701 protein-coding genes, 5 tRNA genes, 10 pseudogenes and 2 riboswitches are annotated in these 769225 nt (G+C 59.6%); of the genes and pseudogenes, 420 read left to right on the top strand and 296 right to left on the bottom strand.

Features of this window, described 5'->3' with window-relative positions:
- Positions 1–312: 312 nt before the first annotated feature.
- Positions 313–690 carry a DUF6124 family protein gene (locus tag SB725_RS07235; RefSeq protein ID WP_410921474.1) on the bottom strand — a complete coding sequence of 126 codons (378 nt, stop codon included), beginning with the start codon at positions 688–690 and terminating at the stop codon, positions 313–315.
- Between the two features lie 614 nt (positions 691–1304).
- On the opposite strand from SB725_RS07235, the gene SB725_RS07230 reads away from it, so the two are divergent.
- Together SB725_RS07230 and SB725_RS07225 are read left to right on the top strand one after the other, a co-directional pair.
- Complete coding sequence (locus SB725_RS07230; protein WP_410921473.1) at positions 1305–3155, top strand: PAAR domain-containing protein; 1851 nt, start codon at positions 1305–1307, stop codon at positions 3153–3155.
- Positions 3156–3166: 11 nt separating this feature from the next.
- A complete protein-coding gene (locus tag SB725_RS07225) occupies positions 3167–3823 on the top strand; it encodes a DUF2931 family protein (protein WP_410921472.1) in 657 nt (218 codons plus the stop codon).
- A gap of 221 nt (positions 3824–4044) precedes the next feature.
- On the opposite strand, the gene SB725_RS07220 is transcribed toward SB725_RS07225, so the two are convergent.
- Both SB725_RS07220 and SB725_RS07215 read right to left on the bottom strand, forming a co-directional pair.
- Entirely contained in the window at positions 4045–4422 is a 378-nt protein-coding gene (locus SB725_RS07220) for a DUF6124 family protein (protein WP_410921471.1), read from the bottom strand.
- Between the two features lie 332 nt (positions 4423–4754).
- Positions 4755–5723: a LysR family transcriptional regulator gene (locus SB725_RS07215; RefSeq protein WP_410921470.1), complete on the bottom strand. Its 969-nt coding sequence runs from the start codon at positions 5721–5723 to the stop codon at positions 4755–4757.
- Between the two features lie 272 nt (positions 5724–5995).
- Here SB725_RS07215 and SB725_RS07210 point away from each other — a divergent pair, with 272 nt between their 5' ends.
- From SB725_RS07210 to SB725_RS07195, 4 genes are all read left to right on the top strand, one after another.
- Entirely contained in the window at positions 5996–7507 is a 1512-nt protein-coding gene (locus SB725_RS07210) for an efflux transporter outer membrane subunit (protein ID WP_027924599.1), read from the top strand.
- A gap of 139 nt (positions 7508–7646) precedes the next feature.
- On the top strand, positions 7647–9839 hold the full coding sequence (locus tag SB725_RS07205; RefSeq protein ID WP_059181589.1) for an FUSC family protein: 2193 nt from the start codon (positions 7647–7649) through the stop codon (positions 9837–9839).
- Positions 9829–10029: a DUF1656 domain-containing protein gene (locus SB725_RS07200; protein WP_007896379.1), complete on the top strand. Its 201-nt coding sequence runs from the start codon at positions 9829–9831 to the stop codon at positions 10027–10029. The genes SB725_RS07205 and SB725_RS07200 overlap by 11 nt, the downstream gene beginning before the upstream one ends.
- A 24-nt stretch (positions 10030–10053) precedes the next feature.
- The gene (locus SB725_RS07195; protein ID WP_027924601.1) at positions 10054–10917 is read left to right on the top strand and encodes an HlyD family secretion protein; all 864 of its coding nucleotides are present in this window, start codon (positions 10054–10056) and stop codon (positions 10915–10917) included.
- A 46-nt stretch (positions 10918–10963) separates the two neighbouring features.
- Here the strand turns inward: SB725_RS07195 and SB725_RS07190 are convergent, their stop codons facing one another.
- From SB725_RS07190 to SB725_RS07180, 3 genes are all read right to left on the bottom strand, one after another.
- Entirely contained in the window at positions 10964–11362 is a 399-nt protein-coding gene (locus SB725_RS07190; protein ID WP_027924602.1) for a DUF4440 domain-containing protein, read from the bottom strand.
- A 148-nt stretch (positions 11363–11510) separates the two neighbouring features.
- Positions 11511–12335, bottom strand: a complete 825-nt coding sequence (locus SB725_RS07185) for an SDR family oxidoreductase (protein ID WP_027924603.1) — start codon at positions 12333–12335, stop codon at positions 11511–11513.
- 31 nt (positions 12336–12366) lie between these two features.
- Entirely contained in the window at positions 12367–12831 is a 465-nt protein-coding gene (locus SB725_RS07180; protein WP_027924604.1) for a hypothetical protein, read from the bottom strand.
- A gap of 166 nt (positions 12832–12997) precedes the next feature.
- Between SB725_RS07180 and SB725_RS07175 the strand changes: the two genes are divergently transcribed.
- Positions 12998–15097 (top strand): RHS repeat-associated core domain-containing protein, encoded by a 2100-nt coding sequence (locus SB725_RS07175; RefSeq protein ID WP_410921469.1) that lies wholly within the window; start codon positions 12998–13000, stop codon positions 15095–15097.
- Positions 15098–15134: 37 nt separating this feature from the next.
- Positions 15135–15806, top strand: coding sequence for a hypothetical protein (locus tag SB725_RS07170; RefSeq protein ID WP_050590219.1), 672 nt, complete (start codon positions 15135–15137; stop codon positions 15804–15806).
- Between the two features lie 94 nt (positions 15807–15900).
- On the opposite strand, the gene SB725_RS07165 is transcribed toward SB725_RS07170, so the two are convergent.
- The 13 genes from SB725_RS07165 to yaaA all read right to left on the bottom strand — a co-directional run bounded on the left by SB725_RS07165 (position 15901) and on the right by yaaA (position 34170).
- Positions 15901–17352, bottom strand: a complete 1452-nt coding sequence (locus SB725_RS07165) for a mannose-1-phosphate guanylyltransferase/mannose-6-phosphate isomerase (RefSeq protein ID WP_027924835.1) — start codon at positions 17350–17352, stop codon at positions 15901–15903.
- Positions 17353–17561: 209 nt separating this feature from the next.
- Positions 17562–18218 carry an alginate O-acetyltransferase AlgF gene (locus SB725_RS07160; RefSeq protein ID WP_027924836.1) on the bottom strand — a complete coding sequence of 219 codons (657 nt, stop codon included), beginning with the start codon at positions 18216–18218 and terminating at the stop codon, positions 17562–17564.
- A 14-nt stretch (positions 18219–18232) separates the two neighbouring features.
- Positions 18233–19408 (bottom strand): alginate O-acetyltransferase, encoded by a 1176-nt coding sequence (locus tag SB725_RS07155; protein ID WP_027924837.1) that lies wholly within the window; start codon positions 19406–19408, stop codon positions 18233–18235.
- Positions 19409–19419: 11 nt separating this feature from the next.
- A complete protein-coding gene (locus SB725_RS07150; RefSeq protein WP_027924838.1) occupies positions 19420–20985 on the bottom strand; it encodes an MBOAT family O-acyltransferase in 1566 nt (521 codons plus the stop codon).
- A 211-nt stretch (positions 20986–21196) separates the two neighbouring features.
- The gene (locus SB725_RS07145; RefSeq protein ID WP_027924839.1) at positions 21197–22321 is read right to left on the bottom strand and encodes a mannuronate-specific alginate lyase; all 1125 of its coding nucleotides are present in this window, start codon (positions 22319–22321) and stop codon (positions 21197–21199) included.
- Positions 22322–22329: 8 nt separating this feature from the next.
- Positions 22330–23778, bottom strand: coding sequence for an alginate O-acetyltransferase (locus SB725_RS07140; RefSeq protein WP_027924840.1), 1449 nt, complete (start codon positions 23776–23778; stop codon positions 22330–22332).
- 10 nt (positions 23779–23788) lie between these two features.
- A complete protein-coding gene (gene algG, locus SB725_RS07135) occupies positions 23789–25378 on the bottom strand; it encodes a mannuronan 5-epimerase AlgG (protein WP_059181587.1) in 1590 nt (529 codons plus the stop codon).
- Between the two features lie 26 nt (positions 25379–25404).
- Positions 25405–26892 (bottom strand): alginate export family protein, encoded by a 1488-nt coding sequence (locus SB725_RS07130; RefSeq protein WP_027924842.1) that lies wholly within the window; start codon positions 26890–26892, stop codon positions 25405–25407.
- Positions 26889–28400 (bottom strand): alginate biosynthesis TPR repeat lipoprotein AlgK, encoded by a 1512-nt coding sequence (algK, locus tag SB725_RS07125; protein WP_081743983.1) that lies wholly within the window; start codon positions 28398–28400, stop codon positions 26889–26891. Before algK ends, SB725_RS07130 begins: the two co-directional genes overlap by 4 nt.
- 9 nt (positions 28401–28409) lie before the next feature.
- Complete coding sequence (locus SB725_RS07120; RefSeq protein WP_027924844.1) at positions 28410–29579, bottom strand: alginate biosynthesis protein Alg44; 1170 nt, start codon at positions 29577–29579, stop codon at positions 28410–28412.
- A 35-nt stretch (positions 29580–29614) separates the two neighbouring features.
- Positions 29615–31096 (bottom strand): mannuronan synthase, encoded by a 1482-nt coding sequence (gene alg8, locus SB725_RS07115; protein ID WP_032833612.1) that lies wholly within the window; start codon positions 31094–31096, stop codon positions 29615–29617.
- Between the two features lie 152 nt (positions 31097–31248).
- Complete coding sequence (locus tag SB725_RS07110; protein WP_027924846.1) at positions 31249–32565, bottom strand: nucleotide sugar dehydrogenase; 1317 nt, start codon at positions 32563–32565, stop codon at positions 31249–31251.
- Between the two features lie 825 nt (positions 32566–33390).
- Positions 33391–34170, bottom strand: a complete 780-nt coding sequence (gene yaaA, locus SB725_RS07105) for a peroxide stress protein YaaA (protein ID WP_027924847.1) — start codon at positions 34168–34170, stop codon at positions 33391–33393.
- Between the two features lie 238 nt (positions 34171–34408).
- Here yaaA and SB725_RS07100 point away from each other — a divergent pair, with 238 nt between their 5' ends.
- The 6 genes from SB725_RS07100 to SB725_RS07075 all read left to right on the top strand — a co-directional run bounded on the left by SB725_RS07100 (position 34409) and on the right by SB725_RS07075 (position 39760).
- Positions 34409–35533: a polysaccharide deacetylase family protein gene (locus tag SB725_RS07100; protein ID WP_194939955.1), complete on the top strand. Its 1125-nt coding sequence runs from the start codon at positions 34409–34411 to the stop codon at positions 35531–35533.
- A gap of 345 nt (positions 35534–35878) precedes the next feature.
- Positions 35879–37273, top strand: coding sequence for a PhoH family protein (locus SB725_RS07095; RefSeq protein WP_027924849.1), 1395 nt, complete (start codon positions 35879–35881; stop codon positions 37271–37273).
- 234 nt (positions 37274–37507) lie between these two features.
- Positions 37508–37981: a cyclic pyranopterin monophosphate synthase MoaC gene (gene moaC, locus SB725_RS07090; protein ID WP_410921468.1), complete on the top strand. Its 474-nt coding sequence runs from the start codon at positions 37508–37510 to the stop codon at positions 37979–37981.
- Positions 37978–38220: a molybdopterin converting factor subunit 1 gene (gene moaD, locus SB725_RS07085; RefSeq protein ID WP_027924851.1), complete on the top strand. Its 243-nt coding sequence runs from the start codon at positions 37978–37980 to the stop codon at positions 38218–38220. The genes moaC and moaD overlap by 4 nt, the downstream gene beginning before the upstream one ends.
- 3 nt (positions 38221–38223) lie before the next feature.
- Positions 38224–38676: a molybdopterin synthase catalytic subunit MoaE gene (gene moaE / locus SB725_RS07080; protein WP_027924852.1), complete on the top strand. Its 453-nt coding sequence runs from the start codon at positions 38224–38226 to the stop codon at positions 38674–38676.
- Positions 38677–38983: 307 nt separating this feature from the next.
- A complete protein-coding gene (locus SB725_RS07075; RefSeq protein WP_027924853.1) occupies positions 38984–39760 on the top strand; it encodes an ABC transporter substrate-binding protein in 777 nt (258 codons plus the stop codon).
- Positions 39761–39887: 127 nt separating this feature from the next.
- Here the strand turns inward: SB725_RS07075 and SB725_RS07070 are convergent, their stop codons facing one another.
- The 5 genes from SB725_RS07070 to SB725_RS07050 form a co-directional block, all read right to left on the bottom strand.
- Positions 39888–40514 (bottom strand): transcriptional regulator, encoded by a 627-nt coding sequence (locus SB725_RS07070; RefSeq protein ID WP_027924854.1) that lies wholly within the window; start codon positions 40512–40514, stop codon positions 39888–39890.
- Positions 40515–40604: 90 nt separating this feature from the next.
- Positions 40605–41732, bottom strand: coding sequence for an NAD(P)/FAD-dependent oxidoreductase (locus tag SB725_RS07065; protein WP_027924855.1), 1128 nt, complete (start codon positions 41730–41732; stop codon positions 40605–40607).
- Between the two features lie 147 nt (positions 41733–41879).
- On the bottom strand, positions 41880–42827 hold the full coding sequence (locus tag SB725_RS07060; protein WP_027924856.1) for an ornithine cyclodeaminase family protein: 948 nt from the start codon (positions 42825–42827) through the stop codon (positions 41880–41882).
- Between the two features lie 138 nt (positions 42828–42965).
- On the bottom strand, positions 42966–44453 hold the full coding sequence (gene rhlB, locus SB725_RS07055) for an ATP-dependent RNA helicase RhlB (protein WP_027924857.1): 1488 nt from the start codon (positions 44451–44453) through the stop codon (positions 42966–42968).
- A gap of 84 nt (positions 44454–44537) precedes the next feature.
- Positions 44538–45194, bottom strand: a complete 657-nt coding sequence (locus tag SB725_RS07050) for an alpha/beta hydrolase (protein WP_059181583.1) — start codon at positions 45192–45194, stop codon at positions 44538–44540.
- A 467-nt stretch (positions 45195–45661) separates the two neighbouring features.
- On the opposite strand from SB725_RS07050, the gene SB725_RS07045 reads away from it, so the two are divergent.
- From SB725_RS07045 to SB725_RS07030, 4 genes are all read left to right on the top strand, one after another.
- On the top strand, positions 45662–46693 hold the full coding sequence (locus SB725_RS07045) for an amino acid ABC transporter substrate-binding protein (protein WP_027924859.1): 1032 nt from the start codon (positions 45662–45664) through the stop codon (positions 46691–46693).
- A gap of 65 nt (positions 46694–46758) precedes the next feature.
- Positions 46759–47940, top strand: a complete 1182-nt coding sequence (locus SB725_RS07040) for an amino acid ABC transporter permease (RefSeq protein WP_059181582.1) — start codon at positions 46759–46761, stop codon at positions 47938–47940.
- A 10-nt stretch (positions 47941–47950) separates the two neighbouring features.
- Positions 47951–49048 (top strand): amino acid ABC transporter permease, encoded by a 1098-nt coding sequence (locus tag SB725_RS07035; RefSeq protein WP_027924861.1) that lies wholly within the window; start codon positions 47951–47953, stop codon positions 49046–49048.
- A 10-nt stretch (positions 49049–49058) separates the two neighbouring features.
- Positions 49059–49823 carry an amino acid ABC transporter ATP-binding protein gene (locus SB725_RS07030; RefSeq protein WP_010463090.1) on the top strand — a complete coding sequence of 255 codons (765 nt, stop codon included), beginning with the start codon at positions 49059–49061 and terminating at the stop codon, positions 49821–49823.
- Positions 49824–49880: 57 nt separating this feature from the next.
- On the opposite strand, the gene SB725_RS07025 is transcribed toward SB725_RS07030, so the two are convergent.
- Positions 49881–50291 carry a type II toxin-antitoxin system MqsA family antitoxin gene (locus SB725_RS07025; RefSeq protein ID WP_081743984.1) on the bottom strand — a complete coding sequence of 137 codons (411 nt, stop codon included), beginning with the start codon at positions 50289–50291 and terminating at the stop codon, positions 49881–49883.
- Positions 50292–50615: 324 nt separating this feature from the next.
- On the opposite strand from SB725_RS07025, the gene SB725_RS07020 reads away from it, so the two are divergent.
- Positions 50616–51275 carry a FadR/GntR family transcriptional regulator gene (locus tag SB725_RS07020; protein ID WP_059181581.1) on the top strand — a complete coding sequence of 220 codons (660 nt, stop codon included), beginning with the start codon at positions 50616–50618 and terminating at the stop codon, positions 51273–51275.
- A complete protein-coding gene (locus tag SB725_RS07015; protein ID WP_059181580.1) occupies positions 51265–52575 on the top strand; it encodes a CynX/NimT family MFS transporter in 1311 nt (436 codons plus the stop codon). Before SB725_RS07020 ends, SB725_RS07015 begins: the two co-directional genes overlap by 11 nt.
- A gap of 1 nt (position 52576) precedes the next feature.
- On the opposite strand, the gene SB725_RS07010 is transcribed toward SB725_RS07015, so the two are convergent.
- From SB725_RS07010 to SB725_RS06980, 7 genes are all read right to left on the bottom strand, one after another.
- Complete coding sequence (locus SB725_RS07010) at positions 52577–53227, bottom strand: DUF1120 domain-containing protein (RefSeq protein WP_059181579.1); 651 nt, start codon at positions 53225–53227, stop codon at positions 52577–52579.
- A gap of 74 nt (positions 53228–53301) precedes the next feature.
- Positions 53302–53922, bottom strand: coding sequence for a DUF1120 domain-containing protein (locus SB725_RS07005; RefSeq protein ID WP_410921467.1), 621 nt, complete (start codon positions 53920–53922; stop codon positions 53302–53304).
- 82 nt (positions 53923–54004) lie between these two features.
- Positions 54005–55141, bottom strand: a complete 1137-nt coding sequence (locus SB725_RS07000) for a DUF1120 domain-containing protein (RefSeq protein ID WP_059181577.1) — start codon at positions 55139–55141, stop codon at positions 54005–54007.
- Between the two features lie 10 nt (positions 55142–55151).
- Positions 55152–57617: a fimbria/pilus outer membrane usher protein gene (locus SB725_RS06995; RefSeq protein ID WP_410921466.1), complete on the bottom strand. Its 2466-nt coding sequence runs from the start codon at positions 57615–57617 to the stop codon at positions 55152–55154.
- A 120-nt stretch (positions 57618–57737) separates the two neighbouring features.
- Positions 57738–58454 carry a fimbria/pilus chaperone family protein gene (locus SB725_RS06990; RefSeq protein WP_194939952.1) on the bottom strand — a complete coding sequence of 239 codons (717 nt, stop codon included), beginning with the start codon at positions 58452–58454 and terminating at the stop codon, positions 57738–57740.
- 51 nt (positions 58455–58505) lie between these two features.
- On the bottom strand, positions 58506–59126 hold the full coding sequence (locus SB725_RS06985) for a DUF1120 domain-containing protein (RefSeq protein WP_410921465.1): 621 nt from the start codon (positions 59124–59126) through the stop codon (positions 58506–58508).
- Between the two features lie 66 nt (positions 59127–59192).
- Positions 59193–59822, bottom strand: a complete 630-nt coding sequence (locus tag SB725_RS06980) for a DUF1120 domain-containing protein (protein ID WP_017340646.1) — start codon at positions 59820–59822, stop codon at positions 59193–59195.
- A gap of 352 nt (positions 59823–60174) precedes the next feature.
- Here SB725_RS06980 and SB725_RS06975 point away from each other — a divergent pair, with 352 nt between their 5' ends.
- The 4 genes from SB725_RS06975 (at position 60175) to SB725_RS06960 (ending at position 62772) form a co-directional block, all read left to right on the top strand.
- On the top strand, positions 60175–60807 hold the full coding sequence (locus SB725_RS06975) for a response regulator transcription factor (RefSeq protein WP_027924870.1): 633 nt from the start codon (positions 60175–60177) through the stop codon (positions 60805–60807).
- Between the two features lie 110 nt (positions 60808–60917).
- A complete protein-coding gene (locus SB725_RS06970; protein ID WP_027924871.1) occupies positions 60918–61388 on the top strand; it encodes a nuclear transport factor 2 family protein in 471 nt (156 codons plus the stop codon).
- Between the two features lie 39 nt (positions 61389–61427).
- Positions 61428–61748 (top strand): GIY-YIG nuclease family protein, encoded by a 321-nt coding sequence (locus SB725_RS06965; RefSeq protein ID WP_194939951.1) that lies wholly within the window; start codon positions 61428–61430, stop codon positions 61746–61748.
- An 88-nt stretch (positions 61749–61836) separates the two neighbouring features.
- Positions 61837–62772: a glutathione S-transferase family protein gene (locus SB725_RS06960; RefSeq protein ID WP_059181574.1), complete on the top strand. Its 936-nt coding sequence runs from the start codon at positions 61837–61839 to the stop codon at positions 62770–62772.
- Positions 62773–62871: 99 nt separating this feature from the next.
- Here SB725_RS06960 and SB725_RS06955 read toward each other — a convergent pair whose 3' ends face one another.
- Together SB725_RS06955 and yejK are read right to left on the bottom strand one after the other, a co-directional pair.
- Positions 62872–63222, bottom strand: coding sequence for a glutaredoxin family protein (locus SB725_RS06955; protein WP_027924874.1), 351 nt, complete (start codon positions 63220–63222; stop codon positions 62872–62874).
- Complete coding sequence (gene yejK / locus SB725_RS06950; protein ID WP_027924875.1) at positions 63222–64226, bottom strand: nucleoid-associated protein YejK; 1005 nt, start codon at positions 64224–64226, stop codon at positions 63222–63224. The genes SB725_RS06955 and yejK overlap by 1 nt, the downstream gene beginning before the upstream one ends.
- A gap of 394 nt (positions 64227–64620) precedes the next feature.
- On the opposite strand from yejK, the gene SB725_RS06945 reads away from it, so the two are divergent.
- On the top strand, positions 64621–64902 hold the full coding sequence (locus SB725_RS06945; RefSeq protein ID WP_007905514.1) for an HU family DNA-binding protein: 282 nt from the start codon (positions 64621–64623) through the stop codon (positions 64900–64902).
- 110 nt (positions 64903–65012) lie between these two features.
- Here the strand turns inward: SB725_RS06945 and rlmF are convergent, their stop codons facing one another.
- The 5 genes from rlmF to SB725_RS06920 all read right to left on the bottom strand — a co-directional run bounded on the left by rlmF (position 65013) and on the right by SB725_RS06920 (position 71659).
- Complete coding sequence (gene rlmF, locus SB725_RS06940; protein WP_027924876.1) at positions 65013–66035, bottom strand: 23S rRNA (adenine(1618)-N(6))-methyltransferase RlmF; 1023 nt, start codon at positions 66033–66035, stop codon at positions 65013–65015.
- A 176-nt stretch (positions 66036–66211) separates the two neighbouring features.
- A complete protein-coding gene (locus tag SB725_RS06935) occupies positions 66212–69058 on the bottom strand; it encodes a valine--tRNA ligase (protein ID WP_027924877.1) in 2847 nt (948 codons plus the stop codon).
- A 223-nt stretch (positions 69059–69281) separates the two neighbouring features.
- The gene (locus tag SB725_RS06930) at positions 69282–69671 is read right to left on the bottom strand and encodes a hypothetical protein (protein ID WP_027924878.1); all 390 of its coding nucleotides are present in this window, start codon (positions 69669–69671) and stop codon (positions 69282–69284) included.
- Positions 69672–69679: 8 nt separating this feature from the next.
- A complete protein-coding gene (locus SB725_RS06925; protein WP_059181573.1) occupies positions 69680–70108 on the bottom strand; it encodes a DNA polymerase III subunit chi in 429 nt (142 codons plus the stop codon).
- A 60-nt stretch (positions 70109–70168) separates the two neighbouring features.
- Positions 70169–71659: a leucyl aminopeptidase gene (locus SB725_RS06920; RefSeq protein ID WP_027924880.1), complete on the bottom strand. Its 1491-nt coding sequence runs from the start codon at positions 71657–71659 to the stop codon at positions 70169–70171.
- A 308-nt stretch (positions 71660–71967) separates the two neighbouring features.
- Between SB725_RS06920 and lptF the strand changes: the two genes are divergently transcribed.
- From lptF to pdxJ, 8 genes are all read left to right on the top strand, one after another.
- The gene (gene lptF / locus SB725_RS06915) at positions 71968–73086 is read left to right on the top strand and encodes an LPS export ABC transporter permease LptF (protein WP_027924881.1); all 1119 of its coding nucleotides are present in this window, start codon (positions 71968–71970) and stop codon (positions 73084–73086) included.
- Positions 73079–74140 carry an LPS export ABC transporter permease LptG gene (lptG, locus tag SB725_RS06910; protein ID WP_027924882.1) on the top strand — a complete coding sequence of 354 codons (1062 nt, stop codon included), beginning with the start codon at positions 73079–73081 and terminating at the stop codon, positions 74138–74140. The genes lptF and lptG overlap by 8 nt, the downstream gene beginning before the upstream one ends.
- Positions 74141–74310: 170 nt before the next feature.
- Positions 74311–76110 carry a translation elongation factor 4 gene (gene lepA / locus SB725_RS06905; protein WP_027924883.1) on the top strand — a complete coding sequence of 600 codons (1800 nt, stop codon included), beginning with the start codon at positions 74311–74313 and terminating at the stop codon, positions 76108–76110.
- A gap of 5 nt (positions 76111–76115) precedes the next feature.
- Positions 76116–76970 carry a signal peptidase I gene (gene lepB, locus SB725_RS06900; protein ID WP_027924884.1) on the top strand — a complete coding sequence of 285 codons (855 nt, stop codon included), beginning with the start codon at positions 76116–76118 and terminating at the stop codon, positions 76968–76970.
- Between the two features lie 184 nt (positions 76971–77154).
- Positions 77155–77844, top strand: a complete 690-nt coding sequence (gene rnc / locus SB725_RS06895) for a ribonuclease III (RefSeq protein ID WP_027924885.1) — start codon at positions 77155–77157, stop codon at positions 77842–77844.
- Positions 77837–78739 (top strand): GTPase Era, encoded by a 903-nt coding sequence (gene era, locus SB725_RS06890; protein ID WP_027924886.1) that lies wholly within the window; start codon positions 77837–77839, stop codon positions 78737–78739. The genes rnc and era overlap by 8 nt, the downstream gene beginning before the upstream one ends.
- A 171-nt stretch (positions 78740–78910) precedes the next feature.
- On the top strand, positions 78911–79600 hold the full coding sequence (recO, locus tag SB725_RS06885; RefSeq protein WP_410921464.1) for a DNA repair protein RecO: 690 nt from the start codon (positions 78911–78913) through the stop codon (positions 79598–79600).
- A gap of 47 nt (positions 79601–79647) precedes the next feature.
- Positions 79648–80391 (top strand): pyridoxine 5'-phosphate synthase, encoded by a 744-nt coding sequence (pdxJ, locus tag SB725_RS06880; RefSeq protein ID WP_027924888.1) that lies wholly within the window; start codon positions 79648–79650, stop codon positions 80389–80391.
- Positions 80392–80452: 61 nt separating this feature from the next.
- Here the strand turns inward: pdxJ and mltF are convergent, their stop codons facing one another.
- Positions 80453–81913, bottom strand: a complete 1461-nt coding sequence (gene mltF / locus SB725_RS06875) for a membrane-bound lytic murein transglycosylase MltF (RefSeq protein ID WP_027924889.1) — start codon at positions 81911–81913, stop codon at positions 80453–80455.
- Between the two features lie 273 nt (positions 81914–82186).
- On the opposite strand from mltF, the gene purL reads away from it, so the two are divergent.
- Complete coding sequence (gene purL / locus SB725_RS06870) at positions 82187–86083, top strand: phosphoribosylformylglycinamidine synthase (protein ID WP_027924890.1); 3897 nt, start codon at positions 82187–82189, stop codon at positions 86081–86083.
- 5 nt (positions 86084–86088) lie between these two features.
- Positions 86089–86400: a YqfO family protein gene (locus SB725_RS06865; protein ID WP_059181570.1), complete on the top strand. Its 312-nt coding sequence runs from the start codon at positions 86089–86091 to the stop codon at positions 86398–86400.
- A 304-nt stretch (positions 86401–86704) separates the two neighbouring features.
- Here SB725_RS06865 and nagE read toward each other — a convergent pair whose 3' ends face one another.
- From nagE to SB725_RS06830, 7 genes are all read right to left on the bottom strand, one after another.
- Positions 86705–88420, bottom strand: a complete 1716-nt coding sequence (nagE, locus tag SB725_RS06860; RefSeq protein ID WP_410921463.1) for an N-acetylglucosamine-specific PTS transporter subunit IIBC — start codon at positions 88418–88420, stop codon at positions 86705–86707.
- A gap of 46 nt (positions 88421–88466) precedes the next feature.
- Positions 88467–90983 (bottom strand): phosphoenolpyruvate--protein phosphotransferase, encoded by a 2517-nt coding sequence (gene ptsP, locus SB725_RS06855; protein WP_410921462.1) that lies wholly within the window; start codon positions 90981–90983, stop codon positions 88467–88469.
- 152 nt (positions 90984–91135) lie between these two features.
- Positions 91136–92158, bottom strand: coding sequence for an SIS domain-containing protein (locus SB725_RS06850; RefSeq protein WP_410921461.1), 1023 nt, complete (start codon positions 92156–92158; stop codon positions 91136–91138).
- The gene (gene nagA / locus SB725_RS06845; protein WP_194939946.1) at positions 92139–93245 is read right to left on the bottom strand and encodes an N-acetylglucosamine-6-phosphate deacetylase; all 1107 of its coding nucleotides are present in this window, start codon (positions 93243–93245) and stop codon (positions 92139–92141) included. The genes SB725_RS06850 and nagA overlap by 20 nt, the downstream gene beginning before the upstream one ends.
- 30 nt (positions 93246–93275) lie before the next feature.
- On the bottom strand, positions 93276–94007 hold the full coding sequence (locus SB725_RS06840; protein ID WP_410921460.1) for a GntR family transcriptional regulator: 732 nt from the start codon (positions 94005–94007) through the stop codon (positions 93276–93278).
- A gap of 313 nt (positions 94008–94320) precedes the next feature.
- Positions 94321–94824: a murein L,D-transpeptidase family protein gene (locus SB725_RS06835; protein WP_027924897.1), complete on the bottom strand. Its 504-nt coding sequence runs from the start codon at positions 94822–94824 to the stop codon at positions 94321–94323.
- 46 nt (positions 94825–94870) lie between these two features.
- The gene (locus SB725_RS06830) at positions 94871–95422 is read right to left on the bottom strand and encodes an NUDIX hydrolase (protein ID WP_027924898.1); all 552 of its coding nucleotides are present in this window, start codon (positions 95420–95422) and stop codon (positions 94871–94873) included.
- A gap of 146 nt (positions 95423–95568) precedes the next feature.
- On the opposite strand from SB725_RS06830, the gene SB725_RS06825 reads away from it, so the two are divergent.
- From SB725_RS06825 to purT, 5 genes are all read left to right on the top strand, one after another.
- Positions 95569–96168: a CoA pyrophosphatase gene (locus SB725_RS06825; protein ID WP_027924899.1), complete on the top strand. Its 600-nt coding sequence runs from the start codon at positions 95569–95571 to the stop codon at positions 96166–96168.
- 53 nt (positions 96169–96221) lie between these two features.
- The gene (locus SB725_RS06820; protein ID WP_027924900.1) at positions 96222–96746 is read left to right on the top strand and encodes a gamma carbonic anhydrase family protein; all 525 of its coding nucleotides are present in this window, start codon (positions 96222–96224) and stop codon (positions 96744–96746) included.
- Positions 96743–96958, top strand: coding sequence for a DUF1289 domain-containing protein (locus SB725_RS06815; RefSeq protein ID WP_027924901.1), 216 nt, complete (start codon positions 96743–96745; stop codon positions 96956–96958). Before SB725_RS06820 ends, SB725_RS06815 begins: the two co-directional genes overlap by 4 nt.
- A 97-nt stretch (positions 96959–97055) precedes the next feature.
- Complete coding sequence (locus SB725_RS06810; RefSeq protein ID WP_410921459.1) at positions 97056–97523, top strand: preQ0 transporter; 468 nt, start codon at positions 97056–97058, stop codon at positions 97521–97523.
- A gap of 99 nt (positions 97524–97622) precedes the next feature.
- Positions 97623–98804 carry a formate-dependent phosphoribosylglycinamide formyltransferase gene (gene purT, locus SB725_RS06805; RefSeq protein WP_027924903.1) on the top strand — a complete coding sequence of 394 codons (1182 nt, stop codon included), beginning with the start codon at positions 97623–97625 and terminating at the stop codon, positions 98802–98804.
- Positions 98805–98890: 86 nt separating this feature from the next.
- Here purT and SB725_RS06800 read toward each other — a convergent pair whose 3' ends face one another.
- The 3 genes from SB725_RS06800 to SB725_RS06790 form a co-directional block, all read right to left on the bottom strand.
- Positions 98891–100204, bottom strand: a complete 1314-nt coding sequence (locus SB725_RS06800; protein WP_027924904.1) for an MFS transporter — start codon at positions 100202–100204, stop codon at positions 98891–98893.
- A 210-nt stretch (positions 100205–100414) separates the two neighbouring features.
- Positions 100415–101650 carry a transporter associated domain-containing protein gene (locus SB725_RS06795; protein WP_027924905.1) on the bottom strand — a complete coding sequence of 412 codons (1236 nt, stop codon included), beginning with the start codon at positions 101648–101650 and terminating at the stop codon, positions 100415–100417.
- A 12-nt stretch (positions 101651–101662) separates the two neighbouring features.
- Complete coding sequence (locus SB725_RS06790) at positions 101663–102475, bottom strand: inner membrane protein YpjD (RefSeq protein ID WP_027924906.1); 813 nt, start codon at positions 102473–102475, stop codon at positions 101663–101665.
- A 195-nt stretch (positions 102476–102670) separates the two neighbouring features.
- On the opposite strand from SB725_RS06790, the gene ffh reads away from it, so the two are divergent.
- The 5 genes from ffh (at position 102671) to rplS (ending at position 106243) form a co-directional block, all read left to right on the top strand.
- On the top strand, positions 102671–104047 hold the full coding sequence (gene ffh, locus SB725_RS06785; protein ID WP_027924907.1) for a signal recognition particle protein: 1377 nt from the start codon (positions 102671–102673) through the stop codon (positions 104045–104047).
- Between the two features lie 251 nt (positions 104048–104298).
- Complete coding sequence (gene rpsP, locus SB725_RS06780) at positions 104299–104550, top strand: 30S ribosomal protein S16 (protein ID WP_007944872.1); 252 nt, start codon at positions 104299–104301, stop codon at positions 104548–104550.
- Between the two features lie 5 nt (positions 104551–104555).
- Positions 104556–105092, top strand: a complete 537-nt coding sequence (gene rimM, locus SB725_RS06775) for a ribosome maturation factor RimM (protein ID WP_008014731.1) — start codon at positions 104556–104558, stop codon at positions 105090–105092.
- Complete coding sequence (trmD, locus tag SB725_RS06770) at positions 105074–105847, top strand: tRNA (guanosine(37)-N1)-methyltransferase TrmD (RefSeq protein ID WP_154503229.1); 774 nt, start codon at positions 105074–105076, stop codon at positions 105845–105847. The genes rimM and trmD overlap by 19 nt, the downstream gene beginning before the upstream one ends.
- A 45-nt stretch (positions 105848–105892) precedes the next feature.
- Entirely contained in the window at positions 105893–106243 is a 351-nt protein-coding gene (gene rplS, locus SB725_RS06765) for a 50S ribosomal protein L19 (RefSeq protein WP_003175895.1), read from the top strand.
- Positions 106244–106301: 58 nt separating this feature from the next.
- On the opposite strand, the gene SB725_RS06760 is transcribed toward rplS, so the two are convergent.
- The gene (locus tag SB725_RS06760; protein WP_059181565.1) at positions 106302–108113 is read right to left on the bottom strand and encodes a cation:proton antiporter; all 1812 of its coding nucleotides are present in this window, start codon (positions 108111–108113) and stop codon (positions 106302–106304) included.
- Between the two features lie 106 nt (positions 108114–108219).
- Here SB725_RS06760 and xerD point away from each other — a divergent pair, with 106 nt between their 5' ends.
- From xerD to SB725_RS06730, 6 genes are all read left to right on the top strand, one after another.
- Complete coding sequence (gene xerD, locus SB725_RS06755; RefSeq protein ID WP_027924909.1) at positions 108220–109116, top strand: site-specific tyrosine recombinase XerD; 897 nt, start codon at positions 108220–108222, stop codon at positions 109114–109116.
- A 207-nt stretch (positions 109117–109323) separates the two neighbouring features.
- The gene (gene dsbC / locus SB725_RS06750; RefSeq protein ID WP_010462985.1) at positions 109324–110055 is read left to right on the top strand and encodes a bifunctional protein-disulfide isomerase/oxidoreductase DsbC; all 732 of its coding nucleotides are present in this window, start codon (positions 109324–109326) and stop codon (positions 110053–110055) included.
- Positions 110056–110188: 133 nt separating this feature from the next.
- Positions 110189–111493: a homoserine dehydrogenase gene (locus SB725_RS06745; protein ID WP_410921458.1), complete on the top strand. Its 1305-nt coding sequence runs from the start codon at positions 110189–110191 to the stop codon at positions 111491–111493.
- Between the two features lie 109 nt (positions 111494–111602).
- Entirely contained in the window at positions 111603–113012 is a 1410-nt protein-coding gene (gene thrC, locus SB725_RS06740; protein ID WP_059181564.1) for a threonine synthase, read from the top strand.
- 121 nt (positions 113013–113133) lie between these two features.
- Positions 113134–114486, top strand: a complete 1353-nt coding sequence (locus tag SB725_RS06735; protein WP_059181563.1) for a transporter substrate-binding domain-containing protein — start codon at positions 113134–113136, stop codon at positions 114484–114486.
- Between the two features lie 163 nt (positions 114487–114649).
- Positions 114650–114937, top strand: a complete 288-nt coding sequence (locus tag SB725_RS06730) for a DUF3509 domain-containing protein (RefSeq protein WP_027924913.1) — start codon at positions 114650–114652, stop codon at positions 114935–114937.
- Positions 114938–115107: 170 nt separating this feature from the next.
- Here SB725_RS06730 and SB725_RS06725 read toward each other — a convergent pair whose 3' ends face one another.
- Positions 115108–116034 carry a TIGR02285 family protein gene (locus SB725_RS06725; protein WP_059181562.1) on the bottom strand — a complete coding sequence of 309 codons (927 nt, stop codon included), beginning with the start codon at positions 116032–116034 and terminating at the stop codon, positions 115108–115110.
- Positions 116015–117214 (bottom strand): CaiB/BaiF CoA transferase family protein, encoded by a 1200-nt coding sequence (locus tag SB725_RS06720; RefSeq protein WP_410921457.1) that lies wholly within the window; start codon positions 117212–117214, stop codon positions 116015–116017. The genes SB725_RS06725 and SB725_RS06720 overlap by 20 nt, the downstream gene beginning before the upstream one ends.
- Positions 117215–117361: 147 nt before the next feature.
- Between SB725_RS06720 and SB725_RS06715 the strand changes: the two genes are divergently transcribed.
- The 3 genes from SB725_RS06715 to SB725_RS06705 all read left to right on the top strand — a co-directional run bounded on the left by SB725_RS06715 (position 117362) and on the right by SB725_RS06705 (position 121027).
- On the top strand, positions 117362–117904 hold the full coding sequence (locus SB725_RS06715) for a YaeQ family protein (protein WP_027924916.1): 543 nt from the start codon (positions 117362–117364) through the stop codon (positions 117902–117904).
- A 55-nt stretch (positions 117905–117959) separates the two neighbouring features.
- A complete protein-coding gene (recJ, locus tag SB725_RS06710) occupies positions 117960–119669 on the top strand; it encodes a single-stranded-DNA-specific exonuclease RecJ (RefSeq protein ID WP_410921456.1) in 1710 nt (569 codons plus the stop codon).
- Positions 119670–119920: 251 nt separating this feature from the next.
- On the top strand, positions 119921–121027 hold the full coding sequence (locus tag SB725_RS06705; protein WP_410921455.1) for an NADH:flavin oxidoreductase/NADH oxidase: 1107 nt from the start codon (positions 119921–119923) through the stop codon (positions 121025–121027).
- 207 nt (positions 121028–121234) lie between these two features.
- Here the strand turns inward: SB725_RS06705 and SB725_RS06700 are convergent, their stop codons facing one another.
- The gene (locus SB725_RS06700) at positions 121235–122860 is read right to left on the bottom strand and encodes a glucan biosynthesis protein D (protein ID WP_194939942.1); all 1626 of its coding nucleotides are present in this window, start codon (positions 122858–122860) and stop codon (positions 121235–121237) included.
- Positions 122861–123252: 392 nt separating this feature from the next.
- Here SB725_RS06700 and SB725_RS06695 point away from each other — a divergent pair, with 392 nt between their 5' ends.
- Positions 123253–123438, top strand: a complete 186-nt coding sequence (locus tag SB725_RS06695; RefSeq protein ID WP_027924920.1) for a hypothetical protein — start codon at positions 123253–123255, stop codon at positions 123436–123438.
- A 101-nt stretch (positions 123439–123539) separates the two neighbouring features.
- Here SB725_RS06695 and SB725_RS06690 read toward each other — a convergent pair whose 3' ends face one another.
- From SB725_RS06690 to SB725_RS06655, 8 genes are all read right to left on the bottom strand, one after another.
- Positions 123540–125024: an APC family permease gene (locus SB725_RS06690; protein WP_027924921.1), complete on the bottom strand. Its 1485-nt coding sequence runs from the start codon at positions 125022–125024 to the stop codon at positions 123540–123542.
- 242 nt (positions 125025–125266) lie between these two features.
- Positions 125267–126691 (bottom strand): gamma-aminobutyraldehyde dehydrogenase, encoded by a 1425-nt coding sequence (locus SB725_RS06685; RefSeq protein ID WP_059181560.1) that lies wholly within the window; start codon positions 126689–126691, stop codon positions 125267–125269.
- Positions 126692–126856: 165 nt separating this feature from the next.
- Positions 126857–127666, bottom strand: a complete 810-nt coding sequence (locus SB725_RS06680; protein ID WP_027924923.1) for an ABC transporter permease — start codon at positions 127664–127666, stop codon at positions 126857–126859.
- Positions 127656–128603, bottom strand: a complete 948-nt coding sequence (locus tag SB725_RS06675; protein ID WP_410921454.1) for an ABC transporter permease — start codon at positions 128601–128603, stop codon at positions 127656–127658. The genes SB725_RS06680 and SB725_RS06675 overlap by 11 nt, the downstream gene beginning before the upstream one ends.
- Before the next feature lies 1 nt (position 128604).
- The gene (locus SB725_RS06670) at positions 128605–129642 is read right to left on the bottom strand and encodes an ABC transporter ATP-binding protein (protein WP_410921453.1); all 1038 of its coding nucleotides are present in this window, start codon (positions 129640–129642) and stop codon (positions 128605–128607) included.
- Positions 129643–129878: 236 nt separating this feature from the next.
- Positions 129879–131030 (bottom strand): putative ABC transporter substrate-binding protein YdcS, encoded by a 1152-nt coding sequence (gene ydcS, locus SB725_RS06665; RefSeq protein ID WP_027924926.1) that lies wholly within the window; start codon positions 131028–131030, stop codon positions 129879–129881.
- 82 nt (positions 131031–131112) lie between these two features.
- Complete coding sequence (locus tag SB725_RS06660; RefSeq protein WP_081743987.1) at positions 131113–132600, bottom strand: gamma-aminobutyraldehyde dehydrogenase; 1488 nt, start codon at positions 132598–132600, stop codon at positions 131113–131115.
- A 102-nt stretch (positions 132601–132702) separates the two neighbouring features.
- On the bottom strand, positions 132703–133617 hold the full coding sequence (locus tag SB725_RS06655; protein ID WP_027924928.1) for a LysR family transcriptional regulator: 915 nt from the start codon (positions 133615–133617) through the stop codon (positions 132703–132705).
- A 176-nt stretch (positions 133618–133793) separates the two neighbouring features.
- On the opposite strand from SB725_RS06655, the gene SB725_RS06650 reads away from it, so the two are divergent.
- The 16 genes from SB725_RS06650 (at position 133794) to SB725_RS06575 (ending at position 153359) form a co-directional block, all read left to right on the top strand.
- On the top strand, positions 133794–134477 hold the full coding sequence (locus SB725_RS06650) for a tellurite resistance TerB family protein (RefSeq protein WP_027924929.1): 684 nt from the start codon (positions 133794–133796) through the stop codon (positions 134475–134477).
- Positions 134478–134708: 231 nt separating this feature from the next.
- On the top strand, positions 134709–137378 hold the full coding sequence (locus tag SB725_RS06645) for a YncE family protein (RefSeq protein ID WP_410921452.1): 2670 nt from the start codon (positions 134709–134711) through the stop codon (positions 137376–137378).
- A 367-nt stretch (positions 137379–137745) separates the two neighbouring features.
- Positions 137746–139368 carry a methyl-accepting chemotaxis protein gene (locus tag SB725_RS06640; protein WP_410921451.1) on the top strand — a complete coding sequence of 541 codons (1623 nt, stop codon included), beginning with the start codon at positions 137746–137748 and terminating at the stop codon, positions 139366–139368.
- Positions 139368–139904: a chemotaxis protein CheW gene (locus SB725_RS06635; protein WP_027924932.1), complete on the top strand. Its 537-nt coding sequence runs from the start codon at positions 139368–139370 to the stop codon at positions 139902–139904. Before SB725_RS06640 ends, SB725_RS06635 begins: the two co-directional genes overlap by 1 nt.
- A complete protein-coding gene (locus tag SB725_RS06630) occupies positions 139901–141163 on the top strand; it encodes a CheR family methyltransferase (protein WP_027924933.1) in 1263 nt (420 codons plus the stop codon). The genes SB725_RS06635 and SB725_RS06630 overlap by 4 nt, the downstream gene beginning before the upstream one ends.
- Complete coding sequence (locus SB725_RS06625) at positions 141160–141843, top strand: chemotaxis protein CheW (protein ID WP_027924934.1); 684 nt, start codon at positions 141160–141162, stop codon at positions 141841–141843. The genes SB725_RS06630 and SB725_RS06625 overlap by 4 nt, the downstream gene beginning before the upstream one ends.
- Positions 141840–144110 (top strand): hybrid sensor histidine kinase/response regulator, encoded by a 2271-nt coding sequence (locus SB725_RS06620; RefSeq protein WP_410921450.1) that lies wholly within the window; start codon positions 141840–141842, stop codon positions 144108–144110. The genes SB725_RS06625 and SB725_RS06620 overlap by 4 nt, the downstream gene beginning before the upstream one ends.
- A complete protein-coding gene (locus SB725_RS06615) occupies positions 144107–145117 on the top strand; it encodes a chemotaxis response regulator protein-glutamate methylesterase (protein WP_410921449.1) in 1011 nt (336 codons plus the stop codon). Before SB725_RS06620 ends, SB725_RS06615 begins: the two co-directional genes overlap by 4 nt.
- 48 nt (positions 145118–145165) lie before the next feature.
- Entirely contained in the window at positions 145166–146167 is a 1002-nt protein-coding gene (locus tag SB725_RS06610) for a PleD family two-component system response regulator (RefSeq protein WP_027924937.1), read from the top strand.
- A 270-nt stretch (positions 146168–146437) separates the two neighbouring features.
- Positions 146438–147533 (top strand): peptide chain release factor 2 gene (gene prfB, locus SB725_RS06605; protein WP_155953740.1). Its coding sequence is split into 2 segments (ribosomal slippage): positions 146438–146509 and positions 146511–147533, totalling 1095 coding nucleotides; the frame shifts between segments, so codons are not numbered across the junction.
- Between the two features lie 71 nt (positions 147534–147604).
- Positions 147605–149107, top strand: coding sequence for a lysine--tRNA ligase (gene lysS / locus SB725_RS06600; protein WP_410921448.1), 1503 nt, complete (start codon positions 147605–147607; stop codon positions 149105–149107).
- A gap of 99 nt (positions 149108–149206) precedes the next feature.
- A complete protein-coding gene (locus SB725_RS06595) occupies positions 149207–149923 on the top strand; it encodes a TetR/AcrR family transcriptional regulator (protein WP_027924940.1) in 717 nt (238 codons plus the stop codon).
- Positions 149924–150098: 175 nt separating this feature from the next.
- On the top strand, positions 150099–150653 hold the full coding sequence (locus SB725_RS06590; protein ID WP_027924941.1) for a hypothetical protein: 555 nt from the start codon (positions 150099–150101) through the stop codon (positions 150651–150653).
- A 36-nt stretch (positions 150654–150689) separates the two neighbouring features.
- Positions 150690–151967, top strand: coding sequence for a flavohemoglobin expression-modulating QEGLA motif protein (locus SB725_RS06585; RefSeq protein WP_027924942.1), 1278 nt, complete (start codon positions 150690–150692; stop codon positions 151965–151967).
- Positions 151968–152118: 151 nt separating this feature from the next.
- A complete protein-coding gene (locus SB725_RS06580; protein ID WP_027924943.1) occupies positions 152119–153033 on the top strand; it encodes an alpha/beta hydrolase in 915 nt (304 codons plus the stop codon).
- The gene (locus SB725_RS06575) at positions 153030–153359 is read left to right on the top strand and encodes a hypothetical protein (protein ID WP_027924944.1); all 330 of its coding nucleotides are present in this window, start codon (positions 153030–153032) and stop codon (positions 153357–153359) included. Before SB725_RS06580 ends, SB725_RS06575 begins: the two co-directional genes overlap by 4 nt.
- A 192-nt stretch (positions 153360–153551) precedes the next feature.
- Here SB725_RS06575 and SB725_RS06570 read toward each other — a convergent pair whose 3' ends face one another.
- The 3 genes from SB725_RS06570 to SB725_RS06560 all read right to left on the bottom strand — a co-directional run bounded on the left by SB725_RS06570 (position 153552) and on the right by SB725_RS06560 (position 155450).
- Positions 153552–154340, bottom strand: a complete 789-nt coding sequence (locus SB725_RS06570; RefSeq protein WP_059181555.1) for an OmpA family protein — start codon at positions 154338–154340, stop codon at positions 153552–153554.
- Between the two features lie 56 nt (positions 154341–154396).
- Complete coding sequence (locus SB725_RS06565; RefSeq protein WP_027924946.1) at positions 154397–154798, bottom strand: DUF4398 domain-containing protein; 402 nt, start codon at positions 154796–154798, stop codon at positions 154397–154399.
- Between the two features lie 307 nt (positions 154799–155105).
- On the bottom strand, positions 155106–155450 hold the full coding sequence (locus SB725_RS06560; RefSeq protein WP_027924947.1) for a hypothetical protein: 345 nt from the start codon (positions 155448–155450) through the stop codon (positions 155106–155108).
- A gap of 214 nt (positions 155451–155664) precedes the next feature.
- On the opposite strand from SB725_RS06560, the gene ppc reads away from it, so the two are divergent.
- From ppc to SB725_RS06525, 7 genes are all read left to right on the top strand, one after another.
- On the top strand, positions 155665–158295 hold the full coding sequence (gene ppc, locus SB725_RS06555; RefSeq protein ID WP_410921447.1) for a phosphoenolpyruvate carboxylase: 2631 nt from the start codon (positions 155665–155667) through the stop codon (positions 158293–158295).
- Positions 158296–158583: 288 nt separating this feature from the next.
- Positions 158584–159231, top strand: coding sequence for an adenylate kinase (gene adk / locus SB725_RS06550; RefSeq protein ID WP_027924949.1), 648 nt, complete (start codon positions 158584–158586; stop codon positions 159229–159231).
- Positions 159232–159318: 87 nt separating this feature from the next.
- Complete coding sequence (tsaB, locus tag SB725_RS06545) at positions 159319–159993, top strand: tRNA (adenosine(37)-N6)-threonylcarbamoyltransferase complex dimerization subunit type 1 TsaB (RefSeq protein ID WP_194939938.1); 675 nt, start codon at positions 159319–159321, stop codon at positions 159991–159993.
- A gap of 259 nt (positions 159994–160252) precedes the next feature.
- The gene (locus tag SB725_RS06540; RefSeq protein WP_410921446.1) at positions 160253–160558 is read left to right on the top strand and encodes a hypothetical protein; all 306 of its coding nucleotides are present in this window, start codon (positions 160253–160255) and stop codon (positions 160556–160558) included.
- Positions 160558–161418, top strand: coding sequence for a DUF72 domain-containing protein (locus SB725_RS06535; protein ID WP_410921445.1), 861 nt, complete (start codon positions 160558–160560; stop codon positions 161416–161418). The genes SB725_RS06540 and SB725_RS06535 overlap by 1 nt, the downstream gene beginning before the upstream one ends.
- A gap of 34 nt (positions 161419–161452) precedes the next feature.
- Positions 161453–162274, top strand: coding sequence for an isocitrate lyase/phosphoenolpyruvate mutase family protein (locus tag SB725_RS06530; protein WP_410921444.1), 822 nt, complete (start codon positions 161453–161455; stop codon positions 162272–162274).
- 2 nt (positions 162275–162276) lie between these two features.
- On the top strand, positions 162277–162972 hold the full coding sequence (locus SB725_RS06525) for an extensin family protein (RefSeq protein WP_194939937.1): 696 nt from the start codon (positions 162277–162279) through the stop codon (positions 162970–162972).
- Between the two features lie 18 nt (positions 162973–162990).
- Here the strand turns inward: SB725_RS06525 and SB725_RS06520 are convergent, their stop codons facing one another.
- The gene (locus SB725_RS06520; RefSeq protein WP_027924955.1) at positions 162991–163611 is read right to left on the bottom strand and encodes a hypothetical protein; all 621 of its coding nucleotides are present in this window, start codon (positions 163609–163611) and stop codon (positions 162991–162993) included.
- 93 nt (positions 163612–163704) lie between these two features.
- Between SB725_RS06520 and SB725_RS06515 the strand changes: the two genes are divergently transcribed.
- Positions 163705–164487, top strand: a complete 783-nt coding sequence (locus SB725_RS06515; RefSeq protein WP_027924956.1) for a class I SAM-dependent methyltransferase — start codon at positions 163705–163707, stop codon at positions 164485–164487.
- Positions 164488–164605: 118 nt separating this feature from the next.
- Here the strand turns inward: SB725_RS06515 and SB725_RS06510 are convergent, their stop codons facing one another.
- Entirely contained in the window at positions 164606–165250 is a 645-nt protein-coding gene (locus SB725_RS06510) for a TetR/AcrR family transcriptional regulator (protein WP_027924957.1), read from the bottom strand.
- Between the two features lie 93 nt (positions 165251–165343).
- Here SB725_RS06510 and SB725_RS06505 point away from each other — a divergent pair, with 93 nt between their 5' ends.
- The 3 genes and pseudogenes from SB725_RS06505 to SB725_RS06495 all read left to right on the top strand — a co-directional run.
- A complete protein-coding gene (locus SB725_RS06505) occupies positions 165344–166444 on the top strand; it encodes an efflux RND transporter periplasmic adaptor subunit (protein ID WP_410921443.1) in 1101 nt (366 codons plus the stop codon).
- A gap of 6 nt (positions 166445–166450) precedes the next feature.
- A complete protein-coding gene (locus SB725_RS06500; RefSeq protein ID WP_027924959.1) occupies positions 166451–169516 on the top strand; it encodes an efflux RND transporter permease subunit in 3066 nt (1021 codons plus the stop codon).
- A gap of 95 nt (positions 169517–169611) precedes the next feature.
- Positions 169612–170946: pseudogene (locus tag SB725_RS06495) on the top strand (Fic family protein); the annotation flags it as partial.
- 98 nt (positions 170947–171044) lie between these two features.
- Here the strand turns inward: SB725_RS06495 and SB725_RS06490 are convergent.
- From SB725_RS06490 to plsB, 3 genes are all read right to left on the bottom strand, one after another.
- Positions 171045–171734 (bottom strand): DUF4197 domain-containing protein, encoded by a 690-nt coding sequence (locus SB725_RS06490; RefSeq protein ID WP_027924961.1) that lies wholly within the window; start codon positions 171732–171734, stop codon positions 171045–171047.
- Positions 171735–171774: 40 nt separating this feature from the next.
- Positions 171775–172377, bottom strand: coding sequence for a hypothetical protein (locus SB725_RS06485; protein WP_050590220.1), 603 nt, complete (start codon positions 172375–172377; stop codon positions 171775–171777).
- Between the two features lie 114 nt (positions 172378–172491).
- Positions 172492–174975 carry a glycerol-3-phosphate 1-O-acyltransferase PlsB gene (gene plsB / locus SB725_RS06480; RefSeq protein ID WP_027924962.1) on the bottom strand — a complete coding sequence of 828 codons (2484 nt, stop codon included), beginning with the start codon at positions 174973–174975 and terminating at the stop codon, positions 172492–172494.
- Positions 174976–175140: 165 nt separating this feature from the next.
- Here plsB and SB725_RS06475 point away from each other — a divergent pair, with 165 nt between their 5' ends.
- Positions 175141–175350, top strand: a complete 210-nt coding sequence (locus SB725_RS06475) for a cold-shock protein (RefSeq protein ID WP_010462862.1) — start codon at positions 175141–175143, stop codon at positions 175348–175350.
- Positions 175351–175485: 135 nt separating this feature from the next.
- Here SB725_RS06475 and SB725_RS06470 read toward each other — a convergent pair whose 3' ends face one another.
- The 4 genes from SB725_RS06470 to SB725_RS06455 form a co-directional block, all read right to left on the bottom strand.
- Complete coding sequence (locus SB725_RS06470; protein ID WP_007947690.1) at positions 175486–175863, bottom strand: hypothetical protein; 378 nt, start codon at positions 175861–175863, stop codon at positions 175486–175488.
- Between the two features lie 84 nt (positions 175864–175947).
- Positions 175948–176757 (bottom strand): putative RNA methyltransferase, encoded by an 810-nt coding sequence (locus SB725_RS06465; protein WP_027924963.1) that lies wholly within the window; start codon positions 176755–176757, stop codon positions 175948–175950.
- Positions 176757–177908: a succinyl-diaminopimelate desuccinylase gene (dapE, locus tag SB725_RS06460; protein WP_027924964.1), complete on the bottom strand. Its 1152-nt coding sequence runs from the start codon at positions 177906–177908 to the stop codon at positions 176757–176759. Before dapE ends, SB725_RS06465 begins: the two co-directional genes overlap by 1 nt.
- Before the next feature lie 197 nt (positions 177909–178105).
- Positions 178106–180697, bottom strand: coding sequence for a glycosyltransferase (locus SB725_RS06455; protein ID WP_059181551.1), 2592 nt, complete (start codon positions 180695–180697; stop codon positions 178106–178108).
- Positions 180698–180915: 218 nt separating this feature from the next.
- On the opposite strand from SB725_RS06455, the gene tcdA reads away from it, so the two are divergent.
- On the top strand, positions 180916–181731 hold the full coding sequence (gene tcdA / locus SB725_RS06450; protein ID WP_032833614.1) for a tRNA cyclic N6-threonylcarbamoyladenosine(37) synthase TcdA: 816 nt from the start codon (positions 180916–180918) through the stop codon (positions 181729–181731).
- Between the two features lie 31 nt (positions 181732–181762).
- Here the strand turns inward: tcdA and SB725_RS06445 are convergent, their stop codons facing one another.
- The 4 genes from SB725_RS06445 to SB725_RS06430 form a co-directional block, all read right to left on the bottom strand.
- On the bottom strand, positions 181763–182167 hold the full coding sequence (locus SB725_RS06445; protein WP_194939932.1) for a SufE family protein: 405 nt from the start codon (positions 182165–182167) through the stop codon (positions 181763–181765).
- Positions 182164–183369, bottom strand: a complete 1206-nt coding sequence (locus tag SB725_RS06440; protein WP_194939931.1) for an aminotransferase class V-fold PLP-dependent enzyme — start codon at positions 183367–183369, stop codon at positions 182164–182166. Before SB725_RS06440 ends, SB725_RS06445 begins: the two co-directional genes overlap by 4 nt.
- Positions 183370–183503: 134 nt before the next feature.
- A complete protein-coding gene (dapD, locus tag SB725_RS06435; protein WP_310263371.1) occupies positions 183504–184538 on the bottom strand; it encodes a 2,3,4,5-tetrahydropyridine-2,6-dicarboxylate N-succinyltransferase in 1035 nt (344 codons plus the stop codon).
- Positions 184539–184570: 32 nt separating this feature from the next.
- Positions 184571–184933 carry an ArsC family reductase gene (locus tag SB725_RS06430; protein ID WP_007949322.1) on the bottom strand — a complete coding sequence of 121 codons (363 nt, stop codon included), beginning with the start codon at positions 184931–184933 and terminating at the stop codon, positions 184571–184573.
- A gap of 181 nt (positions 184934–185114) precedes the next feature.
- Here SB725_RS06430 and SB725_RS06425 point away from each other — a divergent pair, with 181 nt between their 5' ends.
- A complete protein-coding gene (locus tag SB725_RS06425) occupies positions 185115–186746 on the top strand; it encodes a Na+/H+ antiporter (protein ID WP_059181547.1) in 1632 nt (543 codons plus the stop codon).
- A gap of 39 nt (positions 186747–186785) precedes the next feature.
- Here SB725_RS06425 and SB725_RS06420 read toward each other — a convergent pair whose 3' ends face one another.
- From SB725_RS06420 to map, 4 genes are all read right to left on the bottom strand, one after another.
- Positions 186786–187517 carry a M12 family metallopeptidase gene (locus tag SB725_RS06420; protein ID WP_027924970.1) on the bottom strand — a complete coding sequence of 244 codons (732 nt, stop codon included), beginning with the start codon at positions 187515–187517 and terminating at the stop codon, positions 186786–186788.
- 165 nt (positions 187518–187682) lie between these two features.
- Positions 187683–188882 (bottom strand): succinyldiaminopimelate transaminase, encoded by a 1200-nt coding sequence (dapC, locus tag SB725_RS06415; RefSeq protein ID WP_027924971.1) that lies wholly within the window; start codon positions 188880–188882, stop codon positions 187683–187685.
- Positions 188883–189035: 153 nt separating this feature from the next.
- Positions 189036–191738: a [protein-PII] uridylyltransferase gene (locus SB725_RS06410; protein ID WP_027924972.1), complete on the bottom strand. Its 2703-nt coding sequence runs from the start codon at positions 191736–191738 to the stop codon at positions 189036–189038.
- A 49-nt stretch (positions 191739–191787) separates the two neighbouring features.
- Positions 191788–192570 carry a type I methionyl aminopeptidase gene (gene map, locus SB725_RS06405; RefSeq protein WP_027924973.1) on the bottom strand — a complete coding sequence of 261 codons (783 nt, stop codon included), beginning with the start codon at positions 192568–192570 and terminating at the stop codon, positions 191788–191790.
- Between the two features lie 372 nt (positions 192571–192942).
- Between map and rpsB the strand changes: the two genes are divergently transcribed.
- The 23 genes from rpsB (at position 192943) to ispD (ending at position 219250) form a co-directional block, all read left to right on the top strand.
- Positions 192943–193680 (top strand): 30S ribosomal protein S2, encoded by a 738-nt coding sequence (gene rpsB / locus SB725_RS06400; protein ID WP_003219330.1) that lies wholly within the window; start codon positions 192943–192945, stop codon positions 193678–193680.
- Between the two features lie 191 nt (positions 193681–193871).
- Positions 193872–194735: a translation elongation factor Ts gene (gene tsf / locus SB725_RS06395; RefSeq protein ID WP_007949329.1), complete on the top strand. Its 864-nt coding sequence runs from the start codon at positions 193872–193874 to the stop codon at positions 194733–194735.
- Positions 194736–194946: 211 nt separating this feature from the next.
- Complete coding sequence (gene pyrH, locus SB725_RS06390; RefSeq protein ID WP_003172271.1) at positions 194947–195690, top strand: UMP kinase; 744 nt, start codon at positions 194947–194949, stop codon at positions 195688–195690.
- Complete coding sequence (gene frr, locus SB725_RS06385; RefSeq protein ID WP_007949335.1) at positions 195687–196244, top strand: ribosome recycling factor; 558 nt, start codon at positions 195687–195689, stop codon at positions 196242–196244. Before pyrH ends, frr begins: the two co-directional genes overlap by 4 nt.
- A gap of 13 nt (positions 196245–196257) precedes the next feature.
- Positions 196258–197013, top strand: coding sequence for a polyprenyl diphosphate synthase (gene uppS / locus SB725_RS06380; protein WP_027924974.1), 756 nt, complete (start codon positions 196258–196260; stop codon positions 197011–197013).
- Positions 197013–197819, top strand: coding sequence for a phosphatidate cytidylyltransferase (locus tag SB725_RS06375; RefSeq protein WP_027924975.1), 807 nt, complete (start codon positions 197013–197015; stop codon positions 197817–197819). The genes uppS and SB725_RS06375 overlap by 1 nt, the downstream gene beginning before the upstream one ends.
- Entirely contained in the window at positions 197816–199006 is a 1191-nt protein-coding gene (ispC, locus tag SB725_RS06370) for a 1-deoxy-D-xylulose-5-phosphate reductoisomerase (protein WP_410921442.1), read from the top strand. The genes SB725_RS06375 and ispC overlap by 4 nt, the downstream gene beginning before the upstream one ends.
- A 53-nt stretch (positions 199007–199059) precedes the next feature.
- A complete protein-coding gene (gene rseP, locus SB725_RS06365; RefSeq protein WP_059181545.1) occupies positions 199060–200412 on the top strand; it encodes a sigma E protease regulator RseP in 1353 nt (450 codons plus the stop codon).
- Positions 200413–200486: 74 nt separating this feature from the next.
- A complete protein-coding gene (gene bamA / locus SB725_RS06360) occupies positions 200487–202877 on the top strand; it encodes an outer membrane protein assembly factor BamA (protein WP_027924978.1) in 2391 nt (796 codons plus the stop codon).
- A gap of 45 nt (positions 202878–202922) precedes the next feature.
- A complete protein-coding gene (locus SB725_RS06355; RefSeq protein ID WP_010462812.1) occupies positions 202923–203426 on the top strand; it encodes an OmpH family outer membrane protein in 504 nt (167 codons plus the stop codon).
- Positions 203427–203428: 2 nt separating this feature from the next.
- Positions 203429–204484 carry a UDP-3-O-(3-hydroxymyristoyl)glucosamine N-acyltransferase gene (gene lpxD, locus SB725_RS06350; protein ID WP_027924979.1) on the top strand — a complete coding sequence of 352 codons (1056 nt, stop codon included), beginning with the start codon at positions 203429–203431 and terminating at the stop codon, positions 204482–204484.
- Positions 204485–204592: 108 nt separating this feature from the next.
- Positions 204593–205033 carry a 3-hydroxyacyl-ACP dehydratase FabZ gene (gene fabZ, locus SB725_RS06345; protein ID WP_008154051.1) on the top strand — a complete coding sequence of 147 codons (441 nt, stop codon included), beginning with the start codon at positions 204593–204595 and terminating at the stop codon, positions 205031–205033.
- Positions 205030–205806, top strand: coding sequence for an acyl-ACP--UDP-N-acetylglucosamine O-acyltransferase (gene lpxA, locus SB725_RS06340; protein WP_027924980.1), 777 nt, complete (start codon positions 205030–205032; stop codon positions 205804–205806). Before fabZ ends, lpxA begins: the two co-directional genes overlap by 4 nt.
- A gap of 2 nt (positions 205807–205808) precedes the next feature.
- On the top strand, positions 205809–206939 hold the full coding sequence (lpxB, locus tag SB725_RS06335) for a lipid-A-disaccharide synthase (RefSeq protein ID WP_027924981.1): 1131 nt from the start codon (positions 205809–205811) through the stop codon (positions 206937–206939).
- 11 nt (positions 206940–206950) lie between these two features.
- Positions 206951–207577, top strand: coding sequence for a ribonuclease HII (gene rnhB / locus SB725_RS06330; RefSeq protein WP_059181543.1), 627 nt, complete (start codon positions 206951–206953; stop codon positions 207575–207577).
- Between the two features lie 76 nt (positions 207578–207653).
- Positions 207654–211175, top strand: coding sequence for a DNA polymerase III subunit alpha (gene dnaE, locus SB725_RS06325; RefSeq protein WP_027924983.1), 3522 nt, complete (start codon positions 207654–207656; stop codon positions 211173–211175).
- Between the two features lie 151 nt (positions 211176–211326).
- Positions 211327–212274: an acetyl-CoA carboxylase carboxyltransferase subunit alpha gene (locus SB725_RS06320; protein ID WP_027924984.1), complete on the top strand. Its 948-nt coding sequence runs from the start codon at positions 211327–211329 to the stop codon at positions 212272–212274.
- 133 nt (positions 212275–212407) lie between these two features.
- Positions 212408–213736 carry a tRNA lysidine(34) synthetase TilS gene (tilS, locus tag SB725_RS06315; RefSeq protein ID WP_410921441.1) on the top strand — a complete coding sequence of 443 codons (1329 nt, stop codon included), beginning with the start codon at positions 212408–212410 and terminating at the stop codon, positions 213734–213736.
- 274 nt (positions 213737–214010) lie between these two features.
- Positions 214011–215642, top strand: coding sequence for a CTP synthase (locus tag SB725_RS06310; protein ID WP_027924986.1), 1632 nt, complete (start codon positions 214011–214013; stop codon positions 215640–215642).
- Between the two features lie 5 nt (positions 215643–215647).
- Positions 215648–216493: a 3-deoxy-8-phosphooctulonate synthase gene (gene kdsA, locus SB725_RS06305; RefSeq protein ID WP_007949350.1), complete on the top strand. Its 846-nt coding sequence runs from the start codon at positions 215648–215650 to the stop codon at positions 216491–216493.
- Between the two features lie 156 nt (positions 216494–216649).
- The gene (gene eno, locus SB725_RS06300; protein WP_410921440.1) at positions 216650–217939 is read left to right on the top strand and encodes a phosphopyruvate hydratase; all 1290 of its coding nucleotides are present in this window, start codon (positions 216650–216652) and stop codon (positions 217937–217939) included.
- Between the two features lie 328 nt (positions 217940–218267).
- Positions 218268–218546: a cell division protein FtsB gene (gene ftsB / locus SB725_RS06295; RefSeq protein WP_027924988.1), complete on the top strand. Its 279-nt coding sequence runs from the start codon at positions 218268–218270 to the stop codon at positions 218544–218546.
- A complete protein-coding gene (gene ispD, locus SB725_RS06290) occupies positions 218543–219250 on the top strand; it encodes a 2-C-methyl-D-erythritol 4-phosphate cytidylyltransferase (protein ID WP_027924989.1) in 708 nt (235 codons plus the stop codon). Before ftsB ends, ispD begins: the two co-directional genes overlap by 4 nt.
- Before the next feature lie 70 nt (positions 219251–219320).
- Here ispD and SB725_RS06285 read toward each other — a convergent pair whose 3' ends face one another.
- Positions 219321–220217, bottom strand: coding sequence for a LysR substrate-binding domain-containing protein (locus tag SB725_RS06285; protein ID WP_027924990.1), 897 nt, complete (start codon positions 220215–220217; stop codon positions 219321–219323).
- A 107-nt stretch (positions 220218–220324) separates the two neighbouring features.
- On the opposite strand from SB725_RS06285, the gene SB725_RS06280 reads away from it, so the two are divergent.
- From SB725_RS06280 to rpoS, 8 genes are all read left to right on the top strand, one after another.
- Positions 220325–221437: an S-(hydroxymethyl)glutathione dehydrogenase/class III alcohol dehydrogenase gene (locus SB725_RS06280; RefSeq protein ID WP_027924991.1), complete on the top strand. Its 1113-nt coding sequence runs from the start codon at positions 220325–220327 to the stop codon at positions 221435–221437.
- 8 nt (positions 221438–221445) lie between these two features.
- Positions 221446–222291, top strand: coding sequence for an S-formylglutathione hydrolase (fghA, locus tag SB725_RS06275; RefSeq protein ID WP_059181540.1), 846 nt, complete (start codon positions 221446–221448; stop codon positions 222289–222291).
- A 53-nt stretch (positions 222292–222344) separates the two neighbouring features.
- Positions 222345–222818 (top strand): 2-C-methyl-D-erythritol 2,4-cyclodiphosphate synthase, encoded by a 474-nt coding sequence (ispF, locus tag SB725_RS06270; RefSeq protein ID WP_027924993.1) that lies wholly within the window; start codon positions 222345–222347, stop codon positions 222816–222818.
- Positions 222815–223873 carry a tRNA pseudouridine(13) synthase TruD gene (truD, locus tag SB725_RS06265; RefSeq protein WP_194939924.1) on the top strand — a complete coding sequence of 353 codons (1059 nt, stop codon included), beginning with the start codon at positions 222815–222817 and terminating at the stop codon, positions 223871–223873. Before ispF ends, truD begins: the two co-directional genes overlap by 4 nt.
- Positions 223861–224610, top strand: a complete 750-nt coding sequence (surE, locus tag SB725_RS06260) for a 5'/3'-nucleotidase SurE (protein WP_027924995.1) — start codon at positions 223861–223863, stop codon at positions 224608–224610. Before truD ends, surE begins: the two co-directional genes overlap by 13 nt.
- Positions 224611–224651: 41 nt before the next feature.
- Positions 224652–225287 carry a protein-L-isoaspartate(D-aspartate) O-methyltransferase gene (locus SB725_RS06255; RefSeq protein ID WP_172825954.1) on the top strand — a complete coding sequence of 212 codons (636 nt, stop codon included), beginning with the start codon at positions 224652–224654 and terminating at the stop codon, positions 225285–225287.
- A gap of 211 nt (positions 225288–225498) precedes the next feature.
- The gene (locus SB725_RS06250; RefSeq protein ID WP_194939923.1) at positions 225499–226356 is read left to right on the top strand and encodes a peptidoglycan DD-metalloendopeptidase family protein; all 858 of its coding nucleotides are present in this window, start codon (positions 225499–225501) and stop codon (positions 226354–226356) included.
- 106 nt (positions 226357–226462) lie between these two features.
- The gene (gene rpoS / locus SB725_RS06245) at positions 226463–227470 is read left to right on the top strand and encodes an RNA polymerase sigma factor RpoS (protein WP_027924998.1); all 1008 of its coding nucleotides are present in this window, start codon (positions 226463–226465) and stop codon (positions 227468–227470) included.
- Positions 227471–227940: 470 nt separating this feature from the next.
- Here the strand turns inward: rpoS and fdxA are convergent, their stop codons facing one another.
- Together fdxA and mutS are read right to left on the bottom strand one after the other, a co-directional pair.
- Positions 227941–228264 (bottom strand): ferredoxin FdxA, encoded by a 324-nt coding sequence (gene fdxA, locus SB725_RS06240; RefSeq protein WP_027924999.1) that lies wholly within the window; start codon positions 228262–228264, stop codon positions 227941–227943.
- Between the two features lie 142 nt (positions 228265–228406).
- On the bottom strand, positions 228407–230974 hold the full coding sequence (mutS, locus tag SB725_RS06235) for a DNA mismatch repair protein MutS (protein WP_172825953.1): 2568 nt from the start codon (positions 230972–230974) through the stop codon (positions 228407–228409).
- Positions 230975–231187: 213 nt separating this feature from the next.
- Here mutS and SB725_RS06230 point away from each other — a divergent pair, with 213 nt between their 5' ends.
- The 7 genes and pseudogenes from SB725_RS06230 to recX all read left to right on the top strand — a co-directional run bounded on the left by SB725_RS06230 (position 231188) and on the right by recX (position 235790).
- Positions 231188–231922, top strand: coding sequence for a helix-turn-helix transcriptional regulator (locus SB725_RS06230; protein WP_027925001.1), 735 nt, complete (start codon positions 231188–231190; stop codon positions 231920–231922).
- A 498-nt stretch (positions 231923–232420) separates the two neighbouring features.
- Positions 232421–232768, top strand: coding sequence for a phage holin family protein (locus tag SB725_RS06225; protein WP_027925002.1), 348 nt, complete (start codon positions 232421–232423; stop codon positions 232766–232768).
- Positions 232769–232896: 128 nt separating this feature from the next.
- Positions 232897–233460, top strand: a complete 564-nt coding sequence (locus SB725_RS06220) for a glycoside hydrolase family 19 protein (protein WP_027925003.1) — start codon at positions 232897–232899, stop codon at positions 233458–233460.
- Positions 233461–233478: 18 nt separating this feature from the next.
- Positions 233479–233603 (top strand): annotated as a pseudogene (locus tag SB725_RS06215) (lysis protein); the annotation flags it as partial.
- Positions 233604–233677: 74 nt separating this feature from the next.
- Entirely contained in the window at positions 233678–234178 is a 501-nt protein-coding gene (locus SB725_RS06210) for a CinA family protein (protein ID WP_027925004.1), read from the top strand.
- Between the two features lie 83 nt (positions 234179–234261).
- Positions 234262–235314 carry a recombinase RecA gene (recA, locus tag SB725_RS06205; protein WP_007907270.1) on the top strand — a complete coding sequence of 351 codons (1053 nt, stop codon included), beginning with the start codon at positions 234262–234264 and terminating at the stop codon, positions 235312–235314.
- 8 nt (positions 235315–235322) lie between these two features.
- Positions 235323–235790: a recombination regulator RecX gene (gene recX, locus SB725_RS06200; protein WP_027925005.1), complete on the top strand. Its 468-nt coding sequence runs from the start codon at positions 235323–235325 to the stop codon at positions 235788–235790.
- A 44-nt stretch (positions 235791–235834) separates the two neighbouring features.
- On the opposite strand, the gene SB725_RS06195 is transcribed toward recX, so the two are convergent.
- Entirely contained in the window at positions 235835–236953 is a 1119-nt protein-coding gene (locus SB725_RS06195; RefSeq protein WP_059181535.1) for a TIGR00730 family Rossman fold protein, read from the bottom strand.
- Between the two features lie 371 nt (positions 236954–237324).
- Between SB725_RS06195 and SB725_RS06190 the strand changes: the two genes are divergently transcribed.
- Positions 237325–237519: a hypothetical protein gene (locus tag SB725_RS06190; protein ID WP_027925007.1), complete on the top strand. Its 195-nt coding sequence runs from the start codon at positions 237325–237327 to the stop codon at positions 237517–237519.
- Here the strand turns inward: SB725_RS06190 and SB725_RS06185 are convergent, their stop codons facing one another.
- Positions 237520–237945, bottom strand: a complete 426-nt coding sequence (locus SB725_RS06185; RefSeq protein WP_027925008.1) for a PA3611 family quorum-sensing-regulated virulence factor — start codon at positions 237943–237945, stop codon at positions 237520–237522.
- Between the two features lie 189 nt (positions 237946–238134).
- Here SB725_RS06185 and SB725_RS06180 point away from each other — a divergent pair, with 189 nt between their 5' ends.
- The 3 genes from SB725_RS06180 to SB725_RS06170 all read left to right on the top strand — a co-directional run bounded on the left by SB725_RS06180 (position 238135) and on the right by SB725_RS06170 (position 240178).
- Positions 238135–238893, top strand: coding sequence for a tRNA-uridine aminocarboxypropyltransferase (locus SB725_RS06180; RefSeq protein ID WP_027925009.1), 759 nt, complete (start codon positions 238135–238137; stop codon positions 238891–238893).
- A gap of 196 nt (positions 238894–239089) precedes the next feature.
- A complete protein-coding gene (gene erdR / locus SB725_RS06175) occupies positions 239090–239740 on the top strand; it encodes a response regulator transcription factor ErdR (RefSeq protein ID WP_027925010.1) in 651 nt (216 codons plus the stop codon).
- A 75-nt stretch (positions 239741–239815) separates the two neighbouring features.
- Positions 239816–240178 carry a diacylglycerol kinase gene (locus tag SB725_RS06170; RefSeq protein ID WP_008010143.1) on the top strand — a complete coding sequence of 121 codons (363 nt, stop codon included), beginning with the start codon at positions 239816–239818 and terminating at the stop codon, positions 240176–240178.
- Here the strand turns inward: SB725_RS06170 and SB725_RS06165 are convergent.
- Positions 240175–241101 carry a LysR family transcriptional regulator gene (locus tag SB725_RS06165; protein WP_410921439.1) on the bottom strand — a complete coding sequence of 309 codons (927 nt, stop codon included), beginning with the start codon at positions 241099–241101 and terminating at the stop codon, positions 240175–240177. The two genes, SB725_RS06170 and SB725_RS06165, sit on opposite strands and share 4 nt — an antisense overlap.
- A 122-nt stretch (positions 241102–241223) precedes the next feature.
- On the opposite strand from SB725_RS06165, the gene fpr reads away from it, so the two are divergent.
- On the top strand, positions 241224–242003 hold the full coding sequence (gene fpr, locus SB725_RS06160) for a ferredoxin-NADP reductase (protein WP_003443014.1): 780 nt from the start codon (positions 241224–241226) through the stop codon (positions 242001–242003).
- 123 nt (positions 242004–242126) lie between these two features.
- Here fpr and tsaA read toward each other — a convergent pair whose 3' ends face one another.
- The 6 genes from tsaA to rimO all read right to left on the bottom strand — a co-directional run bounded on the left by tsaA (position 242127) and on the right by rimO (position 247216).
- Positions 242127–242825, bottom strand: coding sequence for a tRNA (N6-threonylcarbamoyladenosine(37)-N6)-methyltransferase TrmO (tsaA, locus tag SB725_RS06155; protein ID WP_410921438.1), 699 nt, complete (start codon positions 242823–242825; stop codon positions 242127–242129).
- 161 nt (positions 242826–242986) lie between these two features.
- On the bottom strand, positions 242987–243757 hold the full coding sequence (locus tag SB725_RS06150) for an SDR family oxidoreductase (RefSeq protein ID WP_027925013.1): 771 nt from the start codon (positions 243755–243757) through the stop codon (positions 242987–242989).
- 193 nt (positions 243758–243950) lie between these two features.
- A complete protein-coding gene (locus SB725_RS06145) occupies positions 243951–244421 on the bottom strand; it encodes a DUF1456 family protein (protein ID WP_008010137.1) in 471 nt (156 codons plus the stop codon).
- A gap of 76 nt (positions 244422–244497) precedes the next feature.
- Entirely contained in the window at positions 244498–245208 is a 711-nt protein-coding gene (locus SB725_RS06140) for an rRNA pseudouridine synthase (protein WP_027925014.1), read from the bottom strand.
- A gap of 83 nt (positions 245209–245291) precedes the next feature.
- On the bottom strand, positions 245292–245765 hold the full coding sequence (locus SB725_RS06135) for a GNAT family N-acetyltransferase (protein ID WP_059181534.1): 474 nt from the start codon (positions 245763–245765) through the stop codon (positions 245292–245294).
- A gap of 113 nt (positions 245766–245878) precedes the next feature.
- Positions 245879–247216, bottom strand: coding sequence for a 30S ribosomal protein S12 methylthiotransferase RimO (gene rimO / locus SB725_RS06130; protein ID WP_059181533.1), 1338 nt, complete (start codon positions 247214–247216; stop codon positions 245879–245881).
- Positions 247217–247504: 288 nt separating this feature from the next.
- Between rimO and SB725_RS06125 the strand changes: the two genes are divergently transcribed.
- Positions 247505–249406: a potassium transporter Kup gene (locus SB725_RS06125; RefSeq protein ID WP_027925018.1), complete on the top strand. Its 1902-nt coding sequence runs from the start codon at positions 247505–247507 to the stop codon at positions 249404–249406.
- A 190-nt stretch (positions 249407–249596) separates the two neighbouring features.
- Here SB725_RS06125 and SB725_RS06120 read toward each other — a convergent pair whose 3' ends face one another.
- On the bottom strand, positions 249597–249920 hold the full coding sequence (locus SB725_RS06120; protein WP_410921437.1) for a DUF3077 domain-containing protein: 324 nt from the start codon (positions 249918–249920) through the stop codon (positions 249597–249599).
- Between the two features lie 488 nt (positions 249921–250408).
- On the opposite strand from SB725_RS06120, the gene SB725_RS06115 reads away from it, so the two are divergent.
- Genes SB725_RS06115 through SB725_RS06105 form a run of 3 tightly spaced genes read left to right on the top strand, consistent with a single transcriptional unit; the run spans position 250409 to position 252544 of the window.
- Positions 250409–251176 (top strand): MarR family transcriptional regulator, encoded by a 768-nt coding sequence (locus SB725_RS06115; RefSeq protein ID WP_410921436.1) that lies wholly within the window; start codon positions 250409–250411, stop codon positions 251174–251176.
- Position 251177: 1 nt separating this feature from the next.
- Positions 251178–251876, top strand: a complete 699-nt coding sequence (locus SB725_RS06110; protein WP_410921435.1) for a hypothetical protein — start codon at positions 251178–251180, stop codon at positions 251874–251876.
- Positions 251873–252544, top strand: coding sequence for a PP2C family protein-serine/threonine phosphatase (locus tag SB725_RS06105; protein WP_410921434.1), 672 nt, complete (start codon positions 251873–251875; stop codon positions 252542–252544). The genes SB725_RS06110 and SB725_RS06105 overlap by 4 nt, the downstream gene beginning before the upstream one ends.
- A gap of 83 nt (positions 252545–252627) precedes the next feature.
- Here the strand turns inward: SB725_RS06105 and SB725_RS06100 are convergent, their stop codons facing one another.
- The 4 genes from SB725_RS06100 to SB725_RS06085 all read right to left on the bottom strand — a co-directional run bounded on the left by SB725_RS06100 (position 252628) and on the right by SB725_RS06085 (position 257233).
- The gene (locus SB725_RS06100; protein WP_059181529.1) at positions 252628–253926 is read right to left on the bottom strand and encodes a virulence factor family protein; all 1299 of its coding nucleotides are present in this window, start codon (positions 253924–253926) and stop codon (positions 252628–252630) included.
- Positions 253926–256568, bottom strand: a complete 2643-nt coding sequence (gene mprF / locus SB725_RS06095; RefSeq protein ID WP_059181528.1) for a bifunctional lysylphosphatidylglycerol flippase/synthetase MprF — start codon at positions 256566–256568, stop codon at positions 253926–253928. The genes SB725_RS06100 and mprF overlap by 1 nt, the downstream gene beginning before the upstream one ends.
- 278 nt (positions 256569–256846) lie before the next feature.
- Positions 256847–256923 (bottom strand) — tRNA-Met (locus tag SB725_RS06090).
- Between the two features lie 233 nt (positions 256924–257156).
- Positions 257157–257233, bottom strand: a tRNA-Met gene (locus tag SB725_RS06085).
- 300 nt (positions 257234–257533) lie between these two features.
- Between SB725_RS06085 and dinB the strand changes: the two genes are divergently transcribed.
- On the top strand, positions 257534–258595 hold the full coding sequence (gene dinB, locus SB725_RS06080) for a DNA polymerase IV (protein ID WP_410921433.1): 1062 nt from the start codon (positions 257534–257536) through the stop codon (positions 258593–258595).
- 102 nt (positions 258596–258697) lie between these two features.
- On the opposite strand, the gene SB725_RS06075 is transcribed toward dinB, so the two are convergent.
- The 4 genes from SB725_RS06075 to SB725_RS06060 form a co-directional block, all read right to left on the bottom strand.
- Complete coding sequence (locus SB725_RS06075; protein ID WP_027925672.1) at positions 258698–259651, bottom strand: hypothetical protein; 954 nt, start codon at positions 259649–259651, stop codon at positions 258698–258700.
- Between the two features lie 17 nt (positions 259652–259668).
- Positions 259669–261384, bottom strand: a complete 1716-nt coding sequence (locus SB725_RS06070) for a proline--tRNA ligase (RefSeq protein WP_027925671.1) — start codon at positions 261382–261384, stop codon at positions 259669–259671.
- A 130-nt stretch (positions 261385–261514) separates the two neighbouring features.
- Positions 261515–263074: an AmpG family muropeptide MFS transporter gene (locus tag SB725_RS06065; protein WP_059181527.1), complete on the bottom strand. Its 1560-nt coding sequence runs from the start codon at positions 263072–263074 to the stop codon at positions 261515–261517.
- Positions 263075–263118: 44 nt separating this feature from the next.
- The gene (locus tag SB725_RS06060; protein WP_027925669.1) at positions 263119–263472 is read right to left on the bottom strand and encodes an MGMT family protein; all 354 of its coding nucleotides are present in this window, start codon (positions 263470–263472) and stop codon (positions 263119–263121) included.
- A 164-nt stretch (positions 263473–263636) separates the two neighbouring features.
- Between SB725_RS06060 and SB725_RS06055 the strand changes: the two are divergent.
- A pseudogene (locus tag SB725_RS06055) lies at positions 263637–264643 on the top strand (DUF481 domain-containing protein).
- Positions 264644–264758: 115 nt separating this feature from the next.
- On the opposite strand, the gene SB725_RS06050 reads toward SB725_RS06055, so the two are convergent.
- A complete protein-coding gene (locus SB725_RS06050) occupies positions 264759–264968 on the bottom strand; it encodes a cold-shock protein (RefSeq protein WP_002554837.1) in 210 nt (69 codons plus the stop codon).
- A gap of 355 nt (positions 264969–265323) precedes the next feature.
- Between SB725_RS06050 and dcd the strand changes: the two genes are divergently transcribed.
- Both dcd and SB725_RS06040 read left to right on the top strand, forming a co-directional pair.
- Entirely contained in the window at positions 265324–265890 is a 567-nt protein-coding gene (gene dcd, locus SB725_RS06045; RefSeq protein WP_007904652.1) for a dCTP deaminase, read from the top strand.
- 107 nt (positions 265891–265997) lie between these two features.
- Complete coding sequence (locus SB725_RS06040) at positions 265998–266207, top strand: hypothetical protein (protein WP_007947208.1); 210 nt, start codon at positions 265998–266000, stop codon at positions 266205–266207.
- Positions 266208–266254: 47 nt separating this feature from the next.
- On the opposite strand, the gene pdeM is transcribed toward SB725_RS06040, so the two are convergent.
- The 11 genes and pseudogenes from pdeM to SB725_RS05985 form a co-directional block, all read right to left on the bottom strand.
- Positions 266255–266911 carry a ligase-associated DNA damage response endonuclease PdeM gene (gene pdeM, locus SB725_RS06035; RefSeq protein WP_410921432.1) on the bottom strand — a complete coding sequence of 219 codons (657 nt, stop codon included), beginning with the start codon at positions 266909–266911 and terminating at the stop codon, positions 266255–266257.
- On the bottom strand, positions 266911–269397 hold the full coding sequence (locus SB725_RS06030) for a ligase-associated DNA damage response DEXH box helicase (protein WP_410921431.1): 2487 nt from the start codon (positions 269395–269397) through the stop codon (positions 266911–266913). Before SB725_RS06030 ends, pdeM begins: the two co-directional genes overlap by 1 nt.
- 158 nt (positions 269398–269555) lie before the next feature.
- A complete protein-coding gene (locus tag SB725_RS06025; protein ID WP_027925665.1) occupies positions 269556–270320 on the bottom strand; it encodes an ABC transporter ATP-binding protein in 765 nt (254 codons plus the stop codon).
- Between the two features lie 13 nt (positions 270321–270333).
- On the bottom strand, positions 270334–271452 hold the full coding sequence (locus SB725_RS06020) for a succinylglutamate desuccinylase/aspartoacylase family protein (RefSeq protein ID WP_410921430.1): 1119 nt from the start codon (positions 271450–271452) through the stop codon (positions 270334–270336).
- A gap of 24 nt (positions 271453–271476) precedes the next feature.
- Positions 271477–272187, bottom strand: coding sequence for an ABC transporter permease (locus SB725_RS06015; protein WP_027925663.1), 711 nt, complete (start codon positions 272185–272187; stop codon positions 271477–271479).
- Positions 272184–272912 carry an ABC transporter permease gene (locus SB725_RS06010; protein ID WP_027925662.1) on the bottom strand — a complete coding sequence of 243 codons (729 nt, stop codon included), beginning with the start codon at positions 272910–272912 and terminating at the stop codon, positions 272184–272186. Before SB725_RS06010 ends, SB725_RS06015 begins: the two co-directional genes overlap by 4 nt.
- A gap of 57 nt (positions 272913–272969) precedes the next feature.
- Positions 272970–273752, bottom strand: a complete 783-nt coding sequence (locus SB725_RS06005) for a transporter substrate-binding domain-containing protein (protein ID WP_027925661.1) — start codon at positions 273750–273752, stop codon at positions 272970–272972.
- Between the two features lie 310 nt (positions 273753–274062).
- Complete coding sequence (locus tag SB725_RS06000; protein ID WP_410921429.1) at positions 274063–275751, bottom strand: ATP-dependent DNA ligase; 1689 nt, start codon at positions 275749–275751, stop codon at positions 274063–274065.
- Positions 275748–276782 carry a ligase-associated DNA damage response exonuclease gene (locus SB725_RS05995; protein ID WP_027925659.1) on the bottom strand — a complete coding sequence of 345 codons (1035 nt, stop codon included), beginning with the start codon at positions 276780–276782 and terminating at the stop codon, positions 275748–275750. Before SB725_RS05995 ends, SB725_RS06000 begins: the two co-directional genes overlap by 4 nt.
- Positions 276783–276971: 189 nt before the next feature.
- Positions 276972–279422, bottom strand: a complete 2451-nt coding sequence (locus tag SB725_RS05990) for a penicillin acylase family protein (RefSeq protein WP_410921428.1) — start codon at positions 279420–279422, stop codon at positions 276972–276974.
- A gap of 231 nt (positions 279423–279653) precedes the next feature.
- A pseudogene (locus tag SB725_RS05985) lies at positions 279654–279728 on the bottom strand (thiol:disulfide oxidoreductase); the annotation flags it as partial.
- A gap of 122 nt (positions 279729–279850) precedes the next feature.
- Between SB725_RS05985 and SB725_RS05980 the strand changes: the two are divergent.
- Positions 279851–280408, top strand: a complete 558-nt coding sequence (locus SB725_RS05980; protein WP_410921476.1) for a cysteine hydrolase family protein — start codon at positions 279851–279853, stop codon at positions 280406–280408.
- 179 nt (positions 280409–280587) lie between these two features.
- On the opposite strand, the gene SB725_RS05975 is transcribed toward SB725_RS05980, so the two are convergent.
- From SB725_RS05975 to SB725_RS05960, 4 genes are all read right to left on the bottom strand, one after another.
- Positions 280588–280806 carry an SEC-C metal-binding domain-containing protein gene (locus SB725_RS05975; protein WP_194939912.1) on the bottom strand — a complete coding sequence of 73 codons (219 nt, stop codon included), beginning with the start codon at positions 280804–280806 and terminating at the stop codon, positions 280588–280590.
- A complete protein-coding gene (locus SB725_RS05970; RefSeq protein ID WP_027925656.1) occupies positions 280803–281297 on the bottom strand; it encodes an LEA type 2 family protein in 495 nt (164 codons plus the stop codon). The genes SB725_RS05975 and SB725_RS05970 overlap by 4 nt, the downstream gene beginning before the upstream one ends.
- 165 nt (positions 281298–281462) lie before the next feature.
- Positions 281463–281939, bottom strand: coding sequence for a YchJ family protein (locus SB725_RS05965; RefSeq protein WP_027925655.1), 477 nt, complete (start codon positions 281937–281939; stop codon positions 281463–281465).
- Positions 281940–281943: 4 nt separating this feature from the next.
- A complete protein-coding gene (locus SB725_RS05960; RefSeq protein ID WP_027925654.1) occupies positions 281944–282441 on the bottom strand; it encodes a DUF6231 family protein in 498 nt (165 codons plus the stop codon).
- A 189-nt stretch (positions 282442–282630) separates the two neighbouring features.
- Here SB725_RS05960 and SB725_RS05955 point away from each other — a divergent pair, with 189 nt between their 5' ends.
- From SB725_RS05955 to SB725_RS05940, 4 genes are all read left to right on the top strand, one after another.
- A complete protein-coding gene (locus SB725_RS05955; protein ID WP_027925653.1) occupies positions 282631–283320 on the top strand; it encodes an OmpA family protein in 690 nt (229 codons plus the stop codon).
- Positions 283321–283411: 91 nt separating this feature from the next.
- The gene (locus SB725_RS05950) at positions 283412–284131 is read left to right on the top strand and encodes an OmpA family protein (RefSeq protein WP_410921427.1); all 720 of its coding nucleotides are present in this window, start codon (positions 283412–283414) and stop codon (positions 284129–284131) included.
- A 147-nt stretch (positions 284132–284278) separates the two neighbouring features.
- Entirely contained in the window at positions 284279–284557 is a 279-nt protein-coding gene (locus SB725_RS05945) for a DUF1145 domain-containing protein (RefSeq protein WP_027925651.1), read from the top strand.
- Positions 284550–285308, top strand: a complete 759-nt coding sequence (locus SB725_RS05940) for a hypothetical protein (protein WP_059181517.1) — start codon at positions 284550–284552, stop codon at positions 285306–285308. The genes SB725_RS05945 and SB725_RS05940 overlap by 8 nt, the downstream gene beginning before the upstream one ends.
- A gap of 36 nt (positions 285309–285344) precedes the next feature.
- Here SB725_RS05940 and SB725_RS05935 read toward each other — a convergent pair whose 3' ends face one another.
- Positions 285345–285809 carry a CopD family protein gene (locus SB725_RS05935; RefSeq protein WP_410921426.1) on the bottom strand — a complete coding sequence of 155 codons (465 nt, stop codon included), beginning with the start codon at positions 285807–285809 and terminating at the stop codon, positions 285345–285347.
- A gap of 99 nt (positions 285810–285908) precedes the next feature.
- Here SB725_RS05935 and dinG point away from each other — a divergent pair, with 99 nt between their 5' ends.
- From dinG to pdxH, 5 genes are all read left to right on the top strand, one after another.
- Complete coding sequence (gene dinG, locus SB725_RS05930; protein ID WP_027925648.1) at positions 285909–288053, top strand: ATP-dependent DNA helicase DinG; 2145 nt, start codon at positions 285909–285911, stop codon at positions 288051–288053.
- A gap of 95 nt (positions 288054–288148) precedes the next feature.
- Positions 288149–290659, top strand: coding sequence for a beta-galactosidase (locus SB725_RS05925; RefSeq protein WP_410921425.1), 2511 nt, complete (start codon positions 288149–288151; stop codon positions 290657–290659).
- Between the two features lie 225 nt (positions 290660–290884).
- A complete protein-coding gene (locus SB725_RS05920) occupies positions 290885–292030 on the top strand; it encodes an EstA family serine hydrolase (protein WP_027925646.1) in 1146 nt (381 codons plus the stop codon).
- Positions 292031–292145: 115 nt separating this feature from the next.
- On the top strand, positions 292146–293255 hold the full coding sequence (locus SB725_RS05915) for an OmpA family protein (RefSeq protein WP_059181515.1): 1110 nt from the start codon (positions 292146–292148) through the stop codon (positions 293253–293255).
- A 24-nt stretch (positions 293256–293279) separates the two neighbouring features.
- Positions 293280–293927 (top strand): pyridoxamine 5'-phosphate oxidase, encoded by a 648-nt coding sequence (gene pdxH / locus SB725_RS05910; protein WP_027925644.1) that lies wholly within the window; start codon positions 293280–293282, stop codon positions 293925–293927.
- Positions 293928–293932: 5 nt separating this feature from the next.
- Here the strand turns inward: pdxH and SB725_RS05905 are convergent, their stop codons facing one another.
- Positions 293933–294169, bottom strand: a complete 237-nt coding sequence (locus tag SB725_RS05905; RefSeq protein ID WP_027925643.1) for a hypothetical protein — start codon at positions 294167–294169, stop codon at positions 293933–293935.
- Positions 294170–294301: 132 nt separating this feature from the next.
- On the opposite strand from SB725_RS05905, the gene SB725_RS05900 reads away from it, so the two are divergent.
- On the top strand, positions 294302–294766 hold the full coding sequence (locus SB725_RS05900) for a glycine zipper 2TM domain-containing protein (protein ID WP_027925642.1): 465 nt from the start codon (positions 294302–294304) through the stop codon (positions 294764–294766).
- Positions 294767–294924: 158 nt separating this feature from the next.
- Here SB725_RS05900 and SB725_RS05895 read toward each other — a convergent pair whose 3' ends face one another.
- The 3 genes and pseudogenes from SB725_RS05895 to nhaA form a co-directional block, all read right to left on the bottom strand.
- Positions 294925–294996 carry a hypothetical protein gene (locus tag SB725_RS05895; protein ID WP_410921475.1) on the bottom strand — a complete coding sequence of 24 codons (72 nt, stop codon included), beginning with the start codon at positions 294994–294996 and terminating at the stop codon, positions 294925–294927.
- 35 nt (positions 294997–295031) lie between these two features.
- A pseudogene (locus tag SB725_RS05890) lies at positions 295032–295955 on the bottom strand (S-type pyocin domain-containing protein); the annotation flags it as partial.
- A gap of 121 nt (positions 295956–296076) precedes the next feature.
- A complete protein-coding gene (nhaA, locus tag SB725_RS05885) occupies positions 296077–297264 on the bottom strand; it encodes a Na+/H+ antiporter NhaA (RefSeq protein WP_027925641.1) in 1188 nt (395 codons plus the stop codon).
- Positions 297265–297500: 236 nt separating this feature from the next.
- Between nhaA and SB725_RS05880 the strand changes: the two genes are divergently transcribed.
- Entirely contained in the window at positions 297501–298598 is a 1098-nt protein-coding gene (locus tag SB725_RS05880) for a PLP-dependent cysteine synthase family protein (RefSeq protein ID WP_172825951.1), read from the top strand.
- A 117-nt stretch (positions 298599–298715) separates the two neighbouring features.
- Here SB725_RS05880 and SB725_RS05875 read toward each other — a convergent pair whose 3' ends face one another.
- Together SB725_RS05875 and SB725_RS05870 are read right to left on the bottom strand one after the other, a co-directional pair.
- Positions 298716–300329 carry an NAD(P)/FAD-dependent oxidoreductase gene (locus SB725_RS05875; protein ID WP_027925639.1) on the bottom strand — a complete coding sequence of 538 codons (1614 nt, stop codon included), beginning with the start codon at positions 300327–300329 and terminating at the stop codon, positions 298716–298718.
- 94 nt (positions 300330–300423) lie between these two features.
- Positions 300424–301077 carry a COG3650 family protein gene (locus tag SB725_RS05870; protein ID WP_027925638.1) on the bottom strand — a complete coding sequence of 218 codons (654 nt, stop codon included), beginning with the start codon at positions 301075–301077 and terminating at the stop codon, positions 300424–300426.
- Between the two features lie 134 nt (positions 301078–301211).
- Between SB725_RS05870 and SB725_RS05865 the strand changes: the two genes are divergently transcribed.
- Positions 301212–302312, top strand: a complete 1101-nt coding sequence (locus SB725_RS05865) for an acyltransferase family protein (protein ID WP_410921424.1) — start codon at positions 301212–301214, stop codon at positions 302310–302312.
- A 19-nt stretch (positions 302313–302331) separates the two neighbouring features.
- Here SB725_RS05865 and SB725_RS05860 read toward each other — a convergent pair whose 3' ends face one another.
- Positions 302332–302931, bottom strand: a complete 600-nt coding sequence (locus SB725_RS05860; protein ID WP_027925637.1) for a short chain dehydrogenase — start codon at positions 302929–302931, stop codon at positions 302332–302334.
- A 104-nt stretch (positions 302932–303035) separates the two neighbouring features.
- Between SB725_RS05860 and SB725_RS05855 the strand changes: the two genes are divergently transcribed.
- Positions 303036–303962: a LysR family transcriptional regulator gene (locus SB725_RS05855; RefSeq protein WP_027925636.1), complete on the top strand. Its 927-nt coding sequence runs from the start codon at positions 303036–303038 to the stop codon at positions 303960–303962.
- A gap of 146 nt (positions 303963–304108) precedes the next feature.
- On the opposite strand, the gene SB725_RS05850 is transcribed toward SB725_RS05855, so the two are convergent.
- From SB725_RS05850 to SB725_RS05810, 9 genes are all read right to left on the bottom strand, one after another.
- Complete coding sequence (locus SB725_RS05850) at positions 304109–304591, bottom strand: DoxX family protein (protein WP_410921423.1); 483 nt, start codon at positions 304589–304591, stop codon at positions 304109–304111.
- On the bottom strand, positions 304588–305349 hold the full coding sequence (locus SB725_RS05845) for a putative DNA-binding domain-containing protein (RefSeq protein WP_410921422.1): 762 nt from the start codon (positions 305347–305349) through the stop codon (positions 304588–304590). Before SB725_RS05845 ends, SB725_RS05850 begins: the two co-directional genes overlap by 4 nt.
- Positions 305346–306200 carry a DUF692 domain-containing protein gene (locus SB725_RS05840; protein WP_410921421.1) on the bottom strand — a complete coding sequence of 285 codons (855 nt, stop codon included), beginning with the start codon at positions 306198–306200 and terminating at the stop codon, positions 305346–305348. The genes SB725_RS05845 and SB725_RS05840 overlap by 4 nt, the downstream gene beginning before the upstream one ends.
- 25 nt (positions 306201–306225) lie before the next feature.
- Positions 306226–306528, bottom strand: coding sequence for a DUF2282 domain-containing protein (locus tag SB725_RS05835; RefSeq protein ID WP_027925632.1), 303 nt, complete (start codon positions 306526–306528; stop codon positions 306226–306228).
- A gap of 302 nt (positions 306529–306830) precedes the next feature.
- Positions 306831–307532 (bottom strand): ABC transporter ATP-binding protein, encoded by a 702-nt coding sequence (locus SB725_RS05830; protein WP_027925631.1) that lies wholly within the window; start codon positions 307530–307532, stop codon positions 306831–306833.
- Positions 307533–308300, bottom strand: coding sequence for a high-affinity branched-chain amino acid ABC transporter ATP-binding protein LivG (gene livG, locus SB725_RS05825; RefSeq protein ID WP_027925630.1), 768 nt, complete (start codon positions 308298–308300; stop codon positions 307533–307535).
- A complete protein-coding gene (locus SB725_RS05820; RefSeq protein ID WP_027925629.1) occupies positions 308297–309553 on the bottom strand; it encodes a high-affinity branched-chain amino acid ABC transporter permease LivM in 1257 nt (418 codons plus the stop codon). Before SB725_RS05820 ends, livG begins: the two co-directional genes overlap by 4 nt.
- Complete coding sequence (livH, locus tag SB725_RS05815; protein ID WP_027925628.1) at positions 309550–310473, bottom strand: high-affinity branched-chain amino acid ABC transporter permease LivH; 924 nt, start codon at positions 310471–310473, stop codon at positions 309550–309552. The genes SB725_RS05820 and livH overlap by 4 nt, the downstream gene beginning before the upstream one ends.
- 232 nt (positions 310474–310705) lie before the next feature.
- Positions 310706–311833, bottom strand: coding sequence for a branched-chain amino acid ABC transporter substrate-binding protein (locus SB725_RS05810; protein ID WP_027925627.1), 1128 nt, complete (start codon positions 311831–311833; stop codon positions 310706–310708).
- Positions 311834–312183: 350 nt separating this feature from the next.
- Here SB725_RS05810 and SB725_RS05805 point away from each other — a divergent pair, with 350 nt between their 5' ends.
- Entirely contained in the window at positions 312184–312489 is a 306-nt protein-coding gene (locus SB725_RS05805; RefSeq protein ID WP_027925626.1) for a DUF2288 domain-containing protein, read from the top strand.
- Positions 312490–312784: 295 nt separating this feature from the next.
- On the opposite strand, the gene SB725_RS05800 is transcribed toward SB725_RS05805, so the two are convergent.
- The gene (locus tag SB725_RS05800; protein WP_027925625.1) at positions 312785–314986 is read right to left on the bottom strand and encodes a hypothetical protein; all 2202 of its coding nucleotides are present in this window, start codon (positions 314984–314986) and stop codon (positions 312785–312787) included.
- A 196-nt stretch (positions 314987–315182) separates the two neighbouring features.
- On the opposite strand from SB725_RS05800, the gene SB725_RS05795 reads away from it, so the two are divergent.
- Positions 315183–316079 carry an NAD(P)-dependent oxidoreductase gene (locus SB725_RS05795; protein ID WP_081744011.1) on the top strand — a complete coding sequence of 299 codons (897 nt, stop codon included), beginning with the start codon at positions 315183–315185 and terminating at the stop codon, positions 316077–316079.
- On the opposite strand, the gene SB725_RS05790 is transcribed toward SB725_RS05795, so the two are convergent.
- Together SB725_RS05790 and SB725_RS05785 are read right to left on the bottom strand one after the other, a co-directional pair.
- Positions 315970–318252, bottom strand: coding sequence for a putative bifunctional diguanylate cyclase/phosphodiesterase (locus tag SB725_RS05790; protein WP_410921420.1), 2283 nt, complete (start codon positions 318250–318252; stop codon positions 315970–315972). The two genes, SB725_RS05795 and SB725_RS05790, sit on opposite strands and share 110 nt — an antisense overlap.
- 148 nt (positions 318253–318400) lie before the next feature.
- Positions 318401–318766 carry a YkgJ family cysteine cluster protein gene (locus SB725_RS05785; protein ID WP_027925623.1) on the bottom strand — a complete coding sequence of 122 codons (366 nt, stop codon included), beginning with the start codon at positions 318764–318766 and terminating at the stop codon, positions 318401–318403.
- Between the two features lie 289 nt (positions 318767–319055).
- On the opposite strand from SB725_RS05785, the gene SB725_RS05780 reads away from it, so the two are divergent.
- Positions 319056–320405 carry a spinster family MFS transporter gene (locus SB725_RS05780; protein WP_059181507.1) on the top strand — a complete coding sequence of 450 codons (1350 nt, stop codon included), beginning with the start codon at positions 319056–319058 and terminating at the stop codon, positions 320403–320405.
- Between the two features lie 92 nt (positions 320406–320497).
- Here SB725_RS05780 and rapA read toward each other — a convergent pair whose 3' ends face one another.
- The gene (gene rapA, locus SB725_RS05775) at positions 320498–323344 is read right to left on the bottom strand and encodes an RNA polymerase-associated protein RapA (protein WP_027925621.1); all 2847 of its coding nucleotides are present in this window, start codon (positions 323342–323344) and stop codon (positions 320498–320500) included.
- Between the two features lie 218 nt (positions 323345–323562).
- On the opposite strand from rapA, the gene SB725_RS05770 reads away from it, so the two are divergent.
- The 3 genes from SB725_RS05770 to ccoM all read left to right on the top strand — a co-directional run bounded on the left by SB725_RS05770 (position 323563) and on the right by ccoM (position 324383).
- Positions 323563–323904 carry a hypothetical protein gene (locus SB725_RS05770; protein WP_027925620.1) on the top strand — a complete coding sequence of 114 codons (342 nt, stop codon included), beginning with the start codon at positions 323563–323565 and terminating at the stop codon, positions 323902–323904.
- A gap of 59 nt (positions 323905–323963) precedes the next feature.
- A complete protein-coding gene (locus tag SB725_RS05765; RefSeq protein ID WP_007935839.1) occupies positions 323964–324125 on the top strand; it encodes a hypothetical protein in 162 nt (53 codons plus the stop codon).
- 144 nt (positions 324126–324269) lie between these two features.
- Positions 324270–324383, top strand: coding sequence for a cytochrome c oxidase subunit CcoM (ccoM, locus tag SB725_RS05760; protein ID WP_027925619.1), 114 nt, complete (start codon positions 324270–324272; stop codon positions 324381–324383).
- Positions 324384–324564: 181 nt separating this feature from the next.
- Here the strand turns inward: ccoM and SB725_RS05755 are convergent, their stop codons facing one another.
- Both SB725_RS05755 and SB725_RS05750 read right to left on the bottom strand, forming a co-directional pair.
- The gene (locus tag SB725_RS05755) at positions 324565–326040 is read right to left on the bottom strand and encodes an inorganic phosphate transporter (RefSeq protein ID WP_027925618.1); all 1476 of its coding nucleotides are present in this window, start codon (positions 326038–326040) and stop codon (positions 324565–324567) included.
- 377 nt (positions 326041–326417) lie between these two features.
- Positions 326418–326618 carry a hypothetical protein gene (locus SB725_RS05750; RefSeq protein ID WP_007935837.1) on the bottom strand — a complete coding sequence of 67 codons (201 nt, stop codon included), beginning with the start codon at positions 326616–326618 and terminating at the stop codon, positions 326418–326420.
- Positions 326619–327292: 674 nt separating this feature from the next.
- On the opposite strand from SB725_RS05750, the gene pcaR reads away from it, so the two are divergent.
- The 11 genes from pcaR to pcaC all read left to right on the top strand — a co-directional run bounded on the left by pcaR (position 327293) and on the right by pcaC (position 338158).
- Positions 327293–328135, top strand: a complete 843-nt coding sequence (gene pcaR / locus SB725_RS05745; protein WP_027925617.1) for a pca regulon transcriptional regulator PcaR — start codon at positions 327293–327295, stop codon at positions 328133–328135.
- Positions 328136–328277: 142 nt separating this feature from the next.
- Positions 328278–329624 (top strand): MFS transporter, encoded by a 1347-nt coding sequence (locus SB725_RS05740; protein WP_027925616.1) that lies wholly within the window; start codon positions 328278–328280, stop codon positions 329622–329624.
- Between the two features lie 270 nt (positions 329625–329894).
- Positions 329895–330752, top strand: a complete 858-nt coding sequence (locus SB725_RS05735) for a CoA transferase subunit A (RefSeq protein WP_059181506.1) — start codon at positions 329895–329897, stop codon at positions 330750–330752.
- Positions 330752–331531, top strand: coding sequence for a CoA-transferase subunit beta (locus SB725_RS05730; protein WP_027925614.1), 780 nt, complete (start codon positions 330752–330754; stop codon positions 331529–331531). The genes SB725_RS05735 and SB725_RS05730 overlap by 1 nt, the downstream gene beginning before the upstream one ends.
- On the top strand, positions 331528–332733 hold the full coding sequence (pcaF, locus tag SB725_RS05725) for a 3-oxoadipyl-CoA thiolase (protein ID WP_172825950.1): 1206 nt from the start codon (positions 331528–331530) through the stop codon (positions 332731–332733). The genes SB725_RS05730 and pcaF overlap by 4 nt, the downstream gene beginning before the upstream one ends.
- A gap of 37 nt (positions 332734–332770) precedes the next feature.
- On the top strand, positions 332771–333475 hold the full coding sequence (gene pcaH, locus SB725_RS05720; RefSeq protein ID WP_027925612.1) for a protocatechuate 3,4-dioxygenase subunit beta: 705 nt from the start codon (positions 332771–332773) through the stop codon (positions 333473–333475).
- A 1-nt stretch (position 333476) separates the two neighbouring features.
- Entirely contained in the window at positions 333477–334043 is a 567-nt protein-coding gene (gene pcaG / locus SB725_RS05715) for a protocatechuate 3,4-dioxygenase subunit alpha (protein WP_027925611.1), read from the top strand.
- Between the two features lie 194 nt (positions 334044–334237).
- Positions 334238–335542 carry an MFS family transporter gene (locus tag SB725_RS05710; protein ID WP_027925610.1) on the top strand — a complete coding sequence of 435 codons (1305 nt, stop codon included), beginning with the start codon at positions 334238–334240 and terminating at the stop codon, positions 335540–335542.
- 45 nt (positions 335543–335587) lie between these two features.
- Positions 335588–336952: a 3-carboxy-cis,cis-muconate cycloisomerase gene (locus SB725_RS05705; RefSeq protein ID WP_410921419.1), complete on the top strand. Its 1365-nt coding sequence runs from the start codon at positions 335588–335590 to the stop codon at positions 336950–336952.
- 11 nt (positions 336953–336963) lie between these two features.
- The gene (pcaD, locus tag SB725_RS05700) at positions 336964–337752 is read left to right on the top strand and encodes a 3-oxoadipate enol-lactonase (RefSeq protein ID WP_194939898.1); all 789 of its coding nucleotides are present in this window, start codon (positions 336964–336966) and stop codon (positions 337750–337752) included.
- 13 nt (positions 337753–337765) lie between these two features.
- Entirely contained in the window at positions 337766–338158 is a 393-nt protein-coding gene (gene pcaC / locus SB725_RS05695) for a 4-carboxymuconolactone decarboxylase (protein WP_027925607.1), read from the top strand.
- 129 nt (positions 338159–338287) lie between these two features.
- On the opposite strand, the gene SB725_RS05690 is transcribed toward pcaC, so the two are convergent.
- From SB725_RS05690 to emhA, 7 genes are all read right to left on the bottom strand, one after another.
- Positions 338288–339106 (bottom strand): methyltransferase domain-containing protein, encoded by an 819-nt coding sequence (locus SB725_RS05690; RefSeq protein WP_059181502.1) that lies wholly within the window; start codon positions 339104–339106, stop codon positions 338288–338290.
- Entirely contained in the window at positions 339103–339495 is a 393-nt protein-coding gene (locus tag SB725_RS05685; protein ID WP_027925605.1) for a DUF1641 domain-containing protein, read from the bottom strand. The genes SB725_RS05690 and SB725_RS05685 overlap by 4 nt, the downstream gene beginning before the upstream one ends.
- 26 nt (positions 339496–339521) lie before the next feature.
- Positions 339522–340712 carry an FAD/NAD(P)-binding oxidoreductase gene (locus SB725_RS05680; RefSeq protein WP_059181501.1) on the bottom strand — a complete coding sequence of 397 codons (1191 nt, stop codon included), beginning with the start codon at positions 340710–340712 and terminating at the stop codon, positions 339522–339524.
- Between the two features lie 192 nt (positions 340713–340904).
- Positions 340905–342164: an OprD family porin gene (locus SB725_RS05675; RefSeq protein WP_059181500.1), complete on the bottom strand. Its 1260-nt coding sequence runs from the start codon at positions 342162–342164 to the stop codon at positions 340905–340907.
- A gap of 437 nt (positions 342165–342601) precedes the next feature.
- Entirely contained in the window at positions 342602–344062 is a 1461-nt protein-coding gene (gene emhC / locus SB725_RS05670; RefSeq protein ID WP_059181499.1) for an efflux RND transporter outer membrane subunit EmhC, read from the bottom strand.
- Positions 344059–347223 carry an efflux RND transporter permease subunit EmhB gene (gene emhB, locus SB725_RS05665; protein WP_059181498.1) on the bottom strand — a complete coding sequence of 1055 codons (3165 nt, stop codon included), beginning with the start codon at positions 347221–347223 and terminating at the stop codon, positions 344059–344061. The genes emhC and emhB overlap by 4 nt, the downstream gene beginning before the upstream one ends.
- Positions 347224–347226: 3 nt before the next feature.
- The gene (emhA, locus tag SB725_RS05660; RefSeq protein ID WP_027925600.1) at positions 347227–348384 is read right to left on the bottom strand and encodes an efflux RND transporter periplasmic adaptor subunit EmhA; all 1158 of its coding nucleotides are present in this window, start codon (positions 348382–348384) and stop codon (positions 347227–347229) included.
- 265 nt (positions 348385–348649) lie between these two features.
- Here emhA and emhR point away from each other — a divergent pair, with 265 nt between their 5' ends.
- Positions 348650–349282: an efflux system transcriptional repressor EmhR gene (gene emhR, locus SB725_RS05655; protein ID WP_027925599.1), complete on the top strand. Its 633-nt coding sequence runs from the start codon at positions 348650–348652 to the stop codon at positions 349280–349282.
- A gap of 223 nt (positions 349283–349505) precedes the next feature.
- Here emhR and SB725_RS05650 read toward each other — a convergent pair whose 3' ends face one another.
- Genes SB725_RS05650 through SB725_RS05640 form a run of 3 tightly spaced genes read right to left on the bottom strand, consistent with a single transcriptional unit; the run spans position 349506 to position 352087 of the window.
- Positions 349506–350555 (bottom strand): alkene reductase, encoded by a 1050-nt coding sequence (locus SB725_RS05650; protein ID WP_027925598.1) that lies wholly within the window; start codon positions 350553–350555, stop codon positions 349506–349508.
- Positions 350556–350583: 28 nt separating this feature from the next.
- Positions 350584–351750, bottom strand: a complete 1167-nt coding sequence (locus SB725_RS05645) for an MFS transporter (protein WP_027925597.1) — start codon at positions 351748–351750, stop codon at positions 350584–350586.
- Between the two features lie 34 nt (positions 351751–351784).
- Positions 351785–352087, bottom strand: coding sequence for an ArsR/SmtB family transcription factor (locus SB725_RS05640; RefSeq protein ID WP_007983055.1), 303 nt, complete (start codon positions 352085–352087; stop codon positions 351785–351787).
- 171 nt (positions 352088–352258) lie between these two features.
- Between SB725_RS05640 and SB725_RS05635 the strand changes: the two genes are divergently transcribed.
- A complete protein-coding gene (locus SB725_RS05635; RefSeq protein WP_027925596.1) occupies positions 352259–352837 on the top strand; it encodes an ACP phosphodiesterase in 579 nt (192 codons plus the stop codon).
- Between the two features lie 107 nt (positions 352838–352944).
- Here SB725_RS05635 and SB725_RS05630 read toward each other — a convergent pair whose 3' ends face one another.
- Entirely contained in the window at positions 352945–353736 is a 792-nt protein-coding gene (locus SB725_RS05630; RefSeq protein ID WP_027925595.1) for a lysophospholipid acyltransferase family protein, read from the bottom strand.
- Positions 353736–354491 carry an L-ornithine N(alpha)-acyltransferase gene (gene olsB, locus SB725_RS05625; RefSeq protein ID WP_027925594.1) on the bottom strand — a complete coding sequence of 252 codons (756 nt, stop codon included), beginning with the start codon at positions 354489–354491 and terminating at the stop codon, positions 353736–353738. The genes SB725_RS05630 and olsB overlap by 1 nt, the downstream gene beginning before the upstream one ends.
- 154 nt (positions 354492–354645) lie before the next feature.
- Between olsB and SB725_RS05620 the strand changes: the two genes are divergently transcribed.
- The 5 genes from SB725_RS05620 (at position 354646) to SB725_RS05600 (ending at position 359052) form a co-directional block, all read left to right on the top strand.
- Positions 354646–355524, top strand: coding sequence for a hypothetical protein (locus SB725_RS05620; RefSeq protein WP_059181495.1), 879 nt, complete (start codon positions 354646–354648; stop codon positions 355522–355524).
- Between the two features lie 157 nt (positions 355525–355681).
- On the top strand, positions 355682–356776 hold the full coding sequence (locus SB725_RS05615; RefSeq protein ID WP_410921418.1) for a serine hydrolase domain-containing protein: 1095 nt from the start codon (positions 355682–355684) through the stop codon (positions 356774–356776).
- Positions 356773–357093 carry a hypothetical protein gene (locus tag SB725_RS05610; protein WP_059181493.1) on the top strand — a complete coding sequence of 107 codons (321 nt, stop codon included), beginning with the start codon at positions 356773–356775 and terminating at the stop codon, positions 357091–357093. The genes SB725_RS05615 and SB725_RS05610 overlap by 4 nt, the downstream gene beginning before the upstream one ends.
- A gap of 209 nt (positions 357094–357302) precedes the next feature.
- Positions 357303–357893, top strand: a complete 591-nt coding sequence (locus tag SB725_RS05605; RefSeq protein ID WP_027925590.1) for a YceI family protein — start codon at positions 357303–357305, stop codon at positions 357891–357893.
- A 1-nt stretch (position 357894) separates the two neighbouring features.
- The gene (locus tag SB725_RS05600; RefSeq protein ID WP_027925589.1) at positions 357895–359052 is read left to right on the top strand and encodes a phospholipase D-like domain-containing protein; all 1158 of its coding nucleotides are present in this window, start codon (positions 357895–357897) and stop codon (positions 359050–359052) included.
- A 149-nt stretch (positions 359053–359201) separates the two neighbouring features.
- Here SB725_RS05600 and bglX read toward each other — a convergent pair whose 3' ends face one another.
- On the bottom strand, positions 359202–361493 hold the full coding sequence (bglX, locus tag SB725_RS05595) for a beta-glucosidase BglX (RefSeq protein WP_059181491.1): 2292 nt from the start codon (positions 361491–361493) through the stop codon (positions 359202–359204).
- 235 nt (positions 361494–361728) lie between these two features.
- Between bglX and SB725_RS05590 the strand changes: the two genes are divergently transcribed.
- From SB725_RS05590 to SB725_RS05575, 4 genes are all read left to right on the top strand, one after another.
- A complete protein-coding gene (locus SB725_RS05590) occupies positions 361729–362337 on the top strand; it encodes a LemA family protein (protein ID WP_027925587.1) in 609 nt (202 codons plus the stop codon).
- A 34-nt stretch (positions 362338–362371) separates the two neighbouring features.
- Complete coding sequence (locus SB725_RS05585) at positions 362372–363127, top strand: TPM domain-containing protein (RefSeq protein WP_027925586.1); 756 nt, start codon at positions 362372–362374, stop codon at positions 363125–363127.
- Positions 363128–363155: 28 nt separating this feature from the next.
- Positions 363156–363773, top strand: coding sequence for a TPM domain-containing protein (locus tag SB725_RS05580; RefSeq protein WP_027925585.1), 618 nt, complete (start codon positions 363156–363158; stop codon positions 363771–363773).
- Positions 363774–363896: 123 nt separating this feature from the next.
- Positions 363897–365111 carry a class I SAM-dependent methyltransferase gene (locus SB725_RS05575; protein ID WP_410921417.1) on the top strand — a complete coding sequence of 405 codons (1215 nt, stop codon included), beginning with the start codon at positions 363897–363899 and terminating at the stop codon, positions 365109–365111.
- Between the two features lie 74 nt (positions 365112–365185).
- On the opposite strand, the gene SB725_RS05570 is transcribed toward SB725_RS05575, so the two are convergent.
- On the bottom strand, positions 365186–366076 hold the full coding sequence (locus SB725_RS05570) for a DMT family transporter (RefSeq protein ID WP_027925583.1): 891 nt from the start codon (positions 366074–366076) through the stop codon (positions 365186–365188).
- Between the two features lie 301 nt (positions 366077–366377).
- On the opposite strand from SB725_RS05570, the gene SB725_RS05565 reads away from it, so the two are divergent.
- The 3 genes from SB725_RS05565 (at position 366378) to SB725_RS05555 (ending at position 367789) form a co-directional block, all read left to right on the top strand.
- The gene (locus tag SB725_RS05565; protein WP_027925582.1) at positions 366378–366959 is read left to right on the top strand and encodes a DJ-1/PfpI family protein; all 582 of its coding nucleotides are present in this window, start codon (positions 366378–366380) and stop codon (positions 366957–366959) included.
- A gap of 14 nt (positions 366960–366973) precedes the next feature.
- Positions 366974–367279, top strand: a complete 306-nt coding sequence (locus SB725_RS05560; RefSeq protein ID WP_027925581.1) for a ribbon-helix-helix domain-containing protein — start codon at positions 366974–366976, stop codon at positions 367277–367279.
- A gap of 165 nt (positions 367280–367444) precedes the next feature.
- Positions 367445–367789, top strand: a complete 345-nt coding sequence (locus tag SB725_RS05555) for a YegP family protein (RefSeq protein WP_027925580.1) — start codon at positions 367445–367447, stop codon at positions 367787–367789.
- 118 nt (positions 367790–367907) lie between these two features.
- Here SB725_RS05555 and SB725_RS05550 read toward each other — a convergent pair whose 3' ends face one another.
- Positions 367908–368927 carry a DUF4917 family protein gene (locus SB725_RS05550; protein WP_027925579.1) on the bottom strand — a complete coding sequence of 340 codons (1020 nt, stop codon included), beginning with the start codon at positions 368925–368927 and terminating at the stop codon, positions 367908–367910.
- Between the two features lie 156 nt (positions 368928–369083).
- Here SB725_RS05550 and yiaY point away from each other — a divergent pair, with 156 nt between their 5' ends.
- Positions 369084–370232, top strand: a complete 1149-nt coding sequence (yiaY, locus tag SB725_RS05545; protein WP_027925578.1) for an L-threonine dehydrogenase — start codon at positions 369084–369086, stop codon at positions 370230–370232.
- On the opposite strand, the gene SB725_RS05540 is transcribed toward yiaY, so the two are convergent.
- Together SB725_RS05540 and SB725_RS05535 are read right to left on the bottom strand one after the other, a co-directional pair.
- Entirely contained in the window at positions 370229–371395 is a 1167-nt protein-coding gene (locus SB725_RS05540) for a multidrug effflux MFS transporter (protein WP_194939888.1), read from the bottom strand. The genes yiaY and SB725_RS05540 overlap by 4 nt on opposite strands.
- A gap of 18 nt (positions 371396–371413) precedes the next feature.
- Positions 371414–372646 carry an aminotransferase class I/II-fold pyridoxal phosphate-dependent enzyme gene (locus SB725_RS05535; RefSeq protein WP_410921416.1) on the bottom strand — a complete coding sequence of 411 codons (1233 nt, stop codon included), beginning with the start codon at positions 372644–372646 and terminating at the stop codon, positions 371414–371416.
- Between the two features lie 198 nt (positions 372647–372844).
- On the opposite strand from SB725_RS05535, the gene SB725_RS05530 reads away from it, so the two are divergent.
- The 5 genes from SB725_RS05530 to SB725_RS05510 all read left to right on the top strand — a co-directional run bounded on the left by SB725_RS05530 (position 372845) and on the right by SB725_RS05510 (position 375953).
- Positions 372845–373027: a hypothetical protein gene (locus SB725_RS05530; RefSeq protein WP_059181487.1), complete on the top strand. Its 183-nt coding sequence runs from the start codon at positions 372845–372847 to the stop codon at positions 373025–373027.
- A gap of 65 nt (positions 373028–373092) precedes the next feature.
- Positions 373093–373731, top strand: a complete 639-nt coding sequence (locus tag SB725_RS05525) for a LysE family translocator (RefSeq protein ID WP_027925574.1) — start codon at positions 373093–373095, stop codon at positions 373729–373731.
- 18 nt (positions 373732–373749) lie between these two features.
- Positions 373750–375099, top strand: coding sequence for a diguanylate cyclase domain-containing protein (locus tag SB725_RS05520; RefSeq protein WP_410921415.1), 1350 nt, complete (start codon positions 373750–373752; stop codon positions 375097–375099).
- Positions 375100–375215: 116 nt separating this feature from the next.
- Positions 375216–375374 carry a KGG domain-containing protein gene (locus tag SB725_RS05515; RefSeq protein WP_081744010.1) on the top strand — a complete coding sequence of 53 codons (159 nt, stop codon included), beginning with the start codon at positions 375216–375218 and terminating at the stop codon, positions 375372–375374.
- A 75-nt stretch (positions 375375–375449) separates the two neighbouring features.
- Positions 375450–375953, top strand: coding sequence for a DUF4142 domain-containing protein (locus tag SB725_RS05510; RefSeq protein WP_027925572.1), 504 nt, complete (start codon positions 375450–375452; stop codon positions 375951–375953).
- A 66-nt stretch (positions 375954–376019) separates the two neighbouring features.
- Here the strand turns inward: SB725_RS05510 and SB725_RS05505 are convergent, their stop codons facing one another.
- Positions 376020–376430, bottom strand: coding sequence for a low affinity iron permease family protein (locus SB725_RS05505; protein WP_027925571.1), 411 nt, complete (start codon positions 376428–376430; stop codon positions 376020–376022).
- 291 nt (positions 376431–376721) lie between these two features.
- On the opposite strand from SB725_RS05505, the gene tam reads away from it, so the two are divergent.
- A complete protein-coding gene (tam, locus tag SB725_RS05500) occupies positions 376722–377492 on the top strand; it encodes a trans-aconitate 2-methyltransferase (protein WP_410921414.1) in 771 nt (256 codons plus the stop codon).
- Positions 377493–377753: 261 nt separating this feature from the next.
- On the opposite strand, the gene SB725_RS05495 is transcribed toward tam, so the two are convergent.
- Positions 377754–378482: a class I SAM-dependent methyltransferase gene (locus tag SB725_RS05495; RefSeq protein WP_027925569.1), complete on the bottom strand. Its 729-nt coding sequence runs from the start codon at positions 378480–378482 to the stop codon at positions 377754–377756.
- Positions 378483–379094: 612 nt separating this feature from the next.
- Here SB725_RS05495 and SB725_RS05490 point away from each other — a divergent pair.
- Positions 379095–379280, top strand: a complete 186-nt coding sequence (locus tag SB725_RS05490) for a hypothetical protein (protein WP_140666063.1) — start codon at positions 379095–379097, stop codon at positions 379278–379280.
- Between the two features lie 506 nt (positions 379281–379786).
- On the opposite strand, the gene SB725_RS05485 is transcribed toward SB725_RS05490, so the two are convergent.
- The 16 genes from SB725_RS05485 to SB725_RS05410 all read right to left on the bottom strand — a co-directional run bounded on the left by SB725_RS05485 (position 379787) and on the right by SB725_RS05410 (position 396671).
- Positions 379787–380056 carry a hypothetical protein gene (locus SB725_RS05485; protein WP_027925567.1) on the bottom strand — a complete coding sequence of 90 codons (270 nt, stop codon included), beginning with the start codon at positions 380054–380056 and terminating at the stop codon, positions 379787–379789.
- A 709-nt stretch (positions 380057–380765) separates the two neighbouring features.
- Positions 380766–381131, bottom strand: a complete 366-nt coding sequence (locus SB725_RS05480; protein ID WP_410921413.1) for a hypothetical protein — start codon at positions 381129–381131, stop codon at positions 380766–380768.
- Positions 381116–381898, bottom strand: coding sequence for a hypothetical protein (locus SB725_RS05475; RefSeq protein WP_410921412.1), 783 nt, complete (start codon positions 381896–381898; stop codon positions 381116–381118). The genes SB725_RS05480 and SB725_RS05475 overlap by 16 nt, the downstream gene beginning before the upstream one ends.
- A 10-nt stretch (positions 381899–381908) precedes the next feature.
- Positions 381909–382454 carry a PAAR domain-containing protein gene (locus SB725_RS05470; RefSeq protein ID WP_410921411.1) on the bottom strand — a complete coding sequence of 182 codons (546 nt, stop codon included), beginning with the start codon at positions 382452–382454 and terminating at the stop codon, positions 381909–381911.
- Between the two features lie 328 nt (positions 382455–382782).
- Positions 382783–382856, bottom strand: a tRNA-Gly gene (locus tag SB725_RS05465).
- A 181-nt stretch (positions 382857–383037) separates the two neighbouring features.
- A complete protein-coding gene (locus SB725_RS05460; RefSeq protein ID WP_410921410.1) occupies positions 383038–383922 on the bottom strand; it encodes an alpha/beta fold hydrolase in 885 nt (294 codons plus the stop codon).
- A gap of 311 nt (positions 383923–384233) precedes the next feature.
- On the bottom strand, positions 384234–384926 hold the full coding sequence (locus tag SB725_RS05455; RefSeq protein ID WP_027925564.1) for a pseudouridine synthase: 693 nt from the start codon (positions 384924–384926) through the stop codon (positions 384234–384236).
- Between the two features lie 57 nt (positions 384927–384983).
- On the bottom strand, positions 384984–385178 hold the full coding sequence (locus SB725_RS05450; protein WP_027925563.1) for a cysteine-rich CWC family protein: 195 nt from the start codon (positions 385176–385178) through the stop codon (positions 384984–384986).
- A gap of 3 nt (positions 385179–385181) precedes the next feature.
- Entirely contained in the window at positions 385182–386669 is a 1488-nt protein-coding gene (locus SB725_RS05445; RefSeq protein WP_410921409.1) for a diguanylate cyclase, read from the bottom strand.
- Positions 386670–386858: 189 nt separating this feature from the next.
- Positions 386859–388637 carry an allophanate hydrolase gene (gene atzF / locus SB725_RS05440; RefSeq protein ID WP_410921408.1) on the bottom strand — a complete coding sequence of 593 codons (1779 nt, stop codon included), beginning with the start codon at positions 388635–388637 and terminating at the stop codon, positions 386859–386861.
- 25 nt (positions 388638–388662) lie between these two features.
- Positions 388663–392292: an urea carboxylase gene (gene uca / locus SB725_RS05435; RefSeq protein ID WP_410921407.1), complete on the bottom strand. Its 3630-nt coding sequence runs from the start codon at positions 392290–392292 to the stop codon at positions 388663–388665.
- 303 nt (positions 392293–392595) lie between these two features.
- Positions 392596–393237, bottom strand: a complete 642-nt coding sequence (locus SB725_RS05430; RefSeq protein ID WP_410921406.1) for an urea amidolyase associated protein UAAP2 — start codon at positions 393235–393237, stop codon at positions 392596–392598.
- 11 nt (positions 393238–393248) lie between these two features.
- Positions 393249–393974, bottom strand: a complete 726-nt coding sequence (locus tag SB725_RS05425; protein WP_410921405.1) for an urea amidolyase associated protein UAAP1 — start codon at positions 393972–393974, stop codon at positions 393249–393251.
- A gap of 12 nt (positions 393975–393986) precedes the next feature.
- Positions 393987–394775: an ABC transporter ATP-binding protein gene (locus tag SB725_RS05420; RefSeq protein ID WP_027925557.1), complete on the bottom strand. Its 789-nt coding sequence runs from the start codon at positions 394773–394775 to the stop codon at positions 393987–393989.
- The gene (locus tag SB725_RS05415; RefSeq protein WP_027925556.1) at positions 394772–395587 is read right to left on the bottom strand and encodes an ABC transporter permease; all 816 of its coding nucleotides are present in this window, start codon (positions 395585–395587) and stop codon (positions 394772–394774) included. The genes SB725_RS05420 and SB725_RS05415 overlap by 4 nt, the downstream gene beginning before the upstream one ends.
- A gap of 16 nt (positions 395588–395603) precedes the next feature.
- Entirely contained in the window at positions 395604–396671 is a 1068-nt protein-coding gene (locus SB725_RS05410; protein WP_027925555.1) for a putative urea ABC transporter substrate-binding protein, read from the bottom strand.
- Positions 396672–396732: 61 nt separating this feature from the next.
- A riboswitch (guanidine-I (ykkC/yxkD leader) is annotated at positions 396733–396833 on the bottom strand.
- A 283-nt stretch (positions 396834–397116) separates the two neighbouring features.
- On the opposite strand from SB725_RS05410, the gene SB725_RS05405 reads away from it, so the two are divergent.
- The 5 genes from SB725_RS05405 (at position 397117) to SB725_RS05385 (ending at position 405908) form a co-directional block, all read left to right on the top strand.
- Positions 397117–397350, top strand: coding sequence for a hypothetical protein (locus tag SB725_RS05405; RefSeq protein ID WP_059181471.1), 234 nt, complete (start codon positions 397117–397119; stop codon positions 397348–397350).
- 167 nt (positions 397351–397517) lie between these two features.
- The gene (locus SB725_RS05400; protein WP_081744009.1) at positions 397518–397970 is read left to right on the top strand and encodes a hypothetical protein; all 453 of its coding nucleotides are present in this window, start codon (positions 397518–397520) and stop codon (positions 397968–397970) included.
- Positions 397971–398223: 253 nt separating this feature from the next.
- Positions 398224–399429: a glycosyltransferase family 4 protein gene (locus tag SB725_RS05395; RefSeq protein WP_194939875.1), complete on the top strand. Its 1206-nt coding sequence runs from the start codon at positions 398224–398226 to the stop codon at positions 399427–399429.
- Between the two features lie 30 nt (positions 399430–399459).
- On the top strand, positions 399460–400317 hold the full coding sequence (locus tag SB725_RS05390; RefSeq protein ID WP_027925551.1) for a hypothetical protein: 858 nt from the start codon (positions 399460–399462) through the stop codon (positions 400315–400317).
- Positions 400318–400319: 2 nt separating this feature from the next.
- The gene (locus tag SB725_RS05385; RefSeq protein WP_410921404.1) at positions 400320–405908 is read left to right on the top strand and encodes a calcium-binding protein; all 5589 of its coding nucleotides are present in this window, start codon (positions 400320–400322) and stop codon (positions 405906–405908) included.
- A 123-nt stretch (positions 405909–406031) separates the two neighbouring features.
- Here SB725_RS05385 and SB725_RS05380 read toward each other — a convergent pair whose 3' ends face one another.
- Complete coding sequence (locus tag SB725_RS05380) at positions 406032–407144, bottom strand: enoyl-CoA hydratase/isomerase family protein (protein WP_027925549.1); 1113 nt, start codon at positions 407142–407144, stop codon at positions 406032–406034.
- 132 nt (positions 407145–407276) lie between these two features.
- Here SB725_RS05380 and ung point away from each other — a divergent pair, with 132 nt between their 5' ends.
- Complete coding sequence (gene ung, locus SB725_RS05375) at positions 407277–407969, top strand: uracil-DNA glycosylase (RefSeq protein ID WP_027925548.1); 693 nt, start codon at positions 407277–407279, stop codon at positions 407967–407969.
- Positions 407970–408063: 94 nt separating this feature from the next.
- On the opposite strand, the gene SB725_RS05370 is transcribed toward ung, so the two are convergent.
- From SB725_RS05370 to SB725_RS05355, 4 genes are read right to left on the bottom strand one after another with little or no spacing between them, the layout of a single operon-like run.
- Positions 408064–409104, bottom strand: coding sequence for an AbrB family transcriptional regulator (locus SB725_RS05370; protein ID WP_027925547.1), 1041 nt, complete (start codon positions 409102–409104; stop codon positions 408064–408066).
- Positions 409097–410611, bottom strand: coding sequence for a tripartite tricarboxylate transporter permease (locus SB725_RS05365; RefSeq protein ID WP_027925546.1), 1515 nt, complete (start codon positions 410609–410611; stop codon positions 409097–409099). Before SB725_RS05365 ends, SB725_RS05370 begins: the two co-directional genes overlap by 8 nt.
- Before the next feature lies 1 nt (position 410612).
- On the bottom strand, positions 410613–411071 hold the full coding sequence (locus SB725_RS05360) for a tripartite tricarboxylate transporter TctB family protein (protein WP_027925545.1): 459 nt from the start codon (positions 411069–411071) through the stop codon (positions 410613–410615).
- Between the two features lie 58 nt (positions 411072–411129).
- On the bottom strand, positions 411130–412107 hold the full coding sequence (locus tag SB725_RS05355) for a Bug family tripartite tricarboxylate transporter substrate binding protein (protein ID WP_027925544.1): 978 nt from the start codon (positions 412105–412107) through the stop codon (positions 411130–411132).
- Between the two features lie 394 nt (positions 412108–412501).
- On the opposite strand from SB725_RS05355, the gene SB725_RS05350 reads away from it, so the two are divergent.
- Positions 412502–413173 carry a response regulator gene (locus SB725_RS05350; protein ID WP_007944085.1) on the top strand — a complete coding sequence of 224 codons (672 nt, stop codon included), beginning with the start codon at positions 412502–412504 and terminating at the stop codon, positions 413171–413173.
- Positions 413166–414554, top strand: coding sequence for a sensor histidine kinase (locus SB725_RS05345; protein ID WP_027925543.1), 1389 nt, complete (start codon positions 413166–413168; stop codon positions 414552–414554). Before SB725_RS05350 ends, SB725_RS05345 begins: the two co-directional genes overlap by 8 nt.
- Before the next feature lie 115 nt (positions 414555–414669).
- Here the strand turns inward: SB725_RS05345 and SB725_RS05340 are convergent, their stop codons facing one another.
- On the bottom strand, positions 414670–415491 hold the full coding sequence (locus tag SB725_RS05340) for an HDOD domain-containing protein (protein ID WP_027925542.1): 822 nt from the start codon (positions 415489–415491) through the stop codon (positions 414670–414672).
- A gap of 34 nt (positions 415492–415525) precedes the next feature.
- On the bottom strand, positions 415526–416467 hold the full coding sequence (locus SB725_RS05335; protein ID WP_027925541.1) for a YgfZ/GcvT domain-containing protein: 942 nt from the start codon (positions 416465–416467) through the stop codon (positions 415526–415528).
- Between the two features lie 149 nt (positions 416468–416616).
- Between SB725_RS05335 and SB725_RS05330 the strand changes: the two genes are divergently transcribed.
- Positions 416617–416871 carry a succinate dehydrogenase assembly factor 2 gene (locus SB725_RS05330; RefSeq protein WP_007944081.1) on the top strand — a complete coding sequence of 85 codons (255 nt, stop codon included), beginning with the start codon at positions 416617–416619 and terminating at the stop codon, positions 416869–416871.
- Positions 416855–417307 carry a protein YgfX gene (locus SB725_RS05325; RefSeq protein WP_410921403.1) on the top strand — a complete coding sequence of 151 codons (453 nt, stop codon included), beginning with the start codon at positions 416855–416857 and terminating at the stop codon, positions 417305–417307. The genes SB725_RS05330 and SB725_RS05325 overlap by 17 nt, the downstream gene beginning before the upstream one ends.
- Here SB725_RS05325 and nadB read toward each other — a convergent pair.
- Positions 417276–418892 (bottom strand): L-aspartate oxidase, encoded by a 1617-nt coding sequence (gene nadB / locus SB725_RS05320; protein WP_059181469.1) that lies wholly within the window; start codon positions 418890–418892, stop codon positions 417276–417278. The two genes, SB725_RS05325 and nadB, sit on opposite strands and share 32 nt — an antisense overlap.
- A gap of 556 nt (positions 418893–419448) precedes the next feature.
- Here nadB and rpoE point away from each other — a divergent pair.
- The 4 genes from rpoE to SB725_RS05300 all read left to right on the top strand — a co-directional run bounded on the left by rpoE (position 419449) and on the right by SB725_RS05300 (position 423220).
- On the top strand, positions 419449–420030 hold the full coding sequence (rpoE, locus tag SB725_RS05315; protein WP_007944079.1) for an RNA polymerase sigma factor RpoE: 582 nt from the start codon (positions 419449–419451) through the stop codon (positions 420028–420030).
- Positions 420031–420060: 30 nt separating this feature from the next.
- Complete coding sequence (locus SB725_RS05310) at positions 420061–420648, top strand: sigma-E factor negative regulatory protein (RefSeq protein WP_027925537.1); 588 nt, start codon at positions 420061–420063, stop codon at positions 420646–420648.
- Positions 420649–420656: 8 nt separating this feature from the next.
- Positions 420657–421613 (top strand): MucB/RseB C-terminal domain-containing protein, encoded by a 957-nt coding sequence (locus tag SB725_RS05305; RefSeq protein WP_027925536.1) that lies wholly within the window; start codon positions 420657–420659, stop codon positions 421611–421613.
- Between the two features lie 182 nt (positions 421614–421795).
- A complete protein-coding gene (locus SB725_RS05300; protein ID WP_410921402.1) occupies positions 421796–423220 on the top strand; it encodes a DegQ family serine endoprotease in 1425 nt (474 codons plus the stop codon).
- 73 nt (positions 423221–423293) lie between these two features.
- Here the strand turns inward: SB725_RS05300 and SB725_RS05295 are convergent, their stop codons facing one another.
- Positions 423294–424727: a M48 family metalloprotease gene (locus tag SB725_RS05295; RefSeq protein WP_027925534.1), complete on the bottom strand. Its 1434-nt coding sequence runs from the start codon at positions 424725–424727 to the stop codon at positions 423294–423296.
- Between the two features lie 98 nt (positions 424728–424825).
- On the opposite strand from SB725_RS05295, the gene SB725_RS05290 reads away from it, so the two are divergent.
- Entirely contained in the window at positions 424826–425065 is a 240-nt protein-coding gene (locus SB725_RS05290; RefSeq protein WP_027925533.1) for a sulfurtransferase TusA family protein, read from the top strand.
- Positions 425066–425096: 31 nt separating this feature from the next.
- Positions 425097–426167, top strand: a complete 1071-nt coding sequence (locus SB725_RS05285) for an AI-2E family transporter (RefSeq protein ID WP_027925532.1) — start codon at positions 425097–425099, stop codon at positions 426165–426167.
- 114 nt (positions 426168–426281) lie between these two features.
- Here SB725_RS05285 and SB725_RS05280 read toward each other — a convergent pair whose 3' ends face one another.
- The gene (locus SB725_RS05280) at positions 426282–426755 is read right to left on the bottom strand and encodes a peroxiredoxin (protein ID WP_027925531.1); all 474 of its coding nucleotides are present in this window, start codon (positions 426753–426755) and stop codon (positions 426282–426284) included.
- Positions 426756–426765: 10 nt separating this feature from the next.
- Positions 426766–427326: a glycine cleavage system protein R gene (locus SB725_RS05275; RefSeq protein WP_027925530.1), complete on the bottom strand. Its 561-nt coding sequence runs from the start codon at positions 427324–427326 to the stop codon at positions 426766–426768.
- A 325-nt stretch (positions 427327–427651) separates the two neighbouring features.
- Between SB725_RS05275 and dapA the strand changes: the two genes are divergently transcribed.
- From dapA to SB725_RS05250, 5 genes are all read left to right on the top strand, one after another.
- Positions 427652–428530, top strand: coding sequence for a 4-hydroxy-tetrahydrodipicolinate synthase (dapA, locus tag SB725_RS05270; protein WP_027925529.1), 879 nt, complete (start codon positions 427652–427654; stop codon positions 428528–428530).
- Positions 428531–428547: 17 nt separating this feature from the next.
- On the top strand, positions 428548–429663 hold the full coding sequence (bamC, locus tag SB725_RS05265) for an outer membrane protein assembly factor BamC (protein ID WP_027925528.1): 1116 nt from the start codon (positions 428548–428550) through the stop codon (positions 429661–429663).
- Between the two features lie 4 nt (positions 429664–429667).
- Positions 429668–430426: an MBL fold metallo-hydrolase gene (locus SB725_RS05260; protein ID WP_123433871.1), complete on the top strand. Its 759-nt coding sequence runs from the start codon at positions 429668–429670 to the stop codon at positions 430424–430426.
- Positions 430427–430454: 28 nt separating this feature from the next.
- Positions 430455–431168 carry a phosphoribosylaminoimidazolesuccinocarboxamide synthase gene (purC, locus tag SB725_RS05255; protein WP_007944067.1) on the top strand — a complete coding sequence of 238 codons (714 nt, stop codon included), beginning with the start codon at positions 430455–430457 and terminating at the stop codon, positions 431166–431168.
- Positions 431169–431252: 84 nt separating this feature from the next.
- A tRNA-Ser gene (locus SB725_RS05250) sits at positions 431253–431342 on the top strand.
- Positions 431343–431482: 140 nt separating this feature from the next.
- Here SB725_RS05250 and SB725_RS05245 read toward each other — a convergent pair.
- The gene (locus SB725_RS05245) at positions 431483–431773 is read right to left on the bottom strand and encodes a DUF3077 domain-containing protein (protein ID WP_059181455.1); all 291 of its coding nucleotides are present in this window, start codon (positions 431771–431773) and stop codon (positions 431483–431485) included.
- Between the two features lie 605 nt (positions 431774–432378).
- On the opposite strand from SB725_RS05245, the pseudogene SB725_RS05240 reads away from it, so the two are divergent.
- Positions 432379–432561 (top strand): annotated as a pseudogene (locus tag SB725_RS05240) (toxin-antitoxin system HicB family antitoxin); the annotation flags it as partial.
- A 171-nt stretch (positions 432562–432732) separates the two neighbouring features.
- Complete coding sequence (locus SB725_RS05235; protein WP_027925904.1) at positions 432733–433065, top strand: hypothetical protein; 333 nt, start codon at positions 432733–432735, stop codon at positions 433063–433065.
- A 29-nt stretch (positions 433066–433094) separates the two neighbouring features.
- Here the strand turns inward: SB725_RS05235 and SB725_RS05230 are convergent, their stop codons facing one another.
- Positions 433095–433700 (bottom strand): cupin domain-containing protein, encoded by a 606-nt coding sequence (locus SB725_RS05230; RefSeq protein WP_050590239.1) that lies wholly within the window; start codon positions 433698–433700, stop codon positions 433095–433097.
- Between the two features lie 65 nt (positions 433701–433765).
- Positions 433766–435727, bottom strand: coding sequence for an FAD-dependent oxidoreductase (locus SB725_RS05225; RefSeq protein ID WP_059181454.1), 1962 nt, complete (start codon positions 435725–435727; stop codon positions 433766–433768).
- Positions 435728–435944: 217 nt separating this feature from the next.
- On the opposite strand from SB725_RS05225, the gene SB725_RS05220 reads away from it, so the two are divergent.
- The 14 genes from SB725_RS05220 (at position 435945) to SB725_RS05155 (ending at position 453664) form a co-directional block, all read left to right on the top strand.
- Positions 435945–436994, top strand: a complete 1050-nt coding sequence (locus SB725_RS05220; protein WP_194939869.1) for an ABC transporter substrate-binding protein — start codon at positions 435945–435947, stop codon at positions 436992–436994.
- Positions 436995–437070: 76 nt separating this feature from the next.
- Positions 437071–437853, top strand: a complete 783-nt coding sequence (locus SB725_RS05215; protein ID WP_027925900.1) for a class II aldolase/adducin family protein — start codon at positions 437071–437073, stop codon at positions 437851–437853.
- Positions 437854–438104: 251 nt separating this feature from the next.
- Positions 438105–438752 (top strand): TetR family transcriptional regulator C-terminal domain-containing protein, encoded by a 648-nt coding sequence (locus tag SB725_RS05210; protein WP_027925899.1) that lies wholly within the window; start codon positions 438105–438107, stop codon positions 438750–438752.
- A gap of 92 nt (positions 438753–438844) precedes the next feature.
- A complete protein-coding gene (locus tag SB725_RS05205) occupies positions 438845–439561 on the top strand; it encodes a response regulator (RefSeq protein WP_027925898.1) in 717 nt (238 codons plus the stop codon).
- Positions 439562–439566: 5 nt separating this feature from the next.
- Positions 439567–440340 (top strand): substrate-binding periplasmic protein, encoded by a 774-nt coding sequence (locus tag SB725_RS05200; protein WP_027925897.1) that lies wholly within the window; start codon positions 439567–439569, stop codon positions 440338–440340.
- Positions 440337–442598 carry an ATP-binding protein gene (locus SB725_RS05195; protein WP_410921401.1) on the top strand — a complete coding sequence of 754 codons (2262 nt, stop codon included), beginning with the start codon at positions 440337–440339 and terminating at the stop codon, positions 442596–442598. Before SB725_RS05200 ends, SB725_RS05195 begins: the two co-directional genes overlap by 4 nt.
- Positions 442599–442791: 193 nt before the next feature.
- Positions 442792–444204: an amino acid permease gene (locus SB725_RS05190; RefSeq protein WP_027925895.1), complete on the top strand. Its 1413-nt coding sequence runs from the start codon at positions 442792–442794 to the stop codon at positions 444202–444204.
- Between the two features lie 332 nt (positions 444205–444536).
- Positions 444537–445328: an enoyl-CoA hydratase/isomerase family protein gene (locus SB725_RS05185; protein WP_410921400.1), complete on the top strand. Its 792-nt coding sequence runs from the start codon at positions 444537–444539 to the stop codon at positions 445326–445328.
- A gap of 41 nt (positions 445329–445369) precedes the next feature.
- Positions 445370–446530: an acyl-CoA dehydrogenase family protein gene (locus SB725_RS05180; protein ID WP_059181450.1), complete on the top strand. Its 1161-nt coding sequence runs from the start codon at positions 445370–445372 to the stop codon at positions 446528–446530.
- An 18-nt stretch (positions 446531–446548) separates the two neighbouring features.
- The gene (locus SB725_RS05175; protein WP_410921399.1) at positions 446549–448648 is read left to right on the top strand and encodes an acetate--CoA ligase family protein; all 2100 of its coding nucleotides are present in this window, start codon (positions 446549–446551) and stop codon (positions 448646–448648) included.
- A 10-nt stretch (positions 448649–448658) separates the two neighbouring features.
- Positions 448659–450266 carry a 5-guanidino-2-oxopentanoate decarboxylase gene (locus tag SB725_RS05170; RefSeq protein ID WP_410921398.1) on the top strand — a complete coding sequence of 536 codons (1608 nt, stop codon included), beginning with the start codon at positions 448659–448661 and terminating at the stop codon, positions 450264–450266.
- 27 nt (positions 450267–450293) lie between these two features.
- Positions 450294–451484, top strand: a complete 1191-nt coding sequence (locus SB725_RS05165) for a pyridoxal phosphate-dependent aminotransferase (RefSeq protein ID WP_027925890.1) — start codon at positions 450294–450296, stop codon at positions 451482–451484.
- On the top strand, positions 451477–452892 hold the full coding sequence (locus tag SB725_RS05160) for an aldehyde dehydrogenase family protein (RefSeq protein ID WP_027925889.1): 1416 nt from the start codon (positions 451477–451479) through the stop codon (positions 452890–452892). The genes SB725_RS05165 and SB725_RS05160 overlap by 8 nt, the downstream gene beginning before the upstream one ends.
- 67 nt (positions 452893–452959) lie before the next feature.
- Complete coding sequence (locus SB725_RS05155; protein WP_027925888.1) at positions 452960–453664, top strand: NAD(P)H-dependent oxidoreductase; 705 nt, start codon at positions 452960–452962, stop codon at positions 453662–453664.
- A 190-nt stretch (positions 453665–453854) separates the two neighbouring features.
- Here the strand turns inward: SB725_RS05155 and SB725_RS05150 are convergent, their stop codons facing one another.
- On the bottom strand, positions 453855–454046 hold the full coding sequence (locus SB725_RS05150) for a YegP family protein (RefSeq protein WP_010462174.1): 192 nt from the start codon (positions 454044–454046) through the stop codon (positions 453855–453857).
- 277 nt (positions 454047–454323) lie between these two features.
- On the opposite strand from SB725_RS05150, the gene SB725_RS05145 reads away from it, so the two are divergent.
- The 6 genes from SB725_RS05145 to SB725_RS05120 all read left to right on the top strand — a co-directional run bounded on the left by SB725_RS05145 (position 454324) and on the right by SB725_RS05120 (position 459931).
- The gene (locus SB725_RS05145; protein WP_027925887.1) at positions 454324–455292 is read left to right on the top strand and encodes a glycosyltransferase family 2 protein; all 969 of its coding nucleotides are present in this window, start codon (positions 454324–454326) and stop codon (positions 455290–455292) included.
- Positions 455293–455295: 3 nt separating this feature from the next.
- Positions 455296–456006: a class I SAM-dependent methyltransferase gene (locus SB725_RS05140; protein WP_027925886.1), complete on the top strand. Its 711-nt coding sequence runs from the start codon at positions 455296–455298 to the stop codon at positions 456004–456006.
- Positions 456003–456389, top strand: a complete 387-nt coding sequence (locus SB725_RS05135; protein ID WP_027925885.1) for a GtrA family protein — start codon at positions 456003–456005, stop codon at positions 456387–456389. Before SB725_RS05140 ends, SB725_RS05135 begins: the two co-directional genes overlap by 4 nt.
- A complete protein-coding gene (locus SB725_RS05130) occupies positions 456386–458509 on the top strand; it encodes a DUF6311 domain-containing protein (protein ID WP_410921397.1) in 2124 nt (707 codons plus the stop codon). The genes SB725_RS05135 and SB725_RS05130 overlap by 4 nt, the downstream gene beginning before the upstream one ends.
- A gap of 72 nt (positions 458510–458581) precedes the next feature.
- Entirely contained in the window at positions 458582–459508 is a 927-nt protein-coding gene (locus SB725_RS05125) for a LysR substrate-binding domain-containing protein (protein ID WP_410921396.1), read from the top strand.
- 57 nt (positions 459509–459565) lie between these two features.
- A complete protein-coding gene (locus SB725_RS05120) occupies positions 459566–459931 on the top strand; it encodes a 5-carboxymethyl-2-hydroxymuconate Delta-isomerase (RefSeq protein ID WP_059181442.1) in 366 nt (121 codons plus the stop codon).
- A 2-nt stretch (positions 459932–459933) separates the two neighbouring features.
- Here SB725_RS05120 and SB725_RS05115 read toward each other — a convergent pair whose 3' ends face one another.
- Together SB725_RS05115 and SB725_RS05110 are read right to left on the bottom strand one after the other, a co-directional pair.
- Positions 459934–460866: a LysR substrate-binding domain-containing protein gene (locus tag SB725_RS05115; RefSeq protein WP_410921395.1), complete on the bottom strand. Its 933-nt coding sequence runs from the start codon at positions 460864–460866 to the stop codon at positions 459934–459936.
- 109 nt (positions 460867–460975) lie between these two features.
- A complete protein-coding gene (locus SB725_RS05110; protein WP_410921394.1) occupies positions 460976–462160 on the bottom strand; it encodes a cyanate transporter in 1185 nt (394 codons plus the stop codon).
- 402 nt (positions 462161–462562) lie between these two features.
- On the opposite strand from SB725_RS05110, the gene SB725_RS05105 reads away from it, so the two are divergent.
- The 6 genes from SB725_RS05105 to SB725_RS05080 all read left to right on the top strand — a co-directional run bounded on the left by SB725_RS05105 (position 462563) and on the right by SB725_RS05080 (position 469097).
- Entirely contained in the window at positions 462563–463945 is a 1383-nt protein-coding gene (locus SB725_RS05105; protein ID WP_027925879.1) for a glutamine synthetase family protein, read from the top strand.
- A gap of 168 nt (positions 463946–464113) precedes the next feature.
- Positions 464114–465763: a phosphoethanolamine transferase gene (locus SB725_RS05100; protein ID WP_059181439.1), complete on the top strand. Its 1650-nt coding sequence runs from the start codon at positions 464114–464116 to the stop codon at positions 465761–465763.
- Between the two features lie 71 nt (positions 465764–465834).
- On the top strand, positions 465835–466497 hold the full coding sequence (locus SB725_RS05095) for a class I SAM-dependent methyltransferase (protein ID WP_410921393.1): 663 nt from the start codon (positions 465835–465837) through the stop codon (positions 466495–466497).
- Between the two features lie 122 nt (positions 466498–466619).
- Positions 466620–467753 carry a ribonuclease D gene (gene rnd / locus SB725_RS05090; RefSeq protein WP_027925876.1) on the top strand — a complete coding sequence of 378 codons (1134 nt, stop codon included), beginning with the start codon at positions 466620–466622 and terminating at the stop codon, positions 467751–467753.
- Positions 467750–468043: a YcgL domain-containing protein gene (locus SB725_RS05085; protein WP_007898694.1), complete on the top strand. Its 294-nt coding sequence runs from the start codon at positions 467750–467752 to the stop codon at positions 468041–468043. Before rnd ends, SB725_RS05085 begins: the two co-directional genes overlap by 4 nt.
- Before the next feature lie 121 nt (positions 468044–468164).
- A complete protein-coding gene (locus SB725_RS05080; protein WP_027925875.1) occupies positions 468165–469097 on the top strand; it encodes a D-2-hydroxyacid dehydrogenase in 933 nt (310 codons plus the stop codon).
- Between the two features lie 62 nt (positions 469098–469159).
- Here SB725_RS05080 and SB725_RS05075 read toward each other — a convergent pair whose 3' ends face one another.
- Entirely contained in the window at positions 469160–469753 is a 594-nt protein-coding gene (locus tag SB725_RS05075; RefSeq protein ID WP_027925874.1) for a nitroreductase family protein, read from the bottom strand.
- A 165-nt stretch (positions 469754–469918) separates the two neighbouring features.
- Here SB725_RS05075 and SB725_RS05070 point away from each other — a divergent pair, with 165 nt between their 5' ends.
- The gene (locus tag SB725_RS05070; protein WP_410921392.1) at positions 469919–470368 is read left to right on the top strand and encodes a YcgN family cysteine cluster protein; all 450 of its coding nucleotides are present in this window, start codon (positions 469919–469921) and stop codon (positions 470366–470368) included.
- 34 nt (positions 470369–470402) lie between these two features.
- Positions 470403–471632: a hypothetical protein gene (locus tag SB725_RS05065; RefSeq protein WP_027925872.1), complete on the top strand. Its 1230-nt coding sequence runs from the start codon at positions 470403–470405 to the stop codon at positions 471630–471632.
- A 111-nt stretch (positions 471633–471743) separates the two neighbouring features.
- Here SB725_RS05065 and SB725_RS05060 read toward each other — a convergent pair whose 3' ends face one another.
- The 4 genes from SB725_RS05060 to SB725_RS05045 all read right to left on the bottom strand — a co-directional run bounded on the left by SB725_RS05060 (position 471744) and on the right by SB725_RS05045 (position 473985).
- Positions 471744–472121, bottom strand: coding sequence for a DUF2892 domain-containing protein (locus tag SB725_RS05060; RefSeq protein ID WP_027925871.1), 378 nt, complete (start codon positions 472119–472121; stop codon positions 471744–471746).
- A gap of 91 nt (positions 472122–472212) precedes the next feature.
- Positions 472213–472683, bottom strand: a complete 471-nt coding sequence (locus tag SB725_RS05055; protein WP_008153126.1) for an RNA methyltransferase — start codon at positions 472681–472683, stop codon at positions 472213–472215.
- A 193-nt stretch (positions 472684–472876) separates the two neighbouring features.
- On the bottom strand, positions 472877–473248 hold the full coding sequence (locus SB725_RS05050) for a YajD family HNH nuclease (RefSeq protein WP_007944009.1): 372 nt from the start codon (positions 473246–473248) through the stop codon (positions 472877–472879).
- 50 nt (positions 473249–473298) lie between these two features.
- The gene (locus SB725_RS05045; protein ID WP_027925870.1) at positions 473299–473985 is read right to left on the bottom strand and encodes a spermidine synthase; all 687 of its coding nucleotides are present in this window, start codon (positions 473983–473985) and stop codon (positions 473299–473301) included.
- Between the two features lie 95 nt (positions 473986–474080).
- On the opposite strand from SB725_RS05045, the gene SB725_RS05040 reads away from it, so the two are divergent.
- Positions 474081–474371 (top strand): hypothetical protein, encoded by a 291-nt coding sequence (locus SB725_RS05040; protein WP_027925869.1) that lies wholly within the window; start codon positions 474081–474083, stop codon positions 474369–474371.
- Here the strand turns inward: SB725_RS05040 and SB725_RS05035 are convergent.
- Together SB725_RS05035 and SB725_RS05030 are read right to left on the bottom strand one after the other, a co-directional pair.
- Positions 474368–474841, bottom strand: a complete 474-nt coding sequence (locus tag SB725_RS05035) for a cyclic nucleotide-binding domain-containing protein (protein WP_027925868.1) — start codon at positions 474839–474841, stop codon at positions 474368–474370. The genes SB725_RS05040 and SB725_RS05035 overlap by 4 nt on opposite strands.
- A gap of 232 nt (positions 474842–475073) precedes the next feature.
- Positions 475074–477128: a S9 family peptidase gene (locus SB725_RS05030; protein ID WP_027925867.1), complete on the bottom strand. Its 2055-nt coding sequence runs from the start codon at positions 477126–477128 to the stop codon at positions 475074–475076.
- A gap of 247 nt (positions 477129–477375) precedes the next feature.
- On the opposite strand from SB725_RS05030, the gene SB725_RS05025 reads away from it, so the two are divergent.
- From SB725_RS05025 to SB725_RS05015, 3 genes are read left to right on the top strand one after another with little or no spacing between them, the layout of a single operon-like run.
- Positions 477376–477873 carry a hypothetical protein gene (locus SB725_RS05025; RefSeq protein WP_027925866.1) on the top strand — a complete coding sequence of 166 codons (498 nt, stop codon included), beginning with the start codon at positions 477376–477378 and terminating at the stop codon, positions 477871–477873.
- Positions 477874–477906: 33 nt separating this feature from the next.
- A complete protein-coding gene (locus SB725_RS05020) occupies positions 477907–478683 on the top strand; it encodes a class II glutamine amidotransferase (RefSeq protein ID WP_027925865.1) in 777 nt (258 codons plus the stop codon).
- A 12-nt stretch (positions 478684–478695) separates the two neighbouring features.
- On the top strand, positions 478696–479238 hold the full coding sequence (locus SB725_RS05015; RefSeq protein WP_027925864.1) for a DUF2937 family protein: 543 nt from the start codon (positions 478696–478698) through the stop codon (positions 479236–479238).
- A 59-nt stretch (positions 479239–479297) separates the two neighbouring features.
- On the opposite strand, the gene SB725_RS05010 is transcribed toward SB725_RS05015, so the two are convergent.
- Positions 479298–480212: a LysR family transcriptional regulator gene (locus tag SB725_RS05010; protein WP_059181435.1), complete on the bottom strand. Its 915-nt coding sequence runs from the start codon at positions 480210–480212 to the stop codon at positions 479298–479300.
- A 148-nt stretch (positions 480213–480360) separates the two neighbouring features.
- Between SB725_RS05010 and SB725_RS05005 the strand changes: the two genes are divergently transcribed.
- The 4 genes from SB725_RS05005 to SB725_RS04990 are packed head-to-tail and all read left to right on the top strand — an operon-like array spanning position 480361 to position 484068.
- Positions 480361–481647 (top strand): MFS transporter, encoded by a 1287-nt coding sequence (locus SB725_RS05005; protein WP_027925862.1) that lies wholly within the window; start codon positions 480361–480363, stop codon positions 481645–481647.
- A gap of 44 nt (positions 481648–481691) precedes the next feature.
- Complete coding sequence (locus tag SB725_RS05000; RefSeq protein ID WP_027925861.1) at positions 481692–482444, top strand: 5-oxoprolinase subunit PxpA; 753 nt, start codon at positions 481692–481694, stop codon at positions 482442–482444.
- Positions 482441–483145, top strand: a complete 705-nt coding sequence (locus SB725_RS04995) for a 5-oxoprolinase subunit B family protein (RefSeq protein ID WP_027925860.1) — start codon at positions 482441–482443, stop codon at positions 483143–483145. Before SB725_RS05000 ends, SB725_RS04995 begins: the two co-directional genes overlap by 4 nt.
- Positions 483142–484068 (top strand): biotin-dependent carboxyltransferase family protein, encoded by a 927-nt coding sequence (locus SB725_RS04990; protein ID WP_059181433.1) that lies wholly within the window; start codon positions 483142–483144, stop codon positions 484066–484068. Before SB725_RS04995 ends, SB725_RS04990 begins: the two co-directional genes overlap by 4 nt.
- 119 nt (positions 484069–484187) lie before the next feature.
- Here the strand turns inward: SB725_RS04990 and SB725_RS04985 are convergent, their stop codons facing one another.
- The 3 genes from SB725_RS04985 to SB725_RS04975 all read right to left on the bottom strand — a co-directional run bounded on the left by SB725_RS04985 (position 484188) and on the right by SB725_RS04975 (position 487466).
- On the bottom strand, positions 484188–485366 hold the full coding sequence (locus tag SB725_RS04985; RefSeq protein ID WP_027925858.1) for a vWA domain-containing protein: 1179 nt from the start codon (positions 485364–485366) through the stop codon (positions 484188–484190).
- A gap of 12 nt (positions 485367–485378) precedes the next feature.
- Positions 485379–486224, bottom strand: coding sequence for an AAA family ATPase (locus SB725_RS04980; RefSeq protein WP_008035065.1), 846 nt, complete (start codon positions 486222–486224; stop codon positions 485379–485381).
- A gap of 165 nt (positions 486225–486389) precedes the next feature.
- Entirely contained in the window at positions 486390–487466 is a 1077-nt protein-coding gene (locus SB725_RS04975) for a DUF748 domain-containing protein (RefSeq protein WP_027925857.1), read from the bottom strand.
- Between the two features lie 127 nt (positions 487467–487593).
- Between SB725_RS04975 and cysK the strand changes: the two genes are divergently transcribed.
- The 4 genes from cysK (at position 487594) to SB725_RS04955 (ending at position 491064) form a co-directional block, all read left to right on the top strand.
- A complete protein-coding gene (gene cysK / locus SB725_RS04970) occupies positions 487594–488568 on the top strand; it encodes a cysteine synthase A (protein WP_059181432.1) in 975 nt (324 codons plus the stop codon).
- Between the two features lie 219 nt (positions 488569–488787).
- Complete coding sequence (locus SB725_RS04965) at positions 488788–489726, top strand: aspartyl/asparaginyl beta-hydroxylase domain-containing protein (RefSeq protein WP_027925855.1); 939 nt, start codon at positions 488788–488790, stop codon at positions 489724–489726.
- A gap of 213 nt (positions 489727–489939) precedes the next feature.
- Positions 489940–490104, top strand: a complete 165-nt coding sequence (locus tag SB725_RS04960) for a hypothetical protein (protein WP_194939856.1) — start codon at positions 489940–489942, stop codon at positions 490102–490104.
- A 96-nt stretch (positions 490105–490200) separates the two neighbouring features.
- Positions 490201–491064: a DMT family transporter gene (locus tag SB725_RS04955; RefSeq protein WP_059181431.1), complete on the top strand. Its 864-nt coding sequence runs from the start codon at positions 490201–490203 to the stop codon at positions 491062–491064.
- Between the two features lie 39 nt (positions 491065–491103).
- Here the strand turns inward: SB725_RS04955 and SB725_RS04950 are convergent, their stop codons facing one another.
- From SB725_RS04950 to SB725_RS04915, 8 genes are all read right to left on the bottom strand, one after another.
- Positions 491104–493533 carry a fimbria/pilus outer membrane usher protein gene (locus SB725_RS04950; RefSeq protein WP_059181430.1) on the bottom strand — a complete coding sequence of 810 codons (2430 nt, stop codon included), beginning with the start codon at positions 493531–493533 and terminating at the stop codon, positions 491104–491106.
- Between the two features lie 242 nt (positions 493534–493775).
- Positions 493776–494525, bottom strand: a complete 750-nt coding sequence (locus SB725_RS04945) for a molecular chaperone (RefSeq protein ID WP_410921391.1) — start codon at positions 494523–494525, stop codon at positions 493776–493778.
- A 74-nt stretch (positions 494526–494599) separates the two neighbouring features.
- Positions 494600–495187, bottom strand: coding sequence for a fimbrial protein (locus SB725_RS04940; RefSeq protein WP_059181428.1), 588 nt, complete (start codon positions 495185–495187; stop codon positions 494600–494602).
- Between the two features lie 210 nt (positions 495188–495397).
- The gene (locus SB725_RS04935; protein WP_059181427.1) at positions 495398–496045 is read right to left on the bottom strand and encodes a response regulator; all 648 of its coding nucleotides are present in this window, start codon (positions 496043–496045) and stop codon (positions 495398–495400) included.
- 42 nt (positions 496046–496087) lie between these two features.
- A complete protein-coding gene (locus SB725_RS04930) occupies positions 496088–499306 on the bottom strand; it encodes a response regulator (protein WP_410921390.1) in 3219 nt (1072 codons plus the stop codon).
- A gap of 86 nt (positions 499307–499392) precedes the next feature.
- Positions 499393–500580 (bottom strand): EAL domain-containing protein, encoded by a 1188-nt coding sequence (locus SB725_RS04925; RefSeq protein WP_059181425.1) that lies wholly within the window; start codon positions 500578–500580, stop codon positions 499393–499395.
- On the bottom strand, positions 500567–503386 hold the full coding sequence (locus tag SB725_RS04920) for a response regulator (protein ID WP_410921389.1): 2820 nt from the start codon (positions 503384–503386) through the stop codon (positions 500567–500569). The genes SB725_RS04925 and SB725_RS04920 overlap by 14 nt, the downstream gene beginning before the upstream one ends.
- Positions 503387–503440: 54 nt before the next feature.
- Positions 503441–504421, bottom strand: coding sequence for a fimbrial protein (locus SB725_RS04915; RefSeq protein ID WP_410921388.1), 981 nt, complete (start codon positions 504419–504421; stop codon positions 503441–503443).
- 254 nt (positions 504422–504675) lie between these two features.
- Here SB725_RS04915 and SB725_RS04910 point away from each other — a divergent pair, with 254 nt between their 5' ends.
- Entirely contained in the window at positions 504676–505056 is a 381-nt protein-coding gene (locus tag SB725_RS04910) for a type 1 fimbrial protein (RefSeq protein ID WP_059181422.1), read from the top strand.
- 59 nt (positions 505057–505115) lie between these two features.
- On the opposite strand, the gene SB725_RS04905 is transcribed toward SB725_RS04910, so the two are convergent.
- The gene (locus SB725_RS04905) at positions 505116–506024 is read right to left on the bottom strand and encodes a DMT family transporter (RefSeq protein WP_410921387.1); all 909 of its coding nucleotides are present in this window, start codon (positions 506022–506024) and stop codon (positions 505116–505118) included.
- A 129-nt stretch (positions 506025–506153) separates the two neighbouring features.
- On the opposite strand from SB725_RS04905, the gene aceK reads away from it, so the two are divergent.
- The 5 genes from aceK to SB725_RS04880 all read left to right on the top strand — a co-directional run bounded on the left by aceK (position 506154) and on the right by SB725_RS04880 (position 514457).
- On the top strand, positions 506154–507872 hold the full coding sequence (aceK, locus tag SB725_RS04900) for a bifunctional isocitrate dehydrogenase kinase/phosphatase (protein ID WP_410921386.1): 1719 nt from the start codon (positions 506154–506156) through the stop codon (positions 507870–507872).
- A 233-nt stretch (positions 507873–508105) separates the two neighbouring features.
- The gene (gene hrpA, locus SB725_RS04895) at positions 508106–512017 is read left to right on the top strand and encodes an ATP-dependent RNA helicase HrpA (RefSeq protein WP_410921385.1); all 3912 of its coding nucleotides are present in this window, start codon (positions 508106–508108) and stop codon (positions 512015–512017) included.
- A gap of 331 nt (positions 512018–512348) precedes the next feature.
- Entirely contained in the window at positions 512349–513470 is a 1122-nt protein-coding gene (locus SB725_RS04890) for a beta-ketoacyl-ACP synthase III (RefSeq protein ID WP_410921384.1), read from the top strand.
- 142 nt (positions 513471–513612) lie between these two features.
- Entirely contained in the window at positions 513613–514227 is a 615-nt protein-coding gene (locus SB725_RS04885) for an RNA polymerase sigma factor (RefSeq protein WP_027925839.1), read from the top strand.
- Positions 514221–514457, top strand: a complete 237-nt coding sequence (locus SB725_RS04880; RefSeq protein ID WP_027925838.1) for an anti-sigma factor family protein — start codon at positions 514221–514223, stop codon at positions 514455–514457. Before SB725_RS04885 ends, SB725_RS04880 begins: the two co-directional genes overlap by 7 nt.
- Positions 514458–514591: 134 nt before the next feature.
- On the opposite strand, the gene SB725_RS04875 is transcribed toward SB725_RS04880, so the two are convergent.
- Positions 514592–515923, bottom strand: a complete 1332-nt coding sequence (locus SB725_RS04875) for a putative porin (RefSeq protein WP_027925837.1) — start codon at positions 515921–515923, stop codon at positions 514592–514594.
- 282 nt (positions 515924–516205) lie between these two features.
- Between SB725_RS04875 and SB725_RS04870 the strand changes: the two genes are divergently transcribed.
- On the top strand, positions 516206–517330 hold the full coding sequence (locus SB725_RS04870) for a GNAT family N-acetyltransferase (protein WP_410921383.1): 1125 nt from the start codon (positions 516206–516208) through the stop codon (positions 517328–517330).
- A 15-nt stretch (positions 517331–517345) separates the two neighbouring features.
- Here the strand turns inward: SB725_RS04870 and aqpZ are convergent, their stop codons facing one another.
- The 5 genes and pseudogenes from aqpZ to SB725_RS04845 form a co-directional block, all read right to left on the bottom strand.
- Positions 517346–518044, bottom strand: coding sequence for an aquaporin Z (gene aqpZ / locus SB725_RS04865; RefSeq protein WP_027925835.1), 699 nt, complete (start codon positions 518042–518044; stop codon positions 517346–517348).
- A gap of 288 nt (positions 518045–518332) precedes the next feature.
- A complete protein-coding gene (locus SB725_RS04860; protein ID WP_059181416.1) occupies positions 518333–520165 on the bottom strand; it encodes an ABC transporter ATP-binding protein in 1833 nt (610 codons plus the stop codon).
- A gap of 85 nt (positions 520166–520250) precedes the next feature.
- Complete coding sequence (locus tag SB725_RS04855) at positions 520251–520808, bottom strand: peptidylprolyl isomerase (RefSeq protein WP_059181415.1); 558 nt, start codon at positions 520806–520808, stop codon at positions 520251–520253.
- Positions 520809–520811: 3 nt separating this feature from the next.
- Positions 520812–521617: pseudogene (locus SB725_RS04850) on the bottom strand (alpha/beta fold hydrolase).
- Between the two features lie 14 nt (positions 521618–521631).
- The gene (locus tag SB725_RS04845) at positions 521632–522555 is read right to left on the bottom strand and encodes a LysR family transcriptional regulator (protein ID WP_027925831.1); all 924 of its coding nucleotides are present in this window, start codon (positions 522553–522555) and stop codon (positions 521632–521634) included.
- A gap of 49 nt (positions 522556–522604) precedes the next feature.
- Here SB725_RS04845 and SB725_RS04840 point away from each other — a divergent pair, with 49 nt between their 5' ends.
- The 3 genes from SB725_RS04840 to SB725_RS04830 all read left to right on the top strand — a co-directional run bounded on the left by SB725_RS04840 (position 522605) and on the right by SB725_RS04830 (position 524801).
- A complete protein-coding gene (locus SB725_RS04840; protein WP_027925830.1) occupies positions 522605–522919 on the top strand; it encodes a hypothetical protein in 315 nt (104 codons plus the stop codon).
- Positions 522920–523086: 167 nt separating this feature from the next.
- Positions 523087–523686, top strand: a complete 600-nt coding sequence (locus SB725_RS04835; RefSeq protein WP_027925829.1) for an FMN-dependent NADH-azoreductase — start codon at positions 523087–523089, stop codon at positions 523684–523686.
- 248 nt (positions 523687–523934) lie between these two features.
- A complete protein-coding gene (locus tag SB725_RS04830) occupies positions 523935–524801 on the top strand; it encodes a carboxylate/amino acid/amine transporter (protein ID WP_410921382.1) in 867 nt (288 codons plus the stop codon).
- A 21-nt stretch (positions 524802–524822) separates the two neighbouring features.
- Here SB725_RS04830 and SB725_RS04825 read toward each other — a convergent pair whose 3' ends face one another.
- Positions 524823–525710: a LysR substrate-binding domain-containing protein gene (locus tag SB725_RS04825; RefSeq protein WP_410921381.1), complete on the bottom strand. Its 888-nt coding sequence runs from the start codon at positions 525708–525710 to the stop codon at positions 524823–524825.
- A 158-nt stretch (positions 525711–525868) separates the two neighbouring features.
- Between SB725_RS04825 and SB725_RS04820 the strand changes: the two genes are divergently transcribed.
- Entirely contained in the window at positions 525869–526513 is a 645-nt protein-coding gene (locus tag SB725_RS04820) for a hydrolase (protein WP_027925826.1), read from the top strand.
- A gap of 73 nt (positions 526514–526586) precedes the next feature.
- Here SB725_RS04820 and SB725_RS04815 read toward each other — a convergent pair whose 3' ends face one another.
- Positions 526587–527885 (bottom strand): mechanosensitive ion channel family protein, encoded by a 1299-nt coding sequence (locus SB725_RS04815; protein WP_027925825.1) that lies wholly within the window; start codon positions 527883–527885, stop codon positions 526587–526589.
- Positions 527886–528077: 192 nt separating this feature from the next.
- On the opposite strand from SB725_RS04815, the gene SB725_RS04810 reads away from it, so the two are divergent.
- Positions 528078–529424 (top strand): DEAD/DEAH box helicase, encoded by a 1347-nt coding sequence (locus SB725_RS04810; RefSeq protein ID WP_027925824.1) that lies wholly within the window; start codon positions 528078–528080, stop codon positions 529422–529424.
- 68 nt (positions 529425–529492) lie between these two features.
- Here SB725_RS04810 and SB725_RS04805 read toward each other — a convergent pair whose 3' ends face one another.
- From SB725_RS04805 to SB725_RS04795, 3 genes are all read right to left on the bottom strand, one after another.
- Entirely contained in the window at positions 529493–529768 is a 276-nt protein-coding gene (locus SB725_RS04805) for a hypothetical protein (RefSeq protein ID WP_027925823.1), read from the bottom strand.
- A 91-nt stretch (positions 529769–529859) separates the two neighbouring features.
- Positions 529860–530330 (bottom strand): GyrI-like domain-containing protein, encoded by a 471-nt coding sequence (locus tag SB725_RS04800; RefSeq protein ID WP_410921380.1) that lies wholly within the window; start codon positions 530328–530330, stop codon positions 529860–529862.
- Between the two features lie 185 nt (positions 530331–530515).
- Positions 530516–531250 carry a DUF899 domain-containing protein gene (locus tag SB725_RS04795; RefSeq protein ID WP_410921379.1) on the bottom strand — a complete coding sequence of 245 codons (735 nt, stop codon included), beginning with the start codon at positions 531248–531250 and terminating at the stop codon, positions 530516–530518.
- Positions 531251–531429: 179 nt separating this feature from the next.
- Between SB725_RS04795 and SB725_RS04790 the strand changes: the two genes are divergently transcribed.
- Complete coding sequence (locus SB725_RS04790) at positions 531430–531819, top strand: transcriptional regulator (protein WP_410921378.1); 390 nt, start codon at positions 531430–531432, stop codon at positions 531817–531819.
- A 114-nt stretch (positions 531820–531933) separates the two neighbouring features.
- Here the strand turns inward: SB725_RS04790 and SB725_RS04785 are convergent, their stop codons facing one another.
- The 3 genes from SB725_RS04785 to SB725_RS04775 form a co-directional block, all read right to left on the bottom strand.
- Entirely contained in the window at positions 531934–532803 is an 870-nt protein-coding gene (locus SB725_RS04785; protein WP_410921377.1) for a DUF6279 family lipoprotein, read from the bottom strand.
- Between the two features lie 65 nt (positions 532804–532868).
- Entirely contained in the window at positions 532869–533585 is a 717-nt protein-coding gene (locus SB725_RS04780) for a TorF family putative porin (RefSeq protein WP_410921376.1), read from the bottom strand.
- 208 nt (positions 533586–533793) lie between these two features.
- Positions 533794–533982, bottom strand: coding sequence for a hypothetical protein (locus tag SB725_RS04775; protein ID WP_017337097.1), 189 nt, complete (start codon positions 533980–533982; stop codon positions 533794–533796).
- A gap of 353 nt (positions 533983–534335) precedes the next feature.
- Here SB725_RS04775 and SB725_RS04770 point away from each other — a divergent pair, with 353 nt between their 5' ends.
- Both SB725_RS04770 and SB725_RS04765 read left to right on the top strand, forming a co-directional pair.
- On the top strand, positions 534336–535172 hold the full coding sequence (locus tag SB725_RS04770; protein ID WP_027925817.1) for a S1 RNA-binding domain-containing protein: 837 nt from the start codon (positions 534336–534338) through the stop codon (positions 535170–535172).
- 97 nt (positions 535173–535269) lie between these two features.
- Positions 535270–536202, top strand: coding sequence for a DMT family transporter (locus SB725_RS04765; RefSeq protein WP_027925816.1), 933 nt, complete (start codon positions 535270–535272; stop codon positions 536200–536202).
- Here the strand turns inward: SB725_RS04765 and SB725_RS04760 are convergent.
- The gene (locus SB725_RS04760) at positions 536147–537328 is read right to left on the bottom strand and encodes an MFS transporter (protein WP_410921375.1); all 1182 of its coding nucleotides are present in this window, start codon (positions 537326–537328) and stop codon (positions 536147–536149) included. The two genes, SB725_RS04765 and SB725_RS04760, sit on opposite strands and share 56 nt — an antisense overlap.
- Before the next feature lie 103 nt (positions 537329–537431).
- Between SB725_RS04760 and ptrR the strand changes: the two genes are divergently transcribed.
- Together ptrR and SB725_RS04750 are read left to right on the top strand one after the other, a co-directional pair.
- Entirely contained in the window at positions 537432–538325 is an 894-nt protein-coding gene (gene ptrR / locus SB725_RS04755) for a putrescine utilization regulator PtrR (protein ID WP_027925814.1), read from the top strand.
- Positions 538326–538464: 139 nt separating this feature from the next.
- Positions 538465–538593, top strand: a complete 129-nt coding sequence (locus tag SB725_RS04750; protein ID WP_003184145.1) for a PA1414 family protein — start codon at positions 538465–538467, stop codon at positions 538591–538593.
- A 206-nt stretch (positions 538594–538799) separates the two neighbouring features.
- Here the strand turns inward: SB725_RS04750 and SB725_RS04745 are convergent, their stop codons facing one another.
- From SB725_RS04745 to speB, 6 genes are all read right to left on the bottom strand, one after another.
- Entirely contained in the window at positions 538800–539051 is a 252-nt protein-coding gene (locus SB725_RS04745) for a phosphopantetheine-containing protein (protein ID WP_027925813.1), read from the bottom strand.
- A 55-nt stretch (positions 539052–539106) separates the two neighbouring features.
- A complete protein-coding gene (locus SB725_RS04740; RefSeq protein ID WP_410921374.1) occupies positions 539107–539832 on the bottom strand; it encodes an MBL fold metallo-hydrolase in 726 nt (241 codons plus the stop codon).
- Between the two features lie 85 nt (positions 539833–539917).
- Complete coding sequence (locus tag SB725_RS04735) at positions 539918–541297, bottom strand: sodium:solute symporter (protein WP_027925811.1); 1380 nt, start codon at positions 541295–541297, stop codon at positions 539918–539920.
- 163 nt (positions 541298–541460) lie between these two features.
- A complete protein-coding gene (locus SB725_RS04730) occupies positions 541461–542972 on the bottom strand; it encodes a purine-cytosine permease family protein (protein ID WP_027925810.1) in 1512 nt (503 codons plus the stop codon).
- Between the two features lie 54 nt (positions 542973–543026).
- On the bottom strand, positions 543027–543449 hold the full coding sequence (locus tag SB725_RS04725) for a YybH family protein (RefSeq protein WP_027925809.1): 423 nt from the start codon (positions 543447–543449) through the stop codon (positions 543027–543029).
- Between the two features lie 9 nt (positions 543450–543458).
- On the bottom strand, positions 543459–544409 hold the full coding sequence (gene speB / locus SB725_RS04720) for an agmatinase (RefSeq protein ID WP_027925808.1): 951 nt from the start codon (positions 544407–544409) through the stop codon (positions 543459–543461).
- Between the two features lie 359 nt (positions 544410–544768).
- Between speB and SB725_RS04715 the strand changes: the two genes are divergently transcribed.
- Positions 544769–545662 carry a LysR family transcriptional regulator gene (locus SB725_RS04715; RefSeq protein ID WP_007945995.1) on the top strand — a complete coding sequence of 298 codons (894 nt, stop codon included), beginning with the start codon at positions 544769–544771 and terminating at the stop codon, positions 545660–545662.
- A gap of 3 nt (positions 545663–545665) precedes the next feature.
- On the top strand, positions 545666–546262 hold the full coding sequence (locus SB725_RS04710; RefSeq protein WP_027925807.1) for a tRNA-uridine aminocarboxypropyltransferase: 597 nt from the start codon (positions 545666–545668) through the stop codon (positions 546260–546262).
- 76 nt (positions 546263–546338) lie between these two features.
- Here the strand turns inward: SB725_RS04710 and SB725_RS04705 are convergent, their stop codons facing one another.
- From SB725_RS04705 to SB725_RS04695, 3 genes are read right to left on the bottom strand one after another with little or no spacing between them, the layout of a single operon-like run.
- Positions 546339–547706: an HlyD family type I secretion periplasmic adaptor subunit gene (locus SB725_RS04705; protein ID WP_027925806.1), complete on the bottom strand. Its 1368-nt coding sequence runs from the start codon at positions 547704–547706 to the stop codon at positions 546339–546341.
- A 9-nt stretch (positions 547707–547715) separates the two neighbouring features.
- Positions 547716–549875, bottom strand: coding sequence for a type I secretion system permease/ATPase (locus SB725_RS04700; protein ID WP_027925805.1), 2160 nt, complete (start codon positions 549873–549875; stop codon positions 547716–547718).
- 18 nt (positions 549876–549893) lie between these two features.
- Positions 549894–551252 (bottom strand): TolC family outer membrane protein, encoded by a 1359-nt coding sequence (locus SB725_RS04695; protein ID WP_027925804.1) that lies wholly within the window; start codon positions 551250–551252, stop codon positions 549894–549896.
- Between the two features lie 594 nt (positions 551253–551846).
- Here SB725_RS04695 and SB725_RS04690 point away from each other — a divergent pair.
- Positions 551847–560513 carry a retention module-containing protein gene (locus SB725_RS04690; RefSeq protein ID WP_410921373.1) on the top strand — a complete coding sequence of 2889 codons (8667 nt, stop codon included), beginning with the start codon at positions 551847–551849 and terminating at the stop codon, positions 560511–560513.
- A gap of 138 nt (positions 560514–560651) precedes the next feature.
- Here SB725_RS04690 and SB725_RS04685 read toward each other — a convergent pair whose 3' ends face one another.
- The 5 genes from SB725_RS04685 to SB725_RS04665 form a co-directional block, all read right to left on the bottom strand.
- The gene (locus SB725_RS04685) at positions 560652–561017 is read right to left on the bottom strand and encodes a DUF6124 family protein (protein ID WP_027922281.1); all 366 of its coding nucleotides are present in this window, start codon (positions 561015–561017) and stop codon (positions 560652–560654) included.
- A 392-nt stretch (positions 561018–561409) separates the two neighbouring features.
- Entirely contained in the window at positions 561410–563350 is a 1941-nt protein-coding gene (lapD, locus tag SB725_RS04680; protein ID WP_410921372.1) for a cyclic di-GMP receptor LapD, read from the bottom strand.
- 22 nt (positions 563351–563372) lie between these two features.
- Positions 563373–564080, bottom strand: coding sequence for a cysteine protease LapG (gene lapG / locus SB725_RS04675; protein ID WP_410921371.1), 708 nt, complete (start codon positions 564078–564080; stop codon positions 563373–563375).
- A 96-nt stretch (positions 564081–564176) separates the two neighbouring features.
- Positions 564177–564581: a YbaN family protein gene (locus tag SB725_RS04670; RefSeq protein ID WP_027922284.1), complete on the bottom strand. Its 405-nt coding sequence runs from the start codon at positions 564579–564581 to the stop codon at positions 564177–564179.
- A gap of 10 nt (positions 564582–564591) precedes the next feature.
- Entirely contained in the window at positions 564592–565179 is a 588-nt protein-coding gene (locus tag SB725_RS04665) for a YecA family protein (protein ID WP_027922285.1), read from the bottom strand.
- Positions 565180–565589: 410 nt separating this feature from the next.
- On the opposite strand from SB725_RS04665, the gene recQ reads away from it, so the two are divergent.
- The 4 genes from recQ (at position 565590) to SB725_RS04645 (ending at position 570472) form a co-directional block, all read left to right on the top strand.
- Positions 565590–567716, top strand: coding sequence for a DNA helicase RecQ (gene recQ, locus SB725_RS04660; RefSeq protein ID WP_027922286.1), 2127 nt, complete (start codon positions 565590–565592; stop codon positions 567714–567716).
- Between the two features lie 119 nt (positions 567717–567835).
- Positions 567836–568270, top strand: a complete 435-nt coding sequence (locus SB725_RS04655; RefSeq protein WP_027922287.1) for a MarR family transcriptional regulator — start codon at positions 567836–567838, stop codon at positions 568268–568270.
- 127 nt (positions 568271–568397) lie between these two features.
- Positions 568398–570140 carry a FimV/HubP family polar landmark protein gene (locus tag SB725_RS04650; protein ID WP_410921370.1) on the top strand — a complete coding sequence of 581 codons (1743 nt, stop codon included), beginning with the start codon at positions 568398–568400 and terminating at the stop codon, positions 570138–570140.
- 44 nt (positions 570141–570184) lie between these two features.
- On the top strand, positions 570185–570472 hold the full coding sequence (locus SB725_RS04645) for a SelT/SelW/SelH family protein (RefSeq protein ID WP_027922289.1): 288 nt from the start codon (positions 570185–570187) through the stop codon (positions 570470–570472).
- On the opposite strand, the gene SB725_RS04640 is transcribed toward SB725_RS04645, so the two are convergent.
- Entirely contained in the window at positions 570466–571359 is an 894-nt protein-coding gene (locus SB725_RS04640) for a DMT family transporter (protein ID WP_027922290.1), read from the bottom strand. The genes SB725_RS04645 and SB725_RS04640 overlap by 7 nt on opposite strands.
- A gap of 223 nt (positions 571360–571582) precedes the next feature.
- A complete protein-coding gene (locus tag SB725_RS04635; protein ID WP_027922291.1) occupies positions 571583–572341 on the bottom strand; it encodes a helix-turn-helix transcriptional regulator in 759 nt (252 codons plus the stop codon).
- Between the two features lie 129 nt (positions 572342–572470).
- Between SB725_RS04635 and SB725_RS04630 the strand changes: the two genes are divergently transcribed.
- On the top strand, positions 572471–573286 hold the full coding sequence (locus SB725_RS04630) for a UDP-2,3-diacylglucosamine diphosphatase (RefSeq protein WP_027922292.1): 816 nt from the start codon (positions 572471–572473) through the stop codon (positions 573284–573286).
- A gap of 134 nt (positions 573287–573420) precedes the next feature.
- Here the strand turns inward: SB725_RS04630 and SB725_RS04625 are convergent, their stop codons facing one another.
- Both SB725_RS04625 and SB725_RS04620 read right to left on the bottom strand, forming a co-directional pair.
- The gene (locus SB725_RS04625) at positions 573421–574011 is read right to left on the bottom strand and encodes an HD domain-containing protein (RefSeq protein ID WP_059181402.1); all 591 of its coding nucleotides are present in this window, start codon (positions 574009–574011) and stop codon (positions 573421–573423) included.
- A gap of 29 nt (positions 574012–574040) precedes the next feature.
- Positions 574041–574352 (bottom strand): DUF962 domain-containing protein, encoded by a 312-nt coding sequence (locus SB725_RS04620; protein ID WP_027922294.1) that lies wholly within the window; start codon positions 574350–574352, stop codon positions 574041–574043.
- Positions 574353–574515: 163 nt separating this feature from the next.
- Between SB725_RS04620 and SB725_RS04615 the strand changes: the two genes are divergently transcribed.
- The gene (locus SB725_RS04615; protein WP_410921369.1) at positions 574516–575577 is read left to right on the top strand and encodes an AraC family transcriptional regulator; all 1062 of its coding nucleotides are present in this window, start codon (positions 574516–574518) and stop codon (positions 575575–575577) included.
- Here the strand turns inward: SB725_RS04615 and SB725_RS04610 are convergent.
- A complete protein-coding gene (locus SB725_RS04610; protein WP_410921368.1) occupies positions 575534–576988 on the bottom strand; it encodes a TrkH family potassium uptake protein in 1455 nt (484 codons plus the stop codon). The genes SB725_RS04615 and SB725_RS04610 overlap by 44 nt on opposite strands.
- Positions 576989–577109: 121 nt before the next feature.
- On the opposite strand from SB725_RS04610, the gene SB725_RS04605 reads away from it, so the two are divergent.
- Positions 577110–577676, top strand: a complete 567-nt coding sequence (locus tag SB725_RS04605) for a nitroreductase family protein (RefSeq protein WP_027922297.1) — start codon at positions 577110–577112, stop codon at positions 577674–577676.
- A 97-nt stretch (positions 577677–577773) separates the two neighbouring features.
- On the opposite strand, the gene SB725_RS04600 is transcribed toward SB725_RS04605, so the two are convergent.
- The 6 genes from SB725_RS04600 to SB725_RS04575 form a co-directional block, all read right to left on the bottom strand.
- Entirely contained in the window at positions 577774–579114 is a 1341-nt protein-coding gene (locus SB725_RS04600) for a sensor histidine kinase (RefSeq protein WP_410921367.1), read from the bottom strand.
- A 169-nt stretch (positions 579115–579283) separates the two neighbouring features.
- Positions 579284–579733, bottom strand: coding sequence for a Spy/CpxP family protein refolding chaperone (locus tag SB725_RS04595; RefSeq protein WP_194939840.1), 450 nt, complete (start codon positions 579731–579733; stop codon positions 579284–579286).
- Between the two features lie 318 nt (positions 579734–580051).
- On the bottom strand, positions 580052–580729 hold the full coding sequence (locus SB725_RS04590) for a response regulator transcription factor (protein ID WP_027922300.1): 678 nt from the start codon (positions 580727–580729) through the stop codon (positions 580052–580054).
- Between the two features lie 7 nt (positions 580730–580736).
- Positions 580737–581150, bottom strand: coding sequence for a translation initiation factor 2 (locus SB725_RS04585; RefSeq protein ID WP_027922301.1), 414 nt, complete (start codon positions 581148–581150; stop codon positions 580737–580739).
- Between the two features lie 122 nt (positions 581151–581272).
- On the bottom strand, positions 581273–581572 hold the full coding sequence (locus SB725_RS04580) for a YciI family protein (RefSeq protein ID WP_027922302.1): 300 nt from the start codon (positions 581570–581572) through the stop codon (positions 581273–581275).
- A gap of 1 nt (position 581573) precedes the next feature.
- Positions 581574–582170: a septation protein A gene (locus SB725_RS04575; RefSeq protein WP_027922303.1), complete on the bottom strand. Its 597-nt coding sequence runs from the start codon at positions 582168–582170 to the stop codon at positions 581574–581576.
- Between the two features lie 87 nt (positions 582171–582257).
- Between SB725_RS04575 and SB725_RS04570 the strand changes: the two genes are divergently transcribed.
- From SB725_RS04570 to rluB, 6 genes are all read left to right on the top strand, one after another.
- Entirely contained in the window at positions 582258–583121 is an 864-nt protein-coding gene (locus SB725_RS04570) for a PHP domain-containing protein (protein WP_059181398.1), read from the top strand.
- A gap of 13 nt (positions 583122–583134) precedes the next feature.
- Positions 583135–583764 carry an L-threonylcarbamoyladenylate synthase gene (locus SB725_RS04565; protein ID WP_032833461.1) on the top strand — a complete coding sequence of 210 codons (630 nt, stop codon included), beginning with the start codon at positions 583135–583137 and terminating at the stop codon, positions 583762–583764.
- Complete coding sequence (locus SB725_RS04560) at positions 583765–584586, top strand: segregation and condensation protein A (RefSeq protein ID WP_027922306.1); 822 nt, start codon at positions 583765–583767, stop codon at positions 584584–584586. It abuts the gene before it with no gap.
- Positions 584587–584597: 11 nt separating this feature from the next.
- Positions 584598–585563, top strand: coding sequence for an SMC-Scp complex subunit ScpB (gene scpB, locus SB725_RS04555; RefSeq protein WP_059181397.1), 966 nt, complete (start codon positions 584598–584600; stop codon positions 585561–585563).
- Between the two features lie 147 nt (positions 585564–585710).
- Positions 585711–585902, top strand: a complete 192-nt coding sequence (locus SB725_RS04550) for a DUF1289 domain-containing protein (protein WP_410921364.1) — start codon at positions 585711–585713, stop codon at positions 585900–585902.
- A gap of 157 nt (positions 585903–586059) precedes the next feature.
- Positions 586060–587346, top strand: coding sequence for a 23S rRNA pseudouridine(2605) synthase RluB (gene rluB, locus SB725_RS04545; protein WP_027922309.1), 1287 nt, complete (start codon positions 586060–586062; stop codon positions 587344–587346).
- A gap of 152 nt (positions 587347–587498) precedes the next feature.
- Here the strand turns inward: rluB and SB725_RS04540 are convergent, their stop codons facing one another.
- On the bottom strand, positions 587499–588464 hold the full coding sequence (locus tag SB725_RS04540; RefSeq protein WP_027922310.1) for a hypothetical protein: 966 nt from the start codon (positions 588462–588464) through the stop codon (positions 587499–587501).
- Between the two features lie 69 nt (positions 588465–588533).
- On the bottom strand, positions 588534–588671 hold the full coding sequence (locus SB725_RS04535) for a hypothetical protein (RefSeq protein WP_027922311.1): 138 nt from the start codon (positions 588669–588671) through the stop codon (positions 588534–588536).
- A gap of 810 nt (positions 588672–589481) precedes the next feature.
- Between SB725_RS04535 and SB725_RS04530 the strand changes: the two genes are divergently transcribed.
- The gene (locus SB725_RS04530) at positions 589482–590894 is read left to right on the top strand and encodes an amino acid permease (RefSeq protein WP_027922312.1); all 1413 of its coding nucleotides are present in this window, start codon (positions 589482–589484) and stop codon (positions 590892–590894) included.
- A 127-nt stretch (positions 590895–591021) separates the two neighbouring features.
- Positions 591022–591435 carry an alternative ribosome rescue aminoacyl-tRNA hydrolase ArfB gene (gene arfB / locus SB725_RS04525; protein WP_017337147.1) on the top strand — a complete coding sequence of 138 codons (414 nt, stop codon included), beginning with the start codon at positions 591022–591024 and terminating at the stop codon, positions 591433–591435.
- Here arfB and SB725_RS04520 read toward each other — a convergent pair.
- From SB725_RS04520 to phhA, 6 genes are all read right to left on the bottom strand, one after another.
- Positions 591432–592628: an MFS transporter gene (locus SB725_RS04520; RefSeq protein WP_059181394.1), complete on the bottom strand. Its 1197-nt coding sequence runs from the start codon at positions 592626–592628 to the stop codon at positions 591432–591434. The two genes, arfB and SB725_RS04520, sit on opposite strands and share 4 nt — an antisense overlap.
- A gap of 103 nt (positions 592629–592731) precedes the next feature.
- On the bottom strand, positions 592732–592914 hold the full coding sequence (locus tag SB725_RS04515; protein WP_027922314.1) for a hypothetical protein: 183 nt from the start codon (positions 592912–592914) through the stop codon (positions 592732–592734).
- Between the two features lie 77 nt (positions 592915–592991).
- The gene (locus SB725_RS04510) at positions 592992–593123 is read right to left on the bottom strand and encodes a hypothetical protein (protein ID WP_010461912.1); all 132 of its coding nucleotides are present in this window, start codon (positions 593121–593123) and stop codon (positions 592992–592994) included.
- Positions 593124–593402: 279 nt separating this feature from the next.
- Positions 593403–594596 (bottom strand): amino acid aminotransferase, encoded by a 1194-nt coding sequence (locus tag SB725_RS04505; protein ID WP_027922315.1) that lies wholly within the window; start codon positions 594594–594596, stop codon positions 593403–593405.
- A complete protein-coding gene (locus SB725_RS04500; RefSeq protein ID WP_027922316.1) occupies positions 594596–594952 on the bottom strand; it encodes a 4a-hydroxytetrahydrobiopterin dehydratase in 357 nt (118 codons plus the stop codon). The genes SB725_RS04505 and SB725_RS04500 overlap by 1 nt, the downstream gene beginning before the upstream one ends.
- A 104-nt stretch (positions 594953–595056) precedes the next feature.
- Positions 595057–595842, bottom strand: a complete 786-nt coding sequence (gene phhA, locus SB725_RS04495; protein WP_027922317.1) for a phenylalanine 4-monooxygenase — start codon at positions 595840–595842, stop codon at positions 595057–595059.
- Between the two features lie 278 nt (positions 595843–596120).
- On the opposite strand from phhA, the gene SB725_RS04490 reads away from it, so the two are divergent.
- The 70 genes from SB725_RS04490 (at position 596121) to SB725_RS04145 (ending at position 671201) form a co-directional block, all read left to right on the top strand.
- The gene (locus SB725_RS04490; protein WP_027922318.1) at positions 596121–597674 is read left to right on the top strand and encodes a sigma-54-dependent phenylalanine hydroxylase transcriptional regulator PhhR; all 1554 of its coding nucleotides are present in this window, start codon (positions 596121–596123) and stop codon (positions 597672–597674) included.
- 175 nt (positions 597675–597849) lie between these two features.
- Positions 597850–598017, top strand: a complete 168-nt coding sequence (locus tag SB725_RS04485) for a periplasmic nitrate reductase, NapE protein (protein ID WP_027922319.1) — start codon at positions 597850–597852, stop codon at positions 598015–598017.
- Positions 598018–598056: 39 nt separating this feature from the next.
- Positions 598057–598323, top strand: coding sequence for a chaperone NapD (locus SB725_RS04480; RefSeq protein ID WP_027922320.1), 267 nt, complete (start codon positions 598057–598059; stop codon positions 598321–598323).
- On the top strand, positions 598314–600818 hold the full coding sequence (gene napA, locus SB725_RS04475) for a nitrate reductase catalytic subunit NapA (RefSeq protein WP_194939837.1): 2505 nt from the start codon (positions 598314–598316) through the stop codon (positions 600816–600818). Before SB725_RS04480 ends, napA begins: the two co-directional genes overlap by 10 nt.
- Before the next feature lie 11 nt (positions 600819–600829).
- On the top strand, positions 600830–601321 hold the full coding sequence (locus tag SB725_RS04470; RefSeq protein WP_027922322.1) for a nitrate reductase cytochrome c-type subunit: 492 nt from the start codon (positions 600830–600832) through the stop codon (positions 601319–601321).
- A 9-nt stretch (positions 601322–601330) separates the two neighbouring features.
- On the top strand, positions 601331–601927 hold the full coding sequence (locus SB725_RS04465) for a cytochrome c3 family protein (RefSeq protein WP_027922323.1): 597 nt from the start codon (positions 601331–601333) through the stop codon (positions 601925–601927).
- A 212-nt stretch (positions 601928–602139) separates the two neighbouring features.
- Positions 602140–602880: a flagellar basal body rod protein FlgF gene (locus tag SB725_RS04460; protein ID WP_059181392.1), complete on the top strand. Its 741-nt coding sequence runs from the start codon at positions 602140–602142 to the stop codon at positions 602878–602880.
- A 45-nt stretch (positions 602881–602925) separates the two neighbouring features.
- Complete coding sequence (gene flgG, locus SB725_RS04455) at positions 602926–603711, top strand: flagellar basal-body rod protein FlgG (protein WP_027922324.1); 786 nt, start codon at positions 602926–602928, stop codon at positions 603709–603711.
- Between the two features lie 52 nt (positions 603712–603763).
- The gene (gene flgH, locus SB725_RS04450; protein WP_027922325.1) at positions 603764–604459 is read left to right on the top strand and encodes a flagellar basal body L-ring protein FlgH; all 696 of its coding nucleotides are present in this window, start codon (positions 603764–603766) and stop codon (positions 604457–604459) included.
- Between the two features lie 27 nt (positions 604460–604486).
- Positions 604487–605575: a flagellar basal body P-ring protein FlgI gene (locus SB725_RS04445; protein WP_032833447.1), complete on the top strand. Its 1089-nt coding sequence runs from the start codon at positions 604487–604489 to the stop codon at positions 605573–605575.
- Between the two features lie 11 nt (positions 605576–605586).
- Positions 605587–606882, top strand: coding sequence for a flagellar assembly peptidoglycan hydrolase FlgJ (gene flgJ / locus SB725_RS04440; RefSeq protein WP_027922327.1), 1296 nt, complete (start codon positions 605587–605589; stop codon positions 606880–606882).
- A gap of 23 nt (positions 606883–606905) precedes the next feature.
- Positions 606906–608972: a flagellar hook-associated protein FlgK gene (gene flgK, locus SB725_RS04435; RefSeq protein WP_027922328.1), complete on the top strand. Its 2067-nt coding sequence runs from the start codon at positions 606906–606908 to the stop codon at positions 608970–608972.
- Positions 608973–608985: 13 nt separating this feature from the next.
- Complete coding sequence (locus SB725_RS04430) at positions 608986–610551, top strand: flagellar hook-associated protein 3 (protein ID WP_027922329.1); 1566 nt, start codon at positions 608986–608988, stop codon at positions 610549–610551.
- A 93-nt stretch (positions 610552–610644) separates the two neighbouring features.
- The gene (locus tag SB725_RS04425) at positions 610645–614217 is read left to right on the top strand and encodes a glycosyltransferase (RefSeq protein WP_410921359.1); all 3573 of its coding nucleotides are present in this window, start codon (positions 610645–610647) and stop codon (positions 614215–614217) included.
- A 1063-nt stretch (positions 614218–615280) separates the two neighbouring features.
- Entirely contained in the window at positions 615281–616054 is a 774-nt protein-coding gene (gene rfbF, locus SB725_RS04420; protein WP_027922331.1) for a glucose-1-phosphate cytidylyltransferase, read from the top strand.
- Positions 616036–617118: a CDP-glucose 4,6-dehydratase gene (rfbG, locus tag SB725_RS04415; protein ID WP_027922332.1), complete on the top strand. Its 1083-nt coding sequence runs from the start codon at positions 616036–616038 to the stop codon at positions 617116–617118. The genes rfbF and rfbG overlap by 19 nt, the downstream gene beginning before the upstream one ends.
- Positions 617115–617675: a dTDP-4-dehydrorhamnose 3,5-epimerase family protein gene (locus SB725_RS04410; RefSeq protein ID WP_410921357.1), complete on the top strand. Its 561-nt coding sequence runs from the start codon at positions 617115–617117 to the stop codon at positions 617673–617675. Before rfbG ends, SB725_RS04410 begins: the two co-directional genes overlap by 4 nt.
- Positions 617672–618898, top strand: a complete 1227-nt coding sequence (locus SB725_RS04405) for a methyltransferase domain-containing protein (RefSeq protein WP_410921355.1) — start codon at positions 617672–617674, stop codon at positions 618896–618898. Before SB725_RS04410 ends, SB725_RS04405 begins: the two co-directional genes overlap by 4 nt.
- Positions 618895–619752 carry an NAD-dependent epimerase/dehydratase family protein gene (locus tag SB725_RS04400; RefSeq protein WP_059181386.1) on the top strand — a complete coding sequence of 286 codons (858 nt, stop codon included), beginning with the start codon at positions 618895–618897 and terminating at the stop codon, positions 619750–619752. The genes SB725_RS04405 and SB725_RS04400 overlap by 4 nt, the downstream gene beginning before the upstream one ends.
- Positions 619742–620812 (top strand): class I SAM-dependent methyltransferase, encoded by a 1071-nt coding sequence (locus SB725_RS04395; RefSeq protein ID WP_410921353.1) that lies wholly within the window; start codon positions 619742–619744, stop codon positions 620810–620812. Before SB725_RS04400 ends, SB725_RS04395 begins: the two co-directional genes overlap by 11 nt.
- Before the next feature lie 17 nt (positions 620813–620829).
- Positions 620830–621567 (top strand): cephalosporin hydroxylase family protein, encoded by a 738-nt coding sequence (locus SB725_RS04390; protein ID WP_027922337.1) that lies wholly within the window; start codon positions 620830–620832, stop codon positions 621565–621567.
- A 56-nt stretch (positions 621568–621623) separates the two neighbouring features.
- A complete protein-coding gene (locus tag SB725_RS04385) occupies positions 621624–624557 on the top strand; it encodes a TIGR00180 family glycosyltransferase (protein WP_410921351.1) in 2934 nt (977 codons plus the stop codon).
- 30 nt (positions 624558–624587) lie between these two features.
- Positions 624588–625589, top strand: a complete 1002-nt coding sequence (gene pseB / locus SB725_RS04380) for a UDP-N-acetylglucosamine 4,6-dehydratase (inverting) (protein ID WP_027922339.1) — start codon at positions 624588–624590, stop codon at positions 625587–625589.
- Entirely contained in the window at positions 625586–626749 is a 1164-nt protein-coding gene (gene pseC / locus SB725_RS04375; RefSeq protein ID WP_027922340.1) for a UDP-4-amino-4,6-dideoxy-N-acetyl-beta-L-altrosamine transaminase, read from the top strand. Before pseB ends, pseC begins: the two co-directional genes overlap by 4 nt.
- Positions 626750–626753: 4 nt before the next feature.
- Positions 626754–627449, top strand: a complete 696-nt coding sequence (gene pseF / locus SB725_RS04370) for a pseudaminic acid cytidylyltransferase (RefSeq protein WP_027922341.1) — start codon at positions 626754–626756, stop codon at positions 627447–627449.
- Entirely contained in the window at positions 627446–628951 is a 1506-nt protein-coding gene (gene pseG / locus SB725_RS04365; protein WP_410921348.1) for a UDP-2,4-diacetamido-2,4,6-trideoxy-beta-L-altropyranose hydrolase, read from the top strand. Before pseF ends, pseG begins: the two co-directional genes overlap by 4 nt.
- Positions 628944–629996, top strand: coding sequence for a pseudaminic acid synthase (gene pseI, locus SB725_RS04360; protein ID WP_027922343.1), 1053 nt, complete (start codon positions 628944–628946; stop codon positions 629994–629996). The genes pseG and pseI overlap by 8 nt, the downstream gene beginning before the upstream one ends.
- 227 nt (positions 629997–630223) lie before the next feature.
- Positions 630224–631150: a ketoacyl-ACP synthase III gene (locus tag SB725_RS04355; RefSeq protein ID WP_410921346.1), complete on the top strand. Its 927-nt coding sequence runs from the start codon at positions 630224–630226 to the stop codon at positions 631148–631150.
- Between the two features lie 96 nt (positions 631151–631246).
- Complete coding sequence (locus SB725_RS04350; protein ID WP_027922345.1) at positions 631247–632539, top strand: motility associated factor glycosyltransferase family protein; 1293 nt, start codon at positions 631247–631249, stop codon at positions 632537–632539.
- Positions 632536–632805 carry a hypothetical protein gene (locus SB725_RS04345; protein ID WP_027922346.1) on the top strand — a complete coding sequence of 90 codons (270 nt, stop codon included), beginning with the start codon at positions 632536–632538 and terminating at the stop codon, positions 632803–632805. The genes SB725_RS04350 and SB725_RS04345 overlap by 4 nt, the downstream gene beginning before the upstream one ends.
- Positions 632806–633059: 254 nt before the next feature.
- Positions 633060–633911, top strand: coding sequence for a flagellin domain-containing protein (locus SB725_RS04340; RefSeq protein WP_027922347.1), 852 nt, complete (start codon positions 633060–633062; stop codon positions 633909–633911).
- A 74-nt stretch (positions 633912–633985) separates the two neighbouring features.
- Positions 633986–634351 (top strand): flagellar protein FlaG, encoded by a 366-nt coding sequence (locus SB725_RS04335; RefSeq protein WP_027922348.1) that lies wholly within the window; start codon positions 633986–633988, stop codon positions 634349–634351.
- 82 nt (positions 634352–634433) lie between these two features.
- Complete coding sequence (fliD, locus tag SB725_RS04330; RefSeq protein ID WP_027922349.1) at positions 634434–635840, top strand: flagellar filament capping protein FliD; 1407 nt, start codon at positions 634434–634436, stop codon at positions 635838–635840.
- A gap of 128 nt (positions 635841–635968) precedes the next feature.
- Positions 635969–636364, top strand: a complete 396-nt coding sequence (gene fliS / locus SB725_RS04325) for a flagellar export chaperone FliS (RefSeq protein ID WP_027922350.1) — start codon at positions 635969–635971, stop codon at positions 636362–636364.
- A gap of 10 nt (positions 636365–636374) precedes the next feature.
- A complete protein-coding gene (locus tag SB725_RS04320; protein WP_008044601.1) occupies positions 636375–636671 on the top strand; it encodes a hypothetical protein in 297 nt (98 codons plus the stop codon).
- Positions 636672–636845: 174 nt separating this feature from the next.
- A complete protein-coding gene (locus tag SB725_RS04315) occupies positions 636846–638321 on the top strand; it encodes a sigma-54 dependent transcriptional regulator (RefSeq protein WP_027922351.1) in 1476 nt (491 codons plus the stop codon).
- Positions 638322–638448: 127 nt separating this feature from the next.
- Entirely contained in the window at positions 638449–639654 is a 1206-nt protein-coding gene (locus tag SB725_RS04310) for a sensor histidine kinase (protein WP_172825915.1), read from the top strand.
- A 5-nt stretch (positions 639655–639659) separates the two neighbouring features.
- Positions 639660–641045: a sigma-54-dependent transcriptional regulator gene (locus SB725_RS04305; protein ID WP_027922353.1), complete on the top strand. Its 1386-nt coding sequence runs from the start codon at positions 639660–639662 to the stop codon at positions 641043–641045.
- Positions 641046–641216: 171 nt separating this feature from the next.
- Positions 641217–641546 carry a flagellar hook-basal body complex protein FliE gene (fliE, locus tag SB725_RS04300; RefSeq protein WP_008072611.1) on the top strand — a complete coding sequence of 110 codons (330 nt, stop codon included), beginning with the start codon at positions 641217–641219 and terminating at the stop codon, positions 641544–641546.
- 14 nt (positions 641547–641560) lie between these two features.
- A complete protein-coding gene (gene fliF / locus SB725_RS04295; RefSeq protein ID WP_059181381.1) occupies positions 641561–643348 on the top strand; it encodes a flagellar basal-body MS-ring/collar protein FliF in 1788 nt (595 codons plus the stop codon).
- Positions 643341–644360 (top strand): flagellar motor switch protein FliG, encoded by a 1020-nt coding sequence (fliG, locus tag SB725_RS04290; protein WP_007894195.1) that lies wholly within the window; start codon positions 643341–643343, stop codon positions 644358–644360. The genes fliF and fliG overlap by 8 nt, the downstream gene beginning before the upstream one ends.
- A gap of 7 nt (positions 644361–644367) precedes the next feature.
- Positions 644368–645177: a flagellar assembly protein FliH gene (gene fliH / locus SB725_RS04285; protein ID WP_027922355.1), complete on the top strand. Its 810-nt coding sequence runs from the start codon at positions 644368–644370 to the stop codon at positions 645175–645177.
- Positions 645167–646525: a flagellar protein export ATPase FliI gene (fliI, locus tag SB725_RS04280; protein ID WP_027922356.1), complete on the top strand. Its 1359-nt coding sequence runs from the start codon at positions 645167–645169 to the stop codon at positions 646523–646525. The genes fliH and fliI overlap by 11 nt, the downstream gene beginning before the upstream one ends.
- Before the next feature lie 6 nt (positions 646526–646531).
- On the top strand, positions 646532–646981 hold the full coding sequence (gene fliJ / locus SB725_RS04275) for a flagellar export protein FliJ (RefSeq protein WP_027922357.1): 450 nt from the start codon (positions 646532–646534) through the stop codon (positions 646979–646981).
- Positions 646982–647195: 214 nt separating this feature from the next.
- Complete coding sequence (locus tag SB725_RS04270) at positions 647196–647507, top strand: STAS domain-containing protein (RefSeq protein ID WP_027922358.1); 312 nt, start codon at positions 647196–647198, stop codon at positions 647505–647507.
- A 5-nt stretch (positions 647508–647512) separates the two neighbouring features.
- Entirely contained in the window at positions 647513–649216 is a 1704-nt protein-coding gene (locus tag SB725_RS04265; RefSeq protein WP_027922359.1) for a fused response regulator/phosphatase, read from the top strand.
- A gap of 30 nt (positions 649217–649246) precedes the next feature.
- On the top strand, positions 649247–649594 hold the full coding sequence (locus SB725_RS04260) for an Hpt domain-containing protein (RefSeq protein WP_410921340.1): 348 nt from the start codon (positions 649247–649249) through the stop codon (positions 649592–649594).
- A gap of 103 nt (positions 649595–649697) precedes the next feature.
- Positions 649698–651086, top strand: a complete 1389-nt coding sequence (locus SB725_RS04255; protein WP_410921338.1) for a flagellar hook-length control protein FliK — start codon at positions 649698–649700, stop codon at positions 651084–651086.
- A 222-nt stretch (positions 651087–651308) separates the two neighbouring features.
- Positions 651309–651806, top strand: a complete 498-nt coding sequence (fliL, locus tag SB725_RS04250; RefSeq protein WP_027922362.1) for a flagellar basal body-associated protein FliL — start codon at positions 651309–651311, stop codon at positions 651804–651806.
- A 9-nt stretch (positions 651807–651815) separates the two neighbouring features.
- Positions 651816–652784 carry a flagellar motor switch protein FliM gene (fliM, locus tag SB725_RS04245; RefSeq protein WP_027922363.1) on the top strand — a complete coding sequence of 323 codons (969 nt, stop codon included), beginning with the start codon at positions 651816–651818 and terminating at the stop codon, positions 652782–652784.
- 68 nt (positions 652785–652852) lie between these two features.
- A complete protein-coding gene (gene fliN / locus SB725_RS04240) occupies positions 652853–653311 on the top strand; it encodes a flagellar motor switch protein FliN (RefSeq protein WP_027922364.1) in 459 nt (152 codons plus the stop codon).
- A complete protein-coding gene (gene fliO / locus SB725_RS04235; protein WP_410921335.1) occupies positions 653312–653746 on the top strand; it encodes a flagellar biosynthetic protein FliO in 435 nt (144 codons plus the stop codon). It abuts the gene before it with no gap.
- Positions 653746–654504 (top strand): flagellar type III secretion system pore protein FliP, encoded by a 759-nt coding sequence (gene fliP / locus SB725_RS04230; protein WP_027922366.1) that lies wholly within the window; start codon positions 653746–653748, stop codon positions 654502–654504. Before fliO ends, fliP begins: the two co-directional genes overlap by 1 nt.
- A complete protein-coding gene (fliQ, locus tag SB725_RS04225; RefSeq protein ID WP_007948918.1) occupies positions 654501–654770 on the top strand; it encodes a flagellar biosynthesis protein FliQ in 270 nt (89 codons plus the stop codon). Before fliP ends, fliQ begins: the two co-directional genes overlap by 4 nt.
- A 3-nt stretch (positions 654771–654773) precedes the next feature.
- Complete coding sequence (gene fliR / locus SB725_RS04220) at positions 654774–655559, top strand: flagellar biosynthetic protein FliR (protein ID WP_027922367.1); 786 nt, start codon at positions 654774–654776, stop codon at positions 655557–655559.
- A gap of 3 nt (positions 655560–655562) precedes the next feature.
- Positions 655563–656702: a flagellar biosynthesis protein FlhB gene (gene flhB, locus SB725_RS04215; RefSeq protein WP_059181377.1), complete on the top strand. Its 1140-nt coding sequence runs from the start codon at positions 655563–655565 to the stop codon at positions 656700–656702.
- A 169-nt stretch (positions 656703–656871) separates the two neighbouring features.
- On the top strand, positions 656872–659001 hold the full coding sequence (gene flhA / locus SB725_RS04210) for a flagellar biosynthesis protein FlhA (RefSeq protein ID WP_027922369.1): 2130 nt from the start codon (positions 656872–656874) through the stop codon (positions 658999–659001).
- 11 nt (positions 659002–659012) lie between these two features.
- Positions 659013–660347, top strand: coding sequence for a flagellar biosynthesis protein FlhF (gene flhF, locus SB725_RS04205; RefSeq protein ID WP_059181376.1), 1335 nt, complete (start codon positions 659013–659015; stop codon positions 660345–660347).
- Positions 660348–660463: 116 nt separating this feature from the next.
- The gene (fleN, locus tag SB725_RS04200) at positions 660464–661294 is read left to right on the top strand and encodes a flagellar synthesis regulator FleN (RefSeq protein WP_003222917.1); all 831 of its coding nucleotides are present in this window, start codon (positions 660464–660466) and stop codon (positions 661292–661294) included.
- Complete coding sequence (gene fliA, locus SB725_RS04195) at positions 661291–662031, top strand: RNA polymerase sigma factor FliA (protein ID WP_007894214.1); 741 nt, start codon at positions 661291–661293, stop codon at positions 662029–662031. Before fleN ends, fliA begins: the two co-directional genes overlap by 4 nt.
- 167 nt (positions 662032–662198) lie before the next feature.
- Positions 662199–662570 (top strand): chemotaxis response regulator CheY, encoded by a 372-nt coding sequence (locus SB725_RS04190; protein ID WP_003183998.1) that lies wholly within the window; start codon positions 662199–662201, stop codon positions 662568–662570.
- Between the two features lie 22 nt (positions 662571–662592).
- Positions 662593–663381, top strand: coding sequence for a protein phosphatase CheZ (locus SB725_RS04185; RefSeq protein ID WP_027922371.1), 789 nt, complete (start codon positions 662593–662595; stop codon positions 663379–663381).
- Between the two features lie 54 nt (positions 663382–663435).
- Positions 663436–665682, top strand: a complete 2247-nt coding sequence (locus tag SB725_RS04180; RefSeq protein WP_410921330.1) for a chemotaxis protein CheA — start codon at positions 663436–663438, stop codon at positions 665680–665682.
- Between the two features lie 49 nt (positions 665683–665731).
- On the top strand, positions 665732–666871 hold the full coding sequence (locus SB725_RS04175) for a chemotaxis response regulator protein-glutamate methylesterase (protein ID WP_027922373.1): 1140 nt from the start codon (positions 665732–665734) through the stop codon (positions 666869–666871).
- Positions 666871–667611, top strand: a complete 741-nt coding sequence (locus SB725_RS04170; RefSeq protein WP_027922374.1) for a flagellar motor protein — start codon at positions 666871–666873, stop codon at positions 667609–667611. The genes SB725_RS04175 and SB725_RS04170 overlap by 1 nt, the downstream gene beginning before the upstream one ends.
- Before the next feature lie 15 nt (positions 667612–667626).
- Positions 667627–668517 (top strand): flagellar motor protein MotD, encoded by an 891-nt coding sequence (gene motD / locus SB725_RS04165; RefSeq protein ID WP_027922375.1) that lies wholly within the window; start codon positions 667627–667629, stop codon positions 668515–668517.
- Positions 668518–668560: 43 nt separating this feature from the next.
- Positions 668561–669349 (top strand): ParA family protein, encoded by a 789-nt coding sequence (locus SB725_RS04160; protein ID WP_027922376.1) that lies wholly within the window; start codon positions 668561–668563, stop codon positions 669347–669349.
- Between the two features lie 27 nt (positions 669350–669376).
- A complete protein-coding gene (locus SB725_RS04155; protein ID WP_410921327.1) occupies positions 669377–670249 on the top strand; it encodes a CheW domain-containing protein in 873 nt (290 codons plus the stop codon).
- 73 nt (positions 670250–670322) lie between these two features.
- A complete protein-coding gene (locus SB725_RS04150) occupies positions 670323–670808 on the top strand; it encodes a chemotaxis protein CheW (protein ID WP_027922378.1) in 486 nt (161 codons plus the stop codon).
- A complete protein-coding gene (locus tag SB725_RS04145) occupies positions 670809–671201 on the top strand; it encodes a DUF2802 domain-containing protein (RefSeq protein WP_027922379.1) in 393 nt (130 codons plus the stop codon).
- A 194-nt stretch (positions 671202–671395) separates the two neighbouring features.
- On the opposite strand, the gene SB725_RS04140 is transcribed toward SB725_RS04145, so the two are convergent.
- Together SB725_RS04140 and SB725_RS04135 are read right to left on the bottom strand one after the other, a co-directional pair.
- Entirely contained in the window at positions 671396–671725 is a 330-nt protein-coding gene (locus tag SB725_RS04140) for an EscU/YscU/HrcU family type III secretion system export apparatus switch protein (RefSeq protein ID WP_410921325.1), read from the bottom strand.
- Positions 671722–673308, bottom strand: coding sequence for a flagellar hook-length control protein FliK (locus SB725_RS04135; protein ID WP_410921323.1), 1587 nt, complete (start codon positions 673306–673308; stop codon positions 671722–671724). The genes SB725_RS04140 and SB725_RS04135 overlap by 4 nt, the downstream gene beginning before the upstream one ends.
- Before the next feature lie 197 nt (positions 673309–673505).
- Between SB725_RS04135 and ccmA the strand changes: the two genes are divergently transcribed.
- The 10 genes from ccmA (at position 673506) to SB725_RS04085 (ending at position 680869) form a co-directional block, all read left to right on the top strand.
- Entirely contained in the window at positions 673506–674141 is a 636-nt protein-coding gene (ccmA, locus tag SB725_RS04130) for a cytochrome c biogenesis heme-transporting ATPase CcmA (RefSeq protein WP_027922382.1), read from the top strand.
- Positions 674138–674806 carry a heme exporter protein CcmB gene (ccmB, locus tag SB725_RS04125; RefSeq protein WP_007946758.1) on the top strand — a complete coding sequence of 223 codons (669 nt, stop codon included), beginning with the start codon at positions 674138–674140 and terminating at the stop codon, positions 674804–674806. The genes ccmA and ccmB overlap by 4 nt, the downstream gene beginning before the upstream one ends.
- Positions 674807–674878: 72 nt before the next feature.
- Positions 674879–675634, top strand: a complete 756-nt coding sequence (locus tag SB725_RS04120) for a heme ABC transporter permease (protein WP_007946756.1) — start codon at positions 674879–674881, stop codon at positions 675632–675634.
- Positions 675631–675807 (top strand): heme exporter protein CcmD, encoded by a 177-nt coding sequence (gene ccmD, locus SB725_RS04115; protein WP_027922383.1) that lies wholly within the window; start codon positions 675631–675633, stop codon positions 675805–675807. The genes SB725_RS04120 and ccmD overlap by 4 nt, the downstream gene beginning before the upstream one ends.
- Positions 675804–676259 (top strand): cytochrome c maturation protein CcmE, encoded by a 456-nt coding sequence (gene ccmE / locus SB725_RS04110; protein ID WP_027922384.1) that lies wholly within the window; start codon positions 675804–675806, stop codon positions 676257–676259. The genes ccmD and ccmE overlap by 4 nt, the downstream gene beginning before the upstream one ends.
- Positions 676260–676262: 3 nt before the next feature.
- Positions 676263–678251 carry a heme lyase CcmF/NrfE family subunit gene (locus SB725_RS04105; RefSeq protein ID WP_027922385.1) on the top strand — a complete coding sequence of 663 codons (1989 nt, stop codon included), beginning with the start codon at positions 676263–676265 and terminating at the stop codon, positions 678249–678251.
- A complete protein-coding gene (locus tag SB725_RS04100) occupies positions 678248–678784 on the top strand; it encodes a DsbE family thiol:disulfide interchange protein (protein ID WP_059181373.1) in 537 nt (178 codons plus the stop codon). Before SB725_RS04105 ends, SB725_RS04100 begins: the two co-directional genes overlap by 4 nt.
- Positions 678781–679251 carry a cytochrome c-type biogenesis protein gene (locus SB725_RS04095; RefSeq protein ID WP_027922387.1) on the top strand — a complete coding sequence of 157 codons (471 nt, stop codon included), beginning with the start codon at positions 678781–678783 and terminating at the stop codon, positions 679249–679251. Before SB725_RS04100 ends, SB725_RS04095 begins: the two co-directional genes overlap by 4 nt.
- Positions 679248–680450 carry a c-type cytochrome biogenesis protein CcmI gene (ccmI, locus tag SB725_RS04090; protein WP_027922388.1) on the top strand — a complete coding sequence of 401 codons (1203 nt, stop codon included), beginning with the start codon at positions 679248–679250 and terminating at the stop codon, positions 680448–680450. Before SB725_RS04095 ends, ccmI begins: the two co-directional genes overlap by 4 nt.
- 14 nt (positions 680451–680464) lie before the next feature.
- Complete coding sequence (locus tag SB725_RS04085; RefSeq protein ID WP_027922389.1) at positions 680465–680869, top strand: hypothetical protein; 405 nt, start codon at positions 680465–680467, stop codon at positions 680867–680869.
- A gap of 47 nt (positions 680870–680916) precedes the next feature.
- On the opposite strand, the gene SB725_RS04080 is transcribed toward SB725_RS04085, so the two are convergent.
- Together SB725_RS04080 and SB725_RS04075 are read right to left on the bottom strand one after the other, a co-directional pair.
- Positions 680917–681804: a LysR family transcriptional regulator gene (locus SB725_RS04080; protein ID WP_410921320.1), complete on the bottom strand. Its 888-nt coding sequence runs from the start codon at positions 681802–681804 to the stop codon at positions 680917–680919.
- Between the two features lie 148 nt (positions 681805–681952).
- Positions 681953–682672, bottom strand: coding sequence for an SDR family oxidoreductase (locus SB725_RS04075; RefSeq protein WP_123434066.1), 720 nt, complete (start codon positions 682670–682672; stop codon positions 681953–681955).
- Positions 682673–682956: 284 nt separating this feature from the next.
- Between SB725_RS04075 and SB725_RS04070 the strand changes: the two are divergent.
- Positions 682957–683205, top strand: a pseudogene (locus SB725_RS04070) (type II toxin-antitoxin system HicB family antitoxin); the annotation flags it as partial.
- A gap of 98 nt (positions 683206–683303) precedes the next feature.
- Here SB725_RS04070 and SB725_RS04065 read toward each other — a convergent pair.
- A complete protein-coding gene (locus SB725_RS04065) occupies positions 683304–684509 on the bottom strand; it encodes an MFS transporter (RefSeq protein WP_410921318.1) in 1206 nt (401 codons plus the stop codon).
- A 237-nt stretch (positions 684510–684746) separates the two neighbouring features.
- Between SB725_RS04065 and SB725_RS04060 the strand changes: the two genes are divergently transcribed.
- The gene (locus SB725_RS04060) at positions 684747–685376 is read left to right on the top strand and encodes a DUF5666 domain-containing protein (RefSeq protein ID WP_410921316.1); all 630 of its coding nucleotides are present in this window, start codon (positions 684747–684749) and stop codon (positions 685374–685376) included.
- An 89-nt stretch (positions 685377–685465) separates the two neighbouring features.
- On the opposite strand, the gene SB725_RS04055 is transcribed toward SB725_RS04060, so the two are convergent.
- From SB725_RS04055 to gcl, 8 genes are all read right to left on the bottom strand, one after another.
- Positions 685466–686464: a sulfate ABC transporter substrate-binding protein gene (locus SB725_RS04055; protein ID WP_059181368.1), complete on the bottom strand. Its 999-nt coding sequence runs from the start codon at positions 686462–686464 to the stop codon at positions 685466–685468.
- 93 nt (positions 686465–686557) lie between these two features.
- Positions 686558–687382, bottom strand: coding sequence for an ion transporter (locus SB725_RS04050; RefSeq protein WP_410921314.1), 825 nt, complete (start codon positions 687380–687382; stop codon positions 686558–686560).
- Between the two features lie 21 nt (positions 687383–687403).
- A complete protein-coding gene (locus tag SB725_RS04045) occupies positions 687404–688318 on the bottom strand; it encodes an urea transporter (protein WP_027922396.1) in 915 nt (304 codons plus the stop codon).
- 138 nt (positions 688319–688456) lie between these two features.
- Positions 688457–689872, bottom strand: a complete 1416-nt coding sequence (gene pyk / locus SB725_RS04040; RefSeq protein WP_410921312.1) for a pyruvate kinase — start codon at positions 689870–689872, stop codon at positions 688457–688459.
- Positions 689862–691142: a glycerate kinase gene (locus tag SB725_RS04035; protein ID WP_027922398.1), complete on the bottom strand. Its 1281-nt coding sequence runs from the start codon at positions 691140–691142 to the stop codon at positions 689862–689864. Before SB725_RS04035 ends, pyk begins: the two co-directional genes overlap by 11 nt.
- 119 nt (positions 691143–691261) lie before the next feature.
- Positions 691262–692152, bottom strand: coding sequence for a 2-hydroxy-3-oxopropionate reductase (locus tag SB725_RS04030; RefSeq protein ID WP_027922399.1), 891 nt, complete (start codon positions 692150–692152; stop codon positions 691262–691264).
- A 183-nt stretch (positions 692153–692335) separates the two neighbouring features.
- Positions 692336–693118, bottom strand: coding sequence for a hydroxypyruvate isomerase (hyi, locus tag SB725_RS04025; RefSeq protein WP_027922400.1), 783 nt, complete (start codon positions 693116–693118; stop codon positions 692336–692338).
- Between the two features lie 174 nt (positions 693119–693292).
- On the bottom strand, positions 693293–695068 hold the full coding sequence (gcl, locus tag SB725_RS04020; protein WP_027922401.1) for a glyoxylate carboligase: 1776 nt from the start codon (positions 695066–695068) through the stop codon (positions 693293–693295).
- Positions 695069–695335: 267 nt separating this feature from the next.
- On the opposite strand from gcl, the gene SB725_RS04015 reads away from it, so the two are divergent.
- Together SB725_RS04015 and SB725_RS04010 are read left to right on the top strand one after the other, a co-directional pair.
- Complete coding sequence (locus SB725_RS04015) at positions 695336–695776, top strand: GlcG/HbpS family heme-binding protein (RefSeq protein ID WP_027922402.1); 441 nt, start codon at positions 695336–695338, stop codon at positions 695774–695776.
- A 209-nt stretch (positions 695777–695985) separates the two neighbouring features.
- Positions 695986–696404, top strand: a pseudogene (locus SB725_RS04010) (REP-associated tyrosine transposase).
- Positions 696405–696570: 166 nt separating this feature from the next.
- Here SB725_RS04010 and SB725_RS04005 read toward each other — a convergent pair.
- The gene (locus tag SB725_RS04005) at positions 696571–697176 is read right to left on the bottom strand and encodes a TetR/AcrR family transcriptional regulator (protein ID WP_027922404.1); all 606 of its coding nucleotides are present in this window, start codon (positions 697174–697176) and stop codon (positions 696571–696573) included.
- 134 nt (positions 697177–697310) lie between these two features.
- On the opposite strand from SB725_RS04005, the gene SB725_RS04000 reads away from it, so the two are divergent.
- Entirely contained in the window at positions 697311–698225 is a 915-nt protein-coding gene (locus SB725_RS04000; RefSeq protein WP_410921310.1) for a DUF808 domain-containing protein, read from the top strand.
- Positions 698226–698409: 184 nt separating this feature from the next.
- Here SB725_RS04000 and SB725_RS03995 read toward each other — a convergent pair whose 3' ends face one another.
- Both SB725_RS03995 and SB725_RS03990 read right to left on the bottom strand, forming a co-directional pair.
- The gene (locus SB725_RS03995; protein WP_027922406.1) at positions 698410–699198 is read right to left on the bottom strand and encodes a VacJ family lipoprotein; all 789 of its coding nucleotides are present in this window, start codon (positions 699196–699198) and stop codon (positions 698410–698412) included.
- Positions 699191–700489: a serine/threonine protein kinase gene (locus tag SB725_RS03990; RefSeq protein WP_027922407.1), complete on the bottom strand. Its 1299-nt coding sequence runs from the start codon at positions 700487–700489 to the stop codon at positions 699191–699193. Before SB725_RS03990 ends, SB725_RS03995 begins: the two co-directional genes overlap by 8 nt.
- A gap of 223 nt (positions 700490–700712) precedes the next feature.
- Here SB725_RS03990 and SB725_RS03985 point away from each other — a divergent pair, with 223 nt between their 5' ends.
- Complete coding sequence (locus SB725_RS03985; protein WP_027922408.1) at positions 700713–701081, top strand: hypothetical protein; 369 nt, start codon at positions 700713–700715, stop codon at positions 701079–701081.
- A gap of 124 nt (positions 701082–701205) precedes the next feature.
- On the opposite strand, the gene SB725_RS03980 is transcribed toward SB725_RS03985, so the two are convergent.
- The gene (locus SB725_RS03980; RefSeq protein ID WP_027922409.1) at positions 701206–702801 is read right to left on the bottom strand and encodes a beta-1,6-glucan synthase; all 1596 of its coding nucleotides are present in this window, start codon (positions 702799–702801) and stop codon (positions 701206–701208) included.
- 300 nt (positions 702802–703101) lie between these two features.
- Between SB725_RS03980 and SB725_RS03975 the strand changes: the two genes are divergently transcribed.
- From SB725_RS03975 to SB725_RS03965, 3 genes are all read left to right on the top strand, one after another.
- Positions 703102–703953 (top strand): glycine betaine ABC transporter substrate-binding protein, encoded by an 852-nt coding sequence (locus tag SB725_RS03975; RefSeq protein WP_027922410.1) that lies wholly within the window; start codon positions 703102–703104, stop codon positions 703951–703953.
- A gap of 205 nt (positions 703954–704158) precedes the next feature.
- Positions 704159–704470: a DUF485 domain-containing protein gene (locus tag SB725_RS03970; RefSeq protein WP_027922411.1), complete on the top strand. Its 312-nt coding sequence runs from the start codon at positions 704159–704161 to the stop codon at positions 704468–704470.
- On the top strand, positions 704467–706125 hold the full coding sequence (locus SB725_RS03965) for a cation acetate symporter (RefSeq protein ID WP_027922412.1): 1659 nt from the start codon (positions 704467–704469) through the stop codon (positions 706123–706125). The genes SB725_RS03970 and SB725_RS03965 overlap by 4 nt, the downstream gene beginning before the upstream one ends.
- 273 nt (positions 706126–706398) lie before the next feature.
- Here SB725_RS03965 and gltA read toward each other — a convergent pair whose 3' ends face one another.
- Positions 706399–707688, bottom strand: coding sequence for a citrate synthase (gene gltA / locus SB725_RS03960; RefSeq protein WP_007945132.1), 1290 nt, complete (start codon positions 707686–707688; stop codon positions 706399–706401).
- A gap of 363 nt (positions 707689–708051) precedes the next feature.
- Between gltA and sdhC the strand changes: the two genes are divergently transcribed.
- From sdhC to SB725_RS03900, 12 genes are all read left to right on the top strand, one after another.
- Positions 708052–708426, top strand: a complete 375-nt coding sequence (gene sdhC, locus SB725_RS03955) for a succinate dehydrogenase, cytochrome b556 subunit (RefSeq protein ID WP_027922413.1) — start codon at positions 708052–708054, stop codon at positions 708424–708426.
- Positions 708420–708788: a succinate dehydrogenase, hydrophobic membrane anchor protein gene (gene sdhD / locus SB725_RS03950; RefSeq protein WP_027922414.1), complete on the top strand. Its 369-nt coding sequence runs from the start codon at positions 708420–708422 to the stop codon at positions 708786–708788. The genes sdhC and sdhD overlap by 7 nt, the downstream gene beginning before the upstream one ends.
- Before the next feature lie 3 nt (positions 708789–708791).
- Entirely contained in the window at positions 708792–710567 is a 1776-nt protein-coding gene (gene sdhA / locus SB725_RS03945; protein ID WP_027922415.1) for a succinate dehydrogenase flavoprotein subunit, read from the top strand.
- A gap of 11 nt (positions 710568–710578) precedes the next feature.
- Positions 710579–711283, top strand: coding sequence for a succinate dehydrogenase iron-sulfur subunit (locus SB725_RS03940; protein WP_010456852.1), 705 nt, complete (start codon positions 710579–710581; stop codon positions 711281–711283).
- Positions 711284–711544: 261 nt separating this feature from the next.
- A complete protein-coding gene (locus SB725_RS03935) occupies positions 711545–714376 on the top strand; it encodes a 2-oxoglutarate dehydrogenase E1 component (RefSeq protein ID WP_027922416.1) in 2832 nt (943 codons plus the stop codon).
- A gap of 42 nt (positions 714377–714418) precedes the next feature.
- Positions 714419–715639 (top strand): 2-oxoglutarate dehydrogenase complex dihydrolipoyllysine-residue succinyltransferase, encoded by a 1221-nt coding sequence (odhB, locus tag SB725_RS03930; RefSeq protein WP_010456848.1) that lies wholly within the window; start codon positions 714419–714421, stop codon positions 715637–715639.
- A gap of 97 nt (positions 715640–715736) precedes the next feature.
- On the top strand, positions 715737–717173 hold the full coding sequence (lpdA, locus tag SB725_RS03925) for a dihydrolipoyl dehydrogenase (protein ID WP_027922417.1): 1437 nt from the start codon (positions 715737–715739) through the stop codon (positions 717171–717173).
- A gap of 198 nt (positions 717174–717371) precedes the next feature.
- On the top strand, positions 717372–718538 hold the full coding sequence (gene sucC, locus SB725_RS03920; RefSeq protein WP_007898980.1) for an ADP-forming succinate--CoA ligase subunit beta: 1167 nt from the start codon (positions 717372–717374) through the stop codon (positions 718536–718538).
- Positions 718538–719419 carry a succinate--CoA ligase subunit alpha gene (gene sucD, locus SB725_RS03915; RefSeq protein WP_027922418.1) on the top strand — a complete coding sequence of 294 codons (882 nt, stop codon included), beginning with the start codon at positions 718538–718540 and terminating at the stop codon, positions 719417–719419. Before sucC ends, sucD begins: the two co-directional genes overlap by 1 nt.
- A gap of 338 nt (positions 719420–719757) precedes the next feature.
- Positions 719758–721071, top strand: coding sequence for a branched-chain amino acid transport system II carrier protein (brnQ, locus tag SB725_RS03910; RefSeq protein WP_027922419.1), 1314 nt, complete (start codon positions 719758–719760; stop codon positions 721069–721071).
- Between the two features lie 267 nt (positions 721072–721338).
- Positions 721339–722076: a DUF599 domain-containing protein gene (locus tag SB725_RS03905; RefSeq protein WP_027922420.1), complete on the top strand. Its 738-nt coding sequence runs from the start codon at positions 721339–721341 to the stop codon at positions 722074–722076.
- Positions 722076–722477, top strand: a complete 402-nt coding sequence (locus SB725_RS03900; protein ID WP_027922421.1) for an MAPEG family protein — start codon at positions 722076–722078, stop codon at positions 722475–722477. Before SB725_RS03905 ends, SB725_RS03900 begins: the two co-directional genes overlap by 1 nt.
- A 67-nt stretch (positions 722478–722544) precedes the next feature.
- Here the strand turns inward: SB725_RS03900 and SB725_RS03895 are convergent, their stop codons facing one another.
- Positions 722545–722778: a hypothetical protein gene (locus SB725_RS03895; protein ID WP_027922422.1), complete on the bottom strand. Its 234-nt coding sequence runs from the start codon at positions 722776–722778 to the stop codon at positions 722545–722547.
- Positions 722779–722934: 156 nt separating this feature from the next.
- Here SB725_RS03895 and SB725_RS03890 point away from each other — a divergent pair, with 156 nt between their 5' ends.
- From SB725_RS03890 to SB725_RS03875, 4 genes and pseudogenes are all read left to right on the top strand, one after another.
- The gene (locus tag SB725_RS03890; protein WP_410921305.1) at positions 722935–723411 is read left to right on the top strand and encodes a PaaI family thioesterase; all 477 of its coding nucleotides are present in this window, start codon (positions 722935–722937) and stop codon (positions 723409–723411) included.
- Entirely contained in the window at positions 723408–723860 is a 453-nt protein-coding gene (locus SB725_RS03885) for a PaaI family thioesterase (protein ID WP_410921303.1), read from the top strand. Before SB725_RS03890 ends, SB725_RS03885 begins: the two co-directional genes overlap by 4 nt.
- Before the next feature lie 80 nt (positions 723861–723940).
- Positions 723941–725845 carry a molecular chaperone HtpG gene (gene htpG / locus SB725_RS03880; protein WP_027922425.1) on the top strand — a complete coding sequence of 635 codons (1905 nt, stop codon included), beginning with the start codon at positions 723941–723943 and terminating at the stop codon, positions 725843–725845.
- Between the two features lie 75 nt (positions 725846–725920).
- Positions 725921–726052: pseudogene (locus SB725_RS03875) on the top strand (dienelactone hydrolase family protein); the annotation flags it as partial.
- Positions 726053–726083: 31 nt separating this feature from the next.
- Here SB725_RS03875 and SB725_RS03870 read toward each other — a convergent pair.
- Positions 726084–726944 (bottom strand): pirin family protein, encoded by an 861-nt coding sequence (locus SB725_RS03870; RefSeq protein ID WP_059181363.1) that lies wholly within the window; start codon positions 726942–726944, stop codon positions 726084–726086.
- A 61-nt stretch (positions 726945–727005) separates the two neighbouring features.
- Positions 727006–727422 (bottom strand): OsmC family protein, encoded by a 417-nt coding sequence (locus SB725_RS03865; protein ID WP_059181362.1) that lies wholly within the window; start codon positions 727420–727422, stop codon positions 727006–727008.
- 261 nt (positions 727423–727683) lie between these two features.
- On the opposite strand from SB725_RS03865, the gene SB725_RS03860 reads away from it, so the two are divergent.
- Positions 727684–729060: a pyridoxal-phosphate dependent enzyme gene (locus tag SB725_RS03860; RefSeq protein ID WP_027922428.1), complete on the top strand. Its 1377-nt coding sequence runs from the start codon at positions 727684–727686 to the stop codon at positions 729058–729060.
- Complete coding sequence (locus SB725_RS03855) at positions 729057–730232, top strand: trans-sulfuration enzyme family protein (protein ID WP_059181361.1); 1176 nt, start codon at positions 729057–729059, stop codon at positions 730230–730232. Before SB725_RS03860 ends, SB725_RS03855 begins: the two co-directional genes overlap by 4 nt.
- 65 nt (positions 730233–730297) lie before the next feature.
- Here SB725_RS03855 and SB725_RS03850 read toward each other — a convergent pair whose 3' ends face one another.
- Genes SB725_RS03850 through purM form a run of 3 tightly spaced genes read right to left on the bottom strand, consistent with a single transcriptional unit; the run spans position 730298 to position 732728 of the window.
- Positions 730298–731011, bottom strand: a complete 714-nt coding sequence (locus SB725_RS03850) for a DUF3108 domain-containing protein (protein ID WP_027922430.1) — start codon at positions 731009–731011, stop codon at positions 730298–730300.
- Positions 731012–731019: 8 nt separating this feature from the next.
- On the bottom strand, positions 731020–731670 hold the full coding sequence (gene purN, locus SB725_RS03845) for a phosphoribosylglycinamide formyltransferase (protein WP_027922431.1): 651 nt from the start codon (positions 731668–731670) through the stop codon (positions 731020–731022).
- Complete coding sequence (purM, locus tag SB725_RS03840; protein ID WP_027922432.1) at positions 731670–732728, bottom strand: phosphoribosylformylglycinamidine cyclo-ligase; 1059 nt, start codon at positions 732726–732728, stop codon at positions 731670–731672. The genes purN and purM overlap by 1 nt, the downstream gene beginning before the upstream one ends.
- Before the next feature lie 382 nt (positions 732729–733110).
- Here purM and SB725_RS03835 point away from each other — a divergent pair, with 382 nt between their 5' ends.
- From SB725_RS03835 to SB725_RS03815, 5 genes are all read left to right on the top strand, one after another.
- Entirely contained in the window at positions 733111–734172 is a 1062-nt protein-coding gene (locus tag SB725_RS03835; RefSeq protein ID WP_027922433.1) for a DUF2066 domain-containing protein, read from the top strand.
- A gap of 38 nt (positions 734173–734210) precedes the next feature.
- Positions 734211–735284: an AI-2E family transporter gene (locus tag SB725_RS03830; RefSeq protein ID WP_027922434.1), complete on the top strand. Its 1074-nt coding sequence runs from the start codon at positions 734211–734213 to the stop codon at positions 735282–735284.
- A 230-nt stretch (positions 735285–735514) separates the two neighbouring features.
- Entirely contained in the window at positions 735515–736219 is a 705-nt protein-coding gene (gene hda, locus SB725_RS03825) for a DnaA regulatory inactivator Hda (RefSeq protein ID WP_010456804.1), read from the top strand.
- A 214-nt stretch (positions 736220–736433) separates the two neighbouring features.
- Complete coding sequence (locus SB725_RS03820) at positions 736434–737060, top strand: C40 family peptidase (protein WP_027922435.1); 627 nt, start codon at positions 736434–736436, stop codon at positions 737058–737060.
- A gap of 165 nt (positions 737061–737225) precedes the next feature.
- Positions 737226–737762 carry a C40 family peptidase gene (locus tag SB725_RS03815; protein WP_027922436.1) on the top strand — a complete coding sequence of 179 codons (537 nt, stop codon included), beginning with the start codon at positions 737226–737228 and terminating at the stop codon, positions 737760–737762.
- Between the two features lie 107 nt (positions 737763–737869).
- Here SB725_RS03815 and SB725_RS03810 read toward each other — a convergent pair whose 3' ends face one another.
- The gene (locus SB725_RS03810) at positions 737870–739183 is read right to left on the bottom strand and encodes a PQQ-dependent sugar dehydrogenase (RefSeq protein WP_027922437.1); all 1314 of its coding nucleotides are present in this window, start codon (positions 739181–739183) and stop codon (positions 737870–737872) included.
- Positions 739184–739251: 68 nt separating this feature from the next.
- Positions 739252–739836 carry a hypothetical protein gene (locus tag SB725_RS03805; protein ID WP_027922438.1) on the bottom strand — a complete coding sequence of 195 codons (585 nt, stop codon included), beginning with the start codon at positions 739834–739836 and terminating at the stop codon, positions 739252–739254.
- Between the two features lie 155 nt (positions 739837–739991).
- Positions 739992–740226: riboswitch (cobalamin riboswitch) on the top strand.
- Positions 740227–740306: 80 nt separating this feature from the next.
- Here SB725_RS03805 and cobO point away from each other — a divergent pair.
- From cobO to SB725_RS03735, 14 genes are all read left to right on the top strand, one after another.
- On the top strand, positions 740307–740918 hold the full coding sequence (gene cobO, locus SB725_RS03800; protein WP_194939820.1) for a cob(I)yrinic acid a,c-diamide adenosyltransferase: 612 nt from the start codon (positions 740307–740309) through the stop codon (positions 740916–740918).
- Entirely contained in the window at positions 740915–742297 is a 1383-nt protein-coding gene (locus tag SB725_RS03795; protein ID WP_410921300.1) for a cobyrinate a,c-diamide synthase, read from the top strand. Before cobO ends, SB725_RS03795 begins: the two co-directional genes overlap by 4 nt.
- Complete coding sequence (gene bluB / locus SB725_RS03790) at positions 742294–742944, top strand: 5,6-dimethylbenzimidazole synthase (protein ID WP_410921298.1); 651 nt, start codon at positions 742294–742296, stop codon at positions 742942–742944. Before SB725_RS03795 ends, bluB begins: the two co-directional genes overlap by 4 nt.
- On the top strand, positions 742941–743849 hold the full coding sequence (gene cbiB / locus SB725_RS03785) for an adenosylcobinamide-phosphate synthase CbiB (RefSeq protein ID WP_027922442.1): 909 nt from the start codon (positions 742941–742943) through the stop codon (positions 743847–743849). The genes bluB and cbiB overlap by 4 nt, the downstream gene beginning before the upstream one ends.
- Positions 743842–744834: a threonine-phosphate decarboxylase CobD gene (gene cobD, locus SB725_RS03780; RefSeq protein WP_410921296.1), complete on the top strand. Its 993-nt coding sequence runs from the start codon at positions 743842–743844 to the stop codon at positions 744832–744834. Before cbiB ends, cobD begins: the two co-directional genes overlap by 8 nt.
- Positions 744831–746282, top strand: coding sequence for a cobyric acid synthase (locus SB725_RS03775; protein WP_410921294.1), 1452 nt, complete (start codon positions 744831–744833; stop codon positions 746280–746282). The genes cobD and SB725_RS03775 overlap by 4 nt, the downstream gene beginning before the upstream one ends.
- A 147-nt stretch (positions 746283–746429) precedes the next feature.
- The gene (gene cobU / locus SB725_RS03770) at positions 746430–746951 is read left to right on the top strand and encodes a bifunctional adenosylcobinamide kinase/adenosylcobinamide-phosphate guanylyltransferase (RefSeq protein WP_059181355.1); all 522 of its coding nucleotides are present in this window, start codon (positions 746430–746432) and stop codon (positions 746949–746951) included.
- Positions 746948–748003 carry a nicotinate-nucleotide--dimethylbenzimidazole phosphoribosyltransferase gene (gene cobT, locus SB725_RS03765; RefSeq protein ID WP_027922446.1) on the top strand — a complete coding sequence of 352 codons (1056 nt, stop codon included), beginning with the start codon at positions 746948–746950 and terminating at the stop codon, positions 748001–748003. Before cobU ends, cobT begins: the two co-directional genes overlap by 4 nt.
- The gene (gene cobC / locus SB725_RS03760) at positions 748000–748575 is read left to right on the top strand and encodes an alpha-ribazole phosphatase family protein (protein ID WP_027922447.1); all 576 of its coding nucleotides are present in this window, start codon (positions 748000–748002) and stop codon (positions 748573–748575) included. Before cobT ends, cobC begins: the two co-directional genes overlap by 4 nt.
- 2 nt (positions 748576–748577) lie before the next feature.
- Positions 748578–749309, top strand: a complete 732-nt coding sequence (locus SB725_RS03755) for an adenosylcobinamide-GDP ribazoletransferase (RefSeq protein ID WP_059181354.1) — start codon at positions 748578–748580, stop codon at positions 749307–749309.
- A 169-nt stretch (positions 749310–749478) separates the two neighbouring features.
- Positions 749479–749883: a MarR family winged helix-turn-helix transcriptional regulator gene (locus SB725_RS03750; protein WP_027922449.1), complete on the top strand. Its 405-nt coding sequence runs from the start codon at positions 749479–749481 to the stop codon at positions 749881–749883.
- A gap of 53 nt (positions 749884–749936) precedes the next feature.
- Positions 749937–751145 (top strand): MFS transporter, encoded by a 1209-nt coding sequence (locus SB725_RS03745; RefSeq protein ID WP_310260959.1) that lies wholly within the window; start codon positions 749937–749939, stop codon positions 751143–751145.
- Positions 751142–751264 carry a hypothetical protein gene (locus SB725_RS03740; RefSeq protein ID WP_007977581.1) on the top strand — a complete coding sequence of 41 codons (123 nt, stop codon included), beginning with the start codon at positions 751142–751144 and terminating at the stop codon, positions 751262–751264. The genes SB725_RS03745 and SB725_RS03740 overlap by 4 nt, the downstream gene beginning before the upstream one ends.
- Before the next feature lie 55 nt (positions 751265–751319).
- Complete coding sequence (locus SB725_RS03735) at positions 751320–751868, top strand: glutathione peroxidase (protein WP_027922451.1); 549 nt, start codon at positions 751320–751322, stop codon at positions 751866–751868.
- A 90-nt stretch (positions 751869–751958) separates the two neighbouring features.
- Here SB725_RS03735 and SB725_RS03730 read toward each other — a convergent pair whose 3' ends face one another.
- The 3 genes from SB725_RS03730 to SB725_RS03720 all read right to left on the bottom strand — a co-directional run bounded on the left by SB725_RS03730 (position 751959) and on the right by SB725_RS03720 (position 754359).
- Positions 751959–753230: an OmpP1/FadL family transporter gene (locus SB725_RS03730; RefSeq protein ID WP_027922452.1), complete on the bottom strand. Its 1272-nt coding sequence runs from the start codon at positions 753228–753230 to the stop codon at positions 751959–751961.
- Between the two features lie 146 nt (positions 753231–753376).
- Positions 753377–753859 carry a hypothetical protein gene (locus SB725_RS03725; protein WP_027922453.1) on the bottom strand — a complete coding sequence of 161 codons (483 nt, stop codon included), beginning with the start codon at positions 753857–753859 and terminating at the stop codon, positions 753377–753379.
- Positions 753860–754134: 275 nt separating this feature from the next.
- Positions 754135–754359: a hypothetical protein gene (locus SB725_RS03720; protein WP_019407963.1), complete on the bottom strand. Its 225-nt coding sequence runs from the start codon at positions 754357–754359 to the stop codon at positions 754135–754137.
- A 951-nt stretch (positions 754360–755310) separates the two neighbouring features.
- On the opposite strand from SB725_RS03720, the gene SB725_RS03715 reads away from it, so the two are divergent.
- Both SB725_RS03715 and rmuC read left to right on the top strand, forming a co-directional pair.
- A complete protein-coding gene (locus SB725_RS03715; protein WP_081743915.1) occupies positions 755311–755634 on the top strand; it encodes a sel1 repeat family protein in 324 nt (107 codons plus the stop codon).
- A 175-nt stretch (positions 755635–755809) separates the two neighbouring features.
- Positions 755810–757174 carry a DNA recombination protein RmuC gene (gene rmuC / locus SB725_RS03710; protein ID WP_170219178.1) on the top strand — a complete coding sequence of 455 codons (1365 nt, stop codon included), beginning with the start codon at positions 755810–755812 and terminating at the stop codon, positions 757172–757174.
- A gap of 114 nt (positions 757175–757288) precedes the next feature.
- Here the strand turns inward: rmuC and SB725_RS03705 are convergent, their stop codons facing one another.
- Together SB725_RS03705 and SB725_RS03700 are read right to left on the bottom strand one after the other, a co-directional pair.
- A complete protein-coding gene (locus SB725_RS03705) occupies positions 757289–760759 on the bottom strand; it encodes a PAS domain-containing hybrid sensor histidine kinase/response regulator (RefSeq protein WP_027922456.1) in 3471 nt (1156 codons plus the stop codon).
- A gap of 145 nt (positions 760760–760904) precedes the next feature.
- The gene (locus tag SB725_RS03700; protein WP_027922457.1) at positions 760905–761441 is read right to left on the bottom strand and encodes a TetR/AcrR family transcriptional regulator; all 537 of its coding nucleotides are present in this window, start codon (positions 761439–761441) and stop codon (positions 760905–760907) included.
- Positions 761442–761594: 153 nt separating this feature from the next.
- Here SB725_RS03700 and SB725_RS03695 point away from each other — a divergent pair, with 153 nt between their 5' ends.
- From SB725_RS03695 to SB725_RS03680, 4 genes are all read left to right on the top strand, one after another.
- Positions 761595–762788 (top strand): MFS transporter, encoded by a 1194-nt coding sequence (locus tag SB725_RS03695; protein WP_059181352.1) that lies wholly within the window; start codon positions 761595–761597, stop codon positions 762786–762788.
- Between the two features lie 42 nt (positions 762789–762830).
- Positions 762831–763142, top strand: a complete 312-nt coding sequence (locus tag SB725_RS03690; protein ID WP_027922459.1) for a cupin — start codon at positions 762831–762833, stop codon at positions 763140–763142.
- 105 nt (positions 763143–763247) lie between these two features.
- Complete coding sequence (locus SB725_RS03685) at positions 763248–764399, top strand: TDT family transporter (RefSeq protein ID WP_059181351.1); 1152 nt, start codon at positions 763248–763250, stop codon at positions 764397–764399.
- 98 nt (positions 764400–764497) lie between these two features.
- The gene (locus SB725_RS03680; protein WP_027922461.1) at positions 764498–766372 is read left to right on the top strand and encodes an MFS transporter; all 1875 of its coding nucleotides are present in this window, start codon (positions 764498–764500) and stop codon (positions 766370–766372) included.
- Between the two features lie 107 nt (positions 766373–766479).
- On the opposite strand, the gene sugE is transcribed toward SB725_RS03680, so the two are convergent.
- From sugE to rdgC, 3 genes are all read right to left on the bottom strand, one after another.
- Positions 766480–766794, bottom strand: a complete 315-nt coding sequence (gene sugE / locus SB725_RS03675; RefSeq protein ID WP_027922462.1) for a quaternary ammonium compound efflux SMR transporter SugE — start codon at positions 766792–766794, stop codon at positions 766480–766482.
- Positions 766795–766913: 119 nt separating this feature from the next.
- Entirely contained in the window at positions 766914–767879 is a 966-nt protein-coding gene (locus SB725_RS03670; protein WP_027922463.1) for a bile acid:sodium symporter family protein, read from the bottom strand.
- Positions 767880–768068: 189 nt separating this feature from the next.
- Positions 768069–768989: a recombination-associated protein RdgC gene (gene rdgC, locus SB725_RS03665; protein ID WP_007945202.1), complete on the bottom strand. Its 921-nt coding sequence runs from the start codon at positions 768987–768989 to the stop codon at positions 768069–768071.
- A gap of 161 nt (positions 768990–769150) precedes the next feature.
- Here rdgC and SB725_RS03660 point away from each other — a divergent pair.
- Positions 769151–769223 (top strand) — tRNA-Val (locus SB725_RS03660).
- Positions 769224–769225 lie beyond the last annotated feature (2 nt).

Genomic DNA, 769225 nt, shown 5'->3' with positions numbered 1-769225 from the left:
CTCCACTCAGCCTCCCGAGGGGGCGGGTGAATCAAAAGCCAGATCAAAAGCTTTCAGGCGAGCTAACGCTCGGCCTGATGAGTGGTGAGAAGCGGCGGGTGTACACCGATGTATGTAGGAGCCTGGCTTGCCAGCGATGGCGGCCTGACAGCCTACCAATCCCTATCAGATACACCCGTTCCAACTGTGGGAGCGAGCCGGCTCCGGGCGGCGTTCCGACGAATGCTATTTAACATTCAACACCAATGTTGTCTGATATACCGCTTTCGCGAGCAGGCTCACTCCTACAGGGGATTGGCGTTTACTGGTGGATCAGCGGTGTTGCGTGGGCTTTGGCAGTTCGAGGTTGTCCATCATCCGGTTCGCGGCCAGTTCGGCGAGCATGACGATTTGCTGGATCGCCATGGCGGTGTTGCGGTGCGGGCCTTCCAGGTAGGCGGCAAAATCGCCGGCCATGACGCTGGCCTGGGCCAGGGTTTCACAGGTGTGGGCCAGCAGATCTTCGTCTTTGAGGTCCGGTGCAAGCATGAACATGGTGCTGGGTTTGCGAGTGGGCGGTGACTTCAGTACTGCAGGGTTGAGGTAGTGATTCAACGCGCGTTCGGCGGCGTCGTGGAATTTTTTGGAATCGACGGATTCGTAGGGGGAAACGTCGTCGGTTTCAGGAGGATTCGGAGTTTCTTTGAACATGGCATTTACCTTTTTTGAGTTAAGGGGCTGCCAGCTCTCGTTTTCCAGACGAAAGGGTGGCAGCTGCACGTGGACTGGAAAAACCGAGATAAAAGGATCAAAAACCCGGCAGACCCGAAGGTCTCCCACGTACAGCCGCCATAACTCAAAACTGCGAGCAAAAAAAGCGCCGCAGTATGCCATGGGGCATCACTTTTAATCTTCGGGTTTTCCAGACCCGGTCGCTGAAGTGCCAGCGACACCCAAAGCCTACCCATTTCCCGTCTGACCCAACAACCGACAGAACGCGTCGGAATCCTTCCCCAAAATCAGCGCGTCTGTAGGACAGTGAAATCAGTTCGCCAGCCGAACGTCTCCTGGCTTTCCGAGCCGTTGACGACCCACGAAGCTAAATGGCGATGCCCAGACCCGCTGGGACACAAAGCCCGTCGGCGGGAGGGGACAAGTGCTTTTCCGATAATTTTTTGTGGGTTGGTTTTTTGGCAGACTCCTGTGTTTCAACATCCTGACCACGACCTATTTATGTGGTCGAGTACTTTGGGAAATGTCTGATTGTTTTCTGTAAAGAGCGTCAGGCATGGTGCTGCCTCTGAGCACTGAAATGGAAGTCAAAAATGTCCGGCAAGCCTGCTGCGCGCAAGACCGATTCCGTGAGTTGTCCCCGCTGCGGTGGAACAGCCATCGAATCCGGGTCACCCGATGTATTTTTTGATGGTCTGCCCGCTGCCCGGGTAACCGACTGCACCACCTGCGGCAGTGTCTTGACCATGGGTGCCATGTCCTCGGTACAGATCAATGGCCAGGCAGCCTTAGTAACCGGTTCGCAAGGAAGTCATGGCGACACCATTACCGGTGGATCGTCGACCATCATCATCGGCAACAGCTTCACAGCTACGCCGGTTTCCCCGGTTAGTCCTATGCCTGCGCATTTGGTTGCGCCTGCTAATCACCAAGTTCCGATTACAGTACCCACATCCTCGCCAATGCCAGCCACCGTTGTTGACGACTCGGTTTTAGAGGAAGAGGAAGAAGAAGAGGAGCTAGAAGGTCAATCCGTAGGTATCTCTTTACGCATCGGCGTGTTCTTCGATGGGACGCTGAACAATGCGAATAACAGCGTGGTGGGGCAGCTGTGTGGCGCAACCCACGCCATCAAGCCTGAGGATCTGGACGCCAGTTGCAAACCGTATATGGCTGATACGGAAAGCAGCTATGCAAATGATGAGTCGAATATCAAAAAACTAAGCGATTTGTATTTTTCCTCTCGCGACGTTTTGGATGAGGGGAAATTGCATCTGAAATTTGAAACGGTGTATGTGGATGGGATAGGCACATCGTCCGGTCAACCCGATAGTTTGCTTGGAGCCGCAATGGGGCGCGGCGAAATGGGCGTCACTGGGAAAGTAGATGAGGCATTTAAAAAAATCGGGCGAGCTATCTATGACTTTTCCCAAACCTACCCCGATTCAAAGATCGTTCACTTAACGTTCGATACATTTGGCTTCAGCCGAGGTGCAGCGGCTGCGCGACATTTCTCCAATGAAGTCGCTCTGGGGCAGAATGGTCCGCTGGGCAACATCTCCAAGATATTTCGTGGGGCTTTCCACCAAGCCTATAACGTCGAATACCAGCACGATGTCCAAATGGGTTTTATCGGCTTGTTTGATACCGTGCCGTCAGTAGGCGGCTTGGCCAACCTGGGCTATGTACGTAGCCAGACACAACCAGGCCTCAAGCTGTACCTGCCACGCAGATTGTTTCCGAATGTCGTCCAATTGGCTGCACGGGATGAAATTCGTGCCAACTTCGCCTTGAGCCGAGTAAAGCCCGATCACTTGGAAATAACATTGCCTGGTGTGCACTCTGACATTGGTGGTGGCTACTTTCCTGAATCCGAAGAGAACCTGCTGATCAGTCCGATGCAGGTGCTGGTTGTCCCCGGTACGACGGACGTGAAATACACCTCGATCTATCGGGACGCGCAACAGGTGAAGGCTCGGTGGGAAGCTAAAGGCTGGCCGTCCGAAATGCTGGAGGTCGTTACACCGTATGGTCGGGGCTTGCCTACAGTTCAGCAAAATAGTGCTAACCCTGATAAGCAAGTCTATGCCGCATTACGGCTCAAACGACCTGTAAGAGGTGAATTGTCGCGGGTTTACCTGCGGGTCATGTACACGCTGGCCAAGGAACGGGGAGTGAGGTTTAGGCAGCTTGATGAGGAGTACCCGTCCTACAGCATCCCTGCGGAGCTACAGGCTCTAAGTGAGCGCTTTGTCGCGGGCGACTACAGTACAACGCCTGCCGAAGAGCATCTGCTCAAGTTGAAGTACATTCACACTTCGGCCAGCTGGAACCCACCGAAAATCCTGCAAGGTTCGACACCTCGAACCAGCGCAGGTTTACTCTACTTTAATGCCCCCACACCAGACGGGATCCGCGTACAACATCCCCACGTACCTGACTAGGAGTCACCAATATGCGAACACTATGGATCTTGTTGGGGGTTCTACTGGTGAGCGGCTGCCAAGCATCAGGCCAGTCCCGGGGACGCTCAGATCCCGATGCCGGGCCGTGGGCGTTGGGTTTTGTCACACCATATGCCATGGACGCCTGGGTTGAGGAGGCTGCCACAATTGACACCCTTGGGACTCTTTACCGCCGAATCGGCAGTGGCGTAGCATCCGGCGGGCGGAAAAACGGCCTGCCAGGGGCCAACGGTTGGCTGGTAACCGGTGGTGGCACCGAGAGGGACGTAAGGGACGCCAAGCTTCCGGTTCGCATCTATGTCCGCTGGCAATCACTGGCCGAGCCGCAAACGTATCAGGGTTGGTTTGAAATTCCGGAAGATGCGAGGCAGGTCATGCGTAATGCGTTGACCAAGGAGTGCACAAGCGTTCCTGAAGCGGCTTTTTTAGATCCGCTCGCGTCTGTACAGATAGGAATTGCCCCAGGTGGTGTGGTACAGGTGTGGGCATTGGATGAATGCCGACGAGCAATCAAGGTTGCACATTACCAAGCCGAGATTGAACCCAAGGGGCCTGGTTTAGGACTGTCCCATGGAAGTTATTTCCCTTTGGAAGAAGATTCCAAGCGTTATATCGAAAAGTACGGCATCCCTTACGGAAGCTGGTAAATGACCATAAATTCAGCCCGCCAACTGGCGGGCTTTTTTCTATCTGGCGCAGGGCTTCAAGCTTTAGATCAAATAACTCAATGCTCAATGCGGGAGCCAATGCCCATCTGGTAAACCTTCTAAAAGTGTAGGAGTGAGCCTGCTCGCGATGGCGGCGTGTCAGCCGACATCTATTTTGAATATCCGACCGTTATCGCGAGCAGGCTCACTCCTACAAGGGATCAGCGGTGTGGCGTGGGCTTGGGCAGTTCGAGGTTGTCCATCATCCGGTTCGCGGCCAGTTCGGCGAGCATGACGATCTGCTGGATGGCCATGGCGGTGTTGCGGTGCGGGCCTTCCAGGTAGGCGGCAAAATCGCCGGCCATGACGCTGGCCTGGGCCAGGGTTTCACAGGTGTGGGCCAGCAGATCTTCGTCTTTGAGGTCCGGTGCGAGTAGGAACATGGTGCTGGGTTTGCGGGTGGGCGGTGATTTCAGGGCTGCGGGGTTGAGGTAGTGATTCAACGCGCGTTCGGCGGCGTCGTGGAATTTTTTGGAATCGACGGAATCGTAGGGGGAAACGTCGTCGGTTTCCGGGGGATTCGGAGTTTCTTTAATCATATGGAAGTTACTCAATGGCGATGAAATGGAGCTGCCATCTTTCGATTTCCAGGCGAAAGGGTGGCAACTGTGCGCGGACTGGAAAAACCGGACCACCATCACACCCGGCAGACCTGAAGGTCTCCCGCGCACAGCCGCCATAACAAAGAACTGCGTGCAAAAAAAGCGCCGCAGTATGCCATGAGGTGTGATGGAGGGTTGTCAGGTTTTCCAGACCTGATCGCTGATTTGGCAGCGACACCCAAAGCCTACCCATTTCCCGTCTGACCCAACAACCGACAGAACGCGTCGGAATCCTTCCTCAAAATCAGCGCGTCTGTAGGACCGTGAGATCAGTTCGCCAGCCGAGCCACGCCCAGACTCCCGCTCAATTCATACGCCGCCAGCTCCGCCTGATGCGCCGCCAGAATCTCCGGCAACGAGCCGCGCAAGTACTCGACCCAGGTCTTGATCTTCGCGTCGAGATATTGCCGTGAAGGGTAGATCGCATACAGGTTCAGTTCCTGCGAGCGGTAGTTCGGCATCACCCGCACCAGCGTGCCGTTGCGCAGCCCTTCAATCGCGGCGTACACCGGCAGCACGCCAACGCCCATGCCGCTGGTGATCGCGGTCTTCATCGCGTCTGCCGAGTTGACCAGGAACGGTGAGCTGTTGATGGTCACGGTCTCCTGGCCATCGGGGCCGTCGAAGGCCCATTTTTCCAGCGGGATCACCGGGCTCACCAGGCGCAGGCACATGTGGTTCAGCAGATCGCTGGGCTTTTGCGCGCAACCGTTGGCTTTCACGTACGCCGGCGAGGCGCAGACGATGCTGTAGGTGATACCCAGCCGCTGGGACACGAAGCCGGAATCCGGCAGTTCGCTGGCGAGGACGATGGACACGTCGTAGCCCTCGTCGAGCAAGTCCGGCACGCGGTTGGCCATGGTCAGGTCGAAGGTCACGTCCGGGTGCGTCTTGCGATAACGGGCGATGGCGTCGATCACGAAGTGCTGACCGATGCCGGTCATGGTGTGCACCTTGAGTTGCCCGGCCGGCCGCGCATGGGCGTCGCTGGCCTCGGCTTCGGCTTCTTCGACGTAGGCGAGGATCTGCTCGCAGCGCAACAGGTAGCGCTTGCCGGCCTCGGTCAACGCGATGCGGCGGGTGGTGCGGTTGAGCAGGCGGGTTTGCAGGTGGGCTTCCAGGTTGGAGACCGCGCGCGAGACGTTGGCGGTGGTGGTGTCCAGTTGCACGGCGGCAGCGGTGAAGCTGCCGGCCTCGGCCACGTAACTGAAGGCGCGCATGTTTTGCAAAGTGTCCATGGGGTGCTCTCAAGGGAGATGGCAAATTGTGACACAAGGTTTCAAGGTCTGAGACCCCGACCAAGGGATTATCGCGTGAACGGTAACAAAGATTCACAAGAATCCCAGCTTATCGCCAACCAGACCCACCCCTAGAATTGCGCCACTGCAGGAGCCGGGCTTGCCCGCGATGGCAGCACCGCGGTCATCCAGACCCACCGCGGTGCTGCCATCGCGGGCAAGCCCGGCTCCCACAGGATTTCGTACCTCCCCTATTTCAGGAAATCGCAGCAGTGCCGCGTCGCATCAGCAGAGCGCTTCAGACGCTCAGTGTTTTGGCTTTAACCCTGGCAATCAGCGGCTGCATCGGTACCGGAGGTATTGCCCCGCAGGGCAAGGCACTGGAGGCTGATTCACTGGCCACCGACGAAGCTATTCAACACGCTGCGCAGGACGCGCACTGGCCCACCGCTCAGTGGTGGCGGGCCTATGGTGACCCACAACTGAACCGCTGGATCGACCTCGCCGTGCAAGGCAGCCCGAGCATGGCCATGGCGGCGGCGCGGGTGCGCCAGGCCAAATCCATGGCCGGCATCGCCGAGTCCGCCGAGTCGTTGCAGATCAACGGCGAATCCACCCTCAAACGCCACAACTGGCCCACCGATCAGTTTTACGGGCCGGGCGAGCTGGCCAACACGACCACCTGGGACAACAACGCCGCGCTGGGCTTCAGCTATGCGCTCGACCTCTGGGGCCGCGAAAGCAATGCCACCGAGCGCGCCGTGGACATGGCGCACATGAGCGCCGCCGAAGCGCGTCTGGCGCAGCTCGAATTGCAGAACAACATCGTGCGCGCCTACATCGAGCTGTCGTTGCATTACGCCCAGCGCGACATCATCGAGGCGACGCTGCAGCAGCAACAGCAGATTCTCGACCTCGCACAGAAGCGTCTGAACGGAGGCATCGGCACGCACTTTGAAGTCAGTCAGGCACAAACGCCGTTGCCGGAAACCCATCGCCAGATTGATGCGCTGGACGAAGAAATCGCCCTCAGCCGCAACCAGCTTGCGGCCCTGGCAGGCAAGGGGCCGGGCGAAGGCGCGCAATTGCAGCGGCCAACGCTGTCGTTGGGCGCCGCGCTGAAATTGCCGTCGTCGTTGCCCGCGCAATTGCTCGGCCAACGCCCGGACGTGGTTGCCAGTCGCTGGCAAGTGGCGGCGCAGGCTCGCGGTATCGATGTCGCCCACGCCGGTTTTTACCCCAACGTCGATCTGGTTGGCAGCCTCGGCTACATGGCCACGGGCGGTGGGGCGCTGGAGTTTTTGACCGGCAAGAAACTCAACTACAGCGTCGGCCCGGCGATCTCGTTGCCGATTTTCGACGGCGGGCGTTTGCGCTCCGAGTTGGGCGAAGCGTCGGCGGGGTATGACATCGCGGTGGCCAAGTACAACCAGACGCTGGTCAACGCGCTGAAAAGCATCTCCGATCAGTTGATCCGCCGCGAGTCGATGGACAAGCAACAGACTTTCGCCGCCGAGTCCGTGGCCACCGCGCAGAAGACCTATGACATCGCGATGATCGCCTATCAACGCGGGTTGACCGACTACCTCAATGTGCTTAACGCGCAGACGTTGTTGTTCAAGCAGCAGCAAGTTCAGCAGCAGGTGCAGGCGGCGCGGTTGAGTGCTCATGCGGAACTGGTGACGGCGTTGGGTGGCGGGCTGGGTGCGGGTAATGATGTGCCGAAAGATAGCCAGACCGCAGCGCCGAAAACCCCAGCCCTGCTTAAGAGCCTCTCGAATTGAACACGAACCCTGTGGGAGCGAGCTTGCTCGCGATGAGGCCGTGTCAGTCAATGCATGTGTCGCCTGACACTGCGCCATCGCGAGCAAGCTCGCTCACACAGGTTCTGCGACTTAATCGAATCTCAATGAGCAGGATTTCATGACTCCCTTGCCCGCACCCTTGCGCTGGCTGTATTCCCTTGAATGGCGCCGGGGCTTTTTCGACTGGGCACGCAGCGATGGCGTGACCTGGGTCTACATCTTCAAGGTGTTGTTCGCCGCCTTCCTGACCTTGTGGCTGGCCATGCGCCTGGAATTGCCGCAACCGCGCACGGCGATGATCACCGTGTTTATCGTCATGCAGCCGCAAAGCGGTCAGGTGTTCGCCAAGAGTTTTTACCGCTTTCTGGGCACCTTGACCGGCTCGGCGGTGATGGTGGCGCTGATTGCCTTGTTCGCGCAAAACACCGAACTGTTCCTCGGCTCGCTGGCGATCTGGGTCGGCATCTGTTCGGCCGGTGCGGCGCGGTATCGTAACTTTCGCGCCTACGGTTTTGTGTTGGCCGGCTACACCGCCGCGATGGTCGGTTTACCCGCGTTGGCGCACCCGGACGGCGCGTTCATGGCCGCCGTTTGGCGGGTGCTGGAAATCTCCCTTGGCATTCTCTGCTCGACGCTGGTCAGCGCCGCGATCCTGCCGCAAACCGCCAGCGCGGCGATGCGCAACGCCTTGTACCAGCGTTTCGGCGTGTTTGCCCGGTTCGCCACCGATGGCTTGCGCGGTCGCAGCAAACGGGAGGCTTTCGAAGCCAGCAACGTGCGTTTCATCGCTGAAGCGGTTGGGCTGGAAGGCTTGCGCAGCGTGACCGTGTTTGAAGACCCGCACATGCGTCGGCGCAACGGTCGGCTCAATCGTTTGAACAGCGAGTTCATGGGCATCACCACCCGCTTCAACGCCTTGCATCAGTTGCTCGAACGCTTGCGTAGCAGCGGTGCCGAGCCTGCGGTTGCGGCAATCAAACCGGGTCTGCAGGACCTCGCGGAAGTGCTCGACGGTTTCAGCGGTCGTGCCCTGACCGATGCGGACGCGGCACGCCTGGTTGTCGAGTTGAGCGCTTATAAAGAAGGTTTGCCGGCGCGGGTTCGCCGCTTGCGGGCGACTTTCCAGGAGAGCAACCCGAGCGACGCCGAGCTGCTGGATTTCCACACCGCTTACGAGTTGCTCTATCGCTTCGTCGACGACCTGCACAGTTATGCACAGACCCACGCCTCACTCGCCGATCACAGCCACGCGCGCGAGCAATGGGACGAGCCGTTCACCCCGCAAACCAACTGGATGGCCTCGGCGGCGTCGGGGATTCGGGCAGCGTTCATTCTGGTGGTGCTCGGCAGCTATTGGGTGGCGACCGCATGGCCCAGCGGCGCGACGATGACCTTGATTGCGGCAGCAACTGTCGGCCTTTCAGCCGCCACGCCGAACCCGAAACGCATGGCGTTTCAGATGGCCTGCGGGACGTTCCTTGGCGCACTGATCGGTTTCGTCGAGATGTTTTTCATCTTCCCGTGGATCGACGGATTCCCGTTGCTGTGCGTGATGCTCGCGCCGGTGATCGTGCTCGGTTCGTTCCTCACGTCGCGACCGCAATACGCCGGTGTCGGTCTTGGCTTGCTAATCTTCTTCAGCACCGGTTCGGTGCCGGACAACCTGACGGTCTACAACCCTTACGCCTTCATCAACGACTACATCGCCATGGTGCTCGGCATGCTGGTGTGCGCGGCGGCCGGGGCGATTATTTTGCCACCGAACAGTCGCTGGTTGTGGCGGCGGTTGGAGCAGGATTTGCGAGAGCAAGTGGTGTACGCGATCAGCGGCAAGCTCAAGGGATTGGCGTCGAGTTTTGAGAGCCGCACGCGGGACTTGCTGCATCAGGCGTATGGCCTCGCAGCGGGGCAACCGCAGGTACAAAGCAACTTGCTGCGCTGGATGTTCGTGGTGCTGGAAGTCGGCCACGCGATCATCGAGTTGCGCAAGGAGCAGGCGGTTCTGCCGGTGCACCCGGCCTACGCCGAATCGCAGCCGTGGCGCCAGGCAATCCGGGTGATGGGGCGTTCGCTGGTGCGGCTGTTTCTGCAACCGAGCCAGAACAATCTGGAGCGCAGTCTGGTCGCGGTCGACCATGCGATCAGCCGTGTGCAAGCCACTGACGAACCTTTCGCACCGCACTTCGACACCTCCGCCTTGCGTCGGGTGAAGAGCTACCTGCACTTCATTCGCACCTCGTTGCTGGACCCGCAATCACCGCTCTCGGCCTACACGAAAACCGCGCCGCAAGGACTTGAACATGCCTCGTGAAATCGCCTTCCACGGCGTGTACATGCCCACCATGACGCTGATGTTTTTCATCGCCGCCGCACTGGCTTGGGCGCTGGACCGGTTCTTGTCCGGGTTCGACCTGTACCGCTTCTTCTGGCACCCGGCGCTGCTGCGCCTGAGCCTGTTTACCTGCCTGTTCGGCGCCCTGGCGCTGACCGTTTACCGTTGACTCTCTTTCACTGAGAACGCCCTGATGAAAAAGCTTTTCAGCCTGCTCGCCACCCTGTTGGTGCTGGCCCTCGCGCTATGGATCGGCCGGACCTTGTGGGTGCATTACATGGACACCCCGTGGACCCGCGATGGCCGGGTGCGCGCCGACATCATCAACGTCGCCGCCGACGTCACCGGGGAAGTGGTGGACGTACCGGTGCGTGACAACCAACAAGTGAAGAAGGGCGATCTGCTGATGCAGATCGACCCCGAGCACTACCGCATCGCGGTCAAGCAGGCGCAGTCGCTGGTCGCATCACGCAAGGCAACGTGGGAGATGCGCAAGGTCAACGCCCGCCGCCGTGCGGACATGGACAACCTGGTGATCTCCCGGGAAAACCGTGACGACGCCAGCAACATCGCCGACTCGGCACTGGCCGATTATCAACACGCGCAGGCGCAACTCGAAGCCGCCGAGCTGAACCTCAAACGCACCGAAGTGCGGGCGGCGGTGGACGGGTACGTGACCAACCTCAACGTGCATCGCGGCGACTATGCGCGCATTGGCGAAGCGAAAATGGCCGTGGTCGATATGAACTCGTTCTGGGTGTATGGCTTCTTCGAAGAAACCAAATTGCCGCACGTGCGCGTGGGCGATAAGGCCGACATGCAGTTGATGAGTGGCGAGGTGCTGAAAGGGCATGTGGAGAGTATTTCTCGCGGCATCTACGACCGGGATAACCCTGAGAGCCGCGAACTGATTGCCGATGTGAACCCGACGTTCAACTGGGTGCGATTGGCGCAGCGAGTGCCGGTGCGGATTCACATTGATGAAGTGCCAGAGGGGGTGCTGTTGGCGGCGGGGATTACGTGTACGGTGGTGGTTAACCCAGCAGTTGGCGAGTAACCCTGTGGCGAGGGGGCAAGCCCCTTCGCCACAAAAAGCGACCGAGTCAGCCTTTGCAAAACGTCTCATGCAAGTGCCGCCAGATCAGCGTGCCGTCGGCGTCTTTCTCAAACACCACGGTCGAACGACGATCCGAATGCAGCCCGGTGGCATCGGTCTGTTGCTCGCGATAACTCACCACCGCGCCGCCGTCATACAGCGCCACACCGCGCAATTCACTGAGTTCGATCCTGAACCCGAGCTTCTTGCCGCCCGCCAGTTGAAACAGCTCGCTCAATGCCTCGAAATCCAGCACCCGGCCCAATGGCGAGATCATGGAAAACTGCGGTGAAAACCGGCTCAGCAGTTGTTCAAGTTCCGAGTCGTCTTGTTCTTCGGCCAACCATTGCTCGATGGCGACGTGGGCCTGGATGACTTCGTCGAAGTAGTGGGTGTAGTCGGTCATTGAAGTGTGTTCCTGAAATGTTCTGTGTTTGTTCGGACGCCATCGCGAGCAGGCTCACTCCTGCAAGGTTCTGTTGGGTGGCAGAGATAGCATTCACACCCAAGATCCCTGTAGGAGTGAGCCTGCTCGCGAAGAGGTCGGCCCGGTATCAGAGCTGCCCGCGCAACCCGAACCGCTTCATCAACCCCGATTCCAGCAACCCTTTTGGCAGCAAACCCGCTAACAACGGCAACGCCCGGCTGCCATTGCCCAATCGAATCAAACGCGGTGGCTTGCCCTGCTGCACCGCCTTGAGCAACCCCTGCGCAAACTCCCGGGCCGGCGTCGGTTTGTCCTGAGATGCCTTGGCCCGCGCACGAATGCCTTCGCGCAGGGGAAACCATGGCGATTGCTCGGTGATCAATTGTTCCGCTTCATGCCCGGCATTTTTAGCGAAGCTGGATTCGATGGCGCCCGGCTGGACTTCCATCACGCGAATACCGAACGGCGCCAGTTCCATGCGCAGCGCATCGCTCAACGCATGAACGGCTGCTTTCGAGGCGCAATAGGCGCCAGCAAACGGCGTGACCAGAATCCCTGAAACACTGCCGATGTTCACCACCAATCCCTTGGCGCGACGCAGCACCGGGAACAGCGCGCGTGTGACCCCGACGATGGCAAATACATTGGTCTCGAACTGCCGCTGCATCGCCGGTACACCGCCATCGAGCAGCGGCCCCATCGCGCCATAACCGGCGTTGTTGATCAGGATGTCGAGGCCGCCATGTTGCTGATTGATCTGCTCGCTCAGCTGTTCGAGCGCGGCGCCATCATTGACGTCCAGTTGCACGGCGGTGAAACCGGCGGCGGTTAGCGCGGCCACGTCTTCAGCCTTGCGGGCACTGGCCCAGACTTCGTAGCCGGCATTTTTGAACACGTCGGCAAGGGCACGGCCAATGCCGCTGGAGCAACCGGTAATCAACGCAACGGGCATGGCGCGGTCCTTGTGCAAATAAGAAGTGGGATTAATCGGAGAAACTACCCTGCAAACGCTCGGCGCGAAACTCCAGGGTTTGCGGGCGATAGCCGGGACGCAAGGGTGGCAAGGGCAAACAGTCTTCCCAGTTGGCGCCGGCCTGGAGCTCGCCGGGGCCACGATATCGCGGGGCTTCGTATTGGTTGTCGGCCAGATTGACCGTGTCACCCGGTGCATACGCCGCGATACGCCAGCGCAATTCGGTCAGCGGCACGTCGTTGCCATTGTTCATTTTCAGCTGTAACGGACGATCCGCCGGGCACTGCTCGGGCGCGTAGGTGATGCGCAGCTCCAGGCGCGCGAGTTGCTTGACCTCGCGGTTGTCGAGCCAGATCACCCATGTGGCCACCAGACCCAAACCGACGGCGGCCGCCACCGACACGGGAAACGCCTTGGACGGGTAGCGCAGCAACAGGATCAGCCAGGTGATGACCAGCAGGACGCCGATGAACATGTATGTACGCTCCTTGAACTCATGACCTCCATCCTACCGAAGGGCTGCGCGAATGGACATTCGTGGATCAAGCGCTGTTGCCGCTGGTCGCAACTGTAATTTCTGACAGTAGCCAGCCCACGTCACAAGCGATTAGCTGACCACTGGCTTACAGGGACGCGCCGGCATGCACTCTAAAACCTCCACCGTTTCGGTCGTCGACTCGCGAGCGCTGACGATCCGTTCCATTGATTATTGGCGCGAGGTTGAAGGCGAGCCGACTCAGGCACGCATCAACCGCACGCTCCACAATGCCGCCGGGCTCCCAATCATGCAGTGGGACCCCCGGCTTTGGGGGGTACGGGAACAAGATCCGCTGGCACCCGCCAATCTCGTCACGGTGTATTCGCTGTCCGATGTTGCCGTATCGACGCTGAGCGTTGATGCCGGCTCGCAGATCAATTTCTTCGGCCTGGCCAATGAAGTGCTGCAAGGCTGGGACAGTCGCGGCACACGACGCGAGGTTGAATACGACGAACGGCTGCGTCCGGTGACGGTATTTGAACACGTCGCCACAGCCCCACGACGTTGTGCCGAACGCATGGAGTATGGTCGTCCCGGTCAGGGTACCCAGGACCACAACCTATTGGGGCAATTGATTCGACAGGATGGCCCCGGCGGGACCGTGTTGTTTAAGGCGTTTACGATCACCGGTCAATGCTCTAGACACGTTCAACACTTCGCTCTGGACCCCGTCGCCCCTGATTGGCCAGCGTCGATTGCTGATCGCAATGATTTGTTGGAACCCGGCGATGGAGCTGTTTCGACCTGGCGATTCGGTCCTCTCGGGAACGTGCTGGAGTCGGTTGATGCCAGGCAGAACTGTCAGACGTTTGGTTTCACCCTTGATGGCCGACTGCGCCACAGTGTCTTGAAACTGGCAGGCAAGCCCTCTGGGCAAACACTGGTCAGCGAGATTGAGTACAACGCCCAAGGACAGATCACTCGCGAAGTGGCGGGTAACAACGTACAGACGACCCTCAAATATTCTCCGCAAGACGGACTCCTGATCGAGCGCCGGGCGCACAGCGAGCACCGCGGCTTGCTGCAACACCTGTTCTACACCTACGACCGAATGGGCAATGTGCTGAGTATCGAGGACAAGGCCTTGTCGACGCGCTACTTCGCTAATCAGCGTATTGAGCCGATCAGTCGTTTTTTCTACAACAGCCTTTATCAATTGATCAAGGCGACGGGTTGGGAGGCGCGCGCCCCCAGCCAAGGGCCGGCATCCGTTGGGCGCAACGATCCCGCGGCGCTCAGCAACTACGAGCAAACCTACCGTTATGACGAAAGCGGGAATTTGCTGAAGCTGGCACATGTCGGCTCGCAAAGTCCGGGACGTGATCTGAAAGCTGCGCAGTACAGCAATCGCTGTTTGCCCTGGCGTAACGGCGTGCCCCCCACGGAAGAACAAATCACGACGGCATTCGACGCCAAGGGCAATTTGCTGGAGCTGGATCAGGGGCGTTTTTTGACGTGGGACCTGCGCAATCAGTTGCAGTCGGTCAGCCCGGTGGAGCGCGATTCCGGACGCAATGACGTTGAGTCCTACCTCTACGATGGCGGTGGCCAACGGGTACGAAAAATTCGCTCGTTGCAGACCCATGCCAGAACCGTGATAGCCGAAGTGCGTTACTTGCCAGGGCTGGAACTGCGTACCGACAGTGGCACCGGTGAGAGGCTGGAAGTCATCACCGCACAGGCTGGCCTTAATTCCGTTCGGGTGTTGCACTGGGAAAGCGATCCACCGCCGGGCATCAACGATCAGTATCGGTACACCCTGGTCGATCACCTGAATTCCTGCACGGTGGAACTGGCTGACGATGCACAAGTCATCAGCCGGGAAGTTTTTTATCCCTTCGGTGAGACCGCGTGGTGTGCCGACACAGATGCCGTTGCAGTCGACTACAAAACCATTCGGTATTCAGGCAAGGAGCGGGATGCGACGAGGCTTTATTATTATGGGTTTCGGTACTACATACCGTGGCTACAGCGTTGGATAAATCCCGATCCGGCAGGTGCGGTGGATGGTTTGAACCTGTATCGAATGGTTAGAAATAACCCTGTCACGTTGATCGATATCGATGGACGGGAGCCTGATAAACCGAATACCCCCCCCCGCACCTCCAAGGCTACCTTCACTAGCCCTGCCACCTCCACCACCGCCTGGTTTCGGCCCAGTGCCGCCAGGGCCATCAGGGTCTGGGCAAGCCGCGCAGGCTAATAGGCTTTTTGAGCCAATTGTATTGGCGCGTCCGCAAATGCCAGCGAATCAGGCCTCAACGACATGGAAAACAGGTGACTATGTCGACACGGCCCAGCTGGCCAACACGATCAGTCAACTATTTGGTGTATCGGTTCGCCCTATAAAAGTAGTGGATGTAACACACGAAGAACTTTTTGAAAAAATCAGGTCTGTTCCTGGCAATGAAACGATGCAGTTCAACCAGGAAGAACTGCGTGCCAATCCTGCCGCCTGGACGTCGCCAGACGGAATAATTTATATGGGAGTAACCGCACCGGATTATTCTGAAAATGGTCAGCTTGATAGAGATAAAATTCGCTCGACGATTGTTCACGAAGCCTTGCATGCTTCTTCGCACGGACATATAGGTTTTCAGCAAGAGACGGATACGTCTGTCAGTAACAGTAATTATGACGAACACATTACCGACTACTTTGCCCATCAGGTCTTCAATGATATGTACCCCGGAGCGTTGTACAAAACGGGTTATTTCACAACGAGCGTAGGTGGCGAGGCTCAACATTGGGGCGGGAACATGGCTAAATTCATGATCGATTCCGGCCATGTGACAAGGAGCGAATTACAAAGCGGCTATTTTCAGACAGGCAGATTGAATCCGTTACCTAGCCAGTTGTTAGACAAATGGAAAACCTTTGCAAAGCAAAATAGAAATCCATTGAAAATGTGATTTGGCATTACATCGGCAGAAAAAAGCCCCCGCCCAACCCGCTGCGGATAGGAGACGCAGCGGGCTGGACGGGGGCTTTTATTTTGCTGAACGCTTACTGCGCGATGGTTTTCACCGACACGCCGCGCTCGATCGGGGTGGAGCGACCGTAGATATCTTCGAACCGCTCGATATCGTCTTCACCCAGGTAGCTGCCCGACTGCACTTCGATGATCTCGAGTGGAATCTTGCCCGGGTTACGCAAACGGTGGACCGACGCGATCGGAATGTAGGTCGACTGGTTTTCGCAGAGCAGGAACACGTTGTCGTCGCAGGTCACTTCAGCGGTGCCGCTGACCACGATCCAGTGTTCGGCGCGGTGGTGGTGCATTTGCAGCGACAGGCACGCGCCCGGTTTGACCGAGATGTGCTTGACCTGGAAGCGGCCGCCCATGTCCACCGAGTCGTAGGAACCCCACGGACGATAGACTTCGCAGTGGTTCTGGGTTTCGCTGCGACCCTGTTCGTTGAGGGTGTTGACCATCTGTTTCACGCCTTGGACCGAGTCCTTGTGCGCAATCATCATGGCGTCCTTGGTTTCGACCACCACGATGTTTTCCAGGCCGATCACCGACACCAGTTTGCCGTTGCCGTGGATCATGCAGTTTTTGCTGTCCTGGATGACCACGTCGCCTTTGGTGACGTTGCCGTTGGCGTCTTTTTCATTGACTTCCCACAGCGACGCCCAGCAACCGACATCGCTCCAGCCAGCGGTCAGCGGCACGACGCAGGCACGCTGGGTTTTTTCCATCACCGCGTAGTCGATGGAGTTGTCTGGGCAGCAGGCGAAGGTGGCTTCGTCGAAGGTGATGGTGTCGGCATCTTGCTCGCTGCGTTCGAGGGTCAGCAGGCAGGTGTCGTAGATGTCCGGGTCGTGCTTTTTCAGTTCTTCGAGGAAGCGGCTGGCGCGGAACAGGAACATGCCGCTGTTCCAGAAATAACCACCGGATTCGACATATTCGGTGGCGCGTTTGACGTCAGGTTTTTCGACGAAGTGCGAAACGCGGCTGACGCCTTCCGGCAGCAGCGAATCATTGGTCGACTTGATGTAGCCATAACCGGTTTCCGGTTTGGTGGCCGGCACGCCGAACAGCACCATTTCGCCGTTTTCCGCCGCGACGGTGGCCAGGGCCAGGGCGCGTTGCAGGGCTTTCTGGTCTTCCAGCACGTGGTCGGCCGGCAGCACCAGCATCAGCTCGTCACGACCTTCATTGACCAGCATCATCGCGGTCAGGGCCACGGCCGGCGCGGTGTTGCGACCGAACGGTTCCATCAGAATGCGCTGGGCTTCGAGTTTGCGGTTACTCAACTGCTCGTTGACGATGAAGCGGTGGTCCTTGTTGCACACCACGATAGGGGTGTCCATGCCTTCGAACACCAGGCGTTCCAGGGTTTGCTGGAACAGTGTGTGTTCGCCGGTCAGGGCAAGGAATTGCTTGGGAAACTGTTTACGCGAAAGCGGCCAAAGACGTGAGCCGCTACCACCTGACAAGATCACCGGAATCATGTTGTTACTCCTTTAAAATCGATTGGTTAGAGCTACGAACGTTCTGTCGTTTCACTCTTGTTGTTGTCTCGTTCTGAACGCTCACCTCGGCCCCTGTGGGAGCCTGGCTTGCCAGCGATGCAGACGACTCGGTTTTTCAGATTCACCGAGGTGATGCCATCGCTGGCAAGCCAGCGCCCACAGAGAGCCGGGTCAGTTCAGAGAATTGATTAGCGCGTCGACACCGGGCGTTTTACCCAGACTGGCGACAGGCTGCTGCCGTTGCCGGTGACGTACAGCACGGCCGCTTCACCGCGTTCCAGGGCAACCGGTTTTACATCGCCGACTTTTTTGTCGCCTTCAAACAGCGCCAGGCTGACTTTCACCGGGTTGATCTCACGCTCGCCACGGCCCTTGGCGGCCACGCTTGGCACCACGTCGGTCTTGCCGTCAGCGGTTTTCAGGGTCAGCGGCTTGTCGCTCAGGTTCTGCAGACGCACCAGGGACTTCTGCTTGTTCTTGAACGGCGGTTCTTCAATCAGTTGCGGCGCGCCGGAAGCGTTGTTGACCAGGGTGTAATAGTGGTCACCGGCGAGTTTCACCGGCAGGGTCTGGCTGCCGACCTTGGCGCTGTAGTCGCCGCCCGGCATGAAGCTGAAGTCGGTGCTGGACAGCGGTGCGACGTCGCTCAGGTTAGTGGTGCCGACGGTGGCGCTGACTTCAGCATTACCGGCGTTGTAGACCCGTACGAAGCTCGAGCCTTTGGGTGCGGTCGGGCCGTAGAGTGCGGCGTCGCCACCGGCGAAGGCGTGCATCGACAGAACGCTCATGCCAGCGACAAGAGCGAAAGTCTTAGCGAGACGGCGAGGAGTAGTAGTGAAAGTCATGGTGTACCTCTCTTTCAGTTTTGCGCCCGGTCGGGCGTCTCGGATTTAGTGTTTGCGGCTACGTTTTGTTGGCGGGCGCCGGCTTCTTTGAGCTCTGCGACCCACTGCGGGTCGGCGTCGCCGATTTCGTTGTTCACAGGCAGATAGCGTTCAGGAAACTCCCAGATCAGCACCTGTGGCGGGCTGTTCTTGAAAGCATCGCTTTTCAGGTAACTGAGCATCGGCAGGATCGGGCCGTGGCCGTCTTCGGCGTAATTGACCACGTCGCTGCGCAGCGCTTGTTTCAGTGCGCCGACGAAGTTCCAGTTCGGGTTGGCGCTGTAGCTGGTGCCGATCAGGGCCACCGGCACTTCAGTGTTGGCGAACAGGGCGTCGTCACCGGCCGGCTGATCGCCAGCCGCCACGGTGTTGCGCTTCTGCAGCGGTTCTTGCGCCGGCATCAGGTTTTCGAACAGCGGGTCCAGCGGCAGGAACAAGCGCAGGTCGCCTTTGTGCGTGACTTTCTCCGCAGGTGTAGTGACGAAGTTTTGCGGTTCGCCGCTCAGCGGGAGTTTGTCGGCGATGGTTTTGGCCAGGGTCTCGGCGGCGACTTGTGCGCCTTCCGGCGTCCAGTGAGTGTCGGTGCGCAGGAACACTTGCTGACCATTCTGCTTGGCCTTTTGCAGCGGGCCGAGCAGGTCGGGGGCGAGGATCTTGTCGGCCGCGACACGGTCGTGGAAGTCCTTGTAGAGGTTGGCGTGAATGCTCGAAGGCTTCACCTCACCCAGGTGTTCCGGGTACAGGCGGGTCTTGGCCGGCACGATCGCCATCACCAGTTGCACGCCTTGCTCTTTCAGGGTCTGGCGCACGCCTTCGACCAGCGCGTAGTTGCCTTGCAGGTTCAGCTCTTCGTTGACGATCGGGTTGAACTCTTCATCGCTATAGAGCCACTGATCGCGGCCGAGCACGACGCCCGGACGACCTTCGTTGAACAGTTTGAAATCCAGCGCGGCCCAGAGGTTGGTGCCCAGGCGCTTGATCGGAAACTCGTCGTCGTAGTGCGTCTCCACGGCTTTGGTCCAGCGGCCGTTGAGCACCGTGGTGTCGGCACTGGTGCTGAAACCAAAGAAGCTGCGCGTGGACCACAGGCCCAAGACCAACAGGGTCAACAGGAACAGGGCGATGTAGAAGATGCGTAATGAGCGGGTCATGGTCAGATCCCTCAGAACTGGAAGTAAAGGAACGGCGAGAAGCTTTGCGCCGAGAGTTTGAAAATCGAAGCGATGAACAGCAGCAGCACCAGGGCGCGCATCACGTAACGCGACCAGTCAGCGGTCCAGTAGGCCGGTTGCACGGTGGCTTCGACGCCAACGGTGTAACCCGGTTGGTGGATGCTGGCCGGGTTGTCGCCCGGTACGGCTTTGATCGTTCCAGGGGTCGCAGCGGCAGGACCATCGGTCTCGACGTTGACGGCAGGCTTGGTCTTCTCTGGCGGACGGTTAGTGTAGAAATCACGGATGCCGAAGAACGCCAGGGTCACGTAAGCCACCACCAGGGTTGCCACTTGCAGGCCGGTGAGGCTGGCCTGGTTGAGTTCCGACAGCGACCATTCGCCGAAGCTGAACATCGCGCCGTACATACGGCCGGCAACGTGCAGGTTTTCCGAGCGGAAGATCACCCAGCCCATCACCACCAGCAGGAACGTCAGCGCCCAGCGGATCGGGTTGATGCTGCGCGGCGAGGTGTTCAGGCCCAGCGCTTTTTCAATCGCCAGCCACATGCCGTGCCACGCACCCCAGACGATGTAGGTGATGTTCGCGCCGTGCCACAGACCACCGAGCAGCATGGTCAGGAACAGGTTGCGATAGGTCATCAGTGTGCCTTTGCGGTTACCGCCCAGCGTGATGTACAGGTAGTCACGCAGCCAGGTGGAGAGGCTGATGTGCCAGCGACGCCAGAACTCGGTGATCGACTGGCTGATGTACGGCTGCTTGAAGTTTTCCATGAAGCGGAAACCCATCATCAAGCCCAGGCCGATGGCCATGTCGCTGTAGCCGGAGAAGTCGAAATACAGTTGCGCGGTGTAGGCCAGTGCGCCGAGCCAGGCATCGCCCGTGGTCGGGTTTTGCAAGGCGAAGCAGTGGTCGGCGACGACGGCGAGGGTGTCGGCGATGAAGACCTTTTTGATGAAACCCTGCATGAACCGCGTGCAGCCCTCGGAGAACTTGTCGAGGGTGTGGGTGCGGTTGTTGAACTGGTCGGCAAGGTCGCGGAAACGCAGGACCGGGCCGGCAATCAAGTGCGGGAAGATCGCCACGAACGCTGCAAAGTCGATCAGGTTGCGGGTCGCTGGGGTGTCACCACGGTAGACGTCGATGATGTAGCTGATGGACTCGAAGATGTAGAACGAGATCCCGATCGGCAACAGCACGTGGGTCAGGATGAACGGCGACAGACCGACTGAGGTCATCATCGCGTTGATGCTGTCGACACCGAAATTGGCGTACTTGAAGTAGCCCAGGATGCACAGGTCGACGGCGACGCCGAGCAGCAGCCAGCGCTGGGCCGGTTTGGTCCGCACGCCCGCGGCACCGACTTTGAGGCCGATCCAGTAGTTCCACAGCGTGACGGCGGCGAACAGCGCGAGAAAGTCCACGCGCCACCAGGCATAGAACACGTAGCTGGCGATCAGCAGCAGCAGGTTGCGATAGCGTATTCCGCTCAAGTAGTACAAGCCGAGAAAGATCGGCAAGAACAGAAACAGGAACACATTGGATGAAAATACCATCCCGATCTCTCCATGTTTAACCAACAGTCAAGGGCCGCAGCCCCCCCAAACCCCCCACCGAAATCCGGAGGGCGTAACACACAAAACTCAAACTTGACGCTAAACCTGTGGGAGCGGGCTTGCCCGCGATAGCGGTGGGTCAGTCGACATCAATGTTGAATGTCAGACCGCCATCGCGGGCAAGCCCGCTCCCACAGGTTTTGTATTTTTCCTAGGAACCCTTGTTGCCTTTTTCATTGGCCGGGTCGTAGACCTTGGTCAGATCCCCACCGAGGCGGAAGGTCTTGAACGGCTGCATCTTGTGTTTCTGTTGCAGCACATCCGGCGCGCAGGTGTAGAGCGTGCAGAACGGTTCGAGCCAGGCGAATTTCGAGTCGATCTTGAGATCGGTCATGTCCTGTTCCTTGCCGTTCTTCTTCTCGAAGATGTCCGGGTCTTTAATCCCGGCCAGTACCTGATCACCCAGGCGTTTCAGCGCGCCGTTGTTTTCCTGGCGCAAGTCCACACCGTTGACCTGAGCGAAACTGGCGATCATCGCCAGAGGCGGCAACGCGTAGTTGTGGTAGGCGAGGGCGCGTTGCTGGCGCTTGAGTTCGTTCGGCAGGAAACCCTGCGCGTCGACCTGATTGGCGCCGACCTTGTATTCCTTCACGGCCCAGTCAAACAGGTCGCGGCGGTTGGTTGCGACCGACGTGGCCATCACCGACCAGGCCGCCCAGTACGAGTGATTGTTGGTTTTCTCAAGCGGCAGGTTGTCCCAGTCGCTGACCACCTGATCGGCCATTTTGCTGAACCAGGCTTCGATCATCTGCGACTCTTGCTGATGGTTGGCCAGCGGATGCGAGTCGGAGAACTTCAGGCGGATGTACGACGACGCCATGCTGCCCAGTGCCCATTTGCGCATGGACTTGCCGGTGTGGTTGAAGTCCTTGGACATCAACGCATCGGCCTTGGCCCAGGCGGTCAGCCAGGTCAAGGTGCATTCGAGTTGTTCCGGGCGACCGTCACGCATGAATTGCATCACGCGCTTGCTGGTGCCGCGTTCGATCTTGGTGATGTCGGCGGTGCTGTCGCGGAAGGCTTTTTCCGATTGCACGTTCAGGGTCGAACGGGCCTTGTCGGAGCCTTCGTATTTGCTGCGAAATTGCAGCGAGCCGGTGTACGGCGTCGGCATCGCATCACAGCCTTCACTGCTGTCGCCGGTTTTGACTTTTTCAATCGGCGCGAAGTAACCCTGTGGCGGGCGCAGGGGCGCGGCAGCCTGGGTGGCGCCGGCGAACATCGCCAGGGTCAGTAACGATGGCGCGAGCAGATTTTTCAACGTTCGGTTTCGCATGGCAGACCTCATTGCCCGGCCTGAGCAGTTCGCTGCTCAGCACTCGGGAATACGTTGCGTTTGCAGATTTTCGCTTCGACTTTTTGCGGCGCGGCACCGGCTTCAGGGCCCTGGACTTCGACGGCCAGCAGATTCTGCGAGGCCCAGTCTTCGTCTGTGCGCAACTCAAAGGCGAAACGCCCGTCGGTGTCGGAGGTTTCCGGTTTTTCGATTTTGATGTCCTCGTGGCGACCGTTCATGTACCAGAGGGTGGCTTGCAGGGTTTTCACCGACGGATCGGCGAAGCGGATGTCGACCTGGTGGCTGCTGTTTTGCAGGTTCAGGTTTTTGCTGTTGACCATCAATTCGTTCTTGCCCGGCTTCAGCGTGGTGCTGCCGGACAGTTGTGCATCCTTGCCTTCGCAACCGTTGTCCAGCAGCGCCATCATCTGGCGGTAGATGGTTTCCTGGTCGAGGCGATAGAGCGGCGAGAACTCCCAGATCAAAATCTTTGGCGGCTTGGTCTGGAATTCTTCGCTGCCCAGGTACTGCAGCATCGAACCTTCCAGGCCACCGCCGGGGAACGCCACGTTGAGGATGTCGGCGCCGATGGCCTCTTCGAGGAAACCGGCGAAGTTGTAGTTCTTGCCACTGTGGCTCGTGCCTACCAGGGTGATCTCCGGATTGCCGGCGTCGCTGAACAGATCGCCGTCGGCGGCTTCGCCTTTGGGCTCGGTGGTGAATTGATCCATGTACTGGATCGCGTAGCTGGTGCCACAGAGTTGACCGGCCATGTTGTGCAATGTTCCGGTCTTGCCCATGCGACCCGACCTGTGGGTCTCGAATTCGCGTTTCGGAATGCCGGCAAACGCTGGAATCTGCTTGACCTTTTCCGCGACGATTTTCGCGGTGCGCTGGGCGCCATACGGCGTCCAGTGTTGGTCGCCGCGGAAGTAGAAGTCGTGGGCGGGCAGGGTGTCGGGCAGCGATTCGTTGGTCAGTGGCGACAGGTCCGGCACGACGTAACCCATGGCGGCGAAACGCCCGAGCATGGTCTTGTAGTTCTTCAATGCTTTGTCGAAATCGTACTTGGCTTTTTCTTCCGGGTTGAGCTTGTTGCGGTTCACCAGGCCACGAGTGGGTTGATAAACAACAACGAGCTCCACGCCTTTGCTCTTGAACGCATCGTGCAGTTCTTTCATGCGTTTGTAGCCGGCGGGGGAGGTGTCGAATTCGGTGCGCAAGTCTTCTTGCGTACGGAACAGCCAGTCGCCCTGAGCCTGCACCAACGTGGTGAAGTTCTGTTGATAACGCGTGGTGTAATTCTTCGCGTCATGGGCTTCGGGGCACAGGTTGCAGCACGGTTCGGCAGCAAACTTCGGCGCTTGAGCGTCGTCCGCACGAACACCAGCGCTGGCCGCGAGAATGCCGGCGGTCAGGGCCGACAGGCTGAGTAATTTGATCAAGTGTGGGTGCATAAAATTATCCTCAGTCCCGCATTTCGGTCTGGCGTTCGACAGGGTCGATCAGCACGGCTTTCTGCTGGCGCACCAGCAAGTCGAGAATTTCATCCTGACGCTCGCCCAGAATCCCGCTGAAGCTGATGCCGCTGGATTTGGTCGGGGCGAGCATGGACACGCGATACAACTCGACGCTCAGCGGCGAGTCGATGGACAGCGGGCCACTGCCGTTGCCGGCCAGTTCACCGCCGACCACGATCAGCGAGACTTCGGCGTCGAACGGGTCGAGCTTGATGTCGCGGTCGGTGTCGCTCAGGTCCTTGATGTGGCCGTAGACGCCGGTCAGGCCGTTGGCCAGGGACAGGTTTTCATAGAGGCGGATGTTCACGCTGTTACGAATACGGATGCCGTGGCGTTTGTTGCTGATCACCTTGTTGCCGTAGATCAGGTTGTCGGCACTCTCGTAGAGGGTGATGCCGTCGGTGTGGTTCTTGTAGATCTCGTTGTAGGCGATCAGGTTGTTCACGCTGTTACGGTCGATCACCAGGCCCGACAACTTGTTGTCGTAGCTGCGGTTGTTGAAGATGAAGCTGTCGTTGACCTCACGGGAAATAATGATCCCGTGCTTCTTCTTGGTCCCGTAGACGGTGTTGTCGGCAATGATCAAACGGTGCGAACGGTCATGCGGGTCGATGCCGTAGACGATGTTGTCTTTGTAGGTGTTGCCCTTGACCACGAAGTCGCGGGTTTCGTAGCAGTAGAAGCCGTACCACATGTCCGAGAACTCGGAACCGACGATCCAGCCGGTCGGCTCAGGTCGCTTCAAGACCTTGGCCATGTTCGGCGTGTACTGGGAAATACTCACGCCGTAGGACTTACTGTTGGCGTAGCCGAAACTGGCGATCTTGCTGTTGGCAATGTAGGTCTCGGTGCCACCCCAGGACAGCAGGAACGGACGGAATTCCTTGGGCGAGGTGAACGTCGCCGGGCCGTTGTCCTTCTCGCGCCAGCCGGTGATCTTGGTGTCACGCACAAACAGCTGGCCGTCGTTGACCAGGAACGAACCGGCCTCTTGGGACAGACGCAGTTCCTGGGTCTGCTTGTCGATTTCGAGGATGCCGTGACGGCCAACCACAATCGGCAACTTCGCCAGGAACACCCCCGGCGAGGTTTCGCTGAAGTACTGCTTGGGCAGCTTCTTCGCCAGGTCCTTGAGGTTCATGTAGCCGTCGTCGACAAAGATTGCCTGCGGGATACCGTGCTGACGCACCACCCACTCGGCCATCTTGTTGTCGCCACCGATGAAGTCCTTCAGGGCGTCTTCCTGCATCATCCGGCGCACGCTGATCTTGCCGGCCTTGGTGCGCACGATTTTTGCGGCGATGGCTTCGGCGGTATAGCCGGACAGGTCCGGTAGCGTTGGCTTGGCCAGCTCCAGCGGTGCGGTCGGTGCGCTGCTGACGGTGTAGGTCTTGGCCTGTTGCAAACCTTTGGCAATGGTCTCCGGTTGCCCTTTCTGCACGGGCACGACCGGTTCCACATTGGCGAAGGCAGCCGCGCTGGCCAGCAGCATCGCGCCGGCCAGCAAGGAGATCGAACCTCGCTTCGAATTGTTCATGTCGGGCACTCCCTTCGCGGTTCGCATCAGAAGCGCCAGATCACGTCGATGAATGCGCGGTGCATGTACGAATCGACTTCCTTGCCGTACGCATCACCCGGCTTGAACACACCACCACGGAAACGCACGAGGGCCGAAGGCTCGTCGATCGACTGGCTCAACGCCGCCGGCAACAGGCCCTGCTTGAAGTACTTGGTGACGACCAGGTCCATTTCCTGACCGAGGTCTTTTTCGCCATCGTTCAGCGGCAGGGACGTGGTGGAGAGAATCGCGCCGGTCGGGTCGTCGGTGTTGTTCTCGACCGCGTTGATGCCGTTGCTGCCGATCGGCTTGTTGCCGTCGACGCGCCAGAACTTGTGGTAGATCACGCTGGCGTCGTATTCGTCGTTGAGCATCCACGAACCGAACAGGGTAGCGGTCTGCATGTTCTGCATTTCGCCACGGAAGGCTTCGCCGAAACGGTGAACCCGCGAGCGGGTACCGGTGTAGTTCGAGCGGTTGCTTTCCAGGCCGTTCTGTTCGTACTCGGCACTGGCGCGGGCATAGGCGGCACCAACTTGCCATTGCGGATCGAGGCGCAGACGCACGCCGACATCCGTGGCCCAGCCATTGAGGTCTTGGCCGCGTTTGGCTTCGGTCGGAGGCGTGCCATTGGCGTTCAGCGGGTTGACCGTGTCGGTGTCGCCGCTCATGCCGGTGATGCTGCCCCAGTAATTGACGGTGTTGGTGTTGCGCCAGTTATAAGCGTCGCTGTCGGCGGTCAGGCCCAGCCAGGTGAGGTCACCGTTCTGTTTCTTGTCCAGCGAATCGGTGGGTACGCCCGGCTGCGGGTAGTCGAGCTTGCCGTCATCGTGGGTGTGATGAGCACGAATGCCCGCCCACTGCCCCGGCGTCCACTGATACTCCGCATCGGCGTAGACGTGCAGGCGATCCTTGTCTTTTGGAGCGAGCTCCGTGAGGTCGGTGCGGTACTCGCTGAAGCGTTCGGCGACGCCCATGTTGGCGCGCAACAGGGTGGTGTCGAAGGTCCAGTTCAGGGCTTCGATGTTGGTGTCGCGCCATTGGCCGTCGGCGTTGTGCAGGCGTTGGCGACCGAGCTTCAACTGTTCGCCGGGATACGGCGTGAGGCCGCTGTAGCCGACCCAGAATTCGCGCATTGCCAAGTAGTTTTTCTTGGTCTTGCGATCATCGTTGGTGGTCGGCGTGGTGCCATCGCTGGCGGTCCCTTGCAAGGTGTCCGTCTCGATGATGTCAGTGGCGGTCACGGCCTGGCCCATGGCATAGGCGCTCCACGCGCCGCTCTCGCCATAGATCCATGGACGCAGGTCGAGACCGACGCCATTGACGTCGCCGCCGCTCTGGGTGCCGAGGTCGCTGTCGTCCTCGGACTGGCCGGTGACTTTCACTTCGAGGCCGAAGTTTTTGGTTTCAGTGATCGCGGCCAGTGTCGGGCAAGACCAGATCAGCGCGAACGTGAGGCCGATGCCGGCCTTCATGAATGGATTCAACTTCATAGGGATTCCTCGCCGTCTTCTTCTTGCAGGGCATGCAGTTCCAGCGTGTTCTGGCTCAAGGACCCACGAATGGCCTGTTCTTGTTTCAACAGGCGTTGGGCCTCGGCGAGCTGGGCAGGCGGCAGTTGTGCTTCGAGTGTTTGCGCAAGCTCGGTGGCTTGCGGGGTGTCTTGAGCCTTGGCCAACTGACTGAAGACGTAAGCGTTAAGCGGGTTGGGCTTGGTGCCCTTGCCTTGGGAAAACAGCTGGGCGATGGCGAAGTCGGCGCTGTTCTGGCCGTTGCGCGCAGCGGTCAGCAAGTGATCCAGGGCCTTCTGCGAATAGACTTTGCCCAGGTAACCGCGGCGGTAGATCTGGCCGAGGTAGTAATCGGCGGCGACTTCGCGACCGACGGCTTTCTGGAAATGTTCTTCGGCGACCTTGGCGTCGGCCGGGACCATTTTGCCTTCGTAATAGAGCTTGCCCAGCAACAGTTCGGCGCGCGGCTGGTCGGCGGCGCGACCGTTGTCCAGGTACTTCATCATCTGGTCGACGTCACCCAGTTCAGGGAAGTCGTAGATCAATTGCGCGAGGGTGACCCACGACGCCGGGTAGCCTGGAGCGATAGGTTCGAGCAGCGACTGCGCGGTTTTCTCGTCGGTCTTGCCCAGGGTCGGGTCCGCGAGTACACGGGCGACGCTGTCGACTCGTTGCGCAGAGACGGTGCCGCGAGCGTGTGCGGCTTGCATCTGCTTGATCAGCTCGGCTTGTTGCTCGGGCTTGGCCTGTTTCTGATAAACCGTGGCCAGTTCGACGTAGCAGATGTCGGTGGTGTTCAGTGCGGCTTTGCAGATGCTGGCGATTTCGTCCAGGTGCTGGTCGTAAGTACCTTGGGTGCGATAGAGCAGCACTTGCGCCAGACCCGCTTCCGGTTTGCCTTCGGCGCGCCATTGGCTGATCTGCTTCTGCGCATCGATGTTGGGAAAACTGTGCGGGTATTGCAGGTACAGCATCGCCAGTGGAATCAGGGTGTTGCCTTCGCCATTGGCCGAGGCCTTTTTCAACAGGCCTTCGGCTTCGTGCTGTTCGGCTTCAGTAGATCCCGGCTTGGCCACCAACAGGCGACCGAGGCGAGCCTGCGCCCTTGGCGAGACATCGGCCGCCGCGCGGTAAGTCGCCTCGGCCTGTTTGATCTGCGCCGGGTCGCGGCTGTCGACCTGAATATCGGCCAGGCCCACTTGAGCCTCGCTGTAGCCGAGGTCGGCCAGTTGCTTGTAATTCTGCTGCGCGAGCGCAGTGTCACCACGCTTGAGGGCTTCGTTGGCCAGACGCTGGTCGGGCAGGCCGGCGCAACCGGCCAGGCTCACTGCCAACGCGATTGCACACACCGCATATCCAGTATGGGAGCGGGCTTGCCCGCGATGCAGGCGCTGCGGTGCATCAGATAAACCGAGTTGATCCCATCGCGGGCAAGCCCGCTCCCACAGGGTTTGTGGTGTTTTCAGGAAACTGATAATCGTCACGGGCATGTCCTCGACTTAAAGACCGGCGGCCATGGCTTTGTCGATCAGCCAGTTCAGGTTCGGGCCACGGTCGCTGTTCACTTCCACCGGGCGACCGGCGAGGCTGCTGTCCAGGGCTTCGTCAGGCTGGATCAGCACACGGATGTCGGACGACAGGTCGGCGCTTTTCAGGCTGGTGCTGCTGACGATCTTGCCGGTGCGGGTTTTGTCTTCGCCGGCGATCTGGAAGCTGACCGGAGTACCCGGACGCACGTCACGGAACTGGCGATAAGAGAAGCGCGCTTCGATGTTGGCTTCGGTGTTGCGCGGCACCAGTTGGAAGATCACGTCGCCCTTGCTGGCGTATTGACCGTTGGCAACCATTTGTTGGGCCACGGTGCAATCGCACGGCGAGGTCAGGGTGCCGGTCATTTGCTTGCCGAACAGTTCTTCAACCTTGGCCGGTTGCAGTTGGTCTTCGTCCAGATGCCCTTTGAGCACGTCGAGCATGCTGGTGCTGAACGTGGCGAGCGGGGCGCCTTTGGCGGCCACGCCGTCAGCCTTGATCAGGCTCTGCACGGTGCCGTCGCGCGGCATGGTGATGTTCATGCCCGGCACGCTGACCAGACCGGCCTGTGCGTGGCTGACGAAGTACATGCCGTACACCGATTTGAAAATGAAACCGAATGCCGCGACGCCGACGATGAAAATCCCCAGGCTGAAGGTCACTGCACGCAGACGACCGAACGCGGTCATGCCGTGGCCGCCGTCCTTGACCTTGCGCGCCTTGGTGAAGTTGTCGCGCTGCAGGGTCGCCAGCACTTCACCCATGCTGACGATGTCGCCGGCCAGGTGAGAGGTGATCAGGTGACGCAGGGTCGAAATGTCTTGCGGTTCGAGGTTCTGGAATTGGCAACCGGCACGGCCGGTCTGGCGGTCAAAGGAGCGAACCTGCAATTCCACGTCCATGGCCAGGCCGAGGTTGTCGATGACGAATTGCAGGCGAGCCTTGTACACGTCACCGATCTTCAGCGGCAGTTGACCGGCGTTGAACGCCAGGCCGCCAGCGGAAAGGTCGATCACACGGGCTTCAACCGGCGTCCGGTCCGGACCGAAGAAGCGCAGCTTGGCCGGGATTTTCACTCGGGCGTGTTGGCGCTGGGCTTCAGATTCATGCACTACGTTGGCGTTGACGGCGGTATTCATAGGGGCGATTTCCTTGTTAATTCAATAGGGGCGGGTCAGACCATCATCAGCAGCACGGCGACAAAAATGCTGCCGGCGGAGAAGGTCATGGTCCGAGACGACCAGGTGTTGAACCAACGTTGAAAGCTGGCGAGATCACGGGTCAGAGAAGTGGGCTGGCGAGTCCAGGACTGTTGATCGAGGCGGAAGAACACGTAGATCTTCACCAGCGCGCCGACGATCTGGTTGTAATAGAGAATCGCCGGGTAGGCCGGGCCGATCCGGTGACCGGAAAGGGACAGCAGCACGGTCAGGATCAGGCGGGTAATGCCGATCCACAGCAGGTACACCAGGATGAACGCGGTGCCATATTTGAAGCTGGCAATCAGCGCGACTGTCAGGCCCAGCAACGACGTCCACATCGACACGCGCTGATCGAACAGCACCACCGAGGTGAACAGGCCGAGGCGTTTCATCCCCAGGCCCAGGGCGCGGGAGTTCTGGCGCAGGTTGTTGCCGTACCAGCGGAACATCAGCTTGCGGCTGGCCTTGATGAAGCTCTTTTCCGGCGGATGCTCGACGGTGTTGATCGCGGCGTCCGGCACGTAGAAGGTGTCGTAACCCAGGCGCATCAGGCTGAACCAGCTCGACTTGTCATCACCGGTAAGGAACTTGAAACGACCCAGGCGCCAATGTTGCAGCGAGTCGCTTTCCACGTCGGCGATGAATTCCGGGTTGGTGACCACCGTGGCACGGAACACCGACATCCGGCCGGTCATGGTCAGTACGCGCTTGGACAAGGCCATCGAGCACATGTTGATGTGGCGCTGGGCGAAACGCAGCTTGTGCCATTCGCTCATGATGTAGCCGCCGCGCACTTCACAGAACTCGTTGGTGGTCAGGCCGCCGACGTTGCCGAACAGCTGGAACCATGGCACGGTCTTGCGCACGGTGCCTTCGCCGAGCACGGTGTCGCCATCGATCACGGCGACCACGGCGCGGTCGTCCGGCAAGTGGCGGGAGATGGCGCGGAAACCGTAGGCCAGGCCGTCGCGCTTGCCGGTGCCGGGAATGCGCACGAAGTCGAGCTTGACCCGGTCCGGCGGATTCATCCGCGACCAGAGGCTCTTCACCAGCTTCTCATCGGACATTTCCACGATGGAGCAGACCATGGTGGTCGGCAGGCCGCAGTCGATCGCTTCTCGAATCACCGAGGCGTAGACCTGCGCGGTGGTCAGCGCGTCGATACGGAAACTGGTGACCATCAAAAATACATGGGACGGGTCCGCCGCTTTGCCCAGTTTGCGCACTTTGCGCCGCAGGTGCGGGTAGACCACGTACAGGAACAGCATGCCGCGCAGAAAGTGCGTGGCACCCATTGAGTAACGCCAGATCCCGATGAAGCCGATCAGGAAAATGAAGTCCTTCGACTCGGAGTCGAACGTGGACGCAGGCAACGCCATGGCGATGCCCATCAATAAACTTAGGTAAAACAGCCAACCTGCGGCCTGAAGTAGGCCGTGCTTTAGCCTGTGCATAATCGGAATCCTAAAGTCAGTTGCAAGCCCCGCGCCCCTGTAGGAGCCCGGCTTGCCGGCGATGGCGATCTCAAGTCCGTCATCGTCGGCAAGGCGGGCTCCTACAGGTGTTTCATCCGCAATAAGCGCGGTGTCGGAGACGGGATTCCGTATTACCAGCAGATGCCTTCGGTGCGGCCGCTGACGCTGGTGGCTTTAGTCATGAAGCCCACCAGGTCGACCACTTGCTTGCCGTGCGGGGCGTTCTGCGCCAGGGCGCGGAATTTCTCGTCACGGTTGCCGAGGATGATCACGTCGGAGTTGTTGATCACGTCGTCGAAGTCGGAGTTGAGCAAGGACGAGACGTGAGGGATTTTCGACTCGATGTAATCCTTGTTCGCGCCGTGGACACGGGCGTATTCGACGTTGCTGTCGTAGATGCTCAGGTCGTAACCCTTGCCGATCAGCATTTCGGCCAGATCCACCAGCGGGCTTTCGCGCAGGTCGTCGGTGCCGGCCTTGAAGCTCAGGCCCAGCAGGGCGACTTTGCGTTTGTCGTGGCTGGACACGATGTCGAAGGCGTTCTGCACCTGGGATTCGTTGCTGCGCATCAGCGAGTTCAGCAGCGGTGCTTCCACGTCCAGGGAACCGGCGCGGTAGGTCAGGGCACGCACGTCTTTCGGCAGGCAAGAGCCGCCGAACGCGAAGCCTGGGCGCATGTAGTACTGGGACAGGTTCAGGGTTTTATCCTGGCAGACCACTTCCATCACTTCACGACCATCGACGCCGACTGCCTTGGCGATGTTGCCGATTTCGTTGGCGAAGGTGACCTTGGTGGCGTGCCACACGTTGCAGGTGTACTTGATCATCTCGGCAACGGCGATGTCCTTGCGGATGATCGGCGCGTCGAGTTCTTCGTACAGCGACTGCAGAACGTCGCCCGATGCTTTGTCGAACTCGCCAATGACGGTCATCGGAGGCAGGTCGTAGTCGGCGATCGCGGTGCTTTCACGCAGGAACTCTGGGTTCACTGCAACGCCGAAGTCGATGCCGGCTTTCTTGCCGGAGCAATCTTCGAGGATCGGGATCACAACGTTGGCCACAGTGCCTGGCAATACGGTGCTGCGAACCACGATGGTGTGGCGGGTGGTCTTGTCACGCAGGACAAAACCGATTTCGCGGCACACGGCTTCGATGTAGTTCAGTTCCAGGTCGCCGTTTTTCTTGCTGGGCGTACCGACGCAGATCATCGACAGGTCGGTGTCACGAATCGCCTCGGCGAAGTTAGTCGTGCCACGCAGTTTGCCGGTATCGATACCTTTGCGCAGAAGTTCGCCCAGGCCCGGTTCAACGATCGGCGATTTGCCGGCATTGATCATATCGATTTTGTCTTTGGCAACATCGACGCCAACGACGTCATGGCCCCGTGCAGACAGGCAACCGGCACAGACAGCGCCGACATAACCCAAACCAAATATGCTGATGCGCATCGCAATTACCTCACTGTTATCAAGACTGTATTCACAAGCCATTAGATGGCTGGAGTTAAAGGTGTTTAGCGGTCATAGTGCACTCGAAAGTGCGGCTTACAGGCGCCACAATGCCGTGTGCAGGCATACTAAGTTCCGAGTGTCTAAATAAGTGCACTCAAGATGTGCGCAACTAGGCCTTATTATTATGACGTGCCCTGTTATGCAGCCGGTCCTCTGGCCTGAGGACGCTTGTGCAAGGATTTTGCGCGCTCAATGCCAGGCAATAAGCCCGTAAATCAAGCGGTTGGGTGCTCGGTAGAGCACGTTTATAGGGGCGCTGCCTTGGCCTTGTAGGGGATATTAATGGTGCGTATCTCCTGTCCTTCGTGTGTTGCCCAAATAAGCGACTCATGTTCGGAAGTTAATGTGACAACTTCGCTATGTGAATGGCTTGTCTGCGTAAGTTATCTCGTACAAGCACGTTGATAATCGTTACCGGTGGTATGAGCTACGCATTTGGACATAGTTCCAGTCCGCTCATCGCGAATTCTGAAATTTCTTGAAATATTAAGAAAGATGGCACTACTTTCATATTGATGGCACTTGCTGTTTCACCCTTGATACATAGGGGGCTAACCGAGTTCGATAGTTTTATGCCACTACCGATAAAAATTTTCAGTGCCACTACTGAAAAAAAACACCGAAGTCGAGTGAAACAAAAGTTAGAAAATTATGTGGTGTTTTATTGGCGTCAATAAGTCGACGAAAGAAGGAGGGATTGTTCGACGAACGGGCGTCGGCGCACGACGAGGATTATGAGAGTCGTGCGCCGGGTTGGTGCTTTTATTCGGGGGCGTGATCGCGCAGGAAAACCAGGTTGTCCGGTTTGGACTGTTCAGCGCTGTAGCGGTAACCCTGAACGTCAAATTGCTTGAGGTCGGCAGGGTTGTTGATGCGCTCTTCGATGACGAAGCGGCTCATCATGCCGCGGGCTTTTTTCGCGTAGAAACTGATGATCTTGTACTGGCCGTTCTTCAGGTCCTTGAAGTCGGTATTGATGATGCGCGCGTTCAAGGCGTTGCGTTTGACCGCCGAGAAGTATTCGTTGGACGCCAGGTTCAGCAGCACGTCATCGCCTTGGTCGGCCAGCGCCTCGTTCAGCCATTCGCTGATGCGCGTGCCCCAGAAGGCATACAGGTCCTTGCCACGGGCATTCGCCAGTTTGGTGCCCATCTCCAGTCGATACGGTTGCATCAGGTCCAGCGGGCGCAGCAGGCCATACAGGCCGGACAGCATGCGCAGGTGCTGCTGGGCGTAATCGAAATCGGCTTCGCTGAAGGTTTGTGCGTTGAGGCCGGTGTACACATCGCCTTTAAAGGCCAGCAGCGCCTGCTTGGCGTTTTCCGGAGTGAACGCCGGTGTCCAGCTGCCGAAACGCGCGGCGTTGAGCCCGCCGATCTTGTCCGAGACGTGCATCAATTCGCTGATTTGCGCCGGCGTCAGGTCGCGCAGCTGCATGATCAGCTCTTGGGAATGATCGAGGTACTGCGGCTGGGTAAAGCGCTGGGTCGCCGGCGGTGTTTCGTAATCGAGGGTCTTGGCGGGGGAAATCACCATCAGCATGAAGTCGTCTCCTTTAATCGTGGGCGCGATTCTAGGGGGTAGAGGCGGATGACTCCAGCTATGGGTGTCATAGGTGATGGGTGGTGTCAGTGGGACAGATCGCAGCCTCGCGTTGCTCGACAACTGCTATGGGACCGATTGGGATCGGAATGTAGCAGCTGTCGAGCAACGCGAGGCTGCGTTCTTTTGATCGTCTCGATATATAGTGCGCCGCGGGTTTTGTTATGGAGACATCCCATTGCGTATCGTTTTTCTTTTCTCGGCCTGGCTATTGAGCTTTGGCGCCCTGGCGGCGCCCGGTGATCTGGCGACGCTGGACCGCAGCACCTGGCCTGAGAAACTCAGCAGCCCGACCCTGTTCGACGTGGCATCGCGGGCCGAAATCCTCATGTTTGCGCGAGTATTGCTGGCCAGCGAATCGCTGGATGAACCCGCACTGGCCCAACGCCTGGGGTTGCGCAAAATCAATCTGGAAGCGGTCAACCAACTGCGCCAGCGCCTGTGGCAGCGCTTGTTGACCAACTACAACTTCGCCCAGCAAAGCTGCGATCAGGATGCGTCTTTCTGTTTCCTGGTCGAAGACATGGAGACCTTGCGCGGGCAAGCAGCCAAGTTCCTGGTCAGCGACGACAGCTACTACATCAAGTGGGCCGAACCGAGCCGGTTGTTCCACGCGCAGTACCTGGACGAGCAACTGCGCAAGGCCGCCCTGTTTCCGCAGACCAGCAGCGAAGTCGATCGTTTTGGCGACTATGAGCACAATGGCGATGCCATGCATGACCGGCTGTTTTTGTTGACCTTCGACAGCGCCGCCAACATCGCGCCGGACAACACCGGGTGGGCTGCCGAGTACCTGCGCAAGATGAACATGAGCGGCACGTTCTTCGTTCTCGGCAAGGACATTCAGGCGCGCCTGGCTGCCGACTCGGTGGCCAGCCTGCAAGCGATGTATTCACAGCAATGCATCGGCGTGCAGGGCTGGGAGTTCCGCTCTCACAGCCATTGGCAGGACTGGCAGGACTCGGTGCGACGCAGCGTCGAACTGGTCAAGAGCAAGTTGCCGGAGAACTACGTGCCACTGTTTCGTCCACCTGATGGCCAACGTCGCTCCGATGCCGAAGGCTTCTTCAATGCCCAGGGCTTGCAGGTGGCGTTGTGGGATATCGATGCTCAGGACGGGGCGGGCAAGCTCAAGGGCAACCCGAGCGCGCAACGGGTGTTGACGCTGATGCTGCTGTGGCGCCACGGCGTAATCAATTTCAATGTGAAACAGGACGCGGTGAAAACGGCGATACCCTGGCTCATCACGCAAACGGCGCAAAGCGGGATCGGTTGGGAAGACTGTCAGGACGGTTTTCGCTGAAACGCAGCGAATTGGCACAAGCGCCGTAAACATTGGGTTTGGGGCGTTTTTGGGAGGGATTTCGATGCAGGCGGACTTCCGACTTTAACGGGGTGATGGCAGTCCGCCAAGTGCTATTGGTCATTCTGAAAAATAAACTTCAAAAAAGCGTCAAAGTACTTTTTTCTGTCACACGTTTTGGAGTATTACGAAGACAGACCGCCGAAACCTGCAACACAGGTGGCGTCTTCCAAGACCCGTTTGTTTGCAGTCACTTGACTCTCCGCAGGTGAGATTCGGCAGTCACTTCGAGGCGCAGCACCGCCAAGGTATTGCGTCTACTGGCTCCCACAAAGGTGACCGAGTATGGATGATCACGGACGTAGCTCTTCTTCCAACCAGCCAATCCTTTATGTACTCGATACCAACGTATTGATTCACGATCCAAACGCGCTGCTCAACTTCGAAGAACACCACGTTGCCATCCCGATGACCGTCCTTGAAGAGCTCGACAAGCTCAAGAGCGGGCATCACAGCGTGGCTGCGGAATGCCGTCAGGCCATTCGCCTGATCGACAAGACGCTGGGCGATGCCAGTCCTGAAGACGTCGAGCTGGGTGTACCGATCCAGCGTGGCAAAAGTGGGCCCAAGGGTTTGCTGTCAATTCTGATGAGCAAACGCGCCGAACCGAACATCATTCTTCCCGAACACCTGAACGACAACATCATCATCAACCAGTTGATCGACCTGCACGCGCGCGCGCCCACGTTGCCCGTCGTACTGGTCACCAAAGACATCAACATGCGCCTCAAGGCCCGGGCGTGCGGGATTGCGGCCGAGGACTACAGCACCGACCAACTGGTTGATGACGTATCGCTGCTGCCCAACGGTTACCACAACATGACCGGCTCCTTCTGGGACCTCGTCAAGAATGTCGAAACCCGCCAGGATCACGGCCGCACCTGGCACCAGGTGAGAATGATCGACAACCTGCCGGCTGTGCACATCAACGAGTTCATCATCGACGAACAGGGCTTTGTCGGCTGGATCAAGGAAATTGACGAAGACAAGCTGCTGATTCTCGACCTGCACCAGGAACCGCTGCTGCATCAGGAGGCCTGGGGCCTGAAACCGCGTGACATCTATCAGAGCCTGGCGCTGTACGCCTTGCTGGACCCGGATATCCACCTGGTCAACCTGTCCGGTGCTGCCGGTTCGGGTAAAACCATCCTGGCCCTGGCTGCGGCGATCGAGCAGACCATGGTCAGCAAACGCTATCGCCGGATCATCGCGACCCGTAGCGTGCAGGGCCTGGACCAGGAGATCGGCTTCCTGCCCGGTACCGAAGCAGAAAAAATGGAGCCGTGGCTGGGCGCCATCACCGACAACCTCGAAGCCTTGCACATGGATGATGAAAACACCCATGGCAGCGTCGACTACATCCTCAGCAAAGTGCCGTTGCAGTTCAAATCCCTCAACTACATTCGAGGCCGCAGCTTCCAGCAGAGCCTGATTTTGATCGATGAATGCCAGAACCTGACACCGCACCAGATGAAAACCATCATCACCCGTGCCGGTGCCGGTTCCAAAGTGGTGTGCCTGGGCAACCTGGCGCAGATCGACACCCCTTACCTGTCCGCGACCAGCTCCGGGCTGACGTACCTGACCGAACGCTTCAAAGACTTCCCCAACGGTGTGCACATCACCCTGCAAGGGGTGCCTCGTTCGATTCTGGCCGAGTACGCTGAATCGCATTTGTAACTGCTCCACCCAAACCGGGCGGCCCCAAAGGTCGCCCGGTTTTTTATGGATGAATGCAAGCCTGTAGGCGCGTGGCTTGCCCGCGATGCAGACACCGCGGTGCATCAGACATAACGCGTTGATCCCATCGCGGGCAAGCCGCGCTCCCACAAGGTTCAATGTGATCTTGCAATCAAACGTGCGGAAAATTGACCCACAGGTTTACAATCGACGCTCCTGATCAGGAGTAACCCTGTGCTGACTCATCTCGATTCCCAAGGGCGCGCCAACATGGTCGACGTCACTGAAAAAGCCGTGACGTTCCGTGAAGCGACGGCCCAAGCGCTGGTGCGCATGTTGCCCCAAACGTTGCAGATGATCGTCAGCGGCGGTCACCCCAAGGGTGATGTGTTCGCCGTGGCGCGTATCGCCGGCATTCAGGCGGCGAAGAAAACCAGCGATCTGATTCCACTGTGCCATCCGCTGATGCTGACCGGCGTCAAAGTCGAGCTCAGTGCCGAAGGTGACGATACCGTGCGCATCGTCGCGCGTTGCAAGTTGTCCGGGCAGACGGGCGTCGAGATGGAAGCGCTGACTGCTGCCAGCGTGGCGGCACTGACCATCTACGACATGTGCAAGGCCGTGGATCGCGGCATGACCATCGAAAGCGTGCGCCTGCTGGAGAAGGTCGGCGGCAAGAGCGGTCATTTCCAGGCGGATCAGCCATGAACGTTACCGTGAAGTTTTTCGCGCGCTACCGTGAAACGCTCGGCGTGGATTCGGTCAAGGTTGAGGGGGATTTCGCCACGGTCGACGACGTGCGTGCGCTGCTGGCCCAGCGCGACGGTGCCGACGTATTGAACGAGCAGAACCTGATGTGCGCCCGCAATGAAGACCTTTGCCAGCTCGACGAGCCGGTGAGCGATGGCGATGAAGTGGCTTTCTTTCCAACCGTGACCGGGGGCTGATCCATGGCGATTCGCGTGCAGTCCACGGCGTTCGATCCGGGCGCTGAAGTCAACGCCATGCACGCTGCCAATGTCGGCGTGGGCGCGGTGGTGAGTTTTGTCGGCTACGTGCGCGACTTCAATGACGGACTCGATGTGGCCGGGATGTTTCTTGAGCACTACCCGGGCATGACCGAAAAAGCCCTCGGCAAGATTGCCCTCGAGGCCGAGCAGCGCTGGCCGCTGTTGAAGCTGGAAGTGCTGCACCGCATCGGCGCCCTGGAACCGGGCGAACCGATCGTCTTCGTCGGCGCCGCCAGCGCCCACCGCCAGGCCGCGTTCGATGCCTGCGCCTTTGTCATGGACTACCTGAAAACCCGTGCGCCGTTCTGGAAGAAGGAAAATACCCGCGATGGCCCGCGCTGGGTTGAGGGGCGTGACAGCGATCATGCGGCGGCGGATCGCTGGAAGAAGTAGTTCCTGCAGCGTACTCAAGCCCGTCTTCGCGAGCAGGCTCGCTCCCACAGTTGATCTTCATGAACACACTGTTTGTGTACGATCCAGATCCCCTGCAGGAGTGAGCCTGCTCGCGAAGGGGCTATCAGCTCCACCGCAAAACGCCCTGATTCACTGCCCGACCACCGGCCGCAGCGAACTGCGCACACCCGATTGACGCTTTGTACATTAAAGTCCAGTATGGAATTATAAGTACAAAAAAGGCGTCCCCTGTTTCTGCTCTTTCTTCTGTCTTGCCAAACCAACAACAACCCGCGAGAGAACGAACATGAAGAAATTCCCCCTCATCACCGGTCTGGCCCTGAGCCTGTTGGCGTGCACCAGCGTGTTTGCCACCGAGAAAGCCCTGCGCATCGGTATCGAAGCCGCTTACCCGCCGTTCGCCTCGAAAACCGACGAGGGCAAAATTGTCGGTTTCGACTACGACATCGGCAACGCGTTGTGCGCACAAATGAAGGTCCAGTGTGTGTGGGTCGAAGGCGAATTCGACGGTCTGATTCCTTCCCTGAAAGTGAAGAAAATCGACATGGCGCTGTCGTCCATGACCATCAATGAAGACCGCAAGAAGTCGGTGGACTTCACCCACAAGTATTACTTCACTTCGTCGCGCCTGGTGATGAAGGACGGCGCGGTGGTCGATGACCAATACGCCAGCCTCAAAGGCAAAACCGTTGGCGTGCAGCGCGCGACCACCACCGACCGTTATGCCACCGAGGTGTTCGAACCGAAGGGCATCAACGTCAAGCGCTACGGCAACAACGAAGAAATCTACATGGACCTGGCAGCCGGTCGCCTCGATGCGATTTTTGCCGACACCATCCCGCTGAATGACTTCCTGTCGATGCCGCGTGGCAAGGGTTACGCGTTTGTCGGGCCGGAGTTGAAGGACCCGAAATACGTGGGCGAGGGCGCGGGGATTGCGGTGCGCAAGGGCAACACTGAATTGGTCAGTGAATTGAACGCGGCGATTGATGGCATTCGGGCGAGTGGCGAGTATCAGAAGATTTCGGACAAGTACTTCAAGTCCGATATCTACGGCGACTGATAGTCCGTCATCGCGGGCAAGTCGAATCGTCGCACCGCCGGCTCCCACATGGGGTCTGTGTCAAACACAAATCCTCTGTGGGAGCCGGCGGTGCGACGATTCGAGGGCCCGACCAGCCAACACAATCTCAGCCCTTCAGTTCCTTCAAATGCTTGTAAACCGTCGCCCGGCCCATGTTCAGTACATTGGCCACATAGTTCGACGCGCTCTTGCCCTTGAAAGCGCCTTCGGCGTGCAGCGCCAGCACCAGTTCGCGTTTATGGTCGCGTGTCAGCAGGTTCAGGCTCAGCTGGCGCTCACGCAGCCAGGCATGCAGGAAAGTATTGATCCGCTCCTGCCAGTCATCACGAAACAGTGAATCCGGTTGCGGGATCAGCTTGCTCGGTGACAGGAACAGGTCGAGCGCCGCCTTGGCATTCTCGAACAGCGAGATGTTCAGGTTGACGCACAACACGGCCAGCGGATGACCTTCGCTATCGCGCAATACAGTGCTCAAGCTGCGAATCTTCTGGCCGTCCCAATTGAGCTTTTCGTACGGCCCAATGTTGGTTTCGCTGACATCGTCGCTGAGCATGTCCTCCAGCGCCGCGTCATCGCCGATTTCCCGTTTCGACAGGTTGTTGGCGATGTAGTCGATCTTCTGCGTGCGCAGGTCGTGCAGCACCACCTCGGCATGAGGAAAGAACAGCGTGGCGATGGCATCGGCGATCGCTCGGTAATTGTCCAGCGCCGGGTCTTTTTCAGGTGCGTTCATACAGTGGAGCTCCAGGCAGCGTCAGCGCCCGGTAAAAACGGGCGCTGGAAGTTTGCCGTAATCGTGGCGACACGTCACCTGAACAGGCGATCAGCCGAGGCGAGCCAGGGAAAGCATGTCGGCGTCCAGACCGAAACGCGTGAGCTGCTCGGGCAAGCGTTCACCGCGTACCAGCGCTGCGCTGGCCTGGCCCATGGCCGGCGAAGTCTGGATGCCATAGCCGCCCTGTGCCGCCACCCAGAATAAGCCCGGGACCTGCGGGTCGAAGCCGGACAGTAAATCGCCGTCGCTGACAAAACTGCGCAACCCGGCCCAGGTGCGGGTCGGGCGGCGAATGGTCAGGGTGGTGGCTTCTTCGATCTGGTAAATGCCCATGGCGATGTCCAGTTCCTCCGGCTGTACGTCATGCGGTTCCACCGGGTCGGCGTTGGCCGGCGAGCCGAGGAACATACCGGCGTCGGGCTTCATGTAGAAAGACTCGTCGAGGCTGACCAGCATCGGCCAATGGTGGATGTCCACGCCCTCGGGCCCGGCGAAGATGAAGGCGGCACGCCGTTTCGGTTGCAGGCCCAGCGGTTTGGCACCCGCCAGCTGACCGATTTTGTCAGCCCAGGCACCGGCGGCATTGATGATGACGGGGGCGCTGAAGGTCTGGCCATTGGTGGTGACTTGCCACACACCGTCAGCATCGCGGGTCAGGCTTAGCACTTCGGTGTCGGTAATGACTTCGCCTTTGTTGCGTCGGATGCCGCGCAAGTAACCCTGGTGCAGGGCATCGGTGTCGATGTCGCTGGCGGTCGGGTCGTAGATCGCGCCGTGGACTTTTTCCCGCCGCAGGATCGGCAGGCGCGCGCAAGCGTCATCGGCGCTGAGCAGTTGCATCTCGGGCACGGTGGCTTTGGCGCTGAGGTATTGATTATTGAGCTCGGCCGGGTCGCCGGTGAAGTCCACGGTCATCTCGCCGCGCGGTGTCAGCAGTGGGTGTTCGCAGAAGCCGGCAGGCGGCGCGTCGAAGAAGTCGCGGCTGGCCTGGGTCAGCGCGCGAACCTGGGGTGTGCCGTAGGCGGCGGTGTAGAGCGCGGCGGAGCGTCCGGTGGAGTGATAGGCCGGATGGGATTCGCGTTCTAGCACAATCACCCTGGCCTGCTGCGACAGCCAAAAACCGGTGGAAGCCCCGGCAATCCCGCCGCCGATGATGATGAAGTCTGCCTGGCTCATGAACGTCTCCTGTGGGGCGCAAATGCCATTGATAGATAGGAACCCTGTGGGAGCCGGGCTTGCCCGCGATTGCATCGCCGCGGTGTGCCTGACAGAGCGTGGCGCCTGCATCGCGGGCAAACCCGGCTCCCACAAGGGGGCGTGGTGTTAATGCTGTAGGTGATAGATGGCATTCGCCAGTGCGATGTCTTCCAGTCCCAGGCCGATGGAGCGGAAGAACACCGTCCGGTGGTAGTCGGGGCGTTGTACCTTGCCGCTCAGCAGGTCGGGCAGGTCGCCGACTATCGAGTGCTTGTCCCAGCCATGCCGCTCGCCAGCAATCAGCATCTCGCCCGCCGAACCCGGCGTGGTCAGACGATAGTCGCAGAACACCTGCATGTCATTGAGACTCTGCGGCGGTACTTCGTGGGCGCGCGGGGCGTTGGTGCTGATGGAGGTGATCAGCGCCGGTTTGCTCAAGATAGCCGGGTCGATCACCGGGCCGGCGGAAGAGGTGCACAGCATGATCACGTCGGCGTTCTGAATGGCCGCTTCGCGGCTGTCGACAATGGTCAGACGAGGGTCGAGACGCTGGAGCTGCGCCAATACTTCGGGGTTTTGCTCGCTCAGGCTCGGCGAGTAGAGGCTGATGCTTTGCCAGTCGCGCAGGCCTTTGACGTAGTGCAAGTGCGCCTGGGCGACTTTGCCGCTGCCGATGATCGCCAGGCGCTGCGCCGTCAAAGGCGCCAGTGCATCAACAGCGACAGCGGTGGTTGCCGCCGTGCGTGCGGTGGTCAATTCACCGGCATCGCACAGTAGCAGCGGCTGGCCGGTCTGCATCGACATCAGCAGCGTCCAGGCAGTCACCAGCGGGCCTTGTTCGCGCACGATGTACGGTGAGGTTTTAACCCCGTAGACGCCATCTTGCGCCAGTACGCCGAGGTAGTTGATGAAGTCGCCCGCACCCTGAGGGAATTCCACCAGTTGCTGCGCCGGTTGCACCGCTTGCCCGGCCGCCAGATCGCGAAACAGCTTACGCAGGATTTGCGGCACGTCGACCTTCGCCAGCAGTTCGCGGGCCTGAGGCTGGGTGATCACATAAGGCGTACTGGACATGGTCGGCTCCGGAAGCTGCAAGTAAACTAATTTGTCTATTATGGACTTTTAGTTGCGTTGGGCAAGCGCTTGTAAAAAAGCGGGGCGAAAAAAAAGCGCAGTCCGTTTCCGGCTGCGCCTCTTTCTGACAATTCCCGGTTACGGGCGTTTGCGCTCAACCGCCCGCAGTAGATGCGTCGGCGGTGTTTCACAGCTGATCTTGCGGCCCAGCAGCGCCTCGATGGACGGTAGCTGGTAGGAGTCGTCTTCACCGGCAAAACTGATGGACACGCCATCGGCACCGGCGCGACCGGTACGACCGATACGGTGTACGTAGTCGTCCGGAACTTCCGGCAGGGTGAAGTTGATCACGTGGCTGATGCCGTCGATGTGAATGCCGCGACCGGCGACATCGGTGGCGACCAGCACGCGAATCTTGCCCTCGCGGAATCCTTCCAGCGTCTTGATGCGCTTGTGTTGCGGTACATCGCCGGACAGTTGCGCGGCGTTGACGCCATCGCGCACCAGGCGTTCTTCGATGCGGCGCACTTCATCCTTGCGGTTGGCGAACACCATTACCCGTTCCCAACCGTTGTCGTTGACCAGGTTGTAGAGCAGTTTGTATTTGTCGGCACCGGCAACGGCGTAGATGTGCTGCTCGACGTTTTCGCTGGCCACGTTCTGCGACTCGATCTCGACGATCGACGGGTCGGTGGTCCATTGCTTGGCGAGGTTCATCACGTCTTCGGTGAAGGTCGCGGAGAACAGTAGCGTCTGACGCTCGTTCTTCGGCGGTGTCTGGCGAATGATCTGACGCACTTGTGGGATGAAACCCATGTCGAGCATCCGGTCGGCTTCGTCCAGCACCATCACTTCGACCATGTCCAGGTGCACGTCGCCGCGCTGGTTGAAGTCGAGCAGGCGGCCCGGGGTGGCCACGAGGATGTCGCAGTGACGGGCTTCGAGGTGCTTGAGCTGCTTGTCGAAGTCCATGCCGCCGACAAAGGTCATGACGTTGAGGCCGGTGTACTTGGTCAGGTCGGCCGCGTCTTTGGCGATCTGCACCACCAGTTCGCGGGTTGGCGCGATGATCAGCGCCCGTGGTTCACCCATGTAGCGCTCTTTCGGCGGCGGGGTTTCCAGCAGTTGGGTGATGATCGAAATCAGGAACGCGGCCGTTTTGCCGGTGCCGGTCTGGGCGCGACCGATGGCGTCTTTGCCCGCCAGGGTAAAGCCAAGCACTTGCGCCTGGATCGGCGTGCAGTACGGGAAGCCCAGGTCCTGGATGGCGTGCATCAGTTCTGGGGCGAGTTTGAAATCGTGGAAGCGGGTTTTGCCTTCCTGGGGTTCGACGACGAAGTCTTCGAGTTTCCAAGGGATAACTGGCGCTTTTGGCTTCGGTTCACGACGTGGTTTTGCAGGTTTCGGGGCTTCGCTGAGCGGTTGTTCCGCTGCGATGACCTCGACAGGAGGGGCGGCCGGTGTGGTCACTGGCTCGTGTTTCGGTGCCGCTACGGCAGCGGTCCGGCCAGGCTGATGACCGTCGGTGCGGTGGCTGGGGATGTGAGACGGAGCGCTGGCGACTGGGGCGAGCTGCTCAACCTCGCTTTTACCGAACATCTTTTTGAGTGCTTTGAGCACGGTCATCTCATCAATTGGTTAAGGAGTGTACGCCGGCCAGTGTAATGCAAGAAACGGGCGCGGCGTAGCGGGATGATCAAAGGAAGGCTTTTAACGCAAGCGCTCGGCGAGCCAGGTGCCAATATCGCTAATTTCTTCGGGTAACACTTCGTGGCCCATTGGGTATTCCTGCCATGTCACGGTGACACCACGCTGCTTTAAATGCTCATACGCAGAACGGCCCATGGCGTTTTGCACCACGTCATCGTACCGACCGTGCAAGCACAGCACCGGGATACGCTGTTGGCTGGCGGAAAGCTCGAGTGCATCGCTGAACGTCGGCGCGTAGGTGGAGAGGGCAAGTACGCCACCCAGCGCCCCCTGCCATTTCAGGAAGGCCGTGTGTAATACCACGGCACCGCCCTGCGAAAAGCCTGCGAGAAAAATCCGCGAGGCGTCTATTCCAACGGCTCGCTGCACTTCGATCAATTTAACGACCCGTTGCGCTGACTCCTCCAGTTGCTCGCGGTTGATCGCGCGCGCCGGGCTCATGGCCAATATGTCGTACCAGCTCGGCATCTCGTAGCCACCATTAATGGTGACGGCGCAGGTCGGCGCCTGAGGCAGGACGAAGCGTGTGGTCAACAGGCTTTCCTGCAGGGCTTCGGCTACCGGCAGGAAGTCGTAGCGGTCGGCGCCCAGGCCGTGCAGCCAGATAACGCAAGCGTCTACGGGCTTTACGGGTTCAAGAATAAGGGGCTCGGTCATGGCTGCTCCATTGTTGTGCGTGCGCTCTTATTGGGTGCGAGATCCCAGTGCGCCTCAGGTTGATCAGTTAAGAAGATGTCGCAAGGCTACAAGTTTTGCTATTGACCTGTCGCGCAATCGGTTCAGCCAGCGGTCTGGTACGGGCTTTGCTATGGGAAAGCGGTGCAACCCATCTCGCCTCTTGCGGTAACACTATCAGTGTACTGCTGACGGCGAGATAGCAAAGAATCCGGTGATGGATGTTCGCCAGTGGCCGTTACGGGCTTCGCGAACGTGAAAGGGCTACAGCCCGTTCGGCCGATTGGTGAGAAGTGAGTTATCCATGATGTGGATTTTCTCCTACTAGACTCATAGCGCAGGTCCTACGTCGGTTGACCCCAAAAAAAGCCAACTCGGGTCGATTACGCCTCAAAAGGGTGCGGCAGGACTCAAGCTCCGACACAACAAGAGCAAAACTGGAGGTTTGAATGAAGATGTTGAAATCCACCCTGGCTATCGTGACTGCAACCGCAGTACTCGGTATCAGTGGGTTCGCTCAGGCGGGTGCAACCCTGGATGCAGTGCAGAAGAAAGGTTTCGTACAGTGCGGTGTCAGTGATGGTCTGCCGGGCTTCTCGGTTCCAGACTCCACCGGCAAGATCGTTGGTATCGATGCTGACTACTGCCGCGCCGTGGCGGCTGCAGTGTTCGGCGATGCAAACAAAGTCAAATTCAGCCAGTTGAATGCCAAGGAGCGTTTCACCGCTCTGCAATCCGGCGAAATCGACATGCTGTCGCGCAACTCCACCATGACCAGTTCCCGTGACGCGGGCATGGGCCTGAAGTTTCCTGGCTTCATCACTTACTACGACGGCGTGGGCTTCCTGGCCAACAGCAAGCTGGGCGTGAAAAGTGCCAAGGAACTGGACGGTGCAACCATCTGCATTCAAGCCGGTACCACCACCGAGCTGAACGTATCCGACTACTTCCGTGCCAACAACCTGAAGTACACCCCGATCACTTTCGACACCTCCGATGAAAGCGCCAAGTCGCTGGAATCCGGTCGTTGCGACGTGTTGACCTCCGACAAATCCCAGCTCTACGCACAGCGCAGCAAGCTGGCTTCGCCGAAAGACTACGTGGTTCTGCCGGAAACCATTTCCAAAGAACCTCTGGGTCCAGTCGTGCGTAACGGCGACGACGAGTGGCTGGCCATCGTTCGTTGGGTTGGCTACGCCATGCTCAACGCCGAAGAGGCAGGCGTGACTTCCAAAAACGTGGTTGAACAAGCCAAGTCGACTAAAAACCCAGACGTTGCTCGTCTGCTCGGCGCTGATGGCGAGTACGGCAAGGACCTGAAACTGCCGAAGGACTGGGTCGTCAAGATCGTCAGCCAGGTCGGCAACTACGGTGAAGTCTTCGAGAAAAACCTCGGCAAGAGCACTCCGCTGGAAATCGACCGTGGCATGAACGCCCTGTGGACCAACGGCGGCATTCAATACGCACCACCAGTGCGCTGATGGTTCTATCACCCGGTGGGCCAACCACCGGGTGATGTTCTGTTCCATTACATCCGGGGCACTTCATGCAAAATTCAATCGGCGCACCAAAGCAGAGGCTCAGCCTCAGCGATCCCAAAGTGCGTGCGTGGCTGTTTCAGATCATCACCATTGTGGCGGTGGTCTCGATGGGCTGGTATCTGTTCGATAACACGCAGACCAACCTTCAACACCGGGGTATTACTTCCGGTTTCAGTTTTCTGGAGCGCAGTGCCGGTTTCGGCATCGCTCAACACCTGATCGACTACACCGAATCGGACAGCTATGCCCGGGTGTTTGTCATCGGCCTGCTCAACACGCTGCTGGTGACGTTCATCGGCGTGATCCTGGCGACGATCCTCGGGTTCATCGTCGGCGTGTCACGACTGTCGAAGAACTGGATCATCAGCAAACTGGCGACTGTTTATGTGGAAGTCTTCCGCAACATTCCGCCGCTGCTGCAAATCCTGTTCTGGTACTTCGCGGTCTTCCTGACCATGCCGGGGCCACGCAACAGCCATAACTTCGGCGACACCTTCTTCGTCAGCAGCCGTGGCCTGAACATGCCGGCCGCGTTGGCGGCGGACGGGTTCTGGCCGTTTGTGGCGAGCATTGTCGTGGCCATTGTCGCCATCGTGCTGATGAGCCGCTGGGCGACTAAACGCTTCGAAGAGACCGGCGTTCCGTTCCACAAATTCTGGGTTGGCCTGGCGCTGTTCCTGGTGATCCCGGCGCTGTGCGCGTTGATCTTCGGCGCGCCGCTGCACTGGGAAATGCCGGAGCTCAAGGGCTTCAACTTCGTGGGTGGCTGGGTACTGATCCCGGAATTGTTGGCATTGACCCTGGCCCTGACGGTGTACACCGCGGCGTTCATCGCCGAGATCGTGCGTTCGGGCATCAAGTCGGTCAGCCACGGCCAGACCGAAGCGGCGCACTCGCTCGGGCTGCGTAACGGTCCGACTCTGCGCAAGGTGATCATCCCGCAAGCCCTGCGCGTGATCATTCCACCGCTCACCAGCCAATACCTGAACCTGGCGAAGAACTCCTCGCTGGCGGCCGGTATTGGTTACCCGGAAATGGTGTCGTTGTTTGCCGGTACGGTGCTGAACCAGACCGGGCAGGCGATCGAGGTGATTGCGATCACCATGAGTGTGTACCTGGCGATCAGTATCAGCATTTCCCTGCTGATGAACTGGTACAACAAGCGCATTGCGCTGATCGAGCGGTAAGGAATAGCGCATGAGTACTCATACTTTCAAACCAGACATGCCTCCACCGAGCAGCAGCATCGGTGTGATTGCATGGATGCGCGCGAACATGTTCTCCAGCTGGCTCAATACCTTGCTGACCCTGTTCGCGTTTTATCTGATTTACCTGGTGGTGCCACCGATCCTGCATTGGGCGATCCTGGACGCCAACTGGGTCGGCACCACGCGCGCCGACTGCACGAAGGAGGGCGCCTGCTGGGTGTTCATCCAACAGCGGTTCGGCCAGTTCATGTACGGCTACTACCCGCCGGAACTGCGCTGGCGCGTCGACCTGACCGTGTGGCTGGCGGTCATCGGTATCGCACCGTTGTTCATGTCGCGCTTTCACCGCAAAGCGGTGTATGGCCTGAGCTTTCTGGTGCTGTACCCGATCATTGCCTACTTCCTGCTGCATGGCGGCATCTTTGGCCTGACTCAGGTGGCGACCAGTCAATGGGGCGGCTTGATGCTGACCCTGGTGATCGCCACCGTCGGTATCGCCGGCGCGTTGCCGCTGGGTATCGTCCTGGCGCTGGGGCGTCGTTCGAACATGCCGGCGATTCGTGTGGTCTGCGTGACCTTCATCGAGTTCTGGCGCGGCGTGCCGTTGATTACGGTGCTGTTCATGTCGTCGGTGATGCTGCCGTTGTTCCTGCCCGAAGGCATGAGCTTCGACAAGCTGCTGCGGGCACTGATCGGCGTGATCCTGTTCCAGTCGGCCTACGTCGCCGAAGTGGTGCGCGGTGGTCTGCAAGCGATTCCAAAAGGTCAGTACGAAGCGGCTGCCGCGATGGGCCTCGGCTACTGGCGCAGCATGGGCCTGGTGATCCTGCCGCAAGCCCTGAAGCTGGTCATCCCAGGCATCGTCAACACCTTCATTGCGCTGTTCAAGGACACCAGCCTGGTGATCATCATCGGCCTGTTCGACCTGCTCAACAGCGTCAAACAAGCCGCCGCCGACCCGAAATGGCTGGGCATGGCCACTGAAGGTTATGTGTTCGCGGCCCTGGTGTTCTGGATTTTCTGTTTTGGTATGTCGCGCTATTCCATGCATCTGGAACGCAAGCTCGACACTGGCCACAAGCGTTAGGAGTTTTGTAATGAGCGAAGCAATCAAAAAGCCTGTGAGCCCTGAAGGCATTATTCAGATGCAGGGCGTGAACAAGTGGTACGGCCAGTTTCACGTATTGAAAGACATCAACCTGAACGTGAAACAGGGCGAGCGTATCGTGTTGTGCGGCCCGTCGGGTTCCGGCAAGTCCACCACTATCCGTTGCCTCAACCGACTGGAAGAACATCAGCAGGGCCGCATCGTCGTCGATGGCGTGGAGCTGACCAACGACCTCAAGCAGATCGAAACGGTGCGCCGTGAAGTCGGCATGGTGTTCCAGCACTTCAATCTGTTTCCGCACTTGACCATCCTGCAGAACTGCACCCTGGCGCCAATGTGGGTGCGCAAAATGCCCAAGCGTCAGGCCGAGGAAATCGCCATGCATTACCTGGAACGCGTACGCATTCCGGAGCAGGCGCATAAATTCCCGGGGCAACTGTCCGGTGGCCAGCAACAGCGTGTAGCGATTGCCCGCGCGCTGTGCATGAAACCGAAAATCATGCTGTTCGACGAACCGACTTCGGCACTCGACCCCGAGATGGTGAAAGAGGTGCTGGACACCATGATCGGCTTGGCTGAAGACGGCATGACCATGCTTTGCGTCACCCACGAAATGGGCTTCGCCCGCACCGTGGCCAACCGTGTGATCTTCATGGACAAGGGCGAAATCGTCGAACAGGCTGCGCCGAACGACTTCTTCGATAACCCGCAGAATGATCGGACCAAGATGTTCCTGAGCCAGATTCTGCATTGATGTCGGCTGACAGGTAAAACAAACCCGGCCCTGTGCCGGGTTTTTTGTGTGTGCTGTTCAGGTCACAGTGAGCGTTTCATGTTCTTTGTGAACGATGTCCTTGAATCCCCTCAAGTCTGCGCCTTCGCCAAAACTTCGCGCATCGGTGAGCAAATGGGGATAGCGATCAAGCAAGCGCATCAGCACCATCAATGCTTTAGGTGGAAGCAGTTCGCCGCGCTCGTAACGAGAAAACGCGTTATGTCCGCCTCCGGACAAAAGCAGAACGGCTTCTTTTTGCGACAGGTGCAGTTTGCGGCGGATGCGCTTCATCTCGCTGCCGATCATTTGTCTGCCGGCGAGGACTAACTCGTCGCCGGCATCCGAATAGCGCTCCGAGCAGCCGGGGTCGAGTATGACTTCCCCGCATGCCTGGCACTCCCATCCAGACAAATCATCAATCCGGCGCTCCATTCCTTTCACGCTCATGGTTTCACCGCGACCTTCGAAGTGGCTGCATTTCCTCGAGGGTTAAACCCAGGTCCCGGCCGTTTTTCCGCGCGGTTGCGGTAAATGCATTTTTCCCAAGCCGCCTGACATCGTCCTTGATCACCGTTAGGTTGTAGTGGGGTGTGTTCTTTTCCATAAGAAGCTGTGAACCCTATCCCTGAAATTACCCTTAAAGGGTAATTTTGACTCATCGATAATCCCGCTCCATTTCCTTCTCTCTGACCGTAGGCGGTTGCCGTCCTACAGGTAGCTGACTAACATGTCAGAAAATTCATCCTATGATTGGATGAAAGGGCGAATTCCATGTCAGACATTTCTCCATTGACCAAGCGATCTTTGGTCGACCAAGCGCTGGACCAGCTGCGCCTTCGTATCACGCAAGGTGTCTGGGTCGTCGGCCAACGTCTCCCCACCGAGCCGGAACTGGCTACCGAGCTGGGCATCAGCCGCAATACCGTGCGTGAAGCCATGCGCGTGTTGGCGTTTTCCGGCTTGATCGAAATCCGTCAGGGCGACGGCAGCTACCTGCGGGCCGTCATCGATCCGCTGGACACCATGAAAGCCTTGTCCCGCTGCTCCCATGAGCAGGCCCGTGAGACGCGGCACATCCTTGAAGTCGAAGCCATTGGCCTCGCGGCACTGCGCCGGACAGACGAAGACCTGGTGGCGTTGCGCGAAGCGCTCGGCGTCAGCGGCAGCCACTACCACGGCGATCTCGACAGCTACATCGCCTGCGATCTGGTGTTCCACCGCCGTCTGGTCGATGCCGCGCACAACCCGACACTGAGTGAGTTGTATCGCTATTTCTCGAGCGTCATCGGCGCGCAATTGCGCCAGACCTTGAACATCACCCCGCGACGCCAGGAAGTGTTCGACCTGCACATCGAACTGCTGGATGCCGTCGAGCAACGTGACCCGGAACGGGCCAAAGCCCTGTCGAGGCAGTTGATCAATGAACCTTGAAACCGAGAACTCCATGTCCAGCAGCGATAGTAATTTCACGCAACCCAAGCGCACGGCGGAGCTCGAAGAGTTGCTGATCGACGCTGAAGCGGATGATGAGCAAGTCCAGCAACGTCACCCGATCCTGCGCCGGCCATGGCTGTTGTTACTGGGCTTGATCCTGGTGGCGTTGAACCTGCGTCCGGCGCTGTCGAGCATGGCGCCGATGCTTGGCGAGGTCTCGAAGACCCTCGGATTGTCGGCGGCCCAGGCCGGTTTGTTGACGACATTGCCGGTGCTCTGCCTCGGCCTGTTCGCCCCTCTGGCACCGGTGCTGGCGCGCCGTTTTGGCGCCGAGCGTGTGGTGTTGGGGATTCTGCTGACGCTGGCGGGCGGGATCATTTTGCGCAGTTCATTTGGCGAGATTGGCTTGTTTGCCGGTAGCGTGCTGGCCGGTGCGAGCATCGGTGTGATCGGTGTGTTGTTGCCAGGCATCGTCAAACGCGACTTCCCGAAACAGGCCGGCACCATGACCGGTGTCTACACTATGGCGTTGTGCCTGGGCGCCGCAATGGCCGCCGGCGCCACGGTGCCGTTGAGTGAGCATTTCGACCAGAGCTGGGCCATGGGCCTGGGCTTCTGGGTGCTGCCGGCGCTGGTCGCGGCGATTTTCTGGCTGCCGCAAGTGGGTGGGCACAAACAGGGCGCACACAACGTCGCCTACCGTGTTCGCGGACTGCTGCGCGATCCGCTGGCCTGGCAAGTGACGTTGTACATGGGCCTGCAATCGTCCCTGGCGTACATCGTATTCGGCTGGTTGCCGTCGATCCTGATCGGTCGCGGGCTGACACCGGTCCAGGCCGGTCTGGTGCTGTCAGGATCAGTGATCGTCCAGTTGGCCAGTTCTCTCGCGGCGCCTTGGCTGGCGACACGCGGCAAGGATCAGCGACTGGCCATTGTGGTGGTGATGCTGATGACCCTCGGAGGTCTGTTCGGCTGTCTCTACGCACCGATCGAAGGTCTGTGGGGCTGGGCGATTCTGCTCGGTCTGGGGCAGGGCGCTACCTTCAGCCTGGCGTTAACCCTGATCGTACTGCGCTCGCGGGACTCGCATGTCGCGGCCAACCTGTCGAGCATGGCCCAAGGGTTCGGCTACACCCTGGCCTCGATGGGGCCGTTCGCGGTCGGCATCGTGCATGACTGGACCGGCGGCTGGACGGCGCTGGGCTGGATTTTCGGTGTCATTGGCCTCGGTGCAATCGTTGCCGGCCTCGGCGCCGGACGTTCGCTGTACGTTCAGGTCGTCAGCGAAAAGGTCTGAACTACAGGTAAACAATGTCCAGGGTCGCCGAGCCGTCGAGTTGCACTTCGGCACTCAGGTCCAGTTCGGAGGTGGGCGCGATGACCGTTTCGACCGTCACCCGGCTGGTCAGGTTGCGGATGGCTATCGGGCCGGCGCTGCTGCCTGCGCTGTCGGTAAAGCCGAGATAGCTTCGGGAACCCATCGGGATGGGCTGGCTGTTCGACGGGCTCCAGGCTTTGCCCCCCGTGGTCGAGTCGGTTCGATAGACCTGCGTCAGGTCGTCCACCACCGTGCTGGCAGGATCGAAGTTCAGCGAATACAAGCCGATTTTATTGTGGCTGTGGTCGTGGTTCAGGCCGTAGTAAATCTCGCTGTTGACGATGGCCGAGCCGTCGCGGTTGTCGCGCATCAGCAGAGCAAAACGCGTGAGCGCATTGCACTGAATGTTGAGGTCGAGTGTCTGGTCGCGCAGTCGAGTGCGCTTGTCGACGTTCAGGTCTTGCCGGGAGATTTTTCCGTAATCGACGAGGCCGCTGTTGGACAGCATCGGGGTGCAGGCAAGTGGGGTGATGAGGCCTGTGACCCTCAGGTCTGTCGATGAGGTGGCCAAGGTGAGCGGCGACATCAGGACGAAGATCGCCATCGTCAGCGCGTGTGGAGTCTTTTTCATGGGACAGGTTTCGCTGTGTGTGGTGAGCGGAATCAGTCCTTGCCCGAAGCAGGACCTCGGGCAAGATGCACGGCTTACAGGTACTTCATTTCAAATGTTGCTGAACCGTCGATAGTGACATCGTCGGTTAAGGTGAGGCTATCGGCGCGGGCAATGAAGGTGTAGATCGTCAGTTCCATAGTGAGCTCTTTCGCGGAGATTGGAGTGAGAGTGCCGACAGCGCTTATCGATGTGAGGTTATCCTTCAGGATCTGATAGATGCGCGTCCAACTCGCACCGTTATCAGTTGATCGGATCGAGTGCACAGGTTGTCCGTCCGCAAGCGCGCTTTGGATCGCTGGCGTGAAATAACCGATTTTTTCGTTATTGCTGGTCAGGCCCAATCCGAAATACGGGTTGGACGATGATGTTCCGGCTCTGTTATCAATACCGTTAAGTGCAAATGGAGTTGACGCGTCACACGCGACCGTCAGCTGCATCGGATGACTGCCTACTATCGTGTCACTTGTCAGGTTGAGGTCTTTTGCCTGCACCTGGCCGACGTCGACCGTTCCTCCATCGGACAACGAAGGAGTGCAAGCTCTCGGCGTGATGAGACCTGTGACAGTCAGGTCAATGCTCGAAGCCGCCACTGTATAAGGCGCAACGCCAATCAGTGCGGTGGCGGAGAGTGCTGCCAAGTACTTTTTGATCATTATTTGCTCACTTCTAGGGTTGTGTCCTGACTGCCCCGAGCCGCTCGAGTGCGTCCCGGATCCAGCAGGATCGGGTTGGGTGTTACAGGTAAATAATCTCGATCGTCCCCGCGCCATCGAGCTCGATGGCGCTGCTCAGGTCGAGGCTGTTGGTGGGGGCGATGACGGCATCGACAGTCACCGTGCTGCTGAGGTTCTGGATCAGCACCGGGCCAGCGCCGCTGCCGGTGTTGTCGGTGAACGCCAGGTAACGGCTTTTACCGATGGCGATCGGGTTTGCGCTGCCGGTGCTCCAGGCCGTACCGGCGATGCTGGAGTCGGTTCGATAGAGGCGGGCGAAGCCGTCGGCATGGGCGTCGGCCGGGTCTACGCGCAGTGAAAAACGGCCAATCCTGTTACCGCGGCTGTCTTTGCCCAGGCCGTAGTCGATCTCGCTGTCGAGCGTTGCCGAGCCTGAGCGGTTGTCATGCATGATCAAGGCGAAGGTCGTCGGCGCGTCGCAGCCGACCCTCAGCGTCAACGACTTGGGCGACAGGTGTGTGTCCTTGTCGGCGTGCAGGTCTTTTTTCGACAGGGTGCCAAAGTCGACCACACCGCCGTTGGACAGCACCGGTTCGCAGGCCGCCGGAGCGAATCGGGCGCGCAAGGTCGCCTCACGGGTGAGTCCGGCGGCGTCGAATACCCCAAAGGCTTCCCAGGTCACCGCGTCACGCACCTGCATGCCTTGCTCCTGAACCCAGGCCGTCAGCTCAAGCTGCGCCGAGAAACTGCGCCCCTGCACCGGCACGCCGGCTTGCACCGGGACGACCCCGTGCTCCGGTCGCCAGATCAGGCTCGACGCCGTTTCTGCCGGCGGCTGTCCGCCCCCGGCAATCAACCCGATATCGACCGATTGGCCATCGAGCACGGCATCGTGAATACGCATCTGATAGCTGCCGCGTTCAGCAAAGTGAAAGCGTCCGGCGGTCGCGGCCATCGCCCGGTAGAACAGGCTCATGTCGATGGGCTGCGCACAGCTCAAGGTCAGGCTGAGCTGGCGTTCACCAAGGTTGCGTTCGGATGCCGCATCAGGCCGTATCGACCGGTTCATCAGCCCGTAATCGAGCTCCGGCTGGCTCAGGTTGAACTGGCAGTCGTCCGTGGACGCCGAGGCCAGTGGCGTGAATCCGCTCAGTGCCAGGGGGGCGAGGGTCAATAGCAGGTAGCGAGACAGGGTCATGAAGTCATCCTCAGAGTGCTTGGCACTTGGCAGGGGCGGTTTCGTAGTACGCGTTGGCGTCGGCGTCGGTGGGCAGTTCGAAGCGCAGTTCGCAGCGCTCCAGCCCCGGCGCGTTGATCCACAGCGCACGGCGGTCGAGAGCGTTGGGCAAAAACACCAGGCCGCCGTCCTGCACCAAGGTCACGAATTCGCCATCCGCGGTGTTCACGGAGGCACCGCGCGGCAGGGGCGCGCCATTGGCGGTAGTGGCCTTGAGCAAGGCCCGACGGGTCATCGTGATGCCGAATTCAACGTTGTCGACGGCGCCGCGACCGGCCGAAATCACCGCCAGGCCGTTGTTAATGTCGGCGTTGCGGGGCAGGGTTTTGGTGTCGACTTCCACCGGGCTTTTGCCGTAAGCCCTTACTTGCGGGATCACCGCCTGACCTTGCCAGTCGGTCCACACCGGACCGCTGGGCGTCGACACTTTGATGGAACCCATGTCACCGACCGACAGCAATGCAAAGGTGTCGCTCACCGGGTACGGCGACAGCGTCACGCCACCACCGTGCAGCACGGCGCCACCGCGAGCGCTGGCCTGGTAGCTGGAGCGCTCGGCATCTGCGCGGGTGTAATTGAGATCGAGCTGGGTGTAGCGCGGCAGCAGCGAAACGCCGGCCGTGGATTGCACCTGTTTATCGCGCGTGTCGTGTTCGACGCCAACCCGGTAACCCAGTTGATCGTTGACCCGTTCACTCAAGCCCACGCCGCTGCGGTATTCGCCGGCGGAACTGCGCACCCAGCTGCGTGCCCGGCGGTTTTCGCCCAGCGGAATGCTGAGGTTCAGGTAGACGCTGTCATCGTTGCCGTTCGAACCGCTGAGCTGCCATTCGGCGGTCGCCGAGACGGATACACCCGCGATGCTGGTGCCCCAGGACGCGAGCGCGCGGCTGCTGCTTTGACCGTCGAACGAACTGGACCGGCTGAAGCCGCTGCTGAAGGCGCCGAGCCATGGATGCGACCATGACAGGGCCGCGCTTTGCTGATCGCGGTAACGGGATTGGCTGTTGTCGGACGTGTTGGCGAACACCGCCTCTTCCAGTTCCCGGTAACCCAGGGTTCGGTAAGAACTGCCGGCATTGAGCGCCCATTGCTCGTTTAGCCGATGCGAGACGCTCAGGTCAGCTTGAAGCCCTTGACTGGCTTGTCTGCCGCTGGCCTGCGCACCAGCGAGCGTGGCTTGCACCTGGGTGACACGTGAGGGCGACAGGCCGACGCTGGCACCCGCCGCGCGATAGTCGGCGGCACCGGTCAGGCCGGCGCTGAGCGACACTTGCGGGGTGAACGCGCCGCTCCAGCCGCCGCTGATGACCCAGGGATCGCCACCCTGCGCGTCACCGACATTGCGCACCTGACCGGCGCCCAGCGAATAACCGGGTGCAGGCAAGCCGACCCCCAACATCGCGGCCGGCACGGTAAAACTGCGCTCGCTGCCATCGGTCTCCTTGATCGTGACTTCCACGTCGGAGCGCGTGTTGAGCCGCCGCACATTGGTGAGCGCGAACGGGCCGGCGGGTACCACCGTGGAATGGATCAGTGAACCGTTTTGTCGGACCTCGACCTGGGCCTGACTGTTGGCGATCCCTTCAATGACCGCGCTTTGCCCTTCGACCTGCAGTGCTTGTTCATTCAGCACTTGCACGCCGGTGATCTGCGCGCCGGCGAGCACTGGGTTGTAGAGGTTGATCTGACCCGCCTGCAGCACTGCTTCCTGGCTGGCGAAAGTACGCTGGGCGTAGGCCGCAATATGAGTCGTTGTGGACACATCGTCCTGCCAGGTCTGCACCTGACGGCTGCGCACGATCCAGTCACCGGCATTGAAGCCGAGTTCAGTGTTGGCCGAGGCGTAGCGGCTGGTGCTGTTGGCAGAACGGCCGTGCAAACCGGTGACGTCGTAGTTGATCAAACCGGCGACACCACCGGTTTGATAGCCTGAAAAATCCCGGGCACTGGGGCGTATCGCATCGGTGGGCACGATCAACGACAGGGCCAGGGCCGCGGGGTCGGGTTCGATGACGGTCTGCGAAGCGCTGCCCAGAAAATCGTGGCATGGGCCATCGTCCAGCAAACGATCGGGCACCTTCAGGTTCGCTGCATCGAGCAGTGCGCGATCGAAGCACAACGCACCTTCGCGATCGAACGTGATATCGACCCGGCCATGACGCTGGCCGTTGACGATGAGCGTGACCGGGTGGCGGCCGGCCGTGAACTGCGGCGCCTGCATCAGCAGCGTCGCCAGCGCCGGATCGATGCCGCGCTGCAATAACGTGTCTTTGTCGAACGACGCGGGCATCGACACTTCACCGTAGGCGGCGAGCATCATCAGTGCGTTGCTCAGCAGCAAGGCCAATGTGGTTCGCTGCCATGGATGAGGGCGAGCGCCGTCCCGAATAACGGGCACGGCTTCGCCATCACGGTAATTCGATACTGTGTTCATCAGGATCACTTGGGTTATCGCGGCGTGCGTGCGGTTACAGACGCGCCTGTGGCAACGGCCAAGTGGCCGTCGCCCTGAAACATTGGCGCTCAACGTTCCTTGATGACGCCGTCAGGGGGTTCAGGACTGGATGGGCGCCTCGTAATGCGGTACTGCAAAGCCGTAGACCGTCGCCGGTTGAAAACGCACCTGTGTGGCGGCGCCCTCGGCGACCTTGATGCTGATGTGTTCACCGGGCAGCACGTAGGTTTTTGGCAGCATCGCGTTGCCCGCCGCCGGCAACAACTGCACTTCCTGGCCCAGACGCACCACATAAGGCGTGTCGTTGCGAACGGTCAGTTGACCGTCCTTCAGCGACCATTGAAGGTCGGTCCATGGCGTGCGATTGGGGGCCAGTCCTTTGGGGTGCAGGATCACCGGCAAGTTCTGGCGCACTGTCACGCCCACCCGTGCCTGCCCCGCCTCGGCGGCGGCTTTGCCTTGTGGGATACCTTCGAAGATCACGCGCTTCAAACGCTGAGTGAGCAGGGGTTTATCCGATTGCAGAATGAACCGCACCAATTGCGTTTTACCCGCTTCGATACGCGCCAGTGGTGGTGTCACGAACACCAGCGACTCACTGTCTTCGGCAATGTCTTCGAGGGTGACGTGCATCAACGCCAGGTTGGCATCGGTGTTGGTCACGGACACGGACGCTTCGCCGTCGGCCTCGTTGATGATGACCACCGAAGTGTTCGGCACCATGCCGTCGGCCTGGGCGTTTGCAGTCAGCAGCAGGGCGAATGCGCCGATGCCCGAATGGAACAGATGACGGGTGACATTGGAAAACATCGTCATGACGTGTCTCGTTGATTGTTCGAAAAAAATGGAGCCGGGAATACCGGTCGATCAGTAATTCAGTTGCAGGGTGACGTACCCGTCGATGGGGATTTCATCGGTCAGCGTCAGGTCATTTGCGCGCACGATGGTGGTGAATGCCGTGAGCCGTGCGCGCAAATTCTTGATGGCGATCGGTGTGCCGAGGTCGTTCAATGCCGCGAACGCGGTCCGGCCGGCGTGCCCCAGGTAGGAGGACACTCGCCAAGTGGCACCGTCGTTGAGGGAAATGATGGTTTTCACCGCAACCCCATCGGCCACCGTATCGAACAGGCCCAGTGCAACGCTGCCCAGGTTCTGGTCGTCGTTGATGACGCCCAGCCCGTGACTATTGGGGTGAATGGCGGACGTGCCTTCGCGGTTGTCGATCGTCGTCAGGGTAAACGGCGTGGCGGCATCGCAATTCACCTCCAGATACAGCGTGCCGTTTTCCAGGGCCGTGGGCTGGTCCGGTCTCAGGTCTTTCACCGTGACTTTGCCATGGTCGACGATGCCGCCGCCGGACAGGCTGGGTGTGCAGGCGCTGGGGGTGATCAGGCCGGTGACGCTCATTTCTGTGCTGCTGGAGGCGAGGGCCATGGGGGCACAGGCGAGCAACAGTGGAGCCAATAGAGCGAAGGAGCATCTTTCCATGATGGGTCGTCCTTTGAGTGAGCGGGCAACGCTGTGTGCCAGGCGTTGCTCGTTGATGACGGAGGGTTACAGGTACTTGATCTGGAGGGTTGCGGAGCCGTCGAGTGTGACTTCGTCGGTCAGGGTCAGGCTGTTGGCGGGGGCGATGCCGGTACGCACATGGAGATCAAGGTTCAACTCCTTCATCGCGATGGGAGCAATGACGGCACCCGGAGCACCGACACTCCAGATGTTGTTGGCCCCCCAGAATGCCGCAGACCCTTCCTTAAGCCAGGTCTCGCCACCATCAGTGGAGAGAATGGCTTGAGCGTGGGTGCCGTCCGCCATCACATTGCGCGGAACAACGCGAAAGTGGCCCAGCTTTTCGTGGGTATTGATCAGCCCCAGGCCAAAGTAATTGCCCGCAGTGCTTGTGCCTGCACGGTTATCAATCGGGTTTATGGCAAACGGCGTAGCCGCATCGCAGTTCACTGTCATTTGCATGATTATTTCAGGCAAGTAAGTGTGTTTGTCGGGATTGAGGTCTTGTACGGAAAACTTGCCGTGATCGGCGATGCCGCCCCCGGCCAGTACTGGCGTGCATGCATTCGGAGTGATCAGACCTTTCACGGTCAGGTCCGTGCTGGAGGCAGCAAAGGCGGATGAGGAAACGGTCAGCAGCAAGGCAGCGGTCAGAAGGGATAAACGCGTGTTCATGTATGGCTCTTCCTTGATGAGCGATGATTGGGAGTTGCCCGATACGGACAGGGCGCAATCTATCGGTCGAGGTCGCCATGCGGAATGCAACTAATACGAAAACGGAGGGATCGGTGTACGAAAGGGTGTTGCGGACTAAAAATCGCCCTGCTGCGTAGCGTTGTCTGTAGTCCTTCTGTGTAGCCGATGTAGCTTATAAATGTAGGGCGGTTCTTTTTGTTTCGTGGGAGAAAAACCAGGCTCCCGATTACATTGGGTGAGGTGGTTTTACGCTCGGGAAAGGGCGTTGTGGTAGGACCCGGACGGCGCTATTTTTCGCGCATTCCAGTCACCTAACAGGATAAATCCGACAATGCGCGTAATCATTGCTGACGACCATCCGGTCGTTCGTATCGGCATGCGAATGCTCGTCGATCTGAACCGGACATGTGTGGTGGTAGGGGAGGCGGATGGTCCCGACAGTCTGTTGAGTCTGCTGTGCACGACGCCTTGTGATCTGTTGATCACCGACTTTTGCATGCCGGGCAACTTGCAGGCCGATGGGCTGAAAATGCTGAGCCGGGTGCGACGTGGCTACCCGACGATGCCTATCATTCTGGTCACGATGTTTGCCAGCGTCACCACGCTGAGGGCGGCATTCGCACTGGGCGTGGGGGCGATCATCGACAAAGGCGCGTCGGCAAAGGAACTGCCCCTGGCGATCAAATCGGTGGGTGAAGGGCTCCGTTATATCAGCCAGTCGTTGCGCACCGCGCTACTTCAGGCAGACGCCCAGGGGCAGTCGAGTTCCGCTGTGCTTTCCGCAAAAGAGCACGAAGTGGTCAGAATGCTCGCCAGTGGCATGACCGTCAGTGAGATCGCTGGTCACTTCAAACGCAGCGTTTCGACCATCAGCAAACAGAAAAGCATGGCGATGCAGCGGCTGGGCATTTCCACGGATGTGGACCTTTTTGCCTATGCCCGTGAGAGTGGAATGGTGCATTAGGTTCGCAATGCACTCGGGCAGTCCCGATATTCCCGCCACGAATGCCCATGGTCTTCCCCGTCTTTGCAGACTATCGTGCAGGCAATCCTTCAAACTTACGGAGTTTGCCCATGAGTGATGCCCACAACGCATTGATCACCCGGTTCTACCAGGCTTTTCAGCGTCTGGATGCCGAGGCCATGAGCGCCTGTTACACCGACGATGTGGTGTTCAGTGATCCGGCGTTCGGCGAACTGCGCGGTCGCGACGCCGGCGACATGTGGCGCATGCTCACCACTCGGGCCAAGGACTTCTCCCTGACCTTCGACAACGTGCGGGCCGACGATCGCACGGGCGGTGCGCACTGGGTCGCGACGTACCTGTTCAGCCAGACCGGCAACGTTGTGGTCAACGATATTCAGGCGCGCTTCGTGTTTCGCGACGGCAAGATCTGCGAGCACCACGACAACTTCGACCTGTGGGCCTGGTCGCGGCAGGCGCTGGGTTTCAAAGGGCTGATACTGGGGTGGACGCCTCTGGTCAGAAACGCCGTTCGTGCTCAAGCCCTCAAGGGGCTGAAGGCATTCCAGGCCAGTCGCTGATAAGATCGCGGCTTGTTTCCTACAAGCCATGATCGTCACGTGAGCACCCTCAGCGAATCTTCCGACACTGCCACCGAACCGGTGCTGCCCGTCAGCAAACCCTGGTTCGTCTATCTCGTTCGCGCAGCCAATGGTTCGCTTTACTGCGGCATCAGCGACGACCCCGTGCGGCGCTTCGCCACACACCAGAGCGGCAAAGGTGCGCGGTTCTTCCTCTCCAGCCCGGCCGTGGCACTCGTTTACACAGAAGTCTGTCGCGATAAAAGCGAAGCGCTACGGCAGGAACGGCTGATCAAAAAACTCAGGAAAAGCGCCAAGGAATGTCTGGTCGCGAGCGCCGCTGCGGGCTTATCAACCTGACTGATAAGTTCCTATCAGGCAGATCTGTAGGCCGCTTGTCGATTGCGCGCTAAGCTGCGGATTCCTTATCCGTGCGGCGGAGCCGAGCATGTCCGAGTTGATTCTTCATCATTACCCGACGTCCCCTTTTGCCGAAAAAGCCCGCCTGCTGTTGGGCTTCAAGGGGTTGTCCTGGCGCTCGGTGAACATTTCGCCGGTGATGCCAAAACCCGATCTGACTGCGCTGACCGGTGGCTATCGCAGGACGCCGGTTTTGCAGATCGGCGCGGATATCTATTGCGACACGTCGTTGATTGCCCGTCGTCTGGAGCAGGAAAAAGCCTTGCCGGCGTTTTTCCCGGAAGGCCAGGAAATGATTGCCGCGACCTTTGCGGCCTGGGCGGACTCGGTGGTGTTCCAGCATGCGGTCAGCCTGGTCTTCCAGCCGGAATCGGTGGCGGTGCGTTTCGGCAAATTGTCGCCGGAGGCGATCAAGGCATTCCTCGCCGACCGCGCCGGGTTGTTCAGCGGTGGCAGCGCTTCCAGGTTGTCCGCCGAGCAGGCGAAACATCAATGGCCGACGATCATGGCGCGGCTGGAACAACAGTTGCAACGCGAGCAGGGTGACTTCCTGCTTGGCGAGCCGTCGATTGCCGACTTTGCTCTGGTCCATTCACTGTGGTTCCTCAAGGCGACGCCGGTCACTTCACCGCTGGTTGATGCCTATCCGGCTGTGTCGGCCTGGTTTGGGCGGGTGATGGGCTTCGGGCATGGTGCGTCCAGCGAGATGACGTCCGCGGAGGCGCTGGAGGTGGCGCGCAATGCCACGCCAGCGGCTTTGCCGGATGAGCAGTTCGAAGAACCGAACGGGTTTGAACCTGGCGAGCAGGTGAAGATCGCGGCTATCGATTACGGCGTTGATCCGGTGGTGGGTGAATTACTGTTTGCGGGCAGTGAGGAATTGATTCTGCGCCGTGAAGACGAACGTGGCGGCGTGGTGCATGTGCATTTTCCGCGCTTTGGGTTCCGCATCGAGAAGCATTGACGTACAAACTGTGGGAGTGGGCTTGCTCGCGATGGCTGCGTGTCAGTTAACGATGATGTCGACTGATGCACCGCTACCGCGAGCAAGCTCCCACAGTTGTTATTTCAGGGCCGCGAGGATTGCGTCCGGGTCATACCCGCGAATCAGCGTCCCGTTCACATCGATGATCGGAATCCCGCCACCCCCCAACGCCTCATACGCCGTACGCGCCTGGGCATCCTTCTCGATATCGAATTCCTTGTACGGAATGCCTTTCTGATCGAGAAAACGCCGGGTCAGTTTGCAGTAACCGCACCAGTCGGTGGCATAGAGCACGACGTTGGCCTTGGCCTGTGCCTGCTCCGACACCACTTGCGAAGGGTTGAACACCCGCTCGATCTTGCCCCAGTTCTGGTAAACCACAACGACCAGCAGAATCAGCAGGAATTTCTTCAGGATGCCGTTCAGCATCAGTTGCGTCGCTTGAGCTGGTCGGTCAACTGAGTTGGCAAGCCCTTGATGATCAGTGTGCCGGCTTCTTCGTCGTACTCGATCTTCGAGCCCAACAGGTGCGCTTCAAAGCTGATGGACAGGCCTTCCGCGCGGCCAGTGAAGCGGCGGAATTGATTCAGGGTGCGTTTGTCTGCCGGAATCTCTGGCGACAGGCCGTAATCCTTGTTGCGGATGTGATCGTAGAACGCTTTCGGACGTTCTTCGTCGATCAGCTCGGAGAGTTCTTCCAGGCCCATCGGTTCGCCGAGCTTGGCCTGGCTGCTGGCGTAATCGACCAGGGTCTTGGTTTTCTCGCGGGCGGATTCTTCCGGCAAATCTTCGCTTTCCACGAAATCACTGAACGCCTTGAGCAGGGTGCGGGTTTCCCCCGGGCCGTCGACGCCTTCCTGGCAGCCGATGAAGTCGCGGAAATACTCCGAAACCTTTTTCCCGTTCTTGCCTTTGATGAACGAAATGTACTGCTTGGACTGTTTGTTGTTCTGCCATTCGGACACGTTGATCCGCGCGGCCAGGTGCAATTGGCCCAGGTCCAGGTGGCGGGATGGGGTCACGTCCAGCTGATCCGTCACAGCAACGCCTTCGCTGTGGTGTAGCAGCGCGATCGCCAGGTAATCGGTCATGCCCTGCTGGTAATGGGCGAACAGCACGTGGCCGCCTACTGAGAGGTTTGACTCTTCCATCAGCTTTTGCAGATGTTCCACTGCCACCCGGCTGAACGACGTGAAGTCCTTGCCGCCCTCGAAGTATTCCTTCAGCCAGCCGCTGAACGGGTGCGCGCCGGATTCGGCATGGAAGAAACCCCAGGCCTTGCCTTGTTTGGCGTTATAGCTCTCGTTAAGGTCGGCAAGCATGTTCTCGATGGCGCTCGACTCGGCAAGTTCAGAGTCGCGGGCGTGAAGAACTGCAGGTGTGCCGTCGGGTTTTTTGTCGATCAGGTGGACGATGCAATGACGGATCGGCATGGGCTTCTCGGCTGATTGAAGAGAGGAGGGCGTGCTCCCCGAAAAAGTGCCAAGTGTACCGCAACCACTGGTTTTGGCGCGGCATGAAGGGTAAATCCGGGGCGACCGGCGGCGCTTATGCGTTTTTTTCCCGTTTTAGAGCAATAAAGCTGACCAAATGGGTAGCTAGAGGCGGATATTTCCCCGTCTCTGTGCTAGTTTTGCCCCGTCTTGCGCGAAGTCACTGCGTTAAGCGTGCATTCAGCATTTGTCAGGTCGAACCAAACCCTGATTTCGGTATCTATAACCCCGATCCAGTGGTTATTGGCCGAGGGTGCCAGATCCAGAAGATCGGGCTCGATGGCTGACACTGCACTCTGCAATCCATATGAATTTGATAGGGAAGGAACACTACATGGCTCTTACTAAAGACCAACTGATCGCCGACATCGCTGAAGCTATCGACGCGCCAAAAACCACCGCGCGTAACGCTTTGGACCAACTGGGCCAAATCGTTGCTGATCAGCTGGAAAACGGCGGCGAAATCACTCTGCCAGGTATCGGCAAACTGAAAGTGACTGAGCGTCCTGCCCGTACTGGCCGTAACCCTTCGACTGGCGCTGCCATCGAAATCGCTGCCAAGAAAGTTATCAAGCTGGTTGTGGCCAAAGGCCTGACCGACGCTGTTAACAAGTAAGACTTGTTAAAAAAAACCGTGCTCCGGAGCAATCCGGACACGGTTTTTTTATGTCTGCGATTCAGCGATTGTCCTGCACCACCGCTGAACCAACGCAGGAGTGAGCCTGCTTAGCTCTTGCGAACCCAGCGTTCGCGCCAGACCTGCTGCTCGGATTTGGTCTGGAAGGTCCAGGCCACGAAGCGGCTCTGCTTCTGGCCCTGGGACATTTCCACCACCTGGCTTTCCAGCACACCGGCTTTTTTCAGTGCCGTCTGGATTGCAGGCAGGTTCGAGGCCTTCGAGACCAGCGTGCTGAACCACAGCACTTTATGCTGGAAACTCGCACTTTCGGCGATCAGTTGCGTCACAAACCGCGCTTCGCCGCCTTCACACCACAACTCAGCCGATTGACCACCGAAGTTCAGCACCGGCAATTTACGTTTCGGGTCGGCACGGCCCAGGGCACGCCATTTACGCTCGCTGCCCTTGGTCGCTTCGTCCATCGAGGCGTGGAACGGCGGGTTGCACATGGTCAGGTCAAAGCGTTCACCCGGCTCCAGCAAGCCCAGCAGGATGTGCTTGGGATTATTTTGCTGACGCAACTGGATGGCTTTGTTCAGACCGTTGGACTGCACGATGGCTTTGGCGGCAGCGACGGCCGTCGGGTCGATTTCCGAACCGAGGAAGTGCCAGCGGTAGTCGCTGTAGCCGATCAACGGATAGACACAGTTGGCGCCCATGCCGATGTCGAGCACTTTGACCGGCGCGCCGCGAGGGATTTCACCGTCATTGACGCTGGCCAGCAAGTCGGCGAGGAAGTGCACGTAGTCGGCACGCCCCGGAACCGGTGGGCAGAGGTAATCCGCCGGGATGTCCCAATGCGCGATGCCGTAAAACGACTTGAGCAACGCCCGGTTGAACACACGCACCGCGTCGGGGCTGGCGAAGTCGATGCTTTCCTTGCCGTACGGGTTGATGATCACGAACTTCGCCAGTTCCGGCGTGGTTTTGATCAGTGCCGGGAAGTCGTAGCGACCCTGATGGCGGTTGCGCGGGTGCAGGTTGGCTTTTTCACGCGGTTCCACGGCTTTGGCCGGGGTGGCGGTGTCAGGCTTTTTGCGCGCAGGTCTTGGTGTGCGGGGGGCGTTCATGGGCGTTGTCGATTCGGGTATGGCTAAAAGTGACGGGTATTGTCCCACATCCAGCCGTTGTGAACCCAATTGTGACAAACACCACATTCCCCCTGTAGGAGTGAGCCTGCTCGCGAAGGGGCAGGCACAAAAAAGGGAGGCCGTTACGGGCCTCCCTCTTTCATTGCGATGTGCCGTTACAGACTGGCAATCCGCGCATGCTGCTCGGCCAGCTTGCCCAAAGCCTGTTCGGCTTCGGCCAGTTTGGCGCGCTCTTTCTCGATGACTTCAGCCGGAGCCTTGTCGACGAAACCAGCGTTGGACAGCTTGCCACCGACGCGTTGGACTTCGCCCTGCAGACGCAGGATTTCCTTGTCCAGGCGCGCCAGTTCGGCGTCCTTGTCGATCAGGCCAGCCATCGGCACCAGCACTTCCATCTCGCCCACCAGTGCGGTGGCGGACAGCGGTGCTTCTTCGCCGGCAGCCAACACCGTGATCGATTCAAGACGAGCCAGCTTCTTCAACAGTGCTTCGTTCTCGGTGAGACGGCGCTGGTCTTCAGCGCTGACGTTCTTCAGGTAGATCGGCAGCGGTTTGCCAGGACCAATGTTCATTTCGCCACGGATGTTACGCGTGCCGAGCATCAGTTCCTTGAGCCATTCGATGTCGTCTTCGGCGGCCGGATCGATGCGCTCTTCATTGGCCACTGGCCAAGGTTGCAGCATGATCGTCTTGCCCTGAATACCGGCCAGCGGCGCGATGCGCTGCCAGATTTCTTCGGTGATGAACGGCATGAACGGGTGCGCCAGACGCAACGCCACTTCCAGGACGCGAACCAGTGTACGGCGGGTGCCGCGCTGACGCTCGACCGGCGCGTTTTCGTCCCACAGCACAGGCTTGGACAGTTCCAGGTACCAGTCGCAATACTGGTTCCAGATGAACTCGTACAGGGCTTGCGCCGCCAGGTCGAAACGGAACTGGTCGAGTTGACGGGTCACTTCGGCTTCGGTGCGTTGCAGCTGCGAGATGATCCAGCGATCCGCCAGGGACAGTTCGTAGGCTTCGCCGTTCTGGCCGCAGTCTTCGCCCTTGTCCAGAACATAACGCGCGGCGTTCCAGATCTTGTTGCAGAAGTTGCGATAGCCTTCAACGCGGCCCATGTCGAACTTGATGTCACGACCGGTGGACGCCAGCGAGCAGAAGGTGAAGCGCAGGGCGTCGGTGCCGTAGCTGGCGATACCGTCGGCGAACTCGTCGCGGGTCTGCTTCTCGATCTTCTTCGCCAGTTTCGGCTGCATCAGGCCGGAGGTGCGTTTCTGTACCAGCTCTTCCAGTTCGATACCGTCGATGATGTCCAGCGGGTCCAGGACGTTGCCCTTGGACTTGGACATCTTCTGGCCTTGGCCATCACGCACCAGGCCGTGCACATAAACGGTCTTGAACGGAACCTGCGGCGTGCCGTCTTCGTTCTTCACCAAATGCATGGTGAGCATGATCATCCGGGCAACCCAGAAGAAAATGATGTCGAAACCGGTCACCAGCACATCGGTGGAGTGGAATTTTTTCAGGAATTCGGTCTGCTCAGGCCAGCCGAGCGTGGAAAAGGTCCACAGGCCCGAACTGAACCAGGTGTCGAGAACGTCGTTGTCCTGTTGCAGCGCAATGTCCGGACCGAGATTGTTCTTGGCGCGCACTTCGGCTTCGTCGCGACCGACGTAGACTTTGCCCGACTCGTCGTACCAGGCCGGAATCCGGTGGCCCCACCACAACTGACGGCTGATGCACCAATCCTGGATGTCGCGCATCCACGAGAAGTACATGTTTTCGTATTGCTTGGGCACGAACTGGATGCGGCCATCTTCAACGGCTGCAATCGCTGGCTCGGCCAACGGCTTGGTCGACACGTACCACTGGTCGGTCAGCCATGGCTCGATGATCGTGCCGGAGCGGTCGCCTTTCGGCACTTTCAGGGCGTGATCATTGACGCTGACCAGCAGACCGGCGGCGTCGAATGCAGCAACGATTTGCTTGCGGGCTTCAAAGCGGTCGAGGCCGGCGTATTCGGCCGGGATCTTGCCGTCGATGCTTTCGTTCAGCGTGCCGTCGAGGTTGAACACCTGGCAGGCCGGCAGTACGGCAGCGTTTTTGTCGAAGATGTTCAGCAGTGGCAGGTTGTGGCGTTTGCCGACTTCGTAGTCGTTGAAATCGTGGGCCGGGGTGATTTTCACGCAGCCGGTGCCGAATTCAGGGTCGCAGTAATCGTCGGCGATGATCGGGATGCGGCGGCCGACCAGCGGCAGCTCGACAAATTTTCCGATCAGAGCTTTGTAGCGTTCATCGTTCGGGTTAACCGCGACGGCGGCGTCGCCGAGCATGGTTTCCGGGCGAGTGGTCGCGACGATCAGGTAATCATTGCCTTCCGCGGTTTTGACGCCGTCGGCCAGCGGGTACTTGAGGTTCCACAGGAAACCTTTCTCGTCGTGGTTTTCCACTTCGAGGTCGGAAATCGCCGTGTGCAACTTGGTGTCCCAGTTGACCAGACGCTTGCCGCGGTAGATCAGGCCGTCTTCATGCAGGCGCACGAAGGCTTCTTTCACCGATTCCGAGAGGCCATCATCCATGGTGAAGCGCTCGCGGCTCCAGTCGACGGACGAGCCGAGGCGACGGATCTGACGGCTGATGTTGCCGCCGGATTCATCCTTCCATTCCCAGATTTTCTCGAGAAATTTCTCGCGACCCAGGTCGTGGCGGCTCTGGCCTTTGGCTTCGAGTTGACGCTCCACCAGCATCTGCGTGGCGATACCGGCGTGGTCGGTGCCCGGCTGCCACAGGGTGTTGCGACCCTGCATGCGGCGGAAACGGATCAGGGCGTCCATGATCGCGTTGTTGAAGCCGTGACCCATGTGCAGGCTGCCGGTGACGTTCGGCGGCGGGATCATGATGGTGTAGGACTCGCCCGCGCCTTGCGGGGCGAAGTAATTCTCAGACTCCCAAGTGTTGTACCAGGAAGTTTCAATGGCGTGCGGCTGGTAGGTCTTATCCATGCGCGGCGGGACCCTATTGGCATTTATTCAGGAAAAGCCGGCAAGTATAGCGGGGCATGGGGCGCAGGGCGAGCAGGTGCGGACAGGGCGCAGTCAAATCCAGCGCTGATCTACTGTGGGAGCGAGCTTGCTCGCGATGGCGGTCGGTCGGTCAACATGGATGTTGAAGGTTATGGCCTCATCGCGAGCAAGCTCGCTCCCACAGGGATTGGGGGGATTCTGGTTATTCGTATTGGCTGAGAAGCCGTTCCATCCGCGCTTCAAGGCGACGTTTGATTTCGGTTTCAATATGCGGGGCGAAGTCGTCGATCACGTCTTGCATGATCAACATCGCAGCAGCGCGCAGTTCGCCGTCCAGGTGCAGCAGGGCGTCGGGGCCTTTGCTGGTGTTCGGCGCGGGTTGCGCGGCAGGGGCGGGCGGTGGTGTCGGTTCGACCGGCTGCGGCACATTGCCGACAGACTCGAACAACATGGGAATCTGTTCCTGATCACCGTCGATGACCGTGTCGGTCAGCAGCGGAGGTTGCAGGTTGTCATCGCCGAGCAATTGGCGGATCGACTCGAGGTCGTCCAGCAGGTGCGCGGACTTTTGCTGCGGTTTCGGAGTGTCCATCGGAATGCTCAGAGTCGCTGTAAACGGTGGTCTTGCAGAGGATAGCCCTGTTCGCGGTAGAAACGGAAACTCTCCCGCGCAGCCGCACGAATCGTCGGATCTTCCACCACTATTTCCGCCACGCGGGCAAATTTGTTGGCGAATACCGGCACTTTCAGGTCGAGATTGACCAGCAGGTCCTGGTGCTGACCGCAGTCTTCACCCAGTCCCAGCACAATCAAACCGTCCGGTTCACTGTCGGCGGGCCCATGAGGGACGAAGCTTTCGCCCTTGAACGCCCAAAGGCGCGCATCAAGGTCGTCGCGCTGGCTAGCATCGCTGCAATGCAGGTAAATGCGGTGGCCCATGCGCCAGGCTTTTTCGGTGAGCTTGCAGGCGAAATCCAGGCGTGCCGAAGGATCGGCGCTGGGCAGGATATAGAAGTCGACTTTGGTCATTGCGGTTCCTGAGCCAGGCGCGGCGTCACCCAAAGGCAACGCCACCCCGGTTCATCGGTTTCAGGCTTTGGCGCGGTCCAGCAGGTATTGGGTCAGCAATGGAACCGGACGGCCAGTGGCGCCCTTGTCCTTGCCGCCGCTGGTCCATGCGGTGCCGGCGATGTCCAGGTGCGCCCAGTTCAGGTTCTTGGTGAAGCGCGACAGGAAGCAGGCTGCGGTGATAGTCCCGGCTTTCGGCCCGCCAATGTTGGCGATGTCGGCGAACGGGCTGTCCAACTGCTCCTGGTACTCATCGAAGAGCGGCAATTGCCAGGCGCGGTCGTCAGCGGTCTGGCCGGCGCTCAGCAGTTGGCCGATCAGTTCGTCGTTGTTACCCAGCAGGCCCGAGGTGTGGGCGCCCAGGGCCACGACGCAGGCGCCGGTCAGGGTCGCGATGTCGATCACGGCTTGCGGCTTGAAGCGTTCGGAGTAGGTCAGGGCATCGCACAGCACCAGACGGCCTTCGGCGTCGGTGTTGAGGATTTCCACGGTCTGGCCGCTCATGGTGGTGACGATGTCGCCAGGGCGCGAAGCGTTGCCGCTCGGCATGTTCTCGGCGCACGCCAGGATGCACACCAGGTTGATCGGCAGTTTCAGCTCAAGCACAGCACGCAGGGTGCCGAACACGCTGGCAGCGCCGCCCATGTCGTACTTCATTTCATCCATGCCGGCGCCCGGCTTCAGGCTGATGCCGCCGGTGTCAAAGGTGATGCCTTTGCCGACCAGGGCATACGGCTTCTCGGATTTCTTGCCGCCGTTGTATTGCATGACGATCAGGCGCGGAGGCTGGGCGCTGCCCTGGCCCACGGCGTAGAACGAACCCATGCCCAGTTCCTTGATTTTCTTTTCATCAAGAACTTCTACTTTCAGGGTTTTGAATTCTTTGCCGAGGTTCTTGGCCTGCTCGCCGAGGAACGTCGGGTGGCAGATGTTCGGCGGCAGGTTACCCAGATTACGGGTGAAGGCCATGCCGTTGGCGATAGCGGTGGCGTGAGTCACGGCGCGCTCGACTTCAGCCTGCGCAGCCTTGATGGTCAGCAGGGTGACTTTCTTCAGGGCGCGAGGTTCCGCTTTCTGGCTCTTGAACTGGTCGAAGGTGTATTCGCCGTCCACCAGGGTTTCAGCCAGCAGGCGGGTCTTGCCGTAGCTGTCGCGGCCCTTGACCACGATTTCGTCCAGCGCCAGCACGGCGTCGGTGCCGCCCAGGCCTTTCAGGGTGTTGAGTACGCCGGCAATGATTTTGCGGAACGGGCGGTCGCCCAGCTCTTCGTCCTTGCCCACGCCAACCAGCAGAACGCGGTCAGCCTTGAGGTTCGGCAGGCTGTGCAGCAACAGGCTCTGGCCGACTTTGCCGGCGAGGTCGCCGCGCTTGAGCACAGCGCTGATCGCACCACCACTCAGTTCGTCCAGCTGTTTGGCCACGGCGCCGAGCTTGCGGCCTTCGCCGACGGCGACGACCAGCGTGGCGGTCTTCAACGTTTCTGGGCTAACGCTTTTTACAACCAGTTCCATGTCCGGGTCCCTGAATAATGGTCAACGTGCGTGGGCAAAACGGCGACGCACAGACGCTTGCTTATATAGATGGTAAGACGCAGGTCACGGCCCGCGACAAAGGCCGCAGTTTGAACCTCGCTCCCTGCGCCTGACAACCCTCGGTTGTACGATCTTCAACGCATTGAACGCCAGCTTGAGCATGCGCAGTGACAGGGGCACTCATTCACAGGATAATGCGCCATCTTTTTCGGCGGCTCTGCCCTGCAGGCTGTCTGATACGTTTGCTTGTTTGGCCGCCTTAGCCTGACAACCCTGGAGTGTCTGGTTTGATTGTCTTCCGTTATCTGTCCCGCGAAGTCCTGTTGACCTTGAGCGCAGTCAGCGCCGTGCTGCTGGTCATCATCATGAGCGGTCGCTTCATCAAATACCTCGCCCAGGCGGCCTCGGGCCTGCTGGATCCGGGCTCGCTGTTCCTGATCATGGGCTTCCGCCTGCCGGGTTTCCTGCAGCTGATTCTGCCGCTGGGCCTGTTTCTCGGGATCCTGCTGGCGTACGGTCGCCTGTACCTCGAAAGCGAAATGACCGTGCTGTCGGCCACCGGCATGAGCCAGCAGCGACTGTTTGTCATTACCCTGTTTCCGGCCACGCTGGTGGCGTTGATCGTGGCCTGGCTGAGCCTGAGCCTGGCGCCACAAGGTGCCAATCAGTTCCAGCTGCTGCTGAATAAACAGGATGCGCTGACCGAGTTCGATACCCTCGAGCCGGGTCGCTTCCAGGCGTTGCGTGACGGGACCCGGGTGACCTACACCGAACAGTTGACCGATGATCGCGTCAATCTGGCAGGTGTGTTCATTTCGCAGAAGAACACCAACTCTGACCAGAAGGATCGCGGGATTTCCGTGCTGGTGGCCGAGAAGGGCCGCCAGGAAATCCGCCCGGACGGCAACCGCTACCTGATTCTCGACAACGGTTATCGCTATGACGGTAATCCGGGGCAGGCCGACTATCGCGCGATCAAGTACGACGAGTACGGGGTATTGCTGCCAAAGCCGGACGTCAGTGACGAAGTGACCGACCGTGATGCGATGAGCACTCGTTCCTTGATGGGGACCGAGGACACGCGCTTGCGCGCCGAGTTGCAATGGCGTCTGTCCTTGCCGTTGTTGGTGTTCATCGTGACGCTAATGGCGGTGCCGTTGTCGCGGGTCAACCCGCGCCAGGGCCGTTTCCTCAAGCTGCTGCCGGCGATTCTTCTTTATATGGCTTACTTGACCATCCTGATTGCCGCCCGTGGCGCCCTCGATAAGGGCAAGATCCCGCCGGCCCTTGGGTTGTGGTGGGTTCACGGGGTGTTTCTGATCATTGGACTCGGGTTGCTTTACTGGGAGCCGTTGCGCCTGAAGATGGCGAGTCGCCGCAGCGCGCTGGAGGTGGCTCGTGGTTAAGCTCGATCGCTACATCGGTAGCAGCGTATTCATGGCCATCCTGGCGGTACTGGGGATCATTCTCGGCCTGGCGACACTGTTTGCCTTCATCGACGAGATGAGCGAAGTCAGCGATACCTATACGCTGATGGATGCTTCCAGTTACGTCTTGCTGACGGCGCCGCGCCGTCTTTACGACATGTTGCCAATGGCGGCACTGATCGGGTGCCTGATTGGCCTGGGCAGTCTGGCCAGCAACAGTGAGCTGACCATCATGCGCGCCGCGGGTGTGTCGATCGGTCGTATCGTCTGGGCGGTCATGAAGCCGATGCTGATCCTGATGGTCGTGGGCGTGCTGATCGGCGAATACGTGGCGCCGGCCACCGAAGTCACGGCACAAGCCAACCGCTCGCTGGCCCAGGGCAGTGGCGATGCGCAAAGCGCCAAGCATGGCTTGTGGCACCGCCAGGGTGATGAGTTCATCCACGTCAACTCGGTGCAGCCCAACGGCATTCTTTACGGTGTGACCCGCTATCGCTTCGATAAGGAGCGGCACATGCTGTCGTCAAGCTTCGCCAAGCGTGCCGAGTTCGACAAGGATCACTGGCAGCTCAGCGACGTCACGACCACGGTGTTCCATGACAAGAGCACCGAAGTGGTCACCACCCCCGTCGAGCGCTGGGATATTGCCCTGAGCCCGCAGTTGCTGGACACCGTGGTGATGGCGCCCGAGTCGCTGTCGATCAGCGGATTGTGGGGTTACATCCACTATCTGGCGGATCAGGGCCTGAGCAATGGCCGCTACTGGCTGGCGTTTTGGGTCAAGGTGTTGCAGCCACTGGTGACGGCGGCGCTGGTACTGATGGCGATTTCCTTCATCTTTGGTCCTTTGCGTTCTGTGACCCTCGGCCAGCGGGTGTTTACCGGCGTTCTGGTGGGCTTCACCTTCCGTATCGTCCAGGATTTGCTGGGGCCTTCGAGCCTGGTGTTCGGTTTCTCGCCGCTGTTTGCGGTGCTGATTCCGGCCGGTGTCTGTGCCCTGGCGGGCGTCTGGCTGTTGCGCCGGGCCGGTTGATCGGGGGTTTTTCCTGACCCCGTCGCCATCTGAATCGCCCCTGTCGCAAGACCGGGGCGTTTTTGTACGTGCCGTCTGACCTGCGAACGTGACGCTTGCGCCGTGGATCAGGTACAATTCCCGGCTATTTTTCGGCGGGCTATGCCTGCAGCCTTTTTGAGTGTTGATCCGTGAGTGATTTGAGTCATATCCGCAATTTCTCCATCATCGCCCACATTGACCATGGCAAGTCGACGCTGGCTGATCGATTCATCCAGATGTGCGGCGGCCTTGCCGAGCGCGAAATGGAAGCCCAGGTACTGGACTCCATGGACCTGGAGCGTGAACGCGGGATCACCATCAAGGCCCACAGCGTCACCCTTTATTACACCGCTCGCGATGGCATCAAGTACCAGCTGAACTTCATTGACACCCCCGGCCACGTTGACTTCACCTATGAAGTCAGCCGGTCGCTGGCGGCCTGTGAAGGTGCGTTGCTGGTGGTCGATGCCGGTCAGGGCGTTGAAGCGCAGTCGGTTGCCAACTGCTACACGGCGATCGAGCAGGGCCTGGAAGTCATGCCGGTCCTGAACAAGATCGACCTGCCACAGGCCGATCCGGACCGCGTCAAAGAAGAAATCGAAAAAATCATCGGCATCGATGCTACCGATGCGGTCGAGTGCTCGGCCAAGACCGGTCTGGGCGTCGACGAAGTGCTCGAGCGCCTGGTCGCGACCATTCCTGCGCCGACCGGCAACTACGAAGATCCGCTGCAAGCGTTGATCATCGACTCCTGGTTCGACAACTACCTGGGCGTTGTTTCCCTGGTGCGTGTGCGTCACGGTCGTGTGAAGAAGGGCGACAAGATCCTGGTCAAATCCACCGGCAAGATCCACCTGGTGGACAGCGTCGGTGTCTTCAACCCGAAACACACCCCGACGGTTGACCTGAAGGCCGGTGAAGTAGGCTTCATCATCGCCAGCATCAAGGACATTCACGGTGCGCCAGTGGGTGACACCCTGACCTTGAGCTCGACGCCAGACGTTGACGTGCTGCCAGGTTTCAAACGCATTCAGCCGCAGGTTTACGCCGGTTTGTTCCCGGTCAGCTCCGACGACTTCGAAGATTTCCGTGAAGCCCTGCAAAAGCTCACGCTCAACGACTCGTCCCTGCAGTACACCCCGGAAAGCTCTGACGCCCTGGGCTTCGGCTTCCGTTGCGGGTTCCTCGGCATGCTGCACATGGAAATCATCCAGGAGCGCCTGGAGCGCGAGTACAACCTGGACCTGATCACCACGGCGCCGACGGTAATTTTCGAGCTGTTGCTGAAAACCGGTGAAACGATTTACGTCGATAACCCGTCGAAGCTTCCGGACCTGTCCTCGATCGAAGACATGCGTGAGCCGATCGTGCGGGCCAATATTCTTGTGCCGCAAGAGCACCTGGGCAACGTCATTACCCTGTGCATCGAAAAACGTGGCGTGCAACACGACATGTTGTTCCTCGGTTCCCAGGTCCAGGTGACCTACGATTTGCCGATGAACGAGGTGGTCCTGGACTTCTTCGACCGTCTGAAATCGACCAGCCGTGGTTATGCGTCGCTCGATTACCATTTCGATCGTTATCAATCGGCTAGTCTGGTGAAACTGGATGTGCTGATCAACGGTGACAAGGTCGACGCTCTGGCGCTGATCGTGCACAAGGATAACGCGCACTACAAAGGTCGCCAGCTGACCGAGAAGATGAAAGAACTGATTCCGCGCCAGATGTTCGACGTCGCGATCCAGGCCGCCATTGGCGGGCAGATCATTGCGCGAACCTCCGTCAAGGCTCTCAGAAAGAACGTATTGGCCAAATGCTACGGCGGTGACGTTAGCCGTAAGAAGAAACTGCTTGAAAAGCAAAAGGCCGGTAAAAAACGCATGAAGCAAGTCGGCAACGTGGAAATTCCACAAGAAGCCTTCCTTGCAGTGCTCAGGTTGGATAGTTAGGTCCTATGTCACTAAATTTCCCGCTGTTGCTGGTCATCGCCGTGTTCGTCTGCGGCCTGTTGGCGTTGCTCGATCTGGTTTTCCTGGCGCCGCGTCGGCGTGCTGCCATTGCCTCCTATCAGGGCAGCGTCAGCCAGCCTGACGGGGTGGTGATCGAGAAACTGAACAAAGAGCCGCTGCTGGTCGAATACGGCAAGTCGTTCTTCCCGGTGTTGTTCATCGTGCTGGTCCTGCGTTCGTTCCTGGTGGAACCGTTCCAGATTCCGTCCGGCTCGATGAAACCGACCCTGGACGTGGGCGACTTCATTCTGGTGAACAAGTTTTCTTACGGGATCCGCCTGCCGGTGATCGACAAGAAAGTCATCGAAGTCGGTGATCCGCAGCGCGGCGATGTGATGGTGTTCCGTTACCCGAGCGATCCGAACGTCAACTACATCAAGCGTGTAGTGGGCCTGCCGGGCGACACGATTCGCTACACCGCCGACAAGCGTCTGTTCGTCAACGGCGAGTCGATAGCCGAGCAACTGGTCGGCTCCGAGCCGGGAACGCTGGGCAGCGCTGAGCTCTACAAGGAAAAACTCGGCGTTGCCGAGCACTTGATCCGCAAGGAAATGAGCCGCTATCGCGCCACGCCGGACCATTCGTGGACCGTGCCCGCCGGGCACTATTTCATGATGGGCGACAACCGCGACAACTCCAACGACAGTCGCTACTGGGATGATCCAAGCATTCCCAAGGATCTGCTGGGCATGGTTCCCGACAAGAATATCGTCGGCAAGGCCTTCGCAGTCTGGATGAGCTGGCCGGAACCCAAACTCAGTCACCTGCCGAATTTCTCGCGGGTTGGCCTGATCAAGTAATCACACACGGCGCTGTTGAACACAGCGCCGAATGCTTTTCTGGAGTCGGCACAATCGGCGCCAGCAGCATGAAGCCAATGATATTCAGGACGTTATTTTTGAACACAGCGTTAATTGTCCCAGGCCTGCGCCGTATCACGGCGATGGCGGTGGAATCCAACCACGAACTCAGCGTGGGTAAACCGTGAGCGTCTCCTTAAGTCGACTCGAGCGTCAGCTCGGCTACACCTTCAAGGACCAGGAACTGATGGTTCTGGCCCTGACTCACCGCAGCTTTGCCGGGCGTAACAACGAACGCCTGGAGTTCCTCGGTGATGCCATTCTTAACTTCGTCGCTGGCGAGGCGCTGTTCGATCGCTTCCCGCTGGCCCGCGAAGGCCAGTTGTCGCGTTTGCGCGCACGCTTGGTGAAAGGTGAGACGCTGGCCGTACTGGCTCGCGGTTTCGATCTGGGCGACTACCTGCGCCTGGGCTCTGGCGAACTGAAAAGCGGCGGCTTCCGTCGCGAGTCGATTCTGGCCGATGCCCTGGAAGCGCTGATTGGTGCGATCTACCTCGACGCCGGCATGGACATGGCGCGCGAGCGTGTGTTGGCCTGGCTGGCCGGTGAGTTCGAAGGCCTGACGCTGGTCGACACCAACAAAGATCCAAAAACCCGCCTGCAGGAATTCCTGCAATCGCGTGGTTGTGAGCTGCCACGTTACGAAGTGGTGGATATCCAGGGTGAGCCGCATTGCCGGACGTTCTTCGTCGAATGTGAAATCACCTTACTGAATGAAAAAAGCCGAGGTCAGGGTGTGAGTCGTCGTATTGCCGAACAGGTAGCGGCCGCCGCAGCACTGATTGCCCTGGGTGTGGAGAATGGCAATGACTGATACAAACGCAACTCGCTGTGGCTATGTTGCCATCGTCGGCCGTCCCAACGTGGGCAAGTCCACGCTGCTGAACCACATCCTGGGTCAGAAACTGGCGATCACCTCGCGCAAGCCGCAAACCACCCGCCACAACATGCTGGGCATCAAGACCGAAGGCGCCGTGCAGGCGATCTACGTCGACACCCCAGGCATGCACAAGGGCGGCGAAAAGGCGTTGAACCGCTACATGAACAAGACCGCTTCGGCGGCGTTGAAAGACGTCGACGTGGTGATCTTCGTGGTTGACCGCACCAAGTGGACCGACGAAGACCAGATGGTTCTCGAGCGCGTCCAGTACGTGACCGGTCCGCTGATCGTGGCACTGAACAAGACTGATCGCATCGAAGACAAAGCCGAGCTGATGCCGCACCTGAGCTGGTTGCAGGAACAGCTGCCGAACGCGCAGATCATGCCGATCTCGGCCCAGCACGGGCACAACCTCGAAGCGCTGGAGCGTGTGATCGCCGGTTACCTGCCAGAAAACGATCACTTCTTCCCGGAAGACCAGATCACTGACCGCAGCAGCCGCTTCCTCGCCGCCGAACTGGTACGCGAGAAAATCATGCGCCAGATGGGCGCCGAGCTGCCGTACCAGATCACCGTGGAAATCGAAGAGTTCAAGCAGCAGGGCAAAACCCTGCACATTCATGCCTTGATCCTCGTTGAACGCGACGGCCAGAAGAAGATCATCATTGGCGACAAGGGCGAGCGCATCAAGCGCATCGGCACCGAGGCGCGCAAGGACATGGAGCTGCTGTTCGACTCCAAGATCATGCTCAACCTCTGGGTGAAAGTGAAAGGCGGCTGGTCTGATGACGAGCGCGCGTTGCGTTCGCTGGGTTACGGCGACCTGTAAACCCGTTCCAGATACACCGAAGCACCCTGTGGGAGCGAGCTTGCTCGCGATAGCGGTCTGCCAGTCAACATCAATGTTGAATGCCAGGCCCTCATCGCGAGCAAGCTCGCTCCCACATTGGTTTTGGGTAGTTTATAAATCTGTGCTCACTCATTGAGAACGCTGACTTCCATGTCCCAAACCCCACCCATCGGCCAACCCGCCTACGTCCTCCATTCCCGCGCCTACCGCGAAAACAATGCGCTGGTGGATTTCCTCACGCCGCAAGGTCGGCTGCGGGCGGTGTTGCGCAGTGCGCGGGGCAAGGCGGGGACGTTGGCGCGGCCGTTCGTGCCGCTGGAAGTCGAGTTTCGCGGACGTGGCGAGCTGAAGAACGTCGGGCGCATGGAAAGTGCCGGCGTCTCCACCTGGCTCAGCGGTGAGGCGTTGTTCAGCGGGCTCTACCTCAACGAACTGTTGATCCGTCTATTGCCTTCCGAAGACCCCCATCCCGGGGTATTCGATCATTACGCCGCGACTCTGCTCGCGCTGGCCGAAGGTCGACCCTTGGAGCCGTTGTTGCGCTCGTTCGAATGGCGCCTGCTGGACGACCTCGGCTACGGCTTTGCGCTGACCATGGACATCCACGGCGAACCCATCGCGCCGGACGGTCTCTACCGTTTGCAGGTGGATGCGGGGCTGGAGCAGGTCTTTCTGCTGCAACCCGGTTTGTTCAATGGCACCGAACTGTTGGCCATGGCCGATGCTGACTGGTCCGCGCCCGGTGCACTGTCCGCTGCCAAGCGGCTGATGCGCCAGGCATTGGCCGTGCATTTGGGCGGTCGTCCTTTAGTCAGCCGCGAGCTGTTTCGCAAGCCGTAGTCTCCCCGTATGCTGTGCGCCGAATCTTTAAATTCAGGAGCGCTTCCGTGACCACCAGCAATCGCATACTTCTTGGCGTGAACATTGACCACGTTGCCACCCTGCGTCAGGCCCGGGGCACTCGCTATCCGGATCCGGTCAAGGCGGCACTGGACGCGGAAGAGGCGGGCGCTGACGGCATCACCGTGCATTTGCGCGAAGACCGCCGGCACATTCAGGAACGCGACGTTCTGCTGCTCAAGGACGTGCTGCAAACCCGCATGAACTTCGAAATGGGCGTCACCGAAGAAATGATGCTGTTCGCCGAGCACATTCGCCCGGCGCACATTTGCCTGGTCCCGGAAACCCGTCAGGAACTGACCACTGAAGGTGGTCTGGATGTAGCGGGGCAGGAAGCACGGATCAAAGCCGCCGTGGATCGCTTGTCGAAGATCGGTTGCGAAGTGTCGCTGTTTATCGACGCGGATGAGCGCCAGATTGAGGCCTCCCGTCGTGTGGGTGCGCCGGCGATCGAACTGCACACCGGGCGTTACGCCGATGCCGAAACACCGACTGACGTGGCCGAAGAGCTCAAGCGCGTAGCCGATGGTGTAGCGTTTGGCCTGGCTCAGGGATTGATCGTCAACGCCGGGCACGGTTTGCACTACCACAACGTAGAAGCCGTGGCGGCGATCAAAGGCATCAACGAGCTGAACATTGGCCACGCGCTGGTGGCGCATGCGTTGTTTGTTGGCTTCAAGTCGGCGGTGTCGGAAATGAAAGCGCTGATCCTGGCCGCCGCAAAAGCCTAAAGCCCAGACACAAAACCCTGTGGGAGCGAGCTTGCTCGCTCCCACATTGGTTTGGGGGCTGTTAGAGCGGCGCAGGTTCCTGAGCCGGTTTCGACTTGTCGATCCCCGGCACATGCAGATTGCCTTCGGCCACCTGGTCACCTTCAAGCTGTGGCTGCGTGACCCACGTCAGGATGTCGTAGTAACGACGGATGTTCGCCACGAAATGCACCGGCTCGCCGCCTCGGGCGTAGCCATAGCGTGTCTTGCTGTACCACTTTTTCTCGGAAAGGCGCGGCAGGATTTTCTTCACGTCCAGCCATTTGTCCGGGTTCAGCCCTTCCTTCGCCGCCAGTTTGCGCGCGTCATCCAGGTGGCCGCTGCCAACGTTGTAAGCCGCCAGGGCAAACCAGGTGCGGTCCGGCTCCTGAATCGACTCGTCCAGTTGATCCTTCATATAGGCCAGGTACTTGGCGCCGCCCATGATGCTCTGCTTGGGGTCGAGGCGGTTGGACACGCCCATCGCCTGTGCGGTGTTCTGGGTCAGCATCATCAGGCCGCGCACGCCGGTCTTGGACGTCACCGCCGGTTGCCACAACGACTCCTGATAACCGATCGCGGCCAGCAGGCGCCAGTCGACTTGTTCCTTCTTGGCATACGCCTTGAAGTGCTGTTCGTATTTGGGCAGCCGCTGCTGCAAATGTTGGGCGAACGTGGTGGCGCCCATGTAGCCGAGGACGTCGACATGCCCGTAATAGCGATCCTTGAGGCGCTGCAGGGTGCCATTTTTCTGCACCTTGTCGAGGTAGGCGTTGATTTCGTTGAGCAGGCTGTTGTCTTCGCCGGCGGCCACGGCCCAGCTCTGGTTGCTGGCGTCGCCGAGGTCAAAGGCGACCCGTATGTTGGTGAAGTACACCTGGTTCATCGCGACTTCGTTGGAATCGACCAGCGTCAGGTCGATCTGGCCTTCATCGACCATGCGCAGCAGGTCGACGACTTCAACCGCGTCGGATTCTTCGTATTCAATGCCGGGGTATTTCTTTTTCAGCTCTGCCAGCTGTTCGGCGTGGGTGCTGCCCTTGAGCACCATGATCTTCTTGCCGACCAGGTCGCCCGCATCGGTCGGCCGTGACTGGCCGTTGCGGTAGATGATCTGTGGGGTGACTTCCAGGTAGGAGTGGGAAAACCGCACCTGCTTTTTGCGTTCCTCACTGCTGACCAGGCCGGCAGCAGCCAGCACCGGGCCGTTAGGCTTGCCCACCTGATTGAACAGGTCGTCGAGGTTGTCGGCGGTCTCGATCTTGAGTTCCACCCCCAGATCGTCGGCGAAGCGCTTCACCAGCTCGTATTCGAAGCCGGTTTCACCGTTACGATCCTGAAAGTAGGTAGCGGGGCTGTTTCGGGTAACCACCCGCAGCACGCCATCCTCCTTTACGCGCTCCAGCGTGTTGGGTTTATCAACACAGCCACTGAGCATCAGGAAGAGTCCGGTTGCGATCAGCCATTTGGCGTACCGCGGACGCAAAGCCGTTGGGGAAAACATCTGCGCAGTATACGCAAAGGACCACGGCCGCCATATCTCGACAGAGGTGGGCTTGTCTGCTAGGCGATTGAAAACCGCTCCGGAGCCCGCAGGAATGGGCCCGAACCGCATTTTGTGACAGAAAAAATAACCCTTTTTGAGCGCCATTCTCAGGCCTGGATCCCCGGTCCGACACTTGGGTGCAGCCGCCTGTACCGTTTCGGGTGATGTCGCGGGCGGTTTAGGCTAGAATGCACGGCCTCAAAGCACACCCCTCCCGAGGCTGTCCCGAAGATGTTGATCCTGCGCGGCGCTCCTGCCCTTTCTGCCTTTCGCCACAGCAAACTCCTTGAGCAACTGAGCCAGAAGGTCCCGGCTGTCAGCGGCCTGTATGCTGAATTCGCTCACTTCGCCGAAGTGACCGGCGTCCTGACCGGCGACGAACAGCAGGTGCTTGCGCGCCTTCTGAAGTACGGCCCAAGTGTTCCGGTACAAGAGCCGACCGGCCGTCTGTTCCTGGTGTTGCCGCGTTTCGGCACCATCTCGCCGTGGTCCAGTAAAGCCAGCGACATCGCTCGCAACTGCGGCCTGAGCAAGATCCAGCGCCTGGAACGCGGCATCGCGTTCTATGTAGCCGGTCAGTTCAGCGACGCCGACGCGCAACTGATTGCGGACGGTCTGCACGACCGCATGACGCAAATCGTTCTGGCCAACCTCGAACAGGCCGCCGGCCTGTTCAGCCACGCCGAACCGAAGCCGCTGACTGCGATCGACGTGCTGGGTGGCGGTCGCGCCGCGCTGGAAAAAGCCAACACCGAGCTGGGCCTGGCCTTGGCCGAAGACGAAATCGACTACCTGGTCAATGCCTTCGTCGGCTTGAAGCGCAACCCGCATGACATCGAACTGATGATGTTCGCCCAGGCGAACTCTGAGCACTGCCGTCACAAGATCTTCAACGCCAGTTGGGACATCGACGGTCAGAGCCAGGAAAAAAGCCTGTTCGGCATGATCAAGAACACCTACGTGATGCACAGCGAAGGCGTTCTGTCGGCTTATAAGGACAACGCCTCGGTGATCGTCGGCAACGTCGCCGGCCGTTTCTTCCCGGACCCTGAAACCCGCCAGTACGGCGCGGTGCAGGAACCGGTGCACATCCTGATGAAAGTCGAAACCCACAACCACCCGACTGCGATTGCCCCGTTCCCGGGCGCATCCACCGGCAGTGGCGGTGAGATTCGTGACGAAGGCGCGACCGGTCGTGGCGCCAAGCCGAAGGCTGGCCTGACCGGCTTCACCGTGTCCAACCTGCAAATCCCGGGCTTCGAACAGCCGTGGGAAGTGCCATACGGCAAGCCTGAGCGCATCGTCACCGCGCTGGACATCATGATCGAAGGCCCACTGGGTGGCGCCGCGTTCAACAACGAATTCGGTCGTCCGGCCCTGACCGGTTATTTCCGTACCTTCGAACAGTCGATCACCACCCCGCGTGGCGACGAAGTTCGTGGTTACCACAAGCCGATCATGCTGGCCGGCGGCATGGGTAACATCCGTGCCGAACACGTACAGAAAGGCGAGATCACTGTTGGCTCCAAGCTGATCGTGCTCGGCGGCCCGGCGATGTTGATCGGTCTGGGCGGCGGCGCGGCTTCCTCCATGGCCACCGGCACCAGCTCGGCTGACCTGGACTTCGCTTCCGTACAGCGCGAAAACCCTGAGATGGAACGTCGCTGCCAGGAAGTCATCGACCGTTGCTGGCAGTTGGGTGACAAAAACCCGATCAGCTTCATCCACGACGTGGGTGCGGGCGGTCTGTCCAACGCCTTCCCGGAACTGGTCAACGACGGCAACCGTGGTGGCCGTTTCGAACTGCGCAACATTCCAAACGACGAGCCGGGCATGGCCCCGCACGAAATCTGGAGTAACGAATCCCAGGAACGCTACGTGTTGGCGGTCGGCCCGGCCGACTTCGAACGCTTCCAGGCGATCTGTGAACGTGAGCGTTGCCCGTTCGCCGTGGTTGGCGAAGCCACTGCCGAGCCGCAACTGACCGTCACCGACAGCCACTTCGGCAACAGTCCGGTGGACATGCCACTCGAAGTGCTGCTGGGCAAAGCCCCGCGCATGCACCGTTCGGCCGTTCGTGAAAACGAACTGGGCGACGACTTCGATCCGTCGACGCTCGAGATTGCAGACTGCGTAGAGCGCGTTCTGCATCACCCGGCCGTGGCGAGCAAAAGCTTCCTGATTACCATCGGCGACCGCACCATCACCGGCCTCGTGGCCCGTGACCAAATGGTCGGCCCGTGGCAGGTTCCGGTGGCCGACGTTGCCGTTACCGCCACCAGCTTCGACGTCTACACCGGTGAAGCCATGGCCATGGGCGAGCGTACTCCGCTGGCACTGCTGGACGCTCCGGCGTCGGGCCGCATGGCCATCGGCGAAACCCTGACCAACATTGCCGCTTCGCGCATCAACAAGATCTCCGACATCAAACTGTCGGCGAACTGGATGTCCGCTGCCGGTCACCCGGGTGAAGACGCGCGTCTGTACGACACCGTGAAAGCGGTCGGTATGGAACTGTGCCCTGAGCTGGGTATCACCATCCCGGTGGGCAAGGACTCCATGTCCATGGCCACGCGCTGGAGCGACGAAGGCGTCGACAAGACGGTCACTTCGCCAATGTCTCTGATCGTGACCGGTTTCGCGCCAGTGGCTGACATCCGTCAGACCCTGACCCCGGAACTGCGCATGAACAAGGGCACCACCGACCTGATCCTGATCGATCTGGGCCGTGGCCAGAACCGCATGGGCGCCTCGATACTGGCCCAGGTGCACGGCAAGCTCGGCTCGCAAGCGCCGGACGTCGATGATTCCGAAGACCTCAAGGCCTTCTTCGCGGTGATCCAGGGCCTGAATGCCGACGGTCACCTGCTGGCGTACCACGACCGTTCCGACGGTGGTCTGCTGACCAGTGTGGTGGAAATGGCCTTCGCCGGTCACTGCGGTCTGAGCCTGAACCTCGATGGCCTGGCAGAAACTTCCGCCGACATCGCCGCGATCCTGTTCAACGAAGAACTGGGTGCTGTGATCCAGGTTCGTCAGGACGCGACCCCGGACATCCTTGCGCAGTTCAGCGCGGCCGGCCTGGGCGACTGCGTGTCGGTGATCGGTCAGCCGATGAACAACGGCCAGATCAACATCACCTTCAACGGCGAAACCGTGTTCGAAGGTCAGCGTCGTCTGCTGCAACGTCAGTGGGCTGAAACCAGCTACCAGATCCAGCGTCTGCGTGACAACGCCGACTGCGCCGAGCAAGAGTTCGACGTGCTGCTGGAAGAAGACAACCCGGGCCTGAGCGTCAAGCTCAGCTACGACGTCAACCAGGACGTCGCCGCGCCTTACATCAAGAAAGGCATTCGCCCACAGGTTGCCGTACTGCGTGAGCAGGGCGTCAACGGTCAGGTGGAAATGGCGGCCGCGTTCGACCGCGCCGGTTTCAACGCGATCGACGTGCACATGAGCGACATTCTGGCCGGCCGTGTCGACCTGAACGACTTCAAAGGTATGGTCGCTTGCGGCGGTTTCTCCTACGGTGACGTCCTCGGTGCCGGCGAAGGCTGGGCCAAGTCCGCACTGTTCAACAGCCGTGCTCGCGATGCGTTCCAGGGTTTCTTCGAACGTACCGACAGCTTCACCCTCGGCGTGTGCAACGGTTGCCAGATGATGTCCAACCTGCACGAGCTGATCCCGGGCAGCGAATTCTGGCCGCACTTCGTACGTAACCGCTCCGAGCAGTTCGAAGCGCGCGTGGCGATGGTTCAGGTCCAGGAGTCGAACTCGATCTTCCTGCAGGGTATGGCCGGTTCGCGCATGCCAATCGCTATCGCTCACGGTGAAGGCCATGCCGAGTTCGCCAGCGAAGAAGCGTTGCTGGAAGCGGATCTGTCGGGTTGCGTGGCGATGCGTTTCGTCGACAACCACGGCAAGGTCACCGAAAAATATCCGGCCAACCCGAACGGCTCGCCGCGCGGGATCACCGGTTTGACCAGCCGCGACGGTCGCGTAACGATCATGATGCCGCACCCGGAACGCGTGTTCCGCGCTGTGCAGAACTCGTGGCGTTCAGAAGACTGGAACGAGGACGCACCTTGGATGCGTATGTTCCGTAACGCTCGCGTGTGGGTGAACTAAGCGTCGTGTACAAGCTGAGCTTTTTTGTTCCGGCCAGTCATGTGGAGCAGGTCAAGAGTGCCGTATTCGCCGCCGGTGGCGGACGGATCGGCGCTTATGATCATTGCGCGTGGCAGGTGCTCGGCCTAGGCCAGTTTCGCCCGTTGGATGGCAGTCAGCCGTTCATTGGCGAAGCGGGGCAGGTCGAGCAGGTTGAGGAATGGAAGGTTGAGCTTGTGGTCAGCGATGAGTTGATTCGCGCGGTGGTGGTGGCTTTGAAAGAGAGCCATCCCTATGAGACGCCGGCTTATGAGGTGTGGCGGTTGGAGGATTTCTGATCTTCCTGGCTGCTGAAATGAGAAACCCGCTGAATTTGCGTTCAGCGGGTTTTTTGTTGGCTGCGATGGCGGCCTGATAGCCGACCGATCCCTACCAGATGCACCCAATCCAACTGTGGAGCTGGCTTGCCAGCGATGGCGGCCTGTCAGCCGACCAATCTCCACCAGATACACCCAATCCAATTGTGGGAGCTGGCTTGCCAGCGATGGCGGCCTGATAGCCGACCTATCTCTACCAGATGTGCCCAATCAAAAATGTGGGAGCGAGCCTGCTCGCGAAGACTGACTATCAAGCACCAACGATCTAAACCTTGGCACTCACCTCACTACGATTCACCAACACCTCCAGCGCATCACTCAAACTCGATGCCTTGTCGCCGATCAGCAGATGCCAAACGCCGCCCTCAAGTTGGCTAACCCCCTGACACCCCAGCGCCTTCAAATCACATTCCGACAACGCCTTGCCATCGGCCAGTTGCAACCGAATCCGGGTCATGGCAATGCAGTCCATCTGCAGCACATTCTCGCCTCCGCCCAAGGCATTCAGCCATTGCTGCGCCTCTGAAGTCGCCACAGCAGCAGGCTTCGGAGCATCGATTACCGCAGCCGGTGAAGACACAATCGCTCGCCCCAACGCCGGCATCGCCAAGCGAATTTCATCCGCAATGCTGTCCGCCATTGGCCCAACCACCACCTGCAAACTTCCGCCTTTCCCCGGACGCACCACCGCCATCGCCCCCAGCGCTTTCAACTCGGCATCGTTGGCTTTGTTGCGATCCACCATGTCCAGTCGCAACCGTGTCGTGCAGGCGCCCACCGTGATCAAATTCTGCGCGCCGCCCAGCGCCTTGATGTAAGCCCCGGCCCGTTCGTTCTCGGCGACCACCACCTTGTCGCCCGTCGGCACTTCTTCACGCCCCGGCGTTTTGAGATTGAAACGGCGAATACAAAAATCAAACACCACGTAGTAGATCACCGCATAAGCCAGCCCTACAGGAACCACCAACCAACCATTGGTGGATTTCCCCCAGCCGAGAATCATGTCGATGAACCCACCGGAGAAGGTGAACCCGAGGTGAATGTTCAGCGCGTTGGTGATTGCCATCGACAACCCCGTCAACAGCGCATGCAGTAAATACAGAAATGGCGCGAGGAACATGAAGGCAAATTCGATCGGCTCGGTCACGCCGGTCAGAAACGAGGTGAGGGCCATCGACAGGAAAATCCCGCCCATGACCTTGCGCCGCTCCGGCAGGGCGTTGCGGTACATCGCCAGGCAGGCGGCGGGCAGGCCGAAGATCATCATCGGGAACATGCCGGTCATGAACTGGCCGCCCTTCGGGTCGCCGGCGAAGTAGCGTGACAGGTCGCCGGTGACCATGGCGCCCGTGGTCGGGTCGGTGAAGTTGCCGAAGACGAACCATGCCATGTTGTTGAGGATGTGGTGCAGGCCGGTGACGATCAGCAGGCGGTTGAACACGCCGAAGACGAAAGCACCGAAGCTGCCGCTCTCCATCATCAAGGCGCCGAAGCTGTTGATGCCTTGCTGGATCGGTGGCCAGATCAACCCGAAGATCACGCCCAGGCCGACGGCGGCAAACCCGGTGACGATGGGCACAAAGCGCCGGCCGCCGAAGAACGCCAGATACTCCGGCAGCTTGATGTCCTTGAAGCGGTTGTACAGAGCACCGGCCATCAAGCCGCTGACGATCCCGGCGAGCATGCCCATGTTGATGTTCGCATCCAGCACCTTGAGGGTGGAGATCATCACCAGGTAACCAATCACCCCGGCCAGGCCTGCGGTGCCGTTGTTGTCCTTGGCGAAACCGACCGCGATGCCGATGGCGAAGATCATCGCCAGGTTGGCGAAGATCACTTGGCCGGCGTCGTGGATGATCGCGATGTTCAGCAAATCGGTATCGCCCAAGCGAAGTAATAACCCGGCAATCGGCAGGATCGCGATCGGCAGCATCAATGCGCGCCCGAGGCGCTGCAGGCCTTCGATGAAGTATTGGTACATGGCGGTTGTCCCTGTGCTCTTTTTATTTGAGAGTTGTAGTTGTTGTTCAGCTCAGAGGCCATTGCTGGTGGCAGGCGTGACGCACGGCCGCAGCGCTGCTCAGTTTGAGCAGGTCGTGGCTGATGCGTCGGCATTCGGCGGCGTCGAGGTGGCGCACGCGGTCTTTGATTTCGCCGATTTGCACCGGGCTCACCGACAACTCGCTGACCCCCAAGCCAATCAACACCGGCGTCGCCAGCGGGTCGGACGCGAGTGCACCGCAGACGCCAACCCAACGGTTATGCACCGCCGCGCCCGCGCAGGTCTGTGCGATCAAGCGCAGCAGCGCCGGGTGCATGGCGTCGACGCGTGAAGCGAGGCCTGCGTGGTCGCGGTCCATGGCCAGGGTGTATTGCGATAAGTCGTTGGTGCCGATGGACAGGAAATCTGCATGTTCGGCCAAGTGCTCGGCCATTAATGCGGCGGCCGGGACTTCGATCATCACCCCAAGCTCCGGGCCTTCACTCACGCCGAGCTCAGAACACAACGCCTCAAGGCGCTTGCGAATGTGCAGCAGCTCGTCGACCTCGGTGACCATCGGCAGCAGGATCCGGCAGCGCGATATCGGGCGAACATGCAGCAGTGCGCGCAGCTGCTGATCGAGCAATTCCGGGCGCACTTGAGCCAGGCGAATGCCGCGCAGGCCAAGCACCGGATTGGCCTCGACCGGCAGGGGCAGGTAATCGAGTTGCTTGTCGCCGCCGACGTCGATGGTGCGGATGATCACCGATTTGTCGCCCATCGCATCGAGCACGGCCTGATAGGCGAGGCGCTGTTCCTGTTCATCCGGCGCGGTGTTGCGATCCACGAACAGAAACTCGGTGCGCAGCAGGCCGACGCCATCGGCGCCATTGGCCAGCGCGTCGGCCGCTTCTGTGCTGGACGCGACGTTGGCGGCCACCTCAATGTGCAGTCCATCGAGCGTCAGTGCACGGGTGTACGCCTGAGACTGTTGAAGAGCGCGGCGCTGCTGATGATCGAGTTGCGCCTGACGCACGTCGGCCAGGCGTTCGGCTGTCGGTGCCAGTTCGAGACGAGCACCGTCAGCGTCCAGCACCACCGATTGACCTTGCTCAAGACTCAGCAGCGTCGAGCCCAGTGCAACCATGCAAGGCAAGCCTTTGCCACGCGCAAGAATCGCCACGTGGGAGGTCGCGCCGCCCTCGGCCATGCACAACCCGGCGACGCCTTGCTGGCTGAGTTGCAACAAGTCGGATGGGGTCAGTTCGTGCGCCGCGACAATGGCGCCCGCCGGCACGTCGTACTGCCAGGCTTCGCCGAGCAAGGCGCGCAACACGCGTTGTTTGAGGTCGCGCAAATCATTGGCTCGCTCGGCCAGCAACGGGCTGCCGAGTTGTTGCAGGACTTCGCACTGGGCGTCGATTGACTGGCTCCAGGCGTGGGTCGCGGCGGCGCCTTGGACGATGGAGGCATTCGCCGCGTCCAGCAGTGCCGGATCTTCAAGCAGCGCCAGGTGTGCCGCAAAAATCGCTTCTTCGTCGGTGTTCTTGTGCTTTTTGGCCTGGGCCAGGGTGTGCTCGATTTCGCTGCGCACGAGGATCAGCGCGGTATCGAGCGCATCTTGTTGCTGCTCGGAATCATGACCGCCGGCGTCAACCGGCAGGCTGATGGCGTGCAATCGAAACAGTGGCCCACCCACCAGACCTGGCGCGGCACAAACACCGTGCAGCACACCGGCTTCGGCCGGACGATTGCGTTGGGCAATCGGCGTTGGCGCGGCAGCGTGGCTGTCTTCGGCCAAGGCGGTGGACAGCGCGGTCAACAAAGATTGCAGCGCCGCTTCGGCGTCCACGCCCCGGCAACTGACTTGCACTTCATCCTGCTCGCCGACCGCCAGCGCCATCAGCCCGATCAGGCTGTCACAGGTCGCCGATTTACCACCGAAATGCAGCTGCGATTTGCTCTTGAAACCTTGCGCGGTCTGGCGAATCAGCGCCGCAGGACGCGCATGTAATCCTCCGCGAAAGGCGACCTGAACATGCCCGTTAACTTCGATGCCTGAGGCGTCGGTTTCGACCTGCGCTCCGCAAGCCTGCCGGCGAATGATGTGCAGCAAAGGCTCGCCGACCTTGACCGATTTCAGAGTGATCGGCCGTGCTTGAAAATCCCCGCTGTTGGTCAGGATCATCAGGCTGACCAGGCTTTTGCACTGCTGCGCAACCTTGTCCAGGTCATAGCGTAACAGCGGCTGGCCATTGCTGACCCGCGCGCCTTCCTTGACCAGCATCGAGAAGCCTTCGCCCTGCAACTCGACGGTGTCGAGGCCCAGGTGCAGCAGCAGTTCGGCGCCGTTGTCGGCGCGCAAGGTGATCGCATGACCGGTTCGGGCCACGTGCACAACGAGGCCAGCGCAAGGGGCATGAAGGGTGTCGTTCAGTGGATCGATGGCGATCCCGTCGCCCATGGCGCCGCTGGCGAACACCGGGTCCGGGACCTTGGCGAGCGTGAGCACCGGGCCGCTGAGCGGGGCGCTGAGGGTCAGCTCTTTATTGTTGTTCTGCATGGCTCGGTCTCATTAAAAAACAACAGTTCGGATCATCTCGCCCTGTAGCCGCTGTCGAGTGCAACGAGGCTGCGATCAGTTCAAAGCAGGATCAAAAGACCGCAGCCTCGTTGCGCTCGACAGCGGCTACGGGGTTATTCGTTGCCGTTCGATCAATGGGTACGCGTGACTTTGCTCAAATGACGCGGTTGGTCCGGGTCCATGCCACGAGCGACGGCCAAACCGGCAGCCATCACGTAGAAACTCTGGATCGCCAGGATCGGATCAAGGGCCGGGTGTTCGGCGCGGGTCAGGGTGAGGTCGCGTTCGGCGATGTCATCAGGCGCGGCCAGCAATACACAGGCGCCGCGTTGGCGCATGTCGGCGGCGAGGCTCAGCAAACCGGCCTGTTCGGCACCGCGTGGGGCGAAGATCAGCAATGGATAGTGTTCATCGATCAAGGCCATCGGGCCGTGGCGGACTTCGGCGCTGCTGAACGCCTCCGCCTGAATCGCCGAGGTCTCCTTGAATTTCAGCGCCGCCTCCTGGGCGATGGCGAACCCGGCGCCGCGACCGATCACCATCAAGCGTTGGCAATTGCGCAGGGCGTCGATGGCCATGCTCCAATCCTGTTGCGCGGCGTCACGCAGACCTTCCGGCAGGGCGTTGCCGGCTTCGAGCATTTCTACATCTTCTTTCCAGTGCGCGATCAGACGAGCGCTGGCGCTGAGCGTGGCGATAAAACTCTTGGTCGCGGCGACGCTGCTTTCGGTGCCGGCCAACAGCGGCAGGCTGAATTCACAGGCTGCTTCCAGTGGCGAACCTTCGGCATTGACCATGGAAATGCTCAGGGCACCACGCTTGCGCAGCAGGCGCAGGCTGTTCACCAGATCAGGACTCTGCCCGGACTGCGAGAAGGCAAACGCCACCTGGCCGCTGACCTTCAGCGGCGCTTGCTGCATGGTCACCACTGACATCGGCAACGACGCCACCGGAATGCCCAGCAGTTGCATGGTCAGGTAGGCGAAGTAACTGGCGGCATGGTCGGAGCTGCCACGGGCGACGGTCATTGCCACTTGCGGCGGCTGACGGCGCAGGCGTCCGGCGATCTCGATCATCTGCGGGTCGAGCTGTTGCAATTGGGCCTGCACGGCCTCGAACGAGGACAGCGCCTCTTCAAGCATTTTTGAAGTCAATGTCTTCTCCTTCGACCATGACGGCGGTCAGTGTGAGTGAGCGATCCAGCCGCACGCAGTCGGCCCAGCTGCCCGGTGTGAGGCGGCCGCGTTCTTCAAGGCCGAGGTAATCGGCGGGGAATTGCGAAAGGCGTTGCGAGGCCTCGGCAATCGGCAGACCGATCTTCACCAGATTGCGCAACGCTTGATCCATGGTCAGGGTGCTGCCGGCGAGGGTGCCGTCGGGCAAGCGTACGCCGCCCAGGCATTTGGTCACGGTGTGGCTGCCGAGTTTGTATTCACCGTCGGGCATGCCGGCGGCGGCGGTGGAGTCGGTCACGCAATACAGGCACGGGATCGAGCGCAGGGCCACGCGGATCGCGCCGGGGTGCACATGCAGCAGGTCCGGAATCAGCTCGGCGTATTTGGCGTGGGCCAGTGCTGCGCCGACGATGCCCGGCTCTCGGTGATGCAACGGGCTCATGGCGTTGTAGAGGTGAGTGAAACTGCTCGCACCCGCCGCCAGCGCTGCGACGCCTTCCTCGTAGCTGCCGAGGGTATGGCCGATTTGCATGCGCACGCCGCGAGCGCTGAGGGCGCGGATCAAGGCGTCATGGCCGGCGATTTCCGGGGCGATGGTGATCACGCGGATCGGCGCCAGCGCCAGATATTCTTCGACTTCGGCCATCAGCGCGGTGTGGGCGAAATTCGGTTGGGCGCCGAGTTTGCCAGGGTTGATGTACGGGCCTTCGAGGTGCACGCCGAGTACCCGGGCGCTGCCTTTCGGGCGCGTCTCGCAGAACTCGCCGACCGCTTTGAGCACGCTGGAAATCTCTGCGCTGGGCGCAGTCATGGTGGTCGCCAGTAGCGACGTGGTGCCGAAACGCACGTGGGTTTTGGTGATGGTTTCGAAGGCCGTGGCGCCTTCCATGATGTCTTTGCCGCCGCCACCGTGCACATGCAGGTCGATGAAACCCGGCAGCAGATAAGGCAGGTCGTTATCTGCCGGATCGCACGGTTGGCCTTCGATCGACACGACCTTGCCGTGTTGGTGAATCAGCCGGCCGCGAACCCAGCCGTGGGCGGTGAGGATGTTGTCTTCGGACATTTCGGTTCTCGGTCTTGGTGACGCAGTTCTTTATCGACGAAGCTCTGCGACAAAGTCGTAGTAATCGTTGCGGCAATAGGTGTCGGTGACTTCGATGGGGGTGTTGTCTTCCAGGTAACCGACCCGCGTCATCAACAACATGGCGGTGCCAGGGGCGATGCCGACCAGGGCGGCGAATTCGTCCGAGGCGTTGATCGCCTGGATGTGTTGCAGCGCGCGCACGACCGGTTTACCAATGCCGTCGAGGTATTCGTAGAGGGAGTCGCCCACGGCCTGCGGTTTGGGAATGATCGAGGCGGGCAGGGTGCTCATCTCGATCGCCATCACGGTGTCGTCGGCTTTGCGCAGGCGTTTGAGACGCGCGACCTTGTCGTTGGGCGACAGACCGAGGCGGATCAGTTCTTCGTGGGTCGGCGGGGTGATTTCACGTTCCAGCCATTGCGACCCCGGAACGAAGCCCTTGAGCCGGAGCATTTCGCTGAAACCCGAAAGACGCGACAGCGGTTGTTCCTGGCGTGGGGTAATGAACGTGCCGGAACCCTGGTGGCGGCGGATCAGGCCTTGCTCGAACAACACTTCCAGCGCCTTGCGTGCGGTGACGCGGGAGATGCCGAGCCTTTCGCTGAGGCTTCGCTCCGACGGCATGGCCTGTTCGGCTTTCCACTGGCCGGCATGGATGGCCGCTTCCAGATTGCGCGCCAGTTGCAGGTACAACGGCGTGGGTTGGGTGTCGTCGGGGCGCAGGGCCTGGAGATCGTTCATGGCAGGAGTCCGGGGCGGATATTGGAATGTTGTCGCCCGTGAATGGGCTGAAAATTAATACCACTTAAATACCATGTCAATGCCAGTACTTGGCTGTGGGCGTGGAAAAACCTGCCCTGATAGGCGGACTTATAGGCGGGTGGATTGAAGTGGTATTAACGAGGGGGCTTTTGAACGCAAAGATCGCAGTCTGTGGTGACGCTTGCGCGGGGAATTGGTATCACCCCGGCAGGCGTTGTCTCAGGCTGCGATCTTTTGAGATTATTTTTTGCTGGCGACCGAAGGTAGCCGTTTGTGGCGAGGGGGGCGGAGTTTACGGGCGGATTTCGATCATCGTGCCGTCCGGTACCAGGTTCCAGACTTCGCGCATGTCCATGTTGCGCATGGCGATGCAGCCGTCGGTCCAGTCCAGGGTGTGGAACAGGTCTTCAGGGGTATCTTCCGTGTCCGGGGTGCCGTGGATCATGATCATGCCACCGGGATCGACACCTTCACGCCGCGAACGGGCGGAGTCGCTGATGTTCGGGTAGGAGATGTGCATCGCCAGATTGAAGCGGTCGCTGACTTTGCGCCAGTCCACCCAATAGAGGCCTTCTGGCGTGCGTTTATCGCCCTCCATCAGCTTCGGCCCCTTGGGATGTTTGCCCAGGGAAATGCGATAGGTCTTGAGCGGCTTGCCGCCATTGATCAATTGCAATTGGTGGGCGGACTTGAGAATCAGGACTTTTTCGATGGCTTTGCCGTCCAGGGTTTCCGCTACGGAAGCCTGCGACATTGCGACGAACGACAAACAGAACACGGCAAGCAACCAGCGCATTGAAACGATATCCCTAGAGGTGTCGGCTATTTTAGTTATAGATGTTTTAAGTGATGGCAGGCTGAGCAAGTGGCGGGATCGACTCGGACCGCACAGGGTAGTCCTCGGTCCGCCGGTCAGCGAAGAAGCATTCTAAGGTACGACCCACGGTGCGGAAAGCCAGGTCGGACCAAGGGATGTCGGCTTCTTCGAAAAGCTGCACTTCCAGGCTCTCGGGGCCGGCTGAAAAGTCCAGGTCCGCAAGCTCGGCACGAAAGAACACATGCACCTGACTGATGTGCGGCACGTCGATCAGCGTATAGATGCTCAGGTTGCGTACCCGGGCGCAGGCTTCTTCGGCCGTCTCACGAATGGCCGCCTGCTCGATGGTTTCGCCGTTTTCCATGAAACCGGCCGGCAGGGTCCAGTAACCGCGCCGTGGCTCGATGGCGCGTCGACACAGCAACACCTTCGAACCCCAGGTCGCGACACAGCCGGCGACGATATTGGGGTTCTGGTAATGAATCGTATCGCAGCTGTCACAGACAAACCGCAGGCGTGAATCGCCTTCGGGAATGCGCTGGGTCACCGGGTTGCCGCACTGACTGCAAAATTTCATGCTTGGGTTCCTGAATGCTGCGCCTATCTTGGCGTGCGGCGGTGTCTGTCGGCAAGTTGTCGTTTAGCGACATGCCGTGTTTATGGGGTTGGGCGGTCGGTTCGATTGGTGCATGATGCAGGGTAAGGCACAGATCGAGAGCACTCATGCTGGACGAGCTACTTCATCGGGTAAGCAACCACACGCCGACAACGCTGGAAACCGATAAACGTTTCCCCGAAGCCGCGGTTCTGGTGCCCATCACTCGCAGTGATGAACCGGAACTGTTGTTGACCCTGCGCGCCAGCGGGCTCTCGACCCATGGCGGCGAAGTCGCCTTCCCCGGCGGACGCCGAGACCCCGAAGACCCGGACCTGATTTTCACCGCGCTCCGTGAAGCCGAAGAAGAAATCGGCCTGCCGCCGGGCCTGGTCGAAGTCATCGGCCCGCTCAGCCCGCTGATCTCCCTGCACGGCATCAAGGTCACGCCCTATGTCGGCGTGATTCCGGACTTCGTCGAGTACCGGGCCAACGATGCCGAGATCGCCGCGGTGTTCAGCGTGCCGCTCGAATTCTTCCGTAAAGATCCACGCGAACACACCCACCGCATCGATTACCAGGGCCGTAGCTGGTACGTGCCGAGTTATCGTTATGGCGAATACAAGATCTGGGGCCTGACGGCGATTATGATCGTCGAGTTGATCAACCTGCTCTATGACGCCAAAATCAGCCTGCATCAACCGCCCAAGAGTTTTATCAACACCTGAAGCCATCGTTCGTATGGCGTGAACCGAGCCTGCCAGGCCTTGAGGACAACAAGATGAAATATCGCCTGGGCGACGCCCGCGTCGAAACCCATCCGCAGAGCTGGGTCGCACCCAATGCCGTGCTGGTGGGCAAGGTCAAACTGGAGGAGGGCGCCAACGTCTGGTTCAACGCCGTGCTGCGCGGCGACAACGAACTGATCCTGATCGGCAAGAACAGTAACGTCCAGGACGGCACCGTGATGCACACTGACATGGGCTACCCGCTGACCATCGGCACCGGCGTGACCATCGGCCACAACGCCATGCTGCATGGCTGCACCGTGGGCGATTACAGCTTGATCGGTATTAATGCGGTCATTTTGAACGGCGCGAAGATTGGCAAGAACTGCATCATCGGCGCCAATTCGCTGATCGGCGAAGGCAAGGAAATCCCGGACGGTTCGCTGGTCATGGGGTCGCCGGGCAAAGTGGTGCGGGAATTGACCGAGCCGCAGAAAAAGATGCTCGAGGCCAGCGCCGCCCACTATGTGCATAACTCGCAGCGCTACGCCCGCGATCTGGCCGAGCAGGAAGAATGAGCGCCACAGAACGGCCGGTTCTATCGCCCTGCGTGAATATTTGCGCGTTGGACGACGATGACATTTGCACCGGGTGTCAGCGCACGGTGGAAGAGATCACCCGCTGGAGCCGAATGACCAACGACGAGCGCCGCGCGGTGTTGGGGTTGTGTCATGAGCGGGCCAAATCCAGCGGCCTGCTCTGGATGATCGGCAAAACCCCAGACCTGTAGCAGCCTTCGGCCGCTGCTACAGGGTTTGAGTCGGGTTTGGTAGTTGGGCAGGGCTGAAGTAATCTGTGCGCCAAATTGACAGGTATCCCCACGCCCCATGCTCTTCCTGATCGCCTACATCTGCAGCGTCGTGCTGATCAACTACGCCTTTTCCACTGCCCCGCACCTCGACATTATCTGGTCGGCCTGGGGTGGGCTGGTGTTCGTGCTGCGCGACATGGTGCAAACCCGCTTCGGCCACGGCGCCATCGCCGCGATGCTGGCCGCGCTGGTGCTGTCCTACGTCACTTCCGATCCGTCCATCGCATTGGCCAGCGCCACGGCATTCGCGGTGTCCGAGTGCATCGACTGGCTGGTGTTCAGCATCACCAAGCGCCCGCTGCACGATCGCCTGTGGATAAGTTCGGCGCTGAGCATTCCTCTCGATACCTTCATCTTCTTCGGCATGATCGACGCCTTCACCCCGGGCGTGATCCTCACCGCCATGGGCTCGAAGTTCGCCGGCGCGACCGCCGTGTGGCTGATCATGGCCTGGCGCTTGCGCAAACAGGCCGTCGTCAGCTGAAGCCAAAGCCTTCGGTTCATGTAAAATGCCGCGCTTTCTCCCCATGGGAAGCGCGCCAGGCGCCGCATCCCTCGATGATCCGCTTCTTGAGGACCTGAGATGACCCGTATCGGAACTCCATTGTCGCCAACCGCGACCCGCGTATTGCTGTGTGGCTGTGGTGAGTTGGGCAAGGAAGTGGTGATCGAGCTGCAACGCCTGGGCGTTGAAGTGATTGCCGTGGATCGCTACGCCAACGCGCCGGCCATGCAAGTCGCCCATCGCAGCCACGTGATCAACATGCTCGACGGTGCTGCCCTGCGTGCCGTGATCGAAGCCGAGAAGCCGCACTTCATCGTGCCGGAAATCGAAGCCATCGCCACCGCCACCCTGGTTGAACTGGAAGCCGAAGGCTTCAACGTGATCCCGACCGCGCGCGCCGCGCAACTGACCATGAACCGCGAAGGCATCCGCCGCCTGGCCGCCGAAGAGCTGGACCTGCCGACCTCGCCGTACCACTTTGCAGACACCTTCGAGGACTACAGCAAAGCCGTTGAAGACCTCGGCTTCCCGTGCGTAGTCAAGCCAGTGATGAGCTCGTCGGGCAAGGGTCAGAGCCTGTTGCGCAGCGCCGATGACGTCAAAACCGCGTGGGACTACGCGCAAGAAGGCGGTCGTGCCGGCAAAGGTCGCGTGATCGTCGAAGGCTTCATCGACTTCGACTACGAAATTACCCTGCTGACCGTACGCCATGTCGGCGGCACCACGTTCTGCGCGCCGGTCGGTCACCGTCAGGAGAAGGGCGACTATCAGGAATCCTGGCAGCCGCAAGCCATGAGCCCGGTTGCCTTGGCTGAGTCCGAGCGCGTTGCCAAAGCCGTGACCGAAGCCTTGGGTGGTCGTGGGCTGTTTGGCGTTGAATTGTTCATCAAAGGGGATCAGGTGTGGTTCAGCGAAGTCTCGCCGCGTCCGCATGACACCGGCCTGGTGACCCTGATTTCCCAGGACCTGTCGCAATTCGCGCTGCACGCGCGGGCAATTCTGGGCCTGCCGATCCCGTTGATCCGTCAGTTCGGGCCTTCGGCTTCGGCGGTGATTCTGGTGGAGGGGCAATCGACCCAGACCGCTTTCGCTAACCTGGGTGCGGCATTGAGCGAGCCGGACACGGCGTTGCGTTTGTTCGGCAAGCCTGAAGTGAATGGTCAGCGCCGGATGGGTGTGGCGTTGGCGCGGGATGAGTCGATTGAATTGGCTCGGGCTAAAGCGACCCGTGCTGCTCAGGCTGTTGTTGTAGAGCTGTAACCGAGGCGCGACTATCGCGAGCAAGCTCGGCGCCTACAGGGAACGCGGTTCCTGTAGGCGCCGGGCTTGCCCGCGATGGCGATCTATCAGGCCACCCGATTCAAATCGTTGTGACGCGTCTCCTTCAGGCACAGCACCGCAATCAAGCTCAGCACCGCCGCCCCCGACACATACCCTCCGACATAACTCAAACCCCCCATCGCTACCAGTTTCTGCGCAAAGAATGGCGCCGCCGAGGCCCCGACGATCCCGCCCAGGTTGTAGGCAGCCGACGCACCGGTATAGCGAACGTGAGTTGGAAACAGCTCCGGCAGCAACGCACCCATCGGCGCAAACGTCACGCCCATCAGAAACAGTTCGATGCACAGGAACAGCGCTACACCCCAGGTCGAGCCGTGAGTCAGCAGCGGTTCCATCAAGAACCCGGACAGAATCGCCAACACGCCACCGATGATCAGTACCGGTTTGCGTCCATAACGGTCGCTGGCCCATGCCGACAGCGGCGTTGCGGCGGCCATGAACAGCACGGCGAAGCACAGCAGGGCGAGGAAGGTTTCACGGGTATAGCCGAGGGTCGACACACCATAACTCAGCGAAAATACCGTCGAGATGTAGAACAGCGCGTAGCACACCACCATCGACCCGGCGCCCAGCAGCATCGGTGCCCAGTATTGGCTGAACAGCTCGACCAGCGGGATTTTCACCCGTTCCTGACGGGCCATGGCATTGGCGAATACCGGGGTTTCGTGGAGCTTGAGGCGCACGTACAACCCGACCATCACCAGGACGGCACTGAGCAGGAACGGAATCCGCCAGCCCCACGAGCGGAATTGTTCGTCATTGAGGGTCATGGCCAGGGTCAGGAACAGCCCGTTTGCCGCCAGAAAACCAATCGAAGGGCCAAGCTGCGGAAACATACCAAACCAGGCGCGTTTGCCCTTGGGCGCATTCTCGGTCGCCAGCAACGCCGCACCGCCCCATTCACCGCCCAGTCCCAGGCCTTGGCCAAAGCGCAGCACGCACAGCAGGATCGGTGCCCAGGCGCCAATGCTGTCGTAACCCGGCAACACGCCGATCAACGTGGTGCAGACGCCCATCAGCAGCAGCGAGGCCACGAGGGTGGATTTTCGCCCGATACGGTCACCGAAATGGCCGAATAACGCTGAACCCAGCGGTCGCGCAAGAAAGGCGATGCCGAAGGTGAGGAACGCCGACAGCATTTGCGCGGTGCCGGAGGTCTGCGGGAAAAACACCGGCCCGATCACCAGTGCGGCCGCAGTGGCATAGACGTAGAAGTCGTAAAACTCGATGGCGGTGCCGATGAAGCTCGCGGTGGCCACCCGAGTGGCGGAGTTCGTCGGCGCAGGCGTGGTTTCGGTATAAGTCGTGCTGGTCGTCATGCGGTTATCCCTGACAGTCATGTGCCCCAGTGGAGCGAATTATTATGGTCGAACACCCAGGGATGTGGGTTTTGATGCGGAGTGCGGGTAGCACAGGGGTGGGGCGGGGCTTGGGTAAGCGCTCCGATTATAGGAAGGCGCCTAACGATCAAACAAGCGCAAATCCTTGTAGCAGCCTTCGGCAGCTGCTACAGGGGGAGGGCGGGGTGATTAGAGGATGGCTGGCACCGAGCTGGTATGCCAGATCAGCACCCGCGTGACGCGATTATCTTCGGTTTCCAGAATCTCCAGCCGGTAGCGCCCGATCTTCAGGCAGACCGCGCTGTCCGGAATGGTTTCCAGCGCTTCGGTCACCAACCCGTTAAGGGTTTTCGGACCGTCACTAGGCAGATGCCAACCGAGGCTCTTGTTCAGATCGCGAATTGACGCCGCACCATCGATCACCAGGCGCCCGTCGGCCTGCGGATGGATGTGCGGATTGTCCAGGCTGTGCTGGCTTTCGAATTCGCCGACGATTTCTTCCAGAATGTCTTCCAGGGTGACGATGCCAAGCACTTCGCCGTACTCGTCGACCACCATGCCCAAGCGGCGCTGCTGCTTGTGGAAATTCAGCAATTGCAGCTGCAGCGGGGTGCTTTCCGGGACGAAATAAGGGTCATGGCTGGCCGCCATCAGCGCCTCCATGGTCAGGCTGGCATCCGGTAGCAAATGACGAATGTGCCGGGTATTGAGCACCGCTTCAACCTGGTTGATGTCGCTGTGGAAGACCGGCAGGCGCGTGCGCTTGTTGTGGCGCAATTGCTCGATGATTTCCTCGATCGGGTCGTCGAGGTTGATGCCGTCGACGTCACTGCGCGGCACCAGAATGTCGTTAACCGTGATGTTGTCCAGCGCGTGGATGCCGGACAGCGGGTGCGGGCGGCAGACACTGTGGTCGTGATCGTCGTGGCGATCCCCGGGTATTTCATCTTCGCTCTGCTGCACCACTTTGACTTTGCGGGCGAACGGTCGCATCAGCAATTGGCTGATGGCGTTGAGCAGCCAGGCGGCCGGGTAGATGATTTTCAGAGGAACACCGAGCAAGGTGTTGCCCAGGTTCAGCACGGCGTCAGGGTAGCGAGTCGCGAAGGTGCGCGGCAGGTAGTCGGCGAATATCAGCAGTGCGGCGCCAGCACCGATGCAGGCAGCCCACGGACCATTGGCCGACCAAGTGAAAATCGCCAGCAAGGTGCTGATGACCATGACCAGCGCGCGACACAGGGTATTGCAGAAAATCAGGCTGTTGAGCGGAAAGCTCAGCTTCGCCACCGGTTTGTCGCTTGAGCGCGAGGCGGTGCGCTGGGCCAGCAAATGCTGTTGTGCCACTTCGATGGCGGTAAACAGCCCCGACCATAAAATCAGCAGGGCCAATACAGCGAGCATCGGCCCTATGGGCAAGTCGTCCATTAATGCCGCTCGTCAGATATGCAGGATGTATTCACGAACCAGCTTGCTGCCGAAATACGCCAGCATCAGCAGGCAGAAACCGGCGAGAGTCCAGCGAATCGCCTTGTGTCCACGCCAGCCGAGTCGGTTACGGCCCCACAGCAGCACGCTGAAGACAATCCAGGCCAGGCACGCCAGCAAGGTTTTATGCACCAGATGCTGGGCGAACAGGTTGTCGACAAACAGCCAGCCGGAGATCAATGACAACGATAGCAGGGTCCAGCCGGCCCACAGGAAACCGAACAACAGGCTTTCCATGGTTTGCAGCGGCGGGAAGTTCTTGATCAGCCCTGAGGGATGCTTGTGCTTGAGCTGGTGGTCTTGAACCAGCAGCAGCAGCGCCTGGAACACCGCGATGGTGAACATGCCATAAGCGAGGATCGACAAGAGGATATGGGCGAGGATGCCCGGCTCTTCGTCAATGACCTGTACGGTGCCGGCCGGCGCAAACTGCGCCAGCAGCACGGTCGCGGCCCCCAACGGGAACAGCAATATGAGCAGGTTTTCCACCGGGATTCGCGAGCAGGCCAGCAGGGTCAATGCGATGACCGCTGCGGCAATCAGGCTGGCGGCGCTGAAAAAGTCCAGGCCCAGGCCGATCGGCGTCAGCAGGTGGGTGAACAGGCTGGCGCTGTGGGCCAGTACGGCCAGCACGCCGAGCGTGACCAGCAGGCGCTTGTTCGCCTTGGCGCCGGTGGCCAGACGAGAGCCCTGATATAGAGTCGCAGCGGCATATAAGCAGGCGGCGGCGAGAGTGGTAAGCAAACTGGGTGACAAGGGGAGCATAAATCCTGTTAGGCAAGCCCGAAAGGCGCTGAGTTTGGCATAGAACCCCCGCTGCACGAAAGTGTGAGGTGTCCGCCAGACGCAGTCTTCGCTATAATCCGCGACCTGCCCACGCCGCAGGCTCGCCGAGCACATGTTTATTCCGGTCTGGGCCGCCATTATCCCGGTCTACACAGGGCCTGAAAGGATCGCGCAATGTTTGAAAACTTAACCGACCGTCTCTCGCAGACGCTGCGCCATGTCACCGGCAAGGCCAAGCTGACCGAGGACAACATCAAAGACACCCTGCGCGAAGTGCGCATGGCGTTGCTCGAAGCCGACGTCGCCTTGCCAGTGGTCAAAGACTTCGTCAATTCGGTCAAGGAGCGCGCTGTCGGCACCGAGGTGTCGCGCAGCCTGACGCCGGGCCAGGCCTTTGTGAAGATCGTCCAGGCCGAGCTCGAAAGCCTGATGGGCGCAGCCAACGAAGACCTGAACCTGAGCGCCGTTCCACCTGCCGTGATCCTGATGGCCGGTTTGCAGGGCGCCGGTAAAACCACCACCGCCGGCAAGCTGGCGCGCTTCCTTAAAGAGCGCAAGAAGAAGTCGGTCATGGTCGTGTCCGCGGACGTTTACCGTCCAGCGGCGATCAAACAGCTGGAAATGCTTGCCGGTGAAGTCGGTGTGACCTTCTTCCCGTCCGACCTGAGCCAGAAGCCGGTCGACATCGCGCAAGCGGCTATTAAAGAAGCAAAACTGAAATTCATCGACGTGGTCATCGTCGACACCGCCGGTCGTCTGCACATCGACGAAGAGATGATGGGCGAGATCAAGGCGCTGCACGCCGCGATCAACCCGGTCGAAACGCTGTTCGTGGTTGACGCCATGACCGGCCAGGATGCTGCCAACACCGCCAAGGCGTTTGGTGATGCACTGCCGCTGACCGGCGTGATCCTGACCAAGGTCGACGGTGATGCCCGTGGCGGTGCCGCACTGTCGGTTCGCGCCATCACCGGCAAGCCGATCAAGTTCATCGGTATGGGCGAGAAGAGCGACGCGCTCGATCCGTTCCACCCTGAGCGTATTGCTTCGCGCATCCTCGGCATGGGCGACGTGCTCAGCCTGATCGAACAGGCCGAAGCCACCCTCGACAAGGACAAGGCCGACAAACTGGCCAAGAAACTGAAGAAAGGCAAAGGCTTCGACCTCGAAGACTTCCGCGATCAGTTGCAGCAAATGAAAAACATGGGCGGCCTCGGCGGCCTCATGGACAAACTGCCGAACATCGGCGGCGTCAACCTGGCGCAAATGGGCAATGCCCAGGGTGCGGCAGAAAAGCAATTCAAGCAGATGGAAGCCATCATCAACTCCATGACCCCGGCCGAGCGCCGCGACCCTGAGATGATCAGCGGTTCGCGCAAGCGCCGGATTGCCATGGGTTCCGGCACTCAGGTGCAGGACATTGGTCGCTTGATCAAGCAACACAAGCAGATGCAGAAGATGATGAAGAAATTCTCCGCGAAAGGCGGAATGGCCAAGATGATGCGCGGCATGGGCGGTATGTTGCCCGGCGGCGGCATGCCAAAGATGTAAAGAATTCGCGTCGGCAGTCATGTCGGCGCAACCCCCACACGGAAGTGGGATCTCCAGCAAACCCGCACTTGGCGGGAGCTGACTGGCCGTTTTCAACGACGGCTCTATAGCAAATCTGGATGGCGTCCGATAGGCCGCCGGAAAAAGTCATTTGCAAAAGTCCGGATATTCCTTAGAATATGCGGCCTTTCGGGCACCTATGCCCGCTGTGCCTTTAGATTTGCAGCACCGACTACAGGAACGATGTTCACATGCTAACAATCCGTCTTGCCCTTGGCGGCTCCAAAAAGCGCCCGTTTTACCACTTGACCGTAACCGACAGCCGCAACCCGCGCGACGGTTCGCACAAGGAACAGGTTGGTTTCTTCAACCCTGTTGCTCGTGGTCAAGAAGTCCGTCTGTCCGTGAACCAAGAGCGCGTAGCCTACTGGCTGAGCGTTGGTGCACAACCTTCTGAGCGTGTTGCTCAGTTGTTGAAGGACGCGGCTAAGGCTGCGGCCTGAGCAATATGAACGCGACGCCAGCTGTTGCTGATGATTTGATCGTTATCGGCAAAATTTATTCGGTTCATGGCGTTCGCGGCGAAGTGAAGGTGTATTCCTTTACTGATCCGACAGAAAACCTGTTGCAGTACAAAACCTGGACGCTCAAGCGCGAAGGCAATGTGAAACAGGTCGAGCTGGTCAGCGGACGTGGGAACGACAAGTTCCTGGTCGCGAAGCTCAAGGGTCTTGATGATCGTGAAGAAGCGCGTCTTCTGGCCGGTTACGAGATCTGTGTGCCGCGCAACCTGTTCCCTGAATTGACCGACGGCGAGTACTACTGGTACCAGCTGGAAGGTCTGAAGGTTATTGATCAACTCGGGCAATTGCTCGGGAAAATCGATCATCTTCTGGAAACCGGCGCCAATGATGTAATGGTGGTCAAGCCTTGCGCTGGCAGCCTGGATGATCGCGAACGCCTGTTGCCCTATACGGAGCAATGCGTGTTGGCCGTCGACCTTGCCGCAGGCGAGATGAAGGTGGAATGGGATGCGGACTTCTAAGCGTGGCTAACTTGCGCGTAGAAGTGATCAGTTTGTTTCCCGAGATGTTCTCCGCCATCAGCGAGTACGGCATCACCAGTCGGGCGGTGAAACAGGGGCTCTTGCAGCTCACCTGTTGGAACCCGCGAGACTACACGACGGATCGACATCACACTGTGGATGATCGCCCATTTGGCGGTGGTCCGGGCATGGTGATGAAGATCAAGCCCCTGGAAGATGCTCTGGTTCAGGCCAAAGCAGCAGCCGGGGAGGCGGCGAAGGTAATTTACCTGTCCCCCCAAGGCCGTCAACTGACTCAGTCGGCGGTGCGCGAGTTGGCGAATCTGGATGCATTGATCCTGATTGCCGGCCGCTATGAAGGCATTGACGAGCGATTTATTGAAGCTCATGTCGATGAAGAGTGGTCGATTGGCGACTATGTACTGTCTGGCGGCGAGCTGCCGGCGATGGTCCTGATCGATGCGGTTACACGACTGCTGCCTGGAGCTTTAGGGCATGCGGACTCCGCCGAGGAAGATTCCTTTACGGATGGTTTGCTGGATTGCCCGCACTACACCCGACCGGAGGTGTATGCGGATCAGCGTGTTCCCGACGTGTTGCTAAGTGGCAATCACGCGCATATCCGGCGTTGGCGTTTACAGCAGTCCCTTGGTAGGACCTTTGAACGACGCGCCGATCTTCTGGAAAGCCGCTCGCTTTCTGGAGAAGAGAAGAAGCTGCTCGAGGAATACATCCGCGAGCGGGACGATAGTTAACAACGTATCGATGGTAGATCCGACGATTTACCTTAGGAGCACAGCATGACTAACAAAATCATCCTTGCACTCGAAGCAGAGCAGATGACCAAAGAGATCCCTACCTTTGCCCCGGGCGACACCATTGTCGTTCAGGTGAAAGTGAAGGAAGGCGACCGTTCGCGTCTGCAAGCGTTCGAAGGTGTTGTTATCGCCAAGCGTAACCGCGGCGTAAACAGTGCATTCACCGTTCGTAAAATCTCCAACGGTGTTGGCGTAGAGCGTACTTTCCAGACCTACAGCCCGCAAATCGACAGCATGGCCGTTAAACGTCGCGGTGACGTACGTAAAGCCAAGCTGTACTACCTGCGTGACCTGTCCGGTAAAGCAGCTCGCATCAAGGAAAAACTGGCTTAAGTCCAGCTTCCGATGCAGAAAAAAGCAGCCTTCGGGCTGCTTTTTTGTTGCCTGCGATTTACGCTGCCGCGCTATCTTCAGGCTGAATCAATGCCAACACCGTCCACCCTGCCGAAGGTTTAAGCGCACTGTCCGGCGTCACCACATGCACCCAGCCGCTGTCATCGCGAGCAAACAGCAACGTCGCCCGCTCACCATGCAACGCCTGATACTCCTCCCAGCCAAAGCCCTCGGTCAGATGCGTGCTGTACAGCTCCGCCCCCTGATGCAGCTGATTGGCCAGTTTTACGTAAGTTAACTCCTCATTGCCCAGCAAACGCCCGCGATGCTCATGGCTGGCGCGATGCTTGTCGGTGCGTCGGCTCTCCTGACCGCTGGCCAGCCCGAACAAGCGTTGATGACCAAAGTCATGACGAAAGCGCATCGACGCCAGTGTGTTCAGTTCGCCGGACGGCGATAGCGTCAGCAAATGTCCCAGCCCGACCAGGTCCAGGTGCGCGTCCGCATGCTGCGACGCCGGATTGCCGAAGTACGTCGGCAAGCCCTCCATGCGCGCCGCTCGAATATTTTCCCAGCTCGAGTCCGTCAGGAGCACTCGACTGCCCAGTTGTTGCAAGGCTTTGCCCAAGGTTCGCGCCGGAGCGTTGGCCCCGACGATCAGAAAGCCGCTGGGCGCCGGTTCAGCCACTTTCAGCAAGCGCGCCAACGGTCGCGCTGTGGCACTTTGCAGCACCACCGTGCCAATGATCACGGCAAACGTCAGCGGCACCAGCAGCAAGGCACCTTGGTGACCGGCCTCATGCAGGCGAATCGCGAAAATCGCTGACACGGCCGCCGCGACAATCCCGCGCGGGGCTATCCACGACAGCAGCGCCCGTTCGCGCCAGCTCAGATTCGAGCCGAGGGTGGAGAGCATCACGTTCAAGGGGCGTGCGATGAACTGAATGATCAGCAGCAGAATCAGCACCAGCGGCCCGAGGCCGATCATGGCGTTCAGATCGAGGCGCGCCGCCAGCAAGATGAACAGCCCCGAAATGAGGAGCACGCTGAGGTTTTCCTTGAAGTGCAGGATATGCCGCACATCCACCCCTTTCATGTTGGCCAGCCACATGCCCATCAAGGTCACGGCCAGCAGTCCGGACTCGTGCATCACTTCGTTGGCGGTAATGAAAATGCCCAGCACCGCGGCCAGTGCGGCCAGATTGTGCAGGTACTCCGGCAGCCACTGGCGCCGAATGATCATGCCGAGCACCCAGCCACCGGCCACCCCGAACACGCCGCCGCACAGAATCACGCCGCCAAAGGTCAGCAAGCTATGGCTCAAGCCTTCACCCGCGGCGCTGGCGATGATGAAGCTGTAGACCACCACGGCGAGCAAGGCACCAATCGGGTCGATGACGATGCCTTCCCAGCGCAGGATGTTGGCGATCGACGCTTTGGGCCGCACCACGCGCAACATCGGCACGATCACCGTGGGGCCGGTGACCAGCGTCAGGCTGCCGAACAAGATGGCGAGCAACCAGTCGAAACCCAGCAGGTAATGGGTCGCGACGGCGATGACCACCCAGGTCGAGAGCGCGCCGATGGTGACCAGTCGATGCACCACGCTACCTATCTCGCGCCATTCCGACAGGTGCAGCGTCAGGCTGCCTTCAAACAGGATCAGCGCCACCGCCAGCGACACCAGCGGCATCAATAGCGGCCCGAACATGGCCTGCGGGTCGAGCCAGCCCAGAATCGGCCCCACCAGAATGCCGGTGAGCAGCAGGAAAAGAATCGCCGGCAATTTCAGGCGCCACGCCAGCCACTGACAACCCAACGCCGCTGCGCCGATACCGCCAATCGCCAACAGAATCTGCTGTTCGTTCATTGAAGCTCCTGTTCCTTGAAGTAGCGGGCTATGAAAGACTAGCGGCCATTTATTCCGTTCACCCTTTTTTCGCACGCTGTCTCAAGACTGCGTGTCTAGAGCGATCATGCCTGCTATCGATCATCCCCTGATAGACCAATTCCTCGACGCCCTGTGGCTGGAGAAAGGTCTTTCCGACAACACCCGCGATGCCTACCGCAGTGACCTGGCCCTGTTCAACGGCTGGCTGCAGGAGAAGGGCCTGGAGTTGGTCAATGCCGGTCGCGAGTTGATCCTCGATCACCTGGCCTGGCGTCTCGAGCAGAACTACAAACCCCGTTCCACCGCGCGATTTCTCTCAGGTGTGCGTGGCTTTTATCGCTATCTGCTGCGGGAAAAACTGATCGCCGTCGACCCGACCTTGCGCGTCGACATGCCTCAGTTGGGGAGGCCGTTGCCTAAATCCCTGTCGGAAGCCGACGTAGAAGCCTTGCTCAAGGCGCCGGATCTAAGCGAGGCCATCGGCCAGCGTGACCGCGCCATGCTCGAAGTGCTTTACGCCTGTGGTTTGCGAGTGACCGAGCTGATCAGCCTGACGCTGGAGCAAGTCAACCTGCGCCAGGGTGTGCTCAGGGTGATGGGCAAGGGCAGCAAGGAGCGACTGGTGCCGATGGGGGAGGAGGCGATTGTCTGGGTCGAACGCTACATGCGCGACGCCCGTGGCGAGCTGCTCGGTGGTCGTCCCAGTGATGTGTTGTTTCCCAGTCAGCGCGGCGAGCAAATGACCCGCCAGACCTTCTGGCACCGCATCAAGCACCAGGCCAAGGTCGCCGGGATCGGCAAGTCGCTGTCGCCCCACACCTTGCGCCATGCCTTCGCCACGCATCTGCTCAACCACGGCGCCGACCTGCGTGTGGTGCAAATGCTGCTCGGCCACAGCGATTTGTCGACGACCCAGATCTACACCCACGTCGCCCGGGCGCGCTTGCAAGACCTGCATGCCAAACATCACCCGCGCGGTTAACACAGGACTCTGTAGCAGCCGGACGCAGGCTGCGCCAGCCGCTACATAAAGCGTCGTGCACCGTGAGCGAAATGTCGTGCATCAGGCGCATTCGGCCACACGGACCTTATGTGGTAGGCTTTGCCGGTTTGTACGATGGGCGGTTATGACCCGGTGTTTCGGCACGGGCGTTCTGATCGTCCCATTTGTCCGCCTTCAGGAGTTCTCATGCGTCTGACCCAGATTTTCGCCGCCGCCGCCATTGCGTTGGTCAGCACCTTTGCCGTCGCCGATGACGCGGCCGACAAAGCCATTCGTAAAAGCCTGGAAAACCTCCAGCTCGAAGTACCGGTAGAAAGCATCTCCGCCAGTCCGCTGCCGGGCCTGTACGAAGTCAAACTGCAAGGCAGCCGCGTGCTCTACGCCAGCGCCGATGGCCAATATGTGGTTCAGGGCTACCTGTTCCAGCTCAAGGACGGCAAACCGGTCAACCTGACTGAGAAGACCGAACGCCTGGGCGTGTCCAAACTGGTCAACGCAATCCCTGTCGCGGAAACTGTGGTCTACCCGGCCATCGGTGAAACCAAGTCGCACATTACCGTGTTCACCGACACCACCTGCCCGTACTGCCACAAACTGCACGCCGAAGTGCCTGAGCTGAACAAGCGCGGCATCGAAGTGCGCTACGTCGCGTTCCCGCGTCAGGGCCTGGGCTCGCCGGGTGACGAGCAACTGCAAGCGGTCTGGTGCTCGAAAGACAAGAAAGCGGCCATGGACAAAATGGTCGACGGCAAGGAAATCAAGGCCGCCAAGTGCGATAACCCGGTTTCCAAACAGTTCGCCCTCGGTCAGTCGATCGGCGTGAACGGCACACCGGCCATCGTTTTGGCCGACGGTCAGGTCATTCCGGGCTACCAGCCTGCGCCACAAGTCGCCAAACTGGCATTGGGCGCGAAGTAAATTCGCATCGTCACGGTCAGCCATTGACGATCGTGGTCCGGCAGCGTCATCGCCAGGCCATTAATAGAGAGCCGCGAGCACGCGGCTGTTTTCACGGCCGACCTTGAGTCGGCCGTTTTATGGGGAGTTCACAGTGAAACCGGTCAAAGTAGGCATCTGTGGGTTAGGAACCGTCGGTGGCGGTACCTTCAACGTACTTCAGCGCAACGCCGAGGAAATTGCTCGTCGTGCCGGGCGTGGAATCGAAGTGGCACAAATTGCCATGCGCACGCCAAAGCCTCAGTTCCAGACGACCGGTATTGCGATTACCAACGATGTCTTCGAAGTGGCCACGAACCCTGAGATCGACATTGTTATAGAGCTGATGGGCGGCTACACCGTTGCCCGCGAGCTGGTACTCAAGGCCATCGAGAATGGCAAGCATGTGGTCACCGCGAACAAGGCATTGATTGCCGTTCACGGTAATGAAATTTTCGCCAAGGCTCGCGAGAAAGGCGTGATCGTGGCGTTCGAAGCGGCTGTGGCCGGTGGCATTCCGGTGATCAAGGCGATCCGTGAAGGCCTGTCCGCCAACCGCATCAACTGGGTCGCCGGCATCATCAACGGCACCGGCAACTTCATCCTCACTGAAATGCGTGAGAAAGGTCGCACCTTCGAAGACGTGCTGGCCGAGGCGCAAGCCCTGGGCTACGCCGAAGCCGATCCGACCTTCGACGTTGAAGGTATCGATGCCGCTCACAAGCTGACGATCCTGGCGTCCATCGCGTTCGGTATCCCGCTGCAGTTCGACAAGGCTTACACCGAAGGCATCACCAAGCTGACCACCGCTGACGTGAATTACGCCGAAGCGCTGGGCTACCGCATCAAGCACCTCGGCGTGGCTCGCAGCACTGCGGCCGGTATCGAGTTGCGTGTGCATCCGACGCTGATTCCGGCCGATCGTTTGATCGCCAATGTCAACGGCGTGATGAACGCCGTCATGGTCAATGGCGATGCTGCCGGTTCGACCCTGTTCTACGGCGCAGGTGCCGGCATGGAGCCAACCGCTTCGTCGGTGATCGCCGACCTGGTGGACGTGGTTCGCGCCATGACCTCCGACCCGGAAAACCGCGTACCGCACCTGGCCTTCCAGCCGGATTCGTTGTCGGCGCATCCGATCCTGCCGATCGAAGCCTGCGAAAGCGCCTACTACCTGCGCATTCAGGCCAAGGACCATCCGGGCGTGTTGGCCCAGGTGGCGAGCATCCTCTCGGAGCGCGGCATCAACATCGAATCGATCATGCAGAAAGAAGTGGAAGAGCATGACGGTCTGGTGCCGATGATCCTGCTGACGCACCGTGTGCTGGAACAGCGCATGAACGACGCGATTGCCGCCCTTGAAGCGTTGACGGGTGTGGTCGGTCCGGTTGTACGGATCCGCGTCGAGCACCTGAACTAAACAAAAGCAGCGGCAAGCTGCGAGCTCCAAGCGGCAAGTCAAAGGCAGTCCGGCTTTTACTTGCAGCTTGTAGCTTGAAACTTGAAGCTCAAACCAAAGGTTTGCCCCTATGCGCTATATCAGTACCCGCGGCCAGGCACCGGCCCTGAATTTCGAAGACGTCCTGCTGGCCGGTCTCGCCACCGACGGCGGTCTGTACGTCCCGGAAAACCTGCCACGATTCACCCAGGAAGAAATCGCTTCGTGGGCCGGCCTGCCGTATCACGAGCTGGCTTTCCGGGTGATGCGCCCGTTCGTTACCGGCAGCATCCCGGACGCCGATTTCAAAAAAATCCTCGAAGAAACCTACGGTGTGTTCTCGCACAGCGCCGTTGCGCCGCTGCGTCAGCTGAACGGCAACGAATGGGTTTTGGAGCTGTTCCACGGCCCGACCCTGGCGTTTAAAGACTTTGCCCTGCAACTGCTCGGTCGTTTGCTCGACTACGTGCTGGAAAAGCGCGGGGAACGCGTGGTAATCGTTGGCGCCACCTCCGGTGATACCGGTTCGGCCGCCATCGAAGGCTGCAAGCACTGCGAAAACGTCGACATCTTCATCCTGCACCCGCACAACCGTGTGTCCGAAGTGCAGCGTCGCCAGATGACTACCATCTTCGGCGAGAACATCCACAACATCGCCATCGAAGGCAACTTCGATGACTGCCAGGAAATGGTCAAGGCGAGCTTCGCCGACCAGAGCTTCCTCAAAGGCACACGCCTGGTCGCGGTGAACTCGATCAACTGGGCGCGGATCATGGCCCAGATCGTTTACTACTTCTATGCATCGCTGCAACTGGGTGGCCCGGCGCGTTCGGTATCGTTCTCGGTGCCGACCGGTAACTTCGGCGACATCTTCGCCGGTTACCTGGCGCGCAACATGGGCCTGCCGATCAATCAGTTGATCGTCGCCACCAACCGCAACGACATCCTGCACCGCTTCATGAGCGGCAATCAGTACGTCAAGGAAACCCTGCACGCCACGCTGTCGCCGTCGATGGACATCATGGTCTCGTCGAACTTCGAGCGCCTGCTGTTCGACCTCCACGGTCGCAACGGCGCAGCGATTGCCGGGCTGATGGACAGCTTCAAGCAGGGTGGCGGTTTCAGCGTCGAACAGGAACGCTGGACCGAAGCCCGCAAGCTGTTCGATTCCCTGGCCGTGGATGACGCACAGACCTGCGAAACCATCGCCGAAGTGTACGAACAAACTGGCGAGCTGCTGGACCCGCACACCGCCATCGGCGTGAAGGCTGCGCGCGAGTGCCGTCGCAGTCTGGACATTCCAATGGTGATCCTTGGGACGGCCCATCCGGTCAAATTCCCGGATGCCGTGCAGAAAGCGGGTGTAGGAAAAGCGCTTGAACTCCCTACACATCTTTCTGATTTGTTTGAGAGAGATGAGCGTTGCACCGTGTTGCCAAACGACCTGAAAGCCGTGCAGGCCTTTGTCAGTCAGCATGGCAACCGTGGCAAGCCGTTGTAACCGCTAAAAGCTGTCACATTTTGAAGCCCGTCTCCTGACGGGCTTTCTCATTTCTGCGTGCCACACTTGTTGCGTTTTCGCCCCATGAAGGACGGGCGAGTTGATCGCGAAGGAAGTGGTAATGCAGTTTTTCAAAAGGCTCGGACCAGCCGTGTGCTGGATGTTTTTAGTCAGTGTCATGGGCTTTACCCACGCGGCGCTGGCAGCGCAATGGGTGAATTCCGAGGCGAAGGAGGCGGTTGTCGATGCGACGATCAAACTCGACGCAGAGGAATTGCGATGGATTGCCGAGCACCCGCAAGTCACCGTCGCATCGGTGCAGTACCCGTTGTATCTGTTCAAGGATGAGCACGGCCGATGGAGTGGCTTGAACAACGATCTGCTCAATCGCATCAGTGCCATGACAGGCTTGAAGTTTGTTCACGAAGAATCGTTTTCCACTGATCAGATGCTCGGGCGTCTGGAAAGCGGCGCCGCGGACATGAGCACGACACTGGCAGTGAATGACGAACGCAAAGGCTTTCTGGATTTCAGTCATGCCTTTGGTGGTGCTGGCTGGGTGTTCGTGGGGCGGGCAGAAGAACCTCTGGTGCAGTCCCTCGAGCAGTTGTCGAAAAAAGTCCTGGTGCTGCCGACCCGGCATGCACTCGAAGGTACGATTCGCCACGACTATCCGGCGATCGAACTGCGCTCGGTCAAAACCTATGCCGAAGCCAGGGCATTGGTTGAAAGCGGTGAAGCCTTTGCCACCATCGAAAATGAAATCGGGGCGCAGCTGTATCCGCTGGGGCAACTCAAGGTCGGGCGTGCGGTGGAGGGCAAATGGGAGGCCGATCATCTGGCCGTACGCAAAGGTCAGTCGCCGTTGCTGAGCATCCTCAACAAGGCGCTTGAGGCCTTTCCACCTGCCGAGTTGCGGGCCATTCGCTTGACGTGGCTCAGCGGAATCGGATCAATGAAGACGCCCACCCTCTGGCAGCGGCTTAGCGATTGGGGGTGTTGGGGCTTGGTTGTCGTCGGTCTTTTTGGTCTGCTTTCATTGCTCTGGAACCGACGCCTGGCCGGCTTGAACCAGCAACACCTGAACGACGAGATGAACCTCAACGATCAACTCGCCTTCCAGCATGCCTTGATGGATGCCATGCCCGATCCGGTGTTTGTACGTGATCTGCAAGGGCGTTTGATCATGTGCAACAAAAGTTATGAAGAGAGTCTGGCAACCCGTTTCGATCAGATTCAGGGGCGACAGTTGATCGAACTCGATCTCCTGCCCAAAGTGACGGCAGAGCGCTTGCATGCAGAGTTCATTACCCTGTTGAGTACACGCAAGCCCCGGTTCGTTGAGCGTCAATTGGAGTTCAAGAACGGTGTCAGGGATATCTATCAGTGGACGGTGCCGTTCTACAGCGGCGATGGCCAATTGCGCGGTCTACTCGGAGGCTGGACGGATAAAGACAGGCGGCGGGGTAAGTGATGCGGCTGTTTTTTCCCTGTCATCTTTGCCGTGCATGCTCTATCGACCAGAGGCGCCGACGCGCCTGCACCTGGAAATCCAGAACTTTCTTCTCGGGCCAGTGGTCATTAACTGTGAGCACGCCCCAGGCACTTTGTTTTCGGACTATTGAGTGGTGATCGAGATGGAAAGTATCAGTCTATTGCTCGGTGAGGCACTGAGCCCGTATCAGGTCACGCTGACCCCGTCGGGTGCCCATGGCGAATGCCTGGTGACGTTGAAGAATGCGACCGGCGCGATAGTGGTGGAACGCGCCTTCAATCAGGCTCAGTTGACCGACAAGCGTCTGCTGACCGATGTCGTCGACGGATTGCACCGCGACGTGCTCATTGCCGAAGGACGGCTGGAGCCCTGTGTTATCGCGGCGTTGCGTAATGCAGCCCAGGAGAAAATGCTGGCTCGCAGAAATTGACGTGATTGTTGTGGGAACCTTCCTGCGCTTAGGTCAGTCAGACCATGTAACAGCAGGATCAAGCATTGTGCTCCGGTGCTTGTAGCTTGCTGCTACTGGTCTTTATGTAGGCCACGTTTAACCCCGAGTCGTCTCCCCACTTCTCGGGGTTTCTTTTTGCCCGCGATTTGTCAGTGCTCGGCCTGATGCTCGAAAAACGCCTTGGTTTCTGCCAGATAATCCTTACGCCTTTCGGGATCGAGCCAGTCGGCATACAACGGGTCCAGTCGCTCATGAGGCAGTGTGCGCAATAGCTGGTTTATTCTGCTGATCGCCTGGCGTCCCTGGTCTGTATTGGTGCAACCGATGTGCCCGGACATGTATTTGCCCGTGCCCTTGATCGGATAAAACGCCAGTTCATCATCGGAAATGTGCTCTTGACGAGCCAGGTAGCGAATTTCTGGCCAGTAACCCAGCACCACCTGCAATCGTCCCAGACGTTGCATCTGCAACAGGCTGCCGAGCGCATCGTTGCCGTAGTGAGGCGTCAGAGCACCGGCCGGTGCCTGCTTTAGCAATGCATCGAGGACTTGTCCGTAACTGCGCTCGGCCACCACGCCGACTTTCTTGCCACTGCCGGCCAACAGCGCTGCCAAATCGACTTCACCATCGCTCAGAAACGGTTCCAGCACGGGTCGATTTTCCTTGCGAACCACAAGTCCATTGCTCACGGCGCGGAAGGCTGGAATCGAAAAGGCGATCCACTGTTCCCGCTCCTTGGTCCAGACCAGCGAGGGATCGCAGGTAAACGACGGTTCGTGAAGCATCTGCATACCGCGGGCGCGGTTGACCCGCATCAGGATGTGTTCGTATTGCGGCATGCCGGCAATCAACAGCGGCAGCATCTGATCGATGATCCCCTGACCTTTTTTCGGGCCCTCGAAGATCATCGTCGGTGGCAAATCACGCAGCAACCAGATCAGCGTCTCTTTAGGTTGCGCCGAGACGGGGAGTGCCAGCCCGGCCAACAGCCAGAAAGCCGCCATTGCGCACCCGTTGCGGGGGGCGTGGAGGGCTGATGAAAGCAGGCGCTTCAGCTTAGATGGCCCCGTCTTCACGCAGCTTTTCGATCTGTACCTTGTCGTAACCAAGATCGTGCAGTACCTGCGCATTATGTTCGCCCAACTGCGGCCCGACCCATTCCGAAGTGCCAGGTGTCTCTGAGAGTTTCGGCACAATGCCCGGCATCTTGAAATCTTTACCGTCCGGAAGCTTGGCCTGCAGGAACATTTCCCTGGCCAGGTATTGCGGGTCGCTGAACATGTCTTCGGCACTGAAGATCCGGCTGGCCGGCACGTCAGCCTGATTCAGCCGTTCGATCACGGTATCCAGCGGCAGTGAATTGACCCAGCGATCGATCACGCCGTAAATCTCGTCACGACGGCTGTCACGTCCGTCGTTGCTGGCCAGTACCGGGTCATTGGCCAGGTCTTCGCGGCCGATGATCAGCATGAACCGTTTGAAAATCGCATCACCGTTGGCGCCGATCTGCACATGTTTGCCGTCGGCGCTGGTGTGGATCGAAGAGGGTGTGATGCCCGGCATGATGTTGCCGGTGCGTTCGCGAATGAAACCAAACACATCGAACTCCGGCACCATGCTTTCCATCATGGCGAAGATGGCTTCGTACAACGCCACGTCGACCACTTGGCCGAGGCCGCCGTTCACTTCGCGATGACGCAGGGCCATCAGCGCGCCGATTACGCCCCAGAGTGCTGCAATCGAGTCACCGATGGAAATCCCGGTGCGCACCGGTGGTCGGTCTTCGAAACCGGTGATGTAGCGCAAGCCGCCCATGGACTCACCGACCGCGCCGAAACCTGGCTGGTCCTTCATCGGCCCGGTCTGACCAAAACCGGAGAGACGTACCATCACCAGTTTCGGGTTCAACGCGTGCAGGACGTCCCAACCCAGGCCGAGCTTTTCCAGCACACCGGGGCGAAAATTCTCGATCAGGATGTCCGCTTCAGCGAGCAGTTTTTTCAGAATCGCCAGGCCATCCGGGTGTTTCAGGTTCAGGGTCAGGGACTTTTTATTGCGCGCCTGGACGAACCACCACAGCGAGGTGCCTTCGTACAGTTTTCGCCATTTGCGCAATGGATCGCCACCGTCGGGGGATTCGATCTTGATCACTTCGGCGCCAAACTCGCCGCAAATGCGCGAGGCAAACGGCCCGGCGATCAACGTACCCAATTCGATGACTTTCAGACCTGAGAGCGGTTTTCCGGTGAGCGGCATGCGGGATCCTGTAGGACAAAGGCTGAGCAGAGATAGCGTTTTAACATAGCCGAACGTCAGACGAGCAAGCAGAATCGCCTTCAGTTCGATGATTGCCTACAGCATCGGTTAGACTTGCCGCCTTTCCTCGTATCAAGAAGCCCGTTCATGGCCCAGCCGTCCACGACCTACAAGTTTGAACTGAACCTCACCGACCTCGACCGCAGCATCTACGAGACCGTGAAGCAGACCATCGCCCGTCACCCTTCGGAAACCGAAGAGCGCATGACCGTGCGGCTGTTGGCCTACGCCTTCTGGTACAACGAGCAGCTGTCATTCGGTCGTGGTCTGTCTGACGTGGATGAACCTGCCCTGTGGGAAAAGAGCCTGGACGACCGCGTCCTGCACTGGATCGAAGTCGGCCAGCCAGACGCCGATCGCCTGACCTGGTGCTCGCGTCGCACCGAACGCACGAGCCTGTTGGCTTATGGCAGCCTGCGCGTCTGGGAAACCAAAGTGATCCCTGCGATCAAAAACCTGAAGAACGTGCACATTGCTGCCGTGCCTCAGGAAATCCTGGAAACCCTGGCCAAAGACATGCCACGGGTGATCAAGTGGGACGTGATGATCAGCGAAGGGACGATTTTCGTCACCGACGACCGTGGTCAGCACGAAGTCCAGTTGCAATGGCTGCAAGGCGAGCGCGGCTAATACTGCGCTGGCAACAGACTCATCCCACGTAATCAAGAGAAGCTTCCGTCACCCCATGCGTATCGAACCTCGCCTGTTGCCCGACACCCTGCCATTTCTCGGTGATTTGCCGCCGCTGCTGACCCGCCTGTACGCGGCGCGGGGCGTGCTGACCGAGGCTGAACTGGACAAGAGCCTGGCGCGGCTGATTCCGTTCCAGCAGCTCAAAGGCATCGATGCCGCCGTGGATTTGCTGGTGACGGCGCTGGAACAGCGCCAGCGCATTCTGATCGTCGGCGACTTTGACGCCGATGGTGCCACGGCCAGTACCGTGGGCGTGTTGGGCTTGCGCCTGCTGGGTGCGGCTCACGTCGACTATCTGGTGCCAAACCGGTTTGAGTACGGCTATGGCCTGACGCCGGAGATTGTCGAAGTCGCGTTGACCCGTACGCCGCAATTGCTGATCACCGTGGACAACGGTATTTCCAGTGTCGAAGGCGTGGCGGCGGCGAAAAAGGCCGGTCTAAAAGTGCTGGTCACCGACCACCACTTGCCCGGCGATGAAATGCCGCTGGCCGATGCCATCGTCAATCCGAACCAGCGAGGGTGCGATTTCCCGAGCAAGGCATTGGCCGGTGTCGGGGTGATTTTCTATGTACTGATGGCGCTGCGTGCGCGTTTGCGCAGCCTTGGCTGGTACGAGAGCAAGCCGCAGCCGAACATTGGCGAGTTGCTGGACCTGGTGGCGCTGGGCAGCGTCGCCGACGTGGTGCCGCTGGATGCCAACAACCGGATTCTGGTCCATCAAGGTCTGGAACGGATTCGCGCCGGGCGTGCGCGGCCGGGGATCAAGGCGATTCTCGAAGTCGCCAAGCGTGAGCCGGCGCGCATCACCTCTACTGATCTGGGCTTCATTGTCGGCCCGCGCCTTAACGCGGCAGGGCGGCTGGACGACATGAGCCTGGGCATCGAATGCCTGCTCACCGACGACGCGGGGCTGGCGCGGGAAATGGCCGTGCAACTCGACGGCATGAACCAGGACCGCAAATCCATCGAACAGGGCATGCAGCGCGAAGCGCTGGCGCAACTGAAGGATTTGCCGGTCGAGTCGATGCCGTTCGGTTTGTGCCTGTTCGATCCCGAGTGGCACCAGGGTGTCATCGGCATCCTTGCTTCACGGATGAAAGAGCGCTATTTCCGCCCGACCATCGCCTTTGCCGATGCCGGTGACGGCTTGCTCAAGGGCTCGGGGCGTTCGGTTCAGGGGTTCCACATTCGCGACGCGCTGAGCGTGGTGGCCGCGCAACATCCCAACCTGATCAGCAAGTACGGCGGCCACGCGATGGCGGCCGGGCTGACGCTACCGGAAGCGAATTTTCCGCTGTTTGCCGAGGCCTTTGATGCGGAAGTGCGTCGGCAATTGCGTGAAGAAGACCTGACCGGCCGGCTGCTGTCGGACGGCACGCTGGCGGTCGAAGAGTTCCACCTCGAACTGGCGCGGGCCCTGCGTCATGCCGGTCCTTGGGGGCAGCACTTTCCGGAGCCGCTGTTCCATGGCGTGTTCCAACTGGTTGAGCAGCGCGTTGTCGGTGAACGCCACCTGAAAGTGGTACTGAAAAGCGAATGCGGTTCGGTGAAACTCGACGGCATCGCCTTCGGCATCGACCGTGATATCTGGCCGAACCCGACCATCAAGTGGGTGGAACTGGCCTACAAACTCGACCTCAACGAGTTTCGCGGTAACGAAACCGTGCAGTTGATGATTGCCCACATCGAACCGCGGTGACCCCATCGCGGGCAAGCCTTGCTCCTACAGGCGCATGGCGTGCCCGCGATAGCGATCTTCCTGACGCCAAATATCCCAGGAACCCTCCCTCATCCCCCGATGTCGACTAGGCTCTAAGCACTGCTTGATTATCCTTGTGACGTCTTGTCGAATTTTTTGCCCGCGGGGGCGGGTGCTGCGCCTTTTTCCTGTCACTCGTCGACTTTTCAAACAGAACCCTGGAGCCTGCCCACTGATTCGAGAGGTGCCCCATGAGTCTGCTGCTTGAACCCTTTACCCTGCGTCAATTGACCCTGCTCAACCGTATCGCGGTCTCCCCGATGTGCCAGTACTCCAGCGTCGATGGGCTGGCCAATGACTGGCACCTTGTCCACCTCGGCAGTCGTGCAGTCGGTGGCGCCGGCCTGGTGTTTACCGAAGCAACCGCCGTCACCGCCGACGGGCGCATCACCGCTCAAGACCTTGGCCTGTGGACTGACGAGCAGATCGAACCCCTGCAACGCATTACCCGCTTCATCGCCGCTCAGGGCGCTGTGGCCGGCATCCAGTTGGCACACGCCGGGCGCAAGGCCAGCACTCATCGGCCGTGGCTTGGCAAACATGGCAGCGTTAAACCCGAAGACGGCGGCTGGGTGCCGGTAGGCCCGTCGACTATTGCTTTCGACCCGCAGCACACGCACCCAAGGCAACTCGAAGAAAGCGAGATCGCTGAGGTCATTCAGGCTTTTGTCGCTGCTGCCCAGCGTGCATTGACCGCCGGATTCAAAGTGGTCGAAATCCACGCCGCCCACGGTTACCTGTTGCATCAATTTCTGTCGCCCCTGAGCAATCAGCGGCGCGATCAATACGGTGGTTCATTCGAGAATCGCATCCGACTGGTGCTGCAAGTCACCGAAGCGGTGCGTGCGGTATGGCCTGAAGAACTGCCGCTGTTCGTGCGGGTATCGGCCACCGATTGGGTGGAAGATGGCTGGAACCCGGATGAAACCGTGGAACTGGCGCGCCGCCTCAAAGGGCTGGGCGTGGACCTGATCGACGTGTCCTCGGGCGGTACGGCGGCCAATGCCGAAATTCCGACAGGACCCGGTTATCAAACCCGCTTCGCCGAGCGCGTGCGCAAGGAGTCGGGCATTGCCACCGGCACGGTCGGCATGATCACCGAGCCGGCCCAGGCCGAACATATCTTGCGCACATGCCAGGCGGACATCATCTTCCTGGCGCGAGAACTGCTGCGCGATCCGTATTGGCCGCTGCATGCCGATGATGATTTAGGCGGGCGCAAGGCTATCTGGCCTGCGCAATACCAGCGGGCGACGCACCGGGATCAGCCGATACATGAGTCGGATTTGCGTGACTGAATGCGGCTGTAAAACCAAAAAGCCCCGATCGATGTGATCGGGGCTTTTGCGTTTCTGGGCGGGAACATTTGTCGCCTGTCAGGCCGTCTTCGCGGGCAAGCCCGCTCCCACAGGGTTTCAGTAGAGTTCACTCCTTTTGTGCAACACAGCCGATCCTTGTGGGAGCGGGCTTGCCCGCGAAGAGGCCCGCCCAGACAACCCTTAACTTCAGGTGTACTTACGCTTATCCGGCGCCGGCGGAAAGTACTGATACAACCAGGTCTCACTCAACGTCCGGTCATTGGTCCGGATGAACAACCGCAGCTCTACCGGCTCCACGCTGTCATTGGTCGGGAACCAGTCAAAGGTAATGCGATAACCCTTGATGTCGTCCAGCACCAACACATTGAAATCCTTCACCTGCCCGTTCGAGCACGTCACCACGGGCTCGATCCCTGCGCCTTCCGGCAAGCGATCCAGACCGCCACCGGTGAAGTCCACCGCAAAGCGCCGCGCCCAGACTTCCGGGTAATGCTCGCCCGGCGCCCAGCCTTCGGTGAAGCCGCCCATGCCCGAACGGGTCGCATTGACCCGCGCCAGCGGCGTGCCGACCGGAGGCAGCGCGCTCCAGTAGAGCTTGTAGCCGTAATTCAGGGAATCACCGGCCGCGACCGGTTTTTTCGGGGTCCAGAACGCGACGATGTTATCCAGCGTCTCGCCGGTGGTAGGAATTTCCAGCAGATCGATAGAGCCTTCGCCCCACGCCGTTGTCGGTTCTACCCACAGGCTCGGACGCTTGCTGTACCAATCGACGGTGTCCTGGTAGCTGGCGAACTCATGGTCGGTCTGTACCAGGCCGAAACCTTTCGGATCGGTGTCGGCAAAGGCATTGAATTGCAGTGTCGCGGGGTTGTTCAGCGGGCGGCAGATCCACTCACCGTTGCCGCGCCACATCGCCAGACGATCCGAGTCGTGGATCTGCGGGTGAATGGTGTCGCACATGCGCCGCTCATGGGTGCCGCAGCTGAACATGCTGGTCATCGGCGCGATGCCCAGTTGCTCGATGGCGGTACGCGCGTTGATGTGGGCATCGACAGCCATGACCACCTGACTGGCCTGGCAATCGATGTCGAAACGGTAAGCACCGGTCGCGCTCGGCGAATCCAGCAGGGCGTAGACCACGAAACGGGTGCTGTCCTTGTCCGGCGTCTCGAACCAGAACTTGGTGAAGTCCGGAAACTCCTCGCGCTTCTTGGCGTACGTATCAATCGCCAACCCGCGCGCCGACAGACCGTACTGGCCGGTGGCGTCTACCGCACGGAAGTAACTCGCGCCGAGGAAAGACAACACATCGTGCCGGTCCAGCTCCGGAGCCTTGAACAGCTTGAACCCGGAAAACCCCAGGTCGCCCGTCAGCTGCTTGGTGTCGACCGTGGTTTTTTCATAGTTGAACAGCGAAGGGCGGAAATGCACCTCCCGCGCCTGACGCGTCTTGGGATCGACGCTGTACATGCGCACCGGCTGCTTGAACCCCATGCCGACGTGGAAAAACTGCACGTCCAGCTGACCGTTCAAATCCTTCCACAGCGAGTGATTCGCGTCGTAGCGGATCGCGTTGAAGTTCTGCGGCGTCATGGTCGCCAGCGTCGGCGGCAGCACCTGCTTGGTGTCCTGATAGCGGTTGCCGGCGAGCTGCTTGGCCTGAATCTTCAGCGCTTCAAAATCGAACGCCTGAGCCTCGCCATCCGCCGTACCGTTGCCCGCCCAGGCACGGCTGGCCAACAGGCCGGTGGCGGACAAACCGGTGTAGGCCGCGATGGCCATGGACGCTTTGAGCAAATTCCTGCGATGCATAAGTACAACCTGTCGTGAGCAATCCCGCGCCGTTCCTGGCACGTGCTGGATCAAAAATAACGGTTCGGACATGCCTTCGACCAAACGCAACGGACTGTAAAGAGATGCCAAATAGCTTAAACCGTTCGATCACAGACCAAAATTGATGGATAGCACTTTGATGGTTCGGCAATGAAACAAGACATTTCGGTTCATTTTTCTGACAGCGCCTTCTGATTTATAGGGCATTTCTGCTTTTTTTGACTAATTACTCTAAAAACCGCTTTTCAGTGCCGGGAATGTTCCTATTCTGTGCTCATGACCGGCTTCAGCCCTTAAGGCCGGCGACAAACAAAAAGGAGAGGGCGATGCGGTTTTTGAAGTTTTCTCGGTCTTATAGAAGGACATCGTCGATGACAAAAGTACAAGGCATCACCGAAATGTTAGGCATTCTTCCTTGCCTGGCCAGCGGCCGGCGAAGGCGCCGACTCAGCCCGGACGAAATGAAGTTGTTGGAACGGTATCGAGAGCTGTCGGAGAGCGACCGGATTGCGATGCGGTATCTGGTGGATGCGATGCGGACTGTTTCGCGGTTTTGAGGGTTGGAGATTAAGTCTTGTTGGAAAGCCAAGGGGCGGACTGTGAAGTCTGCCCCTTTTTCATCTTTTACCCCGCATCGCTGCGGGCTGAGCAAGTATGTTTACCGACTAGCCTTCCAAGCGTCCCCCGAAGGCGCAGTCCCGTGGTCATACGGCTTGGCCATCCACATGTACAACAAGCCCAAACCAATCACGATCGCCGTGCTCAGCACCATGGCGTAGTTGATGTACCACGCTGCATCCGGTGTGCGTGGCCAGGCCATGTTGACGATCGCGCCGACGCCGTAGGCCAGCGCGCCGATGTTTACCAGCCAGCCCCAGGCACCGAGGGTGAATTTGCCGCTCGGTTTCCAGCCTTTCATGCGGGCATAGAGGGCCCCGAGCACGATCATCTGGAAGGCCAGGTAGATGCCGATCGCCGCGAAGCTGACGATGGTTGCCACTGCATCCTGCAGGAAGAAGCCGAGGATGATGATCAGCGCCGGCAGGACACCGGAGACGAACAGCGCCGCTACCGGCACCTGAGTGGCTGTAGAGATCTTTTTCAGCAGTGAGCTGCCGATGATCATTTCATCGCGTGCGTAGGAGTACAGCAGACGGCTCGCCGCCGCTTGCAGGCTGATGACGCAGGAGATAAAGGAAATCATCACCACGCCCATCACCACTTTCGAACCGACCGGGCCGAAGGCGTTGTTGAGGATGGTGGTGACCGGGTCTTTGTCGGTGCCGTTGATCACGGCTTGCATGTCCGGCACGGCGAGGATCAGCGCCAGGCAGGCGAACATCGCTGCGATGCCGCCGATGTAGATGGTCATGCGCATGGCCACCGGGATTTTCTTGCTCGGGTTCGGGGTTTCTTCGGCCACATCGCCGCAGGCCTCGAAGCCGTAGTACAGGAACATCCCCGCCAGCGAAGCGGTGAGGAAGGCGGGCAAGTACGAGCCGTCGACGCTGATGTCGAAGGTGTTGAACAACACGCTGAGCGGCTGATGACGCTCGAACACCAGCAGGTAAACGCCGACGATCACCGCGCCGACCAGCTCGCACAGAAAACCGAACATGGCGATACGCGCCAGTACCTTGGTGCCGCTGAGGTTGACCAGGGTGGCGAACAGCGTGAGGAACAGGGCGATGATGATGTTGGTGTTGTTGCTCGGCTCAAAACCCATCATGGCGGCCAGGTACGGACCGGCACCGACGGCAACGGCGGCGATGGTGACGCACAGGGCGATGGAGTAGATCCAGCCGACCATCCACGCCCAGCGTTTGCCCACCAAGCGGCGGGCCCACGGGTAGACGCCACCGGAAATCGGGAATTGCGAAACCACTTCACCGAAGATCAGGCACACCAGCAACTGGCCGCAACCGACCAGCAAATAGGCCCAGAACATCGGTGGCCCGCCTGCGGCCAGACACAGGCCGAAGAGGGTATAAACCCCTACGACCGGCGAGAGGTAAGTGAAGCCCAGGGCGAAGTTTTCCCACAGGCTCATGCTGCGATTGAAGTTCGACGTGTAACCCAGTTTGCGTAACTGCTCGGCGTCGCTGTCGGCGACGGCTACAGCGAGTTCGGGTGTTGTACTCATAGTGTGTCAGCTCCGGAAAATCGGCAGATTTCGGATGTCCGAAACCGTGGCGGGGCCGTGAGGCGCTGCCCGGATCGGTGGTTATTGTTTTGGCTTCTTTGGGGTGGAACCTGGGTGATGCTAAGTGCCGGTTTCTTCCTTGAGTTTGCGGTGATGCCATCGCGGCGGTGCGGCGATCCGACAAGCCCGGCTCCCACAGGTCTTGCGCAATCCCTGTGGGAGCTGGCTTGCCTGCGATGCTTTTAGTGCTTGAACATCACATGCCGGACGACGGTGTAGTCCTCCAGGCCATACATCGACATGTCCTTCCCGTAACCGGACAGTTTCTGACCGCCATGCGGCATTTCACTGACCAGCATGAAATGCGTATTCACCCACGTGCACCCGTACTGCAAGCGAGCAGACATCCGATGGGCGCGGCCGACATCCGCGGTCCAGACTGACGACGCCAGGCCGTAGTCCGAATCGTTGGCCCAGCCCAGCACCTGCGCTTCATCGGTGAATTGGGTCACCGACACCACTGGCCCGAACACTTCGCGGCGAACGATTTCGTCATCCTGATGCGCATCGGCCAACACGGTCGGCTCGAAGAAGAACCCGTTGCCTTCCACAGTCTTGCCGCCGGTGATCAGGCGAATGTGCGGTTGCGCGATAGCGCGCTCGACAAACCCGGCCACACGGTCGCGGTGTTGCGCGGTGATCAGCGGCCCCAGTTCGGTCGACGGATCATCCTGCAAACCGTACTTGATGCTGCTGACCGCCTCGCCGAGTTTCTCGACGAATTTTTCGTAGATGCCAGCCTGCGCATAGATGCGGCACGCGGCGGTGCAGTCCTGGCCGGCGTTGTAGAAACCGAAGGTGCGGATGCCTTCCACGGCGGCGTCGATGTCGGCGTCATCGAAGATGATCACCGGGGCCTTGCCGCCCAATTCCATGTGCATGCGTTTGACGCTGTCGGCGGTGCTGGAAATGATGTTCGAGCCCGTGGCAATCGAGCCGGTCAGCGACACCATGCGCACTTTCGGGTGGGTGACCAATGGGCTGCCAACCGATGGACCACGACCAAACACCAGGTTGAGTACGCCGGCCGGGAAAATGTCCGACGCCAGTTCGGCCAGACGCAGGGCGGTCAGCGGGGTTTGCTCCGACGGCTTGAGCACCACGGTATTACCGGCGGCCAGGGCGGGGGCGATTTTCCAGGCGACCATCATCAGCGGGTAGTTCCACGGCGCGATGGAGGCGATCACGCCGACCGGGTCGCGGCGGATCATCGAGGTGTGGCCCGGCAGGTATTCCCCGCCCGCCGAACCGCTCATGCAACGGCTGGCGCCGGCGAAGAAACGGAACACGTCGGCAATGGCCGGGATCTCGTCGTTCAGCGCGGCGCTGTAGGGTTTGCCGCAGTTGTCCGATTCCAGCTTGGCCAGCTCTTCGCCATGGGCTTCGATGGCGTCCGCGAGTTTGAGCAGCAGCAGAGAACGTTCTTTCGGCGGGGTTTGCGACCAGCTGTCGAAGGCAGCATCGGCGGCACGCACGGCCGCATCGACCTGGGCTTCGCTGGCTTCATTGATTTCCACCAACACGCGACCGAGGGCCGGGTTGAATACGGGTTGGGCGGGGCCTTCGCCGTCGATCAGTTGGCCGTTGATCAAGAGTTTGGTTTGCATGGTTCTGTCCTCTTCAAAACTATTGTTGTTCTTCTGTGGAAATCAGGCCCTGTGGGAGCGGGCTTGCCCGCGATAGCGGTTTTACAGTCGACACATGTGTTGAATGTCAGTCAGTCATCGCGGGCAAGCCCGCTCCCACAGAGATAATTGTTGTCTGTGAGTTGTTTACTTACCGCCGCTCCCGGCAACACTCTCGCCACCCCGGGTCAGGTAATAGGCGCCAAGGATCGGCAGCATGGTCACCATCATCACCAGCATCGCGACGACGTTGGTCACCGGCACGTCCCGTGGGCGGCTGAGCTGATTGAGCAGCCACAGCGGCAGGGTGCGTTCATGGCCGGCGGTGAAGGTGGTGACGATGATTTCGTCGAACGACAGGGCAAACGCGAGCATGCCGCCAGCCAGCAACGCCGAGCCGAGGTTCGGCAGGACGATGTAGCGGAAGGTCTGCCAGCCATCGGCACCGAGGTCCATCGAGGCTTCGATCAAACTGTGCGAAGTGCGGCGCAAACGGGCGATGACGTTGTTGTAGACGATCACTACGCAGAAGGTCGCGTGGCCGACGATGATGGTGAACATCCCGGGCTCGATCCCCAGCGTCTTGAAGGTCGCCAGTAATGCGATCCCGGTGATGATCCCCGGCAACGCAATCGGCAGGATCAGCATCAGCGAGATGCCTTGTTTGCCGAAGAAGTCCCGGCGGTACAACGCCGCTGAAGCGAGGGTGCCAAGGACCATGGCGATCAAGGTCGCGATGGAGGCGATCTCCAGCGAGAGCTTGATTGCTTCCAGCACGTCCGGCCGCGAGAACGCCACGCCGATCCACTTCAGGGTGAAACCCTTGGGAGGAAAGCTGAACGCGGCGTCTTCGGTATTGAAGGCGTAGAGGAAGATGATCAGGATCGGGAAGTGCAGAAACACCAACCCGCCCCAGGCTGCGATTTTCAGGCCTAAAGAGGCTTTCTCAGAGTGCATCGAAGGCCCCCAGTCGTTTGACGATAGTCAGGTAGATGGCGATCAACACAATCGGCACCAGGGTGAAGGCCGCCGCCATTGGCATGTTGCCGATCGCGCCTTGCTGGGCGTACACCATGCTGCCGACGAAGTAGCCCGGTGGGCCGACCAGTTGCGGCACGATGAAGTCGCCCAGGGTCAGGGAAAAGGTGAAGATCGAACCGGCGGCAATGCCCGGAATCGACAGCGGCAGAATCACTTGCATGAAGGTCTGGCGCGGCTTGGCGCCGAGGTCTGCCGAGGCTTGCAACAGCGATGGCGGCAGACGTTCCAGCGACGCCTGGATCGGCAGGATCATGAACGGCAGCCAGATGTAGACAAACACCATGAAGCGACCCAGATGCGAGGTCGACAAGGTGCTGCCGCCCACGCCCGGAATGCCCAGCATAAACTGCAACACCGGCTCCAGCCCCAAGTGCTGAACGAACCACTGTGCGACACCGCCCTTGGCCAGCAGCAAGGTCCAGGCATACGCCTTGACGATGTAACTGGCCCACATCGGCATCATCACCGCGATATAGAAAAACGCCTTGGTCTTGCCGGTGGTGTAGCGCGCCATGTAGTAGGCGATCGGGAACGCGACGATGGCGCTGGCGATGGAGACGACGACGGCCATGCTCAAGGTGCGCAGGATAATGTCGAAGTTCGACGGCTGGAACAGCGCCGCGAAGTTCGCCAGGGTCAGGTCGGGTGTGACCGCCATGGTGAAGTCATCGAAGGTGTAGAAACCTTGCCACAACAGCACCAGCAACGAGCCGAGGTAAATAGCGCCGAACCATAGCAGCGGCGGCACCAGCAGCATCGACAGGTACAGGTTCGGCCGGCGATACAACAGGTTGGAAAACCTGCGCAACGGCGAACCGTTGGCCGGGGTTTGAGGGATAGCCACGGTGTTCATCTCACACCCCGCCGACAACGGTGTCGTGCAGCGGGATCATCGCTTCCCGTGCCCAGCGAGCGCTGATGCGTTGCCCGGTCTGGTGCTGGGCGCTGACGTCCAGCCATTGGTTGTTGGCCTGGCTGATGTTCAGGGTCTGGCCGTTTTCCAGTTTCATCTCGTAGCGCGTGGCGCTGCCTTGGTACTGAATGTCGTGGAGCAAACCGCTGACTTCGATCTCGTGGCTGGCCAACGGGCCTTCGGCAAATCGCACGTGTTCCGGGCGAATCGAAAACGGCTGTGGGTTGCCACTCAACTGCTTCGCCAGATCGCCGCGAATCACATTCGAGGTGCCGACGAATTCGGCGACAAAGGTCGTGGCCGGTTTCATGTAGAGATTGCGCGGGGTGTCGACCTGTTCGATGCGGCCCTTGTTGAACACGGCTACGCGGTCAGACATCGACAGCGCTTCGGTCTGGTCGTGGGTGACGAAGATGAAGGTGATGCCGAGTTGGCGTTGCAGTTTCTTCAGCTCGCTTTGCATCTGCTCGCGCAGCTTCAAGTCGAGGGCGCCCAACGGCTCGTCGAGCAGCAGCACACGCGGGCGATTGACCAGCGCGCGGGCCAGAGCCACACGCTGGCGCTGACCACCGGACAGTTGCACCGGTTTGCGCTCGCCGTAGCCGCCGAGGGCGACCATGTCGAGGGCTTCTTCGGCGCGTTTCTGCCGTTCGGCTTTACCAACGCCTTTGACTTTCAAACCGTAGGCGACGTTGTCGAGGACGTTCATGTGCGGGAACAGCGCGTAATCCTGAAATACCGTGTTGACGTCACGCTCATACGGCGGCAGCCCGGCGGCTTCTTCGCCATGAATGCGGATCGAGCCTGCACTCGGTTGTTCGAAACCGGCAATCAGGCGCAAACAGGTGGTTTTGCCCGAGCCGGAAGGGCCCAGCATGGAGAAAAACTCGCCGTCCTGGATGTCGATGGAAACCCGGTCTACGGCTTTCACTTCGCCGTACAGACGGGAAACGTTGGTGAACTGGACTGCAAGCGTCATGGTGCGGTGCTCCAAAAAAGGCGAGGGCCGTCACAGCGGCCCTGCCTGGACTTCTGAAAAATCTGAATCAACTTTCTGGTTGGAAAACTTATTGTGGCGAGGGAGCTTGCTCCCGCTGGAGTGCGCAGCACTCCCAAAAGGACTGATGCGGTCTCTCTGATTGACCGCATTAACGGGTTTTGGGGCAGCTTCGCCACCCAGCGGGAGCAAGCTCCCTCGCCACAGGGGCCGGTGGGTTAGCGGCCGCCCATGATTGCGATGTAGTCCTGGGTCCAGCGGCTGTATGGCACGAACTTGCCGCCTTCAGCCTGCGGGGTTTTCCAGAAGGCGATCTTCTCGAACTGGTCGAAACCATTGGTCTTGCAACCTTCAGCGCCGAGCAATTCGCTGCCGGTGCACGCCGCTGGCACCGCTGGCAACGAACCAAACCACGCCGCCACATCACCCTGGACTTTCGGTTGCAGCGACCAGTCCATCCACTTGTAAGCGCAGTTCGGGTGCTTGGCCTCGGTGTGCATCATGGTGGTGTCGGCCCAACCGGTGGCGCCTTCTGTCGGGATGGTCGACGCAATCGGCTGCTTCTCGTTCATCAGGCCGTTGACTTGATAGGGCCAGGCGCCGGACGCGACCACGCCTTCGTTTTTGAAGTCGCTCATCTGCACGGTGGTGTCGTGCCAGTAGCGGTGGATCAGCGGCTGCTGGGCGCGCAGCAGATCGAGCACGGCTTTGTACTGGGCTTCGGTCAGTTCATACGGGTTCTGGATACCCAATTCCGGCTTGGCGGTTTTCAGGTACAGCGCGGCGTCGGCGATGTAGATCGGGCCGTCATAGGCCTGCACGCGTCCCTTGTTCGGCTTGCCGTCCGGCAGGTTTTGCGCATTGAACACCACGCCCCAACTGGTCGGCGCAGTCTTGAACACGTTGGTGTTGTACATCAACACGTTCGGGCCCCACTGATATGGGGTGCCGTAGGTCTGCTTGTTGACCACGTACCACGGCGCATCTTTCAGACGCGGGTCGATGTTCTTCCAGTTTGGGATCAACGCGGTGTTGATCGGCTGCACACGCTTGCCGACGATCAACCGCAACGAAGCATCGCCAGAGGCGGTGACCAGGTCGTAACCGCCCTTGGCCATCAAACTGACCATTTCATCGGAAGTGGCGGCGGTTTTCACATTGACCTTGCAGCCGGTCTCCTTCTCGAAACCGGTCACCCAGTCGTAGGCCTTGTCGCTTTCGCCACGTTCGATGTAGCCCGGCCAAGCCACAATATCCAGCTGACCTTCGCCGGCCCCCACCGCTTTCAGCGGTTCGGCGGCCTGGAGGCTGGCACTCGCCAGCAGCGCGGTGGTGATTGCACTGAGCAGTGCGGTCTTGTGCACGAACATGGGAATTCCCTCTTCTTTAATTATGGTCGGGGCAGTTGTGAACGTGGTGAAGCATGCCGTTAGCGGCTTGTTATTAGCGTAGTCAGAGATGCTGTCCGTGGCGCGCCATGATGTGGCGCACCACGCTGTAGTCCTGGAGCGAATCGCTGGATAAGTCTTTGCCGTAGCCCGAACGCTTCAAGCCGCCATGGGGCATTTCGCTGACCAGCATGAAATGGCTGTTGATCCAGGTGCAGCCGTACTGCAAACGCGCAGCGACCTGCATCGCCTTGTCGAGGTTCTGGGTCCAGACCGAGGAGGCGAGGCCGTATTCCGAGTCGTTGGCCCAGTCCACCGCTTGTTCGAGCCCATCGAAACGGGTCACAGTGACCACCGGCCCGAACACTTCGCGCTGGACGATCTCATCGCTCTGCTTGCAGCCGGCCAGCAGTGTCGGTTGGTAGTAGAAGCCAGCGCCGGAGTGCACTGCCGCGCCGGTCACCCGTTCGATATGCGGCTGGCCGAGGGCGCGTTCGACGAAACTGGCCACGCGGTCGCGCTGGCGGGTGCTGATCAGCGGGCCGATTTCATTGTCGGCGTCGCGTTTACCGGCAAAGCGCAGGCTGCTGACCGCCGCGCCGAGCTCGGCCACCAACCGGTCATGAATCCCGGCTTGTGCATAAATCCGGCACGCGGCGGTGCAATCCTGACCGGCGTTGTAGTAACCGTAAGTGCGCACGCCTTCGACCACCGCTTGAATGTCCGCATCGTTGCAGACGATCACCGGCGCTTTGCCACCGAGTTCAAGGTGCGTGCGTTTCAACGTCTTGGCAGCGGCCTGGAGGATTTTTTGCCCGGTGACGATATCGCCGGTCAGCGACACCATGCGGATTTTCGGGTGGCTGACCAAATGGCTGCCGACGCCTTCACCGCCGCCGCAGACGATGTTGATCACGCCGCGCGGCAGGATTTCTGCCAGTGCCGGGGCCAGGGCCAGGATCGACAGCGGCGTGTGTTCGGACGGTTTGAACACCAGCGTGTTGCCGGCGGCGAGGGCCGGGGCGATTTTCCACGCGGCCATCATGATCGGGTAGTTCCAGGGCGCGATGGACGCGACGACCCCGATAGGATCGCGACGGACCATGCTGGTGTAGCCCGGCAAGTATTCGCCGCTGAGCTGGCCGGTCTGGCAGCGCACGGCACCGGCAAAGAAGCGGAACACATCCACCGTCGCGCTCAAATCGTCCTGGCGGGCCAGGTGCAACGGCTTGCCGCAGTTCAGGGATTCGAGACGGGCGAGGAGGTCGGCTTGTTTTTCGATGGCGTTGGCGATGTCCAGCAACAGGTTCGAGCGTTGCTGCGGGGTGGTCCTCGACCAACTGGCAAAGGCGTTATGCGCGGCGAGAATCGCGGCTTCGACTTGCTCGGTGCTGGCTTCGGCGATGTGGGTCAGCACTTCCCCGGTGGCGGGGTTGAGGATCGGTTCGACAAAACCCTGACCTGCGACCAATTCGCCATCGATCAACAACGCGGTGAACAACGGGGTCTGCGCGCCAGCCATTTTTCGGGTTCTCTTTTCTTGTGTGGCCATGCTGCTCCCTGTGACTGGGGCCCGGCCGTCTTATATAGATGCAGCAAGACTAGTGCGCGGACCCGAGGTCGACAAATACTAAATACTGAAGGTGGCGTTCGATTAAATAGATGGCTTGCGTCCGCCGTGGGGTTGCTCGCGGGCGACGGTCAGGAAAGGATCGACCAGCGCCGGACGCGCAGTGCCGCGGCGCCAGGCCAGGCCGACGTCAAGGGTCTGACTCAAGTCGGCAATCGGCCGCGCTTCAATGATGTCGCCCTCCAGCGACCACGGTCGATAGGTCATGTCAGGCTGGATCGACACGCCCAAACCGGCGGCCACCAGGCTTCGCACGGCTTCCGTTGACGCGGTTCTCAGGGTGATGCGCGGTTGCAGGGAAGCGGCGGACCACATGCGCTGGGCGTTGCGGTCCATTTCATCGACGTTCAGTTGAATCAGCGGTTCGCGCGCCACGTCGGCGAGGTTGATGCTGTCGTGTTCGAGCAATGGATGCTGCGCCGGCAGCCATAAACGGTGGGGCGAATGCGTCAGGACTTCGGTTTGCAGGGCGTGACGGTCTTCGAGGTTGGAGAGGATCAGCACACCAACGTCGATCTCGCCGCTGACCAGCAAATGCTCGATGTAGGGGCGTTCATCCTCCATCACCCGGATCTCGACGTTGGGGTAGGCGCGCTGAAAGCGGGTGAGCAAATCCGCCAGGTAGTAACCGGCCACGAGGCTGGTTACGCCAATGATCAACTGGCCGGCCACCTGGTCGGTGCTCTGTTGCAGGCTGCGTTTGGCGTTATCGACGGTGGCGAGAATCAGGTGCGCCTGGCGCAGAAACTGATGGCCCTGGTGAGTCAGGCTCATGCCCTTGGCGTGTCGGTTGAACAGGCCGACGCCAATCTCTTCTTCCAGTTGCTGAATCGCCAGGGTCAAGGTCGATTGGGAAATGAACGCGGTTTGCGCGGCGGCAGAGATCGAACCGGTCTCGGCCACGGCGATAAAATGACGAATCTGACGCAGGGTCATCATGGGGAAAGTACCCGGTGGACGGTTTTTATAGATTTGCTTGAGTGTATATCGTTTTAATCGATGGGCCTGTGGGCGTTACAGGATATGAGCAACATCTGGAAGCACTCTCGCCGGCAGGGGGCGGCCACTTTCGATCTAGGCTGGTGGCCGGTTACCCCTTTCGTGGAGACGGCAAAATGAATACCCGTGGTTTGCTCGATCAACTGCTCAAGTCCGGTCAGGATCTGGTGAAGAACAAGGCTGGAGGCAATCAGAACAAGGCGTCCAGCGGTGGGCTCGGTGGTTTGCTCTCGGGCGCCAGCGGCGGTGCGATAGCGGCGGGTGCCATGGGGCTGTTGCTCGGCAGCAAAACGGGCCGCCGTGTTGGCGGCAAGGTGCTGACCTATGGTGGCCTCGCCGCACTGGGTGTGATTGCCTACAAGGCGTTCGGCAACTGGCAGGCCCAACAAGGCACTGCCTCGCAGAGCGAACCGCAAACCCTGGACCGCTTGCCTGCGGCGCAGGTCGAGTTACACAGCCAGGCGATTCTCAAAGCCTTGGTGGCCGCCGCCAAAGCCGACGGCCACATCGATGAGCGCGAACGTGCGTTGATTGAAGGCGAATTCACCAAACTCGACAACGATCAAGAATTGCAGCACTGGCTGCACGCCGAACTGAACAAGCCGCTCGACCCGTCCGACGTCGCCCGTGCTGCGTGCACCCCGGAAATGGCCGCCGAAATGTATATCGCCAGCGTGATGCTGGTGGATGAGCAGAACTTCATGGAGAAATCCTACCTCGATGAGTTGGCGCGGCAATTGAAGCTGGAACCGGGGTTGAAGGCGGAGTTGGAGAGGCAGGTGAGACAGGCATCGATGTAGCCGACGAAGGTTCTCGAAACGGCCTCTACTACCTATTCATAATCCGCCGCTCTTGCAAAAGTGGGGCGGGTTTTATCGCTTGTGGGGGGGATGAGACGAATAACTCAGTCAGTGCCGCTCGTCTTAAAACACCACGTACCTGTTAATTCTGACAGTAGCTGGAAAATCATTTAAGGCATTTGATACCGCTACCTACGCCGCTCTCTCGCGGCGCGACAAGGAGCGTGTGTGATGACCGATCTTTCAAATGATTCCAAGACCCTGGCGCTGTCACCCCCTTACATTGTCGATGCAACGCCGGACGTCAAAAGCGAAGACCCCACTGCAGGAGTGCCGCTGTTAGGGGTTCCTTTGAGGCTTACAGGGGGCGGGCATCTGAAAGTGGTTGTGGATCCGCCCTCTCCGGGGGCGGATTCTGTGGTACTCCATCTCAACGGCAGTGTCACGCCCATCGACGCCCCTGTGACGGTCGATCCGGTCACAAAACGCACCACGTTCGAAGTGTCCAGGGCTCTGCTTCGCAATGGCCTGCAATATTTCAATTATGTAGCCAAGCGTATCGGTGGCAGCGATGAGCCGTCGCCCAATCTGTGGGTGCTGTACAGCAGGGATCGCCCAGGTGGTCTGGACCCGATAGTCGACGACCAAGACATCCACGAAGGGCTGGTTATTGATCTGCCTGAGGACGTCAAACAAAGCGGTGTCGACCTGGTAGCGGCCGAGCGAGGCGTCCCGCTTACCGTCTCTTACGCGTTTGCCAAATTGCACGACGTGGTGACCGTAAACTGCAACGGATTTCCGTTCAATCACATTGTGACGGCGGGCGATATCGGTGGCGGGTTCGACATCTTGCTGCCTAAAGCCGCTTTCATTGGCGGCGGCAACAGCCTGACCTTCAAGATTTTTTATACGGTCAAGGACCAACTGGGAAACAGTACCCAAAACTCACTGCCATCGCCGGCCCTCTCGATCAAGGTCGACCTGACGCCCAAAGTTGAACTCCCACCTGCGCCTTTTGTGCCAGCGCTGGCAGGCAATGTGATCTTTCCCGGCAAGCACACCGCGGGTTTCGTGGTCCGGGTGGATTGGACCAAAGGCTTCAAACCCGGCGATAGAGCCAAACTGGTGGTGAAGGGCGGAGCTGCGGGAGCAGGAACACCGGTATTCAACTTTGTGGCGTTCAATGCCAACTTCCGCGCCAATTTCCAGCTGACCCCGGCGTTCATTCTGGCGAACGCAGGCCGGGAGGTGGTGTTCACGTGGACTCTGTTGAGTGGTGGCGTGGAGACCGGGTCCGAGCCGCTGACCCTTATAATCGAAAGCGTCAATGTGACGGATACGAATTTTCCCAAGCCGGAAATTGTTGAGGCTTATGGGACGAACGCTGTGGATCTGCGGGCGTTTACAGGCGATGCAAAGATCGTCTGCGCACCTTGGCCATTTATTGGAGTGGGGCAAAAATACTGGCTGCATGTCTTGGGCACTGGCATGGATGACAACCCCAAGACTGTCCCCATTGCTGTGGGAAAAACCTTGACGCCGGAAGAGGTCCACAACGGGCTAGACGGTGTGGTGCCACGTAAAGAGCTGGAGCTGTTCAAGCCGGGTCATCAGTTGAGGGCGCGGCTGCGCGTGGACTTCTACCCCAATGAAAACGTAGACACGATCAGGACGTTCACGCTGACCTACTACACGCTAGTCACCGCCGGGATGAAAGCCATCCTGGAGTTCATTAATGCACCTTATCGCGTTGCGCCCTTGGGTCGCCTGACCGACATATCGTTGAAACTGGTTGACGAAACGGGCAATTTCATCAGAGAGGCGTCGGTACATTTGACTATTCCGGGCATTTTCAGATACTCGGACGGCACGACAGGGCGGCGTGAGTTTAAGACGAGTTTACTTGGTGAGTTGGTCATCCGGGGGGTGACTGGGCCGGATGCGCCAGCCACCAATTACACAATCACGGCTGAATATAATGGTAAAACTGTGATTGCGAAGTTAAATGTGACGGCCAGAGGGGCGATTGGAGAAGTAGATCTTGGCTTTGTTCCACACACTTATATTGGTCATGGGTACCATACGCTTATGGTAAGCCCGGATGGGACCAAGATATGCGTGATGAAACCCGCTAATGATAATGGCAGTTTGGCAATTATCGATGCCGAGACCTTGCAGATGTCCGACAAGTCTGTGGCGCGTTTGAACGCCTTTAACTTTGCGATCGGACTTGATAGCAATCAGGTCTTTATAAGCAGCACTCACAGCTATAGTCGTACAGTTTATGATTTGTCGACTGGAACGCAGGTGCTGATTCCAACGAATACTTATAACTCGGGGGGATGTGTCTTTGATCGGGAGGGTGCTCATGCCTATGTGACAAGTCAACAAGGGTTGAGAAAGACCGATATCGTGTTTAAGCGTGAAAAGGATATTCCAGGCCCGAGCAGCAGTGGTCCAATTATTCTGAGTTCCGACGGTCGACGTATATTTACTTTCGCTGGTGGGTCTCTATATAGCATTGATACAAGTAATGACACGTTAGTCAAAGTCGTCTCGCAAGGCTGGAACGCAAATACAATTGCAATAAGTCCGGACGGTAAACGTCTTTACGCCGATGATAGGTCTTCCCCAAGGATCAGAGTTATTAACTCCGAAACATTGCTCACTATCCAGTCGGTCGACGTTTTGAAACCGGGCCTGATTACCTTGAGTCCGGATGGGCGGCTACTCTTTTTTGCCAGTGAAGGAACCGTAACGGTTCTCGATTCCTTAAGCCTTAAGGAGGTCAAGACGTTCCCGGTCCAGGGTGATCCCTGTGCCCTAGGGTGTAGTCCTGATGGTTCCCGCCTCTATATTGCCTATAAATCCAAAACATCTATCACGGCTATTCAGGTCTAGTAACCCTGTAGGCAAGTACGCGCACATTAATAAGATGGCTGATTGTCTATTCTTGGGAACTGATCAGTCGCTTAAACCCCGCCATCGCTCTTTGCGAGCAGGCGCGCTTTTGCATTGGACCGCGTCCATTCGGACAACTTGGTTCAATGTGGGAGCCGTGCTTGCCCGTGAAGACGCCTTCAGCCTCACCCCATCACCCTCAGGCGCATCCACGACCCATTTCTTCCGATCCTCCACCGACACCCTCTCCCGATCCCACAGTCATCCCACGGTCTCCACCCAGGGCGAGAATTGGCGTCCCTAGTCTTATAAATGAAACACCCTCGGCTATACTCCGCAGCACTTGAACGACCCCCGAGGACTGACTGTGAAGAACTGGACGTTGCGCCAACGCATCTTGGCGAGTTTTGCGGTGATCATCGCCATCATGCTGTTGATGGTGGTCGTCTCGTATTCGCGGCTGTTGAAGATCGAAGCCAGTGAACAAAGCGTTCGCGATGACGCGTTGCCGGGGGTGTATTTCAGCTCGATGATTCGCAGCGCCTGGGTCGACAGTTTCCTTCGGACCCAGGAAATGCTCGGCCTCAAGGAAGGTCAGGGCATCAGTGCCGAGGACGCCGCCGATTTCCAGGCGTTCGAGGCGCGACTGGTGGAGCAGATCAATAACTACCGTGCCACGGTCACAACGGAAGAGGACAAGGTCGAAATCGCGGCCTTCGAAAAACTGCATGAGGATTTTCAGAAGATCCTGATGAAGGTGCTCGACCTGCATAAGAACAATCAGGAAGCCGACGCCATCAAGCTGTTCAACGAACAGCTGACCCCAGCGTGGACCGCCGGCCGGATGAAACTCAATGACATCATCCGCGAAAACAAAACCGTGGCCGATAACGACATGGCCGCCATCGACGATGCCGTGCTTGAGGCAAAAATCAGCATGGGTATTTCCCTGCTGGTGGCGGTATTGGCTGCCGGTTTCTGCGGTTTGTTGCTGATGCGCGCGATCATGGCGCCGATGAACCGGATCGTGGAAATCCTCGAAATCATGCGCACCGGTGACCTCAGCGGTCGTTTGAACCTGGAGCGCAAGGACGAATTCGGCGCGGTGGAAACCGGCTTCAACGACATGATGACCGAGCTGACGTCGCTGGTGTCTCAGGCCCAGCGCTCATCGGTACAAGTCACCACCTCGGTCACCGAGATCGCCGCCACGTCCAAGCAGCAACAAGCCACCGCCACCGAAACCGCCGCCACCACCACGGAAATCGGCGCGACCTCCCGTGAAATCGCAGCGACCTCCCGTGATCTGGTGCGCACCATGACCGAAGTGTCCACCGCGGCCGACCAGGCCTCGGTGCTTGCCGGTTCCGGGCAGCAAGGCCTGGCGCGCATGGAGGACACCATGCACTCGGTGATGGGCGCGGCCGATCTGGTCAACGCCAAACTGGCGATCCTCAACGAGAAGGCCGGCAACATTAATCAGGTGGTGGTGACCATCGTCAAAGTCGCCGACCAGACCAACCTGTTGTCGCTGAACGCCGCCATCGAGGCCGAGAAGGCCGGTGAATACGGGCGCGGTTTTGCCGTGGTAGCCACTGAAGTGCGGCGTCTGGCGGACCAGACTGCCGTGGCCACTTACGACATCGAGCAAATGGTGCGCGAGATCCAGTCGGCGGTATCGGCCGGGGTCATGGGCATGGATAAATTCTCCGAAGAAGTGCGCCGTGGCATGTCCGAAGTGCAGCAGGTCGGCGAGCAGCTGTCGCAGATCATCCACCAGGTTCAGGCGCTGGCGCCGCGGGTGTTGATGGTCAACGAAGGCATGCAGGCCCAGGCCACCGGCGCCGAACAGATCAACCACGCGCTGGTGCAGTTGGGTGATGCCAGCAGCCAGACTGTCGAGTCGTTGCGCCAGGCCAGTTTTGCCATCGACGAACTGAGCCAGGTGGCCGTCGGCCTGCGCAGCGGCGTTTCGCGATTCAAAGTCTGATGAGCGAACTCGCGGCTAAACGCGGCGCCGGAGTGCCGGTCAAGCAATCGTTGTACCTGGTGTTTCGCATCGGCAGCGAGCGCTTTGCCTTGCAGGCCATCGAAGTGGCGGAAGTGCTGCCGCGGCTGCCGTTGAAACCGATTGCCCAGGCACCGCATTGGGTCGCCGGGGTGTTTGCCTATCGTGGCGCGGTGGTGCCGGTGATCGACCTCAGTGCGCTGACCTTCGGGCAACCGGCGCAGGCCCGCACCAGCACGCGGCTGGTGCTGGTCAATTACCGCCCACATGAATCAACCCCGACGCAATGGCTGGGGCTGATTCTGGAGCAGGCGACTGACACGCTGCGTTGCAACCCGGCGGACTTCAAGCCCTATGGCCTGGACAATCGCCAGGCGCCTTACCTCGGGCCGGTACGCGAAGATGCGCAAGGTTTGCTGCAATGGGTGCGGGTTGCCGATTTACTCGATGATCAAGTTCGCGCGCTGTTGTTCCCGTCGCCGCCTCTCGATCCGGCGCTGCTTGAGGAGCGGCCATGAGCAGCGATCAACGATTTTTCGATTTCCTCAAGGAGCGTATCGGCCTCGACGTGACGTCGGTCGGCCCGGCGATCATTGAGCGCGCAGTGCGTCAGCGCAGCATTGCCTCCCGTGCGCTGACGGCTGACGAGTATTGGCACACGCTGCAAGGGTCGCAGGATGAACAGCAGGCGCTGATCGAAGCGGTGATCGTGCCCGAGACCTGGTTTTTTCGTTACCCGGAATCGTTCGCGACGCTGGCGAAACTGGCCAGCAAACGCCTGGCCGAGATCAACAACATGCGCGCGCTGCGGATTCTCAGCCTGCCGTGCTCAACCGGCGAAGAACCCTATTCCATCGCCATGGCCTTGCTCGATGCCGGACTCAAGCCCCATCAGTTCAAGGTGGAAGGTATGGACGTCAGCCCGCTGTCGGTGGAAAAAGCCCGGCGTGCGTTGTACGGCAAAAACTCGTTTCGCGGTCAGGACATTGCCTTTCGTGACCGGCATTTCAGCGCCGAACGCGACGTCTATCGCCTCAGTGATCGCGTGCTTGAGCAGGTGCGCTTGCAGGTCGGCAACCTGCTCGATCCGGCGTTGCTGGCCAGCGAGCCGCCGTATGACTTTGTGTTCTGCCGCAACTTGCTGATCTATTTCGACCAGCCGACTCAGCAGCAGGTATTCGAGGTGCTCAAGCGCCTGACCCATGTCGACGGCGTGCTGTTTATCGGCCCGGCCGAGGGCGGTTTGCTCGGGCGTTTTGGCATGCGTTCGATTGGCATTGCGCAGTCGTTTGCGTTCAGCCGTCAGCGTGTGCCGGAGCCAGAACCGTTTCCCCTGTTCGTGCCGGCCCCGTTGCCGGTGCGACAATCGGCGCGCAGCGTGCCTCCGCCACCGGTGCGCAATCGACCGTTCGCCACCCTCACTCCGCCCCCGGTCACGGCGAAAGCCTCGGACGCCACCGCGTTGCTCGCGAACATCGCCGTGCTGGCCAACGAAGGCAAAAGTGTTGAAGCGCGCATCGCGTGCGAACAGTATTTACGCAGTCACGAACCGGTCGCCCAGGTGTTTTACTGGCTGGGACTGCTCAGCGATGTCAGTGGCAACGCCCTCGAAGCCCAAGGTTTTTATCGCAAGGCGTTGTACCTTGAACCGCAACATCCCGACGCGTTGATGCACCTGGCAGCCTTGCTGCAATCCCAGGGCGATGCGGCGGGTGCCAGACGATTGCAGGACCGCGCCGCCCGCAGCGGGCGCGCCGACAGTGAGCGTAAACGATGAGCGCCTCCGACACCTTGAACGTCACCCATGAAGATGCCCAAGCCATTGACGATTGCTGGAACCGCATCGGTATTCACGGTGACAAGTCCTGCCCGCTGTTGGCCGAACACATTCACTGCCGCAACTGCGCGGTGTACTCCGCCGCCGCCACGCGTTTGCTTGATCGCTATGCGTTGCAGCAGGACGACCGCGTGCAACACTCGGCGACGGTCGAATCGGACATAAAAACCCGATCGCTGCTGATGTTTCGACTCGGCGAAGAATGGCTGGCGCTGGCCACTCGCAGCCTTATGGAAGTGGCGCCGTTGCAAGCCATTCATTCCTTGCCGCATCAGCGTTCCCGGGCCTTGCTCGGCGTGGCGAATGTGCGCGGCGCATTGGTCGCGTGCCTGTCGCTGGTGGAACTGCTCGGGCTCGACGCCACCCACAACGTGGCTTCCAGCGCGAGGGTCATGCCGCGCATGTTGATCATCGCCGCCCATGGCGGGCCGGTGGTAGTGCCGGTGGACGAGGTCGACGGGATTCATGCCATCGACGAGCGCATTCTCGAGACTGTCTCACAATCCGGCACTCAGGCGAGCGGCAAGTACACCCGCGGCGTGTTGCCCTTCAAAGGTCGTAGCTTGCGTTGGCTGGATGAAGAACAATTGCTGTCTGCTGTGACCCGGAGCCTCGCATGACCCCCGAGCAAATGCGCGACGCCTCGTTGCTGGAGCTGTTCAGCCTGGAAGCCGAAGCCCAGACCCAGGTCCTGAGCGCAGGCCTGCTGGCATTGGAGCGCAATCCGACCCAGGCCGATCAACTCGAATCCTGCATGCGCGCGGCGCATTCGCTCAAGGGTGCGGCGCGGATCGTTGGTGTCGACGCCGGGGTCAACGTTGCCCATGTGATGGAAGACTGTCTGGTCAGTGCTCAGGAAGGGCGCCTGTACCTGAGTCCCGAGCACATTGACGCGTTGTTGCAAGGCACCGACCTGCTGCTGCGCATCGCCACACCCAACAACAGCGTGACGCCAGCGAATATCGAAACGTATGTGGGGTTGATGACGCAGTTACTCGATCCTCTGGCGCACGCCGCGCCGCTGATCGCCGGGCGTCAATCCGAACAACCACGCGTCGAGCTGCCGGTGCCGGTGGTTGAGCCGCCGCCTGCCGCGCCAGTTGATGCTCCCCAAAAGACCAAGCGCACCACCGAAAACGGTGAGCGCGTGCTGCGCGTGACGGCCGAACGCTTGAACAGCCTGCTCGACCTGTCGAGCAAATCCCTGGTGGAAACCCAGCGCCTCAAGCCGCACCTGGCGACTATGCAGCGCCTCAAGCGCATGCAGAATAACGGTCTGCGGGCCCTGGAAAACCTCAACGTCCATCTCAAGGATCACGCCTTGAGTCTGGAAGCCCAGGAAGCACTCGCAGATGCACGGCGGTTGCTGGCGGAATCCCAGCAACTGCTGAACGAGAAAAACGCCGAGCTGGATGAATTTGCCTGGCAGGCCAGTCAACGCGCACAGGTGTTGTACGACACGGCGCTGGCCTGTCGCATGCGCCCATTTGCCGATGTGTTGACCGGGCAGGTACGCATGGTTCGCGATTTGGGCCGGGACCTGGGCAAACAGGTTCGTCTGGAGATCGAGGGCGAGAAAACCCAGGTCGACCGCGACGTCCTGGAAAAACTCGAAGCGCCACTGACGCACTTGCTGCGCAATGCTGTGGATCACGGCATCGAGTCCCCGGAACAGCGGCTGCTGGCCGGTAAATCGGCGGAAGGTGTGATTCGTCTGCGCGCCTCCCATCAAGCCGGACTGCTGGTGTTGGAATTGAGTGATGACGGCCATGGTGTTGATCTGGAAAAGGTCCGTCGCACGGTCATCGAGCGGCAGTTATCCCCAGCGCAAACCGCCGCTCAACTCAGTGAAGAAGAGCTGCTGACGTTTTTATTCTTGCCCGGTTTCAGTCTGCGCGACACGGTGACCGAAGTGTCCGGGCGCGGCGTGGGATTGGATGCGGTGCAGCACATGGTCCGCCAGTTGCGCGGTGCGGTGGTGCTGGAGCAGACGGCGGGCGAGGGCAGTCGTTTCCACCTCGAAGTGCCGCTGACGTTGTCGGTGGTCCGCAGCCTGGTGGTGGAGGTTGGAGGCGAGGCTTATGCGTTTCCGCTGGCCCACATCGAACGCATGTGCGACCTCGAGCCGGAAGACATCGTGCAGGTCGAAGGCCGGCAGCACTTCTGGCACGAGGGGCGGCATGTCGGGTTGGTGGCGGCCAGTCAACTGTTGCAGCGCCCGATCAACCCGAACAGTCAGCAAACCCTCAAGGTCGTGGTCATCCGCGAGCGCGAAGCGATTTACGGCGTAGCGGTCGAGCGTTTTATCGGCGAGAGGACGTTAGTGGTATTGCCGCTGGACGAGCGACTGGGCAAGGTGCAGGACATCTCCGCCGGGGCGTTGCTCGACGACGGTTCGGTGGTGCTGATCGTCGACGTCGAAGACATGCTGCGCTCGGTGGATAAGTTGCTCGATACCGGGCGCCTGGAACGCATTGCCCGCCACAGCAATCAAGCGGTCGAGGCGGCGCGCAAGCGGATTCTGGTGGTCGACGACTCACTGACGGTTCGCGAGTTGCAACGCAAGCTGCTGCTCAATCGCGGCTACGAGGTGGCGGTGGCCGTTGATGGTATGGATGGCTGGAACGCCCTGCGTTCGGAGGATTTCGATCTGCTGATCACCGACATTGATATGCCGCGCATGGATGGCATCGAATTGGTGTCATTGTTGCGCCGCGACAACCGCCTGCAATCGCTGCCGGTGATGGTGGTGTCGTACAAGGATCGTGAAGAGGATCGCCGTCGTGGACTGGACGCCGGGGCCGACTATTATCTAGCCAAAGCCAGTTTTCATGACGATGCCCTGCTTGATGCGGTGGCTGAGCTCATCGGTGGAGCACGGGCATGAAAATCGCAATCGTCAATGACATGCCCATGGCGGTGGAGGCCTTGCGCCGCGCCCTGGCGTTTGAGCCGGCGCACCAGGTCATCTGGGTCGCCAGTGATGGCAAGGAAGCGGTGCAAAAGTGTGCCGAGCAGACACCGGACCTGATCCTGATGGATTTGATCATGCCGGTGATGGACGGGGTCGAGGCCACCCGGCGGATCATGGCCGAAACGCCGTGTGCCATTGTGATCGTTACCGTCGATCGCCAGCAGAACGTACACCGGGTGTTCGAGGCCATGGGCCATGGCGCCCTGGACGTGGTCGATACCCCGGCGCTCGGCGCCGGTAATGCCCAGGAAGCGGCGGCGCCGTTGTTGCGCAAGATCATGAACATTGGCTGGTTGATCGGCGAGCGGGGTAACCGCGAGCGAACTGTGCCGAGCCCGTTGCGCAGTGCTGGGTCGCGCCAGCGCCTGATTGCCATCGGCTCATCCGCCGGCGGACCGGCCGCGCTGGAAATTCTGCTCAAGGGCTTGCCGCGAGATTTTTCGGCGGCCATCGTGCTGGTACAGCATGTCGATCAGGTGTTCGCCGCCGGCATGGCTGAATGGCTCGGTAGCGCCAGTGGCTTGAATGTGCGCCTGGCGGTCGAGGGCGAAGCGCCTCAGGCCGGAACCGTGTTGCTGGCCGGCACCAACCACCATATTCGATTGTTGAAAAACGGCACGCTGGCCTACACCGCCGAACCGGTCAACGAAATCTACCGGCCCTCGATCGATGTGTTTTTCGAGAGTGTGGCCAATTACTGGAACGGAGACGCCGTAGGGATTTTGTTGACGGGTATGGGACGTGATGGCGCGCAGGGGCTTAAACTCATGCGCCAACAAGGTTACCTGACCATCGCTCAGGACCAGAAAAGCAGTGCGGTATACGGAATGCCCAAAGCGGCCGCGGCCATCGACGCCGCCATGGAGATTCGCCCACTGGACAAGATAGCGCCACGATTGCTGGAGATATTCGCCAAATGACCGCCATTAGCAGCAATCCTGGCCCAAGAAGTACTCAGGTGACCGCACATGAATGACTTACAGCTCGACGGCTTCAAAACCGACGAAAACGCCGCCATGGTGTTGTTGGTGGACGATCAGGCAATGATCGGCGAAGCGGTGCGTCGCGGGTTGTCGAACGAAGACAATATTGACTTCCACTTCTGCGCAGACCCGCATCAGGCCATCGCGCAGGCGATCCGCATCAAGCCGACGGTGATTCTTCAGGATCTGGTGATGCCGGGTCTGGACGGCTTGAGCCTGGTGCGCGAGTACCGTAATCATCCGGCGACCAAGGACATTCCGATCATTGTCCTGTCGACCAAGGAAGACCCGCTGGTCAAGAGCGCGGCGTTTGCCGCCGGGGCCAATGATTATCTGGTCAAGCTGCCGGACAACATCGAGCTGGTGGCACGAATCCGCTATCACTCGCGCTCCTACATGACGCTGTTGCAGCGTGACGCGGCGTACCGTGCGTTGCGGGTCAGCCAGCAGCAACTGCTCGACACCAATCTGGTGCTGCAGCGGCTGATGAATTCCGATGGCCTGACCGGGCTGTCGAATCGCCGGCATTTCGATGAATACCTGGAGCTGGAGTGGCGCCGTTCGCTGCGTGACCAGAGCCAACTGTCGCTGCTGATGATCGATGTGGATTACTTCAAGTCCTACAACGACAGCTTCGGTCATCTGGAAGGCGACGAAGCCTTGCGCAAGGTCGCGGCGGCGATCCGCGACGCCAGCGCTCGTCCGTCTGACCTGCCGGCCCGTTACGGTGGCGAGGAGTTTGCGTTGGTACTGCCCAACACCACGCCAGGCGGTGCACGCCTGGTGGCGGAAAAACTCCGCCAAACCGTGGCTGCACTGAAGATTCCGCACCTTTCGCCGACCGAAGGCTCCAGCCTGACCATCAGCATTGGCCTGTCCACCATGGTCCCGCAACCGGGCAGCGATTGTCGGCAATTGATCTCGGCGGCGGACAAGGGGCTGTACCTGGCGAAGAACAATGGGCGCAATCAGGTCGGGATCGAGTGAGGTAATGCACGACCTGTAGCCGCTGTCGAGCCTGCTAGGCTGCGTCCGGCGGCGAAGCCGCCGTAAAACCGTACAGCGCGGTCCTCCAGACAAACCGTGTGCGCAGGATTGGCGAGGACTTCGTCCTCGGACGCGGCCTCGCGGGGCTCGACCGCTGCTACAGGAATGTTTGAGTCATTCGCGCCTAAAGCCGCCAGGCGGGCTGCCGTGGAGGCCTGTTTACGTTATACTCGCCGGCTTTCAAAAGTTCGCCAACGAGTGCTGCCCGCCATGGAAATCAACCCGATCCTTAACAGTATCAAGGACCTGTCCGAGCGCTCCGAAACTATTCGGGGGTATCTTTGACTACGATCAAAAGCATGAGCGTCTGACTGAAGTCAATCGCGAGCTTGAAGATCCGTCTGTCTGGAACAACCCGACGTACGCTCAGGAACTGGGCCGCGAGCGGTCCCTGCTGGCGCAGATCGTCGAAACCCTCGACGAAATGCACTCCGGCCTGGCCGACGCCAAAGACCTGCTGCTGATGTCCGCCGAAGAAGAAGACCAGGCCGCCGTCGATGACGTCGCCGCCGAAGTCGAGCGCCTGCGCGAGTCGCTGGAAAAACTCGAATTCCGTCGCATGTTCAGCGGTGAAATGGATGCCAACAACGCCTACCTGGACATCCAGGCCGGCTCCGGTGGCACCGAGGCCCAGGACTGGGCCAACATCCTGCTGCGCATGTACCTGCGCTGGGCTGACAAACGCGGTTTCGACGCGACCATCATGGAACTGTCCGCCGGTGAAGTCGCCGGGATCAAGGGCGCGACCGTGCACATCAAGGGCGAATACGCCTTTGGCTGGTTGCGGACCGAGATCGGCGTGCACCGTCTGGTGCGCAAGAGCCCGTTCGACTCCGGCAACCGCCGCCACACCTCGTTCTCGGCCGTGTTCGTGTCGCCGGAAATCGATGACAACATCGAAATCGACATCAACCCGTCGGACCTGCGCATCGACACCTACCGCTCCTCCGGTGCCGGTGGTCAGCACGTAAACACCACCGACTCGGCCGTACGTATTACTCACGTACCGACCAACACCGTGGTCAGCTGCCAGAACGAACGCTCCCAGCACGCCAACAAAGACACCGCGATGAAAATGTTGCGGGCGCGCTTGTACGAGCAGGAAGTGCAGAAACGCAACGCCGCGTCCCAGGCCCTGGAAGACACCAAGTCCGACATCGGCTGGGGTCACCAGATCCGCTCGTATGTACTCGATGCGTCGCGAATCAAGGATTTGCGCACTAACATCGAACGCAGCGACTGCGACAAGGTGCTCGACGGCGACATCGACGAATACCTGGTGGCCAGCCTGAAACAAGGCCTGTAAACCACCAGTCAAGACCTCAAGTCCCCTGCCACCGGTGGGGGCAACGAACCTGTGATGGAATTTTTAAAGACATGAGCGACCTAGAACTCGACCCGCAAGCCCTGCAACAGGAAGAAAACTCCCTGATCGCCCTGCGCAAGGAAAAGCTTGCTGCCGAGCGCGCCAAGGGCAATGCCTTCCCGAACGACTTCCGCCGCGACAACTACTGCAATGACTTGCAGAAACAGTACGCGGACAAGACCAAGGAAGAGCTGGCAGAGGCTGCAATCCCGGTCAAGGTTGCCGGTCGCATCATGCTCAACCGTGGCTCGTTCATGGTGATCCAGGACATGACCGGTCGCATCCAGGTCTACGTCAACCGTAAAACCCTGTCCGAAGACACCCTGGCCGCGGTGAAAACCTGGGACATGGGCGACATCATTGCTGCCGAAGGCACCCTGGCCCGTTCGGGCAAGGGCGACCTGTACGTCGAAATGACCAGCGTGCGCCTGCTGACCAAGTCGCTGCGCCCGCTGCCGGACAAGCACCACGGCCTGACCGACACCGAACAGCGCTACCGTCAGCGTTACGTTGACCTGATCGTCAACGAAGAAGTGCGCCAGACCTTCCGCGTTCGTTCGCAAGTGATCGCGCACATCCGCAGCTTCCTGATGCAGCGTGACTTCCTCGAAGTCGAAACGCCGATGCTGCAAACCATCCCGGGTGGCGCAGCAGCCAAGCCGTTCGAGACTCACCACAACGCGCTGGACATGGAAATGTTCCTGCGTATCGCGCCTGAGTTGTACCTCAAGCGCCTCGTTGTCGGCGGTTTCGAGAAAGTGTTCGAGATCAACCGCAACTTCCGTAACGAGGGCGTTTCGACTCGTCACAACCCTGAATTCACCATGTTGGAGTTCTACCAGGCGTACGCCGACTACGAAGACAACATGGACCTGACCGAAGAACTGTTCCGCGAACTGGCGCAGCTGGTTCTGGGCAGCACCGACGTGCCTTACGGCGACAAGGTGTTCCACTTCGGCGAACCGTTCGTACGTCTGTCGGTGTTCGATTCGATCCTCAAGTACAACCCTGAGCTGATCGCTGACGATCTGAATGACATCGACAAGGCGCGTGCCATCGCCAAGAAGGCCGGCGCCAAGGTGCTGGGCTTCGAAGGTCTGGGCAAGCTGCAAGTGATGATTTTCGAAGAGCTGGTCGAGCACAAGCTGGAACAGCCGCATTTCATTACCCAGTACCCGTTCGAAGTGTCGCCACTGGCCCGTCGCAACGATGACAACCCGAACGTCACCGACCGTTTCGAACTGTTCATCGGCGGCCGTGAAATCGCCAACGCCTACTCCGAGTTGAACGACGCGGAAGACCAGGCCGAGCGCTTCATGGCGCAGGTCGCCGACAAGGACGCGGGCGACGACGAAGCCATGCACTACGACGCCGACTTCGTTCGCGCGCTGGAGTACGGCATGCCGCCAACGGCGGGTGAAGGTATCGGTATCGACCGTCTGGTGATGCTGCTGACCAACTCCCCGTCGATCCGCGACGTGATCCTGTTCCCGCACATGCGGCCGCAAGCGTAAGTGTTTCAATTAAAAAGCCGCCTTTTCAGGCGGCTTTTTATTGCCTGTCTGGTACAAACGTATCAATTTATTGCTTTCATCTGAGAGGAAAGACCTGTCGTGAATCGTGCAATGGCTCAAGAAGGTGCAGCGGGTATCGCCACTGCGGTCGCTGAAAGTGTTCAGTACCAGGGCCGCAAGGCCAGCCGACAGGGCAGCGAGCAGCGTCGACAGGACATTCTCGATGCGGCGATGCGCATTGTCGTGCGCGATGGCGTGCGGGCCGTGCGCCACCGCGCGGTGGCGGCCGAGGCCGGCGTGCCGTTGTCGGCCACCACCTACTATTTCAAGGACATCGATGACTTGCTCACCGATACCTTTGCCCAATACGTGGAGCGCAGCGCGGCGTTCATGGCCAAGTTGTGGGTGAACAATGAGGGCTTGCTGCGCGAGATGGTGATCAGCGGCGACGGCAGCCCCGAGGCGCGCTCCCAGCTGGCGGACGACATTGCACGGTTGATGACGGACTATGTTCACCGGCAATTGATCAACCGTCGCGAACACTTGATGGCTGAACAGGCGTTCCGTCAGGAGGCCTTGTTGAACCCGCGCCTGGCGGAATTGGTGCGCTCGCATCAGCAGATTCTCCTCCAGGGCACCTGCCAGCTTTTCGAGGTGTTGGGTTCGCGTGAGCCACGAGAGGATGCCAAAGTGTTGACGGCGATTATCGGACGGATGGAATATCAGGGCCTGCTCAACGACGCCGAGCCTGTGGGTGAAGAAGAAATGCTCGGTATCCTCAATCGCTACATGCACTTGGTACTCGCGTCGGTGTGAGTTGAGCACGGTCCCCGTAGCCGCTGGCGAAGGCTGCGTTCGGCGACGAAGTCGTCGTAAAACCTGCCACCGTGTTCCTTCAGGTTGATTCGGGATTCAGAGTTTACGACTGCTTCGCAGCCGAACGCAGCCTTCGGCAGCTGCTACAGGACTGCGTGTTCATAGGGAGTGTTGAATGAAAGCCTGGCGCGTCATCGTGATCGCCTTGTCGTTCCTGCTGCTCAGTGGCTGTCTGGTGACCTTCAAGGAACCGCTGCCCGCGAGCGACCCCGCGCCCAAAGGTTTGCTCGGCAAATGGACCAGCACTAACGCCTGGGGCGAGCCGATGAACTTGGAACTGACGCGCATCGGTGACCATCGTTATCAGGCGGTCAGCTACTTCAAGGCCAAACCCGGCGAACGCGAAGCCTATCCCTTCACCGTCTCGCGCCATGGCAGCCGCTGGTACCTGTCGGCGAAAGTGCCAGCCAAATACGGCGGCCATTTCACCATTGCCGGTTTCGAACTCACGGACAAACATGAATTGGTGGTCTACAACCTCGACCTCGAGCAAATCAACCAGGCACTCGGACAAAAAGTCTTGAGCGGCGAAGGTTTTCAGACCGACGACGGCGACGGCGTATTGGTCGACAACGCACTGGATCAGGTCTTCAGTTACCTCGACGATCCGGCCAATTCCGATGTCTTCGTCGAAGCGGTGCGCTATCAACGCCTGGCCAACAGCAAATAGACTCAGCACATAACGGTTTTTCTACAGGAGTTTCGGGTGGACGATTACCAGCAGACGATACGCATTTTGTCCGATCGCATTGTGCTGGCGCAGACGCCGATTCGCGTCCTCGATGCGGTCAAGTGGGACGACAGCATCCGCAAGGGATTCCTCAAGGCCAAGGGCAAGGAAATGCCGGCGGTGGACCGCGATTACTACCTCAATCGGCCACTGACGTTCGACTCCAGCAAAGTGAAACTGGAGTTCCAGAACATCGAGCGCGACATTACCCGCCAGCTCGGCCAGTTCAACCCGGTCGGCCAGATCATGCGCCGCATGTGCAAGGAATACCGGATGGTGGTGCGCATGCTGGAAGCGCGCGGCACCGAGGATTTTGGCCTGATTTCCCAGGAACTGTACGGTGCTGCGTCCGACGCGTTCCACGCCGGTGACCCGACTCTGGCCGATCTGGGGCTGATGCTTTCCGATTACCTGAACAACATCGACGGCCGTGGCGATCTCAAGGATGAGCCAAAAATCCTTACGGCCAAGGAAGCCGTGCACCTGCTGCAAACCCGCTTGAACAAGGTCTTTGGCGAAGCCGAGGAAACCATTCGGGTGTTCGAGTCCGACGGGATCGTCGCCGATGCGGCGGCCGGTGCGGACTACATCAAGATCCGCGCCGATGCGATGTTCAACGACCGTGACGTGCGCGCCCTGGAAGTCCACGAAGGGCTGGTGCATGTCGGCACCACGCTCAACGGGTTGAACCAGCCGATCTGCACCTTCCTGTCCAAGGGCCCGCCGTCGTCGACGGTGACCCAGGAAGGTTTGGCGATCCTGATGGAAATCATCACCTTCGCGTCCTACCCGAGTCGCCTGCGCAAACTCACCAACCGTACCCGCGCCATTCACATGGTGGAGGAGGGCGCGGACTTCCTGCAGATCTACGAGTTCTTCCGCGAGCAAGGCTTCGAAATGGCGGAAAGCTACGGCAACGCCAGCCGGGTATTCCGTGGTTCGGTGCCCGACGGTCTGCCATTTACCAAAGACTTGTCCTACCTCAAGGGCTTCATCATGGTTTACAACTACATTCAGTTGGCCGTGCGTAAAGGCAAGCTTGAGCAGATCCCGCTGCTGTTTTGCGGCAAGACCACGCTGGAAGACATGCGCACGCTGCGCCAGTTGGTTGATGAAGGGTTGGTGGTGCCGCCGAAGTATTTGCCGGATCAGTTCCGCGACCTGAACGCGCTGTCGGCGTGGATGTGCTTCTCCAACTTCCTTAACCATTTGAGCCTGGACCGGATTGAAGCGGATTACTCCAACATCCTCTAACGATCACGAATACCCCTGTAGGCGTGAGCCTGCTCGCGATTGCGGTTCAACATTCAACATTGATGTTGGCTGACACACCGCTATCGCGAGCAGGCTCACTCCTACAAGGGGATGTGTATTTTCAATTCTGAATTTTGCGAGGTTTCAACGGATGAGATTCCTCGGCATGGTTTGCCTGCTTCTGACCTTGAGCGGTTGCAGCTCCCTGCTGTTCTACCCCGAGCCCGGCCAGTTGTTCACCCCGGAAAAAGCTCATCTCGAATACCGCGAAGTCACCCTCGTCACTGCCGACGGTCTCAAGCTCAACGCCTGGTGGTTGCCGGCCAAAAAGGGTGTCGACGTCAAAGGCACGGTGCTGCACCTGCATGGCAATGGCGGCAACTTGCCGATGCATCTGGGTGGGAGCTGGTGGCTACCCAAGGCAGGTTATCAAGTGCTGCTGATCGACTATCGCGGCTACGGTTTATCCGAAGGGAAACCGAGCCTGCCGGCGATCTATCAGGACATCGACGCCGCGTTCAAATGGCTCGACCAGGCCCCCGAAGTCAAAGGCAAACCGCTGATCCTGCTTGGCCAAAGCCTCGGCGGCTCGATGGCTGTGCACTACCTGGTTCAACACCCCGAACGTGAGAAACAGCTCACGGCCCTGGTCCTCGACGGAGCACCGGCCAGCTATCGCAGCGTCGGCCAATTTGCCTTGAGCACTTCATGGCTGACCTGGCCGTTCCAGGTGCCGTTGTCCTGGCTGGTGCCGGACGATGAAAGCGCGATCTACTCGATGCCGCAGCTCAAAAGCGTGCCGAAACTGCTCTATCACAGCATCGACGATCCAATCGTGCCCCTTTCCAACGGCATCCGTCTGTATCAAGCTGCGCCGCCGCCGCGTGTGCTGCAACTGACCCGAGGCGGTCATGTGCAGACGTTCGCCGACCCGGTCTGGCGAAAAGTCATGCTGCGTTATCTCGACGACCCGCAGCATTTCAACGGCCTGCGCCGCCTGGGTGAAATCCCCAATTACCCGGCACCCCCGAATTCAGAAGATGAACCACCAGAGAGCCCGCAATGAGTGAAGAACGTAACGCCATCCCGCTGATCATCACCGGTATCTGCAGCATCCTCGGCACCGTGGGTGCCTTGTGGTACTACGGTTACCTGCATTTCGCCAAGCCTGAGGACGCGTTGCTGCTCAACGAATTCACCATGCTCAAGACCATGCCGGGCGAGGACTACAAAGTCTCCCTGGAGCCTGCCGCGCAAGTGGCGCAGTGCATTGATGGCGTGCTGGTGCTGTTTGATACCGAGCAAAAAGGCCTGACCGGTGTGCTGGTCGACAGCAAGAAAAAGGCGGTGCGTTGCATGGGGCAGGAAACCCCGCAGAAGCTGGAGCAGTAACCCCATTTTGCGAGCACCAAATTTCCTCTGTGGGAGCGAGCCTGCTCGCGAAGGCGGCGAGTCTGCAAAAACATATTTTGAATGTTGAATAGCTTTCGCGAGCAGGCTCACTCCTACAGGATTTGTTTTTTGCTCCATGAAAAAGCCCCGACTGAGCCATCAGCCGGGGCTTTTTGTTTAAGCAGATGTTACTTAGTTCGAGCTAACCGCCGAACGCGGAATCACCGGCTGGTTATCATTGGAAATGGTCACCTCCACCCGACGGTTCATCGCCCGGCCCGACACGCTATTGTTTTCAGCAACCGGGTATTCCTTGCCATACCCCTGAGCCACGATGCGCGCCGGATCAACGCCCATTTTCACCAGTGCCGTGCGCACCGAATCGGCCCGACGCTCCGACAGCGACTGGTTGTGGCCCTCGGTGCCGGTGCTGTCGGTGTAACCCTCGACGATCACTTTGCGATCCGGGTTTTCCGAGAGGAACTGCGACAGTTTGTTGATGTTCGCCAGACCGCTGGGCTTCAGGTCTGCGTGGTCGGTGGCAAACAACACATCACCAAACGTCACCAAGGTGCCGCGGTCGGTTTGCTTGGCGTTAAGGCTGGCCTGCAACTGCTTGATCTGCGTGTCACGCGCATCCAGACGCGCCTGGGCACGTTGGGCCGAAGCGTTTTTCAAGTTGGCTTCAGCGGTGCGCAGGGCGATGGTCTGCTTGGCCACTTCAACGCGCTGATTGGTCAGGTAAGCCAGTTGATCGACCTTGGCCGCGTCTTGCTTGTCGCGGTACGCCTGATCGGCTTTGTCCAGGTAATCACTGGCGTCTTTGGTTTCCAGTGCCGCAACTTTGCTCGCTTGCGGGTTGGCTTGCAGGCCGCTGTAGTTGGTGCGCGCCTGTTCCAGGTTCGCGTTAGGCGGGGTGGAGCAGGCAGCCAGGGCAACACTGGCGGCGAGGAGAGCGGGGATCATCAATTGTGTACGCATAATCATTCGTCCTTTTTAATCGGTAAGAGCTTCAGGTCCGGGGTCTGGATGCGCGCTTACTGCACGGTGCGCTGACTTTCCTGACGCAGTTCCTGAACACCTTGCTGAGAGTCCTTCAGTGTCTGTTGAGCTTTCATCGCCTGAGCCTTGCGTTCGGCCACACGAGCGTCCCACTCGGCTTGCTCGGCGAGCATCCGCGCCTCGTCATACTTTTTGTCGTGCATGGCGATTTCGGCTTGTTTGAATTTGTCTTGAGCGGACTTCATCTCCACAGCCGCAAACTCGGTGCCGCCGGCACTGACCGCGTCATTGACGGCGGATTGGGTGACCGCGTATTGCTCGGTCGGCGGGTTACCGGCGCAACCGGCCAGAATGAAACTGCTGCCAATTGCCAGGGCAGCCAGTTTCAGGCCACGCAAGTGGGTGGATGAGGTGGTTTTCATAGTCTTCAACTCCATTGGAATTACTCCTGTAAAACTTGAATATCCATCCTGGTATGGAGCCGTAACCGACTGACGTGATGTGCAAAATGAGACGACCGTACCAGGCGTGGTTACTGGTTACGACCAAAGGCATTTTTTAAAAGTTCAGAGAAATTCACCGTGCCTGCGAAAAAGCACGAAAGGCTCTATATCGGGAACTTTGGCGGCGAGAGGCGGTATTCCGGGGCTTTTTATCGCTCAGGAATTCACGTTTTTTGATGGGTATTACTTCCCTGTAGGAGCCCCCTTGCCACAGGGCTCCCACAGTTTTACATCAGCAGGATCAGTGTTTCTGCTTGTCACTACCGACCGACAAATCATGCAAATGCCGCCGCGACAATGCGAGAAAACGCGGTGTAGGACCGACGTCTTCGTACAGCGGATCACCTTCTTCATCAGTCGCCACAACGGTCGAGCCCTTCACATACGGAAAGCTTTTTTCCAGCTCTTCCAGGGCGGCGCCAATCAGCTCGCCGAGCAGTTCTTCAGGTTGGCGTTTGGGGTACATCTCGGTAATGGCCGCCAGCCGTGCGGCGGCTTCCACGTCCAGGTGAATCGTGTAGCCCGTCTCGGTCAGGCGACCCTTGGCGTTTTCTTCCCAATGCTGGGCAAGCTCGCGAATTTTCATAGTGACCTCAATGCGTTCCTGCTCGTGGCAGGCCGTTTCAGTGTCCGGCAGTGGCCGGCGAAAGCCGTTGTGCGGCTTCCTCTTCAGACTAGCTTCTGCGCGCCGGGTTTAAAGTCCCTTCGTCGTTTGCTTGTAAGAACGGCTTTACGGCGGCACTCTTGGGGTCAAAGCATGATGTTCATGGCCGCCCGGATTTTTTGCTGGAGAACTGCTGATGACCGATATTGATGCACGCTTGCGCGAAGACGTTCACCTGTTGGGTGAGTTGTTGGGCAACACCATTCGTGAACAGTACGGGGACGGTTTTCTCGACAAGATCGAGCAGATCCGCAAGGGTGCCAAGGCCGACCGCCGCGGTTCCATGAATGCCGAACTGAGCGCCAGCCTCAACCAATTGAGCGAAGACGAGTTGCTGCCGGTGGCGCGGGCGTTCAACCAGTTTCTCAACCTGGCCAACATCGCCGAGCAATATCAGCTGATTCACCGCCGCGAAGCGTCGCAGCCCGCGCCTTTTGAGGCCCGCGTGTTGCCGGAACTGCTCGCTCGCCTGCGCGCCGAGGGCCACAGCGCTGACGCTTTGGCCCGGCAATTGGGGCGACTGGAAATCGAACTGGTACTGACCGCGCACCCGACCGAAGTGGCGCGCCGCACGCTGATCCAGAAGTACGACGCGATTGCCGCGCAACTGGCCGCGCAAGACCACCGCGACCTGACCCCGGCCGAGCGCGAGCAGATCCAGGCGAAATTGCAGCGCCTGATCGCTGAAGCCTGGCACACCGAAGAAATCCGCCGCACCCGCCCGACACCTGTTGATGAAGCCAAATGGGGCTTCGCGGTGATCGAACATTCGCTGTGGCAGGCGATCCCCAATTACCTGCGCAAGGCCGATAAAGCCCTGTTTGACGCCACCGGCCTGCACTTGCCGCTGGAGGCCGCGCCGATTCGTTTCGCCTCGTGGATGGGCGGCGACCGCGACGGCAACCCCAACGTGACCGCTGCCGTGACCCGTGAAGTGTTGCTGCTGGCGCGCTGGATGGCCGCCGATTTGTACGTGCGCGACGTCGATCACCTGGCGGCGGAACTGTCGATGCAGCAGGCCAGCGAAGCCTTGAAAGCCAAGGCCGGAGACAGTGCCGAACCGTATCGCGCGGTGCTCAAACAGTTGCGTGAACGTCTGCGTGCCACGCGCAATTGGGCGCACGCCTCTTTGACGACGACCACCCCGGCACCGGCCGATGTGCTGCAAAACAACCGTGACCTGCTCGATCCGCTGGAGCTCTGCTATCAGTCGCTGCATGAGTGCGGCATGGGCGTGATCGCCGACGGTCCGCTGCTCGATTGCCTGCGTCGGGCAGTGACGTTCGGCCTGTTCCTGATGCGCCTCGATGTGCGTCAGGACGCCTCGCGGCATACCGCCGCCATGACCGAAATCACCGATTATCTGGGCCTCGGACGTTACGAAGACTGGAGCGAGGAGGAGCGCATCGCCTTCCTGATGCGCGAGCAGAACAACCGTCGACCGTTGCTGCCGGCGTATTTCAAACCCTCTGCCGATACCGCCGAAGTACTGGCGACCTGCCGGGAAATCGCCGCCGCCCCCGGCGCTTCACTGGGTTCTTATGTGATCTCCATGGCCGGTGCCGCCTCCGACGTGCTCGCGGTGCAACTGCTGCTCAAAGAGGCGGGCGTGCTGCGGCCAATGCGCGTGGTGCCGCTGTTCGAAACCCTCGCGGACCTCGACAACGCCGGCCCTGTGATTGAAAAGCTGTTGCTGCTACCGGGTTATCGTTCGCGCTTGCAAGGCCCGCAGGAAGTGATGATCGGCTACTCCGACTCGGCCAAGGATGCGGGGACGACAGCGGCGGCCTGGGCGCAATATCGGGCACAGGAACGCTTGGTCGACATCTGCCGCGAGCAGCAAGTGGAACTGCTGTTGTTCCACGGTCGCGGCGGCACCGTGGGGCGTGGCGGTGGTCCGGCGCACGCGGCGATTCTGTCGCAGCCGCCGGGTTCGGTCGCCGGGCGTTTCCGTACCACCGAGCAAGGGGAAATGATTCGTTTCAAATTCGGCCTGCCGGACATCGCTGAGCAAAACCTTAATCTGTACCTGGCCGCAGTGCTGGAAGCGACCCTGCTGCCACCGCCGCCACCAGAGCCTGCGTGGCGCCATTTGATGGACGAATTGGCCGCCGATGGGGTCAAGGCGTACCGCGCCGTGGTGCGTGAGAACCCGCAATTCGTCGAGTATTTCCGCCAGTCGACGCCGGAACAGGAATTGGGCCGCTTGCCGCTGGGCAGTCGCCCGGCCAAACGCCGCGCCGGCGGAATCGAAAGTCTGCGCGCGATTCCGTGGATCTTCGGCTGGACTCAAACGCGCCTGATGTTGCCGGCCTGGCTCGGCTGGGAAGCCGCGTTGAGCAAGGCGCTTGAGCGCGGTGAAGGCGAGTTGTTGGGGCAGATGCGCGAGCAATGGCCGTTCTTCCGCACCCGCATCGACATGCTGGAAATGGTCCTGGCCAAAGCGGATGCAGATATCGCCCAATCCTACGATGAGCGTCTGGTCGAGCCGGATTTGCTTCCTTTAGGTGTGCACTTACGCGACCTATTGTCGCAGGCGTGTGCCGTGGTGCTTGGGTTGACTGGTCAGTCGCAGCTACTGGCACATAGCCCAGACACCCTCGAATTCATCCGGTTGCGCAACACCTACCTCGACCCGCTTCATCTATTGCAGGCGGAGTTGCTGGCCCGTTCGCGACAACAGGATGTGGCCCAAGGCAGCCCGGTAGAACAGGCGTTGCTGGTGTCTGTGGCGGGGATTGCCGCCGGTTTGCGAAATACCGGCTAAGGTTTTTGCCGTGGGGCGAGGCACTCGGCGCAGGCGTCGGGTGCCTGTGGGCGAGGGCCGGAAAAGGTCGGTCAGGCGACAGTTAATGATGGGGTTGCGACTTGGGGCACTCCATCAAAAGGTCACGTCAGGCAGCGGTTTCTCCGACTTTCGGCGGCTTGTGTGGTCCGGGCCTGCTGTGTATCTTGATCAGCCTTTGGCCGTTTGGGCGGCCACGACCCTATTTTTGAGATTGGCCCCACGAGGCGAATCTGACGTTATCCATATAAAAAATTGAGGAGCACATCGATGCGCGTCATTCTGCTGGGAGCTCCCGGGGCCGGTAAAGGTACTCAGGCTAAGTTCATCACCGAGAAATTCGGCATTCCGCAAATCTCCACTGGCGACATGTTGCGTGCAGCCGTCAAGGCCGGCACCGAGCTGGGCCTGATCGCCAAGAGCGTCATGGACAGCGGCGGTCTGGTCTCCGATGACCTGATCATCAACCTGGTCAAGGAACGCATCAGCCAGGCCGATTGCGCCAACGGTTTCCTGTTCGACGGTTTCCCGCGCACCATTCCTCAGGCTGAAGCCCTGGTGAAGGCCGGTGTCGAACTGGACCACGTGCTGGAAATCGACGTCAAAGACGAAGACATCGTTCAGCGTATCGCCGGCCGTCGTGTTCACGAGGCCAGCGGCCGCGTGTACCACATCGTCTACAATCCGCCGAAAATTGCCGGTAAAGACGACATCACCGGCGACGAGCTGGTACAGCGCAAAGACGACACCGAAGAAACCGTGCGTCATCGCCTGTCGGTCTATCACGCCCAGACCGAACCTCTGGTGAAGTTTTACCAGGAGCTGTCCGCCGCTCAAGGCAAACCGAAGTACAGCCACGTTGAAGGTGTTGGCTCGGTTGAAGCGATCACCGGTAAAGTGCTTGAAGCACTGAGCTAAAAAAACGCTTCATCTTCTACGGCCCGCTTGCGGGCCGTAGTTGTTTATACTGGCGCACTTTTTCTGACCTCTCTTACGGAAACATCGATGAGCACCTTGCTGGCCCTGGACACCGCGACTGAAGCTTGCTCCGTTGCCTTGCTGCATGACGGCAAAGTCACGAGCCATTACGAGGTGATCCCGCGCCTCCATGCGCAGAAGCTGTTGCCGATGATCCAGCAATTGCTTGCCGATGCCGGGACCACGCTGCAAGCAGTCGATGCCATCGCGTTTGGCCGTGGGCCGGGCGCGTTTACCGGTGTGCGGATTGCCATTGGCGTGGTCCAGGGCTTGGCATTTGCGCTGGATCGCCCGGTGTTGCCGGTGTCGAACCTGGCCGTGCTGGCGCAACGCGCGTACCGTGAACACGGTGTGAGCCAGGTGGCGTCCGCCATCGATGCGCGGATGGATGAAGTGTATTGGGGCTGCTACCGCGAAACGGCGGGGGAGATGCGCCTGGTGGGCAATGAAGCCGTGTTGCCGCCGGAAGTGGCGGCGTTGCCGACGGATGCCAGTGGCGAATGGTTTGGCGCGGGCACGGGTTGGGGGTATGCCGAGCGCATTGCCGTGAACCTGACCGGGCAGGACGCGGGCATGTTGCCGCATGCCGAAGACCTGCTGACCCTGGCGCGTTTTGCCTGGGAGCGGGGTGAGGCGATTGTGGCGGATGAGGCTCAGCCGGTTTATCTGCGCGATAAAGTGGCGACGCCTAAGGCGCGTTGATTTCTCGGTATCGAGTAGGTCCAATCGCGGGCAAGCCACGCTCCCAGAGTTTTGAGCCAGCTGCAGACGTTGTGAACCACCCAAATCCTGTGGGAGCGTGGCTTGCCCGCGATGGCGATCTACCCAGCGCAGCCAATCGTCGATTTATACCCCCAGCTTTTAAACCTTTTCCCGATTCTGTGTTCTAGTTATCACCAAGCGGTTTGCGAAGCGTTCAATGCGCCACTAAACTGCCATCATTGATACCGGACATGTACTCATGCGTATAGACGGCGTTTCCTCTCAGTCCTACCCCATCAAGCGCAAGCCTCGCAAAGGCCCTGTGGCGGAAGACGATTACGTCGATATCGACGGTGAGCTGGAAATTCCGTCCGAAGAGCAAATGGCTGCCCGTGCCGCCAAAGCCTCGGCGCAACGCCTGAGCAATCTGCCGGCGCGCCAGCAAGACATGATCTACCACCGCGCCATGAGCAAAAGCGCCGCCACGGCACTCGCCAGCTACCTGAGCACGGCCACTTTTGTCGATTGGGATACGGATGTGCTGGGTCTTGACCTGTACATCTGATGCGACTGCCTTACTACCTCGGCTGCCCGTCCTGGAGTGAAAACGCCTGGCGCGATTATCTCTATCCGCCAGACGCGAAATCCTCCGAATTTCTAAATCTCTATACCCAAGTATTCAACGCCGTAGAAGGCAACACGACTTTCTACGCGAGCCCGGCTGCGTCCACTGTCGAGCGCTGGGCCGAGGCCATGCCCGAACACTTTCGTTTCACCGCCAAGTTTCCTGGCGATATCAGCCATGGCGGTGACCTGCGCGAGCAACTGACCGCCGCCGAAACCTTTGTGCAATTGCTCCACCCCTTGGGTGAGCGGGTTTCGCCGTTGTGGCTGCAATTGTCGAAAAGTTTCACGCCGCAGCGATTGCCCGAACTGGCCGCGTTCATTGATGCGCTAGATCACCCGCTGGCCATCGAAGTGCGCCACGATGCGTTTTTTGCCAAGGGTGATGCCGAGCGCATGCTCAATCGCCTGCTGCTGGATCGCGGTGTCGAACGGATCTGCCTTGATCCGCGTGCGCTGTTCAGCTGCACGTCGACCGATCCCTCGGTGCTCCACGCCCAATCGAAAAAGCCCAAAGTGCCGCCACGCCCGGCGGCGTTCACCCAGTTCCCGCAGGTGCGTTTCATCGGCCATCCTCAGCTGGAAGCCAACGATCCGTTCCTGCAGCCGTGGGTCGAAAAAATCGCCACGTGGATCGAAGAGGGGCGCACGCCTTACATCTTCCTGCACACCGCCGACAACCTGCTGGCCGCCAGGCTGGCGCAACGTTTTCACGCACAACTGATGCTGCGTTTGCCTGGCCTGCCGCCGCTGCCTGAGCTATACAGAGAACCCGCAGCAGAACAACTTGGCTTGCTCTGAGGCGGATTCGTCCCCCTTTTCAGGAGTCTGCCCAATGGATGCGCAAACCCTTCGAGCCCAGGCGTTCAAAGCGCTGCACGAACGCGACGGGGCTTTTGTCATTCCCAACCCGTGGGACGCCGGCTCGGCGAAGATGCTAGCCAGCCTCGGGTTCGAGGCGCTGGCAACCACCAGTGCCGGCTACGCTTTTTCCAATGCGCGCCCGGATGGCGCATTGACTCTCGACGATACGCTGGCGAATGTCCGGGCGATTGTCGCGGCCACTGATCTGCCGGTGGCGGTGGACCTGGAAAACGGTTTTGCCGACGACCCCGTCCAGTGCGCCCAGAGTATTTTGCGCGCAGCTGAGGCCGGTGCGGTTGGCGGCTCTATCGAAGATGCGACGGGCCGTGAAGCGGCGCCGATCTACTGCTTCGAACATGCCGTGGCGCGGGTTGAAGCGGCGGTGGCGGCAGCGCGCAGTTTACCGTTCCCCTTCATGCTGACCGCGCGCGCCGAGAATTTTCTGCACGGCAATCCTGATCTTGCCGACACCCTTCGCCGCTTGCAGGCGTTCGCCGAGGCCGGTGCCGACGTGCTCTATGCGCCGGGGCTGCGCAGTGCCGAAGAGGTATTGGCGGTGGTCCGTGCCGTGGCGCCCAAACCGGTCAATGTGTTGATGTCCGGCGGGCTCAAGTTGACGGTCGAGCAGTTGAGCGAAATGGGCGTCAAGCGCATCAGCGTCGGATCGGCCCTCGCGTTGGCGGCGTATGGCGAATTTTTCCGGGCGGCTGAAGAGATCAAGACTTCCGGCTCGTTCGGGTTTACCTCGCGCTCCATGCCGTACGCGAAGGCTAATCTACTGTTCAAAGGCTGACGATGCGGTTGAGGGGATGGCTGTTGTTGATGCTGGTGCTCATTGGCGCGTCAGGCTTGAGTGTCTGGCGCGGTTGGGTCTCCCTGCCGCCACCGTGGAACCCTTGGGCGCCACTGGACGTAAACGCCGAACCGAATCTGCTGACCCGCTACAAGTTGATGCGCTTGAGCGATGACCCACAGTTGTGCGATCAGGCCCTGAGCAATTCCGGATTGCGCGTGACTCGCCAAGCCGACAGTCCCGACGCCACATGCCCGCTGATCAACACGTTGCGTGTGCAGGGTGGCGAAGTGGCCCTGAGCAGCAGCTTCCTTGCCAGTTGCCGCCTCGCGGTGTCGTTCGCGCTGTTCGACCGGCATGTCCTGCAACCCGCGGCGCAGGCGGTTTACGGGCTGGCGGTGACGCGAGTCGAGCATCTGGGCAGTTTTGCCTGTCGCAATGTGTATAACCGCGACAAGGGCAGGCTCAGTCAGCACGCGTCGGCCAATGCCCTGGACATTGCCGGTTTCCGCCTCGCGGATGGGCGAACTGTCAGCGTGCTCAAGGATTGGCCAAAAGATAATCAGGACGCGCGTTTTCTGCGTCAGGTCCGCGACGGTGCGTGCGACCTGTTCAGTGTGGTGTTGAGCCCGGATTACAACGCCGCCCATCACAATCATTTTCATGTGGATGCCGGGCCGTGGTGGGTGTGTCGCTGATGGCCTGTTATTGAAGGATCAGGCGGCGATGCGCAGGTTTTGCAGAACGATCGGGCGAGCCCAGCCATTATCGAAGTCGAGTTGTTTCTGTTGTTCCACCAGCTCTTCGGGGGAGAATGGTGGGAACGGTTTGTCCAGCAGGTCCATCTCGAATTCGGCGATCGGCAGGTGCAGCGGACGTGGTTGTGGCGCCGGGCCGGCTTCCGGCACGGGTTGACCGGCGGTGAGCACGATAGGGCGAACCCAGCCGCTTTCGAAGTCCTGTTGTTTTTGCTGAGCGACGATTTCTTCCGGTGGGAACGGTGGCGCCGGTTTGTCGGCCAGGTCCATTTCGAACTCGGCAATCGGCAAAAACAGTGGCTCCGGTGGGCGGACCACGGTATCCGTCACATTGCATTCGCGCTGGGAGACGATGTGTGCCAGCAGATCGCTGCCGACGGTGGGCTCGACCGGGCTGTCGAGATCGACCGGTGGAAACTTGAGCGACTCGGGAACCCCATCACCTGGCTGATCGGCCAGCGCCCGGGCAAAAAAATCTTGCCACAGGTGACTGACACCGCCCAACGCCTGGGTGTTTCGCAGGTTGTAATCGCCGTAGGGCGAGATAAAACCTGTGATTGTGGGTTGAAAGTCTGACATTTCTCTCGGTCGACGCTCAGCTCTGGCAAAATGCCCGTTAGTTTTGTTATCGGCCGTTTTTGCCGATCATTAATTTTTTGAGCGTGTTTTCCGATGATTGATCAACCGGCAGTTTGCCGCATCCATGTCGAGGCCCTGGGCACGACCTTTCAGCCCCAGGCCGAGCAATGGGCCGAGCGCCTGGGCTTGCCGTTGCAGGTGGATGATGGCGAGTTCGCCTTGCAGGTTGGCGAGCAAGGCTTGCAGCTGCAACAACTCGGGGCGGATGCGCCGGGGCCGGTGCGGGTGGACTTCGTCGAAGGCGGGGCGGCGCATCGCCGGTTGTTCGGTGGCGGCACGGGACAGATGATCGCCAAGGCTGTTGGCATCGCGCAGGGCGTGCGTCCGCGTGTTCTGGATGCCACGGCGGGCCTCGGCAAGGATGCGTTCGTGCTGGCGAGCCTGGGCTGCGAGATGAGCCTGATCGAGCGTCAGCCGCTGATCGGCGCCCTGCTGGAGGATGGCCTGGCGCGCGGCGCGGAAGATTTCGACGTGGCTCCCATCGTGGCGCGCATGCGTTTGCTCAAGGGCAATTCGATTGAAGTGATGCGTAACTGGGAGGGTGAGCCGCCGCAGGTGATCTACCTCGACCCGATGTTTCCCCATCGCGAGAAAACCGCGTTGGTGAAGAAGGAAATGCGCTTGTTCCGGCCGTTGGTGGGCGATGACCCGGATGCGCCGGCATTGTTGGAGGCCGCATTGGCGTTGGCCAGCCACCGGGTAGTGGTCAAGCGGCCGCGCAAGGCGCCGTGCATTGCAGGGCCGAAGCCGAGTCATGCGCTGGACGGGAAATCCAGCCGGTATGACATTTATCCGAAGAAAGCGCTCAAGCCCTGAGACCGAGTCGCTCCCATCGCGAGCAAGATCGCTCCCACATTGGATCTGTGCAACACCAGAGATCCCCTGTGGGAGCGAGCTTGCTCGCGATGGGGCCAGACCAGTCACCCCATTTCTATCAGGCTGTCTGCGGCCGATAAGCCCGCATAAACAACCCCACCACTTCCTGCACATGGTCTTCGGCCGCCTCCCCGGTCACCGGCCCGCCGCAGCCATACAGCAACCGAAAATTGCCCCCGCCCTTGAGCAAGCAGAAGAAATGCTCAGCCGCATTACGCGGTTTATCAATGCTCAGCACACCGCTTTGATCAACCTTGGTCAGCAACCGCTCCATGCCATCCAGCATGCGTTGCGGCCCGGCCTCGAAAAAGATCAGCGAGAGTTTCGGGTCCTGGCTGCCGAGGGTGATCATCAGGCGGTGCAGGTTCACGGATTCGTCGCTGTTGATCAGCTGATGAAAGCCGTGCGCGATATTCAGCAGCACCGTTTCAACCGCAACCCCATCCGCCAGTTCGAAAAACAGCGGCGGCAGTTGCTCTTCGCACTTGGCGACCACGGCGGCGGAGAACAGCGTTTCCTTGTCGTTGAAGTGGCTGTAGACCGTCAGCTTGGACACGCCCGCCTCAGCCGCCACGGCATCCATGCTGGTGTTCGCGTAACCCTTGCTCACAAACAGAATTTTAGCCGCATCGAGGATGGCCTGGCGCTTGGCCAGATCCTTGGGGCGGCCCGGACCGCTGGGTGCTGAAAGATTGTTCGACATATTCCGCTTTAATACTGGACTGGTGAGTTTGCTATTAATACCATACTGCTCAGTATAATTATTCCAAGCACCATTAGCGAAAGGTCGTTCACCATGTTCCGCTATGCCTTGTCCCTCGCGTTGCCAGTCAGTCTGGCGTTTTTTTTGACGGCGTGTGGTCACGAAGAGGCGCCGCAAGTCACCCTTCGTCCGGCCATGGTGGTCCAGCCAGAGCCTTCGGCGCAGGCGATGGAAAGCTATCCCGGTGAAGTGCGGGCTCGCTATGAACCGGATCTGGCGTTTCGCATTGGCGGCAAAGTCAGCCGACGACTGGTCGAGGAAGGGCAGCGCGTCAAGGCTGACCAGCCTCTGGCCGAGCTCGACCCTCAAGACGTACGCCTGCAACTGGAAGCCACCCGCGCGCAGGTCGCCGCCGCCGAGGCCAATCTGAGCCTGGTGCGCACCGAGCGGGATCGCTACAAGACCCTGATGGACCGTCAGATGGTCAGCCATTCACAGTACGACAATGCCGAAAACCTTTACCGGTCCGGTGAAGCCCGCCTCAAGCAAATCAAAGCCGAATTCAATGTCTCGACCAATCAGGCGAGCTACGCGGTACTGCGCGCGCCCCAGGATGGCGTCGTGGCCAAGCGGGCCGTGGAAGTCGGGCAAGTGGTGGCCGCCGGGCAAACCGTGTTCACCCTCGCCACCGATGGCGAACGTGAAGTGCTGATCAGCCTGCCGGAACAGAGTTTCGGCCGCTTCAAGGTCGGTCAGCCCGTGTCGGTAGAACTCTGGACCCAACCGGATCAGCGCTTCGCCGGCCGCATCCGCGAACTGTCGCCCGCCGCCGATCCAAAATCGCGCACCTTCGCCGCCCGCATCGCGTTTACCGCCGGCAAAGTCCCGGCGGAGCTTGGCCAAAGCGCCCGGGTGTTTATCCAGACGGCAGAAACCATCGCGCTGTCGGTGCCGTTATCGGCGGTCACCGCGGAAAACGGCGCGACCTATGTGTGGGTGCTCGGGGCCAACAACACCCTGAAAAAAGCCCCGGTGCGGGTCGGTCCGTTTGGCGAGAAAACCGTGACTGTGCTCGAAGGCCTGAACGCCAGCGACTGGGTAGTGGCCGCCGGTGTCCATGTGCTTCACGACGGGCAGCAAGTGTGTCCGGTGGATCGCTCCAACCGCGTGGTCAATCTGGCGGACAAGGAGTAATTCCCGATGCGCTTCAACCTTTCCGAATGGGCGTTGCGTAATCGCCAGATCGTACTGTTCCTGATGCTCTTGCTGGCCGTCGTCGGTGCGCTTTCCTACACCAAGCTCGGTCAAAGCGAAGACCCGCCGTTTACTTTCAAGGCCATGGTGATTCGTACCAACTGGCCGGGGGCTACGGCTCAAGAAGTGTCGCGTCAGGTCACTGAACGCATCGAAAAGAAACTGATGGAAACCGGCGAGTACGAGCGCATCGTCTCGTTCTCCCGTCCGGGTGAGTCCCAGGTCACCTTTGTCGCGCGCGATGCCATGCATTCCAAGGACATTCCCGAACTCTGGTATCAGGTCCGCAAGAAGATCAGCGACATCCGCTACACCTTGCCGCCGGGCATTCAGGGGCCGTTTTTCAACGATGAGTTCGGCACCACCTTCGGCAACATCTACGCCCTGACCGGCGACGGTTTTGATTACGCGGTGTTGAAGGACTACGCCGACCGCATTCAGATCCAGCTGCAACGGGTCAAGGATGTGGGCAAGGTCGACTTGCTCGGGCTGCAGGACGAGAAGATCTGGATCGAGCTGTCCAACGTCAAACTCGCCACCCTTGGCTTGCCATTGGCCGCCGTGCAGCAAGCGCTTGAAGAACAGAATGCGGTGTCGACGGCCGGGTTCTTCGAAACCACCAGTGAGCGATTGCAGCTACGGGTCTCGGGGAATTTTCAGACGGTCGATGAGATCAAGAACTTCCCGATTCGCGTCGGTGATCGCACGTTCCGCATTTCCGATGTGGCCGACGTTCGCCGCGGTTTTAACGATCCTCCCGCACCGCGTATGCGCTTCATGGCCGAAAATGCTATCGGTCTGGCCGTGGCGATGAAGGATGGCGGCGACATTCTGGTGCTGGGTGAGGCACTGGAAAAAGAGTTCGACCGCATCCAGAACAACCTCCCGGCCGGGATGCAATTGCGCAAAGTGTCGGACCAGCCCGCCGCGGTGAAAACCGGGGTCGGCGAATTCATTCAGGTGCTGGTCGAAGCCTTGGCGATTGTGTTGCTGGTGAGCTTCTTCTCACTTGGCATGCGCACTGGCATGGTGGTCGCACTGGCGATTCCGCTGGTGCTGGCAATGACCTTTGCCTGCATGTATTACCTCGGCATCGGCCTGCACAAGATTTCCCTCGGCGCGCTGGTGCTGGCGCTGGGCCTGCTAGTGGACGACGCGATCATCGCCGTGGAAATGATGGCGATCAAAATGGAGCAGGGCTTCGACCGTATCAAGGCAGCCAGTTATGCCTGGACCAGTACGGCGTTCCCGATGCTCACCGGTACGCTGATCACCGCCGCCGGCTTCCTGCCGATTGCTACCGCGCAATCGAGCACCGGCGAATACACCCGCTCGATCTTCCAGGTGGTGACCATCGCGCTGCTGGCCTCGTGGGTCGCTGCGGTAGTGTTTGTGCCGTACCTGGGGGAAAAACTCCTGCCGGATCTGGCGAAAATTCATGCGGCGAAACACGGCACGGATCAGCCCGACCCTTATGGCACGCCGTTCTATGAGCGGGTCAGACGTTTGGTGGAATGGTGCGTACGGCGACGCAAAACGGTGATCGTGCTGACGATCATGATGTTTGTTGCCTCGGTCATGCTGTTCCGTTTCGTGCCGCAACAGTTTTTCCCGGCGTCGGGGCGGCTGGAGCTGATGGTCGATCTGAAACTGGCCGAAGGCGCCTCCCTGAGCAACACCGCCGACGAAGTCAAACGCCTGGAAGCCTTGCTGAAGGACCGCGCCGGTATCGACAACTATGTGGCCTACGTCGGCACCGGTTCACCGCGTTTCTACCTGCCACTGGATCAGCAACTGCCGGCGGCGAGCTTCGCGCAAGTGGTGGTCCTGGCCAAGACCATCGAGGATCGCGAAAGCCTGCGCACCTGGCTGATCGAAACCCTCAACGAACAATTCCCGGCCCTGCGTGGGCGGGTCACGCGTCTTGAAAACGGGCCTCCAGTAGGCTATCCGGTGCAGTTCCGGGTGACCGGCGAGCACATCGACGAAGTCCGCGCCCTGGCCCGTAAAGTGGCGGCCAAGGTTCGCGAGAATCCGCACGTTGCCAACGTCCACCTGGACTGGGAAGAACCGAGCAAAGTGGTGTACCTGAACGTCGATCAGGACCGCGCCCGAGCGCTGGGCGTGAGCACGGCGAACCTGTCGAAGTTCCTGCAAAGTTCCCTGACCGGTTCCAGCGTCAGCCAGTACCGCGAAGACAACGAGTTGATCGAAATCCTGCTGCGCGGCACCTTGCACGAACGCACCGAACTGTCGTTGCTGCCTAGCCTGGCCGTGCCGACCGACAATGGCCGCAGCGTTGCACTGTCGCAGATCGCGACGCTGGAATACGGCTTCGAAGAAGGCATCATCTGGCACCGTAATCGCCTGCCCAACGTCACCATTCGCGCCGACATCTACGGCAAGGAACAACCTGCCACGCTGGTGCAGCAGATCATGCCGACGCTCGATCCGATTCGCGCCGAATTGCCGGACGGCTACTTGCTGGACGTCGGCGGCACGGTCGAAGATTCCGCCCGTGGACAGAACTCGGTGAAGGCCGGTGTGCCGCTGTTCATCGTGGTGGTGTTGACGTTGCTGATGCTGCAACTGCGCAGCTTCTCGCGCACGGTGATGGTGTTCCTCACCGCGCCGCTGGGGCTGATCGGCGTGACCTTGTTCCTGTTGGTTTTTCGCCAGCCGTTCGGTTTTGTCGCGATGCTGGGGACCATTGCGCTGTCCGGGATGATCATGCGTAACTCGGTGATTCTGGTGGACCAGATCGAGCAGGACATCGCGGCAGGTCTCAAGCCCTGGCAGGCGATTATCGAGGCGACCGTGCGCCGCTTCCGCCCGATTGTGTTGACTGCATTGGCGGCGGTACTGGCGATGATTCCGTTGTCACGCAGTGTGTTCTTCGGGCCGATGGCGGTGGCGATCATGGGCGGTCTGATCGTGGCGACGGCGTTGACGTTGCTGTTCTTGCCGGCGTTGTATGCGGCGTGGTTCAGGGTGAAGAAAGAGCCGGTCTGACTTCCTACATGTATTTCAGAATCCTCTGATGTTGAGTCAGAGGACTCTGAATGCTGTACTCACGACTCAGTTTTACGAGTATTGAGACAGTCGTCATGAAGAGGCCACCGGTTGTAACGGGCAGGACCGATCCGGTGTTCGACCTGTTGATGAAATTCCCCCACAAGGAACGCCTCCCTGACTACCTGGCCCTGCTGAAGCCGCTGGATGATCAGGGGCGCTACCTTCCATTTGATGAATTGCGTTACCGCTGGGCGCCGGGGCTGGATTCCAGAGTGTGCTGGGCCTTGGTCAAAAAGGCCCGGACAGCACAATATTCCTGCCTTCTGCCCTTGGGCGAACCGGTCCAGTGGTGCAACTTCGTGCTGACGCCATTGGCGCAGAAAGCCATTTCGGCAGTCGATCGGCAAACCACCACCGCTGCGCTGGAATACATGACCAACCAGATCGGTGAGCGCGCGCATTTCAGCTATCTGCTCAATGACCTGATCGAAGACGAAGCCATCAGCAGCAGCCAACTCGAAGGCGCTGCCACCACCACGCGGGTGGCAAAGGACATGCTTAAGCGCCATCGCCTGCCGCGTACACCCGATGAGCGAATGGTCATTGGCAACTATCAGATGATGAACTTTGCCTGGGAAAAGCGTTATGAACCACTGAGTGTGGAACTCATCACTGCAATGCACCGTGTTGGCGTCGAGGGTATTGATGACGCGCAGTATTCGCCGGGTGAATTCAGAGGCAACGATGATGTGGTGGTGCAGGACGGTGAGGGCAACACCGTGCATACACCGCCGCCCGCCGCAGGGCTGGTGTCACGCTTGCAGGTGCTGACGAAGTGGATCAATCAGTCCCACAACGATATCAATCGTGAGGACTACCTCCATCCGCTGATGAAAGGCATCGCGCTGCATTTTGCCTTGGGTTACGAGCATCCTTTCCGCGATGGCAATGGTCGTGTTGCGCGGGCGCTGTTTTACTGGTTCATGTTCAAGAATGATTTCTCGGCATTTCGCTACATCGCGATCAGCGTGTTGTTGCGCAACGCACCCGTGAAATACGGGCGGTCGTATTTGAATACCGAGGCCGATGAGCTGGACCTGACTTACTTCATCGATTTCCAGTGTTCGGTGCTCCTGCGGGCCGTCAGCGGTTTTACCGAGGTCTATCGCAAGCGTCTGGCCTACGCCGAGCGCTTTGATCGCTGGTTGATGGCGTCCGGCTTTTTCGACCAGCTCACCGAGAAGCAACGCGCCGTTTATCAAGTGGCCAAGAGCGGGATGGCCAAGGAGTTCACCGCCGTCAATGTGAAGGAAAATCTCGACTGTTCTTACAACACGGCTTCGGCGACCTTGAACGGGCTGGTTGATCTGAAGGTGTTCGAGAAACGGAAGATGGGCCGCGAGTGGGTATTCTTTTTACGGGCGGCCCCCGTTACCCCATCCATCATCCGAGGCCGTTTAAATGAAAAGCCCGCTGAAGTCGTAAAGGTCAGCGGGCTTTTTCTACAGGGTTCAGGCGCTCGGAATTACAACGTTCCAAACACCTTTTTCGCCAGACTGGTCGCCGCTGCCGCGGGGTTCTGGCGAATGGTTTCTTCCTGTTTGCCGATCATCTCGAACAAACCGTTCAGGGCTTGCTCGGTCACGTAGTTTTCGACGTTGGCGTTCTTGGCATCCAGCACACCCATGGTCGCCGCCTGACCGGCGAACGTGTTGTATTGCTTGGCCAGGCCGACCTGATCAGTGGCTTGCTTCACAATCGGCAGGAACTTCGTGCGGATCTGTTCGCGACTGGTTTTGTTCAGGTATTGAGTGGCCGAGTCATTGCCGCCGCTGAGGATGCCCTTGGCATCTTCCACACTCATTTTCTTCACCGCGTCCACGAGGATCGGCTGGGCCTGGGTCACGGCAGTTTCAGCCGCTTTGTTCATGCTGGCTTCCAGTTCGTCGACCTGATCGCCCATGCCGAACTGCTTCATCTTGCCGGCGACCTTGCCGAGTTTGCCCGGCAAACCGATTTTCACCTCAGGGTTGTTGCTGAAGCCACCCGGTGTGCCGAGTTGTTTGACCGCCAGTTGTGCACCTTGGGTCAGGGCATCCTTGAGGCCGCCAGTGGCATCTTTTTGCGACAGGTCGTTGAGCGACAGCGCCAGTGCGCTGGCAGAGATCATCAGGCCTGCGCAGAGGCCGGCGAAGCGAAGGGTAGGGCGGAACATGACAGCTTCCTTGTTCGGTTTATTGTGAGCGTGAAGGTTATCAGGCTTTGCTGAAGGGTTTTAATACAACAGAACCGGGATAGACTTCGATTGAGTTGCGGTATCCATTTTCAATCGCCGTCAGGGTATAGCGTTTACCTGGCACAACAGTGTTCGGATCGTATTCCAGATAAAACGCCTCTGCCATTTGTTCACTGATATGCACTTGAGTCAGTTGCAACGTCGCATTGTCGTGCTCATGGGCAACAATGGTCACTGCGTGTTCAGGCGCCACCGCTTGAGGTTCTTGCGCCTGGATGTAGAGGCGACCGATCGGGCTCAGGTGCAGTGTTTGGCGGTGTGGTGCGCGGTGAACAACAATGAAGTGGTCCAGATCAATCAACAGCGGCACACCGTTGTGGGTCATGCTGACATTCACGCGGTATTTGACGCTGACATCGGAATAACTGTGCGCAAACGTAAAGTTCCAGCGGCCGCTGTACAGCAACGGTTTACGGGATTGCGCCACTTTAATGAGAGCCTGAGTGTTTGCCGTATAAACGCTTATATAAGTCTCGGCCTCGCCACCGTCAGGGGGTATAAAGTCTTCAGGCAAACTCAATGTCAGGGTGATGTAGTGGGTGGGGTTATCTAATGAGTTCATCGTGATATCCATATCGTGGTGGGGTACTTGAAGGGATCTATTAATCCATAATCGGACAACTATAAGAACGTCCCTGTTCTTATAGTTGTTGTCAGGGCGTTACTGACGATCCCACTAAGCCTGATCCGCCGCATCTTCACTGCGATGCAACGCTACCTGACGGATCGACAAGCGAATCTCCGCCGGCAACACCCGTTTGGCCGCGCCTTCGGCCAGTTCGCCGAGCAATTCGTGATAGCTCAACTTGCCGGCTTCGTCGCGCTTGAGCACCTCGAGGTCCAGCATCGTCTGGATGAAGTGACGGAACAGGCTCTTGTCGAAGAATTCCGGGGCGTTCAGGCCATGGAGGATCGACAGGCGCTGGGCCATGACCGTGCACAAGTCTTCCAGCTCCTCGGCGCTGATGCTGTTCTGGCCGCTGTTGAGCAGCAGGGACACGGTCATGTAGAAGCGCTGCAAGGTCTGGGCGATGCTCTTGGACAGCAAGGTCAGCAGCACGAAATGCCGTGAGCTGGGTGCCGGGCGCAGGTAGACATCGTTTTCGAAGCGCAGCAGGCCTTGTTCGACAAACGCTTGCAGCCATTGGTCGATCACGGCGTCCAGTTCATCCATGGACCAGCGAATGAACAGTTCCGATTGCAGGTACGGATACAGTGCGCGGGTGTAACGCAGGATCTGGTCGCGGTTCATGCGCGAAGCGCTCTGGAAAAAACTCGCGAGCAGTGCCGGCAACGCAAAAATATGCAGTACGTTGTTGCGGTAGTAGGTCATCAGGACGGCGTTCTGCTCGTCCAGGTACAAAATTTTGCCCAAGGCATCGCTCTGCTCGGACAGCAGGTCCATGTCCTTCACATGCTCGATCAGCGCACGACCGTCACCTTCCGGTAGCGTGGTGTGCGGCGAATACGGAACCTTGCGCAGCAGTGCCAGATATAGATCGAGCACCCGCGCCATGGCGCGATCATCCAGTGCCAGACGGCTGGTGGACAGCAACGCCAGCGCCACCAGATTCACCGGGTTGATCGCTGCCGCTTCGTTGAGATGCTGTGCGACTTTATCGCCGAGGCGGTTAGTCGTTTCGTTGAGCCAGGCCGGTTTGAATTGCGGGCCGAGTTCCTGTTGGCGCCAGTCCGGCTGTTCGCTGTCGAGGAACTCCGCCAGTTTGATCGGCTCGCCGAAGTTCACCGCCACCTGGCCGAAGCGCTGCTTGAGCGCGCCGATGACCTTGAAAATATCGAAGATCGACTCTTTCTTCTTGGTCGCACCACGCAGTTCACCGAGGTAGGTCCGGCCTTCCAATACGCGCTCGTAACCGATGTACACCGGCACAAACACGATGGGCATGCGCGACGAACGCAGGAAGCTGCGCAGGGTAATCGCGAGCATCCCGGTTTTCGGTTGCAACATGCGCCCGGTGCGCGAGCGGCCACCCTCGACGAAGTATTCGACCGGGAAACCTTTGGTAAACAAGGTGTGCAGGTACTCGTTGAACACGGAGGTGTACAGCGGGTTGCCCTTGAAGGTGCGGCGCATGAAGAACGCACCACCGCGACGCAGCAGGCCGCCGATCCCCGGCATGTTGAGGTTGATCCCGGCGGCGATGTGCGGCGGGGTCAGGCCATTGCGGAACAGCAGATAGGACAGCAACAGGTAGTCGATGTGGCTGCGGTGGCAGGGCACGTAGATCACTTCGTAACCCGGGGCGACCTTTTGCACGCCTTCGATGTTGTTGACCTTGATGCCGTCGTAAATCTTGTTCCAGAACCAGCTCAACACCACTTCCATGAAGCGGATTGCGGTGTAGGTGTAGTCGGAGGCTATCTCGTTGCCGTAGCGCAGGGCCTGGGCCTTGGCTTTCTCCGGGGAGATGTTCTCGCGCTCGGCTTCGTCGAGGATCGCTTGCTTGACCAGTGGCTGGTTGAGCAAGCCCTTGACCAGATTGCGCCGGTGGGAAATGTCCGGGCCGATGACGGCGGCTTTGAGGTTGCGGAAGTGCACCCGCAGGATCCGCTGGGCCATGCGCACGGTGCGCTCGTGGCCCTTGTTGTGATCGATCAGCTCGCGCAGGTGAATCGGCGCGGAAAACTGCACGCGGGTCTTGCGTCCGAGCACGATGATACTCAGCAAGCGACGCAGGCGACCGGTGACCGCCCAGCTGTCGGCGAAGAGCAATTTCCATGGGCTCGATTCGCTGTCCGGCGACTGGCCCCAGAACACGCTGACCGGAATGATCTGCGCGTCTTCGGCGGCATTCTGGCTCAGGGCACTGACCAGGCGAGTCAGGGTGGGCGGCGCGCCGCGTTTATCCTGACGGCCGAGCCAGTCGGGCTCTGGCGTGAGGTAAAAGAACGCGGCGGGTTCCACCAGGTTACCCACTGAAACCGGCAACACCGGGCGAGGCAGGCCGGCCTTGCTGCATTCGGTGTCGACCACGGCGAGGTCGGTCAGCGAAGGGTTTTGCAGGACGTAGAACACCGGACGACTGCGGTCGAGGTTGAGGGTAAACGACGACTGGTTGATCGTCTCCGAGCGAACCCAGAGATACAACAGTCGGCGCAGGGTGCCAAACACAAGACGGCGGAACGGGGAACGGGTCATACGGCTTCTGCGTGAGTGAATAAAACCGAGCGTTTGCTCGGGCGGGCGATAGTGTGCCGTATTCACCGAAAATCGGCAAAAAAGCGGCTAAGTAAAGTGAGTTGAGAGTTTTGACGGCTGTCATATACTCGGCCGTTCAAAATAAAAACAAGGGGGTACTGATTCATGGCTACGCGCGAAACCGGCAACGTGAAGTGGTTCAACGACGCCAAGGGCTACGGCTTTATTCAACGCGAGGACGGGGTGGACGTGTTCGTGCATTACCGCGCGATTCGCGGCGAAGGGCACCGTTCGCTGGCTGAAGGCCAGCAGGTTGAATACGCCGTGGTGACCGGCGAGAAAGGGCTGCAGGCTGAGGACGTTGTAGGTTTGTAAACCCGATCTTCAGATCACCCAGAACCACTGTGGGAGCGAGCTTGCTCGCGATGACTGACTGACATTCAACATTGATGTTGGCTGACAGGGCCCCATCGCGAGCAAGCTCGCTCCCACAGGTTTTGTGTACTGGTTTTAAGCAGTTTTCCAGGTGATTTCTTCTTCACCGTCAGCGCTGATACGCATCCAGCGATCCGCTGTCTCTTCACCTTCTTCCTCGACCCACGTACCCGGCGCGCAACGCACTTCGACGTTCAGCGCGGCAAAGGCTGCGCGGGCGCAGGCAATGTCGTCTTCCCATGGGGTCTGGTCGCTGTCCAGAAACAGGCTGTTCCATTTGCCCACGGCTTTTGGCAACCAGGTCACCGGCACGTTGCCGGCCTTGCACTTGTATGTCTGGCCTTTCTGAACCCAGTCGGTGCACGGGCCCAACGCAGTGCCGAGCCAGGCCGCGATGGCCTTGTAGTCGACGTCGGCGTCTTTCAGGTAAATCTCGATATCGGGTTGGCGCATGGATGTCCTCACTGCGGGTCTGAAAAATCCATTCGCGGATTTAGCCGGCCTCAAGCCGTTGCTCAAGACCAAAAAATTAAGGGTTTATTGAAGAACGAAGTAATCGTAGCGCATCGACACAGTGACCTCGAACGGCTCGGCCTGTTCGATGACCGCTGCGCGGCGTTCGGCACTGGCGCGCCAGCCGTGGGGCGTCATGGCCAGCAGGTTCGCGCGGTCCTGACCCTCTGCAAGCGTCAGTTTGAATTCCAGGGTTTCACTGTGCGCCAACGCCATGCCGTCCGGCACCAGGGCCAGATGCTTGTCGTCGGTGTATTCGCGGACTTCGTCGTACAGCCGCTCGCGTAACTCCATCAGATGGCCGCTGGTCGGCCCGACTTTCATCAAGCCGCCACCGGGGCTGAGCAGGCGTTTGGCTTCTTCCCAATCCAATGGGCTGAAGACGCTGGCGAGAAACTGGCAACTGCCGGAAGCCAACGGCACCCGCGCCATGCTGGCAATCAACCAGGTCAGCTGCGGGTTGCGTTTGCAGGCGCGTTTGACCGCTTCGCGGGAGATGTCCAGCGCGTAACCGTCGGCATTGGGCAAGGCCTCGGCGATTTGCGCGGTGTAGTAACCCTCGCCACAGCCGATGTCCAGCCAGCGCTGTGGCGCATAGTGCGCCGCCAGTTCCGCCAGACGCTTGGCCACCGGCGCGTAGTGGCCGGCGTTCAGGAAATCGCGGCGGGCTTCGACCATGGCCAGGTTATCCCCAGGGTCGCGGCTGTTTTTGTGCTGCACCGGCAACAGGTTCAGGTAACCCTGGCGCGCGCGGTCGAACCGATGCCCGGCGGGGCAGGCCACGCCGTTGTCCACCGCGTTCAGCGGTTCACTGCAGATCGGGCAAGCGAGCATCAGGCGAGCAACTTGATCAGGGTCTGGTAGTAGATTTCGGTCAGCACGTCGAGGTCGGCGGCCAGTACACGCTCGTTGACCTGGTGGATCGTGGCGTTGACCGGGCCCAGTTCAACCACTTGCGTGCCCATGGTCGCGATGAAGCGACCGTCGGAGGTGCCACCGCTGGTGGACGCCTTGGTGTCGCGGCCGGTGATGTCCTTGATGCTCGACGCCACGGCATCCAGCAACGCCCCCGGCTCGGTCAGGAACGGCAGACCGGACAGCGCCCAGTCGATGTGCCAGTCCAGGCCATGCTTGTCGAGGATGTCGGCGACGCGTTTTTGCAGGCCTTCAACGGTGGATTCGGTGGAGAAGCGGAAGTTGAACACCGCCACCAGGTCGCCCGGGATCACGTTGGTCGCGCCGGTGCCGGAATTGACGTTGGAGATCTGGAAACTGGTCGGCGGGAAGAAATCGTTGCCGTGGTCCCAATGCTCGGCGGCCAATTCGGCCAGGGCCGGGGCAGCGAGGTGGATCGGGTTCTTGGCGAGGTGCGGATAGGCCACGTGGCCCTGAACACCACGAACGGTCAGCTTGGCACCGAGGGAGCCGCGACGGCCGTTCTTGACCACGTCGCCTACCAGCGTGGTGCTCGACGGTTCGCCGACGATGCACCAGTCCAGACGTTCCTTACGCGCGGCGAGGCGTTCAACCACCGCCTTGGTGCCGTGGTGCGCCGGGCCTTCTTCGTCGCTGGTGATCAGGAAAGCGACCTTGCCCTTGTGGTCCGGGTAATCGGCAACGAAGCGCTCGGCGGCCACGGTCATCGATGCCAGGCTGCCCTTCATGTCCGCCGCGCCACGGCCGCAGAGCATGCCGTGTTCGTCGATCAGCGCATTGAACGGGTCGATCTGCCAGGCCGTCACCGGACCGGTCGGCACCACGTCGGTGTGACCGGCGAAGCACAGCACCGGGCCGTCATGTTTGCCGTGGGTCGCCCAGAAGTTATCCACATCTTCGATGCGCATCGGTTCCAGCATGAAACCGGCATCGCCCAGGCGCTGCATCATCTGCTTCTGGCAATCGGCGTCGACCGGCGTCACGGACGGACGGCGGATCAGGTCGATGGCGAGTTGAAGGGTCGGCGAAAGGTCGGCGTGGGCCGTCATGGAAAACTCCGGAAGCTAATTGTGTAGGAGCAGAATTTGCTCGCGATGAACGATGATGAGGTCTTTCTGTTACACCGAGTCGCATCAATCGCGAGCAAGCTTTGCTCCTACAGGAATTGGTGCTGGGCGCGCAAAATGGCGGTTATCTTAAAGCAAAACGGCGACCATTGGCCGCCGTTTAGTGCATCCATACAGATTTAGACGGCGGGTGCCGGCTCCGGCTCGGCGGCCGGTTTCGGCAGCGAAGACAGGAACGCCATGATCAGCGCCGCCAGGTATGGCAGCGATTGCACCAGCAACATGGTCACCCAGAAGCGCATGTCGTTGCTCGGCAAGCCGTTGACCAGAAAGATCCCCAGCGCCGCGCCCCACAACAGCAGCATGATGAACACCTCTTCACGGGCCTCCGAAATTGCCACCCAGAAGCCGTGGTTATCGGCGTTTTTCGGGGTGCGGAAGAACGGAATGCTGCTGGTGAAGAAGCCGTACAGCACCGCTTTGGCGATGGTGTGCGACAACGCCAGCCCGGCCAGAGCCGCGCAGAACGCATCTTTGAGGTTCACGCCGACGGCGCGGCGATACAGGAAGATGATCTTGCCGACCTTGAACACGAACAGCGCCAACGGCGGGATTGCGAAAATCAGCAACGGCGGATCGACCCGCTGCGGCACGATGATCATCGCCGCCGACCACAACAATGCGCCGACCGTGAAGAAGATGTTCATGCCATCTGCGACCCACGGCAGCCAGCCCGCAAGGAAGTGGTAACGCTGGCCACGGGTCAGCTCGGTGTCCTTGCCGCGCAGCAGGCTGGCGGTGTGGCGCTTGATGATCTGAATCGCTCCGTAGGCCCAGCGGAAACGCTGTTTCTTGAAGTCGATAAAGGTATCGGGCATCAAGCCTTTGCCATAGCTGGTGTGGTAATACGCCGCCGACAGGCCTTTTTCGAACACGCGCAGACCCAACTCGGCGTCTTCACAGATGCACCAGTCAGCCCAGCCGAGCTCTTCAAGCACCGAGCGCCGGGTCATGGTCATGGTGCCGTGCTGGATGATCGCGTCACGGTCGTTGCGGGTGACCATGCCGATGTGGAAGAAGCCTTTGTATTCCGCGTAGCAGAGCTTTTTGAAGGTGCTTTCGTTCTGATCGCGATAGTCCTGCGGCGACTGCACCACCGCAATTTTCGGATCGGCGAAGTGCGGCACCATGTGCTTGAGCCAGTTCGGATCGACGCAGTAATCCGAGTCGATTACCGCGATGACTTCGGCATCCTTGGCGGTGTGCGGGATCAGGTAGTTCAGCGCGCCGCCCTTGAAACCGGCCAGCGGTGCAACGTGGAAGAACTTGAAGCGCGGGCCGAGGGTTTCGCAGTAATCGCGCACCGGTTCCCAGACCGCAGGGTCCTTGGTGTTGTTGTCGATGATCAGGACTTCGAAGTCCGGGTAATCGAGGTTGGCCAGCGCGTTGAGGGTCTGTTTGACCATCTCCGGCGGCTCGTTGTAGCAGGGCACGTGGATTGAGACTTTCGGTCTGTAGTCCGAGTCGCCCACCACCGGCAGGAATTCACGACGACGCTTGTGAGTCCAGACCGCTTCGGCCAGTTCATGCGCCTCGGTCAGCAGAACGATAAAGACCCCGAGCGCGCCGAGGGCCAGGAGGAATCCAACTGTCAGGCTGAACCAGGTGCTGTATTGCTGGCTGTAGTCGTAACCGATCCACACCAACACCGAACCGCACAGGAACGCGATAAAGGTCAGGAAGGTACGGCCACGCTGGCGCAGGGCCGAGCCGTCGATCATCAGCAGGGTCAGGGACAGCAATGCCAATACGGCCGAGCCGATCGCCAGCACGCGCCATTGCGGGATCGCGACCACCGGGCCCTCGAAGTTGAATTTCTGCTGGCGCGCGGCATTGAACACACCCCAATACGCGCCCACCGAACCTTCGTCGCTGGCCTTCCACGGCTGGTCAAATGCTTCGATCACGAAGTAGTTGAAGCCCTGGCGGTTGAGTTTGTTGACCAAGGTGCGCAGGTAGATCGCCTGATCCGCCGGGCTCGCATCGGTGCCGCCACGCATACGGCCGTTGCTCGGCCAGCCAACCTCCGAGAGCAACAGCGGTTTTTTCGGGAACATCTTTTTCAGGTCGCGGGCGCGGTCAAGGACGAACTGGCCGGCTTTGTCCACCGGGATGAATTCCCAGTAAGGCAAAACGTGGGCGGCGATCAGGTCGACGTGCTTGGCCAGTTCCGGGTGTTCTTCCCAGACGTGCCACTGCTCGGACGTGGTCACCGGCACCTTCACGGCGGCGCGCACGCGATCAAGGATCACGCTCAGTTCGGCAGCGGTAATTTCCTTACGGAAGATCGCCTCGTTACCGACCACCACGCGAACCACACTGCGGGAGGTGTTGGCAATTTCGATGGCACGGGTGATTTCGCGCTCATTGCGCTCCTGGTCCGGGCTGATCCAGATCCCCAGGGTCACGCGCAGGCCGAATTCCTCGGCGAGCTTGGGAATGTCTTCCAGGGTGCCGTCGACCGAGTAAGTACGGATGTTGTCCGTCAGCTTACTCATGATCTCCAGGTCGCGACGCATTTGATCGTCGGTCGGGTACTGCTCTTTCTGCGGGTACTGGCCTTGCTGGAACGGCGAGTACGAGAAGCCGGAGATCTGTTCAGGCCAGTTGGGGGCGGTGACCGGGCGGTTGATCAGCGCCCAGAAGCCGGTAAACAAGGCTGCGATGGCGAGCACCACGACCAGGTTGAGTCCAAATTTGCGGGATGACATAGCTATTTCAGGTTCCAAAGACTGTGGAACGAAGGAACGGTTGGCGGTCGCCAAGGGGCGCGCATCCTACACCGGGCATTCTCTTTTCGTACAGCGGACAGGGAATTGCCGGACATTGGGCAATTTGCTTTCACATAAGTTCTTACACTTGTAGCCAGAAGGTTAAAAGTTCTCGCGCAGTGGCCCTATAATGCGCGCCGGTTTTTGGGGTATTGGTCATGAGTACAGAAGATCCGCGGTTTGCAGGCATCGCCCGTTTGTATGGCATCGAGGGGCTGGAGCGCCTGCGCGCTGCGCATGTGGCAATCGTTGGCGTCGGCGGCGTGGGTTCGTGGGCTGCGGAAGCCATCGCCCGGTGTGGCGTGGGCGAGATTTCGCTGTTTGACCTCGACGACGTCTGCGTCAGCAACGCCAACCGTCAGTTGCACGCGCTGGACAGCACCGTCGGCAAACCCAAAGTTGAAGTGATGGCCGAGCGCCTGCGCGGGATCAACCCGGACTGCTCGGTGCACGCGGTGGCGGATTTCGTCACCCGCGAGACCATGGCCGAGTACATCACGCCGAACATTGACTGCGTGATCGATTGCATTGACAGCGTCAACGCCAAGGCCGCGCTGATTGCCTGGTGCAAGCGGCGCAAGATCCAGATCATCACCACCGGCGGTGCGGGTGGGCAGATTGATCCGACGCTGATTCAGGTGTGCGACTTGAACCGTACGTTCAATGATCCGTTGGCGTCGAAAGTGCGCTCGACCTTGCGTCGCGACTACGGCTTCTCTCGCACCGTGACTCGCCATTACAGCGTGCCTTGTGTGTTTTCTACTGAGCAACTGCGCTACCCGAAACCGGATGGCAGCATCTGTTTGCAGAAGAGTTTTGTCGGCGATGGCGTGAAGCTGGACTGTGCGGGCGGGTTTGGTGCGGTGATGATGGTAACGGCGACGTTCGGGATGGTGGCGGCGACCAAGGCTGTGGACAAGATTGTGGCGGGTGTTCGGCGCCCTTCGGATCGGGTAAAGCCTGAGGTTGGATGATTGTTCCCACGCAGAGCGCGGGAACAATCAGTTACTGAGCCAACTCATTCATTCGCTGGAGCACGGCATTCAGGCCATTGCTGCGCGACGGCGACAGCTGCCGCGAAAGCCCGAGTTGATTGAACCACTCCGGCAAATCCACCTGCCGCAATTCAGCCGCCGACAACCCGTTGACCCGCGCCAGCAGCAACGCCACCAACCCGCGAATCAACCGCGCGTCGCTGCTTGCCGCAAACTGCCAATAACCGTCCAGCAGCGCGCCCACCAACCAGACCTGGCTTTCACAGCCATGCACCCGGTTGGCATCTACCTTATCCACATCGCTCAACGCAGGCAGGCGGTCGCCCCATTGCATCAGCAATCGCGCGCGCTGTTCCCAGCCGGCAGCGTTCTGGAACGTCTCCAGCGCCGCCACCGCATCGGCAGGCAGATTCATCTCAACAGCTCCAGCGCCTGATCCAGCGCTTCAAAGAATCGCTCCAGGTCTTCGGAATCGTTGTACAGCGCCAACGACACCCGGATCGCCCCGGCCAGTTCGAAGCTTTTGAGGAGCGGCATCGCGCAGTGATGCCCGGCACGAACGGCAATTCCCTGTTCGGTCAGCAAATGCGCCAGGTCTGAGTTATGCACACCCTCGACGACAAAACTCGCCAGGGCCAGTTGCGGTTTGCCCAGCAATCGAATGCCGTTACGGGCCTCAAGACCCTTCAGCAAGTAATCATGCAGCGCGGCTTCATGGGCGTTAACGGCGTCCTGATCGAGCCCGGTGAGGTAATCCAGGGTCGCGCCCAGACCAATCACAGCGGCAATAGGTGGCGTTCCGGCCTCGAAACCCAACGGGGCAGGGCGGAAGCGTGCGTGGTGGTAATCCGCATCCAGCACCATTTCGCCGCCGAATTGCCAGTGACGCAGTTGCTTCAGTGCCTCGTTGCGGCCGAACAACACACCGAGGCCATCGGGGCCATAGAGCTTGTGGCTGGAAAACACATAGAAGTCGCAACCCAGTGCCTGCACGTCATGCCGGCCATGCACCACGCCTTGAGCGCCGTCGACCACGGTCAACGCATCGTGCGCCTTGGCCATCGCCATTAAGGACGGCAGTGGCTGCCAGACGCCGAGCACGTTGGACAGCTGACTGACCGCCAGCAAGCGGGTTTGCGGCCCAATCAACTGCGCGGCGGCCTCAAGATCGATCAAGCCGTCGGCATCCAGCGGCAGGATCACCAGATTCAGCTCGCGCCGCTGGGCCAGTTGCTGCCATGGCAGCAGGTTGGCGTGATGCTCCAGGGCGCTGATGACAATCTCATCGCCCGGATTGAAAAGATGCTCCAGGCCATAGGCCAGGAGGTTCAGCGCGGAGGTCGCGCCATGGGTAAAGATGATCTGCCCGCCATCGCCAGCATTCAGCCATTGCGCGACTTTGCTGCGACTGGCCTCGAACGCTTGGGTGGCGTGGGCGCCGGGCAAGTGTTGCGCCCGATGCACATTGGCTGCGCCGTTGGCGTAGTAATGCGTCAGGGCATCCAGCAGGGCTTGAGGCTTTTGCGTGGTGGCGGCGTTGTCCAGATAGGTCTGGTCTTGCCGTTGCAGAGCGGCGATGGCCGGAAAATCGGCGCGCCAGGGAGAGGGGATCATCATGTTATTTCGGCCCTGGTAAACATGGGCGGGTGTACGCCAAACCCGTAGGAGCAAAGCTTGCTCGCGAAGCTTTTAGTGGCCTCAGGGGCCCCATCGCGAGCAAGCTCTGCTCCTACAGGTGATCGTGACGTCGCTTAGTTGTGAGCGTGCAGCGCTTCGTTCAGTTCGATGGCCGATTTGTGGGTTTTGCATTCCACGGCACCGGTCTCCGAATTGCGACGGAACAACAGGTCAGGTTGGCCGGCCAGTTCACGCGCCTTGACGACTTTGACCAGCTTGTTGTTTTCGTCCAGCAGCGCCACTTTGGTGCCAGCGGTCACGTACAGGCCCGACTCAACGGTGTTGCGGTCGCCCAACGGAATACCGATACCGGCGTTCGCGCCGATCAGGCAGCCTTCACCGACCTTGATCACGATGTTGCCACCGCCCGACAGGGTACCCATGGTCGAGCAACCGCCGCCCAGGTCCGAACCCTTGCCGACGAATACGCCAGCGGAAACGCGGCCTTCGATCATGCCCGGGCCTTCGGTGCCGGCGTTGAAGTTGACGAAGCCTTCGTGCATCACGGTGGTGCCTTCGCCGACGTAAGCGCCCAGACGGATACGTGCCGCGTCAGCGATACGCACGCCGGCCGGTACCACGTAGTCGGTCATTTTCGGGAACTTGTCCACCGAGAACACTTCCAGCAACTCGCCACGCAGGCGGGCTTCCAGTTGATGCTCAGCCAGTTCGGACAGGTCGATCGCGCCCTGGCTGGTCCATGCCACGTTCGGCAGCAGCGGGAACACGCCGGCCAGGTTCAGGCCATGGGGCTTGACCAGGCGGTGCGACAGCAGGTGCAGCTTGAGGTAAGCCTCAGGCGTGGAAGTCAGTTGCACGTCTTCGGCCAGAATGGTCGCGACCAGCGGCTTGTGGCTCTCGGCCAGACGGGTCAGCAGGGCAGCCTGGGCAGCGTCGACGCCTTTCAGCGCTTCAGCCAGTTGCGACGCCTGAGCGGTGCTGAAAGCGATGGCCTGATTGCCTTCGGTGTAACCCAGGACCGGCGCGATGGCGGCGATGACTTCAGCCGACGGATGCAGGACAGGGGCGGCGTAGAACACTTCCAGCCATGCGCCTTGACGGTTTTGAGTGCCGACACCGAAGGCCAGGCTGAACAGGGAATTGGACATGTGAATACCTCTACAAAATTGAACGGGCTGGCTTACTTGAGCGCTGCCGCGTAGATATCTGGCTTGAAGCCAATCAGGGTTCGGTCACCGAGATCGAGCACCGGGCGCTTGATCATCGAGGGTTGTGCGAGCATCAGTTCGATGGCTTTCGGCTGGTCGAGATCGGCTTTGCGTTCGTCGTCGAGCTTGCGAAAGGTCGTGCCTGCACGGTTCAACACCACTTGCCAGCCGTGCTCGTCGCACCATTGGGTCAGGTGTTCACGGTCGATTCCGGCCGTTTTGTAATCATGAAAGTCATAGCTGACAGCGTGTTCATCGAGCCAGGTGCGCGCCTTTTTCATGGTGTCGCAGGCTTTGATGCCGAAAAGGTGCAACGTTTTGCTTGAAACGGTCAAGGAATTGCCCCCTTTGCAGGTGCTGAAAAAAAAAGGTGACGGATTATGCCATGGCCTTCCGGTTAAAACGCAAAACCTGTGGGAGCTCAGATCCGCCTGCGACATTGGTGTAACGTCCGTCGTGCAGTCTATGCGGCTAATATGGCACTTCGATGCTGTCGATTGCTGGGAACCGCGCTTTATGCAAACCGCCTATACCGTTCTTATCCTGTTGATGCTGGTCGGCGTTTCGCGTCTGATCGGACGGGTGATCCCGCTGCCGCTGCCCTTGGTGCAAATTGCTGCCGGGGCGTTGCTGGCGTGGCCGACCCTGGGTTTGCACGTGGCACTCGACCCGGAACTGTTCCTCTTTCTGTTCCTTCCGCCGCTGCTGTTCTCCGACGGCTGGCGCATGCCCAAGCGTGAGTTCTGGCGACTGCGCGGGCCGATCCTGACGTTGGCGGTGGGATTGGTCCTGTTCACTGTAGTCGGCGCGGGTTACTTCATTCATTGGTTGATCCCGAGCATTCCACTGCCGGTGGCCTTCGCCCTTGCCGCCGTATTGTCGCCGACGGATGCCGTGGCGGTATCGGCCATTTCCCGCAATCGCTTGCCCATGCCCTTGATGCACATGCTCCAGGGCGAGGCGCTGATGAACGATGCCTCGGGTCTGGTGACCTTCAAATTCGCTTTGGTCGCTGCGGTGACGGGCGTGTTCTCGCTGGCCAGTGCCAGTCTGGCGTTTGTATTGGTGGCGGTTGGAGGCCTGGCCGTCGGCGTGGCACTGAGCTGGCTGGTCGGGCGCTCGCGGTCGTGGATGATTGCTCGCGGTTGGGATGACCCGGCGACTCACGTGGTGTTCATGTTGCTGCTGCCGTTCGCCGCTTATGTGTTGGCTGAACGGCTCGGTGCCTCGGGCATTTTGTCGGCGGTGGCGGCGGGGATGATGCAGAGCTGGCTCGACTTGCTGCCGCGCCAGACCAGCACCCGACTGCTCAACCGCAGCGTTTGGTCATTGCTGGAATTTGCCTTCAATGGCCTGATTTTCCTGTTGTTGGGCTTGCAGCTGCCGGACATCATCAAGGCGGTGGCCAGCCATGAAACCTCGCTGTGGCCGACGCTGCTCTACCGCTGTCTGGATGTGCTGGCGATTTTCCTGGTCCTGCTGGTGTTGCGGTTTGTCTGGGTGCAGAGCATCTGGCGTTTGTCGGTGTTGATGCGGCGCTTGCGCGGCAAAGGCGAGATGACGCATGTGCCGACGATGCGTTCCTGTTGGCTGCTGACGGTCGGCGGAGTACGCGGTGCGGTGACGTTGGCGGGCGTGCTGTCGGTGCCACTGATGATGGGGGGCGAGGCATTCCCTGAGCGCGACCTGCTGATCTTCATCGCGGCCGGGGTCATCCTGTTGTCGCTGATTTCAGCGTGTATCGGCTTGCCGCTGTTACTGCGCGGCATTGAAATAAGTCCTGACGACAAGCGCCGCAATGAAGTGCGAGACGCGTGGCGCAAGACCGCTGAAGCGGCGATTCATGCGCTGGAAATCGAAGAGGCCAAGCCTGTAGACGCGAGTGAGGCAGCGTTGGCTGTCGAACTCAAGGCACGGATCATGTCCGAGTATCGGCATCAGCTGGATGTGTTCAATGATTCGGCGGAAGCCCAGGCGCTGGCCTTTCAGATGGATCTGCTGGAGCGCCGATTACGACTCAAGGCGCTGCGGGCGCAACGCCTGGAGTTGTATAACCTCAGTCGTCATCACCAGATTGGTGATGACGTGCTGCGAGAGGTGTTGGGTGAGCTGGACTTGAGTGAGGCCAATCTTGGGCTGGTTAAATAGTCTAAGCGGGCTCACTCGAATCTATGGATAACTTGATTGCTAACGTTTTGGATAAAGCAACGACATCAGTCTCTTATCTTTTTTACTTATTTTACGGTTGATAGGGATTTCCCAATTTTTTAGAGTCAGCGTGTTAGCGACCGGGTGGTGCATGATGGATTTTCTGTCGTACGAGGTATAAATCGCTTCGATTGTATTGAAGGGCTCAAAGAGATTGCTATCGACCTGTTCTTTGGTCAACGGGTTCATCTCTCTATTCTGGTAAAACTCATACACCTTCGGTTTGTCCCAGGGAATATTGGCTTCGGGGTGTTGATGTTCGTGCATTGCTCCCAAGGCGTGACCAAACTCGTGAGTCACAATCACTGCGAAATCTTCATGGTCAGGTTTGACTCCCAGGTTCATGGTCGGCCAGTCGGGATGAATCAACAGCGCGTCGGTGCCCAGCATTGAGCTGTTTTCATTGTTCCTGGTAGCGATCCGAATCTCGCCCTGCATATCATCGACGAACTCAAACTTGAGATTGATATACGGCAGCCATTGGCTAGCGGCGTCGATGATTTTCTGTTTGTGCTCATCGTCGGGGCCATCGATAAAAGCGATTTTGAGCGTGCGTCCGTTTGCCCAGAGTTTCGAGTAATTGATCAGCGAGCGTTTGCGCCGGGTGCCGGTTGCGGAACCTGCGTTATCAGGGTTCTCGTTAACAGCAGCGTCGTAGGATTGTTGATCATCGGGCCACTGGATGAGGTTGCAGTCTTCAATACTGTTCATTGGCTACTTCTTCCATGAAGTTAGAGTAAAAGTCGTGTGAGTGCGCACAGCAATGCGCTACATGAGAGTAAGGGGCGGCTGCAGTTCAGTGAACTTTAATTTTGGCAGAAGTGTAACTTGCTGTATGAGAGGCCCGCGCTGCGTTGCACAGTGCGGGCCGGATACTTACTTATTACGAGTAATGAAGTCGCGAATTCGCTTCGCCGCTTCTACGCATTCGTCCAACGGTGCGACGAGTGCCATGCGCACGCGACCAGCTCCCGGATTAGCGCCGTCAACTTCACGGGACAAATAGGAACCCGGCACTACCGTCACGTGTTCTTCAATAAACAGGTCACGGCAGAACGCTTCATCGTCGCCTGCAACATTGGGCCACAAGTAAAAACCGCCATCCGGACGCTGCACGTCCATCACCGGGCTGAGGATTTCCAGCACCGCGTCGTACTTCTCGCGGTACAGCGCACGGTTGGCGCGCACATGCACTTCGTCATTCCATGCGACCACGCTGGCCAGTTGGGTCTGAACCGGCATCGCGCAGCCGTGGTAGGTGCGATACAGCAGGAAGCCCTTGAGAATGTCTGCGTCACCGGCCACAAAGCCCGAGCGCAGGCCCGGCAGGTTGGAACGCTTGGACAAGCTGTGGAAGACCACGCAACGTTTGAAGTCTTTGCGACCCAGCGCCACGCAGGCGCTGAGCAGGCCGGCTGGCGGGGTTTGTTCGTCGAAGTACAGTTCGCTGTAGCACTCGTCGGCGGCGATCACGAAGTCGTATTCATCCGCCAGGGCGATCAGCTTTTTCAGAGTGTCGACCGGGATCAGTGCACCGGTCGGATTGCCTGGCGAGCACAGGAACAGGATCTGGCAGCGTTTCCAGATGTCTGGCGAAACGGCATCGAAGTCCGGATTGAAGCCGTTTTCGTCCAGGCACGGCAGGTAGTGCGGCTTGGCCCCGGCGAGAAACGCCGCGCCTTCGTAGATTTGATAGAACGGGTTCGGGCTGACTACCAACGCATCGTCGCCACGGTTGACCACGGTCTGCGTGAAGGCGAACAGCGCTTCGCGGGTACCGTTGACCGGCAGCACGTTACGCGCCGGGTCGAGCCAGCCGTTCGGAACGCTGAAGCGGCGTTCGCACCAGGCGGCGATGGCTTCACGCAGGGCCGGGATGCCGAGGGTGGTCGGGTACACGGCCATCTGATCCAGATTGCTGGCCAGGGCTTCGGCCACGAAACTTGGCGAGCGGTGTTTCGGCTCGCCGATGGACAGCGCGACAGGGCGTTTGTCCGGGTTTGGCGTCACGCTGCCGAGCAGGGCGCGGAGCTTCTCGAAGGGGTAGGGCTGCAACTGGTTCAGAGCGTTGTTCATCGGTAGATCTCGTTCGGTGTGGGGGCTGGCTTTTGTAGGCGCCAGGCTTGCCCGCGATGCAGGCGCCTCGGTTTGTCAGTGCACCGAGGTGATGCTATCGCGGGCAAGCCCGGCTCCTGCATAAGCGCTTTCCCACAGGGAAAGTTGGTTTTTTCAGATGCTGATGCGGGAAAGCTTGATATCGGGTTCGTGGCTGACGCTCAGCTGTTCAACGATTGCATCCTGCAAGCGGCTGCACAGCAACGGGTCCGACAATTGCTGGTTGTTCGCGTCGGTAATGAAAAACACGTCCTCCACCCGCTCGCCCAGCGTGGCAATCTTGGCATTTTGCAGCGACAGGTCGAACTCCAGGAAGATCGTGCCGATTCGCGCCAGCAGGCCTGGACGGTCGGGCGCCGTGAGTTCCAGGACCGTGACCGGACGCTGGGCGTCGTTGTGGATCGTCACCTGTGGCGCAAAGGCGAAATGCTTGAGCTGGCGCGGCACCCGGCGCTGGATGATGGTCGGGTAATCGTCCGGATTGCGCAGGGCTTCGGTCAGGCCGTCACGGATCTGCTTGACCCGCGCCGGGTTGTCGCCAATCGAGTCGCCGTCGGTGTCGAGCACGATGTAGGTGTCGAGAGTGAACTGGCTGCTGGAGGTGATGACGCGGGCGTCATGAATGTTCAGGTTGAGCTGGTCCATCGCGGCCACGGTCACGGCGAAGAAGTCATGCTGGTCCGGCGCATAAATAAAGATCTGCGTGCCGCCCTCGAACTCGCGCTGAGTGGTTTCCTTGATCAGCACCAGGGGGCCGCCGTCGGCCGGCTGCTGGAGAATCGCGTCGCTGTGCCAGGCCACGTCGCCGGCGGTGTGACGCAGGAAGTAGTCATCGCCGAGCTGCGCCCACAGTTGCTCGACGTCGTCCGGGTCGGTACCGCCGCGCACGAGGATGTCCAGTGCCGCGCTCTGGGTCTGGCGGATCTGCTCTTCGCGATCGACCGGATTCTCCAGGCCGCGGCGCAAGGCGCGCTTGGTCTCGGTGTAGAGCTGGCGCAACAGGCTGGCACGCCAGGAATTCCACAGGGTCGGGTTGGTGGCGTTGATGTCGGCGACCGTCAGCACGTACAGATAATCGAGGCGGGTTTCATCGCCGACAATCTGTGCGAAATCGTGGATCACCTGCGGGTCGGACAAGTCCTTGCGCTGTGCCGTGGTCGACATCACCAGGTGGTTTTGCACCAGCCAGACGATCAGGCGGCTGTCCCACACCGGCAACTGATGGCGCTGGCAAAAGGCTTCGGCATCCACCGCGCCGATTTCCGAGTGGTCGCCATGCCGGCCCTTGCCGATGTCGTGGTAAAGCCCGGCCATATAGATCAGCTCGGGCTTGGGCAGCTTGCCCATGAGCTTGGCGGCCAGCGGGAATTTTTCCGACACTTGTGAGTACTGCAGCTTACGCAGGTGTTTGATCAGGTTCAGGGTGTGTGCATCGACCGTATAGATGTGGAACAGGTCGTGTTGCATCTGGCCGACGATGAAGCCGAACTCCGGCAAATAGCGCCCGAGGATGCCGTAACGGTTCATCCGGCGCAGGTTGCGGTGAATACCGATCTTGCACTTGAACAGCTCGATAAACAGGCTGGTGTTACGAATATCGTTACGGAAGTCGTCGTCGATCAGGTGCCGATGTTCGCGCAGGAGACGGATGGTATCGGCGCGAACACCTTTGATTTCCGGCTGCTGGGCCATCAGCACGAAGATTTCGAGCATGGCAAACGGCGTGCGCCGGAACACGTTGTCGTTGCGCGCCTCGATGTAGCCGTCGTGCAACTGGAACCGCGAGTTGATCGGCTGCGGTGGCGCTTCGTCTTCCGGGGCGAGGATGACTTCTTCGAAGTGCTGGATGATCAGGTCGCTGAGCTGGGCAATGCTCATGACCACCCGGTAATACTGTTGCATGAAGTTTTCGATGGCTTGCTTGGCGTCATCACCGACGAAGCCCAGCAGCCCGGCAATCGAGCGCTGGTGATCGAACAGCAAGCGATCTTCGGAGCGACCGGCGAGCATGTGCAGCGCGTAACGGACTTTCCAGAGAAATTCCTGGGACGAGGCCAGCAGGGCGTTTTCGCTCTCTACCAGAAAACCTTCGCCGGCCAGTGCACGCAGGTTCAGGGTGCCGTATTCACGACGGGCCACCCACAGAATCGTCTGGATATCCCGCAGGCCGCCGGGCGAACCTTTGACGTTGGGTTCCAGGTTATATTCGGTGTCGTTGTATTTGTGATGACGGGCTTTCTGTTCGGCACGCTTGGCCAGAAAGAAGTCCTTGCTTGGCCACATGTGCGCGGTGCTGGTGACATCCAGCATGCGCTGGCGCAGGCGCTCGGGGCCGCAAATAGTGCGACTTTCCATCAGGTTGGTGACCACCGTCAGGTCCGCGCGGGCTTCAACGGCGCATTCATCCACCGAACGAACACTCTGACCGACTTCCAGGCCGATGTCCCACAACAGCGTCAGAAAACGCTCAATGGAGTCGCGGAAAACCTCGTGGTCGGCGCTGTCCAGAAGGATCAGCAGATCGATGTCGGAATACGGGTGCAGTTCACCGCGACCATAGCCGCCGACCGCGACCAGCGCGATGTCGGCGTCTTCACTCCAGTTGAACTGCTCCCAGGCCTTTTGCAGGATGTTATCGACGAACCAGGCGCGATCCTCGATCAGCCGGCGAATGTCGCGGCCGCTGCGAAAGCGCCCGTCGAGAACCTCGCGGGCCTGGCGGATCGCCTTCTTGAAGGCGGCAATCGGGCTTGCCTTCAGGGCCAGTTCAGCCTGGAACTGGCCGCGGTCGAAGAGTTCGGGATCCACCTGCGGCATCGATTGGCTTTCCTGTCTATCTATAAGGCTGAGAGCGTTGCGGTCCGGATCAGGCCGAAACGCGCGCGATGGTGTCGTCGGCGCGCAGGGTGAAGATCTCGTAACCGGTTTCGGTGACCAGCAGGGTGTGCTCCCACTGGGCCGACAGCTTGCGGTCCTTGGTGATCGCGGTCCAGCCATCGCCCAACACCTTGGTGTCGGCCTTGCCCTGGTTGATCATAGGCTCGATGGTGAAGGTCATGCCCGCTTTCAGTTCCATGCCGGTGCCGGCACGGCCGTAATGCAGGATTTGCGGCTCTTCGTGGAACACTTTACCGATTCCGTGACCACAGAATTCGCGAACCACCGAAAAACCGTTCTTTTCGGCGTGCTTCTGGATGATTTCGCCGATGTCGCCGAGGCGGCAGCCGGGTTTGACGATTTCAATCGCCTTGTACATGCATTCCTGGGTCACTTGCGACAGGCGCTCGGCCCAGACCGGCACGGTGCCGACGTGGAACATGCGGCTGGTGTCGCCGTGGTAACCGTCCTTGATGACGGTGACGTCGATGTTCAGGGTGTCGCCATCCTTCAACGGCTTCTCGTTCGGAATACCGTGGCAGACCACGTGGTTGATCGAGGTGCAGATCGACTTCGGGTAGCCTTTATAGTTGAGCGGCGCGGGAATGGCTTTCTGCTCGTTGACGATGTAGTCGTGGCAGATGCGGTCCAGCTCATCGGTGGTGATGCCCGGTTTGACATGTTCGGCAATCATTTCCAGCACATCGGCGGCCAGTTTGCCGGCGATGCGCATTTTTGCGATGTCCTCTGGGGTTTTGAGGGTGACGGTCATACAGGCTCTCTCTGCGCTCGATGGCGCTTGTCAAAACGAAATGGGCGGTGTGCGATCGATCTTCGCGGCCCTGAAAAACCTGATTCTATCAGACGATCAGTGCAAATCTGAGCCTTCGTGCGTCGCATCTCTCTATAGATAGGCGCATTCTTGAACGATTCCACGGGTCTATTAAGGGTGCGCATCAGGATTTGAGAATCCGGGTTCCGTTTTTTTCAGCCTTGTGGTATAAAATGCGCCGCTTTCCGGGGATACCCCGAAAGGCTTAAATCCACACACGTGTCGACACGATGACCTGGGTGCCTTCAGCTGATGCTGCTGGTTGGTCATTGGGATACGTGGAGGCCAAACCCGACTTATTAAGGAACTATCATGTCCCAAGTCAACATGCGCGATATGCTGAAGGCCGGTGTGCACTTCGGTCACCAAACCCGTTACTGGAACCCGAAAATGGGTAAGTACATTTTCGGCGCGCGTAACAAGATTCACATCATCAACCTTGAAAAAACCCTGCCAATGTTCAACGAAGCTCTGACTTTCGTAGAGCGTCTGGCCCAGGGCAAAAACAAGATTCTGTTCGTCGGCACCAAGCGTTCCGCTGGCAAGATCGTTGCTGAAGAAGCAGCACGTTGCGGTTCGCCGTACGTCGATCACCGCTGGTTGGGCGGCATGCTGACCAACTTCAAAACCATCCGTGCTTCCATCAAGCGTCTGCGTGACCTTGAAGTGCAAGCCGAAGACGGTACTTTCGCCAAGCTGACCAAGAAAGAGGCGCTGATGCGCACTCGCGACCTGGAAAAGCTCGATCGTTCCCTGGGTGGTATCAAGGACATGGGCGGTCTGCCAGACGCTCTGTTCGTTATCGACGTTGATCACGAGCGCATCGCGATCACCGAAGCCAACAAGCTGGGCATCCCGGTTATCGGCGTAGTCGATACCAACAGCAGCCCGGAAGGCGTTGACTACATCATCCCAGGCAACGATGACGCAATCCGCGCTATCCAGCTGTACATGGGTTCGATGGCTGACGCTGTGATCCGCGGTCGCAACCACGTTGCTGGCGGCACCGAGCAGTTCGTTGAAGAAGCTCCGGTAGCAGCAGCTGAGTAATTGACGCCTTGGCGTTGACTCAGTAAGCAAAAAGGGGGCTTGGCCCCCTTTTTGCCACCTCGAAAACCGTTTGTCGGCCCCGCACTTGCAGAGCTGTAACGTGCAGCGGCTTACAACGGTGGTTCGGGAAGAATTGATCGCCCGTTCGATCGGGTGGAATGGTTGAAAACCTATCCAAGAGGATTTTGAAAATGGCAGCAATTACTGCAGCGTTGGTTAAAGAACTGCGTGAGCGTACCGGCGAAGGCATGATGGATTGCAAGAAAGCCCTGGAAAAGGCTGACGGCGACATCGAAAAAGCCATTGATGACATGCGTGCTTCCGGCGCAATCAAGGCTGCCAAGAAAGCAGGCAACGTGGCTGCAGAAGGCGCTATCGCTCTGAAAGAAGACGGCAAATCTGCTGTTCTGCTGGAAGTGAACTCGCAGACTGACTTCCTGGCCCTGCAGGACGACTTCAAGGCATTTGTTGCTGCTAGCGTTGAAAAAGCGTTCGCTGACAAACTGACCGACGTCGCTCCGCTGATCGCCGCTCAAGAGGCTGATCGCCTGGTACTGGTTGGCAAGGTTGGCGAAAACGTCAACATCCGTCGCCTGGTACGCGTTGAAGGTGATGTTGTTGGTGGTTACCTGCACGGCAACAAGATCGGTGTTGCAGTTGTCCTGAAAGGCGGCAACGTTGAACTGGCCAAAGACATCGCTATGCACGTAGCGGCCAGCAACCCAGAGTTCCTGCTGCCTTCGGAAGTTTCTGCCGAAGCAATCGAGCGTGAAAAAGCTGTGTTCCTGCAGCTGAACGAAGAAAAAATCAAAGGCAAGCCAGAAAACATTGTTGAAAATATGGTCAAAGGCCGTATCAGCAAGTTCCTGGCTGAAGCAAGCCTGGTTGAGCAGGCGTTCGTCAAGAACCCTGAAATCAAGGTTGGCGAACTGGCCAAGAAAGCCGGTGCTGAAATCGTTTCTTTCACCTACTTCAAAGTAGGCGAAGGCATCGAGAAGCCAGTCGACAACTTCGCTGAAGAAGTTGCTGCCCAGCTGGCTGCTGCCAAGTCGTAAGACGGTTTTTTAAACTGTCGCCCTGAAGAGGCTGCCCGCTTACGCGCGCAGCCTCTTTTCAGATGGGCCGCCAATTTTTAATTGGTTTCCCGTTGGAACTGGCTTACAAAGCCATGTTCCGATGGCGCTGAAGCAGCGCCAAGCTAGAGTGAACGCAGCTGTAAACAGCTCGCAAAGAATTTTTTAAAATACGCCGCAGGAGAGATTCGCAATGGCTCAGCAGGGCAGTGGTTATCAGGCTCGCTATAAACGCATTCTACTCAAGCTTAGCGGCGAGGCCCTGATGGGCTCGGAAGAGTTCGGGATCGATCCGAAAGTTCTGGATCGCATGGCGCTGGAAGTCGGCCAGCTGGTCGGTATCGGCGTTCAGGTCGGTCTGGTGATCGGTGGTGGCAACCTGTTCCGCGGTGCAGCGCTGAGCGCGGCCGGCATGGATCGGGTGACGGGCGACCACATGGGCATGCTGGCCACTGTGATGAACGCCCTGGCCATGCGCGATGCGCTGGAACGTGCCAATATCTCGGCCATCGTGATGTCGGCTATTTCCATGGTGGGCGTGACCGATCACTATGATCGCCGCAAAGCCATGCGCCACCTGAACGCCAAGGAAGTCGTGATTTTCGCGGCGGGTACCGGTAATCCATTCTTCACCACGGACTCGGCGGCCTGCTTGCGTGCAATCGAAATCGATGCCGATGTCGTGCTCAAGGCGACCAAGGTCGATGGCGTCTACACCGCTGACCCATTCAAAGACCCGCATGCCGAGAAGTTCGATCATCTGACTTACGATGAAGTGCTGGATCGCAAGCTGGGCGTGATGGATCTGACGGCCATTTGCCTGTGCCGCGACCACAAGATGCCATTGCGCGTCTTTAACATGAACAAGCCCGGCGCCCTGCTGAATATCGTGCATGGTGGCGCTGAAGGGACCCTGATCGAGGAAGGCCAACAATGATCAATGAAATCAAGAAAGACGCTCAAGAGCGCATGCAGAAATCCCTGGACTCTCTGAACCATGCATTTGGTCAGATTCGTACCGGCAAGGCTCACCCAAGCATCCTGGGTAGCGTGATGGTGCCGTACTACGGCACAGACACGTCCATTACCCAAGTGGCCAACATCACGGTAAAAGACTCCCGCACCCTGCAGGTCGTCGCGTTTGAGCGCAACATGCTCGCGGCCGTCGACAAGGCGATCCAGAGTGCTGGCCTGAACCTCAACCCGACCAACCTGGGCGAGTTGCTGCTGATCTCCATGCCTGCCCTGACTGAAGAAACCCGCAAGGGCTTCACCAAACAGGCGCGCAGTGCCGCTGAAGATGCTCGTGTTGCCGTGCGCAACATTCGTCGCGATGCCTTGGGTGACCTTAAGAAGCTGGTCAAGGACAAGGAAATCAGCGAAGACGAAGAACGTCGTGCCGCTGCCGATATCCAGAAGCTGACCGACAAGGCTGAGGCTGACATCGATGCGGCCACCAAGCAGAAAGAAGCCGACCTGATGGCCGTATAAGGGTCGCGTTTTCATGGATAAGACCAAGCAGACTGCGCCGTCCGCGGTGCCGCGCCATGTCGCGATCATCATGGATGGTAATAATCGCTGGGCGAAGAAGCGCTTTATGCCGGGTGTCGCCGGGCATAAAGCGGGCGTGGATGCGGTTCGTGCGGTAATCGAGGTGTGCGCCGAGGCCAAGGTCGAGGTGCTGACCCTGTTCGCTTTCTCCAGTGAAAACTGGCAGCGCCCTGCAGATGAAGTCAGTGCCTTGATGGATCTGTTCTTCAAGGCATTGCGTCGCGAGGCCAAGCGCCTCAATGACAACAACATCAGTCTGCGCATCATCGGTGATCGCTCGCGCTTTCACCCCGAGCTTCAAGCTGCCATGCGTGAAGCCGAAGCGATGACCGTCGGTGCCAACCGTTTTGTCCTGCAGATCGCCGCCAACTACGGCGGTCAGTGGGACATTGCGCAAGCCGCTCAGCGTTTGGCGCGGGAAGTTCAGGCCGGGCATTTGCGCCCGGAAGACATCACTCCGGAATTGCTGCAAACCTGTCTGGCCACGGGCGATCTGCCGTTGCCAGATTTGTGCATCCGTACAGGTGGCGAACACCGCATCAGCAACTTCCTGCTGTGGCAGCTGGCTTATGCCGAGTTGTACTTCTCCGACCTGTTCTGGCCGGACTTCAAACACGATGCCATGCGAAGTGCGCTGGCCGATTTCGCTTCTCGCCAGCGCCGCTTCGGTAAAACGAGCGAGCAGGTCGAGGCTGGAGCCCGGGTTTAATGCTTAAACAACGAATCATCACCGCACTGATCCTGCTACCGATCGCTTTGTGCGGGTTTTTCCTGCTCGAAGGGTCCGGTTTTGCGCTGTTCATCGGGCTGGTCGTGACGCTTGGTGCCTGGGAATGGGCGCGGCTGGCCGGTTTTACCGCCCAGCCGATTCGCATTGCCTATGCTGCAGTGGTCGCGTTGATGCTGTTTGTCATGCACATCCTGCCGGGGCTTGCGCCCTGGGTACTGGGCGCTTCGGTGCTCTGGTGGGCGGTGGCGACGTATCTGGTGCTGACCTATCCGCGTTCCAGCGAACATTGGGCCAGTGCCGCCTGCAAGCTGATGATTGGTTTGCTGATTCTGTTGCCGGCCTGGCAAGGTCTGGTCCAGATCAAACAGGAGCCCTTGGGGAATTGGTTGATCATGGCGGTGATGGTGCTGGTCTGGGGTGCCGATATCGGCGCGTACTTTTCCGGTCGTGCCTTCGGCAAGCGTAAACTGGCGCCACAGGTCAGCCCCGGCAAGAGCTGGGAAGGCGTTTACGGAGGCCTGGTGCTGAGCCTGGTCATCACCGCAATCGTCGGCCTGGTGCGCGACTGGAGTTTCGCCCAGATGCTGATGGGGTTGATCGGCGCGGCAGTGATTGTCTTCATTTCGGTGGTGGGTGACCTCACCGAAAGCATGTTCAAGCGTCAATCAGGCATCAAGGACAGCAGTAACCTGCTGCCGGGGCATGGTGGTGTGCTTGATCGAATCGACAGCCTGACGGCTGCGATCCCGGTATTTGCCGTGCTGTTGTGGATGGCTGCACCGTGAGCCGCCCTCAACAGATTACTGTGCTGGGGGCGACCGGTTCGATTGGTCTGAGCACCCTCGACGTGATTGCTCGTCATCCTGCGCGTTATCAGGTGTTCGCCTTGAGCGGGTTCACTCGCTTGAGTGAGCTGTTGGCCCTGTGTGTGCGTCATACGCCGCGGTTTGCGGTCGTGCCGCAAGCCGATGCTGCCCGAACCCTGCAGGACGATTTGCGCGCGGCCGGCCTGTCGACCCGTGTGCTGGTAGGGGAGGAGGGGCTGTGTCAGGTTGCTTCCGATCCTGAAGTCGATGCCGTCATGGCGGCCATCGTTGGCGCGGCGGGCTTGCGTCCGACCCTGGCGGCGGTCGAGGCGGGCAAAAAGATTCTGCTGGCGAACAAGGAGGCGCTGGTCATGTCCGGCGCCCTTTTCATGCAGGCCGTGCGCAAAAGCGGCTCGGTGCTGCTGCCGATCGACAGTGAACACAACGCGATTTTCCAGTGCATGCCGCAGGATTTCGCCCGTGGGCTGGGTGTGGTTGGCGTGCGTCGGATTCTTCTGACGGCCTCTGGCGGTCCGTTCCGACAGACACCTTTGTCTGAACTGACGCATGTTACCCCCGACCAGGCGTGCGCTCATCCAAACTGGTCCATGGGGCGCAAGATTTCGGTCGATTCGGCCAGCATGATGAACAAAGGGCTCGAGCTGATCGAGGCCTGCTGGCTGTTCGATGCCAAACCGTCCCAGGTCGAAGTGGTGATTCACCCTCAGAGCGTGATTCATTCTCTGGTCGACTACGTCGATGGTTCGGTGCTCGCGCAGTTGGGTAATCCGGACATGCGAACACCGATCGCCAATGCCCTGGCCTGGCCGGAGCGTATCGACTCGGGTGTGGCGCCGCTGGACCTGTTTACCATTGCGCGCCTGGACTTCCATGCGCCCGATGAAGAACGTTTCCCTTGCCTGCGCCTGGCGCGTCAGGCTGCCGAGGCTGGTAATAGCGCACCGGCGATGCTGAATGCGGCGAATGAAGTGGCTGTGGCGGCGTTTCTCGACGGGCGGGTTCGCTACCCGGAAATCGCGAGTATCATCGAGGAAGTGTTGAACCTCGAGCCTGTAGTGGCGGTGGATGATCTCGAGGCCGTGTTCACGGCTGACGCGAAAGCGCGAGTACTGGCCGGGCAATGGTTGAGTCGTCACGGGCGGTAAGTGCTGCAATACGTTGGTCCATGCAGCACCGGATAGGATTGCGGAGAAAATAGATGAGCGCGCTCTATATGATTGTCGGCACCCTGGTGGCTTTGGGTGTGCTGGTTACCTTCCACGAATTCGGCCATTTCTGGGTCGCACGTCGCTGTGGGGTCAAAGTGCTGCGTTTCTCCGTAGGCTTCGGCATGCCGTTGCTGCGCTGGCACGACAAGAAAGGCACTGAGTTCGTAGTGGCTGCCATCCCGTTGGGCGGCTACGTGAAAATGCTCGATGAGCGTGAAGGCGAAGTGCCGGCCGATCAGCTCGAACATTCTTTCAATCGCAAATCTGTCGGCCAGCGTATCGCAATCGTGGCTGCCGGCCCGATTGCCAACTTTCTGCTGGCCATGGTTTTTTTCTGGGTCTTGGCAATGCTCGGCAGCGAGCAGGTACGGCCGGTTATCGGTGCGGTCGAATCCGGCAGTATTGCCGCCAAGGCCGGTTTGACTGCGGGTCAGGAAATAGTTGCCATCGATGGCGAGCCAACGACCGGCTGGGCTTCGGTGAATCTGCAACTGGTTCGCCGTCTTGGCGAGAGCGGTTCACTTCAATTGTTGGTGCGTGAGCAGGGTTCCACTGCGGACTCTCCTCGCGAGCTGATGCTGGATAAGTGGCTCAAGGGTGCTGACGAACCGGATCCGATCCGTTCACTGGGTATCCGTCCTTGGCGTCCGGCGTTGCCGCCCGTGTTGGCCGAACTTGACCCTAAAGGGCCGGCGCAGGCTGCTGGCCTGAAGACCGGCGATCGCTTGCTGGCTCTGGATGGCAAGGCGCTGGACGACTGGCAACAAGTGGTCGACACCGTCCGTATGCATCCGGATACCAAAATCATGCTGCGCGTCGAGCGCGATGGTGCTCAAATCGATGTCCCTGTGACGCTGGCCGCTCGCGGCGAGAGCAAGGCGCCTACCGGTTACATGGGGGCCGGGGTGAAAGCGGTCGATTGGCCACCAGAGATGATTCGCGAAGTCAGTTACGGTCCTGTGGCCGCGATTGGAGAGGGTGCTCGACGCACCTGGACCATGAGTGTACTGACCCTCGATTCGCTCAAGAAAATGTTGTTCGGTGAGCTCTCGGTAAAAAACTTGAGTGGACCGATAACCATTGCTAAAGTGGCGGGCGCTTCTGCCCAGTCGGGCGTTGCTGATTTCCTGAATTTCCTTGCTTATCTGAGTATTAGCCTGGGAGTTCTGAATTTGTTGCCTATTCCTGTACTGGATGGGGGGCATTTGTTGTTTTATCTGATCGAGTGGGCGCGTGGTCGTCCCTTGTCGGATCGGGTGCAGGGTTGGGGGATGCAGATCGGTATCAGTTTGGTGGTCGGGGTGATGTTGCTTGCTCTGGTCAATGATTTGGGCCGTCTGTAACACTTCGCTGAATTGCGAATCTGCCGCATTTTGCGGCAGTTTGTTTATTGCCAGTTGGAATAAGAAAGGACTTCATGAAACGTCTGCTGCTAACTGCGGTTCTCACCGTATTGATGATCGCCGAAGTTCACGCCGAGTCCTTCACTATCTCTGATATTCGCGTCAATGGCCTCCAGCGGGTCTCCGCGGGTAGCGTCTTTGGTGCTTTGCCGTTAAACGTCGGCGAACAGGCGGACGATCGTCGCCTGGTGGAATCCACTCGTGCTTTGTTCAAAACCGGGTTCTTTCAAGATATCCAGCTGGGCCGCGATGGCAACGTCCTGGTCATCACGGTAGTCGAGCGCCCATCGGTCGCGAGTATCGAGATCGAGGGTAACAAGGCGATCTCCACTGAAGACCTGATGAAGGGCCTCAAACAATCCGGTCTGGCCGAAGGCGAGATCTTCCAGCGTGCCACGCTCGAAGGTGTGCGTAACGAACTGCAGCGTCAATACGTCGCTCAGGGTCGCTACTCGGCCACCGTCGACACCGAAGTGGTACCGCAGCCACGTAACCGCGTCGGCTTGAAGGTCAACATCAACGAAGGCACCGTCGCGGCTATCCAGCACATCAACGTGGTGGGTAACACGGTCTTCCCTGACGAAGACCTGATCGACCTGTTCGAACTGAAGACCACCAACTGGTTGTCCTTCTTCAAGAACGACGACAAGTACGCCCGTGAAAAACTCTCCGGTGACCTGGAGCGTCTGCGCTCCTACTACCTGGACCGTGGCTATATCAATATGGATATCGCTTCGACCCAGGTATCGATTACCCCGGACAAGAAACACGTCTATATCACTGTCAACGTCAACGAAGGCGAGAAGTACACCGTTCGTGACGTCAAGCTGAGCGGTGACCTGAAAGTCCCTGAAGATCAGGTCAAGTCCCTGCTACTGGTTCAGAAAGGCCAGGTGTTCTCGCGCAAGCTGATGACCACCACCTCGGAACTGATCACTCGCCGCCTCGGTAACGAGGGTTACACCTTCGCCAACGTCAGCGGCGTGCCTCAGCCTCACGATGAAGACCACACTGTCGACATCACCTTCGCTGTCGATCCGGGCAAGCGTGCCTACGTTAACCGCATCAACTTCCGTGGCAACACCAAGTCCGAAGACGAAGTGCTGCGCCGTGAAATGCGTCAGATGGAAGGTGGCTGGGCTTCGACCTACCTGATCGATCAATCCAAGACCCGTCTTGAGCGTCTGGGCTTCTTTAAAGAAGTGAACGTCGAAACCCCGGCTGTACCGGGCGTCGATGACCAGGTTGACGTGAACTACAGCGTTGAAGAACAAGCTTCCGGTTCGATCACTGCGAGTATCGGTTTCGCGCAAAGTGCCGGCCTGATCCTCGGTGGCTCGATCACCCAGAACAACTTCCTGGGTACCGGTAACAAGGTCAGCATCGGCTTGACCAAAAGCGAATACCAGAGCCGCTATAACTTCGGTTATGTCGACCCGTACTGGACTGCAGACGGTGTGAGCCTGGGCTACAACGCTTTCTATCGCACCACCGACTACAAAGACCTCGACGTCGACGTAGCCAGCTATGCCGTAGACAGCCTGGGTGCTGGCGTGAGCGTCGGTTACCCGATCAGCGAGACGTCGCGTCTGACCTTCGGCCTGACGGCACAGCAAGACAAGATCAAGACCGGTCAATACACCGTCGACGAAATCTTCGACTTTGTTAACCGTGAAGGCGATCAGTACCTGAACTTCAAGGCGTCGGCCGGCTGGTCCGAGTCCACCCTGAACAAAGGCGTATTGGCGACCCGTGGTCATTCTCAAAGCCTGACGGCGGAAGTCACTACACCAGGTAGCGACCTGTCGTTCTTCAAGCTCGATTACCGTGGCCAGTTGTTCCAGCCATTGTCTGAGAACTACACCATGCGCCTGCACACTGAATTGGGTTATGGCGATGGTTACGGTTCGACCGATGGCTTGCCATTCTATGAAAACTACTATGCTGGTGGTTTCAACTCGGTTCGTGGCTTCAAGGACAGTACATTGGGTCCGCGCAGTACGCCGAGCCGTGGTCAAGGATCTACCGGTAACCCGGGCACGCTGGCTGACCCGGATCAGGATCCACTGCCATTCGGTGGTAACGTCCTGATTCAAGGTGGTGCGGAGATTCTGTTCCCGCTGCCGTTCGTCAAGGATCAACGTTCCCTGCGTACCTCGGTATTCTGGGATGTGGGTAACGTGTTCGACTCCAAGTGCGAGCAGACGACCAACACTAATCCTGCGTCGAAGTCCAATACGCAGTGCAACGACATCAGCCTCAGCAACATGGCCAGTTCCGTCGGTGTAGGTGTGACATGGGTCACTGCGCTGGGTCCGCTGAGTTTCGCGCTGGCAATGCCAGTAAAAGAACCGGATAACGCTGAAACTCAAGTGTTCCAATTCTCTCTTGGTCAGACGTTCTAAGCGTCTGCCCCAAAATAATGACAATGGATTTTGTAGGGGTGCATCGTGCGTAAGTTGACTCAATTGGTTCTCCTCGCCACCGTACTGGTAGCAGGCCCGGCTTTTGCCGACATGAAAATCGCCGTTCTGAACTATCAGATGGCACTGCTGGAATCCGACGCGGCCAAGAAATACGCCGTGGATGCCGAGAAGAAATTTGGTCCGCAACTGAGCAAGCTCAAGACGCTGGAAAGCAGCGCCAAAGGCATTCAGGACCGTCTGATGGCTGGTGGCGACAAGATGCAGCAAGGCGAGCGTGAACGCCTTGAGCTCGAGTTCAAGCAAAAGGCCCGTGACTTCCAGTTCCAGTCCAAGGAGCTGAATGAAGCCAAAGCCGTTGCCGACCGTGAAATGCTGAAGCAGCTGAAGCCGAAACTGGACAGTGCTGTGGAAGAAGTCATCAAGAAAGGTGCTTTTGACCTGGTCTTCGAGCGTGGCGCAGTGATTGATGTCAAACCTCAGTACGACATCACTCGCCAGGTTATCGAGCGCATGAATCAGCTGAAGTAACTATGACTGCGACTATAAAGCTTGGCCAATTGGCCGAGTTCCTCGGCGCCACGCTACGTGGCGACCCGGAGAAAGCAATTACTGGGCTAGCCACTTTGCAAGAGGCTGGCCCAGCTCAGTTGAGCTTTCTCGCAAACCCTCAATACCGTAAATACCTGGCAGACAGCCGGGCCGCAGCGCTGTTGCTGAAGGCCGCTGATGCCGAAGGTTTTGCCGGTAATGCGCTGGTGGTGCCTGACCCGTATCTGGCCTACGCGCGTATTTCCCACCTCTTCGATCCAAAACCGAAAGCGGCTGCCGGAATTCATCCGACAGCCGTTGTGGCCGAGGACGCGGTGGTTGACCCGGCCGCGAGTATTGGTGCCTTTGCGGTGATCGAAAGCGCGGCACGTATTGCTGCCGGCGTGACTATCGGCGCGCATTGCTTCATCGGTGCCCGTTGCGAAATTGGCGAAGGTGGCTGGCTCGCCCCGCGGGTCACGCTGTACCACGATGTGCGCATCGGTAAGCGTGTGGTGATTCAGTCAGGTGCCGTACTCGGCGGCGAAGGCTTCGGCTTTGCCAACGAGAAAGGTGTCTGGCAGAAAATCGCCCAGATCGGTGGCGTGTTGGTCGGCGATGATGTGGAGATTGGCGTGAATACCGCTATCGACCGCGGCGCATTGGCCGATACCGTTCTCGGTAATGGCGTGAAGCTCGACAACCAGATCCAGATCGCCCACAACGTTCAGGTCGGTGATCACACCGCCATGGCCGCCTGTGTCGGGATCTCCGGCAGCACCAAAATCGGCAAGCATTGCATGCTCGCTGGCGGTGTCGGGCTGGTAGGTCATATCGAAATTTGCGACAACGTTTTCATCACTGGGATGACCATGGTGACCCACTCGATTACCGAAAAGGGCGCCTATTCTTCCGGTACGGCCATGCAGCCAGCAGCCGAATGGCGCAAAAGCGCGGCTCGCATCCGTCAGCTCGATGACATCGCGCGGCGTCTGCGACAGCTGGAAAAGCGTGTAGGGGAAGTGACCCCTGACGGTAATGCTTCATCAGATGGCTGATACCATTTCCATATCAAGTGTGCACAGCCGTTAGACTGCCTGCTTGATTTGCTAGAGGGGCGCGCGTCAGTCGCACGCTCCCAATCTTTACATAGGCTTCCCCCCGAAATGATGGACATCAACGAGATTCGCGAATACCTGCCTCACCGTTACCCGTTCCTGCTGGTGGACCGGGTCGTGGATCTGGATGTGGAAGGCAAGCGCATTCGCGCCTACAAGAATGTCAGCATCAACGAACCGTTTTTCAATGGTCACTTCCCTGCGCATCCAATCATGCCGGGCGTACTGATCATCGAAGCGATGGCTCAGGCTGCCGGCATTCTTGGCTTCAAAATGCTCGACGTGAAGCCTGCCGACGGCACGCTCTACTACTTCGTCGGCTCCGACAAGCTGCGTTTTCGCCAGCCTGTCACCCCAGGCGATCAGTTGATCCTCGAGGCCCGCTTCATCAGCTGCAAGCGTCAGATCTGGAAGTTCGAATGCCAGGCTTCGGTCGACGGCAAGCCAGTCTGCTCCGCTGAAATCATCTGTGCGGAACGCAAACTATGAGTTTGATTGACCCTCGCGCAATCATCGATCCGACGGCCATTCTGGCCGACGACGTCGAGGTCGGCCCGTGGTCGATCGTCGGCGCAGGTGTGGAAATCGGCGAGGGAACAGTGATCGGGCCGCACGTGATTCTCAAAGGCCCGACCCGAATCGGTAAGCACAACCGCATCTACCAGTTTTCGTCGGTAGGTGAGGACACGCCCGATCTGAAATACAAAGGCGAAGAAACCCGTCTGGTCATCGGTGACCACAACGTCATCCGGGAAGGCGTGACGATTCACCGCGGGACCGTTCAGGACCGTTCGGAAACGACCCTGGGCGATCACAACCTGATCATGGCCTATGCCCACATCGGTCACGACAGCGTCATCGGCAACCACTGCATCCTGGTCAACAACACGGCGTTGGCCGGCCATGTGCACGTTGAAGACTGGGCGATCCTCTCCGGTTTTACCCTGGTTCATCAGTATTGCCACATTGGCGCCCACAGCTTTTCCGGCATGGGCACGGCCATTGGCAAGGACGTTCCAGCGTACGTCACCGTGTTTGGCAACCCTGCCGAAGCGCGCAGCATGAACTTCGAGGGCATGCGTCGTCGTGGTTTCAGCGAAGACGCAATCCACGCGCTGCGTCGTGCCTACAAGGTTGTTTACCGCCAGGGCCTGACCGTCGAGCAAGCACTCACCGAACTGGCCGAGCCCTCGGATCAGTTCCCGGAAGTCGCGGTGTTCCGTGATTCCATCCAGTCTTCGACTCGCGGCATCACCCGTTAATCATGGCTAATCTGCGTATCGCGCTGGTAGCGGGTGAGGCTTCCGGTGACATTCTGGGCGCGGGTCTCATGCGCGCACTCAAGGCTCAGCATTCTGCGGTGGAGTTCATCGGTGTCGGTGGTCCGTTGATGCAAGCCGAGGGCCTGACCTCGTATTTCCCGATGGAACGTCTTTCGGTCATGGGCCTGGTGGAAGTGCTGGGCCGATTGCGCGAACTGATGGCGCGGCGCAAGAAGCTGATCGCCGACCTGATCGCCGAGAAACCGGACGTGTTCATCGGTATCGATGCCCCGGACTTCAACCTCAATATCGAACTCAAGCTGCGTCAGGCCGGGATCAAGACCGTGCATTACGTCAGCCCGTCGGTATGGGCGTGGCGGCAGAAGCGTGTGCTGAAGATTCGCGAAGGCTGCGACCTGATGCTGACGCTGTTCCCGTTCGAAGCAAAATTCTATGAAGAGAAGGGCGTGCCGGTGCGGTTCGTCGGGCACTCCCTGGCCGATGCGATCCCGCTTGAGGCTGATCGGGCCGCGGCGCGTGCCGAACTTGATTTACCGGACGGTCCGCTGGTTGCGCTGATGCCCGGCAGTCGCGGCGGCGAAGTGGGGCGCCTTGGTGCGTTGTTCCTTGACACCGCTCAGCGTTTGCGAGCCCTGCGCCCTGGCGTGCGTTTCGTCATGCCGTGCGCCAACCCGGAGCGCCGTGCGCAGCTTGAAGAATTGTTGGCCGGCCGCGATCTGCCGCTGACCTTGCTCGATGGCAAATCCCATCTGGCGCTGGCCGCCTGTGATGCGGTTCTGATCGCTTCCGGTACGGCGACCCTTGAAGCATTGCTGTACAAGCGGCCGATGGTGGTGGCGTATCGACTGGCGCCCCTGACGTTCTGGATTCTCAAGCGCATGGTGAAAAGCCCTTACGTGTCCTTGCCGAACCTGCTGGCACAGCGTCTGTTAGTGCCCGAGTTGCTGCAGGACGATGCAACGGTCGAAGCCTTGGCTCAGACGCTATCGCCACTGATCGAGGGTGGTGAAGAACAGACTCGCGGCTTCGACGAAATTCACCGGACCTTGCGTCTGGACGCCTCCAACCAGGCTGCGGATGCAGTGCTGAAGCTGATCGGCCAAGTACAATGAGTAAAACAAGCATGCAAATGGGGCTGGATTTCACCTTGGTCGCTGAAGTCGAGGAATTGGTTGCCGGTGTTGACGAAGTCGGTCGCGGTCCACTCTGCGGTGCCGTGGTGACGGCTGCGGTGATCCTTGATCCGAGTCGGCCGATCCTCGGCCTCAACGATTCGAAGAAGCTCACCGAAGCCCGCCGCGAAAAGCTCTACGACGAAATCTGCGAAAAGGCCCTGAGCTGGTGCATCGCTCGGGCCGAAGTGGAAGAGATCGACGAACTGAACATCCTGCACGCCACCATGCTGGCGATGCAGCGCGCGGTCGAAGGGCTGCACATCCAGCCGAAACTGGCGATGATCGACGGCAATCGTTGCCCGAAACTGCCCATGCGCGCGGAAGCGGTGGTGCAGGGCGACGGCAAGGTTCCGGCCATTGCCGCGGCATCGATTCTGGCCAAGGTCAGCCGCGACCGCGAGATGGCGGCATTCGAACTGATTTACCCCGGTTACGGCATCGGCGGGCACAAAGGCTACCCGACGCCCGTTCATCTGGAAGCGCTGGCCCGCCTTGGCCCGACGCCGATTCACCGCCGCTCGTTCGCCCCGGTGCGCCTGGCGTACGAGGCGCGGGAAAGTCTGATCGAGAGTTAGTCGCAAGGCTGATGTTTTACTCAAGGCCCGGTACAATCCGGGCCTTGTTGTCTTCACGTTTCTAGACAGGATCACTATGCCGGCTTCATTCGTTCATCTACGCCTGCACACTGAATATTCCCTGGTCGACGGTCTGGTGCGGATCAAACCGCTGGTCAAGACCCTGGTCGGCATGAACATGCCTGCCGTAGCGGTCACCGACCAGAACAACATGTGTTCCCTGGTCAAATTCTACAAAGCCGCCATGGGCGCCGGGATCAAGCCGATCTGCGGTGCCGACTTGTGGTTGTCGAACAAGGACCCGGACAACGCCCTGAGCCGGATCAGCCTGCTGGCCATGAACGCGGTCGGCTATCGCAACCTGACCGAACTGATTTCCCGTGGCTTCATCGACGGCCAGCGCAACGGCTCGGTGATCATCGAGCGCGAATGGGTCGCCGAAGCCAGCGAAGGCCTGATCATGCTGTCGGCGGCGAAAGAGGGCGAAATCGGTCTGGCCATGCTCAGTGGCAACCCGGCTGAAGCGGAAAACCTCGCGCGCGAATGGATGGCGGTGTTCCCGGATCGTTTCTACCTGGAAATCCAGCGCACCAACCGCCCCAACGACGAAGAGCAGTTGCACGGTGCCGTGGCCCTGGCCGAGAAAATCGGCGCGCCACTGGTCGCAACCAACGATGTGCGCTTCATCAAGCAGGAAGACTTCGCCGCCCACGAAACCCGCGTTTGCATCGGTGAGGGCCGCGCCCTCGACGATCCGCGGCGTTCGAAGAACTACAGCGACCAGCAATACCTCAAAAGCGCCGAGGAAATGGCCGAGCTGTTCAGTGACCTGCCCGAGGCGTTGGAAAACACCGTCGAAATTGCCAAGCGCTGCAACATCGAAGTGAAATTGGGCAAGCACTTCCTGCCCAACTTCCCGATTCCCGATGGCATGACCATCGACGAGTATTTCCGCAAAGTGTCGTTCGATGGCCTGGAAGAGCGCCTGACCGTTCTGCTGCCCAAAGACACCACGGAAGACTACGAGGCCAAGCGTCAGGTCTACGTCGACCGGTTGAATTTCGAGCTGGATATCATCATCCAGATGGGGTTCCCCGGTTACTTTCTGATCGTGATGGACTTTATTCAGTGGGCCAAGAGCAACGGCGTGCCGGTAGGTCCGGGCCGGGGGTCGGGCGCCGGGTCGCTGGTGGCTTATGTACAGAAGATCACCGACCTCGACCCGCTGGAATACGACCTGCTGTTCGAACGTTTCCTCAACCCGGAACGGGTATCGATGCCCGACTTCGACGTCGACTTCTGCATGGACGGTCGCGATCGGGTAATTGAATACGTGGCCGAGAAATACGGTCGCAACGCGGTGAGCCAGATCATCACCTTCGGTTCCATGGCGGCCAAGGCTGTGGTCCGGGACGTGGCGCGGGTGCAGGGCAAGTCCTATGGTTTGGCGGATCGTCTGTCGAAGATGATTCCGTTCGAAGTCGGTATGACCCTGGAAAAGGCCTATGAGCAGGAAGAGATCCTGCGTGACTTCATCAAGGTCGATGAAGAAGCCGCCGAAATCTGGGAGATGGCCCGCAAGCTTGAAGGCGTTGTGCGTAACGTCGGTAAACACGCCGGTGGTGTAGTGATTGCGCCGACCAAACTGACCGACTTCTCGCCGATCTATTGCGATGAAGCCGGTGACGGCCTGGTAACCCAGTTCGACAAGGATGACGTTGAAGCCGCCGGTCTGGTGAAGTTCGACTTCCTCGGTCTGCGGACCCTGACGGTTATCGACTGGGCGCTGAAAACCATCAACCGCGACCGCGCCAAGGTCGATCAGCCGCCGCTGGACATTGCGTTCATTCCGCTGGACGACAAGCCGACCTACACGCTGCTGCAAAAAGCCGAAACCACGGCGGTGTTCCAGCTCGAATCCCGCGGCATGAAGGAGCTGATCAAGAAGCTCAAGCCCGACTGCCTGGAAGACTTGATCGCACTGGTGGCCTTGTTCCGTCCGGGCCCGTTGCAATCGGGCATGGTGGACGACTTCATCAACCGTAAGCACGGTCGCGCCGAACTCGCGTACCCGCACTCGGATTACCAGTACGAAGGCCTCAAACCGGTACTGGCACCGACTTACGGCATCATCCTGTATCAAGAACAGGTGATGCAGATTGCCCAGGTCATGGCCGGTTACACCCTCGGTGGTGCGGACATGCTGCGTCGGGCCATGGGTAAGAAAAAGCCCGAAGAAATGGCCAAGCAGCGCGGCGGTTTCATTGAGGGCTGCGCGACCAACAACATCGATGCGGACCTTGCCGGTAACATTTTCGACCTGGTAGAGAAGTTCGCCGGTTACGGCTTCAACAAATCCCACTCCGCGGCGTATGGCCTGGTGTCGTACCAGACCGCGTGGCTGAAAACCCATTACCCGGCACCGTTCATGGCGGCGGTGCTGTCGGCGGACATGCACAACACCGACAAGGTCGTGACCTTGATCGAGGAAATTCGCAGCATGAAGCTGCGCCTCGACGCGCCGGATGTGAATGCCTCCGAGTTCAAGTTCACAGTGAATGACGAAGGCCGGATCATTTACGGCCTCGGTGCGATCAAGGGTGTGGGCGAAGGTCCGGTAGAGGCGATCACCGAGGCGCGCCAGGACGGTCCGTTCAAGGACCTGTTCGATTTCTGCGCCCGTGTCGATCTCAAGCGGATCAACAAACGTACCCTCGACGGTTTGATCCGCAGCGGTGCGCTGGATCGTCTGGGGCCTTATTTCCATGACGAGCCGAAAGCTTATCAAGCGAGCATCGACCAGAATCGCGCGGTGCTGCTGGCGGCGATGGAAGGGGCGATCAAGGCTGCCGAGCAAACTGCTCGCACTCAGGACAGCGGCCATGCCGACCTGTTCGGCGGGCTGTTTGTCGAAGAAGACGCCGACGTCTACGCCAGCCACCGCAAGGCCAAGGAACTGACGCTCAAGGAACGGCTGAAAGGGGAGAAAGACACCCTGGGCCTGTACCTGACCGGTCACCCGATTGACGAATACGAAGGTGAAATCCGTCGCTTTGCCCGTCAACGCATCATCGATTTGAAACCGGCCCGCGATACCCAGACCGTCGCCGGCATGATCATCGCCCTGCGGGTGATGAAGAACAAAAAGGGCGACAAGATGGGCTTCATCACCCTCGATGACCGCTCCGGACGGATCGAGGCGTCGCTGTTTGCCGAGGCGTTCCATACCGCGCAGTCGCTGTTGCAGACGGATGCAATGGTGGTGGTCGAAGGTGAGGTCAGCAATGACGACTTCTCCGGCGGCCTGAAGCTGCGGGTCAAGCGCGTAATGAGCATGGAAGATGCGCGCACCAACCTTGCCGAGAGCCTGCGCCTGAAGTTGCAGACCAAGGATTTGAAGGGTGATCAGCTACGCTGGCTGGGTGAGTTGTTCAAGCGGCATCGCGGCGCATGCCCGATCACCATGGAGTACACGAGCCCCGATGCAAAGGCCTTGCTGCAGTTTGGCGAGACCTGGCGAATCGATCCGGCGGATGCGTTGATTCAAGCCTTGCGTGACCAGTTCGGGCGAGACAACGTCTTCCTCCAATACCGTTGACGGTCAGGTGACATCCTTGTGATTCAGAGCTGCCCCTGATCTCGACCCAATTTTTAATCTCGACCTGAACGCGCCTGTCCCTTAAGGTAGGGCGCGAATAGACAACCGGCCGGCCCAAGCTCTCTTGGACGTCGACCCAAGACGGACGCCTATGAACCCGAATTTTCTAGATTTCGAACAGCCGATCGCCGACCTGCAAGCCAAGATCGAAGAGTTGCGCTTGGTCGGTAACGACAATTCGCTGAATATCGGCGATGAGATCTCCCGCCTGCAGGACAAAAGCAGCACGCTGACCGAAGACATCTTCGGCAAGCTGACCAGCTGGCAGATCGCACGTCTGGCGCGTCACCCGAAACGCCCTTATACCCTGGACTACATCGAACACATCTTCACCGAGTTCGACGAGCTGCACGGTGACCGTCACTTCTCCGATGACGCTGCCATCGTGGGTGGTATCGCCCGTCTGGACGACCAGCCGGTGATGATCATCGGTCACCAGAAAGGCCGTGAAGTGCGCGAGAAGGTTCGCCGCAACTTCGGCATGCCGCGTCCGGAAGGCTACCGCAAGGCGTGCCGCCTGATGGAAATGGCCGAACGCTTCAAGATGCCGATCCTGACCTTCATCGACACCCCGGGTGCTTACCCTGGTATCGACGCTGAAGAGCGTAACCAGAGTGAAGCGATCGCCTGGAACCTGCGTGTCATGTCGCGCCTGAAAACCCCAATCATCGCCACCGTAATTGGTGAAGGCGGTTCCGGTGGTGCGTTGGCGATCGGCGTTTGCGATCAGTTGAACATGCTGCAGTACTCGACCTACGCGGTGATTTCGCCGGAAGGTTGCGCCTCGATTCTGTGGAAAACCGCCGAGAAGGCCCCGGACGCCGCTGAAGCCATGGGCATCACCGCCGAGCGCCTGAAAGGCCTGGGTATCGTGGACAAGGTCATCAGCGAGCCATTGGGCGGTGCACACCGTGACCCTGCCGCTGCGGCCGCCTCGATCCGTGCCGAACTGAGCTCACAACTGGCGATGCTGAAGAAGTTCGACAACGACGCGCTGCTGGCCCGTCGTTACGCGCGACTGATGAGCTACGGTCTCTGATCTGACCTCGCTTTTCCCATGTGGGAGCGAGCCTGCTCGCGATGGCGGCTTAACATTCAACTAATCTGTTGGCTGTTAGATTGCTATCGCGAGCAGGCTCGCTCCCACATTTGTTTTGTGCAAAGGGAACGCCATGAGTCGGCCAATGATTGATCTGCCTGCCAGGCTTTTGCAGAATTTGAAACCGTGGCGCAATGCTACGGCCTGGCGCATCGCCTTTAGTGGTGGGCTCGATTCCACCGTCCTCCTGCACTTGCTCGCCCACCTGGCAAAAACCGAATCCCTGCCTGCGCTCAGCGCTATCCATGTCCATCACGGCCTTCAGGTCGCGGCTGATGCGTGGCCGGCACATTGCCAATCCGTCTGTAATGCCTTGAGTGTGCCGCTACACGTCGTTCATGTTCAGGTTCAATCCGGCGCCAGCCTCGAGCGTGCCGCCCGGGATGCGCGCTATGGCGCATTCGTTGAAGCCACTCAGGCCAATGAACTGCTGCTGACTGCTCAGCACCGTGACGATCAGGCGGAAACCCTGTTGTTTCGACTGTTGCGCGGGGCGGGGGTGAGAGGTCTGTCGGCGATGCCGAGCGCGCGTCCGTTGGGGCGGGGTTATCTGCTGCGACCCTTGCTGGATGTCAGTCGCGCCGAACTCGAAGCGTATGCAACGGAGCATCAACTGCACTGGATCGAAGACCCTTCGAACCAGGATCGGCAGTTTTCGCGCAACTATCTGCGGCATCAGGTGTTCCCGGTATTGACCGAGCGCTGGCCGCAAGCGATGGCGACCATGGCTCGCAGCGCCGCGCACTTGAGCGAAGCACAGGCATTGCTGGATGAGCTGGCGCAAATCGATCTGGCCGAAGCGACGACGGTCAATGATTTTGACTGGCTGGGCGTGCCCTCATTGGCGCTCGCTCCTCTTTTACGACTCTCCGCCGCTCGTCAACGCAATGCGCTAAGCCATTGGCTCGCAGCGCTGACTCGATTGCCGGACAGCGACCATTGGTCGGGTTGGGAAGATGTGCGCGACGCTACGGGTGATGCGCGTCCGGTCTGGCGGCTGGCGGATGGCGAGCTGCATCGGTCGGCCGGGCGTATCTGGTGGCTGTCGGGCTGTTGGCTGCGCAATCCGCCGCCTGCCGTGCATTGGACCGATCCTTCGAAGTCGCTGGCGTTGCCGGAAAATGGTCTGCTCACGCTCACCGGGCAAATCCCCGATGGCCCGCTGCAAATCCGCTATCGTGAGGGAGGTGAGGTCATGCATTTAGCTGATCGCGGCCACCGCGACCTCAAGCGTTTGCTCAATGAGCGTGGGGTTCCGGCCTTCGCCCGTGGCAGATTGCCGCTGCTCTGTCGCGACGAGCAATTGCTGGCAGTGGGCAGCGTACAGGGCTTGAATGGCAGTGGGCAGGACGGCTGGCTTTTGCATTGGCAGCCACCTGGCGAAGATCAAGGTTTGAGCTGAAAGGGGCTTTCCGGTAGACTACGCTCCCTTCTTGATACAACTTCTGTGGATTCGCCTGAATTGCAGGAGTTGCCGATTACCAAGCAGTCTTTGCTGGGCGATTCCAAAAAATGTGTAGCGAGCAACGCACCGGTGTTTTATCTGCCGGTCTGTCCCAACGCGGCGGTTTTTTTGAAAGGTGCACTGTGATTAATGCAGGTGATCGGGGGCTTCGGCCTTCCTTCGCTTTCCCCGGCGGCTCGGACCGCTTTAACGCAGACTTCTAGGGTTTTTCATGACGCGCTACATATTCGTCACGGGCGGTGTTGTTTCTTCATTGGGGAAAGGCATCGCATCGGCTTCATTGGCGGCCATCCTGGAGGCGCGGGGACTTAAGGTCACCATGCTGAAGCTGGACCCGTACATCAACGTTGACCCGGGCACCATGAGCCCGTTCCAGCACGGTGAAGTGTTCGTCACCCATGACGGCGCCGAGACCGACCTGGACCTGGGCCACTACGAGCGGTTCATCCGCACGACCATGACCCAGAACAACAACTTCACCACCGGCCGTGTCTACGAGCACGTGCTGCGCAAAGAGCGCCGTGGTGATTACCTGGGCGCAACCATCCAGGTGATCCCGCACATCACTGACGAAATCAAGCGCCGGATCATCAAGGGCGCTGGCGATGCCGACGTGGCGATGGTCGAGATCGGTGGCACCGTGGGTGACATCGAGTCGCAACCGTTCCTGGAAGCGATCCGCCAATTGCGTTTCGAAGTCGGCGCCAAGCGCGCAATGCTGATGCACCTGACACTGGTGCCGTACATCGCCACGGCCGGCGAAACCAAAACCAAGCCGACCCAGCATTCGGTCAAGGAACTGCGTTCCATTGGCCTGCAGCCGGATGTGCTGGTTTGCCGTTCCGATCACCCGATCGACATCTCTTCGCGCCGCAAGATCGCGCAGTTCACCAACGTTGAAGAGCGTGCAGTGATCGCGCTGGAAGACGCCGACACCATCTACAAGATCCCGGGCATCCTGCATTCCCAGGGCCTGGATGATTTCGTCGTCGAGCGTTTCGGCCTGCAATGCGGCAGCGCTGACCTCTCCGAGTGGGAAGCGGTGGTTGATGCCAAGCTGAACCCGGAACACGAAGTGACCATCGCGATGGTCGGCAAGTACATGGAACTGCTGGACGCCTACAAGTCGCTGATCGAAGCGATGAGTCACGCCGGCATCAGCAACCGCACCAAGGTCAACCTGCGCTACATCGATTCCGAAGACATCGAAAACCAGGGCACCGCGCTGCTGGAAGGTGTTGACGCGATCCTCGTACCTGGCGGCTTCGGTCTGCGTGGCGTGGAAGGCAAGATCACCGCCGTTCAATACGCTCGCGAAAACAAGGTTCCGTACCTCGGCATCTGCCTGGGCATGCAAGTGGCCGTGATCGAGTTCGCTCGTAACGTGCTGGGCTGGAAAGATGCCAACTCCACCGAGTTCGATCGTGCCAGCGGCCATCCGGTCGTGGGTCTGATCACCGAGTGGGAAGATGCTACCGGCGCGGTCGAAACCCGTACCGAATCGTCTGACCTGGGCGGCACCATGCGCCTCGGTGCTCAGGAGTGCCTGCTGGAGCCGGGTTCGCTGGTGCACGACTGCTACGCCAAAGACGTCATCGTCGAGCGTCACCGTCACCGCTACGAAGTGAACAACAACCTGCTGCCGCAGATTATGGAAGCCGGTCTGAAAATCACCGGTCGTTCCGGTGACGGCGCGCTGGTTGAAGTGGTTGAAGCTCCGGATCATCCATGGTTCGTTGCTTGCCAGTTCCACCCTGAGTTCACCTCGACGCCACGCGACGGTCACCCGTTGTTCAGCGGTTTCGTTAAAGCAGCATTGATTCAACACCAGAAGAAGGCATAAATCTGATGGCGCAGAAGATCATCCGCGTAGGCGATATCGAGATTGCCAACGACAAGCCAATGGTGCTTTTCGGTGGCATGAACGTGCTGGAAAGCCGCGACATGGCGATGCAGGTCTGCGAAGAGTATGTGAAGGTTACCGAGAAACTCGGCATCCCTTATGTGTTCAAGGCCAGCTTCGACAAGGCCAACCGTTCCTCCGTGACCTCTTACCGTGGCCCCGGCCTGGAAGAAGGCATGCGGATTTTCCAGGACATCAAGCAAGCCTTCGGCGTGCCGATCATCACCGACGTCCACGAGCCTGACCAGGCCGCGGTCGTCGCTGAAGTCTGCGACATCATTCAATTGCCGGCCTTCCTGTCGCGCCAGACCGACCTCGTGGTCGCGATGGCCAAGACAGGCGCGGTGATCAACATCAAGAAAGCCCAGTTCCTGGCACCGCACGAGATGAAACACATCCTGAGCAAGTGCGTGGAAGCGGGCAACGATCAGTTGATCCTCTGCGAACGCGGTTCGAGCTTCGGCTACAACAACCTGGTCGTCGACATGCTCGGCTTCGGCATCATGAAGCAGTTCGAATACCCGGTGTTCTTCGACGTGACCCACGCGCTGCAAATGCCCGGTGGTCGCTCCGATTCCGCCGGCGGTCGTCGCGCCCAGGTCACTGACCTGGCCAAGGCAGGAATGAGCCAGTCGCTGGCCGGTCTGTTCCTCGAAGCCCACCCGGACCCGGACAACGCCAAGTGCGACGGCCCTTGCGCCTTGCGTCTGGACAAACTGGAGCCATTCCTGGCCCAGCTCAAAGCCCTGGACGAACTGGTGAAGAGTTTTCCGACGGTAGAGACCGCGTAAACCTCATTTCTCCGGTAAAGTACCGCACGATTTGTTGCTCAGGCCCTCGGGCCTGAGCCTTATCGTCCGCAAGTCTGCCCGCTGCACACCACTTGCCGACGGTAAAAGATTTCCTCTAGCTGCGTCGTTTTCGTCAACTTTGGAGTGTTTACAACAATGGCAAAAATCGTCGACATCAAAGGTCGTGAAGTTCTCGACTCCCGTGGCAATCCCACCGTGGAAGCGGACGTGCTTCTCGATAACGGCATCATCGGTAGCGCGTGCGCGCCGTCCGGTGCTTCCACTGGCTCGCGTGAAGCGCTCGAGCTGCGTGATGGCGACAAGAGCCGTTACCTGGGCAAAGGCGTGCTCAAAGCCGTCGCCAACATCAACGGTCCGATCCGCGACCTGTTGAAAGGTACAGACCCAAGCGACCAGAAAGCGCTGGATCACGCGATGATCAAGCTCGACGGTACTGAAAACAAAGGTTCCCTGGGCGCCAACGCGATCCTCGCCGTTTCCCTGGCCGCGGCCAAGGCAGCAGCACAGGACCAGGACCTGCCGCTGTACGCGCACATCGCCAACCTGAACGGCACCCCGGGTGTTTACTCGATGCCGGTTCCGATGATGAACATCATCAACGGTGGCGAGCACGCCGATAACAACGTCGACATCCAGGAATTCATGGTTCAGCCGGTTGGCGCCAAGTCTTTCTCGGAAGGTCTGCGCATGGGCACCGAGATTTTCCATCACCTCAAAGCTGTTCTGAAGGCCCGTGGCCTGAGCACTGCGGTGGGTGACGAAGGGGGTTTCGCACCGAACCTGGCTTCCAACGAAGACGCGTTGAAAGTGATCTCCGAAGCCGTGGCCAACGCCGGTTACAAGCTGGGCACCGACGTGACCCTGGCACTGGACTGCGCGGCCAGCGAATTCTACGAAGACGGCAAATACAACCTGTCCGGCGAAGGCCAGGTGTTCACCGCTGAAGGTTTCGCTGACTACCTGAAAGGCCTGACCGAGCGTTACCCGATCATCTCGATCGAAGACGGCCTGGACGAGTCCGACTGGGCTGGCTGGAAAATCCTCACCGACAAGATCGGCGAGAAAGTCCAATTGGTAGGCGACGACCTGTTCGTGACCAACACCAAGATCCTGAAAGAAGGCATCGATAAAAAGATCGCCAACTCGATCCTGATCAAGTTCAACCAGATCGGCACCCTGACCGAAACCCTGGAAGCCATCCAGATGGCCAAGGCCGCTGGTTACACCGCCGTGATCTCGCACCGCTCCGGCGAAACCGAAGATTCGACCATTGCCGACCTGGCGGTGGGCACCTCGGCTGGCCAGATCAAGACCGGTTCCCTGTGCCGTTCCGACCGCGTATCCAAGTACAACCAACTGCTGCGTATCGAAGAGCAGTTGAATGGCAAAGCCAAGTACAACGGTCGTGCCGAGTTCCGCGGTTGATAGAGTGCCGTGCCTCGCCAATACTGCGCCTTTTTGACGGTGCCTTTTGTCGTCATACTGCGTTGCCGCTCCTCGCCATAGCCAGCTATGACTCGTCGCGGCGCCTTGTCTGACAACAACAGTCACTCGTCAAAAAGGCGCGTATTGGTGAGGCACGGCACTGCATGGTAAAAAGACACCGGATTGTGTCGGAAAAATCGCTACAGCGACGTTTTTGCCACTAATCTGATGCCTTATAAGCACAAGCCTGGATTTTCCAGGCTTCGTGCTATCAGAAGCTTCAATGTTTTTGCATGGCTGTCTTTTTTCACTGGAAACCTGATATTCGATGCGCAGTCCCAATTGGTTGTTCCTTGTCTTGCTCTTGTTGCTGGCTGGCCTGCAATACCGCCTGTGGGTGGGTAATGGCAGTCTGGCGCAAGTGGCAGAGCTGACTCAGCAGATCAAGGATCAACAGGCTGAGAACGAAGGATTGCTGGAGCGCAATCGGGTCATGGACGCCGAAGTCGGTGAGTTGAAAAAAGGCATGGAGACCGTCGAAGAACGGGCTCGCCATGAGTTGGGCATGGTCAAGGACGGTGAAACCCTTTACCAGCTGGCTCGATGAATTCCCCATTACCGGCCTTCTGGGCCGTGATTCCTGCCGCGGGCGTCGGTGCCCGTATGGCCGCAGACCGTCCCAAGCAATACTTGCAACTGGGCGGGCGCACTATTCTCGAACACAGCCTCGGCTGTTTCCTTGATCACCCGTCCCTGAAGGGGTTGGTGGTCAGTCTTGCTGTTGATGATCCTTATTGGCCAAACCTGGCCTGTGCTGGCGACTCGCGAATTCAGCGGGTTGACGGCGGTGCCGAGCGTTCCGGGTCGGTGCTGAATGCGTTGCTGCATTTGCATGCGTTGGGTGCTGATGATGAAGACTGGGTGTTGGTGCACGATGCTGCGCGGCCGAATCTGAGTCGTGACGATCTGGACAAGTTGCTGGGTGAGCTGGCAAATGATCCGGTCGGCGGGTTGCTGGCGGTTCCGGCGCGCGACACCCTCAAGCGGGTCGACAAACATGGGCGTGTGGTTGAAACCGTGGATCGCAGCGTGATTTGGCAGGCTTATACGCCGCAGATGTTTCGCCTGGGTGCCTTGCATCGGGCGCTGGCTGACAGTCTGGTGGCGGATGCGGTAATCACTGATGAAGCGTCGGCGATGGAGTGGGCTGGTTTGGCGCCGCGTCTGATTGAAGGCCGGTCCGATAACCTCAAAGTTACGCGTCCTGAAGATCTCGAATGGCTTCGTCAGCGTTGGGCTAATCGCCGCTGAATTCTTCGCTGGCTGTTCAACCGCCATCGCGAGCAAGCTCGCGATAGGTCAGACACAGGCAACAAATAACTTAGCTCCGATACTCCGGCCGCTCAGCCAACCCTTCCTTCAAATAATCCACCAACTTGCGCACCTTCGGCGACAGATGCCGCTGCTGCGGATAAAGCGCCCATACCGCCGTGTTAGGCGGTTGATGCGCATCCAGCAGTGAAATCAATTCGCCGCTTTTCAAATGTTCCAGCACGTAATAGTCCGGCAACTGACACAACCCCACGCCCTGTAGCGCCGCATCCAGCACCGCTTGCCCACTGTTGCAGCGCCAGTTTCCCTGGACCCGCTGCGAAAATTCCCGCCCGTTCTGTTCCAGTTGCCACATGTCCGAGCTGCCAATGAGGCAGTTGTGGCGGCTCAGTTCCGACAAGCTGTGCGGGCGGCCATAGCGTTCCAGATAGGAGGGCGATGCGCACAGGTACATGCGTCGTGGTGCCAGACGTGTAGCGACCAATCGCGAATCCTGTAGGCGTCCAAGACGAATCGCCAAATCCAGACCTTCGTGCACCAGATCGAGCGGGCGGTTGCTCAGTTCGATATCGACACGCAGCTGTGGGTAAAGCCCCATGAAGCGCGTCACCAGCGGCACGATGAAGCGCTCTCCGTACGCCACGGCACAGGTCATGCGCAGCATGCCTTTGGGTTCGCTGGTCAAGTCGCCCACTGCGCGCAGGGCTTCTTCGCGACCGTCTTGCAGGCGCTGGCAATGTTGCAGGAAGGTTTGCCCGGCTTCGGTCAGCGTGACCCGGCGCGTGCTGCGGTACAGCAAACGAGTTTGCAAGCGCTCTTCCAGGCGTACGATTTGTCGACTGATATGGGAGGAAGAAACCCCAAGACGTTCCGCTGCGGCCGTAAATTGGCTGCATTCAGCCACGGCGACGAACTCGTCGATCCCTTCCCAGCGGCTTTCGGCCATCGTTGATTATCCCTATATGGCAATAATGTTTTGCTTTTGCCCTGATTATTCACCGTAAGGCCGTGTATTACACTTCCTGTCTCGTTTTTATTCGCTGGAGAATCCACATGATCAAGTCGCGCGCTGCCGTTGCCTTCGAGGCCAAGAAACCCCTCGAGATCGTCGAAGTCGATGTCGCCATGCCCAAGGCCGGCGAAGTTCTGTTGCGTGTGGTTGCCTCCGGCGTCTGCCATACCGATGCCTACACGCTGTCCGGCGCGGATCCGGAAGGTATCTTCCCGTCGATCCTCGGTCACGAAGGTGGCGCGGTGGTTGAAGCGATCGGCGAGGGCGTGACCTCGGTTGCGGTGGGCGATCATGTGATCCCGCTGTACACCCCGGAATGCCGCCAGTGCAAATTCTGTCTGTCGGGCAAAACCAACCTTTGTCAGGCGATTCGCGCGACCCAGGGCAAAGGCCTGATGCCGGATGGCACTTCGCGCTTTTCCTACAAGGGTCAGCCGATTTTCCACTACATGGGCACGTCGACGTTTTCTGAATACACCGTGTTGCCGGAAATCTCGGTCGCCAAGATTGCTAAAGAAGCGCCACTGGAAAAAGTCTGCCTGCTGGGTTGCGGTGTCACCACCGGCATCGGCGCGGTACTGAATACGGCCAAGGTGAAACCGGGTGATACCGTGGCCATTTTCGGCCTCGGCGGCATTGGTCTGTCGGCGGTGATTGGCGCGGTAAAAGCCAAGGCTGCACGCATCATCGCCATCGACATCAACCCGGCCAAATTCGAGATCGCCAAGCAGTTGGGTGCAACCGACTGCGTGAACCCGAAAGACTTCGACCGTCCGATCCAGGAAGTCATCGTCGACATGACTGATGGCGGCGTCGACTTCTCCTTCGAGTGCATCGGCAATGTGCAATTGATGCGCGCCGCCCTTGAGTGCTGCCATAAAGGCTGGGGCGAGTCGGTGATCATCGGTGTCGCCGGTGCCGGTCAGGAAATCTCCACCCGTCCATTTCAGCTGGTCACCGGTCGCGTCTGGCGCGGTTCTGCGTTCGGCGGCGTGCGCGGCCGTACCGAGTTGCCAAGCTACGTCGAAATGGCCGAGACCGGCGAAATCCCGCTGGACACGTTCATCACCCACACCATGGGCCTGGAAGATATCAACAAGGCGTTCGACCTGATGCATGAAGGCAAGAGCATCCGTTCCGTCATCCACTTCTGAGGTCGGTCATGAGCCTGGAAAATATTTCCTGCCAGAAAAGCTTCGGCGGCTGGCACAAACGTTACCGGCACCGGTCAGACGTGCTCGGCTGCGAGATGGTGTTTGCCGTATACCTGCCGCCTCAAGCGGAGCAGGGCGGCAAGCTTCCGGTGCTGTACTGGTTGTCCGGCCTGACCTGCACCGACGAAAACTTCATGCACAAGGCCGGCGCCCTGCGCATGGCTGCCGAGCTGGGGTTGATCATCGTCGCGCCGGACACCAGTCCGCGCGGTCCTGATGTGCCGGGTGATCCGGACGGCGCCTGGGACTTCGGCCTCGGTGCCGGTTTTTATCTGAATGCAACCCAAGAGCCGTGGTCGCGACACTATCGGATGCATGACTATGTCGTGCAGGAATTGCCGGCATTGGTCGAAGCTCATTTCCCGGCGTCGGACAAACGTGGCATCAGCGGTCACTCCATGGGCGGCCACGGTGCGCTGGTTTGTGCGTTGCGTAATACGGGGCGTTATCAGTCGGTGTCGGCGTTCTCGCCGATCAACAATCCGATGGACTGTCCGTGGGGTCAGAAGGCCTTCTCCCGTTATCTCGGCGAAGACCGTTCGAAGTGGCGCGAATGGGATGCGTGCGCCCTGATCGCCGAGGCTGACGAGAAGCTGCCGCTGTTGGTCGATCAAGGTGATCGCGACGATTTCCTCGCCACCCAGCTCAAGCCTGAAGCCTTGCAACAGGCCGCCAAACTGGCCGGTCATCCGCTGACGTTGCGCCTGCAACCCGGCTATGACCATAGCTATTTCTTCATCGCCAGTTTCATCGACGACCACTTGCAACATCATGCGCGCGCTCTAGGCGCCTAATGTTCGACAAAGCAGGTAGAATCACGCCCTGACAAAAATCGGGGCGTTTTTTTATGCGTATTGGCCACGGCTATGATGTGCACCGTTTCGCTGAAGGCGATTTCATTACTCTGGGCGGCGTGCGCATTGCACACGGCTTCGGGCTGCTCGCTCACTCCGACGGTGACGTCCTGCTGCACGCCTTGAGCGATGCCTTGCTCGGCGCCGCTGCGCTGGGTGATATCGGCAAACATTTCCCGGACACTGACCCGACCTACAAGGGCGCCGACAGCCGTGTGCTGTTGCGTCACGTCGTCTCGCTGATCCACGCCAAGGGCTGGAAAGTCGGCAACGTCGATAACACCATCGTTGCCCAGGCGCCGAAAATGGCCCCGCATATCGAATCGATGCGCGCGCTGATTGCCGCGGATCTTCAAGTTGAGTTGGATCAAGTGAACGTGAAAGCTACCACCACCGAAAAGCTTGGCTTTGTCGGTCGCGAAGAAGGCATTGCCGTGCACGCCGTTGCCTTGTTGCTGCTCGCATGAACGAATCGCAATTGCTTGGCCCACGGGCCTATGGTGACGCTCTCGGCACCGCTGTTCTGAAAGCCACGGCAGAAGATTTCCAGGTCGATGAAGTGCTCAACATCCCCCTCAGTGGTGATGGCGAGCATTTGTGGATCTGGGTGGAAAAGCGCGGGCTGAATACCGAAGAAGCGGCACGGCGAATCGCCAAGGCAGCGGGCGTGCCATTGCGCACCGTCAGTTATGCCGGGCTCAAGGACCGTCAGGCGCTGACGCGCCAATGGTTCAGCGTACAGCTGCCCGGCAAGGCTGATCCGGATTTGTCGGCAGCAGAAAACGACACGCTGAAAATCCTCAAGACCGGTCGGCACAAACGCAAGCTGCAACGTGGCGCTCACTCGGCCAATGGCTTCACGTTGCGCCTGACGCAATTCGCTGGCGACAAAGCCGCGATTGAAGAACGACTGCAGCTGATTGCCAAGCAAGGTATTCCCAATTATTTCGGCGCCCAGCGTTTCGGCTTTGACGGCGGCAACGTGGTCGATGCCCGTGCCTGGGCCGCGCGCAAGGCGTTGCCGGAGCAGCGCAACGTGCGTTCGCGCCTGCTCTCGACGGCGCGCAGTTTCCTGTTCAATCAGGTGTTGGCGGCGCGTGTTGCCGACGGTACCTGGCAGCAAGCCTTGGTCGGCGATCTGCTGGCCTTCACCGACAGCCGCAGCTTCTTTCCGGCCGGTGAAGAGGAGTGCAGCGACCCGCGACTGGCGATTCTCGACTTGCACCCGACCGGCCCGCAGTGGGGCGAAGGTGACTCGCCGGCGTCAGGCGTTGTCCATGAACTGGAGCAGGCAATCGCCGCGCGCGAAGCGGAGCTGCGCGATTGGTTGATTAACGCCGGAATGAGCCACGAACGTCGCATCCTGCGGCTGCCCATTGGCGGGTTGACGTGGCATTATCCCGAGCCTGACATTCTGCAACTGGAATTCGTCCTTCCGGCCGGATGCTTTGCCACCGTATTGGTGCGCGAGCTTGTTGATCTGGTGCCGGTGGGGCAGACGGACAGCCCATGCGTATTCTGATTTCTAACGACGATGGGGTAGCCGCACCCGGTCTCGCCGCGCTTTATGCTGCGCTGGCGGATTACACCGAATGCGTGGTTATCGCCCCGGACCAGGACAAAAGCGGCGCCAGCAGTTCGCTGACGCTCGACCGTCCGTTGCACCCGCAAACCCTGGCCAACGGCTTCATCAGCGTGAACGGCACCCCCACCGATTGCGTGCACCTGGGCCTTAACGGCCTGTTGGAGCAGCAACCGGACATGGTCGTTTCGGGGATCAACCTCGGCGCCAATCTGGGCGATGACGTGTTGTATTCCGGTACGGTGGCGGCGGCCCTTGAAGGGCGTTTTCTTGAGCGTCCTTCGTTTGCCTTTTCATTTGTCTCGCGACAAATAGAGAACCTTGCTACCGCCGCTTACTTTGCGCGCAAGTTGGTTGAAGCCCATGGCGATCTCGACCTGCCACCGCGCACGGTACTGAATGTGAACATTCCCAACCTGCCGCTGGACCATATCCGCGGTATTCAGCTGACCCGCCTCGGGCATCGCGCACGTGCTGCGGCGCCGATGAAAGTGGTCGATCCGCGGGGCAAGTCCGGTTACTGGATCGCCGCCGCCGGGGATGCTGAAGATGGCGGCCCAGGCACCGATTTCCATGCGGTGATGCAGGGCTATGTTTCGATCACCCCGCTGCAACTGGATCGCACCTTCAACGATGCCTTCAGAAGTCTCGATGGCTGGCTGGAGGGACTGCGCTAATGTCTCGTGAACAAGACGATATGCTGCGCCGCGGCATCGGCATGACTTCTCAGCGGACCCGCGAACGCCTTATCCAGCGCCTGTACGAAGAGGGCGTTTCCAACGCCAAAGTGTTGGAAGTCATTCGCCGTACACCCCGTCACCTGTTCGTCGACGAAGCGCTGGCCCATCGGGCTTACGAAGACACGGCGCTGCCGATCGGGCATAACCAGACCATCTCCCAGCCTTACATGGTGGCTCGCATGAGCGAGTTGCTGCTGGAGGCAGGTCCTTTGGACAAGGTGATGGAGATCGGTACCGGGTCGGGCTACCAAACGGCTGTCCTGTCGCAGCTGGTCGAGCGGGTGTTCTCCGTGGAGCGCATCAAGGTGTTGCAGGACCGGGCCAAGGAACGCCTGGTGGAGCTGAACCTGCGAAACGTGGTGTTTCGGTGGGGCGATGGTTGGGAGGGCTGGCCGGCACTGGCGCCTTACAACGGCATTATCGTCACGGCAGTGGCCACTGATGTGCCGCAGGCCTTGCTCGATCAGTTGGCACCGGGTGGGCGCCTGGTCATCCCTGTCGGCTCCGGCGAGGTGCAGCAATTGATGCTGATCATCCGCGAAGAAAACGGCTTTTCCCGACGTGTTCTGGGGGCAGTGCGATTCGTGCCATTGCTCAACGGGCCACTGGCCTGAGCATTTGTTTTGGCGCGCTGAATTCTCTTCGATTGGCCGTGTCTTACAGCGGCATCGATTGGTTAAACGGTATTTATCGTCAGTCAGCAAACGTGTGCGCGAAGCGAATTCGCTTCATTAAAGGTAAAGCCTGTCCGGCCCGTTATACTTGCGACATCTCGAGCCGGAACACGGCAATCCACAATTTCAGCCACCACAAAGGGAGCGGCGGGTGAGTCTCACAGTCATTGCGCAGCGTATGAGTACAACGAGCTTTCAGCGCCTGGTGACTGGCCTTGTCTTGAGCACCTTGCTGGTCGGTTGCTCCAGCACCAAATCGAGTAACGTCGGCGTCGTCGATCGCAACAACGCGGCCCCCCAACGTCCGGCAACGACGACGGGCCAGTATGTCGTTCGACCAAAAGACACCCTATTCTCGATCGCTTTTCGCTACGGCTGGGACTACAAAGCCCTCGCAGCGCGGAACAATATTCCTACGCCCTATACGATCCATCCGGGTCAGATAATTCGCTTCGATGGCCGCACCGGATCAACGCCGACAGCGGTTGCCAGTACGAGCGATTCCACGCCTTCGTCGTCGCTGAAAACCACGGTAATCCGGCGCCAGCCGAATGGCGCAACCACCAGTACTACGGTGGTTGCACCGTCCGTCGCCAACAAACCTGCACCCGCTCCATTGCCGCCAGCCGGCCCGGCCCCGACCGGCTGGGGATGGCCATCTAATGGCATTCTGATTGGTAAATTCTCCTCAAACGGTAGTTTGAATAAAGGAATTGATATCGCCGGAGATTTGGGACAGCCTGTTTTAGCTGCGTCTGATGGGACGGTGGTATACGCCGGGAGTGGCTTAAGGGGCTACGGCGAATTAGTCATCATCAAACACAGTGAAACCTACGTCAGTGCCTACGGACATAACCGCAGGCTGTTGGTACGGGAGGGGCAGCAGGTCAAAGTCGGACAGACAATTGCCGAAATGGGGTCAACGGGTACAGACCGGGTGAAACTGCATTTTGAGATTCGCCGCCAAGGTAAACCTGTAGATCCGCTGCAATTCCTGCCACGTCGTTGATTTGTTAGCCAGCCTGTTCCGTCACGTAGAGGGAACAGGCTCCAGCGTTGCCAAGGATAAAGGCGCCGCTTGAGCTTGAGGTCGAACTCACCAAAGGACTATAACAATGGCTCTCAGTAAAGAAGTGCCGGAGTTTGACATCGACGATGAGGTTCTCCTGATGGAGACCGGCATCGCCACGGATTCGATGTCGAATGATGAAGGGGCAGCTCCACCTTCCGTTCGTGCTAAATCCAAACACTCCGCTTCGTTAAAACAGCACAAGTACATTGATTACACGCGGGCACTTGATGCCACGCAGCTGTATCTCAATGAAATCGGCTTTTCCCCATTGCTCTCCCCGGAAGAAGAAGTTCATTTTGCGCGCTTGTCGCAAAGTGGCGATCCGGCCGGGCGCAAGCGCATGATTGAAAGCAACCTGCGGCTGGTGGTTAAAATCGCCCGGCGTTACGTCAATCGTGGGCTGTCGCTACTGGACCTGATCGAAGAGGGCAACCTCGGCCTGATCCGGGCAGTGGAGAAGTTCGACCCCGAACGCGGCTTCCGTTTTTCGACCTACGCAACCTGGTGGATTCGTCAGACCATCGAGCGCGCGATCATGAATCAGACCCGGACTATCCGGTTGCCGATCCATGTGGTCAAAGAGCTGAACGTGTACCTGCGGGCCGCACGGGAGCTGACGCAAAAACTCGATCACGAACCCTCACCCGAAGAAATCGCCAACCTGCTGGAAAAACCAGTGGGCGAGGTCAAGCGCATGCTCGGCTTGAACGAGCGGGTTTCTTCGGTCGACGTCTCGCTGGGTCCGGATTCGGATAAAACCCTGCTGGACACCCTGACTGATGACCGTCCAACCGACCCTTGTGAGCTGCTGCAGGACGATGATCTGTCCCAAAGCATCGATCAATGGCTGTCGGAGCTGACCGACAAGCAACGCGAAGTGGTGGTACGTCGCTTCGGCTTGCGCGGTCACGAGAGCAGCACGCTTGAAGACGTAGGCCTGGAGATTGGCCTGACTCGGGAACGGGTCAGACAGATTCAGGTCGAGGGCCTGAAGCGCCTTCGGGAGATTCTCGAGAAAAACGGCCTGTCGAGCGAGTCGCTGTTCCAATAAGCGATCGGCTCAACCGGCAGTAAAAGACCCCGACTGACTCGGGGTTTTTTATTGCCTGCAAGATGGGCGGGGATTGTCGCAGGTTTGTAGTCTTGCGCTGTAAGTCTTTGCTTACTCTTTCGTAAGTGTTCGTTATTTTTAAAAGGCAGTACTCGTCCATATTCCTAAGCGCGCATTCCTATCTTTTTGATTTATATGGATATTTGTTTTTGTTAAGAGCATATGACAAACGTTTTTGACGATCCCGCTCAATTGCACCAGGCAGAGAACCCTCTAGTATCTGAACTGTGTCGACGGACAGACACGCCCTTCAAGGAAGAGGGGAACGGACATCGCAGGAAGCGGTTCATCAGGACGATGAAAAGGAATACAGGGAATAGGGAAAAATGTGGGCGGGTCAAACCGCCCCTTTTTTTGCCTGTAGAAAAGCAAAAAGGCCCGCTAGGGGCCTTTTCGGGAACGCGCGGGAATCAGCGTTCGAGGTCTTTGATCTTGCCTTTGACGCCATCCCACTCTTCAGCGTCGGGCATCGATTCTTTCTTCTCGGTGATGTTCGGCCAGATTTCGGCCAGCTCAACGTTCAACTGAATGAATTCCTGCATTTCTACTGGCACTTCATCTTCGGAGAAGATGGCCACGGCAGGGCATTCTGGTTCGCACAGTGCGCAGTCGATGCACTCATCCGGGTGAATCACCAGGAAGTTCGGGCCTTCGTAAAAGCAGTCCACCGGACACACTTCTACGCAGTCGGTGTACTTGCACTTGATGCAGTTGTCGGTGACGACGAAGGTCATTTCTAATTTTCTCCTCAGGCGGCGGCAGCGGAGCCCCTTCACGTTGGGGTCGCCAGGTTCGGGAGCGATAGTCTGCTGGCCAGGCTATTAGCCAGCAGCATCCCAAACCGCGCGAGATTCTAACAGCTTGCAGGCAAGTGCGTTAGATCCGGTTCTTTAGTGTATAGAGCATTTCGAGCGCACGGCGCGGCGTCATGTCATCCAGATTGAGCTTGGTCAATTCATCCAGCACCGGGTGCGGCAGGCTGGCGAACATGTCGCTTTGCTGCGGCGCGGCCGGTTTGCCCTTGGCAGGTGCAGGAATTTCATGGGGCAGGGCGGTGGCTTCCAGGCGACCCAAGTGCTCGCGAGCACGCACAATCACTTCGCTCGGCACGCCGGCCAGTTGCGCCACGGCCAGGCCGTAACTCTGGCTGGCAGGCCCGGGCAACACGTGGTGGAGGAACACGATGCGTTCGTTGTGCTCGGTGGCATTGAGGTGAACGTTGGCCACCAGCGGTTGCGCCTCCGGTAGCACCGTCAACTCAAAATAGTGGGTGGCAAACAGGGTGTAAGCGCGCAGATGGGCCAGCCGCTCGGCAGCCGCCCAAGCCAGGGACAAGCCGTCGAAGGTGCTGGTGCCGCGACCGACTTCGTCCATCAGCACCAGGCTACGTTCGGTGGCGTTGTGCAAAATGTTCGCGGTTTCGCTCATTTCAACCATAAAGGTCGAGCGGCCGCCCGCGAGGTCATCGCTGGAACCAATCCGGGTGAAAATCCGGTCCACCAAGGACAGTTCGCAACTGGCCGCTGGCACGAAGCTGCCGATGTGCGCGAGCAACACGATCAACGCGGTCTGACGCATGTAGGTGGATTTACCGCCCATGTTCGGACCGGTGATTACCAGCATGCGCGTGTTGTCGTCGAGGCTCAGATCGTTGGCCACGAACGGTGTGCTCAGCACTTGCTCGACCACCGGGTGACGACCCTGGGTGATGCGCATGCAGGGCTCGTCGACGAAACGCGGGCAATTCAGGTCGAGGTTCAGCGCGCGTTCGGCGAGGTTGCTCAGCACGTCCAGCTCGGCCAGCGCAGCGGCGGTGTCCTGCAGCGGTGGCAATTGGGCGATCAGGTCTTCGAGCAGCGCTTCGTAAAGCATTTTCTCGCGGGCCAGGGCACGGCTCTTGGCCGACAGGGCCTTGTCCTCGAACGCCTTGAGTTCCGGGGTAATGAAACGCTCGGCACCTTTCAACGTCTGGCGGCGGATGTAGTCGGCCGGCGCGGACTCGGCCTGTTTGCTCGGCAACTCAATGAAGTAGCCGTGAATGCGGTTGTAACCGACTTTCAGGTGCGACAGACCGGTGCGGGCTTTCTCGCGTGCTTCCAGATCGATCAGGAACTGCCCGGCGTTTTCGCTGAGCGATTGCAGATCGTCGAGTTCGCTGTCGTAACCGGTCTTCAACACGCCACCGTCACGGATCACCGCTGGCGGGTTGTCGATAATGGCTTTTTCCAGCAGCGCCGCCAGTTCTGGATAGGTGCTGGTGGTCTTGGCCAGTTGAATGATGTGCGGCGCTTCCAGCTCGGTCATCGCCACTTGCAACTGGGGCAGCGCGCCCAGTGCATCGCGCAGACGAGCGAGGTCGCGAGGGCGGGCATTACGCAGGCCGATCCGTGCCAGAATCCGCTCGATGTCGCCGATTTCCTTGAGCTGTGGTTGCAGTTTCTCGAAGCGGTAGCCGTCGAGCAGGCACGTGATCGACGTCTGACGCGCCAGCAACACGGTCAGGTCCCGCAACGGACGGTTCAACCAACGGGTCAGCAAGCGGCTGCCCATGGCGGTCTGGCAGCGATCGACCACCGATTGCAGGGTGTTGTCGCGACCACCGGCCAGGTTGGTGTCCAGTTCCAGGTTGCGACGGCTCGCGCCGTCCAGCACCACGGTGTCATCCAGGCGTTCATGGCGCAGGCTGCGTAAATGCGGCAGAGCGGTGCGCTGGGTTTCCTTGGCGTAGCTGAGCAGGCAACCGGCAGCGCCGATGGCCAGGGTCAGGTTCTCGCAACCAAAACCTTTAAGGTCCTGAGTAGAGAATTGCTGGCACAGACTTTTCAGCGCCGAGTCGCGCTCGAAATCCCACGGCGCACGGCGACGAACCCCACGACGTTTTTCCGCCGGCAGGTCTTTTGGCCAATCGTCCGGGATCATCAGCTCGACCGGATTGACCCGCTCCAGCTCCGCCAGCAGGTTTTCCCAACCCTTGATTTCCAGCACCGTGAAATTGCCGCTGGTGATGTCCAGCACGGCCAGGCCGAACAGGCGCTCGTCACCCAGCACCGCCGCGATCAGGTTGTCCCGACGCTCATCCAGCAGCGCTTCATCACTGACCGTACCCGGCGTGATGATCCGCACCACCTGACGATCCACTGGCCCTTTGCTGGTCGCCGGATCACCGACCTGCTCGCAAATCACCACCGATTCGCCGAGCTTGACCAGTTTCGCCAGGTAACCTTCCGCGGCGTGGTAAGGAATCCCACACATTGGAATCGCTTGCCCCGCCGACTGCCCACGAGCAGTCAGGGTGATGTCCAGCAACTTGGCGGCCTTCTTCGCGTCTTCGTAGAAGATCTCGTAGAAGTCGCCCATGCGGTAGAACATCAACTGGTCAGGGTGCTGGTTCTTCAGGCGCCAGTACTGCTGCATCATTGGCGTGTGGGAAGACAGATCGGAGATGGCTTTATTCATCGGAAATTCAGGAAAACTCGTTGAAAGGTGTAGGGCAAAAGGAGGGGCATTGGCCCGGCTTTTCCGCGATGGGCGCAAGATTACCATGGGCGGTCCGCCCGACGCAGGCATGAAAGCCCCACGGCACATTTACACTGAATATGCACGATTTATGCAAAACAGCATTTGTCTTCGGCGAAAAGAACAAGCACTATGCGCGTTATGCAAAAACGCAACGTTTCTACTGTCTTAAGAGCACTGCTCGATCAGCACGGGATCTCCCCCACGGAGCTGCACCGTCGCACCGGCGTGCCTCAATCCACACTCTCGCGGATTCTCAGCGGGAAGATCGTCGACCCTTCGGATAAACACATCTCGAAGATCGCCGAGTACTTCGCCGTGAGCACCGATCAGTTGCGTGGCCGCGCCGATGTCGCGCCCGCCGCCCATGCCGCGCGCAATGAAGTGCATTCCGAACTCAAGGACATAAGTCTGTGGGACGACGATACGCCCGTCGATGACGACGAGGTGTCGGTTCCCTTTCTTCGCGAGGTTGAATTGGCTGCTGGATCAGGAAGATTCGTCATCGAAGAGAGCGAGCGCTCTAGCCTGCGCTTCGGCAAGCGCAGCTTGCGTCACAACGGGGTGCAGTTCGACCAGGCAAAATGCGTGACGGTGCGCGGCAACAGCATGTTGCCGGTGCTGCGCGATGGCGCCACCGTTGGCGTGAACGCCGGCAAGTGCGGGATTGGCGACATCGTTGATGGCGACCTTTATGCGATCAACCATAACGGCCAGTTGCGGGTAAAACAGCTGTATCGCCTGCCGACCGGCATTCGCCTGCGCAGCTTCAATCGTGATGAGCACCCGGACGAGGACTACACCTTCCAGGAAATCCAGGAAGAGCAGATTGTCATCCTCGGTCACGTCTTCTGGTGGGGCATGTACGCCCGTTAACCTCGTCACCTTCAGATAAAACCCGCCATCGAGCGGGTTTTTTTTCGCCTGTCGAAACCGGCTGAGCCTTTGTCCGTGGGGCTTCAATGCGGTGGTGCATTTTAAATACGCAAATAAATGCATTAGCGCATTGACTGTATATGCATCCATGCATATTCTTTGTCTCAAGCCGCTCAACAAAGCAGCTCGAAACGAAGTTCTTTAGTTCCACCACAAAGGCAGCGATGAACCGGCCTCAACGGTTCAGAGGGTTGGCAACTGACCCGGGTGTGCAGCGTAAAGCACCAGAAGCAGTTATCCGGCGGGCAGCGACCGCGGTCGGCGACACAATATGAATGGACTCGTACCGCGCCAGTAGCGCCGAAAGGTCAATGCAGGACCGCATTACTGAAAAGCCCGGAACGATGCCGGGCTTTTTGGAATGCCTACCTTCCATCAGGCACCTCAAGAAAACACTGTTTTAAAGAACCACTCATCAATCACTCCCGGAGGCGTGACATGACAAACGAGCAACTAGCGTTGCTGGACATGCCGATATGGCTCGTCATCGTCCTTGCCCTGGTGGGCGGGGTGTCCGGCGAAATGTGGCGCGCCGACAAGGACGGCGCTCGCGGCTGGTCACTGCTGCGACGCCTGGCCTTGCGGTCCGGGGCCTGCATGGTCTGTGGGGTCTCGGCCATCATGCTGCTGTACGCCGCCGGTGTGTCGATCTGGGCGGCCTGCGCCTTTGGCTGCCTGACAGCAATGGCTGGGGCCGACGTGTCCATCGGGCTTTATGAGCGTTGGGCTGCGAAGCGCATGGACGTGTGCGATGTGCCCCCGCGTGACACCCATCAGGATCGTTGAAACTCAAGACCAATGGATTGGCGAGCAGTGGTGCCGACCGGCATCCGGCCTGCAAGGACGCAGGTCTCCCACGGCCAGTGCCGTTCATTCAAACCCACCATAAACGGTTTATTGACCGAGGACCTTTTATGCCGCTAACCGATGGGCAACTGCTAAAAATCATGCCCAACGCCCGCGTCCAAGCGGGCGTTTTCATTTCTGCGCTCAATGCCGCCATGGCTCGTTTCAACATCAATACCCCGAAACGTATCGCCGTCTTTCTCGCTCAAGTCGGCCATGAGTCCGGGCAGTTGCAATACGTACGTGAACTCGGCAGTGAACAATATCTGAGCCAATACGACACCGGTGCCTTGGCTACTCGCTTGGGTAACACTCCTGCACAGGATGGTGATGGTCAAAAGTACTGCGGCCGAGGCTTGATCCAGATCACTGGCCGCGATAACTATCGCCAATGCAGTCTTGGATTGTTCGGTGATGATCGCTTGCTGTTTATTCCGCAACTGTTGGAAAAACCTCAATGGGCCGCTGAATCCGCGGCCTGGTACTGGGCGCAGAACGGCCTTAACGAACTCGCCGATCACGACCAGTTCAACAGCATTACTCGTCGCATCAATGGTGGGCTGAACGGCCTGGAGGATCGTCTGCAACTCTGGGCGCGGGCGAGGGCGGTGCTATGCCAGTCTTCGGTCTGATCTCTTGGCGGGTTATTGGCGGGACTTGACCCGGCGCATGCTCAACGATGGTCGCCATCACCGACACCGGGGACCGTGGACTGATTGCCTTGCAAGCTTGTCAGGCCTATATCAGAGCCCTTGCGCCCTCACATTTTGATTGATCCTGCGCCTTGCAAGCGCGATACGCTCGTGTACGGTAGTTCTCATTCCGCTTCCGTTCGCTCAGGAGATGACCGTGAAAGAAATCACCCAACTGGCCGCTGAGCTGGGCAGGCGCTTGCAGGTGCTCAATGCCCATGTCACGGCCGCCGAATCTTGCACGGGCGGGGGGATCAGCGAGGCGATCACCCGTATTCCGGGAAGTTCGGCGTGGTTCGAGGCTGGCTATGTCACTTACTCCAATCGACAGAAAACCCAGCAATTGAACGTGCCGGTCGAGTTGTTTTCGACGGTGGGGGCGGTCAGTCGCGAGGTGGTCGAGGCAATGGTTCGCGGTGCCCAGGAAAAGAGCCGGGCGCATTTTGCCGTGGCAGTCAGCGGTGTGGCGGGGCCGGATGGCGGCTCTGCGAGCAAGCCGGTGGGCACGGTCTGGCTGGCCTGGGGCGTCGGTGAGCAGGTGTTCAGCGAGGTGCAGCACTTCCCTGGTAACCGCGACGAAGTCCGCCGACAAACGGTGAAGGCCGCGCTAGAGGGGCTGCTGCGCCATGCCGCCACAGAAATCTCAAATCAGGGGTAGGCGATCCTGAATCGCTGTGGAATAATACTGGCTACTTATACAGGTGTTGGCCGTCAGGCCTTATTGATTACGTGAGGACTTTAATGGACGACAACAAGAAGAAAGCCTTGGCTGCGGCCCTGGGTCAGATCGAACGTCAATTCGGCAAGGGTGCCGTAATGCGTATGGGCGATCAGGACCGTCAGGCGATCCCGGCTATCTCCACTGGCTCTCTGGGTCTGGACATCGCGCTCGGCATTGGCGGCTTGCCAAAAGGCCGTATCGTTGAAATCTACGGTCCTGAATCCTCCGGTAAAACCACACTGACACTGTCCGTGATCGCCCAGGCTCAAAAAGCCGGCGCGACCTGCGCATTCGTCGATGCCGAACACGCCCTTGATCCTGAGTACGCCGGCAAACTGGGCGTCAACGTTGACGACCTGCTGGTTTCGCAGCCGGACACCGGCGAGCAGGCCCTGGAAATCACCGACATGCTGGTGCGTTCCAACGCCGTTGACGTGATCATCGTCGACTCCGTGGCCGCTCTGGTGCCAAAGGCAGAAATCGAAGGCGAAATGGGCGACATGCACGTCGGCTTGCAAGCCCGACTGATGTCCCAGGCGCTGCGTAAAATCACCGGTAACATCAAGAACGCCAACTGCCTGGTGATCTTCATCAACCAGATCCGTATGAAAATCGGCGTGATGTTCGGCAGCCCGGAAACCACCACCGGTGGTAACGCGCTGAAGTTCTACGCGTCGGTTCGTCTGGACATCCGTCGTACTGGCGCGGTGAAAGAAGGTGATGAAGTCGTCGGTAGCGAAACCCGCGTCAAGGTCGTGAAGAACAAAGTGGCTTCGCCGTTCCGTCAGGCCGAGTTCCAGATTCTTTACGGCAAAGGCATCTACCTCAATGGCGAGATGATCGACCTGGGTGTTCTGCACGGTTTCGTTGAGAAGTCCGGCGCCTGGTATGCCTATGAAGGCACCAAGATCGGTCAGGGCAAGGCCAACTCGGCCAAGTTCCTGGCAGACAATCCGGAAATCGCCGCCAAGCTCGAGAAGCAACTGCGTGACAAGTTGCTGACCCCGGCGCCGGACGTCAAAGCATCGCCAGTCAAAGAGACGGCTGATGACCTGGCTGACGCTGATATCTGATTGATCCGATGACCGCCGTACTCGATACACTCGTCGCGGTGCGGCGAACCGCAATGGACCTGCTCGCTCGACGCGAGCACGGTCGAGTCGAGCTGACGCGTAAACTGCGTCAGCGAGGCGCCCTCCCTGAAATGATCGACACAGCACTCGACCGCTTGACGGAAGAGGGCCTGCTGTCCGAATCCCGTTACCTCGAAAGCTTTGTTTCTTACCGCGCCCGCTCCGGTTATGGCCCTTTGCGTATTCGCGAGGAGCTTGGCCAGCGCGGTCTGCAACGGGCCGATATCGAACTCGCGTTGCGCGAGAGCGGTATCAACTGGCAGGAGCAGTTGGAGGATACCTGGCGGCGTAAATTTTCCGGGCATCTGCCGATAGATGCTCGGGAGCGTGCCAAGCAAGGGCGCTTCCTGAGTTATCGGGGATACTCCATGGAGATGATCAGCCGCTTGTTCAGTGGCCGGGGAATGGATGATTGATAAAAAATGGCCCGCTATTTCGATAGCGGGCCATTTTTTTTGCCTCACATAACCTTGGAGGGCTCGCGCGTGCGCTGCTGCGTTTGGGGGGTAGATTGCGCCCAGTTTTGCGGCAGGTTGATGTAGTCCACCAGTTCACGCAGGCGACCATGATCACGCGCGTTAAAGTTGAAGGCTAGTCGCGCCAAGTGGCTGAACTGCGCTTCATCGTGCTCTTCGCCGCTGTAGGCGTGCTGATGGAAGCGATCGCTCAGGCACAGGTCGGCAAATGCTTCCTGCATGTGGTCAAGCGCTTGCTCACTGAGGGTGTGGTTCATGCGAATCACAAACTGATGCTTGAGCCAGCGGCTGGAGTGGAAGTTGCTGTAGAACTGGTTGATCTGTTCCACCGCTTCTTCAGCGCTGTAGACAAGGCTCACAAGCTTCATGTCGGTCGGCAGGATGTAGCGGTTTTCCTCCAGTTGATGGTGAATGAAGTCCAGCGCGCCTTGCCAGAACTTGCCGCCCGGTGCGTCCAGTAATACCACCGGCACCAATGGGCTTTTGCCGGTCTGAATCAGTGTCAGTACTTCCAGCGCCTCATCCAGGGTGCCGAAACCGCCTGGGCACAGGACCAGCGCGTCCGCTTCCTTGACGAAGAACAGCTTGCGGGTGAAAAAGAAGTGGAAGGGCAGCAGGTTGGCGGTGCCTTGCACCGTGGGGTTGGCATGTTGTTCGAACGGCAGGGTGATGTTAAAGCCCAGGCTGTGCTCCCTGCCGGCCCCTTCGTGCGCCGCCGCCATGATGCCGCCGCCAGCGCCAGTGATGACCATCAGGTCCGAGCGCGCCAGCGCGGCGCCCAGTTCTCGGGCCAGACCATACAGTGGGTGTTCGATCGGTGTTCGGGCCGAGCCAAACACGGTGACTTTACGTCGGCTGCGGAACTGCTCGAGTACACGGAAGGCGTGCTCCAGTTCGCGCAGGGTTTGAAGGGTTATCTTGGCATTCCAGCGGTTGTGATCTTCCTGGGCCATGCGCAGCACTGTCAGGATCATGTCGCGGTAGATGGGGATGTTGGGGCTGTTGGGTGACACCAGGTTGAGTTGTTCTTCGACCTTGTTGGTGAGGTCGTGGCCGCTTTCTTCAAAATGACGGCTTAGCAGGTCATTCGGTTGGTAAGGCATCAATTTCTCCTTCCATACAGGCTGTGTTTTCCCTTGAAGCAGGAAACATTCGCACACTTGGCACAACAAGACGCGTCGCGGGCGGCCCCTTTCCAGCCCGGAAAAGTGAATGGGATCACTATGAATCTAGACCCTCGCAGAGATTTATGCTGGCTTGATCATTGCGCCGCAAAGTGTTTCCTGGCAACCGCTTATTGACGATTTGCAAGGTGATTTCACCGCTCGTCTGAACGCACGCCGAGTGTCGGGCGCTCTGATTTACTAAGCTACAGATGCGACACGACAACTTTGCGTCAAAGGCAGGGCGCGCGGTTCTAGAAGTTGAAGGAATTTTCGCTCAAGCAGGGCGAGGAGCAGGGAGGCGGGATGTTATGGCCAGAGTGATTCTGGAGATCGATACGCGACTGTATCGATTGCTCAAGTCATCAGCCGAGACCCATCACGTGAGTCTCGAGGAGGAGTGTTGCCGACGTCTGGAGGGAACTGAGCGACGGTCACATTACTTGCAGGCGTTGCTGGCAGAATTGCGCGCCGAGGATGAACAACGGCGCGCCAAATCCGGGTGATTACTTTTTCTTCTTGGCCGCCGGTTGCAGGCAATCCGACTCCTTGAAGCGCTCGCTGGCCACCGGACGGTTGGTTTTGACCTCGGTGAACTCGTAGCGCATGGTCGCGCCCTTGGCCATCAGCTTGCGAAAGCCCGGGTTGTTGCACACGGTAGAACCCAGCTGGAAGTAAACAGCCTTGGGGTCGGCGCGCATCTTGTCAGCGTGGCTGCTCTGGACGCTGAGGTGGTTGATCAGCTCGGTGCCTTCAACGGTATAACCCTGATCGAGAATATCTTCGTTGATCGCCCGTGGCGTGCCGACGCTGCTTTGGGCGGCTACGTTTTGCAGCATTTTGTTCAGTTCCGTGTCTTTCAAGGACGCAGCCTGAGCGCTGAAGGACGACGCCAGCAGAATGGCAGCGGTGGGAACGATAAGGCGCAGCATGAAACTCTCCTGGTTCAGTGACTGGTGCTTCGACCCGTCACATGACTGTGCGTTCAGTGGCGGCGAATTATAGGGGACGCGCTCCGGACGGTACAGGCTTGCGCTGGCTGCTCTGATAAACTGGTGGCACTTTTTGCCCAGCCGAGTGCTTTTCGTGTCGATTTCCTCCTTCTGCCGGCGCTGCCTGCGATGAACCCTGCCATTCCGCCCTTTGCTGCCAACGCCGTGGCCCGCTTGCGCGATTCCCGAGAAGAAGAGGGGATCAAGCCGATTCAGGCCCGAGGCTGGAGGGCGCCGCGTTGCCGTTCCTGCCGGGTGATCGAGAGTCATTGTCTGTGCGCCTGGCGCCCGCAGGTCGAGGCGCGCTCCGGTGTGTGCCTGATCATGACCAACAAGGAAGTGTTCAAACCGAGCAACACCGGTTGGCTGATTGCCGATGTGGTACGCGACAACCATGCGTTTATCTGGTCTCGCACCGAGGTTGATGAACAATTGCTGGCGTTGCTGGCCGACCCGCAGTGGCAGCCCTATCTGGTGTTTCCGGGGGAATACGTTGAGCCCGAGCGTGTCACCAACACGGTGGACATGGACAGTTCGAAGCGTCCGCTGTTTATTCTGCTGGACGCCACTTGGACAGAAGCCCGGAAGATTTTCCGCAAAAGCCCTTACTTTGATCGCTTGCCGATCCTCAGCCTGTTGCCCGAGAAGCTGTCTCGATACCGATTGCGCAGGTCGACCCGCAGCGAGCATTTGTGCACCGCCGAAGTGGCTGCACTGTGCCTCGATCTGGCCGGGGATACCGCAGCGGCCTCGGCGCTGGACGCCTATTTCGACGTGTTCAGCCAGCATTACCTGGACGCGAAACGGCAACTGGACATGAACGTCGCCACGCCCGCTCATGCCGAGCTGATGCCCTTCGTGCAAAGCTCGGCCCCAGCCATCTGCTGATTGTCGCCCATACTGCAAAGAACTGTACCGCCCATGCACCTTGACCACCCAGTCTTCGCTGGGCATGCTTGGCGCCGATTGGGGCGCGGCCAGGTTTGATACGCCGTTTTCAGCTGTTATTGGCGTTGAACGTGCCCCATTGGTGCAGCTCCGTGGCTGTGCCTTGAGTCGTTTGAAAAACAGGATCATTTGAAAAATGGCCACATACGAAATCCTGATTGCCGATGATCACCCGCTGTTTCGAAGCGCGCTGCATCAGGCCGTGACTCTGGGCCTGGGCCCGGATGTTCGTCTGGTGGAAGTGGCGAGCATTGCCGAGCTGGAAGCCCGCCTGGATGAAAAGTCCGATTGGGATCTGGTGCTGCTGGACTTGAACATGCCCGGTGCCTACGGTTTTTCCGGGCTCGTGCTGTTGCGCGGTCAGTACCCGCAAATTCCGGTGGTGATGGTGTCCGCGCAGGAAGAAGCGTCGATCATGGTCAAGTCCCGTGAGTTCGGCGCCAGTGGGTTCATTCCAAAATCCAGCGACCTGAGCGTGATCCAGAAAGCCGTGCGTGCCGTACTGGACGGCGACGTATTCTGGCCGCCGCAGGCGTTTGAAGCGGTCAACGTTTCCGAGGAAGCCAAGGCCGCCAGCGAAGGCCTTGCCAGCCTGACACCCCAACAGTTCCGGGTGTTGACCATGGTCTGTGAAGGTTTGCTGAACAAACAGATTGCTTACGAGCTGAGTGTCTCGGAAGCAACGATCAAAGCCCATGTCACGGCGATCTTCCGCAAGCTGAATGTGCGGACCCGGACCCAGGCTGCACTACTCTTGCAACAACTTGAGTCAATTCCAAGCCACTAAACAGCTCCATGTTCACGCTATTTTGACTTTGCTTGATCTAGCGTTCCCATTCCTATCTGGTCAGTTGCCCACTCTATGTCACCTTTCAAAGGCCAAACCGGCCTCAAGCGTATCCTCAATGCCTCCGGCTATTCGCTGGATGGCCTGCGCGCAGCCTTCACCGGCGAAGCGGCCTTTCGCCAACTGGTGTTGCTCAACGTCATCCTGATTCCGCTGTCGTTCTTTTTGAACGTCAGCCGTGTCGAGCAGGCGCTGCTGATTGCCGTCTGCCTGTTGGCGCTGATCGTCGAGTTGCTGAACTCAGCGGTGGAAGCGGCCATCGATCGCATTTCCCTGGAATTGCACCCGCTGTCCAAGAACGCCAAGGACATGGGCAGCGCAGCTCAATTCGTGGCGCTGAGCATGATCGCGCTGGTCTGGGCGGTGATTCTGCTTTAAGCGATATTCGGCAGAACGATCTCGTCGCTGCGCTGAACCCCTGCGGTGAAAGCGCGGCACAGGTCGAGGAACTCGCGCATCGCCGATGTCTGATATTTCTGTTTGTGCCAGATGAAGTAGAACTGTCGCGCCAGGTCCAGGTCCGGTGTTTCCACGGGAACCAGGCTGCCACGACGGAACGCATCGCGCAGTGCCAGCCGTGAGATACACCCAATCCCCAATCCCGATTCCACTGCGCGCTTGATCGCTTCGGTGTGTTCCAGTTCGAGCCGGATATTCAGCGAGCTGCGATGGTGACGCATGGCCTGGTCGAAGGTCAGTCGTGTGCCAGAGCCTTGCTCACGCAATATCCATGCCTCGTGACTCAGCTCCTCTATGGTCGCGATACCGCGTTTGGCCAATGGATGCTGCGGTGCGCAGAACACCACCAGCTCATCCTCGACCCAGCTTTGCACTTCGATGTCCGGATGGCTGCAGTCGCCTTCAATTAGACCCAGATCAATTTCATAGTGGGCGACTTGTTGCACGATATTGGCAGTGTTCTGCACGTGCAGCTTCACCTGGCTTTCCGGATGACGCTGCATGAAGCTGCCGATCAGCAAGGTGGCCAGATAGTTGCCGATGGTCAGGGTCGCGCCGACCGCCAATGAGCCGAAACCGGACTTGCCGTTGAGCAGGTCTTCGATTTCCTTGGACTGATCGAGCAGGGCCACGGCTTGGGGCAGCAGCTGTTTGCCGAGGGCATTGAGGCTCAGCCGTTTGCCGGCGCGGTCGAACAGCTGGCAGCTGGACTGGCGCTCCAGTTCGGTGATCGAGGTGCTCGCCGCCGATTGCGAGAGGTTGAGCAAGCCCGCAGCACGGGATACGCTTTCCTGCTGGGCGACGGCGACGAATACTTGAAGTTGACGGAGAGTAAATCGCATATCGATATAACCGATAACCCTTATCTTAATAATCCATTTAACAGATATTGTCTCTGCCTTTAGAATGCGATGCAATTGCGCACATCATCGGCGCAGGCAAAATCTCCAGGAGTCCCACGTACATGAGCAACATGAACCACGAGCGTGTCCTCAGTGTTCATCACTGGAACGACACTCTGTTCAGCTTCAAGTGCACCCGTGATCCGGGTCTGCGCTTCGAGAACGGTCAGTTCGTGATGATCGGCCTGCAACAGCCCAACGGCCGCCCGCTTATGCGCGCTTACTCGATTGCCAGCCCGAACTGGGAAGAGCATCTCGAGTTCTTCAGCATCAAAGTGCCTGATGGCCCGCTGACTTCCCAGTTGCAGCATCTGAAGGAAGGCGACGAGATCATCATCAGCAAGAAGCCTACCGGCACCCTGGTGCTGGATGACTTGAAGCCTGGCAAACATTTGTACCTGCTCAGCACCGGTACCGGTCTGGCGCCGTTCATGAGCGTCATCCAGGACCCGGAAACCTACGAGCGTTTCGAAAAAGTGATCCTGTGCCACGGCGTACGTTACGTCAACGAAGTCGCTTACCGCGAATTCATCACCGAGCACCTGCCGCAGAACGAATTTTTCGGCGAGGCCCTGCGTGACAAGTTGATCTACTACCCGACCGTGACCCGCGAGCCGTTCGAGAACGAAGGTCGCCTGACCGACCTGATGCGCAGCGGTAAGCTGTTCAGCGACATCGGCCTGCCACCGATCAACCCGCAGGACGACCGCGCCATGCTGTGCGGCAGCCCGAGCATGCTCGACGAGACCAGCGAAGTGCTGAACAGCTTCGGCCTGAAAGTGTCGCCGCGGATGCGCGAGCCGGGTGATTACCTGATCGAGCGAGCGTTCGTCGAGAAGTAAGCAACAGCGTTGTTTTACCTGTGGGAGCGAGCTTGCTCGCGATAGGGGAGTGTCAGTCGACATCAATATTGACTGACACACCGCCATCGCGAGCAAGCTCGCTCCCACAGTTGTTTCTGGTGTTTAGATTTTCGCGGGGATGACTTCCAGGACGCGGATAACCCCGGCCTCGGGATAATGCCAACGCACGTCCAGGTCCCAGAACTGCGCGCCATATTCCCGCTCGGGTGTAGGAATCTGGTACGCCGGACGTGGGTCTTGTGCCAGGCATTGCTCGATCAACGCCACCAAGGGCTCTTCAAGGCGCTGAGCATGGCCATGAGCCTGTTGCAGCGCGGCATCCGTCCACTGCACGGGAATCAGCTGCGGCGCGGCGCTGGCGATGTTGTTGGCGGCGCTGTCGATGATGTCGGCGTAAGGCACGTAAGGTTTGATGTCGAGAATCGGCGTGCCGTCCAGCAAGTCGATCCCGGATATCCACAGGCGATTGGCTTCGACCTTGTCCAGCTTGACCACGGATTGACCGATGCCGTTGGGCCGATGCGTAGCGCGGGTGGCGAATACGCCCATGGATTTGTTGCCGCCTAGACGAGGCGGGCGGACTTTCAAGCGCGGTTTTTCTTCCAGGGCCTGGTGGAACAGGAACAGCAACCAGACGTGACTGACCTGTTCCAGGCCTTGCACCGCATCGCCCTGATCGAACGGCGCGACCAACTCCAGTACACCGCGAGCGGCCGGGGCCAGTTGCGGTTGGCGCGGGATGGCGAACTTCTCCTTGAAGCAGGAGCGCACGAAGCCGATGGGGGAAACGCTGTAGGTCATGATCTGGGGTCGAGGCGGGGTCAGGACGGGCATGATAACCCGAGCGGCCACAGGATCGGTGGTGCCAGTCAGTCCGTCATCGCGGGCAAGCCTCGCTCCCACAGGGGAATGCATTCCAACGGTGGGCGCGTGGCTTGCCCGCGATGGCCGCACCGCCAATCTCAGAGACTGAACCCACCATCCAAAGGAATAATATTCCCGGTCATATACGCCCCCGCCGTACTCGCCAGACTGATCGCCAGCGCCGCCATCTCTTCCTCTCGGCCCCAGCGCTTCATCGGAATCAGCGCCGTATCCTCCGCCAACGCCTGTTCATCATTGCCAATGTGCTGGGTCATCTTGCTCGGGAAACGCCCCGGCGCAATCACGTTGACGTTGATGTGCTGGCTCACCAGTTCCCGCGCCAGAATCCGCGACAATTGATGTAGGGCGGCTTTACTTGGCCCGTAGGCATACGCCTGCTCACCAAAGGACGAAATCCCGGCCACCGAGCCGATGTTGATGATCCGCGCCGGATTGGCTTCGGAGCCGGCTTTGCGCAGCAGCGGCAAAAACTGCTGAATGCAGTTGAACACCGACGTCACGTTGAGCTGCATGACCTTTTCCCAACCCTTGACCGGGTAGCTCTCCAGCGGAGCGCCCCACGTTGTGCCGGCGTTGTTCACCAGAATATCCAGATGAGTGATCTGCTCGCCCAGGCGCGTCGCCAGTTGAAGCACACCTTCTTCGGTGGCCAGGTTGGCCGCTACGCCATGGCAGCGCCCGAATGCGTTCAACTCGTCAGCCGTTTGCCGGCAAGCTTCAGCATCCCGGGCGCAGACGTACACGGTTGCGCCGGCTTCGACATAAGCCTTGGCGATCATTTTGCCGATACCACGGGTGCCACCGGTCACCAGTGCAGTGCGGCCTTGCAGGGAAAAGTACGGGTGCATGGCGAATCCTGAGCGTTGAGGGTCAGTACACCCTAGTCGTCAGCCGCCGTCAGCGGAGCCACTATTTTTGCGAGGAATGAGGGGCCATTCGGCCCAGTCTGAGTCCGCTTCTGTAGGAACACAGCTTGCTGGCGATGGCGTTTTGAAGATCGCTATCGCACAGCAAGCTGTGCTCCTACAGGGGACGAGGCGCTTACTGCGGCCGAACGCGCAGGGTCAGGCCTTTGAGGAAGTTGCGCAGCAATTGGTCGCCACAGGTGCGGTAGTTGGTGTGGCCGAACTTGCGGAACAGCGCGCTTAGCTCAGGCTTGGACACCGGAAACTCGGCAGCCTTGAGGATCGCGTGCATGTCGTCTTCTTTCAGTTCGAAGGCTACGCGCAGCTTTTTCAGGATGATGTTGTTGGTCACCGGGACTTCGATCGGCTGCGGTGGACGGCTTTCGTCCTTGCCGCGCTTGAAGATCACCAGGCCATCGAGGAAGTGCGCCATGACTTCATCCGGGCAGCGGACGAAGCCTTCTTCGTCTTCTTCTTTCTTGTCGAGGTAAGTCAGCAGGTCTTCCATGGACACGTCCATGCCGCCGAGCTTGATGATCTCGATGACCTTCTTGTCGCTGATGTCCAGCATGTAGCGAACGCTGCGCAATACGTCGTTATGAATCATGGTGTGCAATCCTGATATTCAGCAGTGGGCGCCGCAGCAAACAGCGGCGCCGGAATGTGTGGCGGCGGGAGAAGCCTTAGAACTTCTCTTTGCCGGACAGGTAGCGCCATTGGCCCAGCGGCACTTTGCCGATGGACACACCGCCGATGCGGATGCGGCGGATGGCGACGACCTTCAGGCCGACGGCCTGGCAAAACAGGGCGATCACGCCCGGTTGCGGGTTCTTCATCGCAAAGCGCAGGCGGTTTTCGTTCTGCCAGCTGGCCTTGACCGGCGGCAGTTCCTTGCCCTTGTACGTCAGGCCGTGGTTCAGGCGGTTAAGGCCGTGAGCCACCATGTCGCCTTCAACCTCGACCACATACTCTTGCTCGATCTTGCTGGCATCGGCAGTGAGTTTGCGCAGAATCTTCCAGTCCTGGGTGAACACCAGCAAACCGCTGGCGTTGGCCTGCAGGTCGGTGCTGGCGGTCAGGCGCAGGAAATGGCCCTTGAGCGGACGTTTGCTGAAGCGGTGTTCTTCGCTCAGCGTCTCGGCGCTCAGGGTGGCCATGGCGGTGTCCGCGTCCATGCCCACGGGCACGTTCAACAGGATAGTCACCGGTTCTGGTGCAGTGGCCTTGGCCTCGGGGTCGAGTTCGACTTTTTGCGTGCCGACCTTGAATTGCGGCTCGTCGATGACTTCACCGTCCACGGTCACCCAGCCACCCTCGATGAACAGCTCAGCCTCCCGACGGGAACAGCCGACGAGTTCGATGAGGCGTTTGGAGAGACGAATCGGGTCAGTCATGACAGGGCCGTAACAAAAAAGGGGTGGGCATTGTACCTGCGTGGCGCCGGTTAATCGCGGGTCCATTTTGCAAGGTGAGACTTTTAGCCGCGTTGAGCGTGCTGATCTGCCTGCTTCATGCGCATATGCAACAGCGGATAAGGCTGGCCCATGCCGTCAAACTCGGAACGGCCGATCACTTCGAAGCCTTGTTTGAAGTAGAACCCCAAGGCTTGCGGGTTCTGTTCGTTGACGTCCAGTTCGTCGGCATTCAGGTGTTCCATGGCATAGCGTAGCAACTGTTTGCCCAGGCCCTGGCCGCGGTGGGCGGGATCGATGAAGAGCATTTCGATCTTGCCGGCCGCCACCCCGGCGAACCCGGTGATGCGCTGGCGCGGGTCCCGGGTGCAAATCAGCATCACGGCATCGAGGTAGCGGGTCAGCACCAGATCTTTCAACAACAGGATGTAACTGTCTGGCAGAAAGTCATGGGTGGCGCGCACCGAGGCCTCCCAGACCCGGGTGAGTTCTTCGTAGTCACTGTGTTTCGGGGTGTGGATGACCGAATGATGGCGCATGGCCGGATGTCCTGTGTGCAGTGGGGTGTGCGAGTCCTTTCTCCCACAAAACGATAGACGTAAAAAAGCCCCGCATCTCGTCAAGAGAGCAGGGCTTTTCGTATTTTTTGCGTTTAGATCTGTTCAGCCCACAGGTCGTATTCGTCGGCGTCGGTCACTTTGCACCAGACTTTGTCGCCCGGCTTCAAGTTGCTGCCGTTGTCGATGAACACGTTGCCGTCGATTTCCGGGGCGTCGAAGAAGCAACGCCCAACCGCGCCTTGCTCGTCGACTTCGTCCACCAACACTTCGATTTCACGGCCGATGCGCAGTTGCAGGCGCGCCGAGCTGATCGCTTGCTGGTGCGCCATGAAGCGGTCCCAGCGGTCTTGCTTGACGTCGTCCGGCACGATGGCCGCGTCCAGCAGGTTGGCCGGGGCGCCTTCGACGGGCGAGTACTGGAAGCAGCCGACGCGGTCGAGCTGGGCTTCGGTCAGCCAGTCCAGCAGGTACTGGAAATCTTCTTCGGTTTCGCCAGGGAAGCCGACGATGAAGGTCGAACGGATGATCAGGTCCGGGCAGATCTCGCGCCAGTTCTTGATGCGCGCCAGGGTCTTGTCTTCGAAGGCCGGGCGTTTCATGGCTTTCAGGACTTTCGGGCTGGCGTGCTGGAACGGGATGTCCAGGTACGGCAGGATCTTGCCGGCGGCCATCAACGGGATCAGCTCGTCGACGTGCGGGTACGGGTAAACGTAGTGCAGGCGAACCCAGACGCCGAGGGTGCTCAGGGCTTCGCAGAGTTCGGTCATGCGGGTTTTCACCGGCGCGCCGTTCCAGAAACCGGTGCGGTATTTCACATCAACGCCGTAAGCGCTGGTGTCTTGGGAAATTACCAGCAGCTCTTTGACGCCGGCCTTGACCAGGCGCTGAGCCTCGTCGAGCACGTCACCGACCGGACGGCTGACCAGTTTGCCGCGCATCGACGGGATGATGCAGAAGCTGCAGCTGTGGTTGCAGCCTTCGGAAATCTTCAGGTAGGCGTAGTGGCGCGGGGTCAGCTTGATGCCTTGCGGCGGCACCAGGTCGATCAGCGGGTTGTGATCCTGACGCGGCGGCACGGCGTCGTGCACGGCGTTGACCACTTGCTCGTACTGCTGCGGACCGGTCACGGCCAGCACGCTTGGGTGCACCTTGCGAATGTTGCCTTCTTCGACGCCCATGCAGCCGGTCACGATAACCTTGCCGTTTTCCTTGATGGCTTCGCCGATCACTTCCAGCGATTCAGCCTTGGCCGAGTCGATGAAGCCGCAGGTGTTGACCACCACGACATCGGCGTCCTCGTAAGTGGACACGACGTCATAGCCTTCCATGCGCAGCTGGGTAAGGATGCGCTCGGAGTCGACCAGTGCTTTTGGGCAACCCAGGGATACGAAGCCAACCTTTGGATTGGCCGGCGCAGGAGTGGTGGACATGTCTAACCTCGGTATTTGTGACGCCTCCAGCCGAGTCGGCAAGGCGACAAACGGGCGCTTTTCTGCGCCTCTGATCAAAAAGTGCGCAATTCTAGCGATCAGTCGTTCACTTGACCAGCTTTATGCAGGGAAATACGACGAGTGCTGCGCTATGCTTCGCGCCGTTAGGCTTTACCAAATATTTACAGTCAACATATCGTCTGTAACCTGAAGTAAAACAGCGCATGCTGCGTGGCAATGCATAGTGCTTCTTCCAAAGAAGTCCGTTCTGGGTAGTAGGAGTGGTGGATGGGTCAGGCAAGTAGTCAGGCAGCGAGCGCCGGGCATTCGGCGGCGAAGCCGATCGGCATGCTGGTCGCGGCGGTCGGGGTGGTTTACGGCGATATCGGCACAAGCCCGCTGTACACCCTCAAAGAAGTGTTTTCCGGTGGCTACGGCGTGCCGGTCAACCATGACGGCGTGCTGGGAATACTGGCGCTGATCTTCTGGTCGCTGATCTGGGTCGTCTCGATCAAGTACATGATGTTCGTGCTGCGCGCCGACAACCAGGGCGAGGGCGGGATCATGGCCCTGACGGCGCTGGCCAGACGGGCGGCGTCGGGGTATCCCAGGTTGCGAGGGTTGCTGGTGGTCTGCGGGCTGATCGGTGCGGCGCTGTTCTACGGGGACAGCATGATCACCCCGGCAATTTCCGTCCTCTCGGCGATTGAAGGTCTTGGCTTGGCGTTCGATGGCATCGACCATTGGGTGGTCCCGCTGTCGTTGGTCGTGCTGGTGGCGCTGTTCCTGATCCAGAGCCACGGCACCGCGCGAATCGGCATTCTGTTCGGGCCGATCATGGTCACCTGGTTTGTGGTGCTGGGGGCGCTGGGCGTCTACGGGATCATGCAGCACCCGGAGGTGTTGCAAGCGCTGAACCCGGTCTGGGGCGTGCGTTTCTTCACCCAGCACCCGGGCATGGGCGTGGCGATCCTCGGCGCGGTCGTGCTGGCGTTGACCGGCGCCGAAGCGCTGTACGCCGACATGGGCCACTTCGGTCGCAAGCCGATTGCCCGCGCCTGGTTCATCCTCGTGTTGCCGGCGCTGGTGCTGAACTACTTCGGCCAAGGCGCGCTGTTGCTGGGGGATCCGGAAGCCGCTCGTAACCCGTTCTATCTGTTGGCGCCAAGCTGGGCGTTGATCCCGCTGGTGGGCCTGTCGACCCTGGCCACGGTGATCGCCTCGCAAGCGGTGATTTCCGGTGCGTTCTCCCTGACCCGTCAGGCGATCCAGCTCGGCTACATTCCGCGCATGCACATCCGCCACACCTCCAGCGCCGAACAAGGCCAGATTTACATCGGTGCGGTGAACTGGGCGCTGATGGTCGGCGTGATCCTGCTGGTGCTGGGCTTCGAATCCTCCGGCGCCCTGGCCTCGGCGTACGGCGTGGCGGTGACCGGCACCATGCTGATGACCACCATCCTGGTGTCGGCGGTGATGTTGCTGCTGTGGAAATGGCCTCCGGTCCTCGCGGTGCCGGTGTTGATCGGCTTCCTGCTGGTGGACGGCCTGTACTTCGCCGCCAACGTGCCGAAAATCGTCCAGGGCGGCGCCTTCCCGGTGATCGCCGGTATCGCGTTGTTCGTGCTGATGACCACCTGGAAACGCGGCAAGCAATTGCTGGTCGAACGCATGGACGAAGGTGGGCTGCCCCTGCCGATTTTCATCAGCAGTATCCGTGTGCAACCGCCGCATCGCGTGCAGGGCACCGCCGTGTTCCTGACCGCACGCCCGGATGCGGTGCCTCATGCGCTGTTGCACAACCTGCTGCATAACCAAGTGCTGCACGAGCAAGTGGTGCTGCTGACGGTGGTCTACGAAGACATCCCACGGGTACCGCCGAGCCGACGCTTCGAAGTTGATTCCTACGGCGAAGGGTTCTTTCGGGTGATCCTGCACTTCGGTTTCGTCGACGAACCGGACGTGCCACAGGCGCTGAAACTGTGTCACCTCGATGACCTGGACTTCAGTCCGATGCGCACCACCTACTTCCTCAGCCGCGAGACGGTGATTGCCTCCAAGCTGGAAGGCATGGCCCGTTGGCGAGAGGGGTTGTTTGCGTTCATGTTGAAAAACGCCAATGGCAATTTGCGCTTCTTTAATCTGCCGTTGAACCGGGTGATTGAGCTGGGGACTCAGGTAGAAATGTAAGCCTCAACAAAAAGCCCCCGTTGCCGTGAAGGTGGCGGGGGCTTTTTTGTGTCTGGCATTTGATCCCGACCCAATGAAAATCCCTGTGGGAGCGGGCTTGCCCGCGATAGCGGTATGTCTGTCAAATCAATGCTGGATCTGCCGCCGTCATCGCGGGCAAGCCCGCTCCCACAAGGGAATTGCGGTGTTACTAGCTTACGGGACGCTCTTCTTCGGATTCGGTCTTTGTCCGGGCAGGTCGTGGGGTTAGCACCTTCAAGACATCATCAATAACAGCCTTACCCATTGCCGTCAGGTAGTGCGCGGCCCAGGCATGGCGGTCGGTGTCTTTTGCGTAGGCGGCATCCTCGGCGAATGATTTGCCGAGGAAGAGGAGGTCGGAGGCTTGGGCTAAAGCTTCGACGATGGGGACGCCGGCGCGGACGTTGAATAGCGCTTGATCCGAGCTGTAGATGAGGGGGGTGAAGCCGATGGTTTTTAAATCTGAAATCGCGGAAGCATCTGTTTTGGTCATAGTCAATTTCCTAGTTGAGGGGCTACCCCACTCGTTTCCAAGCGAATGGGTGGCAGCTGTACGCAGGTTGGAAACCGGGAACTAGGAAACCGGCACGCCCGAGGGCGTCCCACGCACAGCTGCCATAACTCATGATCACAAAAAACGCATGCGATCATGAGGGGGCACTGTTGCGGCTAGTATCCGACGGGTTTCCAAGCCCGATCGCTGAATGTTCAGCGACGTCCGGAGACTACCCCGTCGAAGAAAAGCGCAACAAGGCATCAAAGTGCCCAAACGTACGATTCGGAGTTTGCCTACAAGGTCTGCGGGCGTCATCCGATATTGCGACACCTCAAAGTAAACGAAACTAAACGCGGTGAGGAATTTGACAGGTCGCGGGAGATTTCGCGTTGATGCAAATATCGAAAGGTCTTGACGGTTCAATATTTCCAATGAGACAAGTGTCCACGTTTTATGGAATGTGGACACTTGGAGTTTCTGGCTTCATGAAGAGTCAAGACATTTTGCTTTTGTTCAAAATGGCCAGCCTGCACGCCCAAGAGGAAAACCTCGTTGGGAAGATGGAATCTGAGTCGAATTCGAACACGGTTGAGGAGTTGTTGAAGCCCCAGCAGATAAATCGAATGACGGCAGGGGGGCGAGGGGAGCAGTCGCTTGTCACCTACCCCGCTGAGGGTGAAGAAATTGTATTCAACCGCCAGGCGTTCGACTCATCCTTGGCTGATGAGGATGGCTGGGAAGGGTGGTCGGAGCCTGTCCCGTCTGCGTCGTTGGCGAACTGGAGTGAAGGCTACTCGTTGCGTGCGTTGTCTGCGTCTCTTGGGCTAAGCAAAAGCGAGGTTTCAAACGCCATAGCCAGATGCCGTGAGTCCGGATTGCTCTCCAATGACTACGACACCGGGCTCCCGAAAGTTAATCGGCGAGAGCTGCTGAAAATTACGGAGCACGCTCTGAAATATTTTTTCCCCGTGAAGCCGGGCGCGATGGTTCGCGGGATTCCAACAGGCTTCGCTGCCCCCGCGCTGTCCAAAAGCATCAAGAGCGCTGGCGGGTTGATTCCGGTGTGGCCTGATGCACTCGGAACCGAGCGTGGTCAGGCGATAGAGCCGCTCTACAAGACGGTGCCGGAAGCGGTGAAGCGGGACAGGATCCTTTATCACTATCTTGCGCTGGCTGATGCGATCCGTCTTGGTGGTCCGCGAGAGTGTGGTGTCGCGATTAACATTTTAAAAGCAGGGATGGGCCTGAAATAACATGTCATCAAACGCTGATCACAACTACGAGCTCATAGAATTTGTTGCAGACGGCTTGGGGGCGGCGTTTCTCACTGAGGTTGCTTTTGTCGGCGGCTGCACCACAGCCATGCTGGTCACTGATACTGCTGTGCTGGACGATATTCGTTTCACCGATGATGTTGACTTGGTGATCGAACTGGCAGGCATTAGCGCCTGGCAACACCTCATAGAACGGCTGGCAGACAAGAACTTCAAGATCACCGGTGAGGATGAAGTCAACTGTCGTTTCCGCTTCAACGACGTCGTTGTTGACGTGATGCCTTCTGACCCCGCTGTTCTCGGATATGCCAACCGTTGGTTCGTAGAGGGGCTGGCGAGGGCCGATAAATTTACGTTACCCAGCGGTACCGTCATCCAGATATTTAAACCGACCTACTTTCTTGCGACGAAACTAGAGGCTTTTAGTGGTCGCGGTGGGGGCAATCCTTACCACAAAGACGTCGAAGATATCCTCATCTTGATTGATGGTCGTACAGAGCTTTTGGAGGAGGTTCGCCAGGCTGAGCCTGAGCTCAAGGGATTCATCACGTCTGGAATTCGAGAGCTCATAGGGCTCAGCGGTATTGACTACGTGATTGAAAGTTCGGGCTCGGTGCAGGCCAATCCGGATAGAGGTCGAATCATTTACATGCGCATGAAAGACCTGAGCAACGCATGAGATACATCACCAGATCGGTGACAGGACGGACCAGGAAAGCCAATCATGACGCCGCTGGCGCTCTCTGCGACGGTGGCAGAGGGCTGTTCGTCATTACGGACGGTACGTCGAAGCCCGGCAGTGGCCAACTGGCTGAATGCTTCGTAAAAGGTGTTTTAGCGGCCTACCCCAAACACATGGATCGAGGGGGCGAAATCACCGAGCACGAAGCTGTTGAACAGTTGCTTTGTTCAGTGCTGGCGGTGCTTCACCCCATTTTGTTTGCGGATCAGACAGGGACCACGTGTTACCTGATCGGTTTCGCTGCTCATGGGAAGCTCACGCTTGCGTATGAGGGTGACTGTTCGTGCGGAGTAGTGACATCGGCAGGCACAATCGAGTGGATTACGCCGCCCCACTGCAAGGCCAATTGGAGGCGCGACCGTTCGCACCGTGAGCTGGCGCAAGATCCTGCTCGAAACCGGGTAACCCGATGCCTGAAGGCTAATCGTGCTCCGGACCCTGACTTTGTTTTTCACCCATTGGCCGGCGGTGAGCGGCTGGTGTTTGTAACTGATGGCTTCTGGGCGGAGTTAACGGAGTCGCAGCAAAGCAGCTTGTTGGCAGCACCGGATAGCGACTTTATCGCTGTTGAAGATGACGTAACGTGGATAGATGTTCAGCTTTAATCTGGAAGCGCTTCATGTCTGCACATGCAAAAAAGCCCCCGCAACCAAACAGCTGCGGGGGCTTTTTCGTGGCGACGCTCAGATCACTCTTGCGCCGTCGCGTCTTCCTTGGCCTGTCGCTTGACGATGATGTCCACAAGGCGCTGGGCCAGTGCCGGGTAGTTCTCGTCGAAGTGGTGGCCGCCAGGCAGTTTGATCGCTTCGCCCACGGCGGTCTTGTCGGTGCAGCCGCTTTCGTCGACTTCTTCTTCGCCGTAGATGCACACCACTTTTTCCGGTGGCAGCTTGGCCATTTCCGGGCCGGTGGCGGCTTCTTTGCCGGCGTTGCCGAGCCAGCCTTCGACTTCGATTTCGAAGCTGCCGGTGCGGGCGAAGGCCAGCAGGATGATCGCGTCGACGCGCTGTTGTTCCGATTCGGCCAGGCGGTTGTAGATCGCTGGCAGTACGTCAGCGCCGAACGAGTAACCGGTCAGGATGAAGCGCTTGGTGCCCCATTTCTGCCGGTAGTGCTGCATCAGTTCGGCGAGGTCCAGGGCGCTTTGCTCCGGGCTCTTGTGCTGCCAGTAGTAGCGCAGGGTGTCGATGCCGACCACCGGGTAACCGATCTTGGCCATTTCGCCCGCTACGTCACGGTCAAGGTCACGCCAGCCGCCGTCACCGGACAGGAACAGGGTCACAGTGTCCTTGGCCTGGCCGGCCGGTACTTCAACAACCGGGATCTGCAGGCCGCCGGCGGCTTTGTCGCCACCGACGAGGATCTTGCGCAGTTCGTTGTTCAGCACTTGCGGCAGGTTGATGTCGTAGTCGCTGATGCTGGTTTCGGCGTTGGGTTGATCGCGCACGAAACCGGCGCTGGTGTCGTCCGGGTTGTCGTTCCATGCCACCAGCCAGTGGCCGTGGGCGGCGCTTTTCGGCAGCAGGTGGGTGCAACCCGGTTTTTCCAGGGCCAGGTCAACGGAAACGGCCTGAGCCTTGTCGTTCTTTTGTTCGGACAACCAGCGCCACGCCAGCACGGCGCCAGGGCCGATGCCGCTGACCAGGGTCGCCGGGCCTTTGAGTTCTCTCAGGCCCGATTGCAGGGCCCGGCTTTGCAGCAGGCAGTCTTTGGGCAGGATCACCTGGACAATCTGCGCCGAGCTGGAGCGGCTCAGGGTCATCAACTGCTGATCGCTGAGCTTCTGGTCTTCATTGACCGCCACCAGTACCTGGGCTTTCGGTGTGGTCCCGGGAATCACACGGGTCATCGCCGCGCCATCAGCCGGTGTCAGCAGTTCGAGCGTCGGAGCCGGTGCCGGACGTTTCAGGTACCAGTAACCGCCACCGAGAATCAGGGCCAGCACTACCAGTGTGGCCAGTACGTACCGCAAGGAGCGTTGAATCATCAGCGTTTCACCAATCCGGTCAAGCCGCCCGCAATCAGGGCAGCAGTGTCGGCCAGGGCTACCAGCGGATCGAGTCCGGCGGGCACGGCCATATAACGGGGTTCCCAGTCAGGCTGGAACTTGTCTTTGAAGCGGCGCAAGCCTTGGAAGTTGTAGAGCTGCTCACCACGGCGGAAAACCATCGAGCCCAGGCGCTGGGTCAGTGGTGCACCACGACGGGGTTGCAACCCCGACAACGGCACCATGCCCAGGCTGAAGCGCGCGTATCCATGATTTTTATAATGTTGAATCAGGCCGACCATCATGAACTCCATGGTCAGTTTTGGCGCGTCCGGGTGCGCACGCATCAGGTCGAGGCTGGCCAGGTCATGGCCATAAGTCTCGAGCAAATTGGCGAACGCTACCGGGCGACCTTCGAAGCGGATCACCGCAATGCGGAAATGCTTGAGGTAATCATCGCTGAAACGGCCCAGCGAGAAGCCTTTCTCGCGCACGTTCTTGCCGGTCAGCCAGGCATCGGAAATCACCTTGAGCTCATCCATTGGCGCATGACCCGGCTCAAAGATCTCCAGCGATAACCCGTCGCGGGTACCGCGGTTCCAGGTGTAGCGCAGGTCTTTCATCTCTTTGCCCTTGGCTTCGAGATCAAATCGATGCAGATCGACTCGGGCTTCTTCGCCCAATTTGATCGCGGTCAGGCCGATGTCCATGTAGTACGGCAGGTTCTCGGCGCGCACCTGATAGAACACAGGACGGGCGTGGTGGACGTCGCAAAGGTCGCGGAACTGCCAGATCATTTCCGCCCGTTGCTGGGTCGGGCCGATCGGGTCGTACAACGCCACCAGGCTGCGCCCGCGGCGGGCGTACATCAGAAACGCCTCGTCGTCAGGGTGGAACAGCAGCGCCTTGTCACCGGTCAGGGCGAGGCCGCCATCCGGTTGGGCTGAAGCCATGAGGATCTTGGACGCGCGCTCCAGTTCATCCGGCGTCGGCAAATGGATGACCGGGCGGGCGGTGCGCAGCAGCCAGGTCAGGGACACCACGACCAGCAGCACGGCGGCGCCCAGCAGCGAGCGCAAGCCACGCGGCGCATCGGCATCGAGGGTGAACTGCCACCAGAGTTGGTGGCTGTATGGAACGTCCTGATACGCAAACAGCAGCAACCAGATCGAGGCACCCAGCACGCACAGGCTCGACACCAGATACAACGGCGAGAACGGCAGTTCGGTGAGGCGGCTCGGGCGATAGAACGAGCGACGGAAAACCCCCAGCAAGCTGGCGATGAGGGTCATCAGGCAGGCTTCTTCCCAGTCAAAACCCTTGAGCAGGGAGAGCAGGGCGCCGACCAGCAGCAAAATAGTGGTCAGCATCCAGGCGGCCGACAAACGTCGGCGCAGGCCTTGAGCCAGCAACAGGCACAGCACGCCGATCAGGCTGGCGCCGAAGTGCGAGGCGTCGACCAGACGATGCGGGATCAGGAAACCGATGTGTTCCAGGCGGGTATCGATTTCCGGGGTCACGCCGGAAAACAGCAGCACCACGCCGGACAGGAACACCAGCACCGCCAGAATCGGAGCAGCGAGACCGGACGCCGCGCGCAGGGACTGACGCGACTGAAACAGGCGCTGGCCTTCATTAATCAGCAGGAAGATGCAGGCCACCAGCAAAGGCAACACCACATAAATCAGTCGATACAGCAGCAGGGCGGCGGCCAGTGGTGCTGCGCCGAGTGAATCGGCGAAGGCGGCCAGCAGGATCGCTTCGAATACGCCGACACCGCCCGGCACGTGGCTGAGCACACCCGCGGCCAATGCCAGCAAGTACACCAACAAAAAGGCGCCGAAGGGGGGCGCTTCTGGCAGCAACAGATAGAGCACGGTCGCGGCGGCGGCCACGTCCAGGGCAGTGATGATCAGTTGCAGGAAGGTCAGGCGGCGGCCGGGCAGGCGCAAGGTGCGGCGACCGACTTTGACCAGCAGGTTATCCGGTGAAGGCTGTTCCGGCAGGCGGCGGCGGTAGATGCCGATGGCCAGCACACTAAAGAGCAGCAGGACAGCTGCGGCAATCACGCCGAGCAAGGTCTCGGACAGACCCAGGGCGGTAGAGGCGGCCGGCAGGTCACTAAGGGTTGCCAGCGCGGCCAGCGGTGGCAGGGCGCAACCGAGCGACAGGCTGGCAAACAACGTCATGTGAGCGACGTCTCCAGCCCCCAGGCCATGACGCGCATATAAACGGTAGCGAACCGAGCCCCCCGAGAGCATGGAAAGGCCAATGGCGTTGCCGATGGCAAAGGCCGTGAAGCCACCAAGTGCAAGGATTCGCGGCGGCAGCGTTACACCCGCATAGCGGCTGGCCGACCATTCGTAACCCAACAGAATGATGAAGCCGACGATGGTCGCACCCAGTGCGCCGAGCAGGGCCGGTTTCGGGACTTCCAGGATCGAGTCATGCAAAGCGTACAGGTCGAGTTCGCTCAACAGATGACGACAGGCAATCAGCGCGATCGCGAACAACAGCAGCGTGACCGCCAGGCCAATGGGCTGACGGTATTTGCTGATCAGATCGAGCAGGTGCAAACGCCCGGCCTTGATCGGTTGTGTCGCTGTGACGGTGTCTTGTGGATCAGACGAGTTGGCGCGCATCAATCACCTCTTGGATTGTGCGCGACAGGATGGAGGTATCGAGCCAAGTTACCAATCCCTGTAGAAAAAAATAATCACGAATATTAACGCCTCTCACCGGTTTGCGGCGATGGCCTGTCATGAGTCGTAGAGGGGGCTGCCTGAGTTGCAGCATAGTCTGAACTCGGCTGCCTGATGATCCCTGACGCTTCACGACACTGTGACAGATCATTGTTGCGAAAGGACTTTTTCTGCAGATACAAAAAAGGCCACTCTTTCGAGTAGCCTTTTTTGATGTTTGGTTGCGGGAGCCGGATTTGAACCGACGACCTTCGGGTTATGAGCCCGACGAGCTACCAGACTGCTCCATCCCGCGTCTGTGTGGCGGCATTCTACAGGCGAACGGCGGGGTGTCAACCGTTAATCCAGATATAGGTCAAATAAGCGCAAATGAGCGGGCGAACGGTTGCAGGGGAGACCTAAGTTTCGGAATCAGAACGATTTCTCATTTCTGGCCACGATCATCTAAAGGCGCCATTTCTTCGCTCACACCTACAAAACAGGCGCGCACAAAAAAGGCCACTCTTTCGAGTAGCCTTTTTTGATGTTTGGTTGCGGGAGCCGGATTTGAACCGACGACCTTCGGGTTATGAGCCCGACGAGCTACCAGACTGCTCCATCCCGCGTCTGTGTGTCGGCATTCTACAGAGGATCGCCGGGGTGTCAACCTCAAATTATGGAAAAACCTGTTCCTGTTCAACCGCTTAGCTTGCATTCAAGACCTGGGTAACGGCTGAAAGGCACGCCCGGCAAGGCTTGCAGCTCTATTGGCTGCTCTCAGTCGATTGATAAAATAAATGCACTGGGTCCTTTCCTACGTGTGAAAAAGAACATTCAGACTACTGGTGCTATATACAGGTGCGAGTGAGATACTGCTTATCCGACACGCCAACACGCCCTTTCTCCGTCATGAACTGCGCTTTTATATGACCCAGCGAAAAATCATCCACGTCGATTGTGACTGCTTTTACGCAGCCATCGAGATGCGTGACGACCCGCGCCTGGCCGGCAAACCGTTGGCAGTGGGTGGTTCGGCGGATCGGCGGGGAGTGATTGCGACCTGTAACTATGAGGCGCGCGCCTATGGCGTGCGTTCAGCCATGTCTTCCGGGCATGCGTTGAAGCTGTGCCCGGACCTGACCATCGTCAAGCCGCGCATGGACGCCTATAGAGAAGCGTCGAAGGAAATTCACACGATCTTTCGCGACTACACCGACATGATCGAACCGCTGTCCCTCGATGAGGCCTACCTCGACGTGTCGGACAGTGCGTATTTCGGTGGCAGCGCGACACGTATCGCCCAGGACATCCGTCGGCGGGTGTCCAATCAATTGCATATCACCGTGTCGGCCGGTGTGGCACCGAACAAGTTTCTGGCCAAAATCGCCAGTGACTGGAAAAAACCCAACGGGCTGTTCGTCATCACGCCGGATCAAGTGGAAGACTTTGTCAGCGGCTTGCCAGTCAGCAAACTCCACGGCGTGGGTAAAGTCACGGCCGATAAGCTGGGCAGGCTCGGCATCGTCGATTGCTCGCATTTACGCGAGTGGGACAAATTGGCGTTGGTGCGCGAATTCGGCAGCTTTGGTGAGCGACTCTGGAGTCTGGCCCGTGGGATAGATGACCGTTTGGTCCACAACGACAGTCGGCGGCAGTCGATCAGTGTTGAAAACACCTACGACGTAGACTTGCCGGACCTGGTGAGCTGCCTGGATAAATTGCCCGAACTGCTGGAAACCCTGGCGGGGCGCATGGCGCGAATCGATAGCAGCTATCGGCCGGGCAAGCCGTTCGTCAAAGTGAAATTCCACGACTTTACCCAGACCACGCTGGAGCAGGCCGGGGCAGGGCGGGATTTGGGGAGTTATCAGCTTTTACTGACCCAGGCGTTCAATCGCGGCGGGAAACCGGTGCGGTTGTTGGGGGTTGGGGTCAGGCTTGAGGATTTGCGGGGCGGGTTTGAGCAGATGGAGTTGTTTGAGCGATAGTTTGGTGGTGAATTGAGGGCCTCATCGCGAGCAAGTTCGCTCCCGCAAGGATCTACGGTGTTGCATAGATCCAGTGTGGGAGCGAGTTTGCTCGTGATGCTTTTAGTTCGGTCCCGGATCCGCTACCAAACGCCCTGCATCCTTGGTCAACGACTTGAGAAATTCAGTCTGCAACTCAGGATCATTGCGCGTCAGTTCGATCAGGCTTTGTTCCAGTTCGCTGGCTTCTTCTTCAAGACCCAGGTCTGAAAGGCGCTTGACCCGGTGTACCCACTGGCTCACTTCGTCGTCTTCAAGGTCGTCATAAATCAGCCCGTGGGCTTCGAGCAACTTGCCGCGCAAAGAGCTGCTGACCGCCAGGGATGAGTCGGTATGCACATCGTCCTGCCCATCTTCGACGCTGATCAGCAGGCGGGTCAGATGATTGATGTCATGTTCGGCGAACGGGCTGTCCAGCAGATTCAGGCGCAGAACGCCGTTTTTGTCGGTGCTCAGCTCGAAGGTTTCCTTGCCGGCCTTGACCTCCACCGGACGCTCACTCCAGGGCAGGCTCGAGTATTCGGTGCGTTTGTCGCGCTGAACCTCGTCGATACCGGCCAGGTTTTGCTGCGCACGACCGTGGGATTGCACGTTCATGAACGGGTTGAGCCCGGCGAAACCGTAGCTCAGCCAATCCTTGGTCACGCTGTCGGGCAGATTGCCGAGGGCAAAAACGTTAACCACGTTCGCACCGACACCGGCCACGACGGCCACTGCGCCCAGCGGGACCTCGTAGACCTCCCGCCAGGGTTGGTAAGGCGTGTAGCGATCGTAGTGGCGCGTGACTTCAAATTCGGTGACTTCGAAGGTCTTCTGCTCGTGGATTTTCACCCGACGTTGCGGCAGATCAAGCACCTTGGGCTCGCCGACATCGATCTGCAGGCTGTGATCGAGCAGTTTGCGCTCGACACGTTCCTCGTGCTCGCTGCGTTGCGACATGTGATTGGCGCAGCCGCTGACCAGCAGGGTGCCGCACAGGGCGGCACCACCGAGGCCTAAGGTGTTTCGCTTGAACATGACTTCTCTATCTGGTGTCAGCGGCGGATACGGGCCTGGAGGAAAGACAGCACGTCAGCGACCGGCAGCGCTTGCGCTTCAGGTTCGGTGCGGCTTTTGTATTCCAGATTGCCTTCGGCGAGGCCGCGGTCACTGACCACGATCCGGTGAGGAATGCCGATCAGCTCCATGTCCGCAAACTTGATGCCCGGGCTGGTTTTCTTGTCGCGGTCGTCCAGCAGGACTTCGAAGCCGGCAGCCGTCAGTTCTGCGTACAGCTTGTCAGTGGCTTCGCGAACCTGTTCGGTTTCGTAGCGCAATGGCACCAAGGCAACCTGGAACGGCGCAAGCGTGTCGCTCCAGATGATGCCGTTGGCGTCGTTATTCTGCTCAATGGCCGCCGCGACCACGCGGGAAACGCCGATGCCGTAGCAACCCATTTCCAGGGTAACCGGCTTGCCGTTCTCGCCCAGCACTTCGCACTTCATCGCTTTGCTGTACTTGTTGCCCAGCTGGAAGATGTGCCCGACTTCGATGCCGCGCTTGATTTCCAGGGTGCCCTTGCCATCCGGGCTTGGGTCGCCGGCGACTACGTTGCGCAGGTCGGCAACGGTCGGAACCGGCAGATCACGCTCCCAGTTCACGCCGAAGTAGTGCTTGTCGTCGATGTTGGCACCGATGCCGAAGTCGCTCATCAGCTCGACGGAGCGGTCGATGATGATTGGCAGTGGCAGGTTCAGCGGGCCGAGAGAACCGGCGCCGGCGCCAATGGCGTCGCGCAGTTCGCTTTCGGACGCCATCACCAGTGGGCTGGCAACGCCTGGCTGGTTGGCGGCCTTGATTTCGTTCAGCTCATGGTCGCCACGGATGATCAGGGCAATCAGCTTGCCTTTCTCTTCTGCGTGAACGACCAGGGTCTTGATGGTCTTTTCGATCGGCAGATTGAATTTTTCCACCAGCGCGGCAATGGTCTTGGTGTCAGGTGTATCGACCAGGCGCAGTTCTTCGGCCGGTGCTGGACGAGAAGTTTCACGCGGCACGGCTTCGGCTTTCTCGATGTTCGCCGCGTAGTCGGAACCGTTGCTGAAGACGATGTCGTCTTCGCCGGATTCAGCCAGAACGTGGAACTCGTGGGAGCCGGCACCGCCGATGGAGCCGTTGTCGGCTTCTACAGGGCGGAACTTCAGGCCCAGACGGGTGAACACGTTGCAGTACGCCTGGTGCATGCGGTCGTAAGTGACCTGCAGCGAAGGCTGGTCCGCGTGGAACGAGTAGGCGTCCTTCATGATGAATTCACGGCCGCGCATCAAACCGAAGCGTGGACGGATCTCATCACGGAATTTGGTCTGGATCTGGTACAGGTTGATCGGCAGCTGTTTGTAGCTGCTCAACTCGTTGCGCATCAGGTCGGTGATGACTTCTTCGTGGGTCGGGCCGGCGCAGAAATCGCGACCGTGGCGATCCTTGAAGCGCAGCAATTCAGGGCCGTATTCTTCCCAGCGACCGGATTCCTGCCACAGCTCAGCCGGTTGTGTGCTCGGCATCAACACTTCGAGAGAGCCCGCGGCGTTCATTTCTTCACGAACGACGGCTTCGACCTTGCGCATCACTCGCAAGCCCATCGGTAGCCAGGTGTAGAGGCCCGAGGCGAGTTTGCGGATCATGCCGGCGCGCAGCATCAGCTGGTGGCTGATCACGACCGCGTCGGAAGGCGTTTCTTTCTGTGTGGCGAGCAAAAATTGACTGGTGCGCATGGTTGGCCGTTGTCGGTTGCTGATGACGAGAAATGACGGAGCATTGTACGGGCGAGATCCGCTGGCGTACAGGCGTGCGGTCGGTGGTGTGGCACGAGGGCGGGATTCATGCCGCCCTTTGTGATGCTTCCTACGATTCTTCCACGATCTGGGTCGGCACCGGTTCCGGTGTCGGTGTCGGACCTGCGCGACGGCTTTCCTGGTACCAGTGCAGGGCGATCAGCAGCAGTGTCGGAACACCGAGCAGGGCAGTGATCAGGAAGAAATTGTGGTAGCCGAACTTCTCGACCATGACCCCTGAGTACCCGCCGATCAGGCGTGGCAACAGCAGCATGATTGAACTGAGCAGGGCGTACTGGGTGGCGGAGAACTTGAGGTTGGTCAGGCTCGACAGGTAGGCGACGAACGCCGAGGTCGCCAGGCCGGAACTGAAGTTGTCCAGGGAAATGGTGACGATCAGCATGTTCAGGTTGGCGCCCATGTCGGCGAGCATCAGGAACAACAAGTTGGTGCCGGCCGATGTAATGCCGCCGATCAGCAGAATCGGCAGAATGCCAAAGCGCACGATCAACAGGCCGCCCATGCCAGCGCCGACCAGCGTCATGATCAAACCGAAGATCTTGCTGACACCGGCAATCTGATCTTTGGTGAAGCCCTGATCGATATAGAACACGTTAGCCATGACGCCCATGACCGTGTCGGACATCCGGTAGGTGGCGATCAAGCCGAGCAGCAGGAACGCTTGCCAGCGGTAGCGCGTAATGAAGTCGTTGACCGGCGTCAGCACGGGCGCCAGACCGCGGCGACCTATGGTCGACAGGCACAGGGCGGTCAGCGTGGTGTAGAGAATCGCCCGTAGCAGCGCCCGGTCTTCGAGGACCAGATCGAGCAGGCTGACGCCGCCGAACAGCACGCTGGCGAAGTCGGTGTTATAGAGCTGGGTGAACATGGCGGGCACGGACACCAACAGCACGATCAGCACGAACACCGACGCCAGTTGATGCACAAAGCTGTAGCGGCCGGCCTGAAGCTGGGTGCGCAGTGGCACGGGCGGTTCGCGCATGAATATCGAGGTGAGCAACGCCGGGATCATCAGGGCGCCGAACAGCACGTAGGTGCCGGCCCAGGCCGAATGCTGATAGTTGAAGCCGGTGGAGCCGAAACCCTCGGCGAAGAACAGGGCGCCGGCGGTCGCCAGCAACGCGGCGATTCGATAGCCGGACATATAGCTGGCGGCGAGGGCGGCCTGGCGACTGTCTTCGGCGATTTCCAGGCGATAGGCGTCTACAGCGATGTCTTGCGTCGCCGAAGCGAAGGCAACGACCACGGCAATAGCGATCAACCAGGACAAATGTTTTTGTGGGTCGCAAAACCCCATGCCGATCAGACCGAGGATCACCAGCGACTGCGATAGCACCAGCCACGAGCGTCGACGCCCCAGCTTGCCGAGAAATGGCAGGCGCCATTGGTCCAGCAACGGGGACCACACCCATTTAAAGGCGTAGGCCAAGCCGATCAGGCTTGCATAACCAATGGTTTCGCGGGCTACACCGGCCTCGCGAAGCCAGACGGAAAGCGTTGAAAACACCAGCATGTAGGGCAGGCCGGCGGCGAAACCAAGCAACAACAACACGAGCGTCGAGGGGCTGGCATAGGCGGCGAGCGCGGCGCGCCAGGTTTTACGGGGCATGGGCTGGAGTCTGCCTCAAGAAATACGGAAACAAAGGGCGCACTCTAACCGCTGTGCTCTACCGGACGCCAGCCATGGCGCTGAATATCAACACGATTATTCAGGACACTGATGCCTTCAGCACGTAATCGCGCGCGCTGCTCATCCCCTGAAGGGCTGCCCACCGGCAGGCTGATCCGACCACCGGCCCCCAGCACCCGGTGCCAAGGCAGTTTCGTGTCACCCGGCAATTGGCTCAGTGTGCGTCCGACCCAGCGAGCGGCGCGACCGAGTCCGGCCAGCTCTGCCAATTGACCATAGCTCACCACTTTGCCCTCGGGCACTTGTGCCAGGGTCAGGTACAGCGCCGTGCGTCGGATTTGCGCCGGGCTTTCGGTATCAGCGGTTGGGTCGGTCACGTCCGGTGGTTCCTGAAAAAGTTCGCTTTGCCGTCTGTAGAGTAAGTCGTGGATCACTGATTGAGAAATGAACTCAATAGAAATAGTCGGGTCAGTCCTTGCTAGGGCCTTATTCCTGAGGATAATGCCGACTTTTTTTCGCAATCTTGAGCCTGTCCTTGCTTATGTTGTCCAGAACCTTGCTGTGCCTCGCTGTTGCCAGTGCCTCCTCACCTTTGCTCGCTGATACCGTCTGGTTGAAGAACGGTGACAAGCTGAGCGGCAAGATCACGCTGTTCGATGGCGGCAAATTGCTGATTCAAACCGAGTACGCCGGTGCGGTCCCGATCGACTGGAAGCAGGTCAAAACCCTGGAGAGTGATCAGGAGTTGCTGGTCAAGCAGGATGCCTACACCGGCGAGAAGACCAAGTCGCTGCATGCGGCCGATGACGGCAAGGTGACGCTGCAAAACGGCGAGGCACCGAAGACGGTCGAGTTGGCCAGTATCCAGCAGATCCTCAAACCCAAGCCGGTCGTGGAAGATCTGGTGTGGAAGGGCAATATCGACGCCGCGCTGGATTACCAGCGGGCGGAAAATGACACCGACGACTACGACATCGACTTCAAGACCACGGCGCGCCACGGTAAATGGCGGCATATCGCAGAAGGCGAGTACAACCGCGAATTCCAGGATGGCGTGGTGACCACAGACAACTGGCGGGCTGAATACTCCCTCGACCGCTTCCTCACCGAAAAATGGTTTTGGCAGGGTCGGGCTGTTTATAAGCGCGACAAAGTCGAAGACCTGTCCCGTCAGCGCACCGTCGGTACCGGTCCGGGCTACCAGTTCTGGGACAACGAATTGGGCGCATTCTCCCTGGGCTCGCTGGTCAACCGTACGGACTACGAGTTCACCGACGGCAGCAAGGAAAACTTCTATTCCCTGGCGATGAAGTGGGATTACAACCGCTACCTGATTGGCAAGAAGGTGGAGTTCTTCACCAATGGGGAGATTGGCAAGCCGTTGTCGGGCGTGGCCGATTACGCGCTGGATTCAGAAATTGGCTTGCGCTACAAGGTAACCGAATGGGCTTCGCTTAACCTGAAGGCGGAGCGGGATATCATCAGCGGTACGATGAATCTGATCTGGACAAGACGCGCTACACCGCAGGGTTTGGCGTGGCCTGGTAAGGCGTCAAAGAAAAATCGCAGCCTGGGGGCTGCGATTTTTTTTGCCTGCAAAAACACACAGGCACAAAAAAGCCCCGCTTTTAAGGGCGGGGCTTTTTACTAAAGCAAGTACAAGTTAGATAACTTGAACTTCTTCAGCTTGCATGCCTTTCTGACCGCGGGTAGCGATGAAAGAAACCTGTTGGCCTTCTTTCAGGCTTTTGAAGCCGTCGGATTGGATAGCTTTGAAGTGAACGAACAGGTCGTCACCGGATTGTGGAGTGATGAAGCCGAAGCCTTTTTCATCGTTGAACCACTTAACGGTACCGGTTTGGCGATTAGACATGGTGTAACTCCTTGAACAAAGATAACTGCGACTCAGGAAGAACCCTGGCCGAGACTGAGTGCAAAGAGCAGGAAAAATTCTTGTAGATGGTTGGATCGAAATTCAACATATCGTGTAGAGATTCTCAGTGACACAAGCAGCACAGTGGCGCCACCTTAACCCTTTTTCCGGGACGTGCCAATGCTTCTTGCGAAGGTTTCTCTGTTTTCAGGACTGACGGTCCATTGGTTTGACGCAAAGGCCCTGAATTCATGGGGCATCGTCGAGAATTGTGCCCCACACTTTGAACCCGGAGCGCGCGCCCGGTAAGATGCCGGACAGAATTTTTTCCACCTCGCTATTCAGGACACCCGCCATGAGCATCAAATCGGACAAGTGGATTCGCCGCATGGCGCAAGAGCACGGGATGATCGAACCTTTCGTTGAGCGCCAGGTGCGCGGCAGCGACGATAGCCGTGTGATCTCCTACGGCGTGTCCAGCTACGGCTACGATGTGCGTTGCACCAATCACTTCAAGGTGTTTACCAACATCAATTCGGCGATCGTCGACCCGAAAAACTTCGATGCGGGCAGCTTCGTCGATATCCACAGTGACGTCTGCATCATTCCGCCTAACTCCTTCGCCCTGGCCAGCACCGTCGAATACTTCCGCATTCCGCGCAATGTATTGACCATTTGCCTGGGTAAAAGCACCTACGCGCGCTGCGGCATCATCGTCAACGTCACCCCGCTCGAGCCCGAGTGGGAAGGTCACGTGACCCTGGAGTTTTCCAACACCACCAATCTGCCGGCAAAAATCTACGCGAACGAAGGTGTGGCGCAGATGCTGTTCCTTGAGTCTGACGAAGAGTGCGAAGTCTCCTATAAGGACCGTGGCGGCAAGTATCAGGGGCAACGTGGAGTGACTCTGCCGCGCACCTGATCCGTTCATCTGGCCAATCAGCGGGAATTCTTGAGCGGGTAGACACTCTATTGGGTGTACTGCCCGGTTCGCGCACAGCGGACGGGGCCTTCGCTCAGGAGTGCTTTATGAAGATCGATCCTCGAATAAGTGCCGAACTGGCAAGGCTTGAGCCCAATCAGATTGGCGTTTTGGCCTGGTCCTTGTTGGCACATCCACCCGTCAGCATGGCGGGGGGCATCCCCGGTCAACCCGACCCCGATACTCCAAACGAGCAGCCTACGGAACCCGGTGAACCGACCTTGCCGGATGAACCACCTCCCGCGCCTGTCGCATGATCTGCTGTTGAAAATGAATGGCCAGTCAGCTGATGTCCTTGAAGACTTCAGCTGACTGGCCATATTTCGTTGTCGCCGAGCACAAAGATCCTGCAATGGTCATCCCGCTCGACCTGATACCCACCGGTAAATGCCCCAAAGGCCGGTAGCAGGCTGACGGCTTCTCCCAGCCTGAAACACGCCAGCCGCAAACTTTGCCGACCTTTGCCTCTTAATCGATAAACGGGATGGACGTGCCCGGCAAGCACGTGGCGATCAGGATGAGGGGCGGGTTCATGCTGCAAGGCGAACGGCCCCAGTAGCAACGGCTCAGGCACTATCCGGATGTTCAGCGAGGCAGGTGGATCGCCCGCTCGTTTGTCGTGGTTGCCGCGAATCAGCGTCATCGGCAAATCAGCATGCCGAGCCCGCCATTCGGCCAGCGCGCTCAACGTGGCCGCTGCATGAGAGCCGGGCCCGTGAAGAAAGTCCCCGAGAAACATCAGTTGGCGGCAGGGCAAGGCAGCCAGCAAGCTGTCAAGCACCGCGATATTACTGGCGGTCGTGCCATGAGGCACCGGTTGGCCAAGGCTGCGATACGCCGCTGCTTTACCAAAATGCACATCGGCAATGAGCAGGGCGTGTTGCGCTGGCCAGTAAATGGCTTTTTCCGGCAGCAGCCACAGGTCTTCACCGGCCAGTCGAACGGGGTAGGGCGTGCTCATCAGGTTTTCCCGGTTTCGGCGGTTTTCTCAAGATCGGTGACCATGCGTCGGATACGGTCTGCGAGTTTTTCCGAGCTCATGCTTTCGCGCATGCGCTCAACCAACAGCGGAAACCCCAGCGGTGTAGGGCGTTTGAGCTGATGCAGGTCCAGTTGCAGACGGTTGATACGCTCCAGCGTCTGTTCCAGGCGCTGGATATCCAGTTCTTCCCGCAGGACTTCTTCCCCGGCCTGCGCCAGTAACAGATTCCCGGCGTCGTACTGTTTAAACACTTCAAAGAACAACCCGCTCGACGCCTGAACCTGACGTGTACTTTTCGGTGCGCCCGGATAGCCGGCAAACACCAGCCCGGCGATCCGCGCGATTTCCCGAAAACGGCGAAGCGCCAGTTCTCCAGCGTTCAGACTGGCGAGCACGTCTTCCAGCAGGTGCTCGGGGCTCAACAGTCCGGGACTCAACACTTGCGGCCAGTCCACAGGCGTGGCACTGAGCAACTCCAGCCCATAATCATTCACCGCGATGGAAAACGTTACCGCCTGCTGCTGACTCACGCGCCACGCCAAAAAACTCGCCAGCCCCAGATGCACCTGGCGCCCGGCAAAGGGATACAGGAACAGATGCCAGCCTTCGCGAGACTTGAGGGCTTCGGCCAGCAATGTTGTCGACGTCGGCAAACCAGACCAGCGTTGCTGTACCTCTAAGAGAGGTCGCAATGCGCGCATTTCCGGGCCGACACATTCGCCCTGCGCCGCCGCACTGAAACGCTCGACCACCGCTTGCGCCAGCTCATTGGAAAGCGGCATCCGTCCGCCATTCCAGCGCGGCACCGCGGCTTTTTTCGCGGTGCTGCGTTTGACATAAGCGGTCATGTTTTCCACCCGGACCAATTCGAGCAGGCGCCCGGCAAACAGAAAACCGTCGCCCGGTTTCAATCGCGCGATGAACCCTTCCTCGACACTGCCCAATTGTTTGCCGCCGCCGCCCTTGCTCCAGAACCTCAGTTGGATACTCGCATCGCTGACGATGGTGCCGATGCTCATGCGATGTCGCCGCGCCAGTCGCGCATCGGGCACGCGCCACACGCCGTGCTCATCCGGTTCCACCCGGCGGTAGTCCGGATAGGCTGTCAGAGAAAGCCCACCGTGGCGTACGAACGCCAGCGCCCAGGTCCAATTCGCGACAGTGAGGTCGCGATACGCCCAGGCCCCGCGTACTTCTTCATACAGCTCATCGGGCAGAAACCCACCGCCCAGCGCCATGCTGACCAAGTGCTGAACCAGCACATCCAGCGGTTTATGCGGTGATTCGCGGGGCTCGATGTGTCGTTGTGCCACGGCGTCTTGTGCCGCAGCCGCTTCGATCAGTTCCAGGCTGTGCGTCGGCACCAGCGTCACCCGTGAAGTCCGTCCCGGCGCATGCCCGGAACGGCCGGCCCGCTGCATCAGCCGCGCCACGCCTTTGGCCGAGCCGATCTGCAGCACCCGCTCCACCGGTAAGAAATCCACACCCAAGTCCAGACTCGAGGTGCAAACCACCGCTTTAAGTTGACCTTCCTTCAATGCTCGCTCGATCCAGTCACGGGTATCGCGCGACAGTGAACTGTGATGCAAGGCGATCAGCCCGGCCCAGTCGGGGCGTGCTTCCAGCAAGGCCTGATACCAGATCTCGGATTGGGCGCGGGTGTTGGTGAACACAAGGCTGCTGGGGCTGGATTCCAGCTCTGCGACAACCTGCGGCAACATCTTCAAACCGATATGCCCGGCCCACGGAAATCGCTCGATGGCGGGCGGCAACAAGGTATCGACGAGCAGCGCCTTGGACGTCTGGCCCTGAACACTGATGCCGCCCCCTTGTGGGATAAGTACCTCTTCAGCGTGAGCCTGATTACCCAACGTCGCGGAAACACCCCACACGATCAGTGCCGGATTCCATCGGCGCAGTCGGGCCAGGGCCAGTTGCAATTGCACGCCGCGCTTGTTGCCCAGCAACTCGTGCCATTCGTCGACCACCACCATGCGCAGGGTTGCCAGCGCCGTTTGCGCATCGGCGCGGGCGAGCATCAGGGTCAGGCTTTCAGGCGTGGTGATCAGGGTGGTGGGCAGGCGCCGGCTCTGTCGTGCCCGTTCGCTGCTGTTGGTATCGCCGGTGCGCAGGCCGACGCTCCATGAAATCTGTAAGTCGACCAGTGGCGTTTCCAGGGCGCGAGCGGTGTCGGCCGCCAATGCGCGCATGGGGGTTATCCACAGGACTGTCAGAGGTTGGGCGATCGGTTTTCGTTTACGAGAGGTTTCAACGGCTGTGACAGACGCGGCAAAGCGATTGAGCGCCGCAAACCAGACTGCATAGGTTTTGCCGGCACCGGTGCTGGCATGCAGCAATCCGGACTCGCCGCGTTTAACCGCGGCCCACACCTGTTTCTGAAAGACGAACGGCTTCCATCCGCGGGCGGTGAACCAGTGTTTTGCGTAGTCGGGGGAGGTTCCCATACCGGCGGTGTGCGCTCTGAAAGTCTTCTTTCAGTGACCGTGCGGGGGGGGGAAAGGTTTAATGAAACAACGCGATCCTGCAGGAGCACGGCTTGCCGGCGATGGCGGTCTCAAGGATGCCATCGCGAGCAAGCTTTGCTCCTGCAGGAAGGTATGGATTACTTGAGGTTGCCGCTGAGAAACTGCTTTAGCCGTTCGCTCTTCGGATTGCCCAGCACGTCGTCCGGCGCGCCTTCTTCTTCCACCAGCCCCTGGTGCAGGAACAGCACCTGGCTCGAGACTTTGCGGGCGAAGCTCATTTCGTGCGTCACCATTATCATGGTCCGGCCTTCTTCGGCCAGGCCCTGGATCACGCGCAGTACTTCACCCACCAGTTCCGGGTCGAGCGCCGAGGTCGGTTCGTCAAATAGCATGACTTCCGGTTCCATGGCCAATGCGCGAGCAATCGCGACTCGTTGCTGCTGACCACCGGACAGGAACGCCGGGTACTGGTCAGCGACGCGCGCGGCCAGGCCAACCTTGTCCAGATAACGCCGCGCGCGGTCTTCGGCCTCTTCCTTGCTGCAACCCAACACCCGGCGCGGGGCCATGGTGATGTTTTCCAGTACGGTCATGTGGCTCCACAGGTTGAAGTGCTGGAACACCATGGCCAGGCGAGTGCGGATTCGTTGCAGTTCATTGGCATCGGCCACGTGCATGCCGTGGCGATCCTTGATCATGCGGATATTCTGGCCGTCCAGGCTCATCGCGCCGTCGTTGGGCTGTTCGAGAAAGTTGATGCAACGCAGAAAGGTACTTTTACCCGAGCCGCTGGCGCCGATCAGGCTGATCACGTCGCCGGTGTTGGCCTTGAGCGAAACGCCTTTGAGGACTTGATGATCGCCGTAGCTTTTATGCAGGCCTTCGATGGTCAGTTTGTACATGGGGCAGACATCCTCAAGGCGAAAGTAGGTAGCCGCTGCGATAGGCTTCGGCGCCCGCGACATGCGCGATCACCATGCCAGCAGTGGCCATGCGCCGTAGCGAGCGGGCGTACATCAACCCGGCGGCGGTGCAATGAACGGGGGTGACGCGATCGTTGATCGGGTCAATGATTTCGGCGATCAATTGCCCGGCTTCGAGGTATTCCCCCGGCAGTGCGGTGAACACCAGCAAACCACCGACCGGCGTTTCCACAGGTTCGACGCCGGCCAGCGGCGTGGCCGGGTAGGGCAGTTCGGGCAGTGGCGCCGGTTCGCCGGCGATGGCACCGAAGTGAATCAGGTAATCGATCAGGGCCTGGCAATCGAGGCTGGCCAGCGGATGATTGACGTCACCCTGGCCGCGCAATTCGACGGTTACCGAAAAACTGCCCAGCGGAATGTCGAAGCGTTCGCCGAAGCGCTCCTTCAACTGCCACCAGAGCAGGGTGAAACACTCATCGAACGATTGGCCGCCGGAATCCGTGGCCAGCAAACTCGCCTCGGCACCGATGTAGCGCGCCAGCGGCTCGACCTGCGGCCAGGCTTCGGGCGTGGTGTAAAGGTGCGCGACGGCTTCGAAATCGCAATGCAGGTCCAGCACCATGTCCGCGTCGCAGGCCAGCCGTTGCAGGGTCAGGCGCTGGGATTGCAGTTGGGTGCTGGCGGTTTGCCGGGCGAGGGCGTTGCGCAAACTGTCGCGAATCAGCCCGAGGTTGCGCTGCGGATCGTCACCGAGTTGGGCTTCGATCTCGTTGCCGACCGCTTCGCTGACATCGACGAACCAGCGGTTGAAGTTCTGCCCGCTTTCGAGCTCGTAACGGCCCAGCGGCACATCCATCAACACTTGCTCCAGGCCCACCGGGTTGGCCACGGGAACCAGCACGATTTCGCTGCGCAGGCGGCCACTGGCTTCAAGCTCCGCCAGGCGTTGCTTGAGGTGCCAGGCCACGAGCATGCCGGGCATTTCGTCGGCGTGCAGGGACGACTGGATGTAGATCTTGCCTTGGGCCAACGTGGGGCCGTAATGAAAACTGTGAATCTGTCGTGCAGTCCCCGGCAGCGGGGCCAGCAGGTCATGAATCTGGTGGCGCATGTCTCTTTATCCCTAAAGCGGGTCCTAGTGGGTCGGCCCGAGGAAGGCCAGCCAGCGGCGTTCGGCGAGACGGAACAGGCCGACCAGCGCGAAGGTCACGGTCAGGTAGATCAGCGCGGCAATGCCGAACGACTGAAAGGTCAGGAAGGTCGCCGAGTTGGCGTCCCGAGCGACTTTCAAAATGTCCGGGATGGTCGCGGTGAACGCCACGGTCGTTGAGTGCAGCATCAGGATCACTTCGTTGCTGTAATACGGCAACGAGCGACGCAGGGCCGACGGCATGATCACGTAGGCGTACAGCTTCCAGCCGGTCAGCCCGTAGGCTTTGGCGGCTTCGACTTCACCGTGGTTCATGCTGCGAATCGCCCCGGCGAAAATCTCCGTGGTGTAGGCGCAGGTGTTCAGGGCGAAGGCGAGGATGGTGCAGTTCATCGCGTCGCGAAAGAACGCATCCAGCACCGGCTGAGCCCGAATGGCCGCCAGGCTGTAGATCCCCGTGTAACAGATCAATAGCTGGATATAGAGCGGCGTCCCGCGAAACAGATAGGTATAGAACTGCACCGGCCAACGGATGTAGAAGCGCGGCGACACACGGGCGATGGACAGCGGGATCGAAACGATAAAACCGAAGAAGATCGAAGCGCTGAGCAGCCACATCGTCATGGCCAGGCCGGTGATGTTGTTGCCGTCGCTATAGAGGAAGGGTTTCCAGTATTCCTGCAGAAGTTCGATCATCGTACGGCCTCCCGGGTACCGGCGGAGTAACGACGTTCAAGCCAGCGCAGAATGAAGTTGGACGCGCTGGTGATCACCAGGTAGATCAGCGCGGCAAGGACCAGGAAATAAAACAGCTGATAGGTGCTTTTACCGGCGTCTTGAGCAGCCTTGACCAGATCGGCAAGGCCGATGATCGACACCAGGGCCGTGGCCTTGAGCATCACCATCCAGTTGTTACCGATACCCGGAAGGGCATAACGCATCATTTGCGGGAACACGACGATCCAGAAACGCTGGCCGCGCTTGAGGCCATAAGCGGTGGCTGCTTCGACCTGACCCCGTGGGACGGCGAGAATCGCGCCACGGAAGGTTTCGGTGAAATACGCGCCATAGATGAAGCCAAGGGTGATGACCCCGGCGCTGAACGGGTTGATCTCGATGTATTCCCATTCCATGTAATCGGTCAGCGACGTCAGCCAGGTTTGCAGGCTGTAGAAAATCAGCAGCATCAGGACCAGGTCCGGAACGCCGCGAATAAGGGTGGTGTAAAGCTGGGCAGGCACGCGCATCAGTTTGACTTTTGACAGCTTGGCACTGGCGCCGAGTAGCCCGAGCAACACGGCCACCAATAACGACAACGCCGACAACTTGATCGTCATCCAGGTGCCTTGCATCAGCAACGGACCGAAGCCCTTGAGGCTGAAGGCAGAGAGCCCCAGATTTTGTAATAGGTTTTCGAACATAAAATCAGCAACCTGATCGGATGAAAAAAGCGCCCATCGCGAGATGGGCGCCGGGCATTATTTGCCGCTGTACAGATTCAGATCGCCAAAGTGTTTCTTCTGAATGGTGGCGTAAGTGCCATCATCGTGTAACGCTTTGATACCTTTATCCAAAAGTGCCTTCAGCTCGGTGTTACCTTTCTTAATGCCGATGGCGGTTTTGGCTGGCAGCAAATGGTCGTCGACCGGCTTGCTGACATCATAGTCGGCGCCTTGTGGCGACTTCAGGAAGCCCAGTTCGGCTTGCAGCATGTCCTGAATCCCTGCGTCGAGACGACCGGAGGTCAAGTCGGCGTAGACCTGATCCTGGTTGGCGTAGGCCTGGGTTTTCACGCCAGCCTTGTCCAGAACGGCTTTTGCATAGGCTTCCTGGATGGTGCCTTGCTCGTAGCCGACGGTTTTGCCCTTGAGCGAAGCGACATCTGCGGTGACGCCAGAACCTTTCTTCGACACGTAAGCGGTTGGGCCGGAGAACAGCTCGCTGGAGAAGTCGATGACTTTTTCGCGGGCTTCGGTGACGGTCATCGACGAGATCACACCGTCGAATTTATTGGCCTTGAGGCCCGGAATCATGCCGTCGAAATCGCTTTCGACCCATTTGCACTTGACCTTCAGCTCGGCGCAGATCGCGTTCCCCAGATCGATATCGAAGCCTACCAGGCTACCGTCGGCCGCTTTCGACTCGAACGGTGCGTAGGAAGGGTCAACGCCAAAACGCAGTTCCTTGTATTCCTTTGCCATGGCAGAACCAGCAGCCATGCACAACGCCAGTGCAGAAAGGGTCAGCAATGCTTTTTTCATTATTCAATCCCTAAGAACCAATATGAGCGCTTGTGGCGCAGAATTATTGTTACTGGTAAGCGTAAGACCTATTGAAAGTAGCAATTTCCGAACCAGAGTCCCGAACAAGCGTTTTAAAAGGTCATACAAGAAGTGACTGCGCGGGAATTGTGCACGAAAACGGGCGTCGTGGAAGTGCTGCACCAAGATGGTTCATGTCGGCACAAATTAATGTAGGAGTGAGCCTGCTCTCGATAGCGGTGTGTCAGTTAACAAAGGGTGCCTGACACACCGCTATCGCAAGCAAGCTCGGCTCCTACAGGGTATCGGGTTAGCTGAGCAGATTTTGCAGGGTGCCCAGATTGTCAGCGTCTTCGACTGATTTGTCCTGACGCCAGCGCAGCATCCTGGGGAAACGCACAGCGATCCCGCTTTTGTGGCGTTTTGACAGGGCAATGCCTTCGAACCCCAGCTCAAACACCAGGCTGGGTTTCACGCTGCTCACCGGGCCGAATTTCTCCACCGTGGTTTTGCGCACGATGCTGTCGACCTGGCGCATTTCTTCGTCAGTGAGTCCTGAATAAGCCTTGGCAAACGGCACCAGTGTACGTTCGCTGGCGTCGGGTGGGCCGTCCCAGACCGCGAAGGTGTAATCGCTGTAGAGACTGGCCCGCCGTCCGTGGCCTCGTTGGGCATAGATCAGCACCGCATCGACGCTGAACGGGTCGACTTTCCATTTCCACCACACGCCCATGTCCTTGGTCCGACCCACGCCGTACAGCGCATCCCGCGCCTTGAGCATCATGCCTTCGACGCCGAGACGGCGGGAGGCTTCCCTTTGGCGGGCGAGGTCGAACCAGTCATCGCCGGTCAACATCGGGGAGAGCAGTAACACCGGGTCATGGCAGGTGGCGATCAACTGCTCCAATTGCGTGCGACGCCGGGCCTGCGGCTGCGTGCGCCAGTCCTCACCGGCCCACTCCAGCAGGTCGTAAGCGAGCAGGACCACCGGCACCTCATCGAGGATTTTCTTGCCGAGGATCTTGCGTCCGATGCGCTGCTGCAACAGGGCAAACGGTTGCACGGAGGGGGCGGCGGGAGAGGCTGGAGCGAAGGCATCTTCGGTGTCGGGGCGGACGCTTTTCCAAGCAACGATTTCGCCGTCGATCACGGTGCCGTCGGGTAAGCCGTGCACCAGGTGATCGAACTCGGGAAAGCGCTCTGTCACCAACTCTTCACCCCGGGACCAGATCCACAAACGCCCGTCGCGCTTGACCACTTGGGCGCGGATGCCATCCCATTTCCATTCCACCAGCCATTGGCTGGCGGGGCCAAGCAACCCATCGAATTGCTCGACCGGTTGCGACAGCGCATGGGCCAGAAAAAAAGGATACGGCTGACCGCCCCGTTCAGCGTGGTCACCTGCGGATTCGGCGGCGATCAGTTTCAGATAACTCGCCGCATTCGGGCGATTTGTCAGGTCGGTGTACGCGACCATGCGCTGGGCCACGCGTTTGCTGTCGAGCCCGGCCATGGCCGCCAATGCACGGGTCACCAGCAGCTTGGAGACGCCCACGCGGAAGCTGCCGGTGATCAGTTTGATGCACAACATCAGGCTGGCGCGATCCAGTTGCGCCCAGAGTTCGGGCAGGCGCTCGGCAAGCACTTCGGGCGACTCGCCGCGCAAGGGCAGCAGCTTGTCTTCAATCCAGACCGCCAATCCGTCGGTGGAGCGGTGCGGCGATTCGGGCAACACCAGCGAGATGGTTTCCGCCAGATCACCCACCGCTTGATAACTTTCTTCGAACAGCCAGGGTTCAAGCCCGGAAACGGCTTGCGCCAATTCACGCAGCACGCGCACGGGGACCAATTGCCGGGGCCGCCCACCGGACAAAAAATACACTGCCCATGCGGCATCTTGCGGTGAGGCCTGGGCAAAGTAGTGTTGCATCGCGGCCAGTTTGGCATTGCTCGACGTGGTGGCGTCGAGTCCGGCGTACAGCTCGGCGAATGCCTTCATGCCAGCACCTTGTCTTTCTCGGGTTCGATCCCGGCGTTTTCTTCCTCGTCGTCGCCGTACTCGGTGTCGAAGCTTTGTGCATCCAGACCTTGTTCGCGCAGATGGCGTACCAGCACGCCGACCGAACCGTGGGTCACCATGACTCGCTCGGCGCCGGTCTGTTCAATCGCCCACAACAGGCCCGGCCAATCGGCATGGTCGGACAGAACAAATCCGCGGTCGACTCCGCGCCGGCGGCGGGTGCCACGCAAACGCATCCAGCCGCTGGCGAAGCCGTCGCTGTACTCGCCGAAACGCCGCATCCAGGTGCTGGCGCCCGCCGACGGCGGGGCGATGATCAGGGCTTTGCGCATCATCGGGTCGCTCTTTTTGACTTCGCCGGCATAGATCGTGGGCGGCAGATAAACGCCGCTCTGGCGATACACCTGGTTGAGCGGCTCCACGGCGCCGTGCACCAGAATGGGGCCGAGGCTGGCGTCGATGCCGTGGAGAATGCGCTGGGCTTTGCCAAACGAGTAGCAGAACAGCACGCTGGCAATGTCGGCGGCGGCATTGGCCTGCCACCACTGATTGATCTCGGCAAACACCTGTGCCTGAGGTTGCCAGCGATAGATCGGCAGGCCGAAGGTCGATTCGGTGATGAACGTGTGGCACCGCACCGGTTCGAAGGGCGCGCACGTGCCGTCGGCTTCCGTCTTGTAATCCCCCGAGGCAACCCAGACCTCGCCCCCGTACTCCAGACGCACCTGGGCCGATCCGAGGACATGGCCGGCGGGGTGAAAACTGAGGGTGACGCCATGATGGTTGAGGGGCTGACCGTAAGGCAGGGTTTGCAAATTGATGTCGGCACCGAGGCGAGCGCGCAGGATGCCTTCGCCGGCTGACGCGGCCAGGTAATGACGATTGCCGCTACGAGCATGGTCGCTGTGAGCATGGGTGATGATCGCGCGTTCGACCGGCCGCCACGGGTCGATGTAGAAATCCCCGGCCGGGCAGTACAAACCTTCAGGACGCGCGATAACAAGTTCCATGTCGTTACCAAAATGGAGGGACTTGTTAGCTATGAGGTTGGCGTGAAGCCAGAAGTTCTATCGAGATTTCAATGACGAGAAACATTCCCCCTGTAGGCGTGAGCCTGCTCGCGATAGCGGTGTGTCAGTCACTCAAAATGATGGCTGACACACCGCTGTCGCGAGCAGGCTCACGCTACAGGATCGGGGTTATTTGCCGGGTGTCAGGGTCAACTGAGTCTTGCCGTACACCTTGTCTAAGTTCTGCGGCTGCATCGGCAGGCTCATGTATTGCCCTTTGAGCCAAGGATCGATGCTGTTCAGATAATTAGGGCTGGCAGGGTTGCCCGACTGACCGGTGCCGTTCTGGCCCATCAGCGGTTCGGCCTGGCCGAAGTCGACGATGAAGCGCATGGCCGGTGCCAGGGTGGTGTTGAAATCCTGACCCCAGGCGAACGCCGCGGTGTTCAGCGTGGTGTGGTCCCCGCCTGCCGCAACCGGGCCGCGAACAGTCTGGCCATTGGCGTTTTTCCATTCGTAGCGGTGCAGTTTGCCCCACTGCCAGGCCTTGTGATCGCCACCCAACTGGCTGTCGCCAGCGCTGATCGCTGCCGCCAGACTGCGGGCGAGGATCGCCGGTTTGTCTTCTTTCTGCGGTGTGCGGGCGTCATCCCAGAACGGACTGTCTTCGCGCCCCAGCAGATGATCGGCCTGCGCCGCGTAGGACAACTTGCCATTGGCCACGAAGGCTTTCCACGTCGGGCTGCTTTCCGGACCCAGCTCGTCGAGGAAGATTTGCTTCATGCTTTCCTGGAGGAACAATTCGTAAATCGCTGCATCGGCGGAGGTCGTGCTGAGCTTGCCGTCGAACGCCATCAGGCGGGTATAGGCCTCGTGAGCCTTGCCGCGATCGGCAGCCGGCAGCGCTTCAATCGCCTGCTTGAGCGGTTGGGACATGCCCGGTGCTTCAAACATTTTCTTCAGCTTGGCGGCGAAGGTGGTGGTCTGGTCGTATTGCATTGCGATCACGCTGCGCGTGTCGTGTTTGCCAGCGCCCGCCAGTTCGGCCAGACGTTCACCACGTTCCGGCGCTGCCCAGGAATTGGACAGTTGCATGCCGTAGCCATGGGGAATGACGCGCTGGTTGGCGGTGCCGAGCCAGCCTTGGGCCGGGTCCTGGTCGTAGGGGTGCAGCATCGGGTCGGCGTAACCGTCCCAGTCGTAGCGACCTTCCCAGCCCGGCGATGGCAGCAAGCCTTCGCCTTCGCGACGGTTCGGGTAGCGGCCGGTAACTTGCCAGCCAATGTTGCTCGCATCGGCAAACACCAGGTTAAGGGCGATGGCGCGGATTTCGCGGCTGGCGTCCGAGGCTTTCTCGACGGTTTGGGCCCGGGACAGGTCGAAAAACGCGTCCAGGGATTTGTCATCGGTGAAGCTCGGCATTTGCAAGGCCAGGCCGAAACCGTTGGCCAGCGTGGTGCCCTGGGCGCTGTTGAGCAGTGGACCGTGACGGGTTTCGTACACCGCTTCACGAATCGGCCGCTGGCCTTTGACGAAGTAGGTTTCGTTGCGCACGATGGCGGGCTGCCATTTGCCGCCGACTTCGTAGGTGAGGCCGTTGCCCTGGCGTTTGATTTTTTCCAGGAACAGGTCCTGGTTGTCGCCCATGACCGTGGTCATGCTCCAGGCCACTTTGCCGTTGAAACCACCGAGCACCATCGGCAAACCGGCGATGGTCACGCCCGCCGCCTGATATTTCGGCGCGCGGATCTGCACGTAGCTGAACAGCGACGGCACGCCCAATGGGCCATGGCTGTCACTGGCCAAAATGCTTTTGCCCGTGCGGCTGCGTTGCGGGCCGATCGCCCAGTTGTTCGACGAGGTGGCGCCCAACAGATTCAGGTCGGACAGTTGCCCCGTGGCTTTACTGATTTCGGCCAGTCCGGGAATCGCGCCGTTGAGCTTAATGCCCTGCAGTTTGTCGGCTTCGCCCAGCGGCAGTTTTTCATCGGGCGCGGACGGCGTCAGCCACGCGAGTTTGTCGGTGGTGACGGTCTGGGCCAGCATCAACGAGGAAATTTCTTCCGGCAGGTTGGCCGACTGGCTGAAGTTCAGCAGGCAGAAAATCAGCGCCGAATCTTCCGGTTTCCAGTATTCAGGCTTGTAGCCGGTGGCCGCGAGGTCGGCTGGCAGCTTGTCGCGGTAGCGGAACAGGTAGGCGTTGACGCCGCGCGCATAGACTTCGAAGAAGCGTTTGAGGCGCGGCGAAGAGGCTTTATACAGCTCGCCGGCGCTTTTCTTCAGATTGACCGCGCGCATGTAGCGGTCAGCGTCCAGCAGGTCGGCGCCGGACATTTCTGCCAGACGACCTTCGGCCAACAGGCGCAGGGTGACCATTTGCGTGATGCGGTCGCTGGCGTGGACGTAACCCAGGGCGAACAACGCGTCGTGGAAACTGTTGCTTTCGATCAGCGGCATGCCCATGGCATTGCGACGTACCGAAACGTTCTGCGCCAAGCCCTTGAGCGGCTGCACACCGGAAGTCGGCGGGAGGGTGTCCTGTGCGTTCCAGGTCTGACAACCGGACAGGCTCAAGACACCGGCTACTGCTGCGGCAACGCCGAACCGGGGAAGAAAATGTGTAAGGGCTGGCGAGGCCATGGCAAAGCTCCTGCGGGGGTAAAGGCGCAATAAAGGCGCTACGTTAGTGAGCAGGAGGAGGGCGCGCAAGCGGCGGGCGGGGTTATTTCAAGATTTGTCTGATGAAGATCGTTCCCACGCTCTGCGTGGGAATGCCTCAACGGGCGCTCCGCATTCGGCTTTGGATGGACGCGGAGCGTCCCGGGCTGCATTCCCACGCAGAGCGTGGGAATGCTCTTGGGGAAAGGGTCGGGATTTTGGTGGGTTGATTTTGGCCGCCAGGGCATAGGCTTTGACGGTCGCCGGACGGTTCTGGATGTGGTTGAACCCAGGTGGGGACAGCAACCGCGGGCATCAGGTCGTCCTGTTTGCGTTCGATGGCTTGCCTGTGAGAGGAGGTGATGCTGAAGTGCGTGAAATTCAATGACCCCGCAGGAGAAAAAACCGGCATGGAGCTCAATACCCGCGCAGCACTCGTCATCATCGATCAACAAAAAGGCATTCTGCATCCCCGGCTCGGTCGCCGGAATAATCCTCAAGCCGAGGAGCGAATTCTTGATCTGTTGGCGTTTTGGCGCCGAACCGGGCGGCCGGTGATTCACGTGCAGCACCTGTCTCGCTCACCGGATTCAGTGTTCTGGCCACAGCAGTCGGGGGTGGAATTTCAGGAGCGGTTCCAGCCAAAGACCGGCGAACAACTGATCCAGAAACAGGTGCCGGATGCCTTTTGTGCGACGGGGCTGGAGGCGAGTTTGCGCGAGGCGGGGATTGAGCAATTGGTGATTGTGGGGGTGGCAACGAATAACTCGGTGGAGTCCACGGCGCGAACGGCCGGGAATCTGGGATTTGAGGCGTGGGTGGCGGAGGACGCGTGTTTTACCTTCGATAAGGCGGACTATTTTGGCAAGGCGCGTTCAGCCGAGGACGTGCATGCGATGTCGCTGGGGAATTTGCATGGGGAGTATGCGACGGTTTTAAGCACTGAGCAGATTCTGCAGGTTGACTGAAAACCCTGTGGGAGCGAGCTCCCGATAGCGGTCTGGCTGATAAATTGATAGTGAATGTGATGTAGTCATCGCGAGCAAGCTCGCTCCCACAGGGGTTTATGTTGGACACAAATCCAATGTGGGGGTGGGCTTGCTCGCGAAGGCGATTCAACCGGCGAAGAAATTCTTCGCCCGACGCATCAAGCGCCGTGGCACTTCTTGAATTTCTTGCCATTGCCGCACGGGCAAGGGTCGTTGCGGCCGACGTCTTTCAGGGCGTTGCGCACCGGTTCCTGGTGAGCGTGGCCGCAGTTCGGACCGTGAACATGGTCATGGTCGTGATCATGGTGATCATGGTGGTCGTGATGGTCATGATCGTGGTTACAGTCAGGGCCATGGACGTGGGGTTGCTGGGTCATCGGGTGTGCTCCGGAATTAAATCGGCGGGGATTATCACGCCATTGCGCGCAAGGTGCACGTCATGCGCGATGAATAAACCGGTTTGCAGTACACCTTCCAGACGATAGGGAATGGGTTGGTCGGGTTTTTTCAGCATTTTCACCAGATCGCGCACCTTGGGCCACAGGTTGGTCCGGATCGGAACCTTGAAGTAAGCGCTGTGTTTGGGGCCGACCGTAAACCAGTGATCGTACTCACCTTCGGTCAGCAAGATGTCACCCAAGTGAATTCGGTACTCGAGGCTGCGCACGGTCAAGTCACTGTCGTTGGGGTTGTCGATGCGAAAGTGCAGCAAAAATTTCTGCTCCAGCAGTTTTGCCCGCACGACTTCGACCTTGACCAGATGCACTTCGGGGTCCGGCTCGTCATCCTCGAACCACGACGCACAGCCAGCGAGCCCCAGAAACAGGAGCAGGCTGAGCAGATAAAGTGCGTGTCGCCGGGTGATCATGGTCGTGTATCTCCCTTGAACCTGTAGCAGCTGCCGAAGGCTGCGTCCGACTGCGAAGCAGTCGTATTCCTGTCACCTCTATCCCACTGAAACAACGCGCTGCCTGATTTCACGACCGCTCCGCAGCCGAACGCAGCCTCCGGCAGCTGCTACAGGTCGCTCACCTCAACTGTTGAAATACCCCGCGCAACATTTCTTGAATTTCTGCCCGCTGGCGCATGGACAGGCGTCATTGCGTCCGGCCTTGAGTTGCACGGTCGGATCGATGAAGTACCAGTGGCCGGCGTTCTGCACGAAGGACGAGCGCTCGCGGTGGCTGTGTTCGCCGCTGCCATCGTGCCAGCGCGCGGTGAAGGTCACGAAGGCGTGTTCCGGCTGGCCGCCGAAGACTTCGGAGCTTTCCACCTCCAGGCCCAGCCAGGTGCTTTGAGCGCTCCAGTCGCTGATGGACTGACGATTCAGGCCGGCCTGTTGCGCGGGCAGGGTAGTCGCCACCAGATAGTCGATCAGCCCCAGCACGTAGGCGCTGTAGCGCGAGCGCATCAAGGCTTCGGCACACGGCGCCGGATGCCCGGCGTGGTAATGACCGCAGCAGGCATCGAGCAAGGTGCCGCTGCCGCAAGGGCAAATGGATGTACTCATTGCATTACCACCAATATTTCCCGAAGTTCTCCGGATTGGCCCAAAAGCGTGAGTTGAGCCAGTCGGGTACTTGTTTGTAGTCAAGCAGATCATAGGTGAACAGGGTCAACACTTGTTCATCGCGCTGGAAGCGCTCGCTGGCTTGCAGGGCCAGGGAGAAAAAATCCGTCTCCTGCCAGCCGCTGGCCGACAAGTCCGCCAGCACCGCAATGCGGCTGGCGTTGAGGTTGCGGATCCCGCCGAGCAGGTTCAAGCCGTCGCGCTTTGGCAAGTGTTCGAGGCAATCGACCGCCAGCGCCAGATCAAACCGGCGTGCCGCCAGTTCCGCCGGCAACGGTCCCGGTGCCGTGTGGGCGACACACGTATCCGGGTGCGCAAGCTTGAAGGCTTCCAGGGCGGGAAACTCACTGGCCCCGATCAGCAACAGCTGCGCGGGAGCGTAAAGGTCCAGCAAAGCGGCCAACGCCTGTTGCGGTGTGCGCGAAGAAATAGCTGCAATCATCAAAGATCCTCAATCAGAGCACCAAGACTAGCCTGCCCAAACGTCCGGGCCTAGAGCGGGTTTAGCGCAAATGCGCCAATCCGTCGTGTACACGGGATAAAACAGCAATGGCCTATTGCTGGCGGAGTTTAATAGTCGGGTCTTTACTACCTGAATCGGTTCTAAGCCGATCCCTCAGGAGAAAACTAGATGAGCATAGTTCGGACAGCATTACCCTTGGTTCTGCTCACCAGTGTGTTGACTGGTTGCGCAGGTTTGCAGAAAACCGACTGGCCGACCTGTGCGGCTGTCGGTGGTGTCGTGGGTGCGGGTCTCGGCGCGACCGAGAGCTCCGCGTGGGCAGGCTATGGCGCGCTGCTCGTCGGCGGCACGGCAGCGGCCTATTGCTGGGTTCACGGTGATGGCGACGAAGACGGTGATGGTGTACCGGATAGCCGCGACAAGTGCCCGGGCACACCGCACGGCGTGACAGTCGATGCCAACGGTTGCCCTCCACCTGCACCGGTGGTTGAAGAGGCTGTTGTGGTCAAGGAAGAAACCATCGTCATCCGCGATGTTCACTTCCAGTTTGACAAAGCCACCCTCACACCATCCGACAAGCAGGTCCTCGACAAGATCGCCACTCGCTTGAAGGCGGAAGCGCCTACCGCTCAACTGACCGTTACCGGCCATACCGACAGCGTGGGCAGCGATGCCTACAACCAGAAACTGTCGGATAAACGCGCTCACTCGGTGGTTGAGTACCTCATCGAGCAAGGCGTGCCACGCAGCAGCTTCGTGTCTGTAGTAGGTGCCGGTGAAAGCCAGCCGGTCGCCGATAACAAAACGGCTGACGGCCGCGCGATGAACCGTCGCACGGAAATCAAAATCAACCGTTAAAGTCCCTTCCGCTCCGTGGCTTGTATAGTCGCGGATGCGGGTCTTTACTCCTGTGTAACCGGTATGGGCCGGTAACACAGGAGCTTTCAATATGAGCGTTCTCACAAGGACCGTCCTACCGGTTCTGCTGCTTGGCAGCCTGTTGACCGGTTGCGCAACTCACAGTGATGGCACTGCCCCCCTCAATCAACGCACCTGGCCAATCTGCAGCGTCATAGGCGGGCTGGTGGGTGGCGGTTTGGGCGCCATCGAAAGTGGCGGCTGGGCGGCCGGAGGAGCAGCGCTCGGAATCCTGACTGGCGGCTTGATCTGTTACGCCCAGGATGGCGACGAAGATGGCGACGGCGTTTTTGATCGACGTGATCGTTGCCCCGATACTCCCGCCAATACGCCGGTCGAACATCATGGTTGCCCGCTGCCGCAATACCCGGCCAGCGTGAAACCTGTCGAACCTGTACCCGAAGAAGTCATCATCCTCAGCGATGCGGGCGATGTGCTGTTTGCGTTCAATCAATCTGACCTGACCCCGTCTGCGCAGAATCAGCTGACTGCGCTGATGCCGAAATTGCAAAGCGCCGATGTGGTGAGTATCAAGGTGGTCGGCCATACCGACAGTGTCGGTTCCGATGCCTACAACCAAATGTTGTCGGAACGTCGCGCCACCAGCGTGGCAGCCTATCTGATGAACCAGGGGCTGGACCCGAACAAACTCACCAGTGAAGGCAAGGGCGAAAGTGAGCCCATCGCCGATAACGCGACTGACGAAGGCCGCGCGAAAAACCGTCGCGTGGAATTGCATATCAATCGCTAAGCCGCGATATAGAGCCATCGGCCCGCCAATAAGGGGGGGCGATGGCCATTCGGCGGTCTTCATGAAGAATTTTCCGTTGCCCTCTGGCGCATCCCGCGTGGAAGCCGTTACTGTGCGCCCAAAGAATAATGATCAGCGGGGGAGCGTATGAAGGTGTTTTGGGGGCTGGGGAAGTTATTGACCCTGCTGTTCTGGCTGGTGGTGCTGGTCAATCTGCTCACGTCGTTTGTTTATCCGTTGCACCCATTGGTCAATCTGGCCGGGGGCCTGCTGGCACTGTTCCATCTGCTGGAGCTGGTGTTCTGCAACCGCAGCCTCAAAGGCCGCGCCCACCCTTGGCGTGATCGCTTGCAGATTGCCATTTTCGGCGTCTTCCATCTTCAAACCATCCCGGCTCCCTCCGCACCGAAGGCTTCCCATGCGTAATCTCTGTCTGCTCGCCGCATTTATCAGTCCATTGGCCTGCGCTCAGGTTGTCAGTGTCGAAGCCAACTCGTTGATGCGCCTGCCCAACACGGCCAGCACCTTGCAACTGGAGCGGCTGGAAGTCGCGGATTACGGCACTTTGCTGATTCCTTCGAACGTCACCGAAGTGACGGTGGGCGAATTGCACCTGGGGCGTGAAGCGCGAATTGCCATCGTGCCGGGTGAACAACCGCTGGAATTTAAAGTGCACCGTGCCGAGTTGTCGGAAGGCAGTCAGATCACCGCGCGGGGCGCGCCGGGGAGTTTCCAGAAGGCGGCACGCTCGGGGCGCAATCTGAACTTGCAGATCAAGGCGTTGAACGCTCCGCAATTGTTGGTCGATGCTCGCGGCGGCGCGGGCGCACCGGGGTTTTTCGGTCTTGACGGCGCCAATGGCCAGGATCCGGGTTGTACCTATGGTCAGGCCGGTCGCGGTGCCGATGGCAGCGATGGCAGTGATGGTCAGCCGGGGGCTGCGGGCGCACTGGTGAAGCTGGAAGTGCCGCGCGATTTCCCGGCGGATAAAATCAAGGTGCAGGTCGCTGGCGGTGCCGGCGGTCTTGCAGGTCCTGGTGGTAAACCGGGGGCGGGTGGCCAGGCCAAAGGCTGCCTGGTGTACAAGGCCGATGGCGGCAAAAGTGGCCGTCCGGGAGCGGATGGCCAGCCTGGTCCTGCCGGGGCGGCGGGTTCGGTAACGGTTCAACGGTTGTAATCCTGATCGTTCCCACGCAGAGCGTGGGAACGATCATCAGAACATCGGCCGGGCCGCAGCAATCGCCACCAGCAACAGACTCACCATCAAATTAATCCCCACCAACCGCCGAATCTTCCCGAGCACGGCTGCACCCGTCGGCCAATCCTGCGCGTTCACTGCAATGCGCAACTCCGGCAGCATCAGCGCCTGGATCCGGATAAACAGCGCCGTCATCACCACGTACAACCCCATCATCACCTGCACATAACGCGGCGCGGCCTCAAACCCGGCGTATTGCAGATGAATCATGCCGACCCCGCTGATCGGCAGCAGCACTACCGCGACCCAGACCCAGCGGAAAAAACCTTGAAACACTTCCACCCACAGCTTCAGCCGGGCGGGGCCTTCCAGCGCCTTCATGGCCGCTGGGCGCAAAACCATCCAGGCGAAAAACATGCCGCCCACCCACACCAGGGCGGACAGGACATGCAGGGTATAAACGATGCCAAAAGGTGTCATTGGGGTACTCCGTTCTGCGCGGGATTAATTAGCGGGGTATGATAGCCGCCGAACCGAACCACTGAAAATTTATCCAGCGTTTTTAGCGCCCGACAATCCATGATCAGCACCGAACTCAAAACCACGATCCAGGGCGCCTATTCGCGTTTTCTCGAAGCCAAGAGCCTCAAGCCGCGCTACGGCCAACGCCTGATGATCGCCGAAATTGCCAAGGTCCTCGGGGATATCGACACCGACGACGAAGGCCGGCGCAGTGGCGACCCCGCGATTGTTGCGGTGGAAGCCGGCACCGGTACCGGCAAAACCGTGGCCTACAGCCTGGCGGCGATCCCGACCGCCAAGGCTGCCGGCAAACGCCTGGTCATCGCCACGGCCACCGTCGCCCTGCAAGAGCAGATCGTCTACAAGGATTTGCCCGATTTGATGCGCAACAGCGGGCTGAATTTCAGCTTCGCGTTGGCCAAGGGCCGTGGGCGCTACATGTGCCTGTCCAAGCTCGACATGTTGCTGCAGGAAGGCCACGCACAAACGGCCACGGCGCAGTTGTTCGAAGAAGAAGGCTTCAAGATCGAGGTCGACGAGGCCAGTCAGAAGCTGTTCACCAGCATGATCGAAAAACTCGCCGGCAATAAATGGGACGGCGACCGCGACAGTTGGTCGACGGCGCTGGAAGATGCCGACTGGGCGCGTCTGACCACCGATCACAGCCAGTGCACCAACCGCCATTGCCCGAACTTCGGCCAGTGCGCCTTTTATAAGGCCCGCGAAGGCATGGGCAAGGTTGACGTTATCGTCACCAACCACGACATGGTGCTGGCCGACCTGGCCTTGGGCGGCGGTGCCGTGCTGCCAGACCCGCGCGACACCATCTACGTGTTCGACGAAGGTCACCACCTGCCAGACAAGGCCATCGGCCACTTCGCCCATTACACGCGCCTGCGTTCCACTGCCGACTGGCTGGAAACCACCGCGAAAAACCTCACCAAACTGCTGGCCCAGCACCCGCTGCCCGGCGATTTGGGCAAGTTGATCGAGCAAGTGCCGGAACTGGCCCGCGAGATCAAGACCCAGCAACAATTCATGTTCACCGCCTGCGAGCAGGTCGCCGATTTCAAACCCGGCGAAGACGTCGAAGGCCGCGAGCGGCCGCGTCATCGCTTCGTCGGCGGGGTGATTCCCGAGCACATGCGCGAGATGGGTGTCGAGCTGAAGAAGGGCTTTGCCCGGCTCACCGACCTGTTCACCCGACTCACCGAGTTGCTCAAGGAAGGCATGGACGGCGAGGTCAACATCGGCATCGCCAGCAATCAGGCCGAAGAGTGGTACCCACTGTTCGGCAGCCTGTTGTCCCGTTCCTCGGGCAATTGGGAGTTGTGGGTGGCGTTCACCGCTGAAGACCCGGAAGACAACCCGCCCATGGCCCGTTGGCTGACGTTGGCCGAAAGCGGTTCGCTGTTCGACATCGAGGTCAACGCCAGCCCGATCCTTGCCGCAGAAATGCTTCGGCGCAACCTGTGGAACGTCGCTTACGGCGCATTAGTGACCTCGGCAACCCTGACGGCCCTCGGCACGTTCGACCGTTTTCGCATGCGCGCCGGCCTGCCGAAAAAAGCCGTGACCGCCGTGGTCCCAAGCCCGTTTCACCACGCCGATGCCGGCGTACTGCGCGTGCCGGACCTGAAAGCCGATCCGCGGGATGCACCGGCCCACACCGCGGCGATCATTCGTGACTTACCGCAACTGGTTGAAGGCTCCCGGGGCACGCTGGTGCTGTTTTCTTCCCGCAAACAGATGCAGGACGTGTTCGACGGCCTCGACCGCGACTGGCGCAAGCAAGTGTTCATTCAAGGCAACCTGTCGAAGCAGGAAACCTTGAACAAGCACAAGGCACGTGTCGATGGCGGGGATTCCAGTGTGCTGTTCGGCCTCGCAAGTTTTGCCGAAGGGGTCGACTTGCCGGGCGCGTACTGCGAGCACGTGGTGATCGCGAAGATCCCGTTCTCGGTGCCGGATGATCCCGTCGAAGCCGCGCTGGCGGAATGGATCGAGGCCCGTGGCGGCAATCCGTTCATGGAAATCTCCGTGCCGGATGCCTCGCTGAAACTGGTCCAGGCCTGCGGTCGCTTGCTGCGTACCGAAGAGGATCGCGGCACCATCACCTTGCTCGATCGACGTCTGGTCACCCAGCGTTACGGCAAAGCCATCCTCAATGCGCTTCCGCCATTTCGCCGCGAAATTTCCTGATACACCGGTGGGCACATTTGCCCGCCGCGTTGTCTATCTCTCTACCATCGCTTTTCCACTGACCCTTGAAGGTCGTTAGGGAGATCCACGTTCCTATGATTCGCCGTTCGTTGCCCGCTGTATTTGCCCTGATGTTCGCAGCCCCTTTGCTGGCAGCCCCCGCCGGCCAACAGACGCTGTTCAACTTTGTACGCCCCGCTGACGTGGTCCAGGTGGCGACTCAGGACGCCAGCCTGCCCCAATCCAATGCGGAACAAACAGCCGAAGGCGAAGTGTTGCGCCGGGTGACGTTCAACCCGGTGGCCCAGCCGAGTTTGCGTTTGACCCCGCAAACCGGCGCCTGGGACTGGTCGCAATCGGGCGCCATGAGCCTGCGAATCCAGAGTGCAATGGATTGGGCCGTGACCCTGTACGTGAAAATCCAGAGCAATGACGGCAAGACGCTGGTCAGTCGCGTCGATTTGCCGGCCGGTCCTGCGCAGACCTTGCTGGTGCCGTTGGTGGCAAGCTCATCGTTGAGCCAGGGCATGAAAGCCGGGCCGCCCATGCCGATGACCGTCGACGGCCAGCGCATGTTGCTGGCCAGCAGCGCCGGTGAGCTGGATCGCAGCCAGGTGGTGTCGGTGACCTTGTCGATGGATCAACCGAAAGTGGCCCAGAACATCTTGCTCGAACGTTTTGGTGTGCAGGACGGTGATGCCGTGACCCGGGCCGTTTATGGCGGGTTAGTGGATGCATACGGTCAGTCGACCCGGGCCAAATGGCCAGAAAAGATCAGCAGCGATGAGCAATTGAAAAGCGCAGCCGCCAAGGAACAGCAACAACTGAAAACCTGGCTGGCCGAGCGCGAAAAGTCCTCTCTGGACACCTATGGTGGCTGGACCAAAGGCCCGATATTCAAGGCCAGCGGCTTTTTCCGCACTGAAAAGCGCGACGGTCGCTGGTACCTGGTCACCCCGCAAGGGCATCCGTTCTATTCGCTTGGGGTCAACACCGTGGCCCCGGACGTCAACCAGACTTACGTTGCCGGCCGGGAGTGGATGTTCGAGTCCCTGCCAAAACCCGACGAGCCGCTGGCCAACCACTTTGGCGACGGTGACAACCGTGGCGGTAACGGTGCCGATCAGGGCCGCGGCTATAACGCCGGTCGCTGGTACGATTTTTACGGTGCCAATTTGCAGCGCCTGTATGGCGCACCGTGTGCGCTGGGCAGTGACACCAAGGCCGGTGTTGCCGAAGCGGCCAAGGCCGATGCGGTCGAAGCGACGGTCGAGAAGGCTGCCGAGCAACCCGTTACGCCTTCTATTGCCGAAGCCGGAGTCGCCGAAGCGGCCAAGACCGGCGCCGCCGAAGCGATCGAGGCGAAAGCAGTTGAGCAGAAACCCGCCGAACCCTGCAAAGCGGTGGTGGATGAACAACGCTGGACCAACCACACCCTGGATCGCCTGCAAGCCTGGGGCTTCAACACCATCGGCAACTGGAGCGCCCCGGCGCTCGGCGACGCTGATCGCGTGCCGTACACCTTGCCGCTGTCGATCGTCGGCGATTACGCCAGCATCAGCACCGGCACCGACTGGTGGGGCGGCATGCCCGACCCGTTCGATCCACGTTTCGCCATGGCCACCGAACGCGCCGTGGCCATCGCCGCTCGCGATCATCGCGACGACCCGTGGCTGATCGGCTACTACGCCGACAACGAATTGGCCTGGGCCGGTCCCGGTAACGACCCGAAAGCCCGTTATGCGCTGGCTTATGGCACCTTGAAAATGACCACCGACGTGCCGGCCAAACGTGCGTTCCTCAAGCAGCTGCGCGACAAATATCGCAATCAGGCGGGGCTGTCCAAAGCGTGGGGCATCGATTTGCCGGCCTGGGAATTGATGGAAGACCCGGGCTTCGTGCCGCCGCTGCCAAGCGCTGACCACCCGGAAATCGAGGCTGACTTCAAATACTTCCAGAAGGTCTTCGCTGATACCTACTTCAAGACCCTCTCCGACTCGCTGAAGTGGCACGCGCCGAACCAGCTGTTGCTGGGCGGTCGTTTCGCCATCAGCACCCCGGAAGCCGTGGACTCCTGCGCGCAGTATTGCGACGTGTTGAGCTTCAACATGTACACCTTGCAACCGCAGGACGGTTACGACTTCGCTAGGTTGCGCAGCCTCGACAAACCGGTGCTGATCACCGAATTCAACTTCGGCTCGGCGGATCGCGGTCCGTTCTGGGGCGGCGTGACGCAATTGGCCAAGGAAGAAGACCGTGGGCCGGCCTACGCGAACTTCCTCAAGCAGGCGCTGAGCGAGCCTTCGATTGTCGGTGTGCATTGGTTCCAATACCTGGACCAACCCGTGACCGGGCGTTTGCTGGACGGTGAGAATGGTCACTTTGGTCTGGTAGGGATTACTGATCTGCCGTTCCAAGGGTTTGTGGAGGCCGTGCGCAAGAGCAACCTGGCGGCTGTCGATCAGTTGAGCAAAGAGGCCGTGAAAGCAGCGGCCGAGGCCGACAAGGCCAGCCACGATGCGGAGGGCGGCAGAAAGGCCGAGGCCGGAAAAGGGCCGGGGAAGGGCACTGGAAATGCGGGTGGGCATTCCGGTAATGGTCATTAAGTTCTAAAAGCATCGCGAGCAGGCTCACTCCTACAGGGGATCTTTGGTGTGGCGAAGATCCCCTGCAGGAGTGAGCCTGCTCGCGATGGCGTCCGAAAAGACACCACAAATTTTCTCATCCAATCCATGGGCAACCGACCGCCCAGCCCAACCCTGTTCCCAAAACGGCTAATGGCTGGAACAATGCGGGCCACTTTGTATAGCGAATATCCGGGAGCAATGCGGGTGCAGATTCAGGGTCATTACGAGCTTAAGTTCGAAGCCGTGCGCGAAGCTTTCGCGGCGCTGTTCGACGATCCTCAGGAACGTGGCGCAGCCTTGTGCATCCAGGTCGGCGGTGAAACCGTCCTTGACCTCTGGGCCGGCACCGCCGACAAGGATGGCAGCGAAGCCTGGCACAGCGACACCATCGCCAACCTGTTCTCCTGCACCAAGACGTTCACCGCGGTCACGGCCCTGCAATTGGTGGCTGAGGGCAAGCTGCAACTGGATGCACCGGTAGCGCGCTATTGGCCCGAATTTGCCGCCGCCGGCAAAGAGTCCGTGACCCTGCGTCAATTGCTCTGCCATCAGGCAGGCTTGCCGGCATTGCGCGAATTGCTGGCCCCGGAGGCACTTTACGACTGGCAAACCATGGTCGACGCCCTCGCGGCCGAAACGCCGTGGTGGACGCCGGGCCAAGGCCACGGCTACGCCGCGATCACTTACGGCTGGCTGGTGGGCGAGTTACTGCGCCGTGCCGACGGTCGTGGGCCGGGCGAATCCATCGTCGCTCGCGTTGCCAGGCCATTGGGCCTGGATTTCCACGTCGGCCTGGCTGATGAAGAATTCCATCGCGTGGCGCACATCGCGCGTGGCAAGGGTAATGTCGGCGATGCCGCCGCCCAGCGCCTGTTGCAAGTGACCCTGCGTGAACCGACGGCCATGACCACCCGGGCCTTCACCAATCCGCCGTCGATCATGACCAGCACCAACAAACCCGAATGGCGGCGTATGCAGCAACCTGCCGCCAACGGTCATGGCAATGCGCGCAGTCTGGCCGGGTTCTACGCCGGCCTGCTCGATGGCAGTTTGCTGGAAGGCGAAATGCTCGATGAGCTGACCCGAGAACACAGCCTCGGCGACGACAAGACTTTATTGACCCGGACCCGCTTTGGTCTGGGTTGCATGCTTGATCAACCGGACGTTCCCAACGCGACCTACGGCCTCGGCCCACGGGCGTTCGGCCATCCGGGCGCTGGCGGCTCCATCGGTTTTGCCGACCCTGAACACGATGTAGCCTTCGGTTTTGTGACAAATACCCTGGGGCCGTACGTCTTGATGGATCCACGCGCGCAGAAGCTTGCGCGAGTACTGGCCACTTGTCTGTAAAACCCGCTCAAGGGTTCCAGTACCGGAACCCGGCAGCCTTTTCGGTTTCAAAGCGTCAGTTTGTGCGGGCCGCTTCGGTCTGACTTTTCATTACTTCATATTTCGTGGATATCCGATGTCATCCAAACCAACTCTCGCCCTGGCCCTGTGCTTTGCTATCACCGGTTGTGCACAGACCCCAAAAAGTGATTCCGATGGTGGCAGCTGGTGGCCGTTCGGTTCGTCCGACAAAGTCGCCGCTAAAGAGCCGAGCCCAGTTCCTGCCCCGGCCCCGGCCCCACTGAAACCTGCTGCCACCGCACCTGTTGCCAAAAGTGAGAGCGCCAGCCCTTGGTACTGGCCGTTCGGTGCCGATGATGCCGCTGCCAAGACCGCTGCCAAGCCGGAAATAAAACCTGAAGCCAAACCGGTCCCGGTCGCCAAGGCTGATACCAACGCGGGTAACTCGTGGTGGTGGCCGTTCGGCGGCAAGGATCAGAGCGCTACCAAGGTTGCGCCAATAGACCCGAAAGTCACCCAGGCCTGGCTCGACGACTACGAACCGCGTCTGCGTGAAGCGATCAAGGACAGCAACCTGCAACTTGAACGCCGCGAAAACGTATTGGTGGTGACCGCGCCGGTAGAAGGCTCGTTCAACCCGGATCGTCCAGCTATGCTGCTGCCTGTCACCCTCGGCCCGTTCACCCGTGTCGCGAAAATCCTTGAAGTCGATCCGAAAACGGCCGTGCTGGTACTCGGTCACAGCGATACGTCGGGTGCGGCACCGGCCAACGTGAAACTGAGCCAGGAACGTGCACAAGCCGTCGCCGCCATCTTCCGTCTCAGCGGTTTGCAGCGTGACCGCCTGATGCTCCGCGGCATGGGCGGTGACGCTCCGCGTGCGGCCAACGACAGTGTTGAAGGCCGTGCCTTGAACCGTCGCGTGGAATTGCTGGTGACCCCGCAGAACACCATGGTGGCGTTGCTGGCCAAGTACAACATGCCGGCTCCGGCGCCAGTGACTATGATCGCGGCGAAGGACATCAAGCCAGTGGCCACACCGGTCACCCCTGCGCCAGCGGCGAAGAAAGCGGCTGTGCCGGCGACGAAAAAGGCCCCGGCGAAGAAAGCCACTGCCAAGAAAGCGCCGGCTAAAACCGCAACGCCAGCGAAGAAGACGGTGCCGGCCAAAGCAGTTGCCGACGCCAAGAAAGTTGACGTCGCGGCTGACGCCACCAAAAAGTGATTCGTTAACCAAAAGGAATGCGCCATGACCCAAGGCCTGGCTGATATGCGTCGTGACTACACCCGTGATGGCCTGACCGAGGCGCAAGCCCCGGCAGAGCCGTTCGGGCTGTTCCACCAGTGGTTCGCCGACGCGGTGAAAACCGAGCAAGCGCCGGTGGAGGCGAACGCCATGACCTTGGCGACGGTCGATCAGGACGGACGGCCTCATTGCCGCATTCTGTTGCTCAAAGGTCTGGACGAGCAGGGCTTCACGTTCTTCACCAACTACGAAAGCGCCAAGGGGCAGCACTTGGCGGCGAATCCGTTCGCGGCCATGACCTTTTTCTGGCCGGCCCTGGAGCGCCAGGTGCGCATCGAAGGTCGGGTGGTGAAGGTTTCGCCCGAAGAATCCGACGCCTACTTCCAGGTTCGTCCGCTGGGCAGTCGACTCGGTGCCTGGGCGTCACCGCAGAGCCGGGTGATTGCCGATCGTGCCGAACTGGAAGCGCTGCTCAAGAACACCGAGCAACGTTTCAGCGATACAGCGCCGCACTGCCCGGATCACTGGGGCGGTTATCGCTTGCTGCCGGAACGCATCGAGTTCTGGCAGGGCCGTGCGAGCCGCCTGCATGATCGCCTGAACTACCGCCTACAGGGCGCTGACTGGATTCTTGAACGTCTGGCACCCTAAGCAGTCTACCGTTCGGGATACCTTGCTGCAGCGGCCTCAAGCCACTGGGGCAGATCCCGACGCTTGATCTTCTGTGCGTGAGCGTTCGCCAGTTGCTGGAGCATGAAAGCTTTTTTCTGTTCGTCCTTCCCAGCCAAAGCCAATGCCAGGTCGCGGTCCATCCAGCGTTTTATCCGAACGTACAGCCACCAATGGAAGTACAGACCGGCGACGGTAGTGATGAAAACGATGAAGTAATCCATGACAATCCTTGGGGCGTGAATGTGCAGTGGCGCCTGTACCGGGCCTGAATCAAAACATTTTTATCCCGACCATGCCGTGACAGGCGTCAAGCTGCGGGGTTTAATGATCACCTGTCCTTTGGAGTTGATGCTATGCGTAAGTCTGTTTTGTTGGTTGCTTCCTTTTCCACGATGGCGATGTTGCTCACCGGCTGCCAATCCAGCCTGACCGGTGACTCCTACTCCCGTGATGAAGCGCGTCGTGTGCAAACGATTCGCATGGGCACCATCGAAGCGCTGCGCCCAGTGAAAATCGAAGGCACCAAAACCCCAATCGGCGGCGCTGCAGGTGCAGTGGTCGGCGGCGTTGGCGGTAGCGCCATCGGCGGCGGCAAAGGCAGCATCGTTGCCGCAGTCATCGGCGCAGTCGCCGGCGGCCTGGTAGGTTCGGCGGCCGAAGAAGGCCTGACCCGCACCCAAGGCGTCGAAATCACTGTGCGCGAAGACGACGGCAGCATGCGCGCCTATGTTCAGCAAGTTCAGGAGAATGAAGTGTTCCGCGTTGGCGAACGTGTGCGGATTTCTACTGTAGATGGCACGAGCCGCGTGTCGCACTAAGCGGGATGGGTAAAGAAAAACCCCGATCAGGTGACTGGTCGGGGTTTTTTGTGTCTGTGGTTTTCACCTGTTGCACATCAGTTGCAGTCTCTCTAGAGACAAGTCGTAGCCGTCAAACTCGCTATCATATTGCTCCCGGTTCCGGTTCCGGTTCCGGTTCACGGTGCCGCACGGGTGCCGATGAAATACTCCAAGCCTTCAGGGACATCGACGTTTAGTAGCCGCGCTATCTGAAGGATTTGACTGTCGGTTAGCTCAAGTTCAACAAAGACAGAACAATGTAAACCGGCTTCACCCCTGACCCCGCCGGAAACACAAGAATGAAATCCTTGTACTCAGGCGGATACACCGGGTTCACAATAATGCTGGCCGCCGCCGGCGTCGGCGGATACACCCAGATATGCGGCGCCTGCGGTGCAGCCTCCAGTGCTGGAATGCCGAGGGTGTCCGAGCCATCCACGGCCGGTGTCCAGATCAGTTCAGCACCTCCCTCGAGATCCGCCACCTGCTGGCTGCCGCGCAGTGTGAACTGCACGACATCGACCATTTCCCAATCGCGGTTTTTGCCGGTGTAGAACCCGTAGCCCTTGAGGCTGCCGTCAGCCTGCTGCTCGACCTGCAATCGAACGCGGGTTCTGGCCTGTTTCAGGGCACGCAGTTGTTCGTCGGTGTAGAGCGCGCTATCACCCGGGCTCGGCGTCCAGAACAACGCGACGACACCGGCCAATGTGGCGGCAGTGGCGGCTTCAAGTGCCAATAAAGGTGCAGCGAGCGCCGGGGCTCTAAGTGCCAGTCGACCTACGCCGAGGGAGACTGTACTGCCGCTGATGGTTTCGAGATTCAGCAGCCCGGCATCGTCTGTATCACGAGCACCGAGCCAGGCAATTTCTCCGTAATCCTTGAGGCTGTCGGTCGGAACCACACCCGAAGGATTCGAGTAATCGATAATGGCGTCTGGCAGGTTGCAGGACTTGGCAAAGACGCATCCCGCGCGAGGGATGTCGGGTTTTTTCGTCGAGGCCTGAAGCCTATCTTCAAAAGCCTGCTGCCGGGCGAGCATGGCGTCGTAAGCGCTTTGTCGCGCATCGCGCTCGGCCAGTTCGGTGGCTGTCATGAAGCGGTGGGTAACGTGATGACCGTCACCGGAGGGTGGGCTTTTAGCCCTGGGGACTTCCTTGTTGCCAGCCACTGATCTTCCTTGCGTTCGTCCGTCGACAGCCCCCAATAAAGGAGCTGTGCGACGTTAACGAACGAGGCGGATCGTGGCTGTAGGATGAATCCTTGATGCTGCTAGGAGCGTTCGCTTTCGCTCAGGACTGCAAAACGGCGCTCTTGCGACTCGCCATCGCCGTCACCGCATAACCAATCAATGCCGCGAGAATCGACCCGGTCAGAATCCCCATCCGGTCCATCCCGGCGTAGTCGCTGACGCCTGGCTCAAACGCCAGCGAGCCGACGAACAGACTCATGGTGAAACCGATCCCGCAAAGGATCGATACCCCCAGCACATGGCCCCAATTGGCGCCTTGGGGCAGGGCGGCGATGCCGATTTTCACCGCCAGCCAGGTCAGGCCGAACACACCCACGGTTTTACCCAGCAGCAGGCCGGTGGCGATACCCATCGGTACGTGGTGGGTGAAGCTTTCAACGGTGACACCGCTCAGAGACAGGCCGGCGTTGGCGAAGGCGAACAGCGGCAGGATGCCGTAAGCCACCCACGGGTGCAGGGCGTGTTCAAGGGTCAGCAGTGGCGAAGACTCGGCGTTTTTGGTGCGCAGCGGGATGCAGAACGCCAGGGTCACACCGGCCAACGTGGCGTGGACACCGCTCTTGAGCACGCAGACCCAGAGGATCAAGCCGATGATCATGTACGGTCCAAGCTTCACCACGCCGAGCCGGTTCATGGCGATCAGCGCGATGATGCAGGCAGCCGCCAATGCCAGCGACAGCGTCGACAGGGTGCCGGAATAGAAGATCGCGATGACGATGATTGCGCCCAGGTCGTCAATGATCGCCAGGGTCATCAGGAACAGCTTCAGCGACACCGGCACGCGTTTGCCTAGCAAGGCGAGTACGCCGAGGGCAAAGGCAATGTCGGTGGCCATCGGGATGGCCCAGCCACCCAAGGCTGCCGGATCGTCACGGTTCAAGAACCAGTAGAGCAGCGCCGGCACGACCATACCGCCAATCGCCGCGGCGCCGGGCAGGACGATTTGCGAAGGGTTCGACAACTGGCCGTCGAGGACTTCGCGCTTCACTTCCAGGCCGATCAGCAGGAAGAACATCGCCATCAGGCCGTCGTTGATCCACAGCAGTAACGGCTTGGCGATTTTCAGCGCGCCGATCTGAGCGACGACAGGGGTGTCCAGCAGCCCGCTGTAGAGCCACGACAACGACGAGTTGTTGATGATTAAAGCCAGGGCTGCCGCGGCGATCAGTAACAGACCGCTGGCAGCTTCCAACTGAAAGAAACGCGTGAAAGTGCTACGCAGAGGCAAGGTCGCTCTCCATCGATGAATTCAAAAGGTGGCACACCCTAACCCGTACCGTTAGTTGTTAAAACAAAAGTTATATTCTTTTTTGTTATATGCAGTAACAACGTGAAGGTTGGGACCGGGCTTGAGCCTAGCAGTTGCCGGCCGTATTGAACGTCAGCTGTACCTGTGCGGGATGTAGGTTTTTTCCTAAGCTTGAAGGCTGAGCCTTACAAGAAGGCCGACTCAACGAGAAAACCATCATGAGCGACAACCGACAGTGGGCCCGCGAAGCCATCCGGATCATCGAAGCAGACTTCCAGCGCAGCGCCGATACCCACCTGATCCCCTTGCCGCTGCCGGGTTTTCCGGGCATTGAATTGTATTTCAAGGATGAATCCAGCCATCCCACCGGCAGCCTCAAGCACCGCCTGGCGCGTTCGTTGTTCCTGTATGCGCTGTGTAACGGTTGGCTCAAGCCCGGTGCGCCAGTCATCGAGGCGTCCAGCGGTTCGACAGCGATTTCCGAGGCGTACTTCGCCAACTTGCTGGGTTTGCCCTTTATTGCGGTGATGCCGGCGACCACCTCGAAAGAGAAAATCGCGCAAATTGCTTTCTATGGCGGCAAGAGTCATCTGGTCGACGACCCGACCCAGATCTACGCCGAATCCGAACGGTTGGCGCGCGAGCATGACGGTCATTTCATCGACCAGTTCACCTACGCCGAACGCGCCACCGACTGGCGGGCGAACAACAACATCGCCGAATCGATCTTCCATCAGATGCGTTTCGAAAAGCACCCTGAGCCGAGCTGGCTGATCTCCAGCCCCGGCACCGGCGGCACCACCGCGACGCTGGGGCGTTACGTGCGTTATCGCCAGCATTGCACCCGCGTGCTGTGCGCCGATGCCGAGCGTTCGGTGTTTTTCGATTACTACCAGACCGGCGATGCCAGCCTGCGCCTGGAGTGCGGTTCGCGGATCGAAGGGATCGGCCGGCCGCGGGTGGAAGCGTCGTTCCTGCCCAAGGTGATTGATGCCATGGTCAAAGTGCCGGACGCGTTGTCCCTGGCGGCGATGCACTATCTGGCGCAGCGGTTGGGGCGGCGAGTGGGCGGTTCGAGCGGGACCAACCTGATCGGCGCCTTGATGGCGGCTCAGCAGATGGCAGCGGCGGGGGAGTCGGGGTCGATCGTGGCGATTCTGTGTGATGGCGGCGAACGTTATGCCACCACGTACTACGACCAGGATTGGCTCAAGGGCCAGGGCTATGAATTGAGTGGTTTGATGGAGAGGGTGGCGGCGAGTGTCGAGCGCGGTGAGGCGCTACCATCGACGGTACTGCGCGCCAACATCTGACACACTGAAGATCCCTTGTAGGAGTGAGCCGGCTCGCGATAGCAAAAGATCAGTCAACATCTCTGTTGACTGTTAATCCGCATCGCGAGCCGGCTCACTCCTACAGGGGGATGTGCATCAGGCTTCCAGGCCGAGGATATCGCGAGCCACGGCTTCCGCAATGCGAATACCATCCACACCCGCCGACAGAATCCCGCCCGCATAACCCGCGCCTTCACCCGCCGGGAACAAGCCCTTCACATTCAAGCTCTGCATCGATTCATTACGGGTAATGCGCAGCGGTGACGAGGTGCGTGTCTCGATCCCGGTCAACACCGCGTCATGCAGCGAGTAACCGCGAATCTGCTTCTCGAACGCTGGCAGCGCTTCACGAATCGCCTCGATGGCAAACGCGGGCAAGGCCAACGCCAAATCACCCAATGCAACGCCAGGCTTGTAGGACGGCTCAACACTGCCCAACTCAGTCGACGGCTTGCCGGCAATGAAGTCACCGACCAGTTGCGCCGGCGCTTCATAGTTGCTGCCACCGAGCACAAACGCATGGGATTCCAGGCGTTCCTGCAATTCGATGCCGGCCAGCGGGCCGCCCGGGTAATCGACTTCCGGGGTGATGCCAACGACGATTCCGGAGTTGGCGTTGCGTTCGTTACGCGAGTATTGGCTCATGCCGTTGGTGACGACGCGGTTCGGCTCAGACGTCGCCGCGACCACGGTGCCGCCTGGGCACATGCAGAAGCTGTAGACCGAACGGCCGTTCTTGGCGTGGTGCACCAGTTTGTAGTCGGCCGCCCCGAGTTTCGGGTGGCCGGCGTACTTGCCCAACCGTGCGCGGTCGATCAGTGACTGCGGGTGTTCAATGCGGAAACCCACCGAAAACGGCTTGGCTTCCATGAACACGCCACGGCCGTGGAGCATGCGGAACGTGTCCCGGGCACTGTGGCCAAGGGCAAGAATCACGTGTTTCGAATGGATCTGCTCGCCGCCGTTGAGTTCGACGCCGACCAGTTGGCCGTCCTCGATCAACACATCGGTGACGCGTTGCTGGAAGCGGACTTCGCCGCCCAGCGCGCGAATTTGCTCACGCATGTTTTCCACGACACCGGTCAGACGGAACGTACCGATGTGCGGTTTGCTGACGTAGAGGATTTCGTCCGGCGCACCGGCCTTGACGAACTCGTGCAGGACTTTGCGACCGATGAATTTCGGGTCCTTGATCTGGCTGTACAGCTTGCCGTCGGAGAACGTCCCCGCGCCGCCTTCACCGAACTGAACGTTGGATTCGGGGTTCAGCACGCTTTTACGCCACAGGCCCCAGGTGTCCTTGGTGCGCTGACGCACTTCGGTACCGCGCTCGAGGATGATCGGCTTGAAGCCCATTTGTGCGAGCAGCAGACCGGCGAAAATCCCGCACGGCCCGAAGCCTACGACTACAGGGCGTTGCTGCAGATCGGCCGGTGCGTGGCCGACCACTTTGTAACTGACATCCGGCGCCACGTTGACGTTACGGTCATCGGCGAACTTGTGCAGTATCGCGGCCTCATCCTTGGCGGTGAGGTCGATGGTGTAGATGAAGCACAGTTCGGAGGACTTTTTGCGCGCATCGTAGCTGCGCTTGAACAAGGTGAAATCGAGCAGATCATCGCTGGCGATGCCCAGGCGCTGCACGATGGCAGGGCGCAGGTCTTCTTCGGGATGGTCGATCGGCAACTTCAGTTCAGTGATTCGTAACATGGCAAGACCCGGTTCGCGGGGCGCACAACTGCGCCAAGGCGTTGGAAACCGGTGATTATAAGCCCCAAAGGCGGATTCCGTGAGGCTTAAACGATCAGTCGTTGCGCGCACCGCCGAAATACGCGCAACCACGCTGTACCTGGCCATTGATGCGCAGTTCGGCGCTCATGTGCTGGACGCTGCCGGTGCTGCTGTCGGTGCAGCGTTGCGGCGCGACCCACAGTTCGATGTGCTGGTTATTGGCTTCGGTACTGAGGTTGAAACGGCCGTCGCCCAGCTGTTCTTCCACATAAGGGACGGCCAGGGGCGGTTGACCGGCGCGATCGATCACCATGCCTTTGCCACTGACCTTGACGTTCCACTCAGGCGAGTGACCGGCCGCGCGCAGGATCTGCAGTTTGAAATTGGGATCGTCGCACGCCGTGCCCGAGCGCTCGACGCGGTACAGCTGCTCCAGATCAAGGCGGCTGTCGACGATGCGCCCGCGCACATCGGCAAACAACTTGCCCTTGGTATCGGCCAGAGACGCCGCCTGTTGCAGCACACTGGTGCCGCCGGTGTCGTTGACCACATAGCTGCTGGTTTCATTGCAGGGCTGGAACAGCAACTTGCCGTCCGCCGCCGTCAACTGGCCTTGCATACGGGTCTGGCCCGCGTGGGAGGCACTTTCACGCGGGCCATCAAACAACTGACAGGCAGCAAACAGCGGCAGCAGGGCAACGACGACTAAGGAACGGGCAACACGCATCTTTGGCTCTCCAGACAAGTGCCGCCACGTTACTCAGGCACGCTCGTGATCACAAGGCTTGTGTGCCAGGGATTGAGTTGCCGGGTGCGTCCCAGCATAGTGGCGCCCTTGTCCAGGATCGGGCTCTTTTCGGCATGAACCAACGTCTCTCTATTTTCCCCAAACGGTTGTACGCACTGGATGCACTGCGAGGTATCGCGGCGTTGGCGGTGGTGTTCTGGCATTGGCAGCACTTCTTTTTTCAAGGGGCAGTGCCGGGCCCGCTGCAAACCGAACTGCAACCTTTCTATAGCGTGTTCGCCTTGTTTTATCGACACGGTGGCGATGCGGTCGCGTTGTTCTTCAGCTTGTCCGGGTTCATCTTTTTCTGGTTGTTCGGTCATGCCGTGGCGCGTAGGGAGCTGACCGGAAAACAGTTCTTCATCGAGCGTTTCAGCCGCATCTATCCGCTGCATCTGGCGACCTTCGCCGCTGTTGCGCTATTACAGATGATCTATACACGGCATACGGGCAACGCTTTTGTTTATCCGTTCAACGATCTCTATCACGGCGTGTTGAATGTATTTCTCGCCCCTGCCTGGGGATTGGAACAAGGCTGGTCATTCAACGCCCCGGCCTGGTCGATTTCGGTTGAAGTGCTGCTCTACGCGGCATTCTTCCTGCTGTGGCGTTATTCGCCCCTGCCCATGCTGATCAGCATTTTCTTGATCGCCGTGGCCGCTTATGTGTTTCCTGCGCAGTACAAAATCACCTTGGGCGTGTTCAGCTTTTTCTGCGGTGGTGTTGGCTATGTGTGGGTGACGTGGCTGCTGCAACGAATGCCACCGCGCTGGGTGGGCATGGGGTTGACGATCGGGTGTGCGGCGGGGTGGTGGTTGTTCGGCGCTGATCAGCCGCTGATCAAATGTGTGCTGTTGTTCCCGCTGACGATCATGGCCATTGCAGCCTGTCATCAGGTACTGGAACCGGTTGCCCGGCGCTTGGCGTGGCTGGGGGATATCAGCTACGCCTCCTATTTGCTGCATTTCCCGCTGCAAATTATCGCCGCGCTGTTGGCGGATAAATTCTTTGCGGGGCGAAGCGTCTTTTATCAGCCGTGGACGTTGCTGCTGTTCTTTGCGGTCCTGATCGGTGCCAGCCTGATTTGCCACCGCTGGTTCGAACGGCCAATGCAACAGTGGCTGCGCCAGTTCGGGCGCGAGCGCCTGGCGAGCGAAGTGATCGCTCGCCAGTAATGCCTGTCAGAAAGGACGGTCAGCCGACGTGAAACGTCTGACCTGTCTGCAAGCCTTCCACGCTTTTGGCGTAGGCCAATGCCACATCGGCTGCGGGAACCGGTTTGAACCCGCGGAAGTAAGGCGCGTATTTGCCCATGGCTTCCAGCAGCACGTTCGGGCTGATCGAGTTCACGCGCAGGCCGCGAGGCAGTTCGATGGCGGCGGCGCGGACGAAGCTGTCCAGCGCTCCGTTGACCAACGCGGCCGAGGCACCGCTGCGAATCGGGTCATGGCTGAGCACACCGGTGGTGAAGGTGAACGAGGCGCCGTCATTGGCGAACTCGCGACCGATCAGCAACAAATTGACCTGGCCCATCAGTTTGTCTTTGAGGCCCAGGGCGAAGCTGTCTCCGGTCATTTCATCCAGCGGCGCGAAGGTCACGTTACCCGCCGCGCAGATCAGGGCATCGAACTTGCCGGTCTGTTCGAACAGCTTGCGGATCGAGGCGCTGTCGCTGATATCCACTTGAAAGTCGCCACTGTTGCGGCCGATGCGGATGATTTCGTGGCGCTGGGACAGTTCCTTGTCGACGGCCGAGCCGATGGTGCCGCTTGCGCCTATCAATAGAATTTTCATCGTGCTGATTCTCGATTGGTTGAAAGTGATCTCAGTCTAGAGTGGTTTTTTCTGTTGATAAGCGCACTAATAGGCAACCTTTGGTTTTCAAATGGAAACAATCCATGAGCGAAATGGATGACCTGGCGGCGTTCGCGGTATTGATCGAAGCCGGCAGTTTTACCTTGGCAGCGCAGCAACTGGGTTGCAGCAAAGGCCAATTGTCCAAGCGCATCAGCTTGCTGGAAACACGGTTTTCGGTGGTGCTGCTGCAACGCACGACGCGTCGTTTAAGCCTGACGGCGGCAGGCGCGGCGCTGTTGCCGCAAGCTCAGGCGCTTGTCGTCCAGGTCGAAAGGGCGCGTCAGGCATTGGCGCGGTTGAAGGACGACATGGCCGGGCCGGTGCGTATGACCGTTCCGGTATCGCTGGGGGAAACCTTCTTCGATGGTTTGTTGCTGGAGTTTTCCGGCAAGTACCCAGAGGTGCAGATCGAGCTCGATCTGAACAACAACTTTCACGACCTGTCTCGGGATGGTTTCGATCTGGCGATTCGTTCCGAGGTGGGCAAGGACGAGCGATTGGTGGCTCGGCCACTGCTGGCCTGGCACGAGATGACCTGCGCCAGTCCGGCGTATCTTGAACAGTATGGCGAACCGCAAACACCGCAGGCCCTGGCCGAACACCGTTGCCTGCTCAACAGTCATTACAGCGGTCGCGAAGAATGGCTCTATCACCAGCAACATGAGTTGCTGCGCGTACGGGTGTCGGGGCCGTTTGCCAGCAATCACTACAGCTTGCTGAAAAAAGCCGCATTGGCGGGGGCCGGCATTGCGCGCCTGCCGTCCTATTTACTGCAAACGGAATTGGCTGACGGGCGATTGCGCTGGCTCCTGCGTGATTATCAGACGCGGCGCATGCCGATGTACCTGGTTCACCCGTATCAGGGCGGTTTGCCGAAACGCACGCAGGTGCTGGCGGATTACCTGATCGGCTGGTTCAAGCGCAGCGGTGAGGCGCTGGATCGCCTTAGCCTCGCACGGTCCGTGTAGCCGCTGTCGAGCTCGCGAGGCTGCGTCCGGCTGCGCAGCAGTCGTAAAATCAGTCACTGTGGTCTGACAGGTAAACCGCGTTTGCAGGTTTTGCGACCGCTTCGCGTTCGAACGCAGCCTTCGGCAGCTGCTACAGGGGGGCTGGGTTAGCGGGCGAAGCGTCGGGCGATCAGGTGATCAATCGACAATTTCCCCGGCCCCGTCGCCATCAAATACAGCAACACCGCCGCCCAGGTACCGTGAGTCGGGTACGCATCCGGGTACACGAACAGTTGAATCGTCAGGGTCATGCCGAGCAAGGCCAACGCCGAAAAACGCGTGGCAAAGCCAATCAAAATCAGTACCGGGAAAAAGTGCTCGGCAAACGCCGCCAAGTGCGCTGCGATCTCTGGCGACAGCAACGGCACGTGGTACTCGCTCTTGAACAATGCAATGGTCGAATCGGCGAGGCGAGGCCAGCCGAGCTGGAAGGTGCCGTCGATCAAATCAATGGCGAGGCCTTCGACCTTGGTTTGTCCGGACTTCCAGAACACCGCCGCGATGGAGAACCGCGCAATGAAGGCGATCAGGCTCTGTGGAATCATCTCCAGCAGCGCGATAGCGCGGCTGATCGGGTTCTGAGTGTTCATGGCGATACCTTGTTTTGGTGGAGGTGAGTAAGGGCGTTGTGGCTGATCAGCAAGGCCAGGGTTTGGCTGAGGTCGAACGCGGGGGCGGACGCTGCTGCCCGGAGCAGCGGCTGACCGTTTTGCAGGTTCTGAATGAAGGCGCTGGCGCCGGGTTCGATGACGAAGACTTCAACGTCCAGGCCATTGCGCAGGATCAACGCGTGTTGCCCGTGGTCCAGATCAATCCCGGCCAGCGTTGCGTCTTGCTGATGGGCAGCCCAGATCGAGACCACGGCGAAGGCTGACGTCAGCAGGTTGAGCGAGGGGTGAAGTTCGACGCTCAGCTCGCTCAGGGTGTGCGGGTCAGCGAGCGCTGCGCCGATCTGTTCAGGGTTCAACGGCTGGGCGTCGGCCGCGTGATAGGCGAGGGTGCGCAGGCGTTCCAGTCGCGCGACATCGGCCAGGTACGGCACGCTGACCGCCGGTTCGAAGCCTTCGATAAAGTCCGCCAAGTCGTGGCCGTAATCCTTGATCAACGGGCTCTGAGGCGCATTGCCGAGCAAATAGATCGCGGCCATGGCACGGAAAAATTCATTGCCGACCAATTGCGCAACCACGGGGTAGCTGTGCGCCAAGGCGTTGATCAGCGAACTCTGTACGTTATTGCGATACACCGCGAACCGGCTGGCGGGATCGGCGCCGTTGGCACTGAACACACCTTCGGGGCAGTTCAGTCGGGGATCAAGCAGGGCAGCAGCAAACGCGGCGTGCGTGTTCATGACCGGCCTCCCGCGCACCGCAACCGTTCATCGGCCTGAGACGCCTCGGCGTGCAAGACGCTGAAGGCCGGCAACTGATTGTCGCGTTCGATCAGGGTCGCTATCGGGCCTGTTCGCTCCAGTACGTGCTGGTACAAGGTCCAGACGGCGTTATCGATGGGGGCGCCGTGATCATCGATCAGCAGACGGTCACCGAGGCTGTCGGTGTCTTCGGCGAAGCCGGCCAGATGAATCTCGCCGACGGCATGGAGGGGCAGGGCGTCGATGTAAGCCAACGGATCGCGCTGATGATTGATGCTCGATACATAGACGTTGTTCACGTCCAGCAACAACCCGCAGCCCGTGCGACGGATGACTTCGTTGATGAAGTCAGCTTCATCGTACGTCGAGGGTTCAAACGCCAGATACGTTGCCGGGTTCTCCAGCAGCATCGGGCGTTTGAGGGTGCTTTGGACGTGATCAATGTGTTCACAGACGCGGCTCAGCGTCGGCGTGTCATAGGCCAGGGGCAGCAGGTCATTCAGAAACACCGGGCCATGGCTGGACCAGGCCAGGTGTTCGGAAAAGGACTGGGGTTGATAGCGCTCGATCAGTACGCCGAGACGCTTGAGGTGCTGAATGTCCAGTGGACCTTCAGCACCAATCGACAAGCCCACGCCATGCAGCGACAGCGGGTACTGCTCGCGAATCAAACCCAGGTAGTGATGAAACGGGCCGCCGGCCACCATGTAGTTTTCGGCGTGGACTTCGAAAAAGCCGATGTCCGGTTGTGAACCGAGCACTTCACGAAAGTGCTCGGTCTTGAGCCCCAGCCCGGCGCGGGGCGGGAGCCCGAACGGTAGATTGTTCATGGTCGACACTCGGGCTGGGTTGGGATCAGGCTTTGGCTTTGAACGCTTCCATTTGCCCGAAACCGGTCGGCGAGGTCTTGCTTTCGGTGGTGGCGCAGGTGCCTTTAGGGACGAGTTTCCAGGCGTTAGGCTGGAAATCGGTTTTCGAAGTGCCAGCGCAGGTGGTGCCGGCGCCTGCTGCACAATCGTTATGACCTTTCATGGCCACGCCGAAGCATTTTTCCATGTCGTCGGCCGCGTGGGCGGTGGACACGGCGGCCATGCTCAAGGCAGAACCAAGGGCCAGAACCAGGGCTGTGGCGGACAGGGTGCGGGTGGAAGCAGTCATGATGTTTCTCCGGTTTTTGAGGTGTCGGTCAGCAACGTTTGTGCTGGCTTACCCCTCTAGAGAAACGTCGTGGCGATGCGTTACAGCGGTCTCCAAAACTTTTTTAAAAAACTTCAATACACACCACATCCCTGTAGGAGTGAGCCTGCTCGCGATCTCGGTGGAGGAGTCAACACAGGTGTTGAATGTGAAATAGCTATCGCGAGCAGGCTCACTCCTACAGGAGATTTCCTTTGTCCGGAAGGTGTGTGGCAGGCACAAAAAAAACGGCCCGAAGGCCGTTTTCTGTTTACCGCAAAGACTCAACCACCCAGATACGCTTCACGCACTTTCGGGTCAGTCAGCAGGGCTTCACCGGTGCCTTGCATCACCACACGGCCGTTCTCCAGAACGTACGCGCGGTCGGCAATCTTCAGCGCCTGGTTGGCGTTCTGCTCGACCAGGAACACGGTCACGCCATCCTTGCGCAGTTGTTCGATGATGTCGAAGATCTGCTGGATGATGATCGGTGCCAGGCCCAACGAAGGTTCGTCGAGCAGCAGCAGCTTGGGCTTGCTCATCAGCGCACGGCCGATGGCGAGCATTTGCTGTTCGCCGCCGGACATGGTGCCGCCGCGCTGGGCGAAACGCTCTTTCAGGCGTGGAAAAAGTCCGAGAACCTTGTCCATCTGTTCCTGATAGTCGCCCTTGTCGGTGAAGAAGCCACCCATGGCGAGGTTTTCTTCCACGGTCAGGCGGGAGAACACCCGACGACCTTCCGGCACCACGGCAATGCTCTTGCGCATGATCTGCGCCGAGGTCTGCCCCACGAGCTCTTCGCCCATGTACTTGATGCTGCCACTGTGGGCCTGCGGCGAACCGCAAAGCGTCATCAGCAGGGTGGATTTGCCCGCGCCGTTGGCGCCGATCAGGGTGACGATTTCGCCCTGGCGGATTTCCACGTTGACGCTGTGCAGGGCCTGGATCTTGCCGTAGAAGGTGGAAACGTTTTCGAATTGCAGCATTTACGCTTCCCCCAGGTAGGCTTTGATCACTTCGGGATTGTCGCGGATCTGTTCCGGCGTGCCGTTGGCCAGGGGCGTGCCCTGGTTGATCACGACGATGTGGTCGGAAATGCTCATGACCAGTTTCATGTCGTGTTCGATCAGCAGCACGGTCACGTTGTGCTCTTCACGCAGCACACTGATCAGCGCCTTGAGGTCTTCGGTTTCCTTCGGGTTCAGACCGGCCGCCGGCTCGTCGAGCATGAGGATCCGCGGGCGGGTCATCATGCAGCGAGCGATTTCCAGGCGACGTTGCTGACCGTAAGCCAGGGTGCCGGCAGGCCGGTTGGCGAAGGCCTTGAGGTTGACCTTCTCCAGCCAGTACTCGGCGAACTCCATGGCCTCGCGTTCGCTTTTGCGAAAGCCCGGGGTCTTGAACAGGCCGGCCAGGAAGTTGGTGTTCAAGTGACGGTGCTGGGCGATCAAGAGGTTCTCGACCGCGGTCATGTCCTTGAACAACCGCACGTTCTGGAAGGTGCGCACCACGCCTTTGAGGGCGATCTTGTGGCCTGGCAGGCCTTCGATCGGCTCGCCGTCCAGCAGGATGCTGCCGCCGCTCGGCTTGTAGAAACCGGTCAGGCAGTTGAACACGGTGGTCTTGCCGGCGCCGTTGGGGCCGATCAATGCCACGACCTGTTTTTCCTTCACGGTCAGGGCGACGCCGTTGACCGCCAGCAAGCCGCCGAAGCGCATGCTCAAATTGTCTACTTTCAGGATCTCGCGGCTCATTTGCGCAGCTCCATGTGAGGACGTTGCATGGGCAGCAGGCCTTGAGGGCGCCAGATCATCATCAGCACCATCAAGGCGCCGAACATCAACATGCGGTATTCACTGAACTCACGCATCATTTCCGGCAACAGAATCATCACCGTGGCCGCCAGTACGACGCCCAGTTGCGAGCCCATGCCGCCCAGCACCACGATGGCGAGGATGGTTGCCGACTCGATGAAGGTGAAGGACTCCGGTGTCACCAGGCCCTGACGCGCGGCAAAGAAGCTGCCGGCGAAACCGGCGAAGCACGCGCCCAGGGTGAACGCTGACAGCTTGATTGCGGTCGGGTTCAGCCCCAGCGCCCGGCAGGCGATTTCGTCTTCACGCAGTGCTTCCCAGGCACGGCCCAGAGGCATGCGCAGCAAGCGGTTGATGACGAACAGGGCGAACAGCGACAACAACACCGCGATCAGGTAAAGGAAGATCACCTTGTTCACCGGGTTGTAGACCAGGCCGAAGTACTCGTGGAAGGTCTGCATTCCCTCCGCGGCCGTTTTATCGAACGTCAGTCCGAACAGCGTTGGCTTGGGAATGTTGCTGATGCCGTTCGGGCCACCGGTGATATCGGTCAGGTTACGCAGGAACAGACGGATGATTTCACCGAAGCCCAGGGTCACGATCGCCAGGTAGTCACCCCGCAAACGCAGCACCGGGAAGCCCAGCAGGAAGCCGAACGTGGCCGCCATCAGGCCGGCAATCGGCAGGCAGATCCAGAAGCTCAGGCCGTAGTAATGCGACAGCAGCGCATAACTGTAGGCGCCGACGGCATAGAAACCGACGTAGCCGAGGTCGAGCAGGCCCGCCAGGCCGACCACGATGTTCAGGCCCAGGCCCAGCATCACGTAGATCAGCACCAGAGTGGCGATGTCCACCGCGCCGCGGGAGCCGAAGAACGGCCACACCAGTGCACCGATGATCAGCGCAATGATGATCCAGCGCTGGGTGGTCGGCAGGGTCAGGAAGTTACTGGCCTTGGCCGGCATGCCCGGCATGCTCGGCGAAGATTTCCAGGCCGCGCTGATCGACTTGTCGAACAACACTCGCAGGAACATCAGCACCGAGCAAACGGCGATGATGAGCAGCGTGGTGTTGCTGGTGCCATGGACTTCGAGGTTGATGCCGACGATGGTCAGTTTCAAACCCAGTACCGGGTAGGCGACGGCCCACACCAGCAAGGCGCTGAACAGCGCCTGTCTAAGATTCCTAGTCATACTTTTTCAACCTCCGGACGGCCCAACAGGCCGGTAGGCCGGAACAACAACACCAGAACCAATAGACCGAAAGCCACGACGTCCTTGTACTGGTCGCCGAAGATGTCGGCACCAAAGGCTTCCGCTACCCCCAACACGATCCCGCCGAGCATGGCGCCGGGAATGCTGCCGATACCGCCCAATACCGCTGCGGTGAAGGCCTTGAGGCCGACGAGGAAACCGGCGTTCGGGTTGATCACGCCATACTGCATGCTCAGGAGCACGGCCGCGATGGCCGCCAGTGCAGCACCGATGACGAAGGTCAGGGCGATGATGTTGTTGGTGTTGATACCCAGCAGGTTGGCCATCTTGATGTCTTCGGCACAGGCACGGCAGGCGCGACCCAGGCGAGAGCGGGAGATGAACAGCGTCAAGCCGAGCATGGCGACGAACGTCACCACGAACACCACGATTTGCATGTAGGAAATCAGCACTTCATGTGCGCCACCTGGCCCGATGGTGAAGTTACCAGGGATCAGGTTGGGGATGGATTTGTCCTTGGAGTCTTGCGCCAGCAGAACCGTGTTCTGCAGGAAGATCGACATGCCGATGGCGGAAATCAGCGGAATCAGACGGTTGCTGCCGCGCAAGGGGCGGTAGGCGATCCGTTCGATGCTGTAGCCGTAGGCACTGGTCACGACGATGGTCGCGAGGAAAGCGGCAGTCATCAACAGCGGAACGCTGTCGAGTCCCATCATGGACAGGCCCGCGATGGCGATGAACGCCACGTAGGAACCAATCATGTACACCTCGCCGTGGGCGAAGTTGATCATTCCAATGATGCCGTAAACCATCGTATAGCCGATGGCGATCAGGGCATACGTGCTGCCAATGGTCAGGCCATTAACCAGCTGTTGGAAAAAGTGATAGATGTCAGGCATTACAGCGCTCCTAAAAACCTGATACGCATTTCACTGGTGGAGTCATTTTCCCGCTCGAGCCCCGTGGATCTGCACCCACTTCGAACGCGAGGTTTGCCAGCGAACCGCTGATGACGGTTTTGAGATTTTCAGGTGGGGAGACTGGCGGATCACGCCAGCGCGGCCCAAAACGTTCGTAAAACAAAGCCCACGGCACGCCGTGGGCTTTGTTGGCAGTCAGTCAGGCAAGGCCTTACTGAGGCGAAGCTTCAGTTTTTGGTTTGCCGAAGTGCCACTCGTAAACCACAAATTTGAAGTCTTTCAAGTCGCCCTTGGCGTCGAACTGCAGATCGCCAGTCGGGGTCTTGAAGGTGCCAGCGTGGATAGCAGCAGCCACTTTGGCAGTGTCTTCGCTCTTGGCGGCTTCGATACCACCGGCAATCACTTCAACAGCCGAGTAGGCCGGGAACACGAACGGACCGCTCGGGTCTTCTTTCTTCGCCTTGAACGCGTCAGCCAGGGCAACGTTGGCCGGATCCTGGTCGAAGGATTTCGGCAGGGTCACCAGCAGACCTTCGGAAGCGTCTTTGGCGATCTGCGAAATGGAGTCGTTACCCACGCCTTCCGGACCCATGAACTTGGCTTTCAGGCCTTTTTCCTGGGATTGACGCAGGATCAGACCCAGCTCCGGGTGGTAGCCGCCGTAGTAGACGAAGTCGACGTTGGCTTGCTTGAGCTTGGCGATGATCGAGGAGAAGTCCTTGTCGCCGGCGTTGATGCCTTCGAACACGGCAACCTTGACGTTTTTGCCTTCCAGGGTTTTCTTCACGGCGGTGGCGATGCCTTCACCGTATTGCTGTTTGTCATGCAGAACAGCAACGATTTTCGGTTTGACGTGATCGGCAATGTAGTTACCGGCGGCAGGGCCTTGGGCGCTGTCCAGACCGATGGTACGGAATACCATTTTGTAACCACGAGCGGTGATGTCCGGGCTGGTGGCAGCCGGGGTGATCATGATCACGCCTTCGTCTTCGTAGATGTCCGAAGCCGGTTGAGTGGAGCTGGAGCACAGGTGACCGACCACGAACTTGACGCCGTCGTTGACGACCTTGTTCGCGACCGCTACCGCTTGTTTTGGATCACAGGCGTCATCGTATTCAACGGCTTCGAGTTTCTTGCCGTCTACGCCGCCTTTGGCGTTGATCTGTTCGATGGCCATTTTGGCGCCACTGAACTGCATGTCGCCGTATTGGGCTACAGGACCGGTCTTAGGGCCGGCAATGCCGATCTTGATGGTGTCAGCTGCGAACGAATGGCTGGCAACCCCGGCCAGAACCATAGCGGCAAACAGTTTGGAAATCTGCTTAGTAGCCTTAGTCATAGTGCTCCACTCTTACTGTTGTAGTTTTTATAGTCCTGGCGCCGTAGCAGCAGAACCGGGTCAGATATCTTCGATACCCTCCGGAAAATGCCCCCGACAACTGTACCGGTACAGTGTAGAGCGCCAATTGTTAGCCTGGGAAGCTGGCGCCGGGGGACAAAACCTGAGGGTGTCGCTTTTTTGAAAGAAAAAGACAGAATCACGGCGGGATGTTAGCTGGCTAATTGCTTGATTCAGCGGCATTCCCTGGCTTTCCTGCTCTTTTCGATCGGTGACTCAATTGCATCCGGGTTTTTCTGGCGGACCACCGACGTTATCATTCGCGTCGATTTCTTTTCCGGACAGGACCCATGACTCAAGAACCTAGCACCCTCTATGCCAAGCTGCTTGGTGAAACCGCATCTATTACCTGGAAAGAGTTGGAGCCGTTCTTTGCCAGGGGTGCCCTATTGTGGGTCGATCCCGGGCTGGATTTGATCGCGGCCGCCGAAGCCGTGGCGACTGACGAAGGGGAGAAAGTGGCTGCCTGGCTGGCTGCCGACCAGGTCGCCAAGCTGTCTGAAACGCGGGCGCTGGATCTTTTTGAGCGCGACCCGGCGTTGTGGGCAGTGGTGGTTTCGCCGTGGATTCTGATCCAGGAAAGGGCGACGAGCTGAATCGCTGCGCCTTATTGGTGCGTCGTGCGGGCGAGCAAAAGTGTGTAGGTGAGTAGCGTGATGGCACGTTGCCGTAGAGAAAGGCCACAGGCATGGCCAGCATCACGGTGACGTAAACGTAACGGGAACAGTTTGTCGGGCAGCCTGAGGGCTGCTTAATTGTTTCTGGATGTTGGAAAGACTGACATTTTCAGCGGATTTGAGGGGCTCATCGCGAGCAGGCTCACTCCTAGAGGGGAACGCATTCCACATGTAGGAGTGAGCCTGCTCGCGATGGCGGCAACCTGGTCTGGCGTCAGACCGAGAAAGTCTTGCCAGTATGGTTATTCAGCGAAATAACCTTGGTTTTGCCAATGCGGTGACGGTAGATCTCACGCAGGTACTTGATCGCCTTCTTCACGCAATCACGCGACAGGCGAATGTCGTTGATCGAGACAAACTTGTCCTTGTCGTTGATCAGCTCGCGGTACTTCTTCTCGTACATCGGTTTGATCGCGTACCAGTTGGTATCGAGGATCTTCGCCGGGTTCTCGAATTCGTTGAGCAAGTCGTCGATCCGGTCTTCGTCGAATTCTTCATTAATAATGAAGTCGAGGATCGAGTTGTCCAGCGTCTCGTCGAAGCGGTACGGGTTCTTCGCGAAGCAGCGCTTGATGAACGCGACGATCAACGTCAGGAAGTCGTCCGACAGGCACGGGCTCTTGGCGATCAGGGTGGTCAGCGACAAGTTGGCCGAGGCGCCGATCACCAGCGCGTAGCGCTTGAGCGTCGTGTTCGGGAACAGGCTGTTGAGGTGGGTCTTCAACCGGTTCAAGTCCATGTAGGACAGCTTGTAGTCTTTCGGCAAGGAAACGATCGACACCACCGACGAGCAGTTCTTGAAGAAGTGCAGGTCGTGCAGCGCGGCCGCGTCGTAACCGGAATTCTTGTACTGCTCAAGCGAGGCGCGATAGCGCTTGGATTCGATCGGCAGCAGGCTGATGCCTTCGATCGCCTGGGTCACTTTGTTGAAATGCGGCAGGTCGATGGAGCGGAAGAACAAATCATCGATGTTCAGGCGCTGCGGTTCTTTCTCGAACACCTTGAACTTGTCGCTGCTTGGCGGCGGGGTTTCCGGCACCACGGATTCGGCGTAGGCAATCGCCACCGGGCCGGCCAGGCTCATGAACAGGTCGTTGGCGTCGAGGCGAATGGTTTCGCCGATGTCGATGCCGGCGCGACGGAAATAGTTCTGGTCGTAGTCGGTCGTCACCGCCTGCGCCGTCAGGATGTTGAAGATCTGCTGCGAGATGTACTGGTTGGCGTGTTTTTCCATCGCATTGACGTCAATGTTCTGGATGTTGCCATCATCGCTTTCTTCGGCATAACGCATGATGTCGTTGGAGATCAGCATCATGGCGTTCCATGGGCGGATACGGCCCATGACGCTGGCTTCGCTGCTGTCTTCGTTGGCGAAGTTGTAGGAGAAATCCCACTCTTCTGACAGGTATTTACACAGCAGGCGACCGGCGTTGATGTGCAGCGCCTCGGACATTTCGCTGCGGTGATCGGAAATGTTCGGCAGCACGCAAATGCCGCTGGTGAAGATCGGCTCGAAGACGAAGGAATGACCGCTCTTGCCGTCATGTTCGTCCATCGGTTTGGTGTCGAACGTCTTGTTCATGTACGAGTGCTGCTGGGCCAGGCCGAACTCCGAGGCCATGCCCGAACCGGTACCGCCGCCGGCACTGAAGATCGAGAAATACAGGCGCGACTGGTTGGCCTTGATCCCGCAGCTGTCGATCAGGTACGAGTGAATCATCTTCCAGTCAGGGCTGGAGAAACGCTGGGTGTCCTTGTTCAGGATGATCTTGGCCAGGTACTGACCGAGGATCGGCGCGTTACCGGCACCACCGGCGTGGACTTCCGACAAGTCCATGATTTTCATTTTGCTGTAGTCGCGCAGGAACCCGCTTTTTTCGCCCTTGCGCGAGAAACGGATGCGGCCGGCGATGTCTTTGTCGAGGTCGCCAAGCATCACCAGCGGTTCTACCAGGAACACCGGTTTGGCGCCCTTGTTGGTGCCCAGGCGCAGGTTGTTACGAATCCATTGGGCCGGGCTGTAGCCCTTTTCCGCAAAGCGTTTGTCCGGCGACAGACGGTCTTCGTTGTTGAATTCATTGAGGTAGAACTTGCGGGCGTTGTACACCAGCTCCGCGACGTCCAGAGCAATGTTCGAGCCGCAACGACCAAGACCGATCAGGCACACCGACGGGAATTCCTGGTCGTTATGCTGTTCGCTCACGCCTTCCAGGTGGGGCGGGCGCGGGAACACCATGTCGCGCAGGCCGTCGAGGTTATCGAGGATGCGGTCGGTATTGGTTTCAGTGAAATACAGGTATTGCTGAGTGGCCAGCGGGCGCGCCGGGGTCAATGGCTTCGACGATGAGGGGCTGTTCGCCGCAGGGCTCAGAGTCAGATCGGAGACCGTAGTGGCCGGGTTATTTTTAGAAGTCATTGGGCGCCATCTACCTGGACTGGTTGGCTGAGCGACATCTGTCGTCAAACCTTCACGGAATGGGATCTCGCGTCTTTTTTATGCGCGTATTTGGCCAAAGTCTCAGGGACTCGCCTGAGCATCAGTGGGTGGAATCCTTTCCTTAGTCATGATGGATCGGCCAATATTCGGCGATCTTTAATCAAAAGGAGGCTAAATGATGTCAACGCTACCTTCGTTGGGGTTCGCCGGTATTGGTCTGATGGGGCTGCCCATGTGCCGGCGCCTGCTGGCTGCGGGCTATCCGTTGACCGTGTGGAACCGTAACCCGGGCAAGTGCGCGCCGTTGGTGGAGGCCGGTGCCCGACAAGTGGCAACCCCCGCCGAACTGTGCCAGCACGCCGACATCATCCTGCTGTGCCTGGCGGACACCGCGGTGGTGCGTGAGGTGGTGTTTGGTCCGGTCGGGGTGGCCTCGGGGGCAAAAAGCGCTCAGTTGCTGGTGGATTTTTCCAGCCTGGAACCCAGCGCTACACGAGAAATGGCCAAACAGCTGCTCGACAGCACCGGAATGAGTTGGCTGGATGCGCCGGTGTCCGGTGGTGTGGTCGGCGCCGAGGCCGGCAGCCTGGCGATCATGGTGGGTGGCGAAGCGGTGGATCTGCAGCGAGTACGTCCGCTATTGCTGACTCTGGGCCAGCGTGTCACCCACATGGGCGGCGTCGGGGCCGGGCAGGTGACCAAGGCGTGCAATCAGATGATCGTGGCGTGCAATGCGCTGGTGATCGCCGAAGTGGTGGCGTTGGCCGAGTCTTCCGGGGTTGACGCCCGGTTGATCGCCGAGGCACTGGCCGGTGGTTTTGCCGATTCAAAACCGTTGCAGATCCTCGCCCCGCAAATGGCCGAGAGCCAATTTGAACCGGTGAAATGGCATGTGCGCACGCTGCTCAAAGATCTCGACACCGCCGTGAAGTTTTCCCGCGAACAGGGTTCGGCGACCCCCCTCAGCGGATTGGCTGCGCAACTGATGCGCCTGCATGGGAGCCAGGGATTCCTGGAAAAAGATCCATCGACGTTAGTGCAGATGTACCGCGAGCCTGGCTCAGAGGTGTGACGTTGAACGAATGCTTGCGCTGGTTGATTTCGTTCAACACCGGACGCAACTCAGCCAGTGGCACTGGGCGACTGAGCAGGTAGCCCTGAACGAAATCGCAGCCCAGGCGTTCGAGAAAATCGTACTGCTCGAAGGTTTCGACTCCTTCGGTGACCACCTGCAAATGCAGGCTGTGGGCCATGACGATGATGGCCTGGACGATTTCCATGTCCTGTGTGGCTTTGGGAATGTCCTGGATAAACGAGCGGTCGATCTTCAGCGTGTTCAGCGGAAGGCGCTTGAGGTAGGCCAGGGACGAATAACCGGTGCCGAAGTCATCGATCGACAAGGAGACCCCGAGGGCACGAATCTGCCGTAGCAGCACCAGCGTGTTGGCGAGGTTGCCCATCAGCGCATTTTCGGTGACTTCCAGCTCCAGCCGTTGCGGCGCGACCCCGGAGGCGTGCAGCGCGAGTTCGATTTCGTCGGCCAGCTCTTCACGCGCAAGGTTCAGCGGTGAGCAATTGACCGCGATCTTCAGTTCCTCGCAACCGTGCCGGGACAATTCACCCAGGTCTTCGCAGGCTTTGCGCAGCACCCAGTTGTCGAGCTCATGGATCAGGCCATTGGCCTCGGCAATGGCAATAAACCGATCAGGCGCCAGCAAGCCATGAACCGGGTGTTGCCAGCGAACCAGTGCTTCGAGCTTACTGACCTGGCCGGTTTTCAGGTCGAAGATCGGCTGGTAATACAGCATCAATTCATTGTCTTTACGCAGGGCGTGCCGCAGTTCTTCTTCGAGTTGCAGCTCCATCGTGGCGCGGGTCTTGAGGTTGGAGCTGAAAAAATTCAGGCCGTTGCGACCTGCGTCCTTGGACTGGTACAGCGCCAGGTCGGCGTTTTTCAACAGTTCTTCACAGGTCTTGCCGTCTTGCGGGAACAGGCTGATGCCGATGCTGGTGGTCATGACCATGTTGCGCCCGGAGAGCTCGATGGGCTCCTTCATTTTCAGCATGATACGCTGGGCCATGTGCTGCGCTTCTTCGGGATCATTGAGGCCGATGAGGATGCAGAACTCGTCCCCGCCAAATCGGGCCACGACATCTTTGTGGCTGCGCACCGAGCTTTTGATATGGCCGGCCAGCACTTTGAGCAATTCATCGCCAGCGTCATGGCCAAGGCTGTCGTTGATGCGCTTGAAGTGGTCGATGTCGAGGAACATCACCGCCAGCATGCCCCCTTCGTTGGTCTTCTCGATCAGTTTCTCGGCGAATATCTGATTGAAGCCACGACGGTTGATCAGGTTGGTCAAGGCGTCGTAATGCGCCACTTGCTGCAGCGACAGGCGCGCCTGATCCAGTTGGCTGAGCAGCGAGTTGACCCGCTGCAGATCACGCTCCTTGTGTTGCAGTTTTTTGTCCGCCAGTGCCGCGCTGATGCTGCTGCCGATGATCAGCAGCGTAATGACCGCCACCGTCAGCGCCAGTTGCAGGTGGCTGTGTTCGCTGACCGGCGCCAGGACGCTACTGCTGGGTATCACCAGATTGAAGGCGGCCATCCCGGTGAAATACATGCTCAGGATGCCGGCCCCGAGGAGGAGGCTGGCGCTGTACTTGAGCAGTTGGTGAAACATCCCGGTGCCGTCACGCAAATAGCGCGACAGCAGCAGTGCCGCGAGGCTGGCGCCAATCGCGATGGCGATGGACAAGGCAAACAATGCCGGCTGGTAGTAGACCGTGGCACTCGATTGCATCGACGCCATGCCCACGTAATGCATGGCGGTAATCCCCAGACCGACCCACACCGAGGCCTTGAGGCAATGCCGGACATTCAGGTCGGGGAAGCTGAGGGTGTGCATCACCAGCCAGGCCGCGCACAGGGCGATTGCCAGTGAAATCAGGGTGACGGGGAGTTGGTAGTGAATGTCGACAGGTGCCTGGAACGCGAGCATGCCGATAAAGTGCATGGCCCAGATTCCGCCTGCCAGGCACCCACTGCCGACCCAGCGCCAAAGCCTTTGCGAAGCCGGACTTTCCGCATGCGCCACACGCTCTGCCATATCCAGCGTGGCAAAGCAGCCAGCACACGCCACGACATAAGCCAGCAGCACCAGAAAAGGGTCATGCGTGCAATTGAGTATGAATTGCCCGCTCGCTGTCAGCTCGGTAATGAAATGCAGACCAAGCCACTCCATAGCACGCCCCGTCGTTGTCATCCCGGCCGGCGCAATGAACGCCAGCGAATGTCATCGAGTATAGAGGCCGTGTCTGGAGTGCAAGGGATGATGTCAAAATGGTTCCATATGATTTTGGCATCAACCTAATCGCGTTTGGTGCTAAGCCTCAGGCGCTTTGTTCAAAGGGGATTTCGTACGCCGGTTGCAGGGCTGGAAGGCCGAATGCTGCCCGGGCCGCGTCGCAATCCACGTTCGCCTCGCCATTTTCCCAAGACGCCTCAAATTCCCGGCAGGTGCTGGAACGCTCGTTGTAAATCGAGCATTTGACCTCGCTGCCGACGGTCCCCTCCAGGCTGATGCAGCGGGTGGGTTTGCAGTCGGTGCCGAGCATCGCCACGCGACTGGGACTGATCGACGCGACCAGCTCATCCGGCACCGTTCCCCCGGACGAGGCGCATTCGCCCCAGAAAAAAGACACACGGAAATGGGAACAGCAGGCACCGCAATTCAGACACGGACTGACTTCGGACATGGTCGATGATCTACGCAGGAGGGGGTACGCAGGGGAGCGGACAGGGGCGCTATTCTAGGCTTCGCAACGGGCTTTGGAAGGGGGTATGAAAGGTATTTTTCAGCGACGGACGGTACCGTGAAAATAGCGGCCGGATCCCCGTGAATCCTGGGCCTGGCGGTCAGCGCGCCTGCGTGAATCCATGGCCTGATATCAGCCTTGTCAATAATGACAGACAGCGTGGGTGGGCCTGTCTAGATTGGCGGTTCCGGGGACAGTGAGGCCCCAATAACAATAAAAGAGACGGACCATGCAGAACTCGACCCAAGCGGCGAATGCCTGGCGCATTCTGTTCCTGTTGTTCCTGGCCAACCTGTTCAACTTCTTCGATCGCACCATTCCCGCCATCATCATCGAACCGATCCGCATGGAGTGGCACCTCAGCGACTTTCAGTTGGGGATCGTCGGCACCGCTTTCACCCTGGTTTACGCGATTGCCGGCCTGCCGTTGGGGCGGATGGCCGATACCGGGTCACGCCGCAAGCTGATGGGTTGGGGCCTGGCGGTCTGGAGCGGGCTGACCGCGGTCAACGGACTGGTGGGCAGCTTCTGGAGTTTCCTGATCGTGCGCATGGGCATCGGCATCGGTGAAGCCAGTTACGCACCGGCTGCCAACTCATTGATCGGTGACCTGTTCCCGGCGCACCGCCGGGCGCGGGCGATGGGCATTTTCATGCTGGGTCTGCCGCTGGGGTTGTTGCTGGCGTTCTTTACCATCGGCGCGATGGTCAAGGCGTTCGACAGTTGGCGCGCGCCGTTCTTTATCGCGGCCGTGCCGGGGCTGATCCTGGCGATTTTCATGTTCTTCATTAAAGAGCCAAAGCGCGGCGCAGCAGAAACCGTGCAGGTGTCGCAGGAGCGCGTCGACCGGCCGATCCGCCGGGTGCTGGCGGTGCCGACGTTCCTGTGGCTGGTGATGGCGGGACTGTGCTTCAACTTCGCGACCTACGCCTGCAATTCATTCCTGGTGCCGATGCTGCAGCGCTATTTCCTGATGCCGTTGCAGGAAGCCGCAGTGGCCACGGGGGTGATCGTCGGCGTGACCGGTTTGTTCGGCCTGACGCTCGGCGGCTGGGTCGCTGACAAGATTCACCAGCGAGTGGCCAACGGGCGGCTGTTGTTTGCCGCGTTCAGTTTGATTATTTCGACCGTGTGTACGGGGTGGGCACTGCACGCCGGGCGCATCGAGATCGGCGTGTTTGTCGCGGTCTTCAGTGTGGGCTGGTTGTTTGCCTACAACTTCTACACCTGCGTCTACACCGCGATTCAGGACGTGGTCGAGCCACGATTGCGGGCCACGGCGATGGCACTGTTCTTTGCCGGGTTGTATTTGCTGGGCGGTGGATTGGGGCCGGTGGTAGTGGGCGGTTTGTCCGATCACTTTGCGCACACGGCGATGCTGGCGGCCGGTGCCGAGCAGATGACCGAGGCGTTCAAGGCCGTCGGTTTGCATGACGCGATGTACCTGATTCCGGTGGCGTTGTTCTTCACCATGGTCTTTTTGTTTATGGCTTCGCGGTGTTTTGTGCGGGATGCGAAACGGATGAAGGCAGGGTTGGGGGCGGTGGTTGAGCCTGGGGTTTCTGTGGCGACTGCATAAATGATCGTTCCCACGCGTGGGAACGATCAGCAGACAAAAAAAGGCCCGCATCACTGCGGGCCTTTTTTATTTAGCCGGGTAGAGCAGGGGACTTAACCCGCCACCAACACCCGAATCGCTTCCAGTCGCAACGCAGCCTTTTCAAGCATGGCCAACCCTTGCTCGCGCTGTTTGCGCAGGGCAATCAGTTCGCTGTCGCGCACGGTCGGGTTCACGGCTTGCAACGCGGTCAGGCGCGCCAGTTCTTCATCGGTATCCGCCGCCAGGCGACGCTGCGCCTCGGCCACACGCTCGGCGTGACGCGGCAGAATCTTCTCTTCGCCAGCATTGATCCGTGGCGTCAGCTGATCGCGCTGGGCCTGGATGAATTTGTTGGCGCTGGCACGCGGTACGCTTTCCAGCTGATCGTTCAAGGTCTCGAACGACACACGGGCCGACAGGTCGTTGCCGTTGGCATCGAGCAGGCAGCGCAGCGCGGCCGGCGGCAGGTAACGGCCCAGTTGCAGCGAGCGCGGGGCAACCACTTCGCTGACGTAGAGCAGTTCCAGCAACACGGTGCCAGGCTTGAGCGCCTTGTTCTTGATCAGCGCGACGGCGGTATTGCCCATCGAGCCGGACAGGACCAGGTCCATGCCGCCCTGCACCATCGGGTGTTCCCAGGTGATGAACTGCATGTCTTCGCGAGACAGCGCCTGGTTGCGGTCGTAAGTGATGGTCACGCCTTCGTCGTCGCCCAGCGGGAAGCTGGCGTCGAGCATTTTTTCGCTCGGCTTGAGGATCAGGGCGTTTTCCGAATGGTCTTCGCTGTCGATGCCGAAGGCGTCGAACAGGGTTTCCATGTAGATCGGCAGGGTGAACTGATCGTCCTGCTCAAGAATGTCTTCGACCAGCGCATCGCCTTCGCCCGCGCCGCCGGAGTTGAGCTCCAGCAAGCGGTCACGGCCGGTGTGCAAGTCGGCTTCCAGACGCTCACGCTCGGTGCGGGCTTCGTCGATCAGCGCTTGCCACTCGCCGTCGTCGGCCTCTTCCAGCAGCGGCAGTAGGCGCGGGCCGAACTGATGCTGCAAGGCGTTGCCGGTCGGGCACGTATTGAGGAATGCGTTCAGCGCTTCGTGGTACCACTGGAACAGACGCTCTTGCGGGCTGGTTTCCAGGTACGGCACGTGCAGCTCGATGATGTGCTTCTGGCCGATCCGGTCCAGACGCCCGATACGCTGCTCCAGCAGGTCCGGGTGTGCCGGCAGATCGAACAGCACCAGGTGGTGCGAGAACTGGAAGTTGCGACCTTCACTGCCGATTTCCGAGCAAATCAGCACTTGTGCACCGAACTCTTCGTCGGCGAAGTAGGCGGCGGCGCGGTCACGCTCGAGAATGTTCATGCCTTCGTGGAACACCGTGGCCGGGATGCCGGAACGCACGCGCAGGGCGTCTTCCAGGTCCATGGCGGTTTCGGCGTGGGCGCAGATCACCAGCACTTTGGTGCGCTTGAGCATCTTCAGGGTGTCGATCAGCCACTCGACGCGCGGGTCGAATTTCCACCAGCGTTCTTCTTCGTTGGCGTCTGGCTGGGCCTGGAAGCTGACTTCCGGGTACAGCTCGGCGTGATCGCCCAGCGGCAGTTCGAGGTATTCATCCGGGCACGGCAGCGGGTACGGGTGCAGTTTACGCTCCGGGAAACCCTGCACGGCGGCGCGGGTGTTTCGGAACAGCACGCGGCCGGTGCCATGGCGATCCAGCAGTTCACGCACGAGGCGCGCGCTGGCTTCGGTGTCGCCATCGTTCACGGCGGTCAGCAGGGCTTCGCCTTCGTTGCCGAGGAAACCGTGAATGGTCTTGTGCGCTTCAGGCGACAGGCGCCCTTTGTCCAGCAGCTCCTGAACGGCTTCGGCCACCGGGCGATAGTTTTCGCTCTCGGCGCGGAAGGCGGCCAGGTCATGGAAACGGTTCGGGTCGAGCAGGCGCAGACGGGCGAAGTGGCTGTCCTGGCCCAGTTGTTCCGGGGTCGCGGTCAGCAGCAGCACGCCGGGAATGGTCTCGGCGAGTTGTTCGACCAAGGTGTATTCCGCGCTGGCCTTGTCTTCATGCCACACCAGGTGGTGGGCTTCGTCGACGACCATCAGGTCCCAACCGGCGGCAAACAGCGCGTCCTGGGCCTTTTCGTCTTCGACCAGCCACTCCAGTGCAACCAGTGCGAGCTGGGTGTCTTCGAAGGGGTTGGTGGCATCGCTTTCGATGAAGCGTTCTTCGTCGAACAATGCGACTTGCAGGTTGAAGCGGCGGCGCATCTCGACCAGCCACTGGTGCTGCAGGTTCTCGGGAACCAGGATCAGCACACGGTTGGCGCGGCCCGAGAGCAGTTGGCGATGGATTACCAGACCGGCTTCGATGGTTTTACCCAGGCCTACTTCGTCCGCCAGCAGAACGCGCGGCGCAATGCGGTCGGCGACTTCGCGGGCGATGTGCAACTGGTGCGCGATCGGTTGTGCGCGCACGCCACCGAGGCCCCACAGCGCGGACTGCAATTGGCGGCTGGTATGTTCCAGGGTGTTGTAACGCAGGGAAAACCAGGCCAGCGGGTCGATCTGCCCGGCGAACAGACGGTCGCTGGCCAGACGGAACTGAATGAAGTTCGACAGCTGGGTTTCTGGCAGCGTGACGCTTTCGTTCTGCGCGTTGAGACCGTGGTAGACCAGCAGGCCATCGACGTCGTCGACTTCCTGGACCGTCAGCTTCCAGCCTTCGAAGTGAGTGATCGAGTCACCGGGCGAAAACCGCACGCGGGTGAGGGGCGCATTCCGTAGCGCGTACTGGCGAGTCTCGCCAGTGGCCGGGTAGAGCACGGTCAACAAGCGGCCGTCCTGTGCCAGAACGGTGCCTAAACCCAGCTCGGCTTCGCTGTCACTGATCCAGCGTTGCCCCGGTTGATACTGCTGCGCCATGCTGCCTGACTCCCACCTTGAAAAAGCGGGCTATCTTAACGGAAGGAGGCCCTCAGGGCCAAAGGACTCTCATAAAAACTCGCAGTCTTACGTTAGCCCAATGAAGTCGTGCTTGCCGGTCAGGGCACTGATGAGTGCCAAACGGGTCACAGTTTGCGACCGATGGCTCAAGTCGCCATCCCCGCAGCCGACAGCCTGCTGACAGGAGACTAAAAATTATGCTGCTACCGATGCTCCCCTTGAGTGCCGTGCCAATCACCTCACAGCACGACCCGATCCGTCAGCGCCCGGATATTCCGCCAGTGGTGCCGGTGCAGGAAAGCTCGAACGAAAGCACGATCGACCTGCAGCAGCGCGATCCCGAGGAAGCGGCTTTTCAACTGCGCGAGGAACAACGCCGCAAGCTGGAGCGCGAGCGTCGCCGCCGCGAGGCCGATGAAGACCCCGAGGAGCACCTGGCCATTCCCGGTGACGAACTGAATGCCGACAACACCGTGCCGGTGGCCCCGTTGATGGAGGATCAGCCGCGTCAGGGCTTGTGGGTCGATATTCAGATTTGAGTTGTGGCGGGTCAGACCGCATTATTGCGATATACCCGTCAAACGATGCACTGAGCACCATGAGCCAAGACGATAAGCTGATTGATCTCAACTCTGAACGCGCCAAGCGGGTTCACGACCTTAATGAAAAACGTCTGAATGAAGTTCGACAGGCGTTTGAGCAGGCAATGCCTTTGGGCAAAGCCAAGAAAAAACCGAAGAACAAACCGAAAAAGCGTTGAAACCCCCTGCATCTGTTGATGCAGGTCAGTTATTACCCCGCCTTTACGCCCGGTCTCGGGCGACATTGATCCAGGTCAATTTTTTCTTCTGCCTGTTTGGTTAACTTAGCCCTATCGCAACAGGGCAAGCCCAGGAGGCCAGTCATGTTTTTCGACAACGTGGTGATCGCCGGAGTGCTGACTGTCAGCCTCATGGTCATGTTTTTCGCAGGGTTTGGATTTTTTATCTGGAAGGATTCGCACAAGCGTAAACCGTAGTTCTTTCCGGATGTAATGAGCACGCAAGGCATTTTGGGCAACTTCGGTTGCCCTTTTTTTTGCCTGCAATTTAGACCTGGCAATACAAAACCCTTGTAGGAGTGATCTCCCCCTGAATTAGAAATTGCGCCCACAAAAAGCCCGACTCAATGGTCGGGCTTTTTCATTGCTCGGCGATGTATCAGCTACCCAGTGCCTTCGACGCCAGCCAGAACAGGCCGGCCGACAGGCCCACCGTCGCAGGCAGGGTCAGGACCCAGGCCAGCAGGATGGTTTTCACCGTGCCACCTTGCAGGCCGCTTTTGTTCGCGACCATGGTGCCGGCCACGCCCGAGGACAGCACGTGGGTGGTGGAGACCGGCAGGCTGAAGATGTTCGCCAGGCCGATCATGCACGCGGTGGTGATCTGCGCCGACATGCCTTGGGCGTAGGTCATGCCTTGCTTGCCGATCTTCTCGCCGATGGTCAGTACCACGCGTTTCCAGCCCACCATGGTGCCCAGGCCCAGTGCCAGGGCCACCGCCAGAATCACCCAGAACGGCGCGTATTCGGTGGTGGTGGTCAGGTCTTTGCGCAGTTTGTCCAGGTCGGCCTTTTCACGGGCATTGAGGCCAGGCAACTTGCCGACTTTCTTCGCCGTGTCATCCAGGCAGAGCAGGTAGCGACGCACTTCGATGCGGCTGTCCGACGACAACGAGTGGTAGTCCGACACACCTTTAAGGGTGCCGAGCAGGGCGGTAATGGTCGGTTCGGTCTGTTGCGGGTTGCAACGGAATTTCTCCGGCAGATCACCTTCTATGCTTTTGCCCAGCGCCAGGTATTCACCCAGGGTGTCGGCATTGCGCTTATAGAACTGGCTCAGGTGCAGGGTCGCATCGCGGGTCCGTTCGATCTGGTACGTCGTGCTGCCCAGGTCGAGTACGAACTGCGCCGGCACGATACCGATCAGCACGAGCATGATCAGGCCGATACCTTTCTGACCATCGTTGGAGCCGTGCACGAAGCTCACGGCCATGGCCGAGATCACCAGGACCAGACGGTTCCAGAACGGTGGGTGCTTCTTGTCATCGAGCTTGCGGCGCTGGTCCGGTGTCTTGTGCATCTTCGACAGTGGACGCCACCATTTAAGGCCGATCAACACCAGTGCCGCGACGAGGAAGCCGGCCATTGGCGAGAACACCAGGGAGGCACCGATGTCGATCGCCTTCTGCCAGTTCACGCCATCGGCCAACGGAATATCGTTGATCAACGCGTTGGCCAGGCCGACACCGAGGATCGAACCGATCAGGGTGTGGGAGCTGGAGGCCGGGATACCGAAGTACCAGGTGCCCAGGTTCCAGGTGATGGCGGCAGCAAGCAGCGAGAACACCATGGCCAGTCCGTGACCGGTGTTCACATTGATCAGCAGTTCTACCGGCAGCAGGTGGACGATGGCATACGCCACGCCAACACCGCCCAGCAGCACGCCGAGGAAGTTGAACACCCCGGAAAAGAACACCGCCAGATGGGGCGGCATGGCTTTGGTGTAGATAACAGTGGCCACCGCGTTTGCGGTGTCATGAAAGCCGTTGATGAACTCGAAGGCGAGGACAAAGGCCAGGGCGAGCAAGAGGCTCACAAGCACCCAAGCATCCAGTCCGCTGAATAAATCGATCATGAAGGTTTTCTGACCCGGTCGTAAGGGGGCGCGATTATGCCAGAAAAGACTGCTAATCAATGCACTTGCTGCTCATCGGTAACATTCTTCAACGAAATAATTGGCGAGGGACGCCAATCTCCCAGCGTTTTACCGGGTTTTACAAGCTATTGAATTAAAAGGAGAAATCAACAGGAACAAGGGTTTCGCTCGTGGAGTCGAGAGGCTTGAACGCTTGTGTGAAATATCTGAGAAGAGGGTCAGAAACGAGCCATTTGCCTCATCCGAGGGGTGAGGAGGCCGCTGCCCGCTTGTAGCGGGCACGAAAGGCTTGATCGATGCCACCCGCTTTTAGCGGGAGCAGACGCAGACCCCTGAAAGAATTCGGGCCGAGTCGGTCAAGGCTCTTCGGCTTTGAGTTCCTTTTCCATCTTCTGCAGTTCTTGGGTGAACGCCTGGTCCTGAACGGTGGCGCGTTTACGCCAGGGTTTACGTTCCGGTTCGGGCTGGGCGGCGTAGGTGGTGACTTCCCCGCCGTAAACTTCCTTGTAACGTTGTTCCTGGCGCTCAAGTTCCGCGCGCAGTTCGTCTTTCGTCACAGTGCTACCTGTATGAGTTGGGATAATTTCCGGTGAAACGCGCTGCATCGAGTCGATTGACCACGCTCATAAAAGGGTAATGCCCGGGAAGGCAACCTTTTGACGGCATGTGAACAATACTTCCATGTTGCAGGCGGCCACGACACCAGAGAAAAACAGCTGACGTAGCATCAGGTTCCTGTTTCAGCGAGCGCATTGGCGGAGCATATGAAATGAGCGTCAGGCGCTTGCTGCGGGCAACGACAATGGGACATCGCGCTGCCGGGTGACAGAGTCGGTGGATAAAAAACCGCTTCGCCACTGGATTGCATTATAGCGGTCGATTCGAAGAACACTATCACCGAGGCGTTAAAAGTAGTTCGTCATGTGTGATTGTTTTGTTACTGACAAGTGTTAACGGCAACTAGGAGGCCGATGATGTCATTGTGCAGCGATGTCTTTCTGGCGCCATTAAGGCGAACAACTTAAACCGCTTACATCGACCTTTAAGAAGTGGACCAGACAAAAAATAAAACGGGCAGTTAATGACGTGAGTCGCATCAGGCCTTGCGTGGCATCGATTGCGATTATCGGCCTGCCGTCCGATAATCGCCCAATCTTGGCGGTCCCGGACTTGTGTGCAGAAGCAGGGGCCGCGTGTAATAGCCGCTGATCCGCCTCGGAAAGGACCTGTCATGAATGATCAAATGCGCAACTCTTTCACTTCAGTGGCGCCGCCGATCGTCGCCTCACCCGCGAAGCGAATCCAGGCCCTGACCGGCGACCCTGATTTCATGACGTCCCTGGCGCGTGGCCTGGCGGTGGTGCAAGCGTTTCAAGAGCGCAAGCGCCACCTGACCATTGCCCAGATCAGTCACCGCACGGAAATTCCCCGCGCCGCCGTGCGCCGTTGCCTGCACACCCTGATCAAACTTGGTTACGCCACCACCGACGGTCGTACCTATTCGCTGCTGCCCAAGGTGTTGACCCTGGGTCATGCTTATTTGTCTTCGACGCCACTGGCGGTATCAGCCCAGCCGTACCTGGACCGCATGAGCGAGCAACTGCACGAAGCCTGCAACATGGCCACGCTGGAAGGCGATGACATTTTGTACATCGCGCGCTCGGCGACCACACAGCGGCTGATTTCGGTCGACCTTTCAGTCGGCGGTCGCCTTCCGGCCTATTGCACGTCAATGGGCCGGATTCTGCTCGCCGCACTGGACGATACCTCGCTGCGCGAATATCTCGATCACGCAGAGTTGCAAGCCAAGACCAGCCGTACCCTGCATACACCCGAGGCGTTGCTCGAATGCCTGCAAGAGGTGCGGCAACAAGGTTGGTGCATCGTCGATCAGGAGCTGGAACAGGGGCTGCGTTCGATTGCTGTGCCGGTGTATGACGCATCCGGTCAGGTGGTGGCCGCCTTGAACGTCAGCACCCACGCTGGCCGTGTCAGTCGCAACGAACTGGAACAACGCTTCCTGCCCGGACTGCTCAGCGCCAGTCGCGACCTCAGCGCACAGCTCTTCGCCTAAGCCTCTTCTATCTAAGCTGTTCGATAAACGCACAGACTCGCGTTTATCGAATTGACGCTCTTTCCCTTGGATCATTACTGTCGCGGCAGCGCCAGCTCAGGCTGGCACCTGTCCGACTGCGTTCTTGCGTGGAATAAAAATAATGAACCAGCCCCAGTCTGCTGTAGGTCACTGCCTCGATGTGCAGTCCTTCATCAATGCTCAACCCATTTCGCGCTATCAGTGGCGAGTGGTGATCCTGTGTTTCCTGATTGTTTTCCTTGATGGCCTCGACACCGCGGCCATGGGCTTTATCGCGCCTGCGTTGTCGCAGGATTGGGGGATTGACCGCGCCAGTCTCGGCCCTGTGATGAGTGCCGCGTTGATCGGCATGGTCTTCGGCGCGCTGGGTTCCGGCCCGTTGGCTGACCGCTTCGGGCGCAAAGTCGTGCTGGTAGGGGCGGTGTTGTTGTTTGGCGCGTTCAGCCTGGCGTCGGCCTACAGCACCAATGTCGATCAATTGCTGGTGCTGCGTTTCCTCACCGGCCTGGGTCTTGGTGCCGGCATGCCGAACGCCACCACCCTGCTGTCGGAATACACCCCGGAGCGCAAGAAGTCCCTGCTGGTGACCAGCATGTTCTGCGGCTTCAACCTCGGCATGGCCGGTGGCGGGTTTATCTCGGCCAAGCTGATCCCGGCGTTTGGTTGGCACAGTTTGCTGCTGATCGGCGGGATTCTGCCGCTGATCCTCTCGGTCGTCCTGCTGTTGTGGCTGCCGGAGTCGGCGCGCTACCTCGTGGTCCGTAACCGTGGCACCGACAAAGTGCGCAAGACCCTGGCGCCCATCGACCCGACCATCGTCGCCCAGGCTTCAAGCTTCAGCGTGCCGGAACAGAAAACCGTGAAGGCGCGCAACGTGTTCGCGGTGATCTTCTCCGGCACCTACAGCACCGGCACCTTGCTGCTGTGGCTGACCTATTTCATGGGCCTGGTGATCGTGTACCTGCTGACCAGTTGGCTGCCGACACTGATGCGTGACAGCGGCGCGAGCATGGAGCAGGCCGCGTTCATTGGCGCCCTGTTCCAGTTTGGCGGGGTGCTGAGCGCGGTGGGCGTGGGCTGGGCGATGGACCGGTTCAATCCGCACAAGGTCATCGGCATTTTCTACCTGCTGGCCGGGGTGTTTGCCTACGCGGTAGGCCAGAGCCTGGGCAACATCACGCTGTTGGCGACGTTAGTGCTGGTGGCGGGCATGTGCGTCAACGGTGCGCAATCGGCGATGCCTTCCCTGGCGGCGCGGTTTTATCCGACACAAGGGCGGGCGACCGGGGTGTCATGGATGCTCGGGATTGGCCGGTTTGGCGCGATTCTCGGGGCTTGGATGGGCGCGACGTTGCTCGGGCTGGGCTGGAATTTTGAGCAAGTGCTGACGGCGCTGGTGATTCCGGCAGCGTTGGCGACTACGGCGGTGGTGATCAAGGGCATGGTCAGTCATGCGGATGCGACTTGATCGCCTGATCTGGAATCTTCAGCGGCTCTGATGGCCTCTTCGCGAGCGGGCTCACTCCTGCAGGTGACCGCGTTCCCCCTGTGGGAGTGAGCTTGGTCGCGATGCTTTTGATCTTCGATAGGCAGACAACAATCTGTTCGATAAACGAACGCTTAGTCGATTATCGGATTGTTTGGTGTTTTGCACAGGCTTAACCTTCAGTCATTCCGGCGCTGCGCATCGCGCCTTTTTCTTCCACTGTCGGTTGATCACAAAACGGGAGCCTGCCCCATGGCTGAAATCCTTTCGCTGCACGACGCGGTGAAGCAATTCGTAAACGACGGCGATACGGTCGCGCTCGAAGGCTTCACCCATCTGATCCCTACGGCGGCGGGTCATGAAATCATTCGTCAGGGCAAGAAAGACCTGACGCTGGTGCGCATGACCCCGGACTTGATTTACGACCAGTTGATCGGCGCCGGTTGTGCTCGCAAATTGATTTTCTCCTGGGGCGGCAACCCGGGTGTGGGTTCGCTGCACCGTCTGCGTGATGCCGTCGAAAAGCAGTGGCCGCATCCACTGGAGATCGAAGAGCACAGCCACGCCGACCTGGCCAATGCCTACGTCGCCGGCGCATCCGGCCTACCGTTCGCGGTGCTGCGGGCCTACGCCGGCTCCGACCTGCCGAAGGTCAATCCACTGATCAAGACCGTGACCTGCCCATTCACCGGTGAAGTGTTGGCGGCCGTGCCGTCGGTGCGTCCGGACATCACCGTGATTCACGCGCAGAAGGCTGACCGCAAAGGCAACGTGCTGCTGTGGGGCATTCTTGGTGTGCAGAAAGAAGCCGCACTGGCCGCCAAGCGTTGCATTGTCACCGTCGAAGAAATCGTCGACGACCTCAATGCCCCGATGAACGCCTGCGTCCTGCCAACCTGGGCCTTGAGCGCGGTTTGCCTCGTCCCTGGCGGCGCACATCCGTCCTACGCCCACGGTTACAACGAGCGCGACAACCGCTTCTACCAGGCCTGGGACCCGATTGCCCGCGACCGTGAAACCTTCACCGCGTGGATCAACGAATACATCCACGGCTGCGCTGACTTCAGCGAGTTCCAGGCCAAGCTGGCCGCTGCTTCGGAGGCCAAGTAATGACTTACACCACCAATGAAATGATGACCGTCGCCGCCGCGCGCCGTTTGAAGAACGGTTCGGTGTGCTTCGTCGGCATCGGCCTGCCGTCGAAAGCGGCCAACCTGGCGCGCCTGACGTCGTCGCCGGATGTGGTCCTGATCTACGAATCGGGTCCGATCGGTGCCAAGCCGAGCGTATTGCCGCTGTCGATTGGTGACGGTGAGCTGGCGGAAACCGCCGACACCGTGGTCCCGACCGGTGAGATTTTTCGCTATTGGTTGCAGGGCGGGCGCATCGACGTCGGTTTCCTCGGCGCTGCGCAGGTCGACCGTTTCGGCAACATCAACACCACCGTGGTCGGCGATTACCATGCGCCGAAGGTTCGCCTGCCGGGTGCCGGTGGCGCGCCGGAGATCGCCGGTTCGGCTAAAAGTGTGCTGATCATCCTCAAGCAGTCGGCGCGTTCCTTCGTCGATAAACTGGACTTCATTACCTCGGTCGGCCATGGCGAGGGCGGTGATTCACGCAAGCGTCTCGGTCTGCCGGGCGCTGGTCCGGTCGGCATCATTACCGACCTGTGTGTCATGGAACCGGAAGCCGGCACCCATGAATTTGTGGTCACCGCGCTGCACCCCGGCGTGACCCGTGAGCAAGTGGTCGCCGCCACCGGTTGGCCGATTCGTTTTGCCGACACGGTTGAAAACACCGCTGAGCCCACCGACGTCGAACTGACGGCGCTGCGTGATCTTGAAGCCCGCACCGCCGCCGCCCACGGCCAAGCACCCGGAGAAGCCTGATGCGTGACGTTTATATCTGCGACGCCATTCGCACCCCTATCGGCCGTTTTGGCGGCGGTCTGTCGACCGTTCGCGCTGATGATCTGGCCGCTGTGCCGATCAAGGCGCTGATGGAACGCAACCCGTCGGTGGACTGGACGGCGGTGGACGAGGTGTTCCTCGGCTGCGCCAACCAGGCCGGCGAAGACAACCGGAACGTCGCCCGCATGGCATTGCTGCTGGCCGGGCTGCCGGAAAGCATTCCCGGCGTCACGCTCAATCGCCTGTGCGCATCGGGCATGGACGCCATCGGCACGGCGTTCCGCGCCATCGCCAGCGGTGAAATGGAACTGGCGATTGCCGGCGGCGTCGAGTCGATGTCCCGCGCACCGTTCGTGATGGGCAAGGCCGACGCGGCGTTCTCGCGCAACATGAAGCTGGAAGACACCACCATCGGCTGGCGTTTCATCAACCCGTTGATGAAAGCGCAATACGGTGTGGATGCGATGCCGCAGACCGCCGACAACGTGGCCGACGATTACGAAGTGTCCCGCGAGGATCAGGACGCTTTCGCGCTACGCAGCCAGCAGCGCACAGCCGCCGCGCAGGCCGCAGGATTTTTTGCTGAAGAAATCGTCGAAGTGCGGATTGCGCACAAGAAGGGTGAAACGGTCGTGACGCAGGACGAGCATCCTCGTGGCGATACCACACTAGAGATGTTGGCCAAACTCAAACCGATCAATGGCCCCGACAAAACCGTCACTGCAGGCAACGCTTCGGGCGTCAACGACGGTGCAGCAGCGCTGATTCTGGCCTCGGCCGAAGCCGTGAAAAAACACGGCCTCACCGCCCGCGCCAAAGTGCTGGGCATGGCGAGTGCCGGTGTCGCCCCACGGGTGATGGGCATTGGCCCGGTCCCGGCGGTGCGCAAACTGACCGAGCGTCTGGGCGTGGCGGTCAGCGATTTCGATGTCATCGAACTCAACGAGGCCTTCGCCAGCCAAGGCTTGGCGGTGCTGCGTGAACTGGGCATTGCCGACGACGCGGCCCAGGTCAACCCGAACGGTGGCGCCATTGCTTTGGGCCATCCGCTGGGCATGAGCGGTGCGCGCCTGGTCCTGACCGCGTTGCATCAGCTGGAAAAAACCGGTGGCAAGAAAGGCCTGGCGACCATGTGTGTCGGTGTCGGCCAAGGTCTGGCCCTGGCGATCGAACGCGTCTGACACGTCGCGTCGACAAATAAGAACAGAGGAAAGCGCAATGACTGACAAGCCTGGTTACCGTCGTCCGCAGGAAGGCACTCAGCCGGAATACCTGCACCCGACGTATCAATCCACCAACCTTCGCTCGCCGTCCAAACCGTTGGTGTTTCTGCCCCATTCGCTGTCGGAAATCACCGGCCCGACCATCGGCGCCGAACGCGTCAACGAGAAGGACAACGACCTGACCGTTCAGCACAAGGGCGAGCCGCTGGGTGAGCGGATCATCATTCACGGCCGTGTGCTCGATGAAAACGGTCTGCCGGTGCCGGGTATTCTGGTAGAGATCTGGCAGGCCAACGCCGCCGGTCGCTACAACCATGCCCGCGACCTGCACGACGCGCCGCTCGACCCGAATTTCACCGGCACCGGCCGCACCGTGACCGATGCCGATGGCTGGTATCAATTCCAGACCATCAAGCCCGGCGCCTATCCATGGGGCAACCACCACAACGCATGGCGTCCGGCGCATATCCATTTCTCGTTGTTCGGGCCGAGCATTCTCACGCGGCTGGTCACGCAGATGTATTTCCCGGGTGACCCGTTGCTGGCTTACGACCCGATCTACAACTGCGTGCCGGACACCCGCGCCAAAGAGCGTTTGATCGCCACGTTCGATCTGGAAAAAACCGTCCCTTCCTACGCCCTCGGTTATCGCTGGGACATCGTCTTGCGCGGCCGCGACGCCACGCCGATGGAGAAATAAGATGACGCTGAACGCGACCACGTCCCACACCGTCGGGCCGTATTACCACATCGGCCTGACCTGGCTGAACCGCGAAGACCTGACCGTCGAACAAACCCTGGGCCAACGCGTGGCGATCACCGGGCAAGTCATCGATGGCAACGGTGATGTCGTCAACGACGCGATGCTGGAAGTCTGGCAGGCCAACGCCGCCGGCAAATATGACCATCCGGAAGACGACCAGGACAAACCGCTGGACCCGAACTTCGAAGGCTTTGGCCGGGTGCCGGTGGATGCAGAAGGGCGCTTTCGTTTCACCACCATCAAGCCGGGCACGGTCGAAGGCCTGAAAGGCTCGACCCAGGCGCCGCACCTGGTGGTGCTGGTGTTTGCGCGCGGGTTGGTGAAGCATTTGCTGACGCGGATTTACTTTGAGGGTGACGCGGCGAATGTGTCGGATCCGTTGCTGGAGTGTGTACCGGCCGAGCGTCGCAGCACGTTGCTGGCGAAGCAGGATGCGTCCGGCGTCTATCAGTGGAATGTGATCCTGCAAGGGACTGAAGCCGAGACGGTGTTCTTCGACTATTAAACGTACACCGCAAATCCCTGTGGGAGCGAGCTTGCTCGCGATGGCGGCCTGTCAGTCAACGTTGACGACACAGTTACACCGCAATCGCGAGCAAGCTCGCTCCCACAAGGGGATTTGTGTGCCTGATCTATCTGGGGAACAGGACTGTTGCGAAGTGTGTCTAGACTCTCACTGTCCCCATTGAGTGAAAAACAATGACAACGACCGCTGCTTCAACAGAACACTACACCGGCGAAGAGCGCAGCAAGCGCATCTTCGCCATTGTCGGCGCCTCGTCCGGCAACCTCGTGGAATGGTTCGACTTCTACGTCTACGCCTTTTGCGCGATTTATTTCGCCCCGGCCTTTTTCCCCTCCGACAACCCCACGGTGCAGTTGGTCAACACCGCTGGCGTGTTCGCCGCCGGGTTCCTGATGCGCCCCATCGGCGGCTGGATTTTCGGCCGGGTAGCGGACAAGCACGGGCGCAAGAACTCGATGATGATCTCGATTCTGATGATGTGCTTCGGTTCGTTGCTGATCGCTTTCCTGCCGACCTACAAGGACATCGGCGTCTGGGCGCCGGTGCTGTTGCTGCTCGCGCGTTTGATTCAAGGGTTGTCGGTGGGCGGCGAGTACGGCACCACCGCCACCTACATGAGCGAAGTCGCGCTCAAGGGACAGCGAGGATTTTTCGCCTCGTTCCAGTACGTGACGCTGATTGGCGGGCAATTGCTGGCGGTGTCGCTGGTGGTGATCCTGCAACAGTTCCTCACCGAGGATGACCTGCGTGCCTACGGCTGGCGGATTCCGTTTGTGGTCGGTGCGGCAGCCGCGCTGATTTCACTGTTCCTGCGCCGTTCGCTGAAGGAAACCAGCAGCAAGGAAATGCGTGAAAACAAGGACGCCGGCAGTATCGCAGCACTGTTCCGCGACCATAAAGCCGCGTTCATCACCGTGCTCGGTTACACCGCCGGTGGCTCGCTGATTTTCTACACCTTCACCACGTACATGCAGAAATATCTGGTGAACACCGCCGGCATGCAGGCCAAGACCGCCAGCTACATCATGACCGGTGCACTGTTCCTTTATATGTGCATGCAGCCGTTCTTCGGCATGCTCGCCGACAAGATCGGCCGGCGTAATTCGATGCTCTGGTTCGGCGCCCTCGGGACCTTGTGCACCGTGCCGATTCTGTTGAGCCTGAAAAGTATCAGCAGTCCGTTCCTGGCCTTTGTACTGATTACCGTGGCGCTGGCGATCGTGAGTTTCTACACCTCGATCAGTGGCCTGGTGAAAGCCGAGATGTTCCCGCCGGAAGTGCGCGCCCTCGGCGTTGGCCTGGCGTACGCGGTGGCGAATGCGATCTTCGGTGGTTCGGCGGAATACGTGGCCCTGAGCCTCAAAGCCGTGGGCATGGAAAACTCCTTCTACTGGTATGTCACGGTGATGATGGTGGTGGCGTTCCTGTTCAGTTTGCGCCTGCCCAAGCAGGCAAAGTATTTGCACCACGACCTCTGATCTTTCCGCGCGGGCCTGATGGGCCCGCGCCATCAAGGACTGTTTATGAACGATCGACCGGGCAATCAATTGTTCGATGCCTATTTCACTGCCCGCGATATGCGTGAAGTGTTCTGCGATCAGGGCCGCGTGCAGGCCATGCTCGATTTCGAAGCGGCACTGGCCCGGGCCGAGGCGCGTGTCGGGCTGATTCCGCAAACGGCTGTCGCTTCGATTGAAGGCGCGTGTCAGGCCGGGCATTACGACTTCGCCGCCCTCGGCGAGGCGATTGCCACCGCAGGCAATTCCGCCATTCCGTTGGTCAAGGCGTTGGGCAAGCAGATCGCGGCCAATGATGCTGAAGCCGAGCGCTATGTGCATTTGGGCGCCACCAGCCAGGATGTGATGGACACCGGTCTGGTGTTGCAACTGCGCCAGGCACTGGCCTTGATCGAAAGCGATCTCGCGCAACTGGGCGACACCCTCGCCACTCAAGCCCAGCGTTATGCCGCCACGCCGCTGGCCGGACGCACCTGGTTGCAGCACGCCACACCGGTCACCCTCGGTATGAAAATCGCCGGGTGGCTGGGGGCGGTCACCCGCAGCCGTCAGCGCTTGCAAGAACTCAAGCCACGTTTGCTGGTGCTGCAATTTGGTGGCGCCTCCGGAACCCTGGCCGCCCTCGGCGCGCAAGCGATGCCGATTGCCGAAGCGCTGGCCGGCGAGTTGCAACTGACCTTGCCGGATCAGCCTTGGCACACTCAACGTGATCGTCTGGTGGAGTTTGGCTCGGTGCTGGGACTGATCGCCGGCAGCCTCGGCAAACTCGGTCGCGACATCAGTCTGTTGATGCAGACCGAGGCGGGCGAAGTATTCGAACCCTCGGCGCCGGGCAAGGGTGGATCCTCGACCATGCCGCACAAGCGCAACCCGGTGGGTGCTGCGGTGCTGATCGGTGCGGCGACTCGGGTTCCCGGTTTGCTCTCGACGCTCTTCAGCGCTATGCCCCAGGAACACGAACGCAGCCTCGGTCTGTGGCATGCCGAATGGGAAACCCTGCCGGAGATTTGCTGCCTGGTGTCCGGCAGCCTCAAGCAAGCCTTGCTGGTGGCGCAGGGGCTGGAAGTGGATGCGGCTCGCATGGCGCACAACCTTGATTTGACCCAGGGCCTGGTGCTGGCCGAAGCGGTGAGCATCGTCCTTGCCCAGCGGGTCGGCCGCGACACCGCGCATCATTTGCTGGAACTCTGCTGCAAACGTGCGGTGGCTGAACAGCGGCATCTGCGCGCCGTCCTCGCTGACGAGCCGCAAGTGACCGCCGAGCTTTCGGCGGCTGAACTCGATCATTTGCTGGACCCCGCCCATTACCTCGGCCAGGCCCATACCTGGGTCGAGCGGGCGGTGGCTGAACATTCTGCGTTGACTGCCTGAAGGAGATTGCTGTGGCTTTTGTACAACTCGCCGAGGGCGAACTGCACTACCAAATAGAGGGGCCTGAAGATGCACCGGTCCTGGTGCTGTCCAACTCGCTGGGCACCGATCTGCACATGTGGGACGCACAGATTGCAGCGTTCACCGAACACTTCCGGGTGTTGCGTTTCGACACCCGTGGCCACGGCCTGTCTCTGGTGACCCCCGGCCCGTACAGCATCAAGCAACTGGGCCATGACGTGCTGGCGCTGCTGGATGCCTTGCACATTGAGCGTGCGCATTTCTGCGGGTTGTCCATGGGTGGCTTGATCGGCCAATGGCTGGGGATCAACGCCGCTGATCGACTGAGCAAACTGGTGGTGTGCAACACCGCGGCGAAAATCGGCGATCCGTCGATCTGGAACCCGCGCATTGAAACCGTGCTGCGTGACGGTCCGGCCGCGATGGTCGCGCTGCGCGATGCCTCGATTGCGCGCTGGTTTACTCCGGACTTTGCTGCCGCCAATCCGTCTGCCGCGAAGCGAATCACCGACATGCTGGCCGCCACGTCGCCTGAGGGGTACGCCGCCAATTGCGCAGCCGTGCGGGATGCCGATTTCCGTGATCAGTTGTCGTCGATCAAGGCGCCGCTGCTGGTGATCGCCGGCACCGAAGACGCCGTGACGCCGCCGTCCGGTGGGCACTTCATTCAAGAGCACGTGGCGGGCGCCGAATACGCCGAGTTCTACGCCGCACACTTGTCCAACGTCCAGGCCGGCGCCGCGTTCAGCGCGCGGGTGTTGGCGTTTTTGTCAGCTTAGTAAGGGGATGGTTGTGGACGAAAAACAACGTTACGACGAGGGCATGAAAGTCCGTCGCGCAGTACTCGGCGACGCTCACGTCGACCGCAGCCTGACCGCCCTGACCGAGTTCAACTCGGAGTTCCAGGAGATGATCACCCGCCACGCCTGGGGTGATATCTGGACCCGCCCGGGCCTGCCGCGCCACACTCGCAGCCTGATCACCCTTGCCATGCTGATCGGCATGAACCGCAATGAAGAACTGAAATTGCACCTGCGCGCCGCCGCCAATAATGGCGTATCCCGTGGCGAGATCAAGGAAGTGATCATGCAGAGCGCAATCTACTGCGGCATCCCGGCGGCGAATGCGACGTTCCATTTGGCGGAGTCGGTTTGGGATGAGTTGGGGGTTGAATCGCGGGAGTGACCTCGGGTTTTGATGGTGCCTGAGCTGAGGCCTTCGCGAGCAGGCTCGCTCCTACATTAGACCGCATTCTTCCGGGAGGAACTCGGTCAACTGTAGGAGTGAGCCTGCTCGCGATAGCGATGCCATGGCTTACACAGTAGCCACAATGAAAACCCGCTTGAACGGAAACAACGTGTGCCCATCCCCCTCCCGCGGATATTGCGCATGCACCCGCATCATGAAGTGATAGATGAACCTCGCCTGTTCGTCATCCTTCAATCCCTGCATGACCTCCCTTAACGCCGACACCTTGATCCAGTCATAAATCGGCGACTTGCCGTCAACCACCTGTAGCTGCTCGGTTTCCCAGATATCCAGCGTGGCACAGAGCGGCGCCAGCAATCGGTAGTAGTCCTCCAACGACAACAGTGGCCGCCGGGCCATGGTTTCACGCAACTGCGGTGTGCCCAACGGCTGACCGTTGTGGCCGCCATCGTCGAGGGTTTCGAGCATCAGCTGATACCACGGCGCATCCCGCCAGTCAGGCATGTGCGCCGCCAGACAACCGCCCGGGTCGAGGTGTGTGAGCAATCGGGGCAACAGCCGTTGATGATCGTCGATGAAATGCAGCACGGCGGCGGCAAATAGCAGATCGGCGGGTTGTTCGGGCTGCCAGTTTTGCAGGTCGCACTGCTTCCAGTGGGCCCTGATCGGCAAGGCTCTGGCCTCCTGAAGCATTTGCTCAGAACTGTCGATACCCATCAAGTGCGCGCGGGGCCAACGCTTGGCCAGCAGCTGTGTCGCAATGCCCGTGCCGCAGCCCAGGTCGTAGATGCGACGGGGGTTCTTGATGTCGACACGGTCGAGCAGTTCGTTGACCGGTCGTTGCCTGAGGCGGGAAAACTGCTGGTACGCCTTGGCGTCCCAGTGAGTACAGGCGTTCCCTGCCGTTTCGAGTTTGACGCTCATGAGGTGATCCTCTCTGGCGATGACAGTTGCCTTCCGATGACATTCAGGGATTTCAGGACAACCGCCACGCCTTTGCGTGTGTCCGGATCGTTCAGCATTTTGATCAGCGCATAGGCGCCTGGTGGGGCGGCGGCGCTGACCTCGGCTTTGGCCAGGCGCACGGCATTGCCAATCATCCAGGTGGACGCCGTGGCGTTTTCGAACAGCTGCGCCAGTTTTTCGACCATTGCAGGGTCCAGCAGGTCGATCATGTCCGAGACCAGCGACAGCGCATCGACAATATTGTCCAGCCGCCCGCCGTCGAGCAACGGCTGAAGTTTGGCCATCAAGGCGTTCAGCCCCGGCGTTCCGGTCGCACCGACCGCCAGTGTTTCATCCAATGAGTTCATCACCGTTCACTCCTCCCTGTGCAGGGTCAAAGCATTCCGCGGGCAACCGCCCAATACAGGCCACGATTGAAGCCATGCCTGAGCAGGCCGCCAAGTTTGGTCGGCGGAGTCGGCGACACGTCACGGGCGTAGTTGTACACCAGTGGCATGCCGGCATTGAGGCCCATTTGCGCGACGGCCTGAACACGCCCGTCATAGACGCTGTTGGGCGCGCCAAGGCGAATCTGCGCGGTAATATTGTTGGCGATCACCGGCGCCTGGTTGTGGCAGGCGCCTCCGGCCTTGCTCACCGGCAGGTCGACGGTGTCGCCAATCACGTAGACGTTTTCGAGGCCATAAACCTGCAGGGTTTCGTGGTTAGTCGGCAGCCAGCCTTCGTTATTCGGGGCTTGCGAAACGCCGCACTCCAGCACTGCATCCACGGCGCGGATCGGTGGCGTTGCCATCAGGATGTCGAACGGTTGCGCGTCGCCTTCTGCCGAGTAGGCGATCTTCTGATCCGGATCGACCCGGTCGAGGGTGAAGCCGCGTTGGAAGTGAATGTTTTTCTGCTCGAAAATGCCGGGCAGTATTTCTCCCGTAGGCCTTTGCAGAAACAGGCAGTTGCGCAGCAGCTGAGCGGTGGTCGGGTAGGTGTAGACGATTTCCACCTGGTCGCGTACACCCCGAAGCCGCAGAAAATCATCGAGCATCAGCGTGGTTTCCACCGGGGCAATGCCGCATTGATGCGGCACGTTGGGTGTGTGCGGAAAGGACACTGTGATGAAAATCCGGCCCTTCTTGATCGTGCTCAGGCGTTCTGCCAGTTGCCGGGCGGGTTGATATTGGTAGAAGTGGTCGCCGGCTTCTTTCAAGCCTTCGATACGCTCCGGTGCGGGTACGCAACCGGTGGCGATGACCATAAAGTCATAGCCATAACATTTGCCGCTGCGGGTTTTCAGGCTTTGGCCGGGAAAATCGAAGTGTATGACTTCCTCGATGTGAAAGCTGATTTCCGGGCGCAACAATGAACGTTCCGGGCGCTTGAGTTCTTCTTCAAAGAACTGATTGAACGCCACATACATGAACGCAGGTTTGTAGAAGTGATCGGGGGAATTGGACAGTAATGCAATCGAGACTTCGCCACGCAGGATTTCTGGATACAACTTGCTGGCCAGTTGATTGGCCAGCATGGTTCCACCTACGCCGCCACCGACGATAACTATTCGCTTGCTCATACCTGACCTCCGTGGTCATGGCAGCTTCGCGTACAGCATCCGGAGATAACGGAAGAAAAAATGGGGCTCCTACTTCAGGCTGGAGAATTTAAACGCACAGCCTGACTGTATCTGCGCTTGTGCAAACCGCCAGTACCAAGTGACCAGTGGTTAGCGCCGGCATTACCTGAGCGCGCATGCCGGCGCTGAGTTTTATAACAAACTGATCGGATAGCTGACGATCAACCGGTTCTCGTCGAATTCGTTGTTGCTGAAGTCGCGGCGGATGGTCGAGTTGCGCCATTTGACGTTGAAGTCCTTCAGCGCGCCGCTTTGCACGGTGTAGCCCAGTTCCGACTCGCGGCCCCATTCCTTGCCGTCGGTGACGGTGCCGGTGTGGACGTTGTCGCCGCTGATGTAGCGGTTCATCAGGGTCAGGCCCGGAATGCCGAGGGCGACGAAGTTGTAGTCGTGGCGCACCTGCCAGGATTTTTCCTGTGCGTTGTCATAACTGGCGTTGTAGCTGTCGTTGGCCAGGGTGCCGCCGCTGGTGCCGTTGACGCGCATCCAGGCGCTGTCGCCAGTGAGTTTTTGCAGGCCGACGTAGAAGGTGTTGCCGCCGTATTTGGCCGAGAACAGGCCAGACCAGGTCTTGTTGTCGAGATCGCCGGCGCGGGCGCTGCCGTCATCCTTGCCGTAGAAAAAGCCGAGGTTGGCGCCCAGGGTCCAGTCGCCCAGTGGTTGGCTGTGGATCAGATTGACGAATTGCTGGCTGTAGATGTCCTTGAGTTCGGCGTTCCACAGGCCAATCTGGGTGCGCTTGTCGTTGAAGGCGTATTCACCGCCCTGGAAGTTGAAGCGGTCGGAGGTGAAGGCCGGTTTCCCGTTCATCGACATGTCGCTCATGCTGCTGTCGTCGCGTGGGCTGTTGGCGCGGAACTGGCCGCCGTAAAGCGTCAGGCCGGCGATTTCCTTCGAGGTGATCTGGCCGCCACGGAAGGTTTGTGGCAGGGAGCGACCATCGTCTGAACGCAGGATGGGCAGCACCGGCATCCATTCACCGACCTTGACTTCAGTCTGGGACAGCTTGGCCTTGAACGCGACGTTGGTGCGACCGAAGTTGTCCGCCGGGCGTCCGTCATGGTCCAGTGGCAGCAACTGCGTACCGCCGGTGCCTTTGCCGCCGTCGAGCTTCACTGAATACAAACCCAACACATCCATACCGAAACCGACAGTGCCCTGGGTGAAGCCGGATTTGGCGTCGAGGATGAAGCTTTGCGTCCACTCTTCAGCCTTGCCTTGAGCCTTGGTCGGGTTGGTGAAATTGCGGTTGATGTAGAAGTTGCGCAGGTTCAGGTTGACCTTGGCGCCGTCGACAAAACCCGCTTCCTCGGCCATGACAGGCAGGGCAGCGCTGGCCAGGGCGATGGCGATTAGGCTGGGAAGATAATACTGCGCGGTGGAAGGCGTCATGGGGCGGTCTCTCTAATTGTTAGGGATGAAACAGGGCGCTGCCGCAACGTCGGAATTGCGGACAAAGGATTCGAAGTTGTGAAAATCGGAACGGATCAGCCGGACAGGGCAGGGCGCGGGGACATGGTGTCGAACCTGATGTTATTGGTCTTGTGGGGGCAGATGGTGAGGGGAATGAACCAGCTGGTTCAATTGGCAAAAGCGGGTTTTGGGCGATAATCGAACGTAAGATTGGATTAGATTTTGTGTCGTTTGCGCGGGCCTCTTCGCGGGCAAGCCCGCTCCCACAGGTTTCTATGTTTGCCGCAAATCACATACACACAGAAATCCACTGTGGGAGCGGGCTTGCCCGCGATGAGGCCAGTGCTGACAACACAGTGTTCGGCAGACAACAAAAAGCCCACCAAAAGGTGGGCTTGATGTTTTTCATAACGCGATCAGAACAACTTCATCTTCGGCGCGTCTTCTTTGAGCGGTTCGACTTTCGCCGTCTGCTCATTCCAGCCACCGCCCAAGGCCTTGTACAGATTGACCGCACTGACCAACTGCGCCAGGCGATCAGTGATCAGCACTTGTTGCGCGTTGAACAGCTGACGCTGGGCGTCGAGGAAGGTCAGGTTGCTGTCGACACCAATGCGGTAACGACGCTCGGCCAGGCGGTAGTACTCCTGGTTGGCGGTGACGTTGTCACGCTGCGCCTGCAACTGGTGGGTGTAGGTCTCGCGGGCAGCCAGGCCGTCGGCGACTTCCTGGAAGGCCGTTTGAATGGACTTCTCGTAGTTCGCCACGCCGATGTCTTTCTGGATTTTCGAGTAATCCAGGCTGGCGCTCAGGCTGCCGGCGTTGAAGATCGGCAGGTTGATCTGCGGCGAGAACAGCCAGGTGCCCGAACCGCCCTTGAACAGACCGGACAAGTCCGGGCTCAGGGTGCCGGCGTTGGCCGTCAGGCTGATGCTCGGAAAGAACGCAGCCCGTGCCGCGCCGATGTTGGCGTTGGCAGCTTTGAGGTTGTATTCGGCCTGGAGGATGTCCGGACGACGTTGCAGCAAGTCCGATGGCAGGCCGGCGGGTACGTCGCTCAGCAAATCGTCGGACAGTGGCTTGGCCGCTTGCAGGTTGGCCGGGATGCCGGTGCCAAGCAGGAGCACCAGGCTGTTTTCATCCTGAGCGACCTGGCGGGTGTACTTCGCCAGTTGAACCCGGGCGGTTTCCACCGAGGTGCGCGACTGGGCGAGGTCCAGCGCAGACGCAACACCGACTTCGGCACTGCGCGCGGTGAGCTTATAACTCTCCTCGAACGCACCGAGGGTGTCCTGGGTCACTTTCAGCAGTTCCTTGTCGGCTTGCCAGGCCAGGTAGGCGTTGGCCACGCTGGCCACCAGGCTGAGCTGCGTGCTGCGTCGACCTTCTTCAGTAGCGAAGTACTTCTGCAGCGCTTCTTCGCTCAGGCTGCGAACCCGACCGAACAGGTCGAGTTCATAGGCACTGATGCCGACCGTCGCCGAGTAGGAACTGGTGATGCCCGCCTGGCCGGACTGCGAAGCGTCAGCCGGAACGCGCTGACGGCTGCCGGTGCCGTTGGCCGACACGGCCGGGTACAGGTCGGCGCGCTGAATGCGGTACTGCGCTGCAAAGGCGTCAATGTTCAAGGCAGCGACACGCAGGTCACGGTTGTTTTCCAGTGCGACCTGGATCAACTGTTGCAGGGCCGGGTCATGGAAAAACTGCTTCCAGCCTTGCTCCGCTGCCGCCTGGCCAGGCGCCTGGGCCGGCGAATACGCCGGGCCTTGCGGGTATTGGGCTGCCACCGGTGCCGCAGGTTGCTGATAATCAGGTATCAGCGAGCAACCACCGAGCACAAACGCGGCAACGGCTAGGGAGAGTAGCGACTTGCTCATTGGCCAGCCTCTTTAGGAGTTTCAGTGGCGTCATCCTGGTCGACTTTTTTGCGCTGACCGATGGACGACACAGTGACGAAGAACAGTGGGACCCAGAAGATCGCCAGAACGGTGGCGGTGATCATACCGCCAATCACCCCGGTGCCGATGGCATGCTGGCTGCCCGAACCTGCACCGGTGGAAATCGCCAGGGGTACCACGCCCAGAACGAAGGCCAGCGAGGTCATGATGATCGGTCGCAGACGCATCCGGCAGGCTTCAATCGCCGCATCGCGCAAGCTACGCCCTTGTTCATGCAGTTCCTTTGCAAATTCGACAATCAGAATGGCGTTTTTCGCCGCCAGGCCGATGGTCGTCAACAGGCCCACCTGGAAGTACACGTCGTTGGACAGGCCACGCAGGCTGGTCGCCATCAGTGCACCGATGATCCCCAGCGGCACCACCAGCATCACCGCAATCGGGATCGACCAGCTTTCGTACAGCGCCGCCAGACACAGGAACACCATCAGCAACGACAGGGCGTACAGCGCTGGCGCTTGCGAACCGGACAAGCGTTCCTCGTACGACAGGCCGGTCCAGGAAATACCGACACCCGCCGGCAGTTTCGCGGCAATGGCTTCGACTTCGGCCATGGCTTCACCGGTGGAGTAGCCCGGCGCCGGGGAACCGAGGATTTCCATCGCTTCCACGCCGTTGTAACGGGCCAGCTTCGGCGAGCCGTAAATCCATTCACCCTTGGCAAACGCCGAGAACGGAACCATGGTGCCGACGCTGTTGCGCACATACCATTTCTTCAGGTCTTCCGGGCTCATACGCGAGCCAGGCTGGCCTTGCACGTACACCTTCTTAACTCGACCACGGTCGATGAAGTCGTTGACGTAGCTACTGCCCAACGCAATCGACAGGGTGTTGTTGATGTCGGCGATGGTCACGCCCAGGGCGCTGGCCTTCTCGTCGTCGATTTCCAGTTGGTATTGCGGTTCGTCGTTCAGGCCGTTCGGGCGCACTTGCGTCAGAATCTTGCTTTGCGCGGCCATGCCGAGGAACTGGTTACGGGCAGCCATCAGCTTTTCGTGACCAATGCCGGCACGGTCTTGCAGGAACACGTCGAAACCGGTGGCGTTACCCAGTTCCAGTACCGCCGGTGGCGCAAAGGCAAACACCATGGCATCGCGGAAGGTGAAGAAGTGCTGCTGTGCACGGGCCGCTACCTTGAACACGTTGTTGTCGGCGTTACGTTCGTCCCATGGGCGAAGCATGATGAACGCCATACCCGAGCTCTGGCCGCGACCGGCGAAGTTGAAGCCGGTCACGGTAAACACCGAGTTCACTGCATCGCCTTCACCGCCATCCTTGCCCGGACGCAGCAGGAATTCACGCATCTCGTCCACGACCACCTGGGTTCGCTGGGCCGTTGAACCGGCCGGCGTCTGCACCTGGGCGAACAGTACACCCTGGTCTTCTTCCGGCAGAAACGCTGTTGGAATACGGGTGAACAACCAGATCATGCCGACAATGATGATGAGGTAGGCCAACAGGTATGGCGCTTTGTGCGCGAGCATGCTGCCCACGCCGCGCTCGTAGCGTTTTACGCCACGGTCGAAATTACGGTTGAACCAGCCGAAGAAGCCGCGCTTGGGTGTGCCGTGCTCACCCTTCGGAATGGCCTTGAGCATGGTGGCGCAGAGCGCCGGTGTGAAGATCAGTGCAACCAGTACCGACAAGGCCATGGCCGAGACGATGGTGATCGAGAACTGCTTGTAGATCACGCCGGTGGAGCCGCTGAAGAACGCCATTGGCAGCAGAACCGCCGACAGCACCATGGCGATACCGACCAGTGCGCCCTGGATCTGCCCCATGGATTTCTTGGTGGCCTCCTTGGGTGACAGGCCTTCTTCACTCATGACCCGTTCGACGTTTTCCACCACGACGATGGCGTCGTCCACCAGCAAGCCGATGGCCAGGACCATACCGAACATGGTCAGGGTGTTGATGCTGAAACCGGCGGCCGCGAGGATGCCGAATGTACCGAGCAGTACCACCGGCACGGTCATCGTGGTGATGATGGTGGCGCGGAAGTTTTGCAGGAACAGGAACATCACCAGGAACACCAGCACGACGGCTTCGACCAACGTGTGAACCACACCTTTGATCGACTCGGTCACCACTGGAGTGGTGTCATACGGAAACACCACTTCCATCCCTTGCGGGAAGAACGGCTTGAGGTCGTCGATGGTCTTGCGCAGGGCTGTGGCGGTATCCAGGGCGTTGGCGCCGGTGGCCAGCTTCACGGCCAGGCCGGACGCCGGAGCGCCGTTGAACTGGGCGTTGATGCTGTAGTTTTCACCGCCCAGACCCACGTCGGCGACATCTTTCAAGCGAACCTGAGAGCCGTCCTTGTTGACCTTGAGCAGGATTTTATTGAATTGCTCAGCGGTCTGCAGACGGGTCTTGCCGATGATCGTGGCGTTCAGCTGCGTGTCGGGCAGGGCCGGCAAACCGCCGAGTTGACCGGACGAGATCTGCACGTTTTGCGCGGCAATGGCGGTTTTGACGTCAACCGGGGTCAGGTTGAAGTTGTTCAACTTGGCCGGGTCGAGCCAGATACGCATGGCGTACTGGGAACCGAACACCTGGAAGTCGCCGACGCCGGCGGTCCGCGAGATCGGGTCCTGCATGTTCGACACGATGTAGTTGGACAAGTCGTCCTTGGTCATGCTGCCGTCACGCGAGACCACGCCGATGACCAACAGGAAGTTCTTCACGGCCTTGGTCACGCGGATACCTTGCTGCTGCACTTCTTGCGGCAGCAGCGGGGTGGCCAGGTTCAGCTTGTTCTGGACCTGAACCTGCGCGGTATCGGAGTTGGTGCCTTGCTCGAAGGTCGCGGTGATGGTCATGGTGCCGTCGGAGTTACTTTCCGAGGACACATAACGCAAGTGGTCGATGCCGTTGAGCTGTTGCTCGATCACCTGCACCACGGTGTCCTGTACCGTTTGTGCCGAAGCACCCGGGTAGGTCACAGAGATGGCGATCGCCGGAGGCGCGATGCTCGGGTATTGGTTGATCGGCAGCTTGAGGATCGATAGTGCCCCGACCAGCATGATCACCAGGGCAATTACCCAGGCGAAAATCGGACGGTCGATAAAAAATTTCGACATGGTTTACTCCCCTTTGCCGCTGGAAGCCTTATCAGCTGCCTGTGCGGGGGCCGGGTTCTTTACGCCAACGTTGGTCGCTTCACTGGCTTTGACTTCGATACCAGGTTTGACGAATTGCAGCCCTTCGGTGATCAGGCGATCGCCTGCCTTCAGGCCGTCCTCGATCAGCCATTGGCTGCCGACGGTGCGGCTGGCCTTGAGCTGACGCAACTCGACCTTGTTGTCAGGACCGACGACCAGTGCAGTCGGGGTGCCTTTCAGGTCACGGGTCACGCCTTGTTGCGGCGCCAGAATGGCTGCTGCGTTCACACCGGACTGCAACTGGGCGTGCACGAACATACCCGGCAGCAGGGTGTGTTCCGGGTTCGGGAACACGGCGCGCAAGGTCACGGAACCGGTGGTCTGATCAACCGAGACTTCGGAGAATTCGAGCTTGCCGTCCAGCTTGTACTGGCTGCCGTCTTCGAGGGTCAGCTTGACCGTTGCCGCGTTGTCGCCAGCCTTTTGCAGGCGACCGCTTTCCAGTTCACGGCGCAGTTGCAGCAATTCCACCGAGGACTGCGTTACGTCGACGTAGATCGGGTCGATTTGCTGGATCACTGCCATCGGATCGGCCTGGCCGCTGGTGACCAGCGCGCCTTCGGTCACGTTCGAGCGACCGATACGACCGGTCAGCGGCGCGTAGACCTTGGTGTAGCGCACGTTGATCTGGGCGGTTTGCAAGGCGGCTTCCGATTGCAGGCGGTTGGCCACGGCCGTGTCGTATTCCTGACGGCTGACGGCTTGCTCGTTGACCAGTTGCTTGTAGCGGTCGGAGATCGACTTGGTCTGTTGCAGGTTGGCTTCGGCACTTTTCAGGGTGGCGTCATACACCGACGAATCGATCTGATAGAGCTGTTGGCCAATCTTGACGTCGCCGCCTTCCTTGAACATGCGCTTGAGAATGATGCCGTTCACCTGAGGACGCACTTCGGCGATGCGGTACGCGCTGGTACGGCCCGGCAGGTCGGACGTCAGCGTAAACGTTTGCGGTTGCAGGGTAACGACGCCGACCTGAGGAGGCGGTGCGGCTGGTGCCGCTTCTTCCTTTTTGCATCCGCTGAGCAGCGATGCCAAGGCGACGGCAGTGACCAGAGCGGTAACAGCTGGCTTGAATTGCATGAAAATCCTCGGGTCAGGCGCGCAAAGTGCGCACTAGAAAGGTGGAAGGGTAAAAATAGGGTGCTGAGTGGATAAGTAGCTTGCTAAGGAATATACTTACGTTCATGGTTGTTTGTAAACACCTTGGCTGTGTACCCACTTCGCTACAAAAGCCGTTCGAAGGTTTGAATTCTAAGACGGGGACGGCGCCCAAGAGCGAACGCTCCACTTTTATTCAGCTGATGTTCAGACATCACTGAAGCATCCTGATTGAGGTTTTACTGCCATGGTCCGTCGCACCAAAGAGGAAGCTCAAGAAACCCGCGCCCAGATACTCGAAGCGGCAGAGAAAGCCTTTTATGAAAGGGGCGTGGCACGCACGACACTGGCGGACATCGCGACCCTGGCCGGCGTGACTCGCGGTGCCATCTACTGGCATTTCAGCAACAAGGCCGATCTGGTGCAGGCCATGCTGGATACCTTGCATGAGCCACTGGATGAGATGGCCCGGGCCAGCGAAAGCGAAGAAGAACTCGACCCGCTCGGCTGCATGCGCAAGCTGCTGATTCATTTGTTTCATCAAGTTGCATTGGACCCGAAAACCCGACGCATTAATGAGATTCTGTTTCATAAGTGCGAATTCACCGATGAAATGTGCGATCTGCGCCAACAGCGCCTGACGGCCAGCCTTGATTGCAATGTGCGCATCGGCCTGGCCCTGCGTAATGCCGTGAATCGGGGGCAAATGCCCGCAGACCTCGACACGGCGCGCGCGGCCATCAGCCTGCACGCGTACATCGATGGCATCCTGTACAAGTGGTTGCTGGCCCCCGACAGCTTTCAATTGCACGCCGAAGCCGAGCGTTGGGTCGAGACCGGGCTGGACATGCTGCGCTTGAGCCCAAGCCTGCGCAAATGAAACAAAATGCGTAATCGGCGTCGCCACTGTCAACTTTCCAGGCGGGTGCCGATGCCATAGGGTGCTTTTATATACGGACGCTCGCCAGGATGACAGGTAGCGAGCTACGTATTTTGTAGGAATTTTGTGTCTTGGATGTGAACGTGTGTGATCACGCCACGTTAAAAACCAAAAAGCCCCGGCTCTCACGAGTCGGGGCTTTTTGCATTTCAGTGACGGATGCTTACAGCGCAGGGTAGTCGATGTAACCGACCGGGCCTTTTGCGTAGAACAGTTCTGGACGTGCTTCGTTCAGCGGCGCATCGGCCTTCAAACGGGCCGGCAAGTCCGGGTTGGCGATGAACGGCACACCAAAGGCGACCGCATCGGCCTTGCCGCTGGCCAACCAGGCGTTGGCGCTGTCCTTGGTGAAGCGTTCGTTCGCGATGTACGGGCCGCCGAAGGCTTCTTTCAGTTGTGGGCCGAGGCTGTCGCCGGCTTCTTTCTCGCGGGAGCAGATGAAGGCGATGCCACGCTTGCCCAGTTCGCGAGCGACGTAGGTGAAGGTTTCGGCCAGGTTGTCGTCGCCCATGTCATGGGAGTCAGCACGCGGTGCCAGGTGCACACCCACGCGGCCGGCGCCCCAGACTTCGATGGCTGCGTCGGTCACTTCCAGCAGCAGGCGTGCACGGTTTTCCAGGGAACCGCCATAGTTGTCGGTGCGCTGGTTAGTGCTGCTTTGCAGGAACTGGTCGAGCAGGTAACCGTTGGCGCCGTGGATTTCCACGCCGTCAAAACCGGCAGCCTTGGCGTTCTCGGCACCGGTGCGGTAAGCGTCGATGATGTCGGCGATTTCAGCGGTTTCCAGGGCACGCGGCGTTGGATAGTCGGCCAATGGGCGAACCAGGCTGACGTGACCTTTTGGCTGGATGGCGCTCGGTGCGACCGGCGCTTCGCCGTTCAGGTACGAGGTGTGGGACACCCGGCCGACGTGCCACAGTTGCAGGAAAATCTTGCCGCCCGCGCCATGGATCGCTTTGGTCACGTTAGCCCAGCCACGGACCTGGTCGTTGGACCAGATGCCCGGGGTGTCCGGGTAGCCGACACCCATTGGCGTGACTGAGGTGGCCTCGCTGAGAATCAGGCCGGCGGAAGCGCGCTGGACGTAGTATTCGGCCATCAGCGCGTTTGGCACGCGGCCTTCGTCGGCGCGGCAACGGGTCAGCGGCGCCATGATGATGCGGTTGGCCAACTCGATGTCGCCCAGTTTGATCGGATCGAAAATAGTCGTCATGAAAACACCCTCGTGAGGTTCAAGTGGATTAGTGAGTCGCTGGAGCCAGTTCGGGATTGCCGCTCTGGCGGAAAGTAATCAGGGTCACCAGCAGGGCGAGTACCGCCAGTGCGGCAGCCGCGAGCGGTACGCTGGTCAGGCCGAAGCCGTGGGCGATGACACTGCCGCCGACCCAGGCACCGAGGGCGTTGCCAATGTTGAAAGCGCCGATGTTCAGGGTCGACACCAGGTTCGGTGCCGCTTTGCCAAAGGTCACCACGTTCACTTGCAGGGCCGGCACGGCGGCAAAACACGCGGTGGCCCAGAGGAACAGGGTGATTTCGGTCGGGATCAGCGCAACACTGGTCCACGTCAGCACGGTGGAGACCACGGCCATGCTGATGAACACACCAATCAGCGTCGCAGCCATGCCTTTGTCCGCCAGTTTGCCGCCGATGATGTTGCCGACGGTCAGGCCCAGGCCGATGAGCATCAGGGTCCAGGTCACGCCACGTGGCGAGACGCCGGTAACTTCGCCCAGCAACGGCGCGACGTAAGTGAAGAGGGTGAATACCGAGGCCGCGAACAGCGCAGTCATGCTCAGGGACAACCAGATCCCGGCACCCTTGAGCGCAGCCAGTTCGGCACGCATGTCGAGTTTTTCTTCATCACGCTTGGCCGGCAGGAAGCGGATCAGGCCAATCAGGGCGATCACACCAATTACCGTCACGGCCCAGAAGGTCGAGCGCCAGCCGGCCTGTTGGCCGAGCGCGGTGCCCAGTGGCACGCCGAGCACGTTGGCCAGGGTCAGGCCGGTGAACATCAAGGCCACGGCCGAAGCGCGTTTGTTGGCCGGCACCAGGCCTGCCGCCACCACCGAGCCGATACCGAAGAAGGCACCGTGGCAGAGCGCCGTGACAACGCGTGCAAACATCAACACGTTGTAGTCACTGGCGAGGGCGCAGAGCAAGTTGCCGATGATGAAGATCCCCATCAACGCCACCAGTGCAGCCTTGCGCGGGAGTCGGGCGGTGGCCAGCGCCATGAACGGCGCCCCGATGGCCACGCCCAGGGCGTAACCGGTCACCAACCAGCCTGCGCCGGGGATCGACACACCGAGGTCAGCCGCCACATCGGGCAACAGGCCCATGATGACGAACTCGGTGGTGCCGATGGCGAAGGCACTCAAGGCCAATATGAGAAGCGAGAGGGGCATTGTTGATTCCTTGTCGGCTGACTGACGCTAAGGGTCAGAGCTCTTTACTGAAGGTCTTGAGGAATTCCTGGATGGTTTCCTCATTACGTTTGAAAAAATGCCACTGGCCGACTTTGCGGCTGCTGATCAGGCCGGCGCGTTGCAGCGTCGCCAGGTGCGCGGACACCGTGGACTGCGACAAGCCGCAACGTTGATCGATCTGCCCGGCACAAACGCCGTGCTCGTTGCTGTGGGACTGGTCAGGAAATTCGACGGTAGGGTCTTTGAGCCAGTGCAGGATTTCTCGCCGTACTGGGTGTGCCAGGGCTTTTATTATTTCGTCGAGATTAATGGTCATGGGGGTGAGCTCGTGATGGTTAAAACGCTATATCGCGATGAGGCGAACTTTAAATCGGTATTTCGCGATATACAAATATGATTTGGCTCTGAGCCGCTAACAATTCGGTATATCGAGTTATAACGATACGTGGGATGTAAAGATCCAAAGGCGCAGTGCTAAGCTGCGCCTATGAACTATCTCGCACATCTTCACCTCGGTGGCCAGCGTCCCGGTCAATGGCTCGGCAGTCTCTATGGCGATTTCGTCAAAGGACGGCTGCAAGGGCAATACGCGCCGGAGATCGAGGCGGCCATTCAGCTGCACCGCAGCATCGACGTGTTTACCGACCGCCATCCGCTGGTGGATGTTGCGTTGTCGCGGTTTTCCACGACACGCCGGCGTTACGCCGGGATCGTGCTCGACGTGTTTTTCGACCACTGCCTGGCACGGGACTGGACGCTGTACGCCGACCGGCCGCTGGAGTTGTTCACGTCGGATGTGTACCGGGTGCTGGCGGCCGAGCCGCAGTTGCCGGAACGGTTGGCGAGCATCGCGCCGCACATGGTGGCGAATGACTGGTTGGGGTCGTATCAGGAATTCGAGGTGCTGGAACAGGTGCTGCGGGGGATTTCTCGGCGGTTGACCCGGCCGGAGGAACTGGCGGGGGCGATGCAGGAATTGCGGGTGTTGTATGAACCGTTGAGTGACGATTTCAGGCTGTTCTACCCACAGCTCCAAACCTTTGCCCAACACTACCCAACACCTTGAACCCAATGTAGGCGTGAGCCTGCTCGCGATGGCGGCATAACATTCAACAATGATGTGAATGAAAGACCGCTATCGCGAGCTGGCTCACTCCTACAGGGGATGTGTGTTTAAGCAGCGATGGCCGGGCGCATCGGGATTGGCTGCTTCTCCGCAATCGCCCCAAACAACGCTTTCTGCACCGCTTGCTGCGCTTCGAACGCCAGCGCTGCACGTTCGCGACCTTCGCAAGCAATCGGCTTGAGCAGGTGAATCTCCACATCCCCCCGGTCATTGGCAAACAAGCGCATCAAATGCGACAGCAGATCATCGTCGCCAATGAACGGTGCCAAGGTGTCGAGCTGACCGTCACGCAAATAACGAATCGCCACCGGTTGCAGCTGCACCTCTGAATCAATTGCCGCCGACAGCAAGCGACCATGAAAGGTACGCAACGACCGGCCATCGGTGGTGGTGCCTTCCGGGAACATCAGTAGCGGATGCTCCTGTTCCAGGTGGCGGGTCATTTGTTTGCGGATCAGTTGACTATCGCCCGACCCACGACGAATAAACAGACTGCCAGCCTTGGCCGCCAACCAACCCGCCACCGGCCAGGTGCGCACTTCGGCCTTGGACAGGAACGACATCGGCGTGAGCATGCCCAGCAGCGGGATGTCAGTCCAGGACACATGATTACTGACCCAGAGCATCGGTTGCTTGGGCAATTCACCCTGAACAGTCACGTGGAAGGGCAGGGCATTGCTCAACCGCGTCATGAAAAATCGCGACCAGCGTTGGCGGCGGACCATCGAGTGGGCGATGCCCATGCGCTCGAACAGACCGAACACGCAGGCCATGCTCAATCCCAGCGCGACCACCACCAGCACTCGCGCAATCCGCGCGTACACCCGCAACCGATTCATCACATGGCCGCCTTGAAGTGCTTGGCGTAACGCGGGCAGAGCTCGTCGCGCTTGAGCAGGATGAACACGTCGGCCACCTGGAAATCTTCGTCCCAGCAAGGCTCGCCGCAGATCTTCGCGCCGAGGCGCATGTAGGCCTTGAGCAGCGGCGGCATTTCGGCGATCACGTTAGAAGGAATATCCAGCGTCGGCAGCGGCTTTTTCGGCTCGGCGCGCAGGTGTTCGGTGCACAGGTAGCGTTCGCGCAGGCGCTGCATGATCGCGTGGGCCTGGATGCCGCCGTCCTGCATCGGGATGCTCGCGCAGCCCATCAAATAGCTGTAGCCGCCCTGATTCAATACTTCGGCCAGTTCACCCCAGAGCACAGCGATGGTGCCGCCGTTGCGGTAGGCCGGGTCGACGCAGGTGCGGCCGATTTCCAGGATCGGGCCTTTGAGATGCACCAGGCCGTGCAGGCTGAATTCTTCTTCGCTGTAAAACTTGCCCAGGCTGCTGGCCGCCGTGTGATCGAGCAAACGGGTGGTCGCCACCAGGCGCCCGGTATTCAAGTCACGCACGCCGATGTGGGCGCAATGAACATCATAGTCATCCATGTCCAGACCCAGCTCAGCGCCCTTCAGCTTGGCGTTGAACTCGCCGCTGAACACGTTGAAGCGCAAGGCCTGGGCTTCCTGCAAGGCCTCGCTGCCGATCAGGCGTTCGGCTTGCAGGCGGCGGTCGTTGCCGGTGTCGCGGATGCGGGCGATCTGAGTCATGGCGATTCTCCGTGCGGGCTGCTCACCCGTCTTGGGTTACAGCGGATCGACTTTCTTTATGCAGCCGTTTTGTGCAAGGTCAGGCTATGTAGCCCCGGTGTCATCGCCATTAAGCTTTGGTGATGCTTATATGACAGCCCACGAGGAGCCTCTTATGCCCTGGCAAAACCTGTTGATCCGCCAAGAACGCCTGCCCGCCAACCCGGATCTGGCGGAAGGTTTCGTGACCTTGTTGCACCAGTTGGGCACGGTGACGCCGTTTGAACTGGCCGTGGCTGGCGGGCGTTTGATGGCCACGCCGGGGCTGGCGTTTCTGGTGGGGTATCAGGCGGCGTTGCGCATGCTCTGGCCGAGCGCGCCGCTGAGCCTCGGCGCGCTGTGTGCGACCGAACAGCGCAGCCTGCGACCGGCGGACATGCAAACCCGTCTCACGGATTTGCGCCTGAGCGGGCGCAAGGATTTCGTCACCGCCGGTGATGCCGCCGAATGGCTGCTGATCGCTGCCCGCAGTGAAGCGCCCGGCGACCCTGTAAGCCTGAGCCTGGCGGTGGTCTATCCCGATGAACCCGGCGTGCGCCTGGAAAAGCTGCCGGCGATCCCGCTGATGCCGGACATCAGTCATGGCCGCTTGTTTCTCGACAATGCCCAGTGCGAGTTGTTGGCGGGGGATGGTTGGGATGCCTACGTCAAACCGTTCCGCACCCTTGAAGATGTGTACGTATTGAGCGCCATGACGGCGTGGCTGTATGGCATTGGCCAGGACAGCGACTGGCCGCAAGCGTTGCAGTTGCGGTTACTGGCGCTGCTGGCCGGGTGCGCGGAAGTCAGCCGTCAGGCACCGAACAATGCGGCCGGGCATGTGTTGCTGGGTGGGTTGTTTGCGCAGTTCGAGGGGCTCAAGGTTGAAATTGATCTGGCGTTGGCCGATGGGCCGGGGCATTGGGCGGCGATGTGGCAGCGGGATCAGGCGGTGATGGATTTGGCGGCGGGTGCCAGAGGTAAGCGGTTGGCCAAGGCATTAGCCGTGAATTAAAGGGCCCCATCGTGAGCAGGCTCACTCCTACAGTTTGAAATGCATTCCCCTGTAGGCGTGAGCCTGCTCGCGATGGGGCCAGTATGGGCAACACAGATCCCAAAACTGTCATCAACCTCAACTAGGCTCAGCAAGTTAATCCTCCCGAGCCCACGCCATGTTCAAAGGCTTGTCCCTCATTGTCATGCTGCTGCTCAGCCTCCCGACCCACGCCGAAAACTGGCCGGCCGAGCAATGGTCAACCGCCCCGGTCATCACCGGGGCAGCGCTTCAAGCCCTGGAAACCTACGCCTTCCCACCCCGTGACGACAGCACCCGAAAAGGCGTGCGCACCGACGCCTTGCTGGTGATCCGCGACGGTCAATTGATCTACGAACGCTACGCCGGCCCGACCACCGCCGACACGCCACACCTGACATGGTCGATCAGCAAAAGCCTCATGGCCACGGTGCTGGGTGTGGCCTATGGTGAAGGCCTGTTCAAACTCCAGGACCCGGTGCAGACGTTTTATCCGCCGATGAAAAAACACCCCGGCGTGACCATGGCCGACCTGCTGCATTGGGCTTCGGGGCTGGACTGGCAGGAAGACTATGAATACGCCCCGTTGAAGTCCTCGGTGGTGGCGATGCTCTACACCCGTGGTCATCAGGACATGGCTGCGTTCACCGCCGAGCATCCCGAATACGCCGAGCCCGGTCAGGCCTTTCGTTACTCCAGTGGCGACAGCGGTTTGCTCGCCGCCGCGCTGAAAAATATCGTCGGCCCGGCACGTTATCCAGACTATCCGTGGACTGCGCTGTTCGAGCCCTTGGGCATCCACCATGCCGTTTGGGAAACCGATGCCACGGGCACTTTCGTCGCTTCGTCCTACGCCTATCTCACGGCTCGCGATCTGGCACGCATCGGGTTATTGATGGCGCGCGACGGGCGCTGGCAGGGTCGTCAGTTGCTGCCCAAAGACTGGGTCGCCTTCAATCGCGAACCGTTCGCCCGCTATCACGCTCATCAGGATGACGCCGTACCTGGCGGTCAATGGTGGCTCAATCGCGCAGTGGACGGGGCGGCACAACCCTGGCCCGATGCGCCGGCCGATACCTTCGCCGCACTGGGTCATTGGGGGCAGGCGATGTACGTTATTCCCAGCGAAAACCTGGTGATCGTGCGCTATGGCGATGATCGCGACGGGAGCTACCAGCACAACGAATTGCTCAAACTCGCGCTCAAGGCGTTTGCTCAAAAGGTGCAGCCATGAGTTTTCTTCGACACAGACCGTTCAGCGCGTTGTTCCTGGTATTGCTGGTCGCGTTGCTCAGCTGGATCTGGCAGGAGCGAGTGGCGCTGTGGGCGTTCCCTGACATCATCAGCGCCTACACCGCCAAGGAATATTGCTCGTGCCGGTATGTGATGAACAACGAGATCGGGTATTGCCACCGCTATGTAAAGCAGTGGCTGCCGACCAGCAGTTTTGTCGATGATGCCGCCAGCAAACGGGTCACGGTCAGTGGCATGGGCCGTAGCAACAGCGCTGTGTGGATCGGCGAACGCCAAGGTTGCCGTCTGCAACCCTGACGCCCACGAACCTTTGTAGCCGCTGCCGAAGGCTGTGTTCGGCGGCGAAGCCGTCGTAAAACCAAGCACCGCAGTACTTCAGGTTGGCCCGCTTCGCAGGATTTCACGACGGCTTCGCCGCCGAACGCAGGCTTCGCCAACGACTACAGGTTTGCATCTTGCTGCCGGGCGGTTAAGGTTCGTGCAGGTTTATCTGCACACGAGTCTCTATGTTCAACCGCTCCCTCTCTAAAACCCTCGCGCTCCTGCTGTTGGCCGGTGCCACGCTGTCGGCCCGCGCCGATTGGTATCTGGACGGGGAGTCCTCGCGGCTGTCGTTCATCAGCACCAAAAACGCCAACCTCTCCGAAGTGCAGCGCTTTCTGGTGTTGCACGGCAAGGTCGACGCCAAAGGCCTGGCCGAGGTGGAAGTCGAACTGGAGTCGGTGAACAGCGGCATCCCCTTGCGTGATGAACGGATGCGCAAAGAGCTGTTCGAGATCCAGACCTATCCTGAAGCGTTGATTACTGCGCAGATTGATCTGCGTCCAATCAACGACCTCGCGCCCGGCGCGCAGTTGGAGTTGCGCTTGCCGCTGACCGTCAACCTGCATGGCAAGCAACATCAATACAACGCCGAATTGCTGGCGACGCGCCTCGATGACCGACGCTTTCAAGTGGTAACCCTGGAGCCGCTGGTAATCAATGCCGAAGATTTTGATCTGGCTCCCGGGCTGGAAACGTTGCGCAAGGTTGCCGATCTGTCGGCCATCAGTCTGTCGGTACCGGTGGGTGCGGTACTGATTTTCACGGCGCGCTGACATGGCCGGCGCAATCTTTCCCTGGCGTGAAGGCAACCACTTCGAGCTGCTGATCGACGGTCCGCAGTTTTTCCCACGCATGCTGGTCGCGATTGCCCGCGCCGAAGAACAGGTCGAGCTGGAGCTGTATCTGGTGGAGGCGGGCGCCTGCGCCGAGGCCATGGTGCAAGCCCTGGTGTCGGCAGCCGAACGCGGTGTGCGCGTGCGCTGCCTGTTCGATGACTATGGCAGCCTGGCGTTTACCCTGACCTTGCGTCAGCGCCTGACGGCGGCCGGGGTCGAATTGCGTTTCTACAATCGCCTGAGCTGGCGGCGTTGGGTCGGCAACTTCTACCGCGATCACCGCAAGCTGTTGCTGGTCGATCAAAGTCTGGCGGTGGTCGGTGGCACGGGCGTCACCGATGAGTTCTGGACGCCGGGTGAAGACACCAGCGAATGGCACGAAGTCATGGTGGAAATCACCGGGCCTTTGGTCATTGACTGGCAATTGTTGTTCGACCGCCAATGGATCGCCAACCGCCATCGACGGGCCTGGAAACCGGCCTCGCATTTTGGCTTGCCGCGCCTGCCACGAGTGCCGTCGATGGGTGAAGGCATGGGCCGGGTGGCCTATGCCGACGCCCGCCAGCACCGCGACATTCTGCAATCGCTGGTTCGCGCGCTGAACAGCGGCCAGCAACGCATCTGGCTGGCGACGCCGTACTTCCTGCCGACCTGGAAAGTCCGCCGCTCACTGCGCCGGGCCGCCGGTCGGGGTGTTGACGTGCGCCTGTTGTTGACCGGGCCGCGCACCGATCACCCGTCGGTGCGTTACGCCGGGCATCGCTACTATCCGCGATTGCTCAAGGCCGGGGTGAAAATTTTCGAGTACCAGCCGTGTTTCCTGCACCTGAAAATGGTCCTGATCGATGATTGGGTGAGCATCGGCTCATGCAATTTCGATCACTGGAACTTGCGCTTCAACCTGGAAGCCAACCTTGAAGCGCTGGACCCAGGGCTGACGCTGGCAGTGGCGGGGAGTTTCGAACGGGACTTTGCGCAGAGCCAGGAAGTCAGCCTCGAAGAATGGCAACGCCGGCCATTGTGGAAGCGGGTCAAGCAACGGATCTGGGGCTGGGTGGATCGGCTGGTGGTGAACCTGCTGGATCGCCGCGGATAGCCGCCGTACCCAAAAAACCATTGGAGGAAAACCACTGTGGGAGCCGAGCTTGCTCGCGATGGCGGCGTAACAGTCAACATAGGTGTTGGATGTTATGGCCTCATCGCGAGCAAGCTCGGCTCCCACAGGTTTTTGCGGTGTTTGAATAATTACAGCAACTCAAAGCTCTGCTGTGTCACGTCCTGGGAGTCCAGGCCGATCTGCACGTTGAACTTGCCCGGCTCGGCAGCGAACTTGAGCTGGGTGTTGTAGAACTTCAAGTCGTCCTCGGTGATGGTGAAGTGCACGACTTTCTGTTCGCCGGCCTTGAGCATGACTTTCTGGAAGTTCTTCAGCTCCTTGATCGGTCGGATCATCGAGCCAGTCACGTCCTGGATGTACAACTGCACCACGGTTTCGCCGTCGCGTTTGCCGGTGTTTTTCAACGTGACGCTGGCGTCGAGCTTGCCGGTCTTGTTCAGTGTGGTCGACGACAGGGCCATGTCGCTCAGGCTGAAATCGGTGTAGCTCAGGCCGAAACCAAACGGGAACAGTGGGCCGGTGGTGTCATCGAAATACTGCGAGGTGTAGTTGCCCGGTTTGCCCGGCGTGAATGGCCGGCCAATGCTCAGGTGGTTGTAGTAGGTCGGAATCTGACCCACCGAGCGCGGGAAGGTGATTGGCAGTTTGCCCGACGGGTTGTAGTCGCCGAACAGCACGTCAGCGATGGCGTTGCCGCCTTCGGTGCCGCTGAACCAGGTCTCCAGAATCGCGTCAGCCTGTTCCTTCTCTTCGAGAATCGACAGCGGGCGGCCGTTCATCAACACCAGCACCAGTGGCTTGCCGGTGGCTTTCAGGGCCTTGATCAGATCGCGCTGGTTGGCCGGGATGTTGATGTCGGTGCGGCTCGACGATTCGTGGGACATGCCACGGGACTCGCCCACCGCTGCCACCACCACGTCGGCATCCTTGGCGGCTTTCACCGCTTCATCGATCAGCACTTGCGCCGGACGCGGATCATCCACCACTTCCGGGGCGTCGAAGTTGAGGAAGTTCAGGTAATCCAGGACCTTCTTGTCACTGGTGATGTTGGCGCCACGGGCGTAGATCAGCGTGGCCTTGTCGGCGACGGCGGCGTTCATGCCGTCGAACAGGGTCACCGATTGCGCCGGTTTACCCGCCGCTGCCCAGCTGCCCATCATGTCGATGGGCGCCTTGGCGAGCGGGCCGACCAACGCGATTTTCGCGGTTTTCTTCAGCGGCAGGGTTTCGTTCTGGTTCTTCAGCAACACCAGGCTGCGACGCGCGACGTCACGGGCCTCGGGGCGATGCAGGCGGCTGTCGGCGTAGGTGTCGGCCGGATCATCTTCAGCCTTGCCGATGCGCAGGTACGGGTCCTTGAACAGGCCCATGTCGTACTTGGCGCCGAGCACTTCACGCACGGCGTTGTCGATGTCGCTTTGCGCGATCTCGCCCGATTTCAACAGCCCCGGCAGTTCTTTGCCGTACAGCGTGTCGTTCATGCTCATGTCGATGCCGGCCTTGATCGCCAGCTTCGCGGCTTCGCGACCGTCAGCGGCGACGCCGTGCTTGATCAACTCGAAAATCGCCCCGTGATCGCTGACCGCCAGGCCTTTGAAGCCCCATTCCTTGCGCAACAGGTCATTCATCAGCCAGGTGTTGGCGGTGGCCGGCACGCCGTTGATCGAGTTCAGGGCAACCATCACCCCGCCGGCACCGGCGTCAATCGCCGCGCGGTAAGGTGGCAAGTAGTCCTGGTACATCTTGACCGGGCTCATGTCGACCACGTTGTAGTCGCGACCGCCCTCGACCGCGCCGTACAAGGCAAAGTGTTTGACGCTGGCCATGATGCTGTCAGCCGCGTTGGCGCCTGAACCCTGGAAGGCTCGGACCATCACGCCGGCAATGCGCGACACGAGGTAGGTGTCTTCACCGAAGCCTTCGGAAGTCCGGCCCCAGCGCGGGTCGCGGGAGATGTCGACCATCGGCGCGAAGGTGATGTCGAGGCTGTCCGCCGCGGCTTCCTTGGCGGCGATGCGCCCGGAGCGGCCGATCGCGTCCATGTCCCAGCTCGAAGCCAGGGCAATCGGGATCGGGAAAATGGTGCGGTGGCCGTGGATCACGTCATAGGCGAAGAACATCGGGATCTTCAACCGGCTGCGCATGGCCGCGTCCTGCATCGGACGGTTTTCCGGGCGGGTGATCGAGTTGAACGTGCCGCCGATGTTGCCGGCCGCGATTTCCTTGCGGATCAGTTCGCGTGGCATTTCCGGGCCGATGCTGATCAGGCGCAATTGGCCGATCTTTTCATCGAGGGTCATCTGCTTCATCAGGTTACTGATGAAGGCGTCCTTGTTCTCCAGAGGTGCGGGGGTCGTGGCGGCCAATACGTTATGACTGGCCAGGCTGACGAACAGGCCCAGCAAATACAGCTTCTTCATGAATTGTTTTCTCAAAAGCCTAAACGGCAGTGAATACGCGCCGATCAGCCAAAAGTTAGGGAGCGACTATTGTTGTTCAAGTAAATGCAGCACACTTCTGCGTGTTTTTTGTGCAGGGGCATCTTTTAGCCCATTGGCTCGTTGCAATCCAGTGGCGGCGGCAGATTATGCCCCAAGTGCCCGGTCAGAAGAGTGTGATTGGTTTTTCAACGGAATGTGCCAGGGAGTGACCCAGATGAATGCAAGACACCACTATCGCTCGAGCTTGCAGGTGGCAGCCCTGATGCTGTTGACCACTGTGCTCGCGGGCTGCGGCATCAATACGATTCCGACCCTCGACGAGCAGGCCAAGGCCGCGTGGGGCCAGGTGCAGAACCAGTATCAGCGTCGCGCCGACTTGATCCCCAACCTGGTGGAAACTGTCAAAGGCTATGCCAAGCACGAAGAAGAAACCCTGACCGCGGTGATTGAAGCACGGGCCAAGGCAACGTCTATTCAGGTGGACGCCAAGACCCTGGATAACCCGGAAAAACTCAAACAGTTCCAGCAGGCCCAGGATCAACTGACGGGGGCTTTGAGCCGTTTGATGGTGGTGTCCGAGCGTTATCCGGACCTGAAGGCCAACCAGAACTTCCTCGCCTTGCAGTCGCAACTTGAAGGCACCGAAAACCGCATCGCCGTGGCCCGTCGTGATTTCATCCTCGCGGTGCAAAAGTACAACACTGAGATTCGTACTTTTCCCGGTCGCTTGTGGCACACCGTTTTGTACAGCGATTTGCCGATCCGCGAAACCTTCGAGGCGACCACGCCGGATGCCGATAAGGCACCTCAGGTAAAGTTCTGACCGGCTAAAAGCATTACCACGGATGAGGTTGCCAATGCGCGTGTTGAAAGTGGGGCTGATGCTGTTGTTCTGGGTGTGTGCCCTGACGGCGCAGGCCGAGTTGAAGTTTCCGGCGCTGACCGGGCGGGTGGTCGATAACGCCCAGATGATCGAGCCGTCGGTGCGCGAGCAACTGACACAACAACTTCAGGCCCATGAAAGCGCCACTGGCGAGCAGTTGGTGGTGGTCACGTTGCCGGACTTGCAAGGCACCGACATCGCGGACTTCGGCTACCAATTGGGCCGAGCCTGGGGCATTGGCCAGAAAGATAAAAATAACGGCGCGCTGCTGATCGTTGCGCGCGATGAGCGTAAATTGCGCATCGAAGTCGGGTATGGCCTCGAAGATCGACTGACCGACGCGCAAAGTTCGGTGATTATCAATCAGGTGATCACCCCCGCGTTCAAGGCGGGTAACTTCAGCAAAGGCATCAGCGACGGGGTCGCGGCGATGCTGGTGGTGTTGGGCGGCAGCCCGCTGGATGAACCCTCAACGGTCTATGAGCCGCGCGGTGATGAGGACAGCGACTTCGTGGCGCGTCATCCCGGCGTCTTCGTGTTTCTGGTGATGCTGTTCATCCTGACGATTTTTGTCTTGCAGATGCTCGGGCTTCTGCCCTCCGGCCGAGGGGGTTCGGGTGGTTCGGGCGGTGGTTTCGGCGGCGGTGGGTTTGGTGGCGGCGGTGGAGGCGGGGGCTTCAGCGGCGGCGGGGGCAGTTTCGGGGGCGGCGGTTCGTCGGGCGGCTGGTGATAACAATAATGAGCAGGCACTTTTCAACATGGCATTACTGACTGAACACGAACAACGCAAAGTCGCCGAGGCGATTGCCCGGGTCGAGCGCGACACTGACGCCGAACTGGTGACCGTGCTCGCTGCCCGCGCCGACGACTACGCATACATTCCGCTGCTGTGGGCCAGCCTGCTGGCGCTGATGGTGCCGGGGATCGTGCATTACCTCAGCGGATGGCTGACCCTGCACAGCTTGCTGCTGGTGCAATGGATCACTTTTGTGGTGCTGTGCCTGGTGTTCCGCCTGCCGAAAGTCACCACGCACCTGGTCCCGCGTTCAGTGCGGCACTGGCGCGCCTCGAACCTGGCGCGCCGGCAATTCCTGGAGCAGAACCTGCACCACACGGTCGGTAGCACCGGAATGCTGATTTTTGTCTGCGAGGCTGAGCGCTATGTGGAAATCCTGGTGGATGAAGGGATTTCCAGGCGGCTGGACAACAAGAACTGGGATTCGATTGTGGCGGCGTTCACCCAGCAGGTGAAACAGGGGCAGACGTTGCAAGGGTTCGTGACGTGCATCGAGGCGTGTGGTGAATTACTTAAAGTGCATGTGCCGGTAACGCAGGTGCGCAATGAATTGCCGAACCGGTTGGTGGTGTTAGGCTGATGCTTGACCACGCGCCAGCTGCTACAGATCGTGCCGTTCGGGAAATTACCCGTGCCCTGCATCGACATCCCCCCTAAAATACCCGCCATTCCCCGATTCGCTCCGCCCGAGGCCGTTTTGCCCATGTCCGTCACCGCCACTCCCGCCAGCCTCGCGCCGGATCACCACGCCCAGTTCATCGACCTGCTGCAAACCAGCCTCGACGCCAACGCCTTTATCAAGCTGGTGCTGGCCAAGTACGTCGGTACCGAAGCGGATTTACAGCGCCTGATCATCAAGCAGCTGACGGTCAAGGATCAGCCTTGCCTGTCCTTCGTCTATCGCTACAAAACCCGCGACATCACCAAGAACCTGCCGCTGGCCGAAGGTGTCGCGACCATCGCCGCGCTGCTGCCGGCCTCGTTCAAAAATGCGCATTTGTTGTCATTGACCGATGAAGCCCAGCTCGAATACAGCAAAAAGGGCAAGTCTTCGCTGTTCAAGAGCAAACCTCAGCAATTGCGTGAAGTGCCATCCGCCGAGCACAACCGCGAAAAAAACCGCTTCCTCGACCTGAGCCGGCCGTTCCTCGCCGACCTTGGCGTGACCAACAGCAAACACGAGCTGATCCCGGCGATGTCGCGCAAGTGGAAGCAGATCAACAAGTTCATCGAAGTCTTCAGCCATGCGCTGACTACCTCACCGCTGGCGCTGGACAAGCCGGTGCAGGTGGCGGATTTCGGTTCGGGCAAGGGTTACCTGACGTTCGCCATCCACGACTACCTGCGCAACACCTTGAGCGCTGAAGGCGTGGTGACGGGTGTCGAGCTGCGTGAAGAAATGGTCAACTTGTGCAACGCCGCTGCGGCGAAACTCGAGCACCCGGGGCTGGTGTTCAAGTGCGGTGACGTGCGCAGCGTGGCACCGAGCGAGCTGGACGTGATGATCGCCCTGCATGCCTGCGATATCGCCACCGACTACGCGATTCACACTGGCATTCGTTCCGGCGCCTCAATCATCATGTGCTCGCCGTGCTGCCACAAACAGATCCGCCTGCAAATCCAGAGCCCGGCACTGCTCAAGCCGATGCTGCAATACGGTCTGCATTTGGGCCAGCAAGCTGAAATGGTCACCGACAGCTTGCGCGCGTTGTTCCTTGAAGCCTGCGGTTATGAAACCAAGGTGTTCGAGTTCATCTCGCTGGACCACACCAACAAGAACAAGATGATCCTGGCGGTCAAACGCGCCGAGCCGGTGGACCCGGCCCAGCTGTTGGTGAAGATTCAGGCGCTGAAGGATTTCTACCACATCAGCGAACACTGTCTTGAAACCCTGCTGCGGGCTGACGGCTACCTCTGAGCCCTGTAGGAGCCCGGCTTGCCGGCGATGGCGATTTCGAATACGCCATCGTTAGCAAGCCGGGCTCCTACCGTTCAGGCGGTGGCGATGCGTGCGGGTTTAACCGCGGTCTTGCGGCCCAGCATCACGGTCACGATCACCCCGGCGGCAAACAGCCAGGTGATCGGCTCGATGTGTTCACCAAAGAACAACGCCGAAAATGCAATCGTGAAGAAGATCTGCAACAACTGAATCTGACTGACCCGAGCAATCCCGCCCATCGCCAACCCGGCGTACCAGGCAAAAAAACCAATGAACTGCGAAAACAGCGAAACATAACCAAACGCCCACCAGGTCTTCGCTGAAATTTCGCCTTGATGTTGCAGCGCCAGATACACCACCGGTCCGATCAACAGCGGTGTCGACAACACCAGCGCCCAGCAGATCACCTGCCAGCCGCCCATTTCCTTGGCCAATCGACCGCCCTCGGCGTAGCCCAGACCACCCACCGCAATTGCCCCGAGCATCAACAAGTCACCGGCCTGAATGCTGCCGGCACCGCTGATCAACGCATAACCCAGCACCAATGCACTGCCCAACGCGGCGCAGGCCCAGAAGGCTTTTGACGGCCGTTCGTGGGATAACCACGCGGCGTACAGCGCCACGCACAGCGGTTGCAGACCGTTGACCAGGGCACCGTGGGACGCCGGCAAGGTTTGCATGGCCCACGCCGACAACACCGGAAAACCGAGAATGACCCCGGCGATCACCAGGGTCAGGCCTTTGACCTGTTTCCAGGTCGGCCATTTCTCCCGTCGCCACAGCAACAGCAACGCCGCCGGCACCGCCGCGAACAGCGCCCGGCCGAGGCCATTGAGCAGGGGATGCAGTTCCTGCACGACGATTCGCGTGAAGGGCAGGGTGAGGCTGAAAATCACAACGCCGAGCAGGCCGAGGGCCATGCCGGTGTTTTCGCGCGAGGACATGATTTGGGGACCAGAATTCAGGGTGAGGGGAAGTGCCTTCATCTAGCCACAAACCGCGTTGGCTGCGCTGTTACAGCTAGGCGCAGAGTTATCCGTACAGTTTGAGGGCGCCATCGCGGGCAAGCCACGCTCCCACAGTTGATCGCATTCCCATGGACGACTCGGTCAACTGTTGGGCGCGTGGCTTGCCCGCGATGAACGATGATGCGGTCCATCAGGTAGTAGCAGGTTATTACCCAACCCACTGGATAAGGACTACCTTGAATACTCCTGCCAATGTTCCCCCAGAGGAGTCCTCCCCATGGCTGCCAAGAAAATCCTGATGCTGGTCGGCGATTACGTCGAAGACTACGAAGTGATGGTGCCGTTCCAGGCGCTGCTGATGGTCGGTCACACCGTCCACGCCGTGTGCCCGGACAAAACCGCCGGCCAGACCGTGCGCACCGCGATCCACGACTTCGAAGGCGACCAGACCTACAGCGAAAAACCCGGCCACCTGTTTGCCCTGAACTTCGATTTCGCCAAAGTCGCTGAGTCCGACTATGACGCGCTGCTGATCCCCGGCGGCCGTGCGCCGGAATACCTGCGCCTGAACGACAAAGTCCTGGACCTGGTGCGCGCCTTCGACAAGGCCGGCAAGCCGATTGCTGCCGTGTGTCATGGCGCGCAATTGCTGGCAGCGGCCGGAATTCTCGAAGGCCGCGAGTGCAGTGCTTACCCGGCCTGCGCCCCGGAAGTCCGTCTGGCGGGCGGCACGTTCATCGATATCCCGGTGACGCAAGGCCATGTTCAAGGCAATCTGGCCACTGCCCCGGCCTGGCCGGCGCACCCGAGCTGGCTCGCCGGTTTCCTCGGGTTGCTGGGCACCAAAATCACGCTGTAACGAGGGACCTGTCCATGTGCGAGCTTTACGTCAAGGCCGATCCGATCCTCTACGAATCGCGCTCCCGCTCGCTGCGCATCTGCGGGGTGGTCACCACCCTGCGGCTGGAGAACCAGTTCTGGGACATTCTCAGCGAAATTGCCGAAGTCGATGGCATGACCACCAACCAACTGATCGCCAAGCTGTATGAAGAGGTGATGGATTACCGGGGGGAAGTGGTGAATTTTGCCTCGTTTTTGCGGGTGAGTTGTATGCGGTATCTGAGTCAGCGGCGGGTCGCTGTGCCGGAATTGTCGGTGGTTCGGGCGGTGGTGAAGTAGCGAGTACCGCGTAGACCCATTCGCGAGCAGGCTCACTCCTGCAGGGGATCACATTTCCATCGTAGGAGTGAGCCAGCTCGCGATGGGGCCTGTGCAGGCGACAGAAACCGTGGTGTGGTCTTTACTCTGAAACGCGAAACCTCTCAATCGCCAAGGAGAAAGAGCATGTCCGGATGGTACGAAGTGAGCAAAAGCAGCAGTGGCCAGTTCAGGTTTGTTCTCAAGGCCGCCAATGCCGAAACCATTCTGACCAGCGAGCTGTACACCACCCGCGCCGCCGCCGACAAAGGCATTGCATCGGTTCAGTCCAACAGCCCGCTGGATGAGCGCTACGAAAAAAAGACCACCAAGGATGGCCATCCTTATTTCAACCTCAAGGCTGGTAACCACGAGATTATCGGCAGCAGCGAGTCGTACGCCTCCGCTGCCGCGATGGATAAGGGCATTGCCAGTGTGAAAGCCAATGGGCCGACCACGGTGATCAAGGACAAGACCTTGCCGGTGCTCTAAACACACATTTCAAACTCACACACATCCCGCTGTAGGAGTGAGCCTGCTCGCGATCGCTGCTTAGCATTCGACGAAGAGGTTGAATGTCAGACCGCCATCGCGAGCAGCCGCCTCGCCGCTAAACCTCAACCGGAACCGTAAGCTTCGGATTCCCCAACGCGTGCGTCTTCGAATCAAAAAACCGCAGCGCTGATCCCGTCCCCTCAAACACCTTCGCGTAATGCCGCTTCTGATGCTGGATAAACGCCTTGCTGCGCGGATAAATCGAGATCGCCACCACCGACGGTTTCGCCTGGCGCAACGCATGAACGATATGGCTATCCTGCTCGCCCAGCGCATGTCCAAAGACACACAACCCGTCGCCATGCCCCAATAACTGGTCATAACAGAACGACAGATAATCCGAGCTGCGAATGGTCTTGAGCTTGTCCTGCGCCGGCCCTTCGTTCACGAACAGCGGCACGTCATCCAGGGTCTTGATCGTATTGTTGATCGCGAAACTGCCGAGCAGCGTGCCCTCGGTCGACATCAGCTTGCGCGCCGTGCCGTCCTGATTGCGCACCAGGTGCAAACCACCGTGCAGGTACAGCAAACGGGTTTTATCGGTCGCCGTGACGCTCAGGTCAAAGCCCGGCTCGGCGCCCTGGAACAGGTCGGTGATCGCGTCCGGCTGATGCTGGATGGACCAGTAATTGAGCAAGTCATAGTTGGTGGTAAACACCGTCCGATAGTTGCCCAGTTCCGAGCTGATGGTCGCCAGCGTCGAAGGCACGACCAGTCGCCATGGAATATGTACTGCATGCACGGTGTTGATCAGCGCTTCCTTGATCGCGTAATAGCGATTGCGCGGTGCGGCGGAGCTGACGGCCAACGCCTTGTTCACGCGACTGGTGGTTTTCAGCGCGCTCAGCACTTGTTCGAAACTGCGTGTCTGCATCGCCTCGAACACGCTCAGCTCGGACTGGCTCAGCGGTTTTTCTTCGACGGTGCGCGCATTCTCGAACAGCGAGTCGTAACCAAAGTCGTCCCACACCGCACGGCTGGCGCCGTTGCCCACCAGCAGGCCGCTGAACGAGGCGGTGGCGCGCAAGGCGTTCCAGTCTTCAAGTTGGGCATCAACATCCTGGAAATCGGTCATTGCGGTCAAAGTCTCAAAGCAAAAGGTCTGATGGGCGGCGACTTTATCACGACCATGACTTGAGCCAGATCAAGTTACTGCGTGAGCGAAGGGTCGAAGCTGTGGGCGTCCCGCTGGATCGGCGTCGCCGATTCGGCCCAGCCAGGAGAATCGCTCATGAGCAGCACGTTTTTCATTCCCGCCGTGAACATCATGGGCACGGGTTGCCTCGACGAAGCCATGGACACCATTGGCAAGTATGGCTTTCGCAAAGCGCTGATTGTCACCGACGTCGGGCTGGCCAAGGCCGGCGTTGCGAAAATGATTGCGCAAAAACTGGCGATGCAGGACATCGATTCGGTGATCTTTGACGGCGCCAAACCAAACCCGAATATGGCCAACGTTGAGCTCGGCCTGGGCTTGTTGAAGGAAAGTTGCTGCGATTTTGTGGTGTCTCTCGGGGGTGGTTCGCCCCACGACTGCGCCAAGGGCATCGCGTTATGTGCGACCAACGGCGGGCAGATCCGCGACTATGAAGGTGTCGATCAATCAAGCAAACCGCAGCTGCCGCTGATCGCGATCAACACCACCGCCGGCACCGCCAGCGAGATGACGCGTTTTTGCATCATCACCGACGAATCGCGCCACGTGAAAATGGCCATTGTCGACCGCAACGTCACGCCGCTGCTGTCGGTCAACGACCCGGCGCTGATGGTCGCCATGCCCCAGGGGCTGACGGCCGCCACCGGCATGGACGCACTGACCCACGCCATCGAAGCGTACGTCTCCACCGCCGCCAACCCGATCACCGATGCTTGTGCACTGAAGGCGATCACGTTGATCAGCAACAACCTGCGGCTGGCGGTGCGCAACGGCGATGACATGGCGGCGCGGGAAAACATGGCCTACGCGCAATTCCTGGCGGGCATGGCGTTCAATAACGCGTCCCTGGGTTATGTCCACGCCATGGCTCACCAATTGGGTGGGTTCTACGACTTGCCTCATGGCGTCTGCAACGCAGTGCTGCTACCCCACGTTCAAAGCTTCAACGCTCAGGTGTGCGCCCCGCGCTTGACCGACGTGGCTCATGCGATGGGCGCCGACATCCGTGGTTTCAGCCCTGAAGAGGGTGCTCAAGCGGCTATTGCCGCGATCCGTCGCCTGTCCAGTGATGTGGACATCCCGGCCGGATTGCGTGAGCTCGGCGCCAGACTCAATGACGTCCCCATGCTTGCCACCAATGCGCTGAAAGACGCCTGCGGTTTTACCAATCCCCGGGCGGCGGATCAGCGCCAGATCGAGGAGATTTTTCGCAGCGCCTTTTAGGCCGTTTTGCGACCGGGCGCGAGCATGACGCACAGCATCGCGCCCACCGCCAGCAAGGTACAGAGCAACGACAACGGCCATGCCTGCTGACTGGCGATCAGGCTGGCAACACCGCCAATGATCGCTGCCATCAGTTGATGAATAAAGCCGCTCAACGCCATCGCATAGGCACCCCCGACCGGTGAACCGTCGTTCGCCAGTGACAGGCTGATCGGGTACGTCAACGACTGCCCGAACACTGCCACGCAATAGGGCAACCAGAACAGCAGCGCAATGGAGGTGCCGACGAGGCTGCCCAGCAACATCACCGCGCTCCCGGTCAGCACCAGAGCGACGCCCACCGTCATCAACCGGCGCTGACCGGTGCGCAGTACCAAGGCATTGACCCCCAGTGCTCCCAGAAAGTACGCCGCGCTGATCGGCCAGCCCAGCAGGCCATATTCCACGGCCGACCAGTTGAACGGCCCTTGCAGAATCAGCGGCGCGGCCGTGTTGAAGGCAATGATCACCCCGTAGCCGAGGCCACCGGTAAGCGCCGGCAGCAAGAACGCCCGATCACGCAGAATGCGCCCGTAACTGGGCCACGCAGACGTCTGAACGTTGTCCTCGACCAGCACCGCAAAAGAAACCCGCGCCACGACGATCGCCATCAACAGGCTCGTGCCACCCAGCAGATAGAAAATCGCCGGCCAGCCCAGTGCGACCTGAATGACCGACCCCAGGTATTGGCCGATGCCCAGCGCTATCACGAACGAAATCGAAATCCACGACAACGCCTTGGCCAACAGCTCACCGCGGAAACTGTCGCGGATCAACACCCGTGCCATGACTGAAATCCCGCTGGCACCAATGCCTTGTAGCAGCCGAAAAAACAGAAACGCTTCAAGCGTCTGGCCCAGCGGCAGCGCAAGGTTGGCCAAGCCATAAATGCCAAGTGCCGCGAGCAGCACCGGTTTGCGGCCGATGCGCTGGCCGAGGCTGCCCCAGAACAACATCGGCAGCGCCATGCCGATCAGATACACCGCCAGTCCCCAGGACACCTGCGAAGCGTCGGCGGACAGGTGCCGAGCCATCTCCGGCAGCGCCGGCAGGTAAATGCTCATGCCCAGTTGCGCGAGGAAAACCGTGCTGCAGGTGACGAGGAGGGTGGTGCTGCTCTTCATGGAATCATCCCTGGATGTCTAGCGGGCGTCCCCGGCGCAGGTGCGTAAAAGCTCGGTGACGAGTTCACAAAAATGTCGAATCAGCGTCGGCTCCATGTCGGCGCGTAGCGTGATTCTGATGGCGGCCTTGCCTTGTGCAACCACGGGGAAAAACACCGCCGAGGTAAAGAAACCCAGATTGGATAATTCGATGGCAATACGGTTGGCCAGCCTCGCTTCACCGCAGTGGATCAAGCGAATCGGCATGTTGCTGGCGTATTGTGCGGTTCGAATCAGGCTGTCAAAGAGGCGGATATTAACCTGAAGCTTTTCCTGTAACGCAGTCAATGCAGGCGTGTGATGCAGCAGGATGGACGCTCTGCCCGCACCGATGGACGCGCTGTTCAGGCTTTGCGACCAGTTACTGGGGCCGCCGTAGCGTTGAATCAGTTTTTTCTGCCGTTCGTTGCCCAGCATCACCATTCCGCCGCTGGCGCCAAATGACTTGGCCAATGAGGCGACAATCAAGGCGTCATCCTCCAGCGCCTGCAACCTGGGACGCACGAGGCCCGCACCGAACGTGCCGACAGCGGACAAAGCGTGAGAATCGTCGAGGTAAAGAAACAGGCCGTAACGGTCCTTCAGGTACAACAGGCTGTCCAGGTCGGCGACCCCGCCCATGCTGTACGCACCGTCGGCCACATACGCGACCCTGGCATGTTGCTGGCACTGCGTTTCCAGAAAATCCATGTCGTTGTGCGGGCTGGTCACGACCCTGGTTTCGTCGGCGCAGGCGGCTTTGAGGTGACTCATCGAATAGTGTGCCAAGCGGTCAAACACCATCACCGGCGACCGGTTCTCGGTGAACACGCCGCTGGCCAGCAGCGGCAGGACGCCGGCACTCGCCGCGCTGCACGACAAGGTGCTCAGGCATGTGGCGCCGAACAACGCTGACAGCTCCGTTTCGTACTGATCGAGGATTGCCAGTTTGCAGCGATTTTTCGAGTTGGCGATGCGCAGGGTGCCGGTTTCCCACAAGGTGGTCATGGCGCCATCGAGTAAGTCGGGATGGTGATCCAGGCCCAGGTAGGAGGTAGTACAGAAGTGATGAAAAGCGCGTCCGTGCTGGTCAACCATGCGGTTGCTGCTTCTGATGTCGACGTTCAGCCCCGCGACTTTTCCCGCTTCCGCGGTTTCCCAGTCGTGATCGGCCAGCGAGATCAGTTTTCGATAGTTGGTGAAAGTGTTTGCCGCGTGCGTTGTCTGGTCCATGTGACGTGTCTGTCCTTGAGTGATGAAACCGTCCGTGTGTTTCCAGACTTTACAGCGTGGGGTGTGGGCGCTGAATCGGCCGTTTCCTGTTCGGTTGAGTGTTACAAGAGATTTACATGTAGGGCGATGGCGTGTGAGGTTGTGGGCAAAAACCGAGCTATCTGCCGACTCAGCCGAACTGAAGTCATCGAGCCCTCCATGCTGCCAAAAAGCCTGATCCGCCGTCTCGACCTGATCATCCTTGTGATATCGATGTGGCGGCGCGTCGTTTACGTTTGTGTTGGCGTGGCACACGTGGCGGGGTGGGGATCAGGTGTTGAATTGGCTGAATGGGCGGAACGACGACCCAACGCAGGAATGAAGTTCTTCGACGATCAGTAAGTCCACGCACAAGGACCTGAGATAGACTGGCGCCCATTCACCAGACAGTTCAAAAGGATTTCCTGATGACCCCATCGCTGCTAATGGCTGTTCTCGCCTCGGGCTTTATCTACGGCATCACTCCGGGGCCGGGTGTGTTGGCGGTGTTCGGCATTGGCGCGGCGCGCGGTCGGCGGGCGGGGGCGGGGTTCTTGTGTGGGCATTTGCTGGGCGATGTGGTCTGGTGCAGTACCGCGTTGATTGCAATAGTCGGGGCGCGGGAAATCGGTAGCACGGCATTCGATGTGTTGGGCGTGTTCAGCGGGTTGTATTTGTTCTGGCTCGGTTTGCGCGCCGTGCGGGCGAAACGCAGCAGTGCCGAAGCGCCTCAAGGCCCGGCCCGCCAGCCGTTCTGGCACGGCATTCTGTTCGGTTTGACCAATCCCAAGGCTTACCCGGTGGCGGTGGCCACGTTTACCGCACTGCTCTCGAGCCGCGCGGAGCTGCTGCACTGGTCGATGCTGCCGTGGTTGATTGTGCTGAGCTTCGTCGGTGGCCTGATCGCCTACGCTATTCTCATCGGCATCGTCGGTGCGCGGCAGGTCCGGACCCTGTATCAACGTCACGAACTGGCCATCACCCGGTTGTGCGGGGTCATGTTTATCGGTTTTGCCATTAATGCCCTGGCGCACGCGTTGCCGGGACTGGTCACAAACAAGACTTGAGGCCATATGCAAGACACCATGGCATCCAGAAATTCCGCGCCGTTGGCGAGCTACATCGATCTGTTGCTGGACGCCGTTTGTGCGGTCGACAAGCAAGGTCGCTTCGTTTTTGTCAGTGCGGCGTGCGAGCGCATTTTTGGCTATACCCCCGACGAGCTGATCGGCCAAGTGATGATCGACATGGTGCATCCTGGCGACCGCCAGCGCACCCTCGACGCCGCGCGGGAAATCATGGGCGGTGAGCCCAAACTCAACTTCGAAAACCGCTACCTGCGCAAGGACGGCCAGGTGGTGCACATCCTCTGGTCGGCGCGCTGGTCGGAAGTCGATCAATTGCGCATCGCCGTGGCCCGGGACATCACCGAACGCAAGCAGGCCGAGTCCCGGCAAGCAGCGTTGTACGCGATTTCCGAAGCGGCTCACGCGGCGGAAGACTTGCTGGCGCTGTTCAAGCGCATTCACCTGATCATCGGCGAATGGCTGCCTGCGCTGAATTTCTCCGTGGCGCTGTATGACGAACACTGCGCGCAGCTGAATTTCCCCTATCACGTCAACGACCACGAACTGCAACCCGAGCAGCCCGGCACCATCACCGGGCGCCTGTGTGCAGAAGTGATCCGCAGCGGCTTGCCCATTTTGCTGACCCCGGACCAGGGCCATTCGCCCGCAGGTTTTGAGACGTTGGTCGAGGGCCCGAATTCACCGTGCTGGCTGGGCGTGCCGCTGAATTCGCAAAACGGCACCATCGGCGCGCTCATCGTCAAAAGCGTTGCGGGTGGCGAGCGCTACACCGAACGGGACAAGGAGCTGCTGCAATACGTCTGCGCCCAGGTCGCGACCGCCATCGAGCGCAAGCAGTTGCATGCCCGGTTGCAGCGAATGGCGCAGTACGACCAGTTGACTCAATTGCCCAATCGCGAGCTGCTGCGTGATCGTCTCAAGGCTTCGCTGGCGCTGGCCCGGGCCGATGGTGGGCGCATGGCGTTGCTGTACGTCGACCTCGACCGTTTCAAGGACATCAACGACACCCATGGCCACGCGGTGGGCGACATGCTGTTGCAAGCGGTGGCCAATCGGATCAAGGGGTGCGTACGCGAAACCGATACCGTGGCGCGCATCGGCGGGGACGAGTTTGTGGTGTTGTTGCACAGCATCCACGGCCTGGAAGACGCCGACGGCGTGGCGGAAAAAATTCTTCAGGTCCTGGCGCAGCCGCTGCGTCTGGACGGGCACAACCTGAACATCCACACCAGTATCGGCGTCGCTCATTACCCCGAGCACGGCACCGAGGAAAAGCAGTTATTCAGGCATGCCGACGAGGCCATGTACGCTGCCAAACGCCAGCATCATCTACGACTCGAAGTCTGATAGTTCGCCGCCGTTCGTCGCGGCGTTTTCAGGTTTTCTAAACCTTTTGGGGCTCGTTCATTCTGATTTTATGCGGGCTGTTGCTCGCCTGGATCATCACCAAGAGGTAGAGAATCATGCCTAACTCAAGAAACTCGAACTCGGGAAACTTCGCCAACGATCGAACGAAGGCGTCTGAAGCCGGTCGCAAAGGTGGGAAAACCACCACAACGACGGTCGATAAAGACTCTACGAAACCCGAAATGGGCCGCAAAGGTCCTCAGAAGTCCAAGTAGTGATTGAAGGTGGTTTTGATCGAGAGGCGGGGGCGCAAGCTCCCGCTTGAATTTTTTCAGAAGGAGGGCGCGACCATGAGCCGGATGGCCACCCGAATACGTCATGCAAGTTTTGCCACGTTCCTGGGATTGTTCGCAGGCAGTGCCTTTGCCCAGTCCCCCGCCGAATTCATCAACGATGCCTCGGCCCAAGGCATGGCCGACATCGAAGCCAGTCGCCTGGCGCATCAGAAAACCGAATCCAAAGAGGTCAAGGACTACACCATCGTCGTCATCAACGACCGCACCACCGCCAACCAGCACCTGGCGAAAATCGCCAAGCAACTGGATCTGCCAGTGGCCCCTCGCGAAGAAGTGGTCGATAAGGCCAAAGCCTTGATGCCGCAAGCGATGGACGGCGCAACCTTTGACCAGGCCTACGCCGCCAGTCAGGTGAAAACCACGCAGCAAGCCATCGAGCAACTTCAACAGGAAGCGCAAACCACGGACATTCCGCAAATCAAAGCATTTGCTGAAGAAACCCTGCCCAAACTGCAAAACCATCTGCAAATGGCCAGGGCGTTGCAGGCCGGTCGCTAGTTCAAGTCTTTACGCCATTCAGAGCAAACGGCGCGTGATTCACATCACGCGCCGTTTTGTTTGTGCTCAGCACTTGTTCAAACCCTGTTTGCGCGGGCTCGTCGTCGCCAGCCCCGCCAGGTCATGCACATCTTTTTCGCCCATGGCGCGATAGTGGCGGCGCAGCGCCTCCAGTTGTTTGAGGTCCAGTAGTTCCAGCCCCAACATCGCGTTCTGCGCCTCCTTGTTCACCCGCAGCAACTCATCGATTTTCAGATGCAGAATGTCGGTGTCGCGGTTCTGCGTGTTCTGGATCAGAAACACCATCAGAAACGTGATGATCGTGGTTGAGGTGTTGATCACCAGTTGCCAGGTGTCGTTGAAACCAAAAATCGGACCGCTCGCGGCCCACAGAATAATAAGAATAAGCGCCCCCATGAATGTCTTGGGACTGCCGGCCCACAGGGCGAGTTTCTGCGAGATTTTTGCGAATTTCATTGCCGTGTTCCTTATTGGGATGCGCCTGAATTTCAGACAGCGACGGCGTGTTGAAAATTCTACTTACATTTTCGGATCCGGCAGTGACGCTTTTTTGTAGCAGCTGGCGAAGCCTGCGTCCGGCTGCACAGCCGTCGTAAAACCTGAGTTCCCGGTCTCCCTACAAGTTGCGTTTGGACAGTCAGGGTTATTTCTCAAAGATCGGGATAGGGCTGCATATACTGGTCGAGGTATCGTATCGGACCGGTTGTCAGCCTCTGGCCCACAACAACGCACCGACAGGAGAACGCAATGAGTTGGTCCGCCAAACAATACGTCGCTTTTGAAGATGAACGCACCCGCCCGGCGCGAGACCTGCTCGCCGCCATCCCGCCGGTGGATGCGCGCTCGGCCATCGACATCGGGTGCGGTCCCGGCAATTCGACCGAGTTGCTGGTCGAGCGCTTCTGCGGCGCCACGGTGCGTGGGGTCGACAGTTCGAGCGACATGATCGAGGCCGCTCGCAAGCGCTTGCCAAACGTGCAGTTCGACACTGTTGATATCGGAACCTGGGACGATAACGGCCCGTTCGACGTGATCTTCGCCAATGCCGTGTTGCAATGGCTGCCCGATCACGCGACGTTATTGCCGTCGCTGGCCGCCCGACTGACCGAGGGCGGCAGCCTGGCCATCCAGATGCCCGACAACCTCAACGAACCTTCCCATCGCCTGATGCGCGAAGTGGCCGCCGAAGGCCCTTGGGCCAGCAAACTGGCGGACGCCGCCGGGCAACGCACCGAGATGGCCAGTGCCAGCGATTACTACTCGATGCTGCGGCCACACTGTGCGCGCGTCGATGTGTGGCGCACCACTTACCATCATCCGCTGGCAGGTGGCGCGTCGGGTGTGGTCGAGTGGTTCAAGGGCAGCGGTTTGCGGCCGTTTCTCGAACCGCTGGATGACACGGAAAAGACGCAATACCTCAAGCAATACCATGCCGCGATCGAGCAGGCTTATCCGGCGTTGAGCGATGGTTCGGTGCTGTTGCCGTTTCCGCGGTTGTTTATTGTCGCAACCCGATAGTGCAAAAAGGGACGGATCTCGCTGAGCGTTATCTGTCCCTGTACTTGGCACTCAAATATTCAAAAACAAACGAAGCAAAGCCGAACAACCCGATCATCGAAATGATCATGATCCCCAACTCTGAATTGTCCATGTTGATCTCTAGGTGAAAGTTGAGCCGACAGAATAAGGCACCTTTAGTCAGGCCCAACATCGCGCTACTGCTTCTTTACCGGATTTCAAAGACCTATACGTAAAATATACGAGAACCCGACGCGGCTCTTAGCGATGAACGCTAACCAGCAACATCATCGGCCGTTCCCGCTCTTCGGCCAGCGCCGGTTGAGCCGCCACTTCTGTATCACTCGGCCCCCATTCGTTGACATGCTGAATACTGAAACCCGCGCCAATCAGCGTATTGAACAGCGTGCCAAGGGTTCGGTGCTGCTTGATCACGCCTTCCGCCAGCCAGTTCGTCACCCGCTCACCTTCCCGTTGATAGCTGTCTACCGGCCAACGCTTGCGTCCCTCGCCGTCGATCAGCCAACCCGGATTGCGCGGGGCCATGAAGATCGGGTGCTCGATGGAAAACACAAAGCGCGAACCAGGTTTAAGGGCCGCGTGGATCGTGGCGAACAACCCGGACAGATTCTTGATGTAGTGCAGCGCCAGTGAGCTGTAAGCCAGGTCGAAACCAGCTATGGGTAAATCAAGCTGTTCCAGATCTGCCCGTGAATAGTGGATGTTGCCCACCGATGTGGTCTTGCGAGCCTGCTCCAGCATCTTTTCCGAGACGTCCAGACTAAGCACGCTATCAGCGCCTTGCTCACTGGCCCAGCGGCTGAACCAGCCGTAACCGCAACCGAGGTCCACTACCTTCAGGCCTTTCATCGGCGGCAGCATTGATTTGAGTGTTGGCCATTCCGGTGCCGCGTCGAGGCCTCCAAGGGAACGGCCCATTTGGCTGTAACCGTGGAAAAACTCCGGATCGTCGTAGATGTTTTGAGTCATGTCGGGTTGCTCTATTGAGATCGTTGGTGGGCGGAATTTGGGCCGCGCCGATTGGTTTCCCTCGAAGCGTTGTGGCGCGTATTCGTTGATGGCCGCGCGGTGGGGAGGGGCGTTGGAGATGGTGGAAATGCTAGCGGGTCGGGCGGGGAGGGGAAACGGGTTGAGCGTTGCGGATTTGTAACCAAGGCCCATGTAAAAAATCGGCGATTCGGTTAAGGCCGAACTGCAAGACGATCAACCGACCGAAAAACAGTTAACGCTCCTTCATGCGCAGCTCTCGGATGTTGCCTACAACCTAAGCGGGAATCACCCGCTATCCGCTGGTGGGTAGATAGGAAATAGTGCTCCGCAGAACGGACTGCACGATAGGTGATGAGTGATTGACGTCCGACAGATTTTGCCGGCTTCGCAGACAACGACGCTTAGGTTGGCGGCTAAAAGCCGAGAAGGATGATCAATGTTCCAGAACGACCGCGAAAATTTAGAACTCGATAAGCTATTGGTCGCCGATACTCAACATACATCGCTGGTACTTGAGCTTTGCAACCACACGGCTCACATTGTCAGGAACAGTTCACGGACTCAACACGGTCTGCGAGAGGAGAAAGAAACATGTCCACTCATCGTAGTAATCGAGCAAGCATCGAGCAATTGCATCGTGAAATGGAGGCTTTAGCTGAAGAGATGAGACGCCCGGCCCCGACCAAAATCCGCACTACGTTGTTGCCGTTCAGCATCGGTGCTGCATTCGCACTGACCCTGTTTGTCGCCGTCGCTTTTGTCGCAAAACATCTTTAATTCTCTGTCGGCTCAGATGCCTTTTTTTCGTACTATCGGAGGCGCTGAAACAAACCTCATCGCTGTGCCCTCCCTGGCAACCTCCCACCAACTAGCGCTTGTCGGCTATCTACCGTGCACAACTGATCAGCGGCGTCGTATAACTCACATCCGGTCCTGCCGCATAATCCAGTCCGGATTAGTCGGCACATCGTCCCTCGTCCATCGTCCCTCGTCCTGAACGCCAATCTGACCAAACACCGTTATTAACCGAGTCGCCTCGGTTGTGTACCGCAGAAGTCACCACCCTGTTCTCCCTGCAACCGTGCCTTTTGGAAATGCCGCAGAAGGTGAAGTCGCTACGCTAAGTAGGGTGTGCCTGCCATATCTTGGCTTCCATCATTTGCGTAGCCGCGAGGTCTTCCTGAAACACCGCGTCACCTGATTCCACGACTGCTGCGCAGCCGGACGCAGGCTTCGCCAGCTGCAACAAATCGAGGGCGCCCCGAAAGGCGCCCCTTATCACATCAGGACGGCTCTGCATCCATGCGTCGAGCGATCACGTCCAGCACATCGCAACCGTCGCGCAAAGGCACGCAGCAGAGCAATGCAAAATCGCTGAGGATGACCGAGTCGGTGGTGATGTCACCTCGCATGGCGAGGTTTTCGAGCATCTGCGTCACGGCTCGAATTCTGTAACTGGCCGTGCTGAGCAGTGAGTGCAGCGGTTGGGTAGTGTTGACGAACAGGGAAGGTAGATCGTCGGCGTTGCTGGTTAAAGCCATATATTCTTTCATGCGTGATTACCGTTAGTAGGTGAAAGACCTACCACTCAATCGTCGCCAAACAATAGGGTGGTAGCTGTACGCAGGTTGGCGAACCGGACAACGGTAAAACCGGCAGACCCGAAGGTCTCCCACGCACAGCCACCATAAAAAGCGCAGCAAAGTGCAGTCAGAAACTGCTCCGAAAATCTCGGAAATTCCTGAATCGTTGTCATCGAGTCGCCAAACCCGATACGCCATTTGGACGCGCTCGGACTATAGGCCTCGTGACAAAGGCACAGCAATGCGCAAGTGTACGGACAATTCCCAGTGTCGTGTAGGACGTTGCCTTTTCGAAGATTGGCCACTTTCGTGCCACCAGTGAATCGGTGATCGACACCTGCTAGGCAGACGTTGACTGGCTTGTTCAGAATGAAGAATCAGCGTTCTACACAAATTTCACGGAAAAAAACCGGTCACTAAGGACCGGTTTTTTGTCTTGGCTGTCCGTCAGGCAGGACCAACGCTTGTACCGATGAAAGGCTCCAGATCGCGAGACACGGTCTCCGCGTTGATCTGATCATACTGAGCGTGAGTGCCGAGGAAACCTTTATGAGCGCAAGAAAAACACTTACAAAGCATCGACTTTACGCGAAATCGTTAATTTCCCCACTCGGCCAATTCAGTCAAACACCCGCCCCAAAAAACCAGACATCAAGTCCGGTTTGGGCGCGGTTTGCAATTACTGGAAATGATGAAATTTCATGAGTTCCTTCCAGATGTAACCGTAGCTGTAGCGTAGCCATGCCACTTTGAACAGGTCGAAGCGACGACGAAACCAACTGTGTTCTCGCGCTTTGAGTTCTTTGGCTATTTCATCGAGTAACCATTCATCCTTAAAACCAGTCCACACAGGAGGGACGGGCGTTTCAAGGTTGCTGAAGCACACAGGTGCGACCTCTGAGTACAAGATTTCTTCAACAACCTTTGGGTCATAGCCTCGAATTCGCTTTGCGATAGACGCGTAGTCAACAGTGCTGTCTACAAAGGCCTCTGCCAGCGCGATCTGGATGCTCGCTCGTTCCGCAGGAGTCAGAATATATCCCAATGGGCCAGCTCCTCTAGCTCTGCGTCGAACGTATCAGCTGCGACCCCGCCGGCAATGCCGCCGACAACGCTACCGATGAGAACGACGGCGATGGCGCAGGCCGGAGCTCCAGGACCACAAAGAGCGGATATGCCCAAGCCCGCCAAAAATCCACCTGCCGCACCACCACCCAGGATGGTGGCTTGACGCGCCGTTTCCTTGGCCTTGTCGTCAGCGTTCAGGATTTGGTAAGTGGCCAGCACCGCTGTCATGATGATGCCAACCTTGCCCATGACAGACATGATTTTAGTGCCAGAAGTGAACTTGGCATTGGCACTGCCGGACCGCTCCAGAGCTTTGTACAGGACTTCTTTCTGTTGAGCTTTAGAAAGTTGTTCGTAGTTCTTGTTGAACTGAGTTTGAGATTTTTCGTTCAGGATGTCGCTGTGTGTTCGGCCGGCCTTCTTCTTTTTTTGCACGATGGCCAGGCCCTGTGCAGAGGTCAGCTTGCGGTGTTCGAACATGATTTTGTTGCGCATCTCGTTGCTGAACTTTGTCGCGTCCTCAACGCTGATGTTGCCGGCTCTCACCTCGGCAAAAATCTGCTGTGACATTCGTCGAATATTGCCCTCGTAACTTGCGCGGACGCGTTCGTCCTTGATGGCATCGATGGAAAATCGACTGGCCGCCCCCTCCATGCCAGCAACCGCCATCTCAAGGGGAGACCGCTCGAGGGTATGTTCACTTTTTACAACATAACTTCCGGTTACCAGGTTCGGTTCCGTCACGAGAATATCCTTATCCCAAAATGTCGTTCAGCAGTCCGTCGATACCTGCGGTTGTGCAGGTGTTCTCGTGTTGAGCAAATGCCAAGGTATGGCATGCCTTTCCGGTGGGGTTGGAAAACTTGACCGAATTGTTTGCGTCAAAGACGCCGGGCATGGAGGACCCATCGTCAAAGTGAGCCGTGCAAGCAAATCCTTCGTAGCTTTCTTCTGCGGGAATCTTGAATCCGATCCAGTTCCCGTGAATGACCATGGGCGTAGGCGCAATAAAGGGGGCAGCGGTATGGGTGCTTCCGATGATGACCGTACCCGAACCGCCGATCACGACATCGCCATGGGTGCCAATAGATCCGACCAGTGCGGCATTTTTGCCGTTGATAAACACTGTGCCGGACACTTCCGAGGCTAGCGCACTACCACAGGTGCACGTGTCACCTTTGCGAGCGGCTGCAAGTCCGTCGAAGAACACATCAGGAGAACCGGAGGCGATAGCTTTGGGGCCGTGCCCAGGGATGGGGCAGCTGGTTGGGTCGGTGATACGTGCAGCTGGCTTTGCCATGCTTGACTCCCTGTCAACGAATTTAACGGGGACGACTGTATCAGACTTGCTTTGAGAAATGGCTCGCGAAGATGTCAGCAAGATCATCCCTGGGTATGCGACGGGAGATGAGGAGCAGAGTTAAACGACTAAGCTTGATCAGCTGCAGGTGATGGCTTGCAAATAGTGATGTGATGCCGGCAGATAGCACGCCGGTGAGGGTGGAATAGATTCAGGGGGGCTGGGCGCAGGTGTCTGTTTAAGTTCGTTAGGTGTCTGAGAAAACTAGAAACAGACACCTTAACAGACACCAAATTGAAGCGGAGTAGGCTGGAGGCCTTGAAAATAGTGGAGCGGGTGAAGGGAATCGAACCCTCGTTATCAGCTTGGGAAGCTGGAGTAATGCCATTATACGACACCCGCTCAGAGCGGCTGACTTTGTACCAGATGTGCGCGTGGAAATGAAGTTTTTCTTTGCGCTGGACTGCTTTAGCGCAGAGGCAACACGGCACACACCACAAAACGGTCTATCGCGGGCAAGCCTCGCGCCTACAGGAATGCGTTCAACGACTGTAGGGCGATGCTTGCTCGCGAGGACGCTGTTTCAGATTGCCAGTGCATGGTGATCCTGGACGTAGTGGTAACGCGTTCGGCTGGCGTGTGGTTCAGGTTTCAGGAATCCCAGCAGTGCATTGCGGCTGTCTCGGCAGGCGGCTTTGTGTTCCATGTCGAGAAAGTGGCCGGTGGCTTCCAGGGTCGTGAAGGTGGCGTGTTGCACATGGTTGGCGAACAAGCGCGCGCCATCGGCGGCGGTGTATTCGTCCCATTCGCCGTTCATGAACAGCACCGGTACGTTGATTTTCTCCGCAGCCTTCAGGAAGCACTGGCGATCACTGTGCAGCAGGTCGCTGATGTGGAAGTGCATCTGCCCGTATTCGTGATCGGCCAGGCTGCTGACGTGCCGGTAGTTGAAGCGCTTGAACAGAGTCGGCAAGTGTTTACCGATGGTGCTGTTCACCAGGTTACCGACCCGGTCGCCGTCGCGGCTGCCGAGGTAGTCGACGCCGCGCTCGAGGTAGTCGAGCATGTGCGCGTTGATCTCCGGGGAGAACGAGCTGATCACGGCTTTTTCGATCCGGCGTGGCTGGTGGGCAAGGGCGACCAGGGTCGCGGCGCCGCCCCAGGAAAACGACAGCACGTGTTCGGCGCCGAAATGGTCGATCAGTTCCAGAAGGATCTGCCCTTCGACTTCCTTGGTCAGCAATTTCTCATGCAGGTTGTGGACCTTGGACTTGCCCGCGTAGGGCTGGTCGTAGCAGACCACGTTGAACTGCGGATGAAGGTTTTTCACGGTTTGTGCAAACGACGCAGTCGTGGCCATCGAGCCGTTGACCAAGATAATGGTCTTCTCTGCGGCGTCTGCGCGATAGAACTCCGTGTAAACCCGATACTGACCCTGTATATCCAGCACAGCGATTTCTGGCCTCATGTCATAAGACTCCTGGCAAGCGGGTATGCGCGCAAATGAGATTGCACGAGCTTTGTGACAGGTAGGCATACGCCTGGAATTTGGAGGCCCATGTCGATCCGTACAGCAGGTCGACGGGTATTATTATTGGCGGGCAGTCTGCCGGTCTGAGGCGGAACCTGAGGGTTCTCTAACCGACAAAAAGTTTCTTAGAAGTATGTTGTGACTCGTCAGTCACATTTCGGCTGACGACCTGATTCAAGCAGGGGTGACGTCTTCGCGCAAGTGTCATTGGTAAATTGTTCGACAACTTCTGCTGAGCGGTCGCCTGCTTAGATCAATTGAATCTCTTCGGTGCGCAATGCGCGGTACTCGCCCGGTTTTAGCGCGTTATCGAGCGCCAGCGGGCCCATGCGCTCGCGGTGCAGGCGCAGGACCTTGTTGTCGAAATGACCGAACATGCGCTTCACCTGGTGGTACCGGCCTTCGACAATGCTCAGCCGCGCCGATTTCGGCCCCAGCAGTTCCAGCCCGGCGGGCTGGGTGGTCAGGTCTTCGAAGGCGAAGTACAGCCCTTCAGTGAACTTCAACGCATATTCCGGGCCGATGTCCTGCTCGGTCTCGACGTAGTAGACCTTGGGCAGTTTGGTCTGCGGTTGGGTCAGGCGTCGCGACCAGCTGCCGTCATTGGTGATCAGCATCAGACCGGTGGTGTTGAAGTCGAGGCGGCCGGCGATGTGCAAATCGTCCTTGTCCGGTTCGTGGATCAGGTCCAGGACCGTCGCGTGCTCGGGGTCGCGGGTGGCGCTGACGCAGCCGGGTGGCTTGTGCAGCATGAAGTAGCGCGCAGGTTTGCCGGCTTGCAGGACCTCGTCATCGACTTCGACGCGGCTGAACTCGAGCACCTCGGCATGTGGGTCGCTGACGATACTGCCGTCGATCCGCACGCGCTTTTCCACCAGCAACAGACGCACCTGCTTACGGTTGAAGCGCGGCAGGTTACTGAGGAAACGGTCAACGCGCATGGCAAGGGTTCGGTGGGAAAAGGGCCGCGTATCTTACGTGATCGGCCGGGCGCTTGCTTACAGCTGCGCCTCGACCTGCGCGCAGCGTGGGCACAGGCAGGATTTATCGCGCAGTTCCGGCGGCAGCGCTTCGAGCACGGCCGGGTCGATGCTGACGCCATAGCACCAACAGGCGCGATCAGCGGTTTTCGGATCGGCCAGGGTGCAGTCGTTGGACGCACCGCAGGCCGGGCAGAAGTCAGGCTTGTTCATGGATTATTCATAGCTGGAGTGAGACTTTTCCACGCAGGTGCGATTACGGCCGGATTGCTTGGCCCGGTACATCGCATGATCGGCGCGAGAGAGCAGGGTGTGCAAGGTGTCATCCGGCTGCAAGGTGGTCAAGCCGATACTGACGGTCAGCTGCAAGGCCCGATCGTTGTAGGCATAACGCTGTGTTTCCACATGCTGGCGAATTTTCTCGGCGACTTTCAGACCGGTCTCACCGTCGGTGTCCTTGAGCAAGACGATGAATTCTTCACCGCCCCAGCGGCAGACGATGTCAGCGTGCCGCAGGCAACTCTGCAGATCCCGGGCGAAGCCGATCAGCACCTGATCGCCGGCCAGATGGCCGTAGGTGTCGTTTAATGCCTTGAAGTGGTCCAGGTCCAGCAGCAATGCGGTCAGCGGTTTCGGCTCGCGCTGGGCTTCGTGCATGGCTTGCGCGGCCAGCAGGTCGAAGCCGCGACGGTTCGGTAATTCGGTCAGGCTGTCGAGCGTCGCCTGGGCCTGGATCTTTTCCTGATAACGCTTGATCACCCGGTTCAGCAGGGCCAGCACAATCAGCGTGACGAGCAGGCAAATCAGCAGGTTGAGGTACAGCGACTGACGGATTTCACTGAGGGCACCGTCTTCGCGCTTGTCGACAAACAGATACCAGTTCAGCTCCGGAATGAATCGCACGTTGAGGAAATGTCCCTGGCCCTGCACGGAATATTCGTAGCTGCCGCTGTGGGGTTTGGGCAGTTGGCTGACCAGGGTTTTCATGCTGTCGAGCTCAGCGAGACTCTGCCCGATTTTTGCGCCTTGCGGGCCGCCCTCGGCGCCGGTGAGCACCAGGCGCCCGAAGTTGTCGACGAAATACACGCTGCGCTGATAGCGCTGCTGATACTTGTCGATCAGCTTGATCACTGCATCGACGGTCAGGCCGACACCCGCCGCGCCGATGAAACGGTCGTCGTAGTCGTAGACCTTGTAGTTGATGAAGAAGGTCAGGTTGTCCTTGTTGGCCATGTCCGGGTCGACATTGATTTCGTAAGGCTCGGCCATGTCGCGTACACGGAAATACCAGGTGTCCCGGGGCTCGCTGGCCTTGATCTGTTTGAGCACGCCTTTGGCGTGGTAGTAGGTCAGGGTGCTGTTGGAGACGAAAAACGCGGTGTAGGCGCCGTAATGGGTCATGACCTCGTTGAGGTAGCGGGTCATTTTTTCCGGCTCGTGCTCGCCGTTGACCACCCAGTCGCGCATGAAGGTGTCGCGGGACATCATCGAGGAAATCAGGATGGGCCTGACCAGGTCTTTCTGGATTTCCGAGTAGACCGTGTCCGATGTCAGTGGCAGTTCGGTGTTGACGATGTTGTCGCGAATCGACGCTCGCGAGGCGTAGTAACTGAGGAAGGACGTGGCGAGGAAGCCTGCGCCCAGCAGCGCAATCAGTGTGAGGACCAACGAACGTTGCGAATACAGCGGCGAGCGAAGCGGCATGACGATTCCGTTGGCAGAGACCCGATGGCAGGCATTCTAATGGCACTGCCGGGAAATAACTGCTCTATGTGCGCAGAACACGGTCCTTGTTGGAGTGAGCCTGCTCGCGATGGCGGTGTGTCAGTCGACATCTATGTCGGATGTTATGACGCTATCGCGAGCAGGCTCACTCCCACAAGGGGACGGTGTTTAGGTCAGGGATTGCAGGTAAGCGCGCCATCCACCGAGGTGGCTGATATCCACTGCGCCTTCCAATCCATACGCCTCGCAGATAAACCCGCTCTCCCAACGCCCATCCGCCAGTTGCACTTTGCCCAGCCCCAGCGGCGCCGGAATCCCGGTCAGGAACGAGCCCAACTCGCTGCTCGGCAATTCCCAAACCTCCACCGCAATCGCCACACCGCCATCCTTCACCCGCACCATCCCCGGACGAAACGGTGGGCCGCCGGCCAAGGCATACAGTTGATAGTCCGGCGAACTGAACGTCGTCTCGACCAACCGCGCCCCACGGCGCTTCAATTGCCAATTCAGCGCCAAGCCGTCCAGGTGCGCGCCACACACCACCAACCGCGCCCGATCGTTACGCGCCGCCGCCGTTGGCGCCGCCGTGGTCAGACCTTGCTGGCGCTGGAAAGCATCCGCCACGCTCAGCAAATACTGATCGGTAAACGCCCGGCCAAACAGTGTCACGCCCCACGGCAGGCCATTGCCCATAAAGCTGCTAGGCACCGCGACGGCGGCGTAGTCGAGCAGGTTCATGAAGTTGGTGTAGTAACCCAGTTCCGAATTGCGCAGCACCGGTTCGGCGTCCAGCTGTGCCCGTGTCACCGGGCGGCCGATGGTCGGCGTGAGCACGCAGTCGAGTTCTTCCAGCGCCTTGTCGCACAACGCTTTCAACGCTTGCAGCCGATACTGCGCGCGGAAAGTTTGTACGCCGGTCACCGCTGGCGCCTTGGCCAGCACCGCACGAATCACTGGCAGCACCGCTTGCGGATTGTGCTCCATCAACTCCCCGGCGACGCTGTAGCGTTCAGCCACCCACGGCCCTTCGTAGAGCAAACGGGCCGCTTCGAGAAACGGCGACATATCCAGTTCGACGGCTTCACCGCCCAACGCCTTGAGCCGGTCGATGGCATCCCCAAACAACAGCGGGCCTTCGGGGCAACCGAAAAATTCCAGGTCCTGCGCGCGCGGCACGCCGAAGCGGAACGGGCGCGGTGTACCGAATGCTGCGCCGTCATTCCACTGCGGATTGCGGCGGCTGTATTCATCACGCGGGTCGAGGTGGGCGGTGAGCGCGAGTAACTGGCTGGCCTCGCGAGCGGTCGCGGTGAAGGTCGTCACGCAATCGAGCGTGCGACAGGCCGGCACCACACCCGCCGTGGAGATCAAGCCTTTGGTGGCTTTCAATCCCACCAGATTGTTCAACCCCGCCGGCACACGCCCCGATCCCGCCGTGTCGGTGCCCAACGAAAAGCTCGCCACGCCGAGCGCTACCGCCAACGAAGACCCGGCGCTGGAGCCGCCTGACGGATACTCCGGCAACACGCTGTTCGGGCATGCCCCATACGGTGAGCGGCTGCCGTTGAGGCCGGTGGCGAATTGATCAAGGTTGGTCTTCCCCAACGGGATCGCTCCCAGCGCCAGCAACTGCTCGACGATGGTCGCCGATTGCTCTGGCACGTAGGCAAAGTCAGGACACGCGGCGGTGGTCGGAATACCGGCCAGGTCGATGTTGTCCTTGATCGCGAACGGCACGCCGTACAACGGCAGGCTGTCGATGTCGCGGCCGTCGAGGGCGGCGAGGTACGGTTCCAGTTCTTCGACACTGAGCAAGTGGATGAACAGGTGATAGTCCGGGTTCAGCGCGGCGGCTTTGTCGCGCAGACCCGACAGCAATTGACGGGGCGTGATGTTGCCGAGGCGATAAGTGCTGCGCAGGGCGTCGAGTTGCAGATTGATGTTCATGGCGTTAATCCTTTTAGAAATGGGTTCAGTCGAGTTCCAGCACCACGACGCGCTGTCCGGCGCGCACGGCGGAACCGGGCTGCACACGAATCTCACGCACCACACCAGCCGTCGGCGCGAGCAGCGGAATTTCCATCTTCATCGACTCCAGAATCACCAGCACATCGCCGGCTTCCACGCGGCTGCCGGTCTCCACCTGAACCTGCCAGAGGTTGCCGGCGATGTGGCTGTCGACGCTCATTTCACCGTTGGCGAGCGCGGCCTCTTCGGTCGCCTCCGGGACCAGTTCTTCGCTGTCGAAATGCGCTTGGCCGCTGGCGATCCAGCGTTCGCGTTCAGCGTTAAAAGCGCCTTGTTGCTGATCGCGAAACGCAGCGATGGTCTCGGCTTCTTTCGCCAGGAATGCCTGATAGTCCGCCAGGTTCAACTGGCTGTGCTCAATGTTCAGCTCGAAACGCCCGAGCGGGAAGTCCTTGCGGATGCGCAGCAGTTCATCGGCGCTCACCGGGTAGAAACGGATCTGGTCGAAGAAGCGCAGCAGCCACGGTTTGCCATCGAACGCGGCGACTTCGCGATAGCGGTTCCACATCTGCAAGGTGCGCCCGACAAACTGATAACCGCCGGGACCTTCCATGCCGTAGACGCACATGTAGGCGCCACCGATGCCCACCGAGTTTTCCGCGGTCCAGGTGCGGGCCGGGTTGTATTTGGTGGTCACCAGACGATGACGCGGGTCCAGTGGTGTGGCGACGGGTGCGCCGAGGTAGACGTCGCCCAGGCCCATCACCAGGTAGCTGGCGTCGAACACCGTGCGCTGCACTTCGTCGAGGTTGGGCAGGTCGTTGATGCGACGGATGAACTCCAGATTGCTCGGGCACCACGGCGCGTCCTTGCGCACGGTGGTCATGTATTTCTCGATGGCCAACTGGCAGGCCGGGTCGTCCCAGGACAGCGGCAAATGCACGATGCGCGAGGGCACTTGCAGGTCCTTGGCGGCGCACACGGCGTCCCATTCACCGGCGACGATGCCGAGCAGGTCGGCCAGCGGCAGTTGCTCGGGTTGGTAGTGCACTTGCAGCGAACGGATGCCTGGGGTGAGGTCGATCACGCCATGCAGGTGTTTGCTTTCCAGGGCTTGCATGAGGGCGTGGGCGCGGAAGCGCAAAACAAGATCAAGCTCCGGCGCGCCGATTTCGAGCAGCAGGTGAGTGTCCCCGGAAAGGCGTGCAACCAGCCGCGTATCCCCCTGACCGATATCCAATACAACAGGCGACATAATTCCCTGTGGGCGCTGGCTTGCCTGCGATGAAGTCGATGCGGTGTCTGGCCTGGCCCCATCGCAGGCAAGCCAGCTCCCACAGGGGGAGTTCCATTTCAATGCGAGGGTGCGGGCGGTCTGGATATCGACCGGGATGAATTGCACTTTGTCCCCGGCCTTCAATTGACCCAGCTGCCAAAGGTCCGCCTCGATCACCGTCACCGGGCACACAAATCCACCCAGACTCGGGCCGTCCGGCCCCAGAATGACCGGCATATCCCCGGTAAAATCCACCGCCCCGATGGCATACGGATTGTCATGAATGTTCGACGGATGCAGCCCCGCTTCACCGCCGTCGGCCCGCACCCATTCCGGCTTCGGCCCGATCAGGCGCACGCCGGTCCGGCTGGAGTTGAAATGCACTTCCCACTGGGTCGAGAAGAATGTGCCGATATAGTTTTCAGTGAAGTATTCCGGCGCGCCATGCGGGCCGTAGATCACGCGAATTTGTCGTACGGCAGACATCTCAGCGACTTCAGCCAGTTCGGCACCCGCGCTGCGGTCGAGCAAAGCAGGCACATGCAACACATCCCCCGCCCGCAACGCACGACCGCCATGCCCGCCAAACTGACCGAGGGTGAAGGTGCTTTTGCTCCCCAGATAATCCGGCACCTGCAAGCCACCGCGTACGCACAGATAGCTGCGCGCGCCCGCACCGGCCATCGTGCCGAGGCCCAACGTGGCGCCGGCCGGAATCAACAGCGTCGTATTCATCGCGACGGATTCACCGTTCAGCGTCAGTGGAATCACCGCGCCAGTCACCGCCACCACCGCATCACAATTGAAGCGCAGCAACGGTCCGCTCATGGTGATTTCCAGCGCGGCGGCACCTACTTCGTTGCCCAGCAAAAGATTGCCCAGACGCAACGCGCGACTGTCCATCGGACCCGACGGTGGTACACCCACCGCCCAATAACCGAGGCGCCCCGGATAGTCCTGAACGCTGGTTTGCGTGCCGGCGCTGAGCACTTCAAAGGTGTTGGCCTGATACACCAGGCCTTCCAGGCAACGCGTCCACGGCTGGCCGCTGGCGAAAGGCACATCCAGCAAAATCTGCCGCAGATAATCGCGGTTGGTTTCCACGCCATAGAGCAGGCTGTCGCCCAACGCCTGATGCAGATCGGTGCGTGCTTCTTCGCGGGTCGGCGCCCAACTGATGACCTTGGCGATCATCGGGTCGAAGTATGGCGGAATCTCGCAACCGGCCTCGACCCAGGTGTCGATGCGCAGTTGGATGCCGTTGGCGGCCGGGAAATTCACGGCGGTGAGCAAGCCCGGGCTTGGCTGGAAATCACGCCCCGGATCTTCGGCATACAGTCGTGCCTGAATCGCATGCCCTTCGGCTTTCAACCCTTGGCTCAACTCACGCAGCGGCGGCAAATCACCCGCCGCGAGTTCGACCATCCAGCGCACCAGATCGACGCCCCAGACTTGTTCGGTAACGCCGTGTTCCACCTGCAAACGGGTGTTCACTTCAAGGAAGTAGAAGCGCTGGTCTTCGCTGTCGAAGACAAATTCCACGGTGCCGGCGCTGCGGTAGTTCACCGCTTTCGCCAGTTTGATGGCCGCTGCGCACAGGTCGTCGGCCATGCCTTCCGGAAGGTTAGGCGCCGGGGTTTCTTCGAGGACTTTCTGGTTGCGCCGTTGTACCGAGCAGTCGCGCACGCCGAGGGCAATCACCTCGCCGCGACCATCGCCGAACACCTGGACTTCCAGGTGCCGCGCGCGCTGGATGTACTTCTCGATGAACACGCCAGCATCGCTGAAGTTGTTCTGGCCGAGGCGTTTCACCGCTTCGAAGGATTCGCTCAGTTCAGCCGCGCTGCGGCACACACGCATGCCGATACCGCCACCGCCGGCAGTGCTCTTGAGCATCACCGGGTAGCCGACCTGTTCGCCGGCGATCAGGGCGGCGTCGAGGCTGTCGAGCAGTTCGGTGCCTTCGAGCATTGGTACGCCGTGTTGCTTGGCCAGGGCGCGTGCGGTGTGCTTGAGGCCGAACACGCGCAGCTGTTCAGGCGTCGGGCCGATGAAGGCGATGTTGGCAGCTTCGCAGGCTTCGGCGAACGCGGCGTTTTCCGAAAGGAAACCGTAGCCGGGATGAATCGCCGTGGCGCCGGTGGCTTTGGCGATGGCGAGGATTTTGTCGACCGCCAGATAGGTGCCGGCCGCCGCGCCTTCACCGAGGCTGTGGGCTTCATTGGCTTGCAGGATGTGCAGGCTGGCGGCATCGGCTTCGGAGTACACGGCGACGCCTTTGACCTGCAAATCACGCAGGGTGCGCAGGATGCGGCAGGCAATGGCGCCACGGTTGGCAATCAGGACTTTTTCGAACATGGCATAACCCCCGGAGGCGATTGCGCATCAGCCTCGACCTGGGATGCGGGCCGTCCCGCAGTTTTTCGATAGGCGCCAGGGTCGTCCCCGACGGCAGAATCACTTCTCTTGCGAACAACGCCGAACCTGTGGGAGCGGGCTTGCCCGCGATTGGGCCGGCACATTCAACATTGATGTGGCAGACGTACCGTCGTCGCGGGCAAGCCCGCTCCCACAGGGTTTAGTGGTGGTTTTACTTTTTGAGGCACTGGCCGGAGCGGGCCTGGCACAGGGTGAACAACCATTTACGCAACCGCGCGATTTTCAGTTCCATACCAGTAACTCCGCAGGTGTCGGGTTGTAGGCGTTGCACGGGTTATTCAATTGCGGGCAATTGGAGATCAGCACGATCACGTCCATCTCGGCCCGCAGATCGACGTATTTGCCCGGCGCCGAAATGCCGTCTGCAAAGGTCAAGCCGCCGTCCGCCGTGACTGGCACGTTCATGAAGAAGTTGATGTTCGCCCCGATGTCTCCCTTGCCCAGTCGCCCGTCGTGGACGCAGGCGCGCAGGTAGTTGTCGCGACAGCTGTGCATGTAGCGTTTTTCCAGGGCGTAGCGCACGGTGTTGCTCTCTTGTGCGCAGGCGCCGCCGAGGGTGTCGTGACGGCCGCAGGTGTCGGCGACGATGGTCAGCATCGGTTTGCCGAGGTTCGAATACAGGACGCTGCCGGTGCTCAGGTAGACGCTGTTTTGCCGACGCAGCGTGCGTTGCACGTCGTAGCGTTCTTTCGGATTGGCCACGCTGTAGAACAGCGTATCGACGGCTTGATTGCCTTCCAGGTCGAGGATGCGCAAGGTCTGGCCGGCCTTGACTTCCATCAGCCACGGTTCGCCGGCCGGGATGGTTGCGCGGTAGATCGCAGTGTCAGGTTGTTTGTGAGCGGTAGCGATTGCAAGTGACATGGCAGCGATCCTCAAGCGAACAAACGGTCGGTGTTGATGAAGCCGCGCTCGTTTTCCGGGCGCGAAGTGCGGCAGTGTTCGGCGACGCTGGCGTCGGCGTTCATCCAGCTGAGCTTCAGCGGTTTTGGCGCGTAGTCGGGCGAGGGGTCCATCGGGTGTTGCAGTGCGGTGAGCACCACCAGTGTGTCCATCGGCGCGTACAACTCGATGTAATCGCCCGCCCGGGAATTGCCTTCGACGAAGTGGAAGCGCCCGGCTTCGTCGACGTCGACGCGGCTGAACAGGTTGAGGGTCATCAGCAGATCGGACAGGCCCAACCCCCACTTGCCGAGCTCGACGAGCAGGTTGTCGGTGCCGTTGCGGAAGAAGCCGTTGCGCAGTTCCTGATAGCGGCCGGCGCCGTATTTTTCCGCGACTTCTTCAGCGCAGAGCACACCGCCGAGGCTGTCGCTCCAGCCGCAGGTGTCGGCGGTGATCGCGGCCAGTACGCGGCCCATGTCCGAGTACAGGCAATGGCCACGGGTGAGCTTGGCGGTGTGTTGGCATTTGAGGCTGTCGGGCAGGTTCAGGCGTTCGGTTTTTTCGTTGGCATTGAGCAGCGTCAGGCTGACGTTGGCACCGCCGCGCAGGTCGGTCAGGCGCAGCAGTTGGCCGCGCTTCAACACGAACGAACGATGGCCGCCACCGGGCAGTAATTCTTCGGCGAAGGGGGGGAACAGTTGGGTCGAATCAGTCATGTGCAGAATCCTCTAAGCGATACGAAGCGTGCCTGCCATGGGCATCGGCAGGGCGTCGACGGCGGCACGGGTGGTGCGGCGGTCGCTGTTCAAAGGGATGTCGTAGGTGATGCGCGCGCCATAGGCACCGGGGGCGTGCGGGTCGATGCGAACCTTGTCGAACACCAGCAGACGCGTGCCGAGGCTGAAACCTTCGGACAGGTCGTGAGTGACCATGAACACCGTCAGTTGGGTCTCGCGCCACAGCTCCAGCAGCAAGGCGTGCATGTCTTTGCGGATACCTGGATCGAGCGCGCCGAAGGGTTCGTCGAGCAGCAACACCCGAGGTTTCATGATCAGCGCTTGGGCGATGGCCAGCCGTTGCTGCATGCCGCCGGACAGCTGCGCCGGGTATTTGTCCAGCGAGTGGCCGAGGCCGACTTTGTGCAGCAACACCGAAGCCTGTTCGCGCGCATCACGCTTGGCGCTGCCGAACAGGCGTCCGATCAAGGGCGAGCGCGGCAATTCGAGACCGAGGGCGACGTTGTCCAGCACGGTCAAATGCGGGAACACCGAGTAGCGCTGGAACACCACGCCACGGCTCGAATCCGGTTCGCCTGCCAGGGTTTGGCCATCGAGCAGGATCTCGCCGCGACTGGCGCGTTCCTGGCCAAGCAGCAAGCGCAGGAAGGTCGATTTGCCGCAACCGGAAGCGCCGACCAGTGTGCAGAACTCACCCTCGTTGACGTTCAGGTTCAGGCCTTCGAGCACCACCTGATCGCCGTATTGCTGCCAGACGTTTTTTACCGTGATGAAGCTCATGCGCGTGCTCCTTCATACCAAGGGAAAGCACGTTGGGTCAGGCGCTTCAGGCCCCAGTCCATCAGCCAGGCGAGGAGGGTGATCCACACCACGTACGGCAGGATCACGTCCATCGCCAGGTAACGGCGCACCAGGAAGATCCGGTAGCCGAGGCCGTCGGTCGAGGCGATGGCTTCGGCGGCAATCAGGAACAACCATGCCGAGCCGAGCATCAGCCGCAACGAGATCAGCAGACGCGGCAACAGCTGCGGCAGCACCACGCGCAGCATCAGGGTCCAGGTCGAGGCGCCGAGGGTCTGGGCCTTGATCAGCAACTCGACCGGAATTTCCCGGGCGCGCTGTTCCAGATCACGGGCCAGGGCCGGGGTGATGCCGATCACGATCAGCATCACTTTTGACAATTCCCCAAGGCCGAACACGATGAACAGAATCGGCAGGATCGCCAGCGGCGGCACCATCGACAGCACTGTCAACAACGGTGACAGCGGCGCGCCGAACAGCGGCAACGTCCCGGCCGCCATGCCCAGGCACAACCCTGCCAATGCGCTGATACCGAGGCCGATGGCCAAGCGGCGCAGGCTTGAGGCGCTGTCCTGCCAGAGCAGGTATTCGCCGGTACGGGAGTCGGCGACGAAGGCCAGGCGCTTTACCGCGTCGGTCATCTGCACGGCGCTCGGCAGCAGCTTGTCGTTGGGGTTGTCCATCAGCCGCTCGGCCGAGCCCATGAAGTAGGCGAACAGCACCAGGGCGAACGGCAGGATCACCAACAGCAGGCGACTCGGGCGATCCGGGTGGCGATTGATCAGGCGCATGGCCAGCTCCTCGTGATTACAGCTGGGCGTCAGCAGCCATCTGCACGTAAGTCGGGTCGAAGCGCAGCTTGAGGTTGGACTTGTCACCGCTGGTCACACCGTTGGCGAATGCCATGCCGACCGCGCTGGTGTCCTTGGCGCCTTCGCCGAGCAAGCCGTGCTGGAACGAGAACTCGGCGACTTTGCGCATGGTTTCCGGCAGTTGCTTGCTGGTGGAGAAGTCCAGCGCCTCTTTAGGCGTGGCGAACAATTTGGTGGTGTCCAGTTGCGCCTGGAAACCCGGCAGGTCGGTGCCGGAGGCCTTGGCCATGTGTTCAAGCGCGGCTTTGCTGGCAGCGTTTTTCGCGTTCATCAACTCGACCACTTCGAACCAGGCGCCGGTCAGCGCTTTGCCCAAGGCCGGGTTGTCTTTGAGGGTGGCGCTGTTGACCACCATCATGTCCATGATCTCGCCGGGGATCTGGCTGGAGTTGAACACTTCGGTGACGTCAGGCTTGGCCTTGATGTCCGAGAGCATCGGGTTCCAGGTGGTGACGGCGTTGACCTGCTCGGTGTTGAAGGCGGCCGAGATGTCGGCGTCGGAGGTGTTGACCACTTTCAGGTCTTTCTCGGTGAGGTCGACCGAATCCAGCGCGCGGGCCAGCAAGTAGTGGGAAACCGAGAGCTCCACGAGGTTGACGTCCATGCCCTTGAGGTCGGTGATTTTCTTGCCGTCACCCTTGAGCACAATACCGTCGTTGCCGTTGGAGAAGTCGCTGACGATCAGCGCGGTGCTGTCGACGCCGCCAGCGGCCGGAATGGTCAGCGCGTCCATGTTGGTCATGGTGCAACCGTCGAACTGGCCGGCGGTGTATTGATTGATCGATTCGACGTAGTCGTTGAGCTGCACCACGTCAATCTTGATGCCGTACTTCTTCGCCCATTTGTCGACGATGCCTTGGCTGCCGGCGTATTCCCATGGCATCCAGCCGGCATAAATCGTCCAGCAAACGCTGAAGTGGTCTTTCTGGGCGGCCTGGGACGAGAAACTCACGAAGACTGCGAACGCAGCGGCGAGCAGGGCGGGTAAACGAAGCTGGGACATGGTGGTTCTCCAGTTGATCAGGGGCGGGCAGGAGTCAACGCGGCACCGCGAACGGTGGCTTGTCTCCCGGGCTTTTGTCCCGCCGTGTAACCTCAACTGGAGGTCGCCAACTCTCGGACCAGCCACTCGCACAAGCGAGCCGGAACCCTAGTCAGCCATTGCAAATTGTGGTGCCGCGAACCTGTGATGAACTCCTGCACACAGTTGCTAAAGCGAGAGGCGTGCCAAGTCGACGCGAGCGCTCTAACGCGGGGGATGACGCGCGGATGGGCGCCGGAAGGGCAGGCGCGTTGCCTTTTGATGGTGCGCGGCTGCACCGCAATGGGACGGGTGGGCCGCTGATCTGAAGGTGTTCGTGGTGCAGCACTCGACGCTGGTTTTCCAGTCAAACGCTATGTCAGCCGACCGTTGCCGGCTGCTGTCCCGGGTCTTTTCGGAGGCCGTCATGCTGCGTCGAATGGTGTTCTGTGCGTTGCTGGGTGTGGGGTTGTCTGGCTGCTACTACTACGCAGGCTACGACGACGTGTACACCGCACCTTATTACTACCCCGGTTATTACTCGCCCTATTACTACGGTGGCTATTACAGCCCACGGTATTACGGGGGCTATCGCTACCGTTATTACGGTGGTCACGGGCCGCGTTATTACGGCGGTGGATATCACCGCTGGCACCATTAATCAGCGTGTGAATAGATGAAAAACCTTTCATCGGCCAGATGTTTCAATGTGTTTCAAGAACGCACCAGATTTCGAAATCGATGTCTGATCTTTCGACAGTCCCCGAATAATTGACTGTCGCTCGCCAGCGTCGCTGGTGTGGCTCACTCGCGGTCCAGGAGGCCGCCATGAACTGTCGAAAACAGCTCAGCCGAATTCTTCTGATTGCTCTGTCCGGATTGTCCCTGGGTGCTTGCGTGCCCTATTCCGATGGAGGAGACAGCTACTACGGTTCCGAGGTCTATACCTCGCCAGCGCCCACCTATTACGCCGGTGGCAGTTCCTACTATTCCGGTGGCGGGGGTTATTACTCACCACCGCCCCGGTACTACTCACCGCCCGCGCGGTATTACCAGCCAACGCCGCGCTATTACTATCAGCCAAGGGTGTATCAACCGGCCCCGCGTTATTACCAGTCCCGAGGCGATTACCGGGGCCATCAGAACCAAGGGTGGGACGGGCATAACCGAGGCGGCTGGAATAATGACTACCGGGGGGGTGGCGGACGCAACAACAACCACGGTGGACGCGGTGACCACAATGGTCATGGCGATCACGATGGCCGGGGTGGCCACCGGTAGGCATCACAAGACACTTTTTCGAGAAAGCGGCGCGTCAAGCGCCGTTTTTTTTTCCTCAGAAAAAGCTCGTAGGGAGAAAAAAATGAGGGCACTGCCTGATCAATTCGAAATTCACTCGCTTTGCTCCATCTCCTCGGACGTTCTCGGAACCCTCCTACATTTTTATTTCTGAACGTTTGTTAGCGTTTGTGCATTCGTATTGATGTTCGAAAAAATTCAATTAAATCGGGGTGCACATGAAAGAACCTGAATCATGAATTTACTGATTATTCATCAAAACTTTCCAGGTCAATTTCGACACGTTGCCTCGGCGGCGTTGAATCGAGCAGGCGTTAGGGTTACTGCCATTGGACGAACTACTTCTCCAGGCTTGCCAGGAATAAAATTATTCAGATATCGGCCGGTAAGAAAAGTATCAGGTTGTACGCACCCGTTTTTACATAAATATGAAGACGCAATAGTTGATGGGCAACAAGTACGTCGAATATTACTTGGTCTTAAACAAGACGGTTATTGCCCTGGCGTGATACTTGCTCATCCGGGATGGGGTGAAACGCTGTTCATCAAGGATGTGTATCCCGACGTCCCTCTTATTCATTTGTGTGAGTATTATTATCATCCGAAAGGTACGGATGTCGATTTTGATCCGGAATTTCCGTCTACCCCAGATACTTCTTCAAGCCTTCGTCCGCTTAATTCGATGCATTTGTTGAATCTTGAGCAATGTGATATTGGAATTGCGCCAACCCACTGGCAACGGAGTCTGTTTCCTCGAGCGTACCATTCTAAAATTCACGTAATTCATGAGGGAGTACCTCTGCAAGTAACCGAGTATGTGCCGGTTTCCTCTGTGCAGTTAAATAGCGGGTATGTGCTGGAGACCGGGCAGCCAATCGTTACCTATGTCGCCAGAAATCTTGAGCCTTATCGTGGCTTTCATAGTTTTATGAGATCTATTCCTTATATTCAGGCCGAGTGCCCGGATGCCCAAATTGTAATCGTGGGAGGTGATGAAGTCAGCTATGGGCGTTTGCCGAAAGGGTTTGAGAGTTGGCGTAGTAAATTGGTCGCTGAGTTGGATCTGGATCTTTCCAGAATACATTTTACGGGACGGTTACCTTATAAAGCTTATAGGGCCATTTTGGAGGTTTCAAAAGCGCATGTTTATTTGACTTATCCCTTTGTTTTGTCTTGGTCATTGTTGGAGGCGATGGCGTCTGGGTGTGTTGTCATAGGTTCAAATACCGCTCCAGTTGAAGAGGTTGTCGTTGATGGCGTCAATGGGATGTTAGTCGATTTTTTTGACGCTGAGGCGATAGCTGGAGAAGTATGCAGGGTTTTGCAAAACGCTGATGATTTCAGTTTTATGAGAGAAAATGCGAAATCGACAGCGAGCAGATTTGATCTGAAATACGGAGTGCAAGGCTATTTCGATATTTTTGATCGGGTAATTCAATAGGCTGATTTATCATTTTAAATGGAGTTTGAAATGTATAAGGTGATTCGCAAGGATGCATATTGGTGGTGTAAAACCATAATCAAGTACGGTTTGGTTGTGGTTCTTTGTTCTTGGTTGGTGAGTTGTTATGTTGAATCGGAGCGCATGGCGGAGGAGCAAGATCGTAGCCGAGAGATATCAAAGAAATGCAATCAAAAACTAGCGGGTATGGAGCATGTTCCAATATTGGGAGGAAGCCTTCTTGATATAGCTAAAATACCGGGGTTCCATTTCGGTTCTGCCACAAGGAATGGCCAGTGCATTGCAACGCTCCTGGAAGGAGACTTCTGGTGGACTGGCACTGAACTTCGCCCCACTTATCAGGACCTCGGGAACGAGCCGTTATCCCATTGGAGGTATTTTAGTTTGGCTGCCAGGTTGTACACAAGGACAGAGTCCACCGAGCCAATTAACATGGGACGTCAGACCAAGGAATGGCCAGAAGAGCTTATTGTGAAGCTCAAGAATTATCCCGGTCTGGAACTCTGGCTCAATGCTCCCCCTCCTAGTGTTGAAAATGAATTCGCGGTAAGCGGTTTTATAATGCGCGATTGGCGCCGAAGTGATGGAACTCCACGAGTGATTGCATGTGATGGTTTGGGTTCTCCATCTAGCGAAGTTTTGGAAAGTGGGTTCAGCAGAGAGGTTTTGTTAACGTTTAATAAATCACAACTGGAAAACCTGGATTTTGGTCAGTTAAATACCCGTTGCACAGTGGGGTTGCATAATTTCGATTTTGCAGGTGGAGACGCTCGTGTTCATCTAGGGACGCGGTCGCTGCGTGTTGCTCCTGCAGCGCTTAAATTTATTAGTGAATATCTTTCGAGTGCCATAATTACAGGGAAGTAATGATGAGTTATGTTTTTAATGCTGAAGAGAAAGAAAAAATTATTGATGCTGTCAGTGTATGCACCGGAATGAAGTTCGATCTGCATGATAAAGAGTATAAGGCAGTTGCGGTGGTGAGTACGAACTGTGAGCCCTTTTATCAAACATTGTCAGATATGATTGGTGAAAAGCTTTCTGGTTTTGTGGTTTTTGATGAGAGTGTCAAGAAGGTTTTCAAGAGTGCTAAGTTGTGGCTTGATGTGGCGATCGATGCGAACGGAGGGAACGGTGCTTATTCAGCGTTGATCCGTGCTTACACAGTGCGGCAAGGACAGTTGCGACTGAATAAAATGTTTAGTGAAGAATTGATGCAGGAGTCATCGAACCAGGTGGCCGTCAACTTCATGAATACTTTGCTGTACGGATCAATTGAATTCAACTTGGCACCGTGGACCGTGCCTGCAATTGACCAAATCGCTTCCATCGATGCAAGCGCCATCGGTAAAATACTGTTTCCTCAGGAAGGAGCGGAAAAAGACACCGCTGCAAGTCGCAACGCTGGATGGTCTGGCACAATTGGCTTTAGTCTGTTGGGCGGGGAATATCCCTATGAAACGTGGCGATTGATTTCGGCAGGTGATCCCGACTCGGAAATAAAAGGAAGACACGAACTGGCGAGAGTTAATAGGCTGGATGATTTTAAGAATATCTTGTTCGCCATCGATTCCTACAATGTAGCGCTTGAAGCAGTGGCCAAAAATTTTGGTTGGAATGCATTTGAGAGCCTGTTTTCAGTTGTGCCTGAGCAGATAAATATTGCGCGCAGCAGTCGAAGTTATAATCCGTTCATCCAGTCTATTATCAAAGGTACACCTATTTCATCCGCGGTGGATTTGATATTAAGGTATGGGGTGAATGCCTTCCTTGATATGTTCAAACTAACCTATGATGGTGTTTCTTCAGCGTCACTCACTACAGATGCAACATTTGCCGCAAACGCCCATGCGTTTTTCTCGTCTTTATCACCGAGCCAATCTCAAAATATTGTTGCCAGGGCAATTAGAGAATATGGCAGCGCTTCTGATTGGGGAACACTAGCGGCCCAGGAGTCGCCTGCCGGGATGGCGCTACGGAATTCCCTGAAATACTTGAGTGAAATAGTCATTGAAAGAATTGACGGTTTTTCAGGGAGGGGACTAGAACTCTACGACTCTAAAACCGGCGAAGGCTTTATCACCGAACGATGGCTGGTTGATCGCGCGGATATGTTAGGTCGCTTGATAGCCAGGACCAACGGATCATTCGGAGAAAACACGATTCAGGCCCATTCCTACTCGGATCTTCAATCAGGTAAACAAGTGTCTATGACTACCGGGGTTTCAAATCCTCTGGTGATGTTTGGTGATGATGGAAGTCGTTCGCTCAGCGGCGGCCCCAATAGCGACCATCTCTATGGTGGCTTGGGTAATGACACGATCATCGGCCTCGAAGGAAATGATTACATTGAAGGTGGTCAGGGGCGTGATTGGTTAAAAGGCGGAGATGGCAGAGACGTGCTACGCGGTATGTCTGGGGATGATGTATTAGTCGGCGGTCAAGGTAACGATATTCTGATTGGAGGCGTTGGCAGTGATCGATACGAGTTTTCGAGTGGTGATGGCGTCGATCAGATTTCCGACTTTGACGTTGATGGCCAGATACTTATAAATGGTTTACCTATTCCTGCCCTTAAGCGTAGTGGTCCTCTGAGCAATACTTGGGTTACGGAAGATGGGGCTATCGCTTTAACTGTCATCGAAGAGCTTTCTGAAAAAACGCTCCATATCAAATACGGCCGGAATGATCTGGTTTTTATTAAACACTTCACGCCTGGCATGTTGGGCATCCTTCTCCCGGATTACCAAAGCCAGGACTTTTCAGGGCCTGGTCTAACCGTCGTGGGCGACTGGAAAGCAAAAGACACCGACCCCACTGTTCCCGGTGATCAGCTCGCTCATGATGAATTGGGCAACGTTATCGTGCGTAAGGTGAAGCAGAGAAATAAGGCAGATGTGCTTCACGGATCGACGAACGACGACGTCCTAATCGGGCTTGGTGGCTCCGATCAGCTATTTGGTAAAGCCGGAAATGACCGGTTGTTTGCAGATCAGCCGTTAACAATCGAACAAGCGATGGCTGCTGGAGCTGGTCCCGGAAAGGCAAGTCGTGGCGATTGGCTTGATGGGGGGCAGGGTGAGGATCTACTCGTGGGCACTGAGTCCCGAGACGTGCTGCTCGGTGGCGACGGTCCAGATACGCTCATGGGAGGAGCTGGCGATGACAATTTATCCGGTGATGATGTGACCGGGATGCTGGAAAAAACCTGGAATTTCAAAAGGATTGATGTCCCCATTGGTGAAGGTGTCGTTAGCAAGCGTAACGTCTTTGCCCGTGCCTCTCTCAGCGCTCCTGCGGGAGGTGGCAATGACGTTCTTTTTGGTCAGGGAGGCAGTGACTTTATCAACGGCGGCTGGGGCGATGATTTACTCGATGGTGGAACTGAAAATGATGTTTTGAGTGGCGATGGGGGGAATGACACTCTTCATGGTGGCAACGATAACGACATTTTGTTGGGTGACAACCTGGATTGGGGAGGCGGTCTGCAAAGTCGGCACCACGGCAACGATTTGTTGGAGGGGGGCGATGGTAATGATTCCCTGGCCGGTAATGGTGGTAGCGATGTGTTGTACGGCGGTCTCGGTAACGATGAGCTGACCGGCGATGACTTTGTTTTGCAGGGTGTTGAGGGTAACGCAGCAAATTACTTCGGTAATGATTTTCTGGATGGTGGTGCAGGTGACGACACTCTACAAGGTGGCGGTGCTGATGATTCTCTTTATGGCGGCGCCGGCAACGATGTTTTATCCGGGGATTACTCCGATCACCCGGCTCGATACCAAGGTAATGATTTTCTAGATGGCGGTACTGGTGATGACACGCTTCGAGGCATGGGGGGCTCCGACACGCTGATAGGGGGCGAAGGGAATGACGCCTTGGATGGAGACGAGCACAGCCAGCCAGCCGGACTAACCAATAATGACTACATTCGAGGTGACGCTGGAAACGATACGCTCTGGGGAGGCTTAGGCGCCGACACGCTTCACGGTGGTGCCGATGATGACTTCTTGCTGGGTGATTATGAGCAAACACCCGAAACAGAGCACGGAGCGGACTATCTTGATGGCGGTTCAGGAAATGACACCCTAATAGGCGGTGGCGGAAACGACACTTTGTATGGTGGTGCAGGTGCAGATTACCTTCGCGGTGGTTCCGGTAATAACGTATATAAAGGAGGCCGCGGCAACGACTATTTGGATGGGGAAGACGGCGATGATACCTATCATTTTGGCATTAGTGATGGGCTCGATGTTATTGCTGATGCAGGCGGAAACAACGTCATAAAGTTCGACCCTGGATTTACTGTGGGTAATTTAAAAGCTGACATCATTGTTGTAGATGTTGGTCCGGTATTACGAATTTTTAACGGGCTGGGTGATGCTGTCCTGATTCGTGGTTACGATAAATGGCAATATTCATCGTTCAGTTTTAGTGACGGTTCTGTTTTAAGTTTTCAGGACGTTATGAAAATAGTCCATGGCCCGACAGATGTTTCGTCCTTGGCGGAAACGTTTGTGGTGCAAGGCGTAGACGACAATGTTGGGACTGCAAATAATGCTCATATTAAGGCGCAATCAGGAGGTAACGAAAAATCCAATGAGGCGGAGGTTATCAATAATGCTGTGGTTGATATCCCACGAGTTGAAGCTGATACCGGTAAACTGTGGAGTGAAGAGTTTCTGGGGACTCTGAAAAAACGCCGCTCGGCATTCATACTAGCATCGGGTTTTGTACTGAATGCTCAAGGTGCCTGGAGCAAAAGTCATATCACTGATGATGATTACAGCTACCACGAAAAAACCAACCTGATTATTGAAAGCTTCCAGGCAGGATCATTGTCAGAGACCCCGGAGCGAATGAGTCTGGTTTCTGGGAGGGCGGTAATTAGCGAAAGAACTTCAAGTGCAACGTCCCATGCTGAGTCCAGACTCCCTGTAGTAGGCGGTATGAAATACAAGCCAAAACAAGAGCCACAGTATTACCCCTCCGGCTCAAGCCATGGTGGTTTTTCTTTAAGTGCTGGGGAAGTTATTGTCGAGCATAAAAGCGCGACTGGTTTCATTCAAGGTTGGTATGTGTATCCACCTGGAAGCTTCGAAGGTAGTGAGTTGAGTTATAAGAAATTCATTTGGGATGTGACGACTGAATCTATCACTCACCAAATTGTTCAAGGCGATGATGAGGGTGGCAGGGTAAATCTCGAAGCCGGTAATATTTTTCATGGTGGAACAGGTGACGACTTGGTGGTTACTTATGAGGCTCCCAATATTTTTTATCGAGAGTATGAGGATAGGATGTCCGGTGCGTTTTTGTCAGGCGGGGCAGGAAACGATACGCTGCTCGGATCAGAGGGCCAAGATTATTTGATCAGTGGCTCAGGGCATGATTGGCTTTACGGAGGAAATGGTCCAGATACTTATATAATAGCCGCGCATAGTGGAGCGACTACTATTGTTGCGGATATTTTAAGCCCTGTTTTTCTTCGTCCAGAAGTGGGCGTTGCCGAGTGGAAAGCTGAGTTCGGATTAGACGATACGGACACCATTAGATTTCCTGAAGGGGTAACGCTTGAGCAGTTGCAGTTAAGCTGGGGTGCTGTGTTAGTTGAGGCGGTTAATATTGAGTTGGCGCCAAACCCCAAACCCGACACCTATCGCAATCCACCCCGTGGACAGATGCTGTATTCGACACTTGATATCTCTTGGAGTAAAGATCAACAAGTTCGCATTGTATTGCCGAATGCTAGTGATCTCGGCGGTTCTGGCATTGAAGTTGTGAAGTTCGCAGATGGGTCAGACATCAGTCTGGAACGCCTTATAAGTAATGGTGAATTGGGTCCCGCGCCTGATACTTATCGCCACGGTGTTTTTATCGATAATGCGCCGGAGTTTGTCTCCCTTAGGGATGATAAAAAACTCCCCCTTGTTGGCGGTCAAGGTAATGATACTTTGAGCGGTAATGGAGATATGCGGGGCATGCAGGGGGATGACGTGATCTCGGGTGGTGCAGAGGACGATATCCTGTGGGGAGGGCCTGGTAACGACACTTTAAACGGCGGCGCGGGTAATGATATTTACAAGTATGAGGGGCTTGGAAGAGATTTAATTGTTAATGCGTCTGGCGGTATGGATGGAATCGATTTTACAGACTTTGGTGCATCCATTCATCAGTTGAAATTTCATCGCGATAATAACGATCTCGTCGTAGTGGTGAATTATGGTGTGGCTCCGAAGATACGAGTGGCCAATCATTTTTTAGGCGGTGACTCCGCGATAAGTTTTGTAAGAACTCAAGGAATGGATAGAACCACTCAGGACTACACCGCTGATCAATTGGTTGGGCTTCTACATCCTCTACCCCCGCTAAGGGATATGGACGATATATTTCTACGTGGTGAGGAGGGGGTTTTGGAGGCGACCAAGGAAATAGCTGAATTTTATGGGCTTAAAATTTAGCTACAGCCCCGAAAAAAAACAGGCAGTGATTATTAGCTAGATCGTACCAAGCGACTTGATCTTGAATTAAAGCCGCCCGCGATAGCCTCCTTTAATATGGCTATCGCGGACAACGCCAGCATTTTAGTATTCGGATAAATCCGCCAGCGGATGCCGACCTTCCCAAGCCTTCTGAAAGTGCGCATCCACCACCGCACCCGGCACATTATTGATGTCTGGCCAATGCCAATGCGGTTTCTGGTCCTTATCAATCAACCGTGCCCGCACACCCTCGCTGAATTCCGGATGACGGCAGCAGTTGAGGCTCAGGGTGTATTCCATCTGGAAAACCTGAGCCAGAGACATATGCCGGGCCCGGATGATTTGCTCCCAGACCAAGTGCGCGGTCAGCGGCGAGCCTTCGCTCAGGGTTTTTGCGGCACGGCTGAGTAACGGATCGGCGCTGTCGCGTTGCAGGCTGATGGCTTTCCAGGCGCAACTCACATCACTGACATCCAGCAGTTCATCGATGTGCTGGCGCCGTGGCAACCACTGGGCTTCGGGCATTTGTGCAACCGCTTCCTGCTGCAAGGCCTTGAGCAAACTGTTGAGTTGCATCGGCGTTTGCTCCTGCCAGTTCAGCTGCAGCAACCCTTGGATCAATTCCTCTTGCTGTTCATCCAGCAGGAAGCGGTCGGCGAGGTCCAGGTCGATGGCATCGCGTCCGTTCATATGGGCGCCGGTCAGGCCCAGAAACAGGCCGAGTTTGCCGGGCAGTCGCGAGAGGAACCAACTGGCGCCAACGTCCGGGTACAGGCCAATGCTGATCTCGGGCATCGCCAGCCGACTGCTCGGCGTGACAATCCGGATGCTCGCGCCTTGCAACAACCCCATCCCGCCTCCGAGCACATAACCATGGCCCCAGCAGATCAACGGTTTCGGGTAGGTGTGCAGTTTGAAGTCCAGGCGATATTCCGCCGCAAAGAAGTGCGCGGCCAGGGGCGGCACCTCTCCGGGATGCGCACGACAGGCTTCCACCAGGCTGCGCACTTCACCGCCCGCACAGAAGGCCTTGGCGCCGTTGCCGCGCAGTAACACGCAGACGATTTGCGGGTCCTTGGCCCAGGTGTCCATTCGATCGCTCAGGGCGTTGATCATCGGCAAGGACAGGGCGTTGAGGGACTTTTCGGCATCGAGGCTGGCGATGCCGATGCGCGCGCCGTCGGTGCCGGTGAGTTCTTCGAAGTGCAGATTCATCGTGACCTCGATCGGGAATTTGAGCGTTCAGTATGATCGCTGTTGAGGAAAGTGCCGGATGTGCGTCAGATCAATTGACAAGCGTGATGGGCTTTCCTAGGGTTCGCCCCATTGTTTTTGCCGGATGTAACCATGACTGCTGACGACCGTATCAAACTCGAACCGAGCTGGAAGGAGGCACTGCGTGCCGAATTCGACCAGCCCTATATGGCGCAGTTGCGTGAATTCCTGCAACAGGAGCGTGCGGCAGGCAAGGAGATCTATCCTCCGGGCCCGATGATCTTCAACGCACTCAACTCCACGCCGCTGGACAAGGTCAAGGTCGTCATCCTCGGTCAGGATCCCTACCACGGCCCGGGCCAGGCCCATGGTCTTTGCTTCTCGGTGCAACCGGGCGTCCCGGCACCGCCGTCGTTGGTGAACATCTATAAAGAGTTGAAGCGCGACCTGAACATCGATATTCCCAGCCATGGCTACTTGCAGAGCTGGGCCGACCAGGGCGTGCTGATGCTTAACACCACCATGACGGTCGAGCGCGCCAATGCCAATGCGCACAAGGATAAGGGCTGGCAGTTTTTCACCGACCGGATCATCGAGGTTGTCAGCGAGCAGCAGCCGCATCTGGTGTTCATGCTGTGGGGCGCGCATGCCCAGAGCAAGCAGAAGCTGATCGACGCGACCAAGCACCTGGTGCTGACGTCGGTGCATCCGTCGCCGTTGTCCGCGTATCGCGGATTCCTGGGCTGTGGGCACTTCAGCCGGACCAACAAGTTTCTTGAGCAGAATGGCGAGACGCCGATTGAGTGGCGGTTGCCGCCACTCTAAAAGCATCGCGAGCAAGCTCGCTCCCACAGGGTTTTTGTGAACGCTGAAGATCCAGTGTGGGAGCGAGCTTGCTCGCGATGGCGGCACCTCGGTCTCAAGAGGACTCGGGCATCCGGTTCCAATACTTGAACAACGGCTCCGCCAGAAACAGCACAAACAACAACCGCATCACCTGCATCGCCGTCACCAGCGGCACCGACAATTGCAGCGTCTCTGCCGTCAGGCTCATCTCCGCAATCCCGCCGGGCATCATGCCCAAAGTCAGCGAACGCAGATCCAGATGGGTCAACGCACTCAACCCCAGCGCCGCCGCCGTGGCGATCAACATGGTCAACACCGTGCCGATCAAGGTACGTCCCATGAACGAAGGCGCCCGCCGGAAAAACTGTCGGTTGAAGTGACAGCCCAGGCCGCTGCCGATCAGCCATTGGCCAATCTGACTGCCGCCGTGGGGCAAACCGATGTGCAAATCCCAACCGATGCTCACCGCTGCACTCACCAGCAACGGCCCGAACAGCCACGGATTGGGTTGACGAAGACGCTCCCAGAGCCACGCCGCCAAGGCGCCTGCCGGGAACAAAAGGGCCAGCCACCACCCATTGACGGCTGTCGGATGAGCAACCGGCGCACCGTCCCCCAACAGATACTTGAACGCCGCCGGCACACACAGCACCACCACCAGCACGCGCAGACTTTGTCCGGCCGCGACACGGCTGAGTACTGCGCCATTGCGCGCGCCGAGGTTGACCATTTCCCCGGAACCGCCGGGCATGCTGGAAAAGAAGGCAGTGGCGCGATCCTCGCCGGTACGGCGCATCAACCAGACGCCGACCACGGCCGACAGGCTGGTGACCAGCGCACCGAAGAAGATCAAACCGAAATGACTCAGCACCTGCTCCATCACCACCGGGGTGAAGTGCAAACCGATGCCGATTCCTACAATCCACTGGCCGCACTTGCGGCCGCCAGGGATTTCCGCCAATTGCCACGGCGTCAGGCAGCGCACGAGGATGATCGCCAGCAACGAGCCGACCATCCACGGCAGCGGCCAGCCGACCTGACTGGCAAGGAAACCGCCCAGCGCGCCGACCAGCGGCGTACCCCACCAGGCGTTGAACGGTGTTCGATCAGACATCGGCGATCGTGCGTTGGGCAGCCGAACGTTTACGCCAGATACGCACGATCGGCATCAACAGCATGATCGCGGTCAGTACCCAGACACCGAACGTGATCGGGCTCGACCAGAGGATTTCCAGCGCACCGTTGGAGATCGACAGCGCCCGACGCAGGTTCTGCTCCATCAATCCGCCAAGGATGAAACCCAGCAGGACGGGCGACAACGGGAAGTCCAGCTTGCGCAGGAGGTAGCCGAAGATGCCGATGCCGATCATCAGGAACAGGTCGAACGTGGTGGCGTGTACCGCGTAGACGCCGATCCCGGTGATGATCGCGATCACCGGCACCAGTGCCCAGTTCGGCACGGCGAGGATGCGGGTGAAGATGCGGATCATCGGGATGTTGAGGATCACCAGCATGATGTTGGCGACGAACAACGAAGCGATCAGGCCCCAGACGATGTCGGGTTGCTGTTGGAACAGCAGGGGCCCCGGTGTGATGTTGTACAGCGACAGGGCGCCGATCATCACCGCCGTGGTGCCCGAACCCGGAACACCGAGGGTCAGCATCGGCACCAGTGCGCCGCATGCTGCGCCACCGATGGCGGTTTCCGGTGCCGCCAGGCCACGCATGTCGCCCTGGCCGAAGGTGCCTTTGGCGCCGGCAATACGTTTTTCGGTCATGTAGGCCACGGCGCTGGCGAGGGTCGCACCGGCACCCGGCAACACGCCCATGATGAAGCCCAGCACACCGCAACGAATGTTCACCACGAACACCGCCGAGGCTTCCTTGAAGTTGAACATCATGCGGCCGGTGGCTTTCACCGCTTCCTGACCGTGGTGGGTTTTTTCCAGCAGCAGGAGAATTTCACTGATGGAGAACAGCCCCAGCACCAGCACGACAAATTGAATACCGTCGGTCAGGTGGATGTTGTCCCCGGTGAAACGGTACACACCGCTGTTGGCATCGATGCCGACGGTCGACAAAAACAGGCCGATCAACGCGGCAATAAACGTCTTCAGCGGTCGGTCACCGGCCATGCCGCCAAGGCAGACAATGGCGAATACCATCAGCACGAAATACTCCGCCGGGCCAAAGGCAATCGCCCATTTCGCCAGTAGCGGGGCGAACAGCACCATGCCACAGGTGGCGATGAACGCACCGATGAACGAACTCCATGCCGACAACGACAGCGCGACACCGGCCAGGCCTTTGCGGGCCATCGGGTAACCGTCGAGGGTGGTCATGACGGTGGACGCTTCACCGGGAATGTTCAGCAGGATCGAGCTGATTCGCCCGCCGTATTCGCACCCCAGGTACACCGCCGCCAGCAGGATCAATGCCGATTCCGGCGGCAGGCCCAGGGCAAACGCGATCGGAATCAACAGCGCCACGCCGTTGATCGGGCCCAGACCCGGCAACAGGCCGACCACAGTGCCAATCAGGGTGCCGCACAAAGCGGTCACCAGGTTGTACGGGCTCAGCGCGACGCCGAAACCCTGACCCAAATAGCCAAGCGTATCCATATCAGTTCTCCAGAACGTCGAGCACGCCCAAGGGCAGCGGGACATCCATCAACTTGTCGAACAGCAGGTAAAGGCCGACGGCCATTAGCGTGATGATCACAATGCTGGGCACCCAGCGACCGCCGTACAGGCGCGCCATCGGAATGCCGATCAGGATGCTGGCGACGATGAAACCAAGGGGTTCGAAGGTGCCGGCAAACACCAGCAACAGCGCCACGCAAATGCCGATTTTGTTCAGGGTCTCGCGGTCCATCGGGGGTTCGTCAGCGTCGTGCTTGATCGGTGCGGGACGAAATACCATGTACAGCAGCGCAAGGCCCATCAGCCCGAGCATCAGCAGCGGAAAGGCTCGCGGCCCCACTGGTTCGTAGGAAAAAGCCGCTTGATACGGCCACGCCATCAGCGCCAGGCCAACACAGGCCAGCAACAGCACCGAAGCAAAAATGCGTTGTAAGAGCATGGGAAACTCCTGTGCCGCAGCCCCGCGAAACGGGGCCGCGGCCGCTAGACAGAGGCGATCACTGGATCAGGCCGAACTCTTTGGCCAGCACTTTGTAGTCCGCAACCTGCTTCTTCACGTAGGTGTCCAGCTCCGGGCCGGTCATGGCGAACGGGAACAGTTCACGCTGATCGCGCAGCTTGGCGAAGTCTTCGGACGCCAGCAGCTTGTCGAAAGCGTCTTTCCACCAGGCGTAGTCTTCGTCGCTGACCTTTGGCCCGAGGTAGAAGCCGCGAACCACCGGCCAGACGATGTCGTAGCCTTGCTCTTTGGCGGTCGGGATGTCTTTCATTTCCGGCTCGTCCAGGCGCTTCTCGGCGAACACGGCCAGCAAGCGCATGTCGCCGCTCAGGATGTGTGGCATGGAGTCGGAGATGTCGGTGCTGCCGACCTGAATGTGGCCGCCGAGCAGGGCGGTGGCGATTTCACCGCCGCCTTCGAGGGCGACGTAACGCAGGTCACGCGGGTTGATCCCGGCGGCCTTGGCGATCAATGCGGTTTGCATCCAGTCCTGGCTGCCGACGGTGCCGCCGGAACCGATCACCACTTTGCTCGGGTCTTCTTTCAGTGCCTTGACCAGATCGTCGAGGGTTTTATAAGGCGAGTCGCTTTTCACCGCGATGGCGCCATAACTGGTACCGACGGCAGCCAGCCAACGCACGTTGGTTTCATCGAAACGCCCGAACTTGCCTTGGGCCAGGTTCAGCAAAGAGCCGCTGGACCACGCCACCAGCGTGCCGGCATCGGCGGGGCGCTGAGCGACCACCGCGTTGTAGGCCACAGCGCCGACACCGCCGGGCATGTAGGTCACGCGCATCGGTTTGGTCAGCAGTTTTTCGTTGACCAGCGCGCTCTGCGCCAGTTTGCAGGTGAGGTCGAAACCGCCGCCCGGGGAGGCCGGGGCGATGCATTCCGGACGTTTGGGTTCGGCCATCAATTGGCCAGCAAACAGCATGCAGCTGGCGGCGAGGGCGAAACGGCGCAGTGATCGATTCATTATTGTCTCCACGGGAGTTTTTGTTTTTGGGGATGTTTCAGGTGCGGCGGTTTCGCGTCGTGCAGCCGACAACGGCGCTGGCAAGCATCAACGACGGGATTCTGAAGAAAAGGTGGGGCGGGCAAGCCTGAAGCTGTGTGGACAGCATGGTGCAGTACCTCGTTTTATTGTTCTTATTGGCGAAAACGCGTCATGGCGTTTTTCGGGAGCTACATTTCAAAGCACGACTGGAAGGCCGGCAGTCGAAACCCTCCGTGGTGCGACTCTAACGGCCCAACCTTTCACTAACCTTTCAGCAGGCTTTCACGGTTTTCGGGCTTCACAGCAGCGGATGCGGCTGTAAACTCCGCGCCAAAGAATGGCGTCGACCATCCCCTGAATGAGGTAAAGATCCATGCGCGTTCTGCTCGTCGAAGACCATTTGCAGTTGGCCGAAAGTGTCGCCCAGGCGCTCAAGAGCACCGGGCTGACCGTGGATGTGCTGCACGATGGCGTCGCCGCAGACCTGGCCTTGAGCAGCGAGGAATACGCCATGGCCATTCTCGATGTCGGCCTGCCGCGCATGGACGGTTTTGAAGTGCTCGCGCGCTTGCGCTCTCGGGGGAAGAACCTGCCGGTGCTGATGCTGACCGCGCGCAGCGACGTCAAGGATCGGGTGCATGGCCTGAACCTTGGCGCTGACGATTACCTCGCCAAACCCTTTGAACTGACCGAACTCGAAGCCCGGGTCAAAGCCTTGTTGCGCCGCAGTGTGCTGGGCGGTGAGCGTCAACAGCGCTGTGGCGTGCTGGCCTATGATCTGGACACCCGGCGCTTCACCCTCGGTGAAGAATTGCTGACCCTGACTTCGCGCGAACAGGCGGTTCTCGAGGCGTTGATCGCCCGGCCCGGTCGGGTGATGAGCAAAGAGCAACTGGCCTCCCAGGTGTTCGGCCTGGACGAAGAAGCCAGCCCTGACGCCATCGAAATCTACGTGCATCGCTTGCGCAAAAAACTCGACGGCCAACCGGTCGCGATCGTGACGTTCCGTGGCCTTGGCTACTTGCTGGAAAGCCGCGATGCATAAGCCCAGCAGCCTGCGCTGGCGGTTGCTGTGGAACCTCGCGCTGTTGCTGGTGGTGTTAATGCTGGCCAGCGGTTTGAGCGCGTATTGGAATGGTCGCGAAGCGGCCGACACGGCGTATGACCGCACGTTGCTGGCGTCGGCGCGAACCATTGCGGCGGGTGTCACCCAGCGTGACGGCACGCTCAGTGCTGACGTGCCCTACGTGGCGCTGGATACGTTTGCCTACGACAGTGAGGGGCGAATTTTTTACCTGGTCAATGACATCCATCAAAACTTGATTTCCGGTTACGAAAACCTTCCTGCGCCACCGCCCGGAACGCCGCGCACCGATGACTACCCGGCGCTGGCACGGTTTTACAACGCCACCTATCGCGGGCAGAACGTGCGGGTGGTCAGCCTGCTCAAGCCGGTCAGTGAGCCGAACATGAATGGCATGGCGGAAATTCGCGTGGCCGAAACCGATGAAGCGCGGGTCAGCATGGCGCGCAGTCTGGCGGCGGATACGCTGCTACGGCTAGGCATGCTGGCAATTGGCGCGCTGTTGCTGGTGTGGTTCGCGGTGAGTGCGGCGTTGCGTCCGCTGGAGCGCTTGCGCACGGCGGTGGAAGAACGCCAGTCGGATGATCTTCGGCCATTGCCGTTGGTGGAAGTGCAGCACGAATTGTGGCCGCTGGTACGCGCGCTCAATCACTTTACCGAGCGGTTGCGCGGACAGTTCGAGCGCCAGGCGCAGTTCATCGCCGATGCTGCCCATGAACTGCGTACGCCGCTGGCAGCGCTCAAGGCGCGGCTGGAACTTGGCCTGCGGGCGAGTGAACCGGAAACCTGGCGCAGTACCCTGGAAACGGCGGCCCAGGGCACGGACAGATTGACCCACCTGGCCAATCAATTGCTGTCGTTGGCACGGGTCGAAAACGGTGCACGGGCCATTGCCGAGGGCGGCGCGCAGTTGCTGGATTTGAGTCAGTTGGCCCGGGAGTTGGGCATGGCCATGGCGCCGTTGGCCCATGCGCGCGGCGTGGCCCTGGCACTCGAAGCGGACGAGCCGGTGTGGCTGCGCGGTGAGCCGACGTTGCTGAACGAACTGCTGAGTAACCTGGTGGATAACGCGCTGGCCCACACGCCGTCGGGCGGCAATGTGATTCTGCGGGTCACGGCACCGGCGGTGCTGGAGGTCGAGGATGACGGGCCGGGGATTCCGGTGGATGAGCGGGATCGGGTGTTTGAGCGCTTTTATCGGCGTAATCAACAGGTCGCCGGGTCTGGGTTGGGGCTTGCGATTGTGGGGGAGATCTGCCGCGCGCATCTGGCGCAGATCAGTCTGCATGATGGCGAGACGAAGGGGTTGAAGGTTCGAGTGAGTTTTATTGCCGGGGAGTGAGGGTGCTTGGTATGGCCTCATCGCGAGCAGGCTCACTTCTACAGGGGATTTTCAGTTCAGCGCAGATCCAGCGTAGGAGTGAGCCTGCTCGCGATGGGGGGCGACGCGGTCTCGACTAGTAAAACATCGACCGCGATTCTTCCAGATCCTTGATCACCGCGTCGTTTTCCAGATCAATCCCAAGCTTCTTGAATGAAGGCACGCTGGTCAGGTCGAAACGGGCCAACGGGTGGTCGCTGTCCTTGTGGCAATACAGGCTGGCCACTTGCACCAGATCCACATAATCAATCCGCTCGGATTCACGCTTGAAGTCCAGGTATTGTCCCGGAACCATCACCAGTTTCTCCGGAAACTCCCAAACCCTGAGCAGTTTGTCGCCGATCAGGGGGTGAATGTGGTCGATCACATGGTTGAGGCTGACCGGGTCGGACAGCAGCTCATAGTGATCTTCGGCGTAGGTCAGAATCGGCAACACGCCAATCTGATGCACCAGACCGCCGAGGGCGGCCTGGTCGGGCTTGAGTTGCGTGTAGCTGCGGCACAGCGCATAGCTGACCCCGGCGATCTCCAGGCTTTTGCGCCAGACATCGTGCATCTTCTGCTGCACCACCTCGGAGCGGGCGTGGAAAATCTGTTCCATCACCAGACCGATCGCCAGATTGCTGCTGTAGTTGACGCCCAGTCGCGTGATCGCCGTGTGCAGGTCGTTAACTTCTTGAGTCGCGCGCAGCAGTGGGCTGTTGACCACTTTGATCAGGCGCGCCGACAACGCCGTATCACGGCCGATCACTTTGCTCAGGGTGCTGACACTGATTTCCGGGTCTTCGGCGGCCTTGCGAATCTGCATGGCCACTTCCGGTAACGTTGGCAGAACCAGGTCATCGTTATCGATGGCCTCAACCAAATCCTGTTGGACCTTTTCCGCCAGATCGCTCATTTCGTTTCTCTAGGTGTTGCCACAAATGCTGCGGTTAACGCTGGATCTCGCGATCGCGGTCCAGTGAGTAAGGCAGGTCGAGCAAGTTCAGGGCGGGTCCTTCCAGGGTGCCGAGATGAATGTCGCCACCCTCGGCAGCTTCGGCTTGCAGCACGGCAAGGAGTTCAATGTTTTGTTCCGCGTTGGCCGCCAGCACCACTTCGCCGATGGAACTGCCATGGCTCGGGGAAAACAGCGGCGTGCCGGGGGCGGGCAATTCGCTGGCGTCCAGGGTCAGACGGTACAAGCGGCGCTTGAGTTTGCCCAGGTACTGCATGCGCGCGACGATTTCCTGACCGGTGTAGCAGCCTTTCTTGAAGCTCACACCACCGACGGCTTGCAGGTTGAGCATCTGCGGAATGAATAATTCTCGTGTTTGCGGCATGACCTGACCGATCCCTGCGCGGATCTGGCCCAGCAGCCATTGATTCAAAGTGCCTTCGGCCAGCAGGGCGGACAGCTTGCCCTTGATGGCGACGGCCTGATCGGCGGCGACCCACAGTTCCGCGCGATCCGGCGAGACGCGGATGGCGATCAGGCCTTCGAGACGCACGACACTGTCGGTGTCTGCCGGCAACGCCAGGCCAAGGCTGCTCAGCGCGGCATCGCCATGATCAAGGCCGAAGCGGACCCAGGCGGCGCTTTCGTCGGTCAATTTGGATTTGGAGAACACGGCGTACTTCTTCAGGTCCGCCAGTTGCGGTTCCAGCAGTTCGGTGGCCATGGCCATCACTACGCCGTCACCTTCCAGCAGGATGCGGAAACTCGACTGCATCCGGCCTTTTTGCGTACAGCGCGCGCCCAGGCTGGCCTGGGTTTCACTGAGGTAATTGAGGTTGCAGGTCAATTGGCCTTGCAGGAATTTGCCGGCATCCGCGCCGCGGACCGCGAGAACGCCTTCGTGAGACAGGGTGCAGAAAAAAGCAGAATCGGCCATGGGTCATCGCAGGGTAAAGAGTCTGGGGGACATCATAAGGGGGCGCCCGTGAAATGGGTAGTTCACAAAAGGTCGGCAGTGCCCGACCAAAGCCGACTGTTCGACGAGGCGCGGGGCTGTATACTTGCCGCCTATTTGAGGAGCGCTCCATGGTCGAAGATGTTGAACTGAATCGCCTCTACTGGCACAGCCGCCGCGGCATGCTTGAGCTGGACGTATTGCTGGTGCCGTTTGTCAAAGAAGTCTACCCGCACCTCAACGATGTCGACCGCGATTGCTACCGCAAGCTGCTCGAGTGCGAAGATCAGGACATGTTCGGCTGGTTCATGGAACGCGCCGAATCGGAAGATCCGGAGCTTCAGCGCATGGTTCGCATGATCCTGGACCGTGTCCAGCCCAAGTAATGCGTTCGAATGCCGCTGGCATGCCTCACGGCAGTTGCTGGCGGCGTATCTTCTGGCCCAGCTGTTCGCGCTGGGCTCGTTGTTTCTTTTGTCTATACCGGTCTGGGCCCGTGTGCTCGGCGCTTTCTGCTGTCTGGCGCATGGCGTTTGGGTATTACCCCGTCAGATTCTGCTGACACATCCGCAGGCATATCGCGGCTTGCGTCGCGATGCCGAAGGCTGGCAGTTGTGGAATCAGGCGCGGGGTTGGCAGCCGGTGCAGTTGCGACCGGACAGCCTGGCGCTGCCGTTGATCGTGGTGCTGCGGTTTCGCCTGCGCGGCGAACGACGTATCCGGTCGATCTGCGTACCCCGCGACTCGCAGGCGGCGGATGTGCACCGACGCCTGCGGGTTCGATTGACGTTCAGTCGACGTAGGTGGGCGGCACCAGAATAGTGTCCAAGGCAACCGGTAGCATATTCGGATAGTCGAGGGTGTAATGCAGGCCCCGGCTTTCCTTGCGTTCCATGGCGGACTGGATCATCAGTTCTGCCACCTGGGCCAGGTTGCGCAATTCGATCAAATCGCGGCTGACCTTATAGTTGCTGTAGAACTCGTCGATCTCGTCCAGCAGCAGCCGCACGCGGTGTTGCGCTCGTTGCAGGCGTTTGTTGGTGCGCACGATGCCGACGTAGTCCCACATGAATCGGCGCAGTTCATCCCAGTTGTGCGCAATGATCACGTCTTCGTCGGAATCGGTGACCTGGCTCGCATCCCAGATAGGCAGGGCGGCGGGGATCGATACGTGCGGCAACTGTTCAAGAATGTCCGCCGCCGCCGAACGGGCGTAAACGAAACACTCCAGCAGCGAGTTGCTGGCCATGCGGTTGGCGCCGTGCAGGCCGGTGAAACTGGTTTCGCCAATGGCATACAGCCCCGGCACGTCGGTGCGGCCGTTCTGATCGACCATCACGCCGCCGCAGGTGTAGTGCGCCGCCGGAACCACCGGGATCGGCTGCTTGGTGATGTCGATGGAAAACTCGAGGCAGCGTTCGTACACCGTCGGAAAGTGCGTCTTGATGAACGCTTCGGGTTTGTGGCTGATGTCCAGATAGACGCAGTCGATACCCAGGCGCTTCATTTCATGGTCGATGGCCCGGGCAACGATGTCCCGTGGCGCCAATTCTGCGCGCGGGTCGAAGCGCTGCATGAAACGCTCGCCGTTAGGCAGTTTGAGGTGCGCACCTTCGCCGCGCAGGGCTTCGGTGATCAGGAAGCTTTTTGCCTGCGGGTGGTAAAGGCAGGTGGGGTGAAACTGGTTGAACTCCAGGTTCGCCACCCGGCAACCGGAACGCCAGGCCATGGCGATGCCATCTCCGCAGGCGCCGTCGGGGTTGCTGGTATAGAGGTAGACTTTGGCCGCGCCACCGGACGCGAGGATGACGAAACGTGCGCCGTAGGTGTCGACTTCGCCGGTCCCGCGGTTGAGTACGTAGGCGCCGAGGCAGCGGTCGCCTTCCAGTCCGAGGCGTTTTTCGGTGATCAGGTCCACCGCGACGCGCTGTTCCAGCAATTCGATGTTGGGCCGTTGTCTGGCCTGGGCCAGCAACGTTTTGAATATCGCAGCGCCGGTGGCATCGGCGGCATGAATGATGCGCCGATGGCTATGGCCGCCTTCGCGGGTCAGGTGAAACTCGAACCCGCCGTCTTCGGTTCCGGATTGTTCATCGCGGGTAAACGGCACGCCTTGGTCGATCAGCCATTGAATCGCTTCTTTACTGTGCTCGACGGTAAAGCGCACGGCGTCTTCATGGCACAGGCCACCGCCGGCATTGAGGGTGTCGTCGACATGGGACTCAACGGTGTCGGAGTCATCCAGTACGGCAGCGACGCCACCCTGGGCCCAGAATGTCGAGCCGTTGGCGAGGTCGCCTTTGCTCAGCACCGCGATGCGCAAGTGACCGGGCAGGGTCAGCGCAAGACTCAAACCGGCAGCGCCGCTGCCAATCACCAGAACATCGTGTTGAAACTGTTGGCTCATTTCAGGATTCCGCTCAAAGCGACCCGGGTCGGGGTTGGCGCAAGACTGCTGGAACGGCGAGTCAAGTCGGCCACACAGCCCACTAGTATATAGAGGGGGGGAGCGGCACAATACCCGAGCGCATATGGCATTGTGAAACTACTGTGACGGGAAATACTCGACGCTTCGTCGGATGGTTTTTTGACCGGTTCGACGACAAGGCGACTGTATCGTGGATTTAACAGTATTTTTCTACCCACGGTCTCACAATGTCGGTGCCGTCCGGTTTTAAATAATGGAACTTTTGCCAAAGGCCAAAGATCAATAGACGGTTGCCTGATTCAAGGGACAGTGTCGGCTTCAGGGCAGGATCTGCAGTTTGATCCTTGCTGGCGAATCCGACGACAAGATTATTCGCGCAGCCGGTAACCCGCGCTGCGCTTTTCGTGCGTGCCAAATCAGAGCCCGCAGGAAACTTGCTTGGAGGGGGAGAACTTTTGCGGAAAGCCCGAGTCTATGTTTGCAAGTCTGGTCGTTTAGTTATGCAAGCTTCCTCCGAGCTTATCGAGGAGTGTTCATGCTAACCCAGGAAGAGGATCAGCAGCTGGTCGAGCGCGTTCAACGTGGCGACAAGCGAGCTTTCGATCTGCTAGTGCTGAAATACCAGCACAAAATTCTCGGGTTGATCGTGCGTTTCGTGCACGACACCCATGAAGCCCAGGATGTGGCGCAGGAAGCCTTTATCAAGGCATACCGAGCCCTAGGGAATTTTCGCGGAGACAGCGCGTTTTATACGTGGCTTTACCGCATCGCCATTAACACGGCGAAAAACTATCTGGTTTCGCGCGGCCGTCGGCCGCCGGATAGCGATGTCAGTTCCGAGGATGCAGAGTTCTACGATGGCGATCATGGCCTCAAGGATCTCGAGTCGCCAGAACGAGCGTTGCTGCGGGATGAGATCGAAGGCACCGTCCATCGGACCATCCAGCAACTGCCAGAAGATTTACGTACGGCTTTAACTTTACGTGAATTCGATGGTCTGAGTTACGAGGACATTGCAGCCGTCATGCAATGTCCGGTGGGTACCGTGCGCTCCCGGATTTTCCGCGCTCGGGAGGCCATCGATAAAGCCCTGCAGCCGTTGTTGCAGGAAAACTGAGACAGCGGCGACAGCCAAGAGAGGAACGCCATGAGTCGTGAAGCCCTGCAGGAATCGCTGTCCGCAGTGATGGATAACGAAGCGGACGAACTGGAATTGCGTCGGGTATTAAATGCCTTTGACGATGTTGAAACCCGTGAAACCTGGGCTCGTTACCAAATCGCTCGGGCAGTCATGCACAAGGACTTGCTGCTTCCACGTCTGGATATCGCTGCGGCAGTGTCTGCTGCGTTGGCCGACGAAGCCGTACCGGCAAAAGCCTCCCGTGGTCCATGGCGCAGCCTGGGTCGCCTGGCAGTAGCCGCTTCGGTCACACTGGCTGTACTGGCCGGCGTTCGTTTGTACAACCAGGACGAGATCGCTGGTGTCGAACTGGCTCAGCAATCCAATCAACCGGGTCTGGCCGTTCCTCAGGTCAAGGGTCCAGCTGTATTGGCAGGCTACAATGAGAGTTCGGATGCCACTGGCCCTATGGCCAACGGTGTATTGCAAGGTCAGCCAGGCTGGCACGATCAGCGTCTGCCAAGCTACTTGCGCCAACATGCTCAACAAGCTGCATTGAAAGGCACTGAAAGTGCTCTGCCTTATGCTCGTGCAGCAAGCCTGGAAAACCGCTAAGGAGGATCATGCGCGCCATACCTCTACTTTCGCTTCTGCTCGCAGGCTGGTTTGTCGTACCAGCCCACGCTGATGAAGCCCAGGACTGGTTGACCCGTCTGGGCCAGGCCGAGCAACAGCAAAGCTTTCACGGTACTTTCGTTTACGAGCGTAACGGTAGTTTTTCTACCCATAACATCTGGCATCGCGTCCAGGATGGCAAAGTCCGAGAGCGTTTACTCCAGCTCGACGGCTCCGCACAGGAAGTCGTGCGCATTGATGGGCATACTCAATGCGTCAGCGGCACCCTGATAGCAGGATTGGGGGATTCACCCAATACCGCTGCTCGTGCACTGGATCCACAAAAGTTAAAGAATTGGTATGACCTTGCCGTCATCGGCAAGTCGCGTGTGGCTGGGCGTGCGGCAGTGATTATTTCGCTGACACCACGTGATCAGCATCGATACGGTTTTGAGCTCCATCTGGACAAAGAAACCGGCCTGCCACTCAAGTCATTGTTGCTCAATGACAAAGGGCAGTTGCTGGAGCGATTCCAGTTCACACAACTGGATACCGCTGACGTGCCGTCTGACAAAGACTTGCAGGCGGGTGATGATTGCAAGGCTGTCACCCTCGACAGTGACAAGGCTTCCGCCATTAAGGTCGCTCAGGTGTGGCATTCGGACTGGCTACCACCCGGTTTTGAGTTGACCAGCAGCAGTGCTCGCAAAGATCCGGAGACCAAAACACAGGTCAACAGTCTGATGTATGACGATGGCCTGGCGCGTTTCTCGGTTTTCCTTGAACCGTTGAATGGCGCAACCGTGACGGACACTCGCACACAATTGGGCCCCACCGTTGCTGTATCCCGCCGTCTGACCACGCCTCAGGGCGAAGTGATGGTGACCGTGGTCGGAGAGATCCCGATAGGCACCGCAGAACGGATTGCGCTGTCCATGCGCACCGATGCCACCGCAACCAAGTAGTGGGTCATTACCGAAATGTTTGGTGAGCATTTCAATTTGCAAAAAAACCTGAATTTTTCTATAGGTCAGAGCCTCACGGCTCTGGCCTTGTTTTGTTGTTCCCGGAACAAAAATACCGGCGTATTGTTCCCGGTGTTCCTTGCTCCATATCGCTTAACCATGCTCGTCGTAACGGGAGCCGTATGTCGATACCACGCTTGAAGTCTTACCTTTCCATTGTTGCCACCGTGCTGGTACTCGGTCAGGCGGTCACTGCGCAAGCGGTCGAACTGCCTGATTTCACCCAGTTGGTCGAGCAGGCCTCGCCTGCCGTGGTGAACATCAGTACCACCCAGAAACTGCCGGACCGCAAAGTGTCCGGGCAAATGCCGGACCTTGAAGGCCTGCCGCCACAGCTGCGCGAGTTCTTCGAGCGGGGCATGCCTCAACCGCGTTCGCCTCGTGGTGATCGCCAGCGTGAAGCCCAGTCCTTGGGTTCGGGCTTCATCATTTCGCCTGATGGCTACATCCTGACCAACAACCATGTGATTGCCGATGCGGATGAAATCCTCGTGCGTCTTGCTGATCGCAGTGAGCTGAAAGCCAAGCTGGTCGGCACTGATCCACGTTCCGACGTGGCGCTGCTGAAGATTGAAGGCAAGGGCCTGCCAGTGCTTAAACTCGGCAAATCCCAGGACCTGAAAGCCGGTCAGTGGGTGGTTGCCATCGGTTCGCCGTTCGGTTTCGACCACACCGTGACCCAAGGCATCGTCAGCGCCATCGGGCGTAGCCTGCCAAACGAAAACTATGTGCCGTTCATCCAGACCGACGTGCCGATCAACCCGGGTAACTCGGGTGGCCCGCTGTTCAACCTTAATGGCGAAGTGGTCGGGATCAACTCGCAGATCTACACCCGCTCCGGGGGCTTCATGGGCGTATCGTTCGCGATCCCTATCGATGTCGCCATGGATGTTTCCAATCAGCTCAAAGACGGTGGCAAAGTCAGCCGTGGCTGGTTGGGTGTGGTGATTCAGGAAGTGAACAAGGACCTGGCCGAGTCGTTTGGTCTTGAGAAACCGGCCGGTGCGCTGGTCGCTCAGATCCAGGACGATGGCCCGGCAGCCAAGGGTGGCCTGCAAGTGGGCGACGTGATCCTGAGCATGAACGGTCAGCCGATCGTCATGTCGGCCGATTTGCCACATCTGGTAGGCGCACTGAAAGCGGGCGCCAAGGCCAATCTTGAAGTGATTCGCGAAGGCAAACGCAAGAACGTCGAACTGACGGTCGGCGCGATTCCTGACGAAGGCAAAGAACTGGATTCGATGCCTAAGTCGGGCGTTGAAATCAGCAGCAATCGTTTGGGTGTCGCCGTCGCCGAACTGTCTGATGAGCAGAAGAAAACCTACGACCTCAAAGGTGGTGTGGTGATCAAGGAAGTTCAGGACGGTCCTGCCTCGCTGATTGGCTTGCAACCAGGTGACATCATCACTCACCTGAACAACCAGGCCATCAGCTCCAGCAAGGAGTTCACCGAGATTGCCAAGGCGCTGCCGAAGAACCGATCGGTATCGATGCGGGTTCTGCGTCAAGGTCGTGCCAGCTTCATCACCTTCAAACTGGCTGAATAAGCCGGTTGTTGGCTGAATAAAAAAACGCCTCGAAAGAGGCGTTTTTTTGTGCCCGGAATTTGCAGCCAGGCCGTCAGCCCATCATGTCCTTGATCATGCGCTCCTGCTCCATCAACTCACGCTGACGTGCATCGATACGCGAAGACAACGGGAAGTTGCTGCCAGCCTTACGCTTGGCGAAGTCCAGTTGCTGAATGGCCTGACGATAGTCGCCGACCAATGCAAAGTACTCCGCGCGAGCTTGATGCAGGCCGATGATGTTGCCGGAAAGGCCGCGAGTCTCGGCCACCTGATACCACACGTCAGGATCGTCCGGGCGTGACTTGAGCAGGCCTTCCAATGCCTTTTCAGCATCGGCGGTGCGGTTCTGTTTCAGCAGCAGATCGACACGCACCTGATTCAGCGGATAGTTGCCGGGGTATTGCGTGAGCAACCGGTCGACGCGTGATTGAGCATCCGGCAGGCGATTGTTGGTGATGTCCAGATCGACTTCCGCCAGGTTATAGATGATCTCGTTCGGCGCCTTGGCCAGCAGAGGCTTGAGGTTCTCCCGAGCTTCATTCAACTGACCCCCCTTGATCTGGGCGATGGCCAGGCCATAGCGCGCGACATCGTTTTTCGGGTTTTCTTCAAGCAGGGCACGGAAGCGCTTGGCGCCCAGGCCAGGGGTTTCTTCGTAGAACAACTGGACGCGCGCGCGAATCAGCTGATAACGCAGGGTGTCCTCGATGCCGCCCTGCGGAGCCTGTTCGGCGCGGTTGCGGGTGTCGGCGATCCGCGATTCGGTGACCGGGTGAGTCAGCAGGAATTCCGGTGGCTTGGCGTCGAAGCGGTACTGGCGCCCCAAGCGCTCGAACATGGTCGGCATCGAGCGCGGGTCGTAACCGGCTTTTTCCAGATTGACGATGCCGATGCGGTCGGCTTCCTGTTCGTTCTGACGCGAGAAGCGTCGCTGTTCCTGGATCGCCGCCGCTTGCGTACTCGCAATGGCCGCGATCCCGGCATCGCCGGCACCGGCCGCCGCAATCACGATCCCGGCCAGCAGGGCGGCCATCATCGGCACTTGCATGCGTTGCTGCGCTTCAATGCCACGGGCAAAGTGGCGTTGCGACAAGTGAGCCAATTCGTGAGCCAGTACCGAGGCGTATTCACCCTCGGTCTGCGCATTGAGGAACAAGCCGCCGTTGACCCCGACAATCCCGCCCGGCGCCGCGAAGGCGTTGAGCTGCGGGCTGTTGATCAGGATGAACTCCAGGCGCCGGTCATTGACCTGGCTGGTCTCCACCAGTCGGTAAACGCTGGATTCGACGTAATCCTTGAGCTGCGGATCGTTGAGCTGCGCCACCTGGCTGCGCAACAGCGCCAGCCACGCACGGCCCAACTGGTGTTCCTGTTGTGGCGAGACGATGGCAGAACTGGCGTCGCCGAGTGACGGCAGGTCGTCGGCAAAGCCCGGTGAGGCAAGCAGGCAAGCGAGCGTCAGCAGGGTAGGGCGCAAAAAAGTCATGCACAAAGCCTTAGTCGACAAAGACCTTACTGTAGCCGGACACTGGGCTTGGGACCAGATATTCTAGGCAACTCAACCACCTGACTCGGAGTGAAACAATGACCGACGCTGTAGAGCATGACGTCGAACTGGACGCCAGCGGCCTGAATTGTCCGTTGCCCTTGCTCAAGGCCAAGCTGGAGCTCAATCGCCTGGCCAGCGGCGCGGTGCTCAAGGTAATCGCCACGGATGCGGGTTCGCAGCGTGACTTCCGCACCTTTGCCCGATTGGCCGGTCATACGCTGCTTCGCGAAGAAGATGAGGCGGGTGTTTACCGCTACTGGTTAAAAAAAGCCTGAAATCTGCTGTGTTCGTTTTTAAGGAATATTGATGTTCAAGGTGTTACGCGACTGGATTCAGCGCTACTTTTCCGATGAAGAAGCCGTGGTGCTGGCGGTGCTGCTGGTGCTGGCATTCACCGCCGTGCTCACCTTGGGCGGCATGCTCGCGCCGGTACTGGCCGGGATGGTGCTGGCGTACCTCATGCATGGCCTGGTGGCCACCCTCGAACGTTTGCGCATGCCTGGTGGCGTGGCGGTGGGGCTAGTGTTCACACTGTTCATGGGGGCGCTGCTGGTCTTCATGATTGTCCTGGTGCCGCTGCTGTGGCATCAGCTGATTACGCTGTTCAACGAGTTGCCCGGCATGCTCGCCAAGTGGCAGTCGCTGTTATTGCTGCTGCCCGAGCGCTATCCGCATCTGGTGTCCGATGAGCAGGTATTGCAGGCCATCGAAGTGGCACGGGGCGAGATCGGCAAATTCGGCCAGTGGGCGCTGACGTTCTCGTTGTCGAGTCTGCCGTTGCTGGTGAACATCATGATCTACCTCGTTCTGGTGCCGATCCTGGTGTTCTTCTTCCTCAAGGACCGGGAGATGATCGGCCAGTGGGTGCGCGGTTACCTGCCCCGTGAACGGGCGTTGATCACCCGCGTCGCTCATGAAATGAACCGGCAGATTGCCAATTACATTCGCGGCAAGGTCATCGAGATCTTCATCTGCGGCGGTGTGACCTACATCGGTTTTGTCGTGCTGGGGCTTAACTACGCCGCGCTGCTGGCCTTGCTGGTGGGCGTGTCGGTGGTGGTGCCTTACGTCGGCGCTGTGGTAGTGACCGTGCCGGTCATGCTGATTGCTCTGTTCCAGTGGGGCTGGAGCGATCAGTTCATCTATTTGATGGCGGTCTACGGGATCATTCAGACGCTGGACGGCAACGTGCTGGTGCCGTTGCTGTTCTCGGAGGCGGTCAACCTGCACCCGGTCGCGATCATTTGCGCGGTGCTGTTGTTTGGCGGGTTGTGGGGATTCTGGGGGGTGTTTTTTGCGATTCCGCTGGCGACGCTGTTCAAGGCCGTGCTGGATGCGTGGCCGCGCAAGGAGCCAGAAGTCGCGCCGCTGCTTTAGTACTACAGTGAGGCTGATGGCCTCCATCCCGAGCAAGCTCGGTCCCACAGGAATATCACGATACCTGTGGGGCCGAGCTTGCTCGCGATAGCGTCGTAACAGGCGCCAAAAAAATCAGGCCTTATTCAAAGCCTGAGCCGCCGCCAACACCGCATCCACATGCCCCGGCACCTTCACACCGCGCCATTCCTGACGCAGTACACCGTTCTTGTCGATCAGGAACGTGCTGCGATCGACGCCCATGTATTCCTTGCCATACAGCTTCTTCAGCTTGATCACATCAAACAGCTGGCAAAGCGCTTCTTCCTTGTCGCTGATCAGCTCGAAGGTGAACGCCTGCTTGGCCTTGAAGTTTTCGTGGGACTTGAGGCTGTCACGCGACACGCCGAACACTTCGGTGTTGGCCGCTTTAAACGCCTCAAGCTGATCGCGAAAGCCCTGACCTTGAGTGGTGCAACCCGGCGTGCTGTCCTTGGGATAGAAGTAGATCACCACTTGCTTGCCTTTAAGGCCCGCGAGGCTGACGGTCTGTCCATTGGTGGCGGGTGCTTCGAAGTCGGCAACCGGTTGGTCGATGGCAACGGCCATGAAAGCTTCCTTACATTGGGTTTTGTGGGCGCCACGGTTCGATCAGCGCGTCCAGGTTCAGCGCGTCGGCGAAATCCAGGAACTGATCGCGCAGCCAGCTGATCTGCACGCCAGCCGGCAAGGTCACGGTAAACGTGGCGTTGAGCATGGTGCCGCCGGTTTGTGGCGCCTGATAGGTGTCACAGGTCAGGTTTTCCAACTCGACGTTGTGGTCCATGAAGAACTGGCACAGCTCATTGATGATGTCAGACCGGTAGGCCGAACTGACATAAGCCACGTAAGGCAGCGCCTGAGGACGGTTCTCCAGGGCCGCGCTGCGCACCACATTGACGGTGAACGCATGCTTTTTGGAGAGGCTCGGCAAGCTGCCTTCCAGACGCGCCAGGGCGTCCCAGCTACCGGAAATCTCGAGGATCAACGCACTGCACTCGCCATGACGGGTCAGGCGGGAAGTGACCACGGCGCAGCGATTTTCATGGCTGGCGCGGCACAGGACGTTAGTCAGCTCCATGGGGTTGGCGCCGAGGGCACTGATGACAAGGAATTGTTCGCGAACTGTGGGGGTGGACATGCAGCATTCCTAAAGCGATGAGCGGTCGGTACGACTAAGGGCTTTTTTCGGGGACAAGCCTGCGGATGCGAATTCAGAAAACCCGAGTCACAAGTTGCAACGTGCTCCAGTGAGGCCGGAGCGAGGGGTGGCAACGCTGGATCGGGGCTTGTGATGCCGTAAATGGAGGCTTGAACCTGGCGTACGAGCTTATCAGTACCGATCAAAGTCTGAAGGGTAGCGAAAAGCAACGCCAAGGGGAATGGCGGCAGCGCAGTACTTTGCTTGTGCAAGCATCTTGGCGCCAGTACCATTACCGCTCTCTTTTTCCGGCAGGAGCGGTTTCATGATTGCGGGCAGTATGGTGGCACTGGTCACACCCATGGATGCACAAGGGCGTCTTGACTGGGACAGCCTCAGCAAACTCGTGGACTTCCACCTTGAAAACGGCACCCATGCCATTGTCGCGGTCGGTACTACCGGCGAGTCGGCAACCCTCGACGTAGACGAGCACATCGCGGTCATCAAGGCCGTGGTCAAGCAGGTCAATGGCCGTATTCCGGTGATCGCCGGCACCGGCGCCAATTCGACCCGTGAAGCCGTCGAACTGACCCGCAACGCCAAAGCGGCCGGCGCCGATGCCTGCCTGCTGGTCGTTCCGTACTACAACAAGCCGACTCAGGAAGGCTTGTACCAGCATTTCAAGCACATCGCTGAATCGGTCGACATTCCACAGATCCTCTACAACGTTCCTGGCCGCACCTCCTGCGACATGCAGGCCGAGACCGTGATTCGCCTGTCCACCGTGCCGAACATCATCGGTATCAAGGAAGCCACTGGCGACCTGAAACGTGCCAAGGCAATCCTTGATGGCGTGAGCAAGGACTTCATCGTGCTGTCCGGCGATGATCCGACCGCTGTCGAGCTGATCCTGATGGGCGGCAAGGGTAATATCTCCGTCACCGCTAACGTTGCCCCGCGCGAAATGGCCGACCTGTGCGAGGCCGCGCTCAAGGGCGACGCCGAGACTGCACGGGCCATCAACGAAAAATTGATGCCGCTGCACAAGGACCTGTTCATCGAAGCCAACCCGATTCCGGTGAAGTGGGCTTTGGTCGAAATGGGCCTGATGCATGAAGGCATTCGCCTGCCGCTGACCTGGCTGAGCACACCTTGTCATGAAACGCTTCGCTCGGCCCTGCGCCAGTGCGGCGTCCTGGTTTAATTGAGGAAGTACAACGCATGAAGCGAATGGCCGGACTTTCCGCACTTGCCTTGATTATCTCCAGCACCAGTGGCTGTGGATGGGTCTGGGGCCCGGAAGGTTATTTCCGTGACCGTGGTAGCGACTACCTGGAAGCGCAACAGACAGCACCCATGCAATTGCCACCGGATGTCACCACCGCCAAACGTCTGGATCCGCTGCTGCCGATCCCGCGTAACGTGGCCGATGACACCGCCAAGGGCGAATACATCGTTCCTCGTCCGCAGCCGTTGTCGGCGTCGGCCGATGCCAGTGCCTACTCCCTGCAGAAAGTCGGCGATTCGCGTTCGATCCTGGCGCAGAACCCTCCGGCCGAAGTCTGGCCAGTGGCTGTGCAGTTCTTCCAGGACAACGGTTTCCGTCTGGATGAACAAAAGCCGCAAACCGGCGAATTCACCACGACCTGGCAGCATTCCGACGAACTGTCCGCAGCGATGGCTAAACGCCTGAGCGCAGCCGGCGTCAGCACCGACAGCCAGACCCGCGTGCGAGTGCGGATCGAGCCGGGCGTGCAGCGCAACACCAGTGAAGTCTATGTGGTCAGCGCCGAGCGTCCTGCCGGCAGCACCGCCGATGTGGACTTCACCAACCGTTCGGTCAACACCGGCCTGGATGCAGCACTGGTCGACGACATGCTCGCGAGCATGAGCCGCATTTCGGAGAAGGGCGGTTCGGTCTCCATGCTGGCTTCGCGTGATTTCGATACGCCAAGTCGTATCAGCATGAGCGAAGACGGCAGCGGCAACCTGGTTCTGAACGTCGGCAACGACCTCGACCGTGCCTGGTCGAGCGTCGGTCGTGCGCTGGAACAGGGCGAATGGCGCGTTGAAGACATCAACCGCAGCCTGGGCCTGTACTACATCAACCTGTCCGAAAAAGCCGAGAAGAAAGACGAGAAGCCTGGCTTCTTCAGCAACCTGTTCGGCAGCGCGCCGAGCAAGGAAGAAGTTGAAGCCCGTGCCGAGCGTTATCAGGTTCGCCTGAGCAAGGTCGGTGAAAACGTCCAGGTAACCGTCGAGAAAAACATCAACACCGTGGCGCCGGCAGACGTGGCGCGTAAAGTGTTGAGTGAGATTCAGGACAAACTGGGCTGATCACATGCGTTTTGCCGTTCTCGGCAGCGGTAGCCAAGGGAACGGCACGCTGGTAGCCAGCGATGACACGTATGTGCTGGTGGATTGTGGTTTCTCCCTGCGAGAAACCGAAAAACGCCTGCTGCGCCTGGGTGTGAACCCTGCGCAGTTGAGCGCGATACTCGTGACCCACGAACATGCCGACCACGTGCATGGCGTGGGTTTGCTGTCTCGGCGCTACAATCTGCCTGTCTACCTCAGTCGCGGGACCCTGCGCGGGATGCGCAAACCGATTGAACCGGCTGGCCTTCTGGCCGGCGGCGAGCAACTGCAGATCGGCGCTCTGAGCATCGGCGTCATTGCCGTGGCCCACGATGCACAGGAGCCGACGCAATACGTCTTCAGCGACGGTGAGCGGCGCTTCGGCCTGCTGACCGACCTGGGCTCGTATTGCAACACGGTGCTGGACGGCTATCGGGACCTCGATGCGTTGATGATCGAGTCCAACCATTGCCGTGACATGCTGGCTCGCGGTCACTACCCCTACTTTCTCAAGCAGCGGGTGGGCGGTGAACTGGGACATTTGAACAACCACCAGGCGGCATTCCTGGTGTCTGAGTTGGGCTGGCAAGGCCTGCAACACCTGGTCCTGGCCCATCTGAGCAGCAAGAACAACCTGCCGCAGCTGGCCCGGCAATGTTTTGTCGACACCCTCGGGTGCGACCCCGACTGGCTGCAACTGGCCGATCAAGATTCAGGGCTCGACTGGCGACACATCGCCTAGCCCACCTACTTAGCAAGCGGAGCCCATCATGGAAAAACGTGAAGAACTCTACCGCGGCAAAGCCAAATCGGTTTACAAGACCGATGACGCTAACCGCTTGATCCTGCTGTTTCGCAACGACACCTCGGCGTTCGACGGCAAGCGCATCGAGCAGCTCGACCGCAAAGGCATGGTGAACAACAAGTTCAACGCCTTCATCATGCAGAAACTCGAAGCCGCCGGCGTGCCGACCCAATTCGACAAACTGCTGGGCGATAACGAATGCCTGGTGAAGAAGCTCGACATGATCCCGGTCGAGTGCGTCGTGCGTAACTACGCCGCTGGCAGCCTGGTCAAGCGCCTGGGCGTCGAAGAGGGCATGAAGCTCAACCCTTACACCTTCGAACTGTTCCTGAAGGACGACGCCAAGGGCGACCCGTTCATCAACGAATCCCACGTCGTGGCCTTCGGTTGGGGCACCGCCGAGCAACTGGTTCGCATGAAAGAACTGTCGCTCAAGGTCAACGAAGTCCTGAGCAAACTGTTCGACGACGCCGGCCTGCTGCTGGTCGACTTCAAACTCGAATTCGGCGTATTCCACGACGGCTCCATCGTCCTGGGCGACGAATTCAGCCCGGACGGCTGCCGCCTGTGGGACAAGGCCACCGGCAAGAAAATGGACAAGGACCGCTTCCGTCAGGGCCTCGGTGACGTCATCGAAGCCTACGAAGAAGTCGCCAATCGTCTGGGCGTACCGCTTTAATCGACGCAAGCATCTGATAGCACAGAATTATTTTGCGTTAGGGGGTTCGCTTCCGGCAAAAGTGTTGTTATGATGCGCGCCGTTGGAGAGATGCCAGAGTGGCCGAATGGGACGGATTCGAAATCCGTTGTACCTTCACCGGTACCTAGGGTTCGAATCCCTATCTCTCCGCCATTACATAGAAAAAGCCCCGTAGCTGAAAAGTTACGGGGCTTTTTCGTTTCTGATGTTTCGCTCAGGGAATTTTTAGCTTCGCTTTCAACCAGAGTTGGAAGCCCCTGATATCTCGGGCGAATACTCAGAGTGGCGGGGCACTAACTTGCTGTCTTTTCACTCTTCCGAACAGGCCGTGGCGAAACAGCCTTCACCACATCATCGATTAGCGCTTTTCCCATCGAAGTCAAATAGTGCGCAGCCCAAGCATGACGGTCGGTGTCTTTTGCATAAGCTGCGTCCTCTGTGAGTGCCTTGGCCAGGAACAGGAAGTCCGAGGCCTGTGCCAATGCAACACTGATGGGCACACCCGCGCTGACGTGGAACATTGCATTGTCTGAGCAATAGATAGGGGTGAAGCCGATCGTTTTTGTTTCTGCAGGTTCGGTCATTTTCCACCTCCAGTGAAGGGGCGGTTTTGGAGGAGATCGAGCGAAGGAGCTTTACGCAACATGGAGTCGCGCAGAGAGAAAAGACCAAATTTGTACGGATTTACAATGTGCATTTGTCCAACTCCTTGACATAAAGAGCTGCCACTTCGTTTCCAAGCGAATGGGTGGCAGCTGCGCGCAGGTTGGAAACCGGGAGTCAAGGAGACCGGCACGCCCGAGGGCGTCCCACGCACAGCCGCCATAACACAGCATTGCAGGCAAAAAACGGCTGCAATAGTCATGGGGTTGCTGTTGCGTGACTCAACGGGTTTCCAAGCCCGATCGCTGAATGTTCAGCGACGTCTGGAGAGTATCCCGTCGAATATATGGCCACAAGGCGGCAACCTGCTCAAAAGCACAGCAAGCATACCCCCTTACGCAACTCTCGGATTTTGCCTACAACCTCGTCGAGAGTCACCCAGATATTCTGGTAACCGTGAAACACAAAACCTGAACGCCAAACATTCAGCGACTGCTCGAAACGCCGGGCACCAGACGTTCAAAGAAGCAAGACCCAACGTAGTTCGTGATGTGAGGGCTTTTCTTGGACAAGCAGGAGTCACCCCATGAACGAAATGAACTACCAAGGCTATACCGCCCGCATTGAATACAGCGAAGAAGACAGCCTGTTTGTCGGCCACATCACGTGCATCAAGGATATCGTTGGCTTTCATGGCGAGTCAGTACGGGAGCTTCGAGAAGCATTTGAAGTGGCCGTCACTGATTATCTGGATACGCGTGCCAATCTCTCGACCCGCCTAGCACGCGGTACCGAATGACGACCGTGATAGCCCACCAATCCGGTATCACTACCGCCAAGCGATAACCGCGAAGCACCATTCCAAATTCAGGAAACAAGGCAAATCCACGTCATTAGCTATCATGCAATACACAACAAATATCCGGATGACGGAGGACGCATGAACAAATGGCAACGGCTTTGGTTGTCTGTGAAGCTGATAACAGCCGTAGCGGCCTGCGTAGCCGCCGGTGTTCAGGCTTTCTTTTACATGATGGACAGCACTGACGCCTCCCGAATACACCCGCTGAGTATTCTGGTCGCCGGGCTGATTTTCGGCTTCATCACCTTCGGACTTCTTTCATTCATTGAAGAAGGTATACGGCGACTATTAGCCCCATTGTTCACCGCCAAACCCCAACCTCAAGCGAACGCTGATACCGATTCAGAGCTGGTAGCGCAGCCGCCGCTCATCCTGTCTGCTGATGATTCAACTCAACAGAAGAGCCTGTGAGCTGACATTCGGCGGCCAATGCCAAACCCTCAAAACGTAGGTGGCGTCACCACCCAAATCACCACCGCATCCACCTCCCCGGGGTTCCCATACCGATGCGGTTCCTGGCTGGAAAAACTAAAGCTATCCCCTTCACCCAGCGAAAAGTGCCGTTCCCCGACCCACAACTCAAAACTGCCCGACAGCACATACCCCGCCTCTTCACCTTCATGGCTGTAACTTTGCTGACTGTAAGCCCCCGGCGGAAACCGTGAGTGCAGCATCTCCAGTTGCCGATTCGGCTGCGGCGTCAGTAGGTGATCAACGATGCCGTCTTCGTAATGCACGCTCATCCGGGTGTTTTTGCGCACGACAATGCCGTCATCTTCCGGCGCCGTTTGCGTTTCGCTGGCGAAGAACCATTGAATGGTCACGCCCAGGCTCCGGGCGATGTTGAACAGGGCCGGGATGGAAGGGTAGGCGAGGTTGCGTTCGAGCTGGCTGATGTAGCCCGCTGTCAATTCGCTCATCTGCGCCAGTTCGGCCAGGGTCATGCCCCGGCGTTTGCGCAAGCCTCGAATTCGAGTGCCGAGAAAATGCGGTTCCGCCGAAGGCGTGGCGGCGTCCTGTATGGGCGCGCCAGTGGCAGGCTGCATCTTGCTGCTGTTGCTCATGGCGTGCTCCAAACCGGGGTTCGCAAAACCCCGGAGTATAAACAGCCTTAAAGCTCCCAGGCGACTTTCAAACCCTCGTAGATGGCTTCTTCGGCGGTGCGCGGGGCGAGGCAGTCGCCGATGCGGCGAAACTCCACCAGGCCTTGCAGTTCTGCGCCGAGGGTATCGACGGGTTGATGGCCCTGGCAGAGCACCAGGGTGTCGATGTTTTCGAAGATCATCGGCTCGCCGCTGGCGGTGTGTTGCAGGTAGACGGTGTTGTCGTCGCAGCCATAGAGGCGGGCGTAGGGGGTGATCGGGATGCCGAGCTTGTGCAGTTCGCCGGCCAGTTGATCACGCACGTACAGCGGCAGGTTTTCCCCGCAATGGGTGCCGTTGACCGCCAGTTGCACTTGATGCCCGGCGCGGACCAGGCGTTCGGCGATGCCGGGGCCGATCCAGTCGCAGCGCCAGTCGACCACCATCACCGAACGACCGATTTGTACCTCGTCGCGCAGCACTTGCCAGGCGTCGACCACCTGTAAGTCACCGCCGCGCTCGAACGCCGGCCAATACGGTTCGGCACCGGTGGCGACGATTACCATGTCCGGCCGTTCGCGCTCAACCAGCGCCCGGTCGACGCGGGTGTTGCGCACCACGCGCACGCCGGCCAGTTCCATTTCCCGTTGCAGGTTGGTGCTGGCGCCGCCGAATTCAGCGCGTTTTGGTAACAGTTGCGCGAGCAAAACCTGGCCGCCGAGTTGCGAGTTGGCTTCGTACAGAGTTACGTCGTGTCCGCGCTGGGCGGCGACGGCAGCAGCCTTCATGCCGGCGGGACCACCGCCCGCGATCATGATGCGTTTACGTTGCTTCGCCGGTTGCCGTTGGCCGAAGATCAATTCGCGCCCGGTTTCCGGGTGCTGGATGCAGGAAATCGGCAAGCCTTTGTGGAAGTGACCGATACAGGCCTGATTGCAGGCGATGCAGGCGCGCACATCTTCGACGTGGCCGGTGTCGGTCTTGTTGGGCATTTGCGGGTCGCAGATCAGCGCGCGGGTCATGCCGCAGACATCGGCCTGACCGCGCGACAGAATCAACTCGGCTTCCTGCGGCTGGTTGATGCGCCCGGTGACGAACAGCGGAATCGACAGGCCGGCCTTGAACGTTCCGGCCTCCTTGGCCAGATAAGCCGCTTCGATCGCCATCGGCGGCACGATGTGCACCGCTCCGCCCAAGGACGCCGAGGTGCCGGCAACGATGTGCACGTAATCCAGCAGCGGTTGCAGCGATTGCACGGCCGATAAGGATTCGTCTTCGGTCAGCCCTTCGGGATCACGTTCGTCGGCGGAGATGCGAAGGCCGATGATGAAATGCTCGTCGGTGTTGGCGCGCACGGCGGCGATTACTTCGCGCAGAAAACGCAGGCGCTGGTCGAGCTCACCGTTGTAGCCATCGGTGCGACGGTTGACCCGTGGATTGATGAATTGCGCCGGCAGGTAACCGTGGCTGGCGACCACTTCGACGCCGTCGATTCCGGCCTGATACAAGCGTCGGGCCGCCGCCCCGTAACCGGCAACGATCTCGTCGATCATCGTCTGATCCAGCGCCCGCGGCATCACCCGGAAGCGTTCGTTGGGCACCGCCGATGGCGAGTACGCGACGGCCAGCAGGCCATCGCTGGACTCCATGATTTCGCGCCCCGGGTGGAAGATCTGCGACAGCACCACGGTGCCGTGTGCGTGGCAGCTCTCGGCAATCTTTCGATAACCCTCGATGCACGCGTCATCGGTCGCCATCAGCACGTGCGAGGTGTACCGCGCGCTGTCATGCACCCCGGCCACTTGCAGCACGATCAGCCCGACACCGCCTTCGGCTCGCGCGGTGTGATAGGCGATCAGTTGCTCGTTGACCAGGTTGTCGGTAGGCATCGACGTGTCGTGACCGCTGGACATGATGCGATTTTTCAGGCGTTTGCCCCGCAGCTGCAAGGGTTCGAACAGGTGTGCAAAAGCGGCGGAAGAGGACGGCATGGTGCGGGTACTCCGGGCAGGCTGAAGCCGAAAGGCCGGGTTTTCGGCGTTGTTATTATTTGCCTATAGAAATTTACCTTCAGTAAAAAATCAACTTGTTTTTTTACTGTCGCTCGCAGTAGATTCATTTGGCGCCCGCACCTGGGGCGAACCTCACAACAATAAAAAAGGGTCACGGCGGCGTTGAGTCGCGTGGCACCTGCAAGAGGAACCACTGATGAAATCGAACACGCTCAAGCACGGTTTTTATCCCTTGATGCTGTCCCTGGCCATGGGCCTGGGCAGCGCTCAGGCAGCACCGGACATGGTGGTGGTAGGTTACGGCGGTGCCGGCCAGAAAGCCCAGGATGTGGCGTTTTTCCAGCCGTTTAGCGTCGCGGATCACAGCAAGCTGATCCAGAGTGAATACAACGGCGAGATGGCCCGGATCAAAGTGATGGTCGATACCGGCAATGCTGATTGGGACGTGGTGCAGATCGAAGGCCCGGACTTGATGCGCGGCTGCGATGAAGGCATGTACGAGAAACTCGACTGGAGCAAACTCGGCCGCGTCGATCAACTGATACCCGATGCGGCACAGGCGTGCGGTTCGGCGGCGCTGGTATGGAGCGTGGCGATTGCCTACGACACGCAGAAACTGGCGCAGGCCCCGACGTCGTGGGCAGATTTCTGGGACGTGCAGAAAATCCCCGGCAAGCGTGGCCTGCGTAAACGCGCGGTGTACAACCTGGAATTCGCCTTGCTGGCCGACGGGGTGAAAGTCGAGGACGTGTATTCCGTGTTGAACACCCCGCAAGGTGTCGACCGCGCTTTCGCCAAGCTCACCCAGCTCAAGCCTTACATCCAATGGTGGGAGGCCGGCGCGCAACCGGCGCAATGGCTGACGGCCGGGGATGTGGTGATGACCTCGACCTACAGCGGACGTGTGGCCGCTGCCGCGCAAAACGGCAGTCACCTCGGGCTGGTTTGGCCGGGCAGTCTGTATGGCATGGATTACTGGGCGATCATCAAAGGCTCGAAACATGTCGATCAGGCCAAGCGCTTTATCGCCTTCGCCAATCAGCCGGATGCTCAGGTCAAGTACGTCGAGCAGATTCCGTACGGCCCGACCAATACCGAAGCCGCCGCCAAGCTGGACAGCAAACTCGCGCAATGGGTGCCCACCGCGCCGCAAAACCTGAAGGGTGCGCTGTCGATGGACGTGGCGTTCTGGGTGGATCACGGTGAAGAACTTGAAGAGCGCTTCAACGCCTGGGCCAGCAAGTAATCGCAAGCGGCTGGACGTGGCAGCGCGTCCAGCCTTACTGTTTCGCGCAGTCGATCAGCCTGGAGACTTAACAACAATGAACGAGATCGCCACGTTTTCTCAGCGCAGCGCCACCGAGCAACACCTGCGTGAGGAGTTGGCCGCCTGCTACCGATTGATCGCGCACTTTCGCATGACCGATCTGATCTTTACCCACATCTCGGTGCGGATACCGGGGCCTGAGCATCACTTCCTGATCAATCCGTATGGGTTGATGTTCGATGAAATCACCGCGTCCAACCTGGTGAAGATTGGCCTGGATGGCCATGCCGTGGAGGCGTCGCCGTACCCGGTGAATCCGGCGGGGTTTGTGATTCACAGCGCGATTCACGGGGCTCGTGAAGACGCGCAGTGCGTGCTGCACACCCATACCAAATCCGGATGTGCGGTCGCGGCGTTGAAGTGCGGGTTGTTGCCGGTGAACCAGATCTCGATGGAGTTCTATGGCCGGGTTGCGTACCACGATTATGAAGGGGTGGCGCTGGACATGGGTGAGCAGGAACGTCTGGTGCGGGACCTTGGTGATAAGCCGGTGTTGATGCTGCGCAACCATGGTTTGTTGACTGTGGGGGAGACCGTCAGCCAGGCGTTTTTACGCATGTATTATCTGGAGAAAGCTTGCGAAATTCAGCTTGCCGCGCAGGCAGCGGGTGAGTTGGTGTTGCCGTCGGCGGAGGTTTGCGAACACACCGAGCGCCAGTTCAATGACCCTGGCCGGCCGCTGGAAGAAGGCGAGTTGAGTGACCCGGATGCCATGCAATTGGCTTGGGCTGCGATGCTGCGATTGCTTGATCGGGTGGCGCCGGGTTATCGGGATTGACCGATGTTCCTCTATTGATCGGGCTGGCCCCTTCGCGAGCAGGCTCGCTCCCACAGGGTTTTGTGTCGGGCACAAATAATCGGGTGCAACTCAGATCAAATGTGGGAGCGTGGCTTGCCCGCGATGGGCGCGACACGGTCTCAGAACCCTGCAACCGACTAGAGACTTTCCACCCTCTTGCTGTACAGTCGTTCAGCGCGCGGATTAACCCACCGCGTCCCTAACGATTGATCCCACGGAGAGTGTCGCGCATGAGTCAGGAAGCCCGTTTTTCCCGCATGGAGCCGGAGTTGCGCAAGGCCAATCTGATCGAGGCGACGCTGGTGTGCCTCAAGCGCCACGGTTTCCAGGGCGCCTCGATCCGCAAGATTTCCGCCGAGGCCGGTGTTTCGGTCGGGCTGATCAGCCATCACTATTCTGGCAAGGATGAACTGGTGGCCGAGGCCTACCGCGCGATCACCGGCCGCGTCATGAGCCTGCTGCGCGAGGCCATGGCCCATGCGGCACCCAACGCCCGCGAACGACTGTCGGCATTCTTCCGCGGTTCGTTTTCCGCCGAATTGCTCGATCCGCAATTGATCGACGCCTGGCTGGCATTCTGGGGCGCGGTGCGTACCGCCGAGTCGATCAACCTCGCACACGAACATTCCTACGGCGAGTACCGCGGCATCCTGCGCAAGGTCCTGACCGATCTGGCACAGGAAGAAAACTGGGAAAATTTTGACGCCGATCTCGCCGCCATCAGCCTCAGCGCCTTGCTCGACGGTTTGTGGCTGGAGTCGGGCCTCAACCCCGGCACGTTCACGCCGGAGCAGGGCATCCAGATTTGCGAAGCCTGGGTCGACGGATTGCAAGCGGGCGGTCGCCAACGGTTTTGCGTCCAGACGACGGGCTGTTGATCAGTCGTTCAGCAGTCGATACTCTCTGGCGCCACAGCAACAAAACACTCTAATAAGAAACACGCCTTCGGGCATACGCGGGACACCATGCGATGACTCCTCGGGTATTGATCGTCGACGACGATCCGTTGATTCGCGAACTGCTGCAGGCCTACTTGTCCCAGGAAGGTTACGAGGTGCATTGCGCCGCCACGGCGGAGCTGGCCGACACGTTCCTGGCGAGCCAGACGGTCGATCTGGTGATGCTCGATATCCGCCTGCCGGGCAAGGACGGCCTGACGCTGACCCGGGAGCTGCGGGTGCGTTCGGAAGTCGGGATCATTCTGATCACCGGGCGCAACGACGAAATCGACCGCATCGTCGGCCTTGAATGCGGCGCCGATGACTACGTGATCAAACCGCTCAACCCTCGCGAACTGGTGTCCCGGGCGAAAAACCTGATACGCCGGGTGCGTCACGCGCAAACGCCGCAACCGGTGGCAGCCGTCGCCAAACCGGTCAAACAGTTCGCTGACTGGGCGCTGGACACCGACCGCCGACGACTGATCGACCCGACAGGCACCGAAACCCTGCTGACCCACGGCGAGTACCAATTGCTCAGCGTGTTCCTGCGCAACAGCGGCCACACCTTGAGCCGCGATCAATTGATGGACCAGATCCGCAACCGCGAATGGGTACCCAACGATCGCTCCATCGACGTGCTGGTCGGACGCTTGCGCCGCAAGTTGCACGACGACCCGGCCGAGCCGCAATTGATCATTACCATTCACGGCGCCGGTTACCTGTTCACCGCCAGCGTGGCGGCCTGAACCCGATGTGGCGGGTATTTGGCCTGCTGTTGGCGCTGGCCGCGACCCGCGCGATGGCCGCGGAAAAAGTGCGCTACTGCGACTACCCGGTCTACCCGCCGATCTCCTGGAGTGACGGCAAACAAGTACGCGGCCTGGCCCCGAGCGTGGTGAAAAACCTCTTTGGGCGACTGGGTTATGACGTCGACATCGTCGTGCTGGGCAACTGGAAGCGCTGCCTGCTCGACGTCGCTGAAGGCCGGGTCGATGTGGTGTTGGCTTATAGCACCGCGCAACGGGAGCAGAGCATGGTGTTTTCGACGGTGCCGGTGTTGCGCGAGGAGGTAGCGTTGTTCATCAATCGTCAGCACCCGGTGAAATTCGAGCGTCTGGAGGACCTGGCCCATTACCGTGGCGGGTTGCTGTTCGGTGAAAGTTACGGCGTCGATTTCGATCGCTTGGTCGCGCAACACCAGAACATCGAATGGGTCTCTGACAGCGGCCAGAACTTCGGCAAACTGATCCGCGCACGTATCGATTTCATCACCTCGGAACGACGCACCGGTCAGCTGTACGTCGAGAACCTGCCGGGCGCGCAAGACATCGTCGCGCTACCGAATGCCTTGAGCGTCGACTATTTGCGGGTGGCCATATCGCGCAAGTCCCCCTTGGCCAAGCGCATGCCGCAGATCGACGCGCAACTGAAACGCATGGTCGATGCTGGAGAAGTCGAGCAGTGGTTGAATGAAAGCGAAGTCACCTACCGTGACATGGTCAACCTGCCGGCGAACGCCAAATGATCCGCGCGCGTCCGGGTGGATTACTGCGACGTCTGCTGCTGTTTATTCTGTTGTTCAGCCTGTGTTTCACCGTGCTGGCGAGCACCGTGCAGCTGTACTTCGAATACCGCCGCGAGATGCGCGACATCGACTCGCGCATGGAGCTGATTCGGGCCGGTTACCTGGCCAGTCTGGAGCGCAGTCTCTGGGACTTGAACCAGGAACAACTGAACGTGCAGTTGCGGGGCCTGGTGGACTTTTCCGATGTGGCGCGGGTGCACCTGATCAGCCCCGATTTCGATCTGCTGCAAGGCAATGCCGACCCGATCGGGCCGTTGCGCATCGAGCGTTTTGAACTGGATTATCAACCACCAACCGGGCCTTCACGGCACTTGGGCCAGTTGGAGGTCAGCACCGATCTGGGCGCGGTGCATCAGCGCCTGTTCGCCACCGGTTTGACCAGCCTGCTGTGGATGAGCGTGTTTCTGTGCGGTCTGGCCGTGGCGTTGTCGGGGCTGTTCTACCGCTTGGTCACCCGGCACCTGCAAGTCATGGCCGAGTTTGCCCGACGCATCGCTGCCGGTGACTGGCACGAGCCGTTGCACCTGGACAAACGCCGGCACGTTCACGAAGACGAAATCGACACCGTGGCCCACGCGCTGGACGACATGCGCCGGGCCATTCTCAGCGACATTGACCGCCGCGAAACCGATCGGCTGGCCCTGCAAGACAACCGTGATGAATTGCTCAGGCTGGTCGAGCGCCGCACCGCCAGCCTGATGCGCGCCAAGGACGAAGCCGAGGCCGCCAACCTCGCCAAGTCGCGTTTTCTGGCGACCATGAGCCACGAGTTGCGCACCCCGCTCAACGGCATTCTCGGCATGGCCGAATTGCTGCGCGGCGCACGTCTGGATGAGCGTGACGGCAAACGTCTGGATGCGCTGTACAAGGCGGGCGAAGGGCTGCTGTCGATTCTCAACGAAGTGCTGTATTTCGCGCGATTGGAGGAGGGCGTCAGTCACCCGGAACCGGTCGACTTTTCGGTCCGGCAATTGCTCGATGAGGTGCTGACGCTGCTGGAACCGCGCGCGCTGAGCAACGACACGACGCTGCACTGTCGAATCGATCCACAGGTCGCCGAGCGCCATCACGGAGCCGAGCAATTCTTGCGTCAGGTGCTGAGTAATTTGCTGGCCAACGCGATCAAGTTCACCGAGGGCGGCAAGGTTGAGGTCGACGTCGCGCTGCTGGCTCAAGGTCCGGAACAGGCCGGGCAACGGCTGCGCGTGAGCGTGACAGACAACGGCATTGGCATCGCCCCGGCCATGCAGGAGAAGATCTTCGAACGTTTCACCCAGGCCAGCGAAGAGGTGGCGCAACGCTTTGGCGGAACCGGGCTCGGGCTGGCGATCAGCAAGCATCTGGTCGAGCAGTTGGGCGGGCGGATTGGCGTCGAAAGCGAAGTCGGGCGGGGCAGTTGTTTCTGGTTCGAACTGACGTTGCAGGCGTCTACCGGCCTCACCACGGTGGCGCACAGCAGCGAGTCGGTGCAGGCGCTGAAGGTGCTGGTGGTCGAGGATGTGGCGCTGAACCGCGAAGTGGTCAGCGGCTTGTTGCAGCGTGACGGGCATCAGGTCTGGCTTGCCGAAGAAGGCGAGCAGGCGCTGGCGCAGTGTGCCGGGCAAGCCTTCGATTTGATCCTGCTCGATGTGCACCTGCCGGGCATCAGCGGCGTCGAGCTGTGCAAGCTGATCCGCCACACCCAAGGCCCGAACCGTCAGGCGCGGATCTTCGCCCTGACCGCCAGCGTGCAGCCGGCCTTGATGCGCGGTTATCTGGAGGCCGGCATGGACGGCATTCTCGCCAAGCCGCTGAAGCTCGAAAACCTGCGACAAGTGCTGGCCGGGCAACTGCCGGTGTCCACATCGCAACCAGATGACGAGGCGATGGACTGGCCGCTGCTGGACACCCATCGGACCTTGCTCGGGGAACAGAAACTGCAGGGCTTGCTGGCGGTGTTGCGTGACTCGATCCATCAGCATCGTGACGCACTCACCGAAGCCATCGAGGCTGACGATTGCACTGAAGTCGCCCACCTGGCCCATCGACTGGCCGGCAGCTGCGACTCATTGGGCTTTCGTGCGTTGGCCAATGTGCTGCGCGCTTTGGAAGAGGCCGCGATGGTCAATGATGAGCAGACGATGCGGACCTTGGCTTCTCAACTTCATGCGCAATTGCGGCGTTCGCAACAGACGCTGGCTGAGTTGTTGTCCCGCTGACGTACAAGTTCGTTACGACTTTTTACAACTTTGATCTTTACGGTCAATCGGACCTTACATGCGCTTCCAATAATCGAGGCAACCGCCACAGCGCGGTCTTCGAAGCTTATTGGAGATAATAATAATGAACTGCCGTAAAGCTGATCCTTCCCCGCGCCATGCCGCACACCTTGCTGACTATTGAGGGGCGAACATGAGCGAATCTACCGAAACCAAAGGCATCCAACTCACCCGCGCCCTGAAAAGCCGGCACATTTTCATGTTGTCGCTGGGCGGCGTGATCGGCACCGGGCTGTTCATGGGCTCCGGCGTGACCATCAACCAGGGCGGGCCGGTGGGCGCGATTCTGGCGTATCTGGTCGCCGGTTTCCTGATGTACCTGGTGATGGTCTGCCTGGGCGAACTGTCCGTACAAATGCCGGTGTCCGGCTCGTTTCAAACCCACGCCACCAAATTCATCGGGCCGGCCACCGGCTTCATGATCGGCTGGGTGTACTGGATGAGCTGGGCGACCACTGTGGGCCTGGAATTTACGGCGGCGGGCATGTTGATGACGCGCTGGTTTCCGGCGGTGCCGATCTGGTATTGGTCGGCGCTGTTCGTGGTGGTGCTGTTCGGTTTGAACGCGCTGGCGACCCGCGCCTTCGGTGAAGCGGAATACTGGTTCTCCGGGATCAAGGTCGCGGCGATTCTGGGCTTTATCGTCGTCGGCGTGCTGGTGATCTTCGGCGCCATCCCGCTGACCAGTGGTGCTCCGGCGCCGATGATGAACAACCTGATCGGCGACTCACTGTTCCCCAACGGCCTGTCGGCGGTGTTCGCGGTGATGATGACCGTGGTCTATGCCTTCCAGGGCTGCGAGATCATGGGCGTGGCCGCCGGCGAAACCGATCAGCCGGAAAAAAGCATCCCGCGCGCGGTGCGCAACGTGGTGTTTCGCGTATTGATTTTCTACGTGCTGGCGATTGTGGTGCTCTCGGCGATTGTGCCGTGGCAGCAGGCCGGGTTGATGGAAAGTCCGTTCGTGCAGGTGTTCGACATGGTCGGCATTCCTTATGCCGCTGACCTGATGAACTTCGTGATCCTCACGGCGATTCTGTCGGTGGGCAACTCCGGCCTGTATGCCTCGACGCGCATTCTGTGGGCGATGTCCAAGACCGGCATGGCGCCGAAAAGCCTGTCGCCTTTGAGCAAACGCGGCGTACCACTGCGGGCGCTGAGCATCACCTTGTGCTTTGCACTGGTGTCGCTGATGACCAGTTTTGTCGCGGCAGACACGCTGTTCATGGTGCTGATGGCAGTGAGTGGCATGTCCGGCACCGTGACCTGGATTGTGATCGCGTTGGCGCAGTACAAATTCCGTCGGGCGTATCTGCGTGATGGCGGCAAGCTCAGTGATCTGAAGTACCGGGCGCCGTGGTTCCCGCTTCTGCCGCTGACGTGCATTGCGTTGTGCTGCTCATTGTTTGTGTTTCTCGCGCTGGATGAAACGCAACGGCCTTCGCTGTACTGGGGCTTTGGGTTTATTGCGTTGTGCTACGGCGCGTACTTCCTGATTCATCGCAAGCGCGAAGCGGTGTTGGCACCGAGTTTGCCGACCGTTTAATTTCCTGATTCCAAACGATTCCCTGTGGGAGCGAGCTTGCTCGCGATAGCGGTCGATCAGTCAGCAGAGATGTTGAATGTGATACCGCAATCGCGAGCAAACTCGCTCCCACAGTTGTTTTGCGGTGGGCTGTAGGCAGTTGTTCGAAGTTGTAACAGCGCTATCTTCATGGCGCTGGATAAATAAAATAAATCCTTTAAATACAATTAGATAGACAGCTTTTTAAGCTGTTACAGCGCATTTTCCTGCCGATTGCCGCCTTACTGAACACTCGTTTAGTATGACCTCAAGTCGCATCACCTCAGACCAATCACAATAATTCGAGGATTCGCATGACTACTCAATCTTCTCTGCTCAGTCAGGTTGAAGCCGGCGTTGCCTGGATCACCCTCAATCGCACGGCCCAGCGCAATGCGCTGGACATCCCGACCCTGAAAAACCTCCACGCCTTGCTGGACCAATTCAACGCCGACCCCTCCGTGCGAGTCGTTGTGCTGACCGGCAGCGGTCGCAGTTTCTGCGCCGGTGCCGACCTGGCCGAATGGGCCGAAGCCGAAGCCCGTGGCGCCCTTGAAACCTACGGCTGGACCGAAACCGCTCACGCCTTGATGAGTCGTCTGTACAGCCTGGAAAAACCGACCATCGCCGCCATCAACGGCACTGCCGTCGGCGCCGGCATGGACCTGACGCTGTGCTGCGATTTACGCATCGCTGCGCAATCGGCGCGCTTCAAGGCCGGCTATACCAGCATGGCTTACTCGCCGGACGCTGGCGCCAGTTGGCATCTGCCTCAGCTGATCGGTACTGAACAAGCCAAACGCCTGTTGTTCCTCGACGAATTGTGGGGCGCCGATCGCGCGTTGGCCGCCGGCCTGGTTGGCGAAGTCTGCGCCGATGAGCAACTGCTCGACGTCACCACTGAACTTGCTTCGCGCCTCGCCAACGGCCCGACATTTGCCTTCGCCCAGACCAAAAAACTCATGCGTGAAGGCGCTCAGCGCAGCCTGCCCGAGCAGCTGCAAGCCGAACTCGCCGCCGGCCTGTTGTGCGGCCGCAGCGAAGACGGCAACGAAGCCTTGCGCGCCTCGATCGAAAAACGCCCGGCCAATTTCATCGGTCGCTAAGTCCCGACACCACCTCCAGCACACGAACAACAGGTAGCCCCATGAATTTCCAACTGACCCAAGAACAAGAAATGTTGGTGGACGCGGTACGCAGTTTTGTCGCCAAGGAACTGCTGCCCCATGAGGAAGCGGTCGACCGTGCCGACGAAGTTTCCCCGGAGCTGGCGGCACAGATTCGCGGCAAGGCCATTGCCGCCGGTTTCTATGCCTTCAACATGCCGGAAGAAGTCGGCGGCGGCGGTCTGGACTACCTGTCTCAGGCGCTGATCGAACGTGAGCTGTCGAAGGTCTCCTGGGCGTTGCATGTGTTCGTTGCCCGGCCGTCGAAAATCCTCATGGCCTGCACCGGTGATCAGATCAACGACTACCTGTTGCCGTGCATCCAGGGCGAGAAAATCGACTGCTTCGCGCTGACCGAACCGGGTGCCGGTTCCGACGCCAACGCGATCAAGACCCGCGCCGTCCGCGACGGTGATGACTTCATTCTGAATGGCAGCAAACACTTCATCAGCCACGCCGGCCACGCCGACTTCGCCATCGTCTTCGCGGTGACCGACACCTACGAGCACAACGGCCGCCAGCGCAATGCCGTGACCTCGTTCCTGGTCGACCGCAACACGCCGGGCATGACCATCCGCCGCGGTCCGAAGTGCGTGAGCAACCGCGGTTACCACACCTACGAAATGTTCTTCGACGATTGCCGTGTCCCCGCGTCCAAAGTGCTGGGCGAAGTCGGCAAGGGCTGGGACGTGGCCAACGCCTGGCTGACTGCCGGGCGCGTCATGGTTGCCGCCAACTGCGTCGGTCAGGCGCAACGGGCGCTGGATGTGTCGCTGCAATGGGCGGCGGATCGCAAGCAGTTCGGCCAGCCAATCGGCACCTATCAAGGTGTCTCGTTCAAGCTCGCGGACATGGTCACGCAGATCCGCGCGGCCGAACTGCTGACCCTGCACACCGCGTGGAAAATGGACCAGGGCACCATGACCGATGGCGAAGCCGGCATGGCCAAACTGTTCGCCAGTGAAGTGCTCGGCAAGGTCGCTGATGAGGCGGTGCAGATTTTCGGTGGCATGGGCCTGATGGATGAATGCCCGGTGGAGCGCATCTGGCGTAACGCGCGGATCGAGCGTGTCTGGGAAGGCACCTCGGAGATCCAGCGCCACATCATTTCCCGCGAATTGCTGCGGCCGCTGTTGCGCTGATCGGCCCGGAGAATGTTTATGTCGCAGACGATTCGTGACAACCTCAAACGCCTGCTCGCACCGCGCCATCTGGCGTTTGTCGGTGGCCGCAGCATGGCCCGCGCGCTCAAGCGCTGCGCCGAAGGTGGCTACCTGGGCGAGATGTGGCTGGTCAATCCGCAGCACGACACACTTGAAGGCGTGCCGTGTGTGCGCAACATCGCCGAACTGCCGTGCGGCCCGGACGCGGTGTTCATCGCGACCAACCGCGAACTGACCCTGACCTGCGTCGCCGAACTGGCGGCCAAGGGCGCGGGCGGCGCGATCTGCTACGCCTCCGGGTTTGCCGAAACCGGCGCTGAAGGCCAGGCCTTGCAACAACAGTTACTCAAAGCGGCTGGCAACATGGCGTTGCTCGGCCCCAACTGCTACGGCTTGCTCGACTACCTGCACAGCTCCGCGCTGTGGCCGGTGGCCCATGGCGGCAAACCGGTGGAGAAGGGTGTTGCCGTGCTGACCCAGAGCGGCAACTTCGCCTATAACCTGTCGATGAGCGACCGCTCGCTGCCGGTGGCCTACATGGCGTCGGTCGGCAATCAGGCGCAACTGGGCATTGCCGAATTGATGGACGTGTTGCTCGATGAGCCGCGCGTCACGGCCATCGGCCTGCACCTCGAAGGCCTGAAAAACGTGCCGGGTTTCGCCCGTGCCGCACACAAGGCGCTGGAGAAGGGCATCCCGATCATCGCCCTGAAAACCGGCGTGTCGCAGATCGGTGCCGAACTGGCGCTCAGTCACACCAGTTCGCTGTCGGGCTCCGACGCGCTCTACGACAGCCTGTTTGCGCGCCTCGGCGTGATCCGAGTCAGTGGCCCGGTGAGTTTTGTCGAAACCCTGAAAGCCGCGGCCTGCGGCCAGTTGCCGGCGGGTAACAGCCTGATTGCTTTGGCCTGTTCGGGTGGCGATGCCGGGCTGATTGCCGACTACGCCGAACGCAATGACTTGAGCCTGCCCAAGCTCGATGAAGGCCAGGTCGGGGAACTGGCACAGGTCCTTCCAACCTACGCCAACCTGGTCAATCCGCTGGATTTCACCACGGCGATCTGGGGTGACGGCGAAGCGTTGAACCGCATGCTCGACAGTGCCCTGCGCACCGAAGCCGACGCCGCGATGCTGGTGCTTGATTACCCGGCTGAGTTCACCGGGGAGCGCAAGGAATGCGACCTGCTGCTGGAGCTGTTTTGCGCCGCGCTGGTGCGCCACGGCAAGACCGGTTTCGTCACCTCGGCGTTTCCCGAATTGCTTCCGGCTCACGCTCGTGAACGTCTGCATGCGCAAGGCGTCGCTGCGTTGCAAGGCGTGGAAGACGGCTTGGCGGCGTGGGGACGAATCGCCGGTTATCAACGCAATCATCAGGCGCTGCTGGCGCTCGGTGAGTCGGCGCTGGTGCCGCACTGTCCGCACGCCTTGGTTGGAGAAGGACGATTGCTCAACGAGTGGGATTCGAAAAAAGCATTGCATGCCTTCGGCCTGCCGACGCCCAACGGCGTAATGAGCACGCCGGACAACGCGCTGAGTGACGCCGACGCACTGGGTTATCCGTTGGTGCTCAAAGCGGTCAGCGCGCAACTGCCACACAAAACCGAAGCCGGTGCCGTAGCGCTGAACCTCAAGGACGCCACGGCCCTGAGCGCCGCCCTGGAAAAAATGCGCGCAAGCATTGCCGAGTACGCGCCGCAGGTGCCGTTCGATCACGTGCTGCTGGAGCCGATGGCTAAACCGCCGCTGGCTGAATTGATCGTCGGTATCAAACGCGAAAACGACTTCGGCCTCGCCTTGGTTATCGGTGCTGGCGGGATTCTGGTGGAGTTGCTCAAAGACAGCCGCAGCCTGCTGCTGCCGACCACCGACGGCGCCATTCGCAAGGCCGTTTTAAGCCTGCGCAGTGCGGCGTTGCTGCAAGGGTTTCGCGGACGCGAAGCGGCGGATCTGGATTCGCTGGTGACAGCGATCCGTGCGGTGGCCGATTACGCCTGCGAAAACGCCGGGCAGTTGCTGGAACTCGATGTGAACCCATTGTTGGTCGGTGCCGCTGGCACGACTGCGGTCGATGCGTTGATTCGCCTTGGCCACGAGTGAGGATGTGAACATGCAAACCACAACATTGACCGGTGGCCAGGCCCTGGTGCGTCTGCTGGCCAACTACGGCGTCGACACCGTGTTCGGCATTCCCGGCGTGCACACGCTGGAGTTGTATCGCGGCTTGCCCGGCAGCGGCATACGCCACGTCTTGACCCGCCACGAGCAGGGCGCCAGTTTCATGGCTGACGGCTATGCACGCGTCAGCGGCAAACCGGGCGTGTGCTTCATCATCACCGGGCCGGGCGTGACCAATGCTGCCACCGGTATCGGCCAGGCGTATGCCGACTCGATTCCGATGCTGGTGATTTCCAGCGTCAACCACACCGCCAGCCTCGGCAAGGGTTGGGGTTGTCTGCACGAGACCCAGGACCAACGCGCGATCACCGCACCGATCACCGCGTTCTCGGCGGTCGCATTGAGCGCCGAGGACCTGCCCGAACTGATCGCCCGGGCCTACGCGGTGTTCGACAGCGAGCGTCCACGCCCGGTGCACATCTCGGTGCCGCTGGACGTGTTGTCGGCAAAAATCAGCCGCGACTGGAGCAACGACGTGGTCCGTCGTCCAGGTCGTGGCGCCGCCTCAACCACCGCGCTGGACGAGGCTGTGGCCAAGCTGCAAAACGCCAAGCGGCCGATGATCATTGCCGGTGGCGGCGCGTTGAATGCGCAACAAGCGCTGCAAGAGATCAGCACCCGACTCGCCGCGCCGCTGTTCACCAGCGTCGCCGGCAAAGGTTTGTTGCCGCCGGATGCGCCGCTGAACGCGGGCTCGACCCTGTGCGTTGAACCCGGCTGGAACCTGATCGCCGAGGCCGATGCAGTGCTGGCGGTCGGCACTGAAATGGCCGACACCGATTTCTGGCGCGAGCGCTTGCCGCTGAATGCCGAACTGCTGCGCGTGGACATCGACCCGCGCAAGTTCAACGATTTCTACCCGTGTGCGGTGGCATTGCACGGTGATGCCCAACAAACCCTCGTCGCGCTGCTGGAACGTCTACCGTCCACCGCGCGTGATGCCAGCGCAGCGATTTCTGCCGTCGGGGCCTTGCGCGAAGCTGTGAAGGCAAGCCATGGCCCGTTGCAGTCGATTCACCAGGCGATCCTTGACCGTATCGCCGCCGAGTTGCCGGCCGACGCGTTCATCAGCACCGACATGACCCAACTGGCCTACACCGGCAACTACGCCTTCAACAGCCTGGCACCGCGCAGCTGGTTGCACCCGACCGGTTACGGCACCTTGGGCTATGGCTTGCCAGCCGGCATCGGCGCCAAGTTCGGCGTGCCGCAGCGGCCAGGGCTGGTGTTGGTCGGCGACGGTGGTTTCCTCTACACCGCGCAAGAGCTGGCGACCGCCGTCGAAGAGCTCGACAGCCCGCTGGTGGTGCTGCTGTGGAACAACGACGCGCTGGGGCAGATTCGCGATGACATGCTCGGGCTCGACATCGAACCGATTGGCGTACTGCCGCGCAACCCGGATTTCGCCGCCCTCGGTCGCGCCTTCGGTTGCACCGTGAGCCAGCCGCAAAGCCTCGCCGAGTTGCAAACCGATCTGCGCCACGGCTTCAAGCGCAACGGCGTGACCCTGATCGAACTCAAGCACGCGTGCGCGCACTGATTTTCATTTTCTGGCAGAGGTATCGCCATGCGCTTTTCCGATCTGACTCAACGTATCGCCGGTGACGGCGCTGCCGCGTGGGACATCCATTACCGCGCACTCGCGCTGCAGGAGCAGGGTGAAGACATTCTGCTGCTGTCGGTTGGCGACCCGGATTTCGACACCCCGGCGCCGATCGTGCAGGCCGCCATCGACAGCCTGTTGTCCGGCAACACCCACTACGCCGACGTGCGTGGCAAGCGCGCCTTGCGTGAAAGCATCGCCAGGCACTACGGCCGCCGCAGTGGTCAACAGGTCTCGGCCGATCAGGTTATTGTCCTGGCCGGCGCGCAATGCGCTTTGTTCAGCGTCGCCCAGTGCGTGCTCAACCCCGGCGATGAAGTGATTGTCGCCGAGCCGATGTACGTGACCTATGAAGCGGTATTCGGAGCCTGTGGCGCTGTGGTGATTCCGGTGCCGGTGCGCTCCGAAAACGGTTTCCGTGTGCTGCCTGAAGACGTCGCGGCCCGCATCACCCCGCGCACTCGGGCATTGGCGCTGAACAGTCCGCACAACCCGTCGGGCGCCAGTTTGTCCCGCGCCACCTGGCAGGCGTTGGCCGACCTGTGCATCGCCCACGACCTGTGGCTGATTTCCGATGAGGTCTACAGCGAGTTGTTGTTCGACGGCGAGCACGTCAGCCCGGCCAGTTTGCCGGGCATGGCCGAGCGCACCGCGACGCTCAACAGCCTGTCGAAATCCCACGCCATGACCGGCTGGCGAATCGGCTGGGCGGTGGCACCACCGGCGCTCGCGGCGCACCTGGAAAACCTCGCGCTGTGCATGCTCTACGGCTTGCCGGACTTCGTGCAGGACGCCGCCGTCGTTGCACTGGAAAGCAACTTGCCCGAGCTGGAGGCCATGCGCGAAGCCTATCGCCAACGCCGTGATCTGGTTTGCGAATGCCTGGCTGATTGCCCCGGCGTGAAGGCCTTGAAACCCGATGGCGGGATGTTCGTGATGGTCGATATCCGCGACACCGGGCTCAGCGCCCAGGCGTTTGCCGACCGCTTGCTCGACCGCCATGGCGTGTCGGTGCTGGCCGGTGAAGCCTTCGGCCCGAGCGCTGCCGGGCACATTCGCCTGGGGCTGGTGTTGGGCGCGGAGCCGTTGCGTGACGCCTGCCAGCGCATCACCCGTTGCGCCACTGAATTGCTGGAGTCTCAGGTTTATGCATAACCATAAAGCGCTGTTTATCGATGGCCGCTGGCAAACCCCATCGGGGCAGGGCATCGCCGAGGTGATCAACCCGGCCACGGAAGAAGTCGCAGGTTCAGTGCCGCTGGGCGATGAGCGCGATGTCGACAACGCGGTGGCCGCCGCACGCAAAGCGTTCAGCTCATGGTCGCGCACGCCATCGAGTGTGCGGGCCGGTTACATCCGCGCCCTCGCCGAGCAGTTGCGCGCGCGGGCTGATGAGATGGCTTCGGTTATCACCACTGAACTGGGCATGCCGGTGCAGTGGTGCCGCTCGGTGCAGGTCGACGGCCCGATCACTGGGCTGGAGCAGTACGTCGAACTCGCAGGCCTGATGGACGAAGTGCGTGAGGTCGGCAACTCGCTGGTGATTCGCGAAGCGGTGGGCGTGTGCGCCTTCATCAATCCGTGGAACTACCCGCTGCATCAATTGATCGGCAAGCTCGCCCCGGCGCTCGCTGCCGGTTGCACGGTGGTGGTCAAGCCGAGCCAGGAAACCCCGCTGCACGCCTTTTTGCTGGCGCAGATGATTGAAGCCATCGGCTTGCCGGCCGGCGTGTTCAACCTGGTCAGCGGGCCGGGCTCGAAGGTCGGTGAAGCGCTGGCCAAACACCCGGATGTCGACATGGTGTCGTTCACCGGCTCCACCGGCGCCGGGGTTCGCGTGGCACAAGCCGCCGCGCCGTCGGTGAAGCGCGTGTGCCTGGAACTGGGCGGCAAGTCGCCGCTGCTGATTGCCGAAGACGCCGACCTCGCCGCTGCTGTGCGCTACGGCGTGCAAGACGTGATGATCAACTCCGGGCAGACCTGCACCGCGCTGACTCGCATGTTGCTGCCGGCCAGTCGTTACGCCGAAGCGGTGGAACTGGCCATCGCCGAAACCCAAAGCCTGCGCATGGGCGATCCGCTCGACCCGCAGAGTTTCCTTGGGCCGATGTGTTCGGCGGCGCAACGGCGCACCGTGCGTGACTACATTCAGGTCGGCCAGCAGGAAGGCGCGCGGCGGGTGTGCGGCGGCGATACGGCCGACGCCTTCGAGCGTGGTTTCTACGTCAGCCCGACGCTGTTCGCCGATGTTGATAACCGGATGCGCATCGCCCAGGAAGAAATCTTCGGCCCGGTGCTGTGCCTGATTCCCTACACCGATGAAGCGCAGGCGATTCAGCTCGCCAACGATTCGCCGTTCGGCCTGTCCAGCGGTGTCTGGGCCGGCAGTGCCGAACGCGCCTTGCACCTGGGGCGGCAGTTGCGTGCCGGGCAGTGCTTCCTCAACGGCGCAGCGTTCAATTATCAGGCGCCCTTCGGTGGCTACAAACAATCGGGCAATGGCCGGGAGTGGGGCGAGGAAGGGCTTAACGAATTCGTTGAAGTGAAGGCGATTCAGGTGTGACCGCTCGATGGACGGGCTTGCATTTGCGACTTCAAACTCAACGTTGGTCAATGTTTAAGGAATTGTCATGAAAGTACTGATCGTCCACGCTCACCCGGAACCGCAATCTTTCACCGCCGCCCTGCGTGACCAGGCCGTCGCCACCCTTGAAGCCCAAGGGCATGAGGTGCAGGTCAGCGACTTGTACGCGATGAACTGGAACCCGGTGGCGAGTGCCGATGACTTTTCTTCGCGGGAGAACCCGGAGTACCTGGTGTATGCGCTGGAGCAACGGCTGGGTGTGAAAAGCCAGTCGCTGGCGCCGGACATCCAGCAAGAGCTCGACAAGTTGTTGTGGGCTGACCTGCTGATCCTCAATTTCCCGATTTTCTGGTTCTCGGCGCCTGCCATGCTCAAAGGCTGGATCGACCGGGTGCTGGTGTCGGGGATCTGCTACGGCGGCAAGCGCTTTTACGATCAGGGCGGCTTGAGCGGCAAGAAGGCGCTGGTGACCGTGACCCTGGGCGGGCGCGAACACATGTTCGGTGACGGCGCGATTCATGGTCCTCTGGAAGACATGCTGCGGCCGATCCTGCGCGGCACGCTGGCGTATGTCGGCTTCGACGTGCTGGAACCGTTTGTGGCGTGGCATGTGCCGTACATCAGCGACGAGGCGCGCAAGGAGTTCCTGGTGAGCTATCAGCAGCGACTGGAGCACTTGAGCGATGACCAGCCGATGCAGTTTCCGCGGTTGGCGCAGTTTGATGAGGCGTTGTATCCGTTGCCGGTTTGAGGCGGGTTTTTACCTGGCGTTTGATGGTGTTCTTTGCGGCCCCATCGCGAGCAAGCTCGCTCCCACAGGTTTTGCAAACGACGCAAATCCACTGTGGGAGCTTGCTCGCGATGAGGACAGTGAATCCAGCCCAAAAACCAATGGCTCGCCACCTGCCCAAGCCGGGCAGCCTGGGCAATGCCTATCAGGCTTAAATCTCCTTCACCGGCGTCTCACCCTCAACCCCTTTGATCAACCCGATGGCATGCAGGCAATCGGCCTTGTTCACATACGACTCGCCACTGGCGATGGTCTCGTGATTCCCCGCCCTCAACCGCCAGCGCCATTGTCCTTTGCCGGTACTCGGGGTGCCCTTGGATTGCCTGTAAATCTCGAAATACATACTGCTCGCTCCATGCGATGGGTTATTGCGACAACCTGTGTGACGCGTCGGGGGCAAGCCTAGCGGAGCTGGCTTTTTTGGCCACCGGGCATTTGTTTCCAGGCATTTGAAAATATTTCTGCCAGCGCCGGCAGGCCGGTGGGAATGGCCAAAACCCCCTCTGATTCGCCCTTGCATCACCTCCCATGGTCCTGCTTAATACGACTCGACTCATGGCGTCGAGAAACTGTCGACGACCCCGGATTGTAGAAAAACCACTATAAAAAAGAGCAATCAATTGACTCATCAGCACGGAACGCAACTGGCCGGGCATTTGGCGTTATCGCTCGTCATCCCGGTGTTCAATGAAGCCGCCACCGTCGACTTGTTCCTCGCGCGGATCAATGACGTCTTCAAGGACGAGGCGCTGATCGGTCTGGAACTGGTGTTCGTCAATGACGGCAGCACCGACACCACACTGGATCTTTTGCTGGAACGCCAGTTGACGGACCCGCGCCTGCGCATCGTTGACCTGAGCCGCAATTTCGGCAAAGAAGCCGCGTTGACCGCAGGTTTGCAGACCGCCACCGGCCAGGTCGTGGTGCCGATCGACGTTGATTTGCAGGACCCGCCCGAGGTTATTCTCGAGATGATTGCCCGCTGGCGTGAAGGTTATGAAGTGGTGCTGGGTCATCGTGTGAGTCGCAACACCGACTCCTGGGCCAAACAGACCTCGGCCAACTGGTTCTACCGCCTGCACAACAAAATCGCCGAGCAACACCTGCCGGAAAACGTCGGCGATTTCCGCCTCATGGACCGCTGCGTGATCGATGCCTTGCAGTCCTTGCCCGAGTCCCGGCGCTTCATGAAAGGTTTGTTCGCCTGGGTCGGTTTTCGCACCACCCAGGTCAACTACGAGCGCCCGGAGCGGGCGGCCGGAGCGACCAAGTTCAATGGCTGGCGGTTGTGGAACTTCGCATTGGAGGGCATCACCAGTTTCAGCACCGAACCGCTGCGGATCTGGACCTACCTCGGGCTGCTCGTTTCGCTGATTTCCTTCTCGTTCGCCATCTTCATCATCGTGCGCACCCTGATTTCCGGTATCGACCTTCCGGGTTATGCCTCGTTGATGGTGGCGGTCACCTTTCTGGGCGGCCTGCAATTGATTGGCATCGGGGTGCTGGGTGAGTACCTGGGCCGAACCTACATCGAATCGAAACGCCGGCCGGTGTATCTGGTGCGGCGTGTCTATGACCCCAAGGACTGAACCGTGGATCTCAAGGAAACCGACATTCTCGGTTCAAGCATCAATCAGCATTGGTATTACGCCTCCAAAGCGGCGGCGACCACACGGTTGCTCGGCAGCACTCCGATCAGGAAAATTCTCGATGTGGGCGCAGGCTCCGGGTTCTTTAGTCACCATCTGCTGAGTCATTCATCGGCCAGCGAAGCGTGGTGTGTGGACATCAGTTACGACGCCGACTCGGACGCCAGCACCGCTGGCAAACCGGTGCATTACCGGCGCGAAATCGATGCGGTGGACGCCGACCTGGTGTTGCTGATGGACGTGCTGGAGCATGTCGACGACGACGTCGGGTTGCTCAAGGCCTATGTCGACAAAGTCCCGTCCGGCAGCCGATTCCTGATGACGGTGCCGGCGTTCCGTTTTCTCTGGAGCGGGCATGATGAGTTTCTCGAGCACAAACGCCGCTACACCCTGGCGCAACTGGAAACCGTGGCCCGTGCGGCCGGCTTGACGGTGCAGCAGGGCACTTACTATTTCGGCCTGGTGTTCCCGATTGCCGCCACGTTGCGATTGCTGCCCAAAGGCGCGCAACCGTCGCCGCCACGTTCGCAACTCAAGCAGCATCACCCGCTGGTGAACACGCTGTTGAAGACCTTGTGCAACATCGAGTTGCCGTTCATGAAGGCCAATCGTCTGGCCGGGTTGACGGTGTTTGTGCTGGCGCAGAAACCGTGACGTCAACCGAAAAATCCGCCCTGATCAAGCGTGGCCTGCGCTTTGCCGTCACCGGGTTGTTCGTCACCGCCCTGCATGCATTGGTGGCCGTGCTGTTCATCAATTACGTGTCGCCGTTGCCACCATTGGCCAACGGCGTGGCGTTTGCCGTGGCGACCGTGGTGTCCTACGTGATCAATACCACCTGGAGTTTTTCCGCACGATTGCACGGCCGGACGCTGCTGCGTTTCATGATGGTGTCCGGCGCCGGTTTTCTGTTGGCGATGCTGGTGGCCTGGGCCGCGCAGATGGCCGGGCTGCATTACTTGCTGGGGATTGGCGCCGTGGCGCTGACGATTCCGGCCTTCACCTTTGTACTGCATAACTTCTGGACGTACCGATGAAGGATCTTGTTAAACGCCTGCCGCTCAATCTGCTGCCCGTATTGATCGGTGTTGTGGCTTTTTTCATCGTGGTTGGGCCGAGGGCGCTGAACCCGCAAAACATTGCATGGCTGGGGAACGGTGATCCGGCGACGCATTATCTGGGCTGGGTGTTTTTCCGTCAGTCGCCGTGGTCCTTTCCTGTCGGGCTCAATCCTTCCTACGGGCTGGAGTTGGGTAACGGCATCATTTTCTCTGATTCCAATCCGCTGCTGGCCCTCTTGTTCAAACCGTTTGCCTCGCTATTGCCGATGCCTTTCCAGTATTTCGGGCTGTGGTTCCTCGCCTGCTTCGTCTTGCAGGCCTGGTTCGCGTGGAAACTGCTGGGGCTGGTTTCTTCCCATGTGGGCGTACGTGCCGTGGGAACGGCGCTGTTTGTCTTCGCGCCACCGATGATCATGCGCATGCCGTTCCACTTGTCACTCGGTGGGCATTTTCTGGTCCTGGCTTCGTTGTATCTGGGGCTGCACCCGAATTTGCGCCGTCGACGCCTGGCCTGGGGCGCGTTGCTGGCGGCGGCCGCGTTGATCCATGCGTACTTTCTGGCGATGGTTGCCGTGATCTGGATCGCCGATCTCACGGCTGGTTATTTCAAGAAGAAGCTGACGCTGCAGGCCGCGGCCATCGAACTGATCGGGCTGTTTTCGCTGGTCAGTTTTTGTTGCTGGCAGGCGGGCTATTTTTCGGTGGGCGGCGGCGCGGTATCGGATGGTTTTGGCCTGTACGCCATGAACCTGCTGTCACTGATCGATCCGGGCAATTGGTCAGGGCAGTGGTCCTATGTCCTCAAGGATATGCCCGGTGTTCAGGGGTATGGCGACGGTGAAGGGTTTCTCTATCTGGGGCTTGGGCTGATCACACTGGGCATTTGTGCGCTGGCGGGGCTGCTTCAAGGCCAAACCGGTTTTGCTCGGCGATTGGGCCAGCGCCCCCTGTTACTGGTGGCGCTGGTGGGGCTGTGCCTGTTCTCGATCTCCAATCATGTTGCGCTCGGCTCACTGGAATGGACCTATCCGTTGCCGCAGTGGGTGATCTCGATCGCGAACATTTTCAGGGCGTCAGGGCGGATGTTCTGGCCGGTCTACTACGCGATTATCTTCGCCATCATTTTCCTGGTGATTCGCGCCAATACCCCGCGTACCGCCGTGAGTCTGTTGTCCCTGGCGTTGCTGATCCAGGTGCTCGATACCCACGCCGGCTGGATAGGCGTGCGCAAACAATTGATGGTTGAACCGGCGTCGAAGTGGGTGTCGCCCATGGTCGATCCGTTCTGGAACAGTGCTGCGGCCCATTACCGGAACATTCGCTGGATCGTTCCGCAGAATCTGTCCCCGAAGTGGATGTCGGTGGCTGATTTTGCCGGTGCCCATGGGCTGGCAACGAATGCCGTGTACCTCGGGCGGATGGACACGGCCAACTGGATCAAATCCGAGCAGGAGACGACGCGTGAAATGGCCTCGGGCAAGTATGCCGCCGACTCGTTGTACCTGCTTGATGAGCGGGCGTTGATCCAGGCGGTGAGAAACGTTGATACCCGAACGGACCTCTTCGCCAGGATTGACGGGTTCACAGTGCTGGCCCCGGGCTGGAAACAATGCAGCACGTGCCTGCAGCTGGCCTCGCAAATCAACCCGCTGGATCTTGTGCCCTCCGTCGAACCCGGACAAAAGACCCTGTTCAATTACGGCGGCAAGGGCGGGGCACTGCTCGCCAATGGATGGTCCGAGCCAGAACTCTGGGGCACCTGGTCGAAAAGTCCCGACGCCGAAGTCATGTTCCGGGTTCCGGCACCCGTGCATTCCTTGCGTCTGGAAGCCACGGCGTTCCTTCCGCCAGGGCATGCGCGGCAACGTGTCGTCATCAACATCAATGGCGTACCGGCCGTGAATACCCGGCTTGAGCAGGCTGATGGCAACATCATCGATGTGGCCCTTACGGCCGAGATGCAGCAACGGGTGTCGAGTCAGGGGGTGTTGATTGTGCAATTGCAGTTCGCCGATGCCGTCAGCCCGAAACAGTTCGGGATGGGGCCGGACGTTCGACCGCTTGCACTCGGGTTGAAAGCCTTGACCGTCAATTGATGGACAGCGCACGTAGACGCCTCCCTCGGGCCTTTCTACACTGCCTCATGTGTTGGGGACCGGGGGCAAGGAATGAATCGTAATGAGCTGCGCAAGGCGGACATCAACCTGATGGTGGTGTTCGAAACGTTGATGCTCGAGCGCAACGTGACGCGGGTGGCGGAGAAGCTGTTTCTCGGTCAGCCGACCATCAGCTCGGCGCTCAACCGCTTGCGGGCGATGTTCAACGATCCGCTGTTCATCCGTGTCGGCCACCGCATGGAACCGACGGCCCGCGCCGAGGAGTTGATTCAGTACCTGTCGCCGGCGCTGGATTCGTTGTCGGTGGCGTTGAGCCTGACCCACAGTTTCGACCCGGCCAGCAGCACCATGACGTTTCGCATCGGGCTGTCAGATGACGTCGAGTTCGGCCTGCTGCCTCCGTTGCTGCGCGCCTTGCGCCAGGAAGCGCCGAAGGTGGTGTTTGTGGTTCAGCACGTCGATTACTGGCGCATACCGGACTTGCTCGCGTCCGGCGACATCACGGTCGGCATCAGCCAGACCCGCGGCCTGCCGGCCAACGCCAAGCGCAAATTGTTGCGCCACATTCAGCCAAGCATCCTGCGCGCCGATGCGTCCGACACACCGCTGACGCTTGATGAATATTGCGCACGCCCTCATGTGCTGGTTTCCCACACGGCGAACGTCAGTGGTTACGCCGATGAGTGGCTGGCCGAGATTGGCCGGACGCGTCAGGTGGTCCTGTCCGTGCCGCAATACAGCTCGTTGCCGGCCTTGCTCGCGGGCACCGATCTGATTGCCAGCCTGCCGGATTACACGGCCGACGCCATGGCGGCTACCGGTTTGCTGTTCAAGGAACCGTTCCCGTTCAAGACCCCGACCCTGGACCTGTCGATGGTCTGGCTCAGCCATGTCGATACCGACCCCGCCGAACGCTGGTTGCGTTCGCGCCTGGAGGTGTTCATGAGTGAACGTCCACCCTTGCCGCTGCCCGAGTGAGTCAGACAGCGCTGTGTTATACGTAGGATCTTTCTGCCCACTATCTGGAGCCGCGTCATGCCTCACGTGCACATGGAATACACCGCCAACCTGCCTGGGCTGAACGCCGACGTGGCGTTGATCCGGCTCAATAATGCCTTGGTGGCGTCCGGTCAGTTTGCGGCAGAGTTCGACATCAAGAGTCGGGCACTGAAGGTGGAGAACTTCAAGGTCGGCACTGCGTTGAATGAACGGGCGTTTGTGCATGTGAAACTGGCGCTGTTGAGCGGTCGCTCACCGCAGATCAAACAGCAGCTGTCGGAAAGCCTGCTGGCGGTGGTCCAGGACCTGTGCGAATGGCCAACCGGTGTCGAAGTGCAGTTGTGCGTGGAAATCCTCGATATCGATCGCGAGTCCTACACCAAGACCGCCATCACCCCCTGAATTCAGGCCACCTGCTCGGCACAGACGTCAATCACCTGCTCGCGCAGCCAGGTGTTGGCACTGTCCTGATCGGCACTTTGACTCCACTGCATGTCCAGGGTGAAACCCGGCAGGCCATTGGGCGCTTCGCAATGATTGAAGATCACCTCGTTGGCGAGCAATTGCTGGATACGGCGGGGCAGGGTCAGGATGTAGTCGGTGCCAGTGATCATCTTCAGTGCCGCGCTGTAGCTGTTGGCTCGCGCGACAATCTGCCGCTTGTGCGCCTGTTGCGCCAGCCAGCCGTCGACCATGTTGGTGCTGGACGTCCATGGGGTTGGAAACACATGCCGGCGTTGCACAAAGGCTTGCAGGCTCAGCCGTGACTCCAGTGGCGTGGCGCGTTTGTCGAATACACAGACCAGATCATCTTCCAGTAACAGCCGGGATTTGAAGTCGGTGTGGCTGCGATGGAAATTCGGGCCGAAACAGATCACCAGGTCGAGGCGGCCATCGCGCAACTCGTCGACCGGGATGTCGGTTTCGAACTTGTGCATGTTGACCATCACCGGCAGGTCGGCGAAATCGAAGCGCTTGAGCAGACGCGGCAGAATCAACTGCTCGAAGTACTCCGGCGCGCAGATGTTGAACGTCACCGCTTGCAAGGTCGGGTCGAACGCTTGGGTGCTGGCGTGGCACAGGTTGATACTTTCGAGAATTTTCAGCACATGCGCGTACATGGTGCTGGCTTTGTAGGTGGGGCGCATGCCGGTGCGGGAGTTGATAAACAACTCGTCTTCAAAACTGGTCCGCAGCTTTTTCAGGCAGTAACTCACCGTGGACTGGCTGACACAAAGCGCCTCCGACACACCGGTGACGCTGCTTTGCTCGTACACGGCGACAAACACCATGAGGTCCTGCATGTCGAGCTTTCGAAGCAAGTTACTGTTCAGCATCCGTTCTGTCTCGCTGTGTTCCGTGCGCGATCAATGCGCAAACGTGTGCGAAAGATCCTAACGGAACGATGGTGCCAGGAGAATGCCTTGTAGGAAGTTTCTGCGCCGATCAGTCGATGTGTTGGTGGTAATGCCGCGGGTCGAAGCGCAGGACCATCAGGATCATCAACCCAACGACGCCTGTCAGCGCCCACCAGGCCCATTCGAAACTGCCCAGTTGGTCACGAATCATTCCGGCCATCAGCGGTGAAAGGCCGGCGATCAAGTACCCGATGCCTTGCACGAATGCCGTCAGGGCGCCGGCGCGTTGCGGGTCATCGAGGTGATCCAGCGATACAATCAGGCTCATCGGGAACAGCCCGCCGATGCCCAGCCCCAGCAGGCACGGCCAGAGCAGGCTCAGCTGTTGCGGGCAGAGAATCAGCCCGCAGAAGCCGACCATGATCAGCGCCAGCAACACCACCAGCACCAGTCGCCGGTCACGACTGCGATTGGCAATGGCAGGCGTCACCAGCCCGGACAACACTTCCATGGCCGTCAAAAAGCCCAGCAGCAACCCGGCGTGTTGCTCGCTCCAGCCTTGTTCCACGTAGTAAGGCGCGAGCCAGGCCAGCACACAGGTGTAGGACGCGGTGCCCAGACCGAAGAAGATGGCGAGTAACCAGGCGCGGGAATTGGCGAAAAAACTCGGCCGGCGGGTTGATTGCGTCGAGCGTGCCGTAGATTCGCCACGCAGGCCAGACCATAGCAGCAGGGCCATCACGGCCAGCGCCGCCCAGATCGCCAGGCCGAGGCGCCAGCTACCACTTTGGTTCATGACCAGCGGCGCAAACGAGGCTGCAATCGCCGCGCCGCCCATGATCGACGTGACATAAAGCCCCATGCACAGGGCGACGTTGTCACTGAACCGGGCCTTGATCAGCGCCGGCATCAGGGCCTGGATCAGCGCAATACCGACACCGGCCAGCACCGCACTGAGGATCAGTTCGACGGCCGAATCGAGAAACAGTCGCGACGCCGTGGCCACGCCAATGATCAACAGCGACAGCACCACCGTGCGCTGTTCGCCGAAGCGTTGGCTGACCCGCAAGCCAAAAAACATCGCCAGGCCCATGGCCATGACCGGCAGCATCGTCAGCAGCGAGGCCATGCTGAAACTCAGCGCAATGTCCGCGCGAATCGACGACAGCAAGGGCCCGACCGCCGCCATCGACGGACGCAGGTTAAGAGCGACGAGCATGATGCTGAACATCAGCCAAAGGGCAGGGCGGGTCGTCGCGCGAACGTTTTCCATCAAACGGGCCTTCAAAAACAAGGCCCCGATTAGGCACGCCAGGGCTGGCGGCCGCAAATCAGATAATCCGCAGCACTATTTAAAAATTAAATACCTCAGCCATCAGGGTGTTTGGAGATGATTGTTTAGTCCATCTGCAACCAAGGTTCTTTAAATCCCGATTTAAAGACCTGACCGCCCGTGTGACGCTGCCGCTCATCTGTCCTCTACGGTTTTACCTATGGGCGATTGTCCCGTCGCACTTCCCTCCGAGCTGGCCTTCTGGGCGCTGTGGCATTGCCGTCACGCACGCCCCCCGGATTCCTGTATTTCCCGTTGATTGTTCTGACAGGTCCCGCGCCATGCGCTGGATCACTTCGGCGACGCCTGCGCGTTTGCCTGACGCGGAAAAAGAGAATACCCATGAGTTGTGCCACGACCTCGTTCGCCTCCCCGCAAGAAGCCCTGACCTTTCTCGAACAGAACCCGGACATTGAAATGTTCGAGCTGTTCATCCTCGACAACAACGGTGTGCCACGGGGCAAGCTGCTGCATCGCGATGAACTGCTGGCGGTGTACGAGAGCGGTCGGCCGCTGCCGAGCACCATTCTGGGCCTGACCATCAATGGCGACGACGTGGAAAACTCCGGACTGGTCTGGGACGTCGGCGACATTGACTGCCGTGCCTACCCGATCAGCGGCAGCCTGACGCGCATGCCGTGGCGGTTGATTCCGACAGCGGCGGTGCAAGTCAGCATGCACCCCAAAGAAGGCATGCCGGCGACGATCGCCGATCCCCGGCACTTGTTGGCGAAAGTGATCGAAGGCCTGCAAGCCGACGGTTACTACCCGGTGATGGCGGCGGAGCTGGAGTTTTATCTGCTGGATCAGCAGCGCGACAGCAACGGGCGGCCGCAACCGGCGCGGGATGTCGATGGCGGGCGGCCGCGCACGACGCAAGTCTATGGCTTGCGTGAACTGGAGCAGATCGAACCGTTTCTGGCCGATCTCTACAGCGCCTGCAAGCTGCAAGGCATTCCGGCGCGCACGGCGATTTCCGAATACGCGCCGGGGCAGGTGGAAATTACCCTCGAACATCGCACCGATGCCCTACAGGCAATGGACGAAGCCGTGCGTTACAAACGATTGGTCAAGGGCGTGGCCCACAAGCACGGGATGACGGCCTGCTTCATGGCCAAACCCTTCGACGATCTGGCGGGCACGGGGATGCACATGCATGTCAGCCTCGCTGACAGAGAGGGCAACAACCTGTTCGCCAGCGAAGCCCCGGACGGCACGCCGTTGCTCAGGCAAGCGGTCGGCGGCATGCTCAGTACCTTGCTCGATTCTTTGCTGTTGTTCTGCCCGAATGCCAACTCCTACCGGCGATTCCAGACCAACAGCTATGCGCCCCTGGCGGCGACTTGGGGCGTGGATAACCGCACGGTGAGTCTGCGCGTGCCTGGCGGGCCGGCGTTTTCCCGGCACATCGAACACCGTATTTGCGGCGCTGATGCCAACCCGTACCTGGCCGCCGCGGCGATACTGGCTGGTATCCATCGCGGTATTCGCGAACAACTCGACCCGGGTGCGCCGGTGGAAGGCAACGGGTACGCCCAGGCCACGGAGCTGTTACCGACCGATTGGCTGACCACGTTGCGCGCGCTGGAAGGCTCGACCTGGGCGCGTGAAGCGTTCGGACAACCTTTTCTGGGCGTCTACCTGGCCGTTAAGCGCGCCGAGTATCGACAGTTTATGGGCGAGGTCGGCGAGCAGGACTGGCGCTGGTACCTGAACCAGGCCTGAACCATTCTCAATTATTCATAACGTTGGTCGCAGGTTTAATAAGCCAACTATTCGTTGGCTTCTTTTTCACAAAAAATTGATGGTTGGCTGCTTAACATTAGTGTTGTCACGGTCAATGAAATTTTCACATTTGCCGTAGGCACTTCTTTTCAGGAACAGCCGATCACCATGTTGAAGATTAAAGCCGTGCGCCCGGAATGGGTGACACTGATTGCCAGCGCCTTTTTGTTAACTGCCTTCAATTTTGTGTTGTGGCAGCACCTGTTTGAAATCACCGCAGCCGACGGTAAAGGCATCGTCGTGCGCGTGGCATTCGGGGCGATGATTCTGGCGGCTTTCAACATTGTACTGACCTTTCTGGCGTTCAAGCGTGTGCTCAAGCCGGTCCTGACGCTGATCTTCATGATCAGCGCCGGGGTGGCCTACTTCATGAGCCAATACGGTGTACTGATTGACACCGGCATGTTGCGTAACTTTGCACAAACCAATGCGACGGAAGTAAGAGACTTGCTCTCGTTGAAGTTGATGGCGTATATCCTGTTCCTGGGTGTTTTGCCGTCGTTGTTATTATGGAAAACACCGATCAGTTATCGTCGCTGGCACCACGAGTTATTAAGCAAGGTGTTGGTAAGTGTTGTGTCCGCTGTCGTTATAGGTGGCGTGGCCCTGATTAACTATCAGGGCTTGTCTTCTTTGTTCCGTAATCACCATGAGTTGCGCCTGATGGTTGTGCCGAGCAACTACATTGGTGCCTCCGCTGGTTACTTGCGTGAACAGGTTGCGTCTGCCCATCAACCCTTTGTCAAAATCGGCGAAGACGCGCAGAAGAACCCGGTCTGGCAATCCCATGGCCGCAAATCCCTGACCGTACTGGTGGTGGGCGAAAGCGCCCGGGCCGAGAACTTCGGCATCCTGGGCTATGGCCGCGACACCACCCCGAAGCTGAGTAAAGAAGCCGGCCTGATTTCGTTTACCGATGTGCATTCCTGCGGCACCGAAACCGCCGTGTCCGTGCCGTGCATGTTCTCCAACATGGGCCGCAAGGACTACAACGCCAGCAAGGCGAAGAATGAAGAGGGCCTGCTCGATGTGCTTAAACGGGCCGGCCTGGACGTGATCTGGCGTGACAACCAGTCGGGCTGCAAAGGCACGTGCGACCGGGTCACCATCGACGACGTAAGCAACCTGAAAGACCCGGTGCTGTGCGCCAACAGCGAATGCCGCGACGAAATCCTGCTGCAAGGTTTGCAACATTTCATCGACACACTCGATAAAGACACCGTGTTGGTCTTGCATCAAATGGGCAGCCATGGCCCTGAATACTTCAAGCGTTACCCGAAAGAGTTCGAGCATTTCACGCCGGTTTGTGAAAGTAACGCGCTGAACAATTGCAGTCGCGAAAGTATCGTTAATGGTTACGACAACACGTTGGTGTACACCGACCACGTGCTGTCGACCCTGATCGATCTGTTGCGCAAGAACCAGGAGAAAGTGGATACCGCGATGCTGTACCTGTCCGACCACGGCGAATCTTTGGGTGAATACAATCTGTTCCTGCACGGCACGCCTTACATGCTGGCGCCGGAGCAACAGAAACACGTGGCCATGCTGGCGTGGTTCTCCGACAGTTATCAGAAGTCGTTCTCGGTAAACACACATTGCCTGCAACTGAGTCGCGACAAGCCATTGAGCCAGGACAACCTGTTTCATTCGATGCTGGGGCTGCTGGAAGTCAACAGCAAGGTCTACAACCAGGATCTGGATATGTTTGCCGGCTGTCGCGGTGCGGTGGTCGACGGCGTGTTGGCCAAGGATTGAACGCTTCAACTTTTTCAGACACTGGCCGCTAACTTGCGGTCGCTAGAGTCATCATCAAGGGTCAATTGCACATGTCTGCGCAACCCACATCCGCCATCGAGCTTGAGTTCGCCCGGCGCTACGATCAGGAACACGCCCGCGTCTGCCGTCAGCCGCAACCGCGTAGCCTGATGGGGCGCCTGGCGTTCTGGCGCGAGGAAAACCTGGTGCGCAATGCGCTCAAGGTGGCGGGCGAGCCGGGGTTGATCCTTGACGTGGCCTGCGGTGCCGGGCGCTTCTGGCCGGTGCTGGCCGAGCACGCAAACCGCGTGATCCTCGCGTCGGACCCGTCCCAGGACATGCTTAACCATGCGCAGACTCACCATCCGCAAAGCCTGCTCAAGCGGATCAAGACCTTTCAGAGCTCAGCGTTCAGCCTGGGCTTGTCCGTCAATGCGGTGGACTGCATTTTTTGCATGCAACTGTTTCAGCACATCACCTGCGCCGAACATCGGATGGTCATGCTCCAGGAATTCCACCGGGTCAGTCGCGATACGGTAATTGTGGCGGCTCGGATCGACGGCTATTTTAATCTGCGCCGACCAGAGACGGAGGCCGTTAACGCCCCGCAGCCGGTCAGCAAGGCCGAGATTGAAGCGGACTTCAAGCAAGCCGGTTTCCGGGTGCTGAGCCATCAGGACGTCCTGCCGGGCTGCACGTGGATGCGGGTCTACGTACTCAGTAAGACCAGTTAGTCTCCGCTTGTCAGACATTTATTGCTGTCGGGCAGGTCTTTTCGCTAAAGCTCTTGTTCAGTGATGCGCGGAAATCGCCGGGGGCGATATATACTGCGCGCCATTCTTCAAGGGAGAGCCGTGTGGCCATCGATATTCACTGGATTCGCGACAACGATAGCCTCGGTCAGTTTTGCGCCGAGTGGCAGCAACTGCCATTCGTTGCCCTCGACACCGAATTCATGCGGGTCGACACCTTTTACCCGATTGCAGGCCTGCTGCAGATCGGCGATGGCGTACGCGCTTACCTGATAGACCCACTGACCATCGACAACTGGAAGCCCTTGGCCGCGTTGCTGGAAAACCCGGCGGTGGTCAAAGTCGTGCATGCGTGCAGTGAAGACCTCGAGGTCTTGCTGCGCCTGACCGGCAGCCTGCCGGCGCCGCTGTTCGATACGCAACTGGCGGCCGCCTACCTGAACCTGGGTTTCTCCATGGGTTACTCGCGATTGGTGCAAGAGGTGCTCGGCATCGACCTGCCCAAGGGCGAAACCCGCTCCGACTGGTTGCAACGTCCGCTGTCCGACACCCAGATCAGCTACGCCGCCGAAGATGCTCTGCACTTGGCGGAGGTTTTCGTACAGCTTCGTCCGAAGCTGTCTGAGGACAAATACAACTGGGTCCTGGACGACGGCGCTGAGCTGGTGGCCAACCTGCGCCGCGAGGTCGACCCGTACGAGGTTTATCGCGATGCCAAGCTGGCCTGGAAACTGTCCCGCGCCCAACTCGCCGTGTTGCGTGAACTGTGCGCCTGGCGTGAGCGCGAGGCCCGTGCCCGTGACTTGCCGCGCAACCGCATTGTCCGTGAGCACTCCCTGTGGCCGCTGGCGCGGACTCAGCCGGACAACCTCGGCGCGCTGGCGAAAATCGAAGACATGCACCCGCGCACCGTGCGTCAGGATGGCGAGTTTCTGCTGGATCTGATCAAGCGCGCCGGCAGTGTGTCGCCCGATCAATGGCCGCCTGCTGTGCCGGAGCCGCTGCCGGTGGATGCCGCCGTGCTGGTCAAACAGCTGCGCGCCATTGGTCAGGCCGAAGCCGAACGCTTGAACATCGCGCCGGAACTGATGCTGCGCAAGAAAACCCTGGAAGCGCTGCTCAAGAGCGGCTTCCCCAATGGTCCATACCAATTGCCTGATTCGCTGCGTGGCTGGCGCCGCGAATTGATGGGCCAGGCATTGCTCGACAGCCTGGCCACCGCCGGAGAACAGCCTTGAAACGTATTTGCTCGATCTACCGAAGCCTGAAAAAAAACGAGATGTACCTCTATGTGCTCAAAAGCGATGCACTGGAGCGCGTCCCGGAATCATTGATGGCCGCCTTCGGCAAACCGCACCACGCGTTCGATCTGGTGCTGACCCCCGAGCGCAAGCTGTCGCGCGAGGACATCACGGTGGTCCTGGAAAACCTCGAAAAGCAGGGCTACCACCTGCAAATGCCACCGGCCGAAGACGAATACATCGAACACTTGCCGGAAGAGTTGCTGCGCCGCAACGACCCGATGTAAGCGGCAGACAGGCTCTGTTCAGCGTCTGTGTGAAACACTGGAATGATTTTTGGCGATGACCGCGACGAGGGAACCATACTCGCTCGGCGGTCGTCTGCACGGCTTTTGAAAGGTTTGAAACATGCGCGTTCTGATTGCTGAACACGACCACCCGGTATATGCACAATTGCTGCGTCAGGCGGCACCTGAGCTGGAAGTGCTCACCAGTGGCGACTCCGCTGAACTGGCCCGTCTGGCGGCTGATTGCCCGGTCTGGCTGGGTCAACCGGATCTGCTGGCCACCCTGTTGCGTCAGGGTCATGAGCCGCAATGGCTGCAATCGACCTGGGCGGGCATCACGCCGCTGCTGGTCGACGGCTTGCCCCGTCACTATCGCCTGACCCGCGCGGTCGGCATTTTTGGCCAGGTCATGGCCGAATACGTGCTGACCTACATGCTCGGCCACGAACGCGAAGTGCTGGCGCGGCTGGTCAGTCAGGTCGAGCGCAAATGGGACAGCCGCCAGGGCCAAAGCCTGGCGGGGCGCAAAGTGTTGATCGTCGGCACCGGCGACATCGGCCAGACCGTGGCGAAGTTTCTGCTGCCGTTTGGCGTCGAGTTGTACGGCATTGCCAGCGAAGCTCGCGAGCAGGCACCGTTTATCGAAGTCGGCGCGCTGGCGGATTTGCCGCGTCTGGTCGGCGAAGTGGATTACGTGATCAATCTGCTGCCCAATACCCCGAACACCCACGACCTGTACGACGCGACACTGTTCAAGCAATTCAAGCCGACCGGGTTGTTCATCAACGTCGGTCGCGGTGTGGCGGTGGTCGATGCCGATCTGGTCGAAGCCTTGAAAGAAGGGCATCTGGCGGGCGCGGTAATTGATGTCTGCCGTCAGGAGCCGCTGCCGCAACGTCATCCGTTCTGGACGGCCTGGGGCTTGCTGCTGACCGGTCACAGCTCGGCACCGACCTCGCCATCGATGATGGTGAATTTGTTTGTCGAGAACCTGCGGGCGTACGAGGCGGGTGAAGCGCTGCGCGGAGAAGTGGATTTCGAGCGCGGCTACTGAGTTCACCCTCAATCAAATGTGGGAGCGAGCAAGCTCGCTCCCACATCGGTTTTGCGGTGTTGTTAGAGGGTGAAGTCGCCTTCAGCGGCCAGTTCGCTCAACGGGCGACGCGGGCTCGGCTCTTCGCGCGCTTGCAGGTAATCCGCCAGCGTCGCCTTATCCCCCAGTTTGCCCACCGCCACGGCGGCGTGCAGTGCATAACCTTGCGGAATGTTCAGTTCCTTGCGGGTCAGCTCCTGATCAAAACCGGCCATGCCGTGGGTGTGCCAGCCGCTGAGGCTCGCTTGCAACGCCAGGTGCCCCCACGCCGAACCCGTGTCGAAGGTGTGCCACAGCGCCGGGGTTTCTTCAGTCGCGCCCGGTGCGATGAAGGTGGTTTTCGAAATCACGATCACCAGCGCCGAGGCGTGTTGTGCCCAGCTGCGGTTGAATTCGTTCAGCAGCCCCAGGTAACGCTCCCAGTTTGCCGTGTCGCGACGCGCGTAGAGAAACCGCCAAGGCTGCGAGTTGTAGGCCGACGGTGCCCACCGCGCAGCTTCGAAGAAACTCAGCAGGGTCTCTTCAGGAATCGCTTCGCCGGTGAACGCGCGGGGCGACCAGCGATCGGTGAATTGCGGGTGAATGGCATAGTCGGCAACGCGTGGATTGGCACTCATCAAGAGATTCCTTGCTACGTTTGAAGTGAGGGAGCGACGCAAAACCCTACTGGGCGGCGCAAAAACTGACAAGTCCGTTCTACCGGCAGTCGCCAATGCTTGGCCCGCAAGGGCCTTGGCACTAGACTGGCGGCCTTTTCACCACCTGATGTTGATGCTTGAGCCATGGCCGCCAAAGTCGAACCGTTCTGGATACGCAAAACCCTCGATCAACTCGATCAAGAGGAATGGGAGTCGCTGTGCGACGGCTGCGGCCTGTGCTGCCTGCAAAAACTCGAAGATGAAGACGACAACAGCGTCTATTACACGCGCATCGCCTGCAAACTTCTGGACCTGAAAACCTGCCAGTGCACCGATTACCCCAACCGGCGTGATTTCGTCCCGGACTGCATCCAGCTCACGCCGGGCAAGGCCGACGAGTTCAAATGGCTGCCACCGACCTGCGGCTATCGCCTGGTCAGTGAAGGGAAGGACTTGCCGCTCTGGCACCATCTGGTGTGCGGCGACCGCGATGCGGTGCACCACCAACGAATTTCACAATCCGGGCGCATGCTCGCCGAAAGCAGCGTGCCTGAAGATGACTGGGAAGATCACCTGATATTCCGCGCGGGTTAATGGCTGACAGATTCAGCTTCACTAAGGAGTGTGTATGGCTGTGGGATGGCGGCTGGCGTTGGCAGTCGGGCTAGTGGCCCTGAGTTCGCCCGTGTGGGCGGCGAAGAAAGTCGATCTGGATTACCACGTGCGCCTGTTGCCGCAAAGCGATCAGGCGGAAGTACGCCTGACACTGGCGCAGGGTTCGGCGGTGCGCAGCCTGGATTTTGACCTGGGCGACGGCAGCCACTACAGCGACTTCAAGGCCGACGGCCAATGGCAACTCACGCCGGGCAAAGCCGCACGGGGTGTCTGGCATCCTGCCGCCGACAAGGCCAGCCTGACCTACCGCGTGCGTATCAGCCACGGGCGCAAAAACGGCAGTTTCGATACGCGCATGACACCGACCTGGGCGTTGATGCGTGGTGATGACCTGGTGCCCGCCGCCAGACTCGATCAACAGGACGGCATCGAGTTGGTTTCGCGCCTTGAGTTCGAGTTGCCGACCGGCTGGAAAAGCGTCGAAACCGCCTGGCCGCGAATCGGCAAGAATAAATTTCGCATCGACAACGTGTCCCGATTGTTCGACCGGCCCACCGGCTGGATGCTCGCCGGTCATCTCGGCAGCCGTCGCACCCGATTGGGCGAAACCGAAGTCACCGTCACTTCGCCTCAGGGCCAGGGCATGCGCCGCATGGACGTGCTGACGCTTTTGACCTTCGTCTGGCCGCAAGTGCAAGCTGTGTTTCCGCGTCATCCAGGCAAACTGCTGATTGTCGGCGCCAACGACCCGATGTGGCGCGGTAGCCAGGCCGCGCACGAGTCGATCTACTTGAATACACGTCTTGCGCTGGTCAGCGAAAACGGCAGCAGCGCGCTGGTGCGTGAACTGGCGCAGGTGTTCGCACGGATCAACGACAAACAGCGCAGCGAATGGATCAGCGAAGGGTTTGCCGAGTACTACTCCATCGAACTGGTGCGCCGCGCCGGCGGCATGAGCGATGAACGGTATGAAAGCCTGCATGGCAAATTGGTCAAGGACAGCCAGAAGGTCACGACCGTGCGTGGCGACCAGATCAGTCCGGCGCAAGTGTCGAAAGCGGTGGTGATGCTACAGGAACTGGATCGCGAAATTCGCTTGAAGACGCGTAACAAGCGATCGCTGGATGATGTGTTGCGCGGGGCGATGCATCTGGAGAGTGTCGATACCAAGGAGTTTGTTCAGCTCGCCGAGAGCGTCATTGGCGAGCCTTCCAAAGTTCTCGATACCGAGTTGCTCCAATGATACCTCCATCGCGAGCAGGCTCACTCCTACAGGATTTTGTGTACACCACAAATCAACTGTAGGCGTGAGCCTGCTCGCGATGAGGCCCTAAGCCTCAATACTTTTTCTGGATCAAACCCCTGTCTTCGGCGACTTCAACGAATCATTCCCCGTCACCGTAGCCGTCTTGGTCGCCGCCTCGGCATTTGCCTTCAACGTGCGCAATTCTTCCCCGGCCCGCTCAATTTTCGCCCGCACGTTGTCCATGTCCTGGCGGCTCTTCTCGATCATGCTTTTGACCGAACTGTGCCCGGTGATCCCGCGGGCCAGCACCACACCGCCGATCGCCACTTGAATCAAGCCGAAAATCCCGCCGCGACGCAGGCCCTTGCCCATCATCACTACGCCACCGGCCACGGAGCCTGCGCGCTCCCAACCGTAAACGTTGTGCTCGGAACGGCTCTGGAACGGGGTGGATTCAATGCGTTCTACGCGTTTGAGTTCGCTCATGATCTTTCTCCTGGCAGGAAGGGCTGCGTCGTCGTGGATAGTTAAGCTGACTGCCGAGGCGGGCGGCTTGTTCCATCGGATGTGCGTCGAATCAGCGAAATTTCGCCCCGGAACGGGTGTTGAGCCCTTTGGACATGCGGTCGTAAAGCACGACGTTGACGGTGGCCGCCAGGTTCATGCAACCGGTGGTCGGGATGTAGACCACGTCTTCGCACCAATCGCGAATCTCTTTATCCAGCGAGCCGTCTTCCGGGCCGAAGATGTAGAGGGCGCGATCGGGGTGGGTGTATTCCGGCAGGGAGCGCGCACCTTCGACCAGTTCCACGGCCACCGGCACGCAGCCCAGCGGCAGGATTTTTTTCAGGTCGTCGATGCCGATCAGCGGGATGTCGTAGTGGACGCGCTTGGTGTCGGTCACGAAGTCGGCGGCGCGTTCATAACGCTTGCCGGTGTAGAACACGGACGCCACGCCATAGCAGCCGGCGGCACGCATGACCGAACCGACGTTTTCCGGTGATTTGGGGTTATACAAACCAATGCAGCTGTACCGTTTATCTGCCACGAGCGGGGTGCCTTCGGGGAAAAAACGGCGATTATACGGGGATTGGGGGAGGGGTGTTCAGTGATCATTCCCACGCTCCGCGTGGCAATGCCTCAACGGACGCTCTGCGTTCGGCTCTAGATGGGACGCAGAGCGTCCCGGGCTGCATTCCCACGCAGTGCGTGGGAATGATCAGGCATGGGGTCAGTCGACTTCAGTCTTCTTTTTTCATCAACCCAGCCAACGCCGCAAACGGGTTATGCGTTGCCTTGGCGATTTTCGGCGTGCTCAGTGAGCCTTCGCCGAAATACTGCTGGTCGGTATATCGCGAGTGTTCATTGTCGTGGCAGTACAGGCACAACAGTTCCCAGTTCGAGCCGTCTTGCGGGTTGTTGTCGTGGTTGTGGTCGCGGTGGTGCACGGTCAGTTCGCTCAGGCGCTTGCCGGAAAACTCACGGGCGCAGCGGCCGCACACGTGCGGGTACATCTTCAGGGCCTTGTCGCGGTAGCCCATTTCCTTGTCGCGCTGGTTGTCGGCGAGGATGCGGTCCAGCTTCGAAGTATTGGTCGGGGTGGACGAACTCATGGGTTCACCTTTGTAAAAAAGACTAATGACGGTTATGACGTGAGTTTAGCTCAGCCCTTGAGCTTCTCGGCAATCCAGATGGTGTGACGCGTGCCCTTGTTGCCATGGGCAAAGACCTGGACTTCCTCGGCCTTGAAACCGGCCTTCTTCAATTTGTCGGAAAACTGCTTGTCGGCGCTGGCCGACCACACCGCCAGTACGCCTTTGGGCCGCAGGGCCTTGGCGCAGGCACTCAGGCCACCGGCGGAATAGAGCCAGCTATTGGCTCGTTGGGTCAGGCCTTCGGGGCCGTTGTCGACGTCGAGCATGATCGCATCGAAGCCTTGCGGCTCGGCTTGCAATACCTTGGCCACGTCTTCCATGCGGATCACGGTGCGCGGGTCGAGCAACGGGTTGCCGGCCTTCTCGCCCAGTGGACCTCGGTTCCACTCCACCACACCCGGCACCAGCTCGGCGACCACCACTTCGGCCGTCTTGCCCAAATGCTTGAGCGCCGAGGCGAGGGTAAAGCCCATGCCCAGACCGCCGATCAGCACGCGAGAATTCGGCCGGCCGGCGACTTTGCGACACGGAATCTCGGCCAACGCATCTTCGGAGCCGTGCATGCGGGTGTTCATCAGTTGCCCGCCGTCGCCACCCTGGATCTTGATGACGAAATCCTCACCGTATTCGAACAGGCACAGGGCACCGCCGTTTTCAGGGATAGGGGCAGTGTCGAGCAGAACGAAACGTTTCATGGGGCTCTCTTGAGAAGGATTGGCAAAAACGGTGAGGGCAAACGGACGCTGTTGGGAGTAGCCTGAAAGTGACCACAAGGCCAACGGAGCCATTGATGAAGCGCACTATTCTAACGGCCATTGCTCTGGCCGCGCTCTCGATTACTGCTGTGCAGGCGCAAACGCTGCAATCCATCCCTGTCAGCCCCGCGCCCATGCCCGGTTCGCCCGGCACCGCCACACCGACCCCGTACCCGCAGATCACTGCGCCGTCCTTGCCAAAAGCCGGGCCGGGCAGTGGTGGTCCGCCGTTGGTGCCGATTGAAATGCCCAGCCCGCCGACTAAAGACCAGCCCGTGCCGAGGATCGAGCAAAACCCGTCGAAAGCCAAATCGCCGGGCGGTTAAACCTGCTGCTCAAGCAGTTGCCCGTCGGCCATGCGCAAGCGTTTGGAAAGGGAGACGGCGAGGGCGCGAATGATCTTGGCGGCGATTTTCGGCGCGTCGTTGATCATCTTTTCCAGCGAGTCCTTGCCCAGGTTCAGCAACTGACAGTTGCTGGCGGCCACGCAGCTGGCTGAGCGTCGTTCGCCATCCAGCACGGCCATCTCGCCGAACGAGCGGCCGCTGCGCAATGTGGCCATGGTTACCAGCTGCCCGTCACCGTTGGTTTTTTGCACCGCCACCTGGCCGGTGTGAATGATGCACATGAAACTGCCGGCATCGCCCTCGTGGAAAATCTCCTCGCCCTGCGCCACGGTGCTGATGCTGAAGTAACCCGAGGCCGCCGCGAAGTCGGCGGGCAGCAATTGGTCGAACAGGCCGCAGTCCATCAGCCAATCGCGAATTTCGTTGTTCAGTAAGGTCGGTTCTGACATGTCGTCACGGTCTTTTTCTTGTGTCTGTTGCTGGTCAGGGTCCTGAGCTCTCCACTAATCCTTGTAGGAGCCGAGCTTGCTCGCGATGAGGCCATCAAATTCAACATCAATATTGAATGTGATGCCCCGATCGCGGGCAGGTCGAATCGTCGCACCGCCGGCTCCTACGGGAGATAGGTGTTGTACCGGGCCCGGGGTCTGGTCTTAAGACCGGCACACCGGGCCAAGTTCCTCAGGCCATGCCCAAAACCTTGAACAAAAATGCGTATTCGAGCGCTACGTCACGCAATCCCTGATATCGACCGCTCATCCCGCCATGCCCGGCACCCAGTTCGGTCTTGAGCAGAAGGGTATTGCTGTCGGTTTTGGTCGCGCGCAATTTCGCCACCCACTTGGCCGCTTCCCAGTACTGCACACGGCTGTCGTTGTAGCCGGCGATCACCAGGGTCGCCGGATAGGCTTGCGCGGTGACGTTTTCGTAGGGGGCGTAGGTCTTGATCCGATCATAAACGTCCGGCTCTTGCGGATTGCCCCATTCGTCGTATTCCGTGACGGTCAGCGGCAGGTCTGGGTCGAGCATGGTGTTGAGCACGTCGACGAACGGCACTTCGGCAATCGCCGCGCCGAACAATTCCGGGCGCTGATTGAGCACAGCGCCAATCAGCAAGCCACCGGCACTGCCGCCGCTGATCGCCAGTTGCGGCGCGGTGGTGAAGCCGTTGGCGATCAAATGCTCAGCACAGGCAATGAAGTCGCTGAAGGTGTTGTGCTTGTGCTCCTGCTTGCCGGCGCGATACCACGCCTCGCCCAATTCACCACCGCCGCGCACATGCGCGATGGCGAAGGCCATGCCGCGATCCAGCAGGCTCAGGCGGGCGTGGGAGAACCACGGGTCGAGGCTTTCGCCGTAGGCGCCGTAGCCGTAGAGATACAACGGCACGGGTTGGCCCTGGTGCTCGCGTTTGACCACCAGGCTGATCGGCACTTGTGTCCCGTCCGGCGCGGTGGCCCACAGGCGCTGGCTGACGTAGGCATCGGCGTCGAACGGGCCGAGCACCGGGGTTTCCTTGAGCACTTTCTGCTCACCGTTGTTCAGTTCCAGCTGACGGATTTGCGCCGGACGGTTCAGGGCTTCGTAGCGCAGACGGATCCTGTCGCTGACGAACTCCAGACTGTTCTGGACATGCAGGCTGTAGGCCGCGTCCGGCAATTGCACGCGATAAGGCGCCAGGCCTTGTGGGTGGACTTCAATGATCGGCAAGCCACCTTCACGCAGGCTCAGGGTCATGGCGCCGGTGTTCAGGCTCATGCCTTCGATCATCACGCTGTCGCTGTGGGGGATCAGGTTCTGCCAGTCGGCTTCGGTCGGCGCCACGCCGGTATCGACCGCGCTGTACAGGGCAAAGTTGATGCCGTCGCGGTTGGTGCGAATGAACCAGGCCCATTGGCCGTCGAGGGCGCCGTGGTCGACGTCGTATTCATGGTCCTCGACCCGTGGCGCCAGGCAGGTGAAGGCCTGATGCGGCAGGGCGGCGTCTAGCGCCCAGACTTCACTGGTGGTCTTGCTGCCCAGGGACAGCAGCAGTTGCAGTTCGGAGCTGGAGCGGTAGCAATGCAGGAAGAAGCGTCCGTCCGTTTCATGGAACACTTCTTCGGCGGCTGTACCGTCCAGTCGATAGCGGAACAGTTTGTGCGGGCGATGGGTGTCGTCCAGTTCGCCGAAAAACAGGGTCAGGCTGTCATTGGCCCAGGTCATGCTGCCGTCACAATCCTGGAACTCCAGCTCGCTGACTCGACCGTCGGACAGTTCCTTCACGAACAGCGTGTAAATCTCATCGCCCGTGGAGTCGATGCTGTAGGCCAGGCGTTGGTGGTCCGGGCTGATGCTGAACGCGCCCAGGGAAAAGAAGCCGCCGTTGGCCAGTTCGTTCGGGTCCAGCAGCAACTGTTCCTGGCTTTCGTCGAGTTGCAGGCTGTCATCAGCCGGGCGTGGGCAGCGGTAGTGCCGGGCATATTCGTCACCGGCGGTGGTCCGCGTGTAATACAGGTACGGGCCCCAAGGGGAGGGCAGCGACAGGTCGGTTTCGAGAATCCGGCCCTTGATCTCTTCGAACAGGGTTTCGCGCAGGCCGGCCTGATCGGCGGTCAACGCCTCTTGATAGCTGTTTTCAGCCTTGAGGTAGTCGAGCACCGCATCGGTGTCGCGCTCCTGCAGCCAGGCATACGGGTCATCGCCCTCGGCCTTGCGGGCAATCGGAGCAGCGGAAACGTTGGCGGATAAGGGCATGGATGGCTCTCGTGCAATGTAAGAAATAGGGGCGTTGCAGACCACAGTCAGCTCTGGACTCAGTGCAAAACCTGTGGAAGCGAGCTTGCTCGCGATGAGGCCATTACATTCAACATCAGTGTTGAACGACACACCGCTATCGCGAGCAAGCTCGCTCCCACAGGTTGGGTGTCTTGACCGGCTGGTATTGGGGCAAGCCTGATCTGCGAAAAGTCGTTACTATAAGCGCCTCTTTGCCTGCCTTGCCATGGACACCATGACCGAGAACGACTATCTGATCGCTTGGGGCTGCTACGCCTTTGCCGCTTTTGGCTGCCTGTTGGTGTGGATGCGCTTGACCCGCTGGATGTGGCGCTGGCTGCGCGAGCCGCTGCGGCTGCTGGTGGCTGTCTTGCTATTCAGCCCGACCATCATCGATCCAGTGAAAGATAAAGTCGCGCCGGCTATCGCCATCACGGCGCTCGACCTGTTGTTCAAGGTTGGCAACAACGCCTGGCGAGCGATTTCCGATCTGTTGATGTACGGCATGATCGCCTTCGGCCTTTATCTGGTCATGGTGGCGATCCGCTTCCCCATCGAGCGCGCTTCCAACGCTCGCAAGGAACAGGCCGCCGCCGCCAAGGCCGCGGCCAAAGCCGAAGACCCGGACGATGATCATCCCTTCGGCGGTGCCGGCGATGATCGTTATGGTCGCCCACCGGTGCCGAGCAATCCGCAGCGATTGCGCGTCGAGCCGCGTTTATAACCTTGCCCCTGCCTTTTCATCGAGAATCCGAGCATGTGTGAGTTATTGGGCATGAGCGCCAATGTGCCGACCGATATCGTGTTCAGTTTCACCGGGCTGATGCAGCGCGGCGGTCGTACCGGTCCGCACCGTGATGGCTGGGGGATCGCTTTCTACGAGGGCCGTGGCCTGCGTCTGTTTCAGGACCCGGCCGCCAGTTGCGAGTCGGAAGTCGCGAACCTGGTGCAGCGCTATCCGATCAAAAGTGAAGTGGTGATCGGGCACATCCGCCAGGCCAATGTCGGCAAGGTCTGCCTGTCCAATACCCACCCGTTCGTGCGCGAGCTGTGGGGGCGCAACTGGTGTTTCGCCCACAATGGCCAGCTCGCGGACTTTCAACCGACCGCCAGTTTCTACCGTCCCGTCGGCGACACCGACAGCGAGGCGGCGTTCTGCGATCTGCTCAACCGCGTGCGCGCCGCGTTCCCGGAGCCGGTCGAGATTGAACGGCTGCTGCCAGACCTGGTGGCGGCCTGCGCCGAATACCGTAGCAAAGGCGTGTTCAACTGCCTGCTCAGCGACGGTGACTGGCTGTTCTGTTATTGCTCGACCAAATTGGCCCAAATCACCCGTCGGGCGCCATTCGGCCCGGCACGATTGAAGGATGTCGATGTGATCGTCGACTTCCAGGCCGAAACCACGCCCAACGACGTGGTGACGGTGATCGCGACTGAACCCCTGACCGAAAACGAAACCTGGACCCGTTACGAACCGGGCCAATGGAGCCTCTGGCGACGCGGCGAATGCGTCAGCCAGGGCAAGACCGAATAAGGATCTCCCCCGATGTTGCTCAGTTACCTACGGCTGGTGTTGTTTGCGGCGGGCCTGTTGATTGGTGTCCAGGTGCCGGGTTTTATCAATGATTACGCCAAGCGGGTCGAGGCGCACCTGATTGAGGCGCAGACCGGTTTGAGCGGTTTCCAGGGCACGGCCAACGAGTTCTTCAAGGGCGACATGCAGGCGCTGGTCGCCCATTACCGCGCCAGCGAAGACCCGATCTTTCGCAGCGATGCCGACAGTCTGAGCAACTTGCTGACCCGCCAACTGGCGTTGGACAAGCAATTCCAGGCGATGCAAGGCCCGTGGTACATCCGCTTCCTGCAAGTGGTACTGGCTGCTGACCCGGATATCCGCAAGGAAACCTGGAATGGTTACAGCTACCAGATCCTGCTGACCCCGGAAGCGATGATCTGGGGCATGAGCGGCGCATTGCTGCTGTCGTTCGGGATCGAATGCCTGTTCCGCTTGATCGACTGGGTGGTGCTGGGCGGCAAACGCCTGCGCCAGAGCCGGCCGATCGAAGACCGGGATGTGCGCGGCCTCTAATAACCAAAGCGCAGATCTGTGTAGCAGCTGCCTCGTGCCTCGGCAGCTGTTACAAGGGTTCAGTCAGCAAGAACGATGTAATCCTCACCCATCTCCTGCGCATACCGTTCCAGCACCTGCTGACACAACGCCACAATCTCCTCGACCCATTCAACACCCGTGCGCCACGACACCACCACCTGCAAATCCGGTGGTCGTTGACCGATGGGCAGCAGGGTCAGTTCCCCGCGCGCCAGCTCCTCGGCCACCAACACCGGCGGTAGCGCGCCAATGCCGAAACCATCGCGCAACAACCGGGTGATCGCCGACACCGAGTTCACGCAGTTCAGGCGTGGCGTCATCACGCCATTGGCCTGCATCAGGGCGAGCACCTCTTGATGCGGATGGGAGTTTTTCGAGTAGGTAATGATCCGCTCGCGCGCCAGATCGGCAATGCCGGAGTACTCGCGGTTGTAGAGAGAATTGCTCGCCGCAATCCAGCCCATGGGATGGCTGGCCAGCTCCAGGCTGCGCACGCTTTCCTGGCGCATCAGGTCGGTTTGCAGGATCAGGTCGAGAAACCCTTTTTGCAGCTGATCGCAGAGGTTGAGCGACGTATCGGCCACCAGTTCGATTTCCACCAACGGATAGAGGTCCGTCATCTGCGCCACCAGCGGGCTCAGCCAGGTGTGGATCACCGTGTCCATGACGCCGATCCGCACCCTTCCAACCTTGCTCGAACGGGTCTCGATCGACTGTTTGAGTGCCTGCATGGTGTCCATCATCTGCTCGGCATAGTCGAGCACTTTCAGGCCTTCGGGCGTCAGGCTGACGCCGCGTGAATCGCGCAAAAACAGTTTCACCCCCAGCTCGCTTTCGAGCACGGCGATGCGGCTGGATATCGAGGCCTGGGTGGTGAAGAGCTTGTCGGCGGTCAGGCGAAAACTCTTGAGTCGAGCGACCCAGACAAAGGTCTCGAGAAACTTCAGATTCATGGGATCAACTTTTTCTTATGCCTAAGCCCGGTTTTTATTAGTTGGACGCAGCAGGGCCACGGACCCAAAAATCGGCGCATCCGGTTCCCACGATAGGCGTCGTCGGGGCTCAGAACAATACCAATAAAAACTAGCGCGGAGATTTGCCATGAGTGCGCCCGACACGCTCGACATCCCCAAAACAACGGCCCGCCCGGGACCTTTCGACTGGTACCGCAACATCAATCAGCAGGAACGCCGCACCTTCTGGAGCTGCAAGATCGGCTATGGCCTGGACGGCATGGACACCCAGATGCTCAGTTTCGTGGTGCCGACCCTGATTGCCATGTGGGGCATCACCACCGGCGAAGCCGGGCTGATTCACACCAGCACCCTGATCGCCTCGGCCATTGGTGGTTGGGTAGCGGGGATACTTTCGGACCGCATCGGTCGCGTGCGCACCTTGCAACTGACGGTGCTGTGGTTCGCCTTCTTCACCTTCCTCTGCGGCTTCGCGCAAAACTACGAACAACTGCTGATCAGCCGCACCCTGATGGGCTTCGGTTTCGGCGGCGAATGGACCGCCGGTGCGGTGCTGATGGGTGAAGTGATTCGCGCCAAGGACCGTGGCAAAGCGGTGGGCATGGTGCAATCGGGCTGGGCGCTGGGGTGGGGGCTGACGGCGATTCTGTATGCGCTGCTGTTCTCGGTGTTGCCACCGGAAGACGCCTGGCGTGCGCTGTTCATTCTCGGCATCGTGCCGGCGATTTTTGTGATCTTCGTTCGTCGCCTGGTCAAGGACCCGGAAATCTACCGCGAGGCCAAGGCCAGACAGGAACCGAGCAACCCGGCGAAGTTCTACGAGATTTTTGCTCCTGGCATCCTCTTCACCACGATTCGCGCGTCGGTGCTGACCACCGGTGCATTGGGCGGTTACTACGCGATCACGTCATGGTTGCCGACGTTTTTGAAGAACGAACGGGGCTTGAGCGTACTCGGTACGGGCGGTTATCTGGCGATGGTGATCGTCGGTTCCTACGTCGGTTACGTCATCAGCGCGTATTTGACTGACATCCTCGGCCGCAAAAAGAACTTCATCCTGTTCGCTGTTGGCTCGTTCACCATCGTGCTGCTTTACACCCAACTGCCGGTCAGTAACGGCGTGATGCTCTGGCTGGGTTTCCCGCTGGGCTTCTTCGCTTCGGGGATCTTCAGTGGCATGGGCGCGTTTTTGACTGAGCTGTTTCCGACGCGGATTCGCGGCTCGGGCCAGGGGTTTTGCTACAACATTGGTCGGGCGCTGGCGGCACTGTTTCCGCTGCTGATCGGCTTGCTCAGCCAGAAGGTGCCATTGAGCGTCGGTATCGGGGCGTTTGCTGCGGTGTCTTACGGCGTAGTGATCCTCGCCGCGCTGAGCCTGCCGGAAACCCGTGGCAAACAACTGGATGCGCAGTAATCTGCCTACATCTGACAAGAACAATGCCTACAGGAGTGTTCACCGTGAACCGCCTGCTATTGAACTGCGACATCGGCGAGAGTTTCGGCAACTGGACCATGGGTCTGGACGCCGAGGTCATGCCCTTCATTGATTGCGCCAACATCGCCTGCGGTTTTCACGCGGGCGATCCAAGCATCATGCGCAAGACCGTCAGCCTGGCGCTGAGCAACGGCGTGCAGATCGGCGCGCACCCGGCCTATCAGGATCTGGTCGGTTTCGGCCGACGCTCCATGGCGTACACCGCCCAGGAACTCCAGGACATCCTGCACTACCAGATTGGCGCTCTCGACGGCATTTGTCGGGCCCAGGGCGGGCGTGTCAGCTACGTCAAACCCCACGGCGCGATGTACAACGACATGATGGCCAATCCGGCGCAATTGCGTGCGGTGCTGCAGGCCGTGGCGACGTACGACCGCAGCCTGCCACTGATGTTGATGGCCACCCGTGACAACAGCGCCGCGCAGCAACTGGGCGATGAATATGGCGTGACCTTGTGGTTCGAAGCCTTCGCCGACCGCGCCTACGACAGTGCGGGCATGCTGGTTTCGCGACAACTGCCGGGCGCAGTGCATCATGATCCCGAAAAAATCATCGGGCAGGCACTGACCATCGCCCGTGGCGACCACCTCACTGCCAGCGACGGCAGCGCATTGCATTTGCAGGCCAACACCCTGTGCGTGCACGGCGACAACGCCAGTTCGGTCGCCGCCGTGCGACGGATTCGCGAAGCCCTTGATCAGCAGAGCGCGCCATGAAACTGCGGGTAGAGGTGGTGGCGCTGGATTGCCTCATGGTGCGTCTGTTCGATGAGATCAGCGAGGCCAACATGCCGTGGATGCTGGCCGCCAGCGAAAATCTGCGGGCCGCGTTCGGCGAACATCTCATCGATCTGGTGCCGTCCTATACGACGTTGATGGTGCATTACGATTTGATCGCGCTGAACCCGGCTCAGGCTCGGGAATTGATCGCTCAAGCGTTGATTGATCTGTCGCCCAATACCCGCACTGGCGGTCAATGCCACGTGCTGCCGGTCTGGTATGACCTGAGTGTCGGCCCGGAGCTGAGCCTGTTGTCGCAGCGTAGCGGGTTGGCGGTGGAGGAGGTGATCCGTCGTCACAGCGGTCGCGAGTATCAGGTGTTTGCCTTGGGTTTTGCACCGGGTTTCGCGTTCATGGGACTGGTCGAGGAAGTGCTCGCCGCGCCACGCTTGAATACCCCGCGCAAAAAAGTCGCGGCCGGCAGCGTCGGCATTGCGGAGCGCCAGACCGCGGCCTATCCGGTGGTATCCCCTGGCGGCTGGAACCTGATCGGTCGCACCCCGAGCAAACTGTTCGACCGTGAACGCGACGGTTACAGCCTGATGCAACCCGGCGACACGGTGCGCTTTGAAGCCGTCAGCCATGCTGAATTCATCCGTCTGGGCGGTGACGACACGCCATTGGAGGCGCAGGCATGAGCCGCTTATCAATAGAGGCAAGTACACCGCTGTGCCTGTTGCAGGATGCCGGTCGTTTTGGCGTGCGGCATCTGGGCGTGACCCAGGGGGGCGGGCTGGATTGGCGTTCAATGTCCTGGGCCAACTGGCTGTTGGGCAATGACCTGAAGGCGCCGGTGATCGAAATTACCCTCGGCGGGTTCACCGTGGTGGCTGAAGAAGATTGCGTGCTGGCGCTTGCTGGGGCGGATCTGGGAGCTCAAATCGAGGGCCAGGCGCTGGCGCCATGGCGTAGTTTCCGGCTGCATAAAGGTCAGCGATTGCAATTCACTCAGCCGCTGCTCGGGGCTCGGGCTTATCTCGCGGCACCGGGCGGATTTGAGGCACCAAGTGTCCTGGGCAGCCGTTCGACCGTGGTCCGTGAGGAACTGGGCGGTCTGGATGGGCGGGGACGGGCGTTGGCCAAAGGTGCGCAATTGAGCTATGCCGGGAGTGCGTTGCTCCTGTTGCGGGCGTTACCGGCGGAACACCGACCGGACTTCTCCGATGATTCGCCGCTGGATCTGGTGCTGGGCGCACAGATTGGCGAATTCAGCGGGCAGAGTGCGTTCGACGCGTTCAACAGTGTGTGGACCCTCGACAGTCGCGCCGACCGGATGGGTATTCGCCTGCTGGGCACGGCGTTGCAGTATCAGGGAAAACCGATGATTTCCGAAGGCATCCCGCTCGGCGCAGTGCAGGTGCCACCGGACGGGCAGCCGATTGTGTTGCTCAATGATCGGCAGACCATTGGCGGCTATCCGCGACTGGGGGCGTTGACGCCGCTGGCGTTGGCGCGGCTGGCGCAGTGCTTGCCGGGGGCGAAGGTGCGGTTGCGGCCGGTGATGCAGGAGGTGGCGCATCGGGAGCAGATCCAATACCTGCATCGTTTCCTGAATAGCTAAAAGCATCGCGGGCAAGCCCGGCTCCCACAGGATTTTGGGGGTTCACATACTGTGTGAACGACCTCAGTCTTTGTGGGCGCCGGGCTTGCCCGCGATGGCGGCCTGAAGGGCAGCGAAGATTACTTGGAAAGAAACCGCATCCCTTCCTCCAACCCCCGAAGGGTCAGCGGATACATCTGGTCATCGATCAAGTCCCGCACAATATTGGTCGACGAGGTATAGCCCCACGTATCTTTCGGATACGGGTTAATCCAGATGAGTTTTTTGTACTTCTCCTTGAACCGCTGCATCCACACATAACCGGCTTCTTCGTTCCAGTGCTCGACGCTGCCGCCGGCCTGAGTGATCTCATACGGGGCCATGGCGGCGTCACCGATGAAGATCACTTTGTAGTCGGCGCCGTACTTGTGCAGCAAGTCCTGGGTCGAAGTGCGTTCGGAGGTGCGACGCATGTTGTTCTTCCACACCGATTCATAAATGAAGTTGTGGAAGTAGAAGTACTCCAGGTGCTTGAACTCGGTCTTGCAGGCCGAGAACAATTCCTCGCAAATCTTCACATGCGCGTCCATCGAACCGCCGATGTCGAACAGCAGCAACAACTTCACGGTATTGCGCCGCTCCGGCCGCATTTGAATATTCAGCAGCCCGGCATCTTTGGCGGTGTGGTCGATGGTGCCGTCGATGTCCAGCTCTTCCGCGGCACCCTGGCGGGCAAACTTGCGCAAGCGGCGCAGGGCCACCTTGATGTTGCGCGTGCCCAGTTCCACCGAGTCGTCGAGGTTCTTGTACTCGCGCTGATCCCAGACCTTGACCGCCTTGCCCTGACGCTTGCCGGCATCGCCGACCCGAATGCCTTCCGGGTTGAAGCCGCCAGAGCCAAACGGACTGGTGCCACCGGTGCCGATCCACTTGTTGCCACCGGCATGGCGTTCTTTCTGTTCTTCGAGGCGTTTCTTGAACTCTTCGATCAGTTTGTCCAGGCCGCCGAGCGACTGGATCGCCGCGCGTTCTTCGTCGGTCAGGGACCGTTCGAATTCCTTGCGCAACCAGTCTTCGGGAATCAGTGCCTGAAGGTGATCGTCGAGTTTTTCCAGGCCATTGAAGTAAGCCCCGAACGCTCGGTCGAACTTGTCGAAATGCTTTTCGTCCTTCACCAGAATCGCCCGGGACAAGTAATAGAACTCGTCCATGTCGGCGAAGGTCACGCGTTGTTTCAGCGCATTGATCAGGTCCAGCAGCTCACGCACCGAGACCGGCACCTTGGCGGCGCGCATTTCATTGAACAGGTTGAGCAGCATGGCATCAGCCTCTTAGCGGGTGCCGCGACGGCTCATGAACGCCAGGCGCTCAAGCAATTGCACGTCCTGTTCGTTCTTCACCAGCGCACCGGCCAGCGGCGGGATGGCCTTGGTCGGATCGCGCTCGCGCAGTACCGCTTCGCCGATGTTGTCGGCCATTAGCAGCTTGAGCCAGTCCACCAGTTCGGAGGTCGATGGCTTTTTCTTCAGGCCTGGTACTTTGCGCACGTCGAAGAACACGTCCAGCGCTTCGCTGACCAGGTCTTTCTTGATGTCCGGGTAGTGCACGTCGACGATCTTTTGCAGCGTGACGCGGTCCGGGAAGGCGATGTAGTGGAAAAAGCAGCGACGCAGGAACGCGTCCGGCAGCTCTTTCTCGTTGTTGGAGGTAATGATGATGATCGGGCGCTTCTTGGCCTTGATGGTCTCGTCGATCTCGTAAACGTAGAACTCCATCTTGTCGAGCTCTTGCAGCAAGTCGTTCGGGAACTCGATGTCGGCCTTGTCGATTTCGTCGATCAGCAGAATCACCCGTTCTTCGGATTCGAACGCTTCCCAGAGCTTGCCCTTTTTCAGGTAGTTGCGAACGTCGTGGACCTTTTCCGTGCCCAGTTGCGAGTCACGCAGGCGGCTGACCGCGTCGTACTCGTACAGGCCCTGATGCGCCTTGGTGGTGGACTTGATGTGCCAGGTGATCAGCTTGGCGCCGAAGGATTCTGCCAGTTGCTCGGCCAGCATGGTTTTACCCGTGCCCGGCTCGCCCTTGACCAGCAGCGGACGCTCCAGGGTAATGGCGGCGTTGACCGCCAGCTTCAGGTCATCGGTGGCGACGTAGGCCTGGGTGCCTTCGAACTTCATCTGCTAATCCTCGAACGGTGACGCCGACCTGAACGGGGCAGGGCGGGACGCAATAATGGTGATGCCCGACTATACCGCGCTGCCCGGTCGACTGTGAACGCAGACGACTTATTCAGTCTCTGAATGGGGCGTCACATCTTGACTCAGTCTTGGCGGCTTGCAGACTTAACCCGCCTCAGGCTTGGGCCGTTCATACCGGGCGTTGAACGCCTGGATGAAACCATTGCGCAAAATCTGCAAAAACGCCTGAAACGCGCTGATGTCCTGGCGATGCACGTTGCCGCTCAGTTCCACGCGGGTTGCGAACTGGTTTTTACCCTGGTTTTTCAGCACGGTTTCAGAGCCGCCGACGATGGCTTCCCAGATGGAGCGGAAAATCCCCTTGTCCTTGTTTTCCACGTCTTGCTGCCAATTGAACACGTCGACGTCCTTCAGCAACGGTTTGATGTAGCCCGTCAATTGGGCTTTTTTCGCTTGTGCTTCGATGACCACGTCGCCATGACCGGCATTGAAGTCGAATTTGCCGTAGGCCGAGGCGAAGTCGTTCATGCGTTTGAGTTCGATGTCCTTGGCACGCAGGCGGAATTCAAAGTCTTCAAAGTTGCTTAAAGGGTCGAAGGTTGCAGTGGTTTCCAGTGGCGCATGCCCAAGCAGCAGGGCCTTGCCTTCGAAGCGAGCGTCACGCTTGCCTTGTTTGTCGACCACATTGGTCAGGTTATAAATGCTGGCATTGACCTGCGTGGCGTTCATGTTCACCGGAGGTTTGGAATTGAAGTTGCGAAAACTGAGTTTGCCGTCATAGATCCGCACTTCGTCCAGGGTAAACGGGGCCAACTTACTCAGTTGCGAACGCCAGTCAGTGCCCTGACCGGTTTGCGAGTTTTGCTTATTGGCGCCGCCGTCGACGAAGTTCACCTCGGGATTGAAGAATTGCACCCGGGCCACCACCGCATGGTCGTACCACAGCGAATGCCAGCTGACGGAAAGGTCGATCAGCGGCGCATTGACGAACGGCACCGGCACCTTGCCGTCGACCTTGACGATTTTCAGCCCGTTGATTTTATAGGCGCCGCGCCACAGGGCCAGGTCCACATCGGTGACCTGGCCCCGGTAATCACCCATATTCGCCAGTTTGTCGTTCAGGTAATCGCGCACCATGTAGGGCAGGGCGATGTGCAGGGCTATCAGCAGCACAACGAGGCCGGCGAGGGTCCACAAGGGCCAGCTGTATCGACGCTTCATGATGGCAATTCTCTGGCGATGTAAAGCCATTGACTGCGCCTGCTTCAGGACGTTCGGTCGAACTGGACGACCACCGGCAACAGGCATACCTTTGTGGGCTTATTCAATGCTGTACAAGGACCCAGCCATGAGCCGTATTTTCGCTGACAACGCCCACTCCATCGGTAATACACCACTGGTGCAGATCAACCGCATCGCCCCGCGCGGCGTGACTATCCTGGCCAAGATCGAAGGGCGTAACCCCGGTTATTCGGTCAAGTGCCGGATCGGCGCGAACATGATCTGGGACGCCGAAAGCACCGGCAAACTCAAGCCTGGCATGACCATTGTCGAACCGACCTCGGGCAATACCGGGATCGGCCTGGCGTTTGTCGCCGCTGCCCGTGGTTACAAGCTGATGCTGACCATGCCGGCGTCCATGAGTATCGAACGCCGCAAAGTGCTCAAGGCGCTGGGCGCCGAACTGGTGTTGACCGAGCCGGCCAAGGGCATGAAAGGCGCAATTGAAAAAGCCGGTGAAATTGTTGCCAGCGACCCGGCCAAGTACTTCATGCCGGCGCAGTTCGATAATCCGGCCAACCCGGCCATCCACGAAAAAACCACGGGTCCGGAAATCTGGAACGATACCGATGGCGCCGTCGATGTGTTGGTGGCGGGTGTCGGAACAGGTGGAACCATTACTGGTGTTTCGCGGTATATCAAGAATACACAGGGCAAACCGATTATCTCGGTGGCCGTTGAGCCTGCGGGTTCTCCAGTGATCACCCAGGCCCTCGCCGGTGAAGAAATCAAGCCGAGCCCGCACAAGATCCAGGGCATCGGCGCCGGTTTTGTACCGAAGAACCTGGATTTGGCGATGGTTGATCGGGTCGAGTTGGTCACAGACGACGAGTCCAAGGCCATGGCCCTGCGCTTGATGCAGGAAGAAGGGATTTTGTGCGGTATTTCGTGTGGTGCAGCCATGGCCGTCGCGGTACGCCTGGCGGAAACCCCGGAAATGCAGGGCAAGACCATCGTGGTGATTCTGCCGGACTCCGGCGAGCGCTACCTGTCGAGCATGCTGTTCAGTGATCTGTTTACCGAACAGGAGAATCAGCAATAAGCGCGTCAATGGACTGAGTGTTCATTGACGAGGGACGGGGCTGAATTCAGGTCAGCCCCCGTTCAGGAACCCTATGTTAAGAAGTGCTTTGTTGCGCATTCCTTAATACTGAATGTTGTATCAGGCGGGTTTTTCCCGAGGTCGGTAATGTTTATCATGGCCGACTGCCACGTCGGGTGAATGGCGTTGTGCGTGAGCCTAAATCTCAAGGAGTCGTTGATGAGTTTTTCCTTTGCCGCGAAAGCGTCGGTGTTGTTGCTGTTTCTGGGCAGCACCCTCTATGTCCATTTGCGCGGCAAGGCGCGATTGCCGGTGTTACGGCAATTCGTCAATCACTCGGCACTGTTTGCGCCCTACAACGCCTTGATGTACCTGTTCTCTGGTGTACCGTCCAAACCGTATCTGGATCGCAGCAAGTTTCCGGAACTGGACGTGCTCAAAGACAACTGGGAAGTTATCCGCGACGAAGCCATGCACCTGTTCGATGAGGGTTATATTCGCGCGGCTGAAAAGAACAACGACGCCGGTTTCGGTTCGTTCTTCAAGAAAGGCTGGAAGCGTTTTTACCTCAAGTGGTACGACAAGGCTCTGCCCTCGGCAGAAGCCCTGTGCCCAAAGACCGTGGAACTGGTCAACAGCATTCCCAACGTAAAGGGTGCCATGTTTGCGTTACTGCCAGGTGACAGCCACCTCAATCCGCACCGTGATCCGTTTGCCGGTTCCTTGCGCTATCACCTGGGGCTGTCGACCCCCAACTCCGATGATTGCCGCATCTTCGTTGACGGCCAGGTCTACGCCTGGCGCGATGGCGAAGACGTGATGTTCGATGAGACCTATGTGCACTGGGTCAAGAACGAAACCGGGACAACCCGGGTGATTCTGTTCTGCGACATTGAGCGTCCGCTGAGTAATCGCCTCATGACTGGCATCAATCGCTGGGTCAGCGGTTGGCTCGGCCGCGCCACAGCCCCTCAAAACCTTGATGATGAACGCGTGGGCGGGATCAACCGGGCGTATGCCTGGAGCAAGAACTCCAGTGATAAGGTCAGTGGAGTGGTTAAACAGTGGAAACGTCGTCATCCCAAGGCCTACCGCGTACTGCGGCCGGTGTTGGCGGTGCTGGTGCTGACGTTATTGGGGTATTGGCTGTTTGGCTGAGGCCTGACAAGAACTGAAAAACCGCTCCTTGGAGCGGTTTTTTTCGCCGTTTTCAAGGGCGCCCGGCGAGCAGGCTCTCAGAGTAGGCCTCCTTTCTTTGGCTGTCGTTACCGGCCCTTTTTCCAAGTGATTGCAATCGATGTCTATCGCTGGTTATAGTCGGCGCACGGTGATTTCAACCCACCGTCCACTTCATCAAAAAAGATCAGCCCAATGCCTGCATTCCACATCAACGCGGTAGTCGATTCAGCGGTCAACGCTGGCGTCTTGCCGTGCGGGAATCAGCAGCCTGCGCAGATCAGTCATTACCCCCCACCTGTCCGTAGCACGCCGGTGTACGCCGTCGTATCACCGCCGGGCGTTGGCATTTCGGGCTGATCAGCTTCTTTTTGCTGTTGCCCTTTGCCCGCCAGAAAAAACTACTGAATTTCAGCTTCGGCTGAGTTGGCTTTTGCCTGACTACAGGTGGCATTCATGTTTGTCCTTTCGAAACAATCCGCGCTCGCGGCGGCGTCCACGAGCCTGTTCGTCCTGCTGTGGAGCAGCGGGGCGATCTTCTCCAAATGGGGCCTGGCGCATGCGTCACCCTTTGCTTTTCTGCTGGTGCGCTTCGCCATCGCCTTGTGCGGTCTGGTGCTGCTGGTGCCTTTGCTCAAGCTGAAGTTGCCCAAGGGCGGCAAGCCGATGTTGTATGCGATGGCCACGGGCGTGGTGTTGCTGGGGGCTTATCAGATTTTCTATCTGCTGGCCCTGGACCTGAAAGTCACCCCGGGCGTCATGGCGACGATCATGGGCGTGCAACCGATTCTGACCGTGGTGCTGATGGAACGTCAGCGCTCCCTCAGCCGGATGTTCGGTCTGGGGCTGGGTCTGGCGGGATTGATCATGGTGGTGTATCAGGGCATCGGCCTGGCCGGCATGTCGATGGCCGGGATGCTCTTCGGATTGCTGGCGCTGGCGAGCATGACGTTCGGCTCGATCATGCAGAAACGCATCACCGACAATCCCCTCGGCACACTGCCGGTGCAATACCTCGCCGGGCTGTTGCTGTGCGGGATCTTCGTGCCGTTCCAGCCGTTTCATTTTGAACACAGCACGGGCTTTATCGTGCCGGTGTTGTGGATGGGACTGGTGGTGTCGGTGCTGGCGACGTTGCTGCTGTACCGCTTGATCGCCCGGGGCAATCTGGTGAATGTCACCAGTCTGTTTTACCTGGTGCCGGCGGTGACGGCAGTGATGGACTACCTGATTTTCGGCAACCGACTGGCGATGTTGAGCATGCTCGGCATGCTGTTGATCATCGTCGGCCTGGTGTTTGTGTTCCGTAAAAGCCGTTGACCCTGACGCGGCCTTCGTGATTGACGAAGGCCGCGTTTTTTAGGGCTGGCATTGCAGGCGCACGCGCTCGTAGTTCAGGGCTTTGTTGCGCTCAGGCAATGCGTAGGGCGCCAGGCAGTGTTTGTCAGCCCATTTGATGGTGAGGGTGGCCGAGTCCTCTTCCACCAGCGCCAGGGCTTTACCGCTCGGGTCGGAAATGGCCAGTTGTTTACCGGCGGCATCTTCTAACGCGGCGCCAAATGGAATGGCCTTGTTCTGCGCGTCAAACAGCTCGAACTGCACCCGTCGCCCGGTCTTGCCGACATAGCGGGCCAGCACCACGGCACCCCGTCTTGGTACGACTTGCTGGGTTGCATTATCGATCTCGATGTCCGCACCCAGATCCCGGGTATCCAGGCTGATCCAGTTCACCCGATAGGGCTGGGTGTTGGGGACCACGGCAAAGCCATTGGCGCCGGTTTTAGCGCCGCTGTAGCTACCGATTTTGGCCCCGGAGACACCCGGCACTTCGGCCAGGGCAAAGGTTTCGCCCACAGTCTGCCCCAGATTGACGCCTCCCGCGTGGCCTACCACGGAACCTGCAAGGTTGAGATTTTGCGAGGTGTAGCCGCGTCCCTGACTGTAGCCGGCGCTGACATCCGCCACCGAGGTGCGGGTGCTGATGTTGGCCGAGGCCGAGCTGCCACCGGTGCTGCTGTTGCCACCTTGCAGTGAGTAATAGGTGTCGCTGGTTTCCGACAGGTAACCGTTGATACCGACTTGAGTGCTATCGCTGTTCTTCTGCGTGCTGGCCGAGACAAAGGCCCTGGGAGCGCGGGGCTTGGAACCCAGCGGGAACGACAGGGACAGGTTGATCAACGTGTCATTGTTTGACGGTCCGAAATCACCGACATCCTTGGTATAGGTCGCGCCAACGTTGTAGCTGACCTCACCCCAGTAGTTGCTGTAGCCGGTGGACAAACTCTGGGAACCGCCGCGTCCCCAGTAGCGCTGGTCGCTGGCGTTCAGGTAAACGCTGCCATATTGCTGGTTGCGCCCCAGGCTCTGGTTGATGGTCAGGTCCGTACGGGTTTTCGAGTTGCCGGTGGTTTTTTTGCCATCGGCGTTGAGTTCCTCAACGTGGTTGGTCAGGGTCCGGTAGCCCTCGGTCGAATAGCGATAGGCGGCCAGGGTGAAGTTGGTGTCGGTGCCGGTAAAGGTCTTGGCATACAACGCGCGCAGACTATTTCCCTGGACTGACTGGCCCAGCGTACGGCTGGAGGAGTGCGTCAGGTCAACGGACACCGCGCCGATCGAGGTGTTGCGACCCGCACCGACTGACAGCGCCTTGAAGTTCTCCGAGGCCTGGACACCGACGATCCCGGTGAGGTTGCTGTTGATGCCATAGGCCAGGGTACTGCTGACAAACTGCGGCGACGCCAGGCCATCGCTGTTGCTGTTGTACTTGCCCGCCGAGACGCTGTACTTCACCTGACCTTCGCGGACCATGATCGGCAAGCTGGAAAACGCCTGCATCGTGACCCGTCGACGGCCATCGGCTTCGATGATGGTCACTTGCAGGTCGCCGTTGGAGCCGCTGGGATAGATATCGCTGATTTCAAACGGACCCGGCGGTACGTTGGCGGTATACAGGATGTAATCGTTTTGACGGATCTCCACCGTGGCGCTGGTTTCTGCCACGCCGCGAATGATCGGTGCATAGCCGCGCTCACTGTCGGCGCGCATGCCTTCGTCGGAGGCCAGTTTCAGGCCGCGATAACGCACACTGTCGAACAGGTCGGTGTCGGAGAAAATATCGCCGGCACTGAATTGGCCTTTCAACGCGGTCACGTCATGTTGCACGTAGCTGCGGTTGCTCTTGAACGTGTTGGGCCGGCCAGTACTGCTGCTGAAGTTCGATTCATTGCGCAGCCGCCAGGCGCCCAGATTGAGGCCGTTACGCAGACCCAGGTTGTTGGAGAACGTGGTGGCGTAGTCCGTGCTGTTACGGTTGCTGCTCAACTGATAGTTGATAAAGGCCGCCGAGACGCCGCTATCCCATAAGGCAGGGTCGACGTAACCACGCATGCCCCGCTGCATGGCGATTTGCGGCACGCTCGCTAACAGGCGCAGGCGGCTGACGTCATAGCGCAAAGTGGCCTTGTCGATCAGCGACGGCAAGTCATAGCAGGCTTGCGGCTCATTTGGGTTGAGTGTGCCGGCCGCTTCCAGCTTGTTCATGTCGATGCCCAGTTGCTGCAACATGTCCAGGGTCAGGCAGGCTTCGACCTTGGCGTTTTTCGGGTTGCGTTGGAAGTCGATATCACGGCGGCCCACCAGCACGTCGTTGCTGTAGAGGTCGACCCGGTAGTTACCCGGCAGCACGCTGTTGGCGGACAACAGCAACTGCAGGTCCACCGACGACTGGGCGCCTTGCAGAAACGAGGTATTGAACTGTTCGAGTTGATCCTGTTCGAGCGCGGTCGGCATCGTTTCAGTAGCACCCGCTAAAGACGGAAGACCAAACACTATCGCTATCGACAGTGCGTTAAGTTTTGACGGGCTCAACCGTGTGGAAGTGTTGGATAGTCGCGCGCAGTGATTTACGCCATGGTCGGATCTGCTGCTCGTGAGTAAAGTCATACAAAGAACCTATATCACCCCCCCATACGAACGACTAAACGGAGCGAAGAAAAATACGGGAATAGACGATTGATGTTTAATCAGACGTATTAATTTGAGTTTTTTGTCAGGCTGGCCTTGGCCGGATTGCTGTTGGAAAGTTGAGCGGTGTAACGATCCTGTGCGCCGTAGTCGTTGATATTCATGAATGACACAGTTGGCGTGCTGGAGCTGTTGAACTGTTTGATCGCGAATTCTTTTTGTTCGCCAGGGGCGATCATCATTGAATCAATGGGTTGTTCCACTGATTGTCCTGATAGAAGTTTTATATCCGCCATGGAAACGTGGAACAGGCCCGGATTGTTAACCGTCAAGACGGTTTTGCCGGCTCGATCCACCAATCGCCATAACAGTTCTGTTGGCGCCAGATAAGCGTTTGCGTTCAACCCTGAAGGGCGAAAGAACACCTTGATACGCTGGCGAACCGCGAGCTGCAGGGTGTTTTGTGTTTTGGCCGCTTGAGGGATTTCCTGGACATTGAGCCAGACCACCGACTCCTTATCGTCAGGCATGCCGGTGCCCTCATAGATCACCCGTAACAATTGCTGCTCTTTACCTGCGACCCGCGCCAGTGGAGGGGTCACGGCGAAAGGCACCGAGGTTGCGTCGGAGGCGTCGCTGTCGACCCATGACTGGATCAACACGTCTTCACCGCTGTTGCGCACGGTGATGCCGGCTTCCTTGTGCTTACTGTCAAAGACCAGACGGGTAGCGCTCAACGAAATACCGGCGTCGGCCTGGCTGGCCATGAGCACGCCGAGGATACCCAGGCAAAAGGAAAGGGAGTGACGACGAAACATGATGATTACCGCTTGATATCAAAAGAGATGGCGAGGCCCACAGGCCCCGCACATAGTCGGATCCGGCCCTGCGATTATTCGTATTGCAGGGTGAACGGCAGGGTGGCATCACCGCGACCGGCGACGGCGGTGCCCGCTGCGCCCGTAGTGACATAAGCGGCCGAGAACTTCAGCGAGGTGTTGCCGTCTTGCAGGTTGTTCTCGATTTTGGCGGTTGCGGGCGAACTCAGATCGATCAGCGCGCCATCAGCGTTGAGCAGTGCAATACCGATGTTTTTTGCAGCACCCAGGCCGTCAATCAGCTTCAGTACCCCGGTGCCATCGACGAGGCCCGAACCGGCACCTTTCTTGGCTTCAAAGATCATCGACACTTTGGTGCCCGCATTGCAGCTGATCTTCATGTCAAAGTTTTCGGCGCTCAGTTTGCCATTGCCCTTCGGAGCGGTAGCGGTGCCCATGTCTTTGATCGACACTTCGCCCATTGGCACGGAAATAGTCTTGTTCAGGTCGGAACCTTGAACGGAACATGCATCGTTGTTAATGATGCCGGAGAAGTTGATGGTACCGCTGCCGGCTTTGGTGACTACCGGGTCCGCTGCGAAAGCGTTGCCAGTGGCTGCCAACATGGACAGTGTCATAAGTGCCAGGGAAAGCTTTTTCATTCTGATTTCCATACGTGTGTTTTAAAAGTGCTGCATCAAGGTGCAGCCACACGATAGAGAAGCGGCCAGGATGAAAGAATCAGACGATTCTTAGAAGTGCTCTGTGGCGCGAGATGAAGTGGAGTATTTCAGGCAGTATGGGTGCTGAGGGTGAACGTGGTATTACCTGAGATAAGCCACGTTTGATCAAGGTTTTTAACGTGGATATGGTTAGTTGAAAAGTTTGCGCTCAATGCAATAAGCCAGTAAGTCCTGGTCGCTGTTAACTTCCAGCTTGCGCATCGCCGATACTTTTTGCGCACTAATGGTTTTAGCACTTCTATTCTGGCCGCGAGCGATATCGCTGACACTTTGCCCGGACACGAACAGCCGCAGTATTTCGTGCTCTTTGGGCGACAACCTGGCGAAACGTTCGTCCAGGGCGCTGGTAGATTCCATCACCGAGGTGGGTTCCGGCCTGGCACTTTGGAACGGATTACCCCTGGCGACAGCCTTGAGCGCAACCTGGATTTCGTTGTGCAGTTGGTTTTTCTGAATGACTCCGACCACGCCCAGTTCATGCAGCCGGGTCAGGATCAAAGGGTTGGAGATCATGGTCAGCACCAGGATGTGCACCGCCGGGAAATGCCGTTTCAGATACTCCACCAGCTTGAGGCCATCGCCGTAGGGCGAATCTGCGGGCATATTGAAGTCGGTAATGACCAGGTCGACAGGCTGGCGCTCAAGCTGGTTGATCAGCTCGTTGGAACAGACCGCTTCACCCACCACACGAAAGCGTTCATCACGTTCTATCAGCTCACGTACCCCGAGCAGCACGATGGGGTGATCGTCAGCGATGACAACGTTTAGTTTTTCCATGACCGGTTATCCATAGTGTGTCGTTGGAGAGACAAGTTAAGGTTACTCAAGGGCATTCAGTAAAGCCGTCAGCCGTTCCAGTTTTTGCCTGACCTCCAGCGCCAGGGCTGGCGTGACCGTCAACCCCATCAACCGGCACTCCAGTTCGGCGAAGGCAATCGCCATGGCACCGGCCTGCACAGCACCCAATGCACCGGCCATGCTGTGCAGTTGTCGCGCAACGGCACTGGCATCGCCACGGTCCAGTGCTGCAAGCGTGGTCTGCTTGTCTTGTTGCATGGTGCTGATAAACAGCTCACGCATTTTAGGTGATAGCTGAACCTGGTCAGTGACGCTCTCAGGCGCAAGGCTGTCATCGGCGACGATGGCTTGCACGGGCACGGCTATCTTGCAGTGCTTCAATAATTGCGTGCGCAAGGTATGCAGGTTCATGGGTTTGACGATCCAGGCGTTCATGCCCATGGCGGCGCAGCGTTCACCTTCCTCGCGCAGGGCGTTGGCGGTCACCCCGATAATGGGCAAATCCGGATCACGATGACGCAGCTCCCTGGCCAATTCATAGCCATTGATGACTGGCATGTTGACGTCGGTCAGCACCAGATCGAACAGTCCGGGCAGCCACTGCGCAAGTGCCTGTTCGCCATTGGCGGCGACCATGACCGAGCAGCCCAGCGCTTCCAGTTGTTCCTTGATGATCGCCTGATTGATGGGGTTGTCTTCGGCGACCAGAATATGCAGATCAAGGTTGCGGTTTTTCTCGGGTAAGGACGGGTGGTTTTGAGCGCTGGCGCCTTGCTGGGCAAAGCTGACGGCCCAGGCCATTGCACGGATGTCATGGGCGTCGACTTCCCAGCCATTGGCCGAGTACTCAGGCGGGTTACGGCCTCCTGCCGTGGCGATAATCCGTGGACCGGGCCAAGGCACTTCGTTTCCCGACGGCAACATATCCACCAGCAGCGCCGAAGGCTGCATTTGTTTCGTATCGGCGTTCACCAACCTGGCCTCTACACCCAGGCGGTTGAGCCAGGCGCAGAGATGTTGCGCCAACTCCTGCGCAGGCGCCCGGACATAAACAGCCGGCGCTCCTGGTTCGAATTCAGGGCAGTCGGCCAGTTCCCCCGGCGAGCACTCAAGCGCCAATTGCAGAGAAAAGCTGCTGCCCAGGCCCGGTTCGCTGACCACTTTCAACTGGCCGGCCATCAGCTCACACAGCCACCGGCAAATCGCCAGACCCAACCCCGCACCGGCTTCGCTGGAAGCATCTCGAACCTGATAAAACGGGTCGAACAGCTGCGTCTGCTGGGCCTGGGAAATACCAATGCCCGAATCGCTGACCTGCCATTCCAGACTGGTCTTCCCGGCGCTTTTCTCCAGCACCCGAACCCGCAACACGACTCGTCCGTAGTCGGTGAACTTGATGGCGTTGCTCAGCAGATTGTTGAGAATCTGCCGGATGCGCAGGGGATCACCGCGGACCCGGTCAGGCAGCGCCGCATCAATGCAGGCATAGAGTTGCAACCCCTTGGTTTGGGCGAAAGCGCTGTAGGTGCGCAGAGTGTCTTCGGTCAGTTCCAGCGGGCAAAAGTCCTGGGCTTCGATGGTCATCTGCCCGGATTCGATCTTCGACACATCCAGCACATCGCTGATCAACTGAAACAAGGTGGCGGAGGAGCGTTGGATAGTCTGCAGGTAGGCCTGTTGACGCGGCTCGAGTGCGGTCAATCCCAGCAGTTCCAAAGTGCCCAATACTCCGTACAGCGGTGTGCGGATCTCATGGCTCATGGTCGCCAGAAACCGGGTCTTGGCTTTGTTGGCCGAGTCGGCCGCCCGGCGTGCTTCTTCCAGCGCTGCGGCGTCTTCGATATGCCGGGTGACATCATGGAAGGCGCAGAGCCAGGCGTCCTGACCTTGATAGCGGGTGGAAATGAAATCGACGTGCAAGTGGCGGCCGTCGATCTCCAGATCAGCCTGTCCGGGCTCGTTGAGGTCATGCTGCTGGCTGAGGGCGCTGAACAGTTGAGTGGTGTCTTGCCATTGCTGGGCACGCTGGTTTTCCAGCAACACTTTATGATCGCTGCGGCGCATCACGCATAGGCCGGTGGGCGCCGTGTCGATGACGGCGCGGCTGAAAGCCTCGCTTTCGGCGATGCTTTCGTGAGCTCGATGGGCTGGAAGTATCACCCGGTTTTTGTACCAGCGATTGAAGGCCCAACCGCAACCCAGCCCCGCCAGCACTAACGCCAACAGGCTGAGCAAGGGCCACAAGGCGTAATTCAGAAAGCTCTTTAAACTGATGACGTAGATGGCCGTCCAGTGCTGCTCGCCCGGACTCGATACTTTGAACACCAGGCCTTCACGGTTGAAGTTCAACCCTTCATTCAAGACAGACTCAGGCTTGAGGGAACCGACCAACGCTGCGCCGGACGGCGCGATCAGGGTGAAATGGTCATAGATCGACCACTGCATGATCCGCTCGATGTTGTTGACCTGAGACAGGTTCAACAGTGAGGCGACCACCACCCAGTGGCTGGCCCCTTGAATGTTCAACCGCTCCTCTGGCAGGTCAATATTGACGTAGGCGAGGATGGTGGGAGGCGCAGTGGTATCGAACGCAGCGCTGTATTGTTCCCAGTGAACCTGGCTGTCCAGCGGCGTCGGATTTTTGTCGTGCAAGCGCTGCAGAACCTGCTTCACCACCTCGACGAACTCGCCGCCCTGTATCTGCCCTGCGCCACGCAGTCGCCCGGCGGCGGGCACACTGATGTCGAAGTTATCCGGGACGTTGAACAGTAAAACCTGCGGTGATTGATAGTGCGATGCGGACCAGAAGGCGCTGTAGTAATTGGCCAAATGCGCGCCCAAGGCAAAGACTTTGGGCCGTTGGCTGGCGTCGATCCTGGCCGGGCTGACTTTCACACTGAACGGCAAGGAAAACGAGAACTCCTGACCTTGATAAATATCAGGCCCCTCGTCGGGCAGAGAGCTTTGCAGAAACAGCGGTGAGCTCTGCGAGTCCAGTAGTTCGCCTCTGACACTTTGTCTGGATAGAGCGTTGAGGAAGGCCTCGTGTTCGTGGATATTCTCCATCAGCCTGGCAAAGTGAAACCTCACGGTGTCGCGCTGCTCTTCGATCATGCGCTGCACGCCCCAGTAGCTGATGCCAATCAACAGCAACACGACCGCGCAGAGCACAATCAGCCCCCGGTTCAGGCGCAGGGAACTGCTGGCCAGCTTTTCAAAAAAGGCGTTGGGATGATTCATTGCGCAGCGACGCAGGAGGTGAGCCGAAAGCGGTTATGCACAGAGACCTCTGAAGCAAGAGACGTTCAAAAGCACGTTTCTGCGGGTCAATACGTGCTTGCCGGACCATCATGGGTCAGCAACTGCTGGAACTGATCCGAAGACACGGCGTGAGAAATCAGGAACCCCTGGACCTGAGTGCAGTCGATTTTACGCAACAGAGCAAGTTCTTGCGCGGTTTCGACACCTTCGGCCACCACGGTCAAACCCAATTGCCGCCCAAGGGCGACAATGCTGGTCAAGGCCTGCGCCAGTTCCTCGTTGTCGTTACAGCCCTGGACCAGCGCCCGGTCAATCTTCAGTTCGGTAAACGGTGTCGATACCAGGTTCATGTAAGAGCTGTAGCCCTTGCCGAAATCATCTTGCGACAGACCGAAGCCCATGATTCGCAAACGGCAGGCGCCCGCGTAGAAATTGCTGATGTCCTGCGGCACCGAGCATTCCATCAGTTCGAAGCAAATCCTCCCCGGGACACCCTTATGCTTAAGGACAAACTCGAGAAGGCGGTCAGCCAGGTCATGACTGTTGAGCAGGTGCGTAGGCAAGTTGATCGACACCGGAATGTCATAGCCCTGCTGGAGCCATTGGGCCTGGGCGTTGATGGCGTGTTCCAGTACTTTCCACAACAGGTGTTCTTCCAGATCGAACGCCTTGAGCGCTGGCAGGAACATCCCCGGGAGCAGCATTCCGTGCTCGGGGTGCATCCATCGCACCAGGGCTTCGGCCGCGACAATGCGACCATTGGCCAAGGCTTTCTTGGGTTGAAACCAGGCCTGCAGTTCACCATTGTCCAGGGCTTCAAGGATCGTCTGACGGTCAATGCCCGGCGCGGGCGAGGGCAGGGCGGCATGCCGCAGTCCCATGAGCTGATCGGTCAGGCTGCGCAGGGCGGTAGCCCTCACGGGTTTGGAAATCAGCCCGATAACCTTCACCCCCAGATTGCGGGCTACCAGACTTGCACCCATCAACATGCGCCGCGAGGTGGCGCTCATGATCGCCAGTGCGGGCCGGGACTGTAAGCCCGCCAGGCCCTGGATGAACTGCACGCCATCCATGCCGGGCATCAGCAGATCGGTGAGTACCAGGTCGAAATCACGCTTTTTCAAACGGCTGAGGGCCTCCTCGCCGTCTCGCGCGCACTCCAGATGAAAGTCTCCCAGTTCGCTGAACAAGTGCTGCAAATACAGGTGCTGGAAGGGATGGTCTTCGACAATCAAAATGCTACACGGCTTCATGGGCTGCTCTTTCATAAGGCGCCAGGTAATTGAACAAGGCCCGCAACGTAAAAGGCTTGATCAGGCAGTGATTCATTCCTGCCGCCAGGCACAATGCTTCTTCACCGCGCATGGCGTTGGCGGTAGCCCCGATGATCGGTGTTGTACAACCGTGTCGGCGCAGTTCCCGAGCCAGTTCGTAGCCATTGAGTCCAGGCATGTTCACGTCGCTCAGGACGATGTCGAACTGTTCGCTGCGCCAGATCGCCAGCGCTTCTTCGCCGTTGGACGCCAGTCTGACGGTGCAGCCGAGCTCTTCGAGTTGATCGCAGAGGATCAACTGATTGATGACGTTGTCTTCGACGACCAGGATATGCAGGTGCAGCTTTTCCAGTTCTCGTTGCTCGCCGTGCTCCGGTGGCTTGACCACCTGTAGGCCTTGAGCCTGGCTGACGGCCTGATGAATGTCGTGCAGGTGGTTGAGGTTGACCTTCCAGCCGCCGGACATGATCTGCGGCTCGTTGCAGCCATCGCCGGTGGCCAGCACCAGCGGGCCGGCCCACTCGGGCACCAGACGCTGGTCGAGAATGCCCGGGTGCAGTTCGATCAACACGTTTTGCGAGGTGAGGTCCAGGCGTGACGGACGGCCGATGTGCGGACGGGCCCCCCAGCGGCGCAACCAGCCACTGATGACCTCGGCCAGCTCGCGTATCGGCGAGACCACGTAGACGACCTCCGGCAGCAGCCCCGTCATGGCGATCGGCACTGAACCGGTTGAGGGCTCCTCAAGTGGCAGGGTCAGGGAAAAACTGCTGCCCAGCCCGAGTTCGCTGACCATGTGGATGCTGCCGTTCATCAAGTGGGTCAGGCGCTGGCAGATCGGCAGGCCAAGACCGGTGCCGGCCACCACATTGGTGTTGCCTTCGGTTTGGTAGAAAGGCTCGAAAATGAACGGTTGATCGACCTGGGCGATGCCTTTGCCCGTGTCCGAGACTTGCCATTGCAGGCTGGCGCGCTCGCCTTCGCGGCTCAGCAACTTGAGCCGCAGCACAACCCGCCCTGAGTCGGTGAACTTGACGGCGTTGTTCAGCAGGTTATTGAGAATCTGGCGGATTCGGCTGACGTCACCGATCACCCGATCCGGCACTTGCGGGTCCAGGCAGGCGTAGAGTTGCAAATCCTTGTTCCGCGCCGCAGCGGCATACCCCTGGATCACCTCCTGCACCAGCTCCAGGGCTGAAAACTCGCTCAACTCAAGGGCCAGTTGTCCGGCTTCGATCTTCGACACGTCGAGTACATCGCAAATCAGTTGCAGCAAGGTCGCCGAGGAACTTTCGATCGCGCGCAGGTAATCCTTTTGCTGGACGTCCAGACGGGTGCGCGCCAGCAGTTCGAGGGTGCCCAGTACGCCATACAGGGGCGTGCGAATTTCATGGCTCATGGTGGCCAGAAACAGGGTCTTGGCTTCATTGGCGGTGTCGGCCATCTGCCGCGCCTGTTCCAGCGCCTCTTCGATCTGGGTGCGCGCGCTGATGTCGCTGAAGGCGCAGAGCAAGACGTCTTCGCCCTTATAGCGTGTCGGCGCGCAGCTCAGGTAAAGGTACCGGCCATCGGCGGTTTCAAAGTAATCGGTGAGGATCGGCTCGGCCGTATCGAAGGCGCGGCGGATCCAGTCAGGGCACAGCTGTTCCCGCTCACCGCCCTGTCCCAGCCACTGCTGGGACAGGGTATTTTTCAGCACCACCTGGCCGTCGGTGCGGCGTAACACGCACAGGGCCACGGGGGCGGTCTGGATCACATCGCGGCTGAACAGCTCGCTTTCGACCAACGCCTGAATACGGTGGATCGCCGGAGTGATGAAACGGTGCTCCATGCGGCGGATCAGCAGCCACACCAGGCTGATGCTGAACAGGCAGAACAGCAACGCCCCGCCCAGCTGTGGCCACAACGCGGACAGCACCGCGCGCAGATCAATGGAGTACACCAGTTGCCAATCCGAAGATTTCAATTGCTTGCGGATCACCAAATGGTCGGGTAGCCAGCCTTGGCCGACAAACCCGAAGAAGTCCTGACGCTGAAGCTGCAACAGGTTTTGACTCAACTGCGCCGTGTGGCTGTTGGTGAACAACAGCATGCCCTGGGAGTTGAACATCATGAACTCGCCCACGCTATGGTCGTTCAACGCGCTGGAGACTTCCTGGCCATCCATTTCCAGACCCAGCCAGCCGGAGTTCACATCGCGCTCATCCAGGCGAAGGAAAATGTAGAGCTGTGAATGCCTGTCTGATTGATGGGTCAGCCACAGCTCCTCAAGCGCTGGCGCGTTGTCGCGTTTAAGGGTTTCCAACTGGCTCAACATGGCCTCGGGAAACGCCCCCACTACCGGCGTTGTGGTGTACAGGCGCGCCAAATGAGCGTTGGCACCGCTGCTGACGTAAATCAAATTGACCTGTTTGGCTTTCAGGTAGTCGCGCATGCGCTGGGTCAGCCAGATGCTCCACTGCTTGCCGGGAACATTGCCCAGCAGCAGGTAAATCTCTTCTTCGGATACCGGCGGCTCAACCCCGGATTTGCGCGTGGCTGACAGGCTAAGGCTTTCCAGCAGGGCTTCACGGGTGGTGAAAAAGGTATGGGCTTCGGCAATAGCGCTGCTCATGTAGCCGCGGCGTTGGGAGATTTCATTGTTGAACGTGAACAACAGGAAGTTATAGACGCCGCCCAGGATGCCGATCAGCAACACCAGGGCAAAAATGCGCAGCAAGCGTCGGGCGCCATTGGGAGTGGAAAGGACCGGGTTGATCTGATGCAGGTATGTCTTCAATCTCATGCGAGCACTTTAGGCAGGCATGAGAGCGACAGATATAAGACGATCCTTAATTGATTACAGATAACTCATGATGAACGTCACGGCGGTGTTTGCGGTGCCAGCTTGAAGTGTGCCTTCAGCCAGGCGGTAGTAGGCCGCAGACAAGGGGATCTTGAAGTCAGTGCCGGTGGTATTGAAACCATTGAACGGATACACGGTGTCCAGGGCGATAGGTTGCCCGGCATCGTTCATCAATTGCAGGCCGATACCTTTGGCCGTCGATTCGGCATTCAGTGTCACGATGCCCTTTGTCGAGTCGATGACCATGGTCGTCGCCTTGAGCTGATAGTTCACCTTCTTGATGCCGCGCTGGCACTGGTTCAAGGCGATGTTGAATTTGATCACCCGAGGGGTGTCGCCGCTTTTGTCGAACTCATGGAGGCGATAATCGTCGCCCATTTGAACCGACACTGCGGGGGTCTGGCAGGAGGCGGTATTCAGATGAATTGGATTGGCCAGGTTGAACTTGATAAACATCAGCTCATCGGCCTTGAATTGCCCCAATTCGCCGGCGGCGATCACGTTCTGCGATGGCAGTTCGGCGGACTTGAGAATTTGAAGCGTGTAAGTGCCACCTAGGGTTGTATAAAAACCTTTGCCCATGGAAAAGGCCTCCCGCATATATGGGATATCCGGATTAGGTGACTTAATACGGAATGACAGCCCGGTCTTGCCCAAGGGGTAAGTAATGATGTCGGAAGGTACGCCGAGCGCAGGATTCATAAACATTCCGTAGCGAAGCGTCGATGTGCACTTAAAGATAAACTCTTCTTTTTGAAGGCTGTCCTCGTAAATAACTGTACCTATGGGGGCGTCTTGGGGGATCACCAAGCTGTCAGCGGTCAAACTGGCCCCGAAATTCAGGGTGGCGGGAGTGGCAGAAGCGGGAGTAAGAGCGCAATTTGCAGCCATTGCACTTGGGCCGTATGTACACGCCATCACACAAGCGATGTTCAGAACAGTGCGCAATCGACTCTGTTTGTTTGAAATATTCATGTTGGTAGCAGCGCATAGTGATAAAGAAACCCGCACCTTAGCGACCGTGAAAAGCTACGAACATCAGGCGTTTCTTAGTTTGTCAGCTGCAGTGTGCTAACGGATGCGTCGGTCAGTGCCGGGTACATTGGCAATCAATGCGCCCTGAGACGCCGTTGGCAGCTTCAAGAAATAAACATCAGACATTCCTTAAAAAGCTCAAGATCCCAGCCAGACTTGTCGATGCAGTCCTTACAACCCTAAGGAGCGTCAACATGAACGGTAAGCGTTTGTCGGTCGGTATCAGCCTGTTCTTTGCGTTGAGCGGTGCGTGCCTGGCCGCTACCCCGCTAGGCCAGGGTGTCATCCAGTTTCACGGCAGTATTGTCGAGTCAGGTTGTACCTCCCGCGTGGGGGCGAGTTCGACGTTCGAGTTCAACGGTTGTCCGACCAGGGTAGATGGCGACTCGGTCAGTGTGCGCAGCGTCGAGCCAATTCGCTCGGTCAGTGCGCTCGATCATTCCCGTGTGGATGTGAGGCTGGTCGCGGACGGGAGCAAGGACGGGCGTTACTACGATCAGCAATACGCCTTGGTCGACGCGGCCGGCAAACCGGTGAACTCAGGGGCTTACCTGATTACGCTGACTTTGCCTTGAGGTGAGGTGCACGCAAGCACTGGCGGCGCATTGTGTGTCGATGCGCCGCTGCCTATTGATTATTGCTCTACCAGTTCAGGCGCCTTCACCGCCGCAGGTTTCAACACCAGCCACAACGCCCCTGCAATCAACATCCCGCCATACAGATGCGCCATCGACAGCGGTTCATCGAGAAACAGCGCGCCCCACAACACGCCGAACGGCGGAATCATGAAGGTCACGGTCATCGACTTGACCGGGCCGATCGAGCTGAGCAAGCGGAAATACAGGATGTAGGCGAACGCCGTGCAGCCCAGGCCCAAGCCCAGCAGCGACAACCAGACGCTCCAGCCACCCCAGCTAACCGGCGGCTGAGTGATGACGCTGTAGCCGAACAACGGCAATAGAAACAGCGTTGCACCGAGCATGCTGCCCAGTGCCGAGAGACGGCTGTCAAGGCCGCCTTGATGGTCGAGCCAGCGTCGCGCCAGGAACCCGGCGAAACCGTAGCAAGTGGTTGCCAGCAGGCAGGCCAGTGCGCCGATCAGCAGTTCCATGTCGAAGGCCACGGGACCGGCGCGGGTCAGGATGGCGACGCCAAACAAGCCGAGGGCAACCCCGACAATCTTCGATACGGTGAGTTTTTCGCTGAAGAACAGGCCGCCGATCAACACGCCCATCAGTGGGGTGGTGGCGTTGAAAATCGCCGAGTAGCCGGCCGGCAGCACTTGAGCGGCCACCGAGTACAGGGTCGCTGGAATGCCGGAGTTGATCACTCCGAGCAGCAGCACGGTTTTGAACTTGCCACGGAAGTCCCAACTGACCCGCATCAGCGCCAGAATCACCAGCAACCCGGTGGCGGCGATCGAAACGCGGAAAAAAGCGGTGGGGATTGTGCCAATCACTGGGGCGATGATGCGCATGAACAGAAAGCTCGCCCCCCAAATGGCGGCAAGTGACAACATACGCAGAATATCGACGGGGTTCACGGCTCGTTCCTTCATTTATCAGGGCGCAAGTGTCGCTGTCGGGGCAGTCCATGGCAATGGTTGCGTTGCGTAACAATTGACCTCTAAGCTCAGCCCCAACGATAAGAATCATCCCGTAGAGGTCTTCACATGCCGCAGCCATGGCCCGCCGCCGATATCGCCCAGATGATCCTCGACGGCTTCGACGATTACCGCGAGCATTTCCGCCAGATCACCGACGGCGCCCGGGCGCGTTTCGAGCGGGCGCAGTGGCAGGAGACGCAAATCGCGTCGGCCGCGCGGATCAATCTCTATGAAGAAAAAGTCAGTGAAACCGTGGAGCGGCTGCGCGTCGCGTTCGACAGCGACACGCTGGACGTCAGTTGCTGGCCGCTGGTCAAGAGCGCGTACATCACGCTGATCGACCTGCGGTTCGACGATGAATTGTCCGAGACCTGGTACAACTCGATTTTCTGCGGTCTGTTCAGCCATGACCTGATCAGCGACGGCTGCATGTTCATTCACACCACCCGCCCGAGCCTGCGCCGGGCCCGCGCCGCACAAACCCGCACGTACAAACCTCAGGGCCAGTTGTCCGGCATGCTCGCGAGCATTTTTGCCGACTACCGTTTCAGTGAGGATTACGCCGATCTGGCCGGCGACTTGCACCGCCTCGAAGCGCAACTGCGCGAGAACCTGCCGGACTGGGTGTGCAAGGACCCGGAGTTGAGCGTCGAACTGTTTTCCTCGGTGCTCTACCGCAATAAGGGGGCGTACCTGGTCGGGCGTATTTACACCCGGGACGAACAGTGGCCGCTGGTGATTCCGCTGCTGCACCGCGAAGGTCGCGGGATTCAGATCGATGCGCTGATTACCGATGAAGCGGACGTATCGATCATTTTCTCGTTCACCCGCTCCTATTTCATGGTCGACGTGCCGGTGCCGGCGGAGTTCATCGGTTTCCTCAAGCGCATCCTGCCGGGCAAGCACATCGCCGAGCTGTACACCTCGATCGGTTTCTACAAACACGGCAAGTCTGAATTCTATCGGGCGCTGATCAACCATCTGGCCAACACCGACGACCAGTTCATCATGGCCCCCGGCGTGCGCGGCATGGTCATGAGCGTGTTTACCCTGCCGGGTTTCAACACCGTGTTCAAAATCATCAAGGACCGTTTCTCTCCGTCGAAGAACGTTGACCGAGCCACGGTGATCGAGAAATACCGGCTGGTCAAAAGTGTCGACCGCGTCGGACGCATGGCCGATACCCAGGAGTTCGCCGATTTCCGTTTCCCATTGAGCAAGTTCGATCCGGCGTGCCTGGAAGAATTACTCGAAGTCGCCGCGTCCACGGTGTCGGTGGAAGGTGACACCGTGCTGATCCGCCACTGCTGGACCGAACGGCGGATGACGCCATTGAACCTGTATCTGGAAAACGCCAACGAGGCGCAGGTGCATGAGGCGCTGGAGGATTACGGCCTGGCGATCAAGCAACTGGCGGCGGCGAATATCTTTCCCGGCGACATGCTGTTGAAAAACTTCGGCGTCACCCGCCACGGTCGCGTGGTGTTTTATGACTACGACGAGATTTGCTTTTTGACCGAAGCCAACTTCCGGCACATCCCGCAGCCGCGTACGCCGGAAGACGAGATGGCGTCGGAGCCTTGGTATTCGATCGGGCCGCTGGATGTGTTTCCCGAGGAGTTTCCGCCGTTTTTGTTTGCTGACTCGGGGCAGCGGCGCTTGTTTGATCAGTTGCATGGCGAGTTGTACAACGCCGATTACTGGAAAAGCCTGCAGGAAGCCATACGTGCCGGCAAAATCATCGACGTATTCCCGTATCGCCGCAAAGGCCTGGATAACGAATAAACCCCTGAGTGAACCCCCTGTGGCGAGGGAGCTTGCTCCCGCTGGGTCGCGAAGCGACCCAAAAACCATCCACCGCGCAGCTTCAGACAAATCTCGATGACCGGATTACGACTGCCGCGCAGCCGAGCGGGAGCAAGCTCCCTCACCACAAAGGCAGGTTGAATTCGTCGCCGAGCCCCCAAATCTGCGACAATCCGGCCCCTGCGCCACTAGACGACTGAATTGCGTACCCGATGACCGACGAATCGCCCTCCATCGACAAACTGCTGAAAAACCTCGATCACGCCATGCTCGCCGACCGCCACCGGCTGCGGCGGCAGTTGCTTGAGCTGCGCAAGAAACCTGACGAGGCCAAGCTGGCCCTGTGGGTGACGCGCATGCAGGCGTCCTGTGATCAGGTGTTGGCGCGGCGCGCGAGCCTGCCGGTGATTCGTTACGACGACAGCCTGCCGATCGCCGCCAAGCGCGACGAAATCAAAGCCGCGCTGCTCAAGCATCAGGTGCTGATCATCGCTGGCGAAACCGGTTCGGGTAAAACCACCCAGTTGCCGAAAATCTGCCTGGAAATCGGGCGCGGCCAGCATGGCCTGATCGGCCACACCCAGCCGCGTCGAATTGCAGCGCGCAGCGTGGCGAGTCGGGTGGCTGAAGAACTGGCGACGCCATTGGGCGCGCTGGTCGGCTATCAGGTGCGGTTCGAGGACCAGAGCGATTCCAACACCCTGATCAAACTGATGACCGACGGCATCCTGCTCGCGGAAACCCAGAACGACCGCTACCTCGAACGCTACGACACGATCATCGTCGACGAAGCCCACGAACGTAGCCTCAACATCGACTTCCTGCTCGGTTACCTGAAAACCCTGCTGCCGCGTCGTCCGGACCTGAAAGTCATCATCACCTCGGCCACCATCGACCTGGAGCGCTTCTCCAAGCATTTCGACGATGCGCCGATTGTCGAAGTCTCCGGCCGCACCTTCCCGGTGGACACCTGGTATCGCCCGCTGACCCTGGAGCAAGACGAAGAGGGCAACCGCGTCGAGGATGACTTGACCGTCGATCAGGCGATCCTCGCCACCCTCGACGAAATCGCCGCGTTCGAACGCAGCGAGCGCAAGAGCCCCGGCGATGTGCTGGTGTTCCTGCCCGGCGAGCGCGAGATTCGTGACGCGGCCGACATGTTGCGCAAGGCCCAGCTCAAACACACCGAAATCCTGCCGTTGTATGCGCGTCTGTCGCCAGCCGAGCAGCAGCGGATTTTCCAGTCGCACCCAGGCCGTCGCGTGGTACTGGCAACTAACGTCGCGGAAACCTCGCTGACCGTGCCGGGCATTCGTTACGTGATCGACAGCGGCACTGCGCGCATCAGCCGCTACAGCTACCGCGCCAAGGTCCAGCGCCTGCCCATCGAGGCGATTTCCCAGGCCAGCGCCAACCAGCGTAAAGGTCGCTGTGGTCGGGTCGAGCCCGGCATCTGCATCCGCCTCTACGGCGAAGACGATTTCATGGGCCGCCCGGAATTTACCGACCCGGAGATCCTGCGCACCAACCTCGCCGCCGTGATCCTGCAGATGTTGCACCTGCGCCTTGGCGAGATCACCGACTTCCCGTTTATCGAACCGCCGGACGGCAAGGCGATCAGCGACGGTTTCAACCTGCTGCAAGAACTCTCGGCGGTGGACCGCAACAGCCAACTGACCCCGCTGGGGCGCAATCTGGCGCGTTTGCCGGTGGACCCGCGCATGGGTCGCATGCTGCTGGAAGCGGCGAAACTCGGCAGCTTGCAGGAAGTGCTGATCGTCGCCAGCGCCATGTCGATTCAAGACCCGCGCGAGCGACCGCCGGAGCGTCAGCAAGCGGCGGATCAGGCCCACGCACAATGGAAAGACGTGGACTCGGACTTCGCCGGGCTGGTCAATCTGTGGCGCGGCTTTGAAGAGCAGCGTCAGGCGCTGACGGCCAGTCCGTTGCGCAATTGGTGCCGCAAGAATTTCCTCAATTACCTGCGTCTGCGCGAATGGCGCGACTCGCACCGCCAGTTGAGCCTGATCTGCCGCGACATGCAGTTGAGCCTCAACAAAGAACCGGCGGATTACCCGAAACTGCACAAAGCCGTGCTCTCGGGCCTGCTCAGTCAGATCGGCCAGAAAACCGATGAAGGCGATTACCTCGGGGCCCGTCAGCGACGTTTCTGGATTCACCCGTCATCCGGTTTGGGTAAAAAACGTCCGCAATGGCTGATGACTGCCGAGCTGGTGGAAACCACCAAGCTCTATGCGCGCATGGTCGCCAAGATCGACGCCGACTGGATCGAGCCGCTGGCCGGGCACCTGATCAAGAAAAACCACTTCCAACCGCATTGGGAGAAGAAGCGCGGTCAGGTCGTGGCCTTCGAGCAGATCACGTTGTTCGGGCTGATCGTGGTCGGCCGGCGGCCGGTGCATTACGGGCCGATTGATCCGGTGGTGTCCCGTGAGTTTTTCATTCGCGAAGGCCTGGTGCGCGGCGAAATTCAGTCCAAGGCCAAGTGCCTGACAGCCAATGCGCAACTGCTGGAACAACTCGACGAACTGGAAGCCAAGGCCCGTCGCCGCGACATTCTCGCGGACGAGGAAACCCTGTTCGCCTTTTACGATGCGCGATTGCCCGTGGAGATTCACCAGACTGCGACGTTCGACAGCTGGTATCGGGTCAACAGTCAGAAAGACCCACAGCTGTTGATCATGCGCGAAGAAGACGTGCTGGCCCGCGAGGCCAGCGAAGTCACCGCCCTGCATTACCCGGACACCTTGCACATCGGCGATCTGGAACTGGCGCTGAGTTACCACTTCGAGCCTAACCATCCCCGTGATGGCGTGACCCTGCGCGTACCGGCGCCATTGCTGCCGATGCTGCCACCGGAGCGCCTGGAGTGGCTGGTGCCGGGTGTGATCGAAGCCAAATGCATCGCGCTCGTGCGCAACCTGCCCAAGGCGTTGCGCAAGAATTTCGTGCCGGTGCCGGACTTCGTCAAAGCCGCGTTGCAGCGCATGACCTTCGCCGAGGGTTCATTGCCGCTGGCGCTGGGCCGCGAATTGCTGCGCATGACCGGTGCGCGGGTCAGCGATGAGGCGTGGGCCGAAGCGTCGCAGCAGGTCGACAGCCATTTGCGGATGAACCTGGAAATCGTCGACGGCCAGGGCAAGTTCCTGGGCGAAGGGCGTGATCTGGCGGAACTGACCGCGCGTTTTGCCGAAGCCAGTCAGGCCGCCTTGGCGGTACCGCAAACCGCGAAAAGCCAGCAGCCGGTAGAAGCCAAGGTCTTTGCCGCGGTTGCCGAGAAAACCCAGCAGAAGATCGCCGGGCTGTCGATGACGGTCTATCCGGCGCTGGTGGAAGAGGGCGGTATGGTCAAGGAAGGGCGTTTCTCGACACCGGCCGAAGCCGAGTTCCAGCATCGCCGAGCATTGCAGCGTTTGCTGATGCAGCAACTGGCGGAGCCGGCGAAATTCCTGCGCGGCAAACTGCCGGGGCTGACCGAGCTGGGCCTGATGTATCGCGACATGGGGCGTGTCGACAGTCTGGTGGAAGACATTCTGCTGGCCAGTCTCGACAGCTGCATTCTCGACGGTGAAGACCCGTTGCCGCGCGATGGTGCCAGGCTGGCGGCGTTGGCCGAGCGCAAACGTGGCGGCTGGACCGAACACGCCGAGCGTCTGGCGAAGCTGACCCTGGACATCCTCAAGCTGTGGCATGGCCTGCAAAAACGCTTCAAGGGCAAGATCGACCTGGCGCAAGCCGTGGCCCTGAACGACATCAAGCAGCAGCTCAGTCATCTGGTGTATCCCGGTTTCGTGCGTGAAACACCGATGGTGTGGCTCAAGGAACTGCCGCGTTACTTGAAAGCGGTCGAGCAGCGTTTCGAGAAAATCGGCGCTCAGGTGCAACGGGATCGGGTGTGGAGCGGCGAATTGTCCGGCCTCTGGACCCAATACCAGACCCGCGCCGGCAAACATGCCCAGGAAGGCAAGCGCGATCCGCAGCTGGAGCTGTACCGCTGGTGGCTGGAGGAATACCGGGTTTCGCTGTTCGCCCAACAATTGGGGACCAAGGTGCCGATCTCCGATAAACGCCTGAATAAACAGTGGACTCAGGTCGAATCCTGAAACCGGGGCTCGCCACAAAACCTGTGGGAGCGAGCTTGCTCGCGATGACGGACTGTCAGACAACATTGATATTGAATGTACTGGCCTCATCGCGAGCAAGCTCGCTCCCACATTTTAGGTACGCCGTTACTCGCGCAAAAGGCGCCAAAATCTAACGTTTATGGCAAACTTCGCGCCTATAAACGCCGGCCCCGCGGTTTTGAGCCCTTCAAGGTTCGGGCGGAACGGAATAAAGCGATGCCTGGTTGGCTTCCCGTGACGGGAACAGACCCTTTGTGTGTTGGTACGTCGGTGCCAATGCTTTCTGCCTGAACAGATTAGAGAAACGACCATGCATAACGTCGTCATCAGCGGCACCGGCCTGTACACCCCGGCCAACAGCATCTCCAACGAAGAGCTGGTGCAGTCTTTCAACGCCTACGTCGCGCAATTCAATGCCGACAACGCCGAGGCCATTGCCCGTGGCGAGGTCGAAGCGTTGACCGAGTCCAGCGCTGCGTTTATCGAAAAAGCCTCCGGCATCAAAAGCCGCTTTGCCATGGACAAGGACGGTATTCTCGATCCGCAACGCATGGCACCACGCCTGCCGGAGCGTTCGAACGACGAATGGTCGGTGCTCTGCCAAATGGCCATTGGCGCGGCCGAACAAGCCTTGCAGCGCGCCGGCAAGACCGCCGCTGACATCGATGGCGTAATCGTCGCCTGCTCCAACCTGCAACGCGCCTACCCGGCCATCGCCATCGAAGTCCAGGAAGCGCTGGGCATCCAGGGCTTCGGTTTCGACATGAACGTTGCCTGCTCTTCGGCAACCTTCGGTATTCAGGCCGCCACTAACAGCGTGCAACTGGGCCAGGCCCGGGCCATCCTGATGGTCAACCCGGAAGTCTGCACCGGTCACCTGAACTTCCGCGACCGCGACAGCCACTTCATCTTCGGTGACGCGGCCACGGCCGTGATCATCGAACGTGCGGACCTGGCGACGTCCCAGTACCAGTTCGACATCGTCAGCACCAAGCTGCTGACCAAGTTCTCCAACAACATCCGCAACAACTTCGGCTTCCTCAACCGCGCCGCGGAAGAGGGCATCGGTGCCAAGGACAAACTGTTCGTGCAGGAAGGCCGCAAGGTGTTCCGCGACGTCTGCCCGATGGTCGCCGAGCTGATCGCCACGCACCTGGATGAGAACAAGCTCAACATCGGTGACGTGAAGCGCTTCTGGCTGCACCAGGCCAACCTCAGCATGAACCACTTGATCGTCAAGAAACTGCTGGGTCGCGAGGCCACCGAAGAAGAAGCCCCGGTGATTCTCGACACCTACGCCAACACCAGCTCTGCCGGTTCGGTGATTGCGTTTCACAAGAACCAGGATGATCTGGCTGCCGGTTCGCTGGCCGTGCTCAGTTCGTTTGGCGCCGGTTATTCGATTGGCAGCGTGATTCTGCGCAAGCGTTGATCCGAACTTTTTCCGTTGGATAGTAGGAAGTTTCCTACAGTCGAAATAGTCAGGACACTGTAGTTTTCGGAAATGACGGCAGGACTGCGCAACGGGCGAAGTCTTGCCGTCGTCATTTTCGACGTCAGAACAAGGGGATTGATTGATGGCGGCTGACGATTCGCAACTGCTTGCGCGATTACTGGCCGGCGAGCAAAAGGCTTTCAAGGAATTAGTCAGCACTTACCAGAGCGCCATGCGCGCGGTGGCCTATGCGATTGTGGGCAGCCGGCATGCCGACGAAATCGTCCAGGATGCGTGGCTGTCGGTGGTGCGTAACCTGAGCAAGTTCGAGGCGCGTTCGAGCCTCAAGACCTGGTTGCTGACCATCACCGCGAATGCGGCAAAGGGTCGATACAAACAAAACCGTCGTGAAGTGCTCCTCGATGACCTGCCGTCACCCCATGGCACCATCGATGATGATCGTTTCTCGCCCGGTGATGGTCATTGGCTGGTGGCGCCGTTTGCCTGGCACCAGGACACCCCGGAAGCGCTACTGACCGAAAACGAGCTGCGCGAATGCCTGGAACACACGCTGCTCAGCCTGTCGGAACTGCAAAGCAGTGTGTTATTACTTCGCGAGCGTCAGGGGCTGGAGCTGGAAGAAATCTGTAATCTTCTGGAAATCTCGCTCTCCAATGTTCGTGTGCTGCTGCATCGGGCACGGTTGAAGGTCTTTGCGACCGTAGAACATTTTGAGGAAACCGGCGAATGCTGACCTGTAAGGAACAAGTGGCACGTTCCAGCGACTATCTTGACGGGCAGTTGAGTTTTCGTGAGCGGCTGATGGTGCGTCATCACCTGATGTTCTGCCCTAATTGCCGGCGGTTCATTCGTCAGATGCGGGTGATGCAGGCGACATTGCGCGCCATGCCGGAAGAGGTCGTGCCGGACGCCGATACGTTGGCCGAACGTCTGGCTGCCGAACGTCGCAAGGACATTCCGTAGCCGAGGGGATTGTTGGCGGGGGGCAAGAAACAGGCTCGCGTGGATGAATCGAACGGATGATGGGGATCAACCCATCCACGCCAGACTGTAAAAGCAACCCGGGCTTCCTTGCCCGAGTCGTGTAACGGGGTAAATCAGAACTTTGCTTCGGCATCCAGTTGCAGGGTGTTGATGTCGGAGTCGGTCTTCTTGATGCTGGCGTTGGTGTAGTCGGAGTTAGCCATGAAGTACGTGGCGCCGAGGTTGAAGTTCTTGTCCAGTTCGTAGCTCACTTTCAACTTGCTGCCGCGCGAACCGGTGTAGCCGTTGGCGAAGTCGGAGTCGGTGAACGCGCCAACCACAGAGTTCTGTTGCACGTCGCGGTAGTTGTAGTCCACTGCGAAACCGTAGAGCTTGGTCTTGACGCCGGCCAACCAGCCAGTGTCCTGGTCGTTGCTCGCGTCTTTGTTGTTGACGTACTGGCCGTACAGCGAGAGCGGTACTGGCAGGTTGGTGAAGTCGAGCTGACCAAAACCTTCATACAGCTTGAACGTTTCGCCCGGGCTGTTGCCGTTGACGGCCAAGGCGCATGGCGCGGTGGCGGTGCCAGTGGTCGGGCAGGCGCTGTTGGAGTCGTTGTCGTACGAGTAGATGCTGCCGCCCAACGTCATTTTCATGCTGTCGGTGATGGCAAAGCGCGCACCCAACTGGCCAGCGTACAGGCGCAGGTCATGCTTGAACTGCACGCCTTCGCCGTCGACGTTGTCCTTGAGGGTGTAGTGACCGGCGCTGCCGAACAGTTCGGTGCTGCCGCTCAGCGGGTACTTGTAGGACGCCGACAGGCCTTCCGGGCTGATGTCGCTATCCCAGATGATGTCGCCCATGCTCACCCATTGTTGCGGCATCTTACCGCCAACGAGGTGCAGGTTCTTGATCGCGTCCGGGTGGTAGTCGACGTAACCCTGGTCCAGCCAGATCTGCTTCTTGTCGAAGTAGTTGTTCAAGTCCTGGTTGGTGGAGCGCGCGTCGTCGTTGCTGCCGGTGGCGATACGGATGCCGGTGTCGACTTGCGGGTTGATTTCGCTGTAGGCACCCAGGCGGGCACGAATGCGCTGGCGATCCTGGTCTTTGTTGTTTGGAACGCCATCGTTGTGGACGGTTTCTTCACGGAAACGAACGTCACCCTTGAATTGGGTCTTGGCGGCCCAGGCCAGTTTCTGGTCGAAGGCGCTCAGTGTGTCGGTTTTCTTCGCAGTTGCTGCGATCTGCTCGTTGGTCTCTTGCTGAGCCTGACGGGCGATTTGCTGATCTTTCTGATCCCGGGCCAGTTCGGCTTGCAGTTCGCTGTACTGGGCGTTGGTAATCGAGCCGTTAGCCTTGAGCATGTCGAGCAGTTTGGCGTCGACTGCGGCGCTGGCCGGAATGCTCATGGCCAGCAGCAGCCCGCCACACAGGACCGCCGCAGTTTTCGTGGAAGCAAGACGCATATCAATCTCCGAAGATGAGAGTGGATGGCTGAGCCATCCAGGGCACAACCGACCATTGATGGACGGAAAACAGTGGCCGGGTAATAACCAGGCGCTCTAAAAACAGGCGCCAGTATCGCGATGGTTTATGACAAAGCAGTGGCAAAGTGATGGCGTCTTGATGACGATCCAAAGGCTGTTTGAACTTTTTCATCGCAGGTCTGTCGGCGAAACGCGGGTGTGGAATGGACGGCGATAGGCGATACTCGCGAAGCTTTCACGCAAGAAGTGGAGAGGAAGTTGATGCCGCTGCAACGTTTGGAAAATCTGTCCGAAATCGCACCGCACACTTGGGATGCGCTCGTTCCCGAGTGTCAGCCTTTTCTGCGCCATGCTTTCCTCAGTGCCCTGGAGGACAGCGGCAGTGTCGGTCCGCATTCCGGCTGGCAGCCCGAGCATTTACTGCACATCGAGGGTGATCGACTGATCGCCGCGCTGCCCAGTTACCGCAAATGGCACTCCTATGGCGAGTACGTGTTCGATCACGCCTGGGCCGATGCCTGCGAGCGGGCCGGCATCGACTATTACCCCAAATTATTGACCGCCGTGCCCTTCAGTCCGGTCAGCGGCCCACGCTTGCTGGCGGCCAGTGTCGAGGACGGTTTCGAGCTACTCAACAGCCTGCCGGGCTACCTTGAGATCGAAGGACTGTCCAGCGCGCACATCAACTTCACCGACCCGTTTACCGACGCTGCGTTGAGCGAACAGCCAGGCTGGCTGCAGCGAATTGGCTGTCAGTATCACTGGCAGAATCGCGGCTATCGGGATTTCCAGGATTTCCTCGACGCCCTCAGTTCACGCAAGCGCAAGCAGATGCGCAAAGAGCGTGAGCAAGTGGCGGGGCAGGGTATTGATTTCGAATGGCTTGAAGGTCGGCAACTGGATCAGGCGCAGTGGGATTTCGTCTATGCCTGCTACGCCAACACCTACGCGGTGCGTCGGCAAAGGCCTTATTTGACGCGCGAATTTTTCAGCCTGTTGGCCGAACGCATGCCGGAATCAATTCGCGTGGTGCTGGCCAAACAGGGCTCACGGCCGGTGGCCATGGCCTTCAGCCTGGTGGGCGGCGACAGTTTTTATGGTCGTTACTGGGGCTGCCTGGCGGAGTTTGATCGCCTGCACTTCGAGACCTGTTTCTATCAGGGCATGGACTATGCGATTGCCAACGGCTTCCAGCGTTTCGACGCCGGTGCCCAGGGCGAGCACAAGTTGATTCGCGGCTTTGAACCGGTGATCACGCATTCCTGGCATTACCTGCGTCACCCGGGGCTGAAGGCGGCGGTCAAAGACTTTCTGCAGCAAGAGCGTGTCGGGGTGCTGGCCTATGCCGAAGAGGCGAGGACCGCCTTGCCTTATCGGCAAGACTGATCCTCGTCCGGGGCCTTAAGTGTCTTCTTTACCCAGCCAGCGATAGGTTACACCGCCAATCACCGCACCCAGCAGCGGTGCGACCCAGAACATCCACAATTGTTGAATCGCCCAGCCGCCGACAATCAGGGCCGGGCCGGTGCTGCGCGCCGGGTTGACCGAGGTGTTGGTGACCGGGATCGAGATCAGGTGGATCAGGGTCAGTCCCAGACCGATGGCGATGGGCGCAAGCCCGGCCGGGGCGCGCTTGTCGGTGGCCCCGAGGATGATCAGGATGAACATCGCCGTCATCACCAGTTCACAGACAAACCCCGCCGCCATGGAATAGCCGCCCGGAGAGTGTTCGCCATAACCATTGGACGCCAGGCCCCCGGCCAGGTCGAAACCGGGTTTGCCGCTGGCAATGAAGTACAGCAATGCGGCGGCAATCACCCCGCCGATTACTTGCGCAATGATGTAGGCCGGCAGTTCCTTGGCCGGGAACCGTCCGCCGACCACCAGTCCCAGCGACACTGCCGGGTTGAGATGACAACCGGAGATATGGCCAATGGCGAACGCCATGGTCAGCACCGTCAAACCAAACGCCAGGGACACCCCCAGCAATCCGATTCCCACATTCGGGAAGGCAGCGGCCAGCACCGCACTTCCACAACCCCCCAACACCAGCCAGAACGTGCCTACTAACTCTGTCGCAGAACGTTTGAATAGAGACATGAGAGCGTGCCCTTTCGAGGTTTTACTGCCTATCGCATCCAGTAGATGGACTGCAGAACCATCTCCAGAACCTTGGCTGAGTACAGCAGGGTTTTTTGAGAATTCCAGTGCCTGTAAAAAACCGCCAGAGCCCGTGGTTGAGAGGCTGTGGCGGTTTTTGGAGTGTAAAAGGTCCCTGTAGGAGTGAACCTGCTCGCGATAGCAGTAGATCAGTCAACAGAGATGTTGAATGTGAAGCCCTCATCGCGAGCAGGCTCACTCCTGCAAAGGAATAGGGGTGGTTTTGGGTTAATCGATTCCTACGAAACCGCCGGTCTGGTGCTGCCACAGCCGTGCATACAACCCGCCATGGGCCAGCAGTTCGGCGTGGGTGCCGGTTTCGGCGATCTTGCCGTTTTCCAGCACCACCAACCGGTCCATCCGGGCGATGGTTGAAAGCCGGTGGGCAATGGCAATCACGGTTTTGCCCTGCATCAGGGTTTCCAGGCTCTCCTGGATCGCCGCTTCCACTTCCGAATCGAGGGCCGACGTGGCCTCGTCCATGATCAGGATCGGCGCGTCCTTGAGCAGCACCCGCGCTATCGCGATCCGCTGACGCTGGCCACCCGAGAGCTTCACCCCGCGCTCACCGACATGCGCATCAAAACCGGTGCGGCCTTCGGCGTCGGACAGTAACGGAATGAACTCGTCGGCACGGGCCTTGTGCACCGCTTCCCAGAGTTCGGCGTCGGTGGCGTCGGGTTTGCCGTACAGCAAATTGTCGCGAATCGAGCGGTGCAGCAGCGACGTGTCCTGGGTGATCATGCCGATGCGCTCGCGCAGGCTTTCCTGGCCAACGTCGGCAATGTTCTGGCCGTCGATGAGGATTCGCCCGCCCTCCACGTCATACAGGCGCAGCAGCAAGTTGACCAAGGTTGATTTGCCGGCGCCGGACGGGCCGATCAGACCGATCTTTTCACCGGCCTTGATGTTCAGGTTGAGGTCGCCAATGATCCCGCTCTTCTTGCCGTAGTGGAAATCCACGTGCTCGAATCGCACTTCGCCGCGAGCGACAGCCAGCGGTTTGGCTTCATCGCGATCGGTCACGCTGACCGGTTGCGAGATGGTCTGCAAACCGTCCTGGACCATGCCGATGTTCTCGAAGATGCCGGTGACCACCCACATGATCCAGCCGGACATGTTGACGATGCGGATCACCAGGCCCGTGGCCAAGGCAATTGCCCCCACCGTGATCAGCGACTGCGTCCACAACCACAGCGCCAGGCCTGTGGTGGTGACGATCAGCAGGCCGTTCATGCTGGTGATCACCACATCCATGCTGGTGACCACGCGGCCGGCCAGTTGCGCCTTCACGGTCTGTTCTTCGATGGCTTCCTTGGCGTACTGCTGTTCGAAATTGGTGTGGGCGAACAGCTTCAGCGTGGTGATGTTGGTGTAGCCGTCGACGATCCGCCCCATGAGTTTGGAGCGCGCATCGGATGACACCACCGAACGCTCTTTAACCCGTGGCACGAAGTAATAGAGCGCACCCATGTACGCGGCGATCCAGCTCAGCAACGGGATCATCAGGCGCCAGTCGGCCTCGGCAAACAGCACCAGCGAACTGATCGCGTAGATCAGCACGTGCCAGAGCGCGTCCACCGCCTGCACCGCCGAATCGCGCAACGAGTTGCCGGTCTGCATGATGCGCTGGGCGATGCGCCCGGCGAAGTCGTTCTGGAAAAAATTGAGGCTCTGTTTGAGCACGTAACTGTGGTTCTGCCAGCGGATCATGCTGGTCATGCTGGGGCTCAGGGTCTGGTGCACCAGCAAGTCGTGCAGGCCCACGAACACCGGGCGCAGGATTAGCGCCACCACCGCCATCCAGGCCAGTTCGATGCCGTGTTCCTTGAAGAAATCGACGTTGGGCGTGCCTTGGGCGAGGTCGATGATGCGGCTCAGGTAGCTGAACAGCGCCACTTCGATCAGCGCACCAAACAGGCCGACGATCAGCAGGGCGGCGAAACTCGGCCAGACCTGCTTCAGGTAATAGGTATAGAAAGGTAGAACCCGATCCGGCGGAGCCGCCGTCGGTGCATCACGAAAGACGTCGATCAATTTTTCAAAACGGCGATAAAGCATCAGTTCTCCGCCCGCGCACGGGCTCTCCTTTGAACAGTGTGAGCGGTGCCGGAGGCCGGCAACCGCTCAAGTCTTCCTGTGAAGCTTAGTCGATGACCTTGGCCGACTTGATGAATACAGGATCGGCGGGCACGTCTTTCATGCCGCTTTTGGTGGTGGTCTGGGAATTGACGATGACGTCTACCACGTCCATGCCTTTCACGACTTTACCGAACACGGCATAACCATCACCGCTGTCGAGGAAATCGTTGTCCTTGACGTTGACGAAGAACTGGCTGGTGGCCGATTCCGGGTCAGAGGTACGCGCCATGGACAGGGTGCCACGGACGTTATGCAGGCCGTTTTTCGATTCGTTCTTGATCGGTGCCTTGGTTTCTTTCTGCTGCATTTGTTGAGTGAAACCGCCGCCCTGGATCATGAAGCCCGGAATCACGCGGTGGAAAATCGTGTTGTTGTAAAAGCCGCTGTTCACGTAATCGAGGAAGTTCTTGGTACTGATGGGCGCCTTGACCGGGTCCAGTTCGATTTCGATCTGGCCGTTGGTGGTGTCCAGCAAGACGTGCGGTGCCTTGGCTGGCGTGGCAGCCATCAGGTTGGCGGCAAACAGAACGGAACCGGCGACGAGGGCGATTTTTTTCAGCATGGGTCAGTGATCCTGATTGGGGTGGTATCGACTGCGGTGAGAAACTCGAGCAGTGTTTGGTTGAAGCGTTCGGGTTGGTCCAGCGGGGTGGCGTGGCGCGAATCGGCGATCACCACCAGCCGCGCATCGGGCAGCAGTTTTACATAGGTTTCCTTCAGCGCTACCGGCGTGTAATCACGGTCGGCGCTGACGATCAGGGTTGGACAGGCAACCTTCGAAAGTCGTTCCTGAACCCCCCAGCCAACGATGGCATCGAAGCTGGCGAGATAAGCATGTTTGTCGTTTTTTGCCCAGCGCTCGGCCATCTTTTGACGCAAATCAGCTTGGTCCGGATTCGGGAACAATTTGCCGCCGAGGGCCTTGCCGATGGTGCCCAGGCTGAGGACGCGCATCAGGCTCCAGCGTTTGAACCACTGCCAGTAATCGTCGCGACTGCGCAACTTGACCTCTGGCGCGCTGTTGACGATGGTCAGGCTTTTGAGCAGATGCGACTGGTCCACCGCCAGTTGAAAGCCGATCATGCCGCCCATCGACAGCCCCACGTAATGCACCGGGCCGAGGTTCAGATGTTCGATCAGCGCGACCAGGTCGGCGCTGAAACCGGCAATGCTGTAACGCTCGCGGGGTTTGTCGGAGCGACCATGGCCGCGCACATCCGGGACGATCACTCGGTAGCGTGTGGACAGCGCCGGGATCTGCATTTCCCAGTCCAGCGTGCTGGACCCCAGTCCATGGACCAGGAGCAATGGCGTGCCATGGCCATATTCCTCATAGTGCAGGTTGCAACCTTCATGTTCGAAATAGGCCATGCATTCACTCCTTGTCAGGCTTGTTCAGGGGCGGCGAAAGGCGCGTCCAGCGGTGCGGTGTCGAAGGTGCGCAGCAGTTCGATGAGAATCTGCGTCGCCGGTCCCAAGGGTTTGTCCTTGTTCGAATACAGGTAAAAGCTCGGGTTGCGACTGCCGCCCTGATCCAACGGTAGCAGCTTGAGCGTGCCTTCCTTGAGTTCCCGTTCAATCATGTGCCGTGGCAGCCAGGCGAACCCCAGGCCGCTGCTGACAAACGTCGCGGCGGTGGCCAGGCTGCCGACGGTCCAGCGCTGTTCGGCGCCGAGCCAGCCGACGTCGCGCGGCTGCTGCCGACCGGAGTCACGGATCACCACTTGCATCTGGCTTTCCAGGTCCTGGAAGTTCAGCTCGCGGTTGAGGCGGTGCAGCGCATGGTCGGGATGGGCGACCGCGACGAATTCGACATCGCTCAATTCCGCGCCCAAATAGCCTGGAATGCTAAAACCGGTAATCGCCAGGTCGGCCACGCCTTCGAGCAGGACTTCCTCAACCCCCGACAGCACCTCTTCACGCAGGCGGACCCGGCAGCCACGGCTCTGCGGCATGAACGCGGTCAGGGCGCGCACGAGGCGGGCGCTCGGGTACGCCGCGTCGACCACCAGCCGCACTTCGGCTTCCCAGCCTTGTTCCATGTGATGAGCCAGGTCTTCCAGTTGGCTGGCCTGTTTCACCAGTTGCCGTGAGCGCCGCAGCAATACGCCACCGGCTTCGGTGAGCACGGCTTTGCGACCGTCGATGCGCAACAGCGGCACGCCTAGCTGGTCCTGCATGCGCGCCACGGTGTAGCTCACCGACGATTGCGAACGGTGCAGCGCTTCGGCGGCCTGGGCGAAACCGCCGTGGTCGACCACGGCCTGCAATGTTCGCCATTGATCAAGGGTCACGCGGGGCGCTTTCATGAATAGCTCCTCTTGTCCTAAGCTGGCAGCCCTTTATGGAGACTGCTGAATGAATAAATTCTGTTGTGTGCTGCTGGCGATGCTGCCGCTGACGGCGTTTGCTTATCCGATTGATGTGCAGAAAGACCTCAACGGCTTGAAAGTCGACTACGAGACCTTCGACACGGATAACGACATCGGCTCTATCCGGGTGGCTAACTACGGCGACGTCGATGTCAGCTGCAAAGCGGTGTTCATTAATGGCCCGGAAGCGCCACGCACCCGCAAGATCGATGTACCGGCGGGCAAGCATAAAAATGCCACCGCGAAGTTCACCCGCAGCATTATCAAGCTGCGTATCGAGCTGACCTGCACCCCGAAATGAATTCAATTCCTTGTAGGTGTGAGCCTGCTCGCTTCTACAAGGTATGCTCAGCTTATAAACGAATTTATTGATGGGTTATAGCAGTTATTTGCGCTTTTTCATCGATATGACTCTGTTTAACCTTCACTCCATCGCCTTACAGCATTCTCAGATGGAGCCTACATCCCATGTCACGCGTTCTGATCATCGAAAGCAGCGCCCGTCAGCAAGACTCGGTTTCCCGTCAACTGACCCAGACCTTCATCAGCCAATGGAAAGCCGCGCATCCGGCCGATCAGATCACCGTACGTGACCTGGCCGTCAATCCGGTGCCGCACCTGGACATCAACCTGCTGGGCGGATGGATGAAACCGGCCGAGCAACGCAGCGACATCGAACAGGCTTCGCTGGAACGCTCCAACCAGTTGACCGATGAGCTGCTGGCCGCCGACGTGCTGGTCATGGCCGCACCGATGTACAACTTTGCCATCCCCAGCACGCTCAAAGCCTGGCTTGACCATGTGCTGCGTGCCGGCGTGACCTTCAAGTACACCGACACCGGCCCGCAAGGCCTGCTCAGCGGCAAGCGTGCCTACGTGCTGACCGCTCGCGGCGGGATCTACGCCGGTAGCACGGCGGATCACCAGGAACCGTACCTGCGTCAGGTCATGGCGTTCATCGGCATCCACGATGTGACCTTTATTCACGCCGAAGGCATGAACCTGGGCGGCGACTTCCAGGAGAAGGGCCTGAACCAGGCGAACGCCAAGCTTGCCCAGGTCGCCTGATCTTTTAATCGCCAGATAATCACCGGATGGTCTAGTGACCTGGCGCAACCCCTTCAAGGCTTTACGCGCAACGAACCTCCCTTTGCACTTGTTGCTCCTGAGTGCTGTCGCCCGATTGAACGCTTTAGCGAGATCGGGCTTTTTTTTGCCCGCGATTTAATAAACATCCAAATCCCCTGTGGGAGCGAGCCTGTTCGCGATACCAGGCAAAACCCGTTATCGTCGCCGCCATTCAAAACGAGGCGAGCATGGGCTATCTACTTTTTGTCACGCTGATCCAGGCGTTTTCCTTCAGTTTGATCGGCGAATACCTGGCCGGTCACGTCGACAGCTATTTCGCAGTGCTGGTACGGGTCGTGCTGGCGGGGCTGGTGTTCATCCCGCTGACGCGCTGGCGTTCGGTGGAACCGGCGTTCATGCGCGGGATGCTGTTGATCGGTGCGTTACAGTTCGGCGTGACGTACGTGTGCCTGTACCTGAGCTTCCGCGTGCTGACGGTGCCGGAAGTGTTGCTGTTCACCATCCTCACGCCATTGCACGTGACCTTGATCGAAGACGCGCTGAACCGGCGTTTCAATCCGTGGGCATTGATCGCCGCGTTGGTGGCGGTGATGGGCGCGGCGGTGATTCGCTACGACCGGATCAACCCGGATTTCTTCATGGGGTTCCTGCTGCTGCAACTGGCCAACTTCACCTACGCTGCCGGGCAAGTACTTTATAAACACCTGGTGGCGCGCTATCCGAGTGATCTGCCGCATTACCGGCGTTTCGGCTACTTCTACCTTGGCGCATTGGCCGTGGCGTTGCCGGCATTCCTGCTGTTCGGCAAACAGAACTTCCTGCCCGAAGCGCCGCTGCAATGGGGCGTGCTGGTGTTCCTCGGCCTGGTCTCGACCGCGCTGGGATTGTATTGGTGGAACAAGGGCGCATGCATGGTGAACGGCGGAACGCTGGCGGTGATGAACAACCTGCATGTGCCTGTGGGGTTGCTGATCAATCTGCTGATCTGGAATCAGCATGAGGCGTTGGGACGGTTGTTTCTCGGCGGGTCGGTGATTCTGATGGCGGTGTGGATCAGTCGGTTGGGTGTCCGCAAACCACTGACCACCACATAACCCCTGTAGGAATGATGCGCATTACTTCTCGGCCAACTGCTCCACCAAAAACTCAATAAACGTCCGGGTCTTTTGCGGGACCCGACGTGCCGAAGGGTACACCGCGTTAATCGTGATCGCGGGTGCCTGCCATTCGCACATCACCGGCACCAGGCGGCCGGCCGCCAACGCATCCTCGACAATGAAATTGGGCAACAGGGCGATACCCATTCCGGCTTCGGCGGCCTGAGCGAGCAAGTCGCCATTGTTGGCATGCAAGGGCCCGGTTACGTTGACCCGTTGAGTTTCCTTGCCATTGCACAACTGCAGGCTGACGCCACTTTGCAGATACCCGTAGTTGAGGCACTGGTGGGCGCGCAAGTCTTGCGGGGTCTGCGGTATGCCAGCGCGCGCCAGATACGCCGGGGACGCCACCATGATGCGCGGGGCCGGCGCGAGTTGCCGGGCGATCATCGTCGAGTCGGGCATGCTCGCAATGCGGATGGTCACGTCGAAACCACCGCGCACGGGGTCCACCTGCTGATCGCTGAGCACCAGTTGCAACTCGATGTTCGGGTGCTGCTCATGAAACAGGGGTATCAGTGGCCCCAGTCGGCGCAAGCCAAAGGACATCGGCGCGTTGACCCGCAACACCCCACGCAACTCGCCAATGCCGTTACGCGCACGCTGTTCGGCCTCATCCAGCGAGGCCAGCACTTCGCGTGCTGCATCGAAGTATTCGGCGCCAGCCTCGGTCAAGTGCAGGCTGCGGGTGGTGCGCTGCAGCAGTTGCACGCCGATGGCTTCCTCCAGCGCCTGAATCTGTTTACTGACTTTTGATCGCGGCACATCCATTGCCCGTGCAGCCGCGGCGAAACCGTTCTCGCCGACCGTGACGACAAAGGCGCGCATGCATTCGATGCGATCCATGATTGTCCCTATTTTAGAATCAATGATTCTCGATTTTAGGGAATTGTCCCCTTCTTTGCTAGCCCTTAAAGTGACATCCAAGCCGACGACAACGCCGCAGACGGCAACGTCGACTCACCCATTACTCACTTTGAAATCGACATCAAAAGGAACGCGTCATGTCTATTCGTGAACTGCTCAACCCAACCAACTCCGCCCTGATCCTGATCGACCATCAGCCACAAATGGCGTTTGGCGTGCAGTCGATCGACCGTCAAACGCTGAAGAACAACACGGTAGGCCTGGCCAAGGCTGCCAAGATCTTCAACGTGCCGACTATCTACACTTCGGTGGAAACCGAAAGCTTCAGCGGTTACATCTGGCCTGAATTGCTGGCGGTTCACCCGGAGCAAAAGCCGATCGAGCGCACCTCGATGAACTCCTGGGAAGACAAGGCGCTGGTTGACGCGGTGAAAGCCACCGGCCGCAAAAAACTGATCATTGCCGCGCTGTGGACCGAGGTCTGCCTGACCTTCCCGGCACTGGAAGCGTTGGCTGAAGGTTACGAGGTGTACATCGTGACGGACGCTTCCGGCGGCACCACCAAAGAGGCGCACGACATGTCGGTGCAGCGGATGATTCAGGCGGGTGCGGTGCCGGTGACCTGGCAACAAGTGTTGCTTGAGTACCAACGTGACTGGGCACACAAAGACACTTACGAAGCGGTGATGGAGTTGGTGCTGGAACACAGCGGCGCCTATGGCATGGGCGTGGATTACGCTTACACCATGGTGCACAAGGCACCGCAGCGGCAGGTCAAGTAACCCGCCAGTCTCGGAAACGATGCGAATCCCTGTGGGAGCGAGCAAGCTCGCTCCCACATTGGTTCAGTGGTGTTTACATGATGTGTTTATCGGCGTCGGGAATGTGGCTTGCACCCAGCATCGCCGGCAGCAACCCCGCACGCATATCCCCACCGCTCGGCTGCTGATAAAGACTCAACCCGAACTCCGGCAGCACCGCCAGCAGATAGTCGAAAATGTCCCCCTGAATCCGCTCGTAATCCGCCCACGCCGTGGTGCTGGTGAAGCAGTAGATTTCCAGCGGAATACCCTGCGCGGTGGTCTGCATCTGCCGCACCATGCAGGTCATGCCGGGCTGAATCTCGGGGTGACTCTTCAGGTACGCCAACGCATACGCGCGGAAGGTCCCGATGTTGGTCATCCGCCGACGGTTGGCGGACATGGCCGCCACATTGCCTTGTGCTGCGTTCCAGGCCTTGAGTTCGGCCTGCTTGCGACCGATGTAATCGGTCAGCAAATGCACTTGCGACAACTTCTCTTCTTCGTCATCGCGGATGAAACGCACGCCGCTGGCATCGATGAACAGGCTGCGCTTGATCCGTCGACCGCCGGATTGCTGCATGCCGCGCCAGTTTTTGAACGACTCGGACATCAGGCGCCAGGTCGGGATCGAAACAATCGTCTTGTCGAAGTTCTGCACCTTCACCGTGTGCAACGTGATGTCGACCACGTCACCGTCGGCGCCGACCTGCGGCATCTCGATCCAGTCGCCCACCCGCAGCATGTCGTTGCTGGTCAGTTGCACGCTGGCCACGAACGACAGCAGCGTGTCTTTGTAGACCAGAATAATCACCGCCGACATGGCACCCAGACCCGACAGCAGCAACAGCGGCGAACGGTCGATCAGGGTGGAGACGATGACGATCGCACCCAGCACGTACAAGACCATTTTTGTCAGTTGCACGTAGCCCTTGATCGAGCGCGTGCGGGCGTGTTCGGTGCGCGCGTAGATGTCCAGCAAGGCGCTGAGCAGGGCGCTGATCGCCAGCAACAGGAACAGAGTGGTGAACGCCAACGCCACATTGCCGAGGAAATTCAGGCTGGTCTTGCTCAGCTCCGGCACCAGGTGCAAGCCAAATTGAATCACCAGTGACGGCGTCATCTGCGCGAGGCGATGAAAGACCTTGTTGTGCCGGAAGTCGTTGATCCAGTGCAGCGCCGGTTGGCGGCCGAGTATTTTGGTCGCGTGAAGAATGAGGAAACGCGCCACTCGTCCGAGGACCAGTGCAATGACCAGCAACAACATCAGCGCCAGGCTTGAATGCAGGAGCGGGTGCTGATCGAGGGCACCCCAGAGGTCTTGGGCGTTGAGCCAGAGCTGTTTGATATCCATGGGCTAAAACGATTCTCCGGAAGGACACGATCGGGCGATTAGAGCATTTAAGAGGGTTTGGATGACGTTTGAAGACAAATCAGGCAACAAAAAGCCACTGTTTATCGTCGTTTTCGTAAAGAAACTCGGCCTGAGCGCTCGAAACCGTTACCCTATGCAGCTGTTTTTTTGTATTTCTTCGAGGTAGCACCCGTGTTTTCCCAATTCGCCCTGCACGAACGCCTGCTCAAAGCCGTGGCCGAGCTTAAATTTGTCGAGCCAACGCCAGTGCAAGCAGCGGCTATTCCGCTGGCGCTCCAAGGGCGTGACCTGCGGGTGACTGCGCAAACCGGTAGCGGCAAAACCGCTGCCTTCGTCTTGCCGATCCTCAACCGTCTGATCGGCCCGGCGAAAGTCCGCGTCAGCATCAAGACCCTGATCCTGCTGCCGACCCGCGAGCTGGCTCAGCAGACCATCAAGGAAGTGGAGCGCTTTGCGCAGTTCACGTTCATCAAGTCCGGCCTGATCACCGGCGGTGAAGACTTCAAGGTCCAGGCCGCCATGCTGCGCAAGGTGCCGGACATCCTGATCGGTACGCCGGGCCGGATGATCGAGCAACTGAACGCCGGCAACCTTGACTTGAAAGAAGTTGAAGTGCTGGTCCTCGACGAAGCCGACCGCATGCTCGACATGGGCTTTGCCGACGACGTACAGCGTCTGGTAGCTGAATGCACCAACCGCCAGCAGACCATGCTGTTCTCCGCCACCACCGGCGGTTCGGGCCTGCGCGACATGGTGGCCAAGGTGTTGAACAACCCTGAGCACCTGCAGGTCAACAACGTCAGCGACCTGAACGCGACCACCCGTCAGCAGATCATCACCGCTGACCACAACGTGCATAAAGAGCAGATCCTCAACTGGCTGTTGGCCAACGAGACCTATCAGAAGGCCATCGTGTTCACCAACACCCGGGCCATGGCCGACCGCATCTACGGTCGTCTGGTGGCGCAGGAATACAAAGCGTTCGTGCTGCATGGCGACAAAGACCAGAAAGACCGCAAGCTGGCCATCGACCGCCTGAAGCAGGGCGGCGTGAAGATCCTCGTTGCCACCGACGTCGCCGCCCGCGGCCTGGACGTGGATGGCCTGGACCTGGTGATCAACTTCGACATGCCGCGCAGTGGCGACGAATACGTTCACCGTATCGGTCGTACCGGCCGTGCCGGCAACGAAGGCCTGGCGATCTCGCTGATCTGCCACGGCGATTGGAACCTGATGTCGAGCATCGAGCGCTACCTCAAGCAGAGCTTCGAGCGCCGCACCATCAAGGAAGTCAAAGGCACCTACGGCGGACCGAAAAAGGTCAAGGCTTCGGGCAAAGCCGTTGGCGTGAAGAAGAAAAAAGTCGACGCCAAAGGCGACAAGAAGAAAACCGGCGCCAAGGCACCGACCAAGCGCAAAATCGCCAACCGCCCGAAGACCGACGCTCTGTCGCTGGTCAGCAAGGACGGCATGGCGCCGCTCAAGCGCCGCAAGCCGGAAGCGCCAGCTGCTGAATAAGCCGTTGTCGTGACCCAAAAAAACCGGACGGATGTCCGGTTTTTTTATGCGCGGGATTTGTCGGTTGATCAGCTCTCGGCCTTCTTGTCCGCCGTCTTCAGTTCCTTCAAGCGCTGATCAATCAGCTGGCACTTGTCCGGCAAATCCTTGCTCGCTGTGCCCAGGTCCATCTTCTGCAGCTCGGCATTGATCTCTTTGGCTTTGGCCGGATTCTGCTCGGTGAGCTTGGCCACTTCCTGGGCCAGTTGCTCGCGCTTGGCGGTGGCTTCCTCTGGGGTGCAGGCCCAAACGGGGAGGGCGCAGGCGAAGGTGGTGACGAGGGTGATGTTCAGCAGGGTTTTCATAAGTGAGCCTCAGTTCCGGTTAAGGCGGGTTAACCGGTTGAGGGTTGATGGCCTGGAAAAGTTCAGCTAATTGACCACAGCGTCTTGGGTGTTACTGGTCCTTTATGGCGATGCACATGTCCATTTCCAGTACACCGCTGTTCTCATCGTAAGAAATCTCCACCGGGTAGCGTTCAAACCCAGGACGCTGGTCGTAGGCCAATCCGCTTTGCGGCATCCACTGTCCACAGAGTTCACCCCAAGCCGCCGGGATTTCACTGGCCGGGCCTTTGAAGTGGGCGACAGCGTAGCGGCCGCCGGGCAGATTAGTGACGGCAAACGGGTATTTCGGTTCGAAGTCGGCGGGCACTTCGACGCAGGCGTCGTAGCGGCAGTATTGCGCGGGTGTGGTGCTCGGGTCGTCGTGGCCGATGCCGTAGCGCACGCGGTTGAGCAGGTTGTTTTCGTTCATCCACGGGGCGACGGTTTCGCGCCAGAAGGTGCCGATTTCCGGGCCGTAGGGGCCGGTGTAGCGCAGGTAGGCGACTCGGGCTGGGGGGAGGGTTTTCAGGGTGACGTTCATTGTCTGGGGCCTTGGAGTCTGGTTCGTTTGAAGGAGCGGTGGCTGGGCGGGGCTCATCGTCGGAACGCCGCCCGGAGCAAGCTCGCTCCCACTGGGGATTTTTGGTGTTTTGAAATTGTGTGTTTGGCACCGATCCACTGTGGGAGCTGGCTTGCCAGCGATGGCCGCGCCTCGGTCTCTGAAGGCTAGCCCCCATGGCAGCAGCTGGCTGCGGCCTTTTCTTCATAGCGGTCGTGATGCCGCACCCATTCCATGATCTCTTCTTCGTTGCGGCCCTTGGGCGTGAGGTCGAGGTAATTGTAGGCGCCGACCAGCATGTCGAGACCCCGCGCATAGGTGGAATAGGTATGGAAAATGTCGCCGGCTTCATTGCGATAAAACACGCTCAAGCCTGGGAGTTCTTCTTCGGCCCCATCAGTTTTTTCGTAGTTGTAGGTGGCTTTACCGGCGGCGACCTCTTCGGCCCGCGCAGAGACGCCGAAGTCGTAGTTGAAATCGCAACCCTCTGACGACACCCAATCGAATTTCCATCCCATGCGCCGCTTGAAAGGCTGGAATTCGGCGAACGGTGCGTGGGAAACCGCCACGACGGCGATGTCATGGTGCGCCAGGTGTTGGTTGGCGCCGTCGATGTGGTCGGAGAGGAACGAGCAGCCTGGGCAGCCTTCGTCCCATCCGGCGGCGAACATGAAGTGGTAGATCACCAATTGGCTACGACCGCCAAACAGGTCGGCCAGTTTCAGTTCGCCGTGGGGGCCTTGGAAGTGGTAGTCCTTGTCGATTTTCACCCAGGGCAGGGCTCGGCGTTCGGCGCTGAGTTTGTCGCGTTCCTTGGTGAAGGCTTTTTCGTGGGCCAGGTGTTGTTTGCGCGCGGCGAGCCATTCTTCGCGGGACACGACGGGATGATTCTGAATGTTCATTGGCTTTTCTCCTGCGGGGGGGCGGGGAGGTGACTTACACAGCCTAGTCGTTTGACCTGTGCCGGATTCGACATACCGCCGGTCGGTGCTGTTCAGCGCCTCGGCTGAACGGCTGCGAGCGGTACCGGTCACAACTTAAGAAGGCCATCACAATCACGCGGTCTGGAGGTTGAATCAGGATGACGACTTATAACTGGGATTTGATTGAACGCTTGCTGCACGAAGTGCAAAACGGTGCCAGCAGCTTCACGCCACGGCCCTATGCCGAGCAGTACGTGGCGGAGAAAACGGCGGAAGGCGAGCAGACGGAAAACCTCGATCACCTGAAAGCGGTGGCGGGTGAGTACGAAAAGCTGCTGCTGGCGCGTGGATACATCGAACCGCGGCCTGAGGATCAGGGCGGTTCCGGCTCGAATTACATTCTGACGCCGCGTGGCTCCAGTTTGTTGAGCCTGATCGACAGCAGCATTCCTGGGAATGACCATCCGCGTCAGGTGCTTGATGAGCAGGAAGATGCGCTGGATGAAGTGACGTTTGATGAAGTGGCGTCTAAAGCGCAGATTGCCTGAAGCCCACCACAAACTAATGTAGGAGTGAGCCTGCTCGCGATTGCGGTGTATCAGTAATTGACTGGTGTACCGCAATCGCGAGCAGGCTCACTCCTACGGGGGACTTGTGCCGGATTAGGATTGTTTGGCGGCTTTCAGGCACTTGAGGTCGTTGAAGTCTTTTCTCACGACTCCGATTTTCTTCAACAACCGCTGACGCTGGGCCGGTGTGCTCTCGGCCATCAAATCCACGATCAACCCACGCGCCTGAGCCTCGGTATTGGCGTAGGCCTGACGATAGGCTGGCGTCCACAAGCTCTCGCGATTGACCAGAAGTGTCTCGATTCTCTGTGGGAATTCGGGACTTTGGCGCTGGGCAACCGCCGCGCTGAACTGCGTCTGCCAATGCGCGCGGTTGGCGATCCATTGAGTGTTCTGATCACCCAAGGCCTTTGACCAAGTGACCACCCGTTGCTGCTGGGTAGGGCTTAGTGGGCCGAGCCAGTCATCCAGACGTTTTTCCATGCGATCGGCTCGTTGCTTGATCTGCTGATCGAGAGGGGGCTTGAGGTATTCAACCTGCCGTTTGCGCTGGTCTTTGGCGAAAGCGTCGTTCATTTCCGCGACTTGTTTGTCGTCCAGCCCCTGCAGCAACTCGATGGCCGACGGAGTAATTTTCCGGGCGGTCTGGGCAATTGCGGCTTTGGCTTCCTCGGTGCGGATTTGCAGGGCGTCGTCGGTGACCAGGTTGGTTTCGACCATGGTTTGCAGGCGGTCCAGCCAATCCAGATAACCCGGCAGTTGCGTACTGCAGTGCCAGCTCAGGTGTTCTTTGAGGCGCTCGTTGAACCAGCCTTTTTGCTCGCCGTTCATGTCCAGATAGTCGCTGAGTGTCCATGGAATGATCACGTCGAGGTTGCGGTAGGCCAGGCCCACCCGGCTGCATGCGCCAAGGACGAGGCTCAAAATGATCAAAGCGGCGAAGCGAATTAGCCAGCGCGACATGGGCGGATCCTTGCGAAAGCCTGGGTATTCATGTGAACGCAAGATGAGCCCGGCAGTTCAGCCGTTCAATAAAACGCGTGTTCAGCCTTGAGAGTTACCAACCCGTCGCATTGGCCGTTGTGCCCGGAATAGGCTGAACAGTTGCTGCCGCTGAGGTTGGAGTCACTGTAGATGAGGTCCAGATCGATGCCCATGAATGGCCGGGAAAGTTGCACCGACCAGTCGGTAAAACTGTCGACGTACCCACCGTCGACCGACACCGGGGTGTAGAGCTGGTGGGTGGTGTATTTCATGCTGATCCCGATGCCGAACGGCTGGTTGCCTCCGAGGTCGGCGAACAGCGTTCTGTTCAGCTTGTCCGGGTCGTTGCTGAAGGCCGCGCCAAATCGGCTGCCGAGCAGGGTCAGGCCGCCGAAGAGCTCCTGGCTGTCGAGGGTGTCCACTTTCGGATAGCTGTAGTGGATCATGCCGACTTCGTAGCCGAGGGTTTGATCGAAGGGCTGTTTGAATCCCGCGTAGGAATCGACTTCGAGGTTTTTGCCCGGACTCAACCCCATGCTCGGTGCCCATTGGCCGACGTAGAAGCCACTGTCGTGGGTGAGGTCGAGGCCGCCATGGAAGGAGCCGGTGCTGGAGGGTTTGACCAGCCCCTGGGCCATGCTGCGGCTGGGCGTGGTGCCGAGCTTGAGGTCGAAGTCGCCCAGTTCACGCTGGAAGATTTGCGCATTGGCGAGCGGACAGGCGAGCACTGTGCAGAGCAATAGAAGAGAGGGTTTGAGCATGCGTCACTCCATTGACAGCGAGGAGCAGGGATCGGAAACCTACTGGAACGCTTGTTCTAGACGTGTGCAAGGATACCGGCGAATGCTCGGCATTGAGGGCCGTTCGTCGTTTTTTGAAATTTAGAGGGGTTTGACGGGGTGTTGCGAGAGGGTTCCAGTCCAAGCGCTTCGAAGCTCAAAGCGCTTTGGGACCAGTTAAAGCAGGGTGTTACTTCTTGCCGAGCGTGATCTGCTTGGACGGGCCGAACGTCTGGCCGCTGACGCCTTTGGCAATTTGCTGGATTTCACCACCGGACTTGAGGAACGCAGCAATCTGGTTGTTGATCGATTCGCTGGTTTCAACGGCTGGAGCTGGCTTTGCTTTGCTGTTGGATGCTTTTACACGCATGGCGGCCATTAACCTGTAGAAAATTAACTTGGCCAGGCATCGTACAGGAAATACTTGACAATTGCTTGGCTAATATCCCCTCAAAATACACAGCACAGGGCTGGAATTTATCTCAGGGTATTATCTGAAATAGGTCTCTAACACACTGTTTTAACTAACAACGTTGATGAAAATGGCCCGTGTTCGGGTGGGTTGGCAGGGGACAAAACCGCCTCGTCGGGCTGACGAGTGGCGAAGCCGTACAGGTCAACCCCTCAGGAAAATCAGGGATTGCGCAGTATTTTCGCCCGCCACCCGGCCGGCCGCCGAACGTCGCCCGCAAAACCGGGTAGAATGCCGCCCACGTAATGAGGGTATTTGAAATGGCTTTAGTCGGGCGTTACAACAGTTTGCAAGTGGTTAAACACACTAACTTCGGTTTATATCTGGACGGTGGGGCGGAGGGTGAAATCCTCTTGCCTAATCGTTATATCCCCAAAGATATTCCCAGCGAAGATGAAGACTGGCTCAACGTTTTTGTTTATCTGGACAGCGATGACAAACTCATCGCAACTACCGAAAAGCCGAAAGTTCAGGTCGGTGAATTCGCCAGTTTGAAAGTCGTTGAAGTCAACAGCATCGGCGTGTTCCTGGATTGGGGTCTGCCGAAGGACCTGCTGCTGCCGTACTCCGAAGAAAAACGCCAGATGACCGCCGGTGAGTATGTGGTAGTGCATGTCTACCTCGACAAGCACACCCGTCGCATCACCGCGACCGCGCGTCTGGACCGCTATCTGGACAAGACGCCGGCCAGCTACACCCCGGGCCAGGAAGTTGATTTGCTGGTGGCCGAAGCGACCGACATGGGCTTCAAGGCAATCATCAACAACAAGCACTGGGGCCTGATCCACAAGAACGAAATCTTCAAGTTCATGCGCGCCGGCAAAGAAGAGAAGGGCTTTATCAAAGAAGTCCGTGCCGACGGCAAGATCAGCCTGAGCCTGCAACCGGTGGGCGAAGAAGCGGCCACCAGCCTCAACTCGAAGATCCTCGCCAAGTTGCGTGAAAACAACGGCTCCCTGCCGGTCAGCGACAAGAGCGACCCGACGGTGATCACCAGTATGTTTGGCGTCAGCAAGGGCAACTTCAAGAAGGCCATTGGTGCGCTGTACAAGAATGGCCAGATCGTCATTCATGCGGATCGCATTGAACTAAGCTGACCCTGCACCAACAGTAATGAAAAGCCCCGGCCCCGTGCCGGGCTTTGCTTTTTGACTACCGGGTTTCTGCCATGGATTGTGTTGTCGAGGTGTCACAGTGAGCGCCAGCCGGCGTAGCGCCGACGGGTTTGCCCTGCAGGTGATGATCGGGTTGTGCCTGATCTGGGGCGTGCAGCAGGTAATGATCAAGTGGGCGGCACCGGACATCGCGCCGGTCATGCAGGCGGCGGGGCGGTCTGGCATGTCCGCAGTGCTCGTCGGCTTGCTGATCTGCTGGAAAGGCGGCTGGGATCAGGTCGGCGCAACCTGGCGCGGCGGTTTGCTGGCCGGCGCGCTGTTTGGCCTGGAATTCTTTTTCATTTCTGAAGGCCTGCAACTGACGACGGCCGCGCACATGTCGGTGTTCCTCTACACCGCGCCGATTTTCACCGCGCTGGGCGTGCATTGGTTGCTGCCGAGTGAGCGTTTGAGGCCGGTGCAGTGGCTGGGGATTTTCCTCGCCTTTGTCGGGATCGCCATCGCGTTTGCCGGTGGCGTGTCCTGGGATAACCTCGATCACCGCATGTTGCTGGGCGATGCGCTGGGCGTACTGGCCGGCGCCGCGTGGGGGGCAACCACGGTGGTGGTGCGCGCTTCACGGCTGTCGGAAGCGCCGGTGACGCTGACCTTGTTCTATCAACTGATCGTCGGTTTCTTCGGCCTGATGCTGATCGCGATTCTCAGCGGCCAGGTCACTCACGTCAGCCTGACCACCGTGGCGGTGGCCAGCGTGCTGTTTCAGGGGGTGGTGGTGTCGTTCTTCAGTTACCTGACCTGGTTCTGGCTGTTGCGGCGTTATCTGGCGGCGAACCTGGCGGTGTTTTCGTTCATGACGCCACTGTTCGGCGTCACGTTCGGCGTGGTGTTATTGGGCGAGGCGTTAAGCCTCAACTTCGTCATCGGTGCTGTGCTGGTCTTGCTCGGGATCACTTTTGTCAGCGCTGAGCAGTGGGTGCGCCGTCGTTTGCGCAAAGCCCTCGGGCAGTACTGAGCGGGCGCAGCAACAGGCCGCCGGCGATCAGTAATCCGCTGCCGGCAACCACCAGCGCGGGCTGCAAACCGCCACTGAAATGGCTGCTCAGGGCGGCCAGCAACGGCCCACTGAGCTGTCCCACGGCGAAGCATGCGGTCAGCAGCCCGGCGTTGCGCTGGGTGGCGTGGGGCGCCAGTTCGCGGGAGCGTTGCATCACCAGTTGCATGCAGGCCAGGAATGGCGTGCCACACAGCAGCACGCCCAACGCCAGACCCGTTCCGCTGCCCAACAGGCACGCGAAGACCCCGACAGCTTGCAGCCACAACGTGATCATCAGCCAATGGCGTGTGCCATTCGGGGATTGTCGACGCAGGCTCACCAGCAACACTCCGACAGCCGACGCCAGGCCGAAGCACGGCCAGAACAGGTCAGCCTGCCATTGCCCATGAAACTGCGCGTTGGCCATTTGTGAGAGGAATGTGGCGGGGATGATGTAACCCAGACCGTACAAGCCATAGATCACGCCCAATCGAGCGATGCCCTGATTGTTCGATGTGGCGGCGGCGGGCGCAACCGCCACCGTTTCCGCAGGTTGTGGCAGGAACGGCAGAATCCCCAGCAGCATCACCAGCGCTACGCCGGCATACACCAGCCACAGCGTCGCGGAGGTCTGCCCCAGCAAGTTCGACCCTAAAGCCAACAAACCCGTTAGAAAAATCCCCAGGCCCGGTCCGGCAAACACCAATGCGCCCAGCCGTGGACGACCGGCTGCGGCCGCTAATGGCTGGCTCAGCGCGGTGATCATCACCAGCACCCAGGCGCTGGCCACGCCGGTGCCGAAACGCAGCAGCAGATGCGACCAGAACCCGTTGGCCCAGAACGACGCCAGGGTCAGCAGCACACACAGCCACAACCCGCCCAGCAAGCGCTGACGGACTTGCGCCGGCTTGCGCGAGAACATCGCATCCAATGCGCCGACGAAGTAGCCCAGGTAATTGGCGGCGGCAATCAGGCCCGCTGCGGTCAGGTCGATCTGACCTTCGCTGAGCAAGTGCGGCATTTGCGGGGTGAGGGCGAAGCGCCCGATGCCCATGGCCATCATCAGGGCGATAAAACTGGCGGTTAAGCGAATCAGCGGAGACATGGTCTGAGTTCCGGCAAAGGATCAATGACCGTCAGGCTAGGACTGATTGACTTTCTTTTAAAATGAATAATAGTGAGTAACTTGTTCTGATTTGGAGAAGATCGTGGAGTTCAGCCAATTGCGGATCTTCCAGGCCGTGGCGCAGGAGGGTTCGATCACCCGTGCCGCCGAGCGATTGCATCGAGTGCCGTCCAACCTGTCGACGCGTCTCAAACAACTCGAGGAGCAACTCGGCGTAGAACTGTTCGTCCGCGAGCGTCAGCGTTTGCAGTTGTCGCCTGCAGGAAAAGTCCTGCTGGACTACACCGCCAAGCTGTTCGCCCTGCATGACGAAGCCAGTGCAGCCGTGCAGGGTGGGCAACCGGCCGGGGACTTTGTGCTCGGCACCATGTACAGCACGGCGGCGATTCATCTGCCGCCATTGTTGGCGGGTTATCACCGCACGTACCCGGCGGTAAACCTGCAAGTGCAATCCGGGCCGAGCGGTGAGTTGCTTGAAGGCCTGCTCACCGGCCGGCTGGATGCGGCGCTGGTGGACGGCCCACTGGAGCTCGCGGGGCTTGACGGCGTGCCCTTGTGCGACGAACGGCTGGTGCTGATCACGGAGGCCGATCACCCGCCGGTGCGCAGCGCGCTGGATGTGGAAGGGCGCTCGGTGTTCACGTTCCGCCAGGGCTGTTCCTACCGCATGCGTCTGGAGGCCTGGTTCGCCCACGACCATGCAGCGATGGGCCGGGCGATGGAGATCGAATCCTATCCAGGAATGCTTGCATGCGTGATTGCCGGCTCGGGCGTGGCGTTGATGTCGGAGTCGATGCTTGCCAGCCTGCCGGGCCGTGAGAGTGTCGCGGCGCACCCGCTGGCCGAGCCGTTCGCCCGCGCGACGACGTGGCTGATGTGGCGCAAGGGCATGGTCGGGGCCAATTTGAATGCGTGGATCGAGCAGCAGCGAACGGTCTATCCGTGGGCGCCGGTTGAAGCCCAGGCGATTGCCTGAACGAACGGTCAGGTATTTTGTTCAATTCAGTAACAGATCATTGCGACTTTTGATGAGCATTGCGTAGGACTTCGGACTATTATCAGTGCGAAGCGGCCTCAGAATTCCGGTCGCTCGGCACTACCCTGAAGGGGGCACCATGAAAGAGAAAATCCAAAACTGGCTGCACGACTTGGGTGTTGCACTCGGTTTGATCGAACCGCCTCTGCAACCTGTGCCTATTCGGACGGACGACGAACAGCGCCGACGCCAGCCGCGCCGCCGGTAATCGCGCCGCATGTAGCAGCTGTCGTGCACCGCGAGGCAGCGTTCGGCTGCGCAGCAGCCGTAAATCCTGCATGCACGATCTACCTGACTCACGTCGAAACCTGACTCCACCGACGGCTCCGTCCGAACGCGACTCGCGCCGAACGCAGCCTCGCGGTGCTCGGTAGCTGCTACAGGGGTCAGCTGAATTTCAGAGACCGGGCACACTCAATGCCGCCCGATCTCCAGCAAAAACCGACTCAAATCATTCGCCGTCCTGGCGGTCTTGAGCATCCGGTCTTCTTCCGCCGTAAACGCCGTCAACCCCAGTTCATCTTCCAGATGGAAGATCAGGTCTTCAATGTCCGCTTTATCCAATCCCAACTCCACCAGACTGGCGTCGTCGCTGAAGTCATCGCGGCCCTCCAGCAAGCGGCTGATGAACTGATGGACGGCGAGGCGAACGGCAGCTCTTTTCATGGTTGCTCTTGGAGGGCGTTATTGTTGTTGTCCCTGCGCTTGAGTACAGCAGGCTTCAGCCGTGTGAGCGCTGCCACTCGTCAATCATCGTGCGCAAATGCTCACCGGAAAAACTGCCGAAATGCCCGCCATGCACTGTGCGGATCGGCAAGGCACGCAAGCGTTGCAAGCTGCGGGCGTAGGCATCGAGGTTGGAGTGGTAAGCGTCTTCGATCAGCGGTCCGTCATAGATGATGTCGCCGCTGAACAGCGTCTCCGTCGCCGCTTCATACAGGCTGATGCCGCCCGGTGAATGCCCCGGTGTGTGCAGTACCTGCAGCACGCGGTCACCCAAATCCAGCACATCACCTTCTTCAATCATGCCGGTGGCCGGCGCAGCCTTGACCCGGTATTCGGCGTAGCACAGCGGGCAATCGGGGTGAGCCTCGAACATGTCGTCGCCGACAAAGGCCTTGCTCAAATCGTTGTCGCCGTCCGGTGCGGCGAGGATGTCGGCCTCAGCCGGGTGCACCAGCCGTTCAGGAAACTCGTGATGCCCGGCGATGTGGTCGTAATGGCAATGACTCGCCACCGCCACCAGCGGCCGTTCAGTGATCCACGGCAATTGCTCGCGCAGGCTGACCAGTCCCGAGCCGCTGTCCAGCAGCAGGTCCTTGTCGCGGCCCTGAACGTGCCAGAGGTTGCAGCGATAGAAAGGTCGAATGTACGGCTCGTGAATCAGGCGAATGCCGTCGCTGAGCTGTTTGACTTCGAACCACTGATCGCGGCTGACGATCTTCATAAGCAGTTTCCTTCAGACGAAAAAAAACGGGTGTGGCAACCGACGCCACACCCGTCGAAGAAAGCATCAAGTCGTTATGTTCAGCTTAGGCGGCGCTGGCCAGCACTGCCGGGCGGCGGGACATCAAGCTCACCACCACGAACGCCACCAGACCTACGGCGAGGCTGTAGTAGATCGGCGAGTTGGCATCCAGACCGTCCTTGAACATGAACACCAGCGCAGTGGCGAAGCCCATGCCCATGCTGGCGATAGCGCCGGCGGTGGTGGCGCGTTTCCAGAAAATCGCGCCGATCAGCGGGATCAGCATGCCGCCTACCAGCAGGTTGTACGCCAGGGTCAGGGCGCTGATCACGTCGTTCACGACCAGAGCGATGCCGAGTACGACAAGGCCGGTCAACAGGGTGAACAGGCGGTTCATGCCCAGGCTCGAGTGTTTACCGCCGCGCAGTTTCGGCAGCAGGTCTTCGGTCAGGGTGGTGGCAGCGGCGAGCAGGCCGGCGCTGGCGGTGGACATCATGGCCGCCAGGGCAGCAGCAATCACCAGGCCACGGATGCCGTCCGGCAGGGACAGTTTGACGATGGCGGCGAAGGCGTTGTTGACGTTGTCCAGGTCCGGGATCAGCACGTGAGCGGCCATGCCGATCAGGGCGCAGGCCAGGCCGTAAAGGATGCAGTAGACGCCTGCGAACGTACCGGCGACTTGAGCCACCTTGGCGCTCTTGACGGTGAACACCCGCTGCCAGATGTCCTGGCCAATCAGGATCCCGAAGAAGTAGATCATGAAGTAGGTGATGATGGTGTCCCAGCCAATCGTGGTGAAGCTGAAGGCCGTGGCCGGCAGTTTCAACACCAACTCATCCCAGCCGCCAACGCGGTACAGGCAGATTGGCAACAGGATGAACATCAGGCCGACGGTCTTGATCACGAACTGGACGATGTCGGTCAGGGTCAGGGACCACATGCCGCCGATCGCCGAGTAGATCACTACCACGCCACCGCCGACCAGTACCGAGACCCAGAACGGCAGGTCGAACAGCACTTGCAGCACGGTGCCGATGGCGAGGATCGAAACCACGCCGATCATCAGCGCGTACGCCAGCATGATCACCGCGCTCGCGGAGCGGGCCATCGGGTTGTAGCGTTTTTCCAGGACCTGGGTAACGGTGTAGATCTTCAGCTTCAACAGCGGTTTGGCGAGGAACAGGTTCAGCGCCACGATCCCGCAACCGAGGGCCGCGCAGAGCCAGAAACCGGAAATGCCATGGACGTAGCCCAGACGCACGGTGCCGACGGTGGACGCGCCACCCAGAACGGTGGCAGCCATGGTGCCCATGTACAGGCTCGGGCCGAGGTTGCGACCGGCGACCAAAAAGTCTTCGTTGGTCTTGGCCTTGCGCATGCCGTAGTAGCCGAGTATCAGCATCGCGGCGGCGTAGATGAGTACGACGAATAAATCCAAAGCCATTGTGGCGTGTCTCCGATTGTCTTTTTTATGGTGAAGCAAAAGTATTTCTGTAGGGCATCCCTCTGTGGGAGTGAGCCTGCTCGCGATAGCGGTCTTGCAGTCACATCAATGTGGATGTGCTGCCGTCATCGCGAGCAGGCTCGCTCCCACAGTTGGATCAGTGTCAGGCGGGCTGACGGAGTTCAGGCTTTGCCATGGTGTGGCTGCCCTTGCTGCGTGAATCATTCGGGCCAAACACCGCGGCTGTTTCCGGGAACAGGCTCAGCAGCGCCAGGTACACCAGCGAGGCCAGGCCCAGGGTGACCGGCAGGCTGATGTCGATACCGCCGGCCATTTCGCCCAATGGTCCGACAAACTGCCCCGGCAGGTTCACGAAGCACAGGCCGATGGCCGCGCTCGGGATCCAGGCACCCAGGCCACGCCAGTTCCAGCCGTGGGTGAACCAGTAGCGGCCACCTTTCTCGCCGCGGGTGAACACTTGCAGGTCATCCGGGCAATAGAAGCCGCGACGCACCACCAGGCCGATGATCATGATCACCATCCATGGAGTGGTGCAGGTGATGATCAGCACGGCGAAGGTCGACACGCTCTGCACCAGGTTCGCCGCAAAGCGCCCGATGAAGATGAAGGCAATCGACATCACACCGATCAGCAGCGTGGCCTTGACCCGCGACAGCACGCGAGGGAACACGCTGGACATATCCAGCCCGGTGCCATACAGCGACGTGGTGCCGGTGGACATGCCGCCGATCACTGCAATCAGGCACACCGGCAGGAAGAACCAGCTCGGCGAGACAGCCAGCAAGCCGCCGACATAGTTGTTGGCGGCGATGTAGTCCGGTGCCTTGATCGCCACGATGGTCGCGGTGGCCAGGCCAAACAGGAACGGGATGAAGGTGGCGATCTGCGAGATCACCACTGCGGCCATGATCCGGCCTTTTGGTGTGTCACGCGGGATGTAGCGCGACCAGTCACCGAGAAACGCACCGAAGGAAATCGGGTTGCTCATCGCTACCAGTGCAGCACCAATAAACGCGGCCCAGAAACCTGGCTGACCCATGCTGACGGTGCCGGCGTAGTTCACATCGAAAGGACCGGCGAAGGCGAAGACACCCAGCAGGAACAGCAGGCTGGCGCTCCACACCGCGATCTTGTTGACCCACAGCAGGAAACGGAAGCCATAGATGCAAACGGTCAGCACCAGAATCGCGAACAGGCCGTAGGCCAGGCCCAGGGTCAGGTCGGTTTCCGGCAGGCCGATCAGGCGCTTGGCGCCACCGATCAGCGCATCACCCGAACTCCATACCGAGAGCGAGAAGAACGCGATGGCGGTCAACAGCGAGAGGAACGAACCGACGATCCGCCCGTGCACGCCGAAGTGCGCACCCGACGACACGGCGTTGTTGGTGCCGTTGATCGGACCGAACAGGCCCATGGGTGCAAGGATCAGCGAGCCCAGCAGCACGCCCAGCACAATCGCCAGCACACCGGCCTGAAACGACAGGCCGAACAGCACCGGGAAACTGCCGAGCACGGCGGTGGCAAAGGTGTTGGAACCACCGAAGATCATCCGGAACAAATCCGTCGGGCCTGCGGTGCGTTCGCTGTCGGGGATCTGTTCGACCCCGTAGGTTTCAATGTGCGTAAGGCTTTGGTCGTTGTTGTTTTTATTCATGATCAGCTCCGATCATAAAGGCGCGCTCATCGTGCGTGAGCGTCACCTGTTTGGCTAAGGGGTTGGCAGCCCTTCCGGCATCGCGGACAAATGTTCGTGGCAGGCCAGCCATAGGCCTTGTTGTTCTTGGCCAGACGCTTGTTTTTTGAAAACAATCGTCTCGCGCTCCTGGCTGAAGTGTTGCTCCCCTTGCATGCGCAGCTCGGTGGCCACGTCATGGATGAAAATCGCCACGTCACCCTGCAGGCTGACGAAGGCGTTGCTCGAGGTGCACGAAAGCACCTCGAAGCCATCCTCCGAGCGCCAGGTGTCCCACAACGCCTGATAGGCATCGCGCGACAGCAAAGGCTGCTCGAGGGTGTAGAAGACGAAGCTGGCATCGGTGCTGAACGCACCGAAGTAGGCTTCGCGATCGTTACGGGCGAAAGCGGACACCAGATCGGCGGCGGCTTTCAGCACCTGATCACGTTCGTTCATGACCAATCCTCAGCGGTGGACCACGCCAGGCAGTACGCAGAGCATTTCGTACAGCAGGTTGGCGGCCAGCAGCGAGGTGTTGCCGGTGGTGTCATAAGCGGGCGAGACTTCTACCAGATCGCACCCGACCAGGTCGAGGCCTTGGCAGCCGCGAACGATTTCAATTGCCTGAATGGTCGTCAGACCACCGATTTCCGGGGTGCCGGTGCCAGGTGCCCAGGCCGGGTCGATGCCGTCGATGTCGAAACTCAGGTACACCGGACCGCCGCCGACTTTCTCGCGAACTTCGGCCATCAAGGGGGCCAGGGATTTGTGCCAGCACTCTTCGGCCTGAACCACACGGAAGCCCTGGTTACGACTCCAGTTGAAGTCGTCAGCGGTGTAGCCCTGAGCGCGCAGGCCAATTTGCACCACGCGGTCGCAATCCAGAAGGCCTTCTTCGACGGCGCGACGGAAGGTGGTGCCGTGGGCGATTTTCTCGCCGAACATGTGATCGTTCACGTCAGCGTGAGCGTCGATGTGCACCAGGCCGATCTTGCCGTGCTTTTTATGGATGGCACGCAGGATAGGCAGGGTGATGGTGTGGTCGCCGCCCAGGGTCAGGGGGATCACATCGTGTTCGAGGATCTTGTGGTAGGACTCTTCGATGATCCGTACCGCGTCCAGCAGGTTGAACGTGTTGATCGCGATGTCGCCGATGTCAGCCACCGACAGCGAATCGAACGGCGCCGCGCCTGTCGCCATGTTGTATGGGCGGATCATGACCGATTCAGCGCGGATTTCGCGAGGCCCGAAGCGGGTGCCGGGGCGCAGCGAGGTACCGATGTCCAGTGGCACGCCAACGAAGGCAGCGTCCAGGCCGGCAGCGGTATCCAGGTGGGGGAGTCGCATCATGGTGGCGATGCCGCCGAAGCGCGGCATTTCATTACCGCCCAGTGGTTGGTGAAGAATCTTGTCCACGGGTAGGGCCTCATCGTCGTTGTTTTATTTATGTCGGTTGCACAGGTCAGGACAGACACAGGCACCGTTGGAGGCCGATTCTGCGAAATGTAGTGGCCGGGAAGAATCGCTACGGGCAAATACTTAGTTCAGATTTTTCTAAACTAATGGTTGGCACGACGATAGACTTGCGGCCATGTGCCGCACTCCTGTGGCGAGGGAGCTTGCTCCCGCTCGGCTGCGCAGCAGTCGTAAAATCGGCTGATGCGGTCCGTCTGACACTACGAGGTGAATGGTTGTAGGGCCGCTTCGCAACCCAGCGGGAGCAAGCTCCCTCGCCACAAAAGCGCAACACGCATGACCTTGCAAACGGAGCCCCCATGGCCAACGCTTTACCCGACCTGAAACTATTGCGCATCTTCGTCAGCGTGGTCCGCCATCAGGGCTTCGCCAACGCCCAGCAAGAGCTCAACCTCTCGACGTCGGCCATCAGCACCTACATGAGCCAGCTCGAAGCGGCCCTGGGCCTGGTGCTGTGCCATCGCGGTCGCGGTGGGTTCAGCCTGACCAGCAAAGGCGAACTGTTCCATCAGGAAACCCTGCGTCTGTTGGGCGAGCTCGAAGGCTTCGAGCAATACGCCGCCGCCCTCAAGGGCGAGTTGCGCGGCACCCTGAACCTCGGCGTGATCGACTCCACCGTCAGTGACAAAGCGTTGCCCTTCGCCGAAGCCATCGGCGCCTACAGCCAGGAACACCCGGCCGTGCATTTGCATTTGTCGGTGATGAGCCCTTACGAATTGCAACTCGGCGTGCAGGACAATCGCCTCGACCTCGCCATCGGCGCGTTCTCCACGCGCATGAGCGGCCTGGTCTACATGCCGCTCTACCGCGAACAGCACTGGCTGTATTGCAGCAGCCGTCATCCGCTGTTCACCGAGCGGCGTATCCCCGAGCAAGTCATCACCCAGCAACGCATGGTCGGCCGGGGTTACTGGAGCCAGGCGGAACTGGCGCGACACGGTTTCAAACACAGCGCGGCCACGGTGGAGAGTATGGAAGCGCAGCTGATCCTGGTGCTGTCCGGTGCCTACATCGGCTACCTGCCGGAACACTACGCCCAGGCCTGGGCGGACAAGGGCGATTTGCGTGTGTTGCTGCCGGCGACCTTTGGTTATCAGGCGCCGTTCTCGATGATCGTGCGCCGTGGCCGCAGCCGCGAACCGCTGATCCAGACCTTCCGCGATTTGCTCAAAGCACAACTGAATCAGGCTTGATCGATGTCCAGAATCCAGTGTCCCCGTTGCCTGCGTCCGCAAACTCATTGTTTGTGCGCGCTGATCCCGAGCCTCGACAGCCGCACTCGGGTGCTGCTGCTACAGCATCCGAGCGAAGTGAATCACGCGCTCAACACGGCCCGGTTGGCAGCGTTGGGCTTGAACAATGCCGAGCTGATTGTCGGCGAGGTGTTCGAAGATTTGCCGGCGTTGTTGAATCAACCGGGTTATCAGGCACGGTTGTTGTTTCCGGGTGAGCACGCGCAGCCGATGCAAACGTATACGGCGACTGACGAGCCGCTATTGCTGGTGGTTCCGGACGGCACCTGGCGCAAGGCGCGCAAGATGCTGCACCTCAATCCGCTGTTGGCGGCGTTGCCGAGGGTGACGTTGGCGGAGGGTGGAGTGTCACGATACCGACTGCGCAAGGCACCGGGGCCGGGGGCATTGTCGACGGTGGAGGCAATTGTTCAGGCGCTGCAAACGCTGGAGGCGCCGGGCTCGTTTGAGCCGTTGTTGAAACCGTTCGAGGCGTTGATCGAGGGGCAGATTGCGGCGATGGGGGAGGAGACGTTCCAGCGTAATCATGGGCCGAAATGATCGCTGAATTTAAGGGCCTCATCGCGAGCAAGCTCGCGATGGCGGTGAAACAGTCACCGCAAACCCAAGCCAGAGACTACCGCTCGCGCATCGCCTCAGTCCGGGCCTTCAACACCGGTTTGAGCAGGTAATCCAGCACGCTCTTCTCACCCGTAATAATGTCCACTGTCGCCACCATCCCCGGAATGATCAGCAGCGGTTTCACATCCCCGCCCAAGTGGTTTTTATCCGTGCGCACCTGAATCAGATAAAAGCTGTTGCCCTTGTCATCGGTGATGGTGTCGGCGCCGATCAGTTCGAGCTTGGCGCTCAATCCGCCATAAATCGTGTAGTCATACGCACTGAACTTCACCATCGCTTTCTGCCCCGGATGCAGGAACGCCACGTCCTGCGGCCGCACCTTGGCCTCGATCAACAGGTTGTCTTCCAGCGGCACGATTTCCACCATGTCACTGCCGGGCTGGACCACGCCGCCGATGGTGTTGACCTTCAGCACTTTGATAATCCCGTGCACCGGCGACACCACCGTCGTGCGCGTCACGCGGTCATCGATGGCGATGCTCGACGCCGTGATTTTCGACAGGTCAGTGCGTTTCTCATTCAGCTCTTTCGCTGCGTCGGAACGGAAGGATTGTTCCGACTCGTCAATCTTGCTCTTGATCTCGTTGATCGCCGATTCCGCCCGGGGAATCGCCAGTGTCGTTGCGTTCAATGAACCGCGAATCTCCACCGCACTGCGTTTGAGGCGCAGGATTTCCACCGGTGATACCGCGCCGGTGCCCACCAGCGGCGTGGACATGTTCATCTCTTGTTGCAGCAACGCCAGGCTGGAGCTGAATTGCCCCTGTTTTGAGCGGAACTCTGCCAGTTCCTGGGTTTTTTGCCGAAGTTGTTCGCTCAGCGTGCGCTGCTCACTGGCGAGTCGACGCTGGCGCTGTTCGTACAGCGAGCGCTCGTCTTCGGCCACTTGCGGGGCCTTGGCGATCACTTCTTCTGACAGTTTGAAGGGGCGTCCTTCCGCTTCCGCCGACAGGCGTTCAACCTGCGCGGTCAGTGCATAACGATCCGCTTCGCTTTCGCCTTTGTTCGACAGAAATCGCGTGTCATCCAGGCGCAACAAGGTATCGCCCTTGTTCACCATTTGCCCTTCGCGCACGAAGATCTCGGTGACGATGCCGCCCTCCAGGTTCTGGATCACCTGGACCTTGCTCGACGGAATCGCCTTGCCTTCGCCCATGGTGACTTCCTGAAGCACCGCGAACTTGGCCCACACCACCGCGCTGATAATCAGCCCGGCAGCCAGCCACACGGTAATGCGCGACCAGCGCGGGGAATCCTGCAACGAGGCACCGGCCGTTTCCGGCATGAACTCGCTCTCGGCGGTTTTGCCGAAGCTGCCGAAGTAGCCGCGGTCCTTGGAGGTGTCGGACGATGAACGGGCCATGGGTAGCTCCTAGACAGCCGCAGAGCCGACGCGGCCCTTGCGCAGTGCATCGATGACCGCTTCTTTGGGACCGTCAGCGACGATCCGTCCGTTATCCAGCACCACCAGTCGATCCACCAGGCTGAGCATCGAGGTGCGGTGCGTCACCAGCAACAAGGTCTTGCCCTCGACCCAGGTGTGGAGCTTCTGCCGCAGAACATCTTCACTGCTGTTGTCCATGGCGCTGGTCGGTTCGTCGAGCAGCATGATCGGCGGGTCGAGCAAGAGGGCCCGTGCCAGCAACACCGCCTGACGCTGTCCTCCTGACAGCAATTGCCCGCGTTCGCCGACCGGGCGATCAAACCCTTGCGGATGCTGGCGGGCGAGTTCGGTGACGCCGGTCAACTCGGCCACTTCGAGCATCCGTGAATCGCTGATGTAGCGGGCGCCGAGCGTCAGGTTGTCGCGCAGGCTGCCGGCCAGCAAGGGCAGGTCATGGGCGACGTAACCGATCTGTTGGCGCAGGTCGGCGACGTCCAGTTGCCGCAAGTCCAGGCCGTCAAGCAGTAACTGGCCCTCTTCCGGTGCGTAGAACCCCATGACCAGACGCGCGAGGGTGCTTTTGCCCGAACCGCTGCGTCCGATGATGCCGATGCGTTCGCCCGGCTTCATGCTGAAACTGACGTTGGACAGCGCTGGCGCGTTCTGGCCGTTGTAGTGGAAGGTCACGCCGCTGACTTCGATCGCGCCTTGCAGTTGTGTGCGTTCCAGCGGCCGCTGTTTGGCGTCGCGCTCCTGCGGCAGGCCCATCAGCGCATCGGTGCTTTTCATGGTCAGCTGCGCTTGCTGGTAGCGGGTGATCAGCCCGGCAATCTGCCCCAGCGGCGCGAGTACGCGGCTGCCGAGCATGTAGGTCGCCACCAGCGCTCCGACGCTGAGGTTGCCGGCGATGATGCTGTAGACCCCGGCGACAATCGTTGCCATGCCGGAGAACTGCTGGATGAACAAGGTGCCGTTGGTGGCCAGCGCCGAGAGGTTGCGCGCATGGCTGTCGAGGCGGGTGAGGGCGCCGTGGGTGCTTTCCCATTTGTGCTGGCGCTCGCTTTCGGCGCTACAGGCCTTGAGGGTTTCCAGGCCGCCGAGGGTTTCGATCAGCAAGGCCTGGCGTTCGGCGCCCAGGCTCAGGCTTTTTTGCACGGTGTCGCGCAGGCGCACCTGGATCATCATCGCGAAAATGATTGTGATGGGGAACGCCAGCAGCGGAATCACCACCAGCCAGCCGCCGAGCAAACCGATCACCACCAGCATCAACACGGCGAAGGGCAGGTCGATCAGGCTGGTCAGGGTGACCGCGGTGAGAAACTCGCGCAGGCCCTGGAAGTCATGAATGCTTTGGGCAAAGCCGCCGATGGTCGCCGGGCGGGCTTTCATCGACATGCCAGTGATGCGCTCGAACAAGGTCGCTGACAGGATCACGTCGGTTTTCTTGCCGGCGGTGTCCAGCAAATGGGCGCGCACAACGCGCAACACCAGTTCGAAACCGGTGCCGATCAGCAGGCCGATCGACAGCACCCACAAGGTCGAGGTGGCCTGGTTTGGCACTACCCGGTCGTAGGTCTGCATGACGAACAGAGGGACCATTAACCCGAGCAGGTTGATCAGGAAACTCGCCAGGATCGCATCGCTGTACAGCCACTTTGACAGTTTCAGCGTGTCGCGAAACCACGCTTCGACGCGCGGCACCAGGGGCGAGCGCAAGTCTTCGAGTTCATGGCGTGGCCGGGCAAACAAGGCCTGGCCACTGTAATTTTCGGCCAGCTCTTCACGGCTGACCCATTGTTCGCCACCGTCGGCTTCGCTGGGCAGGATCAGCACCTGACCGTTGTCACCAAAGCGTCGCAGGATGGCCGTTCGGCCGTTGTTGAGGATCAGCATCACCGGCAGGTTGAGGGCGGAAATATCCCCCAGTTCCCGGCGCAGCAGTCGCGCCTGCAAACTGGCCCGGGCCGCTGCGCGGGGCAGCAGGTCCAGGCTCAGGCGCTGTTTGTGCAGCGGTAGCCCCGCACTCAGGCTGGCGCGACTGACCGTCGCGCCGTGGAGTTTGCAGAGGATCAACAGACCGTCCAGAAGCGGGTCATCGAAGCTCAGCCGCGGATCGACACCGGTGTTGCCGGATTCCATGCTGGTCACATTGATCGCTCCAGTGAGCTACTTCAGTTCAGGCAAACGGGCTTCGTTCTTCACTTCGGTAGCGGCGATCGCATCGGCGGGCAACACCACCCGTTGCTTGCTGAGCAACTCACCCATACTGGCCAGCACGCGGTACATCGAGTATTCCTCGGTGTAGCGCACTTCGGTGTAGCGACGGTTGGCGTTGTAGAGCTCGTTTTCACTGTCGAGCAAGTCGAGCAACGTGCGTTGACCGAGACCGAACTGGTCCTGATACGCCACGCGCACTCGCTTACTGGTTTCGGCGTATTCGCGTGCGGTCGGGGTTTGTTTCTTCGCATTGACCATGGCGTTCCAGGCCAGGTGAATGTTCTCGTTGAGTTGGCGCAGGGCGTTGTTGCGGATGTCCATGGCCTGGTTGATCTGGTGCGCATCGGACGCCAGGCGTGCCTTGTCGCTGCCACCGCGGAACAGGTTGTAGTTCATCACCACACCCACGCGCCACTCGTTGTCGTGGCCTTCATCGCCTTGCACGTTGTTGTTCGCGCCCACGGCGGCTTCGGCGTCGAAGCGTGGGTAGAACGGCGACTTGGCAACTTCGTACTGGCTCTCGGCCGATTGCACGTCAGCCTGGGCGGATTTCAGATATGGGTTGTTTTCCACCATGCTCTGCTGGGCTTCTTGCAGGGAGGTGGGCAGTTCACCGCGGGTCGACGGCGGTGTTTCGAGCTCATCGGGCAGGCGCCCGACAACGGCGGCGAAGTTCGACTCGGCGTCCGCCAGATCGACTTCGGCGGTGTCGAGGTTGTTTTGCGCCAGTGCACGGCGAGCGCCGGATTGATCGGAGTCGGCGTTGCTGCCGACGCCACGCTGGGTGCGCAGGCCGATCTGGTCGTTGACGCGCAAGTGCGCTTGCAGGTTGTTGGTAGCCAGGGTCACCAGTTCGCGGCGCTTGAGCACTTCGAGGTAGACCTCGATGGTGCGCAGGGCCAGGTCCTGAGCGGTGCCTTGAGCGTAATAGGCCCGGGAGTTGACCACGCCTTTGGTGCGTTCGACTTCGTTCGCGGTGTTGAAACCGTCGAACAGCATCTGCCGCAGGCGCAGTTCCGACTGGGTGTAGTTGAGGATTTCGGTGTGGTGATTGCCGAATGCCCGGGTGTTGGTGTTATCGCTGTACCCGCGCCCGTAGGCGGCGTTCAGATCAACAGATGGATAAAAGCCCCCCTTGGCCACTTTCACCTGTTCATCCGCGGACAGGCGCGAATCCACGCGCGAGGCCAGTTCCGGATGGGTTGCGATAGTGCTCTGGATTGCCTCGGTCAACGACATGGCTTGAGCGCCGGAAGTGCAGGCCATGGCCAGCAGAACCGCGCTGCAGAGGGGGGTTAAAACGCGCATGGGTGCATCTCCCTGAATTCCTGATGGTGCTTATCAGTCGCCAATTATTTGACGGCATTTATAGGTAAAACCGTTTCACCCTTGTAACAACAGAGCTAAGAACATTCTAGAGAATAGCTAAGAAATTTTTCTCATAACCCTTATGCCAAAAAAAACTTATGCCGTCAGCAAAATCCAGCACATTGTTCAATACGAAAGCCTTTGAATTACGAGCTTTAGGGAGCTTTCAAAGGTTTCAGGAAAAGTTCCATCCACTTATCGACATAGGGCGGAGAAGTGCTGGAGGGGAGGGACGCGTAACGAGTTGTGGTGACGGTTTTTTGTCACTTTGATGAGTCAGGATCGTTACGCATCGCTCACCGGGCAAGTGCGACGCAATTGGGCCTTCGAAGCCATTGATTGCAGAGGGGTTTATCCCGCAGTCGCCGATGTTGCCGGTGAGCGACACGCTGGGCGAGGACATCGCCAGGGCAGCGGCTTACTCAGGTAAACGCGTCCTGCAGGCGATCCGCGCAGCCACCTGCTTTCAAACCATGAGCACATTCTTCGCTAAAAACAGGATGCCGACAGCGGTTGGCAGCGGAGGAAATGCACATGGCTACGCTCATCGGTATCGTCAGTAAAGTCATTGGTCAGGTGTTCGTGGTCGCGAGCGACGGTACCCGGCGCGCGGTGATTGAGCACGATCATTTGTTCGCTGGCGATCAACTGGTCACGGGGGCCGAAGGCGCGGTGGCGGTCCATCTGCAAAATGGCAAGGAACTGACCCTCGGGCGTGGCAGCAGCATGCAGATGGACCCGCATCTCCTCGCCAACGAGTCGCCGCACCTCGGCACTTCAGAAGCGGTCACACCGAGCGAAGCGCAACTGACCGATGTCGAGCAACTGCAAAAAGCCATCGCGGCGGGCGCTGACCCGACGCAAACCGGTGAAGCCACTGCGGCCGGGCCGAGCTTCACAGGGGCGCCCAGTGGTGCGCAGGGCGGTGGTCACAGTTTTGTCATGCTTGAAGAAGTGGGCGGGAAGGTCGATCCGACGATTGGCTTCCCGACCGCTGGATTTGGCGGTATTCCTGAATTCCCTGAAGAACGCCATAACGCCGATGTCCAGCAGAACGCCGACGGCACCCCGGCCGTCATCGCTCCGCCACCAACGCCGGTCAATAACCCGGTCACGCTCGATGGCTTGTCGGTGGCGGGTGGCGAACTGACCGTCAACGAAGCCAACCTGGCCGACGGCTCAGCGAGCAATCCGGGCGCATTGACTCAGAACGGCACGTTCAGCATTTCGGCGCCGGACGGGCTGAGCAGCTTGAGCATCGGCGGTATTAACGTGATCACCGGTGGCGTGGCGATTGGCTTTCCGCAGTCGATCACCACGCAACTGGGCAACACCCTGACCATCACCGGTTACAACCCGGCCACAGGCGTGGTGAGTTACAGCTACACCCTCAACGGCAACGAAACCCATTCGGCCGGCGACGGCGCCAACGCTCTCAGCGAACAGTTCACCGTGGTGGCCGGCGACAGCAACGGCGACACCGCCACCGGCACGCTCGACGTCAACATCACTGACGACGTGCCCAAGGCTGTCGATGACAGCAACGCCAACACCGCGTCGGAAACCCTGCTGACCCTGACCGGCAGCGTGCTGCCAAACGACACCCAGGGTGCCGACCGCATTCCCACGGGCCCCAATAGCGGCCCGGTGATTGGCGGCACCTTCACCGGCACCTACGGCACCCTGGTGCTCAATCCCAACGGCACCTACACCTACACGCTGAACACCAGCGATGCCGATTTCAAAGCGCTGCACGGCGGCGGTAGCGGCACGGAAACCTTCACCTACACGCTGACGGATGCTGATGGCGACACCAGCACCGCCAACCTGGTGCTGCAGATCCACAACAACGACGATCCGGTGACGATTGGTGGCCTCAATATCGAGGGCGGCGAACTGACCGTCTTCGAGAAAAACCTGAGCCTTGGTAGCTCACCGGATTCCACCGCGCTGACCCAAAGCGGCACCTTCACCATCACCGCCCTCGACGGCGTGCAGACCCTGAGTGTCGGCGGCATCAACGTGGTGGTCGGCGGTGTGTCGTCAGGCTTCCCGCAATCCATCACCACGCCGCTGGGCAGCACGCTGACCATCACCGGGTTCGACGCCACCACCGGGGTGGTCAGTTACAGCTACACACTGGCCGATAACGAAGCGCACCCAACCGGCAACGGCGCGAACACCCTGCCTGAGCAATTCGCCGTCACCGTGGTCGACGACAACGGCACCACCGCCAACGGCACGCTCGATGTGAACATCGTCGACGACCTGCCCAAAGGCGTGGACGACAGCAACGCCGGCACCGCGTCGGAAACCCTGCTGACGCTGAACGGCAACGTGCTGACCAACGACGTGCAAGGCGCTGACCGGGTGACCGTTGGCGAAAATGCCGGCCCGATCACCCCGGGCACATTCGCCGGGACTTACGGCACTTTGGTGCTGAACGCCAACGGCACCTACACCTACACCCTGAACACCAGCGATGCCGATTTCAAAGCGCTGCACGGCGGCGGCAACGGCACCGAGAATTTCACTTACACCCTCACCGATTCGGACGGCGACACCAGCACCGCCACGCTGGTGCTGCAGATCCACAACAACGACGATCCGGTGACCATCGATGGCCTCAACGTCAACGGCGGCGAACTCACCGTCTATGAGAAAAACCTCGGCGACGGCAGCAGCCCTGATGCTCCGGCGCTGACCCAAAGCGGCACCTTCACCATCACCGCCCTCGACGGTGTGCAAACCCTGAGCGTTGGCGGCATCAACGTGGTGGTCGGCGGTGTGTCGTCAGGCTTCCCGCAATCCATCACCACCCCGTTGGGCAGCACGCTGACCATCACCGGGTTCGACGCCACCACTGGCGTGGTCAGTTACAGCTACACCCTGGCCGACAACGAAGCCCACCCAACCGGCAATGGCGCGAACACCCTGCCTGAGCAATTCGCCGTCACCGTGGTCGACGACAACGGCACCACCGCCAACGGCACGCTCGACGTCAACATCGTCGACGACCTGCCCAAAGGCGTGGACGACAGCAATGCCGGCACCGCGTCGGAAACCCTGCTGACGCTGAACGGCAACGTGCTGACCAACGACGTGCAAGGTGCTGACCGGGTGACCGTCGGCGAAAATGCCGGCCCGATCACCCCGGGCACATTCGCCGGGACTTACGGCACTTTGGTGCTGAACGCCAACGGCACCTACACCTACACCCTGAACACCAGCGACGCCGATTTCAAAGCGCTGCACGGCGGCGGCAACGGCACCGAGAATTTCACTTACACCCTCACCGATTCGGACGGCGACACCAGCACCGCCACGCTGGTGCTGCAGATCCACAACAACGACGATCCGGTGACCATCGACGGCCTCACCGTCAACGGCGGCGAACTCACCGTCTACGAGAAAAACCTCGGCGACGGCAGCAGCCCTGATGCTCCGGCGCTGACCCAAAGCGGCACCTTCACCATCACCGCCCTCGACGGCGTGCAGACCCTGAGCGTTGGCGGCATCAACGTGGTGGTCGGCGGTGTGTCGTCAGGCTTCCCGCAGTCCATTACCACGCCGCTGGGCAGCACGCTGACCATCACCGGGTTCGACGCCACCACTGGCGTCGTCAGTTACAGCTACACCCTGGCCGACAACGAAGCCCACCCAACCGGCAATGGCGCGAACACCCTGCCTGAGCAATTCGCCGTCACCGTGGTCGACGACAACGGCACCACCGCCAATGGCACGCTCGATGTGAACATCGTCGACGACCTGCCCAAAGGCGTGGACGACAGCAATGCCGGCACCGCGTCGGAAACCCTGCTGACGCTGAACGGCAACGTGCTGACCAACGACGTGCAAGGCGCTGACCGTGTGACCGTCGGCGAAAATGCCGGCCCGATCACCCCGGGCACGTTCGCCGGGACTTACGGCACTTTGGTGCTGAACGCCAACGGCACCTACACCTACACCCTGAACACCAGCGACGCCGATTTCAAAGCGCTGCACGGCAATGGCAGCGGTACGGAAACCTTCACCTACACCATCACCGACTCCGACGGCGACACCAGCACTGCCAACCTGGTGCTGCAGATCCACAACAACGATGATCCGGTGACCCTCAACGGTCTCGATGTGTACGGTGGCGAGTTGACCGTCTACGAGAAAAACCTCAGCGACGGCACCAGCCCGAACACCCCGGCACTGACCCAGAGCGGCACCTTCACCGTGACCGCGCTCGATGGCCTGCAAACCCTCGATGTCGGCGGCATTCATGTGGTGGCCGGCGGCGTAGCGGCGGGGTTCCCGCAGTCGATTGTCACGGCATTGGGCAACACGCTGACTATCACCGGGTTCGACCCGGTCACCGGCGTGGTCAGCTACAGCTACACCCTGGTGGATAACGAAACCCATCCAACCGCCAACGGTGCCAACAGCATCACCGAAAACTTCAACGTGGTGGCGACAGACACCGACGGCAGCACCGCGAGCAACCAGCTCAACGTCAACATCGTCGATGACCTGCCCAAGGCCAACCCCGATCACACCTCGGTGGCGGAAGGCGCAACAGTCACGGGCAACGTGCTGGATAACGACATCGGCGGCGCCGATGGCCCGGCGGCCAGTGGCGCAGTGATCGGCGTGCGTGCCGGCAGCGACACCTCGACCTCGGCCATCGGTGGCCTGGGTTCGAACATCAATGGCACCTACGGTTACCTGACGCTGGATGCCAATGGCAACGCGACCTATCACAGCAATCCGAACAGCGTCGGCCCAGCGGGCGCAACCGACGTGTTCACTTACACCGTGCGTGATGCTGACGGCGATGAAAGCACCACCACCATCACCATCGACGTCTCGAACAGCTGCATCGTCGCGGCCCGCGACACCGACGTGACGGTCTACGAAAAAGCCCTGGACCTGACCCAGGACGGGCAGGACCTGGCCGCTGGCACCGTCACCGGCAGCGATCCGACCAGCACCGGCGAAACCGCCAAAGGCACGCTGGTAGGTTCGGTCACCGGTGCGGTTGGCGCGATCACCTACACCCTGGTGAGCAGCGCCACGGGCAACTACGGTCAGATCCAGCTCAACTCAAATGGCACGTACACCTACACCCTGACGTCGCCGGCGACGACCACGCCGCACGCGAACGACGGCGCCAATACCCTGACCGAAAGCTTCACCTACCAGGCCACCGATTCGCTGGGCAACAGCACCACCAGCACCATCGTGGTGAGCATCGTCGATGACGTGCCAAAAGCGGTGAACGACACGAACTCTGCGACCGCGACGGAGAACGCGCTGACCCTCACCGGCAACGTCCTGACCAACGACATTCAAGGGGCGGACCACGTTGCGACCGGTCCGAATGCCGGGCCGATCACGCCTGTCACACTGAATGGCACGTACGGCACCCTCGTGCTCAACGCCAATGGCACCTACACCTACACGCTTGACACCAATGATGCCGACTTCAAAAACCTGCACGGCGGCGGCAATGGCACCGAAACCTTCACCTACACCCTTACCGATGCCGACGGCGATACCAGCACCGCCACGCTGGTGCTGAACATCCAGAACGCCAACGATCCAGTGACCCTCAACGGCCTCGACGTCAGTGGCGGCGAACTGACCGTCTACGAGAAAAACCTCAGCGATGGCACCAGCCCCAACACCCCGGCACTGACCCAGAGCGGCACCTTCACCGTGACCGCGCTCGACGGCCTGCAAACCCTCGACGTTGGCGGCATCCATGTGGTGGCCGGTGGCGTGGCGGCGGGCTTTCCGCAAACCCTCGTCACCGCGTTGGGCAACACGCTGACCATCACCGGCTACAACCCGACTACAGGTGTAATCAGCTACAGCTACACCCTGGTGGATAACGAAACCCATCCAACCGCCAACGGCGCCAACAGCCTCACCGAGAACTTCAACGTGGTGGCCACGGACACTGACGGCAGCACCGCGTCGGGTCAGATCAACGTCAACATCGTCGATGACCTGCCTACCGCCGCACCGAATACGGCGAGTGCGGCCGAAGGCGCAACGGTCAATATCAGCGTGCTGGGCAACGACGTATTTGGCGCCGACGGTCCGGCGGTCGATGGCGCGGTGATTGGTGTACGTGCCGGCAGCAACACCTCGACCTCGGCGGTCGGCGGCCTGGGCACCAATATCAATGGCACCTACGGTTACCTGACCCTGGATGCCGCCGGCAACGCCGTGTACCACAGCAACCCGAACTCGGTGGGGCCGGAGGGCGCCACTGACACGTTCACCTACACCATTCGCGATTCCGATGGCGATGAAAGCACCACGACCATCACCATCAACGTCTCCGACACCGGTCTCAAAGCCGTGGTGGATCAGGACGTGACGGTTTACGAAAAAGCCCTCGACCTGAACCAGGACGGTCAGGACCTGGCGCCGGGCACCGTCACCGGCAGCGAACCGGGCAACACCGGGGAAACCGCCACCGGGACGCTGGTCGGCTCGGTCACCGGCGGCAGCGGCGCGCTCACTTACAGCCTGGTCGGCAGCGCCACTGGCACGTACGGGCAAATCCTGCTCAACCCCAACGGCACGTACACCTACACCCTGACGTCGGCACCGAAAACCTCGCCGAACGCCAACGACGGGCCCAACACCCTGAGCGAAAGCTTCACCTACAAAGCCACCGATGCCCTGGGCAACAGCACCACCAGCACGATCGTCGTCAACATTGTCGATGACGTGCCCAAAGCGGTGGCCTCGGATCGCTCGGTGGCCGCGGTGGAAATCGACTCCAACATACTGATCGTGCTCGACATCTCCGGCAGCATGATCGACCCCTCTGGGGTGGGTGGGCTGTCACGGCTGGACCTGGCCAAACAGGCCATCAGCGCCTTGCTCGACAAGTACGACGACCTTGGCGATGTGAAAGTGCAACTCGTCACCTTCAGCAGCAACGCCACTGACCGGACCTCGGTGTGGGTCGACGTGGCGACCGCGAAGACGCTGCTCGCCGGGCTGTCCGCGGGCGGTGGCACCAACTACGACGCTGCCGTGGCCACCATGCAGACGGCGTTCAATACGTCCGGCAAACTCACCGGTGCGCAGAATGTCGGCTACTTCTTCTCCGACGGCAAACCCAACGAAGGCGACATCGGTACTACCGACGAGGCCGCACTCAAAGCCTTCCTCGACGCCAACGGCATCAAGAACTACGCGATCGGCCTGGGCAGTGGCGTGAGCAATGCCAACCTCAATCCGCTGGCCTATGACGGCAGCACCCACACCGACACCAATGCGGTGGTGGTGACCGATCTCACCCAACTCAACTCGGTGCTTTCGGGCACTGTGGCCGGCGCGCCGGTCACGGGTACGTTGCTGGAGAACGGTACGTTCGGCGCCGATGGCGGCTTCATCAAAACCCTCACGGTCGACGGCACCACGTACACCTTCGACCCGAAAGGCAACGCTAACCAGGGGTCGCTGAACTTCAGCGGCGGCGCTAACCACGGCACGTTCAACACGGTGAACAACAGCATCAGCATCGCCACCAACAATGGCGGCACGCTGGTGGTGAACCTCGACACCGGCGAGTACAACTACACTTCGCAAAAAACCACCGCCGTGGTCATCACCGAAAACATCGGCTTCACCGTCAGCGACAACGACGGCGACCTGGCCAGCTCCACGCTGACGGTCAAAGTCATTCCCAACGCGGCGCCGGTGGCAGTCGATGACCACATCATCACCAACGTGCTGTCGGGCAACATCGTGGTGCCGGGCGAGCTGTTGCTGGCCAACGACACCGATGCCGACAAGGATCCGCTGACCGCATCGCCGACCAACTTCACCACCGGCTGGGTGGCCAAGGGCGCGGACTTCACCGGCAGCGGTGCGATCAATTTCAAAGGCACCAATGACACCTTGGCCAACCAGGCCCTGGCAGACGTGCGTAGTTCTTTTGCGGCCAACACCGCCGCGATGACGGCACTGCTGGTGGTCAGCGGGTATCTGGGCCAGGTGGCTGCCAACAACGCCAATGATGAAGACCTCATCACCGTGAAGCTGAAAGCGGGTGAAACCCTCAATCTGGATCACAATCTGGCGGGCGGACACATCACCATGGAGTATTCGCTCAATGGTGGCGCCTTCACGACCATCGCGGACGGCGGGACGATCACTGCCTCGTCGGATGGGACCTATCAGATCCACATCACCAACATTGATAACAACAGTGGCAGCAACCCCAAAGGCGCAGAGAACTACCAGTTGACCATGACCGTCAACTACGCCGGCGCCCACGACATCGCACCGGACGCCCACGGCACCTACACCGCCAGCGACAACCATGGCGGCAGCGACACCGCGGGCGTGACCATCACCTACCAGGACGGCCACACCCTCACCGGCACTGCGGGCGATGACACATTGATAGCCGGCACCGGCAACAACATCATCAATGCCGGCGACGGCAACGATGTACTCACCGCCGGTTCCGGCAACAACGAACTGCACGGCGGCGCCGGTAATGACTTGCTGTTCAGCGGCACCGGTAACGATCTGCTCGACGGCGGCACCGGCATCGACACCGTGAGCTACGCCCACGCCACCGCCGGGGTCACCGTCGACCTGAGCCTGCTCACCCCGCAAAACACCGGAGGCGCCGGCACCGACACCCTCACCGGGATCGAAAACCTGGTCGGCTCCAACTTCAACGACAGCCTCACCGGCGACAACAGCAGCAACGTCATCAACGGTGGTCTGGGCGATGACATCCTCAACGGTGGCGGTGGTGACGACTTCCTGATCGGCGGCCTGGGCAACAACACCCTCACCGGCGGGGCAGGGGCCGACACCTTCCAGTGGCTCAAAGGCAACAGCGGCCACGACGTCGTCACCGACTTCACTCCTGGCACCGACAAACTCGATTTGTCGCAACTGCTGCAAGGTGAAAACGGCACGTCGGCGTCGCTGGATGACTACCTGCACTTCAAAGTCACCGGCAGTGGCGCCTCGCTGGTCACCAGCATCGACGTCAGCGCCATGGCCGGTGCCACGCCGAACCAGACCATCGACCTGGCCGGCGTCAACCTCGCCAGCCACTATGGCGTCACGCCGGGGGCGGGTGGTGTGGTGGCGGGCGGGCACGATACGGCGACCATCATCAATGGCATGTTGAATGACCATTCGTTGAAGGTGGACACCGTGTGACCTGAAGGCTGAAACGACAAAACCCGCCATTCCTGGGTCAGGAATGGCGGGTTTTTTGTTGTCTGTGAGAAAGCAATCGCGAGCAACCACCACAAACCTCTACTACCAACCCGGTCATTGTGGCGAGGGGGCGGAGAGTTAGCCGTGCGGATCGACGTTATCGAGCATCCGGTTCACCGCCAACTCACCCAGCATGACCGAGTGTTGAATCCCCAGCAGCGTGTGGCGCTGCGGGCCATTCAACTGTCCCGCGAAATCACTCAACATCACACTCGCTGACGCCAACGTCTCACAGGCATTCACCAGCAGGGTTTCGTTATCGGTGTCGGGCCTGACGAAGTAGATCGTGCTGGGTTTGCGCGGGGTGTCTTTGGGAATGACCGGTTTGAGGTAGTAGTCGAGGGCGCGGTCGGCGGCGGAGTTGAGCTTTTTGGAATCGGTGGATTCGTAGGGGGAAACGTCGTCGGTTTCGGTTTCTGGTGGGGTGGGTGGGATTTTGAACATGGTGAAGCGCCTATACCTGATGGAGCCACCAGAACCTGTCGCTAAACAAGTAAGGGTGGCGGCTGTTCGCAGGTTAGCGAACCGAGAGGTATAAGACCCGGCAGACCCGAGGGTCTCCCGCGCACAGCCGCCATATCGAAACTGCAGACGTTCGCCTGCAGTAAGACTGAAGTGTTGCGCTTATACCTGGTCGGGTCGCTAAACCCGATCGCTGATTGGCAGCGATGCGGAAACGATAAAGATCAGGGTCAAAGCACACAAGCCGGCGGATTCTGACGTAGCCGTAGGCAACGGCGCAAGGATGCGTAGCCGGAGTGAGTGTCTGGAAGTGTTTTAAACATCGCTGTTTATTCCGCATCGGATGTCGGCAGTAAGACGAGCGGTCGAACCCTTCACATCGGCTCCGGCGGCCCAATCAACCGTCCCATCACCCCAAACAACCCCAGTTCCCGAATCACCTCCAACTCCCCCTGCGTCTCGACCATCTCCGCAATCAACGGCAGATCAATGCTGTTGGTCGCGCGGAAAATCGCATCGATAAACAGCCGCTTGTCAGGCTGCACATCAATGCGGCGGATGTACGCGCCATCGATTTTCAGATACGCCAACCCGAGCTGCGTCAGGTTGCCGATCTGGCTGAAGCTGCCACCAAAGTGCTGCAAGCCGAGGCCATAACCGGTATCGAGCAGGCTATGGCTCAGGCGCTGCAGTTCTTCGGGCGGCGGCAACTGGCGTTCGTCGATTTCCAGGGTCAGCAGCGGTGCCAGTTCCGGCAGCGAATCAAGCAAGTCGATGATGTGTCGCAGCGGCGCCGGGTCGCGAAGGGTGCTGCCGGACAGGCTCAACGCCAGGGGCCAGCGGTTGACGACGAGGTAGTCGAGGGTCGCTTCGAGCATCACCAGGTCAAACCGCGCTGACCAGCCGAGGCGCTCGATCCACGGCAGGAAATGCCCGGCGGCAATGGCTTCGCCGTTGGGGTCGAGCAGGCGCGCAAGGACTTTGTGATGCAGCACCTGGCTGGTGTCGGCGCATTGCACCACGGGTTGGAAATATAGCTGCAGTTTGCCGTGGGTCAGGGCGTCGTCGATCCAGGCGCGCCAGTCATGTTGGGAGTGGTTGTTCGCGGTGGCAGTGTCGGCCAGATGCACCCACGGCCGCTCGGGATGTTGCCGGGCTTGCGTCAGCGCCTGATCGAGACGCAGCAGCACGTCGCTGGCCGGTTCGCCGGGGTGGTAGGGGACGATGCCCAAATGCGCCACCGGCATGCAATCACTGGCGCCGGTCAGGCGCAGGTTCTCCAACGTTGCACTGATTTCCGAGGCCAGGCGCTCGGCGTCGGCGCCATTCAGGCCCGGCGTCAGCAGGCTGAACTCACCGCCGCGGTTGCGTGCCGCCAGCCAGGTCCGACGTTCCGGCAAATGCGTCAGGCGCTTGAGCAGCTCGCCGACGGCGCTGATCAACGCGTCGGTGCGTTGACCACCCAGACGCTGGTTGAGGCCGATCAGGTCGTTGACTCGCAGCATCAGCAAATGGCCGGTGCTGCTCTGTTCGCTGATCAACAGATGATCGGCCAGTTGTTCATCCAGCAAACGGCGATTGGCCAGGCCCGTGAGGCTGTCCTGATAGGACTCGGCCCGCAGTTTTTCACTGCGCGTGGCTTCTTCGGCGAACAGCGCCTTGAGCTTCTCGACCATCTGGTTCATGGCCAGTACCACGCGGCGCAATTCCGGAGTGCGCGGCAGTTTTGGCAGGCTCAGGAACTCGCGTTTGCTGATGGCCTCGGCCTGTTTGACCATTTTGTCGAGCGGGCGCAATTGCCGACGCAACAGCCAACCGCCGAATATCGCGCTGAGCAACCCACAGACCAACAGCCAGAGCAGGCTGCCAAGGGTACTGTCCCAGAGTTTGGCCAGGGCAAATTGCGGATTGCTCAACACTTCGACCCGGGCCACCTGTTCCCAGCCGCGCATGATCAGCGCGTCGCCGCCTTCGGGGCGCAGGTTGACGAGCCTGACGAACCAGTCTGGAACGCCGTCGATTTTTGCGGGGGCGCTGCGTTCCACCAACACCTGTTCGTCGACGATGTTGACGACGCGAATGCTGCGGAAGTAGCCGCTGTCATAAATCGAGCTGACCATCAACTCGATCATGGCCGGGTCGTCGATCTGCGCGGTCAGCGACAGACCCAGTGCGGTGGCGGCGTCCTGGGCATGCGAGCGCAACTGGCCGAGCATCTGTTCGCGGGAGCTTTCCAGGCTGACAAAAAAACTGCCGCTGAAGGCCACCAGCAGGAACAGGCAAATGGCGAGAAACAACTGTTTGCGCAGTGACATAAAACGCTCCTTGCTATAACGGCTAGCCGTCGCCCACGGCGAATCCTTCGGCTTGCATCTTTTTCAACACGTCTTGCCAGCGCGACAGCTTTTTTGTGTCGCCGCTGCGTTTGCCGCCGTTGGCACCGGGCAAGTACAGGCCTTCGGCGTTGAAGGCGTACACCGGCAACAGGTCTTTACGCTGGGACGCGGGGCGGATTTCGCCGATCAGGTTATCCAGCACCAGCGGTTCGGCCGTGGGGCTGCTGTAGAAGGTCAACACCATGTGCGCCTGGTTTTGGGCCAGGGCCTTGACGTAGGTGATGCGCAGTTTTTCGCTGGGAACGCCGAGGTAGCGCAGGCTGAAATACTTTGCCAGCGCGTAGTCTTCACAGTCGGCGGCGCCCTTGATCAGCGATTCTTCTGGCGTGGCCCAGTAATCGGTCTGATGCCAGATGCGCATGTCATCCTGAAAATTCAGCTGCTGATTGAAGAACTGATTGACCGCATTCAGTTGCTCGCGCTCGGGTTGCTTGAGTTCGCTTTTGAGCATTTGACTCCAGGCCTCGACTCTTCCCTTGGCGGGGCCGAGAGGGCCATAGCGTTTTTCGGCGGTTTGCAGAATCTGCGTAAAGTCCCAGTCGGCAAGGACACTGCCCAACCCTGTCAGCAGAAAACTGGACAACAGCAACCAGCCGCCGAGCCGAAGTCGGAGCGTTGACCATCCTGGACTACGCGGACGACGTGACATGTCTGGCTGCTCGCGTGCAGATGACTGAAGTCTAGGCGGTGTTTTGGGCGAGGATGGATAAATAGTCGGGTGGGTACACGGACCTGCACGGACCTGCTACAGGGATCGAGGTTTTTGCAGGGTTTTTTGCTTGAGGATGTAGATCGTGACGAGCACGGCGCTGGTCAGCATGAAGCCGCGCGCCCACGGCAGGGGCACCAGGTAGCAGGAGAACAGGATGCTCACCCACATCAGCCCGATGGCGTAGACCTTGCCTTTGAGGGGGATGCCGTTGCCGTCGAGGTAGTCGCGAATCCACGGGCCCAGCCATGGATGCTCCACCAGCCACTGATAAAAACGCGGCGAACTGCGGGCGAAGCACGCAGCGGCCAGCAACAGAAAGGGCGTGGTGGGCAAAACCGGCAGGAAAATCCCGATCACCCCCAGCGCTACGCTCAGCCAGCCGATGGCCAGCAGCACGTAACGCAACATCAGGGAGCGGTTGCCTATGGGGTTGTCCATAGGCAAGACCTTAGTGATGACGTGGCTTGAGGATCGCCGGTTTTTCGTCTGGCGCGTTGCACAGCAGGTACAGCGCGGTCAGGGCTTCCGGGATCTGTACGATCATGTCGTCCATCAGGTTGGCATCTTTGGCGATGTCTTCGAACTCTGGCTGTTCGTCGAACAGGCCCGAACCGACCATGATCGGCAGGAGCATTTCGCTGACTTCGTCTTCGGCGGTTTCGAACCAGGCGGCTTCGCGCAGGAACACGCCTTCCATGAAACCGATGCACCAGCCGCGCAGGTCGGAGTCATCCGGATCTTCGCCCAGGTCCAGCTCGCACGGCAGCTCGAACTCTTCATCGGACGCCAGTTGGCGGGCGATGTGAGCCTTGAGGGCCAGCAGGGTGGATTCGATGGCTTCACGCTCGGTGTCGTCGGCGTAGTGCGGCTCTTCGGCGAAGAGGGCGTCGATCCATTCGCGGTCCGGTACTTCTTCGGAGCAGATCGACAGCGCAGTGAGGTAGCCGTGGGCGGCCACGTAGTCCAGCGCCTCGTCATGCAGTTCGTCGGCGTCGAGGAAGACTTGCAAACGGGTTAGTTGCTCAGCGAAGGACATTAAAGGGCTACCTTGGGAAATAAACAGATGCGGGAATTCTAGGCCTTCTTGAGCGCTCAGGCCAGCCGCGCGGCATATTTGCAGCCTCAGAACACCGCATTCCCTATAGGAGTGAGCCTGCTCGCGATAACGGTGCCGCATTCAACATCAATGTTGACTGACCCACCGACATCGCCAGCAAGCCGGTCTCACTCCCCTACAGGGTTCTTTGTTGCATTGGGTTGATGTGTCTTATCAGCGGTGCCCTGCGCAAGGGAGGGCTCGGGTATACTCGCGCGTTTTGTGATGCCCTGCTGGCGTCGCGGCTGGAATGTGAAGCGTCATGCAACGCGCACTTACGATTTGTCAGTGCAGCGTGCGTGGTTCTGAACCAGCCTTGCAGGGATGTTTTTGTGATTTTTGGAGTTTTTATGCTCGAACAGGCTCAACGCGTCCTCAAGGACATCTTCGGCTACGACAGTTTTCGTGGCCGTCAGGGTGCAATCATTGAGCGCGTGGCCAGTGGTGGCGACGCCCTGGTACTGATGCCTACCGGTGGCGGCAAATCCTTGTGTTTCCAGGTGCCGGCGCTGTTGCGCGAAGGCCTGGCCGTGGTGGTGTCGCCGCTGATCGCACTGATGGACGACCAGGTCGCCACCCTCGAAGAGCTGGGCGTCGCGGCCGCAGCCTTGAACTCGACGCTGAGCGCCGAACAACAGCGCGATCTGGCGGCCCGCATCAAGCGCGGCGAAGTGAAGATGCTCTACCTCGCGCCCGAGCGTCTGGTCCAGCCGCGCATGCTGGCCTTCCTGCAAAGCCTTGAAATCGCCCTGTTCGCCATCGATGAAGCGCACTGCGTGTCGCAATGGGGCCATGACTTCCGTCGCGAATACCTGCAACTGGGGCAGTTGGCGGAGTTATTCCCGAACGTTCCGCGCATCGCCCTGACCGCCACGGCCGACAAGCGTACCCGCGAAGAAATCGTCGAGCGCCTGCATCTGCAAGACGCCGAACGCTTCCTGTCGAGTTTCGACCGCCCAAATATTTTCTACCGCATCGTGCCCAAGGAGCAGCCGCGCAAGCAGTTGCTCGCGTTCCTTGCCGAGCGACGCAGCGATGCCGGTATTGTTTACTGCCTGTCGCGCAAGAAAGTCGACGAAGTGGCGGTGTTCCTCAGCGAGCAAGGCTTCCCGGCGCTGCCGTATCACGCGGGTCTGCCCAACGAAACCCGGGCCCATCACCAGAAGCGCTTCCTTAACGAGGAAGGCCTGATCATGGTTGCCACCGTGGCGTTCGGCATGGGCATCGACAAACCCAACGTGCGCTTTGTCGCTCACCTCGATTTGCCAAAATCCCTTGAGGCCTATTACCAGGAAACCGGTCGCGGTGGCCGTGACGGTCTGCCAGCAGACGCCTGGATGGCCTACGGCCTGCAAGACGTGGTGATGCTCAAGCAAATGTTGCAGAACTCCGAAGGCGACGAGCGCCACAAGCGTCTGGAGCAGCACAAGCTCGACGCGATGCTCTCGCTCTGTGAAGAAACCCGCTGCCGTCGCCAGACATTGCTGGCCTACTTCGACGAAGACATGCCCGAGCCGTGCGGCCATTGCGACAACTGTGTCGACGGCGTGCAGACCTGGGACGCCACCGAGCCGGCCCGTCAGGCGCTCTCGGCGATTTACCGCACCGGCCAGCGTTATGGTGTCGGGCATCTGGTCGACGTGTTGCTGGGCAAGGACAACGAAAAAATCCGCAGCATTGGTCATCAGCATCTTTCAGTGTTCGGGGTCGGCAAGGCGATGGGCGAGAGCGAATGGCGCTCCCTGTTCCGACAGCTGGTGGCCCGTGGGCTGGCCGACATCGACCTCGAAGGCTATGGCGGCCTGCGCCTGAGCGACACCTGCCGGCCGCTGCTCAAGGGTGAAGTGACCCTGGAGCTGCGCCGCGACCTCAAGCCGCAAACCACCGCGAAAAGCAGCAAGAGCCAGGCGAGCCAACTGGTGCGTGGCGAAGAGCGCGAGCAGTGGGAGGCGCTCCGTGCCTTGCGGCGCAAACTGGCCGAAGAACATGGCGTGCCACCGTACGTCATCTTCCCCGATTCGACGTTGCTGGAAATGCTCCGCAGCCAGCCGACGTCGCTGGCAGAAATGGCCACGGTCAGCGGTGTCGGTGCACGCAAGCTCGAGCGTTACGGCGAGGCCTTCCTCGAAGTGCTGGGCGGTCAGGTCGAGGCACCGAAAGTCGTGGCCGACGTGCGCCACGAACTGATCACCCTGGCTCGCGCCGGCATGACCCCGGTGCAAATCGCCGGTCAGCTGCAATGCTCGGAAAAGAACGTCTACACCATGCTCGCCGAAGCGATTGGCAAGCAGCAGCTGTCTTTGGAACAAGCGCTGGACTTGCCGGAAGAATTGATGGGCGAAGTCCAGGATGCGTTCCTCGACGGCGAAGGTGAATTGCCAGCGGTTTCTGAGATCGCTGCCCTGTTTGCCGGGCGAGTGCCGGAAGGCGTTTTGTACTGCGTGCGTGCCGCCCTGCAATCGGAATTTGAGGTTTGAGTGGCCCTGTAGGTTGATGTAACGATTCACTACAGACCAAACCTTGCCTCAAGCCAACGGCCATGCTTAGCTGACTAATAATTAGTTTTAATTAATTTCAGTCTAATCATGAGTGTTTTATGCCGTTAACCGATCAACACCGCTTTGGCATGCAACTGGCCCAGATGTCGCGTGGCTGGCGTGCCGAACTGGACCGCCGTCTCGCCGGGCTGGGATTGTCCCAGGCACGCTGGCTGGTGCTGCTGCACCTGGCCCGTTTCGAGGAAGCCCCGACCCAACGTGAGCTGGCGCAAAGCGTCGGTGTCGAAGGGCCGACGCTGGCCCGTTTGCTCGACAGCCTTGAATCCCAGGGCCTGGTACAGCGCCAAGCTGTTCTGGAAGACCGTCGGGCGAAAAAAATTGTCCTCTGCGCGCCGGCCCGTCCCCTGATCGAACAAATTGAAACCATTGCCACGCAACTGCGCCACGAATTGTTCGCGGGCGTCGATGAGGCGGATCTGAAGGTGTGCATGCGGGTTCACGGGCACATTCTGGCCAACCTGGAAAAATCTTGAGGCATAACCACTCGCCAGACTTTTGAGATACCCCGTTGGGCAGACTATAAAGAACTACTAGGCAATATCGTGTTCGTACCGGATGTGCAAACACGCATAGGTTGGTTCTGTTCTCTAAGGGATGCTCATGCTTGAGAGTTGGCGGTTGGTTTTACGGTGTGGCGTCAGGTCGTTTCTGGTCAGTGGCGCTATCACCTACTCGGCATTGGCACCTGCGCTGGGTTTGGGGGACATCACGCTCCACTCCGCGCTGAACCAGCCGTTGAGTGCCGACATCGCCCTGGTGGATGTCGGTGGTCTGGAGGAGGGCGAGTTGTCCGTCAGCCTGGCGACGGCGGATGAATTCAGCCGTGCCGGCGTCGAGCGGGTGTTCTTCCTCAACAATCTGAAGTTCACCCCGATCCTGCGAGGCAATCGCAACCTGATCCGGGTGACCTCCACCAAAGCGGTCAAAGAACCTTTCCTGAATTTCGTGGTGCAGCTCAATCAGCCCAACGGGCGCTTGCTGCGCGAATACACGGTACTGATTGATCCGCCGGGCACCCCGGGGATTGAACCCGCCGCTGATGAGCCGGTTGGCGAACCCCAGCCTTCTGCATTTCCGGTCGTCAAACCGGCCAGTCCGCCAGTTGCACCTGCGAAGAACCCCGCTCCCCCGCAACCGGCCGTCACGCCTGTGAGTGATCCCGTTGTGGCCGAGCAACTGGCCGCCGCTGTCCTGCAAAACCAGCAACTGCAAAAAACCATCGATGAGTTGAAGGCGAAGCTGGCGGCTCAGGATGAGCAGATCGCCGGTCAGAAAAAGCAGATCACCGAACTGCAGACTCAATTGGCCGACGTCAGACAAATGCCAGCCGAGCCCGCTGCGCCGACGGCGGTCGTGCCCGCGCCTGTGGTTGTCGAGGAAGCGACCCATTGGCAATTGATCATCGGCCTGCTGGCACTGGTGGCGTTGGTGCTGCTCGGGTTGTTCCTTCGTCATCGACGTCAGCAGGTCGCGGCCTTGCCCGAGGCAACCCCCGATTTGCCGTCACGGCAGGAGCCGATGCTTGATCCTGCTGTGCAACCGTTAGTCCAAAAGACCCTGCTCAAACCGGCGTCCGATCATCGTGAAGAAACCTCAGCGGGTGATGTGCTGGAAGGGGTCGGCATCTACCTGACGTATGGCCGGTTTTCCGAAGCCGCTGCCATGTTGCGAGAGGCGCTGATCAAAGAGCCTGAGCGCACGGAGCTGGCGGTGCAACTGCTGGAGGTGCTCGGCAAACAAGGCAATGTGACGGCCTATGACGCGCAGGAAAGCAGCCTGCGCGACGCCGGGTTCGACCCGCAAAAACTACAGGACATCCGCGCCAGCCATCCGAAACTGAGCAGTGCCGCACCCGTGGTGGCCGCGCCCGTAGTCGCACCGGCGGAAGCTGTGCCCAACGATGAATTCCAGTTGAACCTGGATGAGTTATCGATGGATTCAAATTGGGATCTGGTCAGCCCTTTTGACAGCCCACCGGCTTGCGCCAAACCGTCGGACGAGCTGACCTTCACCTCGAACCTGCACGTGTTGCCCGAGGTGTACGAACTGCCCGGCGAATCGTCGCAGCAAGCGCCCGAACTGGAATGGGACCCCGTGCCTGACACGCCATCACTGGATGACGACTTCCTCGACGAATTCAGCGAGGCGCCTCAGTCGCTGCACCTTGAACCGCTGAGCCTGGCCCCGGCGGCGCCATCCAACGCCGGCAAACTGGAACAAGCGCAGACCTGCATCGACGATGGCGACCTGGATCGCGCGATCACGCTGCTCAACGAATTGCTCAAGGACGGCGACGAACCGCTCAAGCAGACCGCCCGCAGTCTGTTGGCCGGTATCGGCTGAGGCTCTATGATGGCTGCGCTCCCAGACTCAGAGACTTGCCTGTCATGACCGCGCACAAACCGGAAATCATCATCACCTATTGCACGCAATGCCAATGGCTGTTGCGTGCCGCCTGGCTTGCTCAGGAACTGCTCAGCACCTTCGGTGATGACCTGGGCAAAGTGTCGCTGGTGCCCGGCACCGGTGGAGTGTTCCATATTTTTTGTGACGACGTGCAACTCTGGGAGCGTAAGGGCGATGGCGGTTTTCCCGAGGCCAAGGTGCTCAAGCAGCGAGTCCGCGATCAGATCGATCCGGACCGCGACCTGGGCCACAACGACCGCACTCAGTGAGACGCCGCTTCCGCCGCCACGGTTTTTTTGCTTGAACCACCGGACAGCCGGCTGGAAACCACGATCGCCACAATGATCAGCGCGCCACCGATCAGCATCCGCAACGTCGGGTTTTCATTGAACAGCAGCCAGGCCATGGTGATCCCGTAAACGGGTTCCAGGGCGAACACCACCGCCGCCGTGCGGGCCTTGATCACCGCCAGGCTGGCGACGAACAGACTGTGGGCGACGCCGGTGCAGAACACCCCGAGCAGACTGATCCACAGCCAATCGATGCCACGCACTTCGCTCAACTGCGGTACCGCCACGGGCAGCAGGCACAGCGCGACCACCACGTTTTGACACAGCGCGGCCTGTACCGGCGGGATCCGTCCGGAACTGGCCCGGTTAGTCAGCGACAGCAGGGCAAACAACAACCCGGAACCGACGGCCCATAGCAGACCGGTGGTCGCGCCGCTCGCCAGATCGAAGTCCGGTGTGACCAACACCAGCCCGACACTGACCAATACCACCAGCAGGATTTCATTGGCGCGAATCCGCTCGCGGAAGATCAGCCCTTCGAGGATCACGGTAAACGCCGGGAAACTGGCAAAGCCCAAGGTCGCAATCGCCACGCCCGCGACTTTCACCGCAATAAAAAAACTCACCCAATGTCCGGCCAGCAGCAAACCGCTGAGCAGCAGGCGGCGCCAATCCACGGCTTCAAGTTTCTGCCAACGGGTGTTGCTGGCGAAACGCGCGAAAACCGCGAGTGCCAGCACCGCAAACGCAGCGCGGCCAAAGACGATGACAGCGGGGGACGCGGCGGCGAGTTTGCCGAACACACCGGTCAGGCCAAACATTAATGCGCCGATATGCAGGGCGCCAAGGGCGGTACGGGGAGTCATTGCAATCCTTGATAAACGAGTAAACCAAACCGACAGAAACTACGGATTTGTAGCAGCTGGCGCAGCCTGCGTCCGACTGCGGAGCGGTCGTAAAACCTGAAAACGCGGTGTATCAGACACATTGCATTTGTCCCGATGGCGACCGCTTCGCAGTCGGACGCAGGCTTTGCCAGCTGCTACATTTAATCGCGTGATGCGCGTTTTTTCTGTCGTCAGACTCGCCTCATTTGTCGCCAGCCTCGCGCCGCAGTTTGCCGGGAGAGGCGCCAAACTCGCGCAACACTGCGGCGGCGAAGGCGCTCTGTGAGCTGTAGCCGACCCGACTGGCAATCTCGCCGATGGGCAATGGCGAATCCCGCAGCAACCCCACCGCAATATGCAGCCGTCGACTGCGGATATAGTCCATCGGCGTCTGCCCGCATTCAGCCACAAACCGTGCGTGCAACCGGGCGCTGGACAACCCGGCGACACCGGCCAGGTCCGCCACTTGCAACGGATAAGCTGCATGCTGATCGATGTGCGCATTCATCGCTGCATACGGCAGGCGTCGTCCGCCCACGCTGGCTGGTTTGGCGTTGTTGAGGCTGGCCAATAACAGCACCGCGCCTTGTTGCGCGATCAACGGATCGTGGACCTGACTGCTCGCCAACCAACTGACCAATTGGCTCTGCCCGGCATCCAGCGGCAAGCGTCCAGCGTTGTCGAGCAGACGGCGACTGGCCTCGGCGTGATCGCCCAGCGACTGTGAAATCCATTGATCGCTCGGCACATCCAGCACCAGGCAGCGGCTGCCATTGCTGCTGCCGCAGGCGTGATGGAAACCGGACGGCACCACCACGAAACTCTGCTGCACCACCTGACTGCCACGCCCGTCGACTTCGAAATCCAGCGCGCCCGACAGCCCGAACACCAGTTGGGCGTGGTCGTGGCTGTGGACGATCAGGTCGTGGGTGTACTGGCGTAGTGTGAGGATCGGTCGCATCACCGCTCTCCTGGGCAAGATGGGGCCAGTCTACACCGGCCGGTTGCTGTCACAGGAATGACTCACCCCTGTCATGACCGATTAACCCGACCGGCGCAAGCTTGGAAAAACAATCGCAGAGGGTTGCCCATGACCAGCGCCGAGCTCGCCAAACCCAGTCGTAAGCAACGTGTGCGGACCTTGTGGATTTCAGATGTGCATCTGGGCACTCGAGACTGCCAGGCCGAGCACCTGTCGCAGTTTCTCAAGGGCTACCACGCGGACAAGATTTACCTGGTCGGCGACATCATCGATGGCTGGAAACTGCGCGGCGGCATGTACTGGCCCCAGGCGCACACCAACGTCATTCGTCGCTTGCTGACCATGAGCAAGCGCGGCACCGAAGTGATCTACGTCACCGGCAACCACGACGAGTTCCTGCGTCGTTACTCCAAGCTGATCCTGGGCAACATCCAGTTGGTCGACGAAGCCGTGCACGTCACCGCCGACGGCCGTCATCTGCTGGTGATCCACGGCGATCAGTTCGATGTCATCACCCGTTATCACCGCTGGCTGGCCTTCCTCGGGGACTCGGCCTACGAGTTCACCCTGACCCTCAACCGCTGGCTCAACCACTGGCGCGCCCGCTATGGCTACGGCTATTGGTCGTTGTCGGCGTACCTCAAGCACAAGGTTAAGACTGCAGTCAGCTTCATCAGCGATTTCGAGGAAGCCATCGCCCACGAATGCGTGAAGCGCGAGTTACATGGCGTGGTGTGCGGGCACATCCACCATGCCGAGATTCGCAAGGTGGGCGAGGTGGATTACCTCAATTGCGGGGATTGGGTGGAGTCGTGTACGGCGCTGATCGAGCATTGGGACGGGTCGATCGAGTTGTATCGGCTGGCGGATGCGCAGGCGCGTGAGGCGGAGTTGAAGGCGCTGAAGGTTGCCGAGCCGGCCTGAAATTTGCGGTGACTGGGCTGGCCTCATCGCGAGCAGGCTCACTCCTGCATTGAACTGAGTCTGCCTTGAGAACGCGGTCAACTGTAGGAGTGAGCCTGCTCGCGATGGACCGCGCAGCGGTCCCCTGAGGTGTATCAGGCCGGCGAATATTCTTCCATCGCCGCTTTGTAGATCGAGTTCTTCGGCTGCGCAAACAACCGTTCCATCATTGGCATAAAGAAACTCAACGGCAGCGTGTCATAGGCCGGGTCAAAGGCCGCCGCATCGTATTTGGCACAGAACTCGACGGTGGCCTGATACTGCGGATGGTCCTTGAACTGCTCGCGCAGGTGCCGATCCATGCCCAAATGGTGGAAAAAGTAATAGCCTTGGAAAATCCCGTGTTTCTCCACCATCCACAGATTCTCGGCGCTGACGAACGGCTTGAGAATCGCCGCGGCAATGTCCGGATGGTTGTAGGAACCCAAAGTGTCACCGATGTCATGCAGCAACGCGCACACCACATATTCCTCATCACGGCCATCGCGCCAGGCGCGGCTGGCGGTTTGCAGGGAGTGGGTGAGACGGTCCACCGGGAAGCCACCAAAATCGCCCTCCAGCAACTTCAGGTGCGCCACAATCCTTGAAGGCAATTGTTTCGCGTAGGCACTGAAGTCGGCGGCGATGATCGCCCAGTCTTCCCGGGTGCCATCCTTCATGTGGGTGAAACGGGCGTTGGCATTCATTGACTCTTCTCTCTTCGTGTTCACGACGCTTAAAACGGCACGCGACCCAGGATCATGTCGCGGTACATGACGAAGTCACCGAGCAGGCTATAAAGAGGATGCTGGAAGGTCGCAGGCCGATTCTTCTCGAAGAAAAAATGCCCGGCCCAGGCGAAGCTGTAACCCGCCAGCGGCAGGGCCCACAGCAGCAGCCACGCGCCTTTGCCGATGGTCAGGGCGAGAATGAAGATGACCAGTGTCGTGCCGATGAAGTGCAGTCGTCGGCAAGTGCTGTCACTGTGCTCGCTGAGGTAATACGGGTAGAACTCAGCAAAGCTGTTGAAACGTTTGATGTTTTCCACGACAGCGATCTCTGTGGTTGTTGTTCTGATTGCAAGATGTTCTGCGGGTAGCTTATTTGAGTCTAGAGTGATCATTGGCATCAGCCAGTGACAATAGGCGCCACTTTAGTATCCTTCGAAAACTAGCCGCGTCAGACGGCTCACTGAACAGTAAGCAAACGCCATGAGCGAACGAACGACTTCTGCAAGCTGGGCGATGGGGATTGTCAAAGCACTGGAGATGGACGGCCTGGATTGCCGGGCACTGTTCAAGCAGCTAGGGCTCGACTACGCCTCACTGGATGATCCGGATGCGCGTTTTCCGCAAGATTCCATGACGCGACTGTGGCAGCGCGCGGTCGAGCTGTCCGGCAACCCGGCGATCGGCCTGAACATGGGCAAGGTGGTGCGACCGGCGTCCTTCCATGTCGCCGGTTACGCCCTGATGTCCAGTCAGACCCTGGCCGAAGGCTTTCAGCGGCTGGTGCGCTATCAGCGGATCATTGCCGAAAGTGCCGACCTGAGTTTCCGTCTGCTGGATGAAGGTTATGCGCTGATTCTGACGGTCCACGGCGACCACTTGCCGCCGACCCGGCAAAGTGCCGAGGCGTCACTGGCCTGTGCGCTGGCATTGTGCGGCTGGTTGACCGGGCGGACCTTGCAACCGCTCAAGGTGCTGTTACAGGGCGATCAACCTGTCGACCTCGACCCCTATAAACAAGCCTTTCATGCGCCGTTGCTGTTCAACGCGCCTTACGACGCGTTGATCTTCGAACGTGCCGACATGGAAGCACCATTGCCGACCGCCAATGAAGCAATGGCGCTGTTGCATGACCGGTTTGCCGGCGAGTACCTGGCGCGGTTTTCCGAGAGCCGTGTGACGCACAAGGCGCGACAGGTATTGTGCCGTTTGCTGCCCCAAGGCGAACCCAAGCGCGATACCGTGGCGCAGACGCTGCACCTTTCACAACGCACCTTGCAGCGACGCTTGCAGGAAGAGGGCACCAGTTTCCAGGCCTTGCTCGATGACACCCGGCGCGAATTGGCCGAGCAGTACCTGGCCCAGCCCACCATGACCCTGCTGGAAATTGCCTACCTGCTGGGGTTCGCTGACCCGAGCAATTTCTTCCGCGCGTTCCGCCGCTGGTTTGATGCGACCCCCGGCGAGTACCGGGCGCACATGACCGAAGCGGCGGCGCAGGTCAGTGGCGCCAGAACGCAGGAATGCACAGAACAAACACCGTAATGATCTCCAGTCGGCCGAGCAGCATGCCAAACGACAGAATCCACTTGGCGGCGTCCGGCAACGACGAAAAGTTACCCGACGGCCCGATGGTCGGCCCCAACCCCGGCCCGACACCGGACACGGTACTGGCCGCGCCGGTCAGGGCAGTCATCCAGTCCACGCCGAGCAGTGAGAGCAGCAACGCGATGACGCAGATGGTGATGGCGAAGAAGAACGAAAAGGTCAGGATCGAACGCACGATTTCTTCGTCGAGACGGTGACTGTTGTACTTCTGCTTGATCACCGCGCGCGGGTGAATCAATTGGTTAAGGTTGGCCTTGAGCAGGATATAGGCGACCTGGAAGCGGAAAATCTTGATTCCGCCGGCCGTCGAGCCTGAGCAGCCGCCGACAAAGCCCAGGTAAAAGAACAGCATCAGCGAGAAATTGCCCCACAGGCTGTAATCCCCCAGCGCAAAACCGGTGGTGGTGACCACCGATGTCACGTTAAACGCCACGTGCCGCAAGGCTTCGAGCCAATGCAGTTGGGTGGTCCACCAGTACCAGGTGCCAAGCACCAGCCAGGTCACCAGCAACATGCCGAGCATCCCTTGAACCTGTTGATCCTTGATCAAGGCCCGACGGTTGCCGCGCAAGGTTGCGACGTACAGGGTGAAGGGCAGGCTGCCGAGAATCATGATGACAATCGCCACCCAGTGCACCGCCGGCTGCGTCCATTTGGCCAGCGACTGGTCCGAGGTGGAAAACCCGCCAGTGGAGATCGCTGACATCGCGTGGTTGATCGCATCAAACAGGCTCATCCCGGCCCACCAGAGCGCGAGGCTGCCGATGATGGTGATGCCGACATAAGCCGCCACGATCAGACGCGCCACCATGTGCGAGCGAGGCATGACCTTTTCTGAACGGTCCGAGGACTCGGTCTGGAACAGGCGCATGCCACCGATGCGCAGCAACGGCAGAATCGCCACTGCCATGCCGATAAAACCGATGCCGCCGAGCCAGTGCAGCAGCGAACGCCAGATCAGGATGCCGGGTGACATGGTGTCCAGGCCGCTGAGGACCGTCGAACCGGTGGCGGTGATGCCGGACATGCTTTCAAAGATCGCGTCGGTGAAGCTGACGTGTTGAGCCAGCATAAAAGGCAGTGAGGCGAAGAGGCAGACCACCAGCCAACTGCTGACGGTCAACAGGTACATGTCCCGTGGACGCAGGTGGATGTGTTCGGGGCGACCAGGGATAACCATCGCCAGGCCGGCGACGAAGGTAATCATGCTCGACCACAGGAACGAGGGGAGCTCGTGGGTGCGCTCGAAAATCACCAGGGTCGCCATGGGCACGACCATGGCAATGGCCAGCGTAATCAGGAAGATGCCGATGATAAAACCAATAATCCGTAAGGTCGGCAACGCCATGAAATCCGCTCGGGCTGTGGTGGGAGTGGGCGCCATTCTACCTGCGGGGCAGGGCATGTAAACCGACGCCGCTTGCGCACTTGCAGCTAGAATAGCCAAACATTTTTTCAGGAGGTGGCCGATGCAGGCTCTCGACGCTTTGCTCAACCGTGTTTCCGTTCCACGACTGCTTGACCCGGCACCGACTGCGGCGCAACGCGAAGTCCTGTTTGGCGCCGCCATGCGCGCCCCGGACCATGGTCATTTGCAGCCTTGGCGCTTCCTGACCGTCGAGGGCGCGGCGCGCGAGCAAATGGGCGAATTGCTGGCCGAAGCGGCGAAGTTGCAAGACAGCGAGGTGTCGGAGGCGGCGCTGGACAAGGCGCGCAACGGCCCGCTGCGCGCACCGTTGGTGGTGGTGGTGATTGCGCGGGTGCAGGATCACGTCAAGTACCCGAAATCCGAGCAACTGCTGGCCGCAGGCTGTGCAGCGCACGGAATTTTGCTGGCGGCGTATGCGCAAGGGATTGGCGCGGTATGGCGTACCGGTGAACTGGCCTACTCGGCGCATGTGGCCAAAGGGCTGGGGTTGGCGGAAGGGGAAGAGGTGATTGCGTTCCTTTACCTGGGCACACCGCAAAAAGAACCGCGTGTGGCCGAAAAAGCCGACCTCGCCGAGTTCGTCAGCGCGTGGCCTGCCAAGTCCTGAAGATCAAAAGAATCGCAGCCTCGTTTCACTCGACAGCTGCTACAGGTGCACACAGACCTCTGTAGCAGCTGTCGAGTGAAACGAGGCTGCGTGCTTTTTACGGTTGGACGACCGCCCCTGGCACCAGCGGCAATTCCAGACTGGCCACAAACCCGCCCTGCGGATGATTGGCCAGTACCAGACTCCCGCCATGACGTTCTGCCGCGCGGCGCGCGATCGCCAAACCCAGGCCATGCCCGGCGGCCGTTTGCCCTGGAGCTCGATAAAACGGCTCACCCAACTGATTCAAATGCTCGGTGTTCACGCCCGGTCCATGGTCACGCACGCTGACCACAATGCGCTCACCCTGACGCACGGCCTTCATTTCAATCGACTGCCCCACCGGATTAAAGCGCTGGGCGTTGCGCAGCAGATTGTCGACGGCGCGCTCGATCATCGTCGGCCAGCCCTTGAGGTTCAGTTGCGGTTCTGCCTCAAGACTTACGTTCTGTTCCGGTGAACCCAGTTGCGCATCCTTTTGCAGCGTATGAAGCAACGCGTTCAGGTCGACCTCTTCGGCACTGGCGTTGTCGGCGTCGACCCGCGCCAGTACGAGGATTTCGCTGATCAACGCTTCCAGCCGGTCGCATTCGCGGGTCAGGCGCGGCCAGAGTTTTTCCCGTTCTTCAGGGTTGGCCCGTTCCGCCAATGCCAGGGCAATGCGCAGTCGAGCGAGCGGGGAGCGCAATTCATGCGACACATCGCGCAGCAACTGCCGCTGACTGCCGATCAAGCTTTGCAGGCGTGAGCCCATGCGGTTGAAATCGTTGGCCAGCACGCCAAACTCATCGCGCCGGTTGGCCAGTTTCACCAGACTGTTCTGCTGATAAGTGGTTTGTCCCAGGTCATGCACGGCGCTGCGCAAACGGCTGAGCGGGCGGGTAATCGACAGGGTGACGAACAGGCTGAACAAGGTCAGCACCACCAACGCGATGCCCAGCGCACTCAACGGCCACAGCAGGCTTTCGCGGTGCCAGGAATCCAGTTCCGGGTGCGGAATGCGATAGATCAGCAGGTAGGTGTCGCCGGTTTTTTCGCTGGTGTATTCCGCGGTCAAACGACGCCATGGCAGGCGCCGGTCATCGTTGTTCTGCCGCGCTTCGAACGCGGCTGCGCGACGCGGAAAGGTCCCACGGACGACCGGGTCGCCGCTTTCGTTCAACACCTGAACGTCGATGTGATATTGACGTTTGCGCTGTTCCAGAATGTTTTGGGCGGCTTCTTCGCCCTGGGATTCGTAGGTTTGCGTCCACTCTTGCGCGAGGGTATTGAGGCCTGGATGGCGACTGAGGATCCACGCGTCCTGATTGAGCATGTGCCCCAGCAGAATGGAGAGCCCTGCCACCAGAGCGATGGCCAGCCAGAAGCTGGCCAGGATACGCCAGAACAATGAACGCACAGAAAATCCTCAAGCTGACGCAAGATCCTTGTAGGAGCGAGGCTTGCCCGCGAAGGCGATTTGACATTCAACATCTCTGTTGATTATGAAATCGCCTTCGCGGGCAAGCCTTGCTTCTGCAGTGGTAACAGACCCAACGGGGTTGGCCGTTGGGTCCGGGGTCAGCGCATTATTGCGCTTTTTGCGGTTGTTGCGCTTTCCAGGCCTTGAACTCGGCCCACTCGGCGCGACGCTCAGCCTGCTTTTTCTGGATCTCGTCGAATTTCTTCTGTTGATCCGGTTTCAGCACGGCGCGTACATCGGCTTCGGCTTTCTGATGCTTGGCGGTCATTTCGTCTTTCAGGGCTTTCTGGTCGGCTGGCGAGAGTTTCTCCAGGTACTTGTCGACCAGTTGCTTACGCTCGTGCATCTGCTCGCCCATGATCTTGCGGATCTGCTCGCGCTGTTCGCGGCTCAGGTCAAGCTGACTGTACGGGCCTTTACCGTGCATGCCGTGCATCTGACCGCCGTGGTGCGAGCCATCCATCGGCCCACCCATCGGGCCGGTGCCCTCAGGCATGGCCATGGCAACGGTCGGCAAAGCGGCGGCGAACATCAGAGCGATAAGAGTCTTGCGCATGGTGAATCTCCTTGTCTCGTTCCCGGTACGTTCCGGATGAGTACAGATTACGCAGATCAAGGTCAGCGGCGGTCAGCGGAGCGTAAAGCTTGGGTAAAGACGATTTCCCGCCGACCTGACACTTCCACCACCTTTTGGACACACATGGCCCATGTAGCAGCTGTCGAGCCTGCGAGGCTGTGTTCGGCGGCGAAGCCGTCGTGAAATCAGGCGCTGCGGCTTTTCAGGAAAACCGCGTTTTCAGGGTTTACGACGGCTTCGCCGCCGAACGCAGCCTCGCCGGGGCTCGACAGCTGCTACAGGGAATCGCGTTCGGGATTAGAGGCTGTAGTAGTAACCACGGCTGCGCAGCGCAACGATGCGCGGGCGGCCGTCGGGGTGCGGGCCGATTTTCTTGCGCAGGTTACTGACGTGCATGTCCAGGCTGCGGTCGTACAGGGTCAGCTTGCGGCCGAGGGCGATTTGCGCCAGTTCCTGTTTGTCCAGCGGCTCGCCGGGTTGCTTGAGCAGGGCTTCAAGCAGACGGCTTTCGGAGACGGTGAGGGTGAATTCCTGTTCATCGATGCTGACCACGCCGCGCACCGGGCTGAAACACAGGTCGCCCAGTTCCAGCTGGCTGGACACTGCCGCCGGATGGCTGCGACGCAACACCGCGCGCAGGCGGGCTGTCAGTTCCCGTGGGTCGCAGGGTTTGGCCAGGTAATCGTCGGCGCCCAGTTCCAGGCCGAGGATGCGGTCCAGTGGCTCGCCGCGTGCCGACAGCATCAGCACCGGCAGGTCCGGGTGATCGCTGCGCAATTGCTTGAGCAGCTCCAGACCGCTGCCGTCGGGCAGCATCACGTCCAGCACCACGGCGGCGGGAGAGGTTTCGGCCAACGCGCGGCGGGCACTCTGGCCATCGTGGCAGGCACGGACCTGAAAGCCTTCCTGGCTCAACCAACTGCTCAGGAGCTCGCACAGCTCCTGGTCATCATCAATTAGTAACAGCTCGCTCATGAATCACTCAATTTAGCCATTGCCGACGTTTTCTGGTGGCACCACTGGCGAAGATACCGCAGAGCAGGGCCAATAGCGCTACTCCACCGCCGATAACAAACCATTGCTGCTGATCAGTCAGCAGACGTGGCAACGGGCTACTGGCCTGCGCTTCCTTGAGTTGCAGCTTGAGGCGCTGATTCTCTTGGCGCAACCGGCTCAGTTGAGCGCTTTCGCGTTCGGCATCGGTATTTTGCAGTTGCTTGCTCAATTCTTCCCGTTGCTGCTCGCTGACCTTCAAGCGTTGCTGCAACTCGCTAATCTGGCTGCCGGCGCTCAGGGACAAAGGCGTCGAATTAGCGCCCTCGGCGCTTTCTTCACCGTGGGCCGGGGCCATGATCGACAACGTCACCAACAACAGACACAACGGACCCTTGCGCATCGCGACTCCTGATTCCAATCGAGTGATTGGGCAGGTTGTCGGCAGGCAAACAAGAATAATGAGCGTTGAGAGCGCGATGAACCGACAAGGTTCAACGCGCGGGGGGCATTTGTGGGGGAGAGTTACGGCAGGACTTGCTTGAACGGCTTGACTGAAACGTTGGCGTAGACGCCTGCAGCGATATACGGGTCAGCGTCGGCCCAGGCCTGTGCGGCGCTCAGGGAGTCGAATTCGGCGACGATCAGGCTGCCGGTGAAACCCGCAGCGCCCGGATCATTGCTGTCGACCGCCGGGTGCGGACCGGCCAATACGATGCGGCCTTCGCCCTTGAGCACTTGCAGGCGCTCAAGGTGGGCAGGGCGCGCGGACAGTCGGGCTTGCAGCGAGTTGGCGACGTCTGTGGCAATGATTGCGTAGAGCATGTCAGTCCTCGGTTTTTGGCGTAGTGGTGTCGGTGTCGTGCAGGTGGCGGGACAGGTAAATGCCCTGACCGACCAGGAACAGCAGCGTCATGCCCAGGCTGCCGAAGACTTTGAAGTCGACCCAGTAGTCCTGAAAGGTGAACGCGACGAACAGGTTGGCGGCGCCGCAAAACAGGAAAAAAGCGATCCAGGCGATGTTCAGGCGCGTCCAGACGGGCTCTGGCAGGGTCAGTGCATGGCCCATGATGCGCTTGATCAGAAGGCTGTCACCGACGAAGTGGCTGCCAATGAACGCGAGGGCAAACAACCAGTTCACTACCGGCGCTTTCCACTTGAGGAAGGTTTCGCTGTGGAACGCCAGGGTCAGGCTACCGAAGACCAGGCAGGCAATGAGGGTCAGCCACTGGCTCTTCTCAAGCTTGCGCTGCTTGATGAACAGCGCGCCGTAAACCACCAGCGAGCTAATGATCAACATCGCGGTGGCGCTGTAGATACCGCCTACAGTCAATTCATGACCGCCGATGTCGACGACCCGTGGGTCCAGTTTGAAGACGATGAAAAACAGCAGAAGCGGGATGAAATCGATGAATTGTTTCACAGTGGCAGCCAGAAGCAGGATGTGGCGGCATAATAACAAACATATGGGCGCGCGATAGCGCCAGCTGATTTGAGGTAACAAAGTCCAGTGAATGTTGATTTGCACTGCCATAGCACGGCCTCCGACGGCGCCCTGGCGCCTGCGGTACTGGTTGCGCGTGCGTTCGAGAAAGGCGTGCGAGTCCTGGCCTTGACCGATCACGACACCCTTGAGGGCCTCGATGAGGCCCGCACAGCCGCGACGGCGCTGGGGATCCAACTGGTCAATGGCGTCGAATTGTCCTGCACCTGGGGCGGCGCGACCATTCACGTGTTGGGTTACGGATTTGATGTCACGGCGCCGCCGTTGGTCGAGGCGATCGCAAAATTGCACGATGGCCGTTGGCTACGGTCCGAAGAAATAAGCCGCAAGCTGGCGTTGAAAGGCATGCCGGGAGCGCTGGAAGGTGCCCGCGCCATGCAGCAGGAGCTGGGCGACAGCGGCAACGCGCCGGCCCGTCCGCACTTTGCCGATTGGATGGTGCGTGAAGGGTTTGTAAAGGATCGCGCCGAAGCCTTCCGCAAATGGCTGGGCGCCGGCAAGCTGGGCGACGTCAAGCAACACTGGCCGACCCTCGAAGAAACCGTCGAAACCCTGCGCGCGGCGAAGGCCTGGGTCAGCCTGGCGCATCCTTGGCACTACGATTTCACTCGCAGCAAGCGTCGTCGCCTGATTTCTGACTATATTCAAGCCGGGGGCCACGCGATTGAAGTGGTCAATGGTCATCAGCCCGCCGAACAAGTGGGCAGCCTGGCCATTCTTGCCCGTGAGTTCGGTCTGCTGGTCAGCGCCGGCAGTGATTTTCATGGCCCTGGAGGCTGGTCCGAGATCGGCGAATATCGCCCGCTCCCGGAGGATCTGCCACCACTGTGGTGTCGATTCAAACATGACCCAATTATTGCCGCCGTCTGAACAGGTAGAGAATGTGAGTCAATTTTTCCAGATTCATCCGGAAAACCCGCAAGCGCGCCTGATCAAACAGGCGGTTGAGATCATCCGCAAAGGCGGGGTGGTGATTTATCCCACAGACTCGTCCTACGCCATTGGTTGCCAGATCGGCGACAAGAATGCCGTGGACCGCGTACGCCGTTTACGCGGGCTGGATGACAAACACAACTTTGCGCTGATTTGCAGCGACCTGTCGCAGCTGGGGCTGTTCGCCAAGATCGATACCGGCACGTTCCGTCTGCTCAAGGCGCACCTGCCCGGGCCTTACACCTTTATTCTCAACGCCACCCGCGAAGTGCCGCGTCTGCTGCTGCATCCGAAAAAGCGCACCATCGGCCTGCGAGTACCGAGTCATCCGATTGCGCTGGCCTTGCTGGCCGAACTCGGCGAGCCGCTGATGAGCGTGACCCTGATCATGCCCGGCGACGAAGACCCGTTGAGCGATCCGTACGAAATGCGTCAATTGCTTGAGCATCAGGTGGACTTGATCATCGACGGCGGTTTCGGCGGGATCAAGGCGTCCACCGTGATCGACCTGACCGGCGACGACCCGGAAGTGATCCGTGTCGGTTGCGGCGACCCTGCGCCGTTCATGGCCGAGGCGTAGATGTCTGCAGTAGAACCCGCAGTCGACAGTCAGGCCGGAGCCCAGCAAGAGCTGCCCTTCGCGATGGTGTATGGCCAGGCGGTGCTGGAAATGCCGCTGGACCTGTACATCCCGCCGGATGCGCTCGAGGTCTTTCTCGAGGCCTTCGAAGGCCCGCTCGACCTGCTGCTGTACCTGATTCGCAAACAGAACATCAACATCCTCGACATCCCGGTGGCGGAAATCACTCGCCAATACATGGGCTATGTCGAGCTGATGCAGTCGGTGCGCCTGGAGCTGGCCGCCGAGTACCTGGTGATGGCCGCGATGCTGGCCGAGATCAAGTCGCGGATGCTGTTGCCCCGCGCCGAAACCATCGAAGACGAAGAAGAGGACCCGCGCGCCGAGCTGATCCGCCGCTTGCAGGAATACGAGCGTTTCAAGGCGGCCGCCGAAGGCATCGATGGCCTGACCCGTGTCGGGCGTGACGTGGTGGTGCCCAAGCTGGATGCCCCGGAAGCCCGGGCGCGCAAACTGTTGCCGGATGTGCGCCTGTCTGAATTGCTGTTGTCCATGGCCGAAGTCCTGCGCCGTGGCGACATGTTCGAAAGTCACCAGGTCAGCCGCGAGGCGTTGTCCACCCGCGAGCGCATGAGCGATGTGCTGGATCGGCTCAAGGGCGGAGGTTTCGTGCCCTTTGTCGAGCTGTTCACGGCAGAAGAGGGGCGACTCGGGGTGGTGGTGACCTTTATGGCGATCCTCGAACTGGTCAAGGAATCCTTGGTCGAGCTGGTGCAGAATGAGCCGTTCGCAGCGATCCACGTGCGGGCCCGAGCCGAATAACGAGTTGAATCATGAACCTGACTGAACCCCGCGAGCTGGCGCCACTGCTTGAAGCCTTTCTGTTGGCCTCGGGAAAACCGCAATCGCTTGAACGCCTGTTCGAACTCTTTGAAGAGGGCGAGCGGCCGGAGCCGCCGGTTTTCAAGAAAGCGCTGACGATCCTGGCCAAGTCCTGTGACGGGCGCGCGTTCGAGCTGAAAGAAGTCGCCTCCGGCTATCGCCTGCAAATCCGCGAAAAATTCTCGCCGTGGGTTGGGCGTTTGTGGGAAGAGCGGCCGCAGCGATATTCCCGCGCCATGCTCGAAACCATCGCGCTGATCGCCTATCGCCAGCCGATCACCCGGGGCGAGATCGAAGACGTGCGGGGCGTGGCGGTCAACAGTCAGATCGTCAAGACGCTGATGGAACGCGAGTGGATCCGCATCGTCGGCTACCGCGATGTGCCCGGCAAACCGGCGATGTTCGCGACCACCAAGGCGTTTCTCGATCACTTCAACCTGAAAAACCTCGACGATCTGCCGCCGCTGGCCGAACTGCGCGAGCTGGAACCGGACCCGGTACTCGACTTCGACGATGCGCCCGTGCCTGCCAGCCTGCAAGCGTTGGCGGACGCCAGCGCCGAGCCGGAAGAACCCAAGGAAGAAACCAGTTTCCACACGTTGTTGCTGGAGCTGGACACCATGGAGGAGGGGCTCAAGACCGACTTCGACGATTTGTTGCGCGATGGCGAGATGACTGCGGTTGAGCCTGACATCGACAGTGAACCTCCGGTTGAGCCCGAAGCCGCAGTCGAAACAGAGCCGGAACCGGAGCTCGAAGACGATATTCTGGGCGTCGCTGAAGCTCGCGAAAAACTATTGGCCGCGGTTGCCGCCCTCGAACAACCGAAACCCGAGCCCGAGCTGAGCGACGAAGAAGCCGAAGCCCGGGCGCTCGCCGAAGCCATCGAAGCCGAACGCCGCGAGTTCGACGATTGACGCAATCCCTGAGGTCCATGGAGATCCTTGTGGGAGCGAGCTTGCCAGCGATGAGGGCGTGTCAGTCAACATCATTGCTGCCTGACCCACCGCTATCGCGAGCAAGCTCGCTCCCACAGGGGTTTCGTGTGTATAGAGACATTTGCGATGAGCTCAACCAAAGACCCCTGCATCAACCTCTGCAAATTCACCGACGACATCTGCCTCGGCTGCGGCCGCAGCAAGCGTGAAATCAGGGCCTGGAAGAAACTCGACAAGCTCGACAAACACACCGTTCTCGCTGAAGCATCGCTCAGGTTGTTCAAACTCGGCGCCACCGGTCGGCGGAAAAACAAGTAAGTCCGCGTTCATCAGCTAGTCTCTGATGCGCAAATGCCCACATGAGCGTATGATTCGCGACCCTTCGGCGATCCCTTCGCCCAAGTGAACAGATTTACATCGCTTCAGGACCCTCACTTCAGAGCTTCCTGAACAGACCACACCGGGAGGTGCCCAGATGAGTATCAACGACCAGAAAGACGACCAGGAAATCGGCCCAGCAGGCGAAAAACTGCAGAAAGTCCTCGCCCGTATCGGCGTCGGCTCGCGCCGTGACGTAGAAGCCTGGATCAGCCACGGCCGCATCAAGGTCAATGGCAAAGACGCCACGCTCGGTCAGCGTGTCGACATGCATGACGCCATCACCATCGATGGCCGCGTGATCAAGCGCGAAGAAGCCGCCGAGTCGGTACGCCGCGTGATCATGTACAACAAGCCCGACGGTGAAATCTGCACCCGCCTCGACCCGGAAGGCCGTCCGACCGTATTCGACAAGATGCCAAAACCGAAAGAAGGTCGCTGGATCAACATCGGCCGTCTGGACATCAACACCACCGGTCTGCTGATGTTCACCACCGACGGTGAGCTGGCTAACCGCCTGATGCACCCTTCCTACGAAATGGACCGTGAATACGCGGTACGTGTACGTGGCGAAGTCGATGACGAGATGATTGAGCGTCTGAAAGCAGGCGTCGTCCTTGAAGACGGCCCGGCCAAGTTCACCGACATCAAGCAGGCGCCAGGCGGCGAAGGTTTCAACCACTGGTACCACTGCGTGGTGATGGAAGGTCGCAACCGTGAAGTTCGTCGTCTGTGGGAATCCCAGGGCCTGGTGGTCAGCCGTCTGAAGCGCGTGCGCTTCGGTCCGGTGTTCCTCAACTCCGACCTGCCGATGGGCCGCTGGCGCGAAATGAGCCAGTACGAAGTCGACATTCTGAGTGCTGAAGTCGGCCTGACGCCGGTTGCAATGCCGCAGATGAACGCGAAGAGCAAAGACAAGCTCGACCGTATGCAGCGTAAATCGTCGCGTCCGATGGGCAAGACCGAGCGCGTGCGCACCCTGCGTCCAGCGGCCGGTGCACAGCCAACGGTTGCTCCGCGTGATTCCCGTGAGCCGCATTTCGAAGGTGAACGTCCAGCCCGCAAGCCAGCAGCCCCTCGTGCTGATGGCGAGCGCGGTCCACGCACGCCACGTCCGGCCAACGGTCGCACCGAGCGCGGCGAAGGCCGTGGTGCGCCAAGCGGCGGTCGCAGTGATCGCGGTGCTCCGGCAGGTCGCGGTGAGTCGGGTCGCGGTACGCCAGTGGCGGACCGTCCTGCTGATACCAAGCGCCCGGCCAAGCCAGCGCCGAAGAAGCGCCCAGGCATCGTCCTGGTCGACAAGGACGCGCCATCGGGCAAGCGTCGCGGTGCGCCAGCCGGTTCGGGCCAGCGTCCGGGCTTTGGTCGTCGCAAGCCTGAGTAATCGGTAAGCACCCTATAAAAAACGCCATCCCTCGGGATGGCGTTTTTTTTTGCCTGACTGATCGGAATGCCTCAATGGACGCTCTGCGTCCGCTTCGAAAGGACGCGGGGCGTTCCCGGCTGCATACCCACGCGGAGCGTGGGAACGATCATTTAGAACACAAACCGCCCATCAAACACCGGCTCATCATCCAACGCCAACACGCCACCGGAGAAGATCAAATCCAGATGATGGCTGCCCTTGGCGCCACCGCCCAACCCAAGGTGCAGCCCGCAATGGCGCTCCTCGAACCCGGCATTGCGCGCATACAAGGCTTTCACCCCCTCATTGGTGCCAATCCCCAGTTCTTCAATCCTGCGATTCGACGGATTGGCCTCCAGGTATTGATTGAAGTCATGTTCCAGCCCCGGAACATCGGTGGCGATTTTATGGATGGTCGAGTTCTCGATCCATAACTCCAGCGGTGATTCCAATACGCCATATTTGCGCGCAAACGGAATTGTACTGAGAAAAGTCCCCATGAACTTCACACGCCCATTAATCGCTTCGCTGTGCGTGGCGATTTCACCGGGTGCCAGATCAAAGTTGCCGACACCGTTGATGTCAGTCCACTTTTTAATGCTGTTCAGCGGAGCGTCAAACCAGGAACCGTGTTCATCTTTGAAACTTAACGTCTTGGCCTGGGACAGGCGCTGGATCAAGTGGCTGTTCAGCCCGGCAATGCGTTGCGGGGTGACACTGAAGGTGTCGTAGAAGTAGTCACCGTAATCCTTGAACAGCAGCGACTTCTTCCAGTTCTCGGCCATCACCCCTTGCAGTGCGCGGACAAATTCCGGGCCTTCGGGGCGTGGGTTGGGCAGCGTGGAAGAGTCGTAGAAGAAAATGTACAGATCGCTGTCGGCAATGGCCTGGGCCAGCAAAGCCGTGGGTTCCAGATCAAGGCGTAGCGTGTTGAAACGGAAGGGTTGGCGGCCACCGGCGTGTTCGGCAATGGCGCCGGTCAGCGCCTCGTAATCGGCGGTGTGGCCAAGCAAGACCTTCGCCGGGTTGATGCCGGCAAGGGCTGGGTGTTGTTCGAGGTAGTAAAGAAAATGGGTAATGGCGCGATGCTTGTCCATGGTGTCCTCCGTGACGAACCGGGAAAAAGTGGCAGGCACAACCGGCCGGATTACGCCTGCCGGGAGGTCTTACAGAGGCCACATCGCCGTGCCGAACGGAACGACCGCGTCGGCTTGCATCATTTCTACGGCGGCTTCATGGGTCGGTGCTTCAAACCATTCGTCCAGTTGAAGTTCAGTTTCCAAGTCGTTGTCCAGTGCTTGCATGGTGAAACTCCTTAATGACTTTTGAGTAGAAACAACTTGCCGGTCGATGCGGCTCGGCAAGTCGCTGCAAACCTAGTTGAGGGATTTTTAGAATGCAAAAAAATAATCAAATAAGATTTTCATTGAACTGTTTGGTTTGTTTTTTTAATCATTATTTATTAATAAAAAACAAAAACTAACTCGACTTTTTCCTTAGGAAGCTTCCTATCGTCAATTTGCAGTCGTCCTACAGATAAATCCGATTCGGAAAATAATCGTTACGCCTTGTAAAGAAATGCTGACGAAATTTCGCCTGAAACCCTGTGGGTTGACGCTTGCGGAGCGGGTGTAAGGAAAACCTGCCGAAATCAATCCGCTCGACCATCGCCCAAGGCTCTGGCCCGCTTGTTTCAGCGGCGCAGGAAGGGTCAGATGCGTCCCATGCCTGTCGTGCAGGTGCATAACAAGAAGGAGGCGCAATGTACGCCGTGATTCAAGCCCATCTCTCCCCGTGGGGCGATTTTTCAATCGTTCCCGTCGATGGCCCGCAAGGGTCTGACTCTCTATTTGCAGCCGCCCGGGACACCCGGGGCGGACACCGGCAATCCCGGCTTACAACACGCTGATCCAGCGGGTCTGGCAGCAGGGGGTTAGCGGTGTACAATGCGCCGCGTTTTACCTGTGACCTCCTGCGCAAATGCGCAAACTTCAAGGCTATCCGCCTTGTTCACTCCGCCACGCCACGAGTGTGCCGGGTTCGATTTCGTCACAGATAAAAACAAACAGGTGACGCATGAACGTTGTAACGATGCAGAACGTGAGACCCTTTTCATGAGTGGACAAAACTCGCAGTCAGGCGAGCTGAAGCGCGGCCTGAAAAATCGCCACATTCAATTGATCGCTCTCGGTGGCGCGATCGGTACCGGTTTGTTCCTCGGCTCGGCCGGGGTCCTGAAATCCGCTGGCCCGTCGATGATCCTCGGCTACGCCATCTGCGGCTTCATCGCGTTCATGATCATGCGCCAGCTCGGCGAAATGATCGTTGAAGAGCCGGTCGCCGGTTCGTTCAGCCACTTCGCGCACAAATACTGGGGCGGTTTCGCCGGCTTCCTGTCGGGCTGGAACTGCTGGATCCTGTACATCCTGGTGGGCATGTCGGAGCTGACCGCGGTCGGCAAATACATCCACTACTGGGCGCCGGACATCCCGACCTGGGTCTCGGCTGCGGGGTTCTTCGTCTTGATCAACCTGATCAACCTGGCCAACGTCAAAGTCTTTGGCGAGGCCGAGTTCTGGTTTGCGATCATCAAGGTTGTGGCCATTGTCGGCATGATTGCCCTGGGCAGCTATTTGCTGGTCAGCGGTAACGGCGGCCCGCAAGCGTCGGTCAGCAACCTGTGGTCCCACGGTGGTTTCTTCCCGAACGGTGTCAGTGGTCTGGTGATGGCCATGGCGATCATCATGTTCTCCTTCGGCGGTCTGGAAATGCTCGGTTTCACCGCTGCAGAAGCCGACAAGCCGAAAACCGTGATCCCGAAAGCCATCAACCAGGTGATCTACCGGATCCTGATTTTCTACATCGGCGCGCTGGTCATTCTGTTGTCGCTGACGCCATGGGACAGCCTGCTGGCGACCTTGAACGCGTCGGGTGATTCCTACAGCGGCAGCCCGTTCGTGCAAGTGTTCTCGATGCTCGGCAGCAACACCGCCGCGCACATCCTCAACTTCGTGGTACTGACTGCGGCGTTGTCGGTGTACAACAGCGGCACCTACTGCAACAGCCGCATGCTGTTGGGCATGGCCGAGCAGGGTGATGCGCCAAAGGCCTTGTCGAAGATCGACAAGCGTGGCGTGCCGGTGCGTTCGATCCTCGCTTCGGCGGCGGTGACGCTGATTGCCGTTCTGTTGAACTACCTGATCCCGCAAAACGCGCTGGAGCTGCTGATGTCGCTGGTGGTTGCGACCCTGGTGATCAACTGGGCGATGATCAGCTTTTCGCACTTCAAGTTCCGTCAGCACATGAACAAGACCAAGCAAACGCCGCTGTTCAAGGCGCTGTGGTACCCGTACGGGAACTACATCTGCCTGGCGTTCGTGGTGTTCATCCTGTGCGTGATGCTGCTGATTCCGGGGATCCAGATCTCGGTGTACGCGATTCCGGTGTGGGTCGTGTTCATGTGGATCTGCTACGGCATCAAGAACAAGCGCAGTGCGCAGCATGCGTTGCAGGCTTCAGTGAAGTAACGCGGTACGCAACAACAACAAACCCGGCCAAGTGCCGGGTTTTTTGTGCGTGCTATAAAACCTGTGAGAGCGTATTCCTTCTTTCCATTCGCGGTATCCTGCGCACTCTGAATACGGACGTTTTTCCATGCTGGTGATTTCCAACAACGTGCATCTGCCGGATGCCGAGATCGAGTTGACGGCCATTCGCGCGCAAGGCGCCGGCGGGCAGAACGTCAACAAGGTCTCCAGCGCCGTGCACCTGCGCTTCGACATTCCGGCCTCGTCCTTGCCCGAGTTTTACAAGGAACGGTTGCTGGCGCTGCGCGACAGCCGCATCACCAGCGAAGGGGTGTTGATCATCAAGGCCCAACAGTACCGTACGCAGGAGGCCAATCGCGCCGATGCGCTGGAGCGCTTGATCGAGCTGATCCTCAGCGCGACCAAGGTCGAAAAGAAGCGTCGCCCGACCAAGCCAACGCTGGGTTCAAAAAAACGTCGGCTCGAATCCAAGACCAAGCGCGGCAGCATCAAGGCCGGGCGCGGCAAGGTCGACTTTTAACGCGCCCGCGCTTCGCGTTGTTTAGGTGCTTGCCGGTACAAGTACACACTCAATGCCAAACCGCTCAGCGCGGCCATCGCGGCAAACAGGAAGATCGAAGCAAAACCAAACCCGGCCGCAATGGCACCGGCCAATGGCCCGGTAATCCCCAGCGACAAATCAATGAACAACGAATAAGCCCCGACCGCGGCACCACGACTGGAAGCTGGCACCAGGTTGACCGCTTCCACGCCGAGCGCCGGGAACACCAGCGAAAATCCGAAACCGCTCAGCGCCGCACCGGCCAGTGCCCAATGGGCATCAGGCGCCAGCCACAGCAGCAGCAACCCCAAAGTTTCCACCGACAGACAGGCGATCGCCACGCGAAATCCGCCGAGGCGGTTGATCAGGTTGCCGAACAGCAGGCGCGCGCCGATGAAGCTGGCGCCGAACAAGCTCAGGCACAACACCGCGTTGTCCCAGTGTTGCGTGGCGTAATACAAGGTGATGAAGGTGGCGATGGTGCCGAAGCCAATGGAACCCAGCGCCAGGCCGCAACCGTGTGGCAGCACCCGACCCAGCACATGCATGAACGGCAAACGTTCACCGACCACAATCGGCGCGGCGGTTTTTGGCCAGGCCAGTGCCAGGCCCAGCACGGCCAACAGCACGATGCTCACGCCCATGCTCCACAAGCCCAACTGATGAACCAACAGCACCCCCAGCGGCGCGCCGACGGCCAGTGCGCCGTAACTGGCGATGCCGTTCCAGGAAATCACCTTGGCAGTGTTGGCCGCGCCGACCCGGCCGATGCCCCAGCCAATCGATCCGGAGCCGACCAGGCTTTCCGCGCTGCCGAGCACCAGACGGCCAATCAACAGGCTGATCAGGCTCACGGTCGGCAGGCTCTGCGTCCAGGCCGAAATCAGCATGAACACACCGCTCAAGCCGCAGCCGGCCAGTCCGTACATCACCGCCAGTTTGCTGCCCTTGTTGTCGATGATTTTCCCGGCATAAGGCCGGCTGAGCAGGGTGGCCAGGTATTGCACGCTGATCACCAGCCCGGCGATCACCGCGCCGAAACCGAGGTCGCTGTGGACATAGCCGGGCAATACGGCCAGGGGAATGCCGATATTCAGGTAGCCGATGAAGGTAAACAGAACGATGGAAACAACTTGCAGCGTGACCGCCAGGGGGCGCTGGTTTTCAGGCATGGGTAAAGGTCCACGGGAAAGCAGGATAGATAGGCTGCTTATGATAACGGCGCGAGCGCTCGCGGGTCGTGGAAAAAGTAAAACTATTTGCCAGCGGGCTGAATCAGGGCTTGGCGGGGGCAACCAGTTGCGTTGTGACCAGGGCGGCCAAGGCGTTTTCTTGAGTACCGAAGCGGGCGAGCAGTGCGGCTTGTTTCTCGGGAGAGAGACGGTTCCAGATCTCGATCATCTTCTCGGCGGTGCCGATCAGGACGCTGGCCTGGCTCTCATTGAATTCGTCGGTCATGGTGCGTAGCTCAAGGGTTCAGGCGGTGTGGAAAGCGCATGTTAGCGCTTTCCACACGGTCTGGCATTGCAGGTGTTTCAGTCTTCGCTGTCGGCCTGGCGGCGTTCAGTGGCTTCTTTGGGCTCGGGCTGTTGGGCGCCGGCTTGTTGCGTGGTTGTCTGCTCAGTTTCGTGCAGGCTTGGGAAGGGGAGATTAGGGATCTCGTGCATGTTTCGCGCTCCTCGCAAAGTCTGTTGATAGATCTGGTAGATCCGCGCTTATACAAAGCTTGGGCAGGATACAGCACTGAAAATGACAAATAGACTTTTATATCCATTTGTTTCGACGGATGGGGTTGTCTAGACAGGTCTGGAAGAGGGAACAACACAAAACAACTGTGGGAGCGAGCGTGCTCGCGATTGCGGACTGACAGGCAACATTGATGTCGACTGTCAGGTCCTCATCGCGAGCAAGCTCGCTCCCACAGGGGACGGTGCAGGTACTTGGGGTTACTTGCAGACTTCAGCAATCGCTTCAGCCAGCAAATCCAGACGCGTTGCATCAATCCCCGCCACGTTGGCCCGGCCGGAGTTGACCATGTACACGCTGTGATGATCGCGCAGCTGTTTAACCTGCGCCGCCGTCAAACCGGTGTACGAGAACATTCCGCGCTGCACGCCAATGTGCGCAAAACGCTCGCGCAAACCATACGGTTCCAGCGCTTCAACCAGGCCACTGCGCAACTGGGCAATGCGCAAGCGCATGGCTTCCACTTCGTCGGCCCAGAGGCTTTTCAGCTCAGGGTCGCCAAGAATCGTTGCGACCACGGCGGCACCGTGATCCGGCGGGGTCGACCACAGGTTACGGGCGATGTTGGCCAGCTGGCTGCGGATGTCCACCAGCTTGTCAGCGGTTTTCGCGCAGACAATCAGTGCGCCAGTGCGGTCGCGGTACAAGCCGAAATTCTTCGAGCAGGAACTGGTGATCAGCACTTCCGGCAACGCGTCTGCGAACAGACGGGTCGACCAGGCATCCTGTTCCAGGCCATCGCCGAAGCCCTGGTAGGCGAAGTCGATCAATGGCAGCAGATCGCGACTGCGCACCACGTCCAGCACTCGGCGCCAGTCGTCATGGGACAGATCGAAACCGGTCGGGTTGTGGCAGCAGGCGTGCAGCAACACCACGTCGCCCTTCGGTGCTTCGCTCAGTACCGCGAGCATGGCGTCGACATCGAGGCGGTTGTCGCTGCCCACGTACGGGTAATGACTGACCTTGACCCCGGCCGCCGCGAAAATCGTTTCGTGGATTGGCCAGGTCGGGTTGCTCAGCCACACGCCACGGCCCGGCAGGCACTGGGCGATAAAGTCGGCGCTCAAGCGCAATGCGCCGGTGCCGCCCGGTGTCTGGGTCGCGCCGGCGCGTTGACCGGCGATCAGCGCGGAGTCCGCACCGAGCACCAGCTCACTGATGGCTTTGCCGAAGGCCGGTTCGCCGTGACCACCGATGTAGGTCTTGGTGGTCTGGCGATCCACCAGACGCTGCTCGGCCAGCTTCACCGACTGCGGAATCGGCGTCAGGCCCTGGGCATCTTTATAGACGCCCACGCCGAGGTCGAATTTGCGCGGGTTCGGGTCCTGCGCATAGGCTTCCATCAAGCCGAGAATCGGATCGCCGGGTACTCGACCTATGGCGTCGAAATGCATTATTTACGGCCCTCGGCGTCCTTGGCCACTTCGTCAGTGCGCGCGGCCATGATGAAGTCGTTGCGGTGCAAGCCCTTGATGGAGTGGCTCCACCAGGTGACGGTGACTTTGCCCCATTCGGTCAGCAGGCCCGGGTGGTGACCTTCGGCCTCGGAGATTTCACCGACGGCGTTGGTGAACGCCAGCGCGTGCTTGAAGTTTTTGAACAGGAACAGCTTTTCCAGCTGCATGACGCCGTCGCGGACTTCGATGTTCCAGTCCGGGATCTGCTTGATCAGGATCGGCAATTCCTCGTCGCTGACCTGAGGGGCGTCGGCGCGGCAGGCTTCGCAGTGGGCTTGGTTCAATGTGGACATGTTGAATTCCTGAAATCAAATAATTGGAAATCGGCCGTCAGTCACTCCACGCTAAACCAAAGCGTCGGTTCCTGACAGGCTCACTTGTTTCTAATAGCAGCGGATCACGCTGCCTTTGGCGGAAATTTCGGGGTGTGCAAGCCCAGCTGCATGCCTTGTTTGACCATGCTCATGATGTCTTCATGGGCCACATCAAACAGTCGCTTGAGGTTCGGCAAGACAAAGTACAGCGGTTGCAGGATGTCGATGCGATACGGCGTGCGCATGCATTCCAGCGGATCGAACGCCTGATGCTCAGGTTCGTTGGACAGGCAGTAAACGGTTTCTTTTGGCGAAGAAAGAATGCCGCCGCCGTAAATGCGCAGGCCTTCGGCGGTATCGACCAGGCCGAACTCGATGGTCATCCAGTACAGGCGCGCCAGGTACACGCGTTCTTCCTTGGTCGCTTGCAGGCCAAGTTTGCCGTAAGTGTGGGTGAATTCAGCGAACCAGGGGTTGGTCAGCAGAGGGCAGTGACCAAAGATCTCGTGGAAAATGTCCGGCTCTTGCAGGTAATCCAGCTCTTCGCGGGTACGAATAAACGTTGCCACGGGAAACTGCTTGTTGGCCAGCAATTCGAAAAACGTCTGGAAGGGGATCAGCGCCGGGACTCGGGCCACTTGCCAACCGGTGGTTTCACCGAGGACTTTGTTGATTTCACCGAGTTGCGGAATGCGGTCGTGGGGCAGACCGAGTTTTTCGATACCGTCCAGGTATTCCTGGCACGCACGGCCCTCGATCACTTTCAGTTGACGAGTGATCAGCGTGTTCCACACCGCATGTTCTTCAGCGGGGTAGTCGATAAAACCTTGCGCATCGGGCTCGCGAGCCACGTACTGCGTCTGCTTCATGCTGCTCTCCTGCGAGGGATTTCGTTCTTGTTATGTGCTGCTATGGACCTAGAAATACCCCAAGGCGTGCGGCGTTGCAGCAGGTGTCCGGCACTCCTTGTAGGAAAATTCGCCGTTTTTCGTAAAGTATTCGTTACGCTTTGACGGCTATGGCGCAGCTATTGAGATTTGCGGGTTTGAAATGGCGTCCAGGTGTCACATAATCTTGACGACTAACTTGGCGCCCGCGCAGAAAATTTGCGCATGGGACCTCGATTCCCCTTTCTTCGGGCCTTTATATGCGTATCAAAGTCCACTGCCAGAACCGCATCGGCATCCTGCGCGACATTCTCAACTTGCTGGTGGAGTACGGAATCAACGTCGCCCGTGGTGAGGTCGGCGGTGAGCATGGCAATGCGATCTACCTGCATTGCCCGAACCTGATCAACATTCAGTTCCAGGCCCTGCGCCCGAAATTCGAATCGATTGCCGGTGTATTCGGCGTCAAGCGGGTAGGGCTGATGCCCAGCGAGCGTCGGCACATGGAGCTCAATGCCTTGCTCGGCGCCCTGGAGTTTCCGGTGCTGTCGATCGACATGGGCGGCTCCATCGTCGCGGCTAACCGGGCGGCGGCGCAGTTGCTCGGGGTGCGGGTGGATGAGGTGCCGGGGATTCCGCTGTCGCGTTACGCCGAGGATTTTGATTTGCCGGAATTGGTGCGTGCCAACAAGTCGCGCATCAACGGGCTGCGGGTCAAGGTCAAGGGTGACGTGTTTCTGGCTGACATCGCGCCGCTGCAATCCGAGCATGACGACAGCGAAGCCATGGCCGGTGCCGTCCTGACGCTGCACCGCGCTGATCGGGTGGGGGAGCGCATCTATAACGTACGCAAGCAGGAACTGCGTGGGTTCGACAGCATCTTCCAAAGTTCGAAAGTCATGGCCGCGGTGGTGCGCGAAGCGCGGCGCATGGCACCGCTGGATGCACCGCTATTAATAGAAGGCGAAACCGGTACCGGTAAAGAATTGCTGGCCCGCGCCTGCCACCTCGCCAGCCCACGCGGGCAGTCGCCGTTGATGGCGCTCAATTGTGCCGGTTTACCGGAGTCGATGGCCGAGACCGAATTGTTCGGCTACGGCCCCGGCGCCTTCGAAGGTGCACGCGCCGAAGGCAAGCTTGGTCTGCTGGAACTGACGGCGGGCGGAACGCTGTTTCTTGATGGCGTGGGCGAAATGAGCCCGCGCTTGCAGGTGAAGTTGCTGCGCTTTTTGCAGGACGGTTGCTTCCGTCGTGTCGGCAGTGATGAAGAGGTGTATCTGGATGTGCGGGTGATCTGCGCCACCCAGGTGGATTTGTCCGAGCTGTGCGCGCGGGGTGAGTTTCGCCAGGATTTGTATCACCGCTTGAACGTGCTTTCGCTGCACATTCCGCCGCTGCGTGAATGCCTCGATGGGTTAACGCCGTTGGTGGAGCACTTCCTCGATCAGGCCAGCCGGCAGATCGGTTGCCCGCTGCCGAAGCTGGCACCGGCGGCGATGGAGCGGCTCAGTCATTACCATTGGCCGGGTAATGTCCGGCAATTGGAAAATGTGTTGTTCCAGGCGGTTTCGTTGTGCGAAGGCGGGACGGTCAAGGCCGAGCATATTCGTCTGCCGGATTACGGTGTGCGTCAGCCGCTTGGCGATTTCTCGCTGGAGGGCGGGCTTGACGAGATCGTCGGACGGTTCGAGAAAGCGGTGTTGGAGCGGCTGTATTCCGAGCATGCCAGTAGTCGGCTGTTAGGTAAGCGCCTGGGGGTCTCTCACACCACCATTGCCAATAAGTTGCGTGACTATGAAATTGGCAAGACGTGAGCAGTAACGTTATCCAGCGCCGAATCAATAAACAAGAATACTGAGTTGGAGTCAGTCATTCACTGGCGCTTCAAAATGCCACTTGAAGCGCTACCGTCATGCCGTTGATCTGAATCGTGGAATTTGCCAGGCAAGCCATCTAGGCTCATTTCAAAGTTTGGCAGGAGCGATAACCATGCCATCAACGGATGACTCTACCCAGCAAGTCCGCAAAGAAACTCGCCTGTTCTTTTTTCTGATTGTTGTCCTCTTTCCATTGCTCTCGGTGGCGATAGTGGGTGGTTACGGATTTTTTGTCTGGTTTCTGCAAATGCTGCTCGGCCCTCCTGGTTCACCTCATTGATCGCGGTCCATCTTCAGCATAAGAAGAGGAGTACAGGTCATGGCAGAAACGCTCCATATTGCCAGTCTCGTGGTACTGGCCCGTCCTGAGTTGTTCGAGGCGGTGAAAGCCAACTTGCGTTTACTCACAGGCGTTGAACTGCATCACGAAAGCCCCGTCGGCAAGCTGGTGGTTGTGCTGGAAATGGAAGAAGAAAGCGAAATTTCCAAGCGAATCACTCAGATCAACGGTTTGCCTGGAGTACTCAATGCAGCCCTCGTTTATCACGAGATTCTCGATGTGACGGGAGAAAGTACATGCCAATGACTCGGCGCGAGTTTGTCAAAGCCCAGGCGGCCGGGATTGCTGCAGCGGCGGCGGGGCTTCCGGTGTTTACGTCTGCCAGCAACCTGATCACTGAAGAAGACCGTGTCACCATGGACTGGAATAAAGCCCCTTGCCGCTTTTGCGGTACCGGGTGCAGCGTCATGGTGGCGACCAAGGACAATCGAGTGGTCGCGACTCATGGTGATGTGAAAGCCGAGGTCAATCGCGGGTTGAACTGCGTCAAGGGTTACTTCTTGTCGAAGATCATGTATGGCGTTGATCGACTGACTCAGCCGCTGTTGCGCATGACTAACGGGCACTATGACAAACAGGGCGAGTTTCAGCCGGTGTCCTGGAGCCAGGCGTTTGATGTCATGGAGTTAAAGTTTAAGGAAGCGATAAAAAACAAGGGTTCCGAGTCTGTCGCCATGTTCGGTTCCGGTCAGTGGACCATTTGGGAAGGGTACGCGGCCAACAAGTTGATGAAGGCGGGATTTCGCTCCAATAACATTGATCCTAATGCGCGTCATTGCATGGCCTCTGCGGTCATGGGGTTTATGCGTACGTTCGGTATCGATGAGCCGATGGGGTGTTATGACGATATTGAGGTTACTGACGCGTTTGTGCTGTGGGGTTCAAACATGGCGGAGATGCATCCGATTCTTTGGAGTCGGGTCGCAGATCGCCGGTTAAGCCAGCCCAGCGTCAAGGTTGCGGTGCTGTCGACTTTCGAGCATCGCAGTTTTGAGTTAGCCGACATCCCCATGGTGTTCAAGCCCCAGACGGACCTGTTTATCCTCAACTACATTGCCAACCACATCATCGAAAGTGGCTCGGTCAACAAAGACTTTGTCAGCAAATACACCCGCTTCGCCAAAGGAACGGATGACATCGGCTATGGCTTGCGTCCCGATAATCCGCTGGAGATGAAGGCCCGCAATGCCGCCAAGGCGAACACCTGGAGCGATATCGACTTTGAGCAGTACGCCGCTTTCGTAAAACCCTACACCCTTGAACGTACCGCCAAGGAAACCGGTGTGCCAGCCGAGCGCCTCAAGGCATTGGCCGAGTTGTATGCCGACCCCAAGCGCAAGGTGGTTTCATTCTGGACCATGGGTTTTAACCAGCACACGCGCGGCGTATGGGCCAATAACCTGATTTACAATATTCACCTGCTGACCGGGAAAATCAGTGAGCCGGGCAACAGCCCTTTCTCCCTGACGGGCCAACCCTCAGCCTGCGGGACGGCACGCGAAGTGGGAACATTCTCCCATCGCTTGCCTGCCGACCTGGTGGTCACCAACCCGGCACATCGCGCCAAGGCAGAGCAAATCTGGAAAGTGCCTCCGGGCACCGTCAATGAGAAGGTCGGTTTCCACGCCGTGCAGCAGAGCCGCATGCTCAAGGATGGCGTGCTCAATGTGTATTGGACGATGGCCAGCAACAACATGCAGGCCGGCCCCAACATCATGCAGGAAGTGTTGCCGGGTTGGCGCAACCCCGAGAATTTTGTGGTGGTTTCGGATGTTTACCCCACTGTCTCTGCCCAGGCGGCCGATCTGATCCTGCCCACCGCCATGTGGGTGGAGAAAGAGGGCGCCTACGGCAATGCTGAGCGCCGTACACAGTTCTGGCATCAATTGGTCTCGGCGCCGGGCGACGCCAAATCGGATCTCTGGCAGTTGGTCGAGTTTTCCAAGCGCTTCAAAACGGACGAGGTCTGGTCAGCGCAGTTGTTGTCCGCCTCACCGGAGTACAAGGGCAAGACCCTGTACGAAGTGTTGTTCAAGAACGGCCAGGTCGATCAGTTCCCGCTTGAACAGATGGAGGCGGGCTATCAAAACGATGAGGCCCGGGATTTTGGTTTTTACCTGCAAAAAGGTCTGTTCGAAGAATATGCCCAATTCGGGCGTGGTCACGGTCATGACCTCGCCCCGTTTGACCGCTACCACACCGAGCGCGGGTTGCGATGGCCCGTCGTGGAGGGCAAGGAAACACGCTGGCGTTTCCGGGAAGGGTATGACCCTTACGTTGAGAAGGGCAGTGGCGTGCAGTTTTATGGCTATCCCGACAAGAAGGCCATCATCTTCGCGCTTCCCTACGAGCCACCGGCGGAATCCCCCGACGCGGAATTTCCATTCTGGTTGAGTACCGGTCGGGTGCTTGAACATTGGCACACCGGCACGATGACTCAGCGGGTCGAGGAACTCTATAAGGCCGTCCCCGACGCGTTGGTCTACATGCATCCGGCCGATGCCAAGGCCTTGAATGCCCGTCGCGGCAGCGAAGTGAAGCTGATCAGCCGACGAGGTGAGATGCGTGCGCGCATTGAAACCCGAGGACGCAACAAACCGCCGCAAGGCTTGGTGTTTGTACCGTTCTTCGATGCCAACCGGCTCATCAACAAAGTCACGCTTGATGCGACGGACCCTATCTCCAAACAAACTGATTACAAAAAATGCGCGATCAGGATTGAGTTGATCAAGACGGCATAAGGAGAGCTCAGATGAAGCGTCGTTCGCTGTCCTTGCTTGCCGCGCTGCTGCTATGGATGCCAGCGGCATTCCCGGCAGAGCCCGGTTACCCGCTGGATGCGCCTGCGCCGGATGGTCGGCGAATCGGAGGGACGCTGACCCAGGAGTTGCCGGCGCCGCCGATTGCTGATGAAGAGAACAAGGACCTCAAGCGTGAGCGCAATTATCCCGAACAGCCACCCACTATTCCCCACAGCATTGCGGGGTATCACATCGACAAGAACAGTAATAAGTGTCTGTCCTGTCACAGCCGAGCCAACAGCGCACGTACCCAGGCGCCAATGATCAGTATCACTCACTACATGGACCGTGACGGTCAGGCGCTGGCCGCGGTTTCTCCGCGCCGGTATTTCTGCAATCAGTGTCATGTGCCACAAACAGACGTTAAGCCACTGGTGAACAACAGCTTCAAGAACATTGACCAGGTGCTGCAAGACGAAATCAACGGCCAGCAGAAACGATAAGGAGAGGCCATGAAATCCTTGCTCGCCCTGTTCAAAGACTATTGGAGGGTTTTGCGTCGGCCCAGTGTTCATTACAGCCTGGGCTTTCTGACGCTCGGCGGATTTATCGCCGGGGTGATTTTCTGGGGGGGGTTCAACACCGCGCTGGAAGCGACCAACACCGAGAAATTCTGCATTTCCTGCCATGAAATGCGCGATAACGTTTTTGTTGAGTTGCAGGACACCATTCACTACACCAATCGCTCTGGCGTACGCGCAACCTGCCCGGACTGTCACGTCCCCCATGAGTGGACGCACAAGATTGCCCGCAAGATGCAGGCGTCCAAAGAAGTGTGGGGGAAAGTGTTCGGAACGATCGATACCCGGGACAAGTTTCTCGATATGCGGCGTGAACTGGCCGAGCACGAGTGGGGGCGACTCAAGGCAAACGACTCCCGAGAGTGCCGCAATTGCCATAACTTCGAATTCATGGACTTCACCCGTCAAGGCAAGCGCGCCGCCAATATGCACTCCACGTCGCTGGCTAGCGGCCAGGCGACCTGTATCGACTGTCATAAGGGCATCGCCCATAAGTTACCCGACATGAGCGGGGTCAAAGGCTGGTAGTCGAATCAGCCCAGGCTTTCACTCCGTTGCCGCCTGGCGGCATATCCGCGCCGGTTTTTCGACTTTGACCCAATCCCCCATTCCCCTCTGAATCCCCTCAAGTCCTTTGTTTGCCGGGCCCGGCGCCGCCAGAAAAAAGTTGGTCTGCAAATTGCTTATCGCTCATCAGTACAGCGGTGGGCGGCAAACGTCCGGCATGCAGAGGAAAGAGTGTGGACAAGTACCTTTATGTGGCAATGACCGGCGCCAGCCAGAATGCACTGGCGCAGAAGGCTCATGCCAACAACCTGGCAAACATCTCCACCAACGGTTTTCAGAAGGACCTGGAACAGGCCCGTTCGATGCCGGTGTTTGGTGACAGCTTTCCGGCGCGTGCGTTTGCGATGACCGAACGCCCGGCCACCGACTTCTCCCCTGGTTCGCTGGTTGAAACCGGTCGTGACCTCGATGTCGCGGTGCAAGGCAGCGGCTGGATTGCCGTGCAGACGCCCGATGGCGCTGAAAGCTATGTGCGCACCGGCAGCCTGAACGTGGACGCCCTCGGCGTATTGCGCGCCGGCAACGGCATGCCGGTGATGGGCAATGGCGGTCCGATCGCCGTGCCGCCCGAGCAGCAAATCGAAGTCGGCGAAGACGGCACCATCAGCATCCGTGCGATGGGCGAAGGCCCGCGTGTGATGGCTGAAGTCGACCGCATCAAACTGGTCAACCCTGACCTGAAGAACATGACCAAAGGCCTGGATGGTTCGATCCACACCAAGGACGGCAAGCCGGCGCAAGCCGACGCCGGCGTCAAACTGGTGTCCGGGTTCCTTGAGTCGAGCAACGTCAACGCCGTGGAAGAGATGACTTCGGTGTTGGCTTTGTCGAAGCAGTTCGAGCTGCACATCAAGATGATGAACACCGCCAAAGACGATGACCAGGCCATGGCTCGGGTCTTGCAGATCAGCTAATTATCAGAACGTCGCGCCGTAAAACAGGCGCACGAGGAGAATCGAATGCTTCCGGCTCTATGGGTTGCCAAAACAGGTCTGTCCGCCCAGGACACCAACCTGACCACTATTTCCAACAACCTGGCCAACGTGTCGACCACGGGTTTCAAACGTGACCGCGCCGAGTTCCAGGACTTGCTCTATCAGATCAAGCGCCAGCCAGGCGCCCAGTCGACCCAGGACAGCGAACTGCCGTCGGGTCTGCAAGTGGGTACCGGTGTGCGCATCGTCGGCACCCAGAAAAACTTCACCGCCGGCAGCCTGCAAACCACCGAACAGCCGCTTGACCTGGCGGTCGACGGTCGCGGTTTCTTCCAGATCCTGCAGCCGGACGGCACCACGTCCTACACCCGTGACGGTACCTTCCACCTCGATTCCAACGGTCAGATCGTGAATGCCAGCGGCTTCGCCCTGGAGCCGGCCATTGTGATTCCGAACGACGCGCAGACCTTCACGGTCGGTCGCGACGGCACCGTGTCCATCACCGTTCCGGGTAACCCGGCCAACCAGGTGATCGGCAACCTGCAAACCGCCGACTTCATCAACCCGGCCGGTCTGCAGGCCGTGGGTAACAACCTGTTCCTGGAAACCGCTGCTTCCGGCGCACCGCAAGTCGGTACTCCGGGCCTGAACGGTTTCGGCACCACGCTGCAGAACACCCTGGAAACGTCCAACGTCAGCACCGTTGAAGAGATGGTCAACATGATCACCACTCAGCGCGCCTACGAGATGAACTCCAAGGTGATCTCCACCGCCGACCAGATGCTCTCGTTCGTAACGCAGAATCTGTAATCAAGTCTATGAGGCGACCATGAGGTCGCCTGCAACACCGTGAGGTAGGGTCATGAATCGCTTTGTATCTGTTCTGGCACTGAGTGGGGCTGTTGTGCTCGCAGGCTGCGTTCCAACGACGCCCAAGCCCAATGACCCGTATTACGCGCCGGTGTTGCCGCGCACGCCGTTGCCGGCTGCCGCGAACAATGGCTCGATTTATCAGGCCGGTTTTGAACAGAACCTGTACAGCGACCGCAAGGCGTTCCGGATCGGTGACATCATCACCATTACCCTGAACGAGAAGACCCAGGCGAGCAAAAACGCCAACTCGCAAATCGACAAGAACAGCAAGACAGGCATCGGCCTGACCTCGTTGTTCGGCTCCTCGCCCAACACCAACAACCCGTTTGGCAGTGGCGACCTGAACCTGAGCGCCAGCTATGAAGGCGACCGCGCGACCAAGGGCGACAGCAAGGCCGCGCAGGGCAACACCCTGACCGGCTCGATCACTGTCACCGTGGCTGATGTGCTGCCCAACGGCATCATCGCGGTACGCGGCGAGAAGTGGATGACCCTCAACACCGGCGATGAGCTGGTGCGGATTGCCGGCCTGGTGCGCGCCGATGACATCGCCACCGACAACACCGTGTCGTCGACCCGCGTCGCCGATGCACGCATCACCTACTCGGGCACCGGTTCGTTTGCCGATGCGAGTCAGCCAGGCTGGTTCGACCGTTTCTTCCTCAGCCCGCTGTTCCCTTTCTAGGTGGCCAGTTTGAATCTTAAACACCTCATGGTGGCCGCCCTGATGCTGTCTGCCGCGTTCAACGCGCAGGCCGAGCGGCTGAAGGATATCGCCAGTATTTCTGGCGTGCGTTCCAACCAATTGATCGGCTACGGCCTGGTGGTCGGGCTTAACGGCACCGGTGACCAGACGACGCAGACGCCTTTCACCCTGCAGACCTTCAACAACATGCTTTCGCAGTTCGGCATCAAGGTGCCGCCGGGTTCGGGCAACGTGCAGTTGAAGAACGTCGCAGCGGTCTCGATCAGTGCCGATTTGCCGGCGTTTGCCAAGCCGGGTCAGCAGGTCGATATCACCGTGTCCTCCATCGGTAACTCCAAGAGCCTGCGCGGCGGCACCTTGCTGCTGACTCCGCTCAAAGGTATCGACGGCAACGTCTACGCCGTCGCTCAGGGCAACCTGGTGGTCGGTGGTTTTGATGCTGAAGGTCGTGACGGTTCGAAGATCACCGTCAACGTTCCGTCGGCCGGTCGTATCCCCGGCGGTGCGTCGGTCGAGCGTTCGGTGCCGAGCGGTTTCAACCAGGGCAACAGCCTGACGCTGAACCTCAACCGTTCGGACTTCACCACCGCCAAACGCATCGTCGACAAGATCAACAACATGCTCGGCCCGGGCGTTGCCCAGGCCATTGACGGCGGTTCGATTCGCGTCAGCGCGCCGCTTGATCCGAGCCAGCGTGTCGATTACCTGTCGATCCTGGAAAACCTTGAAGTCGATCCGGGTCAGGCGGTGGCGAAAGTCATCATCAACTCGCGTACCGGCACCATCGTGATCGGCCAGAACGTCAAGGTGTCACCAGCCGCCGTAACCCACGGCAGCCTGACCGTGACCATCACCGAAGACCCGATTGTCAGCCAGCCCGGCCCTCTGTCCAACGGTCAGACGGCCGTCGTGCCGCGCTCGCGGGTTAACGCACAGCAAGAAGCCAAGCCGATGTTCAAGTTCGGCCCGGGCACCACCCTCGACGAAATCGTCCGTGCGGTGAACCAGGTCGGCGCGGCGCCGGGCGACTTGATGGCGATCCTCGAAGCACTGAAACAGGCTGGCGCATTGCAAGCCGACCTGATCGTGATCTGAGGACGGCTGTCATGGATATGCGCAAGAGCGGTCTGGTCAGCAGCAGCGACTCCGGTTCCTATTCGGACTTGAATCGTTTGAACCAGCTCAAGGTGGGCGACAAGAACAGCGACGGCAACATGCGCAAAGTGGCGCAGGAGTTCGAATCGCTGTTCCTCGGTGAGATGCTCAAGTCCATGCGTTCGGCCACCGAAGCGCTGGGCAAGGACAACCCGCTCAACACGCCGGCGGCCAAACAGTACCAGGAAATGTACGATCAGCAGTTGGCCATTTCCATGTCCCGCGAAGGCGGTGGTATTGGTCTGGCGGACGTGCTGATGCGGCAGATGTCGAAGAACAAACCGCTCGCGCCAGGCGAGGCGGCGGCCCTGTCCGCGGCCAAGCAGGAAGCGGCGAAAGCCGCCGTGCCAACGCCGATTGCGGCCGGCACCGTGGCCACTGATGGTCCGCTATCGCGGCTCAATGGCCAGCGTCCGTTGTGGGCTTCGCGTTCGGTGAAAGCGCCGACAGGCGAGGGCACGCATCGCAATGACATGGAGCTGATTAATCAGCGCCGTCTCGCCTTACCGCCGAAACTGGCGGATCGCTTGCTCGCCGGTCTGGTGCCTTCAGCCACCACGACTGCTGCTGCGACGCCGAACAAAACCCTGTTGCCAGAGCGTGCCACGACGACGGCCACGACCGGTGCCGGCCCGCTGTTCAACGGCGATTGGCTGGCCTCGCAAACGGACAATAAGTCCAGCGGGCAGATGCAGATTTACGGACGTGCGATGGCGCAGATTCCTCTCGCGCCGCCGAAGAAAGCCTTCAGCTCCGCCGACGAATTCGTCAACACCATGCTGCCGATGGCCAAGGAAGCCGCCGAGCGCATCGGTGTCGATCCTCGCTACCTGGTGGCTCAGGCCGCACTGGAAACCGGTTGGGGTAAATCGGTCATGCGTGCCCAGGATGGCAGCAGTAGCCACAACCTGTTCGGCATCAAGGCCGGCACCAGTTGGAAGGGCGATTCGGCGCGGGCCATTACCAGCGAATTCCGCAACGGCGAGAGGGTCAAGGAGACGGCTGAGTTCCGTTCCTACGACTCGTACAAAGACAGCTTCCACGACCTCGTGACGTTGCTGCAAACCAATAATCGCTATCAAGATGTTGTGAAGTCGGCCGATAACCCAGAACAGTTTGTACGCGAGTTGCAGAAAGCCGGGTATGCAACCGACCCGGATTACGCAAGCAAGATCTCGCAGATAGCCAAACAGATGACGAGTTACCAAAACTACGCTGCGGCGGGCGCTTCCACCACGCCTCTATAGGCACAAGGCATAAGGTCTGAACCATGAGTTTGCTCAATATCGGGATGTCGGGTCTGGCCGCTGGCCAATCCTCGTTGATGACTACCGGCAATAACATTGCCAACGCCGACACCGCCGGTTATTCACGCCAGCAAACCGTGCAGGGCACCAAAGCCTCGAATCAGTTCGGCAACGTCTACATCGGCACCGGCACGACCCTGGCCGATGTGCGTCGCGTCTACAACAGCTACCTCGATGCGCAATTGCAGACCACCACCTCGCTCAACAGCGACGCGGCCGCCTACGCCGGGCAGATCAGCCCGCTCGACGCCTTGCTGTCGGACAGCGGCACCGGCCTCAACGGCGCGCTGACCAAGTTCTTCGCCTCGGTGCAGAACGTCAACGCCAAGCCGGGTGACGATGCGTCCCGTCAGTTGCTGCTCAGCGATGCCCAGGCCTTGAGCAACCGTTTCAACTCAGTGTCCGCCCAGTTGACCGCGCAGAACGCGAACATCAACGGCAACCTGACGAACATGGCCGATCAGGTCAACAAACTCGCCGCCACCGTGGCGCAGTTGAACCAGAAGATTTCCGAAGTTTCCAAGGCTGGCGGCATGCCGAACGAGCTGCTCGACGCGCGCAACGAAACCGTGCGTCAGCTCTCCACGTTCACCGGCGCACAAGTCATCGAACGCGACGGTAACCTTGATGTGTACCTGGGCAGCGGTCAGCCGCTGGTCATGGGCGGCACCGCCAGCACTCTGCAAGTGGTGCCGAGCCAGGCCGATCCATCGCGCATGGGCATTCAGCTCAATCGTGGTTCGAGCACCGTCGACATTACTTCGGTAATGACCGGTGGCGAGATGGGCGGTCTGCTGCGCTATCGCAGCACCGTGCTGGACCCGGCCATGAACGAACTGGGCCGCGTAGCCCTGGTCGTTGCCGACCAGATGAACAGCCTTCAGGCCCAAGGCATCGACAAGAACGGTGCGTTCGGTTCGAACCTGTTCAACAGCATCAACAGCGCCGCACAGATGGCCGACCGCAGTGTGGCCACCGTTGGCAACAGCGCCGGTTCCGGCAACTTCGATGTCAGCATCGAGGACAGCGGCAAGCTGACCATCAACGATTACAAAGTCACCTTCACCAGCGCCACCAACTACACCGTGCAGCGCCTGCCGGAAGGTACAGCGATGGGCGCTTTCAGCACCCTGACCACGCCGCCTCCGGTGATTGACGGTTTCTCGTTGAAGCTCAGCGGTGGGGGGGCTGCGGCCGGTGACACGTTCAAGATCACGCCGACCCGCAACGCGGCGACGAACATCAAGACCGAGATGACCGACTCCAAGCGTCTGGCCATTGCGGCACCGTTGAGCGCGGCGATTGCGCCGGGCGGCAGCGGCACCCTGACCATCTCGTCCAGCGGTCAGCCAACCCTGACCACGAAGTTCGATATCTACGACACGGCCACGACCACCCTTATCCAGAACGGCATGAACACCTCCATGCCGGTCAAAGTGGTGTTCGGTGCCGCAGCGGCCGACGGTTCCAGCCAGCCTTACCAGTTGCTCGATGCCAAAGGCGTGCAGATCAGCACTGGCACCATCAAGCCGAACCAGAACAACACCCTGAACCTGACCGTGCCTCTCAAGGACGGCACGGGTGCGCCGATCATGGACCCGGGCCCGCCCGCCGTGCAGCGTACCGTCAGCTTCGACATGACCGTGGCCGGTTCGCCAGGCACAGGCACTGCGATTGATATCAACATCGCGCAGCCAGGCACCCTGGACAACCGTAACGGCACTGCACTGGCCGGCTTGCAGACCAAGCAGGTAGTGGACACCGGTACCGCCAGCAAGGGTATTTCCCTGACCGACGCCTACGGCAAACTGGTCGAGGGTGTTGGCGCCAAGGCGGCGCAGGGCAAGCTCGACAGCGCGGCGACCGGCGCCATTCTGGACAACGCCAAGAATGCCCGCGACTCGCTGTCCGGTGTCGACCTCGATGAGGAAACCGGCAACCTGGTCAAATACCAGCAGTACTACACCGCCTCTTCGCAGATCATCAAGGCTGCGCAAGAAATCTTCAGCACACTGATCAACAGTCTTTAAGGAGTCGTAGCCCATGCGCATTTCTACCGCCCAGTTTTACGAGTCCTCTGCTGCCAACTATCAGAAGAACTTCTCCAACGTGGTCAAGAGCAGCGAAGAGGCGAGCAGCCTGGTTCGCGTCAACACTGCGGCCGATGATCCGGTCGGTGCCTCGCGCCTGCTGCAACTGGGTCAACAGGCTTCGATGCTTGATCAGTACAAAGCCAACACCAACACCCTCAAGGCGACCCTGGGCCAGACCGAGTCGGTCATGACCAGCATCACCAACGTGCTGCAGCGCGCCCAGGAACTGGCCATCGGTGCCGGCAACGCCGGTTACACCGACGCCGACCGTCAAGCCAACGCTTCGGAGCTGGGCGAGATCGAAGGTCAGTTGCTGAGCCTGATGAACAGCAAGGACGAGAACGGCAAGTACATCTTCGCCGGTTCCAAGGGCGACACCGTTCCGTTCACGCAAAACGCCGACGGCACCTACAGCTACAACGGTGATCAGGTAACGCTTGACCTGGCGGTCGGCGACACCATGTCGATGGCCACCAACAGCACCGGTTGGGAAGTGTTCCAGCAGGCGATCAACACCAGCCGCAGCCAGGTCACCATGACCGCACCGGCGGTGGATGACGGTCGTGTGGTCCTGTCCAACGGTCAGGTGTCGTCGGGCGTCACCTACAACAACAAGTTCCGCGCAGGCGAGCCGTACACCGTCGATTTCGTCAGCGGCACCCAGTTGAAAATCACCGATTCGGGCGGCAACGATGTGACCGCTGAAGCAAGTCAGGGCGGTGCGTTCGACCCGACCACGAAAACCGGCCAGACCGTGTCGTTCCGTGGTGTCGACCTGAACCTGAACATCAACCTGGCGGCCGGTGATACCGCTGCCGCCGTGCTGCCGGGCCACACCTTTACCCTGGCGGCCAAGCCTGACACCTTCACCGCGACGCGCAGCCCGGGTAACCCGACCGCGACTCAGGTCACTGCCAGCAACATCACCAACCCGGCGAATTACCACGCCAGTTTCCCGACCGGTTCGGCGGTGATGAAATTCACCAGCGCCACCGCGTTCGACCTGTATGCCGCACCGTTGACGCCTAACAGCCAGCCGGTTTCTTCCGGCACTGTGGTTGCCGGCGTCGCCACGGCCTCGGGCGTGAGCTTCACCCTGGCCGGTACGCCGGGCGCGGGTGATCAGTTCAGCGTGGCGGTCAACACCCACGAAACCCAGAACATTCTGGACACCGTGAACCAGCTGAAAACCGCACTGAACACACCAATCAGTGGCAACCCGATCGCGATCCAGAAGTTTCAGGCCGCACTGGCTTCGGGCATCGGCAACCTGGCGAGCGGCGCCGATCAGTTGTCGACCTCTCTGAGTTCGGTGGGTGGTCGCGGTTCCGCCCTGGACACCCAGAGCGAGACCAACCAGAGCCTGGTCCTGGCCAACACCCAGACCCAGTCGGCAATCCGCGATTCCGATCCGGCCGAAGTCATGACCCGCCTGACCTTGCAGCAAACCATGTTGCAAGCGTCGCAACTGGCCTTCAGCAAGATTGCTCAGCTGGGCTTGTTCAACAAGATCTGAGTCTGTGTCTGTCGAGCTACCAACCGTCTTTTCCTAAGCGGTTCCGCAGCCTCTGCCTGAAAGGGCAGAGGCTCGCCGCTCGAGAGTTCTGTCGTGAATCAACGCCCTCTAGTCAGCATCGTCATCCCCGCCTTCAACCCGCGCTTCTTCAGTCAGGCGCTGGAAAGCTCGCTCGCTCAAAGCTATGAGAACGTTGAAATCGTCGTCTGTGACGATTCGTCTTCTGACGAGATCCACAAAATCGTCAAATCGTTTGCCGACCCTGCTCACCCTGTTCGTTACCTGCGTAACCCCAAGCGTCTGGGCCTGTCAAAAAACGTGCTGCGTTGCGTCAACGAAGCACGCGGCGAGTTCATCAAAGTGCTGTGCGATGATGACCGGCTGTTCACGCCGAGCATCGCGATGCAAGCCCAGGCGCTGATCGACTATCCCGAGGCCACCCTGGTGTGCGGCCTGCGCATGATGAGCGACGCGAACAATTTCATCTTGCCGCCCCGCATCGATAACTGCCGTTTTTCGCCCCTTGATGCATTGCTCAAGGGCGATGACATGTTGGCGATTTTCGAGAACACGCCGAAGAACTTCATCGGCAATTTCAGCTCGACCCTGATGCGCCGTGCCGATGTGCTGGAACTGTTGCCGGCGCTGACCCAGGACGGTACGGGTTTTGTCGCGATGCTCGATTTCGCCTTGTTCGTGTGCCTGCTGCGCCGCGGCAACATGGCGGTGTTGAACACCGTGCTGAGCACCGAGCGTCTGTACCCGGAACGCCTGAGCAAGACCACGGAAATGACCCGGGCCGCCGTGCAGGAATGGGAATGGCTGATGCAAATGCTGACCTCGCGCGGTGGCGAATCGGCCCCGGCGTCGGGCTGGGTGCGCTGCGTCGAATTGAGAAAGGCCCTTGAAGAGCCGCGCCAGTGGGAAGAGTTGTGTGTGGTGCGCGTGCTCGGCAGTCGCAACACCGTGGTCAACGGTCGCGTGGGCGGAAACAGCGACAGCTACGCCGAGTTCTATCGCGAGTGGCTGGCGAGCCGCCAATTCACTCCGGCGGAAACACGGCACATGCCGGGTACGATCAGCCGCTGGGCCATGCGTCCGAACCTGGTGCCGATCATCATCGACACCGAGTCTGACAGCGTCGCCCTGAACGCCACGCTGGCCAGCCTCGCCACGCAACTGTACGCCCCGCAAGCGGTGGTGGTGCTGTCGAACGCGGACTTCGATGGCGCCGATAACGTGCTGCAATTGCCGCTTGAGGACAACTGGGCGCACCAGCTCAATGGCGTGATACCGCAACTGGAAGGCGCGCATTGGTTCTACCTGCTGCGTGCCGGCGACACCTTGCGCGTGTCGTCGTTGCTGGTGATGGCCGAGCGCATTGCCGGTACGCCGGGCATGCTCTGCGCCTACAGCGATGAAGGTGCGTTGGTGGAAGGTGAGTCCGCCGAGCCAGTGTTCAAGCCAGGCTTCAACCTCGACCTCATGCGTTCCTACCCCTACGTTGGCCGGACTCTCGCATTCGAGCGTCAGCGCTTTTTGGCGGTGGGCGGTTTCGATTCGGCTCACGGCGAATTGGCCCCGCATGATTTGCTCTGGCGTCTGGTGGAAGAGGCCGGGTTGCACACCATCGAACACATTGCAGAGATTCAGGTGGAGTCGACGCAGACCTACGCCGATTGGCTGTCGTTGCCTGAGGTGATCGAGGGCAGCGAAGCTATCGTCAGCGCGCACCTCGACCGCATCGGTCTTGAACACCGGATTCGCGATGGCGAGTTGCCGCTGCTCAAGCGCATCGATTACCTGCACGCGCACCGGCCGGTGGTCTCGATCATCATAGGCGCGGGCTCTTCGCTGGGCGCTTTGCAGCGTTGCACCGAAAGCCTGATCGAGCAGACCTCGTACACCGAGTACGAAATCCTGATTGTCGATGAAGGACGCGGTGATGCGGCGATGGCCGAGTGGCTGGGCGCGATGTCTCAACTGGGCGCCGCGATGCTGCGCGTCCTGCGTTTTGACGGGTGCACCGGCGAGGCGGCGTTGGTCAACTTCGCTGCCAGCCATGCGCGGGGCGAGTACCTGCTGACGCTCAACCCGCGCAGCGTGATTTACGCGGGTGACTGGCTCGCCGAAATGCTCAATCATGCTCAGCGTCCGGAAGTCGGCGTGGTTGGCGCACGGCAGATGAACGCCAACGGCGCGATTGTTTCCGCCGGTTTGATCCTGGGCCTGGCCGGGCCTGCGACTTCGCCGTTTATCGGCGAGCACGTCAGTTCGCGTGGCTACATGCAGCGTCTGCAAGTGGCGCAGAACTGGAGTGCGGTCAGCAGTGATTGCCTGATGGTGCGCAAAGAGGTGTTCGACAGCCTCGGTCAGCTGGATGAGGCTGAATTCAGCCTCGGGCTCGGGGGTGTTGACCTGTGCCTTAAGGCGGATAAAAACGGTTACCTGATCGTCTGGACGCCGTTCGCGACCGTGATGATCGGTGACGACAGCGCGCCAGCCCTGACGCAGGTCGATGTGCAGGCGCAGCAGGCCGAGCAGGAAAGTTTCTACCTGAAGTGGCTGCCGAAGATTTCCCGTGATCCGGCGTACAACCCGGCCCTGACACTCGGCGTCGCGAGCTTCAGCCTGGAGCCTTCGCTGCGCCACAACTGGAATCCGTTCTGCCATCGCGACCTGCCGCTGATTCTCGGCTTGCCGGTCAACGAGTCGGCGATCGGGCATTACCGCGTGACCGCGCCGCTGGCGGAGCTTGAGGCAGCCGGGCGGGTCATTTCACGGGTGGCTTACGAGTCGCCTTCGACGGTGGAAATCGAGCGCCTGTCGCCGGACACCATTATTTTGCAGGGGCGCTACAGCGAAGGTTCGGCGGCCGACATTCTGCGCATGAAGAAGTACTCCAATGCGCTGCGGATTTTCGAGCTGGATGACTACATTGTCAGCACGCCGAAAAAGAACAGCCACGCCCGCAACAAGCCGGCCAACACTGAGCAGATGTTGCGTGAGGGTATTGGTCTGTGTGATCGCGTGGTGGTGACTACCCAGGCACTGGCTGATGTGTTGTCGAGCATGCACAGCGAGATTCGTGTGGTGCCGAACATGTTGCCTCCCGAGCCATGGGCGACGTTGACCAGTCAGCGCCGTACCTCGAAAAAGCCACGGGTTGGTTGGGGTGGTGGCACCAGTCACACCGGCGACCTGGAGATCATTGCCGATGTGGTTCGGGAGTTGGCCAATGAGGTGGAGTGGGTGTTCTTCGGCATGTGTCCGGATGCGTTGCGTCCGTACATTCATGAGTTCCATGGCACGATCGATCTGCAGAGTTATCCGTACAAGCTGGCGAGCCTGAACCTTGATTTGGCGTTGGCGCCGTTGGAGTTTCATATCTTCAACGACTGCAAGAGCAACTTGCGGTTGCTGGAGTATGGGGCTTGTGGGTATCCGGTGATTTGCACGGATACCCGTGCGTATGACGGGTTTTTGCCTTGCACCAAGATTCTGAGCAATAGCACGGAGGAGTGGTTGCAGGCGATTCGCATGCACCTGGCGGATCCGGATGCGAGTTATCGCATGGGGGATCAGTTACGTGAGGCGGTGCATCGGGATTTCATGTTGCGCGGGGATAATCTTCAGCACTGGTTGTGGGGTTGGTTGCCGGACTGATTCGGTGTACATATCCGTTTTTCGGTAACGGCTTCTATTGGTTTCGCTCTTACAGCGAGTCACTTTGGAAGAGCGCCAAAGTAACCAAAGCGCGTTTGCCCCTTTCGTTCGGTGCCTCGCTGTGGCTCGGCATGCCCTCGCTCCGGTCCTGCTCCGTGGGCCCGCCGCCACCGGCCATCCATGGCCGGGGGCGGCTAACCCGGCATCCTTGCCGGGTTGCCCACTGCGCAGAACCTCCACTCGGCCTCTCGAGGGGGCGGTGCATCAAGATCAAAAGCTGAAGGCGAGCTAACGCTCGGCCTGATGAGTGGTGAGAAGCAACGGCTATTCGCCGATTCAAACTGTAGGAGTGAGCCTGCTCGCGATGACGGCCTGTCAGCCGACCAATCTCCATCAGGCGTACATCGTTTCCTGTGGGAGCTGGCTTGCCGGCGATGGCGGCCTGAAAGCCGACCCAGCTCTTTGGGATGCACCCAGTCCTACCATACAAGCGAGTCTGCTCGCGAAGCTGTTGATCTTGCCGTTGCCGTTGCCGTTGCCGTTGCCGTTGCTTCGGCTTTTGACTTTGATCTTGATCTATTGCCCCTTTCCCAGAGGCCGAACGCAGGCGTTGCGTAGGGGGCACCGCGGCAAGGATGCCGCGGTAGCCGCCCCCGGCCATGGATGGCCGATGGCGGCGGGCCCCCGGAGCAATGCCGGAGTGAGGGCATGCCGAGCCACAGCGAGGCACCGAATGGAGGGGCAAAGCCTTTTGCTTACTTTTCGGCGTCTGGAAAAGTGAGTCGCTGTAAGAGCGAAACCGCCAGCAGCCGTTATCGCAGAAATGGATATGCACGCAAATCCCTAACCACAGAACCCAACCCCCTAACCACAGAACCCAAACCCCATCAGTCGCCCACCCCAAGCAATTGGCTCACTTCCTGCAAGTCCCCCACATATCGCCATAAATCCTTCACCTCAACAGGCGTGAAGGCCCCAGTGGCTGCGGGTTAATGATGTGCATCTGACGGTTCGCCAACCCTAGCGGGGCTGGCCAAACCGCGCGAAGAGCAAGAGGACAGCGATGAAGGCAGTAATTCTGGCGGGTGGTCTCGGTACGCGGATCAGCGAAGAGTCGCACCTCAAGCCCAAGCCAATGATCGAAATCGGCGGCAAGCCAATTCTTTGGCACATCATGAAACAGTACTCCGCCCACGGCATTCACGACTTCGTGATCTGCCTTGGCTACAAGGGCTACGCGATCAAGGATTTCTTCGCCAACTACTTCCTGCACACCTCCGACGTCACGTTCGACATGTCCAACAACCGCATGGACGTTCACCAGAACTACAGCGAACCGTGGCGCGTGACCCTGATCGACACCGGCGAAGACACCATGACCGGTGGCCGCCTGCGTCGCGCCGCCCGTTACCTGGAAGGCGAACAAGCGTTCTGCTTCACCTACGGCGACGGCGTCTCGGACCTGAACATCGGCGCGTTGGTGGACTTCCACCTGAGCCACGGCAAACTCGCGACCGTGACCGCCGTGCAGCCACCGGGACGTTACGGCGCCCTGGAGCGCGACGGTGACAGCGTCAAAGGTTTCATTGAAAAACCACGCGGTGACGGCGGCTGGATCAATGGCGGCTTCTTCGTACTGTCGCCCAAGGTCTTGCCCTACATTGCTGACGACCAGACCTCCTGGGAAGCCGAGCCATTGGCCGCGCTGGCCAACGAGCAACAGTTGCAAGCGTTCCAGCACGACGGCTTCTGGCACCCGATGGACACCCTGCGCGACAAAAACCACCTTGAGCAGCTGTGGCTGAGCGGGGAGGCCCCATGGAAGCAATGGGACTGAGTCAGGAGTTCTGGCGCGGCAAGCGGGTTCTGCTGACCGGCCATACCGGCTTCAAGGGCAGTTGGTTGACGTTGTGGCTGCAAAGCCTCGGTGCCAAGGTCAGCGGTTTTTCGCTGGACCCGTCCACCGAACCGAGCCTGTTTGAACTGGCGCGCGTGCACGAAGGCATCAACGATCAGCGCGGCGATTTGCGTGACCTCGGCGCATTGCTGGAGCTGATCGCCGAGACCCAGCCGGAAATCGTCTTGCACCTGGCGGCCCAGCCGTTGGTGCGTGAAGGTTATCGCGACCCGTTGGGGACTTATTCCAGCAACGTCATGGGCACCCTCAATCTGCTCGAAGCCATCCGCCAGGTCGGCGGCGTGCGCGCCTGCGTGCTAGTGACCACCGACAAGGTTTACGCCAATCAGGAATGGCTGTGGCCGTACCGCGAAAACGAAGCCCTCGGTGGCCACGACCCGTACAGCAGCAGCAAAGCCTGCTGCGAGTTGCTGGCGCAGTCTTACGCGGCGTCGTTCTTCCCGGCTGAAAAGTACGCCGAGCACGGTCTGGCCCTGGCCACCGCCCGCGCCGGCAACGTACTGGGTGGCGGTGATTTTGCACCTGAGCGGTTGATTCCCGATGTGCTCAAGGCCTGGTCCGCCGACGAACCGGTGACCCTGCGTTACCCACAAGCCGTGCGCCCGTGGCAGCACGCGCTGGAACCGCTGGCCGGTTACCTGCAACTGGCGGCCGGCCTGTATGAACAAGGCCCCGAGTTTGCCGGTGCGTGGAACTTCGGCCCGAGTGAAGCGGACATGTGCAGCGTCGGCGAAGTCGTCGAATTGCTCGCCAACCGCTGGCCACAAGCCCGTGGCCTGCGCATCGAACCGAGTGAGTTGCATGAAGCCGGCCTGTTGCGCCTGGACAGCAGCCGCGCCCGTCAACTGTTGGCGTGGCAGCCGCGCTGGTCGTTGCAACAGTGCCTGACCCAGACGCTGGATTGGCACCTGGCCTGGCAAAACGGCGACGACATGCGCGCCATCACTTTGGGCCAGTTGAACCTGTACCGAGGCGCGTTGTGAGCGAGTTTTCGATAACGCCATTGCCGCTGGCCGGTCTGTTCAGCGTGCAGCACAAACGCTTCGAGGATGAGCGCGGACACTTCGCCCGTCTGTTCTGTGAAGGCAGCCTGAGCGCCTTCGGCGAGCCGTTTCATATTCGTCAGATCAACCATTCCTGCACCCGTGAGCGGGGCAGTGTGCGTGGCCTGCATTATCAAAACGCGAGCGCGCCGGAAGCCAAATTGATCACCTGCCTGCGCGGCGAAGTCTGGGACGTAGCGGTGGATTTGCGCCCGGACTCCGCGACCTTCCTGCACTGGCACGCCGAGTACCTGCGTGCCGGTGACGGTCGCAGCCTGCTGATCCCGGCCGGCTTCGCCCACGGTTTCCAGACCCTGAGCGACGATGCCGAATTGCTCTACCTGCACAGCGCGGATTACACGCCAGTGCGTGAGGGTGGTTTGAGCGTGAACGATCCACGGCTGGCGATTGCCTGGCCGTTGCCTGTCAATAATCTGTCGGCACGGGATTCCAGCCATCCCTTGCTTGATGACCACTTCGCTGGAGTGCGTGTATGAATTGCCGTGGTTGCGGGACTTCCCTGGCCTTGCCGCTGATCGACCTCGGCACCTCGCCGCCGTCCAACGCTTATGTGCGCGCCGATCAGCTGGAGCAAACCGAGCAATGGGTGCCGCTCAAGGTGGCGGTGTGTCAGCAATGCTGGCTGGTGCAGACCGAGGATTACACCAGCGCCGACAGCCTGTTCGACGCCGAGTATGCGTATTTCAGTTCGTTCTCCAGCACCTGGCTGGCCCATGCCGAGCGTTACGTCGCCGAGATGACCGAGCGCTTCGGCCTGACCGCTGACAGCCGCGTGGTGGAAATCGCTGCCAACGACGGTTACCTGTTGCAGTACGTCGCCGGACGCGGCATTCCGTGCCTGGGCGTCGAGCCGACCCGCAGCACCGCACAAGCGGCGCGGGACAAAGGCCTGGAGATTCGTGAACTGTTTTTCGGTCGCGATACGGCCGCGCAATTGGTCAGCGAAGGCTGGTCCGCCGACCTGATGGCTGCCAACAACGTGTTGGCCCACGTTCCGGACATCAATGATTTCCTCGGTGGTTTTGCGACCCTGCTCAAGCCGACCGGGGTGGCGACGTTCGAGTTTCCGCAACTGCTGACGTTGATGGCCGGCCAGCAGTTCGACACGCTGTATCACGAGCATTATTCCTACCTGTCGCTGACCGCCGTGCAGACCTTATGCGAGCGCAATGGACTAGAAGTGTTCGACGTCAGTCAGCTGTCGACCCATGGCGGTTCGCTGCGGGTTTTCGTCCAGCGTGCCGATGGTGTACGTCGTCCGGTACAACCAGCCGTTCAACAGCAGTTGCAGGCCGAACTCGCCGCCGGGGTAAAAACCACCGAGTACTACGCGACCCTCGCACCCGCCGCCGAACGGATCAAACACGAACTGCTGCGCTTCCTGCTGCAGGCCAAGGCCGACGGCAAGCGTGTGGTCGGTTACGGCGCGGCGGCCAAGGGCAACACCTTGCTCAACTACGCCGGAGTCAAACCGGATTTGCTGGCGTGGGTGGCCGATGCCAACCCGCACAAGCAGGGCAAGTATTTGCCGGGCAGTCGCATTCCGATTGTCTCGCCGGCACAGATCGACCTCGAGAAACCCGATTACGTCCTGGTGCTGCCGTGGAACCTGCTGACCGAAGTCAGTCAGCAACTGGCGCAGGTGCGTCAGTGGGATGGCCGTTTCGTGATCGCCGTGCCTGAGTTGACCGTGCTGTGAAAGTGCTCGTGACCGGCGCCACCGGGTTTGTCGGCCGTCATCTGGTCGACGCCTTGCTCGCCCGTGGCTGCGAAGTCCGCGCCGTGGCGCGCAATGCCGAGACTGCCGCGACCATGCCGTGGATCAATGCCGTGGAATTCGTTGCGACGGATATTCACGCCGAGGATCTGAACATCGCCGCATTGACCGATGGCGTCGACGCGCTGGTGCATCTGGCCTGGCCAGGGTTGCCGAACTATCGGGCGCTGTTCCACTTCGAACACAACTTGATGGCCGACTACCGGTTCATCAAGGGCGCGGTCGAGGCGGGCGTCTCCCAAGTCTTGGTCACTGGCACCTGTTTCGAATACGGCATGCAAAGCGGTCCGCTCAGCGAGCACACCGCGCCGCAGCCGAGCAATCCGTACGGGTTGGCAAAAAATACACTGCGCCTGTTTCTGCAAAACCTGCAGCAGGTTCAACCGTTCACCCTGCAATGGGCGCGGTTGTTTTACCTGCATGGCGAAGGGCAAAACCCGAACAGTTTGCTCGCCGCGCTTGACCGCGCCATCGACGCTGGCGATGACAGCTTCAACATGTCGGCCGGTGAGCAATTGCGTGACTACCTGGCGATTGAAACCGCGGCCGGTTACCTCGCCGCCATCGTGCAACAGCGTGAATTCGATGGCGTGATCAATTGCGCCAGCGGCCAGCCGGTTTCGGTGCGGGCGCTGGTCGAACAGCGGCTGCGTGAGCGCGGCGCGTCGATCCATTTGAACCTCGGTCACTACCCATACCCGACCCACGAACCGATGGCGTTCTGGGGCGTGGCGGACCGTTTGCAACAGCTACTGGGAGCAGAGCATGAGGCATGAGTTGTATCGGGTCGCCGACCTGCCGGTGTTGCAAAACCGCACCTTTGCCGACCCCGCGTCGGCCAAGGCTTCGGCGTGTGCCGACATGGTCCTGGTACAGGATGAAAAGAGCGGGTTGATCTTCAACCAGGCCTTCGATGCCGACAAGCTCAGCTACGACGCCGACTACCAGAACGAGCAGGCGCATTCGGGCCAGTTCCAGAAGCACCTGGGCGATGTCGAAGGCATCATTGCCCGCCACTTCAAGGGCCGGGAACTGATCGAAGTCGGCTGCGGCAAGGGCTACTTCCTCGAACTGCTCAAAGGGCTGGGTTACGCCATCACCGGCATCGACCCGGCCTACGAAGGCGACAATGCCGACGTGATCAAAGCACCGTTCACCCGTGGCCTAGGCCTGGCGGCGGATGCCATCGTGCTGCGCCATGTGCTGGAACACATTCAGGACCCGGTGAGTTTTCTTGCCGAGATCGCCGACGCCAATCAGGGCGGGCAGATCTACATCGAAGTGCCGTGCTTCGACTGGATCCTCGAGCACAAAGCCTGGTTCGACCTGTTCTACGAGCACGTCAATTACTTCCGCCTCGATGACCTGCGCCGGATGTTCGGCACCGTGCACGAGGCCGGGCACCTGTTCGGCGGCCAGTACCTGTACATCGTTGCCGACCTGGCGACCTTGCGCCTGACCCCGGAACAATCGGTGCCACGCCTGGCGCTGCCTGACGGTTTCACCGCAAGCCTTGCGCGTGCGGTACAGATTATCCAGGACGCACCCGAGCACGGTTCGGCGATCTGGGGCGCATCGTCCAAAGGCGTGATCTATTCGCTGTTCCTGCAAAGGGCCGGTGTGGCAGTGGATCGCGTGGTCGACATCAACCCGGCGAAGCAGGGCCGTTATCTGCCCCTGAGCGGCGTGCGTGTGTCCTCGCCGCAAGAGGCCATGGACGCGCTGCCCGAAGGCGCCCACCTGTTTGTAATGAATTCCAACTACCTCGAAGAAATCAAGCGGATGACCGATGGACGCTACGTCTATCACGCCGTCGACAGCGCTTCGTTCCAGTGACTATTGAGATTAGAAAAATGACTGACAACACCATCAATAAAGCCTTCGAAGCCGAGTGCGCAGAACAAATCGCCGCTCAGGGCGACGACCAGAAACTCACCGGTCTGGCCCAGGATTTCTTCAACCAGTCGGCCAAGCACAAGTACAGCTACCACTTCTCGTGGATGGGCCGTCCGATCATCCAGCTGCCGCAAGACATGATGGCGATGCAGGAAATCATCTGGCAGGTCAAACCCGACCTGGTGATTGAATGCGGCATCGCCCACGGCGGTTCGATCATCTACTACGCCTCGTTGCTGGAGCTGCAAGGCCACGGCGAAGTGCTCGGCATCGACCTCGACATTCGCCCGCACAACCGCGAAGCCATCGAAAGCCACCCGATGAGCAAGCGCATCAAAATGATCGAAGGCTCGAGCATCGACGAGGCGATCGCCGCACAAGTCCGCGCTGCCGCCGAAGGCAAGAAAGTCATCCTCGTACTCGACTCCAACCACACCCACGATCACGTACTGGAAGAGCTGCGTCTGTACGCACCGCTGGTGTCGGTAGACAGCTATTGCGTGGTTATGGACACCGTGGTTGAGGACATGCCGGCCGATTTCTTCCCGGATCGTCCATGGGGCCCGGGCGACAACCCGAAGACCGCCGTGTGGAAATACCTGGAAGAAAACGCTGACTTCGAAATCGACCGTCAGTTGCAGAACAAGCTGCTGATCACCGTGGCGCCGGATGGCTATCTGCGTCGCGTTCGTTAATCACTTTTGAATTGAATGTAGGTTCTCGGCTTCTGGCCGGTTGTGGGGATAGAAATATGCGCGTTCAAAACACTGCTCGAAACGATGTGGCACCGCTGAATGAACGGTTGACGGTGGTGGTGATTTCCCACAACCGCAACGCCTACCTGCGGCGCACCTTGCAGTATTACAGCAGCTATCCCTGCACGATTCTGGTCCTGGACTCTTCGCTGAGAAGCGACGAGAACATCGCCCGCGATTACCCGATGGTCGATTACCGGCACCTGCCGCAATTTACCTACACCGGGTTGCAGGACAAACTCGCCTATGGCGTGAATCAGGTGACCACGCCGTACATGGTGCTGGCCGCCGATGACGATTTCCTGCTGCACGATGCGGTCACCGAGTCGCTGGAGTTTCTCGAAGACAACGCCGACTACGGCATGTGCCACGGCTACGGGATCATGTACCTGGCGCGCGCCACGGAAGTGAATTACTTCCGCCGCGACCGCAAGGGCCCGGAGGACTATTGCTCGGAGTCGGCCGAAGAACGCCTGACGCAATTCATGGGGCACTTCCTGCCGCCGTTCTACGCGGTCAGCCGTACCGAGTTGCTGCAGGACTGGCACAACGCGTTGCTGCCGGGCACCAGCTTCGAATGGCAGGAAATCGGCCATGCCTATTACATGCTCGCGCGCGCCAAGGCGCGGATCTTGCCGATCCCGTTCGCCGTGCGGGAAATCCCTTACGGTGCCTCGGAGCACAACACCAACGTGCTGACGGTGTTGACGCTCAAGGACGCAAAAACCGTGGCCGATCGCGAGCGCTTTGCCGAGTTTCTGGCGTCGTTGCCGACCGGCATGTCCCACAAGACACTGGCCGAAGGCAAGCAGGTGGCGCTGGACAGTTTCGCCACCATGGCCGACTGCCTGACCAACATGCGTTCGTTGCAGGGCACGATGATTTTCACATCGACCTGGCTACAGGCAGGCAACGACCCTTCGCGTCTGTTTGGTCAGATGCAGTTTGTCGAGATGCCGTTCTACAACCAGCCGGTTTTCGATTTGCTGACCGAGTTCGAATTCCTGCTGCACACCATGCCGGCCGGCAAGTTGCAGCTGCAGGAACTGGAAGGCCTCTTGCTCAAGCAACATGAGCTGATGCGCGTGCACCCCAACGACAACGAGCGCACGTTGCGCAGCCGTTTGTGGGAAGCCCTGAGCCTGTATGCATTCAACCGCACGGTGGTGTCGCGTCTGGTCGAGTCGTTGAAGGATTCCGATGAGCCCGAAGAAGGCCTCAAGCTGCAAGCCTGGGCCGAACGCCTGGCGTCGGTGCCGGCACAGGACGAGCAATCGTTGTTCGAGAACATGCCGTCCGGGCGCTTGCTGAACTGGCTCGATGCCCGCAACCCGGATGCCAAGCAGCTCAAGGTGATTGAGGCGCAGCTGCGTAAACGCAATGGCGGCCCGCAGTTCGGCATCATGCTGTTGGACCTCGACGCCGACATGGTCAAGTTGCAGGCCACCTTCGACAGCCTGGTCGCTGGTAATTGCAAGGCGTTCAAGGTCGTGGTGTTCACCACCGGTGATTTGCCGGCGACCACCACACCGCATGACACCGTGCATTTCGTCAAAGTCACCGCCACCAATTACGTCGAGCGCATCAACCAGAGCGTCAACCAGTCCACCGCCGACTGGCTGGTACTGGCTGAGGCCGGTGATCAGTTCACCGCCAGCGGTCTGCTGCGCGCCAGCCTCGAACTGATGGGCGCCGAAGGCATTCGTGCTGTGGCGATGGATGAAATCCAGCGTCAGGAAAACGGCTCACTGGCGGATGTGTTCCGTCCGGGCGTCAACCTTGATCTGCTGCAAACCGTGCCGTCGCTGATGGCCCGCCACTGGCTGATCCAGCGTGACGTATTGGTGAACGCGGGAGGCTACTCGGCTGAATACCTGTCGGCGCTGGAGTTCGACCTGTTGCTGCGTCTGATCGAAGACGGGGGCCTGGGTGGCCTGGCGCATCTGGCCGAGCCGCTGCTGATCTGCAACGCGGCGTCCGTCGAGGAAAACCCTCACGAGCGTCAAACCCTGACCCGTCACCTGACCGCCCGCGGCTATCGCGGTCAGGTCAGCTCCGGGCTGCCTCAAACCTGGCAGATCGATTACCAGCATGCCGCGCGGCCAAAGGTCTCGATCATCCTGCACAGTCAGGACAATCTGGAGCACCTGCAACGCGCGGTGGTCAGCGTGCTGCAACGTACCCGTTACCAGCAGCATGAAATCCTGATCGCCGATAACCACAGCCAGTCCGAAGAACTGGCGACCTGGCTGACCAGCCTGGAAGGCAAGGGCGATCGCCTGCGCGTCCTGCGCACCGGTAAACGCTTGAGCGCCTCGGCGCTGCATAACTTTGCGGTCAGTGAAGCCAAGGGCGCCTACGTGGTGTTGATGTCGGCCGAAGCTGAAGTGGTCAATTCCAACTGGCTCGACAGCCTGCTCAATCAGGCCCAGCGTCCGGAAGTCGGGATTGTCGGCGGCAAGCTGATGAACTTCCGTGGAGCGACCACACAAGCAGGTCTGGTACTGGGCTTGAACGGCGTGGTCGGTTCGGTGTTTGTCGATGAGCGCAAAGATGCCAAGGGCTACATGAACGGTCACCAGGTTGAACAGAACTACTCGGCAGTGTCCGGCGCTTGCATGATGGTGCGCAAGGAGCTGTACGAGGCCGTTGGCGGTCTGGACGAAGAGCATTTCGACGAAGCGTTTGCTGACATCGACCTGTGCCTGAAAGCCGCCGACGCCGGTTACCTGATCGTCTGGTGCCCGCAAGCGCAGATGCTGCACCCGGGCCTGTTGCCGGATGCACCGCAAACGGCCGCGGCCCTGCAAGACAAGTGGCGCGCGCGCTTCGCTCAAGACGCGGCGTACAACCAGAACCTGGCCTTGACCGGCAAGGGCTTTACCCTCGGCGCAGCCTCCAGTGTGAACTGGACGCAGTTGCTCGCTTAAGCCTGGCTGACAGGTACAAGGACTCAAGGCATGTTTAACGGTAAATCGATTTTCATCTCCGGCGGCACCGGCTCGTTCGGGCGCAACTTCATTCGTCGGCTGCTGGAGCAATACCAGCCAAAACGCGTCGTCGTGTTCTCGCGCGATGAGCTCAAGCAGTACGAAATGCAGCAGACGTTCAATGCCCCGTGCATGCGTTACTTTTTGGGTGATGTGCGCGACGCCGAGCGTTTGCGCCAGGCCATGCGCGGTATCGATTACGTGGTGCATGCCGCCGCCCTGAAGCAAGTGCCGGCGGCGGAATACAACCCGACTGAATGTATTCGTACCAACGTCAATGGCGCCGAGAACATCATCGCCGCGGCCATCGACAACGGTGTGAAAAAAGTCGTTGCGCTGTCCACCGACAAGGCCGCCAGCCCGATCAACCTGTACGGCGCGACCAAGTTGCTGTCGGACAAACTGTTTGTCGCTGCCAACAACATTGCCGGTGAACAGCAAACGCGCTTTGCCGTGGTCCGCTACGGCAACGTGGCCGGTTCGCGGGGCTCGGTGGTGCCGTTCTTCAGCAAGCTGATCCGTGAAGGCGCCACTGAACTGCCGATCACCGATGAACGCATGACGCGTTTCTGGATCACCCTCGATCACGGCGTGCAATTCGTGCTCGACAGCTTTGCGCGCATGCACGGCGGTGAAGTGTTTGTGCCGAAGATTCCATCGATTCGCATCGTTGATCTGGCGCAGGGCATGGCTGAACACCTGCCGCACAAGAACGTCGGGATTCGCCCGGGCGAAAAACTCCATGAATTGATGGTGCCGCTGGACGACGCGCGGATGACCCTGGAGTTCGCCGATCACTACACGATTCAGCCGTCGATCCGCTTCACCAGTGTCGACGTGGATTTTGCCGTGGACAATCTGGGCGAACAGGGGAATGCCGTGAGCGAGGACTTCGAATACCGCTCCGACACCAACCCGCACTTCCTGTCGGTGGGTCAGATCGCAGACCTGCACGCCGAGTTGTCGGCATGATTCCTTACGGTCGGCAAAGCCTCGATCAGGCAGACATCGATGCGGTGGTTGCCGTGTTGCAGTCTGACTGGCTCACGCAAGGGCCGACCATCGAGCGTTTCGAACAGGCCATGGCCGAACGTTGCCAGGCCGGTTTCGCGGTGGCGGTGTGCAACGCCACGGCGGCGCTGCACATCGCTTGCCTGGCGGCGGGGCTTGGGCCGGGCGATCGTTTGTGGACCACGCCGAACACCTTTTTGGCCTCGGCCAACTGTGGTCGTTATTGCGGTGCCGACGTGGATTTCGTCGACATCGATCCGTTGACCTGGAACCTCGATGCCTATGCCCTGAAAGCGAAGCTGGAAGCAGCCGAAGACAGCGGCACGCTGCCCAAAGTGCTGGTGGCGGTGGCCTTTTCAGGACAAAGCTGTGACATGCGCATGATCGCCGAACTGGCCGAGCGCTATGGCTTCACGGTCATCGAAGACGCATCCCATGCGGTTGGCGCCTCCTACGCCGGTCGCCCGGTGGGCTGTGGCGAATTCGCCGCCATGACGGTGTTCAGTTTCCACCCGGTCAAGATCATCACCAGTGCCGAAGGTGGCATGGTGCTGACCAATCGCCCGCAGCTGGCTGAACGCTTGCAACGTCTGCGCAGCCACGGCATGACCCGCGATCCGCAGCACATGACCGAACCCAGCCACGGTCCATGGTATTACCAGCAAGTGGAGCTGGGCTTCAATTACCGCATCACTGACCTGCAAGCAGCCCTTGGGTTGTCACAGCTGGGTAAACTTGACGGGTTTATCGACCGTCGTCGTGAACTGGTGGCGCGTTATGAGCGGTTGCTGGCGTACTTGCCGGTGACCCTGCCGAGCATTCAGCCCGAGGCCGAATCGGCATGGCACCTGTACGTGGTGCGCCTGCAGACGGAGCGCATCAACCTCAGTCATCGGCAGGTGTTCGAAGGCTTGCGAGCCGCCGGGGTCGGGGTGAACCTGCACTATATTCCGGTGCATTTGCAGCCGTATTATCGTGACCTGGGATTTTCCGAGGGGGACTTCCCGCAAGCGGAGCGTTACTACGCCGAGGCCATCAGCCTGCCGCTGTTTCCTTTACTGAGCGATGAACAACAGGATTACGTGGTCGAGCAGTTGCGACGGCTGGTCCTTGAGGAGTAGTACCTTGAGCAGCGTTGCGATCATTCCGGCCCGAGGTGGCAGCAAGCGTATTCCCCGCAAGAACCTCAAGCCGTTCGACGGCGTGCCGATGATCGTTCGCTCGATTCGTACGGCGCTGGATTCAGCGCTGTTCGATCAGGTGGTTGTCAGCACCGACGATGAAGAAATTGCCGAGGTTGCCCGGGCGCATGGGGCTCACGTGCCGTTCATGCGTCCGGCGTCGTTGGCGGATGATTTCACCGGCACGGCGGCGGTGATGGTTCATGCCTTGAATGAACTGCCGGCGTTCGACTTTGCCTGCTGCGTCTATGCGACCGCGCCGCTGTTGCAAGCGCGGTATCTGCGCCAGGGGCTGGAATTGCTCAAGCGGCATCCAGACAAATCGTTTGCATTTTCCGTCGCCGGTTTCGGCTTCCCCGTGCAGCGTGCCTTGACCCTCGACGAAGAGGGCGCCTTGACCTCGCTTTACCCGGAATTTCGCACGACCCGTTCCCAGGATTTGCCCGAAGCCTTTCAGGACGCCGGCCAGTTTTACTGGGGGCGTCGCGAAGCCTGGTTGCGCGGCGATGTACTGTTTTCCCCGGCGAGCCTGCCAGTGATTTTGCCGCGGTATCTGGTGCAAGACATCGACACCGTTGAAGACTGGAAGCGTGCCGAATATCTGTACGCGGCATTGAAAGCCGGCGGTGAAGTGCAATGAGAGTGCTGATTCGTTCCGACGCTTCGCCGACGATTGGCAGCGGCCATATCGCGCGCCTGTTGCCACTGGCCAGAACCTTGCGCAAGCAGGGTTCGCACGTGGCGTTTGCCTGTCGTCTGTTGCCGGGCCATCGACTGGATGCTTTGGCGGGTGAGGGCTTCGAAACCTTTGCGCTGCCGGATCGTTATCCCGATGAAGATCCGCAACAAGCCATCGAATCGATGCTGCCGTGGCAAGCGGACATCGACGCATTGGCACAGGTACTGGAAGACCAGCCGGCGTTCGACTGGATCATTGTCGACCACTATGGCCTCGATCATCACTGGCAAACCGCAGCCCGACGCTGGGCAACCCGGATCGCAGCGGTGGATGACCTTGCGACGCGCACCTATAGCGTCGATCTGCTGCTCAATCAGAACCTGTCCGGTACACCTGAGGCTTATGCCTCGCTGCTGCCGCGGGGTTGCCAGACCTTGCTCGGCCCGCGTTTTGCGATGCTGCGTGATGAGTTCAACTGCGCGGCCATCGAGATCAAACCCCGGGCCAAGCGGGTGCTGGTGAATTTCGGTGGTTTCGATGCGGCAATGCAGACGCATCATGCGATGTTGGCGATGGCGGACTTCCATGAGCTGGACGTCGATTTTGTGGCCGGTGCCGATAATCCGGCCTGGGAACAGATGCAGGCGTTGGCGGCAGATCGTCCAAACTGGCGTTTGCACAGTTTTGTCAGCGACTTCTACCGGTTGATGACCGAGGCCGACTTGTTTGTCGGTGCCGGTGGCGGTACCAGCTGGGAGCGGGCGGCGCTGGGGCTACCGACGATTTGCATCGCCGTGTCGAATAATCAGCAGGCCAATGGCGAAGTCATGGCGGCAGCGGGGGCCCATGTCTACCTGGGGCCGCGTGAGCAGGTCTGTGTTGAACAGCTGCGTCAGGCCGTGGGATTTGTCGCGGACAATCAGGGCTTGCGCCAGAGCCTCGCCGAACGCTCCCGGCAATGGGTCGATGGCCGTGGCGCGCAGCGTGTGGCGGCGGCATTGGCCGGTGCGGTTTTACAGATACGCCCGGCGACCCTGGGCGATTCGACGTTGTTGTTCGAGGGGCGCAATGCGCAGGCCGTGCGGCGCTGGTCGCTGGAGACCGGTGTCATTGACCGGCAAGCCCATCAAAACTGGCTGACCGCCAGCCTGAGCAATGACCAGCGCTTGTTATTGATCGCCGAGGCGGATGATGGCCCGGTCGGTGTGCTGCGTTATGACCGGCGTGGCGTTGAAGCCGAAGTGTCGATTTATCTGTTCGAAGGCCGTTTCGGGCTGGGCTGGGGCAGGGCGCTGCTGGCGCGGGGCGAGGCCTTCGTCACCCGTCATTGGCCACAACTGACCGCCATCACTGCTCAGGTTTTGCCGTCCAACCAGCCGTCGCTGAAGGTCTTTCGCGAAGCCGGTTTCACTCAGAGTGCCTGCGCGTTCACGCGCGTATTGAAGGATCACCGCAATGACTAGTTTCAAGATCGGCAACCGCTTGATCGGTGCTGACGCGCCGCCCTTCATCATCGCCGAGATGAGTGGCAACCATAACCAGTCGCTGGACATGGCGCTGCAAATCGTCGAAGCGGCGGCCAAGGCCGGCGCCCACGCCTTGAAACTGCAAACCTACACGGCCGAGACCATGACCCTGGACCTGTCCGAAGGTGAGTTCTTCATCAAGGACCCCAACAGTCTGTGGGCGGGCACATCGCTGTATGCCTTGTACGAAAAAGCGCATACACCGTGGGAGTGGCATGCACCGATTTTTGCCCGGGCCAAGGAACTGGGGATGCTGGCATTCTCCACACCGTTCGATGACAGCGCCGTCGACTTCCTCGAAAGCCTCGACGTGCCGGCTTACAAGATCGCCAGTTTCGAGAACACCGACTTGCCGCTGATTCGCCGGGTCGCCGGCACGGGCAAGCCGTTGATCATTTCCACCGGCATGGCCAGCATCGCCGAGCTCGATGAAACCGTGCGCGCGGCCCGTGAGGCCGGTTGCAAGGACCTGGTGCTGCTCAAGTGCACCAGCACCTATCCCGCGACTCCGGCCAACAGCAATGTGCGAACGATTCCCCATCTGCGTGAATTGTTCGGTTGCCAGGTCGGTTTGTCCGATCACTCCATGGGTGTTGGCGTTTCCGTGGCCGCGGTGGCGCTGGGGGCGACGGTGGTGGAGAAGCACTTCACCCTCGACCGCGCGGCCGGTGGCGTGGATGCCAGTTTTTCGCTGGAACCGGCGGAGCTGGCCAGTCTGGTCGTCGAGACTGAGCGTGCCTGGCAGGCGATGGGCCAGGTGCATTACGGCGTGACAGAAGCCGAGCGCAAATCCCTTGTTTACCGTCGCTCGCTCTATGTCACCCAGGACATGGCCGCCGGCGAGCCCTTCACCACGGCCAATCTGCGCGCCATCCGTCCGGGGCTGGGCCTGGCCCCCAAGCACGCTGAAACCCTTCTGGGCCGCCGCGCCCGCCACGCTATCACGCGTGGAACCCCGCTGGACTGGTCCTTGGTCGAATAACACCTTATCGGCTTGATTCGGCAAAATAGAGTGACCTGTGAGTCATAACGCGCATCTTCACTGTATTGTATAAATCGGGAAGGTGGCGCCTGGCCTGTTTCTGGCCCAGTGATAGCCTTTTATTCTTCCCGCCGTCGCGGCTTCGGGGCGACGTTTTTCTCTGTTTGTCGGCGCCCTCGAATCCTTGCGAGCGGTGGTATTGGGCTGTTTATTATTGGGAAGCCGTAATGATTGGCATAAAAAGCATTGCGAGCTACGTTCCTGTAGCCGGCATAGACAATTACGCACAAGGTGCAAAATTCGAGAAGGATGAAGAATTCATCCTTGGCAAGATCGGTTCCGCTTTCCTGCCGCGCAAAGACGATGGGCAAGAAACCTCGGACCTGTGCGTCGAAGCAGCCAATGCGCTGTTCGCCAACAATCCTGATTTGAAACGTGAAGCGGTCGATGTGCTGATCGTGGTCACCCAGAACGGTGACGAAGAAGGCCTGCCACACACCGCGGCCATCGTTCAGGACAAACTCGGTCTGCCCACCACCGTGGCGGCGTTCGATATTTCCCTGGGCTGCTCCGGCTACGTCTATGGCATCTACGCAATCAAGGGCTTCATGGAAGCCGCCGGCCTGAAGAATGGCGTGCTGATCACGGCCGATCCATATTCCAAGATCGTCGACCCCGAAGACCGCAACACCACCATGCTGTTCGGCGATGCCGCCACCGCCACCTGGATGGGCGAAAACGCTCCATGGCAGTTGGGCAAGGCCAAGTTTGGCACCGACGGTTCCGGCGCGCCTCACCTGAAAGTGACCGATGGCGTGTTCTTCATGAACGGTCGTCAAGTGTTCAACTTTGCGTTGCTCAAAGTCCCGGCGCATTTGCATGAGCTGCTGGCCGATTCGCAACTGACGGCTGACGATGTCGATGCGTTCTGCATTCACCAGGGCAGTGCGGCCATTGTCGATGCCGTGGCACGGCGCTTCGAAGGCGAGCCGGAGAAGTTCCTCAAGGACATGGTCGAGACCGGCAATACCGTGTCGTCGAGCATTCCATTGCTGCTGGAAAAGCACGTACTGGATTCCAGCTGGAAGCGTGTAGCGCTGAGTGGTTTCGGCGTTGGTTTGTCGTGGGGCTCGGCGATCATCTATCGCCCTTGACGGCGACGCTTGAGTCAAAGAAAGCCAGACACAAAAAAAGCGCTCAAGGTGTAATCTTGAGCGCTATTTTTTTGCCCGGACAATAAGCGAGGCGGCATGAGCGAGTTCTTTGAGCACAACGTCGATGTCATCCAGCAGCGCTGGCCGGCATTGGCTGTGCGCTTGTTGGTGGAAGACACGAGCCTGTTGCAGGCGGATCTGGTGGAAGGCCTGGGCTCGACGTTGAGCATCAACGGCATTCAGTTGACCAGCCGCCATGATCGCAGCCGCGAGGCCAGGGTCCAGGCTGACAGCTTGCCGCTCGACAGCCCGGTGCTGCATGTTTACGGCACCGGTCTTGGCGATCTGCAAACGGCGTTGCTTGAGCGCATCGGGCTTGAGCGCTTGTACGTGCACATCCTCAACGGTGCGGTGTTCAACCTGGTGCTGCAATTGCTTGATCAGCAGCCGTGGCTCAGCGATCCGCGAGTCGAGCTGCTGTATGCCGGTGATCTTGCGGAAATCAAGCTGCCGTTTTTTGCCTTGCCGTCTGAACTGGTCCTGGCCGATGACTTCAGTGCGAAGATTCGTGATCGCCTGATCAGCGAAACTCACCTGGCCTTCAACAACCGAGAGTTCGACCCGCAGTCGCCTGAGATTATCGAGCGCATGCAAGCGTGTCTGGCGCTGGTGCAAACCGATCCTGACGTGACCGAATTATTCGCTACCCGTCCCGGCCAGGAGGTGTTCGTCATTGCCACCGGCCCGAGCCTGGAACAGCATTTCGAGACATTGCGCGTCATTCGCAGCCAGGCTGAGCGGCCGTTGTTCATCTGCGTCGACACCGCTTTTCGCCCATTGCTCAAGCATGGCATCCGTCCCGACGTGGTGGTCAGCATCGACCAGCGCATTTCAGCCCGGCACTTGCCGCCGGAAGACACGGCCGACATCACGCTGGTGTACATGCCCATGCTCGATCCATTGGTGCTCGAAGCCTGGCAAGGGACACGTCATTGCAGTTACTCCGCCAGTCCGATCTATCAGTCGTTGCGTGCGCAATTGCCCAGGGGCGAGTTGTATGTCGGCGGTAGCGTGATTCACCCGGCCGCCGACCTGGCGGTGAAGATGGGCGCAACGCAAATCACTTTGTTCGGTGCCGACTTCGCCTTCCCTGGCGACAAGACCCACGCAGGCTGGAACGACGGCGACCTGGGACCGCAACTGGGCGCCGCCAAACACTGGGTGCTGGATGGTCACGGGCAGCGCATCAAGACTCAGCTCAATTTCCGCAGCTATTTGTGTGAGCTGGAGCGGTTTATCGCCGGCCATCCGCAGGTGCGCTTCTATAACAGCAGTCGGGCAGGGGCGATGATCGCCGGAACCGTTTTTCATCCGGAGATCGCCTCATGAGTGCTCGTGAATCTTTTATTGCCGAAGCACAGCACTGCGCCACCTTGTTCCGTCTGGGGCGCGATGTAGAAGCGGGGCTGGCGATGACCGAGCTGGTTGGTGCGGTTCACCCGACGTTCGATACCAAGGCGCAGGACGTACAGCAGCAATGGGCGTTTGTGCTCGGTCAGATGTTTGCGTGTCAGGAAGCACAGAACTGGCTCGCCCTGGCAGATTATCTGGAGTACGAACTGGTCGAGTTGCTGACCGACAGCCTGTCCCTTTAAGCAATTTTTCTTCTGTCGGTGCAGGCGAGTCCTCGCCAATCCCGTCGCCGACAGTTCCCTGACGTCAGCTTTTCGTTGTTATCACGCTGCCAACCCCTTGATTTACAGGGGGTGGCAACGTGATGGCAAATATTTTTGAAAATCCCCTAAAGCAAGTTGCATTGGCGACGATAACTATTACGAAGGTTCTCTAGGCCATACCCGGCGGTTGCCAGGGCCGGAAGCCGCAGTACCCAACCAACGAGGAATTCGTCATGGCTTTAACAGTAAACACCAACGTCACATCGTTGAACGTTCAGAAGAACCTCAACCGTGCTTCCGACGCTCTGTCGACTTCGATGTCTCGCCTGTCTTCCGGCCTGAAAATCAACAGCGCTAAAGACGACGCCGCCGGCCTGCAAATCGCTACCCGTATGACCTCGCAAATCCGCGGTCAGACCATGGCTATCAAAAACGCCAACGACGGTATCTCGATCGCTCAGACCGCTGAAGGCGCGATGCAGGAATCGACCAACATTCTGCAGCGTATGCGTGAACTGGCTGTTCAGGCACGAAACGACTCGAACGGTACTCAAGACCGCGTCGCGCTGAACAAAGAATTCGCGGCAATGTCGGACGAACTGACTCGTATCGCCAAGTCGACCAACCTGAACGGCAAAAACCTGATCGACGGTACTGCTGGCACCATGACCTTCCAGGTCGGTTCCAACACCGGTTCGGCTAACCAGATCACTCTGACCCTGGCTTCCGGCTTCGACGCCGTAACCCTGTCTGTTGACTCGGCTACCCTGCAGATCACTGGTAACAGCTCGGCAACTGCTCAGGCTTCGTTCTCTGCTGCAATCACCAAGATCGACGTGGCTCTGCAAACCATCAACACCAGCCGTGCCGACCTGGGTGCTGCACAAAACCGTCTGACCAGCACCATCTCCAACCTGCAGAACATCAACGAAAACGCCGCCGCTGCACTGGGTCGCGTACAAGATACCGACTTCGCTGCTGAAACTGCACAGCTGACCAAGCAACAAACTCTGCAACAAGCTTCCACCGCAGTTCTGGCTCAGGCCAACCAACTGCCATCCGCTGTACTGAAACTGCTTCAGTAATAGCTGATTGAGTTTTGGCGAGGGGTGTGCGCTGGTCGTGCCCTCTCGCTTTTTTACTTTTAGAGGTGATGGACATGGATATGAGCGTGAAGCTGAACTTGTCTTATCCGGCGGCCAAGCACGCGACTCCGGTTGCCGACAAGGCTGCGGAAAAGCCTCAAGCGGCGCCCGCGAAAGTGGTCGACGTCAAGGACGCGCGCAAGACGGCTCAAACTGAACAGGACAAGCTGAAAATGGCGGTCCAGGAAATTGAAAAATTCGTTCAGTCGGTCAAGCGTAACCTGGAGTTCTCGATCGATGAGCCTTCAGGGCAAGTCGTGGTGAAAGTCATTGCCAGTGAGTCGGGTGAGGTGGTTCGCCAGATCCCCAACGAAGAAGTCTTGAAACTGGCCAATAGTTTGAATGATGCAAGCAGCTTGTTGTTCAGCGCGAAAGCCTGACAGCTGGCACGAATTTTGTTGCTATGTTCTTTTGGGCGTTGTAGTGGTCAAAAGACCGGCGACACACTGAAGGGAGTTCCACATGGCAAGTCCAATTTTACCGGGCACGGGTTTAGGTTCAGGCCTTGATACCGGTGCTATCGTCAAAGCCTTGGTCAACGCTGACAAAGCGGCCAAACAAGGTCAGATCGACCGTGGGACCACGACCAACACGGCGAGCATCTCCGGGATTGGTACGCTGAAGTCGCTGCTGGCCACGTTCCAGAAAGCACTCACCGATCTGGGCAGCACCACCACCCCTCAGTTCACGGGTTATTCGGCAACGTCCTCCGACCCCAAAGTACTGACTTCCACGTCCAGCAACACCGCTGTTGCCGGCAATTACGTGGTCAAAGTCACCAGTCTGGCTACCTCCTCGAAAGTCGCCTCTGCGGCCTTTGCTGGCGGCGCGACCAGTCCGATCACGGCAGGCACGCTGACCATCACCCAGAACGGCACCAGCTATCCGGTGACCGTCGGTGCGGGCGCCACGTTGCAATCGGTGCGTGATTCGATCAACAGCCAGTACCAGGCCAGCGGCCTGAGTGCCAACATCGTGACCGACAGCTTCGGTTCGCGCCTGGTGTTGGGTTCGACCACGACGGGTGCAGGTTCCGATATCTCCGCGACCGGTATCCCCGAGCTGACCATCGACGGCACAGCCCCTATGGCGGCCGTACCGACCGCCACTTCTTCGGGTGCGATTGGCGGCCTGGCGGCGGATGCGGTGTTCTCGGTGGATGGCCTGGCGATGACCAGCAAGTCCAACACCGTCGACAAGACGATCTCTGGCTTGAGCCTGGTCCTGACCGGCGCCGGTACATCGACCGTTAACGTTGCGACCAACAACGATGGTCTGAAGGCATCGATCCAGAAGTTTGTCGACGCCTACAACGCCGTTGCCAACGCGGTGACGTCCTTGACCAAGCCGTCCCTGGACGACGATGGCAAGCCGACTGTCTCGGCTGCGCTGACCGGTGACCCGCTGCCGCGCTCGCTGTTGGCTGCTATTCGTGGGCCGTTGTCCCAGACCGGTGCCGGCGACAAGCTGACCGTGCTCTCGCAGTTGGGGATCACCACGGACCAAAAGACCGGTGCGTTGAACTTCGACGGCACCAAGTTCACTGCTGCGATGAACGACAAGAAGCTCGGTGGCGAAGTCCAGACCCTGTTTACCGGCACCAACGGTCTGCTCGAACGCATGAACAATGTGATCAAGCCGTACACCGATACCGGTGGCATTCTCGACACTCGCACCACCAACCTGAATGTGACCAAAACCAAGCTGACAGCTGATCAGGCTGCCTTGGATCGTCGGGTCGAAACACTGACCGCTGTACTGACCAAAAAGTACAACGACATGGATACCCTCGTCGGTAAGTTGAAGGCAACCGCCAGCAACATCACCGGAATGTTCGAGGCCATGGCCGCGCAGCAGAAGAACTCGTAACACGCAAAACGCCAAAAGCCCGGCAGCGTTTTCAAGCGCTCCGGGCTTTTTGCATTTGAATCTAAAGTTTTTTGACGCGTTGTCGATACACTGGTTAGACGAACTACAGAATTTTGATGAGGTACAACATGAATCCAATGTTAGCCCTTCGCCAATACCAGAAGATTGGCGCTCAAGCGCAAACTTCCGAAGCCAGCCCTCATCGACTGGTACAGATGCTGATGGAAGGTGGTCTGGACCGTATTGCCCAGGCCAAAGGCGCCATGGAGCGTAAAGACATTCCTAACAAGGGTGTTTTGATCGGCAAGGCCATCGGCATCATCGGTGGTTTGCGTGAAGGTCTGGACCTTGAGAACTCCATCGAAACCGTCGGTGAGCTCGACAATCTCTATGCCTACATGATGAAGCGCCTGGCTGAAGCCAACATCAAGACTGACCCGAAGATTCTCGACGAAGTCGCTGATTTGCTTCGTACAGTCAAAGACGGTTGGGATGGTATTGCCGCACCGGGTCCGCAGTTTTAAGGAGATCACCATGAGTCTTGTATTGCAGCGAATCGAACACACCCGCGACGCCCTGGTCGGTGCATTGGCCGAGCGCAATTGGGAAGCCATCGGTGAGTTGGATCTGGCGTGCCGATCCTGCATGGAAGACGTTTTGAGTGAGGCTTCGGTGGACGAGGCCGCGTTGCGCGACAACCTTGAGGAGTTGCTGGGGGTCTACAAGCAGCTGCTTGAAGCCGCGACGGGGGAGAGGCAAGCGATAGTCGACGAGATGTCGCAGATCCATCAAGCACAGAACGCGGCAAAGGTTTACCATCTGTTTGGTTAATTAATCCTCGGTTAATCCAAACATAGTGCGCCATAAATTTGACTGTGCACGGTTTTTTGACTTAACTAGTGGCTGGTTACAGATTTCAGGCGAGTACAGGCAGAATGTGTCTGCAAGCGTCTAGCTTGCCCCATCATTTTTGGGCATTGAGTTGACTAGGGAAGTTGCTATTGCATGTGGCGTGAAACCAAAATTCTGCTGATTGATGACGATAGCGTCCGCCGCCGCGACCTGGCGGTGATTTTAAATTTTCTCGGTGAAGAAAATTTACCCTGCGGAAGCCATGACTGGCAGCAGGCTGTCGGCTCTTTGTCATCAAGTCGTGAAGTAATCTGCGTCCTGATCGGGACGGTCAATGCTCCTGGCGCACTTACGGGCTTGTTAAAGACACTCGCAACCTGGGATGAGTTCCTTCCGGTTTTGTTAATGGGCGATAATTCTTCCGTTGACCTGCCAGAAGACCAGCGTCGCCGAGTGCTTTCGACCCTCGAAATGCCGCCCAGCTACAGCAAATTGCTCGACTCCCTGCACCGTGCCCAGGTCTATCGCGAGATGTACGACCAGGCCCGCGAACGCGGTCGTCACCGTGAACCCAATCTGTTCCGCAGCCTTGTCGGCACCAGCCGGGCGATTCAACACGTCCGTCAGATGATGCAGCAAGTGGCCGACACCGACGCCAGCGTGCTGATTCTTGGTGAGTCCGGTACTGGCAAGGAAGTGGTTGCGCGCAACTTGCACTACCACTCCAAGCGTCGTGACGCGCCGTTCGTTCCGGTCAACTGCGGGGCGATCCCGGCCGAGTTGCTGGAAAGCGAATTGTTCGGCCACGAGAAGGGCGCCTTCACCGGGGCGATCACCAGCCGTGCCGGGCGTTTCGAACTGGCCAACGGCGGTACGCTGTTCCTTGATGAAATCGGCGACATGCCGCTGCCGATGCAAGTCAAGCTGCTGCGCGTGCTGCAGGAGCGTACGTTCGAGCGCGTGGGCAGCAACAAGACCCAAAGCGTCGACGTGCGCATCATTGCCGCGACTCACAAGAATCTCGAAAGCATGATCGAGATCGGCACCTTCCGCGAAGACTTGTACTATCGCCTGAACGTGTTCCCGATCGAGATGGCGCCATTGCGCGAGCGCGTCGAAGACATCCCGTTGCTGATGAACGAGTTGATTTCGCGCATGGAGCACGAGAAGCGCGGCTCGATCCGTTTCAACTCGGCAGCGATCATGTCGCTGTGCCGTCACGGCTGGCCGGGCAACGTTCGCGAACTCGCCAACCTGGTGGAGCGCATGGCGATCATGCACCCGTACGGAGTGATCGGCGTGGTCGAGTTGCCGAAGAAATTCCGCTACGTCGACGACGAAGACGAGCAACTGGTCGACAGCCTGCGCAGTGATCTGGAAGAACGGGTGGCCATCAACGGTCACACCCCGGACTTCACCGCCAACGCCATGCTGCCGCCCGAAGGCCTGGACCTGAAGGACTACCTCGGTGGTCTGGAACAGGGCCTGATTCAGCAGGCGCTGGATGATGCCAATGGCATTGTCGCGCGTGCCGCGGAACGCCTGCGGATTCGACGCACCACGCTGGTGGAAAAGATGCGCAAGTACGGCATGAGCCGTCGCGATGGAGATGAACAGGCGGAGGATTGACGCCTGTTTTTCAAGTCCTTCATTTTTGGGTGGTTTTTTTTAGGCACGGGTATTGCTACATCCCTCGCAACGTTCCGTTTAACTGACGGTCAGCCAGCGAGAGAGCACGATGCCCCAAGCCGCCCAGATGTCTCCTGTCCCAGACGCTTCGGGACAACCATCGTCCGTAGAGCAGGCAAGCCGGCTTGGCCTTGAGCAGGCGTTTGCGCTGTTCAGCCAGATGTCGAGTCAGCTGACCGATTCCTACAGCATGCTTGAAGCCCGGGTCACCGAGCTCAAGGGCGAGTTGGCGGTGGTCAGTGCCCAGCGCATGCAAGAGCTGGCGGAAAAAGAACGCCTGGCCAATCGTCTGCAAAATCTCCTCGACCTGTTGCCCGGTGGTGTCATCGTCATCGATGCCCAAGGCATCGTGCGTGAAGCCAATCCGGCAGCGTGTGAATTGCTCGGGCTGCCGCTCGAAGGCGAGCTCTGGCGTCACGTCATCGCCCGATGCTTCGCGCCTCGCAAGGACGACGGTCACGAAATCTCGCTCAAGGACGGTCGGCGACTTTCGATCGCCACTCGCTCGCTGGACGCCGAGCCGGGTCAATTGGTGCTGCTTAACGACCTGACTGAAACCCGTCATCTGCAAGATCAACTGGCTCGCCACGAACGCTTGTCTTCCCTGGGGCGAATGGTTGCCTCGCTGGCGCATCAGATTCGCACGCCGTTGTCGGCCGCATTGCTGTACGCCAGTCACTTGACCGAGCAGGAACTGCCGGTCGCTACACAGCAGCGGTTTGCCGGTCGCCTGAAAGAGCGTCTGCATGAGCTGGAGCATCAGGTTCGCGACATGCTGGTGTTTGCTCGCGGCGAGCTGCCACTGACCGATCGCGTCACGCCCAAGCAACTGATGCAATCGCTGCAAGCGGCGGCACTGACGCAGGTCCAGGACCTGCCCGTGCGTTGGCAGTGCGACAGTCATGCTGGCGAGTTGCTGTGCAACCGCGACACGCTGATCGGGGCGATCCTCAACCTGATCGAGAATGCAATCCAGGCGAGTGCCGGTGATGTCCGTTTGAAGGTTCACTTGTACACCCGCGAGGACAGCCTGCGCGTGTGCGTCAGCGACAGCGGCAGTGGTATCGACAGCACGGTGCTGGCGCGTCTGGGTGAGCCGTTTTTTACCACCAAGACCACCGGAACCGGCCTGGGCCTGACCGTGGTCAAGGCCGTGGCCCGTGCGCATCAGGGCGAATTGCAACTGCGCTCGCGGCCGGGGCGCGGCACCTGTGCGCAGGTGGTCCTGCCGCTTTTTTCGGGTGACAAGTCCGGCGCTCAGGGAGCGGAATGAAAGGCATGGCAATCAAGGTTCTACTGGTCGAGGATGACCGCGCGCTACGCGAGGCGCTGGCCGATACGCTGATGCTGGCGGGGCACGATTTCAAAGCAGTCGGTTCGGCCGAGGACGCGCTGGCGGCAGTCGCCGTCGAGGCGTTCAATCTGGTGATCAGCGACGTCAATATGCCGGGCATGGACGGGCATCAGTTGCTTGGCTTGCTGCGATCGCGTCAGCCGCAACTGCCGGTATTGCTGATGACCGCTCATGGCGCCGTCGAGCGCGCAGTCGATGCGATGCGCCAGGGCGCAGCGGACTATCTGGTCAAGCCGTTCGAACCGAAGGCCTTGCTGGATTTGGTCGCGCGTCACGCGTTGGGCAATCTCGGTACGGCCGAGGGCGAAGGTCCGGTGGCGTTCGAGCCGGCCAGCGCGCAATTGCTGGAGTTGGCCGCCCGAGTGGCGCGCAGTGATTCCACGGTATTGATCTCTGGCGAGTCCGGCACTGGTAAGGAAGTGCTGGCCCGCTACATTCACCAGCATTCCCACCGCGCCAGTCAGCCGTTTATTGCGATCAACTGCGCCGCGATCCCCGACAACATGCTCGAAGCCACGTTGTTCGGCCATGAAAAGGGTTCGTTCACCGGTGCCATCGCAGCGCAGGCGGGCAAGTTCGAGCAAGCCGACGGCGGCACGATTCTGCTCGACGAAATCTCCGAAATGCCCCTTGGGCTGCAGGCCAAGCTGCTGCGGGTTTTGCAGGAGCGTGAAGTCGAGCGCGTTGGCGCACGCAAAACCATCACCCTGGACATTCGGGTCGTTGCCACGACCAACCGTGATCTGGCCGGTGAAGTGGCGGCGGGGCGTTTTCGTGAAGACCTTTACTATCGACTGTCGGTGTTTCCGCTGGCCTGGCGTCCGCTGCGCGAGCGCACCGCCGACATCCTGCCGTTGGCCGAGCGACTGCTGGCCAAGCACGTCAATAAAATGAAGCACGCGGCGGCGAAACTGTCGCCCGAGGCGCAGGCGTGCCTGATCGGCTATCCGTGGCCGGGCAATGTGCGTGAGCTGGACAATGCGATCCAGCGTGCGTTGATTCTGCAGCAGGGTGGTTTGATCCAGCCGCAGGATTTCTGCCTGTCGGGGCCGGTGGCCTGTGCGCCGTTGCCGACGTTGGCAGCCGCACCGTTGCGAGCAGTCGAGGTGGATGCTGAGTCGGCTGGCGCATTGGGCGATGACCTGCGGCGTCGCGAATTCCAGATGATCATCGATACCCTGCGTTCCGAGCGCGGTCGTCGCAAAGAGGCCGCCGAGCGCCTGGGCATCAGCCCGCGCACCTTGCGCTACAAGCTGGCGCAGATGCGTGACGCCGGCATGGACGTGGAAGCGTACCTGTTCGCCACCTGACCCCTGTAGCAGCCGGACGCAGGCTTCGCCAGCTGCTAAATAGTGCGTTATGGCTTGAATAGGGGAGCGCTTTTGTTTGCAGTGGCCACGGAGCTGGCACCCTTGTTGCTAACACCTCAGTACCCGCCGAGTGAGTGTCAAAAAATTGCGGGTCGCCAACGAGAGTAGATCATGAGCCAAGGTATTGAATTTAATCGGTTGATGCTGGATATGCGCTCCATGCAAATGGATGCCATGTCTGCGCCGAAATCGACTGCCGCAGTCCCTGAATTGGGTGGCAGCAGCTTTTCCGACATGCTCGGTCAAGCCGTCAATAAAGTGAACGACACTCAGCAGGCATCCAATCAGCTGGCCAGTGCCTTCGAAATCGGCAAAAGCGGCGTCGACCTGACGGACGTGATGATTTCCTCGCAGAAGGCCAGCGTGTCTTTCCAGGCGTTGACGCAAGTGCGCAACAAACTGGTTCAGGCTTACCAAGACATCATGCAGATGCCGGTTTAAGGACGAATTGAGTCATGGCAGAAGCAGTCGCCGATAACGTTCCGGCCAAGGCCACCCCAATAGACGGCAAACCGCCGCTGTTCGGGTTGTCCTTCCTGGAAAACCTCTCCGAGATGACCATGTTGCGTCAGGTAGGCCTGTTGGTCGGCCTGGCTGCGAGCGTGGCGATTGGTTTTGCCGTGGTGCTGTGGTCGCAGCAGCCGGACTACCGGCCTCTGTACGGCAGCCTTGCCGGTATGGATGCCAAGCAGGTCATGGACACCCTGGCCTCCGCCGATATTCCTTACACCGTTGAACCGAACTCCGGTGCCTTGCTGGTCAAGGCCGATGATTTGTCCCGTGCACGACTGAAACTCGCGGCGGCTGGTGTCACTCCCAGCGACGGCAACATCGGTTTTGAAATCCTCGACAAGGACCAGGGTCTGGGGACCAGCCAGTTCATGGAAGCGACCCGTTATCGTCGCGGCCTCGAAGGCGAACTGGCGCGGACCATTTCCAGCCTGAACAACGTCAAGGGTGCCCGCGTGCACCTGGCGATTCCGAAAAGCTCGGTGTTCGTGCGTGATGAACGCAAGCCAAGCGCTTCGGTACTGGTTGAGCTGTATTCCGGTCGTTCGCTGGAACCGGGCCAGGTGATCGCGATCATCAACCTGGTCGCGACCAGTGTTCCTGAACTGAGCAAATCGCAGATCACCGTCGTCGACCAGAAGGGCAACCTGCTGTCGGATCAGGCGGAGAACTCCGAACTGACCATGGCCGGCAAGCAATTCGATTACAGCCGCCGCATGGAAACCATGCTGACCCAGCGCGTGCACAACATCCTGCAACCGGTGCTGGGCAACGATCGCTATAAAGCCGAAGTGTCTGCCGATGTTGATTTCAGCGCCGTCGAGTCGACCTCCGAGCAGTTCAACCCGGATCAGCCGGCGTTGCGCAGCGAGCAGTCGGTCAATGAACAACGCACCGCCAGCAATGGCCCGCAAGGTGTGCCGGGTGCCTTGAGCAACCAGCCACCGTCGCCAGCCTCGGCACCGCAAACCACCGGCGGCTCGACGGCCTCGGCCGGCATGGTGCAGCCAGGCCAGCCGTTGATCGATGCCAACGGTCAACAAATCATGGACCCGGCCACCGGTCAGCCAATGCTGGCGCCGTACCCGGCGGACAAGCGTCAACAATCCACCAAGAACTTCGAACTCGACCGTTCCATCAGCCACACCAAGCAACAGCAGGGCCGATTGAATCGCCTGTCGGTGTCGGTGGTGGTCGACGATCAGGTCAAGGTCAACGCGGCTAACGGCGAAACCACCCGTGCGCCGTGGAGCGCCGACGAATTGGCGCGCTTCACTCGCCTGGTGCAGGACGCGGTCGGTTTCGACGCCAGCCGTGGCGACAGCGTCAGCGTGATCAACATGCCGTTCTCCGCAGAACGCGGTGAAGTGATTGCCGACATTCCGTTCTACTCGCAGCCGTGGTTCTGGGACATCGTCAAGCAAGTGCTGGGCGTGTTGTTCATCCTGGTGCTGGTGTTCGGTGTGCTGCGTCCGGTGCTCAACAACATCACCGGTGGCGGCAAAGGCAAGCAACTGGCCGGCATCGGCAGCGACGTCGAGTTGGGTGGCATGGGCGGCCTGGACGGCGAACTGGCCAACGACCGCGTCAGCCTCGGCGGCCCGCAAAGCATCCTGCTGCCGAGCCCGAGCGAAGGCTATGACGCACAGTTGAATGCAATCAAGAGTCTGGTGGCAGAAGACCCGGGTCGCGTGGCCCAGGTCGTGAAAGAGTGGATTAACGCAGATGAGTGATAACCGAGCCGTTGCCGCCAAACTGACCAAGGTCGACAAAGCCGCGATCCTGCTGCTGTCCCTCGGTTCGACCGATGCTGCCCAGGTGTTGCGCCACATGGGGCCTAAAGAGGTCCAGCGCGTGGGTGTAGCGATGGCCCAGATGGGCAACGTGCACCGCGAGCAGGTCGAACAGGTCATGAGCGAGTTCGTCGACATCGTCGGCGACCAGACCAGCCTGGGCGTCGGTTCCGACGACTACGTGCGCAAAATGCTCACTCAGGCATTGGGCGAAGACAAGGCCAACGGCCTGATCGACCGTATCCTGCTGGGTGGCAACACCAGCGGCCTCGACAGCCTGAAGTGGATGGAACCGCGCGCCGTCGCCGACGTGATCCGTTACGAGCACCCACAGATCCAGGCCATCGTGGTCGCGTACCTTGACCCGGATCAGGCCGGCGAAGTGCTCGGCAACTTCGACCACAAGGTACGCCTGGACATCATTTTGCGAGTCTCCTCGCTGAACACTGTGCAGCCAGCGGCCCTGAAAGAACTCAACCAGATTCTCGAGAAGCAGTTCTCCGGCAACTCGAATGCCTCGCGCACCACCCTGGGTGGCATCAAGCGTGCGGCCGACATCATGAACTTCCTCGACAGCTCGATCGAAGGTCAACTGATGGACTCGATCCGCGAAGTCGACGAAGACCTGTCCGGTCAGATCGAAGACCTCATGTTCGTGTTCAACAACCTGTCCGATGTCGACGACCGCGGGATTCAGGCGTTGCTGCGCGAAGTGTCTTCCGACGTGCTGGTGCTGGCCCTCAAGGGTTCGGACGAAGGCGTCAAGGAAAAGATCTTCAAGAACATGTCCAAACGGGCGGCCGAACTGTTGCGCGACGACCTCGAGGCCAAAGGCCCGGTGCGCGTCAGCGACGTGGAAACCGCGCAGAAAGAAATCCTCACCATTGCCCGCCGTATGGCCGAAGCCGGAGAAATCGTTCTCGGCGGGAAGGGCGGCGAAGAGATGATCTAAGGTCACTATGTCGTCCAAACATGATGAGTCCCAGACCGACCTGATTCGCGGCAAGCACGTTGCCGGTTTCGACGTCTGGGCGCTGCCCAGTTTCGACCCTTTCGTCCCGGAACCCGAGCCAGAACCTGAGCCCGAGCCGCCGGAGATGGAAGAAGTGCCGCTGGACGAAGTCCAGCCACTGACCCTCGAAGAACTCGAAGCGATTCGCCAGGAAGCCTACAACGAAGGCTTCGCGGTGGGCGAGAAAGAAGGATTCCACAGCACCACGCTCAAGGTTCGTCAGGAAGCCGAAGCAGCGTTGGCGCCGAAGATTGCCGGTCTGGAGCAGTTGATGGTCAACCTGTTCGAGCCTATCGCCGAGCAGGACACCTTCATTGAGAAGTCCCTGGTCGACCTCGTGCAGCACATCACCAAACAAGTGATTCAGCGCGAACTGGCCATCGACTCGACGCAGATCGAACACGTCATGCGTGAAGCGCTCAAGCTGCTGCCGTTGGGCGTGGGCAATGTGCGCCTGTACATCAATCCGCAGGACTTCGAACAAGTCAAAGCCCTGCGCGAGCGCCACGAAGAAACCTGGCGCATCGTCGAAGACGAGTCGCTGTTACCTGGCGGTTGCCGGGTTGAAACCGAACACAGCCGTATCGACGCCACCGTCGAAACCCGCGTCGCCCAGGTCATGGCCAAACTGTTCGATCAGTTGCACGATCAGGCGTTGCATCCGTCTGCGCCGGATCTGCATCTGGAACTGCCGGTCGATGAAAAGCCTGCTGTCGCGCCGGTCGACGCGGAACTGGACGTCCCTGATGCGCCTTGACCGCACCAGCTTCGCCAAACGCCTGGGCGGTTACGCCGAGGCCACTGAACTGGCTGGCGCGCCGATCCTTGAAGGCCGCTTGCTGCGCATGGTCGGCCTGACCCTCGAAGCCGAAGGCTTGCGCGCCGCCATGGGCAGTCGCTGCATGGTCATCAACGACGACAGCTACCATCCGGTGCAAGTCGAAGCCGAAGTGATGGGCTTCTCCGGCAGCAAAGTCTTCCTGATGCCCGTCGGCAGCGTCGCGGGTATTGCGCCCGGTGCCCGTGTGGTTCCGCTGGCCGATACCGGTCGTTTGCCAATGGGCATGAGCATGCTCGGTCGGGTGCTTGATGGCGCCGGTCGTGCGCTGGACGGCAAGGGCGGGATGAAGGCTGAAGACTGGGTGCCGATGGACGGCCCCACCATCAACCCACTCAAGCGCGAACCGATCAGCGAACCGCTGGACGTCGGCATTCGTACGATCAACGGGTTGTTGACGGTCGGTCGCGGTCAGCGGCTCGGGCTGTTCGCCGGTACCGGTGTCGGTAAATCGGTGTTGCTGGGCATGATGACGCGCTTCACCGAAGCCGACATTATCGTCGTCGGGCTGATCGGTGAGCGGGGTCGAGAAGTTAAAGAATTCATCGAGCACATTCTCGGTGAAGAAGGGCTCAAGCGTTCCGTGGTCGTGGCGTCGCCGGCGGACGATGCGCCGCTGATGCGTCTGCGCGCGGCGATGTACTGCACGCGTATCGCCGAATATTTTCGCGACAAAGGCAAGAACGTCCTGTTGCTCATGGATTCCCTGACCCGTTTCGCCCAGGCCCAGCGGGAAATCGCGCTGGCCATCGGCGAACCGCCCGCCACCAAGGGCTACCCGCCGTCGGTGTTCGCCAAGTTGCCCAGACTGGTGGAGCGCGCCGGTAACGCCGAGAAGGGCGGTGGTTCGATCACGGCGTTCTACACCGTGTTGTCCGAAGGTGATGACCAGCAGGACCCGATTGCCGATGCTGCGCGAGGCGTGCTCGACGGCCACATTGTGTTGTCCCGGCGTCTGGCCGAAGAAGGTCACTACCCGGCCATCGACATCGAAGCGTCCATCAGCCGGGTCATGCCGTCGGTGGTCAGTCCGGAACACATGGCTCGCGCGCAGATGTTCAAGCAGTACTGGTCACGCTATCAGCAGAGTCGCGATTTGATCAGCGTCGGCGCGTACGTGCCGGGCGGTGATCGTGAAACCGACACCGCGATCTCCCTCCAGCCAGCCATGGTCACTTACCTGCGTCAGGGTTTGAACGACAACATCGGCATGGGCGCCAGCGTCAACCATCTCGCGTCCATCTTCGCTCCTGCCGCGGGCGGCTAACCGGCCATGGCACTGAGCCGAGCCGCGCGCCTGGCGCCCGTGGTGGACATGGCCGAAAAGGCCGAGAAAGCCGCAGTCATGCGCCTCGGGCATTTTCAGGGTCAGGTGCGAGTGGCGGAAAGCAAGCTCGCCGACCTTGAAGCCTTCCGCCTCGAATACCAGGAACAATGGATCGTGCGCGGCAGCAGTGGCGTTTCCGGCCAGTGGTTGCTGGGGTATCAGGGCTTCCTGGCGCAACTCGGTACGGCCATCGATCAGCAGCGGCAGAGCCTGAACTGGCACCAAAACAACCTGAACAAGGCGCGCGATACCTGGCAGCAGGCGTTTGCCCGTGTCGAAGGCCTGCGAAAACTTGTACAGCGCTACATGGACGAGGCACGGCAGCTGGAAGACAAGCGCGAGCAGAAATTGCTCGATGAGTTGTCGCAGCGCTTGCCCAGACAGGATCCGTATTGAATCAGTGGTTCCGTGTCATCGTTCTTCACGGGCAAGCCACGCTCCCACAGGTCTTGTGTTGATCGTATTTGCTTTGCACGACACGAATCCTGTGCGAGCGAGGCTTGCCCGCGAAGGCGTACTCGAAGACACTGCAAACTATCAATCTTGCTCCCCTTCCAACCAAGTGCTAAACCTTGTACAGCACGTTAGCCAATGACAGGGAAGCCGTTAAATGTCAGTCAATGCAGAAGTCTCCCAGGATGGGAAAAAGCTCACGATTTCGATCAAGGGGCGATTCGATTTCGCCAAGCACCAGGAATTTCGTGAGTCGTACGAGCGTCACAATGGCGGAAAAATGCCGAATTCGGTCGTGGTTGACTTAAAAGAAGCGACCTACCTCGACAGCTCCGCGCTGGGCATGTTGCTACTGTTGCGGGATCACGCCGGGGGTGACAACTCCGACATTCGCGTGGTCAACAGCAATTCGGACGTGAGAAAGATCCTCGCCATCTCCAATTTCGACAAGCTGTTCAACGTCACTTGACTGCCATGCAGTCGCTCGAACCCCTGACGATCCTCATCGCCGAAGACAGCGCGGCCGATCGCATGCTGCTGTCGAGCATTGTCCGCCGCCAGGGCCATAACGTGCTGACGGCCGCCAATGGTGCCGAGGCGGTCGAAACGTTTCGTCAGCAGCAACCGCACCTGGTGTTGATGGACGCGATGATGCCGGTGATGGACGGTTTCGAGGCGGCACGGCAAATCAAGCTGCTCGCCGGGGAAACCCTGGTGCCGATCATCTTCCTCACCTCACTTACCGAAAGCGAAGCCCTGGCCCGATGCCTGGAGGCTGGCGGCGACGACTTTCTGGCAAAGCCTTATAACCCAGTGATCCTCGCCGCCAAGATCAAGGCGATGGATCGCTTGCGTCGCTTGCAGGCCACGGTGTTGCAGCAGCGCGACCTGATCGGCAGGCATCATGACTATCTGCTCAATGAGCAGCGGGTGGCCAAGGCGGTTTTCGACAAGGTCGCGCATTCCGGCTGCCTGAATGCACCGAATATCCGCTACCTGCAATCGCCTTATGCGCTGTTCAACGGTGATCTGCTGCTGGCTGCCTTTACCCCGGCGGGCGACATGCACGTGCTGCTGGGGGATTTCACCGGCCATGGTTTACCCGCGGCCGTGGGCGCCATGCCCCTGGCCGAAGTCTTCTATGGCATGACCGCCAAGGGTTACGGCCTGTCCGAAACCCTGCGCGAGATGAACGCCAAGCTCAAACGCATCTTGCCGGTGGACATGTTCTGCTGCGCAACCTTGCTGTGCCTGAGCTTTCAGCGACGCTCGGTGGAGGTCTGGAATGGCGGAATGCCGGATGGGTATCTGCATTCCATCGCCACGGGTGAACGCAAGCCGCTGACGGCCCGTCACTTGCCACTGGGCGTGCTGAGCCCGCAAACGTTCAATGACCGCACCGAAGTGTTCCCGATGGCTGTCGGGGACCGAGTGTTCCTGTTGTCCGACGGGGTCATCGATACGTGCGATGGCAATGAGCAGTTGTTTGGTGTGGACCGGTTGCAGCAGGTGTTTGCAGCCAATCGTCAACCTGACGCATTGTTTGGGGAAATCAAGCAGGCGCTGCGCAATTTTGGCGGTGAGGCCCGGGATGATGTGAGCATGGTCGAGGTCAGCCTGCTGGAGGCGACGCAACTGACGCCGCCGGCGCTGGTGTACTCCGACAGCGGCCAGTCCTGTCCACTGGACTGGTCGGTGAATTTCGAGTTTCGCGCCGAGACCCTCAAACGCTTTAATCCGCTGCCGTACCTTTTGCAGTTACTGCTTGAGGTCCACGGGTTGCGGGCTCAAAGCGGCGCGCTCTACAGTGTGCTCGCCGAGCTGTACTCCAATGCGCTGGAGCACGGCGTGCTGGGGCTGGACTCAAGCCTCAAGCGCGATGCGTCGGGTTTTGCACGCTATTACCAGCTACGCAATGAGCGGTTGGAGGGATTGCAGGACGGTTTTGTGCGGGTGCATTTGCAGGTGACGCCAGAAGGCAAGGGCGGTTGCCTGGTCGTTCGGGTTGAAGACAGCGGCAAGGGATTTGACGTGGCGCGTGTGCTGGAACGCCCCCTGGATGGCGTCCGTTTGTCGGGGCGTGGTGTCAGTCTTGTCCGCCAGTTGGGCCGTAACGCCAGTTGGTCTGACGAGGGTCGTTGCGCACGCGTGGAGTTTTCCTGGGAGGCTCTGGCATAATTCACCCATTCTTGATCAAGGAGTGAGCAAGTGGCTGACACACATCTGGACCCAAACGTGCTGAGCGCGTTGCAGGAAGTGATGGAGGATGAGTATCCGGAGCTACTGGATACGTTCATTCGCGACTCCGAAGAGCGTTTGAAGCTGCTGCAGAATTATGCCGATGCCATGCAACTCAGGGATGCTGCCCACAGCTTCAAAGGCAGCAGCAGCAACATGGGCGCCATTCGCCTGGCTGAGCTGTGTCATGAGCTGGAGCAGCGCGCCAACCAAAAGAGCCTCGCGGGCATTGAAAAGCTGGTGGGGGAAATCGACGGCGAATTCGCCATCGTCCGACCGCTTTACGAGGCAGAAAAACAGCGTTCTCTCTCCGAGTAACCTGACCACCCGGCGCTTTTAGCGCCGGATGGTTAAACCTGGCTCGACCCTTGCAGACATCTCGCTCACTGTACCTACGATCCCAGTGCAGCGGAGACCGTTTATGCCCGTTACCCCTAATTCACTTCTTCAGGCCAGCACAGCGGCCAAGACGCTTGCCGCGTCCGCCAATACCCCGGCGGTGGCTGCCGAGCCAGGGGACAAGGCGTCCAGCTTTGCTGAGGTCTACGCCAATCAGGCTCAGGACAAGCCTGTCGCGGCCGCTGATAAATCAACCAAACCGGCGGCTGACAATGCGCCGCAAGGCACTGCAAAAACAGACGGCAGCAGTGACAAGGCTGCCGCCCCGGAACCTGTGGTTGCCGATAGCGGCAATTCCTTGCCCGCCGAAAAACCGGCACCGGCCGAGGATGCGGTTGCCGATGATGTCGCACCGGATACCTCCGAGACGCCGGTGGCCGACACCGCGCCAGCCGACCCAAGCCTCGATCCGTCCCTTGATCCAGCCTTGATGGCAGTCGTGCAGCCGGTGATCGCGGCACCCGTCGAGCCCGCTGCGCCGGTGGCCGTTACCGCACAACCGGCAGTGGCATCACCCGTTGCGGCGACCACGGCTGCCGTCCCTGCGCAAACGGCTCCTGCGCCCGTCGCTGCAACCGCCGACAGTGATTTCGATCCTGAAGCCGATCCGCTCGATGCCCTGCCGGCAGTGCGCCTGGCCATGGAGCAGAGTGGTCACGTTTCCGCGTCCAGCCAGTCCCAGCCCAAAGCGTCGCCGGCCCAGGCCCAGGCTGACGGCGAACTGACCTCGGCGCAGAATTTTGCCGCCGGCATGGCGAACATGCTCGACGTGCAAGCCGACAAGGACAGTACCAGCCAGGGCGGCGAGAAGGCGTTCAGCGGTCTGATCGATGACGGCCTGAAAGACCTGAAATCCGCCAGCAGCGACACCCGTGTCGATGACTTCGCCAACCGTCTGGCGGCATTGACTCAGGCGGCCACGCCGAAAACAGCCAACGCCTTGCCGGTGAATCAGCCGATCGCCATGCACCAGAGTGGCTGGACCGAAGAAGTGGTCAATCGGGTCATGTACCTCTCCAGCGCCAATCTCAAGGCGGCCGACATTCAGTTGCAACCGGCCGAACTGGGGCGCTTGGACATTCGGGTGAACATGGTCCCGGATCAACAGACTCAGGTCACCTTCATGAGTGCCCATCCAAGCGTTCGTGAAGCGCTGGACAGCCAGATGCATCGCCTGCGTGACATGTTCACCCAGCAGGGCATGGGGCAAGTCGACGTCAACGTGTCCGACCAGTCCCCTGGCTGGCAGGGACAGGGCCAGGAACAGGCGCAACAGGGGCAGGGTGGTCGCACCCATGCCAGTGGTGGTCGCCTCGACTCAATGGATGAAGAACTCGCGCCGACGGTGGCTGAAGTGGCGCAAGCCGCTACCAGCGTGATTGGCTCCAGTGCCGTCGACTACTACGCCTGATAAAAACGCAAAACCCTTTTAGGAGTGAGCCTGCTCGCGATAGCGGTGTAACAGTCAACGAAGCGGTTGAATGTTACTGCCTTATCGCGTTCAGGCTCGCTCCTACATTTTTTGTGGTGTCCCTGAAATCCCCGCCCAGCGCCCTCCCGACACTTCTGGCATAACACTTGCTCTTGCCTTGCCGTGCGACTGTGAAAACCCGAATAGTGACGGATTATTGGCATGGCGAAGAGCGAAGCAGTAGTAAAAGACCCCGCAACCAAAGGCAAGATCAAGCTGATTGTTTTGATCGTGGTGGCCTTGCTGCTGGCGATCGGCATGTCCGTGGGGGCGACCTGGTTCTTCATGCACAGCGCCCAGAGTAAACCGGTTGCGGCGGAAACCGCCGTGGTCGGCAAGCAGCCCGCGATTTTCGAGCCCATGGCGCCGGCCTTCGTGGCTAACTACAACCAGAATGGCCGTCAGCGCTACATGCAGGTGAGCATCACCATGCAGGGCCGCAACCAGGCCGATCTGGACGCGCTCAAGGTGCACATGCCGGTGATCCGCAACAACCTGGTCATGCTGTTCTCCGGTCAGGATTTCAACACCCTGGCCACGCCGGTTGGCCAGGAAATGTTGCGTCAGAAGGCCACGGCCAGCGTGCAGGAAGTGGCGCAAAAAGAACTCGGCAAAGTGGTTATCGAACAGTTGCTTTTCACTAATTTCGTACTGCAGTAGGAACACGACATGGCCGTGCAGGACCTGCTGTCCCAGGATGAGATCGATGCGCTGTTGCATGGCGTCGACGATGGTCTGGTACAGACCGATAACGTTGCTGAGCCCGGCAGCGTCAAAAGCTACGACCTGACCAGCCAGGATCGCATCGTCCGCGGACGCATGCCGACCCTGGAAATGATCAACGAGCGTTTCGCCCGCTACACCCGCATCAGCATGTTCAACATGCTGCGCCGCTCGGCGGACGTTGCCGTCGGTGGTGTGCAGGTGATGAAGTTCGGCGAATACGTGCACTCGCTGTACGTGCCGACCAGCCTCAACCTGGTCAAGATCAAGCCGTTGCGCGGCACTGCGCTGTTCATCCTCGACGCCAAGCTGGTGTTCAAGCTGGTGGACAACTTCTTCGGCGGCGATGGCCGTCACGCCAAGATCGAGGGGCGTGAATTCACCCCGACCGAACTGCGCGTGGTGCGCATGGTGCTGGAGCAGGCCTTCGTCGATTTGAAGGAAGCCTGGCAGGCGATCATGGAAGTGAACTTCGAGTACATCAACTCGGAAGTGAACCCGGCCATGGCCAACATCGTCGGCCCCAGCGAAGCGGTGGTGGTGTCGACCTTCCACATCGAACTCGATGGCGGTGGCGGTGACCTGCACGTGACCATGCCGTACTCGATGATCGAGCCGGTGCGCGAAATGCTCGACGCCGGTTTCCAGTCGGACCTCGACGATCAGGACGAGCGCTGGGTCAACGCCCTGCGTCAGGACGTGCTGGATGTCGACGTGCCGATCGGCGCTACGGTTGCGCGTCGCCAGTTGCGCTTGCGCGACATCCTGCACATGCAGCCGGGGGACATCATCCCGGTCGAGATGCCGGAAGAAATGATCATGCGCGCCAATGGCGTGCCTGCGTTCAAGGTCAAGATGGGCTCGCACAAAGGCAACCTTGCGTTGCAGGTGATCGAGCCGATCGAGCGCCGCTGACCGGCGCTCAAACCTCCTTGTTTTAACAGACTGCTACTAACCGAATTTTTGCCCGCCGAGGACAAATGATGAACGACGATATGAACGCGCAGGACGACCAGGCGCTGGCTGATGAATGGGCTGCGGCCCTGGAAGAAACCGGTGACGCCGGTCAGGACGATATCGACGCCTTGCTGGCCGCCGATACCGCTGGCTCGTCGTCCAACCGTCTGCCGATGGAAGAGTTCGGCAGCGTGGCGAAGAACAACGACCCGGTGAGTCTGGAAGGTCCGAACCTGGACGTGATCCTTGATATCCCGGTGTCGATTTCCATGGAAGTGGGCAGCACCGACATCAACATCCGTAACCTGCTGCAACTCAACCAGGGTTCGGTGATCGAGCTCGATCGTCTGGCCGGTGAGCCGCTGGACGTACTGGTCAACGGCACGCTGATCGCTCACGGCGAAGTGGTCGTGGTCAACGAGAAGTTCGGCATTCGCCTGACGGACGTGATCAGCCCAAGCGAACGCATCAAGAAGCTGCGCTAAGTGAAAAAGGTTCTGGGGTGTGTACTGGCGATGCCCTTCAGTGCGCTGGCCGCCGAGACGGTTGCGACCGCTACGCCGGCGGTCAGCAGTGGCGTGGCCGGGCAATTGACGCAGTTGGTCTTCGGCTTGCTGCTGGTGCTGGGGTTGATTTTCTTCCTCGCCTGGCTGTTGCGCCGGGTCCAGCAGGCCGGGCCGGCCGGCAAAGGGCAGGTGATCGAGTTGATCGGTTCCCGCGCACTCGGTCCCCGTGATCGTCTGATGCTGGTGCAGGTCGGCAACGAACAGATTCTGCTTGGCCTCAGTCCTGGCACCATCACCGCGTTGCATGTGCTCAAAGAGCCGGTGCAAGTGCCGGGCGTGACTGAAAAAGCGACCCCGGAGTTTGCCCAGCGTCTATTGGAGATGCTCGGCAAGGATCAAAAGGATAAGAAGTAATGGGTGCGTTACGCATCGTCTTGACGCTGGCCCTGATGCTGGCTGCGCCGCTGGCGTTCGCCGCCGATCCGTTGTCGATCCCGGCGATCACCTTGGGCACCAACGCCAATGGTGCTCAGGAATACTCGGTCAGCCTGCAAATCCTGCTGATCATGACCGCGCTGAGTTTCATCCCGGCGTTCGTCATGCTGATGACCAGCTTCACGCGGATCATCATTGTCTTCTCGATCCTGCGCCAGGCCCTGGGCCTGCAACAGACACCGTCGAACCAGATCCTCACGGGCATGGCGCTGTTTCTGACGCTGTTCATTATGGCGCCGGTGTTTGACCGGGTGAATCAGGACGCCTTGCAGCCGTATCTGGCGGAAAAACTGACCGCCCAGGATGCCGTCGCCAAGGCTCAGGTGCCGATCAAGGACTTCATGCTGGCGCAGACGCGCAGCAGCGATCTTGAATTGTTCATGCGCCTGTCCAAGCGCACCGACATCGCGTCGCCCGATCAGGCGCCGCTGACCATTCTGGTGCCGGCGTTTGTCACGTCTGAGCTGAAAACCGCGTTCCAGATCGGCTTCATGATTTTCATTCCGTTCCTGATCATCGACCTGGTGGTGGCCAGTGTGCTGATGGCGATGGGCATGATGATGCTCTCGCCACTGATCATTTCCCTGCCGTTCAAGATCATGTTGTTCGTGCTGGTGGATGGCTGGGCGTTGATCATCGGTACGTTGGCGAGCAGCTTCGGCGGTGTCTCGCCATGACGCCGGAAGTCGCGGTAGACATCTTTCGCGAAGCGCTGTGGCTGACCACGATGATGGTTGCCGTGCTGGTGATCCCGAGCCTGCTGGTCGGCCTGTTGGTGGCGATGTTCCAGGCCGCCACGCAGATCAACGAACAGACCCTGAGCTTCCTCCCGCGCTTGCTGGTCATGCTGGTCACGCTGATCGTTGCCGGCCCATGGCTGGTGCAGACGTTCATGGAATACATCCTGCAGTTGTACGGCAGCATTCCTCAGGTCATTGGCTAAACCATGCCGTCGCTGTTGCAACTGACCGACACCCAGATCAGTACCTGGGTGGCGACGTTCATGTTGCCGCTGTTTCGCATCGGCGCCTTGCTGATGGTCATGCCGGTGTTTGGTACAACGCTGGTGCCCAAACGTGTGCGTTTGTACTTTGCGTTGGCGATCACCGTGGTGATCGCTCCGGGGCTGCCGCCGATGCCGCCGGTCAATGCGCTGGACTTGAGTGGGCTGCTGCTGATCGCCGAGCAGATCCTGATTGGCGCAATTCTGGGTTTTTCCTTACAGCTGTTCTTTCAGGCCTTCGTGGTCGCCGGGCAGATCGTTTCCATTCAGATGGGCATGGGCTTCGCGTCGATGGTCGACCCCACCAACGGCGTTTCGGTGGCGGTGATCGGGCAGTTCTTCACCATGCTGGTGACACTGCTGTTCCTGTCTATGAACGGGCATCTGGTGGTGTTCGAAGTCCTGACTGAAAGCTTCACCACCCTGCCGGTTGGCAGCGGATTGTTGGTCAATCATTTCTGGGAACTGGCCGGCAAGCTCGGCTGGGTCCTCGGTGCGGCGTTGTTGTTGGTGTTGCCAGCGATCACGGCGCTGCTGGTAGTCAACATCGCGTTCGGCGTGATGACCCGGGCCGCGCCGCAGCTGAATATCTTCTCTATCGGTTTTCCGCTGACCCTGGTGCTCGGGCTGTTCATCGTCTGGGTCGGGCTGGCGGACATCATCAATCAGTATCAACCGCTGGCCACCGAGGCCTTGCAGTTTTTACGCGAACTCGCACGGGCGCGCTGAGTCATGGCTGAGAGCGAAAGCGGTCAGGACAAAACAGAAGACCCCACGGAGAAGCGCAAAAAAGACTCACGGGACAAGGGTGAGATTGCGCGTTCCAAGGAGCTCAACACCCTGGCGATCATGCTCGCCGGCGCCGGCGGCCTGCTGGTTTTCGGCGGCGCCCTCGCGCAGGAAATGATGGAGCTGATGCGGATGAACTTCACGCTCTCGCGGGAAGTGATTCTGGATCAACGCAACATGGGCACCTTCCTCCTGCATTCGGGGCAGATTGCGCTGGTGGCGATTCAGCCGTTGATGATCACCTTGCTGCTGGCCGCGTTGATCGGTCCGATTTCCCTGGGTGGCTGGTTGTTCGCAGCGGGTTCCATGGCACCGAAGTTCAGTCGCATGAATCCTGGCGCGGGGCTCAAGCGGATGTTCTCGGCCAAGGCCATCGTCGAGCTGCTCAAGGCGTTGGCGAAGTTTCTGATCGTGCTGTTCGTGGCACTGGCGGTGTTGTCTTCCGACATCGACGACCTGATGCGCATCGCGCACGAGCCGTTGGAGATGGCGGTCATTCACAGCCTGCAAGTGGTGGGCTGGAGCACCTTGTGGATGGCCTGCGGGCTGATCATCATCGCCGCCGTCGACGTGCCGGTGCAGTTGTGGGAAAGCCACAAGAAACTGCTGATGACCAAGCAGGAAGTGCGCGACGAGCACAAGGATCAGGAAGGGCGGCCGGAGGTCAAACAGCGCATCCGCCAGTTGCAGCGCGAGATGTCGCAACGGCGGATGATGGCGGCCATTCCCGAGGCCGATGTGGTCATCACCAACCCGACCCACTACGCCGTGGCGCTCAAGTACGACCCGGACAAAGGCAGCGCGCCGGTGCTGCTGGCCAAGGGCAGTGACTTCCTGGCCTTGAAAATCCGCGAAATCGCCGTGGCCAACAATGTCTTGCTGCTCGAATCGCCCGCCCTGGCGCGTTCGATCTATTACTCCACCGAGCTGGAGCAGGAAATACCCGGTGGCCTGTACCTGGCGGTCGCCCAGGTATTGGCTTACGTCTACCAGATCCGCCAGCACCGCGCCGGCAAAGGCAAGCCGCCTGAGCCGCTCAAGGATGACCTGCCGATTCCACCGGATCTGCGCCGCGATTCCTGACCCACCCCTGTAGCAGCTGTCGAGCCTCGCAGGCTCGACAGCTGCTACAAAAAAACTCCAATCAATCCCTCTATTTACCTCCTCTGCAAAAGTTGGAAGGCTTCTTGCAATAGCCGCTTTGCGCCAGCTTCAGGCGTCAAAAGTTTGCTTTAAAGGAACGGGGAAAACCGTGGATCGCTCTCAGTTATTCAACAGTGCTCGCACAAACGTTGCCGACTTAAGTCGGGGCAATCTGGGCGTGCCGTTGTTGCTGCTGGTCATGCTGGCCATGATGATGCTGCCGGTGCCGCCGTTCCTGCTGGACGTGTTCTTCACGTTCAACATCGCACTGTCGATCGTCGTTTTGCTGGTCTGCGTCTACGCCTTGCGGCCGCTGGACTTCGCGGTGTTCCCGACCATTCTGCTGGTCGCGACGTTGCTGCGACTGGCGCTGAACGTGGCCTCCACGCGGGTGGTGATGCTCCACGGTCAGGACGGCCACGCCGCCGCCGGTAAGGTGATCCAGGCCTTCGGTGAGGTGGTGATCGGCGGTAACTACGTGGTCGGTATCGTGGTCTTCGCGATTTTAATGATCATCAACTTCGTCGTGGTGACCAAGGGTGCCGGGCGGATTTCCGAGGTGAGCGCGCGCTTCACCCTCGATGCGATGCCCGGCAAACAAATGGCAATCGACGCCGATTTGAACGCCGGCCTGATTGATCAGAACCAGGCCAAACTGCGCCGGATGGAAGTCGCCCAGGAGGCTGAGTTCTACGGTTCCATGGACGGTGCCAGCAAATTCGTGCGCGGTGACGCCATTGCCGGCCTGTTGATTCTGTTCATCAACCTGATCGGCGGCATGGCGGTCGGTATCTTCCAGCACGGCATGACCTTTGGCGATGCCGGTCGGGTGTACGCGCTGTTGACCATCGGTGACGGTTTGGTGGCGCAATTGCCATCACTGCTGTTGTCCACGGCCGCCGCGATCATGGTGACCCGTGCTTCCGGTTCGGAAGACATGGGCAAGCAAATCAATCGCCAGATGTTCGCCTCGCCGAAAGCGTTGGCTGTCGCGGCGGGACTGATGGCTGTGATGGGCCTGGTGCCCGGCATGCCGCACTTTTCCTTCCTGAGCATGGCTGCTCTCGCTGCCGGTGGTGCGTACCTGTTCTGGAAGAAGCAGAACGTGGTCAAGGTCCAGGCGCTGCAAGAGGTCAAGCGTCAGCAGGAACTGCTGCCATCGCCGGCCCGCGCCATGGAGACCAAAGAGCTGGGCTGGGATGACGTCACGCCTATCGACATGATTGGCCTGGAAGTCGGCTATCGCCTGATTCCGCTGGTAGACCGCAATCAGGGGGGGCAACTGCTGGCGCGGATCAAGGGCGTGCGCAAGAAGCTGTCCCAGGACCTGGGCTTCCTGATGCCGACGGTGCATATCCGTGACAACCTCGACCTGGCGCCGAGTGCCTACCGCCTCACGCTGATGGGCGTGATCCTGGCAGAAGCCGAGATTTACCCGGATCGCGAACTGGCGATCAACCCGGGGCAGGTCTACGGCACGCTTAATGGCATAACCGCCAAAGATCCGGCTTTTGGCCTGGAGGCGGTCTGGATCGAAATCAGCCAGCGCGCCCAGGCGCAATCGCTCGGTTACACGGTGGTCGATGCCAGTACCGTGGTTGCCACGCACTTGAACCAGATCCTGTACAAGCACTCCAGCGAACTGATCGGTCACGAAGAAGTCCAGCAACTCATGCAATTGCTGGCCAAAAGCTCGCCTAAACTGGCTGAAGAGCTGGTGCCGGGCGTGGTTTCGCTGTCGCAGCTGCTCAAGGTGTTGCAAGCGCTGCTGGCCGAACAGGTGCCTGTGCGCGACATTCGCAGCATCGCCGAGGCGATCGCCAACAACGCCGCCAAGAGTCAAGATACTGCCGCTTTGGTGGCCGCTGTGCGGGTCGGTGTATCCCGCGCAATCGTCCAAAGCATTGTAGGTACTGACTCCGAGCTACCAGTGATCACCCTGGAGCCAAGGTTGGAACAGATATTGCTCAATAGTCTTCAGAAGGCAGGACAAGGCTCGGAAGAGGGCGTTCTGCTGGAGCCAAGCATGGCAGAGAAGCTGCAGCGCTCGTTGATCGATGCGGCGCAGCGTCAGGAAATGCAAGGTCAGCCGGTGATTCTGCTGGTGGCCGGCCCGGTTCGCGCCATGTTGTCGCGATTTGGCCGACTGGCAGTCCCGGGTTTGCATGTGTTGGCTTATCAGGAAATCCCTGACAACAAGCAAGTGACCATCGTTGCGACAGTAGGGCCCAACGGCTGAGGTAGTGGTTTATGCAAGTTAAGCGTTTTTTCGCCGCCGATATGCGTCAGGCCATGAAACTGGTTCGTGATGAGCTGGGCGCCGATGCCGCCATTATTGGCAATCGCCGGATCGCCGGCGGTGTCGAGCTGACGGCTGCGCTGGATTACAAATTGTCGGCGCTGGCCCCGCGCGTTCCGAACATGGAACTCGAGGATGAGCTGCGCAAGACCCAATCGCGCATTGTGACTGCCCAGGCCGAATTGAGCCTGCGTGGCGATGGCGAGACCGAAGGCGACAAGACCACCAATCGCCAGTTGTTCGCCGGCCTGCCACTGACCGCTGCCGAGCCACTGATCGAACCGACCTACGCCGAACCGCGTCGCTCGGCGCCTGCCCCGGCACCGGCTGCTGGCGGCGTTGATCCACGTGCGTTCGACTCGATGCGCTTCGAACTCAACAGTCTGCGTGAACTGATGGAAGTACAGCTCGGTTCGCTGGCCTGGAATCAGCTGCAAGGCAGTCGTCCGGCCCAGGCCAACCTTTGGCGTCGCCTGCAACGCATCGGCCTGTCCGGCCCGTTGTCGCGCGATCTGCTGGCCATGATCGGTGATATCGATGAGCCCCGTCAGGCCTGGCGCATGTTGCTGGCGCACCTGGCGCGGATGATTGCCACACCGGAAGTCGAGCCACTGGAAGAGGGCGGCGTGATTGCCATGGTCGGCCCTGCCGGCATGGGCAAGACCACCACCCTGGCCAAGCTCGCGGCCCGTTACGTGCTCAAGTACGGCGCGCAGAACATCGCGCTGGTGAGCATGGACAGCTTTCGCATTGGCGCCCAGGAGCAGCTCAAGACGCTGGGGCGCATTCTCAATGTGTCGGTGACCCACGTCGATCCGGGCCAGTCGCTGGTTCAGGCGCTGGAGCCACTGCTGCGCAAACGCGTGGTGCTGATCGATACCGCAGGCCTTCAGGCCAGCGATCCGGCCCTGCGCATGCAGCTCGAAAGCCTGGCCGGGCGTGGCATCAAATCAAAAAATTACCTGGTGCTCGCAACCACCAGCCAAAAACAGGTTCTAACAGCCGCTTATCACAGTTACAAGCGCTGCGGGCTCGCTGGCTGCATCCTGACTAAACTGGATGAAACGGCAAGTCTGGGCGAGGTGCTGAGCCTGGCGATCAGTCATGAATTGCCGGTGGCGTACCTGACCGATGGCCCGCGGATTCCGGATGATTTGCATCTGCCGCGCCGTCATCAGTTGGTCAGTCGCGCCGTGAGCGTGCAAATGCAGGAAGAACCCAGCGAAGAAGCCATGGCTGATATGTTCGCTGATATTTACCACAGCCCGACCAAGCAGGTTGGCTAAGGTAGTCATGAACAGTTTTTGTACCTACATCGATGGTCTGCCATGCATTGTTCCATTTGCGAACGCGCAGCCAGTAATGTGGCCTCCGTCTATGCAAGACAAGGTAAAGAAATAACATGGGCAGCATGCATCCCGTACAGGTGATCGCGGTGACCGGCGGCAAAGGTGGCGTCGGCAAGACTAACGTGTCAGTGAATTTGTCACTGGCCCTGGCTGAACTCGGCCGTCGCGTCATGCTGTTGGACGCTGACCTGGGCCTGGCGAACGTCGACGTTCTGTTGGGACTGACACCCAAACGTACCCTGGCCGACGTGATCGAAGGCCGCTGCGAGCTGCGCGACGTTCTGTTGCAGGGCCCGGGCGGTATTCGAATTGTTCCGGCCGCGTCCGGTACCCAGAGCATGGTTCATTTGAGCCCGGCTCAACACGCCGGCCTGATCCAGGCGTTCAGCGACATCGGCGACAACCTCGACGTATTGGTGATCGACACCGCTGCGGGCATAGGTGACTCGGTAGTCAGTTTTGTTCGCGCAGCGCAAGAAGTCTTGCTGGTGGTCTGCGACGAGCCGACCTCGATCACCGACGCCTACGCGCTGATCAAACTGCTTAACCGCGATTACGGCATGAACCGCTTCCGTGTCCTGGCCAACATGGCCCAGAGCCCGCAAGAAGGTCGCAACCTGTTCGCCAAGTTGACCAAGGTCACCGACCGCTTTCTCGACGTTGCCTTGCAATACGTCGGCGCGGTGCCTTACGACGAAAGCGTGCGCAAGGCTGTGCAGAAACAACGTGCCGTGTATGAAGCCTTCCCGCGTTCCAAGTGCGCCCTGGCGTTCAAGGCCATCGCGCAGAAAGTTGATACCTGGCCGCTGCCTGCCAACCCGCGCGGGCACCTTGAGTTTTTCGTCGAGCGCCTCGTGCAACAGACCGCAGGACCCGTCCTATGACAGCCAGCGGCTACAACCTCTACAAGAAGTCGGCACGTGACGCGCAGTACGAGCTGATCGAGCGTTACGCGCCACTGGTCAAACGCATTGCTTACCACTTGCTGGCCCGTCTGCCGGCCAGTGTCCAGGTTGAAGACCTGATCCAGGCCGGGATGATCGGCCTGCTCGAAGTATCGACCAAATACGACGCCAGCAAAGGCGCCAGTTTCGAGACGTACGCGGGCATACGAATCCGCGGCGCCATGCTCGATGAAGTACGCAAGGGGGACTGGGCGCCACGTTCGGTCCACCGAAATACCCGTATGGTCAGTGACGCAATTCGCTCTATTGAAGCTAAAACCGGCCGTGACGCTAAAGATCACGAGGTTGCGGCCGAACTCCAATTGAGTCTCGACGATTATTACGGGATTTTGAACGACACCCTGGGCAGCCGCTTATTCAGTTTCGACGATCTGTTGCAGGACGGCGAACACGAAGGGCTGCACGAGGATGGCGCGAGTGCTCATCTCGAGCCGTCACGCGATCTGGAAGATGAACGCTTCCAGGCGGCGCTGGCGGACGCGATTGCCAATTTGCCGGAGCGCGAGCGACTGGTGTTGGCGCTGTACTACGACGAAGAGTTGAATCTCAAGGAAATCGGTGAGGTCCTGGGGGTCAGCGAATCGCGGGTCAGCCAGTTACACAGCCAGTGCGCGGCCCGTTTGCGGGGGCGTTTGGGGGAGTGGCGAGCGCGCTGAAGGCAGTGTGGGGACACTGCGAACGGGGCTGGTGCGGATTTGAACGGCACCGGTCGCGATCTGTTGTGCTCCAGACAGTCATCGAGTGAATTGCCGAATTGATTGAAATGGCGCGTCCAGGTGCTGGGCGCGTTTAAGACTGCTTGGAGGTCGAATTGGACAAGAACATGAAAATCCTCATCGTTGATGACTTCTCAACGATGCGGCGGATCATAAAAAACCTGTTGCGTGACCTTGGGTTCACCAACACGGTCGAGGCTGACGATGGCACTACCGCCATTCCGGTTCTCAACAGCGGGAGCATCGACTTTCTGGTAACGGACTGGAACATGCCTGGCATGACCGGTATCGATCTGCTGCGCCACGTGCGCGCCGATGAAAAGCTCAAGCACCTGCCGGTGTTGATGGTGACCGCTGAAGCCAAGCGCGAGCAGATCATCGAAGCGGCCCAGGCCGGTGTAAACGGCTATGTGGTCAAACCCTTCACGGCCCAGGCGTTGAAAGAAAAAATCGAGAAGATTTTCGAACGCATCGGTTGATCCACTGCGCCACGGGGGAGCTATGGAGCATAAAGAATCTTCACAGGGCGATTTTGAATCGACCCTGAAAAAACATGCCGTCGAACTGGTCGCCAGCCTTGAAAAAGGCAGGTTCGGCGAGGCTGTGCAACTGATCCATGAGCTCAATCAGACCCGTGACCGTGGCCTGTATCAGGAAGTGGGCAAGCTCACTCGCGAGCTGCACAGCGCGATCGTCAATTTCCAGATTGACCCGAACATGCCGCAAGCCGAGGAAGTGTCGCAGATCACGGACGCCACCGAGCGCCTGGGGTATGTGGTCAAGCTGACCGAGGCCGCGGCCAACCGCACCATGGACCTGGTGGAAAGCGCCACGCCGCTGGTCAACAGCCTGAGCGAAGAAGCCCAGGCGTTGAGCACGGACTGGAGCCGGTTCATGCGCCGCGAAGTCGGGGCTGAAGAGTTCCGTGAGCTGGCCCGCCGCGTCGACGGTTTCCTGACACGCAGCACCGAGGACAACCGCACGGTGTCGAGCAACCTCAACGACATCCTGCTGGCTCAGGATTACCAGGACCTCACCGGTCAGGTGATCAAGCGCGTGACCCAGTTGGTCACCGAAGTTGAAAGCAATTTGCTCAAGCTCGTCCTCATGGCCAGCCAGGTAGACCGCTTTGCGGGTATCGAACATGACCGTGAATCGATGCTCGCCGAAAAAGATCCACAAAAACATCTCTCTCAGGGTGAAGGTCCGCAGATTCATGCCGATAAAAGAGAAGACGTTGTGTCCGGTCAGGACGATGTGGACGATTTGCTATCCAGCCTGGGATTTTAGCGTTTCAGCATTCTAGGTTTTTTAGGTTTTTAGACCTGTAGGAGCACCCCCTTAATGAGCTTCGGCGCCGATGAAGAGATCCTTCAGGATTTCCTGGTTGAGGCCGGCGAGATTCTAGAGCAACTGTCCGAACAACTGGTCGAGCTGGAAAGCCGACCGGATGATGCGGACTTGCTCAATGCAATTTTTCGCGGTTTTCACACTGTAAAAGGGGGCGCCGGCTTCCTCCAGCTCAACGAGCTGGTGGAGTGCTGCCACATCGCCGAAAACGTGTTCGACATCCTGCGCAAGGGTGAGCGTCGCGTCGATTCGGAACTGATGGACGTGGTCCTCGAAGCGCTGGACGCGGTGAACAGCATGTTCGGCGAGGTCCGCGAGCGCAGCCCGGTTACGGCGGCGACACCTGAATTGCTGGAGGCCCTGGCCCGTCTGGCCGAGCCGCAAACGGCAGATGAAGCTGCACCGGTTGCTCTCGTGGCTGAAGCACCTGCCGCCGAAAGCGAATCGGGCGACATCACCGATAACGAATTCGAACAACTGCTGGACTCGCTGAACGCCGTCAAGGCTCAGGCCGAAGCGCCAGTGGCTGCAGCACCAACGCCTGCCAGCGATGCTGCTGCCAGCGACGAAATCACCGATGCCGAGTTCGAGTCGTTGCTCGATCAATTGCACGGCAAAGGCCAGTTCGCCGTTGATGCCGTGGCCCCTGCGCCAGCCGCACCGGCTGCGCCAAAAGCGGCGGGCGACAGCTCCGACATTACCGACGACGAATTTGAAGCACTGCTCGACCAGTTGCACGGCAAAGGCAACTTTGCGGTGGATGCGCTGGAGTCGGCCATTGCTTCGGTACCGGCTACACCTGCGCCAACTGCGGCGGCGGTGGGTGGGGATCTGATCTCCGATCACGAGTTCGAATCGCTGCTCGACGAATTGCACGGTAAAGGCAAGTTCACCGATGTGGCGACAGGCACTGTCGTCACTGCCCCGGCGCCCGCTGCCAAGGCAGCGGCACCGGCGGCCAAGGCACCAGAACCGAAAGCCGAGGCACCGAAACCGGCTGCCGCTGCCGCTGCTGCACCGGCCCCGGCCCGTGCTCCGGCTGCGCCGCCACCGGAAAAACCGGCGAGCGAAGCCGAGACCACCGTGCGGGTCGATACCGCGCGTCTCGACGAAATCATGAACATGGTCGGCGAACTGGTACTGGTGCGTAACCGTCTGGTTCGCCTGGGTGCCAACAGTGCCGACGAAGCCATGTCCAAGGCGGTGTCGAACCTCGACGTGGTCACGGCTGACCTGCAAACCGCGGTCATGAAGACCCGGATGCAACCGATCAAGAAAGTCTTCGGGCGCTTCCCGCGCCTGGTTCGCGACCTGGCTCGCCAGCTCAAGAAAGAGATCAACCTGGAACTGGTCGGCGAAGAAACCGACCTCGACAAGAACCTCGTCGAGGCCCTGGCCGACCCGCTGGTCCACTTGGTGCGCAACGCGGTCGACCACGGCATCGAGTCGCCGGAAGAACGCGAAGCCTCGGGCAAGTCCCGTGGCGGTCGAGTCGTACTTGCGGCGGAACAGGAAGGTGACCACATCCTGCTGTCGATCTCCGATGACGGCAAAGGCATGGACCCGCACGTCCTGCGTTCCATCGCGGTAAAACGCGGTGTGATGGACAAGGATGCGGCGGATCGCTTGAGCGACACCGAGTGCTACAACCTGATTTTCGCGCCAGGGTTCTCGACCAAGACCGAGATCTCCGACGTGTCGGGTCGTGGCGTGGGCATGGACGTGGTGAAAACCAAGATTTCCCAGCTCAACGGTTCGATCAACATCTACTCGACCAAGGGCCAGGGCTCGAAGATCGTCATCAAGGTCCCGCTGACCCTGGCGATCATGCCGACGCTGATGGTCATGCTCGGCAACCAGGCGTTTGCATTCCCGCTGGTGAACGTCAACGAGATCTTCCACCTCGACCTGTCGACCACCAACGTGGTGGATGGTCAGGAAGTGGTGATCGTGCGCGACAAGGCGCTGCCACTGTTTTACCTCAAGCGCTGGCTGGTCAGCTCCGCCGCTCACGAAGAGCAGCGCGAAGGCCATGTGGTGATCCTTTCGGTGGGCACGCAGCGGATCGGCTTTGTCGTCGATCAGTTGGTGGGCCAGGAAGAAGTGGTCATCAAGCCATTGGGCAAAATGCTCCAGGGAACCCCGGGCATGTCGGGCGCCACCATCACCGGTGACGGCCGCATTGCGCTGATTCTCGATGTTCCGAGCATGCTCAAGCGTTACGCCACGCGGCGTATTTGATTCTGGTGGAGCGGGGCGACTGAGCCTCGCTCCGTCTAACGGAGTGTTTATGGCAGTCAAAGTCCTGGTGGTGGACGATTCGGGGTTTTTCCGCCGCCGCGTCTCGGAAATTCTTTCAGCGGATTCGAATATCCAGGTCGTCGGCACGGCGACCAACGGAAAAGAGGCGATCGATCAGGCCCTGGCCCTCAAGCCGGACGTGATCACAATGGACTACGAAATGCCCATGATGGACGGCATCACGGCCGTGCGGCACATCATGCAGCGCTGCCCGACGCCGGTGTTGATGTTCTCCTCGCTGACCCACGAAGGCGCCCGGGTCACCCTCGATGCGCTGGATGCCGGCGCCGTGGATTTCCTGCCGAAGAATTTCGAAGACATCTCCCGTAACCCGGAGAAGGTCAAGCAACTGCTGTGCGAAAAGATCCTGAGCATTTCGCGCAGTAACCGTCGCGCCAATACCTACAGTGCTCCGGCCCCGGTCGCCGCGCCTGCTCCAACTCCTGCGCCTGCAAGCGCCAGCAGTTACGGCAGCCATGCACCGTCGCGTCCGGCGCCGGCGCCGATTCCGGCACGCACCCATGCGCCTGTGTCGTCCGGCCCATCGTCGCCTGCACCAAAACGCAAAGCCTACAAACTGGTGGCCATCGGCACGTCCACGGGCGGTCCGGTAGCGCTGCAACGGGTCCTGACCCAGTTGCCGGCCAACTTCCCGGCGCCGCTGGTATTGATCCAGCACATGCCGGCGGCGTTCACCAAGGCCTTCGCCGAACGCCTGGACAAGCTCTGCCGGATCAGCGTCAAGGAAGCCGAGGATGGCGACATCCTGCGTCCTGGCCTGGCGTTGCTGGCACCGGGTGGCAAGCAAATGATGATCGATGGCCGTGGCGCGGTGAAAATCCTGCCGGGCGACGAGCGTCTGAATTACAAACCAAGCGTGGACATCACCTTCGGTTCTGCCGCCAAGTCCTACGGTGACAAAGTTCTGGCGGTCGTGCTGACCGGCATGGGCGCCGACGGTCGTGAAGGGGCTCGCCTGCTCAAACAGAGCGGCAGCGCGATCTGGGCTCAGGATGAAGCCAGTTGCGTGATCTACGGCATGCCGATGGCCATCGTCAAAGCCGATCTCGCCGATGCGATCTACGGGTTGGAAGATATTGGCAAGCACCTGGTCGAGGCGTGTATCTGATGGATGTTTTAAGCCTGATTGGCATCATCATGGCGTTCGTCGCCATCATTGGCGGCAATTACCTTGAAGGAGGCCACCTTGGCGCGCTGGCCAACGGCCCGGCAGCCCTGATCGTATTGGGTGGCACCATCGGCGCAGCCTTGTTGCAATCGCCGATGAGCGCCTTCAAGCGCGCCATGCAAATCCTTGGCTGGATTCTGTTTCCGCCGCGCGTTGACCTGGCCGGTGGCATTGATCGCGTGGTGAACTGGAGCCTGACCGCCCGCAAGGAAGGCCTGCTCGGCCTGGAAGGGGTGGCCGATGCCGAACCTGACAGCTACTCGCGCAAAGGCCTGCAACTGCTGGTTGACGGTGCCGAACCGGAAGCGATTCGCAGCATCCTGGAAGTGGATTTCTACACCCAGGAAAGCCGCGACATCGAGGCCGCCAAAGTCTTTGAAAGCATGGGCGGCTACGCGCCGACCATCGGGATTATCGGGGCAGTGATGGGCCTGATCCATGTCATGGGCAACCTGGCCGATCCGACCCAACTGGGCAGCGGCATTGCCGTGGCCTTCGTCGCGACCATCTACGGTGTGGCCAGTGCCAACCTGGTGTTGCTGCCGATTGCCTCCAAGCTCAAGTCCGTGGCCTTGCGTCAGTCGCGTTATCGCGAAATGTTGCTGGAAGGGATCCTGTCGATCGCTGAAGGTGAAAACCCTCGCTCTATTGAGTTGAAGCTTCAGGGCTTCATGGATTGATGGGAGACATGGACCATGGCACGTCGTCGCCAACCTGAAGAACATGTGAACCACGAACGCTGGCTCGTTTCCTATGCCGACTTCATCACGTTGCTGTTCGCGTTCTTCGTGGTCATGTACTCGATCTCTTCGATCAACGAAGGCAAGTACAAAGTCATCTCGCAAGCGTTGATCGGGGTCTTCACCGACGCCGATCGCTCGCTCAAACCGATTCCGGTCGGTGAAGAGCGGCCGATGACCGTGACGCCGGCAAAACCGTTGGTGAAAGACAGCGAGCAGGTCGATGCCGGGGTTGCCGGTTCCAACGACCCGCTGAAAAGTATCGCCGATGACATCAGTGCCGCGTTTGGTGACCTGATCAGCTCCAACCAGATGACCGTGCGTGGCAACGAGTTGTGGGTCGAGATCGAACTCAATTCCAGCCTGTTGTTTGGCAGCGGCGATGCCATGCCCAGCGACATCGCGTTCAACATCATCGACAAGGTCGCCGGGATTTTGAAGCCATTCGACAACCCGATCCACGTCGAAGGTTTTACGGACGATCAACCGATTCGCACCGCGCAGTACCCGACCAACTGGGAGCTGTCCTCGGCCCGTTCCGCGAGCATCGTGCGCATGCTGGCGATGCAGGGTGTGAACCCCAGCCGCCTGGCGTCCGTGGGCTACGGCGAGTTCCAGCCGGTGGCCAACAACGCCACTGCCGAAGGCCGCGCACGCAACCGTCGTGTGGTGCTGGTGGTGTCGCGCAATCTCGATGTGCGCCGCAGCCTGACCGGCACCGGTACCGCTCATGCACAACCGGACGCCGCGTTGAAGCGTGCTGGCACACAAACTGCACCGACCCCGGTCAAGTCGCCGGTACGAGAGAGCGCCGTCAATTCTCCGTCACCCGTATTAACACGCTGAGCTATTTCTCGGTCGACCTAGTCGGCCGGGCGGAACCCTTCGAATGAGAGTCTGGGCAGTTGCCAATCAAAAGGGTGGTGTTGGTAAAACCACTTCCTCTATCGCTTTAGCCGGTTTGCTGGCCGAGGCGGGCAAGCGCGTGGTTGTGGTCGATCTCGACCCGCACGGCTCCATGACCAGTTACTTCGGCTACGACCCCGACACCCTGGAACACAGCAGCTACGACTTGTTCCTGCACAAGGGCAGCGTGCCGCAAGGCTTGCCCGGTCAGTTGCTGTTGCCCACCAGCCACGAAAGCATTTCCCTGTTGCCCTCCAGCACCGCGCTGGCCACCCTTGAGCGTCAGTCGCCGGGGCAGAGTGGTTTGGGCCTGGTGATTGCCAAGAGCCTGGCGCAGTTGTGGCAGGACTTCGATTATGCGGTGATCGACAGTCCGCCGTTGCTCGGCGTGCTGATGGTCAATGCCTTGGCGGCGAGCCAGCAATTGGTGATCCCGGTGCAGACCGAGCATCTGGCCGTCAAAGGCCTGGAGCGCATGGTCAACACCCTGGCGATGATCAATCGCTCACGCAAACAGGCGCTGCCGTTCACCATCATCCCGACCTTGTTCGACCGCCGCACGCAGGCTTCCCTCGGGACTCTGCGGGTGCTGCGCGACCTGTACCCGGAAGAAATCTGGCAAGGCTACATTCCGGTCGACACGCGTCTGCGTGACGCAAGCCGGGCCGGGCTCACGCCTTCGCAGTTCGACGGCAAGAGCCGCGGCGTTCTGGCTTACCGCGCGCTGCTCAAGCATTTGCTGGCGCAGCAATCCGTTGCGCAGGTGGCGTGAGATGAACCTTCCTTGCGTGGTGCTTAAATGAATCGGCCGGTGAAAATCACCTCTCGCCCGCAACTGGCGCTCCAGAGCTATCTGGACAGCTTGCTGCAGGACGCGACCGAGGAGCTGGCGCCCGTCATCGAAGCGCCCGTCGAAGTGATCGAGCCTGAAAGCACCCTCGACGAGTTTCAGTTGGCGGTGCTCGAAGAGCAGGCGCGTGATGCCGCGGTGGTTGCGGCCCCTGTCGTTGCCCCTGTCGTTGCGCCAGTCGTGAAGGCGCCAGCACCTGTCATGGAAGCACCGGCACCGATCCTCGCGCCGGTATCGACCATCGCACCGCTGCTGCAAACGCTGGTGCCGCCGGTTGTCGAAGTTCATCTCCCGCCGAGCAACACGCCGCCTCCGGTCGAAACTGACGGGCGTCCATCGTGGGCCGCCGAGCCCTTCGAATGCCTGTTGTTCGATGTCGCCGGCCTGACGCTGGCGGTGCCGCTGGTGTGCCTCGGTTCGATATATTCGTTGGCTGGTCACGAGCTGACGCCGCTGTTCGGTCAGCCGGAGTGGTTCCTCGGGATTCTCCCGAGCCAGGCCGGCAACCTGAAAGTCCTCGATACCGCGCGTTGGGTCATGCCCGACCGCTACCGCGATGACTTCCGCCAGGGCCTGCAATACGTCATTTCGGTCCAGGGTTATGAGTGGGGGCTGGCCGTGCATCAGGTCAGCCGCTCGTTGCGCCTGGACCCCAACGAAATCAAATGGCGCAGCCACCGGGGTCAACGACCTTGGCTGGCGGGCACCGTGATTGAACACATGTGTGCCTTGCTCGACGTTTCCGCACTGGCCGAGCTGATCGCCAGTGGCGGGGCAAAGCACATGAGCAGCATCAAGAAACCGGCTCACAAACCGACATAACAAACACGCATCGGCAGTCACTGCCGATGCACAGAACACACACCGCCAGGGCGGTTTTTCGAGGGGTCAGGGTATGAATGATAAGGCGACGGCTGCAAAGGGTTCCGAAGATCCGATCCTGCAATGGGTAACCTTCAAGCTGGACAACGAAACCTACGGCATCAACGTGATGCGCGTTCAGGAAGTCCTGCGCTACACCGAAATCGCCCCGGTACCGGGTGCTCCGAGCTACGTGCTGGGCATCATCAACCTGCGCGGTAACGTGGTTACTGTAATCGACACCCGTCAGCGTTTCGGCCTGATGAATGCCGAGATCAGCGACAACACCCGTATCGTCATCATTGAAGCCGACAAGCAAGTAGTCGGGATCATGGTCGACAGCGTGGCCGAAGTGGTTTACCTGCGTCAGTCGGAAATCGAAACCGCGCCAAACGTCGGTAACGAAGAATCCGCCAAGTTCATCCAAGGCGTATGCAACAAGAACAACGAACTGCTGATCCTGGTCGAGCTGGACAAGATGATGAGCGAAGAAGAATGGTCGGACCTGGAGAGCATCTGATTGATTCTTGAGGTAGCGGTCATTGTCCTGTTCCTTTTCTGGGCAGGCACGCTGGCGATGTTTCTGGCGTACATACGCGGTCAACGATTGATCGCCGCGCAACAGGCTCAGGGCGATGCGCTGCGGGATCAGCGCATCAAGGACCTGGCCAAACGCGTGGACGACTACCAGCGCGGCAACGTGCGCATGGGTGAAGACCTGCACGAGCTGCGCGCGGTGGTCGGCCCGCTGCCGGACAAACTGGCGCAACTGGAACAGCGCGACCCGTCGAGCCTGTCGTTTGCCCAGGCGGCGCGACTGGTCGGGATGGGCGCTACGGTGGATGAACTCACGCAGTCCTGCGGCTTGACCCAGGCTGAAGCGGAGTTGATGCGCAAGCTTCACAAGAACTGATTTTTGCAACTCGGCTGAAATTGCTTTCGCGAGCTTGCTCGCGATGGCGGTGCGTCAGTCACCGTAGATTTGAAAGTGCCGCCCTCATCGCGGGCAAGCCTCGCTCCCACAGGTATTGCGGTCGCGCACAAAGTATGTGAACGCCGCCGAACCCTGTGCGAGCCGGGCTTGCCCGCGATGGCGTCCTTGAAGCCTCAGTAATTGTCACCGCGTTCGGTGATGTCCTTCTCCAGCATGACCGCATCGGGATCATGCCCCGCCGGAAACTTGCCCTTCAGGTTCCATGCAAACGCAATAATCTCGGCAATCGTGCGGTACAACTCCTCCGGAATACTCTCGCCCAGCTCCATCCGCGCCAGCAGCTTTACCAGCTCGGCGTTTTCGTAGATCGGCACTTCGTAGTCGCGAGCGATCCGCAAAATCTCTTCCGCCAGCGCTTCGTCACCCTTGGCCGTGAGGGTAGGGGCGTGGCTGCCGTCGTATTTGAGGGCGATGGCCTGGCGTGGGGCGTTGGGGTTTTTCATGCGGTTTCGTCGACCCAGCGTTGTTCAAGACGGGTTTGCGGGCCTTGTGGCGGTTTGCCGAGGTGGCAATCCAGATCGCCGACGTTCAGTCCCGACGCCAGCAGGCGTTCGCGCAGCCCGGCCAGGTTGCTTTCGATCAGGCTCGCGGTGTACGGGCGTTCGGCCCAGAGTTGGCTGGACAGGCTGCCCTTGATCAGCTGCGCCTGAATCTGCAACGGGCCTAGCGGTTCCATGTCGAACGCCAGGTCGACGCGCCACAGTGGCTGCTTGGGCTCGCGTTCGTCGCGACGTTCGTGCGGCTGTTCTTTCTCTGGGGCTTCTTCGCGCTGGAACTTGACCTGCAATGGCACGATGTCCTGCAGGTTGCGCATGGGGATTTCCAGCTGCCAGGTGCTGACCAGCCGCCCATCATCCGTCAGACCGGTTTGTTCCAGGCTCGACAGTTGATGGCTTTGCAGGCGCGAAACCGCCGCCGCTGCCAAACGCAGCAAGTGCTCCAGATCACCTTCACCGTCCTGGCTTTGCAGCAGGCGCTCGGGCAGCGGGAAACTGGTCGGCAGCGGTTTGGCGCTGACCTGGCCGAGCATGCCGAGGGCGCTGCGCACGAAACTCGGCATCGCCTGCACCAATGTGTTGGCGGCGATCAGTGCGTTGAGGTTGGTGTTGGCCGGCAGCCCCGGTGTCAGTTGTGCGATCAGCTTGAGCAAATCGCCCTTCATGTCTGGAGCCAGCGTCGGATTCTGTCCGGTCAGCAATTTCGCTTCGAGGAACAGGCCGCTGTTGGCCAACGCTTGAGCAAGACCCTTTGGCGTGCTCAATTGCTGAACGTCCGGGAGGCCAGCGAGGAGTCTTTCCACGGCAACACGCAGGTCGTTGGAAGTCGGATCCGACGACGGTGGAGGCAACGGCAGGTTTTGCAGGACTTTGATCAAGCCATCCAGCGAGCCTTGGCGGCTTTGTTGGCTGACCAGTTGCTGGGTCACCGCCAATTGTTCCTGGCGGCTGCTCAGCGGGACGAATTTCAGCGTCTGGGTGTCTTGCACCATGGCGCTCAACAACGTGCCGATGCGCAGCGGCGTCGGGCTGTCGATACTCAAGGTGCTACCGCTCAGCACGGTGTTTAACAAGCTCATCATCGAGCGAAACACCGTCGGTTGCCCTGGCACCTGCGGCAGCACCTGCGAGGTCAGTACTTTGCCTTGCAGCAAGGTGCCGACCGGCAGTTGCGCGGTGTCGATGCGGGTAAGGGTGGCAATGCTGGAAGCGATGGCCTGTTGCACAGTGATTGCCAGATTGCTCGCCGACGGCTGCGTGATCGCCAGGCTGGTGCCTTGAGGCAGCGGCTGGGTGCTGGTGGCCTGCACCGTGGTCTGGCGACCGCTGTCGAGGGTGACTTTGAGCAACAGTTGAAAAGTCTGATCCGTCTGCTTGAGTGACAGCACTTCAGCCTTGGCGGTCTGCCCGACGTCGATCAGGCCCTCCATTGGCTTTAGCAACTGCAGCAGGTCGCCACTCATCACCAGCGGCCGCGAAGTCGCGGGCGTGGTCTGGGGTAGCGGGAGGATGTTCATTTCGCCTGTCATACGCGGTCACAACCTGAGGAAATTGCACTCTTTAGAGTAGGGCATGGCATGTATAATGCCGCCCGTCTTTCGGGGAGTGGCGAAAACATTGCAATTGTTTGACGCAGCTCTCTAGAACAGACCGCCAATGCATCTATGCTGCATCTCTTTAGCGGCCGCTTTGCCGCCGACTTGAACCGCAAAAGGCCCGTGATCCCTTGACCAGCCCAGTCCTGCAAACCGTTGCCCTCGCTTGTGAGCGAGACCTTCGGCTGCTCTTCGAAAATCTCGATTTGAGACTGGCCAGTGGCGAAATGGTGCAAATCAGCGGCCCCAACGGCAGTGGCAAGACCAGCCTGTTGCGTCTGCTGTGCGGGCTGATGCAGCCGACCGCCGGTCAGGTGCTGCTCAACGGCCAGCCGCTCAATGAGCAACGTCTTGAGCTGGCGCGCAACCTGCTGTGGATCGGTCATGCCGCCGGCATCAAGGAACTGCTGACCCCCGAGGAAAACCTCAGCTGGCTTTGCGCCTTGCATCATCCGGCGTCCCATGAGGCCATCTGGCAAGCCTTGGCGGCTGTCGGACTGCGCGGTTTCGAGGATGTTCCCTGCCACACCCTGTCTGCTGGCCAGCATCGTCGCGTGGCGTTGGCGCGGTTGTACCTGGACAGCCCGCCGCTGTGGATTCTCGATGAACCGTTCACCGCGCTCGATAAACAAGGCGTGGCGCAACTCGAAGAACACCTGGCCGCGCACTGCGAGCGGGGCGGCATGGTCGTGTTGACCACGCACCACACGCTGACCCGGATGCCGGCCGGCTATCGCGACATTGACCTGGGGAATTGGGCCGTATGAGTGTTTTCGGCCTGTTGGTCGCCCGTGAGGCCCGTTTATTGTTCCGCCGTCCTGCGGAACTGGCTAATCCGCTGGTGTTCTTCGCTATCGTCGTGGCGCTGTTCCCGCTGGCGGTCGGCCCCGAGGCTCAATTGTTGCAAACCTTGTCTCCGGGACTGGTCTGGGTGGCAGCGCTTTTATCGGTTCTGCTCTCGCTGGACGGGCTTTTCCGCAGTGATTTCGAAGACGGTTCCCTCGAACAGTGGGTCCTTTCGTCGCACCCCCTGCCTCTTCTGGTTTTGGCCAAGGTACTGGCACACTGGGCCTTCTCAGGCCTGGCACTGGTTTTGCTCGCGCCACTGCTGGCGTTGATGCTCGGTTTACCTGCCGCTTGTCTGCCGGTGTTGCTGCTTTCCTTATTGCTGGGTACACCGGTGCTGAGCCTGCTCGGTGCGGTGGGCGCAGCCCTGACGGTCGGATTGAAGCGCGGTGGCCTGTTGCTGGCACTGCTGATTCTACCGCTGTACATCCCGGTGTTGATTCTCGGCAGTGGCGCCTTGCAGGCAGCCTTGCAGGGCATGCCGGCGACCGGTTATCTCTTGTGGCTTGGTAGCCTGACCGCCCTGGCGATAACCCTGACACCTTTTGCAATAGCTGCTGGCCTGAAGATCAGCGTCGGCGAATAATGAGGTCTGGTTAAAATTTAATCAGTAAAGACCCAGCCCTTCACAGCGAAGGGCAACCGTGATGGAAACAGTATGAACTGGACGTGGTTTCACAAGCTCGGCTCGCCCAAATGGTTTTACGGCATCAGCGGCAAACTGCTGCCCTGGCTGAGCGTTGCGGCGTTGCTGCTGATCGGCGTTGGTGTCGTTTGGGGCCTGGCCTTCGCGCCGCCCGACTACCAGCAAGGCAACAGCTTTCGCATCATCTATATCCATGTTCCGGCCGCCATGCTGGCGCAGTCCTGCTATGTGATGCTGGCCGTGTGTGGCATCGTCGGGCTGGTCTGGAAGATGAAACTGGCCGACGTCGCCCTGCAATGCGCGGCGCCCATCGGGGCCTGGATGACCGCTGTGGCGCTGGTCACCGGCGCGATCTGGGGCAAACCGACCTGGGGTTCGTGGTGGGTCTGGGATGCGCGACTGACGTCCATGCTGATTCTGCTGTTTCTGTACTTCGGTCTTATTGCGCTGGGCAACGCCATCAGTAATCGTGACAGCGCCGCGAAGGCCTGTGCGGTGTTGGCGATTGTCGGCGTGATCAACATCCCGATCATCAAGTACTCGGTGGAGTGGTGGAACACCCTGCACCAGGGCGCGACCTTCACCCTCACCGAAAAACCGGCGATGCCGGCCGAGATGTGGCTGCCATTGCTGCTGACGGTGCTGGGTTTCTACTGTTTCTTCGGCGCGGTCCTGTTGCTGCGCATGCGCCTTGAAGTGCTCAAGCGCGAAGCGCGGGCCAGCTGGGTCAAGGCCGAAGTACAAAACAGCCTGGAGGCCGCTCGATGAGTTTTGCTTCATTCGGCGACTTCCTCGCCATGGGCCATCATGCCCTGTATGTCTGGTCCGCCTATGGCATCTGCCTGGCAGTGCTGGTCCTCAACGTGGCGGCGCCGATCCTGGCCCGCAAGCGGTATCTGCAACAAGAGGCGCGTCGTCTGCGCCGGGAGAACGGCAAGTGAATCCGCTGCGCAAAAAGCGTCTTATCATCATTCTCGCGATCCTGGTGGGTGTCGGCGCTGCCGTCGGCCTGGCCCTGAGCGCCTTGCAGCAGAACATCAATCTGTTTTACACCCCGACCCAGATCGCTAACGGCGAAGCGCCGCAAGACACGCGTATTCGGGCGGGCGGCATGGTCGAGAAAGGTTCGTTGCAACGTTCCGGCGATTCGCTGGACGTCAAATTCGTCGTCACCGATTTCAACAAATCCGTGACCATCACCTATCGCGGCATTCTTCCGGACCTGTTTCGTGAAGGGCAGGGCATCGTTGCCCTGGGCAAAATCAACGCCGACGGCGTGGTGGTGGCCGACGAAGTGCTGGCCAAGCACGACGAAAAATACATGCCGCCGGAAGTGACCAAAGCCCTGAAAGACAGCGGCCAGTCGGCACCCACACAAGCCAAAGAGGGTTAATTGATGACATCCGGAATCTTTATCCCTGAGCTTGGCCACCTGGCCATGATCCTGGCGCTGTGTTTCGCGCTGGTTCAGGCCGTGGTGCCATTGCTCGGTGCCTGGCGCGGTGATCGACTGTGGATGAGCCTGGCTCAGCCAGCCGCCTGGGGTCAGTTCACTTTCCTGGTGTTCGCTTTTGGTTGCCTGACCTACGCGTTCATGACCGACGACTTCTCGGTCGCCTACGTCGCGAGCAACTCCAACAGTGCCTTGCCGTGGTACTACAAGTTCAGCGCAGTCTGGGGGGCACACGAAGGGTCATTGCTGTTGTGGGCGTTGATCCTCGGTGGCTGGACCTTCGCGGTATCGGTGTTCTCCCGGCAGTTGCCGCGGGACATGCTGGCCCGCGTGCTGGCGGTGATGGGCATGATCAGCACCGGTTTCCTGCTGTTCCTGATCCTCACGTCCAACCCGTTCAAGCGCATCCTGCCGCAAGTGCCCAGCGATGGCGCCGACCTCAATCCGTTGCTGCAAGACATCGGCCTGATCGTTCACCCGCCGATGCTGTACATGGGTTACGTCGGTTTCTCCGTGGCTTTCGCCTTCGCCATCGCGGCGCTGATGGGCGGTCGCCTTGATGCGGCGTGGGCGCGCTGGTCGCGTCCGTGGACCATCGTCGCCTGGGCTTTCCTTGGTATCGGCATCACCCTCGGTTCGTGGTGGGCGTATTACGAACTCGGCTGGGGCGGCTGGTGGTTCTGGGACCCGGTGGAAAACGCCTCTTTCATGCCTTGGCTGGTCGGTACGGCGCTGATTCACTCGTTGGCCGTCACGGAAAAACGTGGCGTGTTCAAGAGCTGGACCGTGTTGCTGGCCATCGCCGCATTCTCGCTGAGCTTGCTCGGTACGTTCCTCGTGCGTTCCGGCGTGCTGACGTCGGTTCACGCGTTTGCGTCCGACCCTGAGCGCGGTGTGTTCATCCTGATTTTCCTGCTGTTCGTGGTCGGCGGTTCGCTGACGCTGTTCGCCCTGCGCGCGCCGGTGGTCAAGAGCCAGGTCGGCTTCAACCTCTGGTCCCGGGAAACCCTGCTGCTGGGTAACAACCTGGTGTTGGTGGTGGCGGCTTCGATGATCCTGCTCGGCACCTTGTACCCGCTGATTCTCGATGCGATGACCGGCGCCAAACTGTCGGTCGGCCCGCCGTACTTCAATGCGCTGTTCATTCCGTTGATGGCGTTGCTGATGGTGGTGATGGCAGTCGGCATGCTGGTGCGCTGGAAAGACACCCCGGTCAAATGGCTGATGAGCATGCTGACCCCGGTACTGCTCGGCAGTGCTGCGCTGGCGGTTGTGGCCGGCGTCGCTTATGGCGATTTCAACTGGGCGGTGATTGCAACCTTCATGCTGGCAGCGTGGGTATTGCTCGCCGGTGTCCGGGATATCCTCGACAAGACTCGCCACAAAGGCCTGATCAAAGGCCTGCCGACCCTGACCCGCAGTTATTGGGGCATGCAGATCGCTCACCTGGGCATTGCCGTGTGTGCGCTGGGCGTCGTGTTGTCGAGCCAGAACAGTGCCGAGCGCGACTTGCGCCTGGCGCCGGGCGAGTCCATGGACCTGGCCGGTTATCACTTCGTGTTCGAAGGCGCCAAGCACTTCGAAGGCCCGAACTTCACCTCCGACAAGGGCACCGTTCGGGTGATCCGCGATGGCAAGGAAGTCAGCGTGCTGCACCCGGAAAAACGCCTGTACACCGTGCAGAACTCGGTGATGACCGAAGCCGGGATCGACGCCGGTTTCACCCGTGACCTCTACGTCGCCCTCGGCGAACCGCTGGGCGATGGCGCCTGGGCTGTGCGCGTTCACGTCAAACCGTTCGTGCGCTGGATCTGGTTCGGCGGTCTGCTGACTGGCTTCGGCGGGTTGCTGGCGGCGCTGGATCGGCGTTATCGGGTCAAGGTGAAAAGCCGGGTGCGTGAAGCACTGGGCATGACGGGAGCGACTGCATGAGACGTTGGTTGATGCTGTTGCCACTGATGATTTTTCTGGTGGTGGCTGTTTTCCTGTATCGCGGGTTGTACCTCGACCCGGCCGAGTTGCCTTCGGCGATGATCAACAAACCGTTCCCGGCGTTTTCCCTGCCAAGCGTGCAGGGCGACAAAACCCTGACCAAGGCTGACATCGTTGGCAAACCGGCACTGGTCAACGTCTGGGGCACCTGGTGCATTTCCTGCCGGGTCGAGCACCCGGTGCTGAACAAACTGGCCCAGCAGGGCGTGGTGATTTACGGCATCAACTACAAGGACGTCAACGCCGACGCCTTGAAGTGGCTCGTGGAGTTCCACAACCCGTATCAACTGGACATCCGTGACGACGCCGGCACCCTGGGCCTGAACCTCGGTGTGTATGGCGCGCCGGAAACCTTTTTCATCGACGCCAAGGGCATCATCCGCGACAAGTTCGTCGGTGTGATCGACGAGCAGGTCTGGCGTGAAAAACTGGCTGCCAAGTATCAGGCGCTGGTCGATGAGGCCAAGCCATGAAGCGCTGGATAGCAGCGGCGGTACTGGGCTTGAGCATGGCCGGCGTGGCCCATGCCGCCATCGATACCTACGAGTTCGCCAAAGAAGGTGATCGCGAGCGTTTTCGCGAGCTGACCAAGGAACTGCGTTGCCCCAAGTGCCAGAATCAGGACATCGCCGATTCCAATGCACCGATTGCCGCCGACCTGCGCAAAGAGATTTTCCGCATGCTCGGCGAGGGCAAGGACAACCAGCAGATCATCGACTTCATGGTCGACCGCTACGGTGACTTCGTCCGCTACAAACCGGCTCTCAACGCCAAGACTGCACTGCTCTGGTTCGGCCCGGCCGGCCTCCTGCTGGGCGGTTTCGTGATCATCGCCGTGATCGTCCGCCGTCGTCGCGTGCAACGCGCCGAAACCCCGGACGCGCTTTCTGCCGAGGAGCGTGAGCGCCTCGACCACCTGTTGGATAAAAACCAAGAATGATTGATTTCTGGCTCGCTGCAGGTCTGCTGCTTCTGGTTGCCCTGAGTTTTCTGTTGATCCCGGTTTTGCGCGGTCGTCGTGCTCAACTTGAAGAGGATCGTACCGCCCTGAACGTTGCGCTGTACCAAGAGCGCGTGGCTGAGTTGCAGACTCAGCAGGAAGAGGGTGTGCTCGACGCCGGGCAAATGGACGCCGGCCGCGCCGAAGCGGCCCGTGAGCTACTCGCCGATACCGAAGGCGTTGCAGCGCCTCGCGTGGGTCGCCTGGGCAAGCCGTTGCCGTTGTTGGCGGCAGTGCTGGTTCCGGTGCTCGGTCTTGGCTTGTACCTGCATTTCGGTGCCAGCGACAAAGTCGAACTGACCCGCGAATTTTCCCAGGCACCGCAGTCGATGGAAGAGATGACCCGTCGCCTGGAACGCGCCGTCGCCGCTCAGCCGGAATCGGCTGAAGGCTTGTATTTCCTTGGTCGCACCTACATGGCCCAGGACCGTCCTGGCGATGCAGCGAAGATCTTTGAGCGCACGGTGAACCTGGCCGGGCGTCAACCGGAACTGCTCGGCCAATGGGCGCAGGCCCAATACTTTGCCGATGGCAAGAAGTGGTCGGACAAGATTCAGGCCCTGACTGATGAAGCGCTGAAAGCCGATCCAAAAGAAGTCACCAGCCTTGGACTGCTTGGCATCGCAGCTTTCGAAGCCCAGCGTTATCAGGACGCTATCGACTATTGGAATCGCCTGCTGGCGCAACTGCCGCCCGAGGACAGCTCCCGCGCCGCCCTGCAAGGTGGTATCAGCCGGGCCACCGAGAAGCTGGAAGCCAGCGGCGGCAAGGTTGTCCAGGCACCTGCGGCGAAGGCGGCAGCGTTGCTGAAAGTCACCGTAGACCTGGCGCCAGCGCTCAAAGCCAAGGTCCAGCCGGGTGACACTGTCTTCATCTTCGCCCGCGCCACCTCAGGTCCACCTGCGCCGTTGGCGGCCAAACGCCTGACCGTGGCCGACTTGCCGGTGACTGTCGAACTGGGTGATGCCGACGCAATGATGCCGCAGTTGAAACTGTCGAACTTCCCTGAAGTCCAACTGGTTGCGCGCGTCTCCCGTGCCGGCCAACCGACTGCCGGTGAATGGGTCGGTCGCAGCCAGCCTCTGGCCAGCAGCACCACCGCGACGCAGACACTGACCATCGACAGCCCGGACAAATAACAGGAAGCACCGCCATGACCGCTATTGCTCGTATCACCCTGCTCAGTCTGGTTTTGGGGTTAAGTGCATGTGCGGTCCAGCGGCCAGAGCCCACGACACCACCACCGATCCCGCCATCGCAGCCAAGGCCGACACCGTCCACGACACCCTCGCCGGGCAAACCGGGCATCCCCGCCAAGCCGGCCAAACCGATGCCGCGCACCTCCGCCAGCTTCGCACCGCCACCGGGTGGTAATAGCCATTGGGACGCCAAGCTTGGCGTCTATGTGCTGGAGGATCAGACCAACACCTTCTACCGCCAGCGCACCTACTACCGCTGGAACAACGGCTGGAGCCGTTCGGTCAGCCCCGACGGGCCTTGGGAAGACACGGATATCCATGGCGTTCCGGGCGGGTTGGGACGGCAATTCGGGCAGTAAATGAAAACGGCGATCTGAGGATCGCCGTTTTGCCGCTTGAGTCCTGTTCAGGTTCTATTCACCAACAACCCCTGCACATACTCCACAAACGCCCGAGCCTTCGCGCTGGCCATTCTTCCGGTGGGAAACACCGCCCACAAATCCTGGTTCGGCAGGGTCCAGTCCGTCATCACTTCCCTGACGGCATCACTGGCCAGCTCCGGAGCAAACATCCATTCGGAGGCCATGGTCAATCCCAGATGGGCGAGGACCGCTTCACGCAAACCTTCCGCGGCGCTGACGCGAATTCGGCCATTGATGATCACGGACTGTTCTTCGCTCGCGTTGCGAAATTGCCAGTTGGCGCCGCCGCCCAAGGCGTAGACCACTGCCTGGTGTTTGCACAGGTCAGCCGGGCAGGTGGGTTCGCCGTGTTTGTCGAAGTAAGCCGGTGTGCCGAGTATTACACGTCGGCATTCGGCGATCTTGCGGGCGGTGAGGCCGGAGTCGCTCAGGGCGCCCATGCGCAGTGCGACGTCGACGCCTTCTTCGACCAGATTGAGGTTACGGTCGTCGAGCAGCAGGTCGATGTTCAGGTCTGGATTCTGATCGAGGAACGGCCCGAGGTGCGGCACGATATGGATTCGGCCGAAGGTCACGGCGGCGCAAATGCGCAGGTTGCCGGTCAGCCCGCTGGCGGCACCGCGCGCGGCGTTGTCGGCCTCGTCAACTTCTTCGATGGCACGTTTGGCGCGTTCGAAAAAGGCCAGGCCGGCCTCGGTGGGCGTCAGGCCTCGGGTCGAACGCAACAGCAGTCGCACGGCCAGGCGTGATTCGAGTTGCGCAATGGCTTTCGACACGGCGGGCTGGCCGATATTCAGGCGCCGGGCGGCGGCGGAAAACGAGCCGGTTTCCACGACGTAGACGAAGGTTTCCATTGCGGCGAGGCGGTCCATTCGAAACCCTTGTGCAGTCTGATGCCTTTAGGAAATCCCCTGTAGGAGTGAGCCTGCTCGCGATGGCGGCCTGACATTCAACAACGATGTTGGCTGTCAGGACCTCATCGTGAGCAGGCTCACTCCTATAGGGGGGTTGTATTGTTGGTTAGAACGCGGCTTTGCCGATGGAGGAGCCGCCATCGACAAACAGCGTTTGCCCGGTGATAAACCCGCTCTGCTCGGACAGCAAAAACGCGATCGCCGCCGCAATCTCCTGCGGCTGCCCCAAACGGCCCATCGGCACGCCCGCCAGATACCGCGCTTCACCCTCACTGCCCGGTGGATTGTTGGTGCGGAACAATTCGGTTTCAGTCGGCCCCGGTGCCACGGCATTCACTGTCACGCCAGTTTTCGCCAGCTCCAGCGCCCACGATCGCGTGAAGCTGATCAGCGCCGCTTTCGCCGCCGCATACGCCGTGCGTTGGGTGATCCCCAGCACGGTCAAACTGGAAATATTCACCACCCGACCCCAGCCCTTGGCACGCATATTCGGCAGCAGTGCCTGGGTGGCCTGCAACGCCGAATGGAGGTTGACCCGCATCACATCGTCGAACGTATCCAGATCGATCTCGCCCAACACCTGCGGGCGTACCAGACCGACGTTGTTCACCAGCCCATCAAACTCGTACGTCCTGGCCAGATCCGCCAGGACTTCCTGAGTCAGCGCCCGGTCGCTCAAATCCAGTGGAAACAGAATGCCGGGGAACGTCAGGTCAGGGGTTCGTGCGATCCCGACCACCCGGTGCCCGGCGCGATCCAGATGCTCGGCCACCGCGCGACCGATGCCTTTGCTGGCGCCTGTGATGAGAAAAGTACGACGGGTCATTTCACACTCCTTGAAAAGAACCTGCCGCCGGGGCGGGCGGCAGTGAAAGGGGCAGCCGCGAATCGCATCCAGCATCGCTTCAGGCTCAGGACGCTGAGTGTAATCCGGGTTGACCTCGGCGTAACGACTCACACCATCCTGATCGATCACATAATCGTGCCGGCATCGACACTCTTGGGGGAATGAGTGAGCTCACATCCTGAAAAACAACGTGAACAGACCCTGTCCGGATTCTATGGTCCAGTGACGCTTGATTAAGGTGATGTTTTGCGGGAGGGACGCCTGTGCACCATCCCATCATTATCGAGTGGGGAGAGGAGAGAACGGCAATCGGTATTCAAATACCTGACATCCCTGGCGCGGTGACCGCCGGGGATACGTTTGAGGAGGCATACAACGCTGCTGTCGAAGTCGCACGGATCCTGCTGCAAAAAATGGTGGAGGAGGGGTTTATTGTTCCAACACCAACGTCAGTAAGCACGCATCGGGACAATCCGGAATTCGCAGGCAGGGGATGGGGAATGTTGAACGTTTGAATCAGGCGATTGCCGTCATATCGCATCGCGAGCAGGCTCGCTCCCACAGGTTGGGCGATTACCTGTGGGAGCGCGCTCGCGAGGGTTTAAAAAGCTTAAGCCGTCGCCAGCGAAGCCTTCTGCGAAGCACTCAAAAACCGCAGCAACGCCAACAGCGGAAACGTACTCCCCACAATCACGATCCACAACCAGCCGCCGTGTTCATACACCGCACTGGCCACCGACGAACCAAACGCACCGCCGATGAAGATGCTGGTCATGTACAGCGCGTTCAAGCGACTGCGGCTTTTGGCGTCGAGGGCGTAGACCGCGCGTTGGCCGAGGACCATGTTCATCTGAACGCAGAAGTCGAGTACCACGCCGGTCACGGCCAGGCCTATGACGCTGTAGAGCGGATGGATGAACGCCGGCAGGAAGCTCAGGCTGGCGAATATCAGGGCCAGCAAAGACGCGATGCGGGTGTGACCGGCATCAGCCAGGCGACCGGCGATGGGCGCGGCGATGGCGCCGATGGCACCGACCAGGGCGAAGATCGCGATCTGGGTTTGCGACAGGCCATGATTGCGGGCGAGTTCCAGCGGCACGGCGGTCCAGAACAGGCTGAACGTGGCGAACATGCAACCCTGATAAAACGCCCGCTGACGCAAGACCGGTTGTTGGCGCAACAGTGTCCACAGCGACCCCAGCAACTGCCCGTAAGAAGCACTGTGATCAGGCTGGCGCTTGGGAATGGTCAGCGCGAGCAAGATGCTGATCGCCGCCATCAACGCGGCCGCAATCATGAACATCGCGCGCCAGCCGAAGTGGTCAGCCACCACGCTGGACACCGGTCGTGCCAGCAGAATACCCAGCAGCAAACCGCCCATGATTCCGCCGACCACCCGGCCGCGAGATTCTTCCGGTGCAAGATGCGCGGCCAGTGGAATCAGGATCTGCACCGATACTGAACTGAAGCCTACCAGCAACGAGATCAGCAAAAACACATTGGGCTGATCGGTGAACGCAGCGCCCAGCAAACTGGCAATCGCCACCACGGTGGTGATGATCATCAATCTACGGTTCTCCAGCAGATCGCCCAGCGGCACCAGGAAGAACAACCCCAGCGCGTAGCCAATTTGCGTCAACGAAACGATGAAGCTGGCCATGGTGCTGGTCAGGCCGATGTCCGGCGCGATCAGGCCAATGATCGGCTGGGCATAGTAAATATTGGCGACGATGGCGCCGCAGCAGAAGGCGAAGAGCAGCACCATGCCTTTGGTCATTGTCGCGGCACCGTGGGGCGCCTGGGTCGTTGGATTCATAACGGGTCTCGCTGGACAAAAGGGAATGCGCGAAGGCTAAGCGGCAAGCCCAAACGGCGGAAGAGAGGTTGAAGTGATAGTAATCATTCCATTGCGGAATGAGTGACGCTGGCCATGTGCTGTTTGCCGATGCACCTTGCGTCCCAAAAAAGTGAGGTCCGATGATACATTCACTTACATCCTGTTCGATAGCGTGCTTATGTTCTCTCTCACGTTTCATAACCGGAAGGCACTGCCATGAATGCGATGATTCGCCACCTGATTCGCGGCGCTTCAGCCCTGACACTGATGACCTTGTTGACCACTGGCCTGGCCGAGGCCGCCGACGCGCCGGGTTTGCGCATCGGTGTTCGCGGCGAGATCACCGGGGTCAGCTCCGACGCGTTGAATGTCCATGCCAACAGTGGGGAAAACGTGGTCATCCACCTGACCAACGACACCAAAATCCGCGGCGTCACTTTGGCTAACATCGAAGACATCAAACCCGGCAGCTACATCGGCTCGGCGGCGATTCCTCAGGAAGATGGGACCCTCAAGGCGCTGGAAGTCCACGTCTTCCCGCCGGAACTGGCCGGCAGTGGCGACGGGCATCGGCCCTTCGACCTGGTCAAGGGCAGCAGCATGACCAATGGCAGCGTCGGTGATCTGGTGGTCAGCAATGGCCGGGTGTTGACGGTTAACTACAAGGGCGGGCAGCAGAAAATCCTGGTGCCGATGGACGTGCCGATTGTGAATCTGGTGCCGGGGGATCGCAGTTTGCTGAAGGTGGGGGTGAAGATCGTGACGTTTGTGACGCAGAGTGCGGACGGGACGCTGACGGCGCAATCGATCTCGGCGGGCAAGGATGGCGTGACACCACCGATGTGAAGGCAAGTCCCAATCCCGGTGAACTTTGGGTTTGTGTCCGGCAAAAAAAGGCGACCTGCTCAGGTCGCCTTTTTCATTTTGCTCAGGAATTACTGACCGGTGTAAATCTGATCAAAGATCCCGCCATCATTGAAGTGGGTCTTCTGCACCGTGCGCCAGTCACCAAAGGTCTTCTCAACCGACAGGAAGTCCACTTTCGGGAAACGATCCGTGTGCTTGGCCAACACCGCCGGGTCACGCGGACGCAGGTAGTTCGCCGCCGCAATTTCCTGACCTTCCGGCGACCACAGGTACTTCAGGTATTCCTCGGCCGCAGCGCGAGTGCCTTTCTTGTCGACGACTTTGTCGACCACCGTCACCGGCGGTTCGGCTTCGGCGGAAACGCTCGGGTAGATCACTTCAAACTGGTCACGACCAAACTCGCGGGCAATCATTTCCGCTTCGTTTTCGAAGGTCACCAGCACGTCGCCGATCTGGTTGGTCATGAACGTAGTCGTGGCTGCGCGGCCGCCGGTGTCCAGTACCGGGGCTTGTTTGAACAGCTTGCCAACGAACTCCTTGGCCTTGTTCTCATCACCGCCATTCTTCAGCACATAGCCCCAGGCCGACAGGTAGGTGTAGCGACCGTTGCCCGAGGTTTTCGGGTTCGGCACGATCACCTGAACGCCATCCTTGAGTAGATCCGGCCAGTCTTTCAGGGCTTTCGGGTTGCCTTTACGCACGATGAAAACCGTGGCGGAAGTAAACGGCGCGCTGTTGTTCGGCAGGCGCGTGACCCAGTTGTCCGGCACCAGTTTGCCGTTGTCCGCCAGGGCGTTGATGTCGGTCGCCATGTTCATGGTGATGACGTCAGCCGGCAGACCGTCGATCACCGAGCGCGCCTGTTTGCTGGAACCGCCGAAGGACATCTGCAGGGTGATGTTTTCGTTGTGCTCGGCTTGCCAGTGTTTCTGGAAGGCAGTGTTGTAGTCCTTGTAGAAATCGCGCATCACGTCGTAGGAAACGTTAAGCAGGGTCGGGGCGGCTTGAGCCATGCTGGTCAATGCCAGGCCAGCGGCCAGAAGTGAGGCGCCAAAGAGTTTTTTCACTGCGCAGTCCTTGTTCTAATTTAAAAGTGAGGCAATTTGCCAGCGACTATAGCCGGGCTCGCATAGGCCTTTAAAGATTAAAAAGCTCTTTGCTTATTCCAGTTTCTTAAACAGTGCGTTGCCACATCGCGAGCAGAATGCCGCACCGTGTTCGTGGCTGTTTTTCTTGCACACCGGGCAGTCATGTTGCAGCTGTTCGCCACGCATCGCGTTAGCCAGTTCGGCGGTGAAAATCCCGGTGGGCACGGCGATGATCGAGTAACCGGTGATCATCACCAGTGACGAAATCACCTGGCCCAACGGCGTCTTCGGCACGATGTCGCCGAAGCCCACGGTGGTCAGCGTAACGATCGCCCAATAGATGCCTTTGGGAATGCTGGTGAAGCCGTGTTCCGGACCTTCGATCACGTACATCAAGGTGCCGAACACCGTCACCAGGGTGCAGACGCTGACCAGAAACACCACGATTTTCTGTTTGCTGCCGCGCAGCGCTGACATCAGGTAATTGGCTTGCTTGAGGTACGGGCTGAGCTTGAGCACGCGGAAAATCCGCAGCATCCGAATGATCCGGATGATCAGCAGGTACTGCGCATCGGCGTAATACAGCGCGAGGATGCCGGGCACGATGGCCAGCAAGTCCACCAGCCCATAGAAGCTGAACGCGTAACGCAAAGGCTTGGGCGAGCAGTACAGCCGCAGGATGTATTCGACGGCGAAAACGAAGGTGAAGCCCCACTCGATATACGCCAGCAGATCGGCGTAGTTCTGGTGAACCGCGTCGATGCTGTCGAGCATCACGATGACGATGCTGGCGAGGATGATCAACAGCAGGATGCCGTCGAAGCGTCGCCCCGCCTTGGTGTCGCTCTGGAAAACCATGACGTAAAGCTCTTCACGCCAGTTTTTGCTGCTGTCCATGGATACCGCCTGAACCAATGATCAGCGCAGCCTAGGTTGATTCTCCCCAGGAGCGCAAGGCGCAGTGGTCATCGTGGCTTTGCCGAGCACTTGAACAATCGAACGGATCAGCCAGCAACCGAGGATGAACGGCGCGGTCAGCGTGGGCAGGCCGATCGCGGCAAACACGGGTGTCAGCAGCAACGCGAGTGCAATAGCGAGCGGAGGCAGCCACAGTTGCTGGCGTTGCGAGCTGAAGGCGAGGGCGGCAAGCACGGCGTTATAGCCACCGAGGCCGATCAGGGCGGTGTAGAAGTCATGGTTCAGCAGGCTCCAGCCCATGCCCGCGACAGACGCGAACATCGCCCAGCAAAAGGCGCGGCGGTCAGCAATCAGCAATCCGGCGGCAATCAGCGCACCGGCCAGCGGATGACCGAGGAACATCACCTGGCCGAGGCCTTTGAGGGGGGCGGCGAGCATGTTCAGGGTGTTGATTTCGATCAGGTGCGCCTGGGTCGACGGCGTGGCGAAGCACAGCAGCAACCAGCCCAATCCCACGAAGGGCGCGGTGTAGGCGGGCAGGTATTGGCTGACCCGGGAGCGTTTTAGCCACTGTTGAGTCAGCATCGCGCTCAGGCCACCGCAGGCGATGATCATCAGCGGCAGCAGGGCAGACCAGGGGAAATAGAGGCTCAGCAGCAAGCCGAGCAAGACGCCGTTGTAGCTGAACAGTCCGGCCTGTCGATCTTCCTTGGCGTAGTTGCGACGTTGCGCGGTGAGCAACCCGGCAACACCGCCCAGCAGCGCACCGCCGAGCAAGGTGGGCGCGGTAAACAGAATCGCCAACAGGCACAGCAGGCCGCACAGCGGATTTCGCTGGAGGAAGATCTGACTGAAACCGTTGAGCAGGGCTGTCGCCCAGTCGGGGCAGTGGGTGTTGAAGTGATTGGCAGGCATTTTAAGGGTCATTCAGTACAGATCGTTCCCGCGCTCTGCACGGGAATGCCTCGATGGACGCTCTGCGTCTGCTCTTGGGACGCAGAGCGTCCCGGGCCGCATTCCCACGCAGAGCGTGGGAACGATCATGGTATGGGGTTAAATCAGGGTTTCGATGCGCAATGAGTTAGTCGACCCCGGCTGCCCAAACGGCACACCCGCAGTGATCAATAACGTGTCGCCCCGCTGAGCCATGCCCTGGGCCTGGGCAATCTCCAGCGCTGTCGAACACACTTCATCCACCTGCCGCAGCCGATCATTGACCACCGAGTGCACGCCCCACGCCACGGTCAGGCGGCGAGCGGTCTGCAGGTTCGGCGTGAGGTTGAGGATCGGCACCGTCGGCCGTTCCCGCGCCGCGCGCAAACTCGAGGTGCCGGACTCGCTGTAGTTCACCAGCACCGCCACTGGCAGCACATTGCTGATTCGACGAATCGCACAGCTGATCGCATCTGAAACCGTCGCCTCGGCTTTCGGCCGGCTCACGTCCAGTTGCGCCTGATAGTCCGGACCGTTTTCCACCTGGCGGATGATCTTGCTCATCATCTGCACCGCTTCCAGCGGGTATTCACCGGAGGCGGTTTCCGCCGACAGCATCACCGCGTCCGCACCTTCAGCGACGGCGTTGGCCACGTCGGTGACCTCGGCGCGGGTCGGGGCCGGGGAGAAGCGCATCGACTCGAGCATCTGCGTCGCCACCACCACCGGTTTGCCGAGCTCACGGCAGAGGGTGATGATGTTTTTCTGAATCTGCGGCACGCTTTCGGCCGGCACTTCCACGCCCAGATCACCGCGAGCGACCATGATCGCGTCGCTCAATTCAGCGATTTCCCGCAGCTGAGTCACCGCCGATGGTTTCTCGATCTTGGCCATCAAAAATGCTTTGTCGCCGATCAACTCGCGGGCTTCGCGGATGTCTTCCGGACGTTGCACAAATGACAGCGCGACCCAATCCACACCCAGCTCCAGGCCGAAGCTCAAATCACGGCGATCCTTGGCGGTCAGCGGGCTCAGTTCCAGCACCGCTTGCGGTACGTTCACGCCTTTGCGGTCCGACAGTTCGCCGCCATTGAGCACGGTGGTGTCGATGGCGTCGGAATACTTGGTCACCACGCGCAGACGCAATTTGCCGTCGTCCAGCAGCAGGTCCATGCCTGGCTCGAGCGCGGCGATGATTTCCGGGTGAGGCAGGTTAACGCGGCGCTCGTCACCCGGCGTCGGGTCCAGGTCCAGGCGCAAGGCCTGACCGCGATGCAGTTGCACCTTGCCTTCGGCGAACTTGCCGACCCGCAGTTTCGGGCCTTGCAGGTCCATCAGAATGCCCAGCGGGTAATTCAGCTGGCGCTCGACTTCACGAATCCAGTGGTAGCGCTGAGCGTGGTCGGCGTGATCACCGTGGCTGAAGTTCAGGCGGAAAATATTGACCCCGGCCTGCACCAGTTTGCGGATGTCGTCGATCCCGTCGATGGCTGGGCCGAGGGTGGCGAGAATCTTAACCTTCTTGTCAGGCGTCATGTTTAGGGCTCTCGAGGATCAGGATGGCGCGGAAGTCATTGACGTTGGTGCGGGTCGGCTCGGTGACGATCAGTGCGTCCAGCGCCTCGAAATAGCCGTAGCCATTGTTGTTGTCGAGTTCGTCGCTGGCGCTCAAACCGAGGGCGGCGGCACGGGCGTAGCTGTCCGGGGTCATGATTGCGCCGGCGTTGTCTTCGGAGCCGTCGATGCCGTCGGTATCCCCGGCCAGGGCGTAGACGCCGGGCAGGCCTTTGAGGCTGTCGGTCAGGCTCAGCAAGAACTCGGCGTTGCGCCCGCCACGGCCATTGCCGCGTACGGTCACGGTGGTTTCACCGCCCGAAAGGATTACGCATGGCGCGGCCAGTGGCTGACCGTGCAGCACGACCTGACGGGCGATGCCGGCGTGGACCTTGGCCACGTCGCGGGATTCGCCTTCCAGATCGCCGAGGATCAGCGGGCTGAAACCGGCCTGCCGCGCTTTCACGGCGGCGGCTTCAAGCGATTGTTGTGGACGGGCGATCAACTGGAAATGACTGCGCGCGAGGCTCGGATCTCCGGGTTTGACCGTCTCCGATTCCGGGCTTTGCAGCCAGTTACGCACTGAGGCCGGAACTTCGATGCCATAGCGCTTGAGGATCGCCAGCGCTTCGGCGCAGGTGCTTGGGTCGGCCACGGTCGGGCCGGAAGCGATGACCGTGGCGAGGTCGCCCGGCACATCGGAAATCGCATAGGTATACACAGTGGCCGGCCAGCAGGCTTTGCCGAGACGGCCGCCCTTGATCGCCGAGAGGTGCTTGCGCACGCAGTTCATCTCGCCGATGGTGGCGCCGGATTTGAGCAGGGCTTTGTTGATCGATTGCTTGTCGGCGAGGGTGATACCGGCGGCGGGCAATGCGAGCAGGGCGGAGCCGCCACCCGAGAGCAGGAAGATCACGCGGTCGTCTTCGGTCAGGTTGCTGACCAGCTCAAAGACTCGCTTGGCGACAGCCTGGCCGGCAGCGTCCGGCACCGGATGGGCCGCTTCGACCACTTCGATTTTTTCGCACGGGGCGCCGTGACCGTAACGCGTCACCACCAGACCGGAGACTTCACCCTGCCAGCAACGCTCGACGACTTGCGCCATGGCGGCCGCAGCTTTACCGGCGCCGATGACGATTACCCGACCGCTGCGATCTTTGGGCAAATGGGCTTCGAGGACTTGCTGCGGATGGGCGGCGTCGATGGCTGTGGCGAACAGCTCGCGCAGGAATTGTTGCGGATCGACCGACATGGCGGGCTCCCGGAATTCTTGTTATTGGAGTAGGGCGAAAGCAGGTGTTTCGACTCGGTCCCCGTGGGAGCTGGCTTGCCAGCGATGCAGGCCCGCTCCCACAGGTATTGCGGCGAATGTTACTTATCGCGAATCGAGAAATTCGCCATGTGTTCCAGTCCCTTGATCAATGCCGAGTGGTCCCAGTTGCTGCCACCAATGGCCGCACAGGTGCTGAACACTTGCTGGGTGTTGGCGGTGTTCGGCAGGTTGATGCCCAGTTCCTTGGCACCTTGCAGGGCCAGGTTCAGATCCTTCTGATGCAGGCTGATGCGGAAGCCCGGATCGAAAGTGCCTTTGATCATGCGCTCGCCGTGTACTTCGAGGATCTTCGACGAAGCGAAACCGCCCATCAGTGCTTCACGAACCTTGGCTGGATCGGCGCCGTTTTTCGAGGCGAACAGCAGGGCTTCTGCGACGGCCTGGATGTTCAGCGCAACGATGATCTGGTTCGCCACTTTCGCGGTTTGACCGTCGCCGTTACCACCGACCAGGGTGATGTTCTTGCCCATGGCCTGGAACAGCGGCAGGGCGCGTTCAAAGGCATCGGCATCGCCGCCGACCATAATGCTCAGGCTCGCCGCCTTGGCGCCGACTTCACCGCCAGACACTGGCGCGTCGAGGTACTGCGCGCCTTTTTCGTTGATCTTGGCCGCGAACGCTTTGGTCGCGGTCGGCGAGATCGAGCTCATGTCGATAACGATTTTGCCTTTGCCCACGCCGGCTGCAACGCCGTCTGCGCGGAACAGCACGTCGTCTACCTGTGGGGTATCCGGCACCATGACGATGATGAATTCGGCTTCTTGCGCGACTTCTTTCGGGTTGGCCAGGGCGACGGCGCCAGCGGCAATCAGGTCGGCAGGCGCGGCGTCGTGGTGCGCCGACAGGAACAGGCTGTGACCGGCTTTCTGCAGGTTCAACGCCATTGGGTGGCCCATGATGCCGGTGCCGATAAATCCGATTTTAGCCATGAGAAAATCCTCGTTTTATTTCGATGCTGCAATGCAGTCTTAGAGACGCAGCAGATTCATTGTGGGAGCTGCGGTGCGACGATTCGACTTGCCAGCGATGGCGGTGGGTCAGGCAAGCTATTTGTTTTGTGTGCTGCCGCCATCGTGGGCAAGCCCGCTCCCACAGAGTTTTGTGTTGTTCGTTCAGATCGCGTTATGGGTTTTCAACCAGCCCAGGCCCGCTTCGGTCGTGGTCAGCGGCTTGTATTCGCAGCCAACCCAACCCTGATAACCGATGCGGTCCAGGTGTTCGAACAGGAAGCGGTAGTTGATTTCACCGGTGCCCGGTTCGTTGCGTCCTGGGTTGTCGGCCAACTGGATATGGTTGATCTCGCCCAGGTGCGCAGCCATGGTTCGGGCCAGGTCGCCCTCCATGATTTGCATGTGGTAGATGTCGTATTGCAGGAACAGGTTGGCGCTGCCCACTTGTTCGCGGATCGACAGGGCTTGCGCCGTGTTGTTCAGGTAGAAGCCCGGGATGTCGCGGGTGTTAATCGCTTCCATCACCAGTTTGATACCCGCCGCTTGCAGCTTGTCGGCCGCGTACTTGAGGTTGGCGACGAAGGTTTTTTCCACGGTGGCATCGTCGACACCTTGTGGACGAATACCGGCCAGGCAGTTGACCTGGGTGTTGCCCAGCACTTGCGCGTAGGCGATAGCCAGGGTGACACCGGCGCGGAATTCTTCAACGCGGTCCGGCAGGCACGCGATACCGCGTTCGCCCTTGGCCCAGTCACCGGCCGGCAGGTTGAACAGCACCTGGGTCAGACCGTTGGCATCGAGCTTGGCCTTGATCTCGGCGGAGCTGAAATCGTAAGGGAACAGGTACTCGACACCACTGAAACCGGCCTTGGCGGCCGCTTCAAAACGGGCAAGAAAATCCTGCTCAGTGAACAGCATGGACAGGTTGGCTGCGAAACGCGGCATGGTGGTCTCCCGTAAATATGTGCAGGCCCCTGTGGGTGCGAGCCTGTGTGGCGAGGGAGCTTGCTCCCGCTCGGCTGCGAAGCAGTCGCAAAGCTTTTGGGGCCGCTTCGCGACCCAGCGGGAGCAAGCTCCCTCGCCACACAGGCGCGCTCCCACAGTGGGAACGATCAGCAGTTAATCAAGCAACGAAATCGCCGTCGGTGCGTCGTTGCCGACCAGCGCCAGATCTTCGAATTCGTTGACGGCGTTGATCTCGGTGCCCATGGAAATGTTGGTCACACGCTCCAGAATAATCTCGACAATCACCGGCACCTTGAACTCTTCGATCAGTTCCTGGGCCTTGCGCAGGGCAGGCTGGATCTGACCCGGTTCAAACACACGCAATGCCTTGCAGCCGAGGCCTTCGGCGACCGCGACGTGATCGACACCGTAACCATTGAGTTCCGGAGCGTTCAGGTTATCGAAGGACAGCTGCACGCAGTAGTCCATGTCGAAACCGCGCTGGGCCTGACGAATCAGCCCCAGGTACGAATTGTTGACCACAACGTGGATGTACGGCAGCTTGAACTGCGCGCCCACCGCCAACTCTTCGATCATGAACTGAAAATCATAGTCGCCCGACAGCGCCACGACCTTGCGGGTCGGATCAGCCTTGACCACGCCCAGTGCCGCCGGAATGGTCCAGCCCAACGGGCCGGCCTGGCCGCAGTTGATCCAGTGACGCGGCTTGTAGACGTGCAGGAACTGCGCGCCGGCAATCTGCGACAGACCGATGGTGCTGACGTAGCACGTGTCTTTGCCGAACACCTGGTTCATCTCTTCGTAAACGCGCTGCGGCTTGACCGGCACATTGTCGAAGTGCGTTTTGCGCTGCAGGCTGGCTTTGCGTTGCTGGCAGTCTTGCAGCCAGGCGCTGCGGTTTTTCAGCTTGCCGGCGGCTTGCCATTCACGGGCGACTTCGATGAACACGGTCAGTGCGGCCGCGGCGTCGGAGACGATGCCCAGGTCCGGGTTGAACACGCGGCCGATCTGGGTCGGTTCGATATCAACGTGAATGAACTTGCGGCCTTCGGTGTAGACGTCGATCGAACCGGTGTGACGGTTGGCCCAACGGTTACCCACGCCCAGCACCACGTCGGATTTGAGCATCGTCGCATTGCCGTAGCGGTGCGAGGTTTGCAGGCCGACCATGCCGACCATCAAAGGGTGATCGTCCGGAATGGTGCCCCAGCCCATCAGGGTCGGAATGACGGGGATGCCGGTCAGCTCGGCGAACTCGACCAGCAAGTCGCTGGCGTCGGCATTGATGATGCCACCACCGGCCACCAGCAATGGACGCTCAGCCTGATCGAGCATGGCCAGGGCCTTCTCGATTTGCACGCGGTTAGCGGTGGGCTTAGCCAGCGGCAGCGGTTGGTAAGCGTCGATATCGAATTCGATTTCCGCCATCTGCACGTCGAACGGCAGGTCGATCAGCACCGGGCCTGGGCGGCCGGAGCGCATTTCGTAGAAGGCTTTCTGGAACGCGTAAGGCACCTGGCCCGGTTCCATGACGGTGGTTGCCCACTTGGTCACTGGCTTGACGATGGTGGTGATGTCGACGGCCTGGAAGTCTTCCTTGTGCATACGGGCGCGGGGGGCCTGGCCGGTAATGCAGAGAATCGGGATCGAGTCGGCCGAGGCGCTGTAGAGCCCGGTGACCATGTCCGTACCGGCAGGGCCGGAGGTACCGATGCACACGCCGATGTTGCCAGCCTTGGTGCGGGTGTAACCCTCGGCCATGTGCGAGGCGCCTTCAACGTGGCGAGCGAGGACGTGATCGATGCCACCGACCTTCTGCAAGGCGGAGTACAGCGGGTTGATCGCGGCGCCCGGGATGCCAAAAGCGGTATCAACCCCTTCACGGCGCATCACCAGAACGGCGGCTTCGATTGCTCTCATTTTGCTCATGGTTTTGTGCCTCTTACGTTTTGTAATTGTATACAAGTGGCTTTGCGCAGAGTGTATTCACGGCGGACGGCGCAGGTCAATCCATTTTCTCAAGCGACCGTTTCATTCGTCGAAAGCCTTATCTAGTGTGGCTTTTCGTCGCATGTGGCGCTTTTCGATAATTATTGTATACAAATAAATAACTCATTGTGTTCTATTTGTTGCATCGGCCTGCGGCACAACGGCGCAGCCCAACGCCTTTCCGAAAAACAAAATGAGGACGGCACCATGAGCGCTTTAACCTTGAAAGTTGCAGTCAAACTGGTCAACGAAGCCATCAATGCAGGGCGGGGCATCAACGCCGCGCCGCTGACCGTCGCGGTACTCGATACCGGCGGCCACCTGATTACACTGCAACGCGAAGACGGCGCCAGCCTGCTGCGCCCGAATATCGCCATCGGCAAAGCCTGGGGCGCCATCGCCCTGGGCAAGGGCTCACGCCTTCTGGCACTCGACGCCCAACAACGCCCGGCCTTTATTGCCGCGCTCAATAGCATGGGCCAGGGCAGCGTCGTGCCGGCACCGGGCGGTGTGTTGATTCGGGATCAGGCGGGGAATGTGCTGGGAGCAATCGGGATTAGCGGCGATCTGTCGGATATCGATGAGCAGGTGGCTATTAAGGCGGTGGAGGCGTTGGAGTTGAAGGCGGATGCAGGGGTGGCTTCCTGATTTCTCGCGCCTGATCGATAGTCACCGCTGGCAAGCCAGCTCCCACAAGGTTTTGTGTTGAACAAAGATTTTTGAACGATACCAACCACTGTGGGAGCTGGCTTGCCAGCGATGGTGGCCTGACGGACACATCAAGAAAAAGACCCAACCAGCCAGATGGATCACTGAGGTCTAGCCTTCTGATGAACTCATCGTGAAGGGGCAATGGATTGCCTGATCTTCCCGCATCACATCGCCTGCGAGCCGGCCGCTATGCCGAGCCCAATAGAATCTATCTACTGACCACCAACACACTTGATCGAGCCCCGATCTTTGCCGATTTCGCTTTGGGCAGATTGGTGGCTCATCAATTTCGGCGGGCGCAAGAACTCGAATTAGCGAACTCACTGGCTTGGGTTGTCATGCCTGATCATTTTACTGGTTGGTCGAACTGGAAAATTGTTCGTTCAAAAAACTGATGCGCGAAACCAAGTCATTGATTGCGCGAGAAGTGAATATTTCCATCAACAGGAAAGGACCGCTTTGGCAGCAGGGTTATCACGACCGGGCACTGCGGCGGGAAGAGGATCTGGTGAAAATGGCGCGATATGTGGTGGCTAACCCATTACGGGCGGGGTTGGTCGAATAGATTGGCGACTATCCGCTTTGGGATGCCATTTGGATTTGATCTGACACTGAGTTGCCTCCATCGCTGGCAAGCCAGCTCCTACAAGTTTTTGCGTTGGACACAAATAGTGTGAACGACGCAAAACTCTGTGGGAGCTGGCTTGCCAGCGATGGCCGCAGCGCGGTGGTCAGTCCGGCTCACACCCCTTCAACACCAACCGAATGATCGTCTGCGCTGCCGCCTCATAATCGGCCTCATCCAGCTTGGCCTTGCCAGTAATCGCCGTGATTTGCCAGTCAAAGTCGGCATAGGTCTGGGTCGCGGCCCAGATGCTGAACATCAGGTGGTTGGGGTCGATGGCGGCGATCTGGCCGCGGTCGATCCAGGTCTGGATGCAGTCGATGTTGTGCTTGGCCTGGCTGTTGAGCTGTTCCACCAGGTCGGCGCTCAGGTGCGGGGCGCCGTGCATGATTTCGCTGGCGAACACTTTCGAGGCGAACGGCAAGTCGCGGGAGATGCGAATTTTCGAGCGAATGTAGCCGCTCAGTACTTCGCTGGGCTCGCCTTCAGGATTGAATGGTGTCGAGGCCTGCAGAATCGGCTCGATGATACTTTCCAGGACCTCGCGGTAGAGGTTTTCCTTGGATTTGAAGTAGTAGTAGACGTTGGGCTTGGGCAATCCCGCCTTGGCTGCGATGTCACTGGTTTTGGTCGCAGCGAAGCCCTTGTCGGCAAATTCTTCACTGGCGGCACGCAGGATCAGTTCTTTGTTGCGCTCGCGGATAGTGCTCATAAACCAGGGGGTTCCTTGCCTGTTCTGGCGGTTGCGCATGGTATCACCGGCCTCGCGCGGCGCTCAAGAATGCCCCGTGTGGCACTCGGCCGCGCTATGCTGCGCAGCATTCATTCAAGAAGGAAACCTGATTCATGGCAGGAAGCAGTTTGCTGGTGCTGATCGATGACATCGCCGCGGTACTCGACGATGTGGCATTGATGACCAAAATGGCCGCCAAGAAGACCGCCGGTGTGCTCGGCGACGATCTGGCGCTCAACGCCCAGCAGGTCAGCGGCGTGCGGGCCGAGCGGGAAATCCCGGTGGTCTGGGCCGTGGCCAAGGGCTCGTTTCGCAACAAACTGATCCTGGTGCCGTCGGCCTTGGCCATCAGCGCGTTCATTCCGTGGCTGGTGACGCCGTTGTTGATGGTCGGCGGCGCTTACCTGTGTTTCGAAGGTTTCGAGAAGCTCGCGCACAAATTCCTGCACAGCAAGGCTAAAGACCAGGCCGAACATGCGGAACTGGTCGAGGCTGTCGCTGATCCGGCGGTCGATCTGGTGGCGTTCGAACAGGACAAGATCAAAGGCGCGGTACGCACCGATTTCATCCTGTCGGCAGAAATCATCGCCATCACCCTCGGCACCGTGGCAGATGCCTCACTGACCCAGCAAGTGATCGTGCTCTCGGGCATTGCCATTGTCATGACCATCGGCGTGTATGGCCTGGTGGCGGGCATCGTCAAACTCGACGACCTCGGTTTGTGGCTGACCCAAAAGCCTGGGCAGATGGCGAAAAGCATCGGCGGCGGCATTTTGCGAGCCGCGCCTTACATGATGAAAAGCCTGTCGGTGATCGGTACGGCGGCGATGTTCCTGGTCGGTGGCGGGATCCTGACCCACGGCGTGCCGGTGGTTCATCACTGGATCGAAAGCGTCAGCGCCGGGGCGGGCGGTGCCGAGTTTATCGTGCCGACGTTGCTGAACGCGGTGGCGGGGATTGTCGCGGGTGCGGTGGTGTTGGCGGGCGTGATGGTTGCCAGCAAGGTCTGGAAAGCGCTGAAAGGCTAAAGCCAAACGCTGTCCAACTGTAGGAGTGAGCCTGCTCGCGATAGCGCTGGGTCAGTCAGTAGAGATTTTGACTGTGCTGACCTCATCGCGAGCAGGCTCACTCCTACAGGGGATTTGTGGTGTGGCGGGAATGTAAAAAGGCCATTCGACTCGCATCGAATGGCCTTTTTTGTTGCCGCCGGATTTACTCGGCGATCTGCAACTTGCGCGCCTCGGTGTACACGAACCGCACTTTTTCGTACTCGAATGGCGAGTTCAGCTGGCCATAACGGAAGTTGGTCTGGTTGCGTTTATCGATGCCGCGCAGGATCCAGACTTCCGGATGGTTGGAGCTGACTTCAGAGACGTTCAGGTAGTTGATCTCCGACTCGACGGTGAAGTCGACCGCCAGGCCACCGGTGTCGCGGATGTTCGACGGGCCGAGGATCGGCAGGACGAAGTAGGCACCGCCGGGTACACCGTAGAAGCCAAGTGTCTGACCGAAATCTTCGCTCTGGCGCGGCAGGCCCATGGCGGTGGCTGGGTCCCACAGGCCAGCGATGCCGATGGTGGTGTTGAGCAGCAGGCGCGCCGAGGTTTCCATCGAACGCTTGCCCTTGAGCTGCAGCAGGCTGTTCACCAGGTTCGGCACGTCGCCGAGGTTGTTGAAGAAGTTGCTCACGCCGGTACGCAGGAAGCTTGGCGTGACGTAGCGATAGCCATCGACTACGGGCAGGAACACCCATTGGTCGAAGCGGTAGTTGAAGTGGTACACCCGGCGGTTCCATTCTTCCAGCGGGTCATAGACGGCCAGTGCGTTGAGTGTCGAGCGTTCGAACTCGCGCTGGTCCAGCCCCGGGTTGAACTTGAGTTTGCTCAACGGCTCCTTGAAGCCGTCATTGTCGATCACGACGGGGGCGTTGGCCTTGCTGTTGTCGGCATTGGCGACGCCTGCACAGAGTAACGCAGCGATTAGCAGGAGATATTTAGCCACGGAAGAACTCCAGCATGGCGTCGCTGTTGACGCGGTAGTTAAGGTTGCCGCAATGGCCGCCGAGTGGATAAACGGTCAAGCGATCGCCGAAGGTCTTGCGCAGGAAACCGAGGTCGCCAGGGCCCAGGATCACGTCGTCGGCGTTGTGCATCACAGCGATTTTCGGGCTGTCGTGCAGGTAGTCCTTGAGTGCATAAAGACTGACCTGGTCGATCAGTTGCAGCAGGCTGCCGCCGTCGGTGCGGGCGCGCCACATCGGGATGACCTGTTCGGTGATGTAGCAGTCGAAGTCGCACTGCAGCGCACGCTTGAGGAACGGCGTGAGGCTGGTGCCTTCGGTGATCGGGAATTTCGGCGGGGTGATCAGGCCGCGACGGTTGATCAGGTCCGAGGTGAAGGCAATGTCGGCCGCCGAGAAGCGGAACGAGGTGCCGATCAGCATGGCCATCTGTTCGTTGGTCAGGTGCTGCTTGGACTGCTGGAAGTCATAGAGCAGGGCATCGTTGAGGTCGATGTAGCCTTTTTGCTGGAAGTAGCGGGTCAGTTTGTTCAGTACCAGCTCATAGAACGTGGTGCTGCTGGTGATGCCCTTGACCTCGGTCTGGACCAGCTTGTCCAGGTTGGTGATCGAGGTGTACAGGTTCACCGGCGGGTTGAGCAGCAGGACTTTCTTGAAGTTGAAGCTGCGGCGGGTCTCGTCCAGGTGCGCAACGAAGGCTGCGTCCAGTGCACCGAGGCTGTAGCCGGTCAGGTAGTAGTCGGTGACCGGCACTTTCGGGTTTTGTGCCCGCACGGCCTGCATCACCCGGTACATGTCTTCGGCGTCTTCCTTGGTGATGCCCGGTGTGGCGAAGCGTGAAGCGGCGCTGATGAAGTCGAAACTGGTCGGCGACGACAGTTGCACCACGTGGTAGCCGGCCTGGTAGTAGAGCTTTTTCAGGTACTCGTTGAGGCTGCTGTCATAGCGCGCGCCGGTACCGGCAATCAGGAAGATCAGCGGTGCGGCTTTGTCTTGTGTGGCGATGCGATAGGTGAGCTTCTTCACAGGCCAGAAATTGTCTGGCAGTTCGAATGCACGCTCCGGGCGCAGCGTGATGCTGCGGTCGCTCTGATTGATGTCCTCGTCCAGCGGCAATTTCGGACGCAGGTCCGGAGGCGTCGTGGCGATGGTCGCCTCGAACGGATTGCTCAAGGGGTAGCCATAGCTGGCGGCGTCGATATCGACCGCCAGTGCGGACGCACTCAAAATAAGGCCGCCAAAGAGGGCGGCGAAGCGCAAGAAGCGGAGCATGACTAGATCCCTTAGAGGAAGGTGCCGAATGAAGTTCGCAGGCTATGACCATCGGTGTTGCGCCAAAGTGCCACGCAGCGGCACCAAAGAGGCGTATTTCCGGATAATAGTCGCTGGACGATACACTTTGCAGCCATTTCGTTACCAGTTTTCTGTTACCCGCGTTTGCATCCCGCTGGCGGGGGATTAAGCTGGCCGCCGTTTTCGCTTATTGGAGTGTTTCATGTCCCGCCGTCTGCCCGTGGTTTTACTGCTCGTTTTGCTGCCGTTATGGCTGGCCGCCAGTTACGGCGCGCGTTATGGCTTCATGGAGGATGCGCAGTGGGTCGGCATCTGCGTGGACGAGGCGAGCCGTTGGGAATGTGGGGTTCGTTCGAACCTGGGCTTGATGATTCACTTCGCCGTGTTGGGTTGGGCGGCGATTGCGGCGGCGGTGCTCGGCTTCGTCCTTCCGGGCCGGGCCGGGTGGTGGCTGGCGGTGCTGGCGCTGGTGTTCGGGTTTCCGGCGTTGGCGTTGTACAACACGACTTTGGCGGTTTTTGCGGTGGTGATTGCGGGGCTTCGGTTGGTCCGGGCGTCTCGTAGCGCCTGATTAATGGTCATCGCGGGCAAGCCACGCTCCCACAGGGTTCTCCGGCGAATACAGCATTTGTATACGACAGAAAACCCTGTGGAAGCGTGGCTTGCCCGCGATGGGCCAGTAGCTTCTCTGAAGATTAAGCCTTGCGAACCCGCAAGCTGCGCCACAACGCCGCAACCATCAACACACTCACCAGCGCCCAGCCCCAGGCCTGCTGGTTCTGCAAGCCTTCACGGTACAGTTGCGGCGCAATGCCTGCACCAATGATGAAGGTCAGCAATGCAATCTCCCGACGTGGCACGCTCACCGGACGGCACAGGTAAACCAGTGCCGGCAGGATGAATGCCACGCTCGGGAAGCTGCGATAACGCGGATCGAATACCAGTTCCAGCATCATCACCGCTGCGGCGAACCCCGCCGTCGCGAGCAACCAGCCCGCCTGACGTTCCAGCATATTGAATGCCTGCTCACGCCAACCGGTGCGAGCGCTCAACGTCAGCGCGGCGTGGGCCAGCACTAACAGGTTCAACGCCGTCAGCAGCGCCACCCACAACCATTCGCTGGCAAACCGCGTGGTGACGCGAGCCAGGTCACCCCAGGCGCCAATCGAGCACGCCGCCAATGCGCCGAGCAGTGGTAGCACCAGCGCCGCGCGAGTGCTGCGAACGCGGCCACCGAGCATCAGCGTCACGAGAAAGATTACGCCGCCCACGGCCAGCCATTGCGACCAGTACGGCACGTTCGACACCGGTCCGGCCAGCACGCCTTTGTCCTGACGATCCGCGTCAAACAGCCCCCAGTAACCGCCGACCGCACCTTCGCTGGCACGCTTCCACGGCTGGTCAAACGCTTCGATCAAGTTGTAGTGCCAGCCTTGTTGCTCGGCCATGATCACAAAAGAACGAATGAACTTGGCTTCATTGACCCGGCTCGGCAGGGCGGTTTCACGTTGACGGCCTTCGCTCGGCCAGCCGGTTTCGCCAATCATCACGTCCTTGGGCGCGAATTTGTTGCCGAACACCTGACGCACTTCCGCCACATGTTGCAGGGCTGCGTCGATGTTCGAGGGATCATCTTCCCAGTACGGCAGCAAATGGATGGTCAGGAAATCCACTGCCGGGGCGATTTCCGGGTGCTTGAGCCAGAACTCCCAGACGTCGGCGTAAGTGACAGGCTGTTTGACCTGGCTTTTGACCTTGTTAATAAGCTTGGCCAGTTGCGCGCCGGTGACCTCTTTGCGCAGCAAGGTCTCGTTGCCGACGATGACGGCGGTCACCACGTCAGCGTTGGCATTTGCCGAGGCGATCAACAGGTCGACTTCTTTCTCGGTATCGACCGGGTTGCTGTTGACCCAGGCACCGATCATCAACTTCAAACCATGCTTGCGCGCCAGATCAGGCAGCGCCTCCAGGCCGGTCATGGAGTAGGTGCGGATGCATTCGAAGCTTTTCGCCAGCAGTGCGAGGTCGGCGTCCATGCGCTCGGGGCGCAATTTGAACGGCTGATCGAACGGCGATTGATCCTTGTCGAACGGGGTGTAGGAGGCACATTGCAGCTTGTGCGTCGCGCTGGCCACGTCCGGCAGGATCACCGGTTTGCCGAGGCCGTACCAGAAGCCGCCGAAGGCAAACAACCCCAGAAGACAGGCGAATAGATAAGCAAAAAAAGGAAAGCGTGATGTCGCGGGCATGGTCAGGCCGTCTGGGAGCAAAGCCGCGCATGTTACCTGCATTTGTCCCGGGTCAGGAGACCTGCATAATTTTGACATGCAAAGTTCGGGCGGACTGGCCGGAGCGTTTCCGCTGCTCAAGATTAATGGCGTTCTGATGTCGTTTCTCGATGCCTTGAGGTCGCTGACAGAGCAGGTCGCGGTTGTCGTCAGGTTGATGATCGACGCATCAGTGCACCCATAGATAAATCACGCTGATGGTCGGACGAGTTTGCGGTGGGCGTGATGGGGGCGCTGTGCACCATAACAATACGTTGACGCGACTCGGCATCCGTCGAGCGCAGCACTTTCGGGGAAGTAACGATGAAGATGCGACGACTTTTAGGCGCAGGTGCCGCTCTGGTGCTTGCGATTGGCTCCACCATGGCCAGCGCCGAGAGCAAGACCCTGAGCATCGGTTACGTTGACGGTTGGTCCGACAGCGTCGCGACCACTCACGTAGCGGCCGAAGTGATCAAACAGAAACTCGGTTATGACGTTAAGCTGCAAGCCGTCGCCACCGGGATCATGTGGCAAGGCGTGGCCACCGGCAAACTCGACGCCATGCTGTCGGCCTGGCTGCCAGTGACGCACGGTGAATACTGGGCCAAGAACAAGGACCAGGTCGTCGATTACGGTCCGAACTTCAAAGATGCAAAAATCGGTTTGATCGTGCCTGAGTACGTCAAAGCCAAGACCATCGACGATCTGAAAACCGACGACAGCTTCAAAAAACGCATCGTCGGCATCGACGCCGGTTCAGGCGTGATGCTCAAGACCGAACAGGCCATCAAGGATTACGATCTGACCGGGTATCAACTCAAGGCCAGTTCCGGCGCCGGCATGATTGCCGAGCTGACCCGTGCCGAGAAGAAAAACGAATCCATTGCCGTGACCGGTTGGGTGCCGCACTGGATGTTCGCGAAGTGGAAACTGCGCTTCCTCGACGATCCGAAAGGCGTTTATGGCGCTGCTGAAACTGTAAACAGCATCGGCAGCAAAGAACTCGCCACCAAGGCACCGGAAGTGGCCAAGTTCCTGAAGAACTTCCAGTGGGCGTCGAAAGACGAAATCGGCGAGGTCATGTTGGCGATCCAGGATGGCGCCAAGCCGGAAGCCGCGGCGAAAGATTGGGTAGCCAAACACCCGGAGCGTGTGGCCGAGTGGACCAAATAATTTGAGCTGACGTGTCTGGTCAGCACCTCTGAAGGCCGCTTGGCATCACCGCCAAGCGGCCTTTTGCGTTTCTCTGCGGGCGTGTCTGCTGGAAAATGGCGATTCTGTCATGTCGTTCTAATACTAAGGTCGTCTGGAACCTGTTCCGCAGCCGCATAGAGTGGATAACGTTCCAACTTTAATCTGTGCTGCGAGGATAAAAACAATGAACGACAGCATTTACCTCTCGATTCAAAACAGCCCGCGCTTCAAGGAGCTGGTTAGCAAGCGAGAAAAGTTCGCCTGGATTCTTTCGGCGATCATGCTTGGGCTTTACTCCGGATTCATTCTTTTGATTGCTTACGGGCCGCATGTGCTGGGGGCGAAAATCGGCCCTGAGTCTTCGATTACCTGGGGGATACCGATTGGTGTCGGGCTGATTCTCTCGGCCTTTATCCTGACTGCAATCTACGTACGACGCGCCAATGGCGAATTCGACGACCTGAACAATGCGATTCTCAAGGAGGCTCAGCAATGATCCGGCGTCTGATGGCTCTATTGAGCATTGCGGCGTTTGCGCCGGGTGCGTGGGCGGCTGAAGCCCTGACGGGTGAAGTGCACAAACAACCGCTCAACGTTTCCGCGATCCTGATGTTCGTGGCGTTTGTCGGCTTGACCCTGTGCATCACTTATTGGGCTTCCAAGCGCAACAACTCGGCCGCTGACTACTATGCGGCGGGCGGCAAGATCACCGGTTTCCAGAACGGTCTGGCGATTGCCGGTGACTACATGTCCGCGGCGTCCTTCCTGGGTATTTCCGCCCTGGTGTTCACCTCCGGCTACGATGGCCTGATCTACTCGATCGGCTTCCTGGTGGGCTGGCCGATCATTCTGTTCCTGATCGCCGAACGCCTGCGCAACCTGGGCAAATACACCTTTGCCGACGTGGCGTCCTACCGCCTTGGGCAAACCCAAATCCGCACGCTGTCCGCGTGTGGTTCGCTGGTGGTGGTGGCGTTCTACCTGATTGCGCAAATGGTCGGTGCCGGCAAGCTGATCCAGCTGCTGTTCGGTCTCGACTACTACGTTGCGGTGATCCTGGTCGGTATCCTGATGTGCATGTATGTGTTGTTCGGCGGCATGCTGGCGACCACCTGGGTGCAGATCATCAAGGCTGTGCTGTTGCTGTCCGGTGCCTCGTTCATGGCGCTGATGGTGATGAAGCACGTCAACTTCGACTTCAACATGCTGTTTTCCGAGGCGATCAAGGTTCACCCTAAAGGTGAGGCGATCATGAGCCCCGGCGGTCTGGTGAAAGACCCGATCTCGGCGTTCTCCCTGGGCTTGGCATTGATGTTCGGTACCGCTGGCCTGCCGCACATTCTGATGCGCTTCTTCACCGTGAGTGACGCAAAAGAAGCGCGCAAGAGCGTGCTGTATGCAACCGGCTTCATTGGTTACTTCTACATCCTGACCTTCATCATCGGCTTCGGCGCGATCCTGCTGGTCAGCACCAACCCGGCCTTCAAAGATGCGGCGGGCGCGCTGTTGGGCGGCAACAACATGGCGGCGGTGCACCTGGCCAACGCGGTGGGTGGCAGTATTTTCCTGGGCTTCATCTCGGCGGTCGCGTTTGCAACCATCCTGGCGGTCGTGGCTGGCCTGACGCTGGCAGGTGCTACGGCGGTGTCTCACGACCTGTACGCCAGTGTGATCAAGAAGGGCAAGGCTAACGACAAGGATGAAATCCGCGTTTCGAAGATCACCACCATCGCCCTGGGCGTGTTGGCGATTGGCCTGGGCATTCTGTTCGAAAGCCAGAACATCGCGTTCATGGTGGGCCTGGCGTTCTCCATCGCGGCGAGCTGCAACTTCCCGGTGCTGCTGCTTTCCATGTACTGGAAGAAGCTGACCACTCGCGGTGCGATGATTGGTGGCTGGTTGGGTCTGGTGAGTGCCGTCGGTTTGATGGTGCTCGGGCCAACCATCTGGGTGCAGATCCTGCATCACGAGAAGGCTATCTTCCCGTATGAATACCCGGCGTTGTTCTCGATGGCGATTGCCTTTGTCGGGATCTGGTTCTTCTCGATCACTGACAAGTCGACCGCGGCTGATAACGAGCGCGCGCTGTTCTTCCCTCAGTTTGTGCGTTCGCAGACAGGGTTGGGGTCGAGCGGGGCGGTTTCCCACTAAGGCTTCAAGTTGGGTTATGTAAGTTGCGTTAAACAGAAATGCCCCGGTCGAGAGATCGGGGCATTTTTGTTTGTCCCCAGGTTGGGAGGCGTGGTGTCAGGGCTGACACCTTCGCGAGCAGGCTCGCTCCTACAGGGGATGTGTGTACGACACCTAACTCCTGTAGGAGTGAGCCTGCTCGCGATGGCGATAGTGCAGGCACAAACAAAAACGGCCTCTATATAAATAGAGGCCGTTTCCGGTGCAGCTTAAGACGTTATCGCAAGACAGGTCTTATTTGCGGTCTTCCAGCTTGGTGATGTCACGCGACTCGTAGCCGGTGTACAGCTGGCGCGGGCGGCCAATCTTGTACGGGCTGGAGAGCATTTCTTTCCAGTGGGAGATCCAGCCGACAGTCCGCGCCAGCGCGAAGATCACGGTGAACATGCTGGTTGGAATGCCGATCGCCTTGAGGATGATCCCCGAGTAGAAGTCGACGTTCGGGTACAGCGAGCGTTCGATGAAGTACGGGTCGGTCAGGGCGATCTCTTCCAGGCGCATGGCCAGTTCGAGTTGCTTGTCGTTCTTGATGCCCAGTTCCTTCAACACTTCGTCGCAGGTCTGCTTCATGACGGTAGCGCGTGGATCGCGGTTTTTGTAAACCCGGTGACCGAAGCCCATCAGTTTGAACGGATCGTTCTTGTCCTTGGCCTTGGCGATGTACTTGTCGATGTTCGAGACATCGCCAATTTCATCGAGCATGGTCAGAACGGCTTCGTTCGCACCGCCGTGGGCAGGGCCCCACAGCGCAGCGATGCCGGCGGCGATACAGGCGAACGGGTTGGCTCCCGAAGAGCCGGCCAGACGAACGGTAGAGGTCGATGCGTTTTGCTCGTGGTCGGCATGGAGGATGAAGATCCGGTCCATGGCCTTGGCGAGCACCGGGCTGATCGGTTTGATCTCGCACGGGGTGTTGAACATCATGTGCAGGAAGTTTTCCGCGTACGTCAGGTCGTTGCGCGGGTACATCATGGGTTGACCCATGGAGTACTTGTAAACCATCGCTGCCAGGGTCGGCATCTTGGCAACCAGGCGGATCGCGGAGATTTCGCGATGCTGCGGGTTATTGATGTCGAGGGAGTCGTGGTAGAAGGCCGAGAGGGCGCCGACTACGCCGCACATGACGGCCATTGGGTGGGCGTCGCGACGGAAGCCGTTGAAGAAGGTCTTCAGCTGCTCGTGAACCATGGTGTGGTTCTTCACGGTGCTGACGAACTGGGCCTTCTGTTCTGCGGTCGGCAGTTCGCCGTTGAGCAGCAGATAGCAGGTTTCCAGGTAGTCCGACTTTTCAGCCAGCTGTTCGATCGGGTAGCCGCGGTGCAACAGAATGCCGTTGTCGCCGTCGATATAGGTGATCTTCGACTCGCAGGAAGCTGTCGACATGAAACCAGGGTCAAAGGTGAAACGGCCCGTGGCCGTCAGGCCCCGAACATCGATAACATCGGGACCAACGGTGCCGGTTAAAATGGGCAGCTCGACGGGGGCTGCGCCCTCGATGATCAACTGCGCTTTTTTGTCAGCCATGTGGCCTCCTATTTATGCTTGAAATCATCAGACAGACCCCCCACGCAGGGCCCGCACCACTATAGTGAGATAAATTCGAATGTCAATTTGCCTAAAGTCTTGCTCCAGAAGGCTTTAACCGGACTTTTTCCTCGAAATTGACTGCCATTTACGCCTTTTATCCAACTTGTGCAATCAGCTATTAGGGGAAGGTGAACGCGTTGTCATTAGTAGCCTAACTGTCTATACTCGGCCTCCGACCGCCAGGGGCTTTTGGGCCTGCTTTATTGGGGGTCGCACTCCCTGGGTGGTGGGTACCTGACCAGTGCACTCCCCAACAACTTTGCCCTGATTGTTAGGGGCTCTTCAGTGTGAAAAAAAGCCGTGAATAGCCAACGACCTGTAAACCTAGACCTAAGGACCATCAAACTCCCAGTCACTGCTTACACGTCCATTCTTCACCGAATCTCCGGTGTCATCCTCTTTGTCAGCCTGGCCATCATGCTTTATGCATTGGACAAGTCGCTGAGCTCCGAGGAAGGCTTCGGTCAGGTGAAAGCGTGTCTGACCAGTCCGCTAGCCAAGCTAGTGATTTGGGGAATCCTGTCCGCCTTGCTGTATCACCTGGTAGCCGGTGTGCGCCATTTGATCATGGACATGGGCATCGGCGAGTCGCTTGAAGGCGGCAAACTGGGCTCGAAAATCGTTATCGCCGTTTCCGTGGTGGTAATCGTTCTGGCAGGAGTTTGGATATGGTAACTAACGTCACGAACCTGTCGCGTTCGGGCCTCTATGACTGGATGGCACAACGTGTGTCTGCGGTCGTTCTCGCGGCTTATTTCATTTTCCTGATCGGATACGTCGTTGCCCATCCAGGCATCGGCTACGCCCAATGGCATGAACTGTTCGCAAGCAACTGGATGCGTATTTTCAGTCTCCTGGCCCTCGTTGCCCTTGGCGCTCACGCCTGGGTCGGCATGTGGACCATCGCGACCGACTACCTGACGCCAATGGCGTTCGGCAAGTCCGCGACTGCGATACGTTTCCTCTTCCAGGCAGTATGCGGCGTCGCGATGTTCGCGTACTTCGTCTGGGGTGTGCAGATTCTTTGGGGTATCTGATTCATGTCTACTACAGTTAATACGCTTTCGTTCGACGCCATCATCATTGGCGGCGGCGGTGCTGGCATGCGCGCTGCGCTGCAGCTGGCACAAGGTGGTCACAAGACTGCCGTCGTTACCAAGGTTTTCCCGACTCGTTCGCACACTGTATCCGCCCAGGGTGGCATCACCTGCGCCATCGCCTCGGCAGATCCGAACGATGACTGGCGCTGGCACATGTACGATACCGTCAAGGGTTCCGACTATATCGGTGACCAGGACGCTATCGAATACATGTGTTCCGTAGGCCCGGAAGCGGTGTTCGAGCTCGAGCACATGGGGCTGCCGTTCTCCCGTACCGAACAGGGTCGCATCTATCAGCGTCCGTTCGGCGGTCAGTCGAAAGACTTCGGTAAAGGTGGCCAGGCTGCCCGTACGTGCGCCGCTGCTGACCGTACCGGTCACGCGCTGCTGCACACCCTGTACCAGGCCAACCTGAAGGCCGGCACCGTATTCCTCAACGAATACTACGGCGTCGACCTGGTGAAGAACGAAGACGGTGCCTTTGTCGGCATGATCGTCATCTGCATCGAAACCGGCGAAACCTCCTACGTCCGCGCTAACGCCACCGTTCTGGCGACTGGCGGTGCAGGCCGTATCTACTCGTCCACCACCAACGCCCTGATCAACACCGGTGACGGCGTCGGCATGGCTCTGCGTGCTGGCGTGCCGGTACAAGACATCGAAATGTGGCAGTTCCACCCAACCGGCATCGCCGGCGCCGGTGTACTGGTGACTGAAGGCTGCCGCGGTGAAGGCGGTTACCTGATCAACAAGCACGGCGAGCGTTTCATGGAGCGTTATGCTCCGAACGCCAAAGACCTTGCAGGTCGTGACGTTGTTGCCCGTTCGATGGTTAAAGAAATCATCGCCGGCAACGGTTGCGGTCCGGATGGCGACCACGTAATGCTGAAACTCGATCACCTCGGTGAAGAAGTTCTGCACAGCCGTCTGCCAGGCATCATGGAACTGTCCAAGACCTTCGCCCACGTCGATCCAGCCGTGGCGCCGATTCCGGTCGTTCCAACCTGCCACTATATGATGGGCGGCGTGGCCACCAACATTCATGGCCAGGCAATCACTCAAGACGCTGACGGCAAGGACCAGATCATTCCTGGCCTGTTCGCTGTAGGCGAAGTGGCGTGCGTATCGGTTCACGGTGCCAACCGTCTGGGCGGCAACTCGCTGCTCGACCTGGTGGTATTCGGTCGTGCCGCCGGCCTGTTCCTGGAGCAGACCCTGAAAGAAGGCGTCGACTACGCTCGCCCTCGCCAGTCCGACATCGACGCAGCCCTGGCGCGTCTCGATGGCCTGAACTCGCGTACCGAAGGTGAAGACGTCGCTACCCTGCGTAAAGAACTGCAAAGCTGCATGCAGAACTACTTCGGTGTGTTCCGTACCGGCGAATACATGCAGAAGGGTATCGCCCAGCTCGCTGACCTGCGTGGCCGTATCGCCAACGTCAAGATCAACGACAAGAGCCAGGCGTTCAACACCGCTCGTATCGAAGCGCTGGAACTGCAGAACCTGCTGGAAGTGGCCGAAGCTACTGCCATCGCTGCAGAGATCCGCAAAGAGTCCCGCGGCGCTCACGCCCGTGAAGACTACGAAGACCGCGACGACGAAAACTGGCTGTGCCACACCCTGTACTTCCCGGGTGACAAGCGCGTAACCAAGCGTGCTGTGAACTTCTCGCCGAAGACTGTTCCGACTTTTGAACCTAAGATTCGGACTTATTAAGGGTGGCCGCCATGTTGCAAGTCAGTGTTTATCGCTACAACCCTGATCAGGACGCCGCGCCGTTCATGCAGGAATTCCAGGTCGATACCGGTGGTAAAGACCTGATGGTGCTGGACGTGCTGGCCCTGATCAAAGAGCAGGACGAAGGTTTCTCCTATCGTCGCTCTTGCCGTGAAGGTGTTTGCGGTTCCGACGGCATGAACATCAACGGCAAAAACGGTCTGGCCTGCGTCACGCCGCTGTCTTCTGTCGTAAAAGGTAACAAGCTGATCGTTCGTCCGCTGCCAGGTTTGCCGGTTATCCGTGACCTGGTCGTCGATATGAGCATCTTCTACAAGCAATACGAGAAGGTTAAGCCATACCTGCAGAACGACACGCCGGCTCCGGCCATCGAACGTCTGCAGACCCCAGAAGAGCGTGAAAAGCTTGACGGTCTGTACGAGTGCATCCTGTGCGCTTGCTGCTCGACTTCTTGCCCGTCCTTCTGGTGGAACCCGGACAAGTTCCTGGGTCCAGCTGCTCTGCTGCAAGCGTATCGCTTCCTGGCCGACAGCCGCGACACCAAGACTGCCGAGCGTCTGGCTTCGCTGGATGACCCGTTCAGCGTATTCCGCTGCCGCGGGATCATGAACTGCGTCAACGTCTGTCCGAAAGGCCTGAACCCGACTAAGGCCATCGGTCACGTACGTAACATGCTGCTGCAAAGCGGCGTGTGATTCAGCTGCTGTAACTGCAAGACCGTTGTACCGAAGATGCTACGGCGCAGGCTTCAACCGGCGCCGTAGTCTTAACCTGAGCAGCAGCCCATAAAGCTGCGGCTCTTATTTTGAAGAAATGAGACAAGCAGGGGCATCCGGGCTGGTACCCGGACTATCAGCGTGATCCTAAGTGGCTTGTTTTGGTCGCTGCATTCGGACTTCTGCAAGTTTGCTCGGTGTCGACGCCGGTGGTGTTCCCCTAACCGAGGGTGACCAAGCATGCAAGAAAGCGTGATGCAGCGCATGTGGAACAGCGCCTACCTATCCGGTAGTAACGCTGCCTATGTGGAAGAGCTCTACGAGCTCTACCTGCACGACCCTAACGCTGTGCCAGAAGAGTGGCGCACCTACTTCCAGAAGTTGCCGGCTGACGGCAACACTGCCACCGATGTTTCGCACTCCACAATTCGCGATCATTTCGTCTTGCTGGCAAAGAACCAGCGCCGCGCACAACCGGTTTCCGCCGGCAGCGTGAGCAGTGAGCACGAGAAGAAGCAAGTTGAAGTGCTGCGATTGATCCAGGCCTACCGTATGCGTGGCCACCAGGCAGCCCAGCTTGATCCGCTGGGGCTGTGGCAGCGTCCTGCACCTGCAGACCTGTCAATCAATCATTACGGCTTGACCAATGCCGATCTTGATACGACCTACCGTGCCGGCGACCTGTTCATCGGCAAAGAGGAGGCGAGCCTACGCGAAATTCACGAAGCGTTGCAGCAGACATATTGCCGCACCATCGGCGCTGAATTTACGCATATCACCGATTCCGAGCAGCGCCAGTGGTTCCAGCAGCGTCTGGAAAGCGTACGCGGCCGTCCGACTTACTCCGCCGACATCAAGAGCCACTTGCTCGAGCGCGTCACCGCCGGCGAAGGTCTGGAAAAATACCTGGGCACCAAATACCCGGGTACCAAGCGTTTCGGCCTGGAAGGCGGCGAGAGCCTGATTCCAATGCTCGACGAGTTGATCCAGCGTTCCGGTTCCTACGGCACCAAGGAAATCGTCATCGGCATGGCCCACCGTGGTCGTCTGAACGTATTGGTCAACACCTTCGGCAAGAACCCGCGCGAGCTGTTCGACGAGTTCGAAGGCAAGAAGAAGGTCGAGCTGGGTTCCGGTGACGTTAAATACCACCAGGGCTTCTCGTCCAACGTGATGACCGCCGGCGGTGAAGTTCACCTGGCCATGGCGTTCAACCCGTCCCACCTGGAAATCGTTTCCCCGGTGGTTGAAGGTTCGGTTCGCGCCCGTCAGGATCGTCGTAACGACCCTACCGGTGAGAAGGTTCTGCCGATCTCCATCCACGGTGACGCTGCATTCGCAGGTCAGGGCGTGGTCATGGAAACCTTCCAGATGTCGCAGACCCGTGGTTTCAAGACCGGCGGTACTGTTCACATCGTGATCAACAACCAGGTGGGTTTCACCATCAGCAACCCGCTGGACTCGCGCTCCACCGAGTACGCGACCGACGTTGCGAAAATGATCCAGGCGCCGATCCTCCATGTGAATGGTGATGATCCGGAAGCCGTATTGTTCGTGACCCAGCTGGCCATCGACTACCGCATGCAATTCAAGCGTGACGTGGTGATCGACCTGGTCTGCTACCGTCGTCGTGGCCACAACGAGGCCGACGAGCCAAGTGGCACCCAGCCAATCATGTATCAGCAGATCACCAAACAGCGCACCACCCGTGAGCTGTATGCCGATCGTCTGACCCAGGCCGGCGTGCTGGACGTTGAGCGTGTTCAGGCGAAAGTCGACGAATACCGCAATGCGCTGGACAACGGTCTGCACGTGGTAAAAAGCCTGGTCAAAGAGCCGAACAAAGAGTTGTTCGTGGACTGGCGTCCGTATCTGGGCCACGCCTGGACCGCGCGTCACGACACGCGTTTCGATCTGAAAACCTTGCAGGAACTGTCCGCCAAGCTGCTGGAAATTCCGGAAGGCTTCGTGGTTCAGCGCCAGGTCTCGAAAATCTACGAAGACCGTCAGAAAATGCAAGCCGGCGGCCTGCCGATCAACTGGGGTTACGCCGAAACCATGGCGTACGCGACCCTGGCGTTCGAAGGTCACCCGATTCGCATGACGGGTCAGGACATCGGTCGCGGTACGTTCTCGCACCGTCACGCTGTCTTGCACAACCAGAAAGACGCGGGCACCTACATCCCGCTGCAAAACCTGTACAAGGGCCAGCCACGTTTCGACCTGTACGATTCGTTCCTGTCCGAAGAAGCCGTGCTGGCGTTCGAATACGGTTACTCGACCACCACGCCTGAGGCGCTGGTGATCTGGGAAGCCCAGTTCGGCGACTTCGCCAACGGTGCCCAGGTGGTTATCGACCAGTTCATCACCAGTGGCGAGCACAAGTGGGGCCGTCTCTGCGGTCTGACCATGCTGCTGCCGCACGGTTATGAAGGTCAGGGGCCGGAGCACTCGTCGGCTCGTCTGGAGCGTTACCTGCAACTGTGCGCCGAGCACAACATTCAGGTAGCCGTACCGACCACGCCGGCTCAGATCTACCACTTGCTGCGCCGTCAGGTGATTCGCCCGCTGCGCAAGCCATTGATCGTTCTGACTCCGAAGTCGCTGCTGCGTCACAAACTGGCTATTTCGACCCTGGAAGATCTGGCCGAAGGTTCGTTCCAGACCGTGATCCCGGAAATCGACGCCCTGGACCCGTCCAAGGTCGAGCGCATTGTTCTGTGTAGCGGCAAGGTCTACTACGACCTGCTGGAAAAACGCCGTGCCGAAGGTCGTGACGACATCGCCATCGTGCGTATCGAGCAGCTGTACCCATTCCCTGAGGACGACTTGAAAGAAGTCCTGGCTCCTTACACCAACGCCAAACATGCCGTCTGGTGTCAGGAAGAGCCGATGAACCAGGGTGCCTGGTACTGCAGCCAACACCACTTGCGTCGTAGCATCAGCAATCTCAACAAGTCTCTCGTACTCGAGTACGCGGGCCGTGAGGCTTCTGCTGCACCTGCTTGTGGTTATGCGTCGATGCACGCTGAGCAGCAGGAAAAACTGCTGCAAGACGCCTTTACTGTTTAACGCCTTCGCGCACCTGAAACCGAATTTAAGGACCCACAGATAATGGCTATCGAAATCAAAGCCCCCACCTTCCCGGAATCGGTTGCCGATGGCACCGTTGCCACCTGGCACAAAAAGCCGGGCGACGCTGTAAAGCGTGACGACCTGATCGTCGACATCGAAACCGACAAGGTTGTGCTGGAAGTGTTGGCGACTGCTGACGGCGTACTGGGCGCTATCGTCAAGAACGAAGGCGACACCGTTCTGTCCGACGAGGTCCTGGGCTCCATCGAAGCGGGCGGCGCTGCTGCTGCCCCGGCTGCCGCTGCTGCTCCGGCCGCTGCACAAGCTGCTGCTCCAGCCGCTGAAGGCGAAGACGATCCTGTTGCTGCACCGGCTGCTCGCAAGCTGGCTGAAGAAAACGGCATCAACATCGCTTCCGTTGCCGGTACTGGCAAAGGCGGTCGTGTGACCAAGGAAGACGTGGTTGCAGCGGTTGCTGCCAAGAAAGCCGCTCCGGCTGCCGCGCCAGCCAAGGCTGCTGCACCTGCTGCCGCTGCTCCTGTGTTCGCCGCTGGCGACCGCATCGAGAAGCGCGTTCCGATGACCCGCGTTCGCGCTACCGTGGCCAAGCGCCTGGTAGAAGCTCAGTCGAACATGGCGATGCTGACCACTTTCAACGAAGTCGACATGACCGAAGTCATGGCCCTGCGTTCGAAGTACAAGGACCTGTTCGAGAAGTCCCACAACGGCGTACGCCTGGGCTTCATGTCGTTCTTCGTGAAAGCGGCCACCGAAGCGCTGAAACGCTTCCCGGCTGTCAACGCGTCGATCGACGGTGCTGACATCGTTTACCACGGCTACGCCGACGTTGGTGTTGCTGTTTCCAGCGACCGTGGTCTGGTTGTACCGGTTCTGCGTAACGCCGAACTGATGAGCCTGGCTGAAATCGAAGGCGGCATCGCTACCTTCGGCAAGAAAGCCCGTGATGGCAAACTGTCGATGGACGAAATGACCGGCGGCACGTTCACCATCACCAACGGTGGTACCTTCGGTTCGATGATGTCGACCCCGATCGTCAACCCGCCGCAAGCGGCTATCCTGGGCATGCACAACATTCTGCAGCGTCCGATGGCGATCAACGGTCAGGTCGTTATCCGTCCGATGATGTACCTGGCTCTGTCCTACGATCACCGTCTGATCGATGGCAAAGAAGCTGTGACCTTCCTGGTTACCATCAAGAACCTGCTGGAAGACCCGGCTCGTTTGTTGCTGGATATCTGATAGAAGCAGCCGCGAGCTGCAAGCTTCAAGCTGCAAGAAATGGCAGTTTGGCTTGTAGCTTGCGGCTTGAAGCTTTTCGCTAAAGAGGATTTTTTGAATGTCGCAGAAATTTGACGTAGTAGTGATCGGCGCGGGCCCTGGCGGCTACGTAGCTGCCATCAAAGCAGCTCAGCTGGGTCTCACCACCGCCTGCATCGAGAAGTACACCGACAAAGAGGGCAAACTGGCCCTCGGCGGTACTTGCCTGAACGTCGGCTGCATTCCATCCAAGGCGCTGCTGGACAGCTCCTGGAAGTTCCACGAAGCCCAAGACGGCTTCGCGATCCACGGTATCAACCACGCTGGCGTGACCATGGACGTGCCAGCAATGGTCGGCCGTAAAGCCAACATCGTCAAAGGCCTGACTTCGGGTGTTGCCACCCTGTTCAAGGCTAACGGCGTGACCTCGATCCAGGGCCACGGCAAACTGCTGGCTGGCAAGAAAGTCGAAGTCACCAAGCCTGACGGTTCGGTAGAAATCATTGAAGCCGAGAACGTGATTCTGGCTCCAGGTTCGCGTCCGATCGACATTCCACCCGCTCCGGTTGACCAGAATGTGATCGTCGATTCGACTGGCGCGCTGGAATTCCAGTCCGTACCTAAGCGTCTGGGCGTGATCGGCGCTGGCGTGATCGGTCTGGAACTGGGTTCGGTCTGGTCCCGTCTGGGCGCAGAAGTGACCGTTCTTGAAGCGCTGGACACCTTCCTGATGGCCGCTGACGCTGCCGTTTCCAAGGAAGCGCTGAAAACCCTGACCAAACAGGGTCTGGACATCAAGCTGGGCGCTCGCGTGACCGGTTCCAAAGTGAACGGCGACGAAGTCGTTGTGAACTACACCGATGCCAACGGCGAACAGAACATCACGTTCGACAAGCTGATCGTAGCCGTTGGTCGCCGTCCGGTGACCACTGATCTGCTGTCCGCTGATTGCGGCGTGACCCTGGACGAGCGCGGTTTCGTGCACGTTGATGATCACTGCGCCACCACCGTACCGGGCGTCTACGCCATCGGGGACGTGGTTCGCGGCATGATGCTGGCACACAAGGCCTCGGAAGAGGGCATCATGGTCGTCGAGCGCATCAAGGGCCACAAAGCCCAGATGAACTATGATTTGATCCCTTCGGTTATTTATACTCACCCGGAAATCGCGTGGGTGGGTAAAACCGAGCAGGCCTTGAAGGCTGAAGGCGTTGAAGTTAACGTTGGCACCTTCCCGTTCGCAGCCAGTGGCCGTGCCATGGCAGCCAACGATACCGGCGGTTTCGTCAAAGTCATCGCCGATGCCAAGACTGATCGCGTATTGGGCGTCCACGTGATTGGCCCGAGCGCTGCAGAACTGGTTCAGCAGGGCGCGATCGGTATGGAATTCGGCACCAGCGCTGAAGACCTGGGCATGATGGTTTTCTCCCATCCGACCCTGTCTGAAGCCTTGCACGAAGCTGCTCTGGCAGTGAATGGCGGCGCCATTCACATCGCCAACCGCAAGAAGCGTTAAGACACAATAAGAAACCACGGCGGTATGGCCCGTCGTGAGCCTTGCATGCAAGTCTCACCGCGGAATATCCGCTGGACGCAGTCTTGCGTAGCTGCACCGGTTGTCCGGAAAGGCTACGCAAGCAGCAGTCACAGGTGGTGCGGCACTTGAACAAGTGCAGCACCGAATGCGCAGTACCTAACGAAGACGGTAATAAGCATGAATCTTCACGAGTATCAGGGTAAGCAGCTGTTCGCTGAATACGGCCTGCCAGTTTCCACCGGTTACGCAGTAGACACCCCGGAAGCAGCAGCAGAAGCTTGCGACAAAATCGGCGGCACCGAGTGGGTTGTCAAAGCCCAGGTTCACGCTGGTGGTCGCGGTAAAGCGGGCGGCGTTAAGCTGGTTCGCAGCAAAGAAGACGCTAAGGCATTCGCACAGCAGTGGCTGGGCAAGCGTCTGGTGACTTACCAGACTGACGCCAATGGTCAGCCAGTCACCAAGATCCTGGTTGAATCGTGCACTGATATCGCTAAAGAGCTGTACCTGGGCGCTGTCGTTGACCGTTCGAGCCGTCGTATCGTGTTCATGGCTTCCACCGAAGGTGGCGTGGACATCGAGAAAATCGCTCACGACACTCCAGAAAAAATTCTGAAAGCCACTATCGATCCACTGGTTGGCGCTCAGCCATTCCAGGGTCGCGAGCTGGCATTCCAGTTGGGTCTGGAAGGCAAGCAAGTTGCTCAGTTCGCCAAGATCTTCGTAGGTCTGGCCAAGCTGTTCAAGGATCACGACCTGGCTCTGCTGGAAGTGAACCCGCTGGTGATCAAGGCTGACGGCGATCTGCATTGCCTCGACGCCAAGATCAACATCGACGCCAACGCCATGTACCGTCAGCCTAAGCTGAAGACTTTCCACGATCCGTCGCAAGACGATCCGCGCGAAGCGCACGCTGCCAAGTTCGAACTGAACTACGTAGCACTGGAAGGCAACATCGGTTGCATGGTCAACGGTGCTGGCCTGGCCATGGGTACCATGGACATCGTCAACCTGCATGGCGGCAAACCAGCCAACTTCCTCGACGTGGGCGGCGGTGCTACCAAAGAACGCGTTACCGAAGCGTTCAAGATCATCCTGTCCGACACTAACGTCGCTGCAGTATTGGTCAACATCTTCGGCGGCATCGTTCGTTGCGACATGATTGCCGAAGGCATCATCGGCGCAGTGAAAGAAGTCGGCGTGAAAATCCCGGTTGTTGTTCGCCTTGAAGGCAACAACGCTGAGCTGGGCGCTAAAGTACTGGCAGAAAGCGGTTTGAACATCATCGCTGCTACCAGCCTGACCGACGCTGCTCAACAAGTCGTTAAAGCTGCGGAGGGCAAATAATGAGCGTCCTGATCAATAAAGACACCAAAGTTATCTGCCAGGGTATTACCGGTTCGCAAGGTAGTTTCCACACCCAGCAAGCGCTCGAATACGGCACCAAGATGGTTGGCGGCGTAACTCCGGGCAAAGGCGGCACCGAGCACCTGGGTCTGCCAGTGTTCAACACCGTGAAAGACGCTGTAGCTGCCACTGGCGCCACCGCCAGCGTGATCTACGTTCCGGCTCCTTTCTGCAAAGACTCGATCCTGGAAGCAGCCTTCGGCGGCATCAAGCTGATCGTTTGCATCACTGAAGGCATTCCTACCCTGGACATGCTGGACGCTAAAGTTAAGTGCGACGAGCTGGGCGTAGTCCTGATCGGCCCTAACTGCCCAGGCGTGATCACTCCAGGCGAATGCAAGATCGGCATCATGCCAGGTCACATTCACTTGCCAGGCAAGGTCGGTATCGTTTCCCGTTCCGGCACCCTGACCTACGAAGCTGTTAAGCAGACTACTGACGCCGGTTTCGGTCAGTCGACTTGCGTCGGCATCGGCGGTGACCCGATCCCGGGTTCGAACTTCATCGACATCCTGAAGCTGTTCCAGGAAGACCCGAAGACCGAAGCGATCGTGATGATCGGTGAGATCGGCGGTTCGGCTGAAGAAGAAGCGGCTGCCTACATCAAGGCACACGTGACCAAGCCGGTTGTTTCCTACATCGCTGGTGTGACTGCCCCTGCAGGCAAGCGCATGGGCCATGCTGGCGCAATCATCTCTGGCGGCAAGGGCACTGCAGACGAGAAGTTTGCTGCCCTGGAAGACGCAGGCGTTAAAACCGTGCGTTCGCTGGCAGACATCGGCAAGGCTTTGTCCGAGCTGACCGGTTGGGCGATGAAGTAAGCCTCGCGCTTAATTCACGCTTCACCAAACAAAGGCCACCTTCGGGTGGCCTTTGTCGTTTCCAGGTGATCGTTCCTACGCAGAGCGTGGGAGCATCTGTCCTGAAGGATGAAATTTATATACGTAAACGCGACACAGAAACGTCGCGTATCGGATAGTTCGCCCTCTAACAGTGCGTTTTCAAGTCAAATTCGTTAGGCTAGCCGCCATTTTTGCGTGCGCGACCCACAAGGTTGCTACGCGCTAAAGGGTCAGTCTCATACGGACCGACAGCATTTCCCTCACCCCACAGGGAAATCCCTCTCTAAATTCCGATTCAGTAGTGTGGTATTTCCTTAATGAAAGTGTTGAAAGGCCAGGACATCCTGGCACTTGGTTTTATGACGTTTGCCCTGTTTGTCGGGGCTGGCAACATCATCTTCCCGCCTATCGTCGGTTTGCAGTCCGGGCCTAATGTCTGGATGGCGGCGCTGGGCTTTTTGATCACCGCAGTCGGTTTGCCGGTGATCACGGTTGTCGCACTGGCGAAAGTCGGTGGTGCGATGGATGCCCTGAGCAGCCCGATCGGTAAAATCGCCGGGGGCCTGCTGGCTGCCGCGTGCTACCTCGCTGTCGGCCCGCTGTTCGCCACCCCGCGCACCGCGACCGTATCGTTCGAAGTAGGCCTGGCGCCGCTGACCGGCGAGAGCCCATTGGCGCTGTTCCTCTACAGTTCGGTGTACTTCCTGCTGGTGTTCTTCATCTCGCTGTATCCGGGCCGTTTGCTGGATACCGTAGGGCGTTTCCTCGCACCGATGAAGATCATCGCCCTGGCCGCGCTCGGCATCGCCGCGTTCGCGTTGCCGGCCGGTGATATTGGCCAGGCCACGCCTGAGTACGTAGCAGCACCGTTTTCTCAAGGTTTCATTAATGGTTACCTGACCATGGATACCTTGGGCGCCTTGGTGTTCGGCATCGTCATCGTCAACGCGATCCGCTCCCGAGGCGTGGAATCGCCGGTGCTGATTACCCGCTACGCGATCATTGCCGGGCTGATTGCCGGCGTAGGCCTCGCGCTGGTTTACGTCAGCCTGTTCCGTCTCGGTTCGGGCAGCCATGAAGTGGCCGCCGGTGCAACCAACGGTGCGGCGGTATTGCACGCCTACGTTCAACACACCTTCGGTTCGTTGGGCAGCGGTTTCCTTGCGGTATTGATCTCGCTCGCCTGCCTGGTGACGGCGGTCGGTCTGACCTGCGCCTGCGCCGAGTACTTCAGCCGCGTGCTGCCACTGTCCTACAAGACCTTGGTGATCATCCTGGCGGTGTTCTCCTTGTTTGTGTCCAACCTGGGCCTGACCAAGCTGATTGCGTTCTCGATCCCGGTACTGACCGCGATTTACCCGCCCTGCATCGCTCTGGTAGCCCTGAGCTTCTGCAAGGACTTCTGGCACGAGCAGGGCCGCATTGTCGGTCCAGTGATGCTGGTGTCGTTCATCTTCGGCCTGATCGACGCGCTCAAGGGCGCAGGTCTGGCGGACTGGATGCCGACTCAGTTGTCGCACCTGCCGCTGAGCGAGCAGGGCCTGGCGTGGCTGGTGCCTTCGGTCATGACCCTGGTGGTCGCGGTGGTTTGCGATCGTCTGCTGGGCAAGCGCGAAGAAGCGCTGGCTTGAGTCGCTGAACGGCCGGTCACAAGCGGGCCATCAAGCTGAAACTGAAATGCCCCGTATCAATCGATACGGGGCATTTTTTATGGGCGTGATGCAGTGTCTTTTCCCTTGAGCTAACGTCGAAGGGTTGCAAGTTTCCAATGTAGGCGTGAGCCTGCTCGCGATGGCGATTTTACGCTCAGCAGAGATGTTGACTGATCTACCGCTATCGCGAGCAGGCTCACGCCTACAAGGTTTCGAGTATTTCGCCCTTACATCACAAGGACCTGCATGTCGTTCATCCACGCCAACCTGATCCACATCCTCGCCGCGCTCTGGTTTGTCATCTGCTGGGGCGGTTACACCCGGTACGCCTCATGGAAGGGTCGCGACACCGCGTGCCTGGCCAGCGTGTTGCACCTGTACCGCGAAGACTGGATGCGCCGCATGCTGCTACGCGACAACCGCATCGCTGACGCCAGTGTGATCGGCAACCTGGAGCGCAACGCCTCGTTTTTCGCTTCCAGCACCTTGATCATCCTGGCTGGCATCCTCACCGTGCTCGGGGCGTCCGAAAGGGCGGTGTCGTTGCTGGCGGACATTCCGATGGTGCAACAGGCGTCCCAAGGGATGTCGGAGATCAAATTGCTGTGCCTGGCGCTGGTGTTTGTCTACGCGTTCTTCACGTTCAGCTGGTGCATGCGCCAGTACAACTTCGCGGCGATTCTGGTGGGCTCCGCGCCGATGGTGGGTGAGCGCCACGTGTCCGAACAGGAACGCAAAGCCTTTGCGGCTCGTGCGGCTCGGGTCATCTCGATGGCGGCCAACCAGTTCAACTTCGGCCTGCGTTCCTATTATTTCGGCATGACCATGCTGGCCTGGTTTGTCAGCCCGTGGCTGTTCATGCTGATGAGTGCCGGCGTCGTGCTGGTGTTGTATCGCCGGGAGTTTCATTCCGACGTTCTCGACGTGATGGTCTATACCCCTACAGAGGCACCCTTGCCCGAGGCGAACAGAGAGGCCGTTTGATGAGTATTCCGTTCTGGTGTGTGTTTATCAGCGCATTGCTGATTTACGTGGCCCGCATACCGGTGGCCAAGGCGATGAAAGAGCAGGGCGGTTACAACAACCACGCCCCGCGCGAGCAACAGGCGCACCTCACGGGCTTCGGCGCCCGTGCCGTGGCCGCGCATCAGAACTGTTTCGAGGCCTTTATATTGTTTGCGGTGGGGGTGTTGATGGCGCACACCACGCAAACGGCGGGGTGGCTGATCGACCTGCTGGCGATCATCTTTGTGATCACGCGCGTTATTTACTTACTGTGTTACTGGGGCGATTTGCCCTGGCAGCGCAGTCTCGTCTGGGTTGTCGGTTTCGTCTGTTCATTGTTGTTGATGATTAGTCCGACTTTTAGAACCGTTTTACTCTAACGGCGCAAATCACAGGCAAAAGAAAACCCGCACTTGGCGGGTTTTCTTTATCACGCTAAAAACTGATTTAGTTTTTAGGTGCTTCTTTTACGGCGGCTTCGTTCGATTCAGCCTGAGCTTTGGCAGCTTCGGCGTTTTCTTTCGCAGCGTCGTTCACTTTATCCTGAGCTTTGCTCATGTCTTGCTGAGCTTGCTCAGCATGTTTAGTCGCATCTTGAGCTTTGTCCTCGGATTTTTTATCGCAGGCAGCGAGACCGAGGGAAGCGGTCAACATCAAGGCAATAGCTAAAGTCTTACGCATGGGGTGTTTCTCCTTATGGATATAACTACTGGCCTTTCGAGCACAGCCCACAGCGTTAAGTTCCTCAATTCGTTCAGATATATAGTTTTGTGATGCGATGGAACTTTTGCCCGCAGACGAGCTACTTTGATCGAGCACTAAGAAGAGTTTTTTGAAATGGCCGAAAACCCCGTTTTTGAGCGTGCGACGCGATTCATATCGGCGTTGCGTCATTGTCAGGTCCTCGGACTGCGAGTTCACAGCGCCAGTAATGACGGACTAACGGTCATCTTGCCCTACAGCCCGCAAATCGTCGGCGACCCGCAAACCGGCGTCATTCATGGCGGTGCGCTGACATCGCTGATGGATACCGCGTGCGGCATGTCGACCCTGTGCGTGCTGCCCGAATTCGAGGTTTGCCCGACCCTTGATTTGCGCATCGATTACATGCACGCCGCCGAGCCACATAAGGACGTCTATGGCTTCGCCCAATGCTATCGAGTGACCACTGACGTGATTTTCGCCCGTGGTTTTGCCTATCAGGACGATCCCGAGCACCCCATCGCCCACGTCGTCGGCACGTTCATGCGCATGGGCAAAGCCATCAAAGGCACCAAAGGCTTTGGCGGCGTCATCGCCGGAGGTGCGCAATGACCTATTCCTTCAAGGAACAACTGCAACAGGCCCACGAGAAGGGCGACTACGCCTCGCTGTTGCACCTGATTCCCTATGCCAAACTGATCGGCGTCGAATGTTCGCGGGTGGGGGATGATCTGCTGTTTCGCCTGCCAGCCAACAAGGACAACATTGGTAACCCTTTACTGCCGGCGATTCATGGCGGTGTGATCGCCGGGTTCATGGAACTCTCGGCGGCGCTGCACCTGCTGATTTTCACCGGTTCACCGGGCGTGCCGAAAATCATCGACTTCTCCCTCGACTACCTGCGCGCCGGGCAGTTTCGCGATACCTGGGCCAAATGTCAGGTGTGCCGCCAGGGGCGCCGGGTCGCCAACATGGCCGTTACCGCCTGGCAAAGCACCGAAGCCGAGCCCATTGCGACGGCTCGCGCCCATTTCAAAATCGAAGAGCCCTTGAAATCCTGAACACAGCCCCCAACTTTGATGACATCCCGCCGCCGACCCTCAAGGTCGCGGCTTAGCCATCTGATTGGAGTTTGATGACCATGAGTGTGGAAACTCAAAAGGAAACCCTGGGCTTCCAGACCGAGGTGAAGCAATTGCTGCACCTCATGATCCATTCGCTGTATTCCAACAAGGAAATTTTCCTTCGCGAATTGATCTCGAACGCCTCTGACGCTGTCGACAAATTACGTTTCGAAGCCCTGTCCAAGCCTGAGTTGCTGGAAGGCGGCGCCGAACTGAAAATCCGTGTGAGCTTCGACAAGGACGCCAAAACCGTCACCCTCGAAGACAACGGCATTGGCATGAACCGTGAAGAAGCGATCACCCACCTGGGTACCATCGCCAAATCCGGCACTGCCGATTTCATGAAACACCTGTCTGGCGATCAGAAGAAAGATTCGCACCTGATCGGTCAGTTCGGTGTGGGTTTTTATTCTGCATTCATCGTCGCCGACAAAGTCGACGTGTTCAGCCGTCGTGCCGGTGATTCGGCCAGCGAGGGCGTGCACTGGTCGTCCAAGGGCGAAGGTGATTTCGAAGTCGCCACTGTCGAGAAAGCCGAGCGCGGCACTCGCATCGTCCTGCACCTGAAGTCCGGTGAAGACGAATTCGCCGATGGCTGGCGTCTGCGCAACATCATCAAGAAGTACTCCGACCACATTGCCCTGCCGATCGAGTTGCCAAAAGAAGTGGCCGCTGCCGAAGGTGAAGAGCAGCCTGCCGCCGAATGGGAAACCGTCAACCGCGCCAGTGCCCTGTGGACCCGTCCTCGCACCGAAGTGAAGGACGAGGAATACCAGGAGTTCTACAAGCACGTTGCTCACGATTTCGAGAACCCGCTGAGCTGGAGCCACAACAAGGTCGAAGGCAAGCTTGAATACAGCTCGCTGCTGTACGTGCCGGCCCGTGCTCCGTTCGACCTGTACCAGCGTGAAGCGCCGAAAGGCCTGAAGCTGTACGTGCAGCGCGTGTTCGTGATGGACCAGGCCGAGTCGTTCCTGCCGCTGTACCTGCGCTTCATCAAAGGCGTGGTCGATTCCAACGACCTGTCGCTGAACGTGTCGCGCGAAATCCTGCAGAAAGACCCGATCATCGATTCGATGAAGTCGGCGCTGACCAAGCGCGTTCTGGACATGCTGGAAAAACTGGCGAAGAGCGAGCCTGAGCAATACAAGAGCTTCTGGAAGAACTTCGGTCAGGTCATGAAAGAAGGCCCGGCAGAAGACTTCGCCAACAAAGAGAAGATCGCTGGCCTGCTGCGTTTCGCATCGACCAACGGCGATGAAGGCGAGCAAGTGGTTGGCCTGGCCGAATACCTGGCTCGCGCCAAGGAAGGTCAGGACAAGATCTACTACCTGACCGGCGAAACCTACGCGCAAGTCAAAAACAGCCCGCACCTGGAAGTCTTCCGCAAGAAAGGCATCGAAGTGCTGCTGCTGACCGATCGTATCGACGAGTGGCTGATGAGCTACCTCAACGATTTCGACGGCAAGAGCTTCGTCGACGTGGCACGGGGTGACCTGGACCTGGGCAATCTGGACTCGGAAGAGGACAAGAAAGCTGCGGAAGAAGTCGCCAAGTCCAAAGAAGGTCTGGTTGAACGTCTGAAAACCGCACTGGGCGACTCGGTGGCTGAAGTACGGGTTTCCCACCGTCTGACCGATTCTCCGGCGATCCTGGCGATCGGCGAGCAGGACCTGGGCCTGCAAATGCGTCAGATCCTGGAAGCCAGTGGCCAGAAGGTTCCGGAGTCGAAGCCGATCTTCGAGTTCAACCCGGCTCACCCGCTGATCGAGAAGCTCGACAACGAGCAGAGCGAAGAGCGTTTCGGCGACCTGTCGCACATTCTCTTCGATCAGGCGGCACTGGCTGCCGGTGACAGCTTGAAGGACCCGGCCGCGTATGTGCGCCGTCTGAATAAGCTGTTGGTTGAACTGTCGGTTTAACTGCGTTGTAAAAAAAACCCGCTTCGGCGGGTTTTTTTCATTCTGGTGTTTTTAAGCAGGAGTGAATCATGAGCCTGCGCACTGGACCTGGCCCGCACGGGTGCGCCGTTGAAAGCGGCAGTGTCGTTCCACGGCACGCTGGATTCACCTGATCCGGCGGACGCCAAAAACATCAAGGGCTCGGTGTTGGTACTGCACGGTGCTTCGCGAGCAGGCGGTGTAAGGTTCACCGAAGAGGCTACGGCAATTCGATCCGCTCACTTTCCCCCGGCACCGTCGGCCAATCCCCGGCCGCCCAGCGCCGCCGCGCCTCATCGATAACCGCCGGATCACTCGCGACAAAATTCCAGTTGATCCGCCGTGGCCCGTCCAGTGGCGCGCCGCCAAACAACACGGCGTGACAGTCGCTCTCGGCAAACAGCGTCATCTCTTCCCCCGCTGGCAACACCACCAGCGCATTCGGTTCCAGCGCCTCGCCATCCAGCTGCGCTTCACCGCTCAAGATATACAACGCGCGTTCTTCATGCTCGGTGGGAATCAGCAGCGTGGTCGCCGTCTGCAGGTTCAATTCCGCGTACAACGTAGGAGAAAGCACCGGCACCGGCGATTCCAGGCAAAAGCCTGACCCGGCAATCATGCGGATCTTCACGCCAAGGTTATCGCTGACCGGCAAGGTGCTCGCCGGATGATGGCTGTAGTGCCCCGGACCCTGTTCATGTTCCTTGGGCGAGGCCAGCCAGATCTGCAAGCCGTGCATCGTAAAGCCACTGCCTTTCAACGCTTCAGGTGTGCGCTCGACATGGGCAATCGCGCTGCCGGCGGTCATCCAGCTGACATCGCCGGCATTGACCACCTGATCGGAACCGAGGCTGTCCTTGTGCTGGATTTGCCCTTCAAACAGATAGGTGAGGGTCGACAGGCCGATGTGCGGATGCTGACGGATGTTCATGCCTTTGCCCGCCGGATAGCGGGTTTGCAGCATGTGGTCGAAGAACACAAAAGGCCCGACACTGCGGCATTTGGCAGACGGCAACGGGCGAAGAATCGGCTGGCCTTCGACATCTTCGGCGCGGGGGCGGATCACGAGCGGAGTGTTCATGCTGCATTCCAGGCTGAGCGGGTGATGCGTGGAGCATAACCCGCTTGCGCAGCCCTTGCCGCTATTGGCTGAATGCACCTTCGGACAGGTGGGTTTCGATGCTGACGTCGGTGGTGGTCATCAGTTTGTGGACCGGGCAGCGGTCGGCTACGCGGTGCAATTCATCGCGCTGCGCATCGGTGAGCACACCCTTGAGGGTCAATTTGACGTGCAGGGCGTATTTGCCTTTCAGCTCTTCGCTGTTGTCGCGTTTGACCTCGACGGTGACACCGGTCAGCGGGATGTCCTTTTTCTTCGCATACAGCTTCAGGGTCAAGGCTTTGCATGCGCCCAGGGCCGCATCGAAATAATCGTGGGGCTCTGGCGCCGAGCCCTCGCCGCCGGATGCGGTCGGCACATCGGCAAACAGTTCGTGGTCATCGATTTGAACGCTGTGGCGAAAACCTTCGGCGGAAACGGTATTGACGGTAACGGTCATGGAAAGCCTCCCAGGCTGGAAAAGTCGTTCGATCAAAAATGACCTTGAAGTTATAGAGCATTCCTCTGCGGTCGCGTTCCACTTTCTTGCGGGCTGATCCTCGTTCGCTGAAGGGGAACCGGATTACCGGCCGGCCGTGCGCGGTTGCGAATGAGGCAATCGCGGCCTATGGTCCAAGCGAGGTATTGCCTGCGACTGTCACACAATGACGCGCCGCAGGTTGGTGTCCATCCAGTGCGAAAACCATAGCAAGGTGAAGACATGCCAAACGACTCCCGCCCCGCCGTACTCGAACTGATTGGCAACACGCCGCTGGTGCGCGTCAGCCGCTTCGATACCGGCCCGTGCACGCTGTTTCTCAAACTTGAATCACAAAACCCCGGCGGTTCGATCAAGGACCGCATCGGCCTGGCGATGATCGACGCCGCCGAGCGCGACGGTCGCCTGCAACCCGGCGGCACCATCGTCGAGGCCACGGCTGGCAACACCGGCCTGGGCCTGGCGTTGGTCGGCCGGGCCAAGGGCTATCGCGTCGTGTTGGTGGTGCCCGACAAGATGTCCACCGAAAAAGTCCTGCACCTCAAGGCGATGGGCGCCGAGGTGCATATCACCCGCTCCGATGTCGGCAAGGGCCATCCCGAGTACTACCAGGATGTCGCCGCGCGGCTGGCCAAGGAAATTCCCGACGCGTTCTTTGCCGATCAATTCAACAACCCGGCCAACCCGCTGGCCCACGAATGCAGCACCGCACCGGAGATCTGGGCGCAAACCCAGCATGATGTCGATGCCATCGTCGTCGGCGTCGGTTCGGCCGGGACGCTGACGGGCTTGACCCGGTTTTTCAAACGCGTGCAGCCGAACCTGGACATGGTCCTGGCCGACCCGGTTGGCTCGGTGATGGCCGAATACAGCCGCAGCGGCACCCTCGGAACACCCGGTTCGTGGGCAGTGGAAGGCATTGGCGAAGACTTCATTCCCTCGATTGCCGACCTGTCCAGCGTGCGCCACGCGTATTCGATCAGCGACGAAGAAAGCTTCGATCATGCCCGCCAACTGCTGCGCGCCGAGGGCATTCTCGGCGGTTCGTCGACCGGCACCTTGCTGGCGGCGGCGCTGCGCTATTGCCGCGAGCAAACCGAGCCGAAACGGGTTGTGAGTTTTGTCTGCGACACCGGCACCCGCTACCTGTCGAAGGTGTACAACGACCAGTGGATGAACGATCAGGGTCTGCTGCAATACAAACGCTACGGCGATCTTCGCGACCTGATCTCGCGCCGTTTCGAGGATGGCCGGGTGATCAGCGTCGGCCCGGACGACACGTTACTGACCGCTTTCCAGCGCATGCGTCTGGCGGACGTGTCGCAACTGCCGGTGCTGGTGGACGGCCAGCGGTTGGTCGGGGTGATCGACGAGTCCGACATTCTGCTGCGGGTGCATCAGGACGCCTCGCACTTTCGCTTGACGGTGGCCAGCGCGATGACCGACAAACTGCAAACCCTGCCGGCCGCTGCCAGCCTGGCTGAGCTGCAGGCGGAGCTTGATCGTGGGCTGGTGGCGATCATTGCCGATGCCTCGGGCTTCCATGGCCTGATTACCCGCGTCGACCTACTCAATCATCTACGGAGATCTCTGGCATGAGTCACGATAAAGATGCTGCGCCCCATGGCTTCGCCACTCGCGTGATCCATGCCGGGCAGGCGCCGGACCCGTCCACCGGCGCGTTGATGCCGCCGATTTACGCCAACTCCACCTATTTGCAGCAAAGCCCGGGCGTGCACAAAGGCCTCGACTACGGTCGCTCGCACAACCCGACGCGCTTTGCGCTGGAGCGTTGCGTGGCGGATCTTGAAGGCGGCACCCAGGCGTTTGCGTTTGCGTCCGGGCTGGCGGCGATTTCCACGGTGCTCGAACTGCTCGATGCCGATTCGCATATCGTCTCGGGCAATGATTTGTATGGCGGCACATTTCGCCTGTTCGACAAGGTGCGTCGGCGCAGCGCCGGGCACCGCTTCAGCTTTGTCGACCTGACGGACCTTTCGGCCTTCGAAGCGGCGCTGCAGGACGATACGCGCATGGTCTGCGTCGAGACGCCGAGCAATCCGTTGTTGCGCCTCACGGACCTTGCCGCCATCGCGCGCATTTGCCGCCAGCGCGGCATCATCTGCGTGGCCGACAACACCTTCGCCAGCCCGTGGATCCAGCGTCCGCTGGAACTGGGCTTCGATGTCGTGGTGCACTCGACCACCAAGTATTTGAACGGACACTCCGACGTCATCGGCGGCATCGCGGTGGTTGGGCAGAACGCCGAGTTGGCCGAACGCCTGGGCTTTCTGCAAAACGCGGTGGGCGCGATTGCCGGGCCGTTTGACGCGTTCCTCACCCTGCGTGGTGTGAAGACCCTGGCATTGCGCATGGAGCGTCATTGCAGCAACGCATTGGCGCTGGCGCAATGGCTGGAACAGCAGTCGCAGGTCGCGCGGGTCTACTACCCGGGGTTGTCGTCACATCCGCAGCACGAGTTGGCGCGGCAGCAGATGCGCGGTTTCGGCGGGATGATCTCACTCGATCTGAACACTGATCTGGCGGGTGCCAAGCGCTTTCTGGAAGGTGTGCAGATCTTTGCGCTGGCAGAAAGTCTGGGCGGGGTGGAAAGCCTGATTGAGCACCCGGCGATCATGACCCACGCCACGATTCCCGTCGATACCCGTGCGGAGCTCGGCATCGGTGATGCGCTAGTGCGGTTGTCCGTGGGGGTTGAGGACGTCGAAGACTTGCGCGCCGATCTGGCGCAGGCACTGGCGCGGATCTGACGGTTCAGCAGGCAAAAAAAATCCGGAACCCTTAGTGGATTCCGGATTTTCATTTCGATCGCGGATCAGCTGCCTTTGACAGACTTACCGTTGACCGTACCGTCGAGGAGCATGATGTTGTACTCCTTGCCGTCGGTCTCAACCTGTTGCAGGCGGACCAGCAGGTAATCCCAGTCCTTGGCGAACCACAGGACGGTGATGCGCTTGCTTTGTGTCGGGTCGCGCACGCGCTCGACCTTGATCGCATCGATCTGACCGGCCTTGGTGTCGACTTTTTCCGAACCCAGTACGCGGAAGTCATAGGTATCGACTTCACCACCGTCGACAACCTGATAGCTCATGCTTTTTTTGCCAGCGGCAACGTCGTGTTGCAGGGCCAGTTGATACGTGGACTTGTCGACCATGCCACGGTTCAGCGGCACTTTGACCGGGTCACCGCGATCGGTGCCAGTGACCATTTTGGTGGTCCAGTCGAAATCCAGATCAGCCTTTTTCGCTTTACCCAGGCCGCCACGTTCAAAGTGATAGGACTGAGGCAGCAGGGTGTCCTTGTCCAGGGTCAGGGTGCTTTCTTCAGTCAGGCTGGCAATCATCATCGATGCCTTGAAACTGAGTTTCCAGACGCCGTTGGCTTCCTTGGTCAGGCTGCGTTCAGCCGTGCCGCTCATGGGCAGCTGTTTCCAGTCGGCGGTGTAGCTGGCGGAGAAAGGTTGAAGTTCCGAAGCCTGTGCCAGAGGCAAGGCAAACAGAGCGCAAGCGAAGAGCAGGGCGCGACGCATAATATCTCCTAGTTTCGAATCAAGTGGCCGCTGGCCGCGAGTAACTTCCCATCCAGTAAAGCACCTTGTTCGCCGAGTGATAAACGACCTTCGGCAAACCAGCGTACAGCCAACGGGTAGATCAGGTGTTCCTGGGCATGGACTCGCTGCGCCAGACTCTGCGGCGAATCGTGCAACTCTACCGGTATTACTGCCTGTACGACCAGTGGTCCGCCATCGAGTTCCTCGGTGACAAAGTGCACGGAGCAGCCATGCTCGGTGTCACCGGCCTCCAGCGCGCGCTGATGAGTGTGTAACCCTTTGTATTTGGGTAGCAGCGACGGGTGGATATTGAGCAGGCGACCGGCGTAATGGCGCACGAAATCAGCGCTGAGAATGCGCATGAAACCGGCCAGTACCACGAGTTTGGGATTGAAGGCGTCGATCAGTTCGATCAGCGCAGCATCAAAGGCCTCGCGGCCTTCGAAAGCCTTGTGATCCAGGGAGCGGGTGTCGATACCCGCGTCCCTGGCGCGTTGCAGGCCGTAGGCGTCGGCACGGTTGGAAATCACCGCAGCAATGCGGACCGGGCTGTCGCCGGTCCGCGTGCTGTCGATCAAGGCCTGCAAGTTACTGCCGGTGCCGGACAACAGCACCACGACATCACAGGTCTTTGACATCAGTGAGCCTTGAGGTTCTTCAGTTCAACCTGGGCCGCGCCTTCGGCAGCGGTGGCGATCTGACCGATGACCCAAGGCTGCTCGCCCGCTTCACGCAATACATTCAGCGCGGTTTCAACGTGCTCTTGAGCCACGCAGATAACCATGCCGACACCGCAGTTCAGCACGCGGTGCATTTCGTTTTCGTCGACGTTGCCTTTCTCTTGCAGCCAGTCGAACACGGCAGGGCGGTTCCAGCTTGCCACGTCAACCACGGCTTGGGCGCCTTTTGGCAGAACGCGCGGGATGTTGTCCAGCAGGCCACCACCGGTGATGTGAGCCATGGCCTTGACCGCGCCGGTGTCCTTGATCAGCTTGAGCAGCGGCTTCACGTAGATACGGGTCGGGGCCATCAGCAGGTCGGTCAGCGGTTTGCCGTCGAGCTGGATGTTTTCGATGTCGGCACCCGACACTTCGATGATCTTGCGGATCAGCGAGTAGCCGTTGGAGTGCGGGCCGGAAGACGGCAGGGCGAGCAGGGCATCGCCGGCAGCGACTTTCGAACCGTCGATGATTTCGGATTTTTCCACGACGCCAACGCAGAAGCCGGCCAGGTCGTAGTCTTCGCCTTCGTACATGCCAGGCATTTCAGCGGTTTCGCCGCCGACCAGGGAGCAGCCGGACAGTTCGCAGCCCGCGCCGATGCCGGTCACGACCTGGGTCGCGGTTTCGACGTTGAGCTTGCCGGTGGCGTAGTAGTCGAGGAAGAACAGCGGCTCGGCGCCGCAGACCACCAGGTCGTTCACGCACATGGCCACCAGGTCGATGCCGATGCTGTCGTGCTTGTTCAGGTTCAGGGCCAGGCGCAGCTTGGTGCCCACGCCGTCGGTGCCGGAAACCAGCACAGGCTGCTTGTAGCCAGCCGGGATTTCGCAGAGGGCGCCGAAACCGCCCAGGCCGCCCATGACTTCCGGGCGCGCAGTGCGCTTGGCGACGCTCTTGATGCGTTCGACCAATGCTTCACCGGCGTCGATGTCTACACCGGCGTCCTTGTAGCTCAGGGAGGGTTGCTTGCTCATGATCCAGGCCTTTAGGGGGGATTCAGGGGTAACGACCGAGTCCAGCGGGGACGCCGAATTCGACGGGGGCGATTGCCTCACGCGAAATTCGAGCCGCCCGGCTGTTGCCGGTCTGCGAAGGCGCGCGATTTTATCAGGCTTGAGGGGCAGCGGCCATCCTCACGCCGACGGCAGGGGCATATCCCATTAAAAAAATTGATATTGGCCGTGTTAGTGGCCTCTCGCATGGCTGTATAAGGTATCCCGATTAACCGTCTATCGTTATGACAGTGCGAAAACTTATCGCGGCCGTGTGAATGTTTTGCGCAGGGATGTGGTCACAGCCCTGTTCGATCGTCTTCATGCGGTCTGTTCCAGCCGCTCTTGTCGTCAGGAATCTTCCATGCGTTTTCTTTCTAAATTTTTGTGTCTGAGCTGTTTTTCCCTTTTCAGCCTCGCGAGCCATGCCGAGAACGTGAAAGGTCTTTATCAGGTGCGCGAGCCTGTCACCAGTCAGTCGACCGAGGAGCGTGATCAAGCGACCCAGCGGGCACTGGACACGCTGGTGCTGCGCCTGACCGGCGATCCGAAGGCCGCGCAGAGCCCGGGGTTGGCGGCCTTGCGCAAAGATCCTCAGCAGATCATCAGTCAGTACGGCTTTGATGCCGGGCCGCCGGAAGTGTTGAAAGTCGATTTCGACCCGGCCACCACCGAGCAGGCGCTGCGTCGGGCGGGGTTGTCGTTGTGGGGCGTGAATCGGCCGTCGATCCTTGGCTGGTGGTTGAACGACTCCACCGAAGGTTCGAGCCTGGTGGGTGATGGTCAGGCCAGCGCTGCGCCATTGCGTCGTGCGGCGCAGCATCGTGGTTTGCCGTTGCGCTTGCCGCTGGCGGATTTGAGCGAGCAATTGGTGGCGACCGCGCCGACGCTTGAAGGCACGGATGCGACGCCGCTGCACAATGCCTCGGAGCGTTACAACGCTGACGCCTTGCTCGCGGTGCATGCCAAGGAAGAGGGCGGGCAGTGGCAGGCGAAGTGGAATTTGTGGCTGGGCGACAAGAAGGAAGCAGGCAGCGTGCAAGGCGCCGATCAGGCCGCTGTGGCCGATGCTGTGATGCTGGCGGTCAGCGAGCGACTGGCGCCGCGGTTCGTCGTCAAGGCCGGGGCTTCGGGCGAGCAATTGCTGGAAGTGCAGGGCATGAACCTGGAGCGCTACGCGGCGCTGGGGCGCTTGCTCGACCCATTTGGCGCGCGTCTGCAAAGTGTTGACGGTGATCGCATCCTTTATCGGGTGAACGGCAGCGCCGAGCAACTGCGCTCGCAGTTGTCTCTGGCCAAGTTGCAGGAAGTGCCGGCCGGTGAGGCGCCTGCGCCCGTCGCCCCGGTTCAGCCAGCGGCGCAAGGTTCGGCGCCTGTCGTAGCGCCGGCCGTGGCACCGACGCCGCAGTTGCGATTCCGCTGGTAGGGTTTTCTTTCTTTATATAGATGCATATGGAGTGGTACATGGCCGATACGCGCCGTTGGTTCTGGTTGGGTGGAGTGGTTCTGCTCTGCGCGTTTGTCTGGCTGTTGCATCCGATCCTGACGCCATTTCTGGTGGCGCTGCTGCTGGCCTATCTGTTCGATCCGCTGGTGGATCGGCTGGAGAAGGCCGGGCTTTCAAGGACGTGGGGCGTGGTGGCGGTGTTTGCGCTGTTCACCCTGATTTTCACCACGCTGATGCTGGTGTTGGTGCCGCTGCTGGCCAGGCAGTTGTTTCGTTTATATGAGCTGGCACCGCAGATGCTCGACTGGCTGCAGCACACCGCATTGCCGTGGGCACAATCGAAATTCGGGTTGTCCGAGGGCTTCTGGAAGTTCGACAAGCTCAAGGCCGCGATCAGTGAGCACATGGGCCAGACCAGCGACATTGTCGGTGTGGTGTTGAGTCAGGCCACGGCGTCCGGTCTTGCGTTGATTGGCTGGCTGGCGAATCTGGTGTTGATCCCGGTGGTGAGTTTTTACCTGTTGCGGGACTGGGACCTGATGATGGCGAAGATCCGCAGTCTGCTGCCACGTGATCGCGAAGAACGCGTGGTCGAGCTCGCTGGTGAATGTCATGAAGTGCTCGGTGCGTTTGTGCGTGGTCAATTACTGGTGATGGTGGCGCTGGGCGTGATCTACGCGTCGGGCCTGATGCTGGTCGGGTTGGAATTGGGACTGTTGATCGGCCTGATCGCCGGTTTGGCCGCGATCGTGCCGTACATGGGCTTCGTCATCGGGATAGGCGCGGCGCTGATTGCCGGTCTGTTCCAGTTCGGCGGCGACCTTTATCCAATGTTGGGCATTGTCGCGGTGTTCATGGTCGGGCAAGCCCTGGAGGGCATGGTGCTGACACCATTGTTGGTCGGAGACCGGATCGGCCTGCACCCGGTGGCGGTGATTTTCGCCATTCTGGCGGGCGGCGAGCTGTTCGGTTTCACCGGCGTGTTGCTGGCGTTGCCGGTGGCGGCCGTAATCATGGTGCTGGTGCGCCATGTGCATGATTTGTATAAAGATTCTGAGATGTACAGTGGTGAGGATGAACCGCAGTTGTAAGGTTCGTTGAAAGGTCGTCTCGGCCAACCCGGATCATTGCCGGGTTGGCCTGCATCCCTCGCATGACTGTCACATGCACCGCCAACAAAACTGTCATAAAACCAGTGCGTTAACGCAAACCTTTGATTTTGCTTGTGGTCTGTCGCATTGTGCGACCAGCGTCACGGGTATAAACTTCGCAAACTTTACACAGAGGCCACTAACGGTTCCTTTGGAACTGTTCAGTCAGCATGAAACCGATTCAGCTGCCCCTAGGTGTGCGTCTGCGTGACGACGCTACCTTTATCAATTACTACCCAGGCGCCAATGCCGCTGCACTCGGCTATGTCGAGCGGCTATGCGAAGCCGACGCCGGATGGACCGAAAGCCTGATTTATCTCTGGGGCAAGGACGGGGTAGGGCGTACGCACTTGTTGCAAGCGGCCTGCCTGCGCTTCGAGCAGTTGGGGGAGCCGGCGGTTTACCTGCCATTGGCCGAACTGCTGGACCGTGGCATCTCGATTCTCGATAACCTCGAACAATACGAACTGGTCTGTCTGGATGATTTGCAGGCGGTTGCCGGTCGGGCGGATTGGGAAGAGGCGCTGTTCCATCTGTTCAATCGCCTGCGCGATAGCGGTCGGCGCCTGCTGATCGCCGCGTCGACCTCGCCGCGTGAACTGCCGGTGAAGCTGGCGGACTTGAAATCGCGCTTGACCCTGGCCCTGATCTTTCAGATGCGGCCGCTCTCCGACGAAGACAAATTACGTGCCTTGCAGTTGCGTGCGTCGCGTCGTGGCCTGCACCTGACCGATGAAGTCGGGCATTTTATTTTGACCCGCGGTACTCGCAGCATGAGTGCGCTGTTCGAGCTGCTTGAACGCCTCGATCAGGCCTCTCTTCAAGCTCAGCGCAAGCTGACCATTCCCTTCCTGAAAGAAACGCTGGGCTGGTAAAACCTAAGCCTGGCAGGGGTTTCGGCATATTTCAGGCGCCAGGAAATGCGCTTTCCTACAGGGTTGCAGGCGGCGCAAGCGTCTAAAGTGGGCTTAAGCGCTTAGATGTTAACGAGAAACCGATAAGTCACATAAAGTTCGATTGAATTTGCAAATGAGGATGATAGCGGGCATAGTCTCGACTTCTTTACAACTATCAGCCACGGTCGTGCCCATGCTAAAGCGCTTCGCACCCCTCGTGCCTCTCGCACTCGTCACCCTGTTGTTCGGTTGCGCTGCTCACTCTCCAGTGTCCCAGCAAGAGCAACAACAGCAGGTTAAAAATTCAGTTACCGCGCAATCCTCTTCCGTTCTTTTCCAGGAAGAGCTGGCCACCGATAAAGAACTGGCTGACTTCGCCGACGGCAAGTCGTACCAGCTTCCGGTTCTGGCCGACAGCATCCTCGAACGTGGCATGTCCCTGATCGGTACCCGTTACCGTTTCGGCGGTACCTCTGAAGCCGGTTTCGATTGCAGCGGCTTCATCGGTTATCTGTTCCGTGAAGAGGCGGGCATGAACCTGCCACGTTCCACTCGCGAAATGATCAACGTGGACGCACCTCTGGTAGCTCGCAGCGCGCTGAAGCCGGGCGACCTGCTGTTCTTCGCCACCAACGGTCGTCGTGGTCGCGTCAGTCACGCCGGGATCTACCTGGGTGACAACCAGTTCATCCACTCCAGCAGCCGCAAAAGCGGTGGTGTCCGGGTCGATAGCCTGGGCGACAGCTACTGGAGCAAAACCTTCATCGAGGCCAAGCGCGCTCTTGCAATGGCCCCGACTGTGGTCACCGCTCGCAAGTAAACCTACAACTTGTAAGGTGAAGTTAAAGTCTTACTTGAACTTTGCCGCATAGCCGCTAGAATCCAGATCTAATATTGATGGCAAACCGCCTGCGTCCAACGCAGGCGGTTTTCTTTTCTGTCTTCCTGGCAGAAAAAGCCGCAGCCAGATCAGGATGTTCTGCTTATGACGATGTCGGCCCGCCTCGCACTCATGTTCTTCGCAGCGCTGCTCAGTGCCTGCGCCAGCCGCACACCGCCTCCTGCGCCGGTGGTTCGCGCGCCCATCGTCTTTGGTTCTTCTCAAGCATTCTCGCCCGAAGCGGAAGAGGTATTGTTCCGTGCGTTGGGGCTCGTGGGCACACCTTACCGTTGGGGCGGCAATACCCCCGATTCGGGGTTCGATTGCAGTGGGCTGATCGGTTACGTTTATCGGGATGCCGCCGGCATTTCCCTGCCGCGCACCACGCGCGAAATGATCAGCATGCAAGCGGCCAACGTGGGCAAGGAAGGTTTGCAAACCGGTGACCTGATTTTCTTCGCCACCAATGGCGGCTCTCAGGTCAGCCATGCCGGGATTTACGTCGGCGAAGGGCGCTTCGTTCATGCCCCAGCCACGGGCGGCACGGTGAAGCTCGACAGTCTGTCCAAGGCTTATTGGCAGAAGGCGTACCTGAGCGCCAAGCGCGTTCTGCAGCCTGAGCACCTGGCGCGTAACCCCTGACACACCGCTGTACCTGCTCGCGATAGCGGTGAGTCAGCCAACATCAGCGTGACAGATCCAACGCTATCGCGAGCAGGCTCGCTCCTGCGGGGGATTGGGGGTTGCGGTTATTGGGTTGCAGACACGCGCCACACCTTGTTCCCTACATCATCCGCCACCAGCAAGCCTCCCTGCTGATCAATCACCACGCCCACTGGACGGCCCATGGCGTCCTCGTCCTTATTGAGGAATCCCGTCAGCACATCCACCGGTTGCCCGGTCGGTTTGCCACCCGAGAACGGCACGAAAATCACCTTATAGCCACTATGCGGATTGCGATTCCACGAGCCGTGCTGGCCAATGAAGGCGCCTTCCTTGAATTGCGCGGGCAAGGTGTTGCCTTCAGCGAACGTCAGGCCCAGCGAAGCGGTGTGCGGGCCGACTGCGTAGTCCGGTGCAATGGCCTTGGCCACCAGGTCCGGGTTTTGCGGTTCGACGCGAATGTCGACGTGCTGGCCGTAATAGCTGAATGGCCAGCCGTAGAACGCGCCATCCTTGACCGAAGTAATGTAGTCCGGCACCAGGTCGCTGCCGATCTCGTCCCGCTCGTTGACTGCGGTCCACAGCGCGCCGCTGCGAGGCTCCCAAGCCAGGCCGTTGGGGTTGCGAATGCCTGAGGCGAATATCCGGTGATTACCGGTGGCGCGGTCCACTTCCCAGATCGCCGCGCGGCCTTCTTCCTTGTCCAGGCCGTTTTCACCGACGTTGCTGTTTGAGCCCACCGTGACGTACAGCTTGCTGCCGTCCTTGCTGGCGATGACGTTTTTGGTCCAGTGATGATTCAGCGTGCCCCCCGGCAGATCGACCACCTTGATCGGCGGCGACTTGATCGCGGTGTCACCGCTTTCATAGTGAAAGCGCAACAAGCGGTCGGTGTCGGCCACGTACAGGTCACTGCCGACCAGCGTCATGCCGAATGGTGAATTGAGATTTTCCAGGAACACCGTGCGGGTTTCGGCGATGCCGTCATGGTCCTTGTCTCGCAGCAGCGTGATGCGATTCGGGCTGGGGACGGCGGCGCCGGCGCGGCCCATGGTTTTCTTCATGACCCAGCCACGAATCCCTTTGCCGTCATCGGGTTTGGCTGGCGCGTTGGTTTCGGCCACCAGCACGTCACCGTTGGGCAGCACGTAGAGCCAGCGCGGGTGATCGAGGTCTTCAGCGAAGGCCGCCACTTGGGTGCCTGCGGCAGCGGTGGGTTTCGCGCCGGCCGGCCAGCCGACCGCCGGGGCGATGTTCACCGTCGGGATCAGGGTTTTATTCGGTTCGGGCAATTTGGGTGACGGGCCGGTGCCGTCGGAGACTTGCAGGCTGGAGGTTTCACCACAGGCGGCAAGCCCTCCGGCGAGCACGATGACGAGAACGAGCGGGGGTTTGCGCATGCTGGTCTTCCCTATGAATGCAGTGTCTTAATTCATAGAGAAGTTAAACAGAGCGATGGTTCAACCGGTCAGCCGCGAGCTTCCTTGAGCAGCACCGCAATGCCGGGGTGATAGTTGCCGGCTTCATTGCGCAATTTGCGGTAGGCGTAAGGGAAGTACCAGGCCACGGCGCAGCAGTGTTCCTTTTGCAGGTCGTCGACCATGTCCTGAAGTTCTTCTGGGGTCGCGCTCTGCTGGGCTTTTTGCGGAGCCACGAACAGGCAGCCGAGTTTCAGGTCGCTGGCGTAGCTGATGCGTTTGGCATCGCTGGTGATGTCTTGCAGCGCCTGGGTCAGGTTCAGGCTGTTGACCTTGGGCCAGCGTTGAGTGGCCTGAAAGTAGGCGCGCTCTTCAGCAGTCGCAATAAACAGATCGGCACGGGCATTGCGCTCGCCTTCTTCGTTCTGTTTACGCGTCGTTGTATTTTGCAGAGTGACCATTTCCGCCATCCACGCAGCGGCATTGAGCAGGCCAAGGTTAGCCTTTTCGTCATGCCAGTAAGGCGCTTCGTTATCGCCGCGAACCGAGTTGTAGCGGTCGATACAGTCAAACCAGCGTTCCAGCACCGGTCGCAGGAATTCCAGCTTCGGATTGCTGATAATCATGCCTTGCATGTTGCTCACCCTTGTAATTGTGTTGTTGGGTTTGTGGCTCTTTGATATCACTGCTGACCGTGTGGTGCAAGATTGGCGTCAGTAAATTGAGCGGCGGCAGTATATCGCTCGCTGGGGCTTTGTCTTCATTTGACGCTCCACCCCCAACCCTCTAACCTTCGCGGCTTGTTTCAGGTGCTCTGTGGCAGTGGCCGACAGAGTGAAACAGGGAAGCCGGTGAGTGACTATCGTCAAGCGACGAAGCGTCACGATCCCGGCGCTGCCCCCGCAACGGTAAATGAGTGAAGACTGCGCCTTGAGCCACTGTGTCTGTTGTCGACATGGGAAGGCGCGCAGTCCGGCCAAAGCCGCTCATGAGCCCGGAGACCGGCCTGATTCATCCAGCGGCATCACGGTGGGCGATGCCAGGCTTCTTGCCGTCTATTCTTGTGCCTGCCCGCCGTTATCCAGCCTCAACGGAGAGCTCCCCCATGACCGATACCCCAGATCGTGACGAACGCCATTTGGCGCGCATGCAGCGCAAAAAAGCCGTGATCGACGAACGCATTGCCAATTCCCCGAACGAGTGCGGCTTGCTGCTGGTGCTGACGGGCAACGGCAAAGGCAAAAGCAGTTCGGCGTTCGGCATGCTCGCCCGCTCCATGGGCCACGGCATGCAGTGCGGTGTGGTGCAGTTCATCAAGGGCCGTAACAGCACCGGCGAAGAGCTGTTCTTCCGTCGCTTCCCGGAGCAAGTGCGCTTCCATGTCATGGGCGAGGGCTTCACCTGGGAAACCCAGGACCGCCAGCGTGACATTGCAGCCGCCGAAGCCGCTTGGGCGGTGTCCCGTGAATTGCTCGGCGATCCGTCCATCGGCCTGGTGGTGCTGGATGAACTGAACATTGCGCTCAAACACGGCTACCTCGACCTCGATCAAGTGCTCAGCGATTTGCAGGCACGTCCGCCGATGCAGCACGTGGTGGTGACCGGTCGTGGCGCCAAACCGGAAATGATCGAGCTCGCCGACACCGTCACCGAAATGGGTGTGATCAAGCACGCGTTCCAGGCCGGGATCAAAGCGCAAAAAGGCGTCGAGCTGTGAGTCAACCTCGTCATTGCCCGGCGGTACTGATTGCCGCGCCGGCCTCCGGTCAGGGCAAGACCACCGTCACCGCCGCGCTGGCCCGTTTGCATCGCAATCAGGGGCGCAAGGTGCGCGTATTCAAATGCGGCCCGGACTTTCTCGACCCGATGATTCTCGAACGCGCCAGCGGTGCGCCGGTGTATCAACTGGACATGTGGATGGTCGGCGAGCAGGAAAGTCGTCGACTGTTGTGGGAAGCCGCCGCTGAAGCCGACTTGATCCTCATCGAAGGCGTCATGGGCTTGTTCGACGGCACGCCGTCCAGCGCCGACCTGGCGCGGCACTTTGGTGTGCCGGTGCTCGCGGTGATCGACGGCACCGCCATGGCGCAGACCTTTGGTGCGTTGGCATTGGGCCTGGCGAAGTATCAGCCGGACTTGCCGTTTGCCGGCGTGTTGGCCAATCGCGTCGGCACGTTGCGTCATGCGCAACTGCTTGAAGGCAGCCTCACCGAAGGCTTGCGCTGGTACGGCGCGTTGTCGCGGGAAACCGGGATCGAATTGCCGAGCCGTCATCTGGGCCTGGTTCAGGCCAGTGAGCTGAATGACCTCGATCTGCGCCTGGATGCGGCGGCCGATGCGTTGGCCAACAGTTGCGAGGTGGCGCTACCACCTGCGGTGGAATTTGCCGCCCCGGATGTGATCCCTGCCGAGCCGTTGCTCGCGGGTGTACGAATTGCCGTGGCCCGTGATGAAGCGTTTGCGTTCACCTACGGCGCGAGCCTGGATTTACTGCGAGCCATGGGCGCCGAGTTGCGGTTTTTCTCGCCGATTCGTGACCGCCAATTACCCGAGGCGGACAGCCTGTATCTGCCGGGCGGTTATCCGGAGTTGCACCATGTTGCACTGTCGCAGAACACCCCGATGCTCGACGCGATCCGCGCGCATCATGCGGCCGGTAAACCGCTGTTGGCCGAGTGTGGCGGCATGTTGTATTTGCTCGACTCGCTGATCGATGTCGACGGCACTCGTGCCGAACTGGTGGGCTTGCTGAAGGGCGATGCGGTGATGCAAAAGCGTCTGGCCGCGTTGGCGTTGCAAGCAGTGGAATTGCCGGAAGGTTCGTTGCGTGGCCACACGTATCACCATTCGCTGACCAGTACCGAGCTTGAGCCGATTGCGCGTGGCCTGAGCCCGAATGGCGGGCGCGGGGCGGAGGCGGTTTATCGTGAGGGGCGGATGACGGCTTCTTATGTGCACTTTTATTTTCCGTCCAATCCATCGGCGGTTGCCGCGCTGTTCGTGCCTGATCATCAGGACACCATCGCGAGCAGGCCCACTCCTGCATTGGATCACCTCAACCCTGTGGGAGCGAGCTTGCTCGCGAAGAGGCCATGACTGACAACGCATTCTCCGAAGCCGAACGCGCCGCGGTCTACCGCGCCATCGGCGAGCGCCGCGACATGCGTCACTTCAGCGGCGGCACGGTCGAGCCCGAGCTGTTGCGACGCCTGCTCGAAGCCGCGCACCAGGCGCCTAGCGTCGGCCTGATGCAGCCCTGGCGTTTCATTCGCATCAGCGACCGAGCCCTGCGCGGCAAGATCCAGTCGCTGGTGGAGGAGGAACGCATCCGCACCGCCGAAGCCCTCGGCGAGCGCACCGACGAATTCATGAAGCTCAAGGTCGAAGGCATCAACGACTGCGCCGAGGTGCTGGTCGCCGCGCTGATGGATGATCGCGAGCGTCACATCTTCGGCCGTCGCACTTTGCCGGAGATGGACATGGCCTCGTTGTCCTGCGCGATCCAGAACCTCTGGCTGGCCTCCCGCGCCGAAGGTCTGGGCATGGGCTGGGTGTCGCTGTTCGAGCCGCAAGCGCTGGCGGACCTGCTGGGTTTGCCGGCCGGGGCCAAACCGTTGGCGGTTCTTTGCCTGGGCCCGGTCAAGGAATTCTATCCGGCGCCGATGCTGGTACTCGAAGGCTGGGCGCAAGCGCGTCCACTCAGTGAGTTGCTGTGCGAAAATTATTGGGGAGTGAGTCAATGAGTGTGGCGTTATTGAGTGTCGCCGCCGTGGCGCTGGACGCGCTGCTGGGTGAACCCAAACGCTGGCATCCGCTGGTGGCGTTCGGTCGTTTTGCCGAGCGCATCGAGCAACGTTTCAATGGGGAAGGTCGCGGCTGGCGCAGCCATGGCGTCACCGCGTGGGTGATGGCGGTGGTGCCGCTGACCTTGCTCGCCACGGCATTGTCCTGGGCGCCTTATGTCGGTTGGGTTGTCGAGATCCTCGCGCTGTACTGCGCCCTCGGCATGCGCAGCCTCGGCGAACACATCGAGCCGGTGGCCAAGGCGCTGCGCAGTGATGACCTGGACGAGGCGCGCAAGCGTGTCGGTTATCTGGTCAGTCGCCAGACCAGCGAACTGGATAAAACCGAAGTCGCCCGCGCGGCCACCGAGTCGGTGCTGGAGAACGGCAGCGATGCCGTGTTCGCCGCACTGTTCTGGTTTGCCGTGGCCGGCGCGCCCGGCGTGGTGCTCTACCGATTGAGCAACACGTTGGATGCGATGTGGGGTTATCGCAACGAGCGCTTCGAACGCTTCGGCTGGGCCGCGGCGAAGATCGACGACGTCCTCAATTACATTCCTGCACGGCTGGTGGCGTTGACTTACGCGCTGTTGGGGAAAACCCGGCTGGCGTTGAAATGCTGGCGGACCCAAGGCCCGACCTGGGACAGCCCGAATGCCGGCCCGGTGATGGCGGCAGGCGCCGGTGCATTAGGCGTCGAGTTGGGCGGGGCGGCGATTTATCACGGCGAGCTGCATCAGCGTCCGCAACTGGGCGAAGGTGTGCCGGCGGATGCCGACTCCATTGATCGCGGCTGGCAATTGGTCCAGCGCGGGGTATGGTTATGGTTGCTGATTCTCTGCGTGGGGGCTGAATTCTATGCTTGAGCACGGTGGCCGGTTGCGCAAGGCGGCGCTCGAATACGGCATTGCAGAAGCCGATTGGCTCGACCTGTCCAGCGGCCTGGCGCCCTGGCCATTTCCGGTCCCGGACATCCCGCTGCGCGCCTGGGCACGCTTGCCGGAAACCGATGACGGCCTGGAGCAGGCGGCCTGCGACTATTACAGCGCGGCACAAGTGCTGCCGGTGGCCGGTTCGCAAATGGCCATCCAGTTGCTGCCGCGTTTGCGCCGTGCCGGCAAGGTCGGCGTGCTGTCGCCGTGTTATGCCGAGCACGCCGAAGCCTGGCGGCGCTGCGGCTATATCGTGCGTGAAGTGCTGGAGCAGGAAGTCGACTTCTTTATCGACAGCCTCGACGTGCTGGTGGTGGTCAACCCGAACAACCCGACCGGCCTGAGCCTGACCCCGAGTCGGCTGCTCGACTGGCACACTCGCCTGGCCTCGCGCGGCGGCTGGCTGGTGGTGGACGAGGCGTTCATGGACAACACGCCGCAGTTGAGTGTGGCGCCGTTTACCCATCTGGTCGGCTTGATTGTGTTGCGTTCGTTCGGCAAGTTTTTTGGTCTGGCCGGCGTACGGCTGGGTTTCGTGCTGGCGGAGCGCAAGCTGCTCAAACTGCTCGCCGAGCAAGTCGGGCCGTGGGCGGTCAGTGGGCCGACCCGAGTGATTGGTCGGACCTGCCTGCTGGACACCGAAGGTCACGTCCGCCAACGTCAGCGCAGTGAAGAGGCCAGCGAACGTCTGGCGCGGCTGCTGGAGCAGTTCGGGTTCAAGCCGCAGGGCGGATGTGCCTTGTTCCAGTGGTTGATCACCGATCAAGCCGAGCAGTTGCATGAGTTCATGGCCCGTCAGGGCATCTTGTTGCGCTTGTTCCCACACAACAGCAGCCTGCGTTTGGGTCTGCCCGCTGACGAAGCGGACTGGACTCGCCTGGCGCAAGCCTTTGAAGCCTATGCCAAGGAAGGCCAATGACCACGTTAATGGTGCAGGGCACCACGTCCGATGCCGGCAAAAGCACGCTGGTGACGGCGCTGTGTCGCTGGGTGGTGCGCCAGGGCGTAAACGTCGTGCCGTTCAAACCGCAGAACATGGCGCTCAACAGCGCGGTGACGGCCGATGGTGGTGAGATCGGTCGTGCGCAAGCCGTGCAGGCCCAGGCCGCCAACCTTGAACCGCACACCGACATGAACCCGGTGCTGCTCAAACCCAACAGCGACACCGGCGCCCAAGTGATCATTCACGGGCGCGCGGTCACGACCATGAACGCGGTTGCCTATCACGACTACAAAACCATCGCCATGCAAGCGGTGCTGGCCTCTCACGAACGCTTGAGCGCGGCCTATCCGGTGGTGATGGTCGAAGGCGCGGGCTCACCCGCCGAGATCAATCTGCGGGCCGGCGATATCGCCAACATGGGCTTTGCCGAAGCGGTGGATTGCCCGGTGGTGTTGATCGCCGACATCAATCGCGGCGGGGTGTTCGCGCATCTGGTGGGCACGCTGGAGTTGCTGTCGCCGACGGAGCAGGCGCGGATCAAGGGCTTCATCATCAATCGTTTTCGCGGCGATATCGCCTTGCTTCAACCCGGTCTCGACTGGCTCGAAGAGCGCACCGGCAAACCGGTGATCGGTGTCCTGCCGTATGTGATGGATCTGCATCTTGAGGCTGAGGATGGCATCGATCAGCGCCAGACTGACAAGGCCGACCAGGTACTGAAAGTCGTGGTGCCGGTGCTTCCGCGCATCAGCAACCACACCGATTTCGATCCGCTGCGTTTGCATCCGCAAGTCGATCTGCAGTTCATCGGTCCCGGCCAGGCGATCCCGCCGGCCGACCTGATCATCCTGCCCGGCTCGAAGAGCGTACGCAGCGACCTCGCGTATTTGCGGGCCAATGGCTGGGATTCGGCGATCAGTCGTCATCTGCGCTACGGCGGCAAAGTCCTCGGGATTTGCGGCGGTTTGCAAATGCTCGGCGAGCACGTACACGACCCGCTGGGTCTGGAAGGCGCACCGGGCTCAAGCGCTGGTCTGGGGGTGCTGGCGTTTGAAACGCAGCTCGAAGAAGAGAAGCAACTGCGCAATGTGCGCGGTCGTCTGGCATTGGAAGATGCGGCTGTCAGCGGCTACGAAATTCATGCCGGCGTGACCACCGGGCCGGCGTTGGAAAACGCCGCTGTGCAGTTGGACGATGGTCGCTGCGATGGCGCGCAAAGTGTGGATGGGCAGATTTTCGGCACGTACCTGCATGGCTTGTTTGAATCGCCGGCGGCGTGCAGTGCGTTGCTGCGCTGGGCGGGGTTGCAGAATGTACAGGAGGTCGATTACCACGCATTGCGCGAGCGGGATATCGAACGGTTGGCGGATCTGGTGGAGAAACATCTGGATACCGGGCTGCTGCGTCAACTCTGCGGGATTTGAGGTGGCTTAGAGGCCGCCATCGCGGGCAAGCCCACTCCCACAGGGGCCGTATTTGTGCCCAAGATTGTGAACAGTCCCGATCCTTGTGGGAGCGGGCTTGCCCACGATGAGGCAGTCGCCACGCCGACAATTAAAAGGTAATGAACCATGCTCCAACTGATCCTCGGCGGCGCCCGCTCCGGCAAAAGTCGACTGGCCGAAAAACTCGCCACCGACAGCCAGCTGGCCGTGACCTACATCGCCACCAGCCAACCGCTGGACGGCGAAATGGGCGACCGCGTCGCCCATCACCGCGCCCGTCGTCCCGTCGAGTGGGGATTGATCGAAGAACCGATTGAGCTCGCCCGCGTCCTGCGCGCAACCGCCAGTGCCAATCGTTGCCTGCTGGTGGATTGCCTGACGCTGTGGATGACCAATCTGCTGATGCTCGACGATACCGAACGCCTCAACGCTGAACGTGAAGCCCTGCTGGACTGCCTGGCCGCGTTGCCGGGTGAAATCATTTTTGTCAGCAACGAAACCGGAATGGGTGTCGTGCCGCTGGGCGAATTGACTCGCCGCTACGTCGATGAAGCCGGTTGGCTGCATCAAGCCCTGGCCGAGCGCTGCCAACGCGTCGTCCTGACCGTCGCCGGCCTACCCCTGACTCTGAAAGGAACTGCGTTATGACTCAATCCTGGTGGCTGAACCCGTGCAAGCCGATCGATGCGCAAGCCGTCGAACAGGCGCAGGCGCGTCAACAGCAACTGACCAAACCCGCCGGCTCCCTCGGTCGACTGGAATCGGTGGCGGTGCAATTGGCCGGGTTACAGGGGCAGGTCAAGCCGAGCCTGGACCATCTGTGGATCGCGATTTTTGCCGGTGACCATGGTGTCGTGGCTGAAGGCGTGTCGGCGTTTCCTCAGGAAGTCACCGGGCAGATGTTGCACAACTTCGTCACTGGCGGCGCAGCGATCAGCGTGTTGGCGCGGCAGTTGGGCGCCTCCCTGGAAGTGGTGGATCTGGGCACGGTGACCCCGACCTTGAATCTACCCGGTGTGCGTCACTTGAACGTTGGCCCCGGCACGACGAATTTCGTCAAAGGCCCGGCCATGACGACGGCCCAGGGCGAACTCGCCTTGCAGGCTGGTCGCGACAGTGTGCAGCGTGCCATCGCCGTCGGGGCGCAGTTGTACATCGGTGGCGAAATGGGCATCGGCAACACCACCGCTGCCAGTGCATTGGCCTGTGCCTTGCTCGATTGTCCGGTGGTGCATCTGGCCGGGCCGGGCACCGGTCTGGATGTGTCGGGTGTCAGCCACAAGGCTCGGGTCATCGAGCGCGCGTTGGCGCTGCACGGTGTTCAGCGCGAGGACGCGTTGCAGACGTTGTTCAATCTGGGTGGTTTTGAAATTGCTGCGCTGGTGGGGGCCTATCTGGCGTGTGCGCAAGAAGGCGTGGCGGTGCTGGTCGACGGGTTTATTTGCAGCGTCGCGGCAGTGGTGGCGGTGCGCTTGAATCCTGAATGCCGTGCCTGGCTGCTGTTCGGCCATCGCGGTGCCGAGCCGGGTCATCGTCATGTGCTGGAAACCCTGAACGCGGAACCGTTGCTGGACCTTGGTTTACGACTGGGCGAGGGCAGCGGTGCCGCATTGGCCGTGCCGTTGTTGCGTCTGGCCTGCGACCTTCACGGGCAGATGGCAACCTTCGCCGAAGCGGCGGTTGCGGACCGTCCGGCATGACGTTGCACTTGGACCTGTTGCGTCATGGCGAGACCGAGCTCGGTGGCGGATTGCGTGGCAGTCTCGATGACGCGCTGACCGAAAAAGGCTGGGCGCAGATGCGCGCGGCGGTGATCGAGCAGGGGCCGTGGGATCGATTGGTCAGTTCGCCGTTGCAGCGTTGTGCGCGTTTCGCTGAAGAGCTCGGTGTGCAACTGGGTTTGCCGGTGCAGTTGGACAAAGACCTGCAAGAACTGCACTTCGGTGCCTGGGAAGGGCAGAGCGCAGCGGCGTTGATGGACACCGATGCCGAGGCATTGGGGCTGTTCTGGGCTGATCCCTATTCGTTTACGCCGCCGGGCGGCGAGCGGGTGGCCGACTTTTCCGTTCGGGTACGGGCGGCCATTGAGCGACTGGTTATTGCTTACGCGGGCGAGCGGGTCCTGTTGATCAGCCATGGTGGGGTCATGCGTTTATTGCTGGCTCAAGCGCGGGGGATGCCGCGTGAGCAGTTGCTCAATGTTGAAGTCGGTCATGGGTCGTTGTTTTCATTGCGTGTCGAACCCGGTGTCATTCTCAAGGAAGCGATTTGACCATGCTGCCATTCTGGATCGCCCTGCAATTTCTGAGCAGTCTGCCGATTCGCCTGCCCGGCATGCCGGCGCCTCAGGAGCTGGGCCGGTCGCTGCTGTTTTATCCGCTGGTGGGGCTGCTGTTCGGCGCGATTCTGTGGGCGCTGAATGGGTTTTTACTGGGAACGCCGTTGTTATTGCATACGGCGTTGTTGCTGACGGTTTGGGTCTTGCTCAGCGGCGGGTTGCACCTGGACGGTCTGGCCGATAGCGCCGACGCGTGGCTCGGTGGTTTTGGTGATCGGGAACGCACGCTGACGATCATGAAAGACCCGCGCAGCGGGCCGATTGCCGTGGTGACGCTGGTGTTGGTGTTGTTGCTGAAATTCGCGGCGTTGTTGGCGTTGATCGAGCAGCAGCACGGTATTGTCCTGATCATCGTTCCGTTGATTGGCCGCAGCGCGATGCTGGGCTTGTTCCTGACCACGCCGTATGTGCGTGCAGGCGGGCTGGGGCAGGCGTTGGCGGATCATCTGCCGCGATTGGCGGGTCAGCAGGTGTTGGCGGTCAGTGCGGTGGCGTGTGTGCTGATTGCGGGGCTCAGCGGTGTTTGGGCGGTGGTGCTGGCGGCAGTGGTTTTTGTGTGGTTGCGCCAGGTGATGGTGCGTCGATTGGGCGGGACGACGGGGGACACGGCCGGGGCATTGCTGGAATTGCTGGAGATGGTGGTGCTGGTAGGATTGGCGTTGATCTGATGGCTTTTGTGCAGGATGTGCTGGCCTCTTCGCAAGCAGGCTCACTCCTACAGTTGATCGCATTCCGCTGTAGGAGCGAGCCTGCTCACGATATCGGTCTTTCAAGCACTGCCATTTCTATATCTATCCATAACTTGATTTAACACAACCGCGGGTATATACACGCACCATGCTCGACTCCCAATGTTTATGTATCAATCTGCGTCGCGCCGCACGTGGCGTCAGCAGGCATTACGACGGCGCTCTCGACGGCTTCGGGATCAACGTTGCCCAGTATTCTTTGCTGTGCAATTTGCAGCGCCTGGATCAACCGAGTATTTCCACCCTCGCCGAAGCCATGGGCCTGGACCGCAGCACCCTCGGACGCAATTTGCGCGTGCTGGAGGGGGAGGGGCTGGTGAAGCTGGTCGAGGGCGAGGACATGCGCAATCGCATTGTCCGCCTGACCGAGGCCGGTGCCGAGCGCTTGGCAGCGGCCCTGCCGGCCTGGGAAGCGGCTCAACAACGGTTGATTGACCGATTGGGCGCCGAAAAACGCGAAACCTTGTTGCGACTGCTGGACGAACTGGCCTGAAGCCGGTTTTTCCGATCTTAAGCGGGTATATACCCGCTACCGGAGAATAAGAAATGACATCGATGTGGCGTACGTGCGGTTGGGTGTTGGTGGGGAGTGCGCTGATCCTCGCGTTGTCGTTGGGCGTGCGCCACGGCTTCGGACTGTTTCTGGCGCCGATGAGTGCCGAGTTCGGCTGGGGGCGTGAGACCTTTGCGTTTGCCATCGCCTTGCAGAATCTGATCTGGGGCCTGGCGCAGCCCTTCACTGGCGCACTGGCCGATCGCTTCGGCGCGGCGAAAGTGGTGCTGGTCGGTGGTGTGCTGTATGCGCTGGGCCTGGTGTTCATGGGACTGTCAGATTCCGCCGTGACGTTGTCGTTGAGCGCCGGCCTGTTGATCGGCATCGGTCTGTCCGGCACTTCGTTCTCGGTGATCCTCGGAGTGGTCGGCCGTGCGGTGCCACCGGAGAAGCGCAGCATGGGCATGGGCATCGCCAGTGCGGCCGGCTCGTTCGGCCAGTTCGCGATGCTGCCGGGCACGTTGGGCTTGATCGGTTGGCTCGGCTGGTCCGCCGCGTTGCTGGTGCTGGGCCTGTTGGTGGCGTTGATCGTGCCGCTGGTGAGCATGCTCAAGGACAAACCGCTGCCGACGCTCGGTCACGAACAAACCCTCTCCGAAGCGCTGCGCGAAGCCTGCTCCCATTCGGGGTTCTGGCTGTTGGCGTTCGGCTTTTTCGTCTGCGGTTTCCAAGTGGTATTCATCGGCGTGCATTTGCCGGCGTATCTGGTGGATCAACACCTTCCGGCCACGGTCGGCACCACGGTGCTGGCGCTGATCGGGTTGTTCAACATCTTCGGCACGTACACCGCCGGATGGCTTGGCGGACGCATGTCCAAACCGCGTTTGCTCACCGGTTTGTACCTGTTGCGGGCGGTGGTGATCGCGCTGTTCCTGTGGGCCCCGGTCACGACGACCACGGCCTACCTGTTCGGTATGGCCATGGGGTTCTTATGGCTGTCGACCGTACCGCTGACCAACGGCACCGTGGCGACCCTGTTCGGTGTGCGCAACCTGTCCATGCTCGGCGGGATTGTGTTCCTGTTTCATCAGCTCGGTTCGTTTCTTGGCGGCTGGCTGGGCGGGGTGGTGTATGACCGGACCGGGAGCTATGACTTGATCTGGCAAGTGGCAATTCTCTTGAGCCTGTTGGCTGCTGCCCTGAACTGGCCGGTGCGTGAGCGGCCGGTGGCGCGCCTGCAAACACAGATGAGTGCGATATGAACAGTCTTTGGCCGCGAATCGCTGTAGCCGCTGTCTGCGCCTTGCTGCTGGCATTGTCATGGTGGGGCTGGCATCAGGGCGGTCTGGCGCTGATGCAATTGGGCATGGGTGCTTGCTAGGGAGCGGCGGGGGCGAGTAACTTCGTTTTTGACGACTTCTCAAGGATGCACCGACATGCTGATGCGCTGGATTGCAGTCCCCGCGTTGCTGATGGCAATGACCGGACTGGCTCAGGCTGAGTGCCCTGAACTGTTACAAGGCTCATTGCAAAAACTGCGGGCCAAGGAATCGATCGACCTGTGCCAACGGTTCGAAGGTAAACCGCTGGTAGTGGTCAATACCGCGAGCCACTGCGGTTTCGCCCCGCAGTTCAAAAGCCTTGAGGCGCTCAATCAGCGTTTCAAGGAAGAGGGGCTGGAGGTGATTGGCGTTCCGTCGAACGATTTCAAGCAAGAATCCAAGGACACCGCCGAGACGGCCAAGGTCTGTTACGTGAATTACGGCGTGACCTTCACCATGACCGAACCGCAAGCAGTGCGAGGTGAGGACGCGACGCACCTGTTCAAGGTCCTGGCCGCGCAGAGCAGCGCACCGAAGTGGAATTTCTACAAATACGTGGTCGATCGCAAAGGCCAGGTGATCGCCAGTTTCTCCAGCCTGACCAAACCCGATGATCCCGAGTTCATTGCCTCGGTGCAGAAAGCCCTGGCTTCCCAACCCTGATTCGCGCCCACCAAAAAGCCCCGCCTCTGTATAAGAGAGCGGGGCTTTTTTTGATTCAGCAGGCGAGCGGTTCAGCCTCGCCTTGAATCATCAGAAGCGGTAGGTCGCGCCGACACCGAAACCGTTCGCCCAGTTTTCATACTTGGCGTTGTAGGTTTGGCCACGGTCGTTGACGTTGTTGACCTTGACCGACTCTTCGTGCAGGTACGAATACGCCACGTCGATGGTCAGGTCGTCTGTCGGGCTCCAGCCAGCGCCCAGGCTGAAAATCTTGCGATCGCCAGTCGGGATGCGTGGGGAACGGTCGGCGTTGTTGGTCGGCGCCTGGTCAAAGGACAAACCGGTACGCAGTACCCATTCCTTGTTCAACTGGTAAGACGCGCCGATGGCGTGAGCCCAGGTGTCGTGCCAGTTCTGTTCTTCGGTGATGGTACCGAACTGACCGTTCAGTACGGCCGGAACACCTTTGCTTTCGACGGTGATGTCTTTCAGGCGGCTCCAGCGAGTCCAGGTACTGCCTGCGTAAAGAGTCCACTTGTCGTCGAGCTGGTGAGTGACCGAGAAGTCCACCGATTCAGGCGTGGTCAGGTCTAGCGACGCGTCGTATTTCTGGCTTGGGTTCTGGCCGATCAGGCCCAGCACGTTGTAGTTGACCTTGGTGTCGCCGTCGAGCTTGTACTTCACTTTCGAGTGGTAGGTCAGGCCGACGCGGGTGCTGTCGGTGGCTTGAACCAGTACGCCGATGTTGTAGCCCAGCGCGGTGTCGTCACCCTTGATCTTGACCTTGCCGTCTGGCGCGGCCTGGGTGATCGACAGGTTCGATTCCAGGGTGCCGTCGATGCGGTTGATGGTCGGGCCGAAACCGATGGACACCTTGTCGTTGAAGGCGTAGCTGACAGTCGGTTGCAGGGTGACGATCTTAACTTCGCTCTTGCTGCCGAAGTAACGACCGGCAAAGCCGTTTTCGTAGTCGGTTACCAGACCGAACGGTGCGTACACACCGATACCGAATGCCCAGTGGTCATCGATTGGCTTGACGTAGTAGCCCATCGGCACGCCCATGAAAGGGACCATGTCACCTTTGTTGGTGCCGCCATTCGGGCTGGAGCTGGCGTTGCTGATGTCAGTGTGTGCGTCGATGAATGCAACACCGCCGGTCACTTGTTCGCGCTTGATGCGGGACATACCGGCAGGGTTACCAACAATAGTGGATGCGTCGTCGGCAGAAGAAGATCGCCCGGCAAAACCTGTTCCCATCCCGCTGATGCTTTGTTCGTTAAGGGCAAAGCCACTTGCAAAGAGCTGGGTGGATGCCAGGGTAACGGCGAGGCTAAGGGTGGTTTTGAGCATTACTTTTTTCATTATTAGAACTCCTGGTGATCACCGGGGCGAAAATTACCAACATTTTCGTCCCAGCGCTATAGGCTGTATGGCTTGAGTTAGAGCGGTTTTGTAGGACAATCCGACCAGGTTCGCGGTCGGATGCACGAACTTGTGAAACCGATGGGTCAGCAGGCGACCTGATTCAGCGGTGAAACACAGGTTTGCCAGGCGCAAGTGAAGTCGCGCAGGCGTCCTTGAGGCTGAAAGGTCTGGCGCCAGATTCGGGCCATGCCCAACACATCATCGGCGGCGGGGAGGGGCGTGTTTTGTTCTTCGACCAGCAGCCAGGCAATGGCGGTGGCGTAACGCAGGTTAACGGTCAATTCCAGATGCGGCCCACTGAGAAACGCATGTTGGCTGGCCAGGCCGCGGACGAGACTTGCCCGTTCCGGGTCCAGCGCCAGATAGTGATCCCAGAGTGCCTGGTGGCGGGGTTCGGCGATTCGGTACAGGCCGTGTCCACGGCGGTCATGCAGGGCGGAACCAAGGGCTGACTGACTGGCGGCGATGCCCAGCAGCAAGGATTCGGCAGTTGCGCTATGGCGTCCCAGGTAGATCAAGGTCGGACGAATCACATAACGGCACAGTTCGCTGGCAGCGATACCCATAAAGCCCTCGAAACACGAAGTGGGCGGCGATACCTGAAGGGGGCCTTGGCAGCGGTGGATCGAATCAGGCTCGCCGGAAGCGGATCAAGCCGCTTGAGTTGAAGTGTAGTGTCATATTCGCGCTGTAAAGGACTGTTTTTAAAATATTTCCAGCTTCGAGTTATAACCGTTATATCGCTTTGTGCTTAACGAGTTGCAGCGAAAAGGGAAATATCAGGCAATAAAAAGCCCCGCTTTTTGAGCAGGGCTTTTGGTTTTTCAGTCTTACTGGCGTCTCAGGCAATCAATGCCTGGCGGGTACGCTCGATCACGGCCTGCAGCGGCTCTGCGCTGGAGTATTGATCGGGGTACAGGCGTTCGCTGTGACGAGCGATGCCGTGTTCGTTGACCAGAGTGAAACTGAAGCAGCCTTTGCGAGCCGCCATGATCAGGCAGTTCATTGGAGCAAAAGCGTTGGTTAGGGTGCGAATGGCATCCTGAGTGTGGATTTGAGTAGACATAGTGTTGGTGTTCCTACAAGCGACACGGATAAGAGCCGTGCAAAATTTAAACGTTCCAGTGACGACGACCACCATTGGTCGAACGAAGAACCCGACTGGAACAAAGCAGCCAGTTTGAAGCGCTGATAATTGGCGCGCTTGGGCTGGCAGGTAGGTACTTAGGAGGGCAGGCAACACATCAAGGGCAAAGGTTCTGGGCCCGGGGTGAAGATCCTGATCAATTTGCAGGCTGGTTCGGCCAGAGTAAGTGAGCTTCGCAACACCCTTCGCTTTGTTCGAAGGCTGTGTTGGCGCAAGGTTTACCTGGAAACCATCGAGGTGGTCGATCCTGTTTTGTCGGTGGAGGCTTCTCTTGAGGGAAGGCTGACCGCGAGGATTTGTTCGACCAGAATTGACTTTCAGCTTGGTACTAACGCCGCGGATAGTAACGGATTGAATTTTAGAATGGAAGTGTGTTAGCAAAAAAGATCGATGAGCCTGGCCAGCGCACCCCGCAATCGCTCACATTCCGACCGGTGGTGGCTGTCATTCATCGGCTCGCGAACTGCCTGGATCAAGGGTTTTGCCGATTTATCCCCAGAGGTCATGCAAAAACGCGCCGAAAAAGTGCATCCATATAACCGCCGCCAAGGTACTTGTGCACATAAGTTGCGCAGACTGTAACCCCACTGTCATCCAGGCCCCACCCGCAGTGGGTGCCTGTATTGAAAATTTAAGTCAATGAAAAACATCGCTTTTTTTTACTGGTGAAAAAATCGTCAGTTTGACTGCGAGCCCCATTCCACAGGGCTTTGCGCGAGTTCAAGGGCGGTTGTCCACTGAGTTATCCACAGCTTCTGTGGATTGTCCCGAGCGCTTGCTCTAGCACGGGCGTGCCGGGTTTTTTTAGGCTTTACCTGTAAGAAAAAAAGAGTACAGTTGCGCGCCTTCCGATCTGTCCCACAGTGCTTTATGAAGTTTCGCTCAGTATCAATCTCCGCTACCTCCACACCTTCACGTGTTACCCCACCCAAGCGTTTTTCGATGCGTGTCGCCGAATGGCTGCTGGACAGTCCGCGTCTTGGGGATAACCCCAACATCAAGCATTTCGCCGGGCGCTTGCTCAAGCAGCCTGCCCGTGAAGGCGTGGTGGCTGCGCAAAGCCGCCTCGGGCAATTGATGTGCCGTGAATGCGGCAATGCCCGTGATCGGCGCATTGGTCAGGACCTGCTGCGTCAGGCCGCGCGAGCAGGGGATACGCGGGCCCAGCAGGAACTGGGTCTGATCGAAGACTGAGCTGTCCAAGTCAGGTGGCCTTGGTTAACCTTCAAGCTTTATCTCATCGGCAGGAATCTTTATGGCTATGGACTTGACCAGCCTATTACTCGGTCTGGCAGGCGCGGGCCTGCCATTGCTGGTACTGGCCTGGCAAATTCAACGCCGTGCGAGCGGCTCGCAAGCCGAGGCGGCTCTGCTGGAAGAGCGCCTGGCCATGGCCCAACTGGCGCAGGACGGCCTGAATGCCCAACTCGACGCCTGTCGCGATGAAATCGGTGACCTGAGCCAGGCCAACGCCGCCAAGCAAGCGGACCTCGCTGCCACGCGCCGTGAAGTCGAACTGCTGCAAATCGAGCGCGACGACGCTCGCGATGCCTCTCACGCCTGGAACATCGAGCGCGCCGGTAAAGAGGCAGAGCTACGTCGCCTGGACACGCTGGCGGCGTCACTTAACGCCGAGCTACGCGAGCAACAGGAAAGCCATCAGCAACGCCTCAGTGACCTGCAGGGTTCGCGAGACGAGTTGCGAGCGCAGTTCGCCGAACTGGCGGGCAAGATTTTCGACGAGCGTGAGCAGCGCTTCGCCGAAACCAGTCAACAGCGGTTGGGCCAGTTGCTCGATCCGTTGAAAGAGCGCATTCAGTCCTTCGAAAAACGCGTCGAGGAAAGTTATCAGGCCGAAGCGCGCGAGCGTTTCTCGCTGGCCAAGGAACTGGAACGCCTGCAACAGCTGAACCTGCGCCTTAGCGACGAAGCCACCAACCTCACTCGCGCCTTGAAAGGGCAGAAAACCCAGGGCAATTGGGGCGAACTGATTCTCGAGCGAGTGCTTGAACACGCGGGGCTGGAGAAGGGCCGCGAGTACCAGACCCAGGTCACTCTCAAAGGCCCGGATGGCGAGCGCTTCCAGCCGGATGTGATTATTTACCTGCCGGGCGACAAGCAAGTGGTGGTCGACTCCAAGGTCAGCCTGACGGCCTATCAGCAATACGTGGCGGCCGAAGACGACGCCATCGGCCAGATCGCCATCAAGCAACACGTGCTGTCGCTGCGCAATCACGTCAAAGGCCTGTCCGGCAAGGATTACAAACGGCTCGACGGCTTGCACAGCCTGGATTTCGTCTTGCTCTTCGTGCCAATCGAAGCAGCGTTTTCCGCGGCTTTGCAGGCGGAGCCAACGTTGTTCCAGGAAGCCTTCGACCGCAACATCGTGATCGTCAGCCCCACCACGTTGCTGGCGACTTTGCGTGTGATCGACAGCCTGTGGAAGCAAGAGCGCCAGAGCCAGAACGCCCGGGAAATCGCCGAGCGTGCCGGGTGGCTGTACGACAAGTTTGTGTTGTTCATTCAGGATCTGGACGAAGTCGGCAATCGCTTGCAGCAACTGGACAAAGCCTACAGCTCTGCGCGCAACAAGCTGACAGAAGGCCGGGGGAATCTGGTCAGTCGCAGCGAGCAGCTGAAGTTGCTCGGCGCGCGGGCCAGCAAGAGCTTGCCGGCAGATTTGCTGGAGCGGGCGATGACCGATGTGGATGGCTTGGCCGAGTTACCGGAATAACCGGAAAAGCATCGCGAGCAGGCTCACTCCTACAGGAACAGCGCTAAACCCTGTGGGAGCGAGCTTGCTCGCGATGGCGGCAGAAGCCTCCCTGCAAAGCTAAAACCCGCCGCGCTACAACGGCAAATGCCGACTTAACAACGCCCTCAACGCCGCCGGCTTCACCGGCTTGGCCAGATAATCCAGCCCCGCCGCATGCACCTGCGCCACCGTCTCCGGCCGGCCATCGGCGCTGATCACCACCCCCGGCACGGGTTCCCCCAGTTGAGTGCGCAGCCACGCCATCAGCTCGGTCCCGGTTTCGCCATGGTCCAGGTGGTAATCCACCAGCGCCAGTTGCGGACGAACGCCGTCGTTGAGCAGCGCTGCACATTCCTCTCGGTTACGCGCGGTCCAGACCTGACAACCCCAGCGCGTCAGCAGGCTGTTCATGCCGATCAGAATGCTGTCTTCATTGTCGATGCACAGCACCTGTGCGCCGCTCAATACGTGGCCGTTGAGTTCAGCGGTCTTGGGCGCCACCACGGTTTGTGCCCGAGCCAGTGGCACGCTGACGCTGAACACACTGCCGCGCCCCGGCCAGGAGCGAACTTGCAGCGTGTGTCCCAAGACGCGGCACAGCCCATCGGCAATCGCCAGGCCCAATCCCAGGCCTTTCTCCGCGCGGGTCTGATGACTGTCGAGGCGTTTGAATTCTTCGAAGATCACCTGCAGTTTGTCCTGCGCAATGCCCGGCCCGCGGTCCCAGACCTCCAGGCACAATTCATCCTTGCGCCGCCGGACGCCGAGCAGCACCGGCCCCTTGGCATAGCGGAACGCATTGGTCAGGAAATTTTGCAGGATCCGTCGCAGCAGTTTGATGTCGCTGTCGACCCGCAACGTGCTGCTCCGAACCCGGAAGCTCAGCCCTTGTTCCTGAGCCTGCGCCTTGAATTCGGCGCCAAGGGTGTCGAACAATTCGTTGAGTGCGAAGGGCTTCGGGTCGGGGTTGATCTTGCCATTTTCCAGGCGAGAAATATCCAGCAGGTCGCTGATCAAGTCCTCGGCCGAACGCAACGAACTGTCCAGGTGATGGACCAGTTTTTGCGCCTCGCCCGACAGACCATCGTCCTGATGAGACAACGCGGCGGAGAACAGGCGCGCAGCGTTCAGCGGTTGCATCAAGTCATGGCTGACGGCCGCCAGAAAGCGAGTTTTCGACTGGTTGGCAGATTCGGCAGTGCTCTTGGCTTCTGTCAATGCAACGTTGAGTTGCGACAACTCGTGGGTGCGCTCTGCCACCCGCTGCTCCAGGCCTTCGTTGGCTTCGGTCAGCGCTTGTTCGGCTTCGCGGAATGCGGTGATGTCGGTGAAGCTCATGACGAAACCACCACCGGGCATCGGATTGCCGATCAGCTCGATCACCCGTCCGTTGGGGAACAGTCGTTCCGAGGTGTGGGCGCGGCCCTGACGCATCCAGTGCAGGCGGCGGGCGACGTGCACTTCGGCTTCACCGGGGCCGCACAGGCCGCGTTCGGCATTGTGGCGAATGATATCGGCAATCGGGCGTCCGACGCTGATCAGGCCGTCCGGGTAGTTGAACAGCTCCAGATAACGCCGGTTCCAGGCCACCAGTTTCAGTGACTGGTCGACCACGCTGATGCCCTGGGTGATGTTTTCGATCGCGCCTTGCAGCAGGGCGCGGTTGAACTGCAACACTTCCGACGCTTCGTCGGCGATGCGCACGACGTCTTCCAGCTGCATTTCCCGGCCTTCGATGGCGGCTTTCACCACCGCCCGCGTCGAGGAAGCACCGAGTACACCCGCCAGCAGGCGTTCGGTGTGGGCGATCCATTCACCGTCGGCGTTCTGATTCGGGTTGAAACCTTTGCCTTGGCGGTAGGCGAAACGGATGAAGCTCTGACGCGCCCGTTCTTCGCCGACGAAACGCGCGGCCAGTTGCAGCAAATCATCGATCTGCACGGCGAGCATCGAACGGGCGCTGGGGCGTGCGCTGATTTCCTGGCCGATGAAACGACCCGCCTGCCAGTGCTCGGAAACCCGCGTCCGGGACAACACCGAGACCCAGGCAAACAACGTGAAATTTCCGGCCAGCGACAGCACCACGCCTTGGGTCAGTGGGGTGATCGGCAGGTTCATCGGGTTGCTGTGCAGCCAGGCCAGGCCCGGGAAGCTCTCCAGCGGCCAGCCGAGGCTACGCGCCGCAATCGGCAGGATCAGCGTGTAGAACCACAGGAATGTTCCGGCGGCGAGCCCGGCGAATACGCCGCGACGGTTGGCCTGCTTCCAGTACAGCGCGCCGAGCATGGCTGGGGCCAGTTGCGTCACGGCGGCGAAGGCGATCTGGCCGATGGTTGCCAGGCTGGCGGTCGAGCCCAGCAGGCGATAGCTGACGTAGGCCAGGAGCAAAATCACCACGATGCTCACCCGGCGTACCGAGAGCATCCACTGGCGAAACACTTCGAACGGTCGCTCGGCGTTGTTTCGGCGTAGCAACCACGGCAACAGCATGTCGTTGGACACCATGGTAGACAGCGCCACGCTGGCGACAATCACCATGCCGGTCGCCGCTGAGGCGCCGCCGATAAACGCCAGCAAGGCGAGGGCAGGGTGCGCCTGGGCCAGCGGCAGGCTGATGACGAACGAGTCCGGCAACACCGAACTGGGCAGCATCATCTGACCGGCGAGGGCGATCGGGACGACAAACAGCGCGGCCAATGCCAGGTAGGCCGGAAACACCCATTTGGCCAGACGCAAATCCTGAGGATCAATGTTCTCCACCACCGTCACGTGGAACTGCCGGGGCAGGCAGATGATCGCCATCATCGCGACGCCCGTCTGCACCACCATCGACGGCCAGTTGATGGTTTCCTTCCAGTATTCTTCGAGGCGCGGGGCGAGCATGGCCTGGTTGAACAGGTCGTCGAAACCGTCGTACAGCCCAAAGGTCACGAACGCACCGACGGCGAGAAACGCGAACAGCTTGACCAGTGACTCAAACGCGATGGCCAGCACCATGCCACGGTGGTGTTCTGTGGCATCAAGGTTGCGGGTACCGAAGACAATGGTGAACAGCGCCAGCACCAGCGACACAATCAAGGCGGTGTCCTGGGCGCGAACCCCCATCGCGTCGGCGCCCGCGCCAATCAGCAGGTTTACCCCGAGCACAATGCCCTTGAGCTGCAAGGCGATGTAGGGCAACACGCCGACCAGACAGATCAACGCCACCACAATCGCCAGTGACTGGGATTTACCGTAGCGGGCGGCAATGAAGTCGGCGATGGAGGTGATGTTTTCCTGTTTGCTGATCATCACCATTTTTTGCAGGACCCACGGCGCGCCCACCAGCAGCAGAATCGGTCCGAGGTAGATCGGCAGGAACGACCAGAGCTGTTCCGCCGCCTGGCCCACGGCGCCAAAGAATGTCCAGCTCGTGCAATAGACCGCCAGCGACAGGCTGTACACCCACGCGCGCACGCGCGGTGGCAACGGCGTGCTGCGACGGTCACCGTAGAAGGCAATGGCGAACATGATGGCCATATAGGCCAGGGCGACGGCGGCGATCAGCCCGCTGGACAGCGACATGGGAACTCCCGACGAAAGACACCCGGGACTCCCGCCCGGTCAGACAGTCTCGCACGACCGCCCCGGTTAGTCAGTGTCGACCAAGGTCGTGGCGTGGCGGGGTGTCGCAGGCGGCGTATCAGGCGGATGTTGGTTGTCTGGGCCCTTACTGATTCAACGCAATCCCGATCAACCGATGCAACTCCTCAACCTCCAACGGCGCCTCGGAAAACAGGATGCGAAACACGATAGGCGCCGCCACCATGTTAATCAGCCGATCGACACTCGGTTTTGGCTCATTCGGATAACGATCCAGAATCATCTGCAACTGCCCGCCAATGATCGTGGCGCAATAGCTCGGCTTGAGGCTCGCTTGCACGTCGCGCAGCATGTTGCGGCCGGGTTCGGAACTCATCTCGTCCAGATACTGTTCCGCCCAGGCCTGCACATCACCGCGCAGGCTGCCGGTATCGGCCGATGCGGTTTCCGGCTGCATGCGGGCGAGGGCGACGTCCGCCAACAATGCCGACAAATCACCCCAGCGCCGATAGATCGTCGACGGTGTAACTCCTGCACGCGCAGCGATTTGCGGCACGGTCACGCTGGCGCGCTCCTGCTCTTCGAGCAATTCGCGCACGGCCTTGTGAATCGATTCCTGCACCCGGGCACTGCGGCCGCCGGGACGTAAGGTGGGGCCTGTCATTACCTGTTTCCTGTTCTCGCCGAGACTTGCCGTCAGGCAAACGCCCTGGCTCTAAAAGCCATGCATCGGACCTTAACACAAAGAATTTGCTTTAAGCGCCAGCCAGTAGCACACTCCGCAAAAGCGAAAAATTAGCTTTTGCGGAGTATGCCGATGTCCAGTTCTCGTTCAAATCGTGCAAGCCTGTGGTTTCTGGCGATCACTTTACTCAGTTTTCTCGCGGCTTCCACGGCGCCGACGCCGTTGTATCGCTTGTACCAAGAGCAGATGCACTTCTCGGCCGCGACCCTGACCCTGATTTTCGGTGTCTACGCCTTCAGCCTGCTGGCGGCGCTGCTGACGGTTGGTTCGCTGTCGGATCACCTTGGGCGCAAGCCGGTGATTTTCACCGCCGTGGTGTTGAATGCCCTGGCGATGTTGCTGTTTATCAATGCTGACAGCGTCGCCTGGCTGATCAGTGCTCGAGTGCTGCAAGGGTTTGCCACCGGCATGGCGACCGCCGTGCTGAGCGCCACACTGCTGGACACCGACCGCCAACAGGGGCCGTTGATCAACAGCGTTGCGCCGCTGCTTGGCATGGCCCTGGGCGGATTGGGCTGTGGTTTGCTGGCCGAATTCGCACCCGCGCCGTTGCACCTGACGTATTGGCTGCTGTTCGTCCTGTTTGCGTTGCAGGCGCTCTATATCTGGCGTTTGCCGGAAAGTGTGTCGCGTCAACCGGGGGCTTGGGCTTCGCTGCGGCCGACCTTGCATGTGCCGGTTCAAGCGCGCTCGACCTTATGGCGGGTACTGCCGCTGAATACGGCAACGTGGGCGCTCGGCGGTTTTTATGCGTCCCTGGCTCCCTCGTTGGTGCGCACGGCCACCGGTTCCACCTCGAACCTGATTGCCGGGTCGACCGTCGCGGCGCTGACGGTGACAGGGGCCTTGATGATTTTCACCCTGCGCAATCGTCCCGCTGCTCTGGCGCTGCAGTTGGGAGCAAGCTTGCTGCCAACCGGTATCGTCCTGGTGCTACTGGGCGTGCACAGCGCCAGCCTGCCGTTGTTTTTCCTCGGCACGCTCGTCGCTGGTTGTGGTTTCGGCGCCGGTTTTCTGGGGGCCGTGCGCAGTCTGGTGCCATTGGCTCTACCCCATGAGCGCGCGGGGCTGATGTCGGCGTTTTATGTACTCAGTTACCTGGCGTTCTGTCTGCCATCGCTGTTGGCCGGGAACCTGACGCGAAGCTTCGGCCTGGTCGCGACGACCGACGGCTACAGTGCCGTGCTGATCGTGCTCTCCGTTGGCGCTTTGCTGGCGTTGATCCGTCAGCGCTCGTTGAAAGTCTGTGGCACAGATGTGCGTTGATCGCTAGCCTTGGCCTCTTCATTCATTTCGACGGACCGCCCCATGAAGATCATCCGCAGCAAATCTTTCACCGCTGATCGCGCCTGGGGCGCACTCGACATCGCCAACATGAACGGCATCACCACCCGTTTGCACTGGACCGATCAGCCTTATAAATGGCACGTCAACGATGGCCAGGAAGTGTTCGTGGTGCTGGATGGGCAGGTGCAGATGCGTTATCGCGAAGAGGGCATCGAGAAGCAGGCGCTGTTGGATGTTGGCGACATCTTTTATGCCTCTGTCGGCACCGAGCATGTGGCGCATCCGCAGGGTGCGGCGCGAATTCTGGTGATCGAATCGCAAGGCAGTGTCTGAATCTATATCTGCAAAACAGATAAGTTATAGAGATATTACCCGTTATATAGATATTCGATTCAGTTCTACCATGGGCTCCACCTCACCTGAGGAGAGGAGTTCGCCATGACATGCCCTAACAGCGTCACAACCGGTATCAAACCGTTCAGCCATTTGCAGCACCCGCGTGAGGTCATCCGTCAATTCACGCCCAACTGGTTCGCCGCGACCATGGGCACCGGGGTGCTCGCGCTGGCGCTGGCGCAATTGCCCCTCGCCATTCCCGGTTTGCGCGCGCTCGCCGAAGGGGTGTGGCTGTTCAATATTTTCCTGTTCGCCGTCTTCACCGCCGTGTACACCGCGCGTTGGGTGCTGTTCTTCGACGAAGCGCGGCGAATCTTCGGCCATTCCACGGTCTCAATGTTCTTCGGCACCATTCCCATGGGCCTGGCGACCATCATCAACGGCTTTCTGGTGTTCGGTCTGCCGCGCTGGGGTGACGGCGTGATTCCTATCGCCGAAATGCTCTGGTGGCTGGATGTGGCGATGTCGCTGGCGTGCGGCGTGCTGATTCCCTTCATGATGTTCACCCGTCAGGAACACAGTATCGACCAGATGACCGCCGTCTGGCTGTTGCCGGTGGTGGCCGCGGAAGTCGCGGCGGCCAGCGGTGGCCTGCTGGCGCCGCACCTGGCGGATGCGCATTCGCAACTGGTGGTGCTGGTGACGAGTTACGTGCTCTGGGCGTTTTCCCTGCCGGTGGCCTTCAGCATTCTGACCATCCTGTTGCTGCGTATGGCGCTGCATAAATTGCCCCATGAAAATATGGCCGCTTCGAGCTGGCTCGCGTTGGGTCCGATTGGCACCGGGGCACTGGGCATGTTGCTGCTGGGGGCGGACGCGCCAGCCATCTTCGCCGCCAACGGTCTGCCGGGCATGGGTGAAATCGCCGCCGGCCTGGGGCTGGTAGCCGGGATCACCCTGTGGGGCTTCGGTTTGTGGTGGATGCTGATTGCGGTGCTGATTACCTTGCGTTACCTGCGCGCCGGCATCCCGTTCAACCTCGGCTGGTGGGGGTTTACCTTCCCGTTGGGCGTCTACTCGCTGGCGACGTTGAAACTGGCCAGCACCTTGAACCTGACGTTTTTCAGTGTGTTTGGCTGCGTGCTGGTGGCGTTGCTGGCGATGATGTGGCTGATCGTTGCCCGGCGCACGTTGCAAGGCGCGTGGCGCGGTGAACTGTTTGTCTCGCCGTGCATTGCAGGATTAAAGAAATAACCTGCAAAGATTAGGTAATGTGTGGCCTGGATCGACGTTCGGCATTCCAATAACCGTATCCACGCCACTCGCTACCTAACATCAGGGACACATGGAAGATGAGTCACCCCTCGCAGTTCACCTTGCTCCGCACCCGGCGCTTCCTGCCGTTTTTCGTGACCCAGTCCCTCGGGGCGTTCAACGACAACATCTTCAAGCAGTCGTTGATCCTCGCCATTCTGTACAAATTGACCATCGACGGTGACCGCTCGATCTACGTCAACCTCTGTGCGCTGCTGTTCATCCTGCCGTTCTTTCTGTTCTCGGCGCTGGCCGGACAGTTCGGCGAGAAGTTCGCCAAGGACCGCCTGATCCGCCTGATCAAGCTCGGCGAAATCGTCATCATGGCGGTCGGCGCGGTGGGTTTCGTCTTTGATCATCTGTCGTTGATGCTGGTGGCGCTGTTCGCCATGGGCACACATTCGGCGCTGTTCGGGCCGGTGAAATACTCGATCCTGCCCCAGGCCCTGCGTGAAGAAGAGCTGGTCGGCGGTAACGGGCTGGTGGAAATGGGCACCTTCCTGGCGATTCTCGCCGGGACCATTGGCGCCGGGATCATGATGTCATCCAGTCACTACGCGCCTATCGTTTCCAGCGCGATCATCGGCGTTGCCGTGCTCGGCTACCTGGCCAGTCGCAGCATTCCACGGGCGGCGGCCGCTTCGCCGGAAATGCACCTGAACTGGAACATTTTCAGCCAGTCCTGGGCCACGTTGAAGTTGGGCCTTGGACAGACGCCCGCGGTATCGCGTTCGATCGTCGGTAACTCGTGGTTCTGGTTTGTCGGGGCGATTTACCTGACCCAGATCCCGGCCTATGCCAAAGAGTGGATGCACGGCGACGAAACCGTGGTGACTCTGATTCTGACGGTGTTCTCGGTGGGGATCGCGCTCGGCTCGATGCTCTGTGAAAAGCTCTCGGGACGCAAAGTCGAGATTGGCCTGGTGCCGTTCGGCTCGTTCGGTCTGACGGTGTTTGGCTTGCTGCTGTGGTGGCATTCGGGCGGTATTCCGGACAGCGCGACCGGCCACGGCTGGGTTGAAGTTCTCGGCTTTGGTCACACCTGGCTGGTGTTGATCGACATCCTTGGCCTGGGGATCTTTGGTGGTTTCTACATCGTGCCGCTGTATGCGCTGATTCAGTCGCGCACCGCCGAGAACGAGCGGGCGCGGGTGATTGCCGCCAACAACATTCTCAATGCGTTGTTCATGGTGGTGTCGGCGATTGTCTCGATCATCTTGTTGAGCCTGGTCAAGCTGTCGATTCCGCAGCTGTTCCTGGTGGTGTCGCTGCTGAACATCGGCGTCAACGCCTACATCTTCAAGATCGTCCCCGAATTCAGCATGCGCTTCATGATCTGGCTGCTCAGCCACTCAATGTACCGCGTGGAGCATCGCAATCTGGAGCTGATTCCCGATGAAGGCGCGGCGCTGCTGGTGTGCAATCACGTGTCCTTTGTCGATGCGCTGCTGATTGGCGGCGCGGTGCGTCGGCCGATTCGCTTTGTGATGTACTACAAAATCTACAACCTGCCGGTGCTGAACTTTATCTTTCGCACGGCCGGGACGATTCCGATCGCGGGGCGTCAGGAAGACATTCAAATCTACGAAAGAGCCTTCAAGCGGATTGCGCAGTATCTGAAGGATGGCGAGTTGGTGTGTATCTTTCCGGAAGGCAAATTGACGGCTGACGGGGAGATCAATGAGTTCAAGGGGGGGCTGACGCGAATACTGGAAGAAACGCCGGTGCCGGTGATTCCACTGGCGTTGCAGGGGTTGTGGGGGAGTTTCTTCAGTCGTGATCCGGGCAAGGGGCTGTTTCGCCGGTTGTGGTCGCGGGTAACGTTGGTGGCGGGGCCAGCAGTGGCGGTTGAAGCGGCGGAGCCGGCCAAGTTGCAAGCGCTGGTTGGCGAGTTGCGCGGCACCGTCAGATAGTGGGTGAATGTGCTGGCCGTATCGCGAGCAGGCTTACTCCTACAGGTGATTTGTGACCAACATAGATCACCTGTAGGAGTAAGCCTGCTCGCGATGGCGGTCTAAAGTCAGGCGCTGACTTTGAGCCCAACCAACCCAGCGATGATTAACGCCACACTGGCCAGCCGAAACAGCGCCATCGACTCACCAAACAGAATGATCCCGGCAATCACCGTGCCGACTGCACCCACCCCCGTCCAGATCGCATACGCCGTGCCCAGCGGCAATTCCTTCATCGCAAGGCCCAGCAAGCCAAGGCTGATGGCCATGGCTGCAACGGTCAATGCGGTGGGCAGGGGACGGCTGAAACCGTCGGTGTACTTCAGGCCAACGGCCCAGCCGACTTCGAACAGGCCGGCGAAAAACAGGATGATCCAGGACATGAAAGACCTCCATCGATTGACGGGGTCGTCCCCAGATTAATGACTCGATCGAGCCGCGAGGTCGTCCTCGCGTTGCGCCATAGAGTGCCCATCATTAATCCGGGGATCAAGTTTGCGGCTTATTCGGTGGCCTGTCGCGCAGCGGTTTCCCGGTCTTGTTTCTCGCTCATTCGACGGAAATACGTCGAGAGCAGCGCCCCGGAAATATTGTGCCACACGCTGAACAACGCACTCGGCACCGCCGCCAGCGGCGAGAAGTGGGCACTGGCCAGCGCGGCGCCCAGCCCGGAATTCTGCATGCCGACTTCCAGCGCCAGCGATTTGCGTTGGGCCAAAGGCAGCTTGAACAGGCGGCCGGTGAAGTAGCCCAGCAGATAACCGAAGCTGTTGTGCAACATCACCACGGCCATGATCAGCAGGCCGGACTCGGCAATCTTCGCCTGGCTGGCGGCGACCACGGCGGTGACGATGATCACGATGCTCACCACCGAAATCAGTGGCAACACTTCTACCGCGTGGCGAACCTTGGTACCGAGCACGCGTTGCGCCACCACGCCGAGGATGATCGGCAACAGCACCACTTGCAGAATCGACCAGAACAGCTCCATGAACGACACCGGCAACCAGGCCGAGGCCAGCAGCCAGATCAGCGCTGGAGTCAGCAGCGGAGCGAGGAGGGTGGTGACGGCGGCGATGGCCACCGACAGGGCCAGATCGCCGCGTGCCAGCCAGGTCATCACGTTCGACGAGGTGCCGCTTGGGCAGCACCCGACCAGAATCACGCCGACGGCAATTTCCGGCGGCAGGTGAAACGCCTGGCAGAGCAACCACGCCACGCCGGGCATGATCACGAAATGGGCAACCACGCCTAACGCAACGCGCCACGGATGGCGGGCGACTTCGGCGAAGTCTTCAAGTTTGAGGGTCAGGCCCATGCCGAACATCACCAACCCGAGCAGTGGCACGATTGCGCCCTTGAGGCCGATGAACCACGCCGGTTGCAGGAAGGCCAGAACCGCGAAAATCAGTACCCAGTAAGCGAAGGTGTTCCCGACAAAACGACTCAATGCTGCCAATGCACGCATGGCTTGATCCTTATTATGAGTAACGATCCCAAGGTGGAATCCAATCAATGTGGGAGCCGGCTTGCCTGCGATGGCGGTGTGTCAGTCAGCTGATCTGTAGACTGACATAGCGCCATCGTCGGAACGCCGCCCGGAGCAAGCCCGGCTCCCACAGTTGATCCGGTTTCTTCAGGGGAAATCGGTTTTGCTTTAGATCCCCTGCGGAGTCTCTTCGCCGCCCAGCGCTTCAACCAGCGCCGGCAGGAAGTCGCCGAAGGTCAGCATCATCAGGGTGAAGCTGGCGTCCAGTTGGCCCAGGGCCTCTTCGCCGCCGTCCTGTTCCGCCTGATCTTGCAGCAGGTCTTCGAACTTCAGACGCTTGACCACCATCTTGTCGTCGAGGACGAAAGACAGTTTGTCTTGCCAGGCCAAGGACAGCTGAGTGACCACTTTGCCGGTGCTCAGGTGCAGCTGGATTTCTTCGCTGGTCAGGTCCTGACGCTTGCATCGCACGATGCCGCCGTCTTCGTGGGTATCACGCAGCTCGCATTCGTCCAGCACAAAGAAGTCGTCTGCGGCTTTCTGGGTGGTGACCCATTCGGTCATGGTGGCGGTTGGCGACATTTTTACGGTCAGTGGACGTACCGGCAGGGTGCCGATCACTTCACGCAGGGTGGACAGCAGGTCTTCGGCACGTTTCGGGCTGGCCGAGTTGACGAGGATCAGGCCTTGTTTCGGCGCAATGGCGGCGAAGGTCGACGAGCGACGAATAAAGGCGCGCGGCAGGAACGCCTGGATGATTTCATCCTTGATCTGGTCGCGTTCCTTCTTATAGACCTTGCGCATTTGCTCGGCTTCGATCTCGTCGACCTTTTCCTTTACGGCGTCACGCACGACGCTGCCCGGCAGGATGCGTTCTTCTTTACGCGCAGAAATCAGCAGGAAGTCGCCGCTGACGTGGACCAGCGGTGCATCTTCGCCCTTGCCGAATGGCGCGACGAAACCGTAGGTGGTCAACTCCTGGCTTGCACATGGACGCGCCAGTTTGGTGGCCAGTGCAGTTTCCAACGCCTCGGCATCAACAGGCAGATCTTGGGTCAGGCGATAGATAAGCAGGTTTTTGAACCACATGGGGTAAGTCTCTCCTTATATACAAAGGGGGGCATTATTCTCTTAGCGGCGCCATAGGCCAACCCTTCGCTAAGCCTTTGGAAGGCCTGAGAAAATTATTTAAAAAAGTGCTTGCCAGAGGTGAGGTCGCTCCGTAGAATGCGCGCCACACCGAACGTGAAGGGTGATTAGCTCAGCTGGGAGAGCGTCTGCCTTACAAGCAGAATGTCGGCGGTTCGATCCCGTCATCACCCACC

This window comes from Pseudomonas sp. SIMBA_041 (assembly GCF_046535095.1).
In the GTDB taxonomy this organism is placed as follows: domain Bacteria; phylum Pseudomonadota; class Gammaproteobacteria; order Pseudomonadales; family Pseudomonadaceae; genus Aquipseudomonas; species Aquipseudomonas mucoides.
The sequence above is the reverse complement of the archived record's forward strand: the minus strand, read 5'-3'. Positions and strand labels throughout refer to the sequence as shown.

Excerpts from the sequence above, each read along its gene's own strand:
- SB725_RS07235 (WP_410921474.1), bottom strand. The coding sequence starts at position 690 with ATGTTCAAAGAAACTCCGAATCCTCCTGAAACCGACGACGTTTCCCCC.
- SB725_RS07230 (WP_410921473.1), top strand. The coding sequence starts at position 1,305 with ATGTCCGGCAAGCCTGCTGCGCGCAAGACCGATTCCGTGAGTTGTCCC.
- SB725_RS07225 (WP_410921472.1), top strand. The coding sequence starts at position 3,167 with ATGCGAACACTATGGATCTTGTTGGGGGTTCTACTGGTGAGCGGCTGC.
- SB725_RS07220 (WP_410921471.1), bottom strand. The coding sequence starts at position 4,422 with ATGATTAAAGAAACTCCGAATCCCCCGGAAACCGACGACGTTTCCCCC.
- SB725_RS07215 (WP_410921470.1), bottom strand. The coding sequence starts at position 5,723 with ATGGACACTTTGCAAAACATGCGCGCCTTCAGTTACGTGGCCGAGGCC.
- SB725_RS07205 (WP_059181589.1), top strand. The coding sequence starts at position 7,647 with ATGACTCCCTTGCCCGCACCCTTGCGCTGGCTGTATTCCCTTGAATGG.
- SB725_RS07200 (WP_007896379.1), top strand. The coding sequence starts at position 9,829 with ATGCCTCGTGAAATCGCCTTCCACGGCGTGTACATGCCCACCATGACG.
- SB725_RS07195 (WP_027924601.1), top strand. The coding sequence starts at position 10,054 with ATGAAAAAGCTTTTCAGCCTGCTCGCCACCCTGTTGGTGCTGGCCCTC.
- SB725_RS07190 (WP_027924602.1), bottom strand. The coding sequence starts at position 11,362 with ATGACCGACTACACCCACTACTTCGACGAAGTCATCCAGGCCCACGTC.
- SB725_RS07185 (WP_027924603.1), bottom strand. The coding sequence starts at position 12,335 with ATGCCCGTTGCGTTGATTACCGGTTGCTCCAGCGGCATTGGCCGTGCC.
- SB725_RS07180 (WP_027924604.1), bottom strand. The coding sequence starts at position 12,831 with ATGTTCATCGGCGTCCTGCTGGTCATCACCTGGCTGATCCTGTTGCTG.
- SB725_RS07175 (WP_410921469.1), top strand. The coding sequence starts at position 12,998 with ATGCACTCTAAAACCTCCACCGTTTCGGTCGTCGACTCGCGAGCGCTG.
- SB725_RS07170 (WP_050590219.1), top strand. The coding sequence starts at position 15,135 with ATGCCAGCGAATCAGGCCTCAACGACATGGAAAACAGGTGACTATGTC.
- SB725_RS07165 (WP_027924835.1), bottom strand. The coding sequence starts at position 17,352 with ATGATTCCGGTGATCTTGTCAGGTGGTAGCGGCTCACGTCTTTGGCCG.
- SB725_RS07160 (WP_027924836.1), bottom strand. The coding sequence starts at position 18,218 with ATGACTTTCACTACTACTCCTCGCCGTCTCGCTAAGACTTTCGCTCTT.
- SB725_RS07155 (WP_027924837.1), bottom strand. The coding sequence starts at position 19,408 with ATGACCCGCTCATTACGCATCTTCTACATCGCCCTGTTCCTGTTGACC.
- SB725_RS07150 (WP_027924838.1), bottom strand. The coding sequence starts at position 20,985 with ATGGTATTTTCATCCAATGTGTTCCTGTTTCTGTTCTTGCCGATCTTT.
- SB725_RS07145 (WP_027924839.1), bottom strand. The coding sequence starts at position 22,321 with ATGCGAAACCGAACGTTGAAAAATCTGCTCGCGCCATCGTTACTGACC.
- SB725_RS07140 (WP_027924840.1), bottom strand. The coding sequence starts at position 23,778 with ATGCACCCACACTTGATCAAATTACTCAGCCTGTCGGCCCTGACCGCC.
- algG (WP_059181587.1), bottom strand. The coding sequence starts at position 25,378 with ATGAACAATTCGAAGCGAGGTTCGATCTCCTTGCTGGCCGGCGCGATG.
- SB725_RS07130 (WP_027924842.1), bottom strand. The coding sequence starts at position 26,892 with ATGAAGTTGAATCCATTCATGAAGGCCGGCATCGGCCTCACGTTCGCG.
- algK (WP_081743983.1), bottom strand. The coding sequence starts at position 28,400 with ATGCCCGTGACGATTATCAGTTTCCTGAAAACACCACAAACCCTGTGG.
- SB725_RS07120 (WP_027924844.1), bottom strand. The coding sequence starts at position 29,579 with ATGAATACCGCCGTCAACGCCAACGTAGTGCATGAATCTGAAGCCCAG.
- alg8 (WP_032833612.1), bottom strand. The coding sequence starts at position 31,096 with ATGCACAGGCTAAAGCACGGCCTACTTCAGGCCGCAGGTTGGCTGTTT.
- SB725_RS07110 (WP_027924846.1), bottom strand. The coding sequence starts at position 32,565 with ATGCGCATCAGCATATTTGGTTTGGGTTATGTCGGCGCTGTCTGTGCC.
- yaaA (WP_027924847.1), bottom strand. The coding sequence starts at position 34,170 with ATGCTGATGGTGATTTCCCCCGCCAAGACCCTCGATTACGAAACACCG.
- SB725_RS07095 (WP_027924849.1), top strand. The coding sequence starts at position 35,879 with ATGGATGATCACGGACGTAGCTCTTCTTCCAACCAGCCAATCCTTTAT.
- moaD (WP_027924851.1), top strand. The coding sequence starts at position 37,978 with ATGAACGTTACCGTGAAGTTTTTCGCGCGCTACCGTGAAACGCTCGGC.
- moaE (WP_027924852.1), top strand. The coding sequence starts at position 38,224 with ATGGCGATTCGCGTGCAGTCCACGGCGTTCGATCCGGGCGCTGAAGTC.
- SB725_RS07075 (WP_027924853.1), top strand. The coding sequence starts at position 38,984 with ATGAAGAAATTCCCCCTCATCACCGGTCTGGCCCTGAGCCTGTTGGCG.
- SB725_RS07070 (WP_027924854.1), bottom strand. The coding sequence starts at position 40,514 with ATGAACGCACCTGAAAAAGACCCGGCGCTGGACAATTACCGAGCGATC.
- SB725_RS07065 (WP_027924855.1), bottom strand. The coding sequence starts at position 41,732 with ATGAGCCAGGCAGACTTCATCATCATCGGCGGCGGGATTGCCGGGGCT.
- SB725_RS07060 (WP_027924856.1), bottom strand. The coding sequence starts at position 42,827 with ATGTCCAGTACGCCTTATGTGATCACCCAGCCTCAGGCCCGCGAACTG.
- rhlB (WP_027924857.1), bottom strand. The coding sequence starts at position 44,453 with ATGACCGTGCTCAAAGCACTCAAAAAGATGTTCGGTAAAAGCGAGGTT.
- SB725_RS07050 (WP_059181583.1), bottom strand. The coding sequence starts at position 45,194 with ATGACCGAGCCCCTTATTCTTGAACCCGTAAAGCCCGTAGACGCTTGC.
- SB725_RS07045 (WP_027924859.1), top strand. The coding sequence starts at position 45,662 with ATGAAGATGTTGAAATCCACCCTGGCTATCGTGACTGCAACCGCAGTA.
- SB725_RS07040 (WP_059181582.1), top strand. The coding sequence starts at position 46,759 with ATGCAAAATTCAATCGGCGCACCAAAGCAGAGGCTCAGCCTCAGCGAT.
- SB725_RS07035 (WP_027924861.1), top strand. The coding sequence starts at position 47,951 with ATGAGTACTCATACTTTCAAACCAGACATGCCTCCACCGAGCAGCAGC.
- SB725_RS07030 (WP_010463090.1), top strand. The coding sequence starts at position 49,059 with ATGAGCGAAGCAATCAAAAAGCCTGTGAGCCCTGAAGGCATTATTCAG.
- SB725_RS07025 (WP_081743984.1), bottom strand. The coding sequence starts at position 50,291 with ATGAGCGTGAAAGGAATGGAGCGCCGGATTGATGATTTGTCTGGATGG.
- SB725_RS07020 (WP_059181581.1), top strand. The coding sequence starts at position 50,616 with ATGTCAGACATTTCTCCATTGACCAAGCGATCTTTGGTCGACCAAGCG.
- SB725_RS07015 (WP_059181580.1), top strand. The coding sequence starts at position 51,265 with ATGAACCTTGAAACCGAGAACTCCATGTCCAGCAGCGATAGTAATTTC.
- SB725_RS07010 (WP_059181579.1), bottom strand. The coding sequence starts at position 53,227 with ATGAAAAAGACTCCACACGCGCTGACGATGGCGATCTTCGTCCTGATG.
- SB725_RS07005 (WP_410921467.1), bottom strand. The coding sequence starts at position 53,922 with ATGATCAAAAAGTACTTGGCAGCACTCTCCGCCACCGCACTGATTGGC.
- SB725_RS07000 (WP_059181577.1), bottom strand. The coding sequence starts at position 55,141 with ATGACCCTGTCTCGCTACCTGCTATTGACCCTCGCCCCCCTGGCACTG.
- SB725_RS06995 (WP_410921466.1), bottom strand. The coding sequence starts at position 57,617 with ATGAACACAGTATCGAATTACCGTGATGGCGAAGCCGTGCCCGTTATT.
- SB725_RS06990 (WP_194939952.1), bottom strand. The coding sequence starts at position 58,454 with ATGACGATGTTTTCCAATGTCACCCGTCATCTGTTCCATTCGGGCATC.
- SB725_RS06985 (WP_410921465.1), bottom strand. The coding sequence starts at position 59,126 with ATGGAAAGATGCTCCTTCGCTCTATTGGCTCCACTGTTGCTCGCCTGT.
- SB725_RS06980 (WP_017340646.1), bottom strand. The coding sequence starts at position 59,822 with ATGAACACGCGTTTATCCCTTCTGACCGCTGCCTTGCTGCTGACCGTT.
- SB725_RS06975 (WP_027924870.1), top strand. The coding sequence starts at position 60,175 with ATGCGCGTAATCATTGCTGACGACCATCCGGTCGTTCGTATCGGCATG.
- SB725_RS06970 (WP_027924871.1), top strand. The coding sequence starts at position 60,918 with ATGAGTGATGCCCACAACGCATTGATCACCCGGTTCTACCAGGCTTTT.
- SB725_RS06960 (WP_059181574.1), top strand. The coding sequence starts at position 61,837 with ATGTCCGAGTTGATTCTTCATCATTACCCGACGTCCCCTTTTGCCGAA.
- SB725_RS06955 (WP_027924874.1), bottom strand. The coding sequence starts at position 63,222 with ATGCTGAACGGCATCCTGAAGAAATTCCTGCTGATTCTGCTGGTCGTT.
- yejK (WP_027924875.1), bottom strand. The coding sequence starts at position 64,226 with ATGCCGATCCGTCATTGCATCGTCCACCTGATCGACAAAAAACCCGAC.
- SB725_RS06945 (WP_007905514.1), top strand. The coding sequence starts at position 64,621 with ATGGCTCTTACTAAAGACCAACTGATCGCCGACATCGCTGAAGCTATC.
- rlmF (WP_027924876.1), bottom strand. The coding sequence starts at position 66,035 with ATGAACGCCCCCCGCACACCAAGACCTGCGCGCAAAAAGCCTGACACC.
- SB725_RS06935 (WP_027924877.1), bottom strand. The coding sequence starts at position 69,058 with ATGGATAAGACCTACCAGCCGCACGCCATTGAAACTTCCTGGTACAAC.
- SB725_RS06930 (WP_027924878.1), bottom strand. The coding sequence starts at position 69,671 with ATGGACACTCCGAAACCGCAGCAAAAGTCCGCGCACCTGCTGGACGAC.
- SB725_RS06925 (WP_059181573.1), bottom strand. The coding sequence starts at position 70,108 with ATGACCAAAGTCGACTTCTATATCCTGCCCAGCGCCGATCCTTCGGCA.
- SB725_RS06920 (WP_027924880.1), bottom strand. The coding sequence starts at position 71,659 with ATGGAACTGGTTGTAAAAAGCGTTAGCCCAGAAACGTTGAAGACCGCC.
- lepB (WP_027924884.1), top strand. The coding sequence starts at position 76,116 with ATGTCACTAAATTTCCCGCTGTTGCTGGTCATCGCCGTGTTCGTCTGC.
- era (WP_027924886.1), top strand. The coding sequence starts at position 77,837 with ATGACTGATACAAACGCAACTCGCTGTGGCTATGTTGCCATCGTCGGC.
- recO (WP_410921464.1), top strand. The coding sequence starts at position 78,911 with ATGTCCCAAACCCCACCCATCGGCCAACCCGCCTACGTCCTCCATTCC.
- mltF (WP_027924889.1), bottom strand. The coding sequence starts at position 81,913 with ATGTTTTCCCCAACGGCTTTGCGTCCGCGGTACGCCAAATGGCTGATC.
- purL (WP_027924890.1), top strand. The coding sequence starts at position 82,187 with ATGTTGATCCTGCGCGGCGCTCCTGCCCTTTCTGCCTTTCGCCACAGC.
- nagE (WP_410921463.1), bottom strand. The coding sequence starts at position 88,420 with ATGTACCAATACTTCATCGAAGGCCTGCAGCGCCTCGGGCGCGCATTG.
- ptsP (WP_410921462.1), bottom strand. The coding sequence starts at position 90,983 with ATGCAGAACAACAATAAAGAGCTGACCCTCAGCGCCCCGCTCAGCGGC.
- nagA (WP_194939946.1), bottom strand. The coding sequence starts at position 93,245 with ATGTCCGAAGACAACATCCTCACCGCCCACGGCTGGGTTCGCGGCCGG.
- SB725_RS06840 (WP_410921460.1), bottom strand. The coding sequence starts at position 94,007 with ATGAACGATCTCCAGGCCCTGCGCCCCGACGACACCCAACCCACGCCG.
- SB725_RS06835 (WP_027924897.1), bottom strand. The coding sequence starts at position 94,824 with ATGCGCTGGTTGCTTGCCGTGTTCTGTTTGTCGTTCGTCGCAATGTCG.
- SB725_RS06830 (WP_027924898.1), bottom strand. The coding sequence starts at position 95,422 with ATGAAATTTTGCAGTCAGTGCGGCAACCCGGTGACCCAGCGCATTCCC.
- SB725_RS06825 (WP_027924899.1), top strand. The coding sequence starts at position 95,569 with ATGCTGGACGAGCTACTTCATCGGGTAAGCAACCACACGCCGACAACG.
- SB725_RS06820 (WP_027924900.1), top strand. The coding sequence starts at position 96,222 with ATGAAATATCGCCTGGGCGACGCCCGCGTCGAAACCCATCCGCAGAGC.
- SB725_RS06815 (WP_027924901.1), top strand. The coding sequence starts at position 96,743 with ATGAGCGCCACAGAACGGCCGGTTCTATCGCCCTGCGTGAATATTTGC.
- SB725_RS06810 (WP_410921459.1), top strand. The coding sequence starts at position 97,056 with ATGCTCTTCCTGATCGCCTACATCTGCAGCGTCGTGCTGATCAACTAC.
- purT (WP_027924903.1), top strand. The coding sequence starts at position 97,623 with ATGACCCGTATCGGAACTCCATTGTCGCCAACCGCGACCCGCGTATTG.
- SB725_RS06800 (WP_027924904.1), bottom strand. The coding sequence starts at position 100,204 with ATGACGACCAGCACGACTTATACCGAAACCACGCCTGCGCCGACGAAC.
- SB725_RS06795 (WP_027924905.1), bottom strand. The coding sequence starts at position 101,650 with ATGGACGACTTGCCCATAGGGCCGATGCTCGCTGTATTGGCCCTGCTG.
- SB725_RS06790 (WP_027924906.1), bottom strand. The coding sequence starts at position 102,475 with ATGCTCCCCTTGTCACCCAGTTTGCTTACCACTCTCGCCGCCGCCTGC.
- ffh (WP_027924907.1), top strand. The coding sequence starts at position 102,671 with ATGTTTGAAAACTTAACCGACCGTCTCTCGCAGACGCTGCGCCATGTC.
- rpsP (WP_007944872.1), top strand. The coding sequence starts at position 104,299 with ATGCTAACAATCCGTCTTGCCCTTGGCGGCTCCAAAAAGCGCCCGTTT.
- rimM (WP_008014731.1), top strand. The coding sequence starts at position 104,556 with ATGAACGCGACGCCAGCTGTTGCTGATGATTTGATCGTTATCGGCAAA.
- trmD (WP_154503229.1), top strand. The coding sequence starts at position 105,074 with ATGGGATGCGGACTTCTAAGCGTGGCTAACTTGCGCGTAGAAGTGATC.
- rplS (WP_003175895.1), top strand. The coding sequence starts at position 105,893 with ATGACTAACAAAATCATCCTTGCACTCGAAGCAGAGCAGATGACCAAA.
- SB725_RS06760 (WP_059181565.1), bottom strand. The coding sequence starts at position 108,113 with ATGAACGAACAGCAGATTCTGTTGGCGATTGGCGGTATCGGCGCAGCG.
- xerD (WP_027924909.1), top strand. The coding sequence starts at position 108,220 with ATGCCTGCTATCGATCATCCCCTGATAGACCAATTCCTCGACGCCCTG.
- dsbC (WP_010462985.1), top strand. The coding sequence starts at position 109,324 with ATGCGTCTGACCCAGATTTTCGCCGCCGCCGCCATTGCGTTGGTCAGC.
- thrC (WP_059181564.1), top strand. The coding sequence starts at position 111,603 with ATGCGCTATATCAGTACCCGCGGCCAGGCACCGGCCCTGAATTTCGAA.
- SB725_RS06735 (WP_059181563.1), top strand. The coding sequence starts at position 113,134 with ATGCAGTTTTTCAAAAGGCTCGGACCAGCCGTGTGCTGGATGTTTTTA.
- SB725_RS06730 (WP_027924913.1), top strand. The coding sequence starts at position 114,650 with ATGGAAAGTATCAGTCTATTGCTCGGTGAGGCACTGAGCCCGTATCAG.
- SB725_RS06720 (WP_410921457.1), bottom strand. The coding sequence starts at position 117,214 with ATGCCGCTCACCGGAAAACCGCTCTCAGGTCTGAAAGTCATCGAATTG.
- SB725_RS06715 (WP_027924916.1), top strand. The coding sequence starts at position 117,362 with ATGGCCCAGCCGTCCACGACCTACAAGTTTGAACTGAACCTCACCGAC.
- recJ (WP_410921456.1), top strand. The coding sequence starts at position 117,960 with ATGCGTATCGAACCTCGCCTGTTGCCCGACACCCTGCCATTTCTCGGT.
- SB725_RS06705 (WP_410921455.1), top strand. The coding sequence starts at position 119,921 with ATGAGTCTGCTGCTTGAACCCTTTACCCTGCGTCAATTGACCCTGCTC.
- SB725_RS06700 (WP_194939942.1), bottom strand. The coding sequence starts at position 122,860 with ATGCATCGCAGGAATTTGCTCAAAGCGTCCATGGCCATCGCGGCCTAC.
- SB725_RS06695 (WP_027924920.1), top strand. The coding sequence starts at position 123,253 with ATGACAAAAGTACAAGGCATCACCGAAATGTTAGGCATTCTTCCTTGC.
- SB725_RS06690 (WP_027924921.1), bottom strand. The coding sequence starts at position 125,024 with ATGAGTACAACACCCGAACTCGCTGTAGCCGTCGCCGACAGCGACGCC.
- SB725_RS06685 (WP_059181560.1), bottom strand. The coding sequence starts at position 126,691 with ATGCAAACCAAACTCTTGATCAACGGCCAACTGATCGACGGCGAAGGC.
- SB725_RS06680 (WP_027924923.1), bottom strand. The coding sequence starts at position 127,666 with ATGCACTCTGAGAAAGCCTCTTTAGGCCTGAAAATCGCAGCCTGGGGC.
- SB725_RS06675 (WP_410921454.1), bottom strand. The coding sequence starts at position 128,603 with ATGAACACCGTGGCTATCCCTCAAACCCCGGCCAACGGTTCGCCGTTG.
- SB725_RS06670 (WP_410921453.1), bottom strand. The coding sequence starts at position 129,642 with ATGACGCTTGCAGTCCAGTTCACCAACGTTTCCCGTCTGTACGGCGAA.
- ydcS (WP_027924926.1), bottom strand. The coding sequence starts at position 131,030 with ATGTTCGTGCACAAGACCGCACTGCTCAGTGCAATCACCACCGCGCTG.
- SB725_RS06660 (WP_081743987.1), bottom strand. The coding sequence starts at position 132,600 with ATGGCCACACAAGAAAAGAGAACCCGAAAAATGGCTGGCGCGCAGACC.
- SB725_RS06655 (WP_027924928.1), bottom strand. The coding sequence starts at position 133,617 with ATGATGACCCTGCGTCAGATTCGTCATTTTATCGCCGTGGCCGAGACC.
- SB725_RS06650 (WP_027924929.1), top strand. The coding sequence starts at position 133,794 with ATGAATACCCGTGGTTTGCTCGATCAACTGCTCAAGTCCGGTCAGGAT.
- SB725_RS06645 (WP_410921452.1), top strand. The coding sequence starts at position 134,709 with ATGACCGATCTTTCAAATGATTCCAAGACCCTGGCGCTGTCACCCCCT.
- SB725_RS06635 (WP_027924932.1), top strand. The coding sequence starts at position 139,368 with ATGAGCGAACTCGCGGCTAAACGCGGCGCCGGAGTGCCGGTCAAGCAA.
- SB725_RS06630 (WP_027924933.1), top strand. The coding sequence starts at position 139,901 with ATGAGCAGCGATCAACGATTTTTCGATTTCCTCAAGGAGCGTATCGGC.
- SB725_RS06625 (WP_027924934.1), top strand. The coding sequence starts at position 141,160 with ATGAGCGCCTCCGACACCTTGAACGTCACCCATGAAGATGCCCAAGCC.
- SB725_RS06620 (WP_410921450.1), top strand. The coding sequence starts at position 141,840 with ATGACCCCCGAGCAAATGCGCGACGCCTCGTTGCTGGAGCTGTTCAGC.
- SB725_RS06615 (WP_410921449.1), top strand. The coding sequence starts at position 144,107 with ATGAAAATCGCAATCGTCAATGACATGCCCATGGCGGTGGAGGCCTTG.
- SB725_RS06610 (WP_027924937.1), top strand. The coding sequence starts at position 145,166 with ATGAATGACTTACAGCTCGACGGCTTCAAAACCGACGAAAACGCCGCC.
- lysS (WP_410921448.1), top strand. The coding sequence starts at position 147,605 with ATGAGCGACCTAGAACTCGACCCGCAAGCCCTGCAACAGGAAGAAAAC.
- SB725_RS06590 (WP_027924941.1), top strand. The coding sequence starts at position 150,099 with ATGAAAGCCTGGCGCGTCATCGTGATCGCCTTGTCGTTCCTGCTGCTC.
- SB725_RS06580 (WP_027924943.1), top strand. The coding sequence starts at position 152,119 with ATGAGATTCCTCGGCATGGTTTGCCTGCTTCTGACCTTGAGCGGTTGC.
- SB725_RS06575 (WP_027924944.1), top strand. The coding sequence starts at position 153,030 with ATGAGTGAAGAACGTAACGCCATCCCGCTGATCATCACCGGTATCTGC.
- SB725_RS06570 (WP_059181555.1), bottom strand. The coding sequence starts at position 154,340 with ATGCGTACACAATTGATGATCCCCGCTCTCCTCGCCGCCAGTGTTGCC.
- SB725_RS06565 (WP_027924946.1), bottom strand. The coding sequence starts at position 154,798 with ATGGAGTTGAAGACTATGAAAACCACCTCATCCACCCACTTGCGTGGC.
- SB725_RS06560 (WP_027924947.1), bottom strand. The coding sequence starts at position 155,450 with ATGAAAATTCGCGAGCTTGCCCAGCATTGGGAAGAAAACGCCAAGGGT.
- ppc (WP_410921447.1), top strand. The coding sequence starts at position 155,665 with ATGACCGATATTGATGCACGCTTGCGCGAAGACGTTCACCTGTTGGGT.
- adk (WP_027924949.1), top strand. The coding sequence starts at position 158,584 with ATGCGCGTCATTCTGCTGGGAGCTCCCGGGGCCGGTAAAGGTACTCAG.
- tsaB (WP_194939938.1), top strand. The coding sequence starts at position 159,319 with ATGAGCACCTTGCTGGCCCTGGACACCGCGACTGAAGCTTGCTCCGTT.
- SB725_RS06540 (WP_410921446.1), top strand. The coding sequence starts at position 160,253 with ATGCGTATAGACGGCGTTTCCTCTCAGTCCTACCCCATCAAGCGCAAG.
- SB725_RS06535 (WP_410921445.1), top strand. The coding sequence starts at position 160,558 with ATGCGACTGCCTTACTACCTCGGCTGCCCGTCCTGGAGTGAAAACGCC.
- SB725_RS06530 (WP_410921444.1), top strand. The coding sequence starts at position 161,453 with ATGGATGCGCAAACCCTTCGAGCCCAGGCGTTCAAAGCGCTGCACGAA.
- SB725_RS06525 (WP_194939937.1), top strand. The coding sequence starts at position 162,277 with ATGCGGTTGAGGGGATGGCTGTTGTTGATGCTGGTGCTCATTGGCGCG.
- SB725_RS06520 (WP_027924955.1), bottom strand. The coding sequence starts at position 163,611 with ATGTCAGACTTTCAACCCACAATCACAGGTTTTATCTCGCCCTACGGC.
- SB725_RS06515 (WP_027924956.1), top strand. The coding sequence starts at position 163,705 with ATGATTGATCAACCGGCAGTTTGCCGCATCCATGTCGAGGCCCTGGGC.
- SB725_RS06510 (WP_027924957.1), bottom strand. The coding sequence starts at position 165,250 with ATGTCGAACAATCTTTCAGCACCCAGCGGTCCGGGCCGCCCCAAGGAT.
- SB725_RS06505 (WP_410921443.1), top strand. The coding sequence starts at position 165,344 with ATGTTCCGCTATGCCTTGTCCCTCGCGTTGCCAGTCAGTCTGGCGTTT.
- SB725_RS06500 (WP_027924959.1), top strand. The coding sequence starts at position 166,451 with ATGCGCTTCAACCTTTCCGAATGGGCGTTGCGTAATCGCCAGATCGTA.
- SB725_RS06490 (WP_027924961.1), bottom strand. The coding sequence starts at position 171,734 with ATGTTCCGCCCTACCCTTCGCTTCGCCGGCCTCTGCGCAGGCCTGATG.
- SB725_RS06485 (WP_050590220.1), bottom strand. The coding sequence starts at position 172,377 with ATGAACTCATTAGATAACCCCACCCACTACATCACCCTGACATTGAGT.
- plsB (WP_027924962.1), bottom strand. The coding sequence starts at position 174,975 with ATGACCCGTTCCCCGTTCCGCCGTCTTGTGTTTGGCACCCTGCGCCGA.
- SB725_RS06475 (WP_010462862.1), top strand. The coding sequence starts at position 175,141 with ATGGCTACGCGCGAAACCGGCAACGTGAAGTGGTTCAACGACGCCAAG.
- SB725_RS06470 (WP_007947690.1), bottom strand. The coding sequence starts at position 175,863 with ATGCGCCAACCCGATATCGAGATTTACCTGAAAGACGCCGACGTCGAC.
- SB725_RS06465 (WP_027924963.1), bottom strand. The coding sequence starts at position 176,757 with ATGCTCGCTTGCCCGATCTGCAGTGAACCGCTGAACGCGGTGGACAAC.
- dapE (WP_027924964.1), bottom strand. The coding sequence starts at position 177,908 with ATGACGGCCCACGCCGACCTTTCGCCGACCCTTCAACTCGCCATCGAC.
- SB725_RS06455 (WP_059181551.1), bottom strand. The coding sequence starts at position 180,697 with ATGTCATCCCGCAAATTTGGACTCAACCTGGTCGTGGTGCTCGCCATC.
- tcdA (WP_032833614.1), top strand. The coding sequence starts at position 180,916 with ATGAGTACAGAAGATCCGCGGTTTGCAGGCATCGCCCGTTTGTATGGC.
- SB725_RS06445 (WP_194939932.1), bottom strand. The coding sequence starts at position 182,167 with ATGAATCTGCCTGCCGATGCGGTGGCGGCGCTGGAGACGTTCCAGAAC.
- SB725_RS06440 (WP_194939931.1), bottom strand. The coding sequence starts at position 183,369 with ATGATGATCCCCTCTCCCTGGCGCGCCGATTTTCCGGCCATCGCCGCT.
- dapD (WP_310263371.1), bottom strand. The coding sequence starts at position 184,538 with ATGTCCAATTCCCTGTTCAGCCTGGCCTTCGGTGTCGGCACTCAAAAC.
- SB725_RS06425 (WP_059181547.1), top strand. The coding sequence starts at position 185,115 with ATGCAAACCGCCTATACCGTTCTTATCCTGTTGATGCTGGTCGGCGTT.
- SB725_RS06420 (WP_027924970.1), bottom strand. The coding sequence starts at position 187,517 with ATGAACAGTATTGAAGACTGCAACCTCATCCAGTGGCCCGATGATCAA.
- dapC (WP_027924971.1), bottom strand. The coding sequence starts at position 188,882 with ATGAACAACGCTCTGAACCAGTTGCAGCCCTACCCCTTCGAGAAGCTC.
- SB725_RS06410 (WP_027924972.1), bottom strand. The coding sequence starts at position 191,738 with ATGCCGCAGGTGGATCCCGAACTCTTCGACCGCGGCCAGTTCCAGGCT.
- map (WP_027924973.1), bottom strand. The coding sequence starts at position 192,570 with ATGACCGTCACCCTCAAAACCCCAGAGGACATCGCAAAAATGCGCATC.
- rpsB (WP_003219330.1), top strand. The coding sequence starts at position 192,943 with ATGTCCCAAGTCAACATGCGCGATATGCTGAAGGCCGGTGTGCACTTC.
- tsf (WP_007949329.1), top strand. The coding sequence starts at position 193,872 with ATGGCAGCAATTACTGCAGCGTTGGTTAAAGAACTGCGTGAGCGTACC.
- pyrH (WP_003172271.1), top strand. The coding sequence starts at position 194,947 with ATGGCTCAGCAGGGCAGTGGTTATCAGGCTCGCTATAAACGCATTCTA.
- frr (WP_007949335.1), top strand. The coding sequence starts at position 195,687 with ATGATCAATGAAATCAAGAAAGACGCTCAAGAGCGCATGCAGAAATCC.
- uppS (WP_027924974.1), top strand. The coding sequence starts at position 196,258 with ATGGATAAGACCAAGCAGACTGCGCCGTCCGCGGTGCCGCGCCATGTC.
- SB725_RS06375 (WP_027924975.1), top strand. The coding sequence starts at position 197,013 with ATGCTTAAACAACGAATCATCACCGCACTGATCCTGCTACCGATCGCT.
- rseP (WP_059181545.1), top strand. The coding sequence starts at position 199,060 with ATGAGCGCGCTCTATATGATTGTCGGCACCCTGGTGGCTTTGGGTGTG.
- bamA (WP_027924978.1), top strand. The coding sequence starts at position 200,487 with ATGAAACGTCTGCTGCTAACTGCGGTTCTCACCGTATTGATGATCGCC.
- lpxD (WP_027924979.1), top strand. The coding sequence starts at position 203,429 with ATGACTGCGACTATAAAGCTTGGCCAATTGGCCGAGTTCCTCGGCGCC.
- fabZ (WP_008154051.1), top strand. The coding sequence starts at position 204,593 with ATGATGGACATCAACGAGATTCGCGAATACCTGCCTCACCGTTACCCG.
- lpxA (WP_027924980.1), top strand. The coding sequence starts at position 205,030 with ATGAGTTTGATTGACCCTCGCGCAATCATCGATCCGACGGCCATTCTG.
- lpxB (WP_027924981.1), top strand. The coding sequence starts at position 205,809 with ATGGCTAATCTGCGTATCGCGCTGGTAGCGGGTGAGGCTTCCGGTGAC.
- rnhB (WP_059181543.1), top strand. The coding sequence starts at position 206,951 with ATGCAAATGGGGCTGGATTTCACCTTGGTCGCTGAAGTCGAGGAATTG.
- dnaE (WP_027924983.1), top strand. The coding sequence starts at position 207,654 with ATGCCGGCTTCATTCGTTCATCTACGCCTGCACACTGAATATTCCCTG.
- SB725_RS06320 (WP_027924984.1), top strand. The coding sequence starts at position 211,327 with ATGAACCCGAATTTTCTAGATTTCGAACAGCCGATCGCCGACCTGCAA.
- tilS (WP_410921441.1), top strand. The coding sequence starts at position 212,408 with ATGAGTCGGCCAATGATTGATCTGCCTGCCAGGCTTTTGCAGAATTTG.
- SB725_RS06310 (WP_027924986.1), top strand. The coding sequence starts at position 214,011 with ATGACGCGCTACATATTCGTCACGGGCGGTGTTGTTTCTTCATTGGGG.
- kdsA (WP_007949350.1), top strand. The coding sequence starts at position 215,648 with ATGGCGCAGAAGATCATCCGCGTAGGCGATATCGAGATTGCCAACGAC.
- eno (WP_410921440.1), top strand. The coding sequence starts at position 216,650 with ATGGCAAAAATCGTCGACATCAAAGGTCGTGAAGTTCTCGACTCCCGT.
- ftsB (WP_027924988.1), top strand. The coding sequence starts at position 218,268 with ATGCGCAGTCCCAATTGGTTGTTCCTTGTCTTGCTCTTGTTGCTGGCT.
- ispD (WP_027924989.1), top strand. The coding sequence starts at position 218,543 with ATGAATTCCCCATTACCGGCCTTCTGGGCCGTGATTCCTGCCGCGGGC.
- SB725_RS06285 (WP_027924990.1), bottom strand. The coding sequence starts at position 220,217 with ATGGCCGAAAGCCGCTGGGAAGGGATCGACGAGTTCGTCGCCGTGGCT.
- SB725_RS06280 (WP_027924991.1), top strand. The coding sequence starts at position 220,325 with ATGATCAAGTCGCGCGCTGCCGTTGCCTTCGAGGCCAAGAAACCCCTC.
- fghA (WP_059181540.1), top strand. The coding sequence starts at position 221,446 with ATGAGCCTGGAAAATATTTCCTGCCAGAAAAGCTTCGGCGGCTGGCAC.
- ispF (WP_027924993.1), top strand. The coding sequence starts at position 222,345 with ATGCGTATTGGCCACGGCTATGATGTGCACCGTTTCGCTGAAGGCGAT.
- truD (WP_194939924.1), top strand. The coding sequence starts at position 222,815 with ATGAACGAATCGCAATTGCTTGGCCCACGGGCCTATGGTGACGCTCTC.
- surE (WP_027924995.1), top strand. The coding sequence starts at position 223,861 with ATGCGTATTCTGATTTCTAACGACGATGGGGTAGCCGCACCCGGTCTC.
- SB725_RS06255 (WP_172825954.1), top strand. The coding sequence starts at position 224,652 with ATGACTTCTCAGCGGACCCGCGAACGCCTTATCCAGCGCCTGTACGAA.
- rpoS (WP_027924998.1), top strand. The coding sequence starts at position 226,463 with ATGGCTCTCAGTAAAGAAGTGCCGGAGTTTGACATCGACGATGAGGTT.
- fdxA (WP_027924999.1), bottom strand. The coding sequence starts at position 228,264 with ATGACCTTCGTCGTCACCGACAACTGCATCAAGTGCAAGTACACCGAC.
- SB725_RS06230 (WP_027925001.1), top strand. The coding sequence starts at position 231,188 with ATGCAAAAACGCAACGTTTCTACTGTCTTAAGAGCACTGCTCGATCAG.
- SB725_RS06225 (WP_027925002.1), top strand. The coding sequence starts at position 232,421 with ATGACAAACGAGCAACTAGCGTTGCTGGACATGCCGATATGGCTCGTC.
- SB725_RS06220 (WP_027925003.1), top strand. The coding sequence starts at position 232,897 with ATGCCGCTAACCGATGGGCAACTGCTAAAAATCATGCCCAACGCCCGC.
- recA (WP_007907270.1), top strand. The coding sequence starts at position 234,262 with ATGGACGACAACAAGAAGAAAGCCTTGGCTGCGGCCCTGGGTCAGATC.
- recX (WP_027925005.1), top strand. The coding sequence starts at position 235,323 with ATGACCGCCGTACTCGATACACTCGTCGCGGTGCGGCGAACCGCAATG.
- SB725_RS06195 (WP_059181535.1), bottom strand. The coding sequence starts at position 236,953 with ATGCCTTACCAACCGAATGACCTGCTAAGCCGTCATTTTGAAGAAAGC.
- SB725_RS06190 (WP_027925007.1), top strand. The coding sequence starts at position 237,325 with ATGGCCAGAGTGATTCTGGAGATCGATACGCGACTGTATCGATTGCTC.
- SB725_RS06185 (WP_027925008.1), bottom strand. The coding sequence starts at position 237,945 with ATGCTGCGCCTTATCGTTCCCACCGCTGCCATTCTGCTGGCGTCGTCC.
- SB725_RS06180 (WP_027925009.1), top strand. The coding sequence starts at position 238,135 with ATGAACCCTGCCATTCCGCCCTTTGCTGCCAACGCCGTGGCCCGCTTG.
- erdR (WP_027925010.1), top strand. The coding sequence starts at position 239,090 with ATGGCCACATACGAAATCCTGATTGCCGATGATCACCCGCTGTTTCGA.
- SB725_RS06170 (WP_008010143.1), top strand. The coding sequence starts at position 239,816 with ATGTCACCTTTCAAAGGCCAAACCGGCCTCAAGCGTATCCTCAATGCC.
- SB725_RS06165 (WP_410921439.1), bottom strand. The coding sequence starts at position 241,101 with ATGCGATTTACTCTCCGTCAACTTCAAGTATTCGTCGCCGTCGCCCAG.
- fpr (WP_003443014.1), top strand. The coding sequence starts at position 241,224 with ATGAGCAACATGAACCACGAGCGTGTCCTCAGTGTTCATCACTGGAAC.
- tsaA (WP_410921438.1), bottom strand. The coding sequence starts at position 242,825 with ATGACCTACAGCGTTTCCCCCATCGGCTTCGTGCGCTCCTGCTTCAAG.
- SB725_RS06150 (WP_027925013.1), bottom strand. The coding sequence starts at position 243,757 with ATGCACCCGTACTTTTCCCTGCAAGGCCGCACTGCACTGGTGACCGGT.
- SB725_RS06145 (WP_008010137.1), bottom strand. The coding sequence starts at position 244,421 with ATGATTCATAACGACGTATTGCGCAGCGTTCGCTACATGCTGGACATC.
- SB725_RS06140 (WP_027925014.1), bottom strand. The coding sequence starts at position 245,208 with ATGACTGACCCGATTCGTCTCTCCAAACGCCTCATCGAACTCGTCGGC.
- SB725_RS06135 (WP_059181534.1), bottom strand. The coding sequence starts at position 245,765 with ATGCGCCATCATTCGGTCATCCACACCCCGAAACACAGTGACTACGAA.
- rimO (WP_059181533.1), bottom strand. The coding sequence starts at position 247,216 with ATGTCCACCACTCCTGCGCCGGCCAATCCAAAGGTTGGCTTCGTATCC.
- SB725_RS06125 (WP_027925018.1), top strand. The coding sequence starts at position 247,505 with ATGGGTCAGGCAAGTAGTCAGGCAGCGAGCGCCGGGCATTCGGCGGCG.
- SB725_RS06120 (WP_410921437.1), bottom strand. The coding sequence starts at position 249,920 with ATGACCAAAACAGATGCTTCCGCGATTTCAGATTTAAAAACCATCGGC.
- SB725_RS06115 (WP_410921436.1), top strand. The coding sequence starts at position 250,409 with ATGAAGAGTCAAGACATTTTGCTTTTGTTCAAAATGGCCAGCCTGCAC.
- SB725_RS06110 (WP_410921435.1), top strand. The coding sequence starts at position 251,178 with ATGTCATCAAACGCTGATCACAACTACGAGCTCATAGAATTTGTTGCA.
- SB725_RS06105 (WP_410921434.1), top strand. The coding sequence starts at position 251,873 with ATGAGATACATCACCAGATCGGTGACAGGACGGACCAGGAAAGCCAAT.
- SB725_RS06100 (WP_059181529.1), bottom strand. The coding sequence starts at position 253,926 with ATGATTCAACGCTCCTTGCGGTACGTACTGGCCACACTGGTAGTGCTG.
- mprF (WP_059181528.1), bottom strand. The coding sequence starts at position 256,568 with ATGCGCGCCAACTCGTCTGATCCACAAGACACCGTCACAGCGACACAA.
- dinB (WP_410921433.1), top strand. The coding sequence starts at position 257,534 with ATGACCCAGCGAAAAATCATCCACGTCGATTGTGACTGCTTTTACGCA.
- SB725_RS06075 (WP_027925672.1), bottom strand. The coding sequence starts at position 259,651 with ATGTTCAAGCGAAACACCTTAGGCCTCGGTGGTGCCGCCCTGTGCGGC.
- SB725_RS06070 (WP_027925671.1), bottom strand. The coding sequence starts at position 261,384 with ATGCGCACCAGTCAATTTTTGCTCGCCACACAGAAAGAAACGCCTTCC.
- SB725_RS06065 (WP_059181527.1), bottom strand. The coding sequence starts at position 263,074 with ATGCCCCGTAAAACCTGGCGCGCCGCGCTCGCCGCCTATGCCAGCCCC.
- SB725_RS06050 (WP_002554837.1), bottom strand. The coding sequence starts at position 264,968 with ATGTCTAATCGCCAAACCGGTACCGTTAAGTGGTTCAACGATGAAAAA.
- dcd (WP_007904652.1), top strand. The coding sequence starts at position 265,324 with ATGAGCATCAAATCGGACAAGTGGATTCGCCGCATGGCGCAAGAGCAC.
- SB725_RS06040 (WP_007947208.1), top strand. The coding sequence starts at position 265,998 with ATGAAGATCGATCCTCGAATAAGTGCCGAACTGGCAAGGCTTGAGCCC.
- pdeM (WP_410921432.1), bottom strand. The coding sequence starts at position 266,911 with ATGAGCACGCCCTACCCCGTTCGACTGGCCGGTGAAGACCTGTGGCTG.
- SB725_RS06030 (WP_410921431.1), bottom strand. The coding sequence starts at position 269,397 with ATGGGAACCTCCCCCGACTACGCAAAACACTGGTTCACCGCCCGCGGA.
- SB725_RS06025 (WP_027925665.1), bottom strand. The coding sequence starts at position 270,320 with ATGTACAAACTGACCATCGAAGGCCTGCATAAAAGCTACGGCGATCAT.
- SB725_RS06020 (WP_410921430.1), bottom strand. The coding sequence starts at position 271,452 with ATGCGCCACCAGATTCATGACCTGCTGGCCCCGCTGCCGGGGACTGCA.
- SB725_RS06015 (WP_027925663.1), bottom strand. The coding sequence starts at position 272,187 with ATGATCGAACTTCTGCAGGAATACTGGAAACCCTTCCTCTATAGCGAC.
- SB725_RS06010 (WP_027925662.1), bottom strand. The coding sequence starts at position 272,912 with ATGTTCGAAAACCTATTACAAAATCTGGGGCTCTCTGCCTTCAGCCTC.
- SB725_RS06005 (WP_027925661.1), bottom strand. The coding sequence starts at position 273,752 with ATGAAAAAAGCATTGCTGACCCTTTCTGCACTGGCGTTGTGCATGGCT.
- SB725_RS06000 (WP_410921429.1), bottom strand. The coding sequence starts at position 275,751 with ATGAAGGCATTCGCCGAGCTGTACGCCGGACTCGACGCCACCACGTCG.
- SB725_RS05995 (WP_027925659.1), bottom strand. The coding sequence starts at position 276,782 with ATGGAACTTGTTATCGCGCGTCCTGAAGGTTTGTACTGCCCGGCCGGG.
- SB725_RS05990 (WP_410921428.1), bottom strand. The coding sequence starts at position 279,422 with ATGGCCTCGCCAGCCCTTACACATTTTCTTCCCCGGTTCGGCGTTGCC.
- SB725_RS05980 (WP_410921476.1), top strand. The coding sequence starts at position 279,851 with ATGGAGCTCAATACCCGCGCAGCACTCGTCATCATCGATCAACAAAAA.
- SB725_RS05975 (WP_194939912.1), bottom strand. The coding sequence starts at position 280,806 with ATGACCCAGCAACCCCACGTCCATGGCCCTGACTGTAACCACGATCAT.
- SB725_RS05970 (WP_027925656.1), bottom strand. The coding sequence starts at position 281,297 with ATGATCACCCGGCGACACGCACTTTATCTGCTCAGCCTGCTCCTGTTT.
- SB725_RS05965 (WP_027925655.1), bottom strand. The coding sequence starts at position 281,939 with ATGAGTACATCCATTTGCCCTTGCGGCAGCGGCACCTTGCTCGATGCC.
- SB725_RS05960 (WP_027925654.1), bottom strand. The coding sequence starts at position 282,441 with ATGATTGCAGCTATTTCTTCGCGCACACCGCAACAGGCGTTGGCCGCT.
- SB725_RS05955 (WP_027925653.1), top strand. The coding sequence starts at position 282,631 with ATGAGCATAGTTCGGACAGCATTACCCTTGGTTCTGCTCACCAGTGTG.
- SB725_RS05950 (WP_410921427.1), top strand. The coding sequence starts at position 283,412 with ATGAGCGTTCTCACAAGGACCGTCCTACCGGTTCTGCTGCTTGGCAGC.
- SB725_RS05945 (WP_027925651.1), top strand. The coding sequence starts at position 284,279 with ATGAAGGTGTTTTGGGGGCTGGGGAAGTTATTGACCCTGCTGTTCTGG.
- SB725_RS05940 (WP_059181517.1), top strand. The coding sequence starts at position 284,550 with ATGCGTAATCTCTGTCTGCTCGCCGCATTTATCAGTCCATTGGCCTGC.
- SB725_RS05935 (WP_410921426.1), bottom strand. The coding sequence starts at position 285,809 with ATGACACCTTTTGGCATCGTTTATACCCTGCATGTCCTGTCCGCCCTG.
- dinG (WP_027925648.1), top strand. The coding sequence starts at position 285,909 with ATGATCAGCACCGAACTCAAAACCACGATCCAGGGCGCCTATTCGCGT.
- SB725_RS05925 (WP_410921425.1), top strand. The coding sequence starts at position 288,149 with ATGATTCGCCGTTCGTTGCCCGCTGTATTTGCCCTGATGTTCGCAGCC.
- SB725_RS05915 (WP_059181515.1), top strand. The coding sequence starts at position 292,146 with ATGTCATCCAAACCAACTCTCGCCCTGGCCCTGTGCTTTGCTATCACC.
- pdxH (WP_027925644.1), top strand. The coding sequence starts at position 293,280 with ATGACCCAAGGCCTGGCTGATATGCGTCGTGACTACACCCGTGATGGC.
- SB725_RS05905 (WP_027925643.1), bottom strand. The coding sequence starts at position 294,169 with ATGGATTACTTCATCGTTTTCATCACTACCGTCGCCGGTCTGTACTTC.
- SB725_RS05900 (WP_027925642.1), top strand. The coding sequence starts at position 294,302 with ATGCGTAAGTCTGTTTTGTTGGTTGCTTCCTTTTCCACGATGGCGATG.
- SB725_RS05875 (WP_027925639.1), bottom strand. The coding sequence starts at position 300,329 with ATGTTACGAATCACTGAACTGAAGTTGCCGATCGACCATCCCGAAGAA.
- SB725_RS05870 (WP_027925638.1), bottom strand. The coding sequence starts at position 301,077 with ATGCGTGTTGCCCGTTCCTTAGTCGTCGTTGCCCTGCTGCCGCTGTTT.
- SB725_RS05865 (WP_410921424.1), top strand. The coding sequence starts at position 301,212 with ATGAACCAACGTCTCTCTATTTTCCCCAAACGGTTGTACGCACTGGAT.
- SB725_RS05860 (WP_027925637.1), bottom strand. The coding sequence starts at position 302,931 with ATGAAAATTCTATTGATAGGCGCAAGCGGCACCATCGGCTCGGCCGTC.
- SB725_RS05855 (WP_027925636.1), top strand. The coding sequence starts at position 303,036 with ATGAGCGAAATGGATGACCTGGCGGCGTTCGCGGTATTGATCGAAGCC.
- SB725_RS05850 (WP_410921423.1), bottom strand. The coding sequence starts at position 304,591 with ATGAACACTCAGAACCCGATCAGCCGCGCTATCGCGCTGCTGGAGATG.
- SB725_RS05845 (WP_410921422.1), bottom strand. The coding sequence starts at position 305,349 with ATGAACACGCACGCCGCGTTTGCTGCTGCCCTGCTTGATCCCCGACTG.
- SB725_RS05840 (WP_410921421.1), bottom strand. The coding sequence starts at position 306,200 with ATGAACAATCTACCGTTCGGGCTCCCGCCCCGCGCCGGGCTGGGGCTC.
- SB725_RS05835 (WP_027925632.1), bottom strand. The coding sequence starts at position 306,528 with ATGACTGCTTCCACCCGCACCCTGTCCGCCACAGCCCTGGTTCTGGCC.
- SB725_RS05830 (WP_027925631.1), bottom strand. The coding sequence starts at position 307,532 with ATGCTGCAATTCGAAAACGTTTCCACCTTCTACGGCAAGATCCAGGCC.
- livG (WP_027925630.1), bottom strand. The coding sequence starts at position 308,300 with ATGAGCCGCGAGATCCTGAAAGTAGACAATTTGAGCATGCGCTTCGGC.
- SB725_RS05820 (WP_027925629.1), bottom strand. The coding sequence starts at position 309,553 with ATGACTAGGAATCTTAGACAGGCGCTGTTCAGCGCCTTGCTGGTGTGG.
- livH (WP_027925628.1), bottom strand. The coding sequence starts at position 310,473 with ATGCCTGACATCTATCACTTTTTCCAACAGCTGGTTAATGGCCTGACC.
- SB725_RS05810 (WP_027925627.1), bottom strand. The coding sequence starts at position 311,833 with ATGACTAAGGCTACTAAGCAGATTTCCAAACTGTTTGCCGCTATGGTT.
- SB725_RS05805 (WP_027925626.1), top strand. The coding sequence starts at position 312,184 with ATGACTCAAGAACCTAGCACCCTCTATGCCAAGCTGCTTGGTGAAACC.
- SB725_RS05800 (WP_027925625.1), bottom strand. The coding sequence starts at position 314,986 with ATGACTTCTAAAAATAACCCGGCCACTACGGTCTCCGATCTGACTCTG.
- SB725_RS05795 (WP_081744011.1), top strand. The coding sequence starts at position 315,183 with ATGATGTCAACGCTACCTTCGTTGGGGTTCGCCGGTATTGGTCTGATG.
- SB725_RS05790 (WP_410921420.1), bottom strand. The coding sequence starts at position 318,252 with ATGGAGTGGCTTGGTCTGCATTTCATTACCGAGCTGACAGCGAGCGGG.
- SB725_RS05785 (WP_027925623.1), bottom strand. The coding sequence starts at position 318,766 with ATGTCCGAAGTCAGTCCGTGTCTGAATTGCGGTGCCTGCTGTTCCCAT.
- SB725_RS05780 (WP_059181507.1), top strand. The coding sequence starts at position 319,056 with ATGCAGAACTCGACCCAAGCGGCGAATGCCTGGCGCATTCTGTTCCTG.
- rapA (WP_027925621.1), bottom strand. The coding sequence starts at position 323,344 with ATGGCGCAGCAGTATCAACCGGGGCAACGCTGGATCAGTGACAGCGAA.
- SB725_RS05770 (WP_027925620.1), top strand. The coding sequence starts at position 323,563 with ATGCTGCTACCGATGCTCCCCTTGAGTGCCGTGCCAATCACCTCACAG.
- SB725_RS05765 (WP_007935839.1), top strand. The coding sequence starts at position 323,964 with ATGAGCCAAGACGATAAGCTGATTGATCTCAACTCTGAACGCGCCAAG.
- ccoM (WP_027925619.1), top strand. The coding sequence starts at position 324,270 with ATGTTTTTCGACAACGTGGTGATCGCCGGAGTGCTGACTGTCAGCCTC.
- SB725_RS05755 (WP_027925618.1), bottom strand. The coding sequence starts at position 326,040 with ATGATCGATTTATTCAGCGGACTGGATGCTTGGGTGCTTGTGAGCCTC.
- pcaR (WP_027925617.1), top strand. The coding sequence starts at position 327,293 with ATGAATGATCAAATGCGCAACTCTTTCACTTCAGTGGCGCCGCCGATC.
- SB725_RS05740 (WP_027925616.1), top strand. The coding sequence starts at position 328,278 with ATGAACCAGCCCCAGTCTGCTGTAGGTCACTGCCTCGATGTGCAGTCC.
- SB725_RS05735 (WP_059181506.1), top strand. The coding sequence starts at position 329,895 with ATGGCTGAAATCCTTTCGCTGCACGACGCGGTGAAGCAATTCGTAAAC.
- SB725_RS05730 (WP_027925614.1), top strand. The coding sequence starts at position 330,752 with ATGACTTACACCACCAATGAAATGATGACCGTCGCCGCCGCGCGCCGT.
- pcaH (WP_027925612.1), top strand. The coding sequence starts at position 332,771 with ATGACTGACAAGCCTGGTTACCGTCGTCCGCAGGAAGGCACTCAGCCG.
- pcaG (WP_027925611.1), top strand. The coding sequence starts at position 333,477 with ATGACGCTGAACGCGACCACGTCCCACACCGTCGGGCCGTATTACCAC.
- SB725_RS05710 (WP_027925610.1), top strand. The coding sequence starts at position 334,238 with ATGACAACGACCGCTGCTTCAACAGAACACTACACCGGCGAAGAGCGC.
- SB725_RS05705 (WP_410921419.1), top strand. The coding sequence starts at position 335,588 with ATGAACGATCGACCGGGCAATCAATTGTTCGATGCCTATTTCACTGCC.
- SB725_RS05690 (WP_059181502.1), bottom strand. The coding sequence starts at position 339,106 with ATGAGCGTCAAACTCGAAACGGCAGGGAACGCCTGTACTCACTGGGAC.
- SB725_RS05685 (WP_027925605.1), bottom strand. The coding sequence starts at position 339,495 with ATGAACTCATTGGATGAAACACTGGCGGTCGGTGCGACCGGAACGCCG.
- SB725_RS05680 (WP_059181501.1), bottom strand. The coding sequence starts at position 340,712 with ATGAGCAAGCGAATAGTTATCGTCGGTGGCGGCGTAGGTGGAACCATG.
- SB725_RS05675 (WP_059181500.1), bottom strand. The coding sequence starts at position 342,164 with ATGACGCCTTCCACCGCGCAGTATTATCTTCCCAGCCTAATCGCCATC.
- emhC (WP_059181499.1), bottom strand. The coding sequence starts at position 344,062 with ATGAGCAAGTCGCTACTCTCCCTAGCCGTTGCCGCGTTTGTGCTCGGT.
- emhB (WP_059181498.1), bottom strand. The coding sequence starts at position 347,223 with ATGTCGAAATTTTTTATCGACCGTCCGATTTTCGCCTGGGTAATTGCC.
- emhA (WP_027925600.1), bottom strand. The coding sequence starts at position 348,384 with ATGCAATTCAAGCCAGCTGTTACCGCTCTGGTCACTGCCGTCGCCTTG.
- emhR (WP_027925599.1), top strand. The coding sequence starts at position 348,650 with ATGGTCCGTCGCACCAAAGAGGAAGCTCAAGAAACCCGCGCCCAGATA.
- SB725_RS05650 (WP_027925598.1), bottom strand. The coding sequence starts at position 350,555 with ATGACGACTATTTTCGATCCGATCAAACTGGGCGACATCGAGTTGGCC.
- SB725_RS05645 (WP_027925597.1), bottom strand. The coding sequence starts at position 351,750 with ATGCCCCTCTCGCTTCTCATATTGGCCTTGAGTGCCTTCGCCATCGGC.
- SB725_RS05640 (WP_007983055.1), bottom strand. The coding sequence starts at position 352,087 with ATGACCATTAATCTCGACGAAATAATAAAAGCCCTGGCACACCCAGTA.
- SB725_RS05635 (WP_027925596.1), top strand. The coding sequence starts at position 352,259 with ATGAACTATCTCGCACATCTTCACCTCGGTGGCCAGCGTCCCGGTCAA.
- SB725_RS05630 (WP_027925595.1), bottom strand. The coding sequence starts at position 353,736 with ATGAATCGGTTGCGGGTGTACGCGCGGATTGCGCGAGTGCTGGTGGTG.
- olsB (WP_027925594.1), bottom strand. The coding sequence starts at position 354,491 with ATGACTCAGATCGCCCGCATCCGCGACACCGGCAACGACCGCCGCCTG.
- SB725_RS05620 (WP_059181495.1), top strand. The coding sequence starts at position 354,646 with ATGCCCTGGCAAAACCTGTTGATCCGCCAAGAACGCCTGCCCGCCAAC.
- SB725_RS05615 (WP_410921418.1), top strand. The coding sequence starts at position 355,682 with ATGTTCAAAGGCTTGTCCCTCATTGTCATGCTGCTGCTCAGCCTCCCG.
- SB725_RS05610 (WP_059181493.1), top strand. The coding sequence starts at position 356,773 with ATGAGTTTTCTTCGACACAGACCGTTCAGCGCGTTGTTCCTGGTATTG.
- SB725_RS05605 (WP_027925590.1), top strand. The coding sequence starts at position 357,303 with ATGTTCAACCGCTCCCTCTCTAAAACCCTCGCGCTCCTGCTGTTGGCC.
- SB725_RS05600 (WP_027925589.1), top strand. The coding sequence starts at position 357,895 with ATGGCCGGCGCAATCTTTCCCTGGCGTGAAGGCAACCACTTCGAGCTG.
- bglX (WP_059181491.1), bottom strand. The coding sequence starts at position 361,493 with ATGAAGAAGCTGTATTTGCTGGGCCTGTTCGTCAGCCTGGCCAGTCAT.
- SB725_RS05590 (WP_027925587.1), top strand. The coding sequence starts at position 361,729 with ATGAATGCAAGACACCACTATCGCTCGAGCTTGCAGGTGGCAGCCCTG.
- SB725_RS05585 (WP_027925586.1), top strand. The coding sequence starts at position 362,372 with ATGCGCGTGTTGAAAGTGGGGCTGATGCTGTTGTTCTGGGTGTGTGCC.
- SB725_RS05580 (WP_027925585.1), top strand. The coding sequence starts at position 363,156 with ATGGCATTACTGACTGAACACGAACAACGCAAAGTCGCCGAGGCGATT.
- SB725_RS05575 (WP_410921417.1), top strand. The coding sequence starts at position 363,897 with ATGTCCGTCACCGCCACTCCCGCCAGCCTCGCGCCGGATCACCACGCC.
- SB725_RS05570 (WP_027925583.1), bottom strand. The coding sequence starts at position 366,076 with ATGTCCTCGCGCGAAAACACCGGCATGGCCCTCGGCCTGCTCGGCGTT.
- SB725_RS05565 (WP_027925582.1), top strand. The coding sequence starts at position 366,378 with ATGGCTGCCAAGAAAATCCTGATGCTGGTCGGCGATTACGTCGAAGAC.
- SB725_RS05560 (WP_027925581.1), top strand. The coding sequence starts at position 366,974 with ATGTGCGAGCTTTACGTCAAGGCCGATCCGATCCTCTACGAATCGCGC.
- SB725_RS05555 (WP_027925580.1), top strand. The coding sequence starts at position 367,445 with ATGTCCGGATGGTACGAAGTGAGCAAAAGCAGCAGTGGCCAGTTCAGG.
- SB725_RS05550 (WP_027925579.1), bottom strand. The coding sequence starts at position 368,927 with ATGACCGATTTCCAGGATGTTGATGCCCAACTTGAAGACTGGAACGCC.
- yiaY (WP_027925578.1), top strand. The coding sequence starts at position 369,084 with ATGAGCAGCACGTTTTTCATTCCCGCCGTGAACATCATGGGCACGGGT.
- SB725_RS05540 (WP_194939888.1), bottom strand. The coding sequence starts at position 371,395 with ATGAAGAGCAGCACCACCCTCCTCGTCACCTGCAGCACGGTTTTCCTC.
- SB725_RS05535 (WP_410921416.1), bottom strand. The coding sequence starts at position 372,646 with ATGGACCAGACAACGCACGCGGCAAACACTTTCACCAACTATCGAAAA.
- SB725_RS05530 (WP_059181487.1), top strand. The coding sequence starts at position 372,845 with ATGCTGCCAAAAAGCCTGATCCGCCGTCTCGACCTGATCATCCTTGTG.
- SB725_RS05525 (WP_027925574.1), top strand. The coding sequence starts at position 373,093 with ATGACCCCATCGCTGCTAATGGCTGTTCTCGCCTCGGGCTTTATCTAC.
- SB725_RS05520 (WP_410921415.1), top strand. The coding sequence starts at position 373,750 with ATGGCATCCAGAAATTCCGCGCCGTTGGCGAGCTACATCGATCTGTTG.
- SB725_RS05515 (WP_081744010.1), top strand. The coding sequence starts at position 375,216 with ATGCCTAACTCAAGAAACTCGAACTCGGGAAACTTCGCCAACGATCGA.
- SB725_RS05510 (WP_027925572.1), top strand. The coding sequence starts at position 375,450 with ATGAGCCGGATGGCCACCCGAATACGTCATGCAAGTTTTGCCACGTTC.
- SB725_RS05505 (WP_027925571.1), bottom strand. The coding sequence starts at position 376,430 with ATGAAATTCGCAAAAATCTCGCAGAAACTCGCCCTGTGGGCCGGCAGT.
- tam (WP_410921414.1), top strand. The coding sequence starts at position 376,722 with ATGAGTTGGTCCGCCAAACAATACGTCGCTTTTGAAGATGAACGCACC.
- SB725_RS05495 (WP_027925569.1), bottom strand. The coding sequence starts at position 378,482 with ATGACTCAAAACATCTACGACGATCCGGAGTTTTTCCACGGTTACAGC.
- SB725_RS05490 (WP_140666063.1), top strand. The coding sequence starts at position 379,095 with ATGTCCACTCATCGTAGTAATCGAGCAAGCATCGAGCAATTGCATCGT.
- SB725_RS05485 (WP_027925567.1), bottom strand. The coding sequence starts at position 380,056 with ATGAAAGAATATATGGCTTTAACCAGCAACGCCGACGATCTACCTTCC.
- SB725_RS05470 (WP_410921411.1), bottom strand. The coding sequence starts at position 382,454 with ATGGCAAAGCCAGCTGCACGTATCACCGACCCAACCAGCTGCCCCATC.
- SB725_RS05460 (WP_410921410.1), bottom strand. The coding sequence starts at position 383,922 with ATGAGGCCAGAAATCGCTGTGCTGGATATACAGGGTCAGTATCGGGTT.
- SB725_RS05455 (WP_027925564.1), bottom strand. The coding sequence starts at position 384,926 with ATGCGCGTTGACCGTTTCCTCAGTAACCTGCCGCGCTTCAACCGTAAG.
- SB725_RS05450 (WP_027925563.1), bottom strand. The coding sequence starts at position 385,178 with ATGAACAAGCCTGACTTCTGCCCGGCCTGCGGTGCGTCCAACGACTGC.
- SB725_RS05445 (WP_410921409.1), bottom strand. The coding sequence starts at position 386,669 with ATGCCGCTTCGCTCGCCGCTGTATTCGCAACGTTCGTTGGTCCTCACA.
- atzF (WP_410921408.1), bottom strand. The coding sequence starts at position 388,637 with ATGAACATCAATCTGCAACTCGACGCCCTGCGCAGCACTTATCGCCTC.
- uca (WP_410921407.1), bottom strand. The coding sequence starts at position 392,292 with ATGTTCGAAAAAGTCCTGATTGCCAACCGTGGCGCCATTGCCTGCCGC.
- SB725_RS05430 (WP_410921406.1), bottom strand. The coding sequence starts at position 393,237 with ATGTCACTTGCAATCGCTACCGCTCACAAACAACCTGACACTGCGATC.
- SB725_RS05425 (WP_410921405.1), bottom strand. The coding sequence starts at position 393,974 with ATGACTGATTCGACCCAACTGTTCCCCCCCTTCGCCGAAGAATTACTG.
- SB725_RS05420 (WP_027925557.1), bottom strand. The coding sequence starts at position 394,775 with ATGAGCTTCATCACGGTAAAAAACGTCTGGCAGCAATACGGCGATCAG.
- SB725_RS05415 (WP_027925556.1), bottom strand. The coding sequence starts at position 395,587 with ATGCGCCTGATCAATCGCCACCCGGATCGCCCGAGTCGCCTGCTGTTG.
- SB725_RS05410 (WP_027925555.1), bottom strand. The coding sequence starts at position 396,671 with ATGTCCCAGCTTCGTTTACCCGCCCTGCTCGCCGCTGCGTTCGCAGTC.
- SB725_RS05405 (WP_059181471.1), top strand. The coding sequence starts at position 397,117 with ATGCTGCGTCGAATGGTGTTCTGTGCGTTGCTGGGTGTGGGGTTGTCT.
- SB725_RS05400 (WP_081744009.1), top strand. The coding sequence starts at position 397,518 with ATGAACTGTCGAAAACAGCTCAGCCGAATTCTTCTGATTGCTCTGTCC.
- SB725_RS05395 (WP_194939875.1), top strand. The coding sequence starts at position 398,224 with ATGAATTTACTGATTATTCATCAAAACTTTCCAGGTCAATTTCGACAC.
- SB725_RS05390 (WP_027925551.1), top strand. The coding sequence starts at position 399,460 with ATGTATAAGGTGATTCGCAAGGATGCATATTGGTGGTGTAAAACCATA.
- SB725_RS05385 (WP_410921404.1), top strand. The coding sequence starts at position 400,320 with ATGAGTTATGTTTTTAATGCTGAAGAGAAAGAAAAAATTATTGATGCT.
- SB725_RS05380 (WP_027925549.1), bottom strand. The coding sequence starts at position 407,144 with ATGAATCTGCACTTCGAAGAACTCACCGGCACCGACGGCGCGCGCATC.
- ung (WP_027925548.1), top strand. The coding sequence starts at position 407,277 with ATGACTGCTGACGACCGTATCAAACTCGAACCGAGCTGGAAGGAGGCA.
- SB725_RS05370 (WP_027925547.1), bottom strand. The coding sequence starts at position 409,104 with ATGTCTGATCGAACACCGTTCAACGCCTGGTGGGGTACGCCGCTGGTC.
- SB725_RS05365 (WP_027925546.1), bottom strand. The coding sequence starts at position 410,611 with ATGGATACGCTTGGCTATTTGGGTCAGGGTTTCGGCGTCGCGCTGAGC.
- SB725_RS05360 (WP_027925545.1), bottom strand. The coding sequence starts at position 411,071 with ATGCTCTTACAACGCATTTTTGCTTCGGTGCTGTTGCTGGCCTGTGTT.
- SB725_RS05355 (WP_027925544.1), bottom strand. The coding sequence starts at position 412,107 with ATGAATCGATCACTGCGCCGTTTCGCCCTCGCCGCCAGCTGCATGCTG.
- SB725_RS05350 (WP_007944085.1), top strand. The coding sequence starts at position 412,502 with ATGCGCGTTCTGCTCGTCGAAGACCATTTGCAGTTGGCCGAAAGTGTC.
- SB725_RS05345 (WP_027925543.1), top strand. The coding sequence starts at position 413,166 with ATGCATAAGCCCAGCAGCCTGCGCTGGCGGTTGCTGTGGAACCTCGCG.
- SB725_RS05340 (WP_027925542.1), bottom strand. The coding sequence starts at position 415,491 with ATGAGCGATCTGGCGGAAAAGGTCCAACAGGATTTGGTTGAGGCCATC.
- SB725_RS05335 (WP_027925541.1), bottom strand. The coding sequence starts at position 416,467 with ATGGCCGATTCTGCTTTTTTCTGCACCCTGTCTCACGAAGGCGTTCTC.
- SB725_RS05330 (WP_007944081.1), top strand. The coding sequence starts at position 416,617 with ATGGTCGAAGATGTTGAACTGAATCGCCTCTACTGGCACAGCCGCCGC.
- nadB (WP_059181469.1), bottom strand. The coding sequence starts at position 418,892 with ATGAGCCAACAGTTTCAACACGATGTTCTGGTGATTGGCAGCGGCGCT.
- rpoE (WP_007944079.1), top strand. The coding sequence starts at position 419,449 with ATGCTAACCCAGGAAGAGGATCAGCAGCTGGTCGAGCGCGTTCAACGT.
- SB725_RS05310 (WP_027925537.1), top strand. The coding sequence starts at position 420,061 with ATGAGTCGTGAAGCCCTGCAGGAATCGCTGTCCGCAGTGATGGATAAC.
- SB725_RS05305 (WP_027925536.1), top strand. The coding sequence starts at position 420,657 with ATGCGCGCCATACCTCTACTTTCGCTTCTGCTCGCAGGCTGGTTTGTC.
- SB725_RS05300 (WP_410921402.1), top strand. The coding sequence starts at position 421,796 with ATGTCGATACCACGCTTGAAGTCTTACCTTTCCATTGTTGCCACCGTG.
- SB725_RS05295 (WP_027925534.1), bottom strand. The coding sequence starts at position 424,727 with ATGACTTTTTTGCGCCCTACCCTGCTGACGCTCGCTTGCCTGCTTGCC.
- SB725_RS05290 (WP_027925533.1), top strand. The coding sequence starts at position 424,826 with ATGACCGACGCTGTAGAGCATGACGTCGAACTGGACGCCAGCGGCCTG.
- SB725_RS05285 (WP_027925532.1), top strand. The coding sequence starts at position 425,097 with ATGTTCAAGGTGTTACGCGACTGGATTCAGCGCTACTTTTCCGATGAA.
- SB725_RS05280 (WP_027925531.1), bottom strand. The coding sequence starts at position 426,755 with ATGGCCGTTGCCATCGACCAACCGGTTGCCGACTTCGAAGCACCCGCC.
- SB725_RS05275 (WP_027925530.1), bottom strand. The coding sequence starts at position 427,326 with ATGTCCACCCCCACAGTTCGCGAACAATTCCTTGTCATCAGTGCCCTC.
- dapA (WP_027925529.1), top strand. The coding sequence starts at position 427,652 with ATGATTGCGGGCAGTATGGTGGCACTGGTCACACCCATGGATGCACAA.
- bamC (WP_027925528.1), top strand. The coding sequence starts at position 428,548 with ATGAAGCGAATGGCCGGACTTTCCGCACTTGCCTTGATTATCTCCAGC.
- SB725_RS05260 (WP_123433871.1), top strand. The coding sequence starts at position 429,668 with ATGCGTTTTGCCGTTCTCGGCAGCGGTAGCCAAGGGAACGGCACGCTG.
- purC (WP_007944067.1), top strand. The coding sequence starts at position 430,455 with ATGGAAAAACGTGAAGAACTCTACCGCGGCAAAGCCAAATCGGTTTAC.
- SB725_RS05245 (WP_059181455.1), bottom strand. The coding sequence starts at position 431,773 with ATGACCGAACCTGCAGAAACAAAAACGATCGGCTTCACCCCTATCTAT.
- SB725_RS05235 (WP_027925904.1), top strand. The coding sequence starts at position 432,733 with ATGAACAAATGGCAACGGCTTTGGTTGTCTGTGAAGCTGATAACAGCC.
- SB725_RS05230 (WP_050590239.1), bottom strand. The coding sequence starts at position 433,700 with ATGCAGCCTGCCACTGGCGCGCCCATACAGGACGCCGCCACGCCTTCG.
- SB725_RS05225 (WP_059181454.1), bottom strand. The coding sequence starts at position 435,727 with ATGCCGTCCTCTTCCGCCGCTTTTGCACACCTGTTCGAACCCTTGCAG.
- SB725_RS05220 (WP_194939869.1), top strand. The coding sequence starts at position 435,945 with ATGAAATCGAACACGCTCAAGCACGGTTTTTATCCCTTGATGCTGTCC.
- SB725_RS05215 (WP_027925900.1), top strand. The coding sequence starts at position 437,071 with ATGAACGAGATCGCCACGTTTTCTCAGCGCAGCGCCACCGAGCAACAC.
- SB725_RS05210 (WP_027925899.1), top strand. The coding sequence starts at position 438,105 with ATGAGTCAGGAAGCCCGTTTTTCCCGCATGGAGCCGGAGTTGCGCAAG.
- SB725_RS05205 (WP_027925898.1), top strand. The coding sequence starts at position 438,845 with ATGACTCCTCGGGTATTGATCGTCGACGACGATCCGTTGATTCGCGAA.
- SB725_RS05200 (WP_027925897.1), top strand. The coding sequence starts at position 439,567 with ATGTGGCGGGTATTTGGCCTGCTGTTGGCGCTGGCCGCGACCCGCGCG.
- SB725_RS05195 (WP_410921401.1), top strand. The coding sequence starts at position 440,337 with ATGATCCGCGCGCGTCCGGGTGGATTACTGCGACGTCTGCTGCTGTTT.
- SB725_RS05190 (WP_027925895.1), top strand. The coding sequence starts at position 442,792 with ATGAGCGAATCTACCGAAACCAAAGGCATCCAACTCACCCGCGCCCTG.
- SB725_RS05185 (WP_410921400.1), top strand. The coding sequence starts at position 444,537 with ATGACTACTCAATCTTCTCTGCTCAGTCAGGTTGAAGCCGGCGTTGCC.
- SB725_RS05180 (WP_059181450.1), top strand. The coding sequence starts at position 445,370 with ATGAATTTCCAACTGACCCAAGAACAAGAAATGTTGGTGGACGCGGTA.
- SB725_RS05175 (WP_410921399.1), top strand. The coding sequence starts at position 446,549 with ATGTCGCAGACGATTCGTGACAACCTCAAACGCCTGCTCGCACCGCGC.
- SB725_RS05170 (WP_410921398.1), top strand. The coding sequence starts at position 448,659 with ATGCAAACCACAACATTGACCGGTGGCCAGGCCCTGGTGCGTCTGCTG.
- SB725_RS05165 (WP_027925890.1), top strand. The coding sequence starts at position 450,294 with ATGCGCTTTTCCGATCTGACTCAACGTATCGCCGGTGACGGCGCTGCC.
- SB725_RS05160 (WP_027925889.1), top strand. The coding sequence starts at position 451,477 with ATGCATAACCATAAAGCGCTGTTTATCGATGGCCGCTGGCAAACCCCA.
- SB725_RS05155 (WP_027925888.1), top strand. The coding sequence starts at position 452,960 with ATGAAAGTACTGATCGTCCACGCTCACCCGGAACCGCAATCTTTCACC.
- SB725_RS05150 (WP_010462174.1), bottom strand. The coding sequence starts at position 454,046 with ATGTATTTCGAGATTTACAGGCAATCCAAGGGCACCCCGAGTACCGGC.
- SB725_RS05130 (WP_410921397.1), top strand. The coding sequence starts at position 456,386 with ATGAAGGATCTTGTTAAACGCCTGCCGCTCAATCTGCTGCCCGTATTG.
- SB725_RS05125 (WP_410921396.1), top strand. The coding sequence starts at position 458,582 with ATGAATCGTAATGAGCTGCGCAAGGCGGACATCAACCTGATGGTGGTG.
- SB725_RS05120 (WP_059181442.1), top strand. The coding sequence starts at position 459,566 with ATGCCTCACGTGCACATGGAATACACCGCCAACCTGCCTGGGCTGAAC.
- SB725_RS05115 (WP_410921395.1), bottom strand. The coding sequence starts at position 460,866 with ATGCTGAACAGTAACTTGCTTCGAAAGCTCGACATGCAGGACCTCATG.
- SB725_RS05110 (WP_410921394.1), bottom strand. The coding sequence starts at position 462,160 with ATGGAAAACGTTCGCGCGACGACCCGCCCTGCCCTTTGGCTGATGTTC.
- SB725_RS05105 (WP_027925879.1), top strand. The coding sequence starts at position 462,563 with ATGAGTTGTGCCACGACCTCGTTCGCCTCCCCGCAAGAAGCCCTGACC.
- SB725_RS05100 (WP_059181439.1), top strand. The coding sequence starts at position 464,114 with ATGTTGAAGATTAAAGCCGTGCGCCCGGAATGGGTGACACTGATTGCC.
- SB725_RS05095 (WP_410921393.1), top strand. The coding sequence starts at position 465,835 with ATGTCTGCGCAACCCACATCCGCCATCGAGCTTGAGTTCGCCCGGCGC.
- SB725_RS05080 (WP_027925875.1), top strand. The coding sequence starts at position 468,165 with ATGCGCGTTCTGATTGCTGAACACGACCACCCGGTATATGCACAATTG.
- SB725_RS05075 (WP_027925874.1), bottom strand. The coding sequence starts at position 469,753 with ATGAGTGCCAATCCACGCGTTGCCGACTATGCCATTCACCCGCAATTC.
- SB725_RS05070 (WP_410921392.1), top strand. The coding sequence starts at position 469,919 with ATGGCCGCCAAAGTCGAACCGTTCTGGATACGCAAAACCCTCGATCAA.
- SB725_RS05065 (WP_027925872.1), top strand. The coding sequence starts at position 470,403 with ATGGCTGTGGGATGGCGGCTGGCGTTGGCAGTCGGGCTAGTGGCCCTG.
- SB725_RS05060 (WP_027925871.1), bottom strand. The coding sequence starts at position 472,121 with ATGAGCGAACTCAAACGCGTAGAACGCATTGAATCCACCCCGTTCCAG.
- SB725_RS05050 (WP_007944009.1), bottom strand. The coding sequence starts at position 473,248 with ATGAGTTCGTCCACCCCGACCAATACTTCGAAGCTGGACCGCATCCTC.
- SB725_RS05045 (WP_027925870.1), bottom strand. The coding sequence starts at position 473,985 with ATGAAACGTTTCGTTCTGCTCGACACTGCCCCTATCCCTGAAAACGGC.
- SB725_RS05040 (WP_027925869.1), top strand. The coding sequence starts at position 474,081 with ATGAAGCGCACTATTCTAACGGCCATTGCTCTGGCCGCGCTCTCGATT.
- SB725_RS05035 (WP_027925868.1), bottom strand. The coding sequence starts at position 474,841 with ATGTCAGAACCGACCTTACTGAACAACGAAATTCGCGATTGGCTGATG.
- SB725_RS05030 (WP_027925867.1), bottom strand. The coding sequence starts at position 477,128 with ATGCCCTTATCCGCCAACGTTTCCGCTGCTCCGATTGCCCGCAAGGCC.
- SB725_RS05025 (WP_027925866.1), top strand. The coding sequence starts at position 477,376 with ATGGACACCATGACCGAGAACGACTATCTGATCGCTTGGGGCTGCTAC.
- SB725_RS05020 (WP_027925865.1), top strand. The coding sequence starts at position 477,907 with ATGTGTGAGTTATTGGGCATGAGCGCCAATGTGCCGACCGATATCGTG.
- SB725_RS05015 (WP_027925864.1), top strand. The coding sequence starts at position 478,696 with ATGTTGCTCAGTTACCTACGGCTGGTGTTGTTTGCGGCGGGCCTGTTG.
- SB725_RS05010 (WP_059181435.1), bottom strand. The coding sequence starts at position 480,212 with ATGAATCTGAAGTTTCTCGAGACCTTTGTCTGGGTCGCTCGACTCAAG.
- SB725_RS05005 (WP_027925862.1), top strand. The coding sequence starts at position 480,361 with ATGAGTGCGCCCGACACGCTCGACATCCCCAAAACAACGGCCCGCCCG.
- SB725_RS04995 (WP_027925860.1), top strand. The coding sequence starts at position 482,441 with ATGAAACTGCGGGTAGAGGTGGTGGCGCTGGATTGCCTCATGGTGCGT.
- SB725_RS04990 (WP_059181433.1), top strand. The coding sequence starts at position 483,142 with ATGAGCCGCTTATCAATAGAGGCAAGTACACCGCTGTGCCTGTTGCAG.
- SB725_RS04985 (WP_027925858.1), bottom strand. The coding sequence starts at position 485,366 with ATGCTGCTCAACCTGTTCAATGAAATGCGCGCCGCCAAGGTGCCGGTC.
- SB725_RS04980 (WP_008035065.1), bottom strand. The coding sequence starts at position 486,224 with ATGAAGTTCGAAGGCACCCAGGCCTACGTCGCCACCGATGACCTGAAG.
- SB725_RS04975 (WP_027925857.1), bottom strand. The coding sequence starts at position 487,466 with ATGAAGCGTCGATACAGCTGGCCCTTGTGGACCCTCGCCGGCCTCGTT.
- cysK (WP_059181432.1), top strand. The coding sequence starts at position 487,594 with ATGAGCCGTATTTTCGCTGACAACGCCCACTCCATCGGTAATACACCA.
- SB725_RS04965 (WP_027925855.1), top strand. The coding sequence starts at position 488,788 with ATGAGTTTTTCCTTTGCCGCGAAAGCGTCGGTGTTGTTGCTGTTTCTG.
- SB725_RS04960 (WP_194939856.1), top strand. The coding sequence starts at position 489,940 with ATGCCTGCATTCCACATCAACGCGGTAGTCGATTCAGCGGTCAACGCT.
- SB725_RS04955 (WP_059181431.1), top strand. The coding sequence starts at position 490,201 with ATGTTTGTCCTTTCGAAACAATCCGCGCTCGCGGCGGCGTCCACGAGC.
- SB725_RS04950 (WP_059181430.1), bottom strand. The coding sequence starts at position 493,533 with ATGCCGACCGCGCTCGAACAGGATCAACTCGAACAGTTCAATACCTCG.
- SB725_RS04945 (WP_410921391.1), bottom strand. The coding sequence starts at position 494,525 with ATGTTTCGTCGTCACTCCCTTTCCTTTTGCCTGGGTATCCTCGGCGTG.
- SB725_RS04940 (WP_059181428.1), bottom strand. The coding sequence starts at position 495,187 with ATGAAAAAGCTTTCCCTGGCACTTATGACACTGTCCATGTTGGCAGCC.
- SB725_RS04935 (WP_059181427.1), bottom strand. The coding sequence starts at position 496,045 with ATGGAAAAACTAAACGTTGTCATCGCTGACGATCACCCCATCGTGCTG.
- SB725_RS04930 (WP_410921390.1), bottom strand. The coding sequence starts at position 499,306 with ATGAATCATCCCAACGCCTTTTTTGAAAAGCTGGCCAGCAGTTCCCTG.
- SB725_RS04925 (WP_059181425.1), bottom strand. The coding sequence starts at position 500,580 with ATGAAGCCGTGTAGCATTTTGATTGTCGAAGACCATCCCTTCCAGCAC.
- SB725_RS04920 (WP_410921389.1), bottom strand. The coding sequence starts at position 503,386 with ATGAGATTGAAGACATACCTGCATCAGATCAACCCGGTCCTTTCCACT.
- SB725_RS04915 (WP_410921388.1), bottom strand. The coding sequence starts at position 504,421 with ATGAATATTTCAAACAAACAGAGTCGATTGCGCACTGTTCTGAACATC.
- SB725_RS04910 (WP_059181422.1), top strand. The coding sequence starts at position 504,676 with ATGAACGGTAAGCGTTTGTCGGTCGGTATCAGCCTGTTCTTTGCGTTG.
- aceK (WP_410921386.1), top strand. The coding sequence starts at position 506,154 with ATGCCGCAGCCATGGCCCGCCGCCGATATCGCCCAGATGATCCTCGAC.
- hrpA (WP_410921385.1), top strand. The coding sequence starts at position 508,106 with ATGACCGACGAATCGCCCTCCATCGACAAACTGCTGAAAAACCTCGAT.
- SB725_RS04890 (WP_410921384.1), top strand. The coding sequence starts at position 512,349 with ATGCATAACGTCGTCATCAGCGGCACCGGCCTGTACACCCCGGCCAAC.
- SB725_RS04880 (WP_027925838.1), top strand. The coding sequence starts at position 514,221 with ATGCTGACCTGTAAGGAACAAGTGGCACGTTCCAGCGACTATCTTGAC.
- SB725_RS04875 (WP_027925837.1), bottom strand. The coding sequence starts at position 515,923 with ATGCGTCTTGCTTCCACGAAAACTGCGGCGGTCCTGTGTGGCGGGCTG.
- SB725_RS04870 (WP_410921383.1), top strand. The coding sequence starts at position 516,206 with ATGCCGCTGCAACGTTTGGAAAATCTGTCCGAAATCGCACCGCACACT.
- aqpZ (WP_027925835.1), bottom strand. The coding sequence starts at position 518,044 with ATGTCTCTATTCAAACGTTCTGCGACAGAGTTAGTAGGCACGTTCTGG.
- SB725_RS04860 (WP_059181416.1), bottom strand. The coding sequence starts at position 520,165 with ATGCTTTATCGCCGTTTTGAAAAATTGATCGACGTCTTTCGTGATGCA.
- SB725_RS04855 (WP_059181415.1), bottom strand. The coding sequence starts at position 520,808 with ATGCTGAAAAAAATCGCCCTCGTCGCCGGTTCCGTTCTGTTTGCCGCC.
- SB725_RS04845 (WP_027925831.1), bottom strand. The coding sequence starts at position 522,555 with ATGAAAGCGCCCCGCGTGACCCTTGATCAATGGCGAACATTGCAGGCC.
- SB725_RS04840 (WP_027925830.1), top strand. The coding sequence starts at position 522,605 with ATGAATAAATTCTGTTGTGTGCTGCTGGCGATGCTGCCGCTGACGGCG.
- SB725_RS04835 (WP_027925829.1), top strand. The coding sequence starts at position 523,087 with ATGTCACGCGTTCTGATCATCGAAAGCAGCGCCCGTCAGCAAGACTCG.
- SB725_RS04830 (WP_410921382.1), top strand. The coding sequence starts at position 523,935 with ATGGGCTATCTACTTTTTGTCACGCTGATCCAGGCGTTTTCCTTCAGT.
- SB725_RS04825 (WP_410921381.1), bottom strand. The coding sequence starts at position 525,710 with ATGGATCGCATCGAATGCATGCGCGCCTTTGTCGTCACGGTCGGCGAG.
- SB725_RS04820 (WP_027925826.1), top strand. The coding sequence starts at position 525,869 with ATGTCTATTCGTGAACTGCTCAACCCAACCAACTCCGCCCTGATCCTG.
- SB725_RS04815 (WP_027925825.1), bottom strand. The coding sequence starts at position 527,885 with ATGGATATCAAACAGCTCTGGCTCAACGCCCAAGACCTCTGGGGTGCC.
- SB725_RS04805 (WP_027925823.1), bottom strand. The coding sequence starts at position 529,768 with ATGAAAACCCTGCTGAACATCACCCTCGTCACCACCTTCGCCTGCGCC.
- SB725_RS04800 (WP_410921380.1), bottom strand. The coding sequence starts at position 530,330 with ATGAACGTCACCCTGAAAACCCTCCCCCCAGCCCGAGTCGCCTACCTG.
- SB725_RS04795 (WP_410921379.1), bottom strand. The coding sequence starts at position 531,250 with ATGAACATTCAGAATCATCCCGTCGTGTCCCGCGAAGAATGGCTCGCC.
- SB725_RS04790 (WP_410921378.1), top strand. The coding sequence starts at position 531,430 with ATGACGACTTATAACTGGGATTTGATTGAACGCTTGCTGCACGAAGTG.
- SB725_RS04785 (WP_410921377.1), bottom strand. The coding sequence starts at position 532,803 with ATGTCGCGCTGGCTAATTCGCTTCGCCGCTTTGATCATTTTGAGCCTC.
- SB725_RS04780 (WP_410921376.1), bottom strand. The coding sequence starts at position 533,585 with ATGCTCAAACCCTCTCTTCTATTGCTCTGCACAGTGCTCGCCTGTCCG.
- SB725_RS04775 (WP_017337097.1), bottom strand. The coding sequence starts at position 533,982 with ATGGCCGCCATGCGTGTAAAAGCATCCAACAGCAAAGCAAAGCCAGCT.
- SB725_RS04770 (WP_027925817.1), top strand. The coding sequence starts at position 534,336 with ATGGCTTTAGTCGGGCGTTACAACAGTTTGCAAGTGGTTAAACACACT.
- SB725_RS04760 (WP_410921375.1), bottom strand. The coding sequence starts at position 537,328 with ATGTCTCCGCTGATTCGCTTAACCGCCAGTTTTATCGCCCTGATGATG.
- SB725_RS04750 (WP_003184145.1), top strand. The coding sequence starts at position 538,465 with ATGAAAGAGAAAATCCAAAACTGGCTGCACGACTTGGGTGTTGCACTC.
- SB725_RS04745 (WP_027925813.1), bottom strand. The coding sequence starts at position 539,051 with ATGAAAAGAGCTGCCGTTCGCCTCGCCGTCCATCAGTTCATCAGCCGC.
- SB725_RS04740 (WP_410921374.1), bottom strand. The coding sequence starts at position 539,832 with ATGAAGATCGTCAGCCGCGATCAGTGGTTCGAAGTCAAACAGCTCAGC.
- SB725_RS04735 (WP_027925811.1), bottom strand. The coding sequence starts at position 541,297 with ATGGCTTTGGATTTATTCGTCGTACTCATCTACGCCGCCGCGATGCTG.
- SB725_RS04730 (WP_027925810.1), bottom strand. The coding sequence starts at position 542,972 with ATGAATAAAAACAACAACGACCAAAGCCTTACGCACATTGAAACCTAC.
- SB725_RS04725 (WP_027925809.1), bottom strand. The coding sequence starts at position 543,449 with ATGAACGAACGTGATCAGGTGCTGAAAGCCGCCGCCGATCTGGTGTCC.
- SB725_RS04715 (WP_007945995.1), top strand. The coding sequence starts at position 544,769 with ATGGCCAACGCTTTACCCGACCTGAAACTATTGCGCATCTTCGTCAGC.
- SB725_RS04710 (WP_027925807.1), top strand. The coding sequence starts at position 545,666 with ATGTCCAGAATCCAGTGTCCCCGTTGCCTGCGTCCGCAAACTCATTGT.
- SB725_RS04705 (WP_027925806.1), bottom strand. The coding sequence starts at position 547,706 with ATGGCCCGTTCATCGTCCGACACCTCCAAGGACCGCGGCTACTTCGGC.
- SB725_RS04695 (WP_027925804.1), bottom strand. The coding sequence starts at position 551,252 with ATGCGCGTTTTAACCCCCCTCTGCAGCGCGGTTCTGCTGGCCATGGCC.
- SB725_RS04690 (WP_410921373.1), top strand. The coding sequence starts at position 551,847 with ATGGCTACGCTCATCGGTATCGTCAGTAAAGTCATTGGTCAGGTGTTC.
- SB725_RS04685 (WP_027922281.1), bottom strand. The coding sequence starts at position 561,017 with ATGTTCAAAATCCCACCCACCCCACCAGAAACCGAAACCGACGACGTT.
- lapD (WP_410921372.1), bottom strand. The coding sequence starts at position 563,350 with ATGTCACTGCGCAAACAGTTGTTTCTCGCCATTTGCCTGTTCCTGCTG.
- lapG (WP_410921371.1), bottom strand. The coding sequence starts at position 564,080 with ATGTCACGTCGTCCGCGTAGTCCAGGATGGTCAACGCTCCGACTTCGG.
- SB725_RS04670 (WP_027922284.1), bottom strand. The coding sequence starts at position 564,581 with ATGGACAACCCCATAGGCAACCGCTCCCTGATGTTGCGTTACGTGCTG.
- SB725_RS04665 (WP_027922285.1), bottom strand. The coding sequence starts at position 565,179 with ATGTCCTTCGCTGAGCAACTAACCCGTTTGCAAGTCTTCCTCGACGCC.
- recQ (WP_027922286.1), top strand. The coding sequence starts at position 565,590 with ATGCTCGAACAGGCTCAACGCGTCCTCAAGGACATCTTCGGCTACGAC.
- SB725_RS04655 (WP_027922287.1), top strand. The coding sequence starts at position 567,836 with ATGCCGTTAACCGATCAACACCGCTTTGGCATGCAACTGGCCCAGATG.
- SB725_RS04650 (WP_410921370.1), top strand. The coding sequence starts at position 568,398 with ATGCTTGAGAGTTGGCGGTTGGTTTTACGGTGTGGCGTCAGGTCGTTT.
- SB725_RS04645 (WP_027922289.1), top strand. The coding sequence starts at position 570,185 with ATGACCGCGCACAAACCGGAAATCATCATCACCTATTGCACGCAATGC.
- SB725_RS04640 (WP_027922290.1), bottom strand. The coding sequence starts at position 571,359 with ATGACTCCCCGTACCGCCCTTGGCGCCCTGCATATCGGCGCATTAATG.
- SB725_RS04635 (WP_027922291.1), bottom strand. The coding sequence starts at position 572,341 with ATGCGACCGATCCTCACACTACGCCAGTACACCCACGACCTGATCGTC.
- SB725_RS04630 (WP_027922292.1), top strand. The coding sequence starts at position 572,471 with ATGACCAGCGCCGAGCTCGCCAAACCCAGTCGTAAGCAACGTGTGCGG.
- SB725_RS04625 (WP_059181402.1), bottom strand. The coding sequence starts at position 574,011 with ATGAATGCCAACGCCCGTTTCACCCACATGAAGGATGGCACCCGGGAA.
- SB725_RS04615 (WP_410921369.1), top strand. The coding sequence starts at position 574,516 with ATGAGCGAACGAACGACTTCTGCAAGCTGGGCGATGGGGATTGTCAAA.
- SB725_RS04610 (WP_410921368.1), bottom strand. The coding sequence starts at position 576,988 with ATGGCGTTGCCGACCTTACGGATTATTGGTTTTATCATCGGCATCTTC.
- SB725_RS04605 (WP_027922297.1), top strand. The coding sequence starts at position 577,110 with ATGCAGGCTCTCGACGCTTTGCTCAACCGTGTTTCCGTTCCACGACTG.
- SB725_RS04595 (WP_194939840.1), bottom strand. The coding sequence starts at position 579,733 with ATGCGCAAGACTCTTATCGCTCTGATGTTCGCCGCCGCTTTGCCGACC.
- SB725_RS04590 (WP_027922300.1), bottom strand. The coding sequence starts at position 580,729 with ATGAGCGAGCTGTTACTAATTGATGATGACCAGGAGCTGTGCGAGCTC.
- SB725_RS04585 (WP_027922301.1), bottom strand. The coding sequence starts at position 581,150 with ATGCGCAAGGGTCCGTTGTGTCTGTTGTTGGTGACGTTGTCGATCATG.
- SB725_RS04580 (WP_027922302.1), bottom strand. The coding sequence starts at position 581,572 with ATGCTCTACGCAATCATTGCCACAGACGTCGCCAACTCGCTGCAAGCC.
- SB725_RS04560 (WP_027922306.1), top strand. The coding sequence starts at position 583,765 with ATGTCTGCAGTAGAACCCGCAGTCGACAGTCAGGCCGGAGCCCAGCAA.
- scpB (WP_059181397.1), top strand. The coding sequence starts at position 584,598 with ATGAACCTGACTGAACCCCGCGAGCTGGCGCCACTGCTTGAAGCCTTT.
- SB725_RS04550 (WP_410921364.1), top strand. The coding sequence starts at position 585,711 with ATGAGCTCAACCAAAGACCCCTGCATCAACCTCTGCAAATTCACCGAC.
- rluB (WP_027922309.1), top strand. The coding sequence starts at position 586,060 with ATGAGTATCAACGACCAGAAAGACGACCAGGAAATCGGCCCAGCAGGC.
- SB725_RS04540 (WP_027922310.1), bottom strand. The coding sequence starts at position 588,464 with ATGGACAAGCATCGCGCCATTACCCATTTTCTTTACTACCTCGAACAA.
- SB725_RS04535 (WP_027922311.1), bottom strand. The coding sequence starts at position 588,671 with ATGCAAGCACTGGACAACGACTTGGAAACTGAACTTCAACTGGACGAA.
- SB725_RS04530 (WP_027922312.1), top strand. The coding sequence starts at position 589,482 with ATGAGTGGACAAAACTCGCAGTCAGGCGAGCTGAAGCGCGGCCTGAAA.
- arfB (WP_017337147.1), top strand. The coding sequence starts at position 591,022 with ATGCTGGTGATTTCCAACAACGTGCATCTGCCGGATGCCGAGATCGAG.
- SB725_RS04520 (WP_059181394.1), bottom strand. The coding sequence starts at position 592,628 with ATGCCTGAAAACCAGCGCCCCCTGGCGGTCACGCTGCAAGTTGTTTCC.
- SB725_RS04515 (WP_027922314.1), bottom strand. The coding sequence starts at position 592,914 with ATGACCGACGAATTCAATGAGAGCCAGGCCAGCGTCCTGATCGGCACC.
- SB725_RS04510 (WP_010461912.1), bottom strand. The coding sequence starts at position 593,123 with ATGCACGAGATCCCTAATCTCCCCTTCCCAAGCCTGCACGAAACTGAG.
- SB725_RS04505 (WP_027922315.1), bottom strand. The coding sequence starts at position 594,596 with ATGCATTTCGACGCCATAGGTCGAGTACCCGGCGATCCGATTCTCGGC.
- SB725_RS04500 (WP_027922316.1), bottom strand. The coding sequence starts at position 594,952 with ATGTCCACATTGAACCAAGCCCACTGCGAAGCCTGCCGCGCCGACGCC.
- phhA (WP_027922317.1), bottom strand. The coding sequence starts at position 595,842 with ATGAAGCAGACGCAGTACGTGGCTCGCGAGCCCGATGCGCAAGGTTTT.
- SB725_RS04490 (WP_027922318.1), top strand. The coding sequence starts at position 596,121 with ATGCGTATCAAAGTCCACTGCCAGAACCGCATCGGCATCCTGCGCGAC.
- SB725_RS04485 (WP_027922319.1), top strand. The coding sequence starts at position 597,850 with ATGCCATCAACGGATGACTCTACCCAGCAAGTCCGCAAAGAAACTCGC.
- SB725_RS04480 (WP_027922320.1), top strand. The coding sequence starts at position 598,057 with ATGGCAGAAACGCTCCATATTGCCAGTCTCGTGGTACTGGCCCGTCCT.
- napA (WP_194939837.1), top strand. The coding sequence starts at position 598,314 with ATGCCAATGACTCGGCGCGAGTTTGTCAAAGCCCAGGCGGCCGGGATT.
- SB725_RS04470 (WP_027922322.1), top strand. The coding sequence starts at position 600,830 with ATGAAGCGTCGTTCGCTGTCCTTGCTTGCCGCGCTGCTGCTATGGATG.
- SB725_RS04465 (WP_027922323.1), top strand. The coding sequence starts at position 601,331 with ATGAAATCCTTGCTCGCCCTGTTCAAAGACTATTGGAGGGTTTTGCGT.
- flgG (WP_027922324.1), top strand. The coding sequence starts at position 602,926 with ATGCTTCCGGCTCTATGGGTTGCCAAAACAGGTCTGTCCGCCCAGGAC.
- flgH (WP_027922325.1), top strand. The coding sequence starts at position 603,764 with ATGAATCGCTTTGTATCTGTTCTGGCACTGAGTGGGGCTGTTGTGCTC.
- SB725_RS04445 (WP_032833447.1), top strand. The coding sequence starts at position 604,487 with ATGGTGGCCGCCCTGATGCTGTCTGCCGCGTTCAACGCGCAGGCCGAG.
- flgJ (WP_027922327.1), top strand. The coding sequence starts at position 605,587 with ATGGATATGCGCAAGAGCGGTCTGGTCAGCAGCAGCGACTCCGGTTCC.
- flgK (WP_027922328.1), top strand. The coding sequence starts at position 606,906 with ATGAGTTTGCTCAATATCGGGATGTCGGGTCTGGCCGCTGGCCAATCC.
- SB725_RS04430 (WP_027922329.1), top strand. The coding sequence starts at position 608,986 with ATGCGCATTTCTACCGCCCAGTTTTACGAGTCCTCTGCTGCCAACTAT.
- rfbF (WP_027922331.1), top strand. The coding sequence starts at position 615,281 with ATGAAGGCAGTAATTCTGGCGGGTGGTCTCGGTACGCGGATCAGCGAA.
- rfbG (WP_027922332.1), top strand. The coding sequence starts at position 616,036 with ATGGAAGCAATGGGACTGAGTCAGGAGTTCTGGCGCGGCAAGCGGGTT.
- SB725_RS04405 (WP_410921355.1), top strand. The coding sequence starts at position 617,672 with ATGAATTGCCGTGGTTGCGGGACTTCCCTGGCCTTGCCGCTGATCGAC.
- SB725_RS04395 (WP_410921353.1), top strand. The coding sequence starts at position 619,742 with ATGAGGCATGAGTTGTATCGGGTCGCCGACCTGCCGGTGTTGCAAAAC.
- SB725_RS04390 (WP_027922337.1), top strand. The coding sequence starts at position 620,830 with ATGACTGACAACACCATCAATAAAGCCTTCGAAGCCGAGTGCGCAGAA.
- SB725_RS04385 (WP_410921351.1), top strand. The coding sequence starts at position 621,624 with ATGCGCGTTCAAAACACTGCTCGAAACGATGTGGCACCGCTGAATGAA.
- pseB (WP_027922339.1), top strand. The coding sequence starts at position 624,588 with ATGTTTAACGGTAAATCGATTTTCATCTCCGGCGGCACCGGCTCGTTC.
- pseC (WP_027922340.1), top strand. The coding sequence starts at position 625,586 with ATGATTCCTTACGGTCGGCAAAGCCTCGATCAGGCAGACATCGATGCG.
- pseG (WP_410921348.1), top strand. The coding sequence starts at position 627,446 with ATGAGAGTGCTGATTCGTTCCGACGCTTCGCCGACGATTGGCAGCGGC.
- pseI (WP_027922343.1), top strand. The coding sequence starts at position 628,944 with ATGACTAGTTTCAAGATCGGCAACCGCTTGATCGGTGCTGACGCGCCG.
- SB725_RS04355 (WP_410921346.1), top strand. The coding sequence starts at position 630,224 with ATGATTGGCATAAAAAGCATTGCGAGCTACGTTCCTGTAGCCGGCATA.
- SB725_RS04350 (WP_027922345.1), top strand. The coding sequence starts at position 631,247 with ATGAGCGAGTTCTTTGAGCACAACGTCGATGTCATCCAGCAGCGCTGG.
- SB725_RS04345 (WP_027922346.1), top strand. The coding sequence starts at position 632,536 with ATGAGTGCTCGTGAATCTTTTATTGCCGAAGCACAGCACTGCGCCACC.
- SB725_RS04340 (WP_027922347.1), top strand. The coding sequence starts at position 633,060 with ATGGCTTTAACAGTAAACACCAACGTCACATCGTTGAACGTTCAGAAG.
- SB725_RS04335 (WP_027922348.1), top strand. The coding sequence starts at position 633,986 with ATGGATATGAGCGTGAAGCTGAACTTGTCTTATCCGGCGGCCAAGCAC.
- fliD (WP_027922349.1), top strand. The coding sequence starts at position 634,434 with ATGGCAAGTCCAATTTTACCGGGCACGGGTTTAGGTTCAGGCCTTGAT.
- fliS (WP_027922350.1), top strand. The coding sequence starts at position 635,969 with ATGAATCCAATGTTAGCCCTTCGCCAATACCAGAAGATTGGCGCTCAA.
- SB725_RS04320 (WP_008044601.1), top strand. The coding sequence starts at position 636,375 with ATGAGTCTTGTATTGCAGCGAATCGAACACACCCGCGACGCCCTGGTC.
- SB725_RS04315 (WP_027922351.1), top strand. The coding sequence starts at position 636,846 with ATGTGGCGTGAAACCAAAATTCTGCTGATTGATGACGATAGCGTCCGC.
- SB725_RS04310 (WP_172825915.1), top strand. The coding sequence starts at position 638,449 with ATGTCTCCTGTCCCAGACGCTTCGGGACAACCATCGTCCGTAGAGCAG.
- SB725_RS04305 (WP_027922353.1), top strand. The coding sequence starts at position 639,660 with ATGGCAATCAAGGTTCTACTGGTCGAGGATGACCGCGCGCTACGCGAG.
- fliE (WP_008072611.1), top strand. The coding sequence starts at position 641,217 with ATGAGCCAAGGTATTGAATTTAATCGGTTGATGCTGGATATGCGCTCC.
- fliF (WP_059181381.1), top strand. The coding sequence starts at position 641,561 with ATGGCAGAAGCAGTCGCCGATAACGTTCCGGCCAAGGCCACCCCAATA.
- fliG (WP_007894195.1), top strand. The coding sequence starts at position 643,341 with ATGAGTGATAACCGAGCCGTTGCCGCCAAACTGACCAAGGTCGACAAA.
- fliH (WP_027922355.1), top strand. The coding sequence starts at position 644,368 with ATGTCGTCCAAACATGATGAGTCCCAGACCGACCTGATTCGCGGCAAG.
- fliI (WP_027922356.1), top strand. The coding sequence starts at position 645,167 with ATGCGCCTTGACCGCACCAGCTTCGCCAAACGCCTGGGCGGTTACGCC.
- fliJ (WP_027922357.1), top strand. The coding sequence starts at position 646,532 with ATGGCACTGAGCCGAGCCGCGCGCCTGGCGCCCGTGGTGGACATGGCC.
- SB725_RS04270 (WP_027922358.1), top strand. The coding sequence starts at position 647,196 with ATGTCAGTCAATGCAGAAGTCTCCCAGGATGGGAAAAAGCTCACGATT.
- SB725_RS04265 (WP_027922359.1), top strand. The coding sequence starts at position 647,513 with ATGCAGTCGCTCGAACCCCTGACGATCCTCATCGCCGAAGACAGCGCG.
- SB725_RS04255 (WP_410921338.1), top strand. The coding sequence starts at position 649,698 with ATGCCCGTTACCCCTAATTCACTTCTTCAGGCCAGCACAGCGGCCAAG.
- fliL (WP_027922362.1), top strand. The coding sequence starts at position 651,309 with ATGGCGAAGAGCGAAGCAGTAGTAAAAGACCCCGCAACCAAAGGCAAG.
- fliM (WP_027922363.1), top strand. The coding sequence starts at position 651,816 with ATGGCCGTGCAGGACCTGCTGTCCCAGGATGAGATCGATGCGCTGTTG.
- fliN (WP_027922364.1), top strand. The coding sequence starts at position 652,853 with ATGAACGACGATATGAACGCGCAGGACGACCAGGCGCTGGCTGATGAA.
- fliP (WP_027922366.1), top strand. The coding sequence starts at position 653,746 with ATGGGTGCGTTACGCATCGTCTTGACGCTGGCCCTGATGCTGGCTGCG.
- fliQ (WP_007948918.1), top strand. The coding sequence starts at position 654,501 with ATGACGCCGGAAGTCGCGGTAGACATCTTTCGCGAAGCGCTGTGGCTG.
- fliR (WP_027922367.1), top strand. The coding sequence starts at position 654,774 with ATGCCGTCGCTGTTGCAACTGACCGACACCCAGATCAGTACCTGGGTG.
- flhB (WP_059181377.1), top strand. The coding sequence starts at position 655,563 with ATGGCTGAGAGCGAAAGCGGTCAGGACAAAACAGAAGACCCCACGGAG.
- flhF (WP_059181376.1), top strand. The coding sequence starts at position 659,013 with ATGCAAGTTAAGCGTTTTTTCGCCGCCGATATGCGTCAGGCCATGAAA.
- fleN (WP_003222917.1), top strand. The coding sequence starts at position 660,464 with ATGGGCAGCATGCATCCCGTACAGGTGATCGCGGTGACCGGCGGCAAA.
- fliA (WP_007894214.1), top strand. The coding sequence starts at position 661,291 with ATGACAGCCAGCGGCTACAACCTCTACAAGAAGTCGGCACGTGACGCG.
- SB725_RS04190 (WP_003183998.1), top strand. The coding sequence starts at position 662,199 with ATGAAAATCCTCATCGTTGATGACTTCTCAACGATGCGGCGGATCATA.
- SB725_RS04185 (WP_027922371.1), top strand. The coding sequence starts at position 662,593 with ATGGAGCATAAAGAATCTTCACAGGGCGATTTTGAATCGACCCTGAAA.
- SB725_RS04180 (WP_410921330.1), top strand. The coding sequence starts at position 663,436 with ATGAGCTTCGGCGCCGATGAAGAGATCCTTCAGGATTTCCTGGTTGAG.
- SB725_RS04175 (WP_027922373.1), top strand. The coding sequence starts at position 665,732 with ATGGCAGTCAAAGTCCTGGTGGTGGACGATTCGGGGTTTTTCCGCCGC.
- SB725_RS04170 (WP_027922374.1), top strand. The coding sequence starts at position 666,871 with ATGGATGTTTTAAGCCTGATTGGCATCATCATGGCGTTCGTCGCCATC.
- motD (WP_027922375.1), top strand. The coding sequence starts at position 667,627 with ATGGCACGTCGTCGCCAACCTGAAGAACATGTGAACCACGAACGCTGG.
- SB725_RS04160 (WP_027922376.1), top strand. The coding sequence starts at position 668,561 with ATGAGAGTCTGGGCAGTTGCCAATCAAAAGGGTGGTGTTGGTAAAACC.
- SB725_RS04155 (WP_410921327.1), top strand. The coding sequence starts at position 669,377 with ATGAATCGGCCGGTGAAAATCACCTCTCGCCCGCAACTGGCGCTCCAG.
- SB725_RS04150 (WP_027922378.1), top strand. The coding sequence starts at position 670,323 with ATGAATGATAAGGCGACGGCTGCAAAGGGTTCCGAAGATCCGATCCTG.
- SB725_RS04140 (WP_410921325.1), bottom strand. The coding sequence starts at position 671,725 with ATGAAAAACCCCAACGCCCCACGCCAGGCCATCGCCCTCAAATACGAC.
- SB725_RS04135 (WP_410921323.1), bottom strand. The coding sequence starts at position 673,308 with ATGACAGGCGAAATGAACATCCTCCCGCTACCCCAGACCACGCCCGCG.
- ccmB (WP_007946758.1), top strand. The coding sequence starts at position 674,138 with ATGAGTGTTTTCGGCCTGTTGGTCGCCCGTGAGGCCCGTTTATTGTTC.
- SB725_RS04120 (WP_007946756.1), top strand. The coding sequence starts at position 674,879 with ATGAACTGGACGTGGTTTCACAAGCTCGGCTCGCCCAAATGGTTTTAC.
- ccmD (WP_027922383.1), top strand. The coding sequence starts at position 675,631 with ATGAGTTTTGCTTCATTCGGCGACTTCCTCGCCATGGGCCATCATGCC.
- SB725_RS04105 (WP_027922385.1), top strand. The coding sequence starts at position 676,263 with ATGACATCCGGAATCTTTATCCCTGAGCTTGGCCACCTGGCCATGATC.
- SB725_RS04100 (WP_059181373.1), top strand. The coding sequence starts at position 678,248 with ATGAGACGTTGGTTGATGCTGTTGCCACTGATGATTTTTCTGGTGGTG.
- SB725_RS04095 (WP_027922387.1), top strand. The coding sequence starts at position 678,781 with ATGAAGCGCTGGATAGCAGCGGCGGTACTGGGCTTGAGCATGGCCGGC.
- ccmI (WP_027922388.1), top strand. The coding sequence starts at position 679,248 with ATGATTGATTTCTGGCTCGCTGCAGGTCTGCTGCTTCTGGTTGCCCTG.
- SB725_RS04085 (WP_027922389.1), top strand. The coding sequence starts at position 680,465 with ATGACCGCTATTGCTCGTATCACCCTGCTCAGTCTGGTTTTGGGGTTA.
- SB725_RS04080 (WP_410921320.1), bottom strand. The coding sequence starts at position 681,804 with ATGGACCGCCTCGCCGCAATGGAAACCTTCGTCTACGTCGTGGAAACC.
- SB725_RS04075 (WP_123434066.1), bottom strand. The coding sequence starts at position 682,672 with ATGACCCGTCGTACTTTTCTCATCACAGGCGCCAGCAAAGGCATCGGT.
- SB725_RS04065 (WP_410921318.1), bottom strand. The coding sequence starts at position 684,509 with ATGAATCCAACGACCCAGGCGCCCCACGGTGCCGCGACAATGACCAAA.
- SB725_RS04060 (WP_410921316.1), top strand. The coding sequence starts at position 684,747 with ATGAATGCGATGATTCGCCACCTGATTCGCGGCGCTTCAGCCCTGACA.
- SB725_RS04050 (WP_410921314.1), bottom strand. The coding sequence starts at position 687,382 with ATGGACAGCAGCAAAAACTGGCGTGAAGAGCTTTACGTCATGGTTTTC.
- SB725_RS04045 (WP_027922396.1), bottom strand. The coding sequence starts at position 688,318 with ATGCCTGCCAATCACTTCAACACCCACTGCCCCGACTGGGCGACAGCC.
- pyk (WP_410921312.1), bottom strand. The coding sequence starts at position 689,872 with ATGACGCCTGACAAGAAGGTTAAGATTCTCGCCACCCTCGGCCCAGCC.
- SB725_RS04035 (WP_027922398.1), bottom strand. The coding sequence starts at position 691,142 with ATGTCGGTCGATCCGCAACAATTCCTGCGCGAGCTGTTCGCCACAGCC.
- SB725_RS04030 (WP_027922399.1), bottom strand. The coding sequence starts at position 692,152 with ATGGCTAAAATCGGATTTATCGGCACCGGCATCATGGGCCACCCAATG.
- hyi (WP_027922400.1), bottom strand. The coding sequence starts at position 693,118 with ATGCCGCGTTTCGCAGCCAACCTGTCCATGCTGTTCACTGAGCAGGAT.
- gcl (WP_027922401.1), bottom strand. The coding sequence starts at position 695,068 with ATGAGCAAAATGAGAGCAATCGAAGCCGCCGTTCTGGTGATGCGCCGT.
- SB725_RS04015 (WP_027922402.1), top strand. The coding sequence starts at position 695,336 with ATGAGCGCTTTAACCTTGAAAGTTGCAGTCAAACTGGTCAACGAAGCC.
- SB725_RS04005 (WP_027922404.1), bottom strand. The coding sequence starts at position 697,176 with ATGAGCACTATCCGCGAGCGCAACAAAGAACTGATCCTGCGTGCCGCC.
- SB725_RS04000 (WP_410921310.1), top strand. The coding sequence starts at position 697,311 with ATGGCAGGAAGCAGTTTGCTGGTGCTGATCGATGACATCGCCGCGGTA.
- SB725_RS03990 (WP_027922407.1), bottom strand. The coding sequence starts at position 700,489 with ATGCTCCGCTTCTTGCGCTTCGCCGCCCTCTTTGGCGGCCTTATTTTG.
- SB725_RS03985 (WP_027922408.1), top strand. The coding sequence starts at position 700,713 with ATGTCCCGCCGTCTGCCCGTGGTTTTACTGCTCGTTTTGCTGCCGTTA.
- SB725_RS03980 (WP_027922409.1), bottom strand. The coding sequence starts at position 702,801 with ATGCAGGTAACATGCGCGGCTTTGCTCCCAGACGGCCTGACCATGCCC.
- SB725_RS03975 (WP_027922410.1), top strand. The coding sequence starts at position 703,102 with ATGAAGATGCGACGACTTTTAGGCGCAGGTGCCGCTCTGGTGCTTGCG.
- SB725_RS03970 (WP_027922411.1), top strand. The coding sequence starts at position 704,159 with ATGAACGACAGCATTTACCTCTCGATTCAAAACAGCCCGCGCTTCAAG.
- SB725_RS03965 (WP_027922412.1), top strand. The coding sequence starts at position 704,467 with ATGATCCGGCGTCTGATGGCTCTATTGAGCATTGCGGCGTTTGCGCCG.
- gltA (WP_007945132.1), bottom strand. The coding sequence starts at position 707,688 with ATGGCTGACAAAAAAGCGCAGTTGATCATCGAGGGCGCAGCCCCCGTC.
- sdhD (WP_027922414.1), top strand. The coding sequence starts at position 708,420 with ATGGTAACTAACGTCACGAACCTGTCGCGTTCGGGCCTCTATGACTGG.
- sdhA (WP_027922415.1), top strand. The coding sequence starts at position 708,792 with ATGTCTACTACAGTTAATACGCTTTCGTTCGACGCCATCATCATTGGC.
- SB725_RS03940 (WP_010456852.1), top strand. The coding sequence starts at position 710,579 with ATGTTGCAAGTCAGTGTTTATCGCTACAACCCTGATCAGGACGCCGCG.
- SB725_RS03935 (WP_027922416.1), top strand. The coding sequence starts at position 711,545 with ATGCAAGAAAGCGTGATGCAGCGCATGTGGAACAGCGCCTACCTATCC.
- odhB (WP_010456848.1), top strand. The coding sequence starts at position 714,419 with ATGGCTATCGAAATCAAAGCCCCCACCTTCCCGGAATCGGTTGCCGAT.
- lpdA (WP_027922417.1), top strand. The coding sequence starts at position 715,737 with ATGTCGCAGAAATTTGACGTAGTAGTGATCGGCGCGGGCCCTGGCGGC.
- sucC (WP_007898980.1), top strand. The coding sequence starts at position 717,372 with ATGAATCTTCACGAGTATCAGGGTAAGCAGCTGTTCGCTGAATACGGC.
- sucD (WP_027922418.1), top strand. The coding sequence starts at position 718,538 with ATGAGCGTCCTGATCAATAAAGACACCAAAGTTATCTGCCAGGGTATT.
- brnQ (WP_027922419.1), top strand. The coding sequence starts at position 719,758 with ATGAAAGTGTTGAAAGGCCAGGACATCCTGGCACTTGGTTTTATGACG.
- SB725_RS03905 (WP_027922420.1), top strand. The coding sequence starts at position 721,339 with ATGTCGTTCATCCACGCCAACCTGATCCACATCCTCGCCGCGCTCTGG.
- SB725_RS03900 (WP_027922421.1), top strand. The coding sequence starts at position 722,076 with ATGAGTATTCCGTTCTGGTGTGTGTTTATCAGCGCATTGCTGATTTAC.
- SB725_RS03895 (WP_027922422.1), bottom strand. The coding sequence starts at position 722,778 with ATGCGTAAGACTTTAGCTATTGCCTTGATGTTGACCGCTTCCCTCGGT.
- SB725_RS03890 (WP_410921305.1), top strand. The coding sequence starts at position 722,935 with ATGGCCGAAAACCCCGTTTTTGAGCGTGCGACGCGATTCATATCGGCG.
- SB725_RS03885 (WP_410921303.1), top strand. The coding sequence starts at position 723,408 with ATGACCTATTCCTTCAAGGAACAACTGCAACAGGCCCACGAGAAGGGC.
- htpG (WP_027922425.1), top strand. The coding sequence starts at position 723,941 with ATGAGTGTGGAAACTCAAAAGGAAACCCTGGGCTTCCAGACCGAGGTG.
- SB725_RS03870 (WP_059181363.1), bottom strand. The coding sequence starts at position 726,944 with ATGAACACTCCGCTCGTGATCCGCCCCCGCGCCGAAGATGTCGAAGGC.
- SB725_RS03865 (WP_059181362.1), bottom strand. The coding sequence starts at position 727,422 with ATGACCGTTACCGTCAATACCGTTTCCGCCGAAGGTTTTCGCCACAGC.
- SB725_RS03860 (WP_027922428.1), top strand. The coding sequence starts at position 727,684 with ATGCCAAACGACTCCCGCCCCGCCGTACTCGAACTGATTGGCAACACG.
- SB725_RS03855 (WP_059181361.1), top strand. The coding sequence starts at position 729,057 with ATGAGTCACGATAAAGATGCTGCGCCCCATGGCTTCGCCACTCGCGTG.
- SB725_RS03850 (WP_027922430.1), bottom strand. The coding sequence starts at position 731,011 with ATGCGTCGCGCCCTGCTCTTCGCTTGCGCTCTGTTTGCCTTGCCTCTG.
- purN (WP_027922431.1), bottom strand. The coding sequence starts at position 731,670 with ATGTCAAAGACCTGTGATGTCGTGGTGCTGTTGTCCGGCACCGGCAGT.
- purM (WP_027922432.1), bottom strand. The coding sequence starts at position 732,728 with ATGAGCAAGCAACCCTCCCTGAGCTACAAGGACGCCGGTGTAGACATC.
- SB725_RS03835 (WP_027922433.1), top strand. The coding sequence starts at position 733,111 with ATGCGTTTTCTTTCTAAATTTTTGTGTCTGAGCTGTTTTTCCCTTTTC.
- SB725_RS03830 (WP_027922434.1), top strand. The coding sequence starts at position 734,211 with ATGGCCGATACGCGCCGTTGGTTCTGGTTGGGTGGAGTGGTTCTGCTC.
- hda (WP_010456804.1), top strand. The coding sequence starts at position 735,515 with ATGAAACCGATTCAGCTGCCCCTAGGTGTGCGTCTGCGTGACGACGCT.
- SB725_RS03820 (WP_027922435.1), top strand. The coding sequence starts at position 736,434 with ATGCTAAAGCGCTTCGCACCCCTCGTGCCTCTCGCACTCGTCACCCTG.
- SB725_RS03815 (WP_027922436.1), top strand. The coding sequence starts at position 737,226 with ATGACGATGTCGGCCCGCCTCGCACTCATGTTCTTCGCAGCGCTGCTC.
- SB725_RS03810 (WP_027922437.1), bottom strand. The coding sequence starts at position 739,183 with ATGCGCAAACCCCCGCTCGTTCTCGTCATCGTGCTCGCCGGAGGGCTT.
- SB725_RS03805 (WP_027922438.1), bottom strand. The coding sequence starts at position 739,836 with ATGCAAGGCATGATTATCAGCAATCCGAAGCTGGAATTCCTGCGACCG.
- cobO (WP_194939820.1), top strand. The coding sequence starts at position 740,307 with ATGACCGATACCCCAGATCGTGACGAACGCCATTTGGCGCGCATGCAG.
- bluB (WP_410921298.1), top strand. The coding sequence starts at position 742,294 with ATGACTGACAACGCATTCTCCGAAGCCGAACGCGCCGCGGTCTACCGC.
- cbiB (WP_027922442.1), top strand. The coding sequence starts at position 742,941 with ATGAGTGTGGCGTTATTGAGTGTCGCCGCCGTGGCGCTGGACGCGCTG.
- cobD (WP_410921296.1), top strand. The coding sequence starts at position 743,842 with ATGCTTGAGCACGGTGGCCGGTTGCGCAAGGCGGCGCTCGAATACGGC.
- SB725_RS03775 (WP_410921294.1), top strand. The coding sequence starts at position 744,831 with ATGACCACGTTAATGGTGCAGGGCACCACGTCCGATGCCGGCAAAAGC.
- cobU (WP_059181355.1), top strand. The coding sequence starts at position 746,430 with ATGCTCCAACTGATCCTCGGCGGCGCCCGCTCCGGCAAAAGTCGACTG.
- cobT (WP_027922446.1), top strand. The coding sequence starts at position 746,948 with ATGACTCAATCCTGGTGGCTGAACCCGTGCAAGCCGATCGATGCGCAA.
- cobC (WP_027922447.1), top strand. The coding sequence starts at position 748,000 with ATGACGTTGCACTTGGACCTGTTGCGTCATGGCGAGACCGAGCTCGGT.
- SB725_RS03755 (WP_059181354.1), top strand. The coding sequence starts at position 748,578 with ATGCTGCCATTCTGGATCGCCCTGCAATTTCTGAGCAGTCTGCCGATT.
- SB725_RS03750 (WP_027922449.1), top strand. The coding sequence starts at position 749,479 with ATGCTCGACTCCCAATGTTTATGTATCAATCTGCGTCGCGCCGCACGT.
- SB725_RS03745 (WP_310260959.1), top strand. The coding sequence starts at position 749,937 with ATGACATCGATGTGGCGTACGTGCGGTTGGGTGTTGGTGGGGAGTGCG.
- SB725_RS03740 (WP_007977581.1), top strand. The coding sequence starts at position 751,142 with ATGAACAGTCTTTGGCCGCGAATCGCTGTAGCCGCTGTCTGCGCCTTG.
- SB725_RS03735 (WP_027922451.1), top strand. The coding sequence starts at position 751,320 with ATGCTGATGCGCTGGATTGCAGTCCCCGCGTTGCTGATGGCAATGACC.
- SB725_RS03730 (WP_027922452.1), bottom strand. The coding sequence starts at position 753,230 with ATGAAAAAAGTAATGCTCAAAACCACCCTTAGCCTCGCCGTTACCCTG.
- SB725_RS03725 (WP_027922453.1), bottom strand. The coding sequence starts at position 753,859 with ATGGGTATCGCTGCCAGCGAACTGTGCCGTTATGTGATTCGTCCGACC.
- SB725_RS03720 (WP_019407963.1), bottom strand. The coding sequence starts at position 754,359 with ATGTCTACTCAAATCCACACTCAGGATGCCATTCGCACCCTAACCAAC.
- SB725_RS03715 (WP_081743915.1), top strand. The coding sequence starts at position 755,311 with ATGAAGTTTCGCTCAGTATCAATCTCCGCTACCTCCACACCTTCACGT.
- SB725_RS03705 (WP_027922456.1), bottom strand. The coding sequence starts at position 760,759 with ATGTCGCTGTCCAGCGGGCTGATCGCCGCCGTCGCCCTGGCCTATATG.
- SB725_RS03700 (WP_027922457.1), bottom strand. The coding sequence starts at position 761,441 with ATGACAGGCCCCACCTTACGTCCCGGCGGCCGCAGTGCCCGGGTGCAG.
- SB725_RS03695 (WP_059181352.1), top strand. The coding sequence starts at position 761,595 with ATGTCCAGTTCTCGTTCAAATCGTGCAAGCCTGTGGTTTCTGGCGATC.
- SB725_RS03690 (WP_027922459.1), top strand. The coding sequence starts at position 762,831 with ATGAAGATCATCCGCAGCAAATCTTTCACCGCTGATCGCGCCTGGGGC.
- SB725_RS03685 (WP_059181351.1), top strand. The coding sequence starts at position 763,248 with ATGACATGCCCTAACAGCGTCACAACCGGTATCAAACCGTTCAGCCAT.
- SB725_RS03680 (WP_027922461.1), top strand. The coding sequence starts at position 764,498 with ATGAGTCACCCCTCGCAGTTCACCTTGCTCCGCACCCGGCGCTTCCTG.
- sugE (WP_027922462.1), bottom strand. The coding sequence starts at position 766,794 with ATGTCCTGGATCATCCTGTTTTTCGCCGGCCTGTTCGAAGTCGGCTGG.
- SB725_RS03670 (WP_027922463.1), bottom strand. The coding sequence starts at position 767,879 with ATGCGTGCATTGGCAGCATTGAGTCGTTTTGTCGGGAACACCTTCGCT.
- rdgC (WP_007945202.1), bottom strand. The coding sequence starts at position 768,989 with ATGTGGTTCAAAAACCTGCTTATCTATCGCCTGACCCAAGATCTGCCT.